We start from the raw sequence: 922,746 nt of genomic DNA on the forward strand, positions 1-922,746 counted from the left end.
CGGGGCAATTACCATGCAATCAAGCGGAATTTTTGGACCAAGTGGCTCCGCTTTGACAATGCTGTCAATAATCTTATTACCTGTCACTTCTTCCAGCTTGCCGATCCATTCCAACCCTTTGCCAAATCTTGTATCTGTATTTTGCACATTACCTGTAACAACTGGAACGACATCTGCACCAAGACTAACAAGCTTTTCTACTTGTGGCATTACTTCTGCATATGTGCAGTGGGAGGCAGAAATTCCGAACCCAATTCGTTTTCCTTGTAAGCTCATTTAAGATTGCTCCTTTCGACTTTGCCATTCTTCTTGCAGCAGTTGTGATAGTACCTCTGCTAAAATATTCCCAGCAGTCTTAGGCGCGACAATTCCAGGTAAACTTGGTGCAAGCAACGCCTTTACCCCTCTTTTTTCTGCATATTGGAAATCCGTTCCTCCTGGTTTTGAGGCAAGATCAATGATCAAGGTATGCAGCGGCATTTTTTCAATGACAGGGGATGTGACAACAAGATGAGGAATTGTATTGATGCAAATATCTATATCACAAACCGCACTCTCTAATTCATTTAATGGAACAGGTGTAAGTCCCATTTCTAATATTCTGGCCAGGTGCTCACTTTCACTCGCTGCGACCTTCACCTTTCCTCCTAGTGCATGAAAGGTTCTTGCTACACTCATTCCAACACGCCCTAAACCAAGAACAAGTATATTGGAGCCATGAATGGTCGTATCAGTATGCTGAATGGCCATCATTATGGTTCCTTCAACTGTCGGAATGCTGTTGAGTATTGCTACATCATCTCTGTTGAACAACTGAACTAACACAGTATTTGTTCTTTTGATGATACCATTTAAATAGTCATTGGTGATTCCCGAGTAAATAGTGCAATGGGACGGTGTCTTTTCTAGCATTTCTTCTGTTAAAAAAACCTTTTCGTTCGAAAAGATAGTATCCACCTGTCCGTTTAGATCGGTTCCTTTAACAGGCAGAATGATTGCATCAATCATTGAAAAATCTACATTATCGATTTTTTCTTTTGTAGCTCCAGCAAAAGCATGATCCAGCTGTTCAAAGCCTACTAAAGAAAGCTGTGCATGCTGCTCTGTCAGTTTGCGGACAATTTCGAGCTGCCTTGCATCGCCGCCGATAATGGCGATTTTCATCCCTGTCAGCATGTATATTTCACCTTCTTTTTTAAAGATCCTAACACTTATCAATCACTACTCCAACATACTATGTCATGACCTTGTTTTAGGTGATTTGCTTTATTTATTTTCCTGTAAAAACGTTAAATATAAAAAAATCCGGTGCAACTATCCCTGTAAGTTTGGGATAATTGCACCGGACCTTTGTTTAAGTCGGTTCGTCCTTATTTGGTATATCAATAATAATCATGTCAGTGCCGATTTTTTTTATGTGGGACCAAGGCACTCGCAGTTCATCCCCCGTTTTGCGGAAGCCAAACCACTTTAGAGAAGGGATCAGCAATGTTTTAATTTGCCCATCCTTTTCATTAATCTCCAAATCGGTTTGTCCGAGCATGCCAAGGCGGACGGCGTTTTTGACATCCACTAGCTCTTTTCCGCTCAATTCGCTTAGTCTCATCCTCTAATTCCTCCTTAGATATGTTATTCTATTAATCATATCGCTCGGAGAAAGGATTTAGACTAGCTAAAAGTATTTTTATGTAACTCCTTCTATATTATAGAAGGCTTTTTGGCAGTTGACCGTCTGGACTGATAAGCGATACAGAATAGGAATCAGTGAAAATTTGATGTGCCATTTTATTCACGTCCGCATTAGATACCTTATCTATCTTCGTAATTATTTCGTCTAAAGTATGATGTTTACCAAGCAGCAATTCATTTTTGCCATTTCGGCTCATTCTGCTGTTTGTGCTCTCTAAGCTTAACATCAAGCTGCCTTTTAATTGTTCCTTGCTGTTCGCTAGCTCTTTTTCTGTAATGCCGTCGCGTTTAAGCGTCTCAAGAGTTGTCTGAATCGTTTCATACAGCTCATCAAGCTGCTTAGCACCAGTTCCACCGTAAATCGTTACAATCCCACTGTCTTGGAAGGAGGAATGATAGGAAAAGACAGAATATGCTAACCCCTTTTGCTCCCTTACATCTTGGAATAATCGGCTGCTCATGCTTCCGCCCAAAATATTATTCAGAGATATTAAACTATACATGTCTTCATGACCAACCTTTAGTCCCTCATATCCAAGACAAAGATGCGCCTGTTCTGTTTCCTTTTTACGTGAAACCCTGTTCGTATGGAAGGCTGGTTCACTGATTACCGCTTCACTTTTGCCAGCTTCAAACGCGCCAAAGTATTTCTCTACTTCCGCAATAAAGCTTTCCGTAATATTCCCAGCAATGGAAATAACCGTGTTTTCCGGTGTATAGTGGTCAAACATATATTCTCTTAATGTATCGCCATTAAAGGTACTTAACGTTTCCTCTGTTCCTAAAATAGGATATCCAAGCGGGTGCTTTTCATAAACTGCCTGACTTAATAGATCATGAACAATATCATCAGGAGTGTCTTCATACATTTTTATTTCTTCATAGACAACGTTTTTTTCTTTCTTTAGCTCTCCCTCTTCAAAGGTAGAATGGAAGAACATGTCTGCAAGCACTTCAAGTGCAAAATCAGAATGTGTATCAAGCACTTTTGCATAATAGCAAGTATACTCTTTTGAAGTAAATGCATTTACTTGCCCACCTATGCTATCAAAGGATTCTGCAATTTCTCTTGCATTCCTTGTTTTTGTTCCTTTAAAAAACATGTGCTCCAGAAAATGGGAAACTCCATTGTTTTTTTCGTCTTCATTTCTTGAACCAGTGCCTATCCATACACCAATAGCTACAGAGCGAACGGTAGGTATGTTCTCCAGCACTATTCTTACTCCGTTTTGGCAAGTATATCTTTTAATCAAGTAAGTTCCTCCTGTTCTCGTTTGCCAAAGTTAAACTGCTTGCGACTGCTAGTATATCTCATTATTCGTATTTTTTCCAAAAAGTTGTTTCATTATCAAAAATAATTGAATGTGAGATAATTTTTTTCTATCATTCGTTATCTGACATAGAACGTTCCTCGCTAAGCATTTCTGTGACAGTATTAATCTCTAAATCCTTTTGCTTTATTTGGGTTATGAGTTCATCTAAGCTGCTAGAGGTAGATTCTGTTGGATGCATTAATATCATTGCACCATTATGGACCTTGCTCATGACACGCTGCAGCAGCACATCAGGACTTGGTTTTTGCCAATCAATCGTATCAACTGACCACATTAAGGTCCCAAGCTTCTGTTCTTTTGCTATACGCACCACCGCATCATTAAAATAACCGCTAGGAGGCGCAAGCCATGTCACCTTTTTTCCAGTGGTTGCTTCAATCACATCATTTGTCTTGATAATTTCTTCTCTGATCTTCGCTTCACTTATTTTACTCATATCAGGATGTGTATAGGAATGGTTGCCAACCTCATGCCCTGCTTCCACAATCATTTTTGCCAGCTCGGGATTTTTTTGGACCCATCTTCCTTCAAGAAAAAAGCTTGCTTTTACATTTTGCTTTTTTAAAGTTGCCAAAATATCTGGTAAATACTCATTTCCCCACGCAACATTAATGAGGAAGCTTACCATTTTTTTATCAGGGTTGCCTTTATAAATAGGAGATGCAGATAAATCGTTGAGATGAACCTTCGGCTTTAATTGTTTATAAACAAGTTTATGTTCATCAAAAACGCCATCTTTTTTCATCTTATTATAGGAAGCTTTAATGTCGACCTCAAGTCCATTTATGCCTGGAATAGCTTTCCACACCGGATCAATTTTAGCGTCGACAGCATCTATACGATACTTCTTTGCATTACTTTCAATTGTTTCTAATAAATTGCTCTCTTTAGAAACTGTAATACTTTCACGGTTATCAACCAAACTTGCTACATATGTATTGGATAATGGATTGTTTACAACAAGCCATGCTGCTAGCAGGATTCCAGCCATCGGAATTATTCTTTTCATTCTAAATCCCCTCCTAATAAAACTTTATGTAGAAGGAGGACAAGGTAGAACGATTTGAAAATTGTAATTAACGGAATAACATTTTGGCTATAAAAAAAGGCAGACCCTTACAATTAACTGCCTGTGCGCAATTGCTGCGTAAAATACAGAAATCATTAGAGTCAAACCTGATTTTTTTAACTTATTATTTTGCGTCTTCTGCCTGTTCTTTTTGTTCTTTTTGCTCTTTTAACACGGCTTTGCGGGAAAGATTTACTCTGCCCTGCTTGTCGATTTCTGTTACCTTCACAAGAATTTCATCGCCGATTGCAACAACATCCTCGACCTTACCGATACGCTCTTCTGCAAGTTCAGAAATATGAACTAGACCGTCTTTACCGTTGAAGATTTCCACAAATGCACCGAATTTTTCAATTCGTTTTACTTTACCAAGATACATTTGTCCTACAACAACCTCACGGACGATATCTTCAATGATTGATTTTGCTTTTTTATTCATTTCATCATTTACGGACGAAATAAACACTGTTCCATCTTGTTCAATATCAATTTTAACGCCAGTTTCTTCAATGATTTTATTGATTTGCTTACCGCTTGGCCCAATAACATCACGGATTTTATCTGGGTTAATTGCCATCATCAAGATTTTTGGTGCATATGTGGACAATTCTTCTCTTGGAGTTTGAATTGTAGCCAGCATTGATTCAAGAATTTGCATACGACCAATTTTTGCCTGTTGTAATGCTTCTTCAAGAATTTGTCTTGATAACCCGTCAATTTTAATATCCATTTGTAGTGCTGTAACACCTTTAGATGTACCAGCTACTTTAAAGTCCATATCGCCAAGGTGGTCTTCCATACCTTGAATATCTGTTAAGATGCTGTAATGCTCACCTGATTTAATCAGACCCATAGCAATACCAGCAACTGCAGCCTTAATTGGCACACCAGCATCCATCATTGCAAGCGTACTTGCACAAATGCTCGCTTGAGAAGTTGATCCATTAGATTCCAATACTTCTGAAACTAGACGGATTGTATATGGGAAATCCTTCTCGGAAGGAATAATTGGTTCTAATGCTCTCTCACCAAGGGCACCATGTCCAATTTCACGACGTCCAGGTCCACGCATTGGTCCTGTTTCCCCTACACTGAAGTTAGGGAAGTTATAATGGTGCATAAAGCGTTTTTCCTCTTCTACACCAAGACCGTCCAAAATCTGAACATCTCCTAATGCACCTAATGTACAAATGCTAAGTGCTTGCGTTTGTCCGCGTGTAAACAAACCAGAGCCATGCGTACGAGGAAGTAAATCAACCTCAGATGACAGTGGGCGAATTTCTTCCAAACCGCGTCCATCAGGTCTTACTTTATCTTCTGTAATAAGTCGGCGAACTTCGTTTTTAACAAGTTTATCAAGAATTTGCTTCACTTGCTTCAGCTTGTCCTCATCCGCTTCTTCTGCTTCGAATTTCTCAACAACAGAATTTTTCACTACTTTAATTGCAGCTTCACGTGCATGCTTTTCTTGAACTCTGATTGCATCAAGCATTTCAGCTTCGCAAATTGCGCGAACTTCTGCTTCAATATCTTTGTCCAGCTCATAAAGAACTACATCCACTTTTTCTTTGCCGATTTCTGCCACGATTTTTTCTTGGAACTCAATCAGCTTTTTAATTTCGTCATGTCCAAACATGATCGCTTCAAGCATTATTTCCTCAGGTACTTCTAAAGCGCCTGCTTCAACCATGTTAATAGCATCTTTTGTTCCTGCTACAGCAAGGTTAATATCGCTTTTTTCTGCTTGTTCGACTGTTGGGTTAATGACGAACTCTCCATCAATTCTTCCAACATAGACACCAGCAATTGGTCCGCCAAAAGGAATATCTGATACAGATAACGCCAATGATGATCCAAACATTGCTGCCATTTCAGACGTGCAATCTTGATCAACGCTCATTACAAGGCTGACAACTTGAACTTCATTACGGAAACCATCTGCAAATAGCGGACGGATTGGTCTGTCGATCAAACGGCTCGCAAGGATTGCTCTTTCACTTGGTCTTCCTTCTCTTTTAATGAAGCCGCCAGGTATTTTACCAACTGCATATAAACGCTCTTCATAGTTAACTGTTAAAGGGAAAAAGTCTAAATTTTTCGGTTCTTTAGATGCTGTTGCAGTACTTAGAACAGCTGTATCCCCGTAACGCACCAATGCTGCGCCGTTTGCTTGCTTAGCCAATTGGCCAATTTCGACTGTAAGCTTCCTGCCAGCCCAGTCCATTGAATAGACATGTTTATCTTGTCCCATTCTAAAAACCCCTCTCTGCTCATTTCACTTGTTAGAGGTTTTGGTTATTTAAGTACTACCTAAACCTACATGGATATTTTTTATCATTATCAAAATACTTATTACATATTATTTCAGTTATATTCACTTATGTCAAAGTCAGTGTTCACCAACAATTATGTAATTAATCTGTTATATCTATATGTCAATAGTTTTATAGTAGTCTTCTTGCACAAATTGCACAATAAAAAAGCGGGAAAAAGTATCCCGCTTTTTTAAACTATCTACGTAGACCAAGTTTAGTGATTAAAACACGGTAACGTTGAACGTCTTTATTACGTAGGTAAGTTAGTAGATTACGACGTCTACCTACCATTTTCAAAAGACCACGACGTGAGTGATGATCCTTTTTATGTGTACGTAAATGATCATTCAGATTGTTGATAGACTCAGTAAGGACAGCGATTTGAACTTCTGGAGATCCAGTATCGTTCTCATGCGTTTTGTACTCATTGATAAGTTCGTTTTTACGTTCTTGAGTGATTGCCATCCTGTTTCACCTCCTATATCCTATTACACTAATCCCCATTTACTGAGCAAAACGTTGGTGACTCGATTTTGCCAAGCAAAGGTTGTTTTTAGTACGTTTATAAGAATAACCTTTTTTCATAAAAAAAGCAAGAAAATCTATTATTTTTTCGTATTGGGGAATACTCTTCCACTATCATTCCCAATCTTTTCTCGTTTTAAACATTAAGTGTTGCAAAATATTCAACAGCTGTTTGTTTATCCTTGGCAATTTGCTCAACAAGCTCTTGTATGCCATTAAATTTCTTTTCGCTTCTTATCCTTATATGCCATTCAATCGTAATCGTCTTATCATATATCTCTTGATTAAAATCGAAGATATGCGCTTCAATGGACTGAACTGTTTTTTCTGGATGGAATGTAGGCTTCGTACCAACATTACAAACCCCTTCATACCATTTCCCGTCAACTAACACCTTAACTGCATAAACCCCTTGTGGAGGAATAATTTCCTCACCAGCAGCCTCCACATTTGCCGTCGGAAAACCAATTGTTCTTCCGCGCTTATCTCCGTGAATGACACGGCCATGGATGCTGTAATAACGACCAAGCAGCATTGGGACCTTATCCATAGCTCCAGTATTAATATGGGACCTGATAAGAGTAGAGCTCACTTTCTCTCCCTCGAAGGTTTCCTTATTAATTATTGTTATCCCAAATTGGCCGCGGGAATGCTCCTCTAATGTCTCAGAAGTACCAGCTGCCTTCATGCCATACGTATAATCAAAGCCTGCCACAACATGCTTTGCATGAAGTCCAACTAAGTATTGATCAACAAACTGTTGCGGCTCCAAAGCGGCGAATTCCTTTGTGAAATGAATAATAAACAAGTAGTCAACGCCCAGCTTTTCCATCTCAGCTATTTTTGTATCTAATGAAGTAATAAGACCAATTTGCTTTTTTTCTTTTGACAAAACGAGTGACGGATGAGGATCAAATGTCATCACACCTGTTTTTATTCCTAGTTCATCTGCTGCTTTTTTTGCTTCCCCTATGACCTTCTTATGGCCAAGGTGGACACCGTCAAAGTAGCCCAATGCCATAACTAGGGGAGGAAAATCCATGGAATGCATGTTTTCAATATTATCTATTCTTGCTACTTTCAAACTTGACTCACCTTTTTCCAGCACTAAATAATTTTATTGTTATGCCTGTCTATATCAAAACCGCTGCTTGCTACTCCAAAACCTTCAAAATCTTCGAAGGTTTTATCATTCCCTCTTTAGATGGATGATGTATATAAATGGCCAACGCCTCTCCTTCTTCTGAAAAAACTGCAATTGGACCATCTGCATCCATTAAGTGTGGAGGAGTTTCCAGCACTGCACCGTTCCTGACTCTCATAGCTAATGTATCATTTATTTCATATTTCGGCAAATAACTAAGCGCATCCTCTATGGGTCTTAAGCTTTGCTCCAATACACCAATGCTTTGTGCCTCTTCAATCTGCTCCAATGTAAGACAATCATCCAATGTCATTGTGGCAGAACGTGTTCTAGAAAGATCCGACATATGAGCAGGGTAACCAAGCTTTTCTCCAATCATTACGGCAAGTGTTCTTATATACGTCCCCTTGCTGCAATCAACCTTAAATCGAAAAGAAATTTCATCTCCTGAAAGGGAATCCCAATCTTCAAGCAATTCAATTTTATAAATAGTCACGTTCCTTGTTGGTCTTTCTACTTCTATTCCAGCTCTAGCATATTCATAAAGCCTTTTGCCATTTACCTTGACAGCAGAATACATTGGCGGTGTTTGTGAGATAACACCTGTTAATGATTGTAGAACCACTTCAACCTGTTCTCTTGTAATACTGCCTTCTACCCTTTTTTCTTCTACTTTTTCACCAGAGCTGTCTTCTGTTGTCGTAGAATATCCGATTGTAACCTCCCCTTCATACGACTTTCCAGCATCAGTTATGTATTCAGCAACCTTTGTCGCCCTTCCTAAACAAATCGGAAGAACACCAGTAACATCAGGATCTAAAGTACCTGTATGGCCGATTCTTTTCATACGCAATATTTTACGAAGCTTAAACACGCAATCATGTGATGTCATGCCCTTCGGCTTCCATAATGGTAAAATACCCTCCATATTTCCAAATCCTCTCCTTCAAAGCTAAATGCTTTTGTTAAATAAAATGACCCCTATTGTCTATTGTTTCAAAAACAAAGAGAGCGTACTCTCCTTGTTTTTGAGAACAGAAGGAAATAGGAGTCATTTACAGACAAAGTCTTATTTATCTGAATCGGATTCTTTTGCAATTTGATGTAGCAATGTATCAATTCTGTTTCCATAATCAATAGACTCATCAAATTCAAAAGTAATCTCTGGTGTTTTGCGCAAGCGGATTCTTTGTCCAATTTCTGAACGTATAAACCCTTTCGCTTTTGCAAGCCCGTTAAGGGTATTTTCTCGTTGCTCTTGATCTCCAAGTACAGAAATATACACAGTTGCCTGTTGCAAGTCTCCTGTTACTTGAACATCTGTTACAGTAACAAAGCCTATGCGAGGATCTTTAATTTTTCTGCTAATGATCTCACCAAGCTCTTTTTTCATTTGTTCACCAACACGGTTTGGTCTAAGGCTCATAACATTCTCACCTCATTCTATTAAAGCCATTCTATAGCTGTAGTCGCAGCTTCGATTTCCGGGAATGAATCAATCAGCTTTAGAGCATTCTGAAGCTCTCTTTCTGCTGCAACCTTTACAGACGCCACCGTTACGATGGCGATCTCTGCCCGTTGCCACATATCCTGGAAGCCAACCTCCGACACAGCTATATTGTATTTTTGTTTCAAGCGATCCATGATTCGCTGTAAAACAGCACGCTTCTCCTTCAGCGAATGAGCATCATAAATGATACATTCAACTGTCAGCAGACCTGTTATCATTTGCGCTCAATTTCTTGCATGATATAAGCTTCAATGATGTCTCCTTCTTTCATATCATTGAAGTTCTTAATAGTAATACCACATTCGTATCCTTGAGAAACCTCTTTCGCATCATCCTTGAAGCGTTTTAACGCATCAATTTCACCCTCAAAGATAACAATGCCATCTCTGATAATGCGAATACCGCTGTCTCTTGTGATTTTACCATCTGTTATATAAGAACCAGCAATTGTTCCGATTTTAGAAACTTTGAATGTTTGGCGTACCTCAGCCTGGCCGATAACTTTCTCTTCGAATTCAGGATCAAGCATACCCTTCATCGCTGCTTCAATCTCTTCAATAACTTTATAAATGATGCGGTGCAAGCGTACATCCACTGCTTCTGCATCTGCTGCTCTTTTCGCATTGACATCAGGTCTTACGTTGAAGCCGATAACGATAGCATTAGAAGCTGCTGCAAGCGTGATGTCAGATTCATTAATAGCACCAACACCCGTATGGATGATTTTAACATTTACGCCTTCAACTTCGATTTTGTAAAGTGCTGCTGCAAGCGCCTCAGCTGAACCTTGAACATCTGCCTTCATGACGATATTCAAGTCTTTCATTTCACCTTGCTTCATGTGCTCGAACAGATTGTCTAGGCTAATTCTAGCCTTTTCAGATCTTTGTGCTTGAATCGCATCAGAAGAACGCGCTTCCCCAACTTGACGTGCTGTTTTTTCGTCTTTAAATACAACGAAACGGTCGCCGGCTTGTGGAACTTCATTTAAGCCAGTTATTTCTACTGGTGTAGATGGACCAGCAGTTTTAACACGACGTCCAAGGTCATTAACCATTGCACGAACACGACCAAATGTGTTACCGACAACAATTGGATCACCGATGTTTAATGTTCCATTTTGCACCAATAGTGTTGCAACAGAACCTTTACCTTTATCCAACTCTGCTTCAATAACAGTACCTACAGCATTACGATCTGGATTTGCTTTATATTCTTCCACTTCACTTACAAGTAGAATCATTTCAAGCAATGTATCAATTCCTTCACCAGTTAATGCAGAAAGCGGTACAAAGATAGTTTCTCCACCCCAAGCCTCTGGTACTAATCCATGTTCTGTCAATTCCTGCATTACTCTATCAGGGTTTGCAGTCGGCTTATCCATTTTGTTAACAGCTACGATAATTGGAACCTCAGCTGCTTTCGCATGGTTAATTGCTTCGACAGTTTGTGGCATTACTCCATCATCTGCAGCAACTACAAGGATAGTGATATCCGTAATTTTTGCTCCACGTGCACGCATTGTTGTAAACGCAGCATGTCCCGGTGTATCAAGGAATGTGATTTTTTTGCCGTTATCTTCGATTTGGTATGCACCAATATGCTGTGTAATTCCACCAGCTTCGCCAGCAGTTACCTTCGTGTTACGAATGCTGTCAAGCAATGTTGTTTTACCATGGTCAACGTGACCCATAATTGTAACAACAGACGGACGTTCGATAAGCTCAGCAGCTTCATCATCCCCAAAGTAAACTTCAAGGTCTGTCGCATCCACCTTAATTTCTTCTTCTACTTCTACACCATAATCTCCAGCAATCAATTCAATTGCATCTTTGTCAAGATCTTGGTTGATCGTAGCCATTACACCAAGCATGAATAATTTTTTGATGATTTCAGAAGGTTCACGATGCAGTTTTTTTGCAAGCTCTGCAACCGTTAAAGAATCGCTGAACGTAATTTTTGTTGGCAATTCTTTTTCTTTTTTAGGAGCTGGAGGAGCTACTGGAGCTTGTTTCCCCTTGTTGCGATTATTGTTGTTTCTGTTTTTATTATTGTTGTTATTATTATTGCTTTTTGGTTTGTTGAAACCTGGTTTTGAATTATTGTTTTTTGTTTGAGTTGTTTTTCCTTTTTCAGCCATTGCATCACTTTCTTCTTCATAAGTTGCCGCTATATTCTTCGAACCAGCAATCTTATTGTTATTTTGTATTTCTTCAGTACTTTTATTATAAATGCTATCCAATTTCTTAATTGCGTCATCTTCTAATGTTGTCATATGGTTCGACACTTCTACGTTCATGTCTTTTAGTTTTGTAATAACATCTTTACTTGATATGTTGAATTTTTTTGCGTATTCGTAAACTCGCATTTTACTCATCATTTCACCCCCGCAAGAATTAATCGAGCAGTGTTAAAAGTTTTTTTGCAAATCCATTATCCAAAACAGCGACAACCACTCTTGCTTCCTTGCCAATCGATTGTCCAAGCATCTCCCTGTCTGGCACCATTTTCACTGGCACTTTATAGGAATTGCTCTTGTCCATGATTTTTTTGGCCGTGTTTTGTGAAGCATCTTCCGACAATAATATTAGTTTTGCATTTCCGCTTCTAATTTCTTTTACGGTAAGTTCCTCACCTGAGGTAATTTTCCGTGCTCGATTTGCTAAGCCAAGTAATGACATCCATTGATTATTTTTCATTTGGATTGTCCTTGCTCCTTCTCTATTAAATCCAGCAGCTCTTCGTATACCGAATCCTCAATTGCCACGTCAAGCTGGTTTGCCAGAATATTCTTCTTCTTGGCTAAAAGTACCGCTTCTTTATCCTTAGAAAGATAAGCGCCACGTCCCGATTTCTTTCCGGTTAAATCAACCGATACTAGACCTTCTTTCGAGCGAACGATGCGAACCAGTTCTTTTTTTGGTCTCATTTCACCTGTAGCAACACATTTGCGCATTGGTACTTTTTTGCTGTTCACACTCATTCACCCCAATCAATCTAAATCTTCACTGTTTAAGCGAAACTCTTCCTCATCCTCGTCTGCATCATCAAATGTCAACAAAGTTGAATCTGTTGGATATATCCCAGCTTCTCTTGCATCAGTTTCTGATTTGATATCGATTTTCCAGCCAGTAAGCTTTGCAGCAAGACGAGCATTTTGTCCTCTTTTTCCAATTGCAAGTGACAATTGGTAATCAGGAACAATTACTGTTGTAGCTTTTTCTTCTTCATCCACAATTACTTCAAGCACTTTAGATGGACTTAAAGCATTAGCAACGAACACTTTTGGATCCTGGGACCATTGTACAATATCGATTTTTTCGCCTTTTAGCTCATTAACGATTGTCTGTACACGCGTACCTTTAGGACCAACACATGATCCAACTGGATCTACCTCTTCGTTTTCAGAGTGGACGGAGATTTTCGATCTGTCACCAGCTTCGCGCGCAACAGATTTAATTTCTACAGTACCATCATAAATTTCAGGCACTTCCATCTCAAACAATCTCTTCAACAAACCTGGATGTGTCCTTGAAACATAAATTTGTGGACCTTTTGTCGTTTTTTCAACTTTTGTTAAAAACACTTTAATTCGGTCATGTGGCTTGTAGTACTCGTTTGGCATCTGCTCATTTGCGGGCAGGATTGCTTCAATCTTTCCTAAGCTCACATAAATGAATTTGCTGTCTTGACGTTGAACGATACCTGTCATGATATCTTCTTCGCGATCAATAAATTCAGAGTAAATGATTCCTCTTTCAGCTTCACGCACACGCTGTGTAACAACCTGTTTTGCTGTTTGCGCAGCAATACGGCCGAAGTCCTTCGGAGTTACTTCTAATTCAACAACGTCTTCTACTTCATAGTTCGGATTTACCTTTTGAGCATCCTCCAATGAAATTTCCAAACGCGGATCAAATACTTCATCGACAACTTCCTTACGTGCAAACACACGCATAGTGCCGGAACCTAAATTTAAATCTATACGAACATTTTGCGCTTGGTTGAAATTTCGGCGATATGCTGAAATTAGAGCAGCCTCGATAGCTTCAATAATAACATCACGCGAAATCCCTTTTTCTTTCTCAAGCAATACCAGAGCATCAACTAATTCACTGCTCATGAGAGTGTATCCCCCTTTAACCTCAATGGAAAATATAGAGCGGAAGTGCCTGTGTTGCCTCGACTAGCATAAGACAAGATGAAGCGGAAAGCCGTCTTTTGCTTTCCGGTCAGCTTGGCTTATGACCTCGAGAGGCAAGGCACTGCAGCTCGACTAAATATAGAGCGGAAGCCCTTTGTTCAAACCTGAGAAACACTGGAGAGTCGGGACAGGAAGTCGTTCTTTGACTTCTTAGCCTGACTTGAAGTGTTCGAAGGTTTAAGGGCTGACGCTTGTTTGATATAGAGCGGAAGTGCCTGGATAAAGGATGGACGGCTAAAATCCCCACGTCCTGTGGGAACGCCGTCCTGACCGACATCCTGTCGCCCCTCGACTAGCATAAGACAAGATGAAGCGGAAAGCCGTCTTTTGCTTTCCGGTCAGCTTGGCTTATGACCTAAGAGAGGCAGGGCACTGCAGCTCGACTAAATATAGAGCGGAAGCCCTTTGCTCAAACCTGAGAGACACTGGAGAGTCGGGACAGGAAGTCGTTCTTTGACTTCTTAGCCTGACTTGAAGTGTTCGAAGGTTTAAGGGCTGACGCAAAAATAAATAAGTGGAAAAGTGCTTGGCTAAATTATGCCAAAGCACTTCCTTGTTCTTATGAGAAGATTACTGCAAGTCTTGCTTTTGCAATTTTTTCATAAGGAATTTCAATGGTTTTTTTTCTCGTTTTGATTTTCACTTCAACTGTGACAACATTGCCATCAAAGCTTGTAAGAATTCCTTCAAACGTTTTTTCGTTGTCAATCGGTTCATATGTTTTAATATGTACATTTTTCCCAATTGCTTTTTGGAAATCCTTGTCTTTCTTTAGTGGTCTTTCGGCACCAGGAGAAGATACTTCTAAGAAATAGTTTTCTGGAATCGGATCCACTTCATCCAGTTTTTCGCTTAGTTTTTCACTGACTGCCGCACATTCATCAATATCCACACCGTTGTCCTTATCAATGAAAACACGCAAAAAGTAGTTAGGACCTTCCTTTACATACTCAATGTCAACTAATTCTAAGTTTAGATCATCTAATATGGGATTAACCATTTCTTCGACTATTCCTGTTACTTTGCTCAAACTTTTTCCCTCCTTAAGCAAGGAACAAATTAATTGAGGCAAGAATGCAAACTATAGTGGGATGCTTTTCTTGTCTAACCTAATTTTAGTGATTATTTCGCAGATTTGCAGGCATTCTAGCCATGCAAACTTATATGCAAAAAACTGCATACAACAGGAAAGAGTGGGTTGCCCCACTCTCCATTCGCGAAAGTTATCCTTAGTATTTCCAACTAAACTATACCATAACCACACTATTTATGCAAATAGAAGTCTGGTACAGCAAGGTTCGGTGACCTCATCATTCAGCACATCCTTATCTTAGAATAATGACAGCTGGTTTTGATCAGGCATGTCGCCTAAGCAGCCATGGTTATCCAAATATTCCATGATTGTTTTGGACACCTTTCCGCGCTGCTGTAAATCTTCTTTTGACAGGAATTCACCGTCTTGTCTAGCACGTACAATATTCAATGCCGCATTTGTTCCTAGTCCAGGAATACTGTTGAACGGAGGAATTAAACAATCCCCTTCAATAATAAATTCGCTTGCACTTGATTTATATAAATCAACCTTTTTGAAGGTGAAACCACGCTCTACCATTTCAAATGCCAGCTCCATAACAGTCAGCAAGTTTTTCTCTTTCGTTGATGCATCAAGCCCTTTGCCACTAATTTCATCAATGACTGACTTAATGCTTTGTGAACCTTTCACCATTGCATCAACGTCAAAATCTTCAGCCCTTACAGTAAAGTATGCTGCATAGTAAAGGAGCGGAAGATGCACTTTAAAATAAGCAATCCTTACGGCCATTAAAACGTAGGCAGCGGCATGCGCTTTAGGGAACATATATTTTATCTTTTTGCACGAATCTATATACCATTCCGGCACTTCATTCTTGCGCATTTCCTCTTCCATCTCGTCAGACAAGCCTTTACCTTTACGCACACTTTCCATGATTTTGAAAGCGAATGCTGGCTCTAATCCCTGATAAATCAGATATACCATGATGTCATCACGACACCCGATAACTTCACTCAAATTACAAATATTATTGTGAATGAGCTCTTGGGCATTACCAAGCCAAACGTCTGTACCATGTGAAAGTCCAGAAATTTGGACAAGCTCTGAGAAAGTAGTTGGTTTTGTATCTTCAAGCATTTGGCGCACGAACTTTGTACCAAACTCTGGGATACCGAAAGTACCTGTCTTACAATTTATTTGTTCTGCTGTAACGCCTAACGAATCTGTGCCACTGAAAATTTTCATTACTTCAGGGTCATCTGTCGGGATTGTTTTCGGATCAATACCGCTCAAATCCTGAAGCATCCTAATTACGGTCGGATCATCGTGTCCAAGAATATCAAGCTTTAACAGATTATCATGGATGGAATGGAAATCGAAGTGCGTTGTTTTCCATTCTGAATTTCTATCATCTGCCGGAAATTGAATCGGCGAGAAATCATAAATATCCATATAATCCGGAACTACGATAATTCCGCCTGGATGCTGACCAGTAGTTCGTTTTACACCAGTGCAGCCTGCAGCAAGCCGGTCAATTTCAGCACCTCTGATTTGCAGATTATTATCCTGCTGGTATGCCTTCACATACCCATAAGCTGTTTTATCCGCAACAGTTCCTATCGTTCCTGCACGGTAAACATATTCCTCACCAAACAGCACCTTTGTGTAATTATGGGCTTTTGGCTGATATTCTCCAGAAAAATATAGTGATAGGTAAGCCTTTGACGTTATCTCTAGCTTTTCCCCCACTCCACACCGTGCATGAGGCTTTCACACTCACACGGCGTTCCATCGTTAACTTTGTTGAAAGGTTAGTTTCAACGTTAACGACTTGTGCCCTTCCCTCTGAAATGTTTTATCCTCCGACCTATTGAGTATTCAATCATCAACGGCATTTCTTCATCGGTACTACAGCACTCCTGCCACTCTCGTAAAATGTGTTATAGCAATTTGCCTTTCCACATACCATCGTCTTCAAAGTGCAACCTTCTCTTATGTCGAGAGCTTCACACGTTCCACTATTTCTATCTATACATATTCCCTTAGGTTCCCTCTAAATTCCGTCGAGCTTGATTGTGCCTGTAACACAATATGGACTTTCATAACCAAACGCTTACTCATCCACACTCAAAAGTCTTAATAGACCCCGTACCATTTCTGATACGTGACATTCACGAAAAGTCAGTCGAGGGTTCGTCTCAGTGATTCTACCGCTTCTAACCATAGGAATTTTCTAGACACCAGACCTATCATTCACAGAAAGTTTGTACCTCCCTTTCCTCAGCCGTACTGTTAGGGTGAACTTCAGCCTGCTTTAACGGGCTTCAAACGATTTTGATGTTTGCAATATCTCCATCGCTTGCCGTAGCTTCAGTGAGTGTGTTTCAGGGCGTTACTCCGTCATTCCACACTTCGAAATAGCAGTTCTACTAGCAAATACTAGTGCTTAACCTTTTCAGTTAAGAACGTGTCACACTCAAATCTATATCGGGAACCTTATCTCCTTTAAATCCAAGGAAAGTTTCAAACGGAATATCATGTCCGTCCTTTTTATATCTGATTCCACAATTAGGGCAATCCTTGTCAGGCAAATCGAAGCCTGAGCCGACGGAACCGTCATTGAAGAATTCTGATTGCTTACAGCTTGTACACACATAATGTGGTGGCAGCGGGTTAACCTCGGTGATTTCGGTCATTGTCGCAACAAATGAAGATCCGACAGATCCACGCGACCCTACTAGGTATCCATCATCCAAGGATTTTTTCACGAGCTTGTGAGAAATCAAGTAAATAACGGCGAATCCATGGCCGATGATACTTTTTAATTCCTTCTCTAGCCTCGCCTCTACTATTTCAGGGAGCTCATCACCGTATATGCTTCTGGCCATGCTGTAGCTCATTTCCCGCATTTCTTCGTCTGCACCTTCAATTTTCGGTGTATACAAATCATCTTTGATCGGCTTGATTACATCAATCATGTCGGCAATCTTATTACTGTTTGCAACTACAATTTCTTTTGCCTTTTCTTCTCCTAAGAAACGGAAGCCATCTAGCATTTCATTTGTCGTCCTGAAATGGACGTCAGGCAGCTTATGCCTGTTCAACGGGTTGGCACCGCCTTGTGAGCCGACCAATATCTGTCTGTATATTTTGTCGTTCGGATTATGATAATGTACATTACCTGTTGCAACAACTGGAATATCCAGCTTTTCGCCTAGCTTGACGATATTGCCAATAATCTCTTCTAATGCCTTCTGGTCCTGAACAAGCTCCATTTCGATTAAGTGGGCATACACTTCTTTCGGCATAACCTCTAAATAATCATAAAATGGCGCTACACTCTCTACTTCTTCCGGCGCTTTTTGCATCATAGACTCAAATACTTCCCCTTTATCGCAGCCAGACCCGACAAGCAGTCCTTCTCGATGCTTTTGCAGGACAGAGCGCGGGATGCGCGGTACACGATAGAAGTAGTTTAAATGGGATATCGAAACGAGCTTAAACAAGTTCTTCAATCCGACATCATTTTGAGCAAGCAGTGTACAATGATATGGACGGGCTCTTTGATAAGCATTCCCTTGTCCCATATTTTCGTTTAGCTGATTATGGTTTATAATGCCTTTTTCTTGTGCATCCTTCAGCATTTTTAATGCTAGATAGCCTGTTGCTTCCGCATCATAAATCGCGCGGTGATGCTGTGTTAATTCAATATCGAATTTTTTGGCAAGTGTATTCAAGCGATGGTTTTTCATCTCTGGATACAAGAACCTACCAAGCTCTAACGTATCTATGACAGGATTATCTGCTTTTGGCATACCAGCTTTTTGATAGCCAACATTGATGAACCCTACATCAAAGGAAGCGTTATGGGCAACAAGGATATCGTCTCCGGCCCACTCTTTAAATTTGCGTAAAACAATATCGATTTCAGGAGCATCCTGAACCAAATCATCCGTAATTCCAGTCAAATTGATAGTCGTTGCCGACAGTCTGTGGTGTGGATTTGCGAATGATTCAAAACGGTCAATAATTTCTCCATTATGAATTTTCACTGCCGCCAATTCAATAATTGTATTGTAAACGGCAGATAAACCAGTCGTCTCAACGTCAAATACTACGTAAGTCGCATCTTCTAAAACCAAGTCCTTTTCATTGTAGGCAATTGGCACACCGTCATCAACTAGGTTTACTTCTACACCATACAAAATCTTCACGTCATTTTTCTTTCCAGCACCAAACGCCTCTGGGAATGATTGTGCAACTGCATGATCTGTTATAGCAATTGCTTTGTGGCCCCATTTTTTCGCTTGGCCAACGAGTGCGCCGACAGATGAAACAGCATCCATTTGGCTCATAGGTGTGTGGAGATGGAGCTCCACTCGTTTTTCGCCTTCTTTAGCTGTATCCTGTCTTTCCACAGGCTTTATTTCATTCAAATCATTTCCGATCATTACCAGGTCTCTGACAAAGGTATCATTTTGAATGCTGCCTCGGGCTCTTAGCCACATTCCCTTTTTAACAAGCTGGAATAATGCAGCATCTTCCTTATCTCTTGAGAACATCTTCACCATAATAGAGCTGGTGTAATCTGTAATCTTGAATGTCAGTAATGTTCGTCCACTGCGAAGCTCTTTTGTTTCTGCGAAGAAAACATATCCTTCAATCGTTACGCGTCTTTCCTCATCAATAATTTCCTCAAGGCGTCGATAGTCGCTGTCATCCTTGATTGTTAAGCCGATGGAAAGTGGACCTGACGGAATACTTGCATCTCCAGCTTCTTTGTCAGCCTCCATCTTCTGAATATCAAGCATTGCTTGTTTGCCGCGTTCCTGGTCTTCGATTTTTTTCGCTTCAAGGAACTGTGCATACGCGTCATTCGCTTCCTGTTGAGTCACTTCTGTATCAATCATTAAGGTCGGGAAGCCAAAGTACTGATAAGCATTCGTTATCATATCAGCATATTTACGCTTAATGGCTAAGCCTTCCATTTCGTTGTTAACAAAGATGGTTAATTTGTTCCCCTGGATTTTCGGCACTTGTTCATTAAGTAGTTTAATGAGCGGTGGAGCGATTCCCTGCATTTGCTCAATACATGCAGACCAGTAATCCCTTATAAGTACTTCATCTGCAAGACCTTGCTGGACATTTATATTAAATGTCACAGATGCAATATGCTCAAAGTTGCTGATTAGCTTACTTGTAAACAGCTGGTATATGTTATAAGGAATAATGTTTTCAAACAAAAAATGAAAATGCCATTTCTTCGCTTTTCTTTCAATAATAATCTTGTCAATTTTTGCATTTTGAAAATGGGATACAATCGCATCATCTGTTAATTGAAGCTGCTGCAATAGCAATTGAAATCGTTCCAATTTCCCTTCTATTCCTGCCATTTGTTCTCCCCTAACTTTTCTTAATATCTATACTGGCACAATGTCCAAGCTACATTATATCATAATCCTTTTTTTCTTTTAGGAATAAAGACTGCTTAAATGTTGGCAATTTAAAGAACTAGTACGACTTTCCTCACATCAAGCAATTCATGAAAAAAGCTACAGCCTATTAACGAAGGCTGTAGCTTTATTTACTTAGTTAGCAAGAAGCTTAGAAATAGTTTCTAGCAGTTCATCTACATGAACTTCATGTACTTCACCGTTGCTTCTTTCTTTTAACTCAACAATACCTTCTGCCGCTTTTTTACCAACAGTTATGCGAATTGGTAAACCGATTAAATCAGAATCAGCAAACTTAACTCCTGCTCTTTCTGCACGGTCATCAACAAGCACATCATATCTGTTGTCCTTCAAGCTTTTATATAGCTTGTTTGTCAACTCTGTTTGAGTCTCATCCTTAACGTTAACTGTGATCAAATGCAAATCAAATGGTGCAATTGCTTTTGGCCAAACGATACCTTTTTCATCATTAAATTGCTCTACAACTGCTGCCATTGTTCTCGAAACACCAATTCCGTAGCAGCCCATAATAACAGACTGTGAACGACCATTTTCATCAAGGTAGCTAGCACCCATTGCTTCACTATAGCGTGTACCTAGCTTAAAGACATGACCAACCTCGATACCTTTTGCAAATACGATGGAACCTTTGCCATCTGGAGAAACATCTCCTTCTTGGATGAAACGCAAATCTGCATATTGGCTAACAGCAAAGTCTCTGTCTGGGTTAACATTAATATAATGATAGTCTTCATCATTTGCTCCGCAAACACCATTAACAATATATTGGACTGCACTATCAGCAATTACTTGCACATCTTTGACACCGATTGGGCCTAATGAACCGACACTGCATCCTAGGATTGTTTTTGTTTCCGCTGCATCAGCTAGCTCAACATTTGTTGCTTCAAGCAGGTTTTTCAGCTTAATATCGTTCACTTCATGATCGCCGCGAACTAACACAAGAACATGGCCTTCATCTACTTTGAACAGCAATGACTTGATGCATTTATTTTCAGCAACATTCAAGAATGATGCAACTTGTTCAATCGTTTTAACATTTTCAGTCTTCACTTTTTCTAACACACCATGAGGCTTGTCCTCTTTCTCATAGGAAGTGATAACTGGCGCCATTTCAATATTAGCCGCATAACTAGATTCCGTAGAATAAGCGATTGTATCTTCTCCAACTTCAGAAAGAGCCATGAATTCATGCGTATCTTTACCACCCATCGCTCCGCTGTCAGCGATAACTGCACGGAAATTCAAACCGCATCTTTCAAAAATATTGCAATATGCTTGGAAGATAGCATCATATACTTCACCTAAGCTTTCATGAGAGCTATGGAAAGAGTAAGCATCCTTCATGATGAACTCACGTCCGCGTAAAATCCCAAATCTAGGGCGTTTTTCATCTCTGAACTTTGTTTGAATTTGATAAAGAGATAGTGGCAAACGTTTGTAGGACTTAATTTCATCTCTAATTAGGCTAGTGATTACTTCCTCATGTGTTGCACCAAGCGCAAACTCCCGATCATTACGGTCATTCAAACGCATTAATTCTGGTCCGTATGAATACCATCTGCCAGACTCCTGCCATAGCTCCGCTTGTTGCAAAGCAGGCATTAGAAGTTCTACAGAGCCAGAGTTGTCCATTTCCTCACGGATAATATGCTCTATTTTTTTAAGTACTTTATTAGCCAATGGAAGATAGGAGTAAATTCCGCTCGCGTTTTGTCTAATATAACCTGCGCGCAAAAGTAGCTGATGGCTTTTGATTTCTGCATCTGCTGGAACTTCCCTTAAGGTCGGGATTAACATTTTACTTTGTTTCATTATTAGCACCTCTATTTAAATTTTACAAACAGGCCATGAAGGAAGGTGAGGTCCACGTTCTCCTCACCCATTCAGTCCTTTAAAAATAATTATTTATTTAAGAAAGAAACGTTGAATATCGTTCCAAGTAACAACAATCATCAACAGCATCAGCAATGCAAAGCCAATAAAGTGGACAATTCCTTCCTTATGCCTATCGATTGGCTTCCCTCTAATTGCCTCAATCGCAAAGAAGATCAATCTTCCGCCGTCAAGAGCCGGCAGTGGCAATAAGTTCATAATTCCAAGGTTAATACTAAGTATAGCAGCCCATCTCATCAGCGAATAAATGCCTGATTGCGCAACTGTGTCCGTTGATTTATAAATGCCGACAGGTCCACTCAATGCATCTATAGAAAATTGCCCTGTTACCAGTTTTCCAACTGCACCGATAATGGTCTTTGTCCAAGTATAAGTTTCAGTAACACCATACTGGAATGCTTTTAACGGCGATTTTTCCATTGGGCTGTATACACCAACAAGTCCAATCTTTTCTCCGTCTTCCACTTCTGTTTCTTTAGGAGTTACATCAACAGTCATTTCTTTCCCATCACGGACTAGTAGAAATTCTAGCTCTTCACCCGGGCTTTTTTGGATGATTGACACTACATCATTCCAAGTAGAAACCGATTGACCATCAATACTTAGAACAGTATCACCTTCTTTTAAGCCAGCACTTATTGCTACACCATCATCCGTTAATTTCCCTAGCTGTGGTTCATTAGATGGCATGCCTTGTGTTAGTGCAATGATGACAAACACGACGAATGCTAGAACAAAGTTCATCATTGGTCCAGCGAATATTGCTATCGTACGCTGCCATAACGTTTTGCTATTAAACTGACGATCGTATGGAGCGATTTGTGTTTCAATACCATTTTCGATAATAACCGCTTCTCTGTTTATCTGAAACACTTGCAGTTCTTCATTAATGTCGTCTTCTGCATATCCTTTCACTACTAATTCATGATCTAGATCTGCAGCTTCTACATTAATTATTCTAGCATCTGGATACTTTTCTTTATTGTTGAGAATAAGCTTTTCAACTTTTCCATCTTTGCCAAAAAGCAGTCCAATCCGATGTCCTGCTTTAATTTCAATCATTTCAGCGTCTTCTCCCGCCATGCGTACAAATCCGCCTAATGGAAGAAGACGAATAGTATACGTGGTTTCTCCTCTTTTCTGAGAAAAGACTTTCGGACCGAATCCTATTGCAAATTCCCGACAGAGAATGCCAGCCCTTTTTGCAAACACGAAGTGCCCTAATTCATGAAAAAACACTAACGCACCGAAAATGATAATAAAAGCAACTACTGTATACAATATATAACCACCTTTTTATAGAAGTGTGCTTGCAATTTTTCTCGTTTCTTGATCAACCTCTTGTATAATAGCAAGGCTTGGATTTGTAATAGAACGATGATTATTCAACGCGCTTTCGATCAGCTCCTCAATTTGCAGGAAGCTGATTTCCCCTTTCAAGAACCTGGAAACAGCCACTTCATTGGCAGCATTAAGGACAGTCGGCAGCGTACCGCCAGCTTTTCCCGCTTCTATGGCAAAATGCAGGCAACGGAAGCGCTCAAGATCCATTTCTTGAAAATGCAGCTTCCCGATTTTCGCCAAATTCAAGCGTTCTGATGACTGAAGAGGCAGCCTATCCGGATATGTCAGTGCATACTGAATCGGCACCTTCATATCTGGTGTGCCAAGCTGTGCGATAACACTGCTGTCATGGAACTCAACCATTGAGTGGATGATGCTTTCCTTATGTAATAAGACATCAATTTTATCATAAGGCAATCCAAATAACCAAAATGCCTCAATAACTTCCAACCCTTTGTTCATCATTGTTGCTGAATCAATCGTAATTTTGGCACCCATTGACCAGTTTGGATGCTTTAATGCATCCTCCACTGTTACATGCTTTAAATCATCTCTGGACAAATCACGAAAGCTTCCGCCAGACGCTGTAATAATTAATCTGTCAATATTCGTTTCTCTTTCACCTTGTAAGCATTGATAAATAGCTGAATGCTCACTGTCAACAGGCAGGATGGAAACATTATTCTTTTTCGCTGCTTCCATTACCAAATGACCTGCAGTCACCAATGTTTCCTTATTAGCAATGGCAATTGTTTTTCTAGCTTCAATCGCTTGCAAAGTAGGATACAGGCCAACACTACCTAATACAGCATTGACGAGTACTTCTGCTTTATCAAATACAGCAACCTCGACCAAACCTTCTTGGCCAAACATTATTTTTGTATTTGGAAATTCAGCTTTTAATGTATCACAATCTTTCTTTTCATAAACCGATACAAGAGAAGGCTTGAATTCTGCAATAATCTTTCTTGTCAGCTCCAAATTTTTGCCTGATGAAAAGGCAACAAGCTTAAAGCTTTCCGGATGCTCTCTTATAACATCCAATGTTTGTGTCCCAACCGAACCGGTTGCTCCCAATAAACTTATATGTTTCATTGTCTCACTCCCAGACCATGTTGCATTTCTTTTTTCATTTGTTATTTGTATACATTGTTAAATAAAAGCAATCTTCCAAGATTATTCGATTATAGCTTACCTAGCATGTCTAAAATAAAATACAGCAATGGCCATACAAACAATAAACTGTCGAATCGATCTAAAATACCACCGTGTCCAGGCAGGATTCTCCCAGAATCTTTCACACCGTAATGGCGTTTCAACGCAGACTCTGCCAAATCACCAATTTGTCCAAAAATAGACAAGATAATCGTGATTAAAGGTATTATAGACCATTCTATGTAGCCGAACACATAAAATAGAACCGCAACGACTACAGCACATACAATGCCCCCAACAAAACCTTCAACTGTTTTATTTGGACTGATTTCCGGCCACAACTTTCTTTTGCCGAAAGCTCGTCCAATGAAATAGGCACCTGAATCTGTAGCCCAAATAATAAATAAGGAGTAAACAAGCATTGTCAGGTCATTATTGCTAATCTGTACAAAGAAATGAAAGCCCACGCCTATATACAGAACGGAAAGGACAGAAAAGCCGACGTCGTCAAATGTAAACTTGTTTTTAGATGCGACCATATAGCTTAAATAAAGGAGGATTGCAAGCAATCCGATTTCTATTTTGGACAAGTTCCATTCAGCGAGAAAACCGATGTACTCATCTGGAAGAATAAATATCCATGTTACAAGCAAGGAAAGCATGCCGCTAAATGACCATAAGTGCAGTTTTCTCATTTTCAGCAGCTCATATAAAGCGATGGCGCCAATTAAAAATGTGAACAGCACTAAAGGCATATCACCAAGCAAGATAAACAGGATAAACACAGCTGCTGCAAGTACTCCTGTTATAGTTCTCTGTTTCATACATTCACAACCCTTATTAGACTCCTCCAAAACGCCGTTGGCGATTTTGGAATACTTCGATTGCTTCGATTAAATGCTCTTCTTTAAAATCTGGCCAGAGAACATCTGTAAACCAAAGCTCTGTATAGGCAAGCTGCCACAACATAAAATTACTTATCCGGATTTCACCGCTTGTACGAATGAGCAAGTCTGGATCATTTAATCCGTCAGTCATCAAGTAAGATGAAAATACTTCCTCTGTAATTCCATTTGCATCAAGCTCTCCGGTTTGGCTATCCTTAACGATGTTGCTAACTGCTTGCAGAATTTCTGATCTGCTTCCATAATTCAAAGCAAAATTCAAGTTCAAGCCAGTATTATTTTTTGTTTTTTCCACCGCATTATCCAAAGCTTTTAAGGTATGTTCCGGAAGCTTTTCTGTATAGCCAATTGCCGTTACACGAACATTCTTCTCCATTAGCTCTGGCAAGAAGGTGCTTAAGAATTGCTCTGGCAGTGACATTATATAATCAACTTCCGTTTTTGGCCGTTTCCAATTCTCAGTAGAAAAGGCATATAGGGTCAAAACTTTTATTCCCAATTCATCGGCCATCTTTGTAATACGTTTTACACATTTCATTCCTTCATGATGGCCAGCTATTCTTGGCAGCTTTCTTTTCTTTGCCCATCTGCCATTACCATCCATAATAATGGCGACATGCTCCGGAATTTTCTGCTGCTTCACATTGCTTATTTGGTCTTGGAGAGTTTTAGTAGTGGTCCCCGTTTTCCATAACCTTAATTTGTTAAACATACTATTGTTCCTCCAAAGTAGATCCTCTCACATCATCTATATCCTTCATTACATTCTGTTCTTATATAATTAACTAAATAAACATCAAAATTACCTGTAAATGCAAGCAAAAGTGAGGGCAGGCTTACATGTTCCCTTTATATCTTAAAGGAAACTAGTCTTCATAAGCAACCAAAAATAAAAATAGCCGATGATAATGCGAAAAAACCCCCTAATAATAGAGGGTTTCAGACTTTACTTTTGATCCCATCTCCTGTTCCAGACCATTTATATTAACTATTAAATGTCCTGTTGGCATGGCTGATGGCAGCACCTAGCCTTAAGCATTAACCAGCAAGGCATTGATGGTAAAGGTCAGTCATCTTCGTATCGGCATTTATGTTTTTGCAAACAGCAGTCAACAATTATACCTCTAAAATTTCTTTTTCTTTTTCTTTAGTCAATGCATCAACTTTACTGATATATTCATCTGTTAACTTTTGAATGTCATCACTGAAACCGCGAAGTGCATCTTCCGTTATGTCACCATTCTTTTCAAGCTTCTTCAAGTCATCATTTCCGTCTCTGCGGATGTTGCGGATAGCAATTTTTGCATCTTCAGATTCTTTTTTGACGTTTTTCACAAGCTCTTTACGGCGTTCTTCTGTCAGCATTGGGATAGTCAAGCGAATGATGTTACCGTCATTCGTTGGATTTAAACCAATATCAGACTTCAAGATGGCTTTTTCAATATCACCTAAAATGGACTTATCATATGGTTGAATAACAAGAAGTCTTGCTTCAGGCACGCTGATTCCAGCCACTTGGTTTACTGGTGTTGGAGCACCATAATAATCTACAGAAATTCTGTCAAGAAGGGCAGCATTAGCTCTTCCTGCACGGATACTTGCAAGCTCACGAGAATAGCTTTGAATTGCTTTATCCATTCTTTCCTTTGTACTTGAAATAACTTGTTTCGGCATTATTTTTTCCCCCTTACTAATGTTCCTATTTTTTCACCCATAACTGCTCTTTTAATATTTCCTTGATCCGTGATAGAAAATACGATTAGTGGAATATCATTATCCATACATAGGGATGATGCGGTTGAATCCATTACAGCAAGTCCATCCTTAATCACATCAAAATATGTCAGCTCATCATACTTTGTTGCCTCTTTGTCTACTCTTGGATCTGCTGAGTAAACACCATCTACATTGTTTTTCGCCATCAAGATAACTTCTGCTTCGATTTCTGCAGCTCTTAAAGCAGCAGTAGTATCAGTTGAGAAGTATGGATTTCCCGTACCTGCCGCAAAAATCACGACACGTTTTTTCTCAAGGTGACGAATGGCACGTCTTCTGATGTATGGTTCAGCTATTTGTCTCATATCAATTGATGTCTGCACACGTGTTTCAATGCCCATTTGTTCTAAACTGTCCTGCAGGGCTAAAGAGTTCATGATAGTGGCAAGCATGCCCATATAATCAGCATTTGCTCTGTCCATGCCCATTTCCTCACCGATTTTACCTCTCCAGATATTACCGCCGCCAACAACTACTGCTGCTTCCACACCTAGTTCAGCAATTTCTTTTACTTGCTCTGCTACATCTTTGATAACTGTAGGATTAATACCAAAGCCTGCTTCTCCAGCTAATGCTTCCCCACTCAATTTTAGAACAACACGTTTATATTTTGGATTACTCATGGAAACCTCCGTATGTATTAAATGTCTTTAAAAATAGGGAACACAATGTGCTCCCCTTCTTAAACTTGTCGAAACACTCTCAATAGCCATTCCATGCTGCAGAGCATTAATGCTTGCAGGGGTTTTGATTAAGAGCGCATTCAATCAAATAACCATTTCATGAATGATTCACGTTATAAGGAACACAGATGTGTTCCTATATTGAAGTCGACAATATTATTTTTTGTTTACTTGGTTCATTACTTCTTCAGCAAAGTTATCTTCACGTTTTTCGATTCCTTCTCCTACTTCGTAGCGAACGAATTCACGTAAAGTTGCACCTTTAGATTCAACGAATTGACGAACCTTTTGGTCAGGATTTTTAACGAAAGTTTGGTCAAGAACACAAACATCTTCGAAGTATTTGCCAAGGCGGCCTTCAACCATTTTCGCAACGATGTTTTCAGGTTTTCCTTCGTTAAGTGCTTGTTGTGTTAATACTTCTCTTTCGTGCTCTACTTCTTCTTGAGAAACTTGGTCACGAGAAACGTATTTAGGGTTAAGTGCAGCGATATGCATAGCAATATCTTTAGCAGCAGCGTCATCAGTAGATCCTTCCAATACTGTTAGAACACCAATGCGTCCGCCCATGTGAAGGTAAGCACCGAAAGCATCGCTATCTGTTTTTGATTTGATTTCAAAACGACGCAATGAAAGTTTTTCACCAATTTTAGCCATAGCAGTATTGATGTGTGCTTCTACAGTTGTTCCTTCTGTAATATGTTGAGCAGTAGCTTCTTCTACAGTAGCAGGTTTGTTGCTTAGAAGATGTGCTGCAAGTTCTTTAACAAGTACTTGGAAACCTTCGTTTTTAGCAACAAAGTCTGTTTCTGAGTTAACTTCAAGGATTACTGCTTCGTTACCTTCTACAGCGATGTAAGTAGTACCTTCTGCAGCAATACGGTCTGCTTTTTTAGCAGCGCTAGCGATACCTTTTTCACGTAGGAAATCGATAGCTTTTTCGATATCACCGTTTGTTTCAGTTAGTGCTTTTTTACAATCCATCATTCCAGCACCAGTTTTTTCACGAAGTTCTTTAACCATTTGAGCTGTTACAGCCATGTTTGTTTCCTCCTTGTAATATCCGTATGTACGTATACTTATTGTTTGTCCATTTATTATTGCTTTTAAGCAATTCTCTTTAAAAAAAGGTGATAAGAGGGCTGCTCTTTATCACCTTTTCCACAAGTCCCTAAACTAGAGTGTCTAGCAAAAGACTACTAGGTTGATAAAAACCACGGTGTGATCTCTATGCTCTGTTCGTTTTTGTAGCAGACACAGTTATTTTGACTTAAGCAGTTGTTACTTCTTCGCCTTGTTTAGCTTCAAGAATAGCATCTGCCATTTTTGCAGTTAATAGTTTCACAGCACGGATTGCGTCGTCGTTCGCAGGAATAACAACATCAATTTCGTCTGGATCACAGTTTGTATCAACAATTCCAACGATTGGAATATTCAATTTATGCGCTTCAGCAACTGCAATGCGCTCTTTGCGTGGATCTACAATGAACAATGCATCTGGCATTTTTTTCATTTCTTTGATTCCGCCCAAGAATTTTTCCAAGCGCTCAAGCTCTTTGTTCAATTGAACTACTTCTTTTTTAGGAAGTACTTCAAAAGTACCGTCTTCAGACATTCTTTCGATATCTTTCAAACGAGCAATACGTTTTTGGATTGTTTCAAAGTTTGTTAAAGTTCCACCCAACCAGCGTTGGTTAACATAGTATTGACCAGAACGGATAGCTTCTTCTTTAACTGAATCTTGTGCTTGTTTTTTAGTTCCTACGAAAAGAACAGTTCCGCCGTTACCAGCAAGTTCTTTCACATAGTTGTAAGCTTCTTCAACCTTTTTAACTGTTTTTTGAAGGTCGATGATGTAGATACCGTTACGCTCCGTGAAAATGAATTTTTTCATTTTTGGGTTCCAACGGCGAGTCTGGTGACCGAAGTGTACACCAGCTTCAAGCAATTGTTTCATTGAGATTACTGACATGTTTGTTCCTCCTAGTGGTTTTGTTTTCCTCCGCTTTTTTCATATTCAATCAAAACTGTAGCAATACAGCACCAATGATTAAATCCAAAAGCGTGTGTATTAACACCGTTTTTTAATATAGCATATGTATGATAGACAATCAAGCTATTCGTGATTATTTTGTCTAAATTTCAACAATAATTCTATTTCTGTCTTCCCTTTGTTCAATTGTTTAGCAATTTCTTCAATCGTTTTACCTTGCTCCTCAAGCTCTGTCACTACCTCAAGCAGAGTCTTTTCCTTTTCCTCTGGCTCTTCTTCTTTTTCGACAATTGCTTCTGCAACATTCTCTTCTTGAACAGCCTTTTCTTTGTTATCTTCCTCTGGAATTTGCGGCAAGATTAAATCCAGCAGCTCTTCTACATCATCATTTCCTGTAGATTTCTCAAAGGTTTGATAGGATTTGGCCGCTGCTTTATATGTATTGATCATTGGTATTGGTTTCGGTTCATTAACTTCTAATGTGCTTCGCGGCTCTTCCTTTTTGCTTTCCTCTAGATTACTATCAAGCCTTTGAACTCTATCAAGAAACAATTCATTTTCCTCTTTTATTTCCGCAATAAAGCTCGAAACGATTTCTTCCATTTCTTCTAGAGCCTTTTCCTGACGACTTTCAAATGCTGCTAGCCTGTTTTGTCTTATAAACAGCAACGCAATGCATAGCAATGCCAAAATATTTAACGCAATACTAAAAACAAGCAGAAAATTCACCATTGTTTTTACCTCAATCTATCCACTATAGTCAATAACATTTCCTTTATAAGGGTGTTCAGAAAGTAACAGCTCCTCATCTCTATTCTGTTTTCTCTTTCCTTGAGAATCGGAGCAGCTCTTTCCATCTTTGTGTCTATTACTGGAGATATTCCCTTTTTCTTCTCCTTTAATGACAGTTGTTCTTTTTTTTATTTCTTCTTGCAAGGTGGCTTGCAGGGCATGATTGTTCATCACTTGCCCGCGCTGATCCTGCTGATCCTGTAATTTCCCTGCGTCATATGTTCTCGGCAAGGCCACCTGCATTTCGATTGCTTTTAAACTCATATTCGAAGCCTCTATATTACCTTCTCTAAAGAATGTCTTAGTTTATAGATTGCCTTTGAGTGAATTTGGGAAATACGGGAAGTAGATAGGTTCATCACTTGGCCAATTTCAGTTAATGTCAGTTCTTCTTTATAAAATAAGCTAAGTACAAGCTGCTCTTTATCATTCAATGTTTCAATCATGGACGCCATTTCCTGAATCAATTCGTCTTTCATCACTTTCTCTTCCGGTATTTCCGTTTTATTGTCTCTAATTGCAAATGTTGGACCTTCCTTTTCGTCCGACTCATTCAGCTGCTCATCAATCGAAAGGACGTTGGCAAAAAAGTGCTCATTCATTGTTGAGTATACTTCGTCTGTGGATAAATCCAAGTCATCAGCAATTTCTTGAACTGTTACGTTTCTCATCATTTTCTGTTCAAGTTTTTCAATTGTTGCCTCAATTTTCTTTGTCTTTTCTCGAGTTCCTCTTGAAAGCCAGTCTTCCTTTCTCAAGCCGTCAATAATGCTGCCTCTAATGCGAAAAGACGCATATGTGTCAAATTTCAGGTCACGCTTCGGATCAAATCTTTCTAGTGCATCATAAAGTCCAATCATGCCTAAACTGTTCAACTCTTCTCTTGAGACGCTTTTAGGAAGACCTACAGAGATGCGCTGGACGTGAAAACTAACAAGCGGCATATACTTTTTTATTAACGTATTGCATGCATCTGTGTCCCTATTTGTGTTCCACATCTCCCATGCATTCTTCTCCTCTAATGTCGTCTCATTTGCCATAAACATCCTCCTCGAACAGCAATACTATTTATTAGTTATATTTATTTCTTTATTTTGAACTCTCTCGACCATATCCATACTAAAAACCTTCTTTATATATAATAGAAGAGGTTTTATGCTTATCTCCTCTGTACTGAAGATAAAATCTGTTTTATATCATAATCACAAAACAAAATAGTGCTTTCCTACCCAATATGAGAAATGCACTATTCAATCCAATAAGACGCATATCCTATATTAGTTTTAAAGAAAACATCTAAATTAAAAGATGGAAACCTGTATATTCAATGGTTATACAGCTCTCCGCCTCTTAAACTTTACCACTGTCGAAATTTCTGCGGAATAGTACTTTAAACCTATTTTTGTTGCAAATTTACTATATGTAAAAATAAGGATGGTTTTTTTAGTCTTTTATAGTTCTTCAAGCCTATTTTATAGGCTTCCTAATTAAAAAAAGCCTGCACTTCATCAGTGTCAGACTTTACTATATTGTCCACCTTATGGGATATTTCAGATAAATCTTTATATAATATGTGTTCCTTTATTAACAGTACGTATCATCAGTTCATGTGTTGCTGGATTAAACTCGATTGTTCTCCCGCTGTTGCCGCCGACATCTTCTGCCCAAATTTTGATATTGAGTGTATTTAATGCCTTCTTGACCGCCTCGACATTGCGTGGACCAATTCTCATAACATCACTTGTTCCGCTAAATTGAAACATTTGTGCTCCACCGGCAATTTTTGCCTTTAAGGAAAACTTACTTGCCCCCAGTTCTCCTAACTTGTTTACTAGCTCCGTTATGGCTGTATCAGCAAATTTAGCAATATTGACAGGTCCACTCTTGCTTAATGATGAATCAGGAAGCATGATATGCGCTAAACCTGCAATAGACCTTCTCTCATCATATAAAATGATGCCAACACAAGATCCAAGCCCGGAAGTCCTTATTAACTCCGGTGCTTTGACTGTGTTCATATCCGCTATACCAACCTTCACGATAGTAGCTTGATCAATCATCGAGCTTCACTCCCAATGATTCAAACAATGTGTGAAAGGAATCAGGGTCTGGGAGCAGGAAAAAATGACCCTTAACCGTTTCAGAAAGTGATTTATCATCTTCATTGAGGGCAGTGTTGATGACAATAGCATAGTCGCTTACTTGTGATAATTCAATCAACCCATAGCTTACTATTGCTCCAACCATGTCAATTGCAAGTGCAGGAACAGATGGATATAGAGATAGATTAGTAAAATCCGACAATGCGGACAAATAAGACCCTGACAAAATATTGCCTAGCTCCTGTAAAGCAGATAAGGATAGCTCATCATATGGTTCGGACAATTGTGCTGTTTCGTCCCCTATCATGTCCCTGATAAAATTTGTTGCTTGTTCAATTGGGAGCATAAAGAACATACTGCCAGGCGCATCTCCTTCAATCCTAAGAAATACTCCTGCAGCAATATTGTCAGATCCTCCTGCCATATCCATCATTTCATCGAAAGACACTATTTCCACATTGGGAACTTTCATATCAATCTTTTTATTAAGAAGCTTGGAAAGAGCAGTAGCAGCATTGCCAGCACCAATATTTCCAATCTCCCGTAATATATCAAGATGAAGAGAAGTAATCTTATCTGTGAAGCCCATTAAAGTTCACTTCTAGCATATTTTTTTAACTCTTCTCGATCAAACACTCTTTCTAAGTTAACAAGAATAAGCAAACGCTTGTCTACCTTCACAACACCACTGATGTAATCAACTTCCTGGCCGCCAACCACTTCTGGAGCAGGCTCAAAATCACCAGAATCCACATCAACAACATCGTTTGCAGCGTCAACAATCAATCCGACTTCCATGTCCTCTATCGCAATGATAATAATACGTGTCTGATCAGTATGTGCTATTTCCTCCAGATCAAAGCGTCTGCGTAAATCAATGATTGGTGTTACGACACCGCGCAGGTTTATTACCCCTTTAACAAATGGAGCAATGTTAGGAATTCTCGTAATGTGCATGATTTTTTCAATTGATCTTACATCATTCACAGGAATCGCATACTCTTTTCCCTTCAGTTCGAAAATAATCAGTTTTACTTCTGTTGAAACCGATTCTACCATTTCATTCCTTCCTCTCTATCAACCGATCTTTGCATCAAATTTAACGGTTATTTAATCAAAGCGTTGCAATCAACGATTAAGGCTACTTGTCCATCTCCTAATATTGTTGCACCAGAAATAGCAAATGCATTTGCTAAATAGTTTCCAAGTGATTTCAATACGACTTCTTGCTGTCCAATAAAGGAATCAACAACAAATCCTGCGAGCTTTTCACCTTTTCTTACAATGACAACAGAATAGAACTCTTCTTCTTCTTTCGTTTCTGGAACCTCAAAGATATCCTTCAAGAATAGAAGTGGAACTACTTTGCCACGGAAATCAATTACCGTTTGGTTATGTGCTTGAAGCACATCCTGCTTATTAACGATTGCCGTTTCAATAATAGATGATAAAGGAATCGCATATTTTTCCTGCTGGATTTCCACAAGCATCACAGAAATGATAGAAAGTGTTAATGGCAACTGGATAGAGAATAAGGAACCTTTTCCTTCCTGTGATTCAATCGTTATTGTTCCGCCAAGTGATTCAATCGTGCTTTTTACAACATCAAGACCTACACCGCGACCAGAAATATCGGAAATTTTATCTGCTGTTGAGAAGCCAGATGCCAGAATTAACTCTGCAATCTGTGAATCAGTCAAGCTATTAGCTGTTTCTTGTGTGATAATCCCTTTGCTTAATGCCTTTTGAAGTACTTTTTCTTTATTGATTCCAGCACCGTCGTCCTCAAGTTCAATAAACACATGGTTTCCACTATGATAAGCTCTGAGTACTACTGTTCCTTCTTCATTTTTACCATTAGCTCTTCTAACCTCTGGAGACTCCACTCCATGGTCCAAAGCATTTCTTATAAGATGGACAAGAGGATCACCGATTTCATCAATTACTGTTCTGTCCAATTCTGTTTCCGCGCCAATAATCTCAAGATTGATTTTTTTGTTCAAATCCCTTGCTAGCTGTCTTACCATACGAGGGAATCGATTAAATACAGTCTCAACAGGCACCATTCTCATATTTAAAATAATGTTTTGAAGGTCACCAGTGATTCTTGACATTCTTTCGACCGTTTCATGGAGCTCTTGAACCTGAAGATCTTGTGAGATTTGATCTAATCTTCCTCTGTCAATGACTAGCTCCTCAAACAGGTTCATTAAAATATCAAGACGTTCAATGTTAACTCTGATTGTTTTGCTTGATTGCTTCGCCACAACTGCAGGCTTTTCCTCTTCTTTTTTCGGTGCTGCAGCAGGTTGAATAGGTACTGAGCTTTCTTGAGCTTGTGGAGCAGCTTCCTCTTCCGCCACTTCCTCTACACTCAACTCAGAAGCAGAGAAACTATTTACATTTACTTTTTCTACTTCAGATACCTTCATAATTTTCGCTTCAATCGTACTAGGCTCTTCCTTAGAAATAATTGTAACCATGAAAGAATACTCGAACTTTTCTTCTTCCAATTCCTCAACAGGAGGATTTGATTTAATGACTTCACCTAATGATTCCAATGCTTCAAAAATCATAAATACCCTTGCTGCTTTTAGCAGACAGTTTTGACTTAACGAAATCTCAATTTCATATGTGTTGAAGCCTTGTTCTTTTGATTGCTGCATAACAGTGATTTCGAATTCATCATAGCTGCTTCCAGGTAGTGATACTTCACCTACAGCAGTTGCCGTTTGATTTGCAGCTGTGTCAACAAATGCTTCACCGCTTTCAATTGCTACTAGCTTTTTCACTACATCCTCTACATTTCTTTTTCCGTCACCACCGCTTGCAATCGATTCTACCATTGCTTCTAGGTCATCTACTGCAAGGAAGATAACATCTAATACTTCAGGTGTAACAGAAATTTTCTCGTTTCTAATTGCATCAAGAACATTCTCCATTTGGTGGGTAAGGCTCGCAAGATCTTCGTATCCCATTGTCGCAGACATACCTTTTAATGTATGAGCAGAACGGAATATCTCGTTAACAATTTGCAGGTTTTCTGGATTTTTTTCTAATTCCAATAATTGTTCGTTACATGTTTGCAAATGCTCCTTGCTTTCTTCAATAAAAACTTCTAAATACTGGCTCATCTCCATAAATTTTACACCCCTTGGCGTTTATACATACTTCATTATTGTTTGTGCAATATTTTCTACATTTTGGACTTCATCTACATAGTTTGTCGCGATGGCAGCCTTTGGCATTCCAAAAACGATGGACGTTTCCTTCGATTCTGCAATGGACTTGACTCGTCCAGAGTTTACAAGCTTGATAAGCCCATTCGTTCCGTCTGAACCCATTCCGGTCATTATAACCGCAAGCTTGTCATAGTTATTTAATTCACTTGCCGACTCAAACATAACATCCACGCTTGGTCTATGACCATTTACAGGGGTCGATTGGTCTAGTTCGATCACAAGGCTGTTCCCTGAGGATTTCACTCTCAAGTGATATCCCCCTGGAGCAATATATGCTATCCCTTTTTGTATCGATTCCCCGTCTTCCGCTTCCTTAACTGTTATCTCTGAAAGAGTGTTAAGCCTGTTAGCAAGTGACTGAGTAAAGCCTGCTGGCATATGCTGAACAATTAAAATCGGTGCATTAATACTTGCAGGCAATTTTGTGATGACATGCTGTAATGCTCTTGGCCCGCCTGTTGAAGTTCCTAAGACGATAAGTTTACTTGAGGCGGGATTCCATTTTGAATCTACTGTTTTTACTGTTTTTTCTTCTTTTGGTTCTATTTTACTATAACCAACTCTGTTACTAATAGGTTTTTTATCCTGTATAGGAGAAATCAACAGTTTAGACAGCTTTACCTTACTTGCTGAAACTACTTTTTCGATTAATTCATCCTTAACCTTATATAAATCAAGAGATATCGCTCCAGATGGCTTAGCGATAAAATCAATGGCACCGATTTGCATAGCCTGAATCGTATTCTCTGCTCCTACCTTCGTTGTGCTCGAAAGCATGATAACAGGGACTGGACAATCCTTCATAATTCGTTCCAATGCACTAATGCCATCCATAATTGGCATCTCAACATCCATCGTTACTACATCGGGTTTAAGTTCCTTGATTTTTTTTAATGCATCTTGTCCATTTCTGGCAGTGCCTACGACTGACATGCGTGAGTCTTCTGTAAGAAAATCAGTTATAAGTTTACGCATAAAAGCCGAATCGTCGACAATCAAGATTTTTATTTTTCCCACGACAACTCCACTACCTTTCAAACAGCAGCCTCTTCAATTTTGCCATAAACGGCTTTTTGTTTTCTTGAGGATCTGCAAACTCTTGTTTACAGTATCTATCGGCTATTTCTGTCAAAGCTTTAGAGGCTTGAGAATTTTCATTAAAAATAATGAATGGAACTTGTTTCCTTACTGCTTTTGCAACATTCTGATCGTCTGGTATTGCGCCAAGATTTATAATATCCCGCTCCAAAAATCGGCCCACTACATTTTTTAATTTCTGGTAGGTTTCTTTGCCATCAAGGATACTAATTGTTCTATTTACAACAACGTAAAAAGGGATATCATCTTTTTGCAGGTGAATAAACTTCATTGCAGCGTAAGCATCTGTTATAGAAGTAGGCTCAGGGGTAGTTAACACAATCACATCATCGACAGATAGGATGAAATGAAGGGTATCAGTACTTATGCCCGCCCCCATATCAAATAATATATAGTCATAATTGCTAAGATGGCTTTCAAATTCCTGAAAAAATCTTGCAAGCTGGTCTTCCCCCATATCAAGAAAATCAGTTAGGCCTGAACCTCCTGCAATAAAGTCAATTCCTCCTGCACCAGTATGGATAATGTCGGAAAAAGATGCATTATTTTTAAAATAATCAACAATAGAATAGGATGGCTGTGACCCCATTAATATATCAACATTACCCATTCCAATATCCATGTCTATTAAAAGAACAGAAAAGCCTTTCAATTTCAGCGATAAAGAGAAATTTAACGAGAAATTTGATTTCCCAACTCCTCCCTTTCCGCTAACTACGGCTAATGTTCTTTGCTTTTTGGGGTTTTGAAACTGTTCAAATCTTTTTCTCAGCATTGCCGCCTGATCTGTCATATTAATCGACCTCTATCATCCTTTTTGCTATTTGTCGGGGATCTGCTGGCATTATATCGTCAGGAACATTTTGTCCTGTAGTCACATAAGCCACACCCTTTTGATATTTGACCACAAGATTGATCATTGCTCCATATGTTGAAGTTTCATCTAATTTTGTAAATATAAACTGATCAATATGAATCGAAGAAAATTGCTGATAAATTTCTTCCATGTCTGTTTGTTTAGCAGTCAGTGATAAAACAAGCAATGTTTCCATATCACTATTATAATCGACCACTTCTTTCAAATCTTGAACATATTGTTGGTTGCGGAAGTTTCTTCCAGCAGTATCCACAAGAATAATATCGCAATCTGCCAGGCTTTTTGTTGCTTTATCGAAATCCTCCAAGTTATAACAAACCTCGATTGGAACATTTAAAATTGTGGCGTATGTTTTCAACTGATCAATGGCGGCGATACGGTATGTATCTGTAGTAATAAATCCTATCTTTTTCTTATGCTTCATCATAAACTCTGCTGCCATTTTAGCTAATGTCGTTGTTTTTCCGACACCAGTTGGCCCAATTACGTTGATGAATTTCTTTTTAAGCGTAAGCTCCCCAAAATTATATTGCTTCATTTCTTCATAAAGGAAGTCTTCAGCCCAGACGTAGACCTCTTCCACTGGGCTGTTTGCCCCTGCTAAATACCATCTTTCTAAAAGCTTTGCTGTAAGTCTTGACTGAATATCTACTTCAAGGTCCTGACGCACTAAACTATCTATTACTGTTTGCAGCTGGATTGGCAGCTCCATTTGTAACTTACCGCTTTCAGACATTTTTTGGATATGTTGATTCATGCGCGCAAGCTGCTTCATGATTTCTTCGTTTGCAGGAACAGGAGACTTATGGAGCTCCTTCATTACTTCAAGATCAAGATTACGCTCTACTTTCGGCAATAGCTTTGGTGCTGGTATTGGCGCGGGCATCGGCTTTTCTTGTGGTGGTCTTGAAGTGTTCAAATCAGGATCTATTGCTGCAAGCACTTCAATATTTCTTTTTTTGAACATTCCTAAGAAGCCGCCGGTATAAACGATTTTTGATTGTAAAATCACCGCATTATTACCTAATTCTGCCCTAACTTGCTTCATTGCCTCTGGCATGCTAGCGGCAATATATTTTTTTATTTTCATTCTATTGTCACCACCCCAACACTTTGAACTTCCACATTAGATTCTAACTCGTTATAAGACAGTATCGGTACCTGTGGGAAGTATCTCTCTGTCAACTGACGGACATACATGCGGACAGCTGGAGAACAAAGAATAATTGGCATTTGTTCCATTATGGACTGCTGTTCAACTTGCCCTGCAACAGCCTCAAGGATTGCTTGGGACACACTTGGATCTAATGCTAAATAATTGCCGTGCTCTGTCTGCTGGATATTGTCTGCAATTAACTTTTCAACTTTTCCTGATAATGTGATTACCTTCAATATATCTGTCGTGCTTGTATACTGATTCGTGATTTGACGAGCTAATGCTTGTCTTACATATTCAGCAAGCAAATCTGTATCACTTGACATTTTTCCGTAATCTGCCAATGTCTCGAAGATAACAGGTAAGTTGCGAACAGACACATTCTCTTTTAATAGTTTAGCCAAAACCTTCTGAATATCTCCAATTGATAAAGGATTAGGTGTAACTTCCTCAACAAGAATTGGATAGGTTTCCTTCACATGGTCAACAAGCTGTTTTGTTTCTTGACGTCCTAAAAGCTCATGAGCATTTGATTTTATGACCTCCGTAATATGTGTGGAAACAACAGACGGAGGATCGACTACAGTGTAACCAAACATTTCTGCCTGTTCCTTAACCGTTTCCGTTATCCATTTTGCTGGAAGACCAAAGGATGGTTCAACGGTGTCGATACCTTTAATAGAATCATCATCAATTCCTGGGCTCATTGCTAAATAATGATCCAGCAAAAGTTCGCCTCTTGCCATTTCATTTCCCTTTATTTTTAAACGATATTCATTTGGCTGCAGCTGAATATTATCCCTGATGCGGACTACTGGAATGACAAGACCAAGCTCAATAGCCAACTGTCTTCTGATCATGACAACCCTGTCCAGAAGATCTCCTCCTTGGTTAGCATCTGCCAACGGAATCAAGCCATAACCAAATTCGAATTCTATCGGGTCCACATTCAGTAAGCTGACAACACTTTCTGGACTTTTGAGTTCGTTTGTTTGGATATCTTCTTCGATTTCCAACATTTCTTCCAAATCTTGTTTTGGTGCTTTTGAAAGAGCATAGCCTCCAAATGCAAGTAAACCAGCAATCGGAATTGTCAAAAGGTCATTTATTGGTGTAATCAAGCCAAGCACAAAAATCGTTCCACCTGCTACATATAGCATTTTCGGGTAAGATAGAAGCTGCTTCGTTAAATCAGAACCAAGGTTGCCGTCTGAAGCTGCTCTTGTTACAACAATCCCTGTAGCAGTCGATATTAATAATGCAGGTATTTGGCTGACGATTCCATCCCCAATAGACATAAGAGAAAAGTTTTGAGCTGCATCTGCTATCGGCATGTCGAGCTGAGTCATTCCGATAACAATACCAAATATCAAGTTAATAAATACGATAATAATCCCAGCAATGGCATCCCCTTTAACAAATTTACTGGCACCATCCATTGATCCATAAAAGTCTGCTTCTCTGCTGACTTTTTCCCTGCGGGTTCTCGCATCTGCTTCTGAGATGAGTCCAGCGTTCAAGTCTGCATCAATGGCCATTTGTTTCCCTGGCATCGCATCAAGCGTAAAACGAGCCGCAACTTCTGACACACGCTCAGACCCTTTTGTAATAACAATAAACTGTATAATAACCAAAATGGCAAATACAACTAATCCAACAACTAAATTTCCGCCAACCACAAATGTTCCAAATGTATGAACAACCCCGCCAGCTTCACCAGTGGACAGGATCGATCTTGTTGTGGAAACGTTCAGACCAAGACGGAACAATGTCATTAAAAGCAGCAAAGATGGAAAGATGGAAAATTCCAGCGCTTCACTCATGTTCATTGTCAATAATAATATTAATAATGCTAAAGAAATATTCAGCAGGATCAAGATACTTAGCAACCATGTAGGGAATGGAATAATAAGCATCGCTATGATTAGTATTACGCTGAATACGACTGTTAAATCTCTACCAGACATATTTTTCGCTCCTAACTAACAACCAAACATCTATTTTAAACAGGTGAATGTTATGAATGCTGTTTTTTTGTACGGTAAACATAGGCAAGTATTTCTGCAACTGTTTTAAAAAACTCTTCGGGAACTATATCCCCAACATCCACCTGACTGTAAAGCGCCCGTGCAAGGGGCCTGTTTTCCACTGTTATCACTTCATGCTCCTTGGCAATCAGCTTGATTTTCTGTGCCAGAAAATCAACGCCTTTTGCGACAACATATGGAGCATCATACTTATCTTCATCATATTTTAGGCAAATAGCATAGTGGGTCGGGTTCGTGATGACTACATCCGCGGTTGGCACATCCTGCATCATCCGGCGCATCGCCATTTCCCTCTGCCGTTGCTTAATCTTTGATTTAATTAATGGATCTCCTTCGACATTCTTATATTCATCCTTTATATCTTGTTTAGACATACGAATGTTTTTTTCATAATCATATTTCTGATATAAATAATCAAAAAGGGCTAAAAATAACAAGGCTCCTGAGCCAACCAGGCCCATTTGAACGGTTAATTTCGCGATTGTAATCAAGGCAGCTCCAATCGACTTCTGAGACAGAAGTAAGATTTGCTCGAGCTTGTTCCAAAGGATTGCAAATGTAACAATACCAATAACAGTTATCTTTAAGATGGATTTAAGCAGCTCTACAATTGATCTTATCGAGAACATCCTTTTCAATCCAGATAAGGGGTTTATTTTTTCCAATTTAAATTTTATTGGTTCTGTCGTAAAAAGCACTCCGACCTGTATATAGTTGGCAATAACGCCTGCTACCATTGCGGCTGCCAATATAGGACTCAAAATGATGGCCGTTTGCTTCAATATCTCAATGAAGATACTCTTAATATTATGTTCTGTCAGCTCCATTAGCATGAGATCATTTAAGGAAAAATTCATAAGGGAAACAATCCCTTTTAATATAGAACCACCTGCAAAGTTAAGAACCGCAAAAACTGCAATTAACACCAAAGCCGTATTGATATCCTGGCTTTTGGCGACCTGCCCCTTTTTCCGAGTATCTTGTTTCTTTTTTGGTGTTGCCTTTTCTGTTTTTTCCCCTGAAAAAAACTGTAAATCCAGTCTTAACAGCATGCTTAACCTCCCATCAATTTCATCATATCTCTCATTGTCGTCAATATTGTTGAAAACAGATTTGAAACAGATCCCATCAGAGTACCCATAACAACAACAAGCATAATGAGCCCGACTATTAACTTCACTGGCATCCCTACAACGAAAATATTTAATTGCGGTACAGTCCTAGCTACAATCCCTAATGCAACGTCTACTAAAAAGATGCTGCCGACGACAGGTATGGACATCTGGAAGGCAACCGCAAACATTAACGCAAGCGTTTTTGCTGCATATTTCATAATGTTTACGTCTCCAAAATCAACCCATGACTGTTCAAGCGGGATGAATTGATAGCTGTAAAAAACTCCATCTAACAGCAAGTGATGCCCATTTATCGTCAATAAAAAAAAGAGAGCAATAATGTTTAAATACTGCCCTGTCAGCGGACTTTGAGCACCAGTTTGCGGGTCGATGACATTGGCGATGGCAAATCCCATCTGAAAGTCAATAAAGCCCCCGGCAATCTGAACGGCGGCAAATAGCATATATGCTAAAAAACCGATAAATAGCCCGACCATTGCTTCTTTTATAATTAAAAGATAATATGCCCCGTCCACCTCTAATTCAGGGGTTTCCATCCCAAAAAACATCATTAAAGAAAGAAAAAATGCAAAACCTACTTTATGACTTGTCGGTATCGTCCGATAAGAAAAGAGAGGGAGCATTATAAAAAAGGATGTAACCCTAACAAAAATCAGTAAAAAGGCCGGAAACTTTGGTAAAAAATCCTCCATAGTATCACCCTATAAACCTTGTCAGGTTTGAAAAGATATCACTTGTGTAGGATAAAACATGGCTTAGCATCCAAGCTCCAAAAAAGATAATTCCTAAAAGAACAGCAACAATTTTCGGCACGAATGCAAGCGTCTGCTCCTGAATTTGGGTTGTAGCCTGAAAGATACTAATTAACAGCCCAACAACAAGGGCAATTATAAGCAATGGGCCACTAACAACTAATACAGTAAGTACCCCTTTTTCCGCAACTGAAATAACCATTTCTTGTGACATGAAACATCACCCTTCTTAAAAGCTTTCTAATAAAGATTGAACTACCAAATACCACCCATCGACCATTACAAACAACAATATTTTAAATGGCAATGAGATCATAACAGGTGGTAGCATCATCATCCCCATGGACATTAGGATACTTGCAACGACCATATCGATGACCAAAAATGGGATAAATATCATAAAGCCGATTTGGAAGGCTGTTTTCAGTTCACTGATTGCATAGGCCGGAACCAATGTTGTTAATGGGATGTCTTGAATAGACTTAGGAGTTTCCGCTCCTGAATAATTCAAAAACAAAGCCAAATCCTTTTGCCTTGTATGTTTACTCATATATTCCTTAAAGGGGACTGCTGCATTTTCATACGCTTGGTCCAGACTTATTTCCTCATTAAATAATGGGGTCAATGCTGTTTTATTTACCTCTTGAAATGTTGGTGCCATAATAAAAAATGTCATAAATAAGGACAGTCCGATAATAACTTGGTTTGGCGGCATTTGTTGTGTCGCAAGCGCCGTTCTGACAAAGGAAAGAACAATGACGATTCTCGTAAAGCTTGTCATCAATATCAGGATGCTTGGAGCTAAAGAAAGGACAGTCAATAGCAATAACAACTGCACAGAAGTCGAAACATTTTCTGGTGCACTGTCATTAAAAAGCTGCATAAACTCATTCATCTTTTTCTGAACCTCTCTTTTTCAATTCTTTCATGATTTCTTTTCGGCCGTTCGATACTTCTTGCAATTGCTTCTTTAAATGACTGGCGAAGTCTTCCTTTTTGTGTTTCTGGTTAGGATAATTTTTTACGCCTTTCATAACCTTTGTCACAATATCGCTTGGCTGTATTAGCTGCTCCATCTTTTCGTTGTAGTCCTTAATGATGCTTGTATATTCCTCTTCCTCTTCAATCTCTTTAATAAGCTGAATATTTTCGCCAACCCCAACCACGAGCAAGCGCTTGCCTACTTTCACAATTTGAATAGATCGATTTGCACCTAATGCAGTTCCGCCTAAATTTTCAATTATTTGCGAGCTTTTATACACATGGTTTCGTTTATTAATAAAACGAAGTACAACATAAAGCAGGGCAATAACAAAAAGGGTAGCAAAAATCATTTTGAGAAAATCCCAAAATGTAAGTCCTACGTCTCCAGTTGCGGTCTGCGATGTTGAATCATTCGTTTCTGTGTTTGTTTCATTCTGATTTGTTGACTGCTCATCAGCAGTATTGTTTTTATCATCTGTTTGTTTTTCATTATTTTCATATGCTTCAAAGACACTATTATCAAGTTGTTCTGCATAGGCTTCATGATTAAAGCCTAGCAGAACAATTAAGAGTAGTGTGCATTTAATAAATAACTGTTTTGTATTCAATGATGACACCCTCTAATGTTTGTTTCTTATCCTAATGTTTTGCTGATTGCTTCAAGTACTCGATCAGCTTGGAATGGTTTTACAATGAAGTCTTTTGCTCCTGCTTGAATTGCATCAATAACCATTGCTTGCTGGCCCATTGCAGAACACATAATGATCTTAGCATTTGGATTAATCTTTTTGATTTCTTTTAATGCAGTAATACCATCCATTTCAGGCATTGTAATATCCATTGTTACAAGGTCTGGCTGTGTTTCTTTATATTTCTCAACAGCCTGTGCGCCGTCAGCAGCCTCTCCAACTACATCATATCCGTTTTTAGATAAGATATCTTTAATCATCATTCTCATAAATGCTGCATCGTCTACAATTAGTATTTTCTGTGCCATAAATCTCTACCCCCATAAAATATAAATAAGTTTATTTTAAATTGTTCAAGCGATCTGACTTACTAACAATATCCGTAACACGGACTCCAAAGTTTTCATCGATAACAACTACCTCACCTTGGGCAATAAGCCTGTTGTTAACAAGTATATCAACTGGTTCCCCTGCGAGCTTATCTAGCTCAATAATGGAACCTGAGCTTAGCTCAAGGATTTCCTTCACAGAACGCTTTGTTCTGCCAAGCTCCACTGTAACTTTTAAAGGAATATCCAACAGCATGTTCAAATTTCTTGATTCATTTTCTGTTGGTGTAAAAGTTTCGAAATTAGAGAAAACAGCTGGCTGTACATTTGGCTGTCCTACGCTGTAGTTTGAACCAAAATGCTGCGGCTGGCTTGGTGCTCTTTGCTGCTGTTGCTGTTCTACATATACAGGCTCTGGTACTGGCGCTGCGTATGTTTGTTGCTCGCGTGCAGGTGGTGCAGGTGGTGCAGGTCGCTGCATTTGCTGTGTTGGAGCAGGTGGTTCAACAGAATCGGCAGTAGGGTTCAACAAACTATCCACAAGGCTTTTTGCAAAATCAAGCTGTAAAAGCTGCATAATATTCGAATCAATCAAGTTTCCAATTTTCAATCGGAAGGAAATCTTGACAAAAATATCATGATCAGGGATTGTGTCTGCTCCTTCTCCATCTGATAAGTTTAAAATGTCTATAGCAGGCGGGGAAATATCCACCTTTTTGCTAAAGATAGTCGACATGGATGTTGCAGCAGAGCCCATCATTTGATTCATTGCTTCTTGTACTGCGCTTAACTGAATTTCATTAAGCATTTCTGGTGGACTTAAACCGTCTCCACCAAGCATTAAATCAGCAATGACAGCGGCATCTGATTGTTTTATAACTAAAAGATTCATACCAGAGAAGCCTTCTGTATAATTTACACTGATTGCCACATATGGATGTGGGAACTCTTCTGCTAAGTCTTTTTTCAGGACAATCGTAACATTTGGTGTCGTAATATCCACCTTTTGATTTAATAAGGTAGATAATGCTGTCGCAGAACTCCCAAACGAAATATTTCCTATTTCACCTAATGCATCTTCTTCTATTGATGTTAAATAATCCTCTACAGCCAGCTCTTCTTGCTGTTGTGGACTATCTCCTTTTAATAGAGCATCAATTTCATCTTGTGAAAGCATATCGTTACTCACCATCTTCTTTCCCCCTCTCTAAAGTCCCTAATACTTGAACTGCCACCTTCTTATTTACTTTACCAGGCTGTCCAATAAATTTAGGTATATCTCCAACTTTAATAGTCAAGGGTTGATCTATCGTTTGATTCATTTCAATAACATCCCCTATATCAAGCATCAAAAAATCTTGTATAGAAATATCGGATGTTCCTAATTCAGCAACAACAGAAACAATTGATTTTTGTATGTTATTTTGCAAAGCTTCGGCCACTTCAGGCACTGGTGCTTTCTTTTCTGTTTGCATCCAATAATGTCCAGAAAGCTTTGGAATAATTGGCTCTAATACAACATGAGGGATACAAATGTTAATCATTCCACTTGTGTCACCAATCGTTGTATTTAAGGATATAACCACCACTGTCTCGTTCGGTGAAACCATTTGTAAAAATTGCGGGTTCACTTCAAACTCTGACAGTGTCGGTTCAATTTCTACAATATCCTCGAGCGCTTCTCTTAAGTAATCAAAGGCCTGTTCAAACGTATTGGACATGATCTTTGATTCAATCTCCGTCAAGTTTTCCACTTTATTGACGCTTGTTCCTTTTCCGCCCATCATGCGATCCATCATGGCATAGGCGATATTCGGGTTTACTTCCATTAATATTCTTCCATCTAAAGGTGTGACTTCAAACACATTCAAAATCGTCATCTTTGGAATGGACCGAATAAATTCTTCATAAGGTATCTGGTCAGCGGATGTGACAGATATTTGTACTAATGTTCTCAACTGTGCGGAGAAGTATGTCGTCAAAAGCCTTGCGAAGTTTTCATGTATACGCGTTAAGCTTCTGATTTGATCTTTAGAAAAGCGCAAGGCTCTTCTAAAGTCATAGGATTTAACCTTTTTCTCTTGCTGCTCTTTTTTTAATTCATCTGCATCCATTTCACCTGATGATAAAGCGGATAATAATGCATCAATTTCATTTTGGGATAATATATCTCCTGACAAAAACTCTCACCTCAAATCTCTTTCATTCATCCAGTTTTTTATTGGAGAAGAGAATTGGTTATATATACTTGAACTACCTTTCCTTCTTGCATCAATTCATTAATTTTATCTTTCAAATCATTTTCTAACTTAACCTGACCTTCTTTACCTTGCATATCTTTTGGTGTTTTCTCAGACAGCTCTTGAATGATAATATTTTGAACTTGGAAAACACGTTTTTCTAGTTCTTCAGCGGCTTTTGTACTATCTGTTTGCACTTTAAAGGATATGCGAATGAAGTTATCAGTTGCTAAATTGGTTGTTAATTCAGGAATATCAATAGAAGCTTCCACTACTTCATCAATAGTTGGTTCCTTCTCTTCTTTATCACCTGAAAACTTCCAGATATAAATGAATGCTCCTGCTCCAACAAGAGCAATTGTTAGTATTAAAACTAACATAATAACAAGGACTTTATTGTTCTTCATCGTCTCTCTCTCCCAAGTTCGGTAATCCAAAAAGGTTAACAGATTGATAAAAAGCTCTCACTGACTTCACAACTTCATCTTCTTTTTCTTTTACAACATATTTCCTCCCATTCGACAACGTTATCGTTGTGTCTGGGAAGGATTCAATTGTCTCAATAAATAATGCATTAAGCCTGAAAGTCTTTCCATTTAGTCGAGTAACATTTATCACTGTTTTTCTCAGGAGAGTTCTGCTAGTTTACGCCTCTCCTGATCCTCCTTTTATTATCGTTTTAAGTTAACTAATTCTTGCAGGATTTCATCAGATGTAGTGATGATTTTTGTGTTAGATTGGAACCCTCTTTGTGCAACAATCATATCTGTAAATTCTTCTGATAAATCAACATTGGACATTTCCAAGTAACCACTGTTAATGCTTCCTGCTCCACCTTCATTTGCATTAGTTAAAGTAGCAGGACCAGAGTTCCCAGATACTTGGAACGTATTTCCGCCAGATTTTTGTAGGCCTTCTGGGTTAGAAAACTTAGCAAGCTGAATTTGGCCAGCATCTTGTGTTTCGCCGTTTTCATCCACATAAGAAATGCTTCCATCTGCACCAATACTGAAGGATTGAGCTGTTTCAGGAATTGTGCCCGCTCCAGCTAGTTTCATCCCACTTGATGTTACGATATTTCTGTTTGCATCAAAGTAGAAGTTTCCTGATCTAGTGTAGAAGTTAGAGCCTGCAGCATCTTGGACAACGAAATAACCGTCTCCTGAAATTGCTAAGTCAAGCGTTCTTCCAGTTGTCTGCATGCTTCCTTGTGTATGAATAGTATCTACAGAAGCAACCTGTGATCCAAGACCGACTTGCTTTGCGTTAATTCCTCCTGCAGTTGCTGTTGGAGCTGTAGCACCAGCAGATGTCTGGCTAATAAGATCGCTGAAAGTAGTTCTTCCTTTTTTAAAACCATAAGTATTAACGTTGGAAATATTGTTTCCGATAACATCAAGCTTAGTCTGGAAGTTTTTCATACCGCTGATTCCTGAATATAGTGAACGTAACATTTATAATTTTCCCCTTTCGTTTTGAGCTGCTTCTATCTTTCCACAGCCAGGCTTCCTTTACGGTCCAGCCTTTTCTCCCTAGTGATTGTATATTTTTTATTCATTCATAATTATTGTGCCATTTATATTAGTAAATATTTGTTCTGTTGCTTCTTTACGATCCATTGCCGTAATCACTGTATTGTTTTTTGCACTGACAATTAGAGCCGCATCCTGGAGCAAGACGAGTGATTCCTTAACTCCCATTTTTTTTGCTTGGTTTACTTTTTGTTCTATCTGCTTCCACTTCTCTTCATCAATCACAATCCCTCGCTGCTCAAGTCGTTGCGATGCGTGTTTTGAGATTGATAGTTTATCAAGTGTCTGGATTGAACTTTGTAAATGAGATGAAAATGAAGCGTTACTGCTGTTAGATTTGATATTCCTTATGCCATTATTGATTACGGCTTGTGATTTTAAAGAAGGATATATGGGTCTATCCATCTAATCACTTCCTATTCGATTTTCGTGATTTTCCCTGCATTTATCTGACTTTGCTGGTCATCATCTAATGTTAGCTGAATTTGGCCATTTTTTAATGAGACTGACTTAACGACACTGCTCATCTCTTCATTGTCTGCATTCAGATAGGAAACTGTTTTGCCGATTAAACGGCTGGCAGAAACCAAACTATTGTCATCAGATTCACTGTATACATTCGAAATGTTACCAGGGTTAACAACAGTGCCATCCTCAAGCGTAAATTCAACATCTGTTCCTTTATAAGCAATTGATGCAACTTTGCCTGTTCCAGATGTTATGGATGTTTCACCATTATCACCTGTTTCTGCTTTTGTCCATGCAACTTCCTTGCCGACAAATTGTCCGTAAGAAATTAAGTTTGATTGTGTTTGCAAAGAGATGAAATTACTCATCGTCGTGTTCATGTTTGTCATTTGCTCCAAGCTTGAAAATGTCGCCATTTGAGCTATAAAATCTTTATCTTCCATCGGGTTTGACGGATCCTGGTTTTGCAATTGTGTTATAAGGATTTTCAAGAATTCATCTTTGCCAAGACTTGAATTGCCCGTTTTTGCTGTCTGGTTTTGTAGTGTCGATAAATATAAGGAAGAATCATCGATAGTATTTGCCAAAGTCTAACTCCCCTTTCTTACTGTTCCGCTTGCAGAAGCTCTTCTAAGAAGCTTTTATCATCTTGCTCCTGCTCATTTCTGTTTTCCTCTTTTTCAGCAGGCCTGTGTTGCTGATGGTTTTCCTGCTGTTGCTGGTCTTTCGTTCCTTTTTCCTGTGAAGTTGGCACAAAATTAATTTCAATCTTATCAACATTAATATTTTGTGAGCTTAAGCCATGCTTTAAACTGTTTAAATGTGCATCAAGAGCATCCTTCGCCTGTGCGGTTGTCGTCATAATCTTGGCGACTAAATTTCCATCGGTTTGCAGTATCTCAATTCGTAATGAACCAAGATTTTCTGGTGCAAGCCTTAAAATCATCTTTTGGGTATTTCCTATTTTCGTGAACGAACTGCTTTTCAGGATATTTTCAAGCTGCTCTTCCAACTCACTTCCAGAAACGGAGTTACCTGTTGACTGCATCAATGTTAATGCTTCTGGTTTTCCAAAGGTACTGCTGGTTTGAAGCTGGCCTACAAAGGACGGCATCTTCCATTCTGATTTACTAGTGGTGTCTGCTTCCTTCGTTTCTGTCTTTGTCTCTGACACGGAGACTGCTTTACTTTCTGCCTTCTGCAATGTTCCTACAAGCAAGGGGTTCAACAGCCTTTTAGGCAGTGTATCCGTATTATCTTGCTTCTTAGAAAGTGTTTCGACCTTCTGAGCAATGGACTCAATCAATGTTTTCAAGCTGCCTGTTTGTCCATCCTCATCCATTACAGAAGCTTTTGCACCTTTTGCTCCCGTCATGTCAGTAGCTGCCTCTTTTTGTAAAATAGCTGCAGCTTCTAAAGAAGCAGTGGTGCTTGGAGACTGACCATCTACTGCTTGCATGATTGTTGTAAATAGCTTGGACAAGCTTTGCATAACATCAGTAAGCTGCTTACTGAATTTAAAATCCGGATTTTGGCCTGCAACCTGTTCAATTGCTTTCAGCTGATTTAAAACCTCTGGAAGATTCGTTTTTGAAAACATATCATCTGAGACATTTGTAAAATTCATCCCATTCATTAATTCCATCAGCTGGTTTACTACGAGATTGAAGGCAGCTTCCAAAGAATCTGAATCGTTCTTTCCTTCTTCTCCATTAGCAGCTAGTAGCTGCTGAATTGCTGTTAAGCTTTCGGCAAGCTTATCTGAATCTATCGTTTCACCTGTCAACAGGTCTGCCAAGCCTTGCAAGCTAGAATCTTCTTTTTGCGTTGTTGCAGAAGTTTCTTGCTGTGATGTGCCGTTCATTATCCCATTGATCATCGATAAGAACTTTGTTTTATCTGCCGCTTTGAAAGAAAGCTGATTTGATGTAGTTCCTGTTGTACTAACTCCCACACTATTAAGCAGCATTTACCCACCTCCTTAAATGTTAAGAATTACTCACTTGATGCTGTATCTGTGCTGGTATCTGATGAGCTTCCGCTTGCAGAATTTGCAGCAAGCAGTTCTGTATATTTACTTGCAACAGAAGGCTCCATCTTTTCTAATATCGTCGCAAGTATTGCAGGTTTTAGCGATGCCAATATTTTCAATGCTTCATCTTGAGACATTGCAGAGAGAATTGCCGCAGATTTTTTTGCAGACATTGTTTCATATGTTTTGACAATGTCATCAAAAGCCTTTTGTGTTTTTTCCTGTGTGTTTTTGAGTTCATCAAGCTGATTTTGAAGTTTAATTTTATCAACCTTCAATGATTTGCTTTCCGCTTCACTTGCCTTTAGCTGTGACTCTAATGATTCTATATTCGCGGTTTGTTCCTTGAGCTGTTTTTCTAAATCCGCGATATTTTGTTTGTTGTCTGCAATAACCTGGTCAGTAGACGCCTTTTCTGAGCTAAGAAATGGAATATGGTTCATCAGTTCCTTTCCTTTTGAGACCACGTCCGCACCAGAGTAAATCATCAGGATCAATGCAACGACAACAGCAAACATCAATGGAATAACAATTACCAGCAAAAACCGCTGAAAGAAATTGAATGGTTTCTTTTTGTCATCGACCATATTATCCATTAGCTACCTAACCTTCCTGGCTGCATATATTGCTGAATGGAGATATCATCCATCTGCTTTGCTTCTAGTGCCTTTTCTGTATTGATAAAATGCAAGATATCTTTTTCTTTAATTTTAACGAACTTTTTCACTTCCAAGTTTTTATCAACAAGCTTTTGCTGATAATAGTTCATGGAATTCCGTGCATTTACGACTATCTGCTGGCTATGCTCAATCATTTTTGCCAGGTTGCTGATAAAATGCTGATGATGTCGAATTGCTTGAACAGAAAGCCCGCCTACTAGCTTGTTAGATTGGTATTCTTCCAATTCTTCCTTTCGTTTCAGCAGCTCATACAATTTCTCTGCTGCATCTTCGAAACGCTTGACAGCCAGATTGTAATCAGCGCTAGCCTCATCCTTTTCTCTCTCTTTAATTGTCAGGATTTTTTCAAACTTAAACTTGTAGCTCATCGGTTATCTCCAACTCCAGATAATGATATTAATGCGTTGACACTTTCTTCTAAGGAGATTTTCTCGTCTGTTGATTGCTTTATATAAGATAATATTTCAGGATATAAACGGATCGCTGTATCGATTTCTATCGATGAACCTTTTTTATATGCTCCGATGTTAATCAAATCTTCTGAATTAATATAAGTGCTGAGTAAACCACGTAATTTCTCCGCTGCATGGACATGCCCTTTAGGTACAATATGGTTCATAACACGGCTCACACTTTTCAATACATTGACAGCTGGATATTGTCCCTTATTAGCGAGATCCCTATCTAAGACAAAGTGACCATCCAATATCCCCCGAACAGTATCGGCAATCGGCTCATTCATGTCATCTCCGTCTACTAGAACTGTATAAAATGCCGTGATGCTTCCATGTTCATTTGTTCCTGTTCTTTCTAGCAGCTTTGGCAAGATTGCGAAAACAGAAGGTGTGTATCCTTTTGTTGTCGGCGGCTCACCGATGGCTAGTCCAACTTCCCTTTGCGCCATCGCTACCCTTGTTACAGAGTCCATCATCAGCATGACGTTTAATCCTTTGTCACGGAAGTATTCAGCAATTGCTGTTGCTGTGTATGCTCCCTTTATCCTCATAAGTGCAGGCTGATCACTTGTTGCTACAACAACGATCGACCGCTTTAAGCCTTCAGGACCTAAATCTCGTTCAATGAACTCTCTTACCTCTCTACCACGCTCTCCAATTAAGGCAATAACATTGAGATCGGCTTTGGTGTTTCTTGCGATCATACCAAGCAGAGTACTTTTTCCGACACCACTTCCGGCAAAAATCCCCAAACGCTGTCCTGTTCCGACTGTTAGAAGGCCGTCAATCAGGCGCACCCCAACCTCCATCGATTCTGAAATCGGCGGTCTTTTTAATGGGTTCGGCGGGTCTTGATCAATCGGAACACTCTTTAATCCTTTTGGTAATGATGTGCCATCAAGCGGCATTCCAAGTGCATCAACGACTGTTCCAATCATGGCAGCACCAGCTTTAACTTCTAGGGGTTCAGATGTACCTTCTACTAAGCAGCCTGGTGATATATCGTTCACCGTCGTATATGGCATTAGAATGATGCCATCTTCTTTAAATCCAACTACCTCTGCTTTAATAACTCGTTTATTTTTTGTACCAATATATATGTTACACACATCACCTATTGAGCTTTCAGGACCTTGCGACTCTATCATAAGACCAACTACTTTTTTAACCCTGCCATAACGTTTGTAAGGATCGATGGAATCGATCGATGATAGAAGTTCTGCCGCTCTCATCCTCATTCACTCTCCAATAGGTCTAGTAATTTTTGTTTAATCATGAGCAGCTGTGTATCAACACTTGCTTCAATGCGTCCATTAGCTGTCTCGATTATGCAGCCATTTTCTGCTGCTGCTTCATCAGGAAAAATAAACAAATTTGGTTTGATTGGAAATAACGATAATAATTCTTCCTTTTCTGAAAGGAGGTATTGATAATGAATCGGATTAACATGCAATTGAATTTCCTTTTGGTCTCTTGTTTCCTTCAAAACCTTTTTGACGAGCTGCATAAAATATTCTTCTTTTTCTGAAATACTTGTCTGAACAATCTTTTCAGCTACCTTCATGCTAAGTTCCAGGATTTCTGTTTCAGCACTATTCAAATATTTATCATAATCCAATTTGCTTGCTTGAATGATTGATTTCGCTTCTTCAATATGTTCTGCATACTCTGTAAATCCAGCCATTCTTCCTTCATCAACACCAGATTGGTAACCTTCTCGATGGGCTTCTTCCATCAAAAGGTTTTTTTCTGATTGCCAATTGTTTTTCTCATGTTGCAGCAGCTCTCTTAAAGCTGCTGCTTCTTTTTCTGCATTCTCTCGGATGGCAGCTGCGTCTGCAGTCGCCTGTTCCACGATTTTTGTGTATTCTGGATCAGCATGAAAATCTGTTCCCTGAAAGTTATTTACATACTTAATGGAGATAATCTTTTCATTTGCTTGTTCTGCATTTGCCCAACTTGATTTAATAAGCCTAGACAATAATATCATCTCCTCCACCGCGCGCAACGACAATCTCACCAGAGTCTTCTAAACGTCTGATAATAGCAACAATTCTTGATTGTGCTTCTTCAACATCTTTCAGGCGGACAGGTCCCATGAACTCCATTTCATCCTTGAAGGATTCAACCATTCTTGCAGACATGTTACTGAATACAATTTCCTTCACTTCGTCACCAGAAACCTTCAATGAAAGCATAAGGTCTTCATTTTCACAGTCACGGATAATACGTTGAATTGCTCTGTTATCCAATGTAACAATATCTTCGAATACGAACATTCTTTTCTTAATTTCTTCTGCCAACTCAGGATCCTGTATTTCAAGAGCATCAAGAATTGTTCTTTCTGTCGAGCGGTCAACACCATTCAACACTTCAACAACTGCCTCAATACCACCGGTTTGTGTATAATCCTGTGTTACAGTGCTAGATAGTTTTCTTTCTAAAATTTGTTCCACTTCATTAATAATTTCAGGAGATGTACTGTCCATAACAGCAATTCGCTTCGCAATATCTGCCTGCATTTCCTGTGGCAGCTCAGATAATATCTGGCCTGCCTGGGTTGGATCTAAATAGGAAAGTATTAATGAGATTGTTTGTGGATGTTCATTTTGGATAAAGTTAAGGATTTGGCTCGGGTCGGCCTTTCTTGCAAAATCAAACGGTCTAACTTGCAAGGAAGAAGTTAATCGATTCAAGATGACAGATGCTTGATCTGTTCCTAACGCTTTTTCCAAAACTGTTTTAGCATATCCGATACCGCCTTGAGAGATATAATCCTGTGCTAATGCTATGTTATGGAACTCTTCTAGTACTTCTTCTTTAGAAGAGTTCTCCACCTTTTTAACACCAGATATCTCTAAGGAAAGTTTCTCTATCTCTTCTTCACTTAAATGCTTATAAACAGAAGCTGCTACATCTGGTCCTAATGATATAAGTAGAACAGCAGCTTTTTGTTTTCCTGTAAGCTCCGTAGCTTCTTTTCGTGCCATCGGTATCCTCCTTGCCTTATTCCTCTGTTATCCAAGTACGAAGAAGTTTCGCAAAGTCTTCTGGCTTATCTTTTGCCATTTTCTCTAATTGTTTTCTGCGAAGTGTTCCCTCTGATTCCACTTCATCATTTACGTCAGGAATGGATACAGGTGAAATAATTTCTTCTTCCGGCTCTGCTGCTTTCTTCTTACGACCTCTTACAAACAAGAAGATTAATAAACCAATTACAGCAAGTAATACTCCACCAACTGCGTATACCCACCAAGGAATAGACGTGCTAGTTGTTTCTGATGAAGCAGTAGTTTTTCCGTTAAATTCTTGTACAGATACGGCAATTTTGCTTTGTAAGTCTGCATCTGAAAGAGTGCCTGTTTCTGTCTTATCAATAGAAGTTCTTACGATTGTTCCTAGCATATTTGTAATGTCGTCAACACTATCTTGTGAAAGTGAAGATGGATCATCTGCTGTAGGAGGCTCTACCATAACTTGAATACCAAGGTCACGGATTTTATATGGGCTCTCTACAATTTGCTTTTTAATTCTATTAACCTCGTAATTAATTGTGTTATCAATTTTCTCAGAGTCACCAGAACCTGATGTAGTTGTTTCAGTGTTCGTAGTAGTTGTATCTGCCTGATCTTCTGCTTCAGGTGTACCTTCTGCTGCAGCACTACCTCCTGTATATGTTTCTGAGATATTTTGTGCGCTCACTTCGATACCCTTCATATTTTCTTCATCAACTGGCGTAACCAGGTTTTCTTCTCTGTTTTCTTGGGTAAAGTCAATATCTGCAGTTACTGAAACCATGACTTTATTTTGTCCCATTAATGTGCCAAGCATTTGCTGAACTTGTCTTTGAATGTCTTTTTCAACTTGTTTTTTCACGTTATTTTGAGCAGTAAATGTGTCACCTGCATTATTAGTTGTAGAATTTAGGTCAAAATATTCAAAGTTTTGGTTTGTAATGACGATATTATCAGTAGGAAGGTTTGGAACACTTTTTGCGACAAGTGTATATAATCCTTTTATTTGACTCTCGGAGAAGTTATAGCCTGGTTTTGTGTTGAGGACAATAGAGGCTGAAGCTTCTCCAGTTTCATCTGATACAAACACACCTTCACTCGGTAATGTGATCATAACATTTGCATCGTTAATACCGTCGATGCCTTTAATCAAGTTAGAAATTTCTGTTTGCATTGCATCTAGCTTCATAACATTGAACTCATTATCTGTCATTCCGAAGCTCGCATTTTGACTGAAAAACGAATAATCAATACTGCCTGTATTCGGAATTCCTTCCGCTGCTAATTCCACCTTCATTGAATCCACAACATTTTCTGGAACGCTTATTGTTTTTCCGCCATCTGAAATCTCTGATGTAATTCCTTTGCTATCAAGTGTTTCTTTAATTTTTCCTGTTTCTGACGGAGACAGGTTGCTGTATAAAGGAACTAAATTTTCTTTTGTTAAGAAATAAGTTGCAAATGATACCATAAGAAGAAGCAAAAGAATGCCGCTTACCAAAACAGTCTTTTGCTTTTTAGAACGATTTGTCCAATATTCTTTTAAAGGATTAAAAAACTTATTCATGTTTTCTTTCATCTCTACCCCCGGTTACCGTTATTTTTGATGATAATAACCGCCCACAACTCAACTGACCTTAAATAGACATTCTCATCATTTCTTGATACGCTTCGACTGCTTTGTTTCTAAATTCTAATGTAGCTGACATCATAACACTTGCCTTTTGTGATGTAATCATTACTTGCGAAAGATCAACGTCTTCTCCTTTTGCAAGCTTGTTTGTAAGAACATCCGATTCATTTTGTGCTTTATTAACATTATTAATTGATTCCTTTAAAAAGGAAGAAAAGCTTTTTTGTACTTCTGAACCAGTCGCTTTGGTTGCTGTTGCAGAAGTGTTAGTTAACGGCAATGTGGATGACACTGCTGGAAGATTTACTGACGCCATTTATAATACCTACTTTCCAATCTCTAAAGTTTTCATAAGCATGCTTTTCGATGCATTTAATACTGTTACGTTCGCTTCATAAGACCTTGTAGCACTCATCAAATCAACCATTTCCCTTAATGGGTCAACATTCGGCATTTGTACATAACCGTCGGCATTAGCATCTGGGTTTTCCGGATCATACACCATTTCAAAAGGTGTTTCCGTATCTTCTGCAATCTTTGTTACTTTAACGCCATTTCCTGTGGCTGAATTGCCTGCTGTTGCGGCATTCAAATGTGATGCAAATGAATTGCCCTCTTGTGCTTGCAATACCACTGATTTTCTTCTGTACGGCTCCCATTCACCATTCACTAGCTTTCCTCTTGTTGTTTCTGCATTCGCCATATTAGAGGAGATAACGTCCATTCGCAGCCTGTTTGCTGTTAGCGCAGAAGCAGTTGTATTCATGCTATGGAATATCGTCATTTTATCTTCCTCCTTTTATGACATTTTCTAAAGAATTAAACTTACCGCTAATTCTCTCGACTAAAGCATTGTAGTAAATCTGATTTTCTGCCAGCTCACTCATCTCTTTATCCATATCAACACTGTTGCCATTGTTATTATAAGTAACGTTCTTATCTGTCTTTATTTGGACAGAGCCAGTAGATCCTTCAAAATCAAAATGCCTGCTGTCAGTTTTGTTAGCATTCATGGCAGTTGCTAATGTATTTTTAAAGGTTACTTCCTTAGCCTTATAATTAGGCGTATCGACGTTTGCGATATTTTGTGAGATAACCTTCTGTTTTGTATTTGAATAATTCAAAGCATTTTCTAGTGTTGAAATAGTATTCGAAAAAAGCTTCATCTCACACCTCTTATTATCTATAATTATCGTATTTGTAGAATTTTGCAGTTTTATGACGAATATTTTTCAGATGATGTCTTTAATTGTAATAAATGAAAAATAATCTGTCTATCATAATAAGGTCAATTTTAATAATCCAATAGACCTATTTTAGTTAAAAATATTAAAGGAATTATCATTTCACTAATAAGAAAGGTATATTTTTGTTATTTTTGATATTGATTAACTCATCTTTAGGAACTACTAAATTTATAGTATCAATGAACTATCGCGTAACAATCATCTTGTCTATGTATCGAATATAATGTACAACGATTGTAATGTAAATGATATATTTTGGAAAAATGTCGAATCATGTTGATGTGAAATCTTGATAAATCAATATTCTCTTAGAAAAACTTATTTCATTACCACTAATTCCCTGTTAATAATAAAAAAAAAGAACCTTTTCCACGTAGGAAAAGGTTCTTTTTTTTATTAATTAGCTTTCAGCTTTTCTAATTCTAGCAAGAACTTATCGTTCAATACTTTAATGTAAGTTCCTTTCATTCCAAGAGAACGAGATTCAATTACACCAGCACTTTCTAGCTTGCGCAATGCATTAACAATAACAGATCTTGTAATACCGACTCTGTCTGCAATTTTTGAAGCAACTAAAAGTCCTTCATTTCCGTTCAATTCTTCAAAGATGTGTTCAATTGCTTCTAATTCACTATAAGATAATGAACTAATCGCCATTTGCACAACAGCTTTGCTTCTTGCTTCTTCTTCGATTTCTTCTGCTTTTTCACGAAGAATTTCCATACCAACAACAGTTGCACCATATTCAGCCAAAATTAGATCATCATCATGGAATTGTTCTTGTAGTCTTGCAAGAATTAATGTTCCAAGTCTTTCTCCGCCACCGATGATTGGCACGATCGTTGTAAGTCCTTTGCTGAATAGATCTTTGTTTTCAATTGGGAATGCTGTATATTCGCTTTCCACATCCAAATTACTTGAAGTCACCTGAATATTAAAAAGATTATTTGTGTACTCTTCTGGGAATTGACGGTCTTCCAGCATTTTAATCATACGGTCATTTTCTATTTGCTGGTTAATAGCAAAACCTAGTAATTTCCCTCTTCTGCTTACTACAAAAATATTTGCTTCAATAACTTCACTTAATGTCTCAGACATTTCTTTGAAGTTAACTGGCTTTCCAGCAGCTCTTTGCAGCATCGCATTAATTTTTCGAGTTTTTGACAATAAATCCATTTTCTTTTCCTCCTATTAACTAAAACCAAAACTGTCACTTATTCCTTCTTTATGGCTGCAGCATTTGATTGCTTCATCCTTTTAGGAGTACGTAATCGCATTAACACATTCTTAAAGAATAAATTGACTTAAATCTTTATTTCTTGCAATCGCACCAAGTTTTTCTTCCACATATTGTGGAGTGATGGATACCTTATCCATCGTAATTTCAGGTGCTTCAAATGATAAATCCTCAAGCAATTTCTCAAGGATCGTATGAAGTCTTCTTGCTCCGATGTTATCTGTGTTCTGATTCACTTCATAAGCCACTTCTGCTATCTTACGTATAGCATCGTCAGAAAATTCAATTTCTATACCTTCAGTTTGCAGTAATGCTTGATATTGCTTAATTAATGCATTATCAGGCTCTACAAGGATACGGTAAAAGTCATCAACTGTAAGCTTACCAAGTTCAACACGGATTGGGAAGCGACCTTGAAGCTCAGGAATCAAATCGGACGGCTTAGAGATATGGAATGCACCTGCCGCAATGAATAAAATATGATCTGTTTTAACAGATCCGTATTTTGTCACAATTGTCGAGCCTTCCACTACTGGAAGGATGTCACGCTGAACACCCTCTCTTGAGACATCAGCAGAAGATCCGCCATTGCTTTTGCTTGCAATTTTATCGATTTCGTCGATAAAGATAATTCCCATTTGCTCTGCACGTACGACCGCTTCTTGTGTTACTTCATCCATATCGATCAGCTTTTGTGCTTCTTCGTTAGTCAAAACAATTCTAGCTTCACGTACAGTCAATTTTCTTTTTTTCTTTTTCTTAGGCATAAAGCTGCTTAACGCATCCTGCATGTTCATACCCATTTGCTCCATACCAGAGCCTTGCAGCATATCGAACATAGATGGCTGCTGCTCATCTACCTCAACTGTAATTGTTTCATTCTCAAGCTCGCCAAGCGCCAATTTTTCTTTAAGCACTTTTCTTTTTTCATATCTGCTTGATTCTTCCACAGTCGGTTCCTCTGTTTGAGTTTCCGAATTTCCGCCGCCAAACAACATTTCAAGCGGATTACTGTAGTTTTTTTGTTTTTTAGCAGAAGAAGGCATCATTAGGTCGACGAGACGGTTGTTCGCTGCAGACTCCGCTCTTTCTTTCACCTGAACCATCTTCTCTTCTTTTATAATTCGCACAGATGTTTCCACTAAATCTCTTACCATGGATTCAACATCTCTGCCGACATAACCGACTTCAGTGAACTTGGTCGCTTCCACTTTAACAAATGGTGCGCTAACAATTTTTGCGATTCGTCTTGCGATTTCCGTTTTACCTACACCAGTAGGTCCCATCATCAAGATGTTCTTTGGGCTGATTTCATCCCTTAGCTTTTCATCAAGCAACCCACGACGAAAACGGTTTCTTAACGCTATCGCAACAGCTTTCTTTGCATCCTTTTGTCCAACAATATATTGATCAAGACGTTCTACAATTTGACGAGGTGTTAAGCTTGTGTTCTTATTCATCAAGTAATCCTCTCCTTATAATTCTTCTACAATAATATTATTGTTCGTATATACACAAATATCGCCAGCGATTTCAAGAGCTGCCTTTGCTATTTCATAAGCAGATAGATGTTCGCCTGAGTATTGTTTAAGAGCTCTTCCAGCTGATAATGCGTAGTTTCCGCCAGAACCAATCGCTAAAATTCCGTCATCTGGCTCTATAACTTCACCTGTTCCAGATACAAGCAGCAAATCTGTTTCATTCATAATGATGAGCATCGCTTCAAGCTTGCGTAAAATCTTGTCACTTCTCCAAAGCTTCGCAAGCTCAACTGCCGCTCTTTGCAGATTCCCGTTATACTCTTCCAATTTCCCTTCGAACAGCTCAAATAAAGTAAAGGCATCAGCAACAGAGCCTGCAAAACCGGCAATCACTTTTCCGTTAAAAAGTTTTCTTACCTTTTTTGCAGTATGTTTCATCACGACAGCATTGCCGAAAGTGACTTGACCATCACCTGACATGGCGCATTTCCCTTTATGTTGAACAGCAAAAATAGTAGTTGCATGAAACTGTGGTAGTCCAGACATCTTTACTTCCTCCTTTATCCATTTACAGCTATGCCCTTGGATGGAAGGACATATATGTTTTTTTTAAGTAGTCGCTTGTGACATGTGTATAAATTTGGGTGGATGATAAAAAAGCATGACCCAATAATTCTTGTACAGTCCGCATATCGGCACCGTTTGCCAAGAGATGTGTAGCAAATGAATGGCGAAGTTTATGCGGATGGATTTTGCCTTTCGTAGCAGACGATTCCATCATTCTGTTAAGAATATCGCGCACACCGTTTTCAGTGAGCGGTCCCCCTTTATAATTGACAAACAAAAAGGGATGATTCGTCTTGTTTTTATCCATCAGCTTACTTCTGCTGTTCTCTATGTAAGATTCAAGGGCGGTATGGGCAAAGCTGCCAAATGGAACATACCGCTCCTTTTTACCTTTCCCCTTTACCAGCAATGTCGAGATGCTGAAATCGATATCTTTCATTTCGATTTTTGTGCATTCACCAACCCGGATTCCTGTTGCATACAGAAGCTCCAGGATGGCGACATTCCTTTTTCCCAGCATGCTTGTCGTATCACATGAACGAAAAATATGCTGCAATTCCTCTTCATAAAAGAAATCTGGCAGTCTGCTTTCCAGCTTCGGTATACTGACAACTGCAAAGGGATTGCTTTCCACTATATTCTCTCTAGCTAAAAATCGGTAAAAGCTCCGAAGACTAGATATTTTACGGGCAATAGATTTTCTTGCAAGCTCCTCATTGAACAGCTCTGTCAAAAAAATCCGCACATCCTGTGCGCTTACTTCCTTCACATGCCCAAGCAATTGCTTGGACATAAAAAGGGAAAATTGCTGTATATCCTTTTTATAGACATCAATCGTATACGGTGAGCAGTTTTTTTCAATCTTCAAGTATTCAATAAACAGGTTCAAGAAAGCGTTTTGTTCCTTATTCATTGCTTCACCTCACAACGGCTTCACTATATTAACATACTTTGTAGCGACAAGCAATTAATTTACACATTCTTCATAAAGTTCTGAATTGTTTCTAACGCTCTGTTAGCGTGCTGTTCATACCTTTCCTTTTTCCCTTTTATTCTAGTTGGTAGCTCAGGGAAAAGTCCAAAGTTAGCATTCATCGGCTGGAAAGTTTTCGCGTTCGTCTTCGTGATATAATTCGCCATGCTGCCAATAGCTGTTTCGACTGGGAATTGGATCAACGGTTCACCATTTACAAGCTTCGCTGCATTAATACCTGCAACAAGACCGCTTGCTGCCGATTCCACATAGCCTTCTACGCCTGTCATTTGTCCAGCAAAGAAAAGATTAGGACGGTTTCTGAACTGATATGTCGCATTAAGAACTTTCGGTGAGTTGATGAAAGTGTTTCTGTGCATAACGCCATAACGGACAATTTCTGCGTTTTCAAGACCTGGTATTAAGCGAAGCACTTCTTTTTGTGGTCCCCATTTTAAATGTGTCTGAAAACCGACAATATTGTACAATGTTCCTGCTGCATCATCTTGACGAAGCTGAACAACTGCATATGGACGCTTCCCTGTTTTTGGATCTTCAAGACCAACAGGCTTCATTGGTCCAAACAGCATTGTCTTTCTACCCCTTGAAGCCATTACTTCAATAGGCATGCATCCTTCAAAGAAAATTTCCTTTTCGAATTCCTTTAAAGGTACTGTTTCAGCATCTATCAATGCTTCATAGAAGCGGTCAAATTCCTCTTCTGTCATCGGACAGTTTAAATATGCTGCTTCTCCCTTGTCATAGCGAGATTTCAAATATACCTTATCTAAGTCTATGCTGTCTTTTTCAATGATAGGAGCTGCTGCATCATAAAAATACAAATAATCTTCTCCTGTAAGTTCCTTTAAGCTTTCTGAAAGTGCCGCACTAGTTAGCGGTCCTGTCGCAATTACAGTTACCCCTTCTGGAATAGATGTAACCTCTTCATTAATAACCGTAACATTTGGGTGGTTTTTGACCATCTCTGTCACTCTACCTGCGAATTCATGTCTATCAACAGCAAGTGCGCCGCCTGCCGGTACTGCACAAAGGTCCGCAGAATCAATAATAACGGAGTCTAGTCGTCTCATTTCTTCTTTCAGAACTCCAACAGCATTTGTTAGCGCATTTCCTCGTAATGAGTTGCTGCATACTAGCTCTGCAAATTTATCTGTATGATGTGCAGGAGTTTGTTTGACAGGTCTCATCTCGTAAAGATTTACCTTTATTCCTCTTTTGGCAATTTGCCAAGCTGCTTCACTTCCAGCAAGCCCGGCACCAATTACATTAACAATCTTTTGTGTATCTTGCATTGTAAATCCTCCAACTTAATATTATCTATAAGCTTCTCAGTGCGCAAAAATCCTTATCATGCATATGTATGCTTAACACTAGCCGATTCTTATAGTAGTAAGCAAATGTCCATACAATTATAAGCTAAAAATATATCCTTTAGCATTTTACACTACGTTTTGCATCTTGAAAAGTTTCAACTTATGGACAATTGTCCTAAATCTCATTAAAACAGTTATTCATACACACGGAAAGAGTGAGCATATAGCGCTCACTCTTTTGTTAGCTTTGAGGTTCTTCCTTATAGTCGCATTCGACACATTGGACTTGGACACCTTTTTTCAGCTTTTTCTCTACAAGCATATTATCACATTTTGGACATGGGCGCTGTAAAGGTTTATCCCAAGAAATGAAATCGCACTCTGGGAAACGGTCACAACCATAAAAAATCCGGCGCTTTTTGCTTTTTCTTTCAATGATATTACCTTCAGAACATTTCGGACATTTCACGCCAATTTCTTTGACTATCGCCTTTGTATTACGGCAATCAGGGAAATTGCTGCATGCCATAAACTTGCCGTATCTGCCCATTTTAAACACCATTGGATTGCCGCATTCCTCGCAATCCTCACCTGCGGGCTCATCCTTTATTTCCACAGATTGCATTTCTTTTTCAGCCTTATCAAGGCTTTGTTCAAAAATTTTATAAAAACTATCAATAACCTTGACCCAGTTTATTTGCCCTGCCTCAATATTATCAAGATTTTGCTCCATATGTGCAGTAAAGTCGACATCAAGAATTTCCGGGAAGAACTCAAGTATCAGCTCAAGCACTATTTCACCAAGCTCTGTCGGCACAAACCTTTTATTATCAAGAGCAACATATCCGCGTTTTTGGATCGTATCCAGCGTAGGAGCAAATGTGGAAGGACGCCCTATGCCAAGCTCCTCTAATGTTTTTACTAACCTTGCCTCTGTATACCTTGGCGGCGGCTGTGTGAAGTGCTGCTTTGGATCAATATCCTTATTGATGACTTCATCTCCCTCTTTTAAATCAGGGAGCTGTTTGTTATGCTCTTCTACCGCATCATCTGTACTTTCCACATACACCTTCATAAACCCAGGGAATTTAATTTTGGAACCTGTCGCACGGAACTTAACATCGCCGTTACGAAGATCCACACTCATGGTATCCATAACTGCCGGTGCCATTTGGCTCGCAATAAATCTTTCCCAAATAAGCTTATACAAGCGAAGCTGATCTCTAGAGAGATGTTCTTTTAAGGAATTAGGCTCTCTGTGTGTGCTTGTAGGTCTGACCGCTTCATGGGCATCTTGAGCATTTGCGTTTTTCTTTTCTTTACGGTTTTGCTCTTTTGTATATTCATTCCCATAGTTTGAAGTAATGTATTCATGTGCTTCCGTTTGGGCAACTTCCGAAATTCGAGTTGAGTCTGTTCTCATATAAGTAATTAAGCCGACTGTGCCTTCTTTTTTACCTAAATCAATTCCTTCATATAGCTGTTGGGCAAGCATCATTGTCTTTTTCGCTCTGAAATTCAGCTTTCTTGCTGCCTCCTGTTGCAGGGATGAAGTTGTAAAAGGAACCGCAGGATTCCGTTTACGCTCCTTCTTCGTTACCTTCTCAACAGTAAACTTGTTGCCATTAAGCTGGTTTTTGACATTTTGTACTTCCTCTTCAGAATGAAGCTCTAACTTTTTATCTTTCAAACCGTAAAACGCTGCCTCAAAGCTAGTTTTTCCCTTTGCGAAGCTTCCTTCTATTGACCAATATTCTTCAGGTACAAATGCTTTTATTTCATGTTCCCTGTCGATGATTAACCGCACTGCCACAGATTGTACTCTACCAGCACTCAAGCCTTTTTTGACCTTTTTCCATAGCAACGGACTGATATTATAGCCTACCAATCGGTCGAGCACCCGTCTTGCTTGCTGGGAATCGACTAAATCCATGTTTATTGGCCTTGGATGCTTGAATGACTCCTTAATGGCATCTTTAGTGATTTCATTAAAGACGACACGGCAATCTGAATCCACATCAACCTGAAGGCTGTTTGCCAAATGCCAAGCAATTGCTTCCCCTTCACGATCCGGATCGGCTGCGAGGTATATTTTTTTTGCCTTTTTAGCTGCTGTTTTTAATTCCTTTAATACAGGACCTTTTCCACGTATCGTTATGTACTTCGGTTCGTACTCTTTTTCTACGTCTACACCCATTTGGCTTCTAGGCAAGTCTCTGATATGTCCCATTGATGCTTTAACTTTATATTTTTTACCTAAATAGCGTTCAATTGTTTTCGCCTTTGCTGGCGACTCTACTATTACTAGAAACTCTGACATCCAACGTCCTCCTTAGAGGGATTATAAATATTCATTATTATTGTATACTATGTTCGCTTTTGTCAAACATTACGAAATAAGTAAACGGTTACACTGTTATTATATGAATGGAAATCCTTGAAAATTTATTGTTACATCTGTTGCAAACAGTATAACAGATTGTAAAAAATAGCAATACTTTTTTAAAAAATAATGGAAAATAGATGCATTCTATTTCCCATAATACTATTATTACTACTTTTAATTTACGTTGTAAATTCCCATTCTTCCAATATATCTGCTGCATTTGTTACTAGCTTTGCCCCATGCTTAATCAAATCATTCGTTCCATCTGAATATTTACTGAAAATGCTGCCAGGAATAGCAAATACATCCCTACCTTCTTGTAAGGCAAGATTTGCTGTTATTAGCGAGCCGCTTTGTCTTTTTGCCTCGACTACAAGCGTGCCTTTTGTTATACCACTAATAATTCTGTTACGCATTGGAAACTGCCATTTTTGGGGTCTTGTATTTGGAGGATATTCAGACAACAGAAGCTGGGATTTCATCATTTTCTCTGCTAAAGGCAGATTATGCTTCGGATAAATATGATCAAATCCGCCGGCAATAATGCCAATTGTTTTGCCGTTAAATTCGACTGCCGTTTCATGTGCGAGAGCATCCACACCAGCGGCAAGACCACTGACAATGACGACCTGCTCGTTAACAAGCTCTTGCATCATTGCCTTTAAAGTGTGTCTGCTGTATACTGTGGCATCACGGGAGCCTACTATTGCCAATTGCCTCGGCTTTTGTAATAGAGATAGATCTCCTTTTGCATAAAGCACCCAGGGCGGCTGATATATTTCCTTTAACAAACTTGGATAACAGGGGTCAAAATAGGTGATTATGTGAATTCCTTGCTGTGTGTATTGCTGAATTTGTTGATGAATGGTGTGGGAATAAAAGTCTTCGAGGGTTTCTTTGTCGAGTAAGTTTCCGTATGGATGGCAGCTATCACGGAGGAAGTGAAGTCCAGGATCTGTTTTCAATATGGTAAAAATTCTTTTCCATGTCATTTTTCGGCAATGATGCAAGACAATTAATGTTTCTCTTAAATCATGTAACAGCACACTCAACCCTTTCTTGTATATATTCAATTACTATTATAAAAATACATTTACCTGTCTCCTTTTTATTATAATAAATTCTCCTCTTTAATTCCAAAGATTTTCTATATAATAGAAGAAACTCGTCTTTTTTTTTGCACAAAAAGGCTAGCCTCCAGCGTTAAGCTAAGGCTAGCCTTTTACTTGTTAAAATTAGACTCTGCTTTCTTCCACCTTATGCGTTTTGCATTTGTCTAAAAGATCTGTTTCCTTCAACACTTCAATCAATGTTGCACCCATTTCAGCAGGAGTAGGGGCTACCTTGATTCCACATTCATTCATTGTTTTGATTTTTTCATCTGCCGTTCCCTTACCGCCTGAAATGATCGCACCTGCATGACCCATCCTTTTTCCTGGAGGTGCTGTTCTTCCACCGATAAAGCCAACAACAGGTTTTGTCATATTGGCTTTGACCCACTCGGCTGCTTCTTCTTCTGCCGTTCCGCCAATTTCACCAATCATAATAACCGCATACGTGTCTTCATCCTCATTGAACTGCTTCAACACGTCAATAAAGTCTGTGCCATTAACAGGGTCTCCCCCAATTCCTACTGCCGTAGACTGACCTATTCCTGCCTGTGTCAGCTGATGAACCGCTTCATATGTCAAAGTGCCTGAACGGGAAACAACGCCAACATGACCCTTTGTATGGATATATCCAGGCATAATTCCAATCTTACACTCATCTGGAGTGATAACTCCCGGACAGTTCGGGCCTATTAATCTTGTTTTTTTGCCTTCCATATAACGTTTAACCTTTACCATATCTAAAACAGGGATATGCTCTGTTATACAAATCGTCAAATCTAGCTCTGCATCAACAGCTTCCATAATTGCATCTGCTGCAAACGGGGCAGGCACATAGTTGACAGATACTGTTGCATTTGTTGCTGCAACAGCTTCTTTCATTGTATTAAAAACCGGAACACCTTCTACTGCTGTTCCACCTTTACCAGGTGTTACCCCAGCAACAATTTTTGTGCCATATTCGAGCATCTGCTTCGTATGAAAAAGAGCCGTTGCTCCTGTAATACCTTGAACAATGACTTTCGTTTCTTTATTGATGAATATGCTCATTGATTTCTCCCCCTTTTTGTACATATGACACGATCTTTTCAGCACCATCTGCCATGGAACTTGCAGAAATGATATTGATGCCTGATTCGCTCAAAATCTTTTGGCCAAGCTCCACATTCGTACCTTCCAGCCTTACAACAAGCGGTACTTGCAGGCTCACCTGTTTTGCTGCTTCAACGATACCCTCTGCAATGATATCGCACTTCATAATTCCACCGAATATATTAACAAAAATGCCCTTTACTTTTTCGTCGGACAAAATGATTTTAAATGCTTCTGTAACTTTTTCAGCCGTTGCACCGCCCCCAACATCAAGGAAGTTCGCCGGCTCTCCGCCGTAGTGCTTCACGATATCCATTGTGGCCATCGCTAAGCCAGCTCCGTTTACCATACAGCCGATATTTCCATTTAATGCGATATAGCTCAAGTCAAATTTTGAAGCTTCAAGCTCCTTCTCGTCCTCTTCATCCAAATCACGGTATGCAAGAATATCCTTATGTCTGTATAATGCATTAGAGTCAAAGTTCAGCTTTGCATCAAGTGCCATCACATCACCATCTTCTGTTAAAACAAGAGGATTAATTTCAGCAATAGAACAATCCTTCTCACAAAATACGCGATAAAGGCCTGTCATGAATGAAACAGCTTTATTGACTTGAGGACCAGGAATATTGATTGCAAATGCAACTCGTCTTGCTTGGAAAGGAGTAAGACCTGTTAATGGGTCAATTACTTCTTTAATGATTTTTTCAGGCTGTGTTTCAGCTATTTCCTCGATTTCTGTTCCACCCTCTTCTGATGCCATTAATACAATACGAGAAGTAGAACGGTCGACTACAAAGCCAATATAATATTCCTTTTTGATACGGCAGCCTTCCTCAATCAGCAAACGCTTAACAACTTTTCCTTCAGGGCCAGTCTGATGTGTTACAAGCGTGCTCCCCAAAATCTGTTCTGCGTATTGCTTAACTTCTTCAAGTGATTTCGCAACCTTAACACCACCGGCTTTTCCTCTGCCTCCAGCATGAATTTGCGCCTTAACAACCCATGCATCACTGTTAAGATGCTCTGCTGCAAATAGGGCCTCTTCAACGGTAAATGCAACACTTCCTTTAGGGACAGCTACACCATTTAATGCTAGAATTTCTTTCCCTTGATATTCGTGAATATTCATTCTCCCACATCCCTTTTGCAAATTCTTTTTCACTTCTTGCCAGATTTTCCTGCATACTTTTACTTATGTACGAGTGTGAAAAAAAATAGCTTTTTTCCATCTCGACAAAAAAATATTTTTTCCAATTTAAAAGGACCCCTTCCTTTTAAAAGTATCTTTAACACTGTATTAATATTCTCTATCAACACAATATTTTCTTACTTTTTGGAAAAAACACTCTGTTGTTTACGCTTTCATTTTATATAAAAGCAACACTTTTGTCTATTAAAAAGGCACTAATTTACAATAAAAAAATTATCCCCTTTTAAAAGGGGACTATACTACTAGTTTTCAGACTCTGCTCCATATGTTTTATCAAGCTTATAGATAAAAGCAAAAACCTCAGCCACTGCCTGATACAAGTCTTCAGGGACTCGCTCCTGCAAGTTGAGCTTACCTAGCAGTTCTACTAGTGATGGGTCTTCCTGAATTGGCACACCGCTTTCTTGTGCCTTTTTAATAATATTATCAGCAATCAGCCCTTTACCCTTTGCTGATACTACTGGTGCTGAGTGCTGCTGTTGTTTATAGCTAAGGGCAACAGCTTGCCGTCTTTCCTTATCGTTTGCCTTCATACTTTGTAATCTACCCCTTTATAATAGGCAGGCATTAATTTGTGCAGCCCTAAATCTGGTTTATCCAGTTTATCTTCCTGAAAAGATTTAAACTCCAGTGACGACAAGGTGTATTGAACACCCTTCATTTTTTCCTGCAAGCCTTGAATCATGCCTTTCATAAGCGGCTCTATTTCATGATTTTTATTAAAGACTGTGATATTTACTACTCTGTGCTGTATTTGCATATCTATTGCTGTCTCTTTTAAATGAGCCAAATCAAGATAAAACAGAATGCGGCAATAATCAGAATCTATCTTTCCATCTTTCGTTTTCCTTCCACTGTATTGCATAGTAGCATCCATGGAGTGATTTTGGAAATGAAGGGGGAATTGGAGCATTAACTGCATGATTGGACCTGTTTCCTGGCTTAATAGCTGCATGCCTGTTACCTTGTCCGTAAGAGCAGTTGCCAATTCCTTCATATGTGAAGGAGCATCCGTTTTTAACAATTCCAGCAGAAGCGGCTTAAGCTGGTTCCATTCAGGAGCACTTTTGCCTCCATCTGTTTTTGAATGCAGCAATTCATGTTCGTAAGAAAAGCCAATGGTATGAAGCATTTTTTGCAGCTGGTCCTTTATTACGCTCGCATCGGGTAAATCAATATTTTTACCTGTTGCAAGCTCCTTAAGAACAGTTTGTAATTCTGGAGAAACAGATGGACTAGCAGACAGTTCATTCAATAATTTTCCCGCAAGACTGTTCATTGAACTGCCTTCTTTAACAGCCATTAAGCTCGCAAACACTTTTTCCGTAAAGGGAAGCTCCCTATGGATCATTTCCTTTATTGTGTCTATAGCTTTAGGGCTGTCTGCAGACTCTTTCATCCATTTGCCTGCAAGAGAGAGGATCTCACCAGACAGCGGCAGGTTCTCCTTTAAAAGCATTGTTGTAAGCTGCTTCATTTCTTTTGTATTAGGCAAGGACCATTGTTCAAGCAATGTGTCTGTATTAGCATCATTATTGACAGGGCTTATAGGAGACAATACCTTTAATGCCAGCTTTCCATCACCGTCTTGAACTTGAAACAAATAGTTCTTGTCGGTGTTTAATGCAGTCGATAGTTCAGCAAGGACCTTTTGGCTTCCAACTTGAATTTCTGCCATATTGTTCGTAAAATACTTATTTACATGCCCCGTGATTACTTGACCTTGGCGAAGCTCTAATGGTCTTGCAGTAACTGCTTGCTCCAAACCTGTTGGAAGTCCTTGTCCAATACGTATGCCATTCATTTAAATGCCCCTATTCCTCGTAGTCATTTCCTTTATCGGGGAAAAGCTTTTACGGTGATGTATCGTATAGCCTTCTGTCTCTAATGCAAGCAGATGATCTTTAGTGCCATATCCCATATTGCTTGCGAAACAATATGCTGGAAACTCTTTATCGAGATTTTTCATCATCTCGTCTCGTGTTACCTTTGCAATAATACTCGCTGCTGCAATGGATACACTTTTGCTGTCCCCTTTAATAATCGATTTACTTGGATACGGAACGTTTAGCTTCATAGCATCTATCAGCAAAAAGTCCGGCTGCTGATCGAGATTTTGGACAGCTGCTAGCATTCCTTTTTTTGTCGCCTCATAAATGTTAATCCTGTCAATTTCCGCTGGTTCGATAATACCAACACCGATGGAAATTGCTTGTTTTTGAATAATTTCATAGTATTGCTCTCGTTTTGCTTCAGACAGCTTTTTTGAATCATCTATTCCCGGCAGATAGAAGCTTTCAGGAAGTATGACTGCAGCGGTCACAACAGGTCCTGCTAGAGGTCCCCTGCCCACTTCATCAATGCCAGCAATATATGTATACCCTTGTTCTCTTATTTCTGTTTCATATATACAAAGCTCTATAAAACGGTTATGCAGCTGCACTTCCTTTTCCTTTTGCTTTTCCCAAGAAGTTATCAGCTTTTGCACTCCAACTCGTTTGTCTTCTTTTAACCGCTCCCAATAAGGGTCATGTTTGTCTGTTATCTTTTCAAGTAATTCCTTTATTTCCTTTAATGTTGCCAATGCCACTTTAAGTAACTCCCTTTCTCCCTATTTATATCGTCTCTTTCTAGAATTAATTTAACAGCTCCTTAAACAATGGTCCATTAAAAAAAGAGAAGTGCCCAACAAAACGATGGTCAATTCTCTTTTCTTTGCCAAGACAGGTTGTCTTATCTATTAATCTTCTTCTTGCACATCGAAATCGCTTGGTTGTTCGAATGTTAATCTGCCGAATTTTTCGCTTCTAATTTCTCTTATTACCAGTTCTGTAACCTTGTCATAATCGACAACAGCTCCGCCTGTAAGGCACCCGCGCACTTCACCGATTCTGTCAAAGAACTCAACAATGTCCTCTGGTATTTCTTGAAGCTGAAAACGCTCCTTCAGTCTTTCAGGATATTTTTGTTCTAAAAATCGCAATCCGTAAATAGCGATATCCTGCAGGTTAAGAATTGTATCCTTAATGGCACCAGTTAATGCTAGCTTTAATCCAACACTTTGATCCTCAAATTTTGGCCAGAGAATCCCTGGGGTATCAAGAAGCTCCAATTCCTTCCCTACCTTAATCCATTGCTGCGCCTTTGTTACACCTGGAGTATTGCCTGTTTTAGCAATATTCTTTTTGGCAAGCCTGTTAATTAATGTAGATTTACCTGCATTTGGAATTCCGACAATCATCGCTCTGATTGCACGAGGTCTTACGCCTTTTGCCCTCATTCTATCAAACTTCTCTGCAAGCACTACATTAGCCAATGCCGTAATTTCCTTCATTCCGACACCCGCCTGCGAATTTATCGCAAGTGCTTGTATGCCTTGCTTTTTAAAATGAGCAATCCATTGCTTTGTTCTTTCGCCATCTGCCATGTCTGCCTTGTTAAGTAAAACAATTCTTGGCTTATGCTGGATGATCTCGTCAATCATCGGATTTCTGGAAGACTGTGGAATTCTTGCATCCACTAATTCAAAAATGATGTCAACAAGCTTTAATTTCTCTGTTACTTGTCGTCTTGCTTTGGCCATATGGCCAGGAAACCATTGTATTGTCAAAATATCCACCTCTAATTACTGCTGCTTTTTTGTCAGCATAAAACTTTTCTTAGTTCACTAATTTAATGTCTGATATTGGCCAGTAAATCATGCTTGTATTGCCAAGAACCTTTTCATAAGGGATTGTCCCAATATGACGGCTATCCTTGCTGTCACGGCGGTTATCACCCATAACGAATAACTCTCCTTCTGGAACAGTGCTTTGACCAATTTTGTCTTCCAGCTTAAAGGATTCTGTTAAAGGACCATCTGTAACCTGTTTTTTGTATTCATCCAAATATGGCTCTTTATAAGCCTTACCATTCACGTATAGTACGTCATCCTTGTACTCTATTGTATCACCAGGTAAGCCGATTACTCTTTTAATATAATCCTTTCCTTCTGGTGCATGGAATACGATAATATCAAAGCGTTTAGGATCACTTACTTTGTAATTTACTTTGTTTACAATCATTCGGTCTGAATTATGTAATGTAGGCATCATCGATTCCCCGTCCACTACAATCGGAGCAAATAAAAAGGAGCGAATCACAACGGCCAATACAACTGCGATTACTAACGCCTTACCCCATTCCCATATCTCGTTTTTCTTTTTCTTTGCCATCTTGTTCACCAATCCTCATTTTTTGTAAGCTCTCTTTTTAAGTATCTCTAAATCAGATACTTTTTAAATACAGTAAAAGGCATATGTCTATTTTTCATGACAAAGACAAAACCTCTCCCTTTATTGTAGCGAAATAAAAAGTCGAAGTAAAATGCCAGGTGGCTATGCTTTAGCAAATTATGTGGATAGTCAGGTGACTATTAATTAAAAATAAATAATAGGCAATAAAAAAGAGCTTGTTGCAAAGAACAGGCTCTTTTTTGATAGCATTATCGAATTTCTTTAATACGAGCTTTTTTACCACGTAGGTTACGTAGGTAATAAAGTTTAGCACGACGGACTTTACCGCGGCGAATAACTTCAAGCTTCGCAATTTTTGGTGTATGAACAGGGAAAGTACGCTCAACGCCTACTCCGTAAGAAACTTTACGTACTGTAAAAGTTTCGCTGATTCCACCACCACGACGCTTAATCACAACACCTTCATAAACCTGAATACGCTCGCGAGTACCCTCAACAACTTTAACGTGTACACGTACAGTGTCACCAGGACGGAACGCAGGAAGATCTGAACGAAGTTGTTCTTTTGTGATATCTTCTATTAATTTTTGCATCGTTTTCAACTCCTTCCAACAGACGCTCTTGCAGCTAATTCCTTGCAGCGGAACATCGTTTATAAGACTTTTGTAGCAGAAAAGGTTTCTGCTTAAGTCACAAGTGTTATCTTAACATAAAAACTTTAAGACATCAATATCTATTATTTGTTTTTCTGCAAATCATTTAATAGTTTTTGCTGCTTATCTGTTAACGGGTAGTTTTCGAGAAGATCCGGACGTCTTTCAAGCGTCCTTTTCAGCGACTCCTTTTCTCTCCATTCATCAATATGCGCATGATTTCCAGACGTAAGCGTTGCAGGCACCTTCATCCCTCTGAAATCGGCAGGACGGGTATAATGCGGGTGCTCAAGCAGTCCTGTGCTGAATGAATCATACACATGGGACGCCTCGCTTCCTAACACCCCTGGAAGGAGTCTGACAACACTATCAATCACTACCATTGCTCCAAGCTCGCCGCCTGTTAGCACATAATCACCAATTGATATCTCATCTGTTGCCAAATGCTCGCGAATCCGCTCATCATAGCCTTCATAGTGACCGCAAATAAAAATTAAATGCTCTTCCTTTGCAAGCTCTTCCGCTTTTTTCTGGTTATAACGCTCACCTTGAGGACACATAAGGATTACTTTCGGCTTAGTCCCGCTCTTTGTTTGCAAATCGTCGACCGCATCAAAAATCGGCTGCGGCTTGAGGACCATTCCAGCGCCTCCGCCATACGGATAATCATCAACAGACTGGTGCTTATTATCAGAGTATTCCCGGAAGTTTGTGACACCGTAGGATACCTTCTCTGCCTCTTTCGCTTTTTTCAGGATAGAGCTGTTAAACACACCCTCAAACATTTCTGGAAACAGCGTTAATACATCTACTCTCATTATGATAACAGCCCTTCCATTGGCTCAATGACAACTAGCTTTTCCTTCACATCCACTTTCATAACGACCTCTTCAATATAAGGGATTAAAACTTCTTCTTTTTTATTAGTCTTAATCACCCATACATCGTTTGCACCAGGTGTAAGAATCTCTGAAATGACTCCTACCTCATCACCTTCGACTGTCTCCACTTTACAGCCAATGATTTCATGGAAATAGTACTCGTTCTCTGGTAATTCTCCTAAAAAGCTTTCAGGCACCTTCAATGTGCCGCCCTTCATAAACTCTACCTCATTAACATTATCATAGCCTTCAAATGTCAACAGATGAAAGTTTTTATGGGGACGCTGTGTTTTTATTTTCAGCTCGATTGGCTCCTTTTTCCCTTCCCCAAAAAAATAAATGGAGTTTCCTACTTTATATCTTTCTTCAGGAAAATCTGTGCGGGAAATGACGCGAAGCTCTCCGCGTATACCATGTGTATTGACAACCTTGCCTACATTAAACCATTTTTCCATATTAATCACCTCTACCGTATATCTACGACTTTTCCGTCTTTTAGAAGAATTGTTTTGTGGAGCAATTGCTCATCCCAAACATCTCCTATATTTATATCAACAATCCCAGTAAGCTCTTGACTTTTTAGTTCACTGCCCAATGGTAGTATATGTAATTGTGCTAATTGAAACTCTAGTGTTTTCTTTTTTTCCTCTCTTTGAGCAAGTTCCTTGCTTATATGCTGCTTAACAGCATTTGCGGAATGATTGCCTTTGAGCAGTTTTTTCTCCTCAAATTTGAATTGTTCGGATTCTTTTTCAAGCTGAAGCAGTTCTTGCGAGATTTTCTTCTCTGATGCTTGTTTCGTTTTTTCGGTCAATATTTGTTTGACTGTGACAGTGTGGAGAATCTGCATTTTTTTCCTCCTATCAATGCAATACTATTTAATTGCTGAAAAAGCGGCAAGCGGGGCCGTATCCCCCGCTCTAAAGCACATTTTCCTTTAGTATAAAGAATTACCTTGAAGATATAAACAAATAAAGGAGAAGGGTTCCCCCTCCTCCTTTTTATTCGCCAATCTCTAAGACCAGCTTTTTGTGCTGCTGTGACCCAGCAGCATAAACAATCGTCCGAATTGCTTTCGCAACCCGCCCTTGCTTCCCAATTACCTTTCCCATGTCATTCTTGTTGACAGAAAGCAAGTAAGTGATTCGATCATCGTCTTCAGTAACTTGTATCGCAACATCATCCGGAAAATCTACAAGGGGCTTAACAATCGTTTCAATTAATTCCTGCATCTTCAAACGAATTACTTACCGTTTTTGATGTTGTGGAATTTCTCCATGATACCTTCGTTAGAGAAAAGGTTACGAACTGTATCAGATGGTTTTGCACCATTTTGTAACCATTGTAGAGCTTTCTCTTCGTTGATATCCACGATAGCAGGGTTTGCTACTGGATTGTAAGTTCCTACTGTTTCAATGAAACGTCCATCACGTGGTGAACGAGAATCTGCTACTACAATACGATAGAAAGGAGTCTTTTTAGCTCCCATACGTTTTAAACGAATTTTTACTGCCATTTTAAAAATGCACCTCCGAATAGTTTCACACAAGATAGTATAATATCAATAGTTGAACAGTTTGTAAAGTGTTTTTTCTTGTCAGACTAAACATTCTGTTCAATTTAATAAAAAACCGCTTGTTAACACCCTTAAAAAGGGTTAAATGGTAATTTAAACTTGCCTTTTTTCTTGCCTTTTTGGGTCATACCCGTCATTTGTTTCATCATTTTTTTCATGTCCTCAAACTGTTTCAACAGCCTATTCACTTCAGGAACCGTTCTGCCGCTCCCTTTAGCAATACGCTTACGTCTGCTTGAGTTGATAATTTCAGGGTGTTCTTTCTCTGCCTTTGTCATGGAGCGAATAATTGCTTCCACATGGCTGATTTGCTTCTCATCCACTTGGAGATTATCCAAGCCCTTGATTTTGTTAGCTCCTGGCATCATTTTCAGCAGCTCATCAAGCGGCCCCATGTTGCGTACTTGCCCAAGCTGTTCTAAGAAGTCATCTAAAGTAAAGGAAGCTGTTTTCATTTTCATTTCCAGCTCTTTTGCCTTTTCTTCATCGACATTCATTTGTGCTTTTTCGATAAGACTTAGCACATCACCCATTCCAAGAATACGTGACGCCATACGCTCTGGATGGAATGCCTCAAGTGCATCCATCTTTTCACCCAAACCGACAAATTTAATCGGTGTTTGCGTAACAGAACGAATAGATAATGCCGCACCGCCTCGAGTGTCACCATCTAGCTTCGTTAATACGACACCTGTCAGACCAAGCTGCTCGTTAAAGCTGCTTGCTACATTGACTGCATCCTGACCTGTCATCGCATCCACAACAAGGAATATTTCATCCGGATTAGAAAGCTCTTTAATTTGCTTCAACTCGTCCATCAATGCTTCATCAACATGCAGTCGACCTGCAGTATCAATCAAAACATAATCATGATGGTCTTCCTTCGCTTTTGCAATAGCCTGTTTCGCAATCTCAACAGGGCTGACTTGATCTCCAAGTGAAAAAACAGGAAAATCGAGCTGTTTACCAAGTGTTTCCAGCTGTTTAATAGCAGCAGGACGATATATGTCTGCCGCAACTAGCAACGGCTTTCTATTATGCTTTTTACGCAGCAAATTAGCCAATTTTCCAGTTGTCGTCGTCTTACCGGCACCTTGCAAACCAACCATCATAATGACAGTCGGCGGACGGTTGGATACAGCAATTTTACTTTGTTCTCCACCCATCAGCTCCGTAAGCTCTTCTTTAACAACCTTAATGACCTGTTGACCTGGGGTTAGACTTTTCATAACCTCTTGTCCAACAGCACGCTCACTGACTTTTTTAACAAACTCCTTGACTACCTTAAAGTTAACATCCGCCTCAAGCAATGCAAGTCGGACTTCACGCATCATTTCCTTAACATCCGCTTCATTTACTTTCCCTTTTCCGCGGATCTTCTGGATCGTATTCTGCAGTCGGTCAGCTAAACCTTCAAATGCCATTGCGCCGCCTCCTTAATCTAATTTCTCCAGCTCGCAAACTGCTTCCAGCAATGCTGAAACCGAAGGAGTATCATCCTTTAATAACTCTTTTATATGTATAAAAAGAGTATTACGCTCTTGAAACTTTTGAAGTAAGAGTAATTTATTTTCATATTCCTCCAGCATCGCTTCCGTCCGTTTAATATTATCATAAACAGCTTGACGACTAACGTCATACTCATCCGCAATTTCACCAAGAGAATAATCATCTAAATAATAAAGAGACATGTAACTTCGTTGCTTCGGTGTCAACAACGACTGATAGAAATCAAACAGATAATTCATTCGTGTTGTTTTTTCAAGCATCGAACAATACCTCCATGTTAAGTCAAACACCTTTACACCCTTATTGTACACACCAACAAAAAAGATGTCAACAGAAAAGCGGAAGGCGCCTGCTTATCGGCGACAAGCATAAGACAAGTTGGCCGAGAAGGGGTGCCCCTTCCCCTTCTTGGACAGCTTGGCTTATGACCTCGAGCCGATGGCGCCTGCAGCTGGACAACAGAAAAGCGGAAGGCGCCTGCTTATCGGCGACAAGCATAAGACAAGTTGGCCGAGAAGGGGTGCCCTTTCCCCTTCTTGGACAGCTTGGCTTATGACCTCGAGCCGATGGCGCCTGCAGCTGGACAATGAAAAGCGGAAGGCGACCGTTTAGCGGCGGAGAAACTGGAGGGCCTTGACTGAGATAAAGGAAACACGGCGAACCTAGTGAGGCGATGTTGACTTATCGTAGGGAAAGGACCCAAGTTTCGCAGACGCTGGTCGACTGCAGCTGGACACCAGAAAAGCGGAGATGGCCTGTTTAGCGCCGTATGGACTGGAGCTCTTCGTATGAGGCAAAGGAAACACGGCGAAGGACCTCTTACAAATACCCAATAGATCTCCGTATGGATATAGCGTTCCCTCTAAAATAAAGAGCACAAAGACATCCCAAAACATACAAAAAACCCCGCTTAAAGCCTTAAGAAAGAATACTCTCAAAGCTGTAAGCAGGACTTGATTTAAGCGGGTATACCCGCTTCCTTATTATATTTAGACGATCTGTTTAGGATCATTACACCTGCTGTAATTAACAGGATTGGAATAATGATAGAGAGAAGGGAAATTACTCCGATGATAATGAAAAGTACACCGCTTGTACGAGGCATTCTGTTCATCATAATTATGCTAAATAAAGTAGCTGCACACGCAATTACAGAATAGATGACAGGAATTAGTAAACTATTTTTTAACAATGCCATCGCCTCATCCGTAACTTCCTCTGCAGTAGCTGACTCGTTTGTTAGTCCGATACTTTCTTGCAAAGTAGGATCCGAATTAACCGTTTCTATCATTGCATCTCGTAATGGAGTAAAGCTATCTATTTGTGTATAAAGCAAAATGGATAGGAAAAAACCAATTAACATTAACACAAAGGACACAATGCCTAAAATTCTTGGCGCTCGCAAATTAAGACTCATTAAAAAAATCACCTCAAGTTTTATGTATGTAAACTCTTTCACAAAAAAGATTACATCCCTATAGTAACATATTTTTTCTAGTACGTTCTTCTTATTTTTTGTTATTTATTCCAATAAATAGAAAAAGATCTCATTATCAACTGTGTGACAAAAAGATCTTTTAGCCGTTAAATATGGAATAAAATAATTAAACTTGCGGTGATTCCCATTAATAGGGCTCCGACGATTTTCATTCTTATCCCCGAAAGGCTGCGCAAAAATAGATTTTCCTCTTCTAATGTTATTGGATAGGACTCTTCATCAAGCAGTCCTTTTTCTCCAAGCATATTGCCAAGATGCCAAACAGAAGTACGTTGAACGATACGGCCTTTAATAGACAGAAATGCTCCGAACAACATGATAGTTATGAGAATCAGCTGTATGAACATTATGTTCCTCCTTGCCTTCTTGTCATCCTTATACATGCTTATTATCTGTCTTGCCGTTATTTTTATTACATAAAAAAAGCTGTACAGGAATCTCGTTAACAGGATTCCTGCAGCAGCTTTTTGCTTATTCTTCCTCAGCTTCAACCAAGTTGGAAAATAAGCCGTATACGTATTTTTCTGCGTCAAAGTTTTGTAAGTCGTCCATTTTTTCACCAAGTCCGACTAATTTAACTGGTATTTGAAGCTCTTTGCGGATTGCGAGTACAATTCCACCTTTTGCTGTGCCATCAAGCTTAGTAAGCACAAGTCCGCTTACGTTAGTCGCTTCTTTGAACGTCTTCGCTTGAATAAGGGCATTTTGTCCTGTTGTTGCATCAAGCACTAAAAGCACTTCATGTGGTGCACCAGGAACCTCTCTTTCAATTACGCGTTTTACTTTTTCTAACTCATTCATTAGGTTGACTTTATTTTGAAGTCTTCCAGCAGTATCACATAAAAGAATATCGGCATTTCTTGATTTAGCGGCTTGAACAGCATCATACATGACAGCTGCAGGGTCAGATCCGGCACCTTGTTTAATAACATCTACTCCGGCTCTTTCTCCCCATACTTCAAGCTGCTCGATTGCACCAGCACGGAATGTATCACCTGCTGCTAGAACAACCTTTTTGCCCTCTGCTTTATAGCGATGTGCTAGCTTACCAATTGTAGTTGTTTTTCCAACACCATTAACCCCGACAAAAAGGATAACAGTCAACCCGTCTTGCTGAACATTAATAGCTGAGGTTTCTTCCTCGCCACCTTGATAAATTGCTACAAGCTTCTCTGAGATAACTGCTTGCACTTCTCTTGGGTCTTGAATATTTCTTTTTTTGACTTCGCTTTTCAGCTCATCAATCAATTCCATTACTGTCTCAAAGCCAACATCTGCACCGATTAAGATTTCTTCTAATTCTTCAAAAAAGTCCTCATCCACTTTGCGGTATCTGGACACTAAATCATTCACTTTATCAGAAAAATTACTTCTTGTTTTCGCAAGTCCATCTTTAAATTTTTCTGTGACAGTATTTGTTTGCAGGGACATTTTTTCTTTAAGCTTTTTGAAGAAACTCATTTGATTCCCACTTTCTCATTTATTGATTAATTATGTTGCAACAAGCTCACTTGTTTCACTTAACCGAACAGAAACAAGTCTGGATACACCAGATTCTTGCATAGTTACGCCGTACAGCACATCAGCCTCTTCCATCGTCCCTTTACGATGGGTAATGACAATGAATTGCGTCTCATCGCTATATGCTTTTAAATAGGAGCTGAATCTGTAAACATTCGCTTCATCAAGTGCTGCCTCTACTTCATCAAGAATACAGAAAGGAACTGGCCGCACCTTTAAGATTGCAAACAGCAATGCAATGGCAGTCAAGGCACGTTCTCCACCTGATAACAAGCTTAAGTTTTGCAGTTTTTTCCCTGGTGGCTGTGCTACAATATCGACACCTGTGTTTAGTAAATCATCTGGATTAGTTAAGCGCAGTGCTGCGTGCCCGCCGCCAAACAGCCGCTGAAACACCCCTTCGAAATGGGACTGAATCCCCTCGAATGTTTGCTGGAACCGTTTTTTCATTTCGTCATCCATTTCGTCAATTACGAGGTAAAGAGTATCTTTCGCTTCCTCCAGATCTGTCTTTTGCTCAAGAAGGAAGTCATATCTTTCCGATATCCTTTCGTATTCCTCAATGGCTCCAAGATTGACTGTTCCAAGCTCTTCCATTGCCAGCTTTATCAGCTTAACTTTTTTGCGAGCGTCCTCTAAATCCAATGTTAAAGGATATTCCTCTTTCGCACCCTCAAATGACATCATATACTCTTCCCTCAAGTTCGAAAGGCGTGTATCTAGCTCCACATCAATCCTGTTAAGCTTTACCTCTTCATCTTTTAGGGCTTGTACGATGCCACGGTGGATACGGCGAGTTTCTTTCACATCAAGATCCATCTCGTCCAGCTGCATTTGCAGCTGAAGACGTTCGGCACGACGCTCCCCAATTAGGTGAATAGCAGCAGTCTTTTCTTGCTGCTTGTTAACTGCAGCATCCTCAAGCTGCTCTTCCCCTGAATGGCTATTTGTCATCTCAGAAGTTAACAGCTCTAAATCTTCTTTCACAAGCTTCCATTTAGCCTCAGATATTTCTAATTCAGAAGTTACATTACTTAGCTTCTCTACAGCATGGGCTAATTGCTCTTTCTTTGCGGCAAATGCCACACGCTTTTCCCCGATCAGCTCTCCAACCTGTTCTCTCGAATGACTCTGCTGATTTTTCTGTTCTGTCAATTGAGCAATTTCCTGCTCTAGCACCTGAATTTTTCGGACAAAGTCTTCAAGCTTTTCCTGCAATATTTGCTGCCTGTCTTTTAATGACTGCTGTTCATCGAGATAATCAGCCTTATTGCGGTCATATTGTGACAGCTTTTCATTCATTGCTCTTTCGTCAAACTCAATTTCTTTGAGTTCATCTTTACTTGTTTGCAAGGAAAAACGGATATTCTCTTGCTTTATTCTTAACTCTTCTAAAGCTGCCGTTTCCGTTTGGGAGGTAGCTTTCCCTTTTTTTAACTGGTCTTCTAATTTTAGTGACGATTTCTCCATCTCAAAGATTTTTGCCTTTAAGTCCTCAAGCTCGCCTTTTCTTGTTAGAATGCTTGTTGATTTTTGTTTAACAGCACCACCAGTCATCGAACCGCCAGGATTTACAATTTCTCCTTCAAGCGTTACAAATCTTGAGCGGTATTGCAGCGTTCTTGCCATTTCATTGGCGCCTTTTAGGTCTTTTGTGATAACGACATTACCAAGTAAGCTTCCCATAATTTCTTGATACTTTTCATCAAAAGAGATTAAGTCTGCAGCAACTCCTATAAAAGAAGGATGCTCTTGGATGGAACGGGCTTGAGAATCAGACAGTCTTTTGCCTTTAATAATACTCATTGGCAGAAATGTCGCTCTGCCGTAGCCGTTCTTTTTCAAATAGGAAATTGCCTGGCGTGCATGCTGCTCTGTTTCGACAACTAGATGCTGCATGCTCCCTCCAAGAGCAATTTCAATACTCACGTTATATTCCTTTGGCACATTCATCAATTCAGCGACAGCACCATGTATGCCGTCAAGTCCTTTGCCTCTTGCCTTCAAAACCTCTTTAACACCTTGGAAGAAGCCAGCATAGTCGTCCTCAAGCTCTTCAAGCATCTCTTTTCTCGATTTTGCCTGCTGAATGAATTGGTAGGACTGGTATAACGATTTTTCGGTTTTTTGCACTTTCGCATGCATTTCATCAACTGATTGCTGTTTTTGCTTGTAGTCATTTGCCGATTGTGCAAGCTCTTTTTCTAATGCTGCTAGGCTTGCGGAAACGCGTGCTTTTTCCGAATTTATCCGCGTTCTTTCTGAAGTGAATTTTTCATTATCTTCATCAAGAAGAGACGTTTTTCTGTTTTGCGCCTCGAGCTGTTGCGTGATATAGCTGCTTTCGTTTTTTGCGGCAGCCTGCTCATTTAAAAGCTCAATATAATCACTTTTTAGTGATTCGATTTTTCCTTCAAGATTAACACTAAAGAGCTGCATTTTCTTTTCATTAGCCTTTAGCTCTTCTTCAATCTGTTTTGCTTCAAGACTTAACTGATTAACTGATTGAAGATGCTCCGCTTTTTGCAGCTTTAAAGATGACACTTTTTCTTCAAGCTCTTCCTTGCTTTTTTCGAGCTGACCTCTGTTTTGCACTGCATTTTTCTTGCGTTCTTTCAGTACTTCTTTTCTGCCCTCAAGCTTTTCAAGCTCTTCACTAACTAGCAAAAGCACTTGCTGGAGATCGTTGATGGATTCATCCAATGCAGCTATATCGTTCTTCCATTCCTCCATTTTTGCTTCCTTGCTTTGCAGCGTAGAGAGGAGATTAAGCTCCTTTTCCTTATAGCTTTCCAGCTGAGCGGAAACTGCCTCATATTTCTGATGTGCTTCCTCTATATCATGAACCATCAGGGCAACTTCAATTTGTTCAAGGTTTTCCTTGTGATCAAGATATTCCTTGGCCATAGAACTCTGAATTTTCAGCGGCTCTACCTGACCTTCCAGTTCATGGAGAATATCATTGACTCTGTTCAAGTTTTCCTGTGTTTCAATAAGCTTGCCTTCTGCCTTCTTTTTGCGTGTTTTGTATTTAAGCACACCTGCTGCTTCCTCGAAGATGGCACGGCGTTCCTCTGCTTTACTGTTGAGGATTTCCTCCACTTTTCCTTGGCTGATGATAGAAAATGCTTCTCTGCCCAGCCCTGAATCCATAAACAATTCAACGATATCCTTTAACCTGCATGATTGCTTATTAATAAGATATTCGCTTTCCCCTGAGCGATACACCCGTCTGGTTACGCTCACCTCATTGTAATCAAGTGGCAGGAACTGGTCTTCATTTTCAAGCGTTAATGTCACTTCTGCAAAGTTGACTGCTTTCCTCGAATCACTTCCAGAAAAAATGACATCCTCCATTTTACTGCCTCTGAGGCTTTTGGCAGATTGTTCTCCCAACACCCAGCGTATCGCGTCTGTAATATTGCTTTTTCCGCTTCCATTCGGTCCCACTACTGCGGTGACTCCTGGGACAAAATCTACTGCAATTCGATCAGCAAATGATTTAAAACCGATTACATCTAACCGTTTTAAAAACACCTACCTCACCTCCTAACCCCTTTACTATTTCGCATCATCTCTAGCTGTCGTTTGGTTATAAGAAAGCAGAAGAATCAACAGTGATTTCGCTTTCTCCAACGGATGCTTTATTATTTTTCGTCTGACTTAGCATCTTTTGTTTTCAGCATGGTAAGCGACATCTGTGCTGCATGCTGTTCTGCTTCTTTTTTGGAACGTCCTGTACCAGTTCCTAATTCCATTTCATTCAAGAAAACTTGAGAAACGAATTCTCTGTTATGGGCTGGTCCCTTTTCCTGCAGAATTCTATAGGAAATTGTCCCTACTGCATCCCTTTGGACATATTCCTGAAGCTGACTCTTGAAATCCATCACATGAGAAAAAGCACCGGAATTTATTTTCGGAAACACGACTTTTTCCAGGAAGGAAACTACCTTTTCCAGTCCTTGATCAAGATAAAGAGCTCCGATAAATGCCTCAAAAACATCTGCTAGAAGAGCTGGACGAGCTCGTCCTCCTGTCATTTCCTCACCCTTTCCGAGCAAGACAAATTTGCCGAATGATTGATCATTCGCAAATGAAACTAGTGATGGTTCACAAACAATCGCTGCTCGAAGCTTTGTCAGCTCGCCTTCGCTCATCATCGGGAATTTCTTGAAAAGAAATTGGGAAACAGTAAGTTCCAACACGGCATCTCCAAGAAATTCAAGTCTTTCATTATCTTCATGAGGCTTTCTACGATGCTCATTCACATATGATGAATGAGTGAATGCTTGTTTCAGTAATTTTTCATTTTCAAACTGGATGCTTAGATTTTCTTGCAATTCTTTTAATTTTTTATCATTTGGACGTATTTGTCTCTTGTCTTTTCCGTTGCCTCGCATTTTGCCTCCACCTTAGCACTAAGTTTACATATCCATAATAAGTTTAAGTAAAACAGATAAAAAACGCAAAGAAACTTGGAAAGTTTTTTTCTCTCCAAGCCGTTTCTTTTCAGATAGGCTGCCGTCTTTATTACTGTTTATAGTTTTAAATCCTTACTATTTTAAACTAACTTGCAGCGATTTACCAGTCTTTTTCTCATAAGGCAGGACCGTTTTTACATTAAACACAGTTGTATATCTAATCATGCAAACAATGAAAAAAGCACCGCACATCTCTGTTTTTTTGCAATCTAAAAGCTCCGCTGTTAACGGAGCTTTTATTGGTTGGATTAACGATTACTTATGTAATTAACAGCATCTCCTACTGTTGCAATCTTTTCAGCATCGTCGTCAGAAATCTCCATATCGAACTCATCTTCAAGTTCCATAACAAGTTCTACTACATCAAGAGAATCTGCTCCTAGGTCGTCTTTGAAAGAAGCTTCAGGCTTAACCTCAGACTCTTCCACACCAAGACGATCAACAACGATTTTCGTTACGCGTTCTAATACATCAGACATTAATGTCACCTCCCCTCAAATGATTATAGAGCATTTTGAACAAATAATAAATGCCCTTTTTATTACAAAAATAAAATATGCCGAATTACTAGTTAAATTAAGTATTTCTAGAAGAAACCATTTTTATTTATAACGGCATATTTTTCGTTTTTATTACATGTACATTCCACCATCAATATGAATTGTTTGGCCTGTAATATAGTTGCTCTCATCAGAAGCTAAAAAGACAACAGCATTAGCAATATCATCAGGTTCCCCAAATTTTGCAAGCGGAATTTGGGAAAGCATCGCATTTTTTACATCTTCCGGTAGTTTATCTGTCATGTCAGTCGTAATGAAGCCCGGAGCAACAGCATTTACCGTAATATTTCTTGCCGCAAGCTCTTTAGCAGTTGTTTTCGTTAATCCGATTACTCCTGCTTTTGCTGCTACATAGTTTGCTTGACCTGGATTACCTGTCACACCAACGATTGAAGTAATGTTGATGATTCTTCCTTTTCTTTGCTTCATCATTTGTCTAGTTACTGCCTTAGTGCAATGGAACACGCCTTTTAAGTTCGTGTTGATAACATCATCCCACTCTGCTTCTTTCATGCGCATCAACAGGTTATCTCTTGTGATACCTGCATTGTTTACAAGGATATCTAGACTTCCAAAATGATCTATTGTTTCTTTAATCATATTAGCTACAGATTCACCGTTTGAAACATCACATTGAATCGCAATCGCATCTTTGCCAAGCTGTTTGATTTCCTCAACCACTTCATTTGCCAATGCAGCACTTCCTGCATAATTGACAGCTACGTTAGCTCCCTCTTTAGCAAGCTTTAAAGCAATCGCACGGCCAATTCCTCTTGAACCGCCTGTAACTAATGCTGTTTTACCATCTAATTTCATATTATTCGTCTCCTTTTAACGCCGCAGCAACACTATTGCTTGTTTCCTCATCGTATACAGAATAGATTCGCACATTACGATCAATTTTCTTCACTAAACCTGCCAATACTTTTCCAGGTCCGATTTCAATAAATGTATCAACACCTAATTCAATCATCTTTTGGACGGAATCTTCCCAAAGCACAGATGAATATAGCTGTTCAATCAATTTATTTTTGATGTCACCTGAATCTGATACTGGTGTTGCCGTCACGTTTGCGATAACAGGTATTTCTGCATTATTCATAGAAAGTTCATCTAAGACAGCAGAAAATTTATCTGCAGCTGGCTTCATAAGCTCTGAATGGAACGGACCGCTTACTTCTAACGGAATTGCTCGTTTCGCTCCAGCAGCCTTCGCTTGTTCAGAAGCAAGCTCAACGCCCTTAACAGTCCCTGAAATCACAATTTGCCCTGGGCAATTTAAGTTAGCAAGCTGAACGGAGTTTCCTTCATTCGATACCGCATTTGTAACTTCTGCAAGCTTGCTGCGCTCTAACCCCAATACTGCTGCCATTGCACCTTGACCGAATGGTACAGCTTCCTGCATATATTCCCCTCTTTTACGGACAGCATATACTGCATCCTCAAAAGAAAGAACATTAGCAGCAACTAAAGCAGAATATTCACCTAAGCTATGTCCTGCTACAAAATCCGCCTTAATGCCATGCTGTTTAAAATGCTCAAGCAGTGCTGTACTTGCTGAAAGCAGCGCAGGCTGTGTGTTTTTTGTTAAAGTCAACTCTTCTTTCGGACCCTCGAAAATAACGGATGACAATGAAAATCCTAATCTTTCATCAGCCTTTTGGAAAATTTCTTTAGCTGGCTCAAAATTTGCAGCAAGATCCTTGCCCATTCCAACCGTTTGGGAGCCTTGACCTGGAAATACAAAAGCTATTTTACTCATAAATCATCTTTCCTTTCCATATGAATGCCTTAAAAAGCATTAACCTTCATTTTCAATTGTTGTCTTAATCGTGCCGATCACTTCAGACTTAACGACATCTCTTGTTTGTCTAATTGCATTATAGATTGCATTACTGTCAGAGGAACCGTGGGCTTTAATGACAGGAGCATTTAAACCAAACAAAGCTGCACCGCCGTACTCCGAATAATCGAGTTTGTTTTTTAGCCCTTTAAGCTGAGGCTTCATCATCCCAGCAGCAACCTTTGTTTTTAAACTGCTTGTCATAACCTCTTTCAGCATTTTAAACATGGACAGGGCCGTTCCTTCAATCGTCTTAAGAACCATGTTACCTGTAAATCCGTCCGTTACAACAACATCACAGACACCGTCAAGCAAGTCTCTTGCTTCCACATTCCCAATAAAGTTGACTGGGGCATTTTTTAGCTCCTCGAAGGTTTTCTTCGTCAGCTCATTTCCTTTTTTCTCTTCTGTTCCAATATTAAGCAATCCGACTCGAGGATTTTGTATCCCAAGCGCCTTTTCCATGTATATGCTTCCCATTATGCCGTATTGCACCAAATGCTCAGGTTTGGCATCCACATTCGCACCAACATCAAGGAGCAAGAAACCAGCTCCGCTGATTGTTGGCAATGTCGGCGCCAACGCTGGCCTTTCAATGCCGTTAATTCTGCCGACAACAAAAAGTCCTGTTGCCATCAATGCTCCTGTATTTCCTGCAGATATAAAGGCATCCGCTCTTTTTTCTTTTACTTCATTTGCACATAAGACCATACTGGCATCTTTCTTTCTTCGCACAGCCCGTGCTGGTTCATCTGTTGCAAGGATTTGTTCTTCTGTATGTAAAACTGATATTCTTGTCTTGTCTGTCAAATAAGAATTAATTTGCTTTTCATCACCGACAAGCAGTATTTCAATATCTGGGAATGCTTGTACAGCTTTTATAGCACCTGCGACAATTTCCTTTGGTGCGTTATCTCCGCCCATTGCATCTAAGGCAATTCTCATAATAATTACTCCCAATTATTTATTTTTCGACCGGTACATTTCAAAATGTCCTTTAAACACAAGCTCTGATTGAACAAAGCTGCTCACTTCCACTGTCGTTCTGCCGCTTTTCTCCTCAATATTCATCACTTTTGCTTTCGCTATAATACGTTCACCTAATTTAACTGATGAAGTAAAGTGAATATTCGCTTTAGCGGTAAGAGCCAAATCATCATTTATTAAGGCGACAGCCAAGGAATTTGCCTGTGCAAACAAATGGTGCCCCCGTGCAATTCCATTACGTTTAAAAACATGCTCTGGCATTATTTCCAGCATGGATATGGCAGAGCTGTCTAACTCGACATCTATTATTTCACCGATGACTTCTTCAATCGGTAAGGATTTCACTTCATCTTCTAGTGTTTTCTTCGCAACCGTTTTTATCCGCTCCCGTAATTCCGGAATGGATAATTCCAAACGATCAAGCCTAATTGTTTGTACACTGACTGAGAATTTCTCCGCCAATTCCTCATCTGTTATAAAAGGTGTTTCCTTGATTGTTTGTACTAATAATGATTGCCGTTCTTTTTTGCTTCTTCTCATCTGCAACACCGTCCGCGCTATTAAGACTAGGTACTAATAGTAGTATATAATAAATAAAAGGGAGAATGCAAGCTGTAAGTTCGCATTCTCCCTTCTCACTTATTGATTAATCCAGCTTTTCACCTGACATTACACCGGTATCTTCAAGCAATCCCCGTAAGTGGCGATACTCGTCAGACTCCCAAAATGCCTTTGATTCCACAAGGACAACTGCGTCCGTTCGAGCCGTTTCCAAGATGCGATAATCATGAACCATATCAGCCATCTTAAATTCCGGCACACCACTTTGCTTCCTTCCAAAAAAATCACCAGGACCTCTCAGCTCTAAATCCTTCTCACTCAAAACAAACCCGTCGTTCGTTTCTGTCATGATTTTCATCCGTTCTTTCCCGACCTCTGTTTTTGGATCTGCTATTAGCACACAATACGATTGAGCGTCGCCTCTGCCGACTCGTCCTCTTAGCTGGTGGAGCTGTGATAATCCGAACCTTTCTGCATCATAAATGAGCATAAACGTAGAATTCGGGACATTTACCCCAACCTCGACTACTGTCGTGCTGACAAGAATTTGCGTTGAGTTCTCACTGAACTCCTTCATAATAGCATCCTTTTCATCTGCTGGCAGTTTACCGTGCATGAGTCCAACTTTATAACGACCTTGAAAGAATGTCGACAATGTTGCATGGACATCCATCGCGTTTTGGACATCCAATTTTTCAGATTCCTCAATCAGCGGACAAATTACATATGCTTGTCTTCCTTGAGATAGTTCTTTTTCCATAAACTGAAGAATACGTGTTAACATATCATGCTTAACCCAATATGTTTCAATTGTTTTTCGCCCTGCCGGCATTTCGTCAATAATACTAACATCCATTTCACCGAAGGCAGTAATGGCAAGGGTTCTTGGAATCGGTGTTGCCGTCATGAATAGAACATCAGGACTTTCACCCTTCTCTCTAAGAACTCTGCGCTGTTCAACACCGAAACGATGCTGCTCGTCTGTTATAACTAGCCCTAGTGATTGGAATTCCACCTCATCCTGTATGAGGGCATGTGTACCGATTAAGATATGGATATTCCCTTCCTTTAGCTCACTTAACAATTCTCTTCGTCTTTTCCCTTTAACTGAGCTTGTCAACAGAGCACAACGGATACCTACTTTAGAAAACATGGAAGTAAGTGATTCCGCATGCTGCTCTGCGAGTATTTCTGTCGGCACCATCAATGCACCCTGATGTCCTGCAAGAATTGTTGCATATAGTACTATTGCTGCAACGACTGTTTTTCCCGAACCAACATCCCCTTGCAGGAGCCTGTTCATACGGAAGGGACTTTTCATATCTTTCAGTATCTCATTGACAACCCTTTTTTGTGCGTTTGTCAGAGGAAATGGCAAGCCGTTTATGAAATCCATCAGCTTCTCAAGATGATATCCCTGCACCATTCCTTTTGAATTTTCCCTTTCATGCTTACGAAGTGCCTGCATTTTTAATTGAAAAAGAAGGAACTCCTCGTAAACAAACCGTCTTCTCGCAAGCTTCAGCTCCTCACGGTTAGGCGGAAAATGAATGATTCCTAGTGCCTCATTCCTTTTCATAAGCTTATATTTTGCCAGTAATGATTCTGGAAACACTTCCTCAAGATCCTGGCCAAATTGGGTTAGGGCTGCGGAAATGTATTTCCTTAATGCTTTAACTGTTATGCTTCCTCTTACCGTGTAAACAGGCTCAAAGTCCTGTCCTTTCTGATTGCTGCCAACTTGTAGATGTGTTGCCGTTATTGTTTGTCTGTGCTGATCCCATTTACCTGTTACTGTTATCAGTTCACCAAGTGCAAGCTTATTTTTTAAGTAATGCTGATTGAAAAACACAGCACTGATTAAAATATTGCCAATTAGCACCTTCACCGTTAGCCTCGATTTTTTGCGCCCGTGAAAGACAAGGGAAGGTTCACTATGAACCTTCCCTTCTACAGTTACCTTTTCTTCATGCTTCATATCTTCTGGGTTGCGGACACGAAAGTCCTCATAACGGTATGGGAAATATTCAAGCAAATCATATATAGTATTAATTCGCATTTCTTCAAGCTGTTTTTTCGTCTCCGGTCCAATACCCTTCAAATGATCCAATGGAAGATTTAAATTTTTATTCACTTTCCTGCTGCAGCATTCCCAAAGATTTCAGCTTCCAGTCTCCGGCCAGTTGGTGTTGCTGCCAACCCTCCTTGCCCTGTTTCTCTTAATGCAGACGGCATGCTTAATCCGATTCTGTACATTGCATCAATTACCTCGTCGCACGGAATACGGCTAGTAATGCCTGCAAGTGCCATATCTGCAGCTACCATCGCGTTTGCTGCACCCATCGCATTTCTTTTTACACATGGAACCTCAACAAGTCCTGCAACAGGGTCACATACTAGTCCAAGCATGTTTTTTAACGTGATAGCCATTGCATGGGCACTTTGCTCAGGTGTGCCGCCAGCCATTTCCACAATCGCTGCTGCTGCCATTCCTGCTGCTGAGCCTACTTCTGCTTGACAGCCTCCTGCAGCACCAGAGATGGAGGCATTGTTTGCAACAACAAAACCAAATGCGCCTGACGTAAACAAGAAGTTAAGCATCTGTTCTCTTGTTGGATTTAGTTTATTTTTCACTGCAAATAATGTTCCCGGCACAACTCCAGCAGATCCTGCCGTCGGTGTGGCGCAAATCATACCCATCGCCGCATTTACTTCATTTGTGGCAACTGCTTTGCTGACTGCGTCCAAAATCACTTCTCCTGTCAGGAAATTACCCTTCTTAATATACGCTTGAAGAAGCACAGCGTCGCCGCCAGTCAATCCCGAATGAGACACAACTCCATTTAGCCCTCGTTCAACCGCTTGCTCCATGACAGTTAAATTAGTCTCCATCTGTGCGATGATTTGTTCCCGTGTTTTCCCTGTCACTTCTACTTCTTGTTCAATCATTATTTCGGAAATAGGCTTGTTTTGACTGTTTGCCATTTCCACAAGTTCCGCTACATTTCGAAACATTGTTCTTCCCCCTAACTTTAATCAACAATTCTCGTAACCTTCTCCATTCCGTCAAGGGCTTCGATTTCTTTTAATATTTTTTCTTCTATATTCTGATCGACCTCAATTGTCATAAGCGCGAGTTTTCCTTTTTCTTTTCTGCTTACTTCCATATGACCGATATTAATTTCATATTTGGCAAGTACATTGGACACTTTCGCAATAGCACCAAAACGGTCATTATGGACAACAAGAATCGCTGGATGATGTCCTGAAAGCTTGAGCTGAAATCCGTTAAGTTCGGTGATTTCGATTTTTCCGCCGCCGATTGAGATGCCGACAAGCTCTAGTTCGCCATCCTCATCACCAACGCGAACTTTAGCTGTGTTCGGGTGTTCAGGAATCGCTTCCTCCACATGGAACACTACCTTTATGCCTCTTTGCTCAGCCAATTCAAGGGATGTTTTGATTCTCTCATCAAATGTGTCAAAATCAAGGATTCCTCCGATAATAGCTACATCTGTTCCATGCCCTTTATATGTTTCGGCAAAAGATCCGTACAGATGGATATCGACCCATTTAGGCTGCCTTTCAAACAGGCTTCGTGCAACCCTTCCAATTCGTGCAGCACCTGCTGTATGTGAACTCGATGGACCAATCATAACTGGCCCGATTATATCAAAAACGCTTTTATATTTCATATAAATAACTCTCCCTTAAAAACGACTCTTTCCTACAAATCTAACTAACGTAATCTATATTATAAAAAGCGTAAAAAAAGCTAAATTCTTTTAATATAATAACATAGCTTATGCTTATCCGCTGATATTTTCAACTTTTTTAAGTGTTACCATTAAATAGAAGAAAACCACTGCCTGTGACAGTGGTTTTTTTTATTTATTCAACAGAGAAAATAAAGGAATAAAGCGGCTGTTTGCCGTCATGCACTTCTACTTCCACGTCTTCATAATTTTCTTCCACAAAGGAGACAATTGCTTCTAGCTCTTCTTCTAGTGCTTCTTCCCCTTTGATAATTGTCAATATTTCGGTATCTTCATCAATCATTTTACCGAGCAATTCTTTAGCAGATTGGACTTTCTCCTTGCTTTTAGCAACAATCTTACCATCAGCTATGCCCATGAAGTCGCCTGTTTCTATTTGGAGACCGTCAATGCTTGTGTCTCTGACTGCGTATGTTATTTGTCCTGTTTTAACATGCTCCAATGCAGCGATCATGCCTTTTTTGTTTGTCTCCAAGTCACCTGATGGATTGAAGGCAAGCAGCGCAGACATGCCTTGCGGAACTGTTTTAGACGGAATAACAGCAACTTCTGCATCTAATACTTGAGCAGCTTGCTCTGCAGCCATGATAATGTTTTTGTTGTTAGGCAAGATAAACACCTTTTTTGCATTTACCTTATTAACAGCATTCACAATATCCTCTGTGCTCGGATTCATCGTTTGTCCGCCTTCGATGACACTATGCGCACCGATGCTGCGGAACATGTCAGCGATCCCGCTTCCCATGGAAACTGTAACGATACCGTACTCCTTTTGCTCTTCAGTTGCTGGGATCGGCGCATCAAACGATTCTTTTGAGCCTTCAATCAAACTGCTGTGTTGTTCACGCATATTCTCAATTTTCATCTTGATAAGGTTTCCATAATTTTGCCCAAATGTCAGCACTTCTCCAGGCTGATTGGAGTGTATATGTATTTTTACAACCTCATCATCTGCGATTACAAGCAAAGAATCGCCATATTGACTTAGGTCCTGTCTGAATTGTTCCTCAGAAAACGGCTTGCCTCCAAGCTTATCTTCCTCAAGACGAACCATAAATTCTGTACAGTAGCCAAACTCAATATCCTCTGTATTCATAAACCCGTGAACATTTTTATGGTGCTCTGCATTAACAAGATCATTCATTGTTACTGTTTGCTGTGTTGTCTCTGGCAGCGCTTCTCCAGTCAGCACAGATAAGAAACCTTCATATACAAATACAAGCCCTTGACCGCCGCTGTCAACAACTCCCACTTCCTTCAAAACAGGAAGCAAATCCGGCGTTCTGTTTAAGGATGCTTTCGCTTCTTTTACGACATCTGCCATTACTACAGTGATATCAGTGTTATTCTCTGCTGATTGGACTGCTTTTTTTGCCGCATCTTTTGCCACAGTCAAAATCGTACCTTCCACAGGCTTCATCACTGCTTTATAAGCAGTTTCTACACCAAACTGAAGGGCATTGGCGAACTCTTGTGCAGTAATGCTATCCTTTTGTTCAATTGATTTAGAAAAACCGCGGAACAACTGGGACAAGATAACTCCAGAATTCCCTCTTGCTCCCATTAGCAATCCCTTTGAAAGGGAAACCCCTACTTTTCCGATATGTAACTGAATATTATTTTGAACTTCCTTCGCACCAGATGTCATGGACAAATTCATATTTGTTCCAGTATCTCCATCCGGGACCGGGAATACATTTAACGCATCTACATAATTAGCATTAGAGGATAAATGGTTTGCTCCTTGGATTACCATTTCGGCAAATCGCTTTCCTTCTAAAACTGTAATTGACACTGAATTTCCTCCTCACTACGGGTTCGTGACACGAACTCCCTGAACGTAAATATTAACCGAGTCAACGGCAAGTCCAACTGTTTTATTGAGTGTATACTTCACTTTGGATTGAACATTGTGCGCAACCTCGGAAATTTTCGTTCCGTAACTTACAATTATATACATATCAATATGCACTTCGTCATCTACTTTTCGAACCATTACTCCGCGAGTGAAATTTTCTTTACGCAAGATATCTGTTAATCCATCTTTTATTTGATTTTTAGACGCCATTCCAACGATGCCATAACAATCAATTGCAGCTCCACCTGCGATTGTTGCAATCACTTCTGTTGAAATATCAATTTGTCCGAAATTTGTTTTTAGTTCAATGGACATGAGTGTTCCCCCTTTGGAATTGCTCCTTGACTAATCACATTTTACTATAACCTTCTACTTTTTGAAAGCTATTGTTGAAAACCTTTTATTTATTAGCGTTAATTGCTCCCCAGCTTCTGTTTTATGCAATACTGATTACGTTTTATTCTTAAATTTACACTACTCCGCCTTAATACATTTTTATATTGTTTCACTAGATTCACATAATATACACGGCGCTTCATAAGTGATTTTCAAGAAAAAATTGGAAATTAAACATGATGTCAAGGAAATTTTCTTGAAAGCTTCCATTACAGCTATTGCAATCATGAGCGTAGTGTGATAAATTATTAAAGTATCTTTGTGAGGACTATTTAGGATATTTCTCAAGATTAATACTATCTATGAATTTAAAGCTCGTTATTGATGAGTTTTGGTTATAAGGAGGGAAATATACATGCCACGTAAATGTGTTGTAACTGGAAAGAAAACAACTACAGGTAATGCTCGTTCCCATGCGATGAATGCTAACAAGCGTACTTGGGGAGCAAACCTTCAAAAGGTTCGTATTTTAGTAGACGGCAAACCTAAACGTGTTTGGGTATCTGCTAGAGCTCTTAGATCTGGTAAAGTTGAACGCGTATAATGCGAATTTTGGAAGTTTAACTTCCAAAAAATAAAAAAGGACAAATTGCTGTCCTTTTTTATTTTTGTCAAAATTTAATGAAGTCGGCCAAGTTTTGTACAGACAAGCCTTGGAAGGTTGTCTGTACAAAAAAAGGAATAAACCTAAAATGTCTATTCTTTTTTGAATGTTCCTAACATTGCACGGACAAGCCCGCCTAAAAACTTAGGCAATTTAATGGTATAAAATCTCATGAATACCGTCCCTCCTTCAACATTAGCAAAAAACCTCAATCTCTCTAAACTCATTACATATGCTATTCAAAAAAACCAAATGAGTACTTATTTTTTCCATCATTAATCATGACTCCTTATCACCATTAATATGCCGCTCACGAATGAAAAAGTACCATATTCCTCAATAATTTCATTGCTAATGCACAATGTACTGCTGACAGGGAGATCCCTATCAATTAAAGGATATTTAAAGCCCTTTAATGTTAGACCAATAATTTTTGCTCCGTATGGAAAAAAGGAAACATATGGCATAGCTTCTTCCTTCTTCAATTTATAACTGCCGGCCTTGGCAATTGTCACCGTGTTTTTTTCATCTATAATTTCCACATTCACTTGAGGACTTTCTGTCACATATTTAAGCAACAGCTGCAGGTTTGCAAAGGTATGATCCATTCTTCCGCCTGTTGCTCCAAAAACTCTTATCTTTTCCACACCTTTACTAATCGCCCAATTGATGGCGAGCTCCATATCTGTTTCATCCTTTTCTGGTTTAAAAAGCTTCACTTCGTCTGAATAGCTGTTAATCTGTTCTCTTTCCGTATCATTCACAGAATCGAAGTCACCAAAGGAAGCCAAAATTGGAATATTACGCTTCATTAAGTACAGTGCTCCTCTGTCGACACCTATCCATTTACTGTCTTCTTGCAGAAACTTATCTAATGATGGAATATATGCTGTTGGCCCTGCCGCCATTATATTGAAAATCATGCTATTGTCCTCTCCTTTTTTCTTATCAAAAAAAGAGCATTGGAATTGCTTCCAAGCTCTTTATTAACCTGATTAATATTTAGGCTTCCTGTCTTTAATCTCCTGAAGGAAATCCTTATAATGCTCATAACGGTATTCTTGTATTTCTTGCGCCTCCACCTTTGCCTTAACAGCACATTTCGGCTCAGATAGATGCAAACAGCCTCTGAACTTGCAATCCTGGCTCGCCTTTTCGATCTCAGGGAAGCAATAATTCAAATCCTCGAGTTCCATTTCATCCTCAAACTCTAAGGAGCTAAAACCCGGCGTATCTGCCACAAGAGCATCTCCAACTGATATAAGCTCCACATGGCGGGTTGTATGCTTACCTCTTCCCAAATGGGATGAAATTTCATCTGTTTTCAAGCTTAAGTCAGGACGGATGGCATTTAAAAGCGATGACTTACCAACACCGGACTGGCCAGCAAAAACCGATATTTTTCCATTTAGTACTGGGAGGAGTGTTTCAATGCCTTGCTCTGTTTCTGATGATGTAAGGACAACCTTATAGCCAATTTGCTCATAATAATCTGCAAATTCTCTCATTCTGTTTGCCTTCTCATCATTTGTTAAATCCATCTTTGTGATACAGATGATTGGATCAATACGATTGAATTCAACCAATGTCAGAAACCTGTCTAATAATGCCGTGCTGAAATCCGGCTCTACACTGGAAAACACAAGTATTGCCTGGTCTACATTGGCAATTGGAGGCCTGATAAGTTCATTTTTGCGCTCCTTAACCTCCAAAATATAACCATCTGTTTCGTTCTCTGCCTGAAATACCACTTCGTCACCGACAAGGGGGGTGATTTTATTCTTACGGAAAACACCCCTGCCCCGGCACTGTGTGATTTCTCCATCGCTTATCACATAATAAAAACCGCTTAATGCTTTAATGATTTTGCCTTCTGGCATAGATTATAACGCTCCTTAACCTGGATATGGCACTTCTTCATCAATGATGACACTTTGATCACGCAGCACACGATAATATCCTTTTTCCCCTTCAGGGATTTTCAGTGTAATTGTCTTCTTCGTTGTTTCAGTGATAGAGAGGGTCTCAATTGGCTCTGTCATATTATTTTCCAAATCACCAATATATATTTTCACTTCTTGAGCTTTCGGCTGCCCGTCTTCCGTCATTTCAGTTGGTTCAAATGGAATAGTGAGTTCTAGTGTCACTTCTTTAGGTGGCACTTCTTCCTTACCCTTTGAAAGCACAACAGAAACCTGTGCGCCAACTCGTACATTTGTACTCGCGCTTGGCGACTGGGAGATAACTTTTCCTTCATCAACAATATCACTGTATTCTTCCGTAAAGGTTACAGATAAGTCTTGTTCATCAATATAATCATTGACTTCTTTTTTTGTATAACCAGCAAGATCCGTTAGCTTAATAAGCTGAGCACCTTTACTGATTGTAAATTCTAATTCAGCGTCTTCAGGAACAACTTCATCTCCTTGGTCAAAATTCTGTTTAAGGATTGTTCCTGATTCCTGTGTTTCATCAAATTCCTCTACTTTGCTGATGTTTTTAAATCCTTGCTTTTCGAGTAGGTTCACGACATCTTCATATGCCTTCCCAACATAATCATCTAGCTCGTATTTTTCTTTCCCTAAGCTTTCATATAAAGTAATGGATGCACCTTTTTTTGCATTGTTTCCGGCTTTTGGCGCTGTACGAATGATAGTGCCTGCATCAACATCTTCATCATTCATTGTCTTTGTTTCCCCGATTTTAAAGCCTGCTGCCTCAAGCTCAGAAATTGCTTCTTCTGTTGTTGAACCAGTCACATCAGGAACAGCTACTTCATCAGGAATGTACATCGCCGGAAAAACGGTCACGGAAAGTATTGCGAGAATAACTAAGATTAAAAAGGTTGAAACTAAAGCAATTGTCAGCTTTTTGCCTTTCTTTTTCGGCTTTTTTTGTTTTTTGTCTTTGCCTACTTTCTCTTTCGGCTCATCTTTAACTTGCTTTTCTTCCTTTGCTTTTGCATGCACAATTGTTTCATCAAGATTAGGGTAAGTACTGTCATCGGTTATTATCGGGATTGCCTTTGTTGCTTCATCGTCTATTGGAACATGAAATTTCGGCTCATTTAACCGTTCTGGCTCCAATGCTGTTCGTAATTCCTCTTCCATTTCCTCCATGCTGCTATAACGGTGAAAAGGATCCTTGGCAGTTGCTTTTAAAACGATGTTTTCAACACTTTGTGGAACATCGTCATTCCACCTTTTGACACTCGGCGTTTCAGATTGGAGATGCTTCAAGGCAATCGATACTGCCGACTCTCCTGAAAATGGCAGCCTTCCTGTCAGTAGCTCGAACATGACTATTCCAAGCGAATATATGTCCGATTTTTTATTTGCCATTCCGCCTCGCGCCTGTTCTGGTGATAAATAATGCACCGAGCCAAGAACAGAATTGGTCTGGGTGATACTTGTGGCACTTAAGGCCATCGCAATGCCAAAATCTGTGATTTTAACATGACCATGGTTATCAATTAATATATTATGGGGCTTAATGTCCCTGTGGACAATATTGTTTTGATGGGCATGAGAAATACCGGATGTCAACTGTCTCATGATATCGATGGCAGTTTCAATCTTTACAGGAGAATGTTTTTGTATGTATTGTTTTAAGGTGTCTCCTGCCACATATTCCATGACAATATAATAGATGTCTCCCTCTTCACCAACATCATAAATATTGACGATATTAGGGTGAGCCAGACTTGTCGCAGAATGTGCCTCCCTGTGGAAACGACGGATAAATTCTTCATCATTGACAAAATCTAGGCGCAGCATCTTAACCGCAACATCCCGGTCGAGAATCATATCATGGGCAAGATAAACATTGGCCATTCCCCCGCCGCCGATCATATCCATAATCTTATAGCGACCACTTATCCTTCTGCCTATCATCATTTTGCTTCACCTGCTTTATCACCGTCAAAAAATTCTAAGATTATAACTGTTATATTATCTTCGCCGCCATTCTTGTTCGCTGTTTCAATCAAATAGCTTGCTTTTCTTTCCAATGTTTCAGGTGCCTGAAGAACCTCTTCCAGTTCTCCATCTCCCACTTTATTGGATAAGCCGTCAGAACAAATAAGAATGACATCTCCTTGCTCAAATACGATTGTAATCAAGTCGATATTAAGCTGTTCCTCTGTACCAAGTGCACGCAATACAACATTTTTCCGCGGATGATGCTCTGCATCCTCTTTTGTGATTTGCCCCATTCTCACTAGTTCATTTACAAGTGAGTGGTCCTCTGTCAGTTGTTTAAAGCCGTCCTCATTATAAAGATAACAGCGACTGTCACCGACATGAGCAATCGTTGAAAAACTGTCTGTACTTATAACAGCAATAATGGTTGTTCCCATTCCTTCACATTCAGGGTTTTCTTGGGCATGACGCAAAACAATCCTGTTTACTTCAAGGATATTGGATTTTAACCAGCTTTCAGCTGCATCTGCTGTCGTTATATTTTCAGCACTCTCCCAAAATTCGGCAAGTTTCTCAACAGTAAGACGGCTTGCAACATCACCGGCACGGTGGCCGCCCATACCATCTGCTACGATGGCAAGGCGCTGTCCGGCTTTATTAAAACAAATTGCTCCACTATCTTCATTATGCTGTCTGACTTTCCCTTTATCTGTCATGAAAATTTGACTCAAAAGTTATCACCTCGTCTCTTCTTGTCTCTCCTTCGCGCGAAGCTGGCCGCAAGCAGCATCAATGTCAGAACCTTGTTCTCTGCGGATTGTTACATTTACACCGCGGTCTTTTAACGTCTTTTCAAATAGGAAGATTTGATCTCTAGGTGTACGTACATAATCGCGTTCTGGAACATAGTTAACAGGTATTAGGTTTACGTGGCATTTTACCCCTTTTACAAGTTTAGCCAATTCCTCCGCATGTTCTACCTGATCATTGACATTTCCGAATAAACCATATTCAAAACTTACTCTTCGTCCTGTTTTGTTGATGTAATAGCGAATGGCATCCATCAGTTCAGGAAGCTTATATGCACGGTTAATCGGCATAAGTCTGCTTCTTATCTCTGTGTTTGGTGCATGTAGAGATACGGCAAAGTTTATTTGCATGTTTTGGTCAGCGAATTCGTAAATTTTAGGAATAATACCGCTCGTTGAAACCGTAATATGTCTAGCTCCAATGTTAAGCGCCTTATCATGATTAATGATTTTCAAGAAGCTAAGCATGCTGTTGAAATTATCAAACGGCTCACCAATTCCCATAATTACAACAGAGCTTACACGCTCATCCAATTTATCAAGTGCTTGTTGTACTTTTACGACCTGTGCCACAATTTCTCCTGCTTCTAAGTTTCTTTTTAGTCCACCTAGGGTAGAAGCACAGAAAGTACAGCCGATACGGCAGCCAACTTGTGTCGTTACACATACAGAATTGCCATAATCATGTCTCATTAAAACCGTTTCAATCGAATATCCATCGTGAAGTTCAAAAAGGAACTTAATTGTCCCATCATTTGATGTTTGTTCGATGATCGTTTTTAATGTTGTGATTGTGAAATTTTCTTCCAATAGCGTGCGGAGATTTTTAGACAAATTGGACATATCCTCAAAAGTTGTTACCCTTTTTTTGTATAGCCATTCAAAAATCTGTTCTGCTCTAAACACTTTTTCATTGTTATCTTTTAACCAATCTTTTAACTCATCCAATTGCAAAGAGTAGATTGATGGGATTGTTGGTTCTGCTTCTTGTTTTCTTCTAGTTGATTTAACTTGTTCCATTTATTGCACCTTCTTTCTTAATGCCGCAATATAAAAGCCGTCAGAGCCAAAATATTGTGGTAACACCTGAAGCTCATGCCCGTTTGCATACTTCTGTACAGAAGCAGGCAATCGCTCCACTAAAGTTGTATCTTTTTCAAACTGATCATTAGAATTCAAAAATTGTTCTATTACGGCTTCATTTTCCTTTACATCAACCGTACATGTGCTGTAAACGAACGTTCCGCCTTTTTTCAACAAAGGAGATAATGATTCAAGAAGCTGGAGCTGTATTGTATGAAGACGACTGACATCCTCTTCCTTCTTCGCATACTTAATATCAGGCTTCCTTCTCATAACCCCAAACCCAGAGCAAGGAGCATCAAGCAGGATTCGATCGAAGGATTCATGCTCTAACACTTCTGGAAGACGACGACTATCCATCGCTTTTGTGTTGATATTATCAAGCTGTAGCCTTTGCGCATTTTGCTGGATGAGCTTCACTTTATGCTCATGCAAATCAACGGATAACACATTGCCACCATTATTTAATTTTTCGGCGATATGCGTTGATTTCCCTCCTGGTGCAGCACATGCATCCAAGACTGTTTCATTACCGTCAACATGCAGGGCATATGCAACAATCATCGAGCTCTCATCTTGTATTGTCAATAAGCCTTCTTTGAAAGAATCAGAATTAGCAAGATTTCCTTTTAAGCCCTGAATGCCTTCAGGAATAATATCACTTGCTGCAACCTGGTAGCCTTCCTGCTCTAATCTTTGTAAACATTCTGCAACAGTAGTTCTTGTTGTATTGACCCTCGCTGTTTGTACTGGGGCGGTTAAATTGATTTCACACATTTTTTTTGTTTCATCAAAACCAAGCTGGTCAATCCAACGCTTCACAAGCCATAGTGGATGGCTCATTTCAACGGACAGTCTTTCTGCTGGATCTTTAATACTTTCAAATGAAGGCAGTTTATTCCGCTGAATGTTGCGTAATACACCATTAACAAGGCCGGCTATCCCTTTATGGCCACGCCTTTTGGCAATTTCAACAGCCTCATTGATAGCAGCATGGTCTGGAATCCGATCTAAAAAAACGAGTTGATAAAGTGTCATTTGCAACAGTGAAATGACCCAGCTTTCGATTTTTTTCCTATTAGTCAGGAAACCATCTAAATAGAAGTCCAATGTCATTTTGCGCTGCAGTGTGCCATAAACGATTTCTGTCAGAAGGCCGATATCCTTTTTGGGAATTTCATTTTTCTTAATGCTGCTGTTTAACAGCAGATTACTGTATGCCTGGTTGCTGTTAATGCTCTCTAAAATTTCAAGCGCTGCTTCCCGGACGTTTTGCTTCTTAGTTTTCATTCGCAACTCCTAATATATCATTAACAGCCATTTTTGAACCTGCTCCCCTAAGGAAAACATCAGCTGTCATTTTTTTCTTACCTGCAGGCTGAAGCTCGGTAATCTTAATGAATGAACCGCTGCCCGTTGCAACAACTGGGCCGTCCTCCTCCACGCTAATTATTGTACCTGGAGCTGCTTCAGCTTGTCTGTTCACCTTTAATACTTTCCATACTTTCATCGGTTTGCTTTCGTATTCTGTAAAGGCTACTGGCCATGGATTCATCCCGCGAATTTGGTTATAAATTTGCTCACCTGATGCCGACCAGTCAATTTTTTCGTCTGATCTTTTTATATTCGGTGCAAAAGTAGCCTCCTCATCAACCTGAGGGATTGGTGTTAACTCACCAGCAATCAGCTTCGGCAATGTTTGCGACAGAAGCTCACTACCTACTTCGCTCAACTTATCATGCAATGTACCAACAGTATCCTCTTCCTCTATTACTACCTCAGCAACTGTCAGAATATCTCCTGCATCAAGCTTTTCCGCCATATACATGATTGTAATACCTGTTTTTTCTTTTCCTTGAATGATGCTGTAATGAATTGGTGCACCGCCTCTTAGTTCAGGCAACAGGGAGGCATGAACATTTATACAGCCAAGCCTTGGTGCATCTAGAAGTTCCTTTGGCAGGATTTGACCGAATGCAGCAGTTACGATTAAATCTGGCTGCAAGGCAATAATTTGCCCCAATTCTTCTGATTGGCGTATTTTCTCTGGCTGATACACTGGAATACCGTGCTTTAATGCTTCTACTTTAACAGGTGGAGGTGTGAGCACCTTTTTTCTGCCAACAGGGCGGTCCGGCTGTGTCACAACGGCAAGAACTTCATAGCCATCCTCTAATATTCGCTGCAAGACTGGAACAGAAAAATCAGGCGTACCCATAAATACTATTTTCGTCATTAGCTCTCCACCTCTTCAAGTTCGTCTTCTTCTAAATAACGAGTTACTTTTGATGTAAACAAAACCCCGTCCAAATGATCCATCTCGTGAAGGATTGCTCTTGCCATAAAATCCTCTGCTTCGATTGTAAACATTTTTCCTCTGCGGTTTTGAGCTTGGACTTTAACTGTATATGGTCTGCTTACTTCCCCGAAAAGTCCTGGAAAACTCAAGCAGCCTTCTGGGCCTGTCTGCTCTCCCGCATTCGATAATAAAACAGGATTAATAAGCTCAATTGTCCCAGATCCATCATCAATATCAACAACCGCAATACGTTTGCTAATACCGATTTGTGGTGCTGCAAGCCCAACCCCGTCAAATTCTATCATTGTCTCATACATATCATCTAATAATTTCGCTAATTTCTTGTCAAAAACTGTCACTTCTTCGCATGGTTGTTCTAAAACCGGATCTGGCGACAGTACAATTTTTCTTACAGACACTGCATTTCCTCCAAACATTGTTAACAATAACTAGTATATATTATTTATATAAACTTCCTCTTTAAAGAAGGTTTTTAATGGTGTAACGCAAGCTACATTAGTATATAAGGATTAACATCTATCGAAATTTGTAAACCATTTGAACTAATTTCACCTTGATAATGGTCTAAAATTGACTTTAATACTTCTTTTAAGTTTGGTTCCTGTTTGTATTTTATCAGACACTGGTACCGATATCTATTTTTTATTCTGGAAATAGGGGAAGCAACTGGTCCTAAAACCACCGTTTTCGGAGAAAGCTTATGCCTTACAACCTTTGTGATTTGCTCTGTGACAGCAACTGTCTTCATCAGCTCCTCATGGCTGACGGTTATGAGAGTTATATAATAGTAAGGAGGATAGGAGTGGTTTCTTCTTATCATCATCTCACTTTGATAAAAACGGTCGTAATCCTGCAGACTCGCTAATTCAATGCTGTAATGCTCTGGCGTGTAGGTCTGAAAAATTACCTCTCCAGCCAATTCATGCCTGCCAGCCCGTCCGCTGACTTGTGTTAACAGCTGGAATGTTTTTTCAGATGACCGAAAATCCGGCAAATGAAGCATTGTATCTGCTGAAAGCACACCAACTAGCGTGATTCTAGGGAAGTCCAACCCTTTTGCAATCATTTGTGTGCCTAGCAATATGTCGGCGTTTCCGTCTTGAAACTCTTTAAGGAGCTTTTCGTGTGAGCCCTTGCGGCTAGTCGTATCGACATCCATGCGAATAACTTTTGCTTCAGGGATAACTTTAGTAAGCTCTTCCTCCACCTTTTGCGTTCCTGTACCGAAATAGCGGATATGCTCACTATTACACTCTGGACACTGAAGCGGTGTCTGGTCCTCATATCCGCAATAATGGCATTTCATTTGATTAGTATAACGATGGTATGTCAGACTAATGTCACAATGAGGACATTTTACCACATAACCACAATCACGACACATAACAAAAGAAGAATGTCCGCGTTTATTCAAGAATAATACCGTTTGCTCTTGCTTCTCCATACGATCCTTCAGTTTTTCAAGGAGAACTCTTGAGAACATGGAGCGATTTCCTTCTTTAAGCTCTTCTCTCATATCCACAATTTCCACTTCCGGCAATGGTCTGTTATTCATTCTGCTTGGAAGGGACAATAAGGTATAAACTCCCTTTTGTGCCCTTGCAAAGCTTTCAAGTGCAGGTGTTGCACTTCCAAGGACAACCGGACAATTGTGAATCTTTCCTCTTTCAATTGCCGCTTCTCTTGCATGATATCTTGGATTTTCTTCTTGTTTATATGTCATCTCATGCTCCTCATCAATAATGATGATTCCAAGATTTTCAAATGGAGCAAATACAGCAGATCTGGCACCAACTACTACCTTCACTTCTTTGCGTTGAATTTTTCTCCATTCGTCATACTTTTCTCCGACAGACAAACCACTGTGCAGGACAGCTACCTGATCTCCAAAGCGACCTTTAAACCTATTTACCATTTGGGGAGTTAACGCAATTTCCGGAACTAAGACAATTGCTTCTTCCCCTTTTTCCAGCACGTTTTGAATGGACTGCAGGTACACCTCTGTTTTACCACTGCCTGTTACGCCGTATAATAGAAAAACTTCGTGCTTATCATTTCTAATGGATGCATGAATCGGAGCAATTGCAGTTGACTGTTCCCCTGTCAATGGGAGCGGTTCTGTTTTGGCAAACTGTCTCTGTTCATATGGATCACGGTATATCTCAAGATTTTTTTCAGCAAGAACCTGCCGTTCTACAAGCCCCTTAACGGCAGAGCTTGAAATACTCAATCTTTCAAGCAATTGCCTTTGTTCAATCGGTTCCCTGTTATGGATAAAAAATTCAATCACTTGTTTTTGCTTACTCGCTTGTTTTGTCAAAGACTCAGCATAAATCAGCAGTTCCTCTGCACTCATAAGTGGGATAATATGCTTTGTTGTTTTCTTTTTTCCTTTTGATTGAACTTCATAATGAACCTCTGCTATACCCTCTTTCACCAGCTTTTGAATGGCATGGATGGAAGCAAACTTAATCGCCTCTTCCCAAAGTACAGATGACTCACTAGCAAAGAGCTGCTCCAGCCCATCTGGCAGCATAAAATTAGCATTCTCGCTCACAAGTTTAAGCTTTCTTTCATATTTCGCCTTTAATGCAGGCGGCAGCATTGCTTGATAGGCGGAGATTTTATAGCATAATGTCGTTTTGGAAAGCCAATCTCCAAGTAATAGCAGCTCTTCATTTAATACAGGTACAACATCCATCGGTTCAATGACTTTTTTTAATGATTTAAAAGAAGACGTTTCCTCGACAGATTCTACAAAGCCTTGCACCTTCCGCGGTCCAAATGGGACAATAACGCGCATACCCGGTTGAATGACTTCTTCTAAATGCTCTGGTATCAAGTAGTCGAATGGCCTGTCAGTTTGCTTTGCAGGTACGTCCACAATTACCTTTGCAATACTCATACCTGATCTTCCTTCAATAAATAAGCCTGCTCAAGAATTTTTTCTGCTACTTCATCCTTCGTCATAAGAGGTAGCTCTACTTTTTTGCCATCGCGTTTAAAGATTGTCACAATATTTGTATCTGTGCCAAACCCAGCTCCCGCAGCACTGATATTGTTAGCAACAATCATATCGGCATTTTTACGTTTTAGCTTGTCTTGCGCATATTTATCAATATCTTTTGTTTCAGCAGCAAAACCAACCAGAATTTGCTTTGTCTTTTGCTTGCCTAATTCCATCAGAATATCTTTTGTTCGAGTAAATGTAATTGTTTCTGCTCCATCCGTCTTTTTCACTTTATGCTCATGTGTCAAGACTGGCTTATAGTCGCTCACAGCTGCTGTTTTTACAATAATATCGGCAGCACTGCTATATTGCATAACCTTTTCATACATTTGCTCAGCACTTTCCACACGGAATACTTCCGCTTCTTTCGGTGGCGTCAAATGGGTAGGTCCTGTAACAAGAATAACTCTCGCTCCCATTTTGGCTGCTTGCTTTGCAACACTATATCCCATTTTCCCTGTAGAATGATTGGATACAAAGCGGACAGGATCTATCTTCTCTCTTGTCGGTCCTGCTGTCACTAATACTGTTTTCCCTTCGAGCAGCTTCTTTTCTCCTTTGAAATGAGCTTCCATATGCTCGATGATTTTTTCAGGCTCTTCTAATCTGCCTTTCCCAACATAGCCGCATGCTAAATAGCCTTCTCCCGGATTAATGAAGCGGTACCCGTAATCATACAGTACCGATATGTTTTTTTGAACAGCTGGGTGGTCATACATATGCACATTCATGGCTGGAGCAATCCAGACATCAGAGGTTGCCGCAAGCAAAGTAGTTGAAATCATATTATCAGCGATGCCGTTCGCCAATTTCCCAATAATATTGGCTGTTGCCGGTCCAACCAAAATTAAATCAGCCCAGTCTGCAAGGTCAATATGTGCAATTACTTTTGGATCCTTTTCATCGAAAGTATCTGTATATACTTCGTTCTTCGACAGCGCCTTAAATGTGAGCGGGGACACAAATTGCATGGCCGATTCAGACATAATAACTTTAACATCAGCGCCTTTTTGGGTCAGCTTGCTAGTTAATGCACACATCTTATAAACAGCAATTCCACCTGTCACACATAAAAGAATCTTTTTCCCTTCTAACAATTTGCATCCACTTCTTTCTCTCTTTAGTACTCTTATTATGCAAGAAAATAAAAGATTTTTCACCTTGAGAAACTTAAGTTTATTAAAGCCTATTCACTCCATGAAAAAAGACCGATCTGATGAGATCCAGTCTTTTCTCTTGTAAATATTCACTCTTATATGTGAACCAATTAAGCCTTCAAGTAAATATTACTCATTATCCGCTGGATCGTTTACACGGTATGTCAGCTGATCTTGATTGATTTCCTCTAATGCTTTTCCTACGTTTTTATGGGAGATATACTTATCCAATTGAAGCTTTTCATTTAACTGAAGCTTTCTTGCTCTTTTTGCCGCAACAGACACTAAAGAATATTTGGAATCAATTTTAGTCAACAATGAATCAATAGATGGATTTAACATGTTTAATTAGCCTCCAGCATTTTTTTATATTTTGGCTCTACTCTTTCTCTTCTGCAATGCTCTGCAACAATGATTGCTTTGATTTTTTCGCATGCATTTTCAACCGTATCGTTTTCGACAACATAGTCATATAAATGCATCATTTCAATTTCTTCTCTTGCCACATTCATACGGTTATTGATGATTTCTTCCGTTTCTGTGCCTCTTGTCACAATGCGGTTTTTCAATTCAGACAAGCTTGGCGGGCTTAAGAATATAAACAGGCCATCAGGGAATTTTTCCCTTACTTGCCTAGCGCCTTCCACTTCTATTTCTAAGAAAACATCTTTTCCATTATTTGTAGTTTCTCTCACATAATCGACTGGCGTACCATAATAGTTGCCAACAAACTCTGCGTATTCTAGCAGTTTCCCCTGCTCAATTAATCCTTCAAATTCTTCTCTTGTCTTGAAGAAATAATCAGTACCATCTACTTCACCAGTACGGGGAAGTCTTGTTGTCATGGAAATAGAATATTCAAAAGAAGTATTCTCTTGAGAAAATATCTCCTTACGGACCGTTCCTTTACCTACACCAGAAGGTCCTGACAAAACAATTAAAAGTCCTTTATCTACCAAAACTTTCTCCTACCCTTCATCCAAAATTTCATCACGGTCATTTAATCGATGTGCAACCGTTTCAGGCTGAACAGCTGAAAGGATAACATGGTCGCTATCCATTACAATTACAGCCCTTGTTCTCCGACCATAAGTTGCATCAATAAGTGAGCCTCGATCTCTAGCATCTTGAATAATGCGTTTAATTGGAGCTGATTCAGGACTGACAATCGAAATGATCCGGTTTGCAGAAACAATATTACCGAAACCAATATTAATTAGCTTGATGGACATTACTCTACCCCAATCATATTGTATTATTTTTGACGAGTTAGACTTAATCTAAACATTCCTTATTCAATGTTTTGAACTTGCTCCTTCATTTTTTCCAAGGAGCTTTTCAGGTCGACTACGGCCGAAGCTATTTCTGCTGCATTGCCTTTTGAACCAATGGTATTTACTTCCCTGTTCATCTCCTGCAAAAGAAAATCAAGTCTTCTGCCAACAGGTTCAGATTCTTCTATTATAGAAGCAAATTGGTGGATATGGCTATACAAGCGCACCAATTCTTCATTAATATCGGCTTTTTCGGCGAAAATCGCCACCTCTGTCAACAACCTGCTTTCATCAACGAGTCCTGAAGTGTAGCTATCGAGCTTTGCTTTTAGTCTTTCCCGATAAGACTCTGCCACCTTTGGAGCAAGACGTTTTAACTTGTCTGTAACTTGATGAACGCTCTGCAGGAGTGCAAGAATATTTGTCTTTAATTCCCGTCCCTCTGCTTCTCTCATTACTGCAAGCTGGATTGCTGCATCCTTAACAGCTCCCAGAAGCATCGACTCCATTTCTTCCACATTCACAGGATCATCCAGTAGTTGAAAGCAATCTTTGTTTTGCAATAGCTCACTTACCGATACTGGTTCCTTAATTGTGAACCTCGCTCTCATTTCCTCAAGCACCCGATAATACTCATCAAGCAATTGCCAGTCAACCACCATCTTTTGATTTTTGGCTTTTTCGCCATCAATCGTAATGAACACCTCTGCCCTGCCTCTATGTATATATTGCGAGATTAACTTTTTCACTGCATCTTCCAGTGTCAAATATTGCTTAGGCATTCGAACAATCTGTTCACAAAACCGATGATTGACTGTCTTCATTTCAGCGCTAACGGAAATACCATTACCCTTTCGTGAACCTGCCCCATAGCCTGTCATGCTTTTCACCATATATTAACACATCCAATTTAATTGGCAATTAGTTTCATAATTAGTACAGCTGCCATGTAATCCGTTGCTCATTTTAGAGATATCTGCATAAAAAAACAAAAGGCATAGAGTTATCTCTAGTACCTTTTGGATTATAACATATTTTATTTTGATTTACTTAACAAAAATGATCCTGCTAGTAAAAAAGTTGGAACAGAAGCTAATCCTAATATCATCAGCCAATCCTTCGGTTGAATGGCAACAGTATGGAAAATGCCTTGCAGTCCTGGTACATAAATAACAACAAGCACTAACAACAGGGAGGACAGTACAGCCCAAACCAAATACATGTTTCCAAATGGATTGCGGGACAATATTGATTTTTCACTGCGGCAGTCAAATACATGGATGAGCTGCGCTAGTACTAGTGTGGCAAAGGCTACGGTTTGCGCATATGCAAGATTATCTGGATTATCATTATATGCCAGCATAAAGGCAGCAATGGTCGAAAGCCCAATCAATATTCCTCTTGAAATGACCTTCCAGCCCAGACCTCTTGCAAATACACCTTCATTCGGACTGCGCGGATCACGCTTCATCACATTATCTTCCGGTCTATCAAGACCTAGAGCCATCGCTGGCAGTCCATCTGTCACTAAATTGACCCAAAGTATTTGGATAGGAACTAATGGCAATGGCAGCGCCAAAATCATCGCAAATAGCATAACGAGAATTTCCCCGACATTAGATGCGAGCAGATACCTGATGAACTTACGGATGTTTTCATAAATATTTCTTCCTTCTATAATTGCTGATTTAATGGAAGCGAAGTTGTCATCCATTAATACAAGAGAAGAAGCTTCTTTGGCAACATCTGTACCAGTAATCCCCATTGCAATTCCTATATCTGCTGTTTTAATTGCTGGTGCGTCATTGACACCATCACCTGTCATCGCGACAATATGTCCTCTGTTTTGGAAGGCTTGAACAATTTTAAGCTTATGCTCTGGCGATACCCTTGCAAAAACAGAAACATGATCAACGACATCTTCTAATTCTTGCACACTCATATTTGCAAGCTCTTTACCTTCAAGAACTTTTGACTGACTATTAGCAATGCCAAGCTGCTTGGCGATTGCATTTGCAGTTATAACATGGTCGCCTGTAATCATAACTGTCTTAATACCAGCTTCCTTACACTCTCTAACAGCTTGTTTCACTTCTGGACGTGGAGGATCAATGATACCTTGCAGTCCGATGAACACAAGCTCGCTTTCTGCTTCCTTTTCATGCAAGATGATTGTATTTGCAGAAATTTCTTTATAAGCAATCGCAATCGTTCTTAATGCTTGGGATGCAAGTCCATCGATGGCAGCTTGTACTGTACTCTTTTCTCTGCTGCCGATATTCTCTGCTCTATTCCCCATTAAGATTGTTTTACTTTGCCCAATCAAAACATCTGGCGCACCCTTTGTGACAACAAACTGCCTGCCTGTAGTATCCTTAACGATGACACTCATCATTTTTCTAGTCGAATCAAACGGAAATTCATTTACTATTTCAAATTGGCTCAACAATTTGCTTCTTGTATACCCGGCCTTCATCCCGGCAACAATCATCGCACCCTCTGTTGGATCACCATTTAAAACATATTCACCTGATTTCTGTTCAATTTCTGCATGATTACACAGCATGCCAAATGTAAGGAGCTGTTGCAACACTTTTTCGTTTTTAGGATCAATAGCTTGCTCATTTTCATAATATTTCCCTTGCGGCTCATAGCCTGTACCGTCTACTGACCATGTTCGTCCACTGCTCCACACCTTTGTGACTGTCATCTTGTTTTGTGTTAATGTACCTGTTTTATCAGAGCAGATTACAGATGCACAGCCAAGTGTTTCTACTGCTGGAAGCTTACGGACAACGGCATTTTTGCGGATCATTTTCTGTACGCCAAGGCTCAATGCAATTGTCACAATTGCTGGAAGTCCTTCTGGAATGGCTGCGACAGCCAATGACACCCCTGCAAGCACCATTGTGTACAGATCATTACCTTGAAGCACCCCGATACCTACAACAAGAACGGTCAAGGCCAATGCTGTCACAATCAGGATTTTTCCGAGCTGCTCCAGCCTGCGCTGTAGCGGGGTGATTTGTGATTCTGCATTTTGCAGAAGGTCGGCAATTTGACCCATGGCAGTTTTCATTCCTGTAGCAATGACAACACCCATCCCGCTGCCTCTGGAAACCATCGTACCCATAAAGCCCATGTTCTCCATATCGCCCAATGTCAAATTTGGATTATTAATGGACTCTGTCATTTTTTGAACAGGAACAGATTCACCTGTTAATGCTGACTCTTCTACCTCTAAGCTCCGTGATTCAATAATCCGGACATCCGCACCGATTCTGTCACCGCTTGAAAACTTGATAACATCACCTGGTACAAGCTCTTTTGACAAGACCTTCTCCCATGTACCGTTACGAAGGACTTGAACCTGCGGCTGTGAAAGCTCCTTCAATGCGGAAAGTGATTTTTCCGCTCTTCTCTCCTGGTAAAACCCAAGAAAACTATTAAGAATGATGATTGCAATAATCGCAATCGCATCGATATATTCGCCTAATAACCCTGAAATCAACGTTGCCGCCAAAAGCACCAAAACCATAAAATCCTTAAATTGGTTAAAGAACAGGAGCAAAGCACTTTGCTTTTCTCCTTCCTCCAATTCGTTTAATCCGAATTGCTTTACGCGCTTGCCGACATCTTCATCAGACAATCCAGCCGAAAAATCAGTATTCAATGCTTCTTCCACTTGCCTCTCATTCATTTCATGATAGTTCATCCGGCCCTCACTTCCCCCTTTTTTAAAAAATCAGGCTCGCCACTTAAAAAGGCGAAGAATTATAGTCGCAGAACAGCTACAGCATAGTTGTCCCACACCACTATACAGAAATCATATTCACTTGAATGTGAAATAATGCTATTAATATTAGAAAAGCATCCAAGGGTTTGTTAAGCACATTTACTCCTTAATTCTTGCAATATATAGTTGACGCTTTATATTAGTAGAAAATTAATGTACATTAATAGAAGAACTTATGTTTTTATTCGTAAAGAAAAGGAATGTTTATTATGTCATTTGATGGTTTATTTACTAGAGCAATGGCTTCGGAAATCTCTGCAAATCTTAAAGGTGGGAGGATAAATAAGGTACAGCAGCCTTTTTCTAATGAAATTGTCCTGATTGTTCGGGCGAACGGTAAAAATCAGAAGCTGCTCCTTTCTGTCCATCCAAGTTATGCAAGAATCCAGCTTACTCAAGAAACTTACGAAAACCCAAAGGAACCGCCAATGTTCTGTATGCTGCTTCGCAAGCATTTAGAAGGTTACTTTATTGAAAATATATACCAGATTGAAAATGAACGGATGATTGTCCTTGAAGTAAAAGGACGTAATGAAATCGGCGATATTTCTTATAAAAAACTGATTATTGAAGTAATGGGAAGACATAGTAATGTCATCTTAGTGGATCAAGAGAAAAACACGATTTTGGACAGCATTAAGCATGTTTCCTATGCCGTTAACAGCCATCGGGCAATATTGCCGGGCTATGAATATATCGCACCGCCTGCACAAGAAAAAATGAATCCACTTGAGGCAACAGAAGAGGATGTTTTAAAAACGATTGATTTTAATGGAGGAAAGTTGGATAAACAGCTAGTTCAACATTTTTCTGGATTGTCACCACTGTTTTCTAAAGAAATAATGTATAAATCAGGGTTGGCAAACAGAACGACACTGCCTGCTGCTTTTGCTGCAGCAATGAGGACTGTGAAAAACGAACAATATGCTCCTGCTATCATGATCACAGAGAACAAGGAATACTTTTATTTTGTTCCGCTCGAGCATGTTGGCGGAGAGGTAAAAAACTTCCCTACATTAAGCGAGATGCTCGACCGCTTTTATTTCGGAAAAGCAGAAAGAGATCGGGTTAAACAGCAAAGCAATGATTTAGAGCGCTTCATTCAAAATGAACGGGATAAAAACAGCAAAAAAATAAGCAAGCTTGAAAAAACCTTGTCAGAAGCTGAAACAGCAGATCACTATCAGCTTATTGGCGAACTGCTGACTGCTAATTTATATGCGGCAAAAAAGGGAATGGAAAAGCTTGAAGTCATTAACTATTATGACCCAGAAGGAAGCAGTATGGAAATCGAGTTAAATCCAAGACTGACACCGTCTGAGAATGCCCAAAAGTATTTCACACGTTATCAAAAGGCGAAAAACTCCATTGATATTATTAAGGAGCAAATTAACATTGCAGAAACAGAGCTTGAGTATTTTGAAGCCTTGTATCACCAAATCTTAACAGCTTCTCCTAAGGACATTCAAGAGATTCGTGAGGAGCTAATTGAGGAAGGCTATTTAAGAGAAAGACAGAAAAAACAGGCCAAAAAAGCACAAAATGCGAAGCCTGTTCTTGACCAGTATACTTATGATGACACGGAAATATTAGTTGGAAAAAACAACAAGCAAAATGATTATTTGACTAATAAGGTAGCGGCAAGAGATGAAATTTGGCTGCATACGAAGGATATCCCCGGAAGTCATGTTGTTATTCGCAGTAAAACTCCGACAGAGGAAACCATTCTTCAAGCAGCAAAGCTTGCAGCTTACTTCAGTAAGGCTAGACAGTCCAGTTCTGTTCCAGTAGACTTTACACTTGTCCGCCATGTAAAAAAACCAAGTGGCGCTAAACCAGGCTTTGTTATATACGATAACCAGCAGACTGTATATGTTACACCGGACGAAGAAACAGTCATTTCCTTAAAAAAGTAAAAGCATAATCCCGATATTCGGGATTATGCTTCTTTTGTTTACTTGCCCCACTCTGCAGGGTTTTCCTTCCATGCCTGCAGGCTTGCAATATCACTTTCCTTAATATAGCCTTTTTGCTGTGCTACCTCAAGAAGTGCTGTATAATCAGTCAATGAATGGCTTTCAATTTTTGCATCTGCAAGCAATTCTTTTCCTTTTGGCAGCTCGTATGTAAAGATCGATACTACTCCAAGCACGTCACACCCAGCTTCGCGAAGGCTGTTAACTGCTGTGATGACACTGCCGCCTGTTGAAATTAAATCCTCGACAACAACAACCTTTTGGCCTTTTTCTGCTTTCCCTTCAATTTGGTTTCCTTTACCATGTTCTTTTGCTTTCGAACGAACATATGCCATTGGTAAGTCAAGCACATCACTTACCCATGCCGCATGGGGGATACCTGCAGTAGCTGTTCCTGCCACTATATCTGTTTCCGGAAAATGTTCTTTGATTAAATCTGCCAATCCATTTGCGATCTCTTTGCGGACCTTTGGATAAGACAATGTTAAACGGTTATCGCAATAAATTGGTGATTTTAATCCTGAAGACCATGTGAATGGATCGTTTGGCTGTAGAAATACCGCTTTAATTTCTAATAGTTGTTCTGCAATGCTTTTCTTCATTTTGTTACACCTTCCCATTCTGTTTTAAACAATTGATAGCTTTCATACGGGTTTTGCGCACGTGTTATCGATCTGCCCACTACAATGGCCGATACCCCTGATTCTCTTGCTGATCCTGGTGTTGCTACACGGACTTGGTCCTGTACATCATCTGATGACAGTCTGATTCCTGGCGTTACTGTCAAAAAATCTGCGCCAAGATGATCTCGGATCAGCGCCGCCTCTAACGGAGAACATACGACCCCATCCATGCCTGCCTGCTTCGTAATTGCTGCATAATGCGCAACTGAATCTAGTAAGGGTAGCTTAATTTGCTGCCATTCTTGCATTTCTTGCTGTGATGTGCTTGTCAGCTGTGTAACAGCTATGGCAAATGGTCGTTTCTGCCCTGCTGGCGTTCCTGCATCAAGACCTTCAAGAGCGCTTTCCATCATGCGGATTCCTCCAGCAGCATGTACATTGACAAGATCTGCTCCAAGGCCTGCAATATTGCGCATTGCACTTTTTACTGTGTTTGGAATATCGTGCAGCTTTAAGTCAAGGAATACTTGATGACCCTCTTCTTTTAATTCGCGCACAATATTCGGGCCTTCTTGATAGAAAAGCTCCATGCCTACTTTTAAAAATAGTTTTTCGCCATTAAAGCGGTCTAAGAAATTGAAAACCTCTGTTTTATTTGGAAAATCAAGTGCGATTATAAGCGAGTTGCGCATTCTTTCCCCAGCTCCTTCCAGTACATTCTGAGATGTGATTAATTCCGTATTTGTCCATTAGCGCTGGCAGTTCGTCAATTATGGTTGGACAGATGAATGGATCTACAAAATTTGCTGTTCCGACTGCTACAGCACTTGCACCTGCATAGAAAAATTCTAACACATCCTCCGCACATGATACACCACCCATACCGATTATTGGGAGATTTACATGCTGGCTCACCTCATAAATCATGCGGATTGCTACAGGCTTAATGGCTGGTCCTGACAGGCCTCCAGACTTATTTGCAAGCACAGGATTGCCTGTTCTTAAATCAAGGCGCATCCCAAGTAATGTATTAATCATTGTCAGACCGTCTGCACCGCCCATTTCAACTGCTTTTGCCATCTCAACGATATTCGTGACATTTGGTGAAAGTTTCACGTAAACCGGCTTTTGCGAAACCTCCTTCACCTTTTTCGTTAAGTTTTTGGCCACCTCTGGAATCGTTCCAAAGGCAATACCGCCTGTTTTTACATTTGGACAAGATATGTTAAGCTCTAAGGCTGCTACATTTGGCGCCTTTGAAATTTCCTTGGCAACCTCAATATAATCTTCTTCTAATGATCCTGCCACGTTAGCAATAATCGGCACATCAAAGGAGTTTAACCATGGTAATTCTTCACCCATAACCTTCTCTAATCCTGGATTTTGCAAGCCAATCGCATTTAACATGCCCGAATTAGTTTCAGCAACCCTAGGTGTCGGATTTCCAAATCTCGGCTCGACTGTTGTAGCTTTAATCATAATGGCGCCTAATTTACTTAAATCATAAAGATTGCTATATTCACGCCCAAACCCGAAGCAGCCTGATGCAGGCATAATTGGATTTTTTAAATTTAAGCCTGGCAGCTCGACATTTAATCTGTTCATATGACTACCTCCCCTGCTCTGAATACTGGGCCATCTGTACAAATCTTTTTGTAGGAGATACCTGTAGGATCATCCTGTGTATGACATACACACGCAAAGCATGCACCAATACCGCAGCCCATCCGCTCCTCTAAGGAAATATAGGCTCTTTCTCCAGCAAAATTCTTTTCAAGATTTCGTAGCATTGGTGTAGGGCCACATGTGTAAAGAACATCATACTTGAGATTCTCTTGTTCAATTATATCTGTGACAAACCCTTTTGCTCCCATTGTCCCATCTACTGTTGCGACAAAGGTTGCACCAAATTGGGCAAACTTCTCTTCATAAAATGCTGCTGATGCTGTTTGAAACCCAAGTACAATGACAACGTTAACGCCTTTTGCAGTCAATTGATGGGCAAGCTCATATAGTGGTGGAACACCGATGCCGCCGCCGACAAGCAATGCCGTTTCACCTTGTCTAGCTTCATTAACAGGAAAGCCGTTCCCAAGTGGTCCAAGCACATCCACAAGCTCATGTGCTTGTTTTTGCGCCAACGCTTTCGTTCCTTTTCCTTCCGCTCTGTAAATCATTGTGAAGGTGCTATTGTCATGGTTTATTTTCGAAATGCTTATAGGTCTTCTTAGCAATGGGTCAAAACCGTCTGCAACCTTAACATGCACAAATTGACCTGGGCCGTTCATTTCATGAACAAGCTCACCTTTAAGGGTGAGCTCCATAATGTTTTCTGCTATTTCTTTATGTGAAACCACGGTGCATTTTTCATTTTTGATCATGCAAGGACCGCCTCCATTTGTTTGCCTGCTGGTGTCATTGCTTCTGCAGAGAATGTCATTGATTCTACTACTCGAAGAATTGCTTCTGCTGTATCAAGGGATGTTAAGCATGGAATTCCATTTTCAACGGATTCCCTTCTGATTCTGAAGCCGTCGCGTGCAGGCTGGCTTCCTTTTGAGAATGTATTGATAACAAATTGTGCTTGGCCATTGCGGATGACATCAATTAATGTTGTGCCTTCGCCGCCGATTTTATCTACCACTTTTACAGGGATATGATTGTCTTGCAAAAATTCTGCTGTTCCGCTCGTTGCCATAAGGCTGTAGCCGATATTAACAAACCGCTTCGCAAGCAGCAATGCTTCTTCTTTGTCCTTGTCACCGATTGTCAGAAGAACTGTTCCAAATGTCTGGATCTTCATTCCTGAAGCAACCAATCCTTTATACAAAGCTTTTTCCAACGTAACATCCTTACCCATTACCTCTCCTGTTGACTTCATTTCAGGACCGAGTGTTATATCCACACGGCGCAGCTTGGCAAAGGAGAATACAGGAACCTTTACAAACACACCTTGCTGTTCCTCTACAAGTCCTGATGTGTAGCCTTGTTCTTTCAAGCTATTCCCCAAAATCACCTTTGTAGCGATTTTCGCCATTGGGACATTCGTAATTTTACTTAAGAAAGGAACCGTTCTGCTTGAGCGCGGATTCACTTCCAGCACAAACACTTCGCCTTTTGAGACAACATACTGGATGTTCAGTAGTCCAACAATATTTAAGCCTTTTGCCAATCTTGTTGTATAGTCAATTAGTGTTTGCTTAATTTCTGCTGACAAGCTTTGCGGCGGATAGACGGCAATCGAATCACCGGAGTGAACTCCTGCTCTTTCAATATGCTCCATGATGCCTGGAATCACTACGTCTACACCGTCACATATTGCATCTACTTCGATTTCCTTGCCTGTTAAATATCTGTCAATCAGGATTGGTTGACCAGGACTTGCGATAACTGCTTTTTCCATATATGGAATCAGTTCTTCTTCTTTATAAACGATTTGCATCGCTCTTCCGCCTAGTACATACGATGGACGTACAAGAACCGGATAGCCGATCGAAGCTGCAACCATTACCGCCTCTTCTACTGTTAAGGCTGTTTTCCCTTCAGGCTGAGGAATGCCCAGTGCATGCAGGCTTGACTCAAATTTATCTCTGTCTTCTGCTCTGTCTAAGTCTTCTAAAGACGTACCAAGAATTTTAACCCCTCTGTTTGCAAGCTCTGCTGCCAAGTTGATTGCCGTTTGTCCGCCGAATTGCACGACAACCCCTTCTGGTTTCTCTAAATCGATGATATGCATGACGTCTTCTATTGTCAGCGGCTCAAAGTATAATTTATCTGATACACTAAAGTCTGTTGAAACCGTTTCTGGGTTGTTGTTGATAATAATCGCTTCAAGCCCTGCTTCCTTGATGGCCCAGACAGAGTGAACTGTCGCATAGTCAAACTCGATTCCTTGGCCGATGCGAATTGGACCAGAACCAAGAACAACAATGCTTTTCTTGTCTGTCACAACAGATTCATTTTCATCCTCATACGTTCCATAGTAATATGGTGTTTCCGATTCAAATTCAGCAGCACAAGTGTCCACCATTTTGTAAACTGGGACAAGCTTGTTGTCTTTTCTCCAGTTATATATTTCAAGCTCAGTACTGTTCCATAATTTAGCGAGCTGGATGTCGGCAAAGCCTTTCTCCTTAGCTGTTTTTGCATATTCTAAATCAAACGGATGATCTGCAAGCTCTTTTTCCAACTTGACGATGCCTTCAAGCTTGTGCAGGAAGAACAGGTCAATTTTGCTCCAGTCATGGATTGTCTCAATGGACACCCCTCTGTTCATTGCTTCTGCTACATAAAATAATCTTTCGTCTCCTGCGACACGAATTCTTTTTTCTAATAATTCATCACTGACATTTTCGCCATCGTTTAATGCAAAGTGGTAAACCTTTGCTTCTAATGAACGGATTGCTTTAAGAAGTGATTCCTCGAATGTTCTTCCAATTGCCATTACCTCTCCAGTCGCTTTCATTTGCGTGCCTAGATTTCTTTTGGCAGATTCAAACTTATCAAACGGAAAGCGTGGGATTTTGCTGACAACATAATCAAGTGCAGGCTCAAAGCTTGCATATGTTTTGCCTGTTACTGGGTTCATCATTTCATCAAGTGTTAACCCAACAGCAATTTTCGCTGCAAGCTTTGCAATTGGATAGCCTGTTGCTTTGCTGGCAAGTGCAGAGGAACGGCTCACCCTTGGGTTTACTTCAATAATATAGTATTGGAAGCTGTCTGGATCAAGTGCAAGCTGAACATTGCAGCCACCTTCGATTTTAAGGGCACGGATGATCTTCAATGATGTGTTGCGCAGCATTTGATATTCTCTATCGCTCAGCGTTTGGCTTGGCGCAACAACGATGCTGTCACCAGTATGAATGCCGACAGGGTCGATGTTTTCCATATTACAAACGACTATCGCATTATCATTGCTGTCACGCATTACTTCGTATTCAATTTCTTTAAAGCCGGCAATGCTTTTTTCAAGAAGACATTGTGTTACAGGGCTGTTCTTTAAACCGCTTGTGACGATTTCATTTAACTCGTCATCATTATGGCAGATGCCTCCGCCTGTTCCTCCTAATGTAAAGGCAGGGCGGACGATAACTGGATAACCGATTTGTTCCACAAACGCTTTTGCTTCGTCCATGTTATGAATAATTTCGCTGTCTGGTACTGGTTCTCCTAGCTCATTCATCAAGGTGCGGAACAAATCTCTGTCTTCTGCTTGTTGGATAGCGGAAAGCTTTGTTCCAAGCACTTCCACACCGCATTCTTCAAGGACGCCTGCCTCTGATAACTCGACAGCAAGGTTCAAGCCTGTTTGACCACCAAGTGTCGGCAATATTGCATCTGGTCTTTCCTTGCGAATGATTCTGCTAACGAATTCCAATGTCAGTGGTTCAATATATACACTGTCAGCCATTTCTGTATCTGTCATAATCGTTGCTGGATTGGAGTTAACTAGGATAACACGATATCCTTCTTCTTTAAGTGCTATACATGCTTGGGTTCCGGCATAGTCAAATTCTGCTGCCTGACCGATAATGATCGGACCTGATCCTATTACTAGTATGCTGTTAATATCTTTACGCTTTGACATATGCGGCACCATCCTCTTTATGAGTTAAAATCATGGACATGAATCGATCAAATAAATAGTTAGCATCTTCTGGACCTGGTGATGCCTCTGGATGATATTGTACGGTGAAGGCTGGGTACTGTTTATGCTGCAACCCTTCAATTGTTCCGTCGTTTAATGCTAGATGAGTAACTTCCAAGTCTGTCTGTTCAATAGATTTTTCTTCCACTGTGTAGCCGTGGTTTTGTGATGTTAAGGAAACCTTGCCTGTCAGCAAATCTTTAACAGGGTGGTTTGAGCCTCTGTGCCCAAACTTCATTTTTTCTGTGTTAGCACCACTTGCAAGTGCAAACAGCTGATGGCCTAAGCATATTCCAAACAGTGGCACCTTGCCGATAATCCCTTTAATCGCTTCAATTGCCTCTGGCACATCCTTTGGATCTCCAGGGCCGTTAGAAAGCATTACCCCGTCTGGACTTAAAGACAATATTTCCTCTGCAGTTGCATTATATGGAACAACAATGACATCACAGTCACGCTGATTTAACTCTCTCAGAATTCCGTGCTTCATGCCATAATCTACAAGCACAACACGTTTGCCACGGCCTGGGCTCGGATAAGCTTTTTTAGTAGAAACCTGCTGCACCTGATTTGTTGGTAAGACGGATGTTTGCAGTTGCTTGATAACATCTGCTACATTTTCCTCGATGCTGCAAATTGCGCCTTTTAATGTTCCGTACTTACGGATAATTCTTGTTAATTTTCTCGTATCAATTCCTGCAAGTCCTGGAATGTTCTTTTGTTTAAAAAACTCATCCAGTGACAGTTCATTTCTCCAGTTTGAAGGGAAATCACACACTTCCTTCACAATGAAACCGTTGATTGCTGGTGCAATGGATTCAAAGTCATCACGGTTGATTCCGTAGTTGCCGACTAGTGGGTATGTCAATGTGACAATTTGACCGCAGTATGACGGGTCTGACAAAATTTCCTGGTAGCCAGTCATCCCTGTATTAAAGACTACCTCTCCAATCGAATTGGATTCTGCTCCAAATCCTTGCCCAATAAATACTGTACCATCTTCGAGAATCAGTTGTTTTTTCATGCGTGTACACTTTCCTTTCTCCAAGCGATTTTTCCAGCTACAATTGTTGTTACAGGCCAACCTTGACAAACATATCCTGCAAATGGGGTGTTTCTTCCTTTAGATAAGAAGTTTTCTGGATTGATAGTTTCATTATCTTCTAAATCAACAATTACGATATCTGCTACTTTTCCGACAGCAAGTGTGCCTGTATTCAGCTTAAATGTTTCTGCTGGTTTATTTGTAAGGAAGCTGATAAGCTGCTGCAAGCTAATAATTCCTTTTTTTACAAAGTTAGTATATAAAAGCGGAAAGGCTGTTTCTGATCCGACAATGCCAAACGGTGCAAGTTCAATCAGCTGTGCCTTTTCTTCTGCTGTATGCGGGGCATGGTCTGTTGCGATGAAATCAATCGTCCCATCCAGCAAGCCTTCTATTAACGCCGCTCTGTCTTCTTTGCCTCTAAGCGGCGGATTCATTTTATAATTTGTATCGATTCCAGGGATGTCCTCGTCACATAGTAATAAATGGTGTGGTGAAACCTCTGCAGTCACATTGATTCCCGCTCTTTTCGCATCTCTTACTACACGGACTGATTCTTTTGTGCTGATATGGCAAACATGGTAATGACAGCCTGCTGCCTCTGCAAGTAAAACATCCCTTGCTATATGTACAGATTCACAGACAGATGGAATTCCATTTAGGTTATTTGCTTTAGAAAATTCTCCCTCATGGACAGATCCTTTATTGATAAGTGAGTTGTCCTCACAGTGAGCTACAATTGCCATATCAAGGCTTGCTGCAAGCTTCATTGCTTCAAGCATTTTTCCTGCTTCTTGGATCCCTACACCGTCATCTGTGAATGCAAATGCTCCTAGTTCCTTTAATGCTTTAAAATCTGTTATGTCTGCACCTAATTGTCTGATTGTAATCGCTGCATATGGGCGAACATGAACATTCGCTGTCTCTTTAATGCGGTTCATCAAGCTTTGGAAGTTTTCAACTGTATCAGGAACTGGACGAGTGTTTGGCATATTAGCGATTGTTGTGAATCCGCCTCTAGCAGCAGCCATTGTTCCTGTTGCGATTGTTTCCTTCTTCTCTCCGCCAGGCTCGCGCAAATGTACATGAACATCTATGAAGCCTGGTGCAACCAACTTTCCGTTCGCATCAATGATTTCGTCTGCTGCCGTCTCCAATTTTGGTGCTATTTCTACGATAACTCCGTCTTCAATTAGAATATCCTGTGTAATAAATTCCCCTTTTTCATTAAGCAACTGGCCATTTTTGATAATCATTGACATGTACATTTCCTCCCTCAACTGATTGTAAAGATCTTTTTAATACTGCCATGCGGATAAATACTCCGTTTTCCATCTGTTTAAAAATTCTCGACCGTTCGCATTCCACTAATTCGTCGGCAATTTCTACATCCCTGTTAACAGGGGCAGGGTGCATAATGATGCTGCCTGGTTTCATGCGTCGTTCTCTTTCTATCGTCAATCCATACATTTGGTGGTATTCTTCACTGGTCCATGATGTACTGCCATCATGCCTTTCATGCTGAATTCGCAGGAGCATGACAACATCAGATGTTTCAATCGCTGTATCAACATCCTCGTAGTTTGCTTCCTGCAGCATGCTGTCGTCAAACCACTCTTTAGGACCTGAAAAGACTACATTTGCACCAAGCCTTGTGAGCGCATCTGCATTTGATCTGGCAACACGGCTGTGCCGGATATCTCCTATAATGCTTATTTTTAAGCCTTGGAAGGATTGAAATTCCTGTTTAATTGTCAAAAGGTCGAGCAATGATTGTGTCGGGTGATTTCCGCATCCGTCTCCTGCATTAATGACAGGGATTTTGATTTTGCCGATTAGTTCTTGAAAGTAATTATCTTCCTTATGGCGAATCACGACACCATTTACGCCAATGCTTTCCAATGTTCGGATGGTATCATATAATGTTTCTCCTTTAACAACACTTGAGGTAGTCGTTTCAAATGGAATGACTTCAAGTCCCAGCTTCCTTTCAGCTACTTCAAAGCTACATTTCGTTCTTGTGCTTGGTTCAAAGAACAAATTTGCTAAAAACAGCTGCCTTTCTGGCTTCCATTCCTTTCCCTCTGCAAATGCCTGTGCGCATTTCAGTATTTCCTGTATTTCCGGCACGCTAAGCTCCGAGGTTGTTAATAAGTTTTCCATTATTTATTGCCTCCTTTATGGATTCCGGGCAAAAAAATAGCACCCATTTATTGAAAATGGGTGCTAAAAGTTGAATGTTCGCGATTTTTGATCCTGTTTTAAGCCTGCCTAAACAAGCGGATCCTTTTCGCCTTAACCTTCAACACCCTTATAAGTCTCTCTGTACTTGTTTAAAAGGTGTACATTATTTAGTTTCGTCTACTGCTTCTTCTTCAAATAAGTCGTCTGTCGCCTTGTCTCTTCCTGGTAGTACAAAGTTCAGGATAATCCCAAGGATTGCTGCAAGTGCCATTCCCTCTAGTTTAAAGTCTGAACCGATATGAATGGATGCTCCGCCAATCCCTGTAACTAAGATAACGGATGCAATCACAAGGTTGCGATTTTTTGAGAAATCCATTTTTGCTTCGACTAAGATTCTTAAGCCAGAAGATGCGATGATACCGAACAACAGGATGGATACTCCGCCCATTACTGGTGTTGGAATCGATTGTATTAGGGCAGTGATCTTACCGATGAATCCGAACAGGATTGCAAACACTGCTGCTCCTGCAAGAACATACACACTGTATACTCTCGTAATTGCCAAAACCCCAATGTTTTCACCGTAAGTTGTTTTTGGCGGTCCACCGATTAGGGAGGAGATTAGTGTTGCACTTCCGTCACCTAAAATACTGCGATGAAGTCCTGGGTCTTTAATATAATCTTTTCCTACTACTTTACTTAATACAAGCTGGTGACCGATATGCTCAGCAAGTGTTACAATGGCAACCGGCACGAACAATGCCAGTATGGCGGTATCTAATGTTAAATCATAATCTCTGAAAGGAAGAATGAAATCCGGCATTGCGATCCATTTTGCATCAATAACACCTTGGAAATCAACAACACCTACTAGTAATGCGTACAGGTAGCCAACGATAATCCCTGCAAGAATCGGAATGAAGCTGAACACTCCCTTACCGAAAATAGTGAATAGGATTGTTGCAAGCAATGTGACTAATGCTACTGATAAGTACAAAAGGCTGTAGTGTTGATCTGGTGTTCCGTTATTTTCATACATCGCCTGGCCAACTGCTGTTCCAGCTAGTGCTAGCCCGATAACCATGATTACTGGTCCGACAACAATCGGCGGAAGCAGGTTCATAATCCAACGGTAGCCGGCTTTTTTAATAATCAATGCGACAATTCCGTATACAAGACCTGCGATGAATGTTCCGATCATCGCTGCTGCCGGTCCGCCAAGCTTTTGTGCCGCAATCATCGGTGCAATAAAGGCAAAGGATGAGCCTAAATAAGCAGGAACCTTAAATTTTGTTATAAGAAGGAATGCTAGTGTTCCTAATCCGCTTGAGATTAAAGCGATAGCTGGACTTAATCCAATTAAGTATGGAACTAGTACTGTTGATCCAAACATGGCGAATAAGTGCTGTAAGCTTAATGTTATCCATTGGGATGCGTTTGGTTTGTCTTTTAGACCGAGTATTGGCTTTGTTTGATTCATTTTGTTCCCTCTTTCCATCTATGGTGCAATTACTGGTTTGTTGTATTTAGTATACGCAATTTCATAAAAAAACCCCTTTTACGCATGGCAAAAAGGGGTTTTTGAGCAGGCGAAACAACGCCTGTATCGACTCCCCCTTCGCAGCCTCTCAGGACTGCCATTAAAAAGGGCTATATTTAATTTTCGTATATATTTACTTCGTCTTGTCCATCCACTTCATTGAGCTCTACAACAATTTTCTCTGAACTGGATGTCGGAATGTTTTTGCCGACATAATCAGCGCGAATCGGAAGCTCCCTATGTCCTCTGTCTACAAGGACAGCAAGCTGTATTGAAGCAGGTCTGCCTACATCCATAAGGGCATCCATTGCTGCACGAACTGTTCTTCCTGTGTACAGAACATCATCGACAAGGATTACCTTTAGATCCTCAATGCTTGTTGGGATATCTGAACCTTTTACGAGCGGCTCTTGATTTTCCGTTTTTTTGCTTAAATCATCGCGGTATAAAGTAATATCCAATTCTCCTACCGTAATGCTTTTGCCTTCAATTTGCGAGATTTTTTCTGCAAGGCGGTTTGCAATATAAATACCTCTAGTGCGGATACCGACCAAAACACAGTTTTCAATCCCTTTATTCTTTTCAATGATTTCGTGTGCAACTCTCGTTAATGCTCTTCTAATTGCTTGGTCATCAAGGACTAATGCCTTTTGCGACATTTTGCATCACCTTTTTTCTTAAAATAAAAATCCTCCCACCATGTTTGGCGAGAGGACAGACCGATAGCATACAAGTTGCTATCTACTAAAAAATCCGATACCTTCTCAACCTCACAGGATTGATTTAAAGGACTTATTTAATTAAGTTAATCTTATTATAAGGCTCGAATTTTGTCAACGATTATTTCTGATATTATCTATCAGCTCTTCAAAATCACTAGGAAGTGGTGCTTCAAATTCAATATATTCGCCTGTGCGTGGATGGTTAAAACCAAGTATGCCAGCATGAAGCGCCTGACCGCCAATGTCGAGCGTTTTTTTCGGACCATACTTAGGATCACCTGCAAGCGGGAAGCCAATATATTTCATATGAACACGAATTTGATGCGTTCTTCCTGTCTCAAGCTGACATTCGATGAAAGAAAAATCCTCCATGCGCTCAATTACGTGAAAATGTGTAACAGCATGCTTGCCTTTATCGACAACGGCCATTTTTTGGCGGTCCTTTGTGTCCCTTCCAATCGGTGCATCAACTGTTCCATAATCATGTGGAATACTGCCATGGACCAATGCTTTATATTTTCTAGTTACTGTCTTTGCCACAAGCTGGTTTACAAGACTTTCATGGGCAGCATCGTTTTTAGCAACCATTAATAAACCTGACGTATCCTTGTCGATACGGTGGACGATTCCTGGACGCATTACGCCATTAATCCCGGACAAATCCTTACAATGTGCCATCAAGCCATTTACAAGCGTACCTGTTACGTGGCCAGGAGCTGGATGAACGACCATTCCCTTCGGCTTATTGACAACAATTACATCACTGTCCTCATAATAAACGTCTAAATTCATTTCCTCAGGTAAAACGTCAAGCTCTGTCAGTTCAGGAATTTCAATTGTAACAACATCATTTAATATTCCCTTGTATTTCGTCTTAACACTTTTGCCGTTAACTAACACATGGCCATCCTTGATCCATTGCTGCACTTGTGTGCGCGACCAATCATTGTTGATAGTTGAAATGATTTTATCTATTCTTTCACTTACTTGTTCACTCTGAATGATATGTTCCTTTTTTTCCATTTTCTTTCTCCTTCTTTGCTGCTTTTTCCTCCTTTAGCATCACAATGATAAGCAATATAACACCAATTACTAAAGATGAATCTGCAATATTAAATATAGGAAAATCATAATTGAAGATATACGTATTAACGAAGTCCACTACATACTGATGTCTGATGCGGTCGATAAAATTACCAATCGCTCCTCCGAGGATTAATCCTAAGGAAACTCCATACAACAGCTTGCCTTTTGCACCTTTCTGGATGAAATAAATGATGCCTACAATGACAACAGTTGTAATAATATAGAAGAACGCCATTTGTCCTTCCAAAATACCCCAAGCAGCACCACTATTACGATGGGACGTAATATAGAAGAAATTCTCGATTACCGTAATGCTGTCTCCGAGTTCCATCTTTGTTGCAACAAGCCATTTTGTCCATTGATCCAATGCAATGATTATAAGTGCAATTATGTAATAAAACACTAAAGTTTCCTCCAATTCTCGAGTCTCCTTTAGCATTTTAGCATAAACTACTTAAAAACGATAGCTTGTGCCTATTTGCAGCTGTTTTTTCTAACTTTCAACTTCTTTTCTTTTGCTTTTACTTTTACTTTTAATGCAAGGATTTTCTGTAGTAGGATTGCATGTATTCCAAGTCTTTTTTTGATTTGATGGTAGGAACCAGCTCCAATATTTCAGCAGGAATCAATTCACCGGATATTTCACATGTTCCAAATTGGCCATTTTCCAATCTTCGCATGGATGCTTCTACATCCAGCAGCTCTGCTTCAATATAGTGGTTTATTTTTGAAGATCTTTTTACTCTTAATGTGGCTTCTAATTCTATTTGTGTCATACGGAGTTCGGTATAAAGCTTTTCAACGTCTAGGTTCATGGCTAAATTCCTCCGTTTCTAAGTTGTTACAAATAGCTTTTCCAAATAGACCAGCAAAAACCGGCTTAACTTTTTACAACCATAACAACAATTTACGGAGGTGGAAGTTTTTTTTAGTAAAAGGAAAAACTCCCTTGAATAAAAAAAGGCATTCCGGCAAATAAGCCGAAATGCTTTTTTAATTAATAATTTTCTGCTACTACACTGGCACAACGAGCACATAATGTTGGGTGTTCTTCTTTAGCACCAACATCTGTTGTTACTGTCCAGCATCTTTCACATGTTTCTCCATCTGCTTTTTCCACGAGAATTGCTGCATTCTCCAATTTCACAGCATTTTCTGGAGCTTCGTCATAGCTGCCAGCAACTTCAAAGCCTGAAACAATAAACAATTGCTTTAAGCTTTCTTGGATAGAGTCAAGTAATGTTTTACCGTCTTCATGTACATAAAGGGATACTTTAGCCGCAAGTGATTTACCAATCACCTTTTGGTTACGAGCCTCTTCCAATGCCTTCAGAACATCATCACGCAAGACCATAAACTTGCTCCATTTTTCTGTAAGTGCTGCACTGTTTTCATATTCCACATATTCAGGGAAATCTGTCAGCTGAACACTTTCTTCCTTAACAGAAGTAATATGCTCCCAAACCTCGTCAGCAGTATGCGGAAGGATTGGTGCCATCAATTTCACTAATGAAATTAAGCTTTCATACAACACTGTTTGAATAGATCTTCTTTCTTGATTATCAGCTGCTTCGATATAAAGGACATCTTTTGAGAAATCTAGATAGAAGGAGCTCAAATCAATTGTGCAGAAATTGTTGATATCAGAATAAATAGTAGAAAACTCATATTTATCATAGGATTCTGTCACTGTTTTAATCAGGTTATTCAATTTAACAAGCATATATTGGTCAACTTCGCGCAAGTCTTCATAAGAAACAGCATTCTCAGCTGGGTTGAAATCAGCAAGGTTTCCAAGAAGGAAACGGAAAGTGTTTCTGATCTTACGGTATCCTTCTGTTACTTGCTTCAGGATCGCATCAGATACACGCACGTCTGCTTGGAAATCAACAGAAGCTACCCATAAACGCAGGATGTCTGCACCAAGTGTATTCATTACTTTCGCTGGTACCATTACGTTACCAAGGGATTTACTCATTTTTCTGCCTTCACCATCAAGAACAAAACCGTGGCTAAGCACGCCTTTATATGGTGCTTTTCCTGTTACAGCAACTCCTGTGGACAAGGAAGAGTTAAACCAGCCGCGATATTGGTCAGAACCTTCTAGATACAGATCTGCTGGTCTTTGTAAATCATCTCTTTCTTCTAAAACAGACTGATGGGAAGAACCAGAATCAAACCATACATCCATGATATCTGTTTCTTTTGTAAAGTTTCCGTTCGGGCTTCCAGGATGTTCAAAACCTTCTGGTAAAAGGTCATTTGCACTTCTTTCAAACCAGATGTTTGAACCATGCTCCCTGAACAAATTAGAGATATGCTCGATTGTTGCATCTGTAATAATGCTGTCGCCGTTTTCCGCATAAAACACAGGAATTGGCACACCCCATGCACGCTGTCTGGAAATACACCAGTCTCCGCGGTCACGAACCATATTGTACAATCTTGTTTCACCCCATGCAGGAACCCATTTTGTTTCCTTAACAGCATCAAGTAAATCTTGTCTAAAATCTTTAATAGACGCAAACCATTGCGCTGTTGCACGGAAGATAACTGGTTTTTTCGTTCTCCAGTCATGTGGGTATGAGTGTGTAATAAATTTCAGCTTCAATAAAGCTCCCGCTTCTTGTAATGCTTCTGTAATCGGCTTGTTTGCTTTATCATAGAATAAACCTTCAAATCCTGGAGCCTCGTCTGTCATAATACCTTTGTCATCAACTGGACAAAGAACATCAAGGTTATACTTTTGACCAACAATAAAGTCGTCCTCACCATGACCAGGTGCAGTATGAACACAGCCTGTACCAGCATCTGTTGTTACATGCTCCCCAAGCATTACTAAAGATTCACGGTCGTATAATGGGTGAAGTGCTTTAATGTATTCTAATTCGGAACCTTGTACCTCTTGAATAACAGTTGCTTCTTCCCACTCTACTTCTGTTTTAACAGCTTCAAGCAAGTCTTTAGCTACTAAATATTTTTTGCCTTTTTCTTCAACAACAACATACGTTAAATCAGGGTGAACAGAGATACCTAAGTTAGCAGGAATTGTCCAAGGCGTTGTTGTCCAAATAACAATTTGAACATCTTCTGCAAGCACATCTTTGCCATCCTTTACTTTGAAGCCAACATAAATCGATGGAGATTGCTTGTCTTGATATTCAATTTCCGCCTCTGCTAAAGCAGATTCACTTGTTGGAGACCAGTATACCGGCTTTTTCCCTTTGTAAATATAGCCTTTTTTCGCCATTTCGCCGAATACTTTAATTTGCTGTGCTTCATAAGCTGGATTTAGTGTGATATACGGGTTTTCCCAATCAGCACGAACACCTAGACGTCTGAATTGTTCTCTTTGGCTGTCAATTTGACCAAGTGCATATTCTTCACAAAGCTTACGGAACTCAGCGATTGTCATTTCTTTACGTTTAACGCCTTTGTTTGTTAATGCTTGTTCAATCGGCAAACCATGCGTATCCCAGCCAGGAACATATGGAGCTTGGAACCCTGTCATAGACTTAAAGCGAACAATAAAGTCCTTAAGGATTTTGTTCAATGCATGCCCAATATGGATATCACCGTTCGCATATGGTGGTCCATCATGCAAAATAAACAGCGGACGGCCGCTTGTGCGTTCTTGAACTTTTTCATAAATATTCATTTCATTCCATTTTGATTGAATGTCAGGCTCACGATTTGGCAAGTTTCCTCTCATTGGAAATGCCGTTTTTGGCATGAGCAGTGTTTCTTTATATTCCATTGATAAATCCTCCAATAAATAATCTAAATTCATGCTGACGTTTAGGGAAGGTTAAAAAAACATAAAAAACCCCCTCATCCCAAAAAGGGACGAGAAGGTTTTAGACTCCCGCGGTACCACCCTTATAGATAGAAAAACTATCCACTTAAGCATTTTATAACGGCAATGAACCGCCTTTTCTTACTGAATTTCAGAAAAGGACTCAAGGGTGATATTCCAATTTCCGCTTATGCCAGGCTTCCACCATCCCCGGCTCGCTATTTATAAGCAAACAGCAATTGTACTGGTCCCTATCAACGTACACATGAATATTGTTTTGTGTAAAAATTATAGGCTATTAGCAGATGCTTAGTCAAGCTATCTAGAATTATTTCGTTGAGTTCAGCTCAGATGCATCCAACTCATATTCCAGCAGATGGTCCCAATCATCATTGTTCAGCAAATCAAGCTGTGCTTCAATCAGCATTTTAAAACGTGTACGGAACACTTTTGACTGCTTTTTAAGCTCTTCAATTTCAAGGGCAATCTTTCTTGCCTTAGAAAGTGATTCATTAATGATACGGTCTGCATTTTTTTCTGCTTCTTTAATGATCAGCTTCGCTTCTTTTTGTGCGTTTCGCTTTACTTCCTCAGCCGCTTCCTGTGCTACAACGATTGATTTGTTTAACGTTTCTTCTATATTATTGTAGTGGCCAATGCGGTCATCAAGCTCAATTAGTCTTGCATCTAGTTCTTTTTTCTCACGAATTATATTTTCATAGTCCTTGATTATTTGATCTAAAAACTCATTTACTTCATCTTCATCGTAGCCGCGGAACCCTTTGCTGAATTCCTTATTGTGAATATCCAACGGTGTTAATGGCATAATGCCACCTCCCAAACTTCAATTTCTTTATGTATTTTTTCGACAGCTTTTTCCTGTTTTCCTGCATTATTTTAAGGAAAACGCCAAAAAAACAGGAAGTAAGACAAATTATACTGTTTGGAAATATTGTAACATAGATAAAGTAAAAATAACTATCGAATTTTGGTATGATAACAAAATTTATCATGTTTGTTATATAGGACAAATTATTTTAATTTGCCGACCACAACACGCCATTTATCTTTTTTTGTTTTTCCTTCAAGCGATTTAATGACAGACCTGCCATGTCCTCTGACAGAGATAACATCGCCTTCCTCACAGCTAAAGGAAGCATTTTCAACAGCTGCCCAGTTTACTTTCACAAGACTTGATGCAATGTAGACTTGGGCCTTTTGTCTCGAAATATTATAAATGGCAGCAATCGTCGCATCTAGCCTTAAGGAGGCTAGTGTCGTGCTCATCTCCACCCATTCCTCTTCTAGGGCAATTACACTATCCTTATCGATTAGTTTCAATTCTACCTTTGCCTTTCCAATCGACTCAAGCTGAAGACGGATGTAATCTTCTACGTCCTTGCAGACAATAAGCTGAACATCCCCAGCTTTAATAAGGATATCGCCAAACTTACTTCGTGACAGACCTAATGACATAATGCTTCCGAGTACCTGTGGATGCTCAAGTCTTACGAATTTTTTCGCATATGCAATTTCGTATATCGAAAGCTGAAAATCGTCTTCTGTTGGTTCATAATAAGAGGGATACAATAAGGCTCTTTTCCGTTCAGATGCTTTCGTACCACCTGCAAAAGCAACCTTCACATCACTATTTTGTCCTATTATTGTGTTCACAATCTTTTGTTCACGAGGATCTAAAAAATCTGTCAATTTCGGTGCATAGGAATCTTCGACATATTGGCGCCAGTTTATGACTTGATCGATAAATTCCTTTTCCTCTGGCCGAAAATGCTGGTATATCGACATACATACGGCTCCTTTTATTTAATGTATATAAATGACTGCATGAAAAAAGGGCTTATGAAAGCCCTGATTTTTAAACCCAGCTGAAAATTTGAAAAACACCCATTCTGGCTAAATTTAATACAAAGATAGCCACAATTGGTGAGATATCAATCATTCCAATTGGCGGGATTATCTTTCTAAACTGCTCTAAATACGGTTCACAAATCCGCGCAAGGAACGTGCCAATCCATGTTTCTCTTGCATTCGGTATCCATGACATAAAAATGTAAATAATCAGCGCATAAGAGTAAAAAGTAATTAACTTAGAAACAATTGCCAGGATCAAATCCATCTAATTTTACCACCTCGCATTTTCAAATTCAGTTTCTTGAAGAAGCTGAGAGATATTGCCTGAAACTTCCACATTATCTGGTGTGCATAAGAAGATGTCCGTGCCAACCTTCTGGATATCTCCCCCTATAGCATAAACTGTCCCGCTTAAAAAATCGACTATACGCTTCCCTTGCTCCTTGTCGATTCTTTGCAGATTAACGACAACTGCACGTCTGTTTTTCAATTGGTCTGCAATATCCTGTGCTTCTGCATATACTCTTGGTTCAACCAAAAATACTTTCGAAGATTTTTGCACACTTTGCAGGCTGACAACATTTTGCTTTTGTTGTTGCTGTTGAGCAGGTTGCTGCTGCTGTTGTTGCTGTTGAAAATAGGACTGCGTTGGCTGCTGCTGTCTCTGGTTTCTCACTGGTTCTTGCTCCTGTTCGTACTCTTCTTCTTCATAATCTTCATCTTCTAAGAAAAAAAATGTTTTAATTTTTGATTTTATACTCAATTTTCTAACCTCCTATTTCTCACTGCCAACGAGCGCTGTGCCGATACGAATCATCGTTGCACCTTCTTCTATAGCAATCGAGTAGTCATTAGACATTCCCATGGAAAGCTCCTGGCATGGTGCATTGCTTAACGCAAGCTTCTGCACTTCTGTCTGAAGTTTTTTTAAGTTTCGGAAGCAATTTCGCAGTAATTCTTCCTCATCAGTAAATGGCGCCATTGTCATTAAGCCAACTATTTCAATATTAGGTAGTACTTCAAGGCTTTTGATAAAATCAATTGTGTCTTCAGCTGCTATGCCATGCTTTGATTCTTCTTGCGATACATTAACTTGAACAAAACACTTGATTTTCTTTTCAGCTCGCTTGTTTATTTCTTTTGCCAAAGACAAGCGGTCGAGTGAATGAATATAATCCACATGATTTATAATGCTTTTTACTTTGCGAGTTTGCAAGGAACCGATAAAGTGCCAAACTGGCTCGTCCATCAGCACCTCACGTTTTGCAAGCAGGCCTTCCTCCCGGTTTTCCCCAAGATTGGTAACACCTGCTTCCAAAGCTTCTTTTGCTCTTTCTATTGTAACATATTTTGTCACTGCGATTATGGTGATATCTTCAACGGATCGATCAGCTTTTTCACAAGCCAATTTCACCTTTTCCCTAATTCCCTCTAAATTATGCTTTACTTGCATCTTTCTTTAAACATCCTCTCTCCAGCCAATAAAACTCATCATTCTTCCTGTCTTCCCTTTATCTCGCCTATGGGAAAAGAAATAGGATTCCTGTTCGCTCGTGCAAAGACTTGTCACCTGGATCTTACTTTCCTGAATGCCTGCCTTAATTAACAGCTGTTTGTTGAGCTGTTGCAAACTCAATGAATATTGATTTGGTGAAACAAGCTTGTATGGCCTTTCATCACTTTCATCTAAAGCTTCGTCAACTTTATCAATAACACGGCTGTCTACTATGTATTGTTTATCTGTAATGGACGGACCGATGGCAACTTCGATTTCACCTGGATCAATTCCATGTGATTTAAACACCTTCACCATTTCTACCGCGATTCCTTGTACAGTACCTTGCCAACCTGCGTGGGCAATACCAATTGCTTTTGTTTTGCTATGAATGAAATATAGTGGCACACAGTCAGCATAGCAAAGCGTAAGCAAAATGCCCTCTTCCCGTGTAAACAAGCCATCTGTATCTGGCAACGCACTTTCATAGTTGCAAGCTCCTTTGCCAGCATCAATAGTTGATACTTCCCAAATGGAGTTTTTGTGGGTTTGTTCAGATCCTACCCAATTCGTTAAAGGAAAATCAAGCTTATTCGCAACAATTTGCCTGTTTGCTGTTACCTTCTCCTTTGAATCATTAACATGATAGGCCATATTTAAACCTTTATGATGACCTATGCTTGTGCCGCCATTTTTTGTTGTGAACCCTGCGGCCAATTGAGGGTGGTCTTTACACCATGATTGAATTGTAAAATATTCAGCGTCTTTTAATAGAAAAGGTTCCATTTTTTATAACCTCAGCTTTTTTTTATAGTTTACCATAGAGTTGTGCATTGGTCATAAAAAAACCAATAAAATTATCCCTATTCTTCTACATCAATTAGCTCTAATGATTTTGTGTATTTTACTAATATGACATCTTCACCAATTTTTAAGATATTGCTCCAAGGAATAACAATATCAGCCTCCCTGTTAAAGAATCCCAATACTTTTCCTGGTCCGCCAATAATGATTGAATCAATCTTGCCTGTCTGTAAATTTATATCGATATCTCCTATATTACCAAGCTTTTTTCCATCCGCTACATTGACGACGTCCTTCACTTGAAAGTCAGATATTTTCAGCATTGTTTCACTCCTATGACTTTATACGTTTTGTTTCCTTACAGCGTTACGCTGGTATGCAAGGAAAGCCTTACTAAAATATATGTTGTCCTGATGATAATTAGCATGGAAAAATCGCTATAAAAAAGAAAAACTGCCGAGAATTCGGCAGTTTTCTTTTTGGTAATATTAGCTTTGAATGTTTTTATTCATTTGTTTAATAGCAGCCTTTTCTAATCTTGACACTTGAGCTTGCGAGATACCTATTTCATCAGCAACTTCCATTTGCGTTTTTCCTTGAAAAAATCGCTTTCGCAATATAAGTTTTTCTCGATCATTCAATCTTCGCATACCTTCTTTGAGCGCAAGCTCCTCGACCCACTGGATATCCTTGTTTTTTTCGTCACTTAACTGGTCCATGACGTAAATTGGATCTCCACCATCGTTATATATCGGTTCAAAGAGTGAAACTGGATCTTGAATAGCATCCAATGCGAATACAATATCCTCATGTGGAATATCAAGCTCTTTTGCGATTTCCTCCGCTGTTGGCTCTTTTGATGTTTTACTCATCAATCGCTCCCTGACTTGCAATGCTTTATAAGCTATATCCCTTAAGGACCTGGAAACTCTTATCGGGTTATTATCGCGCAAGTATCGGCGAATTTCACCAATAATCATCGGGACAGCATAGGTGGAAAACTTTACGTTTTGACTTAAATCAAAATTATCAATAGATTTCATTAGACCGATACAACCAACTTGAAATAAGTCATCGACAAACTCACCTCTGTTATTAAACCGTTGGATGACACTCAAAACGAGGCGAAGATTACCATTTACGAGACTTTCTCTTGCGGAAATATCTCCCTTATGCATTTGCTTGAAGAGCTCTCTCATTTCTTCGTTTTTTAATACTGGAAGCTTAGATGTATCCACACCGCAAATTTCTACTTTATTTCGAGTCAATCTATTTCCCTCCTCACAGGAGCTGCTGTACAAAAAACAGTATCTCCTTGAGCAGGAAAAATATGCATAAGCTATTTCCATCCTAAACTAAATTTCAGGAAGCAAACACCGGCAAAAAACAATCACAACAATACTTTTCTACAATAATAATTTTTTAAAAATATTTTTGCGCAGCTTTGTATAAGCAAAAAAATATGCCAGCTAATTTCACTTTAAAAGAAGATAAATTTCTCCTGTTAAAATCTAAATTTAGCCGACATATTGTCTAATAAGGCATTAAACCATTTTATTAAATTCCTTTTGCAGTCTCTTAATAATTCTTTTTTCAAGTCTTGAGATATAAGACTGAGATATACCGAGCATATCAGCAACATCCTTTTGTGTCTTTTCCTCACCTGTTCCAAGACCAAAACGAAGCTCCATGATTTGTTTCTCTCTTTTAGATAGCTGATGCAACGCTCTGATAAGCAGCTTCTTATCAACACTCGCATCAAGATCCTTTGTTATTATATCTTCTTCTGTTCCCATCACGTCTGATAAAAGGAGCTCATTGCCGTCCCAGTCGATATTTAGCGGTTCGTCAAAGGATACCTCTGATCGTATCTTATTATTCCTTCTTAAATACATCAAGATTTCATTTTCAATACATCTAGATGCATATGTAGCAAGCTTAATTTTCTTCTCAGGATTAAATGTATTAACAGCTTTAATTAATCCGATTGTGCCAATGCTTATTAAGTCCTCAATATTAATTCCTGTGTTCTCAAATTTTCTCGCAATATAAACAACAAGCCGCAAATTACGTTCAATTAAAATAGATCTTGCTGCCTGATCGCCTTCTGGCAGCTTTTGCAGCAATTCTTCCTCTTCTTCCTTGCTTAATGGGGGAGGCAATGCTTCGCTTCCGCCAATATAAAAAACTTCATCTGTTTTCAAACCTAATTTCATTAAGAGCTTATACCAGTAGTAGGTTAAGCGAAGCTTTAATTTTTTCATAATTGTCCTCCTTCTAAATGATGTGTCAATAGAGTATAGTATATTAACTGACCATTCCACGTTTGACTTCATTGATTTTGTTGCCTGTCAGCATCTTCGGGTGAACAATGCATGAAAATGCGTCATCTGATGACAGCTGCTGTCTCGTAAATGAAATCAGCCCTTTTTCCACTAAGAAGCTTCCTTCTTTATTTTCAATGATAAGCTCTTCAGGCTTGATGGCAATCATGAGCTGGTGCTCCTTCCCCATAACTTTATATGGGATAATCCGCATTCTATATTGCCAATCATCATTAAGCTGTACCTTTCCATGAATAATGGAATCAGAATCATCAACAATTTCATTAAGCTCTTTCGGGATTTCTGTTGCTTTCATCGCATTAATGGAGACAAACATGACAGGTACACGCGAAATCGGATCGTATACTTGGTTACCACTGTCAACAAGCCCTTTTAATGAGAACTCCATGCCGGCAATTTGAAACTTCACTTGCACAATTTCATCATATTTAATTTTCGTAATTTCCATGCTTTCCACATTCTTTTTAGAAAAATGCCAGGCTGCAGGAAAACCAAGCAAAACAAACAGCCAACTGATAGGATCGCCAAAGCCTTTAACGCTAGCAAGTAGAACAGAAGTAGATAATTGAAAATCAAATTGAATAAAATAATGTGAGCCAATTAAGACTCCGCCAATAAGAAATGTGACAAAATAAAATGTCATTAATCCGCTGAGATAATAGCGAAGTCTTTTGTAACCAAAAACAGTCAAAACCATAACACAAGAGAACAATAGCTTAGAGATTGGATGACTTGTATAGATATGATATGGAGTGACAGCCAAGAGGATGATAATAGATCCAATCAGACCGCCGCACAGCACTCTCCACAGCTTTATATTTCGCTTTAGGATGATGGCTGTCAAATAGAGCAGCAAGCTGTCAAACAGGAAATTCAGCAGCCATATTACATCTAAATAAATGGCCAAACATGTAAGCCTCCTTCCTAAAGTTTTATGGCAAAATTTTAGCTTGCTCATCTAACTCTATTAATCTGTTACGAAAAAGTATAACCTACCACACAAGGAAAGTGTGTCACTTCCTGTAATCAAAAAAACAGAAATTTTCCCTATTATCAACAGATTTTGTCACTATTTCTTGCCTTATGCGATGAGTCGTTCTAGCAGTGAATTGTCAGTTTTTTTGGAGGAGAATTAGAAAGGTTTCAGAGGTACTTTTATTTCCCAGGCTATGAAATGCAAAAAAAAAAGCGGGAAATAACTCCCGCTCATTTTTATCTTCTACGATTTCGGTTACGCAAAAATGTTGGTATATCAAGTGTATCTTCACCTGTTTGAATATTATTATTGCGAACAGGCTCTTTCACATTATTGTTAGGAGACTCTTCACGCTTCACTTCACGTGAGCCTACAGGGTTGCTTGACGGCTTCATATTGTTTAAAGAAGGTCTTGCAGAAGAAACCGGCATTGTATCTTGATTGAAACCTGTCGCAATTACTGTAACGACAATTTCATCTTTTAAGTTTTCGTTAATAACAGAACCGAAGATCATGTTAACGTCTTGGTCAGATGCAGAAGCGACAATATCTGCTGCTTCCTGTACCTCGTAAAGACTTAGGTTAGATCCGCCAGTAATGTTCATCAGCACACCTTGTGCTCCATCAATGGATGTCTCAAGCAATGGAGAAGATATCGCCTTTTTCGCTGCTTCAGCAGCACGGTTTTCACCTGACGCTACGCCGATACCCATCAATGCAGAACCTTTGTTAACCATGATTGTTTTTACATCGGCAAAGTCAAGGTTGATTAATCCTGGTGTAGCGATAAGGTCAGAAATACCTTGGACACCTTGTCTTAATACGTTATCTGCTTCTCTGAATGCTTCAAGCATCGGAGTGCTCTTATCAACAATCTCAAGCAGACGGTCATTTGGAATAACAATCAATGTGTCTACAGCTTCTTTAAGAGCAGAGATTCCACTTGCTGCATGTGTAGAACGTTTGCGCCCTTCAAATGTGAACGGTCTTGTTACAACACCAACAGTCAATGCGCCAATATCTTTTGCAATTTGCGCAATAACAGGTGCTGCACCAGTTCCAGTTCCACCGCCCATACCTGCAGTAACAAATACCATATCCGCTCCTTTAAGAGCTTCTTCAATTTGTTCTTTACTTTCTTCTGCTGCTTTTTTACCCACATCTGGGTTAGCACCGGCACCTAAACCTCTAGTTAATTTGCCGCCGATTTGCATTTTTATTTCTGCTTTTGACAAGTTAAGTGCCTGAGCGTCTGTATTTACCGCAATAAACTCGACTCCTTGAACACCATGCTCAATCATTCGATTGACAGCGTTGTTTCCGCCGCCACCGACTCCAATTACCTTTATTACAGCTAATGAATCTATATTTGTATCAAATTCTAACATGACAAATCCTCCTAATTCGTCGATATTCAGCAGTATCGAACTGTCCGCGTCTCAATCTTGGTGATATGGAGTAAACATACCATTTTAATTGTTATAATGTTTTTAACTTAATCGAAAAAGTATCCCATAAATTTTTTAAGCTTTGATGGGCCTTTATCGACAGGCTGCTTTTCATATGATGCTTTTGGCGGAGCCTGTTTTGGCGCCCTTTTTTCCTTTGGTTCACCAACTGCAACCGGTTCTGCATGATGGATATTTCCACCTTGCAGCTTATTGTTCTTGTAGGAGAACTTAATTAAACCAACAGCAGTCGTGTATTGAGCTTCCCTAACACCAATATAATCAGGTATTGCAATACGGACCCGATTTTGGAAAACCTCTTGTGCAAGCTCTAGAATACCTTTTGTGCCAGCCACACCTCCGGAAAGGACATAACCGCCCGGAAGATCATATACTCCTAATCTTTCAAGCTCGTCCATCACTAAATCAAACATTTCTTCCAACCTTGCCTCAATGATGTCGGCAAGTTCCAATTGGTTGAACTGCTGGTGCTGGTCGCTCCCGATGATTGGGACACTGAAGACCTCTTCCTCTGATGCATGGTTGTAATAAGCATAGCCGTATTTAACCTTTATTTTCTCTGCATCTTCGGTTGTTGTGCGCAAACCAATGGAAAGATCCTTTGTAATATGATCTCCGCCAATTGGCAATACGCTTGTTTTTTTCAAGAAGCCATTTTCAAAAACGGCAATCGTCGTAGAACCGCCTCCAATATCAAGCAATGCCACTCCGAGATTTTTTTCATCTTTAGACAGCGCGAAGGAACCAGCGGCAAGAGGCTGTAATGTAATATCAACAATCTCCAAACCTGCTTTTTCCACACAGCGAAGCGTATTATGTAGTATCGTCTTGCTGCCTGTAATAATGATTCCTTCCATTTCTAGGCGAACGCCTATCATCCCGCGAGGATCTGTAATTTCATCTAGACCATCCACAATAAATTGCTTAGGAATAATGTCGATTATTTCCTTCTCTGGCGGAATGGAAACAACTTGCGCTGCATCCTTTACTCTCATTACATCTTCTATTGTGATTTCACGATTTTCACTTGAAACTGCCACTACTCCATGTGAAGGCTGCAAGCTTACATGATTTCCCGAAACGCCAACAATCACTTGTTTAATTTCTACACCAATCATTCTTTCCGCTTGTTCAATAGCTCTTCGTATGGAATGAACGGTTTCATCTATATCAACAATAGAACCCTTCCTCAACCCTTCAGAAGGTACGATGCCTACTCCAATAATGTTTAAGGACTCATTAATCATTTCGCCAATGATTACTTTCACGCTGGATGTACCGATGTCTAGACTTACATAAAATTCATTGCTGTTCATTCTCGGGCACCTCCCTTTTGCTTTTTAAAAATAAGTGAACAACAGCTATTCTCTTTTAAGCGAATGTTAAGCTTTAATGAATAAAATATCCCTATTAATATATTATTATTAAATAATTCGCCAAAACTAATATATTCCCTTTTTTATGAATGATTTTTTTCAGTTTTTTCTCTTTTATTTTCCCACTTTGTCAAGATGATTCTCCTAATGACTGCGATATTTTGAAACAGCCTTACACCGAAGGCAAATATGGCAGCTAAATATAAGTCTACACCAAGATGAACACCGAGAAAAGCTAAACTTGCTGCAAGGAGAATATTAAAGAAAAAACCTGATACGAATACCTTTTCATCGTATATATTTTGCAGGTGGGCCCTGATGCCACCAAACAAGGTATCAAGTGCTGCAAGCACAGCTATTGATAAATAATTGGCATATTCATCAGGTACCGTTATATCTGTCAGCAGGCCAAGTGAAATGCCGACAATAAGGCCAAATATAGGAAGCCACATTAAGAACCGCCTCCTTCTTCATTTCCAGCAGGCTTTATATACCGAATCCTTAAATTGTCCTCATATGCAGGAATCGTTATTTTTTGCTGTGGTTTTTTGACATCAAGCAATAAGTCTTCAATGAAGAAATCGTCTGCAGACCTAGAGACCTTCATGCGATTATAAAGCTGCTCGGCACTGTTTTTGTCTGCTGCTATCACTTTTATTGTCAATGGCAGTCCGTCAACTGGATAGCCATCCATCTTAATCTCCCCATTGATGTCCCTGATGACAGATGTATTTATATATCGATGCTCGGCAATGGAAATTTCCTTTGCCCCATATTGGTTCAGCTCGTTAATCAGCCTTTTAAGCAAATCTGCCGAGATGGAGCCCTGCTCTTCTCCCATAAGCAAATCCGGGCTGACGGACTGAACATTTATGATAATACCGTAACCGTTTTTTTCTGTCAGGCCTATTTCGTCCTTAAGCTCGTCGATTGTTTCTTGTAGAAGCTCTTCTTTTGTCTGTGAGCTGTCGTTTTTATACTCGTCCACTTTTTGGTTTGCTGTACGAATTTCACTCAACAGCTTAAGCTCCGTTTCCTTTTCTTTAAGAAGCGCTTGTTTCAGTTCCCAAGTATCCCTTGTGTCCCGAACCTTCGGCTTCTTAACTGTCTGAAATTGAACGGCAAGCATAAAACCAATAACTAGTGTAATTATTGTCATAGTGAAAAGTTTTTTATTCACGCCTTCACCATACTTCCATACAAAATAATCGGCATTTAAACCTTACTTTTCACTTAATTTGTTCTGAGCGCATCCATTTTAATAGTATCCTTTTTTTCAAGTGTAAACTTGATGTTTTCATTTACAAGTGTATCCTTCACGCCACCTTTAATATTCAATGCACCATCCATTACCTCGCTGTCGCCAATTGCTGTCACAACAAACGGAGCAGGATATTGATTTCCATCAATTTCAATGACAGGACCATTGCAAAGAATATAAGAATCATGAGACAGTCGCTGGCCATTTATGCTGATTGCTGTAGCACCTGAAACATATAGTTCATTCACCACTTGAAAGATGTGGTGCTCATGGACAAGATAATTGTTCACATTGTCATCATTCGGATTATAGTTTCCGTCCTCCAATGTCACCTGAACGCCTTTTCCTTGAACCGGCATCTTCCCTAAGTACATGCGGTAATTGTTTGCATCTTCTGCCAAGTTGTAATAAGAATCAGCCTTAGTGGATAATTCTTTCTCATAGTCCGATAGTTCTTTTTGCGCTTGCTCTAAATCTTTAAAAAGCTGATTATTTTTTTCTTCCTGATCAATTAGCTCGTTTCGCAATGAAAGATCTCGGTCGAACTGGCTGTCACTCAACTTATTTTTGTCCTTGTCTGCTTGTGCCACCTGAAAGGCAAATGCGACAATGAACCCTAGTACAAGGAAAACAAACGAAAAGATCACATGACTTCCCTTTCGTTTATTCTTCACTTTGTTCCTCCCCTTCTGATCCGTATTCCTTGAAATAGGAACCTACCTCCAAATCAATAATCCCTCTTTTCTTAGGATCTAATTGACTGACTATCGACGGATAATGCTCCATTTTTTCTGCAAACGTACTTAAGGAGGCTGCAACCTCAAACCCATCATTCATGAAGATATTAATGTGGTAAGAATCCGTTTTTTTCGGAGTATAATGAATCTCAGAGATGGCATTATATACACCAGTCGGAAGTTTTTTGAGTTCCTTAACCGTTTTCTCCAATGCTTTATCATTGTCAAAATCCATAATGAGCGGTGCATCATATGGTGTTGATTCTGAGCTTCTTTCCTCTAGCTTTGCTCCGCTTTCAATGATTGGAATGTATTTACTGCCGCTTACCATGTAAGCGATCCGTTTGTACTCTTCCACTTTAATATTGACGATGTTGGGAAGTTTTATCGAAACAGAGGACGTTTTAATTTCAGGCAAGGCATTTAGCTTCTCTTCAATCTTGTCCTTTTTTATTGTCCAAATGTTTGTTGAAGAATTTATACCGCTAATTTTCTCTATTTCATCTTCCGTATACAATATGTTTCCTGTCACGACCGTTTGTTTCACATTGCTTAATGGTGACTGAAAGTAAATAATGCATCCAATGAGGAGGAAAAAGAGCATGAGCAGAAATATGAGGCGTTTGTTTGCTTTCTTCCTTCGCTGCTGTTTTAATTTAGGAATTCTATCTTCAATGGAAACAATCTTCCCTTTTTCCAAGTAACCACCTCTAATTTGAGAAAGTAGGCAGCAAATCTTGCTACCATCTCCTAATTACTTATTATATATCGGTTTTAACCAGTTTTTTTTCAAGAAAAAATAGTAAGTTTTAATCACTTTATTAAATAAGACATAAAGTCAAGCTTTTCTGGCTAAATAAACCAGACAGCTCGTTTTGATTATAGCATCCGCCTAAAATTTGTTGAAGAAAAACTGGGGAGAAAAGAAACACTCCCACCCAGCTTTATTTTTTCACTACATCCTGCATCACTTTAAACAGTCTCATTGCTGCATCTGGAATACCAAGCTCAAGAGAGGCGTTTTTCATGCTTTGCAGTTTTTCTGGCTGCAGCATTATTTCGTCTATCTCTGACACAAGATTTTCGCCATTTAATTCACGTTCTAATAGCAGTTTAGCTGCACCATTGTTAGTAAGTGAATGGGCGTTTTTCTCCTGATGATTGTTGGTCACATAAGGACTCGGAATCAAGATACTTGGAATTCCCAGAGATGTTAGCTCAGCCAATGTTGTTGCTCCTGCTCTTGCTACAGTTAAATCTATTCCTGCAAGAACTTCAGGCATATTGTGAACAAATGGCTTTATGATAACATTTTCAGGATTTCCAACCTTCTCCACTTCCTTCTTCACTGCTTCATAATGCACCTCACCAGTGACGTAAAGTACTTGATATGATTTCTTTCCGAATTCAGGAAGTGCAGAAATAACTGCATCATTAATAGGTCTAGCTCCCCTGCTGCCTCCGAAAATCAATACTGCCGGATCTTTTAGCTTTAGACCTGCAGACAGTTTGCCTTTAATCGCATCTTGATTTAGTACTTCAGACGCACGAGGATTCCCTGTTAGGACTACTTTCTCCTTTGGGAAAAACTGCTCTGCTTCAGCAAAGCATGTTGCTACTTTATCCACATATTTGCTTAAAAATTTATTAGTTAAACCAGGTACACTGTTTTGTTCATGGATGATCGTTGCTATGCCCATTTTTGCGGCAGCATACACAACAGGTCCACAAACATAACCGCCAGTGCCGATTACAACATCTGCTTTAAATTCCTTCAGGATTTTTTTACATTTATTCACACCAGAAATGAATCTCCAAACCGTTTTAAGGTTTTCAGGCGATAGCTTTCGTTTAAATCCAGTAATATGTATCGCTTTAAATGGGATATCTTCACGACGCACCAATTTACTTTCTAAGCCTGCTTCAGTTCCTATGTACAAGAATTCAACATCCTTGACTTCCTTTTGTATCTCACGGATTAAGGCAAGTGCTGGATAGATATGTCCTCCTGTACCACCACCGCTAACCACTATTTTCATTTTCCCACCTCATAATACGTACTTGTTCTTGTTGAAAAGCGCTTTATACGATTTCAAATCTACTTTATTATAGCTTTATTTATGAAAAACAGAAACTATCTTCTTTTAAAATTTCGGAGGATTTTACTTACAGCCCAAACTAGATGTTCCCTATTGTACTATATTTTAAACCTGTTCGTACAATTACATAAAATTGAAAACAAAATGTAATACATTTTTGCAGGATACTGCATAACTCTTTTTCGAATATTTTTCCGTAATTGTTCTTACCTATCAAGCATTTGCATAAGTATTGTCTTCTCCCTCCCCTCCCCTCTTCTAAAGTCTTACTGAAATAATTGTTATCGAATGATTATAATAATGAATTGTATGAAGATTTTAAATTGATTTTCTCATTAAAAATAAAAAAAGGAGGGCTTTAAGCCATCCTCTCCTACGTGTTGCTTTTTCTCTTTTTTTAATATCGTGAATAGCGGCTCACATTCAATAGTACCCCGATTGCTACAAGCATCAATGTTAAGGAAGATCCACCATAGCTTAAAAACGGCAATGTAATCCCGGTAACTGGCATTAAGCCTGTCACAACTCCGATATTAATCATTACCTGAATGGCTACCATGGCAATAATTCCTACAGCAAGCAAACTCCCAAATAAATCTTGTGCTCCAAGGGCAATCCTGATGCCTCTCCAAAGCAGTAAGGAAAACAGCAAGAGAATAAGGGAACCTCCGATAAAACCAAGCTCCTCGGAAAGAATCGCAAAAATGAAATCCGTTTGTGGTTCTGGCAAGTAAAAGAACTTTTGCCTGCTTTCTCCCAATCCTAATCCAAATAATCCGCCTGGACCAATTGCATATAACGACTGAATGATTTGAAATCCGCTGCCAAGAGGATCTGACCACGGATCAAGAAATGAAGTGATCCGTTTTATCCTGTAAGGCGCCGAAGCAACAAGACCTACAAAGCCTGCCAGACCAATCAAGCCAAGAAAAACGAAATGGCGAATTCTTGCCCCTGCGATAAAGATCATCACAACACTTGTCCCAACCATAACCGTGCCAGTTCCTAAATCTGGCTGAAGCATGATCATACCAAATGCCAAAAATACGATACCTAAAGCAGGTAGTAATCCCTTTTTAAAGGAAGTGATATTTTTCTGGTTCTCTGAAAGAAATTTTGCCAAGAAGGCAATCATCGCCATCTTCATGAATTCTGAGGGCTGAATGGAAAACGCACCAACTCCGATCCAGCTTCGCGATCCATTACGGACATTTCCAATTCCCGGAATCAAAACGAAAACCAACAAGACAAAACACACAATAACGATAATCTTAGCCCATGTTCTCCAAGTCCAATAATCAATATTCATGATAAAAAACATGGCGATAATCCCGACTCCAGCAAAAAGCATCTGTCTTTTCGCAAAAAAGAAGGAATCATCAAATTTGTAATCCGCCCATACAGCACTTGCACTGTACACCATGATAAGTCCTATCGCTAGTAGTGTAAACGTGATGATGATTAGGAATATATCGGGAGTTGTTTTTTTTGTCGGCACCTTTACCACACCTCGAGTTGCAAGTATTTGGGCTTGCTTCTAACCGAGAATAACGGTTGACAGATTTATCCCCACAAGGAGATTATACATCCCCTTGTGATTCATCATTTTCCGATTGAAACGATAGATGTAAACAAGCCCTTATTTAAGCTTATGCACCGCTTCTATAAAAATGTCTCCTCTGACTTCAAAAGTTTTGTATTGATCCCAGCTTGCACATGCTGGTGACAGAAGAATAACATCGCCCTCCTCTGAAAGCTGGAAAGCAGCCGGTACAGCTTTGTCCACATTATCGACACGTTGGATAGTTTTTATTCCTGCTTCAATTCCGATTCTTTCAAGCTTATCAGCTGTTTGGCCAAATAAAATCATTGCCTTAACATTTTTTAAGGAAGGAATCAGTTCATCAAATTCATTTCCTCTGTCTAAACCTCCAGCCAGAAGAATTGTCGGCATATCAAACGCTGCTAGAGCATTTTCGGTAGCAAGAATATTCGTTGCTTTGGAATCATTATAAAAACGTCTGCCTTTAATTTCATCAATGAATTGCAGTCTGTGCTTCACACCTTTAAATGTACTTAAAACACGATGAATGCTCTCATTGTCAACACCTGTCAACTTTGCAGCAGCAACTGCGGAAAGAATGTTTTCTAGGTTATGCGCTCCCGGCAGGACGATATCCTTCACATCCATTACTTTTTCATCATGGAAATATATTGCACCTTGTTTTACAAATGCACCAAATTCCAATTGCTTAACTGTCGAGAACGGGATGATATTCGCCTTGCTTCTGCGCGCAATATTCATAACCTCTTCCTGCTCTACATTCACGATTAAATAATCAGTTGCATCTTGATTTCTTGTGATATTCCCTTTGGCGTTTGCGTATTCTTCCCTTGTGCCGTGGTAATCAAGGTGGGCATCATAAATATTTGTAATGATTGCCACTTTTGGTTTGAATTGATCAATACCCATAAGCTGGAAGGAAGAAAGCTCAATAACAATTTGATTGTCCTTTTCAGCTGTTTGTGCAACATCAGAAGCTACTGTGCCGATGTTTCCAGCAATCAATGGCTTTTTGCTTGCTTGCTCAAGCATGTCAAACAAAAGGGTAGTTGTTGTTGTTTTACCATTTGAACCGGTAATAGCAACGAAAGGAGCCTCGGAAATCTTATATGCAAGCTCTACCTCTGTAATAATCGGGATTCCCTTCTCGACAGCTCTTTCTATCATTGGGTTATAATAGGGGATTCCCGGGTTTTTTACGATTAATTGAAAGCCTTCATCCAAAAGCTCAACAGGGTGACTGCCGCAAATAACAGTAATTCCTTGTTCTAGCAAGCCTTGTGCCTCTGGGTTTTCGTCAAGTGGCTTGCTGTCATTCACTGTTACAAATGCTCCTAATTTATGCAAAAGAGAAGCGGCACTGACGCCACTTTTCGCAAGACCTAAAACAAGTATTTTTTTATGATGATATTCTGTGATATGTTTCATTGTTTATAACCACACCTCAATATAAATTCCTAGTGCTGCAAATAGTAAACCTACGCTCCAAAATGTTACCACGACTCGCCATTCAGACCAGCCTACTAGCTCATAATGATGGTGCAGCGGGCTCATTCTAAATATTCTTCTTCCTGTTGATTTAAAGGAGATAACTTGAAGAATTACAGATAATGTTTCAATGACAAAAACTCCACCGATAAGAATCAGTAATATTTCCATTTTAGTCAATATCGCAATAGCGGCTATTGCTCCTCCAAGCGCCAGCGAGCCTGTATCACCCATAAATACCTTCGCAGGATGGGCGTTAAATACTAGGAAGCCAAGGACTGCACCGACAATTGCCACAGAGAAAATACTGATTTCAAACTGTGACTGACTCCATGCAAGAACAGCAAATGCGCCGAAGCTGATTGCGGAAGTTCCAGATACTAATCCGTCCAAACCATCTGTCAGGTTAATCGCATTTGAGAAGCCTACAAGCCAGAATACGATAAATACTACATAAAACCAGCCAAGATCAAAAGATTTATCAATCAGCGGAATAGTGATGCTTGTTGAAAAATCATTTTGCATTAACACAAAATAAAAGATGACAGAAATGACAATTTGACCTAAAAGCTTTTGTCTTGACGTCAAACCTAGGTTCCTTTTCATAACGACTTTAATAAAGTCATCCAAGAAGCCTAATAATCCGAAGCCTAACATAACAAAGAGCAGCATATATGTCTTCATTGTCGGCTCTGTGAATTTATATGTCATTACCAATGTTGTAACAACAACAGATAATAGAATCATCAAGCCTCCCATTGTAGGAGTACCTGATTTTTTCTGGTGAGATTTCGGGCCTTCCTCCCTAATGCTTTGTCCGAATTTCAGCCTTCTCAAGAAGGGTATAAAGACGGGAGATAGGAGAACCGTAATTAAAAAGCCTAATATAATCGTAAAGAATATCACTTTCTCCATCATGCTCGTTCCCCTCCCATCTCATCATTTGCTAACAAGGTTTTAATTACAGCTCCATCATATGTTTCTAAAGCCGTTTCACTTGAATCTTTTGCATAAATAAATTTAGCGTGCTGTTGTCCATTTAAGTTTTGTTCGTATAGTTCAATCATTTTATATAAGCCCTTCTTTATATCATTTGTATAGAATATTGGAAAATGGTTTGGTGTATAGGATGGTATTTCTTCATTTATGTCCCAAATTGCTCCTATTGCACCATTGGCGATAGCTGTTAACAAATCACCGGAATCTTTGCCATACACAGGTGCAAATAGTCCTTTCGCCTGCTTTTCATCACTGAAAAATGAAACGGTCAAAAAGCTGATTTCTTCATTTGCATATCCTTTTGCTTCAGGAATTACCTGCAAAATGGTTTTATAGGACAGCGTCATTTTTTCACTCCTAATATAGCCTCTTTTGCAACAAGGCGGTCATCAAAGTCAAAAGTTTGTGCTCCTACTTGCTGATATGTTTCATGTCCTTTTCCAGCGATTAAGATGACATCTTTAGCATTTGCGTTTTTCACCGCATAATCAATCGCTTCTTTCCTGTCGGCAATCACCTTATATTCCTTGCCGACAACTCCTGCTTCCATGTCCTTCAATATTTGCAGTGGGTCCTCACTTCTAGGATTGTCACTCGTAAATATCGCATGTTTTGCATATTTACACGCAATATCAGCCATTAATGGACGCTTCGTTTTATCTCTGTCCCCGCCGCAGCCGACAATCACATGAATATCTCCTTCTGCGAACTCCTTGATTGTGACAAGCGCATTTTCAAGACTGTCAGGTGTATGAGAATAGTCAACGATAACTGAAAAATCCTGGCCAGCATCTACTGTCTCAAATCTTCCAGATACTCCTTTAACAGATTCAAGTGCTGTAATAGCTGTTTCCATTGGTATCCCGCTCACAAATGCTGCAGCAATGCTCGCCAATGCATTATACACACTGAACTTACCGACCATTTTCAATGCAACAGGAAATCTTCCAGCAGGTGTTATTAATTGAAACTCTGTCCCGGCTGAGGTGATATGTATATCCTTCGCCATAATGTCTGCTTCTTTATCAATCCCATATGTGACGACAATCGCAGCTGTCAGTCTTTCATATTCCTCACTTGCAGCATCATCTTTGTTCAAGACAGCAAATTTTGGAGCTTCTTGTGAATATACATTTCCTAGTCTTGTAAACAGCAAGCCTTTTGCTCGTCTATACTCATCCATCGTTCCGTGGAAGTCAAGATGATCCTGCGTTAGATTAGTAAACACAGCAATATCATAGTCACAGCCAAACACTCTTCCCTCGGATAATGCATGCGAAGAAACCTCCATAACAGCAGTTTCAACCTTTTTTTCTGCCATTTGGTGAAAAATCTTTTGTAGTGTGACTGCTTCTGGCGTCGTATTTTTCGTTTCTTGAATCTCATTGTCAATTTTTGTGTACATCGTCCCAATGATGCCCGTTTTCTTGTTAGCCTTTTGCAGGATTGTTTCAATCAAATGACTTGTAGTCGTTTTACCATTTGTACCTGTAATACCAATTAAACTAAGCTTTTGTGTAGGATGATCATAGAATGCGTCAGCAAGGATGCTGCTCGCCTTTTTAGTATCCTTCACGATAATAACAGGTATAGGCAGCTCTGTTGCTAATTCTCTTTCTGCAAGGATAGCTGCTGCACCTGCTTCAAATGCCTTTTGAGCAAAATCATGACCATCTACTGTGAAGCCTTTAATGCAGATAAACAGACTTCCCTGAACCACTTTTCTGTTATCATTTTCAATAGAAGTGATTTCTGCATCTTTTCCATTATATAAAGCATATGGCCCTAAGCTTTTTAATAGTTTTTTTAACTGCATGGTTTTAAATCCTCTTTTCTGTAAATCCATATGTATTCATTTTATTCATAAATACTAATATTATATCAAATGCATAACCATCTTTTGAATTGCATTTTTTCTTAGCGTTTATATTTTACATGATAAAAAGGAATTGCGCCATGGTGTTCCTATTTTTCTGCTATATAACGAAAAATAAAGGCGGCGAAAGTGCCGCCTTTATTGGAAAAGGTTTGGTCAATTATTATAGTACAAACGGATAGTAGAGCCGTCCTTTACTTTTGTTCCTGGTTCTGGAGACTGCTTGATAACAGTATCACCACTGCCGCTCGGCTCAATTTTCAGATTAAGAAAAACTTCACTAATCTCTTTTTTTGTAAGCCCGACTAAGTCAGGAACTTCAATGAGCGGATTTTCTGGGTATTTATACTCTTTTTCCAGTTGTCCCTTTCGCTCCTTCACTCCTAACGCACGAAGACTGTCACCCATTATGCTGCCGACAATTGGAGCTGCAACAACTCCACCAAATTGCACTGTACCCTTTGGATTATCGACAGCCACATACACGACTAGCTCCGGATCATCAGCTGGTGCGAAACCTATGAATGAAACAATGAAATTATTTTCTAAATATCTTCCGCCAGAGGCTTTTTGCGCTGTCCCTGTCTTACCGCCGACACGGTATCCTTCAACAAAGGCTTTGCCTCCTGACCCTTGTGCAACAACGCTTTCTAAAGCTTCTCTGATTTTTTTGGAGGTATCTTCAGAGATTACCTTCCTTTTTGCCACAGGCTCTTTTTTCATGATGACCTCACCTGTGCTTGGATCAATCAGCTCGCTTGCCACATATGGCGTGTATAAGGTTCCGCCATTAATGGCTGCTGATAATGCTGCCACCTGCTGAATTGGCGTTACAGCAACACCCTGTCCAAATGCTGTTGTCGCAAGCTCGACAGGTCCGACTCTATTTAGGTTAAAGAGTATTCCTTTTGACTCTCCTTGAAGATCAATGCCTGTTTTCTCTCCAAAACCAAAATTCTTTATATATTTGAACAATGTGTCTTTGCCAAGCTTTTCTCCCAGTGATACAAATCCTGGGTTACAGGAGTTTTGGACGACTTCCAAAAATGTCTGTGCCCCATGGCCGCCCCGTTTCCAGCATTTCAGCTTTGTTCCATCTACATCTGCATAACCTGGATCATGGAAAGTATCCTTATGCAAATCTACCTTTCCTTCCTCCAGCGCAGCTGCTAATGTGATAATCTTAAACGTTGAACCTGGCTCATATGCGCTCCATATTGGCAGGTTTCTGTTATATACCTCTGATGAAACATTTTGAAAATCTGCCGGGTCAAAGCCAGGCCTGCTTGACATCCCTAGTATCTCGCCTGTTTTTGGATTCATGGCAATGGCGATAATACTGTCTGGATCATATGTCTGTTCGGCAATATCAAGCTCCCGCTCAATAATAGTCTGCACTTTCGTGTCAATGGTCAGCTTCAGATCATTACCATTTACTGGCGCTTCATAATCGTCTGCCATATCATTCATTCTTTGTCCTTTAGCATCAGAATAATATTGAACAGATCCTTTTGATCCCTTCAGTTCATCATCATATTCTAGCTCCAAGCCAATTAAGCCTTGGTTATCAATCCCAGCAAATCCTAATACATGTGACAGATAGTTTCCATACGGATACGATCTTTTCGAGTCCTCACCAATATATACGCCGTCAATATCAAGTGCTCTTACCTTTTTCGCCTTTTCATGAGAAATTTTCCTGCCTTCAGGCAATCTAACGCTCATTTCCTTTTGAATCAATTCCTTATATATTGTCTGCTTGTCCGCTTCTAACACTGCTGCAAGCTGCTCTGCAGCTGTTGCCGGGTCCTTAATTTGCCGTGGTACAACGTATACTGTTGGAGCACTAATATTCGTTGCTAACGCTACACCGTTCCTGTCGACAATTTCGCCTCTCTCCGGCTCGAAGGAAATTTGTCTGCTCCATAGGCTTTTCGCTTTACTCGTCAATTCATCTCCAAGAAAGAACTGTACATAACCTAGCCTCAAGTCAATAATCAGAAAAATAGCAATACCCGCTATTAAAGCAATCGTCAACCGCTTACGAACGGTCACGTTTGAAACACGCATGAATTTGGAACCTCCTTTTTCTATGGCTCGTTCCAATATATGCTTGTACACACCCATTTAGAATCAAATCTATTGAAGGTGCTTATCATTTACCGTACATTTACATAAAAAAACAGGCCCGCCTTAAACGGACCTGCTTGCTGTTATTCTGGTTTTTTCAATGTAATTGTTAATGTATCATTTTCTTTAACCGTTTTACCCGCTTTTATGCTTTGTTGTGTAACATAACCGTTGCCATTCGTTTTCAGCTTCAACGACTGGAGATCTGTCACTTTTAAAATATCACGCATGGACCAGCCCTTCATATCTGGCACTGTCCCTTTGCCATCTGTCTTAACGACGATTTTTTCACCTTCCAGATAGCTTTCACCTTTAGCAGGGAGTTGATCTATAATTGTACTGCCATCTCCTGTAACAACCAAATCCAGCCCATACTTCTTGAGCTCCGATTTCGCCTCAGTTGTGCTTAAACCAGTTAAATTAGGAACTTCCACTGTTTTAAGTGAGCTGTCAGCAGTTGGCTGTATCTCCATGTACTGAAGACTGCTTTTCATAACAGAAGTGAAGATTTCTGCAACAGGATCAGAGCCTGTTTGTGTTTCCTTTAACTCTGGCTGCTGTACAGCAACATACATCACAAGCTCTGGGTCATCCTTTGGCGCCATTCCCATAAAGGAGAATACGTAGTTGCTGCTGCCAGTCAAATAACCGCCGCCACTTTTCGGGATTGAAGCTGTACCTGTTTTCCCAGCAACACTGTACCCATCAATACCGTACTTTTTATAGCCAGTTCCATTCGGACTTGTTATAACGGTTTCCAATATGTCACGAACTTCCTTCGCCGTATCGGCTGATATCGGTGTGCCGACAACTTCTGTTTTCACTTGTTTAATCACTTTATTTGTATTTGGGTCGACAATCTTGTCAATTACATGTGGCTTGACCATTTTGCCATCATTAGCAATTGCAGTTACCGCTTGTATTTGCTGTATAGGCGTAAGTGCCGTTCCTTGACCATAAGCTGTCGTGATTTTTTCGACAGGCCATGTGAAGGCAATCGAGCTGTTTGCTTCATGCGGCAAATCAATGCCTGTCTTTTGATCAAGACCAAATTTCGTAATGTATTCCCTTAGCTTCTCAAACCCAAGCTGTTCTTTCGCTATTTTCGCAAAAGCGACGTTAGATGAGCGCTGAACACCTTCTAAATAAGTGATGGATCCCCACCCAACCCCATTATGGTCGTGAATTGTTTGCGAATTTTTTGTTACTTTGTAGGAGCCTGAATCATAACTAGCATTAGCATTGAATTCACCCTCTTCTATCGCAGCTGCCAATGTGAATATTTTCATCGTGGAGCCTGGTTCATAGGATGTTTCAATCGCCTCATTATGCCATGTTGAATTAATTCCCTCCAATGTTTCCGGATCAAAGCTTGGACGTTGGCTCATTGCTAAAATCTCGCCAGTTTTTGGGTTTGCAACAATGGCAATCATTTTTTTTGGATTATATTTATCCTGCACCTTTGACATCGTATCCTCTAAAAAGGATTGGATTTTTTTATCTAAAGTTAAATAAACATCATCACCATTTTGTGCAGGTGTTATGTCTTCCTCTGAATCTGGGAGGATGTACCCCCAAATATCTCGTTTATAATTAAGTGTCCCATCTGTTCCAGTAAGAAGATTATTTAAGGTTTCCTCGATTCCGAGTTTTCCTGTTGCCGTGTATTTTCCTGTTGCTTCATCTTCCTTTTCCTCCACATAGCCAATAACATGTGAAGCGAATGTCCCGTTCGGGTAGAAGCGTTTTTTCCCTTCTACAATCAACACTCCAGGAAGCTTTAAGTCTTCAATCTTTTTCTTTGTTTCATAAGAAAGGTTTTTCCCGGCAGTTCCAAATTCAACCTGCTTTGCCCCTTCCTTTGTTAAGATTCTATAAATATCTGATTCTTCCAAATCAATATACTTAGCAAGCTCTTTTGCTGTTTTCTCTGCATTTTCCACATGAATTGGATGTTTAGGATCATTTTTGCTCAATGAGCTGTCTGTTACTGCTACAAGCTTATAAGATGAAGCATCCTCTGCAATCACGTCTTTATTTCTGTCATAAATCGTTCCTCTTGATGCTTCTAGTACCATGGAGGAGCTGTATTTCTTTTCTGCTTCCTTTGCCAACACCTCACCAGAAACTTTTCCTGTTGATTGGATGACAGCAAACCGAACGAACAAAATAAAAAAGAGCAGACAGAAAAATAAAAACAAGATGGCTGCTCCAAGGTTAATATTCTGCTGCTTTTTCAACATTTTTTATTGCACAACCTTTACATTATCTTTGCTGAAATCAAGGCCAAGTTTTTCTGCGACTTCCCTGATTCTTTCAAAGCTGCTCAAATCCTTTACTTCTATATCCAATTCCTTATTGGACTTTTCAAGCTTGGAAATGGAGCCCTCTGCAATCTGGATGTCCTTGTTCACTTGATAAATTTCTGCTTGGTTACTGACAATCTTCACACCGCCAAAACACAGCAGTGCGACGAATGCAATCCCGATCAGCTTTTCTCCAGGAGATAATAATGATTTAGTCTGCTTTAATACCTTTTTAACTGTTTGTTTTTCTTCATGCTGAAACTGTTCCTGCTGAAGCTTTCGCGCTAAATTGCTCATTCGTATACCTCCTAAAGTTTTATAATTTTTCTGCTATGCGAAGCTTCGCAGATCTTGCCCTGTTATTTTCTTCAAGCTCTTCATCAGACGGAACAATCGGCTTTCTAGTAACAAGCTTCAGTTCTGGTTGAAACTCAGCTGGAATTATCGGTAGTCCTGGCGGTAAATCAGGCAGATCACTCGCCTTTTTGAAAGCAGCTTTACAAATTCTATCTTCAAGAGAATGGAAGGTGATGACACTAATTCTTCCTCCTTGATTTAACAAAGATATAGCTTGTCCAATTGAATCCTCAAAAACGCCTAGTTCATCATTTACTGCAATTCTTATTGCTTGAAAAACTCGTTTAGCTGGATGTCCGCCTTTTCTTCTTGCAGGTGCAGGAATAGCATCCTTAATCAATTCAACAAGCTCACCTGTAGTTTCAACAGGCTTTGTTTCCCTTGCCGCTTCAATCTTGCGAGCAATTTGCTTGGAAAACTTCTCTTCCCCATAACGGAAAAATATTCTGACTAAATCCTCGTATTTCCAATTATTCACAACATCGGATGCAGAAATATCCGCATCACTGTCCATTCTCATATCGAGGGGAGCATCATGATGATAACTGAAGCCTCTTTCTGGTGTGTCGAGCTGCGGAGAGGAAACACCTAAATCGTAAAGAACACCATCCACATTTGTAATACCTAGATTATGTATTTCTTCTTTAAGATTACTGAAGTTGCTTTTGACGATTGTCAGCTTGTCCTTATAACGCTCAAGCTTTTTCTCAGCATTCATAATCGCTGTCTCATCCTGGTCAAATGCAATTAATCTGCCTTTGTCGGATAGTTTGGATAAAATCAGTTCACTGTGACCTGCTCCACCAAGTGTACAGTCGACATAAATGCCATCTGGTTGTATATTTAAGCCGTCAACGGCCTCATTCAGCAATACTGTAGTATGTTTAAACATGTTGTCCACCTGTCTATAGATTTTTCAAAAAACGTTTTTAAATATCAAACCCAATCATATTTTCTGCAATTTCTGCAAAAGAATCCTCAGATTCGGAAAAATAATCTTCCCATAGGGATTTACTCCAAATCTCAATACGATTGGACACACCTAAAATAACACATTCCTTCTCAAGCTTTGCATATTGCATTAATGGAGAAGCAATATTAATACGCCCTTGTTTATCAAGCTCGCAATCTGTGGCCCCTGAAAAAAAGAACCTGGTAAATGCCCGAGCATCCTTTTTTGTTAAAGGAAGGGCTTTTAATTTCTCTTCTATTATTTCCCATTCTGAGAGTGGGTATCCGAATAAGCATTGATCAAGTCCGCGGGTTAATATAAAGGTTTCACCTAAATGCTCCCTAAATTTTGCAGGTACGATCAAACGACCTTTAGCATCAACATTATGATGATATTCGCCCATAAACATACCTGTTACCCCCACTTTCTAACCTCAATGTACCACAATCCCCCACTTTCCACCACTGATAAATAAATTCTATCTGGATTATTCATTTCCTGCAAGAGATATCCTAGTTTTTTTAAAAGCAAATTTTGCATATTCGCCTTTTATTTCGGCAGTTTTACTTATATATTGAAGTAAAATGTTTGATTTTGCCTGATAAACGCAAAAAAAGCTGCCCTATTTAACAGGACAGCTTCAAATATTACATTTTAACGACCTTATGTGTGCCATCAAACTCCATTGGCAGCTTAAGTACGTCTTCAAGAAAATCTAAACCAAAATGATTTAAGAAGTAGAATACATTCCACACGCGTTCCTGAGGTATACCATCAGGTCTTATACATCGTTCAATGCGATTAAACTTACTTAAAATCACTTCATGCTTATTCTTAAGCTCCACTTCTACCTTCTTAGCAAGAAAATCAACTTGATTTTGCAGTAGACTCTCATTCTTTTTAAGAATTGGAAGCAAGCCTTTCATATCATTTGCTATCTCACCCTGTAAATCCGTGTATTTATCGGCAATATCCTGCTTTAGCTGTGTGAGCAGCAAATCCACTTTATCATTACTTACAGATGCCAAAAAGGCATTGCAGGCTTCTTCTGTACCTGATTTAATCACATCAGATAAGTCTAACCCTAGTTCCTCCAAATCAGCCTCCACACATCTTTCCAGCAAAGTAATGTTTAGACGCGGGACAATTGGCGGCATTTTGATGTTCATTTGTTCAAATGCTTGTTTTAGTTCAGCCCAATAAGCAATTTCACCAGGCCCACCTATGAATGCTAGTGTCGGAAACAGCAAATCCTGCATAATCGGTCTTGTTACCACATTATTGCTTAGCTTATGGGGAAATTCACTGGCGATTTCCTTAAGCTCAGCAGCAGTAAAATGCACCGATTGATCCTTGCCAACAAACTGCTGCTTTTCTTCATCAAATGTAAGCAGAATTCTCTCAGAATTGTCCTCATCATAATAGAATAAGTTAACTGGATTTTCGCTCATTTCAATAACAGTTGTATAGCCGCTTTCCTTAACCAATGATTGCTGCTTGCTGACCGCTTCACCAATTTCTTTAAATTGACTGATTTGGTTCAAGAATATTTCTTTCTCAAGCGTCCGTAAATCTTTATTTCCTGAATCGACAATAAGCAAGCCGAACTTAGAAAATAACTGCATCACTAAATAACTGAACACATCGACAAATGTCTCAGATGCTTCAGCCGCTTCCTTAACTAGTGCAAGCAAATGCTTCGAATGCGTTGTTTCTCCATCTGCCTTAATTAGCTTCTCGGCCCAAACTTTAAAAACTTCCTTATCTAATTCGATGTCTGAAGCCATCTTTTTCTCGATTACCCTTTGCGGGTACGTTTTTCTTACCATTTTTTCACTGCCTGGCACAAACACATGATTTACTTCTAAATAATCATGATCCTCGCCCGCAATCCAGAATACAGGAATGACAGGAATTCTCAGTTCTTTTTCCTTTTTGTCTGCAAGCAGGATAATGCTGATAATTTTATGTATAGAATATAACGGTCCTGTAAGAATACCAGCTTGCTGTCCACCAATAACAACAACACTGTTGTCCTCTCTCAAGCGAGCAATGTTTTGCTGAACTTTGTCTGATTGAGGAAATGCTCTCATATAACCAGCAATATGATCTGCCAATTCATTTCTCATGAATTGCCTTTTCTCCAGTTCCTTCACTCTTTGTTTGTAGCTCTCATTATCACTATAAGTATAATGATAAAAATTGTTCACTTTATCGACCTGTGATAAATAATCTGTCGCAAACTGATTCCCCGCTGGTAACGAGAGATTTACCATCTCCATTTATGTACTTCCTTTCTTAACAAAAGTTTCAATTATTCTTTGTTTCATAAAGTCCATCGTAATAATCATTGTTTATATAATAACCTAATCTTTACATACATAGAGAGTATAGCACTCTCCATAAAAAAAAGAAAAAGACTTTGCTTAAAAATTGTCTTTTTCTTTTTCTTATGCATTTGTATTATATGCCGAACTGTTTCATTACATAGTAAACGAGTCCATACGCCATCAAAAAAAGGTAAGCACAAAAAAAGAGCAGGAAATTAATTCGCCAAAATCCTCGAAAGACTTTTCGATAGACAATCTCCTGTTTCACCTTCCAATGAAGGATAACGATGAAAACACCAATAAATAGAATAACTAGTAATATATAAGATAACAGCGATTTCCCCCAAATAGAAACGATTAAAAAATGGACGGAGATAATAAAAAAAAGTGTACTGATATCTAATGCGAAGTTTACGGACAGTCTGTGTTTTTTCGTAACTTGTTTACATAGGATAAAAATTAGAAGATAGCATATAATCGGAAATGCTACGAAAAAACTGATGACAGCTGAAGTGAATTGAAACATTAAATCCCCCCTTCCCTTTCTTGCTCCTTGCCTTTAAGCATTTCATAAAATGCAGCTGATAATGGTGCATGCTTGTCCTTCTTTGTAGCCAGTGCCAATACATACCCTAAAATAGCATCAATTTCTGTCTTTCTCCCCGCCTCAAGATCCTTTAACATGGAGGATTTATTTGCACTTGTTTGTTTAATAACCTTCCAAACATACTGCTTAACAACTGCTTTTTGGTCATTATTCCATTCAAGAATTTCCGTAATTTCCTCCATAAATGGCACGAGAAGACGTTCATAATGAACATTTTCAATTAGCTTCCCATTATTGATTTCCAAGATAGTTGTCAACGTATTGACCAAGCAATTCACAACCAATTTTTTTTGCATCATCCACATTGGGTCTGTCTGCATGTGCAGCTCAAAATTCGGGATACTGTTCTCTGTAAGCCTTTCTCCTATCCTGCTTGGACGATTTTTTCCGCAAAAAGGTAGACTAGCAATTTGGATAGAACCGACTCCAGCATGCCTAATACTCGCTCCATCAAGCTTCATCACACCATGCTCTACTATACCAACATATAATTCTTCCACAGTTAGCTCTTCTATTGCTTGTAAATGTCCCATGCCATTTTGAAGGAACAAAAGTGCACGGATGCCGTTAGATAACTTCTTCACCTGTTTCATGACAGGCTCTAGTTGATACTGCTTGACAGTAATAATAGTGAGGTCTCCTGAACCATCCCAATTTTCAAAAAGTTCTACACTGACATATTGCTTTTCCATCTTATCTCTAAGTGAAATAGTAAGTCCTTTTTCTCTTAATAAGTCTCTTTGTCTGTCAGTCCGAACATACACGGTCACTTTATGTTTTGGTGCTAGATAAGCTGCACAAAGCAAGCCGATAGCACCACCGCCGATAATGCTTATTTTCATTACAACACCTTTTTTCCCTGTATACTTAATTGTTCTGTAATATTATCTTAACATTTTCTAGCTAAATTAGTAGCGATTAAGGTAAAAGTACCTATAAATATCCTAAGTTAGCCGTTATATAAGGGCATACGGGATACAAATTAGCTATTTAAAGGAATGTTTGTCCTGCCAGGATGGACAATATATGTAAGTTCATTAAATGGCTTCTTTAGTGAACCTAGACAAACAAACCCCCTTAAACATTTTTAAATACAAAAGTTTAAAGGGGTGATTTTATATTATGCTTGCTAGGCGTTTTGCTTTTTTTCCTCTTCTTTAAATACAACCATTTTTCGGGCTTTTTCCATCAATTCCACAAGAGCTTTATATGCTTCTTCCATTGTTTGCAGTTCCTTTTGAAGCTTTTGGTTCTCATTATATAGTTCACTATATTTGGCCTCAAGCTCTGCAGATCTTTCTTTCACAGCATCCGCATCGTGATGCTCCTCATACTTTAACGATTTATCATAAATACTTTTTAAATATTGCAAAATTTCTTCGAAGTCTTTCCCCTCTTCAAGTTCAGCAGTACTTTCCTTAGCGGAAACTTCTTCAATTGGCTCTTCCACGAGAATAAAGCCTTTTTTTAACTGTTTTCGTTGGCTTTTCGCTAACTCTATAGCTGATTTATATTGTTTGCGCACATAAGAGTTCCACCGAAACCCGCATGCAGCACTTGTTCTTGATAGTAGCTTCCCTACTTCCTCAAACGCTTGAAGCTGTGTACCACCCTCTCTAATTAAGCGTAGTACTACTTCAGCTAGCAGTATGTCCTCATCCTTTGACCAAGCATCTTGTCTTGTTGTTGTCATCAGTTAAATCCCTCCTAGTGTTTTTACCATACATATGCATCTACTAGAAAAGATAGACTGATATTTGCTCTTTTAGAAAAAAAAATAATCAATATGCAGCTAGAAAGATAACTGACATGTCTTAATAGTGCTTATATTGCACCATAATGCACTTTTATAGGGCAACTATTCCATGCAAAGCTAGTCTATTAAGGCGCTAATTCCAGCTCTGATATAACTTGTATTCCTTCTCTTCTTAGCAGCGCTGTTGTAACCCCTGCACCATTACACTTAACCCCTTCAAAATTACCATTATATATTTGGCTGCTGCCACAGGATGGACTATTTTCCTTAAGAACAACTGTATTTGCTTGGAGCTTCCGCACGATTTCAAGAGTCTTATAGGCACCGGCCAAATACAGCTCTGTCACATTAATTCCGTTTTTATCTACTACGGTCGCTTTGCCATCTAGAACATCGTAGCCATTGCCTCCTTTAATTTCAGCAGGCTCCCTTGGTGTCTGAAATCCTCCTAGTAATTCTGGACAAACAGCTACCGCACGTCCGTTTTCGATTAGCTCTGTAATTTTTTCATCAAGGCTGTCTGTGCCGTTATATCTTACTTTCATTCCTGCTAAACATGAACTGACTACAATCATACCAGAAAACCCCTCCTGTAATTAGCTGCTAGGTATTTCTATTATACATAAAATAACAATTTTTTCTTAAAAAACACAAAAAAGCACCAGACGATTGTCCGGTGCTTTTTTGAAAAGGAAAATTAGTTGCTTACAACTTCTTTACCTTTGTATGTTCCGCAAGCGCTACATACGCGGTGAGCAAGTTTCATTTCACCACAGTTAGGGCATTCTACCATACCAGGCACTTGTAATTTAAAATGTGTACGACGTTTTCTTTTTGCAGTTTTAGATGTTCTTCTAAAAGGTACAGCCATTCTTCCCACCTCCTTAAAGAGTTATTAAGAAAGTCTTGAGAGCAGATAAATCCATTCTCAGGTTTTCTTTTGTGTCCTTAGCCGTTAAGCAAGGACTGATTACTCATTTTCAAAAAATTTCGCAAGACCAGCAAGCCGAGGATCAACTTTCTCCGTCTGAACCTGCTCGTGGATAACTTCCCAATCCCTTCCGGACTGAGGAGCTCCTTCTTCTGTAATATCTTCACAGAATACTTGCATTGGTACTTCAAGCAAAAGAATTTCTTCAATAATTGGCAATACGTCAATTACATCGCCTTTTACTTGATGAACTTCCTCTTCTCCTGTTTCATATTCTGAAACATTTAAAAGGAAAGTTTCTGTCGTTTCTACATTAATTGGATAATCCACGTCTACTAAAGTACGAGAGCAAGGTAATACTAAATGACCTTGTATTTTAAAATGAAAAGTCACTTTCTTTGAATCAATATCTGTTCTTCCTGTAATATGCATAGGAGATACACGTCTTATGGAGGAATCAACTTCCTTAATTCCATCCACGTTTATTGTTTCATCAATAGATAATCCCTTACTTCGGTATTTTTGTAACTGGCTTAACGTCCATTTCATATATATCACCCCAAGGCAACAAAGGTAATTATAGCTTTCATATAATTATTTGTCAATATTTTTTCTTTACACTATCTTTTTGCATTTTGTATTTCAAAATGGAATTCAAAAATACTTTTTACAAATAGTATACTGCTGTTTCTATTCTACCTAGAATAGAAGGAATTGCAACTATTCTTTCCTGTAACTTTTCCGACATATTTTAGAGGTGCTTTGCGCATCCCTTTCATATCATGTATTCTAAGATTAAAATAGTAGGTACAAACATTAGTTGCCATACTTTTTTTGAAAGAACTTTTAAGGAGATTCAAAATGAAAGCTGTTGGTATTATTGTCGAATATAATCCATTTCATAATGGACATTTACATCATATCCAAAAAGCAAAGGAATTATCAAATGCAGATATTGTCATAGCTGTCATGAGCGGGCCGTTCCTGCAGCGTGGTGAGCCTGCTCTGCTGTCAAAATGGCATAGAGCGGAAATGGCCCTTTCTGGCGGTGTTGACCTCGTTATTGAATTACCTTATGCGTTCAGCTCACAGCATGCTACTATATTTGCACAAGGAGCGGTACAGCTTCTCGACAGCATTGGCTGTGACGCCATCTGCTTTGGAAGCGAATCAGGGAACATCCTCGAATTTATTAATACATATTATTTATTGAATAAGAACAAGGATACATTTAATACAAGCATAAAAAAACATATGCAGGCAGGCTCTAGTTATCCGAAAGCAATGGCAGCAACCTTCACAGAAATGACAAATATGGAGGATGTCGTGGATTTGACATTGCCAAACAATATTTTAGGCTTTGAATATGTAAAGGCAGTACTATCACGAGACTTGCCGATAGAGCTTCATACGGTACAGCGAATCAAAGCTGGCTATCATGATACGGATTTCACGTCTGACACAATCGCCAGCGCTACAAGCATACGCAAAGAAATCATGGTAGGAAACAGCCTTGAGCCTATTACACCGTATGTGAATGCTGTTACTTTAAAAATTTTAGAAGAGTATAAACAAAGGTTTGCCATTTTTCACGAATGGGAAAAATACTGGCCATATCTTAAATTCAGACTGATGCAAATGACTACCACTGAGTTGCAGACCATTTATGAAGTGGAGGAAGGAATTGAGAATCGCATTTTGGCGACCTACGAAAAGGCGAGTTCCTTTCAAGAATTCATTTCCTTGCTTAAAACAAAGCGGTATACATGGACAAGGCTCCAGCGCATTTGTGTCCACATTCTGACAAATACAAAAAAGGAAGAAATGAACGCAAACAACACACCAGCCTATCTGCGCCTTCTTGGAAGCTCCAAACAAGGGAGAGCCTATCTGAAGGAAAGAAAAAAGGCTTTGAAACTGCCTCTTATCAGCAAACTTTCCTCGTTTCAGCATGGCCAAATAGACTTGGATGTCAGGGCAGCTTCTATTTATGCAGTAGCTGCACAAGCTCCCCATCAAAAAACGCTGTTAGCAATGGAATACAGTCAACCGCCGATTATGATGGATTAGCCGAAAAGAAAAAAAGGAATGCCGAAATACGGTCATTCCTTTTTTCCTTTTTTCCACTTTACGATTTCTTTTTGAATAGAGCTAATATGAAGTCGCGCCTCTTCCTCTCCTCTTTCAATAATTTTCTCTAAATCTGTAAATGCTTTACTGTTAAACATTTCGACTTTGGGTCGTATCATAAAGTCACTCGCTACTTCTCGGTTATTAACAAGCTCCCGCTGCATAATGTCAATACTGCGCATGATGACATCATAAATGGAGCCTATTTCTGCATCATTGTCTACATTTGCTACATCTACAGCAATTATTAAGTCTGCCCCCATTTCCTTCACAACAGATACAGGTATTCTGTCAATAACCCCTCCATCTACAAGGAGCCGCCCGTCCATTTTTTCCGGCACAAAAATACCAGGTATAGAAATACTGGCCCTGACAGCTTCTGCAATCGGCCCCTTTTTAAATACTACTTTTTCTCCTGACGACAAGTCTGTTGCCACGATGGCAATTGGAATATCCAATTCTTCGATGTTTTTTCCATATGTGAACAGATGAATAAGCTCCTTCACTTTATTCCCTGCTATAAAACCCATCCTCGGCAATGTGAAGTCGAGATAGTATTTGCGTTTAAAAAACTTGGAAAGAAAGTAGAGTCTGTCAATATCACTTCCTGCCGCATACAAGGAAGCGACGATCGAGCCGATGCTGCTTCCAGCTATATAATCTATCGGAATATTGGCCTCCTTTAATATTTTTATGACTCCAATATGTGCAAATCCCCTGGCCCCGCCGGAACCGAGAGCCAATCCAATTTTTGGTCGCTTCATTGAGGAATACCCTCCAATTATTTAATTTGCTCATAGTAATCTTATGGTCTTTTTTTTCTACTTATGAGTATATTGTTTGGTAGAGGGCTATGGGACGAGTTTAGAAAAATCATTTTTTAAGGGAGGGAATATATCCTTGTATCGTTCGAGAGTGAAGACCATTATTCTAGCTGGCACAGCATCTTTTTTGGCTTTTGCCCTAGTATCATTCCCAGCAACTGCAGTCGAGGCATCGAAGGACGGTTTAAACACATGGTGGACAATCGTGTTCCCATCCTTGCTTCCTTTTCTTATTTTATCTGAAGTGCTGATCGGTTTTGGCGTTGTTCGATTTTTAGGTGTCCTATTAGAGCCAATTATGCGCCCGCTTTTTAAAGTACCAGGTGTTGGAGGGTTCGTGTGGGCTATGGGAATGGTATCTGGTTTCCCAACAGGCGCAAAATTAACGGCTAGATTACGTGAGGAGAAGCAGTTGACAAAGATAGAGGCAGAAAGGCTTGTATCATTTTCCAACGCATCAAACCCAATGTTCATTATCGGCGCTGTCTCTGCCGCCTTTTTTCATAATCCAAAGCTTGGCTTCCTGCTTGCAGCTACACACTATTTGGCAAATTTCACGGTTGGTCTCTGTATGAGATTTTATGGATCTGACGAGAAGAAGCCGACACATAAAAGAAAAGAAACCTCAATCCCGTCTTTAAAGCGTGCAATGCGGGAGCTTCATCATACTCGCTTAAAGGATAAGCGTCCATTAGGAAAGCTTCTTGGAGATGCTGTAACATCTTCTATACAGTCTCTCTTAATGATAGGCGGCTTCATCATTTTATTTTCTGTTATCAACCGTTTGTTGTTTCACTTGCAAGTGACATCCCTTCTAGCAGGTGGTGTTGAGAAATTTTTTGATCTTTTTTCCTTCTCCAGCGCCTTGTCGATTCCGTTCATTGCAGGTATTTTTGAAATCACGCTTGGAAGCAAATTGACAAGTGGTGTGGAAACGAGCACATTAATGCATCAGGCCATTGTGACAAGCATGATTCTTGGCTTTTGCGGCTTAAGCGTGCAAGCACAGGTTGCAAGCATCCTGGCACAAACAGATATCAGTTTTAAGCCATTCTTTTTCGCAAGGATTTTGCAGGCATTTTTCGCAAGCATTTACACCTATTTGTTCTGGGACGCATTCAGCACCCGTTTCCTAGAAGACGATAAGCCTGCTTTTGCGATGCCTGACTTTATCAATGATACTAGTTGGCTTGCTGCAGCAACTGAAAAATGGATGGAGGCTGGTCCAGCATTCACCATCATTTGTTTATCGATATATGTAGTTGTATTATTTATTAGACTTCCTTGGAGGAAGAGGACTATTTAAATAAAAAAAGGCTTGTGAAGATCCTTCACAAGCCTTTTGCCTATCCTTTTAACTGACGGAATTTCTCCTTCAACGCGCTTTCCACTGTTGGCGGCACAAGTTCAGATATATCCCCATCATATTTGCTGACCTCTTTCACAATACTTGAACTCAAAAAGGAATATTGATTATTGGTCATGACAAAAAAGGTTTCAATTTCATCTGACAAAACTCTATTCATTGATGTGATTTGCATTTCGTATTCAAAGTCAGAAACAGCACGAAGGCCACGAATAATTGCAGTTGCGTTAACACTTTTCGCATATTCAATAAGAAGGCCTTCATAGGAGGAGACGGTAACATTAGGAATGTCCTTTGTTACTTCCTTTATTAGCTCCAGTCTTTCCTGCACAGAGAAAAAAGGTTTTTTTGATGAATTGTTCAATACACATACATAAATTTGATCAAAAACCTTTGCCCCTCGTTTAATTATATCAATATGACCGTTTGTAATTGGGTCAAAGCTGCCAGGACATACTGCAATACTAGCCATTTATGTATATTCCTCCACATCTGTTTGTTTTGAATAGATAGAAACGGCAATGATTCCATACTTTTCATGCTTCACTTGTTCAAGATTACCAATCTTGTCTGGAAGACTGATTTCAGAACCGTGTTCACATACAATGACACCATCGCTTGCAAGCAGCCCTTCTCCATCAATAGTTGTCACTAATTTTTCCAATTGCTGTTTTTTATATGGCGGATCTAAAAATATGTAATCAAAAACAGCTTCTCTTTTAATGAGCGCCTTAATTGCCCTCTCTGCATCATTGCGATAAACCTCAGAATTGTCTTCCAATCTGCATGCAGCAATATTGGTCTTTATCGTATGTATCGCTTTGCCGTCTTTATCGACAAAAATGATTTTGTCTAGCCCTCTGCTTAATGCTTCAATACCTAGCCCGCCACTTCCAGCAAAAAGGTCGAGCCCGACTCCGCCCTCAAAATAAGGACCAATCATATTAAAGATCGCTTCTTTTACTTTATCTGTAGTCGGTCTTGTCGAATTACCAGGCACCGCCTTTAACGAAATGCCCTTATTCGTTCCTGAAACGACTCTCATTATACATCACCACTGAATTATTAGTTGTTATAGCTTTATCATGACTATCCTAACATAAACATTTATGTGATTCCATATCACATGCATTCTATATCATAAATTACATATAAAAAACACTGTGCATTCACATTATTTTCTCTTCTTACTTTTTTTTTACTAAAAAAACAATCTGTTATGTATAAGGTGAGCATCCTTGGCAATACTGTAATTAACAGCATCTATTCGAGGATGTTGTTGCCAACCGCGGAGAAGACTTACGTTTCCCCATAAGTTCTTCCTCCGGTTTCTCCTCTCCCTTTACCTTCTTTCCTTATAGGATATAGAAGGAGCCTGCAAGCCGCTCGCTTGCAGGTTTTTTTTTCATATAAAAAAAACTAAGAAATATTCTCAGTTTTTTTATATACCCATCTTATAATCATACTCTTTTGCTTTATCCGGTTTGGAATTTTCAAACTCCATTTTCAAGAATGGTTTATAGGAAGGCTCCACTTTTTTTACAAAAGAGAAGGAGTTTAGCTTTTCCATTAATGCTTCTGCTTCATTTAAATTAGTGTAAAGCACAACATACTTTAATCTTTTGGATATATAGTGGACATTACCATATCTGCGCAGCATTTTCGCCTGCTTCAACGAATAAAGGTAAACGACCAATCCTTGCCTCTGCCCTAGCATGGAATCCCCCCACTTCAATTTTTTTTATTTTAGCACAGCATAGTAAAAAAACATACTGAGTTGTGCCACTTTTCAAAAAAGGACAACATTGCTACTGAATAATACATAAAAAGGCGATGAAGCTTAGAAGTCATCATCGCCTTCCATCATTATGCTGAACAACTGCAGCTTCCTCCACTGCCGCAGCCACCGCTGCAGCCGGAAAGCTCATCAAAGAATGGATTTCCTGTCGGAACTTTAACAAATTCAGAGACAGACTTACCAATGATGACACTTACCTCATCGAGCAATTTTTGCAAGTTGTTTTCCGCTATTTTAAATGCAGCTACATTTTCGTCCATATCCACTTCCCTTTTGAGCTGTCTGATTTCCATCATGACCCGCTTATACTCAGGATGATATTTGCCGAAACGCTGCACTTCTTCGTACAGTTCTTTCATTTCATTAAAAGAAATGATTTTGCTCTGTGTTTCTTTATCGGTGTAGAGGTTTGCCACACGCATTCGATATTGTTCTGCCACATCTGATTCCAATATCATTTCGGCAATGGACTCTGCCTCTTCTTGTATCATAATCAATTCGGTTGTAGCAAGCACTATTAGCTCACCTCCAATTCTCATTTTAACTGATAAGCGTGAGAAAAGAAAGTAATCTGTGCGAAAACAGGATGATAGCCTGCTGTAACCACTTAATTAATTATCACGTTAAATTCTTTTTCAAACACATTTGTCCCTTTGTTGTTAACAATCTTCAAGTGGGCATGATGCTGACCAGTTGCCACATTTCTAACGACAAATGCTGCACTATTAAACACACCAGCTGGTTTGCCATCCAATGAAAGCATGATTTTTCCTGTTTCCTTGTCACTGTCTTCACGAAAGGAAATAGTTGCTGCTTTACAATCAACATAAAGATTATTCCCTTTTACTAGGGTATGGACAGTAACATCCTTTGGCATGGCTACAGCAGATACCGTTTCATTCTGCGCTTCTTGGGCTTTGGCTTGTCCCTTCTCCTTTACCTCAGGATCTGGGACATCATGATTGCAGCCATTTAAAAGAAATAGAGCAGGAATACAAAACAATAGTATTTTTCTCATAAGGAACAGCTCCCTGACTAAGTACTTTTCGTTTAGTATTCGCTGCTACCACTCTTTTTACTCTCTATATATTATTTTGTTAGTTGACTATCATGATTGGGCATTCATTGCTTGAAACATACTGAACATCATGGATGCCATCTGAACACCATTAGAAAATTTTTCAACACGGTGAGGAATTGTTTTTTTGTAATAATGCATGGAGGCAATTTCAAAACTTTGCAAATCACTTGGATTCCTGCATAATTGCCGGTACCAAAGGGGCTGTTCACGGATGAACTGCTGTAACTCTCTGTTTTGCTCAATATATTCCTTTACGTTCTTCCTCATCTAAGTCCCCTCCGCTAGTCTTTTCGAAATGAAAAAGGTCCTGTTGGCTGTTGTGTTGTTTTCGTGCTAGCATTTTGAGAGCCACCGCTGCTCGGAGAAAATTGGGAAATAACACCTTGAATTGTGCCTAGTGCCTGACTAATGTTAGCAATATAACCTTGAACCTGGTTTTGATCCATGTTTTTCAAGGAATTCATCACTGTAGACATCCACAGTGATTTGCTCGAATCAGTACTAGCCTCTTCCTGCTTTCCTGCTTCTTGCCCTGCTGATGGATTGCTGCTAAAGCGAGTATCTTCTTCTCCAAGCAAGTACCAATCTTCAAACAATCTTTGCCAAGTCGTGTCTCCCCTTCTTACTTCCTGTATAAGGTGGGGCTGTGTCTTTACGAAGTCTTTAAATTGCTGAACAGAAGGATGTAGTTGCTTTTCTGACATGATCTTCACCTCTTTTACGTTACATATGCCTAACATACTATATGTGTAGGCTCTCAAAAGGTGTCTTTCCGACAAAATATTTTTGGGCAAAAAAAACACTCCAATTGTCTGCCTGACATTGGAGTGTTTCTAAGTCTACCATTTTTCAATAAAGTTTTGTGTATAGTATTTATTGTATACACCTACACCTAAATGGGTGAATTTCTCATTTAGAAGGCATTCTCTATGGCCTTTACTGTTAAGCCAGCCTTCCATGACAGCTGCGGCGTCAGTATAGCCTGCCGCTATATTTTCCCCTGCGAGCTGATAAAAGACATCTCCAGCCTTAAGCCTTGCCTCCAAGTCCCCGGTTTTAGCAGAAGTATGGGAAAAATCCTTTGTATCATACATATCAACACTATGTCCTAACGCAACATTTGCTGTATCTTCATCCCATTTAACTGACGTTAATTTAAATCTGCTTCTAATAACGTTTGTTATATCTAATATTTGCCGTTCATTGCCATCTTCAACTGCTTCATTTTCCTTTACTACAGAGGCCGCTTCTAACAGCTCTCCTCTGTACACAAGTTCATATGGCCTGATTTGAAGCAATGTCCTTGCATCCATATAACGTACACTTGATAACGTTCCTGTAAACTTATCAAAGTATAGCTGCATATAATAATCGCCCATTTTCACAAGTGGCCGGTTATTTATCTCGTCTTCTGAAAGTTCAAACCGATAGGAGGAGTCTTCATAATTTAAGCTGATATTCGTTTCAATTGGAGTCTTTTCATAAATATCGCCTACTTCTTCCCCAATCTTGTATGGAGATATGTCGACATCTTGTCCGATTGCAAAAATCGTTACCACTTTATCATCAAGCACACCAACCTGAAAATATTTGGAGGAATCTTTATTGTAAATCCACCATTCATATTCATAATTGGAGGGATCTTTTCTAGTTGGTTCTCCATATTTCTTAACAAGCTCCTTAGCAGTGCTGCCAATCATACTGCCAAGTCCTTCTTTCGGCATTGTAATGGATGAGTCTTCGGCAGTTTCCTCCGTTAACCCCTCATCCACCTTTGCAGAGTTCTCGCCTTCATCTACAAGAGCATCAGAGCTATCGCGCGTTTCCGTAATACTTAAATAAAACCAAAATGCAAGCAATATAGAAATAATAACCACAATCCTGATTATCGTTTTCAGAGGCTGAACCCCCTCTCTACCATCATTTCTATCATTATATGTTTGCTACTTACTAAATAGTATAGCATTTCTGAAATAAAAATTGATAGACAATGGCTTTCTGGCTTAAAACCCTAGTATTGCTTTAATAACGGAAGTAGTCTCACCGCCATGATAGATTACATACAGAAGCACATATACAGCAACACCTGTTATTGCTGTAAAAAACCATATAATGCTTGTGGTCGGACCAAGTTTGCGATGTATATCATATCGTTTTCTGTAGCCTGTTACGAGCATAGTGATACCCAGTACTGCTCCAGTTGTCGCTAACGTTATATGGAAAATCAAAAATATGGTGTAATATATTTTGATATCATCTGGTCCGCCAAACGCTGTATTTCCGATAAAAATTGTTCTTGAAGCATAAATAACAAAGAAAATAACCGCACATACAGCTGCAATAAGCATTACTTTTTGGTGTGCTTCTATTTTCCTTTTAATTATCAATCCCCAACCGATTGCGACAAAAATCGCACTAAGTACAATAAAGGTAGTGCTAATAGTAGGTAAAATTGGTAGTGAATAGTTCATTTTCAAACCCTCTCTAATAAAATGTTATATCATTCAAGCCTTATGACAGTCTTTTTTTTAAAAGTGTACCTTCTCACATAAAAAATATGTACTAGTTAACGTAATTTCTCATAAAAAAAGATATTCCAGCAAAGGATAAACACGCTTGATCTTGCAATCTCATCAAAGTCTGTCATGCTCTCTCTTTATCTTAACGGCATCACCAAGCAAGAATCAAGCTGCATTCCTGACTTTGCGAATAACTGTTAATGAGACAAAACAGACAGTGATGAGATGTTGAATTATCGTGTCCATCCAAAGATAGAATATCCTCTTATCTTATGTTTATATAAATGTGACAATGACCATCGCAACGAAAAGGATCGTCATGTATTGAAGAGAATATACGAACATGGCAGTCGCCCATTTAATCTCGTCCTTTTTCTTACTTGCCAAAATACCTGTAATAATCCAGCCGACATTAAGCAATGTTGCCAAAATCAAAAAAGGTACACCGAGCTTCATTAGTAGGAATGGCAATGGAAAAAGAGCAATAATCCAGCCATACGTATGTTTCTTCGTTACTTCAAAGCCTTTAACTACAGGCAGCATTGGAACGCCTGCTGCACGGTATTCCTCTACTCTTCTAATTGCCAATGCATAGAAATGTGGTGGTTGCCAGAAGAACATGATTAAGAATAAGCTCCATGCCATAATATCAAGGTTTGGATCAATTGCAGCCCAGCCGATTAATGGTGGTACAGCACCTGAAAAGCTTCCGATTACTGTATTCGAAACAAGTCTGCGCTTAGACCACATTGTGTAAACGACCACGTAGCTAAAAGCACCAACTAGTGCAATAACTGTTGCGGAAATTGTTGTGAGCAACATAAAGAATGTTCCGATTGCCAGAAGACCGAACCCTAATATCGCAACTTTTTTTGGTGTTACTTTCCCTGTAACAGTTGGTCTTTCCTTTGTTCTTTCCATAAGTGGATCAATGTCCATATCAATAAAATTGTTAAGCGCACATGAACCTGCGATAATTAACGCTGAGCCTATTAATGTATACAGAACTGTGTCGATATTCATCAAAAATTTCTCTCCAGAAAAATGCAGCGCCAGCCACAATCCTGTAAAGACTGTAATCAGGTTAGAGTTAACAATACCTATTTTTATCAGCGCTAAAAAATCCTTCCACGCCGATGTTTTTGGTAGTTCTCCGTCCACTTGAGCTTCAGGATACGCTCTATAATTTGCCATAGATGTTTCCTCCTTTATTTTAACCAAAATCTCTATGCTTTTTTATAAAAAACTTGATCGTTGGAGCAGACAATAGTTTGTTTGTTCACTGAAATCGTTTGTGCCTCATTTCACAATGTTTTCAACATTTATACGATGAAAAAAGGCCCTTTTACTATTAAAACATATTTACAGCTTTTTTTCCGCAATTTTTTACAAAAAAATAAAAGTATCCCTAAACGAAAGAGATTCCTTCGAGCCAAGTTCTATTATAAATCTATTTGTCCTAATAGCCAAATAAAATAACCGAAATGGATAAACTTCACTTACATAGGAAAATAAAAGAAGATGCCCACTAAGTTTAGCGGACATCCTCTTTGGCTAGAACCTTTCATTTTGCGCAAATCGTTTTCTTCTTATTGATTTAGGCATAGAAGGAATGGTATCTTCTTCTTTGTTTTTATAAACTTTTTCATATTTTGTAAACATAGATACGTTCAACAGTATTCCCATGCCGATAGCAAGCTGTACGAGTGATGAACCGCCATAGCTTACAAACGGAAGCGGCACACCTGTTAGTGGAATTACTCCCGATACACCGCCAATATTAATAAATGACTGTATGCCGATCATGCTTGATATTCCAATTGCAAGCAAGCTGCCAAAGGGATCCTTGCATTTCAAGCCGATATATATTCCTCGTAAAACGATATAGCTTAAACAAACTACGACAAAGCCGACTCCGAATATGCCGAGCTCTTCTGCAATGACAGCCATAATAAAATCAGTATGACCGTCTGTTAAATACCCAAGCTTCTGGATTCCTTGCCCAAGGCCAAGACCTTTTAAGCCTCCGCCGCCAATTGCAAGGAGTGAGTTGCTCATTTGATAGCCACTGCCTTGGACTACTTCTTTAGAGAAAGGCGAATCCAGAAACACAAAAATTCTGCTCAATTGCTTTGCAGTCAATACACCTTTGCCGAAAAGCTGCATAACGAGAGCCAAAAATCCGCCAAAAGCAAGACCTATGCCGGCAAGCTTCATTAAGTTCTTCATGTTCATACCGGAACAGACGATAATTGTTGCTGCAATCATGAAAATAATGGCTGCTGTCCCGAAATCAGGCTGAAGTCCGACGAGTGCACATACAAGCACTAAGTATGCAAGTGGAGGTGCAACTCCTCTGTTAAATTCGTTTATGTAAGATTGTTTTTTCGCATATATAGCCGATAGATAAATAATGACAGACAGCTTGACAAATTCCGCAGGCTGCAAGCTTGCTGTACCTACCTTGTACCAGCTTTGTGCGTTTCCTGCTACGTGTCCAAGTAAAAAGACTCCGAAAAGACCAAACACGGACACTAAAACCATCGGAACCAAAAATCTGTTGCTCATAAATGCCTTATATGGAAAAAGCGCGACAAAAATAAAAGCAACTCCTGCCACAAGCAAGTTAATGATCTGTTTTTTATAGTAATAACTGCTGCTGTCATGACCATAATACTGGACAGATGATACCATACTAGCACTGTATATCATGATAACCCCAAATAGTGATAGTAAGACCATTGCAACAATCAGTGTATAATCATATGATTTTAAGATTTTTTTTAACATCTGCTGCTACCCCTTACTCATTCTTAGCAATGACAATACATTCGCTGCCATTTGTTTCAAATCCTGCCTGATTCGCTCAGAAGATTTTCCATTTGCTGCTTTCTAATATTCTATCATGTTATCAGAATTATAACATTGATTTCTTTTTTCAGCTAAAATAGTGGCAAACAAAAAAACTCAAACAATAGAGTTCGTTTGTTTGAGTTCGTTTATTATTTTCTTATAGATGCTTCATGCAATACTGAAAGTTCTTTCTCCAATTCATCTAGTATCTTCTTGCCGACACTTTCTTCCACTAACCCTAGACGGATGGCAAAATCTATCTCTTTAGATAATCCAAACATTTGTGTATCCAAAACTTCCTCATATAAAGGACATTGTGGCATTGTTAAGTTATCCATTTGAACTTTTATAAGCTTTAGTATTTTTTCAGCATCTGCTTTTAGCAGTGCACTTGCTTTCTCTTTATGATTTATGATCATGTCAGAAGTCAACCCTATCCCCCCGTTTCCGAGCGATTATCCTATCTATAAAGTTTAAACTCAACATAACAAAATTGCAAGAACTATCATAAGAAAGTTATTTACCAATTTTCAAAAACTGGAAATCTCTTATTAATATAAAATTCAAAACTGACAAAGCTGCATGGAAAAGATATACTAATTACATACATAATTTTTTCAAACAGCTTTTTAGACTGGAGAGATATTTATGAGCCAAATTATCCAAGTAAAAGGGTTAGTCACTTTTCCAATTACTATTGATCCAAGCGTTTGGATTTTTGATGACCGTAAGAAAACTAGTGAGGAAATATTCGCTCCTAGCCAAGCAAAATCTGAATTAGAGGCATATACGAAAGAGGTTTCAAAACACTGGGATCGCGAATTGCTTGAAGGCGCTCGATTACCTGAGAAACAGACAGAAACAAAAAAATACAAAAAGCAAGAAATCCTGTCAGGCACTTTCTACATGCCGCTTGCTCCTTTTATTAAAAACGCTGAACCATTACAGGATGCACAGCAAATTGTCATTCATACAGCAAACAAGGAACAGACTTTCCCTCTTTCTGTCATGGATGAGATGGTTCTCCTTTTCTGCAGAGACGGTAAGCCAATTCTTGATGACGGTCCCATTTACTTATATTTTCAAAGCAAGGGTTCAGATGAGCCGCCAATAAGATCTATCACAGGCTTTGAATTAAGGTAAATAGTATAATTCGCGCTGCTTATTATTGTAAAGGAATACATTTTACAAACTTAACTAAGTTCTGTTTAAACTGTCATGTTGCGCTTTTTGACTAGATGCTAAAGACAGCATCTAGTCAAAGGCAGCGCATAAAAGTTGCCCAGCTTACAGCAGATCTGCAGCCAATTGAGCTAAACCAGAGCGCTCTCCCTTTACAAGCTTGACATGACCGGCAATCTGCTGATCTTTAAAACGCTCAACTACATAGGTTAACCCATTGTTAAAGGCATCCAAGTATGGATGGTCAATTTGTTCTGGATCACCCATAAGGACAATTTTACTTCCTTCTCCCACTCGGGTTAGAATTGTCTTTACTTCATGCTTAGATAAGTTTTGTGCTTCATCAATGATAATAAATTGATCAGGTATGCTTCTTCCTCTTATATATGTCAGTGCCTCTACCTCTATTGATCCCATGCCGGCAAGGATTGCTTCTAGTTCTCCAGGCTTTTTCGTATTGAAAAGATATTCCAAATTATCAAAAATTGGCTGCATCCAAGGTCTCAGCTTTTCCTCCTTTTCACCAGGAAGATATCCTAAGTCTTTCCCCATTGGTACAATCGGTCTTGCGACAAGCAGTTTTTTATAATCCCCATAATCCTCTGTTTGCATAAGCCCTGATGCTAATGCGAGCAATGTTTTTCCTGTCCCTGCTTTACCTATTAATGTAACTAAAGGTAAATCTCTTTTCAGCAGCAATTCAATTGCCATTGTCTGCTGAACATTTCTAGGACGAATCCCCCAAATATGTTCATGGTCAAAGATAAGCTTCTTCACATGCTTTCGCGATGCATCCACCATTGCCAATGCCGAGGAGGAGGATCCAAGCACGTCCTTAAGAAGGATGAATTGATTCGGGTAAAAGGCTCCCGTATTATACCCTGCCCCCAATTCAGATATGAGCAGCTGGCCTTTTTCGTAAAACTTATTTAATATATCTAAGGTTACTTGTACATCTGTAAAACCTGTATAAAGGTGATCATTCTCTACCACCCGGTCGCTCAAAAAATCTTCTGATACAAGCCCGATTGCATCTGCCTTTACGCGAACAAGTGTATCCTTGCTGACAAGTATGACAGTTCGTCCATCCGCTTTTTTCTCTTCCTCAAGAGACAAATTTTTAGCAACAGCTAAAATTCGATTATCATTTGTTTTCTCCACGAAAATTTCTTGCAGCTGATGAAAGGATCGATGGTTCAATTCGATTCGTAATGTACCGCCATTTTCGAGTGGTATTTTTTCATGCAGTTTTCCTGATTCTCTTAGATTGTCAATTAGTCTTGATATTTGTCTTGCATTCCTCCCTATTTCGTCCATATAGCGTTTTTTGCTGTCTACTTCTTCTAAAACTACTGCTGGAATAACTACATCATTGTCTTCAAAAGAAAAAATGGAATAAGGGTCTTGTAACAAGACATTTGTATCTAAAACATAAATTTTACTCAAACTGATGCCTCCTGCTCTAAAAACGTCATAAGTTGCCAACTCTCCGATATCGGAAAGAACCTTGATAAAATATATGTTTTACCGAATAAAGATAGAAGATATTTTGCACAATAAACATGGAAAGCGTAAAAAAATTTTAAAGGAATCATCATACAAGGAGGTAATCCTGCATGAAAAGAAGCATTTTATGCACTTGTCTTATACTGCTGCTTACTGGCTGTTCAGCAAATGGTGATCACGAATCCCAAAATCACGAAACGGACAACCATATAGCAAATGTAAAGAATTCAACAATAAATGAAGTAAACCGAAAATCCGGTCAGGAAATTTCCGAGCGTCTCGTAACTTTAGCCACTAGCATCCCAAATGTTAATGATGCAACGGCAGTTGTTATCGGCAAATATGCCATCGTTGGAATTGACATTAAAGCGAACTTGGACCGCTCAGAAGTGGGTTCCATTAAGTACGCAGTAGCCGAAAGCCTTAAAAATGACCCATATGGCGCTAATTCTATGATTGTCGCAGACCCAGATATTAATGCCCGCCTTGCAGAAATCGCAGATGACATAAAAGACGGAGAACCCGTTCAAGGCATATTCAATGAACTAGCAGACATAACAGGCAGATTGATTCCAGAGTTGCCAGCAGACATCATTAATAACGACCCAGGCAGCAACCTGAAGGTACCAGACAGTAAATTAAACGAAAACGAAAAGAACCAACTAAAAGAAGACCAAGACGAACAATCCAACAACCACCTGAAAGACTAAAATTCGATTCCATGCCACTTTTGTATTATAATAAGCCTATAATCAAATAAATACAGAACATTGATTAGAGGTGCACGTATTGAAAGTGAAATGTGTTATATGCGATAAAATAGAAGATATTGAAGAAAACTCCTTTCAGGCAAAACGACTAAGAAACAGACCCATTCACACATACATGTGCAAAGAATGCGAAACAAGAATAACCCAAAACACCCAAAAACGAATCGACACCGGAAACTTCGTACTCTACAAAAGCAAAATAAAAGAAGAAGAATGGTAACCAGAAAAGCGCAAGGCAGCGTTTAGCTGCGACCAGCATAAGACGAGATGGCCAGTGAGGGGCGTATTCCCCCTCATTGGACAGCTTGACTTATGACCTCGAGCAGCTGCCGACCGGAGCTAGACATCCCGAAAAGCAAAGTGCGCCCGTTTATTGGCGACTAGCATAAGACGAATAAGCCAAGAAGAGACACTGTCCATCTCCTTGGCTTATTCACATTCACTAAACAGTCCAACAAAGCCCATAAACAGCCATAAAACGTTCCCTTCCTAATCCCCTTTACTTCCCTAGAAACAAAACACAACAAAAAGGACTGTCCCAAACGGAACAGCCCTTTTTCATATATTATTGATCAGCAAGCTTTTTCTTTTTAGTTACACGCTCACGTTCTGATTTATCCAGGATCTTCTTACGAAGGCGGATAGATTCAGGAGTTACTTCACAATACTCATCTTCATTCAAGTATTCTAAAGATTCTTCTAGTGTCATGATTCTTGGTTTTTTCATTGTTGATGTTTGGTCTTTGTTAGCAGAGCGGATGTTTGTTGCTTGTTTCACTTTTGTGATATTAACAGTGATGTCATTTTCACGAGTGTGCTCTCCTACAATCATACCCTCATAGATTTCTGTACCAGATTCTACGAAGATGATACCGCGGTCTTCTACTTGCATGATACCGTAAGTAGATGCTTTTCCTGATTCCATACTTACAAGAACACCTTGACGTCTTCCGCCGACTTGGCCTGATGCCATTGGCTGGTAGCTGTCAAATGTATGGTTAATGATTCCGTAACCGCGAGTAAGTGTCAAGAACTCAGTTGTATAACCGATTAATCCACGTGCAGGCACGTTAAAGATCAAACGAACTTGACCGTTACCGTTGTTAACCATATCAAGCATTTCACCTTTGCGGGCACCGATTGATTCCATTACGCTTCCAGTATGCTCTTCTGGTACATCGATTTGTACACGCTCAATTGGCTCACAACGAACGCCATCAATAGTACGAACGATTACTTCTGGTTTAGACACTTGAAGCTCATAACCTTCACGACGCATGTTTTCAATAAGGATAGACAAATGCAATTCACCACGGCCAGAGACAGTCCAAGCGTCAGGAGAATCAGTGTTTTCTACACGTAAGCTAACATCTGTTTCCAATTGTGCACGAAGTCTTTCTTCAATTTTTCTTGAAGTTAGGTATTTACCTTCTCTACCTGCAAATGGGCTGTTATTAACAAGGAATGTCATTTGCAATGTTGGCTCATCAATACGCAATACTGGTAGTGCTTCTTGATGCTCAACAGGACATACTGTTTCCCCAACGTTAATGTCTTCCATTCCGGAAACGGCGATTAAATCACCAGCATAAGCTTCTTCTACTTCTTGTCTTTTCAGACCGAAGAAACCAAAAATTTTCGTTACACGGAATTGTTTTACAGATCCATCAAGCTTCATTAAAGCAACTTGTTGACCTACTTTCATTGTTCCGCGGAATACACGGCCAATTCCGATACGTCCAACATAGTCATTATAGTCAAGAAGAGATACTTGGAATTGAAGCGGCTCATCTCTGTTATCAATTGGAGCTGGAATATGTTCAACAACTGCATCATATAATGATTGCATGTTTTCATCTTGTTTCTCGTGATTTGTGCTTGCAGTTCCGTTAATAGCAGAAGCATAAATAACTGGGAACTCAAGTTGCTCTTCTGATGCATCAAGCTCGATGAACAAGTCAAGCACTTCGTCGATAACTTCTGTTGGACGTGCGAAATCACGGTCAATTTTGTTAACAACAACGATTGGTGTTAAGTTTTGCTCAAGAGCTTTCTTAAGCACGAAACGTGTTTGTGGCATACAGCCTTCATATGCATCGACAACAAGAAGTACACCGTCAACCATTTTCATGATACGTTCTACTTCTCCACCGAAGTCAGCATGTCCTGGTGTATCCAAGATGTTGATTCGTGTATCTTTATATTGAATTGCAGTATTTTTTGCAAGGATTGTAATACCGCGTTCTCTTTCTAAATCGTTTGAATCCATTGCACGCTCATCTACATGTTCATTTGTACGAAATGTACCAGATTGTTTTAACAACTGGTCAACTAGTGTTGTTTTCCCATGGTCAACGTGGGCAATAATAGCGATATTACGAATATCTTCTCTAATCTTCAAAAATTTCACTCCTACCTGAAATGTCTATCTCGTTTATCATTAGTTTACACATTATAACTGAGTCATTATACCATAGAAAATGTGATAAACCTAAAGTGTTTTTCGCTTTAATAAAAAAAATTAACAAAAAATCGTATGTAAACGGAAACATTTTTCACAAATGAAAAAGACAGCAAAGAATTGCTGTCTTACCATTGTCCATTTTGCAAATATTTATGGAGTATCTCTTCATGCAGTTCTGGTTTAGATGCAAAAAATGAATTTTGTGTAAGCATATCGAGCTCTTCATTTCGAAGACTTGTTACTTTTCCACCAAGCTCTTCGACCATTATCTTCCCTGCTGCGTAATCCCATGGAGACAGTCTAAGCGTTATATATGCATCCATTCGCCCTGCCGCTATATAGGCAAGCTCCAGACAAGCTGATCCAAAAGAACGAGTGCCTCTTGCATCCTTCGTTAAGGGGGAAAGATACTTCGGGTCGATTCTTTTGTTCTCCGTTACCCATGTTGCATTTAAACCGATGATTGCCTCTTCTACTTTAACAGGAACTAACGGCTTCAATTTCGTTTCGTTCATATATACACCATGTCCTTTTTTGACGTGGTATAGCTCGTCTGCGACAACATCATAAATGAGACCAATTTGACCGACTCCATTCTCATAGATTCCAATAGATACGGCAAAATCTCTTTGCATATGGACAAAATTCATTGTTCCATCAATCGGATCAATAATCCAAACAACCCCTTCAAGATTCTCCACCCTTGAAGACATACCTTCTTCTCCGAGAATATGATGATCTGGATACACTTCTTTAATTTTAGTTATAAAGTATTGTTCTGTTCCTTTATCTATTTCCGTCACCAAATCATTCTTATTAGACTTTGTTTCAACAACGAAGTCTTCGGAAAAGGACTTCTTGATTCTCTCTCCAGCTTCTTTAATCCAAAGTTTCGCATATGTATCGACTTCTTGCCAATTTGTCATCCAACTCATCCTTCTCATTTAGTAACAAACCATCATAAATTTTTTAACAACTTACCAAACCCGCATGCTTTTCTTTTATTTTTGCTTATCGCTATTTTATCATGCATGAAGAAATAAATTCCAATAAAAGCTAAAAACGAAAAAATCATAAATAAAACCGGGAGAAGGGTTTTATTTATGATTTTTAAATGGTGTTTTATAGTGCCTTAAGTCTCAGAAGCTCCTGTCTAATCTTTTCAAGCTTTTGTTTGCTAGCTTTCTTTTGCATTTCATTGTTTTCATTGATTGCATCAAATAATGTAGCAAGCTCATAATCCATCTCTAATCTCAAAACGGCTTTTTTCTCATTTTCAAGTTTATTTTTTTTAGATGAATTTATTAATTGTTTCACTGGACAGTACACCCCTTTCATCGACTTTGAATCTTTTATTTCTTATATATTATGTCGCTCTCCTTATCATTGGAACAAATATGTGCTATAACCTAGCCCCAGTCCAAAATCTTTCTCCAGCAGCAATATGTATGCTAAAATACGAATAAGTGGTACAAACAGCAGGTTTTCAAATAAACAGAAAGATGGATAAGAAAAGCTGATAAAGAGCAGTTAGTAAGTACTTACAACGCTCGCTCTCTAACTAAGCTGCTTCCCTACTACAATCTGTTTACCCTAATTGATAAGATATAAACGAGCAAAGGAGTTTCAAGAAGAACAATGAAATTTGACGGTTTTAATCAAAATGATTTCGAGACATTTACAATAGATGGATTGGAAGAAAGAATGGAAGCAATCCAAACTCGTATCCAGCCTAAATTCAAAGAAATTGGACAGGAGCTGACAGACAGCCTGTCTGCAAAAATAGGCAGCGAAATGTATCTGCATATTGCCAAACACGCACGCCGCACTGTTAACCCGCCAAAAGATACTTGGCTTGCAATTGCCGGAAATAAACGCGGTTATAAGCAGCATCCTCATTTTCAGCTAGGATTATTTGATGACCATGTGTTTATATGGCTTGCTTATATTTATGAGCTGCCGCACAAAAGCAGCATTGCCAATACATTTTTGGAAAACATCGATCTGTTTTCAACTGCTATTCCTAAGGATTTCGTTGTATCGATGGACCATATGAAAAAAGAGTCCTCCCCTATTACGGAAATCGACTTGGATAAAACTTTAGTAAGGTTTAGAGATGTTAAAAAGGCTGAATTCCTTGTTGGAAAACAAATCGCTGCAAATGATCCAATCTTAAAAGACGGACAAAGGTTTGCTGAATTGGTGGAAAGCACATACGAAACATTACTGCCTTTCTATAAACTGTCCATATAATAAAAAGAGGAAGAAAAACAATTTGTTTTTCTTCCTCTTTTTATTAGCTTTAAGGCATTTTTATTTTTGCTCCTGCCTCTGCTTCCTTTGCCTTTTTTATAGTGCGGTATGTAGAATAGCCGCTGCTTTCCTCAAATTCATCACATATATTCTTCTCTTGAGCTTTACCAGGAACAATTTTTTTGAAAACCTTATATTGCTCCATAAGTGCATCTTTTTCAATGCCCTTTTCATAAGCCAATTCTATACATTCAAAAAACTTTACGACGTCGACAATTTCTTCTGTGGTCCAATCAATATCTATTGGGTATTGGTATTCCATATTTACTCTCTCAACTTTCTATAATAATTTACTGGTTCTTTGCCCTATTTTAGAGGAATGAAACTAAAATGTAAAATGCCCGTTTAACATCTGTATTATCAATGTTTTATGATGGAAATAACCGTTTTTTCTATGTAAAATGCCCGTTCATAACAAGGTTTGGTCGGCCATTATTTATTATTTATGAAATCCTTACAATAATTCTTCTCTTTATAGTTAAAACTAATTGTATGCAAAGAAAATAAAAAGTGCTATAATTCTTTTGTTTTCTGATTTTAATAAGTTTTATAGGGTAAAACCAAATATCCCATTGTTTTTACAAACAGTGAAAAAACTTCTATTTTTAGGAGGATCAAAATCCGTTATGAAAACGGCAAACAAAATACTAACTTAAAGAGGTGTGGTAATAAATTGTCACAATACGAAACACCGTTATACCACGGTTTATTGGAACATGCAAAAAAAAATCCTGTTCAGTTTCATATTCCTGGACATAAAAAAGGAAATGGAATGGATCCTGAGTTTAGAGAATTTATCGGAGAAAATGCTCTCTCTATCGATTTAATAAACATTGGTCCACTTGATGATCTTCATCAACCGAAAGGAATTATTAAACAAGCGCAAAAATTGGCAGCGGAAGCATTTGGTGCTGATTATACCTTTTTCTCGGTACAAGGAACCAGCGGCGCCATCATGACCATGATTATGAGCGTTTGTGGTCCAGGAGATAAAATAATCGTACCAAGAAATGTTCATAAATCTATTATGTCTGCCATTGTTTTTGCTGGTGCTATTCCAATATTCATCCACCCTGAAGTGGATAAAGAGCTTGGCATTTCGCACGGTATAACAGTGGAAGCTGTTCAGCATGCCCTAGATTTACATCCAGATGCAAAAGGTTTATTAGTGATAAACCCTACTTACTTTGGCATTGCTGCAGACTTGAAAAAAATTGTGGACTTAGCACATTCTTATAATATACCAGTACTGGTCGATGAGGCTCATGGCGTCCATATCCACTTCCATGAGGATCTCCCGATGTCAGCTATGCAGGCAGGTGCAGATATAGCTGCAACAAGTGTGCATAAGCTAGGCGGATCAATGACACAAAGCTCCATTCTGAACATGAGGGGCAATCTTGTTAATTATAAGCGCGTTCAAGCAATCATGAGCATGCTTACTACAACGAGCACATCATACTTATTGCTCGCATCTCTTGATGTGGCAAGGAAACGTTTAGCAACAGAAGGCAAGAAGCTTCTTGATAATACTATTGAGCTTGCGCAAACCATTCGCAGACGAGTGAATGACATTGAGCATCTATATTGCTTAGGCGAAGATATCGTTGGCTCCTCCATGGCTTATGACTTCGATCCGACAAAACTAGTTATTTCTGTGAAGGATTTAGGTTTGACAGGTCATGCTGTGGAAGAATGGCTCCGTAAGCATTATAATATAGAAGTAGAGATGTCTGATTTATACAATATCCTTTGTATTGTAACACCTGGAGATACAGAAAAAGAGGCAGATACACTTATACATGCTTTAGGAGACCTTGCAAAGGAATTTCAAGATAAAGCAGGCAAGGTGGAAGCACAAGTAATGCTCCCTAATATTCCTTTGCTTGCCGTTACACCACGCGATGCTTTTTATTCTGAAACGGAGCTTGTCGACTTTGATGATTCTGTGGGACGGGTTATCGCAGAGTTTATCATGGTATATCCTCCAGGAATTCCGATTTTCATTCCTGGTGAGATCATTTCAGAGGACAATTTGGAGTATATTCGCAAAAACATGGAAGCTGGACTTCCAGTACAGGGACCTGAGGATTATGATTTCAAAAAACTGCGTGTCATAAAAGAACATAAAGCCATCCGCTAATAGCAGCTGGCATAGAAATGTACGGATGCTCTTAAAAAAAGCATCCGTATACGTTTGTTATAAAGGAAGAATATAGATAGGAGATTTATATATTGAAGAGAGTTATATATGTTTTAATCATCAGTATCATTGTTAGCTTATGCTCCCCATTTGTCTTTCATAATTACTTAGAAAAAAAACCATTAGAACAGAAGGATACACTAACTTTCGGTGGACCTATCCCTTTTGCTGAACAAAAGGTGCAATTACCTGAAAAGGAAAATGAATATCCTGCTGAATTCAGCTTTATATCCCCTCTTGAAACAGAAACAAAGTTTCACATAATACCCTTCCTGTTCACATTACTCTGCTATTTCTTGTTAATATTCAGTGTTTATACTGTTGTAGCAAGCTATAGTAAAAAAGCAATTGATAGAAATGGCCGGAAAAAAGGGAAAAAAGACGACGAGCTTTAATTTTTTATTTTAGCTATAGCTCTATATAAACTGTTTACTACCGGTTTATAAACAGATTTTAAAATAATATGAAGCAATTACCCACTATCTTAATGTAGTTTCTCTATAAATTTGAACTGATAAGACTAAAGTTTAACGGTCTAAGCTAACTGAACTATTATGCGTATTTCAATAAACTGTCGCATAATAGTTTGTTTTTTTTATTTGCTGATTTAAGTAATTAAGATAATAAAACCGTTAGTGGAATAAAGCTGTGGATACTAAGACTCCTGCAGGAAATAGAAATAAGTGCGTCTGGAGTGCAATGAAATTAATGCTTAGTTTATATTATTTTGCGCTAAGTTTGATATATAGTGAACTAAACATCCATAGTGACTGTTATACAGCTCTAAAATCGACTTTAAATAGGATTACGTTATCTCCTCCTATTCTTCCTTAAACAACCGCTATGATGGTCATAATCATTTGGAAGGAGCCATATATGGAAAGGCTAATGGCTGTCGCAAGCATTGTTTTCCTTTGAGACCGTATGACATAATTACCTAGGATAACAGCCAAATACAAAAACACGCCAAACATTACTAACTTATAAACGAAAAGATCATGTTCAGACAGCCATTCAATGATTGAATATCCACTCCACAGCATCAGCTGTAATAAAATCGTCGTATAGATCTTCAAGGAAAACACCACCTTTTTTATGTTTTTTATGTAACAAGTCATATAACTATATTTATGCATGTCCTCCTTAATCATGCCCTAATTAACTGAGTAATGTCTTACTCCCATTATAGAATTCCCATAAAACTTTATTCCATCCAAATTAGGCAAGTGAAGTATCCGTAGAAAACAAAAAAAACCTCTCTTAAAGAGAGGTTTTTTCTAATATTACTTAATGATGTGAATTGGGCTACCAATTGCAACTTCAGCAGCTTCCATCGTGATCTCTCCCAATGTTGGGTGAGCGTGGATAGTCATTGCCAAGTCTTCAGCAGTCATACCTGCTTCAATTGCCAAGCCAAGTTCAGCGATCATGTCAGAAGCGTTAGCTCCAGCAATTTGAGCACCGATTACTAAGCCATCCTCTTTACGAGTAACAAGCTTCATGAAACCTTCGCTTTGGTTAAGTGCAAGTGCACGACCGTTAGCAGCGAATGGGAATTTAGCAGCTGTCACTTGAATTCCAGCTTCTTTAGCAGAAGCTTCTGTGTGTCCAACTGTAGCCAATTCTGGCTCAGCGAATACAACAGCAGGAATACCAAGATAATCGATTTCAGAATTGTGGCCACCGATTACTTCTGCAGCAATTTTACCTTCGTAAGAAGCTTTATGTGCAAGTGGTGGTCCTTCAATGATATCACCGATTGCAAAGATATTGCTTACAGTAGTTCTGCATTGCTTATCAGTTTTGATAAGTCCGCGTTCAGCAAGCTCAATTCCTACTTGTTCAAGACCAAGTTCGTCTGTGTTTGGTTTTCTTCCAACCATTACGAATACATAGTCAGCTTCGATCTTTTGTTCTTGACCTTTAGCTTCATATGTTACAGTAACGCCAGTGTCAGTTTCTTCGACACCTTTAGCCATTGCTTTTGTAATGATTTCCGCACCTTTTTTCTTCAAGTTGCGAACTACCAATGAAGACATTTGCTTTTCGAAACCGTTAAGGATATCGTCAGCACCTTCTAGAATAGTTACTTGAGTTCCAAAGCTTGCGTATGCTCCACCAAGCTCAGTACCTACATAACCTCCACCGATAACAACGATTTTCTCTGGAATTTCTTGTAGAGAAAGTGCACCAGTAGAATCTAGAACACGTTTAGAGTATTTGAATGCAGGAATTTCAATTGGACGAGATCCAGTTGCAATAATTGCATTTTTGAAAGTGTAAGTTTGAGATGACTTATCATCCATAACTTTAAGTGTGTTAGCATCAACGAAGTATGCTTCGCCATAAGCGATGTCAACTTTGTTTCCTTTAAGAAGACCTTCTACACCGCCAGTAAGCTTGTTAACAACACTTGCTTTCCACTCTTGAACTTTTGAGAAATCTACTTTTACATTTTCAGCAGTAATCCCAATATCGTCAGAATGCTTAGCAGTCTCAAAACGATGACCTGCTGTGATTAATGCTTTAGATGGGATACAGCCTACGTTTAAGCAAACTCCGCCCAATACATTTTTTTCAACGATTGTTACTTTTTGTCCTAGTTGTGCCGCACGAATTGCAGCTACATAACCACCAGGGCCTGCACCAATGACTATAGTATCTGTTTCAATAGGAAAATCTCCAACTACCATGTTTTTACGCCTCCATTAACAATAGTTCTGGATCGTTCAACAAACGTTTAATGTGATTCATTGCATTTTGAGCAGTAGCTCCATCGATCATGCGGTGATCGAAGCTTAGAGAAAGAGCTAATACTGGTGCAGCAACGATTTCGCCGTCTTTAACGATCGCTTTTTCTGCAATACGTCCAATTCCAAGAATAGCCACTTCTGGGTGGTTAATAACTGGAGTGAACCATTGTCCGCCAGCTGATCCAATGTTTGAAATTGTGCAAGAAGCACCTTTCATTTCCGTTGGAGCTAGTTTACCGTCTCTAGCTTTACCAGCAAGTTCATTAATTTCGTTAGAAATATTGAAAATTCCTTTACGATCAGCATTTTTAACAACAGGAACTAGAAGTCCTTTTTCAGTATCAGCAGCGATACCGATGTTGTAGTAGTGCTTATGAACGATTTCACTTGTAGCATCATCTAAAGAAGTGTTAAGTGCTGGGAATTCTTTTAATGCGCTTGTCAATGCTTTAACAACATATGGCAAGAACGTTAACTTAATGCCTTTAGCAGCAGCAACTTCTTTATATTTCTTACGGTGAGCAACAAGGTTTGAAACTTCAACTTCATCCATAAGTGTTACGTGTGGAGCTGTATGCTTAGAATTAACCATCGCTTTAGCGATTGCTTTTCTGATACCGCTCATTTTTTCGCGAGTTTCTGGGAAGTCGCCTTCTGGAATCGCAAGTGGTTTTGGTGCTTCTTGTTCAGCAGCTGGAGTAGCTTCAGCAGCTTCTGTTGCAGCAGGTGCCGCAGCTCCACCGTTCAAGAATGCTTCGATATCTTCTTTAGAGATACGACCGTTTTTGCCAGTACCAGATACTGTGCGGATGTCCACACCTTTATCACGAGCAAATTTACGTACAGATGGCATTGCGATAATACGTCTGCTTGGATCCACTTCTTCTGCAGCTGCAGGAGTTTGAACAGGTTCTTTAGCAACCGCATCGCCAGCTTCCGCTGTGCCTTGTACTTGTGCTTCTGTTTTAGCTTCTTCTTTAGGAGCGTCATGACCATGGTCGCCCTTGAATTGAATATCCTCATAGCCAGGAGCGTCAAAAGTGATTAGGATATCACCAACAACTGCTACTGTACCTTCTTCTACAAGAACTTCTTCAACTGTACCGTCAACTGGAGACGGAATTTCTACTACTGCTTTATCGTTTTGTACTTCACACAAAACGTCGTCTTCTTGAACTTTATCGCCTGGTTTAACAAACCATTTTACGATTTCACCTTCGTGGATACCTTCACCGATATCCGGTAATCTGAATTGAAAAGACAAAGTAATTCAACCTCCTACATTTCCGTTATTTCGTTGCTTTTTATTATCCCTGACTAATAACTAATTTATTAGAAAGTAAGGACTTTTTTAGCTGTTTCAATGATATCTTTGTAATTTGGAAGCCAAATGTTCTCAGCTTGTGTAAATGCATAAACAGTATCAGGAGCAGCTACACGCAATACTGGAGCTTCTAAGCTAAGAATAGCGCGCTCGTTGATTTCTGCGATAACATTTGCTGCGATACCAGCTTGTCTTTGTGCCTCTTGAACAACAACAGCTCTTCCTGTTTTTTCAACAGAAGCAACGATTGTTTCAACATCCAATGGGCTGATTGTACGCAAGTCAACAACCTCTACAGAGTATCCTTCTTTTTCTAACTCTTCAGCAGCTTTGATTGATTCGTGAACCATTGCACCGTAAGCGATCAATGAAAGGTCTTTACCTTCACGTTTAACATCTGCTTTACCGATTTCGATTGTGTACGCTTCTTCAGGTACCTCTTCACGGAATGAACGGTATAATTTCAAATGCTCAAGGAATACAACTGGGTCATTGTCTCTGATTGCAGCAATCAATAGACCTTTTGCATCGTAAGGTGTTGATGGAACAACAACTTTCAAACCAGGTTGAGTTGTTACAAGTGCTTCTAAGCTGTCAGAGTGAAGCTCAGGAGTATGAACACCGCCACCGAATGGAGAACGGATTGTAACAGGTGAGTTGTAGCGTCCACCTGAACGGTAACGCATACGCGCCATTTGTCCGTTGATGCTGTCCATTACTTCGTAAACGAAACCAAAGAATTGGATTTCTGGAACTGGGCGGAAGCCTTGAAGTCCAAGACCTACTGCCAAACCACCAATACCTGATTCAGCTAGCGGAGTATCGAATACACGATCTTCGCCGAATTCTTTTTGAAGTCCTTCCGTTGCACGGAATACACCGCCGTTAACACCAACGTCTTCACCGAATACTAAAACATTCGGATCATTACGTAATTCTGTGCGTAACGCATCAGTGATTGCTTGGATCATTGTCATTTGCGCCATGGCTTATTTCGACTCCTTTGCAGCATAGATTTCATATTGTTCTTTCAAGTTATTTGGAAGCTCTTCAAACATGTTGTTGATCAAGTCAGTAACTTTTTGCTGTGGTTCAGCATCAGCAAGTTTGATTGCTTCTTTAATTTCGTCTTTAGCACGAGCGATTACTTCGTTTTCTTTTTCTTCGTTCCAGATTCCTTTGTTTTCTAGGAATTTACGGAAGCGAACCAATGGATCTTTCTTTTCCCACTCGCTGTCTAACTCTGAAGTACGGTAGCGTGTTGGGTCATCTCCAGCCATTGTATGTGGACCATATCTATAAGTAAGTGTTTCGATCAATGTAGGACCTTCACCATTAACAGCTCTATCACGAGCATCTTTAACAGCAGCATAAACAGCTAATGGGTCCATACCGTCTACTTGGATACCTGGGATACCTGCTGCAACTGCTTTTTGTGCAATTGTTTTTGCAGCAGATTGCTTCTCAACAGGAGTAGAGATTGCGAAACGGTTGTTTTGTACAATAAAGATTGCAGGAGCCTTGAATGCACCAGCAAAGTTGATTCCTTCATAGAAGTCACCTTGTGAAGCACCGCCATCACCTGTGTAAGTGATTGCTACTGATTTTGCTCCGCGTTTTTTCATCCCAAGTGCTACACCAGCAGTTTGGATGTATTGTGCACCAATGATGATTTGTGGTGAAATTACGTTAACACCTTCAGGCATTTGGTTACCTTTGAAATGTCCGCGAGAGAATAAGAATGCTTGGTATAAAGGAAGTCCGTGCCAGATTAACTGTGGAACATCACGATATCCTGGAAGAATGAAATCCTCTTTCTCCAATGCAAATTGTGAAGCTAACTGAGATGCTTCTTGACCTGCAGTCGGTGCATAGAAACCAAGACGACCTTGTCTGTTAAGAGAAATAGAACGTTGGTCAAGAATACGAGTGTATACCATGCGAGTCATCAATTCTTGTAATTGCTCATCGCTTAAATCAGGCATTGCAGATTCATTTACAACTTCGCCCTCTTCATTTAGGATCTGAAGTGTTTGAAATTGGTTTTCTACTTGTTCAAGCTGTGCTTGCACATCTAATTGAGCCTTCTTTGTTTTAGAAGCCATTAAAGCCACCCTTTCCTTTCTTTTTAAAAAGACGTATCGATAATCTAACGTATTTCCTTCGTTGTTTCATGGTAATGAGTGTGGTATATCTAGTTAGACAGCGCTTTCTAGTCTATCATCCACACTTTTTTAGCAACCTAAAAAAAACCATACTTATACAGTTTTCCACAAAAACCGCTAGAAAAAACGTCTTTATAAATAATTCGGTATCCGTATGTTCTGTATCAATAAGTACGATAAGATATATTAATACAACTTTTTAATACATGTATAAGTTTAATATACATAATTATTATCCGTCAATCTTAAAGTACTATGTTTTTTGTGTATTTTTTTATTTTTGTAAAAAAAAATTAAACAAACTGTATTATCAGCTGTTTTATATCTGTACTATAAAAATATCACTAACGGAATCTGTATTATAATATCAACATTTTTTTCCAGCCTAAAATTTTGTCGAAAGCAACCTGCAAAAAACGTATGTATAAATAAAAAGCGCCCTAGTGTAATGATTGCCCATATAGACAAATGAATATACATCATTTGTCCTTTAAGACAGCAATACCACTCGGACGCTGAATAATTTATTCCGCCTGTTTATCTTCCACTTTTACTTCCACACCAGCTTTTTCGTAGAAATCTATTTTTAAGTCATTGTATTGCTTCGTTAATTTATTAAATTCTTCATTATTATCGAGCACCTTCTGATAAACCTCATTGATCTTTTGAATTTGTTCTTCCAGTGCATCTATCTTTACATCCTTGTTTTTAAACATTTCATAAAGCTCATTATCATACTTCAAACCAGTCGTATAGTTGTCATACAGTTTGTCGTGAACCTCATATCTGTCCATCATCACATCGTATAGTTTTTCAGCTTGTTTTTTTAATTCTGTTTCACCTTCGCCGTCCATCTCTTCCATAATCGGTTTAACCTTCTCAAAGGCTTCCTTTGATTCTTGAATGCTTTCTTCCTCTTTATCCATGTATTCCTTCCTTTTGGCAACAGAGGCAAGCGCTTCATCTGATAGAGTTTTTATTTCATCCATTTTCTCAAGTCCTAAGGAAATGATTTTAGCATATATCTCTTGTTCGTTTTTTTCTAGTTTAACTAGCGGATCCTGCTGTTTTTCGAACTCACTCTCTAGTTCTACTACATCCTCCAGCCTTTCATGCATCTTTTCCCCTGGTGACTCAAAGCCCTTGCAAGCGGACAAGCTGGTTATAATTAAAATGATAAGTACTGCTGCTGCTAGTCTTTTTGCTGTTTTCAATGATATCCTCCTCACTCTCTCTTCTTAAAACCGCAAATCTATTGTTGTTTTGTTGTATTTTTTGTATAACCACTCTATTCTGCCATTTGTGAAACAAGTGAGCAAATTTCACTTCTACCACAAATAATATGTCTATTAAAAACTATTCACATCTCTTCTTTTATATTACTAATTCTAGTATTTTATTTTTCCACTATTGTTTTTAGAAGACATGCTAAGGATTAACTTTTTATAATTTGTCTGTTAGACTTAGTATCGTATTTAATCATAATGTAGAAGCAAAAAGGAAGTGATCTGTTTGATAACGATGAAGGACATCATTCGCGACGGTCATCCGACATTACGTAAAGTAGCGGAAGAGGTATCCATTCCTGCAAGCAAGGAAGACAAACAAATATTAGAAAGCATGATGGAATATTTAATAAACAGCCAAGACCCGGAAAAAGCGGAAAAATATGAGCTTAGAGGCGGAGTGGGCTTAGCAGCACCACAAATTAATGTACCGAAGCGTATGATTGCTGTCCATGCAAAGGACGAAAACGGAAAGCAATTCAGCTACGCCTTGTTTAACCCTAAGATTCTCAGCCATTCCATTGAAAAATCTTATTTGACTGGCGGGGAAGGCTGCTTGTCAGTTGATGAAGCAATACCTGGTTTTGTACCTAGAAATGCAAGAATCACTGTTAAAGGAATTGATCTTGATAACAATGAAGTAAAGCTAAGGCTCAAAGGGCTTATGGCTATCATTTTCCAACATGAAATTGACCATTTGAATGGTGTCATGTTCTATGATCATATAAATACAGAAGCACCGTATACACCTGTCGAGAATGCCATACCAATAGATAGATGATATTTTACAGAATTCAAAGAACCCGAACTTCTTATGTGAAAAGTTCGGGTTTTTTTGCTGTTTTCACCTTTCAGATTAGCGACAGAAGGTTATTTTGCTTGCATCCACTGTTCGCCTATTTTTCTAAAACTTCTATTATATGTAAGAAACATTGCTAGTGTTACATATACTAACAGTATAAGTACAAATGAATTTCCCACCTTTATATCTTCTAAATAACATAATTTTCTCGTTTCAGGACAAAATACACCATATAATCAAAGGAAAGCTTTACTTTGTACAAGAATGGTTTAAAATAGGAAGTAAGGAGATGATCCACTATGTTAAAAAAGCTTCGTCAAAAGCTTCGTAGACAGTGGAAAGATTTGTTGCGTAAAAAAACAATTGCTTAAAACATAACCGATTGTTCCATTAGGGTCTGACCTCATTTTGCCAACACGCATATAAAGTGCCTTTTTAGGGTATGTATGTGCATGTAGATTGCCAGAGTGTTGGGCCTTTTGTTTATTTTAGAAAAGTGTACCGTATACCCCCTCGAAAACTTATTATTTTTGGAATAGTATGCTATTATACGATTATCTGGATTTAGGAGCACTTGCAATAAATCCATATTTTTAACACAAAAAGCTTACATATCTTTACAATAAAGCGATTTCTATATAGAAATACATGAAAAACATGTTAATTTTTTATATAATATAAATTAGATACTATTTTTAAGGAGCGATTCACATGGTCTACAAAGTTTACTACCAAGAATTAAAAACAGAGGTACCAGTAAGAGAAAAAACAAAAACAATATACGTAGAAGGCGTATCAGAAAGAGATGTCCGGACTAAACTAGGGGAAAAACCTTATAATATTGAATTTGTATGCCCTGTAGATGGAGCATTTTTAGATTACGAAAAACAAAATGAAGATTTTAGAGTATTGGAGATTGAATAATGAAATTTGTTAAAAACGATCAAACAGCTGTATTTGCTCTAGGAGGACTAGGGGAAATCGGAAAAAACACATACGGTGTGCAATTCCAAGATGAGATCATTTTAATCGATGCAGGAATCAAGTTTCCGGAGGACGAGCTCCTTGGTATCGATTATGTGATACCTGATTATAGTTTCCTTGTAAAAAATGCAGATAAAATTAAAGGTTTATTTATCACACACGGACATGAAGACCATATCGGAGGCATTCCTTACCTGTTAAGACAAGTAAATATCCCTCTATATGGCGGAAAGCTCGCACTTGCGCTTGTGCGCAACAAGCTAGAAGAACATGGATTGTTAAGACAAACAACCATGCACGAAATTAAAGAAGATGATGTCATTAAATTTAGAAAAACATCTGTTTCCTTCTTTAAAACAACACATAGTATTCCTGATTCATACGGTGTTGTTGTCAAGACTCCTCCAGGCCAAATTGTTCATACAGGAGATTTCAAATTTGACTTCACACCTGTTGGCGAGCCTGCGAACTTGACGAAGATGGCGGAGATCGGAAAAGAAGGAGTGCTTTGTCTCCTTTCTGACAGCACAAACAGTGAAGTGCCTAACTTCACTATGTCTGAACGAAAAGTCGGTGAAAGCATCCAAGATATTTTCAGAAAAGCGGACGGACGTCTTATTTTCGCTACTTTCGCTTCTAATATATACAGACTTCAGCAAGTCACAGATGCTGCGGTAGAATTCGGACGTAAGGTTGCCGTATTTGGACGAAGCATGGAAGCGGCCATTAATATTGGGCTTGATCTTGGATTTATTAAAGCACCGAAAGAAACGTTTATTGAACCACATCAAATTAATCGTTTACCTGCAAATCAAGTAACGATTCTTTGTACAGGAAGCCAAGGAGAACCGATGGCAGCAATGTCCAGAATTGCAAACGGCACACATCGCCAAATTCAAATTATCCCTGGAGATACAGTTGTCTTCTCGTCTTCGCCGATTCCTGGTAATACATTAAGTGTTAATAAAACAATTAATCAGCTTTACCGTGCTGGTGCCGAAGTTATTCACGGACCTTTAAATAATATTCATACATCTGGTCACGGCGGACAGCAAGAGCAAAAGCTTATGCTCCGATTAATTAAGCCGAAATTCTTCATGCCTATTCACGGAGAATTCAGAATGCAAAAAATCCATACACAAACGGCAATTGATTGCGGTGTGGAAGAAGAAAATTGCTTTATTATGGACAATGGCGAAGTATTGGCTCTATCAAGTGATACAGCACAAGTTGCAGGAAAAATCCCTTCTGGTTCCGTTTATATTGACGGCAGCGGAATTGGCGATATCGGCAATATTGTATTACGCGACCGCCGCATCTTGTCAGAAGAAGGACTTGTTGTTGTTGTTGTCAGCATCAACATGAAAGACTTTAAGATTTCTGCTGGACCTGACCTTATCTCAAGAGGATTTGTGTATATGCGTGAATCAGGTGATTTAATAAATGATGCTCAATCATTAATTAATAAACATCTGAACAAAGTTATGGAGCGTAAAACTACACAATGGTCTGAAATTAAGAATGAGATTATCGATACACTTTCTCCATTCTTATATGAAAAAACAAAAAGAAGACCGATGATACTTCCTATCATCATGGAAGTTTAATAAACAACAAAAGGCTCAGCAGCTGCTGAGCCTTTTCTTTATGACATCACTTTCTTTTCAAATCGATTAATATCAGAATCCGCACCTATAACAATCAGGATATCTTTCTCTTCAATCGGCTCATTCGCTTGCGGCGAAACAATAATATCATTTTCTCTTTTAATGGCCACAATTGTTATTCCATACCTTGCCCGTATGTCTAAATCGACCATTGTACGCCCTGCTAAACGATTGCTTGCTTTGATTTCGACAATACTATGCTCATCAGAAAGCTCCAGATAGTCAAGAACGTTATTTGACACGATATTGTGGGCAATTCTTTTTCCCATATCCCTTTCAGGATGGATAATGGAATCTGCACCGATTTTTTTCAGCACTTTCTCATGATAATCATTTTGTGCCTTAACAGTAATATTATTTACACCCATTTCTTTTAGAATCAGTGTCGTTAATATGCTCGCTTGAATATCGTCACCTATTGCCACAATAACATGCTCAAAGTTCCTTATTCCGAGGCTCTTGAGCACATTTTCATCCACTGAGTTTCCCACAACTGCATGTGACACAATATTAGCATACTCATTGACACGCTCCTCATTTTTGTCAATGACCATCACTTCCATGCCTAGTTCCATCAATTCCTTACATATGCTACCGCCAAAACGGCCAAGACCGATTACTGCAAATTCCTTCTTCATGTATTTCCTCCAGTGTTATTACCTTATTTTATAATAATAAAGGAATAGCTCGCAATTTGCCAGCAAGACCAATACTAGAAAAAGAAACAAAAAACACCATCTTTAACAAGCAAGACAGTGTTTTACAAAGCTATATAGCATTAAGCATTTTAAACTGCGCTTCTACCAAGTGATAATAAATACCCTTTTGCTCCATTAACTGATCATGTGACCCTTCCTCCATTATACTGCCATGGTCGAGAACAACTATCTTATCAGCATCTCTTATCGTTGACAGCCTGTGTGCAATCATAATTGCAGTCCTGCCCTTAAGTAGCGTTCGCAATGCTTCTTGAATCTTAAGTTCTGTCTCTGTATCAATACTCGCTGTCGCCTCATCTAATATCAGTATGCGCGGATTTGCCAATAAAGCTCTCGAAAAGGATAATAGCTGTCTTTGCCCAACAGATAGAATATTCCCCCGCTCTTCTACCTCTGTTCGATACTTGTTTGGAAGTGCCTCAATAAAGGTATGTGCACCAATCGCTTTTGCCGAAGCAATCACTTCCTCATCCGTTGCATCCGGCCTGCCAAAACGAATATTCTCCATGATAGTACCAGAAAAAATAAATGTATCCTGAAGGACGATACTAATTTGCTTACGTAATGATTGCAACGAAATATTTTTTATGTCAATTCCATCTACCGTAATTTCTCCTTTAGTCGAATCATAAAAACGGCTTATTAAATTGGCAATCGTTGTTTTTCCAGAGCCAGTATGACCAACAAGTGCAACAGTCTCGCCAGCTCCTATAGTCAAATCGACTCCATTTAAAGCCTTACGTTTGCTTGTATAAGCGAACTCAACGCCTTTAAAACAGACCTGCCCCTTCATTTCCTGAACAATAACGGGATTATCTATTTCTGATACATTAGGTTTTTCATCTAAAAACTCGAAAATCCGCTCTGATGATGCCATGCCCATCAGCAGCTGGTTATACACCATACCAAGCCTTGAGATTGGTTCCCAAAACATGCCTAAATAAAAGGCAAAGGAAACAAAAACTCCAATAGTCATACCATGCTGAATTAAGTAAGCACCATACCAAATTAGCACGGCTGTTCCGATAGCATTTGTTATTTCCACAAATGGGCGGAACATGGCATTTTGTTTGGACGCATTCTGCCAGCTATCAAAATTCTCTTTGTTTAACCCATTAAAAAACATCATATTTGGCTTTTCCTGTGTAGAAGCCTGTGTAACTCTTATTCCTTGAATGCTTTCATTTAGATGGGAGTTAAGCTTTGATTGCTTCAGTCTCACTAATTGCCATGATTTCCTGATTTTCCGCCGTAATGCTGTTGAGATAAAGAACATCACTGGAATAATTACTAATACAGCTAATGCTAATTCAGGGCTTAAGGAAAGGAGAATAACAAATATGCCAATCAGCAGGATAATATCCATTAATAAGTTGATAACACCATTTGTAAACAGCTCTTGCAGAGAATTAATATCATTTAAAATTCTAACTAGGATTGATCCTGCAGACCGTTCATCAAAAAAACGGTGTGACAGCTTTTGAACATGTGTAAAAAGATGCTTACGCAAATCATAAATAACATTTTGACCTAGTGTATTCATCCATTTAATACGATAGTAGTTTGCTGCATAGGATGCCGCATACATTGCCCCTATCAGCAACACTAATATTGTCAGCTGACCTCCATCCTTATTAATGATTGCTTGATCTAATACGTAAATACCAATTAATATTGGAATAATAAGCCTAACTGCTGTCGTGATAAGGACCGAGATAATCGACAATGGCAACAGATTCTTTTGATATGGTTTCATATAGCTAAGTAAACGCCACATTTGCTTCCAGTTAAATTGTTTCTCAATTACCTCTTCTGTCGTGTATTTAAACCTATTTAAAATTAGGGCTTCCTTGCTTTCCTTTTTTTGGTTACTCATTTTATCCCCCCTGTTCCTTACGCATTTATTATCTTTTTCTGATCTTTGAACTGGATATCGTAAATTCTCCGGTAAGGACCATTTTGAGTAATCAGCTCCGCATGGCAGCCTCTTTCCACGATATGTCCGTCAGCTAGGACTAGTATTTCATCAGCATGTTTAATTGATGAAATACGATGGGCAATTATAAACGTAGTTTTATTTTCCATGATTGCATTTAATTCCTTTTGAATTGTGAATTCTGTCTGCATATCTACAGCACTTGTGGCATCATCAAGAATAAGAATACTTGGGTTAATACAAATAGCTCTAGCAATAGCAATCCTTTGCTTTTGGCCTCCAGACAGCCCTAAGCCTCGTTCACCAAGCATTGTGTCATACCCATCAGGCAGCTCCATAATAAAATCATGTGCTTGAGCAAGCTTTGCGGCATGGACAATTTCTTCCATCGTACTTTCAGGCTTGCCATAAGCTATATTGCTTTTTATGGAGGATGAAAATAAAAACGATTCCTGTGACACCAATCCGATATTGCCGCGAAGTGATTCGATTTCATATTCCTCTACATTATGTCCGTCAATAAGCACAGCACCGTCTGATGCTTCATAAAATCTTGTCAGCAGCTGTGTAATACTAGTTTTTCCAGATCCAGTACCGCCGATCAAACCAATGGTCTTGCCTGGATGTGCGCTAAAACTAATTTCATTAAGTGCAAAGCCCTCTTTTGTTGCATATTTAAGGCTTACATCACAAAACTCTACTTTCCCTTCAAGCTTCTCTGCATGTTTAGCACCTAACTTATCTGCAATTAAATAATCTTTATCTAAAATTTCCAACAGTCTTTCTCCAGAAGCCTTAGCTTGCGAGAACTGATTGACGACAAAGCCTAGGTTCATGATTGGCCACATAATATAGCCAAGCAAGCTATAAAAGGCAACGAGTTCGCCAGGCTGCAGACTGTCATTAATCACCAAATACCCACCATAGGCAATCAAAAGCAAAACGCTTACATTTCCTAAAAACTCCATTAACGGAAAGTACTTAGACCATATATTTGATGTAAATAAATATTGATCTTTATAGTCTCCGTTTGCTTTATTAAACTTTCCAACTTCGAAATCCTCTCTTGATAGAGATTTCACTGTATTAATACCGCTAATATTTTCTTGCACCTTTGTATTAAGAACTCCAAAGGACTTTCTTATTCCTCTGAATGCTGGATGGACAGCTTTGTCAAACTTATATGTAACGACAGCTAAAAAAGGAATCGTCACAAGTGTGACCAATGTTAATGAAACAGAGTAATTCAACATAACAGCAAAGCTGACAGCAATCAACAGCACAAACCGGATCAGCTCAGAAAACCCTACAGATAAAAAAAACCGAAACCCTTCGACATCTGCAGTAAGCCTTGACATCAGATCGCCTGTTTTTGCATTATCATAATAAGAAAACGGCAGATACTGCAGCTTTTTGTATAGTCCATTTCGTAATAAATAGACAGAGCTTATGCCAAACATATCACCTGTATATTGGTAAATGTAAGTCGCAATCCCTTTTACAATCATGACAGCAATAAAGCCGATAGCCAAATACGGTATCCAACCATATTCACCTTTTAAAACAACTTCATCAATTGTGAGCTGCAGTATAATCGGATAAACAACCGTAATACCTGTTACGACAATTAAAAAAAGAATCGAAATAATAAAATACTTCTTAAATGGTAAATAGTAAGACTTTAACTTTTGAAATGTTTCCAAGACCTTGCTCCCCCTCTACCTACATCATTGCACCCCAGAGATAAGCTAAAAGCAAAAAAAGTTGCACTATTAATATAACGGTTTTCGAAATATTAATCTACAGGTTTTGGAAGATAATTTTAGAAATTTTTCGAAATAATAGTTATTTTTTATTTACTGCATAATTTAGTACCTAAGTTTATAGGGGAGCTGATTTTAGTTAAGCATAAAAAAACAACCTCCTATTTGAGATTGTCTCTAGCCACATTATCAAGCTTTGCTATTATTCTTTTTCAGCAGGATTTGCTTGATCATCAAGCACTCTATTAACCCGCTTTTCAAGCATCTTTATTCCGCTTCCGCCAGCTTGATAATGTCTCAGCTGACCTGTCTTATCAAAAACATAATATGCTGGCACATATTCGTTTTCGAATGCTTCTGTCAATTTATGCTCTCCGTCAACAAAAATTGGCTGGGTAATTCCAAGCTCTTCAGCAGTTGCTTTTATCTTATCATCGTTCAAATCTGCTTCTGATCTAGGCATATGTACCGCCATAAAATTCAGCTTTTCGCTGTATTCATCTCTAAAAATATTAATTTGCGGCATAGATTCTTTACATAAGTAGCAACTAATAGACCAGAAATGAATTAAGGTCGGTTTTTCACCAAGCAGGTCGGTTTTTGCTACTTCTCCGTTCAGCCACGCTGTGGCTCCTGTCAATTCAGGCATTTGCTCACGCAATTTCATTTTTTACCCCCTTATTTCCATCACACTAAAAATTCACTAGTTAGGTTCCCCTTGTCTGCAAATTATAATGTAGCTTGGCCTGGCTTCCAGTTAACAGGACAAAGTCCACCAGTTTGAAGTGCTTGAAGAACACGCAATGTTTCATCAACGTCGCGACCAATATTGTTATGATTAATAACGGAATACATTAATTCACCTTCAGGGCTGATAATGAACAGACCACGAAGCGCGATTCCTTCCTCTTCAATCAGAACACCATATTCTCTTGATACTACATGATTTGTATCTGCTGCAAGAGGATAATTCAATTCACCTAGACCGTTTTCTTTACGATTCGTTTTAATCCATGCTAAATGTGTGTGAATGGTATCTGTAGAAACACCAATAACCTCCGCATCAAGATCTTCAAATTCATCATAGCGGTCTGACAATGAGATAATTTCTGTTGGACAAACAGATGTGAAGTCCATTGGATAAAAGAATAATACGGACCATTTATCGTTTTTCATATTTTCTTCCAGGCTAACTATACCAAATTCTTTATTTGGTAAAACTGCTTCCATCTCAAATTTAGGTGCTTGCTTGCCTACCATCCGTTCTGGCATTACCAATTACCTCCCGAAAAATGATTTAATTGAGAATACATCAAGTTAAATCCTGCATTTGTGTTATATTCCCTATTATAGTTATTATATATTTTGTCGTCAACGCTACATAATAATAACTTCAATTAGCTAATGATTATTAATAATAATTTTATCACTATTGGGAAAAATACCTATATTGCCAACTGAGTATCTCTTTATACGTTTATCTGTGCTATATTAGGGAATAAGTTAAAAAGCTTTTAACTCGGATTACATAAATAAAGGACGTGCAGTAAATGAACAGTGTTTCTGATATTCAAAATTATTTTGAAAACTTCAATTATGCAGGCTTGCTTGTAAGTGTAGGATTAATCCTGCTAAAGCTCCTGCTGATTTTTTGTATCTATTTTATTATAAAAAAAATTAGTGTCGTATTTATTTCAAAGCTTTTTGAGACATATACGAAAAAGCATGCCATTTCATCTGGACGTGCCTATACTTTAGAAAGTTTAACCAAAAATATTCTTTCTTATCTTCTTATTTTTATTTTGGCTGTCACGGTCCTCCAAACTTTTGGTATTGATGCTACCGCTATCCTTGCTGGTGCTGGAATAGTTGGTCTTGCTGTCGGTTTTGGAGCACAAGGTCTTGTAAGTGATATTGTAACAGGATTTTTTCTGCTACTAGAAAAACAGCTGGATGTTGGGGACTCCATTACAACTAGCACCTTTTCAGGAACAGTTGAGCAGGTAGGACTACGAACGACACAGCTCCGCTCTGCAGATGGAACCCTTCATTTTATTCCAAACAGAGAAATTAAAACATTGAGCAACCATTCCCGCGGAGATATGCAAGCACTTGTGGATGTCATCATTTCTAATGACAATAACATCCCGCAGGTTTTGCAAACATTTCAGGAAGAGTGCGACAAAATCCGTGAGGAAAGCAATGTTATCACAGACGGTCCAAATGTGATCGGCATTCAGTCCTTTGCAAGCACAAGCCTGACCATCCGTATCGTTACAAAAACACTTAACAATGAGCAATGGGGTATCGAAAGGCTGATCCGTCAAAGAATGCAGGAAACTATTGACGATAAAGAAATCAAGCTGCCGTCACCAGCAACTCTTGCATTGGAGAAAGGCAATAAATAGACAAATAAAACCATCCTCAGTCTGTTAATGAGAGACAGGCATGAGGATGGTTTTTCTTATGAATTATTTCTTATTTCCTTTAAAATGTAAATAAGAAGTAATCATATTAATAGCTGTCTCTAATGCTCCTTCATCTGGATTCAGCTTGCTGTGATGCAGGCCATAAGGAGAATTGACACCAAGCCAAAACATAAATCCTGGAATTTCCTTTAGCATATAGCCAAAGTCTTCTCCTGTCATCGCTTCCTTACATTCAATTAGTTCTATATTTGTTTCGCTTCGAATAAAGTCCATAAATTCTGCAGTAATCGCTTCTTCATTATAAACCTGATAATAACCACTACCGAAATCAATTGTACACTCACATTCATATCCAGCCTCTATTCCTTTGACAAGAGCTTTTACCCTATCCTTAACCTTTGTCATAGATTCAGCTGAAAGTGTACGCATTGTTCCTTCCAATCTTGCTGTTTCTGCTATTACATTTTGAACAGTACCACCAGTTATTTTTCCAATCGTTACAACGGCACTGTCTAGAGGGTCGATATTTCTTGAAACAATGGTTTGGAGCTGGGCTACTAAATTACATGCAGCCACGACCATATCATTCGTTTGGTGCGGATAAGCAGCATGTCCACCTTTACCTTTCAGGTCGATGAATAGTTCGGACGTATTGGCAAAAAGCAGGCCAGGCTTCACTGCGATTGTCCCAACAGGATATTCAGGTGCGACATGGAGGGCTATCATAATATCTGGCTTCCATTCCTGCATGATATCACTTTTTAACATTGGCTCCGCACCGCCTGGTCCTTCTTCTGCCGGTTGGAACACAAAAAGCATATCATCATCAATCTGGTTTTTTACGATATTAGTTAATACACCGAGAGCAATTGTCATATGAAAATCATGACCGCAAGCATGCATTTCCTGTTCATGATTAGAGGAGAACGGCAATCCTGTCTCTTCTTTAATTGGAAGCCCGTCAATATCTGCTCGATAGCCGATAAGTCTGACAGGTTTCCTTCCAAGCACCTTAACAAAAATCCCTGTTTTCCATTGTTTTATTTCAATACGGTCACTAGGTAATGAACGAATATAGTTTAACAGATAGGCCTGTGTTTTATATTCTTGAAACCCTAGTTCAGGAATTTGGTGCAAGTCTCGTCTAATTTGTACATAATCGGTTTTTGCCACCTTTTTTTCCTCCAGCTTATAGGTATTAGTTCGACTTAAAGAACCCTATTAAAAAGAAAAGCGCGGAAGTGAGTTCCCACGCTTTTGTCTGTATTATAATTTACGAAGCTCTTGCATAATTTCTGTTTTAGATTTTGTCTTTTCATCAATTTCTTTGATGATGCGTGCTGGAGCACCTGCAACCAATGTGTTTGCCGGAACATCTTCAAGCACGATTGCACCTGCCGCAACAACAGCACCTTTACCAACAGTAACACCTTCAACAACAACTGCATTTGCACCGATAAGAACATCGTCTTCCACGATAACTGGTTTAGCAGAAGGTGGCTCGATAACACCTGCAAGGACTGCTCCTGCACCTACATGGCTGTTTTTACCAACAGTAGCTCGTCCACCAAGAATAGCACCCATATCGATCATTGTGCCTTCGCCGATGCTTGCACCGATATTAATAACAGCACCCATCATGATAACGGCATTGTCACCAATTTCCACTTGATCACGAATAATTGCACCTGGCTCAATACGAGCTTTGATGTTCTTCATATCTAATAGAGGAATAGCTGAGTTTCTGCGATCATTTTCAACTACATAATCAGTGAATTTTTCTTTATTAGCTTCAATCACTTCACTAATGTCAGACCATTCGCCAAATACAACACCAGCATCTCCGCTAACAAAAGATTGAATTTTTTCACCGAAGTTAACTTCAGATAAGCTACCTTTAACATATACCTTTACAGGTGTTGATTTTGTACTATTTGCAATAAATGAAATAATTTCATTTGCATCCATCATTTTCATCTTGTTTACCTCCAATATGTATATATAACACTAAGCATTACTTTACCAAACAAAAGCATAGAAGACAAGCAAAAAACAAACAATCCCCCTTGAATCTATGCTAACAATTCAAGGCTCTAAAAACCCTATTTCTTTTGACAACTATTCTCTCTGTCTCACATATTCGTCGATAATATCAAGAAATGCCTGCACTTGCTTCAGCTGAAATGCAGCCTCATAACCAATAAGCCATGTACTTCGGTAAATCGGAGTATTCCGGTCATCTTGAAGAGGGACTTGAAAGAGGTTTTCATTTGCCCCCTGAAGTGCAATGCCAGGCAAAATACTATAGCCAATTCCATTAAAGGTTAACTGCTTGCATGTTTCGATTTGATCAACATAAATGGTATTTTTAGGAGGAGCCGGAAATTGTCTGTGCCACCATTCTTGAATTTCCTCATAATAGCTGGAATCGCTTTTAAATTGTATAAATGGTCTGTCTGTATCCATCAGCTGATTAAGGCTTGAAATCTTACTGTCCACTAAATAGAGAGGATCATCAAACAAGTGCTTTTTAGCACCTTTCCAATCAGATCCTCCTCTGATTATTCCAAGGTGTATGCTGCCATCAGCCATTGATTTCAATATTTCACTGCTCCAGCCAGTTATTAAGGATACTTTCGCCCTTGGGTAGCTTTTAATAAATTCCTTTAGCACCCCTGGCAGCCAATTCTGACCGACAATACTGGCTGCAGCAATACTTAATGTCCCATGAACCTCGCCTCTTAATGCGTGAATCGCTTCCTTCACCTTTTCTTCGTTGCTGATCGTGTCAACTGCAAATTGTGCCACAAGCTCACCGGCTGCTGTCAATGAAAGCCCTCGTTGTGACCTGATAAACAGTTTGGTTCCCCATTCCTTCTCAATGTTCTGCAAACGCTGGGAGAGGGCTGGCTGAGATACAAACAGTTTTTCTGCCGCTTTTCTCATATTCATTTCTTGGGCTAAAACCTTTAACAATTGCAGCTCAGATATTGTTGACATATAGTACCTCTCTTTGTTCATGCAGATATTCGCTTGCGGAAAACGATTTGTAAGTCGATGGATAATGCAGATATGCCTTTAGGGGAATAACACTAGGGAAGCCTGAAGAATCGAAGCTTGCACAAAGTCTATATTTCCAAAAATGTATTTAGCCTTTTTAGGACAGACCTTCGAGTCAAAATACCATCAAATAATCCTTCATCATCCTCAAGGCAGATAAAAGGATTATCAGTTAACATTTCCATCATGTCTTTCAATGCAGTATTTGTATTTGCCCTAGGGACAATCGTATTCATAATAGTTTCTACTTTAATGCTATCTAATTTTTCAAATTCAATGCGCTCTAGCCCGAGGATACTTTCCATAATAATGGGCGTGCTGAGCAAGCCATGGAGCTTATAGGAAGGATCTAGTACAGGTATGGAAGAATAGCCGCTTTTCGTCAGCACTAAAAGAGCATGCTCTAAATTATTACCAACTTGCACATGGGCAACACGTTCAGAAGGAATCATTAATTCTTTCACTGTAATGTCTAAAAATTCTCCGTTGTGTATGCTGGTCATAGCCGAAAACTCCTCAATAGTTTATTTTCTACTCCACTATCTTACCATAATTTTCGGCCATTTGCTCATTTAACCCTTGCTAGTTTCAATGTTACGCTGATTGTAGCCACAATTTGGACAAGTGTAGATAACATTCTGATTAGACTGTGCTGTCAGGACATTTTCTAATGATTCCTGCTGTTGGCATTCTGGACAAGTCACTGTAATTTGCATGCGATTTCAGCTCCCTTCAAACGTACTCAGTATTAGACTGTTGCATAACTGCGCAATTATGCACGTTAATGACACAAAAAAGGAGCCGTAAACAACACGGCTCCTTTAAAGTGATTATTGAATAAGGTCAAAAATTTCAATTGTAATCATATCAATATTGTCGAATTGATATCTTTTTGGCTTTTCTTTATCGTTGTATACTTCCAACTCGTATGTTTCTGTTTTTGGATGGAATGTAACTTGGCATTTTCTTTCGCCGTTCACCTCAAAAAAACGTTGGGAAGGTTCTCCCCCTGTTGATTGTTCTTGTAAATTTTTCAAACGTGTTAATATGCCTTGAAGCTGTGACATGCTCTCTCTCCTTTCAAACAAACCCATATACTTTATAGGTTTAACTATTAGCATGTTTCTATACACTTTCCCTTTAAATTAAAGCAAGCTTTCTTGCTTTGTGTAAATGCCAATAATAACAGAATAAAATATTGCGGGGTGTTTGTCCAAGTAAAATTGAAGAATGAGCAAATCTTTTTTTTTATGACCATATAATATGCTATGATAAAACAATATATCAACACATAGATGGAGGCAGTTTTTTTGAAAAAAATCACAATGTATACACAGCCGGATTGTCCGCCATGTGAATATGCGAAAACATTTCTAAAGGAAAAAGGATTTGAACTGGACTTAAAGGATATCCAAAAAGATGCTCGTGCAAGAAAAGAACTTGTGCAAAAATATCAATGTTATTCTACTCCTACTTTCATCATTGGAGAAACAGTAATCGCTGGCTTTGACCATGATAAACTTCAGGAGGTTCTTGGCTTTTAAGAGCAAATACCGCTGCTAAGAATGTTAAAATTAATATTTTACAAAAGGAGTGCTGAGAGAAATCTGAATATCAGCAAAAATCTCTTTCCCCCAATTTATATTCAGCAATGACAGCATACCGTTTTGATGCTTGCTGTCATTTTCTTTTTCCTCTTTTAGATAATCAACTATTTCCTCATTTGTAAGCTGGCTTGATACCTTCCATTTGTCATTTGTTTTCTCTAAAAGAAGTCCTTCATAATGATCCTCATAGTATAAAGGGCCGTCCTCTGGTGCTTCAAAATATTCGTATACATAAATCTTATCTTGTTGAATATCTATTTCTGTTTTTTCCGAAAAATGAAAAAACGGAATATAGTATGGAGCAAAATCACTGCCGTATGTAAGGAACTTGCCATTTTCCGTCACGAGGTTAGCTTCAAGAAAACTGTCCTTATACTCATTAGAAAAATACGGTGTTAAAATAGCGTTTACTTCTTCCATTTCTCTATACCTTTCACTTAATGATACTTGGGCTTTAAATGCATCTTCCAAAAATTGCAGGACTTCTCCTCTTGTTGACAATTCTTCTTTTTCCTTAGCTAGTGATGGATGTGCAAATGCAAGGGCTAGTACTAAAACAAAAATACTGGTCATCGTCTTTTTCATTTGCCGTCTCCCCTTTCTCTATGTTAATGATAACAATAATTGCTTGGCTGTATTCCTATTTTCGTTCGTAAAATTCCGAACTAGTTTGACAAAATTCTCTCTTATAAGACGTATACCCCAAAACAGGGCAATATAACGTTAAACATAAAAAAAGACCCTAATATAGGGTCTTAATTAATCAATACTTCCATTTTATCGAGGAAGTTATAGGAAAGATCGATAAAAAGAAATTCATTAGCATCAAGAGGATAGGAAAATGTCCTAACTGTTCCGCCTGTTTCAATGTCGCTGTATAAATCGGACAGGATGCCTTTTTTTTCATTTTGCATCCTGATGATATTTTCTAGGAAATACGGGCGCCAGCTCCAGTTTTTATTTACATATTCATCCTGCAGAACCCAAATGTTGTTGTCATAAAAGATATTTGCTGATTTTTGAAAGCCGTCTTCATCACATACATACATTCGAAAGGCAACATCTGTCAGCTCATTTGACAAGCACTTCAAAAGTTCTTCATAGCTGCTGTATTTACGGTACTTCTGCAATAATTCGTTTAGCTTAATTTGAAATTTTGCTGTTAACTGAAGAATAGATGTCAGCTTTTTCTTTTCATATGAGATAAATTCATGAAATTCGGCACCTAATTGGCTTTTGCGGATTGCTGGGTCAATAAAATATTCTTCCGGATGATGCAAGTAAAACCCTTGATAAAATCTACCGCCATTTTTCCAAGCAAATTGAAGCTGGTGTACCATTTCAATATTTTCAAACAAAAGGTTTGCGCCTATTTTTCTGGCAAGCATGGACAGAGAATAAAGAACATTTTGATACATATGAGAAGTAGATGTGGAACGAAGCGCTAACAGGTCGATTTTCATAATGTCTGGAGCTAATTCTCCAATTCGATCAATATAGCTGCTTTCACTTCCCATTTTATCAATAGCAATCTTGATGCCAAATGTACGATAATAAACAAGCAAATGATCAAGATGTTGAGATTGACCAGTATAGTTCCGTTCTGATATTTCGAGTACAATCCGTTTTAAATCCATGCCCCGCTCTTCGTACGACATAAGCATTTGCAGAAATTCCTCACCATCATCATACATAAGGAGATCAGCATCGCGATTGATGAATAGCAGGAAATCTCCCTTAACCTCTGTCGCTTTATCCAATGCCTTTGTCAATACTGCCTTGTCTACTTCATTTTTATATTCTTCTGGTATTGACTCATCTAAAAAAAACGGACCTAAGCTTTCTATCCCATTTATCCCGTTATATCTTCCTAATACTTCATATCCAATTACTTTATGTTCATCAGCACTAAAAATAGCTTGGAAATAAGGGATGACATTTTCTAGATCTGTCAAAATATCTAATGCGTCCATATTTTGATCAGCCTCCCCATAAATAATGACTAATTATACCATACAATGTGGTGCTTTTTCCCTTGAATAGGCATGTAACAGCATATTTATTTTGAATATTTAGCCTATAATCATGATAATTCACCTTTATTGGAAATTATCTGTCCTCATAAACAACCTGAAAACTCATATCCTAATGTTTATAGGAGTCGGCAGTCGAAAGTAGGTTGCCTATGAGTCATTTCAAATTGATTTTTCTGATGGTGCTTCTGATAACTTCCTTGAAGCCAGAAACTAGGTTCGATATAGCTTCCGTCGCATCCGCTGAAGGTGCTCAAGCAACGCCTGTTGCCTCTCCTCAAACGGGCAGGTCTATCAGGCTTAATGTACCATTAATTAAGCAGAATCCAGACTTAAAGTATGGATGTGAGGTCACCAGTTTGGCTATGGTGCTGCAATATGCAGGTGTAAAGGTCACAAAAATGGATTTATACAAAAAAGTAGCCAAGGATTCTGACCCTCTTATCAAAAAACATGGAGATATTATTAGCTGGGGTGACCCGGCAGTCGGGTTTGTTGGAGATATGACAGGTCGAAGAAGCGGCTATGCTGTTTTTGATCAACCAATTGAAGATTTAGTGAATCATTATTTGCCTGAAAGGGCCGTTAATTTAACGAATCTTTCTTTCTCTGCTGTTGAAAAGCATGTATCTGATGGTTTTCCTGTTGTAGTTTGGACAACTGGTGACTATAGGCTGCCAGACAGATGGGAATCTTGGGAGCATAAAGGAAGAACCATTAAAACACCACTTGACCTTCACGCTGTTGTACTAGTTGGTTACGACAAAAATTATGTTTATCTTAATGATCCACTGTCAGGAAGAAAAAATGTGAAGGTAAATAAAGCGCGTTTTATTAAATCATGGGCAGCTTTAAAAAATCGGGCTGTCAGTTATAGATAAATGTTGCCATCCTTGGAAATCATCCGAGGATGGCAATTTCAGTTGGGGAAGGGATGAATTCCTCATACCCTTTTCTTTAATTTATTCAATTATCCGCTTTTTCATTCCTATTTCCAAAGTTTGCGCGAGACAATAATAACTTCTCCACTTCACTAGCTGGAAGTGGTCTGGAATAGTAAAAACCTTGTGCCTTATGGCAATTTGCTGCTAGCAGAATATCTGCCTGCTCCTGACATTCTACACCTTCAGCAATAACGTCCATCCCCAGGTTTTTTCCTAAGTGAATGATGGTTGTAATAATCGCTGCATCCTTAACATTTTCCAATACATCTCTGACAAATGATTGATCAATTTTTAAAATATCGATTGGAAATTGCTTAATATAGCTTAACGAAGAATACCCCGTCCCGAAATCATCAACAGATATGATAACACCAAGCTCCTTCAATTTCCTTAATACAGGAATTGCCTCCTTTGAATTATGCATGGCGCCTTCTGTTATTTCGATTTCAAGCAAATTTGCCGGTATATCATTTTTTATAATCGCTGACTTAATGATATCTACAAAGTTAGGTTGTTCGAATTGTTTGGGAGAAATATTGACTGCAATGCGGATGCCATTGCCAAAAGTCTTCAGCCAGCTGCTGATTTGCTTGCATGCTGTTTCAATGACCCAGTTTCCAATTGGAATGATAAGGCCTGTATCCTCTGCAAGGGGGATAAATTCTCCAGGAGAAACGAAACCTAATGTAGGGCATTCCCATCTAAGCAGTGCTTCTACACTCTTAATTGTCTTGTCCTTCAAGTCAATTTGAGGCTGATAAAATAAGGTCAGCTCCTCGTTTTGTACAGCTTTCCGTAAATTTGTCTCCATTGTTACAATGTTTGTTAAGGTAATATTCATATCAGACCGATAAAATTGATAATGAGCTTTGCCTCTTTCCTTCACTCTGAATAATGCTTCATCTGCATTTTTAATGAGCGTGCCTTCATCCTTCCCATCATTCGGGTACATACTTATGCCAATGCTTGGGGTAATATAGTATTCCTGTGAATCCAAGTAAAAGGAGCTCGCAAATCTTGACAGGATTGCTTGAGCAAAAGAGGTTGCCTTCTGCCTCGTGATGTTTGCAAGAATAATAATGAACTCATCTCCGCCTTGCCTATACACATGACAATCCACATTATTAAATTCTAACAGCCGGTCTGCAACCTTTATCAATATTTGATCGCCAACTATATGACCAAATGTGTCATTAATATATTTGAACCTGTCAAGGTCAATTGTCAGCAGTGCAATTTCTGTTCCATTTTCTTTCGCTTTCTTTATTTCCATATTTAAATCTTCCAACAGTGCTCTTCTGTTATACAGTCCTGTGAGCTGATCATGGAAAGCCATGTATCTGATTTTTTCTGCTGTTTCTTTTTTCTCTGACATATCTCTTAAGATGATATACATTCCTTGTGCACTATTATTTACAAGGATAGGAATAATTTTAATATGAAGATTAAGGACATGACCATTCTTCATTTTTAACAAACTGTCAATCGACTGGGACAAATGTGTCAACCGGCATTTTCTAATTTGATCCTTAAAGTATGTGAGGCTGTCTTCATCAATTAATTCAAAAATGGACCTGTTTAGAATCTTTTCTAACGAGTATCCTGTCAGCTTTTCCCCAGCTGGGTTAACCGTATAAATGGAACCATGTAAATCGATTCCTAGAACGGCATCAAGATTGTGGTCGACAATGGAGCGAATTTGCTGTTCTCTCTCAATGAGTCTCTGTTTTTCTTCCTGTAGCTTTGTTACATCTCTTGTCACAGACACAATAAATTTCACATACCCGTCTGTATCCAAAATAGGTGTCAAAACAGACTCCCCATAACGATTGATTCCTTCTGGCAGGATGACTTCATCAGAAAAAACACGCATTGCTTTGGTGTCATAAACAATACCATATTCTTCCTGAAGGACCTCGGCTAAACTTGGTAAAAGAACCTCCTGCAAGGTTTTCCCAATATAGTTTGGGGCGAGTTTCGCATGCGCATATGCAGCCTCATTTGCAAAAACATAAGTAAAAAGCGGGCCAGGTTCTGCCTTCATAATGTAAACCATATCATTGATATGCTTAAAAATGATTTCAAATATGATTCTCTCAATTCGATTGTTTATATTTTTATGATTTTCATCATTTAGGATCTCATATAATCCATTCATTTGTATCATCCTTATTCTACTTCTCTCACTGCTACTAACTGGTTAGTTACCCTCTAATGTATAAAATAAAAGCTTAACGGTTAATATAAATGAATACTAAAAACTATTTATATACTTCTTATTCAAACAAGATGCTTATCTCGTTTTTCTTAGTATAAATATCGGCGCATAAAGTCTAATGTTTATATTCTCCTCATAAAAAATAAACTGTCAATTATTCACTATTGATTTCAGAAAGGATTTCTTTTCTTTTGGAAAAATAGTATAATAGCTTGTATTCATACTCTACCAGAAAGGAGTTCAAAGATTATGCACAAGCATCCGTCAAAAATGCCGCAATTGAACCCAACGATTGACAACCTCTCACAATCCATTTCAGTAGTTAATCGCCATGCTAAAACAGCAACAGATCCAAAGTTTCTTTACAAGCTAAAACAAGCTAGTCTGCAAAAACTGCTGTTTGAAGGTAAAGCAAAAAAAATCGGACTTCATTTTTCAGGCAATCCAAGAAACAGTCAGCAGCAATCTGATATATTGGTACAATGTGGAGAATATACCTTCCACCTACCTCCAACAAAAAAAGATTTTGAAGAACTGCCCCATCTTGGCTCCTTAAACCAAAATGTCAGGAATCCAAAATCAACCATTTCCCTTAATCAGGCAAAAAAACTGCTCATCGCTTATACTGGATTAAAAGAAGACAAGCCGGATCAAAACAAGCCTCAAAACAAACGTTATGTTAAGCCTGTTTTTAAAAAGCTCGGTGAAAGCTACTAAATAATTATGCAGGAGTACTCGGCCTGTTTTTTTCTATGATAAATAAAAAAAGTCTGCATGGAACCGGATTATCCGTTTCGTGCAGACTTTTTTGTTTTTAAATGATATGCTCATCAACAAGCAGTATCAATTCAGCAATTTCTGGTTTGCTGACTTGAGCGTTTGCCCCAACTCGTTTTCCTTTATGTCTTAAATCTTCCGTAATTAAGGAGGAGAAAATGATAACCGGCAATTGTCCCAGGTTCGCATCCTCTTTGATTTTTCTTGTTAAATGATGGCCATCCATTTGCGGCATTTCTATATCTGTAATAACAAGCTGGACAATATCTTCTACGCTTTTGCCTGACTCATTTATTCCTTCTAAATAATCGTATGCTTCTCGCCCATTTTCAAAGAATTGCACCTTATCATACCCTGCCTCTGACAGCGTATCCTCCAGCAGTTTTCTTAATAATGGTGAATCCTCAACAACGATAAGCTGCTTATTGCTTCTTTCACGAGCACCTAATCTTTTCACTTGCTGCACATTAATTCCTGATTCTGGGTTAATGTCTACGACAATACGTTCAAAATCAAGCAACAAAATCATTTCCCCGTTCAGCTTAATAACACCAATGATTTGGCTTTCAGCCCCTTGGTACATTTCAGATGGCTTTTCAATGTCTTCCCATGAGATACGATGTATCTGGGAGACATTATGTACATGAAAGATAATTTTTGTTTTATTAAACTCAGATACAATAAACTTATCTTTCTCTGGCTCCTCTGAAGGTGGTAAGCCAAGAGCATTTGCCAAGTTGACTACAGGCAGAACCTCTCCTCTCAGCTCCATGATGCCCTCTACATTAGGATGGGCATGGGGAATAGTTGTAATCGGCACTGGGTTAATAATTTCTTTTACCTTGATAACATTAATCCCAAATTTATTTTTACCTACCCCAAATTCGACGATTTCTAATTCATTTGTACCCGTTTCTAACAAAATGCCTTTATCTTTGTTCATCATTCTCGTCCTTCCTACTTGAGCATAATCTACCTATACGTTATATCGTTGCTATTAAGTGCAAACTTAATCAATTATTTTATAATTGGCAAAAGTTTTTATCTGTGTTTGCCTTGAATCCTTCTTTATATCGGCTGTTTTCTGATACTGTGAAGACTGTGCTTGAAATAATTTCAATCCTTTTCCCAAAAGCATCATCACTCTTTCCAAAACAACAAAGAAAAACCCAAACTATTTCTGTATGATAGTTTAGGTCATTCTAAAGGAAAATATTTATTTAGTACTCTTTTGCACTTTCCCATGAATGATTAAGCCGATGACAGTTAAGATAATCAGTGAGCCTAATGCCATTCTGCTTGCAGTATTGCCTAAATCAGCAAAAATAAAGGTAATGCTTCCATATAAGAGTGGTCCTACAATTGATGAAACCTTACCTGAGAAGGCAAATAATCCAAAGAATTGGCCACGTTTTTCTTCTGGCGTAATTTCAACAATATAAGCCCTTGATGTAACCCACATACTTCCAAGCGCAATACCAAACATGCTTCCTGCAATCCAAAACTGCAATTCGTTCCATGCAACTGCTGCGATAATCAATGCCACCACAAGAAGAATCCCAACAATTCGGATTGATTTGTAAGCACCTATTTTCTTGGCAATATAACCGAAAATAAACGACCCGATAATGCTTGATAAGGTAGAGACCAAATATAAAATGATAAACTTTCCTGCCGAAATACCAACTACCGTATTTGCATAAACCGCCATTACAGCGATGGTCGTTGCAACTGCATCATTTAAAAAGAAATAAGCAATCATGAATGTGAAGATTTCACGGTATTTCCGAGCCTGTTTAAACGTTTCAAAGATTTCCTTATACCCAGATAGAAAAGATTGCTTTTCGGCAGTCTGTTTTGGAGTGTCTTTAATTATAAAGAAAAGCGGTAAAGACAATAAGAGAAACAGCAGGCCTGTTGGAATAAAGGAGCGATAATAATCACCATCTCCGACAAACAGGTAGACGGCAAGGCCAATTAATGTTCCCATATAGCCAACAGCTACACCGAATCCCGAAATAAGTGGCATTTGCTCTTTTGTGCCTAAATCAGAAATCATCGTATCATAAAACACAAGACTAGAATGATAGGCAAACTTGGCAAAAACAAATAATAATATGACGAAAAATAATGACATTGGAATGCCCATTATAGAACCCTCGAAGGTTATCCCCCCAACAACTCCCATAAGAATGGTACCAAGAACAGTAAGAATGGTGAATATAATAATATATTTCTTTTTTCTGCCAGTCCTATCCATCAAAACGCCAAATAAAGGCGAAAATAAAACTAACAAAAAGCTGGCTAATGCATTAGAATACGTGATTACAGTACTAGCTATTTGTTCTTGAACTTTATTTGTACCAATGATTTCTTGTAAATATAATGGGAAAAATATCGTATTAATATTGGAAGAAAATATTGTATTTGCCGCATCATACAGGGCCCAAGCGAGTATCGGCAAGGAAAAATATAGTGCTGTACCACGCAATTTCTGTGATTGTGTCTTTGATTGTTCCATAAAGCTCTTTCGACCTCCTTCGTTTCAAAAAAATTTTTGTTTTAACATTTACTTGCAGACGGAGATCCTTTGTTTTCAACCGAAAGTTTCATACTCTATACATTTTTGGGAATTCTCCCCTCCTTTTCCATCATATCTGCTGCAATGTGAGTAAACAACCCTTTTTATGTAAAAAAACTGTAATAGCCCCCCATAATTTCCTCCTATTCAGGAGCAATAAATGTATCATCTTTGTGAACATTGCTCTAAAATCAAATCGGATTTCCTATTAGTGAATAAAATATTCTATAAAGAATTTATAGCGAAATTAGAAGGGGGTTATAATCATGAACGGAACAGCCATTTTATTTAATGAGGATTCATCTATCATTATCATAGAGAACATTACGGACGCTGAACAGAACGAACAAGTATATTCTTGTGGAGAAAAGGTTCTCCTAAAAGACGACATAGATTGGGAATATGGCTACTAAATCATTCTAATGCGCTTTTTTTAAAGTGCTTTTTTTTCTGACAAGGCTATTGTTTTCAAGATAACCTGGATTTGTTATGATACTTATAATCAGCAGAAAATAAACAATAAGGTGGAAAACATGGAATATTTGATAAATAAAAAAGTAAAGGATATTGAAATATCCGGAATTCGTAAATTCTCCAATATGGTTGCAGGCAAAGAGGGCATGCTTGCACTGACGATTGGTCAGCCTGATTTCCCTACACCTGCTCACATTAAAGAAGCTGCAAAAAAAGCCATTGACGAGGATTTCACCACATACACACACAACGCAGGAGATTTGGCGCTAAGACAAGCTGCTTGTGACTTTGTCGCAAAAAAATACAGTTTAAACTATCATCCAGCAACAGAGGTTATCGTAACTACGGGTGCTAGTGAGGCAATTGATATTGCCTTCCGTACAATATTAGAGGAAGGTGTTGAAGTTATTCTGCCAGGTCCTGTGTATCCTGGTTATGAGCCGATTATCCGCTTATGTGGTGCAACGCCCATTTACGTTGATATTAAAGAGAATGACTTTCGTTTTACAGCAGAGCTCATTGAACCTTACATAACGGATAAAACAAGATGTATCGTTCTTCCATACCCAAGCAATCCGACAGGGGTCAGCTTAAATAAAAAAGAGCTAGTGGCAATAGCTGATTTACTGCAGGACAAAGATATCTTTGTACTGGCAGATGAAATATACAGTGAGCTGCTTTTTGACGCAACTCATATTTCTATCGGCAGTTTCCTCAGAGAGAAAACGATTGTCATTAACGGGTTATCGAAATCCCATAGCATGACAGGCTGGCGTATTGGCTTTTTATTTGCTCCTGAAAATATTTGTCAGCAAATACTAAAGGTTCATCAGTACAATGTAACATGTGCCTCGTCTATATCTCAACAAGCAGCCTTGCAGGCATTAACTGTTGGCATTGATGACAGTCTGCCAATGAAGAAGGAGTACAAAAAAAGACGGGATTATCTTTATTCCCGTTTGACGGATATCGGTTTAGAGGTCGTTAATCCAGACGGTGCCTTTTATTTCTTCATTAAGATTCCTGTGTCTGGCATTACATCATTTGACTTCTGTTTAGATTTAGTCGAAAAAGCCAATTTGGCAGTTGTTCCAGGTAGTGCCTTTTCTCCTTTAGGAGAAGGTTATTTCCGTATTTCTTTCGCATATTCTTTTGATACATTAAAAGAAGCTTGTGACAGGCTTGGTACTTATCTAGATACCCTTAAATAATAATAAGGATCTCTTCATAATTGAAGAGATCCTTATTATTATTGCTGCCAATACTTATACAATGCTTGTGTACCGAGCTCATCTTGTCCTAGAGCAGCAAGTCTGCTATATAAATTTTCTGCAAGAGCCAAGCCTGGAGTTTCCATCTCCATCTGCTTTGCTTCCTCCATGGCAATCCTTATGTCTTTAATGAAATGCTTAATATAAAATCCTGGATCAAAATCCCCTTTAATAATTCTCGGCGCTAGATTTGACAGCGAAAAACTGCCAGCAGCTCCTGTTGTGATGCTTTTGAGAACATTATCTGGATTCAGTCCAGCCTTTTCTGCATAAACTATTGCTTCACAAACACCAATCATATTAGAAGCTATTGCAATCTGGTTGCACATTTTCGTATGCTGACCAGCGCCGGCACTACCTTGATAGACAATGTTTGTTCCTAAAATTTCGAAAATTGGCAGTACAGCTGCGAAATCTTCTTCAGCACCACCAACCATTATCGAAAGCTTCGCCTCTCTCGCACCAATATCTCCGCCTGAAACTGGAGCATCCAAGGCATGTATGCTTTTGCTCTTTGCTTCTTCATAAATTCTTTTTGCTAAGCTTGGAGTGGAAGTAGTCATATCAATTACATATGTATTTGCTTGCGCATTGTTAATAATGCCATCCTTGCCTAAATACACCTCTTCTACGTCCTTCGGATAGCCAACAATTGTAATAATTACATTTGCTTTTTCAGCCACTTCTCTCGGACTCTCCGCCCAAGCAGCACCATCATTCAGCAATTCCTCAGCCTTTTCCTTCGTGCGGTTGTAAACGACAACAGGATAACCGTTTGTCATTAGGTTTCTGGCCATGCTTTTCCCCATAACTCCGACACCAATAAAACCAATTACAGTATTCTCATTAGTCAACATCCGATTTCTTCCCTCCAACTTCATAAAAACTATTGCTAACATTAATAATCATAACATATGGATTAATAGGTATTCATTAATAGATGATGAGGATCAGAAACAAAAAAAAGGACTGACTAGTGAACTAGTCAGCCAAATAAGGGGAAAATGAGAATAGCTTAGCAAACTTAAAAACTTTAAGTGCCTGTGCTTAGTTTAGTTTTACCCCCTTTAAGAGCATTCTAAACATTCATTTTCATTTTTTTATAAATTATTTTTTCTGTCTGATTAAGAAAGTTTAGCTGCTGCTTTAACAGCTTCCATAACTTCTTCAGTTGTGGACATTTGCAATGCTTTTTCAGCAAGCTCTTCCATTTCTTTTTTAGACAGGCTAAGAATTTGTGATCTTGCTTTAAGGATAGATGTAGCACTCATGGAGAATTCATCTAATCCTAAACCAAGCAATAATGGAATTGCCGTTTCGTCTCCAGCCATCTCTCCACACATTCCAGCCCATTTGCCTTCTTTATGCGCAGCATCAATAACCATCTTAACAAGACGAAGAATGGATGGATTGTAAGGCTGATACAGGTATGAAACTCTTTCGTTCATGCGGTCAGCAGCCATTGTGTATTGAATCAAGTCATTTGTTCCGATGCTGAAGAAATCAACTTCTTTAGCAAATTGGTCAGCCAATACAGCAGTTGATGGAATCTCAACCATGATTCCAAGTTCAATCTTATCAGCAACTGTTACGCCTTCAGCAATCAGGTTTGCTCTTTCTTCTTCAAGCAATGCTTTAGCAGCACGGAATTCGTTTAATGTTGCAATCATTGGGAACATGATTTTCAAGTTTCCATATGAGCTTGCACGAAGCAATGCTCTTAATTGCGTACGGAAGATTCCAGTTTCCTCTAAACATAGACGAATTGCACGGAATCCAAGGAATGGGTTCATTTCTTTTGGAAGCTCAAGGTATGGAAGCTCTTTGTCCCCACCGATATCCAATGTACGAACAACAACTGGTTTACCTTTCATGCCTTCAAGAACAGCTTTGTAAGATTCGAACTGCTCATCTTCTGTTGGAAGCTGATCTCTTCCCATGTAAAGGAATTCAGTTCTGTAAAGACCAACTGCTTCTCCACCGTTTGAAGTAACACCTTCTAAATCGTTTGGAGTTCCGATGTTTGCAGCAAGTTCTACATGCACACCATCAGCGCTGACAGTTTTCTCATTAACAAGCTTAGCCCACTCAGCTTTTTGCTCTTCATATTCTGCAGCGATTTTTTTGTAGCTTTCCACTACTTCTGGTGTTGGATTGATGTGAATTTCACCTTTCAATCCGTCAACAATTACTAAATCGCCGTTTGAGATTTCTTCCGTTACTTTTTTCGTTCCAACAACTGCAGGAATTTCCAAAGAACGAGCCATGATAGCAGAGTGAGAAGTTCTTCCGCCGATATCTGTAGTAAAGCCTTTAACAAATTGACGGTTTAATTGAGCTGTATCAGATGGAGTTAAGTCCTCCGCAACAACTACAACCTCTTCTGAAATCATGCTTGGATTAGCTAAATGTACGCCAAGTAAGTGTGAAAGAACCCTTTTAGTTACGTCACGGATATCAGCAGCACGCTCTTGCATGTACTCATTATCCATTGATTCAAACATGTTAATAAACATATCTGTTGTTTCTTTTAGGGCAACTTCAGCATTTACTGATTCTGTATTGATTTTGTCTTCGATTGGAGCGATTAATTCAGGATCGCTCAATACTAAAAGATGAGCTTCGAAAATAGCTGCTTTATCAGCACCTAATTCTGTTTTCGCTTTTTCACGAATAGCATCTAACTCTTGCTTAGAAGTAGAAAGAGCTTCTTGAAAACGGTTAATTTCAGCAGCAGCATCTTCTACTGTTTTCTTTTCAAATGATAAATTTGGTTCTACTAAACGATATGCTTTTGCAATGGCAATTCCACTAGAGGCCGCAATTCCTTGTAAAAAACTCATTATTCAGCAAGTCCTTCCTTTTTCAATGTTTCTTCTAAACCATTAATTGCTTCTGTCTCGTCACTGCCCTCAGCAATGATTTTGATATCAGCGCCTTGGCCAATTCCAAGGGACATAACACCCATGATAGACTTAAGGTTAACCTTTTTTTCTTTGTACTCAAGGTTAATTTCTGAATCAAATTTGCTTGCAGCTTGTACTAAAAGCGTTGCAGGTCGTGCATGAATCCCTGTATCTGCGATAACTTTAAATTGTTTTTCTACCATTAATATCAAACTCCTTCATTCAAATAATAAATAAGATGGTTTTAGCCTTTTCAACTTAAACAACCCCATATAATAGTCAAGAATCGTTTATCCATAACTAATATATATTTCATAGCTACTATTGTAAACTGAAAGTATAAAAGATGTAAATTTTAAACCTGTCCCAATAGAAATCAAGCAGAGATTGTTCTGTTTCTTCATAAAATCAACACTTTTATATATTATTTGACCATTATAGTTTTTTCCAATTCATAAGAAAAAATGTAAATTATTGATAATTATTAGGCATTTAAGTTATTTTTAAAAAAGACATCTCAAAAGTAGGATAGCATTTCTTTTCCGATGAGACAATGAAAAATATTGCACATATTTAAAAAAATATCATCACTTAAATACGTTATGTCCTCGTACCTTTAGCTTCGCGGCTCTGTAAGGTACTCATAAATAGCTCCTCCGCCCCTTTGAGCAATACCGCGGTAATGCTTGAAGTCTTCTCTTTTTACTAGCTCAAGGCGGAAGGTAAGAAAGTCTTCCTTACTTACCTTGTATTCTTTGATTTCCCCAGATTTCAATTGTTCTAACGCTTTGATAAATTCTTCCTGTAACATAATCTTGACTTTCCTTCCTTTTATTAGTGCATATATCATTTCTTATATTGTAAACACATATAACTATTATTATCATACATGGATAATGGAAACAAATTTGCACCACCTTGCATAGAATGCCTTTAAGGGCAAGTGCATTTAATTACCAATTTATCAAAACTATGCTATAATAACTTCAATCATTATGATATGCATAATCTCAAACCATATAACGAAAGCCCATAAGTCATGGTTCTATAGTATTTTTCCGAGCTTAGAATCATAATTATTAGCATTAGCATCCAAAAAGGAAAGCGGTTTATTTACGTTTACATACAACGAATTAATAAACACTTCCTTCTGTTCATCATATATCCATATTTCTTTACGGGGAAGTATTTTTAGTGCAAACTAAAATATACAGAATACTAAAATTTGGCATATAAGGAGAGAATACACATGAAGAGAGCTGAGGTTGGCAACATTATAGAATTTAGAGGACTGCAAGGAATTGTGGAAAAAGTAAATGAGAATTCAGTAATAGTAGATTTGACATATATGGATAATTATCGCGACCTCGAATTAGAGCAAAGAACAGTCGTTAATCATAAAAATTATAAAATCCTTAAGTGATAAAAGCCGGCTTTCGAAAGCCGGCTTTTTTTTAGAATTCCGTTTACTTCTTCATGTTGGTACTTCCCTTGCTCAGGGTATCATCTGCCCAACTATATTCCCGTTTTATGGAGAAATTCCCCATCCGGATATTAAGAATTCTATTCTTCTGCTAGCTCTTTTTTTGTTTTTACTTTGCCATGTGGTTTTTGTTTTTGCTTACGCACTGTCCACTCTCGTTCTTCTTCTCTTTTTGATTTTGTCATTAATCTTACACCTCCTTTTTTCATCCTTATTAGCTTAAGCTCTGTTAGCTTAATTTATCCTTCCTGCCTCTCTTTTTCTCCCTGTCCTTTTAAAGGTAGTTCTATTCTCTTATTTGTAAATGTTGTTGACCAAATCAAAAAAAACTGATAACATCACAATATAATTTTATATGCGAATAGCGTGCGTTGAATGTCATGGATGACACTATGACAGGAGCAGCTTCTGGAGAGACCTATTTTTAGGCACCGAAGGATTCACAATCTCAGGTAAAAGGACAGGAGAGTAACTGATCTATACTTTTATAGTGTATTCGTTATTCTTTCCTGAAGAGAAGATTGGAGAATTCCAATCTTCTTTTTCTGTTTTTAGGAAGGAATGTCTTGCTCTTTAGACGTGTACAAAATGCAACTGTCTTTTTGAAGAACTGCACTTTAACTTGAGCACTTACATAGTAATGGAAAAACAGCAGCAAAATATACTGTATATCCACTTTTAAGTTAAAAAGAAGGTTCAAAACAAAAAGACCATCATAATAATGAGGTGATATAATGCAGCAGCGACGTGCAGTTGTAAGTGTAATTGGCAAAGACCAAGTAGGTATAATCAGCAAAGTAACTACAGTAATTTCAGAAAATAATGTTAATATTTTAGATATTAGTCAAACCATTCTACAGGACTTTTTTACGATGATGATGTTAGTCGATATTACCCAAAAGGAAAATCTCGATGAATTGCGTCAACAGCTAGATCAACTAGGTAATGAGCTGAACTTAAAAATTAATATCCAGTTAGAAGAAATATTCCAATCTATGCACCGCGTCTAAGAAAGAAGGGAAAACAGTGAAGATTGCATTAAATGAAATGATGGAAACAATCAATATGGTCCAAATGGAGAATTTGGACATCCGTACTGTCACAATGGGAATTAGCCTTTATGATTGCGCAGACTCTGATTTTGAAAAAATGAACAACGCTGTTTATAAAAAAATCACTACTTATGCAAGCAAATTAACAGAGGTTGCCGAAGCTGCTGAAAAAGAGTACGGTATCCCAATTATTAATAAGCGCATATCCATCACTCCGATTGCAGAAATCCTTGGAAATGCAACAGTAGAACAAGCAATTGAACTTGCTAAAACATTAGATAAGGCTGCCAAAGATTTAAATGTTGATTTTATCGGCGGATATTCAGCTCTTGTTCATAAAGGAATCACAAAAGGTGATCAAACATTGCTTGATGCCCTGCCTGAAGCATTGTCAGTAACAGACAGAGTTTGCTCTTCTGTTTCAGTAGCTACTACTAGAACAGGTATTAATATGGATGCTGTGAAACAAATGGGAATCATTATTAAAAATGCAGCTGAGCGTACAAAAGACCAAAACGGTCTAGCATGTGCAAAGCTAGTTGTATTCTGTAATCCTGTTGAAGACAATCCATTTATGGCTGGTGCTTTCCACGGTGCTGGTGAAGGAGAGGTTGTCCTTAATGTTGGTGTCAGCGGACCAGGTGTTGTATTAAGTGCGCTTCGCAAATATCCGGATGCTGATTTAGGAGAGGTTTCTGACATCATTAAAAAAACAGCATTTAAAATTACGCGTGCAGGTGAGCTAATCGGACGAGTTGTAGCAGAAAGATTAGGCGTTCCATTCGGAATTATGGACCTTTCCTTAGCTCCGACAAATGCCATTAATGACAGCGTTGCTGATATTCTAGAGGAAATTGGTCTTGAGCGTGTTGGTACTCACGGAACGATTGCGGCACTTGCTCTTATGAATGATGCAGTGAAAAAAGGTGGCGCAATGGCAAGCTCCTATGTTGGTGGGTTAAGTGGTGCATTCATTCCTGTCAGCGAAGATAACGGAATGATTCGCGGTATTATGGATGACAGCTTAACATTATCAAAGCTAGAAGCAATGACTTGTGTATGCTCTGTTGGACTCGACATGATTGCATTGACTGGGGACGTGTCTGCAGCAACCCTTTCTGCGATTATTGCAGACGAGGCAGCTATCGGCATGATTAACAAGAAAACAACAGCTGTTCGTGTCATCCCTGTTCCTGGCAAAAAAGAAGGAGAAATGGTTGAATTCGGTGGCTTGCTTGGAAGAGCTCCTGTTATGGGTGTCAACCCATACAGCTCCCAAAAGCTAGTTGACCGTGGTGGCCGTATTCCTTCCCCACTGCAGGCGCTTATCAACTAACAATAAAAAATGTCTGGCTCAAATGGAGTCAGACATTTTTTTGTGGAATTGGCTTTAACCATAATAGTAATAAAAACACGAGGCTGATATAGCCAAAAAGCGGATACAGTATGGACAGCAATGTGCCATAATGAATGAAGCTAATGGAATAAGACACGGCAAAGATAATCGCAATAATAAGAATGCTAGGGATTCTGATATATTGGCTTAATTGCCTTTCTAATCCGTACACATTGCCAATAACAGATGTGAAAATCTCTCCATATATAACGATAATATATATCCATGATAAATTAGGAGCTAGCTCTCTCATGATGGACGCCATTGGTATGGCATAACTGTCAACATTATCGAGCATGATTAATGTGAAGTGACTCGACAAGAGAATAAACATTAACGCAATTCCCCCAATTATCCCTCCCCATTTTACTGTTTGGTCATCACCAATTTCAGATGCTGCCGGAACAAGCACGGCAATCGCCAATGAAAGATTTAAGGCTGTATAAGAAAAGGGCGAAGTAATTCCTTTCCAGCTGAATATTGGTAAATCATCCATACGGTCAAGGAAGCCAGGTAATTGGAAGGACAAGGTAAATAGGATAAAGCTGAATGTAATCATAATAGGCACGACAAATGTGTTCACAGCAAATAAACCTTTCATGCCTACAAGCATGACAATTAATGAAAGGACTATTGTAAAGATGACACCGAAAGCTTTGCTTAAGCCAAGCTGCTCTTCAAAGACTGCCCCTGCTCCTGACAGCATGACCGCACAGACTCCGATAAGCATGATTAGCATAAGGATATTCACTAAACTGCCTGCCACTCTGCCAAACAGAAATATCGTAAATTCCTGATAAGATTTCGCTTTTATTTTGACGGATATCCTCATTAGTTTCGAACCTAAGCTAGAAAATATTAAGCCAGAAGCCAATATTCCAAAAAAACCAAGCAAACCAAACTGAGAGAAAAACTCTACAATTTCTTTTCCTGTTGCAAAACCAGCTCCTACAACAGTACCTACATATACAGCTGCAAGCTGAAAGGCTCCACTCCACTTGTTTTTCACGTATTTCCCTCCTTAACTAATCTATATGACAAAATGGACAAACAATGACGAGCATTTTCTTTGAAATCTTTATTTATTTCGTATAAAGTGTCTGTAAACTTTCTTCTCAAAGTGGAAACTTGTAGGATTTAGTCTAAATATGTAATTTCCAGGAATTTCATCAGGCAAAATAGTTGAAAGTCAAAAAAGGTCAAAGTATAATCATAATTACAAAAGGTCAAATTTGATCAAAATTCAAAAGGAGGATTTAAAACATGAAATGTCAATTATGCCAAACTAACTATGCGAATGTGAGCTTACGTTTTGTTCTTAACAATGAAGAAAACACAGTGAATTTATGCCACAACTGCTATCAGAAAGAAAAACAAAAGATGGCATCACAACCTAATCAAATGTTTTTCCAACAATCTTCCCCTTTTGATGAATTGTTTAAATCACTTAATCAAAACTTTCAACAATCAGGGGCAGAACAAGGAAACCAACAGGCTCCCGTTCCTAATAAAACAAACGGTATTTTAGATAAATTCGGAAAGAACTTAAATCAACTAGCTAATGCAGGACTTATTGATCCAGTAATTGGCCGCGAAAATGAAATTGAAAGAGTAATTGAGATATTAAATAGAAGAAACAAGAATAATCCTGTGCTTATCGGTGAGCCTGGTGTTGGTAAAACAGCAATTGCAGAAGGCTTAGCGTTGAAGATTTCAGAAGGAAATGTTCCTAAAAAACTGAAAAACAAGGAAATTTACTTGCTTGACGTTGCATCATTAGTAACAAACACAGGTATACGCGGACAATTTGAAGAACGAATGAAGCAAATCATTCAAGAAATTCAAGAACGCAAAAACGTCATTGTTTTTATCGATGAAATTCATCAATTAGTTGGTGCTGGTTCTGCAGAAGGCTCCATGGATGCAGGGAATATTCTTAAACCAGCCCTAGCAAGAGGTGAGCTTCATATAATTGGTGCTACTACTCTTAAGGAATACCGCCAAATTGAAAAAGATGCAGCACTTGAAAGACGCTTCCAGCCAATTCAAGTGGCAGAACCAACAGTTTCTGCAGCTATCTCTATTTTGGAAGGAATTAAGGATAAATATGAAAAATTCCATGAAGTAGCATACACAGATGAAGCTATTAAAGCTTGTGTTGAAATGTCACACCGCTATATTCAGGACAGATTCTTGCCAGACAAAGCAATCGACTTGCTTGATGAAGCAGGTTCTAAACTGAATCTTGCTTCCAGCTACACAAATACAGATGAAATTGACAACCGTCTTGCTGAAATCGCGAAAGCTAAAGAAGCTGCATTAAAAGAAGAAAACTATGAAGCAGCTGCAACCTTACGTAAAGAAGAGCAAGAACTTGAAAAAGCATTAAATAATCCTAATACAGAAAAGCCTGTTGTGGATGTTACGCTTATTCAAGAGCTAATTGAAAAGAAAACAGGTATTCCTGTCGGCAAGCTGCAGCAGGATGAACAGCAAAAGATGAAGAACCTAGCAGAAAACCTTGAGGCGAAAGTCATTGGGCAAGAAGTTGCAGTCCAAAAAGTTGCGAAAGCAGTTAAAAGAAGCCGTGCTGGTTTAAAATCAAAAAACAGACCAATTGGAAGCTTCCTGTTTGTTGGACCAACTGGTGTTGGTAAAACAGAATTAACGAAAAACCTAGCAGCTGAATTATTCGGCAGCAAGGACAGCATGATTCGTTTAGATATGAGTGAATACATGGAAAAACACAGCATCAGCAAAATTATCGGCTCCCCTCCTGGCTATGTCGGCCATGAAGAAGCTGGACAATTAACAGAGCAAGTAAGAAGAAATCCTTACAGCATCATTCTATTGGATGAAATTGAGAAGGCACACCCAGATGTCCAATCCATCTTCCTGCAAATATTAGAAGATGGCAGATTAACAGACAGCCAAGGCAGAACAGTAAGCTTTAAGGATAGTGTCATTATTATGACAAGCAACGCTGGCATTGGTGGTCATAAACGCATTGTCGTAGGCTTTGAAAACAATGCTGCAATTGAAGAAAGCACACTGTTACAGTCATTGGGCAATTTCTTCAAACCAGAATTCTTAAACCGTTTTGATGCAATTGTTGAATTTAAATCACTGGAAAAAGAACATCTATTAAAAATTACCGATTTATTACTAGCAGATCTGTCTGATGCACTAGCAGAACAGCATATTTCCTTAACTATATCGGATGAAGCGAAGGAAAAACTAGTAGAATTGGGAACACACCCAGACTTCGGTGCTCGACCATTAAGAAGAGTTATTCAAGAGCATCTCGAAGACAGCCTTGCTGATTTCATTCTTGATGAACCGGGAGCTGCAGAACTAACTGCTCTATTAGAAGAAGATAAAATCATCATCCAAAAAGTAAACAGCAGTACTGTTGTCCAATAATAAACTTTTAAAAACGCTCAGAGGAAATTCTGAGCGTTTTTTTCCTCATTTAATTCCTTCAGCCTCACATCTTAGTCTATAAAAATATTGTATTAATTCGGATTCCATTTGCATGGAATCCTTTATACGAGCTAAAGTCCTTTTTCCGACACGTTTATCTATTAATCCAAATATTTTTATTAGCAAATTGTTTGATTGCAAAGATAATGAAATGGGTGTACGGAAGTATTCCTGCAATGCATCGAAAAAATCATTTTGGCCGAAAATTCCTTGCTCCTTTATTAGCTCATATGCCCTTTCTGCTCTTTCTCTGTATGGTAAAGGACTTTCCCCATCATTTTCTCTTATAAGCTCTAACTCTTTTTTGTCTCGTGCAACTTCGGAGCTAATTGTACACATGCTCCATATTTCCTTCTTATCCACCGTCAGCACTGCTCTGCCTAGTCGGTCATGTGCCTTACGATAGTTGACGATATGAATGTCTACCCTATCCTTTAAAGCAGCACATACTAAATTCTTTTGCTGTTTTTTTGCTTTGCTCCATTTTTGTTTGTACATCTCAGCCCCCATAGCAATACCATCTTTTACCTTTATTTTAGCATAAAAAAAGATCGCGTCTGCTCTAAGATATTGATATAGTAAGGGAAAAAAATTGAATTCCAACATACCTTCCCCCTTCCTATGAGACATCATTTTACTAAAAAAAATCTACATGGTAGAATAAACATTGGCTTTAAACTAAATCAATAGACTTTTTTTACGTTACCTCTTTTCATGAGGTAAACTTATTTACAATACTTATTTATACGCTGTAAGGAGCTATTTAAATGAAATATAAAAAAATAATAATGATGGGTACCATCTTCATGACAATACTTGCTGCATGTGATAAAGATACTGATAATGGCGGCACAGAAGAAGCTGTCCCTACTACTATCATCCAAAACAAAGAAATTTACCGTATTGCAGAGCCAGTTAAAGTTAGTGCTGCTAGAGGTGCGATCGTCAACAATGTTGATAATACGGTTGATATAAAAGAGCTAGAAATGGGTTTAATGGATTTGTCGACAGACTATTTCCCGACAGATAACTATTATCTTCAAGAAGGCCAATATTTGGATTCCGCTACGATCAGCAGCTGGATTGCCAGAAAGTCTAAGGATCAAAAGGACGGTTTAAATCCTACTCTCACAGAGACTGGCGATATTCTTAAGGATGAGAAAAAAAATCCGAAGATACTATCCCACGTTTTAGAGCAGGATTATGTTAATAGCAAAGGGAAAATCCAAGGTATTTCTTTAGCGGTTTCTTTAAATGAAATCTATTATATTCGTGCTACAGATGAAAAGGGATTGGTTTATACAGATGAAGTTGCTGTGGACACAACAGATAATGGCAAAAACGAAGTAGAAGAGCAAGGAAAAAGCATTGCTGAAACGATTCTTAAAAGAATTAGAGCAAATAGTGATATACCAGATGTACCGATATTTTTAACTTTATATCAAGAGACAAATAAAGGGAATATTGTACCAGGTAAGTTTTTATCCTCTTCTTATATTGATAAAAATGACAATACAATCGGTAAGTGGAAAGAAATTAAACGAAACTACATTGCCTTCCCTTCCAGTACTTTTGAAAGCTTAGACCGTTCTTTATCAAATGTACTTTCTACTCTTGAAGAAGATATTCAAGAACAATTTAAAGAACTTAATATTATTATGACAGGTAAGCTGCTTTATAATGAAGAAGAATTATCCAATATTACCCTTAATATTGAAGCACCAAATATTACATCTTCTGAAACAACAGCATTAATTGAATATGTCGGCGGCAAAATTGAGTCACAAATCCTGCCAGACTATTTGCCAATCACTGTCCAGCTTTCAGGGACAAATGAAGCAGCGAAAGCTATTATGATTTGGGACCCTTCTGAAAAAGAGATTAAAACAGAAATATATGAATAAAAAACCAACCAGCAAGATATTTCTTGCTGGTTTTCTTTAACTCCTTCTAGGCACCTTTATCTTCCACACACATACCTTATAGGTAATAAAGGAGTTGACTTTTACATGCAGTCCTATTACCAAGCACATCCACAAATCCTGCTGCCACCTGGCCATTATAAATATTCCCAGCAATTCCTAAAGTATCATTCAACAGCTGTCTCCCAGCTATACAGTATCAACAGAACCTGTATTGCTTGATCACTTATTAATGAATATTGAAAAAAACATCCGTATCGTAACGACTCATGGCACTTTTGACAGAATCCTAAGTGGTGTCGCTATTGATCATATCTAGTTGACAGTTGGAGAAGCACACTATCATATTCGTATTCCTCATATCGTTTACTTTGTCGGCAAGCCTTAAAACTTTTAGGAAAGCAGCGTTTAAAAATAAAAAAAGCACCCGAATTGTTACTCTTGCCAACAATTTGGGTGCCTACTATATTATAATTTACTGTCATCCACAGAGTTCAGCCAAGCATCGATTTCACCAATTACCGATTCGACACAGCCATCTTCAAATGGAGATAACAAATTTGCCTTTTTAACAAGCTCTGTAAATGGCAGGCTTCCACCTAACTGACAAAGCTGTACATAATCAGCCCAAGCCTCCTTTTGATCCTCTCTGGAACGCTTCCAGAACTGGAATGCACAAATTTGAGCAAGGGTGTAGTCAATATAATAGAAAGGAGATGTATAAATATGAGACTGTCTTTGCCAGAAGCCGCCATTCTCTAAATAATCATTTCCGTCATAATCTTTATGCGGCATGTATTTTTGTTCAATTTTTCTCCATGCTTGCTTTCTTTCTTGCGGCGTCGCTTCAGGGTTTTCATAAACCCAATGTTGAAACTCATCAACGGAAACTCCGTATGGAAGGAATAGCAGGGACGAGCTTAAATGAGAAAACTTATATTTATCGACATCTTCTTGGAAAAACAGCTCCATCCATGGCCATGTGAAGAACTCCATGCTCATGGAATGTATTTCAGCTGCCTCATATGTCGGCCAATAATATTCAGGAATATCGAAGTTAGCACCGCTCGAATATACCTGGAAGGCATGTCCTGCTTCATGTGTAAGGACATCAATATCTCCTGAGGTACCATTAAAATTAGAGAAAATAAATGGCGCCTTATAATTTTCAATGAAGGTGCAATAGCCTCCGCCAGCTTTTCCTTTTTTTGCTACAAGATCCATCAGTCCATCTTCATTTAAATAGCTGAAAAACTCTCCTGTTTCTTTCGACAATTCACTGTACATTTTTTGGCCGTTTTCAATAATCCAGTCTGCATCCCCTTTAGGAGCAGCATTGCCTGATATAAAGTTAAATGGCTCATCATAATACTTCAATGCATTTACGCCAATCCGGCTCTTTTGTCTTTCCTTTAGTTTTGTCGCAAGTGGCACAATATGCTCTTTTACCTGATCTCTGAATTTAGCTACCATCTCTGCATTGTAATCCGTACGATACATGCGGTAATAGGCTAGCTCCACAAAATTGCTGTAGCCTAATTTCTTTGCGATTTCTGTACGAACCTTCACCATATCATCATATATGCGGTCAAGCTGTTCTTCATTTTCTGCTAAAAACGCAAATTTTTTCTCATTCGCTTCTTTCCTGACAGCTCTATCCTTCGACTCTGCAAATGGCTCCATTTGCGCCAATGTTCTTTCCTCACCATCAAAGATAATCTTGGCCGAAGCCATTAACTTTGTATATTCAGTGGAAAGCTTATTTTCTTGCTGCAATAATGTGACTACCTCGTCCGAAAACACCTTTAACTGTGCATCTGCCAATGCAAATAATTGCTTGCCCCATTTCTCTTCAAGAACATCTTTGAATTTGGATTGAACAAGGGCTTCATAGTACCTCGTTTCCAGCCCTTCAATTTCAGGAGAAATCTCGTCAATATAGTCTTGTTCTTGTTGATAAAATTCATCAAGGGTATCTACAGAGTGGCGCACATAACAAATATTAAATTGTGTGGAAACATCATTGCGTAGCTTGTTGATTTTTTCAATTGCAGATACTTGCTCTTCCACAACCTCCGCCGCATTAAATGCTGTTAATAATACTTCCATTTCTTCTTTTATTTTGTTAACATCAGGTCTTTCGTATGTAAATTCTGAAAACTTCATTTGTTTTCCCCCAATCATTTTTTCTAAAAGGCTCCGTATATGCACTTAAATACGAAAAAATGCCATTATTATAGTTATGCCTTCTTTTTCTTATTATACGCCTTGCTGCCATATTCCTGCTTCAGGCTTATATTTTGTCTATATCACTATAATATTTTACAAAATGAAGAAAGAGGGGCAATTTACCCCTCTTTCTTCATTAAATCACAATTGTTTTCCGCTGGCAGAAAGCCCTAACCTTTTAACAAGCTGGATAACCGTATCCTTTTCCTCAGCAGAAAGCTCTGTCATTAGCTCATGAATTCTCTGCTCATGGCTTGGAAAAATGGTCTCGATCATTTCTTTGCCGCTGTCTGTAATAGAAGCGAATGTCACCCTTCTATCTGTTGGACAAGCGACTCTTTTCAAATAACCTTTTTCCTCTAATTTATCCACAACATAGGTAATGCTTCCACTTGCCAGCAAAATTTTCCCGCCAATTTGCTGTAAAGGCTGATCACCTTTATGGTATAGCAGTTCTAAAACAGCAAACTCAGTTGGGTTTAGTCCATATGTGTGAATTAGTTTATTAACATTTTCATTAATTGCACGATATGCTCTTGACAGCACGATAAATAATTTTAATGATTGATTTGTTTCTTCATTACCCATAGCCAATCTTCCTTTTTTTAAAAAATATCTCGAATTCAAATTAATTATACTTTTTTTCCTCTAATTTGTCAATTTATCCTCTTAAGCATACATTTTTCTTGATAATGGTGCAATATGATTCTCTTCAAGACATTCTCTAATACTCGAAAATACAACTATCAGCTTACTTCTCTTGTAATTTATGGTATATTATAAGTTTAAGATATAGTTTTTATTTGCATGACAAACTGTTGGAGTAGAAATGATGATGAGCCTAAAAAAAATATTATTATATATAACTGTTGCCATTCTCCCGTTTCTTCTGGCAACAGGAATATTGATAAACAATAAACAAAAAGAAGAAACTGGCATGCATGACAAAAATGCATTCCGAATTGCTTCCATCCATCAGAGGCAGTGGGATACATATATAAATAAAACCATTAATGCACTGGATACAGTCAGTATCCTCCTTGAATCTTCATCAGGAATATTTGAAAAAGACAAGACAGAGCTGTTTCTAAAGAAACTGCTTCTCCAAGAACAAATGTACGGAGGAATCTATATTCTTGATTCGTCCGGAAATAGAATTGCCGGAACCGACAGGAAGATTGAAGAAATGGCAATTACCCAGGAAGAGTATGTAAAGACATCCATTTATACAAAAGATACGACGGTTTCCAATAAAACAGAATATCTTGTGGATGGTCAAAAGGTGATTGGGATTGCTAAACCAGTCTTAGACGATGATAAGCATATAGAAAATATGATCATTGCCTTTTTAAGAGTGGATTACTTAACTAATATCATGGAAATGCTTACGCCTAAAGACAATATTTCTATAATAAATGAAGAAGAGGAACTAATACTTAATATTAATGAGCCTATTAATCAAAATAGCACCACAATCGAATTACCGATGGATAGTTTACCATGGAAAATCGTTGTCGAGCAAAAGGATATCAATATTCAAAAAATCTTATGCAAAAACGCGCTTTTACTCTTCATTTTCCTAGTCTGCTTTCATTTGCTCTATTTTGTTATCATTCTTTATATGCACAAGAAGCAGGCAGAACAAGAAAATAAAGAGAACGAACTGCAAAAGCTTGAATTAGTCGGCAATATGGCAGCAAGCTCCGCACACGAAATTAGAAACCCTCTCACCGGGATAAAAGGGCTTGTACAGCTGTTAGGAGAAAAGCATATAGAGAAGGAAGACCAGTTTTACTTCTCTATTATTCAAAAAGAAATTGCTAGAATTAATGAAATTGTCAGCCAGTTTCTCATTCTTGGAAAACCAACTGAACAAAAAAAACAGCATATAGACATAAAAACAATTGTAACAGAGTTAAAGCCTTTGATTGTATCAGAAGCGAACTTATTCAATGTGGAATGTCATTTCGAAATCGCAAAGAAAAAATTACTTGTTTATTGTAATGCAGATCAAATGAAGCAGGTTATTCTTAATATTACCAAAAACGCATTAGAAGCCATGGAAAACGGCGGCACACTTACGATCAAGTTAAAGGAATTGAACAATCGTGTCAGCATTACTGTATATGACACAGGAATTGGTATCCCTGAAAAAGAGCTAAAAAAGCTGTTTGAACCTTTTTACACATCAAAAACCTCTGGAACAGGACTTGGACTTGTCGTTTGCAGACGGATTATCCAGTCATTTGAAGGGGAAATTTACCTTTCCAGCGTGGAAAATAAAGGGACAAAAGTAGATATTATTTTGCCGATAAGCGCAAATCTCTAAATAGACTGAGTAAAGTCCTTATGCAATAAGGGCTTTTTACCAGTCTGTGTCTGTATTTTAAAATTAGTAGAAGGGATATAGTGATAGATGCATTACATTAAGCGTTAAAACTTCCATAACCCTTCAGCATTTTATTGAAGGTGTTTTTGTCATCATCCTTCATGCTGTTTTTCTAGTAATAGAAATCTTTCCTTATGTACACAAAGCTTTGTTATTTTTCCAAATAAAATGTGTTTTTTAACTAATAACAAGTCTAGTCTATATACGGAATGAATAACATAATGTCCCAAGGAGACGTGAAGAAAGGATACTGACTACAGCCAAATATTTATCCTTTGTCTTTATTCCTAACGAAGGATACCAATCATCAAAAGAATGTCTTAAAGTATCTCAGAAATAACTTGTGGTTTATATACAAGGTGCTTTGGCCAAACGATCATTGATTTAAATGACTTTTTTACAATATTCATCTTTGTCTTTTGCAGCCGAAGATGAAGCTGATACTGAAAAATAAGTTCATCCAGTTCCTGACTGTATCTCACTGTTTCCTCACTTGTATATCCTGTACGTAATGCTTCCTCTATCATCACCTCTCTTTTTCTTTGAATAGCAAGCAGTAATTCTTGTTTCCTCGATTGCACTTTCTTTCCTCCTAATCAGTTTTATATTAATTTTTTGTAAAGACAAATTTTCGTTTACTTGATGAATTATTACAAGAAAATAAATAAAAGTAAATAGAATCGCAATATTAGACATTTTTTTCTTTAAAATAGGCATTTCGTTCTATAATAATCAAATAATAACCTGATTTTCGACAAATAAAGCTTCAGAAACCTCCATAAACCTCCATAAACGTTAAGCGCTTACATAATATTTTCGAAAAATATTATCCTATACCCTCGACTTTCCAGATTTCACTCATACAAAATTTTACATTTCTCTCCCTTTCTTTTCGACTTTATCTCACAGGAAAAACAATAACCCGCCTAATTCCAGCAGACGGGTTTCTTTAAACTATTTAATTGTAAGCTTACTCAGCCGTTCAACCGCTTCTAGCAGCCTCTCTTCAGATGTAAGCAAGCCTGCTCGAACATAACCCTCCCCATATTCTCCGAACCCTATACCAGGTGCAACAGCAATATGTGCCTTATCCAGTAAGTAGTCTGCAAACTCCTCTGAAGTGTACCCATTGGGAACCTTTAACCATGCAAAAAAAGACCCGCTTGGTGCCTCCACTTTCCAGCCGATGCTTTTAAGACCCTCAATAAATACATTTCTTCTGCTTTCATACATGCTTGTTAGTCTTTCCACTTCTTCAAATGAACTAGACAATGCTGTTATGGCTGCTTCTTGGATCGCTCCAAAAAGACTGACATAAAGATGATCCTGATAAAGATTTAAAGCAGAAACAACACTTTTATTTCCCACTGCAAAACCTACTCTCCAGCCAGCCATATTGAATGTTTTTGATAAGGTATATATCTCAATGCCTGCATCCTTTGCTCCAGGTGTTTGCAGGAAGCTGATTGGCTTTTTCCCATCAAATCCGATTGCCCCATATGCAAAATCATGAACAACGCATATATCATGCTGGAGGCTAAGCGCAACTGTTTCAGCAAAAAATTCCTCTGTTGCAGTTGCTCCAGTCGGATTATTAGGGTAATTTAAAAACATTAATTTAGCCTTCTCAAGCACTGACTCTGAAATCTTGTTATAGTCAGGTAAAAAGTGATTTTTTTCCTCCAATGGCATCATGACCATTTCCCCTTGTGCAAGTGCAACACCTGACAAATAATCAGGATAGCCTGGATCGGGCACAAGCACCGTATCGAAAGGATTGAGTAGACATTGTGGTAATTCGACAAGGCCAGCCTTACCGCCAAACAGTACAGCAACCTCCGTCTCCGGGTCCAAGTCCACTCCATATTCTTTTTTATAAAATTTTGCTACCGCCTGTTTTAAAGAAGGGTAGCCTCTAAAAGGGGAATATTTGTGGTTAATTGGGTTTTCTGCAGCCTTTTGTAGACTTCTGACAATAAATTCAGGAGTTGGCTGATCTGGATTTCCTTGTCCTAAATTAATAACATCATAGCCCTCTTTCACATATGTAGAAACTTTCCCGACAAGGGAAGCAAAAAATTGAACTGGCAGCCTATCCAGCAACGCCGATTGACGGTACTCCTTCATCCTTCTCCCTACTTTCCTTCATAGAATCAATATCTCTGTTTATTTTTAGCACAATGCCCACTAGAAAATATACAATTTTCAAACAACTTGTGTTATAACTGAACAAAGAAGCCAGTCTTTTCGCAAATATTGATTATTATTATAAGGGATATAAATGAGGATGAATAGAGGGTGATTCGTTGAGTTGGAATGTTAGTATTATTCAAATGGATATTGTATTTGGTGATCCGGAACAAAATTTCCTTGCTGCTGAAAACTGGATAAAGGCGGCGTGTGAAGGAAAGGAGACGGATATTGTCATATTGCCAGAATTATGGACAACAGGCTATGATTTAACCCGCCTTAATGAAATTGGAGACAGTCATGCGCACAAGGCAATCAGCTTTTTCCAGAAGCTCGCCAAGACCTATCAGGTTCATATAATAGGTGGCTCTGTCGCTAACAAAAAAGACGACGGCATATACAATACACTCCTTGTCATTAATAAAGAAGGACAGCTTGTTCATACGTATGATAAACTGCATTTGTTTCAGCTGATGGATGAGCATCTTTATTTAAAAAGTGGAAGCTCGACTGGGCTATTTACATTGGATGATGAAATCCTTGCAGGGATGATCTGCTATGACATTCGGTTCCCTGAATGGGTTCGCACCCATACTTCAAAAGGTGCAAAGGTATTGTTTGTTTCAGCAGAATGGCCGCTCGCCCGTCTTGTCCACTGGAAAGCACTATTGATCGCAAGGGCAATTGAAAACCAATGCTATATAGTTGCCTGCAACAGAAGCGGCTCAGATCCTAAAAATGCGTTTGCAGGACACAGCCTAATAATTGACCCATGGGGAGAGGTCATCGGTGAAGCAGGCGAAAAGCAGGAAATCCTAACAAGGACAATTGATCTAGCAAAAGTAACAGAGGTGCGGGAAATGATTCCGATTTTCACTGACAGAAAACCAGAATTTTATTAATAAAAAAGACCTAGACAATAAGGAGGAATTCTAAGTAATTTCCCATTATTGCTCAGGTCTTTTTTTGTCGAGGTAAAAATCGAAAACTTGCCTATCGGCCTCTTAGGATTTAGTCTACTTTACTTTGCCCACATCTCTTCCGGATTCAATTCATATATATTATTTTCCCGATACATGAAGTGATTAATAATAAACTCTCTCCGAATGGTAGCATAATCATCAAAGTACCTTTTTATATAGTCATTAAGCTCTTTTTCCTCGTATTTCTTGCCTTCCTTAAGCCCTTTCACAATATGGCGGAAAATAATCAGCTTCTTTTTCCTTTGTGCAGGAATGTTTTTCAGCTTTCCATCAGCACCAATAAAATTATCGATAATTTTTGCTGCTTCTTCATTTGTGACCTCCACTTCATCCACTCCTTTCTCAAATTGGAACAGCTTAATAAGCGCATCTGCCTGATGTGTTATGACCGATTTGTTTAAATAGAAGTAAATCGTGTTTTTTTCTCTGCGTTCGTATACGACATTTATTTCCCGCAGTTTCTTTAAATGATGTGTTATCGTTGGGGCCGTTAAGCCTAGCTTCCCAGCAAGCGCTTGGCCATTCCACGGCTTTGCAGCGAGCAAGGAGATAATTCTGATTCTTGTTGGATCACCGATTGTTTTATGAAAAGCAACTAATCTGTCAAGCTGCATATAGACCCTCCTGTAATTAGATAATCATCTAATTAGATAATAATAAAAAGACTTCTTTACGTCAAGAAGTCTTTTTTGGTAAAGCTTTTTTATTATATTTTTTTTCGTGGTAAGTAAATATGAAATTTAGTCCCTATTCCTTCTTCTGATTCTACCTCTATTTTTCCTTCATGCTCTTTAATTATTTTAAAAGAAACCATTAACCCTAACCCAGTCCCCTTTTCCTTCGTCGTATAAAAAGGTTCTCCAAGCTTTGCGAGTTTTTCCTTGCTCAGGCCGATACCATTATCTTCAATGATGATATGAAAGTAATCCGGCATCGGATTTATACTTGCCTTAATTTCCCCACCGGATTCTAACACCTCCATGCCATTTTTCACAATATTAATGAATACTTTTTTTAATTGGTTTGGTTCGCAAAACATTTCTGTGTTCGAATTAGTATACAGTCTTGTAAATTGAACATTAAATAGAACTGCTTGTGCATTAAGCAGATCCAATGTTTCATTCATTATTTGCTGCAGATCCGCCTTGACGAACTTCACATTTTGTGGCTTTGAAAGGAGCAGAAATTCATTAATTATCGTTTCAATTCGGCTAAGCTCTGACTTTATGACTGTAAAATACATCGCATGCTTATCCGTCTCATTGCTGCTTTCTAATAATTGAATGAAGCCTTTTAGTGCCGTCATTGGGTTCCTTATCTCATGGGCAATTCCTGCTGCAAGCTCACCGATTACATGGAGTGTCGAGGATTTTCTGATTTGCTCTTCCAAAATAGCATTTTCTGTAATATCTCTTAATGTGGTTATACTGCAGCCTGAGTAGATATTATATTTGTTCCGAAATTCTAACTGTGTCCAATCATCACCATTGAATGTGGCAGTATAAATCCCCCTGTTTTGTCCTTCATTCCTTAGTGAAAGAAGTTTTGGCTTGATCTCTTCCCCAATCGTTTTCCCCTCAGGCAAATAATCGAGCAGATTAACGCCAATTAGGCCTTCCTTATCTTTAGAAAGTAAGCGCAATGCTGCTTTATTGATATCAATGATTTTATAATCCCTGTCCCAAAGAATAACCCCATCAAATACTTCTTCAAAAATTGTTTCAAACATGCTTTTACTGTCAAGGAGCTCAAGCTCCATTTTATAGCGACTTGTTATATTACGAAAAATGCTCATATGCAGGCCATCAACAGAATGAAGCTTTGTTGTAAACTCTAACAGCTTTTTTTGTCCATTAGGCATCAAGAACATAAGCTCATCACGATGAGATTTTTTCAAACATAGGTTTTCCATGATATGGAGATAGCTTTTATCTTTCTCATATACATAGTCACTGATTTTATGCTGCAGCATTTCTTCCTGACTGCTTTCAAAAATCGCTAGAGCAGCTTTATTTGCTTTGGTAATTTGCCCATTTTCCTTCCATAGCACAATCCCATCAAGGGCCTCTGTAAAGAAATCACGAAATAAGGCGGCATCCTTATGCTGCCTTTTTTCCAGGTTGCGCATATATGTGACATCCTTAAAAACTGCCAAATAATAAGGATATTTGTTAATACTTGATATATGTATTTCCGCATAGGAGCTTTTTTCATGATTTTCTATAAACAAGCGTTCTGTTTTTCCGGCTTTCTGCTCTGGCTTCATGCTTATCCATGCCCACAAGTCATCTCTGTGCTCTTGCGGGAGATAATGGCTAAGGTTGCGTCCGACAATATCTTTTTTATGGATGTAGAAAATATCCCTTATTGCACTGTTTGCCTCAAGGATTACTCCATTTCCATTCAAAATCACCATACCCTCACTGGAATTTTCGAATACAGCCTCTTTCAGCTCCTTCACCATTTCCCTGCAATTATTCTCATTTCTCAGCCTTTTGTTTTCTTGTTCTAAAAAGCTGATTTTTTTCTTCAGCTGTTGGATTTGCTGCATCTCATTTGTATAGATTTCACCAGACAAGGATTTCCCGCCTCTCGTAAAACTTGGTGCATTATTTATTCTACAAAATTCGAGAAATTCCTTTCCATTTATAAAATAAATGCTGATTATTGTCCAATTTACAAAAACAATCTGCCATTTTTAAGCAAAAATTCAGGCGATTGTCTTATACTTCTATTTACAAAAATACGAAAATGTTTACAAAATCATTGCAGTTGTATTAATAACTCAATAATTCGTTAACAACTTGGAAAAAGAAGTTTAGCTACTGTTTATATGTGCTATAAATAGTAGTGGCTAACAGCCAAAACTCTGCCTCTAAGAACTAATGGTTCTAAAACTGGCATAGCAGCTTTATAAGCTTGCGAGAAGGGAGTCTAGTGATGAAACAGGTCCGAGATTATTACTTTGACAATGCGAAGTTTCTTTTGATTTTTTTCGTTGTATTTGGACACTCTATCCAATCTTTTACCAATGATAGCAATAGTATTTATAGCTTATACAAAGTCATCTACACTTTTCATATGCCGGCATTTATCCTGATTTCCGGATTTTTTGCGAAGGGAATTTATGAGGAAGGCTATGTGCAAAAATATTTAAAAAGGCTTATATTGCCGTACATTATCTTTCAGCTCATTTACAGTGTCTTTTATTATTATCTTTATGGCAAGTCTAGCTTTACAGTCGACCCTTTAAGCCCACACTGGTCATTATGGTTTTTAATCAGCTTATTTTTCTGGAACATGCTGTTATTAGGATTTTCTAAAATGAAGCCACTGTACGGCTTGGGCATTGCGCTAATTCTCGGCTTAGCAATCGGTTTTGTTGATTGGACCTCAAGCTATTTAAGTCTTACAAGAACTTTCGTTTTCTTCCCTCTGTTTTTATTAGGATATTATATGAATAAAAAACACTTTGAGTGGATTAGGACAAAGGGATTCAAAATTGGAGCTATTATTATTTTTGTAGTAGTGTTCGCAGGGTTCTACTATTTCCCAAGTATTAATTATCAATGGCTTTTAGGTTCAAAACCATATGATGTATTAGCCTCTTCTGCTTTAGAAGCCATACTTGTAAGAATAGGTTTTTACTTATTAAGCTTTTTAATGATTTTTTGTTTCTTTGCCTGTGTCCCGCAAAAAAAGTATTTCTTTACACGCTTTGGCAAAAACACACTTTATGTATATTTATTACACGGATTTTTTATCCGCATCTTTCGTACAACAGATTTGCAGGAGGCATTTACAACACCTAAATCTTATTTTCTAATTGTGCTTTTGGCTTTCCTGCTAACACTTGTACTGTCGAGTAATTTAGTTGCCTCACTTGCACAGCCATTTATAGAATTCCGAACAACCAAAATGCAGAAATGGTCAACTAAGGCAAGCTATAAAGAGAAGCTATTTTAAATAGCTGCCCTTAATAGCTGTTAAGAATAACTCAGGGAATGTCCCCCTGAGTTATTTTCTTTTGCCGCTTTTTACTTTACCTTTTGTTAATGGAGCTGTATCGTAAAGCTTACTTGCATTCAGGTCACCAAATTCCATGCCGAATTCTACGTTAGCTTCTTCTTGTTTTTTATTGTTTGTTTTTTTACTCATAATTATCTCCCCTCTCTTCCATGCTTGGAGTTTCGGTTCGCGTGCTTCATCGGATCTTCGCCGCGATTAAATTCAGCAGAGAATTCCGTTTCTTGAGTATTTTTCTTAGGCGTTTTGCTGTATTTTTCGACCGCATTATATTCAGCCTTTCTTTTTGCCATTTGAATCGTCTCCTTTAGTGGAATGATACGACCTTATTTTCTGCAAGTTCCAAGAAGCTATTCGCTAAAAAATGATAGGCAACAAAACCAAAAAAAGCCAAGGCGGATTGCCTTAGCCAATAATGATTCTTTCTTTCGGGTAATGGAAATTATCCTTTTTCTCTTTTCCTCCGATAATATAAATGAAGGATGTTAAGCCGATTCTACCAATAAACATCAAAATCATAATGACACATTTTCCTACACCGGACAATTCAGGAGTTAAGCCTAGCGACAAGCCAGTCGTTCCGAAAGCAGAACATACTTCAAATAAAATTTTGATGAGTGGAGCATCCTCCGTAATACATAGAATAACTGTTGCAATGAAGCATAAACAAAAGGCTAAAATAGTTACAACCATCGATTTAATTATGTCTTCTTCATGTATTTCTCTTTTAAAGATCTTAATATGACGATTGCCGTTAGCATAATGGTAAATAAACAGCAGGTTCAAGGCAAATGTTGTCGTTCTGATCCCACCGCCGACAGAGCTTGGTGAAGCACCGATAAACATGAGAATACAGAAAATCACTAATGTTCCCATCGTATAATCATTTAAATCCATTGTTGCTAAACCGCCGCTCCTCGTTGAAGCAGAGTGGAAGAATGCGTTAAAAAAGATTTGATGCCAATTCATCCCTATAAAATAATGATTTGACTCAATTATGATGATGCTGACTGTTCCAAATAACAGCAACAGCCCAAATGTTAAAGTAGTCAGTTTTGTAAATAAGGAAAAACGGAAAAGCTTACCTGGATTTTTAGGAAACAAGTAATTTTTCAATTCAATTAGAACTGGAAAGCCTATTGCCCCAAGAGTAATTAAAATAATATTGACCAATTGGATAAAATAATCATCCTTATACGGAACGAGCGAGTTTCCACTCAAATCAAAACCGCCATTTGTCGTCGCACTAATGGAAGCGAAAAGTCCATGGACAAATGCATCCTTCCATGTAGGAAAGTATTGATGCAACTGCAGTGTGAGCACAATTGCACCAACAAGCTCAATGATCAAAATTAGCTTGATGATTTCCCTGATGAGCTGGACAAGACCAGACAAATGAGATTGATTGTGGTCAAGCATAATGAGCTGCCGTTCCTTTAAGCCGATTTTTTTACGAAGCAGCATCCAAAAGAATGTTCCAAGAGTCATTACACCTATTCCTCCAAACTGAAGGACAAACATTAAAATAAAGATGCCAATTGTACTATATGTATCAGATATATTTATTACAGTCAGCCCTGTCACACTTACAGCACTTATCGCTGTAAACAGTGTATCCATAATTGACACATGGACACCTTCTTTGTGAGCAATCGGCAAGCTTAATAATATAACGGAAGCACTGACTGCCAGTAAATAATAGCCTGTTATTATTTGAGCTGGAGTGAATTTATTCAGCATCTCCCTTACCGTTCTTCTCATGTTCATACAAATCCCTTCTATTGCAAGCACAACTATAATAATAAACAAAGCGGATTCCTATTATCTCCCCATTACACAAACTTTACCACTTATGAAATACGAGAAAACCCCACATATTATTAGTACAGAAATTAATATTGCTAAACATACCTATTATCAGGATAATAGCTTCTTGTTGCTAACGATATTTATGTTCTGTACTTTATTATTCAAGGAGGCAAATATATCATGGCTAGTTCAAATAAATTATTAGTTCCTGGAATTGAACAATATTTAGATAGCATTAAATATGAAATCGCCCAAGAATTTGGTGTTAATTTAGGTTCAGACACTGTTTCTAGAGCAAACGGCAGTGTCGGTGGAGAAATTACAAAACGCCTTGTTCAACAAGCTCAAGCAGAGCTATCTGGCAAAACTCAATAATAACTATACCTTAAATTCACAAATGCACAAAGGAAAATATAAAAAAGGAAATAATGTTTGCTCTCTTTGCAAAAGCAAAGAATTGGCGCAAGCATTATTTCCTTTTTATCATTTAGCTTTCTTCTGCTGTTTTTTGTGCTTTTTTGCCTGAAAGGAAGTAGCCACCCACAGCAATGATTAACAATACACCCCAGAAAATAAACTTCCAAACCTTTGATTCTGGAAAATGCTCATCAAGCATAGCAACCTCTGGATGTGCTAGAGTAAATACTGCCAATTTCACCCCTACCCAGCCGACAATCATGAAAGCAGCTGTCTCCAAGGTTGGTCTTGTATGAAGAAGTTTCACAAACCAGTTTGCCGCAAATCGCATAATAATTAATCCGATAATACCGCCAAGAAGCATAACCGTAAATTGTCCGCCGTCGATTCCGCCAACATTGAACCAGCCTGTTGGTGTTAGCGTTATTGCCAATGCAACAGCAGCAAGCATAGAATCAATTGCAAATGCAATATCAGCAAGCTCTACTTTTAATACAGTCATCCAAAAACCGGACTGTTTCTTTTCTTTCTCTTTCTCTTTTTTATTTCTGTGTGCAAACTTCCCATATAAATTATGGAAGCAAATATACAATAAGTAGACTGCACCAAGAGCTTGAACCTGCCAAACGTCAACCAGAATAGAAATCATGAATAATGTAGCGAAGCGGAAAACAAATGCACCAAATAAGCCGTAGAATAAGGCTTTTTTCTGTTGCTCTGGAGGTAAATGCTTAACCATTACGGCCATTACAACCGCATTGTCAGCTGCCAAAATCCCTTCCAATCCAACTAAAATCAGGAGCACCCAACCATACTCTAAAAGCAATGCAAAATCCATCTTTTCTCCTCCTATCATTTATTCTTGTATACCCACTGGATTTCCCCTATTAACAGGTTTAGCTGTGCTTTCTGTTTTTATGTACAAAAAAGCGCAAAAAAGACCTTTGCCAAATAGGCAAAGGTCTTGCTAAGCACTTTTATCGTGCCAACAAAGCCGATGGTACAAGACCATGAACTGACGACTTTGTTTTAGGTATGAACCTAAAAGCTACTCCCCTTTGAGTAGATATACAATTAATATAAGACTATTATATACAAAAGATTCTGTTTTTGCAATCAAAAACCGAAAAAAAATAAACAAGACCTGACTATTTTTAATCTCAAAGTTAGTATCGTTGTTTATTCTTTATTCGGATTGAGCTGAGCCTTAAAAAACAATATAGCGTACTTGACTAAAAAGCCACTTATGATTCCAGGAATCAAAAAGATCATTGGTGTAAATATAGGACCTGGAAAAATGCCGAATACTTCAAAACGCGTTGAATACATGACCCCTACTGTTACAAAATAAGCACAAAAAACAAAGGGCAAAAATGCATATTCCTTGTGTTCCTTTAAAGTTGACTTGTATGCATCCCACATCGCAAATAAATATAAACAGGGATAAAACATAATCCACTGAAAATCAAGGGCATCTATGGAGGCTTGCATATTGCCTAAAAAGCTTTGCATGATTGCTAAATTAAAATTACTTTGCACGTTAATGATGAATTCCAGCACTACTAAAAGAGTACCTTTCCAATATTGCTTCATCAATAACTGGCTGAAGCCAGGTAGTGCAATGCTCCACATTATCGCCTCTAATTTACTTAGGTCCCTCATCGGATATCACCATCTAATTCTTATATACCTTTTCATTTTTTCATTTTTAGCTAAACTTTGTTTTTTTATTCAGTATCTGTTCATGTTAGCAAAAAGAATTTATAAGAGTGTCAAATTCGACGGCTAAAAATAGAGTAGATAATAGAAAAAAGAGCCATTTCTGGCTCTTTTTACAGGATTTGTGATAAAAATAGCTTTGTGCGTTCATGCTTCGGGTTATCAAATATATCTTCTGGTTTGCCCATCTCCACGATTTCTCCTTTATCAAACAAGATGATTCTGTCTGCTACTTGGCGTGCAAAGCCCATCTCATGTGTGACGACAAGCATTGTCATGCCAGAGTCAGCAAGTGTCTTCATGACATCTAGGACCTCTTTCACCATTTCAGGATCTAGTGCTGATGTTGGTTCATCGAAAAGCATAATTTTCGGCTGCATTGCCAATGCTCTGGCAATTGCCACACGCTGCTGTTGTCCACCAGAAAGTTGACCTGGATACTTATTTGCTTGCTCTGGAATTCCGACTCTCTCAAGCAGCTCCATTGCAATTTGCTCTGCCTTTTTCTTTTTCCATTTCCTTACCCAAATTGGCGCAAGTGAGATATTCTTTAGGATTGTCATATGTGGAAACAAGTTAAAAGACTGAAAAACCATGCCTGTTTCTTTCCTTATTTCTTCGATATTTCTCAAATCATCTGTCAGAGCAATATTGTCGACAATGATAGAACCTTTTTGAAACTCTTCTAACGCATTGATTGTCCGGATAAATGTTGATTTTCCAGAGCCTGAAGGACCAAGTACAACGATGACCTCTCCTTGCTTAACCTGAAGGTCAACATCCTTTAAAACGTGATGATCACCATACCATTTGTTTAAACCTTTTACTTGAATGATATCCTTTCTTTGCTCTAATGGCGTTGCTAGCTTTTCTACTGAAAATACACTCTCCATCCTTTATCCTCCTCTATTAGCGACTGCCTGCACTTAATGATTTTTCCAAAGCTTTGCTGACATGTGACATTAAATAGCAAAATATAAAATACATTAAAGCAATAAACATATATAGCTCCATATACTTTCCTAAATACTCTGGATTTGCTGCAACCTTTTTGGCCATTCCAAGAAAATCTGCTAATCCAATCACCGCAACTAGTGATGTATCCTTAAAGATGGCGATGAATTGGCCTACCATTGCTGGGATAACTGCTTTTAATGCTTGAGGCAAAATTACAAAAATCATTAGTTTGAAGTTATTTAAGCCTAGTGCCTGTGCTGCTTCAAATTGACCTCTTGGGATGGATTGAAGCCCGCCCCTGATGTTTTCCGCTAAGTATGCAGCACTAAACAGTGTGAAGGCAATCATAGCTCTAAGAATATTATCAATTTGGATTTCTCCTCCAATAAACATCGGCAGTAGCAATTGACCGATAAATAAAATCATAATTAATGGCATACCGCGGATAATCTCAATATAAACAATGCATGTATATTTAATTACCGGAAGCTTGCTTCTTCGGCCAACAGCAAGCAGAAGTCCGATTGGAAATGAGCAAATAATGGCAACAGAAGCTATCACCATCGTCAGTAAAAATCCACCCCAAACATTTGTGCTTACCGGTTCAAGAATGCCAAAACCATTAATAATTCCCACTGATACGGGAATAACTAATATCCATAGAACTAAAACTGGTATCTTTAAAACAGAAAGCTTTCTGCCAATTGCATAAAACAAGTAAATAGAAGCAATGCTTACACCTAAATATATCTTTGTAATGGATTCCGTGTATGGAACAACAGCAAAAATCAACATAATGACAGATAAGGCTATCGCAACATGACCGATAACATTCCTCCATAATCCCCATGATGCACCAAATAATACAGATACTAAAATTACAGCGACCCACAGCCTCCAAATTTCCTCCATTGGGAATTGACCAACCATCAAGAGTCGCAAGTTTGCTGTTACAACACTCCAATCACTGTCAGCTAAAAATGTAGTAACTTTAGCGATAACATATCCAGTAAACATGGCAGCAATAATCGTTAAAATTGCATTTTTCCAATCCTTAAAAAGATTGTTTTTCAGCCACAGCTGTAATTTCACCAGCCTGCTAAGGGAATTAGATTTCACTAAATTTCCACTGTTGCCAAGCCTAACATTATCCAATCTGCCTCACTACCTTTCAACCAACTGGAATTTTTTATTAAAGAAATTCATGAACAGTGATGTACCTAAGCTAAACAGTAAATACACAGCAATCATAATAAGAATAGTTTCAAAGGTATGTCCTGTCTGATTAATAATCGTATTGCCGATTCCGACTATATCCTGATAGGCTACAGCCATTGCTAAGCTCGAGTTCTTAATTAAGTTTAAGTACTGGCTCGTTAGCGGAGGAATAATGATTCGGATAGCCTGTGGAAAGATGATAAGCCTTAATGCTGTTTGACTTTTAAAGCCCAGTGCTTGCGCTGCCTCTGTCTGTCCTTTTGGCACTCCTAGGATACCTGCGCGAACAATTTCTGCTATATATGTTGATGTATAGATAGACAATGCCACTAGCATCGACAAGAAACCAATTGATAAGGATGTTCCGCTCTCAAATGCATTGCCATTGAATTCTGGTACTGATATCCCAAACGGCCCATTGCCTAAAATGAAATAAAAAAGAATAAAACCAAGTGCGAATACTGCGATGCAAGACAATAGCGGATACGTATGTTTGCCTGCATTAATTGCTATGGAGGTTAACTTTTTGAAAAGAAATATGGTGACAACAGCTAATACAACAATTACTGCTATCCATGTTAATGAATGGTCATGTACGGTAAACCAAGGAATAGCTGCGCCTCTGTTCGAAAAATAGAAAGAGCCGATTGATGCCGCATCCTCAATCTTGGGCATTGGCAGGAAAACTGCGAAGTTCCAAATGAATATTTGTACCAATAGTGGTGTATTACGGAATACCTCTACATATACTGTAGCCAATTTACGAATAAGCCAGTTTGAGGACAAGCGTGCAATCCCCATAAAAACCCCAAGCACTGATGCGATAATGATACCGAAAAATGAGACTTTTAGTGTATTTAATAAGCCTACGACAATTGCTCTTTTATAGGGATCATCAGGTGTATAGGAAATCAGTGATTCTGCGATCGGAAAGGATGCCTTTAAATTTAAATAATCTAACCCTATTTTCAAACCAATTTGATCCAATCCAGACTGAACATTACGGACCATTACAGAAATAACAAAACCAACTAGTATAATAAACAGAGCTTGGATAAATATCGGCAACATCTTTTTGTTCCGCCATAGAGGCGTTACTGCTTTTTTATTCTCCACCTTGTATGCCTCCCTTAGCTAAAAGAATAGGCCTGCTAGAAAAGCACTATTAGCAGGCCTTCTTTAAATGGTATAAAAACTTTTTTAACGGAATGGTATGGAGTATTGTAATCCGCCATCACTATATAATGCGTTTTGCCCTCTTTCAAGCTTAAATACAGTATCTGGTCCAAGGTTTCTATCATAAATTTCTCCATAGTTACCAACTTGCTTGATTACTTGGTATGCAAAATCATTAGGTATGCCAAGCTGTTCTCCTAAATTATTGCCGCCAACACCGAGTAAGCGTTGAATTTCAGGATTATCACTTTCCAAAAATTCATCTACATTGGCAGATGTAATGCCAAACTCTTCCGCTTGGATAGTTGCATATACAATCCAGCTTACTGCATCCTTCCATTTTTCATCATTATCAAGCACTGCTGGTGCTAATGGCTCTTTAGAAAGCGTCGCATCAAGAATGACATGTGCATCTGGATCTTGAAGCATCGATTGACGTGATACTAACCCAGATTTATCTGTTGTCCATGCATCTATAGAGCCTGACTCGTACGCTGCGATAACTGCATCTGCATTATCAAATGTTTGTGGAGTATAGCTTACTCCAGCTGCTTTCATTTGATCAGCAAGATTTAATTCTGTTGTTGTTCCTGTTTCCACTCCAATTGTTTTTCCCTCTAAGTCTTCTAATGTTTTAATATCACTGTCTTTTGGCACCATAATTCCCTGTCCATCATAGAATGTGACAGGAGCAAAGCTTAAACCAACCTCAGCATCTCTGTTTGTCGTCCAAGTCGTATTGCGGATAAGAACATCCACTTCTTTAGATTGAACTGCTGTGAAACGGTCTGTTGCAGATAACGGGCGGAATTCTACCTTATTTGCATCCCCTAAAACACCAGCTGCAATCGCTTTAGCAAAGTCAACATCAAAACCAGTGTTCTTTCCATCAGAACCTATGTAGCCAAACCCAGGAAGTGCATCATTTACCCCAGCCTTCAACGTTCCCCTCTTAATGATCGTTTCTAACATACTAGTCGATTTCGAACTTTCTTCTCCACTGCTGGTATTTGACTCCTCTGAATTACCAGAGCAACCTGCCAATGCCAATACAAGTACTAGTAGCATGCTAAAAAGTAATGATAAATTCTTTTTCATTCTGTTTCCCCCTATATATTTTTTTATAAAAATATCAGTTTAATTTAAGAGAATATTCAAAATACTTTTTTGTGTTATTCTAGACTTTTCCTAAATTAAAATGATATTCAAACCTAAGTTATTACCCAACACCTATTGTCAGGTATTCTAACATTTGTCTGTTAATAATTATTACAACTTGGTTTTATTATACCTAAATCTTCCACGATTACAATTATTTTTTTGAAAATTTTAATTTTTACAAATAATTAAAATAGTTATAAATTATATAAATACATTAAAATTCCTTGATTTGCTTATATTAAGTCTATCGAAACAATTTCATTCATTAGTTAGTAGACCTGACTTTTTCTTTAATTCTTATAAACTCACCTCGCCTTTTCTTATTTATTTTTAATCAATCATTATCTCAATATATCGTTTAAGCAATATTTATCGTATAAACAATTGTCTAAACGATGGATACTTCCATTTGCGCGTTAATAAACCTAACACAAATACGCACAAAAAAACAAGCGATTATAAAATCGCTTGTTTTATGTTAGTTTTCTTCCGAATCCATTGGGTTATAAAGTTTAACTTCTGGATTCTTGTCTTGGAACCAGCGTAAGGCAAACTCATTTTCAAACAAGAATGCTTTTTTGCCATAACGGTCCTCAACTAACAGACTTCTGCCGCTGGATAAGTTTTCATTTACTTCCTCATCCACTGTCCATCTGGCAATTTTAGAACCGACATGCTCCATAAGCACATCCACATTATATTCATTTCTCATTCGGTGTTCAAATACTTCAAATTGCAGCTGACCGACAGCACCAAGCAGATAATCCTCTGTTTTTACTGTTTTATAAAGCTGTATCGCACCTTCTTGAACTAGCTGCTGTATCCCTTTATGGAAATGCTTTTGTTTCATAACGTTTTTCGCTGTTACGCGAACGAAAAGCTCTGGAGTAAATTGTGGCAGCTTATCATATTGGAAGGTGTTTTTATTCACAGTAAGTGTGTCACCAATTTGATAAAATCCAGGGTCATATAACCCGATAATATCACCGCTGACAGCTTCATTGACAGTACTTCTGTCATCTGCCATAAATTGCGTGGATTGTGCCAGCTTTATTTGTTTCCCTGTTCTTGGTAAATTAACAGTCATTCCTCTGTCAAACTTACCTGAGCAAATACGTAAGAAAGCAATTCTATCCCTATGTGCAGGGTTCATATTTGCCTGAATCTTAAAGATAAAGCCTGAGAATTCCTCTGACAGTGGGTCAATTTTACCTCCACTAGAGTTTCTTGGCTGTGGAGATGGCGCGAAATCTAAATATGTTTCCAAGAATGTTTGCACTCCAAAGTTGCCTAACGCACTTCCAAAGAACACTGGTGTTAAGTCGCCGTTGTTAATTCTTTCCGCAGAAAATTCATTACCCGCCTCGTTCAGCAGCATAATTTCTTCAAGAGTCTGATCGTAAAGAGAATCCACTTTAATCGGATGGTCTCCTTCAATTTCTCCATCCTCATTCAATGGAATATATTTTTCACCATCTTCTACGCGGAATTGCTCAATACGGTTATAATAACGGTCGTAAATACCTAAGAACTCTTTACCCATACCAATCGGCCAGTTCATTGGATATGACTCAATTCCCATTACTTCCTCTAACTCGGCAAGAAGCTCAAGGGGTGCTTTACCTTGACGATCCAGCTTGTTAATAAAGGTAAAGATCGGAATTCCTCTCATACGACAAACTTTAAACAGCTTAAGCGTCTGCTCCTCAATCCCTTTTGCAGAGTCGATTATCATTACAGCACTGTCAACAGCAGTCAATGTACGATACGTATCTTCACTGAAGTCTTGGTGTCCTGGTGTGTCGAGAATATTCACTCTCGCATTGTTATAATCAAACTGCATGACACTGGATGTTACAGATATTCCTCTTTGCTTTTCAATTTCCATCCAGTCACTTGTAGCAAATTTCCCTGTCTTTTTTCCCTTTACCGTTCCAGCATCACGAATTGCTCCTCCAAATAATAACAGCTTTTCGGTAAGCGTCGTTTTCCCAGCATCCGGGTGGGATATAATCGCAAAGGTACGTCGGGACAATACCTCATCTTTAAATGTTTTAGCCATGATTTTTTCCTCTCTTTTTTGCACTTTCATTTATGCTCATCTCTTAATAATAGCTTGATACACAAAAGTTTGCAATCCCTTCCCTTATCCCTTTAGCTCCAAGAGAAAGATAATTTTTACCAGTTAAAATTATCTATTGCCTGATAGCCCCTTATCTATTTCATTAAGCACTTTTCCAATACTTTCATGAAGAACCAAATCAGCGAGATGGTCATACTCTGTTCGCTCTTTATTAATGATAATTAGCTTGCTTCCTGTTTCACTTGCGAGCAGTGGCAGCTGATTCGCTGGTGAAACATTCAATGAGGAGCCTAAAACGATAAACACATCTGATTGGATGGCAGCATCCTCTGCAAGTAAAAACGCCTCACTTGGCAGCATTTCTCCAAATAAAACGATAGACGGCCGCAATGTACCACCACAATTACACTTATATATTCCATGCAAATATTCTCTGCTGGAATACGTTTTTCCGCATTGCTGGCAATGAAGCTTTTGCAGTGTGCCGTGAAGCTCTGCTATCTTTTTGTTTCCCGCCATACTGTGAAAACCATCGACATTTTGGGTGATGATTCCTTTTAACAGTCCTCGCGCTTCCCAATCTGCCAAGATTAAATGACCTTCATTTGGCTTATATTCAGAAACCCCTAATACCCTCTCCCTATAAAATACGATAAAATCCTCTAAATGATTATTAAGAGCATCCGTACTAGAAAGATAAGACTTTTGCTCTGTTGTCCATAAACCTTTATCAGCAGAACGAAAATCAGGCAAGCCACTTTCTGTCGACATCCCTGCACCTGTAAAGACGACAAGATGTTTCGCATTTTGAATTACTTCTGTCAGCTTCATACCAAATCACACTCCTGTAATCCTACATTTCCTCCTATTGTACCAACCATTCACTACATAATGAAATTGCTTAAACGTTTTTTACTTCTATTTATCGGGAATAGTTGAAGGAATGCTTGCCTTTAAATAAGCAAACATTATAGTTGTGGTGCAGACTAAGATAAAACACTTCAAATAAAACTAAAAGGAGCTGACAAAATGGCCATATTAAAGAAGAATGACATAGAAAAAGGCTATCAAAAGCATGAGAAAAAAGCAGCTTCACTCGTTGAACAGCCCGCAAGATTAGCTGGACTGTTAAAGAAGGCCATTCCAAAAGCGTCATCTAAAAGAAAAGGGTTATCCCCAGTATGGGAGAAGCTTCAATTGCTGTTTTCTTTGGTTAGAGCTTACCAGGATGGCACATATCGCAGTATTAGTAAAAAATCCATGGTGCTTATTGTTGCTGGGATTTTATACTTTATATCCCCAATAGATATTATCCCTGACTTTATTTTTGGAATTGGTATAGTTGACGATGCACTTGTTTTAAAATACATCCTGCAAGCCGTCAACCAGGAACTGATTGCTTATAAGGACTGGAAAGATTACAAACAAAATTGAATAAAAATTGATAAATATAGGACAAGCCTTATATTTTTGCTATAATGGAGCAGATAATTAAAATAAGAAAAAAAGAATTACTAGGGGAACCAGTGTTGCTGGTTGAGAGTTATCCGTAAGATAAAAACCCTTTGAACCTGATCTGGTTAATGCCAGCGTAGGAAACGGACATTCTTTACATACATATGTATTTAAAGCGTTCAGGTTCTTTTGACTTGAACTTTTTTTCGTTTATAAAACGTTGCCGGTACTTGTTGAAACCGCCGTCAACACCTACTACATAAGCAAAAAACTACATAGGTTCCTAGACTTTTTTTCTAAACACAGGAGGCAGTATTTATGAAGAAAATCTTATTGCTGATTGCTGCAGTTCTGCTTATCGCAGGCTGTAGTAATACTAAGGAAGAAAACAAGGAACAAAGCGATGGCAAAAAGCAAAAGATTACAGTCGTTCTTGACTGGACAGCAAATACGAACCACACAGGATTGTATGTAGCAAAGGAAAAAGGATATTTTGACGAAGAAGGACTTGATGTAGATATCATTACACCTGGTGAAGCTGGGGCGGATTCGTTAGTTGCCTCTGGAAAAGCTGACTTTGGCGTAAGCTATCAGGAAGGAATTACCCAAGCAAGAGTCCAAGGTGTGCCCATTGTATCCATTGCGGCAATTATCCAGCACAACACGTCAGGGTTTGCCTCACCTGTAGACAAAAACATTAAATCACCTAAAGATTTCGTTGGCAAAACATACGGTGGCTGGGGTTCAGAAGTAGAGTCCTCTGTTATCTCTTCATTAATGAAGCAAGAAAAAACAGATATTAAAGATGTCGATATTATTAATATCGGTGATGCAGACTATTTCACGGCAATGAAGCAAAACATTGATTTCGCCTGGATATATTATGGCTGGACAGGTGTAGAAGCTGAATTACGTGGAGAAAAAATTAACATGATTTACTTGACTGATTACAGTGATAAGCTTGATTACTACACACCTGTTCTATCTACAAATGAAAAAATGATTGCAGACAAGCCTGAAACTGTTAAATCCTTCTTGAAAGCAGCATCACAAGGTTATGAATACGCAATCGATAATCCAGATGATGCAGCTTCCATCCTCCTAAAAAATGCACCAGATTTGGATGAAGAGCTTGTGAAGAAAAGCCAAGAATGGCTTGCAGCTAAATATCAGGATGATGCACCTCGCTGGGGAGAGCAAAAGCTGTCCGTTTGGGAAAACTATGCCGGCTGGATGTATGACAACAACCTTCTTGAGAAGAAGCTTGAAGCAGATAAAGCATTTACAAATGAATTCTTACCTGATGGAGGAGATAAATAATGGCAAACGCATTGATTAGTGTACAAATCATTCCAAAAACAAAAAACGGGGAAAATGTCATTCCATATGTGGATGAAGCAATTAAAATTATTGAAGAATCAGGTGTTAAATTCGAAGTCCACCCATTGGAGACAACAATGGAGGGAGATATGGAAGAACTGTTTCACGTTATCAGCTTAATGAATAAAAAGATGATAGAAATCGGGTCCAGCAATGTTATCACTCAAATTAAGGTTCTTTATCAGCCTACGGGAATAGAGATGGAAGATTTAACGGGGAAATATCGTTAATGAATACATTTATCGCAAAAACCTGGAGACCAGTTCTGGTTCTCCTTCTTTTATTTTGTTTATGGGAAGCAGCTGTACGCTACTTTGAGATTGAAGACTGGCTCCTGCCTTCTCCGTCGGCCATTTTCCATGAAGCAGTATTAAGCTGGGATACCTTTTCTATTCATGCATTCGCAACTGCAAAGCTGTCAGTTACAGGTTTTTTAATTGGCAGTGCCGTCGGGCTGATAATCGCTATTATATTGCATCGTATCGTTTTCTTTAGAGAGTCTGTTTATCCGCTTTTGATTTTGTCGCAAAACATCCCGACAATTGTGCTTGCTCCACTGCTTGTTGTGTGGTTTGGCTTTGGTATCTTGCCGAAGCTGATTGTGATTACACTAGTTTGCTTTTTTCCGATTACCGTAGCTTGTCTGGATGGTTTTAGGCAAACATCACCTGAGCTTAAGCATTTTATGCAAATGTCTGGCAGCACAAAACGGCAGGTTTTCTGGAAGCTGGAATGGCCTTATGCCCTTCCTTCTATTTTCTCAGGCTTAAAAATTTCTGCCACTTATAGTGTTATGGGCGCAGTCATCTCAGAATGGCTTGGATCTAAAGAAGGCATCGGGGTTTATATGACAATGGCCTCACGCTCGTTTAGAACAGACCGTGTTTTTGTTGCGATATTTGCCATCATGATGCTAAGCCTGCTCTTCTTTATTGTCATTAAATTGCTTGAAAAATGGTGCATTCGTGGTAGCAAGGAGGAGAAATAATTGGGTACATTGGAATTGAAAAATGTAAGTATGTCATATGATACAAAAAGGGTGCTAGAACAACTGAATATGACTATTCATGATGGGGAGTTTATTTCTATATTAGGACCCTCTGGAAGCGGAAAAAGCACCATTTTCCATCTGATCGGCGGAATGCTAACACCTGATGAAGGAGCTATCTACTTGAATAACAAGGAAATCACGGGGAAAAAGGGCCATATTAGCTATATGCCACAAGCACCTTCTTTATTTCCTTGGAGGACAGTCCTGGAAAATGTATTGCTTATCCAAGAAATCAACGGCAAAAAAGACAAACAGCTGGCACTTGATATGCTCAAAAAAGCAGGACTAGCTGATTATGCGTACGCCTATCCCGATGATTTATCAGGTGGAATGAAGCAGCGTGTTTCCTTTGTGCGGGCGTTGATGAGTCCAATGCCCCTGCTTTGCTTGGATGAACCATTCGGTGCACTTGATGAACTAACTAGACTGGACATGCAAAAATGGCTTCTGTCCTTGTGGAGTTTGGATAAAAGAACGGTCCTTTTCATTACGCATAATATTGAGGAAGCACTATATTTATCAGACCGAATCTATATACTGCCCTCTAATCCAAACGACTCACTTATGGAAGTAACTGTACCATTCCCAAGACCTAGAGCAGATGACCTTTGGCTAAACGAGGAGTTCCTTGAGTGGAAAAAAGACATATACTATAAGCTTAAGCCTTCAGGAATGACAGCAAAATGAATAAAATAATTGATGCTCATATCCATCTCGATCAGTATACAGACAAAGCAATTCGAAAAATGCAATCAGATGATACAATTGAACATATTATCACTGTCTCAATGGATAAAGCCTCCTCAATCCGTAATTTGCAGTTAAGCAGAACTTTCTCATCCGTTCACACTGCATTCGGCTTCCATCCTGAGCAACCAATCCGTGGGGAAAGCTATTTTGCAGACTTATTCGATTGGATTAGAAACCACCAAACGGAAATGATTGCCATCGGAGAGGTTGGACTGCCGCATTATGAGCGGCTCAAGGATCCGAAAAGTTATCCGCTAGAGCCATATTTGGAAATACTCGAGCAATTTATTTTGCTCGCAAAGGAGCTCCAAAAACCAATCGTTTTACATTGTATATATGAGGAAGCTCCTCTTGCCTTAGACCTGTTGGAAAAGCACAGCTATATGGCCGCCCAGTTTCATTGGTTTAAAGGCAGCAATTCAACATTGGAACGGATGATGAGTAACGGTTGCTATTTATCATTTACACCAGATATTCATTACGAACACGATATTCAATTAATCGCAAGGAACTATCCGCTTCATCGCATAATGGCAGAAACGGATGGCCCTTGGCCCTTTGAAGGACTATTTCGAAATATGGAAACAACGCCAGCAATGATTCATCAATCGATTGAAAAAATAGCACAATTAAAAGAAATTACAACAGCTCAAAGCTATAAGCAAGTTTTAGTAAATACAAAAACCTTCTTCGCTTTATAGCAATACGAAAAAACTCCAGCTCAAATACTGGAGTTTTTTGTTATTCTTCTTGTTTACTGCTTTTAATGAGCTCCATTCCCTCAGTCAATATCTCCAGGAAAAAGCGGACTTCCTCTGTTTCATCCAGCACCCGAAGCTCTTCGGCAATCCACTCAAGGTTTATGTAAAGTAGCTGTCTTCCGACTCCACGAGATTCCAAAACATCACTTAGCCAAATAATATAATCACGGAAAACCTTTTTATTTTGAAGAGAATACGCTGTTTCCATATACTGAAAATGGTAGTTTATATCTTCTTTTGTTCGTTTCTTTCCATTCTCTCCAAACCTCTCCAAATCAGGATACTGTTCATAGAAGCTCGCAAATAACTTTTCAACAATCTTTTCTTTTTCCCATAAATTCATACTCAGTGCTCCTGCCTTTCTAGCATTTCCTATTAACTGACTCTACTTTTATAGTATAATTTATGTAATATCTTAACGACAATTGCCACAGCGCTGATAAAAGCCGCTAGAACAGATTAAAACGATCGGACGTGAAAGAAAATTGACTCACTTCGTTTCAGCTAAGGAGTTTGCCTTAGCCCTATTAGAAGGCAATATACAAAAAAGCATGGCAATCATTCAAGAATTAGATTATCAAGGCTATCATACCGCTTTCATATACGACGAATTAATTACCCCTGCAATGAAATATATAGGAGAACTTTGGCAGAGAAATGAAATTAGTGTCGCTGAGGAACATTTGGCAACAGGTATATGTGAAGTTATCTTATCTCATTACATGTTGAATATACAGCAGGCTGATACCCAGGAAAAGAAGGTATTATTATTTTGTCTTGAAGGGGAGCATCATACAATCGGCTTAAAAATGTGTGCTTCTACCTTTCAGGAGAATGGCTGGGAAGTTAAAAACCTTGGACCCAACCTTCCACTCGAGCATGCAGTTTATATGGCCCGAAAATGGAAGCCTGATGTTATTGGCATGTCTCTTTCCATGTCCTTTTCCATTCCAACACTCCGTCCGTATATCGAAGAGCTTGAGAGACTCGCTCCAAAACCTGCAATCATTGTTGGAAGTAGACTCATTCAAGAATATGATTTGCAGCAGTACTGCAGTCCTTCTACTATTTTTATCTCTGAACAATCGGAATTAAAGTCTTGGCTACAAAAATATAATAACACAAATAGCTTGATTCATTCTGTAAGGAGTGATAATTTCTGATGTTAGATTTATCCGTCATACCAGTACCATTTTTTCAGATTGACAGCAGCTATTTCATTCTAGCAAGATCAGAAGCAAGCAACAAAATGTTTGCTTCTGCAGATAATTTTCTTGAGCTTATTGATAAAGAAAGCCTTGATAAAACCATTACCTTCTTGAAGGAAATGCAAGGAACGAAGTCCATCGAAGTAAACATGAAAACATCTCCAAAAGGGTTGGCCATCTTTAACATCCAGTATACTTACGATTCAAGTAATGAGCTTTTTTATGTATTGTGCCACTGTATCGATCACCAGTATACCAATATTTCCTTTGAATTGAATCAATTAAGAGACTCCTTGCTGCATCTGCAGTCAGGACAAGACATTAAAACAATGTCGACTACTATGACCCGAGATGAGAAAAGCCTTGATAAATTAAATAATATTGAAACAAGAAAAAAGCTCGATAAAATAAAAAGATCTACCTCAACGGTTATTGACCTGCTCGGTATTACTTCTCCACTCATTATAGAAGGAGGAAAAGGAGAGTATCTCGAAATGCTCTATGACGAGCTCTATGAAATTAAAACAATAGTTGATCAAATGAAAAAAACCCTTTAATTAAAGGGGTTTTTTCATTAACTAATAGGAAATCTCATCTCAACTGTTGTGCCAACACCTACTTCACTTAAGAAAGTCAGTGTACCTTTATGGTTATCAATGATTTTTTGACTAATCATTAATCCTAAGCCAGTTCCTTTTTCCTTTGTTGTATAGAATGGCTCTCCCATTTTTTCCAGCTGATCCTTTGGGATTCCCTTACCTTGGTCTATTACTTTCACAAGCAGGTATCCACCTGTTTCCATATGAGCAGAAATATTAATACTACCTTCTGATTCCATCGCTTCCATTGCGTTTTTTATCATATTGATGAACAACTGCTTCAGCTCTTTTTCATTGCAATAAACAGTCGGTAGATTTCCTGCATATTCTAATTGAAGATTGATATTTTTCAAGATTGCCTGTGTATTAAGAAGAACGTTGACATCCTCTAATATTCTTTCTACCTGCATTTCTTTAAATGCAACTGCTTGTGGTCTTGCCAATACTAGAAATTCACTGATAATAAGCTCTAACCTGTTAAATTCAGAGAACATAACCTCTGTATATTCCTTATTATAAGTATTACTCTGCATCATCAGCTGCAGAAATCCTTTTAAGGAGGTGAGCGGATTACGAATTTCATGAGCAATTCCTGCTGCAAGCTGACCAACAGCAGATAACATTTCTGATTTTTTTAGCATCGCTTCAGACTTCTTGTTTTCCGTTATATCCTCTGATGTCCGCAGGAGGTTGACAAGCTTTCCTGTTGAGTCCTTGATTACACGGAAGCTGACATATTCCCATCTTTCAATGCCATCATCCAGTCGGTACAAAATATTTCCTTCCCAATCCTTGCCTTCCTTAAGAGTATTCCAGATATTTTGGAATTCTTCTGCATTTAAATATTGCTCATACACATCTAGTATATGAAGTCCTGTGCAATCCAAATCCTGCTTGATTTGTTGCTTAAACCGTTCATTTGTATAATTAATCCTGCCTTCATTATCTGTAATGATTATACTTGTTGGACTTTTCTCAATCACACTAGAAGTAAGCGTAAGTTTCTGATTATAGGTTTTAATTTCCGTTATATCGGTAAAAGTAATAACGACACCATCAACTATATTGTCACTCGTGCGATAAGGCATTGCCCTCATGCCATACCAGTTGCCATCATAGCTGCGGATTTCTCTTTCAACCTTTGCAGACGTTTTAAGCACTTCCCTCGCATCCTCGAGAAGTGACCCGTACTCCAAATTATGAGAGATATGGAAAAGCGGACGGCCAATATCCATATCAAGCACATTAACAATTTTTTGAACCTCTGGCGTAAACAGCTTGATTTTAAAGCCTTTATCCAAAAAGATTGTGCCAATATTAGTGTTGATCAACAGATTGTCCAAATCATTCGTTAAATCAGTCAGTTCTGTAATCTTATTTTCGTACTCGTTATTAACATTTATTAATTCCTCGTTAACAGACTGAAGCTCTTCATTTGTGGATTGCAGCTCTTCATTTGAAGCAATTAATTCCTCATTAGTGGACTGGAGCTCCTCATTGGATGTTTCTAACTCCTCAATTGTTGTCTGCAGATTTTGTTGGGTATAAAACAATTCCTGCTCTAAATCAACAACTCTTTCACTTATCGTACTGTCATGGTCAAAATATATCGGGGTACTAAGAACTCCTTTTCTGTTATCATCTTCTTCCTCCTGAAACAAAATGATAGAAAGAGCATCCTTATCCAAAAATCTTCGTATAGTTAAATCAAAGTATTTTTCCTCTTTATCAATAACCAACAGGATATTTTTGTATGTTATTTCCTCTTCATTTTCCTTAAGCTTCTTTAAGCCTGTTCCAATAATAACAGAAAGATGTGCTGGCACCATTTTAAAAATGCTGTAATTTGTCTCTCCAATTGGAACAGATAAGAAACGATTGGCTTTTTTTGATGTTAGGACAACTTCATTCTGCTCATTAAGAATAATACAAGGATTGATAAAATCATTAACAAGCTTTTGATAAAGCAAGTCTACCTTTCTTCCTGGCATTGCATCAAATAAGGTTGCTGGTGCATGAACATCTGAATGGGAAATTTCCTTCGCCTTGTGTTTTGAGTGGATAGCAGGCTCCTTTAAATCCCATTTATCATTTTGCTTGTTCCTGAAAATTTTCCACTTTGAGTGAATTGGCTCGAAAAGCCCTGAAAGCTTGCCGATTGTTTCACTTGAACCTAAGAACAAGATTCCATTTTCAATAAGGGAAAAATGGAAAAGGGATAGAATTTTCTGCTGCAATTCAGGCTGGAAGTATATCATCATATTGCGGCAGCTAATCATATCAATGTTTACAAACGGTGAGTCTTTAGAGATATTGTGAGGAGCAAACACAATTTTTTTTCTGATAGATTTTTTCACTTGATATTTATCCCCAGCCGGTTCAAAATATCTTTCTTTCATATATGTGGGAACTTCACTTAACAGCTCGCTCTCATATAGTCCTTGACTTGCTATTTTAATAGAATCTTTATCTACATCAGTTGCAAAAATCCGAAAATCAATGGACTCATCTAATGATTCCATGTATTGATCAAGTAGAATCGCTAATGTGTAAGCTTCTTGCCCTGTAGAGCAGCCAACCGTCCACACCCTAACCTCTTCTTCGCCATTTTCCAGCTTATTTCTGACAATATCCGGTATCAGCTTCTCAATTTCCTTAAAGGCCTCAGGGTCCCGAAAGAATTGGGTTACTCCTATTAGTAAGTCCTTATGCAACAAATCAATTTCCTCTGGGAACTTGAACAAGTAATCCCTATATGCATCTAATGAAAGCATAGGCTCCTTAATTACCTTCATCCTTCTCTCAATCCTGCGCAGAACACTGCTTTTTTTATAGAAGGAAAAGTTAATACCTGTTCTTTTCAGCAAAATATTAAAAATATGCTTAAGTGACTCATCACTATATTTCAAACTTGATGGGTCTGTTATCGTCTGCATAATAATCGGGATGTCAGAAGGCGCCTCGATATAATCAGCAACACCAGAAGCAATAACACTTTTAGGCATATTATGGAATTTAGCTGTATCCTCCTCTTGAACGAATACAATTCCACCATTTTCTTTAATAATGCGAACTCCTTCTGTCCCATCTGTTCCATTACCGGAAAATATAATGCTGATTGCCTTATGTTTTTTATCCTGTGCTAAAGATTTAAGGAATGTATCGATTGGAAAGTTATAATGCTTGTCCTTCTCATACTCTTCTAACTGGAATACACCTTCTGTAATCGTCAAAAATTGATTAGGAGGATTTAAATAAATTGTGTTTGGGACCAAATGCATTCCCTTTGCCGCCCGCAAAATATTCATATTTGTTTTTTTGGCAAGCAATTCAGGCATAAAGCTCTTATACTTTGATGAAAGATGCTGTACAATGACAAACACCATACCAGTATTAGAAGGCATGTTTGCGAAAAATTGCTCAATTGCTTCCAATCCACCAGCTGATGCACCAATTCCGACGACATAAAAGTCATTCATCAGTTCAGTTTGCTCAGATGAATGGGTAGAGATGTTTTCAGTCATAATTTCCCCCGATTCTTTTATAGAGTATATGTATGTATTTTAATATGTAAGTTAATTAGTAAGTTATATCCCTATTATGTATAAAAATGTCTCCACCCTAATCTTATTGTAATCTATAGAGGCAAATGAAAATAGGTTATTTGCTATATATTTATAGTATTTTTTCATTTTTTCTACTAATATTTTATAATGTTCACCAACACTCTTTTTCCCCCTCTAAATTCATAAAAAAACTTTTTTAGTATTCTTTACCCGTGTTTTTTAACGGTTAAACATCTTTTTGTTAGTTTTTTCTCTTTTTTTTAATTTTTTTCGTAAAGTCAAAAAAAGCCTGATTCCATAGGAAGAATCAGGCTTTTTCTATTTTAGCTTACCATTTGAAGCAAGCTGCACCAACAATAATCAAAAGAATGAATAAAACTACGATTAAAGCAAAACCTCCGCCGTAACCAGTTCCGCAAGAATAACCATAACTAGGATAACCACAACCACCATATCCGTACATATAGTGTTCCTCCTTCTATATATTTAGTTTTTATCTCTTAGTAACCGCCGTAGCCCCAAGAAGCACCAATGATAACTAATAAGATGAACAATACTACTAATAAAGCGAAACCTCCGCCGTATCCAACTTCACCCATAATTAACTCCTCCTTTTTTAAATTCTATATATCCTATTCAAATAACCCATAATGTGCGATAGTTAAATGCACATTTTTTAGGTTTTTGACTAGTACAAGCAGAATTCAAAAAACAAACTTATTTATTAGAAAAGGGAAGCAGGATAATATTCGTTGATTGGAGTGGTGAAAAGCTTTCACGCATTGTTCAATGTATTCAATCAACAAAAAAAAGGCCTCTTTATAGAAAAGAGAACCCTTTTGTTTTGTTATTCTGTTTTTTTCAAAGGTATAAGCTCGAAGATTTCCTTTGATTCAAGGCTGTCTACAAATCTGTTAAGCCAATCATAGTAATCAAGAGCATTTTTTAATTTATTAATATCACTATTTGCCAATTCTTTAAGCTCTTCCTCAACATCATCCCGATTAACAAGGCTGTTTAATTCTACAAGTGACTTTTTCATTTCCAAAACATTTTCAGATATAGCAGATCTCCACTTTATCGCAAAAAAGTCAATAAAATTCTGGTACCAGTCGCTTTCAGCTTTGTATAAATCCTTTCTTACCCCTTTTTTCCAAACTTTATCGACCATCTTCAATTCCAATAAAATTCTGACAGAGGTGCTCATACTCGTTTTGCTCATCCCAAGCTCTTCCTTCATTTCATCGAGTGTCATAGGATTTTCCTGGAACATCAGCATCCCATATAAGCGCCCAATTGAATCTGTCACACCATACAAGTCCATATTCTGTGCAACAACATCTATTACTCTTTCCCTTGCCCTTTCCAGCTGTTCTTTACCTTCCATGCTATATTCACATCCAATTTAATCATTCATTATATAGAAGTAAAACGGAGATTTTGATGTTTATTATCATTATTCCCAATCTCCACTTTAATGCATCTATGTTGGCTTTTTATAATATTATTCCTTTATAGATTATCACGATTGGAAAATTTGTAAAGAATCAAACTTAATAGCATTTGGCAGTATTTAAGAGGATTTTTAAGCAAACATACATTACAGTACGTACAGTTTTTTCTGTACGTACAGAATGGATGAATTTGACTGAATATAAGCTTTGCGGTAATTAGTGAAAAAATACTATACTTATGGAGTGCCATAATGAACGGTTCCCGAAAAACGAGGTGAAAGAATGGAAAACAACGTAAAAGTAAAAATTGAAGATGTGACAAAAATCTTCGGAAAAAACAGTAAAAAAGCCATTTCCCTTCTACAAAAGGGTGAATCTAAAGGCGAAATTTTAAAGAAGACAGGTTCAACTGTCGGGGTTAATAAAGCAAGTTTTGAAATCAAAGCAGGCGAAATATTTGTCATTATGGGATTATCCGGAAGCGGAAAATCAACACTCGTTCGTATGCTGAATAGACTTATTGATCCAACACTTGGAAAAATCTATATTGATGGCAAGGACATTGTCAAAATGTCGAAGGATGAATTGCGTAAGGTTAGAAGAGAAAAAATTAGCATGGTGTTCCAAAAATTCGCTCTCCTTCCTCATCGTACAATCTTGGAAAACACAGAATTCGGTTTGGAGATACAAGGCATTGATAAAGCATCAAGAAAACAACGTGCTTTAGAATCTCTTAAACTAGTAGGATTAGAAGGCTATGAAAGCCAATATCCTGATCAATTGAGCGGTGGTATGCAGCAGCGTGTTGGACTTGCAAGAGCACTAGCAAATAATCCAGACGTATTGTTAATGGATGAAGCATTCAGTGCACTTGACCCTTTAATTCGTAAAGATATGCAGGATGAGCTCCTGGATTTACAGTCAACCATGGAAAAAACAATCATCTTTATTACACATGATTTAGATGAGGCATTAAGAATTGGTGACCGAATTGCATTGATGAAGGATGGTACGATTGTTCAAGTCGGTACACCAGAGGAAATCCTGATGAATCCTTCTAATGACTATGTTGAGCGCTTTGTAGAAGACGTTGACCTTTCAAAAGTGCTTACAGCAAATCATGTCATGAAACGTGCAGAAGCTGTAAATGTAGACAGAGGCCCACGTGTTGCCCTCCAAATGATGAGAGACCTTGGAATTTCAAGTATTTATGTAGTAAACAAGAAAAGAAATCTGCTTGGAGCAGTAACAGCAGATGCAGCAAGAAATGCAGTTGAAAACAATAAGCCACTGCATGATATCCTCGATGAAACACTGACAGTAAGCGGTGATACACTGCTTGTTGACCTTTTTGACAAAGTATCGACAGCAAGTATTCCTGTTGCAGTAGTTGACGGAGAGCATCGTCTGAAAGGCATGCTTGTCAGAGGTGCAGTAATTGGTGCACTTGCAGGCAACAACGAAAATATTAACAGCCAAACAGACATTATCGAAACACAAAAAACGGAGGTGGTGAACTAATGGAAAACTTACTTCCAAAACTTCCGGTTGCAGATTGGATTGACACTTTTGTTGACTGGCTGACTTCCACATTTGAAGTAGCATTTGACGGCATCAGTGAAGGTCTTGAAGTTGTAGTAGATTCATTAGTAGCAGTATTTGCTTTTATTCCTTCCTATATCTTTATTATTTTATTAACATTGATTGCTTGGAAGCTGGCGAATAAAAAAATTGCTTTATTTACTTTAGTAGGTTTATTCCTTGTAGATAATCTTGGTTATTGGGATCCAATGCTTGATACTTTAGCACTTGTATTATCAGCTGTTATTATCTCGATTATTATAGGAGTCCCACTAGGAATATGGGCATCTCAAAAAAATACCGTAAAACAAATCGTTGTTCCTGTATTAGACTTTATGCAGACAATGCCTGCATTCGTATATTTAATACCTGCAATCTTCTTCTTTAATATAGGAGTCGTTCCTGGTGTAGTAGCTTCTGTAATTTTCTCTATGCCGCCTACTATTCGATTAACGATTCTTGGTGTCCAACAGGTGCCTGCCGATATTACGGAAGCGACCGAGTCATTCGGAAGCACAACGGCACAAAGACTAATGAAGGTTCAGCTTCCTCTTGCCATGCCTACAATTATGGCAGGTATTAACCAAAGTATTATGCTTGCATTATCCATGGTAGTAATTGCTGCAATGGTCGGAGCTCCTGGATTAGGTGCTGACGTATACCGAGCAGTTACGCAGATCCAAATCGGACGCGGCTTTGAAGCTGGTTTGGCGATTGTAGTTGTTGCAATCATTCTAGATAGAATTACGCAAAATCTTGGTACAAAAAAAAGAGGGGGAATTTAAAGTTATGAAAAAATTTATATCCATGCTATTTGCAGCAGCTTTAGTATTTGCACTTGCTGCATGTGGTTCAAAAGCAGACGAGAATGCTTCCATCGGGGAGCAAGTGGATCATGAAATTATCGGAATTGACCCTGGTGCTGGAATTATGAAGGCCGCTGCCAAAGCAAAGGAAGACTATGACTTGTCTGACTGGAGCATTGTTGAAGGCTCAAGTGCAGCAATGACTGCAACATTAAAAAAAGCTTATGATAAAAAAGAACCAATCATCATTACTGGATGGACTCCGCATTGGATGTTTAATGCATATGACTTGAAATATTTAGACGATCCTAAAGGTTCATTCGGTAAAGATGAAAATATTCATACAATTGTACGTAACGGTTTAAAAGAAGATATGCCTGAAGCATATCAAGTGCTTGACAACTTCCATTGGGATACGGATGCAATGGGCGAAGTGATGATGGAAATTTATGATGGTACACAACCAGAAGATGCAGCTGCTGCATGGGTAAAGGATAATGCAGATGTAGTAAGCGAGTGGACTAAAGGCGTTTCCAAAGTAAATGGTGATAAAATTAAACTAGGCTATGTTGCTTGGGATAGTGAAATTGCCAGCACAAATGTAATCGGCAAAGTTTTGACTGATTTAGGTTATGACGTTACATTAAGCCAAGTAGAAGCAGGTCCAATGTGGACTGGAGTAGCAGACGGAAGCCTTGATGCACATGTTGCAGGCTGGCTGCCAATAACACACGAAGACTATGCAACTAAATATGCAGGCAAGTTTGAAGATCTAGGTGCAAACCTAGAAGGAACTAAGCTTGGTATTGTTGTTCCTAAGTACATGGATATCGATTCCATTGAAGACTTAAAAGAACAGTAATACAAATGAAGGGTATCCCAGATAGGGATACCCTTTCATCTTGTCTTTATAAATTAGACAATAAAGTTAAACAGCAATGACATTAAAGAAGTTTTGCGCCTCTACACACTACAATAATCTTGATAATGTACCAACCTACAGCAAAATCAGCTAATAAAGAACCCAAGCTATTACGCGAGTGTATCTCGATAAATAGCTTGGGTTTGCTTTTGACTCCCTATTATTCGTCAGCTTCTGTGTGGATTACCTCTCTGTTCTTTCCAGACAGATTTTCAAGAAGCTCCTTCACGTCAATACCAGCAGATGCTTTTAGAGATTCCTGCATCGTTGCCATTAAGTCTGTCGCATATCCTGATACTTTGTTAGCACCAGAGCTGCCATTACCACCTGTATCCACAACCGTAATTTTATCAATATTACCAAGCGGGCTGGCAATTTGTTTAGCATATTCAGGAAGCATCTCCAACACCATATCCAAAATAGCAGCCTGACCATACATATCGTAAGCCTCTGCAATTTTCCGCTTCGCCTCTGCTTCTGCTAAACCTTTCAAGCGAATAATTTCTGCTTCTGTTTCCCCTTTTGCCTTTTCTGCTTCCGCTTTCGCTAATCCATCGACACGGACCTTTTCTGCTTCTGCCTTTGCTTGGGATTCAATACGGTATTGATTTGCATCAGCTTCGGCCATCTGTCTGCGTTTGTTTGCTTCTGCTGACTGTTCAACCGCATAACGATCTGCATCGGCTTTCTTTTTCACTTCAGAGTCATATTGCTTCTCTCTTCTTAAGATCTCTTTTTCTTCCAGTTCAATCTGCTTTTGTCTTTCAATGATACGGATCTGCATTTCCTGCTCTGTTACATCTTGTTTAGATCGCGCTGTTTCTAAGTCATAAGCCTGGTCGGCACGAGCTTTTGCGATATCCTGATCTCGTCTAAAATCAGCCATTTTCATTTGATTTTCCTTTTCCGCTTCCGCTATTTCAGTTGCGCGCTCAAGCTCTGCCTTTTTTGCATCCTTATCTGCTTCAGCCCTTTTTATTCTTGTTTCTTTATCTGCTTCAGCGGTTGCAATATCGGCGTCTCTTTTTACTTGGGCAATTCTTGGCTTACCAAGGGAATCCAAGTAACCGTTTTTATCCCTTACATCCTTTATTGTAAAGGAAACGATGACTAAGCCCATCTTCGCTAAGTCCTGTGAAGCGACACGCTGTACTTCCTGTGAGAACTTATCTCTGTTCTTATAAATTTCTTCGACTGTCATACTCCCAAGAATGGAGCGAAGATGCCCCTCTAGCACTTCTCTTGCTTCATTTTCCCGGTCTCCCTTAGGTTTACCGAGAAATTGTTCTGCAGCTGTCGCGATTTCACCAATGGATCCGCCGATTTTAATGATGGCTGTACCATCTGCCATAACAGGCACACCTTGTTCTGTATAAACCTCAGGTGTAGACACATCAAGCTTACTTGACAGCAAGCTTAATGGCTCTGATTGCTGGAATACCGGCAGGATGAATGTACCTCCACCACGGATGATTTTGATTTTATTACCTGATTCATCTACATGAACATTTCTAGAACCAAGATAGCTGCCAGTTACAATTAATGCCTCATCTGGACCAGCCGTTTTATATTTTGAGATAAAGATACCAACTAATGCAATGAACAAAATAAGTACAATTCCTATAATAATCCAAATTTCTAATCCGATTCCAAACATGATTATAGTTCCTCCTTCTTGTCTTTCATTCTTAATGATTTCTTATTAGCCTTCATACGGTACTACGTATGCAATGCTGTCCTTTACTTCTATTACAATTGTTTCTATTCCATTCTCGATTGCTTCATTGTAGAAGCTTGCTGCTGTTTTTGATATGTTCCCACTTGTACTCTCAATGATTATTTCACCATATCCATCCATTGGAATTGCTGTAATGACCTTCCCAACTCTCCCCTTTAACGATTCCTCATTATAGACCAGTGATTCTTCTGCAGAAGATAATGGTATTAATACAAAAAAATGGAAGCTTAAAGCTGCAATAAAGGCCGCCAATGCCGATACAACAATAATTACAATGCTGTTCAAGCCACTATAGCGTTCTAATAAATATCCGCATGCAGACAATATCGTTAAAAAGGAAAGCAGTACTGTAGGATTAAGGATGCCGATATCCGTATGCAAAATATCGGAAAAAAAGATGGAGAATAGAATGAGTATGCCTGAAATTACTAAAAGTGCAAGATAAATGGACGGCAAGGAAAATCCGAATAATTCCATAAGCATCATTCACTTTCTATAAAATTTGCTTGCATGTATTGAGTCCTTCAGTTAATCACCTGCCTATATTAGATTTGTTAGTTTATATACGAAAGTCCAGCAGGATAGTTTCATTATTTATCATTTTTTTCATAATTATAATTATTGTTGTTTACTAATTTAATATTTTATTGATTATTAATCATCTTTTTGAAAAAATTCTCATATTTTACTAATAAGCGGTTATTTAATATTTCCAAGATGTAACTTTTGAAGAACGCAAGTATGGAGGATAAGATGAGTCGATCAGAAAAACATGCAAACCAGGATCATAAGAAGGGGAAAAAACCAGTATACTTTATTTGCTGCTGTGCCTTACTTCTTCTTTTTATTGGCGGCTATTTCTTCACAGAGTATTTCTTTGCTGATAAGCCAAATGATCAAAATTTAGGAGACAAAGTAGTCATTACACTTCCAACTGGCAAAAAAGTTTTTACTTATGAAAATCTTATTGTCGAAGAAAACGGAAAGCTCTTATATAAAGGAGACAGAAATACGCTTGACCTCACTGGCGGTGTGATTGTTTATGAGGATTGGGATTAGCTCTACCTACTGGAAATAAGCTGGTCCCCAAGTATGGACCAGCCTTCTTTTTTTTCTGCTTAACTTAATGTTCCTTGTTGAGTTTGTTTAGCTAAAAGCGGTCGTCCATTGCTCCAAATTACCTCTACCGGGAACGAGAAATATTCTGTTAAACAATGGCTTGTCAATATATCTTCTGTTTTTCCCTTGGCAAAAACCTCTCCATCTCTTAACAACAACGCAGACGAAAATACTGGAAGGATTTCCTCCATATGATGTGTCACATAAATAATGGTTGGACAATTCTCCATTTGGGCCAGCTGCTGAATGGTCTCAAGCAATTGCTCTCTAGCTAAAAAGTCAAGTCCTGTTGCCGGTTCATCAAGTATAACAAGCTCTGGATTGAGCATTAAAGCTCTCGCTATTAATACCCGCTGTTTTTCTCCTTGTGACAAGCTGGAGTATTGTCTGTCTGCATAGGAATAACAGCCAAGCTGCTTCATTAGATTGATCGCTTTTTCCCTCATTGCATCTGTCGGTGTTTCATATAAACCAATGCTTGCAAACGCACCGCTCAAAATAATTTCATACGCGCTGTCTGCTACATAGAGATTTTGCTGAAGCCTGCTTGAAACTAGGCCAATTTTTTTCCTTAACGATGCACCAAGCTCCGCCTTGCCAAATTCCTTGTCAAGTACGGTCATTTTTCCTACTGTTGGATGATAATAGGCACAAATCATATTAAGCAATGCGGTTTTTCCTGCTCCGTTCAAGCCATATAAAACCCAATGCTCGCCCTTATTAATCTCCCAATCAATTTCCTTTAAAATCCATTTACCGTTTCTTTTCAGTCCAATCCCCTTTGCCTTAACAACCATTCGCTTTTCCCTCCCCTATCCATTTTACAGGAAACTCCGAATATTTAGATAATGAAATATTTAAAATTAAAAACCCCCTTTTATATAAGGGGGTTTTTATGTATTTGGTGCGATTAGCCTACTAGGCCTTCTTTTTTAAGAACTGCTTCTAAACCGTCAACAGCTTCTGTTTCGTCTTCACCAGTTGCAGAAATAGTGATTTCTCCACCTTTTGGTACACCAAGTGACATAACGCCCATGATGGATTTCAAGTTCACAGATTTGCCTTTATAAGCAATTTGCATGTCTGATTTGAATTTGCTTGCAGTGCTTACTAATAATGTAGCCGGTCTAGCATGTATTCCAGTTTCATCAATAATAGTAAAAGTTTTTTCGCTCATGGTAAAATACCTCCAAATAAAATATGTGTTACCTTTCTATTTTAGCTGATTTTGATAGTGAATACTAACTTTTTTTCTTTTCTTTTCCGTTCTTCTTCTATCTTTTGATAAAGATTGAAAACTATTCATGGTTTTTACTTCTTCTTTATTGTTTCCTTTTGTCAGAAGTCAACTCATTTTTGTCTTTATCTGAAACCAGTTTCAGAGCAAGATCTAATACTTCCTTTGCATTAAATGTTCCATAATCCACTGTGTTAATGATCGATACAGGAACTCCCTTTTTACTTGCCGCATTTGTTACATCACGCAGCAAAAAACGAACCTGCGGACCAAGTAATATGACATCTGCCTTGTCCATATGATGATGAATCGCTTCAGCGGGTATGGCCCAAATTGTACAATTAATCGAATTGCTTTCAGCGTATTTTTTCATTTTGCGCACTAACAGGCTTGTAGACATCCCGACTGCACAGCATAGAAGTATTCTCATAATATCCTCCCCATTAGCCATCATTCTTATGAAGGAAAAACTGACTTGAATTCTGAAAAGCTCTTGCATTTTAACAAATGCTGAATGATAGTCGGGCTGTCGAGAACATCCCCAAGCACGTCATACAATTCTTGAAAATCACCCGTACTGTTCTTTTGCACACTCAACAGACAGATAAATTGAACATTTTTCCCTCCCCAGTCAATCGGCTTTTGCAATGTACAAAATGCCCAGAAGGTCTTGTCTGTCTGTGGTGTGTTGGGGTGAGGAATGGCAACCATATTTCCAAAGCATGTTGGTGAAACCTTTTCCCGCTCTCTTACATGATCCATGAAGCTACTGTTAATCAAGTCAAGACTCAAAAGCTCTGCTTCAAGAAAAGCAAAGATTTCCTCCTTCGTGTCAAACGGTTTTTGTAAGAAAACCAATTCTTCTCGGATAGAGGAGTAAGCGTTCGTTTGAGCCTTTTTTGAATATAAGGCGCCATTAATTTTTGCAAAATCCCTGTCACCAAGAATTGTATTAACTTCAATGACAGGAACCGGGATGTCTTCTTTAATCGGGATTGTACTTATGATAAGATCAACTTCACTAAAATTGATTTCCTTCACTTTATAAAGTTCTGTCGTTCCAATCATCTCTAATTCCGAGCTGTATTGGGATTTTAATTTATAATACAAAAGGTTAGCGCTGCCAACTCCTGAAGCACAAACAATCATACAGCGCTTCTTCTTGTTACTGACTTTTTTCCTTTCCATCGCCGCTCCGAAATGAAGCGCTAGGAAGGCAATTTCATTTTCATGAATGTCATACCCCAATTCCTTCTTAATAACACCAGCTGAAACAACACCTGCTTCAAACGGAATCGGGTAGTTTGATTTAATGTCATCAAGCAATGGGTTCCTTAAGTTCATTTTATAGCGAAATCTGTTAATGGCTGGCTTTAAATGCAAGGATAAGCCTGTAAAAAGTTCTTTATCCTGATCTATTTGGAGGTTCATCTTATGTTCAACCTCTTCTAGAATATTTGCCGTTAAGCTCAGAATTCGTTCGTCAATGAAATCAAGCACTTCCCCATCTGTCAAAGCATGGTGACTCATCAGCTTCGTGCCAAGCAAATGGATGGCAATATAAGCAACCTCTGTTTCAGGGAATTCAACATGTAATGTATTTTCAATTGTTTCCACAATTTTTTTGGAGACTGCATATTCCTTTTCGTCCGTAATTTCATTTGTCTCTTTTGGAATGGCAGAAATATAATTCCCTTCTCGTATACGCTTACAAGCAATCACAATATGAACAACGAGATTATTCAAGCTTATATCTGACAATGTAATCTCAGCGATCCTGATTTGTTCAAGGATAATCGTTCGAATTGCCGTCAATTCTTCATTTAACAAGAGTGCTGCCGGATCATAGGTAAGCTCCGTATGATCGAGCTTCCTATTAAATAAATACTCTGACATACAAAAACGGAGGTTCACTTCCTCCCCTTTTAGCCTCATTCCTGAGTTCCCTGTCTTCTCAACCTTTAAATCATAGCTTTTGAGAAGCACCTTCACTTCTTTTAAGTCATTCTGAATGGTTGACTTGCTTATGAACAGTTCATCTGCTAAATCTTCCAGCTTTAAATTTTTATCTGTAAGCAAAAGACGATTAATGATGTAATGGACTCGTCCACCCTTAAGTGTCGGAATGATTTCGTCTTTTCCTTCCTGGAAGCTGTCCTTAAGAAATTTCCGAAAAAGCTGATCGCTTTCGATTATTAATTGGTATCCCTGCCCTCTGACAGACTTAATTTTCGCTCCGTTAACAGCAAGTAATGACTCAAGTTCCTTCATATCATTTCGTACAGTTCTTGATGTAACATGAAGCACTTTTGATAATTGTTCACTTGTTATGAGGTCTTCTGCAGCCATAAGCTGCTTTAATAAGTTTCCTGTGCGGTTTTCTAACATTTCTTTCACCCCAGTTTATTCTTTTCAATCGCTGTGGGTTTACAACCTTTTCAATATATAAAAACATCAGGTTCTTTCCTGAAACAAAAAATAGCATAAATTCCTACTACTATACATACTAGCACTTTTTGCATATGTTCACTATAAAAACAAGAAATTTACTTCCTCTTTATAAAAAAATAGGGCTGGCCCTTAACCTGCCCTAATCACTTAAATCCAGTTTATTTTGCTGCTGCGACAAACTGAGCAAAAATCTCGTTCATTCTTTCATAAGTTGCAGCCATAGACTCTGGATGCCACTGAATTCCGAGTAAAAACGCTGGATAGCTTTTATGCTCAACAGCTTCAATAATGCCGTCAGAGCTTTTTGCAACAGCATTCAGCTCCTCTGCCAGCCCGTCAATTGCCTGATGATGAAGGCTGTTGACTCTTTCCTTCTCTACACCTAATATTTCATAAAGGCGGCTGTTTTTATCAATTGTCGCCCAATGGGTATCTCTGCTTCTGTCCACTGTTTGGGTATGCTGAATACTGTCACGAACTTGGCTTGGAATATCTTGAAACAAGGTTCCGCCTAAAGCAACATTCAATATTTGCACACCTCGGCAAATAGCTAAAATTGGTTTTTGTTTCTCCATGGCAACCTTTAATACAGCTAATTCTACAGTATCCCGAAGTGGAATAGTGCTGCCTAATTTTTGATGTGGATCTTGTCCATAAAACTGGGGATCGACATCCTCTCCGCCGCTTAACAGAATCGCATCACAATGGTCCACCATGTCCTCTGCCAACTCCTCGCTTACATAAGGCAAAATTACCGGAAGCCCTCCATTTGCATGTATTGCCTTTTGATAATCGTGATGAACATATGTACCGTCCATGAATTTATTATGAAATACATATGCACCTGTTATCCCTATTACAGGTCTAGTTGACAATGCTCCTCATCCCTTCCCCACTTAAACAAAATATTTTTTTAATATTAAGACTATATTAATGAAAAAGGAATGTCAATAAAGTTAACAAGGCATTTTAACCATAGATAAAGGAGCATCGTTTGTAAATGCTCCTTTTAAAGTGTTTTAATTTATGGAATGATCTCCTGTTTTTACCAGATGACTTTCCAGTTATGATCACACGTCGCCGTAACTGTTTTTCTTTCCAAAATATAATTAGCAATAAGCTCTGACATATCAAACTGGATTTCCCGCAGTACAGGTTTATTTTGATACATGAAGTAATTACCGCCACCACCAGCACGATAGTTGTTCATAACAACTTCAAACTGTTCGTCTGCTGTCATATCTCTTCCTTCATATTGAAGTTTTACAACTCTGTTGCCAACTGGTTTAGAAATGTCCAGTACATAGTCGATTCCTTCCCACATGTCATAATTATAATGCTGTGGTTTTGGATATAGATACGATTTATTCACAGCTGGATTACCGCTTTCATCGACTTCAAAATATTTCGCACTTTGCTCTAATGCATCCTTAATATCCTTTCCAGATATGGAGAGAACCTTCAACGTATTCGGATAAATATAATTTGATACAATATCTCTCATTGTGACATTCGGCTTAAACCCAGGTGAATCATTGTTGAACAAAGCCGTATTGGCAATTTTCACTCCTGCTGCCTGCATTTGAACTTTATTAATAAATTCTATTAACGGACTGTCGGACAAGCGTGTTTCCATCGGATCACATACGGTCATATCACCATCAATAAAGCCAATAGGTGTGTCGAGCCAATGTTGTGTACTCTGTTCATATTCAAGAGCAAGACTTAAAATATCTGCATCTGCTGTTACCCCTTCTGTTGATAGAAGCTCCGCTTTTTTGCTTGTTAATTCTCCATTATTAAATGTTAAGGTTACTTTACCGACAAGCTGGCCGTTGTTGCTTGCTTGGATAATTTCTACTCCATTTATATTTCCAATTAATGTTCTGTGCTGATGTCCTGTAAGGAGAACGTCCATGTTGTCTATTTGTTCACACATGCTGTACCCTTGATTTTCTCCTGTGAGTGCTTCTGTAGGCTCACCTGTGTCAATATCTCTTTCAAACCCACCATGATAGGAAACTACAATACATTGAGGCTGTTCTTCTGCTTGTATCCTTTCAACCCAATAATTCGCCGCTTCAAGGGCATCGCAGAAGGCAAGTCCACTTATATTGCTTGGGTTTTCCCAATTTGGTATGTAATGTGTTGTAATACCTAGGATTGCTATTTTAATTTCACCAATTTTTTTGATTATGTATGGTTTACCTAAAAACGGTTCATTTGTATCTTCCTTTACAATATTCGCACAAAGCCATGGAAACGCTGATTCATCAGCTGCTTTATGAAGAATATCAAGTCCATAATTAAATTCATGATTTCCAATTACCGCTCCATCATACTGAAGCTTATTTAATATTTGAATCATCGGATTGTTTTTGTCTGCCAATGATTGAACATAATGATAAGTTAATGGTGTTCCTTGAATTAAATCCCCATTGTCAATAACAATTGTATGCTCATTTTTTGAACGTTCTTCTGCCAAGATGGTCGCCACTTTTCCGAGACCAACATCTGCCGGCTGATTATTGCCATAAAGAAGAGGATAAATATTCCCATGTACATCGCTAGTAAATAATATCGTTACATTTGTATCTGTCAAATTACTCCACTCCTATACCTTTGTTCGTACTCTCTTGCATGCTTTATTATAGTAGAAGAGCTTCGTTTTTTCTTTCTTTTTTTCAGAAAATGAAACTCTTAAAAAACTAGTGAGATATTTTACAATAATTTTTTCTGGAAAATATTAAACATTTGTCCAATCACGGGTATCTAAAAAACGCCGTCCCTACTAGTTTTATACTAATTATCGGAATTTTTCAATTTATTATGTTTACAAAAAAATAATAATTTATTTATACAAAATTTTCACTATTTTACAATTTTATATGCTATATTTTTACATGTAATAACACATAACATCTTTCGGAGGTAAAATATGTTCAAAAAACTTGCAACATTCGGTCTATCTTTGTCGTTAGCAGCAGGTGTTCTTGCTGGCTGTGGATCATCAGCAGATGAAACTAGCTCTGATGCATCAAAGGGATATGAACCAAAAGAATTAACCGTTCAATTTGTTCCTTCTCAAAGCGCTGCTACACTTGAAGCAAAAGCAAAACCACTTGAAGAGTTATTATCTGATGAATTAGGCATTCCGGTGAAAGTAAGTGTTTCTACTAACTACAACACAATCATTGAAGCAATGGCTTCTAAACAAGTTGATGTTGGCTTCTTGCCACCAACAGCTTATGTATTAGCGAAAGAAAAAGGTGCTGCTGATGTTATTCTTCAAGCACAGCGTAAAGGTGTTAATGATGATGGTTCTGAGAAAGATGAATTAGTAGATTTCTATAAATCTATTTTCGTAGTGAAAAAGGATTCTGGCATCGATTCAGTTGCTGATCTTAAAGGCAAAAAAATTGCATTCCAAGATGTTACTTCTTCTGCTGGTTACGTATGGCCTGCGGCTACATTAATGGATAATGATCTTGACCCGATTAAAGATGTACAAGGTACTACAGTAAAAGGCCATGACCAAGCAATCATCTCTCTATTGAATGGTGATGTTGATGCTGCAGCTGTTTTCCAAGATGCTCGTAATATCGTTAAAGCAGATTATCCTACTGTGTTTGAAGATACAAAAGTCGTATCCTTCACAGAAGAAATTCCTAACGATACAGTATCCGTGCGCTCTGACATGACTGACGATTGGAAAAAGAAATTGCAGGATGCATTCATTGCAATCGGCAAAAGCGATGAAGGTCATGAAATTATAAGGGATATTTACACACATGAAGGATATGTTGTTTCTGATGACAGCAACTTTGATGTTGTGCGTGAATATGCAGAAAAAGTGAAGACTGAATAGTATATTTATTATGACAAAAGTGGATGAATTTCTGAATGTTAAAAGTATTTTTTACATAATGTAGTTCAGCTCTTTTGATTACTATTAATCTATTCACCCAACCATCTAGTAAAAATACTAGGTGGTTGGACTTATTTTCTCTACTAAGCAACAGAGTTATTAGATTCAGTTGTTTAGTAGAAAAAAGAAGCTTGTTGTTTAGGTTCTTTTTCTAAAATTAAGAGAAAGTTGGTAGGCAATTGATACAGTTTAAAAATGTTACGAAAATTTATCCGAATGGCACAAAGGGTTTGAATAATATTAACATCACTATTGACAAAGGTGAATTCGTTGTAATTGTAGGGCTTTCTGGTGCCGGAAAATCAACATTCCTCCGTTCCATAAATCGTCTCCATGAAATTTCAGAGGGTGAGATTTTAATAGACGGTAATTCCATTACAGCAGCAAAGGGCTCTGGTCTTCGGAAAATCCGCCGTGATATCGGCATGATCTTCCAAAGCTTTAATCTAGTTAAACGCTCTACTGTAATAAAAAATGTATTATCTGGTCGTGTTGGCTATCACAATACGTTTCGGACAATTCTTGGGCTCTTTCCTAAGGAAGATGTGGAACTTTCCTTAACTGCCTTAAACAGGGTGAATATTTTAGAAAAGGCCTATTCTCGTGCGGACGAGCTTTCAGGTGGTCAGCAGCAGCGTGTATCAATCGCTCGTGCATTGGCACAAGAAGCCCAAGTTATTTTAGCAGATGAGCCTGTCGCTTCCCTCGATCCATTAACTACAAAGCAGGTTATGGATGACTTAAAGCGTATTAATGAAGAAGATGGCATCACTACGGTCGTCAACCTTCACTTCATTGATCTTGCTCGTGAATATGCTACCAGAATTATTGGGTTGAGAGCAGGTGAAGTAGTCTTTGATGGACCTGTAGAAGCGGCAACAGACGAAGTGTTTGCGGAAATTTACGGCAGACCAATTAAAAAAGACGAGCTATTAGGTGAGCCAGTATGAGCATAAATGAACCGAATATTAATGATCCGAAAATAAACGTAAGGAATGCACCTAAACCGCCTGCCAAAACAAAAATGATTTTCACTATTCTTTTAGTAGTGGCTTTGCTGTGGTGGAGCTCCTTTAAAACAGAATCCTCTATTGCTGACTTAACAATTGGATTCCCGAATATGTTTGATTTACTTGTGCAAATGTGGCCGCCAAACTGGCATTACTTTGAAGTTATTTTAGAACCACTGCTTGAAACGATCCGTATGGCTGTTATTGGCACTACATTTGGGGCGATAATTGCTGTTCCACTCGCATTGCTGTGTGCAAGCAATATTATTCGCACACCGTGGATTGTTTATCCGTTCCGGTTTATCCTTAACTTAATCCGGACAATTCCTGACTTGCTTCTTGCAAGTATATTTGTTGCTATTTTCGGTCTTGGTTCCCTTCCTGGGATTATTGCACTATCCATTTTCTCAATTGGTTTAGTTGCAAAGCTGCTGTATGAAGCAATTGAATCCATTGATCCAGGGCCCCTTGAAGCAATGACAGCAGTTGGTGCCAACAAAGTGCAATGGGTGTTCTTTGGGGTTATTCCTCAAGTTACTGCTCATTTTACTTCCTATGTATTATATACATTTGAGGTAAATGTCCGGGCTGCAGCCATTCTTGGATTGGTCGGAGCTGGGGGAATCGGGGAATATTATGATAAAACGCTCGGATTCCTTGAATACGATAAGACTGCTTCTATCATCATTCTGACATTGGCTGTTGTATTAGTGATTGATTATATTAGCACGAAATTACGGGAGAAATTATTATGAGCCAATTATCAACGAAAGTAAATAAACCGAAGAAAAAATTTGCGTTTAGAACAATCATTGTTGTTTTGCTGGCACTGCTGTATATTTGGGCTTTTTCCGGTATGCCTATAAATGATATTAAAGAAACTGCAGGACAAATTTCCAAAGCAATATTCTCAGGCATATTCCATCCTGATTGGGACTATGTTTATTTGCCAGACGGCGAGGATTTATTACGCGGACTTCTGGATACATTGGCAATTGCAATTCTTGGAACATTCATCTCTGGTATTCTCTGTATTCCCTTCGCCTTTTGGGCTGCAAATAATATGAGTAAAGGCAAGACAATTACATCTACAGGAAAGTTTATGTTAAGCTTTATTCGCACATTTCCTGAGATCGTCATGGCTATCCTCTTTATTAAGGCAGTTGGACCTGGCTCCTTTGCCGGTGTACTTGCACTAGGACTTCACTCGATTGGAATGCTTGGAAAGCTGTTTTCAGAGGAAATCGAAAGCTTAGATATGGGACCAACTGAGGCTTTAACTGCAACTGGCGCCAACCGTCTCCAAGTATTGTGGTTCGCTGTATTACCTCAAGTATTGCCAGGATTCCTGTCATATACGCTATATCGTTTTGAAATTAATATCCGTGCTGCTGCCATACTAGGTGTTATTGGGGCAGGTGGTATTGGAACTCCGTTAATTTTCGCCTTAAGCTCAAGGGATTGGGACAGGGTCGGTATTATATTGCTTGGAATTATTGTGATGGTTACTATTATTGATGCTATTTCTGGTTTTTTACGCAGAAGAATCATTTAACCTATCAACCAGCAGTCCATAAAGGTTCTGCTGGTTTTTCTTTCAATCTTCAATCATGCTAAATTTTCAGTATATTGTTAGAATATTTATATCACTAATTAAAGGAGTGTTACTAGATGAAGAAAAGCAAATTGCTTATCACCCGTCCATTAGAGGATCACTTGTTAGAACAAATTCAAGAAATTGCCCAAGACTGGGATGTTGTCATCACAGATGAAGCAGAGCAATGGGAGCATCACGCTAAGGACACAGATGTAATTCTTGGCTGGAGAAAGTTTTTTGACGATAGCTTAGATTCTCTTAACAGCTTGAAGTGGATTCAAACATGGAGTGCAGGTGTTAACACACTTCCTTTAAAGGAATTAGCAAATAGTAATGTCCGTGTAACTAGTGCAAACGGGGTTCATAGCTATCCCATTTCTGAAACTATTTTCGCGCTCATGCTATCACTAACCCGTAATATTCATACATATATTAAAAATCAAGCAAAGAAAAAATGGGACGGCGAAGACATCAAACTCGAAATGCACGGTAAAACAGTCGGTGTTATTGGCGTCGGCGCAATCGGAAAAGAAACAGCAAAGATTGCAAAAGCGTTTGGAATGAAGGTAATCGGCATCCGTCACTCTGGCAAGCCAGAAGACCATGTAGATGAAATGTATACTACGGATAAGCTTGATGACATTCTTCCTGAATGTGACTATGTTGTTATCACCCTTCCCCTTACAGAGGAAACTAATCAGCTATTTAAGCGCGAGCAGTTCCAGAAAATGAAAGATAGCGCCTTCCTAATTAATATTGGAAGAGGCGAAATCATTAAAGAATCTGATCTAGTAGCTGCCCTTTCTGCAGGAGAAATATTAGGTGCTGGCTTGGATGTATTTGAAAAGGAGCCGTTGGACGAATCGAGCCCTTTATGGGAAATGGACAATTGTATCATAACACCACATACTTCTGGATCAACAGAGCATTATGACAAACGAGTAGTGGAGGAAATCTTCCTACCAAATTTCAAAAAGTTTATAGAAGGACAAAAATTAGATATTAACCTAGTAGATTATCATAAAGGATATTAAGCATAGGAAAAGGAGCTTTCTGTACAGAAAGCTCCTTTTCTTATCAGCCAAGGTTTCTACGATATTCTTTTTGTTTATGGTATCTCATGAAGTGCAGTGTAATCTTCTGAATAAGGAATCCGATTGCCAATAGGATAACAAGCAGCAATGTGATTGTCGCACCCGGCGGTGTTCCTAATTGGTAAGAAGAAAACAGTCCTGTAAAGATACTGAAAACAGCGATCAGAATGGCAACAATAAAGACCATCTTGAATCCCTTTGCAAGCTTAATCGCAAATGCAGCTGGGAGAACCAATAATGCGGAAACTAATAATACACCGATTGTGGGAATAATTACTGATATAGCGATACCTGTCAAAAGGCTGAATGCTATGGATAACAGATTCGTATTCACACCACTCGCTGTCGCTGTATCCTGATCAAATGTCATTAAATACATAGATCTTTTAAAGATAAGGAAGAATAACAATATAATGACAGTAACTACAGCCAAAACAATCACTTGCTGCTGGCTAATTGTAATGATGCTTCCGAACAAATATTGATCCATACTTGTTGACATTCCACCGCTTGAAACACTCATTAAAAATAGCGCAAAAGATAATCCTGCCGCCATTAAAATAGCAATGGAAACCTCTGAATAGGAATGATAGGCACGGCGCATATATTCAATTCCAAGTGCCCCAATCATAACAACAAGCATACTCGAAAATGTTAAGTTAGTATGGAAGAAATAACCGATAGCGACACCAGCCAAAGAGATATGGGACAGAGTGTCTGCCATTAGGGCTTGTCTGCGCAAAACAAGGAATACACCAATTATCGGTGCAATGATGGCAATTAATCCGCCTGCCCAAAATGCTCTTTGCATGAATTCAAGGTCAAACATCTCCATCCACCCTTCTCTCCCTTCTCTATATGAATAATTTTGTCTAAGTAGCTTTCTACTTCATCTTGGTCATGTGTTACCATGACAACCGTTCTGTTATGGGAATTAACTTGATGCCTCATAAACTCATAAAAACCCTTGCGGCTTTCCGCATCCATGCCTGTTGTCGGCTCATCCATAACCAACAAATCCGGCTCTGATGCGAGAACTCTGGCAATAATAATTTTTTGCTTTTGCCCACCAGATAAATCCCCTACTTTTTTCTTACGGAATTCCCACATTCCAACCATTTCTAATGCGACTTGGACAGCTTTATGATCATGCTCTTCCAACCGCTTATACCATTTCTTCTTTTGATATCTGCCTGAACGCACAAGCTCTAATACAGTGCTTGGGAAACCAACATTAAAGGACGAAATTTGTTGCGGAACATAACCGACTGTCATCTTCCTTCCTTGGCTGTTCTGCTTGCTTAACACTACGTTTCCGGACCAAGGTTTTAACAAACCAAGTATCAGCTTAAGAAGCGTCGATTTGCTTGCACCGTTCGGACCTGTTATTCCGACAAACTCGCCACTTTCCAAATCGAAGGAAACATCCTCTAATGAAGGCAAATGCTCATATCCGAATGTCAAATTTCTTATAGACGCAAGTATCATTTACTACTCTCCCCTTTCATTTTTAAGTATCTATATATAAGAACTCTCGCTTACTCCACATAGAAAGCGTATGTGAGCAAATCCTTCACATACGCTTTTATGATTATAGCATATCCTTATTCAAAAAAGGATTTTTTAAGCTGTTTCAAATTTTCTTCCATAACTGTAATATAATCTTCACCAGCTTTTTGCTGTTCATCACTTAGGCCTTCTAATGCATTTAATACCTCTGTGTCTGCACCAAGCTCATTTGCGAGTGTTTCAGCCACTTCACTTGAGGTAAGCTCTTCAAAATAAATCACATTAATTTTATGTTCTTCCGCGAACTTTTTCAGCTCTGCCAATTTAGCGGCACTTGGCTCTTCATCAGGTGATATACCTGCTATCGGCACTTGCACAAGCCCATATTCCTTTGCTAAATAAGAAAATGCTGTATGCTGTGTAATAAATTCATTGGATGTAATTCCTTTTAGCTCTGTTTTATATTCTTCATCAAGTGCTTTTAATTTTTCAATATACTTGCTGCTTTCTGTTTCATAATATGCTTTATTGTCTGGGTCTACCTTTACAAGTGCATCTGTGATTGTTTGCACTTCCTGCTGTGCTAGCACTGGACTTAACCAAACATGAGGATCTGCTTGATGGCTGTGCTCGTGCTCATGTTCATGTTCATGCTCATGCTCTTCTTCTGACTCTTCCGCTTCTTCGTCTTCTTCTATTAGCTTAATACCTTTACTTGCCTCCACTACAGAAACATCGCTACTGTCAATGCTTGCCGTTATATCAGAAACCCATGTTTCCATATCATCACTGTTGTAAACAAATAAATCTGCTTTTTGAATATTGCCGATATCCTTAGGTGTTGGCTCCCAATCATGTGGTTCAATAGTTGATGGTATTAAAAGCTCCACATCAGCCTTATCACCAGCAATGTTCTTTGTGAACTCATACATTGGGTAAAAGGTAGTCATAATCTTCAGCTTGCCATCATCTTCTTTTTCTTTTTCACTCGTCTCATTGCTGCATGCCGCTAAAATAAGGACAATCATAGAAACTAACAGCAAACTATATCGCTTCTTCATTAATATCTGCTCCTTCTCTAAATCTAGCTTTCATTTATCCCTTTATTTCGTATTGATTACGATTTATAGAAAACAATGAATTTATGATTTTTATCAATATATAATTATTTTCAAATCAGAACGATTACGATTATTGATTTTAAACTATTTGAGACAATAAATCAATAGTTTTTCAGTAATCTTACCGTTAATTTATGTTGGAACAGGTCTTCTATCATCATTTCCAGAATAAAAAAAATTTAAACAGCATGTATATCTTTTTTTATTTTGGGTATAAATATAATAAGAATAAAAAGCATTACCCAAGTGACACTTCTCACTTGAATAATGCTTTTAACATGCCATTCCTATTACAGACGAACTACTCTTCCGTTAAATACACCTTTCCAGTAGCCGCTTGTCATTGATACAACAGCAACACCTGTTGAGCTTTGAGAACCGATGAATTTTCCGCCACCAACGTAAATTCCAACATGACCGTCTTTTTTGTAAGTATCAAAGAATACTAGATCTCCAGGTTGAATATTGCTGAAGGAAACTTGTTTACCGTAATTTTTCAATCCATCTGTACTTGCTGGAATGCTGTATCCAGCTTGAGAATAAGCCCAGCTTACGAAACCAGAGCAGTCAAACAATCCGTTTGCTACATCAGAAGCAGTTCTTCCGCCTCCGAATTTATATGTTGAATTCCCGATATATTTATAACCAGCTGTGATTGCAGCAGATTTTCCACCTGTAGCTTTTTGTTCACTTGAGCTGCTCGATTTAACAGCAGAAGTGCTTTTCTTTACAGATGAACTTGAGCTAGAACTTGAGCTTGATTTTTTACTAGAATCATTTGTAGTAGCAGATTCAGAGTTTGAGTTAGAAGTTGCTTGAGTAGTTGTGCTGATCAAGTTGTTTAAATCTTCTTCTTTTTTCTCTTTAATCTGTTTCTTAATTTCTTCTTCTTTAGCAGCTAGTGAACTGTCTTCTTTTTCAAGCTTTGCTTTTGCTGCTTCATTCTCTTGTTGTTTTTCTACTAAGTCTGTTTTTGCTTTTTCATTTTCAGCTTGTTTGTCAAGATTTTGCTTTTGCATTTCTTTCAAATCCAATTGCATGTCTGTTAAGCTAGAAAGATTGTCTTCTACTGAAGTTTGCTTAGTCTCTAAGTCTTTTTTATCTGCTTCGTTGCTTTCAATCAAATCCTTGTCCGCTTCCATGATTGTAGCAACAGCTCCTACACGGTCAACAAACTCCTTAAAGCTTGCAGCTCCTAGTAATACATCAATATAATCAACGCTTCCACCATTCTCTTGGAATGTGCGTGCACGTTCTTTTAAAATTTCATTACGTTGTTCAATTCTATCTTGCAAATCTTTAATTTCTTTTTTCAAAGAAGCAATTTCTTCTTTAGTAGTTTTGATGTCTTCTTCTGTTTGTTTAATTTGCTTTTTATTTTCTTCTACTGCTTTATCAACACGGTTGATTTGTGTGTTTAGGTCAGCAAGTTTTTCTTGAGCTTCAATTATTTTATATTCAGCATCTGAAATTTTATCTTGTATATCAGTACGCTGGCTTGAAATAGAAGCAGACGTTTCAGCATTTGCATTGATTGCTGGGATGCTAAAGCTGCCAAGTCCAAGCAATAGTGTTGTGTTTAAAATAACTAATTTCTTTTTTAACATTTCATTTTCCCCCTGCAATTTTCTAATGTACGTTCTATTTATATGTCTATTAATTTATGTAGTTAGTTTTGGGGATTTCCCCAACATTATACCAGAATACATGAATTGTTATCAGCCAATGTTTTGGCCTTCGACGAAACTTGTTAACTTTCGTCAACAATTAGTAGTATAGCATCACATTTTGTCATTTAAGTAATAGGAATGTTACAGTTATGTTTCAATTTTATTCTAAACTAGCAATATTGATGAAATTTTGACATATTCTCTAATTTCTTGTCATTTGCAATTTATCCTTGATTGAATTCAATCCTAGCAAAAGCATACAATAAGAGTAAGCTTTTTAATAGACAGTATGCAAGCTATATAGGATTATGTCACATAATTGTAATACACACAGCTGTTAATAGGCATCTTAATTAGTATAAAGGGCAGGGAAAATCATGAAGAACATAAGTATTATAGGCGCTGGTATAATTGGTGCGTCTATCGGTTTTGAGCTTGCAAAAAACGGAGCTCGTGTCACGATTGTAGATAGAGAGGATCTTGGTCAAGCTACTAAAGCTGCAGCGGGTATAATTTGTCCGTGGACTTCTCAACGCAGAAACAAGCGCTGGTACAAGCTTGCAATGGAAGGTGCAAAACATTATCCAAGCTTGATTACAGAGCTTAAGGACTTAGGGGAAATTGACACAGGCTATGATAAAGTCGGCGCGATAAATCCTCATGATAATCCAGAGAAGTTAGAAGCTATGGTAAAAAGAACTTTGAAGCGCAAGGATGAGGCACCTGAGATTGGGGATGTCACCATTCTTTCAGAGCATGATTCAAAGACCTTGTTTCCACCACTTGCAGATGGATACCAATCTGTTCACGTTAGCGGTGCTGCTAGGGTAGATGGCTGGGCTTTGCGAAATTCGCTCCTTTCTGCTGCCAAAAAGCTTGGTGCAGTAGTTCTCCAAGAAGATTGCAGTCTACTGCTTGAGAACAGCTCTGTTATCGGCGTTGAAACAAAGCACCAAAAAATCCATGCAGATGAGGTCATTATTACTGCTGGTGTCTGGGCGAACGAATTGCTTTGTCCACTTCAGATGACTATTGATTTAAGCTTTCAAAAAGGACAGATTATTCATCTGCAAATGCCAGGCACAAACAGTGACCAATGGCCGGTTGTCATGCCGCCACATGACCAATACATTCTTTCTTTAACCGGAAATAGAATTGTAATTGGAGCTACCCATGAAAATGATGAAGAGCTTGACTATAGACTGACAATGGCTGGCATGAAAGAAATTATGGATAAAGCACTCAAATTCGCCCCAGGTTTGCATAACAGCACATTTCTTGAAGCAAAAGTCGGCTTTCGACCATTCACTGCAGATTTCCTTCCTATATTCGGAAGAGTACCGGGACATAAAAACATTATTTTCGCAAACGGCCTTGGCGCCTCTGGTTTAACAATGGGTCCTTTTCTCGGTCAACAGCTTGCCAAACTCGCTTTAGACAATGAACCTGACATACAAATGGCCGATTACGCCCTTGACGATTTTATCTCCAGTAAATAAAAAAAACGCTGATCCGCATGGATCAGCATTTTTTTATTTATATTTAGGAATTTCTAGTTTAAGTATATAAGAGTCTAATAGGCTGTACAGATTATAAATTTGAGTCACCTGTTTGGACGCCCAGCCGATATCTGTCGCATATTGATGCGTTGCTTTACCTGTGCTTTCTGCAGCCCCTGGATTCCATCTCATTTTATAAAGGGTATCTTGTCCAGCGTTAATATAACCTTGTGCAATAAACTTTGCACCGCCAATGATTGCAGCTTCTGGAGTAAACCAGCCTGCATTATAGGCGTACTGTGCTCCACTGGAAATAGCACTGCCATCATATGCCCCAATTCCATACATATTATAGACTGTTTTGCCATTTAAAGTTACACCTTTCGCTAACGTTGATGTGCCATTACCAGTTTCAAGTAATGCATGGGAAATCAAATAAACCTCATTAATGCCATACGCATTTGCTGCCGTAATAAAGGATGAAGCTTTACCAGAAAGTATGCCTTTACCTGCTAATATGCGTTCATTTACTTCGCTATCATTAATATCTGCTTTTGCTGACAGCTTTAAAAACTGCATAGACTGTACAGTAGTGTTTATAAAATTATCCGGATTTAAATAGTAAGTGGTATCTTCCTTGCTTGCATTAACCCAAGATTGTGTGCTATTTACTTTATACCAGTAGTAGCCGTCAGAGCCCTTCACTTTTGAAGTTATCGTCAGCACCTGACCATTTTGAACAGAATTAACGACACTGTATTCAGTACCTGCACCGCCTCTTAATCTCCACCCACTGCCTATTATTGTTCCTTTTGTTTTGTCGGAAGATTTAAATGCTACTGCATCCTCTCTTATATAAACATCATAAGCCTTGTCTGTTTGTGGGTTTGCACCCATTTGAATAGAAGCCATTTCATCTAATGTCATATCGTAATTGACATATGTTTTAACTGTTTCCCCTTTGCTGACACCTGGCGTTTCTGCTTGTTTAGTAGTCAAATAAGCACTGCTGACATAGCCGTCCTGCCCATTCGCAGTAACCTTCGCCCAGCCATTTTCTTCTGAATAAACAGTTACCGCTGTTCCAGCTGCCAATTTTGCAACAATTCCAGCTGAAGAAGATGGTGATTTGCGCATATTCAAGCTTGAGCCTTGATCTACATTTACATATTTCAGCGTTCCCTCTGTGCTGCCAGCAGTGTCTTCACCTGGATTCGCATTTTCATTAGAATCAGTATTTTTGCTGTCATCCAAGCTGCTAGAAGTTAAATAACTGCTGCTCACATAGCCTGTCTTACCGCTTGCCGTAATTTTTGTCCAGCCATTGGATTCAGAAATCACAGTAACTGCAGTACCTCTAGAAAGCTTTGTGACAACACTGCCGCTTGTGCTTGCACTTGCTCTCATATTCAATGTTGAGTTTTTATCCACATTTACATATTTCGTTACTGTTGGTGTTTCTTTTACCGGGTCCTTCGGTGCATCAGTACTACCGTTTTGTGTGTTTGGAGCAGTTGTTGTTAAATAGCTTGTACTTACATAGCCTGTTTTACCGCTTACTGTAATTTTTGCCCAGCCTTTGGATTCAGATGTTACCGTCACCTTTGTTCCGCTTGACAGCTTTGTAACAACACTGCCGCTTGTGCTTGCACTAGACCTCATATTCAATGTTGAGTTTTTATCCACATTTACATATTTCGTTACTGTTGGTGTTTCTTTTACCGGGTCCTTCGGTGCATCAGTACTGCCGTTTTGTGTGTTTGGAGCAGTTGTTGTTAAATAGCTTGTACTTACATAGCCTGTTTTACCGCTTACTGTAATTTTTGCCCAGCCTTTGGATTCAGATGTTACCGTTACCTTTGTTCCGCTTGACAGCTTTGTGACAACACTGCCGCTTGTGCTTGCACTAGACCTCATATTTAATGTCGAGTTTTTATCAACATTTACATATTTTGTTACTGTTGGTGTTTCTTTTACCGGGTCCTTCGGTGCATCAGTACTGCCGCTTTGTGTGTTTGGAGCAGTTGTTGTTAAATAGCTTGTACTTACATAGCCTGTTTTACCGCTTACTGTAATTTTTGCCCAGCCTTTGGATTCAGATGTTACCGTTACCTTTGTTCCGCTTGACAGCTTTGTGACAACACTGCCGCTTGTGCTTGCACTAGACCTCATATTCAATGTTGAGTTTTTATCAACATTTACATATTTGGTTGTTGTTTTCGCCACAGTGCCTGAACTGCTGTTCGTGTTTGTTTTATCTGTAACAGAAGTGGCGGATTTTGTTTTTGATAAGTATTTTGTCGCTACATAGCCTTCTTTTCCATATACCTTTACCTTCGTCCAGCCATTTGAATCACTGTATGCTGTTACCTCAACACCTTTTGCAAGCTTCACGATAACAGAGCCGCTGTTTGATGGTTTATTACGCATATTAAGGCTTGATCCTTGGTCAACATTGACATACATTGTCTCTGTTTTTGTTTCTTTCGTGCTCACCTTTGGTGTAGTGTCTGCCTTTGGCGTGCTTTCCTTCACTGTTGACACGGTATCAGATAAATATTTAGAAGCTACATATCCTTGTTTTCCGTTCACCTTTATTTTAGACCAGCCGTTTGAATCAGATAATACCTCTACTTTTGTGTTCGCAGCTATCTTTGTCACAACTGAAGAGGAAGTATTTGGAGATGTTCTCACATTTAAAGTTGAATTGCTATCAATAGAAACATATTTAACGTATGTACTTGTTTTTTCTGTAAGATAATCTGAGCTGACATAACCAGTTTTTCCATCGACTGTTATCTTTGCCCAGCCGTTGCTTTCAGACAAAACAGTCACTTCTTTTCCTTTTTTTAAGGTGGTGACAACTCCAGCTTTTGATGATGCGCTTTTTCTCACATTAAGAGAGGAGTTACTTTCAACATTGACATATTTCACAACAGCAGCATTAGAAGCTGCCTGAGCTTCTTGAATAAGAACAGGTGCTGATAACGCTGCGAAAAATACTCCAGGAACAATGACTTTTTTCATTCCTACGACCTCCTTTTTACTAAAATCATATCAAAATATGATTCTATATACCTATTATATATTTTAGTATGTAATTAGTTCTCATTTTCTCACTGTATAGTACCTATATTATTCGTTATACAACTATTCGTATATAATACTATAGTCACGTTTTATAATAATATATTAATGCTTTTTATACTAGACAATCAAGAGTATAAACCTTTCATCAAGATAACCTAAACTATTATTTGACTATAATACACAGAGAATAATCCTTTAAATATTAAAAAACACAAAAAAACAGGGCATAAATACATACCCTGTTTTACCTGGTTTAAACTACATTATTAAAATTATTGCCCACCACTTCATTCATATTATGTACGGTTATGAATGCATTTTTATCAATTTTATAGATAAACTTTTTTAATTTTATATAATCTTGTCTTTTTAATACAATCGTTATAACTTCTTTTTCGTCATTAGAAAATGCGCCTATCGCAGAATGCAGTGTTGCACTTTTATGGAGTTGTTCAATAATGTAATGCTTAATGTGCTCGCATTTTTCACTTATTATGACAACCTCTTTTGTCATTTGCAGTTGATCACGGAAGTAATCCACGACGACCCCTCTTAGAAAAACACCAAAGCATGCATACAAGCCCTTTTCCATACCGAAAGCAAATATTGCAGCAAGAGATATGAGACAATCTGCCATCAATACTGCCTTCCCTATTTCAATCGCAAAATACTTATTAATGATCATTGCAATCAAGTCCATACCACCAGTAGAAGCATTTTGCTTTAAAACAAGAACGAGTCCTAATCCTGCGATTAATGTACCAACTACTAGCTGTATAAAGAGGTCATGACTTAACGGAACATAAACAGGATTAACCCTCCCAAGCATCCATACAAAAAACGTCAGTAAAAAGCTTGCATAAATTGTTTTAAGACCAAACTGAAACCCTAAAAAGGCAAAACCTAAGAGGAAAAACAATATATTAAGCAAGCCCATTAGCCCACCTAACGGAATAGTAGGAAAATAGGATTGCAAAACAACGCTCAGTCCCCCAAGTCCTCCAGAAGCAAATTGGTTTGGCGCCATAAAGTAATGAATATTAACGGCCATCAGCAATACTCCGATATGAAGCCAAAGATAGCTTAACGTCTTTTCAAAGCTGATTATTTTTATTTTTCCCAGTCCACTGAAAGATCCCATGCGATTGGCTTCTCCATCCATTGTTTTGCTGCTTCCACGTTATCCGCCTTACCTAATACCCACATCAACTTTGCTATGATTGCTTCTGTGTTCATATCTGCCGATAAGATAACATTATATTGGGCAACTTTTCTTCCTACTTCATATAAATACAAGTCTTGCCCCTCTTCCAAACACTGTGTAGAGATAACGACAGCAACACCTGCTTCTACCATTTCCGCTAATTTCGGGAGCAGGTTTCTATCTTCAAATGGCAAGCCCCCATTCCCGAAGCTCTCAATTACAATGCCTTTATAATTATTCTTTAAATAGTCAAAGATCTCAGGCTTTGTACCAGGATGCAATTTCAGCAGAAACACATCAGAACACAAGCTAGTATCCTTTTTGAAAGGCTCTGAGGATTTTTTTGGTTTCCAGTAATACTCAATTTTTTTATTTTGGATAGATGCGACATACGGGTGGTTGATACTTTCAAATGCATCATAGCTTTTGGTCCTCATCTTCACTGCACGTGTACCGATGATAACCCTGCCATCAAACACAACGAAAACTCCGCCTATATCTTCTGTAGCAAAATGAATGCTGTCTGCAACATTTTTCTTTGCGTCAGTTTGCTTAAAGCTAATCGGAACTTGAGATCCTGTTATAACAACAGGCTTTTCTAATCCTTGAAGCATGTATGATAAAGCAGCAGAAGTATACCCCATTGTATCTGTGCCATGTGTGATAACAAATCCGTCATATAAGTCATAATTTTCGCTGATTGCTTCTGCAATCACTTTCCAATGCTCAGGCTGCATATTTGTACTGTCTCTGTTCATGAGGATTTCACATGTTACATCAACTGATTGAGAATCTCCTTCAAAATGCACTAATAACTCCTCTGCAGTCATTCCAGGAACTAAACCTTCATTTCCCTCTATAGAAGCAATGGTACCGCCTGTAGCTAGCAGCAATATTTTTTTCATGATAGCTCCTCCTAGTTACGAATCCTTTTCACGTATGCGTTACGCGTATTCTTTTATTTGTATTATAGTACCACCATTAGCAATAAAGCAATATTTGTATTCTAATCGCGTATTTTTTCTTTTAAAAAGAATTTAGACATGCTATACTTCCAAATATAGAGTAAAAGGGGGAACATTCGTTGCTGCAAATATTAAGCGAGCTTAGAAAAAACAAAAATTGGTCTCAAGCTGAAACAGCGGAGCTTTTAGGAATAGCCAAAAGCACATACGCTGGTTATGAATCAGGATATCGTGAACCTTCTTTAAGAGCGCTCATCCAAATAGCTGATTTATTTGATGTCTCTATTGATGTAATTCTTGCTCGTAAAAATCAGACTACTGTATTAGAGCTGGCTACCATTTCTAAAATGGATAGTATTGTTCTGACTGTTGATGGCAAGCCACTGACAGAGGAAGAGACAGCAAACCTCATAGCATTTACTAGAGTTAGGCGGGAGCTTGGCTAGAATATGCATAAAAAAAACCTGATTTATAAAATCAAGTTCTTTTCATACTTAGTATATTAATTTAAATGCTTTACTTTTAATTCAATTGATTGCCTTTCCTTTGCATCCTTTGTTTCATCAGGATACCCAACTGCAATCACACCAACTACATCATAGTCATCTGTTACACCTAGAATGTTTCTTCCATTCTCAGAAGCGCCTACAGAACTCCAAAATGTTCCTAATCCTTTTTCACATGATAGTAGAAGGAAATTTTGGATGAAACAAGAAACAGCAGCTGCGTTTTCTTCCCTTTCTAAGGTGTTTCTTCCTTTGTGAGAAAGGACAGCAAATAAGATTGGTGCATCACCGAAATTAATTTTATGATTAAACTTCGCTCTTGTTTCTTCCCCAATAAACAGAATTTCCCAAGGCTCTGTCATCTTATGGTTCGGAGCAAATGCGGATACTTGGAGAAGTTCTTTAATTGTATCTGTACTTACAGCCGTTGTTTTAAACTTTTTGATTGTTCTTCTACCTTTAATTATTGTTTCCAAGCTCATTCTATCTATCCCCTTTTCACTTTTTTCTCTTTTATTATACATGAAAACAGCATTTTTTTCCTATCGACAAATTTCCCAGGAAATCTATAAACCAACAATTTATCGAAAAATTCATTCCATTCGTTTTAAATTCTCTTATTAAGGGAATTAGAATTGTAATTAATGATAGAAAAGGAGAATGAATATGGATAAAAAAGTTGCAGTCATAACTGGTTCTGGACAGGGTATCGGGAAAGCCATCGCAGAAAGGCTTGGCAAAGATGGATTTACCATTGTTATTAGTGACGTTAATGAAGAAAGTGCGAACAGAACCAGCATTGAATTAATGGAAAAAGGCATTGAAAGCATGGCAGTACAGGCAAATGTCAGCTCAAAAAAAGAGATAGAAAGTCTAGTCGAACAAACTGTTCAGCAGTATGGACAGCTTGATGTTTTCATTAATAATGCAGGAATCGATCAAGTTGATTCCATCTTAAATATTTCAGAAGAAGATGTACAAAAAATCTTTGAAGTGAATGTATTTGGTACATTATACGGTATCCAAGCTGCTGCTGCACAAATGAAAAAACAAGGAACAGGCGGAAAAATCATCAATGCCTGCAGTATTGCTGGACATAGAGCCTATTCCTTGTTAGGTGCTTATTCTGCAACAAAGTTTGCTGTTAAAGCATGGACACAGGCTGCTGCTGAGGAGCTTGCTTCAGCCAAAATTACCGTCAATTCCTATTGTCCAGGTATTGTTGGCACAAGTATGTGGGACAGAATTGACGCTGGTATGGTCGAATATATGAATCTGGAAAAAGGACAGGCATTTGAACAATTCTCTAAAAGCATTGCATTAGGACGCACCCAAGAACCAGAGGATGTAGCTAATTTCGTGTCCTTTCTTGCCTCAAAGGATTCCGATTATATGACAGGGCAATCGGTCCTTATTGACGGCGGTATCCTTTACGGATAAATAAAAAAGAGGGCTTCCATTATGGACGCCCTCTTCTTAAGTCTAACATGATATTAATCATTCTAACTGGCTATTACTTTTCAAAACGGAAAGGTACTGTTGTAACAATTACGTTTCTTCTATAAAGCAGATGCGCTTTCAGAAGCAGGCTTGATTGATTATGCAGGATATTATGCCAGCTTTTTTTCGTAATGAATTGAGGAATAATGACTGTTACACTGTTATGGTTTTCCGCTCCTTTCTCTTCAATCACATCTATGAATCTTCTTAGCGGTCTTACTAAACTGCGATACTGTGAATGAATAGTCACGAGACGGATATCTGGACGATATGCTTGCCATTTTTCCTCCATCCGCTTTTCACTTTCTCTGTCAAATGCAACGTAAACGGCAATAATCGTTTGCCCGATACTTTCAGCATAGGCTAAGGAATTATCAACAACCTTTGTGATACCTGCCACAGGCAGAATAACGATATTGCCTTCTGGTTTTTCCGCCTTATGATTTTCATCCATACGCAGCTGTTTAGCAACATCCTCGTAATGTCCTTTAATACGATGGAAGATAAATACAATAATCGGCAGGAAGATTAACACAGACCAAACTTGCGAAAACTTAGTTGTAAATAGGATAAGCAGCACAGTCAATGTGATAATCGCACCGGCAAGATTTATGCTCATTTTCCATTTCCAGTTTTTCGGTCTTTCTGTAAACCATTTTTTAATCATTCCGCTTTGCGATAAGGTAAATGGAATGAATACACCAACTGCATATAACGGAATCAACATTTCCGTATTTCCCTTAAACAGGAAGATTAACAGGATTGATGCTGCACCGAGTGTGACGATACCATTTGAGTAGCCCAATCGATCACCGCGAATGGTGAATATTCTTGGCATATACTTATCAACAGCAAGGTTAACAGCCAACAGCGGAAACGCAGCAAATCCAGTGTTTGCAGCTAATATTAAAATAAGTGCTGTTGTTACTTGGATAAAATAATATACTCCTGAGCGCCCGAATACTTCTGACGCAATTTGGGATACGACTGTTTCATCTGCTTTAGGAGATATTCCATACCAATAAGCCAATAAGGTAATCCCTGTAAACAGCACACCCAGTATAATTCCCATCATCGTTAATGTTCTGACAGCATTTTTTGCTGATGGCTCTTTAAAGTTCGGAACAGCATTAGAGATAGCCTCAACACCTGTTAGCGCAGAGCACCCAGATGAAAATGCCTTTAATAACAGAAAGATGCTAAGTCCAGGGACAGCAGTGCCAATCGGTGTATGCTCAACGCTTCCAACATCTCCTGTTGCAATCTTCCACAGCCCAGTGCCTATAAGCACTGCCAATGCTATAACAAATAGGTAAACAGGATATGCAAGTATAGAAGCAGATTCAGTAACACCTCTTAAATTCAATATGGTAATTAAGACAACAAACAAACAGGCAATGATTACATTATGTTCATGCAAGACAGGAAAAGCCGATGTTATAGCATCTGTTCCTGCTGAAACACTTACTGCTACAGTCAAAATATAATCGACAAGCAAAGAGCCCCCTGCAATCAAACCAGCATTTTCTCCTAGGTTTTTCTTCGAAACAATATATGCCCCGCCGCCACGCGGATAAGCATAAATGATTTGTCTATATGACAGGATTAGTGCAACAAGAAGCACAAGTACGCCAATTGCAATCGGAATAGAATACCAGTATGCAAGAATTCCGATACCTGCTAATACGAGCAAAATTTGTTCTGTTCCGTATGCAACAGATGAAAGTGCATCAGAAGAAAGAATCGCCAATGCTTTAAGCTTATTTAACTTTTGATCCCCAAGTGCACTTGTTTTTAGTGGCTTCCCAATTAAAATTCGTTTTAAAATTGAACCGCTCATGTTATCCTCCAGCTTTCCGCTAAAATGTCTTTCCTTGTTAGATGATTATCCAATTTTTGCACACAAAAAAACCACGAGGATACCCCGTGGTCGATTGTAAAAAAATCGAACATCAGATTATTCCTCTCTCTAAACGCTTACGGAGTTAGCTGTCGGGTTGGGACATCTGAGAGTTGCCCCTCCTGCAATAGGATTCACCCCAAGTGCCTATGAAATAGCACAAAAAAATTGGGTCCCCCGCTCCACAAAAATGGATTAAGCGATTTACGAAATATTATTTACTTGAAGATATTACTCCCATTCAGATAAAAAGTAAATGAAGGAAAAAGACCATAAAGGAACAAAAAAGCGCAAATGAACGCATGCAAGGCAAATTACTCGTCCTCATCTAATCAGCTCTTTGTTTTTTGCGGTTTTTCTCGTTATTTCATGTTTTCTAAAAAACAAAAAATAAAAAAGGAAGGAATGCTAAAAACAGCATTCCTTCCTTTAGGAAAATTATTAGTATGCTAAGCTGAACAAGCCTTTAATATGTGAAAGATAGCGGATGTTAGATGCTTCTTTCATCATAGATGCAGGCATGCCTTTAAGCGGAGTTGAGCTTCCGCCAACAATTGCAACACCGTCTTTACGACCAAGGCTTGCAAGTGTACCAGAGTTGATTGGGCTGAATCCTTCTAATGCTTTACCTTCAAGGTATGCAAAAAGGTTGTACCCGATTAACTCACCCATTTGCCATGCGATTTGAGCAGTTGGAGGTGCTGGACGTCCATCTCCATCAGCTGGGAAGTATACTGCGCTGTCTCCAGCAACAAATACTTCAGGATGTGAAGTGGATTGTAGGAAGTCATTCACTGTTGCACGTCCGCGGTTTACTTCTAAACCAGAAACGCCAACTAGTGGGTTACCTTGAACTCCACCTGTCCATACAAATGTATTAGCAACAATTTTTTGACCATCTTTCAAGTCAATTACATTGCCTGCTACATTTGTTACAGCAAGTCCAGTCAAGAACTTAACGCCGCGAGCTTCCAAGCTTTTAGTTGCTCTAGCAATCAAATCATCTGGAAGAACAGGAAGAATTTTTGGTCCTGCTTCAACTAAAGATAAGTTGATTTCTTTGTAGTCTACGCCGTATTTCTTTGTCATTGCAGGAAGAATGTCAGCTAGTTCACCAACTAGTTCAACACCAGTTAGACCGCCGCCGCCGATAAGGATTGTAGCATCTTCCGGTTTTTTCGTTTTAGCATATTCACTAATGCGAGCTTCAACATGTTTGTAGATGTTGTTTGCATCTTCAGCTGATTTAAGAACCATGCTGTTTTCTTCTAATCCTGGAATTCCGAAGTAAGCTGTTACGCTACCCAATGCAACAACAAGTGCATCGTAGCTCAACTTAGATCCATCACCAAGGATAACTTCTTTGTTGTCTACATTGAAAGTTTCAACTGTAGCAATCTTAATGTCTACATCAAGACCTTTAAGAAGTTTATCTAGAGGCATTGCTACAGCTTTTTCATGAACGTTTCCTGCTGCAAGGCGATGTAATTCTGTAATAATTTGATGTGTTGGATATTTGTTAATAACCGTCACATTAGCTTGTGATTTAGTGTAATATTTACGAACATTTTGAGCAGCTAAAAGCCCGCCGTATCCTGCACCTAAAATAACTATGTTTTTTGACATGGTATATCCTCCGTCCTTCGTTCTATTCAATTGTTGAACTTATTTTTGTTGGTCACGCTCGTTCAAGATTTGAAGATAGCTTTGTGTAAAACGCAGCATTTTTTGAGCTTGAGGATCTTTTAGTAATTTAAGCAAACCGAATACACCGATTGTTTCATTGCTTTGCTCTGCACGATCCTTCGCTTCGATTACAGCTGAAGCCATGCCTTTTGCTGAATGAACGACTGGTTCAAGCATTTCAGTTGTTGCATTGACCATATCACTCATGAAAACCTCATCTTTTGATAGACCTTGAACAAGATCATATGAGCTTGTCAATGTATTAACGACTTCTGTTAATTTTGGCAGCTGTTCGATTAAAGTAGTCAATGACTCTTGTACCTCAGGCTTTAAAAGCTGATCCAATAAGTCTTGGCTATTAGTAGATGTAGCTGTCAGTTCAGCACTTGTTTGTGTAGTTGTTTCTGACATAACTGATTCTCCTTTGCTATTGGCATTTTCCTAATGATTTTTGGAATAATACTTCCAAAAACTATTGTGCATTTTTGCACAATAGTTTGTAGACTAATAATTAGTGCATTTTTTTTGGATACATTGATAATAAGGTATGTAGTTATACAAAACTAGTAAATAAACAACAACCCTTCATTAACTCCTTTAATATAATACCACTTTTTTATTAAAAATAAATGTGAACAGCACAAAATTTTAAAGATTTTTTTATCCAGAGTGATATTTGTCACAGTAAGTTTGACTATTTTTATTATTGAAATGAATGGAAAAAATCTAATTAGTTTATCGTTTTGTATAATGCCCCCATAAAAAATCAAACATATTTACAAATTATTTGTGCATTAATACTATTGTTAGCTTGTAATCAAAACACTATGCATCCAATCAATTGAAATTTGATATTAAATTATTCAAGGCATTTACATGAAAAAAAACAGGTCATTACGACCTGTCGGGTTTTTATATTTCAATATCCACTACTATACTGTCCACTCTGCCGACTTCACGAATATATGATGCAACGGCTTGATGTTCAGGATTTGGACCATATAATGAAAGTGCCTCTCTGTCTTCAAAACGGACCTTCAAGACAACCTGATAGTCTGTATTGCTTTGGGCAAAGTTCAACCCCGCCTGCAGGTCAACAACTCCCATTATTTTATTTCTTAAAGCGCGAAATCTTTTGATTACTTCCTGCAGTTGTTCCTCTGTTGTAGTTTCACTAAATTTGACAAGGACGATATGATCTATCATGCACGAACCTCTTTCTGACTTACTATTTATCGTTCTCATTTTAGCTGAATTTTATTAAACCAGCAAATTTTTCTGGAATTTTCTTTAAAGTTATGTAAAAGGACTTATTTTTCCTAAGTCCTTGGTAGGAATAACATACCGGCATCTGTATTTTAATGGAAGCCTGCACTTTAAATATTTACATAAAACTTACGCATACTATTTTTAAACAAAAAAACGAATTCATTTTATAAAAGAAGGAGTTACTATGAGCAGCCAAGATAACAACAATCAGAAGAGTTCAAAAAAACAAGGTAAAATGAAGTGGTGGGAATTATCACTAGTCGGTGTTGGCTGTACTATCGGCACCGGATACTTTGTAGGTTCCAGCCTCGGGGTCATTGAAACAGGGCCAGCCATTGTACTATCTTTCTTGATAGCTGCAATCGGTACATATATTGTTTTTAATTTATTGGCCAAAATGACAGCAGAGGACCCACAGGAAGGTTCCTTTTGCTACTATGCCAATAAAGCCTTTGGTTCATGGGCCGGCTTTAGCTGTGGTTGGAATTATTGGGGTTCCAATATTCTCATTATGGGCAGTCAGCTTACTGCACTTTCTCTCCTTTCCCAGTTTTGGTTTCCAAACGTACCACTTTGGGTCTTTGCTTGTATTTATGCTGTCTTATCCATCTTTGTTGTCTTTTTAGGAACGGACGGTTTTGATAAGGTTGAAAATTATTTAGCTGTCATTAAAACCGCAGCGATAATCATGTTTATCATTTTAGGAGCAGCAGCATTATTGGGCTGGATACATGGTGGTGATCACCCCATGCAAACTCCTAAGTCCTTTGATGCATTTTTCCCGAAAGGGTTTCAAGGATTTTGGACTTCCCTCATTTATGCATTTTACGCATATGGAGGAATCGAAGTTATCGGCTTAATGGCAATGCAACTAAAAGATAAAAAAGATGCACCAAAAGCAGGCACGAATATGCTTATCATTTTGCTGATTATTTATTGTCTTTCTTTAGCTATAGCTGTTTTACTTGTTCCATTAGATAAATTTAATGAAAAAGAGAGCCCTTTTGTAACAGCACTTGCTGGATATCCACTCAGCTTTTTTCCCCATGTATTTAATGGAGCTATCATTATTGCAGGATTTTCAACAATGACTGCATCCTTATTTGGGGTGACTAACTTGCTTGTCACATTAGCAAAGAGTAAAGACGCACCTGCTATTTTTGAAAAGAAGCTAGAGAAATTCCATAAGCTTCCACTACCGTCATTAATATTGGGAGCGGTTGGCCTGTTTGCTTCTGTTTTGGCAGCATTGCTTTTGCCAGGAAAAATATTCGAGTATATTACGACAGCGGCAGGAATTCTGCTGTTGTACAACTGGGCATTTATCCTTTTCTCCTCATTTAAAGTACTGAAGCCGTCTGGCTGGGATAAAACAAAAGCAATTATCGGTATTGCCCTTATCGTTGCTGCTGTCAGCGGGACAGTGATGGAAAAGGGAATCAGAATAGGCTTTTTTGTCAGCCTTGCTTGTGTCGCTCTTATTGGAATCGCTACATTTATTATGCACTTAAGGCAAAAAAAATCCGAACCAGAAAGTGCTTAGCATAATGTTTTATCTAGAAATGTTATGACGTGACGTAACTTATGTGGATGAATAGACCTAATAAAAAGAAGCCAAGCTATTATGGGAAAAATACGCATAATGGCTTGGCTTATTATCATGTAAAATCTAATTTTCCTCTTACCCTGACTTACGTTTCTTATTTTGCAGTCCTGCCTTAATTTGTTTTTCTTCCGCCTCATTAATAATTCCGAGTGTTTTGCAAATATAAGAATACGCAATTATTTTCTTGTCAACTCGTCTGCCTCGATTCACATAAACCACTCCCTTTCTATTATTAATATGCATCAAGTTAAAAAAGTTTCCTTCGCGCAAAAAACTAGTCATTCGCATAAAATGACTAGCAGCTTTAATACTATTTTGATGGATTTTTCACTAAATATTCAATTAGGCTTGGCATCCATTCATGGAGATTGGAAAAGTGAAACCCTAAGTTTTTTGCTTTGTCATTGCTCATTGCCCAAAACGACTCAATGCCATAAGGCGATGCATTTTCATCGTTCTGCTCTATTGCCAATTGTGCTGATTTCCCTGCACTTTTTTCAATAAGCTCCAGCAGTTCTGATAATGCAATGATGCCGTCAGCACATGCATTAACGGGTCCTTCTATTCCTTCAACACCCGCCCAAGCAATAAACTGTCCTGCTTCTTTTTCGTCAATAAACCCCATGGCTGCATCAGGATTTGGAAAATATATTTCTTGTCCGCTTGTGACTTTGTCTGTATGAAACTTAAGCCTTTGCGTATAGTCATTAACCCCTACCACAATCGGTATTCTTACTGCTGCTGTTTTAAAAGCTACCTTTTGAAAGAATACAGCTTCTGCCTGTCTTTTTCCTTCTTTATATGTAACATCCTTCGTTGGTTTTACCTCAATTGGATATATATATGGATTAAAATCTTCTTCTTTCAAAAGCTCGGATGATGAATCATATACAGACAAGGTGGATGTTAAGATATAATTGTCCGTTTTGTCGTTGAATACCTCAATCGCATCCAAGGCATCTTGAGCAGAATAACAAATTTGATCATAGATGGCATCCCATTTTGTGTCTTGGAACGCTTCTTTAAAGTTAGCTAAATCTGAGCGGTCAAAGGCAATTCGCTTAACTCTGTCGCCAAAGGAATCGGCCATTTTCCCTCTTGTTGCTACTGTTACGTCAATGCCACGTTCTAATAATGACTCCACAAGATGTACTCCAAAAAACCTCGTACCACCAATAACAAGTGCGTTTTTCAATAGCTTTTCCTCCCCTTTATTTCATGTATGTATTGCTGTTATATAAATTCTCTATATGTTTGGTGTATCCTTTTCTTACGATAAAAAATGCTGAGACAAAACAAAATAACACTATCTAAACACGAATAATAACAGTGGAGCTGGAAACAAAAAGAATATTGATTTTAAATAACTTCGTTTCATTGCGCTGCGTCCGCTAGAATTTCTATTATTGTAATGAAGCCGAAAACAAAAAAACTCGAACTATTAATCGACAAACGATAAAATAGTCCGAGTTTCTACATTACTTAGGAAATCCTGTTACGTATTGTTGTGGAACTGTTGTTTCTTTTTTCAGTTGTGCTGCTGCTTCTAATGCCCAGTATGGGTTTCTTAGCATGCCTCTTCCAACTGCAACAAGATCTGCGTCTTCGTTGCCGATAACAGAATTGGCAAGTGCTGAATCATCCAGTCTGCCGACTGCGATGACTGGAATATTAAATGCTTGTTTATACGCTCTCGCAAACGGTACTTGGTATGCGTTATGTGTACCAGGTCTTCCTGCAGCTGCAATTGGCCCTTCTCCTCCTGCGCTAATATGGAAAATATCCACACCTGCATCTACATATGCTTTAGAGAACTCAATGCTTTCTTCTACTTCGTATCCGCCCTCTACATATTCCTTTGCAGAAATACGCAAAATTAGCGGCATGTCTTCAGGCATTACGCTTTTTGCTGCATTAATGACTTCAACGCCAAATTTCGTACGATCCTGACCATATTCGTCTTCTCGTTTATTTGTCAGCTTTGATTGGAATTGATGAATTAAGTATCCATGAGCACCGTGAAGCTCAATCGTATCTACGCCTGCCTTAACAGCTCGTTCAACTGCTGCCCTGAATTTTTCTACCATCGCGCTAACTTCCTCTGTTGATAAAGCTCTTGGTGTTTTAGAGTTTTCATCAAATGGAATAGCCGATGGAGCAACTGGAACTTCCGCGTCTTCTGCTTTGCGGCCTGCATGGGCGATTTGAATACCAACTTTTGCTCCGTGCTGATGACATGCATCTACAATACGTGCAAGTGGCGCAATTTGCTCATCTGACCACAAGCCTAAATCATTATCTGTTATTCTGCCATCTGGTTCTACATCTGTCATTTCAATGATAATTAAGCTGGCACCACCGATAGCACGGCTTACATAATGAACATAATGCCAATCTGTCGCAATCCCATCCTTTTTCGTAACAGAATATTGACACATTGGGGGCATAACAACCCTGTTCTTTAACTCGAGGCTCTTGTGAGAATATGGTGAAAATAAATGGTCCATTGTAAAATTCCTTCTTTCTTTTTTGAAATGCATGCTCATGCATATAAATTATCATTCCTACAATGTATGGTCAAATAATTCAACTTAATAAATAGGAAATAGGTTATTCTGACAAATTACGGACACAATACCGAGTTAATGTACCATCAAGCCTTCCCTACTATTCCACTTCAATGGCAAAGGCATAATAAGCATCACCAAGTGAAGTATCTTTTTCCTTTTTGTCCATCCACCAACAACTGTAAGCATAATAATAAATACCTTTGTCTGCAGGTGCCTTTATTTCATTATTTATAATAGGAACTTCTATTTCCTTATTATTCTGTTCAACTTGAGCTAAACTTACTACGGAGGGCTTTAACTCCAGTTTGAATTGGATAGTCTCATTAGGTTTGACACTAATTGGTGGTTCATTCTCAAGGAGGTCCAGCACTCCCGATACATCTGAGCAAATCCCATTTCCATTATCTGTCCAGCAATAGCTTCCCAGCTTTGTTTCATACTCGATTCCATCTATAACTATATAGAATGGTGGTGGTTTATCTCCAACGAGTAGATTGGAACAGCCGGTCAGCAATAAAAACAAAGAAAGAAGCAGTAATCTACTATGCTTTAACATCACCCTAAAAACCCCCATTCATGTCATTACCATCAACTATATGGCGAAGTTCCCCTTGAAAAAGTTACATAATTTTGGAAATAAAAAAAGAATAAAAGCTGACTTAAAGTTCGTCAGCTCTTATTCTTTTCCAAACATCATTTGTAAAATGGTGTGAAGGTCATTATTTGTTTCTTTCTGTTCCAGAAGGTCTGCTAGCGTCGTCGAAAAGGTTTCGTTTGATAGCTTTAGCTTCTCTTCCCCATATTCTGTCAACGAGGTATAAATACCTCTTCGGTCATCTGTGCAAATATGCCTTTTCAATACACCACAGTTCTTAGCCTCAAGCCTTGTCACAAGTCTTGATAATGCACTCTGACTCAAGCCCACCATTTCCTGCAGCTGCTGAAGCCGCAGCTTTTTCTCAGGCGCTTTAGACAAAAATAGTAGCACATAAAACTCTCTTAACGAAAGCTGATGTCGATTCTGCAGAACATGCTCTAACTCATTGGCAATCCTCGCCTGCAAGCCCGATAAAGACAGCCAGCTCTCGATATACGGATCTGCCGGTTTTTCATTCATCATATCTCCACCTATATCTTGATAAACCCGATTTCTTCCTATTGAATATTATCCTATTCTACCAACAAGAAGAATTGTGAGTCAATCAGGAGAGGTTAAATATATACTTGGGGATACGGCATTATCCTCTTCCAGCCTGGAAGGAAGGATATTTTGTCATTCCTCCATCTGCAAATAAAGTAATGCCAGTAACATAGCTCGATTCATCTGATGCAAGCCATGCTGCAACTGCAGCTATTTGTTCAGGTTTTCCAATATAACCTAATGGAATCATACTTTCCACATCTTTACGCTTTTTAGGATCAGCAAACTTTTCCGCATTAATTGGTGTATTAATGGCTCCTGGCCCAATATTGTTAACACGTATACCTTTTGGAGCATATTCAAGGGCAAGTGTTTCTGTCATTAACTTTACCCCACCTTTACTTGCAGCATAATGAACAAATGTTGGCCATGGAATCATTTCATGCACACTAGACATATTAATAACGTTACCTTTGACATCATTTTCGACGAAATACTTTAATGCCTCCCTGCTGCCAAGAAAGGCGCCAGTCAGATTAGTGCCGATAACCTTCTCCCAGTTTTCTAGTGTCATCTCATGGGAAGGAACTGGATTTTCAATCCCTGCATTATTAATCATGATGTCTAATTTACCGAAGTGCTTAACAGCAGTTTCAACGATATTAATCACATCCTGCTCTTTCGTCACGTCACCTTGGATAATAATACTTTGTCCGCCTGCTTCTTCTACTTCTTTTTTAGCGGACATGGCATCTTCTTCTCCAGAAAAATAATTGATGACAACATTCGCTCCCTCTTGACCGAATCTTACTGCCATTGCACGCCCTAATCCAGTTGACGCACCTGTTATTGCAACCACTTTACCTTTCAAATCAGTATACATAATGCTGCCTCCTTTTTATTTTTTGGCGATACCTAAACAGATTACTCCCGCTATAATGAGGATAATCCCAATTGCAACAAAGATGAGCTGACGCTTCGTTTTCTTTTCTCCCAACAAAAAAATACCGCCAAGTGTGGAAATTACAACACCTGTTTGGGATAACGAGTAGCTTATTGCGACACCGACCTTCGGCTGAGAGATGAATAAAAACATATTACCTGCTGCCCAGAATAGGCCAGGCAGGATATTTTTTACTGCATATAAATTAAAGGGCTTGTGCTTATATGTAATAATCAGGCCACCAATAACCATGCCGATTGACTGTGGAAACAAAGCTGACCAGCCATCAACAGAAAACAGTCTTGCGATAACAACATAGCCAAGATATCCTAAAGTAGAAATCAGTAACGTAACCGTTCCTTTTTTCAGCTTTGCTGATTCATCCTCACTTCTCTTCTGATCGTATGTTGTTAATACAATTCCTGCGAGAATACAAAGAATCGCAATAATGCCAAGGATTATTGTCGTAGCGGTTGTCCACTCATGAAATACAAGCACACCAAACAATGTTGTGGACACAATCTGTAGACCAGTTGAAATCGGCATTGTCTTTGAGACACCGATATATTCAATTGATTTAAACTGATTGCTTTGTCCAACCGCCCAAAAGATACCAGAGCATATGCCGATAATTAAGATAAGCGGTGACAGCTCAGGCCTTGCAATTAAATAAACAACTAAAGAGAATAACAGCGCACCGATTGTTGTTCCTAAGGTTTGGCTGTATGCTCCCCCACCTATTTTTACATTAAGTAACACGATGCTGCCCCAAAACAGAGCAGGAAGTATAGCTAGAAAAAACTCCACGTAAATCATACCTACTTTCTTGTTATATCGTATAAATTCCCCTAAATGGTCAAATCTAATCAGCATATTTGCTGGAATTTTAGCAAGCCAGATATTTGGCAAATAAAAAAGCCCAAAATCACAGTATGCGGATTCCAGGCCACTCCTAACAGCTATTCCATTTTCTGAAGCTTATCTTCTAATATACAAATCGCTTTATGGCACTCACTGTCACTAATGGAGGCTTTCAGTTCGCCAATCGCCATCTGTACTAAGTGCTTGCGGCGGTTTTCCGGCTCTACAAGCTCTTCTTCAACAAACTCGACTAATTCCTCGTATTTTTTTTGCTCTTCCACATTTTGCACACTGTTTTTTATCATCAACTTAAGCGACTCGATCACACAAGATATATTTTTGCTGTCTGTATGCCTGTCATTTTCCGCACTGTCTGACAGCCACTTTAACAATAAATCTGGAGACAGCAGGCGGTCACCTTTTTTGGAAACGTCTTCGACCATTCCTATAATTCTGTTCACACTATATTGAACAATCTTATGGACATCTGTATGGCGCTGCTTATCTAATGAATAAAAATAAATCAAATTGTGAAGATTTCCTGTCAGCATGACTGCACAATCAAGCAAATAAGGCTTTTTATCAATACCACAAATATCCATCAAACGATTATACAGCCAATTAATTTCTTGAATACGTCTCCTATTCAAAAATTGCTTTAGCTCAGGATCGTTTGTAAACAAAATTTCTTCGAATAAGGAAATAATCTTATACTGGTTATTTGTATTTATCAGTAATTCAATTTGCTGGATAAAAATAGCCAATGACGACTTATCCTGTCCTACCATTAGGTTCTTGCGCTTTTCGCCAAGCTCACTGTAAATTTCTTTAAAAATAGAAATTAGAAGTTCATTTTTACTTGAAAAATAATTGTAAAAGGTTCCTTTTGAAATCCCGCTGCTATCCAATATTTCTTGAATGGATGTTGCTTGGAATCCTTTTTCAATAAACAGCTCATGGGCTTTATTCAACACATGCTTTTTCCGATTATTCATCTTCATCACCTTAGGGAAATTATACTAACAGTTCAAAAAACATACTAACCCATATAGCAATAAAATTCAAGAATCTAGCTAAGAAAACGTTATCAAACAAACCTTCACCTATTTTATATAAAGGTAGAAAAATACTGATAATTTATTTTTTTAGTAAACCTAAACATTTTTATTGCAAAATTTATACTACCAGTATATTATTATTTAAGCCTATAACAATTGTATAAAAAATGAACTCGATGTTCATAAGGAGGAAAACATTTCATGAACAACACAGCAACACAAAACACGAAAAAGCCACCATATGGCATAATCGCCATTCTTATGGCTGGGGCTTTTGTTGCTATCTTAAATTCGACTTTATTGAATATAGCATTGCCTTCTATTAATAAAGATTTCGACATTGAAGCATCTGTTGGTCAATGGCTCGTTACTGGCTATATGCTTGTTAACGGCATTATGATTCCGACAACTGCCTTCTTAATTCAAAGGTATTCTATTAGAAGACTGTTTATCACTGCCATGTCCTTATTTACTATCGGGACACTTGTTGCAGGATTCGCTGACTCTTTCCCAGTTCTTTTGGGTGCACGTATGGTCCAAGCATCTGGTTCAGCAATCATGATGCCAGTACTTATGAACTTCCTGCTAACAAGCTTCCCAGTTGAAAAACGCGGTAGTGCAATGGGAGTTTTCGGTTTAGTTATGATCTTCGCACCAGCGATTGGTCCGACACTTTCAGGCTATATTGTCGAGCATTTCCATTGGCACGTACTCTTCCGCTTCATTGCACCGATTGCAATCATCGTATTACTGTTTGCAATCTTTAAATTGAAGGATAAAAAGGAAAAAGTAGAAATCTCTATTGATGTTCTGTCTGTTATCCTTTCCACCTTAGGCTTTGGAGGTCTATTGTATGGATTCAGTACTGCAGGCAGCAAAGGCTGGGACAGTATTTATGTATACGGAACATTAATCATCGGTTTCCTAAGCTTAATTCTCTTCATTGTAAGACAGCTTAAAATTCCGAACCCAATGCTTGAATTCAGGATTTTCAAATATCCACTTTTCGCATTGTCAGCAACAATTTCTATCGTAGTAAATATCGCAATGTTTTCTGCAATGCTGTTAATGCCAATGTACATTCAGACAGTTAGAGGAATTTCTCCATTAGATTCTGGACTACTGCTTCTGCCTGGTGCTATCATCATGGGGATCATGTCACCAATTACAGGTAAACTATTTGATAAATATGGAGCAAGAGTTTTAGCTATTACTGGGTTAACACTTACAGCGATTACAACATATATGTTTAGCAAATTAACAATGGATACATCTTACACAACATTGATTATCATCTATTCCATCCGTATGTTTGGTATGTCTATGGTTATGATGCCAGTAATGACAAATGGTTTGAACCAAGTGCCTGCACGATTGAACCCGCATGGTACGGCAATGAACAATACATTACAGCAAGTATCTGGCGCCATCGGTTCTGCTTTAATGATTACCATTATGTCAAACCGCACGACTACACATGCTAAGGAATTAGCAGAAGATGCAATGAAAAACATGTCTAATGCGACAGCACAGCCTGATGCGGCAACATTAGCTGCGGCTAAAGAACAGCTTGCAATGAAGGCGATGATGGAAGGAATTAATGATGCATTCCTTATCTCTGTCGGTGTTGTAGTGATAGCACTAATTCTATCGTTCTTTATGAAACGTGCGAAGCCTGCTGAAGACTTTCTAAGCAAGCAAAGCACAGTAAAGGCTAACGGTTCTGCTAAACTAGCAGAAAATTAATTAGCTGCCTTATTAGAAAAATGAAAGCCAAGCTGTTAAGATTCATCAGACAGCTTGGCTTTTTTTATATTAATATATTATCCCCTTCTTTTAAACAATACATATTCCCTATACTTGCCCGTCATTAACCAATAAAATTTCTAATTTACATGGTGAACTCTTGGTTATTTTTTGGTATAATTTAGCTAAGTTAACGAAATAACTTTTTCACAGGATCAGAAACTATTACGACAGCAGCAGGATTGACAAAGGTTTTTTATCAACTTGGCAACTGCTTGACAGAATAAATATAAAATCAGGCATAGCGGAATAACAAAAGGTGGCTAGAATGATGCTGAAAAATAAACGAATTAAAGAAATTCAAGACTATGTGTTTGAGCATGAAACCGTCTCACTAGATGAATTGGTTGAAGTATTTAATGTTTCTAAAAATACGATACGAAGAGATATACAGGAGCTGGTAGAAGAAGGCGAGCTTAAAAAGGTGTATGGCGGTGTTGCCGTTAATCATGCTACACTTGTTTCCTTTAATGATCGGCAAATACGAAACAAAGACGAAAAGATGCTGATTGGGAAAAGCGCAGCGGAATTTGTTCAAGATGGTGACATTATCTTTATTGATTCAGGTACTACTACATTGGAAATGCTAGAGTTTCTCAAAACAAAACAGCTTTCCATCATTACAAATAATCTTGATTTTATTATTAAGGCACTTCCATATGAAAATCTTCACATCATTACCTTTGGTGGTGTGTTGGAACGAAAAACTAAGTCTTTTGCAAGTATTCAAAGCACTGATGTAATTAAATCCTATAATATTAATAAAGCCTTCATGGCTTCAACAGGTATTTCCATCTCAAATGGTGTCACAAATTCGTCCCCATTGGAAAGCGAAATTAAGAAGAATGTCGTGGAAAGAAGTGCGGAGGTATACTTGCTTGTCGACCATCATAAGTTTGACAAGTATGCTCTTATGACATACTGCACACTTCATGACATTGACTGCTTAATTACTGGTGCTGAACCACCTAAGGAGTATCAGAACTTTACGAAAGAAAACAATATTAAGCTAATTATTACGGCGGAAAATGAAGAATAAAAAAAACGGCTCCTAAATTACCATTTAGGAGCCGTTTCTAATGCTTTGCGCTTTTCAAATTTATGAAACATCCTGTAGTAGAGGATGCCGCTTAGACAAGCTAACAAGCTGATGATGATGAAGGTCCATGTATAGCCAAACCAAACACTCATTGGTATAGACACTGGTGCAAGCACCTTTGAGAACGTGTAGCGCAGACTTGCTGCAGCAAAATATTTCCCTCTTTTGTCAGCTGGCGCAAGCTCAGAAATAAAGCCTTGCTGTATACCTGCCGTCATGAGTTCTGCCAATGTGAACACAAGCATAGCAAACAGCAGACCCCAAATCCATGAGGTTTGACTGAACAGTAAAACGGAAACAGCGTATGTGAACGAGGAAATGATAAACACGTTTCGTTCCTTGTATTTGCTCATCCACCTTGTCACAACAATCGTAAAGATAGCAACAAGTAAGCCATTTTCTGCGAGCACAAGTCCAAATGCCTGTGTGTTTTCTACAACATAAGACCAGTCCCCGAACCTTAGCAGCGGCTGGTTTGTCACCACTTCGTTAATATAGACAGGGAACAGCAGGTCAAGCTGCATAAAGGTTTGTCCAACAAGAACACCAGCGATGATGAACAGGAGAAAAACCCGGTCATTCATAATTACTCTGTAATCCTTCAGTTGATTACCAAGCACAGAAAACCAGTTCTTGTTTTGTATGCTCTCCTCTTCCTTTTCAACAGGAGCTGTTTCTTTAACCATGTATTGAAGCACTAAACCAAGAACAAGATTTAAAACACCTGCCATTAACAGCAACGGGAAACGGTACTCTGCAAAAAAGATGCCGCCAATAATCGGTCCAATTACAACGGCAATATTTGTGGAAGTATAAAAAACCGCAAAAACGTCGCTGCGATCCTTTTCTCCTACAACATCTGCAATCATCGCCTGGCTTGCCGGCCAGTAAACAGCACCAAACATACTCACAACAGTAAAACAAACAAACCCAAGCAATGGTGAATCAAACCACGAGGAGCTTGAAACAGCAAAAACAGTGAAAGCTGCTCCTTGAACGAAGGCGGAAAGCACCATCATTTTCTTGCGGCCATATTTATCTGCATAATATCCCCCAAGCAGGTTTGCGGCACAAGAAAAAACTTGTGAAAGTATCAGCAGCATTCCAGCAGTTGATTTGCCAAAGGCTTCCGTAAAATAAATAGATAAAAACGGGAAAAACATCCAAAATGTAATATTAACAACAGATTCTCCTGCAAGCCGAATCTTTAAATTTCGGTCCCAGTCTCTTAGACGCATACTCATACGAAGATATCTCTCTTTCTTTATTCTTCTTTTATCATAACAAGCTATTACAGGCAATCTCAAGTTAATTTTACTATATTAATAAAGTGAAAAGGACAACTCCTGCATCAGGAATTGTCCTTTTTATCAGATTGATATTTTCACTTCTGCATTCATACCGAGAAGTACTTTTTTTGTTGGATTTTGAATGGATATTTTGACTTGAACCTTTTGGGTTACTTTTGTGTAGTTTCCAGTTGCGTTTTGTGATGGTAGTGCAGAAAACACAGAGTTTGTTGCATAGCTGATGTCTTCTACCTTCCCATCAAACGTTACATTTGAATCACCGTCGACTGTTATATCCACATTGTCACCAATTTCAATGTCATTCAATTCGGTTTCTTTTATATTTGCGAGCACATACATATGATCCATATCGGCCGTTTGAGCGAGCACCTGCCCTGACTGGACTAGTTCGTTTCTCTTTACTTCATTTTTAATGATCGTTCCAGCAGCTATACTGTCGATTTCATGTGCTGCCTTTCCATCATTTACTGTCCCTACTGCTTGGTTTACTTTCATATCTTTTCCTGCACTGCCCTTCCAATCAGTAAGAATACCTGATGCTGGGGCAACTACCTCAGTAATATCTGCCGATACGATGGCATCATCTGTTTTTACATAGTTTTTATGTTGATAGTACATGTAGACACCTGTGGCAATAAGACCTAACACCACCACAAGGCCAATAAAGTTTATGATTAATAATTTTCCTTTGCTCATTTATTTCTCTCCTATGCTAAGATCAGCTAATTTTATAATGCATTATTTATTTTTGTGTCTGTATGTTTTTGTACTGGCTTGGGCTGTTTTTGAACAAGTGAACGCCCTTTACCTGTTGCCACTTTTCCAATAGAAGCAAGCAGCATGATTATGCCTAACACAAGCAAAATCGTAAACAGATTATGGTAGGCTCCAAGAATAGCCGCTTTCTTTACATGAACAATCAGCTCATAGGATGCCAACGATTTAGCATTTGCGACAGAATTTCCTTGCTCCAATAAATGCCTAGTCCAAACTGCCATTTCCTGCTTGAATTCTGTGCTGTCACTTTGCAGGCTCCAGCGAATTTTTTCATAATTGCTGGCATTTACTGTCGTTAAAAACCAAGCAAGAACCGGTGAAATAATTGCACCAACAAAATTCCGAATCGAGTGCAGTGTAACAGATCGCATGGAGGCCTGATGAATGTCACCTGCAAGAGCTGTTCCTAATGCACCTCCCACAAGTACCATACTCACACCAGCTCCAAGACAAGCTACTTGAAAATACAGTTCATGCAATGTAACCGCAGAGTCGATTGTTCTCCATTGATAGCTTACGTAAATGACTGCTATTGACCCAATGATGCCTAAAATACCAGCGCCAAGCTTATCATACAGAACCGTTTTCAAGATGGCTGTAACTACAATACCGACGAAGAACCAAAAATAAAAATGAGATAAATACATAAACGGCAAATCAAGATTATTACGTAGGAATCCATTAATTCCAGCAATAGCGAATACTAATGCTAAATGGGATGCTACTGCCATAATTGTACCTGATATTGGCTTCGATGCCTTGAGTGTTTTAAATGGCACTAACGGTGTTTCTGCCTTCCTGTCCACAATAATGAATAAAATCATAAGAATAGCAGCAACAATTAGGAACGGCCATACATATGTGGATGTGAAGCCCTTTTGAACTAAATTACATAACGGAATGGCTAACACTAGCATCATAACCGTCCACAGAAATATCCCTGTTTTATCTAAGGAGAAATGCTCCTCTTGCTGCTCTAGCTTAGGCAATCCGATAAAACCGACTAATAAACAGATAGCAGCAGCTGCGACATTAAGAATAAACAACCAGCGCCACGCATCTGCCTCTAAGGACAATGCACCAAATAAAGCACCTAAAGCACTAGCTCCAAACAGCCCTGTAATAACCATTAGCAAAAACGTATTTCTGATTTTGTTTGGAAACGATTTAAGGCTTGCTGGCAAAATCGTCAAAAATAAAAAGCCTGCGCTTATTCCTTGAATAATTTTTGCTATTATCAAAAACAGCAAATCCTCGGAAAATACAGCAATAATAGAACCAATAAGAAAAACACTAATGAAAAGCAAATAGTTTTTGCGCAAACCGAGTTTTCTTGTTAAAACAGGTCCAAGTGGTACGCCAAATGCAAAACCGAGATTAGACAAGGTAGAAGGCAGCAATAAGGAATTGGAGCCAAGCTGCAAACCATTTTGGATAACTCCTTGATTTAATATATAGGAAAGATTGGAAAAGTATTGTGATCCGATTGCGAAGATTGTCAAGATCGAGATAATCAAATACTGAGGCACTGCAACCTTTTCTGATTCAGATGCAGAAGTATTAATTTGCTGACTCATCTTCTCTCCCCCTTTCCTTGTGAATTTTTAAATATTGTATATGACAAGTTGTATTATACAATATATAAACAAAAAAACAATATGTTTTCATTTTTAAAACTAAAAAAAGAGACTCTTTAGAATCTCTTTTCAACCTTGTCCCCAATGCTTAAAATCTGCATTAAGGCGGTTCATTAACTTGTCCAATTGTTCAATATCTTCCTGTTTCCAATTCTTCAATATCTCTCCATATACTGTGTAGCGAGCCTTTTGCACGCGTTCAAGCACTTCTAGCCCACTTTTTGTAATTTCTATTAAGCTAATCCGGCCATTGTTAGCATCAGGATATCTTTTCACATAGGATTTTGTTTCAAGATTACTGACTTGTCTGCTCGCTGTTGAAATGTTCAGCAGCAGCTGATGCGCAATTTCATTTATTCCAATCGGTCCGTTACTTTGCAATTCACTTAAAATTAAGTATTCCGATCTGTCCAGACTCCCGAGTTTTGGGTTATTTGCTGTAATTAAACGAACAAGTAATGCCACTTCATATTCAATAGATTGAAGTGAATCATTCATTTGCACTCTCCCCTTTTAAAAACGTTCAAAGTATATCTAAACACTAATGCTTCCTTGATGATGCTGCTGAAATAATATAATAGCTGAGCACTAATACAAGAATAGCACAAGTATATAAAAGTGTGTGCAATGGATTATCGTGATAGACAATGATAAGCCTAACCATTGCAGTAATTCCGATATACAAGAAATACCTTAGTGGAAAGTGATAGCTCTCTTGAAAATACTTTACAATTAGTGCGATAAATTCAAAATACAAAAAGAACACTAATATTCTTTCAAGCAGCTCATAATTGTTGCTTGCCTGCTGAAGCTCGACTGCATATGCGATAAAATAAATAATTTCTTTACATAGCAACACACTTAATGTGATCGCAAGCAAAATCAGTGATACGTTTAAGATTTGCTGCAGCATGGCGGCCAGCAGCAAATGCTGTTTTTTTACCTGCTTCTTTTCTTTTTCTTTTCGTGCTTCCAACTTTTTTCCTCCTTGCTGAGGATAACTCCGAATGATTCTTTTATTTTATACATATTTGCTTAGTTTTACTATGATTTACATTGTAAAAAACCATTTACATATGGTAAATGGTTTTAGATGATTCTTCTGTAGGTTTCCTTTACTCTTAAAAAGTTAAGTTAGGGACAAAGTAAAAATTACTCTAATCCATTCCAAAGGATGCCGATTTGTTGGCACTTTGTTTTTCTTTTCCGAAAAGAATCAGGCAAACCAGGGCAATGATTGCAAAAATGGCGTAAATAATAATTACATTGCCATAGTTCATTGCTTCTGCTAGTACACCGAACATTAAGTAGCCAACAGTATTGCCAATTTGGGTCGAGTTCATATAAAGGGTTGTTGCTGTCCCTTGTGCTTGTGGAATGAAGTCCTGGAAATAGGATATGGCAATTCCTGATGTAATGGAAACCTGTGCCGCACTTAATATTTGCAGCGGATATATTTGCCAAGGTTCATTAACAAAGAAGAATAACGAAAAATAAATGGCGGCAATAGCAAAGCCAATTCTTATAAGCAATCCGTTATCCAGCTTGGTTGCCAGCATTCCGACTGCAATCATCATCGGTACTTCGAAAATCGGCGGCACACTGAAAATTAACCCAACATCCAGCTCGCTCCCCCCAAGCACCTTTGTAACAAACTGAGGTGCATTCAGCATATGAATGGAGGTTGCCGCAGCTAATAGCATTGCTGCAGCGAGATTACCAAATATATGGGGCTTGCGGACATAGGATGCCACGCCAGTGGAGACACCCTTTTTCACAGGAGCTATCTTCGGAATATCCTTTAAGAAGAACAGGATGACGACTAATCCTATTCCATAGCTTGCTGCCACAAATAAAAATAGACCTTTAAAGCCAATTGCCGCAAGTAGCCATGCAGCAACAGCAGGGCCAACCGTCCAGGAAAGGGCAAAGAACATCCGAAAAACATTCATAATAAATGGTGCTTGCTCTTTAGGAACATTTGCATGGTGAAGCGCCTCCCTTGCATATGCCCACAGCTGTGGTACTGAGGCAGCAGCAGAGCCTAACAAAACGAAAGCTATTATGGCTAACAACACATAATCACGAACAAAGGCAAAGCCAATATAGCCAAGCATCCCTGTAAGGCTTGTAAAGATCAGGATTTTCTTTCTACTTAATTGCATATCTGATTTTTTGGCTATAATCGTGCTTATGACAACACCGCCAATTGCCATAATTGTCATAAACAGCCCAAAGCCGATATTGCTCATCCCTACTTCATCAATTCCAAAAAGGGAGGAGAATGGGGCAAAAAACGACATGGATAATCCAAAGATAAAATTGGCTAAAAATAGGATTGGAAACGATGGGATTTTCCAAACAAATAAAAGCCTCTCTTTCATAATTCCCTCTCCTGTTCTTAATAAATTACAATGTATTACTCTTAGCACAAAACAAACATTGCCATCTTTTGGACAGCAATGCTTTACAGTGTTATATAGAATCCGTCAAAATATTATCAATACTTGATAGCTCTTCATTAGAAAACTCAAGATTTGCCAATGCAGCTACATTTTCTTCCACCTGGCTCACTCTGCTTGCACCAATTAACGCGGAAGTTACTTTTCCATTTCGCAGCACCCAAGCAAGCGACATCTGTGCGAGGCTTTGGCCTCGGTTTGCTGCAATTTCATTCAGCTTTATAACGCGATTAACCACGTCTTGCGTCACCTGTGCTTCGGACAGGAAGCTGGACGGTTTTTTTGCCCTTGAGTTTTCTGGAATGCCATTTGCGTATTTGCTTGTCAGCAAGCCTTGAGCCAATGGGCAAAACGCAATAGAGCCAACACCATTTTGCTCTAAAACATCCTGGAGGCCATCCTCTACCCAACGCTCCAAAAGGGAATATTTAGGCTGATGGATTAACAGCGGGGTACCTAGTCGATTCAAAATTTCAACAGCAGCTGCTGTCTGCTCCGCACTATAATTGGAGACTCCGACATATAAAGCTTTCCCTTGCCTTACAACGAGATCAAGTGCTGCCATTGTCTCTTCTAAAGGGGTATTAGGATCTGGACGATGTGAATAAAAAACATCCACATAATCAAGTCCCATTCTTTTTAAGCTTTGGTCAAGGCTCGATACAAGATATTTCTTAGAGCCCCAATCTCCGTATGGACCTGGCCACATATGATAGCCCGCCTTCGTAGAAATTACCATTTCATCCCGATATGGAGCGAAATCAGCTTGCAGCATTTTCCCAAACATTTCTTCTGCTGATCCTGGCGGTGGTCCGTAATTATTTGCCAAATCAAAATGGGTAATACCTAAATCAAATGCCTTTCTAAGTATCGCCCTCCCGTTTTCATATGTATCCACACCTCCGAAATTATGCCAAAGCCCTAAAGAGATAGCTGGCAGCAGCAGCCCTGAATTTCCTGTGCGATTATATTTCATTGATTCGTAGCGATTTTCACTTGCTTGATATCCCATTCTCTTTCCCCCTTTACCTTTCATTTAAAAAAGCTTGAAGCCAGGTTTGTGCCATCAGCATATTCCCAGTGGTATTCATATGAACACCATCTGTTGTTAGCACTTGGCAGTCTGGCGTATTTAAATAGTCAATAAATGCTTGATGTGTTGGCACCAACAGACAATTAAACTCTGCAGCGAGTTCCTGTATTGCAGTCACATAAGGCTTTAACAATTTGTTTCCTTGTGCATTCACATCCTCCAGAATAACTGTCGGCTCCATTAAAATAACTTTGGCATTTGTATGTGTATGAACTTGCTCTATTAAGTCTGCATAAATCGCCTTAAAGCGGTCGTGTGACAATGCTTCTTGCTGAGGAGAATCGAGCTGTCGCCATACATCATTTATGCCAACTGATATCGACACATAATCTGGCTTCAAATCCAAGACATCCTCTTTCCATCGCTCTGCCAAATCAGGAACTCTGTTACCGCCAATGCCCTTGTTAATGATTTTCGGGAGAGTCTCTGGCTTATTTATGGCAAGAAAGTCTCTTACATACCGGACATAACTGTTACCAATTTGCTCCGGGTCTTCATATCTGCCTGCTTCTGTAATGCTGTCACCGATGAACAGCAAAAGATCATTTTTATTCACGAAAGACCTACCTCTTTCCCAGCACATTTTGTAGAATCACTTGTGTATATTTCAAGCTTCCTAATAACTTTAAACGCTTTCATCCTGTTGTTTGCCCCAATACTAGCATTCTCTCACTCTATTTGCAATTGCTTTTTAGCCATTTACAAAAATTGAAAATGAATGATTTATAAATAGAGCCCTTTTTGCACAGATAAAGAGGATACCTAAATAAAGGCATCCTCTTTTATGTTTATTCAGACTGTGCTTGGATAATTGCATCTAAATTATTTTTCATGATAGAAATATAGTCAAGCCCGTTCTTTTGATCTTCCTCACTTACTAATTCTAGTGTGTTTAATACGGTCGTTTTCGCACCAATTTCATTTGCAAGTGTCTCTGCAACCTTCGGTGATGCTGCCTCTTCAAAATAGATAACGTTAATATCATGCTCCATAGCGAATGTTCTTAATTCAGCAAGCTTCGCTGCCGTTGGCTCTTGCTCTGGTGACAGCCCTGCAATAGCAATTTGTTCAAGACCATAGTCGTTTGCCAAATATCCGAATGCTGCGTGCTGTGTAATCATTTCCTTTTTCGGGACTAAAGCAAGCTTTTCCTTATACTCACTATCTAGCGCTGAAAGCTCCTTTAAGTACGTCTCACTATTCTTTTGATATTCGTCCTCATGAGTTGGATCTGATTCAATAAGGCTTGCTGTAATTGTCTCGACTTCTTTCATTGCCAAAGCTGGGCTCAGCCAGACATGCGGGTCCATTTCATGACTATGATCATGGTCATGATGCTCTTCCTCTTCTTCTGATCCCTCCATAAGTGTAATTCCCTTGCTGGCTTCCACAAAGACTGTGCCTTCATCCTTTGCTGCAGTCTCGATTGTTGGGACAAAAGTCTCCATATACTCACTGTTGTAAATAAACAAATCTGCATCATGCACCTTTTTTATATCCTTCGGAGTTGGTTCCCAATCATGCGGTTCTGTTGAAGACGGTATTAGTAGCTCCACATCAGCTTGATTCCCTGCAATTTCCTTCGTAAATTCGTACATCGGATAAAAGCTTGTCATAATTTTAAGCTGCTTTTCCCCATCGTTATTTGTTTGAACATTTTGTGCTCCACAGCCTGCCAGCAGTGCTACTGTTGCTGCGAGTACAATGCCCCATTTAGTTCTTTTCATGCTCTGTTCTCCTCCGACATCTACTATCCTTTTATAAATTGTAGTCATTACGATTTAAAACCTAGACCAGCTTTTACGTATACATTGGCAATGGGTCTTGGAATATCTGCCAGTCAACTCTCATTTCTTGATCTGTTAACAGACATTCATCCAGCCCACTCTGGATTGCTTGTTTATCCATATTAAGACCAATAAATACTAATTCTGTTTGCCTGTCCCCCCATGTTTCATCCCAACTATCCTGAACTTCCGGTTCCTCTGCCAGAACTGCCTTCCTCTCCTTATCTGGGAGACAGGCAATCCATTCTCCTGCTCCTTGAATGGACACAGATGAACCGGCTTGGGAAAGCAGACCAATGTTATCATTTCTTGTCGCCAGCCAAAAGAATCCCTTTGCTCTGACTATTACAGATGGCCAATTTTCTAGCCACTTCATAAATCGCTCTGGATGAAATGGTCGTGCTTTTTTGTATACAAAGGAAGAAATGCCATACTCCTCTGTTTCTGGAATATGCTCCTCCTGCAGCTCCTTTATCCAGCCAGCTGCTTGGCTTGCTTCATCTAAGTTAAACACATTTTTATTCCATATATGCTCTGATGAAAGCTTGCTGAATTGCGTTGTATGAATAGCTGCATCTGGATTAAGTCTCTTCAACACCTGCTGTAATTCGAAAACCGATTGCTCTGGTACAAGATCAATCTTATTCAAAATAATGATATTGGCAAACTCAATTTGGTCAATAAGCAGATCTGCTATCTCACGATCATCATGGTCATCTCTTCCGATATGTCTGTCTACTAACGTTTCTCCAGATCCATAATCATGCCAAAATCTATTGGCATCCACCACTGTTATCATTGCATTAATTTTGCAAATAGCCGCTAAATCAATGCCTGTCTCTTCATCCAAATATGTAAACGTCTGTGCGACAGGAACAGGTTCACTAATGCCTGAGGATTCGATTAAAATATGGTCGATTTCTCCATCCTCTGCAAGCTTTTTTACCTCCAATAGCAAATCCTCTCTTAATGTGCAGCAAATGCAGCCATTTTGCATTTCAACAAGCCTTTCATCTGTTCTTTTGAATCCACCTTGCTTAATAAGTTTACCGTCGATATTCACCTCGCTCATATCATTGACGATAACGGCAATCCTTTCACCGTGTTTACTTGTTAATAGATGATTTAACAAGGTCGTTTTTCCTGACCCAAGATAACCACTGAGTACAGTCACTCCTATCCGTTCATTCAAAATTAACTCCTTCTTTCCTTAAAACGTAATTATTACGATTTATATATTATATGTTTAATTTGATCTTTTTTCTTTTTTATATTAATCGTAATCATTACGGTTTGTAAAGAGGTTTTTTATTATAAAGGAAAAACCTTTGCGGAAATACTCCCACAAAGGTTTTAATATTAAGCCATTTCTTCCTGTGCATTTTCTTGGAAAATAACTCTTTCTCGTTTCTTTCCAGATTCATAAATGGCACAAATCATTTTTTGTGTTTTTAATGCATCCTCGCCCGTAATATCAGGTGCTGCTCCTGATTTCAATGACTCATAGAAATTATTGATTTGCTTCACATGGCTTACACCCCAGTATCCCTTTGCTCCATTGTCATAATGGAAGGTTTCCTGTGGATTATTGTCTGCGATGAACTCTCTTCCGTCCATTAACCTGACAGTCGCACGGTCTGCGACCATCTTCGCAATTCCTTGTTCACAATGCAGTTCAATTTCAACAGGTGCATCATATGTGTAGTAGTTAACTGCATGAAAGGCAGATACTACTCCATTTTGGAAAGAGATAACTCCTTCTGCCGAGTCCTCTACTTCAATAATTTCATGGGCACGGTTGCTGATAGTAGCATCCACATATTTAATGTCACTGTCAACGAACCATCTCATTAAGTCCAGCGTATGGATAGCCTGATCGATGATCACGCCGCCGCCTTCTTTTTCCCATGTACCTTTCCAGTCGCTTTTTAAGTAATATTCATCAGAACGGTCCCATGTTACAGACAGTTTACCTGATTTAATTGCCCCAAGCTCCCCATTCACTAGCATGTTTTTAATAAGCTGGGAGCCTGGATTATAGCGATTTTGAAAAATGACTCCTAATGTAGTGCCATTTTCCTTTGCTGTTTCCACCATTTCTCTTGCATCGTCAAATGCAATTGACATCGGCTTTTCTGTCAAAACATGAATCTTTCTTTTTGCTGCTGCAATCGCAACAGGTGCATGCAAATGGTGTGGCAGACAAATGTGGATAACATCAAGCTGCTCACTGTTAAACATTTCCTCATAATCTGTGTATGATGCACAATTATAAATTGCTGCTTTTGCGTCTGCTCTGTCCTTTTTAACATCACATACTGCGACAAGCTGCGCATCCTCTCTTGTTACTATTGATTGAGCATGCATCGGAAAAATATTGCCGCACCCTACGATTCCTACTTTATATGAAGTCATACTTAACATCCTCCTTTATTATGCCCACCACATTTGAGATGGCGCTTCTTCAATAACAACTGACTTAAGTGTTGATACAGCTCTTGCCAGTCCTTCTCGGATAGACATAAGCGGATCCTCATGTTCAATGCTGACAACATAGTCATAGCCATATGTTCGCAATGCACTCATCATATCAGACCATTCAGATGCACTGTGTCCGCAGCCTACTGACCGGAAAGTCCATGCTCTTGTTTGGACATTGCCGTATGGCTGCATATCTGTTAAACCATACATATTGGCATTATCCTGGTCTATATACGTATCCTTTGCATGAAAATGATGAATGGCATTAGCCTTTGCTAATATTTTTATTGCTCCAACGGGATCAATTCCTTGCCACCACAAATGACTTGGATCAAGATTGGCTCCGATCGCGTCATTTGTTTCTTCCCTTAGTTTCAGCAGGGTATATGGTGTGTGAACCAAAAATCCGCCATGCAGCTCAAGACCGATTTTCACCCCATGCTCGCTCGCATATTGGCCAACTTCCTTCCAATATGGAATAAGCTTTTCCTCCCATTGCCATGTTTTCACATCACTGTATTCTGTTGGCCATGGTGTTACAGGCCAATTCGGGAATTTTGCTCCCTCATGATCACCAGCTGTTCCAGAAAAACAATTAACGACAGGCACGTTCATAAGTGAAGCAAGCTTAATCGATTTCATCAATGTTTCGTGTGATTCTAAAGCAAAATCCTTTTCAGGTGAAATCGGGTTTCCATGACAGCTGAATGCACTGATCATCAAGCCCCGCTTCTCTACCTGCTTCAAGTAATCCTGTCTCTTTTCTTCGTTCTCCAGCAAGCCGTCCAAATCACAGTGAGCATTTCCTGGATATCCTCCTGTGCCGATTTCAACAGCCTGAAGGCCAGCTTCTTTCACCGCATCAAGCATTTCCTCGAAATTTTTATCAGAAAACAGAACTGTAAAGACTCCCAGTTTCATAGCTTTTCTCCCCTTTCAAACGTCAATAATCTATTTGTTAATTTTCGCAATTTGCTTCGTTTCGTTTGATTTGATTGCACCTAATATAACCTCAAGCGATTTTTTTCCCTCTGTACCTGTGATTAAAGGCTCTGTGTCAGACACGATGGAAGATACAAAGTGATCAATGACACCTGTTGCATTTTGGCCGCCAGCATCATTTGATTGGATTTTGCCAAGCTCATAGTTTACTATTTCGCCTGTCGCATATTGTACAATCAATGAATATTGCGGATGATCCTCTAGCCTAAGAATCGCCTTTTCACCATAAATAACCGTTGAGTTATCCTCTTTGCTTGTATAAGCCCAGCTTGCCGCTAATGTTCCAATGACGCCACTTTCTGTTTTAAGAACACATACAGCGTTATCGTCAACATCTGCAAAGTCCTTTGCATTCGTTTCTACAAATGCTCCTACTTCCACGAACTCTTCTCCAAGCACATAGCGAAGCAGGTCTGTTTTATGAACACCTAAGTCTCCCATTGCCCCGATAAATGCTTTCTCCTTTTGGAAGAACCAGCTTTCCTTGCCGTCCACACTCCATTGCTCAGGTCCGCCATGTCCAAATGCAGACCGGAAGCTGTAAATTTTGCCAACTTCTCCAGATTGGATAAGTTCACGCGCTTTTTGATGCGATTTAACGAAGCGCTGGTTATGGCCGATCATTAGTTTCTTTCCGTTCTTTTCTGCTGCCTCAATCATCTGTTCTGCTTCCTCTGATGATGTTGCCATCGGCTTTTCACAAAGAACATGCTTACCTGCATTAAGGGCATCAATAGAAATTGGCGCATGCAGATAGTTCGGTGTACACACACTGACTGCATCTATGTCTTTGTCAGCAAGCAGCTCCTTATAATCTGTATAAGCCTTTGCACTGTACTCTTTGCCGATCTCAAGTGCACGCTCCTCGTTAATATCACAAACAGCAACGATTTCGACTGCCTTATTCCAGCTGTATTCCAGCAAATGTCTATGCTGAGCAATACTGCCGCAGCCTATTACACCGATTTTTAATGTACTCATAATATTTTCCCCCTATTATTGTTTAGTTTGCTGTTGGATTTTCTAACGGCTGACTGTTTCCATACACAGGTCTGTTTCTCGCTACAGGTTTAGCCCATTTCACTGCATTAACGATGACCTGCTGTACGTCTTTATGATGATATGTAGGATATGTTTCATGTCCTGGTCTGAAATAAAATATCTTGCCATTTCCGCGCGTATACGTGCAGCCGCTTCTAAACACTTCTCCGCCTGTAAACCAGCTTGTAAAAATCAGCTCATCTGGAGCAGGAATATCAAAATGCTCGCCATACATCTCTTCTTTTTCTATTTCGATGTATTCACCAATCCCCTCTGCAATTGGATGACTTGGTGCTACAACCCACAGTCTTTCTTTGTCGTCCGCTTCTCTCCACTTCAAATCACAGCTTGTTCCCATCAGCAATTTGAATATTTTAGAGAAATGACCGGAGTGAAGAACAATAAGTCCCATACCATCAAGAACGCGCTGCTGTACCTTTTGTACAATTTCGTCCTTTACTTCTCCATGAGCAATATGGCCCCACCAAATCAAAACCTCTGTATTATTAAGCACTTCATCTGTAAGACCATGCTCCGGCTCATCCAGTGTTGCTGTTTTCGTCTCAAAGCCTGCATTTTTCAAAATACTTTCAATACAGCCGTGTATACCTGTTGGGTAGATTTCCGCTACAGTAGAATTTATTTTTTCATGGCGATTTTCATTCCATATAGTTATCAAGTTAGCCACACTCCAATATCGATTTATGGTATCATTATAAGAAATGAAAGCGATTTAATAAATGCTCAAAACTGGCTTCTTTTTATTCAAATGTGTCATTTATGAAAAAAATAAAAATATATTTTCATATGGAATGATGCCAGTATATTTTGAGTCGGGGGTCTTAACGCATGATTAAAAATACATATGAAGAGCTAGTAAATGAAGTCGTTCACTATGAAAATCCTTTATTATCTTTAAAGGTGTGGGAAATCAATGAAGAACCAGCATACACAGCTGCCATTGAAAAGGAGACATGGCATTTCCATAAAGAAGTTGAATTTCTGGCAATAATAGAGGGGAATTTGGCGATCCAGCACCAGTATCAATCGACTGTAATTGGTGAGGGCGATACCTATATTATGGGTGCGTCCCAACCTCACAGGACATGTAAGCAGTTTGAGGGAAATTTAAGATATATCGTGTTTCAAGTGGATTTATTGAAGCATTTTGACCAAAGCATACTTCCTTATTTGCACTGTTTTTCAGAGGTTACAACACCGCTTCAACATTTGAATTATATATTTAAGCAGAATGACGCAACAAAGCAGCAGGTTTACAACCTCATTATTGAAATTTATATGGAGGCACAAAGAAAGGAAAAGGGGTATGAAATTGCCATCAATGCAGCAATTAAGAAGCTGCTCCTTCTTTTAATTAGAAATGATGAGGAAAACCTCTTAAAATTTGCGGATGCTGATTCCTTCACTCGCCTTAAGCCAGTGCTCGATTATATTGAGGACCATTTAAAGGATAAGCTTTTTGTCGAGGAGGCATGTGCAATCTTAAACTTAAGCTATCATTATTTCATTAAATATTTCAAAAAAAGCATGGGAGTTTCCTTTATTGACTATGTGAATCTAAAAAGAATAAAGAAAGCGGAGCTGCTTTTGTTAACAAGTGAAAAAAGTATTATGGAGATTAGCTTTGATGTTGGTATAAGCAATATTGCACAATTTTATAAGCTTTTTAAACGACATAATCTCTGCTCTCCAAAGGAGTACCGGCTTCGCATGCAGCAAAATGCAGTAGTTTAAAGTACGCCTATGGTGTAACTTAAGAAATTCTTAAGGTTTCCTCTCTATTATTAATACGGCTTATATTTTCGGTGCCGATTTCTAATAGAAGGGAATTTTTTTATGTCATTATCAGTTAGTAATTCTACTGCAGCTTCCTACTTACAATGGGCACAAAAGACTGCATCAGAAGCAGCAGCCTCGACGCAGGACAGCTCCCAGCAATCTTTTCAGGACATGCTTATTTCAAGCAGTCAGGTGAGTAATGTGCCGTCAGCTTACACACTTGCAGGTGTAAACGACACGACAGACTATGCTTCATTAACTACAGACCAGAAGGTTGCTTTTCTTGAGAATATGCAAGCAAAAGCAGCAAATGTTGGAAATGCAACAGATGCTTCACTACCTGAAGGTTTGCAGACTGCTTTCAGTACAATAAATGACCTGCTGTCAGGCTTTACAGTGAACGACAGTTCAGAGGAGGATGTAACAGCCCTATTTAATCAAATCACAAAAGTTTTAGAGGATTCTAAACCAAAGGGAACAGCTATGCCTTTTGGCGCAGTGCCACCGCCAAATTATGCGGAGACATCAGTTACGGACGAAAGCTATTCCGTTGAGCAGATGAGTCAATTTCTTGCTAACCTTATCAGCAGCTTAAATACGGATGAGGATGAGGGAAATTCACTCCTTACAGATTCACTATCTGAAAATACAATAAACCAGCTTTCAAGCCTTGATTTAGAATCAGCAGCAGAAGAGCAGATCACTTCCCTTTTCGCTAGCATTATCGCTGAGCTAGAGGCAGCAAAGCAAGAACAAATCAGTGCAAGTTCTGCAAGCATGAAAGATTCTGAAACAACGGATGAAGCATTCCCAAACAGCATCCAACTATCTGGAACTTCTCTACCACCAATAAATTGGAAGCCAACTAGCAATACTTCCGCTGCCATTAACAGCACATCTTTTTATTAAGCATTACTATAAAGGATGACGGGATTTACCGTCATCCTTTATTACCAGCCATACACAGGTTTTTTTATCCAACAGTTGAAAACCCTCACATTTCTTGCACTAGGTGAATAGCCTAGAGTAAAAAAGTGCGGGACGGTGATACCAGTGAATTTTCCTGACATATTAGCTGGGCCAATTTTGAGAAGAACAGAGAAGAAGGAGATATACTGCTGGATTGCTTTAAGCAAGTTAATCGACACACGGACAGAGATATATAATGTCCAACAAACTGACGATGAGTTCTTCCTTAACTGTGTTAGCAGCAATTGTGAAACAACTATTGCCAGAATAGGAGAAAACCTATTTATCTATTTAATGAAGGCAACACCTAAAGAAGAAGCTTTTCCGACAGAGCAGCTTCTTGGATATAATGTTTTCTTTAGCGATAAATCTATAGAATGGAACTTAGCAGACTATCAATTACTCGACCACCATCATCCAAGCTCCATCGTTTATGGAAATTTGCCTCTTCCGTCCTTTTTCATCACAGAAGCTGAATCTGCCAGCTTTCTTTACGGCTCCTGTCAAAAGCTGCATGGAATTGGTAAGGATGCCCTTACAAAAGGAGACAGCCAGCTTGCAGACTGCTGGTCTGATTTAAAGAAGAGACCATCCTCCCTTTTTCTCTTAGGTGACCAAATCTACGCAGATGATGTTGCCGGCCCAATTACCCCTTTTATACAATTACTTGGTGAAAAGCTGATTGGCAAACAAGACGCATATAAGGAATTACCAATTGTACTTGGACCAGACTATGATATTTCCTTTTCTCAAGTGAATGGCCGTGCAGAAATGATGAAGGAATTATGCTGCTTTACCTCAACAAAAGCAGCCAATCATCTGATTACATTAGGTGAATATGCAGCAATGTACTTGTTAAGCTGGAGTCCGGCTCTTTGGGAAACAGCAAAGGAAGCTAATTCGTTTTTATCATTTGATGAGCTGTTAGCTGAGGATAAATATTATATGGATGAGACGTTAAACACAGACAAAGCATTGGAAACAAGACGAAAAAAATATGAAGAGCAAGCAAATTCACTGGCTCAATTTGCAATTTCTGTTCCAAAAATTCGCAGATTAATGGCAAATCTGCCTGTCTATATGATCTTTGATGATCATGACATAACAGATGATTGGAATATCTCTAATGATTGGATGCAAAAGGTTGGCAATGCGCCGCTCGGCAGGCATGTAATCGCAAATGGATTGACTGCATACTGGGCATTCCAGGGTTGGGGCAATGCTCCTGAAACCTTTTCCGAACGATTTTTGGCTGCCATTCATGCAAGGTTAAAAGGAAGCAGTATCCAATCAAAAGACTATGAATCTTGGCTCTCATCTATGTGGTTATTCTCCAATTGGCATTATACAATACCCTCCACTCCTGTTACGTTAGTTCTTGATACACGGACACAGCGCTTCTATCCTGAGAAAAAACCAAATTTAATTGGTTCCTATCTCAGCAAGCGGACGAAGGGTCCAAACCTTATAAAAAAGGAAGCATGGCAAAAATTAGAAAAAAGCCTTTATGCATCTAACTGGAAAAAAGGAGAGAAGCTGATACTTCTGTCAGCAACCCCCTTATATGGTGTAGATCTTATCGAATCGTTCTTAAAAAGGATTGTTCTGCCAATCTCTAATACAATCCCAAATCTGCAGGAAACAATGGATTTAGAATGGTGGAAATTCAATGGGCGTGGATACCATGAATTTCATAATTGGCTAGCAAAATGGAATCCCTCTGAATGTATCATTCTTTCTGGTGATGCACATATGGCATATGCGCTTCATTCAGAGGTGGAGCATCAATATCATGGCAAAAGAACGATTCATCAATACACGAGCAGTCCCATTAAAAATGAATCCTTTCGCGGACTTGCAAGTGTTGCTTTAAAAGGATCTCTCTTTTTAGGGAATCAGCTTATCAAAAAGAATGTCACACATCGCTATTGTGATTATCATTATCTCCTATGTGAAGGTGAAACAACATCTGATTATATTTGGAAGGAAAAAATCCAGCATGAGACACTGGACAGTGGCTTTATCATTAAAACAAATAATAATCTTGGCCTGCTTGAAGTTTCTCCACCTGGCATTACGAATAAATTCCTGTGATTATTGCCACTGATCGAACAAGGTGACAGGGCTTAAGCGCTTATGCTTTGTCACCACATATCTTGCTTCAATCCGCTCGGCAGATTCACCATCGACTTCTTTACCTTCCAAGTAATCGTCAATCACTTCATAACACAAGCCAAGCGCTGTTTCATCTGGAATTTGCGGCTTATTATCCTCTAAATCCGCTGTCGGTGTTTTTGTATATAAATGTTCTGGACAGCCTAACTCTTTCAAAATTTGCTTGCCTTGCCGCTTGTTTAGCCGATACAGCGGTAAAATATCTGCCGCGCCATCACCGAATTTAGTAAAAAAGCCTGTCACTGCTTCTGCAGCATGATCTGTCCCCACAACAAGACCGTCTGTCGCACCAGCAATATCATACTGAACCTTCATTCTTTCCCTTGCTTTCACATTTCCCTTAAGAAAGTCTGCCTTCTCTCCCCTTTTAATGGGAACAGACGCAAAGCTTGCCTCCACACTTGCTTGAATATTTACTGTTATTACCCTTGATGGCTTAATAAACTGGATAGCATCAAGACAATCCTGTTCATCAAGCTGAATTCCGTATGGCAGCCTTACTGCAATAAACTCATACATTTGTTCTTGCTGCTCCAAGTTCAATTCATTGATAGCAGTCTGACACATAAAACCTGCAAGTGTTGAATCCTGCCCGCCAGACAGTCCCAATACAAGTGCTTTACTTGCCTTATTTCTAGTTAAATACCCCTTTAAAAAATCAACACTTTTTCTAAACTCAATGGCTGGATCTATGTTTGGCTGAACATGAAGCGTTTCAATAATTTCTGCTTGAAGCTGTCTCATCTTTTCCTCTCCCTACTACTCTATTTGTATAGATTGTTCTCCTTAATATATCTGTAGCAAGCGTCAGGCAATAAATACCGTGGCTCTCCCCCCATTGCCAGTTCTTCGCGAATATAGGTGGAGCTTATTTCCATTGCCAATCCTTTATCAAGAAGATGAAAAGTGCTGCCATCATCATTATTCCTCAATATAGGAGAGTGACTGATTGCCTTTAGCATATCAATGCCATCTCTTGCCATAACAATAAACTTATTTTCGGCAATAAGCTCCTCCCCCTTCGCCCATTTCCCCTTCCCAATATCCACTAGCAAATCTGCTCCCATAATGAAATAGACATCATCATTAGGAAAAACTGCTTTAAAGTGCTCAAGCGTATTGTAGGTGTAAATATTCCATGCCTCTTCCTTCATTTCATACTCATCTGCAGTAAACTTCGGATTGTTTTCGATTGCTAACTCAAGCATTTTCCAGCGATGACTATCATCGACATGAAGCTGTTTATCCCGTCGTTTGCTTGAGCACGGCAGAAAAATCACTTTATCCAGCTTACACCTGTGTGCAACAGTGCTTGCTGTCCATAAATGGACATTTGTGACTGGATCAAAGGAAGAGCCATAAATACCAATTTTCCCCATTTTCAATTACCTCCTTCCCATGCTTTTTTCAACTTCTTCTTGGACTTCTTTAATAAGCTTCATTTTGTTATTCCAGCATTCCTCGCTAAGATCGACTGGATATTCCTCTGGATTCAGCATACGTTTATATTCATCCCAAAACAGCTTGAGATTATCTGCTGCATATCTTTGAATCTCTTGGAGAGACGGCTGTTCATAACAGCTCTTTCCATCCTTAATTGCTGTCACATGCAATTCTTTTGCTGTGTAATCTGTGACGAACTTGCTGATATATGTGTGAACAGGATGAAACATTTTCAATCGTTCCTGTGTGACATCCTCACTAGCAAGTGCAAGATAATCTCCTTCCGCATGACCGTTCCCTTTATTAATGATGCGGTACAGCCTTTTTTGACCAGGTGTTGTTACTTTTTCCGGATTAGCTGAGATTTTTATCGTATCGGCCATTTCTCCATTTTCTTCTTCAATACTGACAAGCTTGTAAACACCACCAAGTGCCGCTTGGTCATATGCGGTAATCAGCTTTGTGCCAATACCCCACACATCAATTCTCGCACCCTCTGCTTTTACATTCATAATCGTATATTCATCCAGGTCATTGGACGCAATTATCTCTGTATTTGTAAAGCCTGCCTCATCGAGCATTTGTCTTGCTCTTTTTGATAAATACGCAAGATCACCACTGTCCAGTCTTATCGCCTTAAAGTTGATGCGACCCGCAAATTCCTTAGCAACCTTGATTGCATTTGGCACCCCTGAGCGTAAAGTATCATAAGTATCGACTAAAAAAACACAATCCTTATGGCTGCTTGCATAGCTCTTGAATGCTTTATACTCATCGCGATATGCTTGCACAAGAGCATGGGCATGTGTACCTGCAATCGGAATATCAAAGAGCTTCCCTGCTCTTACATTACTGGTTGCAGAAAAACCGCCGATATAAGCTGCTCTTGTTCCCCACAATGCAGCATCCAGTTCATGTGCCCTTCTCGTCCCGAATTCCATTGCCGTGTTTTCACCAATTACCATTTTGATACGAGAAGCCTTTGTGGCAATCAAGGTTTGATAGTTTACAATATTGAGGAGAATTGTTTCTAACAGCTGTGCTTCTGCTAATGTTGCCTCAACCCTCAGCAGTGGTTCATTGGCAAACACGATTTCTCCCTCTCTCACACAATGAATGTCACCAGTAAAGCGAATTTCACTCAGATAGCTCAAGAACTCTTCTGAATAGCCAACCTCTCGCAAATACTCAATATCTGTTTTTGAAAAATGAAAGCTCTCGATTATGTCCATAACCCGCTCAAGTCCTGCAAAAACCGCATATCCATTTCCGAAGGGAAGCTTGCGAAAATACATTTCAAACACAGCCTTCCGTTCATGAACATTGTCCTTCCAGTACGTTTCTACCATATTAATCTGATATAAGTCTGTGTGCAGCATTAAGCTGTCATCTGAATATCTCATTATTCATCCGCTCCATTTCTCTGAATGATTTTCGCTCCTAAAACTGTCTTAAAGTGCTCGATTGCCCATTCATGTCCCTTTAGTGAAAAGGAGGCTACCGCATCCTTATATATGACGAGACTAAAGCCTTTATTATATGCATCTACTGCAGTATGAAGCACACATATATCTGTGCATAAGCCGACAAGATGAAGCTCCGTGATACCTCTTTCTCTTAACTTCAACTCCAAATCTGTCCCTGTAAAAGCTGAGTATCTTGTTTTGTCTAAATAATAAATATGATTGAGCTGGTTATTTCTTTCATAAACCTCCCGCAAACTGCCGAATAAACTTCTGCCTGCTGTGTTCCTAATATTATGGGGTGGAAATAATGTATGCTCTGGATGATGTGTATCCCCCGCTTCATGCACATCCACGGCAAAAACCGTATAATCACCATTACGGATAAATTTCTCTGTAATAGATGTAACTTCTTTTTCTATTATTTCCCCCATCTCACCACAGGATAATCTTCCATCAATTGAAGCAAAATCAACAGTATAGTCAATATTTATTAACGCCTTATTCACCATTTATTATTCCTCCCTATTTAAAATATTGTGGGTATTTATTTTGTTATTTGTAATTATTAAATTTCAAATTACTATAGTTAAAAAGAAGGAGGAAAGCTTTTTCTTTCCCTTCTTTTATATACATTAATGATAAATGGATTCAATAATTTCATAATCATTAAAAACATATAGCTGTGATGGTCTAAATGAATTTCTTTTCGTCTTTTTAGGTGACCCGTCTACATCGGTTGCTTTTTCAATAAATGGAAGCTTTGGTGCCTTTGTGAAAAAGACCGAATCATTCGAAATCCTTGGATCTTCTCCAACTGTCAGCAGCACCCGCTGCAGCTCTGACAGTGTAAATTCCTTTGGCAGGAAGCTTTTAGCTGCAGTAGTCGTAATCATGTCCCGCTTTATAAAGCGCAGTCCATCTTTAATGATTTCTTGATGATCAAAAGCCAAGTTTAAAGCTGGTATCTCCTCTACAGCAAACAACTCCACTTCTGCTGCATCATCATTAGCCTGACGCTTTTTAATATCTTCTTCTGGAACGATTGCATAAAAAGCATTTGATATCATCCAGCCCCTTGGATCTCGTTTAAAATTGTCATATACGCCAAAATGCATTATATGCAAACCATCCACATTTGTTTCTTCCTTTAATTCTCTTTTTGCTGCCATTAAAGCAGTTTCTTCCTTTAGTGCATCAACAAATCCCCCAGGAAGAGCCCATTTTCCACCCTCAATATTTGGATTTCCTTCTTGGTCAGTTTCAGCCCGCTTTATAAGCAATAGCTTCAGTGTCATGGATGGTGGTGCTTTTTCCTCTGTTTTTTCTGAAACAATCGTGAAAATGGCAATATCAGCAGTATAACCGTCAGGCGTTCGGTATTTTGTTGAATCATAATTTGCCAGTGCTTCTTTTTCTGTTTTATATTTCATGCTAAACCCTCTTATCATGTAGTAATTTGTAATTCGTTAATTACTTGTTATTTACAATATACCTCCTTTTCCTTCCAATTGCAAGCCCAAAAAATATTAAATTTCCAGATTATAAAATGAAAGACTCCTATCAAACAACCCCTATAATATTGAAGTGTTAACAAATAAAGCATTTTCATTTCAATTATTTTGACAATAATATTTTTTTTCAAATTAAGTGCTTCAATTTTCCCTCGTCAATGCCGAAATAAATCTTAATAAGATTGCAATCTCACTATAATTGGCTTTGATTGCTTTCTTGAAACTAAACTTAAGGAGAAAGCAGCAATGAAAAAAATAAACATCACATGGAATTTAAGGGCAAAGCTTTACACAGCATTTGCTATTATTCTTTTAATTCCAACAATAGCAGTGGGCCTCCTTTCCTATAACAGTGCTAAAAATGAACTAGAAAACAGTTTATTAAAAAGCGCTGAGGAAAATGTTAAACTGCTTAATTCAAACATAGACAATACGCTTTCCCCAAAGGTGCATGATGCAGGATTTTTTAGTGATTTACTGACTGCAGACATGTTTACAGAAGGAGACAATAATTCACAAGGAGTCCAAAAGCTCACCCAATATATCGGATTACATCCAGAAGCACAATCCATTTATATCGGTACAACAGATGGACGAATGATTTCATATCCTAAAACAGACCTTTCAAGCGATTATGACCCAAGAGAAAGACCTTGGTATCAAGCGGGAATGGATAGTAATGATGTAGTTGTTACAAGTCCTTATAAAGATTCAAGCACAGGAGATATGGTTGTTACTGTCACGAAAAAGCTGAAAGACGGAAGTGGCGTATTGGCAATTGATATCAATATAAAAAGACTTGCAGAGACAGCGAGTAATGTTAATATCGGTGAAGATGGATATGCCCTGCTCCTTGATGCACAGCAGCTATTTATCGTGAATCCAAAAGGAGAAGCTGGTGCGAAGGCTGAACAAAGCTATTATAAGGAGCTTTACAAAGCAAACAACGGGATCATCAACTATACCACTGATGGCAATGAAAGTGTTATGTATTACACGACAAATAAACTGACAGGCTGGAAAATAGCTGGAACTATGTCTTCTTCAGAAACAGAAGAAGCAGCTTCACCAATTTTAAACACTACCTTCCTTGTGATTGCTGTAGCAGTAGTTATTGGTGCAGCAATTGTCATGGTGATAGTAAGATCGATTGTCATCAGAGTGAGAGCACTCCAAAAAACAGCACAGAAAATCAGCAGTGGTGATTTAACAGAAGATATTAAAACAAATTCAAATGATGAAATTGGCAAGCTTGCTTTATCCTTCATTGACATGCAGACAAGCTTAAGAAGTTTGTTAGGAACTGTTGAGCATAACGCCGTTCAAGTGGCTGCTTCAGCCGAACAGCTTAATGCAAGTGCTGTGCAGACAAGTGAAGCAACAGAACAAGTGGCAGAAGCTATTCAAGAGGTTGCATCAAGCGCTGAAAAACAAACGTCAGGAATGGAAGAAAATATTTTAGCATTAAACAGAATTTCGGCAGGGACTGCTTCCATTTCTGAAAGCACTACTGCTGTTTCCAATTTGACGAGAGAAACAACTGAAAAAGCGGAAACAGGCGGCCGTTCTGTTAAGCTGACTGTTGACCAAATGAATCTTATACATGCATCTGTGCTTGATTCGAATGCAGTCATTCACTCCTTGTATGACCGCTCTAAAGAAATCGGGACTATTTTAAATGTTATTACAGCTATTTCAGAACAGACAAATCTTCTAGCATTAAATGCAGCAATTGAAGCTGCAAGAGCAGGCGAATCTGGCAAAGGTTTTGCCGTTGTTGCAGAAGAAGTCCGAAAACTCGCTGAACAATCACAAAGCTCAGCAAGTCAAATTTCAGATTTGATTAAGGCCATCCAGCAGGACACAGAAAGCACTGTTCAAAAAATGGCTACTGTCGTTGACAACGTTCAAAGTGGACTGTCTGTATCGGAGGATGCTATTGAAAAGTTTGGTGATATCCTTTCCAGCATGAAGGAAATCTCACCAAAAATGGCTGATGTATCTAACACAATTAAAGAAATGCTTGTAGTCGTTAAGGACGTAGAAGAAACAGCTTTTGATGTTGCAGATATTGCGAAAAGCAATGCAGCTTCATCAGAAGAGGTCGCTGCATCGACAGAAGAACAACTTGCAGCAATGGAGGAGATTTCCTCTTCGTCCCATACACTCTCAGTTATGGCAGATGAGCTACACGCCATTATTAAAAAATATAAATATTAACAACAAAGCCGCCGCAGATTTGTTTTAAATCTGCGGCGGCTTTTCACTATCATTATTTTTCTGCAAGCGGAAGTCTAATTTCAATAGTCGTTCCTTGATTAACAGCACTTTCAATATGAAGATGACCTTTATGCTGTTCAATAATTTTGAATATCACCATATAGCCTAATCCTGTTCCCGTATCCTTTGTCGTATAAAATGGAAGTCCGAGTTTTTTGATTTGCGCAGGGGTCATACCGATGCCATTATCCTCAATTTGAATAATCGCTTCCTTTTCCTCTGTCACATCTGTAAGAATTTTAATCGTTCCCCCATATGGCATTGCTTCCACACTGTTTTTAAAAACGTTCATGAAAACTTGCTTTAATTGGTTTTCATCACATTGGACTAGTATGCTATTCTCGTTATAATTTCTTTCCATTAAGATATTGTTCATATTGGCACTTGCCTGGAATAAGGAAACTGTTTCATCCATAATCTTCTGCAAGTCTTGTTTAACAAAGTGAACAGCATGCGGCTTAGAAAGAATCAAAAATTCCCCTACAATAAAATTAATTCGTTTTAACTCAGACATGATAAGGTCATAATGAGCTTTTTTATTGAAGTCATTTTCTAAATACTGAATGAATCCTTGTATCGTAGTGAGCGGATTGCGGATTTCATGCGCTACACTTGCAGCCATCTGTCCGACAGCAGTCAGCTTTTCTGAATTCAACAAAAGCTGTTCTGTTTTCTTGCGATCAGTAAAATCCCTGAATTGAGCAAATGCACCCACTAGCGTCCCGTTGTTCAAAAAGATTGGAAAGCAATCAAGCAAGAAAATAAGGGTCTCATTATCCTTTTCTCTCGTAAAGGAAATTTCAATATCTGTATAAGGTCTTTTCGTGTTAAGTACATTCTGCAAATATTCTCCAAAATACTTTAAATCCAAAATGCTCGCACCGATAATATCCTCTTTTTTCCATCCTGTTATATGTTCTGCAAATGCATTGAAATCAAGCAGCCTACCACTTTGAGCAGCAACTAATATCCCGTTTCTCGTCGTATCCATGATAATCTTGTTCAAAATATTTAACTCATGGTTTTGCCTAATTAAATCAATTTCCCTTTCAATCGTTTGATTCACAGTGGACAAGAGCGTCAGCATCAGAGGGCTTGCATGTTCAAGCTCTGTCATAATCGAGATTGTCCCAATAACCTTATCCTCCGTCCAGTCCATAATAGGCACTGCATAACAGGCTTTCGTATGGAGATGTGTATGATAATGCTGAAACCCTACTATTTCAACGCTTTTTTTATGCTTTAACGATAAAGAAATGGCATCAATGCCACAATCCTCTTCTTTAAAGCGCACTCCTTCTGCAATCCCGATTATTTCTGCATTCCGCATGCTCTGTTCATGACCAAGATTCCTCAGCAAATATCCCTCTGCATCACAGACAGAAGCGATAATTGGCATCTCCTTTAAAGAATCGAGGAATTTATCGAGAAAATACACAACGACATCCAAAATTTCCTGGTACTCCATATGCTTTTGAAGTAATTCCTCTTTATTCAGCCTCTCCGAAAAAACTGTCATCGCAGTTGGATTTAGTCCATTTTCCAGGCACTTTTGTTTAAGTGATTTAAAATCAATAGATGCTTTCTCCATAAAATTGCTCCCGTTTCGTTACATATATAATGAGTATTAATGTTTTATTAAGATTAAAATAATGAAAGGCGTTACTGCTATTTGCGTCGAATTATATCATAACAAAAAATTCATCCTTTTAGAGGAATAATTGTTTATAACAATAATTATGTATTAACATTTCTTTGTTCTATGAAAATATATATTACCATAAGAACAGGACTATTTATCATAATTGTTTACTATTATTAAAGAGAATACACTTTTCATTTAGGAGGTCCAAGATGATTGATAACTCTACAATCCTGATTATCGGCGGTGATCAACGCCAGCTTCAAGTGATTGATAAGCTTGCTAAAACAGCTGGAAAGATTATTTTGACAGGCTTTGATCAAATACAGCTGGAATATGCTAATGTCATCAAACAACGGATATCTGAAGTTGATTTCAGCAGTGTGGACAGAATCCTTTTGCCTATCCCTGGCATTGCAACTAATGGAAAAGCAGAATCAAAGTTTTCTAGTGAGGAAATTGTTTTGACAGAAAATATGTTTCGGCAGACAAAAGAGGATTGCAAGATTTATTCAGGCATCATTACCCCATTTCTCGAATACATAAAAAAAACAACAGGACGTAGCATCATCTCCATCTTTTCACGAGATGATGTCGCTATTTTGAACTCCATCCCCACTGCTGAAGGTACTTTAAAGATTGCCATAGAAGAAACAGACTATACGATACATGGTTCCAATGTAGTAGTATTAGGCTTTGGCAGGGTTGGCATGACCGTTGCCCGTCTTTTTGCAGCTGTCGGCGCCATTGTCAGTGTTGCCGTCAGAGAAACAGCTGACAAAGCAAGAGTACAGGAAATGGGCTTAAAGCCAATTTTGTTTAATACCTTATCTGAAGAGATAGCTACTCAAAACATTTGTATTAATACCGTTCCCTTTCATGTTGTCACAAAAGAGCTGATTGATGCCATGTCAGCACAAGCTTTCATTATTGATCTTGCCTCAAAGCCTGGTGGAACAGATTTCGCTTATGCAGAGGAAAAAGGAATAAAGGCCATTCATGCTCTCGGTCTGCCAGCTAAGGTTGCACCGACAACAGCAGGTGAAATAATCGCCGATATTGTCCTCGAATAGCCTCTGATTATGCTTAAAATGAGAAAAAGGGGCAGCTGCCCCTTTATTTGTATTAATATGGTCCCCTAATACTGTTTTTCACTTTTTGTTGATAAAACTCCTGCAGCCTTGTTTTTTCGGCCTGTGAAAAGGATTTTTCTTGCAATGCCACTAAGTTACCCATAACTTGCTGCTCATTTTTGAAGCCTGGGATTATACATGATACCTCTTCATGGTCAAGTATCCATCTTAAAGAAGCTGATGCCATGGATTGGCGACCTTCTGCAATCCAGCGAAGCTCTTCTGCTAGCTCCACTCCCTTTGAAAAACCAAGGCCAGCAAATGTCTCTCCAATATTAAAAGACTCTCCATTTTCATTAAATGCACGATGATCGTCCTGTTCAAAACGATGCCCTTCCGTAAACTTCCCTGTTAACAGCCCGCTCGCAAGCGGCAAACGCACCAAAATCCCTGTGCCTTTCCGCTTTGCTTCTGGCAAAAGTGTTTCTAATGGCTTTTGACGGAAAATATTAAAGATGACTTGCAGTGCATCAACGCCCTCATGATTGAGACATACTAAACCTTCTTCCACTGTTTCTACACTGACGCCATAGTGCTTAATTTTCCCTTCCTTTTTCAGACGGTCAAGGACTTCAAAAACACTGCCATCCTGAAGAACTTCAAGCGGCGGACAATGAATCTGATATAAGTCGATAGCCTCTCTGTTCAAGCGCTTCAAGCTATTTTCGCAAAAGGTCTGAACATTTTCATATGTGTAAGTGTCAGCTGAATGAATATCTCCGCTCCGGCAAAATTTTGTCGCAATATGAATGTCTTCTTCCTTACCCTTCGTCGCCATCGCAAGCAGTTCTTCACTATGCCCATTTCCATAGACATCAGCTGTATCAAAGAAGTTCACACCTTCCCCTATTGCCCGATCAAGCGATTTAAGTGCTTCAGCATCATTTGTTTTCCCCCAAGAGCCTCCAATCGCCCAAGTCCCAAAACTTACTTCACTTACCTTTAGACCTGTTTTCCCCAGATGTCTATACTTCATTATTCAGCCTCCTAGTTTTATTACTTTCGGAACTGTGTTAACTCCTCAGACAGCGTTTTAGTTTGACTATACACCTTTTGGTAAATTCGATATAAATCTTCATACCTTGTAACATTCTCTTGAATAGGCTCAAATTCCTTCGCAGGCTGAAGCATTTTTTCAGCGCATTCCTGAAGGGAGATGTACCAGCCTGCTCCAACTGCTGCAAGCATTGCCGCACCCATTCCAGGACCCTGTTCACTTGATAGCTTTTGCACCCTTGCCTTAAAAATATCTGCCTGCATTTGCAGCCAGTTTTCGTTTTTAGCTCCGCCGCCAATCGAGATAATCGTGTTGATTGTCTTTCCGCTCGCTCGAAAAATCTCAATTGATTCATTCAATGAAAAAGTGATTCCTTCCAGCACTGCACGAACAAAATCCCTGCGTTTGTGAGCAGCATCCATGCCAATAAAGCTGGCGCGAATTGCAGCATCTGGATGCGGTGTTCTTTCACCTGCCAAATAAGGAGTAAACAACAGTCCATTTGCCCCAATCGGAACATTATTTAGTTCTTCAAGCAGTTCATCAAAACCAATATTTTCAGCAAACGTTTCTTTAAACCAGCTTAAGCTATGCCCTGCTGCTAATGTTACCCCCATCGTATAGTAGGCATTTTCCTCACCATGATTGAAATAATGTACCTTCCCTTCAAAATCCTTGTCTGCTTTTTCTTCATAGGAAAGAACGACACCAGATGTACCGATGCTGCAAAGTGTTTTTCCATCTGCAAGTATACCTGCCCCAATCGCGCCACATGCATTGTCAGCTCCACCAGCGAACACTTGGCAGGATAAACCTGTTTTCTTCGTAATTTCAGCAGTAACAGTACCAACAAAAGCATGTGATTCTACAAGCGGAGGACAAAGGCTGCTATCAATTCCAAACAGTTCACAAAGCTCTGTGCTCCATTCCTTTTTACTTATATCCAGAAGCAGTGTGCCTGCTGCATCGGAGTATTCTGTATGTATGTTTCCAGTGAGCCTAAAGCGCAAATAATCCTTTGGCAGCAGAAAAACAGCCGCTTGATCGAATATTTCCTCTTCGTATTGCTTAACCCATAGCAGCTTAGGCAGGGTAAAGCCTTCCAATGCTGGGTTTTTTGTTATCTCAAGCAGTTTGTCCCCTGCTTTGTCGATAATAATTTGGCACTGCTCTGTCGTTCTCGTATCATTCCATAGTATTGCGTTCCGCAATACCTGCTTCTCCTCATTTAACAAAACAAGGCCATGCATTTGCCCTGAAAAGCTGATGCCTTCAATATCCTCTTTCTCCCCTTCAAAGACTTCCATTATTTCCGTTAATCCTGCAAGCGTTTTTTGGAACCATTCCTCAGGGTTTTGTTCACTATAGCCCGATTTTTCATGAATGAGTGGATAAGATTTTGATACTTCATGAACAACATTCCCCTCTTTATCTACAAGCAAAATCTTTACAGCACTTGTACCTAAATCTACTCCTAAGCAATACTTCATATAAATCACCTCATTTTGTCATTTGTGTTTTAAAAAATGTACTGGTAACATTCGTCCCAGCACATTCTTTCTTCCCCTTTATACGCGTACAGTTGATAATGTTTCCAGTAAATATTGATTCACAATCGCTTTTAAACGCTCTTGACGTCCTGATTTATTTGTTACTTCCCCTGCTGCGAGCGCATATTGCTCTAATTTATGGAGGTTCGTTCTACCTTCGACAATATCCAGACCAATTCCTTCATTAAAGCTTGCATAACGATCGGCAATAAAGTCTTCCAGCACTCTGTCTTCTATCAGCTTATTTGCCACCTTAAGACCGATAGCAAATGAATCCATTCCAGCAATATGGGCATGGAAAAGATCTTCTGCCTCAAAGGACCCTCTGCGAACCTTCGCATCAAAGTTTAAGCCGCCTTTGCCAAGTCCGCCATTCATCTGAATTTCATACATCGCCAATGTCGTGCTGTACAAATCAGTTGGGAATTCATCTGTATCCCAGCCAATCAATGTATCTCCTTGGTTTGCATCAACAGAGCCAAGCATGCCGTTAATTCTCGCCACTCGCAATTCATGCTCAAATGTGTGACCAGCAAGCGTCGCATGGTTTGCTTCAATATTGAATTTAAAATGATCCTGAAGATCATATTTCTGCAGGAATGCCAATCCTGTCGCTACATCAAAATCATACTGATGCTTTGTCGGTTCTTTGGGCTTAGGCTCAATTAGGAACGGGACATTAAAGTTAATTTCTTTTGCATAATCAATGGCCATATGGAAGAAACGAGCCAGGTTGTCTTGCTCTAATTTCATATCAGTGTTTAGCAATGTGTCATACCCTTCACGGCCACCCCAGAACACATAGTTTTCCGCACCTAATTCCTTGCCGATTTCAAGGCCTTTTTTCACTTTTGCTGCAGCGTATGCATACACATCCGCATTATTTGATGTAGCAGCACCATGAACGTATCTTGGATGTGTAAACATATTTGCTGTATTCCAAAGCAGTTTCGTTTTGCTTGTTTTCATATATTCCTTAATCATCGCTACGATCGGATCGAGATTATCATATGTTTCTTTTAATGTATTTCCTTCTGGTGCAATATCAGAATCATGAAAGCAGAAAAACGGAGCGTTCAGTTTTTCAAACAATTCAAAAGCGGCTTCCACACGAGCCTTTGCCAAATCTAGACCTTTTAAGTGATTCCACGGGCGGATGGCTGTACCGCTTCCAAACGGGTCTGTGCCATCTGCTGTAAATGTGTGCCAGTATGCGACAGAGAAACGGAGCTGCTCTTCCATGGAAGCGCCATTTACGATTTCCTCTGGATTATAATACTTAAAAGAAAAAGGATTTTTCGATGTAGGACCTTCATACTTTATTTTGTTAATGTTTTCAAAATACGCCATAGTTAACTGCCTCCCTATTACATTCATATTTTTGATATCGCTTACAAAATACAAGAAAAAGAAGAATCATATTTTCCATTCTCTTTCTATCTTCTTGTTAGCTATGAACCTATTATATCAGCGCCAACTTAGTTTGTCTATTGAATAAACTAAGTTTATTGCACTTTGTTTGTTTATTAGATAAACTTAGTTTAATTGTATTACTGTTTTTCCCTATAAATGATAAAATGGGGATATTATTTTCAAATTAAAGGGGGCTAAAATACATTCATGCCAATTACTTGGAACCAACAGCTCGTTAAAAAAGAAAACAAATCACTTGTACTTTCGCAAATTATCAATCATGCTCCCCTCTCCCGTGCAGATATCGCCCAGCGTTCTGGCCTTAATAAAGGCACTGTTTCTTCACTTGTAGCAGAGCTAATTGAGGAAAAACTTATTAATGAATCAGGTCCAGGCGAATCAAGCGGCGGCAGACGCCCTGTCATGCTTCACTTTAATCATGGAGCTGGACATACGATTGGAATCGACCTTGGTGTCAATTATATCCTCGGCGTGTTGACAGATTTAAGCGGGAATATTGTTGTACATAAAAACGAAGCGTACAAAAACACCTCCTATGAAGATACAATAAGCCGAGTAGTAAATATAATCAAATTCTTAATAAGCGCAGCCCCTCCATCTCCTTACAATATTGTTGGAATTGGGGTAGGTACACCAGGTATCATCGATAAAAAAGGCACACTTTTACTTGCACCAAACCTAGGCTGGCAAGATATCCCTTTTCAAACAGAGCTGGAGAAAATCTTTCAAATTCCAGTTATTGTTGAAAACGAAGCGAACACTGGCGCTTACGGGGAAAAACAGTTTGGAGTTGGTCAGCATGCTGATAACTTGATATACATTAGCGCAGGTATCGGTATTGGTGCTGGAATTATTATTAATGGCGAGCTATATAGTGGATTTACAGGCTATTCCGGTGAAGTTGGACATATGACAATTGATCGAAATGGTGCTAAATGTACGTGCGGCAACAAAGGCTGCTGGGAGCTTTATGCTTCAGAACAAGCATTACTATCAAAAGCAAACAGTAAGAACCTTCCGAAGGAAATCGGTTTGGATGATATTATCAGTCTTGCAAAAGAAGGAAACAAAGAAATTCTAGAGACATTAGCAGAAATTGGCGAAAACCTGGCTGTCGGTATTATTAATATCATCCATGCCTTCAATCCAGAGCAAATCATTATCGGAAATCGGCTAGCTTCCTGTAAACAGTGGCTAGAGCCAAAGGTAAAGGAAGTTATCCAGCAATATACTTCCCCATTTAATCAGACAGACATCAGAATTGATTTCTCAAGTCCATCTATGCCAGTGTCAGCCATTGGGGCATCAGCGTTTTCGGCAGAGGCGTTTTTGAAGGCGCAGCTTGATATTAAATAAAAAAGCGTGAGCAACGGAGCTCACGCTTTTTTATGCACCTAAACAGCCAGTCCTTTCCCCCCTCTTTTCTCAATCAACCTAAAGCTATAACTCCCTCCTGCCATCCATATCCATGCAATGGAAATACCACCGTAAAACGGAATAAGCCCAGGCATATATAATAAAAGACAAGCTGTCGCTATTGTAAGAACTAGCATCAACAGTGTGATATGCAGATGATATGCTCCAAGGAGCAGGGCATATTTGAGATAATCGCCAAGCTTTAAGTCATAATGGACAAAAATAGGAAAGAAGTATCCTAGCAGTGTGAGAAAAATCGCTGACAGCAGCAATAGCATACCTGTCATCATCCCTTTGATCAGGCCATCTGTATACTGGAGAAACCAATAATCCACACAGAGAACCATACCAATTACCATTAAGAAAAGTCCTAATAAATTAGCTTTAAGAAATTCCTGTTTATATATAGTATGAAATGTCCTCAACACAGGTATATCCGTTTCTCTATGAAGCCATTTCCTTATCACCGCAAACAGAGCTGTGGTTGCAGGCATAAACCCGAATACAAGCAGACCTGCTAGTGTATATGCGATCCAGATGATATTAAGGTATGCTGTCTTCATAATCCACTCACATGCAATGAATATTTTTCCCAACGATTTGCCCACATACTTTCACCTCTTTTTGTTCTACTTACCTTCTGCAAGCCAAAGGATGCTTGTTACACCACGAGGATAATATTTGCTTCCTGCAATCTCTCCTGCAATGATTTGATCGCTCCAGCTCCAAACTGAAAGCACTGGATGTGTCAGCCATTTAACATGGGCAGCGTCTGCTTTTGCCCCTGTTTCATCCCATTGCCATCCGAGAATTTCTCTTGCGATGAATTGGCTTAAATAGATTTTGCTGAGCCATGAATTGCTGCTTGTTGACGAGATCTTCCAGCCACCGTCTTCAAACAGGCAAACCCCTTCTTTCATCACTGTTTCTAAATGCTTTTTCAATGCTTGAATATAAGGACCGAATCTTCCTGTATCTTCAAGTGCTTCCTTGCAATTGGTGAAGTATGGGAAAATAAGTCCTTCAATTGCTGGAATTATCTTCGAATCATTGCCCTCCCCAATTACTGCTGGGATATAGCCTTCTTCTGTCACATTTTCCACAATTGTATTGGCACATTTTTCTGCTTGGATGCCTGCTTGCTCTGCAAGCTCTGTAAGCCCATGCTCACTGAATATCTTTTCAAGAGCGACATAAGAGGCCCAAATTTTCCCTGCAAGATAAATATTATTTCTTGCTTGCCCTAATGAAACATCTAAGCTGTCATATGTCGTTATTTCAGCTCCTCCCATTACTCTGGAGGAATCAAGTCCCATTAAACCATTTCTCTTTTCAGGAATTGGATGATCCCTGTTCAGCAAGCTTTCAAAACAGCTCTCCACAATCGGCATGTTCGTCTTTAGCCATGCTTCATCCTCCGTATGTGTCACATAAACAGCAGCACATAATATCCAGTTTACGAGCTGTTCATGTGTCATATGGGAAAAACAGCCGTCAAGCCCATACAGCTCATAGGAGGAATAATATGGGCGGGAAATAGTATTAGCAACACCCATATCATGGGTAAAGCTGATGCCGCCAGGATATTCGGTATCACTGTCAGGGAATCGGACTTTATCTTCATAGCTGAAACGCTTCACAAACATATCTAATTCATTTTTGACTGTCCAAGGGTTCATTTTCAGCTCAAAAAATAGTTGATCAACAGTTAAATCAAATGTATTCATCATTCTGTATTCCCCTTCGTTGACAACCCAGAACGGCTCGTCATCAACACTTAGGAGCTGTGTGGAACCATAGTAGCTGCGAATAGAATGTATCAGCATGAACTTTTGGTCTGCCGATAAATGGTCAGCCGTAAGCAGACGATCGTCTGCAGCTTCCGCTCTTTCGGCAATTTCAGCAAAATGCTCCAAGGCAAAAGCTGCGACAGACTCGATATTTTTAAAGTACTTCGTATAGTAATAGGATGTATCCATTCCAGCTGTAGCAATGCCATCGCGATAGAAGCAGACAGCAAACCGGTATGTCCTCACCTCTCCTGCAGGTACATCTGCGACAAGGGCACCGAGCGGACCTAAGCCGAATGTCCAGTTTTCCTCATTCGGTGTCGTCAGGATATTTTCCATGCTGAAATGCATTGCTGACTTCATGTCTGCATTACTTGCAGCGATTGCCGTTAGTCTTCCTTGGCCGATTCCGGCAATTTCGTCCATCGTATCATCGAGCCGTCGCATCGAGCTGTACGGGTCACTACCTTCATAGCCGAAAAATGCTCGCCTAGCTTTTGTTCCGTTTGTATTATCAACCGTCAATTCTGCGAGAACAGCAGGCAGGAGAATTTTTTTCATTTCCTCCTCATTGTCCGCTCCCGGCTCTGGTACAGATTCTACTTGTGTATAAATCTTGAAGGTTAAGTCTCCTGCTTTCCATGTATCTGTGCCTAGCTTAAATTCCCTTGTTATCTTCTCCTTTGGAAACGGGAAAATGATATTTGGCTTATCAGGATCAGGGTCCATGTTTTCAATATCATACCGTTTGCTTTCATCGTCTTCCTGATAGGCGAAAAACGGAAATGCCTCGTAAACACCTTCTTTATCTAGGCTTTCAACACCAATATAAACATTCTTTTTTGGTGAACGGCCAAGCTCCAAATCAAGTCCCCCGCCTGCACCTGGAAATCCAAGCGTAAAGCTTGAGAATGCCCCAATCGGGGAGTGATGTGCATTAAAAAACATATTTTCTGGCATAAATCACAGCTCCTTTTTTGTTTTTATCCTTTGACAGACCCTGCTGCTAATCCTTCGACAATTCGATTACTCAATGCAATAAAGGCAATTAATATTGGGATGATGCTAATCATTAACGTTGCCCCGATTGCTCCCCAATCTGTCAGATATTGACCGACAAAATTATTAACACCAACAGTTAAAGTTTTCCACTTATCAGAGCTGATAAAGGTATTGACGAAGACGAATTCATTCCAGTTATAAATCATATTAATAATGACGATTGTTGCCATAACTGGTGTTGTCATTGGCAAGGTGATTTGAAAGAAAATCCTGTGAATGGAACAACCGTCCATAACTGCTGCCTCTTCAATTTCCCGTGGTAGTGTTTGATAAAAGCCTAATAAAATCATTATCGTTAATGGCAGATTAAAGGCAGTGTAGGAAATGATGATGGAAATGGGATTATCAATCAGATGTATGTTGTTAAAGAAGCTGAATAATGGAATCAAGGTGGAATGCAGCGGAATCATAATCCCTACCATAAACAGCCCAAGAACAAGCTTGCTAAATTTCCAATACATTCTTGTAATCGCAAATGTCACAAAGCTTGCTAGTATGACCGTCAACACAACTGCGACAACAGTAATCCAAACACTGTTAAAGAAATACAGACTGATATTGCCCTGTGTCCAAACCTTTGCATAATTGCTCCATTGCGGGTCCTTAGGCAAAGCAAACGGTGATAAACCAAACACTTCTTGATTTGTTTTCAGAGAAAAAAAGAACAGCCAGACTAATGGGTAAATTTGAAATACTGCAATGATACCTAAAATAAGGTATAGGAAGCTGAAGCCGATTTTGGATCCGATAGAGCTCTTAGCCTTCGGTGAAAATGACTTACTTGTTTTCAGCCTTTTTTGTACGGATAGCTCACTCATTTTTATCACTCCCTTCGTATTAATACTGAACATCTTCCTTCGATGCAGTAAGCTTCTGAATGACCCAAGTCATAATAAGGCAAATGATAAGTAAGGCAAAGCCAATGGCACTGCCATAGCCAAAGTTATACGTTTTAAAAGCTTCTTTGTACATATAGGAAGCAATCACTTCACTCGAACCGTTTGGCCCGCCTCCTGTCATGACATAAATGAGGTCAAAGTATTTCAGGGAGCCGACAATTGCAAGGACAATCGTTACTTTAATAACTCCTGAAATGAGCGGTAGCTTTATTCTGTACGCTATCTGCAAAGGTGTTGCACCATCTATTCTTGCTGCCTCTATCACTTCCTCCGGCACGTTTTTTAATGCGGCATAATAAATAATGATATAGAAGCCTGCATACTGCCAAATAATCGGAACAAAGATGGCAATAAGCACAAGATTAGGATCTGCCAGCCATGTTGGTGTATTTTCCATACCGAACAGCTCTAGCAATTTATTAAGCATCCCGTTTGTCGGATCAAAAATTTTCAGCCATAGCTGTGCAATCGCAACAGAAGATAACAGCATTGGAATTAAATATATTTTTCGGAGCAGATTTGCTCCTTTAATCCTGCTTGCAAGGATTATGGAAATGACTAAGTAGAAAATCAAGCTTACCGCCGAAAATAACGCCAATAAAACAGAATGATATGTACTGGTCCAGAACATTTTATCCTTTATGAGCTGCACATAATTGTCTAAACCGATAAACTTCATTGCTCCAATACCATCCCAGTCCATCAGCCCGTAATAGCCTGTAAGGACAATTGGTATGTAAATCAGCACGAGTACCAGAATTAAAGCAGGCAGCACATATAAGCAAATGGCAAGTTTATTAGACATGACCGTTTTCATTCGCTAATCTCCCCTCCTTCTTTACTATTAGGGGCATATGAATAATGCCCCTAAATGCCTGTAACTTATGTTCGTTACTCCTCTTCTGATAATGCCTCTTCCTGCTTTTTCACAAAATCCTTTGGTGTCGCCTGACCGCCAAACAAGGATTGAATCATATCCAAATGGACTTGTGCAACACTTGAACTCATTTGTACATCTGCATAAAGAGTTAAGTTGGATGCATTACCTAAATCATTAAGGATATCAATATACATTTGGTCAAGCTCTGTACTGGAAGTATCAACAACTGTTGCAGGAATCACTCCAGCATCTGAGACTGAACGCTTGCCCCACTCCTTCACTAGGTAGGAAACAAAATCCTTTGCTTCGTCTTTTACTTTGGAATTCTCTGATACAAATAAACCAACTCCAGGTCCGCCAACATAGCTGTTAATATCTCCTTTACCGCCTTCATATGTTGGAAACTTGAAATAGCCTACTTTATCTTTAAATTCTTGCGTAACATCAGGACTAGTTGTGTAGTTTGGCAGCTCCCATGTTGCCATTAAATACATGGCTGCCTGTTCATTCATGAAATAGCCTTTTGCCTCATCGTTTGATAAGCCATTGAATCCTTTGACAAATGCCCCCATGTCAACAAGCTTCTTCACTTCTTCCGCTGCTTTCAACAAAGCCGGATCTTCAAAGCTTCCAGAACGATTAATCGCATTTGCGAGAGCTTCAGAACCGCCAATGCGGTCGGCAAGGTACATATACCACATAGATCCTGTCCATCTGTCCTTGTTTCCAAGCGTAATAGGTGTTACCCCTTTGTCTACTAACGTTTTTACTACTTTCTCGAATTGATCATATGTTTCTGGTATTTCAAGATTGTATTTCTCGAAGATTTCTTTGTTGTAGTAAACTGGTGTTATGTTCAGCTCAAGTGGCAACCCGTATGTTTTACCATCAACTGCATATGCTTCTGTCGTCCCTGCAACAAACGAGTCCTTGAAATCGCTTTCGATTTTGTCGTCTAATGGTGCAAGCATGTTTCCTTCCACGAAAGGCTTTAAGTAGCCGGCAGCCCATGTTACCCCAATATCAGGAAGTTCATTTGATGCAGATAAAACTTTGATTTTATCTTTGTATTGCTCATTTCCAAGAATTTCAGTTTGAATTTTTATATCGGGATGATCCTTTTCATATTGCTTGATGATATTATTTACTATCGTGTATTGTGCCTTTGAAGATCCTTCTGGCCATAGGTGCATAAATTTAATGACGGTTTTCCCATCACTTGAAGCGCTTTCATTTGTAGACGATGAACATCCTGCTAATGCTAAGACAACTATCATGACAATGGACATCATAACGAAAATAGATTTGCGTCTAATCACTTTTTTGCCCCCTTTTTTTAGTTTCTTTACACTATGAGTCTACCATCTTTTCTTATTGCTCTGAAAGGTCACTGTCATTAGGAAAAATACTACTTTTTTTAGAAAACAGTTACACTGTTTGTCCTTCTATACATGCTTGGTGTGACCCCTTCTAACTCTCGGAAAATCTTAATAAAATATTTAGCTGTTTTATAGCCGCATTCCTCCGCAATATCTGCAATGGGATGCTTAGTGGAAATCAGCAGCTCTTTTGCATACTGAATTCTGCGCCTTGTTATATATTCACTAAAAGTCACTTTCATTTGTTCCTTAAAGAGCACACTTAAATAGCTTGAGTTTAAATGGACATGCTCTGCGACTCCTTTTAAACTCAGCTCTACTTTTAAGTGCTGGTCAATATAATGAATTGCTTCTAGCACTGGTTCCTTCGTAGTTGTTTCTTTCAAGTTGAGCTTGAGCAGCTTTTCATCGACGACCTTTTCCATCATTTCTGCTCTTGTTTGCTTTGTTTCAATGGTGACAGCAGCTTCGACTGCTTCAATCAGCTTCTTTTTACTGACAGGCTTAAGCAAATAGTTAACAACCCCTAAGCGGAGTGCTTCTTGTGCATACTCGAACTCCGAATAAGCAGAAATGACGATTGCAACTGGTGATAGGCTTTGCATTTTTATTTCCTGTAATAGCTTAAGGCCAGTTATTTGCGGCATTCTGATATCTGTTATTAATATATGAATTTTGTATTGCTTGACGAGTTCAATCGCTTCCTCGCCATCTGCTGCTGCAATTATTTGCCACCTTTTATCTGCCCAAGCCTCCAGAGTATTCTTCATTCCTTGCCTTGCTTTAGGCTCATCATCGACAATTAAGATTGTTTTTGTATACATTCCTTTTCTCCCCCCATAATTGGAATTTCGAAGGAAACAGTTGTCCCCTTATCTCGCATACTTTTAATCTCCAGCCCCTCATGTCCATCCTCTTGGTAGTAGAGCTTCAATCTTTTAAATACGTTAGAAATAGCCATACCCTTGCCTTTAACAGAGGTAATCCCGCCTTTTGCCATCGCCTTCTTGATTTTCTTCAACCTGTCTTCGGCTATACCTGCACCATCATCTTCAACCGTTATCAACAAATTTTGTGTGTTTGACACATGTCTGACAGAAATGATAATATAACAAACTCCTATCTTGTTACCTGCACCATGTATAACGGCATTTTCTACTAGCGGCTGAATTAAAAACTTAGGTACCTTTACCAGTTCATAAGCCGTATCCATCTCAATGCGCCATTTTAGCTTATCGCCAAAACGCATTTGCATGATTTCCATATAATCGTTTATATGATTAAGTTCATCCTTCAAAAATACCCATTCATCCTCTTGGCTGTTCGTAATTGTATATCGAAATAAATTAGACATGGCTACAACTGTATCTGCAAGCTCCTCCTCTCCCTTTTCCTCAAGCGACCAATGAAGAGCATTAAGTGTATTGAAGAGAAAATGGGGGTTAATCTGTGCTTGGATTGCTTTCAACTCACTCCTGCTCTTGACGATTTCCTTTTCATAAACCATTTTGATTAAATGATTTGTTTCTTTAACAAGTTGGTTATAGGTGCTATTCAACTCATTTATCTCATTAACAGACGGAAGCTTTGGATTCATCTCCAGTGACCCTTGACTCGCATGTCTCATTGTTTTTGTGAGCCTGATTATGGGTCTTGTAATAATGGTCGATAAAAATAAAGAACAGATAAAATAAATCAGCAGACCGATCAGCCCAGAAACGAAGATGCTTGAACGAAGAACAGAAATTCCGCTTGTCAATGCGGTGACAGGCGTCAGGATAAGCACAGTCCAACCTGTAATTTCCGATTCCTCTCTTGTTACCATATAATCCTTCTTATTGATTTCAACATTCGTACTGTCATTATGTATGATGGATTGTAGTGGCTTGTCATAATCAGTAATAATCGGCTCAAGCGCTTTATCAAGCAATATTGAATACTGATTTGTTTTATTAGTTAAATCTTTATTTACAAATTGAAAATACTCTTTATACATACTGATAAGGATATATCCGCCATTGGCATAGTTTTTGTCCATTAAATTAACTCGTCTGATAGCAAGAAAATAATTAGCATCATTCGGGTCTTCACCGATCCAAACAAGTCTTCCCTTTTCTCTCTTCGCCAGCTCCACCCAGCTCTTTCGTAATTTAAGAGGTGCATTTGCATCATCAAGTGGTAATATACGATGCTCTTCATTCGTAAAAAGCTGAAAAGAAAAAATGCCATCAGAGTTTGCTGTAATGGTGTTCACTGTTCCCATCAATTCCTGCAGCTCCAAAAATGGCACTTCCTTATTTTCATATTCCTTCGTCAAAAGCTTTTGTACTTTGTCATTTGTTACAACTAGCTTTGAAGCCATGTTGATTTGCTCATACAATGATTCTAGCCTGCCATTTGCTTCCACAGCGACTTGTTTAATCTGTTTTTCCGCATTGTTTTTTAGCAAATAGGATACTTGATTAAAGGTGAGGATACTTACAATCAATAACACAATAAACATCGCTGACAGGAAAACTATTAGTATTTGGTTCCGTAATGTATTCCACTTTTTTAAGACTTTAAGCATAGTCTCCCCCTTTAATTATGTTGGCCGTACCACTAATAAACAGCAGTTTACCTAACTTAGTTTATTAGATAAACAAAGTTGATATACTTTTCGGTACAATTATCTCTCTGCAACGTTCATGTAAGCCCTTACTTAATTCGAATTATACTATTTTTTCTAGATGGATGATATAGAGAGTATTAGTATTTAGAAAAAATTCTTTCATACATAAAAGAAGGAGCTGGGACAAAACAAAAATACCCTATCTAAGGACGAATAATTGAAACAATGAAGCATGGAATTAACAATTGAGTACCTTTAAAATTAGTTCGTTTCATTACGCGCTACACCCATTCGCTTTCCTCTATTGCACTTAGTAGTAGAGTGGCCTCCGCTCCATTCCGCTAATATTTTTGATGATTGTTTTAAAACGGAAAAACATAAAAAACCAAACTATTATCAATAAACGATTAAATAGTTTGGTTTTGAATTAGACTTAAATGCTTATGAAAGCAATTCCTCTGCAATCAGCCTGTATGACTGTATTTTATCAGCTATGTCATAAGTAATGGTAACAATCATAATTTCGTCAGCACCATATGTCTCACTTACTTTGCTGAGCTTGTTTTTGACTTCCAGCGGATTTCCGATAATCATTTTTTCCTTCATGGAAATAAGCTTTTCTGTCTCTTCTTCTGTGAGCTTATAGTTTTTAGCCTCTTCTATTGAAGGAACACCTTTTTCCCCTTGCCCCTTTGCCCGTTGCAATGACCAAATGAGGGAGCTTAAGGCAATAGCTTCTGCTTGTTCGGTTGTTTCTGCGCATATTACAGAAACAGCCACAATTACTTCAGCCTTACTTTCCCCATTTTTTCGCTTCTTGAAGGCGAGTTTATACTGCTGAACAATTTCCGGTCCATCATTTTCACTCATAAAATGGCCAAATGTATAAGAAAGCCCAAGTGATCCTGCAAGCGCAGCGCTTTTTTTGCTTGTCCCAAGCAGCCATGGCACAGGCGAAATCGCTGGAACAGGTGCTGCTGATAATGCTGCTTGCTCGTGAGCTGAAGGATATTCATCATCCAAAAACTGTAGCAATTCCTTTATATTTTCAGGCATTGCCCAAACCTGCTTGAGAAAGTTTTCACTCAGGGCATTACTTGCTTCTGCTGAACCACCAGGTGCTCTCCCAATGCCTAAATCGACCCGATTAGGAAATAATGTTGCCAGCATGTTGTAGACCTCAGCAACCTTGTATGGCTTATAATAGGGCAATAGAACAGCACCTGCACCAATTCGGATTGTACTTGTATGAGCTCCAATATAACTCAGCATCACTTCTGGTGCTGAGCATGCAAGGCCTGGCAAGTCATGATGCTCTGCAAGCCAATAGCGTGTAAAACCAAATTTCTCTCCTGCTTGCGCCAATTTGGCAGACGCAGCTAGGGCAGCTTGGGCATTTTGATTTGTAGAAATCGGTGATTGATCTAAAATTCCTAACCTCATGAGGATGCCTTCTTTCTATCTATTCCTTTTTCTCCAACAGTGTTAACGTAAATTCGCCCACATTTCCTTTTTCATATAAGTTCGTGACAGATGTTGAGTATTGTTGGATAGCTGCAACAAAGGACAGCTCTGTTTCTGGAACGGTGACTTGAAAATCATTTTTGTACAATAATGTAGTAATTGCATGATAGTCTTCATTTCCTACATCAAATACGACAGTAATAGAATGAAGGCCGTCTATTAACTCTTCTTTATAGCTTTTTACATGTATTACCGTATCATTAAGTTTGATTTTGTTTATCATAGCCCTAACATTCCCTTCTATTTTCTTATAAAAGCAGGCTCCGCAATTCCTCATCTGTAATGGATGACAGCACTGCTTCATCTGTATTGATAAGCTCATCAACAAGAAGCCGTTTCTTTTCCTGGAGCTCATGGATTTTCTCTTCAATCGTGCCTTTAGCCATCAGCTTGATTACTTGTACGACGTTTTCCTGGCCAATCCTGTGAGCTCGGTCAGCAGCCTGCTCTTCTACTGCAGGATTCCACCAAGTATCATAAAGAATAACCGTATCAGCACTCATTAAATTGAGCCCTGTTCCGCCTGCCTTTAAACTGATTAAAAAGTAGTCCCTTTCACCAGCATTATATCTATGGCACAGCTCTACTCTTTCACTCGATGGTGTGTTGCCGTCAAGATAAAAGAAAGGCATATCTCTAACAGCAAGCTCTCTGCCAATTAAATCAAGCATCTTCGTAAATTGAGAGAAAATCAGTACACGTCTGCCCGCTTGCTTGGACTCCTCTACCAATTGCATCAACTGCTCAAGCTTAGAGGATTTGCCATTATAACCGTCCACAAAAAGAGCTGGATGGCAGCAAATTTGTCTTAGTCTCGTCAACCCTGCCAAAATTCTAATGCGGTTTTTGCGCAGTGTCGCTTTATCGAGATGCTTGAATGTATCGTGGCGCAGTTTTGCTAAATAAGCACCATACAGTTTCTTTTGGTCTGGAAGCAAATCAACTGCTTCCTCCCATTCCTCTTTTCTAGGCAGCTCCATCAGCACATCCTCTTTAAGGCGGCGCAGCAGAAATGGTTTTATGCGCTGTGCTATTTGCTTTCTCGTCAGATTGGCATATTCCTTCAAGCTTCTGAACAGCTGTGGAAAAACAATATAATACAGTGACCACAGCTCTTCTATGGAATTTTCCACTGGTGTTCCTGTTAAGGCAAAACGGTTGTCTGCATGAATTTGTTTCACGGCCTTTGCCGTTTGTGTTCCTGCATTCTTAAAGGCCTGTGCCTCGTCAAAAAATGCTGTGTGGAAGACATGTGTTGCATACCATTTAATATCCTTGCGCAGCAACGGATAAGAAGTAATAACAACATCCATGCCATCAAGCTCATCTAGCAGCTTTTTCCGCTCTATTGCAGCACCATCTATAACAACCGCTTGAATCTCTGGTGCAAATTTCATTATTTCCTGAAGCCAGTTATATGTTAACGAAGACGGACAAACAACCAAAATCGGCTTATTATCCTTTCTTATGGCGGGAAGTTCTGAGGCAATAAAGGTGATGCTTTGCAGCGTTTTCCCCAGCCCCATATCATCTGCCAGAATACCTCCAAAACCATATCGCGCAAGTGTTTTCATCCATTTAAAGCCTGTTTTCTGGTAATCCTTTAAGATGGATTGCAAATGCTCAGGCATCTCTATGTCAGAGAGTTCTGGATTTCGAATTACCTGCATAAGCTCCGCCATTGATTCATCTAATTCTATAATACCCTGTTCTCCCTCTGAAAAAAGGGATAGACCTTCTGTGAACGGAAGCTCAAACATATCAACTTCTTCTTTCAGCTCCAGCTCTGGAAAGCGCAAAAACTGCTGAATTTTTTCAAATTCCCTAGTCTGCAAGGAAAGCAGCGCGCCGTTTTGTAGTCGATAGTATTTGCGTTTCTCATCTAATGCAGACAGCAATTCCTTAATTTCTCTTTCTGGAAAGCCTTCCATTTCGAACTTGAATTCCAGCCAGTTAATGCGATCCTTTTTCACCTTTACCCTGAATTTCGGGAAGCTATTTCCCTTGAAAATGCGATTACGGACTGCTGTTGTAGCATATATTTGTACACTCAGTTTTAATTCTGGCAAGGTGTTATACAGAAATTCATACTCCAGCTCCTCATTGTAGAGGATATAGCCGCTTTCTGTTTCGGCAAACGAGCTGTTTTCCATTATTTTCAGGATTTCATTTTCCTTTTCTTCCTCCCTGACAAAAGCACCTTTTGCAGGAACATCCCTGCTTTCAACAGGGTTTATCACAATATGGCCATAATGAAATTCTAAACTTGCCAAGAGCCGATTATTGACACGGTCCAAATACAGTTTTGCCAATAGGGGTGTGCGAACAAACTGACTGCTTATATGCACACTGCCCAGTTTCCTTAAGTTAGGCGCTACCTTTTCCAGAAAAAACTCTGCTTGGTTTTGACGGATGGGAATATGATTTGTGCCAGTCTGCTCAAGCATCCCCTTTAACTCTGTTAGCCTTTGAATATCCTGACTGTCTACCTCATAGATTGTTCCTCTTGAGACAACAGAATCATACATAGGAAGCAGCTGGATTTGTTCCATTCCAGCAATAGAGAGCTGATGATTACCTGTTTTCCCATACTCGAATTGGAAGGTTAATGGCAGCTTCCCGTTAGAAAGGGTTACGCCTTGATGTGTTTCTGCCCAACATTGAAATTCAACATGAGGCGCCTTTGTGAGCAGCTTACGAACAGATGGCCAAGAAGATGGGGTGAGGAATACCATGTGCTTTTCCTCTGCCATTTCGGTCTTGCTTAACTGCGGCATGTAGGCATTTTCGTCCTCAGCTACTGCCAACAGCCCTCCCAATACAGCATCTGCTTCCTTAATAAAGCATTGTGTTTCTGGATTATGGTTAATAGTTTCTGTTGTATAGACATTTGCTTGTTTCCAAGCAAGCAAAAAGGCGTGCATATTTGATACGACAACATCATCAATCCGCATTTCAACTGCAAGCATCATCCTTTTATTAACTTCCTCCACCCGACAAACAAAAGCTGCTTTTCTTACTTCTCGATTCTCAAAATGACGTTGATGTGCACTTTTCCGTTTAGGCTGCAAATCAAAAATAGACAGTAATTCGTCTGCAAGCAGATCCTCGCTCTGCTCGATATGTGGTGCGGTTTTCTTAACCTGATGTTCATAAACCGCCAGTAAAACTGCGGCCACATGCTGACAATCCTTTTGAAAGGAAGCGAGCTTTGGACAAGAGCATTCTGCTTGAATATTATCTGATGTCGTCTTTATGCTAACATTAAAATCATCTGCACCATGGACAATTGCTTTACATGTATCTGCATTAAATAATTGAAACGTAACTTTATTGCTTCTCACAAAAGAATCTCCTCGCTTGAAGGAGACATTGCCGCACATTTCTTTTATGATGTTTTTTGTCAACCTAACATTCATCTGGCTTTCTCCTTCTTCGACAAGTCCATTCGCTTTTTTTCTCTTTTTTCATTCTAACACCGTGCCTTATATGCAACAAACAATGTGCACTACTGAAAAATCCGATTATTTACAAACTAAAACATGCCTTTTAAAGCTGCCTTTGTTTGCTGTACAGCGGTCAACAATGGCAAAGCCAGCTTGTTGGATAGCCTCATCTACTTCTTCTATTGATACAATGACTGCTTTTTTAGCAAATCGTCTCGCGCTTTTAAGCATTTCAAGCTTTTCTTCATACGGAAGTACAGAACAAAGATTGTAAGGCATATCAATAACGGCTACATCAAATGCACCCATCACAGCTTTAATATCCTGTAATAGTACCTCTCCTTTTAAATGGAAATGGGCAATATTTTCTCGCGCTTTGCCTGTTACAAGCGGATTGATATCACTGCCGACAATATTTATACCCATTGACAATGCTTCTATTAAAACAGTGCCGATTCCACAGCAAGGATCAATTGCCTTAATACCTGCTGGATGGGGCACGGCAATATTGGCAACAGCTCTTGCTAGCCTTGTGCTTAATGCAGTGGAATATTGATTAGGCTTGTTTTGGTGCTCGAGCCAAACTGATTTACTTTTATGGTAGTAACCAAATAGCCAGCGGCCATTCGCAAACATAACTGCAAAGGTCTGTTCCGGGTTTTGTAAATCAACAGCTCCCTCTATATATGCCCCAGCTTCTCTCTCCATCCGTTTTCTGTCCGGAAATGGAATACTTCCGTTTCCTTTTATAAAAACGACTTTATAGGAAGCTTCTTTTAAACCAATTTCACTAATTACGGACAACAGTTTGTGATAGCTTTCGCTTTCTGCAAGTATGTCCACCCTTCCTTTCATAAATGGACTTCTGCTTTGCTCAAGCTCAAGCTTGCTTTCGATGAAACCTGTGGGAGAGATACTGTCCTCTGGAAAAAGGGAGCGCATCTCAAGCTCGCATAAGTCTGTTTCATCCTCATGAAAAGATATGGTATAAAGATAACCTTTGATTTTCAATTAATAGACCTCATTCTAATTCATATTTATTATGCTATTATAATGGACTTCCAGAAGTATTACTATTAAACGGGCTGCTAGAATTTACTTCCAAATATACTATATGTAAACAAAAAAGATGCTCCTTTTAAAGGAACATCTTCTAAAAGCATAATAGCTTAGTTAAACAGACAGCATTTCTGTGACTGTCGACTGGATTGCTTCTGCCAGCTTCTCTGGTGCCGTTAAATATAACAGTCCGTTTCCTTCCAGTTTTGGAGAGAAGCCAAGAGGAACAGTCCGTTTAATCAGCTGTGCATACAGCTCTGGTTCTGTTAGCTGTCTATCAAACTCCTGAACTGCAATTGCCTTGATTAAGGCCAGTCCGCCTGTGACATGCGGTGCAGCCATGGATGTGCCGCTAAGTCTCGCATATTGACCATTCAAATAGGTGGACAGTATATTTTCTCCTGGAGCTGCAAGGTCTACTTCCCTGTTGGAATTTGAAAATTCCGAAGAGCTTCGTGTGAAATCAACGGAACCGACACTGATTACCTCATTATAAGCTGCCGGATAGCCAAGCTCTTCTGTTGTGTCACGTCCATCCCCTTCATTTCCCGCTGCACAAACAACAAGGATTTGGTTATCGACTGCTCTTTTGACTGCATCATGAAGGGCTTGGACATCATCTGGTCCGCCTAAGCTCATCGAGATAATATCAACATTCTGTTCGATAGCATAATGAATTCCGTTGGCAATCCAATCATACTGCCCTGAGCCTTGTCCGTTAAGGACCTTCACGATAAGAAGGGAGCTTTCTGGTGCTGCACCTACAACTCCATTAGCATTTTCAACAGCTGCAATCGTTCCTGCCACATGTGTGCCATGTCCGTTATAATCTGTATAAATATCTGGATTCGAGTTATCATCATCTGTAAAGTTATAGCCGCCAATTATGCGCTCCTGCAAATCAGGATGTGTCGTATCACAGCCTGTATCAAGGATTGCAATCTTCATTCCTTTTCCTTTCGATTTTCCCCATAATGCAGGTGCTTGAATTTGCTGTATTCCTGTTGGCACCTCATTTGTCATTTGCACCACTTGCTCTACTTTGTAAGGTATTACCTTCACTTCTGGTCTCAAAATATGATCCCTCCTGTAGGATTAGTAGTTTACATTAAATAGTTTAACAATTTAGCATTTTCAAAAAAAGAGCCTTTCGACTCATATAAGAACACATGTTTTGCTGAAATTTGCCGATTTAATTTGTTTACTCCTGATATAAATGACTCAACTAATAGACAGTAATTTCAAATACTTCTTAAAAGCTATGAAAATAACAGACTCAATTTTATTATCTTGCCAATTTCCTCTATACAATTTAAACTAATTAGATTATCATCTAATTAGATAAAAATCTAAAAAGGTGATAAATAATGTCCATTCTGACAAAAGAAAAGAACTATCAAAAGCTTTTTCTAGCTGGTCTAATTAATGGCATTGGCGATAGGTTTAGCCAAGTTGCTTCCTTGTCCCTTCTTTTACAGCTTGCTGATTCTGGCATGTCTGTAGGTATAACTCTTGCTCTTCGCATGTTGCCCTTCTTGCTGTTTGGTCCTTTTAGCAACAAAATTGCTGCTAAATGGTCCCGAAAAAATCTGCTGATTTTTACAGATGCGGCTCGGGCTGTCATAGCCATTTCGTTTTTCTTTGTTGAAAATGAAGCAGATATTTGGATTATTTATTCCGCCTCTTTTCTTTTAGCAAGTGGAGAAGCATTATATGCTCCTGTAAGAAAAGCAAGCATTCCAGCAATTATTGCTCCCAAAAACTTGAAGGCTGTGAACAGTTTAGAGCAGGTACAATTGGGCTTCGTCCTTGTTATTGGTGCATTGGCCGGAGGCATTGTTTCCTATCTATTTGGAATACATGCTGCTTTTCTAGTTAATATTGTTTCCTTTGTCGTTGCAGGTGCCTTCATTAACAGGATTGAAAGCTTGGAAAATCCGCAGAGCAATGCTGTTTCTCCTTCTGAATATAAAGGAAACGGGCTGTTTTCAGTGCTCTTCTCTTCTTCCTTATTCATCATGCTAATGAGTGCTGATATTCTTGTTCCACTTGCGAATGGCATCGAAAATGTGCTTATTAGTGTGTATGCAGACAGCACCTTTTTTGCAGGAGATTTAGGAGTAGGAATTCTTTATAGTGTGCTTGGGACGGGTTTTATCATTAGCCCGATCCTCACTAAGTATATTAAGAGCCATTTCTTGTATTTTGCCTATTTTTCCATGTTGATGGAAGGCTTCATTTTGCTGGCTGTAAGTCAAACTGATTCATTCATTATAATTGCTGTATTGTTTGGACTTCTTACTATATTTGGAGGTGTCGGCAATGCCCTGCTAGACACTGTCATAATGAACGAGCTGCCACAAAAGCATCAAGGAGCGTATTTTTCCTTTTCTGCAACGATTGGGAATACAAGCTTGAGCTTGTCCATGTTTGCCACAGGGCTGCTTTTGAATGTACTACAGCCGCGCATATTAGGAGCCATAAATGGACTATTATATATTGTCTTTGGAGTAGTGTATCTAATGTGGAGTTTTTTGCTCATTCGACTGAAAAGATCGCAAAAAAGCAATTTACTATAGTGAATTTTAGAGAAAGGAAAAACCTGTACCCTAATAAAGGTACAGGTTCATGTTGTCAGTATACCGGCAGATTTTTCAAAGCTGCGTACGCAGTTTCTACCATCATTCTTCGCTTCGTACAATGCTATATCAGCTTCATCCATAAGTGAAGCGATAAGCTGCTCATTTTCGTCGTTATCAATAACGGCACTTGTAACTCCTAAGCTTGCAGTAACATTAATTGCTGCTTCGTCTACCTTTACAGTGTTTTTCTCAACCTCGTGACGAATTGCTTCTGCAACTTGAACAGCATCTGATTGAGAGGTATTAGGCAGGCAAATAATAAACTCCTCACCACCGTATCTGCCAATAAAATCAGCTTTTCTAATATGCTGTTTGGCAAATTGGACTACTTGTTTTAAGACAATATCTCCTGCTTTATGACCAAAAGTATCATTCACTCTCTTAAAATGATCGATATCAAACATTATAATTGCCACTTTATCCATATCAAACAGCTCGTCTGTTTTCTGCAGAAAAAAGCTACGGGTATATACATTCGTTAAACCATCCATACTGGCGATAGCTTTTAACTGTTCCTGCATTAATATTCTTTCGGTAACATCCACAAATGTAATGATTTGGCCGAGATGCTTTTTCCTATGCAAAACGGGGGTAAACTTGATTTGATAATGAAGTGTCTCCTGCTTATAATCTTGTTTTTCTCCTTTTACAACAATATCCAAAAGCGACTCGTTTTCCTTAAGCATTTCCTTTACAGGTTTGCCGATTGAACGGCTGGTGATTGCTGGAACCATTGTTTGCATGACTGGATTGAAATCGACAATAACATTGTTCTGATTTAATACCAAAACCCCTTCTTCCATGCTGTCGAATACTTTTTCTCTAGCAATTGGGGCAACACTGAACATTTGTAACGATATTATCGCCGCCCCATGAAAAATAAAGGAAACACTCATTGATATTGGCCCTAAATCAATGCCGTTAGGACTTAATCCTGTCAAATAAAAAACACTGCCAAGTACAGGTACAAAAAGACCTGCTGTCATTGTCGCAATCTGCCATTTAAAGCGCCTTGCTTTCCCCTTTCGAAGCTGTGCCAAAAGCAAAATAATGCTGCCTAAAACACATGCATATAAGAAAAAGGAATGAACATAAAACCATGGACCGCCTTCAAGACTTAAGGTAGGAAAATCCCCAGATGTGTCTACACCCATTGATTTATAATAGAAATGATGAAAATCATTTGTATAGTGAATCAATATCGTCAATGACGGAAGGCCGAAAAAAAAGTAGTACAAACGGCGACTCCACTTAACACCCACGTATTCCATGCACATGAATAATGTAAAAACCGGAATAAATGGCAATGCAAGATATTCAAGGCGCAGCCATATTTTCATATGCTCTAGTGTTGTGCTTGTCAGCTCAAACACATAAAAAAAGGTAAAGAGCATACAGCAGAAGGTTCCTAAAATATAGAAAATTCCTCCTGGAGCATTGCGTATGCGGTAATAAGCGTAAATACATAATAGTGCACTTAACAGTCCGCCACATATATCAATAAAAGCAAACAGGAATAATTCTTGTGACATCATTAATTCTCCAAATTAGATTTTTACCTCATTATTTCTACCTTTTATTATATTCTATTTCCTAACAGCAGGGATATAAAAAAATAGACCCCTATTTCTCGTAAAATAGGGGTCATTTACTGATGAACTCAGGCTTTATCCGATTTATCACTTTCGCTATAACAACTTTAGAATATATTACCAATTAGATAGTGAATTTACGAATTAGTTCCTGCAGCTCTTCTGACATGCTTGAAAGTGATTTTGCTGATGCAGTAACTTCCTCAAGAACTGCAATTTGCTCTTCTGTACTTGCTGCAACACTTTCAGATGCAGCGGTGTTTTCTTTCGCAATATTTGCCAATTCAAAGGAAGTGGAAGTTACTGACTGCATTTCTCCTGTAACACCCTTAACAATTTGCGAAACTTCTTCCATTTTTGGTGCCATTGTTTTAATTCCTTCAATGATTGCTTGGAATTTAACAATCGCTTCTTGAGATACGTCTATTCCTGTCTGAACACTATCTGCTGCCTGTTTCATTTTATTGACAGTCTGTTCTGTACTTGTCTGGATATCCTTTATCAAGCCAGTAATTTGTTTAGCAGATGTTTGCGACTGTTCAGCAAGCTTTCTTACTTCCTCTGCCACAACAGCAAATCCTTTGCCTTGCTCCCCTGCTCTTGCTGCCTCAATTGCGGCATTAAGTGCTAACAGGTTTGTTTGCTCAGCGATGCCACTGATTACATTACTAATTTCATTAATTTCTTTTGAACGGTCGTTTAATGACTTAATCATTTTATCTGATTCATTAACATGTCCAAAGATCGTGTTCATTTGATCAACTGTTTTCCTAACTGACTCTCCACCTTCTGTTGCATGGTTCGCTGTCAGTCTAGCTTCCTTATTGACTATTTCAAAGTTTTCATGGATAGCGCTGATACCTTGACCTACTTTTTCGATGGCTTTAGCTGTCTTTTCAATACCTATTGTCTGCACCTCTGCACCACTTGCGATTTGCTGAATAGATGATGCAACATGGACAGTTGCTGTTTTTGTTTCTTCAGATGCTGCGGACAGCTCTTCAGCTGCTGCTGCAACTTGTTCTGTATTTGTGTCTACCTGTGAAATAAGCCCACGCAACGACTCCTTCATTTCAGAGAAGGCATTTCCAAGCTCGCCAACCTCGTCATTTGAGGTTACTTCTATCGGTTCTGATAAGTTTCCTTTACTGATAATAATGGCACTGTCCTTCAGTTTGTGAATTGGACGGATAATAGAGCGTGTAACAAGGACTGCAACTATAATGCCAACTAATATTGCCAGAATTTGAATGATTAACGATGTTTTCACAATAGGTGCTGATGCAGTATCTACTTCGCTTTTAAACATTGCTCCTGCAATTTTCCAGCCAGTCAATTTGTTTGTAGTGAAAGTCATGCTTTTCAGTTCACCATCGAACTCATAGTTCAAGTGTCCTTGATTACTTTCATATAGTTCTGCCATAAAACTGTCTTTTGCTTCTGTACCAGATTTTTTCGTTGGATGGTATACATATTGTTTTTCCCTGCCAAGAATAAAGGAATAGCCTTCTTGTCCAATTGTCACTTTTTTTGCTACATCTTTAATAGAATCAACCTTTAAGTTAATTCCAATAATGCCAGTTCCATCTGTAAGCTTCTTCGAAATAGTAACAACCATTTCCCCTGATGCTGATAAATAGGCATCAGATATAAAAGTATCTGTCGCAGCATCTGCGTTTTTATACCAGTCTCTTTCCCGTGGATCATAACCGTCAGGAAGCTTTTTAACAGGATACTGAATCATGTCTCCATCAGGTGTACCAACATAAATGCTGGCTGCTTCTGGATGAAGCGATGCATACTCGTCAAGACGCTTTCTTAAATCGGAGTTTTGCTTTACACTGTTTTCATCAATCGAAATATTTTCAGCAAAAAACTCCGTGTCCTTTACCTTTGGGGCTACCGTACTATCTATATACTCGTTCAGCAAATCTACACTTGCTTCTGCGGCATACGTTATTTGGTTTGAAATCGCCTTATTTGCACTTAAATAAGAAACCGTACCTATCGTTAGTGCTGGTATAATCACCAACAGCAAAAAGGTTAAAAGCAGCTTCCTTTTGATTGTCATTTTTATTTTCTTTATCCCTTTATGTTTCCCCATGTTGTCTCCTGCCTTTATCTATTTATCTCAATCTATTTCCTATATCGACAGGAAAATTGTCTTATATATAAGAAAATATACCCATTATTTTCACTATATGTGGATAATACCTCCAAAAATGATGAATCCGGTTTATAATCCGATTTATTGCATACCTTTTAGAAAGACTATATAATCAGCAAATGGATTCTTAATTCCACCCTACCCAATCAGGTATGGACGAATGATTTTAAAGTGAGCAAAAATTATTAAAGGAGCGCTTTATTTGAATCAAGCAATTATTAATGAAGCAAGTCAAAAACGGAATTATCCCTTTATAACGTTTATTCTTTTCTGGTGTGGACTCACCCTCTTGACGAGCATGTATATCACCATTCCCCTAACCTCTGTCTTCTCAGAAGAATTTCAGATTACTTTGGACCAAACATCGTGGATAGGCAGTTCGTTTTCATTATGCTATGCACTTGGCTGCTTGCTTTACGGACCTATTTCCGATAAATACGGGCGAAAAGTACTAATGGTTACTAGTATCAGCGTCTTAACTGTGGTGACATTTATGATTGGGTTTGTTCATTCCTATCATGCTCTCGTATTTTTGAGAGCGGTACAAGGGCTAGTGGCTGCTGCTTTTGCGCCAATTTCTCTTGTGTATGCAGGTGAAATGTTTCCGCCAAATAAAAGGGTAACAGCAGTTGGTTTTATCAGCACAGGACTTCTTATGGCCGGCATTATCGGCCAGATTTTCAGTGGGCTTATAAATCAGCTACTCGGCTGGAATGCCATCTTTTTCATTTTAGGAGTTGTCTATTTATTCTCAGCGGTCCTTGTTATTATCGCTTTGCCGAAAGAGGATTTGCCAAAATCAAATGAGCATATTTGGAGTAAATTCAAGCAAATTAAACTATTGTTTCATCAACCGCAGCTGCTTCTTTGCTTTGCTGTCACATTTATGCTGCTGTTCACATTAGTCGGAATGTATACCATTTTGGGGAGCTATTTATCTTTACCGAAATTTGGATTAACAAGTGATCAAATTCTGTATGTTCGTGCAGTTGGGATTATCGGGATGATTGTTGCTTTTTTTGTTGGTTCTATCTCGAAACGATTCGGGGCATTAACAGTGATGCGGGCTGGTCTTTTTCTATCTGTTGTCGGATTATTCCTGTTAGGCTTCAGTACCTCTCTAATAGCTGTGGTTATCTTAAGTGTCATTTTTGTAGCAGGGATTGCGGTTGTTTCCCCTGTAATCATCTCGCTCATCAGTCAAAAGGGTGGGAATGCTAGAGGTACGGCGATTTCCTTCAATGCTTTCGTCCTGTTTCTTGGGGCAAGTGCAGGTCCAATCGTAGCGGTACAGCTGCTAAAAACAGGAATGCTGACATTGTCGTTCATTATTTTAAGTGTTTGTCTGTTGATCGGTCTTGGAGTATCGTTCTTCCTTCGTTCTGCTGCATCAGCACAGGGTAGATAATAAAAAGAAAGTTAGAAATTAATCGTTTAGAACAGTTTTAAAATTAATTCGTTTCATTGCGCTGCACCAACTCGCTTTCCGCGGGAAGATGAGCCTCCTCGGGCTTCGCCTGCGGGGTCTCATCTTTTCCTCTATTTTCCTTAGTAATCGAGTGGCCTCCACTCCATTTCACTAAGATTTTAATTATTGAAGAACATAAATAAAACTAAACGATTAATATTTATTATTCGTGTTTAGAGTGGTATTTTTGTTTTGTTCATCCCACTTTACTTATTTTCATCTGACCGTTTTGTAAGCAAAAAATTGGCTTTTACTGCGCCAATCTTTTCCTTTCTTGCATTATATACAGGCGCTTCTGCATATTTAGAAAGCTGTTGATAAATTTGGTCGTTTCCAACGCCTAGCTGTTTGAGCACCTCGATTGTGGCGACACTAACTGCTCTTGTGCCTCCATCCTCGACCTTAATGGCAATTCCAATCCCATGCTCTGTCAAACCGAGGCATTGAACGGCTTCTGCTCCTGCTTTCGAGACAATCTGTGATCCAAATGCCTTCATTAAATCTGTATCAAATCTGTTTGTCCCGCCAACCATTTCTGGATGTGTAATCATAGCATCCCGTATTCTTGCAAGTATTGCAGACCTTTGCTCATTCACTTGATTATCTGGCTTAGCAAGCCGTGCATATCCAAGTGCAGCATTTACTAATGGAATTTGATGAACAGGTACACCGCAGCCATCGACACTTAATTGAATATTCTCCTTTGGAAACGAGCATATCTCCGCAATAGCTGTTAGTATTCGTTGCTGCACAGGATGATGAACTTCACGATAGGAGCTGATTTCCTCCTGCATATGAACAGCTGTTGTCAGCATGCCCGAATGCTTTCCAGAACAATTGCTGTATACAGGTGTTACATCCTTGCCTGCCCTTAACAGTTTTTTATAGCTTTCCATATTCCAAGGTGTATGTGTGCCGCATTGGAGTGCATCTTCCTGTAAATGGAGCTTGTCCAATATATTCAAAACCGTATTTCGATGATAATTCTCTCCACTGTGTGAAGCACAGCTAAGTGCAAGTGCACCTGCATCAAAAGCAAAGTGGTCTGCTGCACCTGTTTCCACTAACGGAACAGCCTGAAATGGCTTCATGGACGAACGCGGGAATGTCATCCTGTAAGGATCTCCATACGAATACAGCAATTCCCCTTCTCTATTGACAACGGCAATATGGACACAATGCGTGCTTTCTATTTGGCTTCCCCTATAAACTAAAATCGGTTTTTCCATCCCCAACACCCCTAATCCAATATAATTTACACTAAATTTTAATATAAACCAGATTATTTGTCGAAATTTTTTAAAAACTAACTGTGATTTACTAATAATATAATTAGAGGGATAATTTCACGTATCATTGAAAGACTAAAAAAGCCACTTAAAAACGGCACTACTCAATTTAGGAGGGATTTTCTTGGCGATACTTGTAACTCTTATTTACACTATTATCAGACTGCGTACGAGATTAGATTATTTCTTGAACCATTCTGCTTATAAGCTAAACGGTCTTCTTAAGCTGTTTGCAGTTCCAAGTGTCTAAAGTTATCTCTGCCTAAAAAAAAAGCACTGTCATACTGATCGATTTGTCTCGGCTAGTATGACAGGTTTTTCCATTTGGGTAATTTATGTTAAGCTTCGATTTTCCACTTTTTTGCCGATAAATTCAAGAAATTCCTTCACCGACAGCTCTTTACTTTCGCTTTTTCCGAACCTTCGAACATTCACAGTAGATTCATTTAATTCCTTATCCCCCAAAACGATAATATAAGGAATTTTCTGCAGCTGTGCCTCTCTTATTTTATAGCCCAGCTTTTCCTCACGTTTATCTACTTCCACGCGAATTCCCGCTTCCTTCAATGCGGATTGGACTTCGCGGCAATAATCCATATGAACATGTGAGACCGGGATAATCTCTACTTGAACAGGTGCAAGCCAGACCGGAAAAGCACCTCCAAAATGTTCAATCAGAATGGCGAAAAACCGGTCAAGGCTTCCCATAACAGCTCTGTGAATAACTACTGGTCGAACCTTTTCATTCTGTTCATTTATATAAGACAAATCAAATTTTTCTGGCATTTGAAAATCAAGCTGAATTGTTGCACATTGATGACTCCTATTTAAGGCATCTTTAATATGAAAATCAATTTTCGGCCCATAAAACGCACCGTCTCCTGCATTTACAGAATAGTTAATGTTCATATTATCCAATACTTGCTGCAGTGCTAACTCAGAAGCTTCCCAAAGACTATCGTCCCCTAATGAATCCTCTGGTCTTGTTGAAAGCTCCACCTTATAATCAAAACCGAATGTGCTGTATACTTGATCAATCTGTGCAAACACATTTACTATCTCCTCCTGAATTTGATCCTCCCGAACAAATAGATGGGCATCATCCTGACAGAATGTGCGGACCCTAAGCATCCCATTTAAGGCACCGCTGTATTCATGTCGATGGACTTGACCGAACTCTGCAAGGCGGATCGGCAAATCTCTGTATGAATAGAGATTATTTTTGAATATCAGCATATGGCCAGGACAGTTCATTGGCTTTAATGCGAATGATTGCTCATCAACATGGGAGAAATACATATTATCCTTATAATGATCCCAGTGACCGGATTGTTCCCACAGTCTTTGATTCATCATGAAAGGTGTACGTACCTCCTCATAATCTGATCGCTCTTGTAACTCGCGCGAAAACTTTTCCAGTTCATTCCGAATCATCTGCCCTTTTGGCAAATAAAACGGCATGCCAGGAGCTTCCTCTGAAAACATAAATAAGCCTAACTGCTTTCCAAGCTTGCGATGATCTCTTTTAGCTGCTTCCTCTAAAAAATGTAAATAATCTGCTAAAGCCTGTTTAGTAGGGAAAGCTGTTCCATATATACGCTGTAGTGATTCATTTTCGCTGTCTCCCTTCCAATAAGCCCCTGAAACATTTGTTAAAGCAAATGCCTTCAACATGCCTGTTCTCGGAAGATGGGGGCCGCGGCAAAGATCGATAAATTCACCTTGCTCATAAATAGATATCTCCTCATCCTTAATTGCCTGCAGCAGGTCAAGCTTATAAGGCTCCTCTCTTTCCTTCCAAATCCTTTCACCTTCTGCAAAAGACACCTCTATACGGTTAATAGGCAAATCCTCCTTGATGATATTTACCATTTCTTTTTCAATCATCGGTAAATCAGAAATAGATATAGATTTTTCACTTTTCACATCATAATAGAAACCATTTTCAATCACTGGACCTATCGCTAATTGGATGTTAGGATACAGCCTTTTTAGTGCTTGTGCCATAATATGTGCTGCAGTATGGCGCAAAACAGTCAGCCCAGCCTGCGAATCAATTGTGACGACTGAAAGCTGTGCATCCTCCTCTAAGCAAGTGTCTAAATCAGTCAGTTTGCCATTAATAATGGCAGCTACTCCCTTTTTACGCAGGCTTGCACTTATATCACCAGCAATAAACTCTGCAGTACAGCCCTTTTGATATTCCTTGCTCTTCCCATCTGGTAATGCTACGTTAATAGATTTTTCCTGATTCATTAACAATCAACTCCTAAAAAAATATATAAAAAAGCACACTCATCCCTATATAAGGGACGAGTGTGCTTATTACCCGTGGTTCCACCCAACTTCCCGCAATGTTTCCTGCGGCTTTGGAGCTTTAACGCAGCTAACGATGCCTTTTCTAAGGCATTGCTCCAAGGTGGTAAATCATTTTCCTAAAGCCGGGAAGATTTCAGCTTCACTTCCCTCTCTGCAGACTGTAAAAATAATTCATGTCCTTGTCATTGCATGTATATATAAATAAAAAAGCACACTCATCCCTATATAAGGGACGAGTGTGCTTATTACCCGTGGTTCCACCCAACTTCCCGCAATGTTTCACGCGGCTTTGGAGCTTTAACGCAGCTAACGATACCTTTTCTAAGGCATTGCTCCAAGGTGGTAAATCATTTTCCTAAAGCCAGGAAGATTTCAGCTCCACTTCCCTCTCTGCAGACCGTAAAAATAATTCATGTCCTTGTCATCGCATGTATATATAAATAAAAAAGCACACTCATCCCTATATAAGGGACGAGTGTGCTTATACCCGTGGTTCCACCCAACTTCCCGCAAAGTTTCATGCGGCTTTGGAGCTTTAACGCAGCTAACGATACCTTTTCTAAGGCATTGCTCCAAGGTGGTAAATCATTTTCCTAAAGCCGGGAAGATTTCAGCTTCACTTCCCTCTCTGCAGACTGTAAAAATAATTCATGTCCTTGTCATCGCTTTTTATTATCCATTATATTACAACGGTTCATTAAACTTTGCAATAGTATTTTTATTTTTACCGAAAAAATCGTTTTTATGATATAACAGCTATTTCCATACTCTTCACATAAACAGCAGTACCAGCAATTTCAATATCAAGACTTCTTTCGCTGTCTGATACCTTAACGAGAACCTTACCAGCACGGTCGATTTCCAAGCCTTGCTCTATCACAAGATCAAAGGGTCTTTCTGCTTCTTTTTTTATAAATTCAGCATAATATGCCCCCATTACACCAGCTGCAGTTCCTGTTACTGGATCCTCCACCGTGCCGGAAAATGGAGACGAAAAGTGGCGAGCATGCATATCTGCATGTTCTAGCTCTGTTTCTAAACAAAACGGATGTAAGGAGGCCTTTGGAATTTCCTTAAAAATCTTAGGAAACAACTGATTTTGCGGCTTCATCCTTTTAAATACTGCAAGGCTTTTAATTGGTAGCAGCAATGTCCATATTCCTGTACTGCCATACATGACTGGCAGTACATCTGAAATATCATCTTCTGCCAAACCTATTGCAGATGCCAAGTCCGCTTTAGAACTTCCGAATTCGATAAACTTCGGTGTAGGCTGTTTCATTGTTATGTACAGACGACCGTTGTCGCTGATTTGCAGCATGATTGGTAAAACTCCAGCTTTTGTTTCAATTGTTATATATTCCTTTTGAGGAAGCAGATCATGCTCATGTAATCCATATAAACAGGCAATTGTTCCATGTCCGCATAAGTCCATTTCATGGCCTGGTGTAAAATAACGAATTCTTAAATCTGCTTTATCAGATTTAGTGATAAAGCCTGTTTCGTTAAAGCCAACCTTAGAAGCAATTTCCTGCATCTCTGCTTCACTTAAAAGCTCACCATCCACCACTACACCAGCTGGGTTCCCTTTATCAGGTTTTGTGCTAAAAGCATCATAATGATATACCTTAACTGATTTCAATACGGGTTCGTCTCCTTGTTAACAGAATTAGTTATTCGGCAAGCACCTTAACTGCTTCATACCTGAATCCAACATATTGATAATTTTGCCTTTTGTACATTTCCTTCGGTGTGTCTTCACCGTCTGCAACTAGAATAACTGTTTTGTCAGGGAAGGATTCCATGACAAACTGCTGCAGATGTGCAGCTACTTTTTTTCGTTGGAATTCTGACAACACAAATAAACCATCAATCTCCACTGTTTGGTCCTGTATGATTATCTCCAGCCCGCCGGCCGGAATGCCACCATAATAAGCCAGAACTTGCCAAAATTTCGAATTCTCAAAATGGAGCTTATTATTTTCTCGTTTACGTGCAGCAAACTCACTGCCATAGATAATATCCTGCTGATAGCTCAATGTTAAAAAATCCTCAAGCTCGCTCTCGCTAACATGAACTACCTCTATTTCCTGTTGCTTTTTGACTATTGGAAAATTTAGCGGGTTTATCGTATACAATTCAGTAAATCCAATATCATAGCCTTCGCCGATCAGTTTGGCTAACACTTCTTTCTCTATCTTTTCATTCGGAGGAAAAGTAAATTTCAAATGTTTTTGATTTCTTTCCAAATGGTAGTCACGCAAATATTTTTCTGTTTTGCTGAACTCCTGCACATTTGGCATGCGCTTAAAAGCGATTAAATTACTGTCATAGCGAATAAGTATTTTTGAATCATGTAGATGGACAAACATATCACTTTCAAAGGCTGTAATGCCCTCATTATGAATGTCCATATAAGATACTTCCTTCAAATCGCATACCTCCCTTTGTAATCTCTAACATAAATTATACAATTTTTGTAAAAACATAATAATTATGGTGGTCTTTTGAAATACTATAAACATCAAGACGCTATCTTACCATTTTCACATGATGCAGCGTCCATAATTTTCAGATGGACATCTGCTTTTTTATTGGCTTTAAACAATATACCTAATTACCAATTATCAGAAGGAAGCAGGCTGATTATAAGTTGAATAAGGTGACACTGGAAAGATTGTTATGGTCAATTGCTTTTCCTGGCTTTGGCCAGCTGCTCAATCACAAGTATTTTAAATCACTGCTTTTCATCATGATGGAAATGGTGATTAACCGGCAATCTAATTTTAATCTTGCGATCATATCGAGCTTCCATGGCAATATTGACAAATCAATCGAAAATATTCATTTTCAATGGCTGATGTTTTATCCATGCCTTTATTTTTTTGCGATGTGGGATGCTGTAAGAGATACATATGATGATGAAGATTCACCCCCTCCTTACGCGTTCCTGCCCTATGCCTCATGCGCCATTTGTGTTACAGTCGGGCTAATTTATTGTCAAAAATGGACGATTTTCGGCAGATTGCTTGGCCCAATATTTATGCCAATCCTCTGTGTGCTACCAGGTATTATCATAGGATTGTATGTTAAGAAATGGCTTTTAAAAAACAGTAGCTAAACAAAAAAGAATGCATCTACTATTTTTAGCCGCATTCTTTTTTACTTTCTTAAAACGACTTTTACGCTTTGCTATTCCGTTTAAGTTTATCATATATTCAGAAAAGTTTTTACAACAAAAAGCCCTGTGTAGCCTTTAACAGGGCATTGTTCTACTTATCGATTGTTATGAGTTTCGTCCATTTTCCACTCCAGCAATTGACCAGGTTGAATGTATGATAGAAGCTGTAAATCCTCTTTATTAACTGCCCCTATCACATTTACCCGTTCATCTGCGGGAAGATTCCGCAGTACAATTTGCACTTCTCCACAGTAACGTCCGTATAAAGAATTATCCATTGTAATCATTCCACGCTGTCGTTCCACTGTATTGACTTGTGCGACAGATTCGTTTGAACGAGAATCCATTATCCGCAGCACATCACGAGATAAATCAGGACGTATACGGTTAATGCCTTCTTCTAAAACGGCAGAATGAATACGAATTGGCAGGATTTTATCTTTATCATATTTAATCAGCTTTTCTAACAATCCCTTTCCATGATCTGGATCTCCAATATACACATCTGTTATCCCAAGCTTATACAGCTCAACCGCCGCTGCAAACGGATGTATTTCCCGATGACTCTCCAATGTTGGAAGACCATCAAAAACAGGTCCCCGTTTTTCTCCAATTCCCGGGATAAAGGCACAAACCGGAATATTATATCTTTTAAATAGAATGGTTTGTGTCCGAAAAAAGTCTTTATCTAAACCAGTTTCACGACGAGGATAAAAATTATGCCATGCGATAAGCCTTTTAGCGTTAAGTCCGTTAGCTATTAAGCTTTCGAGCTCTGCTTCTAAAATGGTACTGGCATTAACGGCAATGTGAAAGCATTTTGATAGTTCTATCATTCTATTACTTTCGAAGAAATCATCTAATCTGATGCCAACAACACCTAAAGAACTCAGTTGTTCCAAGCTTTCAATATTTAAATGGCGGGGTGTTTTCATTGATACATCAGCATAAACTTCCATACCACAGGCTTTAGCTGCCTTAAGCAATTTAGAAGCTTTACTTACAAGATTTCCTCTTTCCTCTGGTATATGCAGCGAAGTAAATGCCTTTCTTATTCCCTTTTGACTTGCTTCTATTATTCGTTGCTCTGCCAGTGGGTCATTTAGATAAAAGGAAATCCCAATCATTCAAACTCACTCGCCATTTCATCCTTATAGCCAAATAAAAATGTGAAAATAAATCCTGCTGTGTAAGCGATGATTAAACCTGCCAAGTAATACAGAATTTGCTGGGCATGAACAAGAAAGGAAAGCGGCAAGCCGGAAACCCCTACTGCGATTGTCGCAACTTTAAAATAAGCCTGGAATGCTCCACCAATACCTGCACCAAGACAAGCTGTTAAAAACGGTCTTCCAAGAGGAAGGGTAACCCCAAAAATCAACGGCTCTCCAATGCCAAGCAAGCCGGAAGGAAGCGCACCACCGATTGCCCGTTTTAAACGTGCTTTTTTCGTTTTCATGTAGATCGCAAATGCGGCACCCACCTGACCTGCACCGCCCATTGCTAAAATTGGCAACAGAGGATCATCACCAATCGAATTAATAAGCTCAAGGTGAACTGGTGTTAATCCCTGATGCAAGCCTGTTACAACTAATGGCAGAAAAGTCGCACCTAATACAAATCCTGCTACGACCCCGCCCATATCTAAAATAGACAGTAAACCTTTTGTTATTCCGTCTGAGATTAGACCGCCAATCGGCATAAACACGAGATATGTAACAATTCCTGTAATTAATAAAGCTATTGTTGGTGTTATGATAATATCAAGGGACTGTGGAACAATACGGCGCAACCGTTTTTCAACAATTGCGATAAAGATTGCAGCAAACAATACACCAATTAACCCGCCCCTGCCAGGCATTAACTCCTCACCGAAGAGGGTTATTCCTGCAACAGAAGGGTTAATAATTAATATCCCTGCCACCCCACCTAGTGCAGGTGAACCTCCGAATTCCTTTGCAGCATTTATTCCGACTAATATTCCAAGATAAGTAAACAAACCGCTCCCAATAACCGTTAATATCATTGCAAGCTGAGACTCTGCTGACAGCCACCCACCCTGCACAACTGCCTTTGTAACCCCTGTAATTAATCCAGATGCCACCAATGCCGGGATAAGCGGGATAAAAATACTAGCGATTTTGCGCAAAAACATTTTAAACGGAGTAGAATTTTTTGTTTTTAATGTTGATTTTTTTTGCGCTGCAAGCTCCTCTATATTAAAGTCTCCTGCAGGTTCTAGCAGCTTGCCAAACTCTTCTGCGACTTTATTCACTTTCCCCGGCCCTAATATGACCTGTAATGTCTCCTCCTCAACAAGCCCTAATACACCGTCGATTTTTTTAATTGCTTGTTTATTAACAGCATTATCATCAATTGGTGTCACACGAAGGCGTGTCATACAATGTGTGTATGCAGCAATATTAGCCGGACCGCCAAGCTGTTCTAAAATTTTTTGTGCCAAAACATGATTTTCCCCTGACATTTTAGTTCCTCCTTTAATATCAATTCCAAAACAAATAAAATGTAACCGCTTAAATTTTTATGTTTGAGAAATTGAGATTCATAAGAACTTATCTCGTTTTTCCTCCTCACATTTTTGTCAAATGATGCTCTTGTTTCCAATTACACGGCAGCTGCGCTGATAGCATCTAGTAAATCTGCCTGCTATCATCCTCTTAGCTCTCCACTATAGCAGTTGCTTTTCTTACATTACCTTCTGCTTTGTTTAAAAGCACTTTAGCCTGCGTGTAGTCCTGATTGGTTTTTAGCATAACAATAGCTGTTTTCACTTCATTCTGTGCTTTTGCCAACATCTCTTTTGCTGATTCATAGGATGCGCCTGTAGTTTTACAGATGATGTGGATTGCTCTTTCTTTCAACTTAAAATTGCTTACATGTACATCTACCATAAGGTTTTCATATGCTTTCCCATTTTGAATCATCGTAGCTGTTGAAATCATATTTAGTATCATCTTTTGCGCGGTAGCAGCCTTTAGTCTTGTCGAACCTGTAAGCACTTCCGGCCCCACCTCTACCTCAATACATTTGTCTGCATACTCACTAATCAATGATTGTTTATTGCAGGATAAGGCAATTGTTTTTGCGCCGACACTGCGTGCATAACAAAGCGCACCTATTACATACGGTGTCCTGCCACTTGCTGCGATTCCAATAACAGTATCATTTGCTGTTAAGCAGATGTCTTGTAAATCTCTGGCACCTAGCTCCTGATTATCTTCTGCTCCTTCAACAGCCTTAATAAACGCCTTTTCCCCACCAGCCATAATACCTTGAACTAAATCAGGATCTGTACTAAATGTCGGTGGGCATTCAACTGCGTCCAAAACCCCCAGCCTTCCGCTCGTACCTGCACCAATATAGATGATGCGGCCTCCTTTTTTTAAAGACTCGCAAGCATATTTGACAGCTGTTTCGACCTCTGGGAGCACTTGCTGAACGGCAATCGCTACCTTTTGATCCTCTTCATTCATCAGCCTCAGAACTTCCATTGTTTCTGCTGTATCTATATGCATTGTTCGATCATTGCGAGATTCTGTTGTTAGTAATTTGAGCTTCTGATCCATGCTTTAGTCCTCCATTTCTTTTTTACACTTTTATTATAATTATTTTGAAACATAATTTCAATAATAATTATTTTATTTTAAAATTTTAGTTCAAATAGTCATAAAAAAAGAAAACCTGCATATATGGCAGGTTTTCATAAAGATAGAACTATGTTTCTAAAATATAAGAAGGCTATTATACAAAAAAAGGGAGACATCCATGTCTCCCTTTTTACCAATATATTAAACCGTTTCAGGCTGCTCCATTTCCAATACAATATGGTCATGCAAATACCGGAAATAGCTGTTGCTTCCCCTGCTGTTTCCCTCTAAGCAGCCGAAAAAGAACCCAGTCACCCATGCGGCATAATTGAAGCTGAGCTGATCTCTTCTGCTGTAGTTTTTCACAAGCTTCCACCATTGCTCCATTAATTGCATTACATCAGGAGAATGGGTTTTGCGAAGAATAACATTGCTTTCAATTAGACCATTATGTTTAGGATAATACTCACTCTTTAACAGCGCCAGCTGCTTTCTGATGATTTTTTCATTATCCTGCCCATTTTTGATACATTCCTTCGCTTCCTCATAAACACAATCTCTTACTGGATGTTTAAATGTATACAGCGTTTTATCGCCATTGATAAAATACTGTTCAATCAGTTGATCAATATCACCAGTTATCTCCACATTTCCATCTACCCAAATGCTGTATTCATATTCAGGCAAAAAGAAATGCGGCATAATTTTCACCTGCCTGCACTGCCTAACAATATCCAAATCGCTTGGAGGAAGAGGTCTTATTTGCCATGTAGGTGAAATAAGTGTTGGATCATCTGTAAAGCATATGTAGTCACACTGATTAGATATGATTGCTGGCTCCTTCAATTCATCATAGTCTTTTGTAATTGCTGTATAGATTACCACTCTTTTTTTCATCAACCTTCTCCTCCCTATTTCATGTCACTTTAAAGCAACAATAAAATTCTTAATATTCAATTAATCACTTATTATATCATAATTGATTTCTTAGTACTATTATGTAAGCCTTTTTGTTAATAGAACAAGAAGTATGCTAATTCTAGTTATTATCCGTTTATCAGTAGAATGAAACTTATTAACACCAAAAAAAGCAGATGCATTCTGAGAGCTTCAAGAGATTGGTACAAATTGGTTGTTAATAGTCTATCATATGACTAAGTTTAATCTTAATGATCGAATTACCTAGGAAAATCTAAGGAAAAAAGAGGCAGGACATCGCTTCTTTAGAATGCATTAAGCAGGCCGATATATGTATTAGTTTCAGGAAAATAAACTTAAAAGGAGACAACATCATTGAAACTGCTAAAAAACTTAAACATTACCAGAAAGCTTTTGATTATCACACTAGTAAGTGCTGCAGCACTTTGCTCAGTTGGTTTTTTAGGCTTAAATTATATTCGTGTTATGGCTGAGGATTCAGAAGTTATCTACAAGGAGAATCTGCTGCCGATAACTGATATGCTGCAAATTAGAATTAACACAAGGTCAAGCAGCGCCTATACACTTGAACTTCTGCTGACAACAGATGCAGCTAAAAATAAAGAACTGCAGGTGGAGATTAAGTCTGCCTGGGAGGAAATTGATACACTTGTTGCCAAGATTGAGAGTGGCAAAATGACTGCGGAAGAAAAAACACTGCTTGACCAGTTTAAGGAGGAGGTAACTCCTTTGACTGCAGGAAGAGATAAAGTGGTTGCTCTTGCTCTTGCTAATAAAAACACAGAAGGCTATGAAATTTACTTAAAAGAAGTAGAAACAAACAGAGCAAAAGTAAACGAAACGTTAAAAGAGCTTGTTGCCGCGAAAACAAAGCATGCAGAAAAGCTTTACACGAAAAGTAAGGAAACCTTAACTACAGTTACTATTTTTGTTGCGGCTGTCATCATTTTGGCTGTTTTGCTGCTGTTACTATTGAGCTATTTTATCGGCCGGATGATTGTAAAACCAGTCAAGGAAGTAAAAGAGCTTCTTTCTATGGCAGAGGATGGAGATTTTACTGTTAAAGGAAGCTACCAATCAAAGGATGAAATTGGCGAACTTGCTAATTCCTTCAATAATATGACAGCAAAGCTTCAATCTGTTTTCAGTACTGTATATGATTCTTCGCAACAGGTTGCTGCTGCTTCAGAAGAGCTGAGTGCAAGTGCGGAGGAAAACAGCAAAGCAAGTGAGCATATAACACTTACCATGCAGGAGCTTTCTGTAGGAACAGATAAACAAGTTGATAAAATCGAAGACAGTGCCGATATCATCAGCAATATTACGACATATACAAAAACAATTGCTGATAATACAGATAAAATAACAAAAGATGTCCTTCATGCATCTCAAGTGTCTGCAGAGGGAAATGAAGCAATTACAGAAGTAAATAAGCAAATGAATTCTATTTATGCTAATGTTACCAGCTTATCAGAAGCTGTCAGAAGCTTAAATGAACGTTCAAATGAAATCGGAGAAATTACGAATGTCATCACTGGCATTTCAGCCCAAACAAACCTGTTGGCATTGAATGCAGCAATTGAAGCGGCACGTGCTGGAGAGCATGGCAAAGGCTTTGCAGTCGTTGCTGATGAAGTTAGAACACTTGCAGAGGAATCTACTAAATCAACAGAACAAATCTCGAACTTGATTCAATTAATTCAGAAGGATACAGAGTATACACTTCAAACAATGGAAAGAGCCTCACAAGAAGTTAACTCAGGCTTAACTGTCGTTCATACAGCAGGTGCCTCCTTCCAAAAAATCGAAACAGCCGTTAATGGTGTCGTCTCGCAAATTGAAGACATTTCAGAAGCACTGCAAAAACTAGCAAATGGAACAGAAACTGTTCACACTTCAATGGATGAAGTTAGTGATGTAGCAAAGGATTCTGCTTCCATCACACAAAATATCTCTGCTGCAACACAGGAACAGCTTGCCTCGATGGAAGAAATCACTTCCTCTTCTCAAGCGCTGGCCCTTTTAGCAGATGATCTACAAGCAATCATTAAGCAATTTAAAATTGGTTAACAAACAAACATGCCCTGAAATAATCATTTCGGGGCATGTTTGTTTTCATGCTCCAAAAGCCATTCCTTTCGCCACAGGCCGCCTGCATAACCTGTCAAGCTGCCATTGCTGCCAATAATCCGGTGACATGGCAGAACAATACAAAGCTTATTTTTGCCATTTGTACTGCCAACTGCCCGAACTGCCTTTTCATTACCGATTGCTGCTGCAATGTCTTTATAGGAGCCGGTTTTACCGTAAGAAATAGACGGTAATGTATTCCACACATTTTTTTGGAAATCTGTACCTTCGACTATATATGGAAAAGTAAATGTCTCAAGCTCTCCTTTAAAATACAAATCAAGCTGTTGATAGCAATCTATTAATGATTTTGGCGTATTTTCCAACAAGGGATATTGCAAGATGTCTCTTTCTGTAAACAGTACAGAGTATACCCCTTCTTCGGTACCTGTGATTTCAACAAGCCCAATTGGTGATTGATAATCAATCATATATTTATCGCTCATTTAACATTCCTCCAGCTATTTATTACATGTCTTGATTGAGTTTTTTTATCAGCATTGGAATCTCTGCCAAATCCTTTACGATATAATCCATTCCAGCACTGCTCCAATCAGAATTCTCTTTCCATACTCCAAGCATTCCAACATTACGGGCTGCTTCTATATCATTTCGCGGATGATCGCCGATAAAAAGGCTTTCTTCAGGATTTACTTCCAGCCTTTGCAGCGCACGCAGAAAAATGGCCGGATCTGGCTTTCGCAAACCCTCCCATTCTGATATCAATATCTCATCAAAAAAGTGTTTGATTCCTAACGACTCTATATTACTTTGCTGAAACCGCCCATATCCGTTTGAAATGATTCCTAAGCGAAGCCCTGCTGATGAAAGCTGTGCTAACATTTCTTTTAAATATGAAAAAGGCACACAGCTATACGGAAACTCCTCTACATAATCTTGCAGCAGCTCCTGCCAAGTGATTCCGGCCAAGTGAAATTCTTCAACAAGCTGCTGATAGACTTTATCCTTCCAAACATAGCCCTTTTCATCCAAGGTGATGAATCTGCTTATATATGTTTCTTTCGAAATATCGCTTGTCTTTTTTATTATGCGGTTATATTGTCGTTCAGCAAAATGCAGGACTGATTCATTTCTGTTTAATAATGTTCCATCTAAATCAAACAAAACTGCTTTTATCATATAAACAGCCCCTACCTTTTCTTCCATTATAAACTATTGCTTTCAACATGGCTCAAGCCATAAAAAAACTGACTGAAAATTTTTCAGTCAGTCAGCTTTATAAAGCATTATTTCCAAACATCATTTGAAATTTCTACAACATGGCGGAGCTTATCCCATTGCTGCTCTTCTGTCAGCAGGTTGCCTTCTTCTGTTGATGCAAAGCCGCACTGCGGGCTTAAGCACAACTGATTTAAGTCAACATAGCGTGATGCTTCTTCAATACGACGTTTAATAACATCCTTATCCTCTAGTTCACCGAATTTAGAAGTGATTAATCCAAGTACGATATTTAAGTCTGGTCTGTTAACGAAACGGAGCGGTTCAAAACCACCTGAACGATCATTATCATATTCAAGGAAGAATCCATCAATATTTAAATGACCAAACAGCTTTTCAGCAACCGGCTCATAACCACCTGAAGAAATCCATGTAGAACGGAAATTCCCTCGGCATATATGCATTGTTACTTTGAAATCATCTGGACGATCAGAAACTGCTTCATTCAGCGTTTCTAAATATTTTCTGCTTAAGTAGTCAGGATCCATTCCTTTTGCGCGCAGCTGTTCCTTCTGTTCTTCTGAACAAAGGTATGCCCATGATGTGTCATCAAGTTGCACATAACGGCAGCCTGCATCATAAAACGCTTGAAGGCCCTTTTTGTATGTTTGTGCAAGATCTGCGAAAAATTCATCTTGGTCCGGATACACAGCCTTGTCAACTTCACCGCGGAAATGAAGCATACTTGGACTTGGAATCGTCAATTTTGCTGTATGGTCACCAGCTGCAGCTTGAAGAAATTTAAAATCCTCAAGGAATGGGTGCTTGTCAAACCCAAGCTTGTCCGTAACCTTAATAGCACGTGATTTTGTTTGCTTTTGCTGGAATTGGATACCAGACCCAGTTTGATAGCCTGTCACACCTTGTAGGTCCTCAAGAAAATCAAAATGCCACCATGCTCTGCGGAATTCTCCATCTGTTACAGCTTGAAGGCCAACTTCCTTCTGCTTTTCTACAATTCTGGCAATCTCTTCATTTTCTATTGTTTTTAATTGCTCTGCAGTAATTTCGTCAGCTGCTCTTTGTAGACGCGCCTTCTTAATTGCCTCAGATCTCAATAAGCTTCCTACTTGGTCTGCGCGAAATGGTGCTGTTTTCTGTGATGATTTATCAATCGTTTGCATCTAATTCCCTCTTTTCCCTTTGTCGTTCCTATATTGTCTGTATATTAGCATAATTAAAAGGGTATAGAGTAACTGATAAAAGTAATTATCCGTTATAACTAAAAGCTATATCACTTAGGAGCATAGTAATCGACAAATCTTTTAAGCTCTTCTAAATAAAGGTTTGCAATCCTGCTTAATCTTGTTTTTTTGTGTACAATCCATCCTACTGAAATCGTTTCCTCTTCAGCTAGCGGAACAGAAACAATGTCAGATCCATTTAAGTCCGAGCTTAAAATCCCTGTTGAAATGGTGTACCCATTCAGCCCAATCAGCAGATTGAATAAAGTAGCACGGTCACTCACTTGGATTGATTTTTTGCGAGGAATAGTACTGAATATTTCCTCCGCATAATAAAAGGAATTAAACTCCCCTTGTTCAAAAGACAGCCGCGGATATGCTTCTAAATCTCCAAGCGTTACCGAAGACCTTTTCGCTAGCGGATTTTGGGCACTCACAAAAATATGCGGACCCGCCTCAAATAAAGAATGGAAATCAAGTCCTTCCTGTTCGAGCATTTGCAGCATAACCTTTTCATTAAACGAGCTGACATAAAGGATACCAATTTCACTGCGAAAGTTTTTAACATCCTCAATGATTTCATATGTCCGTGTTTCCCGCAAAGTAAATTGATATTCGTCCGCTCCATGCTGTTTGATCATTTCGACAAATGCGTTTACAGCAAATGCATAATGCTGTGTCGATACAGAGAAAAGCTGTTGAGATGGCGCGCTGTCAAAATACCTCCGTTCAAGCAGCTCCGCCTGCTCCACTACTTGGCGGGCATATCCGAGAAATTCAGCACCGTTTTTTGATAAAGTGATTCCTTTTGACGTCCGTAAAAAAATCTCAAAGCCCATCTCCTTTTCCAGCTCTTTAACTGCCTTAGACAAACTCGGCTGTGACATATATAAACGCCTTGCCGCTTCATTAATAGAGCCGCATAAAACTATTTCCACCACATACTTCAATTGCTGGAGTGTCATAAAATTACCTCCTGTTTTTTTAATAATTATGTACAATCGCTGCTTAACTCTTATTTATACCATTTATAACTTAATTAATAGGTAGCTGTTCATCCCCTGTCATTAATTTCTTGTAAATTTAATTTTTTACATAATATCATATTTTTATTGCTTGTATAAGGGGATTAAGATACTATAAATTGGGATTGGAAAAATATTTGTAAAATATTCCGATTTCTGCTAAAAAAAGCTCTTATTCTAGCGATATTAAAAAAGTAGAAATTATCACGAATGGTAAGGAGAAACATATGAAAACAATTATTAAAGCAACTTTGGCAACAGGCCTGCTTTTTAGCTTCACACTTGGCACAGTCCATAATGCAGAGGCTGCTACAAAAGTAGTTACCTACAAAAACTGCACAGAGCTAAATAAAAAATACAAAGGCGGAGTAGCCCGCGCTGCAAATGTGAAAAACAAAGGCGGAAAAACAAAATACAAGCCATACGTATCGAAAGCTCTTTATGACGCCAACAAAAAAAGCGATAGAGATAAAGATTTAATTGCTTGTGAAAAATAAATAGACCGAAAAAACCAGAACTTATCTTCCTTAGTTCTGGTTTTTTTAAGCCTTTAACCACTTAAAAGTATTAAATGCTCTCCATACATTTTTAAATTGTACATGTAATTGGCATGCTTAAACCATACACGGACAAAATTAAATACATTCTTTCTTCCTTATTTTAGCAAATCTATCATTTCTGTTTAAACCTCCTCACAGCGGGAAAAAAGTTGATAAGAAAATCATTTTGAATTAGTCAAGGAGGTTGAATGAAAATGGCAAAAAGTATAGTAGCTGTTTATGAGACTCCCCAAGAGACAATTGATGCCATTGAAAGATTAACTGCAAAAGGATATGAAGCAGAGGATTTTTCTGTTGTGACGAACAGAAAAGACACGGATTATCTCGAATCACGGACAGATGCAAATATTGCCTCTGCAGAAGATAATGAATCAGCTGGTTTTTTTGAAAGATTAAAAAGCTATTTCACAATGGAGGACCTTGGATTTGGCGCAAATGAAAACAAAACTGCCGACATAGACATACCAGCAGTTGAGCTGGATCAGTATTCAGACCAGCTGGAAGAAGGGAAGTTTTTGCTCGCTGTTGAAGGAGATGTTAACGAAATCACTGCAAACATAGCAAATGACTATCCAAATATGCGGCCATTAAATGACGTTAATCCGACAAACAGAGCACAAGGGATGAATATTTCCTTAGGGTCAAATGAGGATTATGAGCGCAGGAACCCTGTATTTGAAGATACACCTGATACGCCAATATTGGAAAGAAGAGCTGGAGGCAATAACAATAGAGAGGCAACAGATGAAGTTGTGCTTGATAGGTCCTTCCCGCGTAACGAACATTTATCAAAATAGGTATATAGTAAAAAGCCGGATTTGCTCTAGCAAATCCGGCTTTTTCAAGCTGTCCAGAAAGTCTTGATAGCCTGAAAACAAGTTCTATTTCTTATCTTCAATCAACCACAAAAAAAATATAAAAGAAATAACGATAATTACAGATTCTATAAAGTTTTCAAGCCACTTATAAGTTCCGGTAGCTGGATAATCAAAAAATACTAAAACAGTATAAACTAATATCAAATGTATCAGCAGAAACCATTTTCTAACAAACTCCAATTTATCACCTCTTTATTTACTTAGCTTTTATTTTAACGAAAGCAAATACATAGCTATATGGAGAGTTCTTACAAATTTGTGAACTTAATTTAAGCAATTATATTTCATTCTCCTAATTTGTTTAGTTCTAGGCTTAAAAGCTTGTGATGAAATAAAGGTACCTTTCTTCACAAGCTAAAAACCGGATTTGCCTCTAAGCAAATCCGGCTTTTTTATTAAATATTTTCCTGCTTCAATCCATCAATAATATTTTCTTTTTTTATTTTTACAGTTGCATACATCATCGCTAAACCAACGATGACAAAGATAGCGATAATTGAAAATAGCATGCTCATCCATGGTAATGCAAAACCATACTCAAATGTCTGTCTTATAGAGAAGTACAGCAGCACCATAACAGCGATGCTTAAAGGCAGGCCATACAGCAAGGCTTTTAATCCATAAAACATACTTTCGTATTGCAGCATTTTATTAAAGCCCTTCGGTGTCATCCCGACGGAACGAAGCATCGCAAATTCCCGTTTTCTTAATGCAATACTTGTGCTGATTGTATTGAATATATTTGCAACGGAAATCAGCGAAATAAGGATGATGAACCCGTAGGTGAAAACAGACATAAACAGAAGCATTTGTTCATTTTCCTGCTTATTTTGATAAACATTGTATACATACATATTTGAGGTTTTAACGTCCTCTAGTTCCTTTTGGGTTGCAAGAGGATCAGAGCTGTTCAAATACAGTGACGTATCGAAAAAATCCTTTGTTTTTTCGTTATCAGACAGCTGTGAAAACGTCTTGTCTGATACGATGATATCAATGCTGCCAACTCCTCCTGTATTCATACCGAGTGGAAGCTTATTTGTCATACCAGCAATTCCCACCTTACTTATTGCAGTGTCATTTTCGCCATCACTGTAATGCAGCTCGAAATTATCTCCTTTTTTAGCATGGACCGTAGTAGTTTCAATAAATTTTCTCGTATCGTAATCCTGATAGGAGATTTTGTCTATGAGAATTCCCATCGGGATATTATCATCAGTGAATTTGTCTAACGAAACACCTGCCTCTTTTGCATATTCTTTAAAACTTGCTTCATCAAGACCGACAAGATGTACTGTATACTGGAATTCACCCTTCTTAAGTAAACTCTTGTCATCTGCAACCATTTCTTTCAGCTCATCTGCAATAGCACTTTCCTTAACCCATGTACTTAACACATATGATTCTCGTAATATCGTACTGTCCTCAACATACGAAAGCTTTGTTAACGGAATATAATCACTCGGCTGCATAAAGCCAGAGCTGTATACTTGAATATCAAAGCTGACATTTTCCTGTGACAACTCCAGAGACTTTTTAATATTTGATGTAAAAAAGGCTACTGCTAAAAATAGGACAATGCTGATAACTAATGAAAAAACAGTAGCATGATATCTGCGTTTATGGCGTTTTAAATTTTTCAGCCCTATTTCTGCTTCTATTCCAAACAGCTTCCGTACAAGCTTTGATGTTTTGACTGCTTTTCCTGTCAGCTTCACATCCTGTGTTTGACGGATCGCATCAATTGCCGAAATTTTTGATGCCTTGCGTGCTGGCAAAAAGGCAGATATAAAAATAGTAAAAACAGAAACTACTATTGCAATCAGAACAGAGTATGGTGTTACAACTAGCTCCAGCTTTTGGGATACACCTAAAGCTCCTTCAATAAATGAATTTAGGAAGATAAAGGTTGCACCAATTCCCCCAATTCCTGCTAAAATGCCAATCGGAATACTAATTGCACCGATGACCATTCCTTCAAAAAACACCGCATTCCGCTTTTGTTTTTTTGTTGCACCAACACTTGAAAGCATTCCTAAATGTCTTGCCCTCTCTGACACGCTTATGGCAAATGCATTATAAATAAGTGCGATAGAACCGATGATAATAACAGCGACAATCACAGCACCGCTAGCATAAAGGGTTGTGCGCAGACTATCATTATCTGTTACTCCATAATAACGAAGCAGCTCATCATTGTATGTGATTTGTTTAGTATTTATCTTTTTCGCTAGGCCCTCTGCATGGTCAAATATAGAGCCATTTACTTTATTTAGCACAACAACCGCATCAGCTGTATCTGTTTGGGAAATGGTTGTGAAATCAACATAGCTTAATGCTGTATAGCCAGCCTCCCAAGTATAAGCCCAAGACGGATTTTCCATAATTCCAACAATAGTAAAGGTTTTTTGGACAGTATCAGCAAGCTCCTCTTTAAGATTTCCTTCTTCATCTGTAACAACGCTTAACCGCTGTGTCAGCTCCTCGCCTTCCGAATTTTCCCTATCAACTCGTTTACCTATATCTACCGTAATTTTGTCACCAATTTTATATGACGTATATTCTTCCACAATACTTTTTGAAAGAATTAACTCATTAGGATTTTCAGGAAGGCGCCCATCTTCCATTTTAATATGAAATGCGTTAAATCCAGCTTCATTAAATGCCTTATAAAAGATATACGGCTTATATATATTCGTGGCATCCTTTATCTTGGAGTATCCTAAATCCTTTGACAAAAAAAGCCCTTTTGTCGCATTATCCTTTTCTATTTCCGCAATTTGATCCTGGTTGACGTCCTCATATTTTAAATGCCATTCGCCATCAGTAGAAATAGACTGTCTTATCGACAAATCAAGAAAGGAAACACCAAGTGTTGCCACTGCCATAATCATTGCCGTGGAAATAATAACACCAATGATGGTTACAATCGTTCGTCTTTTGTTTTCCTTTAAATGTCTGATTGTAAGCTTTTGGATAATATTCACGGACGAATCACCTCATCCTTTGCAACCTTCCCATCCTCAATAGCTATGACTCTGTCTGCTTGCATGGCAATCCTTTCATCGTGTGTAATAACAATCAATGTCTGGTTAAATGTTTTATTGAACATCTTTAATAATTCCATAATTTCCTTACTGTTTTTGCTGTCAAGATTACCTGTCGGCTCGTCTGCAAGCACGATAGCTGGATTACTGATTAGAGCACGGCCAATTGATACACGCTGCTGCTGTCCGCCAGAAAGCTGATTCGGCAAATGCCCGAGACGGTCCTTCAAGCCAAGCACACGAACGATATCCTCAAACTTGCTGTTGTCCACCTCATGCTGGTCAAGCAATATTGGCAGTGTGATATTTTCTTCTACAGTCAAAATTGGGATCAAATTATAAAACTGATAAATAAGGCCGATTTGTCTTCTTCTAAAGATTGCTAAAGCTGTCTCATCAAGTGCGTAAATATCTGTATCATCTACTAACACCTTTCCGCTTGTTGGCCTGTCAACACCTCCAAGCAAATGCAGCAAAGTTGATTTACCTGAGCCAGATGGACCAATAATTACAACGAATTCGCCTTTTTTGACTGTAAAGGATACATTGTCCAAAGCCTTAACCTCTGTATCTCCTTTTCCGTACACTTTAGACAGATTTTCAATTTTTAAAATATCCATTTGAGTTCCCCTTTTGTATTTGATTTATCTCTAGTTTATCTGCCTAAAATGACATATCGGTGACTCAAAAGTGACAATTTAGTCACTTAATGCTGTTTATTGCCTGCTTATAAAATTTAATCTGGAAGGTAGTGCCCTCCCCTTCCTTACTTACAACCTCGATATCACCGTTTTGGGCGGAAATGATGCTGTATGCCATCGCAAGGCCAATACCAACGGAATCCTCTCCAGCATTTTCGCCTTTATAAAAGCGCTTAAAGATATGTGGCAAATCTTTTTTCGGAATTCCCTTCCCAGTGTCGCGAATGCTTAGTTCCGTAAATAAGGCATTCTCAAAAAAGGAAAAGTAAATCTCCCCACCTTCTGCTGTATGCTCAATCCCGTTTTTTAAAATATTAAGGATTGCTTCTGCTGTCCATTTTAAATCTCCATAAAAAACTGCATTCCTGTCACCCTCCGTTTTAAGTGACTGCTGTTTTATATCCATTGGTATAAGAACTGCCTCTGCTGCTTTTTCAATCACTTGAATGACAGGAACCTTTTCTTTTTTAAACGTAACAGAGCCTGCATCAATTTTTGAGAGCTTTAACAATGAGGATACAAGCCATTCAATGCGCTCTAACTGAATGCGGATATTCCTCGTGAATTCTTGTCTTTTTTCTTCGGTTATTTTTCCGCTTAACAAATCAGCCATAACCATCATGGAGGTCAACGGTGTCTTTAACTGATGAGAAATATCGGAAATGGCATCGGTCAATTTCGATTTATCCTTCTTCAAGGAAGACCCTTGCTGCGACAGCATCAATGTTACCTTATATATCTCGCTTTTTAGAATGCTTAGTTCACCTTCATAATTATCTCTTATATCAAATTGATAATCTCCGTTCGCTATGCGGCGCAAGTGACCTGACAGCTTAGCAATTTCCCTGTAGCGCCACCATGTAGAGATAACCTGTACACAAATTAGCACCATACATGTAACAAACACATAAATAGCAGCAGCTGCAGATATATAAAGATAAGCCAACATAGTGGACAGCAATGCGATTATGGAAAGAATCAACAAGTAAAAGCGTAATTCCCGATTGCGAAGCATTTAATCACCCACCTTATAGCCCAAGCCCCGAACTGTTTTAATAATGGTTGGCTTTTGCGGATCATCTTCCAGCTTTTCTCTAAGTCTTTTGATGTAAACTGTTAATGTATTGTCATTAACAAAGTCCCCCGCAACATCCCATATTCTTTCAAGCAGCTGGGTTCTTGTCAGTACCTGGCCGATATGATTGGCAAAAATGAGAAATAACCTGTATTCTAGTGCAGTTACTAACACCTCTTCTCCATTTTTAAATACTTTTCCCTCCGCTGTGTTAATTGCTATATTTTCAATTTCTATCACAGGCTTTGCTTGCAATTGTTTATGATATCTTCGCAAAACAGATTTTATCCTTGAAAGCAATTCTCTTACTCGGAAAGGCTTTGTTATGTAATCATCAGCTCCCATATCCAAGCCCATTACAACATTCACTTCATCATCCAATGCCGTCAAAAAAATAACTGGCTTGTCCGAGTGCTGTTTAACATATTCACATAATTCATAACCATTTCCGTCTGGCAAGGACAGATCAAAGATGCATAAATCAATTTGCTCTAAATTTTCTATTATTGCTTTTTTGGCTGTTTGAACACTATGACAAAGAATTGTTTCATACTCCTCTTGATTTAAGCTGTATTCTATCCCGGATGCTATTGTTTTATCGTCTTCCACTAATAGTATTTTCATTTTTCCTTTCACTTCCTTTACACAAATAAACCATAACTATATCCTATCTTATTTGATGGCTTGATTTTAAGTCAAAGGGGAATAATGTTGTTAAATAGGTTGCATTGGCACATCCAGTATCCTACAATACTTTATAGAGGCAATATGCAAACGCTACACATATTAGAACTAAGAAATGTTACAGGAGGAAACCGTCGTGCCAAATACATATAAAGGATCTAAATTAAAAGTCTTCTCCTTAAACGCAAACCCAGAGCTTGCGCAAGAAATTGTCGAAAACTTAGGAACGGAGCTTGGGAAGTGTTCCGTTAAAAAATTCAGTGATGGAGAAATTCAAATCAATATAGAAGAAAGTGTCCGCGGCTGTGAAGTATTTGTCATTCAACCGACAAGTGAGCCTGTCAATCAAAGCATTATGGAGCTGTTGATTATGATTGATGCTTTAAAACGAGCATCTGTGAAGTGCATCAATGTTGTAATACCATATTATGCATATGCACGACAAGATCGTAAAGCTCAGCCAAGGGAACCAATTACAGCTAAACTAATTGCAAACCTTATCCAAAAAGCAGGAGCAGATCGTGTTATTACAATGGATCTTCATGCACCACAGACACAAGGCTTCTTTAATATTCCAGTAGACCAGCTTCTTGCTATGCCGATATTGGCGCAATACTTATTGACAAAGGATTTTGCCAATGATGTTGTTGTCGTAGCACCAGACCACGGCAGTACAACGAGAGCGCGTGAATTAGCAGATCGCCTGAAAGCGCCGATTGCAATCATTGACAAACGTGGCTCAAGAGAAATTGGTGAAAAACGAGAAGTTAATATTGTCGGAAACATTGAAGGAAAAACAGCTATTATTATCGATGATATTATTGATACAGCATACAGAGTCACAACTGCAACAAAAGCACTTCTTGATAATGGCGCAAAAGAAGTTTATGCATGCTGTACACACCCTGTTCTGTCAGAAATGGCAATTGAAAACATCTCAGAATCCCATATAAAGGAACTGATTGTAACAAACAGTATCCCTCTCACAGAAGAGAAAAAAATCAGCAAAATAACACAACTGACAATCGCTCCACTTTTAAGCGACGCTATTTCCCGAGTTTACGAACAAAAACCTGTCAGTGTACTGTTTAAATAATTATAAAAAAAGAGATGCGGTGGGCTTACCATCGCATCTCTTTTTCTGTTAGGATATTGCCTTTTGCAATGTTATCAATTCATTTGCCAAATTATTAATTCTAGCTTTTACTTCCTTGCTGCTAATATCGTTTTCCACATTAAAGTCATCATTATGGACAAAAACAGCCGTTGAAGGAATAAGTCCCTTTAAGTAACTGAGAATAGGCTTAAGCTGATGCTCTGCTACAAGGAAGTGCTTATCTGTACCTGCGGTCATTATTATTCCTGTCACCTTCCCTTGAAAAGCAGCAACAGGCAAGTGGTCAAACAAATTCTTTAATGCTCCTGGAATGGAGGCCTGATAAACAGGACTGCCTATAATAAGCAAATCAGCTGCAAGTATCTTCTTAACAACCTTAATGGTGTCTTCATTATAATCGCTTAGTGCAGTTCCCTTAACGAATTCCACATCATATTCCTTCAGATCAATCAGCTCTGTTTCAATAGTTGCATCAGCTAATTTTGCGGCAGCAAGCACCTCATTTACTGCTTTTGCTGTTTTTGATCCAACAAGCGAACCAGATACACCGACAAGCTTCATCCTAAAGCAACCCCTCTCTTATCTGAAAAAGATGCCCTTAAAATAAGGACATCTAAAAAATATTACTTTTTAAAGCTTGCATATTTTGCTGCAACAGCATCCCAGTTAATGATTTCAAAGAAGCTAGAAATATAATCCGGTCTTCTGTTTTGGTAGTTCAAGTAATAAGCGTGCTCCCATACATCTAATCCTAGGATTGCATTGTTGCCTTCCATAATAGGATTGTCTTGGTTTGCAGTGCTAGTAACTTCAAGCTTTCCTTCAGCGTTTACAATTAACCAAGCCCAGCCAGAGCCAAAGCGAGTAGTTGCGCTTTGTGCGAAAGCTGTTTTGAATGCATCAAAGCTTCCGAATGCTGCTGTAATTGCTTCTGCCAACTCACCTGCAGGAGCATTGCCTTCTTTAGCAGGCGCGATTACTTCCCAGAATAACGTATGGTTAAGATGTCCGCCACCGTTGTTTCTTACAGCCGTTCTAATTGCTTCTGGAAGTGCATCAAGATTGCTTAGCAATTCTTCTAGAGATTTTTCTTGTAATTCCGCTTTTCCTTCAAGAGCAGCATTCAAGTTGTTTACATATGTTTGGTGATGCTTTCCATGGTGAATCTCCATTGTATTTTGGTCAATTTGAGGCTCAAGTGCTGCAAATCCATAGTTTAAAGCTGGCAATTCAAATTTTGACATTTTGTAATCCTCCAGTATTATGTATTATTTATACTTATTAGTATAAAAAGTATATTTAAAGGATATCGTATAAAAGAGAATAATGCAATTATTTTTTTCCACAATTTTCACTTTTCCTGCCCATCATATGCTGGGAGCCTTATAAATGTTAACATTTTATACTTTATGGTATAATTAATTATTCATAACCAAGCAATTTTTAGGTTAAAAAATACTCCAACATTAATGGAGGTCTATACATGGAAAAAAAACAAAATACAAAAGAAAAAATCCTCCATCTGCTCAAAAAAGAACAAGCATTGACTGTCAATGATCTAACCGAGCATTTGGAAATTACTCATATGGCTGTGCGCAAGCATCTTACTATTCTTGAAAAAGACGGGCTGATTCAAACAAAGGAAGTTAAGCAATCAATGGGTAGACCCATCCAAGTTTTTTCTTTAACAGAAAAGGCAGAAGCATATTTCCCGAAAAACTACGAAGGCATCAGCATTGGATTTTTACAGGATATTGAGGATTTGTATGGTGAAGGTTCAGTAGAACGGTTATTCGCAAAAAGAGAAGCAAGACTTATCCATGAATATGGAGTTAGAATGGACAGCAAGGATACTTCTCAAAGAATGAAAGAAATTGTTACAATCCAAAATGAAAAGGGGTATATGGCAGAGCTAAACGAGCTTGAAGACAACACATATGAATTAATTGAATATAATTGTCCAATACTTGAAGTCGCAAAAGAGTTCAAAATTGCCTGTAAATGCGAAACAGAAATGCTAAAAGACGTTCTTCGTCCAGAAAGCATCGACAGAACATGCTGCAGGACAGAAGGAAGCAGCCATTGCAGATTTTTGGTTAAATTTTAAGAATAAGAAAAGGAGCATATCATATGCTCCTTTTTGTTATTTTGCAGGCGGTCCAAACTCACCATGGTGAAAATCGCGAAAAGCCTGTTTTATTTCCTCCATCGTGTTCATTACAAATGGCCCATAAGGTACAATTTCTTCTTTTATTGGAACTCCAGAATAGATGAGTACTTTCGAATTACGTTTATTTGCTTTTATCGTGAGCGTACTTTCATTTTCGTCTGTGCCATTTTCGTTAAAGGTCAATGTCGCTACACCGTGCTTTTGCAGGTTTACTTTATTAATTCCGAAATCCATATCACCTGATAAAACATATAAAAAGGCATTATGATTTTCTGGTAGTTGATGCTTATAAGTCGTACCTGCACTTAATGATATTTCTGCTAAAGTGATTGGCACAAGCGAATTTAGAGGCCCTTGAACGCCAGCAATATCTCCCGAGAACACCCTTACCTTTCCTCCTTCAAACTCAAAAGCAGGCGCATTCTCGCTGTATATGTTTTGATAGATTGTATTGCTATGCTTTAAATCCTTCGGTAGGTTCAGCCATAGCTGCAAAGTATGGGCAATATCATCTCCTACCCCTTCCTCTGCGTGTCTAGCAGCCCAGCCTGCATTCATGTATTGCACATCCCCGGGCTCAAGGATATCTCTTCCGCCAGCATTATCGATATGCTCTAGCCTGCCCTCGACAACATACGTAATGGTTTGAAAGCCGCGATGTGGATGATCCGAAAATGCTCCTCTTTTAAACCAATCCTCTGCCATTAATATAAATGGATCAAAATCTTTCCATCCTTCCACAGGAAGAACCCAGCCTTTTTGTATGGAAGGGAACTCCGCTTCTTCATATTGTACATACCAATGGTCTTTGACATCTCTTCGAAAAATATTTTCTTGTTTCTCTACTATCTCTTTTTCCATTTCTCCCACCCCTTTTACAAACTATATGCAATTAAATCAGTATTACGCATACAATGCCAATTCTGCTTCAATCTGATCTTTAATTAATGTCACACATTCGTCTGCCGTTTTTGCAAAAATTCTTTTTCCATTAACAATGGCATAAGGTCTTTTTGCGCACATGCCACAAAAGGAAAGACAGCTGTTTTCAATTACGGCTACTTCCGGATATTCTGATTCGAGAATTTCCGCTAATGCTATGGAAGTAATGAGACTGCCATCACATATTTCGACAACTACAATCCCCATTTGCTTATATTCCCCCTCTAATTTGTTACATCTATAAAAAATGATATGAGTACTTTTTATACCAAATAGTATAATTAACGAAAATAACATTACTCCAATCTGTTTTGAAAAGCAATTATTATGCTTGTATAATTTCATAAGAAAAAGGAAGCTGCACATTAAGTCAGCTTCCTTCTACCTTCTATAATTTAACTTTTTCTAAATATAAACCGCCTGCTTCTGCCATTGGTCCTGTTTGGACTCTTTCTTTTGATTGAATAATGGCAGGAATTTGTTGTGGCTGGATTTTTTTCAAGCCTACTTCTATTAATGTTCCGATAATTTTTCTTACCATATTGTATAAGAAGCCGTCGCCTTTTACTCTTATATGGATAAAGCCGTCTTCTTTTTCTATTGTTATCGAGTAGATTTCACGAACCATTGATTTCTTTTTGCTTTTCGCATTTGAATAGGCTGTAAAGTCATGGCTTCCAAGAAAATGCTTAGCTGCTTCCTTCATTTTGGTTACATCAAGCTTTTCGTCAACATGCATGCTGTACTTGCGCATAAATGGATTCGTATGCTTCTCGTTCCATATTTTATACAAATATGTTTTTTCTTTGGCATTATAGCGGGCATGGAAGCGCTCAGGCACTTCTTCCACTTTAAGGACACTGATATCATTCGGCAAATACTTGTTTAAATAATCTTTTATTTCTAACTCATTCATTTTTAAGTTTAATTTCACATTGGCTATTTGCTCAATGGCATGCACGCCGGCATCTGTTCTGCTGCAGCCGATAATTTGAATTTCTTCACCAGCCATCTCTGTCAAAACATTTTCTAGCTTTCCTTGGATAGAGCTGTCCCCATTACCGAGACGCTGCCAGCCTTTATATCTTCCACCATCATATGCAATCGTCATTTTATAATTTGTCATGTTGTACTCCTTTTCAGTCACTTTCTAAAGTGTAGCTTGTCTGAGCAGGAAGTACAACTTTTTATTTTAAAAAGAGCAATCCCAATATTTAGGATTGCCTTTTGCTTCTTAGATTTGCGAGCCTAAACTCCCTAACTTCCTGATTAACAGACTTCAATAAACTGACAGCCATAATAGCAATTATAATGGAAAACGGCAATGCAGCTATAATCATCATATTTTGCAGTGCTTGCAGTCCACCTGAATATAGTAGCACTAGCGCCATAGCAGCAAGCAGGACTCCCCAAATTACCTTGAGACGATTGCTTGGATTGAGCGACCCGTTCGTTGTCATCATGGCAAGGACAAAGGTTCCTGAATCAGCAGATGTAATAAAAAACACGCCAATAAGTATTATTGCTAGTATGGATAAAGTAGTGCTGAGTGGATAATTCTCCAATACTCCAAATAATGATTCTTCTGTCGCTAATCCGGAAATCATGCCCATATTATTATGCTCTAACTGCATCGCAGTTCCGCCAAACACCGAAAACCATAAAAACCCAATCACTGCCGGGATGAATAATACATAAGCAACAAACTCTTTTATCGTTCTACCTCTTGATATCCTTGCGATAAAAACGCCAACAAATGGTGACCATGCAATCCACCAAGCCCAATAAAAAATCGTCCAATTATTAATCCATGCTCGTTTTTCCTCGTTGAGCGGAGCAATTCGGAAGCTCATATTTACGATATTTTGCAAGTAAGCTCCAAGTGTATCTGTAAATAGATTTAAGTTGAACAAAGTTGGGCCAATGAGAAACAGCATTAAGAACAAGATTCCTGCTAAAATCATATTAGCATTGCTCAAGATTTTGATTCCTTTTCCAAGCCCACTCAATGCTGAATAAATAAATAATGCAGTAACAATACAAATAATAATGAACTGTGTTGTGATATTTGTTGGTACACCATAAACAAAAGACAATCCTCCATTAATTTGCACTGCACCAAATCCAAGTGTTGTTGCAACTCCAAGTACAGTGGCAATAACAGCAATCGTATCGACCACTTTACCTGTAATTCCTTCTGCTCTTTTGCCAATCACTGGCTTTAAAGTGGCACTAATTAATGAAACCTTTCCTTTTCGAAAGGTAAAGTATGCTAAACAAAGAGCAACAAGGCCATAAATAGCCCATGCATGTATGCCCCAATGGAAAAAAGTATATCTCATCGCATCCTTCATGCCTTGCTCTGTTCCAACCTCTCCTGTTGGCGAGCTTATCGCATAATGGCTTATAGGCTCTGCTGTACCATAAAACACCAGTCCAATGCCCATACCTGCACTAAAAAGCATCGCAAGCCAGGATATCCGCGAAAATTCAGGCTTATCATCCTGTTTGCCAAGCTTGATACGCCCTGCTGGACTGAACAATAAGTAGATACATACAACAAGGAAAAACGATACAATAATTAAATAATACCAGCCAAAAATGTTCGTAATAAAGCTCTGAACGGTATTTGTTAAATTCTCCAGAAAAGCTGGTGCTAGAATCCCCACTAGAACTAGAAGCAGCAATATTGCTGTCGAAATATAAAATACTATTGAAACTTTTTTCATAAAAATAAATTACTCCTAACTTTTCCCTTTATGCCTTTTTCAAAAGAAAACCAGCCTTCTTCTCTACCCTTTTCCTGCTAAAAGTAAACTAATGAAGCGTGACTGTCTCTTAAAGGTAGTGTTAGTATGTTCTTATTATCAGCATTTCATATCCCTTATGCTAAAAAAGAAACCATCCTCATGAATGGTTTCTTCGTTATTTTATTTAAAGCCTAGTACAGGATGAGGAATATACGGTTCTTCAAGCTGCGCAATTTCTTCCTGTGATAATGTTACTGCGAGTGCTGCAACTGCATCCTCTAAATGAGACATTTTAGTTGATCCAATAATCGGGGATGCGACTGTCTCCTTTTGCAAGACCCAAGCAAGTGCGATTTGTGCCCGTGATACACCTCGCATTTCTGCAATCTGCGCTACTCGTTCTACAATCATTTTGTCAGCAGCAGCTGTTTGGGCATAAAGTGACTTTCCAAACTCATCTGTTTCAGACCGAGCAGTTGTCTCTTCCCAGTTGCGAGTTAATTTACCTCTTGCTAATGGACTCCATGGTATGACGCCGATTTTTTCTTCTTTGCATAGTGGAAGCATCTCGCGCTCTTCTTCTCTATATAATAAATTAAGATGGTTTTGCATAGTAATAAATTTTGTCCAGCCGTTTTTTTCGGCAATATGCTGCGCCTTCAGAAATTGCCATGCATACATCGATGAAGCCCCGATATATCTGGCCTTCCCTGCTTTGACGACATCATGCAGCGCCTCCATCGTTTCTTCAATTGGTGTGTCATAATCCCAGCGGTGTATTTGGTAAAGGTCGACATAATCAGTACCTAGTCTTTTAAGACTTTTGTCGATTTCACTCATGATTGCTTTGCGAGATAATCCGGCTCCATTTGGGCCTTGATGCATGCGCCCATGCACTTTTGTGGCTAGAACAATTTCATCGCGGTCAGCAAAATCCTTCAATGCTCTTCCAACAATTTCTTCACTCGTTCCATCAGAATATACATTAGCTGTATCCAAAAAGTTAATACCAAGCTCAAGAGCTCTCTTAATAATCGGTCGGCTCTCTTCCTCATTTAACACCCAGCTGTGATTGCCTCGCTCTGGAACTCCAAAGCTCATACAGCCGAGACAAAGTCTTGAAACATCCATGCCTGTATTGCCTAATTTAACGTATTCCAAAATATGTACACCTTCTTTCCAGGATTTAAGAATAAGTATAGTCCTATTCCTTTATTCGGACAAACATTTTACTTTTTCATCCATTGAATTATTTTCCATTGACTTATATCTACTCGTTTGACTTTGTAACCGTTTTCAATTATACTGTTTTTAGGTTGGATGACATCCGTGGTCATCATCGGTACCTAGCGCAGGTGGAGCTGGTACTATTTTTATGCAATTTCTTGTAATCGATTCACAAGATACTAGGCAAAAGACAACTAGAAAAATCTAGTTGTCTTTTCGCAAACCATTAGCGATTATTAGCTATCGGTTTTCCGAATACAGGAAAACCGCTCTCATCCCATGTAAATACTTGTGCACGTGCATGACGATCCGGATTATCCAGAGGATCTCCATCCATTTCTGTATACGGGCGGGCATGATAGATAAGTACATCCTCGTTACCGTCTTCACTTACCGTAAAGCTGTTGTGGCCTGGACCAAATTGGCCGTTTTCCGGGGCACTTTTGAAAACTGGCTCTTTCGATTTAGTCCACGAGTAACCGTCCAAAAGGTCTGCATCCACATCTGCCCAAAGCAGACCCATGCAATAGTTTCCATCTGTTGCACTTGCAGAATAAGTGATGAAAATTTTATTATTGCGGATTATAACTGCTGGCCCTTCATTTACGAGGAAGCCGATTTTTTCCCAGCCATATTCAGGGATCGTCAGCAAAAGCTGTTTGCCCTTTAATGTCCACGGGTTTTCCATTTCAGAAATATACAGGTTCGAGTTTCCAGGAATAGCAGGCTCCTTTTGTGCCCAAACATAGTACAGTTTATCGTTATGTTCAAACACGGTAGCATCAAGGCAGAAGCTTTCCTGTTGAGTTTTCACTTGCCCTTTTTCCTCCCATTTACCTGTGAGCGGATTTTCATCTCCACATTCAATTGCAAACATGCGATGCTGAAAAATATGGTTTTTTGGATGACTGCTTGGTGCGGCAGCAAAGTAAATATACCATTTGCCTTGCACGAAATGAATCTCTGGTGCCCAGATTAACTGACTTTGCGGACCTTCAGCATGCGCTCTCCAAACGGTCGCCTTTTCACTGTTTTCAAGGTCATTTAAACTTTTTGCTCTTCTTACTTCTATTTCTTGATAACCAGGTACGGAGCCTGTGAAATAATAATAGCCGTCTGTATGCTTATAAACCCATGGATCTGCACGTTGTAAAACTATTGGATTATTATATTTAGATGTTGTTTCAATCATGTCATTATCTCCCTTTACATGTTTTCTTTGATTATTTCCTCTTTAATTGCTCCTTTTTTCATTAATTCACCTGATATAAATCTTTCAATGCAGATGATATAGATGCTAACGAAGCAGAGAGGAAGAATAATGCTGAATTTATAAGCTGCTGCAAGCAGTACTAAGAAAAACAGCAGACTGAAAATACTCTGAACTGGCATAAGCAGCGGCAATGCCAGCACTAATTTTGCTTTTTGCTTAAACGTACCTTCCGTATGTATGGCAACAGGGAATGTATAAACGATTGCAGCCAAAACATAAATCATGATAAAGAGGAGCGGATAATAGAGCACTGCCAGACCAATCGCCATTTGTTTGACGAGCTGCATATCAATCCACAGCACATACAGAATCGCTCCATAAATGAGTGCCAAGCCATTCATTTTTATAAAGCCTTTCTTATATGCAGTGAAGAAGCTTTTGGCAATTTGAAGATAGGACGGGTAATCCGCTTTATATGCCTCCTCTTTTTGCAAATGGAATAATGCATAAGTGGCAGGAAACACTCCAAAAAAGCCAAGTCCAAGCACCACACCAGCAAGCCAGAGCAGATTCAAGTAAATAATATTTACCGCTTTATCCAGATAAATCATGATTTTATTTGACCACGCCATATACTAAACCCTCTTTCCAAAAATTGTGTTTCCGTTTGGAGTTAATCCGGAGAACGCAATTCCTTCTTTATCTTCTTTCCAGTTTTTGCATGCAAAAATAATAAATATCGTACCGCTTTTTTTATGAAGATATTGATGTTCTCCCAACGGCTCAAACTCTGCCAGGTTACTATCGTTTATGGTGAAAAATTCGCTTTCTTTAATAGAGGTGGTATCATCAAAAGCGATGATCTCCCATTTCCCCAGCAAATCTCTGTCTGACAACGAATACGCATCCAGTTTTTCATAATGCTCAGGAGAAACAACAGGCCAGCCGTTATTCAGCCAAAACATCTCTCGAATGAACGCAAAGTGATATGGAGAACGTTCTTCAATCCGCACATGGTGAACCATGTAATTCTTCTTGCCCTCCGTAAATATGGAGTTATGGCCAGGACCGATCCAGCTAATATCCTCGTTGAATTGATAGCTGCCAACAAGCTTTACTCCAATAGAGTCTGGCTGTATGTTTGTTTCTAGCATGCTGTTTCCATTTATGTCGACATAAGGTCCTGTTATTTCCTTTGACCTTGCGACCCTCACATTATAGCTGTCATTCAAACTATCATAAGAAGTGAACAAATAGTAATAATCCAATTCTTCATGATAATAGATAAAGGCACCTTCAATTGCTGTATCAACAGACTTGGGCCGCTTTGCAAGAAGCGTGCCATAATCTTGTTCATTTTTTAGTCGACCTGTCTCCATATTCAGCTCGGCAATATAAATGCCGCCAAAGAAAGAGCCATAGCACATCCAGTACCTTCCATCCTTATCTGTAATAATATTGGCATCAATCGCATTATGTTTGGCTAAGTTTGGATTTGTTTTTATAACGATTCCTTGGTCACTCCATGGACCTTTTAGATGCTCGGCAGTTGCTAGACCAATGCATGACACTGTGCTTCCAAAGGTTGAAGCAGAGTAATACATATAATATTTGTTGTTATAACGAATAACCTCCGGCGCCCACAAACCGCCTGCATTCGCCCATGTACCCGCCTCTGTTGGAATCCCCGCCAACGCAGTCCCTACAAACTCCCAGTGGACAAGATCTGTAGATTTCCTGATTGGCACACCTTGCGTAGGTTTGCCTTCAAAAAAGGTATCTGTTGCAAACATATAGTAGACGCCGTTTTCCTTCACAATAGTTGGATCATGAGCCCCAAGCGTGCCCCATTGATAGGCTTGAAGCTTGTCAAACCACCTTTTTGTATTCTCCTTCAACTAAAAAGCCTCCTTAACCCTTATCCTTTTACACCAGATAAAGCGACTGATTCGATAATTTGCTTTTGGAATATAAGGAATACAATCAGCACAGGCAGCAAGGAAACAACTGATCCAGCCATGATTAACGGATAATCTGTCTGGATTGCGTAGGTTGCTTTAAGATTGGCGATAACAACCTGTAATGTTTGCTTCTCTGGGCTGTTCAAATAAATTAATGGCGCCAAGTAGTCATTCCATACACCCATAAACCAAAGGATAAACTGTGCTGCAACAGCAGGGCGAATGACCGGGAAAATCAGCTTAAAGAAAATTTGCAAATATCCCGCTCCATCCACCTTCGCTGCTTCAATGAGTGAGTAAGGTACATTCGCCAAATATTGGCGCAGGAAGAAGATCATGGTGATATTTCCGAATAATCCTGGCACGATAAGCGGAAGGAGCGTATCGACCCAGCCAATTTTTGAAAACATAACGAACTGCGGAATCATGATAATCGGGTATGGAATCATGATAGATGCCAAAAGGATTAAGAAGATCCAATCCTTAAATGGCATTCTCAGCTTTGCAAATGCAAATGCAGCCATACTTGATGTAATTGTTCCAACGATTGTTACAGACAACGAAACAATAATCGTATTTTTTATCCCATATCCTAAAGTGTCCAGCTGAAACAGCTTTGTATAGGCATCAAACTGGAATGGATCTGGTATCCACTGCGGCGGTAAAGCAAATACGCCTGTTTTATCCTTTAACGAAGTAGAAATCATCCAAAGCAACGGACCAATCATTAAGATTGAACCAAGCGACAGGATTACATAAACGATGATATCCGTAATTCTTTTTTGCTTTTTCATTACTGCACACCTCCTAATCCAAGCTATAATCTGATTTTCTGTTTAAGTAGAACTGAATGACTGTCACGATGAAAATAAAGACGAACAAAATCAATGACATCGCCGAGCCGTAACCCATTTGGTAATATTTAAAGGCTTTTTGCCATACATACCATACGATGGATGCTGCACTGTATTCAGGGCCTCCAGTTGGTGTCATGATATTGATTTCTGTGAAAATTTGGAAACCGCCGATAATGTTTGTGATAACTAAGAAAAAGGTAACCGGCTTTACCATCGGCCAAGTGATATTCAGGAATTTCTGGTATGAGTTAGCTCCATCTAAATCTGCTGCTTCGTAAAATGACTTCGAAACACTTTGAATGGCAGCTAAATACAACAGCATGGAATATCCTAGGCCCTTCCATACAGCCATCAAAATAATCGCCGGCTTAACAGTTGCCTTATTTTCAAGCCAGTTCGGTCCTTTAATACCGAAAACCTCCAACACTTGGTTCACTAACCCGAAATCCCCATTGTATGCCCAAGCCCACATGATGGATATAGCCGCAAGCGACGAAATTACAGGTATGTAATAAACCGTTCTGAAGAAAGTAGTGCCGCGCAATCCCCTGTTTAAAGCAATTGCCAACAGCAGTGCCAAACCAAGACCAATGGGAATCCCAATCATATAGAAGACCGTATTGTAAAGTGTCTGGTAGAAGTACGGATCTTGGAACAGTTTGACAAAGTTATCTAATCCGATGAAATTCATGCGGTTTAGCCCATTCCAATCTGTGAAAGAAGCGTATATGGAGTAGGCAAACGGATAGACAGAAAACAGTAGGAACCCTATGACAGGAGCGAGTACGAATAAAAAGGCGACTCGATGTTCCTGCTTATATAACGCGCTGGATTTTTGCTTTTTTGGTTTTTTCGGCTTAACATCTTTAGTGCCGACAACCGGATTAATGCCAGACATGCTTTTCACCCCTTTTAGCAATAGGCATCTGTGACTTGCCACAGATGCCTATTAATCTATTATTTTGACATTTTAGCTTGTTCGTTTGCTTCATCTAACAGCTTTTGCATTTTAGGCTGGATCTCTTTCAAATATTCCTCTGCTGTCTTTTTGCCTTGGACAACTGGTGTAATATTTGTCCAGAACTCATCTAACCATTGAGAGTTATAAGTTGCAAATGTTGGATAAGGCACACCGTAATCTTGGACGATATCAAGGAACTCTTGTTTATTGCTAGGCACTGACTCTGTATCAGAAGCCCATTCCTCGGCCATATCTACAAGGTTAGGAATTTGAACCTGTGCATCAAGCAATGTTTGCTGTGCTTCTTCATCAGCTGATAAGTAGATGGCAAGCTCTGTTGCCAATTCAGGATATTGTGTCATTTCAGAAACAACAAGTCCTAATGAACCTACATAAGCGACTGATTTCCCAGCATCGCCTGATGGCCATGGCATTAAGTCATATTCAAAGTCAAGCTTAGCGTATGTGCTCATATCCCAAGGACCTACTGGGAAGAAAGCAAGCTCGCCATTCATCCATCTTTGGTAAGTATCAAGCGTTTCTGCTTGAGATGAGTTTGGTGTTGTATTATATTTGTTCGACAGGTCTGAGAAGAATTGTAGAGACTTTGCAAATTCAGGTGTATCTACAGTAACTTTATCGCCTGCTTCGTTTAAGAAGGAAGCTCCATTACTGTATGCAAATGACTGCAATGACCATGTTGCGTTAAACCCACTCGCCCACTGATCAACTTCTCCGTCACCGTCTGTATCTTGAGTTAAGTCTTGACTCACTTTCAGGAATTCATCCCATGTATACGCTTTATCTTTGTCTGGAATTGGAATGCCTGCTTTTTCGAACATATCTTTGTTATATCCTAAAGCGAAAGGACCAACATCCTTCGGTAATCCGTAAAGTGCCCCTTTACCTGATGTTTCTCCATCATAGCGGTAGATGTCGACACCAAACTGCCATAAGCTGTTCAAATCAAAATCCGCTTTTTCTACATCCTCGGTAATGTCTCTGATAATTCCATTATCTACATAGTTTGCAATGCTTCCTGAATCAAGATAGAACACATCAGGCACATTGCCGCCAGATACAGCTGCAGATAGTTTAGTAGAGTATTGGTCAGCATCTGTATTGATGATTTTTACTTTCACGCCTTCATGCTGCTCTTCAAATTTTTTGATAGCTGCAGTATAAGCCGTTTTTTCATCTTCGCCGCCTCTAAACATAAAAGTGATTTCTTTCTCATCGCTATTCCCGCTGCTTTTGCTTGAACATGCACCCAATAAAACCATACTTGCAACTAACAAAATAGACAGCAATAAATTTAGTTTCTTCATAATCAGTACTCTCCCCTAATTATTTTTTTGTACTGCCATGTATAAACGTGAATTCCCCTGCATAATCCCAAAGCTTTAAAAATAATTGCTTTTATACCTTTTAAAAGGTTTTTATAAATGAAAAGAAAGTAGCGGAAGACTGTGTTGGATTTCTTCCTTAACACAAAAACAATTTTCATGCCGTTTATTATCGATTTGTTGTTCATATAGCAGTAAGCTTGCATCCGACAAACAGTACCGACAAGGCACAAGAAATGCTTTGCGTTAAAGAGGGGCGGAACATTTTATTAATCACTATATTGCCCTTCTCATTCTGCTTATGTATCTGATATCAACTATATAAAAACGTCATCGATAAAATATTTGCTCTATTAAACTTTTATCAGAGCCCCCTTTAATAAGAAAATACCTTACATATTATTTATACAATAAGCTGAAAACGCTGTCAATAACTATAATATAAATTTAACATTAATTTTTTATAACTTAGTTAACAAAAACATTAACCATTAATCATTAGTTCTTTTTATAAATAACAATTATTTATATTTTAGTTAACTTAGACATAATCAAACCCACTTAATTAATTAAACTATTAAAGTCAAGGACTTATTTAGCTGTTTGCACTATTTTTTAATAATGAAAAGGAAAAGGAATAAGGCTTTGGTTTTTTTGTCTTTTTACGTTGAATTTTCGGGAAAAATAGAAGGCAGCTGATTACGGTTGTTTCAGATGGTAAAATGCTGCCGTTTTAATAGAAATTTTTTAAAAAGGTGATTCATTTTTCCACTTTAGATATAAATATGAAAAGAAAAAACAGAGTCCCCCTGCAACAAAAAGATAAAAAAAGCCGGCAAACTTAATAGTGATAAGTTTGTCGGCTTTACTAAAGATGGCGGCTTGTTACACTGCCATCTTCTTACTTATTAGTTATCTTTAATCTCTTTACGGTTTTTCTTAAACATTTTAGAAAGAATCTCGTAAGCGATTGGAACGATAAGTAATGTTAACAATGTTGAGCTTGTTAAACCGCCGATTACGGTAATTCCAAGTCCTTTCGAGATAATTCCGCTTCCGCCATTACCCACTGCAAGTGGAATCAATGCACCGATTGTAGCAATTGCCGTCATCAGGATTGGACGAAGACGTGTTGCTCCGGCTTCAAGAATGGCATCACGCAAGTTCATACCGTTTCTTTCCATATGAATGATACGGTCTACTAATACAATCGCATTCGTGACGACAATACCAATTAACATCAGCATACCCATCATTACGGAAACAGAAATTGTTTCACCAGCAATTAGCAGTCCTACAAACGAACCAATTACTGCAAATGGCAACGAGAATAGAATAGCAAATGGTGCTGCACCTTCACTGAATGTTACAACAAGAATGAAGTATACAATCGCAATTGCAGCAATCATAGCAACTCCAAGCTGTGTGAACGTTTCAGACATATCAGCTGATACACCTGCTACGTCCTGTGTTACGCCGCTAGGCAAATCAATATCGTTAATCTTGTCATCTACTTTAGATGTTACTTTTGAAATATCATCTGTTGTGATAGTTCCTGAAACTGTCGCGTAGAATTCACCTTTGCTTCGATCAAGTGTATTAAGAGTAGTACCTTCCTCTACATCCACAAGATCTTTAAGCTTCATATTTGACCCAGTAGCTGTTGCTACTTCAGTATCAAGCAATTCATTCATTGTTTTCGGAACAGATTTCTCTTCCTGTTTAACAATTACATCAAGCTCTTTACCGTCTTTTTCAACAGTAGTCAGAACCTCATCAGAGCCTTGGTTGCTTAATGCCATTACAATTTGACCTGTAGTCAATCCGTACTGTAATAGATTTTCCTGGTCAACCTTTAAGATATGCTCTACATATGCTTCTTCTGCACTTGAAGATACATCTTTAAGCCCATCTGCATCTTTCATTATATCTTCAGCTTTTTTAACTGTTTCATTTAATTTATCTAAGTCTTCGCTATAGAAAGTATAGCTGATTTCATTTGTAGATCCTGACATGGAAGTGAAGTTTTGGCTCTTCCATTCGCCTGATTGACCAATATCTGCAATATAAGTTTCGATATCTTCTTTAACTTCAGAGAAATTCTTCATGTCTGGATCAAAGATCAAGTACATGAGTCCGCCGCCAGCGCCGCCGCCCATCATCGCAGCCGTCATGTCTGCATTGCTGCTGTCTGTAATAGATGTTTGGACAGTATCAATGTCATCGCGCTTCAGCATTTCATCCTCGACAACTTGAATGTTATCTGAAGTTTGCTTTTCTGTTTCACCAGCTTCTGGTGTATAAGTTAAATACATAACTTTATCTTCTTCGCTTCCCATAAAGCTGAAGCCGATTAATGGAGTCAATGCCAAGCTTCCTGCTAGAAGCACAATTGCGATAGCAGAAGTAATAATTTTATGGTTTAATGCTTTTTCTAGTATTCCTCTATACCATAAAGCCAGCTTTCCAACTTCTTTATGGCCGCTTTCTGACTTCTCACTGTATAATTTTTTCTTAAATAAGAAGTGTGAAAGTGCTGGTACGATTGTAATAGCGACAATCAGAGATGCACCAAGAGCAAATGTCATCGTCAATGCGAATGGCATAAATAATTCTCCAACCATGCCGCCGACGAAAATTAATGGAGCAAACACAGCAACAGTTACTAATGTAGACGATAAAATCGGCTTGAACATTTCAATTGTTGCCTCGCGAACTAACGCACGCCCTGTTAGCTTCTCTTCTTTAGAGTGCAGTCGTCTGTATATATTTTCTACTACAACGATGGAGTCATCGATTACACGGCCGATGGCTACAGTTATTGCTCCAAGCGTCATAATATTCAATGTGATATCCATCCACTTCAGAAGCAGGAATGCCATAAAAATGGAAACAGGAATGGATACTATTGAAATGATTGTAGATTTAATATCACGCAGGAACAGCAGGATAATAAGTACTGCAATCGCACCGCCGAACACTGCTTTTTCAATCATTGTGTGGACAGAATCTTCAATAGGCTGTCCTTGGTCAAGTGTTACGTCAATAACTAAACCGTCAATTTTATCCTTTTCATCGTCAGCAAGATCCTTAACAGCATTTACTACATCAACTGTATTCGCTTGCTGGCCTTTAACGATTTGAATTGCAATTGCATTTTTCCCATTTGTACGAGAAATCGATTCTTCCTTACCGACAGCCTTAATTGATGCAATGTCGCTAAGTTTTACAAATGGTGAAGGATTGTCAGCTGTCGGTGTTACCGGAATCAGCATATCCTTCAATTGATTTATTGAAGTAAGCTTTCCGTCAACCGAAACAGCCTCTTCGCCTTCATTAAATTCATAAAGACCTAAAGATGTTGCCATATCACTTGCTTGAATAACTTGCTTAACAGAATCCTCTGTAAGATTCAGCTCAGCCATTTTCTCTTTATTATAGGAGAAGTCCACTTCTTCTACATGCTGACCTGAAATAGTTGCAGATGCAACCCCATCAAGTTTTTCAATATCAGGAACGATAACGTCCTCTACTGTTGAAGTTAAATCAACAATATCTTGTTCTGTGCTGCTTATGGACAATGCAACAACTGGCATCATGTTCATACTGATCGCAGATACAGTCGGAGCATCCACATCCTCTGGAAGTGTTACATTATCTAATGCAGATTCGAGTTGTCTTTTCTTTTCATCCATGTCAATGCCATACTCGTATTCAACTTGTATGCTTGAAACACTGGAGCTTGAATTAGAATAGACGTTTTTCACATCCTCGAGCCCTTCCACTGCCTGCTCAATCGGCATGGACACATCATTCATTACTTGCTCAGGAGTTGCTCCTGGATAAACACCAGTTACCATTAAGTATGGAATGGAAATATCCGGAATCGTCTCCGTTTTCATTTGTGTACCGGAATAAATCCCCGAAGCTGTGATAATAATGGTCAATAACCATACCGCTAGCTTATTCTTCAGTACGAAATTAACTATCCCTTTCACTTTTGCACCTACCCTTTATTGACTTTGTCGAACTAATTACTTATAATACTGACTAGCCAGTCATTTGTCAAATCATTTATAGCTAGGAGCTAAAAAAGACAATGTTAAAAAAACAACTAATTATGGACACTGCTTTAGAATTGTTTGCCAAACAAGGTATTGCCTCAACCTCTGTTCAGCAAATTACGGAAAGCTGCGGAATATCAAAAGGGGCATTTTATCTTTCATTTAAATCAAAGGAGGAGTTGGTTCTCGAGCTTATTGACAATGCAATGAAACAGCTTGTATCTGACCTTGACTACCAAGTCAAACACACGCAAGTTAATGAGGATTCCTTGTATATGTTCTATGAATCCGTATTTTCTTCTTTTAAAAAACACTCTGACCAGGGAAAAATTTTCATGAATGACCATCATCTGTCTGTCAGCCCTGAGCTTATTAATAAGATTCAATATTACGATAAGCTGATTAACAGCACGATTCTGCTTTTGATTGAAAAGGTGTACGGCAATTCTATTGACCATTTAAAATATGATTTGCTGTATTGCATAAAAGGCTTTCTGAAGACTTATTCTGAGTTATTTGTCTTTACAAAAATCCCACTGGATGTCAGCCTTCTTTCAAAATCACTAGCAGAAAAAACAAACCTGCTTGCCATGCATGAAACAATCCCTTTTATAACGGAGGAGCTCTCCTATCTGATTGATTCTCCTGCAGAGAGCCCTGTAGACTTAGACACCATTACAACACTCTTAAGCTCACATGCAGAGGCAGCTGATGGAGATTATATCAAGGAGTCTTTAAATCTGTTAAACGAACAAGCAAGTAATCAAACGATGAGTGCTGCAATCATAAACGGGCTCATTGAAAACATTCGTCACATCCCTAATGGTAAATGGCTCGCATATCTTTTGCGTCAATACTTTCAGCTAGAATCCTAAAAAGAAAACAAGCGGCAGGTTAGACTTTAAGTTTAACCTGCCACTTGTTTTTTCAGCTTAGTCCATATTCTTTTAGTTTATTATATAGTGTTCCTCGTGAAATTCCTAACAGATTTGCTGCAGCACTTTTGTTTCCATATGTTTTCCGTAAAGCTTCTTCTATTTCTTGTGCTTCATCCATTTTGGAAATGCCGTTTGCAGACGACATAACAGCTTCATCCGTATTGTTGCGGATAAGATTTTCTGGCAAATGCTCTAAGCCTATACGATTCGTATCATGCAAGACAATAACTCTCTCCACTATACTGCGCAGCTCTCTTACATTACCTGGCCATTCATAATTAGTAAAAAAAGTCATTACTTCTTCCCCAATGGAGGGAGGAGCTTTTTTATACTTTGCACTGAATTCGTCGATAGACCTTTCTACAAGTGCAGAAATATCTTCTTTTCTCGTCCTTAACGGCGGTATATAAATATGAATGACAGACAGTTTATAGAAAAGCTTTTCATTTAGCTCTCCATCCTTCAGAAGATTTTCAACTGAACTGGAGGCAGATACAATAATCCTTGTTGGAGAATTGATTGGCTCCATTCCTCCTACACGATAAAAGGAGTTTTCCACTAAATAGGTGAGCAGCTTTTCCTGTATGAACAAAGGCATTTTGTCGATATTTTCGATAAAAATAGTACCGTTTAAAGCTTGTTCAATTTTACCTGTAATGATGTTTTGCTTATCTTCTGTAAACGATGCTTTTTCAATTCCAAAAAGCTCTATCTCCAACAACGCCGGCGGTATAATCGAACAATTTATATTAACAAAAGGACCTGTTGCTTTCGAACCGCCATAATGGATAGCTTGTGCAAGCATTTCCTTTCCTGAACCAGGTTCGCCTGTAATGAGGACAGGTATATCTGCATGTGCCATTTTTTGAGCTATAGTAAGTGATTCTTGAAACTTAGGGCTGCTGCTGTCAAAGGATAAAAATGGATTTATCTTTTGAACAAGCAGTGTCGATGCAGAATCAAGTTCCTCGTTAAGCCGGATCATTTTGGTAACATCATGCTCTGAAGCAATACCACCAATTATCCTATTATCAAGAATAACAGGCGTTGCGTTAATTAACACATGCGTGTCAGCATTCGGTCTGTGATATTGGCCTCTAACCGGATACCCCTCGTTAAGGATATGTTGCAGGACAATCGATTCATCACGGAAATGAGTGCTGATTTTTTCACCGATAATATCTGTTTTTTTTATTTTATATGTTTCCTCTGCTGTTGTGTTCCAGCAGACGACAATTCCTTCCTCATTAACAGCTGTCACAGAATCGTTTATCGTTTCAGCTAATGTTTGAAAATAAGCTGTGGTTTGTCTATTTTCTGCTTTGAGCATATTTATCCATGCGGCTTCTGTCATAATCCCAACTGGAGCATCGCCCTCAAGCCAAAGGACAGGACGGCGCCAATCAGCGGCATACGGCATATCGCCTGCCGATGCAGGCGCAGAAGGTAGCCAGGAAAGCTTATGCAGCCAATCGGAAATGCTGGTAGATTCTGCTCCTAACGCAATTATTTCATATTCATAATTGCCGATTATAAAGTATGTTCCGCCTGTCACAACGACAAAATTATACTCACGAAGTTTTGATTTTATCTCAGCTATTGGCGTCTGTTTGTCGACAACCGCAAAGGAGCGGTCAAGCTGTATTTGTGCACGTTCGAACATACTATTACCCTTTCACGCTTTTTTTCTAACTTTACCATACTCTCAAACCACATTGCTACTGGTAGATTTAAAGAAAGCTGATTGTATAGAAAAAAAAGCTGACCAAAAATCAAGGCATCAGCTCTTTCTATATTAATTACTATAAAGATTGCTTGTATTCGTCGAAGCTCTCTAATTGCTTTGCGTTCGGAGCTTCCGTTACCAAGCTTACAATCCAGATGGCAGCTAGACCTACAATAAATCCAGGGATAATTTCATAAAGATTATTTTTCAGTATATCAATACTAGCCCAAATGATTACTGTAACTGCTCCGCCAACTATGCCAGCAATTGCTCCCCATCTGTTCATTCTCTTCCAGCACAAACTCAAGAGAATAACAGGTCCAAAGGAAGCTCCAAAGCCTGCCCATGCATAACCTACAAGAGAAAGAATAGAGCCATTTTTGTTAAATGCAAGAAGTACAGCAATTACAGAGACAACTAGCACCGCTAGTCTACTAATTGTCAAAAGCTCCTTTTCACTTGCCGTTCGTCTGAAAAATGTCTTGTAAACATCCTCTGTTAAAGAGCTAGCTGTTACTAATAATTGAGATGAAATGGTACTCATAACGGCAGCAAGAATGGCAGCAAGCAGGAAGCCGGTAATAAGCGGATGAAACAATATCTCACTTAACATGATAAAGATTGTTTCTGCATCCTTTATTTCCAAGCCTTGCTGCGTATAGTAGGCAAGCCCGATAAATCCAGTAAACATCGCACCACCAACAGAAAAGATCATCCAGCCCATACCGATTCTTCTTGCCTTTTTTATCTCTTTCACAGATGAAATTGCCATAAATCGGACGATAATATGCGGCTGACCAAAATATCCAAGCCCCCATGCAAGCAAAGAAATAATACCAACAACAGTTGTTCCTTTGAAAATATCAAACAGCTTCGGATTAATTTCTTTAATTGTGTCAAAGCCTGATCCTAAACCGCCAACCTCCATAATCGTCACAATTGGAACAAGTATAAGGGCCACAACCATAATCAAGCCTTGCACAAAATCTGTCCAGCTTACTGCCAAAAATCCGCCAAATAACGTATAGGCAATAACGACTGCGGCAACAATCCAAAGCCCTGCCTGATAATGCATACCGAATGTTGTTTCAAATAATACCCCACCTGACACCATTCCGGATGAAACATAAAACGTAAAAAAGATGATAATAACTAGTCCTGATGTCAGTCGCAATATGTTTGATTTATCTTCAAACCTATTTTCCAAAAAAGCCGGAATGGTCATCGAGTTATTGGCCACTTCTGTATATGCCCGTAAGCGTGGTGCTACATAAAGCCAATTTAAATATGCTCCTATCGTTAAACCTATCGCAATCCAAGAGGCACTTATCCCTTGGGTGTACATTGCTCCAGGAAGCCCCATAAGCAGCCAGCCGCTCATGTCAGCGGCACCTGCACTCAATGCGGTAACAGCAGGTCCAAGTGACCTTCCGCCAATCATATAGTCTGATAGATTTGATGTGCGTTTATAAGCAAAATAGCCAATTACAAGCATTCCAGCCATGTAAATTGCAATCGAAACCAAAATTTGTGTATTCAATCCCATCCCCCGTTCTCTTATCTAAGAAGTCCTTTTATCTCCGTCTGATTCTTTTTTTATTTTCGAATATTCATTCTTTTGCAGGTAAAAAACCAGAAAAACCCTTAAGCGATTATGTATTTTTCTATTTTTTCGCTTAATAGGAGATGCACCATCAAAAAGCACATCTCCTAGTCTATTATTTTTATATTATTTTTTTCGAGATGTCAACTTCGCTTGAGTAAATAATAGCAAATAATCAAAGCCGCCAGCTTTCGAATCAGTCCCAGACATGTTGAAACCACCGAACGGATTAGCACCTACAAGCGCCCCGGTACATTTTTTATTAATATATAAATTTCCACAGTGCATGTTTTCGTGAGCATAGTCAATTCTGCTTACGTCTTTGGAATGATACGCCCCTGTTAATCCGTATTCTGTATTGTTGTAAATGTCGATTGCTTCCTGCCAATCAGCTGCTTTAGCAATAGCCAGAACAGGACCGAATATTTCTTCCTGCATAATGCGTGCCTGTGGGTTAACATCAGCAAATATAGTTGGCTCAATATAAAATCCATTGCCTTTTGACCGCTCGCCACCTGTAAGCAAATTCCCTTCTGTTTTACCTATAGCTATATAGCCCATGATTTTTTCAAATGACTTTTTATCGATGACAGGTCCAATTGCGTAATTCTCTTCTGGTAGACCAATTGTCAGTTTTTTTGTTAATCCCACTACTTTTTTGATTACTTCGTCGTAAACGGACTCTACAATAATTGCTCGTGAGCCCGCAGAGCACTTTTGTCCTTGGTATCCGTAAGCAGAGGCAACAATCGCAGCTGCTGCAGCGTCTAGGTCAGCTGTCTCATCAACAACTACCCCATCTTTTCCACCCATTTCAGCAATTACTCGCTTAAGCCAAATCTGCCCCTTCTGTACCTTTGCCGCTCTTTCATAGATTCTACAGCCAACCGCTCTTGATCCTGTAAACGAGATAAAACGTGTTTTCGGATGCTCAACTAAATACTCGCCAACCTCGATGCCATCACCAGGCAAATAGTTCAACACACCTGCAGGCAAGCCTACCTCCTCCATTAATTCGACGAACTTCGCAGCAATGACTGGAGTAGCATCAGCAGGCTTTAGAATAACCGTATTACCAGAGACAATAGCAGCAACAGTCGTACCAGCCATTATCGCCAGCGGAAAATTGAATGGAGAAATAATAATACCAACACCTAACGGGATATACGTAATTTGGTTGTCATCCCCCTCAATCTTTGTAAGTGGCTGGTGCACACTAGTCTGACTTAAACGAAGCATTTCTCGGCCATAAAATTCAAGAAAGTCAATTGCCTCAGCAGTATCTGCGTCTGCTTCCACCCAGTTTTTCCCTGACTCATAAACAAGGTAGGAGGAAAACTCATGCTTGCGTTCTCTCATCAACTCGGCAGCCTTAAACAAATAAGCGGCACGCTCTGCAGGAGCAACCTTTTTCCACGTTTCAAATGTTGCTAATGCTGTTTGCATCGCTTTTTCTGCTAGGTTAGTAGATCCTTTGCTGACAGTGCCCACTACTTCGTCTACATTACCAGGGTTCACAGAGATTATTTCTTCCTCCACAAAAAGTTTTTCACTGCCGATAATAATTGGATATTTCCTCCCAAATCCCTCTCTTACCCTTGCTAACGCAGCATGCATTGCCGTTTTATTTTCCTCTGCAGTAAAATCAGTCAGTGCCTCATTTTTGAAAGTTGTGTATGGTACAGTTGTCGTCATAATAGTTCAGTCCCCTTTGTTATTGTTTTTAATTAAAAACGTTGAAAGACACTTACTTAAAAAAATTCTTGACGATAAACCAAACGTTAGCTGGTCTTTCTGCGAGCCTTCTCATAAAGTAACCAAACCAGTCAATACCGTAAGGAACATAAATCCTGACTTTATAGCCTTCCTTCACAAGTCTGTCCTGAAGGTCCTCACAGATTCCATAAAGCATTTGAAATTCAAATTGGTCTTTATGAATGCCGTATTCCTCCACAACCGATTTTGCATATTCAACCATTGCCTCATCATGTGTTGCTATAGCTGCATAGTTACCGTTCAGCAAATGCTGCTTAATTATTTTTTTGAAATTTTCATCGACATCCTTTTTTTCAGGAAAAGCGACACTTGGCGATTCTTTATAAGCTCCTTTCACAAGACGAAGATTAGCATGGAGATCATTTAAATCAGCGATATCTGCTTCCGTTCTATACAAATATGCTTGCAAAACAATACCGACATTATCATATTCCTGGCGGAGCTCTTTATAAATATTGATTGATTCCTGACAATGACCATAATCCTCCATGTCAATTCTTACAAAATTCCCATATGACTTTGCACGATCGAGGATATTACGCATATTCTTCATGCATAATTCTCTGTTAATATCCAAACCAAGCGATGTCATTTTCAAGGATAAATTTGATTCTGCCTTTGCCTCTGCAATAGCATCCAGTGTTTGGATACACATCGCAGCTGATTCAACAGCCTCTGCCTCTGTCGAAATAAATTCACCAAGATGGTCCAATGTCACGACCTTGCCTTCTTTATTTAATTTTTTTACAGCATCAATGGCCATATTGATTGACTCTCCTGCAACAAATCTTGCTGCACCCAATCGAAGTCCATATTTTTTTGCAAGTTTATTGGCAGGCTGATTTTTTGCTAATGATTGAAACATATTCCTCATAAGCACTTCCATTTCCCTTCAATCCTCCTTGTTTTCAAGCCTCTTGCTACATTTTATTCATGCTGACGAAAAAAATTACTCCTTATTTGAACAAATGTGTTCAATGTGTTTTATGTTTGTACAATGTTGTTTACTTAATTAAATTATATAATAAAATTATTCAAAATTGTATAAAACAGTAAGAATTTCTTACATATTTTTTTATTTTTTACAATGAATATATCATTTACCTAAACTCTTGTAATTTGTGACATAAAAAAGGGACGCAGACAATTCTGCACCCCTTTTATCCTAGTTTCTTCTATATTATATATCCCCTGTCATGGATCTACTTATTCCACTCCACCAAACCATTTTGATACAAGCTCATCCAATTCTCCATTTTCCTTCATTACAGCTAGTTCTTTGTTAAATTCCTCAGTAAACTTACTGTCCTTTTGAAACGCAATGGAAGCCCCGATTGTTTCATTATTAGGTACAGAGATGACCTTTAAACTGTCATTATTCTTTAAGTATCCTTTAGAAACAGCCTCTTCCATCAATACTCCATCAAAGCGACCACTCTTCAATTCCTCTACCAAGTCAGGGACTCTGTCTCTAGTTTCCACTTGAAAGTCAACTTCCTTCTGCAGCTCTTTTGCTTTATCTGCTTGAATCGAACCGATTTGCACTCCAACCGTTTTCCCTTTAATAGCTTCAAAAGACTGAACATCCCCATCTTTAGCAACAACCATTAAAATATCACTTCGGAAATAAGAATCTGTGAAATCAACATTTTTACTGCGTTCAGGAGTCGGCTCCATCCCTGCCATAACGAAATCAACCTTCCCTGATTGAAGTGATGTAATCAATCCACTAAAATCCATATCCTTCACAACAATTTCATAGCCAAGCTTCTCACCAAGCGCCTTAGCAAGATCCACATCAAAACCAATAATATCCTCGCTAGTCGCTGTATCGATATACTCAAAGGGAGAGTAATCAGCCGACGTCCCCATCACCAATTGCTTCTTATCCCCATCCCCGCCAGACGCACTTTTACCACAAGCAGCTAACAGCATACAAACTAACAGCAAAACAATCCCCAAAACCCTCTTCTTCAAAAAAACCCCTCCATCCAGCACATATGTATCTTATAATACGTTTTATGACGTTTTACTTATTTATACTACTTTCCAACAACATAGTCAACATATTATTAGAATTTACAGAAAAGTGCAGGGCGCTTGAGTTTCGGCGACATGCATAAGACGAGATGGACGGGAAGGTGATGTTCTTTCACCTTCTTGGCCAGATTGGCTTATGACCTCGAGCCGATAGCGCCCGGAACTGGACACCGAAAAGTGCAGGGCGATTGTTTAGCGACGGAGAAACTGGAAGGCCTCGACTGAGATAAAGGAAACACGGTGAGCGGTAGCGATGTTGACTTATCGCAGACCTCAAGCAAATAACGCCCGACCGTTTAACACTCACCATCCCAAATCAACCAAAAAAGCAATCTTCCTGTGAAGATTGCTTCATTATTAAAACGAAAATTTATAGCGTTCCCCAATAATATACTGTTTTCCTAAATAAACTGGCAGATCACCATCAGAAACAACTGTTTCTAAATAGAAGAGCGGTTCTCCCACTGTAACATCAAGCAATGGTGCTTCTTTTTCAGAGGCTCTAGCTATTTCCAAGGAGGTTTCACCAGCATTATTAAGGTTGATATTGTATTTTTCCTGAAGCAGCTCGTAAAGGGAGCCGTCGAGATTTTCTTCAAGTAAAAATTTATACCGTTTAAAGGAATAGAAGTTATTTTCGAGCATAAGCGGCAGATCATCTGCGAATCGGACCCTTTGGATGTGAATAAGCTGATCATCTGCTTCTAGCATTAGCCGTTCTTTTTGATTTGTGTCCGCGTCGATTATTTCCTTTTTAATAACCTTGCTTGTTACTTTTAAGCCATGTGCTTCACATGAAGCAGTAAAGCTTTTTAAATGGAGAATTTTCCTGTCAATCTTCTGTGTCTGAACAAATGTACCTTTTCCTTGCTTTTTAACAAGATATCCTTCTTCAACCAGCTCAGTGATTGCCTTACGAACAGTAACTCTGCTTATATTATATTTATCGCTGAGCTCTACCTCTGTCGGAATCTTGTCACCAGCCTTCAAGCGGTTAGCAGTAATCTCTGTACGCAACGTTTCTTTCAGCTGAATATACAAAGGAACACGGTTCTCTTGCTTAATCATTTTTGCCGTCACCCACTATTTCATTCATTTACTCCAAGGATAACAAAGACGTAGCGATAAATAAATCATTTCCTCTTTAATATGCCTTCCCATATCCAAACGCACCTTCTACAAGACAGGACGAAGCGGCAAATTCCGCCCCTTTAGCAAGAGCTGCTTCAATGCCTTCTTGTTCATATTGCAGTAAATGAACAAGAAACGCAGTCAAAAAGGAGTCTCCTGCACCTAATGTATCAACAGCTTCAACCAACCTTGGCTTTTGCTTATAAAAACTGTTTCCATCATATAGAAGTGCTCCGTTTGCTCCCATTGTCGCAACCGCTAATTTGTTTCCTAAAGAAATCATTTTCTTTAACGTATTCTTTGCCTCTGCTTCTGATAAATGGCTGCATGACAGAAAGCTAAAATCAACATTTGGACCAATTTCAGAGAGATACTCCTCAGTAAAATCGTCAGAGAAATCAAAGGAAATTGGCACACCTGCCGCTCTTAGCTTTGGCATTGCCTCTTCCATATAGCTATACTTGCTTGTATGCAGCAAATCAAAGGATTGAATATACTTCATGTCCTCCTGTTCTAATTGGAGCTTATGATATTGTCTGATACCACCTTCATTACTTTCCAAAAATACTCGATCACCGTTCTCAAGGCCAACTAGAGCATATCCACTCTCCCCTTCGATTTCCTTACAGCGGCTTGTATCAATCTCTAATTCTTGTAGTACTGCCTTAATATGATGCGCTTCATTATCTGTGCCGAATATACCTAAATAAGCAGCACTCTCTCCAAGCATTTGTGCATAAACACTGAAGTTTAGCGCATTCCCCCCTGGATACATTACTCGTTTATACGTATATTTATCAACAACATTATCGCCAATCCCCAATACCCTCAACAAAATCCCTCCTCTGTGCTGTATATGTACTGTACACCGATTATACAATAGTGCTCAATTATTTAATCAACTATGTCAAAAGAAAAGCGGATCTTGCCTTAGTAAGCAACTTTGCCCATATATCTTCTTGTTTCTAATGGATGCTTTCTGATTTCTGCCAGCTCTGCACGATAAACACTCAAAATGCTGTAAAACACAATCGGATTGAAAAATTCGACTACCTCATCATCAATCGTATTAATACCTAATTCCTTGCAATCGACAACTTCTATCTTTTCGCCATATTGTTTTAAGAACGTAAGAGCCCTTTCATCCAAAGGTCTTGTTCTGCCTTCATTCATAAGTAAAATATACGGTGTTTCCTTATCTGTCACCTCGAATGGTCCATGAAAATACTCTCCAGAATGAATGGCTGAAGCATGCACCCATTGCATTTCCATAAGCGAGCAAATCGAGAATCCATAAGCGTGACCATAGGAAGCTCCACTTGATAATACGTAAAACATATTTTCATGCTGATATTTTTTCGCAAAGGCCTTAGCTCTTTCAGCCACTTGTACCCTTGCTTTAGCGATTATTGTATTAACCTGCTCTAATCCGTTCATGACCTTCTCGTAATTATCGTAGCCTTCTGTGCTGTGAAGTGCTTCGACAGCAATATTGAAAATAATAGCCATCGGATTGTCTTTCACGTCCGTCTCTTCGCCCCATTTATAAAGAATATTATAGTCGCTATTACTTATCAATGCCCCTGTTTCATTATGTGTTAATGTAATAGTTGCCGCACCATGCTCCTGAGCAGTTTTTGCTGCTTCTACCGATTCTTTTGTATTTCCACCATGTGAGCAAACAACAACAAGCGAGTGACTTCCAAGGGCTTTTGGGACTGCATGGACAAACTCATTGCTTGTATAAAGAGATACTCTCATCTGCTTCGCTTCACTTTTGAAGAAATATTCAGATAAGTACATATCAACTAAAGAGCCACCACATGCAACTAAATATAAATCTTTAATTCCTTCCTCCCTGTTTGCTTGTATTTCTCTAATAATATCCTTTACGTTCATGTTTATCTCCCCTATATCTATCAATCTTGTACATTTTAAAATACGTATTAAAACGTATTATTAATACAAATGATAACGACATATGTCTTTTTCGTCAACCACAAAAAAAACGCGGCAGATATGCCCCGTTTTGACTGTTATTTTATTAGCTCTCCCGTGTCGCCTGTTTGAAGCCCTGCTGCGTTTGCTTCATCTGTATCGATATGCATGTCCAATGCATACGTATCCTTCACTCTAATAAGAACTTTGTTAAAAGTTAACTCTCTTTCTCCAGCGGTTTTTACACTCACATATTGCCCATCCTTCACACCAAAACTATCTGCGTCTGCATTTGTCATATGAATATGTCGTTCAGCAATAATAACGCCCTTATCAATAGTAATTTCGCCCTTAGGACCAATGATCTTGATTCCTGGTGTGCCATCAATTTTCCCTGAGGGACGAATCGGAGGATTAATATGGAGCTTACGTGCATCCGTTTTAGAAATTTCCACCTGTGTTAACGGGCGGATCGGGCCAAGAATACGAACTCCTTGTATCTCTGATTTATCTGTTTTAATTGTGACCGTTTCTTCTGCGGCAAACTCACCAGGCTGTGATAGCTCCTTTTTGCTTGTCAGTTCATAATTATCACCAAACAGTTTGTCCACATCTTCTTTTGTTAAATGGATATGCCTATTGGAAACACCGATAGGGATTTGCATCTGTCATCCATCTCCTTTACTACTGATTTTGTTTACTTTTCCCTAATAAAAGAAGTTTAATCAGTATTCATCATATACTGTATCGCCTCAAAATGTCCTAAACAAACCCCTAAAAAACCAAAAGCCTATCGTCCTATAACGGATTCAAGGCTATTTCGACCTTATTTCATGGTTATGGCTTTATTATCTGACGTTTTTCCTGCTAAATAATAATCGATAATTGCAAGCATTGCTTTTCCTGATGTGAGCATTGCCTTTTCATCAAAATCAAATTTAGGGTGATGATGTGGATAGACTGCTTTAATTTCCTCATTTCCTGCCCCAGTAAAAAAAAGCATTCCGGGAATACCCTCTAAATAAAGCGCAAAATCTTCACTGACAAGCAGAGGGGGAACCTCATTCAATATGATTTCTGGGAGGGCAGAAGCAATAGCATTTCTAAAAATGTCTGTTTCAGCAGGATGATTATAAACTGCGGGCATTCCAAAGTGGTATTTAAACTCATAGTCAGCCTTTTGGCTTGTGCAGATACCTTTTATCGTATCTTCCATCGCTTCTTTAACAAGCTGTTGAACTTCCTTTTCATATGTTCTCACAGTCCCCTTCATTAAAGCAGAATCAGCAATTACATTTGCTGCATTGCCGGCATGGATGGAGCCTATTGTCAGAACGGCTGTTTTTTGGGGATGGACTCTGCGGCTGACAATGTATTGAAGCTGATTAATAAGAGCTCCCGCAATTGCTATTGAATCGACCGTATCATGCGGAGAAGATCCATGGCCACCCTTCCCTTTAATTTTTATGGAAAAGCCATCTCCTGCTGCTGTTGTATAACCTTTTGTAAATGAAATTTCTCCTGTTGGATACAAGCTCCATAAATGGTTGGCAAACACCAAATCAACACCAGCAAGACAATTGTCTTCAATCATCTGCTTTGCTCCGCCTCCGCCTTCCTCTGCATGCTGGAAGAGCAGTACAACCTTGCCTGCGAGACTGTCCCGATTGTCATACAATACTTTGCCTACTGCGAGCAATGTGGCTGTGTGACCGTCATGGCCACATGCATGCATAACTCCGTCAATCTTCGACTTATATGGCACCTCCTTTTCATCCTGAATCGGCAATGCATCAAAATCCGCACGTAAAGCAATTGTCTTTCCCGGTTTAGCTCCATTAATATAACCGAGTACTCCCATGGAACCAACGTTCGTTCTGATATCAATCCCGAAATCTGTTAAAATATCTGCAATCATTTTAGATGTTTTATATTCTTGGTTAGTCAGCTCTGGATACTGATGGAAATGCCGTCTCCACTCTACCATTTTTTCATACATTTTCTCCAATTGTTCATTCCAAGCTTCCAGCATTCCAATTCCTCCTCGATATAATTCAGTAAGTCCAGTCAAAATCTAGGATAATTTACTGACATTCTTTTTATAATGTAATGCCAAGGCAGCAAATACTTGCATACCTTGGCATCGTACTAACAGCTATTTACCACCAAAAAACTTTTTGAATTTCTCCAGCTCTTCCTTACTGTATTCCTTTGTTTTATCAAAATACGGATTATTTTCCAAAGGGTCTTTAGGGTCTAAATTTGTTTTCATGGAAAAAGCAGCTTGGTTAAGACCATCTCCAATAAGGCGATCATCTAAACTGTTGAAGTCTGGCATTTTTGACCCTTTATCGTTTTCCATTGTCCCACCTCCTATCCAAGCTTAGGGTGGGCTTTTCCTGTTATTTTATGTAAAGTTACTTATGCCTGGCAAAAAGTTGACATTTGTAACTCTGCCTTTGATATGTTTTTTTTTGCGTTTTCTTTAAAATAGTGGTTTCATTATATCTTTCAGGATTTTTTCGGTCAATTAATTTCAAGAAAATTTAGACTATTTATTCTATTAATAATTTTAATCATAAAAAAAAGCTCTCACCTTATAGTGAGAGCTTTCTTATTAAAGCACACGAGTAGTAACAATTCCTTCAATTTCACGGATTTTCGCTTCTAAGGCAGGAATGATATCTCCTTGGACTTCATTGTCGATATCAATCATCGTGTATGCATATTCACCACGGCTTCTGTTAACCATGTCTGCAATGTTCAAGCTGTAGCCAGAAATCGCCATTGTAATCTGTCCAACCATATTTGGTACGTTTTTATGGAAAGCAGCAACTCTCTGCTTGCCTGTGTATGGAAGGTACACATTTGGGAAGTTAACAGAGTTCTTAATATTCCCTGTTTCTAAATAGTCCTTCACTTGACGCGCAGCCATAATAGCACAGTTTTCTTCAGATTCCTGTGTTGATGCGCCAAGATGTGGAACTGGAATGATATTTTTCATTTTCAAAACATTTTCGTTAGGGAAATCTGTAATATATCTGCCGACTTCTCCATTTTCTAAAGCAACAGCCATATCAATTTCGTTCACTAGTTCACCACGAGAGAAGTTTAGAATTTGCACGCCTTCCTTCATAATGCTGAATGCTTCTTTATTAAACATGCCTTTTGTATCATTAGTTAATGGTACATGAACAGTAATATAGTCGCTTTCTGCAAACAGCTGCTCAAGTGTCATAGCACGCTGTACATTTCGAGAAAGATTCCATGCTGTGTCAACAGAAATAAATGGATCAAAGCCGATAACATCCATATCTAAGTCAAGCGCATCATTTGCAACAAGTGCTCCAATTGCGCCTAAGCCGATAACACCTAATGTTTTTCCTTTGATTTCCTTACCAACAAATTGCTTTTTACCTGCCTCAACAAGCTTTGGAATTTGCTCGCCTTCATCCTTTAGGTTTTTCGCCCAAGCAACACCATCAAATAGGTTTCGAGAAGAAGCCATTAAAGAAGTCAGCACCATTTCCTTAACAGCATTGGCATTTGCTCCTGGTGTATTGAAAACAACAATACCTTGTTCTGTGCATTTTTCGACTGGAATATTGTTAACACCTGCGCCTGCACGTGCGATTGCTTTTAATTTATCCCCAAAATCAATTGCATGCATATTATAGCTGCGAACGACAATTGCATCCGGATTTTCACTGTCATTATCAATGATAAAGTTTTCTTTTTTAAACACGTTCAACCCGCTGCCTGCGATATTATTCAAGGTTTTGATTGTTTTCACTTTGTCTAAAAGCGTTGTGCTCATGTAAATTGCTCCTCTTCCCATAAAATAGTTCGCAAAATTCTTTGCGATTTGACCAAAAATAGCCCAAAATCTCTTCTATAAAGAGAAAGAGGCAAAGGAAAAAGAGAAAGCTTTATTCCCTTACCTCTGCCCAGGCGAACGGCATCGACACCATGTGCTCCCCTACGGTTAACCCCGCGTTTCGCCAGTCACACACAGTCTTTTGATTTCTTTTAATTTAACAAATTCCCCTAAAAGATTCAATCATTATTTCAAAATTCTCCAAGTTAATTATTTTCCAAATCTCACGGTACTTTTCTTAAATAATTTTTTCTTTCTATTATTCCTTCTTCCATTCATACTCTTATTCTACTAAAAAAGCTGTACTCCTTTCCCAGCATGGGAAAGACAGGATATTTCTATAGCAGATTAGGCTGCTTTTACTTTTAGTATTTCTATTGCAAAAAAACACCAACTAATTCACTTCTAATGTCTGTTTATAGATGGTTGTCATTAAGGGTCACATAGTGCATGTAAAGTCTAAACAAAGAAAACTAGGACACAATAAATTCTTATTTATTATAATATGCTGTCCTCAAAAATTGGGACCAGCATATTTAATAAATTCTCCTAAAAAGACAGCTTGGCATTTATTGCCCTTTTTGAAAATAGGTTCATTTTGAAAAAAATGCTATTATGATACCAAATGAACTAGGGGGATATGCAAGTTGAAAAAGGTTGTAAATGTAGTTGCAGGAATCATTGAAAACGAACAAGACGAAATTTTATGTGCTCTTCGTTCACCAATAATGTCCTTGCCAAATAGATGGGAGTTCCCAGGAGGAAAAATCGAAGCAGGGGAAAATACCTTTACAGCTATAGAAAGAGAAATTATGGAGGAGCTTGGGTGCACTATTAAGGCAACAGAGGTCTTTCATATAAACACACATGAATATGATTCTTTTACCATTACATTAACTTGTGTGAAGGCAGCTATCGTCTCAGGCACTCCGACAGCTAGTGAGCATGCTAAGTTGATTTGGCTAAAAAGGGATAGCTTGGAGTCATTAAACTGGGCTCCTGCCGATATTCCAGCCGTTCAAGAATTAATGAAGCAATAAACCATTATACTTATTCACACGCTCCATATACATTCCTTCACTTTTGCAAGTGTATAAGCTCCTGGTGAAATTGGTAAGCTCTTATATTCATAAGCATCCAAAAACAGATGAACAGCTTGTTCATCTGTTTTTGGATGTAGATTTTATTTTTTTACAGCAGGCAAAACACCTGCTTCTGTCAATATAGCTTTAACTTGTTCCTGCTTCTCTTGACTAAGCAGTCTTGATGGAGGCAGTACATATGTTGAAATGTTCAAACCGCACAGCTTTATCGCCTCTTTTATTACATTTACAAATGGGCTGTCAAGCTTGTATAGCTGCGGGAGGATGGCCAGTTGTTTGTATAGGGAAGTGGCTTTTGTTATGTCGCCATCTATGTAGGAACGATAAATGCCAACAGACAATTGTGGTGCAAAGTTACCGCTTGCAGAAATAGTGCCGTCTCCGCCAAGCTGGAGGGTATTTAACAGGTGATCATCATAGCCGCATAAAACGGAAAACTGCGGATGCTTACCTTTTACTTGCAGAATCATATCCCGAATATGGCCAATCGAATCAACCGTTTCCTTTATCCCAACAATATGAGGATAGTGATCGACAAGGCGGGCTACAAATTCAGGGCTTAAGTCTTGGCCTGTAAGATTCGGAAAATTATAAAGAAGAATCGGCAGGTCAACGGCTTCTGCAATATCACTAAAATAGCCAAAAAGATTTTCTTCCGTCAAGCTCCAATAATAAGGATTTATTACCATTACTCCGTCAGCGTCAATTTTTTGAGCATGCTTGCTTAAGCTCACCGCTTCCCTTGCATTCGTACTGCCTGTTCCAATCAAAACAGGTACCCTTTTGTTCACATAACTGACGGCAAACTCTGCTGTTTCCATCCTTTCCTCTGTGGACATTTGACTGAACTCACCACCGGTTCCGAGAAACAACAAGCCATTCACACCAGCGTCGATTAGCTTGTCGATTAAATGCCCCATTTCCACTTCACTAAGCCTTCCCTCCTTATCAAAAATCGTTGATACTGGGGGAATGATTCCACTGAATTTGTTCATTTCGTAATCCTCCTTTTCCGCTTGAATGTTCTCAGCCAAGAATAATGAAAACTGACCATGTAGTTTGATTATAACAGTGCTATTTTCACAATGTAAACACTTACAATTTTATTTCAAAAAACAAGCATGAAATAAAACTCACACTTGTTTCGCAAATTTTTGATAAACCTATTATGCCTTTATATCCTTTATAAACTGTTGGACTGCTTCCTCTTTTGTTGCCCAAGAGGTTACTAAACGAATTGTCGATCTATCTGCATCAAATTTACTCCATACTATAAAAGCATAATTGTTTTGCAGCTTTTGGATTCGTTCATTAGGTAAAATCGGGAAAATTTGATTTGTCGGAGAATCGATTAGAAATTCAATATTCTCCTTTTGCAGGCCTTCTCTTAAAAGACCAGCCATTTTATTCGCATGTTCGGCAAGTTCAAAGAATAAATCATCACGGAATAGCTCTAAAAACTGGATGCCTAGTAATCTGCCTTTTGCCAGTAATGCTCCCTTTTGCTTAATATGATAGCGGAAATCTGCTTTCAAATCTTCGCGAACAATAACTAGCGCTTCCCCAAGCAAAGCACCGTTTTTCGTTCCGCCAATGTAAAAGGCATCGACAAGATAAGGTAAATCACTTAATTGAAGATCATTGTTATCAGCACATAATGCAGACCCTAGTCTAGCTCCATCCAAAAACAACAACAGATTATGATTGGCACAGAAGCTCTTCAATTCTGCCAGCTCGCTTTTTTGATAGATAGAGCCGATTTCTGTTGAATTAGATATGTATACAAGCTTTGGCTTGACCATATGTTCATCCGTATGTTCAGCAAGCACCTGCTGGATATGAGCCGGTGTCAGCTTGCCATCCTCTGTGTCAATTGTGACAACCTTATGACCTGTCGCCTCAATTGCCCCTGTTTCATGAACAAATATATGACCGCTTGCTGCCGCAATCGCAGCTTCATGCGGTCTTAAAAAAGCCGATATCGCTGTAAGATTTGTTTGTGTCCCACCAGATAGCAAATGAATATCTACTTCCGTATTCTCCATTTTTTCTTTTATAAGATCAATTGCTTGTAATGTAAAGCTATCCTCCCCGTAACCTGCTTCCTGTACAAGATTTGTTTCTATTAGTCCTTGCAGGATCTTGGGATGAGCCCCTTCGCTATAATCGTTTTTAAAGCTGTACATCTTATGCCTCCAGTCTGGCAATAAAAAAATTGCCTAAAAAAAATAGTACCTGTACTAATTATATTCGTTTTCCTAAATAAAAAAAATCCCATTATTTAAAATGGGATTTTTTTAAGTTAAACTGCAACCTTATCTTCACTCTTCTTAGCTGCTTTCTGTTTGGACGGAAGCTTATTTGCAGCTAATGTAATCAGAAATGCTACTATAAGCGGCACTGCCATGGCAATGATGAAGCCTGTAATATTATTGGAAAGAAAAGGTGCTGTAAAGGATGGCACATAAGCAGTTCCCCTTACATTAAACAGTCCGACAAGTGCTCCGCCTAGTCCTGCAGACACAAGCGCTCCGCCAAAGACAATTTTATTAGAGAACATAAACGGATAGGCTGATTCTACAAATGTGCCAAAGCCCATATTGATTAAAAAGCCCGGTGCGGCAACAGCACTTTCGCCTCTGTCTCTTGGTGCAATGATATTGGCAAGATTAATTCCTGCTGCTACCATTACTAAGCCGACCATATCGACAGCTCCTAAAAAGCTGTTGCCTGTTTTCTCCATTTCAAGCAGCACAATCGGCAGAATAGCCGCATGGTACACTCCACCTAAAATCGCCGGCCATATGAGCACGCCTGCAAGTACGCCTGCAAGTATTGGATTAAATGCTACCGTTTGTTCAATTATCTCTTTAATTAAGTTTCCGGCTTGCAGGGCAACAGGACCAATTAAATAGTAAACAATTAATCCAGCAATAAGTCCTGATAAACCACCGCTGACAATATTAACCGTTGTAATCGGAAATTTCCATTCGATACATTTGCGGAAGAAGAATTGCACGAGAATACCTGCCGCAATCCCTCCGATTATCCCGCCGATGATTCCACCTTGCACAGATAAAACACCTGCAATAACGCCTGCAATAATAGATACTTCATCCAATTCAGAAACTTGTTTAGCTGCAATAACTGCAAGCATAACCGGCAAGGCGTTTATCATTAAATCAAAAATATCAGTTAAGCCTTTTAATGCTGGTATTTGGCTGACTGCAAGAATAAGAGCCATTGCAATAAACCCTGGCAAAGAAGAAACCATGATGCCTCTTATATTAATATTTTTCCACGTAGCTGTATTTGTTGGTTGAGCCTTTTCGTATGAGCCGATGATTGGGTTGAATTTTATGTTCCAATGCTTACACAGGGAGGATATGAATGAAATGGCTCTTGTTCTGCTTGTTGACCCTGTTGTTCCAGAGGACGAAATAACATTTGCGCCCATTGAAGTCATTGCAGCCATAGAGGTTCCTCCTGTTCCGACAATCGGCAGCTTTCTCTCAATGGCGGCAGTTAATGTTTCCTTGTTGACAGCTTTCGTGTCAGCACTCATCGCAATAATGCCGTCCACTTCCCCATTTCTTATACTGTCTGCAATCATTTGATCAAGCTTTGCCGCTTCATGGTTAACCTCTTTTAAGGATGCCTCGAACAGAGGAAGCACAGCGTTCTCTTTATAGCCGTATATCGCGGCGTCTGTATTACTTTTAGCAGTATCCATCGATTCCTTTGCAGCGATAAACTGGATATTTTTCACATTCAATCCAGCTGCGTGTGCTTGCTTTAATATTTCTTCCAATAGCTGTACTGGTTTAGCACCGCCGAGATTAAACAAATTGCCGCCACTGCTGCCAATAATGACAATATTCTTCATATATATCATCCCTTTTATTAGTATATGTATAAACCAACAATTCTTTAGTTTGGTAGTTTGGTAAAGTGATACCATACTAAAATAACATACATAATTTAAATTCTCTAGTTATTTTTTGATAATTTAGAAGTATTTAAATTCATATATATATATCTTAACTTTTACATCTTTAGAGATAATTTTCTAGTGGAATTTTCATTGACGATTAATTGGCGGATTCGGATTTCAATTGGGATTATTCCAGTTGTTGCTGCAGCAGTTGCACTCTCTTTTTTTGGTAAATAACAATATACAAAAAAAAGCCTGTCACTCTTATCGGAATAGTGACAGGCTTGCTTTTATAGTTTATACAAAATTGCTCCGCTCACTAAAAGCACGGAACCTAACAGCAAAAAGTTAAAAATGCTTGTAGCTGTATCAGGCAGGCTGCTGCCTTTTTGTCCATTTTTGTTTTCATCTTTCACTTGCTTGTTTGTTTCATTTTTTTCTGATTCTTGTTTTGAATCCTCTTGGTTTTCAGGAGTTTCACTGCTTTCCTCTTCATCTGCAGGCACTTCCTCCTGCTCAGTGGAGTCCTCTCCTTGATCGTCCTGTGCAGGTGGCGGTGTCTGCTCTTCCTCTTCAACAGCCTCCTCGTAATCAGCGGTCTTCACGAAGGAGAAATCATCCAAGCTTCCCCAAGCTCCAGCGTTCGCTTGAATGCTTGCACCGATTGTAACCGTTCCATCTAGTATAAGAATATCGCTGATTTTCGGGTTTGCCCAATTATTCCACCCAGTAACATTAGTAGGCTCATCATATTGTTTATTACTCGTTTTTACATACAGTTGCATGTTGGCTGCAGCTGCGTCTCCGCCTTGAATAAACATGGAAGCATCATAATAGCCTGGGGACAGTCCTGTGATTGTCTGTTCAACAGTAAAATCCACACCATCTGCTGAATAGAAATGCAATGAATGCTCGCCAGATTTTGCATCAGAAGCATTTTTCAAAAAGTCAGCATGTGGTGTTAGACTATTAGGATAGGCAATAGTCCACATGCTTTTGTCTTCCTCTTCAAAGCTAGCATTCTGCACATAGTTTTCTGGTTTAATAGTCAGATTTGCTTTAACCGTCATTCCGTTTTCCACTGTGCCATTTATGACATAAGTACCGATTCCTGCTTGGATTGCTGTATTTAATTCCTTTTCATCCCAAGTAACAGCAACCGCTCCTTCTGTGCCGTCATTATAAACAGCTGTTACAGTTTCAGGGAGCTTAATTGGTTCACCTGCTGCTGCCTCGATTGTAACCTCGGTCAACTTTTCGATTTTCAATGGAGCCACCGCTCCTGTATTCACGTAGTTAAATACATTTAACGAAGCAAGCGGTTTTCCGTTAAAGTCGAATAACGCCTGATTATCGACAGCACTTCCGCCGAACCACACGCCGGCATCATGAGAATCATATTCTGCAGCATAGCTGGATGCCCAGCCAGAGCCATACTTCTCCCAAATCGCTTTATTTTGTGCTAAATTTTCCGGTGTGCCGACTGGAATCCAGGCAGGCTCCCAATAAAACACTCCAATGCCAGCATCACCTATATCGGCAACAGCCTTGATGACATCTCGGACTGCTGTTGCTTGTCCTTGAATGGTGACAGGATAATTTAATGTTTGCCCAGTGCTTTTTGGTGCTGTATTTTCATGGCCGTCACCATCATCACCTGTATATGTATACGATGTTTCTGCCACCATTACTTTTTTGCCATATGTGTCTGCGACATTTTTCAGAACAGATGTTAAGTTGCTTAATGTTCCATGCCAAAACGGATAGTAAGAGCTTGCAAATACATCATATTCGACATTGTTATCGTCAAGTGTTTTTGCGATTGATGCATAGCGGCCCGCTGTTTCTGGATTAGTGAAATGCAATGCTGTCAGGATGCTTGAATCCACTTCCTTAATTGCCCTGCTGCCTTCCTTAAACAGCTCAGACATTTTGGTCCAGTCCTTTTCTCCAACAAATCCACCGTTCGTTTCATTGCCAACCTGGACCATGCCGATATCGATGCCTTCGTTAAGCAATGCTTGCAGACTGTCCTTCGTATATGAATACAATGCTTTTTTCTTATCCTCAAAGCTTAAACTTGCCCATGCTTTTGGTGCCTGCTGTTTAGCAGGATCTGCCCAGAAATCTGAATAATGGAAGTCTACTAGCAGCTTCATTCCATGCGCTGTTGCCCTTTTTCCGATTTCCTTTGCCTTTTCCAGATCATTCGTTCCACCGCCATAACCATTTCCGCTTGCATCATACGGGTCGTTCCAGATGCGGACACGTACATAATTGACGCCTGAATCAGCCAATGTCTTGAAAATATCCTGCTCTTGTCCTTCTTGATTGTAATACTTCACTCCACTGTTTTCTTGGGAAATAATACTCGAAACATCAACGCCTTTAATAAAATCATCTTTTAACCCATCGACCTTTTCAACAAAAATATCACTTTGCACTGGTTCATTTGTACCATCCACCTTTACGAGTGAAAAACTATCCAAATAACCCCATGCATTCGGCTCGCCTGAAATTTCAGCACCGAATTCAAAATTTGCTGTATCCTGAGACAGCTCAAACGTCAAAGTTTGCGTTTCCCAGTTGTTATACCCTTTTGTGACAGCCTGTCTTGTTTTGCTTGTACCAGCAAACAGTACAAGCTGTCCAGCTTCTTTATCTCCCCCACCCATTGCTTTCACTGTTAATTCATACTTCCCAGCAGGAAGCGTTTCAACTGCTTGCTTCACTGTAAAGGTTTGTTTGCTTGCAGTGTCCTTTACCCAATACTTCAATGCATACTGACCTTCAGCAGGGTTTATCCATTCGTCTGATGCATAAGCAAAATGCTGCACCTCAACCTGACTATCATCTAAATTAGGAAAGCTCCAAGATCCGTCTGTCCAAAAGTCCGTTTCCATTCCACCATTAACTGCATAGCTGTTGTCTGCGGCTTTTGTGTATGTCGGCAATAGACTTATCATTAATATTAATACATATAATAAAGGAAGTATTTTCTTCGATTTACCGCACTTCTTGTTCATCAATATCACCCTCTAAGTAAAATTTCACAAAAAAAAGAGAATCCGAGCTACAGCGCAGTGCTTAATACAGTCATTTTTTAAAATGATGCATGGTACTCCTTGCTGTGCTCGCATTCTCTTGCTAACCATTAGCCTTTTGCTTTCTCTACTATTCTCACTTCATACTTATCTAGCTTTATGCTGCCATGAAGCTGTTCGCCTGTAATGACATCCTTCACCTCACTGCCAAGAACAAGTGGCTGTGTTTCTTCTGTAAAGTTCATTATAAAGAGATAGTCTTTGCCTTCCTCTTGTCTCGCTTGAACAGATACTCCTAGCCCATGTGTTATAGCATAATCCGGCTTTAACGACAGCTCTTCGATAAGCTTGCCGTAAAAGGCACGATGGAACTCATCGTCTAATCGGCCGCCGATATAATATGCTTTTCCACCCTCATAAGCATTGCTTGTTACCGCTGCTGTATCTGCATAAAAATCTTCTTTGTAAACACCCTCCACATTAGCTGAGGCAATATTCAATACTGTTGCATAATCCTTCAGTACATAATCTTTACCGTCGTAATGGACGATATTAGCATCTTTCGGATAAAGAGTATCTGTCTCAACTGGATTCAAACCGAACACATCTTGCAGGTCCTTATGCCAGCCTTTCATATATGTTAAATCATACTCATTCACGATTCCGCTTATATAGGTCATGACTAATGTACCGCCGTTTGCCACATATTCCTTTAAGCGTGCAATTGTCTCTTCACTTGCTAAATAGAGCATCGGCACAACCAGCAAACGATATTTAGAGAAATCATTTTCTTTTGTAATCACATCAACTGGAACATCCTGCTCCCAGAATGTGCGATAATGCTGCTGCAATGTTTGCGGATATTGCTTCGTGTCTAACCCGTAGCCTTGCGCATCATTCAACGCCCAGTTATTTTCCCAATCATACAGGATGGCTGTATCAGCCTCGCGGTTGGTACCGACAATATCAGTCAGCTTTTCTAGTGTTGTACCGACTTTGGCAACTTCCTGGAACACCCGATTATCCGGACTGTTATCATGATCAACAACAGCGCCGTGGAATTTCTCTGATGAGCCGCGCGATTTGCGCCACTGGAAGTACAGAACGCTGTCAGAACCATGTGCAACCATTTGCATGGAAGAAAGCAAATGCATGCCAGGACGTTTTGCTTTATTGACTTTATGCCAGTTAACAGCACTTGGAGTTGACTCCATCAGCAAAAACGGCTGCTCCTTCAAGCTGCGGAATAAATCATTGATAAAGCCTACCTTCACCGCTAAATCTGCAGTTGTTTCCCAGTCATTATGCCACGCAGGATAGGCATCCCAGCTGATTACATCGACGTGCCGTGCAAACTTGCTGTAATCAAGGCTTTGGAATGGAATTAAATCAAATGTATCTGCCATCAAGTTTGTCGTTATCGGAATGTCTGGTGAAATTTCCTTAATTGGAACAATTTCATTCTCAAAAAAGTCAATCGTCTGGTCTGTCACAAACCTGCGCCAATCCAAGTTTAAGCCGTGAACTGCATTCTCTCCTATTGAAGAAGGAGATTCAATTTGGGACCAGTCTGTGTAAGTATGGCTCCAAAACGGTCCCCACCAAGCATCATTGACAGCCTTTAGGTTATTGTCATACTTCTTCTTCAGCCAGTTGCGAAATGCTTCCTGACATGTATCACAATGACATTCTCCGCCATATTCATTGGAAATATGCCACATAAGCAGTGCTGGATGACTACCATATCTTTTTGCAAGTAATCTGTTGATTTGCTGTGTTTTTTCTCTGTACACACTAGATGAGAAGCAATGGTTATGGCGTCCGCCATGAAGCTGCTTCCTTCTTTGGCCGTCAACACGCAGCACCTCAGGATATTTATGGGACATCCATGCAGGTCTTGCACCACTTGGCGTTGCCAATATCACCTTACCGCCAATGCCATGGATTCGTTCAATAACTTCATCGAGCCATTCAAACTTGTAAACGCCTTCCTCTGGCTCCAGCGCGCTCCATGCAAATATGCCGAGAGAGAATGTGTTTGTGTGCGCTAACTGCATTAACTTAATGTCTTCAGCCAAAATGTCTGGATGGTCCAGCCACTGATCGGGGTTATAATCGCCGCCATGCAGCATGAATTTAGCATCTGTAACAAATGATTTCTCTTTGTTTGCCATAAAAGTCTCCTTTTTGTTTCCTTATTTTTAATTAACCTTTTGTTCCACCTGCAGTCAGACCTGATACAAAGTTCTTTTGCAGCAAAATGAAGATAATGGCAATCGGGATACTTATCAAAATCGCTCCGGCAGCAAATGTAGTATAGCTTGCACCCATTACCTCATTAACAAGATTGTATAGACCAATCGGCAATGTGTAGGATTCTGGTGTCCGCAGAATTGTTGATGACAAAACGAAATCTCCTAACGGTCCGGTAAATCCATTCATTGCTACAACAGCAATCATCGGTCTTGATAACGGCATGAGAATCTGCCAAAAGATTCTTGTATTGCTTGCACCATCAATTTTGGCACTTTCATCAAGGTCCATCGGTATGGAATCCATATACCCCTTCATTAAATACGTATTCATTGGGATTTGTCCGCCAATATACAACAGAATCAAGAGCCAATGGCTGTTCATAAGTCCAAGCAGCTGTGCCAAAACAAATAGTGCAATCAGTGCTGAGAACTGTGGAATCATTTGTAGCAGCAAAAATACAGTGAGTGCATTTTTTCTGCCTTTAAAACGGAAACGGGAAAACGCATATGCTGTGAATGACACACTGATGACCGTTCCAATCATCGTAAATATGCTGATTTTCAGCGAGTTCATATACCAATTAGCATATTGTAAACTCTCTTTGCCTGCGAACAGTTCTTTATAATGATCCAACGTCGGATTGCTCGGAATAATTGACGTACTGATAAGGCTGTTGCCTGGATTAAAGCTTGCTCCGACTGTCCAAAGCAATGGATATATGATAATAATTGTCATAAAAGCCAAGATGCAATAGGAGATAAGGAGCCGTAGGAATTTTTTTTGCTTCATATTTGTCTTCATCTCTTATGCTCCTTCTTTAAACGAATTTGTGCGTCTAAACTGCCATAATGCGATCGCAATAACAAATACAGACAGCAGTATGGTCAATGCTGCAGCCAAGGAATATTGACTTGATTGCATTGTCAGCTTATAAATCCATGACACTAGAATATCCGTTCCTCCTGCTGTGGAACCTGGCACCGCAGGACCTCCACCATTAAATAGATAGATAATGTTGAAGTTATTAAAGTTGAACGTAAACTGTGTAATGATAATTGGAGCCATCGCAATCAATATCATCGGCATGGTAATATGCTTAAATTTAGCGAAAATACTTGCACCATCAATGGTAGCTGCTTCATATAAATCGTCAGGAATAGACTGCAGCACCCCTGTTGTTACAAGGAATATATAAGGAAAACCAAGCCAGCCTTGCATCAGAATCAATGCGAGCTTTGACCAGCCAGCATCTGTCATCCATGGAACAGGTCCGATTCCTAATGCTGCTAATATATCGTTGTTGATTGCACCAAAGCTGTCATTAAAAAGCCCGGCAAAAATTAGAATCGTTACAAATCCAGGCACTGCCCAAGGCAATACAAGGATTGTACGGAAAAACTTCTTAAAGCGAATTTCCTTTTGGTTAACAAGAACCGCTAGCCCAATGCCAATACTGACTTGTACAGTTGACGCTACAAGTGTCCACACGACTGTCCATGCAAGAACATCAAAAAATGTAGAACGCCATATATCGACTGTAAAAATTTCAGCAAATGTTTTTAAACCAACCCAATCAGTTAAATGTGCTGGTGGGGAGTGGTATAAATCATAGTTCGTAAATGCTAAGGCAAAACTGAATAAAATGGGGAAAATGACGGCAAAAATTAAGATGAACAAGGAAGGACCACTCACAAGATATGGATAACCTTGTGCAATCAAATTATGATACTGGTCTTTTAAGGAGCTTAATTCCATGTTTTCATCACGTAATTTTCCATTTTTGTAGGCATCCTTTAAATTGAAGTAATAAATTGCCAATCCAAAACTCGTTACGATGATGGCAATGATCCCTTCTGCCAAAAGGAAAATGGAATTATCACGAGGCACCTCTGTTCCTAATGTGAATATTCCCCAAAAACCCATATTGAGCAAATCTCCAAACACTAAAAAGAACATAATGCCTATTAAAAGTAACAAAAGTCCCTTAACCCATTGTTTGTTATAAAACTGTCCCACTCCGGGAATAATTGATAGAATAAGAGCTTTATTGCGATGTTGCACTTTTTTCACCCCTTGAGTATCCGACTTTATGTAGTGAGCCGGAATTATGCAGTGCCAAACATGGAATGTTTGGCACTAGCCTTTTGTTTAGTTGCCGCTATGCTTCGCTTCAATCTGTCCTTTAACTGTCTCAACTGCCTGTTTTAGTGCATCTTTAGGCTCTGCCTTGCCTGTTGCGATCGTTTGCAGGGCAGCATCAACCGGTGTCCAAACTTCATTCATTTCTGGGATATTCGGTGTAAGCTCAGAAAATTGGGATTGCTCTGCAACTGCTTTAGCTACTTCACTTTCTTTCACAGCTGAATCATCTGCCAACGCCTGTACAGCTGGCACTTCTTGTGTTAGTTCAAATCTTGTTTTTGAATTTTCTTCATTCGTCAAATATACGGCAAGCTTTTCAGCGAGTTCTGCATTTTGTGAATAAGTACTAACGTTATAGCTTTTCACTCCAATAAATGCACTCATGTTTTTACCATTTGAAAGCTCAGGCAATTTAACAACACCGTAGTTAATTCCAGCTTTTTTGAATGGCTCCACATTCCAAGGACCGGAAATAATCGCTGCTGCCTTCCCTTCTGTAAACAGGGATTCTAGTACGTTAATTCCTTGTTCGCCGATAATTCCTGCTGGGAATAATCCTTCTTTATAAAACTTTTGGATGTATTCCGCGCCTTCTAATGCACCTGCACTATTCAAACCAATATCTTCCGGATTATAGGCACCGCTTTCATCTTTACCGAAAATATAGCCGCCATATCCGCTCATTACACTTTGTGCATAATAAATCTGGTCAAATAAAGCAAGGAAGCCGTATTTATCTCCAGATGTATTTTGCTTCGAATATTCATACCATTCATCTAATGTTTTTGGCAGTTCTTCCTCAGAAATCAAATCTTTATTATAATAAAGGACTGTTGTTTCAACTGCTTTTGGCAAGCCGTATACTTTCCCATCAACCAGCTGTGACTGTAGTGCTGCTTCTGTATAAATAGATTGAGTGCTATCGTCAACAGCAAGCTCTTTAATCAATCCCTCTGTAACAGCTGTTCCAATTTGGTCACCTGCCATTGTTAAAACATCTGGTCCAGTTCCAGCTGGTCCATCTAACCGCAAATCCTCAATTTGTTTTGCATATGGTTTTTCGACAATTTTTACTGTAACATCATTTTCTTCCTCAAACTTTGCTACAATGTCTTTAATACCTGCTGATTTTTCAATATCTTCCCAGACTAATAGATCATAGTCTTTATTCGAGGAAGCTTTCTGGCCGCTTGAGCCTCCGCTTTCTTCAGGTCCGCAGGCTGCTAGTGATAAAGTTAAGGCAATACCGCCTATTAGGCTGAAATACTTTTGGAACTTTTTCATATATGGGACATCCTTTCCAATAGTTATCCTATTTGTAAGTTTATTGGTGAAAGCGTTTCACTAAAATCAATATAGCACCGACAACAAAATATGTAAACAATTAATTTACTTTATTAAGTAAATAATTTTACGAAACTATTTTTCTACACAAAAAACCGACACCTTTTTTAAGTGTCGGTTTTTTGTTAATTTGTACTTCTCCTAACGATAAGCTCTGAGCCGAGATATAATGTTTTTACAATTTTTCTTTTATCAAGAACTCTTTCTAATAATAAGGCAATGGCGTTTTTACATATCTCCTTCATATCAATATGAAAGGTTGTTAATGGAGGCGATATGTACTTTGCAATGCTGATATTATTTATACTGATTACACTCACCCTGCTTGGAATAGAAATTCCATGTTCATTTAATGCCTGCAGACTCCCAACAGCGATTGGATCAGCTGCTGTGAAGAAGGCTGTCGGCATGTCGTCTCCTAGCTTTTGGATTGCTCTTGACATTAGTGTATAACCATTTTCCACCGAAAATCCTCTTCGGCAAAATATGTACTTTTCATTAAGCAATCCTTTTTCCTGCATGATTTCACGGAACATTTTTTCTCTTATATCCATTTCGTCCTCATCTGTATTTGGATTATGATAAGTTCCGCTTATTAAACCGATTTCTTTATGACCTTTTTCCATTAGAAAATCGATTGTTTTTTTTGTTATTTGTGCCAAATCGGGACGAACCGAGTCATAGTGATCAGAATCAGGAGTAGTATCAATAAACACTCCATTTGCTGTAATCCCTCTTAAGTAAGCTAATTCGGCATCAGAAAAGGAGCCGACTGCGATAAATCCTTCTATTGTATCTGGAATATTATCGATTCCTTCTGATATTTTATATGTAGACATTTCCACGTTTGCTTTTTTTGCTGACTTTTCAATTTCAAGCCTCATATCCTTGAAATAAATATCCTCTAGCTCTTCTGTATCTGTCAGCCAATATAAAAAAGCAATATTTTTCACAAGTGGTCTTACAGTCTTTTTACGGTAATTAAGCTTTTCTGCCACTTCATAAATTTTCTCTCTCGTTTCATCCGGTACAGATAAGTTTTTATCGTTATTTAAAACGCGGGAAACGGTCGAAACGGAAAATCCCGATTCTTCTGCAATATCTTTAATGGTAGCCATCTTTTACCTCCATGCAATTATCATTGACCATTTTTATGTGATGTAATGAAATAAATAATATCGTTTTTAGTACCAGTAAATTTTTTTACTTATTTTTTACTAAATTATATTAAATATTGATTCTTATGTAAACTCTTTTTTAAAAACACGCTAATTTTTAAATTTAAAAGGATTTTTATTGCGTCCCTAGAAAATTAGTAGTAATCTGAACATAGACTTAATTAAATTAATTAACAAAGTTAAAATACAGACTAAAACAGGAGGCTATTATGAATACAAACTTTCCTTTACTTGAAACTTTTCAGTCAATTTTTCATACAGATAAGAAGCCGCGGACGTTTTTTGCACCAGGCAGAATTAACCTGATTGGTGAACATACTGACTATAATGGCGGTCATGTCTTCCCTGCTTCTATTTCTTATGGAACATATGCCTTGGCAATAAAACGCAACGATTCTAAGTTTCGCTTTTATTCTGCGAACTTTTCTGAGAGCGGTATCATTGAATGTGATTTAGCTGCATTAGAATACAAAAGGTCCGATGATTGGGCGAATTATCCGAAAGGAATGATTCTTCATTTACAAAAGGCCGGCTATCCAATCGATTCAGGTGCAGATATCTTATTTTATGGGAATATTCCTAATGGCGCCGGACTATCCTCCTCCGCTTCTATCGAGCTTGTAACAGGCGTCCTTCTTCAAGGGCTTTTTGACCTTTCGATTGAAAGGATACCGATGATTAAGCTTGGCCAAAAGGTTGAAAATGAATACATCGGTGTTAACAGCGGAATCATGGACCAGTTTGCAATCGGAATGGGTAAAAAGGATTCTGCTATTCTACTAAACTGCCAAACATTAGAATATAAATATGCACCAATTCAGTTAGCAAACCATGTAATTATGATTATCAATACAAATAAGCAGCGCACCCTTGCCGGTTCGAAATATAATGAACGCCGCTCGCAATGTGAAGCCGCATTGCGTGATTTGCAATCAGAGCTTAAGATTGAAAGTTTAGGTGAATTAACACCAGAGGATTTTGAAAAGGCACAGCACCTTATTAAAGATCCTATTAATCAAAAACGCGCAAAACACGCTGTCTATGAAAATGCGCGCACATTAGAAGCGCTCTCCGAATTAAATAACGGTAATTTAACTAGATTTGGTGAGCTTATGAACCAATCACATACAAGCCTTAAAGACGATTACGAGGTAACTGGTATAGAGCTGGATACAATTGTAGAAGCTGCCTGGAGTCAAGCTGGAGTAATCGGTGCACGTATGACTGGTGCTGGGTTTGGAGGCTGTGCAATTGCCATTGTTGAAAGTGATAAACACGAAGACTTCAAAAAGAATATTAATGACATTTATAAAGAAAAGATTGGCTATGAGGCTTCCTTTTACACAGCAGCTATCGGTGATGGAGCAAAAGAAATTTAAAAAGGTGGGTTAATTTATGAGCATTTTAGTTGTTGGCGGGGCAGGATATGTCGGTTCACATGCTGTCCATCAGCTCCATGACAGTGGAGAAAAAGTAGTTGTTATTGATAATTTGGAGACTGGCAACAAGCAGGCATTACATCCTAATGTAGGCTTTTACAAGGGGGATATACGTGATATTGATTTTCTTCGCACAGTGTTTGCAAAGGAAGAAATCAATGCCGTTATTCACTTTGCCGCAAACTCACTTGTTGGGGAATCAATGGAAAATCCCCTTAAATATTATGATAATAATGTGCACGGAACGCAATTGCTCCTGCAAACAATGGTTGAATTTAATGTAAAAAACATTGTATTTTCCTCAACAGCAGCAACCTATGGAGAACCAAATACTGTGCCGATTACGGAGGATATGCCGACTAATCCTGCTAATCCATACGGAGAAACAAAGCGGGCGATGGAAAAAATGATGGAATGGGCCGATAAAGCCTATGGTATAAAATACGTTTCTCTTCGTTATTTCAATGTGGCAGGTGCAAGAAGTACTGGGGAAATCGGGGAAGACCATGACCCTGAGACACATCTTATCCCAATTATCCTGCAGGCTGCATTAAACAAACGCCCTTCTGTCATGATATATGGTGATGACTATAATACACCTGACGGCACATGCATCAGAGATTATATTCATGTGGAAGATCTCATTGATGCCCATTTATTAGCCTTAAACTATTTAAAAACGAACGGAAGCAGTGATATTTTCAATCTAGGCAGCAGCCAAGGCTTTTCGGTTAAAGAGCTCATTGCTGCAGCACGGAAAATAACAGGGCGAGAAATCCCTGCTGTTATTGGTCCGCGCCGCGCCGGTGATCCAAGCACTTTGATTGCAAGCTCGCTAAAAGCGAGACAAGTGTTAGGCTGGAATCCTACACGCACATCAATTGAGCAAATTGTAAGTGATGCCTGGAGCTGGCATTTGTCCCATCCGGACGGGTATTTAAAGGAAGTGAATATATGATATTTGCTTATATCGACACACTTGTTCTTAAAGCACAAGAGGCAAAGCTAATGGAATCCGCAGATGCCATATACGCTAGAAACCAAGTGCTACAGCTCTTAAAGCTTGATGATTATACAGAGGAGATTGCTAGTGAGGATTTATCTCAGCTCACAATTGCCGACATAATCGACTGGATTGTTTCCTATGCGACAACTCAAGGTGTCATCGAGAATCTAGTAGATATAAAGGAAATTTTGGCTGCTAATATTATGAACTGCTTTTTGGCACGCCCCTCTGTTATTAGAGACACCTTTTACAAGAAATATAAAGAATCTCCTGTTGCTGCAACGGAATATTTTTACGAACTGAGCAAGAACAGCAACTATATTCAATTGAATCGAATCAAAAATAATATTTCTTATAAAATGGATACAGATTATGGGCTTATGGACATTACGATTAATTTATCAAAGCCTGAAAAGGACCCAGAGGAAATTAAGCGGGAACGTGCGATGAAACAAGATGTCAAATACCCAAAGTGCCTGCTTTGTAAAGAAAACGAAGGATATGCAGGTCGAATCGGCCATCCTGCCAGATCGAACCACCGTATTATTCCATTAGAGCTTGCTGGGGAGACATGGAATTTACAATACTCACCATACGTTTATTACAATGAGCATAGCATCGTGTTTTCAGACGAACATAGGGATATGAAGATTGACCGCCATGCCTTTGAAAGGCTGCTGCTTTTTACAAAACAGTATCCACATTATTTCATCGGCTCTAACGCAGATTTACCAATTGTGGGCGGCTCCATCCTCAGCCATGACCATTATCAAGGCGGTTCTTATGAGTTTGCGATGACAAGAGCGGAGGAAAGCTTTGCATTTACCTTAACAGGCTTTCCCCATATTGCTGCATCTGTTCTGAAATGGCCAATGTCAGTCATCAGGCTAAAAGGAAAACACATCGCAGACCTAGTTGATGCAGGAGACTTTATTCTTAAAACGTGGCGAAGCTATACAGATAACCAAGCAAATATTCATGCATATACAGATGGTGTTCCACATAACACGATTACTCCGATTGCGAGAAATCGAGATGGTTATTTTGAGCTAGACCTTGTTTTGCGAAATAATCGGACGACAGAGGAGCATCCTCTTGGCATCTTTCATCCTCATGCAGATGTTCATCATATCAAAAAGGAGAACATTGGTTTGATTGAGGTAATGGGTCTTGCGGTTCTTCCGCCACGACTTAAGGAAGAGCTTCATGAAATCACATTGCTTTTACTTGGCAAGGAGAATAGCGTCAATGAATATCATCAAGACTGGGCAAATAACATGGTAAAAGAATATGGGACAATATCGTCATTAGAAGAAGCAGATCAAATTGTTCGTAAAGAGCTAAGTAAAAAGTTCGTTAGAGTACTTGAAGATGCAGGTGTTTTTAAAGAAAGAAAATCCTTTCAAGCCTTCCTCGACACATTGAACTAGCACAAAAAAGCTGAACCAATTCGGTTCAGCTTTTTAGCTTTGGTCAAACAGCTCAACAAGCAATAAGGAAACAGCTCCAAGGACGGTTGCATCATCCCCTAAGCTCGTGGCTATCACTTCTGTTTTCGCCGCTGTCTTCGTTAAGGCTGTCTTTTCGATTTTCCGTTTGATGGCAGGCAGCAAATATTGTTTGCTTTTCATGACACCGCCACCCAAAACAATTCTATCTGGATTCAATAAATGAATGAAGTTCGTTAATCCAATTCCAATCGTTTCACCAATTTCAGCTAGAAAATCCGCATGCATTTTACTTCCCGTTTGCGCTAAAGCGTAAATTTCCTCTCCTGTTATCCGCTCCCCGCAAAACTCCATCGACCTCTCCGCAATCGCAATTCCACTTACTAATGTTTGAAGGCAGCCTCGATTACCACATTCACAAACAGCACCGTGCAAATCGATGGTCATATGACCAAACTCACCAGCAATGCCTTGCGCTCCATGATGCAGTTGACCATTTAATACGATTCCTGCGCCAACACCTCTGCCAATGTTAATTGCCACCATACTGTCGACACTGCCGTGTCCGCCAAACCACGACTCTCCTAATGCCATTGCTCTTGCATCATTTTCAATCTTAATAGCCAATCCGAATTCCTTCTCAAGCGCCTCTTTTACACGAATATTCCTTAAATTGATATTGGGAGCAACAAGCACCTCTCCTGCCTCCACATCCACAACACCATGCATTGCCATGCCAATCCCGATTACCTGGTCTCTGTCCATTTTGGAACAAGCAAACAGACCGTATACAGCTTGCTTTAATGTTTCGACAAACTCTTCATTTGTAATTGGCATTTGCAGTGCTGCTGTATTACGGTAATAAATTTCGCCAGTTAAATCCGTAATCACACAATCGACTGTTTCAGGACCTGCATCAACCCCAATCGCAAAAAAAGCCTTGCTGTTAATATGAAGCATTGTTGGTTTACGGCCGCCGCTCGATTCTCCAAGCATTGTTTCTATTACAAGACCTTCTGTCATCAACTCCCTGACTATGCTGCTGACAGTTGGGGGAGTCAGCTTTGTTTCCTTAGCAATTTGCGCTCTTGAGATCGGCTCTGACAACCTGATTTTGTTTAAAATGATCGTCTTATTAACAGACTTCATCCATTGAAAACTGCCACGTTCCACTAAAAAATCCTCCATCTAAAAAATCCTTATATATCCCTTATTATAGCACAATAGCCTTAAGCCGCCCTTTCCAAAGGGTCAGCCTCAGGCTAATTAATAGTATGGATTCAAATGGATGAGCACTTCTTCAATATTGTCATGCTTTTTCATCAGCTTCTTTTTTATTTCTCGCGACAGATCATGACCTTCCTTGATTGTTTTGTCATGGTCAATGGAAATTCGTAAATCGACAAGAACATAATGTCCGTGTTCCCTTGCTCTTAGCCTGTCTATTCTTTTCACTTCAGAGAAAGATGCGATGATACTTTCATAATCCTTCAAAATAGCTGAATCAATATTCCGTTCAAGCAAGATATCAAAGGCCTCTTTCAACATTTCCTTCGAAATTTTGAAAATTAAGTATGCCACAATGATACTCGCAACTTTATCACCAAACAGCAAAAACTTTATGTCAAACTTATCCCCTATAATAGAAAGAATAACCCCAACTGCTGCGGCAATGCTTGCGACAATATCGGCTTTGTGGTCAAAAGCAATTGCTTCAATTGCCTTACTCTTTTGTTCCTTAGCAATTTTCATGCTGTATCTGTATAAGTATTCTTTGGCGCCATATGAAATAATCGCAATCCACATTGCAAGTATATTAGGTGCTGTAATCGGATGAAACAGGCCGATAATCGCTTCGTAAACAACATATAATGATACGGCAAACAGAACAATACCGACAATACCTGATACAATAACCTCCGCTTTTCCATGCCCATACGGATGCTCAAGGTCAGCAGGCTTGTTTGCAATTTTAATCACGAACAAAACGATGACAGAGGCAAATACATCTGCAGCAGAGTGAATTCCATCTGCAAAAACTGCATCACTGTTTGCTGCCCAGCCTATTACCAGTTTTCCTATTGTTAATAAAATGTTACTTATAACACTAATCCAAGCTACTTTTTTCGCTAACTGTTCTCTTGTTGACAAAGCCATACTTCCCCTCTAAAAAAATCACCATTGTATCTTAACAAAAGCAGACCTTATGGGTCTAGAGAAAAATTGTTGGTACAAGCCACAACTATTTATCTTGCCAAAACTTTGTTCCTGAATTTAATCTTCCATCTATTGTACGTTCAGCAACAAAAATGACCTATTCTTTCACCCTGTTTGCTTTTAGGGGAATGAATCATTTTCTTCAAATTAAGCAAGGAGAATATATGTAGAGGAGATTATTGCCGCCTAATTATCTGCGGCAATAATCAAAAACTTATTTAGAAATAAACATTTGAGTCCAATAATGCCCTGACGCATAATAACCGACACCAATCTGAGTGAAGGAGCTGCTCAAAATATTTGCTCTGTGGCCGCTTGAATTCATCCACGAAGTAACAACCTGCTGTGCGGTTGTTTGTCCTTTAGCAATATTCTCACCAGCGGATTTATAGCTGATTCCATATGCTTTCATCATATCGAAAGGCGATCCATATGTTGGACTAGTATGGCTGAAATAATTCTTCTGAGCCATATCCATTGATTTATCTCTCGCAACCCTTGATAACTCCCAATTCTCAGTTAAAGGTTTAAGGCCTGCTTTTTGCCTTTCAATATTACAAAGACGAATTACTTCACGCTCCACCGTTTTAACAGAATCGATATTCGGAATGTTCAAGGTTTGGCCTGGATATATCAGGCTTGGAGTTTTAATTTGAGGGTTGGCCCCAATGATCTCTCGCAGTCCAATTTGATATTTAACAGCTATTTTCCACATAGAATCTCCGCTTTTAACTGTATATGTATCAGCAAAGGCCATTGTAGGAATAGCAAATAAACATAGTATTGCCATCAATATCTTTTTCATCTTATCACCTCCTTATCGGTGATAAGATGCGTCTTTTTCGGTAAAAATATACAAAAAGATTCCGACATGCATAAGAAGAAATAATCACATAAAAAAGATGATATTATGGTGACATTTTGGTTAATTAATGATAATATGTTGGTATATAAAATCAACAGCAATAGGAGAGGATAATATGCCGTTAATACGCTTTGATATGCTTGAAGGAAGGTCCGAAACAGAAATTACAAAAATATTGGATGTTACTCATCGTGTTATGGTAGAGGCATTCCAGGTACCAGAAAGAGATAGATACCAGATTGTTTCCCAGCACAAACCGTATGAAATGATTGTCCAAGACACTGGACTTGGCTTCTCGAGAAGTGAAAACGTCTTGCTTATCAGCATTACAAGCAGACACAGGACCGCTGACCAAAAGCAAACATTCTACAAAAACCTAACAAACGAGCTTGAACAACATTGCGGAATTACCGCTAATGATGTAATGGTATCCTTTACAATAAACGGGGATGAAGACTGGAGCTTCGGATACGGAGAAGCTCAGTTTTTGACTGGCAAACTGACATAATAAAAGGGCAGAGATAACTTCTCTGCCCTTTTGCATCTATAATTATAGTGCTAATTTCTCTGCTTGGAATACTTCTGCCTCAAGCGGTGCTGCCAAATATTCTCCAGCTTTAGAAACGAAGCCTTGGAAATGACTGCTTGCATTGTGTTGTTCAATTGCTGCTTGATCTTTCCAGCCTTCAATCATAATAAAAGTATTTTCTTCTTCTACGCTTTTTACAAGCTGATAAGAAATATTGCCTTCTTCTTCGCGAGACGCTTTAACAAGTGTGCTCACTTCTTCTAAAAATGCTGCTTCTTTACCTTCTTGTAATTTCATTTTTGCATGAATAACAAACATCGTTATTTCCTCCTTATAATCTTCTTTATTATTTAATGGTTACTACAGTATGGTGAAACTGAAAAGATAGACTTAATGAAATGAGCACCAAAAAATGATACCAAACTCTTTAGAGACTTATCTTTCTAAATTTCTACTGTAGATACATTTTTACTAAGGCGCGAAAGCATGTCCAGCAGTATTTCCTGCTCACTGGCACTAAAGCCGCTTAACGTTTGTTCAATAAAGCTTTTTTTCGCTTGGAGCGATGCAGCAATCTCTTGTCTGCCACTACTTGTTAAGCTTACCAATGTAACACGGTTGTCCTCTGCTTTTTTCCTTCGTGAAACAAGTCCTGCTGCTTCCAGCTGCTTCAAATGCCGCGTAACCGCTGCATTATCAATATTGATTTCTTTCTGAAGGGTACTTTGACTGATTTCATCTGCATTATAAAGCTGGTGCAGAATTTCAATTCTCGTAGGGCTTGAGCCTAGACATGATTCAAATTTCGAATTAACATTATTGTTCAGCTTTTGGAGCTGATAAAAAATCTGGAGCTGGATAACGCAATTATCACGCATAGAACTCTCCTTCCAAAACAATTAGTTGACATGTCAATAATTGATATATCAAATATAAACCTATTTTTCCCGATTGTCAAAGAATAAATACGCAAATAAAAACCGCTCCGATATTTTCGAAGCGGTTAAGCATTTACTGCGGTGAACCGATAACGCGGCGTCCTCTTCTGACTAACCCATAATAAGAAATCAATGCCAAAAAGCTTGCGAGGAACATAATTGCTCCCATTGGAATAGCTGTTTGTTCTCCGGCAATTCCTACAAGCGGAGCCGAAATAGATCCAAGAATAAATGGCAGTAAGCCAAGTAATGCAGACGCACTTCCAGCAATATGCCCTTGAGTATCCATTGCCAATGAAAACGAAGTTGTCGAAATAATGCCGATGGATGATACAAAAAAGAAAATTGGAATAACAATTGCCAGTAATGGTGCTTGAAGCAAAAGTGCTATTAACAAAATGATTCCAGATATATTTGCGATGAATAAGCCTATCTGCAGAAATGTTTTTTCAGATAAAACATCTGCATACCTTCCAACTAACTGGGAGCCAATCATCAAAGCAATCCCGTTCATCCCAAACAGCAAGCTGAATGTTGTTGGTGATACACCGTAAATATTTTGATAGACAAATGGTGTGCCAGAAACATATGCAAAGATACCTGCAACAATAAAACCTTGTGTGAGAGCATATCCTCTAAACTGGCGATCTTTCAAAAGTGAACCAAAGTTTTTCAGGATTTGCCCAATATTGCTTGGCACCCTCTTTTCAGGAGGAAGTGTTTCTGTAAGCCTTAAAGACACGATTAAGGACAGTACAACCCCAACACATGCAAGGACAAGAAATACGATATTCCAATTGCCAAAGCGCAGGATGGTGCTTCCGGCAACAGGTGCTAATATCGGGCCAAGATTATTAACAAGCATTAACAACGCAAAGAATTTTGTCAGTTCTTTGCCACTGTAAACATCACGAACAATCGCTCTTGAGATAACAATACCGCCAGCAGCTGAAAAACCTTGGATAAAGCGTGCAGCAATAAAGAAATAAATGTTAGGGGCAAAGGAACAAATTACAGAGGCGATTAAGTAGACAATCAAAAATATAACTAAAGGTTTTCTCCTTCCAATCACATCACTCATTGGACCAATTACAAGCTGACCTGCTCCTAATCCCAGCAGACATGTTGTCAAAGAAATTTGGACAAGTGACGCCGTTGTTCCATAATCCTCTACAATTGTCGGAAAGGATGGCAGATACATATCGATTGTAAGCGGGCCTAAAATGGCAAGTGAACCGAGCAAAAATGCTAAACGAAGCCTATTATTTTTTTTAAGTAAATCGGGCAAAATCCTTCCACCTTCCTAGTCGTTTAAATAATTTATTAGTTTACTAGCTACTATCATAACTTGATATCCTCCCTTTGAATAGATAAATAAGATACTTTTATATAAAATATTTCCATAAGCTAAGCTTTTGGCATATTTCCTGTTAGTTCTGTTTCAGAAATATTTTCCCCTTCCACCCACTTTTTAAAATCCACAAGAAGAGGCTCATCACTTCCGGCAAGACACGTCATAATGAAATGATCCTTAAAAGAATAGGAAAAGGTATGGAGCGTGCCAAAAAAGTTGTCATAATCAGTAAAAAACAACGGAGAGTTGTCTGCACGGAAATAATCAAATATCTCCTGCTGCTGCATATTAGGATAGTTCCATTCATCCAAATGCATTTGCCTTTTAAGTGAGCCCTCTATATAGGCACGGTTTTTGCATGACATTGCTTCCGTTAGAAAATGATTGGTACAGGCAAGTGAATCTTGCCCCAATCTGACCTTTACCTTTTCAGGACTCGTCTCCACAGCAACTTTATTCCCTAGTTTATCTCCAATTGAAAAATTATAGCAACTGGCATGAGGAATTCTTTCTAATAATCTTACAGCCTCCTCTACAGTGGCACATTGATCAAGCACCATTCTGCAGCTTATCCATGGGGAAACTCCTTTTGTGTATCCGTCATTACTGACAAAGTGAAAACCGATGGCAAGACCTTTTTCATTCATACCGTCATGTCTGCCAATTAGCTGCAAATTATATCCTGCTGATGCATAATAGTTTTTTGATTGAATTAATGAAAAAATCCCGTCATATAAAAGTGGAGAAAAATCGTAGTTTCTAGTATATACACCATTATGAATCCATGTCGTACAGCCCATTGCCTTTGTTTTCGGGACATCGTAACCACTGAACAGTGCAGACGCTTCAGCTAGACTGACTTCCAGTTTATCCGCTAGACCATGCAGCTCCTCCAAAATGTATGGAGCAAGCTCCAAATAGATTGCTTCCATGTTTCGCATATCAATTTCAGGCTTTGTCACTTGTTTATAAATTTCCAAAGTTTTAGGATTCTTTTTTAAAAAAAGGCCATATTCCTGCCCAATATCAAAAGAATTCTTTCTTAACTGCCAAATTTGAGCCTGTAATTTTGTCATTTGTATATCCCCCTTTAATTTAATTGCTTTATATAATTAAATTTATAACAAAAAGCTTTATCAGACCTGTCAATTATTGCTCCTTTAAAACAGATTAATTTTGAGCTATCGCTTACGTAGAGAAACATAATGTGGAAATAAAAAAAGGCAAAGAGATATCTCTCTTTGCCTTTTTTAGGAAATCTCTATATTACACTTTAAATTTACGAATAAGTTCTTGCAGACTTTCGGCAAGATTCGCAAGAGAGGAGGACGATGCTGCGATCTCTTCCATTGATGCCACTTGTTCTTCTGTTGCCGCAGACACATTTTCTGTATTTGCTGCCGCTTCTCCTGCCATGCTATTAACTTCCATGACAGATACATTAATCACATCTGTATTATCCTTCAGTTCCTTCAGTGAAACAAAAACTTCTTCAAATAATTTTACTAGGTCATTAATAGATACTTCAATTTCCCCAAAGGAATTCCCTGCATTTTGCACGATATTTAAACCTAAGTCTACTTCATTTTTCGCAGTGGACATTGATTGAATGGTGGTTTTCGTATCCACTTGGATTTGGCTGATAAGGCTTGTTATTTGTTCTGCGGATTGGGACGATTGCTCTGCAAGCTTTCTTACTTCATCAGCAACAACAGCGAATCCTTTTCCTTGTTCTCCTGCTCTTGCCGCCTCAATTGCTGCATTAAGGGCCAATAGATTAGTTTGTGATGAAATGTCCGTTATTGCCTTCGTAATTTCACCGATTTCCTTAATACGGCCTTCTAATGTATTTATCGACACGGAAAGATTACCAACATTTGTATTAATAGAATTCATCTGTGTAGTAACTTCCTCAATATTTCGCAGACCTTTTTTGGAAGCTTCTGCTGTATTTTCAGCTGTTGCTGCTACTTTCTCTGCGTTTGCTGAAATTCTCTCTGTGCTTCCAGTTACATTATTAATTCCTTCAGAGCTCGATGCCATTAACGTCATTTGATTTTCTGAGCTTGCTGCAAGCTCCTGGATCGTTTCAGAAATATGCTCGCTTGCTTTGCTGCTTTCCTCAGAGCTTGCACTTAACTGCTCTGATGAGGAAGCAAGTGCTTGAGATGTTTCGCCGATTGTTTCGACAAGCTCTTTAATTCCATCAGCCATACTATTGAAACTGACAGAAAGTGAGCCTATTTCATCCTTAGATTGATAATCCACTCTTTCGGAGAAATCACCATTTTCGCCTTTTTCCATTAGATTTTTTAGCTTCTTAATAGGATTTGCAATTGTTCTCGAAATATAAAAACCAAATAGTACCGACAACAATAAGAACACTGCAATGATGCTTACTGAAATCACTAAGGTTGTCTTATAATTATCTTTATTTTCCTGAGCGATTTTACTTGCCTGATCCTCATTAGCTTGCTGTAATGATACAAGCAGGTCAGTCATTTCTTCCCGTTTTGTGATAACTTCTTGGGAATAAAGACGATATGCTTCCGCATTTTTGTTTTCCAATGCTAAGTCAAGTGCCTCACCTGTCGTGTCGCTAATATCAGTCAGTGATTGTTTATACTTATCAAGTGCTGATTTTTCATCTGCTGACAAATCAAGCTGCTCTAATTTGCTTACATATTCATTTATTTCATCTGCTTCTTTATTATACAACTCAATTAGCTGTTCGTTTCTTGAATCATCCTCATTTAACATCAGCTCCAGAACAAAACGGTCTGTCGCTTGATCATCACTTACAATTTTAGATACCCAAGTGTTAGGAATCAAACGATCGTTATACATCGCATCTGATCCTTCAGCCATTTTTTTCATGCCGTTGATAGCATAGAAACCGACTGTAATTAATGATATGGCACTAAATATAATAATCATTAATATTTTTATTGAAATTTTACTGTTTTTTACTAATTTCATGCCTTCTCTCCTCATTTTATATTTATTTCCCCTACTTTTTTTATCGTCCATCTCACAATGAATGATTAGCTTTTTTCATAAACTAATATCCTTGCATTTTTTCAATAGAGTAGATATAATATTACATTAAATTTCGAGTTTCAAGATTGGAAATAACTTGAAAAATGGTTTACAATGGCTAATATAGGGAATTATTCATTGATGTGGAATAATCGTCTACTAGACTATTTAAAGGGGTGGGCATATGAAACAATTGAATTGGGCTATTCTTGGACCTGGGTCCATTGCCGCTGATTTTGCGAAGGCGTTAAATGATATTCATGGAAGCATATATGCAGTTGGTTCACGCACATTAGAAAAAGCGGAACAATTTGCAGAGCAATTTAATATTCAAAAGGCTTATGGCAATTATGATGAAATGCTCCAAGACGACAGCATCGATGTTGTCTATATTGCAACACCACACTCTAACCATTATGAATACATCATGAAAAGTCTTGAGAATAATAAACACGTTTTTTGTGAGAAAGCAATTACTGTCAGTTCTGAACAGCTTCTCGATGCTGTTAAGCTGGCACAAGAAAAACAGCTTGTATTAGCAGAAGCAATGACTATTTACCATATGCCTTTGTATAAAAAGCTGCGTGAAATAGTATCCTCTGGAAAAATCGGCAAATTAAAAATGGTAAATGTATTATTTGGCAGTTCAAAAGAGGATGATCCAACAAATCGTTATTTCAATATGGAACTTGCAGGTGGAGCATTGTTGGATATTGGTACATATGCTCTTTCTTTCGCCAGATCCTTCCTTACCTCACAGCCTGATGAGATATTGACAACAGTCAAAAAGTATACAACTGGTGTTGATGAGCAATCAGGAATCATATTGAAAAACAAGGATGAGGAAATGGCTGTCGTTACACTTGCAATGAGAGCAAGAACACAAAAGCTTGGCATTATTGCCGGAGATAATGGTCATATTATCGTTCCCGATTTCCCAAGAGCAAATATTGCCACCATCCATTACTTAGATGGCACACAAGAAACTGTTGAAGCAGGAGAAACCGCTAAGGCCCTTCATTATGAAATTGAAGATATAGAGAGGTTTATTGCAGATCAAGATCAGGCATCCACACTTCCATTAAGTATTGACGTGATGGAAATCATGACAGATGTCCGAAAACAATGGGGTATAAGCTACCCGTTTGAATAAGAAAAGGCATGCAGCTAAACATTGCTGCATGCTTTTTTTATAGCGGTGCTGTCTGTCGTTTTTGACCTACATAATAGACCATTTCCTTATAGCCAATTTGCTTAAGCTTTTTTTGTACTTCAAACAAATCATCCCCTATCCGTTCTGGGGTGTGGGAATCTGAGCCGAATGTTATATCGACATTATAATAAAAAGCCCGCTCAAGCATATCGTCAGAGGGATACCAGCCGCCAACTGCTTTCATTTTCCCGGAGGTATTCACTTCGATGGAGACACCTGACTCGCCGATTATTTTAAGGGTTTCATCAATGATTGGTGTTTGAATATCAGAAAAGGCCGGATAATACCCTTTCATTGCATCAATATGTCCTAATATTTGAAAAACGCCGCTTTTTGCTGATTCCTGAATTAATTGATAGTAATCCTCTTTTTCTTTAATTCGCTGTGCCTCTGTTAGCATATCCCATCTGCTCTTATCAAATATGCTTTTTTTGTTCACATAGTGGACAGACCCAATGATATAGTCAAAGGGATATTTCTCGTACTCTCTTGTATATAAATGAAGATGGTGTGGATAAAAATCACTTTCGACTCCTAACAGAACCTCAATTTTCCCTTTATAAGCTTCCTTTAGCCTTAACACTTCCTCCACATAATGCACAAACTCACTCTTTGCCATGGAATAGCGGGGAAATGGCCTGTCATCCTCATGGAAAAACAAAGGTGAATGATCTGAGATACCAATATAATGAAGCCCTTTGTCGATGCCTGACTTAATGTATTCTTCCATTTTTCCGATTGCATGACCACATCTGTCATGATGTGTATGCAAATCAAACAAGATGCTTTTCATATGCCACTCCTCTTTGTTAACTCTATTTTAAAATAAGTATATACGAACATGTTTCCTACTGTCATGCGAGGCGGATTGGAATACAAAAAAGACATGGAGAAATCCTCCATGCCCTCATATTCAAACAATTTTTATTTCGTTGTTTTCAATTACTACTTTTTCGTTTTCTTTTAAGTTTGTGAAGATGATTGGTGTAATGATGGAAGGAACTTTGCCTTTAATTGCTTCAAAATCAATATCCATCAGCTTTTGGCCTTGTTTCACCTTTTGTCCATCTTCTACATGTGATGTAAAGCCTTCTCCCTTTAACGTAACAGTATCTAATCCAACATGAATTAGGATTTCTCTTCCGTTATTGTCCATTAAGCTTATTGCATGTTTTGTTGGGAATATATTGACAACCTGTCCATCAACTGGTGATATTAGCGTACCATTTGTTGGATCTATTGCTGCACCGTCGCCCATCATTTTTTGCGAAAAGACTGGATCTGGCACTTCCTCAATAGGAAGGAGCTTCCCTTCTAATGGCAGGATAAACTTACTTTCCTCAGAATTTGATTGATTTTTCTTGAACAAGTTTTTAAACATCGTGGCACCTCCATGTTTTACGTAGCTTATTTTTGCAAGTGAAATACAATTGATTCGTATGGACGCAATTCTATTTTCTGCAAATCCGTTTTTGAGTCAGAGTAGTTTGATATCAGTATGCTTGTGGAATAACCATCAACATCTAAATGTGCTGGTAGCTCAAATTTACATGGTGTTTCATAAAAGTTGTTGATTACAATCAGCTTTTCTGCACCAACTGAACGTACATATGCAAAGATTTGAGGATCCTCTGGAAGCAATAGCTCATAATTGCCGTTTGTGATAATATCATACTCTTTTCTCAAGGATATTAACTTTTGATAATGATAGAAAATCGAATCTGAATCCTTTAAGGCAGCTTCTGCATTTATTTCTTGATAGTTTCTCGCTGTATTGATCCATGGTGTGCCTGATGTGAAGCCTGCATTTGCCTCTTTGTTCCATTGTACAGGAGTTCTTGAGTTATCACGAGATTTTCGCCTTAAGATTTCTAATATTTCCTCTTCTGTTTTTCCCGTTTGTTTTAAAATTTGAAACATATTAATTGATTCAACATCACGGTATTCTTCAATAGAATCAAATTTAGGATCTGTCATGCCAAATTCTTCACCCTGATAAATATATGGAGTACCTTGCATCATGTGAATAACTGTTGCTAGCATTTTTGCTGATTCCTTATGGTATTCCTTATCATTTCCATATCTTGAAACAACCCGCGGCTGGTCATGGTTACACCAAAACAGAGCATTCCAACCTCCGCCAGTATTCATGCCAGTTTGCCAATTTGATAATATTTCCTTTAAGGAAAAGAAATCCATCTCACCTAACGCCCACTTTTCACCGTTTGGATAATCAACCTTTAAATGGTGAAAGTTAAAAGTCATGCTAAGCTCTTCTCTTTCTGGATTTGTATACTGAATGCAATGCTCCAATGTTGTTGAAGACATTTCTCCAACTGTCAGGGAATCATATTTGGAGAATACTTCCTTATTCATTTCATGAATATATTCATGGACTTTTGGTCCGTCTGTATAATATTTTCTTCCATCACCAACAAAGTCATCAGGGAACTGTTGATTTTTTGAAATTAAGTTAATGACATCAAGTCTGAAGCCATCAATCCCTTTTTCGAACCAAAAATTCATCATATTGTAAACTTTTTGGCGCAGCTCTTCATTCTCCCAGTTTAAATCAGCCTGTGTGACATCAAATAAATGAAGATAGTACTGGCCTGTTTTATCATCATATTGCCATGCATTGCCACCGAATTTTGATTGCCAATTATTCGGTTCTCTTCCATCTTCCTTGCCATCTTTCCAAATATAATAGTTTCTGTATGGATTATCTTTGGATGATGCTGCTTGTTTGAACCATTCATGTTCTGTAGATGTATGGTTGACGACAATATCCATAATGACTTTAATCCCTTTTTTATGGGCTTCACCTAATAAGTGATCAAAGTCGTCCATTGTACCGTATTCAGGATGAATGGAGAAATAATCACTAATATCATAGCCATTATCCTTTTGTGGAGAAGCATAAATTGGTGTAAGCCAAATAACATCTACACCAAGCTTATTTAAATAATCCAGTTTTTCGACAATCCCTTGAATATCACCAACACCGCTACCAGTAGTATCATTAAAGCTTTTTGGATAAATTTGATATACTACTGCCTTTTCCCACCATGTTTTATTCATCTATAAACACCGCCATTATTTACGTTATGAATCCTGTATATACAGGTTATACTTTAATGATAACATGTATATACATGTTGTCAATTAAAAAATAATGCGTTTTCATTTTCGTTTTCCATTGACAAAGCAAAAAAGCTTATTGTGATTAGGTTTCACAATAAGCTTTTTTTTTCATCCAATATTTACTTGTCGTTATGCTTCAAGCTTCACCGCTTTTCGGCTTGTTCCGAAGTCTTGGATTTTGTTTTTCACTGTTGCTATAATCGCTGCTTGACCTGGTGCAAGAATTGTTCTGGCATCATATACCTTATCATCCTGTATAAGACTTTGACGCACAGCCTGAGCCCAAGCTTGCAGACATTCTGTGTTTACGTTGATTTTAGCATGACCTAGTTCAATTGATTTTTGGATTTGGTGCAGCGGGATACCGGATCCACCGTGCAGAACTAACGGTACATTCGTAATTCTGGAAATATGCTCCATCTCCTTAAAACCAAGGACTGGCTCTCCTTTATACGGTCCGTGAACAGATCCTAATGCTGCTGCGAGCGCGTCAATCCCTGTTTCATTGACTAACTGCAAGCACTCATCTGGATCCGCATAAGAAATCCCTCCGATTAATCCATCCTCATTGCCGCCGACTGTTCCTACCTCTGCTTCAACGGAAACACCGAAGTTTCTCGCATATTCGACGACTTCTTTTGTCATTCTAATATTTTCTGCTATAGGTGAATGGGAGCCGTCAATCATAACAGAGCTAAATCCCGCATCTATCGCCTGCTTGCATCTTGCCACACTATTGCCGTGATCTAAATGGAGGGCTACAGGTACTGTAATTTCCAGTTCTTCCACTAATGCAGACACACCTGCTGCAATTATTTTAAAGCCTCCCAAATAATCTACTAATCTATCGGAAGCGGCAACAATGACAGGTGCTTGCTCATCTTGTGCTGCCTGCAATATTGCTTGAACCCACTGAAAGCTGTTCATATTGTATTGACCGACAGCATACTTTTCTTCCTTCGCTTTTCTCAACATATCATGCATCGAAACAATCGCCATTGCTACACCTCCATTCTCCTTTTTACATAATAATTTTTACAGAGCCTTCTCTACTTCAAAATGCTTTGAAATCACTTGCATTGTTGTTTCCTTTGCCGTTTTGATTACTTCTTCTGCATCAAGCTGATAATATTCTGGTCGGAATAATTCAACAGATACATGGTCTACACCCTTGTCTTTTAAAATGGCAAGAATGCTATCCAAGTCAATTGCACCGTGTCCAGGATACACACGATCAACATCCATTAAAATACCAGGCTGATAATCTTCAACATCATTAATATGGAAGATAAATATTTTTGCAGGATCTGTGTTTTCCAAGCTTTCTAGCGTTGAATTCATTGCATAGTATTGGAAAGTGTCAAATACGATACCAACATTATGTCTGTCTACTTCCTTAACTACTTGATTGGCAAATTCCAATGTATTAATAGTCGCATGTGGATGGCCGATAAATTCAATTGCGAGCTTCACTCCATACGGCTCTGCCAAGTCAGACAAATCTCTCAACGTCTCGACACTGCTTTCGATAATGTCTTTACGCAGAATCTTCTGTTCGGAAACAAAGGGCACTACAACAATATTCTTGCAGTCAATTACTTTAGCAATTTCAAGCATTTCCTTAAATTCTTCACGCAATGCTGCATATTCCTCTTCTGTACGGTTATTGAAGAATACTAGCGCATTTAAAGACAGTGGCTTGATATGATGCGTTTGGAAGTATGCAGCTAAATCTTCCAGTGAATGTGTTTTTAAGTAGTCTTTTAATTGATCGATTGATCTAATTTCAATATAGTCATAGCCGTATTTCTCACAAAGCTCTAAGTCCTTTTCCAAACTAGAGTTCTCTAATGTTGTCCCTTGATTTAACCCTATTTTCATAATGACTATCCTCCTTATTTAACTGCTGATAACCCTAAACCTTGTTTAATCGAATTTAATGTCACTTCATTGGACCAGTCTGGTTTATCTGGGTATGCAAAAACAGAGTTTGTAACAATGCCGTTGAAGTTGAATTCTCTCAGCTTACGGTATAATGTATCAAAATCAATTTCCCCTTCACCTGGATTTAAATGCTGGTGAACAGTCACATTGGCATTTGGTGGATTTACAATATAGCGTAATCCAAAGGCTGCTTTATGATTAAGTGTGTCAGCAATCAATACATGTGCCAACAAGTCCTTTGCTTCATCCAGTTGTTTTCCGATATCGCCGATGCCATCATCATAGAAGAAGGCATGTGCCACAGAATAAACTAATTTAATCCAATCCTTATCCAATGCACGAATCATGCGGACTGCCTCAATATTCAGCTCAATAAAGTCATGTGGATGTGATTGCAGATTAAGCGCAATTCCTTCCTTTTCGAAAATAGGCATTAGCTCATCCATGGAGCGGATAAAGGATGCTTCACTTTCTGTTGGACGCGTTTTATCGCCGGCAAATTCACTATTCATTAAATCAACGCCCAAATCTGACGTAATTTCAATGCATCGCTTCCAGTTTCTTACTGCAGCTTGGCGTTCTAATTCGTTTGGGGAAGCCCATTGCTGGACAGGCAGAACAGAGGAAATTTTCACGCCTGCATCTGAGCAATATCTCTTTAAATCCTTAATCAGCTGCTTATCAACTTTTGGATATTCGTAGAACCAAATGAAGTCCTTGCGCGGGGATAGCTCCACATATTCGTAGCCAAGTCTTGCTACATTGTCGATTGTTTCCTTTAACCCAGTGTTATCGCGAAAGTGTGATGGATCATATGCTAATCTCATGTATTTAACCTCTTCCCTTTGTAATTTAATAGTATGCACCTAGAAGGGGGAAGCCCCCTTCTTACCCCTAGCTATAAATTATAGACTTGCAGTCTCTAACCCTTTTTTATAGAAATCAGGTTTATCTGCTAACACAACTTCTTCCTTACCGCCGGATTGTTGGGACTTCACACAAGCATCAGCCGTTACTTGTGCAATATAGCCATCCCATGCTGTTGGTCCATTCGGCTCACCAGTTGTTTTAATAGAATCCATAAAGTCCTGTAGCTCTGCATCATATGCATCAAGAAAGCGTTGCTTCCAGTCTACTAATATATTGGAACCTAATGTAGCATTTTTGCGGTATGTGATGCTTTGGAATTCAGGAAGCTTTACAATTCCGTCTTCTCCTACAACCTCACATTGAATATCGTATCCATACTGGCAATTAACAGAGATTTCTACATTGATGATAATGCCGGAATTTGTTTCCAAGATGACGATTTGCGGGTCTCTTAAGTTTTCATGTGCATATTTTGATTTTCTTGGGAATAGTACTTGAACAGATTTATAGTCATCATCTACCAACCAATGAAGTACATCAATCTCATGTACTAACGTGTCTGAGATCGCCATATCTGTCGTATACATTTCATTAACCTCTGGATTGCGGTGAGCACAATGGATCAACAGTGGTTCACCAATAAACTTATTGTCAATTGCTTCTTTCAACTGAACATATCCGCTATCATATCGGCGCATAAAGCCAACCTGAACTAAGCGTTTGCCATGCTTCATTTCTGCTTCGACTATTCTCATGCAGCCTTCTGCAGTTGTTGCCAACGGCTTTTCACAGAATACGTACTTACCAGCAGCAATTGCCGCAAGCACACTTGCTTCATGTGCAGGTCCCCAGCTTGTTACAAATACAGCATCCACATCATTTGCAGCAACTAAAGAGACATCATCAGGATAAACTGCAGCATCCAATCCATATTGTTCAACTGCTTGTTTTGCCGATTCTTGATTTACATCAGTAACTGCGACTATTTTCCCGCCTGACAGTGTATTTGTGATCCTTTTTATATGTTCCCGTCCAATCGCACCTGTTCCGATTACTCCAATATTTAATGTCATAGCTTTCATCCTCTTTCTGTTTATTTAGTTATACTCATAATAGAATCCGCTTACAAAAACCTTCATATACCTTACTTTGCTTCCGGTATTGCATCGTCTGTGCTGTTCTTCCCATAATTGCGGAAGTCTTCTTCTAATTGCTCTAATGTGCGGCCCTTTGTTTCTGGCAAATACTTTTTAACAAATAAAATCGCTAGAATGCCAAGACCAACAAAAACAAAGAATGTCGTTGATAAGCCAATTCCTGCCATTAATACTGGGAACAGCAAGCCGACAAGGAAGTTCGTAATCCAAAGACAGAACACAGTTACACCCATACCAAGCCCTCTGAGTCTTTGCGGGAATATCTCTGACAGCATTAACCATGTCACTGGTGAGATAGCACCTTGCTGGAAGGCTAAAAATGTTACAGTCAAGGATAGGACGATATATGGAAGTGCTGGTGATCCTTCCATAGTAAGAGAAAAGATTCCGATTAGCAGCAATGCAATGGTTGTGCCGATTTGGCCTGTAATCAACATTGGACGGCGGCCGACCCGACCGAGTAACCAAATACCAACAAATGTAGCAACAACAGATATGACACCGTTTGCAATATTACCTATTAAAGCTGCTCTTGTCTCAAAACCGGCATCCTTTAATATTTCTGTTCCATAATACATAATGGAGTTAACACCTGTTATTTGCTGTACAACCGCAATTCCCAATCCGATAAACACGATTCTTCGGACCCACGGAACATTCAGGTCTTTAAAAGTTGCTTTTTTCATTTGCGATTGATCTGATAATGATTTCTCAATTTCTTTCAGCTCTGCTTGTGCTCTTGCTTCTGCCCTTACCTTTTGCAGCACACGTAGTGCATCGCCAAGTCGGCCTTTAGAGGCAAGCCAGCGCGGACTTTCCGGGACAATGAGCATTCCAAACCATAAAAACACTGCAGGAAGTGATGCTATTACAAGCATGTATCTCCAAACATGAGCCGTATCGCCGAGTGTGTTTCCTAAGATGGCATTGAAAGTGAACGCGAGCAGCTGTCCTGATACAATCATCAATTCATTCTGCGTTACCATTCTGCCTCTGTTTTCAGCTGGCGACATTTCTGCAAGGAAAGCTGGAACGGTTACGGATGCACCGCCGACAGCAAGACCTAAAATGAAGCGGAAGGTAACCATTAATTCAACACTTGGTGCAAAGGTACAGCCTAATGTCGCAATGATAAACAAGATTGCCAGATAAAGAATATTCTTCCGGCGGCCATGATGGTCAGACAATCTTCCCCCAAACATCGCCCCAAAAGCAGCTCCAAACAAGAGTGAACTTGTGACAAGACCTTCTGTAAATGGAGTTAAGTTAAGCTGATCTTCTTCTGACATAAAGGGGAGGGCCCCATTTATAACGCCTGTGTCATAACCGAACAGCAGCCCTCCGAATGTAGAGATTAACGTAATTTTCTTCAAATGTTTTTTATGAGGCTCCCCACTTGTAGTCATACAACATTCCCCTCTTCCTTGTATGTTTGGACAAGCAAGTTCTGGTCAATATAATTTCTGGCAATAAGTGCATATTCCAAAGGGTTAGCGATAGATGGATCCTGCTCAGCTTCAATGACAATCCAGCCGCTGTAATCAGTTTTCAGCAAATAAGCATAAACTTCCGTGAAATCAATACAGCCATCCCCAGGTACTGTAAACATTCCACGCAGGAAGGATTGTAGAAAAGATAAGCCTTCATTACTGCATGCAGTACGCTCACTTTCTCTGACGTCTTTAAAATGGACATGCTTGATACGGTTTCTGTGCTTGACGAGTAATGTCATATAATCTCCGTCTGAAACATAAATGTGGCCAGTATCATACAAAAGGTGAACATGATTTGCATCAGTATTATCCATTAAACGGTCTATTTCTGCCAATGTCTGTACACCAGTTCCCATATGATGATGATAAACGAGCTTTAATTGGTATGCTTCGGCAATTTTTCCGAGCTCATTTAACCCCGCACATAACAGGCTCCATTCTTGCTCTGTAAAGTGAGGCTTTGTTGTAAATACGTTCTCCGAGGTTCCTTGCACACTGTGTGTCTGTTCAGAGACAACCGCAACAGCTGCATGGACCTCCTGCAAGTATTTGCAATGCTCATGAAAAGCTGCTTTTGCCGATTCAATTCCATCTCTGATGATGAAGCTTGAGAACCACTTTCCTGCTATCTTCAATTTTCGCAAGCTAAGCTCTTTATTCAAAATGGTTGGTTCTGGAAAAAATCCGCCTACTTCTGTTCCTTGAAAACCTGCAACTACAATATCACTTAACAAGTGTTGCAATGTATTACCGGCACCAATTTCGGGAATATCATCATTGCGCCAGCCTATCGGTGCAATACCCCATAATATTTGAGTCCCCATCCCCATTCTCCCCTTTTAATATTGTTTTGCTTCTTGAAGTTTCGCTTTCCTTGAGTCGTTAGCTTTTTGAACACTTTCGCTATTAGAAGCTTCCGCTACACCAACATTCCACCAGCTGTTATAGCCATCTGTCATTGTCTTTGGCAACACTTTCATTTCAATCAATGTAGAAATATCCTGTTTCTTCGCATCTTCTAACGCTGCTTTCAAATCCTCAACTGTGTTTGCTCGATAAACTTTTGCTCCGTAACCTTCTGCTACTTTAGCATAGTCAATATTCATAATCTGGTTATCTGCAGTGCGGAACTCACAATCGAAGCTGCCACTGCCATGATCCATTTGCAGGTTGTTTATACAGCCCCAGCCTGAATTATCAAACAGAAGAACATTGATTTTTTGCTTATATTGCAAGGATGTAATAAGCTCAGAATGCAGCATAAGGAAGCTGCCATCTCCGACAAAGGAATAAACTTCTTTTGAAGGATCTGCTAATTTAACACCAAGTGCTCCTGAAATTTCATAACCCATGCATGAATATCCGTATTCAAGATGATACGTATTCGGTGTACTTGAGTGCCATAAGCGCTGCAAGTCGCCTGGCAGAGAACCTGCTGAACAAATAACCGTGCTGTCTTTTTCCACCGTGTCATTAATCGTTAGCAATGCCGTTGTTTGTGCTAACTCTGTGTTTAATGCATCCGCATATTCATTCAGTATTTCTTGTGTAAAGTGATTTTTGATTTCCGGGTTGAAGCCCTCGCGGCTGAATTCGACACGTCCTAAGCGCTCTCTTTCTGTCAGCCACTCTTCTTTTAACTCGGTGATTCTGCTTCCAAATTCACTTTCATAGCCATCAAGCAATGGGATTAAGCGGTCAAGCGTTGTTTTCGCGTCAGCTACAACTTGAAATGCATCGAACTTATATGTTTGCATTCTGCTTACATTAATATTTAAAAATTTAGCTGAAGCAAAATCAAAAGCAGTTTTCGAGGATGTCGCAAAATCTGTATATCTTGTACCGATACCGATAATTAGATCCGCTTCTTTTGCTGCTTTATTTGCTGCAAGTGTCCCAGTAATGCCCATTCCACCCAAATTATTTTTGAAATCACTTTCCACAGTTGACTTACCTGCCTGTGTTTCAACAAGAGGGACATTGAATTTTTCCGAAAATGCAATCAAGCTTTCCCTCGCCTCTGAATATTTAGCGCCTCCCCCGACTAAAATAAGCGGCTTTTTGGAGGATTTTATCGCCTTAACAGCACCTTCCAGCTCACGCTCATGAGGAGCCTTCCGATCTATATAATGAACTCTTTTCTCAAAAAACTTAACATCGTAATCGAATGCTTCTCCTTCTACGTCTTGAGCAATACAAATCGTTGCCGGGCCAGCCTTCCCAGGATCTGTCATTACTTCAAAAGCGCGAAGTAAACTAGACATTAGCTGTTCTGGACGAGTGATACGGTCCCAGTAGCGGGAAACAGGCAAAAATGCGTCATTTGTTGTGACAGCAATGCTGTATTCTTGCTCCATTTGCTGCAAAACAGGATCTGGCTGTCTTGATGCAAAAGTGTCTGCAGGAATAAACAATACAGGAATGTTATTTGCATGTGCTGTAGCTGCTGCTGTAATAACATTGGCAGATCCTGGTCCAGAAGATGTGGAAACAGCAAATATCTTCTGTCTGAGCATTTGTTTACTGTAGGCAATTGCTGCATGTGCCATGCCTTGTTCGTTTTTCCCTTGGATAACTTTTAAATGCCCTGGGTCTTGTTCAAGAGCTTGGCCAATTCCTAATACATTTCCGTGTCCAAATACATTAAAGATACCTTCTACGAAAGGAAATTCCTTTCCATCAACATGGATATACTGCTGATTCAAAAACTTGACCAGCGCTTGTGCTGTTGTCAAAGTAATCGTTTCCATTCTCTAGCCTCCTATCTTGGTGCTTCTATCTTTTCATTCTTAGCAATTAGTTCCTCAATTTCTTCTACTTGTGGCATTGCTTCAGAAGAGCTGTGCTTGCTGACAACAATGGAAGCGGACGCGCTGCCGTATTTTAATGCTTCGCCGATCTTCTTGCCAGAAATTAATGCATATAGGAAAGCTGATGCATAGGAATCTCCTGCTCCAAAGGTTTTTAATACATTCGTTTTATAGGCTTGCGCTCTGAATACATCACCTGACTTCACATATGCGTATGAACCGTCAACACCATGCTTAATGACAATTAATTCTGCACTTTGGCCAAAGAGGTTCTGCACTGTTTCTTGATTGCGCCCATCTCTCCTATTTTCCATCGCATCATACTCGTCACGTGTCCCAATAATAATCTCTGCCTGTGATGCAATAAGAGAATAATAAACAGCGGTCTCTTCAGGAGATTTCCACGTATAAGGACGGTAATCGAGTTCAAATGCAACCTTAATGCCATTTTTCTTGGCAAGCTGAACCGCTTTAATTACCGCTTCCCTTGACGGACTTGCAGCAAGAGCTGTTCCTGATACAAGCAGCAGCTTTGCTTTTTTAATATATTCTTCGTTAACTTCAGAAGGCTCAAGATATAAATCTGCTACATCATCTCTGTACATTAGGATGCTGCATTCATCAGGGCTTTTTATTTCTGTAAAAGCAAGGCCTGTCTTATGACCATCTTTATCTGTCACAATATTAGAAACATCAATGCCGACACCTTGCATATAGCTCTTGATGAATCGGCCATGCTGATCATCAGCAATTTTACCGATGAAGCCGGCTTTTAATCCTAACTTACTGCTGCCAATTGCTATATTTGCTGGTGATCCGCCGACATATTTGGAAAATGTCATCGTCTCTTCCATTGGACGGTTATATTCAACTGCATTTAAATCGATGCAGGCTCTGCCAATTGCAATTAAATCAAACTCTTTATCTGAATTGAATTCATATTTCATGGGAAGAATCCTCCTTATTTATCAGCGGTTTAAAATCCATTCATGATCTTTATCATTGTGGAATTTCCATATTCTTGTTGGTCCTGCCATGACATTTAAATAGTAGGATGTATAGCCGTCAGGCACTCCAACAGGGTGATATCCTTTAGGAACAATTACCACATCCCCATTTTCTACTGCCATCGTTTCATCTAATGAGCGATCATCAGTATATACACGTTGAAACAAGAAGCCTTGTTTTGGATTGATTTCATGATAGTACGTTTCTTCCAAAAAGGATTCCTCTGGCAAATTGTCCTGGTCATGTTTATGTGGAGGGTAGCTTGACCAATTCGCAGTTTCTGTGATGACTTCAACAACGAGCAGGCTGTTGGCAGCAGGATGCGAATCCGGAAGGATATTATGGACAAGGCGTTGGTTATTGAATTTCCCTCTTTGCTCTACACTATTTTCTTCTGCTTTAATTAATTTTGTAGGCTTTGCTTCTTCAGATGGCGAATAGCAAAGGGCAACCTTGGCATTCGTGCTGTTTGCTGAGATTGTGAACTCAGCTCCATTGGAAACATAGACACTGTCTGTTGGAATCCGTTCAAACACACTGTCTCGTGTACCGATATTTTCAAATACAGCGGTGCCGTCGCTGACAGTAATTTTTCCTGTCACAGCAACAATGCAGCATTCTTCAGAACCAAGCACCTCTTTGTATTGAGCTTTTTGGGATAATTCAATTAATTTAAAACCAACATAGTTTAACGGGGAGTTTTCTTTCGTAACATCATGGATAACTTTCACACCATCTATTGCTTCTGTATGCTGAAATTTGCGCAGCAGCTCACTCATGCGGTTTCCTCCTTAAGCCTTGCGATCAGAGATTTAACTCTGATCGCGGCAAAAAATTCACGAAAAACAATTAATCTATTTATCAATCAAAAGATGGCGATATATAACGTGCTGTGACCACTTTTTTACGAGTATAGAAGTCGACACTGTCCTTGCCGTTAGCATGAAGTGTTCCATAGAAGGAAGACTTCCAGCCAGAGAATGGGAAGAATGCCATTGGTGCTGGTACTCCAAGGTTAATTCCTAGCATACCTGCATCGATGTTTTCTCTGAAATAACGGATAGAGGATGCATTTGATGTGAATAGACATGCACCATTTGCAAATTCAGACTGGTTTGCAATTTCGACTGCTTCTTTTAAGTTTTTCACACGCATGATCGACAATACAGGAGCGAATATTTCCTCTTTCCAGATTGTCATATCTGTTGTGACATTATCGAAAATTGTTGGACCAACGAAATATCCTTCTTTAGGGGCGTTTTTACGACCATCTGCAACAAGATTTGCTCCCTCGTCGATGCCTCTTTCAATATAGCCTAATGTTTTTTGTCTATTTTCTTCTCTGATGACAGGTCCTAAAAACACTCCATCCTCAAGGCCATTCCCTATTTTTATACTTCTGGTTTTTGCCTCTAATGCAGCCATGAACTCATCTGCTATGCCCTCTTCAACTGTAACAACAGCACATGCCATGCAGCGTTCACCAGCAGAACCGAATGCAGCTGACACGACATTTGTAACCGTTTCTTCCAAGTTAGCATCATTTAAGACGATTGTGTGGTTTTTCGCACCTGTTAGAGCTTGAACACGCTTTAAATTTTCTGAACCTTTTTTATAGACATATTCACCGACAGGCTTTGAGCCAACAAAGGAAATTGCTTTGATTTCCGTATGCTCCAAGATGCCATTAACAACATCATGTGCTCCATAAACTACATTGAATACCCCTTTTGGAAGACCGGCCTCTGTGAATAACTCTACTAATCTTCTAGTTAATAACGGTGTTCTTTCAGATGGCTTAAGAATGAAAGTGTTGCCTAAAGCAATTGCCATTGGGAACATCCAGCATGGTACCATCATTGGGAAGTTGAAAGGCGCAATTCCGCCGACTACACCGATTGGATAACGGTAGTTTGTTGCTTCTACGTCTGTCGCGATCGAAGCAAGGGAATCACCCATCATTAATGTTGGTGCACCTGCAGCAAACTCAACATTTTCAATGCCTCTCTGTACTTCTCCAAGCGCTTCCGTCAGGTTTTTTCCGTTCTCGATTGTAATCAGTCTTGCTAGCTCTTCTTTATTTTTCGTTAGTAATTGCTGATAATTGAATAAGATTCTTGCTCTTCTTGGTACAGCGACATTCTTCCATTTTTCAAACGCAGCTTTGGCAGCGTTTGTTGCTTGCTCAATATCTTCCTTTGTGGAAATAGGAACACGACCGATGACTTCTTTTGTAGCAGGATTGTATACCTCTTCATAAACAGTCGTATTGCTTTCAACCCACTCACCATTAATATAGTTTTTCAGTTTTTCAGCTGTAACTGTAGACATCTTCATTTCCTCCTCCAGATATTATTTCGGCTGTTTAACAGCTAATAAGTTGATTGTATCGCTTCCCTATTTACTTTAGTACGGCTGCAAATGCCGTTCTCTTTTCATTATTTCGGGAAAACTTATTCATACTATCATCATTCTTGTTGTTATGTTTTGGTTATGTTTTGATAATTTATGATTACATCATAATACGGATAACGCTTTCAGTCAACCGTTTTCCTCTTTATTTTTTCATATTTTTGGAGATAAAGAGATAAAAAGGATGGTCTTCCTGCTTTTTATCGAGTAATTTCGATTTTAATCCGTGTTAAACAGCTTTATATTCTGAGAGAATTGTCTAATAATCTAAATATTTTACAAATAAAGGGGATTTCCTCTATTTTTTTTATTTTTATTGAAAATGATTCTTAATACATATCTTTGGTTCCTTTTCGAGGATGTATTCAAAAGTTAACCATTTATTTATCAGCAAAGCAAAAAACCTGCTGATTTAAAGCAGCAGGTTTGAAGATGTAGACAAATTCGTTACATTATAGAGGTTTGTTTCCCGTCTCTTTTTTTAATATCTTGAGAAACAGGGCGTAACTAGCACTCTCCTTATTAAAAAATACAACCTGCTGTTGAGAACAGCAGGTTGTATTTTCCCTATACTTTTGCGACAGTGTCATACTCTGTTTGTAAAACTTCGTTAAGGAACTTCAAAACTGTGTAACGGTCGCGCAGGTTGTGGGCGTGCTTAAGGCTTTCTTGTACTAATGAGTCAGAAATGCCCAGCTCTTCTGGGGTTACTGGTCCTCCTAAGCTTTCCATTAGCTTTCTTGTATCTGCGGGATCAGGTATTGCTTGAATGATTTGTTTTATTTTATCCTTATTTTCTCTTATATTTACCAAGAGTTGCTCATGATTTTCTTGAATTGCGGGATTGTCTAGTATATTTTCCAGCTCGGCAAGGAACTTTGTCTTATATATGGAGCTTAATAATATAGTAGTTACCCCGACTTTTGCTCCGTGAAGAACTTGGGGACGATTGTTTTTCAAAAGGTCCATTTCCCAGTAATGGGATAGATGATGCTCTCCGCCTGAAGCAGGATGTGATTGTCCAAACACGAGCATGGCAATTCCCGACTTAATCAAGCTTTCGATTAATATAGTAATGCCTTCCTCGTCTGCTGAAGCGATTTTATCAATATTATTTACACATTCATCCAATGTAAGCTGTGTTAATTCTGCAGATAGCTCACAAAAAGGAGCGTTTGCTGCATAGCGCTCAAATTTCCAATCAGCAAGTGAAGTGTATTTTGCAATGACATCACCGACACCTGCTGCAATCATTTCTTTTGGTGCGTTTTTCAACACATCAATATCAGCAAAAACAGCGATTGGGGACGTCATTTGAAATGTTTTCTTTACCCCTCTGACAATAAGCGGTGCTCCTAATGATGTAAATCCATCAACAGAAGGTGCAGTTGGTATGGAAATGAATGGGATATTTAAAGTAGCGCTGCAAAAGCGTGTAATATCATGGATGGTTCCAGACCCGACTGCAATCATAACATCACTGGATTTCCCCGTCTCCAGCAGTACTTGGACAAGGGCCTTTTCATCTGCTACAACATCTCCGTTTTCATCTGGAGTAATATTGCAGGAAGATACTTTTATACCTTCTGCCTCCAGCAATTCTGCTAATTCCTCTCCAGCAGCTTTCATTGTCTTATCATCAGCTACGATTTTAGGATATTTAAATGACTTCTTGGTAAGGTAGTGAGCTACCTCGTTCAACGCTCCACTCTTAGCTACAATACTTTCAATCGGTATTTCATTATGTTCATTTTGGCAGCTGCATGTTTTACTTAAATCATGAATTTCGGCAATAAACGTTTCCATTGACAGCTCCTCCTTTTATTTCACCATGTCTTTTGCTGCTAGCTTTAAGCTAATGTTCCAAACCGATAGGTGGTTGTTGTTTTGTATTCCTTGTTAGCATCTATTATCCAGCTTGGAAAATCAGGCTGGTTGATGGCGTCTGGAAGTCCTTGTGTTTCAAGACAAAGTCCATGGTAACGTTTTGCTGGCACATCAACAAATCTGTCTGACTCATCGATTTGGTTGCCTGTATACAGAACTACTCCTGCTTCATCGGTATTAATTGTAAGTGTTCTGCCAGACTCTTCGTCTACCAATAATATTTCGTCACCTTTTTCTTTATTTAATAGAAATGGATGATCATAGCCATCACCAGCAAGTGAAATTTGTGCTTCTCTCGATTCTGGCCCTGTTTTAATTAGTCTTCCTTCTCTAAAGTCAAAGGCTGTATGAAGGACATCTGCAACAATACCTGTCGGAAGCAACTCTTCATCCAATTCCAACACACGATCAGCATCTATTGTCAGCTTATGGTTCAGAATATCGCTTTTATAATTGCCGCTTAAATTGAAATACGAATGGTTTGTCATGTTGATAATTGTCTTTTTATCAGAAATGCCAGAATAACGGATAACCAATTCATTATTATTAGACAGTAAATAAGTAACAGTAAGCTTCAGCTCTCCAGGATATCCCTCATCGCCATCAGGACTTGTATGCGTAAACTGTACGCCAATTGCGCCAGCCTCCTCTACAGCCTCTGCCTCCCAGACTACCGTGTTATAGCCTTTTATTCCGCCGTGCAGGTGGTTGGGACCATCATTTTTAGCCAGTGTATAGCTCTGTCCATCCAATTCAAAGGATGCTCCTTTTATTCTGCCTGCGATTCTACCAACAACCGCTCCTAAAAAGTAGGAATCATTTTCATATCCTGAGAGTGAATCATACCCAAGTACAACATTCTCGATATTCCCTTCTTTATCTGGTGTCAAAATACTTGTGATAATACACCCGTAATTAATGCATGAAACCTCCATGCCATTATCATTTATGAGTTTATATTGATTTACTTCCTTGCTGCCGATTTTCCCATAAAGTTCTTTTGTTGATTTCATCAAATTCATCCTTCCATTTCATTTATCTTTTTTCTAATCGAATTACATTCCAAGAGAGCTTTGGAAGGACAGCTGTTATAATGCCGTCTTTCCACTCGGCATTCCCGTTTGTATGCGGTTCCACTTTCTGCTTTTCTGCACTGTTTTCTGCCTTAATATCATCATTTTCTAAAACGATGTGCTCGACAACTTGATAGTCTTCAAAATTACGAATATCACATTCGAGCAGCAGCCCTTCTTCCAAGTGACGATTTACCGCGAAAATAGTTAACTGTTCTTTTTCCTCGTTATAAACTGCTGTTGATTCTAAATAAGGAACATCTGTAAAGTCCTTGCTGTCGTACTTCGGACTAGAGACGATTGGATTTAGCGAAACGCCTCTCCCGTAAACAGACGTATGCATGTATGGATAGAATATGCTTTGCTTCCAAGCTGGCCCATTATCCTCTGTCATTATTGGGGCAATAACGTTGACAAGCTGTGCTAAACAGGCAATCTTCAGTCTGTCAGCATGCTTTAGCATCGTAATTAGCATGCAGCCAACAAGTAACGCATCCTCAAAATTATAAATATCCTCAAGCTGATGCGGAGCAATACTCCAAGGCTCAATTAACTTGTCATTTTCATTGCTGTGATACCAGACATTCCACTCATCAAAGGATAGATTTATTTTCTTTTTGCTTCGTTTTTTTGCTTTAACATAATCTGCAATCGATATGACAGAGGAGATGAAGTCATCCATCTCGAGTGATAAAGCCAGATAATTGGCTACATCGTTAGACTGATTTCCGTAATATTGGTGCAAGGAAATATAATCTACATGTTCATATGTATGGTCAAGCACTGTTGCTTCCCAATCTGCAAATGTCGGCATATTGCGATGTGAGCTTCCACAGGCTACCAGTTCAATGGATGGGTCAACCCATTTCATCACTTTAGCAGCTTCTTGGGCAATTCGCCCATATTCTGCTGCGGTCTTATGTCCGATTTGCCAAGGACCATCCATTTCATTTCCTAAGCACCATGTTTTAATATTGTATGGTTCCTTCACACCATGCGAAGCACGAAGATCACTGTAATAGGAGCCGCCTGGATGGTTGCAGTACTCAACGAGATTTCTCGCTGCATCAATTCCCCTTGTGCCAAGGTTGACTGCCATGTTTACATCTGCTCCTACCAGCTTTGCCCATTTCATGAATTCATTTGTACCTACTTCATTTGTCTCTGTCGTTCTCCAAGCCAAATCCAATCTGCGCGGGCGGCTTTCAACAGGACCGACTCCATCTTCCCAGTTATAGCCAGACACAAAGTTTCCGCCTGGATAGCGGACAAGGGGTACTTGAAGTTCTCTAACTAGATTGATAACATCCTTCCTGAAACCGTTCTCATCCGCCTCCGGATGATTCGGTTCAAAAACACCTCCATATACAGCCCTTCCGAGATGCTCTATAAATGACCCATAAATTCGATTATCGATTTCTCCAACCTTGAAGTCCTTTTCCAGAATCATCTTTGCTTTATTCGCTGTCATATGCTCTACTTCCTTTCATTTAGAAGATTTTATTGTGAAGTTTATACAACTTTATGCCATTTTGGATTTCCTATATTTGGACAAGCCTTCCCTTTAAACTTGGCTCTATAGCGGATAATACAACCGCTATAGGCACATGTTGTTCCATATTGCAAGGAAGCACAAGAGGAGCAAATGCCAAGCCTTTCCTGATAAATGGAGTCACACACCAGCTTTTCAGGCGTTTCTGCAGCTTCCACAAGCAGTTCCTCAATGACTTCCTCTGAAACTATCACACTTTCAACACAGCCCTTGCATATATTTTCACTCATAGTCTCACCTTAATCTTCTGTAATTGCTAATGTGACAACAGACATTGGCGGAATGCTTACAGAAAGCACACTTCCGTTAACTTCCACATCTTCAAACGCAACAGGCTTAACTGTTTCTGGTGCTTCAAAACTGTTGTGGGCATTCATCACATCTGCTTTTATAATTGTGCCAGACACTTTAGCAGCATTGCTTAATCCACGTAAATCCAGCTCAAGAGTGTTTCCATTAACATGGTCAATATTACAGAAGCTCACATGAATGTTGCCATTGCCATCCTTCGATGCTGTTACACTAACTTGTGGCAGAGTTTCACCATTATATTCATACGTTCCGATTTGCGTATCCACACTCAACAGCTCTGCATCCTGATGCACTTTGTACATATCAAAAACATGATATGTCGGCGTTAGAATCATTTCTTCACCTTCAGTTAAAATCATTGCCTGCAGAACATTCACCGTTTGAGCGATATTTGTCATTTGGACACGATCACAATGCTGATGGAAAATATTAAAATGCAATGCTGCGACAATTGCATCACGAATCGTATTTTGCTGATACAGGAAGCCTGGGTTTGTACCTGGCTCAACATCAAACCATGTACCCCACTCATCAATGATCATGCCGACTCTTTTATCCGGGTCATATTTATCCATGATGTTGCCATGCTTTGAAATCAATTCATCCATATGGATCGCTTTCTTCATCGTGATGAACCATTCATCCTCAGGGAAGTTCAGTGCAGAGCCTTTACCCGTCCAGAAGTCGCCTGGAATCGTGTAATAATGAAGGCTTAATCCATCCATAAGATGGCCTGCATTTTCCATGAGTACTTCCGTCCAATTATAATCATCAACATTAGCACCGCCAGCAATCTTATAAATCTTGTTGTCTCCATAGTTCCTCACATATGTCTGATAACGGCGATAAAGGTCTGCATAATATTCCGGTCGCATATTGCCGCCGCAGCCCCAGTTTTCATTGCCAACACCAAAATAAGTAAGCTTCCATGGCTCGTCTTTGCCATTTTCACGACGCCAATTAGCCATTGGCGACTCTCCTTCAAACGTCATGTATTCTACCCATTCGGACATTTCTTGGACAGTGCCGCTCCCCACATTTCCGCATATATACGGTTCCGTACCTAACAGCTCACATAGCAGCATAAACTCATGTGTACCGAAATGATTATTTTCGACAACGCCGCCCCAATGTGTATTTACCATCCGTTTTCTGTCTTCTCTTGGGCCAATCCCATCCTTCCAATGATATTCATCAGCAAAGCAGCCGCCTGGCCATCTCAAGACAGGGATATTTATTTTTTTCAGTGCCTCTAATACATCATTTCTAATTCCTTTTGTATTTGGAATCGGCGACTCCTCTCCAACCCATATCCCTTCATAAATACATCTGCCTAAGTGCTCAGCAAAATGTCCATATATATTTTTGTTGATTTTGCCCTTTTTTACATCAGTGTTGATGATTACCTTATTTGCCATCTTCTTTTTCCTCCTTTTATTAAAAAGCTATGTATTGCACAATCGCATGCGATAAAATGGCTGAAGTCAGAGCCTCCATTGTTCTAAAAATCTAGAATTGTAATGGAAGTTCTGACTTATCATGCTGTTTAACTGATTCATAGAAGAATCTACTAACTTTTTAATTGCTTATTATTTTAAGCGATAGAACATATCATTCCATTTCAACTCATTTTGGAATGTAATAGAGTTTGTGTCATTGTTAATGACAACAAGCTCGATATCTACCAATTCTGCAAAGTCTCGAAGCTGCTCTGTTGAAACAACGTAAGAGAAGCATGTATGGTGGGCTCCGCCTGCTTGAATCCAATTTTCAACAGCTTGGCTTAAGGAAGGCTGTGTTTTCCACAACACTCTTGCAACTGGCAGATTTGGCATTTCCTCTTCTGGCTGTAGTGCATCCACTTCATTAACGAGAAGACGGAAACGATGGCCAAGGTCAATAATGGAAGCATTTAACGCCAAACCGCCTCTTCCATCAAACACGATTCGTGCAGGATCCTCTTTGCCGCCGATACCTAGAGGATGAACCTCAATTTTCGGTTTTGTTGCCGAAATTGTTGGGCAAACTTCAAGCATATGAGAGCCAAGAACCATTTCATTTTCTGGGTCAAAATGGTAAGTATAATCCTCCATAAAGGAAGTTCCTTCATTGCCTGCAACAATTTTCATTAGACGAACGAGCGCTGCTGTTTTCCAGTCTCCTTCACCTGCAAAGCCATAGCCTTGCTCCATCAGTCTTTGCACAGCTAACCCTGGAAGCTGCTTTATACCATGAAGGTCTTCAAATGTTGTTGTAAATGCAGTATAATTGCCTTCTTCAAGGAATGCCTTCATTCCTAATTCGATTTTTGCTTGTTCACGGATAGACTCTCTGATTGGCCCTTCCTCTAAACCTGCTGGGACAATATCGTACTTCTCTTCATACTCAGTCAACAACGCAGAAAGGTCCTCATCACTTACTTCATTTATCTTAGCTACAAGATCTCCGACTCCATACCCGTTCACTGTCCAGCCTAATTTAATTTGGGCTTCAATCTTGTCGCCCTCTGTAACAGCTACTTGGCGCATATTGTCTCCAAATCTAGCAACCTTTAATACTTTACTTTCTGAGAATGCCGCTGCTGTTCTCATCCAGCTTCCAATCCGTCCGCGAATTTCGTCATTCTCCCAATGGCCAACGATGACCTTTCTGTTCAATTTCAATCTGCTTCCAATGAAGCCATGCTCTCTGTCACCATGTGCAGATTGGTTAAGGTTCATGAAGTCCATGTCAATTGACTCCCACGGAATATCTCGATTGTATTGAGTCGCGAAATGCAATAAAGGTTTTTGTAATGCTGATAAGCCTGCAATCCACATTTTTGATGGAGAGAATGTGTGCATCCACGTTATAATACCTGCACATGACTCATTTGCATTTGCCTCTAACGCAAGTCTTCTTATAGAATCTGCATCCTTAACAACTGCTTTAAACCTTAGTTTATAGCTTAAAGAAGAAGATGCGTCCAACGCGTTTACCATTGTTTTTGAATGCTCCTCCACCTGCTTCAATACATCTTCTCCGTATAAAAGCTGGCTTCCAGTAACAAACCAAAATTCGTACTCTCTTGTCTTTAACATATTAATTCCTCCTGGCAATAATTAGTTTGAAGTTTCTTGTTTTGTTTCAGCTTTGTTTTGTCCGTAATATGCATTTGCACCATGTTTTCTTAAGTAATGCTTATCAAGCAAATATTGGTCGATCCACTCAACACCTGGATTCAGCTGCAGCGTATGGAGCGCCATTTTGGCAACCTCCTCAAGCACAACAGCATTATGAACGGCATTGTCCGCATCTTTTCCCCAGCAAAACGGCGCATGGCCTGTCACTAAAATTCCCGGCAGCGCTTTTGGATCAATTCCCTCGTTACGAACTGTTTCGATGATGACGTTGCCAGTTTCCAGCTCATACGCTCTGTTTACTTCATCCTCTGTCAGCTTTCGCGTACATGGAACCTCACCGTAAAAATAATCTGCATGTGTTGTTCCTAATGCTGGTATTCTTCTTCCAGCCTGCGCCCAGCTTGTTGCCCACGGAGAATGCGTATGTACAATTCCTCCAATTTCGGGAAACGCCCGGTATAAGGCAAGATGTGTTGCTGTATCTGAGGAAGGATTCAAATCACCTTCTACTATATTTCCATCAAGGTCTGTCACGACAAGGTCCTCGACCTTCAACTTGTCATAAGGAACGCCGCTTGGCTTAATGACAACAAGCCTGCTTTCTCTGTCAATTCCGCTTACATTCCCCCAAGTAAAAGTGACTAGATTATGCTGTGGCAGCATCAGGTTTGCCTCTAACACTTCCTGCTTAAGCTTCTCTAGCATAGTTATCCTCCTTACTTGATAAAACAGATTCTTTTTTAATTTGCTTAAGTGTTTTCATGACATTATTTTCGCCACGTCCGAAGTAATCATAAAGACGAGCATACTCATCAAAGAGCTTTCCATAAACGCTTACATTAGTTTCGATTGGCTGATAAATATCATCCTTAATTCTGCCCATATCTTTAGCAGCTTCATTAATATGATCATATCCGCCTCTACTCTTACCTGCTGCTACAGCACCAAACATGGCACTTCCAAGTGCTGGCGTTTGTGATGAAGCAGAAATCTTAATATCCATGTTCAGCACATCAGAATAAATTTGCATCATCAGTGCATTCTTTTCAGCAATGCCTCCTGCTGCATACACTTCATTAACAGGCACACCGCTCGCTCGGAATGTTTCAACAATCATTTTTGTGCCATAGGCAGTTGCTTCAATAAGTGCACGATAAATTTCCTCTGGTTTTGTTAAAAGGGTTGCGCCAAGCAAAACACCAGTCAAGTCAACATCAACAAGTGTTGATCTGTTTCCGTTCCACCAATCAAGTGCAAGCAGTCCGCTTTCGCCAACATTCAGCTTGCTTGCTTTTTCTGTCAGCAGCTGATGGATATTTAACCCTTTTTCCTCGGCTTCCTGCTGGTAGCTTTCTGGAACACAATTCTCTGTAAACCACTCAAAATGGTCTCCAACACAAGACTGACCTGCTTCATATCCTAAATATCCGGGAATTACACCATCTTCAACAACACCGCACATACCTGGCACAATTTCTTCTGTTTCGCCAAGCAGGATATGACATGTAGAAGTCCCCATAATCATAAGCAGCTTACCTGCTTCTGTTATCCCAACTGCTGGTACGGCAACATGTGCATCGACATTAGCGACTGCAACTGCTGTGCCAGCTTTTAAGCCTGTTAGTTTTGCGGCTTTTTCCGTAATTTCTCCTGCCTTTGATCCAATTGAATAGATATCTGTGGACAGCTTTTCTTCTACTACATTTTCAAGCCTCGGATCGAGCGCTTTAAAGAATTCCTTGCTTGGATAGCCATCCTGCTTATGCCAAATTGCCTTATAGCCTGCTGTACAGCTGTTTCGAGTGATTGTTCCCGTCAATTCGGAAATAACCCAATCTGTTGCTTCAAGCACTTGATCTGCTGCCTCGTAAATATCTGGTGCTTCATTTAAGATTTGCCATATTTTCGGTATTGCCCATTCAGAAGATATTTTGCCGCCATAACGCTGCAAAAATGCCTCTCCGCGCTGTGCAGCAATTTCATTCAAGCGGTTTGCTTCATCCTGTGCCGCATGATGCTTCCATAATTTCACGTAGCTATGCGGATTTTGCTTAAACTCTGGCAGGAAACAAAGCGGAATGCCGTTTTTGTCTATTGGCAGGACCGTACAAGCAGTAAAATCTATGCCAACTCCAATAACATCTTCGTTAGAAACATTTGCTTTCTGCAAAACTTCCGGAATCGTAAGCTGCAAAACTTCTAAATAATCTGCTGGATGCTGAAGCGCCCAGTCATGCTCCAGTTTTGTTGTCCCATCAGGCAGAAATTCGTCCATCACACCATGTGTGTATTCTTTAACAGCAGTTGCCACCTCTCTGCCTGTACCTACCTCAACAAGAACTGCTCTTCCTGATTGCGTTCCATAATCTACACCTATTGAATACTTTGCCATGTAATATACTCCCCTCTGATAAAGTATGCGTTTTCAAAAATAATAATCGGAATGTTGATTACTCTACTTCTTCATTCACATCACTTATTAGTATTTTTATACGTACAAGCAGCAGCTTATTCTGTTGTATACCGATTTCGAATTCATCCTTACAACCAAAACATCTTCATCAACTTGTACGTATAACCTTAATGCCATTCTAACATCTCTGGAGATTATTTCAATCTCTTTTTTTCATTTTTTTAAAATTTTATACTTGTATGTTTTTTAACCCTTTACTGTCCGCAACTCAAACACTTTAGGAACCCTTTTCTCTGCATGCGCACGGAAGGTAATACGTGTGTTGCCTTCTGTTACAGCACTTTCAGGAAGCGTATATTTAATATAAACAAACTGATTCATTTCTTCCCATTCCAACTTACCGTCCTGTAGCTTTGTTTCATTTGCAAGTACATCAAAGCCTTGCATACTTTCCCATTCCTTTTTCGTATAAGCTACTATTAAACTATTTTGTTGGTCTTGCAACACCTTAAGAGCAAAGCTGAAGTGTCCGTTTGGCCATGTGTCTCGATATTTTCGATTAGACACTGTCCCAATCCCGACATGCTCTCCTGTAAATTGATGATCTCTTTCCGGCTGCATTTCTCCCGGCTGAACGAAGTCAATGCTTCTTGCTTCAAGCTCCTGCTCCTTTTGAATTGCTTCCTTATAAGATTTCTCTGCTTCAGCCCAGTCAGCTTTCGTAAAAACATCCCAATAAACTGTCGCACTTCTATCATGAAGTAAGTAAAACGGTTTTAATTCCACATCTCTTGGATTTCCGATTCCTTCGAGCGTAAAAGCCTCTTCACTTATCTTGCTGATATGCTGCAACGGGCTATTATCTGCTACTAGCACTGGTGTAAACAACAGGTCCTTCGTCTTTTGGGCATCGCTTATCTCTCCCAAATCACCAGCTAGAACAATTGGTCCGTACAAAAACGCAACCCTGTTTGGATTATCAAGTATTGCTTCCTTACGAAGTGTCATCGGGATATCAACCTCAAGTACATCTCCATCTTTCCAAACTCTATCTATTTCTATAAGACTAGCTGGTTTGGTTTCATGCTGATAATCCTCACCGTTTACCGAAATGGACATTCCTTTTTCTGCCCAGTACGGGTGCCTTAACGTCAAAGTAAAAGCCTTGTCTGCAGAGGCAGATATTTCTATCCTGATATTGCCATTCTTCGGGTATGCTGTTTTTTGCTCAACAACAACTCCCATCTCCTTCCACTCAAGTCGTGAAGGAATGTATTGATTGATATAAAGCTTGCTGTCATCATGAAAATAAATGGCATTTCCATGGCTGGCATGGTTTTCCATGCCTGAGCCTACACAGCATGTAAAGCTGTCAAACTTAGAGTTGTACTTTTTATGGCCACCCATGTCGAGGGAAACGAAATAACAAACACTGCCATCACCTGGATGCTGGGATGCGAGTATGTGGTTATAAAGCGCCCTTTCATAGTAATCTCCCTCCTCAGCAGTCGGTTTCCATCTGAAAAGATGTTTTGTCAATTTCAACATATTATACGAATTACATGTTTCACATGTATTCTCACCTAATCTATCATTCTGCTTGCCTGCCTCGCCAAAATGCTCATTAAGCGAATTTCCTCCTATCACATAGGAATGCTCATGAACAACCGTATTCCAGAAGTACTCTGAAATTTCCTTATATGTTTCGTTGCCGGATATCTCATACTGCCTTGCTGCAGCAACAACTTTCGGTATTTGTGTGTTGGCATGCTTTCCTGCGAGTGCATCCTTTTTATCTGCTAATGGGTCAAGCACCTCTTTATGATAAAATCTTTCTGAAAGTGCAAAAAAGCGCATTTCACCAGTATGTACAGCTAAATCAGCAAGCACCTCAGCCATTCCTCCGAACTCACACTTCAGCAATTCATCCATTTGTTCTTCTGAAAGGTCCTTTACCATATCCTCAAGCCAAAGCCCAAGCTTCATTTCGACTGCAAGAGCCTTCTCATTATCTGTATGCAAATAAGCATCCCGTAAGCCTGCAAACACTTTATGCATTGTATATAAAGGCACCCAGCCTCCATTCAAATCGAAGCCTTGGGAATAGATTTTGCCTTCCTTTACTTCCTGAAAAATCGCTTTTCCTCTCGGAATTCCTGAGATTAATCCTGTTCCGTCTGCTTCCTGGCATAACGCCAGCTCTTCGACAATATAAGCCGCCCTGTCTTTGAATCTGCTGTCACCAGTCGCAGCAGCCATCAATGAGCATGCAGATAAATAGTGACCTAAAGTATGTCCGGAAATGCCTTGCTCCTCCCAGCCATTATAGTGGCTCGCTTTTGGTTCTAAACCTGCATATTCTCTATATCTCGACAATAGCTTATTTGGTTCAAGCTGAAGAAGATATTCCATGTTCAGTTCCATTGCATGCTTAAAAGGACCATCTGTTATTCTTACTTGCGTTAAATCAAAAGCTTTAACTGTCATCAGACTCACTTTCCTCTCTATACTATTAATAAGAATAAGTACTTGTTCTGAAATTGTATGGTTGTATTTATGTAAGCGTATTCTATATTAAAAATTTTATGATAGTTGTTCGTACATGTCAACAAATATCCTCATACAAATCTAGACATCTTTTAAGTTTTACATAAAAGAATTGTCAAAAACCTGGTGTTTATCAGCAGAAAAAACTGGCTTTACGCCTTTTATAGCAACTCCTCTGTACGAACTACTTCTTCAGAAAAAATTTTATTATAGTCTTTTCCTGCTTTTTTTGGTACGATAGCTTTATATCTATTTTTGTACGTATAAGTTAAGGATATGGAAACACAAGAAAGTGGTGATAGTGTGGCACAAAAAACAAAATACAACATGGTTAAGGAACAAATTACTGAATGGATTACAACTGGCCAAGTCAAACCCGGGGAGAAAATTCATTCTGAAAATGAGCTTGTCAAAATGTTTGGAGTAAGCCGCCATACCATTCGCCAGGCAATAGGAGATTTGGTTCATGAAGGCTGGCTTTACAGGGAGCAAGGTGCCGGCACATTCTGCTCAGACAGAAAAGCGGAAACTGGGTTGGGCTCTGCTGGTCAAGCAGGCAAGCGCACAAAAAATATTGGTGTTATTACCACTTATATATCTGATTACATCTTTCCTTCCATCATTAAAGGCATAGAATCCTATTTATCAACAAAAGGCTATTCATTGACCTTTTCTTGTACAGATAATGACATTGACAAAGAAAAGCAATGCTTGCAGACAATGCTCGCTAGCAATATTGACGGACTTATCGTCGAGCCGACAAAAAGTAGTAACTTTAATCCTAATATCAATTACTATTTGGAACTAGAGCAAAATAAAATCCCATACTTAATGATCAACCAATTCTACTCACAGCTTGCGCCTCCTTACATTATGGTTAATGATGAAAAGGGCGGTTATATTGCGACAGAGCATTTAATTAAGCTTGGCCATAAGCGGATTATTGGTCTTTTCAAAACAGATGATTTACAAGGTGTTAACCGCATGAAGGGCTTTATACAAGCATACAAGGATCATGCCGTTCCTTTCTTTCAGGATATGATCATTAACTTTACAACAGAAGATCAAGACAAATCACTGGAAGCATTGCAGGAAATTCTCCAAAAAGAAGACAGACCGACTGCCATCGTATGCTATAATGATCAGCTCGCCATAAAAGCAATAAGCATTTTACGGACTATGGGATTATCTATCCCAAATGATATTTCTATCTTAGGCTTTGATGATTCCTTTTTAACAGAGGCTTCAGAAGTAAAGCTGACCTCCATAACGCATCCAAAAATGAAAATGGGCGAAGAAGCGGCGAAGTGGATTGTTGCTGCAGTCGAAAAGAAAAGCAAGCCGGCTCCATCAATTGTCTATGAACCCCAAATTGTAGTTAGAGAGTCCACTGCTTCTGTAGCTGTCACGAAGCAGTAACTAAAAAAGAAAAGGCTGAACCAATGAGTGGTTCAGCTTTTTTTTATGTTATTTTATAAAGCTTGCTGCTGTGTGGAGCAAGCTTTGCTTTAACAGTTTCCTCTATATGGACGGATTCCTTTTCCCATACATCCTTAGCTGTCATTATTTTTGTCAGTCCGATGTCTTCCAACAACACTTCTACTTCGCATTCAGCCTCGCCTATATTAAATAATGCTACATAGACAGTGTTATCAGGTCCTTTGGCTGTCCAAGCAACTTTATCACCATTTCTAAATATTAGTCTGCTGTCTGTTCCATTTTGGTTTAATTCAAGAATATCTTCGTTTGTTAGTAAAGACAGTGTCCAGCTGTCATTGTCCCGCAGCTCTCCGCCAAACATGAGTGGCGAACGAAACACGGACCATAATGTCAGCATTGTCACCTGTTCTTCCTTTGTGAACCTTGTCCAACGATCTGCACCGCCTCCATCAACAGAGCGAATGCCAATATGTCCTAATGGGAGCATATCACAATCAGGCCAATATCCTGGACCTGAAAGCCCACTCCATTTCTCACATCTCTCAAACATATCGTATAAAAGCTGCCATTGATCCCAATAATCGTCTGTCATTCGCCACATATTAGCGTTATCCTGCAATACATCAGCAAATTCGAGCGGTGCAGGCCCTGGAGACAGACTTAACACCATATCTCTACCACAGTTATCGATTGCCTTTCTTATCAGCTTAATTTCGTCCACATGTGTAGTATAAAGCTTTGATGCTGCAATATCATCAACCTTTATGTAGTCAACTCCCCATTCGGCATACAGCTTAAATAAAGAGTTATAATACGCCTCAGCACCAGATGTGTTTGCATCTACCCCATACATATCTGTATTCCATGGACAGATTGAATTTGGATGAGCGATGTCGCGGGCTGTATGGTCAGAGTCTAAAATGCCTGTATTTTGATGGACTGCTTGCCTCGGAATTCCCCTCATTATATGGATGCCGAACTTTAATCCAAGGCTATGAACATAATCAGAGAGCGGTTTAAAACCTTTCCCTTCCGCTGAAGAAGGAAATCTGTTTACAGCAGGAATAAGCCGGGAATATTCGTCCATCTCCAGTTCTACAAAGGGCCGATACTGAGAGGAATTAGCGCCAGGCTCATACCATTGAATATCTACAACAATATATTGCCATCCAAAATCCTTTAAATGCTTTGCCATATATTCAGCGTTCCCTTTGACTTCCTCTTCTGTTACTGATGCGCCATAACAATCCCAGCTATTCCATCCTAACGGAGGAGTCTGGGCAAAACGATGATGATTCATTTACCTTCACACCTTTCACGACAGAGTCTTTTATAGGCTAATCTTATAGGAAACAAAGCATTGGCATCTACGATAACTTTTTGCTCATCTATGTAATATATTGCTGTTTTCAATCCAATTTTAATTTATGTAAATAGGCATGCTCTGTCGCTAAACGGAATTCACCAGGTGAAATTCCAATCCATTGATGAAAAACCTTGATAAAGTAACTTCCTGTTGAGTAGCCAAGTTCTTGCGCAATTGCCTCCATTGTCATATCAGAATCTCGCAGCAGCCTAATTGCCTCCTCCATTCTTACCTTTGTCAAATACTCAATTGGTGTGTATCCGGTTGTTTTTTTGTATAATCTTGTAAAGTAATATTTTGAAAGATTAACTTTAGCTGCTATCTCTTCAAGACTTTGCAGTGATTGATATGTTTCCTCGATGTACGAAGCCGCTTCGGCAATGGGATCAGGCCATGAGTGTTTCTCTTTTTTTGCTGAAACATGATTCCTGAACAATTCCATGACAAACTCATAAACAATGGCAGAGGCTCTAAACCCGTCAGTTATATGATTTTTCGCTGCACTGGCAAAAACACTTTTTAATAAACGGATTGGCGAACTGTCTTCTGGCATTGAAAAGACCTGACCAAGACTAGATACTGCATGGCGCCATTCCTCTTCAATATTTGTCGGCCGAAACATAATAAAGAGGACCTCCCAATCAGTATTGCTTTCTAAAAAGAAGTAGCGGTGGTTGCTTGGAATCTCCACCATAAAGCCTGTTCCTTTTCCTAATTTATGAAGTGTTTCATCCACTTCTATATAACCACAGCCAGCGAGCGTATATTGAAATAAAAAAAGTGGTCCATCCTTGCGAGTTAAGCCGTTCCAATGATACGACTCCTTTGAAATGATTTGGTTCCCCACTGCAAAAAGCTGGTAGAACGATTGATTCAATGTATCTAAAAACCGAAAACCATAGACTTCTTGTTTGTTATTTGTCATATGCGCTCCTTCATCGGGTATGTAAGCGCTTAAATGTTTTAGCAGCGCTGTTTCCTTTGTTAGGCTTTTTTTCTATAATCATACAACATTACCATCTCTTCGGCTACATTTTTTAAAGCGTTTACAAAAGGTGGTGTCAGATGAGGAACTTCGACACTTACTACCACTATTCTATAGAGGTATAATAAAGAAATACTATGACGAAGAAAAAAAATTAATATTGGAGCTGATTCCTTTTGAAAGACGAATTAATGTATATTGGCAATAAAGTTATTAACAGCCAGCAAATTTTGGCTGTTAATATGAATGATCTGCTAAAGCAATTTTTTCAAGGTGAGAATATGGAAGGCTTTGAAAGAATTAGTGAAGAAAAATTTTCGCGCTGGAGTGCTAATCTGTTTACCATCATGGGCGAAGCATTAAAGGATAATGACAAAAAACAAACGAATGAGCTGGACAACTGGGCAAGAGAAGCTGGAGGCAGCTTCGTGAAAAATTATGTACCACTTTCAGCAGCATTACGGTCGCTTACAATTTATCGAAATGTTATCTGGAATGTGTTCACTGTTGAGCTGGAGGAAAAATCATTTGCAGCCATAACAATGCTTGATGTTGGAAAAATAATCGACCCTTTGCTTGATGAAATCAGTGTTATTATCGGTAAAGTTTACGAGGAAAACAGCAGCAGATTAATGAAAATTGCCTATTCTGCTTTAGAGGAATTATCTGTCCCTGTTGTGCCCGTAGCAAAAGAAACGGCGATTATACCGCTTATCGGTCAAATTGATACAGATCGCTCCCAGCTTATATTGGAAGTGGCGCTAGAGGAATCTGCTAGATTAAAGGTCGAATATTTGATTTTGGATATTTCTGGTGTCCCTATTGTCGACACAATGGTAGCCGATAATTTATTCAAGGTTGTTCATGCCCTTGATCTGATTGGTGTCAAATCCATTATTTCCGGAATTCGGCCTGAAATTGCCCAAACTATTATTACATTAGGAATCGATTTCAGCAATGTGACAACATGTGCCAACTTACATACAGCACTTGCCAGCATTGGATTAAGAAGAGTGGCAGAGCCCTCTTAATCAATAGAAAAGGCATCCTGTTTGGATGCCTTTTCTATTACTTTCACTTTTAAGATTAGCTGCCAGCAACCTCTTTAATAATCGGTTTTCTTTGCACCTTCACTTCATATTTTGTTGTTTTGTTTTCAATAATGAATTCTGGAACGCCGCCTCTGTGTGCGTGTGATTCTTTAAACTCCTCACTTCCTACCCATCCTAAGAAGCCTTCTTTGTTTTCCCATCTTGTGACAATAGTAATTTCCTCATAATCTGTTGTTCCAGCAGTCAGCAATACTTCTAATCCAATAAAACCTGCTTTTTCTTCGATTTTTCCAATTCTATTAAATCTTTCAATGAATCCTTCCGCAAATCCTTCTTTTACTTTAACAGTGTTAGTTACAATATACATTTTGTTTCCTCCTCTAATTTTTTGGAATAATTACTGGATAATTGTTCTCAAACTTAATTGATGCATCAATTTCATATACTTCTTTCAGTAACTGAGCAGTTAATATTGCTTGAGGCTTTCCGGTTTGATAGATTTCGCCACGCTTCATAACAATAAGATTGTCACTGTATGCGCCCGCATATTGAAGCTCATGTAACACCATAATGACGGTAATCTGATAGGTTTTATTTATTCTAGAGAGAATTTTCATTAGTTCTAGCTGGTGTGTAATGTCTAAGAATGTAGTTGGTTCATCAAGCAATAAAACAGACGTCTTCTGAGCTAATGCCATAGCAATCCTCGCTCTTTGCAATTCACCGCCTGACAATTGGCCAACCATTCGATCTGCCATATTCTCTAGTCCAGTTTCTCTTATTGCCCACGCAATAATCTCTTTATCCTCTTCAGATACGGGACCTGTAAGCCGTTGAAAAGGCACCCTTCCATAGCCGACGAGTTCCTTCACTGTAATGCTTGGCATCACCTCTTTTGCTTGCGGAAGCATCGCTATTTTTTGGGAATACTCTTTTCTTTTATATTTATGAATAAGCTGATTGTCCAATGTCACCAAGCCGTTATCTGCTTTTAAAAGGCGTGCAAATAATTTTAAGAGGGTAGATTTCCCTGAACCATTTGGTCCAACAATTGCGGTCATTTTTCCCTCTGGAAATTCAATGTTAATATCATGAAGCTGGAATTTCCCTTGTCTGAACTGCAGTTCCTCTGATTTTAACACTGCCATTACACCATCCTCCTTCTCCGCAGCAGAATGATAAAGAAGGGACCACCAAGTGCTGCTAGCAAAATACCGACAGGCAATTCAATTGGATCGAATAGACTTCGTGCTGCCGTATCAGCAATGACGACGAGTGCAGCACCGCCAATAATCGAAAAAGGCAGCAAAAATCGATAGTCCTCTCCGATCAGAAGACGGATAATATGCGGTACAACGAGCCCGATAAATCCAATCAGACCAGCAACACTGACAGCTATACCTGCTAAAAAGGATGCTAGCAGGATGATCAGCATGCGGATCAGTTCAACATTTTGTCCAAGTAGCTTGGCAGAGTCATCTCCTAGAATCAGTATATTGACAGGTTTAATGGCGAATAAGCTAATCAGCAGCATAATAATGGTATATGGCAAAATAATTTCGACATGATACCAGCTTCTGCCATTAAGGCCGCCTGAGAGCCAGCCAATTACAGATTGTACTCTGTCACTGTACAGCACCATTATTCCATTCATAATGGCACCTAACACAGCATTCATCGCAACACCTGCCAGGATGATTTTAACTGGTGATGCCCCTTTATCCCATGCGAACAAATAAATCAATATTGTTGTTAGAAATGCACCGATAAAAGCAATAAATGGCAATAAATAGCTGTATTGAGGAAAAATGACCATTGTAACGATAGCGAATAATCCTCCGCCAGAGGAGACACCGATGATGCCCGGATCTGCCAAAGGATTTCTCATCACTCCCTGCAGCAAGGCTCCTGATGCAGCAAGGCATGCACCCACACATAGTCCCACAATAACTCTTGGCAGGCGGAGATTATAGACGATTTTTTCATACGTACCCTCACTGCTGGATACAAGAATAGTCCATATTTCTTTAAAAGAGACAGAAACTGCTCCAAATGAGATGCCTGCATATATCGCAATAAGCAGCAATAGCAGGAGACTAACAAGGACTGTTATCCGTTTTTTCTTTCTTTCTACATATTCCAACATGCTCACTCCAAATGATTTAACAATTCAACCAAGTATTGAACAGCGTCCACTGCTCTTGTGCCTGGATTGGTGCCAAACAATTCGCTTGGCAAAACTTCAACTCTTTCCTTTTTAACAGCATCCAATGAAGTCCAAGCTGCATTTTGCTTCATTTCTTTTAAAAAGCCTTGCTTAATTTCCTCCGCATCACCATGTGTAATTAAGAGAACGGCATCAGGATTTGCCTCTACAACTCTCTCTGTATTTATTTGCGCATACTGTGGAAATTTTTCTAATGCAGGATAATCACTTGCTACATTAATCCCTCCAGCTGCTGCTAAAAAATCTCCGCTTAATGAATTGGGCAATGCCGCCATATATGTTCCAGGAGCTCCGTAAACAAGCAGCACACGTTTATCCGTGTCCTTTAGCGCGGAAGCAGCAGCCTTTAAATCAACAGCCAGGTCCTCCTTTAATTGGGCAGCTTTGTCTGTCTCTTGTAGCATTTCACCATAAAGAGTAATTTGCTTTTTAATATCACTGATAGAATTTGCCTCTGTCAGGATTACCTTTGTTCCGAGCCCTTCTATTGTCGGAACATCCTCTTGATTAAAGCCAACATTTGCTAACACAACATCTGGCTGCAGCAAAGCAATTTTTTCATAATTCACTTCATGTGTTGTGCCAATTTCCTCCGCATCCTTTGCCGTTTTGGCAAGCTGACCTTCATCGGAAAGCGTCGGTTTGCCAACTACCTCTTTACCGAACGCATGCATTAAATCAACATCGCCGCTTCCTAATGCAGCAATGCTTTCCGGTGCTTTAGAAAATGTCACTGTTCGATTGGCAAAGTCCTTTATAGCAATAGAACCAGCTGTTGACTCTGCAGCTTCTCCTGTAGGCTTGCTACAAGCGGCAAGCAGCAGCGCCATACTCATCAATATCATTGTTTTTCCTATTTTTTTGTTAAACAAGATGTGCCTCAACTCCCTCTTTTCACTAGCTTCGCATGGACAACCAGTCTTCCTTCTAGTGAATCAATGGCATAATCACAGGTTGATAATGTAACAATGGAATCCTCTGGCTTAATATCCATATCTGCTTCATATAAGGATTTTTCCTCCAGCAAATCAACAAAATCGAGATACTCATTATCTGAAGAAAATTCAGTTTCTATATAATAAAAATCGGTTGTTGTTTGATAAACGGAAAAGACTTCTAGCTCATAGCCTTCATATAAAGAATCTAAATGAATTGTTTTGTGCTTCTCAAAAAATGCTTTATCTAAATATTTTTTTAAACCGCTGAACATCGTACCATCCTTCATTCTATGTCCATAGATAATGGTATTTTTATTGTTTTCGAGTTTCTTATCATTTCGATAATCCAGAAAAAGACTGCCTGCTCGCGTTTCTTCTTTTTTATAATTACGGGTCAAGTAAAACTCATTATCAGAGGATTGTAGGATAGGATAATTTATTTTTGTGTCATCAACTGTTACCCAGCCGACCATATCTTGATTTATTTCCAGCAATGGATCAAATGAGGACCGGATAGCTGTTTCCTTATTGCCGTTTTCCACGTTTTTAGTTGGCTTATAGATTTCCTGCACCGTTTCCAGCACTTTTCTGTTTGTATAATAATCATACAAAGGAGGAACAAGCTTATAGACTGAGTAAGCAAAGACTATTATTGCTGTGATGGTTATTATTCTTTGAATCATTAGCTTTGCTCTCATTACTTATCTCCCTTTCTTAAATGCTCAACGGAACGATGTATAAGCCTGTTTTGTCATCTTCATTAACGGCAATATGGACATCATATATTTCCTTGATTTTTTCCTGTGTAATCACTTGCTTCGGCGGCCCATAAGCCTTAATAGCTCCAGACTTCATCACAATGACCATGTCTGAATAGCGCAAAGCCTGATTCATGTCATGGAGAACCATTACAATGGTAATACCATGTACTTGATTTAACTCTCTAATTAAGGACAGCAGCTCTAGTTGATGATATATATCCAAGTACGTTGTTGGTTCATCTAGAAACAATATCTCTGTTTTTTGGGCAAGTGCTAGCGCAATCCAGACTCGCTGTCTTTGCCCCCCTGATAATGCACTTACAGGAATATCCTTGTAGTTTTGCAGATTCGTACATTCCAGCGCCCACTCTATTGCATCTTTATCATCATCATTTTCCTGTTTCCAGATTTTTTTGTAAGGTATTCTCCCAAATTGGATAAGCTCCTCTACTGTCATATCCTCTGAGATGTGGTTTGTCTGGTTTACCATTGCAATCTTTCTGGCAAAGTCCTTATGTTTATAGGAATAAATATCCTTACCATCAAGTGTTATCGACCCAGCGGAGTGTTTTTGACCTCTTGCCAGAAGTGATAATAGGGTTGATTTGCCACAGCCATTCGGACCAATAATAGTTGTTATTTTATTGTGTTCTATCTTTCCTTCCAACTTTTCCATAAAAGCTTTGTCATCATAAGAGAAGGATAGCTCTTTAAACTCCATTTAATTTATCCCCCTTTCTCAGCAAAAAGATCAAAAATGGTCCGCCAATTACTGCCATTATCGTGGAAGCTGGTATTTCCAATGGTGCGATTAACAGCCTTCCGAAAGTATCTGCAGTTAATATCAAAAAGGCGCCAGCTAATGCGGAAAAGGGTATTAAAATATGGTGATTTGTTCCAACTAGCTGTCTTGAAATATGAGGAATGATTAACCCAGCAAAGACAATAATTCCGGCAATAGATGTTGCAACAGCTGCGAGAAAGACAGCAATAACAGAAATAAGAATACGGACTAGCTGGATATTGACTCCTAGCTGGACAACCTTCTTATCTTGTAATTTCAGCATGTTACACCATGGGCTTACTAAAAATGCCAAGATTATTCCAAGCATTCCTAATGGAACAATTAGCTCAACATCCTCCCATGTTTTCATGGTTAAATTCGAGGCATTGGATGCGCCAACTGTTACATTAAAGTAAGCACATATGTTAACTAATGCTTCTCTTAATCCTGTAAACATTGCGCTCACTGCTATCCCTGTCAGAATAACTCGTAATGGCTTTAAGCCGGATTTCCATGAAAGCATGTAAATAATACAGCAAGAAACAGCTCCTCCTAAGAAGGCAAATAGCGTACTGCTGATAAACAATGAAGGTAAAAACAGCAGCCCAAATAAGGTGAAAAAGCTTGCTCCAGCAGAAATACCCATGATTCCAGCATCTGCTAACGGATTCCTCATGACAGACTGAAATAGCACACCTGAAACTGCCAAAATTGCACCTGTGAGGATGGAAACGATAATTCTCGGGAATCTGAGGTCGATAATGACATTTACTTCTTCACTATTACGGTGAAGTACCCCATCCACCAATGTCATCATGCCGACAGAAATGCTTCCCTTTGCAGCGGAATAAACGGTCACGCCGACAAGTGCTAAAATTACAACAATAAAACTAATGATTTTCTTATTCATGCATCTCTTCCTTTACGCTACTCATACATCATTTCCATAAGCTGATCTAATGCTTGGGTGATGTTTAAATTAGCAGTTGTAGCGAAAATCGGCTCTTCCAAGTCGTACACTTTTCCGTTTTTCACTGCGTTAAAATGCTTCCAAATATCATTTTCTGCAAATTCCTTATCAAATTCTTTAGCAACTTGATCTGGTACACCATGTGATAAGCGCAAAATTATATCTGGATTGGTTTGCTGCAGAAACTCTGTATTTGCTGATATGTATTCTGCGGCCTGACCCTCCACAGCATTTTTCCCACCCATAACTTCCACTAAATTGCCAACATACGAATTTTCAGTCGAGACAAGATAGCTTGCACCAGGGACACCGAGCAATATTAAAACAACTGGCTGCTCCTTGTCCTTTGTTTCGTCCTTGATTTCATTAACCTTTGATTCAATGGTATCAACAAGCGTCTTGGCATTTTCAGCACGATCGTATTTTGCTCCAAGATCGTTTATAGACTGAATCATATTATCAACGCTTTCCAAATTCACAAAGGATGCTTGAATTTTCATACTCTCAAACTTTTCACTTAAGTCATATTCCAATGTCGTGACAGATAGTACTTCTGTCGGTTTAAGGGATTTGATGATTTCCATATCAGGGCTCATCGGATTACCCACTTCTACCACATCTTTGTATCTTTCTGGAAGTGTATACTGTGTTGTTGGCACACCTGCTAAATCCACTTCAAGCTTATCCATGATTTCAGCAACAGCTAATGTTGTTGCCACAACGGTGTGTTCCGTATCAGTTTCTGCCGGCTTGCTGGTTTTTACCTCACTTTTTTGTGCAGAGCAGCTAACAAGCAAAAGACATATACTTAAAAGTAACCATGCTTTTACATATTTCATTTTTCCCCTCCTGTTTTCCAGCAGGAATTTTTTTACTATTTTCCCCATATACACAAAGACAGTTCTACGAGATAGAATTTCTTCCATCTCGCAGAACGGTATTTTTTATAATGTTCGAGTCCGGTATTTTCTTATAAGAACAGCAATTGATGACAGCAATAATAGAAGATATATTCCTATTTGCGCTGTGTCTGCAGTTTTAGCATTAACTACTTTTCCGCTTGTTTCTGTAGACCCATTTGTCTGTTCACTGTTTGTATCTCCATCCCGGTTATACTCAAGATTGTCGTCACTGTTATTGTTTGTTGTTTCATCTGGTGTAGTTGTATTCGTATCTTCAGGATTGATCTGATCAAAGTCATTTTCAATTCCTGCTACTGGAAGATCTGAAACATCAAATAGGAAACGAATTTCGTACCAGTGATCATAATTCAACTCTGGAATAACAACATGGATATTGCCAACAGTTGGACTAGCTAAATCAGCAACAGGGAATTCTACTACTTTAGAATCTCCAGATTCGCTTATTACCTTCACAGCTTTAGATCCAACAAGGAATTCAGTGATAAAGTCTGTTTTAATTGTCAGGCGGGCAACTACTTTGCCATCCTTCACAATTAATTTCCCAGGCTTAACGAAATAAGAATCTGCCATTGACTTTTCATTTTTACTTGCATGTAATACAGAATAGTCAACTGTGTATTCTCCATCTTTTAAGACTGCATTTTCACCTTTATCGTCCTGATCATTTGTATCTTCATCTCCATTTCCTGGAGTTTCTTCACCTGGTTTTTCTTCCCCTTCATTTTCAGAACCATTTTCTTCTTCGTTACCGCCGCCAGTGTTGCCATTGCCTCCGGATTTTGTTGGTAGATTGCTAGTATCATAGTCAAAGCGAACCGTATACCAATGATCATAGCCAATTGCCGGTACTTCAACATGAATTTCAGCAGAAGTTAAACCAGTCAAATCAGCAACAGAGAATTCCACAATTGTTTTCCCTGCACTTTGGCTGACAATTTTAGCGTCTTTACCGTTAATCTTAAATTCTGTAATATAGTCGCTGAATTCTACTTGTACAGTGGCATTGCCATTTTTTAATGTTACTTTACCAGGCTTAGTAAAGTATTGATCTGCCATAGATTTTTCATTTTGCAATGCATGCAGAATGCTGTATTGCAGGTCATACTCCCCATCCACAAATTCAGAGTTTGCACCCTGTTCTTCACCTGGCGTTGTGCCTGGATCTTCTCCTTCGCCCTCACCTGGTGCTGTGCCTGGATTTTCTCCTTCACCCTCACCTGGTGTTGTGCCTGGATTTTCTCCTTCACCTTCACCTGGTGTTGTGCCTGGATTTTCTCCTTCGCCCTCACCTGGCGTTGTACCTGGATTTTCTTCTGGCTCTTCAACTGAAATAGAGCCTTCATCAAATACCATTCTCACGACATGGTTCATTCCATATGACATCGCTAACTGGATATTTGTGATATCGCTTAAGTTTTCTACTTCAAAACGGAGCACTTTTGTGTTGGCTGCAGCATCTTGTGAGATAACATCAGCATCTACATACTGCCCGTTTACCTCTGTTTTAAAGCCTGTTACAAAATTGCTGGAAGACAGGTTTAGCTGTAAATAGCTTTTGCCGTTTTCCACAATAAGTTTAGCCGGCTTTGATAAGTAATTGCCCATGCTGGAAGCTTCATCTGCGTTTTCTTTCCATACCTGATAGTCGATTGTGTATAGACCATCTGCTAGCGGCTCTTCTTCTCCTTCACCTGGTGTCGGTTCTGGAATTTCTTCTGGCTCACTTACAGTAATAGTATTTTCATCAAATACCATTCTCACGACATGGTTCATTCCATATGACATCGCTAACTGGATATTTGTGATATCGCTTAAGTTTTCTACTTCAAAACGGAGCACTTTTGTTTTTGCTTCATCGTCTTGTGAAATGACTTCTGCATCCACATATTGTCCGTTTACCTCTGTTTTAAAGCCTGTTACAAAATTGCTGGAAGACAGGTTTAGCTGTATATAGCTTTTGCCGTTTTCCACAATTAGCCTAGCTGGCTTTGATAAGTAATTGCCCATGCTGGAAGCTTCATCTGCGTTTTCTTTCCATACCTGATAGTCGATTGTGTATAAACCATCTGCTAGTGGCTCTTTTTCTTCCACAACAGGCAAGTTATCTGTGTTGAAATCAAATCTTACTGTGTACCAATGATCATAATTAATTGTTGGTATTTCAACATGTATTTGTGCATCTGTTATGCCGTTTATTGATGCTACTGAAAACTCAGCAACTGTTTTTGTACCATCATTACTGATGATTTTTGGAGCTTTACCTTCTACAGTAAATTCCGTGATTAAGCTGCTGTATTCTGTTTGGACAGTAACATTTCCATCTTTAACTATTACTTTACTTGGTTTTGTAAAGTAGTTGTCCGCTATCGATTTTTCTTCAGCAGTTCCATGCAAAACCGTATAGTCAACGTCATACTCACCGTCTTCATAAACGATTTCATCTTGTGGTTCAGCAGGTGTTTCCTCTCCTGCTTCTTCACTTGGGTTTTCTGGTGTTGTCACAGGCTCTTCTGCTTCTTCACCTGGTGTTTCTGGTGTTGTCACAGGCTCTTCTGCTTCTTCACCTGGTGTTTCTGGTGTTGTTACAGGCTCTTCTGCTTCTTCACCTGGTGTTTCTGGTGTTGTTACAGGCTCTTCCGCTTCTTCACCTGGTGTTTCTGGTGTTGTTGCTGGTTCTTCTGCCTCTTCAGATGGTGCTTCTGGTGTTGTTTGAACAGGCAATGAAGCAGTATCAAAGTCAAACCTTACTGTATACCAGTGATCATAACTGATAGCAGGTACCTCAACATGAATTTCAGCAGAAGTTAATCCGTCCAAATCAGCAACAGGAAACTCTGCCGTGATTTTGCCGCCATCTTCACTTAATTTTGTTGTGGATGTGCCGTTTACTTTGAACTCAGTAATGTAATTACTGTATTCAACCTGAACTTTAGCCTGCCCATCCTTAATGATTAGTTTTCCAGGCTTTGTATAGTACTGGTCTGCCATTGAGGCTTCATTATTTGTTGCGTGCAAAATCGTATAGCCTACACTATATTCCCCATCTGCTACTACTGAACTGCTGTTCAACTCAGCAGCATAAGCACTGTTATCAGAAGGAATCACTGTACTTACGATGGAAAAGAGTATTACTAGAAACGCAAGAGCAATCTTTGCAGCCTTCATTCTTTTCTTTTTCTCCTTTTAAGTAGAATATATAGCTCTTTTTACATTCAATGCTTAACAAACTGGTATTGACGCAGATTACTCTGCTTCACTCGTATTTAAGACTCTATCTACTACTTCTTAGCTAATGTAGCTGTGTCAAAGTCGAATCTCACTGTATACCAATGGTCATAGTTAATCGCTGGAACTTCGACATGAATTTGAGCTCCTGTCAATGCCTCAAGATTAGCAACAGAAAACTCAGCAGTAGTTTTGCTGCCACTTTCACTAATCTTTGTTGCAGTAATGCCATTTACTTTAAACTCTGTAATCATATTGCTGTATTCAACCTGAACTTTAGCCTGTCCGTTCTTAACGATTAATTTTGCAGGCTTTGTATAGTACTGATCTGCCATTGATGCTTCATTATTTGTTGCATGCAAGATAGTATAGCCAATACTATATTCCCCATCTGCAATAACCGAACTGCTGCTAGACTCTGCAGCATATGCTTTGTTATCCAAAGGAATTACTGTACTACCAACGGAAAAGAGTGTTACAAGAAACGCAAGAGCAATGTTTGCTGTCTTCATAATTTATTTCTCCCTTTTTAGTAGAATATGTAGCTATTTCTCACTTCCATAACAGAAACTATTTAGCTAGTTTTTTTCTGTTTACAATAGAGATTACAATGATACCGACAGAAACTATCATTAAAACGGTATAGATAGTGATTTCTGAAATGTCAGAAGTTCTCGGATTTTCAACTTTTTCTGTTGTTGTTTCCTTTGCTGTTGAGCTTGTTGCTGCTGTTTCTGTATCTGAGGTTGTATTTGTTTCATCTGAAGCTGTTGAGGTTGTTTGTGAAGAAAGAGCCTTTGCCGTGCTTTCATCAAAGTCAAACCTAATAGTATACCAATGGTCGTAATTCTGGTCTTCGACAATAACATGAATTTCTCCAGCAGTTGGACTGTTTAGTGAGCTCACATTAAATTGAACCACACTAGATTCACCACTTTTACTAATTTCAGTGACATTTGCGCCACCTACTTTAAATTCTGTGATCGCTGAAGTAGAAATTCCTACTTGTACTTTATGAACACCATTTTCGACAATCAATTTTGCCGGCTTTTTAAAGTATCCATCTGCCATGGAGGCTGAATCACTATCTGCACGCAAAACAGAATAGTTTATGGAGTACTCGCCATCTGCAAGTGATGCAGCGAATGATTTGTTACTGACACCAACAGACAAAAGCGTAAAAATTGCTAATATTGCAACTATTTTTATTGCAACTTTCTGTTTAAGCAAGTATATACATCCCCTCTATATAGTTATATTGATAAAGCATAAGTTAGCGTTTTCCATACACCTTCTTCCTGTATTTGTTTTAGGCACAACCTGCCTAGATTCATATTAAATGATAGTGATTCTCATTGTCAATGAGTTTTTTCTCAATTAGATAATATTATTCTCATTTAGTTGATAATTTGACTCATAAAAAAGAGCAATTGCCTTTATCGCAACTGCTTTTTCTAGAATGAGACTGTCATTTTCCCAGCAAAGCTGCAGACTCCTCTACGCCAATTCTATAACTTGAAAGTCTTCCATTCTCGATCTTAATCATTGTTGGAGTTCCGGTTATTTCTAGTTCAGCAGCTGATTGAGGAGCTTTGTTTTCAAACGGAGTCTGATGGACTGCAATCAGCTTATTATCATTTCCTTCTTGAACAGACCAAGAAACCCTCTTATCATTTATCAATTCAGCAAGATCAATATCGTCATTGATAATTTCTTGTCCGTTCTCCATCCTTCCAATCACCTTGTCCCATTTTTTATGATGGTTTTCCCAATCATACCAGCTTGCCGCATTTTTCTTTTCGCCCATGTCAACAATATACAACGGAACCTCGCCTGTCTTGTTGTATGCTAAAACAGATTTTTCTAGTTGTTGACAGTAGGAGCAGCCCTTCTGCCAAAAGTAAACGATATATCCCTTGTCCTTTTGTGAGAAGGTCTCTGTTGCTTTAATTCGTTTAATACTACTTATCGTTTCTTCACTGGATTTGCTTAATACTGGAATAATAATCCCGCCAGCAAGAATAAGGAAAACTGCAGTTAGAAGCACCCATTTTACCTTGTTGTTCATCCTGTATCTCCTTTCGTTTATTCTTATTTTAGCGGATAAATAAGCCTTTCAAACGGCAGGAAAGCAGGAAAATCTGACATTATTGTGACAATTAGGTCCTTCTGGTTTTCAAAATTCAGACGGGCGAAATATTATATGGTAAAATCATATTAGATTTTTAAGAAGGAGATGGCAAAATGAAAAGCTCTATTATTGATCGATTTATTTCTTATGCTGTTATTGATACACAATCCAACGAGGAAAATACCGCATGCCCTTCCACACCTGGACAGCTGATATTAGCAAACAAGCTTGTGGAGGAATTAAAGGAAATTGGCATGGAAGAAGTAACAGTAGACGAAAATGGCTATGTTATGGCAACCCTTCCTGCAAATACGGAAAAGAATGTGCCAACAATCGGTTTTCTAGCTCATTTGGACACTGCTACTGATTTCACTGGAAAGAATGTCACTCCTAAAGTTTTGGACCATTATGACGGGGGAGACATCGTCCTAAATCAAGACTTACATATCGTTTTATCACCAGCAGATTTTCCAGAGCTGACAAAATACAATGGTCATACATTAATAACTACAGATGGAACGACTTTGCTTGGTGCTGACAATAAAGCAGGCATTACAGAAATTATGACTGCCCTTATTGCTTTAAAAAAATCAGACATAAAGCATGGAAAAATAAGGGTCGCATTTACTCCAGATGAAGAAATCGGAAGAGGTCCCCATAAGTTTGATGTAAAGGCATTCCAGGCTGACTTTGCTTATACAATCGATGGCGGTCCTCTTGGTGAACTGCAATACGAAAGCTTTCATGCTGCAGGTGCAAAAATCACGGTGAATGGTACAAATGTCCATCCTGGTACTGCAAAAGGAAAAATGGTTAATTCCATGAAAATAGCAATGGAGCTGCAAAACAAGCTGCCATCTGAAGAAGCTCCTGAAAAAACTTCAGGCTATGAAGGCTTTTATCACCTGCTTTCATTTGAAGGCGATGTGGAGCAAACAAAACTAGCCTATATCATTCGCGATTTTGACAGAGATTTATTTGAAAAGAAAAAGGCAAACTTAACTGCCATTGTTGCTGATTTGAACGAAAAATATGGGAAAAACACAATCGTTCTTCATTTAAACGATCAATATTACAATATGCGTGAGAAAATTGAACCTGTGAAGGAAATCGTTGATATTGCTTATCAAGCAATGGAAAACCTCGGGATTACGCCAATTGTTGAGCCTATTCGCGGTGGAACAGATGGCTCCCAATTATCTTATATGGGGTTGCCGACACCGAATATATTCACTGGCGGAGAAAACTTTCACGGTAAATTTGAATATATCTCGGTTGATAACATGATAAAAGCAACAGATACTATCGTCGAAATAGTCAGATTATTCGAGGAAAAAGCATAGGCTAAAAGGAGGCGCTATTAAACGGAAGCGCCTCTTTTTTTCACTTCGCTACCCGTCATTTATTTCGGTTCTCTAAACATATTTTGTACTTTTCTTAGATTAGTATATAATAGTACAAGTGCTCAAATTATTGTTCGAATATGATAGACAAATAGATAGAAGCGAAAAAAAGGAGTTAAGCAATGAATTCGATTTACAAAACACATGAAGATTTAGCTGATAATACTGAACTGCAGCAACATATTTTGCAAACTTTTGGATTGCAGTCCAAAAAGAAGCGTGTTAAGAAAAAACTATTAAAGCAGCTTGTTTCCCAAGAAAGCTTGATCAATAAAGTCGTTCAAGAATTCCAATTTGATGGGCAAACACCAGCAGCTGCTGAAAAAGTACAGGTAACGGAGGAAAAAGTCCAGACAACTACGGAAGAAAAAGCAGTTGCAGAAACAAGCACTCCATCCTTTACTACTCTTCCAGTAACTGCATTACTAAAAGTCGGCAAAGCGTTCTTTAAAGAAGAGGAAGCTGTCCGTTATTATTATAATAAAAACAAGCCGGAACAATACAAAAACAAGGAGCTTCTTGTTCAATGTATTTCAGAGGGCTACTTGAATTCAACAGAGGAAATTCAAAAATCGATCGAACAATCCATATAATTAAAAAGACCAATTAATTAAAAAGACCCAATCTTTGTGCTGCAGTTTAAAGATTGGGTCTTTTCTCATATCTTCAACTTGACACCGCATTCTGTATACTTCAATTTTCTTGGATGCTCTGTTATAATTTTTTTAGGAAAAGAATTGAAGCTTTTATTGCCATTTTCTTAATGGATGTGACATAAATGGAAAGCTTGCTGTATTACACTACATATGTTGGAGGCAATTATCTATGGTTAAAATAGCACCATCCATTCTTTCAGCTGATTTTGCAAAACTGGGAGAAGAAATAAAAGATGTAGAGCGAGGCGGAGCCGATTATATCCATGTGGATGTGATGGACGGCCATTTTGTTCCAAATATCACTATTGGACCATTAATTGTAAGTGCAATTAGACCGATTACAACACTTCCTTTGGATGTCCATCTCATGATTGAAAACCCTGATCAATACATTCCAGCATTTGCTAAAGCTGGTGCAGATATTATTACCGTTCATGCAGAGGCATGTCCACATCTTCACCGTACACTTCAGCTTATAAAAGAGCATGGTGTTAAGCCTGGTGTTGTCCTTAACCCAAGCACACCTGTTGAAATGATTAAGCATGTGATTGAAGATGTTGAAATGGTCCTGCTTATGACTGTTAATCCTGGCTTTGGCGGACAAGCATTCATTAAAAGTGTACTGCCAAAAATTACAGAGGTACGCAAACTGGCTGATCAGTTCAATCCAGGCTTGGAAATTGAAGTCGATGGCGGCGTTAATGAGCAAACTGCCATTCTTTGCAAAGAGGCTGGTGCTAATGTTCTTGTTGCAGGCTCCTTTATTTATGACAGTGGCGATAGAGCAAAGGCAATCAAGGCTGTTCGTGGAGAATAAAGGCTGGGACATAAGTATGTGAATCCGCGTAAAAACCGAACCACTTAATCAGTTAAAGATTAAATAGTTCGGTTTTTTAGTTTTAATACAATTATTACAAATCTTAGTGAAATGGAGCAGAGGACACTCGACTCCTGCGGGAAATAGAGGAAAGGCTGAGACCCCGCAGGCGAAGACGAGGAGGCTCAGCTTCCTCCCCGCGGAAAGCGAGAGGACGAGCGCGCAATGAAACGAACTAAATTTATATCCATATTCTATTTAGTTACGTGCTTTATTTTTTTAATTTAGATGTAATTTTATTATTCGTGTTTAGAAAGATTATCTTTTGTTTTGTCCTGGCCTCTCTTTTAAGCTGTCATTTTTACTTTTGCGGTTAATTTTGTTAAGACTGTTGCCAGCAGCAATGTTCGTTCAACAAATGTATTTAGCTCTAAATATTCTTCTTCACTATGGGCATTTCCACCCACAGGCCCCATTCCATCTATCGTCGGGATTCCCATTGAGCTTGTAAATGCGCCGTCAGATCCTCCTCCAGTAAATGTATCCTTCACTTCAATGCCAAGCTCTTTTCCAGCTTCCTTGATTATCTTTAATAGTTGGATAGATTGACTGTTTTTTTCCATTGGCGGTCTGCTGATGCTTCCTTTTACTTCAATTTCTGTTCCTTCCACATCAGAGACAGCACATATTTCTCTAATTTGCTTATCAATTATTGGTGCTTGATCCATTTTTATCAGACGGACATCAACCCCAGCTGTGGCAGAGGATGCAACTGTATTGATAGAGGTTCCGCCCTCTATCATTCCAACGTTTACTGTTATGCCGTCTTGATATTTTGTCAGTTTCTGAAGTTTAATTGTTTTGTATGCAAGCTCTTCAATTGCACTTCGGCCTTTTTCATGCTCAACTCCTGCATGGGCGGAGGTTCCCTTCACCTTAATCGTGTAACGTCCTCCGCCTTTTCTGGCAGATACAATCGAACCATCCTTTCTTCCCGGTTCTACAATTAAAGCGTAATCCTTGTTTCGTGCTGTATGTTCAATAAGCTTCCTTGAGTTGGATGACCCAATTTCTTCATCACTATTTAGGACAATTTCCACATTTCTGATTGCGGAAGCATTAACCAGTGCTAAGGCTTTTATCGCATATAGGACAGACACAAGACTGCCCTTCATATCTACAACACCAGGTCCATATGCTCTGTTTCCTTCTATGCGGAAGGGACGTTTTTCTACCGTTCCTTCTGGAAAAACAGTATCCATATGTGCAACAATAATAATTTTAGGATCTTTTGCATCCTGATGGCGTAGCACGAGATTATTTCCGGTCTTCTTTTCCTTTTTAATTGTCGACACAAATCCAGCCTCTGTAAATTTACCTTCGAGTATTGCTGCTATTTGGTCTACCCCTTTTTTTACATAGCTGCCACTGTCAATATTAACTAGTTCTTCGAGCAGCTCAATCATTTCCTTTTCCCTTTCTCTTAAATAGTCCTCCATTTTGGTGTTCCCCCCTGAATTATCTACCAGCTTATTCTATAAAGTTCCTTATATAGCTATAAAGAATTTAACTGTGTTTTATGCAATAATATTGTTTGATCACTTTTTTATTTGTTGTTTTTATTACGATACCTAACAGCTTATTTCCTGTTTTTCATATCGCAGACAGCAGTTATCATTTGCCTTGATTAAGATTTCTGTAACAACAGTATGAATTTATATAGCCCGTTGATTCCTCTGTTATATGATGAAGGTATGCATTGAAACTCCTTGTCAATAATAGTATATGCAAGCTTCATTCCGTTTGGAGACAGGGCTATTTCCTCTATATGTCATTTTTATTCTATTTAATTATCTTTACATTAGAAGGGTTTATAAGGAATATAACTAAATCAAAATTATGGGGATGACAATTTCCATCAATAAGAATACCTCTCTTGTTTCCCTTGCTTCTAATAGTTAAGTATCCTGGCTGCCGGTAAGTGCTTAATAAAATAACAGCATTCCATCTGGGGAAATTACGATTTGCTCTGACGCCTTGTTATTTTTTCAAAAAATAACTGGTGGATATCCTCTCCATTGCTGTTATGTGCTACTCCCATCTTGTGCATGATATCCACTTTTGAACTTGTCATCACTATGTATAAAAAGTATTTATTTTCTCCATAGTCTTCAAACTTCTGCCTTACATTGATAAGCATAAATGAACAGTTAAATATACCAAAATATCCATAACTTACGCTGCCATTTAACCCTTTTTAAATTTACAGATTATTTAGAATAATTAACACTAATAACATCTAGTATAGGGACCCGAAATATTCTTGTCAATACAGGCCCGGCATTAGAATTAGATTCGTAATGAAAAAAGACTGCTTGTCAAAGCAGTCTAGAAGGTCAGTGCCAGCAATTTTGCTGAAGAATAATTATACTTCTCTAACGATACATTAAAAACAACGCCTGTGTTTAAAAACACCGTATTTTCAATAATTAATGCAGGGTCACCTTCTATCAGTTTCAGATGATCTCCATCTTCTTTTGAAAGTTTATCACAGTATATAAGCTTATCAGCAAACCCTACCTTTAGCTTTAAATCGTCTGTTATGTAACGATAAATGGATGTTTGAGCTATTTCTGCATTTAAATAGGGCACTGCCTTTTTATTATAATATGCTTCTTCCAGAACAAGGGGCTCACCATTAACGAAGCGAAGTCTTTTTATAAAGTAGAGGGAATCACCAGGTGCACATCTCATCTTTTTGGCCAATTCTTCATTAGCCTTTATTAAAGACAGGTCAATAATTTGGCTGCTCATATCGTGTCCGGCTAATTCCTTTGTAAGACCCTGCATTTTTCGGATAGTTATACAGCCAGGCCGGGAAAATTCCCTTAGAAAAAGCCCGCTGCCTTGGACTTGATAAACATAACCTTGATCTGCCAGTATATTTAACGCACGTCTAATCGTGTTTCTGCTCACTTGAAACTTTCGCATCAATTCCTCCTCAGTCGGAAGCTTCTCATTTGCTTGGAACTTCCCTTGGAGAATATCATGCTCTAAAACACTTGCGACCATCTGATATTTGACTGTCACTCAAATTCCCTCCCTTTCAAATAAAGAGGGGTATGCCTCTATCATTCTAGAAGTATACCCACTTTTCCTTACGCTCTTAAAGCTCTTCTCCTCTTGTTTCAATAATATGCTTGTACCAGTGGAAGGACAGCTTTTTCTTTCTTGCCAGATTATTATGATGATCAACATAAATAAATCCATATTGCTTTTTATAACCGTTCAGCCAGCTTAGCAAATCGATAACAGACCATGCATAATAGCCTTTTAGGTTAATGCCTTCGCCAATTGCTGTCTTCACAGCTTTTAAATGCTCCTCAATATATTTAATCCTTGGAACATCCATTATCTCATCCTCAATGACAGGATCCTCGTCACCAAGTCCATTCTCCGTGATATACAGCTTTACATCACCATATCTTTCCTTGATCATTCGCAGTCCTTCAAGGAATCCTTCTGCAGAGATTTCCCAGCCCCATTTTGTGTATACCTTATCCTCCATCATGACCGTCCGGTATACACCGTCAAAGGATGGGTTCCCCGGTCTGCCTGTTGAATTATCACGACTGACCTCAATGGCTTCTGTCCCTCCTTGAATCCTTTCAACACGAGCCGGTTGGTAATAGTTAAGCCCGATGAAATCATTCATTCCAGCAGTTTCCTGTAAAAGCTGAAGCTCCCCATCAGTCCAACTTGGAGTTAAGCCTTTTTCCTCTAATGCTTCTAACACATATTTCGGATATTCTCCTTTAAGAATAGGATCATAATACCAATATGTTTGGTAGTAGTTGGCATGATTGGCTGCAAACAGGTTGTCCTCGTTTCCGTCGACACTGAATGCAGGATTAAAAACATGCGTAATCCCGATTTCTCCGTATTGTTTCAGCTCTTTATATTTCTTCACAGCCATAGCATGTGCAAGGAACACATTGTGCGTTGCTTGGAAATATTCTTTATGTGCATTTATTAAGCCTGGTGGATGTGCGCCATTTAAATATCCTAACGTACAAAAGACGATTGTTTCATTGAATGTAATCCAATGCTTTACTCTGTCACCGAATGCTTTAAAACAAACTTCAGCATATTTAGCAAAAGCATTTGCTGTGCGTTTATTTGTCCAGCTGCCATCCTCCTCTAGCGGTAAAGGAAGATCCCAATGGTAAAGGGTCACAAATGGAACAATGCCGTACTTTAAGCATTCATCTATTAAATTATTATAGAATTGAATTCCTTTTTCATTGATTTCGCCATCTCCATCTGGAATGATTCGAGCCCAGGAAATGGAGAAGCGATAGGATTCTAAGCCCATTTCAGCCATTAATCGTACATCCTCTTTATAGCGATGGTAATGATCTACAGCAACATCGCCATTTGTTCCTTCAAATGTTTTTCCCGGTATCTTCGAGAAAACATCCCAGTTAGTCACACCTTTGCCATCTTCATTCCAAGCACCTTCTACTTGGTAAGATGCAGATGCTGCGCCGAATAAAAAATCTTTAGGGAATTTCATAATATGGAACCTCCATTATCAATGTTAGCAAGTATCATTTATTTATTAGAACTTCTTAAATTTATTGGTACAACTATATAGTAAACGCTTTCTATTGTTTTGTAAACGCTTTATTTTTCTGTGAAAACTGTCATTAAAAATATTATCACTGCAAGGCAGTTGTAAAAACTATTCTTAAAGTGAACAAAAGCTTTTATCGTTTAGGCAATAAAAAAAAGCGAGCCCTGAAATTAATTAGGGTCGCTCTTCCTTTTAACTGCTTCTTACTCCATACAGGATAAAGCCAACACCTGTCAGAACAAACAGCATTTTTCCGAAGGATATCTTATCGGCAATGCTAAACAGACCGATTGTTGTCGTTGCAATAAGTATCAGCGGTCCCACTATTGCTAGGGAACTGTTGATGATAAGTGCTTTTTCTATTTGATTGGCTTTCAGCATTAACATTGCTGCCGCTATTTCTATACAGCCTGACAGCAGTCTAAGCAAAGCCATACCTAACACTGCCTTTTCAAATAAAGAAAACATATTCTCCTCCTGTAAGTCTAGCAAATTTACTATAAGTATATGCACCTTCTAGCTTTATAGGACATGTTTTCTTTTATTGGCAGTGATGCATATCAATTAACGGAGTGAAAGCCTTGCTCTTTTATTTTCTCCAAAACAGATTCCTTCGTAATCTGTTCCTCATGGTACATAATTTTCACTTCACCGTCTGACACATCAACAAGCGCTCTCTCTATTCCATTCGTATTTAACAATGCTGCTTCCAATGTTTCAATTGGTTGTGCGTTTGTCGTCTCCTGTAAATAAACAGTCATTTCCTTCATTTGTAATACTCCCTTTCATACATTCTTTGTATAGTAAGTAGAGTACCCGTTATGGCTTACAAACATGCTTTTTTTCAGTTGAAAATATGCAGCTTTTATCCTGCTGAATTGTCTTGATGCAATGTACACAACAGCCTAACTCCTCTGTAAACACATACCACTTTTGACAGTTTAGGCATTTTTTATGTAGCTTCTCGTTTATTAGCAAATCATATCCATAATATGTTACTACACGCTCAATTTTCACCTAATCCCTCCCTTAACAGCCCTCTTTACATTATGCAAATAGGGTTAGGTGGTGCTTTTCCAAGAGAATGGAATAAAAAAAGAGTCTAGGACCAAAACAAAAAATAATCTTTTTAAACACGAATAATAATATTACATCTAAATTTGAAAAATGAAGCTTGTGACTAAATAGAATATGGAGTTAAAATTAGGTCGTTTCATTGCGCGCTCGTCTTTGCCTGCGGGGTCTAAAGCGTCCTCTATTTCCCGCAGGAGTCGAATGGCCTCCGCTTCATTCCACTAAGATTTCTAATTATTTTATTAAAACTAAAAACAAAAAAAACGAACTACTTAATCAATAGTCGATTAAATAGTTCGTTTTTTACGTTATTCCATATACTTATGTCCCGGCCTCCTAAATTAATGCTGTTTGTTAGGAAGGCTGCTCTCTGGATGACCTTTTCCTTTATGTTTGTTTTTCTCTTGCTTTTTGTTGTTTTCCTTTAAATTTGCTACAAATTCACTTGTATCCTTCATACTTTCACACCTCCTATAGAATATAAACATTTGTTAATTTATCCGAATGTGATAAAATAAATTCTATTTCTTCACATTTCCGTTTATTCCAATTTATGCCTAAAAAACTTATATAGGTATAATAAAATAACAAATTACTACGATAAACTACATAAAGCTACAAATAAATAAAAATTGGAAAAACATGTTTAATCCTTTAACGCACAATATTGTTCGATATATTAAAAATCTTTTTGACAAAACATCTGTTTTTTCAGTATTATATTAGAATACTAGAGGAGGTTCATAATAATGCTAGACTTAAATAAACAGAAAATTGTGGACAGTGTTCCACAAAAGGGTTTTTTTGGTCATCCAAAGGGACTTTTCACTCTGTTTTTCACAGAGTTCTGGGAGAGATTCTCCTATTACGGGATGAAGGCTATCCTCGTTTACTACATGTACTATGAAGTAACAAAAGGCGGACTTGGCATTCCTGAAACTACTGCATTCGCTATTACGTCCATTTACGGGTCGCTTGTTTATATGTCAGGGATCATCGGTGGTTGGTTGGCTGACAGAATTTTTGGTACTTCTAAAGCAGTATTTTATGGCGGAATTTTCATCATGCTTGGTCATATTGTTTTAGCAGTACCAGGAAGCATCAGCATGTTCTTTGTATCAATGGTGCTTATCGTTATTGGTACAGGCTTACTTAAGCCAAACGTATCAAGTATTGTCGGAGATATTTATTCACAGCAGGACAATCGCCGCGATGCAGGCTTCAGTATTTTCTACATGGGTATTAACCTTGGCGGATTCCTTTCACCTCTAATTGTCGGTGAAATCGGCATGAACACAAGCTTCCATTTAGGCTTTGGTCTTGCTGCAATCGGTATGTTTATCGGACTATTAGTATTCATGTTCACAAAGAAAAAAAATCTTGGTTTAGCAGGAACAATTGTTGCCAATCCGTTATCTGCTACTGAAAAGAAAAAGGTTTATACAATCATCGGTATTGGTATTGTTGTTATTGCCATCATTTTAGCAATTACTATTCCAGCTGGCATTCTTACATTTGACACTTTCGCTATTGTGGTAGGAATTCTTGGATTCTTGATTCCAGCTATCTACATTACGGTAATGTACCGCAGTCCGAAAACGACATCTGACGAACGCTCCCGTTTGATTGCTTATATTCCATTATTCTTGGCATCTGTTATGTTCTGGGCAATTCAGGAGCAAGGTTCAACAATTCTTGCAGGATATGCGGACAAGCGTACACAGCTTGATTTTGCTGGCATGCACTTGTCACCAACATTATTCCAATCACTGAATCCATTATTTATCATTGTATTTGCACCAATTATCGGATGGCTTTGGGTAAAGCTTGGCAATCGCCAGCCGTCCATTCCTAAGAAGTTCTCAATCGGATTGCTGTTTGCAGGTCTTTCCTTCTTAGTAATCCTGCTTCCTGCTTATTTTGGCGGAGAAGGCTCACTTGTAAATCCTTTATGGCTTGTACTTAGCTATTTCATCGTTGTTATCGGGGAGCTTTGCTTATCTCCTGTAGGTTTATCTGCAACGACTAAGTTAGCACCTGCTGCATTCTCTGCACAAACAATGAGCCTTTGGTTCTTGTCAAATGCTGCAGCTCAAGGGTTAAATGCACAGATTGTTAAATTCTACTCTGAAAAAACAGAAATGATGTACTTCGGTATTATCGGTGGCTGTTCGATTGTATTAGCCATCGTATTGTTCCTTCTATCACCAGCAATTCAAAACAAGATGAAGGGCATTAAATAATAGCACGAAAAAAAAGAACTAGATCACCGATCTAGTTCTTTTTTTTGCTATTTAACCACCAAGGAAACAACCTTTCCTTTATTCACATCAATTAATCCGTGATCAGTAATTTTTAATGCTGGGCTTACTGGTAGTGATAATGTGCTTAATGACATGATTGCATTATAATGTTCATAGCCGAGTTTGTGGAGTATTGCTGTTAAATGTTCTACTTGCTTGGAAATAATAGCTAATGGTTCTTCTGAAAGAATACCACCAACAGGCAGTGGTACATTTGCAAGAATTTCGCCATCAAGGACACAGCAAATTCCGCCTTGCTGCTGGATTACTGCATTTGCAGCTATCACCATATCCTCCTTATTTTGACCGAGCACAAGAAGATTATGATTATCATGGGAATAGGTTGTTGCTACAGCACCTTTTTTGAGAATATCGCCGCCGATTAAGCCTCTTGCACTATTGCCGTTTTTTCCATACCGTTCAAATGTGGCAAGAAGTCCGTATGCACTTGTTTCCCATTGCAGCTTTCCAGCTTCAACAAGTAATTCATCATGCTTTTCCTCTGTAAAGGTAGAGCCGTTTTTCACATTCATCGTGCGGCAGATTACATTGCCGTCTTGCTGTGGAAGATTAACATTGAAATCTGCCTCTTCCAGTTTGCCCATACTAACACTCTCATAGAAGTAATCAGGGAATTGGCGGCTGCTTGCTTCCTGTACATAGGAAATTGCCTCATCGTATACTTTTTTACCATTTTTATACACCTTTTGAATGTGGAAGCTGTTTAGCTCTGAAACTAACAGAAAATCTGCGAGCTTGCCAGGTGCAATTGCTCCTCTGTCATACATTCTCATTCTAGCAGCTGGTGTATAGGTACAGGCATAAATCGCTTTTTCTGGGGGCATTCCCATCGCGATGGCTTTTTTGAGGAGAACATTTAAATGGCCTCTGCTTTGCAAGGAATCTGCCATCACATCATCTGTCACAAAACAAAAATGCTCATCCACTTGATGCTCCAGCAAGTAATTCATTACTTCATTTGTCATTGATTTTTCCTGAATTTCAAGGAACATGCCAATAGCAATGCGCTCCTTCATTCCTTCAACGGTCTGATGCGTATGATCTGAAGTTACTCCTGCAAAGGAAAGCATCTGCAACTCAAGGTCAAGAAGCTTCGGAACATGGCCTTCAATAATCAGCTCTGGATAGTTCTTTGTTATATAAGCTAATATTTGATTCGTTTTTCCGCCTGGCTTGGAAATGACATCATAATAATTCATGATTTCACCAAGGCATTTTATGTTCTCTGTTTGCAGCAGCTCCTCGATATCTTCTATTTCTATCGCACCACCAGTTGTTTCCATGCTAGTTGCAGGAACCGAGCTTGGAATAGCATAGAACATGTCCAATGGATAGTTCTTGCTTGCCTTAATCATCTCTTTCACACCTGCTATTCCAAACACGTTTGCCATTTCATGAGGCTCTGGTACAATCGTTGTCACACCATTCTTCAGTAATCCATAAGAAAATGTTGCTGGTGTTACCATTGTGCTTTCTATATGAAGATGAATATCAATCAAGCCTGGTACTAAATACATGCCATTTGCATCTATTATTTCTTCTGCCTCAAAGGTTTCATTACCTTTTAATCCGATATAAAAGAACTTGCCATCCTTAACAGCTGCATTTCCCTTAGTAAATTGCTTGAAATAGCTGTTGTAAACCATTGCCTCTTTTATTAGCAAATCGACTTTCATCGTTGATCCCTCCTATTCTACAAGCACCATTTGATCCTTTGGAATAATTAAGACCACTTCTTGTCCAGTATGATACGGTGCTATCATTTCCTTATTGACAGTGAAATCACCGATTGGTGTACTGACAACATATTGATAGCTTCTGCCGAGGAATGTTGTTATTTTTATTTTGCCTGGGATTCCGTTCGATGGAAGAACTTGTGTTTCATTCCATTCCGCAAGAATGAAGTCATCTGGTCGTATAGCTCCTACCTTTTTATTCGGGCTCATATGCTCATGCATATCAAGTGTGAATACACGGCCATTCTTTTGAAGCTCTACTAGTTCCCCTTTATCTTCTCTGCTCTCAAACTCGATGAAGTTTTTAAAGCCAATGAAATCTGCTACAAATTTTGTTGCCGGATATTTATAGATTGTTGCCGGATTACTTAATTGTTCGATTACACCTTTATTCATAATTGCTACTTGATCAGAAATAGAAAAGCATTCTTCTTGGTCATGTGAAACATACACTGTTGTTATTCCAAGCTCTTGCTGAATTCTTCTTATTTCCACACGCATATTAACTCGTAAATTAGCATCTAAATTACTCAGTGGTTCATCAAACAACAAAATATCTGGTTCAATTACTAGCGCTCTTGCGATTGCTACCCGCTGTCTTTGTCCTCCTGAAAGCTCTCCAGGAAATCTTTTTCCATAGCCTTCTAGATTAACGATTTCTAACATGCGCTCGACGCGCTTTTCTATCTCTGCCTTTGAAACTTTACGCAAACGAAGTCCGAACGCAATATTATCTGCCACAGTTAAATGAGGAAACAGAGCATAATTCTGAAACACAAATCCGAAGTTCCGCTTATTGACTGGAACCTTTGTATAATCCTTATCTCTAAACAAAAACTTTCCATTTGTTGACTGCAGGAAGCCGGCAATCAAACGAAGTGTTGTTGTCTTACCGCAACCACTAGGACCAAGCAGGGATACAAGCTGCCCTTTTTCTATCTCAAGATTAAAATCCTTAAGGATTTCTTTTTTGTTATATGCTACAGATATGTCTTGTAATGTAAACAAAGCCATCCTTATTCATTCCCTTCTATCTTTTTGTAAAGTAGGATAATCCCATCAATCGCTCTACGATAAACATAAACAATGCGGTGATAATCATAAGCAATACAGATATTGCCGCAACTGTTGGATCAAAGTAGTTTTCTACATACAACAGCATCTGAATTGGGAAGGTGCTCACACCTGGCCCTGTCATGTACACAGAAATATCGACATTATTAAATGATTCCAAAAAGGCAATCATTACTGCCGCAATGATACCTGACTTAATATTTGGGATAACGATTGAAAAAAATGTACCGATTCTGCTTGCTCCCAAACTAAGTGCTGCTTCCTCAATAGAGAAGTCAAAGTTAGTTAAGCTGGACGAAATGACGCGAATGATAAACGGGAGCATGATGACCGTATGGCCGATAAAAAGGGACGTATAAATCGGCAATTCATATGCAACAACAATGTATCTTAAAAACGAAAAACCAAGTACAATTCCTGGGATAAGAATTGGTGAAACGAATATTCCATTAATAATTCCCTTACCTGCAAAATCAAATCGGCTTAATGCATATGCTGCCGGTACACCAAGCAACAATGCTAGAATATTCCCTGCTATTGAAACGATGATAGATGTCTTGAAAGTACTCAAGAACATTTCTACTTTAAAAATATTTTCATACCATTTAAATGAATACTCTTCTGGTGGGAACTTTAAGATGCTTCCGCCCTCAAAAGAAGTAATTGAAATTATTAGCAATGGCCCAAGTAAAAAAACAAAAACTAGGAATGTAAACAGGGCCAATCCTCTATTCTTTTCCTGCATACACCTCTACCCCTTCGGATTAAGTTTTTTTGCTGCTCCATTCATAATGGAAATGATAATAAAGGTCACAACTATCATGATTGTTGCCACAATAGAAGCTAGCTTCCAATCATTTAATGTAATCGCATTTTGATATAAGAATGTGGAGATAACTCTTTGCTTTCCTCCTAATAACGCAGGTGTCGTGTAGGCTGTAAAGCTGCCGACAAACACTAGAATGCTGCCAATTACTAGCCCAGGCACACATAATGGTACGACAATCTTTAAAAAGACACCGAGCTTGGATGCACCAAGACTCTCTGCAGCCTGCAGCAAATCCATTTCGATATTCTCCATTACTCCAACAAGTGTCACGATAACTAAAGGAAGAAACAAATGCACCAGACCGATAATGATGGCTGTTGGTGTATAAAGTATCTCAAGCGGCTGGTTGATAAGCCCTGCTCCTAAAAGCAGCTTATTGAGAACCCCGTTTTTACCGATAATGATCATCCAGCTAAAAGAGCGCACAACAGGGCTTGTTAACAGCGGAAAAATCGTTAAAAGCAGGAATACTGCTTTTTTACGTGCTTGAAGCTTAGAAATGTAATAAGACACCGGAAACCCGATCAGTATACAAATGATTGTCGTCAACAGACTGACACGCAATGTCGTTAATAATATTTTGATGAAATAATCATCTTTAAAGAAATCAACATACCCTTTTATACTAAATGTTCCATTATCATGAAAGGTTGTTCCGATCATAGATAAGATTGGAATAACCATAAATACAGTCAAAAACAGCAATCCTGGCATAAGCAACAGGTATAGATATCTTTTCTTCATCTCATCACTCCCTGTTTTTTTAATTTAAGAATTTAAGATTTTAATAAACATTGCAAAAAAAGCTTCTGCATCAACTTCAAGACATACTTCCAAATTAGGCTGCTTGTTTAAACGATTTTGAAAATCACAAACGAGCTGCCCATCACATAGCTCACTTTTCGTTTCTACATCTACATAATGCTTTTCTGTCACAGCAATTGTATTGTTTATAGCAATCCCAACCGCTAACGGGTCATGCATGGCACATGCATGCACGCCGTAGCGAGAATAATATTTCTCCTGATAGTCTCTTGTGCTTTCTTCTATATAACTTGCAAGCTTTTCATTTTTCAGCTTGCTGATATGTTCCTTAGTCAGCAACGCCTTTCTTGTCACATCCAATCCAACCTGGACAATGGCCGGAAAACCAGCCTGAAGGACAATTTTTGCCGCCTCTGGATCCACATATGCATTAAATTCAGCTGTAGGTGTTATATTGCCGACTCCTTTAACTACACCGCCCATGAAAATTACTTTTTTGACATGCTTTGTTATTTGAGGACATTTCTTAACAGCTAAAGCTAAATTTGTAAGAGGTCCAGTACAGACAAGTGTGACCTCTCCGGAAAAACTTAAGATCGAGTTTATGATGAAATCAGGCGCAAATCCATCACTCGCCACATTGCGTGCAGGAATATCCTTTAGCGCACCTCCAAGCCCATCCTCTCCATGAATGCGGTGTTCGAAAAACGGCTCTCGGAAAAGTGGCGTTTCCGCCCCCTTAATAACGGGTATTTCTGTTTCTTCAAGCAAATCAAGAATCTTACATGTATTAACGGTCGCTGCATCTAAAGAAACATTTCCGTTTACTGTCGTTATTCCCAACAGGTCGAATTTTTTGCTTTTTACGGCAAGAAGGATGCCGATTGCGTCATCAATTCCTGTATCCACATCAAGTATTAGCTTTTCAGGCATGCTAGATTCCTCCTACTATTATTGGATTAGCTCTCTGTTCCAGCGATCAATCCAACCTTTAAGATTATCATTAACAAATTTCATATCCATCGTATGAAGGCTGTTGATTAAGTCTTCTCCGTATGTTAGTCCTTCTGCTTCTTCATCTGACAATTGAACGTCAACATTAACTGGGGAATCAACTTTATTTTTTGCTGATTTCTCTTGAGCCTCTTTACCAAGAATATAGTTTATGAATTTTTCAGACAGATCCTTTTGATCAGTACCTTTTACAACGTTCATTGTGTTCATAACTGCATAACCGCCTTCAGCAGGTGTGACAAATTCTGCATTCGGAACAGCTTCTTTTAAGTCAGCAAAATACATTTCCATAATCGGACCAGCTGCTATTTCACCTTGCGCGAACATGTTAACATATTCAGATGTTTGTCCATATTCCTTCACAACGCTTGGCATAATTTCCTTCAAGGAAGTGAATGCAGCATCCTCATTAAATGTTTCTTCACCTTTTACCATTGACGCTATATCTACCATCATTGGTCCTGTTGTTGAAGTGATGCTTGGGATCGTGATTTTACCTTTCATATCAGCGCTCCATAAATCCTTCCAAGAAGTAATCTCTATAGGAGACTCATCTGGATTATAGGCAATTCCGAACTGGGCAATTGTATAAGCAGGTCCATATTCTTCTCCAAGTGGAGCTTTAGCGACATCATAGATTTTATCTACGTTAGGAATATTTTCACGATCAATCGTATCGAATAGGCCATCTTGAATGCCTTGCTGTGCATAATAGTCTGATAGGAAAATAACATCTACATCTGAGTTGCCTTGTTTAATTTTGTTAAGACGGTCTGCATTATTACCTGTGTCTAACACGATTTCTACGTTGTTTTCCTCTTCAAATGGCTTATATATTTCTTTACGGAAGAAGTCCTCATTGAATCCCCATGTGGAAACAACCAGTTTTTCCTTTCCTTCACTTTCAGAACCTTCGTTTGAACCGCATGCTGCTAATAATAGTAAAGATGATGCTGCAACTGCTTGAATTATTTTCTTCATTACGAGCCCCTCCATTTTTTATCGATTATTTTTATATATAATTGCTGCTTATACTCCCCTTTTTATCCTGCTGGTAAAAGCAGAACAAAAAAAGACAATCTTAAATAGAATCATTCTTCTACTTAAGATTGTCTTTTCTTTGATAAACAAAGGGAAAACTATCTTTAGTCTTTATATTTCGGCGTTTCACTCAGATAAATCCAAGCAAAAATCCAATATTTTATTTCAAGACAATATTTGTAAAGGCAAATTGAGTGAATGAATCATAATCTCTTAATATAGCTTCTATATTCCAACCGGTTTGTTCCTCGACCTGAGTTCTAAACTTTTTCTTGAACAACAGAGACAGATGAAAGTCCACTTCAAGCTTTAAGCTTGGTACCTCACCTTCTAATGCAGCAGATCTAGAAGCTCTCGGATGCTTGGCTTGCAAGGTTATTATGTTTTGATCGATTGTTACCTTTAGCAAAGTGGTGCCAGCACCAAATAAATCTTTTGATACTTTATTATAGATTTGAGAAAGCAATCTCTTCATTTCATTCGAATCTATGATAATCACCTGCCAAACAATTTATATCTGTATTATACATACCTTTTTATCCTCTGACAATAGAATGTGCGTATTTTAATTAAAAAAATATAAAAAAATAGATACAAACATAAACTTTTAAGTCAAAATACGAACTATCCAAGCTGAAGCTTTGTTATTATACACATTGAGATACTAGAAAAAAGCACTCTTAGTCGTATATTTTATCCTGTATCCTGTAAAAATACGAGGTACTTGTCAGATTATCTGACCTTATTCCTTTGCACCTGGTCCATTTTAATATTGTTACATCATATCATTATTAAATTATTTAGAAAATTACTTTTTTCAAAAAAAAGCAGGATTCTTTGGAATCCTGCTCTTTAGACAGAATGAACTACTTAAAGGATAGTTTCCCACTAACCCAATAAGAGTCACACCTATCTGCTTCAACCCGAAACAATTTTAATTTTATGTTTCTATTATTTGTCTGCTTTAAGTCTTATTTTTCTTCCTGTCTAATCTTCTCGATTTCGTCTGCTACGAATTGCACTTGTGTACCAACGATTACTTGAATGCTTGTCGGTCCGACAATATTGATTCCCGGCACGCCTGTAGCTTTGATTTTGCTTTGATTAACTGTATTCATATCTTTCACTTCAATTCTTAACCTTGTTACACAGTTATCAACAGATGCGACATTTGCATCTCCGCCCAAGCCCTCGTAAATTTCTGACGCCATAACAGCAAACTTATTGTCATTATTTATTGGTGCTGTAGCAACCGCTTCTTCTGCTGTTTCTTCTTCTCGTCCTGGTGTGGACAAATTAAACTTCGTGATAAGAAAACGGAACAGTGTGTAATAGATACAAGCGAAAACTAAACCTTGAACAATCAGCATATACGGTTTGTTTGCAAGTGGCAGTCTTGAGCTTAAGATAAAGTCAATTAAACCTCCACTGAAGGAAAAACCTGCAGTCCAATGGAAGGCAGCCGCAATTGCCAAGGAGAAGCCAGTAAGCACTGCATGAACTAAATAAAGTCCAGGTGCCGCGAACATAAAGGCAAACTCAATTGGTTCTGTCACACCTGTTACGAATGCAGCAATACCTGCTGCCAGCATAAGGGACGCAATTTGCTTCTTTCTTTTTGTTTTTGCTGTATGGTACATTGCTAAAGCAGCTGCTGGCAAGCCGAACATCATCACAGGGAAGAATCCTGCTTGATACATGCCTGTTACACCTTTTTCTCCTTTACCATTCCAGAAGTTCCCTATATCATTAATTCCAGCTAAATCAAACCAGAATACGGCATTTAAAGCATGATGGAGACCTGTCGGGATAAGCAGCCTGTTGAAGAAACCATATAAACCAGCTCCAATTGCTCCCAATTTACTGATTTGTGTTCCAAATGATACTAAACCACTGTAAATAGCCGGCCATAAGAACAAGAGAATAACTGCAATTACTAGCATGCTGACAGCACTTAAAATCGGCACAAGTCTTTTTCCGCTGAAAAACGCAAAAGCGGCGGGAAGCTGCGTTTTACTGAACTTGTTATACATCACGGACGCAACAATACCGGAAAGCATCCCAATAAAGGCATTTTCAATTTTTGCGAATGCAACATTCACATCCTCCGGATTAATGCCTTGAAGCATTGCGACGGAATCTGTGGATAACAATGTTTTAATCACAAGAAAAGCAACTAAACCACTTAATGCAGCAGAACCGTCCTTGTCCTTAGATAACCCTAACGCCACCCCTACTGCAAACAAATATGGAATATTATCAAGAATGGAAGAACCTGCCTTGATTAGAAAAGCGGCAGTTGGACTGTCTGCTCCCCATCCTGAAGGGTCGATTGCATAACCTATCCCCATAAGTATCGCTGCCGCTGGCAATACAGCTACAGGCAGCATTAAAGCTCGACCAAGTTTTTGCAAATAAGCTTTCATCATTTTTTCCCCTTTAGTTTCTAATAAAAAATACTCTATATATAATGACTGTAGAAAAACCTTTCCTTTATATTTAAGGTCTCAATTCCTTCACATCATGGAAGTACTGTTGAATTGCTTTCTTTAAATGACCAGCAGAGCCTTCCAAAAATGTCTTTGCTTCCTTTGATGTGCTGCCTGTCAATAGAATAAAAGCAGCTGATTTCAGGTCATAATCTGTGTCCTCAAGAGCTGATCGCGCCTCTTCCTCTGTTGCAGCTGTCATGTTAATTAGCATCTGCACAGCTCTGTTTACAAGCTTTCTGTTAATCAGCTTCATATCTATCATTTCATTTTGATACGTTTTGCCAAGCTTTGTCATTGTTGCAGTCGAGAGCATATTCAAAATCATTTTTTGGGCAGTTCCTGCCTTAAGTCTTGTTGAACCCCTAATAACCTCTGGCCCTGTCGGCGCCTCAATTCCGATATCACAAATTGCTGTTAATGCAGTACTCTCGTTGTTGCTAACCCCAACTGTAAGTGCGCCAATGTCAGCTGCATACTCAGCTGCAGCAAGGACGAAAGGCGTAGAGCCGCTCGCAGTTACTCCAATCACAACATCTGCTTGCGTTAGGGAATGGCTTTTCAGAGCAGTAATGATCCAGCTATCGTCGTCTTCTGTTTCTTCAAGAGAATTCCACATCGCCTCATAGCCACCAGCAAGAAGGGGAACCCATCTGTTTTGCGCAATAGAAAAGGTCGGGACTAGTTCAACTGCATCAACGACAGCTAATCTCCCGCTCGTTCCTGCTCCTATAACAAAGCATCTGCCTCCAAGCTGCCATCTAGCAGCAATCGCCTCAACAGCATGACTTATTTGAGTAAGTGCCCCGCTGACTGCCCCTGCAACTGCTTCGTCTTCTTTGTTCATGAATTGGACAATCTCAAACGCAGACCATTCATCCAACCCAACACTATGAGGGTTTTGATGCTCGGTTCCTGTTAATTCGGTCATATTTTCACCTCTTCATATCGATGACAAATTTATAACGATCTCCTCTGTATATCGATTTAACATACTCAAACGCTTCACCGTTTTGTAAATAGCTGAACCTTTCGATTAGTAAAACAGGGTCGCCTTCTTCAATTTGCAAAATAGAGCATTCGCTTTTTTGAGCAAGTGATGACTCCAGTGTTTGTGTGGCATGACTGATTTGGAGATTCAGCTCATTTTCAATATATTCGTAAAGAGATGCATAAACAGTATCTTCTGTTAAGTCAGTGATGATATTTGCCGGTAAATAGGATATTTCAAGTGCCATTGGACTTTCATCTGCCAGCCTCAGCCGGCTTACTTCATATACCGGCACACCTTCTGCTATCTTCAGCTTTGCGGCAATATTCTTGTCAGAGCTTATTTGCTGGAAGGAAAGAATTTTCGTTAACGGCTTTAATCCCCTTGAACGCATATCCTCTGAAAAGCTCGTCAAACCAGAAAGGGGCTGCTCAACCTTTTGTTCTGCGACAAATGTTCCCTTTCCCCGCTTTCTAACTAAGATGCCTTCATTAACAAGATTATTAATTGCTTGACGGACAGTCATTCTGCTTATGTCATATTTCTCTGAGAATTCTCGTTCAGAGCTGATTGGGTCTCCTGGATTGAGTCCTTTCACAATCTCCTTGATTTCCATCTCCAGCTGAAAATAGATTGGAATATGGGAATCCTTAATAATCAACGGTTAACACTTCCTTCTTTTTCCTTCAATAACGCCAATGCTTCACTGTCTGCAATAATAGTTACATCAGGATGCTCCTTCAAAATAGAGGCAGGAATATCCTCTGTCACATCTGTTTTGAAGAGGTTATATAATATTGGTGCTTTCTTTGCCCCTGATGCCAGTAAAATGATTTTTTTGCTTTTCATAATAGTCGATATTCCCATTGAAATAGCGTGTGTTGGCACATCATCCTTATTCTCGAAATATCTTGCATTGGCTTCTCTTGTTGATGGATCCAATTCAACTACACCAGTCTTTGAGGAGAAGGGTGTTCCAGGTTCATTAAACCCAATATGGCCATTCTCGCCAATTCCAAGTACTTGAAGATCCACTCCGCCTAAATCTTCAATCAGTTGCTCATAATCCTTTGCATCTTGCTCATATGGCGGTGTTTCCGCCTTTGGAAGATGAATATTTTCTCGTTTAAGATTGATATGGTCGAACAGGTGCTGATCCATATAATAGGTATAGCTTTGATCACTGTTCTTTTCTAACCCGACATATTCATCTAAGTTAACTGTTTTAATGTTTTCATAAGATGTTGTATTTTGCTTATAGTCGTCTACAAGTCGTTTATAGGTTCCTGCAGGTGTTCCTCCTGTTGCCAAACCAATCACAGCCTCTGGCTTTTCCTTCACCAGATTAATTACAACCGCTGCTGCTTGCTCACTCATTTGTTCATAGTTATCAACTTCTATCCATCTCATTACAATGCACCTCCAGATTTTGTGGCAATTATTCCTTTGCATATTGTCAAGACCACTTCATTGTTTGCATTTAATACAACCAAGTCCGCGTCCTTTCCTGCTTTTATACTTCCTTTTTTATCTAAAACACCAATCTGCCTTGCTGGATTATAGGAACCCATTATAATGACATCCTCTAAGGAACAGCCTGTAAATGCCATCATATTAGTAAGGGCATCGTTCATTTTTAACGTGCTGCCAGCGAGGGCTCCACTTTCTAACAGAGCTTTTCCATCTTTAACAATCACCTTTTGGCCACCGAGTGAGGAAATTCCATCTTCAAGCCATTTTGCTCTCATGCTGTCAGTGATTAAGATAATTTTATCCTTCCCTTTTTGCTTAAACGTCAATTTGACGATTTCCGGATGAATATGAACTCCATCGACAATCATCTCTGTCGTCAGCTCATCATGAAGGAGCGCAGCACCTGCTGTACCAGGATCTCTATGATGGAAGCCTCTCATCCCATTATATAAATGGGTAACATGATTCACTCCCGCGTTGATAGCATCGACTACCTCCTCATATACAGCATCAGTATGCCCCATTGAAGCAACAATGCCATTTTCTTTTAAATAGGCTGCCAACTCTAGCCCATTTTCTTTTTCAGGCGCTAATGTTACTAGTCGAATATGGTCACAAGCTAGTGCATTCCATTTTTTGAAAAGCTCAATGTCTGCCGTCTTAATAGCATTTAGCGGCTGTGCGCCTGCTCTCTTTTCATTAATAAATGGGCCTTCAAGATGAATTCCAAGCATTTCTGCTTTACCTGGACTATTGTCAGTTTTCATATAGGAAGCAATGCTTTCTATAGCAGCTTCAATCTCTTCTTGCCCTTGTGTCATAGTTGTTGCCAAGAAGCTAGTCGTTCCTTCATACGGTAAAATCCTTGCGATTGTCCCTAGACCATCCTTTGACCCATCCATCGCATCAGCATCTTTTGCCCCATGAATATGAATATCAATCATTCCGGGAATGAGTTTGCTCCCCTTTGGAAAAGATATTGTCTGTACATTCTCTTTCTCCTCTTTCCAATCAGCAGTTTTCCCATAAGACTGGATGCTTCCTTGTTCGATAAGCAAGAAGCCGTCGTAAATAACTTCGTCTTCTGTATAAATGGTTAAGTCCTTAAGAAGTAAAGACTCGCCAGTACTCTTGATTGACATAACATAATCCCTTCTTACTTTCATTTATTTATAAACTATATAACTAGATGTCTATACCAGTTATCTTAAGATGTATTAATTCTAGCAAAAATCTGCAATATTGCTAGAATTTTGTTAGATTATTTGGTCCTTACCGGAAACCGCTTACAGACAAATTATAAATGAAAACTATTTACTTTGTCAATACAGCTTATAGTCTTTACTACCTTTTGGATTTTATTACTAAAATAAGCATAATTTCACGAAAAATGTATAGTTTTATATTAAATATTCAATAATGATACTACCCTTTTTAATCATTTAGAAACATAAATAAAACTATACAGAAAGCTTGGATGATAGATGAACCTTCTCTCTTTTGCTTTGAAAAATAAAAATGTCAGCGACTATGAAATTATTCAGCATCAAAGTAAAACAATTGATCCTCTTGTAACAGTAGTCACCCCTGTTTTCAACAATGCTGCAACAATTAAGAAAACAATCGATTCTGTTTTAAATCAAACATTAAGAGATCAAATTGAATATATTCTTGTAGACGATGGTTCAACAGACAAGACCCGGTCCATTCTCCTTGATTACAGCAGTAAACATCCAAATATAAAGCTTGCACTGCTAAAAAGGAATACTGGCACACCTGCTTTTCCTAGAAACTTAGGAATAGAGCTTGCTAGAGCTCCGTATATTTCGTTCCTTGATGCCGATGATTGGTTCGAATTATCAGGATTAGAGAAGCTTTATCGCGTGCTTGAGGAGACCGGCGATGATTATGTTGTCGGGAAAACGGTGAAAATACGGACGGATGGAACCTCTATTGTAGGCGAACACGAATCCAGCACAGAGCGGAGAAATGTTCCACCAGCCTCTATCCCCCATATTTTCCATCACTTAGGTCCAAGGGCAAGAATGATGAAAACAAGGATAATTAAAGATAATAACATCCAATTCCCTGCAATGAAGTTTGCAGAGGACAAGCAGTTCTTTATGGATGTATTGGCTTGCTGCAAAACCATCTCAACAACTAAAGAAGTCATCTACTATTTGAACAGGCAAAACGAAAATAATGGCTCCTTAACTTCACGCACAAATGTGCTCGACAAGATGAAATGCAATCAAAAGGTGATACGTTACTTTAAAGAAAAAGAGCTTGATTCTGACATTAAAAAGATGATATTGAACAGATTGTTCGAATTCGACTGCTTTACAGGCTTCATCAATCGCTATCATACGCTTAGAACAAATAGTCCGACATACAAACAAAAAGCCAATGACTATATGAAGAGAAAAGCCTATACTTGGACAATGAAAAAAACATTAAAAGCAGCAAATGATTTGGATTATGACATTACCGACCATTTCTTTAAACCGATTAACAAGGTGTGCTATGAGCTTTTTAAGAAGGGAAAATATAGCGAGATTGAAGAACTGTTTCGGTGGCATGCAAATGAAAAAATAAAGAGCTATCATTTTCTTGAAAATAAGGCCTTCTTTATAACACCATTGCAGGACCCTTATAAATATATCCAGATTCCAATGTATGCAGAGCTCACTGACTGCATTGTCGTTAATGACCATATCCAACTCCATATTAAAGCAGTTGGTGACAATTCTGTCTGCATAAATGAGCTTTTGCTTCGCAACAGGCAGTCGCAAGCCTCAGAATTTATCGTACAAGCCTCTGTGCAAAATAATGGTGAAGGCGTTTTGTCATTGCCGATAGATTGGATAAATTCTCTGCCGAAATCTGTTTATAATATTTACTTACGCTACAATGACTATCAAAAGGTCCAATTGCATATTCCGAAGCTAATGGAAAGCTTAAAAAGTGCGCAGCACAAAAACTGCCACTTGTATTCAACCATTAATCAGAACTTGGCATTGAAAGTTAAATAGTGTTAAAAACAGGAGCGTACAGCCTAGGATAAAACTGAACTATTCTATCGATGGTTCAGTTTTTTGTGTTTTGGGTTTAAATACTTAAATGAGAAACCATAGTGTAATGGAGCGGAGGACACTCGACTACTAAGGGAAATAGAGGAGGCTTTAGCTTCCTCCCCGCGGAAAACAAGTGTGTGTAGCGTAATGAAACGAATTAATTTTACAGCCATACTCTATTAAGAATCACATCTTAGTCTATTTTCTATTATCATTCAAATTTCGGCAGCCAATTTCCGTGTGCTTCTATTAAATCGTCACACATAGCAACAATATCATCCATTGACAGTTCTGCTGCTGTATGTGGATCAAGTAAGGCTGCTTGATATATATGTTCTCTTTTTCTTGAGACAGCAGCTTCAATAGTTAAAAGCTGTGTATTTATATTCGTTCTGTTTAATGCGGCCAGCTGTTCTGGAAGCTCCCCAATATAGCATGGCAATATTCCGTTTCTATCAACAAGACATGGTACCTCAACACATGCTTTTTCAGGCAGATTACTGATAAGCCCGCCAGTATTCAGAACGTTTCCGCCAAATTTAAAAGGTATATTTGTTTCAACTGCCTCAATGATTCGTGACCCATATTCATGGGAGCGCACATGTGTTAAATTGCTGTTATGTACAAGCTCCTCCCGCATTTTTTTCCAGTTTTCGATTTGCTGGACACAGCGACGAGGGTATTCATCTAACGGAATCTGAAATCGATCAATCAGTTCAGGATAACGGCTCTTTATAAAGTATGGATGATATTCGGCATTATGCTCTGATGACTCCGTTACATAATATCCGAATTTATCCATTAATTCGAATCGCACCATGTCTGTATGCTTTTCCAGCTGCTTTTCCTTCGCACGCCTTTTTATTTCTGGATAAAGGTCTTTCCCGTCTGCCTTTACCTCCAACAGCCAAGCCATATGGTTAATACCGGCAATTTTCTCCTCCACATTTTTGGCCTTTATCCCGAGTGACTTTAATAAATGTGATGTACAAACCTGAACACTGTGACAAAGCCCGACTGTTTTGACATTTGTGTAGCGCAGCATCGCTCCAGTAAGTGCTGCCATCGGATTAGTATAATTTAGAAACAATGCATCTGGACAAACCTCCTCCATGTCCGCAGCAAACTCAAGCATGACAGGAATTGTTCGTAAGCTCCGAAAAATACCGCCGATTCCAACAGTATCTGCGATTGTCTGGCGCAGTCCGTATTTCTTTGGAATCTCAAAGTCTATGACCGTACTTGGCTTATAGCCGCCAACTTGAATAGCATTTATGACATACTTTGCTCCTCTTAGTGCTTCCTTTCGGTTTGTGTACGCCTTTATAGTAACATGGCAATTATAATTATTTTTTAGATTGTTTAGCATATTCTCTGAATCCTTGAGCCGCACCTCATCAATATCAAACAGTGCAAATTCAAATCCCTCAAGGGCAGGTACCATCATACAATCTCCCAGAACATTTTTTGCAAATACAGTACTTCCTGCACCGATAAAAGTGATTTTAGACATATATTTCTCCCCTTTAATCGTTTATCATCCTGCTATTTTTTTGTTTACTCAATATGTTTCGATGTGCATGTTTGACATTCCAAGTCAGCCACAATGCTACTGTGCTTCCGAAGAAGAACAAGAAGAATCCGGCAAGCTGGCTGTATGCAGCAAAAATCGTGATACAGCCGATCATCATAACGGCACTCTGTACAATTCGTGTGATGCTCATAAACAGCATATCTCTTAACACTTCTTTTATTGTCCGTTTTTTTTCTACTAATAAAGGAAATAAATACGGCAGCATTATGAGATATACAAAGGTAATAGTCAGTAGAGTATATCTGAAAATGGCTAAAATAGTACTCTCAGCTTGGAAAAAAAACTGTAAATCGACGTACAGCAATATTCCTGCAAATAGAATAATTGCTCCAAGCAAATTCGCCTGTATGAAATATTCTTTAAACTTAGCGACAAACATCGAAAATATCGGACCGTCGTCTCCCCCATCCATCCATTGTCTAATTAAATAAAACATTGCTGCAGCAGCTGGAAAGAAGCCAAACAGAATAAGGCCGCCAAGTGTAAAGAGCATCCATAGTGCATTAACATAAAGCAAACGGTACACCCATATGCAAGCTTTCATCATTTTGTTGTTGATAAGATCACCTCATTAATGAATCAACCTTTAGAGCCAGTCAAAGCGATGCCTTCAATAATTTGTTTTTGCGCGAAAATGTACACAATGATAACAGGAATAATGGAGATTGTTGTACCAGCCATCATCAGTGACCAGTCTGTAAAATACAAGCCTTTAAACGTATTAAGAAGCAGTGGCACTGTGAATTTTTCAGGTGTCGTTAAATAAATCAACGGCTCTAAAAAGCTGTTCCAAATTCCCATAAAAGCAAATATCCCAAACGCAGCAAGCGCTGGCTTTATCAATGGCAAAATGATGCTGCGGTATATCCTAGCAGGGTTTGCTCCGTCAAGGACAGCTGCTTCAATCTGTTCATTCGGTATGCCTCTAATAAACTGTCGCAGCAAAAACACACCAAAGGCATTGAATAATCCAGCCGGAATGATTAAGGATAAATGCGTATCAATCCACCCAAATGCGTCCATAATCAGGTAAAGCGGGACCATCGTCACTTGCTTTGGAATCATCATTGTCGCCAAAAACAGGATGAACAGCAGATTAGAGCCGCGAAATCGCATTTTTGCAAATGCAAAGGCAGCCATCGAACAGGTCAGCAAGTTTAATAGGACAACGATTGCCGTTATATAGAAGCTATTAAAATATGCTTTTGCAAATGGCATTGCTGTTAAGGAATTAGGGTAGTTTTGGAAATTAACAGGATTCGGGAACCATTTTGGCGGCACAAGGAAAATTTGGGACATATCTTTAAGAGAACTGCTTATTGTCCAAAGGAAGGGAGCAACCATTAAAAATGCCCCAGCAATCAACACAAGATGGAGCAGGATGCGCAGCAATGAAATCTTTTTCTTTTTACGTAATGGAACAGCTGCTTGAGGGACTGGATTCACTGATGCGTCATTGATCTTCATAATGCACCCACCTTTTCGACATTTTAAATTGAATGAGCGTAAATACTAGAATAATGACAAACAACACCATTGCCGCTGCAGAGCTTATACCCATTTTGAAATCGACAAAGGCTGCTTCGTATATATGATATACAAATGTGTAGCTCGATTTAGCAGGACCGCCGCTTGTCATGACATAAGCCTGATCGAAAACCTGGAAGGAGGAAATGACAGCCATAATGGCAATAAAAAAGGTTGTCGGTGACAAAAGCGGCAATGTAATATGGCGAAGCTTCTGCCATTTTGTCGCCCCGTCTATCTCTGCTGCCTCATAGTAGGATTTAGAAATCCCTTGAAGACCTGCTAAGAAAATGACCATATTATGACCTAACCCCCACCATATGCTCAAAATCGCAATGGATGGCATTACCCAATTTGTATCTGTCAGCCACATTGGCCCTTGTATCCCAAAGTTTGCGAGAATTTGATTTAATATGCCGAAATCTCCATTTAAAATCCACATCCAGATAACTCCGATAGAAACAGAGCTTGTTACTACAGGCATAAAGTAAAAAAGTCGATAGAAGTTTTTCCCTTTGATTTTATTAAGAGCAACCGCTACTGATAAGGACAAAGCGATGCTGGCAGGAATGACTAAAATTGTATAATAGACCGTATTTCCTAAGGCTTTCCAAAAATCCGGATCCTGAAACTGATCTATATAATTGGCTAACCCTATAAATTCCTTTGCCCCAAATCCGTCCCATTTCATAAAGCTTAATGTCAATGTGAAAAGAACTGGTATTAATGAAAACAAAATTAATCCTATCAATTGTGGAGCTAAAAACGCATAGCCCCAAAGGTTTTGTCGGCCTCTCATCGCGTTCACCCACCTTTTTTAAGATAGAAGGTGAAGAATAACTCCTTCACCTTCGTTTTTATGTCATTCAGATTTATGCTCTGCAATCATTTCTTTTGCTTTTTTCGTTATTTTATCTACAGTAGTCTTGGCATCATCCTTGCCAAGGTACATAAGGTCCATGATGTCATTGACTTCTTTATCCAAGCCTGGGATTGTCGATTGGATTGCATTTGCAAAGCCTTTTTCCCTTGCTTCAATGATGTAGTTTACATGCTCTGGTACATTGGAGCTAGTGATGGCATCATCAATTCCGTTAATGGACGGAATCGCATTTCCAATACCGTTCAGGCGCTGCTCCTGCCCTACTTTAGATGTATAGTAAGAAACAAATTTCATCGCTGCTTCTTTATTTTTAGAATCTTTGTTTGCTGCAAGGTAAGCTGTCGGAATTGCCACTGGCTCTTGCTTGTTTTCTGTGTTGGATGGCCATGAAATATAATCCCATTCTAATGATTTGTTTTCATGGAAAAGCGGTGTGAACCATCTGCCGGCAGTAACCATGCCAACTTGACCAGACATAAACATCGCTTCAGAGCCCTGCCCTTTAGGAAGAGATCCGGAATAAGTAAAGTTCTTGCCCTTAACCATTTGCTCTAAGAAGGACATCGCTCCAATCCCTTTTTCATTTTGATCTAGAATAAATTCGCCAGTTTCTTTATTGTAAATTTCTCCGCCGTTTGCCCAAATCCAGCTAAAAAGTGTGTTCCAGGAATTATCTACAATCAAACCGTATTTGCCGCCGTCCCGCAGCTTATCTGTTACTTCTTTCATAGCGTCAAAGTTCCATTTTCCCTCGTCATAAAATTCTTGAGGAGACTTAATACCTAAATCTGAAAACAGCTTTTTATTGTAATAAATAAGCATCGGATTACAATCTACTGTGATTCCATATATTTCATTGTCTTTTTTAGCGGCTCCCCATAACCCTTCTGCGAACTCTTCCGGCTTAGCATAGCTTTCTGAGCCGTTCATAAATTCACCTAATGGTGCAAGTTTGCCAGTTTCGATGATTTTTGAAATGTCACCATCTCCAACATAAAACACATCTGGTGCCTGGCTTCCCTGCAGCTGTGTTTGCAGCTTTTGGATATAGCCATCACTTGGAATTGGCACAAGTTTCACTTTGATGTCCGGGTTCTCCTTCATGAATCCATCCACTGCTTTTTGGTATACCTTTATTTCTGCAGGATTTCCCCATGCTGAAAAGGTCAGCTGGATTGTTTCATCGGAGCCGGAAGTGCCTGAATTGGAACTGCACCCCTGAAGTATTGGCACCAGCAGTAAAATAAGAACGATAAACAAGGCAATAACTTTACTCTTTTTCATTGTTCTTCCCCTCACTCTCTGTGTCTTGTTTGCTAAATTATATAGGGATAACTCACTCCCATGTAAAATTCAGCAGGTGTTACAGCTACGAGACAAACTTGCAACCGCTTACAAATTACCGTAAAAATTTTTTGTATAACTATGATGTCAATAAGGTAAATTGAATTAGCGCAAAATGAAAACGCTAACAATTACAAGTATTAGTCTACTTGCCCACATTTACTTATTCAAGAATTTCCCATCCAAAAATTCCGCTATAATTCGAGTTACGAAGTGCTTTTTTGTCGCCGTCAAGTTTGATTTCTCTCGCTGTTTCTTTTATTCTTTTAATGAAAACAGTTCCAAAAATAAATAATTTGCTTTAAAATAAAAGGAGAAGAAAAAATTTTTCTAAATATTTTCCTGTTTCAAGAAATTTTTTTTGTTACCTTTGACCCTTATTTATATTCAGGATTTTACTATAAAGGAGATTTAATATGTTTAAGGATTCCTTCTATTTAGGCGTTGATATTGGAACAACTAGCACAAAAGCTGTTTTGTTTGGAGAAGCTGGCAAAGTAATTAGCATGCATCATGTTGAGTACCCTTTATACAGCCCAGCACCCGCCATTGCCGAACAAGACCCTGATGAAATACTTTCTGCTGCGAAAGAAGCAATAAAAACAGCACTGTCAAAAGGCAATGTCGAGCTAAAGAAATTGAAGCTTGTTTCCTTCAGTGCAGCAATGCATAGCCTTATTGCAATTGACGAGAATAACAAACCACTGACAAAATGCATCACTTGGGCTGACAGCCGTTCAGCAGCATGGGCTGACAAAATTAAAAACGAGTTGAATGGACTGGAAATATACAAGCGTACAGGCACACCTATTCATCCAATGTCCCCCCTTGCAAAAATTGCTTGGCTTCGGACAGATCACCCAGAGATTTTTGCTAAAACAGCTAAATTCATTGGGATTAAGGAATATATCTTCCACCATTTCTTTGGTGAATTCATTGTCGATTACTCCATTGCCTCTGCTACAGGTCTTTTCAATCTTGCACAGCTTGATTGGGACAAGGAAGCGCTTGAAATAGCTGGCATAACGCCAGAACAGCTGCCTGAGCCAGTACCGACTACTCACGCCATAACTGGCTTGAAGGAAGAGCTTTGTACGGAGCTTGGCCTAACTTCGGATATACCGTTCATCGTTGGCGCAAATGATGGTGTTCTGTCCAATCTTGGTGTTAATGCGATTGATCCTGGTGTTGTAGCTGTTACAATCGGTACAAGCGGCGCAATCCGCACCGTAACAGATAAGCCAGTAACAGATCCGAAAGGTCGGACATTCTGCTACTGCCTTACAGAAAATCATTGGGTTGTTGGCGGTCCTGTCAACAATGGTGGAATGACGTTCAGATGGGTTCGTGATGAGCTTGCTTCCTCAGAAGTGGAGACAGCTAAGCGATTAGGAATTGACCCTTACGAGGTGTTGACGAAGATTGCTTCTCGGGTTCTTCCAGGAGCTGATGGACTTCTGTTTCACCCATATTTAGCTGGTGAAAGAGCACCACTTTGGAATTCAGATGCTCGTGGCTCCTTCTTCGGGCTTGGGCTGCACCATAAAAAAGAGCATATGGTCAGAGCCGTGCTGGAAGGCGTTATCCTGAATCTATATACAGTGATGCTTGCATTGCAGGAGGTAATTGGCGAACCAAAGCAAATTCAAGCTACTGGCGGTTTTGCCCGCTCAGAGCTTTGGAGACAAATGATGGCTGACATTTTCAATCAAGAGGTGACAGTTCCAGAAAGCTTTGAAAGCTCCTGCCTTGGCGCGGTTGTCCTCGGGATGTATGGACTAGGAGAAATAAACGATTTCAGTATTATGAAGGAGCTTGTTGGCAGCACACATGCTCATAAACCAATTCCAGAAAATGTGGAAATTTATGAGGATCTAACACCAATCTTCATTCGCATCTCCAGATTGCTTAATAATGAGTACGAATACATCGCTGATTTCCAGCGCAAATGGGTTAAATAACAAGCGAGGCTGCAGTCATGTGCTGCAGCCTTCCTTTGTTACTTCTTCTCAACACTATGGCCCCCAAATTCATTCCGCAACGAGGCAACTACTTTTCCTGTGAAGGTATCCTCTTCCAATGAACGATAACGCATCATAAGCGACAATGCAGTAACAGGCATTGCTACTTGAAGATCCAAAGCTGTTTCAAGCGTCCACTTCCCCTCACCAGATGAATGCATTACTCCTTTTATGCCCTCTAATTTCGGGTCTTTTCCAAAGGCATTTTGTGTTAGCTCCATAAGCCAAGAACGGATGACAGAGCCATTATTCCAAACCTTCGCAACATTCTCATGATCATAATTGAATTCGCTTTTCTCCAGCAATTCAAATCCTTCAGCTATAGACTGCATCATGCCATATTCTATTCCGTTATGGACCATCTTCAAAAAATGTCCGCTGCCTGCTTCCCCTGTATACAAGTAACCATTCTCCACACATAAATCCTTGAAGAGACTCTCCGTCTGCAAGAAGATGTCCTTATCTCCACCTATCATCATACAAGCTCCATTTCTAGCACCGCTTGTACCTCCGCTCGTTCCTACATCAAGATAATGGATGCCTTTCTTCTTAAGCTCTAAAGCTCTGCGCACTGTGTCCTGATAATGTGAATTTCCGCCTTCAATTATAATATCGCCATCACTTAATTCAGTACTAAGCTCCGTTATAACATCCTCTGTTATCTTCCCTGATGGAACCATTACCCACACAATTTTGGGACCTGCCAAACTATTTGTTAACTCTGCTATGGTTTTAACTCCGACAGCACCAGCATTAGAAATTTTTGTAATAGCGCTTTCATTTACATCAAAAGCTGTTACACTATAATTATGATCCAAGAGATTCTCTGCTAAGTTAAAGCCCATTTTTCCGAGGCCAATTATTCCAATGTTCATTTTTAGAACGCTCCTTTTATGAAAAAAATTTTCTTCCCTTTCTTTATTATACGAAATTTTTTTCATTAATGAAAGCGTATTAAAAAATATTTTTTCTTATGTTGATTATGCTATACTATACATAAATTATGTCGAAAGGAATCAGACGATATGGCACAAAATTGCTTAGGAAAAATCCGCTCCTATTATGCTAGACTAAGTGAAAAAGAAAAAAAGATTGCTGATTACATATTAGAAAACCCTGAAAAAATCATTCATAGCACCATTAATGAGCTGGCAGAGGATTTAAATGTTGCAGATGCAACCGTTTTCCGGTTCTGCAAACGTATTGGATTTAAAGGCTATCAAGCAATGAAAATTGCCCTCGCCTCCGAAATAATTGAACCTATACAGCATATTCATGAAGAAATTAATGAACAGGATAATGTAGCAACAGTAACAGAAAAGGTTTTTATGTCGAATATCCGCACACTAGAAAATACTTTACAGTTAGTCAATGGAACGTCCATCCAAAAAGCCGCAGATTTTTTGCTTGCAGCACAACGGGTAGAGTTTTACGGAACTGGTGGGTCGGCAGTCATTGCAATGGATGCTTTTCATAAATTTGTGCGAACAGGAATAAAAGCGTTTACATTCATTGATTCCCATTTTCAGCTTATGTCCGCATCACAGCTATCCGATCGCGACGTTGCCGTCATCATCTCCCACTCTGGGACTAATAAAGATACCATCAATATCTTAAAAACAGCAAAAACAAACGGTGCAAAAACAATTAGCATTACAGGTTACCCTAAATCACCGATAGCTCAGCATGCAGATGTTGCACTGTTCACAAGCTCAGAAGAAACTGAATTTCGGTCTGAGGCACTTTCCTCTCGTATTGCGCAATTAAGCTTAATTGATGCCCTTTATGTGAATATGATGATATTAAATAAAGACACTGCAAATAAATCGCTTAAAAAAATCAGAAATGCTATTTCAGACACAAGAATGTAACAAAAAAAGGTGCTCAACCAAGACTTAAATCTTGGTTTTAGCACCTTTTTTGTTGTCTTATACAAATAAGTCTAAAATCAATACTCCTGCAAATGCAACGAATGATAATACTGTCTCAAGGACTGTCCATGTTTTAAATGTTTCCTCTACTGACAGACCTAAGTATTCTTTTACCATCCAGAAGCCTGCATCATTAACATGGGAGAACATTAAGGAACCAGCACCTGTTGCTAATACAAGCAGCTCCACGTTCACTCCAGACATACCTGCTATAATCGGTGAAACAATCCCTGCTGCTGTCGTTAAAGCGACTGTTGCAGATCCTGTTGCAATACGGATAAGTCCGGCAATCATAAATGCTAAAACTAATGGTGATAATGATAAGCTTTCAGACATATTTCCGATTGTTGTACCAACACCACTGTCAATCAATACTTGTTTAAAGGCACCACCAGCACCGATAATCAACACAATAGACCCAACTGGGAGAATACAATCTTCGGTGAATTTTTTCAATTTTTCCTTGCCGATACCTTGTTTAAATCCAAGGAAATAAAATGCAAAGAATACAGCTAGCAGCAATGATACTAACGGACTACCAATAAACGCCAATGCCTTCATAACCTCATCAGGCAAAAACTTCATATATGGTGCAGCAGTTCCAATAATCATCAGCAGGACAGGCAGCAATATCGCGAAGAAAGAAATACCAACACTTGGCAATGACTTTTCGTCCTTTTCCTCCACTTTAACTAATTCTGGTTCCCCTTTCGGAAGAACACGTTTATGAATATATTTTGCAAAAAGCGGACCACCGACAATTCCGGCAGGCAGAGCAATAATTAATGAATACAGTAATACTTTTCCTAAATTTGCATCAAAGATACCAATTGCGGCAATCGCACCTGGATGTGGAGGTACTAATCCATGCACTATGGATAAGCCTGCAATCCCTGGTAAGGCAATTAACAATATGTTTTTCTTTGTCGCTTGTTGGATGGAAATAACAAGTGGCAGCAGTATTAAAATACCGACTTCAAAGAAAACTGGAATTCCAATAATAAATCCTGAAAGGAACATTGCCCATGGCAGTTTCTTTTCTCCAAAAATCTTTACAAAGAAGTTAGCAATTTGTAATCCTGCCCCAGATTCAGACAGCATTTTTCCTAGTATTGTTCCAAGCGCTAAAATTCCGACTAAATGGCCTAATACGCCACCTACCCCTGTCTCATAAGCGCTTACAATTTTATCCCATGATAAACCTGAGAAAATAGCCAAAAATAAACTTGCTACTGTCAAACTTATAAAAGCATGCCATTTAAACAAGGAAACTCCTAATATAACAAGGACGATTGAAACTAATGTAATTATTAATAAGTATGCATCCATTTGATGTACCCCCACTATTAGAGTTAATTTGTAAGTGTTTTCATTTCTATATTCTTATTATACGAAAAAAAATTTCTTTCATCAACTATTATTTATGAAAAAAATATTTTAACAATTTAAATTCTTGCCTCTTTTTTAATTTATCTCATTATTCCTTTTTAAATAATGGGATAAAAAATGAAATTTAATAAACAATAAACTAAGAAAAAAAATATCCTATTGGAGGTATCATCTTGTATTTCTATAAAGAAGACTTAATTAATGTAATCGTTCCTGATAAGCCAGACCCAGCTGCTGCCAAAGTGCTTCAAGAAGCATTAGGAGGCAGATTTGGCGAAATGAGAACGATGATGCAGTTCTCCTTCCAAAGCGCTAACTTCCGTGGAAAGGCGAAGCAATACCGTGACTTAATCCGCGGCGTTTTTCTTGAAGAGCTAAGCCATGTGGAGCTTGTTCAAACAACCATTAATCAACTTCTAAATGGTTCTGGCGATATTGGTGTAGGTTCTGTGGGCGAAAGCGATGCACCACTTCATATCGCAACAGAAAATGTGAATCCACATCATTATATTATGGGTGCACAGGCCTCACTTCCTGTTGATGCTGCTGGAAACCCTTGGACAGGTGCTTATGTATACAGCCATGGCAATTTAGTCGCAGATCTTCTTGATAATTTAGTTCTTGAATCAACAGGTGTCCTGCAAAAATCACGCTTATATGAAATGAGTTCAAATAAAACATTCCGTGAAACTTTAGCATTCTTGATTGTTCGTGACAATGCGCATCAAAATGCATTTGCAAAAGCGCTCGAAACATTAGGTGTAAACTGGGCAAAGCTATTCCCTGTTCCAAATTATGATATTAATAAATATCCAGAATGCCGTAAATATGTTGATTTAGGCTTCCATAATGCCCAATTCAACTTCCGTCTTGATCCTACTAGAATTGGTGAAATATACCAAGGTGAATCTCCAAGCAGAAATAAAGGCGAGCTTAAAGTAATAGAACCTCCACAAGGCTATCCTGTCCCTGAGCTTCCTGATATGCCGAATGAACATAGCCCTGGTTTGTATGATCTGAATAACTGATTTATTAAGAGACCCTGATGTTTACAGGGTCTTTTTTTGGTAAATTAATCCGTTTTCCTTCTATATTAAATAGGTCTTTGTATCGTTTATTATTTTCTCATCATTTTTTTAACTTCTTTTAATGTTACTCCCTATAATTTATGCGAAGATAGCTCATGCGATATAGTTCGTATACGAACTATTTTTGACAAGCTATTAATTCCAGCATTTTTTGTGTCTGGTTGGGTATTTTATTTCGTAAGGGAACAGGAGGCATAATGTGAAAGAGGCTTTAAATAATGAGTTGATAAGATCCTACGCAAAAATCAATAAGGCTTACTATCAGCTTCTCAAAGAAGATGCAGATCAGATGGGTTTGACTGCTGTTCAACTTAAAGCATTATATCGGGTTTCTTTTCAAGCGAATATAAGCTTAGGTGAGCTTGCAGACAAATTGCGTCTGACAAAAAGCACAGTCAGTGGTGTTATCGACCGCCTTGTACAGCAGGATATGATTGAACGAACAACTCAAGCTAATGATCGAAGAGCCGTTAATCTGCATCTAACTAAGCTTGGACATGAGAAACTTGAAGCATTGATGCAAACTGACTCTGTTGTTGCCCGGAAGATCAAAGAAATAATGCAATTCCCTGAAGAGGACATCCAAAAACTGCTAGAATTAAACAACAAAATTTTAACGATTCTCAATTCTAAGGAGGACTTACAAGAATGAACGCAAGACGCATGATACTTATTAACATCATCCTACTTATTGTTTTAGTGGGCGGCGGTTTTACAGGTTATTATTTCTATGATAAATCTGTTTCTTACATCTCAACAGATAATGCCCAAATTACGGGACAACAAGTGAGCATTGCTTCACCTGCAACAGGTAAATTAACAGCATGGAGCGGCGATGTCGGCGAGAAGTTTGGCAAAAATGAAAAAATCGGTACAGTAGAAGTAACAACTGAAACTGGAACATCAAAAATTAATGTTAATGTTCCTGCCAACAGCACTGTTGTTCAATCAACAGCAGTAGAAAATTCTTTTGTTGCAGCAGGTACTTCTTTAGCTAAAGCATATGACATGAATAACTTATGGGTTACAGCAAACGTTGATGAAACAGACTTAAATGACGTAAAGGTTGGCCAAGACGTTGATCTATATGTAGATGCATACCCTGATACAACTTTAACTGGTAAAGTAGAATCTTTAGGCTTAGCAACATCAAGCACATTCTCATTGCTTCCTAGCAGCAATTCATCAGGCGACTACACAAAAGAAACGCAAGTCATTCCTGTTAAAGTCTCAATTGATAACTATGGTGGTTTAGATTTAGTTCCTGGTATGAACGTAACTGTGCGAATTCATAAGTAGGTGATGACGATGACGATATATATCGCAAGCTATGCAGTTATCAGCATTATATTGCTTCTCACCATAAACTACCTGATTAGGAAGCAAAGCAGAAAACCAAAACAGGAAAAAGTAAGCAATAGCAGACAGGATGAACCTATCCAAGAAAATGAAGTTTCTCATAGCTCCATTGGGCAAGAAGATAGTCCGATGGAGGAAGCAATAAATGAAACATTAAGCAAGTCTGCGATTACAGAACCTGCGTTAGAGTATGTCAGTGATCCAGATAATGCTGAAAAACATGACGAAAAAGAAATACCTGTTAAAGAAAAAGACATTAAACAACAAGCAAGAGTAGATTTTGAAGGCAGTAAAGGAAAAATCATCGCTGCCGTTATGCTGGGTGCATTCGTTGCAATTCTTAACCAAACATTATTGAATGTAGCTATCCCGCATATTATGAACGATTTGAATGTCTCAACAAGTACTGTTCAGTGGTTGACAACTGGCTATATGCTGACAAATGGTGTGTTTATTCCAATCACTCCGTTCTTAATCAGCAAGCTTGGAACGAGAAAGCTGCTCATACTCGCTATGTCTGCTTTCACCATTGGCTCATTAGTATGTTCTGTCTCTACAGGCTTCAGTATGCTAATGATTGGACGTGTCATCCAGGCAGCTGGTGCTGGTGTTATTATGCCTCTGCTAATGACAACATTCTTGACTATCTTCCCACCTGAAAAACGTGGTACTGCAATGGGGATCATGGGGGTTGCGATGATTTTTGCTCCTGCTATCGGTCCTACACTTTCAGGATGGCTAATTGGTCATTATTCATGGAGAGTATTATTTGATCTTGTTATTCCTTTTGGAATCATTGATTTAGTCATTGCTACTATTTGGATGAAGGATGTTACACCACGCACAAATCCAAAATTCGATTTATGGGGATTTGTCACTTCTACTATCGGATTAGGCTTCTTGCTTTATGGCTTCAGTGAAGCTGGTAATGATGGCTGGGACAGTGGTGTAGTTATTGGTTCTCTTATCACGGGTATTGTATTCTTAGCTCTGTTCGTTTGGCGTGAATTTACTACTGAAACTCCTATGCTTGATCTAAGGGTTTTCAAGTACGATATTTATGCATTAACTACAGTAGTAAGCATGGTTGTCAACATGGCAATGTTTGCTGGTATGATTCTACTTCCAGTTTACCTTCAAAACATTCGCGGCTTTACCGCATTGGATTCTGGTTTATTGATGCTTCCAGGAGCTATCGTAATGGGGATTATGTCGCCGATTGCTGGTAAGCTGTTCGACAGATTTGGTGCAAGACCACTTGCAATCATTGGGTTGGTTATCACTGTTTTGACAACATGGGGCTTTACACAATTGAGCATGCAAACAACCTATGGACATATCATGATGCTATATATTTTCCGTATGTTCGGAATGTCCTTCATCATGATGACAGTTATGACAGAGGGTATGAACCAGTTGCCAATGCATTTGACAAGCCATGGTACAGCAGCCTCAAACACGGCTAGAACTGTTGCAGGAAGTATTGGAACAGCATTCCTTGTTACTGTTATGACAAACAGGTCTACATTCCATACTGCTAATTACAGTAATATTATCACAAGCGATAATCCGTTTATTGCTGAAAAACTAGGTCAGCTTGGTCAAGGATTCGCAGCATTAGCTGGTATTCCTTCAAGCTCTGGTCAAGCACTTGCTGTTTCTACTATTTATGGAAAAGCAGTAATGCAAGCAACAATTGACGGAATAAACGATGCCTTTATCGTCGCAACAGGCATCTCAGCACTAGCACTTCTTTTGGCGTTCTTCATAAGAAGATCAACACCAAGAAAAGTTAAGTAATACAAAAGAGGCTATGAAATTGAAATTTCATAGCCTCTTTGTTTTATTCATTAGCCAAGGATGTTATAGCCTGAATCTACATAAATAATTTCGCCTGTAACTCCTCTTGACAGCTCACTGATCATCGCCAATGTCATATCGCCGACCTCATCCTGTGTAACGTTTCGTTTCAGTGGAGATGTTTCTTCAATTTTATGAAGAATAGCATTAAATGAACCGACACCCTTTGCAGCAAGTGTACGAATTGCACCAGCAGAAATAGCATTTACGCGAATATTATCTTTACCCATTTCTAATGCCAAATACTTAACAGATGACTCAAGTGCAGCTTTAGCAACACCCATAACGTTATATCCGCTCACAGCACGTTCAGCGCCAAGATAGCTCATTGTTGTAACAGTTCCGCCTTCTGTCATGTAAGGCTTCGCTTCCCTTGCTACAGCAATTAAAGAATACGCACTAGTATCCTGTGCAAATGCATAACCTTCTCTTGAAGTATTAATAAAATCGCCTTTTAAATCCTCAGAATGAGCAAACGCCACAGAATGAACAACTCCGTGAATGACTCCTACTTTTGAGCCAATTTCTTGGAATGCATTCTTAATGCTGTCATCACTGTTTACATCACATTGAACAATTAACTTAGCATCGTAACTGTTATCTGACAATAATTTAGTTAATTTACTAAGTGAGCGATCAAGTCGGTATGTAAATATTAAATTTGCACCAGCCTTAAACAAGGATTTAGCAACACCCCAAGCAAGACTCCGCTCATTTGCAACACCCATTATGACGATGTTTTTGCCTTTTATTTTTAATAAATCTTCCATATTGTCCTCCTAATTTGACAAGTCACTTTCACAATCTTACACCTAGTTTTAGTACTTGGTTCTAATACTATTATAGCATAAACCAACATTAAATAAGCCACTCGGCTTGTTAAATTGACATTTCACTTTTCCTCCCTCCTTATTATGGCTAAGTATATGTTATAAAAACTAAGTGTTACGCAATTCGTCTCTTATTAGGATTTCTTAAAAGGATAAAACAGCAGGACCAAAACAATACTAAGCCTATAAAAGTTTTGGGAGGTGAACAGCTTGACCGAACTTACAATAAAGGAATTGGCATTTATTGAGGACGAGATTCGCGCTGAGACGATTACTGCTAAAACATTGAATTGGTGTGCAGCACAATGTCATGATGAGACGCTAAAAAGCACACTCGAAGCTATGGCAGAAAAACATCAGCTAAAGATTGCTGATCTGTCTCAATATTTTAACAGAACGTCAAATATTCAATAAACTGCGTAAAGGATGGATGAAATGCCAAACAATATCGAAGGGCGCGGCCTGACGGACAGGGAAATGCTCCAGCTTTGTTTAGAGCTTGAGAAAGGGCGCTGTCACAGTATTAGCACTGTCATACTAGAAACGACACACCAAGGGCTCCGTGAGATTTATGAGCAGGCCTTTGCAAATGCAAGCTCAAACCAATACGAGCTTTTTACCATTATGAATGAAAAAGGCTGGTATAAAACAGAAAAAGCGTCAATAGAACAAATTAGTAACGTACAGGAGCTAATGCAAAATAATTTGCATCCTGATGATACATTTAAATAAGAAATCAAAAGGGATGGAATAACATATTATTCACCATCCCTAAAAAGAAATAATTTATTCTAACTTTAACCCAATGGACCTTATGTTTAATAAATGATTCCAGACTTTAAAAGTAGTCCGTTCCATTGCGTGTGTCCTCCGCTCCATTCCACTAAAATGTTTAAAGTAAAAACCAAACTAAAAGTCTGCCACGCTTAAAAAAGTTTTGATTATGATAGCTTAAACACTTATTGTCCAGCCATGTTTTACGTTTTTTACAAGCTCCAAAAATCTCCAAGAAGCACATGTAACAAATCCATGCTAATTTTAAGAAAAATGACGATTTTAAGCATTAGAAAGGAATTTATAAGAAAAAATAAGACGATTAAAAAAATCATTTCTTATCATGCAAACTCTTTCATTTTTAAAAAATCAAAGTTTGTCTGTACATCCTCTCATTTAATGTCGGAGATAATATTATTTATTCTTAAAATCATATCTGTACAATTTTACATTTATTTAGTATGATTTTAATTATGTTTTATGTCAGATTATCTTACATACAAACAAATGTTTATCAAAAAGGATTTATTTATCCTAGTTTTCCAACATAGAAAAAGTACAAAAGGAGCTATATGAATGAAGATAAAAACAAGATTTCCAAAGTTAATTTTGTTCTTTGTAGTTTTACTGACTACGTTAAGTATGCTTTCTCCCCTAACAAATGTGAAGGCTGCAGAAAAAACATATCAGATTGCTACAGATATTACTTTTGCTCCATTTGAATTCCAAGATACGAGTGGTGAGTTCGTTGGAATTGATATGGACCTTGTTGCAGCAATTGCTAAAGACCAAGGATTTAAATATGAAATAAAACCACTTGGCTTTAACGCTGCAGTTCAAGCACTTGAATCTAAACAAGTAGATGCAGTTATTGCGGGAATGAGCATAACTGATGAAAGAAAAATAAAATTTAACTTCTCTGACCCGTATTTCGATTCAGGAATAATTATGGCCGTTAGTGAAGGTAATGATGATGTTTCCTCTTATAATGATTTAAAAGGCAAAAAAGTTGCAGTAAAAACTGGTACAGAAGGTGCCAGCTTCGCTGAAAGTATTAAAGATAAATATGGTTTTTCTATTGTTACATTTGATGACTCTGCAAACATGTACGAAGATGTAAAAACAGGAAACTCTGTTGCTGTTTTTGACGATTATCCTGTATTAGCATACGGAATTAAGCAAGGAAATGGCTTAAAAAGCGTTACAGATAAAGAAGCAGGTGCTTCTTATGGCTTCGCCGTTTCAAAAGGTGAAAATGCAGAGCTTTTAGAAATGTTCAACACAGGTCTTGCTAACTTAAAAGCAAGTGGTGAATACCAGAAGATAATGGATAAATATTTAGAAACTGGCTCTAACACTGCTGCTACAGAAGACACTGGGTTTTTCGGTCTATTGAAAGAAAGCATGCCTAGCTTAATGACAGGTTTAAAAATGACATTAATCCTAACTGTTGTTTCCTTAATTATTGCAACAATAGTTGGTATTGTTTTCGGATTAATGCGTATTGCAAAAAGTAGATTATTAAGCACTATTGCTATGATTTATATTGATATTTTCCGTGGTACACCATTGATTGTCCAAGCATTCTTTATTTACTTCGGTATTCCAGCAGCATTTGATTTCCGTATTACTGCATTTGTCGCTGGCCTGATCACATTGAGCTTAAATGCTGGTGCTTATATGGCAGAAATCGTCCGCGGCGGTATTCAATCCGTTGACAAGGGACAGATGGAGGCTGCACGAAGCTTAGGTCTTCCATACGGTAAGGCTATGTTGAAGGTAGTACTACCACAAGCAATTCAATTAATGATCCCGGCATTTATTAACCAGTTCGTTATCACATTGAAGGACACCTCTATCCTGTCTATTATTGGCATAAACGAGTTGACGCAAAGCGGTAAGATTATTATTGCAAGAAATCTAGAATCATTCCAAATGTGGATTATCGTCGGCATTATTTACTTTATTGTTATCATGATCTTAACAAAAGTATCGAATGTTCTAGAGAGGAGGATAAAAAATGGCAAAGCTTAATGTCACTAATTTGAAAAAATCATATGGCAGCCTTGAAGTGTTAAAATCAATTGATATGCAGGTCCAAGAAGGAGAAGTTGTATGTCTGATCGGCCCTTCTGGTTCTGGAAAAAGCACATTGCTGCGCTGCTTGAATATGCTTGAGGAAGTAACAAGCGGAGAAGTTGTTGTTAATGCTCAAAAGCTGACAGATAAAAACACGGATATCAACAAAGTCAGAGAAAATATCGGCATGGTATTTCAGCATTTTAACCTCTTCCCAAACTTGAATGTCTTAGGAAATATTACACTTGCTCCTGTTGAATTGAAAAAGGCATCGAAGGAACAAGCTAAAGAAAAAGCCCTTCAGCTTTTAGAGCGTGTTGGATTAAAGGATAAAGCATCTGAAAACCCAGCTAGATTATCTGGTGGTCAAAAGCAACGTGTGGCTATTGCACGCGCGCTTGCTATGAACCCTGATATTATGCTGTTTGATGAACCAACAAGTGCCCTTGACCCTGAAATGGTCGGAGAAGTGCTAAACGTTATTAAGCAATTGGCACAAGAAGGCATGACGATGGTTATTGTGACACATGAAATGGGCTTTGCACGCGAAGTGGCAGACAGAGTCATATTTATGGATGGCGGTTATATTGTCGAAGAAGGAACTCCACAAGAGATTTTCGGCAATCCGCAAAACGAACGTACACAGGACTTTTTAAACAAAGTACTTTAATAAAAAAAGAGGCCTACCTTTTTAAAGGTACGCCTCCTTTTTTTTATTAAAAAGCTGTCCATCCTGCATCTGCAGTAATTACTGTACCATTAACGAAGCTTGACTCCTCAGATGCAAGGAATAGTGCAACATTCGCCACTTCCTCTGGCTTGCCGATGCGAGGGTTTACACCAAGACCTGGCTGCACTCTTCCCATTCCAAATGGATTAACATTTGTCATGGAAGCACCGATGTTTGTTTCTACTCCTCCTGGAGCAATTGCATTACAGCGAATGCCTTTTTGCGCATACATGTATCCAGTGTTTTTAGTGAATCCAACAACCGCATGCTTGGAAGCAGTATAAGCAGCACCTGCCCTTGCACCTTGTAGTCCGCCTGCAGATGCTACATTGATAATTACACCACTCTCCTTTTCCAAGAAAATCGGAAGAGCCTTCCTTGTTGCACGCATGACACTTGTTGTATTAATAGCAAATATTCTGTCCCAATTATCATCTTGAATATCACCAGCAGGTTCAAAGTTATCCATAATTCCTGCATTATTTACTAAAATATCAAGTGTGCCGAAGGTTTGGATTGTCGCATCAATTAAATTTTGGATGTCCTCTTCCTTGGCAACATTTGCTATGACTGCAATTGCATTGCCACCACTGGACTTAATTTCTTCTACAGTTGCATTTGCTGCATCCGCGTTAATATCTGAAACAGTAACCTTTGCCCCTTCTTTAGCATAAAGAAGAGCAATTTGTTTTCCCATCCCTGATCCTGCTCCTGTTATAACTGCAACCTTGTCTTGAAGTCTCATATTTATACCTCCATATAGTGGCGAATAACTGGTATCCGCTTTCATATTTTGTAGTTTCCCCTGTTAGTTATAGTATAATAACAGTAAGAATCAAGGACAATCAGCAAACAAGACGGCTTTTGTCTATTATCCAACAGACCAACTATAAAAAGCTGTTCAAGTCCTTTTTAATGAACATTTGAGGTGACATATGTCTAGTAAAAATGAATACCTTGATAAAAGAATACTCAAATCGAAAAAGGCATTAAAAGCAGCGTTTCTTTTGCTGATGCAGGAAAAGAACTTTAAGGATATAACAATCACAGATATTGTCCAAACAGCTGACTTAAACCGAGGTACCTTTTATAAGCATTATTCTTATAAAGAAGAACTATTGAATGAAATTATGGACGATGTAATGACAGATTTTATTGCTTCATACCGCGAGCCTTATAAAAATTCTGAAACATTTGAAGTGAGTAAATTAACTTCTAACGCAATTAAAGTGTTTGATCATGTTCAAAAGCATGCGAGCTTTTATAAGCTGATCATACACTCTGAAATATTTTCTGGATTTCCATATAAGCTTTGTAATGTACTAAAAGAATTATCCATTCAAGATTTACATGTACATGAAAATGACGCTCATATTGACAGAGAATTAGCTGCAAGTTATTCTGCCTATGCCATCTATGGCATGATTATTGAATGGATTGAAGCTGGTTTTAAATACAGCTCGAGCTATATGGCCGAACAATTGCTACTTATCATCAACAGGAACACAACAGTTGGTGTATTTAAACCGAGCATTGAAAATACTTAAGTGAAGCTCCCTCCTTTATGCAAAAAGGAGAAGCTTCTATTTGCATAAAAATCACATTTTGGTGATTTTTGACACACCCTTTAGGAAAAATTCAATTTTCAGACACAATCTCTTGGCTTATTTGTGAACTGTTTCACAATTTCAGTTTTTCCTTCCTACTTTTTGCTATATTTAACTTGTAAGAAATAATAAAATAAAGGAAGGATGAACATTATGTTTAATGCTTTTTTAAGAGAAAATAAAGTTGCTTCTGTCATTTTAACTGTTATTCGTTTATTTCTTGGTTACTCTTGGTTTAAATCTGGTTTTGGAAAATTGACAGGTGATGGATTTGATGCAAGCGGATTTTTGACAAATGCAATTAAAAACCCTGTTACAGGTCCTGACGGCGCCGTTTACGGCTGGTATACAAGTTTCATAGAAGGCTTTGCGATGCCGAATGTTGGATTATTTAACGTATTAATACCAATAGGAGAATTACTTGTCGGTCTTGGACTGATTCTCGGATGCTTAACAACTGCAGCTGCCTTATTTGGAGTAGTAATGAACTTCTCTTTCCTCCTTGCAGGGACAATTTCTCATAACCCTACAGATATACTAATGGGATTAATGATTATGTTTGCAGGTGCGAATGCAGGATACTATGGACTGGACAGATGGGTGCTGCCATTCTTACGAAAAACTATTCTTAAAGACAATAAGGAAAAACCGTTATCTCCTAACTTAAGAACTTAATTTATAAAAAATCAAAAAGCATGTGCAAACAGCACATGCTTATTCTTTTCGTTATATTATGTAAAGCACTGTTTTTTCCTCTAATAGACTGCGTGAGCAGTCTATTAGTCTTTGGTTCCTACTCCCCATAAACGACAGGGTCAAATCGCGTTTTTCAGCTACAAAGGGACCATCTACGACGACATCAATCAGCTTGCATATCGCTTTGCTGCTTTGGCGACTGATTAGCTCCTCCCATGTGTATCCTGTATAGCACCATATATTTTTCCCTCTTTCCTTCAGTGCTGAGGCAAGTGTAAGCAATTCATCGTGACACTGATAAAAGGGCTCTCCTCCACTAAACGTAATATCATTGAGAGTATTCTTCATCAGAAGATCAAATATTTCCATTGTCTTCAGCTCCTTGCCACCACCCACGTTCCAGCTTTGCGGATTGTGACAGCCTCTGCATTTATGAGGACAGCCAGCGAAAAAAATAGTGCTTCTTAAGCCTGGACCATCCACAATACTGTCTTGAATGATATTTAAAACCCTCATAAGTGCTTCACACGATCCTTCTCTTCTGACCGTTTCGCTGTGTTCCACTTATCCAGCGACCCAACAAGATATCCGGTTATTCTGCGTATCCGTTCAAAGTTTTTCTCGCCGACAGCACTGCAGCTTGGACAGCTGTTATCAATAATTCCTTTGTAACCGCATGAAAGACAGCGATCAACAGGATGATTAATACTGCCATACCCGATGCCTGCTTCCTTCATTGCCCGAACAATTTGCTCCATCGCCGCATGGTTTTTGCTTGCATCTCCATTCAGTTCTAAATATGTTATATGTCCTCCATTAGTCAGCTGGTGAAAGGGTGCTTCTTTATTGATTTTTTCAAGGGCGCTGATTTTGTAATAAACTGGTATATGAAAGCTGTTTGTAAAGTAAGGGCGATCTGTCACTCCCTTTATCATACCGAATTTCCTTCTTGCTTCCCTTTGTGCCTTGCCTGCAAGAGATTCAGCTGGCGTTGCCAAAAGGGAGTAGTTTAACTTTTTTTCTATTGTCGCTTCATCTGTCCTTTTTCGGATATGATTGATGATTTGTAATCCAAGCTTATAGGAATCCTCCTGTTCGCCATGATGAAAGCCTGTTAGGGCAACAAGCGCTTCAGCAAGACCTACGAACCCAAGCGACAATGTTCCCTGCTTCCAAATTTCCTCAAGTGTATCTTCAGGGTTAAGCGACTCACCATTTGTCCATACACCTTGTGTAAACAGAAATTTAAAGGTTGCCGCCTTTTTCATTCCTTGAAATTGATACCGCTCATATAATTGCTCAATAGCAATATGTATATATGTGTCTAAGCGCTTAAAAAAATCCTCCGTTGAGTCAGATTCCAATGCAAGGAGGGGAAGATTAAGGCTTGTGAAGGAAAGGTTTCCCCTGCCAATGCAGCCAGAATCTCCGTGGATATTTCCCAGCACTCTCGTTCTGCAGCCCATTGTTGCTGCTTCTGACTCTTTTGTGCCATTATAATATTCTTTGTTAAAAGGAGCATCGAGAAAAAGAAAATTAGGAAATAGCCTTGTACTTGTCGTTTCAATAGCAAGCTGGAAAAGGTCATAGCTTACATCTTCTTTGTTGTAATTGATGCCCTCCTTCACTTTAAAAACAATAATCGGAAATATCGGAGTCTCCCCTTTACCTAGACCTGCCTTCACAGCAAGCAGCAGGCTTTTAACGAGAAGTCTTCCTTCAACAGATATATCTGTGCCCAAATTTATCGATACAAACGGTGTCTGCCCTCCGCCTCTTGAATGCATGCTGTTGCATTCATGAACAAATGCTTCACACGCTTGGTATGTTTCTTCCTCTGTCCATCGCCAAGCCACTTCATGTACTTCTTCATCGCTTCCATGAAGTTCAGCTAATTTACTTCTATTACGGTGAAATGACTTTTGGATATATGGAGCCAGGTCATAGTCAAACAGCGGGATTGCTTGTCCTCCATGCTGCTGGTTTTGATTTGCTTGCAGGATAATGGATGTCAATGCCAAAGCACTCGTTATGCTCTTCGGTTCCCGCATAAAACCATGCCCTGTATTGAAGCCCCCCTCCAATATCTTTCCTAATGGAATTTGACAACAGGTTGCAGTCCCAGATGAATAAAAATCAAGATCATGAATATGAATATGCCCACTTAAGTACGCACTTTTTGCTTGTTCTGACAGCAGCCTTTCTATAGTAAAATGCTTTGTTGCGGCAGACGCAAAATGCATCATATGACTCATTGGCGCCATTCCATCCATATTGGCATTCTCCTGAATCAGGTCTACCCCTTCACCCTTTGATATATCAGCAAACTCCTTCATTAACTCTTCATATGTGCCCATTATTTCCTCTCCCTTAAGTGAATTCTTTTCCCATTATAAATGAATTCATTTAAAAAATATCTATATGTAGTATACAATTCACAAAACGTACACAATATCTAGTTGTGAAGCTTATTCAAAAAAATCAACAGATCTCCTCAAAAACCGCTTTTTTATGCTAAACTAAAACGGAATGAATAAAAAAATAAGGAGCATGCCTTTATGTCAAAAGGGACAATTAAAGAAATTTTATTCTACAGCAATGCATTACAAGAAGAGATAAAACTGCTTGTTTATTTGCCTCCAGACTATTCTGCTTTATATAAGTATCATCTATTAATCGCCCAGGACGGAAAGGATTATTTTCAACTGGGGCGGATTGGTAGGATTGCAGATGAGCTGCATTCAAATCATCAAATTCAAGGAACGATAATTGTCGGAATACCTTATAAAGACATCGCTGACAGAAGGGCTAAATACCATCCGGACGGAGAACAAGCGCAAAGCTATATCCGTTTCCTTGCACATGAGCTTACTCCATTTTTGGACAACGAATTTCCGACATACCAAATGGGACTTGGACGAGGACTTATCGGTGATTCATTAGGTGCGACTGTATCCCTTATGACTGCATTAAAGTACCCGCATACATTCGGCAAGGTAATGCTGCAGTCTCCATATGTAAATAAAGAAGTACTGACAGCTGTTGATGCTTTTCAGTCCTTTCATCTTCTTGAAATATTTCATATAATCGGAAAACAAGAAACGGCTGTCAAAACCTCGAGCAATACAATAGAGGATTTCCTTGAACCTAATCGGGATTTGGCTAACCTGCTCCATAAATCGAATGCTGATTACTATTACGAGGAATTTGATGGAAATCATACATGGAAATTCTGGCAGCCATACTTGAAGAATATTTTAATGCAAATGTATCCAAGCTAAATTAGCAACATTTTATATATGAAAATAATGAAAAAACAGATATTTTTGAACATCATTTTATAAATTTGTTATAATATCTTACAGATACTGCAAAACTGCAAGTAGGGCTAAAAATGCCTGCCTTTAGAAGAACATTACTTGAAAAGACGAAATGGGGGTTTCAACCATGAAATATGGCATCGCTATTTTTCCAGGAAAAGAGCTGCAAGATTTAGCTAATTCTTACCGTAAGCGCTACGATCCCAAATACGCTCTAATACCGCCACATATAACACTAGTAGGCGAATTTAATGCAGATAATGATGAGATTAAAACAATCAGCGACAAATTGCAGAAAGTGGCGAGCCATTACCATTCTATTGCCATTAAAGTTTTGAAAATCAGCACATTTCAGCCTGTCAATAATGTCATTTACCTTAAAATTGAACAAAACTCAAATTTAGAAGATCTACATACGGAAATTATTAATACAATTGGTGTTACACATGAGCACCCATTTATTCCGCATGTCACACTTGGTCAGCAGCTTTCTAATGATGAACATTTAGATTTATACAGCAGCTTAAGAATGCGGACATTCAGCCATGAAGAAACAGCAGATCGGTTTCATCTATTGTATGAACTGGAAAATGGATCATGGACTGTATTTGAAACATTTCGTCTTGGAAAAGACGAATAAGTGCTTTAAGCAGGCTTATGCAACTTTAAAGGAGGACGTCCCTATGGACATCCTCCTTTGTTTATTTTCCTATTTTCTTGTCTAGAATAACGGATGAGAAAGGATGATAATACATATGGATTTTTTCCACATCGGATCTGAGCTTGTTTTTGGATTTATCGCACTTCTCCTTTTTACTAAAATATTGGGAAAAACCGTTATCACCCAAGTAACAACATTTGATTTTGTTTGTGTGCTCGTCATTGGAGAATTAGTAGGTAATGCGATGTATGATCACAATACTGGTATTAAGGAAATATTGTATGCGGTGATTATTTGGGGTTCGCTGATTTTCCTGACGGAATTTTTAACACAGAAATTTCGCCGCTCTCGCAGTTTGCTTGAAGGAAAACCATCCATTATTATTCAAAAAGGTAAAATTGATTATGAACAGCTGAAAAAAAATCACCTAGATCTTAATCAGCTTCAGCATCTGCTTCGGACAAAAGACATCTTTTCCATTAAAGAGTGTCATTATGCTATATTGGAAACAGATGGGACAATCAATACGATAAAAAAACAGGCATACACTGCCCCTGTACGCAATGAGCTTCAACTCCCAAGCGAAGACAGCGCCATGCCTATCAGTCTTATCTTAGATGGCGAAATTATTGAAGAAAACTTGACTGCAGTTGGCTGGGATAAGAAGAAGCTCCTCTTAGAATTATCCGAACTAGGCATTCATTCCCAGAAAACAGTTTTGTATGCAGAATGGCATGAGAATGCCCCATTATATGTCCAAAACTTTTAAGATTAGACAAGCTCGTTGAAGTTCTGTCCCTTTCCTGTCAATTCGGCAAAGAGCTTGTCTGCCCCTTCTCTCTCCCGCTTAGAAAATTCCTGCTTGTTACTTGCGGCTAAGAACTGTCTTTCATTCTCATATGTAGTGGAAACAGCGGCAGGAGCATTTATTTTCTCACTTTTGAATGATTTTTCTTTTAGAGAAAGATCTTGTCTTACATACTGCTCATATTGGTAGTTTGTTAACGGAAGAATATAGCCCATATCGTTTGCCTCCTCAATTTTTTATAACCATACCCATATTTCATCTATGGTAATCTTTTTTCTTCCCTTTAATATGGTCTTTTATTTTGCTATGATAATAAGTACGTTAAAAATTTATATACAAATGAAGTATTGTACGAAATTGAGGTTAATTATGGAAACAGCCTACTATTATGATAGATTAATACATTTATATACTGAGACCCGCAGTGACTGGCAAAAATGGCATGAAGCAGGAAAAAAAGGACTTCTTGCTTGCGCTGTCTGCGGTGAGGCCGTAAAGCTTTATTTAGGCATAAAAGCAAAGCCGCATTTTTACCATGCTTCAAATTTAGAGGCTTGTGTTATGGAAGCTTCTCCAGCTGTCAAGGAGACCGCTGCTACTGCTGAGTACGAAGAAGAAACAAACGGTTTCCGATTGCCTAAGTCACGCTCCATTTCAACAACATCTTCTGTTCCCGAATTAAGCTTCAAAGAACCAAAAATAATTAAAACTACCTGTGACACTGTGACTCTGCATCATACTGACTCGCAAAGAGCAGATTCTTATTTGCATGCACTCTCACGTGGTGGTGTACATCTCGATGATTTCCAAAGCAAAGCAGTTACCACGAATGATAAAGCTGTTTTGGTCGTCGCAGGAGCAGGTAGCGGAAAAACACGTGTGTTAACCGCAAGGACTGCCTATCTTATTCATGAGAAAGAAGTAAATCCTGCTTCCATTATGCTTGTTACCTTTACAAGCAAAGCAGCACTAGAAATGAAGGAACGACTTATGAAATATCCTGACATGACTAAATCTATCATCAGCCGGATTGTTTCTGGGACCTTTCACAGCATACTCTATCAAATACTGCTTTTTCACGAGCCTGACAAATGGAAAAGGACGAATCTTTTGGCAAGCAACTGGCAAAAGGAACTGGCATTAAAAGAAATTGGAACAGAGCTTGGCATTGATATGAAAGATTTCCCATTTGATGCAGCCCTTCAATTAATAGGAGCATGGAAGAATTCCCTCCAGTTTCCGAATGAAATTAAGCCTGCTTCTGACTGGGAAGAAAAAGTCTTGCCGCTATACAAAAAGTATGAAGAAAGAAAACACATAAAAGGCCTATATGATTTTGACGACATGCTTGTTGGCGGATATTACTTTTTCCTTGAAAATCCTATGATACTTGAAACATACCAGAACAGGTTCTCCCATTTTCTGCTGGACGAATTTCAGGATATAAATAAAGTTCAATATGAATGGATTAAATTGATGTCCAAAAAGGCAGAAAGTGTTTATGCCGTTGGTGATGATGATCAGGCTATTTATGCATTTCGAGGCAGTGACCCGAAATACCTGCTTGATTATGAAAAGGATTTTACAAATGCAAAGGTTATTTATTTGCAGAATAACTATCGTTCTACAAATGAAATTGTAGCGGCTGCAAATGAAGTTATAAAGATAAACAAAAATAGGCGTCCTAAAAAAATGGCAGCGACATATTCTGGAGGCAACCCGCTTCTCTTTTACCCTTATGATGAAGAAGAAGAAGCAACAATGATTGTGACAGATATAGTCGAAAAAATCCAAGCTGGAGCAGAGCCAAAGGATTTTGCGATTTTATTTAGGACAAATACAAATAGCAGGGCAATGTTTGAACGACTTTCTTCCTCCAGTCTGCCATTTAGACTAGAGCAGGACTCTGGTTCCTTTTACAGTCGCTTTATTGTTAGGAGTATGCTTGCCTATTTAAAGCTTGCTGTTGATCCAGATGATCAGCATGCAGTCAGCAATTTATTGCCAACATTATTCTTGAAAAAAAGCGTGCTTCAGGATTTGAAGGCTTTAAGCATTTTAGAGGACTGCACGTTGGCTGATGGCTTTGCCAAAATTAAAACAGGCTTTGCCTTCCAAGAGTCCAAATTAAAAAAGATGCCAGCTGCTTTCCAAAAACTAAAATCAGCTTCACCACTTGAGGCGATTGCTTATGTTGAAAAGGAACTCGGCTTTCAGGATTTCATAAAAAAACGGGGTAATGAAGGCAATCAATGGGATAAAGGCTCTGACGATCTCCGTGACTTGAAGGTTGTCGCCAAAAAATTCGGCACGATCGCTGAATTTGTTGCTTATACAGATCATATGATTGCCATGAATACAGAACTAAAAAAGCAATACCAAGATACAAAAAATGCGATTACCTTAACAACCATTCATCGTGCCAAAGGACTTGAATATAAAACTGTCTACATTTTAGGAACGGTCGACGGCTCCATCCCGCATGAATATGCCTTGGAGGCATACCGCAACAGTGATACCCAGCCTTTAGAAGAGGAAAGGCGGTTATTATATGTTTCCATGACAAGATCAATGGAGAAGCTGTATGTATCTATCCCAATGCATTTGCGTGGACGAAAAGCAAAAACCTCCCGTTTCTTAAATGCTGTAAAGCTTGCAGATTTGCCAAAAGATGAGATATAAGGGTAACACTCAGCTTTTAGAGGTTACCCGCCAGCTTACTTTTTATTAATCATTTTAGACAGTGTGTTGAAATCAAGCTGCTTTCCATCCTTAACAATGGATTGAACAATTTTGTCTTCTGTTTCTTTTGGAACTGGTTTTCCAGCAATTTGCGATACTCGACGAATGACGCCTCTTACCGTCTGTTCATCTTTAAAGTTTGCATTTTGCAGAGAATTTGCCAAATCAAAAATGTCCTTCATGTTCACACCTGTTTTTGATTCTATATTCTTAAAGAAGTTATTATTCATAATCATATTTCCTCCTTCTTGAGCTACTTTACATATTATGTAGATTCAATCAAAAGGTGAAAATATCGTGCAAATTAAAATAAAAAAAATCAAAGGATAGGCTTTCCACTAAGAAAGCCTATCCTTTCGTTCATTTACTAATTATTAAGCATAGAAGCTAGCGCCAACAATAATCAATAGAATGAAAAGTACAACGATTAAAGCAAATGAAGAACCATAACCGCCGCCGCCGCTATAGCCGCCACCATATCCATATCCGCCGAAACACATACACCTTCACCTCACTTCTCCTTTATTCTTTAATAGCATATGGATTAAAGGATAATGTGTATAGGCAAGCTCCTAGCATTTGACGAATTGTACGATTGACTAATTAACGGTTAAGAAAATCGTTACTTAACCCTTTGGTTTAAATATTAGTGCACCAATAAAACCAAAAACGATGGCTGCAGAGATACCTGAGCTTGTCACTTCAAACATACCTGTTAAAACCCCAATTAATCCATGAGTTTCTGCCTCCTGCATAGCACCATGCACTAAGGCGTTTCCGAAGCTTGTGATAGGGATTGTTGCACCAGCCCCAGCAAAATCTGCAAACGGTTCATATAAGCCTAAGCCATCCAATATAGCTCCTGCGACTACTAAAGTAGTCAATGTATGAGCAGGTGTCAGTCTGGCCACATCAAACATCAGCTGACCAATTACACAAATTAAGCCTCCAATTACAAATGCCCAAAAAAACATTGGTAGCATTATTCCGCCTCCTTCCTCTATATTTCAATTGATACGGCATGAGCAATACATGGGATTGATTCCCCTTGCTGAACCGTCAGTGGAGACAATAACGCTCCTGTTGCGACAACTAATATTCTTTTATAAGTCCCTTTTTTCATTTCATTCAGCAAATGTCCATATAAGACTGTCGCAGAGCACCCAGCCCCACTTCCTCCTGATTGCACTGGCTGATCACTTTTATATACAAGCAATCCGCAGTCTTTGAATTTATTTTCATCCGTATAAATTCCCTTTTCCTTCAGAAGAGCCATCACTGAATCTCTGCCGATTTTGCCTAAATCGCCTGTAACGATTAAATCATAATGAGATGCATCAACACCTAAATCATTGAAATGAGCTTGAATAGTATCTGCTGCTGCTGGCGCCATTGCGCCGCCCATATTAAACGGATCTATTAAGCCCATATCCATTACCTTGCCTATTGTTGCCGCAGTAGTATATGGCGTATTTCTATAAGTTCCATCATTTTCTGTTAGCAGTGCCACCCCAGCTCCTGTGACTGTCCATTGTGCTGTCGGCGGCTTCTGACCGCCATACTCAGTAGGATAGCGAAACTGCTTCTCCACTGCTGCGTTATGGCTTGATGCACCTGTTAAAATATTTTTAGCTCCATTATAGTTAACAATAAAAGACGATAACGCAAGTCCCTCCATTGAAGTGGAACAGGCACCAAACAGACCGAAATATGGTATTTTTAAATCGCGGGCAGCAAAGCTAGAAGGAGTAATTTGGTTAATAAGATCGCCAGCAAGCAGAAATTGAATATCCTCAGCTGTTCGTCCGCTTTTTTGAAGAGCAGTTTGTGCAGCCTCTTCTAAAAGAACCCTATGGGCCTGTTCATAAGATGTTTTGCCCATCCATAAGTCTTCATGTAGAACATCAAAATCCTTCGCCAAATTCCCATTTCCTTCAAATGGTCCACCTGAAACACCTGTAGATTGTATAACAGGCTTGTTTTCAAAAATCCACGATTGCTTCCCTTTTAACAATTACATAACCCCCCTTGCCATCAAAACAATGGTTTTTATCAATGCAACAACAAAAGCAGAAAAAACACCAAAAAGAATGACAGAACCTGCCAATTTAAAAATATTTCCTCCTACTCCTAACACAAACCCCTCTGTACGATGCTCTATAGCTGCAGAAATAATGCTGTTTCCAAAGCCTGAGACCGGCACTGCACTTCCTGCTCCAGCAAATTGACCGAGGCGATCATAAATACCAAAACCAGTCAGCAGCATGGACAGGAATATGATTGTCGCACTTGTTGGGTTTCCCGATGTTTGCTCTGTAAAGTGGAAAAAATAAATATATAAAAAAGAAAACAATTGTCCCAGGGCACAAATAATCCCGCCAACAAAAAAAGCTTTTATGCAATTTTTTACTACTGGCCTCTTTGTTTCAAATTGCTTCTCTAGCTGCTCATACTGTTTTTGCTGTGGTGTCTTTTTTTTCTTCGCCATTATTACCTTCTCCTTATGTTAATTCATTGGTGAGATTAATTATTTCCTCAAGCCGCTTGTCCGCCTGCTTTTCACTATAATCCTTATCCTTCATCTTATCTCCAAGCCTGATGGACTCTAAAAATATCTTATAATCGCTCGATACAGTGAATGTATGGTCAGGAAACTTATCACTTAATATTTTGTTCAAATCACCTTCAATGCCCTTCATACGAAATCTGGACATATGCTTGACCTTGTAAGCAACAAGAATATCCTTCGAGCCTTTGATAACTGCCACATCGTAAATTGACTTTATGGAGCTGGCTTCATCTTTTACTTGTTCTACTAATATTTGCTCCAGCTGATCGGGATTTTTCGTAATGGTTAATGGAGCAGGATTAACCTTTGTGAATAGAGCCGTCCCGCTTGAAGGTGATGACTCCTCACAACCGGTCAGCACTAAAAGCATGATAATAAATAAACCCAAAAAACGTTTTTTATATGTCATATTCGTCCCTTCCTATGTAAAAGATGTATGTTTTTGCTTTGTTTTATTTTCTTCGTTTCTTTTGGTTTTTATGAAAAAAATTCAAAAATGAATTCACCCAACTTTTGTAAATAAAAAAAGAACGGCTTCGTCCGTTCTTTTCTAAATTATTATTATCCTTTTGATGTAAATACTTTCTTCCCACAGCCACAGCCAGATTTTTTCACCTTTTTTTTACGGGGTATAGCTGTTGTGGCTTCTTCTTTTTTTGTCGTTTTTTTCATCATTTCAAGACCTCCCGTTTGAATTTAGACATCAGAATATGTCTACCATATTGTATGTCAATGGAATTTTGTGTGTGTAAACAACTAGCCTATTAGACGAAGAACGTAAATTAATGGTTATAAACAACTCTCTGTACGACTGCTTCTATAATAGATGCAGCACCAGCAATCGCTAAAATAAGTACAAGCGGTAAACAAATAGCTGGTAGAAAATAATGTAAAAGGACAAGAAAAGCTGCACACCATATTCCTGTACACCAGTAACAGCTGATTAATTCACCAAAAAATCCCCTAACCTTCCCGGACTTCGGAACATAATATATCTCATCAGTTCCCTCTTCACCTTTTTCAATAATTTCATCAAGTACAAACCGCCGAAGGAATTCTGTTATGCGGTCAAACACTAATAATCTTGTCAGGCGAAATGTGGCTAAAACAAGGAGCAGCAGCTCCATCCATTCAATATTCAAATTTAGTCCTCCTTAAATTTTTTTCTTCTTACACCTTAATATGAAAAAATGGATCTTTAAGTGCCTATTAGCCACAGCAGACAGTCTAATTTCAGCTGAACAATTAGGCATGCGCCTAAATTTCAAGAAAAAAGGCGTTTGTCCGTAACCCATAAGGGCCTTCGGCAATATGTTAGTAGTGTAGTATCACAAAGAAAGAAACAAACAAGGAGGAAATCAATTATGGGTTGTGGAAAAAAAGATGATGTTTTAGGTACTTCTAGCTGTGTTTGCGAAGTGGTTCGCGCCATTAAAGATATTCAAGATAGTGCAGAAGATAACTGCGAATGTGAAACAAATTGCTTCTCTGAGCCACTAGGTTCACTTGTTTCCCCAACAAAACGCAGTAAAGCAGATACTCGCGTATTTGTATTAAAAACAGCTGACGGCTCACCTTTCCATGCTTTCTTCAGAGGAGATGACTGTGCATGTGTATCTATCTTCTTCCGCGTAGAAGAAGTTTTCGATAACTGCTGTGCAGTATTGAGAGTGCTTGCGCCAGTTACTAACACTCACTCTGGCAGAGAAACACTTGATATCACAGGACCAAAAGGCGTTGACCTTGGCAAAATCTGTGAAGTGGATGGATTCCGTCGCACAAGCGATTGCATTACAGTCGACTTGAAATGCTTCTGTGCAGTACAATGCATTGCTGACGTTGATTTAGACATCTGTGATTAATATAAGCGAAATCTTTACCCTTCAACCAGTCATTTTATATGGCTGGTTGTTTATTTTATTTATCATTTGCTTTATCCGTATAAAAGTATATAGCCAACTCTTAAGTAGGTGGGAAAATAATAATTGGAATTTTCCACAAAGCCAGCCGCACTACCCAAATTTTACTTTGTGCATGTTCGTTTTTTTATTGATGACGGAATCTGTCTTTCTTTCATATAATTTTTTAAACCTTAAACCAAAAGAACTTCTCCAGACGAAAGTTATATACAAGCAAAAAAAAAGACGCACTTTTAACAGTGCGTCTTTTTATTCGAGCGATGTTTACATACCGACCATTTTAACCTCGATAATTTTCTTTGTGAAAAGTGAGATTTCCTCGCCATCCATTAATTTCACTGTAACTGTCTTGTCAGCTTTACCTATTATAAATCCTCTGAATTGCTGGCCGTCTGCTACTGTCACAATACACGCAACTGGAGGCAGCTGTTTAGGAAAGTTAAAAAGATAAATCAGCTTTTCTTCTACGTCCATGTCTCTAAAGCTTTTAAGCTTGCGGAATGCTGGTTGGCGTACTGGAGTTTTTTGTTGTTCCGCCTGCTCGACATGATACTCATGTATTTGATCCCGAACAGCTGCTGGCGTTTCAATCATGCCGATTGCACTATCTTTTTCGGATATCTTTTCTTTTTTACTTTCAAGCATTGCTGTTCTTTCCATTTCCTCTCGTTGCTTTTGCTTTATTCTTTGTGCTTTTTTTGCTGAAAATGTAGTTTGCATGTTTTCTTTAACGATAGGTTTGTGCTGAAACAAGAGAGGTGATTCTTTTCTTGCCGTTTTCTTCCTCATACTGTCACCTCCTACTACATATAGGAACAAGAGTCACATAAGGTTCCGCTTGCCTACTTCACCCTAATGTATGCTGGGGCATGCATTAATGTTAATCACTATGCATTTGCTGATTGTCATTCTTTAAAAGATATTCTTATGACTGGAATACTATTCAAACAGAAATAAAGCACTGACCTATGCGGCCAGTGCTTTTGTGTTATTATGAAATAATATGGAATCCTGAATCAACGTGGATGTTTTCGCCTGTTATTCCTCTTGCCATATCGCTGAATAAGAATACAGCTGTATCCCCCACTTCTTCAGGAGTTGTCGTTCTTCTTAGCGGTGAACGGTCTTCAATCTCCTTCAGGATGGAGTTAAAGTCACTGATTCCTTTTGCAGACAGGGTACGGATCGGTCCTGCTGAAATCGAATTAACACGAATTCCTTCTTTTCCTAAATCAGATGCTAAGTAACGAACACTTGCATCAAGAGAAGCCTTTGCCACACCCATTACATTGTAATTTCTGATGGCACGTTCGCCGCCCAAATATGTCAGAGTAACAATGCTTCCGCCTTCTGTCATTAACCCTTTCGCTTCTTTAGCAACAGCAGTCAATGAATAAGAGCTGATGTTATGAGCAAGCATGAATCCTTCTCTTGTCGTATTCATGTAGTCTCCTTGAAGCTCTTCCTTGTTTGCAAAAGCGATGCAGTGGGCAATTCCATGAATTGTTCCAACATCGTTCTTAATTGTTTGGAAGCATTTTGCAATGTCTTCGTCATTTGTTACATCACATGGCAAGACGATGCTGTCAGATGTATCAAGTGTAGCCACAAGGTCACGTACACTTTTCTCCAATCTTTCTCCTGCATATGTGAACACTAAACGTGCACCTGCTTTATGAAGGGATGTCGCAATGCCCCATGCAATGCTTCTTTTGTTTGCTACCCCCATAACGACATAGGTTTTGCCTTTTAATGAAAAGCTCATATTTTATCCTCCTAAAATATATTACAAGTTATTAGTACCTAGTACTAATTTTACTATACTATAACCAAAAAGAAAAGTACTGTACAGTAGTCATTTGGTTTATTTTCCAATGAAGTATTTCTATATTCGTTCTAAATTCCTCTTCAGTTCCCTTACATATTCCTCTGATCCCGTTACGATTAAATGATCATATAGCTGAAGTTCCGTATCTCCATGCGGTATAACTGAATCTGCTCCCCTGAAAATACGCACAAAAATTACATCTCCTGTAAAAGGGAATTTTCTTAATGACATTCCTTCAAACCCTTTATTCTTAATCGTAATTTCATGTAAAGAAGTCTCGTTATTTCCTAACAATGCAAGAATGCTTGGTGATTGTATCATTGCCTTAAGCAAAGCTTTTGTTGATGTAAATGATGAAAATACTTCAATCCCTTCGCTTTGCAGATAGGCTTCCTTATCAATGTCTTCCATTCTGCATATAACCCTATCAATCCCAGCTTGCTTTAAAAGAATGCTCATTCTTTCATTTTCACTGCTGTCTCCTGTAGAAACAACTACAATATCTGATGCCACTATGTTCGTATTCATTATCACTTCTTCGGTATAATTATCCAGCTCTGTTATTTCAAATAATGAATCAGCAATTTGTAAATCAAGCTTTTCTTGTTTTTTATGATAAAACTTCACCTTGTAATAAGGTGCCTTTAATTCTTGATACAGCTGCATGGTTATCTGATTCACACCAATGATTGAAATATTTACTGCCTTTTCCCCTGCTGTTTCCTTCGGGAAAAGCTTTTTGAAAACGATTGGTGTAATAATACATGAAATTATTGCGACAAGAATAAATATCCCGCTCATTTGGGGGGTAATAATATTCATTCTTTCTCCGATTGTTGCTGCTGCAATTACTAGAGATAATGTTGAAGTCAATAAAAATCCTGATGACACTACAGTGCTGTTGTCATACCACTTCTTTAAATAAAAGACTGGCACCATCTTGCTTGCTAATAACGCCAGCAATAAAAGCGGTATAAATAAAAGGAGCATTGGATCTGTAAAAAGTGACCATAAATCCATCTTTACGCCAATCATAACGAAAAATATTGGAATTAAAAATCCATAGCCAAACGAATCCAGTTGATGCACAAGCTCTTCATTTGGTGACAACAGCGACACTAGAACTCCTGCCAAAAAAGCCCCAAGAATATTTTCCGCACCGACTGTTTCAGACAATGCTACTAAGAAAATAATTAACGCAAATACAGCCCTTGTGCCTATCTGAACTGTTCCTTTTGACATAGAATCTGCCGTATTTTTGTTTTTGAAGCGTCTGCCTGCAAAATATAAAAGCACTCCTGCTGCAAAAAGAATTAGTAAAAGCCATGTGTTACCGCCGCTTTCATGAATGGAGGCAAATACTGCAAGCAAGATCATTGTTGCAAGATCAGCGATAACCGCAACAAGCAGGATTATTTGCCCTATTGCTGTTTTCATGATATTTGCTTCTTTTAAAGTTGGTACAACCACCCCAAGAGAAATAGTAGAGATGATAATAGTCATTAAGAAAATACTATCAACAAAGCCTGCGAGCACAAATAAACAGCTCAAAATAAGCGATAAAGCAAAAATAGCCACAAAGATAATGATAGACGTTGAAAACGGCTTTGGCTCAAGCTTGCCATTCGACAATGTCTCTCTTTTTTTCTTGCTTGAAAAAGATTTAAAGTCTATCTCCAGTCCACTTAAAAACATGAGAAAAATAAAACCTAAAGTAGATAATGTCTCAAGCCAAGTATCCTGCTCTACAAGATTAAACCCGCTCTTTCCAATAATTAACCCCATAATAATTTCTGCAACCACGACAGGAATAACATTTAACTTAAGGCGGTGCAAAATAATCGGTGTCAGCAATGCCACGATAATGACGATCATTAAGGACATTACGGATGCGCCGTGTTCCATTCCCTTTTCCTCCTTGAAAATACTGTTCTTTATCATGTAAAACTTAACTAGTTAAAAGCCCATAAACAATGTTGCCATTCCAAAATAAATCAAAATGCTAATAATATCATTTAATGTAGTGATAAACGGACCTGAGGCAACAGCAGGATCAATTTTTAGTTTATTCATTACTATCGGGATTATAGAACCAGCAATCGTCGCGACAATGAGTGTCCCTAATATTGATGCTCCTACCAATAATCCTAAGTAAATATTACCTTTCCAAAAATAAATAACAAAGGTTACAAGAATTCCACAGACTCCGCCTGTAATTAAACCTGTGCCTGCTTCACGGATTATCAGCTTGAGCTTGCTCTCCTTCTCCAAGTCACCTGTCGCAATTCCTCGCACAGCAACCGCTAATGCCTGTGTTCCTGTGTTTCCGGCCATCCCTGCAATAAGGGGAATAAAAACTGCCAGGATGGAAACCTTACTCAATGTTTCTTCAAATCTGCCAATCAAGCTTGCTGTGAACATGCCTAAGAATAATAAAATAATCAGCCATGGCAATCTTTTTTTGGCAGCAGAAATAGGATGCTGGTCGACATAGTCCATATTTGAAACTGCTGCAAACTTAGAATAATCATCTGAAGCCTCTTCCTCTAGTACATCCACAATATCATCGATTGTGATGATACCGAGCAGCCGCTCTTGAAAGTCCACTACAGGCAATGCAAGAAAATCGTAGTCCCGCATTTTCCTTGCAGCATCCTCCCTCGTTTGACTAACAGAAACAGAATAAACACTGTCATTCATGATGTCAGCAATAAGTGTATTATCGTCACTTATTATTAGATTCCTTAAGGAAACAACACCAACAAGAGATTTCAGCTCATCAACCACATAAATATAATAAATCGTTTCTGCATTAGGAGCTTCCATCTTCAGCAAACTCATTGCTGATGATACCGTCATATGGGAATACAGGCTGACATACTCTAATGTCATAATACTCCCGGCAGTATCTTCCTCATAATCCATCAATGCCTTCACATTGCTTGCTGCTTCAACCGACATAAGTGCAATATAGCTGATTGCCTGTTCCTTATTAAGAGCATTTAAGATATCAGCTGCATCATCTGCCGACATATGTGTAAAAATGTCGGCCACATAGGAAGGCAAAAGTCTGGCAAACAGCTCCTGATAATCACGATCCTCCATTTCTAAATGCTCAAACAGCTCCGCAATTTCTTCCGGTGCTAAAAAATGAAAGACAAGCTCCTGCTCTTCCTTCTCCAATTCCTTAAAAAATGAAGCTTGATCATACGGATGCAGATCTAAAAACGCTTCTCTGAACTTCGTTAAGTTTGCATTTTGTAAAGAATGGAGCAATACTTTTTGTTTTTCTTCATAGATGCTCATTATCTCTTTCAATAATATCCTCCTTTCAAAAGGTTCCTTTATACTAACAAACCAAGTATGATTTGTCGTCCGTCTCGCTAATTTCACACAGGTTTTTTTGTTTACAAAAAATAAGGAATGAAAATAAGAGAGGCTATTATATATTCCCCATTTATCAGTAAGTAAAACTTTCATGTTACCTCATAATATTCAGTTTCCTACAAAAGCTAATGAATATGACAAGTAGGACTTAATATGGTTGGAGGAAGAATATGAAGCTGGATATTATCGGAGACATTCATGGTTGCTTTGAAGAACTTCAAGCATTAACAACAAAGCTTGGATATAGCTGGGATTCAGGCTATCCTGTTCATCCAGAGGAAAGGAAGCTTGCTTTTGTCGGTGATTTAACAGACCGCGGCCCGTTTTCCCTTGGTGTAGTGGATGTTGTATGCACACTTATTGAAAAAAAATTAGGTTATTATGTGCCTGGAAATCACTGTAACAAACTCTATCGCTATTTCTTAGGGCGAAAAGTTCAAATTACACATGGACTGGAAACAACGGTAGCAGAACTGAAGCAATTGAAAAAAAAGGATAGGGAGATTATTAAAAACAGATTCATGAAACTATATGATACCTCACCTTTATACCAAGTTCTCGATGACGGAAAGCTTATCATTGCACATGCTGGGATTAAGGAAGAGTATATCGGCAAGCATTCGGACAAGGTGAAAACATTTGTCCTATATGGCGATATTACAGGGGAAACGCATCCTGACGGTTCACCTGTCCGCAAGGATTGGGCAAAGTCCTATTCAGGAAATGCTGTGATTGTGTACGGACATACGCCCGTAAAAGAGGTTCGTAAAGTTAATAATACGTTTAATATTGATACAGGGGCAGTATTCGGGGGACAGCTTTCTGCGTTAAGCTATCCAGAATGGACGGTGCAATCCGTTCCTACTTCCATGCCTTTTGTTGCAGAGAAGTTTCGTTCATTTGAATAGTAAAATAAAAGAGACCAAGGCCTGAAACCTTGGTCTCCTTTTTCACACAATAAGCTTTTTCATATCTTCAGGAAGGTCAATGGAAAACTCGATATCACGGCCAGAGATCGGGTGGATAAATGCTAATCGCGAACAGTGGAGTGCTTGCCTCCCCATTTCGCTTCGTGCCCCGCCATATAAATCATCGCCGACAAGCGGATGTCCGATATAAGAAAGATGAACACGGATTTGATGTGTTCTGCCCGTTTCCAAGGAGAGCCTGACTGCGGCAAATGCTTTATATTGACTTAAGACATGATAGTGAGTTATAGCCGTCTGTCCGTCCTCTCTCACTTCCCTTGTAATGATACTGTCTCCACATCTGCCAATCGGAGCATCGATTGTACCTTGCATTTCGGTAAATACGCCTTCAGCAAAGGCCGTATAATTTCGTTTCACTAAACCGCCCTTTTGCTGTTCACTCAAAAGGTGATGTATATGGCGATGCTTTGCAATGAGGACAATGCCTGATGTATCCCTGTCCAGCCTTGTCACAATATGTGTCGTTGCAGCTATTTTTCTTTTCGTATAATAGCCGAAAATTGCATTTGCAAGGCTGCCTGCAGGATGCTCTCTTGAAGGAATTGTGTTCATGCCGCTCGGCTTAACCACAATAAGAAGAAAATCATCCTCATATATAATTTCAAGCGGTATTTCTTCTGGAACTAAGCCGGCACTTGGCTTTTCGACAGGGAAAGATATGGAAATTCGATCGCCCTTTTTCACTTTATAGCGGACATTCTGCTCTAACTCATTGACGGTTATCTTACCACCTTTGAATTTAATATCTGTGAGCGCTGATTTTGAAATTGATTTCTCTTTTAAGAATTCCTTCAGCAGCACTTCCCTGTCTTCTTCCATAATCCAGTCTAACTTAAATGTCACGCACCTTGCACTCCTATTTCCTTTTTATCATTCCGAAATGAAAGAATCATGAACCCTTTTCCAAAATGGAAATGATCTGTATCTTGCAAATCTTATTTTCTCTTCGGCAACCCGATAATGAATCGATTTTACTTTCTTATGAAGCAGTGTCAAATGATCAATGGAAATACGGAAATCAGGCTCATTGACAGGACGCAGCACACATGTATGATGCTCAGGGATAATAAGCGGAGAGCCTACTGTCCGAAAGACGCGATTGTTTATTGAGGCCATTTCTGCCAATTGTATCGCTCTTATGGATGGATGAAGCAGTGCTCCACCTAAAGCTTTATTATAGGCTGTGCTTCCTGACGGTGTTGAAACACATAATCCATCGCCTCTAAAGCGCTCAAAATGTTCACCTCTTATTTCCACATCCATCACAAACGTGCCATCAATACTTTTTACAGTTGACTCATTAAGAGCAAGATATCTCGTTTCCTTCTCCTCGTCCTGATATTGAACGGTCACTTCTAGCAGCGGATATTCGACAACACTGTATGGCGTTTTTGCTATTGCTATAACTAGCTTTTCAATTTCATCTGGAGTCCAGTCGGCATAAAAGCCAAGATGACCTGTATGAACACCAACAAAAGCCGTTTTATCCAAGCGGCTGCTGTAGCGGTGAAACGCATATAATAAAGTTCCATCTCCACCGACTGAGATGACGATATCCGGCTCTTCTTCCTCATACTCCATCTCAAAATCAAGCAAGTATTGTTTTAATAGCTGTACCAAGTTATCCGATTTTGAATCACCTTTTGAGGTTACGGCAAATTTCATTTTTTATAGCTCCTCTTTGAAATGATGGAAAATCATTTTTTCCTGTCCTTCTTCTCCTTTTTTCGATTGAAAAAAGCTTGTGCTTCCTGAATTTCTCCACGAATCAGCGACATTTCCTTATCGAGGCGGAAGGCAGCTTCAGCTGCTCCCTGCAATCTCATTTGGATATCCTTTGGAAATTGCCCTTTATATTTATAGTTAAGTGAATGTTCAATTGTTGCCCAGAAGTTCATGGCAAGCGTACGAATCTGTATTTCCATTAAGATCTTCTTCTCACCATTAATCGTTTGAACTGGATAAATTATTACAACATGATAGGAGCGGTAGCCGCTTTCTTTCCTGTGGAGGATATAGTCTCTTTCCTCGACAATTTCAAAGTCATTACGCTGTCTTAGTAATTCTACTACTCTTATAATATCGTCAACAAACGGACACATCATACGCAGACCAGCGATGTCCTGCATCTCTGTTCCTAACTTGTCTAAAGGTATCCCCTTTTCATTTGCCTTATCAAGAATGCTCGCTATCGGCTTCACTCTTCCTGTGACAAATTCAATCGGTGAATGCTCCTCCTCATCATGCTCAAACTGGCGTCTCATGCCCTTTAGCTTCACTTTTAATTCATCTACTGCTTGTTTATAAGGGGCTAAAAATTGATCCCACTGCATGTATAACACCCCATTTTCATAGGTTTCCTTCATTTATGTAAGTATATTACTATTTAGAAAATACGGACGTAACAGCCTGTTCCATTTCTTCCCCGTAATTGCCGTTACCCTCAATATTATCAATTAAGTATTCCATTTCTTCTTTCCAATCAATCAACTCAAGATTGTCTTGGCCATTTGACAAATAAAGTTTAAGATTTGCTGCTAAGCCTTTTTTTATGCTCAGCCAAATATCCTTATGAAGAACAATATAAACATACTCGTCTTCTTTTTCTGCTATATATATAAATGCGAAAGAATCAGAATCAACCAGAATTTGACCCTTAGGTGTCAGCTGGCTAACTGGGTAACTTTCGTCTACTTCCAAGATAATTTTTGTATCTGCTATTTCTGCATTTAGTACTTGTAGTTTTTCTGTCATTTCTTCACCCTCCAACTATGCACTATTTTACCACATTGCTTAAATTTATCCTAAATATTGCGGTCAGAAACAAACAAAGAGATAATAACTACTAGAAGATAATTAATGAAGTACGGGAAAAATGCCGTGAAAGGAAATTAGATGATGGAGAAAAATATCGAAATTGAATTTAAAAACATACTCACAAAAGCGGAATACATTGAGCTACTTAACCATTTCCAAGTGAAGGAAACCGAATTGTTTAAGCAAGAGAACCATTATTTTGATACAAAGAACTTCGAACTTAAAGAGCGCAGCTCTGCACTTCGCATCCGCAAAAAGCAATCTGGTTATGAACTGACATTAAAACAGCCTTGTGATGATGGCTTGCTTGAAACGAATAAGCAGCTAACTGCAGAGGCTGGAGAGGAAATGATTCAAACTGGTAAAATAAATGACCCGCAGTTTGCATCCATTTTAGAAGAAATGGGAATTGCTCCTGAGAGCATTGTCTATTTCGGTTCACTAAGCACAATACGTGCAGAAAAGGAAACTGGAAATGGTTTACTAGTTTTTGACCACAGTTTTTATTTAAATATCGAAGATTATGAGTTAGAATATGAAGTAAGCGACAGAAAAGAAGGACAAGTCTATTTCCAAGAGCTTCTTCATTCTTTTCAGATTCCAATAAGAGAGACGAAAAATAAAGTAAGAAGATTTTATGAACAAAAATATAGGAACGATATAAATTCATAATAAAGTTTACCAGCATATGGAGGAACTACATGAAAATAGATCAATTAAAAGCTTTGTTTGAACTGCAGGCAATGCAAAGTATGACAACTGGAACATCTAACAGTTCCTCTTCTTCAACAAATCTATTTCAAGAGCTGCTCGGCAGTTTCACATCAAGCGGGACAGGAATTGCAGATAGTATTATTCAGAATACGCTCGGAAGTAATTCTGGAGTAAGCACAATCAATAGTGCAAACCCTTTGCAAACAAGTACAAGCAGCTCCTTGCTGCCAATTAGTCTGACTAAATTAGCGAAAACTGACTCGAGCTCCACAAGTGACTTTGATGACATTATTAAACAAGCTGCTGCTAAATACGACGTTCCGGAAAAGCTGATTAGCTCTGTCATTAAGGTGGAATCGAACTTCAATCCAAACGCAACAAGCTATGTAGGTGCATCAGGTCTTATGCAATTGATGCCTTCCACTGCAAGAGGCTTAGGAGTAGATAATGTTTTTGATCCAGCACAAAACATTATGGGTGGTACGAAATACTTAAAGCAAATGCTTACGAAGTATGACGGTAACGTCAGCCTCGCATTGGCTGCCTATAATGCAGGTCCTGGAAATGTAAACAAATACGGAGGAATACCTCCTTTTAAAGAAACACAAAACTATGTTGCGAAAGTAACACAGCACTATACAGCATAATATCACTCGGCAGGTCCTGCAATACAGGCCTGCTTTCCTTGGCTCTATATCCGGTGTTTTTGACAGTGGGTATTTTTTATTGAAAAAATTTGTTCAAAATAAATTAAGGCATAAACTATGACAGTTGATAATAAAGTTTTACAAGCTATTTATTTGTACAATGAAAAAACCATTGGTAAAATAGCAATAGAATGATTTTTATATTAAATTTTCTTATCATCCAAAAAAGGAGTTTTAATTATGGTCAATAAAATGCCTACTCCATATGATGTTATTGGGGAAAAAACGCTTAGCCATCTTGTTGATGCTTTTTATGAGCGTGTTGGCAATCACCCCGAATTAGCTCCTATATTTCCAGATGACCTAACTGAAACTGCAAGAAAGCAAAAACAGTTTCTTACACAATATTTAGGAGGGCCATCTATATATACAGAAGAGCATGGCCATCCAATGCTTAGGGCAAGGCATCTGCCTTTTCCTATTACAGAAAGGCGTGCAAAAGCATGGCTTTCCTGCATGAGTGAAGCAATGGATGAAGTGGAGCTAGATGACTCCATTCGTGAAGGACTTTTTTCAAGACTTGCTTTGACCGCAAAACACATGATCAATTCGGAGGAAAACTGAGAATAAAAGGTGATTAAACATGACTGAAAAAGATTTGTCTACATCCAACCCGATAACAGCCGAAGACAATTGCCCTGATAGCAAACCCCTTGAAATATACATGTTTGTCGATCCCTTATGTCCTGAGTGTTGGGCTTTAGAACCAATCATCAAAAAGCTCCAGATCGAATATGGCCAGTATTTTTCCTTAAAGCATGTTTTAAGCGGCAGATTAGCAACATTAAACATGAATAAAAAAACGAAGTACGAAAATATTGCCGAGCTTTGGGAAAAAACTGCTAGCAGAACTGGCATGTCATGCGATGGATCTCTTTGGTACGAAAATCCAATTGTTTCACCGTATTTAGCTTCCATTGCTTTAAAGGCAGCAGAATTACAAGGACGTAAATGCGGCATACGTTTTTTAAGAAAACTGCAAGAAATGCTTTTTCTCGAGAAACAGAATATTGCAACATTTGATGTGCTAAAAACCTGTGCTGCAAGTGTCGGTCTCGATGTGGTCGAATTTGTCGCAGACATTCATTCAGCAAGTGCAGCTAAAGCCTTCCAATGTGATATGAAAATCACTTCCGAGATGGAAGTGTCGGAAATTCCGACATTGGTTTTCTTTAATGAAAACATAGAAGAAGAAGGAATTAAAGTTACCGGCTACTATTCTTATGAAGTATACGTCCAAATCATTGAAGAAATGTTGCAGATTGTTCCAGAAAAGGCAGATCCACCTCCATTGGAGTCTTTCTTAAAATGCTTTAACCTTGTGGCATCAAAAGAGCTTTCCGTCGTTTATAATAAGTCAATACAAGAGATGGAAAGGGAAATGAAGAAGCTGCAGCTTAAACAGCTTGTTGAACAAATTCCTGCAAAGTATGGAATGTTTTGGAAGTATATTGGCTAGAAGTTAAAAATAAAAAAAATGACATAAAAAAAGGGCTTGCTGTCTCAAGGCAAGGCCTTTTTTTATTAACAAAGGGGATGGGAGAAATTTTCACGGTCAAACAAAGGGGTATAAGTTTGTTTGTGATTAATTTCACAACACAATAATAACATATTATTAATACTACTATCAAGAAGTTTGTACATAAGTTCACAAAATAGACAAACTTTCATAACTTACTGTTCGTGCACATACATTATGGACAGGAACGCTTTTACAGAAAGGAGATAAATACCATGAAGGCAATTATACCTATCTCACTGCTTCTTTGTATTCTGGTTGCTTTCTTTTTGAATATCCTTGGGCTTATGCGTATCTTTCCTATATATATAAGCTCTCCGCTTCTTTTTCTTGCGCTATTCCTCTTTTTATCCTTTTTGAACAACCGAAAGAAGTTTAAAGGTTTCCATTAGTATTATCACAGAAAATAACCCGTAAATGTTAGAATGGTTGCTAACATTTACGGGGCAGCTCAATATTGTCGCAGGTTTTTTTATTAGGAAAGCAAGCTTTCCATTTCATTCAGCTTTTGTTCAAATACTTTGCATGCTTCTCTAATTGGATCCTTGCTTGTCATGTCTACTCCAGCTTTTTTCAATACTTCGATTGGATAGTCAGAGCTTCCTGCTTTCAGGAAGTCCAAATAGCGGTCAACAGCTGGCTTCCCTTCTTCAAGAATTTGACTGCTTAAAGCTGTTGCTGCACTAAAGCCTGTAGCGTATTGATATACATAATAATCATAATAAAAATGAGGAATTCTTGACCACTCTAAACCTATTTCCTCATCAATAATGATGTCTTCCTCTCCAAAATACTTTTGGTTTAGCTTATAGTATTCAGCTGTAAATAAATCAGCAGTCAGCGCTTCATTGTTTTGCGCCTTTTCATGAATAAGGTGTTCGAATTCTGCGAACATTGTTTGGCGGAAAACAGTGCCTCTAAAGCCCTCTAAGTAATGGTTCAATAAATATAGACGCTTCTGTTCATCTGTAATGCTTTTTAACATATAGTCGTTCAGCAATGCCTCATTACATGTAGATGCAACCTCGGCGACAAATATCGAATAATCTCCATAAGCGTATGGCTGTGATTTTCGTGTGTAATAACTGTGTACAGAATGCCCAAACTCATGTGCTAATGTAAACAAATTATTCACATTATCCTGCCAATTCATTAATATATATGGATTTGTTCCATATGCTCCAGATGAATATGCACCGCTTCGTTTTCCTTTATTCTCGTGAACATCCACCCAGCGATTTTCAAAGCCTTCCTTCAAAATGGACGAATACTCTTCTCCTAGTGGAGCAAGCCCTTTAAGAATTAGGTTCTTCGCCTCTTCATAACTGATTTCCATTTTTACATCCTTAACAAGAGGAGTATATAAATCGTACATATGAAGCTTTTCAAGGCCTAGGACTTTTTTGCGCAGCTTTACATAGCGGTGCAGCAATGGTAAATACTCGTTGACTGTTTCCACGAGGTTTTCATATACCTGCTCTGGAATATTATTTGCAGCTAGGGCAGCATGGCGCGCTGATTTATAGTTACGTACTTTTGCATTAAAAGTATGATTCTTTACTGTACCAGATAAAGTTGAAGAGAACGTGTTCTTAAATTTCCCATACGTATCATACACTGCTTTAAACGCATCATGACGTACTCGTTGGTCAGCACTTTCTAAAAAGCGGGAATAGCGGCCATGCGTTACCTCCACTTCCTCCCCATTCTCATCTTTAATGCTTGGGAATTCAATATCTGCATTATTAAGCATACCAAATGTATTGCTTGAAGCATTCAATACCTCTGAAGCCTGTGCAAGAAGCGCTTCCTGATCTGCAGTAAGTACATGCGGGCGCTGCAGGTTAATTTCTTCTAATGTTTGCTCATATAATTTCAGCTCTTCCTTCTCATTAAGAAACCCTTGGATTACTGCTTCATCAATGGAAAGAAGCTCTGGAACGATATATGCCAGCGCACTTCCAGCTTGTGCATATAGATTTTTAATGCGACCATCAAGCCCTTGATAAAAACCATTTGTCGTGTCTTGATCATAGCGCATATGTGCATATGTATATAATTTTCCTAAACGGCTTAAAAGGGTATCCTGGTATTGAAGTGCTTCATATAAAACATCTGCACTTTCAGATAGCTTTCCTTGATAGTCAGCAGCCTTCTCAGACAGTGTTTTAACCTCTTCATACTCCTTATTCCAATCATCATCTGATGGGAAGATATCTTCAAGCCTCCAAGTGTCATCCACTTGAACTTCATTACGTAAAGGCAGTTTTTTTACAGCTGATTCATTTGACATATAAATCCTCCAATCTTTCATTCGGATTTCGAAAATAATTCCTATCCGATATTTTCTATCTATTATAACTAAATTCCTGCTCCAAATTAAACTTTTGTGCTTTGCTACGCTTATCATATGTATCTTTTACCGATTTCATTATTCTATTTTCTTCCCTAACATTAAAGCCAACCGCCTTTTTGCATCCTTTTAAAAAACATATCCTCCTCTGTTACAATATTGTTTTTTGAAAGATAAGCATCCTCAACCTTTTTATAAAAATGCGGGCGAACTTCTTCAATTTCCTTACATTTTAAAAGTACATTTATATAATTGTTAACTGCATCTCGATAATCTCCTATAATACTTGGAAGACTTCTAACTTGAACTTCCCGTCTTTTTATTCTTTCAAGGAAGGCTCTGTGAATTTTGTGCAAGGAAATAATCTTTCCTTGCATTAAAAAACTGTCCATGTACAAATAAGACTGCCAAATTAACGGAGATGTTGCTAATCGGATTCCTTCTTTTAGCGGTATTCCTATAAATGGAGGAAGAAAATGCGGGTGCAGACCATACTGATACAGTTCTCGTAAAAAGCGGTCATTCTCCTTTGTAGGGTAATGAAGCTGTTGATTCTTTTGATTGCGTATAAAGCTTTTCCAAATACTATAAGGGAAATTATCGTAAAAGCTATCTCTATTTCCATCGAGTGTCACAGTATCCAATGGAAGCTTACTAATGGAGGTAAAGATATTTTCTTTTGATATGGGGATAATTGTATGAAGAAAATGGAAGGCTTGTTCCTTTGGGCAATACGTGGGAATTATATAGTTATCTTTATATTTAGTAAGGAAGGAGGCTTGAAAAGCAGATAGACGGCTTAATCCTTTGCGCAGCTTTATATGTTTATGACCGAGGATCCAAACTGGCTTGTAGTTTGCTTTTTTATATTGCTGTGTGCGTTTAATTATCGAGGCAATAGGAATGGAGGAGCATTGGAATTCAAGGACAATATATGTATTTTGCCAGATGAAGCCTATGTCGGCTCTTTGCTTAATGGCAGGAAAGTACGGCTCCAGCTCTGGATTCATGCCTAGATTCTTTAGTCGCTCATAAAGCTGCAGCTTGCCTTGCAAATGATAGCTAGATTCTGATTCACTGCTGCTTTCACAATAGTTGTCCTTTTGGTGAGCAAAATGGGGCAGTCTCTTTTCACCTCTTTTTAAAATCACACTATTGCCACACGCTGGACAATAGCATTTGGATTGCTGTTCAGCCAGCATTTGGTTTGCTTTTAAGTCTGATGCATGCACCATCATTCCATTTTCATTTAATGCCGTAAACAATGTTAAATCACTCCTCTTTGAAGTATATCTCAAGGCTTCCCTCCTTATAAAAGCGGGGAAAGAAGCCTTGAGGTAGATTCTAAAATTCGGTACCCAACATGCCTTTTATTAAAAGTCTCGATATCAAGCTCTACAGAATCTTTCAAATCCTTTAAATAAATGCTTGCCAGCTTTTTCGTACTTTTTGTTTTATATAAAAAGGCGCTTACTTCAAAGTTTAAGTGGAAGCTGCGCATGTCCATATTACATGTCCCTATTGAAGCTATTTCGCTGTCCACAATTAATAGCTTGCTGTGCATAAAGCCTTTTTCATATTCGTATATACGGACTCCGGCATCCATCAAATCTGGAAAATACGATCTGGACGCATGAAATACAATTCTTTTATCTGGTTTATTAGGGACGAGAATCCGCACATCTATGCCGCTTAAGGAAGCAATTTTGATTGCTGAAAGGATATCCTCATCGGGAATGAAATAAGGGCTGGCAATCCAGATGGATTTAGTAGCAGATGTCATCATCGAGAAAAAAATGCTTTTTATTACACTCCATTCATTATCAGGACCGCCTGCAATTAACTGCACCCCTCCATGACTGTTATCCTCAGCAATAGGAGTAAGATAATCAGCCGTTAAAAAGCTGCTGTTTGTCATATAATACCAATCCTGCAAAAATATCAGCTGCAGAGAACGAACAGCTTCTCCCTTTACCATAAGATGCGTATCCCGCCAAAAGCCAATCGATGGATTTTTCCCCAAATATTCATCTCCGATATTTAGCCCCCCAACAAACCCAATATTTCCATCAATCACAATAATCTTCCGATGATTACGGAAATTAAATTTGCTGTTTAACACAGGGACTCTCACTGGTCCAAATGCGACAATTTCAATGCCAGCTTGCCTCATTTCATGGATGTACCGCTTGGAAAGCTGCCATGATCCAACTGCATCATACAAAAACCTTACTTTCACACCTTGCTGTGCCTTTTCAATCAGTACATCCTTAATTTGCTGTCCAATATCATCATGTCTGACTATGTAATATTCAAGATGAATATGATGCTTTGCCTTTTTTAGCGCTGTTAAAATGCAGGAAAATGTCTCATTTCCATTTGTCAGGATTGTGGAAGATGTACCAAATGAAATCGGACTGTTCCCAATTTTTTCTGCTAAACGGAATAAATTCTGCTGATGTATGTCCATTTCCTGTAGCCGTTCTTCTGTTCTAAAACCGATTTCTTTTTCAATTCGCAAGTATGCCTGTTTATCAAGAAAGTACTTCTTTCGGTATATTCGTTCTTTTCGATAGTTCCGTCCAAATAATAAATAAAAGATAAATCCGACCACAGGAAAGCTTCCTAGAACAACTAACCATGTCAATGTTTGAGTAGGATGTCTGTTTTCAAAAAAGATGACAAATCCTATAAAAATAACACAGAGACTGATTATTAAACTAAGCTGTCCAAAGATTCCGCCTTTTATTGTGATGAAAAAATTAAAAACGTACACAAACAGTCCTGCTGCTCCTAAAAAAACACCAAGTCTTGCTGTATGGTTCATGGTAACACCTGCCATCATTGCAATTATGTAGACTCATCATATGCTCGAAAAACAAAGAGCCTGTTCGCCTGTAAGGTGAAATCCACCATTACAACTTCTACTATATAGATGATATCCATGAACTATATATAGACTTTATAATGTGAATTCCTTGCCCTACATTTGAACAAGCTCTTATTTTTTTTTAATGAAAGTATTTTCGTAACTCCATAAATACTTCATCTTCTATAATTACCTTACCATATTCTTCAATAACATGTATCGTTGTTTGAGTTTCTTGTCCATACTCAAGGAGAATACTTAATGCATTGTCGATTTCATCTTCATCTGTCTCTTCATCAAGAAACTGTACATACAAAAAGTATTGATTCTTGTAATTGTAAAGCTTCGTATCAATTCCTTCTAACCCATGAAGTTTGCTTAATGAAATTAAGTCTTCAAAGTCTTTGAAGCCAATTAGAAACTCTAGATTATCTCCAAAATCGTCTTCTCCATCTTTCACAGTAAAGTGTTGATCCATTAAATCCTCGAATCTTTCATCCAAAGGCAAATCCTTCAGCTTGTCTTCCGGAATAGATATTTCGAATTTCTGGCCATCCTTTGAAAGCTGGGCTCTTGTGACAAGAATTTCAAGTCCCTTATCCAAGGCTTGAACTTGAATCCATAATGGACCATCTAGAATAAAATCTTCTTCTTGATGAACTTCATCCATCATTTCCCAAAAAAGTTCTTCGCTTCTTTCCCGGTTATACCAGATTTCCTCTCGCTTAAAGCCGCGTTCCTCTATATCAATATACGAAATATAAAACTTAACTGTATGATCATTAATACGTTCAATTTCCATTCTGCAACACTCCCTTCAAGCTATAATGGAAGGGACTAAACCCCCATACAGATATTCGTTTTATTCCAATTTTCACTTTAGAATAGAAGGCCAAATGCTATTGTACCTTGTACTTTATATTTTATGATAAAACCTCTTTAAATGGAATTAAAATATCCTGAAATCAGCAAAAACCAATATATGCCTAAGTTTTCGGTTTATTTGCTCGAAAATTATGGAGTTTCTTTTTATTAGCGTATTCACTTTAAGCTATATTTAGTAGTATTACCTCAGGAAATTATTTTCAAACCATTTTCTGTCTGAAAGGCTTGTCTTATAATTAAACCTTCACAATATAGGAAAAAAGGTCTGACTATACTGCCGAGCATAACGCTGGGCAGCTTTTTAGCCAGACCTATATATTATCATTTATCATTTAAGTAAGTTAATTTACTAAACGCTGTGCTTCACGCAATTGGAAAGTTCTAACTTTCCTTGGAAGGAAGCGGCGTATTTCATCTTCATTATAACCAACCTGAAGCCTTTTTTCGTCCAGTATAATAGGACGACGCAATAATCCTGGATTATCCTTAATTAACTCGAATAAGTTTTGTAAAGGCATTGTTTCAAGATTAACGTTCAGCTTTTGGAATGTTTTGCTTCTTGTAGAAATAATCTCATCTGTACCGTCTTCTGTCATACGAAGAATTTCTTTAATTTCATCGATGGACAACGGTTCTGAGAATATATTTCTTTCTTTATATGCAATTTCATGTTCCTCTAACCATGCTTTTGCTTTTCTGCAGGATGTACAACTTGGTGAAGTGTATAATGTTACCATTTTACAAATTCACACTCCCTTTATTTAGACATGTATTTAGACTACTAGTTAATTCAAAAATAAATACTTGAGTATGTTATATTCTTAAATTGTAATTAATTTAATCAAGTAATTTATATTAATTATTATACACCAATTACAAGTAATTTGGTATAGTTTTTTTTAATATGATTTGTTGAGCTTTTTTTAGTGTTGCTTATATTTACTGGTATGCCGCCATAACGGTGTTTGTGTCCGTTAACCACCTGCCCTTTTCCCTTATTTCTTAGAAAACACTCAAGAAATTCAGGCTATTTAAATTGCTTACTATTATAGACGATTGAGATGCAAAAAGGTTTCATTTTTTTATGGCGCTTTTTGATTTCCTTATTTATTCTTATTAGTAACACTTATACCCGTTTGTCCCACATTCTTAAACCTATTATCTATTCTCAATTAAGAATTACCTATTGAAAATAAGATAGAAACATACATACGGTTCCCATAAGTTTTCAAATATAGTCAAATTTCGTCAAATATATCTTTTCTGTTTTTTGTTTCATCAAATTGGACTGCCTGTTCAACTGGTTCATATGACTTTCCATAAAAATGTTTGTCCCGATACGTATGAATTTTTTCATATGTCCGAACCAGTGCTTCATATACTAGCTCTTCCGAGTCATTACTTGGAGACCAAAATAATATTTCCATAACATTAACCTCATCTGTGGCTAATGATCTTCTTTTGTAGCCGATTGTTTTCGCGTGTTGAAAGCCCTCGCGCTGATAAAATTTCAAACGTTTTTTTGTATCTGTGTCTGTATAGTTCACCGGCTCTACTTCGAGTATAATCGGCTTCCCCTTTTGCTTGAGTTTTTCTAAAAGCTTATGACCAAGTCCTTGTCCTCTTGATTCGCCTGAAACGAACAGATAATCAATAAAAATAAAATCATCTGCTTCTGCATACATAAGAACATGATGCTTTCCTTCATCCTTATGGTATATCTCTGGGAAATCCTCTAATAATGCTTCCATATGCTCCTGGGATTTCATCTCTTCGATTGGAAAATACTCATTTAGCTTTTCATACCAATGCATATTATTCTCTCCTATCATCATTGTTAATTACTTCATTTTGTAATTGACATTGTCTGTGTAATTGCAGCCTGCATTCCAGAGTAAAAATTCTCTAACTCCATTTGCATATAAAGCCTTTATTTGTGCTTCTACTTGCATCTTCCCGTAGGGCTGGTAGTTTCCCTTCCCTAAATAAGCTGCTGTAAAATCTTGAATCCATGGCCTTGATATTGGAGGATTTTTTAAACTTGTTAATTTCTTTTGCTCCAATTTCATATAGGCATTTACAAGACGATATGGCTCTAGATCAGGCTTACTGATTCCAAAATAACTGCCCCAATGACTTGGATAAATCATGCTTGAGATTACATCAACATTTTTACTGATTTCGGTGAAATTCTGACCAATGCCAGGAGCCTCTTCAAGCGTTGCTGTATAGCCGAAAATATCAACAGATACCTTCACATCATATGGCTCCAGCTTATCCTTTGCATATTTTACAAAGTCAGATACTGCTTTCACTCTTTTTTGTCCTTCACTTATTTTTAGTTTCCCATAATCACCTTTAGAATAACTTAAATTAGCGCCCTTTTTTTCAAAGCCCTCAGGAAAACGGACATAATCGAACTGAATCTCTTGAAAACCAAGCTTCGCTGCCTCAACCGCTGCTGCTATATTATAGTCCCATACTTCCTTAACAAATGGATTAATAAAGGCCTCTTTTCTTTCATTCCTCCATACCTCTCCTTTATTTCTAAAGGTCCATTCTGGCCTTTTATATGCCAAATGACTATCCTTAAAAACGACAATTCTCGCAATCGGATAAATCTGTTCCTTTTCAAGCTTTCTCAGCATTACTGGAATACTTTTTATCTTATTGGAACCCGCTGCAAAGAGTGGAGAGCCTTTTGCTGGCTTATAAACAAGCTTGCCGCTGTCTTCTTTAAAATCGATTACCATTGTATTTAAATCATTTTGTTTAAGGAATTTAATTAGTTCATTGAACCTGTTGCTGCCTGCAGCACTGCCGCTGACATAAATGCCTCTGACTGCATCAGGGTATGGAAAAGTCAGACCTGTATTAGCTGTTTTCGCTACTGCTGCTGGAAAGTCCTTCAGGAGCAATTCCGCTTTTCTTTTTGGCTGGTCGTTCACTGACTCAGCACTTGCTGTTTCTGATATATTTACAACTAATATGAAAGTACATAACATAATAAAAACGAATGAAGTGACATATCTCATCATTAATACCTCCACAAGGCTTTTTTTTATTATGTGCCTCATTGCGATGATTCATGGTTAGATGATATTGCCATTCCATACACAATTTTACGCAAAAAAAATAACGATCTCTTATCGAGAGATCGTTATGAGTTAACTTTTGTATTGCAGTTTATATTTATTATATTCTGCCTCCGAACAATAAACAAAATGTCCTGGCTTAATTTCACGCATTTTAAGCTCTTCGCCCTCTTTATACTGATGAACCGCAGGATCATAACCTGTTCTGACGCGAGTTCGCTCAGTTTCAGGATCTGGAAGTGGAATAGCGGACAGCAAGGATTGTGTATATGGATGAATTGGTGTATTGTATAGCTCATCAGCTGGAGCTAATTCTACCAGTTTACCAAAATACATAACACCAATACGGTCACTGATATATTTAACCATTGAAAGGTCATGGGCAATAAACAAGTATGTTAAGCCTTTTTCTTTCTGCAGCTTTTTCATCAAGTTTACTACTTGTGCTTGAATAGAAACGTCCAACGCAGAAATCGGCTCATCAGCAATGATGAAATCAGGATCAACTGCAAGTGCTCTTGCAATACCTATACGCTGTCTTTGTCCACCGGAAAATTCATGCGGATAGCGGTTTGCGTGCTCTTTATTTAGACCAACTGTATTAAGAAGCTCGTATACTTTCTCCATACGCTCTTTTTTAGTTTTTGCCAATCCATGAATATCGATTCCCTCTGCAATGATATCAGCTACTGTCATACGAGGGTTCAATGATGCATATGGATCTTGGAAAATCATTTGCATTTTACGGTTGAATTTCTTCAATTCTGCAGTTGATTTTTTACCATGAACATTTTCTCCATTAAATAGAACCTGTCCGTCTGTTGCTTCATATAGACGAATAATGGATCTGCCTGTCGTACTCTTACCACAACCAGATTCACCAACTAAACCTAATGTTTCTCCTTTATAAATGTCAAAGGATATACCATCTACAGCTTTTACTAAATTCGGTCTGCCGATATTGAAATGCTGTTTCAAGCCTTTTATTTCAAGTAATTTCTCAGTCATTTCACAAATCCCCCTTCACTAGTACTGGTTTATCAAAGTTAGTGGATAAAGGACGGATTTTTTCCTTCACAGATGCAGGTGGCTCAACAGCTGGAGCATCTGGATGAAGCAGCCAAGATTTCACGAAATGTGTTTCTGAAACCTGATATACAGGTGGTTCTTGCTCATAATCAATCGCAAGGGCATTCGGATTTCTCGGTGCAAACGCATCACCAACAGGAGGGTTAGTCAAATCAGGCGGTGTACCTGGAATGGCAGCCAATTCCGTTTCCCCATCATTATCCAAGCTTGGCATAGAAGCAAGTAAGCCCCATGTATATGGGTGTCTTGGGTCATAGAAAATTTCATCAACCGTACCCATCTCTACTATTTCACCAGCATACATAACTGCAACACGGTCAGCAACATTAGCAACAACGCCGAGATCATGTGTGATAAAGATAATACTTGTGTCCAATTTACTTTGTAATTCCTTCATCAAATCAAGGATTTGTGCTTGGATTGTTACGTCAAGTGCAGTTGTAGGCTCATCGGCAATCAGCAAGGAGGGCCTTGCAGCAAGTGCGATTGCGATCATTGCACGCTGTCTCATACCACCAGAAAATTCATGAGGATATTGGTTAACCCTTTTTTCCGGCATTGGAATTCCAACTAGCTTTAATAGTTCAATTGCTCTTTCTTTTGCCTTTTCTTTCGAAATTTCTTGGTGCTTTAAAATAACTTCCATGATTTGTGTTCCAATTCTCATTGTTGGGTTCAACGATGTCATTGGATCTTGGAAAATCATACTGATATCCTTACCACGGATAGCTTGCATTTCTTTTTCTGTTTTCTGAACAATATCTTGTCCCTTGAAAAGAATTTGTCCGCCTTTAATTTCACCAGGAGGCATAGGAATAAGCTTCATCAATGTTTGGGATGTTACACTTTTTCCTGATCCTGATTCTCCAACGATTGCTAATGTTTCTCCTTTATATAAGTCAAAAGAAACACCACGTACTGCTTGAACTTCTCCTCCATACGTATGGAATGAGACTTTTAAATCTTTTACTTCTAACAATTTTTCCATTTTGCTCACTCCTTACTTACGTAGTCTTGGATCTAGTGCATCACGTATTCCGTCGCCGATTACATTAAATGCAAAGATTGTTAAACAGATGAACATCGCTGGGAAGAATACACGCCATGGATAATAGCTCATCGCTGCAATTCCGTCATTGGCCATTGTTCCCCAGCTTGCCAAAGGAGGTGTTAAACCTAATCCTAAGTAGCTCAAGAATGCTTCTGTAAAGATAGCATTTGGAATAGTCAATGTTAATGTTACAAGAATAGGTCCCATAGCATTTGGAATTAAGTGTTTACCCATAATTCTTGACACGCTTGCACCTAATGTTCTTGAAGCTAAAATATACTCTTGATTTTTTAAAGAAAGTACTTGTCCACGAGTGATACGAGCCATGTTAATCCAGCCTGTGATACTCATTGCAAGGATCATTGTTCCTAATCCTTGACCAAGCACTACCATCAGAAGGATAACAAGTAGCAAGTATGGAATTCCGTATAAAACGTCCGCAATCCTCATCATTACTTCATCCACACGACCGCCTTTATAACCTGAGATACCTCCCCAGATTACTCCGATTACCAAGTCAATGATTGCTGCTGCAATCCCGATGAAAAGAGAGATTTTTGCACCGTACCAAATACGTGCGAACATATCACGACCAAGGTCATCTGTACCAAAATAATGCTCAGCACTTGGAGGCTGGTTAGCTTTCATTAAATCATTTTGACGATAATCATACTGTGTTAGGAATGGACCAACAAAGGCCATAAAAATTAATATAATTAACAGTACAAGTCCGAACATAGCAAGTTTGTTCTTTTTGAAACGCATAAAAACGTCTTTCCAGAATGACAGACTCGGTCTAGTAATCGTTTCTGCTTCAGCACTGCTGTTTCCGACAACTTTGAATTTATCTTTTGAAATTTGCTGCATGCTTATTCTCCTTTCTTCCCGCCGGTTAATTTAATGCGAGGATCGATTAGTCCATATAATATATCGACAAGAAGAACAGATACTAATAGGATAATACTATAGAAAACTGTTACACCCATAATTACAGTGTAATCACGGTTACTGATACTCTTGACGAAATGGGAGCCAAGTCCTGGAATACCGAAAATTTTCTCGATAACAAAGCTTCCTGTTACAATTCCTGCAGAAAGTGGACCCATGTAGGATACAACTGGAAGAATAGCATTGCGGATAGCATGTTTAACTGTAATCGTAAATTGGCTTAAGCCTTTCGCTTTTGCTGTCTTAATATAATCATTACTCAACACTTCAAGCATTGATGATCTTGTAAGTCTGGCAATAAACGCAGTTGGACCTGCTGCCAATGCAATGGCAGGCAACACGCTTTGTGAGAATGTTCCCCATCTAGCAACTGGGAACCAGCCTAATTTCATAGCGAAAATGTATTGTAAAAATGCGGCCATAATAAAGGAAGGAACGGATATTCCGAAAACTGCCACAATCATTGCTGTATAGTCCTGCCATTTGTTATGCTTCAATGCAGCAATTATACCCAGTAATACACCGACTGCCAATGCGATAAAGATTGCTTCCAAGCCCAAAACTAATGAAACTGGGAAACCTTCATTAATTAAGTCATTGACTGTTTGGCTCTTATATTTGAATGATGGGCCGAAATCCCATTGTACAATGCGTAGTAGATACTCCCCATATTGAGCATACCATGGGTCGTTTAATCCATAATGTTCATTTAAATTAGCTTCAATTGCTGGCGGCAGTTGTTTTTCTGATGTGAAAGGGTTACCTGGTGCCAACCTCATGAAGAAAAACGTTGCTGTTACGATTAGCAGTAAAGAAAGTAACATAAACAGCAAACGTCTTGTCAAGTACTTTATCATGATTTAAACCTCCAATATTTTCTAATCACCTCTAATTAGAAAGGAAGGTATATGAAGCAAAAGCTTCATATACCTTTTTACTTACAGCTTATTGCATTATTCGAAATGAGCCCATTTCAATTGAGCATCTCCAAGACCTGAAACAACTACATCTTTCAGGTTGTCTTTTTGAACCCAAACGTTTGTATAGAAGTAAATTGGTGCGATTGGAAGCTCATCCATTAGAATTGCTTCAGCATCTTTAAGCATTTGTTGACGTTTTGCTGTATCAGTCTCTTTTTGAGAGTCATTCAACAATTGCTTAAATTCTGCATTTTCCCAATTTGTATCATTGTTACCGCCATCTTTATCGCGGTAAAGTTCTAGGAAATTGATCGCATCATTGAAGTCACCTAACCAGCCCATACGTCCGATTTGGTAGTCGCCAGAGTGAAGTTTATCAATGTAAACAGCCCACTCTTCGTTTCCTAATGTTACGTCAATTCCAAGGTTTTTCTTCCACATATCTTGAACTGCTTGTGCAATTTTAGCATGTGCTTCATCTGTGTTGTAAGATAAAGTAATTGTTGGAAGCTCAGATACATCTTTATATCCTAGCTCTTCAAGACCTTTTTGAAGTTCTGCTTTTGCAGTTTCCACATCATTGTCTTTGAAGTAGCCTTTTTCATTTTCAGAGAACATTGTTGGAGGAACAGCTGCCATTGCTGGAATTTGTCCACCTTGTGTAATTTGGTCTACAATTGATTGACGATCAATTGCATATGTCAATGCTTTACGGATGTGTACGTTGTTCAATGGTTTAACTTCTGTATTGAACTTGTACCAGTAAGTACCAGCAGTTGCTTGAGTTTTCAATTCGCCGCTGTCTTTAAGTGCTTTAATAGCGTCTGTTGAAACTGTATCGAATGGAAGACCATTCCAATCTAACTCGTCATTTTCGTACATGCTGCGAGCAGTAGCAGCATCATCGATCATAGAGTATTCAACTGTTGCAAGCTTAACAGAGTCAGCATCCCAATAAGTGTCGTTTTTCTCTAGTTTAATGGATTCGCTGTGGTTCCATTCCGTCATTTTGAATGGTCCGTTTGAAACATAATCTTTACCAGAGTCTTTATACCAGTCTGGATTTTCTTGAGCAATTTTGCTGTTTACAGGGAAGTAAGTGTAAAAAGCAGTTAGTTGCGTGAAGTATGGAGTTGGGTTAACTAAAGTAACTTCAAGAGTTTTCTCGTCAACAGCTTTAACTCCTACATCATCAAGCTTGCCTTCACCAGTGTTAGCAGCTTCAGCACCTTTTACATAGTAAAGTTGGTAAGCATATTGTGATTGGTTATTTGGGTCAAGAGCCCATTTCCAAGCATATACAAAGTCTTCTGCAGTTACAGGGTCACCGTTTGACCAGTTAGCATCATCACGGATTTTAAAAGTGTAAGTCAATTGATCGTCAGAAACTGTGTAGCTTTCTGCCATAGCTTCTTCAGGCTCACCGTCTTTATCAATACGAGTTAATCCTTCGAATGTTTGAAGCAATACGTTACTTGATGTTGAATCATTCGCCAAACCTGGGTTTAGGGAGAATGGTTCTGATCTAATGTTAAGACGTAAATCTTGCGAAACCTCATCTTTGCTGCCGCTGTCGCCGTTGCCACAAGCTGCAAGGAATGCACTAAGTGCAAGTACTAATGAAAGAAGTACAAGCATTCTCTTTTTCATTGTTTTACCCCCTTATATATTTTGTCCACAAGTGGAGTTTCCAAAAATTATCTTTCCCATAAAAAACGTAAGAATACACAAACTCATATTTCCTAAATAGTCTGTCAATTTAAGTCTACTGATTCGCTATTCAGAAATAGTAAACCATCCTTTATGTAAACTTCTTCATTACTAAACAATTAGACTAGTATAATAATGAGTAGGACTTATGATTTAGTATATCCAATTGTTTTAAATAGTCTGAAATATCACTTTTAATTTCCACTCGTAAAATCAATTATATATATCGACCTATTAGAATGCAAGAATTTTGTAGAATTTTGTAGAATTAAGAATAATCTAAATAAATACAATTTATAGATTTTTCTGTAAATCATATTCTAATATACTATATAACTAAAAAATGGAAAAACCTCGATATTTTCCTGAAAAAGTTATCTGTTCCTTTTTCCCCCATCGGCCGAATATTCTTTCAACTTTTAATTTCCCCCTCCCCTCCCTTGCTTTTTCCCGTCAATTAGTATAATTTATATGTATATAGTTAAATAAATGCTTTGATAAAGAGTAGTACTTATATGATGGTTTTTAAAAGAGAGTTTGTGTCTGGTGAAAACAAACAGCCGATTATAAGGAATGGACTTTTGAGCACTGAAATAGAACCGCAATTCGTTTATGGCATACTACATTTCAGCGACTTCCTTTCGTTAACAAGGATAAAGTGGCTTTTTTAAGCAATTAGGGTGGCACCGCGGACCATTCGTCCCTATGTTTCATATAGGGACGTGTGGTCTTTTTGTCGTTCTTTTTTCTTTTTCGGTTTCTAAAAGACTTTTCTATTCCTATTTCTTATATAGTACTAACTACAAAATGGAGGAAAAACACATGAAAACAATCTTTTCCGGCATTCAGCCGAGCGGAACAATCACTTTAGGAAATTACATTGGCGCACTGAACCAATTTGTAGAACTGCAGGATGATTATAACTGCTATTTCTGCATCGTTGATCAGCATGCTATTACAGTTCCTCAAGACCGTCTTGTTTTAAGAAACAACATCCGCAGCCTTGCAGCTTTATATATTGCAGTCGGCATCAATCCTGAGAAGGCTACATTATTTATTCAATCAGAGGTTCCTGCACATGCTCAAGGTGCTTGGATGATGCAATGTATTTCTTATATCGGCGAATTAGAGCGTATGACGCAGTTTAAAGATAAATCAGCAGGTAAAGACGGAGTATCTGCAGCACTACTCACATACCCGCCATTAATGGCAACAGACATTTTACTGTATGGTACAGACCTAGTGCCTGTTGGCGAGGATCAAAAGCAGCACTTGGAGCTGACTCGAGATCTTGCAGAAAGATTTAATAAGAAGTATAACGACATTTTGACAATTCCAGAGGTACGTATTCCAAAGGTTGGCGCAAGAATTATGTCCCTTCAAGAGCCAACAAAGAAAATGAGCAAATCTGATCCTAACAAAAAAGCAACAATCACCCTATTGGATGAACCAAGTGTGATTGTCAAAAAGATTAAGAGTGCTGTCACTGATTCAGAAGGTATCGTTAAATTCGATACAGAAAATAAACCAGGAGTATCGAACCTTTTATCGATATACTCCATTCTATCCGGCAAATCAATTGCCACTCTTGAAGAAATGTACGAAGGTAAAGGTTATGGCGACTTCAAGTCAGATCTTGCAGAAGTAGTTGTCGAAGCAATCCGCCCAATCCAAGAAAAATACAATGAGCTGATGAACTCACCTGAACTTGATGAAATATTGGACTTAGGAGCAGAAAAAGCGAATAAGGTAGCAAGCAAAATGCTTAAGAAAATGGAAAATGCAATGGGCCTTGGCCGTAAGCGCAGATAAACCGAAGAGGCTGATAGTGTTACTATCAGCCTCTTTTTATGTCCTCAAGGTTTACTTTGTATTGATGTTCTTCTCAGGTCCTTTAGCGACACCCTAGTCCTGTAGCTTTCTCCATCATCCTTTCCATCTGTCTTTTCTCCTGTAGACACTTTTATAACGCAGACAAACAGATGTTTATATTTTTTTCCCTCTTCCACCTAAAGCATAAGACTATCAATTTCTGCTTTAGAAGCTTCTATTATAAGTGCCAGCTTAGTACCTAAGCTCTATAGTTTCTTCGCTGGGACTTGTTAATGCTGTACCTCCATTACAATTAAATTTTTTTTTTGATAGTTACAGTAAACCTTTGTTTGTTGATAACTATTTCTTTGGTAAACAACCTTATCTTTACTTACATTCACCATTGCAAGGGCAAAAATTAGCCTCCTTTGATAAAGAAGAAATAAAAAGACTGTAGACAAACCTCATTATGAGAGTTTATCTACAGCCTGTCTGCTAATCAAGCTCTATCAGCCTGATTTTCCTTTATTAATAGAAGAAAGTTATTAATTAACCTTTGGACCGTGTTCTAATTCCCACAGTTTTTCAAAAAAAGGCTGCCCTTTAATGATGTTCTCACAAAATGTCTCATGCTTTAGTGACCATCCAAACTTCGTACAATCGAACAGCTCACTCCAGGCATCCTCAAATTCTAGGCTTTGAATATCAAAATACTTTTCAGGACTCCATTCTGTATACCAGTACCTTACCTCTGCAACATTCTCAGATGAATGCAGCTGATCAAGGGCCATGAACAGTAATTGCTTTAACTGACGCTCTTTTCTTGTCAGCCCATACATCATTTGCGGCTCTGGTGACAATATATGAAATTCTTTATTTTCTTCATTTTCACCTTGGAAGTTGTAGTTTATAGACTCTTGATTTTCAAGCAATTCATATGCAAGCTGTTCCTGTCTTGGTATCATTCTGCTTTTTCTGATTGGAATAGAATATCCTAAAGTATCTACAACCAATATTCCTGTTCCGTCTGATACAACAAAGCAATAATCTAGTTGAATTCTTTCATGGTTTTTACGAAGATAAGCTTTTTGATAAATTTCTTCAAGCAGCTGTCTCGGAAGCTCTGCCAAATCATTTTCTATGTAGCTAAACAATACCGAATCAATCTTTATAAGCGGCACTTGATCAAGCAGCTCCACTCCATCTTCTTTTCTCCATTCATGGAAGTGGCAAACATTATAACCGTTTTCCTCTCCTTCAAACCAATTAACCCAAACATCATGAAGATATTGCATATTTTATCCCTCGCTTCAACAACTGTTTGTCAATCAGTATGGGCATCGTGCAGTAAATTTATTCCTGTTTTGTCATTGTTCTTTTAAGTTTATTTTCTAGAAAGCATGTAATCTTTGCATTCGCCCATTAATAGTATGCTTATTATTATGATACTTTTCTCTGATATATGTACAAACTCTCTATAGATTTATAATACAAAAAAGCCTTTCTATGTGAGAAAGACCTTTTTACTTCTATTCTTATAGCCTTATCTGATTGTAATGTAAACCTGTTAAGCATCATCGTTTTGATTTTGGATTAAAGGCGTCTTTTAAGCCTTCTCCGATGAAGTTAATGGATAGAATTGTTAGTGTAATCATGATTGCTGGTGGTAACCATATCCACGGTTTATTCTGCAACACATCTGGTTCGTTTGCAGATGACAGCATATTACCCCAACTTGGCACCTCTTGAGGTACACCAAATCCCAAATAACTTAATCCAGACTCAACAACAATCATACTCGCAAAGAGAATAGATGCTTGCACTATAATGGTAGACATAACATTCGGCAGTAAATGTTTAATAATGACTTTACTCGGTTTACCTCCGATGGAAATGGCTGCTAGAATATATTCGTTTTCCTTCTCGGAGAGGATTTTACTGCGCACAATTCTTGCTACCCCTCCCCAGCTCAACAGACTTATCACGATGATTAAAACCGATAATCCTGAAACAATTCCTTGAAGAATGGCATTGAGTACGATAACAAATACTAAAAACGGAAACACCATGATAAAGTCAGTGAATCGCATTAACATACTATCAATCTTGCCGCCATAATACCCTGCAATGGATCCAACTAATGTACCTAAAAACACAACAGTAACAGTGCAGGATATTCCTACAAGTAAAGAAATCCTGCCTCCATATAATAAGCGGGTAAACACATCTCTACCACTTTTATCCGTACCAAGCCAGTGGTCACCAGAAGGCTTCAAAGACATTTGACCTATATTTACCTTTGTTATATCTATTGTAGTGATATAAGGAGCCAAAAAGGAAAGAATGGTCACAAGAATAAGGAATAACAAACTTACCATTGCAATCTTATTCTTAATGAATTTACTTCTAGCAAGTGCCCATGGAGAAAGGCTTTTCGCTTTTATGTCTACGTTTAAGTTTTTGTTATTTTTCGGAGTAATTACTTCCATTTCCCTTTCCTCCTAACTTACCCTTATCCTTGGATCTACAACGCCATATAAAATATCGGCTATGAGGTTGCCCAGCAATGTTAAAAACGAAAATAACATTAACAATGTTAACAGAACTGGATAGTCTCTCGTACCTACAGATTGGATCATCAATTGACCAATTCCTGGGTAAGTGAAAATTGTTTCGGTAATAACTGCACCGCCAATTAATGCAGCGATATCAAATCCTAAAAACGTTACTAGCGGTATCATAGAATTCCTTAATATATGAACATTATAAATTTTATTTTCATGCGTTCCTTTTGCACGTGCTGTTCTGACAAAATCCTTTCTGCTATTTTCGATAATGTCATTTCTAAGGAATTGTGTGTAGCTAGCTGTTGCTAATGCACCAAGCACAATCGCTGGTAAAAAAACATGATGAAGCCTGCTCATGTAATATTCAAATGATCCTTTTATCAATCCTATTCCTACAGAACCATTTGAAGGAAACCAATTTAATTTAAAGGCAAAAATATATATAGTAATGACTCCAGCTACAAACGAGGGAATTGCCAGTCCAATATAGTTTATACCTGCAATCAGGTTGTCCCGAATTGTATAAGGCTTTCTTCCAGAAATCATCCCGAAAGTAAAGGCAAGAATATACGTAATAATTAGGGCTGTAATTCCTAAGAAAATTGTATTTGGCAGCCGTTCCGTAATAAGATCTGCTACATCTATTTTATAGCGGGTTGATGTACCAAAATCCCCTTTAATAAATTCTGTCACCCAGCGAAAATATTGAACATATTCAGGGTCATTGTATCCGAGTTTTTCTCTCATTTCAGCTATATATTGAGGGTCTGTGTTATTAGGATCAATCTCTCCACTGAGGGAATCCCCTGGCATTAATTTTGCCAGGGAGAATACCACAACAGAAGTAAGGAGCAACATTGGTATCATGCCTAATATTCTTCGCAATGTATATTTCAACATGTAACTCTCTTCTCCTTATTTTAAAATCTATTATTCTGTTTTATTGCTGAATCCACCACTCGTTCGGTCTGTTTGTGCCAGAAACATCGAACGTCACACCTTGAACACGTTTATTAAGCGCCATCACTTCATCTAGTTCAGCTACAGGAAGTGCAGGCAATTCCTCCATAAATTGTTTCTGCCACTCTACATAAAGCTCTTTACGTTTTTCTTGATCAGTACCGACAATGCTAACATCTAAAGCATCATCCAATAATTTATCGCTCTTTTCACTTACCCATCTTGAGTAATTCCATAGAGCATCAGATCTCCACAAGCCTGATGGATCTGGATCTGTTCCAGTAGACCAGCCGCCAAAGAATACTTCAATGGACTTATCAGCTTTTTCAATTTGGTCATAGTATAGATTAACATCTGTCATGCTAAGTTCTGTTTTCAAACCAACCTCTTCCCAATACTGAACAATCGCTTGTGCACGAGTTTCGAATGTCGGGTTATTTGTTGCGTAATGCGAGAATTTAACGGTAAAAGGATCTCCATTTGGATCTTCTCTGAAACCATCGCCATCTATATCTTTATATCCAGCTTCATCAAGCAAGGACTTTGCCTTTTCTGGATCATACTTAAATTGTTCTAATTCACTGTTGTCAGCTGAAATCCAGTGATTGGATGGTACTGGTGTATTAACGGTCTTACCTACACCATAAAAGAAGGCTTCATTCCATTCATCCCTATTCATCGCATAATACATAGCTTGACGCAGTTTTAGATCCTGATATTTAGGTTCGTTCATAACGTTTTTGCTTCCATCCCAAGTTCCTAATCTAAAGCCAATATAGTAATAAGACAATCCAGGATATTGTTCAATTTTCACATTATCCAATGCCTCGATATCTGCCTTAATGCTAGGATGGAATGCAGTCATATCTAATGTATTATTCTGTAATTCACCAATTGTTAAAGACGGATCGATTACCTTCAGAACAACCCCGTCTAAATGAGGCTTGCCGTTGAAATAGTCATCAAATCTTTCAAATTCGACTGATTCGCCTGGCACAATATTTTTGATTTTGAACGGTCCTAACCCTACAGGTTTTGTTCTTACTTGCTCTGAACTTGCCATGTCTTTAACAGCAATTCCTTCAAATTCCTTTGCAGGCATTGCATATGTCCACACGTTTTCTAAATTGTTAACTCTTGCTTTATCAAATGTAATTTCGATGTTGTAATCATCAATTACTTTGATTCCTGAAATGCTGTCGGCAGAGCCGTCATGATAAGCCGGCGCTCCCTCAATTGTTTGAACATTTGTATATCGTGGTCCATCATAGTCTTTATCTGCAAGTGTTTCTAACGCAAAAACCCAGTCATTAACAGTTAGCTCTTCCCCGTTATGCCATTTAACGCCTTCTTTAAAGGTAAATGTATACACCTTATTATCCTCTGTTTTCCAGGAGGCAATATTTGGCTGTGGCTTAAGGTTTTCATCATAATCTATTAAGCTTTCATCAAAGAAACTAATTACTTCAGCATCTGTTGCATTAGCGTAAAATGACCAATTAAACAAACCCTCTGGAGATGAATCAAGTGAATACACTAACGTTCCACCATCCTGTGGTTCGTCTGATGCAGACCCTTCATTTGTAGAGGTCTTTTCTCCTTCACCACTGCAAGCTGCCAAAAAAGCAGACAAAATCAACATTAAAGCAGTTAAGACAATCCAATTCTTTTTCATTTTTGTTCCTCCCCCTTAAAACTTTTTTTAATATAGATGGCAAGCTACTTTATGTAATGGTTTCACCTCCTTTAATACAGGCTTTATCTCTTTACATTCTGCCTTGGCAAAAGGACATCTGGGATGAAATGGGCACCCTGATGGTGGGTTAATCGGACTTGGTACATCGCCTTCTAAAATAATTCGCCTTTTCTTTTTTCTAGGATCTGGCTCTGGTATTGCTGAAATTAAGGCTTGAGTATATGGATGCAGTGGCGCTTCGTACATCCCCTCTTTATTTGCTATTTCAACCAGGTTTCCTAAGTACATAACACCAATTTGGTCACTCATATGCTTAACGACACTTAAATCATGGGCGATGAATAAAAAGGTTAAATTAAATTCTGCTTGTAATTGTTTCAATAGATTTAACACCTGTGATTGTACAGATACATCGAGGGCAGAAACTGGTTCATCTGCAATGATTAGCTTTGGCTTCAGCGCAAGTGCTCTTGCAATACCAATCCTTTGCCTTTGTCCTCCTGAAAATTCATGTGCATACTTATAATAAGCGTCAGTTGGTAATCCTACTTTTGTTAGCAGGTCCATTACTTCTGTTTGTAATTCGGTCTTCTGTTTATTTTTATTGTAGTTTTTTAGAGGCTCAGCGATTATGTCCCCTACCATCTGCATTGGGTTAAGTGAAGCATATGGATCCTGAAAGACCATTTGCACATCTTTACGGATCTCACGCAATGATTTTCCCTTTAATTCAGTAATATCCTTATTATCAAAAAGAATATTTCCCTCATAAGGCTTTAAGAATCGTAATATTGTTCTTCCTGTCGTTGATTTTCCGCAACCCGATTCACCAACTAACCCAAATGTTTCCCCTTTTTTTATTGCAAACGAGACTCCGTCAACTGCTTTAACATGTGCTACTGTTTTACCAAAGAAGCCTGCTTTAACTGGAAAATATGCTTTTAATCCGTTCACTTGCAGGATTGTTTCCTGATCTTGATCTCTTTTTTCTTCGTTCATAACTGCTGATTTTTTGGTCATCACACATTCACTCCTTCCTTCGGCTTGCTTTGGTCATAAAGAAGGCAGGAAACTTCATGTCCATCTTCAAGGCTTGCAAGAACTGGAGTTATATATTTGCATTCAGGCATTGCCTTTGGGCAGCGGTCTGCAAATCTACAGCCAGCTTCTGGCATATTTTTCAAGGATGGAACGATGCCGCTGATAGAGCTAAGTAGCTCGACTTCCTCGTCCATTTTTGGAATAGCCTCCATTAGTAGCTTTGTATAGGGATGCTTTGGTTCATAAAACAATGTATCAACATCTGTCTTTTCGACGATTTTGCCTGCATACATAACAATGACTTCATCGCACATTTCAGCAACAACCCCTAAATCATGGGTAATAAGGATAACTGACATGCCGTTTTCTTCTTGGATTTCTTTCATAAGGTCAAGGATTTGGGCTTGGACTGTTACATCAAGTGCAGTTGTAGGTTCGTCGGCAATCAAGAGTCTTGGCTGGCAAGCGATAGCAATCGCTATCATCACCCTTTGGCGCATACCGCCAGACAGCTGATGTGGATATTCATCGACAAGTTTTTCTGGTCTTGATATCCCGACACTTTTTAATAATTCAACGCTTTTTTGTCTTGCTTGCTTTTTGGTAATATTATGGTGGTTCAGCAAAACTTCCATCAATTGAAAGCCAATTGTAAAAACAGGATTTAACGAGGTCATTGGTTCTTGAAATATCATAGAGATTTCTTTTCCTCTGATATTATTTATCTCTTTATCTTCCATTGTTTCCAGGTGAACTCCATCAAAGATGATTTCGCCTGAGCGGATTTTTCCAGCTCCTTTTGGTAGGAGCTTCATGATGGAAAGGCTAAGCACGGATTTCCCGCAGCCTGATTCGCCAACAATGCCAATAATTTGACGTGGCTTTACTTGGAAGGAAACATTATCGACTGCATTGTACAGTTTCCCATCAATAGAGAAGGAAGTTTCTAGGTTCTTTACCTCAAGCAAGTTATTATTGCTTTCCGCAGAAGTATTACTGTTCATTTTGCACCTCTTACGTATTGAGACTTTTTTGACATTTTATTCGTTTTGTTAAAAAACTATTACAAATTTATTAGTATTGATATTTTTTCTTGTTATTTTTTACTGAACGTATTTACAAATTAAAAGAAGAAACCCTTTAACAACAAGGTTTCTCCCGTTTTTATATTGTATTCATACTAAAAACTTTTCACTTTCTAAAATAAAATATGCTTTTTCAGAAAAGCTTTTTTGTTTTTTAAACTTAGTAATCAGGTGAAATCCATAACAATATCCTAGCATGTCTGGATACTTTCCCAGGCCAAATAACAAGGCATCATGCACATAGTCACTTTTATTAACGTCGAGGTTATCTTTCAGATATTTGCTCCAGTATTCCTCTAGCTCTTCTTCCTTATATTTACGACACCAGTCAGCATTGTATTTCTCGCCACAGTGAATTTGCACGGAATGCTCTGCAAGTCCTTCAATGATAATGGAATCTAACAGACTATATTCGTTAACATCCTTCTTTTGATAATGTATTCGGCAAACATGATGATATTCATGAATGAACAATGCTTCCAATTCTTTTTCATCCTCAATATCTCCAATAAAAAGAAACATCATATCAGCAAATGACAAGCCTGATTTGTTATCATTACCTCTGTTAGACTGATTAAAAGGAAAAATATAAATAGGGATATCAGGACCATTCCATAGCTTTTTGTATTTCTTAAGGAACTTATCACACTTAGCCCATACATCCTCCTTCACAAGAGAAGTATAAATTTCTTTCGTTTTTCGTGATGGCTTATACATTCCAAAATTGGCTAAATGCTGATAAACCTTTCTTGGAGGCTCCCCCTCAAAGGTTCCTTTTAGCTCTTCGCAAATTGACACTGGTTTATTAAAATTTTCGTCTAGCCATTCCCTCGTGTTGACTATCCCAATTAAAATCCCCCTTTTCCCTTCAACAGAACAGAATATATGGTTAGTTTATGTTATTCTAATTTTTTGTGTGTTAATACAAATGACTATGGAAAGTCCACAAAAAAACTCTGCACAGCTTGTGCAGAGTTTTTTTGTGTTACATAATTTTCTTTCGTTTATCCACGATCATCTTAAAGCCACAGCCGCAAATGATGGAATGCTTCAGCCTTTGCATCGGCTGTTTACAGACAGGGCAATCCTGCTGCACTTTTTGTTTATTTTTGTTCGCAATTGCTGCATGTTCCGTAGAACTGGAGGTTATGGGAACTAATGTCGAATTTTGAGATGGATTGGGCAAATACTTCAACCTCCTTTAGTGCTGGATACCAAACATCTACCATTTCTCCGCATTCACTGCAGACAATATGATAGTGATCTTCTTTTTTCCATTCATACTTGCTTAAAGCTTCTCCAAACTGAATTTCTTTCACTAATCCTAATTCACAAAATAAATTGATATTATTATAAACTGTGGTGATGCTTACAGAAGGCATGGATTCATTCAACAGCTGATATAACTCCTCTACTGTCCAATGCTTGTTTCCTTTTGACAGAATATTTATTAGTTCGTGCCTTTGAGGTGTTAAGCGGATATTTTTCTCTTTTAATGTCTGCACTGCATTTTCAATACTTAACATATAATCCTCCTTTGCTAAACAAAGCGATGGTAAAGTGAAAATCCGTCTATCCTAATGAGAAAAGACTGGATTTTTAAGTAAACGCTTTCTTTACTTAAAAATAAAGCATTTAGTAAAATTTATGTCCTAACAAAAAATTCAATACTATATATTTAATTATATACATTTTTTGATTATAGTCAATTTTAATTTATAATAATTATCAATAAGAAAAAGACCAACCGGTTTAGAGGTTGGTCTTTTACATATTTTATCTGTTATATCAGGAGGTGTTAATTCCACTACAGTGGTTAGATGCAACGAGCCGCTTTAGGTAGATTAACATCCTCTCACTATTTAGCTATTTATTGGTATTTCTTAAAAATAATCGTTGCGTTATGTCCACCGAAGCCTAATGAATTACTCATTGCTACGTTCACTTCTTGTTTTCTGTGCTGATTAACTACATAGTCCAAATCACAATCTGGATCTGGTGTTTCGTAATTGATTGTTGGAGGAATGACACTGTCTTTGATTGACAGCACACTGAAAATTGCTTCCACTCCGCCTGCAGCTCCCAATAGATGTCCTGTCATTGATTTTGTTGAGCTGACAGGTAATTTATATGCATGGTCACCGAAAACTTCTTTAATTGCCATTGTTTCGAATTTGTCATTATAAGCTGTGCTTGTTCCATGCGCATTAAGGTAGGAAACATCCTCTGGATTTAAGCCTGCATCATTGATCGCCATTTTCATCGCACGTGCGCCGCCTTCTCCGCCTGGTGCCGGTGAAGTGATATGGTATGCGTCTCCTGTTGAGCCGTAACCGACGATTTCTGCATAGATTTTTGCTCCTCTAGCAAGAGCGTGCTCTAGTTCTTCCAATACGACAATACCTGCACCCTCACCAATAACAAAGCCGTCACGATTTGCATCAAACGGTCTGCTTGCTGTTTTTGGATCTGGATTTGTTGAAAGTGCTGTATTTGCACAGAACCCAGCAACAGACATTTTCGTAATCGGCGCTTCTGCACCTCCAGAAATCATTGCATCAGCATCACCGCGCTGAATGACTTTAAATGCATCTCCGATAGAGTTTGTACCAGTAGCACAAGCTGTCACCGTACAAGAGTTTACTCCTCTAGCACCAAGCGTAATGGAAACTTGTCCTGTTGCCATATCTGGAATAAGCATTGGCACGAAGAACGGACTAACACGCTTATAGCCCCTCTTTTGGAAGATTTCATATTGGTTTTCGAATGTTTCCATTCCACCGATTCCAGAACCAATCCAAACACCAATTCGTGCTGAGTTCTCATCTGTTATTTGCAAGTCTGCATCTTTTACAGCCATTAACGAAGCTGCCAGAGCATATTGCGTAAAGCGGTCCATCTTTCTTGCATCTTTTTTATCCATGAATTCTTCTGGATTGAAGTCAGTGATTTCAGCTGCTACTTTGGCAGGATATTCATCTGCATTAATTCTAGTAAGCGGCCCAACACCAGAAACTCCATTCACGATATTTTCCCATGTTTTTGCAGCATCATTACCAACCGGTGTTACTGCACCAATACCTGTAACGACTACTCTTCTATTACTCATGTTTACAATCTCCTTTGTTTATACGTTCTTTTATAGGATGTAAATTATTTTCAAAAGGATTATTTACCCCAGCGAAGTGCGATAGCTCCCCATGTCAAACCGCCGCCGAAGCCTACAAGTACGATAACATCATCATCTTTGATTTTACCTGCTTCATACTCTTCCACAAGTGAAATCGGAATAGACGCAGCACTTGTATTTCCGTATTTATGGACTGTTTTTGACATTTTTTCTTCTGGAAGATTCAAACGCTGTCTGGATGCCTCCATAATTCTAATATTTGCTTGATGCGGAATCAGGAAGTCAACATCCTCTTTTGATAGACCAGCTTTAACTAATACATTCTCACTGCTTTCACCCATTTGACGAACAGCAAATTTGAAAACCTCTCTGCCATTCATTTGGATAAAGTCATCATCATCCTGGAAAAGATGCTTGCCGCCAGAACCATCTGCGCCTAGTTCAAATGAAAGGATACCTCTTCCTTCTGAAACTTGTCCTAAAACGACAGCTCCTCCACCATCACCAAAAAGCACTGCTGTATTGCGGTCTTCCCAGTTAGTTATCTTTGAAAGCTTTTCCACTCCAATGACAAGAGCATATTTATATGCACCGTTGTCAATAAACTGTTTAGCTGTAACCATGCCGTACATAAATCCGGCACATGCAGCACTTAAATCCATTGCTGCGGCTTTCACGCAGCCAAGACGTTCTTGAAGCATACATGCTACTGTTGGAAACGGCTGATCTGGTGTAACTGTCGCCACCAAAATCAAGTCTATGTCCTCTGGGCTGATGTTTGCATTCTCTATCGCTTTTTTTGCTGCTTCATATGCTATATCAGATGTATTTGTATTATCATCTGCAATTCTTCGTTCTTCAATGCCTGTACGTGTACGAATCCATTCATCATTCGTATCAACCATTTTCTCTAAATCAAAATTTGTCAGTATTTTTTCAGGCAGTGCACGACCAAGGCCAATAATTCCTGTACTCAAAGCTGTCAGCTCCTTTAATATGTCCGATTATACTTTATTTGCTTGCCAAATGAAAAATGAAAGGCATTTTTATCTGCAATTGCATCTTATATATTATTATCAATTATTATGACTTGGTACTAATTTTAACAAATTTCTCCTATAGTATGCAACTTTTTTTCACTTTATAAGCGCCTGTCTAAACAACTTTTCTTTATCAAACATAAGATAATTACAAAGCAGCTATAGATATGTCAAAAAGGGGAGAGAACGGAAATGGAAGATGATTTTCAAAACGAATTAGAAGAAAATGATACAATTGAAAATTCCGAGGATGATTACTATTTTGATTTTATGCTTGGGAAAAAGGTATACAGGGAAAAGCGGTCAGAAGGAATAGAGAAACGACGGGAAAGGAACAGAGGAGATTCCTGGATTTTAGGAGGCCGCAGCAGAGATAGCAGCGAGGAAAATAAGGATAAAAAAGAGGCAAGTGATGGAGTAATGCACTATTTGGACCAAATAGATATGGACTTGGTTTTCAGCAATATAGACCTCTTTATGAATTCTGCTAATGAATTGAAACCGCTAATAAAAAAAGTAAAACCCATGTTCAAGAAGTGGCTGGATTAAACTTTCAAAAGCAAGCTCCTGCTGAAAAAAGCTTGCATCTCCTTAAACGTAACGTGCAAGCTTTTTGTCATTGTTGATTAGGGAACTTTCCTGTCTGTTTGTATTGCTTAATTTCTTGATTTATTTTCTCTATAAATGCCGCTTCTATGCTAGGACTGAATTTTCCTAATGTGATAACATTTTCCTTCATACCATAAGAAATATTGCCAGATTTCAGCTTCCCTTCATTAAAATCGCTGGCAAGAATGTCAAACATTTCAGAAACATCCTGGACAGTACTTGTCAAAACAGTCATTTTGCCAAGATCAGACTGATCTGAAACATATCCGATTGCATAGAGCCCTTTTGCCTTCACTTGTTCAATAATATCAACATTAAACCCATCTCCTGCAGGATAAATAATATCAGCTTCATTCGCTATTGCTGTATCTAGCAGCATAAGTGCCTTCTCACGATTATCCCAACTCTGCACAAAATCTGTAAGCACCTTAACGTTTTCATTTTCATACATAGCGCCATCCCTGAATCCTTGAACTTCAGGCTGTGTATCAAAGGCAGCAATCACCGAAATTGTATTAGTCTTCGTCATATGGCCTGCAACCATTCCTCCAAAAAAGCCCATTGTATAACCATCAAAAGAGGCACTTGTCGTGTTTTCATTGTTAGCACTGCTATTAAAACTGATTAAATGAATATCAGGATACTTTTTGGACAAAGTATCCAAAAACTCCGCATACTCACTGCCGTGTCCAAAAATTAGATTTACTCCTTTATGTTTAAATTCTTCGATCGCCCTTTCTGTAAGCGCGAGAGAGTCGACGTATTCTTTATAATATACATCAACATTATATTTCGATTGGATATTTAATAAACCCTTATACCCTTTTGTGCCCCAAACTTGGTCTGTAACAGTACCACTCACAAGCAAACCGACGCTTTTCAATTGCCCCTTATTGTCTGCTTGTCCGCAGGAGGCAAGAAAGAAGGTGCTCAGCACAATAAAAAAGGAGAGCATTAACTTCAATTTATTCATCTGAAAGCCTTTCTTCGTTCATTTTATACGAAACTATCATACTACTACTTATACATCTTAATATGTCTTCTTTGCATTTCCAAGTTTTCTGCGTTATTGTTTGGACTGGCTACACCATAAGAATGTAGTAATGGAGGAATCGCATAGCTCGGAATGTCGACTGCTAACTCCCTTATCGCTTTCTGGCATTGCTGCCATTGATCCTTTAAGCCGCTCCTTAAAAAAATGTATCTTTCGCTATTCTTTACCAGCAGCTCTTTTACAGAATGTACTGCGTCTGCTATAAAAATCGCATCCTCCCTATACTCCTTATCGCTTATTACGATCTCTTCATTGCCTTCAAGGAGCTGCGCAAACAAAAACTCATTTGGCTGCCATGGTCCAAACAAGGTCGGAAAGTAAATGGCTCTGTATGGCAAACCTTGCTGTTCCAATAGTGAGTATAAATTTTCTGCATGCTCATTAAATTCTAAGATGTTTCCTAAAAAGATCAGTTCTTGGTTATGCCTTATTAGCTCCTGCACGTTTTGTTCCTGCAGTACATCACTTTTGATACGTTCCACGATTTGTTTGCTTTTTGATAAATCATAGCAATCGTATATAATTTTTCCACTTTCGAATGTAATTTTTTCTCCCCAGCTTATCTCTTGATAATTTGCATTCCGTCCTATTTCCAGCCTTTTATCCTCTATATCCTTGATTTCCACATTCGGATAGGATATTCCATAAACCGCTTCCCCTTCTTCTAATAGGGAACGGCAAAGATGAAACCCTATAAATTGGTATGTCCCGAAAATTACTGCATTTTCCATGTAGAGCCTCCTCGATGTTCAATATTGTATCTTATGCAGTTATGTAACTGTTCATGATAAACACCAAAGGTTCTGTAAAAGGAAAAAGGAGGCCAGAGCTTTATTTTGCTTTAGCCTCCTCTAATGGCAAAGCATAACAATTTAGAGGTTTTTTTCGTATTGTTTGAAAAAGCGGATGATTTGTCTAGGAATAGCGCTCCTTTTTTCTGGGAGAACATAAGATACGAAGATTGGCAGTTGCTCTTGATCCCATTTTCTAGTTCTTTCCTTTAAAAGTTGGGATTGGTAATAAGACTTGCCATTATGGAGAATATGGATGATTTTGGATGGAGTTCCCGCTTCCTCTAGCTGATGCTCTTTCATTTCCTTGATGAAATCCGGTATGAACTTAGCATTTTTGTCATAGGCGGATGCTATTTCCTTGCAAAGCTTTTTAAAGAAAAATTTATGTTCCTTTTCTTCCTCAAGATGCTCGTTTAAGGACAGGATTGGATTAAATAACACGACGGAACGAATATTTTCTTTCATTTCCATCATCAGTTTAATTGCAACCAACGCTCCCATTCCTTCTGCAATCAAGTGAATCTTCGGATTGAGTATTTCTGAGCGAATCATATGCTCATACAGGCGTTTCGCCAGCATGATAGATCTTTCACTTCCCCAATTCTTGCCGTAAAGATTAGAGTAAAAAATCGTATACCCTTCATTTCTCAATGAGTCGATAATTGATTTTTTGCCTTCATTTTGAACCCAAAAACTATTATTAGCATCAACAAAATGTCTGTCATCACCAATGATTAAGATACCGAAACCGTTAGGCTGCTGTGTTGGATAATGTATCATATTCCATTCGGTATCCAGTTGGAAGTTCCGGTTCTCCATATCTAAAAACTCCTTTTTAGTTATTTCTCTTACTAATGTATGACCAATCGAACAAAATGTAAGGGAGTTTGCCCAATTTTCAATGTTTTAACTTATGGTGTTATTAGAATTCGCTTTCTTTTTGCCATGAAAGTAAAAAAAGGAGTGGATATATGATTTATTATTTTAGTCCTGTATGATACTATAAGAACAGATTGAATATTAGTGTGAGGTGATTGTATGCGGTATATTATTACGATTTTTTGGACATTCCTTTTAGCGCAAATGCTTACATACGTTATTAGTTCTATGAACGGAACAACTTACAGCTTCTCAACAGGAGTTGTGTTAGCGGCTGTATTTTCTATCGTCATTTTCCTTTTGGCAGCTGTATTGCCAAACGAACCGAGTCATGAGGAAGGCTCTCACTAATTGTCAGTGAGTATTATGGGGTGAAAGCGTTAAGCTTTCACCCTTTTTATTTGCTTATTTTTTATTTTTTCTTGATGAAAATTCCAGCTTCACCAGCATCTATTTCTACATGGTCATTTGCTGTGATCTTTTCTGCAATAAGCTCTCTTGCCAGCACTGTTTCGACTGTCCTTTGCAGGAACCGTCTGAGCGGCCTCGCCCCAAATACTGGGTCGAAGCCATTAACCGCAATATATTCTTTAGCACGGTCTGTCATGCTTATATCAATTTGCTGGTCAGAAAGTCTGCTTTGCAATTGGCTGATAAGCTTTAGAACAATTTCTTTTATTTCTGTTAAAGAAAGTGGCTTAAACAAGATGATTTCATCAATTCGATTCAAGAACTCAGGACGGAAATGTCCTTTCAGCTGGTCCATAACACCAGCTTTTATTGCTTCTGGAATAGAATCTGCTTCCTTGCTTTCAAGAAGTAGGTGTGAACCGATATTAGACGTCATAATGATAACCGTATTTTTAAAGTCAACAACCCTTCCTTGTGAGTCTGTGATTCTGCCATCATCAAGTACTTGCAGAAGGATATTGAACACTTCTGGATGTGCTTTCTCCACTTCATCCAGCAAGACAACACTATACGGTTTTCTTCTGATCGCCTCAGTCAATTGTCCACCTTCTTCGTAACCAACGTACCCTGGAGGTGCTCCAATTAAACGAGATACAGCATGTTTTTCCATATATTCGGACATGTCAATACGAATAATTTGTTCTTCACTGTCAAACAAACTAGATGCTAATGCTTTTGCAAGTTCTGTTTTCCCCACACCTGTTGGCCCTAGAAATAGAAAGGAACCAATTGGCCTGTTCGGATCTTTTATTCCAGCTCTTGCTCTTAATACCGCATCACTGACAAGCTGAACAGCCTCTTTTTGACCAACTACTCGTTCATGCAAAATACTTTCAAGACGAAGCAGCTTCTCTCTTTCCTTTTCCAAAAGCTTCGTAACTGGGATTCCTGTCCATCTTGCTACAATCGCAGAAATTTCCTCCTCTGTTACTTCTTCTCTCAGCAATCGTTCACTTTTCTTTGTAGCTGCCTGTTCTTCAAGCTGTTGCAATTCTTTTTCCAAATGAGGAATACTGCCGTGTCTTAGTTCAGCAGCTTTATTCAAATCATAATTATTCTCAGCATCCTCGAGTTCCCTGCGTTTTCTTTCCAGCTCTTCTTTTTTAGCTTGAACCTTATTAAGTCCTTCTTTCTCTAGCTGCCATTTAGCATGAAGTGCATTTGCTTTTTCCCGTAAATCAGAGAGTTCCTTGCTTATTACAAGCAGTCTTTCCTTGCTAAGTGGATCCTCTTCCCCTTTTAATGCCGCTTCCTCAATCTCAAGCTGCATAATTCTACGTGTCAGTTCATCAATTTCAATTGGCATAGAGTCAATTTCTGTCCTTATCATTGCACAAGCCTCATCGATTAAATCAATAGCTTTGTCAGGCAAAAACCTGTCTGTAATATAGCGGTCAGATAATGTGGCTGCAGCAATGATTGCCCTGTCTTGTATGGAGACACCATGATGAATTTCAAATCTTTCCTTTAGCCCTCTAATGATTGAAACAGTATCCTCAACAGTTGGCTCCGTAACTAATACCTGTTGGAACCTTCGCTCTAATGCCGGATCCTTTTCAATATATTGTCTGTGCTCGTCAAGTGTTGTCGCTCCAATACAATGAAGCTCTCCTCTTGCCAGCATAGGTTTCAGCATATTTCCCGCATCCATTGCACCATCTGTTTTTCCGGCACCGACAATCGTATGAAGCTCGTCAATAAACAGGATAATCCTGCCCTCACTATTTTTCACCTCTTGCAATACTGCTTTAAGTCTTTCTTCAAACTCTCCTCTAAACTTAGCTCCTGCAATAAGGGCACCCATATCTAACGAGAAGATTATCTTATCCTTAAGACCTTCTGGAACATCCTTCCTGACAATTCGCTGGGCAAGCCCTTCTACGATTGCAGTCTTCCCGACTCCCGGCTCTCCAATTAAAACAGGATTATTTTTTGTTTTCCTTGATAGGATTCTGATTACATGTCTTATTTCGTTATCCCTGCCAATAACAGGGTCTAATTTTCCTTCCTTCACATCTGCTACAAGATCCCTGCCATATTTAGAAAGGACATCATACGTTGCTTCAGGATTTTTGCTAGTCACTCTTTGGCTCCCCCTTATATCTTTTATTGATATTCTGAATCCCTGACTGTTTATGCCGATTTTATTGAACAGCTTACCCACTGCAGAATTAGGAACGGAAAATGCAGCAAGCAGGATATGCTCGACAGAAAGATAATCGTCATCCCACTGCTCCCTTTCCTTTTCTGCCTCTGTCAATAATTGTTGAAGTACATTTGTTATATATATGGTACTTTGTTGATTACCACTGATTGAGACTTTGGGCTTTTTGTTCATCTCTTCAACTAAATTTTGCTTGAATTTATCTGTATCCTTATTGAGTTTTTCCAAAACAGACGAAAGAAGATTGTCTGGGCGCTCTAGGATTGCCAAGAATAGATGAACATCATCTATTTCTTGATGGTTTTCGGTTTGAGCAAGTGCCTGAGCATCGGTAATAGCCTGCTGGACTCTTTCCGTCATGATTTCTGGATTCATAAAAAGTCACCTCTTTTGACCATTTTTGACCTTTTTCTTTATTATAATATTTCTTACCCATATGTAAAGCCACCCGAATCATCGGATGGCATCTTTTTTTTCCAAAGCAGCTTGGCTAAACCCCAAGCTTATGGCCTTCTTTGATATGACCAAAGGCGGTTATGGTTTGATGTTTCTGGGAAACGATCTCCAGCTTTCAACTTTAGTTTTTGGGGATTATTTACATTACTTCCTGTTTCGCCTATTTCTATATATACACCATTATTTGGAGCTTTTTGCCCTGGTCGAAACTGTCTATTCTGTCCCATATAAACCCTCCTCAGCTTTAAAGATCCACAGCCTTGTTTCTTACCATGAACTGCACTATTTATTATTTCCTTTTTTCCAAAGCTAATAACGGAAATTATTGACTCATTTTTGGCTGATTATTTTTGTTTTTAAGGCGATACTAAACAAAAAAGAGCCTATCAAAAGGCTCTTTTTTAATAATTTAACCCAATAATTCCACAAGTAACGCTTTTTGAGCATGCATTCTGTTTCCTGCTTCTTGGAAAACGTAGGAGTTAGGTCCGTCAATGATTTCGGCTGTTACTTCCTCTTCTCTGTGTGCTGGCAGGCAATGCAGGAACATGTAATCAGCTTTAGCGTGTGCCACGAGTTCTTTATTGACTTGGAATCCTGCAAAGTCTTTAAGTCTTTGCTCATTTTCCTCTTCTTGGCCCATGCTGGTCCACACGTCTGCGTAGATGACATCTGCATCTGTTACTGCCTCAATTGGATCATTAACAATCGAGATTGTGCTGCCGCTTGCATCTGCAAAACTTTTAGCTAGTGATACAATTTCCTCATTCGGTGCATAGCTTGGCGGTGTTGCAACAGCTACATCCATTCCAACCTTTGCACATGCTATTAACAGGGAGTGTGCGACATTATTTCCGTCACCGATATAAGCAAGCTTTAATCCTTTTAATGTACCTTTCACTTCAAGGATTGTCAGCAAATCAGCCAGCGCTTGGCATGGATGATGAAGGTCTGTTAAGCCGTTAATAACAGGAATTGTCGCATGTTCTGCTAATTCCTCAACTGTCTCGTGAGCAAATGTTCTAATCATAATTGCATCAACATATTGTGATAATACTTTCGCAGTATCAGAAACAGGCTCGCCTCTTCCGATTTGTAAATCGCGAGAGCTTAGGAAAAGTGCCTGACCACCGAGCTGAAACATTCCTGTTTCAAAGGACACTCGTGTTCTAGTTGATGATTTCTCAAAAATCATTCCGAGTGTTTTCCCTTTTAATGGTGCGATTAGTTCTCCGTTCAAATAAGCTTCCTTCATTTCCTTCGCTTTATGAACTAACTCTTTAATGGTTTCTGGAGAATATTCAGCAAGAGTTAACAAATCCTTGCCTTTAAGGTCTACAGATGCTGCTATCATACGGTGCTCACGTCCTTTCTAAACGTTTTATGCCAATCATTAATGGATTGAACAGTAATGGAATCTGCTTTAAAGGAATCAATAAATGCTTCTAAGCTTTCCTGTTGTGTGAATGTGATAATACGATTTCTTGTTGCTGTTTCACGAAGAAGCTTATCGTCTTCGCCATTTAACGGATTATAAAAGGCAACTGTTTGTTCCTCAGCCAACAATTCTGCAGCTTCTTCTGCTGTTTTTACTACAAGGCCAGCAGCCTCTGCTTTTTGCTTTAAGGAATTGTCGAAGCTGTCAGATTTTATGACAATTTGTTTGGTTTCGACTTTTTTCAAGGTTGGATGGAACACCTTCTTCAAGCCTTCTTCAAGTGTATTTGCCAAGGCAATTCCTTCACCAGTTGATCTCATTTCCGGACCAACCTTTGAATCAAGGCCCTTCAAGGCATAATTTGAATAGACAGGATATTTAATGCAGACAAAGTTTATGTCCTCTGTGAAGGTCTTTTCCTCTTCTGACAAATTATATTTCCCAAGCAATATTTTTGTCGCAATTTGAACTAATGGCACTCCAGTAACCTTGCTGACAATCGGAACCGTTCTGCTCGCTCTTGGATTTACTTCTAATACATAAACCTTTTCGCCATCAATGATATATTGGATGTTCATAAGGCCTTTATAGCCTGTGTTCCCAACAATCTTCTTCGCATATGTCAGCATTTTCGCTTTCACTGAATCAGAAAGGGTTTGAGCTGGAAGAATAGACAAGCTGTCACCAGAATGAACACCAGTTTTTTCAATGTGCTCCATTATTGCAGGTACACAAATGTTTTCTCCATCTGCTGCCAAGTCCAGTTCTGCTTCAAACGCCTCTAAAAATTGATCAACAAGGACTGGATAAGGAATATCTGTCTGCAAATATGCCTTTAAGTCATTATCATTATTAATTCTTTCCATCCCTTTTCCGCCAATGACATAGGATGGTCTGATTAAAACTGGGTATGACAATTTATTAACAGAAGCAAGCAAACCTGATTCATCAAAAGCGATATCTCCTTCAATATGAGGAATGCTTTCTTCATCAAGCATTTGATAAAATAGTTCTCTGTCTTCGAGCACATCAATTGTTTGACTGTTTGTGCCGAGTATTTTAACACCATGCTCTTCTAGTCCCTTTGCTACATTGATTGCAGTCTGCCCGCCAAGCTGCACAATCGCTTCTTTAATTCCCTCTGAATCTACTACATTCATAATATCTTCAATTGTCAGCGGTTCAAAATAAAGTCTGTCTGCTGTCGCAAAGTCAGTGCTTACTGTTTCTGGATTATTATTTATTATGATTGTTTCAATATTTTCCTGTTTTAACGCAAATACTCCATGCACAGAACAGTAATCAAATTCAATTCCTTGACCGATACGAATCGGTCCGCTCCCGACAACAAGCACTTTTCTTTTGCTGCTTTCGGTCTGTTCATTTTCCCCAAAATAAGTAGAGTAGTAGTAATTTGTTTTTGCTTCGAATTCTGCTGCACATGTATCTACCATTTTGTATACAGGTAAAATGTCCAGAGCTTTACGCTTATTGCGCACATCCAGTTCCGTACAGCTCCAAGCACTTGCCAAAAATTCATCACTAAAGCCTTTTTCCTTCCAAAGCTGAAGCGATTTTTGCTCTACTGTTTCAAGTGTAGCTGCGAGTATATCTCTTTCCATCTCAACAAGTCTATTGAAAATCTGTAGGAAGAATAAGTCGATTTTCGTTAATTGATGAATTGCCTCCATTGTTTCTCCTCTGCGAAGCAGTTCGATCAGAACAAAAAATCTTTCGTCTGTTTGGTCCTTTGCCTTTGCGTACAATTGCTCTGTACTCAAAGCAGCAATTCCTGGAATACGTAAATCATTACCTTTGATTTCTAATGAACGAATTGCTTTTAAAAGTGCTCTTTCTATATTCCGATCAATTCCCATTACTTCCCCTGTTGCCTTCATCTGTGTACCCAGCTTTCTTGCAACGGTTGGGAACTTATCAAACGGCCATTTTGGGAACTTCACGACCGCATAATCAAGTGCTGGCTCAAAGCTTGCAAATGTATCGCCTGTTACAGGATTAATAATTTCATTCAGTGTATAACCAACAGCTAATTTCGCTGCCATTCTGGCAATTGGGTATCCTGTCGCCTTTGATGCAAGGGCTGATGATCTGCTGACCCTTGGATTAACTTCAATTAAGTAATACTTCTTGCTGTTTGGATCTAACGCAAACTGAATATTACAGCCGCCGATAATTCCTAATGCAGAAATAATCTTAATCGAAGCAGAGCGAAGCATTTGATATTCCACATCTGTCAATGTTTGCGAAGGAGCAACAACAATGCTGTCGCCTGTATGAATACCGACTGGGTCAATGTTTTCCATATTACAAATCGTGATACATGTATTCATGCTGTCACGCATTACTTCATACTCCACCTCTTTAAAGCCGGCAATACTTCTTTCCACAAGACACTGTCCAATCGCACTTTCCTTCAGACCGCCGCTGACAAGCTTCGTGAATTCCTCCATGCTGTCAGCGATTCCTCCGCCTGTTCCTCCTAATGTATAGGCAGGTCGCACAATGATTGGGAAACCAATCTCTCCTGCAAATTCAACTGCTTCATCAACTAAATGAACAATTTTGCTTTCAGGCACAGGTTCATTTAATTCATACATAAGCTGGCGAAATGCCTCACGGTCCTCTCCCTTTTTGATTGATTCAATGGAGCTTCCTAACAGTTTCAAATCGTACTTTTCAAGAATTCCCTGTTCGCTCAATTGGAAAGCAAGGTTTAAACCAGTTTGCCCACCCAAAGTTGCAAGCAAGCCATCTGGTTTTTCCTTGGCAATAATCATTTCCAATACATCTGGAGTGAGTGGTTCGAAATAAATGGAGTCTGCAAAGGTCTGGTCTGTCATTATCGTAGCCGGATTGTTGTTGACTAGGATAACCTGATAACCCTCTTCCTTTAACGCCATACATGCTTGTGTACCTGCATAGTCAAATTCTGCCGCTTGACCGATTACAATTGGTCCCGAACCGATTACTAATATTTTTTTAATACTGTTGTCTTTAGGCATATGCAAATACTCTCCCACTGTTAGCTTTAACATTTTCTATAAATTCATCAAATATATAATGTCCTTCTGATGGTCCAGGATTTGCTTCTGGATGAAACTGAACTGTTTGCAAAGGATATACACTATGTGTCAATCCTTCCACTGAATTATCATGAAGGTTAAAGAATCTCGCTTCACAGCCAGTATTTGCAAGACTTTCCTCTTCCACAACATAGCTGTGATTTTGTGATGACATAATTACTTTATTATTGCGCTTATCAAACACTGGATGATTTGCGCCTCGATGTCCAAATGAAAGCTTTGTCGTGTCACCGCCGAGTGCCAGTGCAGCAAGCTGATGGCCAAGACAAATTCCTAATGTCGGATAATGCTGGATTAACAGCTTTACTGTAGGCAGTACATCTGTTAGCTCCTTAGGATCTCCAGGTCCATTTGACAGCAGGATTCCATGTGGCTTTAAGCCTTTTACTTCATCAAATGTTGTGTTATACGGTACAACGGTAACTTTGCAGCCTCTTTCGACAAGTCCATCAAGCATGCTTTCCTTCTTCCCAAAATCAATTAACACGATATGATATTTACCGTCACCGTAGGATTGATGTATCTTCTCTGACACCTTCGGCACCTTCGCATCCTTAACTAATAAGAAGTCTTCCCTAGCTACATTCTCATCAGTCGTAAGGATAGCTGGCATGGAGCCTTCCTGGCGAATGTTTTTAACGATCGATCTTGTATCAACATGGCTCAACAAAGGGATGTTCCATTTTTCCAGATATTCAGCAAGAGAATATTGGGACTGATAATGGTATGCCTGCATATTTGCTTCATAGACGATAACACCTTTAACATGCGGCTTTTTGCTCTCAAAATCTTCTTTGTTGATTCCATAGTTCCCAATAAGGGGATACGTAAAGACAATGATTTGATCTTTATAGGACGGATCTGTCAAAACCTCCTGATATCCTGTCATTCCTGTAAAAAAGACAATTTCTCCACAAAGTGTTTCACTTGCCTTTGTAGCAAATTCGCCTTTATAATTCTTTCCATTGCTTAAATGTAAATATCCTTCCATCTTTAGCACACCTCGATAATCCATGTATATTTATTCATAAATTTCTTATAATTATACATTAGAATGTAAAAAAATACAGCTTATATTGCAATATTACTGTAAATATTCAATTTATTTTCTATTATGGTTACAGCTTCCTTTAATTCATCTGTTGTTATATTTAAACTTGGCAGCAAGCGAATTACCTTTTCTCCGGCATTCAGGACAATTAGCCCTGCTTCTCTTAACTCAGCAAGTATATTTGCTACAGGAAGCTCAAGCTCTATTCCAATGATAAGTCCTAATCCACGGACTTCCTTCACAGCTGTGTTTGCTTTCAATTTTTCTTGCAATAAACTGATTAAAAACTCACTTTTCTTGCCAACTTCGTCTAAGAAGCTCTCTTCAAAAATAATCTCCATTGTTTTACAAGCTGCTGCCATCGCCAGTGGATTACCGCCAAATGTTGTACCATGACTGCCAGGCCCGAAAAACTCTACCAATTCTTTTTTTGCAGCAATCGCCCCAACGGGAATACCATTAGCTAACCCTTTAGCTGATGTAATGATATCTGGATTTAAGGAAAAATGCTGAAATGCAAATGGTTTACCTGTTCTGCCGATTCCAGTTTGAATCTCATCAATAATCAACAGCGCTCCTACACTCTTACATAAAGCTTCTGTCTCTTTTAGAAACTCTTCTTTCGCAACATGGATGCCGCCTTCTCCTTGCACGATTTCAAGCATGACTGCTGCCACATCTTCTGTCAGCTCTGCTTTTAATGCTTCCATATCATTAAACGGCACATTTACAAATGTTTCGAGCATTGGACCGAAGCCTTGCTTAATCTTATCTTGACCTGTTGCAGACATTGCTGCAAAGGTTCTGCCATGAAATGACTGCTCGAAAGTGATAATTTTTGTTTTGCCAGTTGCTTTTCTAGCAAGCTTGATTGCTCCTTCATTTGCCTCTGCACCACTGTTAGCAAAAAATACTGCTTCCATGCCGCTTGCAGTTGCTAAGGCTGTTGCTGCTTTTTCCTGTATTTCTACTGGAAATAAATTAGAAACATGCCAAAACTTATCGAGTTGTGCTTCGACTGCTGCCTTAACCTCGTCGTGGCAATGACCAAGATTGCAAACACCAATTCCTGCTGTAAGATCTAAATATTTTTTTCCTTCTGTACTGAACATATAGCTTCCTTTGGCTGTTGCTGGCTCTATCTCCCATTTGGAGTAAGTCGGAAATAAATGACTCATTTACATAACCTCTCATTCGCTACAATTTTTGTTCCGTTCCAAATTTCAGCTGAATAAAATTCCTTTTTGCCTGATACAATCATGGCACTGTTTAATCCACTATCAATGGCTGCAAGTGCTGAAGTTACTTTAGGTACCATACCACCAGTAATTTGCCCTTCCTCTATATACTGCAGCACTTCCTCTTTCCCTATTAGACTGGCAACCTCACCGTCTATCATAATGCCCTCAACATCTGTTACAAATAAGCATTGTTCTACCTTTAAGCTCTTTGCAACGGCTGATGCTGCATAATCTGCATTTATATTTAGCTTAATCCCATCTTCTGTTATTCCGAGTGGAGTTAAAACAGGGATATAGCCTTCTTCTAATAAGCGTAAGATAAGTTTATTATTAACTTCCTCTACATTGCCGACATATCCAAGATTTTCTTCATCAATCATACTTGCCTGCAAGCAGTTATCATCCGTCCCGTTAATTCCAACTGCATAAAGATCATTTTTCCTTAATAAATCAACTAGCTTCCTGTTCGTTTTGCCTGACAAAACCATCTCGACAACGGCAAGTGCTTCTTCCGTCGTTTTTCGTAAACCATTGTGAAACTCTGCCTTTACGGATAATAAATCAAGCATTTCATTTATATCAGGTCCGCCACCGTGAACAAAAATTATATGGAAGCCGTCGTGCTGCAGTTTTTTTATACTGGAAAAGAACCCTTCGGAAAGCTGATCAATCACACTTCCCCCGCATTTAATAAGTATTGTCTTCATTCTCTTAAGACACCCCTATGTTCTATAGCTTGCATTGATTTTTACATAATCATAGGACAAATCGCAGCCCCATGCTGTTCCACTCTCGTTACCGTTATGCAAATCAACATGAACTTGGATATAATCTTTATTTAAATATGCAATTGCGTCATCTTCTGAAAACATTTGTGGTTCACTGTTTTTCAACATGGTGATCGGACCAATTGCAATATCGACAGACCCCGGATTTACATTTGTATTTGTTTGCCCGATTGCGGTAATGATTCTTCCCCAGTTAGCATCTGAGCCATACATGGCTGTTTTAACAAGATTAGAACCGACAATCTGCTTTGAAATGATTTTTGCTTCTTCCTCTGTTTTACAGCCCTTCACATTCACTTCAATTAATTTTGTAGCCCCTTCACCATCTTTTGCAATTTGCTTTGCAAGACTCTCACATGCCACAGACAGCAATTCCACAAAAACAGGATAGTCAGGATGCCCTAACGTCAGCTCTTCATTTTCAGCATAACCATTAGCCAAAACAAGGACTGTATCATTTGTAGAAGTATCTCCGTCAACTGTAATCTGGTTGAAAGATGTCGGGATAACAGTGCTCAATGCCTTTTGCAAAACATCTGAAGAAATATTCGCATCTGTTGTCAGAAAGCCGAGCATTGTTGCCATATTCGGATGGATCATGCCTGATCCCTTTGCAGCACCGCCAATGGTAACTGTCTTTCCGCCGATTTCAGCAGTGAAACAGCATTTTTTCATCACTAAATCTGTCGTTAAGATAGCCTCTTGAAAACTGTCTGCATCTGCCTTTTCATTACCAAACACAAGCTGATTAATTCCTGCTGCAATCTTATCCATTTTCAGGAATTCTCCAATAACTCCTGTTGAGGAAACAGCTACATACTCTTGTTTTGTTTCGAGATGTTCAGCCAGTAATTTCCTCATTTGATAAGCGTCCTGTAAGCCTTTTTCTCCCGTGCAGGCATTTGCACAAGCACTGTTTACAACGACTGCTTGGATGAGATTTTCTGCCTTAATGGAAGCCTGTGTTACCTTTAGCGGTGCTGCTTGGAAATGGCTCATCGTGTAAACTGCTGCACAGCTTGCAGGCACCTCACTAACAATCGCACCCAAATCCTTTTTATTGTAACGCAGCCCTGCATGTAAACCTGCTGACTTAAAACCTGATGGTGAAACAATGCTGCCATCTGGAACTTCTTTTATTTCAAAGGTTTGCTCCCCTTTTGATACAACCTGCATGAATACTCCTCCTTATGGATACATAGGCACAAAATTCAAGCCTGTACATTCGTCGATGCCAAACATAATATTCGCATTTTGTACTGCTTGCCCTGCAGCGCCTTTCATTAAATTATCAATTGTAGCTATAATTGTGAGCCTTCCTGTTCTTTCGTCGAGTTGTAAGCCGATATCGCAATAATTGGAGCCACTAACCTCCTTGATGGAAGGGAAATTGCCTATTGGTCTTACACGTACAAAAGGTTTGTCTTTATATGCATCCATAAACAGCGTGTGAACCTGCTCTATCGTGCTTTCCTTTTGTAAGGAAGCATATATTGTCGCCATAATGCCTCTGTTAACAGGAAGCAAATGAGTGGAAAAAGTAACAGGTGCTATCGAAGCATTCCAGTCTGTTAACTGTTGTTCAATTTCTGGTATATGCTGATGCTCATTTACTTTATAGATTTTTAAATTTTCATTCATTTCAGCAAGCATTGTTCCCCTTGAAGGTGTCCTGCCTGCACCAGAGATGCCTGATTTCGCATCGATGATGATACTATCCGGCTTAACAATATCTTCTTTAATAACAGGTGCTAATCCAAGCAATGTTGCAGTCGGATAACAGCCTGGGTTTGATAACCAATCTGCTGTTGCAATATTTTCCTTATTCCATTCAGAAAGTCCGTAAACAAACTTGTTTACCACCTCTTTAGGAGCAGGCTGTTTCTTATACCATTTTTGATAATCATCCAAGTTACGGAGGCGCATATCTCCCGATAAATCAACGATCTTTATTTGTTTATCAGCAAACTCGCTTATTAGCTTGCTTGATACACCAGATGGAGTAGCAAAAAAGACAACATCACAATTTGCTGCAATAGCCTCAGAATCTACCTTTTCTAATTTATTTTCGACGATGCTATATAGATGGGGATATTCATTCCATACAGGAACTTCGTCTCTTGTTGTATGGACAGAGTGAATAGAAAATTCAGGGTGATTTGCTAAAACCCTCATTAATTCAGCTCCACCGTATCCAGTTGTACCAATAATTGCAGCTTTCATCATTTCCTCCTTCTACAGGAAGTTCTGTATATTTAATCATTTTTATTTATAAATATTAATATTCGATTCTCTTATTATAAAAACTTAGCATTATAAAATCAACCGTTTTTCAAAAAAGAATTAATTTTCTATTTTCTTTACTAATGATATGTATCACCGTGTTGTCTTGCCCATCTTTTTTGCAAATAAAAAAAACACCTAAACAGGTGTTTTTGCTCATTAATAGGTGTTAGCACTATCGTCTAGCAGGATTACTCGAACCTGCTCACCCTTTTTAAATCCATTAATGCCTCCCGGGAGGATTGTTAAGGCATTGGCGTTAGCAATACTGCTGACAATACTTGATTTATCTGTGCCGCTTGGTCCTGTATAAAGGACACCATCTTCAAGGACAGCACGGCTTCTGATGAATCTTGTGAATGCATTTGTTGTTGGAAAATCCTCTTTCAGAATTGCTGAAGCTTTCGTTAAATGCGGCTTTTCCGAAAACAACATCGTTCTGATGATTGGCCTTGCATAAAGTTCAAAGCCAACAAAGCATGCCGACGGGTTTCCTGACAGCCCAAATAACAGCTTTCCGTTTAACACAGCGACTGTCGTTACACTTCCAGGACGCATTGCAATCTTGTTAAATAATACTTCAGCACCTAATTTTCGGTAAATCTCTGGCAGCAGGTCATAGTCTCCGACTGAAACACCGCCTGTAGTCAATAAAATATCCACAGTGTCCAATGCTTTTTTCATAGCTTGATAGCTTTCGTCCAGTACGTCTGCAAGCTTGCCGAAATAGACTGCTTCTGCTCCAGCTTGCTTTATTTGAGCCATTACCATATAGGCATTACTATTTCTGATTTTACCTTCCTCAAGCTCTTCATGTACCTCCAGTAATTCACTTCCTGTCGCAAACACCCCAATTATAGGCTTTTTTGCAACTGGTACTTGTTCATAGCCAAATGTTGCGAGCAATGCTACAATTCCGGGATTTATTTTTGTCCCTTTTTTAACAAGAACAGCACCTGCTTGTACATCCTCCCCTTTAAAGGAAAGGTTTTCTCCTTTGAATACTGGCTTGCTAATGGTAATATGTTTGTCATCAAGTTGTGATGCTTCGATTACATCCTCTAGCATCACAACTGCATCACAGTCTGGAGGCAGCATTGCTCCTGTCATAATTCGAACAGCTTCAAACCTGACAACGCTTTTTTTGGAAACATAGCCTGCACCTATTTCGTCAATCACTTTCAAACGGAGCGGGTTTTCTTTCGAACAGCCAGCCAGATCCTCTGATTTTACTGCATATCCATCATACGCAGACCTGTCAAACCTCGGAACATCATGGTCTGCTTTCAAATCTTCACTTAAGAAACGATCACAGCTGTCAAAGATCGAAACGAATTCCTGCTGTCCCTCCAGCTTATGCTCCATTACTTTCTGTACTGCATCTGCCACCGCCAGCGGTGTTCTTTTTTCAACCATTACAACCCCTCTTCTCTACCCGCCGATATAGGACATCTCTATTTTACTCTTACTTCTACTTGTTTCTTCTGTCCGCAAATCTGAATATCTGTCAGCGCGATTTTGCCAAACTCCCTTAATATAATCCAACACTTCCTGGTCTGTAACACCATTACGAATAAAATGCTTTAAGTCATGGCCATTCCCATTAAACAGACATGTGTATAATTTCCCGTCTGCTGAAATCCTCGATCTAGTACAGCTTGAACAAAAGGATTCTGTCACAGATGTAATGAAGCCTACATATGTACTCGTGTCTTTATATAAATACTTTTTGGCCACTTCTCCATAATAATCAGGCTCTGCTTCCATTAACTCAAATTCTGTTTTCAATAAATCAATAATAGCCTTCTTCGACACAACTTCATCCAGCTTCCAGCCATTTGTGCTGCCAACATCCATATACTCAATGAAACGAAGCTCTATATTTTCTTCAAGACAAAACTTCGCCATTGGAATAATTTCCGACTCGTTCAGCCCTTTTTTGACTACCATATTTATTTTTACACCAAGACCGGCATTTTTAGCTGCTTCAATCCCTTTTTTGACAGGATTCGTGCGCACATTCCTTCCATTCATCTGACCGAAAAGTTCATCATTTAAGCTATCCAAGCTTATGTTGACACGTTTTAAACCGGCATTCTTAAGGGCAAGTGCATACCGTGGTAGATATATGCCATTTGTCGTTAAAGCAATATCCTGCAAACCATCGATTTGGACAAGCCTCTCAATAAGCAGGTGGAGGTCTTTGCGAAGCAAAGGCTCACCACCTGTCAGGCGGATTTTTTCGACACCTAGCGATACAAAGGCCTTTGCCAGCCTCTCCAATTCTTCAAAGGAAAGCAACTCTTCTTTTGGAAGAAAAGCATAATCCTCCCCAAATATTTCGGCAGGCATACAATAACTGCACCGGAAGTTACAGCGGTCAATTACACTTATACGCAAATCCCTCAGCGGTCTATTAAGTAAGTCCTTCATGTTGTCATTCACCTCCTGAAACATAGCTGAATATTCCAAAAATAAAAGTAAGTAAGGGAGAAAATTCTCCCTTACTTACTTTTATTGCACACCTAATGCAATTTTTGCATATCTGGACATTCTGTCTTTTGTCCAATGTGGAGTCCAGACGATATTCACTTCTGTTTCCTTTACTTCAGGTATGTCTGTAACAGCAGCTTTCACCTGATCAACGATAACTCCTGCTAGCGGGCAGCCCATCGCAGTCAATGTCATCGTTACAGTCAATATACCAGCATCATTCAACTCAAGGTCATATACGAGACCAAGATTAACAATATCTACACCTAATTCTGGATCGATGACAAGCTCTAACGCACCCATAATATTATCTTTTAATGCTTCTTCCATTTTATCCACTCCTTATCAACTCTTCTATATAACGGATCTGCCTGATCCAAAAAATCTCCTATATTGTTCCTTCTTATCATAACAGAGATGTACTCTAGATTAAAAGAATTCGATTAGGAAATATCAATAAATCAGGGAAATCACCTATAGGGCTTTATCTGCCTGCAGAAACTCTGTAAACCAGTCTATCGTTTTTAGCATCGCTTTTCTGCTTACTTTATGTCCTGTATTTTCTTCTGTTATATAAAATAGGTTCTCTGGTGTTTCTTCGTATAATGGCAGGATGGATTCATAAAACTGACGGGAATACTTATATGGAACAACTTCATCCTTTTTACCATGCCAAAACATCAATGGTCTGTTATCGAGCTTTTCAGGCTGTTTACTTAAATCAAGCTCTCTTAATTTTTGCAGCAGGTTATTGATTTCCGCTTCAGTAAGTGGCACATCATAGCCCCGTTCTTTCACTTCCTGAATGGTGTAATTGGCAAACTGCTCATAATAAGGCATTCCCATAAGACATACAGCAGTATTAATATATGGGTAACGGCTTAATGCTCCTAAAGTAACAATTCCTCCCATGCTTGTACCGACGAGGCCGATCCGGCCTATTTGAATAAGCTTCTTACTCTCAAAATAATTTTTGATAAGCTCAATTTCCTCAATTGTTTTTAGAACAATATCCCAAAACTGAAGATTCAGCTTCATTCCTGTAAGACCTGTGTCTCTTTCACCGTGATACATGGCATCAGGCAGGACAACCCGAAAGCCTTTTTCTGCTAAATTATAGGCAAAATGGAGATTATGCTCCTTTGCACTTGTGAAGCCATGAATAAATTGAATAAAAGGAAGGGGCTTATCAATATTTTCTAGTGCGACAATATGCAAAACAGGTACATCTTTTATATTTATTTTTTCGATAATAATCATTTATATGCCTCCCCTAGCTAGATTTTTTTGTAAATTTATTTTTGTTGAGTTAACATAATAGATAAGCGAGCAAGTATGCATGCTTATAATTTTATTTTTCAGCTATACAAGTTCTTCATAGAACCTTAACACTTGCCTATTACAATAAATGCATATATTGCATTGATGTACGATATGTATATAATAGCAATATTTAGTTTATCATGAAGTCTTTCTATTTACTAAGCATGTTACTTAAGAAGCTGGTGGTTATGACCATCAACTTTTTATAAATAATATTACTAAACGATAAGGAGAAATTATGACAGAAAAACATCTGATTGCTTTAGACCTTGATGGAACATTACTTAAAAACGATAAGACAATTTCCCCTTTAACAAAAAAAGTGATTGAAAAGGCAAAAGAAGCCGGTCATATTGTAATGATTGCAACTGGAAGACCTTATCGAGCAAGTGAAGCTATTTATAAAGAACTTAATTTAGATACACCTATTGTTAATTTTAACGGTGCTTTCATTCATCATCCCCGCTCACAGGAATGGGGAATATACCATTCCCCTTTAGACATTTCCACTGTAAAAGATATTGTGGAAGCATGCAGTGAATTTGACTACCATAATATAATTGCTGAAGTAATCGATGATGTGTATTTTCACTATCATGATGATAAATTGCTCGACATCTTTTCATTAGGAAATCCGAAAACAACAACAGGAAATCTAATGGAATTTTTGGAAGCATCACCAACATGCTTGCTCATCCATGCTGAGGAAAAGGATGTAGTACGCATTCGCAAGCATTTATCTGATGTTCACGCTGATTTAATTGATCACCGCCGCTGGGGAGACCCTTATCATATTATTGAAATTGTCAGGACAGGCCTAAGCAAGGCGATAGGTTTGCAAAAGGTTTCTGATTTTTATCATATCCCGCAAAAGAATATCATTGCTTTTGGTGATGAGGATAATGATTTTGAGATGATTGAATATGCAGGTGTTGGAGTTGCAATGGGCAATGGCTTGCAGGAGCTTAAATCACGAGCGAACCATATTACATTGACAAATGAACAGGATGGCATTGCCGTCTTCTTGAACGATTATTTAGATTTAAAGGCACTATGATAAAAAAAGAGTCGCGTTTTTGGCTCTTTTTTTTGGTTAACATTACCGCCTATTTAATCTGGGCAATGACCAATACTATTGAAAGAAGCAGTTTGCAGCTGTTTCCTTTTGAAAATGATCACACTGCCTTTAGCTCTAAAGGCAAATGGTTGTGCTTCGTCCATTTTACAAATATGACTTTGCGGAGGGATTACTTGCTATGGGAAAACGAAATAAATCAAAACGCTTTGTGCAGCAGGGTGTAGACTCAGTATCTAAGCATGATGAACGTATCCCTTATCATATGACATATGCAGAGGCCGAAAGCTATAAGATGGGCAACTCTAAGGACACTCACGGAGGAATATAAATGGGCAACCGATTATTTCAAGAAGCTAGACAAGCAGTAGAATTGGCAAAGATGTCTGATGGCCGTGATTCGGAAAGAATGATTGCCATCGCCAAAAATGCATTAAGCTCTGCCTATGCAAATACGACAAGTGCTGAACAAGAACAGCTGTCAGATTTGCAAAAGGAGCTTGAGCAGCTAGAAACCCGTTAATAAAAGTAAAACCAGCCCTCACTTTTGAGGGCTGTATCCTTTAAGAAGGGAATTTTTCAAGAATAACAGGATCACTTATTTTTCCGTCTTCATCCTGAAAATAAAGGATAAGTGTGCCATTCTTCGGTAAGCTTGCTTCTTTGATTACAAGCTTCAGCTTAAAGCTCCCATTTTCACCGACAACTACAGGTTGCTTAGAAATAATTTCCTCATGACCATCCTCGACTGTGTAGGTAAGAGTTGAATCGGCTTTACCTTCGATTGTATACATCCCTTTTTGCCCACTTGTTTTTATATCGGTAACCATATTCCTTTCTGGAACCGTTAAACTTGCCTTTGCTGTTACAAGATTTTTGCTATTTTTTCTGCCTAACAATGTTGCCTTAACAGTGTATTCCCCGCTTGGAACGAATTCACCATTACTTTTACGGTAATTCCATTTTTCCACCCATGTATGCGTGTCACCTGCTTTTAGCTTTAATTCCTGCAATGCCTGCAAGAATGACTTGTTTGCCGAGTAGCGGTAAACCTCTTTTCCACCTTTTTCTCTAATCGATATTTCATATTTTTGTGAGGAAGAGAAAACAAGCTTTAAATCCTTTTCAGATTTATTGGCAACAGTCATTGTAATTTCTGCATAGTCTTTTTTTGGTGCTGCAGTTATATTAAACTGCAAGTCATTTCCTTGGGCAAATGTGCTACCCTCACCAAAGGAAAATAACGCTATTACTAGTGCTGCTGCAAATATGGCTCGTAGCACAGTAGGGACGACCTCCTTTATTCTTTTCTGAAGAAGCCGAATATTTCTGTTGTTTGCACGATGTTAGTAAATGCTTGCGGGTCAACCTCTTTAATGGTCTTCTCCAAGTCATACAATTCATAGCGTGTAACAACAATCATCATCATATCCCTGTCTTCATTGGAAAAGGCTCCTTTTGCTGGAACCATTGTTATTCCTCTCACTAGCTTCTCATGAATTGCCAGTTTTAATTCATCAGATTTTTTTGTGACAATCATTGCAGTCAGCTTTTGGTGCCTTGTATGTATCGCATCAATTACCCTTGTCGAAGCATACAGCGTCACTAATGTATACAAGGCTTTTTCCCATCCGTAGAGATAGCCTGCAGTTATGATGATAATACTATTTAATGTAAAAAAGTAAGTTCCAACAGGCTTGTCCTGCATTCGCGAAAGAATCATTGCAACAATATCCATGCCTCCTGTTGAAGCACCAATCTTTAAAGTAATCCCAACACCAACAGCTGCAATAACACCGCCAAAAACAGCATTCAGCAATATATCATCTGAATAGGAATGAACCGGCAGAAGCTCCAGAAATAAAGACATAAATGCAACACTAAGGAAGCTGTAGCATGTAAATGATTTCCCTACCTTAATCCAGCCTAAAATGGCGATAGGTACATTCAGTAAAAACAGCAATATTCCTGTTGTAATTGGTGTAACACTTGCAATAAGCTGTGCTACACCAGCAAACCCGCTTGCATAAACATCAGCAGGTATTAAGAAAAAGTTCATAGCAACAGCGTTCAAAAGCGCCCCTATAATTACAACGACTAACTTTTTTGTTAAAGTCCAATACATACTAATCCCCCAGTACTATATTTGCTCCTAACCTATTAGGATTCATTGTTTTTTTGCATAAGATTTTATAAACTAATGGTATGCACCATTAAAACAAAACATATGTATACATACCAGCATTCAATATTACCATAATTTCCACTGCATGAAAGTCTTATATTGAAAAAAGACAGAAAGAAGTTGAAGAGATATGACATACAAAATTTTGGCGGACAGCGCTTGTGATCTGCCTCTCTCTTATTATGACGATAATGATGTCATTCTATTTCCATTGAAGGTAAATTTGGAAAACAAAGAGTATGAAGATTTAAAAACAATCAATCCCAGTGCCGTATATGAAGCGATTCGCAGAGGAGAAGTACCAAAAACCTCCCAGGTTTCGCCGTCTTTGTTTAAGGATGTCTTCACAGAAATGGCACAAAATGGGGAAAGCGGTATTTACGTGGCTTTTTCCTCCCAGCTTTCAGGTACATACCAAACAGCGCAAATGATTTATGAGCAAGTACTGGAGGAGTACCCTGAATTTCAGCTTTCCATTATTGACAGTAAATGTGCATCATTAGGTGCTGGCCTGGCTGTTCAGGAATGTGTCAAGCAACGGCAACTTGGTAATGACTTGGAAGAAGCAGTGAAGCAAGCACGCTTTGTATGTGAGCATATGGAGCATCTGTTTACAGTCGAAGATTTAGAGTACTTGGCTAAGGGCGGCCGTGTTTCCAAAGCGTCTGCTTTTGTTGGAGGCTTACTTCAAATTAAGCCGCTTCTTCATGTGGAGGACGGCAAGCTTGTTCCGTTGGAAAAAATCCGCGGCAAAAAGAAGCTTCTGCGCCGTATGCTTGATGTGATGGAGGAGCGCGGGGTTAGTCTTGATACACAGACAATCGCTATCAGCCATGCCGACGATTTAGTGACAGCAACTGAACTCAAAGAAGCCATTATGGAACGTTTCCATCCAATTGATGTGTATATTTCTTCGATCGGAGCAGCAGTTGGTTCCCATACTGGTGCAGGAACAATTGCCTTGTTCTTTCAAAACAGCAAGTAAAACAAATCAATCCAGCAGGGATGTATTTGCATACTAGCTGCTCCTTTCAGTCATACTATCTAATGTTCATGCAGATGAACATTAGTTTATGAATGGAGGAGTATAAAAACAATGTCAAATACTTCTGATGCTAATAAAAAACCAAATGATAATAATGCGCGCTTGGAGCACAAAAATGAGCTTCGAGAAAAAAACCGCAAACAAGGTAAACATCAATACAGCAAAAAAACAGATCACCTATAAGAAAGGAGCAGCCACAAAGGCTGCTCCTTTTTATTCGTCTTTCGTCTTTAAATGCGTCCAGCCATCTTCTTGGTAGACTTTATTTTCCTTCATTAACCTGCCAAGCGCTCTCTTGAATGAGCCTTTGCTCATACCAAATCTCTCTTGGATTTCCTCTGGCATGCTTTTATCAGTATATGGCATTTGGCCTTTTCTTTGTTCTAAATAGGCAAGCACTGTTTTTGAATCCTCATCAAGCGCTTCTTCTTTGCGAGGCAATAGCGAAACATTGATTGTTCCATCTTCCTTCACATCAATGATTCGGCCATTAACCTTTTCACCAAGGCGCGGCTCTATTTTACGCTCTGATTCATGAATGAAGCCTTTAAAGCCTTCAGCAGTATAAATCCAGCTGCCAACCTTTGCAGTCCGGTAAATATGCCCATGTATGTTTTTGTTATAGTCTGCTCGTGTAGCTTTAGTCGAAATGCTTTCAATGATAGGGTCTGTCGCAGGTTTTACATAAAGCAAATTATTGCGGTCTACCCTTAATGTAATATAAAGCAAATCTCCAATCTCTGGCCACACCTCTTCATGAACAGGTAAATCATCCTCGCCAAGAAGCATGTCTTTTTTCAAACCAATATCAAAAAAGCAGCCAAGCCCTTCTTTTATATCCGCTACCTTCACCCAATCATATTCTCCTACTGAAATGGATGGTATATTCGTGCTTGAGCATGCTCTTCCTTGGGAATCTGTATAAATAAACACACGAATCTCATCCCCAATTTCTAATTTCTGATCTGTTTCACTAAAATGAAGCAGAACGTCTTCTCCTTCTTCTTCTAGAGTCAGAAAATATCCAAATGATGCTTCCCTTGCGACCGTCAGTATTTCTACACGACCTATGTAATCTCTTAACGCCACGTTAATGTCCTCCTTGATTTTTTCATCTATCGTAAACTGATTTACACACTAAAGTTGTTACAACTGATTTATTTTACTATAATACAGACATAAAAGGAAATGGGGAAAAACCCCATCACTAACCAGGAGGTAATTAAATATGTCTAAAGAAAGCTCATTTGACATTGTTTCAAAGGTAGATTTGGCAGAGGTGTCTAATGCTGTACAAATCGCAATGAAGGAAATTCAGACACGCTATGATTTTAAAGGCAGCAAAAGTAATATTACATTAGAAAAGGAAGAGCTTGTGCTTCTGTCAGACGATGAATATAAGTTAGAGCAGCTTAAGGATGTACTAATCAGCAAAATGTTCAAGCGTAATATCCCTATTAAAAACTTAGATTATGGCAAGATTGAAGGCGCATCTGGTGGTACTGTCCGCCAACGTGCAAAACTGGTACAAGGTATTGACAGAGACAATGCAAAAATCATCAATACGCTTATTAAAAACAGCGGCTTGAAAATCAAAAGCCAACAGCAGGATGACCAAATCCGTGTAACCGCAAAAAGCCGTGATGATCTGCAAAAAATTATCGCAGCTGTTAAAGAAGCAAAACTTACAATCGACGTACAGTTTGTGAATTATAGATAATACATGCCTGGCCAATTTATTGGCCAGTTTTTTTGTATCTCCTGAATTTTCCATGTTTATCCTTGTCCATAAGGGAAAAATAGACAACAGATAACCAAAATGGAAAAGGAGTTGTTTTATATGAGTTCAAACAATCAACAGGAAAACAAAACGTTTCCCCCACAGCATCAAAACCAACAGCCAGGTATTGAAAGTGAAATGAATCCTTTACCAACAAGTGTTAGCCCTAATTATAAAGGCTCAGGCAAGCTTGCGGGTAAGACCGCCATCATAACTGGTGGTGACAGCGGCATCGGCCGTTCTGTTGCAATCTATTATGCAAAAGAAGGCGCTAATATCGCAATCGTGTACTTAAATGAACATGACGATGCTGAAAAAACGAAGGAATTAGTGGAAGCAGAAGGTGTCAAATGCATTACATTAGCAGGTGATGTCGGTGAAGAGGATTTTTGCCAAAAGGTTGTAGCCGAAACAATTAGTGCCTTCGGTTCCTTGAATGTACTAGTGAATAATGCGGCAGAGCAGCACCCTCAGGATAGCCTGCTGGACATCACTGCTACACAATTGGAAAGAACCTTCCGAACAAATATTTTCTCGATGTTCTTTTTGACAAAAGCTGCCCTTCCCCACTTAACTTCAGGTGACAGCATTATTAATACAACATCTATCACAGCCTATAAGGGGAATGAAACACTGCTTGATTATTCCTCAACAAAGGGTGCCATCACTTCCTTTACTCGCTCACTATCCCAATCCTTAGCGACACAAGGAATTCGAGTTAACGGTGTTGCACCAGGTCCTATTTGGACACCACTGATCCCATCAACCTTTGACAGTGAAAAGGTTTCCCAATTTGGCGCAGACACACCATTCGGCCGTGCTGGCCAGCCTAGTGAACTAGCACCAGCGTATGTGTATTTAGCAAGCGAGGATTCCACTTACGTCAGCGGTCAAATTATCCATGTTAACGGAGGATATGTCGTTAACGGGTAAAAAATTTTACAGCAAAAGCCGTCTATCGAATTAACTTTCGACAGGCGGCTTTTTTTATTGAACCTCTTCCTGCTTTTTTGTTTTGCTCTTTTAGACAAATTAACTAACTTTTTTCCGATAATTTATTTACTTTTATATATAACCATGTTATTGTACTAATTGTAATTCCAATTTAACCGATAGGGATTAAAGAAATTATACATATATAATAGGGGGAAACTACTTTGGACATATTTTTAACGGTTGTTAATATTGTCGTTTTATTAGTTTTACTTGGTGTTTTATACTATATGCAAAGAAAACACGTATCCTTCTCAAAACGTGTTTTTACAGGGCTAGGCCTTGGTGTTTTATTCGGAATCATTCTTCAATTAATTTATGAGCCAACATCTGATGTGGTTGTTCAATCAAATGATTGGTTCAGCCTGATTGGAAGCGGATATGTGAAGCTTCTGCAAATGATCGTTATGCCGCTAGTATTTATTTCTATAATTTCTGCTTTCACTCGCTTGAAAAAAGCCAGCAATATTGGAAAAATCAGTGGTTTAGTTATCGGAACATTATTAATAACTACTGCTATCTCAGCAGGAATCGGGATTGCTGCTGCAGTCGGATTTGATTTAAAAGCCATCGACATTACATCTGGTGATGCAGAAGCGCTTCGTGGTCAGCAGCTTGAGGAAACCTTAACAACAGTGGAAAGCACAACAATTCCACAAAAGGTGCTTGAATTCCTGCCAGCAAATCCATTCTCAGACTTGACTGGAGCCCGCCCTACTTCCACTATCGCAGTCGTAATCTTTGCGGCATTTGTTGGAGTAGCCTTACTTGGTATTAAACGTAAAAATCCAGAGCAAGCTGCGTTCTTCGAAAAAATCGTTGATTCTGTTTACACGGTTATCATGCGTATCGTTACATTAGTATTGCGCTTGACTCCATATGGAATTCTTGCATTAATGGCAAAAACAATGGCAGGCAGCAACCTTGATGCCATCGTAAAATTAGGTAAGTTTGTTATCGCCTCTTATGTGGCACTTATTGCAATGTTTATTGTTCATTTAATCATTCTTGCTGCTCTGAAATTAAGTCCAGCTAAATATGTGAAGAAGGTACTTCCTGTCCTTTCATTCGCATTTACATCACGTACTAGTGCAGGAACATTGCCATTGAACATTGATGCACAAAAATCTAAATTAGGTGTTTCTGAAGCAATCGCAAACTTCTCTGCTTCATTCGGTGTATCAATCGGCCAAAACGGCTGTGCAGGTATCTATCCTGCAATGGTAGCTGTTATGATCGCACCAACTATTGGGATTGATCCATTGTCACCGAGCTTTATTATTTCCTTGATCCTTGTTGTAATGCTTAGCTCATTTGGAGTTGCAGGTGTTGGTGGTGGAGCAACATTCGCTACATTGATTGTTCTGTCCACACTTAACATGCCTGTTGCACTAGCTGGATTATTAATCTCTGTTGAACCATTAATCGACATGGGCCGTACTGCCTTGAACGTCAGCGGTTCCATGGTATCTGGTGTTGTTGCAAGTAAAGCATTAGGTGAACTAGACAAAGACACTTACAACAAAGATATTGACCTAAATTCTCCTTCTAGCAGCACTGCTGTATAATGAAACATTAAACCAGGCATTCATTTAATGCCTGGTTTTTTTTGTCTTCTTTTCCTTATAGGTTTTCATCAAATTGGCTACACTGGTGACAAATAACTTGTAAGAAAAAGGAGAGTAGGATAATGATTGATTTGGCCTCCATCTATCATCGGACAGGAGATAATTATTGCTATCTTTATCAAGATGATATTTTCCACATTCGTATTCGGACAAAAAAAGGAAACGTGCAGGCCATCACTTTACTATATGGTGACCAATATGACTTTGCTGGACACAGATGGCAAACCTTCTTTCTCGACATGCAAAGAACAGGCTCCGACAAGCTGCATGATTATTGGCAAGCCTCCATTAAAGATAAACAAAAACGGTTGCGCTACGGCTTTATCATTAAACAGGGAGATGAGCAAATTACCTTTACAGAAAAAGGCTTCTTTCCATTTATTCCTGAAGACCCTGGGTATTATTTTTGTTTCCCTTATATCCATAAAACAGAATTATTTAAACCGCCAAGCTGGGTGAAAGAAACAATTTGGTATCAAATATTTCCTGAACGCTTCCGTAATGGCGATCCTGACAGAAATCCGCAGGAAACTGCTGTTTGGGGGCAGGATGAACCAGCCATTTCCAACTATTTCGGCGGGGATTTGCAAGGTATTATCAACTCTTTAGATTATCTGCAAGACTTAGGAATTACAGGCATTTACTTAACACCAATCTTCAACGCTAATTCCAATCATAAATATAATACAATTGACTATTTGCAAATCGACCCCCACTTCGGAGACATCAGCCTCTTAAAACAACTTGTCCATGAATGCCATAACAGAGGTATTCGTGTAATGCTGGATGCTGTTTTCAACCATTGCGGCTATCTGTTTCCTCCTTTTCAGGATGTGTTGGAAAAAGGAGAGCAATCTGCATATAAAGACTGGTTTCATGTTCATCAATTTCCTTTGAAGGAAGGCTCTGCTTTCCATTACGAGACATTCGGCTTCTATGAGGATATGCCAAAGCTAAATACTGCGAACGAAGCCGTTAAAGAATATTTATTAAATGTTGCTGAATTTTGGATTAGGGAATGTGATATCGACGGCTGGCGGCTCGATGTTGCCAATGAGGTTGACCATGCCTTTTGGCGGGAGTTTCGCTCTCGTGTTAAAGCAATAAAACCAGATTGCTTTATATTAGGAGAGGTTTGGCATGACTCGATGCCATGGCTTCGGGGAGAGCAATTTGATTCCGTTATGAATTATCCTTTTCTCTCGAAATCCCTGCAATTTTTTGCTTATGATATGATCCAAGCGAAGGATTTCGTAGAAGATATGACTTCCATTATTCAAGCATATCCAGACAATGTGAATGAGGTCCTCTTTAATATTATCGGCAGCCATGATACACCAAGAGTCTTCCAGGAAACTGGATTTAGGCTAAAAAAGATAAAAATGCTATTTACCTTTTTATTTACTTTTCCTGGGACTCCCTGCATATACTATGGAGATGAAATCGGACTTGACGGCGGGAGTGATCCTGGCTGCAGAAAGTGCATGGTATGGGACAGCGAAAAACAAAACCTAGAATTAAAGGATTACATAAAAAAACTAATCGAAATACGGAAATCCACTTCTTTGCTCTCAGGCAGCTCTAGTTTCTATTTTCTGAAAGAGCTTGAAAATTGTATTGCTTATTATCACAGGAAAGAAAATGAGATAATGATGACGGTCATAAATAATAACAATCATGATGTGAGCTACCCTCTTCCTTTCCCGCTGAAAGGAAAAAAGTTAACCATGCCTTTGACCTGTCAGGAGTATGCTGCTGAATCCCATGATTTAACCGTAAATCTAGGAGCATACGAAAGTATCCTCCTCCATTTTTCTGTATAGCAGGATGTAAGGAAAGCCCCTCCTTTCATCCTGCTTCTTCATTATCTTGGAAAAAAAATCTTGTTTAACACTTATAATAGTACTATCATTTACTATTATAATCTCACTAAGGAGGACTTTTGTGGAACAGACTAATGGATCTAAATCGATTGCCATCCCATTGGCAATTTCAATAATAGCAATCTCCTTTTCTGCTATTTTCGTTAAATGGTCAGATGCTCCAGCAACGATATTAAGCATGTACCGTATGTGGCTTGCAGGAATACTGATGCTTCCAATGGTCTACATAAACAGAAAGGAATTTAAGAAGCTTTCAAAAAAAGACTGGCTGTTTCTCCTGTTTTCCGGAGCCTTTCTAGCGCTTCATTTTGCTTTATGGTTCGGTTCCTTAAAGCTAACAACTGTTGCAAGCTCGACCATTATTTTGGCTCTTCAGCCGCTAGTATCATTGTTAGGCGGATTTCTCCTTTATAAAGAGAGAACTACTTCAGCTGCCATTATGACGATGGGAATTGCCATCATTGGAGCAATGATGATCGGTTGGGGCGATATTGGGTTAAGCAAAGCAAGCTTACTTGGCGACCTTCTATCCTTTCTAAGCGTAATAGCTGTTGTCGGCTATTTGCTGATTGGACAGTCCATTGTAAAAAAGGTTTCCCATTGGGTATATACATCCAGCGTTTTTTTAATTGCCGCAATACTGTTGACTATTTTCAATTTAATTACAAGTGAGGCTTTAACAGGCTACCCACCAAAGGAATGGGGCATTTTCCTGCTGCTTGCGATTGTTCCATCACTTAGTCATGTTATCAATAACTGGCTGTTAAACTATGTGAATGCTACAACTATTTCTATGAGTATTTTAGGAGAACCAGTTGGAGCAACAATTCTTGCTGTTCTTCTTTTGAATGAAAGACTAACAGGCTCGCAAATTGCTGGTGGAGTCTTAGTACTAGCAGGCGTATTTTACTTTCTGCTTCAGCAGCAAAAACCAAAGTCCGTCCAACAAGAAAAAATTGTCTAATAGAAAAGCCAAGCATGAAAAAACTGGAGAGAGACTCCAGTTTTTTTATGCTTGAACAAGGTCAAACTCAAGCGCTGCCTTTTCTGCTCCATTCACAATAATCGTTATTCGATGAACACCTGGGTAGTGCTTTCTTGTTGTCAAATCCTTGAAGGATTGTTTTTTTGTAAAGACCTTCTTCATAACACCCTTCCATTCCATTTCGGAAAGATGAAATACTTTTCGACTTTGCTTGCCATTAGCTTTCACATAATCTATCGCATACTCTACTCTCACCTTATGTGGTACTTCCAATTCTGATGTTAAACTGAAAGAGAATTCTATACTCTCCTCTATTAAAAGCCTTTCAGGAGTAATCCTAAAGTTAGAAACTGTCAGATTGTCATTATTCTCAAATCCGAAAATCTGCAGAACACGAGGATCGCCCTTTTTCAGCAGTGATCTGCAAGCATGCTTGATAATCCAGTTTGTCTTCTGATTTTCTCCATACCAGCTTTCGGCAATTTCCACAGCCAAATCTGGATTAATCCTGGAAATATCATTAAGATTATTGGCGACGCTTTTTCTCACATATAATGATTCATCTTCCTTCATCTTTTCTAAAATCACGAGAACAGGCGCAGGTTCCTTTTTCAATGCAGGTACTGACAAGCCCCATGGCAGCCTCGGCCGACAGCCTTCACTTGCGAGTCTGCGGATATGCTCATTTTCACTACTAGCCCATACTTCCATCTGAGCAAGCATTTTCGACTGGTCTTTTATTAGAAACGGCCGTACAGCAAACTCTGAGGTAGAGAACTGTGTGAAATAAGCAAGAGTCTCAATCGAAAGCTCCCAATCCTCCAGCCCGTATTGCTCCACAAAATCTGGGAATACTATTCCTCCAAGTCCGGTAAATGATGGTGCACATTGTCTTAAAATAGTAATGGCTTGACCATAATCCTGCGGCAGAACAGGCGCAAGGGATAATGTAATCTGACGCATTCTTTCCTTTAACGCTAACTCCTCCCACTCTGTTTCAAACAAACTGCTGCGAAACCTTTCCTTATCAAATGCCGGATAATGTTGTGTGAACACATCCTCCAGCTTCGTAATAAACGCCAAATCATAAATGTTTTTTAATGGCTCCATATAGACCTCTTATCCCTTTTTTTCTAATCATATAAGATTAAGGGTTTTATATCAAATACGTGTCCATAGCAAGCACAAGCGCTCCTTAAATGCCGTTATACTGGCAAGCAGCTGTCATCACAAAATAAGCGGAAGCATCTGCCCCCGCTTTATTTATTAGTCGACAATATTAATATTATAATCTTTAAACCAATAGTGAATTTGCGCTAAATGGGCAAGAAGCTGCGGACCTGTCATAAGCTGGCCGAACCAAGGCTCTTTAAATGCAGCTCCTCCTGTATTAATGATTTCCTTTAGTTGATTATAATCAAAGAATTCATATAAAGCTGAATCCTTCTCTGCCAGAATTCCTGTCAGCATATCTGTGACTGTTTTTGTATAAACAGGGTTATGCGTCTTTGGATATGGACTTTTCTTCCGATACAGCACTTCATCTGGAAGAATTCCCTCAAGTGCTTTACGAAGCAATCCCTTTTCCCTGTTTTTATAATTTTTCATTTCCCAAGGTACGTTCCAGACATATTCTACTAGCCTGTGATCTGCAAATGGAACCCGGACCTCCAAGCTCGCACCCATGCTCATCCGGTCCTTTCTTTCTAAAAGAGTTGTCATGAACCATAGTTGATTCAAATAAAACAGCTCTCTCCTTTTTGCATCTTCAGCACTTTCACCTTCCAATTTCGGTGTTTCAGCAATTGTCTGGTTATATTTATCATACATATAATCCTCAAGCTGCAGCTTGCTGCTCCATTCCTTCTTTAAAAGACCTTGCCGTTCCTGAATGGACCGCATCCATGGAAATCCGCCTCTGGCAAGATCTGCTTCTCTCCTGAACCATGGATATCCGCCGAAAATTTCATCAGCACATTCACCGGACAGACTTACAACAAAGTCTTTTTTGATTTCACGACAGAACCATAGCAAGGAAGAATCGACATCTGCCATTCCCGGAAGATCACGAACCGTAACCGCCTCATGAAGATATTGGGCGAGCGTTTCCTGTGTAATGATACAGTTATGATGAATCGTTCCAAAGGTGTCTGTCATTTTCTTAATATAAACGCCATCAGAATTAGGCTGGAATTCATTTGCTTTAAAGTACTGATCATTGCCTTCATAATCAATCGAATACGTGTGAAGTGGTCCTTTGCCAGATTTCTCGTATTCCTTTGCAGCAATCGCCGTAATGGCACTTGAATCCACCCCTCCTGATAGGAAGGTGCTTAACGGCACATCTGAAACGAGCTGTCTAGTGACAGCGTCCGTGAATAGGTATCGTACCTTTTCAACTGTTTCATCAAACGTATCTTCATGCTGTTCGCTTTTTACATTCCAATAACGCCATATCTTCAAGCCATCATGTGAGAATTTTAATGCATGCCCTGGTCTTAATTCCTTAATGCCTCTAAAAATTCCTGTACCAGGTGTATGAGATGGCCCTAGTGCAAATACTTCTGCCAATCCCTCTCTGTCTAATTCTGCCTTTACTTGAGGATGTGCAAGGATAGCCTTAATCTCTGACGCAAATAAGAAGCTTGAGCCAACCTCTGCATAAAACAGCGGCTTAACACCAAGACGGTCTCTGGCTACAAACAGAGAATTTCTTTTTTCATCCCAAACAGCAAAAGCATAAATTCCATTTAAGTATTGTAAGCAATCTTCTCCCCATTCCATATAAGAAGCCAATAAAACTTCTGTATCAGAATGGCCGTTAAATGAATATCCTTTTATTAGTAATTCTTTTCGTATGTCCTCTGTATTGTACAACTCACCGTTATAACAAATCGTATAGTCTAATTCCTGCGCACGCTTTGTCATTGGCTGGATTCCGCAAAGGGGGTCAACCACAATCAACCGTTTATGACCAAAGCCTGCATGAAGTGCGCTCCATACATTCGTGTCATCTGGGCCTCTTTTTTCCAGTGTTTCTGCCATAACAGACAATGTTTTTTCTTCTTTTCTCAGGTCTTTTCTGTAATCAACCCAACCTGTGATTCCACACATGATAATCATCCTTTCTCGTGGAATTGTGATTAGATAGCAATCAGTATGGAGTATTGTATGCATGATATAAAAAATGGTTATTTGTCCTTATAAAACAAATCTTTAAAACATTCCTGCTGCATAATTCAGTTTTTTTATGCCCTATCGTTTTTGCTCTAAAAAAGCTAAATCACAAAATAATAATGCATGGAGTTATAAATTAGAACTTAAATGTCTAAAAAGAAATTATGGGAAGTAATTGGGAGGTTTACAGGAAATGAACAATCAGCAGAGATTAAAGCTTATTGAGTACCAAACCCGCGCCTTTACACAAGGAACTGTCGAATACATCAGTGACCAGTGGATTTTTTTCGACGATGAAACAGAAGAAGCAACCATGCTAGATGAATATATTCATCAAGAAGTGGAATTATTCTGCTTTAACAAATGGAGAAAAGGAATCCTTTTAGATGAAGGCAGAATTAACAGCTCCGGCTCCATTTATGGGATGTGCAATGAAGATAAAATCAGGATTAGAAAGCATCTCGTGTTCTCATTGGAACGGCTGCTGGACGAAATCAGTGATGATAGCTTTTATCAGTTTATCACCACCCTGAATTCCATGAATTTTTCAATTTATGACTGTATATACTGTTATAACCAATTAACCTTCTTAAGAGATGATAAAAGGAAATATGGTGTGAATATGATGATTTTTGACAATCAGGAAGGATTATGCAGTGTTAATCACCACTTTTATTATAATGAAAAAATCACGGACAGATTTGAATTCACGTTAAACACCGGTAAAAGAATGATTATTGAAAAGCTTTCCTCTTAAGTAAAAAACCTTCAGCAGAAGTTTCTGCTGAAGGTTTTTTTGCAACGAGGTGATAGCTAAACCTTTAATCAATCAATTATATTTCTGCCCAGCCATAAACAAGCTCATTTACCACTTTATCGGCAATTGTGTCTTCCAGTATGCCTATCTTCTTACCTCCAAGTGCTTCATAAAACTGGTATGCTTTATTGCCTTCCAGTACTAAAATAACCATACTCGTCAGACCAATTTCACGTAAATGATGCTTTACTGCTTCTGTCAGTTTCCTTCCGATACCCTGCCCCTGATATTTCTCAAGTATGTAGATAGCATATAATTCTCCATCATACCCTGCAAATTCACCACTTCTTTCCTTCCCTCCACAAGCAAAGCCAACAATTTTTCCTTTTGTATTTTCAGCAACATACACATTGCCATTCGGTATATTTACCTTCCACATTTGCTCCCTTTCCTCGTAAGATAATTGGTCCAAAAAGGAATCAGGAATAAGATTTTTATATGTCGTTCTCCAAGCATCTACGTGCACTCTAGATATCCCGCTCGTATCTTCTATGATTGCCTTTCTTATCTTCATTTCGTCCTCCTTCATGCTTGTAAGTCCCAATAGGAGCAGTGTTAAAAACTTATATGAGTAACATGCTACTTTCATTTTCCCTTTTCCCTATTATTTCCTCTTTTTTAAAAAAGTCACTGCTTACCACTTAATAAAAATAAATAAAAAAGTAAATTTAATAAGATTCAAATGTTACTAAGTTAACAAAACTGTTTATTATTTAAATATAAATCTCAATATATTTACAGTAATTAATCTTTATGTTATTTTTATAAAGATAATACATATTTAATTTAACTATTTGTATTGAAAGAAGGGATCTCCATGCAACTAGGAATCGACAATTCCTCATTAGTTGTTTATGAAGCACTTGCCAGCGAAGTTCGCATCAAAATCATTCAGCTCCTCAGCAAAAATAAAATGAATATAAAAGAAATTGCCGAAGAATTGGAAATCAGCAGTGCTATTGTAACAAAGCATATAAAAAAACTTGAAGTTGCAGGCTTGATTAAGACAGAAAGAGTACCAGGAAAATCAGGATTACAAAAAATATCGATACTTAAAGTTGATCATATTGAGATAAATTTTCCGAAAAAGATATTTCACTCATTTGCTGCATATGAAACTGCGGTACCAATTGGACATTATACCGATTATGATTTAAAGCCGACTTGTGGACTAGCAACAGAGAAGGAGTTTATCGGCAGAGTTGACGAGCCCCGTTATTTTATGGATCCAAAAAGAATGGATGCTGAAATTCTTTGGTTTACACAAGGATTTGTACAATATAATATTGCCAACTTCCTGAAAAAAGACGAGAAATTACAGCAATTTGAAATAAGCTTGGAAATTTGTTCAGAGTTTCCATTTGCCAATGATGTATGGCCATCAGATATTACCTTTTCTTTAAACGGAATTGAGTTGGGAACATGGAGAAGCCCTGGGGATTTTGCTGATACAAGAGGTAAATTCACACCTGATTGGTGGCCGCATAACATCAATCAATACGGCCTGCTTAAAACAATTCGAATAACGAATCATGGCACCTATATTGATGGTGACCCAATGTCTCAAATAACAGTAGATGATCTTGATACTAATACAGACAGATGGACACTTCGAATTGAGGTAAAAGAAGACGCTGAGCATGTTGGTGGCGCCACTATATTCGGAAAAAAATTCGGCAATCATGATCAAGATATTAATTTCAAACTATATTATTTATAATAATGAAAGAAACCGCCTTTTTAGGCGGTTTCTTTCATTAGCTGACCAGCTTAACTAGCATATGAGCAAGCTTGTGCTGTTCCTCTTCGTTTCCTGCTTTCCAAAGCTCCTGCAGCAGTTTTTCCTCTCTGTTGCGCGGCTCTTCTTTCGCAGCCAGAAAATCTCCTACTTTTTGTGCAGCTTTTGCAATTTGCTCTTGATCTAATCCTAGTTTGTCTGCTTTTTCTACCTTGTCTGCCAGATATTGTTTAAATCCGTCAAAGCTTGATAAAATTTCTTCCTTCTTTTCACTATCCATGTTTTGAAGCTTATCATTTACTTTTGATTCTAATTTGTTTTCCATTATGACTCACTCCTTTTTTTAGTGTTAGTGTATATATTCCCAAAGTAATCCTGTTAAAACTATTAAATTACCATTGGAATATATTACTATTCCTCATGAAATCAGTAAGTCCAATGTGCTGGTTGAATTAATGCTGGCGGTATTTTAGTATCTTTATCACCTTTAGCAGCATTCAACTGGACTTGAGTCAAAAATATGCTGTTTCGTAAATCAGCTCCCCTTATATCTGCATCTCTTAAATCTGCTCCGATAAAATCAACGTATCGCATATCTGCATTTCTTAAATCTGCTGCAATCAGCCATGCTCCCCTGAAGCTTTCTCCTCGTAAGTCCAGATTGCGTAAATTTGCCCCGATTAAGTCACTGCCTTTCTTCTTCCTTCCTTTTGAACGCTCGCCTTTTTCCGCTATGATTTTCTGCCGCAACAGCTCACTTGTCTTCACAAGGAGCGCATTGACGATAACCCTTGTTTCAGGAATATTTATTTCCATTAATTCCTGAGGTTTTAATTCAGTTAATCTGCTTGTCTTTTGAAATATCGTCTCTAGTTCTTGTCTTATCTCTTTTGTAGCATGAAGCTGCAGTGCTTCCTCTAAATAATAGAGCATCTCATGAAGCTGCTGCATGATAGGAAAAACCTTAAACATATCCTTTGCCACTGCTTCCTTTCCTTGCCAGCTTACTCCTTTAAAGGTGAACTGCGACACCTTTTGGCCTGCGCCAAAGCATTCGAACACTGTACAGCCCTTAAAGCCTTTTGTGCGAAGCTTGTCATGTATGCCACAGCGGTAATCGCCCCGTAGATTCCTACACGGCTTCCCACCCTCCTTATCTTCAGCGAATTCGGATGATTTACCAAACGGCAACGCAACACAGCATAAGCCAAAACAATTTTCACAATCCGGCTGCCACCATCTATTATCATTTTCTGTTGCTTGAATTTCTTTGATCATTTCTTCACTTCCTATTTAGCTTTTTTCCAAGCATTAGTCCCCAAGCTTAATTTCATACTCCATGCTTTTAGCCGTGTCAGCAGCAGCATTTACGCCATAAAGCCTTGTCAATATATGAAAGGACATATCAATGCCCGCAGATATTCCAGCAGAGGTGATAATCCTGCCTTCATCAACGAATTTTACTCCACGTTTTACTGACACAAGCGGAAACTCCGCCTCGAGCCTATCGACATCCATCCAATGTGTTGTTGCAGCTTTGCTGTCAAGTAAGCCCGCCTTTGCCAGCAGCAATGCACCTGTGCAGACAGAGGCAATTAGTTCAGTGTGTGCAGCTTGCTCTTTTATCCATTTAATTACATTCTGATTGCTTAATTCTGTTGTTTCCGCTCCATATCCGCCTGGCACGATGACAATATCCAAGTAAGGATGATCCACAAAGCTATAGTCTGGCTTAACTGTTAATCCATTTCTGGCACTTATCTGCTTCCCTGTCTCTGAAACAGTCACTACATGGCAGAAATGATTAGCACGCTCTTCAGGTGGCGCAGCTAAGGAAAAAACTTCATAAGGGCCTGCGAAATCAAGAACTTCTACTTCATTAAATAACAGTATCCCAACTGTTTTTTTCACCATGGCAATCATTCCTCCTTTCCTAAACCTATAATAATTCACCAAATTACTGTTATTTCCTTCCTTTATAAGCAGGTTTTTCTAATACAAAATCCCTTCCTCTAAGAAAGGAAGGGAAATCAATTCTATACATGTCTTCGTTCAATAAGTCGTATGCCAACACCAAGCATCACTGTCCCCATCAGCATTAAGATACCAACAGGAAACAACAGCTCCATTGGTGCCGCTCCTTCAATAATCCCCCGCTTTAACAGCTCCATTCCATATGTGACAGGAACAAATTTTGCGAGCAGGAGCAAAAAGTCTGATTTAACAATTTCCATCGGCCAGTATGCTCCGCCAAGCATCGCAAAACTAACTGCAACTAAAGGAATAAATGCATTGAATTGGCTCACTGTTTTGACAAGCCCTGTTAATAAAATTGTAAGTGCCACAATTGCATATAAATAAGGAATAACAACTCCGAACACTACTGCAAAATTGCCATGGAAGTCCACCCCTGTACCGAATCTGAAAATAAGGAAAATAAGCATAATCTGCATATATCCTAAGAAAAAGCTAAAGAAAAGGTGTCCAAGATACAGCTGTGTCTTGCTTGTTGATGATAGGATAAAACGGTCCCAGATGCCATTTTGTTTATCCCGGAGAATTTCTACAACAGTATTTGCCACGGTATATATGCTGAAGAATAAGGTGAAACCAAACAACGCCTGCAGAGATTGGTCATAGCTGCTTTGTTGCTGCGATTTAGCGAATGTTATCGGCAGTAGTGGTTCTTTCTCAATAGCCTCCACCTTTGTCTCTGCTTCCTTTTTATCCTGTGCATTGTTGATAATTTGTTGTTTTTTAAAGCGGTTTTGATAATATTTTTCTAAATAGCGATTTACTGCGAGAGTGGTCTCTGTATCTGCCGCTCGATAAACAGTATAAGAATCGTCTGCAAGGTCTGCACCAAGATCTGATTTTCCATCTTCAATTTGCTGCAACACTGCTTTTTCTGCTATTAGTTTAAACTGAAAGCTGTCACTTTTATTTAGCTCCTGCACGATTGCCTCTGCATTACTAGTGTTCTTTGCAAAGACTGGTATTTCTACCTTTGTGAAGGAACTGGATCCAAGTAAAAAAGCAAAGACTGCACAAATTATAGTTGTTATCAAAAATGCCCCTGGCTTACGCAAAAACCTTCTGAATTTCCCCCAAAGTATGCCGTTCATATAATCGCACCTCTTTTCCTCATTAATAACGCAAATGCACCCAGCAGCAAGGCACCGCTAAAGAGGAGTATGGCTTCAATCTGTCCTGTTATATCTAAAATATTATAGCCTTGGTAAACCTTGATATAGGCAGTGATTGTAGCACCAACTGGTGAATACTCGCCAAGCTTTTCCATAAATCCCCCAATTGCACTGAGATCAAAATAGCTGCCGCCAATAAAGGCTAAGATTGGAATCAATAAATTAGTAAACAGGGTTGGCACACTTCTTGAATCTGTTCGAAAAGCTAAGGCTGCCGCAAACACTGCAAAGCTTGCTGCCAAAATATTTAACAGGATTGTTACTAAAAAATATTGGATAAAGCTTGAGAACACAACTCCATATATAACAGCAGACAATCCAAATAATAAATGTAATTGTATAAAGGATAGGAAAAAGGCAGATACAAATATGCCAAGGAAAAATGTATATGGAGATACATTTGCCAACAGAATACGCTGGTACATATAATCCTCTTTTTGTTGAAAGGCAAAGCCGGCAACAGTTGAAGCTACATAAAACACAAACATCGCACACATGCCTATTGCATAATAGGCAAAGGCATCAACCTCTTTTTTCTTTGTGATACTTTCCATGCTGCCGAAAACCGGTTCATTTCCCTGCGATTCCTGTGAAAGATCAATATTTAAGTCTGCAGCCGTTTTTGCATAAGAAAGCTCCTGCTGGTAGCTTTCTAAAATGTCTTTTAAAACAGTTGCCGAAAGTGACGTGCTGTCCTCCTCTTTAAAGCTCCATGCTGCTGACATCTCTTTGCCATCAAGCAATTTGTGATAAAATTGCTCTGTAAATCCGGATGGAATGGTTAATATTCCGCTGTACTCACCTTTTTTTGCTTCTTTATCTGTGATAGTGACTGTCACAATCTTTTTTAGTTCTTTATTTTCTTGCAGTTCATTTATAAAAGCAGCAACAGGATCTATGGAAGAAACAGTCGCAATCTTTAGCTGTTTTTCTTCAAGACTTAACGAAGAACCATTTATTTCTGATATTTTTTCTTGCTGGGCTTTCACAGAATCATCCTTTAGCAGCACTAACAGTTTTGCCTGCAAGCTGCTAGAATCCTCCCCGCCATCCATAATAGCTCCAAGCGCACTTCCTAGTATTGTTATTAATATAAAAGGCATCAGCAGGAGGACGACCAGCTCTCGAGGCCTTCTCCATATCATGAGAATTTCCTTTTTCACCATATGAAAGAACATTGTCTCTCCTCCTAATCTCGAAGCTTTCGCCCTGTCAGATGCAAAAATACATCCTCTAGGCTTGGTGTTTCGATATTTACTGCTAGCACATTCACCTGATGCTCCTCTGCAAGGCGGAAAATATCCTTCAGAAGCTGGACTTCCCTTGGAATAATCAACGTGATAGTTGTTTGATTTATAGAAAGATGCTGTACATTCGGTAAGTCTCTTAATCTTTCAACAAAAGGATGCTTTATCATTTCAATATGAATGTTAATCGCTGTCTCTGCCGAAAGAATATTTTTTATTTCCTCTTTTGACCCTGAAGCGATAACTTCACCATGATCCATGATATAGATTCTTTTACATAAGAACTCGACTTCTTCCATATAATGGCTTGTATAGAGAACAGTAATATTTTGTTCCTCGTTCAACCGTTTCACTGTCTCTAATATATGATTTCTTGATTGTGGATCAATACCGACTGTCGGCTCATCCATAATGATAATTTCGGGTGAGTGAATAAGGGCAACACCTATATTCAACCGTCTTTTCATCCCTCCAGAAAATGTCTTAACAAGATCCTTCTGTCTATCCTTTAAACCAATAATATCCAACACTTCATCGACTCTCGTTTGTAATAATTTAGTGGGAATCCGGTGCATCTTACCGAAAAAAACTAAATTCTCTCTTGCAGTAAGCTCCATATAAAGGGCTATTTCTTGCGGAACTACGCCAAGTATTTTGCGCAGCTTCTCAGGTGTTCTCAGAATGCTTTCATTATGCAGCCTAACATCGCCGCTGCTTGGCTTTAGCAGGGAAGATATCATGGAAATAGTCGTTGATTTACCTGCGCCATTCGGACCAAGCAGACCAACTGTCTCTCCCTTTTCTAAATAAAGATTGACCGAATTGACTACCTTTGTTTGTTTAAACTGTTTGGATAAATCAATTACTTCTAGCATCGTCATCATCCTTTCTAATGACAGCATAATATTTTTACAAGTTTTTTCCTATACCTAAAGGTCATTAATTGCGGTAGTTATTGAGTGACTTAAGTCACTTTTTCTTAAGCACAAAAAAACGCCTCCACCTTTAGATAGAGACGTTTTACCATTAATACTTAAATCAGCCTTGTTTTTGCATTTCCTTTGTTGGTCCAAGTACACCTGGCACTGGTAAGCCAGCCTGGCGCAAAAGAACTGTCATTTGTCCTCTGTGATGGACTTGATGCTGAATTAGTGTTCCAAGTACAGATCCTTTTGTCATTGGTCTACCGAACGTGTCGACTGTTTCAAGCAGCACTTCATCTGTTAAGGATTTCGCAGCTTCCGCAATATCTGCAGCAATTGTTTTATATGCTTGGACAATTTCAGCTGCAGTGATAGTTTCTGCTGTTTTATCTGTAGCTGGTTTTACCTGAATACCTGCAACGCCAGCAAAAAAGGCAGGACTTGTAGATAAATGCCAGCCTAACCAGCCAAGCGTGCTGTGGCCTTCAACAATTGCCTGACCAAGTTTCTCATCTGTAAGTGCTTCTAAAACTTGCAATGTTCCATGTGCAGACGCATTCCAGTCTGCAATAAAATCTTCTGATTTTCTGTACATGTAAAACCCTCATTTCATCTTTTTTCTAAACACACTAAATCATCATAACATTTTTAAGGTAGATAGACCAAAACCAGTTATATAAGGTCATTCTTTACTGCAAAGATGGCCAATTGTGTTCGATCTCGCAAATCAAGCTTTTGCAGGATTTGTGTAAGCTGATTCTTGACTGTTCCGACAGATAAAAACAGCTCGCCTGCTATCTCTTTATTCGTTTTGCCAAGTCCAACGTGCTGAACAATTTCGATTTCTCTGTCAGTCAGGATATCGATTAGGTCTGTTTGCTTTACAGGCTTGTTTTCCTTCAGCAGCTTTGGCATGACCTTTGCGGCAACATCATCATGTATGCTCATGCCCCCAGCAAGACAGCTTTTAATGCTGTTAATAAGAGACACGCCGTCAGCACTTTTCAGCAAAAATCCATTTGCACCTTCTCGGAAGGCTTTAATGGCATACTCTTCATCATTAAATGTAGTCAAAATTAATATTTTAATAGAAGGGTACTCTGCCCTTATTCGTTTTGTTGCTTCAAGTCCATCCATAACAGGCATGCGGACATCCATCAAAATAAGGTCTACGTGATGTGATTTGACAAGCTCTAGTACTACCTTGCCGTCCGCTGCTTCTGCTACTACTTTTATTTCCTTATCTTGTTCAATTATCATTTTCAAGCCATTTCTGACAATTGCCTGATCTTCTGCAATCAACACATTAATCATTTACTCCGCTCCTCTGCAGGTAAGCTGCCTGTCAAAATAAACTGCTTGTCATGCTGCAGAATTGACAGCTTTCCGCCTTCTTCCTCAAGTCTTTTCGCCATATTTTCAAGGCCGAATCCTTTATGTACCGGATGTTTATGATGGTAAGTATTTTTTATTTCAAAGGTAAGATACCCAATTGGAGATACGCCAATATTTAAGAAAACCTCTCGATTGCTTCCATATTTCATGGCATTCGTCAGCCCTTCCTGAATTGTCCGGTAAAGGACTGCGTTTTTCCTGTTACTGAGCTGAAGGCGCAGAACACCTTGTCTAGCCGTAAAATGAACATGAATGGTATTTTCACTTTCAAGCTTTTTTATTAGATGAACAAGTGCAGACATCCCTTGTAGGTCTTCTGCCTGAAGCAGACGGACAGCTCTTCTTGTTTCCTCCAAACATTCTGCAGCAAGTTCTTTAATAATTGGATAGGAGCCGTTCTGAAGCTCTGGACGCAGCAGCTCGACCTGCATGATAAGGGCCGTTAGCTTATGTCCTACAGCATCATGCATCTCCCTTGCTATCATGCTTCTTTCTTCTGCTCTCGCCGTCTTTTCGTTATGAAATGCTCTCCGCTTTTGCACCCTATAGTCATTCAGCAAGGAATCATATGTCTCTCTAATATGCTTATATTCTTTATTTACCTCACTAAGTCGATAGATCACTAACCCTAAAAAGACATTTATAACAATAACAAGCAGAATTGGCAGCCCAAAAAGCACAGAGGCTGATAAAATATTTAAGCAATTCAGCACAATCAAAGCTACTGTACTCGCTCTCCCCTTTACCTCCTGCATCATTTCTAGCAAATAGAAAAAAGACAGTATGTAAAGATAGAAAGGAATTGTTTCCTCCCATAAAAAAATTAAGCCTTGCGTCAGGCCAAGAAGAAGGATATAAATATAGACCTTTTGGCTAATTATGGGCAGAAGGAAATATAAAATAAGCATAAGTGTGCAGGTAAACAAGTAAATAAAAAAAACACTGCTGTCCTTATATGCGGTTATAAGTGCCCCTGACCACATGGAGAATAATAAAGCTAGCTTTATATAATATGATTGCATGGGGTCTCTCTCTCCCATTCCATTAATCTATTGCTAATTTACCAGATATTTCTTTTGGTGGTCAATACTAAAACAACAGAAGAAGGCTCTGCTTTTTTCAAAGCAGAGCTTCCCAAATCATAATGCAACATACCCAATATACATGACGAGCACAAGAGCAATTGCTAACTGTCCCCAGAGGATTCTTACTCTTCTCCCCTTTTCCAGCCTGACTAATATCATTTCAATCATGCTGATAACCCAAATTCCGACGAGTGCCTTCAGCATATACATGGCAGTAAATGTCTCTACACGCAACAGCATCATTACGCCAGAAAAAATAATGAACAGATACAAGAGCCTTGTTATCATATGTATTATTTTCTTGAATGTTACTTGTCCCGTTGTTCTTAAAAGTAAAACAGCAATGAAAAGAACTAATGTGAGCATCCATGAAATGAAGTGGATTTGGCCAAACATCTGCCCACCTCCTTATTAAATAGGATGCACGTTTCTCTCCATTTATAGTAGAGTTTTCGTTAATCTTTTCCAACAGTGTTATGCAACACCCCAATTCCCTCCACTTCTATTTCTATTACATCACCATCACGCAAAAATCTTGCCGGCTTAAAGCCCTTGCCTACTCCAGCAGGTGTTCCTGTCGCAATTAAATCCCCTGGTTCAAGTGTCATACCTGCCGATAAGACGCTAATTACTTCTTCAATAGGAAAAATAAAATGCTTTGTATTGGAGCTTTGTCTAACTTCTCCATTTACTTTAGTCGAGATGTCCAGATTATTTGGATTAGGAATAGCCGATTTCTCGACAATCACTGGTCCAAGCGGTCCACTTCCGTCCAAGCTTTTTCCGATAAAAAACTGCTTATGTCTTGCTTGCAAATCCCTTGCAGTAATATCATTCAAAATGGTATAGCCAAACACATACTCTAATGCCTTATCCTGCGGAATTGCTTTGCCCTTTTTGCCGATAACAACACAAAGCTCTCCCTCATAATCGAGCTGCTCTGTTACATCACTATGTAAAGGTATTGTTTCCTTTGGTCCGATTACAGTTGTCGGTGCCTTCGTAAACACCATGACATGCTCTGGTATATCATCTTTACTGCCCATCTCTATTGCATGCTCTTCATAATTTTTCCCCACACAAAAAATATTTTTTGCAGGCTTTGGAATTGGGGCAATAAGCTGTGCCTCCTCCAGTTTAACAAAACAGTCGCTATTTTCTTTTGCCCATAGAGCTACCTCCTTTGCACCTTCAACAAAATCACTGCCCATTTCAATACATTGAATCATGTCATCTGGAAATGGCCGTCTTCCAGATTTCTTTTCCTCTGCATCATTGAGTGGCAAAATACTGTTATTCTCCTCATTTAATACTGCAATAACTTGTTTAGCATTAAGTAAAGCTGTCGCAAATTTCATGTAATCCCGTCCTTATCCTAGATATATAGTTTAATATTTATTCAATTATAAACTTTCAGACAATAGTATTCAAACCTCACTCACAGGCTTTGTCCTAAAATGTATGAAGATGAATTTGTCATAGGCCAACCTTCCAGCTGAATAGGTTAAAAGGAGATGGCTCTATATTTGCTGGGCGAATGTATCACACTCCGCAGAAACACCACATAGAATGTAAAGAATCTTATGTAAAGGATGTTGATTATGCCAGCTATTGTAGGAGTCGCACAAGTGATATCCATCGGGAGCAGCTCGATCTTTAATATTGGCGATGTTTATAAGATAATGCCGATTTCTAACGCAAAAACATTTTCTGGTTCTGGTTCATTCAACACAGGTGACGGATTAAATATCACGAATTATCGAAGTGCCACAAACACAACAGATAATGATGGCATTGATCAAGGCAATTTCTTGAATGCATAAATTTTTTCTGACATTGGAAAAGGTGATAATAATGAATTATTTCATTCAACAATCAATAACGATACACACAATTAAAATTGGCGGTATTACAAACTCATCTGTTTTTCAAATTGGCAGTTCCGGTATTATTAAACCGAATTCTTATCTTTATAATACTGGCGGATTCACTGAATCAGCACCGAGCGCCACAGAAGAATCAGCTTCGTTTACTGGTGTAAATGTGGCAGACGATAGTGTTGTTATGTCACCCTCTGTTCCATTGACAGGACCTTAAGATAACTAAGGAGGTACGAATGATGTCCCAACAATTTTACCATTATGGCGATCAGTTACAATCTTATCTGCAGTACTTAGAAAAAAGAATCGTATCCTTGGAGAAAGCTGTCACCGAACTGACAAAAGAAGTAACTGAACTTAAGAACAGACCTTCTGTTCGAGTAGATCGTATTGAATACAGCTTTGATCAGCTTAAAGTGGAAACATTGGATGGGACACTCAACATCGGCTTGAATCCGGCAGATTTGCAGAAGATTGAAGAGTTAGCCATTAATCCAGGAAATTCTGTTCAGCCTGGCGGACCCTTTTATCCACCGCAAATAGATCCTAAGCAAATGATGACAAGATCGATGGAGTTGGAGGAAACTCTCCTTACTTATATTCAAATGGAGCTTCCAGAAGTGATTATGAGAAAACAAGCAGAACTGGGTATGGAGGAGGACGAAGCTTACATTGCTTTCATTCAAGAGGATGTGACGAAGCAGCTTCCTACAAGAATACAATATTATTTGCAGCAACGGCCAGCTTCTGGAAATGAAGAGGATACAAATCAGCAAAATGAAGCAGTGATTTCTGCATTGAAGCAGGAAATAGAAAATGGTGTGCAGATTTTCTTAAGCAATATTCCGGATAATGTTAAGGGGAGGAACAAGGAATGAACTTTCAAGTATACAATCGCGAGCTTGCAGTGGGAGATATTAAAATTATCGGTGTATCAAGCTCCTCTGTATGCATTGTCGGCGACGTACAGACTATACAGCTTGCATCCACATTTGACACACCTGCAGAATCACTGATTATTGGCCCATTTGTGCCGCTAATCCCGAAAGGCTGACAGTATGCTGCAAAGAACTTCTGTTGTTGACAATGTGCGTCTCAACGTTGCTTCCTTTTCATCTACAGTTGAATTCGGAGACATATCCTATTATCAGGCGTTTTCAAGGGCACTTGCCGTACAGAGGGAGCGAAAGACTTTCTTTGGCAATGAAGGACCTTTTGATTATCCCATTTTCTCCGAACCAATTCCTATTCCGCCAATTACAGAAAATATCAATATCATGTACCATCAAACAAAGCCAATTATTAAAGTGAAAAATCTTGATATTACTGCCGTTTCAGCATCATCCTTGCTGCAGGTTGGCAGCACCCGTCACATTTATGCTGAAACGAGGATTAAGCATATAAGACAGCTCGAAAAACATTCTGAAGAATTAATGAACCAGACCATCATTCCCCTCGAGGAGATACATTCATCACCGGGAACTTCAATCATTAACGGAAGTCAATAAACCGGGTTGCCAAACAGCTTTATTACATTTAAAGGAGGGGTTTTTTTGCCTGCCATCGTAGGTCCAGTACAGATTGTTAACGTTGGAGAGGGAATCGTACAATTTGGCGATTCATTGTTCATATCCCCAAAGGGAAATTCGAAAGTTTCTTTAGGCTCAGGTGCATCAAACACAGGTGCATTTATCATTACTAATAACGGGTTAAGTGCAACTAATTATGTAGATACTAGTCTGATTGACCAGCCGACCTCAGCCAATAATTAGCAGACAGAAGATGAAGAAACATCATTTCCTCCCTCTTCTGTCTTTCGATTTTTTCACCTTCTGCAATTTTGTAGAAGGCTGTTTTTTTATCCATGCCAAATACTTAGCTATTTGCGGATCATCTTGCAGCAGTGCGACATTATTCAGCCTTACAGCCAACTCTTCATTTGTATATAAGGCATGAATTTGCTTATGGCATGGGATACATAAATCTGCTGTTCCTAAGTAAGCCCCGCCCATTTCCCTTGGTGTCAGATGATGCGCTGTTGTCTCCACATCCTCTCTTAAGCATAATTCACATGTGCCAATTTTTTTCTTTACCTTTGTCATTATTGCTTCCTTTCTTAAGAGAAGTGCATGTATATCTTTTTCCCATTTCTACTGGAATTCATGATAAATATAACAAATTGGCTGAAAGAAAAGAAGCTGTCCAAAAGCGGACAGCTCCTAAATTGCAGTTTACATCTGCAAGATATTTGCACCATCAAAGAAATACAAATACTTCTCATCGATCGGTTTTTTAAGAATTTTTTCAAGTGAATCTGCATACAGGTCAATTTGCACACGGTAGCGAGATTCCAAAACTGGTTTAGCTTCCTGATAACCATCTTTAAATCGGTCTTGAATGGCATCCGTTTTATAATCAAGAAGCACGGTCCCTTTTTCATCTTCAAAATATACGTCGATAATTCCTTGGACAAGAATTGGCTCATCCTCACCTTGCCAATCCGTATAAACAGAGCTTGCTGGGTAGGCGATATTAAATGGTATCTCACGGACAAGCTTTTTGGCATTACGCATACGCTGCCCAAGCTCCGTCTTAAAGAAGGACACAATTTGCCCAGCCTCAATTGCCTCTGCCTGTTCTTCTGTTAAAAGCTCTTTTGCTACCATTTCGTCCACTAGCAGTATAACATTCTCCTCAGATATATCCTCATCCAAGCGAACATGCTGCATAACCATATGCATAGCTGTTCCTTTTTCAGCAGGACTCAGCTTTTTCTCCTGCATAAACTTCGGCCTGTTCCAAATTGTTTTTCTCCGTGTTTGAACTAGCTCTTTTCCGCTTTGCTCATCCAGTCTTTCACTTTGTCTTTTCAGCTCTGACACTGATTGCTTAGAACGATAGATTGTACCTTCAGGGAAGGCATACTTCCAATTAAGCGTGCGCTGGATTTGTTCCTGATATTCAGAGGAAACTTCTATTTTTCTTCCGTTTGTAACCTTTTCCAGCCAGCCTTCTTCTTCCTCTAAGTCTTCAGCAGTAAAAGCCAGCAGCTCTTCCTTAGGCAAAATACGTATTTCCCACGATGATGGATGGACAGAAACTTCTCCTTTATCCAACCAGCTTTCCAAATGAATACCTGCTGCATCTTTATGTCTTACAAGGGCTGGTCCGATCCAATCCAAATAAGAGCGTGCAGAAGCCCTGTCGAATTCATTAAGAAGCCAATTGGAGTGGCCTGCCGCCTGTGCCCATTTCAGCTTGGACTTCTCAATATCTTTGACAGAACCGACTAGCACCAATTTCTCTTTAGCCCTTGTCAATGCCACATAAAGTACCCGCATTTCCTCTGCTAGAAGCTCCATTCTCTTTTTCTTCACAAATGCTATTTGTGGTAAAGAAGGATAAGATATACGCTTTTTGGCATGAATGTACTTCGTTGCAAAGCCAAGATCCTTATCAAGCAAAAACGGCTTGCGGAGATCCATCGTATTAAATTCTCTTCCAATACCTGCAAGGAAAACAAATGGAAACTCAAGCCCTTTACTGCTGTGGATTGTCATAATCCGCACAACATCTTCTTGCTCTGTCAATGCCCTTGCAGCTCCAAGGTCATTTCCTCTGTCTCTCATTCTTTCGATAAAACGCAAGAAGCGGAACAGCCCGCGGAAAGAGGTGGATTCATATTGACGAGCACGATCGAACAAGGCTCTTAAATTAGCCTGTCGCTGATTTCCACCAGGCAAACCGCCAACAAAATCATAAAAATGAGTGTCTCTGTACAGTCTCCATACTAAATCTGACAAAGCTCCTCGCCTTGCTTCTGTACGCCATTCATGGAGCATACTAAAGAATGGTGCAATTCTTTCATACACCTCCTCTGTATTTGCTGTCCTTGCTCCCATAAAAGCTTTAACAGCATCATAAAATGCTCCTTGCTTTTGGGCAATTCGGATTTTACTCAGCTCTTCTTCCGTCAAGCCGACAATTGGTGAACGAAGCACTGCTGCTAACGGAATATCCTGATATGGATTGTCAATTACCTTCAGCAATGACATCATAATATTCACTTCGGTTGACTCAAAATAGCCTGTTGTCAAATTAGCATATGTTGGGATATTAAACTGCTTCAATTCCTCCATAATAGCAGGTGCCCATGTCATGGAACGCAAAAGAATGACCATATCCTTGTACATCACAGGTCGGTAAGATTTCGTTTTTGCGTCATACACCTCCTGCTTTTGGTCGAACAGCTCCTTCATTTTTTGGGCAATCACGCGCGCTTCCAACTGAGACTGTTCCAATTCAAGTGCATCAAACTCGCTGTCTTCTCCTTCTGCCTCGTCACTTGATACAGAAGTATTCTGATTGACAAGTGCCAGTTCAATTGGATAGGTGGTCTCCTCTGGGTATGAAGCTCCCTTTGCCAGTTCTGCATCCTTGTCATATTCAATTTCCCCGACTTTAACACCCATTATCTGTTTGAATAAATAGTTTGTACCGTCCAAAACTTCTCTTCTACTGCGAAAGTTCCTTGCAAGGTCAATCTTATTACCAGAATCCTCGTCTTCCTGGAAGCGATTATATTTAGCCAGAAACAAGTTCGGTTCTGCAAGGCGGAATCGATAAATGGACTGCTTCACATCGCCAACCATAAACAGATTGCCATCTGATTCGCTGTCTGCTGTCACAAGCTGGAGAATAGATTCCTGCACCATATTGACGTCCTGATATTCATCGATTAGTACTTCTTTAAACTGCTTGCGGTAATATAAGGCTGCAACAGAAGGCTCTAATTCCGTTGTTTCTGTATTACGTAATATTTCCAAGCAATAATGCTCAAGGTCAGCAAAATCAACTAAGCCCTTTTCCGATTTCATTTTCTGGAACCGCTCAGAGAAGGCTGCAACAAGCCTTGTCAATGTTTCCACATGGACCTTCATTTCTCGCATATCCTTGATAAAGCCTTCAGGCAGTCTGCCAAATAATTCGCTTTGCATTTCCTGCAGTATTTTCTTGGCTCTTTCTCTTATCTTCTGAGCTTCTTCTATTAAAGCAGGGTCGTACTCGTCTCCCTTGCAAGCCTTGGCTCTAGAAAATTTCAATCCTTGCATTGCTTCATATAATGTTTTCCATGAGTCGTTTTTCGCTTGTTGAATAATGTCCAAAAGGCTTAAATCATCAAGGAAATTACTTGCCCTTGGCGCAGGCCCGCCCGGTCGCTTCGTTAATTCCAAACCATACTCCAAAAGCTGTCTGACACCATCCAATTGAAGCTCTATACTTACAAGTAACTCTTTAGCAAATGGAAGCTCTTCTATTGCCGCCGACTCTTCTATGTCATACATTTGTGCCAATGACCCTAAATAAGCAGATGGAGACGGATTTGCCCGCGAAAAGTCATACACTTCCTGAATGATTTTTTGCAGAGCATCATCACTTCTGTCATTTGTGAAAGCATCAACCAAATCGAAGAAAGCGAGATTCTCATCTTTGCCGTACTCTTCTTCAAACAGGTCTTCCACACATTCATCCCGCATTAATTGTGCTTCTGTTTCATCTGCTATTCGGAAGCCTGGGTCAAGATCAATCATGTAATAATATTTACGAATAACCTCTAGACAAAAGGAATGGATTGTTGATATATGCGCTTTATTTAATAGTGCCAACTGTTTCTTCAGATGCTGAGATTTCGGATTAGCATTGATTTCCTTTTCCAGCACATCTCCTATTCGATGCTTCATCTCTGCAGCCGATGCATTTGTAAATGTAACGACAAGCAGTTCATCAACATTAATTGGGTTGTCTGAAACAATTTTGCGAATCATTCTTTCTACAAGGACTGCTGTTTTTCCTGAACCGGCAGCTGCCGCTACTAAAATATCGCTGCCGCTCAGCATGATCGCTTTCCATTGGTCATCTGTCCACGTGGCATCCACTGGTTTCTCTGGAATATCAATTATTTTCATTTGCATTTGCCTCCTTTCTAATTAATTCAAGTGCTTCTTCCTTCGAGAAGGTTTGCAGTTTTCGATATTGGTTTGATTCAAGCCCCTCATCAAACTGGCAAACAGACTTAAATGAACAAAAAGTACATGGCGACTTTTCCTTCAGCTGGTATGGAGCAATCTCCACATTCCCGCCGATAATTTTGTTACCTGTTTCCACATATTTATGACGAACAAATTTTTGCAGAGATGAAAAGTCCTCCCTGCTGGCAACCTTAGAGCGCTTCGTCAATGTGCCGTCTGTTTTAACACCTGCTGGCACAATTGGCGAGTCTCCTTTTTCGAGACTGCCGTCCATCAGCTTAATAACATCCTCTTTACCGAGCATCAAGCCATTCATCTTAAATTTTTTGAACAGCTCCTCCTCGATTTCATCAAGAGTCAATACTTTTTTAGTACTCAAGACTGGATTATGAACATGGAAGTACAATACTCCAGCAGGATTTGCCTCCTTCTCTACAAGGATGCTGCTGTTTGAAATGATAAGATCCAGGTATGTCAGCATCTGTAAAGACAGACCATAATATACTTCGTTCATGTTCAGCTCATGTGCGCTCGATTTATAATCAATGACACGCAAATATACTTCATTATTGAGCTCCGCTTTATCCACACGGTCAATTCTTCCCACTAGCTCCATTTTCGTGCCGTTTCTTAGTGAAAAGCCCATTGGCGGCAGCTTTCCTTTTGGTCCAAACTCCAGCTCTAGATCAATAGGAGCAAACCCGCTGTATTTCGCATGCTCACTTAAGATAAAGGATGCTCGGCTGATAATCTGTTCAAGCTTTCTTTTAATATAATGGTGCCTGTTCGTGCTTAGCAGTATTTCATTCTGCAATTTCGGTGCCAGCATTTCAACTGCATCCTTTGCAAGCATCTCACACTGCTCTCTTGTCAGGTCAGACCACATCATGTTTTCATGCAAAACTGTTTCGGCAATGTATTTTAAGGCAGCATGAAATAAATCTCCAATTGCAGGAGCCTCCAGCCTATATACTTGTCTTTCCTTCAGCTTTAGTCCATGTGTGGCGAAATGAGAGAACGGACATGACTGAAACAATTCCATTCTTGAAACACTAGCTGTAATGCTTTCCCCATAGAGCATTGTGCTCGTTTCATCTGCTAATGAGCTCGTTCTGTTTTGATATGTCAGGCTTGAGAATACCTTTTTAGCAGCTGCCCTCCATTGGTCGTTGTCTATATAGGCATTGTAAACATCCCACCAAAAATCATAAATTGGATAATGTCTTTTCTTTAGCTGCAGCTGACCATTTAAATAGGACAAGCTTGTTTTTAAGTCAACCGCATAGCCTAGCTGACCTAACTCAGATAATTCCTTCGGATCTGCCATAAAGTAAAGCGTCTTTGCTTCAGGAACAAGATCACGCATCCGTTTTACATATAAGGATGGAAGTAATGACTTGCCTTCGTCATTTGCCAGCGGATATGTTAAATATAGTCGTTCTGAGGCAGCAGTGAACGCCTTGTATGCAAGAAACTCTTCATCAAGCAATCTCGTTTTGCTTGTCGGTGCAAGCTTCATGCCTGCTTCAACAAGACTCTCTCTGTCACTGTCTGCAAATATCCCGTCATCTGTAAACTTAGCAGGAAATACACCTTCATTCAGACCGATTACAAATGCTGCTTTTATCCTGCCAAGACGGGAGTTTTCTAAATCAGCAATTAACACCTGGTCAATTGCCGGTGGAACTAAGGAAAACTTTAAGGTATCAAGTCCTGCATCCAAAATGGTCGCAAATTGCTTTCTTGCCATTTCCTCTTCGCCAAGAATTTCCACAAATTGATCAAGCAAATCTACAATACTATTCCATGCCTGGTCATGCTCGCCTGCTTTAACAAGCTCCCCCTTCTCTTCCAGCTCGACCTTCCATAAATCCATTTTCTCCGGAACCTCAAGCTCTTCTAAATAAAGATATAATGCTTCACACTTCGCTCTTCCTGTCTTGGCCCTCTTTAGCCTGTTTGCCAGCCGCATTATTGGCGCAGCCAAGGAGAGACGAAGTTCATTCAGCTCCTGCTCCATCTGCTTTTCACTGTCTGTCTGAACGCCTTGATCCCATTCAAGCCCTTGGAATCTCCTGTATTTCCAGCGCTCTTTTCTTGTCCACTTATCTCCTTTTATGCCGTATGCCAAGCAATAGTTTTCCAGCTTATCTACCTTTTCTCTTATATTGCTCTTACGCATATGCAATGGAAACAGCAGCTCTGTCTTAACCGCCCTAAACACAGGCTCATACCGCCAGTTTGTTTCAATAATTTCCAATGTAGAGCGAATTAACTCAACAAGGGGATGAAAATGCATCGTTCTTTTCTGGTCAATAAAAAAAGGAATTTCATAATCTGCAAAAATAGTTTCTATGATATTTTGATATTCACCCGTATTACGGGATAAAAGGCTGATGTCACGATAGCGGTAGCCCTGCTGTCGAATAAGCTTCTTGATTTCCCGAGCAACACCCTCAATTTCTGCTCGTGGATTGACACTTTCAGCAAAACGCACAGCAGAATCTCCTGAATAAGGAACTGCCGGTCTGCTGTCAAAATGCGCTTCAATATGTTTAAGGGATTCGTGCATATCCCTGTGTATCTCACCAAAAATCTCCTCTTCCACTTCAACGCCCAATTGTCTTGCAAATGAGTAAATGGTTGCGTAGGTTTCCTTTGACATTCTGAAGAGATCTAACTCATTTGCAAAACTGTTTCTTTCAGGCTCGTCCACTGTAAAGGTAATGGTTACATTCTTGCATGTCTGAATAAGCTGCTGAAGGATTAAATACTCCTGTGGCGTAAAGCTATAAAAGCCATCAATAAAGACCTCTGCCTTTTTTAAATATTCCGAGCTGCTGACCTTCTCTGCAAGCAAGCGGAAATAATCTTCTCCATCAATATATTTTCCAAGCATGTTTTCCTCAAAGCTTTGGTAAATAATCTCTAAATCATGCAGTTTGTCCAAAAGAGCTCTATCTGTATTTCCTGCTTCAGCAATACCCTGTTGTCTGCCACCGAGTTCCTCTGGTGTCACACAATATCTCCTGAATTCTGTAACCAGCTGTTCCACTTGGCCAATAAAACCATTCTTATCTGCCACCTTTTTGAATAATGACAGTTCCTCTTTCTTTTCTTCAATAATGCTGCGAATGAGCATGCTGATACCGACACTGTTTATATGCTGTCTGGAGATGCCTCCTGTTTCCTGCAATACTCTCCATGCAAGTCTTGTAAAACTGTACACTTGGGCACGGAACATGCCGCCAAGTCCTTCACTTCCTGCTAAGTTTTGATCTGACATAAATGTCATCTGATCTGGTACTAAATAGATAATAGGATTACCTTCTGGATCTGCAAACAGCTTTTCCCGAATAGAATCTATACAAAAGGCAGTCTTGCCGCTGCCTGATCGTCCAGCTAATAATCTAACAGACATAATTGCCTCCTCGAACACTTAATTTCTCTTTTTATAATATCATAGAAACAAATGTTTGCCCTACTAAAGAATACTCCTAGCACTTGCCAATATTTTCACTGAACCCTCTCTTTAATCAAAAAAAAATAGGCGCTCAAATGAGCACCTATTCTTAAAAATTAAACTGAATATCACGGAGCGGCCAGTACCGTAAGCTGACTTTTCCGACTACCTGATCAATGTTAATAAATCCAAAATGTCTGCTGTCCCAGCTGCCTAAACGATTATCTCCAAGAACAAACAGCTTTCCTTGTGGCACTGTTTCTTCTCCTGTGATTTCTTCAAGAGTAAAGTCGCCTGTCAGCTTTCCAGCACTCACTTGACTTCGGTAAGCATCCAAAAAATTCTCTTCATATTTTTCCCCATTAATATAAAGATGATCATCCTTATATTCCACCTTATCCCCTGGAATACCTATCACCCTTTTAACATAGTCCTCTTTATCATTCGCATGGAAAACGATCACATCAAAATGATGGAAATCACTGACTTTATAACCGATTTTATTGACAACTAGTTTATCCCCATCCTGCAAGGTAGGCATCATCGATTCGCCTTCCACCACGTAATTAGAGAAGAAGAATGCTCGAATAATGACAAAGATGACAATTCCGATAGCAAATGCTTTCAACCACTCTATGCCCTCTCTTTTTATTGCTTCTTTCAAATGCTATCTCCTCCATGCCTTGTATAAACATTAATTCCCTTGTTCTCTTTCTTTTTCTGCAGTAACATTCATTCTGGCCTCGACCCTTTTTCCTACAAACCATAACACAAAAATCGCAATGGCAACAGGAATTGTACGAATCGGCTGTGTAATCATTGCCTGTAGATCATAACCAATAAAGCTGATAGTAATGATCATCACAAGTTTACCGGCAACAATGGCGAGAAAGTACTGCTTCACCTTTATCCGCGAAAGTCCTGCTACAATATTCACTAATGCTGAAGGGGTGAATGGAAAGCACAGCAGGATAAATAAAGGTCCAAATCCATGCCTCTCTATCCATATCATTAGCTTTTGCACTTTCTTATGATTGCGAATAAAGCTTAAAAGCCTCTTTTGGCCATACTTTCTGACAAGCAAGAAGACAAGCAGTGCCCCTCCGCAAGTGCCTATCCAGGAAAACAGAAAGCCAAGCCAGAAACCAAAGGCATTCACATTTGCCAAAATGAACAGAAAAAGTGGCAAGAAGGGAACAAAAGATTCCAGCAATGGCAGTAAAATGCCTGGCAATGGACCAAATGCCCGATAGCTTTCTAATAATTGCATAATATTTTCTAGTGTAAACCATTCTTTTAATGTAGCTATATCCATAACGAAAACTCCTTGGCATATCATTTCAAGCAGGTTTATTTCTGTGGACGACTTATTGCGTTCTTGTTAGTGGGCTTTTATACCAGTTATTAGAGTTTATGCCTAAAGTCTCTCATTTATTTTGATAAAAAATCCTGGATTTCAGCCCTATTTGTTTCTATATCTACACCGAGAACGGCAGCCCCATTGACCCTCAGATCCTGATATGTACCGTCTACCGGTATTCTCAATGTTTCTACCTCTTGGTTTTTATGGCGAATTAAATCAGATCCTACATAAATTATATCCTTTGTATTCATACTCGTATTGATATAAGGCATCATGACGCCCGCCAATTTAGGCAGTTTTGCGACAGTCTGTACACCCGAAATTTGAGAGGCGAGTGCCTCGAGTGCCTTTTGCTGTCTTTGGACTCTTCCAAAGTCAGAGATAGCGTCATGTCTAAAACGCACATATCCGAGAAGCTGCTTCCCGTTCAGCTTTTGCAACCCTGGCTCCAATGTAACCCCAATGTTTTTAGACATTTTCTTCTCCACATCTATCTCAACACCATCTGGAAATGCCTCATCAATAAGTGCCTCAAACCCTTGGAAATTAACAATGGCATAGTATTGGAGATCAACATCAAAGTTTTCCTTAATAGTTTGTCTCAACAGCTCTGGTCCACCTCTTGTAAAAGCGGTGTTTATTCTGTCTTTTCCATATCCCGGTATATCAACATACATATCCCTCATTAAGGAGATTAGCTTATAGGTGCCTTTTTCTGGATGAAACTGGGCTACCATGATGGTATCTGTACGTGATTGCTTGTCTCCTTCTCTGGCGTCACTACCTAGGAGCAGGACATTTGTGCCGCCATACTGATCCTTTTCCCCGTTAAACTCATATTCAACCTTTTCGATTGCACCATTCTCCAGTGCCTTATTCTTCCCTGCGTTATACTGAACAAATATGTATACAGCCGCAAATATTACTAACAAGACAAGAAACAAAAAAAAGACTCGGCCTTTTCGTAACTTTCTTTTTTTCTTCCTTGTTTGTCTATATTCTGATCTCTCCATCCCTTATTGTTTCCTTTCTTTCTTCATTCTTATATCTATTTAACGTTAAATTATCAACAAAAGTTTCTTCTTCAAATTGTTGCCTTTAAAAGTAATAAATAACCCTTTTCATTAACAGTCAGAAATTTTTCTGTGTTTTTAGGTATTATCTATTATCTTATCAGATAAATAGATATGCAAACATTTAATTTCCATATTTTTTATTTACATTTCAGTAATATTAAAATAATATACGACTATTTACCATACATACATGCCTTCATAAACATAAATAAAAAACGCCTGCCGACAATGGCAAGCGTTAATATCAGATAAACACCTTTGAAGATGCTTGTTTCACTTAAGGCAGGGGATATTGATTTCCGCTTCAGGCTTTCCTCAGCCGGGGGCGAACTACTTAGCCACTACTGCGCTAAACCGTCTGCTAGGTACTTACTTCTCACCATTCCTGTAACAGTCTCACCGTGCAGCGAAGATCCATTTCCCTTTTATACAATAGCTATTTTCTATTTTCTATTTTCTTTTCTTATAAGTACTCAATAAACCAGTTATTAATATAATCCAAGCGGGATATGCGCAATGTTGGTTTGCCGCTTCTGGACAGCTCGTGGTTGGATTCTGGGAAACGGACAAATTCCGTTGTCTTTTTCTGCTTTTTCAGTGCTATAAACAGCTGTTCTGCCTGCTCAATTGGGCAGCGGAAATCCTTTTCTCCATGCAAGATTAACAATGGTGTTTCAATATTATTCGCATATGCTAGCGGAGAATGCTTCCATAGTGTTTCTATATCATTTAGATCAGCTTTGATTTGCCATTCAGAGAAATAATAGCCAATATCACTTACCCCGTAGAAGCTGATCCAGTTAGAAATAGAACGCTGTGTGACAGCGGCTTTAAAGCGGTTTGTATGGCCGACAATCCAGTTTGTCATGAATCCACCATAGCTGCCTCCTGTTACTCCCAGGCGTGTTTCATCAATAAAATCAAAGTTTTCTAAGGCGAAATCAACGGCATCCATGATATCTTCATAATCCTTTCCACCATAATCGCCTCTGACCGCATCAACAAAGTGCTGACCATATCCGTGACTTCCCCGTGGATTAATGAACAACACAGCATAACCATTTGCTGTAAGTGTTTGAAACTCATGGAAATACGAGTTAGCATACATCGCATGTGGACCACCATGGATTTCAAGTACAAGCGGATATTTTTCTCCTTCTTTAAAATCAGCAGGCTTCATTAGCCAGCCATGAAGATCCCAGCCATCTCTGGATGTCAGTTCAATTGGCTCTGCAGCAGCAAAGATATGCGTTTTTGCAAACTCTTTATTAACATCTGTCAGCTTTTCTACCCCACCTGTTTCCAGGTTCAGACTGTAAAGATCACCTGGTTCTGTTGGCGTGCTGATTGCTACTATCGCCTGCTTCAAGCTTCCGCCTGTGGAAAGTCCGTACACATGCTGATTATCTATCAAGCTTGGATAAATTTCGCCATCTTCATTGCCAAAGTAAACGATCGTATTGCCGTGATCTGATGCAAGGAAAACAAAGCTTCTGTTGTCTTCACCCCAGAGGATTCCTGGTGTCACAGTTCCCTGCTGAAAATCGCCAATTGCAAAATCGCCGACATTTACGTCCCAGCCTTCCGTTAAACAGCGAAGTGCCTCAGTTTGCAAATCATAAGTGTATATTTTGGACAATGTTGCATTTTCATATTCGCGGCCGCCGCCGATAATTCCGATTTTTTTGCTATCAGGCGACCATGTTACTCTTCCGTACTGGCCATTTCCTGCCGTTATCTTTTTCCATTCTTTTGTTTCTAATATGTACAGATATACGTCTGTAGCAAAGCTGAAATCCTTGTCCTCACTATCGTCTGCAGTAATAGCAAGATATTTTCCATCAGGAGACCAGCTTTGCAAATGATAGTCATTTTCTCCTGAAGTAATTTCCTCAAGCTCGCCTGTTTCTTTATTGATGACAGCAACATGGCTGTAGCTTCCATCCCAAAAGCCAGCACTGTCTGACTTATACTTCATTTTATCAAATGCTAAAGCAACTGGTTTTTTTTCTGTCTTTTCTTTCCCTTCTTTATCTTGCAGGCTTTCGTCTTTTCCAATGCTTGTTTGAAATGCTAATTTCGTTCCATCTGCTGACCAAACAGGGTTTGATGCACCATTGCGCACAAAAGTAAGCTGTTTTGCTTCCCCTCCATTTTTGTTTAACACAAAAATTTGGTTTTTGCCGCTGCGATTAGATAAAAAAGCAATTTCCTCTCCATTCGGCGACCATCTTGGTGATGTATTGCGGTATTCTCCAAATGTCCACTGCAGTGTTTGACCGCTTTCCTCTAAGCTTTTATAAAAAATATTGGAATAATAAGCATCCTTCTCTTCAGAAATTCCTGTTTCCACATACAAGAATCCTTTTTTATCTGGGCTCACTTGTGGATCTACAATTGATTTTAATCTGTATAAATCATCTGATGTTATCTTTTCCCATTTTCCCATATACACTCTTCCTCCCTTTATTAGCTACTTATTATTTCGCCATCAGAAATAAATTCCCTTCAAGACAAAATGCATTTAATTTAATTTTTGTAGAAAAATAAGCAAAGCCATAAAAATTTTAAACCAGCTTGAAAGGACTATGCAAATATTGTACTATTTGAATAGAACATTTGTTCTTATCACGATTACAAGGAGAAGATTAATTATGACACGCATTCCGGAGAAGGATAGATATATCATGGAGCAAGCCATTTATCTGCCCATGCTGTTAACCGTTCTAAACCGCGATCTCCTTACAATCAAAAAGAGCAATTTCAAGCTAAAGCAGCCTTACATTGATCTTGTAGAGCTAACAATGAAAACAATACATACGGAGCTGCGAAAAACTAAGGAATATATGCAAAAGCATAAGATGAAGGTAGAAGAGGTAAAAAGAGATGAAGCCTTTACAATGTATTTATTCTTATATAATGGCTATGAAGAGTATCATAATTATTTCAACCCAAGACTTCGCAACAGAGTACAGGAGCTTTTAGAATACTATCTATATAGACGGCATACTGGCTAAAAGAGCTTGTCCTATTGATTTTAAAGCGGCTTTTCGCTGTCTTCCTGGTTATGGCGTATTTTTGTCTGCAACAAATTTGTTCTTAATATTTGGTTGTTAAAAGTATGAAAGGAAACGTTAATGGATATTCTCCGATTATTACGGAATATGACAGTTGTTTTTCCTCCTCCCTCTATTATTCTGTCCGAAATATGATGAAGAAAGAACCACATGCAGGCATGGTTTGTAGGAGAGTGAGTGGGAAATGCGTAAATCGTGCTCTTGGAATCAATTGAAATTGGCAGCTTATGCTTATAGTTCATGAGCACTCTCGTTCCTTTTCGTTTCCCTTCATATGTGCACCCGAAATACTCACAGCTTCGCTTAATAATTTTGCTTGGTGGCAATTTGCACATATAAACGTTAGCTCCTTCATATATTTTAGAATAAACATCACCATTCTTTTGTAATTCAGGCAGGATTGCTAGCGTATGATAATTTACTTCATATAAATCAAGATTATTCTTTTCTTCAGACATTTTTATAACTCCTTTCTTTAAGCTGGATTGCTAAATGCATAGAGTATTCTCATGATAGCATGCGTTTTTTCAGATTTGTAAACAGATTGAAAATTGTCTTAAATAATTCAAAATTCCGCTCCATTTTCTAAATTTTTAAATAATATCATTGATATTTTCATTTTTCTGCCATATAATATTAAAAAGGCATCAGGGGTGAGTCGAATGAATGAAAAGTCGTACACTGAGTTAACTAAGTTAAGTGCTATGAAGAAACAAAAAGCGCAAGAGACTTATGTGAAAGAACTTTACATTGACATGCTGCTTGTTGAAATCCAATGGAATCTAGAAAAAGCAAATTTAATGACTCAAATTGATCACGCTATAGACGAAAGAAATGAAGCTGAATTTATTCGGCTGAGCAAACAATATACACAATTATGTAAGCGCTTCGATAACTAATCCTGTTGAAGGCGTCTATGGGAACCTCCCATAGACGCCTTCTTTTTTTGAGGAAAAGGGCTAAGCTCCTACTTGAGCTTAGCCCTTTTCCTCCTTTTAATTTTCACTGTTTTTCAGCAGAATGCTTTTTTCCTCAAGTACAGATATTCTTTCAAGCATAGTGGGATGACTATAGCGGAACACTTTCACGAGAAATGGTGGATTTACCTCACTGAGCCCTGTTTTAGCAAGTTTTTGGAAGGTAGTAATCCCAGCTTCTGGATCACTCGTCAATTGGACCGCATAATTATCTGCCCGTTTCTCCTCATATCTCGAAACAATATTAGTTAGCGGATTTACTGCAAACAGCAGCATCGAGATTAACAGCAGGATTAATGGAAATGATTGATAATCCTCAACTCTTGAAATTTTAAGGGCATCCCCCCACTTACTTACTAAAACATTCATCAGCTTATAAATAAAATACAATCCGAAAAATGACAGCACAAGCGAAAGAGCAATTCCAAAGTAAATATGTTTTTCAACATAGTGCGCCATTTCATGAGCCATAACAAATAATATTTCATTATCCTTCAGCTCTTTCGTGGTTGTGTCCCAAAGGACGATTCTTGAATTGGAGCCTATTCCTGTTACATAGGCATTTAAAGCATTTGTCTTATCTGACATATTTACCTCAAACACATGTTCAGCGGGTATGTTTGATTCTTTTGCCAATGCAAGAATTTTCTCCTCTAGCTGCTTATCACTCAAGGCAGTAAAGTTGTTATACAGCGGGTCAATGATAACGGGCTGAATAAATGTCAAAAACAAAGTGAACGGAACAGAAAGCAGCCATGCGTACAGCCACCAACGCTTTTTACTCTTGTTCATCAGCCAATACAGGACGATAAAAATCACAAACATAATTACATAGTTCACCCAGAAATCAATCAATTCATCCTTCATCCATGAAGGAAAGCTCTGTGTAGAAATATGATAATCCGTTGATACCTTATGACCGATATAGCTTAATGGAAAAGTTGCTATATACGCCATAAGATTAAGCCAAAAGAGATAAATCGCCTTTTGGATGATTTTATATTTACCTGAATCCTCGCCCCATTTTCGAAATGCTTTTGAAAAACCAAACAGCAGGATAAACAAATAGATTAACCATTCCAAAGGAGTCGATATAAAAAACATAAAGTTTTTTAGTTTAGAATATTCATCATTTAAAGCAAGCTCTCTGTTGTTCAAAAAAGTAGCTGGATCTGCAGCCGTTCCTTGAAATTCGAAGGGGAGCTTCGAGTCCGCAAAATAAAACAAGTACCAATAAAAAAACAAGCCGTACACGATGAATAATAATACTGAATAAAAACCTAGTTTCCTTGCCATTATGCCCCTCCTTGCCTTGTACAACCTTATTACTATTAATAAGACTAATAGGCGACATTTAGAACAAGAAGTTTTTGCAGCATCATTAAAAAAAGTACTGGGAAGTGGCCCCAGTACTTTTTTTGCCATTTAATATATTAAGTGGATAAAATCTTCCTTCGTTATATTACCAAAATAATGCTTAATCGATGTTTCCTCAAGCGCCTTTTCTAGTTCACTTCTGTCATATCGCAAGCCAGTCAGTTTATTCTCGATGTCGGAAACATCACCAACCCCAAAGAAGTCACCGTATATTTTGCAGTTTTTGATAATACCTTTTGCCACATCAAAACGAACGTCAACTTGTCCAACAGGGAAGCGATGGGAATGCTGAAGATTAAATCTTGGTGATTTACCATAGTTCCAATCCCAGTTTTGATAACGTTCTTTAGAAATGGCATGGATGTTTTCCCAATCCTGCTCTGTCAAAACATACTCCTGAATGTTTTCTTCTCCCTCAAACAAGTAGTTCAAGATTAGGCTCTTGAATTCTTCAATACTAATTTGCACCTTTAAAAATTCAGAAATATTGGCAACCCTGCTTCTAACAGACTTTATCCCTTTAGATTCAATTTTATCTTTTCTAACCTTTAATGCAGACACAATATGGTCCATTTCAGAATCAAACAAAAGGGTGCCATGGCTGAACATTCTTCCTTTTGTGGAGAATTGAGCATTACCCGAAATCTTTCTGCCTTCTGCCAATAAGTCATTACGGCCGCTTAATTCTGCATTCACACCCATGCTTTGCAATGCCTTAACAACAGGCTCTGTGAATTTACGGAAGTTATGAAAACTGTCACCGTCGTCCTTTGTTATGAAGCTGAAGTTCAAATTGCCTTTATCATGATATACTGCACCGCCGCCAGACAATCTTCTAACTACGTGAATACCGTTTGATTCGACATAATCTGTGTTAATTTCCTCAATTGTGTTCTGGTTTTTGCCGATGATGATAGATGGTTCATTTATATAAAACAATAGGTATGTCTCATTGATATCTAGATTTTTAAGCGCATATTCTTCGATAGCCAAGTTGATGCGCGGATCTGTGATGCCTTTATTATCAATAAAAAGCATATGTACACCCCTCTTTTCATTCTTCTAATTAAAATATATCATAACTTCTAATAAAAGAATATTTAGTCCTTATATACTATAACTAAAATTCGTCGAATTAGCACTTTTTTTGTCCCTTTTTTTGTTATTAAAATCAGTAAATTTGTAGATTTTAGTATATTTCAAAGGGTATGGTCGGGCTTTTCACCCGACCATACCCTTTATTCTGCCGCCGCTTCTGTAAACTGGCGTCTATAAGCAAATGTGAAATAGATAATTGTTCCTGTAATAAAGAAGATTGGATACAATGCTAGAATCCCTGCATTATGCCACATAAACGTAAAGTCTCCCGTTGAAATGACAGATCTCAACCCTGCAACAGAATAAGACATTGGCAGGAGCGCATGAACATGCTGCATGAAATCAGGGATTAACTCCAATGGGAATGTTCCGCCACTTGTTGTCAACTGGAATATCAACAGAATAACAACGATAAAACGGCCGGGATTCCCAAGAATTGTAACAAAGAACTGAATGATCGAAAAGAATACGAGACTCGCAATGATTGTAAACAGAATAAACAATGGAATGCTTTGCACTTCCATACCCAACACAACAATCAGTACAAATGATGCAACTAATGCCTGTAGAATTCCGACTCCTGCGAGAATAACTGATTTACTCAAAAACCAGCGCAGACCGTTTTTCGGCACTCCTTCTGGTTCATTAAAAGAGAATACAATAGAGAGCATTAATGCACCGACAAACAGTCCTAAAGAAATGAAATAAGGCGCTAAGCCAGTTCCATAGTTCGGCACTTCTGATACTTTCTCATCTGAAACAGTAATTGGTGCTGCCATCATATCATACGTTTTGTCATCAGAATGGATGGAGCTGGCATCATTAGCACCATCTGCAAGCTTTTCTGACAGTTCCTTGCTGCCATCTGATAATGATGACGTTCCATCAGCAAGATCCTTCGATCCAGCTTCCAGCTTACTTGTTCCGTCTGATAATGCTGCTGAACCTGTGGACAATTGATTCATACCTGATAACAGTGAATTCATCCCTGTTACAAGCTCGTTTGAACCACTTGCAGCTTTAGCAAATTCTGTTTCATATTTACTCATACCTGCAATAAACTGCTCTTGCCCTGCAACCTGCTTCTTAGAGCCTGCCTCCAATTTAGCACTGCCATCTGCAAGCTGTTGAGCTCCTGTTTGAAGTTGCTTAGAGCCTGCACTTAAATCTGTTAAGCCAGCAGATAAGCTTTGGCCACCTTGAGCCAATTGATCTGCCCCCTGTTGCAGTGCCTGTGTGTTTGTAGCAATATTGCCACTGCCATCCACCAGACTTTGAAGTGCTGCCTCTAATTCCTGCTTCTTATCTTCAGGCAGTCCTTCAAGCATAGGAAGGATGGAATTAACTGTTTCTTGAACTTGCTTAACACCCGCATTCAGCTGTGATGCTCCATCAGCCAAGGCTTTGGAATTGCTGCTCCATTCTTGAAGCCCTGATGTCAGTGTAGCAGAACCAGCTTGTAATTTATCTGTTCCGTTTATCAATGCAGGGATGCTGCCCTCAAGCTTTTCCGCCCCTTCTTTTGCAGAGGTGATGCCAGCTAATATGGATGAATCTCCCTCTTTCAGCTGTGATGCAGCACTGGAAAGATCCTTCTGACCATCTTGGAGCTGCCCTAATCCGCTTGAAAGACTTTCTGCACCTGTTAGTACCTCTTTCGCACCAGAATTAGCAGCATTCACTCCATCTGTAAATTCAATTGATTTACCAGCAAGTGTTTTCAAGTTTTTGTAAACTTCTTGTGAGCCTTTATTAACCTTGTCTGTTCCATCACTAAGATCCTTTGCCCCAGTACTTGCATCTTCAAGTCCTAATGCCATTTCACTTATATTTTCAAACACAGACTTCGCATATGTTTCTGTTACTTCCTTACCTACACCCTCTTTAATTTTTTCAACGGCAGAATTGCCAATTTGAGAAGAGATAAAGTTAAACCCAGGATTAGAAACATATTTTAAATCCAATTTTTTTGGATTGTCATCAAGCAAGGTTGTCGCGTTTTCGGAGAAATCCTTTGGAATCTCAATCAGCATATAATATTTTTGATTTTCTAAATCCCTGTAGCCTGCCTTCTTATCTACAAATTGGAAGTCAAACTCCTTGCTCTCTTTCAGATTGTCGACTAAGTCTTTGCCGACTTCCAACTTTTCACCATTCATTTCTGCACCACTGTCCTCATTCACGACAGCAACAGGCAGCTTTTCCAAGTGTCCATATGGGTCCCAAAACGCCCAAAGGTAAATTCCTGCATATAATATCGGGATAAATATGATTGCCAGGATGGAAATGAGCTTCATCCTATTTTTAAATATGGACGCAAGCTCTGCTTTCAATAAATTTTGTTTCATAATATCCACTCCGTTTTACTGACCATTTTGTTCATATGGTCATTTTTATTCCTAAAAAAGAGGACTATCTTATAGACAATCCCTCTAATAAGGATCTTTCAACCGTTAAGGCTATTTCCTCTGCTTGAAGAGGAGTATGATTCTTCTCCCAATCAAAAATCAATGAAATATACAGCTTAAAGATAATAAATGAAGTCAATTCAGGATCACATTGCTTTATTTCTCCTTTATTCATTGCTTCCTGCACATGCCCCTTCATATAATTGAGTATAGCATTCTCCAGTCGGTTTATAACTTCCTTCACTTCCAATGTTCCCATTTCCTTTTGCTCTTCAAACAGCTTTATTGTAAGCTGATGCTCTTTTCTGTATTCTAGCATCCTCATAATGGTGCGGTGCACATTGTCCATAAAGGTTGAATTAGGATCAAAGGAGGCATCTGCCTCTATCTTCATCTCCATAATGAGCCCTGTTATAATCTCATCAAAAAGCTGCTCCTTATTCTTAAAGAACGTATATATTGTTCCCTTCCCAACATTTGCTATCTTAGCTACCTGATCCATCGTCGTCGCTTTGTAACCAAACATGGAAAAGGATTTTGCCGCAGCCTCCAAAATAAGCTTCTTCCGATCCACAGCCAACACTCTTCACCTCTTATCATAGGCTTTTAAAATAAGCAGATTATTAGTATTTCATCTTCCAGCTAATCAAAAATGACCAAATGAGGAATTTGGTCATAAAGTTCAAATATGAATATAACATATGCACAAAACTAGTGCAATAGAAAGCAGCCAACGTTTTTATCAAACGCAGCTGCTCCAAAAACTAACTTATTTAGAATGAACGGACAAGCTGTCCAATACCACTGTTGCCAGTGCATCAATAAATTCAGGCTGCGCGTTCGGCATTTCTGGTCTGTAGTAAGCTGCACCAACCTCTTTAGTGACAACAAGACATTCATAGTCATTGTCAAAAAGTACCTCTAGATGGTCTGCCACGAAACCGACAGGAGTATAGACGAATGCTTTATATCCATGCTTTTCATGAAGCTCTCTTGTCAGGTCCTGAACATCTGGTCCAAGCCATGGATCTGGCGTGTTACCAGCACTTTGCCAGCCGATGTAGTAATTAGATACACCTGCGGCATTTGCAATTAAGTCAGCTGTTTCTTTCAATTGATCCGGATATGGATCGCCATATTGAAGGATTTTTTCTGGCAAGCTGTGTGCTGAAACGATTAAAGCTGAGTTGTTTCTCTCTTCTTCTGGCATATTGCGGAAAGCTTCTTGCACCTTTTTAGACCAATACGCAATAAATTTCGGCTCATTATACCAGCTTTCAATACTATGAATGGTTAAACCGCCAAGCTCTTCTGCAGCTTGTTTCGCTCTGCCGTTGTATGATTTAATGCTGAATGTGGAGAAATGCGGTGCCAACACAATGCTGACCGCCTCTGTAATTCCGTCAGCATGCATACTTTTAACTGCATCCTCAACAAATGGCTCAATATGCTTTAAACCAATATACATTTTAAATTCAATATCCTCTTGAATAGAATTTAAGTGTGCTTCAAGACTTTCTGCTTGCTGTTGCGTAATTTTTGCAAGAGGAGAAATCCCTCCGATAGCTTCATAACGGCTTCGCAAATCCTCCAGCATTTCATCTGTTGGTCTTCTGCCATGTCTAATATGTGTGTAGTACCTTTCAATATCCTCTTCTTTATATGGAGTTCCGTAGGCCATAACCAATAGCCCCATCTTTTTTCTAGTCATTCCTCTTCACTCTTTTCTATATAATATTATCGTCTATTATTTATTGCTTCAGCAGAATATTCATGGATAAAGCTTGTTAATCTTTTCAGAACAGCAGGATCTACCTCTGGGAATACGCCATGGCCAAGATTGAAAATGAATCCGTCTTGTTTGATGCCCTGGTCCAATATTTCCTTCGCTCTAGCCTCAATTACATTCCATGGTGCCAAAAGTATCGCAGGATCTAGATTGCCTTGTATTGCTTTCGTAATCCCTTTTTCTCTTGCTTCCTTAATGGATAGTCTCCAATCGAGACCAACTACATCTAACGGCAGGTCATTCCACTCAAGAGCAAGATGGCTTGCTCCGACCCCATGCATAATAAGCGGCGTGTTTTCTTTTTTCAATTCTGTAAAAATCTTATTCATTACAGGCTTAATGAAGTGTCGGTAATCGTCCACATTCAATGCACCGACCCATGAATCAAAAATTTGAATCGCGCTTGCACCTGCATTTATTTGGGATTTCGCATATGTAATAACCATGCTTCCCAGCTTGTCCATCAATAAAGACCATGCCTCAGGCTGTGAATACATAAATGCTTTTGTTTTATGATAGTTTTTTGAAGGGCCTCCTTCAATCATATAGCTGGCAAGTGTAAATGGCGCTCCTGAAAATCCAATCAACGGCACATCCAGCTGCTCTTCGGTTAATAACTTAATCGTATCAAGTACATAGGCAATATCTTGTTCAGGATTTAACACACCAAGCTTCGAAACATCCTCCAATGTTTTAATTGGATTATCAATGACAGGACCAATGCCTGACTTAATTTCAACATCAACCCCAATTGCAGGAAGTGGTGTCATAATATCCTTGTATAGTACTGCTGCGTCAACATTGTATTGATCTACAGGCAGCTTTGTTACGTATGCACAAAGTTCTGGTTGATGGGTAATTTCAAAAAGAGAATACTTTTCTTTTATCGCTCTGTATTCTGGTTGAGAACGTCCAGCTTGACGCATATACCAGACAGGAACAAAATCAGTTTTTTCTCCTTTTGCCGCCTTAATAAATGTATCTTTCATTTCCTTACTCATTCTTAATATGTCCACCTTTCTATTGCTTATGTTTCCATTGTAATATATAAATCATAAATTCAAAAACAAATTAACTATAATCATTATTAAATTATAATATTTATAAATAAAAATGCAATAAAAAAGAATGCCCTTATAACAGACACTCCGTATTTCCTTTTTAAATAACAGTTCATTGGGTGTATAAACTAAATATATAACTTTTTCACTATCGTTGTATACAAAACCTACTGATTTGTCACAAAATAGACTAATTTAACTCTTTTTTTATTCCCATTTTCTAACTATAACAAACAAGAAAGAAAATCGCTGTGTATATATCCTTATCAGTTAGCCATTATAAAAAAGTATTATTGCATCAATACAATTTTAACGCTATAAAGGGGACCTAAAAAATGAGAATTGCAGCACATGAAGCAAATGCACTGAATGAATTGACATTAAGCTGTGTCAATAGCATCACCAACATGGGATATATGATTCATCATGTCCAAGACCCAGAGTTCAAATCCATTCTGCAAAGACACTTCCCTCTACACATAAGAGATTATAATATGAAGGTTGAATTTTTGAACAAAAGAGAAGGTGCAACAACTGAGCTTCCATTACTTAAAGAAGAAGCAAAGCTCAATCAATTCACAGAAATGGTCGCACCTCAAGCACCTCCTGTTCAGCCAAGAACAGTTGTTGAAAATATGAATGACAGGGAAATGGCTACTGCCTACTTACTGACATTAAAGCGTGCCGGCAGGGAATACGCCTGGAATGCGATGGAGATGGCTAATCCAGAAATCCGCTCTTTTTGCCAAACTGCATTCATGATGAGCTGTTCTCATGCATATGACATGTGGCAATATATGGTTAAAAAAGGCTATTATGTATTAGAGCCAGCAGATGAAATGGCTGTTCAAAAAATGGGGTCGATGTATTTGCTTGTACCAGAAACAAATCCGCAAATGCAAGCCCATCTGATGAATCAAAATCCTATTGCAGGACAGAGTAACCAGCTTTATCAGTAATTATTAAAAAGGCTGCTTGCAAAAAGCAAGCAGTCACTTCTTTTTATTTCCTTATAACTTGCATCTATAGTATCCTTAAAAATGAAAACGCATAACACTTAACGTTTTTTAGGAGGTTGCTATGAATATCTATTTAGCAAGCGGAACATATGATTTTTTAGTTAAGAAATATGCACAACAAATTGATCAGCAATCCTTGATTGCCATGCAAGTTTACGGAGACGAAAACGCCGTGTTGTTACATGAAACTTCAGGACCTTCCATTTTTGCTGCTCCAAGAAAATATGAAACGGTTATTGACAAAGGTGATTTCACCGACAAAAAATATGCCGTTATGAATCATATTCCCGTCACAGATGAACACAAGCCTTTGTTCGAACAAAATATAAAGCGTTCATTAGAACAAATAGACTCACAAATAAGCGCATATCGATTTATCCGTCCATTAAAAGGAGATACTTATATCATTTTGTCAGTATGGACTGAAAGAAAAGACTTTATTATTTGGAAACAAAAAAACAGTACACTAGATTCTCCTATAACAGGAGATCCAACTAATGGCGGAATATTCCAGCATGCTATGTTTAATGGTAAAGCATATTTGCTTGAGCTTACTATTTCTTAAAAAGGAGCAGCTTGCTCCTTTTTTTATTTTAACGGAATTTTTTAATAAACTATTTAAATCCCAGCAACCGCTACTTCAAAGGTATAAGCTGAAAGGGGGATAAAACGACAAAAAGATGTTTTATTTCCAAGGAAATGACACAGAAATTAACAAAAATCCGTAAAATATTGACAATAGGTTCAAGGATACCACTTAGGATTTCCCAATACGACCTTATATTTAATATTCACCAAAAGACTATTCCAATGAAACTTCCATTATTAATATACTTATTCTCCAACTAAGTTTTAAGTCCCCTTCTGTTTAATTCCAATTCCTTCCTATAAAAAAGATTATGGCACACTTATCACCCAATCCTATCCTTCTTCATAATCTGTAATAAATCCGGTCTTAGACATTTGCCTAAGCTTTATGTCGGATTAGAAGGGAGTCTTCTGCAATGGGTATAGAGCTAACAGCACTCCATTGGATATACGTTTTGTTCATCCTCTTTATTATAGGCTTTATGATTATGAGAAGAGACACTACCATCGTATGTATTGTCGGGATTTTTTTGTTGGCACTTACAGCCACAGGATCATTGAGCGGTTCTATCAGCACCATATTCAATAGTTTTATTTATGCAATAACAGAATTGCTGCCAACGATTGTAGTCATCTCCATCATTGTTGCTATGAGTAAAATTCTAACAAAAACCGGGATTAATGATGTCATGATATCCCCTTTTGCAAAATGGATTAGGTCCCCAAGTTTAGCATATTGGGTCATTGGTTTATTAATGATGATCATTTCCTTTTTCTTCTGGCCATCACCAGCAGTTGCATTGATTGGCGCGGTCCTTTTGCCAGTAGCAGTCAGGGTCGGCCTTCCTGCTATTGCAGTGGCAATGACCTACAAAGGAATCCATAAATCAATTATTTTTAATCAAAAAAAAGCCTTTCTATTTAGAAAGCCTTATACTTAAAGCAATAAAAGTTAATTTCCCGCTATTTTTTCCAATGAAAAACCTATATTTTTTAAAGCTCGCTCGAGATTCGCTTCAATAGCAATGTTTTGAAAATCTATATTTGATTTCATGGCCTTTAAAGCAATTTCAGGGCTCATTCCAGTTAAAATTGGCTTTACACCAATTAGCCCTAACAGATCGACTATTTTTAATAAATAGCTGCTTACAAGATTATTAATCTTACTAATACCTGATAAATCGATAATTAAATATTCCAATGAAAGCTGCTGACTTTTCGATAGCGCTAGTAAAATAATGTTCTCTGCTGTTTCTTCCCTTATTAAGCCAATAATAGGAAGAATTGCAACACCTTTTGTCAGAGGTACAAACGGTGCAGATAATTGTTGAATCTGCTTATTAGCATTATCTAAATCAAGCACATACGATAACAACGATGCCATCGTCTCAAATAAATCAATATGACTGTGATTAAACTGAATATTTTTAGTATCTAATCCACAAAGTGTTCCGTAATTTTCACCATCGCCAGAATAAATAGGAATACCAATAAAACAGCCGGTCCCCAAATTTTTTGTTACCTCTAACGACTTCGTTAAATCACTCTGGGTTATATCTGAAATGACGAGAATTTTTTGCCCGTGATCTACACTTAACTTGCAAAAAGTGTCATTAAATGGTGTCGTTTCCCCTTCCTCCAACAAAACATCCTCTTTATTTAATACTTTCACAATTTCATTTGTATTTTTATCATTTTTTGCAATAAAAAGTGTATTAACATCTATAAATTTAGCCATTATTTTAAGGATATTAGAAGCTGCTTCATCAAAGTTTTTATAAACCTTCAAATTTTTACTAAATTCAAAATTCTCCATTTACTACTCCCTATATATTTATATATATTATATTTTAGCTGCTTAACTATTTAAATACCACAAGTTTGTTAATCATAATCATTTATTATTTGAAACTCTAAACCATAAAAAACTGCAGCCCAATTGTTAGACACTGTCTAACAATTGGGCTGCAGTTCATTAAGAGTGCTTTCCTTGTATTCTTATGTATCGAGAGTAATCTCTTTCCTTTAAAAACTCGTTTTCTTTCAATTAGGGTTAATTTTTTTGTACATATGCCAAAGCTCGTTCTGAATAGACCTAAATTCTTTAATTCTTGTGTTAACTCAGCTAATCATTCCTTTAGGAGAGGGTCACTCGGATTATTTTCGAGCTGTTTATTAATAGATAAACAATCCTTCCTTTTTGTCTCCATTATCTTATTCACTCTCTCAATTTCATATAAAAATACCTGTTTCAATAAGTGCCTACCTCCGCACATGCAGCAGTGATAATATTTATCGCTTGGCTGTAAAAAAGGACTGGTTATTTCTCCACACTGTCATCTGACTTATTACTATTTATTTTGTTCAATAGGTCTGTATATTCTAATTCACATTCAATGCTGCAAAAATACCCATAATGATCTGGTTTATTATTACACCCTTCGTTTAAGCACAATTTTTCGTTACGCATAAATGGCCTCCGATTACGTACTTTTTCGGCCATCATCCTTCTTCTTTGCTTGTTCTTTTGAAAGACTTCGAATGACGCCTGGTAACAGATGTTTATTAACTGCTGCGGCTAATTTATCTGCAGGAATTTTTATCATAAGATCGCCTCCTCAAACATTTTATGAGCGACAGTCTGTCTGTTATGTTTTGGAAGTAATCTTAATAAATAAGTTCGTTACTTTTTGGAAAAAGTAATAAAAGCTGTCATACATTAATGATATTTCTCGTTTCGCGAACTAAAACAAAAAAAGCAACTTATGTACACCAATAAAAAGGACTGAAAAACTAGAATTGTAATTTCCGATTGTTATTGCCCCATTAATAAAAATTATTAATTGTTATTTGTCTGGCTTTTTGACCAGCTTTCCTGTTCAATCGCTATCTTTTATTCGCATATTGCAAACTCAATAACCATTCTACATGTTCTCATTACGCGAACACAAATATTATATTTCTCTTTTTGTGAATTTTCACTACGTTTTTACAAATATAGTCTAATATTAATAAAAAGGCGGGATGCTCATGGGTGAGATAATGGGGAAACGACTACGTTTGCTAAGAGAAAAAAGTGGTTTATCCCAAAAGTTTGTTGCTGAACAAATTGGAGTGAAAAATAATACTCTTTCTGGTTATGAATCGGGTAATAGAGAGCCTGACTCTGAAACACTAACTAAATTAGCTGACTACTATGAGGTATCTACCGATTATCTTCATGGCAGATCCGATAATATAAAAGGTTTAACAGCAGAGAACAATAATTATCATTCTTTAAATGAAATAGATAAATTAATAAAGCAATATGGTATGGAGCAAATGGGATTCTTTGATATCGAACAATGGAAATTCCTTTCTCCCCAAGATATAAAAATCGTCGAAGAACACTTTAAGATGATTGTAAAGCTTGCAAAGGAAAGAAATGCTGAACAAAAATAAAGCACCTTGGAATAATTAGCGTCCAGGTGCCTTTTTTATTATTAAAAGCAGATTCCATTCAAATGGAATTTTATTTTTTACAATAAAACAGAACGTACGATCCGAATCATTCCACCTAAATACATAGCCATAACGTATTAAGTTCTATCATATATTAGCTTTAACTGTACGAAACTGTGTAAGGGAGGAATGATATTATTGAAGGCAGCATTATATACCCGTGTATCGAAGGATGAACAATTTCGAGAAGGCTATAGTATTTCATCCCAAAAAGAGCATTGTATTAATTTCACTAAGTCACAAGGATGGGAAATATACGATATATATGTGGAGGAAGGCGTTAGCGCAAAAACACTGAATCGCCCAGCCATTCTGCGCTTAATTGCGGATGCAAAAGAGCATAAATTTGAAGTAGTTGTCTTTTATAAGCTTGATCGTCTTGTAAGATCTGTAAGAGATTTAGATGATCTTCTTAAGCTTTTTGATGACAAAAATATTGCCATAAGGTCTGTAACAGAGCCATTTGACACCACTACAGCCATCGGCCGCTTTTTAATTACATTAGTTGCTGCAATAGCACAATGGGAACGAGAGACAATTTCAGAACGAGTCGTCGTGAACATGACAAAAAAGGCTTTGTTAGGTGAACGTAACGGTGGAAAACCACCTTTTGGATATGAATATAAAAATGGAGAGCTTACTATTAACAAGGAAGAGGCAAACTTTGTAACAGACATATTCAGACTTTATAATAATGGCAAAGGCTTGCGTACAATTGCCTTATACCTTCAGCAATTTGGCCTTAAAAAGGATGCCCGAACACTTGCTAGTATGCTAGAAAATCCCGTTTATATAGGTAAGCTAAGATGGGGAAATAATTCTAAATTAGAGGTAATTGTTTCAGAAGACATTAAGCATCCGGCTATCATTGATGAGGAAACCTTCAAACTCGCACAAAGGAACAGACAACAAAGAACCGTTGCAGGAAAAAAAGCCACTTCCCCCTTCCATTTCTCAGGTGTTTTGCGTTGTGCAAGATGTGGCAGTGCCCTTTCTGGCTACACAAAGAAAGCACGTGGAAGCAAGCATTACATCTGCATCGCCAAAAAAAACCATGGGACTTGCGACCTCCCTATGTTTACAGAAAGCACTCTAACTACTGAGTTCTTTAACAGTCTGTCTGCTGATAATCCAGAACGCTTTATGCAATATTCACAAGAAAAGCTAAAAGCTCATTCAATAAAACAACCTGATACTTCTCATATAGATTGGCTTAAAAGAGAATTGACCGCCATAAAAACGCGTAAAAAAACATGGCTCAAGTCATTAGGAAATCAGGTCATTTCCCAAGAAGAGTACTTAGAAATGACGCAGGAAGATACTAAAAATGAAGCATTACTTTCAGAAGAGCTTAACAGCATAGTAGAGGAAAATATACCATTAGATGATGAATTAATTCTAGCTCTATTAACTAATCTATCTGGCATATGGTTGTCTGCAAGTGATTTTGAAAAGAAAAGCTTTATAAATGACTTATTTGAAACGATAACAATTGATGTGCCTGCCGACTATAAAAGGGCTCCAGGAAAAACTCCCTCCATACTTATCAAACACTTCAAACTTAAATAAAAGTCTCCTTTGCTGGCTATACCAGTGGCAATGGCAATGAACCTTTTCGGTCACGGCATTGCCCTTTCCGGCGACTATGTTATTCAAGCAGCACCGAAACTGACAGCAGATGCAGCAGGGATTTCCGTTGAATCTGTTATGCAGGCCAGCATACCACTTGTAATTGTTATGGGGGTTGTCACCACACTAACAGCCTTTTATTTAATTAAAAGAGATATAAAAAGCGGTAAGCTCACACACACAACAGGTCTAACGAGCACCGACACCTCCATCCTTCCGAAAAAGGAAAATCATTTACTGAGTAAAAATCAAAAGCGCTTTTTCGCAATTCTAATTCCCATACTCTTTGTGCTAGATGTTGTAGCAATGTATCTATTGAACCTTCAAGGCGGGGATGCAACAGCACTAGTTGGCGGAACCTCCATTTTTATCCTTATCCTTATCACACTTGTCAGCTATAAGAACAAAGGCCTCGAAAAAACCACAAGCTACTTAATTGATGGTTTCCAGTTTGGCTTTAAAGTGTTTGGTCCAGTTATCCCTATTGCAGCATTTTTCTATCTTGGTGATTCTGGATTCACCACCATCGTTGGCGATTATCTTCCAAAGGCTTCACACGGACTCGTCAATGACCTTGGTGTCGCACTAGCCTCAACTGTTCCACTCACAAAAGAAGTAGGCGCCATCACCTTAACAGCAGTCGGTGTTATCACAGGCTTGGACGGCTCTGGCTTTTCAGGAATTTCACTTGCTGGCTCCATCGCCGGCCTATTCGCACATGCGATTGGCACAGGGATAAGTACTTTGACTGCTCTTGGACAGATTGCAGCGATTTGGGTTGGGGGCGGTACACTAGTACCTTGGGCACTAATCCCCGCAGCAGCCATTTGTAATGTTGACCCCTTTGAGCTTGCCAGACGAAACCTTATTCCTGTTGTCGTCGGCTTAGCTGTTACTACATTTGTAGCGATATTAATAATCTAAAAAAGAGGCTGGGACAAAACAAAAGATAAGCTTCTAAACACGAATAATAGAATTACAACTAAATTTGAAAAATGAAGGTTGTGTCTAAATAGAATGTTGAGTTAAAGTTAGTTCGTTTCATTGCGCTACACCCACTCGCTTTCCGCGGGGAGGAAGCTGAGCCTCCTCGTCTACGCCTGCGGGGTCTCATCCTTTCCTCTATTTCCCTTAGTAGTCGAGTGGCCTCCGCTCCATTCCACTAAAAACTAAAAAACAAAAAAAGCCGAACTATTTAATCATGGTCGATTAAGTAGTTCGGTCTTTAAGCTGGTTCACATACTTACGTCCCAGCCTCTTCGACTTTTCTTCCCTTATTGCCCTGCTTTGCCTCTTTTGTTCAGCCTTACCTTTACTATTTCATAAAGTGTAATCCATAAGAATAGACAGATAAGTCCTAATGTATAGCCGCCAATTATATCTGATGGATAATGTGCACCAAGGACAATTCTGCTTATGCCAATAAGTAACACAAATAAGAATGCTACTGCAGCAACAATCCATCTCTGTGCTTTATTTTTCAAGCCGCTTGCGATTAAATAGGCAATAAACATATACAGGATAAAACCTACCATTGCATGCCCGCTTGGGAAGCTCATGCTGTCTGCATCGGTAATTTCATGAAAGGATGGTCTTGGGCGGGCGACAGCTTCTTTAATAATTTTATTAAATTCATTGCCAAGTCCGACACTAAGTACAAATGCAGCCATTCCTGCATAGTCTCTTCTTCTAATCCAAAGCCAGGCGATCACAACAATGGCGATTGCCCCAATGCCTATTTTGTCGCCAAATTCAGAAATAAATTTGAAAAAACTGTGGGAATTGTCTGGAAACAAATTAATGAGAGCATTTTGCACACCCTCATCAAAAAATAGGTTTTTTTCATTTTTCACAATTGAAATAGTATAAATTAAAATTACAAACGATAATACCACTAAAGCCAATGCTGTTTTTGAGTTCTTGATTCTCATTTCTTCCTCCACCTGCTAATATCTTTTAATGCCTATTTTATCAAAAGCTGCGTTTAATGAGAATATGCATCATTACAGAAGTTTTGGGCTTTCTCCCTCTATAAGCAGATTATCGCTAGTGTTATCCAAATGTCTGATACGATAGCAATTTTTTGCCGTTTCCCCAAGCTGTTCTAAAAGATTATAATTAGCCACTGCACCAACTGCTGCACCAATGATTGGAACAAGCTGCAATAGCTTCACAAAATCAATATAATCCCTGTATTCTTGCTGAAGCTCCTGCCAATCGAGCTTGAGCACCTCTGCTTTCTTTTCTTCCCAGTTTTCAATAATGTCGAGTAGGTATGGCTTTCTTCCTTCACTGGAGAATGCGAGCTGAAAAACATACAGAAGAAATACCCTCTCTTCATATTCTTCTGGATCATGGCCATACAATGCTGCAGACTCCATTAAAAACTTCATTTTAATCGCTAGAAGCAATGGGAAGTCTGCCAATCCGACGAGGATTCCGCCTGCCCCGGTTCCAGCCCCCTCAACGGCTGCAGCTTTTTGGAACTGAGCGATTTTCTTTTCCATTTCTTTATCCATTTCGATAATGGTTCTGTTTGTGTTAACAGGCCTTTTGGTTATTTTATTTGTGCCAGCAAGTGTTGCTGTTATCATTTGTTTAATCGCTTCTGTTATAACTTGGTGGACTTTAGCAGGAATATAGCCATTCATTTTATTCTGTGCCTTTTTGGACACCCGATTTAGCATAGACGGCCTCTTCAAAATTCGTCGCTTCCAGTCCTTTACCTCCATCATGGCAATGCTCTCATTTTCCTTCATATATTTCGCCCCTTTAAATATGCCTTACATTTGTCTCTCCTTCCTATACATACGTATTATTCCTCTATTTGTTCCCTTTCTTCATCACTTTCACCATAAAAAAAACTCCCAAAAGGGAGTTTTCGAAAAGCCGACATTAAGCCTGCAGTTTTTTGCTCATATAAAGGGCCACAAATAAATAAGTGAAAATGATGCTGGCAACCAGCGTCATAAGTCCCATTGTCCAATCTCCTTTTATCGCTATTACAGCAGACAAAATAATTCCTTGTACAGAAAGTATGGAAGAGATTGTCTTTTTAAAGGACGCTTTACGAAGATCAATCGACAGCGGGTACAGATTAATCCATAGCTTGTCCTGGTAAGCATTCCATAACGGCATAAGCTGAAGACCTGTCAAATATAAAAATAGAACAGCAAGCAATACCTGCCCCACTCCAAAGGAAAGGAAAAATAATGCTATTCCTCCTATTACGGTAAGCCTCACAGAAAGACCTAAATAATCTCCTGAGCGGAAGTAGGTTCTCCAATAAAGATTAGAAAAAACAAGTTGCTGACTATAGCCAATTCGATTTACGAATACATCCAACAGCTTTCTTCTTTTTATACGGTTACGTAAATGAGGAACGTCTGTGAACATATTTGCTAATTGGTAAAAGCCTGCCATGCGCTTTTCATCCTGTGCAATCAAAAACTCCCATTTGATCCCCAGCTTGCTTGTCGCCTTCTGGTAATAGAAGAATAGAAGCGCCAAAATAACTAGGACAGCTACTACAAACAACGGTGACGCATTCGAAAACAGTAAAAAAAGAATGACAAAGTTTATGCAAAATCGAATAAGTGAATCTGCTATATGGTGACTCGTATTAACATAATGCTGAACATGCCAGCGTATCAGTATGTTTATTCCCTTAACGATACTTAATAAAAGGAAGAAATACCAAAATGATTCGAATTTTCCTTCATTCACTCTTGCATAAAGCGGCATTAATAAACCAAGCCCCATAAGTAGCAGGTAGACTTGAAATATAAAGCTTAAAAGCAAACAATTAAGAAAGTACTTTTTCATCCTGGACTCTACAGGAATCAAAAATATTCTGTCAGCATCCTTTAAGAACGTATAGATCGGGCTTTTCGTTACGAGTAACGAAAGCAATATTGCCATAATCCAAGCAACAGGGAACCCTGAAGGAATGCTTTTCAGCCATTCCTGATAATAATAAGCGCCAGCTCCTAGCAGAAATACAAGCACAAGAACTAAATGTCCATTAAGGATATATCGTAAATATTGGGTATATTCCTTCACCGTGGAGTTTATCCTGTCCCTCCACAGCTGCTTTTCACTGAATTCAATCATGGCTCTCTTCCTTTGTAAGCCTAATGTAAATATCATCAAGTGTTGCATCAGGCATTTGGAATTCCCTTTTAAGCTCATCCATTGTCCCAGCACATTTGATTTTCCCTTCATGAAGGATGATAATTCTGTCGCAATATCTCTCTGCTGTTGCGAGAATATGTGTCGACATTAAAATACCAGCTCCCTCTTCCTTCATTTTCTTCATCATATCTAAAAGTGATTGAATCCCAAGTGGATCTAGTCCAACAAAAGGCTCATCGACTATGTAAAGAGATGGCTGAACCAAAAAAGCACACATAATCATGACCTTTTGCTTCATCCCCTTGGAAAAATGGGCAGGAAACCATTTAAGTCTTTTTTCCATTCTAAATTCCTTCAAAAGCTTAGGCATTCTTGTTTTGTATTGCTCCTCTGAAATACCGTATGCCATCGCAGTCATTTTTAAATGTTCTTCTAATGTAAGTTCATCATATAAAATCGGAGTTTCTGGTACAAAAGTAAATTGCTTACGGTATCCATCCTTGTCTTTTTCAAAGGTGCTCCCATTTATTTGTATTTCCCCTTTATGTGGTTCCATCAGCCCAATAATGTGGCGGATTGTCGTACTCTTCCCAGCCCCATTCAATCCAATTAAACCGACTATTTCATTTGAATCAATGGAAAAGGAAATATCCTTTAAAACCGGGTTCCGAGTATAGCCACCCGTTAAATTCTTCACTTCTAAAAGCGCCATTGAATACGTACCTCCAAGTTTGTATTATCTATATTTTAACAACAATTAACGTTAAATTGAAATTTTTCAACAGCTTTTATTTTTTTTGTGTATATATATCCTTCAAAGCGGACATTCTATTTATTGAAGGGGAGCACCACTTAAATATTGTTGAAAACATTCAATAATAAAAATGAGGTGTTTGCAAAAGATTATTTTCTGAAATAATCCAACTGAAACTTCCATTCGTTCACAACAAGGGGATGGTTAGCTTGCATTATTTGTTAAGTATGCCAGAAGATCAATACACCGGTAGTTGCTTATCCAAGTAGTTATTATTTCCATTACGGAATGAGGTGTGGTGTCGCAGACTGTCATCTATTCTTTATACGTTAACCAACATATAAAGACCTAAATTAAGGGGATGGTTCGTTTGAACAATGATCGATTTTTCTCATAGAAAACAAATCATTATTAAATGAGGTGTTTATCAAAGAGAATGACCTTTAACAGAACGCAATAAGAAGTTCCTCTTCAACGAGGCAGGATCTCTTGATCCTGTCTCTGTTTTTTTGTTTAATAAAAGCTGTTAGAACAATCTCCTCTGCTTTTTCTATCGGCTATGATAAAATATATAGAAAACAATTGGAAAAGGAGAATTTTTAATGAGCGATTGTATTTTCTGTAAGATTGTCGCAGGAGAAATTCCTGCAAAAAAAGTATTTGAAAATGAGCATGTTGTTGCTTTTTTAGATATTAGCCAAGTGACTAAAGGACATACTTTAGTCATTCCGAAAACTCATGTTAAGGATATTTATGAATTGACACCAGAAATCGCGAAAAATCTGTTCGAAGTTGTTCCTTCCATCGCAAATGGAATTAAGGAAGCTTTTGAACCAGTCGGCCTTAATACATTGAACAATAATGGCGAAAAAGCAGGCCAATCTGTTTTCCATTACCATATGCATCTTATCCCTCGATACGGGAAAGGCGATGGCTTTGGAGCAGTCTGGAAAACAAACTTTGATGCGTATTCAGACGAGCAGCTTGTCCAAATTGCTGCAGACATTAAGGAAAAGCTGTAAAGAAAAATACAAAAAAATTTTCTACATAAAAAAGCTATTGGATAATAGCTTCACGAAATCGCTATCCATGAATTTCACAAGAGGTTTCATGATGTAACCGCACTTAAATTATTTTTTTAGTGTAACAAAGGCAGCCCTTACCTCAAGTATGGCTGTCTTTTTTTATCTGTACAAATCATCACAATTTGTTAGTATAAGGGTAAACTTCGTCTACAGAGCACAAGGGGGAAAAAATATGAAACGCGCATATAATTTTAACGCTGGTCCTGCAGCACTTCCAGAATGGGTATTGCAGGAGGCACAAAAAAGCTGGATGGATTTCAACAATACAGGCATGTCTGTAATGGAGCTTAGCCATCGCAGCAAGGATTATGAAGGAGTCCATAATGAGGCTAAGGCTTTGCTTGCATCCCTGCTTTCTATCCCGGAAGATTACGAAATTCTTTTCCTCCAAGGCGGTGCAAGTCTGCAATTTACAATGGTGCCAATGAACCTTTTGGATAACGGTCAAACTGGCTATTACGCACTTACTGGTGTGTGGGCAGAAAAGGCACTTAAGGAAGCAGCTAAAATTGGAAAAACAGAAATTGCTGCTTCAAGTAAGGATGATAACTATACGTATATTCCTGAAGCAGGCGAAATTCAAGTTCCAGAAAATGCAGCTTATCTTCATATTACAAGCAATAACACTATTTATGGAACACAATGGCAATCCTTCCCGACTGGATTTAAGGTTCCAGTGGTTGCAGATATGTCCAGTGATATCTTAAGCACACCTATAGATGTCAAAAACTTTGACATTATCTATGCAGGCGCCCAAAAGAATCTTGGACCATCTGGTGTTACTGTCGTCATTATAAAAAAGGAGCTTATTAAAAAGAATTCAGCATTGCCTACAATGTTAAGCTATGAAACACATGCTAGCAGTAATTCCTTATTTAATACACCGCCAACCTTAGCCATTTATTTATTGTCCCTTGTGCTTAAGTGGGCAGAAAATCAAGGTGGTCTTGAAGCTATTGCTGCGATTAACAATAAAAAAGCAGAAACATTATATAACGTCATCGACAATAGCAACGGTTTTTATAATGGACATGCAGCTAAAAACAGCCGCTCTAAAATGAATGTAACATTCACATTGCAATCAGACGAATTAACAAAAAGATTTTTGGAAGAAGCAAAACAAGCTGGTTTTGTTGGACTGAACGGACATAGGTCTATCGGTGGATGCAGAGCGTCCATCTATAATGCAGTGCCGTTAGAGCATGTGGAAGCCCTCGCTGAATTTATGAAAACTTTTCAGCAAAACGCTTAAAAACAAGTATCTTTAGCAGATAGAATCCTCTATCTGCTTTTGTTGTTGGACTTACAAATCCATATATATGTAAAACAATAGTAAAATAAGCTATAATGAGAAAAAAAAGACGAGGTGAACAAGATGAGTGGAAAAACATTTTTATCAGGATTTATCATAGGCGGTCTTGCAGCAGCAGCAGCAACTATATTCACAACACCTGTATCTGGCAAGGAAGCAAGAAAGGTGTGTGTGGACAATAGTAAGGCCTTCTTAAAAGAATTTAAGGATTTAAAAGAAGACCTTATTGAAATTAAAGAAAGCATTGCAACTGCCAGCAAAGAAGGCAAAAATGTCATCGGCACCTTCGTTGACGATATAAAAGTTGCCTTGGAGCAATGGAAAATAGAGATTAAACCACACCAAGAACAGCTAAAAATCGAGTTAAACGAAATTGAAAAAACAGTATCCGAATTAGAAAACGACTTAAAACAGCAGCAATAACACAAAAAGAGAGGAAACCTAACACGGCTTCCTCTCCTTTTATTACCTCCCTAATAATCCACTTAACCATGTTAAATATCCTAACATAAAAATCACTATTTTTAGAAAAAATAAATATACGCATATAGTAAATACGGAAACTCATGTTAGAAAAAAAATTTCAAATTAGGATTCTGATTTTTCTTACAACTTATTTCTTATTCATTTCTAAAATCGATATTTTTAGAGTATAAAAATATTCAATGACATAACTATTCTATTTCGTAATTAATCTCTCGCTAAAAACCTTCAATTCAAGCTGTTCGCTCCACTTAAAAAGTCACCCACTTTAGAACGTTAATGTGTAGAATCCATGTATAAAAAGGGTGAATTTTTATTTGAAATGAAAAATATTTATACGATAAAACGTTTTCTTTCAAAAAATATGCTTATTTCTAAAAATTTCGCTTATTTTTTCTTTATTAATTTTTGTTTTATTGGCATAATGATTATAGATAATAGAAAAGTAGGTGAATAGATTTGGGGATGAATGAAAAAGAATGCTCAATGAAGGAAGCTTTAATGTTTACTCAAAGAGTAGGACAACTCAGTAAAGCACTATGGAAGTCGATTGAAAAGGACTGGCAGAATTGGATTAAGCCGTATGACCTTAATATTAACGAACATCATATTTTATGGATAGCCTATCAATTAAATGGCGCCTCCATATCAGATGTGGCGAACTTCGGGGTAATGCATGTCTCAACAGCCTTTAACTTCTCCAAGAAGCTGGAGGAAAGGGGTTTGCTCCAGTTCTCAAAAAAAGAAAATGATAAACGGAACACATATGTGTGTCTGACAGAAAAAGGCGAGCAAATGTTTTTAAGCATTATGGAAGAGTATAACCCAGAAAACAGTTCTGCTTACTCTGCTGCTTTGCCGATTAAAAACTTATATGGAAAATTTCCTGAATTACTGGAAATGATGACAATTGTTAAGAATATTTATGGAGAAAACTTCATGGAAATATTCGAAAAATCCTTCAGCAATATTGAAGACACTTTTGTTGAACAAAACGGGCAGCTTAAACATAAAGAACCGGCGCCTATGAAGTAATAAACCGATACTCGTAAATGGGATAAAAGAAAAAAAAAAGATGAGACGCTGTCTTATCTTTTTTTGTTTTAACAGACCAGTAAATATTCAAAAACAACTATTGATTTTTTACCCTTTTCGTCGTAAAGTAGCATGGTGAGTTTTATTAAATTAGAAAATTTCTCCTAACGGAGGGTGATTAGAATATGAATTGCTGGAAGACAATCAATTTTCATAAACAGTACGGCTTTCAACGCATACTATTTATGTCTTCCTTGACAATGGTTTTTACTTTTTTGTTCCTTTATACTCCGACAATTGCACTTTTTGGGCATAACGGCTTAAACGATAACTACTTTTTTACATTTGTAGCAGCGTTCCTGCTCGTTTATCCTGTTCATAAACTGCTTCACTTTTTACCGGTTGTACACTTAGGCAAAAAAATTAAAAAGTCCATTGATGTTCACGGCCGTATTTTCCCGTTAATTTGCATACGGGCAATCGACCCAATTGGAAAAGTTAATTTTATCTTTGCTTTAATTATGCCAATGCTTGTTATTAACAGTGTATTGATCATTTGCTGCTTCCTTTTTTCCCATTATGTTCATTATTTCTTGATTATTTTCGCTTATCATTTTGGCATGTGTGTACCGGACTTTATTCGCATTAAAAGCCTATGGAAGTCACCTAAGTCTTGTTATGTGGAAGAAAATGAGGACGGCATTGAAATTTTGGTGAGTAATGTCAGCTAATGCTTGATGCAAATAAACTAATTGGACATACGATAATAAAGGAATGAAAAGGATGCATGTATTTAACTGACAAATCATAGGATATAATACTATCTTTTTATTCCTTAATTTGATATTGTAAGTATCATACAACAATTCTGTCTAAAGGAGGGAATCAATGATGATCTCCATTTTTATTATCCTAGCCATATTAATATTATATAATATTAATAGAATGACAAATGCATTATGTACCCAAAAGGAAATACCGGAAGATAAACAACCAAAGGTTTTCCGCACAATTAATGTCCTTATCACGATTCTTTTGATTTCTTCCTATGTTGATTTATTATTTAGTTAACATAAACGGAAATAAGTTTCTTAGTAAAGGCAATTGATACCTTTAATGAAAGGAAAGCAGCGATTTTCATCGCTGCTTTTTTTTCAATTAGAGGATATTAGTAAACCCAGCTTGCTCCGATGATGATAAGCAAAATGAAAAGCACCACTAATAACGCAAATCCTCCGCCGTATGCACCTGTACCTGACATGAAGACTCCTCCTTTCTAAGTTCAATTCTTGCTGTTTAACTTAGCTCTTATAGCCAAGCAGCGCCAACAATAATTAAAAGAATGAAAAGTACTACGATTAACGCAAATCCTCCGCCATATGCATGACCCATAGTAACACCTCCTTCTAAAGCTGCTACCATATTATTTTGTTAACTGTTAAGACTGCACGACTTGCTTGCTAACAAAAGTCAGTTTCATGCAGTGAAACATTCACTGCCCCCTTATCCTGACTTCTGCACAACCTAGCACGAATAAGCCTTAGGCAAATTCTTAAGCTGTTTTTCAAGCTCAATGTATCATATGTCTAGGACCAAAAAACGGAACAGAATATTTACCCAATTTTTTTATTAACTGCAAATCAATGAGCATTAAGTTTTATAAAAAGCGGATTTTTGTTCTTTTGAAAATTTATGATATAGTAATCATTGGATGTTACAGACTAAACTAACTTAGGAGTGTTTAACTTGAAAAAATGGCTACTATCCATCTCTCTAGCTGCTGGTGTCCTTGCACTCGGTGCATGTAGCAATGATAGCTCTGATGCAGTTGTGAAATCAGATGCAGGTAATATCACTAAGGATGAACTTTATGATGCAATGAAGGAAAAATATGGTGCTACTGTACTGCAATCCCTTCTATATGAAAAGGTACTCGAAGATAAATATAAAGTTTCAGACGATGAGTTAAATGAGCGGGTCGATAGCATTAAAGCACAGCTGGGAGACAATTTTGAATTGGCACTCCAACAATACGGCTATAAAGATGAAGATGAGCTGCGTTCTATGATAAAAACAGGAATGCTTCAAGAAAAAGCTGCAGTTAAAGAAGTGAAGGTAACTGATGATGAAATTAAAGCATATTACGAGGATTATAAACCAGAGATAGAAGCGCGCCATATTCTTGTTGCAGATAAAAAAACAGCTGAAGAAGTGAAGAAGAAGCTGGATGATGGCGAGAAATTTGAAGATTTAGCGAAGGAATATTCAACAGATACGGCAACTAAAGATAAAGGCGGAGATTTAGGCTGGTTCGGAGCAGGTACGATGGTTGCTGAATTTGAAGATGCTGCTTATAAGCTGAAGGTAGACCAAATAAGTGATCCTGTTAAGACAGAAAATGGCTACCACATTATTCAAGTTACAGATAAAAAGGAAAAAGGGAAATACGAAGATGTTAAGGATGATATGGAATATGAATTGAAAGTGTCCAAGCTAACATCTGATATCATTAACAGTGCGATGGCTAAAGAATTGGAAGATGCAGATGTTAAGGTTGAAGATAAAGATTTGAAATCCGTTCTTGATTCGACATCTACTGATTCCACAAGTGGGTCAACAAACACATCTACAAGCAAGTAACATAAAAAGGGAAACTAGAGATAATCTCTAGCTTCCCTTTTAATTTTCATACACTCTTTCTTTATCACTGCCTATTTTCTTATGCTTTTCCTCCTCCATCCTTTTTATATAAACATCGCCTTCTCTTTCGATAATCTCCTGCTCCTGCTGCCTGTCCTCTTTTCCAGACTTAACAGCCATAAATGCACTTACAACAATGCCCCCCAATACAAACAGCACCCACATTGGTATCTCAAACATACTATTAGCTCCCTTCTTTCGCTTTGTTTTCTCTTAATTACTACATCATATGCTAGAAAAGAAAGGATATTCATCTTTTATAGCAAGACATATAAACAGGCTTCCTTCATAGAAAGGAAGCCTGTTGTGTAATCTATTAATTATGGAAGGAAGGCTTGTAAAAGGATCTGTTTTCCAATGGGAAAATTCTTTCAGAGAACTCACCTGGTTTTACACGTTCTAGTGCTCTGTCTAGCATATTCATCTTCGCATCCAAATTATCAATATAGTGAAGAATTTCTGCTTCTTTAATAAGAGGTGCTTTTGGGCTGCCCCATTCTGCTTTTCCATGATGAGATAGCACTAAATGCTGAAGGATCATTACTTCCTCCCCTTTGATGCCAAGCTCATCTGCTGCTTTTCCTATTTCATTTACCATTATTGTAATATGCCCCAATAGATTTCCCTCTACAGTATACGTGGTTGAAATTGGTCCAGACAGCTCTTGTACTTTCCCTAAGTCATGAAGGATAATGCCGCCGTACAGCAGGTCTGTATCAAGACTCGGATAAAGCCCTGCAATCGATTTCGCTAAATCAAGCATGCTGACAACATGGTAGGCCAAGCCTGAGACGAACTCATGATGGTTCTTCGTTGCCGCTGGGTACTCGAAAAACTCCTTCTGATGCTTTTTAACAAGATGTCTTGTTATGCGCTGTATGTTAGGATTTTTCATATCAAAAATATATTGGTTTATTTTTGCTTGCATTTCTTCGCTTTCAAGTGGCGCTGTTTCAATAAAATCTGACAGTCGCACACTCTCCTCTTGGGAAACAAGCTTTATTTGACGGATTCTAAGCTGCATTCTGCCTCTGTAGTTTTGGATATCCCCATTTATTTTTACAATTGTTTCAGGCTGATATATTTGCTCATCTGCATCTGTAGCATCCCATAGCTTTGCTTCTATTTCTCCACTTTTATCTTGGAAAATCAATGTTAAGAAAGGCTTGCCATTGCTGGCCAACGCCCTTGCTGAACTTTTTATCAGTAAGTGGGAATCAAACTGATCTCCAACGTCATAGTGTAGGACTCCTTTTTTATCCAAGGTACTTTCGCTCCTTTTCCATCTATCTTTATTCGTTCCTAGTATAACATTATTTACTTCTACCGGTCTCTCTCTAAAGAGGGCTGCATAAGAGAATGAATTTGCCCTTCTGGAAAATGTTCTAGTAAATGGCTGTGGCATGTAAAGAAAAGCAACTGATTATCCCTGCATGTTTTCAAGAGCTCAAGCACCTTCTTTGTCCTTTTGCTGTCAAAATTAACAAAGCTATCATCAATAATAATTGGCAGTGGATATTTCTGATAAAATGTTTGAGTAAGCGCAAGCCTAATTGCCACATAAAGCTGCTCAGCTGTCCCTCTGCTTAGCTCCTTCGCTTCAAAAAAGGTATTGTTCGCACTTTCCAGCAAAAATCCAATTCCTTCTTCCTTCGGCAATATCCTAACATATTGACCTTCTGTTAAAATAGCGAAATACTCCTCCGCTTTTTGCAGCATAACAGGCAGCTGCTTATCTTTATAGGCATTGACCGTTTTTGTCAGGAAATGCTTTGCGGCAGCATATTTCCCCCATTCCTTGACTTCCTCCTGAAACTCATCTTTCAATTGTTTAAATAAATGCAATTTCTCTGTATAAGTTCCACCACTTTCCAGTTCGGAAATTGTAATTCCAGTTGTGGCGCTGTCTTTCATAATCTGCTTGATTCTGTCATTTTTTTGTGCAAGCTTTTCTGTTAAGCGCGACTTTTCTGCTTCTGGATTTTCTAAACTGCCTAGCACGTCTATCTCTTCTTGCGAAAAACGAAAATGAGCTAATTTTTCCTGTAATGCGAACAGCTTTGCATCCAAGCTGAGTTTTTCTGTATTAAGCTCGCCCTTTTTACGGTATTCCTCTTCTGTTTCTGCTTCAGCAAGGGCAAGCAATTCAGCAGCTTCTGACGAAAAGATAGAGAGCTCTCCTTCTAAACCATTTAGCTCCTGGATATATTCCTCTATTGCCCTTTGATTCTCCTGCCAGTAGATTTTCTTTTCCTTCTCGTCTCTGACACTATTTACTAGCTGAATGGACATAAAGGTGAGCGATTCTGCTCCTGCAGAAAAAAACTGCTCATAATAGCTGGATATTTTCGCAGCTATTTGGTCTGATTCTTTCTCTATTTCCGAAATATCCTCTAAAATTGCCCATTTATCCTTTAGCTTCATTTTCCATTCATCCAAAAGCAAATAGGCATCATAAATAAAATCACGTGCAAGCTGCTCTGGTATTTTCAAAGCAATGCTAAGCTCCTTAAGAACTTGCTGGTGCTCCCTGTATTGATGCTCCCAGGACTCAAAGCCATGGAGAATTCTATCATATTCCCGTGTTTGCTGCTCCAGCTTCACTAGATTCAAGCTATAATTTTCTCTTGCTTGATTGTCCCTTTCAAGTGCCTCTTTAAGTGCAAATACGTCAGACACTTCGCCCGTTCCTGACACATCATTAGTGGCTGCATTTTCTCGCTTCAGCCTTTTTGCCTTGCCTTGGAGATTTGATCGTTCCTTTTGGGCAGATTTTATCCTTGTCATGTAATAAATGATAGCCGCGACTCCACCTATCACAGCTGCAAGCACTAAGTACGTCAGTTTTTCAGCCGCTCCTGCTAGTCCAATGACAATCAGCATAATCAAAATGAATAGGAACTGCATATTTGCAGCAAAATGGCTTTTTCGATTTGCTTCCAGCTGATTTTGGACATTATCCAAGTCCCGCGCAAGCATTGCGACCTTTTCTTTATGCCAGCTGATATTTTCCGCTGCTTTAAGCTGGCTTTCTAATTCCTTCCTGTTTTCATCAGAAAGCAGCCTCGCTTCCATTTCAGCTGTCGAATGTTCAAGCGCTTCAAGCTGCAGCTGCTCTTCCTTAAGCCTTGAATCAAGCTCAAATCGTGAGGATTTAAGGCTTTTCTGCTTTGCATCTGCATTAGCACATTGCTCTTTCATGAAAATGCTTGTATTAATTTCAGAAATATCATCCGTTGTTAATGGAATATGCAATTTTTCTTGAAGGATTTTGATGTCCTTTTCAAGCATGGAGAGCTGACTTATCAGCTGATTTTTTCGCTTTTGCAGCTCTTCATAAACAGGCATTTTTCCGCTTGCTTCTGTTATTTCTCCAGCCTCCTCCAATAGCTTTTCATTTGGCTGAAGCTGTGTCTGCTTCTCCGTTAACACCTTCATTTTGTTTTGTACATGCTGAATTTGACTTTGCACTGTCAGCATTCTGTCCTTAATGCGTTCCCATCTTTCTAACCCGGCATTCGGAAAGGCAAGGTTCTTGTAATTCTTCCTATTGCCTTCCGTTACTTCTATTTCAAACACGATCGGAGCAGCCTCCACCCATTTTTCGAGCTTTGTGATGTTCCATGCAAGACTAGCTGTATCAGCTTCTGCTGCTTCCAATTCCTCAGCAAGCTGTTCTCTTCTCTCCAATAGCTCCCGATATTGACCATTTGTTCTCTCAGCACTTTTCAGCTGCTGATGGGCATCCTTTAAATCTAGCAACAGCTCATTCAGAACTGGCTTCTTACCATTAGGTCTAAAGCGTGAATCCAGCTCCTTCTGCAGTTCATTGTCTGCTTTTGAAATGCTGTCTGATCCAATCATACCTGTCGAAAACAAGAATCTGCCAATTTCCTCACTTTTTAAGCCATGGATGTTTTGCAAGCCGTCAAGATTAAAGGAAAAGATAGATTGATAAAGTCCTTTATCAACACCTTGCAGCAATTCTCCAAGCAATTGCTCTTGTCCTTTTTGACCATTCTCCAATACGACTGTAACATCACCAGCAGCTTTCCCTTTTACACGCTCAATTGATGCCAGCCCATGCTCCGGAAACCATACTGTTAGCTTCCCGCCATATTTATGTTGCAGTTTCGGTTCATATCTTAGCTCTGTTTGAACCTTTGTAGGAAATCCGAACAGAATGCTGTGGATGAAGCTCATAATCGTTGACTTGCCTGCTTCATTTTCTCCAAAAAAAACTTGGATATCTGCATCTAAATCAATGGTGATATTCTCCAGCTTTCCATATCCATAAATTGTAATTGTTTTAATTCGCACTATTTTTCACTCCCTAAGAGACACCATTCAGCATGGTGAACAGCAGCCGTTCTGCTTCTTCTGCCAGCTCCTCTTTCTCTCGTTCAGTTAATTCCGAAAGATAGCGGTAAACACCTGGATGACGATAAATTGGTGCCACAGCCTCATCAATGGAATCAGTTTCTTTCACAGCTTGAAAAAGCTCTGTAAAAAACGCTGAGTCTGACTCAAGCTTTGCCTTATTCCAACTGATATTTTCTGTTATCGACAGACTCGAAATCCATGCAAAATTTGTTTCATCGAGTTCATCCTCCTGTAGTATCTCCAATAATTCTCCTGCTTGAAGACTGCCGATTCCCTCTGCATTTATAATAGAAATGGCCAAAATAGTAGGCAAGCCTTGATCTCTTTCCTTCTCTTGAGCAATATGGCAAAGCGACAAAAGCTCGTCGGCATTTTTGGCACCTGCAGCATCTATTTGCACAGACTTCCATAAACATGTTGCTGTTGGAATAAATTCCAGCTCAGCATCCCCGTTGTTCAATTTAACATAATAACAGCCCTTTTCTCCGGTTTCCTTTTTATGTCTTCCTTGAATATTTCCCGGATACACAACAGGAGGGTCTGCCTGCAGTACTGCTCGTTTATGTATATGGCCCAATGCCCAGTAATTCATCCCCTTTGAAGCTAACTCCTGTAAGTTAAAAGGAGCATACGGACTGTGATCGCTGTTTCCCTCCATGCTGCCATGCAATAGACCTATATGGTAATCTGCAGTGTCTGTTTTTTCGTATGTATTTATTCTTCTATCATATAAATGCCTTGTTTCATAGCTGAAGCCGTATAAATGGATTTTCGTGTTCCGTTTTTTGTGCTCGAAAACAGTCACGTCTGAAGGGAAGATATGAACATTATCAGGAAAGCTTACTTCCAGCCAGCTTCCACTTAAATGATCATGATTCCCATGGATGATATATACGTCTATCTCCTGAATTTTAAGTCTTTCCATCTCTTTTTTGAAAAGGATTTGTGCCCGCAGACTCCTGTCTTCTCCATCATAAATATCTCCTGCGATAAGAACGAAATCGACTTGTCTTGCAATCGCCGTATCCACTATTTTCCTGAAGGAGGCGAAAGTACTTTCGCGGAGCTGTGCCCGAATAGGAGCAGGCAGATTTTTCAGTCCAAGCATCGGGCTGTCCAAATGAAGGTCTGCGCAGTGTATAAATGTAATCTCTTCCATACTACTTCCTCCTTTCTTCTATTTTATATTACCATCATTAAAATACGAATGCACGTTCCTATTCACTATAATTCAAGATGCATTCCTATTGGTATACAGTGAGAGTCTGCTCCATGTCCTAACTTTTCTGTTTTTGCAATTGGAGTTCTGTATTTTTCAGTGTACTGGAGCAAAAGCTCCTCTACTGAAGGACTGCAAGTATTTTTCTCCATATAAGTGAATGTGCCTAACAGAATGCCAGTACATTTTTCAAAAATGCCGAGCTGGTCTAGCTGAGCAAAATACGAGGCAATAGCCGCAGGGCCACCTCCTAGACTTTCAAGAAAAAGAAGCTTTCCTTCTGGATCAGGCATATATCGAGTGCCTGCTAGCTTCAAAAGGCATCTTGCATTCCCCCCGATCACACATCCGCTCATGTCGCTGCCGCGGAGCCATTTATATGAAAAGGTTACACTGTCATTTGGAGATGCCCAGCTTTCAAGAAACACTTTAGCAAATAAGGCTTTTTGAAAATCTGCGTCCGGTCCTATAAGATTCATTGCCTGGTAATGAAGATTAGCTACACCAGTTAAAGCAAACAATGCATTATTGAGGACAGACAAATCGCTAATGCCTATAAAGGGCTTCGGATTTTTCTTAATAACAGTACTATCTATAAAGGAAAGCACCTCATTGGCAGAGTTTCCGCCTGACAGGTCGAATATAGCTTTAATTTCCTTATCTGCATATAGCTTCATTAGCTCTGCTGCTCTCTGTTTTGGGGCACCGCTGAATGGAGTATTTTCGTTTGCATAAAAGGTTTTTGCATAAACGGAATAAATCCCAAACTGTTCAAGCTGCTTTTCTAAAAACGAATAGGCACTTGCTTTCGACTCGTCTCTTCCATCAGAGCAAGCAATAAAGGCGACTTTGTCCCCCTTTTGTAATAAACTCATAAAACACCTTCTTTCATCCTCATAGGTTCATTGTACAAGTATGGACGAGACTAGCAATAATTTTTCTTCATTAATAAAAAAGATTCACGAATTGAATCGTGAATCCTTTAAGCATTATTCCTTTTTCGTTAACTGGAGTGCTTTCTTAATATCCTTGAACGAATTAGATTTCCCATACATAAGCACACCGCCTTTATAAACTCTTCCGCCAAAGACAGCCAGAATGATGATGGAAGCAGCCAATACGCCCATACCTAAAATCGGCTCCCACACTGGAAGGCTCAGCATACCTGCCCGCATGAACATCAGCATTGGTGTAAAGAACGGAATATAAGAGGTAATAGTAATAAATGTCGTATCTGGGTTATTCAAACCAAACATCGCAATCATAAAGCCTGCCACTACCATTAAAGTCATTGGAGTAATCATTTGCTGTACATCCTCAATGCGGCTGACAAGTGATCCGAGGAATGCTGCCAGCGTTGCATATAAGAAATAACCGAGAACAAAAAATACAACAGCATAGACGATTGTTGCAGCAGGAATGCCGCTAAAACCAAGAAAGCCATCAAGTGTGCTCATGTTATCATTATTTGTAACAGAAAAATACCCTGCTACAAGCAGAATCGCCAGCTGGGTTATACTCACAAGCCCGATACCTAAAATCTTTGCAAACATATGTTTAATCGGAGACACACTGGAAATCAAAATTTCCATAACCCGCGAAGATTTTTCTGTCGCTACCTCCATTGCTATCATGTTAGCATATAGGATAACTGCAAAATAAATGAGGAATAACAGCACATAGACAAGTCCTCTTGCCTGATTTAATTCTTCCTCTGTTTTCGCATTCTTTTCAAGGGCAAAATGCTCAAATGGCACTGGTTCGTTTAATTTCTCCAGCTGTTCACCAGAAAGATTCAATTGTGCTGCTGCCAGCTGACTCTTAACTGCTTGAACGATTGTTTCTACGCTAGTTGCTGTAGCTGAATCCGTAATATCCATACTATAGTAGGATGCTTGCGGTAAATTTTCATTATCATAGTCAAGAATCAACAGCCCTTGATAGGAATCATCCTCTACCTTTTTCTTTGCTTGTGACTCACCATCTACATAGTGCTCCAGTTCCATTCCTTCTTGAATGGATTCTGACATTGCAGCAACAGATTGATACAATTCGTTCGTTTTATCGATGACCGCAATTTTATCGGATCCATCCTCATCATCGAACATTTCGAAGATAGATTGGATATTTGTTAAGCCAAGAATAAGCAGTAATGTAATAATCGTTGTAATGATGAATGATTTCGTTTTTACCTTTGTCCAGTAAGTATGAAATAAGATAATCCAAAAACTATTCAAGTGAAGCACCTACCTTTTCGATAAAAATATCATTTAAAGTCGGCTCCTCAAGCGCAAATTTTCGGATGAAGCCCCTTCCAACAATATCCTTCAAAATATTTTCTGCAATTTCCTCCCCTTCAATTTGCAATGCTGCTCCTTCTGTCGTTTGTTTCAGCTTAACAACACCAGGAAATTTAATTAAATAAGTCAAATCAAAATCAGCATGGATAGTGACATTTTTCTTCCCGAAGCTTCGTTTGATTTCCTTCAAGCCGCCATGTACTACCGGCTTTCCTTTATGCATGATACAAAGGTTCTCACACATTTCTTCAACATGCTCCATCCGGTGACTAGAAAAAACAATTGTCGTTCCTGAATTCTTCAAGTCGATAACAGCACTTTTCAACTGTTCCACATTAACTGGGTCTAAACCACTAAATGGCTCATCCAAAATAAGAAGCTTCGGCTTATGCAGCACCGCACTGATGAATTGGATTTTTTGCTGATTCCCCTTTGAAAGCTCTTCTACCTTTTTCTCAAGATAATCAGGTATTTTAAAACGCTCCAGCCAATACTTCAGCTCCGTTAGTGCTTCCTTTTTGTCCATTCCGCGCAGTCTTGCTAAGTAAACAAGCTGGTCCTTTACCTTTAGTTTCGGGTAAAGTCCCCTTTCTTCAGGTAAATAGCCAATTTCTGGACTTGTCGAATAGTTAATGCCCTGTCCGTTCCAGGTGATTTCCCCTTCACTTATATCCAATATTCCGAGCAGCATGCGAAAGGTTGTCGTTTTGCCTGCACCGTTTCCGCCCAAAAATCCAAACATTTCATTTTCGGGAATTGATAAAGATACATTATCTACCGCAACAAATGAGCCAAATCCTTTTGTTACATTTTTTATTTCTAATGCCATTTCCGATCTCCTCCTTCACCTTTCATACGAAAAGATATGCAGAAAGTTTCACAAATAACTGTAAAATTGGACAAAATTATAAAAAGTCCCGTGAAGTAATACTTCACGGGACTTTTTAAGCTCTAATGGGATAAAAAGACGAGCTGATACAAAAATAATACGGCAAATATATAAACGAGCGGGTGAACAGATTTACCCTTGCCTGTAACTAATTTCAACAACGGATGAGATATAAATCCTAGCGCAATCCCTGTTGCAATACTTGAAGTAAGCGGCATACTTAAGATAACAAGGAAAGCTGGGAAGGCCTCATCAAATTCAGACCAGCGCACTTTTGCGATAGCTCCCATCATTAAGCTTCCGACAATGATAAGTGCTGGTGATGTGATTGCGGATAACCCTGAAACAGCACTAACAAGCGGTGCAAAGAATGCAGCCAATATAAATAAAGCTGAAACAGTAACACCTGTTAAACCTGTCCTTCCTCCAGCAGCAACTCCTGACGTTGATTCAATAAATGCTGTTGTCGGACTTGTTCCAAACATTGCTCCAATGGAAGTACCAACAGAGTCTGCAAGCAGTGCTTGCCTTGCTTTAGGAAGACGATTATTCTTCATCAAGCCTGCTTGCTCTGCAACACCGACCATTGTTCCAGTCGTATCAAAAATCGTTACAAGCAAGAAGGAGAACACGACTGCATATAAGCTATGCTGGAACACATCTCCGATTGCCGCAAAAGGATTTGTGATAATTAATCCTTCTGGCAGATGTGGAACACCAGCAATTCCTTCCGCGAACGAAAGCTGTCCAGTAAAGAATGCAATAATACCTGTTGCAATCATGCCTAAGAATAAAGCGCCTTTGACATTCATCGCAAATAAAATAATTGTAATAGCAAGACCAACTAATGCAAGCACAACAGCTGGTGACTGTAAATCGCCAAGACCAACTAGATTTTCTTTGTTATCAACAATGATACCTGTCTGTCTTAAGCCGATAAAAGCAATAAACAAACCGATACCTGCCGTAATTCCATGCTTCAGGTTTTCTGGAATCGCTTCAATCAGCTTTTCCCTGAATGTTGTCAAAGACAGAATTAAAAAGATAATTCCTGCCACGAAAACAGCAGATAAAGCAATAGTGTAATCAATACCGCCATGACTGCCTACAACTGAATAAGCAAAATAAGCATTCAAGCCCATACCTGGTGCAATTGCAATCGGATAATTAGCAAATAAAGCCATCCAAAGTGTACCGATTACTGCTGCAATTATTGTTGCCATAAACACTTGGTCAAAAGGAATTCCTGCACTCGATAAGATAACAGGGTTTACAATAACGATATAGACCATTGTTAAAAAAGTGGTGAAGCCGGCCGTTATCTCCGTTTTCACATTTGTATTGTTCTCTTTAAGTTTAAACATGTATACCTCCAAAAAACGAACATTTTAACACAACTCTTATATATTATTCGTTTTCTAACAATAATGCAATCCTTTTCTTACGCTTCCATGAGAATAAATGGTCCATTTCTTTGTGCACAAACAAAAAGGAAGATAGTTATAGCAGTTAACTCTGCTCCTTCTATCTTCCTTCATCTTAGCGATTTTTATTTGTTTCACAGCGATTTTTCTGCAGAAAAATGCTCTTCTAACAATGCCAATTTTTTGTCTGTATACTCCTCAAAGCTGTCATTATATGTTTTAGGATCTTTTGGATTAGAGAACTGCGTAATTTTCCCTGTAACTGGGTGTATAAATTTACTTGATGCCCCACATCCAAGGCCAATTACCGTTTGAAGCTCCTCCATCATCATAATATTATAGATGCTTTCCTGACCGATTTTTGAGTAGCCGACATTCTCCAAATTTCCAAGAATGTTCTTTTGTCTATACAGATAATATGGTACATACTCATACTTCTCTGTCCAATCTTCAGCCATTCTCATCATCTCTTGTATTTCATCTCTGTCTGCAACCTTGTATCTCGCCTTGTTTCGCGTCATTTCAGAGGCACGTTTAAAGGAAAGGGTATGAACTGTCAGTGATTCTGGCATCAGTTCCTCTGTTTGGTCAAGGCTGTGCTGGAACTCTTCAACACCTTCTCCTGGAAGACCGATAATTAAGTCCATATTGATATTATTCATTCCATGCTGTCTAGCCAGATGGTACTTATCAATTGTTTCCTCAACAGTGTGATGTCTTCCGATGGCCTTTAATGTTTGCTGAGTATACGATTGTGGATTGATGCTGATTCTGTCAATATTCCACTTATTCAGTACTTCTAGTTTCTCTGGAGAGATTGTGTCTGGCCGGCCTGCTTCTACCGTTATTTCTCTTATACTTTGCACATCAGGGAAGGATTGATTCATTTGCTCATAAAGCATGTCCATTTCCTCAGCTGATATGCTAGTTGGTGTTCCTCCACCATAATAAACAGTCGTGATTTTAATATTTTTCGATTTAAGCCATTCCCCTGTCTTCTGTATTTCATGATGAAGACCGCCTAAGAAGGAAAATACAGACCCTTGTCTCCCGTTTATCGCATATGCCGGGAATGTGCAATAAGCACATTTTGTTGGACAAAATGGAATTCCTATATAAATGCTTACTTCCTTCTTCAAGTCATATAAATCAGGAATGACATCAAGCTGCCTGTCGATGATGCGCTGCATAAGATCGATTTTTTCGTCTGACATTAAATACTCTTCCTTTAATGCCTGATGCGCCTCAACTTTTGGTGTATTATTTTGCATATGCTTGTGAAGCAGCTTTGTCGGGCGAATCCCTGTAAGAATTCCCCATTTTTGAATCATGCCTGTCAAATCTTGCAGTACCTTTAAATATACTTGAGAAATCGCATTTTTTTGTTCTTTAAATCTTTCCTTCTCATCAAGGTTTGCTAAATCCTTTTCACAATTGAACTGCTGTCTGCCATCCAAATTTCCTTCCACAAAATACCTGTCTTCTTCTTCAGAAACATTAAAATAAATGATAATTTCCGCTTCGTCCTCCGGAGTGAAAGCCACCTTTGTATCTTCAAAAAACAAGTTGCCGATATGCTCTAATGGTCTTATTAACCTGTCATCCTGCAACCCGCTTATCGTAATTGATTTCATCTTTATAGTCACCTTATCTATCATAGTTATTATTTATTCTAAAAGCCATTATACTTCAGTCTACAAAAAGTGACCAGCCAGGTCAAAGTATTGTTAATAAAACCAAAAAATCCCTATGTATTTGCAAGGGATTTTTTTTGGTTATATTTTTTGGTTATATATAAATTAATAAATGCTATTTAATAATATTCATCTTGCGGAGAAACTCAATCGGCTGTTGTTTGCGGAAATGCTCCTTCACCATATAAGCAACCCCGTCCTGATTGTTGGACCTTGTTACCCAATCTGCCGAAAACTTTAGTTCACTTGGTGCATTGCCCATGGCAACACCAAGTCCGACCGCTTCTATCATTTCCTTATCGTCAAGACTATCACCAATAACGACTATTTCTCTTCGATTAATCCCAAGATGCTCAGCCAAATAAAGCAGGCCATTCAACTTGTTAACGCCCTCAGGCAAAATTTCAAGACGCAAATCATTCATTTGAACAATATTGACTTCCTCAAACATTTTGTCTAGAACCTCTTTTGCATCTAAACAATCCTTCTTCTCTTCGAAATACACTTCTATCTTGGGGGCACTGACAGGCTCCTCCAGCAAAACTTCACTGAGGACGTCGACAAACTGATGGGAGTAGAACACAGGATCACCTGAGTTAAACACAGTTTTGGCGAGCATATTATGATTAAGCCTTGACTTGTTAGCAAGGGAAAACTTCTCATGCACAAGTCTGATTTGGCAAATAAAGCCTTCAAGGAAACGGACAATTTCATATGTAAGCTCTTCTGTCAGTCTGTTTACGTATAATGTTTGATCTGCATTGTCCGAAATAAGTGCACCTTGATGTGTCACAATATAATTCTCCAGCTTTAAAGCTTTTGCAACCTTTCGTGCTGAAGGCAGGCTTCTTGATGTGACTAATGTTACATAAATGCCTTTTTGCTGGACGTACTCTATTGCCTCTTTAGAGGATTTACTCAGACGCCCATTTGATTGGATAAGAGTCCCATCAATATTTAAAGCCAATAAGCGATAAATCATCTTGTTCCCCCCAATTTCAGTTTCTAATGTCTTTATATATCATGTATGAAAAAACTCCCTACATTAGAACCCGCGGTCTTTAATTCCCCGGTATACTGCAACAAAGATAATTAATATCTTTTGGAAACATTTACAAATCATCTATGCGAATATATCAGCAAACTTTTAGCAAACTATTGAATGTAACATCCAATTCACTTAAGGAGGAAACAACAATGTCTAACAATTCTAATCAACTTTTAGTACCTGGAGTATCTCAAGCTTTGGATCAAATGAAATATGAAATTGCGACTGAGTTTGGAGTAAACCTTGGTGCTGAAACTACTGCACGTGCCAATGGTTCTGTTGGTGGAGAAATCACGAAGCGTTTAGTACAAATGGCTCAACAACAGTTACAAGGTTCTAAATAAGAGTCTGCTGCTCTTGGCTAAACAACTGTATACTTTGGAATTGTGCCCAGAGCTTAGGCTGTGGGCACTTTTTTCATTTGAAAGAGCTGTCCAACATTCGCTTCAAGCTTAACTAAACCATTGAGGTAGTAGAATTATTTATAGTTTTTTCTCAGTAAGGGGAAATAATGATATTGTGTTAGCCGCGCCAAGCTGCATCTAGCGCTGAACTAGGCTGTCTCGCTAATCCTTAAGTATTCACACAATTGTCATATAAAAAGAGGATGAGAAGTGACAAGAATTTCCTTATTGTTTTTAGAACAAAAACACAAAAAACCAAACTATTAATCAATAAACGAAAAAATAGTTCGGTTTTTTAATTAGACTTACATACTAATGTCTCAGCCTATTTGAATATATTATTGTTGTGGTGCTCCATATAATTCTTCAAGCGGCTTCATGATAATTTGGTTAAGCTCAGCAATTACCATGCTCATGCGTTGTTCTGCTTCCATCAATTTAGAGATGGACTCATGCTGTTGCACTAATGCCACTGTCTTTTGGGCTTGTTCTACTTCTTCTTGTGTGATTTCAATCCCTGACATTTGCTTTTGCTGCAGCTGCATTTGGATGTTGCGGAAGTTTTCAAACATTGCCTTTGCAGATGGATCACCATTTACTAAGTCATACATTTTTTTTAAGTTTGTATATTCATCACTTTGACGAATAGCTTTTTCTAGCTCATAACCTGCATCATGAAGGTTTACTGCCATATTAAACAACTCCTTTTTAACAATTGTCTCCACTATAACAAACTATGCTCTATATTGCCAGAAAGACCCTTTATTTCCTAAAGGCAAGAAAAGCATGTACCTCTAACAATGTGATCATCTTTATATGTTATTAACTCGGAAACACTTAGATAACTTCCCTTTTCTCCCATCCCTTCATGCACAAATTATTTGCTTTAACATACGATAATATCAGCTTTAGCCTATGTATTTTAAATAACTATCACCTTATAAATGAGGAATTGCGATGAGAATAAATTTACTTCCGCTGTTCATAAAAGAAAATTCCTCCTTTCCGGCAAACAAGGAGCCAATACTGCGTATTAGCACTTCCTTATTCCATTTCTGGGAAATAGAAAATAATAATCCTGTTATGCTCCAGTTAGGCAGTATGGCAGTTCCTGTATTAGTTGAAGCTGTTCATAATGATAAACAAGTTATCTCTTTCAGTGACAGCTTGACCCAAACGTTAATGCTTCCAAATCAGGAATTAACACTGCTCAGCTTTTTTGAAAAGCAGAGCCGTACACTTACACTTGGTCCTGTAATAGCAATATTGACTGATGCTCCTGCATTTGAGTTAGAAAGCGGTGCTTCCTTCCGCTCCATTCATCAATTTTGCCAAGAATTCCAGCAAGAGATCGCGCGCATTGGCGGAATTCTGTATGTAGTAAGCCTCGATGATTGGATGGAAGGCTATGTTGACGGCTATTCCTTTCAACAAGATAAATGGATAAAAACATCTCTCCCATATCCTAATGTTGTTTATAACCGCCTTCATCTCCGAAAGGCAGAAGCAAGCAATATGTTCTATGAGCTTAAAAATGATTTAGCTCAGCAAAATATTCCGATTTTTAACACACAATTTTTTTCTAAATATGATATTTCCGAAATGCTTCAAAGTGACAATATATTAAAAAATCATGTCCCAGAGACAAACTTGCTCTCAAAAGAAACGCTTGAATTAATGGTAAAAAAACACAATACACTTTACATTAAGCCGATTCACGGCAGTCAAGGCCGGCAAATCATTCAACTGCACAAAGAAGAAAACGCGTGGAAAACGAGCATTTCTTCTGGTAAAGAAAAAGGAAAAATCCACTTCTTTTCTACAATTGAAAAGCTATGGAAATGGCTGCAACGGTTCACACAAAAACGAGCATATATTTGTCAGCAAGGAATTAATTTTCAGCAATACTATAACCGCTCCCTTGATTTTAGAATTCTTTGCCATAAGGATATTCGGCAGAACTGGAAAATCACCTCCATTGTCGCCAGATGCGCTCAGCCTGATTCGTTTGTCGCCAACTTGTTTCAAGGAGCAGAAATGATTCCTGCAAAATCAGTTCTCCAAACATTATTTGGCGAACATTTAGGAAAAAGTGTTGAGGTTCAATTCAAGGACATTTCCCTGCAAACAGCCGCTGCTCTCACCTCTCAAATAGATGGAGACATAGGCGAGCTTGGCATTGATATGGGCATTGACGTACATGGTAATCTATGGATTATTGAAGTTAATTCTAAGCCTTCAAAAAACCTTGATTCTGTCATAAACAAAGTCAGACCCTCTACAAAGGCATTACTGGAATATTGTCTAAGTCTTTCTTTTCCACATATAAATAAAGGAGAAAAACAAGATGTCTAGTTTCGGTATTATGACACTTTCATTAGAAAATGAAAAAAGCTATATCACAGAAATTGCTAAATTTGGTGAAGCTACAGGCTTTAATGTTTATCAATTTGTCCCTTCCAGCTATAATCCCCTTACTGAAAAGGTATCTGGCAAGGTTTTTGACAAGGATAAAAACGCTTGGTATAAACAAGACTTTCCTATTCCAGCCTTTTTATATGATCGCTGTTATTATCAGGAAGACGCTCATTCTAGACAGTGCAAAAACATTGTCGAGTGGCTGAAGCAAAAGGAAGATACGGTTTTTATCGGCAATGGGTTGCCAAACAAGCTTAAGCTTTACGATGTCTTAAAGGCTTCCAAACTGAATGCCTATATACCAAAATCGAAGCCGGTACTTTCTGCAGAAGAGCTATTGGAGGAACTTAGCTTTATTAATCCCATAATGATAAAACCGATAAACGGCTCACAAGGTAACGGCATTTATTTCATAAAAGAACAAAATAGCTGTATACATGTAAGAACAGACAAAAAGGCAAAGCATGTTGAGCATATTTTTTCAGATAAAGATAAATTCTCACGCTGGCTGGCACAGCTACTGCAAAAGAATGACTACTTCAGCCAAGTTTACCTTCCTTTATGCACTGCTCAAAAACAGCCCTTTGACATTCGAGCCTTATTACAAAAAAACGAACAAAACACATGGGAAATCGTCGAAAAAGGTATCCGACTCGGTACAGAAGGCAGAATTATTTCTAACCTTAGCGCTGGAGCAGCCGTAATACCATTTAAAGAGTGGCTGGAGACTGCTCCATACAAAATGAAGAGTTTTATTGAAACTGAAATAGATGATATTTTAACAACCCTCCCTCCCATTTTAGAGCAAACATTTCCTGCTCTTTTTGAGTTAGGTGTTGATATTGGCATAACAGAGAATGGCTCGCTGTGGATACTTGATGTTAACAGTAAGCCTGGCAGAAAGGTCATCCTGCAGGCATATCCAGATTTAAGTGGAAAGCTGTACAGAGCACCATTGGCCTATGCAGCCATGCTGAGAGACGGCCAGAGGAGGAACAGCAATGAAAAAACTTTATTCTATTGAAGTGATAGATGATTGTGAAAATACAATCCTACTTCCTGCAGATGCCTCCATTCCTGCAAATCTCAAGCGAGCGGCCTTCGGAACAATAAAGGCAGATTGCTCCATCGCCCTGCAAAAATTCGGCGGTAATATTGTTAGGATCAGCCAAGACTTATTGCAAACATTAAAAATCCCACCTGTTTCTCCTGTCTTACATGTTTTTTTTAAGGGTGACATTCTCTATCTCGGCCCTCTTGTTGGAATATTCACTTCTGGCTTCGGTTCTGGTGAGGCCAAACCAATTGGCGACCGCTCCATTATCTTCTCCAAGCTTTTAGCCGTGCAAAATACTGCTGGTGTTACTGCCTTTTTATTTGGAGCCCAGCATATTAACTGGGATGCAGGCACAATAAACGGATTATTTTATCATGATGGCTGGAAACGGTTTGAGGTGCCATTTCCCGATGTTATATATGACCGCATCCCAAACCGGCGCACAGAGAATATGCCGAAAATAAAAAGGGTGAAGGAGCGGCTCCAAAAGGATTACTTAATTCCATGGTACAATCCAGGATTCTTTAACAAGCTCGACATTTATGAACGACTGCTTCAGGAGAACAGTATTGCAGACTTTTTGCCAGAAACCCTTCCATTTACCTCCTTTTCCATCGTGGAACGAATGCTAGGAAACTATGGGCATATTTACATTAAACCGAAGAACGGCAGCCTTGGAAAAGGGATCCACCAAGTCATCTTTGATAAAAAAGATCAAAATTACTATATGCGCTTTAAAGAACAAAGCGGTGAGAAGCGGCTGCTGAAATTCGATACACTTGAAAAGCTCGTACAGCATATTACCGCAAAGCAAAACATTTCGAATTTGATTGTCCAACAAGGCATACATCTAATGCGCTCTGAACAAAAACCAGTCGATTTCCGTGTCCATACCAATAAGAATAAACAAGGAATTTGGGAAGTTACGGCCATCGCTGCAAAGATTGCCGGCGCAGGCAGTGCTACTACACATATGAACAGCGGCGGTATTGTCAAAGCAGTCGACGAGCTAACAGATCTCGATAAGGATCAGGAACTGCTTAAGGAAAAACTGATCAGCTCAGCATTAAAAATCAGCAAATCATTGGAAAAGCATACGGAGGGTACAATCGCCGAAATCGGCTTTGATATCGGAATTGACCGTAAAGGGAGAGTATGGCTGTTTGAAGCAAATTCAAAACCAGGGCGAAGCATCTTTAAGCATAGCTCCTTAAAAAAGGATGATTTGCTTACGAGAAGATTGTCATTAGAATATGCCGTCTTCCTGCATGAACAAAGCATCAAAAAGCCTGAGGACATTTACAGATGATAATCTATTATGATGGTAATGCAAAGTCATGGCATTCCAATCATTCTGGTTTCACATTAGGAAGCAATAACCAGCCGCTGTTGCCCTCATTCCCTTTTCCACTTGAATTTCTGTCATTTAAAATGATGACAAAGGGAAATAATATTGGGCCAATTGTCGGTATATTAACCTCCTATAATTCTAAAAACAAACTTATCGGCAATCGTCCCCTTTTCGAGAAGCTGCAAAGAGAATTAGATGCGTTCGGGGGGATGATTGTCATCTTTCCTCCCGAACAACTAACAAACATGAAAGTGGAGGGATTTACGTATATATCCTCTCAGGATAAATGGTTGCCCATTACAACCCCTCTTCCACATGTAATCTATAATCGTGTTCCATTCCGCAAGACTGAGGAAGGCTATTCTTTTGCAGCAGCAATTGAGCTTATTAAAAATAATAGCCTTCCTTTTTTTAATCCGCACTTCATTAATAAGTACGAATTAAGCCAACTTCTCAAACAGGATAAAATGCTAAAAAACTGCCTTCCTGATACTGAATTGCTTCAATCAGAACAAATATTAACAGATTTCATAACAAAATATGGCTCAATTTATGTTAAGCCAGCAGCAGGATCTAAAGGCAAGAATATTTACAGACTCAGCAAAAAAAAGGATCACACCATACTGTTGCAAAGTATTCAAGGAGAAGAGCATTTTTCCTCACTCCACGAAGTAGTTAATGATTATTTACCTATATGGATGACAAAAGAACATATTATCCAAGAGGAAATAAATGTGGACGTCTTTAATGGGCATCGCTATGACTTTCGGATACTTGCAACATTTCTTGATGGCAATTATGTACTGACAGGAGTTGGCATAAGGCAATCCTCACTTCAGGATGTCACTACACATGTGCCTGCAGGCGGAAAAATCATTCCTTATGAGCTTGTACAAAATCAGGAGCATGACCGTTTTTTTCAGCTTGCTGTTGAACATTGCGGTGCATTGTTAACAAGCAGGTTTGGCTTTTTCGGTGAATTTTCGATAGATGCCTGCATAGATAAAAATGGAAATTATTATATTTTTGAAGTAAATTCGAAACCAATGCTGTTTGATGAGCCTGAAATCGAAACAAACCGCTGCAGACAGCTTGCCAAGCTTTTCTATGAGCTATCCGGCTTTTAAGCAGCCAGAATGAAATATATCTTCCTGACACATTCTAACAGCAGGAGGGATAATGATGGACAAAAAATACGAAGACACTGGCTTTGAAGGCAGAGAAAAAGCTTATGTAGACATCGACAGAATGATAAATGAAGGCTTATCTGGCGGAAAAGTATTTCGACACGACAGCACCACGAATATAGAAGAAGCACGAGAACTGGCAGAAGAAGCCCCCCCACATGTTTCAGAGTGAATTAGCGGCAATGAAAAACACAGCTACATCAGGCTGTGTTTTTCATTGCCGTTTTTCTGTAACTATTATAAGATTATGGTAGCGATTTCATATAACTAAGATAGTGCAATTCACCCTTATAGGAGGGATAATGATGAAGCAAAAATTATTAACCTATTTTCATGGTGCAGTAGAGCAAACAACACCTCCTTCCGATTTCCAGCTTGATAGCTACCACTGGTTTCACATTGATGGGGAAAACGGGTGGTTTGGGTTTCAAAAAAACGAAATGGACCTTTCCCAATTCGATTTATTAAAAACCTTATTTAATCATTATTTACCAGAAGGAACAAAGGAAAATCGTGAAGAAGCTATGTGGAGCGAATATTTGTTTTTTGGCGGCATGCTTCCAGATAATCCTTGTGAAAACTTCCGAATCATCCAATTTCAAATAAATGATTCACATGTCGACAAAGACGCAATTGAAACTGTATTTAAAGGGTTTACCCATAGCAGCAGTATGGTGATCTGGAATGGTGGTAACAGAGGAATTATTGTAGAACGTAACGGAAATTTCCTTGAAGACGAGGAATATTCCTCTTTTGCAGAGGCTATCCAGTCTGATTTTTATTTTACAATAACCTTTTATATAGGCAAAGTTATGGCATTTCTTACAGAAAGTGCAGCAATATTCTCGCAAGAAAAAAGTTTTTTCACAGCAGGCTTGGCTATAAACCCTGGAGACAGAACTCTTTCTTTTGAGACAATTCTGCCCCACTTACTCATAAGCAGACTTGGTGACCAAGAACTGGAGCCCTTTAAAAAATGGTTTTCCATCCTGGAGGAAGATAAGGAATTGCTTCTCACGATAAAAACATTTATTGAAAACAATGGACATAATACTAATACAGCGAAAAAACTGTTTATCCACCGCAATACATTACAATATCGACTTGATAAATTCACTGAAAGAACAGGGCTGCCATTAAAAAACTATCATAACTTTTTTACAGCCTATCTTGCTTGTTTATACTTTAGCAATAAAAAGCCTAGAAATTAAAAAACGATAAGAACATATGTTTCCATTTATTTACTGGTCAACTCTAACTTCCTATCATATAATAGAGTATTAGAATACTAACTTTTATGTTAGAAAGAAATGAGGATCAAAAGTTTGAAAGGTACAGCACATTCTTGTATTGGCGCAGGGGTCGGATTTGCAGTTGCCAATTATGTTGATGCCTCTCCATCCGCTACTCTTCTTTTAGTTGGAATCGGCGGTATTGCGGCACTTATGCCTGATATGGATATTGACGGTAAGCTGAGTAATAAAATAACAATATCCCATAAGGTATTTCGAGCAATTGCTCAAGCGGTTGGCGCGCTGATGATTTTATACAGTATTTACGCTGGAAACGAAACAGAGCTTTTGTTCAGTATAGGAGCAGGGCTTGCCATTATCCTGATTTCTTGTCTGATCAAGCAAAGGCATATGCTAACGATAACGGGGGCTGGTGTCCTGTTTGGCGGGATTTCTCTTCAGGAAACCTGGCTAATACTTTTGGCGATTTTCATTATTATTGCCTCCTTCACCCCACATAGAAGCTATACCCACTCCATTATCGGAACCATTTATTTTGCTTATATTTCGTTCCAATTTGCACAATCACTGCAAATGGATGGTGTTTATCTAACATGTTTGCTTGCCTACATAAGTCATCTTGTCGCAGACATGTCCATTTTTCCCTTCAACAAAAGGGGCGTCAAATTATTTCTGCCATTGTCATCAAAGGATTTCTAAACGAAGAGGCTGGGACAAAAGTATGTGAATTATTGTAAAAACCGAACTATTTAATCGTATATCGATTTAATAGTTCGGTTTTTTAGTTTTAATACAATAATTAGAAATCTTAGTGAAATGGAGCGGAGGCCACTCGACTCCTGCAGGAAATAGAGGAAAGGATGAGACCACGCAGGCGAAGACGAGGAGGCTCAGCTTCCTCCCCGCGGAAAGCGCGAGGATGAGCGCGTAATGAAACGAGCTAATTTTAACTCCAAATTCAATTTAGTCACAAGCTTCATTTTTCATTTTTTAAATATTGATGTAATTTTATTATTCGTGTTTAAAAAGGTTATCTTTTGTTTTGTCCCAGCCTCTTTTCCAATATAAAGAAAGCGCTTTATGCAAATTGTTCAAAACAAGCTGTTATTTTTCATGCAAACCGCCGATGTGAAAACGTTATCAATCATGTTACATTATATATATCAAATAGCAGGGGGTATGGAACGATGGCAGAATTAGTATTGAAGAATATCTATAAAATATATGACGAAAAGGTAGAAGCTGTACGCGACTTTAATTTACATATTGAAGATAAGGAATTTATCGTGTTTGTCGGACCTTCAGGCTGTGGTAAATCTACAACACTTCGGATGATTGCAGGATTAGAGGATATTTCCAAAGGAGATTTCTTTATTGATGAACAGCGTGTCAATGACGTCGCTCCAAAGGATCGCGATATTGCAATGGTATTCCAAAACTATGCTTTGTATCCGCATATGACTGTTTACGATAATATGGCATTTGGATTAAAGCTGCGAAAATTCCCAAAAGCTGAAATTGATGAAAGAGTTAAAAACGCAGCGAGAATCCTTGGCTTAGAAGAGTATTTAAAGAGAAAACCAAAAGCTTTATCAGGTGGTCAGCGTCAAAGGGTTGCACTTGGCCGTGCGATTGTCCGTGATGCAAAAGTATTCCTTATGGATGAGCCGCTTTCCAACCTTGATGCTAAGCTTCGTGTACAGATGCGTGCAGAAATTTCAAAGCTTCACCAAAGACTGCAAACAACTACAATTTATGTAACACATGACCAAACAGAAGCAATGACAATGGCTACAAGACTTGTTGTTATGAAGGATGGCGTAATCCAACAGGTCGGCGCTCCAAAAGAAGTATATGAAAAGCCTGAAAATGTTTTTGTAGGCGGATTTATCGGATCACCTGCAATGAACTTCTTTACAGGAAAAATCACTGACAATAAATTAGAAATTGGCAATGCATCATTCGTTATCCCTGAAGGAAAGCTGAAAATTCTTCGTGAGCAAAACTACATCGGCAAAGAAGTTGTTTTCGGAATTAGACCAGAGGATATCCATGATGAGCTTGTATTCTTAAGCAGCTCTGAAAATACAAGCTTTGATGCTAGAGTAGATGTATTTGAATTGACTGGTGCAGAAAGCTTAGTCTACTCTACACTTGCTGGTAAAGAGTTTGTTGCACGCCTTGATTCAAGAGCTAATTTAGCAGCAGGAGCGACTGTACAATTAGGTTTTGACATGAACAAAGGCCATTTCTTTGACAAAGATTCAGAAAGCCGTATCCGCTAATACTGGAACATCATAAGTAGTTAAACTAGATTAAAACTGAACTATATTATCGAATGTCTATAATTCGATTAATAGTTCAGTTTTTTTAGTTTGTGTTTTCAATTTTAAATGCAATAAATAAATGAAAAATCTTAGTGAAATGTAGCGTAGGTCAAATCGACTCCTGCGGAGAATAAAGGACGATTCAGACCCCGCAGGTGAAGTGAAGACGAGGAGGCTCAGCTTCCTCTCCCTGCAGCGAAATGAAATGAACTAATTTTAATGCCAAAATTCATTGAAATCATAAGGTCCAATGTTTCAAAGTTAAATGGTATTATATTTTTTAGTATGAAATGTTTTTGTCCTATCCCCCTTTTCTATTCCTGAATAAACACCAAATCCTCCAGCCCGCATGATTCGCATAATACAAGATGCGGACATAAATGCTTCTCCAAATCTGGATAGCCGTTCTCTAGCTTCATTTGATCAATTGGCATATACGCGCTGTAGTCATCATAATAATCCATGATTCTTCCCTTATCCTCTACCTGCTGTCCGCAATCCTTACAGACTTTATTAAGCTGTTCCAAGCCATTGCATAAAGGGCAAATATTCATTTCTACACCTCATTAATAAAAAGTTTACGTTTATTTTCTGTTTGATCAGAAAAAACTATTCGAGATTGATAATTCTCCACACAGTTAATTGGAAGATATTTCATCAAAAAATAAATGCATAGAAAAGCTCCTGACAACCATAATAAGAGTACAAGCAGCGCATCAATGGACCATATCAAGCGATAGTAAGATTCTCTTACTAGCTGGTGCAACTCCAGCTGGTCCAACCAAAAAACTATTTATCAAGGAGCTGGAAACAAAATGGCAAACAACAATTCATCTAACAACCTTTTAGTACCAGGAGTATCTGAAGCTCTAGACCAAATGAAATACGAAATCGCATCAGAGTTTGGTGTTAACTTAGGTGCAGAAACAACTGCTCGCGCTAACGGATCTGTTGGTGGAGAAATCACAAAACGCTTAGTACAAATGGCTGAACGTCAACTTGGCGGTTCTCAATTCTAATTTGCAAAACTTAATATAAAATGGCAAGAAGCCCCCATTTAAATGGGGGCTTCAGCAATTTTTATGCTTCTCTTTAACCTGCTTTCGAACCTTGTTGAAGCTGGTACATTTGATAATATCTTCCTTTAAGCTCCATCAATTCTTCATGATTTCCTTTTTCAACTATTTCACCGTGATCAAGAACGATTATTTGATCGGCATTACGGATGGTAGAAAGACGATGGGCAATAATAAACGTCGTTCTTCCCTTTTTAAGTACCTCCATTGCCTGCTGAATAATCTGCTCTGTTTCCGTATCAATACTGCTTGTCGCTTCATCCAAGATAAGGATAGCAGGATCAAAGGCGAGTGCGCGTGCAAAGGAAATGAGCTGGCGCTGTCCACTCGACAACGTGCTTCCCTTTTCGATAACCGGTTCATCATAGCCTTTCTCAAGATTTTTGAGAACTCTGTCTGCTCCAACATCCTTTAATGCTTTTTCAACCATCTCTCTTGTAATGGCAGGATTGTTGAGCGTCACATTAGAGGCTATCGTTCCTTTAAAGAGAAACGGGTCTTGCAAAACGATGCCCATATGCTTCCTTAAATCTTGTCTCGACATTTCGGAAATATCCATACCATCAATCGTTATTTTCCCTGACTGAATATCATAAAAACGGAACAATAAATTCATAATAGAACTCTTACCTGAACCGGTATGCCCAACAAGTGCGACCGTATCTCCGTGCTGCGCTTCAAATGAAATGTCTTTTAAAACATATTCATCCTCCTTGTAAGCGAAGTTGACGTGCTCAAAGGCAACATTGCCTTTATACCTCGTTATGCTAGGCTTAGCTACGTCAATACCGTCCTCACGAAGCAATTCAAATACTCTGTCACCTGCAACCAGAGCCTGCTCTAAATTCGCCAATTGGTTGACGATTCCCTGAACTGGCTGAAACAAACGGTTAATATAATCGACAAACGCGTAAAGAACACCTAATGAAATGGCAGAGGATACACTCAATGTCTGCCCTGCAACAAACCAGATAAATGCAACAAAAATAAGATTTCTGAGTACAGCGACTAAATTATGTGAAGTCAAGCTGTTCAAGTTCAACATCTTGTTCTGGTACTTAAAATGCTCTTCGTTTAAAGTCTCGAATTCACTAGAGGTTTGTTTTTCCTTGCCAAAGGCCTGAATGATATTCATCCCTTGAATGGATTCATTCACCATTCCGTTAATATCACTGATCCTAGCTCTAATAACATGGTTATACTTTGCTGCAAAACGTCTGTATCCGATCATCCATAAATAAAGGATCGGCAGAAGAACAAGACAGATTGCTGCAAGCTTCGCATTAAGGATAAATAATGCAACATATATGCCAATAATATAAATACCACTTGAAAAGAAGTTAGAAAGAACTGTCACATATAGCTCTCTGATTGCTTCTGTATCATTTGTTACCCTTGCAACAACCTTGCCTGCTGGCAGGTTATCGAAATATTTAATTGGCATCCGCTGAATTTGGGCAAATACGTCCTCCCTCATCTTCTGGATTATTCTGTTTGCTGATTTCTGCAAGTATAGATGCTGTCCATATTGAAACACGGAAGCTATAATAACAAGCCCGAAATAAAAGGCCAGCAGTTTAATAATCGAGGGCACTTCTAGTTTAAAGAATGCAAAGACTTCCTCCATACTGAGACGTGCTGCTTCATACTTAGCAACATCACCGCCTGAGGTAATGGTCAAAACCCCATCTTTATAGCTTCTTTCTCCATCAAAGCTAATATCTTCTTGGATAAACAAAAAGTTTCTTCCGACTTGAAAAATCCTCGCATCTGCTGTATCACTTTCTCCTGTCGGCTTAACTTTCGTGTACAAATTACCATCATACTCGACTGCTCCTGTAGTTGAGGTAGTTTCGTACCATTTATTTTCAATCCCCATAATATGGTCATCGATAATTTTTTTGGCGATAAACGGCCCAGCTAAATCTGCAACAACCGCTATCGTCAGCATGATGAGAGCGAATATTATTATTTTTTTAAATTGTAATGCATATTGAAGTAATCTTCTTCCAGTGCTCATGCTTGCACCTCAATCCCTGTAGACTGTGCCGTTTTCGTTTGCTGAATTTCAAACTGCTCTTTATACCATCCGTTTTTCTGCAGCAGCTGTTCATGTGACCCATGCTCTATAATTTTCCCATCCTCTAGGACGATAATTTGGTCTGCATGCTGAACCGCTGTCATTCTATGTGTTGTAATAATTGTCGTTTTACCTGAACGTTCTTTTTTTATATTTTGGATAATATTCTGTTCTGTTTTGGCATCAACTGCAGATAAGGAATCGTCCAAAATTAGAATTTCAGGATTTCTTATTAAAGCTCTCGCGATAGAAATTCTTTGTTTTTGCCCGCCAGATAAAGCAACACCCTTTTCTCCTACTAGCGTTTCCAACCCTTCTGGAAGCATCTCAATATCCTGGTTAAATGAGGCTAAGCGAATTGCTTCCTCTAGCTGCTCCTCTGTTGCACTCTCCAAATTTCCAAATAGAATATTATCTTTCACTGTTTTTGAGAATAGAACATGATCTTGCGGCACATAGCCAATCCAGCTACGGAGCTTTTGCAAATTTATTTCGTCAATGCTCGTGCCATTGATGGAGAGTTCTCCTTGTCCTTTTGGGTACTCTCTCAGCAGCTGCTTTACTAGTGTCGTTTTACCGCTACCGGTCTTCCCGACAACCCCAATTGTTTCGCCTCTGTTAATCCGCAAATTAATATCATTAAGATTAGTTACGGCAGAAGACGGATATTGGAATTGTACGGAATCAAATAAAATAGCGTCAGGAACAGCTAATTCATTACTTGCGCTAGGATTTAAGACATCTGGCTTATAATCTAATGTTTCCTGCACCCTGTCTAATGAAGCGTTTCCTCTTTGCATGACATTCATTAATTCACCAATAGCAAACATCGGCCATACTATCATTCCAAGGTAGACGTTAAAGCTAACAAGCTGGCCAATGGTTATTTGCTGCTGAAAAACAAGATAGGACCCGTAACCCAAGCCAATAATATAGCTTAACCCGACAAGAATACGAATCGTCGGTTCAAATAAAGAATCAATCTTCGCAACCTGAATGTTTTTGTTATAAACATCCTCTGTCATCTGATGAAATTCTTTTTCATCATCCTTCTCCAATACATATGCCCGAATAACACGGACACCACCGATTGACTGAAGAACACTATCATTTAAGTCTCCAAAAGCATCCTGAGCCTCTGTAAATCGTTTATGAATTCGATCACCGTATATTTTCATGATGATAGCCATAATTGGTAGCGGCAATATCGCTGCAAGTGTCAGCTTCCAGCTTACTAAAAGACACATCGTAATAAGAATGGTAATCATAAACGCTGTAGAATCAATCAATGTTAATATTCCGAATCCTGCTGTAATACTGATTGCCTTCAAGTCATTTGTCGCCCTTGCCATTAAATCACCAGTACGGTTCTTTTGAAAAAATGTCGGTGTCATTTTAAGCAAATGTCCCATAAAATTGCTCCGCAGCTTTCGCTCCAACACAAAAGCGCCACCAAACAGCTTATACATCCAAAAATAGGTTATTGCGTATGAGCTAATTGTGATTATTGCTACCGCAGCAATATATTGCATTGTCTTTACGCTTGTCAGCGAACCTACATTTATTTCGTCAATAAACATTCCTAGAATTTGCGGCGGCAAAATATCAATAACCCCCACAAGGATAAGTAAGGTGATGGCTATCGTATACCTTTTCCAGTGTTCTTTAAAAAACCATTTTAATTTAAATAAAATTGAAAACATATTTTTCTCCCCTCATCTCACAAAACTTAACTAGCCGCTTTCCAGATCCATTCTGTTTGCTCCATAACTTCTGCTACCTACAATCATTAACATCTTCCTCCTTAGATTTTCAGTAATATATATAGAAAAGAGGCAAATTATTATTTCCCTCTATTTCTCGAACACAAAAAAAGAGACAGACCGCCCCATGCGATCTGTCTCTTTTGATGCTTGCCATTTACATAATAGCCTTAAAGTCGGCAATTATCCTTTGTGCATCAATTATCCAGATAGAAGCAAAGGCCACTGATATATACAATTCCCAGGTTGATATCCATCATTTTGTTGTTCCACATATCAGTCGCCTCCCTTCTTTTCATTAATTTTCCAATATAATATAATTGAAGATTAACATGCTAAAATATTAAAGTCAATTGCTAATATTTCGACAAATAATGCTTATAATTGGAAACCTACTACCTCCCCCCCTACTTCAGTATATTTATTCCTCCTTAAGTCGGAGTTACTTTAGTATTTAAGTCACAATTTATCTAAATAACGTTTAACCAACTGCCATTCGGGTACTTGATTGTTACATACAAATAAAAATAATGGACGATTATCTTTAAAATAACATGTAGAAAAAAGGAGCGATAATAATGGAGACATTTTTGAAAAGGGTAACTCTTCATGAAAATATGACGGTAAAGGATATTCTTTCCTTTTACGAGGCAACAAAAAAATTCAATGTGAAATGTCAGCTTTTATGCAGCAAACACGTCGTGGAAACAACTAGCCTTCCGAAGCTTGTTTCTTTTTTCTTAACAGCAGGCTCAAAGCAGGACATCCAAATTAAATTAGAGGGAACACAGGCAAGTTCTTTCTGGAAGAGCCTTAAGGAAAACTCCTTTGTAAAGGCCTATAACCAAAATGGCATAGCTTAAATAAGAAAAAGCTTGAAATGCAACCATTTCAAGCCTTTTTTATTTGCATTAGAAACTAATTAACCATCATGAATGCAAGGCTATTACTGTGCTGTTGACAACTCCTGGAATCGCTCCATCGACTCTTTTTCATCAAAGCTTGAAAAGATGCGGAAATGATCTTCATCAATAATTCTGAAATGCTGGCTGATGATGTTCTGCTGAAGAATAAACCCGTTTTTCCTATCCGCTTCACGCCACCATACTTTACCGCCAAGTGTTTTTTCCTTTCTGTAATCCATGCCGTCACGTGCTACTGTTTCTAACACTTCTAACGGCTCATTTCCAAACAAGAAACGCACTGTTTCTGTTTCTCTGAATAAAGCGCAAACTGCCACAACAGTTGACCAGCCTGCATACAATCTGCCTTTTTCAATTTGAACGAGAGTTTTTTTTGAAAGACCAATAACCTCAGCCATCTTGTCCTGAGTGTAGCCTGCCTCAGTCCGTATTAAGCGCATTTTTTCCGATACATTAAAAATAATCTCTTCTCTTGTCAAAATGCATTCATTCCCTTATAAGTTATGTGTAATTTTACACTGTTATTTTTATTATAAGCCTATAAAAGGCAAATTTCAATTTTTAGCTTGGTGAATTTAAGTGTAATTGTTATGGGAAGAAAAAATGCCTGCTAAATAGCAGACATATTTCTTTAATGCTGTTTGTAATTTTTCAATATATCCTGCAGCTTTTCTCCATGTTTAACCATTTCTTCGGCAGCATTTGTTACATTTGCGATTGCTGTAATTTGTTCGTCTGTTGAAGAGGCTACTTCCTCGACAGATGCTGCGTTTGATTCAGATACAGCTGAAATAGCTGTAATAGATTGGAGAATATGACTATTCTGCTCTACTATTGTCTTAAGCTCTGCACCAAGATCTTGGACTGCATGAATCGTTTCATTAACAGCTGAGGATATGTTTGTGAATTCATTTTCAGTGCCATTAACCGCATTATTTAATTCCTCTGATTGTGTAGTAGTTTCAAATAATGCCTGGACTGTTTTTTCCGTTTCCTTTTCAATCGACTGAATCATTTCCTGAATTTGCTTTGTCGCAAGGTTTGTTCCTTCGGCAAGCTTTCTGACCTCACTTGCTACAACGGAGAATCCTTTGCCATGCTCACCTGCTCTGGCTGCTTCAATACTTGCATTCAATGCAAGCAGGTTCGTTTGATCTGAAATTCGGTCAATTGTAACGGTAATATTGGATATATCGAGAATCTTTGTATAAAGGCTCGATATTCCAACACTCACTTCGTCTGTAGCCCTTTTTGCAAGCTCATTCGATTTTTTCAGCTGATTGATCATTTCTTGACCTTTTTTGGTTGCCGACTCTGAAACTTGAGCAGCATCCTTAATTTGATCATTTTTTTCATTCATTTTATTAATAGAATTATTTAATCTACCCATTTCCTTGTTTACGTCTTCTAATTCAGCCGCCTGCTCTCCAGCTCCATGAGCCATATCTCCCATTGCTCTGCTTATTTCCTCTGAGCTTGCAGACGTTTGCTCAGCAACTGCTGATAATTCTGCAGACGATTCAAGAATCAAATTACTGATATCACTGCTTTGACCAAGCAAATACTCAAGCTGGCCTTTTAAGCTTTCTATACTCAAAACTAGCTTGCCAACTTCATCCTTAGAAGTATGAGAGAGCTCCTGTACGTTCAGATTCCCCTCAGATAGTCTCATGAAGGATTCGCTTACATTTGCTAAAATCACAAATTTCCTTCTCCACGCTATGTAGAATACTACCGAAAGTACCACTGCTGAAATTATTACTGCTGCTCCAATCAAAGCAAGAGGCTGTGTAAAGCCATTCTGAAACGCATAATATCCAGCCATACCAGAAGCGGCTGCACCAACAAGGATAACTATAAATACAAGTGCCACCATTTTCGCCAATAAGCTTTCCCTCTTTTTCACTACCATCTATCTCCCTTCTAGCATACTGTTACTATCGAGGCACACCTCAACAATAAAGCGTTATCAAATTAACTTACTATAAAAAAACAACTACTTATTTACTAAGTCTATCGGCTTATAAAAACAATTATTAAGCTGTTTTTGAATTTTTTTCTTCCTTTGAAGCATTTGCCCATTATGTTCAAACGGCGGCTTTTTTTATATCACCTGCTGTTAAGGTCGCATAAGCTAAAGGGAAAATGATCATTTAAGGAAGGGAGTGAACTCCCATTTTGCATATACCCGTAGATCAAGAAACCCATATTCGTATGCTGCTTTTACAGGACAGCAATGAACTGTTTCAACTTATTGACCAAAACCGTACTTATTTAAAGGAATGGCTTCCATGGATCGATCATATTATCTCTCCTTATCAATATCAGTCAATCATTCCAGATTGGCATAAGCAGCTTTCGGACAATAATGGCTTTCAAGCAGGAATTTTTCACAGAGACAAACTTGTTGGCATGATTTCTCTTCAGCAGCTTGATTGGATGAGCAGGCAAGCAAGCATAGGCTACTATTTAGGAGAATCTGTGCAAGGAAAAGGAATTATGACTAAATGTGTTGCTGCTGTCTTAAATCACGCTTTTTATTACTTAAACCTTAATCGCATTGAAATCCGGTGTGGTATCAACAATGTCAAAAGCCAAGCTATTCCTAAAAAGCTCCACTTTAGAAAAGAGGGTATTATTCGAGATGGAGAATGGCTTTATGACCATTACCATGATTTATATTTATACAGCATGCTTGAACGAGAATGGACAGCACTACACCAACGTAAATAATTCTCCTTTTTTCCCCTTTCTATTAACTTTAAAAAGAAAAATGTTTAAAAAAACCCAAAATGCGCTAATAGTTTAATGATGTGATAAACCTTAGGCTAATTCATACTAGGAATGATTCATTTGGTGTACACTAATACAAACTTACGTATATGTAGGATTAACAGCAAAGATAATAACGAATGGTGTTGAGCGCAATGATAGTATCAAATCTTCTGCTTATTTTTGTATTAATAGCCTTCTCGGCCTTTTTTGTTGCAATTGAATTTGCCATGGTTAGAGTAAGACCAAGCCGGCTCAACCAGCTGGTGGTTGCAGGACATAAAAACGCTGCTTCAGCCAAAACGATTACAACCCATTTAGACAGCTACCTATCCGCATGCCAGCTTGGAATAACTATTACCTCGCTCGGCCTTGGGTGGTTAGGTGAGCCAACTGTACTAAAGTTAATGGCGCCTGTTGTGGAAAAGCTGCAGCTTCCTGATTCTGCCGCACACATTATCTCATTTGTGCTGGCATTTTCAATTGTAACTTATATTAATGTTGTGATTGGTGAGCTTTTTCCAAAGTCGATTGCAATCGGATATGCAGAAAAAGTGACATTGGCTTTGTCTAAACCACTGATCATATTCTACAAGGTGACCTTCCCTTTCATATGGGTATTGAATAATGCGGCAAGGTTAGTAGCCCGCCTATATGGTGTCAAAAGCACAGACGCAAACGAAAATGCCCTTTCAGAGGAAGAGCTTCAGCTCATTTTGAAGGAAAGCTACCAAACTGGGGAAATAAACAGGACAGAGTACCGCTATGTCCAGCGAATTTTTGAATTTGATAACAGGATAGCAAATGAAGTGATGGTTCCACGGACAGAAATGGCTGTCTTGTCCGAGGATATGTCTCTTAAGGATGTCATCAGTTCCATCAGCTCCCAACGCTACACAAGATACCCGATTACAAAGGATGGGGATAAGGATGCTGTCGTCGGGTTTATTCATGCAAAACAAATTTTGACTGATTGTATAAGACAGAATTGTATGGAAGAAACTCCATTAAAAGAATATATACAACCGATTATTCATGTAATGGAAACAATTCCTATCCAACTGCTTTTATTAAGAATGCAGAAGGAACGAATCTCCATCGCGATTCTCCATGATGAGTTTGGAGGCACAGCTGGACTTGTTACTGTTGAGGATATACTGGAAGAAATAGTTGGTGACATTATGGATGAATTTGATGTAGATGAATTACCATCCATTCAAAAAATTAGTGATAGCCATTATAGGTTTGATTCCAAACTCCTTCTAAATGAAGTAAGTAACCTGCTTGGCATTTCGATAGAAAATGACGGAGTTCATACAATTGGCGGGTGGCTTCTTTATAAAAAGCCTGATATAAGTCTAGGTGATTCAATCGAATACGAAGGCTATTATTTTAAAGCAATTGATTTTCAAAACGGACACATATCTTCTATTGAAGTAACAAAAGAGGCATAGCATTACATAAAATCGGCAGCCTCTAATATGGCTGCCCTTTAATCGTGGGAAAATGTCTTTTTTACCTTAAACATATTTTAGCATCACTCACATAAAATATTATATAAGAGCTATAATTATTTAAAAAACTGAAAATTGAGAAATTGCACCGTTTGACTGCGCAGTTTGGCTTAAAGTATAATTATTAATACATCTAACGGAAAGATTGAGGTGGTAAGATGGGATCGTAAACCTAAAAAGAACCTCTGATTCTTTTCCTATAATTGATCATATCCTAAAACCTACAATCAGCATTCTAACAAACTGGAATAGATCGGTATATTAAAAGAAATCAGAATAGCAGCAGACCTATATACGTACAGCCATAAAAAACTTAATACATGTATTAATCAGGAGGTGACTCCTTACTCGCATCCGCGGGATAGGGAAACTTATTGGACATATTTAACTTGGTTATAATAGCCATTTTGATTGCTTTTACTGCATTTTTTGTAGCTTCAGAGTTTGCTATTATCAGAGTGCGCAGTTCTAAAATCGACCAGTTAGTGGAGGAAGGCAACAAAAATGCCATTGCTGCAAAAAAAATCATCACACATCTTGATGAATATTTATCAGCATGCCAGTTAGGCATTACTATTACTGCACTTGGAATCGGCTGGCTTGGGGAGGAAACGATACATGAAATACTTTCTCCATTATTCCAACTGATCCACATTCCAGAAACAGCTGTGACCATTATATCCTTTTCTTTATCATTTGCCATTATTACATTTCTTCATGTAGTAGTGGGAGAATTGGCTCCGAAAACATTTGCTATTCATAAAGCTGAGGCAATTACCTTATTATCAGCAAGACCATTAATTGCTTTTTATAAGGTTCTCTTCCCATTTATATGGGTCTTGAACGGATCTGCCAGAGTTATTACACGCATGTTTGGACTTAAGCCCGTTTCTGAAAATGATTTAGCTCATTCGGAGGAAGAACTTCGCATCATTGTCTCTGAAAGTTTTAAAAGCGGCGAAATAAACCAATCAGAGTTTAAGTATGTAAACAAAATTTTCGATTTTGATGATCGAATTGCAAAGGAAATTATGGTTCCGCGCACGGAAATCATCTCATTGGAACAAGCAAGCTCCCTTGATAACTTAATGGAAGTCATTCAAGGTGAACAGTTTACAAGATATCCAATTACAGATGGTGACAAGGATCATATTATTGGCATGATTAACGTCAAGGAAATCATGACTGCATTGATTCGCTCAAAAGACTTGAGTGCCAAAAAGCTAGATTCGTATATTCGCCCTGTCATCCGTGTTATTGAAACCATTCCAATTCACGATCTGCTTGTCAAAATGCAGAAAGAACGAATTCATATGGCGATATTGATGGATGAATACGGCGGTACTTCAGGCTTAGTCACTGTTGAAGACATTATTGAAGAGATTGTCGGCGATATCCGTGATGAGTTTGACATGGATGAAATTCCAAGCATTCAAAAGGTAAAGGAAAATCACTTTATCCTTGATGCAAAGCTGTTGATTACCCAAGTTAACTCCCTTCTTTCCATCGAATTGGATGATGAAGACATTGACACATTGGGCGGTTGGATTCTTACATCCAACTATGATGCAACAGAAGGAGACATTCTTACATTTGATTCCTATAGCTTTAAAATAATCGAAATGGAAGACCATCATATCAGATATGTGGAAGTAATGAAGATGCGTGAAGTTGAAGAACTTCCGGAAACCGCAGGTCAAAGGCAACTTGCTCAATCTGCTGTGTCCACATCTGAAGCCGAAATAGTATAAAAAAAGGAGGGACAAATCCCTCCTTTTTTTCATTGCTTATTCTCCATTTCCAACGGTTTCGTCAAATTTATAACCTACTCCCCAGATCGTATGGATAAACGGCTGCTCCTTTGTGCCAATCTTATTGCGGAGCCTTTTAATATGCACATCTACCGTTCTTTCGTCTCCATAAAATTGATAACCCCATACTCGGTCCAACAGCTGCTCTCTTGTAAATACCTGCTTAGGATTGCTGATTAAATAATATAGGAGATCAAATTCCTTTGGAGTTAAGTTGGAAAGCACCTTGCCATTGTAAATAACTTCTCGCGTTTCCTTGCTGATTTTGAAATGCTCGCTTGTCAGGAAGTTTGAATCCACTTTACTGACAGCATCCTTTTGATAACGGCGGGTAACTGCCTTAATTCTTGCCATCAGCGTTAAAGGGCTGAAAGGCTTCGTTACATAATCATCTGCACCCATTTCGAGACCTAACACTTGATCTGACTCACTGTCTTTGGCTGTCAACATAATAATAGGTACAGAGCTGACCTCTCTTATCCTTCTACAGATAGTGACTCCTTCCATTCCAGGCAGCATCCAGTCAACAATGATGATATCCCAATCCTGGTTCTCTAGAAAAAAATCAAGCGCTTCTTTACCATTATGTATAAACTTTCCATCATAATTTTCCTTTAGAAAAAACATCTCCAGCATGGAGCATACACTTTCATTATCCTCTATAACTAATATCTTCATATTCATTCATCCTCACGGCATTGACATGCTTTTTACTATTCTCTATTATAGCAAAAAAAGACTATAAGCATTACTTACATAGAAAAAATCCCTTTAAGGATGGACCTATAGTGTTGAATCTAAAAAAACTGCAGGCAACCTAAAGTTTGCCTGCAGTTTTTTAGATTTATATCCAAGTTGTTGTCTTTTCTAATGGAAGCCGGTCTGTTTCTCTTCCAGGTGCAGCTGCTTTACCAACAGTAATTAGCATTAGCGGCAAGTAGCGTTCAGAGATTTGGAACTCTTCAACGAACTTTCCACGGTTGAATCCGCCAATAGCACATGTATCCAGTCCTTTTCCTTTCGCTGCAAGCATCAATTGCATAGCTGCCAAGGAAGCATTTGAGTTTGCCGCATCCCTAGGATATACGTCGTTTGAATAAGCTCCATTAATTTGTCCTTTAATGACTTCTGCAAGCTCTTCTTTTATTCTGCCTTTTTCAATATCCTGACCGAATACTTCTTCTGCGTTTTTATCTGCTTCTAAATCACCAAGTATTGCGATAACACAGGATGATTGTGTTATTTGCTGTTGATTAAAAGCTATTGGAAGAAGTCTTTCCTGAGCTTCTGTTCCGTGAAAAACAACAAAATGCCAATGCTGCAGATTCCAAGCAGACGGCGCTCTTCCTGCCAGCTCGAGTAGCTCCTCAATTTCTTGCTTCGATAATTGATGGCTCTCATCATAAACCTTCACTGCTCTGCGTGCTTTTAATATATCCAAAAATTGCCCACTGCTAATTTCTGTAGTCATTGGTTCCCTCCATAAATACTTACTTTTTGTAACTAACTTATTAATGAAATAATAACCTTGAAAACTTTTTTCGTCAAGAATAGAATATGATATACATACACTGTTGTTTATATGGAATAAGACCTTCCATACTTTACTTATACAAGGAGAAATCATGATTGAGATTATTGCACTAACAAAAAACAAAACAATTGAAACTGGTCTGACAATGGAGGATTGGAAGAAAGGGACATATGAATGGTATTGGATTGATTTTCATGCGCCTGATGATAAGGAAGTCGATTATTTAAGGAACCCCCTTCAATTCCATCCCCTTTCAATTGAAGATTGCCTCCATAATTTGCAACGACCTAAAATAGACTATTTTGATGAATATACTTTTTTTGTAACACATAGCCTCGAAGCGAAAACATTTGCGAAAGAAGAGCTTAATCTTTTTGTTGGTGATAATTATATCGTCAGCTTTCATAAAAAGCCTTCCATCGAGGTTCAATATGTTGCTAAAAAGCTTTTAGGTGATAAATCTCCAGCTAAGTGGAGCCAATTTACGGTGTTGTATGAATTACTAGACCATCTTGTCGATAACTATATCCCAATTATCTATGAAATTGAGGATTTTTTGAATGAAATCGATGAAAACACTGACAACAAATCAATGGAAGTATTGCTAGACGACCTTTATGACACAAGACACCGCCTATTATCAGTTCGCCACACTGTTGTGCCGATGCGTGATCTCCTTTATACATTGCTGAATACGAAAAAGCTGACAGCCGTGTCAAATAAGCGGGAATATTACTCCGATATTTATGACCACCTGCTAAAGCTGACAGAGGTAATCGAGTCGAACAGAGAAATGACAGCGGATATTAGGGACAGTTATCTATCTTATAATGCCCACCAATCTAATCGCATTATGCAAATCCTAACAGTGATTACGACCATCTTTATGCCTTTGAGCTTTCTTGTAGGCCTTTATGGTATGAACTTTCAATATATGCCTGAGCTCGCTTGGAAATATGGCTATTTCACCTTATTAGGCATTATGGCTACAATCGCAGTTTGTATGTTTGTATTCTTCAAAAGAAAAGGCTGGTTTAAATAAGCTATGCAAATCAACTTCGAATTGAAGGTTGTTGATTTGCTTTTTTCTCTTTTTGCAGTTCAGAACAATGCCAAACATAACATTCGTATGGTAAAATAATGATATCCCCTTTATTTTGAGTATCCCCATGACTCATTGCCTTTTCTATATTTTTAAAATTCATAAAATTCTACATAAAGATTGGAGGAAACTAAATGGAAGCACCGCAACTCGAAACGTCTATTGGCGATCAAAAACCTCAGCATAAAGTGCTGCCAAAAAGCGTGTTATTAAAAAGAGGACTTTTTATCATTTTAGGAAGTGTCATGATGGGTGTTGGCATTGAGGAATTCCTCGTTCCTAACCAAATCCTTGATGGAGGAATTGTCGGCATTTCCATTATTCTTTCCCACTTGTTTTCCATTAAGCTCGGTTTCTTCATTTTCCTGCTTAATATTCCATTTTTCTATATTGGCTATAAACAAATCGGAAAGACTTTCGCCCTCTCTACTTTGTTAGGAATCACCGTATTATCCATAACCACCATTCTGCTTCATGATGTTCCAGTATTTACGGAGGATCTGCTCTTAGCAACCGTCTTTGGGGGAATTATATTAGGTGTCGGTGTGGGAATTGTTCTCCGCTTTGGAGGGTCTTTAGACGGCACCGAAATCCTGGCACTTCTTTTTAGCAAAAAGCTTCCCTTTTCAGTCGGAGAAATCATTATGTTTTTTAACTTTTTTATTTTCATTACAGCAGGTTTTGTTTTCACATGGGACAGAGCAATGTATTCCATTATTGCTTACTTTATCGCCTTTAAGGTTATTGATATTGTAATAGCAGGTCTTGATGAGTCGAAATCTGCCTGGATTATCAGTGACCATGCTGAAGTTATTGGCGAAACCATTATTGCTAGATTAGGACGAGGGGTTACTTATCTTAAGGGAGAAGGTGCTTATACTGGTGATAATAAGAAGGTCATATTCTGTGTCATTAACAGGCTTGAGGAAGCAAAGCTGAAATTGATTGTAGAAGAACTAGACCCGACGGCCTTTCTTGCTGTAGCTAATATCGCAGAAGTCCGAGGCGGCCGCTTTAAGAAAAAAGACATCCATTAATAATCTTCAAAAGAAGAGCTTCGCCTAAGCTCTTCTTCTTTTGTTTCACTTTCCTGCCTGCAAATCGTCTATTTAACTTTATATTTGTCAACACTTGAAACAGGCTATTATTTGATTCCGTTTACAAGCATCGTTAGAATATGACTAAAGAAAATAAATGTATAAAGGGGGAGAAAATTTGAAAAAGAATGCAACCATCTACATCCTTTCGCTTTCTTCACTCGTTTGTTTGATGTGGATGCTTGGTCTCGGCTGGGTACTTGTCGATTATGCACAAGGCTCAAAAAAGGAACTGAACACACCTAATACACTTACAGCAAAGGCACCTTCTGGCGGTGTCCAGCTTCTTGCATTAGGAGATTCACTAACAAGAGGAACAGGTGATCAGGCTGGAAAAGGTTATATCGGCTACCTGAAGGACAAGCTTGCAGAGAAAACAAATGAGAAAATTACTCTAACAAATTACGGTGTTAAAGGCGCAACCTCTAAGGAACTTGCTGCACAAATCAAGCAGCAGGAAATCCAAAGACAGGCAAAAAATGCTGATATTATTTTTATTACAATCGGCGGGAATGATTTGTTCCAAGGCGGGGAAACCCTTTCCCATATTGACGACAATACCATTGCTGATCTATCTGCATCTTATAATCAAAACTTGAAGGAAATATTAACTACCATCAGATCTACAAACAAGGAAGCACCAATTTACTTGATCGGTCTTTACAACCCATTCAGCGATTTGGAAAACAGTGAAGCTACATCCAAAATTGTCCGTGATTGGAATTATGCAAGTGCTGAAACAAGCTCTGCCTTTGCAAAGACAATTTTTGTTCCTACATATGATATTTTCCAGCAAAATGTACAGACTTATCTTTATTCAGACCACTTCCATCCTAACAAACAGGGGTATGAATTAATGGCAGATAGAGTTGCTTCCTTAATTTCATGGGAGGTGGAGGAAAATTGAGTGAGACTACCTTATCGGTTAGAAATTTAACCAAAACAATCGGAAAAAGACAGATTATTAAAGATATCAGCTTTGAACTGAAAAGCGGTGAGGTGTTTGGCTTTCTCGGACCGAACGGTGCCGGAAAGACAACAACAATTCGGATGCTCGTCGGTTTAATTAAACCTACATCAGGTTCCATTCAAATATGTGGATACGATGTAAAAAAGGATTTCTCTAAAGCGATGGAAAGACTCGGATGTATTGTAGAAAACCCAGAGCTTTATCCCTATTTAACAGGCTGGGAAAACCTGCAATTTTTTGCCCGTATGCTAAAGGGCGTTGATGACAAAAGAATACAAGAAATTGTGGAGCTTGTTGGGCTGAAGGAAAGAATTCATGACAAGGTTAAAACATACTCCCTCGGAATGAGACAAAGGCTGGGAATAGGCCAAGCTCTGTTAAGCAGACCTAAGGTTTTAATCCTGGATGAGCCTACAAACGGCTTAGACCCGTCTGGTATAAGGGAAATGCGGCAGTTTATTCGCTTTCTGGCAAAGGAAGAAGGATTGAGCGTTTTAGTTTCAAGCCATCTCCTTAGTGAAATCCAATTGCTGTGTGACAGGGTGTCCATTATATTGAGCGGGAAAATCATTCACACAGAAACCGTTCATTCCTTGCTGACAGCACAGGAAAAGATATTTTGGCGTTTTACTCCAATGGATGCTGGTGTGGAAATACTAAGAAGTGTCTCACCATCTGTCAAAATTGATGGAGATACAGTAATCACTCCATTTATTGAAGAAGAAGCGGGCCAGTGGAGCAGGCTGTTATTCGAGGCAAATGTACAAGTAAAGGAAATGAACAGACAAATCCCTTCCTTAGAGCATCTCTTCCTTGAGCTGACAGGAGGTGAGTCTATTGAGTAAACTTGTCTACAATGAAATGCTTAAGCTCGTTAAAAGCAAGCGGCTGTTTGTTGTTACATTGATTATCGGCATCATGATTGCTATGTTCACATATGCACAGTTTAGAGAAATGGAAAATGTGAAGAAACGCTTAGGGGATGTTGACTGGCGCACTACCTTGCAGCAATCAATCATCGATACACAAAACAGGATTGGCTCAAGCGGTATTTCAGATGAATGGCGAAACCAACTAAAGGTCCGCATCAGTCAATCTCAATATTATCTTGATCATGACATCAATCCGCAAGAACCGGGTGCTCCAACATTCCTTCGTGTTTTTCTAGATAACTCGATGCAGCTGTTACTGCCATTAATGGTGATGATTGTCGCTGCTGACCTTGTTTCATCTGAGCGAAGTATCGGCACCATTAAGCTGCTCTTAACACGGCCAGTCCGCCGTTGGAGGATTTTGCTCAGCAAATACATTACATTGGTTTTGTCCATTTCGTTCATTCTCTTTATGTTCGGATTATTCGCTTATATTATCAGTGGACTATTCTTCGGATATGTAGGCTGGACAGCTCCTATTCTTACCGGATTTACAGTTGAAGCAGGCGAGCTAAATACTGCCGGAGTCCATCTTGTACCACAATGGCAATATATAATGATGGTATTTGGACTAGCCTGGTTTGTTTCCCTCGTTGTTGGTACTCTATCCTTTATGCTGTCAATCCTGATTAGGAGCACAGCTGCTGGAATGGGAGTAATGCTTGCATTTTTAATTTCCGGGACAATTATCAGCAATATCGCTTCCTCTTGGGAATCTGCAAAGTATTTGTTCATGGTAAACCTGAGGCTCACAGACTACTTGCAAGGAAATATCCCCCCTATTGAAGGAATGTCCTTGCCCTTTTCCTTGACTGTACTGGCAATATGGGGAGCAGCAGCATTAGTCATTTCCTTTTTCACCTTTACTAAAAAAGATATATATTAAAAAAATCTGGGATCCCCAGATTTTTTTTTTATGGCTGATCAGGTTCACTCACAGTCAAAGAGATGAACTTATCATTTTCTAAATCATGCTTTATTACTACTTGTACTGTTTTTTCTTTGCTGTTTTCCTTAACAATGAACTTAAAGCTGTCTTCCACTTCCATTGTTGTGATTTTCTTTCTGCCCATATACTTATAGTCAGTAACTGCTTGATCTGGATAATCTGCTTTGACTACAGCAATAGCAATGCTACCGTATTTTTCATAATCCGATTTTTGAACCGCAATATTATGAGATGGAAATAAGAATGCCATAATTAGTATGGATGCAACTAATATAGGAAAAGCCCGATTCTTCATGTTAACCTCCTAAAACCTTTTTTCCTATTATCTGTAATCCAAGTTCTTTTTATGTACATTCTCCAATTGTTTTGCTTCTTGAAGCAAAACCTCTGTCACATTCCTATTTCGTTGCCATTCCTCTGCAAATGTACCGAGAGGAGGACTAGTCTCTTCAACAGCAGGACATATTTCAATTGTAAAAGCAGGCAAATGATATGTGGTAATAAACCAGTCCGTGTAGCCTGCTCCAATGGCATCTGGGTCTGGTTTGCCAAGCTCATACCCTGTTGTTGCTGCTAATTTAGAGGCAATCGCCCTGTCCCTTTCACTGTTCTCCTCATTGTTGTACTGCCAGAATATTTCTTGTCCTGATGAATGATAGGCTACAGCCAAAGTTGGCTTTATTTTGTCTGTTAAGCTGACAATTGCTTGAACCTCTTTGGCCTCAAGCGGTTTTTCTCCTTTATAGTTTTTAAAGGAAGGTTTTGGACTTTCCCCCTCCAGCTCCTCCCAGCCTGCAGGGTATTGACGGTTCAAATCAACTCCCCTTCCATTGCTCTTCCAATGAGTAAAATCTTTAGAACCTTCATTCATTTTTTTAATAGCCATGCGTGAAAACAATGGAAATTTCCGAACCTCCCCCTGCTGAATGATAACCCCGTCTGGATTAAGCATTGGAACAAACCAGATCGAATAATCTCCCATCCTATTGTAAAGATCCTCTTCTTTTACTTGGTTCTCGACCATTTTCATCACCATGAGTGCTGTGATCCATTCCCTGCCATGATGGGTTCCACTTATCAAAATGGATTTTTTTCCTGTCCCTACTTTTATTCCATACAGCTTTCTGCCGTATTCAGAATAGCCAATTGTATGTACTTCGAGCTTCTTTTTGTATTTGCTTTTCATTTTCCATATATCGCGCTGATACTCTTCATATGTGTATTGCTCCTGCCTGCTTAACTCCTTCGCCAGAATATTCCCTGGAAATGGGAGAACGAATACAAGGCAAAGCATCATTACAGTTATTTTTTTCATAGTGCCTCCTTTTCCTTTTTATAATTTGATAATAGAAGATTTTTATTCAGCTTTTTATACAGGTAAAATAAGAAAAGCCTTTTAAATCAGGATAGCCAAGTTTTAGAATGAAATATTATCGTGATCAATCGCATACTAAAATCATCTCCTTAAAACAAAGGAGGCGGACAGCTTGAATAAAGTTGATTATGATCGTGCACTGTACTACACCCATCGTTCTGAGTGGGATAATCTTTTAATACTGATGGTGCGCACGAAGGATCATTTTCTTTCAAAAAAAATAGAACATTTCCTGCACGCATACAATTTTGAACATGATTATACTGTAATCGAAAATAACTTGTATTCATTACTGCGCTACATTGACCACGCCAACGACAATGTAAGCGAAACTGACATTCACACAACCATAATGTAATAAAGAATTCCACCAAAAAAAACCGCGGTCAGGGTTCCGCGGTTTTTTTTACAGGTTAAAACTTTTTATGTTTATAATCAATTTCGTAAAGGTCTGTTCTTCTATCCTTTAATTGTCTAACAGTACCATTTTGGCGTTTTCTGCGAAGCACCTCTAAATCCACATCACCAATCATGACCATTTCAATATTCGGGTTCGTCTCCCCGACAATTCCATCTCTTGCAAATTCAAAATCAGATGGCGCAAAGATTGCTGACTGAGCATATTGAATGTCCATGTTTTCCGTTTGTGGAAGATTACCGACAGTACCTGCAATCACAGTATAAATCTGATTTTCAACAGCTCGCGCCTGTGCACAGTAGCGGACACGCAAATATCCTTGACGGTCTTCCGTACAGAATGGAGTAAAGATAATTTTAGCACCCATATCTGTGGCGATCCTTGCAAGCTCTGGAAATTCGATGTCATAACAAATAAGGATTGCAATCTTTCCGCAATCTGTATCAAACACTCGAACTTGATCTCCTCGGCTTATTCCCCACCATTTTTGTTCATTCGGCGTAATATGTAGCTTATATTGCTTTTCAATGCTGCCATCTCTTCTAAATAAATAGGAGATATTGTAGATTTCCTCATCATCCTCTTGCACAAAGTGAGAGCCGCCAATAATGTTGATATTGTATCTGATAGCAAGGCTTGAGAACAGCTCCATATATTGCTCCGTATATTCTGTCACCTTACGGATTGCATTAATGGGGATTTTCTCATCTAGAAACGACATAAGCTGTGTCGTAAATATTTCTGGAAAAACAACAAAATCAGATGAAGCATCTGATGCGACGTCCGTATAATATTCAACCTGATTAGCAAAATCTTCAAAGCTGTCAATTTGCCTCATCATGTACTGAACAACACAAATTCTAACAGGATAGCTGCTTTTAAAGAAACGTTTTGACTGTGGAAGATACTCAACATTATTCCATTCCATCAATGTTGCATATTTACTTGATTGTCTATCGTCTGGAAGATAATTCGGATTAATCCGCATTAAGGTAAACCCATTGATTAATTGAAAGGAAAGAACAGGATCATAAATGCGATGATGGATTACCTCTTCGACATATTCTCTCGCAGACATTTCACTTTCGTATTTATAATAATTAGGTATCCTGCCGCCAATAATAATGCTTTTCAAATTAAGCCTGCGTACTAGCTCTTTTCTTGCTTCATATAGTCGGTGTCCTATTTTCATCCTTCTATATTTTGGATCAACCATCACTTCAATACCATATAGATTATATCCATCTGGATTATGGTTCGTTATATATCCTTTGTCTGTTACATCATCCCAGGAATGTCTGTCATCATACTCATCGAAATTAATGATAAGACTTGAACAAGACCCGATAATTTCTCCATTATATTCTGCGACAAATTGTCCTTCCTGAAACAAATCTAAATGGCTTTTAAGCTGTGCCCTCGTCCATGGCTCCATCCCTGGAAAGCACTCCGCTTGAAGCTGCAGGATTTTATCAATGTCCTTGTATTCCGTATTTCTTATCATCAAACGCTTTTCAAACTTGGATAAATCTAGTTTAGTCATTTAAGCTTGCTCCCTTTTTCCTCTTTTTCTTCTACATTTCCCTTTTTTCTCGCAAGATAATCTTTTAGAGGTGCATAACTTTATATATATGCAAAAAAAAGAGCCACATATCTTCTGTGGCTCTTTTTCCCTGTAAGGAAAAAACTATAATAAATACTCGTTTGCTGCCTCTGAATAGATGCTCAAACTTTTATCTTTTTTTGAGAAATTGTCCAGACGGAAAGGGAAAAATAACTCGAACTCATCTAATATCTCGACATTTCTTTCGAATAAATGATCGTATTCATCACTTTCATCCGAATTCTCAACAATTGATATAATTGTCTGCAATGCAGCAATCACTTGATAGGAATTCTTTAATGTACTTAGCATATATGATTGCTCTTGTGTTAAACGCAAAACATTCAAGTTCGAAAACTTGTTTATTTCGTCATCAGAAAAAAAGTCGGGAAAAATGGACGTATAAAAAGTTTGGATAAGTTCATTTATTTGCTCTTCCTGTGCAGGCGTTGAAGCATAAGCTACCTTCATTGGATTTTACCACCCTCTAAATAATAATTATAATTGTTAACAATAGAATAACATACACCCCCTACAGTTTTCCGTGGTAATTAAAACCATGATATGATGGGTTATGCAATACTATTAAAATTTAACAAAAGAGAAATAACGGAGGTTTTTAATCATGCATTTCGACAGAAAGGGCGAATGGATGTTACTTGAAATCCCTGAAAAATGGAATTCAATATCAATAGATGAACTGTTCCGCACCATACTTCTCGCATCAAAAAAGCAAGTACATTTATTTAAGATGCAGAAAAAAGTGATGCTGAATAATACTGTCATAACAAATTGGTCAACTCCACTAAAAACTGGAGATTTATTATCGATAAAAATGTTTGATTCTCAGCCTAATAATATCGAAGCATCCTATATGGAGCTCAGCGTATTGTATGAGGATGACTTTTTAATGATTTTTAATAAACCTCATGGAATTGATACACATCCTAACGCACCAGAAGATGTTTCTTCCTTAACAAATGGGGCAGCTTTTCATCTGCTGATGAATGGAGAAGAACGGCAGCTTAAGCATATACATCGCCTTGATCGGAACACAACTGGCTGTATATTATTTGCCAAGCACGAATTGATAGGAAATATGCTTGATCAGAACTTAAGAGAACGAAAAATCAAAAGAACATATTTAGCCCTTGTTCATGGAAATGTGAAAGGAAAAAAAGGTAGTATTAACAAGCCAATAGGCAGGGACAGGCATCATGCCACAAAAAGAAGAGTTTCAGAAAACGGACAGGCTGCTGTCACTCATTACAAACGGCTGCAATACTTTCCTGAAACTGATTTGACACTTGTTTCCTGCAGTCTTGAAACTGGCCGCACACATCAAATCCGTGTTCATTTCAGCTCAATTGGCCATCCTCTTGCAGGTGATGTTCTTTACGGGGGGAGAGCTGCCGCTTACAACAGACAGGCACTGCATGCAGCAAAGCTGGAGTTTGCACACCCAATAACAGGAGAATATATAAAGGTCTTTGCTCCATTTCTGGACAGTCCCGCAATATTCCCTGTAAATGGGCTTGAATTACTGGAAAAATAAAAAAGCGGGAAAGGCTGTCTGCCTTCTCCCGCTTTAATTGATTATTAGGCTGTTTTGCGCATTTTTCTTAAGATGAAGCTTAATACAAATACTAAGATAACAGCTCCAATGATACTTGGGATAATCGCGAAGTCAGCAAGTGATGGACCCCAATCTCCAAGAATTAATGAACCAAGCCACGCACCTACAAAACCGGCGATAATGTTACCGATAATTCCACCTGGTACGTCTCTGCCTACAATGATACCTGCAAGCCAACCGATAATTCCACCTATAATTAATGACCATAGAAAGCCCATGTAAAACACTCCTTTTTTATAATTCCATTTTTGTTAAAATAAATAATGCAATAGCAAAGGGTTAATAAGCTGCAGCTAATCTGTAATTTCTTTTGCTATTTGCTTGTACTCTATATTTACCACAGGAATATATTTTTAAACCTTGCATTTTAAAACAAAAAAAAATGCAAGCCATCCTTTGATAGCTTGCACTCGTATTTATATTTAAAATAGTAATTTATCTGGATCTTGCCCAATCCGTTCATTCATATTAAGACTGTCGATTAAGTTCATTTCCTCCATACTTAGCCGAAAATCAAAAATACTCGCATTTTCTACAAGCCGCTTTTTCGAGGATGTTTTAGGAATAATAATAATATCATTTTGAATATGCCATCTTAATATGATTTGCGCAGGTGTTCTGCCGTGCTTTTTGGCAATATAATTGATTGTCGGTTCATTCAACAGCCTGCCGTTGGCCAATGGAGACCATGCTTCCACCTTAATGTCCATTCTTTTACAATACTCTCTCAAGCTTTCAGATGTAAGACGAGGATGAAGTTCAATCTGATTAACAACAGGCTTTTCATTGCTTGCTGACATTAGTGTTTTTAAATGATGCTCTTTAAAGTTGCTGACACCGATTGCCTTAACAAGTCCTTCATCATACAGACGCTCAAGAGCCTTCCATGTTTCCACAAATTTATCCTTGCCAGGCCAATGAATTAAATATAAATCAACATAATTCAAATCAAGCCTCTGCAAGCTTGCTTCAAAGGCTTTTAAAGCTTTATCATATCCATGATCATCATTCCAGAGCTTTGTTGTAACAACAATATCACCTCTATAGACAGCGCTTTCTTTTATTCCTTCTCCTACCTCTTTTTCATTATTATAGAAGGAAGCTGTATCAATCGAACGATATCCAAGCTCAAGGGCAGCTTTCACCGTTTCTGCTGTCGTTCTTCCTCCGTCTGCGCTGTAAGTACCAAGGCCGAGAATAGGTATTTCTGTTCCATTATGCAGTTTTAACTTATGATGGATGTTCATAATACACCTCCGAACGCGAAATGACGACATAAAAAATTTTGCAGCAAATCAATTGCTGCATTATCCAGTTACTACCTATATGTATTATTTTTTTAAATTATATAGAACAATTTTTTCCCACCATTTCCACGGTAAACACGCTTTAAGGAAGATAGTCATTCCCACTCCTTTACCGAGCTTATAACGCAGCTTTGGTTTTTTGGCTTCAGCTATAAAGACTATTTTTTTCGCCACCTCTAATGGATTTCCATAATTCTGTTCACTTTTTTGCAAGTATTGCTCCACACTTTTCATTTGCTGTGCATAAGGAGAATTTTCTTGAATTGATTTTTCCGTAATTCTCTTACCATCCGTCCAAATACTTGTCTTGTATGATCCTGGCTCTACTAATGTGACATAAATGGAGAATGGCAGCAGCTCTAATCTAAGCGACTCACTAAAGCCTTCAAGAGCAAATTTAGAGGAAACATACGGACTTAAACCGGGGAACCCTATCTGGCCGCTTACACTGCTCATCATAATAATTCTACCGCTTATCCTTTTTCTCATTAACGGAAGAAAGGCTTGTGTCACTGCAATTGCTCCGAAAAAATTAGTCTCCAGCTGTTCCCGATATTCATCGACTGGTATTTCTTCGGCAAAACCAGCACCAGCATACCCGGCGTTGTTTACAAGAATATCCAGCCTGCCCTTTGCTTCGACTTTTTCTGCTAATGCAGCAATAGACTTAACACAGGTTACGTCAAGAGTTTCCAAAGTAATTTTATCCTGCAGTTTAAGCTTTGTTGCTTCCTTTATAAGCCTTGCCCCTTTTTCCATATTACGGACTGCAGCTATTACTTTATAACCCTTTTCAGCAAATTCCAATGCAGTTAAATAACCAAAACCACTGCTTGCACCAGTTATTAAAACAACTTTTCCCATTAGCTTCACCCCTTTTATCCATTTTTCTTTTTTTATGATTAACATCATATCATTTTCCAACATATCACTCACTCTTTTAGCAAATAATAAAGCATATATATTAAGCAAAAACCTGCTGCATTTATGATAGAAATAGGAGAAAAAAGGGAAGGTTATTGTAAAGCCAGTTTTAAGAATGTAAATTGCAAAAGCTGGTATTTTATAGTTTTAGTAAACCAATTATTAAGATTTTGTAAATTTTTCGCCGAAATACTTTAAGAATCGACAAATTTCCTATAAACTATGTAAGGCTTAACTAATTTGGGGTCTAAATTAATTTGGGGGTAACAAAATGGTTTTCAAAAAACAAGATAAATTCGCTGTACTTTTAAATAACATTGCAACGAACTTAAAGGAAGGCGCTGACTACTTCGCTGATTTCAAAATCAGTAATGTAACTGATTTAAAGACGTTTTCCGAAACCATGAAAGAAATTGAAACAAAAGGTGATACATACATCCATGATGTAATTACTGAATTAAATAAAGCTTTCATCACTCCGATTGAAAGAGAAGATATTCTTGCATTATCCATGAGCATGGATGATGTTTTGGACGGTCTTGAGCACAGCGCAGCATTATTCGAAATGTACAATATTACAACTGCTGACGAATTCATGAACCGTTTTGCAGAAGCAATTAAAAGCTGTGGAGTCGAAATCCAAAAATCAGTTGAACTTCTGTCTACGAAGAAGCTACCGAAAATCAGAGAATACGCAATCCGTATTAAAGATACAGAATCTAAATGTGACGGCATCCTTCGCCAATCAATCAAGCATTTGTTCTCAGTGGAAAAAGATCCAATTCGCATTATTCAATATAAAGAAATTTACGAAAACCTGGAAGACGTTGCTGATTACTGTCAAAACGTTGCCAACACACTTGAAAGCATCATAATGAAGAATGCGTAAGGAGTCCTAAACAAAAATGGATATGATTTTATTTGTAACAATTCTAATCGTCTTTTTTGCTTTGGCATTCGACTTCATTAACGGCTTCCATGATACAGCAAACGCAATTGCTACATCTGTATCAACTAAAGCCTTAAAGCCAAGGCATGCCATAATTTTGGCTGCAATCATGAACTTTGTTGGTGCGATGACCTTCACAGGTGTGGCAAAAACCATTACAAAGGATATCGTTGACCCATTCACATTGGCTAACGGTTCGACAGTTATTTTGGCAGCATTAATCGCTGCTATTTTCTGGAATCTTTTGACATGGTATCTCGGGATACCAAGCAGTTCTTCTCATGCCATCATCGGATCAATCGCTGGTGCTGCTATTGCCTCTTCTGGCTTTGAAGCCCTTAACTATGCTGGTTTCATGAAAATAATCCAAGCTTTGATTATTTCACCAATCATCGCTTTCGTTATTGGTTATATTGTTTATACACTGTTCAAGATTTTCTTTAAAGATTTAAACTTAACAAAAACAAACCGCAGATTCCGTTATTTCCAAATTTTCACTGCGGCATTGCAATCATATACACATGGTACAAACGATGCTCAAAAAGCAATGGGTATTATTACAATGGCCCTTATTGCAAACGGCTATTTAACAACAAGTGATATTCCACATTGGGTTCAATTTGCCTGTGCGGCAGCAATGGGACTTGGAACATCTGTCGGTGGCTGGAGAATCATTAAAACAGTTGGCGGAAACATCATGAAAATCCGTCCTGTAAACGGAGTTGCTGCAGACATAACTGGTGCGATGATTATCTTCGGTGCAACATACATTCACCTGCCTGTCAGCACAACACATGTTATCTCCTCCTCTATTCTTGGAGTTGGTGCATCACACCGTCTAAAAGGGGTTAAATGGGGTACAGCACAAAGAATGCTGATTACTTGGGTAATTACACTTCCTATCTCAGCAACTGTTGCGGCATTAGTATATTATATACTGAATCTGTTCCTATAAAAAAAGAGGTCCTATTGGACCTCTTTTTTTTCATACGGTGGAACGGATGACAAGCTTTGCCTTCAGCTCAATTGGAGTTTCCTGCTTCTTCTCCTGAAGCTGCTGAAAAAGCTGGAAAGAACGCCTTCCCATCTCGACAATTGGAAGATCCATTGTCGTCAGCTCAAGAGCTTCTGAAATCGGATGGTTATCATAGCTCAACAGTGCTAAATCCTCTGGAATATTAAGCTTGTGCCGCCTCGCTTCTGTCATTATACCAGCAGCTACCTGGTCACTCGTTACAAGCAGCGCATTTGGTCTATCCTCTAATTCTAAAAATTCCTTAACGACTCTTTTTCCATCCTCTATCGTCAGGCAATTGTCAAACACCCACTCTTTAGCCACATGCAAATCTAGCTCAGCTAAGCCTTCATAAAACGCTTTTTCTCTTAGCTTGCTGTTTAAGCTTTTCGCTCTGTTAACACAATAGCCAATTTTTTTGTATCCATTCTCATGGAGAAAATCAATACCTTGTCTGAAAGCGCTATAATGGTCAATATAAACTGCTGCAATATTCTTTTCTGCAACCTTTTCACAGACAATGATTGGATGCTCTTCTGCATATTTACGGATAATATCCATATTTGCAGTGTGGGAGCAAATAATCATACCGTCCACCTGCTTGCTTTTTAATTTCTCCAGTGCCTCCATCTCTTTTTTCTCATCATAATTAGTCTGAAAAAGATTGATACTGTAATTATTCTTTAAGGCTGCCTCTCCAATGCCTTCTAAAAGGTTTCCATAATAAGGGACTGCAATATAAGGCACCATAACACCGATCATGCTTGTCTTGCCACGGGAAAGGTGAACAGCATTTAGGTTTTGACTGTAATTTAATTTATTAATAGTCTCAAGGACTGCTTTTCTTTTGTCTTCTTTTACATAAGGATGGTTATTTAACACACGAGATACGGTTGTAACAGACACTCCTGATAATTCTGCGATTTTTTTTATATTTCCCATTCGCTCTCTTACTCCCATACGTTTTTGTCTTAACGGTTTCCTATAAAATACCAAGCATCACCGAAATTATCAATGGTGATTTTGAAGTGTTTCCTAACTTGTACCAAATTCTCCTTCTATTTTAGTTAACTTGTCCATATAAATATACTAATCTGTTGTACTTAGTTAGGGTGATTGTTTAATGTCTGAAAAAATCAGCGCTATATTAATTGGAAGTCTTCTTATTGGCATTGGTGTAAATGGCTTTTTAGTTCCCCATCATCTTCTTGATGGTGGCCTTATTGGGATAGGGCTCATCCTTCATTACCATTATGATATCCCGACAGGCTTGTCGATGATTCTAGTCAGCATACCAATTTATATCATCATATGGTTTTACAATAAGCGATATATAGCGTATGGATTACTAGGTTTTTTAATATCATCTGGCATGATTGACGTGTTTTCTTTTATGCGCGAAACATTCTCTACTAATATTATCATAAGCTCTGTTATCGGCGGGAGTGTCATTGGCATCGGCATTGGGATAATGCTCCGGTTTGATACGAGTACAGGCGGTACCGATATGCTTGCACAAATGCTTGCAAACATCTTCAGATTTCCTGTAGGCATCATTATATTTATAATAGATGGACTCGTCTTGTTAGGCGGATTAAAGATTGTTGGACTTTCCGTTTTAGCTGCTTCATTTTTAACGATTATATCTGTCGCCATCTTCACTACATTACTTACGAAAAAAATAGCTTCTGCATAAAAAAACTGCACTCCAATTATCGGAGTGCAGCATACTCACTATTCTTGCTCTTCTGGGATTAAAACTTGCCCGATTTTGCCCATTTTCAGCAATGTTTGCAGGATGGAACGAGAAAGCTGGCTTGGCGGATATGGTTTTACTAAATAGTCATTTGCGCCTAGTGCTATCCCTTTTTCCTTTTCATCTAATGCAGTGGAAACAACAATGGGTATATTTTTCATATTCTCTGAGTTCTTCATTGCCTTCATAATATCCCAGCCATCCATTTTGTTGTCCTCTAGCATGATGTCAAGAACGAGGGCATCTGGCTGCACCTCCTCCATCTTCTTCAGTCCTTCTATTCCATTTTTTGAATAGAAGACATGGAAGTCGCTTTCCTGCAGTTCTTGAATAATAAGCTCTGCCAAGCTGTAGTCATCTTCCACTACCATTACCTTATAACGGACTTTTTCATCTGTACTTACATCCGATGTAGACGTCTCCATATTCCACTCAACACTCGGGAAGCTCATGGTGAATGTGCTGCCATTGCCATATTCGGAATTAATCGTTATATCTCCTTCATGTGCTAGCATGATTTCCTTCACAATTGCTAATCCCAAACCAGTTCCGCCAATTTTACGACGGTCTGAATTATCTATTCTATAAAACTTTGTAAACAGTTTATCAAGTGCTGTTTCTGGAATTCCCAAGCCTTGGTCCTTCACAGCAACCTTCAGGTATCCAGCCTCTTGATAGATGCTGATATCTATATTACCGCCGTCAGGTGAATATTTGATAGCATTATTAATAATATTTGTGAACGCCTGCTCAACTTTTGATCTGTCACCAAGGATAAACGTGTTCTTTTGTGAGTTATGAATATTAATCTGATGTTTTGTAATATTCACCTCTTGGTTTTCAACAACTCTTTCTAAGATTGGAAGCAATTCAATATATTTTTTCTCATATGTCTGTTTGCCTGCTTCCATTCGTTGAACATCAAGGAAGTCATTAATTAAAGAAGTTAATCTTTTTGTTTCTCCATAGATTGTATTCAAATACTTTTTCTGTCTTTCAGGCTTCAAATCACGGTTTATTATTAGCTCTGTAAATCCAAGGATACTTGCAAGCGGTGTACGAAGCTCATGACTAACCGTGCTGACAAACTCAGACTTCATTTTGTCCACTTCATATTCCATCGTGATGTCTCTGTAGACGAAAACAGTCCCGAATTTTTCATCCCCTCTGTATAAATGTTCACTATATACTTTGACTATCTTATCTTCCCTCAATTTATAAATGAATGAATCTGTTTGAGAAACCTTCATCGACTGTTTGATATAGGCAATTAATGCATCTGTATCCTCTAGATTTTCTTGCAGCTGTCCTGTCCATTCCTGCCACTTCTGCCCGCCAAGAATCTCTAGCTCGCCCTTATCAGACATAATTTCATAAAACTTGCTGTTCGCGTGAATAATATCACCTTTAGTGCTCACTAATTGGATGCCTTCTTGGACGTTGTTAAGAATATCCCTGTTCAAGATTCTATCCTTTTCTGTTTGTTCGAATAAATGAATCTTATCTAAAGAAATTCCAATTTGTTTTGCCAAAGCAATAAACTCTTCCATTTCCAATTCCGTGAAGCCACAAGCAAATCTGCTAAGCATCATAATCGCTGAAATATCACCAGAAGTTGCTAAAATTGGCACATAAAGATCATGTACTCTTCCAGTTTCAAGATGGTAGCCTTTTTCAGATAGATGCAAATCCCTTAAGATTGTAAAAGGTGATTTTTCCAATTCAAGGCGATGAAACATCCCTGTATAAAGATGTCTTGTAAATTGCTCTGCTCCTTCATTTGAAATACCGAATGCTGCAAAGGCACTGCTTTCAACTTCTATAATAATTCCTCTGTCAGCACGAACAACGTCACACATATTTACAATGATGCTCTCAAGCACCTCCTGTTTATCAAGAGAGCTTGACAGACCATTAATAAACCTATTTCTGCGCATTAATGCATCTTCATTTAACTGAACGGTCTCAAGTACCTTTTCCAATTCAAATTGCTGTGCCTGCAGTTCATCCTGCTGTGCCTGCAGCTCTTCATTTTGGGCAAGTAAATCTTGTTCTTTTTCTTGAATACTTAAATACATCTGTTCAAATGCAATCGACAATGTTGCCAATTCATCTTCCCGGTTTTTAACAAGTGTAATTTCTGCTTCATTTCCTTTGGCTACTTCATTTGCTGTAACGGCAAAATCAGTTAATGGTTTGCCAATTCTCCTTACCATCATTCGGCCGAGAAGTAACACTATTGCTAAAACGATAATGATATATACAAGAAAAGCGACTTGCAGCATGGCAATATGACTTGTAAGCTTACTTACTTCATCCGTCAGCGAATTAGATACCGATTGAAGATAGCTTGTTTGCAATTGTTGAAAGGTATTAATTCTATCAGTTGCACCATTATTGGCAATGGAAGACACAGCATCATTATCACCAGATTCAAAGTATGCAATTGCTTCAGGCATAGCTTCATCAAAATAAAAATGGTAAAAGGACGAAAGTTCTGTTGAAAAACGAATATCCTCCTCAGATGTCACCATTTTATCTAATTCATTAATCAGCTTTACAATATCAGCTTGCTGACTTAATGCTGACTCCTTTAAATTCTCGTTATCAAAGGCAAAATACCCTCTGATATTAAACATTGCGCTATTCAGCTTTGTTTCTATCTGTCTTACCGTTGCCTGCTTTTCAACAAGCTCTTTGCGGTTATTAACATATTCATTGTTAACAGAGTCCTGTAGAAAGACTAATACAAGCCCTCCTAATATAAACAATAGAATGAAAAAGCATATTAAGGCCATAAATTGCCTTGATATGCTTTTTCTAATATAGGAATTAATCTTCATCAAGAATATCCCCTACTTTGTCTAGTAATGCGAGGGGACTAAAAGGCTTCGCCATAAAGTAATCTGCCCCGACCTCTAATATATAATTTTGTTCTGATGCTTGATTTTTTGCTGACAGCATTAATATTTTCAAATGCTTCTTCGCATCATTAGCCCTGACCTTTTGGATGACTTCCAACCCAGTCATAATTGGCATCATATAATCTAAAATAATTAAGTCGTAGTCATGCTTTTCAATCAGCTGGAGAGCCTCTTCCCCATCTGGCGCTTCATCAACTGTATAATCTTCATCTTCAAGTGTGTCTACTATTAACATTCTCAAAACATCTTCATCTTCAGCCAACAATATTCTCTTCATGTATTCTCTCTCCCCTAATTCCCTATTTTAGAGAAGGCCTCTTGTAATATATAATAAGATTCTTTTAGTCGTTCATGATAGGCAGGTTCCTCCCAATTGTCCCAGGTAAACTGCTTCGTGTTTTCTAGATGAATTTTGTTGTCACTTCCCATTTCAGGAAGTGTTTGCACAATCTTTTTATCCTTTTCCATCACGATAGCCATATGTATACCTTCGATTACTTGGCTGCCTTCCATGCCCTTCTTCCACAAGTCGGCCAATATTTCCTTCTGACTCGGATCTTTGATATTCAATAAAGCCCATGGTATGCGGAGCTCTATTGTCTTTTTATCCTCACTTACACTAATATCGGTAAGGCTGTTAAAATCTTTACTGGTTGGATTACCATTCCCGTATAATAATTTCCCTGTTTCATACGAATTGAACGGAATCGTTTCCCCTTGAATTTCCAACTCTTTATTAAGGGCAAGTCTGATTGGATGGTATACACCATTATTCTTTTTACTTGCATAGCTTTCTTTCTTTATCATGTTTAAAAGATGTCCATAATGCAAGTAATAAGAATCATAGTAGCTGTCGATAAGAATATGGGAATCATTCTTTTCACCAATTTTAACAGCAAAGTCGACGCCAAAATCTGTATCCACTTTTTCGTTTCCTTCTAGTGCTGTACTTTTCTGACCTTGATCTGCAATTGTATCTAACAAGAGATAAGTATGATCTGTTTTAAGGTTAATCGAATCCTTATAATTAATCTTAAAGCTCAGCTGCTGCTCATCTGAAGTAACACTTACATCTTGAACAGTATTTTCTTCCTTGTCAGATGCAGTATATAATGGCGGAACATTTAGCTTATTCCAATCCTCTGTACTTCCATCTATGTAGATGGTTGGCTCATACTTGCCAGGATCAAAGCTTAATAGACCAAAATGCTGCTCATTTGTTTGGATATTGGACCAGAACGGCCGTCTGTTTGGATTATCATAATCCATTGTGTTCCATGTCCTTTTAAACCATTCATCCTGCCATGTGAAGACAAGGCCACCTGCATATTTCTCGTCGAGTATCATCTGGTAAAGGCTCTTATCGATATTACCCTGCTCTTTCTCGGAAATAAAGCCTTGATTCATCCCATTAACATTCTCATGCGTTTTTCCCCGCGATGCTGGCACACCAAACTCAGCCACCATTACTGGCATGTCATGCATCTTACGCAGCTGGTTTAAATATGCTGCATAATTGCTTTGCTCACCTTGTTTGTTTTTATAGGTGGAATAACCCTTCTCATAGTTCAAAAAGTCTGGGTAATACGGATAAACATGATAGGCTGCAAACAGACCTGCATGGAACTTATCTGTTTTCTTAATATGATTCGGATCAACGACTGCCTTGTCTTCGTCCTTACTCGGCTCTGCTGGATGGTCAAGCATGTCTGTTGTCACCCAGTTGGTAAAGCTCATCGTATGCTGCCATTTGTATTGCTTTGCTTCATAATCAGCTGAGTAATCCATTAGCTTCGCAAGCCAAACCTCAAATGGAGATGCTTTTTCTGTCTTAAAGTAAGTACCTACATAGTTTTTTGCACCCTTGTGTTTATCATCCGTATAGTTGACAACATCAGGGTCCCACTCTGTTCCAAGCATAAACCCAAGAACATATGGAGATACGTCATACTCATACTTACCTGAAGCGTGTCCTGTTCTCTCCGGCAAATCCGCCTTTCCATGGATGATGTCAATCATGTTCTTGATTTCTTCCTTCGCATCCGCTGTTACTTCTTCCGAATAAGCGTCTTGCTTTTCTGTCAAAACATCTTCATTAACCCAAGTGCCGTGAATAAGATACAACGGTTCTTTTGCACTTTGGTTATATTCATATAATGCTTGATAAAAGCCTGGGGGATGCAATGTGTAAACCCTGATTGTATTGGCATGCATTGCTCCAATTTCATTAAACCAACGATAATATTCATCCTTTGTTATGGATGTTTCACCAGGAAATGCTCCAGGCTTGGAAATCCCCATATTAACACCTTTAATTACGAGGTCTTCCCATTTCCCATCCTTTTTAATCTGAATAAATTCATCATTTGTCCGGCTGTTTGTTTCTATTTGACCAACCTTCACTGTTTCTACACTGTTTTCTTTAGCTGCTGGTTTATGTAGACCATCCCTCAAAATACTCTTCATAATCGGTACATAAGTATTCCAGTAAAAGGACTTTCGATAGGTGATGTATTTTTTCCACGTATCAAACCCGACTGTTTGATACAAACTCGGCACTTCTGCTTCATCTGCATAATCCCCAGCAAAATAATAGGAGGTATATTGTCCATTTGCATTTTGAACAATCGCTGGAAAAGAGCTTGGTATATTATAACCTTTAAGTTTCTCCTTGCCTGCTTTCGATACTGGCAATGTATATTGTGCAAGCACACCATCCTGATCGTTTGCTTCAATAATGTCAAACCAGTAATCATATTGGGATGTCAACTCTTTATGCAAAACAGAGGTGCCTTTGTTCGTTGTTGTAAACTCGATACCAGTATCTGTTAAATCCTTATTATTCAGAACAACAATATAATCTTCTTTATTTATTAAAACAATACCAGAGCCTGTGAAACTCCATTCCTTGCCACTTTGCTCTTTATAGTTATCCCTTACCCAAACAGGAACTTCATCTCCGTTCAAATCGGAAAAATTCCTGCCAATCCAGCCACTCCACGATACATTAAGCAAAGTGGTGATTTTTTCTCTTGCCTCGTCATTTGTCGGACTAGCAAATGTATTAAACTCAGCAATTAATGTCTTATTATCTGATTGGAAAAGAGCATTCTCTATTTTGTCAACATCCTCTGTTTCCAACCCGCCATATAATTTATCTGATCTCTCTCCAAGCGAATTGCTGCCATAGAATTCCTCTTCGTATACACCATACTGATCTGTCAAATACAGTACATCATAATTACTTAAATCGTCAGGAACCTCACTTATCTTGTAATTATTGTCATCTGTTGGCTTAAAGCCTTTATAATCACTTTGACTGTAATACTTGTCTTTATTGGCCTTCACATATTTTTGGTTATTTAATATGTAAACAAGCCCACTATGCTCCCTATATGTTTTATCTGGAACAGTCTTATCCATTATCAGTACATCCAGTTCCTTCGTCTCCTTCAACTGCCAAAGCCAAAAGGGACTTAAAATGATGCCAATACCAAGAATGATTAACAGGAAAAACAACCATGTAGTTCTTCTTTTCATTTAGATACTCCTTTACGACTCATGTCTCCCCAAGACTTCTCCCCTTTAATGAGCTGGAATATCCCTTCACAGCGCCAAAAAACGGTTAATGGCCTGTACCAGAGTGACTCTGTCAGCGAAAAGAAAAACAGCTTCAGCAAATGAGTTACCTTTGGATACTTGCGGAGGCTCCATTCCTCCAATAAAACTGCTGCCATAGAAAAAATTGATCCATATATGCAGGATAATAAAAATATTAAAATGGCAAATTCTAAATAAATACCACCAAAAAAGATCGCAATAACAGCGTATATATACCCTAATATTTCTACAATTGGACCGAAAAACTCAATCAACCAAAAATACGGGAAGGAAATCATCCCAATGCTTCCATACTTCGGATTGAATGTCAGTTTTCTGTGATTCCAGAGACTTTCAAACAATCCTCTATGCCATCTGCGCCGCTGTCTTCTCAGGAATTTAATATCCTCAGGAACCTCTGTCCAGCAAACAGGATCTGGAACATAGACAATTCTTTTATTGACTTTAGATTCCTTCAAGATTCTGTGTATACGGACAACAAGCTCCATATCCTCTCCAACCGTATCTGTTTGATAGCCGCCAGCCTTAATTACCCATTGTTTAGAAAACACGCCGAAAGCACCGGATATTATTAACAATAAATTATGTTTACTGAGACCGATTCTGCCCATTAAGAATGCTCTCAAATATTCAATAATTTGCATAATAACAAGAGGATGGTTCGATAAACCAATCTCCAGTATATTTCCGTCCTTAATCTTACAGCCATTGGCAATTCGGATGCTTCCGCCTGAAGCCACTACCTCCTCATTGCTGTCCATAATCGGCTTCATCACCTTCAAGAAAGCATCACTTTCAAGAACAGAATCGCCATCAAGGGAGCATATATAAGGATAGTTAGAAAAGTTCAGGCCCACATTTAAAGCATCTGCCTTCCCTCCATTATCCTTATCTATCAGAAATAGCCTTGGCAAAAGCTTAGATTGATAAATTGCCTTGATTGGCTTTGTTTCCACTTGCTTGCGGACAACCTTTTGAACCAGCTCCATATCATAATAATCAATCACCTTTTGCAGTGTTTGATCCTTTGAGCCGTCATTTACGACAATAATCTCATACTGAGGATAATCAACACTAAGCAACGAGCGAATACTCGGTATGATTCCCGCCTCTTCATTGTATGCAGGTACAATGATAGATACAGGCTTTGTGTACAGCCCATCTGCTATGTCCTCAAAGGATTGCTCCCTATTAAGTTGATATTCTCTGCGAAGCTGTACCATTGACACGATAAGAATTGCTGTGTAAAAAGTAATAATTATCACCATATATATGGAAATAAATCCACCAAAAAACAATACAGCATTTGTCCACCATTCTAAAACCAACTTAATTAGCTCCTTTTATTTGACCTTTATTGATCCATTCCCAAGCCATATCTCTTGCGAAGGGATCTGTTGAATGCCGAAGTACATCTTCAAGCACTATCGTTCCCGTCTTAAATTTCATAATTGATTCAGCTGCTTGAGACCTAACCCACCATGACCTATCATGAAGCAGCTCCTTTAAGAGCAATAAAGAGGTATCTCCCTTAACAAACCCAAGCAGTCTTGCAGCCATCATTCTTTCCTGCCAAATATCTGATTGACATAATGGCAGATAAGTATCTATGCTTGAAACAATTCCAATATTAGAAATGGCCTTTAAAGCTCTTAGTCTTAGCTCTCCTTCATAGGCGTTGAACACATCCTCCAAGAATTGGATATACTCAAGCTCCTTTCTAACACCCATTACGTCAATAATTGCCAGCTTAAGCTCCTCCACACATTCATCAAACTGCTCGAGCATGCTCGCAAAGATGTCTTTGTCCAGTCTTGTCAATATACTTCGAAAATCCTTTTCTGCTAGGAATTCCTGCTTATTGATAAGTGAAAAGATCCCATCATACTGGAAAGAAGCAAGAATCCGGTAAATTTGGATTTTTTCCTCCTTCGATCGCTTAGAATCTGCCTCAGCCAAGTGAATCAATTCATCTTTTAGCATTTCAAGATGGAAGCTTTCAATATGATAAAGTGTATTCATACGCGTGCTCCATTTTCGAGCAGTTACGTTTTTCCGATAATAATCTGTCAAGTTTGCTGCAGCTAGCATTCTTAAGCTTTCCTTCTCCTGTTGACCTTCAAGCACTTCCGTATACTTTGTAAGAAGCTCTTCAAGCGCCTCCTTTTCAAGCAATGACTCAGCAGTAAAGACAAGCTCATTACGTTTGTCCTGAAGAGTTAGAAAGACATCCTGTGCTATATTTTCCTTTATTTCGTTTATCTGTTTACGCCTGCTGTTTTCTAATACCTTTCTAATTACTAGATAGGCAAGGAGCATAAGCAAGATCAGAATGGAGCCTGCAGCCACAACCACTAATAAAATAATTTCCTTCGCCACGTTAAACCATCCTTTTAATGAGACGGACAATTCTCGCCTGCAGCTCTGTCAAACTAAAAGGCTTTGTCACGTAATCATCCGCTCCAAGCTTCAATGCTTCCGCAATATCATTTTCACTTTTTCTACCAGTTAGCATGAGTACATGAACATTATTGCGGTGCTGGGACTTCTTCACTATTTGTAAAATTTCAAGACCGTCCATAACAGGCATAATCCCATCCAAAATTAAGAAGTGGATTCCATTTTGTGTTAGCCTGTCTGAATCAAGGAATTGCATTCCATCTTCATAGGCTTTCACATCAAGACTGATATTATCAAACTCCAAGGAGCTGAAAATATTAATTAAGATGGAGCGGATTAGTGCATCATCATCCACAATCGACACATTCAATTGCTTTGTGGCTTTTGAAATCTTGAGCTTGTTGGCTGTTTCCACCCTTGCTCTGCCACTCTCCTTCGCCAAATATAAAGCTTCATCTGCAGTTTTTATTGCTGAGTGCAAGCCTATTTCTTTGTTCTCAATTCGATAGATTCCGGCTGAAAATGTAAGTCGGAAGGTTTGTTCACCCTCTTTAAAGTCTATTTGTGAAAACTCTTCAAGCATACGCTCCAACACTTCTTTTATTTCTGTTTCTGTCGCCCTCTGGAACAGAATGACAAATTCTTCTCCACCATAACGGAACAGTGTATCTGTACTTCTAATACTTTTTTTCAAAAATTGAGCGAATTCCATCAGCACCTTGTCACCGACAATATGCCCATATGTATCATTAACGCGCTTAAAGTAATCAATGTCTAAAACAGCAATTGTTCCGTTAGCATTAAGCCTTGCCATATCACTGATAAACCTACTGTATGAATCCTTAAGAAATTTACGATTATATACCTGGGTCAATTCGTCAATTAACACAGATTGATCGAATATTTTCTTTCGTTCTAAATGCCGTTCCACTCGTATTAAGAATTCCTCGACATCAATCGGCTTCTCAATAAAGTCATCCGCACCCTTTTTGTAAGCCTCGATTCTTGATTCCCTGTCTGTTTTAATACTGCACATTATTTTCGGAATGAAAGCTCTATTTGTATGTTTTTGGATAACACTAAGCACCTCAAAGCCAGATTGCTCAGGCAGGTTAATATCAATAATGATGCAATCAGGATGCATATTATAGTATTGCTCTATCGCCTTTTCTGCAGTCGTGTTGGCAATAACCATCCATCCTTTGCTTTCTAATTTATCCTTAAGGAAGATAAGCAGGGAAATGTCATCATCAATAATTTGAATAAGTGGTGCATCACCATCCCTTAAATCGGGTGTTTTCCCTATTTCCTCGTGGAAATGTTCATATTCATAGCTAATTTCCATAAGGCCGTTCAAAAAGTCTCTTAACTCCTGTATGGACCACGGGTTTTTTCTATTTTCCACCTTCGCAAGCAGCTCTGAGGAAATGCTGTAAAGCAAATCAAGCTCCAATGTTCCAGAAGTCCCTTTAATAGAATGCAAAAATCGATAAACATCTCTGTTTTCAATCGATGCTTGCTCATTATTATCAAACCAGCCTGTAAGCTGATTTTTCATCTTCATAATCAATATGCTTTTATATTTATCGAAAATCATTTGCCACACCTCTTTTACATATTCCCTTACAAAAAAAAACGTATCTATCTCTGCCGTTCTTTATTTTGTCTGGTTAGCTTTCCCCTCATAAATAAAAAAAAAACCAGCTAAACTCATGAATAACGGCCGGTTGCACTAGTTGCTCCAAACAGTTTAAGTGCCCAAATAAAAGCTGTTTTTCATTGCAGTCCAAAAGGTCTATTATTATCATAAATAAGCTAGTATTATTGATGTTATTGTTATTGAATAATGCTTATTATACATAAATCATGCTGAACTTAAAAGCTGAAATAAAAGAAATCCAAAGGATTAATGACCTATTTTTGACAACAAAAAAAGTCCAAGTTGTTAGGAAAGACTCACAGCTTGGACTTTTTTGTATTATTTTTATAATAAGCAAAACGAATATACCTAGTACATACATCCTATCCTGCTTATTTTTGTAATTCTTTGTTCTTTCTTGTACAGTTATCCATTGCAGCCATAATTGTTCCCCTAAACTGCAATTGCTCCAATGTGGCGATCGCTTCAATTGTCGTACCACCTGGTGTACAAACCTCATCCTTGAGAATGCCAGGATGCTTACCGGTTTCTAGAACCATCTTCGCTGCACCAAGCAAACTTTGCGCTGCGAGACGATAAGAGGTTTCTCTCGGGATGCCGCTTCGAACACCACCATCTGCCAGCGCTTCAATAAACAGAAATGCATATGCAGGGGAGGAGCCGCTGATAGCAGGTATAGCATCCATCAAACGTTCTTCCATTACTTCAACCTTACCGAAAGACGTAAACAGGTCGACTGTATACTGTAATTCTTCTTCCGTTATATTTTTATTCGGACAAATTACTGTCATCCCTTCACCTACTAGGGACGGTGTATTTGGCATTGTTCTAATAATCTTACTACTCATTGATAATTGCTCTTGCATATAAGAAATATCAACACCAGCAGCAATTGTTATAATGATAGCATTCTCCTTTAAGGATTCCTTAATTTCATTTAATACTTCTGTATGCAAATAAGGTTTTACAGCAAGGACAACAATATCACCGTATGATGCTGCTACCCTATTATCTGTTGTTGTCTTGATTTCATATTTTTTAGTCACCATTTCAGCAGTAGCTGCTGTTTTCGCACTTGCAATTAACGCCTCATGGCTTGTGAATCCTGACTTAAGCATGCCGCCGAAAATTGCCTGTGCCATTTTGCCGCTGCCTATAAAACTAATTGTCTTATTATCCATGTTTACAAACCGTCCTCCTCTATTTATATTCTCTACTTTTACACAGTAAAGAGAGAAAATCAATCCCATTCGGAAAATTGTGATAAGAAGGGGCAAAGAGATTTGCAGCGGTATTTCTATTAAATAAGAACGGCTATAAAAGAGGAGAAACAGATGATAAAGCATTTAAATTTCGCAGATACCTTATCCGCAAGTTAAAGAGATAATTTTTGCACTAAACAAACATACAGATCTTGCTGCTCATTCCAGCTTCACTGCAGCACTTTATTTTTGTTATAATAAAAGCAAAGTTAAAAGCCTATCAATAATCGCTAAAAGCGGGGCGAACATCTCTTAAATCTCAAATAACATCCATAAACAGAAAAGCCATATTACTCCCACAGAAAGTCTAATAACCTGTCTTCACTAACTTATTCGGTATTTGCTAGACGGCTCATATGATTGTTCTCTGGTAGAAATATGTCATCTGGATTCCTCTGAAATATGCTTGCTATTTTTAGCGCATTATCATAAGATAAACCTCTTTTTCCATTCTCAATTTGCCAATAGTAGGACTTCGTGATGCCTAGCTTACTGGCCATTTGCTGATAAGTATAGCCATACTCCTTCCTAATATAGCGCAATTTAATTCTAGTCATCCTATCACCTCTTCCCAGTCATAGCCGTTTTATCTCCTTCTATTATACGTAAACCAGAGGTTAACTTCAACAACCTAATCACTAATTAGTTAACTTATTTGTGAACATTTACTGTTAGCTATAAGTTAACTTATAATAGAAGCATCTTAGAAGAACGGGAGGAAAATATATGAGTTTTCCAGAAAGACTAAAGGCTCTTAGAAAGTCAGCTAATATTTCACAGCAAATATTAGGAGATGCAATGAACGTAACAAAAGTGTCTATTTCTGGATATGAGAATGGCAATCGTAAGCCAGATACGGAAACACTGCAAAATCTCGCAGATTACTTTAAAGTGAGCACAGATTATCTTTTAGGAAGATCTGCAGTTATGGAAACTGCTTCACAGTATGGCAGCGACATGCACTTAGCAATCCCTGCAGAAGATTATAGTATTCTTGTAGCTCTCCAAAGGTATCCTGATCTCCATCACGCTCTAAAAGAAAACCCAGAAAAGGTTGCCGGGCAATTATTTCGTTTCTGGTCCTTTTTGCAGGAAGAAAGCAAACTATAATTCTATGTACTAAGATTTTCCTTAGTACCTTCATTATCCCCCATAAAAAACCTGACTCTGTTTTGGGTTAGAATACTCTTAACTTTTTTATGTGCAAAGCGTACAATGATAATAAATCACATAAGAAAGGTTGGTAATAATGACAGACACACTCAAAACAATTCCTCGTCCCCTTGTACGAACAAACCAATGGGTCATATTTCTTTCCACCTTATTAAGTCTGCTCTTTCATTTGCACTGGGTATTGCTCATCCCCCTTATTGCAGGGCTGCTTGGCTTACTGCTTAAATGGAATCCAATCATGAAATTTGCAGCTATTTTCCTAAGGAAAACACGAAGTGAATATATAGCGGAAGACTGGGATCAGCAGGCATTTAACCAAATCATTGCTGTCATCTGTCTTGCAGGGGCTGTCCTCTCCTTTCAATTAGGCTGGAGCATCCTTGGGACTGCCTTCACGATTATGGTAGGTCTTGCCTCCATTATTGCTATACTCGGCTTCTGTATTGGCTGCTTTATCCGCTTTCAGTGGAAGCAATACCAGTATCGCAGGAATGCTGCTAAGACAAAATAAAAACGGCAGTCACTGACTGCCGCACTGCCAGAAGCTTTATTCATTTCCTAGCTTTTGGATATTTTCATATATGCCTTGAATGTTCTGCAATGAATTCAGCAGTTCACTGTTTTGGAGAATATCAGGCTGAAAGGAACCTTCCTCGATAGCTGTTATCGCATCCTCGACACCAGCTTGAATTTTTCCATTTTGCTCACTTATTTGCCCATTTAAATCTTCCATTAATTGCGGTACCTCCACTTGATTAAACTCATCAATTTGCGCTTGAAAATCCTTTAATGTGCTCTCTAGCTGTTCAGCTGTCTCTGGATTTGTAACAGCATCTTGTGCCATAGCTGGAAGCTCCTCAGCAAATGTTGCTGCCTCATTGGCATACTCTGTTGCTTCATTAACATAAGTAATAGTGTTTTTCGTCTCTTCAACAGGTGAGCAGCCTGCTGCAATTACCAGCAGCATAGGTAAAGCTAATAATAATTTCTTCATCATAATCACTCCTTTATTTTTTTCCCTTGCGCTTTTCCCATTCTTTTTTTAATAAGGGCAGCCCCTTTTCTTTCAGAATTTTAGCTCCTTCCTTTTGAACATACTTTTTCATAAGCCTTTTTAATGTCGACATTTTTTCCCCTCCCTTCATTAAATTTCTAAAAAATAGGCATAACAAAAAGACCTCACCAAATAAATGGCAAAGGTCTCACAAACAACATATGTTGCCAACAAAGCCGAGGTCACACTGACCTGTATTGACGACTTTATTGTCTCAGTTACTCCCCTTTTGACAAAGGATATTTTCATTCAATTATTAACTATATTATATAATATCATGAAATTTCAGTCAAATAAGCACCTTGTTTAGCTTAGTGCAATAGCAAGACTTATAATCGCTTCCTCATACAATTTCTTACTCCCTTTATCTGAGGCATATGCAAGCAGCAGTACAAGTGTATAAACTGCTTTAAACTTAGCTAGCTCCAAGGAAATAGCATCCACCTCTCCATAAATGGCAAAAAATGCTTCTCTTTCTTCTTTATAGATTAAACTGTAGCAAATTGCTAAATCAATTGCCGGATGGCCGAGATGCACATCGCCCCAATCAATAATTGCAGTTAATTCCTTGTTTTGATTAACAAGCATATTGCCTAAGTGAAGATCACCGTGCACTAGTACATGCCTTTTTGGCACCTCGATTGGTTCAACTTTCTGTGCATAGTTTATCGCCATATGTAGAACCGGACTCGCATTAAGCTCCAACAAATATTTCAGCTTTTCGATCAATCTAGGCTTCCGTTTTTCAATATCAAGGCGGGCAAGTGTATCATATGGAACAGGTATATCCGTTCGTTTGGTAACAGGTATATGATGGAGACATTTTAGAAACTCTGCAAGTGGCCGAATTAGTTTTGACCGATTACTTTTACCCAATTCAGCAGGCATATCACCTGGAAGAAATTCATAGCCTAAAAAGCTCCATTTATACTCTTTGGATTTTTCACCAAAAAATATTGGCACTGGTATTTTTATCGGTAACAAAGGTTGAAGAAATGGCAGTAAAGCAGCTTCTGTCTTTAAAAGATTCTCCGCCAATTGCCTGCGCGGAAAACGAAACACATATTGGCCATTAACTAAAAATATCGTATTATCAAAGCCTTCCCCCAGTTCCTTAATCGACTCCATCCATATTTCTGGAACCTGCTTGCCAATTAATTGAACTGCCAATTCCTTTTCTACCACAACCTCTGGTGCCCAAGCTTCCCCCATTTTTCCACCTCTTTACACTATTTAAAAGCTCTTTTAGGTTTCTTTGTTTCCATACATCAGCTCCGTACTGTGCGAATAAAGTTCAATAATATTTCCAAAGGGATCTTCACAGTATACTAAATGATACGGCTTCCCTGGCCATGTATTCCAAATATCACTTCTAATTGTTCCGCCGGTTCTGCTTATTTCCTTGGCCTTTTCTTCCACATTATTAACAACTAAACAAATATGAAAAAAACCAGCATCGTGAATTTGTCTTTGCTTCATGCTCGTTTTAGGATTTTGAAACTCAAACAGCTCAACACCTACCTGGTTATCGCCAGTTAAATGCGCATTACGCATTTTTTTAATTTGCTTTCCTAATAAATCATTTGTCATATTTTCACTGTCTTCTTCCTCTTGAGAAAAGGAATATGGTCCAGCGATTAACTTAAAGCCAAGTGTATTTTGATACCAATCAATTGCTTTATCTAAATCATCAACTGCAAGTCCAATATGCGTTATAACTGCCAAAATCAACACTCCCTTATTGTTTATTCTTTTCTATATATTCCCACCCCTTTATCAGTCAAACAAAAAAGAGCTGGAATTATTAATCCAAAGCTCCTAATCATTTTTTTATTATAATGTCCTTCGGTTCATCAGCCTTTGTTTTAATAATAAACATTGAAATCAACTGGACAATTGCAATGCAGGCAAGAATTAACCGCATATACATATGCGGTGCAAAGTAAGCACTTATTCCAATGCATATATAGCAGGTGGCCAATATTTTTATTTTTTGTTTTTTTGTTAGTTCACCTTTTTTAAATCCTTTAACGTATTCCTCATAAAATTTTGTTGAACGAAAATATGCATTCAGCCTTTCTGAGCTTCGTGTGTAAAAAAATGATGTTAGCAGCAAAAATGGAGTTGTTGGTAGTAAAGGCAGAAATATCCCGAGAATACCGATTCCTAAAAATATCGTTCCTAGCACAATATAGATCCATTTATATAATTGCTTCACTTTTCAATATTTGCTCCTTTCATCCAAACGCACTTGATTAATTAGTATTCATTAGTAGGCTAGAATTTTTTTATTCCTTTATTATAGACGTATATGAACCTTCTTGAATGATCTTTTTTAACATATACACCAAAATTAATTTTTATGTGAACAAATAAAGAATTATTCAATCATTTGATCTTTCCTACCCTTTTTCTCACCTAAATACATAAAAAACTTTACTAGCAATACAGCAGTAACAAATTGGAGATAATCAAACAGAAAAATAAAACCCACATTCATCCAGTGATAAAGCTGGATATAGTCAATTGCCTTCGCAAAGCCACCAAGGACGATTCCTGTTCCAATGCTTGCGAAAATGCCACCAATATACACGTTTTTGTTTCGTTTAATACAGTATTGATATGTCAGCATAAATGTAACCGGAATGAAGGATGTGTTGATAGATAAGTTAATATTCATTAATGGTGTAAGTGGAAAAGGATGAAATACAAGTCCCTTCAATACGGCAACAGAATCTAAATAATTCATCAATGCATGAATGGCAAAGCCAAAGAATAAAATTTGGAAGATCCTTTTACGATCAATGAATAGGAGCAAAAGAATAAGTGGCGCTAAAAGGAAAATAATATTAAGCCAGAATTGCCAATTTTCAAAATCAGCAAAGCGGCTCCAATATTCTGTATGAAAGTTGTCCCCCTTGGCCGTCATTTCCCGCATTTTATCGACCATTTGCTGTTGTTCCTGTTTCATTTACAAACACCTACAATTTTCTTTTTGCTAATTAACATCTCCAAATTACTTCTTAATACTCCCTAACAAGGAAAATAATTGCACTTTTTTAGACTATCTGCCACAATATAAACAACATATATTTCCATATTTTAAAAATGGAGGCAATAACATGACCAAAATCCATGAAACACAAATTGATGAAACTAAATATATGAACAATAAGGAAGAAATATTTGTACCCTCTGAATTTAAAGCAGCACAGCAAGTAACTGGCGACCGTTTCCCAGAACAGGATTATCATGTCAGCACATTTCCAAAGCCTGTCCGATATGCCGGCTATGTGCTTGCCACCTTCCTTGTCATAATGGTTGGCTTCGCTCTTTTTGCTATGTGGCTGTAATAGGCAGACACTAGTTAGTGAATTTGCCTTTTTTGAAAATAGATTTTTTAAAAAAAGCATTTTATTTAGCAAGTGCCGCACTCAAAAAAGCAGTTAAATGCTCAACATTAGTTATTTTCTGATTGCATTCGGTACTGTCTGTACATATTAAATTACCAATCGCCTTATAGTAATCTGGACTTTTTGACTTTTTTGCTTTGGTGATAGTAGAAAAATAGGATACCTCTGTGAAGCAGTTACAAAAGGTGCAAAGATTTTTTTTACTTGTTGGTGTTAAACTGCCTTCAATGCCGACTAGCTTTCCATTCAACACATAGACAATAAACTTTTTATTCGACCTTAAATCATTCCAGCATAAATAAGTGAGCTTGCTGTAATCTATACTCCCTAAATCAGGCAGCTTTAATTTTTTTTGCTTTGGAAACATTTTTTTCAGCTGCTGCTCGGTAACTAATGGAAAGGGCAATAGATAGGTTGCAAGACGATCGATATATTGATCATATTCTTTATCTGATTTTAGTTTAGAAACATCCAGCATATCTTGTTTTTCTATTGATGCATTAGGAAAAAGGGCAGAGATTTTGCTATTAGCTAAATCAATCACAGCCGTTAACACTTTTTCAGGTACATTTTTTTTCATACTATCGTTTATTAAAGCAATCTGGCTTTTCACATAATTTAACTGTTCATTATTAATAAACTGGTTAGTCATTTCGTATCTCCATTCCATTATTTCTATCCTTATTTTAAATGCTGAAACGTCTTGCTTAAATGGATAAAATAACTTAGAAATGTTTTTTACATAAAAGGCACTGATGAAAGCATCAGTGCCTTTTATGTGAATAAACTATTTTCTTTATTGTTTCTAAAGAAAGATAATATTCCTCCGCTAATTGAGGGATACTTCTGCCTTCTATAAAGGAATTTCTTATTTTGGCATTGCGGCAATCGAGCTGCTGCCTTCCGCCACTTGAACTTCCCCATTTCCGATATTCTGATTGCTGCTTAGGAATATATAGAGTTTCTCCCTGAATATATTTCTGGATTTCCAAAATGAGCTTTTCAGGAAGTACCTTATTTGCATTTGTATATTTCAATTTCGCTCCACCCCTTATTTAATAATGAATAAAAGGAGCAAAGCCAAAATTATTAGAAAAGCTTATTAAGCGATATTTTAATTATTTCGCCCCATGCAAAGTATCGCCTTTCCAATAACAGGCTTTGCATGAGTGGATGAAGTACTAGATAATTCTTTATGATTATCCATATGTAAGCACCTCCTTTACGTTTTTATTATAACGAAGTTTATAAAGCAATTAAATTGTTTTTATCTCTTTAAGTGGCGCATTCACCATTCAAGCCCATTACACATATATCGTTACAGAACCCTTTTATGCACATAAAAGCTTTGAAGACAGGAGGAAAAGAGGATGAGTAAGTCTGGTTTTGTACCTGATAATACAAACATAAAGAAGACAAGTGGGACTCCTAATCTCTTTTTTGATTCTAAAAACAATGTCGAGTTTGAAAAGGATGCTGATAATATTATTTATAAAGTGACCTCAACCCAGCTACCGGCAATGGTTGGTGGCGCTTTTGCAGATGTGTATCTTTCAAGTGGACATATACGTGAGCCGCATTGGCATCCTAATTCATGGGAATTAGATGTCATTGTCTCAGGTGAAGCGCAAATCTCTATTGTTGATCCAGATACAAATAAACTGCACAAGTTTAATGCCAAAGCTGGTCAAGTTGTATTTATCCCTATGGGCTGGTGGCATTGGATAACTGCTTTGTCAGATAAACTGCATATGCACCTCTTTTTCAACAACGACCAATTTGAAACAGCGTTAGGCTCTAATATGCTGCGGCTTACCCCACCAGAGGTATATCAGCTTTCATATGGTGTTGCTGCAGACAAAATAGCAGACATTTTAAGCCCCATTGATGCTGCAGTTGAAATCGGACCACCATCTAAATCTACAGTCCGCAACGAAACGAATACAAAGAATTCCACCATTACAACATCCGGTAACCGTTCCAAACACCTGAAGCCAGAAGAAATAGTGATTAATATTGGCGTTAAAAACATGAAGCTGTAAATGCCGACAATCCAGCATGGGAAACCATATATCTTTATTTATAGTAATACCTTCATATCCAGTAAAGCTAATAAAAAGGCACCCTAATTAATAGACATAGCCTACTAATTAGGGTGCGCTTCATTTTTGAGAAAAGCTTGTATTAAGAAGACATTATAAAGAGGGATTGTGAAATTAAATTGGAAGATTATTAAGAAGGAATCTTATTAAACAACTGTAACAAAATCGCGGACGTTGATACGGTATAAATCTGTACCAACAAGTATTAAAGCATATACTCCTGTTTTATCTTTGATCAATCCTTGGTATGTTCCATACGTTGGTTGACCATAGAAAGGAACAGTAGCTTGCAGTGTAAAGTAAATACCTTGATTTCTAGCTATCCCTGCAAACAGGCCTTGTTCTGTAATAGTGATATATTTAGCATAATCGTCATGTTTTTTATCGTCATGCTTCTTGTCATCGTGTTTCTTTTTGTCATCATGTTTTTTGTCGTCATCTTTCTTTTTATCCCACGGATTTTCTCTATTTGGAGGCATCATCATACTATCTTCTCCTTTATCAGATGAATTTTCTTCTATTGCCATATCGTCCAATGGCTTGTCCAATTTCATACTTTTACCTTTATGTTGCTTATGCTTTTCGAATAACAAAACTTCAAATTTAAATTTCATCAATTTGCTCCTCCCTCATGAATTCTTAATACTCTATACTATATTAATGCTTGTCCTTTAAAGAAACCGCATTCCCCCAAGCGTTCGTCCATTTTAATAGAAATAATAAAAGCGTGGAAGTTAACGTTCCACACCATAAACATAGAGACAAAAAATAGGCGCACTTTAAAGTACACCACAGTCCTTTTTCATAACCACCAGTTATACCAGTTCATTTATCTCTTGAATAGCTGCTTTCAAGTCAGTTTGAGTTTTTAATAGCTTATTTCTTAAATTTGCATTATTAAACGGATCATCTAAATAAAAAGCTGCGAAAGCCTGTTGCTTATATCTTGGTACAATATGCATATGAAAATGCGATAACTCGCTAAAAACTCCTCCATTTTGACAAATCGTTATACCATCTGGTTTATAAAGGGTCTTTACCGCTTTTGATATCACTCTTGCTGCTTGGAAACAGTAGCTTGCTGTTTCTGCATCCAGTTCATCCATATCCTCAAAGTGTTTCTTTGTTAATATTAAAACATGGCCTTCATTGTATGGGTCATGGTCTAAAATACAGCAAACAAAATCATTTTCAAATACTACATGCACTGGAAGCTTTTTATGTGCTAAATCACACCCTATACAAGTCAAAATCCTCCCTGCCCTCTAGTTTTGATTTACAAGCACTCGTTCCTTAAACAATATTCTTTGCAAAAAAAGTAATCTCCTGCTTAAAAAATAATAATAGAGGGTAAAATTCCCACGTAATATGTGAACATTTTTTGAGAACATATTATTAAATAGCTCGCTCCTTAATACATGAAAAGAGGGTTTAGGATGGACAAACATATTCAAGAGTTACAAGATCAATTAAGAGCAGAACATAAAAATGTAGCCAAATACACGCAGCATGTACTGGAAGCACTAAATAAGCTAACGGAGGAACATCGCCGCATAGTTTCCTCAAATGCACTTGCAGGAGTTAAGCCTGACGGTTGTGAAGAGCATGCCTTTTATAAAACAATTAATGACGTAAAGTTTACACTTGTTAATGAATTACGCAAAACGGTTGATGATTTTAATCATTTAGGTGATAAGCATCATGCGCGGAATTATCCAGATGGTGTAAAAGAATAGATAGAGGAAAATCGGGAGCAGTGCAGCTCCCCATTTTTTTTAATCACAGAATTGTTTTAGTCATTATAAAGTCTATTTGTTTTTCCTCTCCCATATAAAAGGAATGGGCACCAGTTTGAACAAATCCATTTCTTTTATAAAAGGCGATGGCATTTTGATTTTTTTCCCATACACCAAGCCAAATTTTCTTTTTATTTAGCTCCTGGGAAACATCTATTGCCTTATTAAAAAGCTTTTGCCCAAGCCCAAGCTTTTGATACTGGTTCTTTACATATATTCTTTCCACCTCAAGTGATTCTGCCCCCATAGCTTCAGACTGAGCATTATCTGTATTAATCTTTAAATATCCGGCGATTTCGTTATAAACAAAAACAAAAAAGAATTGAGAAGAAGTATTTTTTAGTTCTGTTTTTAACTGTTCTATACTAAATGCCTTTTCCAAATAGGAAGTCATATTTTCAGGTGAATTCTGATCTTTAAATGTCTCGTTAAATGTTTCATAGCTGATTTCTTGGAGCATGTTAACATCCTCCATCATGCATTTTTTTATCGTAATAGTCATTCAAAAATGTTCCTCCTTTTCGTTTTTACTTCATATTTTTATTGCAATTACAACAATAATTACTTATATTAAGTATATCTTAACTTTGTTGTATTTGCAACAAACCTAAGGAGGAGTAACGTGAAATACATTATTTATATTTTAGGAATTGCCATCTTAACCTTTGGTATTTCTTTTACGATTCAATCAGATATTGGAACTTCACCTTTTGATGCACTTTTAGTGGGCTTGTCCATGAGGATAGGTTTAACTGTTGGAAGCTGGGAAATAATTCTCGCTGCTATCCTAATAACCTGCAATGCCTTATTAACGAAACAAAAACCAGAAATTGCAGGGCTATTAACAGCATTTATAACAGGTATTTTTATTGATATATGGCTATTTATAATGGACATCTGCCTAACAACTGAGCTTTGGTACAGTAAAGGAATATACTTTACGATTGGGTTAGTTCTTATCAGTCTTGGAACTGCTATTTACCTACACACAAATATTGCTCCAATACCAGTGGACAGATTAACATTAATTATCCAAGAATTAACGAATACAAATATATTTATTGCAAGAACATTCATTTATCTTTTATTTTTGATTTTGGCAGTACTATTAAATGGGCCAATTGGTATCGGTACTTTACTAACTGTTTGCCTAGGGGGGATGGTTCTCCATTTCTTTATGCCGTATACCGAAAAGATCTTAATCTACTATATAAAATCAGAAGACCAGCAGCATTCTGAAAAAATAAAATGCTAAGCTCCTATTATTCCTTTAACTTGCCGTAATATTAGGTTTATGAACCGGTAAAATTGTTAATGCTATGTAGCAATAAGGAGCTGATAATCATGTATGCAGAATTAGCTAAAAATGAACAAGGCAGATATGCTTTACCAAATGGCGAATATTTTACAGCAGAAGACGACATTGAAGCCCTCATTAAGGATCAATGGATTAAAACCACTGTTCATCATAATCATGATGATTATTATTTGGTCGGCTTTGCAGATATCCCTATGGAAGGCTTAATTGCCAAATACCCTAATGTTGTTTAATACTTAAATAAACGAGAAATAAAAAAACACAGCCCTTTAAAGAGCTGTGTTTTACTAGTTTACGCATACATCTTTCCATTTTCTTCTTTGCGGAAAAAGCTCGTCATCGCGTTGAAGACATCTGCCTTCTGTCTCAACAAGTAATGCCTAAACTTTTCGTTAGAGATGTTCTTGTAGGCAGACATTAATGTGCTGTGGCGGTTGTATTGATTTACCTCTCCATAACCAAACATATTGGACACTTCCATCAGCTCCTCGACAAGCTTAACACAGCGTGCGTTGTCTGATGTGAGATTGTCGCCATCTGAGAAATGGAATGGGTAAATATTAAACCTGTTTGGATCGTACTTGGCATCAATCAGTTCGAGCGCCTTACGGTAAACAGACGAACAAATAGTACCCCCGCTTTCTCCTTTAGAGAAAAAGTCTTCTTCTGACACGACTTTTGCTTCTGTATGATGGGCGATGAATTCGATTTCGACTGTTTCATATTTCGTGCGGAGAAATCTTGTCATCCAGAAGAAAAAGCTTCTTGCCATATACTTTTCCCACAGTCCCATTGAACCGCTCGTATCCATCATTGCTAGAACAACTGCCTTCGATTCCGGCTTTGTCACTTCATTCCAAGTTTTAAACTTCAAATCCTCTGGATAAATAGGATAAAACCCTGGTTTATTGCTCATCGCATTACGTTTAAAGGCTGACATCATCGTACGCTTCTTATCAATATTACCCATGAGCCCAGTTTTTCTAATATCGTTAAATTCAATATTTTCGACTACGATTTGATCCTGTTCTTTTCGCTTAAGATTTGGCAGCTCTAATTGTTTAAAGAGTGCTTCCTCCAGCTCCATTAAGGACACTTCTGCTTCAAAGTAATCTTCGCCAGCCTGGTCGCCGGCACCTTGCCCTTTGCCAGGTCCCTTTTGGCCGCCAGATCCATCTCGAGCCACAACATCGCCAACTTGGCTATCTCCATTTCCTTGCCCAACATGTTTATTTTTATCATAATTATAGCGAATTTTATATTCATCTAAAGAACGTATAGGGATTTTCACTACTTCTCTTCCATTAGACATAACAATGTTTTCTTCTGTAATCAAATCGGGCAGATTATTCTTGATTGCCTCCTGTACTTTTTCCTGGTGTCGTTGCTGGTCATCATGGCCTTTACGATGGAGGGACCAATCTTCTTGGGAAATTACAAACTGGTGGTTATTTTCAGGCTTTGTCATTTTTACCCCTCCTAAAAAAAATTTATTAGCACCATTTTCTGGTTCCATGCATAAACTAATTCGGGCACCGCATCCAAAAAATTAGTGATTACTCTATGATATGCATGGTACTCAAATAATTTACTAATAATTTAGATAATTGAATAATATGGTCAAATGACAATTAATTTTCTATATGGATAAAAGAAGGAACAGACAAATCCATGCCCGTTCCTCCCTTTAGTCATCAGCGATTTAATAGACTTCCAACATAACGCAGCAAATCATTTGCAGATGTTGAATTGTAGCCATGCTCATCAATTAGGCGTGCAATGACCTCATTCACTTTTTTAAGCTGCTGCTCATCAGGTGTTTTAGTGGACGTCGTAATCTTAACGACATCTTTCAAATCAGCGAATAGCTTCTTCTGGATTGCTTCTCTCAAGCGGTCATGAGAGTTATAATCAAATCTTTTTCCTTTTCGTGCATATGCAGAAATGCGGATAAGAATCTCCTCACGGAATGATTTTTTCGCATTTTCAGAGATGCCAATTTGTTCTTCAATGGAGCGCATCAGCTTTTCATCAGGATTGATTTCCTCACCTGTAAGTGGATCGCGAAGCTTATTCTTATTGCAATATGCCTCCACATTATCCAAATAGTTATCCATAAGTGTTTTAGCTGATTCCTCATAAGAGTAAACGAACGCTTTTTGCACTTCTTTTTTCGCAATTTCATCATATTCCTTGCGGGCAAGAGAAATGCAATTCAGGTACTTTTCACGCAATTCATTCGTAATGGATGAATGCTGATCCAAGCCATCCTTTAAGGAGCGAAGCACGTCTAATGCATTAATTGTCGTGATGTCCTTACGAATAATAGTTGATGAAATACGGTTGATTACATAACGTGGATCAATCCCGCTCATGCCCTCATCACCATATTCATTCTGCAATTCTTTAATGTCAGCCGAACTGAAGCCTTCAACACTTTCACCATCATAAAGACGCATCTTCTTGACTAGGTCAATATCGCCTTTTTTCGGCTCCTTCAACCTCGTTAATATTGTGAATATTGCGGCAATTTTTAATGTATGTGGAGCAATGTGCACATCTGCAACATCACTTTCTCTTATCATTTTTTCGTAAATTCGTTCTTCCTCAGATGCCTTTAAGTTATAAGGCACAGGCATTACTATAATACGAGAATGCAATGCTTCATTCTTTTTGTTGGCAATAAAGGAGCGATACTCTGTTTCATTCGTATGTGCCACAATCAATTCATCGGCAGAAATAAGAGCGAAACGGCCAGCTTTGAAATTTCCTTCTTGTGTTAAAGAAAGCAAATGCCATAGGAATTTTTCATCACATTTGAGCATTTCCTGGAACTCCATCATCCCTCTGTTCGCCTTGTTTAATTCTCCATCAAAGCGATAGGCGCGCGGATCTGATTCTGATCCGTATTCAGCGATTGTCGAGAAGTCAATGCTTCCAGTTAAATCGGCAATATCTTGAGATTTCGGGTCAGATGGGCTGAATGTACCAATTCCTGTACGTTTATCTTCTGAGAAGAAGACCCTTTCAACCATGACATCTTCAATTTTTCCATTATATTCTTCCTGGAGTCTCATTAAATTTAATGGTGATAAATTACCTTCAATGCGAATGCCATATTCATCGTAAAAATCCTTGCGTAAATTATGCGGAATCATGTGAAGAGGATCTTCATGCATCGGGCAGCCTTTAATTGCATATACGGCGCCTCGTTCTGTGTATGTGTATTCTTCCAATCCCCTTTTCAGCATGGTTACAAGTGTCGACTTACCGCCACTGACTGGCCCCATAAGCAGCAAAATACGTTTTCGGACATCTAGACGTTTTGCCGCAGGATGGAAATACTCTTCTACTAAGCTTTCTAATGACCCCTCTAAACCAAATAGCTGATTCGAGAAAAATTTATATTCCTTTTTCCCATTTACTTCATCAATGCCAGCGTCTTTAATCATATTGTATACACGTGAATGCGCTGATTGAGCTACCCATGGCTTTTCCTTCAAAATTTCCAAATACTCAGCAAATGTTCCTTCCCACTTAAGCAAGTCTTCTTCCTGTCTATACATCTCGATTTTTTTTAATATACTCATATGGACCTCCCCTGTCACTTTATCAGAGACGATTAATATAATCTATGCAGGCAGGAGAATGAACATGCTTAAAAGATAAGGTTTGTTTAAAAACCAAGCTGAAGTGCTATTAAGCTAACCGAAGAGAAGCCCGTAAAAAAAGGAATTCTCACGATAAGAATTCCTTTTTTTCCTTTATTTTAAATCGAATTTTTTTCCTTCTACAAATTCCTTCATATATAAACGTGCTTTTTTATCTAACATGCCTATCATCTGGGCTGTCCATGTATCGCTTCTTTCGTTGTTTGTTCTTTCTTGGTAGTAGGCAGATATAATGTTGTTGTATTCTTCAAGCTCTTGTTTGTACGTTTCCAAATCTTGTTCATATTCATTTTCATGATACACATGATGGAAAGGTACTCTTGGCTTAGTATCTGTATGCTGATCTGGATAACCTGCGACAATAGCGAATAATGGCAGCACTCTGTCCGGTGTTTTTAACAGTTCAACCACTTCTGGCAATTGATTACGGATTCCGCCAATATAGCAAATACCAAGTCCCATTGATTCTGCAGCAAGAGCTGCATTTTGGGCTGCTAGGGCTGCATCAATTAAGCTGACCATAAATTTCTCTGTGCTTTCAAGTGATGTAGAAACATCCTTTCCTTCCATTGCCGCAGCAACGTCATGGCGATGCAGATCTGCACAAAATACGAATACATGTCCATTCTCAGCAACATAGTTTTGATTGCCAGCAAGCTCTGCCAGCTTCTTTTTCTTTTCTTTATCTGTAATGCCGATAATGCTATATGCTTGAATGAAGCTTGATGTTGAAGCACTTTGAGCTGCTTCGACAATCGTTTTAATTTGCTCGTGAGTTAATTCCTCATCCTTAAATTTTCTTACAGAACGATGGTTCAGCATCGTTTCAATTACATTGTTCATTCAGTACATCTCCATCTTTTTGTATTTTCGTCTATCCTCATTATAATAAAAAAGGCTCACAGCTAATAATAATCTGCTTCTTAGCCTCCCCATAAAAAACAGGGATAAACCATTCGGCTTACCCCTTAAAAGTTATTCGTACTTTTTATTTAAATCACGATAGTCCTGCTGTCTCAGCGCTTCATAAACAAGAATTGCCGCTGTGTTTGATAAATTCAAGGAACGGATATGGTCAGTCATTGGAATGCGCAATGCTCTGTCTTTATTGTTTTCAATGATATCCTTCGGCAAGCCTGTCGTTTCTCTGCCGAAAATGAAATAATAATCCTTGTCCTTGTCACTGTAATCAAAGGAAGAATGCGGCTTCGTGCCAAACTTCGTCAAATAGAAGAATTCTCCTTCTTTATTTTCCTCAAAGAAAATGTCAATGGAATCATAATAACGGATATCGACATGCTCCCAGTAATCTAATCCAGCGCGTTTCAGCATCTTGTCATCTGTTGAAAAGCCTAATGGACGAATAAGATGGAGCACTGTATCTGTTCCAGCACAAGTTCTTGCGATATTGCCGGTATTGGATGGGATTTGTGGTTGATATAATACGATATGTAAAGCCAATCTTGTCACCTCTATCAATTACTTCATTGTTTATTATACACCTTGCCGGCAAAAAAATAATGGTTTTGCTTTTTTCTTCTTTACTGACCGTCAATTATAGAGAAAAATCGGTATTTAATATTTGGTGTATATGCTGTTGAATCTTCATATGCCCAATATCTCATTCTGCTGTTATACGTATGGGCATTTACTAATGGTTCCCCATTCCCATCCTTGGCAGTCACGATTGTTGTGTGATTGTACTTGCCATCCCCCTCAAAATCATAGCAAATAACATCACCAAGCTTCAATTGTGATACATCGCTTACCACTTTTGCTCGCAAGCCCTGCTTTGAAGCTTCTAGATAACGAGGAAAGGCATTGGCGACAGACCAGCTGTAGCTCCAGCTGTTATTCTGCATCCACCATCCGTTCCCCCTGTTTGGATAGCCCCTCATTGGCGCTCCTCCAGCACGGACGCATTGGGAAATATAGTTCGTGCAGTCCACCTCAAATTGGTGATATGCAGGATTATAGCTATTCCACCATTTTTCAGCATATTGAACTGCCTTCCGTCTATCATACGTATATCGCACCTCATCGCTCTGTGCATCAAATAAAATTAAGTCTCTCATCAAATCATCTTGAGGTGAGATAAGAATTTCCTTATCTTCTATTAATATCCCTTTATAAAAAATCCCTCTTCGGTTTTCAATCTCTTCCTCTACATAAAAATGATCCTTTTGCTTAATAAAATATTGAAGATGAACTTTATAATCCACTTCCTCTGTATCTTCCTGACTGTTAATCACCTGTATATTTCCACGTGCCTTCACATTTACAATAGCAGAATTCCGTCGTTCAAAGAGCCTTGTCTTTCTTTCAAACTTATCATCTAAAACAGGCCCCCTGCCGTCTGCAACACATTGCTGCATTCTTTTTTCCAACAGCTCTAACAACTGATTTCTCAATTTATACACTCCTTTCCATGCTTATACATATGTAAAGGAGCTTCATACCTTGCAAAAAAAAAAAAGGTATGTGACAAAACATCATTTAACTTATTTAACGGCTAATAATAAATAGTTTATATCTAAGTCTCAAACAATGGATTTATAAATAGGGAATGGCGTTAAAATTAGTTTTGTTTCATTACACTCAAATTTTTAACCAAATAAAAAAACTGAACTATTAATCAATAATTGATAAAATAGTTCAGTTTTGAATTAGAGTTGCATAAATTATTTCTCAGCTTGTTTAGCCTCATGATGACAGACGGGCAAGTGCATCCTGCATTTCCTGCAACACTTCTGGGTCTGTTTCTGAAATGCTGATTGCTTCTAAAGCCTGCTTTGATTCAGAGCCGCCAATTTTACCTAAAGCCCATGCAGCAGTCCCTCTTATAACAGGTCTTGGATCATTTTTCATTACGCCAATGATATCAGGCACTGCACTTTCCTCCTTGAAATGGGCAAGTGCAATAATCGCATTACGCTGGATCGGCTTCTTTCCTCTCCAGGAGCCTGATATATGTCCATACTTTTCTTTAAATTCCTTATTGCTGATCGTCAAAAGCGGCACAAGCAGCGGCTTAGCGATTTCAGGATCTGGCTCCATTTCTATATGGTTATGAAAGTCCATACCTTTGTTTTTCGGACAAATAGTCTGGCATGTGTCACAGCCGTATATTCTATTGCCGAGCTTCTCTCGGAACTCTTCTGCCAAAAATCCCTTTGTCTGTGTCTGAAAGGCAATGCAGCGCTGTGCGTCAAGCTGGCCGCCTTGAATAAGTGCGCCAGTTGGACAGGCATCAATACATTTATTGCACTCCCCGCATTGGTCCTCCATCGGTGTATCCGGCGAGAGAGGTAAATTTGTAATCATCTCCCCTAAATATACGTAGGAGCCAAATTCTGGTGTTATGATGGCACAGTTTTTCGCTGACCAGCCAACCCCTGCACGCTGGGCAACAGCTCTGTCAACTAGCTCACCTGTATCCACCATTGATTTACATAGTGCGTCTGGAACTCGCTCCATAATATATTTTTCCAGCTTGGAAAGCCTGTCCCGCAACACAACATGGTAGTCTGTTCCCCAGGATGCACGGCAAAATATTCCCCGCCTTGCCCCTTTTTTACTTGTAACTCGCTCCTTCATTTTTGAAGGGTATGCTAACGCAATGGAAATAATCGATTTAGGTTGATCCAAAAGGAGGGAGGGATTCACTCTTTTTTCAATATCCTTCTCCTCAAAACCTGATTGATAGTTAAGCTCTTGCTGCTTAATCAATCTGATTCGCATTTCCTCAAAGGTGCTTGCCGTAGTAAAGCCAATTTTGTCAATTCCAATTGTTTTGCTGTAGTCAATAATATCCTGCTTCAGCTGATCGTAGTCCATGCTGCTCCCTCCTTTCTTCTTCTTTGGTTTTTTTGTGTTTTTTCGCTAAAATAATAGCATAACATATAGACATTATTTATTGGAGGTACATATTATTGGATATTTCAATTACAAAGGAACTCGCTTCCCTTATACCTGGCTTTAAAATCGGGGTAATTTTCTATAACAATATTGAAGTTGGCGAATCACCGCAAATGGTAAAAGGCCGTCTTCAGCTTTTCCAGGAATCCATCTATTTCGATTTACTTGAGAAAAAAGTCCAAGACATTCCATCGATTCAAGAATGGCGCCAAATTTTCAAGAGTATCGGCAAGGATCCGAACCGCTACCGACATTCTGCCGAAGCACTTTATAGACGAGTTCATAAGCAGAACTATCTGCAGCCAATCAACAGCAGCATTGATTTAAATAATTTCTTTTCCCTTCAATACGGAGTGCCAATTGGTGTTTATGACCTGGCTAAATTAAATGGTGCTATTACAATCAGGCTAGGAAAAGAAGGTGAGCAGTACACGGGATTGAACGGCAGAGCTAATTCTCTTGAAAACTTAATTATAAGTGAAGATGTATCCGGCCCATTCGGCAGTCCTTTTGTTGATTCGGACAGAGCACCAGTGACAACTAATACGAAAGACGCTGTCCAGCTTGTTTACCTCCAAGCCTCCACACAAAAGGAAACAGCAGAACGCATGGTAGCTTCTTTAATGGATATGTTTGTCCAAATTCACGGCGGGCAGGCACAATTTACAATTGTAGAATAAGCAGGAGCATGTTCAGGTAAATCTTGAGCATGCTTATTTATATATCTGCAGTGTATCCAGTTCATTTCCTGCTGAAACAAAGTTATCCACAATTTAAATCAATTTATGAGTTATCCACAGGGAGAAGAAAATCTCCCCATAATGAAAAAACGCAATGCTTCGTTCTTCTTTGAAACGAAACACTGCGTTGTGACTATGTATGGAGCGGGTGATGGGAATCGAACCCACGACATCAGCTTGGAAGGCTGAGGTTTTACCATTAAACTACACCCGCATTTTTTAATAAGTTTTTTTACGAAAAAACAACTTATTTTTAACACGTTTTTTATTATATAACTGCCCTTTTAAAAAATCAACCACTTTTCGACATTTTTTTTACAAACATTAAAGTTTGATGTTAGTTCTTCAACATTTGAGGACTAACTTTTTACTATAGTATGAAGACTTTCTTTAAATAGTACCCATATAAATAAAAAAAATTAGACCAGAGAATTGTCTGGTCTAAGCTTGTTTGCATACAAACACATATAAGTGCGTATCAGGAGTTGATTTCACTAAAGGAATGAGGGCAGAAAAACATCGGCGTTGCTTGAGTCTCACCTGTTTCGCTATTCCAAGTGCCCCTTACTCTCTCATTTTCTAAATTAATCTCTATAATATTCCAATGAGCTAAGCAGATAAATCTGTTTTCATTTTAGAATATATTCTTCCGCTCTTTGAGTCCGAACATAATTGTAACAAGCATCACTATACCTATAATGAGGACGTACAGGTTGACGGCACCGCTGACTCCTAGTGTTTGAGATAGGAATCCTAATCCAATAACCGGCAGGCTGACACCTAAATAAGTGATAACAAAGAAGGTTGAAACAATATTCCCTTTCGTTTTTGACGGCGATCTTTCATTAATCAAAGCAAGGCTGCCTGCATAGGCAGGACCGTTTCCTCCACCGATTAGGACTGCTGAAATGAGCAGCAGCACCAGTGATTTTGCTGCTAGTGTAATAACAAGCAGTATAAGTCCTAACGCCAGCAATATATAGCCAATAGTTATCATCGTTCGTAATGAAAACTGCTTCAGCAATATTTGATTTGCAGCTGCGGCAATTAACCCTAATGCAACGACAATCCCTGAAATAGTTAATGAGTGGACTTGTGTAAAGCTTGATAGATTAGCAGGAATTAAGCTCATGAACATGCTGATAATCGACCATGCTAAAAATGATGTAATGGATGCCAATATAAAGCTTTTAAGCATTGATTTTGGGACATACGGCTTTTTCAGTTTAACAGGCTGCAGACCAGGACGGACATTTTCATTCAAGAAGAACAATGCCGCAAAGCATGGCAGGATAAACAGTAAATGCACATAGTATGATAATCTCAATGGGAATGGTGCGAAATCGCCAAGTAAGCCAGATAGAATCGGGCCAATTGCATTACCTAGAGTTACAGCCAATGCGCAAATAAGTGCTGTTTTCTTTTTGTCCCTTTTTTCGTCTAGTTCGGTTAAAGCTGCAACAGCAACACCATTTAAAATCCCAACAGACAAGCCTTGGAACAGCCTTGCAAGCAGAAGCATGCCAAGACCGTCAGCAATCGTGAAGCACGCAGTGCCGATTATAGAAAACAGAATTCCAGGTATTAACACCTTCTTCCTGCCAATCTGATCCGAAAGCTGGCCTGCAACGATAATTGCTGGGATAACAGTAAATGCGTAAATGGCAAAAACTAATGTAATCATTCCTGAAGAAAGTCCCCACTCTTGGCGGTAGAGTGTGTAAAGGGAAGCAGGTATATTCGTACCAAATAGCGTTAAGAATAAACAGCAAGCAACAAGCCAGAAGGACATTTTTTTGCTTAATGTCCGCTGTTCTCGCATTACTTGGATAGAGCTTGTGCGCTGCATTAGCCTTTGTTGGAAAGCAGAACGGGCAATCGCTGAAGCGTCAATATCCACAACATCCATTAAGCCTTGCAATCCGACAATCAAATTTTGAACTTGCTTCTCTTCTGCATTGCTTGCTATCCTGATTCTTGTAGTCTCTTTATATTTTTTTGTTTGAATACTTTCTATATTAACTTCGTGTGCTCCAAATAGATTGGATATACGAGCCAGGACTCCCGGCTGATCTATAACTAGCATGGAAATACGATAATCAGAAGCCATCAGCTCTTCACTCCCTTACTCAAGTATCTTTACTTATATTGTAAAGCATGAATAAATATAAAGTCTATACACTTGTAAGAAAATATAACATGAAAATATCGACAAAATGTGCCAACCGTTATAAATACTATTAAATCAAGGTTTTTTAGGCTCTTCCAATTATATGACTTTATTGAATTTATTTTATTTTCAGAAAACTCTTGCATATTTTTTGTATATTTTATTCATTTTTTTATAATGTAAAACTGCTGACTCTCTTAAAAATTGAACATTTTATGAACTGTTATTTATATTGTGATATTTTTCACATATATCCATTGTAAATATCAATAACAACATTCATAATATGGTTATCAAATGTTTCCATAGTGTTAACATATATATAAAAGCTTAAACTTGGAGGAATCGTGATGGAAGGCGCATCTTTATATCAAGTAGAAAAACTGGCTCTAAAAAAATGGAAAATATTCAAACAGAGCAAATTCCGATTTTTCATGCGGGCTGTTGTTGCGAGCATGTTTATCGGTTTTGGAGTAATCGTTGCATTCAAAACAGGAAATTTCTTTTATGCGGAAGGCTCCCCCTTCGCTTACCCTGCAGCTGCACTCGTGTTTGGGGCTGCCATTATCCTAATAGCGTACGGAGGCGGGGACTTATTTACAGGTAATACTTTTTACTACACATATGCGGCATTAAGAAAAAAAATTGCTTGGCGGGATGTTTTTAAGGTTTGGGGCACAAGCTATGCCGGCAACATATGTGGAGCTGTTTTCTTTGCTGTATTCATCTACTTAACAGGCTTGTTTAAGTCACATGAGGTGAATGAATTCTTGCTGCACGCTGCCCAGACAAAGATTGAAGCACCAATTAGCGAATTGTTTTTCCGGGGAATCCTTTGTAACTGGCTTGTCTGCCTTGCCTTCTTTATTCCAATGTCCTTAAAAGAAGATATTGCAAAAATATTCGCTATGATTCTGTTCGTATTCTGCTTCTTTATTTCTGGATATGAACACAGTATTGCTAATATGGCTACCTTCTCCATCTCCCTTATCCTTGATCAAAATCCGGCCATTACATTGCCAGGCATCATCCGCAATATTATTCCTGTCACATTAGGTAATCTAGTTGGCGGCGTTGGATTTATGGGCGTGATGTACTATTATGTGAACAAACCGTTTATGGACGATATCGACGAAAAATAAAAGGAAGCCTGAACACTTTGTTCAGGCTTCCTTTGTTGCATGAGTTGAGGTAAAGCTTCCTGTTTTAACGATCTTGAACCAATTTAGCTTTTCTTCTAATGATTGCATATATAGATATACCAGCGGCTGCCAGTACTGCACCTATGATTAGAAGATTGTAATTATCTGTAGCAGTGTCTGGAAGGACAGAATCATTACCGCTATTATTAGCTGATACTGAAACAAGTTGGACATTGCTTCCCTTTTGTCCACTTGCATTCATTTTGTCATCCCCAGAATTATTACCTGTATTTGTGTGCCCTGGAATATTTCCATTATTATCTGACGGATTAGAAGCTACAGGTTTCTCTTCATTATCTCCGTCAGATGGATCAGTGTCTCCTGGTGTTTCTCCATTATCTCCATCAGATGGATCGGTTTCTCCTGGTGTTTCTCCATTATCTCCATCAGATGGATCGGTTTCTCCTGGTGTTTCTCCATTATCTCCGTCAGATGGATCGGTTTCTCCTGGTGTTTCTCCATTATCTCCATCAGATGGATCGGTTTCTCCTGGTGTTTCTCCATTATCTCCATCAGATGGATCGGTTTCTCCTGGTGTTTCTCCATTATCTCCATCAGATGGATCAGTGTCTCCCGGCGTTTCTCCGTTATCTCCGTCAGATGGATCTGTAGGCGTTTCTGTATCAGCCTCTTTGGCTCCCTTTATAAAAGTCCAAATATCAGATACGGCACTGCCTGTATAATCATCTGCTACAACAGCATACCAAGCGTATTCGTTGCCTTCCTCAAGCCCTTGCCACTCGATTTCTGCTGTCTTGCCGCTTTCTATATTTTCCTGCTTGCCAATTTCATCATCTGTATAAACATTGACAGCAAAATAATCTGTTGCGACTCGTTTCTTCTCTGCTTCAAGATCCATATTGATGATAAGCTCATCCTTGCCTGGATATTCTGCAGGATCATAGAAATTATAATCGTCTAGATATGGTGAATATGTGTTAACAATTATCCGGTTATTATCCTGGTCAAAGTGCAGCAGCTTTAAGTAGCCTTGCCCGCCTTCTGGACCTCCTTGATAATCACCAAGCATCTGATACACTTCTCTATCAGAGATTCCATCACCATTATCGTCCACTTCACTGATAAGTGTTTCTGAATCATGGTAATGGCCGCTTAGCACTGCAAGCACATTTTTATTTGGTTTAACAACTTCTTCGTAAATCTTATCACCAATCGGACTTCTGTTACCTGATACTAGTAAATATTCATGGAAGTTCAAAATTGCTTTGCGATTTGGATATTGCTTAAGAACATTGTTCATCCAGGCAATGTCCTCATCATCGACTCCCCAGCCCATATACAGCATAATAAAGTCGTTTCCGCCAGCTGAAATTAAATCATAATGTCCGCGATTGTTTTTGTAGGAATTACCATAATAGGATTTGCTGCTGAATCTGTCAGCACCGAACCATTTATAGTATTCATTGTAATCATTCGACAATTGGTCAACATCATGGTTTCCTGCCAGCACTCCATATGGAATATTGTTATCATCCAGCACCTGCATATATTCATCAGCATATTGCCATTGCTGTACCTTATCTGATTCATCAACAAGGTCTCCAGTATGGAATACATATTTTATCTTCATTTGCTCTTTCATTTCTGCAATCCATTCTGTCTGGCGCTTGAAAATATACGGGTAACTCTCTGAATAGTATTGTGTATCTGACATCCATACAAACGTATAATCATACTCATCCGGAGTGCTCGGAATTTCATCCTGAATAATTACATTGATTTTGGAATCCTTCGCAAATTCCTTTACAGATGCATCTGCTTTTAATACAAAATCAGCATTGCCAGCAATTTTATATGTGAGCATTTTCCATTTGTTCTCACTAAAGCTCCATGCATACATGGATACCTTTCTGCCCTCAAGCGACTTTCCGCTCCATGCAAGCTCGACTCTGTCGTTTTCACCTACTGATGGGTCTAGTTCAACATCAAAACGATGATATGGAAATTGTGTATCAGAGTCTGTTGTTAAATACTTTCCATCAAGGCTTGAAACGGTGTTTATTTCCTCTTCAGTAAGAGCTGCTTCTCCAGCCGGTTTTTGCTCTGTAGGCGGCTCTGTGTCGCTTGCATGCTTGTATGCAGTCACATTACTGCTTTTCGCTGAGTACTTGAATCCCTTATAAAAAGTAACATTCAGTTTGTCATTAGTTGGATCTGCAACCTTAACCTTTAAAAGCGGGTTGCCTTTGATGCCGTCAGCAATATCTGCAGGAGATACAAGCTCAGGCTTAGTTGGGTTCTCATCATTGACAGTAAAGGAAACCTGTCTATTTGCAATATTTCCAGCCTTATCTGTCGCAGTGATTGTCAAAACATGCTCGCCAGGAGAAAGCTTAGAAGATGCTGTCTCATAAGGAACCTCAATTACTTCATCGTCAAGCATTGCCTGGAACGATTCCATTCCAGCTAATTCATCACTTGCAGTGGCGTTAATTGTAAATGCGCCTCTATATTCTTGTTTTTTCATATTAGTGTCAATAACAGGTGCTGTATTATCAACCATCACTGAAACAGAAGTTTCATTCTGGCCATCCTTAGCACTAATTGTATGCTTCCCGTCTGAAACAGTTTTGCTGTCCCAATTATAGGCCGCAGCACTTGTCTGCTCACTAGTCAATGTGAAATGAAAGTGCTCGAATGGACGGTATGTTCCGTCGTCACCCATATCATATATCTTAGCAGGATCACTCTTTTGGGGATCTCTGATAATAGTGCCATCAGCTAGAATAAGTCTGACATTGCGCAGAGAATAATCATCCCTATTTTCTTCACTTTCTTCCAACTGGAATGGGGACGATTTATTTCCAGCGCGAACGGTAATTTCATTTATGCCCTGCTTCAGTTTGTCCGCGTCAATCGGAATCGTGAAGGTTTTCCAATAAGACATATTATCTTTATCCAGTAGCTGGATGATTTCATCACCCATCGTAATGGCGTTTTTGAAATACATATTCAGTCCACTAATATCAACAGCTAAATATGCTTGTGTTTCCAAGGATGGGTTCATTGCCGCAGACAATTCTTTTCCATCAATGAAAAGCTTCACTTTTTTTGCATCATGACTATTGGAGGTTCCTTTTAGCAGGACATTGCCGCTGACAGTGCTGCCGTCCTTTACATTAATTCTCAGCTCTTCTGTATTTTCCGGATTGTTTATCTTGATTTTGTGATTCTCTGTCTTTACTTCATTTATACCATCAGATGCTGTCAAATAATATTCAACATACTCTTTGGCAATAAAGTTAGCAGCATAAATGGTCGTTGTATACAGATTATCATTGCCATCCTTTTTAAGAAGGAGACGCTCATATTTCTGTTCACCATTTGTGCGATAATAAACAGCTACTGTTTTTACACCGTTATTATCATTTGCTTTAGCAGAAACAGTAATATCCTCTATTCCAGTTTCTGTTAACACTGTCGTATTTTCTATTGTTGGCGGTGTTGTATCTTCCTCCACTTGAACAGACTTACCAGGTACTTGATTAGCTTCCACACTTCCTGGAGTTCCTTGCTTTTCACCACTGCTTATCTTAATAGATGTTGTTGAACCATCTTGCGGATATTTGTACAATATCCCCTTGTTTGCAACAGTATCATCCACTTCAAGGACATCATTATAGTAGGCTACATTGAGTTCCTCTTGTGTGTTTGTTGCTATTGCCACTCCTCTTAAGCCACTGTTCGCCATTCCATCACTTTGAATGCGGACAATGTCTTTGTTCTCAACAAGACTAGTACCGTAGTTAGCATTAAAGTCAGCAACTGTCTTATCTCCATTGGCACTGTTAATAATCCAGAAAACCAATGTCCCTTTTGCAGGAATGACAACATCCTCAGGAATAGACGGCCAGACGACATCACTTGCAGGATCTGCCCCATATCTGTATTGAATCTTGTAATCTTTAAAGTTAACAGGTTTATTTGTATTGTTATAAACCTCAATGAATTCATAACCATCTGCTGAGTTGACATTTGAGCTGTCTGGCACCAATTCCGTTACAAAAAGCTTTGGCACCTTTGCATAATCTACAGCCGCTTTTTTGATTGCCACTGTATATTTGTCGGTTTCCGCTTTATTGAATCCATCACTTGCTTCAATATAGTAAGTAAGATTAGAATCAACGTCTTCTGCAGGAATAATCGCCTTAAACTTCCCCTTTTCCTTTGTGTCCTCTGTCATGGACAAGGAGATATAGTCATCCGTTGATTCAGACTTATAATACAATGTCGCAAATGGATTAGCCTTATCATCAGTCACAACTGCCTCTACGGCAATATCTGCGAACGCTTCCCCATTACTAACTGCTTCATGGCTAATGGTTGGAGCCTTTGTATCTTCTGTTTGTTCAGGAAGCTCTGCTGGTTTGGTTGGCACCTGTCCTTGCTTCAGACTGCCTGGAGTAGGATCTGCAAGCACCTCAAGCTTTGCCATCACTGTCCCGCTTTTCGGGAATTGATATTGAATGACTTTGCCATCATTATTATTCTCAGTTCCTAAGTAGGACGCAGAAACAAGCTCATTTCCGCTTCGATCCTTAATAACGACTGCCCTGTTGCCACCATTGGCAAATCCAGGGAAAGCATCTGTGAAAGACAACAGGCTGTCTTCAGTTAAGCTTGTACCAAACTGACTGTTAAAATCAGCAAGTGGCTTTGCACCATTATTGAACCAAAGAACAACGGTTGTTTGCGGTTTAATGACTGCGTCTGGGACTTTAAAATTAACATCTTCCCTGCTACCATCTGTATATCGATAGGCAAAAGAGTAATTAGTCAAAGGCAGCGGCTGATTCGAATTATTATAAAGCTCGATATATTCATAGTAGTCTGTTCCGCCACCTTGCGAGTTCGGAGCCAATTCTGTTACAAGAAGCGGAATGGAGCTATATGTATCTTCCTGTTTGTCTACTTCAATCACATATTCCTCTGTTTTGGCTGTTGTACTTCCGTCTGTCGCCTCCAAGTAATAATGGATATTCTTAACAACATCTTCTTTTGGAATAATAGCAGAAAAACCAGTATTACTGCTGGAATCCTTGCTCATAAGCACAGATTGATAAGTGTCATTTCCTTCTTGTTTATAATGAAGAGTTGCCGATGGAATCTTTGCATTATCTGTGATAGTTGCTTCAATTTTTATAGATACAGCTTGTTTGCTGCTTTTGATTGGGCTATGTGAAATTTGCGGTGCTTCATTATCGACAACAGGAGCATCAATCTCTACTTGCTTAGCTGGAACTTGATCATCCAGAATTGAACCCGGTGTTGGCGCTGCTTTTATTTGCAGCTTATCCATAATTGTCCCGCTAGCTGGATAGCGATAAGCAACTGTTAATCCTGTATTATCTGTTTCTCCAGGCATGTAATTCGCTGAGATGATTTCATTTCCTGCAAGGCTTTTAATAGCAACTGCTCTATATCCACCATTTGCAAAACCTGAAAAATCGCCTTTAAACGAAGTGACCTGACTATCACTTAAGGATGTTTGAAAATGCTTGTTAAAATCGCTGATGCTTAACTCATCCTTATTAAACCAGATGACTTGTGTTTGCCCTGAAGCAATAGACATATCAGGCAATTGAAGAAGCTTATCAGCTTGACTTTTGTCTGTATATTGGTAATAAAATGCATAGCTTGCTAGATTGAGTGTTTGATTCGTATTATTATATACCTCAACATACTCATATAAATCAGTACCCTTTGAATCTGGAGAAATCTCTGTTATCAATAGCTGCGGGTACTTGCTGAAATCTTCTTCAGCCGTTTCTTGTTGTTGCTCCTTCTTTTCCTCCTCCTGCTGAGATTCCTCTGCAGGCTGTTCTGGTTTTTCTGGCTGTTCCGGCTGCTTTGCCTCTTCTTCTGTTTGAGACTGTGTTTTCGTTTCTTCTTTCAAATCTGTGGAAGAAGACTTATCTTCCTCTTTTGTTTCTGTTTGTTCTGGTGGCTGTGTTTCTTTTGTCTCTTCTGGCGAATCACTTGCTGGTAAAGTTTGCTCCTTTTCAATTGTTTCATCAGAGCTGTTTGCCGTTTCTGATTCCCCGTCAGATGCTGACGGAGCTTGCTGAGGATCTGAAGGTTGTGCTGCATAAGATACTGAAGGTCTACTGCTTGTAAAGATAGTAGAAAAAAAGAATACAACCATGAGTACAAGTAACATCCATTTCTTACTCGTCTTTCTCCCCTTGCGACTAATCATATTTGCCTCCTCTGCTTATTCAAATGCCACCCTCGTCCATCATAATAAAAAGTTTTTAAACTGCTTTTAACAATTTGTGAATAATTGTTAAGAAAAGGGGATATATGTAAACGAATTGTGAAAATTATTGTTCCTCCAAAACAGAAAATGGATAAATCCCATGTCCTGTCAGCGTTATTCCTTATTTACAAAATGCAAACAAAAAAATTACATAATTCAGATAGTTACACCATAGTAGAAAGTTATCCTATTTATAGATTTATACATATAGAGGAGGAACAAGAGGAAAAATGAAGCTACCAAAAAAATTAAAAGGAATTTCCGCATTATCACTAACAGGCTTAATGCTGTTTTCTGCCTACCCATCAATCACACTTGCTGAAAGCAGCTTAGATGTGAAAAAAATTGCCAGTTACAGTACAGGCATTACGGATGAGGATGGCGGCGTTGCTGAAATCGTCAAATACAACAAGGATAATGAGAAATTCTATGTCATTAATGGTAAAGCCCAGACAATTGATGTTGTAGATCTGTCAGGTTTATACTCCACAGAAGTACAGAACCTGCAAAAAGAAAAGTCGATTAACATTGCGGATGTAGTCAATTCAGACTCCTTTCAATACGGAGACTTAACGAGCATCGATATTAATACAGATAAAAAGATTATTGCTGCAGCTGTTCAAGATGCTGATTATACGAAAAACGGACGAATCGTTGTCATGAACTATGATGGAGAAGTCCAGGAAACATTTGAAGCAGGTGTACAGCCTGACATGGTTAAGATTTCAGCTGATGGGAAATACATCCTGACTGCAGACGAAGCCGAGCCAAGACAAGGACTTGAAAACGGAGTAGATCCAGAAGGTTCTGTGACAATCGTTAATTTCGATACGAAAAAAGTTAATAAAGTAAAATTTGATGATACAAGTGTGATTAATCAGGATGTACATATCCGCAATGGCGGCACAACAGCTGATGCTGTCCGTGATCTTGAGCCAGAATATCTTGCTTTAAACAAGGATGCAAGCAAGGCTTATGTAACATTGCAAGAGAATAATGCAGTTGCCGCAGTTGATGTAACAACAGGCAAGGTGTTATCTGTTAAATCATTAGGATACAAAGACCACTCCTTAGAAGGAAATGGCCTTGATGCAGCCCGTAATGACAAAATTGAAATAAAGCAATTACCGATTCTAGGTGCATATATGCCTGACTCCATCGCGCAAACCGAAATCGGCGGTGTTGAATATCTCCTTACTGCAAATGAAGGTGATGCGACAGAGTGGGAAGAATTTGTTAATATCGAAGACTTCAAAAAAGTCAAAGATTCTATTACTTTAGATACTTCCCTGTTTAAAGGCTTTACGAAAGAAGAGGCAGAAGCAGCCTTTCAAGAAATGAAGGACTCAGGAGACTATGACAAGCTAGAAGTGCTGACAGACAGAGGCACAGACGCAATTTATACACTGGGCGGCCGCTCGTTCTCCATTTGGAAAGCAGATACGCTGGAACTAGTATACGACAGTGGCAGCGATTTTGAGGATATTACAGCAGCACAATATCCAGATGTATTCAACTGGTCAAATGATGACGATGTTTTTGAGAAACGAAGCGCCAAAAAAGGTCCTGAGCCTGAAGATGTTAAAGTCGGGCAAATCGGTAATGATCTGTATGCATTTATCGGACTAGAAAGAATCGGCGGTTACATGACCTATAATATTTCTAACCCTTCCTCTCCAACATTTGCTAGCTATTTGAATACTAGAGATTTTTCTAGTGCAGTGTCAGGAGATGTGGCACCAGAAGGACTTGAATTTATCCAAGCAGTGGATAGTCCTACAGGCAGACCTCTTGTCCTTGTCGGCAATGAGGTAAGCGGTACTGTTTCTGTTAATGAATATCAGACAGAACAGGTTATCCCTATTGTAGAGATTGCACTTACTGAAACAGAAGCTGCATTGGAAGTCGGCAAAACTTTAGCTCTAACTGCTTCCGTTAAACCAGCAAACACAACAGACAGCAAGGAATTAATATGGTCAAGCTCTGACGCAAGTATTGCCACTGTAAACGAAACAGGGTTAGTCACAGCTGTAGCACCAGGTACTGCAACTATCACAGTGGAAACTGCTGATAAAAAGCATCAGGCAACAAGCATTATTACAGTTACAGCACCAGTTATAGCTGATGATGAAACTGATGATGATCCAGGTACAGATACAGGCACAGAAGAAGACACGGAGACTGACACAAATCTTCCTGATGAAGATACATCTTCACAAGACGACCAAGATAACTCTGGTAACGAAAACAGTAGTGACAATAACAGCAACGAGTCTGATGATAATATAGAGGTTGTTGAAACTGTTACCGCAAATGATAACAATAACGCTGGCAATGGCAATGCACTGCCAGAAACAGCAACAAGTAATTACAGCTTCTTATTGTATGGCGGTATCATTCTTGCCGGCGGCGGTATCCTTTACTTTATTGCGAAACGCAGATTAGCATAAGTGCAAAATCCCCCTTTAGTATAAGGGGGATTTTAATTTCTTTAATTGGAAGTAATCATTAACAAACAAAGTACACAAAAAAAACAGCCTAACCTATCTTAGGTCAAACTGTCATCGCTTCAAATATTTATATGTTAATCAAGTATTTTCGTCTTTAGTTGCTGTAATTTGAATTTCAGCCTTGCATTAAGCTCCAATAAGACATCCTGCTCCAAATCGATCTTCGGAAGCTTTCCGCTTGGCTTTTCCAGTAAAAAGGGACTTTTTCTTTTCTTAGATGTCATCATATTCCCCCACGCTGTTATTATAATAAGCTTAGTATATTTACTGTATAGGCAAAATATGTGTTTCTTAATCATGCAGATGAATAATATTTGTTCCTCTGGCAGTCTTGTTGTATTTTAAGTGATTGACCACTTCATCACTCTTTTCAAACAATTCCCTTGTATATAATGCTGTAGGAACATGTGGAAGAGATGATGTAGATTTTTTGACAATAAGAGGCGATTGGTTCTTTTTTCTCATCCGACCAGCTTCTCTGACTGCAGGCATCGTGTAATCTTTATCCTCCATGATATCTGTTCCTTTCCTTGTTTATACTTCTATTTTATCATCATATCCTTGAATCTTCCACATAAAAGAGCGCCCGTTTTTATTGCTCCTTGTACCATGTGTGAATTACTGCAAGGTCAATAATATAGTCAAAATCGATTTGCAGCAGCGGCTCCTTTTCCGATTCAACAGAAATGATGACAGGATGAATCAATTTCGTGAAAGGAATAAGCACTATTTTTTTGTCTAATTGCACAATTGTCTCTTCATTTAAACGGTTTAGCTGATCCTCATTCAGTTCAATTCCGAGAGTAGTCCCGACTTCAGCAGTAAAGATGCTGTCATCCTCTTTGCAGAAAACCGTAATATCCTGTCTGCACACTTCTCCATAAGCATACAGGAAATCCTCAAGGCTTATCCGGTAGTCTTCTATATCCGTCCAATCTTGTGTTCCGAATGATTCTGTCGCAATACTGTCCAAAATCGTCGTGAACTGTTTACTTCTGCTTTTCGTCTGAATGATTACTTTTTTCATCTCATCATTAATGCTCTCTACCTCATTGATGCTTTCTACTTCTGCTACCCCGATTCTTTTAATATTCGGTGTGATAAATATAGCCAAGTCTACAAAAACAAACATAAGAGCCATCAATGCATAGCTCCTCCATTCGCTCTCCTTAAACCCTATATCCATCAGCAGCAAAATCATGCCAACAATAAACAGAAAATACCATGTCCTTCTCAGGTTTTGCTTGGATTCTCGGAAGAAAATCGGAAACGACCAGCTAATATATAACATAATAGCCGTAAATCCAATTATTAAACTCCATTTATTTCCCTGTAAAAAAGCAACAGCCTCATTGCCCCAATAATTTTTCGTCAACACTATAAGGGCGAAAACAATAAGCGGAAACGCTAACTTGATTATCAGCTTCTGTGAATCCTTTCTAATCATCATCCCTGTTTCCTTCCCCTCTTTTTTAGCAGTGATTGAAGATTGGACAAGTATTGAGCTCTAGCAGTTTAGGTTAATAATAACTTTATAGTGTTATAGTAATTCTATCAAAAATTTGGGTTTATATGGAATGAAAACTGTGCTTTATATCTAAAAATACCAAAAATAGGACATATTTGCTAGATTATCCTCTATATGGTTGATTATACTAAAAAACAGGGAATAATGTTTTCCCTGTCAGACTGAAGTAATTTACATAAAGAGTTTGAGGATACCCAATTACAATGTTTTCTTTATTTAATTGCTGCTCTCTCCGTCTCTTTTCAACTCGTCTACATGCAGGTTTCGTAATTCAGGGGATGTGACATTTGCCTTTTCTAAAGCACTATGCATAATTTTAATGATAAGATCTGAAAAAATCGGATTAGGATTAACCAGCTTAAGTACATTACATTTTCTCGCGATAAAATCGGAAAGCTCTGTATCATATACAATAAGATCATTTGATTTCATTTGTCTCAGTTCATCATTAACTTTAAATACGGCTCTTCTAGTAAAGGAAATCATTGATACATATGTTATCCCCTTAACAGCGCTCAAAACAGCTTTAATAGCCTCTATATGCCCATAGTTTTGATTGAATGGGTTCATCATTGGAAACTTTCCATTAACACTCCAGTTCTTTCGCTTGCGGTCACCGTAAATCGTTCCTTTGTAATTTTTTGTTTCTATTACAAAAATGGCATACGGAGTTAACACAATATGATCAATTTGAGAATAGCCAGATTTAGCTTTGCTGTTTTTAATAAGCAAATCGCTGAGATACAAATAATTTTTAGGCAGCTGGTCTAACTGGATATTTATCTTATATTCTCCTAATTCACCAATTCTGTCCGCAGCAACTTTTGCTTTTATGCCTTTTTTTTCCTGAGTCATTATTTCCACTCTTTCTATGAATGTATGTATATATTTATATTACTTATTGAGTGCACAAAAAACCAGTTCCTATTATCCTTGGAGCTGGTTTAAAGGAATAAAATACATTCCATATCCTATAATAGCTTTCCATCCATTTGTTGAATTTTATCTAGCTTCGTTCACTAATTTAGTTACTTCTTCGTTAATACATTCCTCGACCTCTACTTCTTCTTCAACGAAAGTCTTATCAGCTTTTGTTCTAGCATGCTTTAGCATTACATCAAAATTCTCAGCCGGTCTCATGTATTTACTGCTTTTCTTGTCATAATCAAATTTCGCTTGATATGCCCCAATAAAAGAATAATAATCAAAATCTGTTTTAAAATCAGTTTCAGATTTGCCGTATCCATTTAAAAAGGCAACCATTTCATCACCTTTTGATGACGGTTTATGTCCATTCAGTGTAATGAGATAAGTTTCCTTCAATTCTTCTTCAGTCAAATCAGGAAATTGCTCATCCATTCCATCTTGTTCTGCAGTAATATATCCTCCCTCCTCCAGTATTAATATTTCACTGCCTTCTAAGCTTGGATCACCATTTAACACTTGATTAATTTTAAAGGTTAGTTTTGTGTAAGGATAGCCTTGTGCGGTTTCTTTTTCTATGTACACATATTTCTCAGTAGATACCACTACTCCCTCTACTGCTATTTCTGAATCATCCACTAACTGTCTAGCATTCTCGTACTTAACAACGAATGATGCTTGAGTTTCTATAATAGTAGCATTATCTGCCGAAATTTCTTTATTATTGTCTTCAAGATTTTTTTCTTCTACAGAACTATTTGAACTATCTTTTTGAGAAACTGATTCAGTATGATTCTTTTTCTTTTTTTCTTGCTCTTCAATCTGTGATTCGTTCCCTATGCTTCCACATCCAGTTAAAATGAACATCGGTAGTAACCCAAAAAGTATAGACTTTATTTTCTTCAATTCTCTTTCCTCCTAAACTATTATTCATTCCAGGAGATATTTTACGCTTGTTGTATGTAGTATAAGCATTAATAGCATTGAAAAACATTGATATAACAGCAGCACTTAATATAGATTAAATATAATCCTCCACTCAGATTTTGTATCCCCTTACATTTCAGTCTATCTTATTGTCAAATAAATTCACAGACACTACGTGTTGTTTCTCTTCTATTTAATTTTACAAGGAGGATATAATTAGGAATGGCCTCAAGGTTATGAAGAAAAAAAATCCACCATTTTCTAATAAGAAGTCCAATTAAGTTAGATGATTTGTTTGTTTCAATCCAAAAAGCAAATGAAGCCAAAATGCTAATACATAAAAAAGGCTCCCTACAATGTAGGGAGCCTTAAATTTATACATGATACCGGTGGCCGGGGTCGAACCGGCACTCCAGAGGAACACGATTTTGAGTCGTGCGCGTCTGCCAATTCCGCCACACCGGCGTAATAATTTTTTTGGAGGCGGCAACCGGATTTGAACCGGTGATAAAGGTTTTGCAGACCTTGGCCTTACCACTTGGCTATGCCGCCTTGACAATATTGGAGCGGAAGACGGGGTTCGAACCCGCGACCCCCACCTTGGCAAGGTGATGTTCTACCACTGAACTACTTCCGCTTAATGGCTGGGCTAGCTGGATTCGAACCAACGAGTGACGGAGTCAAAGTCCGTTGCCTTACCGCTTGGCTATAGCCCAATATCATTATATTCAGTATTATCATAATTTATTATAAATATATATGGGGCGAATAATGGGAATCGAACCCACGAGTGTCGGAGCCACAATCCGATGCGTTAACCACTTCGCCATATCCGCCATAAAATTTATTTGGCAGGGGTAGTAGGAATTGAACCCACACCGGAGGTTTTGGAGACCTCTGTTCTACCTTTAAACTATACCCCTGTAATGAATGGTGGAGGGGGACGGATTCGAACCGCCGAACCCTAAGGAGCGGATTTACAGTCCGCCGCGTTTAGCCACTTCGCTACCCCTCCGACATAAATGGTGGCTCAGGACGGAATCGAACCGCCGACACAAGGATTTTCAGTCCTTTGCTCTACCGACTGAGCTACTGAGCCTTAATACTTTTAAATTATAATGGCGGTCCGGACGGGACTCGAACCCGCGACCTCCTGCGTGACAGGCAGGCATTCTAACCAGCTGAACTACCGGACCGTGATTGCGGGGACAGGATTTGAACCTGCGACCTTCGGGTTATGAGCCCGACGAGCTACCAGACTGCTCCACCCCGCGATGATTTTATGGTGGAGGATGACGGGATCGAACCGCCGACCCTCTGCTTGTAAGGCAGATGCTCTCCCAGCTGAGCTAATCCTCCATATTTGGTATGTGATAATTGGTGACCCATACGGGATTCGAACCCGTGTTACCGCCGTGAAAGGGCGGTGTCTTAACCGCTTGACCAATGGGCCATTAATAATGAGATACTGAGTGAAAATGGCGGAGAGCAAGGGATTTGAACCCTTGAGACAGGGTTACCCGCCTACACGATTTCCAATCGTGCTCCTTCGGCCACTCGGACAGCTCTCCATATAATGGCTCCGCAGGTAGGATTCGAACCTACGACCGCTCGGTTAACAGCCGAGTGCTCTACCACTGAGCTACTGCGGAATAATGGTATGCCTGGCGACGTCCTACTCTCACAGGAGGAGAACCTCCAACTACCATCGGCGCTGAGAAGCTTAACTTCCGTGTTCGGTATGGGAACGGGTGTGACCTTCTCGCTATCGCCACCAGACTTTTTTCAAGACAAGAATTATTATATCTCATCTCCGAGTGTTTTGCAACACTTTTTTAAAAGTTTTTTTCAAAGAATTTTATTCCCTGAAAACTAGATTATGTTGTAAGAAAAAAGTTTGAGTAATCTTTCATGTCCAGCTTCAAAAGCCTATCGATTTAAGCGGGCTTTTTCCGCTTTTCGTTTTAGTTAAGTCCTCGATCTATTAGTATTTGTCAGCTCCACGTGTCACCACGCTTCCACCTCAAACCTATCAACCTGATCATCTTTCAGGGATCTTACTAGCTTACGCTATGGGAAATCTCATCTCGAGGGGGGCTTCATGCTTAGATGCTTTCAGCACTTATCCCTTCCGCACATAGCTACCCAGCTATGCCTTTGGCAAGACAACTGGTACACCAGCGGTGCGTCCATCCCGGTCCTCTCGTACTAAGGACAGCTCCTCTCAAATTTCCTACGCCCACGACGGATAGGGACCGAACTGTCTCACGACGTTCTGAACCCAGCTCGCGTACCGCTTTAATGGGCGAACAGCCCAACCCTTGGGACCGACTACAGCCCCAGGATGCGATGAGCCGACATCGAGGTGCCAAACCTCCCCGTCGATGTGGACTCTTGGGGGAGATAAGCCTGTTATCCCCGGGGTAGCTTTTATCCGTTGAGCGATGGCCCTTCCATGCGGAACCACCGGATCACTAAGCCCGACTTTCGTCCCTGCTCGACTTGTAGGTCTCGCAGTCAAGCTCCCTTGTGCCTTTACACTCTACGAATGATTTCCAACCATTCTGAGGGAACCTTTGGGCGCCTCCGTTACTTTTTAGGAGGCGACCGCCCCAGTCAAACTGCCCACCTGACACTGTCTCCCACCCCGATAAGGGGTGCGGGTTAGAATGTCAATACAGCCAGGGTAGTATCCCACCAATGCCTCCACCGAAGCTGGCGCTCCGGCTTCCAAGGCTCCTACCTATCCTGTACAAGCTGTACCAAAATTCAATATCAGGCTACAGTAAAGCTCCACGGGGTCTTTCCGTCCTGTCGCGGGTAACCTGCATCTTCACAGGTACTATAATTTCACCGAGTCTCTCGTTGAGACAGTGCCCAGATCGTTACACCTTTCGTGCGGGTCGGAACTTACCCGACAAGGAATTTCGCTACCTTAGGACCGTTATAGTTACGGCCGCCGTTTACTGGGGCTTCAATTCAGAGCTTCGCGCGAACGCTAACCCCTCCTCTTAACCTTCCAGCACCGGGCAGGTGTCAGCCCCTATACTTCGCCTTACGGCTTCGCAGAGACCTGTGTTTTTGCTAAACAGTCGCCTGGGCCTATTCACTGCGGCTCTCTCGGGCTTGCACCCAAAAGAGCACCCCTTCTCCCGAAGTTACGGGGTCATTTTGCCGAGTTCCTTAACGAGAGTTCTCTCGCTCACCTTAGGATTCTCTCCTCGCCTACCTGTGTCGGTTTGCGGTACGGGCACCTTGAATCTCGCTAGAGGCTTTTCTTGGCAGTGTGGAATCAGGAACTTCGGTACTATATTTCCCTCGCCGTCACAGCTCCGCCTTCACGGTAATGGGATTTGCCTCATTACCAGCCTAACTGCTTGGACGTGCTAATCCAACAGCACGCTTACCCTATCCTCCTGCGTCCCCCCATCGCTCAAACGATTCATAAGGTGGTACAGGAATATCAACCTGTTGTCCATCGCCTACGCTCTTCAGCCTCGGCTTAGGTCCCGACTAACCCTGAGTGGACGAGCCTTCCTCAGGAAACCTTAGGCATTCGGTGGATGAGATTCTCACTCATCTTTCGCTACTCATACCGGCATTCTCACTTCTAAGCGCTCCACCAGTCCTTACGGTCTAGCTTCAACGCCCTTAGAACGCTCTCCTACCACTGACATCATAGATGTCAATCCACAGCTTCGGTGATACGTTTAGCCCCGGTACATTTTCGGCGCAGAGTCACTCGACCAGTGAGCTATTACGCACTCTTTAAATGGTGGCTGCTTCTAAGCCAACATCCTGGTTGTCTAAGCAACTCCACATCCTTTTCCACTTAACGTATACTTTGGGACCTTAGCTGGTGGTCTGGGCTGTTTCCCTCTTGACTACGGATCTTATCACTCGCAGTCTGACTCCCAAGGATAAGTATTTGGCATTCGGAGTTTGTCTGAATTCGGTAACCCGATGGGGGCCCCTAGTCCAAACAGTGCTCTACCTCCAATACTCTTACCTTGAGGCTAGCCCTAAAGCTATTTCGGAGAGAACCAGCTATCTCCAAGTTCGATTGGAATTTCTCCGCTACCCACACCTCATCCCCGCACTTTTCAACGTGCGTGGGTTCGGGCCTCCATCCAGTGTTACCTGGACTTCACCCTGGACATGGGTAGATCACCTGGTTTCGGGTCTACGACCACATACTCTATCGCCCTATTCAGACTCGCTTTCGCTGCGGCTCCGTCTCTTCAACTTAACCTTGCATGTAATCGTAACTCGCCGGTTCATTCTACAAAAGGCACGCTATCACCCATTAATGGGCTCTAACTACTTGTAGGCACACGGTTTCAGGATCTATTTCACTCCCCTTCCGGGGTGCTTTTCACCTTTCCCTCACGGTACTGGTTCACTATCGGTCACTAGGGAGTATTTAGCCTTGGGAGATGGTCCTCCCTGCTTCCGACGGGATTTCTCGTGTCCCGCCGTACTCAGGATCCACTCAGGAGGGAACGAAGTTTCGACTACAGGGTTTTTACCTTCTGTGACTGGCCTTTCCAGACCTATTCATCTACCCCGTTCCTTTGTAACTCCATGTAGAGTGTCCTACAACCCCAAGAGGCAAGCCTCTTGGTTTGGGCTAATCCCGTTTCGCTCGCCGCTACTAAGGGAATCGCGTTTGCTTTCTCTTCCTCCGGGTACTTAGATGTTTCAGTTCCCCGGGTCTGCCTTCAGTTACTCTATGTATTCAAGTAACGATACTATCCCATTACGGATAGTGGGTTTCCCCATTCGGAAATCTCCGGATCAAAGCTTACTTACAGCTCCCCGAAGCATATCGGTGTTAGTCCCGTCCTTCATCGGCTCCTAGTGCCAAGGCATCCACCGTGCGCCCTTTCTAACTTAACTTGTTTTCGGCTAAAGATAAACTTCGCATTTCTTTGTCAGCTTCTTCGCTGTGCTCCTCACGTACTCTCGTACGCTCCGGTGCTCACTCCGTCGCTTCCTCGACCTGCTCGTTTCTCTTTACCCTCAATTTCTCTAATTATTAGAGAATCTAAGATGGCGATTACTCGGTTTTATCTTGGTTCTTACTATACATAATCTAGTTTTCAAGGAACAAATCGGCTATTGATTAAATTACTTATCAATACCCTTGTGTTTTGAGGAATTGCTCCCTCAAAACTGAACAACAAACTGTCAACAATCTATGAATGGAATAAATCCATTTTTCCTTAGAAAGGAGGTGATCCAGCCGCACCTTCCGATACGGCTACCTTGTTACGACTTCACCCCAATCATCTATCCCACCTTAGGCGGCTGGCTCCCAGAAGGGTTACCCCACCGACTTCGGGTGTTACAAACTCTCGTGGTGTGACGGGCGGTGTGTACAAGGCCCGGGAACGTATTCACCGCGGCATGCTGATCCGCGATTACTAGCGATTCCAGCTTCATGTAGGCGAGTTGCAGCCTACAATCCGAACTGAGAATGGTTTTATGGGATTGGCTCGACCTCGCGGTTTTGCTGCCCTTTGTACCATCCATTGTAGCACGTGTGTAGCCCAGGTCATAAGGGGCATGATGATTTGACGTCATCCCCACCTTCCTCCGGTTTGTCACCGGCAGTCACCTTAGAGTGCCCAACTAAATGCTGGCAACTAAGATCAAGGGTTGCGCTCGTTGCGGGACTTAACCCAACATCTCACGACACGAGCTGACGACAACCATGCACCACCTGTCATCCTGTCCCCCGAAGGGGAACGTCCTATCTCTAGGATTGTCAGGAGATGTCAAGACCTGGTAAGGTTCTTCGCGTTGCTTCGAATTAAACCACATGCTCCACCGCTTGTGCGGGCCCCCGTCAATTCCTTTGAGTTTCAGCCTTGCGGCCGTACTCCCCAGGCGGAGTGCTTAATGCGTTTGCTGCAGCACTAAAGGGCGGAAACCCTCTAACACTTAGCACTCATCGTTTACGGCGTGGACTACCAGGGTATCTAATCCTGTTTGCTCCCCACGCTTTCGCGCCTCAGCGTCAGTTACAGACCAAAGAGTCGCCTTCGCCACTGGTGTTCCTCCACATCTCTACGCATTTCACCGCTACACGTGGAATTCCACTCTTCTCTTCTGCACTCAAGTCCCCCAGTTTCCAATGACCCTCCACGGTTGAGCCGTGGGCTTTCACATCAGACTTAAAGGACCGCCTGCGCGCGCTTTACGCCCAATAATTCCGGACAACGCTTGCCACCTACGTATTACCGCGGCTGCTGGCACGTAGTTAGCCGTGGCTTTCTGGTTAGGTACCGTCAAGGTACGAGCAGTTACTCTCGTACTTGTTCTTCCCTAACAACAGAGTTTTACGATCCGAAAACCTTCATCACTCACGCGGCGTTGCTCCGTCAGACTTTCGTCCATTGCGGAAGATTCCCTACTGCTGCCTCCCGTAGGAGTCTGGGCCGTGTCTCAGTCCCAGTGTGGCCGATCACCCTCTCAGGTCGGCTACGCATCGTCGCCTTGGTGAGCCGTTACCTCACCAACTAGCTAATGCGCCGCGGGCCCATCTGTAAGTGACAGCGTAAACCGTCTTTCAGCTTTTCTACATGAGTAGAAAAGGATTATCCGGTATTAGCTCCGGTTTCCCGAAGTTATCCCAGTCTTACAGGCAGGTTGCCCACGTGTTACTCACCCGTCCGCCGCTAACTTAAAAAGCAAGCTTTTTAAGTCCGCTCGACTTGCATGTATTAGGCACGCCGCCAGCGTTCGTCCTGAGCCAGGATCAAACTCTCCGATAAAGAGTAAGATTAGCTCATTGCTAAACTCTAGCTTTTGTTACTTGTTTTGTTTCTATAACAAAAGTTATAAAAACGATTATTGTTGACGTTTGTTTGTTCAGTTTTCAAAGAGCAATTTTTTCTAACGCTTCCTTCTTCTTCCAGAAGCGACTTTATTAATATAACATCTGACGTTTTTTATGTCAATTGTTTTTTAAAAAAACTTTTCCGTCGTTTCAGCAACATTTCGTGTTGTTTCAGCGACGGATATAAATATACCAAGTAATTTAGTTAGCGTCAACACTTTTTCTAAAAAAACTTTAATCTTTTTTTGAAACCTTATAATAACGGTGATATACCTTAGGACTTTTAGTTTCTACCTCGACCACCTCAATAAAGTGTTTCTCAATTAAATATTCAATCAGCCTGCCCAAATCAACGGAATATACAAGAAACAATTCTTCATTCTCTATAAGGTCATTAAAAGACCAATAATCTTGTTCCGCTAATATATCTGAAATATGCTGAATGCTCATTTTCGTTTTAGAGTGGATAAGGAATTCACTTGCCAAAAACAGCAACTCAAGTCTTTTTTCCAAAGGCTCCTCACTATTAATCAATTCGACATACAATTTGTATATCTCTGGTTCAATTTGCTTAACTTGGCTCCAAACTGTAACCTCTGGATGAAACCCATTTTCAATAACAGCAAGTCGCGCAAGATGATGTAAGGAGTGAACGACATCATTATATGCATCAAGATAATGTTTGTTCTCAAAAAATGCTTTACCATCCATATATCTTCTAATTAACTTAGCAAACTCCACTCCCATCTTACGTTTCCTTTGGATGACAGGGAAATCCTTCAACTCGCTTTTCAACTGGGATACATATTCATTTCGATCAAATATAACTCTCCCATTATAAAGCCATTCAAATATTTTTTTATTTGTCCCAAGCAAAATCCATTTTTTTAATTGTGTTTCTGTAATAATATGAAGTGCAGCTTTTTTGTCTGTATACGTGTAATGTTTAATAAAAACAGGCTTGTCTGCCTCTTTCACGATGATAAGCATCACCGAGTCAAATGTATCTGTTACCGTCATTTCTTTTTGTCTTTTTTCTATCATAAGAACTCCAAGTGTATTCGCTTGGCTTGCTCTCTCTTGATAAATCGGACGAAGAATGTCTTCCATCATTATTCCTCCATCATAAAAAATTCGTTTTTAATACTTTCGACACTTTGTTTCGAATTCCTGCATGTCCTTTTTTTACATAGCTGAACCCTTCGGTATGATCTATTTACTCTTTAACACAAATAAAAGACAAAAAGAGGAGTCATCCAATTTAAAATCACCTCCAGAACCTGGCTCGTAATTTTAAAAGAGACAATCCTCTTTATACTTGCTTAGTGCGCTTCATTTTTTGCACAGTCAGGACATGTTCCATAAATTTCTAAGCGGTGATGACTGATTTTAAAACCTGAAACATGGCTTGCGAACTGTTCTACCTCGTCTAGTCCAGGATAATGGAAATCCACTATCTTCCCGCATTCCTTACATATGATATGGTAATGATGGGAAGTTATAAAATCAAATCGGCTTGAGGAATCACCATACGTCAATTCCTTTACAAGACTCACTTCTTTAAAAACTCTTAAATTATTATAAACAGTGGCCACACTCATATTTGGAAATTTGCCTTCCAGTGCTTTGTAAATTTCATCGGCAGTCGGATGTGACATTGAGCTTATTAAGTATTCAAGTATCGCATGACGCTGCGGGGTAATGCGCACTCCTGTTTCTTTTAATTTATCAAGAGCTTCCTGTAACTCATTATGTTCCACAGACATGCACCCCATTTCTAAAAGATATTCTTATTTTATAATGTTTATAATTAGTGTACTAACAATATCATGTATTTGTCAATAAGAATGGCGGAATAGCCGTTAAAAACACCGATATTATCAGTTATCATACATCTAAACTAGAATGATTATCTTTCAATACTATTTATTATATGCTAATACACCTATTTAATGCTTCCCTAAATCAAATCTGGATAAAAAAGGCAGACCACCGATTGTGGTCTGCAACATATATCTGAGGAGGTATGCCCTAATATAATGTATTCATAACTTGTATATTGGAATGGACAAAAGCCTCAAGGCAATAAAATTAGGCAGGGAAAAGCCTTAAAGCTTTTTCAGCTCTTCTGCAATTTCCTCGACATGGCCGGCAACTTTAACCTTTCTCCACTCACGAACAAGCCTCCCCTCCTTGTCAATAAGAAAAGTGGAACGTTCTATCCCCATATATTCCTTTCCAAAGTTTTTCTTCAGCTTCCATACATCATAACTCTCTGCCACTTTATGATCTTCATCTGCAAGCAGAAGGAATGGCAGCTCATGCTTTGCAATAAACTTCTTGTGTTTATCTACAGGGTCTGGGCTTACACCAAGGACAACGGCTTCTAGTTCCTCGAATCTCGAATGACTGTCCCTAAAATCACATGCTTCAGTTGTACAGCCAGGTGTCATATCTTTTGGATAAAAGTATAAAACAATATTTTTCCCTCTATAATCAGACAGTTTAATTACCTTGCCGCTGTTTGCTTCTAATTCGAAATCAGGTGCTTGTTCTCCTATATTTACACTCATTCTCTTATCCTCCAATGCTGGTATTATTATTAGACTAGCTAATGAAGGAAATAATTTCAACTAACATACTCTAACAAATTAACTTTCCATATCTAACACAGCTCTTGCAACAAATGCCGCTGGGATGGTATACCCGATAAGCGCTTCAATTACTACTATCAATCTGCCGAGACCAATTGGCGTCAAATCACCAAACCCTACTGAAAACAGCGTAATCCCACTAAAGTATATACCTGTTTGCAGCTCGTCTAAAAAATGTAGTGAAGAAGCATATATTTGCTGGCTTTCGTTATAGACCTGCACGCCATTTAACTGAAGAAGCGTGTAAATTAGGCCAAAGCCTATCATTATGGTGATATAAACAAAGAAAAGATACAAAAAGTTTTCAAATGAGACCCATTTTTCTTTCAGGCGATAAGGAACAAACAGCGTTCGCAAGCTCATCATAATAAAAAAGATAATCATCGCTAACAAAAAATAAAAAAACACGTTCCTCCCCCTATCCATTTCTCCCGCCAAGTTCAATATATTTAAAATGTATGCTTGTCTGCCTGTTTAAAGACCTTTTCTAAATCCCTACGCAAGCTAAGGCAATACCTTTATCGTTTATCTTCTGAAAAAAAGTGCTAAAATTATAAAGAACATCTTTTAATGATGATAAGTTTTAGGAGGAATATCATGCAGCATAATAATTCTGAGAGATTACATGAGGAAGCCCTTAAAGTAATCGTAGGCGGAGTCAACAGCCCTTCTCGTTCGTATAAAGCAGTTGGTGGCGGTGCACCTGTAGCAATGGAAAGGGGTCAAGGTGCTTACTTCTTTGATGTGGACGGAAACCAATATATTGATTATTTGGCAGCGTATGGTCCAATCATTACTGGACACGCTCATCCCCATATTACAAAAGCAATCACTAAAGCGGCAGAATCAGGGGTTTTATACGGAACGCCAACACCGCATGAAGTTACATTTGCAAAAATGCTTCAAGAGGCTATCCCTTCCATGGAGAAGGTCAGATTCATGAACTCTGGTACAGAGGCAGTCATGACTACAATCAGGGTCGCAAGAGCATATACCGGCAGAAACAAAGTAATTAAATTTGCAGGTTGCTACCACGGTCACTCTGACCCGGTTCTTGTTGCGGCAGGTTCTGGTCCATCTACACTGGGAACTCCGGATTCAGCTGGTGTACCAGCAGTAATCGCAGCTGATGTTATCACTGTTCCATTCAACGATCCTGATGCATTCAAGGATGCTATTGAAAAATGGGGTGCAGAAATTGCGGCAGTTCTTGTAGAGCCAATCGTTGGTAACTTTGGAATTGTCGAGCCGATTAAAGGGTTCCTTGAATTAATCAATGAATATACGCATAACGCTGGTGCACTTGTCATCTATGATGAGGTAATTACAGCATTCCGCTTTACATATGGCGGCGCACAGGACTTATTAGGAGTTCAGCCAGATTTAACAGCATTAGGAAAAATTATCGGCGGAGGCTTACCAATCGGAGCTTATGGCGGTAAAAAGGAAATCATGGACAAAGTGGCACCAGTAGGACCAGCATACCAGGCTGGCACACATGCTGGAAATCCAGCATCTGTTCTTTCAGGGATTGCTTGTCTTGAAGTACTAAAGCAAAAAGGCGTATACGAGCATTTAGACAGACTTGGAGCATTGCTTGAAAAGGGTATTGCCGAAGCTGCCGCTACACATAATATGCCTATTACAATTAATCGGTTAAAAGGCGCTTTGACTGTTTATTTCACAAACGAAAAAGTAATGAATTATGAACAAGCCGAAAATACAGACGGCGAGCTTTTCGGTAAATTCTTTAAGTTAATGGTTGAACAAGGCATTATGCTTGCACCTTCCAAATACGAAGCATGGTTCATTACAATCGCCCATACAGAGGAAGATATCGAAGCAACAATACATGCAGTCCACAATGCTTTCGAAGCATTAGCAAAAGAACTATAAGAATCAACCGCTGTCGGTAAAAGCAATATTGATCTACTCAGCAGGGAGACCTCTACTTAAGATAGCCAACAGGCGTTACACTTCATCACAAGAAATCCCTGCTGCGAAAATTTATGAACAGAGAGCATGCGGCTCTCTGTTTCTATACATTAAAGCAATTATCCTAATATTCTCTCCATTTAATATCTATTAAGAATAACTAACAACACCAAACACCCGCATCAGCACTACTTTCACTTACTTTTCATGAAAAATTCATATAATCATACAAATGACTATTGATGTTAACAAGCAATCACTGTATAGTACATTATTGTTTAGTTTTTCTCTAAATTGTTTAAAGTAAAGGTATACTACGCAACAGAAAATGTATGAGAGAGGATTATTTCAATATGACACTTGGAGCGCGCATTCTTAAAACAGGAATCGCCATCGTTTTAGCATTGCTGCTTGCACAAACACTGCAAGTACCAACTCCTGTATTCGCGGGAATTTCAGCGATTTTTGCGATACAGCCTACTATCTATCGATCTTACTTATCTATAATAGAACAAATTCAAGGTAATATAATCGGCGCGATCATCGCAGTTGTCTTTGTACTTAGCTTTGGCAACAACATCTTTATTATCGGTCTAGCAGCCGTTATCGTCATTACAATTAACTTAAAGCTTAAACTGGAAAAGACGATCATTTTGTCGACAGTGACGTTGATCGCTATTATGGAAACAACAACAGATGACTTCATCATCTTTGCGATAATACGATTTTCTACTATTATGCTTGGGATTATTTCAGCATTTATCGTTAATCTCGTGTTTTTGCCTCCTAAATATGAAAACAAGCTGTACAACAGCATTTCTGATATTAGTGAAGAAGTTACAAAGTGGATTCGCCTCAATATAAGGCATGCATCCGAACATAGTCTATTGAAAAATGACATCGACAAGATTTCCGACCGGATAATTAAAATAGACCAGCTTTATTTAATGTATAAAGAAGAAAGAAACTATTTTAAGAGGAATACCCCTTTTAAAGCAAGAAAGCTTGTCATCTACAGGCAGATGATAAACACACTTAAAAGGTCCTTTCATACTTTGAAAAAGCTGCACCGTTTTGAAAATGAGCTTAAAACACTGCCAGAGAATTTTCAAAATATCATTCAGCAGCAGCTCGATTGTCTGATCCATCATCATGAGCATGTTATGCTGAAGTTCATTGGAAAGGTAAAGCCAAATGTCACCTTTGAAGAGGGTAATATCACCCTAGATAGAAAAGAATTGTTCTATCAGCTTATTAACCATTACCGGGAAACGGTAAATGAGCGGGTATGTGAGCAAAACGAGGAGATTGTACAGTATCATGCGATGCAAATCATTTCTGCCATCATTGAGTATGATGAGAATGTGGAGCATTTAGATACGCTGATCACTACAATTCAAGTTCATCATAATCATGAGCCTGAATTGAAAATAGAAGAATAAATAAGAAGGATGACCTAAAAAAGAGGTCATCCTTTCTTATTCTCTATACTCCTAGCTGTTGAATTTGAAACAGATTGAAATAATGGCCTTTTAGCTTCATCAACTGTTCATGGCTGCCATCTTCCGCGATTTCGCCATTATTGATTAACACAATTCGGTCTGCATGTGTAATTGTTGAAAGCCTGTGAGCGACAATCAATGTCGTTCTTTCTTTTGCCAGTTTTTCAATTGCCTCTTGTATTGACTGCTCGCTTTCTAAATCAAGCGCTGAAGTTGCTTCATCCAAAATTAAGATCGGAGGATTCTTCAGGAATACACGAGCAATTGCGACACGCTGCTTTTGGCCGCCGCTCAGCTTCACGCCTCTTTCCCCTACCTTCGTATCATAACCATCTGGAAGCTGCATGATAAATTCATGGGCGTTTGCAGCCTTTGCCGCCTCCATCACTTCTTCTATTGTTGCATCCGGATTACCTATCATAATGTTCTCTTTTATCGACTCACTGAATAAAATATTTTCTTGGAGAACCATTCCGATTTTATCTCTCAATGTTCGTACTTGAAAATCGCGAATATCCTTTCCATCGAGCATGATGGTACCACCAGTAACATCATAGAAACGAGGTATTAAGCTAATGAGTGATGATTTTCCGCCTCCACTCATACCAACAAAAGCAACTGTTTCTCCTTGCTTAATTTTCAAAGAGATATTATTGAGCACAAGGGAATCATTTTCATCATAGGCGAAATCAACTTCCTTAAATTCAATCTCCCCTTGCACTTCGTTACAAGGAATTGCATTCGGCTTATCCTGAATATCGTATTTCTCATCAATCAGCTCAAAAACACGGTCCATTGAAGCAATTGACTGCGTCAGCGTCGTTGATGAATTCACCATTCTTCGCAACGGATTATACAGCCTTTCAATATAGGCAAAGAATGCTACCATTGCACCTAATGACAGCTGATCTGTTAATACTTGATATCCAGAGTATGCAATCACAATAATCGGTGAGATGTCTGTAATCGTATTAACTACGGCAAAAGCTTTAGCATTCCAGCGTGTATGATCTGTCGCCTTTTCCAAGAATGCATTATTATACTTCTTAAAGTGCTTTTGTTCATGGTCTTCTGTTGCAAAGCTTTTAATAACCGAAATTCCTTGTACTCTTTCGTGTAGGAAACTCTGTACTCCTGCTAAAGCCTGAGACCTCTCTCTTGTCAGCGTTCTTAAGTTTCCGAAGAAATGCTTGATTGACAAGGCGTAAAACGGTAAAAGGATGATCGAGATAATCGTCAGCTTTACATTCATTGTCAGCATGATCCCGATTGTTATTAATATCGTGACACCATCAAGCCATAAATTCATCAGACCTGTCAGTATAAAGTTCTTTGTTTGCTCCACATCATTAATGACCCGTGAAATAACTTCACCAGCCCTTGTATTGGAGTAGTACTTCAAGCTAAGCTTTTGCAGGTGAGCAAACAGCTGATCGCGAATATCATAAAGAATCTTATTCGATGTCCACTGTGCAAAATATTGACGGTAGTATTCAACAGGCGGTCTGACGATGACAAAAATGACCAGCATTATCCCCATCATCTTTAAAAGACTTGTTATTCTTTCCTGCTTGTCCAAATCTGTTGCATTGATGATGTCATCAACTACAAATTTCAGTAAAAGCGGAATAAGCAAGGGAATAGCGAATTTAACGATTCCAATGATGATTGTCCCTATAATTTGCATTCGATATGGTTTTACAAAATGCAAATATCTTTTTATACTGTCCACACTCTCTCCTCTTTCCTTTCTAAAATTTTATGTAATAAATGAAATTAGAACTTAACCTCAAACAAGAAGTTATTTTACCACTTGCATAAATGAAAACAAAAGAAAAAGCTTGCTGAACTTTCAACAAGCTATTCTTCCTACCATATTAACTTCTGTACGTTAAATACCTTTCATACCATAAATCAATAAAATCTGGTGCAAAGGGACCCTTTCTTTGGCGTATCCACTGGATCAATTGATTAACATGCGATTTCAAAATACGGTCGATCGCTTCAGGATAATTCATTTCTGCACGATGACGTTCATATTCATCCTCATCAAGAAGATTGAATGTCATATCAGGGAAAATCTTTATATCCAAATCATAATCAATATATTTTACTGCTTCTCCATCATAAATAAATGGCGAACTAAGGTTACAATAATAATGGATTCCGTCTTCCCTTATCATTCCTATTACATTAAACCAGTATTGGGAATGAAAGTAGCATATTGCCGGTTCACGGGTGACCCATGTTCTGCCGTCTGATTCTGTAACAATTGTCCGATCATTACCGCCTATTATTAAATTTTGCGTCCCTTTAAGTATCGTTGTTTCGTCCCAGATTCGATGGATGTGACCATTATGCTTGTAGCTATGGATTTGTATTGGTTCACCCTCGATAGGTACGCCCATTATTCTCCCCTACTTTCATTTTGCGGACGCTTTGCAACCTACTTACATTTAAATATTCTATTTCCCAATCAAGGCAACAAAGAACAATTCCTCTTTTTTCTATTATTATAACGGTTAATAGAAAAATTTAAAACAAAAGAACCATTGAAATTGCGAAAGGAATGAGAAATATTTAAAAATTCCTATTAAATAGAGCTTAAATTCATTTCATTTTCCTGATATACCTTAATCACTTTCTCTGTCTGTATCTCAAAAATCCGCTGTATTTCTTTTAATTCGCTTTTCATGTTCATGATTTCATGCTGTACTTCTTTCAATTCCGTTTCACTTTGCAATTGCTGCAGCTGACCTTCAATTTCTTCACACCGTTCTAGCTCACTCTGCAAGTACAGTAGTTTTTCCATAATCTTCATCTGTTCTCCTACTAATCCATTGAACACGTCCATGAACACACACATCCTAATTAATATTTTTTGGAAGATTTCGTTAATCACTCAACATTTAAAATGAGAGTCTCTCTTCCCTAATAACAGACTGAATTTAAAAAACCTTTTTATGGGGAATTAGATTATTTTTGCTCTGTTGATTATTTCCACTTCCTCCAGTCTATTTCCTTTGACAACTTCTGTAGACTGACAAGAAGTTTTGTCGAACTGTAAGATGAGCTTATCGGAGTATTATTCTTGGAGAAAAGGAACGAAGACACTTTCCTCTAAGAAAAGTGCCTTCGTTATCAGCTAATTATGAGTTTTTAGATTTGTTTTGCTCTGCTTTAGCGTTACGTTGTTTTACTTCTTGTACATCAGTTTCGCTAGCGAATTCTGTTCCAAATTGACCAGAAGTTGCTGAAGCGTTTTGTTGTTTCACTTCTTGGATGTTAGTTCCTGATTGTGTGCTACCTGCTTTTTTAGCCATTAATATCACCTCCACGAATATTAATTTGTCCCGTATGCAGAAGTTCTATCCATATTTTTTTAATTCCAATAAAATCCATACAAAAAAAGCACGGAATATCCCGTGCTTTCAACTATAAAAAATATCTTTACTCTTAATATTTGTACGACTGACCACCGTCAATCGGAATGACTGTCGCATTGATGAAGTTTGCTTGATCCGAAAGAAGGAATGCTACTAGGTAGCCGACTTCTTCTGGTTTTCCGAAACGCTTCATCGGGTTTGGCTCAACAAATTGCTTGCCTACCTCTTCCCAATTGTCTGCATCGATTTGTTTTAATGACCCTTCAACCATTGGTGTCATGATGGCACCTGGTGCTATTGCTTTAATGCTCACTCCATATTGGCCGTATTCGATACCAGAGTTGCGAGTTAAGCCGACAACGCCGTGCTTACTTGCTGCATAACCGGATTGGTTACCAACACCGCGGATACCACCAACTGATGCAGTGTTAACAACTGAACCGAAGCCTTGCTCTCTCATAACCTTTAATACATGCTTTAAGCCATAAAAGACACCATTCAAGTTAACACTAACAACTTTTTGAAATTCATCTAAACCGAAATCCTCTGTTAAGTCCTGCTTCCCTTCAATTCCAGCATTGTTAAAGAAGCTGTCAATTTTCCCGAATTTGGCAACTGTTTCATTCACATAGTTTTCAACTGCCTTTTCGTCTGCCACATTTGCAGTAATAAGCAGTATTTCAGCATCTGGTGCTACTTCAAGCACTTTTGCTTTTGTTTCTTCTAATGAAGCAGCATTTAAATCGACAAGCGCCAATTTCGCCCCTTCTTTCGCAATTTGCAGAGCGGAAGCCTGACCTAATCCAGATCCAGCTCCTGTGATTAAAACAACTTTGCCATCAAAACGATTATTCATGATTGCTACCCCCTTTTTTTGTGTGTGAACCGTTATTGCGCAGTATAACCGCCATCTACAGTCAGGCTGTTACCAGTCATATAAGAAGAATCATCAGAAGCAAGGAACAGAACTGCTTTTGCCATTTCTTCTGCTTTACCGAGACGTTTTACAGGTGTTGCTGCAGCTAGTGCTAATTTGCTTTCTTCTGGAATGATTGGTGTATCAATAAATCCAGGGCATAATGCATTAACACGAATATTCTGTTCTGCATACTCCAATGCAAGGGAACGAGTTAAGTTGACCACTCCGCCTTTTGCAGCATTATAAGCAGCAGAGCCAGGTGAACCAACCCATCCATACATAGAAGCAGTGTTAACAATAGCGCCTCCGCCTGCTTTTAGCATTTCACGAATAGCTTCACGAGCTACTAGGAATACACCATCCAAGTCTACATTTACTGTTTGACGCCATTCAGCATAGTCCAATTCATGTGTAGGATGAACACGGCCAATTCCTGCATTATTGAAGACAATATCCACTTTGCCAAACTTTTCGATTGTTTGTGTGAAGATATTAGCAACCTCTTCTTCGCTTGTAATATTTGCTTTCACAAATAGGGCATCTGCATTAAGCGCTTTCAATTCTGATTCGAATGCCTTGCCTTTTTCTTCATTTAAGTCTACAAGAACAACCTTAGCACCTTCTGAGACGAATAAACGTGCTGTTGCTGCACCAATTCCAGACGCTCCTCCTGTTATGACTGCAACCTTATCTTGTAATTTTCCCATTGTAAATCCCCCTTGTTAAAAATAAACTTACATATTCATGTAAAAAGTACTAGACTAGTGAATATGAAATAACAAATTAAATTTTACTCTTTTGTTCACAATTAACAATCATTAAGATATTATCATGTGACTATTAGTTAGACACTTACCATAAATATGTCTATTTTCAGGGAGGTTTTTTTTCATGGATCAGGAGCACCCAGCAACTGCTCGGCAAAATAGAACAAGAGAGCACTTAAAGCTAGCGTTAATAGAATTAATTAAAGACAAAGGCTATCATGCCGTCACCGTTAAAAATATTGTGGATCATGCTGCCTATAACCGCAGCACCTTTTATATTCACTATCCGGATAAAATAGAATTGGCAGAGGACCTGCTTGTTTCCATGCTCAAAGGGTTAGAGGAAGCAGTTGGTATTCCATACATGCATGGCCATAAATTCTATACAGCTAAGCTTAATACGCATTCTTTTAATATCGTTTCTTACATATATAAAAACCGTCATTTTTTTGAACTGATAAAGCATGAAGATACTTTACCTGGTTTGCATACAAGATTTCCGCAAACTATTTTGAAAATATATAAAGAACAATTTGATTTCGATACAATTAATCATATTCCTGTTAACATGGATTATTTTAAGCGTTATACGGCATATGGATTTTACGGACTTATTTTGAATTGGATTAGAGATGGCTTTAAGGAGACGCAGGAGGAATTCATTAAAGAAGTGATCGAGCTGACAAAAACACATATCTATTCTTTTGAGTTTATCGGTAACGACCATTCACATAAGCATTAAAAAAAGGACCTGCATTCGGTCCTTTGCATTTCTTTATCACACTAATAAAGAAATGCCTCCATCGACAATGATTGTTTGTCCTCTTATCATGCTTGCCTGATCGCTTACTAGGAACATGACTGAGTTAACCATATCCTCGATTTCAACAATTCTTCCTGCAGGCGTTCTTTCAGCAGAGTGACTTAACAGCTCTTCTCTGTTTGGGAATGATTTAAGTGCTTCTGTATCGATTGCTCCGCCTGATACAGCATTAACGACAATATTTTTTGGGGACAGCTCTACAGCCAAATAACGTGTCAAAGCTTCCATTGCCGCCTTGCTCACACCAACTGTCGTGTAATTTTCCAAATATCTGATGGAGCCTAATGAGCTGATGCTGACGATTTTTCCGCCGTCTGCCATTAGCTTCGCAGCCTCTTGTGCACAAAACAACAGTGCCTTGCTGTTAATATTCATCGTCCAGTCCCAATGTGATTCTTCAAGCTCCATAATTGGTCTCAGTACGCCTGATGCTGCATTATTAATAAATACATCCAGTCTGCCAAATTCATTTTTAATCTCGACAAACATAGCTTTAATCTTGTCCACATCGCCAACATTCGCTCTAACAATAAGAGCTTTTCGGCCAATTGCCCTAATTTCCTCTGCTGTTTCCTCTGCTGCCTTCTTACTTCTGGCATAATTTATAACAATATCATAACCTGATTCTGCAAGTCGTAATGCAGTTGCTTTGCCGATTCCTCTTGAACTGCCAGTAACTAGCGCTACTTTATTCCCCATTCTTTTTCCATCTCCTCCGTCATTGACTCGCTTCACATTTTACCTGTTCTATGCATAGTTCGCAATCAACATCAACACAATACTTATAGACAACTTAGTAAAGGAAGGTGCTTTATATGTATGTAGGCAGAGATATGACAGAGCTAGCAATGATAGATAAAGGTGAATGGAAAGACAGCGAGCTTGCTTATTTTCATCACTCCTTACAGCAAATGGCCCAGTACTTAAATGTAGAAGGTGTTTCCATCCATAATAAGATTATTGAGGAAATTGAAAATCGCGGCGGCTTACAACGAAATGAAGCAACTTGGACTAGTGGCACGGAGGTCAGCTACGACTAACTAAAAATGCCTGCTTCCATATACGGGAAACAGGCATTTTCTTATTCTGATTCGGGCATAAATTTAAGCATCTTTTGATGAGAAACAGGGAAAGGATACGGTTCAATTTCATGGGCATTAACTTTTCTTAATGTATCGGTTTCTTCTTCTAGCTTTACGAGTTTTCCCTTATAAACAGTTATCTGCCAAATTAGATGGGAGAATACATGCTCAATCCTTGTAATGCTTTCCTCTACTTCAATCGTCGCTCCGTACAAGCTTTGCAGTTCCTCTTTCAGCTGTTCTGCTTCACTTGTAATGGTCTGGACGATTTCTATGTTCGGAAATTCCCAAAGGTTGGCAAGCAGACCTTTATCAGATCTTTTATGAATAAGTGTTCTTCCATCTTCATCTGCTAAGATGATTGCTGCTATCTGTACAGTTTTTTGCTTTTTGTTTTTTGTCTTCACAGGCAATTCGCCTTGTGTGCCGTCCATGAATGCCTGACAATGCTCTCTCACTGGGCATAAAAGGCAAGACGGTGATGTTGGTGTACAAATCAGCGCGCCGAGCTCCATTAATGCTTGGTTGAAGTAAGAAGGATTTTCATGGGAGATTAACATCCTGACGGCATCCTCAAATGTTTTTCGTGTTTTGGGCTTGGCGATGTCTTCCCATATTGACAGAATTCTTGAGAGCACCCTCATTACATTTCCATCTACCGCCGGCTCTGGAACGCCATACGCAATACTAAGGATGGCGCCAGCAGTGTATGGGCCAACACCACGTAATGTTGCAATCTCTGCAGGAGTATTCGGAACTACACCAGCGTATTTTTCCCGGACTTCCTTTACAGCTGTATGTAAATTCCGGGCACGCGAATAATATCCAAGCCCCTCCCACGCCTTCAACACCTTTTCCTCCTCAGCATCTGACAATGCATCAATGGTTGGAAACAAGTCAACAAATCGGTTAAAGTATGGAATTACTGTATCTACCTTTGTTTGCTGTAGCATAATTTCTGATACCCAAACTTTATATGGATCCTTGTCCTTACGCCAAGGCAGGTCACGCTGTTCTGCTATGAACCAATTAAGTAAGTCATCTCTAAATTGCTGTATATCCAATTGGTTTTGTGCTTCTTCTTTCACTTTTACCCTCCACCATGTTAATATTTTTTGAAATGGGGAATAACATAAAATGTGTTCTTCTCTTTCACTTTGGGCTTTCATCAAAACAATCTCAATGATAAGGTATAGATATCGTCTTTCTTTCACAAAGTAAACAGAGATTATTTTTTTACTTAGATTCCAATCAATGTCTAATATCAAAGTGTATCTTTACTCATAAAAAAAATAAAGCTATTTTTTATAGAAATTATTAGGTAGTTAACCAATAATTGCTTATGCAAATCAAGGAGGTTTTTTATTCTTGGATACTGGGACACATGTAGTGATGGGATTAGCGCTAGGAGGCTTGGCTACTCTTGATCCAGCAGTTGCAGGAAGCCATGCAACAACTATAAGTGTGATGATTGCAACATTAGCCGGTTCTCAAGCTCCTGATGTCGACACCGTCTTAAAACTAAGAAATAACGCTGTATATATCCGAAATCACAGGGGCATCACACACTCAATTCCAGCTGTAGTCTTATGGCCGCTATTGATTGTTGCTGTTTTATATCCGTTTTTCCCTGATGCAAACTTATTGCATTTATGGATGTGGACATTTATTGCCGTATTCCTCCATGTTTTTGTCGACATATTTAACGCATATGGGACACAGGCATTAAGGCCCTTTTCCTCTAAATGGGTAGCACTTGGCTTCATCAATACATTCGACCCGATTATTTTCAGCTTGCACGTTGTCGGTCTGTTCGTTTGGGCATTCGGAGCACCACCAGGATATACTTTCCTTGTGCTGTATATTGTATTGGTTTTTTATTATATACTCCGTTATATTGCTCAAAGAAGGGTGAAGCATAAGGTAAGGGAAATAATTCCAGATGCGAATACGATTATTTTATCCCCGACAATGAGGTTCAGCCATTGGCGTGTTGCAGTTATGACAGATGAATACTTCTATGTTGGTAGAGCACATAACTACAAAATCGAAATTTATGATCAATTTAAGCGAATTGATCTCCCGGCAACACCAGTTTTGGAAGCAGCCAAAACGGACAGTAACCTGTCTGCTTTTCTTTCCTTCTCTCCCGTATATCGCTGGGAAGTAACAGAGCTTGAGGATCAGTACCAGGTTCGGTTTATCGATTTACGGTACCGCAGTGACGGTCATTATCCATTTGTCGCTGTCGTCCATCTTGATAAAGACTTAAATATTATGTCTTCCTATACTGGCTGGATATTCAGTGAAGAAAAGCTTCAGAAAAAATTAGATATATTGACAAACTAAAAAAATCCAGCTTTTGCTGGATTTTTTTTAATGGAAGCTTCGTTTATTTTCAGTAAGAAAATCTTTATATTTTGGATTTTCCGCAACAAATTCATGAAGCTTTGGTCCATAATTTTCAATCCACTGGCTGACAACCTTCTCTGTCATTTCCGCTCCTTTATATTCTCTACCTGCTTTCGCATACGTTGTTTCGAAATCTTCCCATAATAGCTCTATCCACGTCTGTGCCTGAATAACGTTGATACTTTCGTTAATCTCCAGCAGTCTGTCCACAAGCCTTTTTTGATAATCATACATTGTAATGACCTTCTTTCATTTAAATAACGCTAATAGTTTGCTTACCTGATACAAATACTAAAATGTGTGACAAAGAAATGCAGTGCATATCTGTCATACATGAACATACAAAGGAGGAATTTGCCCCATGGTTAAAGGCGTAGATAATATAAATGATAATAAATTTGAAGGTGAGCCAAGAGCAAAACCCGAGTATGCATCTAAAAGAGCAGATGGCACAATTAATACACATCCTCAGGAAAGAATGAACGCTTCATCACATAGACAAAAAAAACAGTAATGAAATCTGGCATAAGAACAGCCTGTTCTTATGCCTCTTGTTTTTTCAATAAAGAGATTGGAATTCCTTCTTCTGTATTTTGACCATTGTCTCGTATACCCCAAGCAAAAATGCCGTTCATATAATGAATATGGAATTTCACACCCGGATCTCCCTCTATTTCATACACTTCACCATTAATAAATTGATTTGGATCGAGTAAATATGCTTTTGCCATATGAATTTTCCGTTCCAATACAGCGAACTCATTAACCATACCGAGCTGCTCTGCTTTTTTGGCCTTATCATTTAATTGTGCAATTTCAATACGTAATTCGTGTTCGGACATCATGCTGTATCTTTTAGTTTGCATATACTTCCTCCTTAATCCCTGCTGCTATGGCTTTATTGTAAATGACGTCTAGGCTTTGAGCAAAAAAAATGTACTAAAGAATCAGTTCTCCATATCAAGCTCATCAAGATACCTTTCAATCAGTTCAATGGAAAAGCCCTTTCGGTATAAAAACTGCTTCATCTTTTGTCTGAATTCATAGCCAGAATAAGCGGCAAACTTTCGCTCTGCCTTTTGTCCATGAACACGTAATGCACTGAGTTCATCCTCTTCATCATTTCCTTCTAATGATAGCTTTACTTCCTTTATAACTGCAGAAGAGTATCCCTTCCTTGTCAAAGTCTGCTCCATCTTCTGTTTAGCCATTTTAAAGGAGTTATTTTTGTTGCTGCTTAACGCCTTTGCAGCTATTTTTTCCGCATTGGCAAGCTGTACATCAAAAGGTAGCTCCTCTAAAGCACTGCTTATCAAGTCATCGCCTAAGCCTTTTTCCCTTAATTCTCTTCTTATCACTGTAGGACCTTTATCTGATGTATTTCGCTGTGTTCTTACATAGGAAAAAGCGTAATCCTCATCATCTAAAAACTTCATATCGTACAGTTTCCGGATAACCTCTCCAATAACCGTTTCTTCTTCTATTTTTGTGCGCAGATATGCTCGTACCTCTTTTTCCGTTCTTTTCACTCTTGCCAAATAATTAACTGCTGTATGATAACCTTTACGAATTTCATCACTGTACTGTATTTCATTCAATAGAAGCTTATCAAGCTCCAGGCCTTTTCGCAGCTGATATTTAATAAGAACCGATTCATCCACACTAAATGCATATTCATCTTTACCTGCTATTTCGGAAAAGATATTGTAGCGGTCACTTAAATTCTTTTGTCTCGTTATTTTACTGATAATCAAATTAGTCATTCTCCTTTCATCATTACCGTAACATAGTTATTGATAGGACGTTAAACTGGGAAATGTTCTTATGTGAATATTATAATGAAAATAAAATATTTTGAGGAGGAAAACAATGAACTTCCTGATTGCAGGCGGAACTGGTTTAATCGGTAATACCCTTATAAAGAGTTTAACGCAAAAAGGGCATACCATCTATTGTTTAACGAGAAGCACAAATCGGGAAAACAGCGGACAAATTTTCTATATTAACTGGGAGCAAGCACTTGATAATTCCGCTACCGCCCTCCCTGATCCTATCCATGCTGTCATTAATCTTGCTGGTGAATCCTTAAACAGCGGTCGCTGGACAGCTTCTCGTAAACAAAGAATAGTGGAAAGCAGACTTGCTGCAACAGACAAGCTTATTTCCATTATTAAACAGCTTCCAGACAGACCAAAAGTTTGGTTAAATGCAAGTGCAATTGGAGTATACGGAACGTCCTTAACAAATAACTTTACAGAGGCATCGAATCTTGGAAATGACTTTCTTGCAGATACTGTTAAACAGTGGGAAGCACATGCCCAGCATGCAGAGCATCTAGGTATTAGAACCGTTTATTGCCGATTTGGCCTAGTCTTGTCTAAAGACGGCGGAGCATTCCCAACATTGCTTCTTCCATATAAATTATTTGTTGGAGGTAACCTGGGCAGTGGAAACCAATGGGCTTCTTGGATTCATATAGAGGATGTTGTTGGTGGAATGCAATTTATTATAGGAGACGATACAATTTCCGGTCCAGTCAATTTCACTGCGCCAGCACCTGTTAAAATGCACGTTTTAGGTAAAACAATAAGCAGGCATTTACATCGCCCTCATTGGCTGCCAGTCCCTTCCCCGCTCCTTAAACTAGTATTAGGAGAAATGAGCATCCTTGTGGCAGAGGGCCAGCATGTGCTTCCCACGGTTTTAACAAGGCAAGGCTATCCCTTTGCTTTTGCATCAATAGAATCTGCGATTTCAAGCTTTGACTAATGTATCTTTCTAAAAAAGATGGAAACAATATCAGTAACTTAACGTGAAAGGATGGTAACAATGGACAAGAAAAAAGCATTCAAAGGTAAACCAAAACTTTCTAGTATGCAAGAGGTTACATACCAGCATGAATTCAAAATGGCAGATAGAGCTGCAAGCAGAAAATCCGGACAAGAAAAACAGTGAACAATTTGAAAATTTAATCTTTGGGGATAACTTTCTATTTTGTAAGCATTTTCATTATTTTTGCTTACAATAAGGTTATTTATCCACAAATCCACTGGTATAACCACATAAAAACTGTGGATAATGTGCATAAACCTGTGGAATACTTCTATACCATAGTTTTAACATGTGTATAAATTCGTGTATAACTGAACTATTTTTCCACAATGTCTTAATAAGAAAATCCACCAGTTAGTTTTCTGGTGGATTTTTGTCATGCTTCTATACTATTTAAAATTCTCTGCCAGAGACTTGCCTGTCTTGCAGCATTCTCAATTTATCTTGATAATAGCAATATTTTTGGAAATACATGTTTCTATCTAAACCTAATACAGCTTTATTCGATTTTTGTGAATACTTGTTAATAAGCCTAGCATAATAGCGAATTTTTATAGATTGAATAATGGCATCCATTAATATTCCTCCAATTATAAACCGTTCTTTATAAAGAACCAATAAGTAAAAAAATAACGCTCTTTATAAATATATTCTTTATAAAGAACATTTACTGTTTGTTATTACGTATTATTGAATAAATAATACGATGATTTGTTCTTTATGTCAATACATTTTGTTTTTTATAACGAACTTTTTACACAAAAAAAATAACCCCTTTCTTTAAGGGGCATTTAATTTGCTTATAAATGGACAATTTTCGACGACTGAAAGACATTATCTTTTAAAACTATCTCTTTCTCTAAATAGCTTGATTTCACACCGAAGTGTGGGCGGAATTGTTTTATAGCTTTTTTACCTTGCAGTAGCAGCAGAATCGCTCTGTATGGCATATTAATACCTGCTAGGCAGCTGTAATGCAGTCCTCCAGACATTCTTGGGTTAATTTCTAATAGCTTTGGAATGCCATTCTGATATTTCACTTGTATATTATAAATAAACGGAATTTTTAGTGTGTCATTGATATCTTTAGCAAGCTTTAACAGAACAGGGTTGTCCTCTAGCTCCCTGAGCCTTCCTTTTCCCTTTTTTCTCGGAATGGCAGCCATAAGTTTGCCGTCATATGAAAGACAATCAATACTGTATTCATATCCTTCTAGATATTCAAGCACCATTAGTGGTGGAAAGACCGCTTGCTGCTTTAGAATCTCATATGCAGAATCAAAGGATATATTAGCATTAATTCCTTGATAGAAAAGCTCTTCAATTGAATCAGGCTGTTCTTGCACAAGTCTAAATCCGTTTCCCCCTTCACCAATTACAGGCTTAAAACATACTTTATGACCCTTTTTTCTTAAAGCTGTATATGCCTCTTTAAAACTTTCTGCATTGTTGACAATAATATAATCTGGTATATTTACAGCCGTCTTGAGGATGGAATGCTGCTGCATCAATTTATAAGTTGCCTCTTTGTCATCAAGCATTTCCATCAATGGCGCATCAGGACATACAAGGACCTTAACACCAAGTTGCTCGAATTTAAACAGGTTCTTTGCTATAAGCACATTCTCTTTTCTTGGAACAAATATATCTATGCGATGAATTTTGCAAAATCGCAGACAAAATTCAATATAATCCTCCCCAGCTATATCTGGTTCTATAAATGCTGCATCGCAATAGCTTAAATATGCGGCATGTTCATTATTTGAGGTTCCATACACCTCAAATTCCATCCCATCTGCATTATATTTAATCATGTCAATAAAGTGAGCAGCTGTTGTGAACCATTGATTAAACCATATTTTTTTCTTCATTTTCCTATCCTTTCCATAATACTGCATTGCTATTATCTCTCTCAAACTAACAGTATGCTCAAACTTTTTTTATTTATACACATATTCCAACAATGCCTTCTTGTTCAGGTGTTTTCATTCTGCTTACGTCCTGAATTTTCTTTCTATTTTTAATTTGAGAGTTCTTTTATTAGTGAGTGGGCTTACAATTTGCTATAATATATTTAAATCTTTTAAAGGAGTCCTGTTCATGACAAATTCAAAAAAGTTCATAGGTTATGTAGGTACATATACAAAGTCAACTAGTAAGGGAATCTATTCATTCGTTCTGGATACAGAGGAAAAGAAAATTACTAATGTCGAACTGGCAGCTGAATTGGAAAACCCGACATATGCAACAGTTTCTAAAGATAATAAATACTTATATGCTGTAGGTAAAGAAGGCTCACTTGGAGGAGTTGCAGCTTATACTGTTGACCCTGATACAGGCAAGCTTGAATTTATTAATAAGCAGTTCACTGAAGGCGCTTCCCCATGTCATGTTAGTGTAGATAACAACAAAAGCTACACACTTACTGGAAATTACCATAAAGGGACTGTTGAAGCGTATCCGTTAAATGCTGATGGAGCAGTTCAAGAATTAACTGCAAAGGTAGAACATACAGGTACAGGGCCAAATACTGCACGCCAAGAAAAACCTCATATGCACTTCACTGGTTTTACACCTGATGAGCGTTTTGTCGTTTCTGTCGATCTTGGAATCGATAAAGTAGAAACATACAAGCTTACAGATGGCAAGCTAGAAACAGTATGCAGCCTGTCTGTGAAGCCTGGAAGTGGTCCAAGACATATCGCATTCCACCCGAATGGCAAATTCGCTTATGTGATGACGGAATTAAGCAATGAAGTCATTACATTATCTTATAACAGCGAAACAGGCGAACTAAAAGACTTGCAATATATCTCTGCATTACCAATCGACTTTACTGAAAACAGCCAAGGCAGTGCTATTCACCTGTCATCTGATGGCAAATTTGTCTATGCAGGAAATCGCGGACATAATTCAATTGCTCTTTTCAGCGTCAACAGCGAAACTGGTACATTGACATTTATTGAACATACGTCAACAGAAGGAAATTGGCCTCGTGATTTCGTTCTTGATCCAACAGAGCAATTCGTTGTTGCATCTAACGAACAATCAGACACACTTACTCTTTTTGAAAGAGATGAAGCTACAGGTAAATTGACTTTGCTTCAATCAGAAATTCACGCTCCAGAACCAGTGTGTGTGAAATTCTTGAACTATTAATCAGTAAATAAGCACCTGATATCATATAAACCCCAGTCGACAATTAAATTCGACTGGGGTTTATTATTTTTTCACACTGATAATGGTATACTCCATAACTGCCTCGACTGCAAAGTAACCTTTTTCTTTAAATATTTAATCCTATTTATAAATCCAGAAAGTAGATTTCTCACTGGATTGCCTACCTTGTTTTTAACTTGTGCCGTCATATGAAAGTATCGATAAAAAAAACAGCCGACAAACTTATAAGAAAATAAGTTTGTCGGCAGACTGCCTAGATATTAACCGTCTTGTTTATTATTTAAATCCAAGGTGCATCTGTCTTAACAACCTTCGCAAAAGCCTTGCTGTGTTCTCTTCTGTCTTTTCTCACCTTTACTCGCTGTTCTGCTGTGTTAAAAAGCATATGCTCTTCCGCTGATTGAGGAATAATTTGTGGGATTTTTGTCGGTTTGCCTTCCTCATCAAGCGCTACAAATGTTAAAAATGATGTTGCGGCAAGCTTACGTTCACCAGTTTTTAAGTTTTCTGCTACTACTTTAACGAATACCTCCATTGAGGATCTGCCTGTATGTGTAACATATGACTCTAGACAAACTGAATCAGTCGGCCTTATAGGCATCAAAAAATCGACGGAATCTGTTGAAGCTGTAACGACATTGCTTCTTGAATGCCTTGATGCTGAAATTGAAGCTACATCATCAATATAGCTCATCAGCTTCCCCCCAAATAAAGAATTATGATTGTTTGTATCAATCGGGAAGATTCGGCTTGTTTTTACTACTAATGAGTCTTTGCAAAATTTCTCTGTTGGCATATTCAAAATGCTGCACTCCTTTTTATGCCTATTGTGACTGCTTCCGAAGATGATATTTAACGGCCAATAAAAAGTAGCCTATATGCTTTCTTCTTTGCATAATGGCAATTCCAATAAAAATATTGTAGTAGAACCGTCGGATTTTTGTAAAGATAAAAGTCCTCCAAGCGCTTTTGCCAAAAGCAGACTGTACGGCAAACCGAGTCCAAGCCCCCGCTCTACATCCTTTTTATTTTTCCCCCTATAGAAGCGTTCAAAAATATAATGCTGCTCTTCAATCGGAATTCCATAGCCATTATCCTCTACTATTATCAGGATATCATCATTATCGTATTTCAAGCTGACTGACAGTTTGCCGACAGCCTTGCCTTTGATAGCATGAAGACTATTATTGAGCAGGTTAACAATGATTTGCTGCAGACGAACACTGTCTGCGTTAGCATATACGGGCTTTTCCATACTATTATAGGTTATCTTCACATTTTTTAATGCATCTGCATGGACGATTTCCCATTGATAGATGATTTCTTTGACAGCAGCCTGAATGTTTATTTTTTCGAGATTCACTCTGATTGACCCTGCACTGAAGCTGTTGAAATCAAGCAAATCCTCAACCATACTTTGCAGTCTTTTTGCTTCCTTCAAGCTCATCGCCAAAAACTCTTTTTTCCTGCTGTCTGAAATGATATCATCATTCACAGCTTGAACAAGGGCACTAATGGAAGTAATCGGTGTTTTTAGTTCATGTGTGACTCCTGCAAGGAGCTGTGTACGCAGCCCTTCTAATGTTTGCAGCCTGTTCGTCATTTCATTAAAGGACAGCACAAGCTGATGCAACTCCTTCTCTTGCACATCCTCACTTAGACGAATATCATAGTTTCCATTCATTAAGTTTTGGGCTGCATTTGCTACTTCCTCCACCGGCTTTGCCAGCTTTTTCGACAAGGAATAGATGACAAGCCAGCCAAGAATTGCAAGACCTGTTAAAAGCAGCCCAAGCAGCTGGTACTCCTCTGTATTTATGCGAAGCTGATCATGGGGCTGGATAATATACACATTGCCCACTAATTTATCATCCTTCTCTATCGGAGCAATTACAACAGATGCCTTTCGTTTATCGCTAAGCGTTATCGTTTTAATCGTCAGCTCTTCGACTATATCCATAGCCTTTATTTGTTCAAGCTGACCAGAATTATTAGGTGTAGGTTCATTCATCAAATTTCCCTGTTTATTACCATTTGGGCCCATATCCTGCATTGGAGAAAGAAGATTCACCTCGTCTGAGTCGTCCTTTATATAAACACTCATCGGCTGATAAATGCTTTGTGAATCCTGTCTATCCTGCATAAAAGGGAACCTGATGTCTGTAATATTCTCCAGATCCTCATCAGATGCCCTGCCGGCAATCTCCTGGGCAACGAACTTTGTCAGCTCAAGCCTATTTTCTAAGGCATTATGTCTGATCCAAAGGATGGAAACAACACCAATAATGACAAGCCCAAGTAATAATGTGAATAAATATCTTTTTGTCCAATAGTATAGTAGCGGAGTTTTCTCCTTACTTTTTCTCTTGAATATAGAATTGATAGCCGAGTCCGCGTAATGTTTTAATTTCCCCATATTCTGCATCCCATCCATTCAAAGATTTCCTGATTCTTTTAATCGCCAAATCAACTGCTCTGTCACTGCCATCATAATCCCTGCCCCACACATGGTCGAGCAGCTGGTCTCTCGTAAAGGTCTGATTTGGATTTCCAGCTAAAAACAGCAACACCGATAAATCTCTCGGTGTAAACGGGACCTCAATGCCATTCAGGAATATTTGATGGGAAAGATTATTTATTTTTAAATTTCCGTAATAGGTCACATCTTCTTCTGCCTGGTACTGAGGCGATCTGCGCAGAACAGCCTGAACTCTTGCTATCACCTCTTCTGCAACGAATGGCTTAGTTATATAATCATCTGCGCCTGTGTCAAATCCTTTCAGCTTCTGATCTGTATCTGAAAGAGCAGTGAGCATGATAACAGGACAAGCACTTTTTTTACGAATATGTGCAAGCACTTCCCAGCCGTCCATATGTGGCATCATGACATCAAGCAGCACCAATGCTGGCACTGCTTCATCCAGCTTCTCCAACGCCTCTTGTCCATTGTATGCATAGCTGACAGCAAAGCCTTCCTTTTCAAGGTAGGCGCCAAGCACCATGCTTATTGCCAATTCATCTTCCACAATTAATATATGTTTCATTCTATTAAGTCCTTTTTTGTTTTTTACTCATTATACAAGAATCAAGTGCCAAAAAACTACCACTATAAAAGAGGACCAGGCTTTTACTAGTTACTGATAGTAAAAGCCTGATCCCATTTTTTATTGATATCTTAATGCCTCTAGCGGGCTTAAGTTTGATGCTTTGTTTGCAGGGAATATTCCGAAGATAATTCCGATTAATATGGAGAAGGATACAGAACCTCCGACAATCCACCAAGTGATTTGCATCGTCATATCTAGCATGCTTGACAGAACTTCAGCACTTCCAAGTCCAATTAATGCACCAAGGATGCCACCAAATGCACTTAATACAACTGCTTCAATCAAGAATTGGAGCATAATGTCTTTTTTCTTCGCACCAATTGCTTTTCTAATTCCGATTTCTCTTGTTCTCTCCGTTACAGAAACAAGCATGATATTCATGATACCAATTCCCCCAACAATCAAGGAAATGCTCGCAATACCTGCAAGAAGCAATGTCATCGTGTTGCTGACAGAATCAAGCGCATCAGATACAGAAGACTGATTACGGACAGAATAAGATGTTTCATCTCCGCCAAACTGGTTGTACAGATCCTGCTCCATCTTCGCCATTCCGATTTCAACAGCATCCTCAGAAGACATTTTTACTGTTGCAGATGTAACATATGTCTGCCCGATAAAACGCTGTGCCGTAGTGAAAGGAATCAATACTTGGTCATCGACAGACCCTGACAGCTCTTCACCTTGTTCCTCTAGCACACCAATTACTTTAAATGTTGTGCCATCGATTTTAATCGTCTGGTCAACAGCATTGGAGAATCCGAACAATTCTGTCGCAACATTTGAGCCTAACACAACTACTTTATTACGGTTATCAAGATCAATATCCATAATGTTACGACCTGTGCGGACTGTTATGTCATTAACATCTTCATAAGAAGTGTTAACACCTGCCACCGTAACCCCTTCACTTGATGTAGTGCCATTTTTCAATGTACTGCTAGTAGTAACAGTCGGTGAAACAGCCTCTACCTCTGACAAGTCTTCAAATGACATTAGTTCGTCATATGTGACAACTTCTTCATCACTCGAGTTTCCTGACAGTGAGATGGAAACCGTCGTGCTTCCTAGACTGGAAACCTCATCTGATACCGATTGAGAAGCACCCATACCTAAAGAGGTCAAGGCAATTACGGCGGCAACTCCAATAATGATACCGAGCATCGTCAAGATTGCTCTTAGCTTATTCATTGTTATATTTTTAAAAGATATTTTTATCGCTTGCCCTAATTTCAAGAAACTCCTACCTCCTTTTCCTCCCTAAGTCTTCCATCTTGAATACGAATAACTCGCTTTGCCTGCTTGGCAATTTCAAGATCATGGGTGATTAATATAATTGTATGGCCTTGTTTATTTAAATCCTTAATAAGCTTCATTACTTCAACCCCTGTTTTGCTGTCCAAAGCCCCTGTTGGTTCATCAGCAAGCAGGATTGGCGGGTTGCCAGCAAGAGCACGAGCAATTGCTACACGCTGCTGCTGACCTCCTGACAATTCAGTCGGCCTATGACCGGCACGCTCCAGCAAGCCTACCTTTTTTAAAGCTGTCAAGGCAATTTCTTTTCGTTCCTTACTGTTAAGCCCTCTGTATATTAGCGGCAGCTCTACATTTTCAAATGCAGATTGCTTTGTAAGCAAATTAAATGATTGGAAAATAAAACCGATTTTATGATTTCTCACATCTGCAAGCTGCTTGCTTTTTAATTGAAAGACATTTTGTCCATCAAGAAAGTATTCACCAGAGTCTGGCATATCCAAACAGCCGATCATATTCATCAAGGTCGATTTTCCTGACCCTGATGGACCGATGATGGCGATAAAGTCGCCTTTATTAATCGAGAAGCTCACATTATCCAGTGCCTTAACAGTCTCTCCGCCAAGTGTATATTCCTTATTTAAGTTCTTTATCTCAACAATTCTATTCTCTTCAATCATTAACGGTTCCCTCCTCCGCTGAATCCGCCTGATGGCATTCCGCTGCCGCTTGGCATTTGACCACCTGATGGCATTTGGCCGCCTCCTGGCATCATACCTTGACTGCTGTTGTCGCTGCTTGATTCAAATGTTGGAAGAACAACTGTTGTTCCTTCCTCTAGACCACTAGTAATTTCAGCCACATCTTCATTTTCCAAGCCAACTTCTACTGTTTGCTTCGTTGTTGCTGTTTCAGTTGATCCATCTTCACTTGTTGTAGATCCTGATGGAACCAATACATAGTACTCATCATCTTCTTTTTGAACAGCTTCAACAGGCACTGTTACTACATCTGATTTACTGCTTGTTGTGATTGTCGCTTCTGCTGTCATACCAACCAATAATCCAGAAGGCTTCTTCACTTTAACGGTTACTTCGTATTTAGCAACACTAGAACCTTCTGATGAAGCAGCTTCTTTCGCAACACTAGTCACTTCTCCAGTAAATTCTTTATCATCCAACGCACTTACTGTAATCGTTGCATCTTGTCCTTCCTTCACTTTAGAGATATCCAGTTCGTCTACATTAACAACCATTTCAAGATTATCGTAATCCGTTTCTGTCAGTACTTCTGTTCCCATCGAAACTGTATCGCCTTCTTCTACATTAAGGGCAGTAATTTCCCCAGAGAAGGAAGCTGTTATTGGGTCGATGCTATCATCTTCAAATGTGACGAGCTCATCTCCCTCTTCCACTTCATCTCCAACCGCTACATTGACTTCATCAACTGTTGCATTGCCAGTACTTGTCGCCGTTTCTTTATTAATAGCTGAAATGCTGCCAGTTCCGCTTACTTTAATTTCTACATCGCCAACCTCTGCTGCTGCAGTTTGTGTTGTTGCTTGTGCTGATACTTGCTGTGTTTCATTTTTATTGAAATAAAAGTAAGAACCAAATCCTCCGCCAATTACTACTACTATTGCTCCGCTAACGATCCATTTCTTTATGCTTTTCTTCATCCTTCTTCTCATCCTCTTTCTACAATTAGTTTATTTTTATATGCTAGACTTGCATTTTTTCTTAGCTCCAATAGGCTTGTGCCTCTTACAAGTAATAGAATATAAAAGTAATGTGTCAGGAATAAGTCGAGAAAAAAATTTTTTTAAGTTTGTCTAGAAAATATGTAAAAAGCTCTTTTTTCAACACAAAAAAGCGGAGAAACATAGCTTCTCCGCTTTTTTTATTATTTACTTGAAAGTAGGGGTGCTGTTACATCCTTTACTCCTACAAGCCCTAATATTGTTAAAAAGATATTTTGCGGGCCAAGATGTGCGTCAGTCGGATCAAAATATTCCTCTAATGTGTGGAAACCGCCGCTGTTACTGCCGCCCCCGCCTAATGTTACTGCAGGGATACCGAGGCTGATAGGTACATTTGAATCTGTGCTGAAGGCTGGTGAAAGTACTGGGTTTAAGCCAAGGGAAGCTGCTGCCGCAATGGTTGTCTCGACGATTTCACTTGTAGGGCTTTGTATCCCTGCCGGCCTGTCGCCAACTTGTTTAATGGTAACCTCAATGGAAGTTTTATCGCTTTTCCAGCGGTTATTTTCCTCTTCTGCTGCCTTCCGCAGAATATTTTTGACCTGCTCCTCAAGACGAATTAACTCTTCTGCAGAATTGGAGCGCATATCGAGCATCATGCTCGCCTCTTCCGCTATCGTATTTACAGAAGTACCTCCTGTTATTGTGCCTACATTAAATGTAGTTTTTGGTTCAAGGGGTGTCTGCAGATCTCCGATTTTGCTAATTGCCCTTCCAAGTGCATGAATTGGGCTCGGAATGCCAAAGTCACCAAAGCTATGTCCGCCTGAACCTTTGTATGTAATGTGAAAACGATGGCTTCCTGTTCCTAAATATGTAATTCGCTCTGGATGACCTGGTTCAATGGAGATAAAGCCGTCAATATCCTGCCTATCCTCGAACAAGCCCTTGACTCCTCTTAAGTCTCCAAGTCCTTCTTCACCTACTGTTGCACCAAAGATAATATCGCCACTTGTTTGGATGTTTGACTCATTGAACGCTCTCACTAAAGTCAATACAGATGCGAGCCCTCTGCCATCATCAGAAATTCCCGGCGCATATATTTTGCCATTTTCTCTTCTGACAATAATATCTGTACCATTCGGAAAAACGGTATCCAAGTGGGCACAGACAAAAATTCTCGGACCTTTGCCAGTTCCGTAGCGTGTCCCAAACACGTTGCCATGCCTGTCTGTTTGAATATCAGACAGCCCTAAAAGCTCAAGCTTTGACTTATAGACCCGCCCTCTTTCATCCTCCATAAAGACAGGCGCAGGGATTTTTGTAAGCTCAATCTGCTCCTCCAGTGTCGCATCAGCGTCCTCTAGTAAGTACTCAAGCCCTTTTTGAACGAGCGAATACTCAAGCAATTGCTCAAATACCCCACTTGTTTTTAGATCAGCAACATTATCTTTCAAAAGATACCCCTTCTTTCAATTATTTCGTCTTACAAAATAGTATATTTTTATTATATTCTAAATTTTCTATAAATACTATAAATTAAAATCTCTTTTTTTAAAAGAAAAAAACCAAACATAATAATGTCTGGTTCGACTGTAAAATAACTTCCAAATAGTGAAGTGTTTATAAACATTAATATCAGCTTTCTATTATCACACGCCAGCTATGTCCTGTTCCAAGATTATATTTCTTTGCCATGGACTGCTGATTGATGGCAATACTGAAATAATGGAGAGAATTTAAATAAGCAATTGGCTCACCAATGGCTGCATCAGCAAACGAGTGACCAAATAAAACCCGCTCTCTAAAAATTTCCTCTTCCCCTTCATAGATTACAATTTTCAATATATCGCCGTAACCTATTCCGCTTTGTTTCACTAGTGAAGAATGAATATTTGTCCAGATATTACCGAACCGGTTATCATGAATTTCGATAATCCCATTGAGCTTTCTGTTATCTGAACTCGCCTTTGTCACCGGCAATGTCACAAGTGCATGCTTATCTGTTAATGGACCTATGTCATTAAAGCTAATCTGTTCTGAAGCAAGTCTCGCACCAGTATATGCATAAATATCTCTGCCATGAAAAGTGTAAGATTCTCCGCTATTCGGAAGACGGTTCTTCCCTTCATCCAAAATACGAACCTCTTGTATTTTTTCTAGCATATGTGTAATCGTGCCATTGTCTGGGGTGATTATGTAGTGCCCCGCAGTTGTTTTGGCAACAATGCTTTTTCTGTCAGAACCGACACCTGGATCCACTACTGAAACAAATACAGACCCTGCCGGCCAATAAGCAACGGTTTGCAAAAGGCGGTATGAACCTTCCCATATATTAAAGGGAGGTATATCATGTGTCAGATCAAAAATACGCAAATCAGGCTGTACAGAATTGGCAACCCCATACATTGCCGAAACAGCTCCGTCACTTAACCCAAAATCAGATTGCAGAACTAATGCTTTCATGCTTATCATTCCTCTCAAAGCTGCAATATATGAATAATTGTTTCCCGTATTAATGTTTAGCAAGTATTTATCATTATATGTAGCTGGAAAAACATTATATGCATCATCCCAATTTTTCACTGCTGCACCATTATTTAAAGGATAAAAATATATTGACTCACACAGCCTTTTTACTGTAGCATTATTGTTTGGTTTCATACTATTTTGCATGACGTGGTTCGTAACCATCCCACGTAAAAAAACTAAGGGAGAGACAAAAAATATGAAAACTAAAACACTTGCAGTTAATGGTGTTATCGCAGCATTATATATTGTGGTCACTGTTGCCATTGCCCCATTCGGCTTTACGAATGTTCAATTTCGTTTATCCGAAATGTTCAACCATCTTGTAGTTTTTAACAAGAAATACATTTACGGTATTGTTGCAGGGGTATTTTTGGCTAATTTATTCTTTTCACCAATGGTTGCTTATGACCTTATATTCGGTGTAGGTCAGTCAATTATCAGCTTGCTCATTACAATCATCATTGGTCGTTATGTAAAAGACATTATTAAATGCATGATTATTAATACAATCGTGTTTACTTTTACAATGTTCATTATAGCGTTTGAGCTGAATTTAGCATTTGGTTTGCCATTCCTGTTCACATGGCTGACAACAGCGGCAGGCGAATTTGTTGTGCTAGCAATCGGCGTTCCAATCATCTATTTCATCAATAAGCGAGTTAACTTCGCTTCTCTAATAGAAGAATCAAACAGAACGTATTCGAAAGAATAATATAACAAAATCACCTTAATTAAATTAGGGTGATTTTTTCATATCATCTTGTGCAATATAAGCTGTTCTCCAATTTTACCGACAGCACGCAATCCTTTATCTATAAAGCCCGCCTTTTTGCACACATGCTGTGCTGCTACATTTTCTTTATTCACAGCAAGGATAAGGAAAATTCCCCTTTACAACAAGCGGAAGCTGCTCAAGCATTTTTCCGGCTACACCCCTGCCTTGAAAGCTTGATGCAATCGAATATGCACGCAGCAATATAGCCTTGCTATTTTTATGATACTCCAAAACTCCATTCCCTTTTTGCAAAACAAAAAAACCAGCAGGCTGCATTTCGGCTAATATAATGAATGGGTATCTGTTATGGTCTCTCCTGCATTGTTCAATTGCGTCAAGAGGCATTGCTGTTAAGTCCTCCTGTCCTGTCTTTAACTGATAATTTTCGAATAAATGGCGGTCATTACTAGTATATCGGACGATTTCAAGCACTGCTTCCACCTTTTTTATGCCCCCTGACTTTAGGTTATTTTTCCGGCTGTAGCACGGTTTTCAATTCCTGTTCAACTGTGAATAGTTCAGTTTCTGCCTTCTGTCTTGTATGATTTCCATCAACTTGAACAGCAATTGTCTCTTCAATTGCAGACAGCAGTTTTTTATGCGTATCCTTCAGCTCAGCAATTTCAAGCAATTGCTGCTGTGTCTCGCTTCCCTCTGCATGTTGCTTTAGCATTTCTGTATTTTTGTCGAGTATATTTCCTGTAGCATTGCGAATGCTTCTGTCCGTTTCCATTGCATGCTTCTGTCTCAATAATGTTAATGCAATCGACAGTTGATTTCTCCAAAGAGGTATAGCAGTCATAACAGAGGACTGAATCTTCTCAACGACAGTTTGGTTTGTATTCTGGATAAGCCTGATTTGAGGCGCTGTTTGGATCGTTATTTGTCTGCTGATTTTCAGGTCATATATCCTTTTTTCCAGCCTGTCTGCAAAGTCCTCCATATCTTCCGCTTCCTGCATTTTCATTTCATCCTGCATATCTATTGCAAGCTTCCTCATTTCAGGGAGTTTATGCTCTTTAACCTGTGCAAGTTTCGTTTCTGCTGCGTATATCAGAATATTTAGGTCATGAAAATATTGCTTATTGCTTTCATATAACTGCTCAAGTAAATGAATGTCAGATATTAACAGGTTTTTGCTTCTTGTTAGTCTTACACTTAGCCTGTCAATTTGTGCACTTGTTTTTTGATATTTCGAGAGAATTTCCTGGACTGAGCTTTGTGACCTTTTAAAGATACGAGCAAAGAAGCCTTGTTTTTTTACGGATAATTCATCTGGATTTATATCATCAAGCCGTGCCATCAAATCCTTCATGATGCTGCTCACTTCTCCAACATCCTTTTTTTGAACATGGTCAATCATCGTATGTGAAAAAGATAACAGCCGTTTTTGAGCATCATGCCCGAACCGAATGAGCGCATGATGACTCGACCATTCAAGCCCGTCAGATAGTGCTTTTGCCTTAGTAATCTCATCTTCTGACAAAACAGGAAAAAGGCGATGAGAATTCGCCTTTTCTTCAGACCTATTTTGTAGATTTTCGTTTAATTGAACGTCATCCCTTTCGGTCATTTTAACCTCCTGCTTTCATCAATTGGCTTATTGTCTAGTTTTTTCTGGTCGATAGTGTGACGCACGACATCCATTTCAAAATGCAGGTCATCAATATCATCTGAAAGAATTTCATGAAGATCCTCCTCCAGTGTGAGGGAAAGCTTCTCTAATGTATTTCTCGTTTCAGACAGCGTTTCCTGCAAATCATAGTTTTTCTTTGGCTGTGCAGACAGCAAAGCATATTTTTCCGCTATTTCGACCGCTGAATCCAAATGAGCATAATAAAACTTTTCCGCTTTATAGAATCTTTTCGGCTCTTGCTTCGTCAAACGATAGATTTTTTTCGTAACTCTTATAAAATCAATTCTTTTCTTTATTGATGGAAAATGGCGGATTTGGAACATAGCTTTGTTCAACCGCATTATTTTGCCGTTTGCTTCTTTTAGCTGCTTCTGAATGAATTTATATTCCTTCCTCGTCAAGGCATGCTTCTTCAAAAACCTGTGGGAAGCCACTCCATCTGTGATGAAATATGCTGCTGTTCCAGTAGCCACTGCATACACAACCGACATGAAAAAGTCCTGATTAAAGGCAAACATACATATAAACCAAGTAATAACTCCAGTTGGCAGGGAGACACCCGTTCGGATGAGAAATAGCAAAAATGAGTTCAATCTGATCGACTCCTGACTTTTCGTCCTTTATTATTTTTATACGAACTATTCGTGAAAAAGGTTTCAATTTATATTACTCTTATGCTTTTACAATAACGGATAAGCAATATTTTTTCCATAGACTTAAAAAGGAATCTCAACTAAGACTTAAGACTGAATTTAACAGAAATAATCAGTTACTTCTATTATATGCATATACGAAATTACAAATAAACATGCACAAAAAACCCGCTAAAGAAGATTCTTTAGCGGGTTTATGCTTTTTTACAAGCCAGTTCTTGTGTGTGGCTGCATATTAGGCAGCTTTTGGTTTGACTTTTGCTCTTTTTTCCCTTGGAATGGTGGTTTAATTGTTACGGCAATTACCAAGGAGATGATGCAAAGAATTGTTAAAATAATAAATGTTGGAATAAATCCTCCTAATACTGCTGCGATAAATGAACCTGCAAGTGCTCCTATACCAAAGCCTTGGTAAATGACACCATAGTTTTTACTTTGGTTCTTCAATCCGAAAAAGTCTGCGACGATTGTAGGGAAAACAGTGATGTTCCCGCCAAAACAGAAGGCTATCGTTGCAACACAGGCGAAGAAGATTGGGAAGTTCAATGGAATGAAGCTTAATGTTGCAACAGCAATGGCAGTTGCGAACAATGCGCCTGAAACAACTTTTAATCTGCCAACCTTATCAGACAATGCTCCAAGAACGATGCGGCCTGTTGTATTAAATATTGCGACTAAAGCGACTGCATTTGCTGCTGTTGCAGCATTAAGTCCTGCAAGGCTAACACCGATATCCTTAACGATACCAATTAAGTAAAGACCGCTCATACATGCTGTAAAGAAGATAACGAATAATAGATATGCTTGCTTTGTTTTCAGCATTTCCTTTACTGTATAATCCTTTTGGGCTCCATTTGCTGTAGTTGCACTTGATGCGACCTTCGCTTCTTTCAAAAGGAATGAACCGCCGACTACCATAATCAGCACGATGATTCCCCAGAATAAGAAGGTAGAAGTTACCCCAAATGAACTAATGAAATATCCGTTAATATATTTGAATAAAAGACTGCCTGTACCATATGCTCCTACTGAAATACCTGAAATAAGACCTTTTTTCTCTGGAAACCATTTAATTAAGTTTGATAATGTCGTAATGTAAGCTGTACCGTCTGCAAAGCCGACTACCACTCCGGCAAGAACATAAAGCATTCCAAGTGATGATGCTTGAGAGCTCAGCATCAATCCTGCGCCAAGCAATACACCTGAAGCTGCGACTAAGCGGCGAATCCCCCATTTATCTTGAAGCTTACCTGCAAACAATGTAGCAAATGCCAATGCGAAGCTAGTGATGGAGAAGGTTATTGCTACAGAGCTTAAATTCCAGCCAAATGCATCAACAAGCGGCTGATTGAACAAGCTCCATGTATAAATTGTGCCAAGACCCATTTGAACAATGATTGTACCGATTACTATTAATAGCCGGTTTTCTGTGCGGTTTTTCATCTGAAATCTCCTCTTTCCTTGTTTCGGTTTCTTCCTATATCAAACTCTTAACTTGAAAGTTTAAGCGTTTTCTTTATAGGAGGATTATACCTCCGAATCAGATCATAAAATCGTTTTCAGAATGAATTGCACATAATTCGGAATGAATAGCATTTATAGTTGCATAATTTGTCGGAATTCCTTTACTTTACTTCTGCTTACAGGAACCTCTCCTTTAATATCCCTTAATCTTAAAATATAAGTATGGTTGAACCAAGGAACAATCTCATGGATTTTTGTTAGATTTACCGTATATGAACGATGACATTTGAAGAAAGTATCCTCTGGTAGCTTTGCATGAAACTCGGATATACTCATCGGCATCATGTATTCGTCCGTTTTCGTATAAACGATTGTCACCTTTTCACTTGCAGACGCGTAATAAATATCATTAACGTCTGTTACAATGATATTTTCATTTTTACGAAGGTTGATTCTCCTGCTCGTTCCTTGCTCTATTGCAGGCTCTTTTTCTCCTTCATCACTACGGTCCTTCTTAAAGGCAGCTTCGAGCTTTTTCAGCATCGCTGCAATTCGCTTTTCATCATACGGCTTTAAAATATAATCAAATGCTTCTAGTTCAAATGCTTGGGCTGCATGCTCCTTATAGGCAGTGGTGAAAATAATAAACGGTTTCTTGGCAAATTTGCTAATATTGCCTGCCAAGAGCATACCATCTAGGGAAGGGATATTAATATCAAGAAAGATTGCATCCACTTCCTCCTCCTGTAAAAATTTAAATACATCCAGCCCATCCTCAAATGTCTCGACAATTTCAATTCCACTATGTGTTTCGATCAAATATTCCAGTTCTTCCTTTGCTGGAATTTCATCTTCTACTATTATCGCTCTCATCGCTTCTCCTTCGTAATGTCAAAATATACTTTTGTGCCTGGATTTAATCTTTCGATGACAAGTCCTGTTCCATAAATCAGCTTCACTCTTTCATGGACATTTGCCAAACCGATATGTCTTGATGACATTTCGCCACGATATAGCTGATCGATGATTTCTTCCTTAATGCCCTCCCCTGTATCCTCAACACTAACCCTTATACTGCTACCAAGATCCTTGACAGAAATAGTGATTAGACCAGGAGCTTTTCTTTTTAAAATGCCATGAACAACTGCATTTTCAACTAATGGCTGGATGAGAAGACTTGGAACCTTAATTTGAACATCGTCAATATCATATTCAACTTGAAGCTTGCTTCCAAATCTCGCCTTTTCGATATCAATATAATCATGTACCTGCTGTAATGCTAGATGGATATCAATTAATTCATCCTCGACCTCCAGGTTATAGCGCATATATCCTGATAAGCTAATTATTAATTCTCTGGCTTTTTCCGGATTCCGTCTTGTTGTTGAAGCAATGGCATTTAATGCATTGAAAAGGAAATGAGGATTGATTTTTGTTTGCAATGCCTTCAATTCAGCTTTATTGGCAGCCTCTTTAATTTGTTCAACTCTAGAAACCTCCATTAATGTCGAGATGATTTGAGCAAGTCCAATCGCCATCGTTTGAAGCGTATGTGTAATAGTATATGCCTTACGGTAGTAAATCTTTAATGTCCCTGTCACAACTCCTCTTTCCTCTAAAGGAATAATGAGCAAACAATGAATTTGCGGTGTATGATGGTCTGCAATATTATTGCGTATTGTTATCTTGCCGCTTTTTATCGTTTCCTTTGTTAAACCACTGATAATTTCGCGGCCGTTCTTGTACTTTTCTTCGCCAAAGCCAACATATGCAAGGACATCCCTTGTATCTGTGATAGCAACAGCATCTGCTTTAATTTCCTTTTGAATTATCCTGCAAATCTTGTGGAGTGATTCGCTGTTGATAGACCTGAAGTAAGGCAGAGTTTTGTTGGCGATTCCTAATGCCAGCTGTGCCTGCTTTGCAGCAATTCTTTCCTTTTCACCTTCGACACTTGCAATCATTAACACGATAAAGCCAATACTTACTTGTCCTAATATCATCGGTAACGCAATTTGGGAAACAATGTCTAAACCTAAAGAGAAGGGTTCTGCCATAACAAGTATCAGTACCATTGTCAGCACTTCACAAATCATTCCGGCAGCTATTCCGTAAATCCACCTGTTTTGTTTCTTTACACGAAAATAAATAATGCCTGAAACGATACCTGCCAATATACTCGTAATTAAACAAGGTATGGACGTGACTCCTCCTATATCAATTAGGTATCGATGAACCCCTGAAACGATTCCTGTAATGATGCCAACCCAAGGACCAAACAAAATACCTCCGGACATAACCGCAATGATACGGATATTAACAATGGAGCCTTCCACCTCAATACCGGAATAGGTACCAAACAATGCAAAGGCACAAAATATAATTGTTATGAGTGTCAATTCTGTTGGAGAATGATTTTCCTTTTGAAGAGTCTCCTTAAATTTTGGCACCCTTGATAAAAAAAACAAGGAAATAAGCAGCAATGCTGCTCTTTCAATTAATTGAATGAGCATTTGAATTTCCATTGAAGCGTACATCTACAATCCCCCTCTAGTTGCTATTATGCTATGTATGTATATCTTCTACTATATATTAGCAGTAAAAAATGCTGGCTTCATCCGAAATGATATTGTCATTTTATCGCAAAAGAAAAAACCTGCCAAAAATGCAGCAGGTTTTCATTTAGCGCTTATTACTTTTCGGATCAAGAGCATCACGCAAACCGTCTCCGATAAAGTTAATGCATAATACTGTTACAAAGATACATAATCCTGGCGGTACCCACGCCTCAGGGCTGTTTCTTAAAATACGAATGCTTTGTGCTTCAGAAATCATATTTCCCCATGTCGGAGTTGGCTGCGGTATTCCAAAACCGATGAAGCTCATTGCAGATTCAATGATAATATATGTTGCCATCATCAATGTAGCGTTAACGACAATTGGTCCAATTGCATTCGGAATAAAATGCTTAAAGATGATTCGGAAATCACTTGCGCCTATTGCCTTTGCTCCATGCACAAATTCTTGTTCCCTTAAGGATAAATAGGTTCCCCTAATAATCCTCGTCAAGTTCGGCCACGAGGTTATCGCTATAATGGCGACGAAGCTGCCAATTGACACCTTTGGCATAATAGAAACTACCGTCAATGCAATAACGATAAATGGAAGCATCATGATGATATCAGCGATACGCATGATAGTTGCATCAACAAGTCCGCCATAATAACCAGCAATAGATCCTAAAAGCACACCGATAACCAATGTACATACCATTGCAGAGAAACCGACGATAAGGGAGATTCTACCACCATACAGTAGCCGCGCAAGATTATCTCTTCCTGAACCATCATTTCCAAGCGGATGGTCTGCGCTTGGTCCATGCTCAACCATCATCAAATTTGATTTGGTCGGATTTTGGTCTGTTAAAAGTGGTGCGAAAATCACTGCTAAAATGATAATCGTTAATACAATTACACCAAGTACAGCCAATTTATTTTTCATAAACCGTCCTAGCGCAATTTGGCCAGGAGTTTTACTCTTTTGATTTTCTACTTTAATAGGTAGATTCGGTTCTGTTTCGACCGTTTGTTGATTCAGTTGCATTGTTCATTCACCTCACTCATATCGAATTCTAGGGTCAACAAGGCTGTAGCCGATATCTGCCAGCAGATTTCCCAATAATGTAAAGAAACCAATCATTAAAGTAATAACCATGATAACAGGGTAATCCTTGCTGGAAATAGAGTTAATGAACAATGTCCCGAGGCCAGGATATTGATATACCCCCTCTGTTATAATCGCTCCACCCAGCAGGGCGCCGATTTCAAAGCCTAGCAAAGTTACGATTGGAATCAAGGCATTTCTCAATGTATGCTTGTACAATACTGTGTTTTCGGTCATCCCTTTTGCTCTTGCTGTACGAATATAGTCACCAGACAGTACATCAAGCACTTCTGAACGCATATACCGTGTATATGTAGCCATTCCACCTAATCCCAGAGTCAATCCTGGCAAGATTAAATGATGCAGCTTATCCCAAAAGAGCTCTGCACCTTGCAGATTAGGACTCGATACCGTACCTTGCGATGGGAACCAGCCGAGCTGGATTGCAAAGAAGTAAATTGCCACTAAACCAAAGAAGAAACTCGGAATTGCCAGTCCAAAAAAACTAAAAGTTGTTACGGAGTAATCCAGCACAGAATATGGTTTTCGAGCTGAGTAAATTCCGATTGGAATCGAAAATAAAATCGTAATAATTAAAGAAAAGGTTCCTAATGTGAGTGTATTGCTGACTCTGGATTCGAGCAGGTCTGTCACTTCACGTCCCTTATATACGATTGATTCACCAAAGTCCCCCTGAACGATATTTCCTAACCAACGAAAATATTGCACATAAATTGGATCATTAAGCCCTAAAGCTTCTTTTTGCTGTTCGTATACTTCTGGGTCTACATTCGGATCAAGCTTTCCAGTAAAGGGATCGCCAGGAGCCGCCTGCATTAAGCCGAATACGATAACCGTCAATGCGAATAGCATTGGAATGAACACTAATACACGACGAATAATATACTTATACATTGCTCCCCCTCCATTTCTAATGTTGTATTTATAAAGTCATAGATTAGTTTTTAAACCTTTTTCGGTTCATTTCGTGCAGACCGCAGCACCACACGAAATGAACCAAAATATGGCTGAAATCATCAAGAGAAAAGGGGGCTCCCCTTAAAGGTTGCCCGCACCTCGGTAACAGAATAGTTTGCCAGCAAAATATCCAGTTTTGATACGGACTCTGAGAAACAGGAGCCCCCGTTTACATAACTATTATTTTGTAACACTCCATAAATGTGTATTGTTCAAGAATGAGTATGGCAATACATCAATGCCTTGCAGACGTTTGTTATATGCCCATAGGCTGTTTTGAGCATATAGAATTAATGCTGGAAGATCTTCAGAGAACTTCACTTGCCATTCGCTGTATTTCTCTTTTCTAAAATCTTGTTCAAATGCATCTGGTGGTGTAAATGCGTCCACTAGAAGCTGTTCTGCTTCTGGATTATTCCAACGGGAATAGTTGTAAGCAGCTTTAGAAGACCATAGTCCGCTTGGATCTGGATCTGTGCTGTCTAAGCTCCAGCCAAGTAAGTATAGATCCCAATCTTGTGCATTCTTTTCTAAATCTTCAAAGTAAGCAGCAGCTTGCTTCGGCTGGCGCAAGTCAATTTTGATGCCCACAGCTTCAAGATACTCTTGAATGATTGGTGCTGATTTTTCACGAATTTGGTTTCCTAATGGATAGTTCAGGTTCAATACCCACTCATTTCCATCTGGATCTTCACGGAAGCCATCGCCATTTGTATCTTTATAGCCTGCTTCATCTAGCAATGATTTTGCTTCTTCTGCATCAAACTTATATTGGTTAGGTTTTGTATCATCATATGCCCAGAATTGAGTAGCGATTGGAGAATTCTGAACTACTCCTTTTCCATAAAGCAAACCATTGATGATTGCTTCACGATCAACTGCATATGCAATTGCCTGACGGACTTTTTGGTTAGAAAGCTTTTTGTTTTCTGTCCATTTAGATGGATCTAACGCTGTATCACCTTGTTCACGATGGTTAACCATCATCCCCATTACCTGATAACCAAAATCTGGCTGTTCAACAATTTCAACATTGTCGTTTGCTGCAACTGACTCATAGTCTGCAGCTTGAATTCCAGTTGGATCTGCAACAAAATCTACTTCGCCGCTTTCAAGCATACCAAGGATGACAGATTGGTCTACAACCTTCCAAACAATGCTGTCTAACTTAGGAGCACCTTGCCAGTAGTCTTCGTTTTTCTCAAGAACGTATTGCTCACCTTCTACAACATTAGTCAATTTGAATGGCCCAGTACCAATAACGTCTTTTGTTGTAGCAGCAGCTTTAGGCATGTCAGCGATCGCAATATCCTTAAAGATATGCTCAGGAATAATTGGGAAGCTTGAATCAGAAAGTGCTAACACATTCGGATTTGCATATTTGAATGTTACAGTATTGTCGTCAACTGCAACAACACCTTCGAATTCATCTGTTTTTCCTGTTGAGAAGTCTTCATAGCCTAATAGTCTTTCAACATATTGTGTACGAATACCGCCAGCCTCAACATATCCAGGGCTTGCAATCGATTTGTATGTAAATACGACATCGTTTGCAGTGAACGGCTCTCCATCTTGCCATTTCACGTTTTCTTCTAAGTGGAATGTAACTTCTGTTTGGTCTTCGTTAAATTCCCATTCTTTTGCTAATTTCGGAATGAAATCAAGGTTTTCATCTTGTCCTAATAAACCTTCATGCGTTAAAGATAAGATATTGTTCTCATATGCATCAGCATAAAAAATCGGGTTGAATAGTCCAGCAGGTGCTGTATCCATTGCACCAGTTACAGTGCCGCCATCAACTGCTTCTCCAGGCTCTGAGTTCGTGTCATCACTGCTGTTGCTGCACGCAGCCAAAATACTGCCGAGCACTAACGTCAAGCATAATACAAGTAACCAATTTTTCTTTTTCAACGTCGTTCCCCCTTAAAATATAGTTATCTGTAGAAATCGCAAACCAAACTCGGTTCAACAACCACCTCCTTAAAAGATCAATAATCAATCTTCTTTACTGTATAAGTGGCATGCAACGAAGTGTCCTTCCGAAACTTCCGTTAAGTCCGGGCGCACAATAGCACATCTTTCATGTGCTTTTGGACAGCGAGTTCGGAATGCGCATCCTGACGGTGGATTAGATGGGCTTGGCAAGTCACCCTTCAGAATGATTTTTTCTCTCTTTTTAGTCACATCTGTTGTCGGAACTGCTGATAAAAGCGCCTGTGTATATGGATGAAGCGGTGTTTCATATAGCCCTTGCTTAGGTGCAAGCTCTGCAATTCTTCCTAAATACATTACCGCTACACGATCACTTATATGTTTAACAACACTCAAATCATGGGCAATAAAAAGGTAAGTCAAATTAAATTCTTCCTGCAAATCGGCCATCAAGTTTAAAACCTGTGCCTGAATAGAAACATCCAAAGCTGAAACCGGCTCATCACAAACAATAAATTTAGGATTTAGCGCAAGCGCTCTTGCAATGCTGATACGTTGCCTTTGACCACCAGAAAATTCATGGGGATATTTTGATCGTGCATCTGCCCGAAGGCCAACCTTTTCCAGCAGGCTGATCGCTTTTTCCTCCCGCTCCCGTCTATTTAACTTTGTTTGTACAAGCAGCGGTTCTTCAATAAGCTCTTGGACACTCATTTTTCCATTTAATGAAGCGAACGGGTCCTGAAAGACAATCTGCATATCTTTTCTGATTGGACGCATCTTTCTGTTATTTAATGTAGTGATGTCTTGATCCTCAAACTGAATACTGCCATCTGTCGGGTCAAGCAGCCGCAGAATGACTCGTCCTAACGTAGATTTTCCTGAACCTGATTCACCAACAAGTCCGAGCGTTTCTCCTCTGATGACATTTAAGGAAATATCATCAACTGCTTTGACATGGCCGACCGTATGCTTCAAGACGCCACCCTTGATTGGGAAGTATTTCTTAATGTTTTTCGCTTGAAGAATATAATCTTCTTCGGTCTTTTTTAATAAATCTTGCTCCATCAATGACATGAAATATTATTCCTCCTATTCATACAGGTAGCAGCGCACCTTATGGTTTTGTCCATTATCTAGAAGATTAGGATTGCTAACACGGCATTTATCCATCACATGCTTGCATCTGTCAGAAAAACGGCAGCCAACAGGGAAATCATAGGCAGGCGGAACTGTTCCCTTAATTACTCCAAGTCTGTCGACATCGTCTTCTAATTTAGGTAAGCTTTCTAGAAGTCCATTAGTGTAAGGATGCTTCGGATCAAGGAACATTGTATTTACTTTTGCCTGCTCCACAATCTGTCCACCATACATAACCATAACCCTGTCTGCATATTCAGCTACGACACCTAAGTCATGTGTTATTAACAATACTGCCATGTTGAATTTTTTCTTCATCTCGTCCAACAGATCCAAAATTTGTGCCTGAATTGTTACATCGAGAGCTGTAGTCGGCTCATCTGCAATTAACAGCTTCGGCTCACAGGAAATAGCTATTGCAATCATCGCACGCTGGCGCATCCCGCCTGACAATTGATGCGGATATTCATTTACCGTCTCTTCTGCCCTTGGAAAACCAACTATTCTTAATAGCTCAATTGCTCTGTTTCGCGCTTCCTCCTTTGAGACTTTCTTATGCTTTCTAATTGTTTCTATAAGCTGGTTTCCAATTGTAAATACAGGATTTAACGCTGTCATCGGCTCTTGGAAAACCATCGCAATCTCACTTCCGCGAAGCTTTGCCATCTGCTTGTCAGAATAAGGAACAATATCTTTGCCGTTAAAGCGAATTTGCCCTCCTTTGATTTTTCCAGGCTTACCAACAAGCTTCATTATAGAAAGAGAGGTGATGCTTTTGCCGCTTCCTGATTCACCAACGAGTGCTACTGTCTCACCAGGATTTATGGAAAAATCAACACCATCCACAGCTTTTGCCACTCTGTGTTTATCCACTTGAAAATACGTTTTTAAACCTTCAACTTCTAATAACGCATGTTTTGTCATATACTCACCTCTGCTATAATCCTTGGATTCTTGTAATTTGTGCTATGTACTCTGGGTAGTAAAAAATGGGTAGGATAAAATTTAATAATTAATTTTGAATTGAGGGAACTTTTTAATTTAAATAATTATTCTGAAAACAGAAACCGTTTTGATAAATAATATAATACCTTCTATAATTCTTGTAAAGACAAATTTTTCAGAAAAATAGATTTTTTGTAGAATCGACTAGGTTTCCCGTCGAATTCTCCGCTATTCTCCTACATTCTTATCCGTTTACCGAGAAGATTATGTCACTAAATATAATATACAAAGATAATAGTTTCCCTTAACAGTCGTATAATTCCGACCTCATACCCGCTTAAATAGAAAACATCATAATTATAGTAAAATCTTGATATTATTGGAATAAAAACATTAATCGACAAACAAAAAGAACAATCGTTTCTCTCAGATAGACAGCATTTATTCTTAGTTGATACCATAAATTATACTGATATAATTTATTCACTTTCTGTTAATCTATCTCTTTCTGTTGTAATCTTTAAAATGAATAAATTGTTACCTTATATTCATTTTTTTATATTAAAAAAGAAATTTAACTATAGATACGTACAAACATTATGAAATATGTGTAAAAAAAAAGTTAAAAAGAATAATATTAATTCCTTTTATTCACTATCTTTTTAGAGGATTAACGGGGAAAAGGAAGCCAAAAAAGCCTCCTTCATCAAGTGGGGAGATTTGTTTTTGGATTTATATTTGTTTTTCATGGTCTTGGAATATTCAGTTGGATGCTAGTTTATCCATAATCTCATCGCAAAGCTCCTTCATGATTTCCTGTTGTGAAATGAGATCGGCATCCTTCATCATTTGTAAATACAGAACTGTTTGCATCAGCAGTGATTTTGCCTCCCCCTCTGAAAGGTCCTTTATGTTTTTTTGAAGCTCACTAATCATATATACCTCCATTTATGACATGTCTATATCACCAATTACTTATTTTAACCGTATCTTATATAATTTTCCATTACAAAACGAGTAATTCTTTTCGTTATACCATGCTGTACAAATATATTTGTTAAATAAGCCACAAAAAAAGAGCCTATGTTTATAGACTCTCTGCAACTTTTATTTAAATATTCCGAATGGCTTGCCAATCGGCAATACGATTTTCCCAAAATGTGTGTTAAGCACGATTGCACCGCATCCGTAAAATGATAGTAGGGCTATACAAAGCTCTGCAATACCTGCCATCGTATGTGTTACTTCGTACATGACATCAAAAGAGCTTAAAGAAAGTCCAATAAATAGGATATCAATAAAGACGAAAATAAAGAAAAGCACTTTATGTGTCTCTAATGCGCCAATTGTCATAAACAGACTAAAGATCAAATAGCCGATGAAAGCAAAGCCAAGTTGTTTTGGATCAACATTTTGTGCGAGTACTTCGCCAAACGCTCCTAGCTGAATTAACCAAGAAAAGCCTACACCAAACCAGAATAAGCCAAATGCTGCAAAAGCGGTTGTTCCAAAGATATTGTTATGCTTCGCATCAAGCAAAGCTGCGATCAATTGAGCTAATCCACCCAAAAAGAACGCCCACGGCAAAATAAAAGATAACCCTTCTGTTAAACCTAGCTTTTGTGAAGATGCTACCAATGTAACCATTGCTAGACCGAATAGTCCAAGTGCAGATGGATCTGCCGTCACCATTTTTACTTGTGTATAGTTCTTGTTGCTCATAAATTCCTCCTATAATAAAAAAACATACTTATGTAATGTATAGGATTAGTAGTATTGTGTCAATCAAATTTTACATAAAAAACATCCTTGCAAATATACAAGGATGTTTTTTTATATTAAGTAAAGCTTTTTTCTAATTCATCTATTAAACTGCCAACATAGGCGACTGCTTTGCTGATTGGTTCAGATGTGGACATATCAACATTTCCAAGCCTCATTAAATCAATGGGCTTTAATGTCCCGCCTGCCTTTAGTGCTGATAGCCAGCGGTCAACAGCAGGCTGCCCTTCTTCCTGAATCATTAAGGAAGCAGCAGTCGAGGCTGTCAGTCCTGCCGAATACGTATATGGATAAAGCCCCATGTAATAATGTGGCTGTCGCATCCAAGTAAGGCCGGCTCCTTCATCCAGTTCCACACTGTCCCCCCAGAATGCCGCAAGAAGATCAAGATTTTGTTCACATAACAGCTTTGCAGTTATCGGCGTGCCTTTTTCTGCAAGTGCATAAACTCGGCGTTGCAGTTCGCCCTCTAAAATATGTGTAACAAAGTTATGATAATACGTTCCCAATGATTGCAGAATAACCCAGCGGCGCATCCTGTCATTATCGGATTTCTCTAATATATGCTTACTTAAAAGCATTTCATTCATTGTTGAAGGTGCTTCAATAAAATATCTTGATGGACGTGTATTCGAAATCGACTGATTCCTACCTGCCAGAACAAAATGACCTGCATGCCCGAGCTCATGGGCAAGTGTAAAGGCATTACGCATTGAATTATTCCAAGTCATCAAAATATATGGATGTGCACCATATGGACTTGAGCAAAAGGCTCCAGATCGCTTACCAAGATTGTCTGCCCTGTCGACCCAGCGATTTTCCAATCCCTGTCTCATTATTTCCGCATATTCCGGGCCCATTATCTTTAGTGCTTCAAGCACAAGCTCTGCCGCTTCATCATAAGAAATTTCCGGATTATAATCAGCATCTAATGGTGCTTTTAAATCACTGTAACAAAGTTGATCAAGTCCAAGAACGCTCTTTTTCAACCTGGCATAGCGGCGCATATGAGGAGCAAGCTCTGTTAAAATTGTATCAAGCTGATTATGATACATTTCCTTTGTAACCTGCTGCTCAAATAGCAGCATTTCCGTAACAGACTCATACTTTCGTAATTTTGCTTCAACCACTTGCTTCTTCACTTCTGTCGCAAGGGTTCCTGCATATGTATTTTTGTACCTATCTAATGTTTCGATAAAAGCATCATAAGCCTTGCGCCTGATATCTGTATCTGGAGACTCTTCATACTTAGCATATAAATTAAATGTTAAAGGGTGAAGAGTTCCATCTTCTGTTGTAAAAGAGGAAAAGCTCATATCTGACGTTTTGCTGCGCTGGTAAATCATATAAGGAGACTCATGAATCTCACTGTATGCGGCTAAGACTTGCTCTGTCTCTGGGGAAAGCATATGTGCCTTATCCTCGAATAAATCACTGAGCATCTTCGTGTAATCCTTTAGACCGCTTTCTTGCTCTAAAAATAAGCCTACTTTCTCCTCTGACAGTGCAAGTACCTCTGAATCAATAAAGGACACGCTGCTACGAACTGTGGCATACACAGAGGCTGCAATAGCATCATTTGCTTGATTAGCAGGGTCTGTCCCATCCGCAGACTGGTTTAAGCTTGCATACGTCATCACCCGGGCAACCCGCTCCTCCAGCGAGTCTCTTTCAAGAAGACATTGCAGGAGGTTTATAGCACTGCTTCCAAGGCTCCCCTTATATTCTACAAGCTTTTCTAGATCGAGTGCGATTGCATCAAGCTCCTTCTTCCATGCTTTCTCACAAGGAAACAATTCGGTTAAATCCCATGTTTCTTCAACTGAAACATCTTTCCTTGCCAGTGTTTTACTTTGCAGCTTATTCATTGTAAGGCTTCTCCCCTTTGTTTATATTTCGATATTCGAAACGAACAACTTTATTATATAAGAAAACTGCAAATTTTCAAATTATTTACCGAATAAACGTAAGTTATCATATTCTTTACACTTTTCTACAATTACCTCTAAATAACTATGTTATGTTAAAAGAGCAATATACTATATGAAACAGGGAGGTAAATGATGAAAAAAAGTGGAAAAATCTCTTTTTTACTTTTCGTGATTTTTACTTTAGCAGTCTCGCTTTTCCCTGCAGCTACAACAAAAGCTGCTACTTTGTCCGTTTCGGAAGCAATAAGGACACAGAACGGTTCAACTCAAGAACTAGAAGGATACATAGTCGGAAAGCCAACTTCCGCTTCCTCCGTCCAAACTAGCAGCTTCTCTGACGATTATGCAATCGCTCTCGCAGACAACCCAACAGAAAAAAACGCTGGCTCTATGCTATATGTGCAAATTCCCTCATCCTTTCGAGCGAGCTTTGGACTAAAATCAAATCCTAATTTGATTGGTACTAAAATTATCGTAACGGGAAGCACTTCAGCCTACTTCTCTCACCCTGGATTAAAAAATGTAACAGCTATGTCAAAAAGCACTGGAGGTTCAACTCCAGTTCCAAATGAGCCTGAAGAAGATTCAGAGCAAGCCCCACCTTTTGGTAACTATGAAGGCTATTATAACAGTGCCAGCGGTAAAACAGGCTCAAGTCTTAAAACTGCTTTGCATGAGATAATCGATGATCATACAAAGCTTTCTTACAGTGCTGTTTGGGATGCACTTCGCCATACAGACGAGGATCCAAATAACAGCAATAATGTCATATTGCTATATACAGGCAGATCGCAAAGCAAAACCTCCAACGGCGGTGGTGTCGATCAATGGAACAGGGAGCATGTTTGGGCGAAATCTCACGGCGACTTTGGAACATCAATGGGAGCAGGCACTGACTTGCACCATTTGCGCCCTACAGATGTGTCTGTCAATTCAGCACGCGGAAACAAAGACTTCGATGATGGTGGAACTGCCCAGAAGGAAGCACCAGATACTTTCGCTGACAGTGACTCTTGGGAGCCCCGTGACGAGGTCAAAGGTGACATTGCCCGAATGATTTTTTATATGGCTGTGCGCTACGAAGGTGACAGTGGCGAATTAGATTTAGAAGTATCAGAAAAAGTAAGTAATGGTTCTGCTCCATTACACGGAAAACTATCGACATTAAAACGCTGGAATGAACTTGATCCTGTCGATGACTTTGAACGAAACAGGAATGAAGTCATCTTTACAGATTACCAGCATAATCGAAATCCATTTATTGACCACCCTGAGTGGGTCGAAGCAATCTGGTAAAAAAAGAAACGGGCCGGCAAGCAGCGGGCCCGTTTTATTATTGACGCTTTTTTGTTTTCTTGTTATTTTTCTTTTCTGCTTCTGACAATGGTTCATTCGCGAATTCATGGTCATAGGCTCTTGATAAATTTCCTTTAACGCCTTCTTGTTTATCATTCTTTTTTGTTGTCATTTATAACACCTCCAGAGCTTAGTGTACGTAACAATTTTTATTATTATGTACCAGCACTCTTTGGGAGGCTATTGCTTTCCATGCATAACTTTTTTGAATACCATTTGCTTTAAACGATCATCCTTCTGATAAGCAATTGCTGATGCAGCAAGCAACAGCACTCCTGTGAGAATAAAAACACTATACGCTGGGAAGATACCGCCTAAAAATCCGCCGAGCATCGGTCCAATCATTCCGCCAATCTGGTTGGCAGTTTGGTTCAAGCCAAACGCTCTGCCGCGAAAATCCTCTGCCGTCGCTTTAACTACAAGTCCGTTCAATGCCGGGAAAACAGCACAGAAGAAAATTCCGAATACAAACCGCGTAATAGAGAAGCCCCATATGTTTTGGAAGATGATTTGAGAGAGAGTCCCTAACCCGCCGCCAAGCAAACCGATAAACAATATTCTGTTAAAGCCAATTTTATCTGCCAGTTTACCCCAATAGGGCGCAAACAGCACACTTGCTATTCCAGGGAGAGAAAAGACAACCCCTGCAAGTAACGATGCATTGGCAGTTGTTCCGCCTAGATCAACAATGTACAGCGGAAGAATTGGTTCAATGGACAGAATGGAACAAGAAGTAACAATTGTCAGAAGCATAACGAGCATCAGTGGCCGGTTTGACCATGCAATCTTAATGTCGTTTTTAACAGATCCCTTTTCCTTGCTCGGTTTAAAGTTCTCCTCTTTTACAAAGAAGATAATTAAAAACGTTGCCAGAAAAACGATAAAACCAGCACTAGCAAATGCCATTCTGTTACCGACCAGCTCTGCCATAACTCCACCAAGCAGCGGCCCGACTATTCCACCGGTAGCACTTGCTGTGGCAACCATTGATAGTGCATACCCTACTCTGTCTGTCGGCGTATTTGTTCCAACTAAAGCAATCGCACCAGGAATAAAGCCTGACAGCAGTCCTTGCAAAATTCTTAATATAAGTAATTCATAAGGATTTGTAACAAATGCAGCCAATGTGTAAATAATAAACAAAGCAAAGCCTGCCCTGACTATCATTGGCTTTCTGCCATATTTATCAGCAATTCTCCCCCAAAACGGTGAGGAAAGTGCTCCAGCAAAAAACGCTGAACTGAATAAGATTCCTGCCCATAGCTCTGTATGCTCATGGACATCGATTTCCAGCAGGAAAATCGGCAAAAACGGAATGACCATATAAAAGCTCGCTGCCGTAAAAAAAACACCAACCCACAACACAAGTAAATTTCGCTTCCACCTTAGCATGCCGTTCGCGCTCCTAAGCTCATCATATACCAATCAATGAGTAGTTTTAATATTCTTAATAATAACACATCCGGAAATTACTTTCATTCCCGAAATTTCTGTTTTCCGAAGAAAAGGCGGCTGTAATGGTTATTCCGTCAGGGTTTTCATGCTTTTTAACAATTTTGTAAAAAAATAAAAATGTACAGTGATGACTGTACATTTTTAAAAGATGTATTTTATAGGCTAGAGTCATTTAATGCTTTTTTCAGCTTCACTACCTCGTCCAAATCAAGTGTTACTCCTTTACCCATTTTTTCATGGTTTGGAGCCCAGTCACGGATGTCATATTTCGGTTCACGGCCATTCCAGCTGATTAAGTTCAGCTCCTTTGTCCACCCTTTTGCTGATTCAGATAGAACCATAATATGTTCAGTGATTTCAAATTTAATTTCAGCCACACTACTACCTCCTAATGAGAATGAAAGACAATCAATATTCTCTTTTTATTATATATTTTTTTGTCTTCTTTTAGGCGACATACTTTATTTATTGTTCTTGTCTTTGCTTTGTCAGGGCTTAATCTATTAACGAATAGAATATTATTAATCTGCTCTAGTTAACGACAATTGCTCTATCTTTTATCGATCTCTGTTCACAAAGTAATCGAGCAAATGTTTTAAGAAGGCTGGATTGCGTGGTGCTTGCTCTAATGTCTCAACAGCAAGGCAATAATGCTCCCACATCGCCATTTTCGCTCCGTCTATCCCGAGGATCGATACAAAAGTGGTTTGGTTGTTATCTGCATCAATTCCAGCCTGCTTTCCAAGCTGACTTGTATCTCCTTCTACATCAAGCAAATCATCCTTAATTTGAAAAGCAATACCGGCATGGTAGGAAAACTTCTTCCATATGTCCATTTCCGCTTCATCTGCCTTTGCAAGAATGGCAGGCATCATTAAACAAACCTCAAATGCCATTCCCGTCTTATAGAAGCTCTTCCTGTCCAGCTCATCAAGAGTTAAGATTTTGCCCTTAGAGTCCAGATCCATCGCCTGCCCCTTGCACATGTCTGCAGTCCTTTTGGAGGAATACTCAATTAAACGCAGCACAGTCTTTGGGTCAAAGGAGCTAAGGGAAGTCTGCTCCTCTACTGCCTTTTGTGTTAGAAAAAGACCAGTTAATTCAGCAACTGCAATGTTCGTAACTTGATGTAATGTCTGTCTGCCCCTGCGTATATTGGCGTTATCCTGTGATGGCAGGTCATCAAAAATCAAAGAGGCTGTATGCATATATTCCAGTGAACGCAGCAGTGGTAATATTTCTTTGCCGTCCAACCCATAGCCATGAACACCCATAAACCATGTCATAATTGGTCTTAATCGTTTCCCGTCACCATTCAGACTGTAGTTCGCTCCATCAGTGAGCGGCTCTGCAAACAAACTATTTTCCGAGCTCTCTATCGTCATGGCGCTGTTAATCTGGCTGCGTACCGTTTTAACTTGTTCAAAAAACTGTTCCTGCTCCGCTCTGTCACTTTGGAGGACACCTACCATATGATCTCTAAGAAGCTTATCAAAGAAATCAACATCATCTGCCCTTTTAACCATTTTTTGGATGATTCGATTAAACTCTGGCATAGCAGATGCGAAAAGCTCCATTGTTTGGTTGTACTTGTCTGTTCCCCACTTCTTCTTAAAACGCTTCAAACCGTTAATTGCTCGGTCCAATATGACCTCACACGTCTTCCTGTCCGAGTTATACACATTATGAATTAAGTGGGATATAACCGTCCAATACAGTTCATAAGGATTTATCAAGTCAGAGCGTGTACCATGATGCTTCATATAATACGTGTAAGGAGTTACAGATCCATCCTGCCAATCATCAAACATATCAGCAAAATCATCTGCAAGCTGGTTGTATATTCCGTAGAAAAAAGATCTGCTCTCAAAGCCTTCTTCGAGCTGTGCACTTATGACAGACCGAACAATTAAGCGGGAAGAAGATGACTTTAAAATGACTGGGATAAACAAGTCTTCATTTGTGTAATTTCTGTTAGAGAGATTTTTATGCCGATCAACTTCTTGGGAATGAAAAAACACATAAGCCTGCTCTAAAAACGGCTTAATCATTTCCTCGCGCTGGTTTGCCTTTATATATTCAAATGCTTCTCGCAGCTCAGCATGAATATAGAAGATTAATTCAGCATTATCTCCAAGCCACTCTCCTAATTCAGGAACATTTCCTGAAGTAAGTGCCGTTCGAATTAAATGAGAGTACTGTTTTTCTTCCTCTGAAGATAATATTTTTGCATCAAAGAGGTCATCAATGAACGGGTATGTCAATCCATAAGAAAACCCGAGCTTTATTGCTTCGCTTAGCTTTTGCGAGCGAATAGCAGACTCTGTTCCATCCTCTAATTCATCCAAAACATGCATGATAACACCAGCAATAATTTTGATAAGCTTGCGTTGGGCGTTTGCTGCATCCATTCCTGCTGGAATATTGGCGGAAACGGACTTCAGCTTATCCATCAGCCAAATCATCGTCGGCTCGATACCTTCCTTCTCTGCAAAACGATACAAACCCGCCATACTGAAAATCCCGATTTTTTCTTTATTCTTACCAGTTAAATGCTTTTTCAAGCTCTCAACAGAGCTTCTGATCCCAGCAAGTGTTTCCGGTGATTCTAAGGATTTCCCTAAATCTCTCATATAAAGATAAGAAACGCTGCGATCCAAATAATTATCAAGTTTGCCTGTTTGATTCAACCAGTGGATATAATGCTGATATCCCGACGAAATTTCCTTGCCCTTTCGCCGGGAAAAAAGCGAGAAAATAGTAGGAGGTTGAATATGGTTATGCTTCCACTCAGCAAAATCCTTTGTCAGGATTGGGATAAAGGTCTTTTCTGCCACCTGTCCATAAAGCTCTTGGAAATATTGGGACGCCTTCTGCTCTTGCTTAGAAAAGCACGCATCAGGATTTATTGTAAACTCCTTATTCATACAGTAAAATACCTCAACTCTTTTCATTTACTATCTATTTAAATATAGTACTAGAAAAACAGGTTTATAACCAGAAACGAGCCATTCCATAAATACCAGACTTTTCTTTTCTCGAAAGAAAACGCTTTTATATCCAAAGTATGTAAATCACCTTGTTGTTATAGCTTTACGCTATAACCAATTATCTAAATTAACAGTTACTCTATATCAGCTTTGCCATGCTATTATACATACACAATCAAACATAGCAAGGAGAACAAATAATGACAACAAAATCAACGACGATTAAAGCACGGAGCATTAACCCTTCTGCTGTAATTGCGGCAAGCAAGTTCAATCGGTTTCATTTATTAGTTTATTTATGGTGTGTGTACGCAATTGCATTCGACGGCTTTGATATTGCCATGTACGGTGTAGGCTTGCCGTTAATGATGGAGGACTTTAAGCTAACATCTGTTGAAGCAGGAGCGGTTGGAAGCTATACACTTGTCGGGATGATGCTCGGTTCCTTTATCCTCGGCCCTGTCGCAGACATTATCGGCCGCAAAAAGGTATTAGCAATCTGCATGTTCCTGTTCAGTGTTTTCACACTTGGCTCAGGACTGGCACCGACTGTCACTATCTTTACAATTATGCGTTTTATCGCATCAATCGGAATGGGCGGTTTAATGCCGAACGTTATTGCCATGATGACCGACTATTCCCCTAAGAAAAATAGAGCATTAATCGTAGCGACGATGTATTGCGGTTATTCTGTCGGCGGAATCTTCGCTTCACTGCTTGGCATGTACTTGTTGGAGGATTTCGGCTGGAGAATTCTATACTGGCTTGGCATTCTGCCATTATTCACATTGCCAATCTTTTTGAAGAAGTTCCCTGAATCAATTTCCTATTACACAGCGCGCAAGCAAAAGGACAAAATAGCGAATATCATGAACCAAATAGATCCGAGTGGCAATTATAAAGAAACAGATGAGTATGTATTTGCAACAGGAAAAGAAGCTGAAAGTGGCGCACCACTAAAAAAACTATTCTCAAACGGACGTGCTATCAGTACTTTTGCTTTCTGGATTTTCGTTGTCTGCAGTCTTCTAATGGTTTCTGGCTTAAACACATGGCTGCCAAAAATCATGCAAGAATCAGGCTATGGCTTAACATCCGCTCTTTCGTTTACACTTGTATTGAGTGTCGGCCAAATTATCGGATCATTGCTTGGCGGCTATCTCGTTGATAAAATCGGACATCGAAATGTCCTTGTTTCCATGCTGCTGATTGGCGCAGTTTGCTTCGTCGCACTAAGCCTAACATCAAATGCATTGCTGCTTTATGTTTTAATCGCATTAGGAGGAGCCTGCACTGGTGGTACACAAAACCTGGCAAATCCTTATATCTCTGAGTTTTATCCGAAAGAAATCCGCTCTACAGGAGTCGGCATTACAGTTGGATTTGGGCGGATTGGATCCATACTCGCCCCAATCATTATCGGCTTGTTACTTGCCACAAACCTTGAACCAAAAAGTGCCTTTATGGCCTTTGCGATTCCGAGTATTCTTGGAGGAGCAGTCCTGCTCCTAGTTCGAGAGAAGTATGGAAGCTTCGACCGCCTTGGTGCAACGCGAGATAATATTGTGTTGAAGGTAACTGATGAGGTTGGAAGCAGATAATTGTTTGAAGTAGGCAACGACATCGTTCGTTGCCTACTTGTTATTTATTTCTAATTTTACCATTTGAACACTATTCAACATGTACCAGTCTGAAAAACAAAAACCCATAAATGACACTCCGGCTATTCCAAATAAAAAACTCCACAAAGCAAATAAAGTTTCCTTTATCTACCTTAGTGGAGTTGTAATGCTTATGATAATTATTTCGCATTTTCATCTGGCTGGTGAATCCCAAAAATATTCCCCTCTGGGTCCTTATAATAACCTTGCCAAGCCATTCCAGGCAGAGCATATTTCGGCAATGCGACAGTCCCGCCATTTTCCAATATTTTCGCTTCACTTTGCTCGTAATTTTCTACTCCCATCGTACAAGCAAATCCATTCAATGCTTGGGTAGACTCAGGAGCTGGGCCTTGCCGCTGCATTAATGCCCCGTTTATACCCAACTCTTCCTCCTTACCTGTTACCGCTCCAAAGTAAGGCATTCCGGCATATTCCGTCCAATCCTGAAATGTCCAGCCGAATACCTCTCCATAAAACTTCTTTGCCCGATCCATGTCACTAACATGAATCTCGAAATGTACTAATCTTCCCATGTTATCCTCCAAGGTTTATAGAATTATTGTTTGCCATTATTAAATTCCGTTTTACTGTCGTATTTTCCTATATAGGATGGACAATTTTCAGAAAAAAAATTCCACTGTTAAAGAGAAAACCCCAATAATAAATCTTATTGGGGCAGAGTACTTATATTATCCAGAGGAACAAACTCATACATCCATAACCATTAACTAACCGGAACACAAAGCTCACAATAATGACTCCCAACAAGCTCCATGCTGTACCGCTCCAACACAGGTCTCGTTTTATCAAGCTTAAACTCCAATGCATCCAATACTAGAAATACTTCATCCCATGCCCTTTGAACAGCTTCTGCTGTGTGGGTTATTTTGAAGACAGCGTATTTCCCTCCGCTCATACCCCTTAGCTTTACTTCCTTGTCATCTGTAATAAAACCTTGAGGAACAATTAAGCAAACGTCGTATCGGCAAGCCTCCGGTGCTGTCAGTAAGGGATTGTCTTGGGCAATACCGAAAATACTAGATTTCTGCTCCAGCAGGTTGTTAGCATCAAGCCAACCTTTGAATTTCTCCATTAATCGTCGATTCTCAGGTCCATATGGGCCTATTTGTCTCATATAGATGACTGTGCAAGACGGCATTATCTCTATACTAGGTTTCATCTTTTCTTTCCTTTCCATTAAAGTACATCGATGTCTGAACACATCGTATAATGTACTAAAATGGAAAACAACTGGAATTTAAAAAAAGTTTTATATTTTTACTTTTTGAGCTCATCTATAACAGAAATTACTTGGATATTGTGCCTTTCTAGTATTTCGAGCATATTTTCCGGCACTTCCTTTTCCGTAATAACGATATCAATGTCCTCTAAACCGCATACTTTTTGGAAAAAGGTTTTATTAAACTTCGTAGAATCTACAAGGACAATAACTGTATCAGAACTTCTTACCATTTCACGGTTTAGCAGGCCTTCTTCCTCAATGGACGTAGATAGACCCGTTTCAGATATACCGCAGGTTCCAATAAAGCATTTGTTTACTTTATAATCTTGGATATCTTTAATTGCCCGTGAACCATATATGGCGCGATGATTTTTAGAAACCGTCCCGCCTAACAGATTAATGCGGATATTTTCTTTTCCCAATAATTCATTCGCAACATCCATTGAATTGGTCACAATATTATGATTCTGGCTTGATAAGTATTTTGTTAAGGCCAAAACTGTTGTTGATGCATCTAAAATGAGATGATCTCCTTCACGAATTAAGGACGCTGCCAGTTTGCCAATCTCATTTTTTGCTGCTAACGCCATTTCAGCGCGCTCGTCAAAATTATAAACCTCATTGTGTAATTGCGCTCTTTTTGCTCCGCCTCTGATTCTAATTACTCTTTTCGCTTCTTCCAAAAGAATCAAATCTCTTCTCGCTGTATCTTTTGATACATGATTCAGCTCACAGATTGTTTCTATATCAATTCTCTCATTTACTTGTAAATATTGAAAAATTGCCTCAAGTCTTTCATCCTGTAACATTCCTTCACCTCATTCCTTATATTATAAGTTTTTTTAAGTATTCTTGCAAAATACTGAGTTATTTTAAGTTTTTCTGCTTGAATATGCATTTTTAGTTCGTTATGATTACTGTAAACAGCTATGTTTAACTTATTTCGCCTTATTAATTATCAAAATAGAAAGTGGTGAGCATCATGTCTTCATCCTACTGGCTAACGAATGTTTGCTTAGAAAAGGGGTTTCGCTACGAAAATGGCGTGGTTATTGGAACGGAAACGGAAAACTGTCATTTGCTTGTGGAAAATGGCAAAATCGCCAAAATTATTTCTGCTGATACATTGCCTGACGACCAGTTACAAAAAAAAGATGTCGATAACTTATTGGCCTTACCGTCCTTTATAGAAAAGCATGTTCATTTAGATAAGACAATTTTAGGAGAAAAATGGCGGGCAGTAACTCCTGTAGCTAGTATTTTTGAACGATTTGAAATCGAAAAAAGAGTACTTCCCTCACTCTCCACTACAACAAAGGAAAGAGCGAAGGCACTTATTGAAATACTGCTTCAAGCAGGTTCCACACATATTCGCACACATGTAGATATCTATCAAGAAGCTGGGCTCACAAACTTCTTTGAAATCCAAGAAGCACTTGCAGATTATGAAGGAAAATTATCCTCTGAAATTGTTGCTTTTCCCCAGCATGGATTGCTTCGTAATAACTGCGCAGATTTAGTAAGAGAAGCTGTTCGTAACGGTGCTAGTTTAGTAGGAGGTGTCGATCCTGCTAATGTGGATGGAAATATGGAGAAATCATTACAGCAAATGATGGAGATTGCCGTTGAAGGAAATGCTGATATTGACCTGCATTTGCATGATCCAGGCAAGCTTGGACTAGCAACGATAAAAAGGCTCGCACAACTGACAGAAGAGGCTGGCTGGCAAGGAAGAGTGGCTGTCAGCCACGCGTTTGCATTGGCTGACATGATTGAAGGCGAAGCGGATGAAATGGCACAGATGCTATCAGAGCTTGGTATTTCGATTATTACTAGTGTACCGATTGGCAGAACCATTCCTCCCGCCACCTTCCTTCATAACAAAGGAGTACAGGTTGCAGTAGCATGTGACAATATTTTCGACTCATGGTCACCGTTTGGAAATGGAGATATTTTAGAGCGGGCCAGTCGGTTAGCTGAACTTACAGGCAGATCAACAGAACAAAAGCTTGCCGAAACACTTGGGTTTATTACTGGAGGTATTACACCGTTAAATAAAAACGGACAGCAGGCTTGGCCAAAGGTCGGTGATGATGCGAGCATTGTCTTTACAGAAGCAAGCTGCTCTGCCGAAGCAATTGCTAGAAGATCAAACCGCCCTGCCGTTATGTACCGTGGAAAACTAGTATCAGGTGGGTTTACGAAAGGATGATAACATGACATATTCTTCTTATTGGCTGACAAACGTCCGTTTAGAAACCGGATATCAGTACAACAATGAAACCATTACAGGCACAGACACATCCATTTTCCATCTTCTCGTTGAAAATGGAAAATTCGCCAGAATTGTTCCTCAAGAAACCGTAATTAGTGATGATCTAATAAAATATGATGCACAAAAATCGCTGCTGCTGCCAACCTTTAAAGAAATGCATATTCACCTTGATAAAACCTATTACGGCGGACCATGGAAAGCCGTTACACCAGCGAAAAGCATCTTTGATCGCTTTGCAGAGGAAAAAGAACTGCTGCCTCAATTATTGCCGACTGCCAAAGATAGAGCAGAGAAAATCTTAAGTTTACTGATTGGGTTCGGTTCAACACATGTCCGCACCCACGTTAACATTGATCCTGTGGTAGGACTGAAAAATTTAGAAGCTACACTTGATGCTCTGCAAACATTCTCCGGAAAGATTTCACATGAGATTGTCGCATTCCCGCAGCATGGCTTACTTCATTCTGGGGTAGAGAGCCTTGTTAGAGAAGCCTTAAAACACGGAGCAACACATGTCGGCGGAGTTGTTCCTCATACTGTCGATGGAAATATCGAAAAGTCATTAAATACAATAATCGAAATGGCTGTTGACACTAATTCCGAGATTGATATCCATATCCATGACAGAGATCATTTAGGATTGTTTACGATGAATAGATTGGCAGATTTAACGGAGCAGGCGCGGCTGCATAACAAAGTAACAGTCAGCCATGCGTTTGGCTTTGCTGGTATTCCAGAAGCAAAAGCTGCTGAATTGGCAGCAAGGTTCACTCAGCTTGGAATAGAGGTTACTTCAACGGTCCCTATCGGAAAACTCATCATGCCTATCCCCCTATTGGAGGAAAAAGGTGTTCAAATATCACTAGGTACAGATAGCCTAACTGACCATTGGTCCCCTTTTGGCAACGGTGATAATTTAGAAAAGGCAGGCCGTTTGGCAGAACTTTATGGATATGCTGATGAATGGTCATTATCACAGTCACTTAAGTTTATTACTGGCGGAAAAACACCGTTGGATAAGCAAGGCAAACAAGTATGGCCAGTTGTTGGAGACGATGCTGATATGAATCTTGTTAAGGCGTCATGCAGTGCTGAAGCAGTTGCAAGACGGGCAACTAGAGAGGCTGTTTTTTATAAAGGGACATTATTATCTGGTTCGCTCTCCCATTAATAGCACATTCTTAAGAAATGGAGGCTAAGTATATTTGAAGAAACTATTAAGCTTATTATTGATACCCATCATTTTAGTTGGTTGTCAAAAAACTCCTGCACAACAGAATAATCAATCAGAGCCTGATCAAGCGAAGGTGATTGATTCAGAAGACCCAGTGCCTGATCTTAAAAAGGAGGCTAAAAAACCAATGACTACTCAAGAACAAGAGCAGTTTTTTCAAGCAGTCGAGAATGGCAATATCTCTGAAATTACAAGCTTTATAGAAGACGGGGCTAATATAAACAGTGTCAATCAAGAGGGCCGTACTGCAGCAATGATTGCCACTTATAACAATGACCCTGAATCAGTAAAATTGCTAATTGAAAATGGGGCTGATGTTAATATTCAAGATAGTATGAAAAACAACCCCTTTCTGTACGCTGGGGCAGAGGGGTACTTGGAAATCGTGAAGCTGACAATAGATGCCGGTGCAGATCCAATGCTGTTAAATAGATTTGGCGGTACAGCATTAATACCAGCATCTGAGCACGGTTATGTTGATGTAGTTAAAGAGCTTCTCGAACAAACTGAAATTGATGTTAATCATGTCAATGATCTTGGCTGGACAGCTATATTAGAAGCTATTGTGCTGGGGGATGGCGGGAAAAACCAACAGGAAACACTCCGATTATTAATTTCCCATGGTGCAGATGTTAACATCCCTGATTCAAGTGGGGTTACTCCCCTGCAGCACGCAAAGAAGTTAGGGTATAAAAAGATAAGCGATATACTTTTAGATGCAGGCGCAAACTAACGTAACTATGGAAAAGAGACCAGTTTCAACTGGTCTCTTTTCCATAGTCAGTGTAATCACCACAAAATGTGAAATTATTCACAAAATAGTCCGTTATGCTTCTCTCTTAAAAGACTTAACAACCGCTTGTGTCTTTTCAGAAATATTATACCAATAAGCCCCACCTACAAAAACTGCTCCGCCGATAATATTGCCAATTGTCACTGGAAGTAAATTAGCAAACATTCCACCAATAGACACTGTTTCAGGATGTGGAATGATTATAGCAATAGACATTAGAGTCATATTTGCAACACTGTGTTCAAATCCAGAAGTGATAAATGCAAAGAGACACCAAAATATCATAATTAATTTGGCTGTTTCATCCTTTAGCTTAACGGAGCTCCATACAGCTAAACAAACTAAGATGTTACAGAGAATACCGCGAATAAGCAACTCTATAAAAGGAGCACTCATCTTCGCTTCTGCTCCATGTGTTATAAAGTCTGCTACTCCGCCAACAGCTAAGCCAGAATAACTGAATAATAATGCTACAAGAATGGAGCCTATAAAGTTGCCTAAATAGCTAAATCCCCAAACCTTCCCAGTATCCTTCCACGTTACTTTTTTTTCGAGCATGCCTATCGTCATCACCATATTATTGCCAGTGAAAAGGTCTGCTCCCGCCATAATTACTAAGCTCAACGCAATTCCAAAGGAGATACCCATAATAATTTTTGTACCTGCAAAATTGGCAGGTGTGAGCATTCCGCCTATTGTAAAAATAAGAATAATCCCTAAGCCAACAAAAAAGCCAGCAAGCATTGCACCAACTAAATACTTACTTTTATTCGTATTAAGCGCATTAATCTTCGTTAATGCAGTATTACTAAAAGTTGTAATAACATCCTTCATTTTAATCACTCCTTTTATTGCTTTAATTAGTTCGTTCGGCCATTAATTGCTCTTTCATTCTTTCTAACAATACTTCCTTCAGCAATGAATCGTATTGTAATGGCGGACAAAGAATGACCTCATCCCGACTGTTGGCAACTGCGCTTTCCATCCTTTTTAACAGCGTACCTGTAAATAATAAATATGGCATTATATATATTTTGCTGTAATCTTGCTGAAGTTTATATAGCTCTTTAGCAAATGCCGGCTTCCCCGCAGTCAAAAAAGCTGTATATACTGGTGATTCCAGTCTCTGATAAATATTATTGCTTATTTCCATCAGCTTTAATATTGGTTCCGGGTCACTGCTGCCTCTGCCGACAATTAAAATAGTCCCTTCATTGTCAGTACGTTTTTCTGCTATACGCTTAATTACTAAATCTATCATCTTTGGATGAAGATCAAATGGCTTGGAAATATAAAAGCTTACGTCTGGAAATTCCGCTTTTATCAGTGCCAACTCTTCAGGAATATCTCTTTTAAAATGTGCTGCAGCAAATAATAAATTAGGTACGACTAAAATTTGCTTTGCTCCTGCCTTTATTACCTTTTTCATTGTTTCATAGATTGTCGGTGAAGCTAGTTCTAAAAACGCAATTTCTTGAACTGGTATGTTCATATCCTTTTTTACTTCTTCGATAAAATTTATATACTGGTTATTTCCTTCAGCTATAAGGCTGCCATGTCCAATGTATACAACTGCATCCATTCGTGATCACGCATCCATTCTTTTTTATCTAGTTCCTGCTGTACCTGCTCATCTATTCGTCTGAATCCCTTTTGCAATGCATATTTTTCTACAGATTGACCAATTGCTGCAAATGACATTTCTTTTGGATCTCTGTCGCTGTACTTATTCCATTCTTGCAAAAAGACATCGATTGACCGCTTATTTGGAAAGACAACTGTTTCCCAATTATCCTCTGTTAATAATCGTTCATTTATCTCATGATAGCGGGTATCTATTTCAATAGTATGACTTGGAAAAACACGCTGATTATCAGAGAATGTACTTGTTAATAGCCACCTATCGCCAATTAAAACTGCACTGCTATCGTCAAAGCGTGCCCTTGCACATCGCAGCCCTCTTTTTTCAAGCTCCAGTCGGGTTTTATCAGAGATATATTCTATCTGTCTAGGAAAATCACGAATATCATATCCCGCCATAAAAAGCTGCGAAAACAAAATGTCTATTCCTTCTTTAGAGGCAAAAATTAATCTGTCTGTATCCATTATCAGCTGTAATTCCTCATTCGTATAAGAATGAGGAGTTGTCTTTAAAGCAGGAAATGCATATGCCTCAGCACCATTATTTGTAAAGAATCTTTCCAAGGAGCTTTCCTCAGATGAGCTTTTGGCAACAATTAGTTTTCTTTGATAAAACGGTTTTTTCTCAAACCAAGCAATGGAGGACCGCAGCTTGACTACGTCTCCAACTATCGTTAAAGCTGGATTCTTAATTTCTGCTGCTGTTACTTTCTCTGCGATTGTACTTAATGTGCCTTCAACCACCCGCTGTTTTCCTAACGTTCCCCATTCAATAACAGCTGCCATTGTGTCATGAGAATACCCTTGTGCTAATAACTGCTTGCAGATTGTCGGCAAGCCTTGAACGCCCATATAATAAGCAAGTGTTTCTCCTGTTGCTTCCTGCTTAGGCTCACAAGCTAGTTCTTCATTTTTTTTACATTTATGACCAGTTCTAATAGTGAAACTAGTACTATAATCGCGATGTGTGACTGGAATACCTGCATAGCTGCTTGCGGCAATGCTTGATGTGATTCCAGGAACTATTTCAAACGGTATATTATATGCTGCTATCGCTTCTGCTTCTTCGCCAACTCTTCCAAAAACAGACGGATCACCGCCTTTTAACCTAACTACATATTTGCCCTTTAATGACTCGGCAATTAAAGTCTGATTAATTTTCTCTTGTCGCATAATATGGTTATTAGGCAGCTTTCCACAATATATAAAAGCACACTCATTTTTGGTATAGCGCAGTAATCGCGGATTAGCGAGACGGTCGTATAATACAACATCCGCTTTTCTTAAGCACTCCATCCCTTTATCCGTTATTAATCCAATATCTCCAGGTCCAGCTCCAACAAATGCTACATACCCCTTGTTTGTATCCATCATTTACACCATCACATAAATATCGTCGTCTTTTACTTCTATCTCGTATACTTCTACACAGCCATTGTCTGGTTTTTGGACAAGTCCAGTAACAAGAGAAATCTTCCAGTCATAAAGCGGGCAGAAGACATACTCTCCAGAGACAATCCCTTCTGCCAATGGACCATTTTTATACGGGCTGCGGTTCTCTATCGCTCTGACCTCTCCATTGGAAAGATGAAATAAAGCGATTGATTTTCCTTTTATTTGAACTTCTTTGCCGATTTGTTGCGGCAGTTCAGATTTCTTCATGATTTTCGTCCATTCTTTTGTTGCAGTCATCCTATTTCCCCCTCCAGTATAATCGAGAAGATTATCCTTTAATCACTTCAAACATATCTCGCTTCTTTTGGTCGCTCAGTACAGAAGACCATGCTTCTTCGTATGTTGCTCTTGCTTTATCAAAGCTAGCTACAAGCTTACTAACATTTTCTTCATTCAATAGTGTTTCTTTAACAACCGCCGCGCCTGTGCGTTCGACCCAAGGAGCTGTTCTTTCCCCATAAGTTGCATTTTCTCGGTAATATTGCACATATGCTTTTGCCATTGTTATGACTTCTTCTTCCGTTGTTACAGTTATTAAGCTGTCACATTCACGAACTTCCGTACCGCCATTTCCGCCAAAATACAGTTGATAGCCATTTTCTACACAAACAACGCCAAAGTCCTTTGTTAACACTTCTGCACAGTTCCGCGGACAGCCTGTAACACCCATTTTCATTTTATGCGGCGTATCCACCATCTCAATTGCTTGCTCTAATTTAATGCCAAGTCCAAGAGAATCCTGTGTACCAAATCGGCAAAATGCTGAACCGACACATGATTTTACGTTGCGCAGTGATTTAGAATAGGCATAACCAGACCGCATTCCTAAATCCTCCCAAACATGCGGCACATCCTCTTTCTTAACACCATATAAGCCAATCCGGCTGGCACCAGTGATTTTTACTAATGGAACATTGTACTTCTTCGCTGCTTCTCCCAATTTAATTAAATCTTCTGCAGTTGTTGTTCCACCATACATACGAGGAACAACCGAAAATGTCCCGTCATTTTGGATATTCCCTTCCATCTTCTCATTAACAAATCTTGATGCTTTGTCATCTTCATACTCTTCAGGGAACAGCATGCGCATATAATAGTTCAAGGCCGGACGACATTTTGAACAGCCTTCAGCACTTGCAAAATCAAGGACGATACGAACTTCCTTCGGTGATTTCATTTGCTTTTCTTTTATTTGTGCGACAACCTCGTCACGAGTAAGTGATGTACAGCTGCACATGCCTGTTTTTTGCAGTGAAGCATCAAAGCTGTCACCAAGTGTGTGTGCAAGGATGCTTTCGACCATTGGTTTACATTTACCGCAAGACCCGCCGGCTTTTGTACAGCCCTTCACTTCTTCAAAGGTTGTAAGTCCTTGTTCGAGGATAGAGTGGACAATGGTTCCTTTTGTTACACCATTACAGCCGCATACCGTATCCTCTGCACTCATGCTTGCAACTAAATCCTCTTCCCCGTCCTGACCAGCCTTGCTCAAAACAGAAGAACTTGTATACTCACTTATATCAGCTTGTTTTTTCAGCATATTGAACAAACGATTACCGTCAGAAGCATCTCCGTAAAGGACAACCCCAACAATTTTGTTATCTGTCACCAGGATTTTTTTGTATAATTTCGAAAATTGATCATGTACTATTATTGCTTGAGTATTTTCATCTTCATGAATTTTCCCGCCTGAGAACAAATCACAGCCTGCTACCTTTAGCTGAGTTGAAAGCACACTTCCTTGATAGCCCTTTCCCTGACCTCCTGTAATGTGCTCAGCAAGGGCAATTCCCTGCTCATAAAGCGGAGCAACCAAACCGTAAGCAATGCCATTATGCTCTGCACATTCTCCGACTGCGTAAATAGATGGTTCTGATGTAACCATATGATCGTTCACCACTATGCCCCGATTCACTTCTAAGCCAGCAACTCTCGCAATCGCAACATTTGGACGAATCCCCACAGCCATCACAACAAGATCACACTCTACAGATGTACCGTCTGTGAACTTTAAGCCTTGAACACGTTTCTCCCCATAAATCTCAGCAGTCTGCTTTTCCATTAAAAATTTCATGCCTTGTGCTTCTAAATCCTTCTTAAGAAGCTCTGCTGCTGCAGCATCGAGCTGCATCTCCATTAATGATGGCAATAAATGAACAACATGCACTTCCATGCCACGGTCAATTAACCCTCTTGCAGCTTCAAGTCCTAACAACCCGCCGCCGATGACAACAGCCTTTTTATAGTTTTGAGCTGCTTCCATCATCATCTCTGTATCCCCAATTGTTCGAAAACCAATAACACCGTCTAAATCACTTCCAGGTACGGGCAGAATAAAGGCACTAGAACCCGTTGCAATAATCAGCTCATCATATGCAATGATTTGCTGTTTATCTGTGATTACTTCCTTCTTGTCCTTATTAATGCGAACAACCTTTTCCCCAGTTAATAGATTAATATGATTGTCCTTATACCATTCATAATCGTTTATATTAATATCATTTATAGTCATTTTCCCCTGTAAAACATTTGATAACATAATGCGATTATAGTTTGGGTATGGTTCATCCCCAATAATCGTTATTTCAAAAGTATCCGCATTTCGTTTCAATATTTCTTCAATTGTTCGAACTCCTGCCATCCCGTTTCCAATTAGAACTAATTTCTTCATTGTCTTCCCCCTCCAAGGTTGGGCTAGAAAAGTATATTCATGTGAATTGTTTCACATGGCCTATCAATATGATTCTTATGGCAATAACTTTATCTGTACGTATGCTTATAGCCATAAGTTTAGTAAAAGAAGTGGTAAAAATACCTCTTTTATACATTCATTATATCTGCTTTACCGAGCAAACAAGTCTTGGAAATTCGACGATTTTATGACAACTAATATCTTGCTCTGATGTAGACTAAATAGCCAAACCCAATCTCTCTAAAAAAAGCTGTACATCTGTTGATATCAAGCGTTTTATTAGAAATTCACCATCAAAGTGACTTATAATAATAACGAAGGCTAAAATTCACAAAATTGCCATAAATTAAATTACACCTAATTGAAAGCGTTAACAAATTAATAGGGAGGTTTTAAAATTGAAGAGATTAGAAAACAAAGTAGCCATTATTACAGGAGGAGCAGGAGGTATTGGAAAAGAATCTGCAAAACGCTTTTTAGAAGAAGGCGCAAAGGTTGTTTTAGTAGATTTATTTCAAGACTCACTTGATCAGACAAAAGCCGAATTAGACAAATTAGGCGAGGTTATCACCATTCAAGCTGACGTATCTCAAGAAGAAGATGTAAAAAATTATGTGGACAAAACCGTCGAGAAGTTCGGAAAAATCGATGTTTTCTTCAACAATGCAGGAATTGAAGGAAAAGTCGCTCCAATAATAGACCAAAAAGTAGAAGATCTAGACAAGGTACTTGCCGTCAATGTACGCGGCGTATTCCTAGGACTAAAACACGTACTAGCTGTTATGAAAGAACAAGGATATGGCAGTGTCATTAATACCTCTTCTGTTGCCGGACTTAGCGGCAGCCCGAATGTAACACCATATATCGCATCAAAACACGCAGTCGTCGGCCTAACAAAAGCAACCGCAGTCGAAGTTGCGCCATACAAAATACGCGTCAACTCCATTCACCCATCACCAGTCAACACAAGAATGATGCGTTCCTTAGAAGAAGGCTTCGCACCAGGACAAGCTGAAGCAGCCAAAGCAGACATGGAAAAATCAATCCCACTAGGAAGATACGGAGAATCAGAAGACATTTCTAATCTGGTTCTATTCCTTGCATCTGATGAAAGTTCATTTATTACAGGAGTACAGTACCGTGTTGACGGCGGTATGGGTGCTTTGTGATTTAATTAAAAAAGTCAGTTCTTCTTTTGGAAGGACTGACTTTTTTATCTTATCATTTCCCTATAGTAAGTTGGCACTTTCATATGAAAGCAAGAGATTCTTAGTCGTTTCATGATAAATAGATTACGAATTACGAGCTCTACTTCCATACCTTCTCCCACAATAAAAACCAAACGAAAAAATAGAAATTACTATAATAATAACAATTCCATAGTCTTTAATTATCTTGAGCAGATTAGGTAAAACAGTTTTCATCATAAAAGGCAGTAACGCCCCTTTTGTGTGAAGATAGTAACCATATACAATAACCAATATTATTAAAATAATAAGCGACAACCGAACAATTCTAAAGAATACATTGTCACTCACCTTGCTCCACTCCCCAACTTCTCATTTTGGCTTACTTTTTATTATTTATCTTACAATAACAGTTCGATGAAAAATGCTCCTGTCCTTCTAAATCTGATTTAATTAATAAGCAAAAACCCGGATTCCTTATAAAATCCGGGTGATAAGATTATTTCAAAACCAACTCCACTACACATTCAACATGTGCTGTGTGCGGGAACATATCCACAGGCTGCATATACTCTACCTTATAATCCTTGCTCAAATAATCAATATCCTTCGCTAATGTCGACGGATTGCAGGATACGTAAATGAACTTCTTCGGTTTAACCTTTTTGATGGCATTAAGCAGCTTTTGGTCGCAGCCAGTTCTTGGCGGGTCGACTACTACTACGTCTGGGCGCCAGCCTTCTTCGACCCATTTTGGGAGCCAGTGCTCTGCTGTTCCTGTTACGTATGTGGCGTTTTTGATGCCGTGTTTATCAGCATTTTTTTGGGCATCAATGATGGCTGCATCGATTGTGTCCATGCCGCGGACTTCGCTTGCGCCATCAGCCAGCCATAAGCCGATTGTTCCGACACCGCAGTAGGCGTCAGCGATTTTTTCTTTGCCTGTCAGATTGGCAGCGTTTTTGACTTCGTCGTACAGCTTGATTGTTTGAGTCGGGTTAAGCTGGAAGAAGGCGCGGGCTGACAGTTCAAAGTTTAAGTCACCTAATGTTTCTTGAATGACCTCTTCTCCTCTTAGATGGATAGTCTTTTCACCAAATATGAGGGAAGTCTTGTTGCCGTTAATGTTTTGCACAAGTGACTTCACTTCAGGCAGACGACTTTGAATTTCTGCCATGATTTGTTTTTTGCGCGGTACTTCTTTTTGAGTTGTGATTAACACGACCTGTACTTCTCCTGATTGGAAGCCTGCTCTTGTCACGATTGTACGAACGATGCCTTTTTGTGTGCGTTCATCGTAAATTGGTACATTCAGCTCTTCTAAGATGTTGCGAACCTCTTCTGACACTTTGTTTGTCAGTGGGTGCTGAACCATACAGTTTTGGATTGGGACAAGGCGATGGGAGTCGATGCCATACAATCCTGCGATTACTTTGCCGTTTTTCTGCTGGCCGATTTGGAATTGGCTCTTATTGCGGTAATTCCAAGGGTCCTCCATACCGATTGTGGGACGGATATCTAAGTTTTCTATTTTCAGTTTTGTGTGTCTTTCTAATGACTGGATGACAATATCGCGCTTTTCTCTAAGCTGCTGGTCATATGCCAAATGCTGAAGCTGGCAGCCGCCGCATTGCTCGTAGATCGGGCATGGTGCTTTGACGCGAAATGGTGATGCCTTGCGGATTTTCTTTACCTTTGCCTCTGAGAACTTCGGCATAATTTTTGTCGCTTCCACGACTACCTCTTCGCCCGGAAGTGCGCCTTGAACGAAAACGACCTGCCGTTTGAAATAGCCGACACCCTCCCCATTGATTCCGAGTCTTTTAATTGTTAACGGGAAGGTTTGTCCTTGCTGTAACTTTGCCGTGCTTACTTGCTTTTTATCATTCATTCTATTGCTCCTATAAGTAGGTTTCTATTTTTTTATTCATTATAATCAGTTTAAACTGCAACCTTTATACTAATACTTCTTTATTGGATAATCCAGCTATCCTGCAAATAAAAATCCCTCAAATCTAAATCTTTGAGGGATTTTCTTCTTATTCTATTCTAGCTCTTTTCTTTTTAAAAAGAAACGCACATGCACCGATAACAATCATGGCAATACCTGCCATCAAATAATTGAAAGAGTTCGTGGCTGTATTAGGCAGTCCATGCCCTTCGCCTTTGACACTATCTTTATCACTATCATCTGTGACATTGCCCAATTCTTCATTTTCAGCTGTTTCCTTACTGCCATCTTCCCCGCTGTTGTTATCTTCAGGCTTATCTGTACCTGCTCCATCCTCTGGACTCGTTGTGTCATCTTCCTCAGGTTTATCTGTTTCCTCATCTGGAGTTGGTGTTACTGGCTCAGAAACTACTGGAATTGTGCCAGTGTTGTAATAATCTTTGATTATATCCTCACTCAATGCAACAGAGTCATATACGAGCACTTCATCCATAAGCCCTTTAAATGGAATATCCCAATAGTTTACCCCAAGTGCAAACAAGGCATTTTTGTCTGTGAAGACATTAAAGAAATCGGTGCCGCTGAATGCCTTTTCCCCATTGATATAGACATTAAGCGCCCCATTATCAACGGTAAAAGCGATATGCGACCATTCATTAGCTTGTATTTGAGTGCCTGCATCTGCATCATACCAGCCATCATTGTTTGACCAGATCATGCTGTTATTGCCGACACCATCATTGCCTTTCGGAACAAAGCTGATCCAGTTTACATCTGATTTTGCGCCAAAAAATGCCGTCGTATAGTTGGTCAGCTGTTCTGGATTAAGCCAGAAGGATACGCTGTATTTATTACTGGAGATAAGACCTTTCGGTAAAAGAACTCCTGATGCTCCGTCAAAAATTGCCCCCTGGCCCGTTTTCCCTTCCGTATAGGAAATTGCTCCACCAGTATTAGAAATGAGATTGCCTGTCGGCTGTCCATCTGCCTGTGTGCCAGTGCTGTCTGTTAAATTGCCTTCAAAGGCATAATGAGCTGCAAGCTTACCTTTTTCCTCTGGCAAAACTGTTATCTCAAAGGTTTTCTCTGCGACAGCTTCACCCTTTGTTATTGTTGCTGTCAATGTCACCGTTGCCGCTGCTCCATTAGTCGGTCTTGTTACCTTGCCGTCATTTGTAACAACATCGAGATTAGAGGAGCTCCAGCTAATTTGTGCACCGCGTAAGCCTTCTGTTATAAGCTTTAAGTTGCTGATAACTGCGGTTGTATCGCCCAATTCAAGGCCACTCTTAACTGCCTCGACAATTTCTTCATCTGTTTTGCTTTCTGCTTTGCTTCCCCAGACAGATACACCTTCACTTGATGTGGCTGTAAATGTCAGCACATTGGTTTTCGATGTTGGGTCCCACTGGCTTACAAACACGCCATTATACACCTTGCCGTCGATGTTAAGCTCTGCTTTGTTAGAACCCTTTTCCTTCCACGTTCCAGATACTTCACCGCTGATTGTTCCGTCACTGTTCAAGCTAATCAGCACGGATTTTTTGATTTCTGCAGAAATATCCTTACCATGGTTAATAAATTTGTAGTCTCCTGTAATGTCTGCAGCCGCTACATCCTGCAAGCTTTCTCCTGCATACTCATATGGAGAAACAACTGGCCATCCAGCTTCATTCATATACATTTTGTGAACTCGAATTTCATGCTGTTCCCCTCTTTCTGGGAAACGAGTATGGAATATCAAGTATTGCTCATTTGTGCTTTCATCATAATAAACCGAATTATGTCCTGGCGATACATAGCCTGTGCCAATGCCTGTCCCGCTTTCGCCTACCTCTCGTTTAAACAAGTAGCTGCCCATCAGCTTAACACCGTATGGCTCAATCGACTTGTCGTCGAACAACGGCAATGTCGGGTCTGCCTTTACATTTGTCATATCATTGCCTGCGGCATCATAATACGGTCCATCTGGAGTTTTCGAGCGGACAACCCTCATGTTATAGCCGCCAGTCGAATCTAACCCGCCGAATGACAAGTACATATAATAATAATCTGTTTCCTTGCTGTACTGGATATATGCACCTTCAATCCGGCTGTGGTTGCCGCCAAGCAGCTTTTTCCCGTAGCCTTGATTTGGTAGCTGCTTGCCTGTTTTCGGGTCCATTTCTAGGATGAAAATCCCGCCAGAATAAGATCCGTACACCATCCACAGCTTACCATTTTTATCGAAGAATACGTCAGGATCAACGGCATTCGGATGCTTTGTTGCATCATAAATGGAGCCGTCCTCACTCTCTTCATCCCACATGCCTGATTTCAAGATAATGCCTTGATCCTTATATGGTCCGTCAACACTGTCTGAAACAGCAACACCAAGTGCTGATCGTGGGGAATCTCCTTTACAGGCATTATAGTACATGTAATATTTTCCATCCTCGAGCTGGATAACATCTGCTGCCCACAGTGTATCAGACTCTGCCCAATCAAATGTTTCCTTCAACTCCTCGAGAACATTTTCAAACAGCGGATTGTCTGCAGACACGCTTGAGGAGATTTGCTCCCATTGCATGAAATCCTTTGTTTTTGCGGCAGCAAGATGCGAACCAAAAACATAGAACTGGCCATCTGCCTCAATTACAGACGGGTCATGGACAGAAGCCCTTTTAAAGACCGGGTCTGCTGCTGCCTTGACTACTGTTGTATCATTACTCAAAAGATACTGCGGAATTACAAGAACAACTGCTAAGAAAAACATCAATAAACGTCGAGATACATTCCTTTTCATTGCGCCATTCCTCCCTGCCGTGTCAGCTTTACGAAAGCAGCATATACCTGTTCCTTGTACACAAGGCATAAATAAATCCATGCTCCTGTCCATACAGCCAAAACGGTTCTCTATTTGTTGGCTACGAAAGCACATCCCCTCTTGTCCCACAAACTATGTAAACACTTTCATAACTTTGATTATCGTATTACACATATACGTACATGTCAATACACTTAAATGAATTGTATGTACATATTAATAAATATTAATTCATTACATATACGAACGAGTTTTCTGTAAATAGAACTTTCTTTCATATCACCATTAACTTAACTAAATAGACAAAAATGCCCTTAAGGTGTAAAATTACACAAAAAAAGGAGTGGGCTCACATGATAAAAAAATCAATATGGATTTTCATTATGCTGTTGGCAATCGGTGGTATTTCCGTTTATACATATGGAGAATGGCATGGATTTACTTGGATGGAAAACAAATCAAAGCAGGAAGTTTTACAATATTTAAAGGATACGGGAGAAAAGGAACAGGAAATGAAAAGCATAGTGCCTTCATATGACAATAAATCAGGCCATTATTATGTCACCGTTGTATTCAAGGATGAACAAGACTTACGTTATGAGTTCATCTATAGAAACAAAAAAACTGTCTTTATTGGCAGATATGATGACGGCAACAACACATACGACAAAGGCAAGCATCTTCAATAAAAAGAACAGCTCAAACCCTTGAGCTGTTCTACTCTTTATTTAGCAGGATGAAATGTCACACTTGCGGACTTTTTTGCTGCTGTCTCCTTGTCAATGCTTTCCTGAAGGGCAGCCATTTTCTTTAGGGATCGGATAGCTGTTTCAAGATGTTCTGCTGCAGGTCTTGCTGTAAATAAAAGATATTGTAAACCGTATCCAATATAATAAATCGGTGTCAACACCTTCTTAACATGCTTATTACGGATAATGTACAGCTCGTAAGCAAGGGACAGAACTACGAAAAGGACCACAATCCCATCTATTTGGTTCGAATACGGAATAAGCCAAACAATTAAACTGATAAGACTAATAAAAATCACCAAATTTAAGTGGCAGGCTTCACTTATACGGGACTGGCTTTTTACATTTTCTAGTGTAAGCTCCTCGTTTTTATTAAAGCAATTGGCAGCCATATGTTCTGCTGCATGGTATTTACCGAGCGGTGTGAGCTTGAAGATCATTAAGTATAAGATGATAAATATGATAACAGCTATTTCGATCTCCGTTGCACTTAAATTTCCTATCGACCAGCTTCCTTTGGACATGACAAAAAGAAATAAAAATCCAAAAACAAACAGTGATATAAAGGACTTCCATGTATCAAGGAATGTTCGGATAAAAAACCACATGCCTCTTACAATGGGAACTTTCTGCAAATATTTGTCGATATCAAAGTCATCGATTTCTTCCTCTTTCGCTTTAATTTGGTGTGTCGTCTTGATTTCGCCATTTTTACGGACTGAGATTACTTTGACATCATCAGACTGAAACTTAACGCCATTGATTAGCGCTTTTCCTCCATACTTCATAAAGGGTCTCCATTTTCCACAAGATTTTTTTCACTTCATTTATATAATATATTCCCCAATTGCACAATAAATGTGCTGCAATCATATGTTTGTGTCCTAATTTATAGACGTATAGGCATACATATTGGTTTCATGGATTTATTCAATGCTGCGCCATAAGTAAAGGGAAGCATAGCTTAAATAGGGCTCCCAAGCTGGGATTAATTGCTCCATCTCTTCTTTCGTCGGCTTTGCTTCAAGTCCAAGCAGTTTCTTTAATGCATTTTGGATGCCGATATCTGCAATCGGGAATAAATTCTGCCGTCCAAGTCCGAATAAAAGCACATTCTGAATCGTCCATTGGCCAATTCCTCTGTAGACGATTAATTCCTTCATAATCTCTTCATCTGTTCTATCATAAAGGCTCTCTAAGCTAAGCCTGCCTTCAGCAATTTCCTTCGATATATCAATAATATATTCTGCTTTTCTTGTGCTGAATTGCAGCTCTCTCAATTCCTCTACTGTTAGTGCTGCAACACGATCAGGACTCGGGTAAAACCATGCCCCGTTAACTTCTGTTCCGTATGCTTTCACAAATCTTTCTGTTAAGGTATACGCAAATTTAATATTAAGCTGCTGATGGATGATGCATTTTACGAGACAATTATATGGATGAAAATCGAGCACAAGTGGTGTTCCGAAATGACTGTTAAAGAGCTCCTTCAATTCTGTGCCTTGAAAATGCTCATGAACATCAATAAGTGAGCTTTCCCACTGAAAAATCCTTGTAAGCTCTCGAATAACTTCCTCTTCATGCTTTATTGGTATTCCTTCTAGCTGGAAGACAGGTCCTTCCGTTGTACCAATTGCTTTCACCTTGGCAACTATTTTTTCATTTTCTAAACCAATAGGCACCTTTACGGACCTTTCTGTGGCATCTACTTGATGTAATGGGTCTAACGCTAAGCGGCTTAACACAAGATCAAAATTATATGGACCTAAAACCGGGACAATACGCAATAGAATCACCTGTTCTGTTTTCCACTATTATAGCATGGATATATGTGGAAGTTCTATGAAACATCCTATACTTTTACAAAAAGAAAACAAGCCCACAGTAAAATGGGCTTGTTAGTTTATTTCTTCTGCTTTGCCATAAAATCATCAAGGTTTTTAAATGTATAGCCTCTTTTCTTCAAGTCTTTGATTGATTGCTCAAGGGCATCTGCATTATCTTTAGACACAGTATGAAGGAGCATAATGCAGCCTGGATGGGCCTGCTTCATAATATTATCATAGCTGTATTGCCAGCCTCTTTGCTGATCTGTTTTCCAATCGACAAACGCAAGTGACCAAAACACCTGTGTATATCCCAGCTCCTTGCCGAGCATCAATGTCCGCTCACTGAAAATACCGCGGGGCGGCCGTAAGTATTTCATGCCTTTTTTTCCAGTTATCGCTTCTGTTTCTTTCGCAACCTTCTCTAGCTCTTCCTTCAGTCTTTGATCAGAAACTTGTGTAAAGTCTGGGTGATGATAGGAATGATTTCCAATTATATGACCTTCGTCAGCCATTCGTTTCACTAAATCTGTGGCACTTTGCAAATAGTGTCCTGTCACAAAAAAAGTGGCCGGTACCTTTTCTTTTTTCAGTACATCAAGGATTTTTCCTGTATAGCCATTTTCATAACCATTATCAAATGTCAGGTACAAGACCTTCTCATCAGGACTGTCCTTATAAAAAGCTCCATATTTTCCTAATAGATCATCAAGCGGCTGCCCTGCTTCCGCTGGCTGCTCATTGCTTGATTTTTTGAAGCCCCAGTGCTGTGGCTGGTTGGATACGTTCGCCATTACTGGATGCTGAATGAGCAGAAACATAACGAAAAAAGCCGAAATTAATTTATACTGCTTCACCTTTCTCCCTCCTTTTAACAAATCTAAACTTATTATTTGTTAGAAGAAGGGAAAAATGATTGGTAAATTAAACAATCATTTATAAACAGGTTCTTTAAACTGAGTGAGCTTTTCTAATGATGATTTTTCAATATCCTCATGCAGGGAATTGCCATGAGAATCCATAGTCACAACGGCACGGAAGCCTTCCACCTGCAAATGCCACATTGCTTCTGGGATACCAAATTGCATAAGGTCCACTCCTTTAACTTCCTTTATGCAATCAGCATAATACTGGGCTGCACCGCCGATTGCATTTAAGTAGACGCCGCCATGCTCTGCTAAAGCATTTAAGGTTTTCGTGCCCATCCCGCCTTTGCCCATGACAGCACGGATGCCGAATTTCTTCATAATATCCCCTTGATATGGCTCCTCACGAATACTCGTTGTTGGTCCTGCCGCTTTCACATGCCATATGTCTTCATCATCTTTTAGCATTACTGGCCCGCAATGGTAGATAACTTGTCCGTTTAAATCAACAGGAGAATCGTTTGTGCTCAAGTATTTATGAATAGCATCTCTGCCGGTATACATCATTCCGCTGATTTCAACAACATCACCGACTTTCAGCCGACGGATTTCCTCCTCAGAGATTGGTGCATGAAGCTTAATGACTGTATCCTCGGCAGCTGATTTTTTTTTGTCGGTGAAGGTAATTTTCTCTCCATCCTGGTATTTCCATGCAATAATGCTGCCTGTATTTGCATCAAGCTTTATTCCTAATCTGCGAAATGCCCAGCAATTATATGCAACAGATACGAAAAAGCTTGCAGGAATGCGATTCATCACCCCAATTTTGCAGCCAAGCAAAGTCGTTTCTCCGCCAAACCCCATTGTACCGATTCCAAGCTTATTAGCATTTTCCATGATATATGCTTCCAGCTCTGCAAGCTCCGCATTTTCATTAACATCGTCAACAGTCCGGAAAAGCTGTTCCTTTGCTAAATCATATCCGCTTGAACGGTCTCCTCCTATTCCCACACCAATAAAGCCGGCACTGCAGCCTTGTCCTTGTGCTTGATAAACAGAGTGGAGAATGCATTTGCGAATCCCGTCCAAGTCCCTGCCAGCTCTTCCTAGCCCATCAAGCTCACAAGGCAAACTGTATTGAATATTTTTGTTTTCACAACCGCCGCCTTTTAAGATTAATCCAATATCTATGTAATCCTTTTCCCACTGCTCAAATTTAATGACAGGTGTTCCTGCTCCTAAATTATTGCCACTGTTTACTCCATGAAGCGAATCTACAGAATTAGGACGGAGCTTGCCTTTTTGTGTTGCCAATTCTATGCATTCATGAATTACTGCCTTTATTTCCAGTTGGTTTGTGCCAACAGGTGTCTTAATCTTAAATGTTGGAAGCCCTGTATCCTGACAAATTGGTGACACTTCCATATCGGCCATCCCGATGTTCTCTTGAATTGTTTCAAGGCTCATCGCCGATCTCGTTCCAGCACTTTCCCATTGCGCTGCTGATTTGATGGCGCGGCGGACATCCTTCGGCAGATTTGTAGATGTTTCTTCAATCAATTGATATATACTTGCCCTTAAAGCTTCGATATTCATTTATTTTTCCCCCTCAACCCTTTTTAAAGCATGTCTACCTTCCTAAATTATACTCTTACTCATAAATCTGCAACAGTAATTTGTAATCGTTTTCATAATTACAAAGTAAAAAAGCCCCTTAGCGGAGCTTTCTCATTATTCATCTCTATGTTTAAATTCATTACATTTCGATTCAATATCATCGATCATCTCAATCAAGCGGTCGATATCCTCAAGCTCCGCCTCTTCCGGATCAATAGCATCCAACACATCAAGAAACATATTTAATCTCGTTTTCAAAAAATCTACTTGTTCATTTTTGTTTGTAATAGAAGTGCCCAACAAAAATCTCTCCTTTCACTTTCATATCCATCGTACCGAAAATATCAGCTTCCGGCAATCTTTTTCCTTCTATACTTATGTTTGCACAATAACACATTTTTTACACCTGTCACCATTTTTGTTCCGAAAAAAAAGATCACCTACAGGTAATATAGGTGACGAGTTCGATTTTTTTTATGTTACACTATACTATACGTGCGTTTCGCATCATAATTATAAGGTAGCCTTTTCCCTTTCTATAAGGGAGTGGTCTTGTGCAACTACAGGGAGAAGCTCTGAATCATTGGATGAGTTAGTGTTCATTCCAATCTGGGACTTTGTCTCCTGTAATTTATGTTGGATAGACTGATATTGGCGCTTTGATTGAAAGTAAAGCTGCTTGAAATCTCCTGCTATTTCTTTTAAATCCTGTGTTCTTGCATTGATTGTGTTTTGAATATGCTGAAACATCGTTTGGCTGTCATTCATAACCTCTCGCATTGTATCACTTAAATAATGCAATTTTTCACTAGTATCTTGCTTTACTTGAGCAGGATTTTCTCTTAGCTCATGTACTAGCTGGTTGGTTGAATCCTTCCACTGCTGCACTTTCACCTTAGCATTTGTCCTTGTTGTACGATCCATGAGGGATAATGTTGTCCCGATGACACCGCCGATGACAATTCCAGCCAATAGTTTACTGTTTCCCTTGTTTTCATTAGACATCAGATCATCTCCCTTTTTTATATCAATACTTGTCTATTTCCCATATGATTGGAGATTTAAACAAGCAGATGCTTAATACGCAACTTTTTCAAAGGAGTAATATCATGATTTCTCAAAAAAATCCGATTGTAAATCCTAAGAACGACCCTTGGGAAGCTTATATGGATATAACCCAGCATGGAGGGATGACCCTCTCCAATATAGAATTTACAACCACAACTTTATGTAATATGCGCTGTGAGCATTGTGCAGTCGGTTACACCCTTCAGCCGAAGGACCCGAACGCCTTGCCAATTGATTTGTTGCTGAAAAGACTTGATGAAATACCACATCTTCGCTCTATGAGCATTACAGGCGGTGAGCCAATGATGAGTCGCAGGTCTGTGGAAAACTATGTTGTTCCGTTATTTAAATACGCCCACAGCAGGGGTGTAAAAACACAAATTAACTCTAACTTGACTCTTGATCTTGGCCGCTATGAGCCGATTATTCCTTATTTGGATGTCCTTCATATCTCCCATAACTGGGGCACAGAAGAAGAGTTTGCAGAAAGAGGCTTTGCGATGATGGCAAGAAAGCCGTCATATGAGCATAGAGGAAAGCTTTTCCAAAACATCATCACAAATAGCCGGGCATTGGTCGAGGCTGGTGTTGTCGTATCAGCGGAAACGATGCTGAACAAGCAAACACTGCCTTACTTAGAGCATATTCACCGCCAAATTGTTGACGAAATGAAATGTCAGCGCCATGAAATTCATCCTATGTACCCTTCTGACTTCGCTTCTACTATGGAAACTTTGTCACTAGAGGAAATGCGTCATAGCATTCATCATTTACTTGATATTAGAGATGAAAATGTATGGATGCTTTTTGGTACACTCCCGTTTTATCCATGCAGCAGCACAAAAGAAGATCAGGAGCTTTTAAAACGTTTATACGCAAGTAAAAACGTCACTGTCCGCAATGATCCAGACGGCCGTTCCCGTTTGAATGTTAACATCTTCTCAGGAGATGTTATCGTTACAGACTTCGGTGATACACCAGCCCTTGGAAATATTAAAACAGATAAGCTTCCTGACATTTTCGAGAAGTGGATGGCAACAGACCTTGCTTCCTCACTTAACTGCCATTGCCCAAGTGTGCAATGTCTTGGTCCGAACGTGCTTGTCAAAAACAGCTATTATCGTGATATCGACTTCACAAAAAACACAGCATTAATAACACGCTAAAATAAAAGCAGCGATGATTATCGCTGCTTTGTTTATTATCTCGGTTTTTCGCTTGCAAGGAATCCAAAGGAAACATGATCCTGAACAGGAATCCACGCCCCGATGCCTTGGGATGTAACGTTTTTGACGACAATCGACTTTTTACCACCCTTAAGCATTAAATACACTTCGCCGTATGTGACCTTTCCTTTTTCATTTACAGCAGGTGCATATCCGTATAAATAGCCTAGTCTTTTGGCTGGGATGTTATAAATTTGGTCTTTTTTCGTTCCAGTTCCTATCACTGTTTCAAAGGCAAGTGACAGCCCTGAATTTTGCATTGCTTTTAGCATCATCATTTTTTTGACTTCTTCTGCATTCGGTATTTTAGCTGTCAAACCGCCTCTGATGATTTTTTGAGATTCTTGTACATAATGGATTTGATATGGCGCCTTTCCACCTCTGTTGTCATAAAAATTCGTATTTATTTTTTGGTATTCCCAGTTTGGAGCTGTTTCTGTCGACTCGTAGTTTAATGGCCATTGACCAATATAAACAATCGCTTTATAACCAATTGCAAAAGGTGTGCTGTTAACAGTTGTCTCATTAAGCATGCGAATCAAGTCAGGGTTCTCTATTTTCACCTTTGAGGAATTAATAAGCGTCTGTGTCAGCTCACTTGGCTGCAGCTTCGGCAAGTCCTGAGAAGGATTTGGATAGGTGTTTTCCTTCGTGATATTCATGACTGAATTCGGGATAGCAACAAGCTTTGATTTTGGCATATCTTGCTTGTCCTTCGGTTTTTCTGCAAATGCTGGTGCAATATTAGGCAGCATCATTAGAAAAGCTAATAGAATAATACCAATGCGTTTCAAATTAAAGAACTCCTTTCAAACCTAACAGTAATGTTTACTGTTATTTTTTTCGGAGTTCGCCTAGATTATGCTACTTTAAGACAACAATTTTTTTTAGATGCTATTTAATCGCCAATTTATCCATTATCCCGCAGCAAATTGGATGGAACACTTGAATGGCAGGTCCGATTCCAATCGCAATAATGACTGTTCCAACTCCGATTGGTCCATTAACCATAAAGGCAAAAATCAATGCCAAAATCTCTCCGATTAGCTTGGATGCCATGATATTAAGACCAAAGCGTTCCTGAAGACTCACCATAAATTCGTCAATGGGATTCAAAGGAAAACTCGCTTGCAAATATAGAGAAATTCCCAGTCCGATAATAACAAGTCCACCAATTAACAGGAGCAGCTGATTCATAAACAGAAAATAATTGAAAACGTTTATAAGATGAGCCATCCAAAAATCAACAAAAAACCCGAGAATAAACACAGTGAACAATGACAGCAATGCAGGTTTTCTCCTTAGCAAAAGTGCATTAACGAAGATTAGCAGAATCCCGATTATGACAATCCAGCTGCCAATTGTTAAGCCAATTAATGCCGACAAGCCAACATTCAAGGCATCCCAAGGTCCTGCTCCCAAATTCGCTTTAATGGTCAATGTCGCCCCAAATGACAAAATCAACAGCCCAACAACATAAAAAAGGCTACGGTAAAACAAAGCCATATGATAACTCCTCCCTTCATTTAAGCTCGTCTTTTATACATATGCGCTAGTCCCAGAAAACTTGTACAAAAACCTTAAAATTAAATTAACTGAATATTTACATTAATCTAAATTTATATTATAATAGGCTTATCAAACAAAAGGAGGGCAGCTAATCACTTCGCTTAATACAAAAGGAGGATAGACCATTTTTGACAAAGGACAGTTTAGCATTAACCGTATCTATTAAAGAAAAGTTGGTGGTGGTCCGATGGAAGCGACTTGATTTTGTCCAAGGAACATAAGCAAACAATAATTATACTTATTTAGCCTAAATCAAAACGATAAAGGTGATGCCATCTATAAAAAGCCGTCCAGCTGTAAAGAAAGCTGGACGGCTTTATATTTTTTCTAAGGACAGTTTACAGCAGGTAGAACCCTACCCCCATAATCAAGTAGGCAGCAAGCAATGTTGCTCCTTCAAACCAGTTTGTTTCCCCATCATTTGAGATGATAATCATGAGTAAAACAGCAGATGCCATCGAAACCAACTCTGGCAAGCTGAAAACAAGTGACAGGTTTGTCGGGAACATAAGCGATAGCAATACGAGCAAAGGTGCTACAAACATTGCTACCTGCAAGGTGGAACCAATTGCAATCTCAACAGAAATGTCCATCTTGTTTTTATATGCCATAAGGACTGCAGAAGCATGTTCTGCTGCATTCCCAACAATCGCGACGATAATAATCCCGATAAACAGCTCTGACCATCCGAACGATTCTGCAACAATTTCAAATGTATGAACAAGATTTTCGGATATGTAGGCAACCGCCAATGTTGCAAGAGCGAGTATTAGTACACTTCTCTTTACACTCCACTCAGGCACCTCTTCATGGTGGCTTCCTGCTGCTCCACCCTCTTTATTATTTTCTGTTTGATATACTCCTCGATGTGTAACAAGCTTAAAGAATAGTGCTGCTAAGTATAACAAAATAAGAATAATGGAAATTCCAATACTTAATGTTAATGTTTCTGATTCGTTCATGGAAATAGAGAAAACCTCTGGAATAACAAATGCAACGATGACCGCAAACATCAGCAAGCCTGAATTATGTCTTGCATCAAACACATTATATGTTTGTACCTTGTATTTAAGACCGCCAATAAAAAAGGACAGTCCTGCAACAAGCAGCAGGTTTCCAAGAACGGAACCTGTCAAGGAAGCCAAAACAACCTCTGTCAGTCCCTCCCTCAAGGCAAAAATCGCAATGATTAATTCGACTGCATTTCCAAATGTGGCATTCAGCAAACCGCCAATTCTTGGTCCGGCGACAATCGCCAAGCTTTCTGTCGCTCTCCCCATAAAGCTTGAGAGGGCAATGATGGTCAAACAGTATACGATAAACATGAGAATGCTCGGCCAGTGCAGCAATGAGCCAATAACAGATATTGGAACCCCAATGAGGACTGCCAGGGCAAAAATTTTATTTACCACTTACCCCACTCCTTTTATTTTTAACATTAAAATCTTCCCTGACTTTATTTTTCCTAAACATCATTTTTTCAAACCTTTAACTTCTCACAGTTCACAGACCAGTATATTTCAGGTTTATCCAAACCATTCCGTAATATACCAACATTTTCTGCTTTTTTGATTAGGAATTAGGGTATATAAAATACAGATAAACCACCAATACTAACAAGGAATGGAAAGGAGTTTTTTTAATCATGAGTGAAGCATTAAAGACAAAGATACTGGAACTATTCGAAAATCAAAAAACTGGCACATTAGCGACAATACAGGACCAAAAACCATACAGCCGCTTTATGCTTTTCTTTCACGATGACCTGACACTTTATACAGCAACAAATAAAGAAACACATAAGGTTGATGACATTGGACAAGAACCAAATGTTCATATTCTTTTGGGTGCTCAAGATGCTAACCCTTCTGGTGCATATTGTGAAATCGAGGCAACAGCCTCTATTGAGGATTCAAAAGATAAAAAAGAAAAATATTGGGATGACTCGCTAAGCAAATGGCTTGGTGGTCCGGATGATCCCAATTATGTGCTATTACAGTTGAAGCCACAGAAAATTCGTTATTTTGCCGATTCTGCTTCAAAAGCAGAATTGCTTGAATTGTAAAACAAAAAAACAAGCTGCCGCTATTTCTAAAGCGGCAGCTTTCTTTATTTTAATGGAAATTTTTTATTGCCAATCCTTCTCTCCTTACGTTACCATTATTTAGGGATACTAAATTTTTTATACAGCTATAAGGAGCATTTACATAATGACTAACAAAAAGTTTGCAATACTGATCAGCATCGTCAGCATATCTGGCTTCAGCCAAGGGATGCTGCTTCCACTGATTGCTGTTATCTTTGAAGGTGACGGGCTGTCTTCGAGTTTAAATGGCTTGAATGCAGTAGGCTTATACATGGGCATCCTGCTCATTTCTCCTTTTATGGAATACCCGCTCCGAAAATACGGATATAAACCAGCGATTGTTTTTGGCGGGCTGCTCGTTATTTTATCATTAGCTATGTTTCCGCTATGGAAAACATTCTGGTTTTGGTTCTTTTTGCGTTTGCTTATCGGTATTGGAGATCATGCCCTCCATTTCGCAACACAAACATGGATTACAACTGTTTCCTCAGAAAAAAACAGAGGAAGGAATATTTCCTTGTATGGCGTGTTTTTTGGCATTGGATTTGCAGTTGGCCCCCTTATGACACCATTAGTGAAAATAAATGAGGCCATTCCTTTTATACTCTCATCAGCCTTATGCTTTGCTGCATGGATATTCACCTTGTTCTTGAAGAATGATTTTCCTGAGCAAACAGTTGAGACAAATTCATTTAAAGATACAATTTCTCGTTTTTCTTCCGCTTTAAAATATGCGTGGGCAGCCTTTCTTCCTCCCCTGGCATATGGTTTTTTGGAATCAAGCCTAAATTCCAGCTTTCCCGTTTACGGGCTGAGATTGGACTTCCAGCTTTCTGAAATCTCGATTTTATTAACATGCTTTTCCATTGGAGCGATTGTTTTTCAGTTCCCGCTTGGAATATTAAGCGATTCTTACGGACGAAGAAGAACATTAATTACCATTCTTTTAGTTGGCTTTGTCTGTTTCCTTTCAGCAAGCTTTGTGGAGCAAAGATTTATCGGGCTTGCCATTTGTCTGTTCATTGCTGGTATGGCAGTTGGGTCCACCTTTTCTCTTGGTGTCAGCTATATGACCGACCTAGTGCCGACAACATTGCTTCCAACTGGAAATTTGCTGTGTGGAATGGCATTCAGCATCGGCAGCTTAACAGGACCATATCTTGGTGGACTGTTTATTCAATATGTTGAAGATCTCAGCTATTTCCTTGTTATAAGTACAATGCTGTTGCTATTAGGTTTAATCATTTTTATTTCCGGAAAGCAAAAAGGTCAGAAGCAAGCAAATACAGTCCCAAATTAAGGCAAAAGTATACCAATTGCTGCTAGTTTATGTTAGGATTAAAATAACTAAATACGAATAAAGCACGAAGTCTGATTTTATCAGCGTGCTTATGAAATTTTGCTGTCACCTATACAGGTGGCAGCTTTCGTGTTTTTTAGGGGTAATGAAGCTGATTATCTTTCTCATTAATAATATAAAAAATTAGGAGGAATACCTATGTTGACGGAAACAAAACCAATCACACAACAAGCACCTGCACCTAAGTCACCCTTGTTAGAAAAGGTCCTGCCACATCTGGAACTGATTGCTGCAGGAATATGCGGGCTGTTGATTCTTACAGGCTGGCTGCTTGATCACTATCAATCAGAAGCACTATCCACTATCTCGTATATACTCGCATTTATAATCGGCGGCTTCGCTAAAGCAAAGGAAGGTATTGAAGAGACGATTGAAAACAAAGCATTAAATGTCGAGATGTTGATGGTGTTTGCTGCTATTGGCTCGGCAATTATTGGCTATTGGACAGAGGGAGCTGTACTGATCTTTATTTTCGCTGTAAGCGGGGCTCTCGAAACATATACAATGAATAAAAGTCATAAAGAAATATCTGCATTGATGAATCTTCAGCCTGAAAAGGCATGGAAGGTTATGGCTGATGGTTCAGTAGAGCTTATTCCTGTTGCTTCCCTTTCCATCAATGACCGAATTTTAATAAAGCCAGGCGAAAGGGTGCCAGCAGATGGAAGGATACTTTCAGGCGAAACGGCAATAGATGAAGCAGCTATAACTGGCGAATCACTGCCTGTAACGAAAAATATTACTGATGAAGTTTTCGCTGGGACAGTAAATATCAGCGGCTCTGTGACAGTTGAAATAACTAAAAATGCTGATGAAACACTTTTCCAAAAAATTATTGCACTTGTCCAGTCGGCTCAAAGTGAAAAGTCACCTGCCCAAGCATTTATAGAAAAGTTTGAAGGCACTTATGTAAAGGTAGTGTTAGCCATTGTTGTCATCATGATGTTCCTGCCTCATTTCGTATTAGGCTGGAGTTGGAATGAAACATTCTACAGAGCGATGATTCTCCTTGTTGTTGCTTCACCTTGCGCACTTGTGGCAAGCATCATGCCTGCGACTTTGTCTGCCATTTCTAACGGCGCACGAAACGGAATATTGTTTAAAGGCGGCGTCCATTTAGAAAATTTGGCAGCAGTCCAGGCAATTGCCTTTGACAAAACAGGAACACTTACAAAAGGAAATCCAACTGTAACTGATATTTATGTGAAGGAAGGCTATAAGAAGGAAACGGTACTCCTTTATGCAGCAAGCATTGAAAATCACTCGAATCATCCACTAGCCAAAGCAATCGTGGAGAGTGCAGCTGCAACCCTTCAAAAGCCGCTTTTGGCACTTGCTAATGTTCAAAACAGCTCTGGTTGGGGCGTCACTGCAAATATTGATGGCGTAGAGTGGAAAATCGGAAAAGCAGATTTTGTGGGGACAAGTGAAGCAAAAAGCTTTCATGCTTCAATTTATGACCAGCTATCGCTGGAAGGAAAAACAGTAGTTTTTATTGCAACAAACGACGAAATAATCGCATGTATCGGTTTAAAGGATATTGTCCGCAAAGAAACACAAGCAGCAATTCAGCTATTGAAGGATTATCAAATTCATACACTTATGCTGACTGGTGACAGTGAAAAGACAGCCCATGCTATTGCCAAGGAAAGCAGTGTCCATGAGTATATAGCAGAATGTCTGCCAGAACAAAAGGTTGACCATATAAAGGCATTAAAGAATCGATATGGTATGGTGGCTATGGTTGGTGATGGCATCAATGATGCACCTGCACTTGCCACTGCACAAGTAGGAATTGCAATGGGCGGAGGGACAGATGTGGCCCTTGAGACAGCAGACATTGTTCTTATGAAGAATGATCTACCAAAAATTGCTGAAGCGATAAAATTATCAAAACGCATGAATAGAATCGTCAAACAAAATGTTGTATTCTCTATCTCTGTCATTATGCTCCTGATTATTTCTAATCTCTTGCAAGCAGTTGATCTTCCCTTCGGCGTAATCGGCCATGAAGGCAGCACCATTCTTGTCATTCTCAACAGTCTTCGTCTACTGCGGAGCTAACAAAAAAGCAGCCACTATGTAAGTGGCTGCTCTTTTATTTAGTGATAACCGTTTTGTCCATTTGATGAACCGGATGTTTTATGTTTTGGCTTACTTTTGCTGTTTTGTTTAGTCTTTTTGCCCATTGCTATCACCCCGTTATAATAATTTCCCCAAGCTTATTTTATGTTTTCTGGTCATTATTATAAGAGGTAAAATGCGGTCTTTTTGCACATATGCTGGCAATTTAGCAAGGCTTCTTCTTACGGCTTGTGAATATCGCGTTGACAATTCCGCCAATGATGATAATAATTCCAGTTAAATAAAACCAGATCATTAGCACGATAATTGCACCAATCCCGCCATATGTTGCTGAATAGTTGCCGAAATTACCTACATAAAAGGAAAAGCCCAGTGATACAAGCACCCACCCTATTGATGCAAAAAGGGCACCAGGAATGGCACTTACACAAGTGATTTTCTTGTTTGGAGCTACCCAATATAATGCAAGGAAAACAATAAATAAGATGACAGGAGACACTAAAAAGCGCAGTGCTCTCCAAACACTTAAAAACTCATCCGATAAATTGAATTGGGAAAACAAAAACACACCTATCTGCTCTCCAAACACTGGCAGCAGCAATGCGATTACCACAACAGCAATCATACCTAGTGTTAATACAACAGACATGGCTCTTGCCACAATAAAGGAACGTGTTTCTTCTACTTCATATGCTTTATTGAGTGCCTTGATAATCGCATTCAACCCATTTGAAGCAGACCAAATTGTTGCAATGATACCAAAGGAAAGCAATGTCCCGTTTCTGCTGAGAACTTGCTCCAGGTTTGTTTCAATGATATCCATACTATCGCCTGGAGCAAATTGTGAAATCAAATTTAACAAATCATCCTTTGTGATTGGCAAATACGGCAATAATGTCATCATAAAAATGATCAGCGGAAAAATTGAAAGTAAAAAGTAATACGCGAGCTGTGCCGCAAGATCAAACACATCATCATTTTTTATTTTTACTGCTAATTGCTTCACAAAACTAGTTGCCTCTCCCATAAACCCCACCTGCCTATTTGTCGGTTTAGCTAATATTGTTCTTTTCCCCTACTTCCCGCAAGGACAAACCTGTTCTTTATAATATCCTCTTAGGACAGGCATTAGCTACAAAAGTCTAGGGTTTAGTGTGTATACTGAGGCAAGTACTGTGTGCTTGAAGTGCTTGATATGCTTGATGTTAATCCATGCGGCTTGTACTCCTCCTCATGTATACTGTCTGAAGTGAAAGCATCCTTCGTTTCCTTCACAATGCTTGCGATTGTCGGTGTAACCTCTTTTAGCTCCTCGACCTTTTCCATAATAAATGCAACATCGCTAGAAACCTTCTCAGCTGTTAGCTTTACCTTTTCAGATGTATCTGTGATACTTGAGCTCATTGAGTCAAAATCGGTGAAGGAGGATTTTAGATTCCTCATTTTGTACATAGAATTCTTCCTCGTTTGTTTATCAAGCATACTTAAAGAAGCTCCTATCAAACCGCCTAATAAAATCCCTTTCACTAAGCTAATCTGTGCCATATGCATCTTCCTTCCATTTAGAATTTAGATAATTACAAATGGTATTTATTCCTGATGCTTCTCAGCAATCCCCTACAACCATCTGTTACCATCTTGTATACCTCATCAAAGTTGCCAGTATAATAAGGGTCAGGTACTTCTTCATATACCCGATTTTCTGCAAAATCCATCAGTAAATGGACTTCAATTTCTTCGAGTTGTTCATTTAAAAGCCTGATATTTTCCCGATTGCTGTTATCCATCGCAATTAAATAGTCGAAGCTGTCCAAATCAGCTATTTGCAGCTGCCTTGCCAATATTCCTGTATCGCTAATCAAGTTCTTTTTCAATATTTCTCTTGTTCCTTGATGCGGCGGATTCCCTGTATGCCATCCGCCAGTACCTGCTGAATCGCATGTAATGTGGTCTTGCAGCTTTTCTTTTTTGACAAGATCCCGAAATATTGCCTCTGCCATTGGTGACCGACAAATATTTCCTAGGCAAATAAATAACACACGAACTTCCATCTTATTTTTCCTCCATTTCATAAGAACATACATTAATTCCTAACAGCATGTTTTGTTTTAGCTTATCTTAATTTGCTTCATTTTGAAAAGACAAATATGAATTGACATTTGTTCGTGCACATGAAAAGATAGAAAAAAAGTGGGACAAAAGATTTGCTTGATCTAAGATCCTGCAAAAAGGAGAGATTTTTGTGAACTTAGAAATTAAATCAACTGAAAATGTGGAATATATGATTGAACAAATAAAGGAAAAGCTGAAGGTGCTAAATTTTGGCGCAATCAAACCTACACATTTTGATGAAGAAATGTATGTGGAGTTAAAGGAAATTTATGAGCATATTATGAAAAGAGATTCTTTTAGCCCAAATGAAATGCAGGCATTAGCTGAGGAATTAGGAAACTTGCGTAAGAAATAATACAACACCTCTTTAAGAGGCTTTGATAAACAAATTTAAAGCAATGATAAATAATTTCATCTAACATTGAAACACTGGTGCGGGTTGCTATTGTACTTATACAGAAACAAACTCTAAATAAAAAAACTGAACTATTAATCGATAATAGTTCAGTTTTAACCACTGTTTTTGTTTACACTTTATTTCTCAAGAAGCTTTAAAGATTCTCTAGTAAATGCAGGAATATCCTCTGGTGTTCTGCTTGTCACAAGCTGGCCGCCGCAAACCACTACCTCTTCATCTTTATAAGTTGCGCCTGCATATTCCATGTCTACTTTAATAGACTTGTACCCAGTTGCATTTCTTCCTTCTAATGTTTTAGCTGTAATCAATAGCTGTGGTCCGTGACAGATTGCGAATACTGGTTTATTGCTGTCCATAAAGGATTTTGCGAATGCAACAGCACGATCATCTCCACGGAGCTGGTCAGGCGAAAATCCACCAGGAATAAACAACGCATCAAACTCATCTGGAGTAACATCATCGATACTTTTATCGATTTTTACTTCCGCTTCCTTTTGTTTGCCTGTCACTGTTTTTCCTGCTTCGAACTCAATTGTCACTACCTCGTGTCCAGCTTCCTTGAAGGACTTTGCCGGCTCCGTATACTCTGAATCCTCGAACATATTAGTTATTAATGTTGCAATTTTACTCATATAGGGAACATCTCCTTCTTTTTGATTTCAGAGATAAATTTCCCCAATTGGACAAGATAAAACATAAAAATGATAAATTTATTCATTACGCCTTGCAAAATCAACAAACCTGAACTTATCTGGTCTATGTCTCGATTCAGTATATTGGAAAAGGGTAGCGTTTTCAAAATAGATATAATTCTTCACGACAACAATCGCTTGAAATCCTTCTAAATCAAGGAGCCGATAATCCTCTTCTGTTGGAATCTCAACCGTAAATTCTTTTCTCGCAAAACCGATCTTCAGCTTCAAATCCTTTTCGATATAATCGAAGATCGAATGACTGCAGATTTCCTTTGTGAGTCCAGGAACAAATCTTTCCACAATATAGTCTTTATCAAGAATGATTTTTTCTTTATTTATTTCCCTGATACGTGATACTTCCCAAATGGATTCATCCTTTTTAAGATTCATTTCCTTTTGGAGAACTGCTGTAGGTACATTTTTAGCAAAGCTTTCAATATGAGTGACAGAGCTGCTGCCCATTTTTTCAGCTAATTCCTTAAAGCTCACAAGTCCTGATATTGGAAACTGCAGCTTTTGCATATCTAGTACTAGAGAACCTTTTCCGCGCAATTTTTGAATATACCCCTTCTGAGCAAGAATATTTAATGCTTTACGAATTGTTTCTCTTGATGTATCATACCGCTCCGCTAATTCATTTTCAGAAGGCAGTATACTGTTTGGTGCATATTTCCCATTTCTTATCGCTGTTTCAATTTCTTCAAATATTACTAAGTATTTATTCATCCCTTTTCACCAACGTTCAATTAGCCTTTTATTTCTTCGCCTCTATTCTACCTTTTTTATTATGGCTTGTCTAAAAACGAAAAAACGTAAAAAATTCAAAAAAGAGGTTTATATGGTAAAAAAACAGGGTATTGATTACGATAAGTATTTATAAATAGATATAACAAAAGGTCTTTGTTCATATATTTTCATAAATTAGTATCATTTAATGCGGTAAAATTGTATAATTTATGAATTTTTTTTGGTAGTATTAACAAAATCATCGAACAATTTGTTCTTTATATGGAACTTTTGTATTATATTTGTTATGATATTATTACATATAGTGATAAGGTGTGTGAGACTGTATGATCGGTGATCGTGTTAAAAAACTTCGCTTAGAAAAAAGAATGTCATTGTCAGAACTTGCTGAACAAGCAGGTGTTGCAAAATCTTATTTAAGTTCCTTGGAGCGCAATCTCCAGTCAAATCCATCCATACAGTTTTTAGAAAAAATTGCTTCTGTTTTTAATGTTCCAGTCGACCATCTTATAAATGAGCAGCAAAATAAAGATGATCTTGACACAGAGTGGCTGAAAATCGTAAAAGAAGCAATGGACTCTGGTGTTTCCAAAGCTGAATTCCGAGAGTTTCTTGAATATAATAAATGGAGAATTGAACAAAAAAAATAGAACTTTTACAGTTCACTTAAATAAGATAATTATAAGACACAAGCAATTGTGTCTTTTTCATTTATTCTTTAAAGCAGTCTGTAAAAGAAATATATAAATGAGCAGAAATAAATCTATGCTTACTTCATTATGTATCTGAATTTTAAAATAATTTTAGGTAAATACAAAAATTGCGCGCTAATTTTTCCTTTACATAAATTAATGAGGTTTTATTAATTAAGTACTATCTTGAATTAAGTAATCTTCTAATCGTTATTGATGAAATTACGCACATCTTTTATGTCCAGTCCTATTTTTTTTGCTTCCTTCATTAACTGAATCCATTCTGTGTCTAGTTCTTCTACAACTAATTTTTCCTCTATCACTTAATTCTGCCCCTCTCCCAAAAATACTTATTGTACTTTGGCAGTCCGGCTGTCATTGTTCAATAACTTTAGACCCGTGACTTTGCGTCCCAATCTTTCGAGTTGGTTTGCCCTGTTCTTTTATGAATTTTATTATATAACTTTTCTTTTTACATATGTGTATAAATTTGTAAGAAATTTTGAATTCCAACAAATTATTTTTCTACTTTTTTCTACATTTTTACATAATTCTAGTATACATTTGCCATTTTTTTGTATAATCATGTTGGTTTCTGTCGAAATATTCAACTAAGTTTATTTGTCTTTTTTTACATACTGATTTCTGTATGCTGATAAAACTTTCTTAAAAGAATAATTCACATGAATTTTTTCAAAGGTCATTGCATCAAAAAACGGGTACTTAGTGAGGTCATTATTGCAGACTGGACAAAACCATTCTCCTCTTTCACTGCTGCTGTATGAAGGCCGATTGCACTTATCACAGTTTTTTCTATACATATTCCACCTGCTTTACATATCCTTTTATTAGTCAGTTGAATGACTAATGACCATTAGTGCCAAAAATAGTTCTTTTTAAATGATTTTTTGTTCTTTTTATAGAACTCATGAATTTAGTATAGTTCAATTATCTCATTTTGGAAAATTCTAAAATCCGTTATTTTTTCTCTTTAACGAACGGTTTTCGTTCTTTTTCTCGAATTTACTCCGTTATTCTAGCTTTTTTTGTATTTTTTATTGAACAAAACGTTCGTTATAATGAAATCATGTTATATTACATAAGGAGATTTTTCTAATGGTTGGTACAGCACTGAAAAGATTGCGGTTAGAAAAAGGCTACTCGATCAATGAGCTATCTGACCGGGCAGGTGTCTCTAAGTCTTACTTGAGCTATATTGAACGGGGAATTCAGAAGAATCCTTCATTACAGGTCCTTTCAAAGCTTGCTTCTACCCTTGACACACACGTGGAAGAGTTACTCGAAACAAATCCAACTTCAACAGACAACTTGGATTCAGAATGGGTAAACTTAGTAGAGGAAGCCATTAAGGAAGGAATAACAAAAGATGAGTTTTCTTGCTACCTGGAGTTCATCAAATTCAAAAAGTCATCTGCAGATTGACGACACCGTTTAATGGATTCGCTTCCATAAAAAAAGACATATGGTGTTTCCTTTAAAGGAAACACCATATGTCTTGTGCCTGATCACTTTTTGTTTAATTCAACAGCAATCCTTGAGCCTACTTCAGCATTATTTTTTACTAATGCGATATTTGCTGTCAAGCTTGTGCCTTCAGTAAGTTCCTTCACCTTGCTGAGCAAGAAAGGTGTAACATTCTTACCGCTAATGCCGTTTTCCTTCGCTTCATTTAAAGCCGTTTCAATGATGTTTGTAATATATGATTCTTCCATAGCATCATCTTCAGGAATTGGATTTGCAATTACCACTCCACCTTTAAGACCAAGCTCCCATTTTGTACGGATCATGTCTGCTGCCAATTGTGGCTCATCAACAGTGAAGTTGACGTTAAATTGACTTGTTCTTGTATAGAAGGCAGGTAATGTTTCTGTACCATATCCAACAACAGGCACACCGAATGTCTCTAAATATTCAAGTGTTAATCCAATATCAAGGATTGACTTCGCACCTGCACATACAACAGCTACACTCGTTTGAGCTAATTCCTGTAAGTCTGCAGAAATATCCATTGTTCGCTCTGCTTCACGGTGAACCCCTCCGATTCCGCCTGTCACAAACACTTCTATTCCTGCAAGCTCAGCACAAATCATCGTTGCAGCAACAGTAGTTGCACCGTTTTTCTTATTTGCAATCAAATATGGCAAGTCTCTTCTGCTTGCTTTTTCAATATCATTGCTTTTTGCTAAAAATTCAATTTCATCATCAGAAAGTCCTATCTTAATTTTCCCATCAATAATGGCAATTGTTGCAGGAACTGCCCCATTTTTACGAATGATGTCTTCTACTTCTTTTGCTGTCTCCACATTTTGCGGATACGGCATTCCATGAGAAATAATCGTTGATTCTAATGCCACAATCGCCTTGTTGTTCTTCTTTGCTTCTAATACCTCGCTTGAGTATTCTAGCCATTCTGTTTTCATGAATTCATTTCTCCTTTAATCAAAGTATTTTTTGAAGGTGTCCTGCAGTTTTTTCTGGTTTAATAATGGATTAACTGTTTCGTGTGATTGAAGTGTCAACAGTGAGCATGCAATGCCAATCTTGCAGCAGTTTTCTGTATTCAACCCTTTCAAATAGGAATACATAATGCCAGCAACTAAAGAATCTCCCGCACCTGTCACGTCTTCAATTTCAATCGGAGGTGGCAAAATGACACCAGCTTCCCCTAGTTTTGTAAAGAAAATCAGACCCTTGTCTCCACGAGTTATTACTACTCGCTCGACGCCTTTTTTCATGATGATTTCAGCGGCCTTAAAGAAGTCACCTTCTTCGTAAATCCTCATATCAGATAATGCCTCTGCTTCATCCTTATTGGCAATCAGCCATGTTACTCCCCTCAGGTCGTTCGGCAGCTTTTTCACCTTTGGAGAAGAAACAGGTGTGACACAAAGCTGCAAATTTTCCTTCCTGCTTCTAACAATAACCTGCTCAAGAACGTCAGCTGGGAAGTTTGTATCTAAAATTATTAGTTCAGCTGAGGCAATATGACCCCAGCGCTTTTCAATTATGTCTTGTGTCATGCTGTCGTATATGGACATATCCGCCAAAGCGACTGTCATCTCTCCTTCTACATCAAGCAAAGCAGTGTATGTACCTGTAACGTAATCTTCTGATACTAGAGTTGGTTTCATATCAGCGTAAAGCTTCGTATAGTCAATTATCCAATCACCGCTATGGTCTGCTCCAACCATTGTTAACAGCGAGCTGTCCATTCCAAGGCGCCCAAGGTTTTCTGCAATATTGCGGGCTACCCCGCCACATGATTGACTCGTGCTGGCAGGATTTGAGGTTCCAAATTTAATCTTCTCCTCGACTTGAATTTTTCTATCTATATTAGCACCACCGATGCAAATAACTTCTCTTTTTTGTGGTAATACATAGGCCCTTCCTAGCAGTTTCCCTTCACGCGTTAGCGCAGAGATATATCCAGCAACTGCTGATCTTGATAATCCTGTTTTTTCCGCAAGTTCATTTTGCGTTAGAAACGGATTTTCTTGTATCAGCTGCAATATCGTAATCTCTTTTTCATTCATTTTTTCACCTCCACCTTCTTCAACATTTGTCTATATTATAAACTTATGTTTATTTCAGAACAAGCATTATTTTCTAACTTTTCACAAATATGCATTTTTCAAAAAAAAAGAAGACTATTTCTAGTCTTCTGTAACCGTTCTTGGCTGTATTAAAATTTCAACCCGCCTATTTTTCTCCCTGCCTTTTTCGGTTTTATTGCTGGCAATCGGCTTAAATTCACCATATCCTTTTGCACTAAAGGAACTTGGATTAAGCTTATCATTATTACGCAATAACAGCTTCATAAAGTTAATCGCTCTTGAGACACTTAAATCCCAGTTTGATTCGAACTCAGCATTCTTAATCGGTACATTATCTGTATGACCGCTGACAATGATGCTTCTCGGCGGGTCCATAATTAAAAGATTGGAAATCTCTGAAACTAGATGTTCATCCTTCTCTCTAATATTCGCGTTTCCTGATGTAAACAGGACATTATCCCTTATGGAGACAAGCAGACCTTCATCTGTCAAATAGGTTTCCAGTTTATCTTCTAAATTGTTTTTCTCTATATAACTATCTAATTTATCTTGAACACCTTGCAGTTCCTCTTGATCTTGCTTTTGCTGTGCTTCTGAGAGCTCTTCCTCTGACACATTTGTGTTCTTAGAGGATTCTTCCTCAGATGCGTCTCCCTTGGTTTTATTGTTTTCATCCAAGTCTGACTTTTCTTCTACTTCAGCAGGAGTAGGACTCGGATATTCAAAGATACCAGTTCCAGCTTGAAATTCCTGATTAAAAACTTCTGCCAATGCAGCAAACTTTTTCTGATCAACAGAGCTCATCGCATATAAAACGATAAACAATGCCAGCAGCAATGTCAGCAAGTCAGCGTATGGAACAAGCCATGATTCATCTACATGCTCCTCATGATGCTCCTTCTTTTTTCTTTTCTTACTCATTTCCACTCACACTGCCTTCCATTTCCTCAAGGAATTTCTTCCTTTCAGATATCGGCAAATAGGATGCTAGTTTTTGTTCAATAACACGTGGTGCTTCTCCTTCTAAAATAGACAGGATTCCTTCAATCATCAAGTATTTTTGTTTTGCTTCGATTTTTGACTTTCTTTTCAGCTTGTTAGCAAATGGATGCCATAATACGTAACCTGTAAAAATACCAAGCATTGTCGCAACGAATGCTGCTGATATAGCATGACCAAGACCTTCTGAATCGTCCATATAACCTAATGCGGCAATAAGCCCGATAACAGCTCCAAGTACTCCAAGTGTCGGAGCATAAGTTCCTGCTTGAGTAAAGATTAATGCAGAAGCTTGATGGCGATCTTCCATTGCTTCAATTTCTTCTGATAGAACATCACGAATATATTCAGCGCTTTGACCATCTACTGACATGGACAAGCCATTTTTCAAAAACGGATCTTCCACTTCATCTGTTTTTGATTCTAATGCCAACAAACCTTCTTTACGAGCTAATTGAGCCCATTCAGAAAACATGCGGATAAGCTCCTTCGTGTCTGGAACCTTTTGTTCTTTAAAGATAACTCCAAATAATTTAGGAACTTTTTTAATTTCACTTGTAGGGAAGGCAATAACTACTGCTGCTATAGTCCCTAAAATGATAATCAGAAGGGCAGCTGGGTTTGCAAGAACAGAAGGGCTTACCCCTTTAAAAACCATTCCGACCCCTACTGCAATAATTGCTAATATAATACCAATTAATGATGTTTTATCCATAAAAACCACCTATCATACAGTTTATTCTTTTATCTTTTATTGCTATTACTTTTTTGTTTTATTACAGTTTAATGACTTTCTCTTCCTTTTCTTCGACATTTCTCAGCAAGTTTTTAGGAAAAAATTGATTTTTATTTATATGAAATTTGTGAACGTTTTTTGAACATGAATAAATTTGCTAAAAAAAAGCAAAATATAACCCTTTTAACCATGAATATTTAATAATTTCTGCTAGCTGCTAAACAATGGATCTTGGGATTTTAAATAAAGTATAGGTATACAATTAGTTCATTCCATTGCGCTGCGGTCACTCGCCTTCCCTTAGCAGTCGAATATAAAAAAACTGAGCTATTAATCGAAAATCGATAAATAGTTCAGTTTCACAACAGCTTTCTAACTATGAATAAACTTGAGTAAGTATTGTTACTAAATAACCAGGCTATTTGCTCAGCTTATCCTCTACTTTTTGCTGGTAGCCTCCAATTAGTTTTGAATGGCTGGTCCCTGTTCTTTTTTTCATTATTTGATGGAATTGAATTAGCTTTTGATTGTATTTGGTTTGTAATTTTGCAGTTTCAGCTTTATCCGTGCACGCCTTGATAAGATCCTCGATTGTAAGCAATTCTTGCTTTAGTTCATTTTCTTCGATTGAATATCCGCTGTTTTTCAAAATTCGGTAAGCCATGCGCAATTCCTGTGGTACAGCTGCCAAACTGTCTTTAGGCAAGGGCTTTCCGAATCCAGGAAGATTATTAAATTCTCCTTCTTGATAGGCTCTTTTTATCTTATCTTCCGAAACGATTGAAGAGAAATCCATCTATGCACATCCTTTCCTTTTTTATTAGTATAGCCTAGCAAAGGAGGAAATTCCTCGTTTATACCCGTATTTCCGATTAAAAATATGCCGTTTAGAAGAATAGAAATCTTTCTTTATCAGGACACTATTACAGTAAGAAAGGGGTGTAATAATGGCTAGAGGAAAACATTTCGAACATAAGAAAAAGCATCACCCAGGTCCACTCCCAGAAGGTGTAAGAAAACATACACATGCAGAAGATGCACCTGAAGATGAAGAATTTATCGTGACACAAGAAGCTTTTAAAAATCGCATAGAAGAAGAATGACTGCATGGAAAGACGGCTTACATGCCGGCTTTCCTCTCCATAACTATCCTCCGTTTATCCATTCCCGAACAACAAATGGTATAATATTGTTGATAAGACCTGAAGGCTGCAGGCGACTTGCCTGTTAAGATAAAACAGGTGCTGGAAGGAGTAATTATGAAATCACTTGTACTTTGTGAAAAACCGAGCGTGGCAAGAGAAATTGCCAGAGTCCTCGGATGCAATAAAACATCCAAAAGCTATATAGAATCAGACAAATATATTGTGACATGGGCATTAGGTCATCTTATTGAATTGAAGATGCCTGAGCATTATGATCCTAAATATAAAAATTGGAATTTAGACGACTTACCAATCATTCCTGAAAAGATGGATCTTAAAGTCATGAAGCAAACAAGCCACCAGTATAAAGCAATTGAACAGCTTGCTAAAAGAAAAGATGTTCATGAATGCATCATCGCAACAGATGCTGGGCGTGAAGGTGAGCTAGTTGCAAGATGGATATTGGATAAAATACGTTTCCAAAAGCCAATGAAGCGACTGTGGATTTCTTCACAGACAGACAAGGCGATTCTCGATGGGTTCCGTAAATTAAAATCGAGCAAAGAGTTTGACCCATTATATGCATCAGCAGTTTGCCGGGCCCAAGCAGATTGGCTAATTGGGTTAAATGTCACACGTGCATTAACGACTAAGTTTAATGACCCCCTTTCTGCCGGAAGAGTACAGACACCTACTTTATCCCTTGTAATTGAAAGAGAAAAACAAATTCAATCCTTTGTACCGAAAGAATACTGGACAATCAGTGCCAAAATCGGTGAATCAACTGCATATTTTGAAAAAAATGGAGAAAAACGCATTTTTTCTAAGGAACAAGTCGAAGCAATTATTAACAGCACGAAAAATGAGCGTGCGAAGGTCACTTCTATGACACGGAAGGAAAAAACAGAGCATCACCCTCTTCCATATGATTTGACAGAGCTTCAGCGTGATGCAAACAAAATTTTCGGCTTTTCTGCAAAAAAGACATTAAATGTTATGCAAAAGCTGTATGAACAGCATAAATTGGTGACATATCCAAGAACAGACTCCCGCTACTTGACGACAGATATGAAGGATACAATGTTCGATAGGCTTCAAAGCGTGTCTGTAGCTTACAAGGAAGAAGCACAAAAGCTGCTTGTCAAAAAAGGCAAAATGGAAGCAGCAAATATATTTAATAATGACAAGGTTTCGGATCACCATGCTATCATTCCAACAGAACAGCCTGTGTTCCTTCACAAGCTTGATAATGATGAAAAGAAAATATACGATTTAATTGTTAAGAGATTTCTTGCACTCTTTTATCCAAAGCATAAATATGAAGTGATTGCGACAACATTAACAATTGGCGGGCACAGCTTTGTTATTCACGATACAAATGTAATAGAGCCTGGCTTTAAAGCTTTAACGGGCACAAAAGCTGTAAGCAACACACTTCTCAGCTCCTTAAAGCAAGGTCAGGAAGTCGGCGTCAGCTCTGTAAAGAGTGAGCAAAAATGGACAGAGCCGCCACTTCGTTATAGTGAGGCAGATATACTAGGTAAAATGGAGAAATTCGGCTTAGGTACACCTGCAACAAGAGCTGAAATTATCGAGCGCCTTGTTACAACAGAGGTTGTAGAAAGACAAAATGGACGCTTCCATTCGACTCAAAAAGGAAAACAGCTTCTTGAACTGGTTAATGATGATTTGACTTCACCTGAGCTGACAGCAACATGGGAGCAAAAGCTTGAGGACATTGCTAAAGGTAAAGCTAATCCAGATAAATTTATGCAGGAAATTAAACAGCAGACAAAGCAGTTTATTCTTGAAATAAAAAACAGCGATAAGGCTTACAAAGTCCAGAATCTTACTGGTTCAAAATGTCCAGAATGCGGCTCTTTCCTGAAAGAAAAAAACACGAAAAACGGCAAGCTTCTCGTCTGCTCCAGCATGGACTGCAATTTCAGCAAACGGAAGGATCCTAAGCTTTCCAATAAACGCTGCCCGCAATGCCATAAAAAGATGGAAATCCATGACGGAAAAGCGGGTACCTACTTCCAATGCCGTAGCTGTAATGTTGTTGAAAAGGCAGCAGATCGCAAGAAAACAGTCAGCAAAAAAGAAGAACGTAAGCTTGTCCAGAAATACACGAAGGATGAAGGCTTCGGCAACAGTCTTGGTGATTTACTAAAAGCAGCTATGAATAAAGAGGACGATAAATAATAAAAAGCAGACCTAATGGTCTGCTTTTTCTAATGTGAAATTCTGTCCACATGATGAAGATGTTTTCTGCCTGTTGCAACAGAGGCCATCGCCAGCAAGACAAAAATTGCTCCGACTATAAATGGCACATGAGGAGAATACACCTCTGCCAATTTATTTGCAAGCCACGGACCTACTGCACCGCCAAAGAAGCGGACAAAGCTATATGCTGCCGAAGCTGTTGCTCTCTCAACAGGAGCAACTTCCATAACTGCTGTCGTTATAAGTGTATTGTTTGTTCCTAAGAAAAGCCCTGCCACAATAACAGCAATAATAATTACTTCCTTGCTGTCCGTCCAGATGCCCATTGCGAGCAGCGTTAAAGCAAATAAAATCAGCATGGCAGTCATTGACTTAATCGTACCAAATCTTTCCTGCAGTCTTGGTGCAATGAAAACAGAAGTAACAGCTAGACATAAGCCCCAGCCTAAGAAGACATAACCTAAACCATGTTCATCCAACTCCATTACAAAAGGAGAATATGCCATCAATGTGAAAAATCCTATATTGTATAAAAAGGCCGTTAATCCTAAACGGAATAATCCAGGATATTTAAGTGCCTTAATTGGGTCTAAAACAGAGCTTTTCACCTTTGGCTTTTCTAATTTAGGCATTTTCAGCAATAATGCTAAAAAGGCAATAATCATTAAAACACTTACACCGAAAAATGGTCCTCTCCACGAAATGGAGCCAAGCTCCCCACCAAGAAGTGGACCTACGGAAATACCTAAGCCAATTGCAGCCTCATAAAGAATAATGGCTTTTGCCGTTCCACCTGTTGATAAACCAACAATTGCAGATAGGGCAGTAGCAATAAATAATGCATTTCCTAAGCCCCAACCGCCGCGGAAGCCGACAATCTGCCAGATACCATCAGAAGTTCCGGCTAAGCCTGCAAATACGATTGTAAATAAAATACCTGTCAGCAGTGTCCATTTTATCCCAATCCTGCTTGATACAACTCCAGTAATTAACATCGCAATCCCTGTGATTAAGTTATAGCTTGAAAACAATAAAGACACCTGGCTTGGTGTCGCATCCAATTGCACAGCAATTGCAGGCAAAATCGGATCAACAAGTCCTAGTCCCATAAAGGAAATAATCGTTGCAAAAAAGATTACCCAAATGACTAGCGGCTGTTTATTTGGTGATTCCAATGAAGTAACAGTCTCCCTGCTCATTAATATCATCCTTCTTTTTATTAATTAATCGATTTAATAATCCATGTAAAAGTATAGACCTTATTAACGTTTACGTCAACGTCAATGTTTGCCATTGTATCACTTGCTCTTTTCTTTTCATTATGCCAAAGTTATTAATAAATATGACGTATTACATGCTGCCTTTATTGGAGCAACGTAAAAAGGAGCAACAATTATGGAATGGCTGAAAATTGATGACGTGGCAAAAAGGAGCGGATTGACTAAACGGACAATTCGTTATTATGAGCAAATAGGACTTATCCCTTCCCCAGAAAGAAGTGACGGGGGTTATCGTTTATATACAGAAGAACATGTGACACTATTACAGAAAATCACCAACGCAAAGGATGTACTTGGCTTCTCCCTTCAAGAACTGCAGGAGTTCATTGCCTTAAGTGATGCATTGGAGCTGCAGAAAATAGATTATCGGCAAGTAAAAGGAACAAGCCTGCAAAGAGAAAAGCTGGAAAAAATACTAGAAACGACATTAGAGCAATTGAGGCTGATTGAGTTAAAGAAGCAAAATATCCTTAAAGTTGAGGAGGATATTGTTTCCTTGAAGAATCGGGCGGAGGCTGCTTTAAAAAGATGGGCAGAAGAAGACGCCAAATAACAGAAAGCCAGCATTCCTCATGCTGGCTTTCTGTTATTTCCTTTTTGCAAACTGTCTAAGTAATTCCTCAACAGTTAAAAAATCTGTACTTGGTACATTCCACTCCGCCTGCTTCAATATAGCGGAATTTCCGATGCTGACGGAAAACATCGGTGTTTTCATTATTCCTTTAAGCCCTGCCTCTCCATCTTCCACAGCTGCACAGCTATCATATGAAATGCCAAGGCAGTCTGCTGCTGTTAGGAATATTTCCGGATCTGGCTTTCCTTTTGTCAGCTTATGGGGATCAACAATGCACTCAAACCAGTCCTTTATACCGAATTTCTCCAACAGAAATGGAGCATTAGAGCTTGAAGAAGCAATCCCCATCTTAATGCCGGACTTTTTAAGATTGAACAGGAATTCATACATGCCTGGAAGCATGTCTCCTTTTGTGAATTCAGCAATAAGCTCCCTATAGTACTCCCCTTTTTTATTTCCTAGCAGCAGTTTCTCCTCCTCTGTAACATCCCTGCTGCATCTGTTTGAAAGCTCGTCCATTAATACCTTCCGAGGTATCCCTTGAAAGCGCAGGTTGTCTTCCGTTGTAAATGGAACCCCAAGCTCATCAGCAATTCTTTTTGTTGCTTCATAATAATGCTGGACAGTATCGGCTATTACACCATCAAAATCAAAAATAACAGCTTTTAAAGTTCGTTTCATGATTTCCTCCGTCACGTAATAATCTATATATTATAGCAAAAACTTAGAGGTGATGCCGTCTCTCGCGAAAATCAGAACTAAGCTGCTGCAGTTATTATCTGAACATAACTTTATTGCAAATAAATCTTCTACTATTATGACAAATCAGTTTATTTATGAGCGTAAACAAGCTACAATGAATAAAAGGATTTGCCACATCAGACATTATATTGATAAAGCAGAACGACTCTTGCATGCAAATTGCCGGATATCGTATCTGCTCTTAAAAGGCAATCGTTACATATCATGCTCTTTAGCAAAGGAGAATAACAATGAGTACATTTCAGCAAAACTTAGAAAAATACGCAGAACTTGCAGTGAAGGTCGGAGTTAATATCCAGCCGGAACAAACGCTTGTAGTTAATACAACAATCGATGCAGCAGAGTTTGTCCGCCTAGTCGTTCGTAAAGCATATGAAGCAGGTGCAAAAAATGTTGTTGTTAATTGGACAGACGATACTGTTACAAGAACAAAATACGAGCTTGCACCTGCTGAGGCATTTTTGGAATATCCGGAATGGAGAGCAAAAGAAACAGAAGAGCTTGCTAAAGCTGGTGCTGCATTCATGTCCGTCCTATCGTCAAGTCCTGATTTGCTTAAAGGCATTGCAACAGAAAAAATCGCTAACTTCCAAAAGGCTTCTGGAAAAGCATTGAGCGCCTTCCGTAAATATGTACAATCAGATAAGGTCAGCTGGACTGTTATCGGTGTCCCTTCTGTTGCATGGGCGAATACTGTATTTGCAAATGAACCGGAAGAAAAACGCGTTGACCTTCTTTGGGACGCTATCTTCAAAGCATCCAGAGTGGATCAAGAGCAACCAATTGAGGCATGGAAGCAGCATGACAAAAATCTTCATGAAAAAGTTGATTACTTAAACAACAAAGCTTATAAAAAGCTACATTACAAAGCTCCTGGCACAGACTTGACAATTGAGCTGCCAGAAAACCATCTATGGTGCGGGGCTGGAAGTATTAATGAAAAGGGCTTTGAATTTATGGCAAATATGCCAACAGAAGAAGTTTTCACAGTACCTCACAAAACAGGTGTTAACGGCACTGTTGCAAGCACAAAGCCATTAAGCTATGGAGGAAACATCATCGACAACTTCTCCGTTATATTTAAAGACGGTAGAATTGTTGATGTTAACGCAGAGCAAGGCGAAGAGATTCTGCGTCAGCTTGTTGAAACAGATGAAGGCTCTCATTACTTAGGAGAAGTCGCACTTGTACCGCATCGCTCGCCTATTTCTGAGTCCAATATTCTTTATTACAATACATTGTTTGACGAAAACGCATCGAATCATTTAGCGATTGGAAGCGCGTATGCTTTCTGCATTAAAGGTGGAAAAACAATGTCCAGCGAAGAATTGGCTGCTGCAGGCTTGAACGAAAGTATTACACATGTCGACTTCATGATTGGGTCTGATAAAATGGATATCGATGGCATTACAGCAGACGGAAAAACAGAAGCTGTCTTCCGCAATGGAGACTGGGCTTTCTAATAACCAAAACAACCCTGGGAGATAAGTCTGCCAGGGTTGTTATTTTATTTACTGTCTTTTTTTACAAGCTGAATTTGCTCTAATTGCTGACTGCTGTCCAAAATGAATTTCATTTCATAATGGTTAGCAGTATAAGTAGCAATGTAGCCATCATGCTCCTTGTTTGCTGAAAATGTATCCGGCTTGCCTAATATCTCATTGATTATAGACATATTTATTTTAAGGCGCATGCCAGGAATCGTGATCGAAGTTACCTGCTTTGTCTTACCATCATAGTAGTATGTGACCTCCGGGTAAGTTACCATCATTGTTCCATCACTTTGCTTCGTATCTGTATACTCTTTATTCGACTTTGTTATTTCGCTTATGCTTGTACCAATTGGATACTGGCTGCCTAACAGCATCCCCTGTTCAGCAATTGTTAAAGCATCTTTTGAGAGAGTAAGATTTTTAAATGGCAAATAGTACTCTTCCTCCTCAAGCCATCTCTCCATTTCCTTTTCTTTATCAATATAAGTTGTGTCCGTCTCTTTAAGCTGCAGACGCTCTGAACTCAACGTCCATGTAGTCACTTCATACAAATCGGAATTCTTTTTTTCTGCAGTCTGCAGATAGTTTTGCTGGATACTTTTAATTTTGCGCTTTAATACTGGAATTTCCTTCTTAGTAAGAGACGTAAGCTCTCCGTCCTTCATCACATACAGTGATGCAACAGTATTATCCTTTGCCTTTGTTTGATAGACTGCAATAATACTATGCTTATTGACGGTGTATGTGCTGATATTTTTATTTTTTATATTAAATACGAGCGGATCCCGCAGTTTAATCGCTTGTTTAAGCTCTTTTTTATCATCTTCTGACTCTGCCGTTAAATAAAGAGAAAATTCCCCTTCTACAATAGAATCATCTTTATCTCCGAGAAAGCTATCCTCTTTAAGTGGATATTTCTCCGTTTCATCGCCAACTAAATATGCTTCGTATACTTCATTATCCTCCTTAAGAGTTAAAGAGGATATTGCATTTTCCATGATCCACTCTACCTGTGTTTCAGCAAGTTTCGCCGAAGCCTCATTCTCATCGGTCTTTTTTGAACTTAGTTGAATTGCCCCCACGACAACCAAAACAGCACATAATAAAAGCATGCCAATATATATATATAGTTTCATTATATTCTCCTGATTATAAAAACACGTAATTTGCCTATCTTTTTAAGCGTACTTATTAATATTAACAAAATGGCTAGTTTTCTACAAATCAAGGTTTTTCCAGTTTTCGCTTACTTATTATTTGGAAAAATCAGCATAAGGCAGCAGCCCTTTTTGGACTGGCTCCTTTTTATGTTATTCTATAGTTAGTTCTGGTCAGAAAAACGATATATGGAAAGGGTTGATATTTTATGTATCAATATCATCTTGCCATCACCGGAAAGGTTCAAGGCGTAGGCTTTCGCTACTTTGTACAAATGAAGGCAATGGAATATAATGTTCACGGCTGGGTCAAAAACAGAGACAACGGTTCTGTTGAAGCCGTCATTTCAGGACCAAAAGAAACGCTTGATTTATTTATTGCTGACATCAAAAAGGGAAACAGATTTGCCGCAGTACAGAATGTGGAAGTCGCTGAGCAGCAAGCCGAGACGTTTCGCTCATTCAGTATTCGTTACTGATTCTAGTTTAGAAGCAACAAAAATTAGTTTGATTAAAGTTAGGAGTTTTAGTATGTGGAAAGAATTTAAAGCCTTTGCTGTCAAAGGCAATGTCATCGATCTAGCAATCGGTGTAATTATTGGCGGGGCATTCAGCAAAATTGTCAGCTCCCTTGTGAATGATATTATCATGCCGATAGTCGGAGTTCTCCTTGGGGGTGTTAATTTAACAAGCCTTAAATTAACCTACGGCAAGGCAACTGTCCTTTATGGACAATTTATCCAAACAATATTAGACTTTTTTATTGTCGCCTTTTCTATCTTTATGGTTATCAAGCTGATTACCAAGTTCAAAAAGAAAAAAGAAGCAGAAATTGTCGAAGAAAAAGCACCTTCCATTGATGCTAAGGAAGAATTATTGATGGAAATTCGCGATCTTTTGAAAAAAGACCATGTCAGACAAGAAGAAAATTAATTTATTTTGAAACATTAACTATGTTTCATACGTAAAGAGATTAAAATATAAACAATGGAGTGACTTTATGTACGCGCATAGTGTTAACACAAATCATCTACCTGCTGTTTTAAGAGCATTTGCCTTATCCTTAGGGATTGCAACTGTTGGAACATTAGCAGGTAACTTTATTCCAGCTTCACTCTTTTTACCATTAGCAATATTAGAGGTTGTGATGCTTGTTATTGCCTTCTTTCTTAGAAGAGGGAAATCAATGTCCTATTCCTTCCTTTATGCCTTTACGTTTATTTCGGGAATAACGACATATCCAATCGTTTCCCATTATATATCCACTATCGGCGCTAATGTCGTCATAATGGCTTTAGGAACAACAACAGTCGTATTTGCTGGACTTGCAATATTTGCAACGACAACAAAACGTGACCTTTCCTTCCTCGGCGGAATGCTAATGGCAGCATTACTTGCCTTGATTGTGATCTCTATATTTAATATTTTCTGGCCTTTAGGCACCACTGCCATGCTTGTCTACTCCTTTATCGGAGTGCTTGTGTTCAGCGGATATGTACTTTTTGACTTTAACCGTATGAAGCATTACGGAGTGTCAGCAGAGCAGGTACCATTAATGGCTTTAAACCTTTATCTAGACTTTGTGAACCTGTTCATCAACATCTTAAGAATCTTTGGAATCCTTTCAAGTAAGGATTAACCTAAATGCTGCCTGTTAACTCAGGCAGCATTTGTTATTTCAGCAATCTTCCTTTCACATGGCGAATGAATTCGGCTGGATCATCCTTAATAATAAACGAGAAAACTCCTTTATTTGTGTGCAAGTACAGCATTTGATAAAGATTATTTGTTTTTTTTACAGATATGTCATAAACAATCTCTAACTGAAAAACAGTTTCCTCAGCCATAATTCTGTCACTGCAAAGAATCAGGCTTTGTTTTATCTCTTGGACGACCTGCCTATTAAATTCAATCCTTCTTGTGACAACATAATAAGCCAGTTCTGCCATTATTACCTCCTGCTCATTTATGCATATTGTCTGTCAATAATGAATCATAAATACTTGTTAGTAAGTACATTCCTTTTTTTATGTCTTGTTCATTTAGAAAGGAATAGCTGAGTCTTATATATGGAATATCCCGTTCTAAAGGGTCACAAATCTGCCCAGGAACATAAGAGACAGAGTTTGCAAGCGCCATAGCCTTAAGCTTGTTTTTATCTATTGTCTCGTCTATATGCACCCAAAGATTCAGCCCACCCCCAGGACTATCCCATTGGAAGGAATGGTCCTGAAGTGCCTCTTCCATCTTTTCCTTCCTTATCTGCAATGCTATTCTCAGCTTTTCCATATGTGTACGCACCCTGTCAGATGTTAGATAAAACAAAAAGGCTTTCTGGCTTAGCAGCGGTGTCCCATTATCAGCAAGTGCCTTTCCTTTAATCAGCCATTTCATCAGACTTGGATGTGCCACCATTGCACAAATTCTTAATCCTGGAGCCATATATTTGCAGAAACTTCGCAAGTAAATAATATACCCACCCGTATCATAGGAGTAAATAGGCGGTGGCGGAGTTTCGTGAAAGTAGATTTCACGGAAGGCATCATCCTCGAGAATGATACATTGATATTTTTCAGCAAGCTCTGCCAGCTGTTTTCGCTGCTCAACTGGCACAGTATAGCCTGTAGGATTCTGATATGTCGGATTTGTGTAAAACAGCTTTGGCTTATACTTCTTCATAAAGTATTCCACTTCTTCTAGACAAAAACCTGCTGCTGTTATAGACACAGGTATAAGTTTTGCCCCTCTGTTTGCGAATATATCAGCCGCACCACTGTAAGTCGGGCTTTCTATCAGCACATAATCGTGTGCTTGAACAAATACCTTGGCAATGATATCAATCCCTTGCTGTGCTCCAGATGTGATTACTATTGATTCCTCTGGTATGTATAAACGGTCGTACTTTTGAAAGTAGGCTGACATACCTGCTATTAGCTCTTCATCACCTTTAACATTTGCATAAGTTCCAAGCAAAAGCGGATATTTTTCAAAAATCTCCTTAGCATGCTGAGAAAGGTACCTATTAGGCAATAATGTCGGATCAACAACGGATGCTGAAAATTTATAAGTGACTGGCTCACGATGGATATCGGAGAGATGACTGTTATGAATATAAGAACGAATTGCTGGCTGCTCCTCTGATATATTGCTTATATGGTCACTATCTTTTCTGTAATAGCCTGTTTTATCCTTTGCATAAACATGCCCTTGCTCTTTTAAAAGCTGGTATGCCTTCAAGATAGTCAAACGATGAACACCAAGAAGCTCGGCAAGGCTTCGTACAGAAGGAAGCCTTTTATCTTTTGGCCACTCCCCTGTTTGGATACGTGTTAGCATATATTCATATACTTGCTTGTAAAGTGCCGTTTGTTCAGATTTCATAACCATATTGATCCCTCCTTTATCCATTATTGTACCATTTCCTTAAATCTGTTCTATGTGAAATTATCTGGTCTGTCCTACCTGTTTTACAATAACGGCAGGAGGGATTTCATAATGACCATTTTCTTGTATAGTTTAATGTGTTTTATTTTTGGAACTACTTTTTTAGCAATCAAGGTTGGAGTTGACGAAGGCTTTCCACCCTTTCTGTCTGCAGGAATCCGTTTTTTGGCTGCAGGCGCAATTCTGTATTTAATTTTGCTTGCCCGCAAAAAAACATCCTGGAAGCTTCTTTGGCGTAAAGAGCTAATGTTCACAGGGTTTACCTTGACCTTTATAACCTTTGCTTGCCTTTATTGGGCAGAACAATTTGTTTCCTCAGGCATTGCAGCAGTGCTGTCAGCTTCTGCACCAATTATCATTATCCTCATCCAAACTGCCTTTATGGGAATAAAAATTGATAAGGCAAGCATTGTTGGTATCATACTAGGATTTATTGGAGTTTTCTTCCTATTTCTGCCAGGTCTATCCATCACTTGGAATACTTTCTGGATTATCGGGTGCGGAATTATCCTTTTTGGTCAATTTGGCTATGCAACAGGTTCAATTTGGTCTGGGAAAACGATTAGTACATTTAAAAAGGAAAGTCCAATGGCATTGAATGCTGTGCAAATGATATACGGAGGACTGTTTCTGCTGCTTTTATCTCTATTCGCAGGGGAACCTGCGCCTAATATAACCATACCGGGACTTTTGTCGATTCTTTATTTGACTGTAGCAGGGTCCATGATTGCCCATACTATCTATTATTATCTTGTCGCAAAAACAAATGCCTTTCTTCCTTCGACATGGTTATATGTTTCACCTTTAATCGCGTTAACAATAGGTCACTTTTTTTATAACGAAGCTGTTCATCCGGTCATGCTTGTTGGTGTTTTACTGATTTTATCAAGCCTTATTTTAGTAAACCTTGGAAAGATACTGCAATTTGTGTCCATAAAAAAAATGGCATCCTCTAAATGAGGACGCCATTTTTCAAGGGCTTTCGTCTAAATAAGACAAAGAAAGACGGATAAGACAAGATTCTAGAAATATCATCATTTCCTGGAAAATAATTTAGCTATTCGACAGCATTTCCTATAAATCACACTTCTAGATATCTGTTCACTTGGACTTATATTTCCGAGCAAGCTCCTGTGTCTCTGCTTTTCTGTTTCTTCTCATCTGGGCACGAACTTTACCTGATTCAAACAAACTGATTTCTTCTTCCGTTTGTGGGACAACCTGCGGCACTGCTGTTGGTTTGCCGTGTTCATCTATGGCAACCATTGTCAAAAAGCTGAGAGCACAAAGATGTTTTTCTCCTGAAAGCAAGTCTTCAGATGTCACCTTTACGAACACCTCCATAGAGGAGGTTCCTGTATAGGTTACAAAGGCTTCTAAACAAACTGAATTGCCCTCTTGAATTGGATGAAGGAAATCAACTGAATCAGTTGAAGCTGTCACAATATGCTTTCTTGCATGTTTCATGGCAGCAATAGCAGCCGTATCATCAATATATGCCATTAATTTCCCTCCGAACAATGTGCCATAAGTGTTCGTATCTGTTGGGAAAACAATGCTCGTTTTAACAACGAGCGACTCACTGCAATATTTAGAACCTACCATATATCCTCCTTAGGATTGCTTTCTAAGATTACTTCCTATAAATATTATATGTAATTTCCTAATTGCCGTCTATTAGACCACATGCTATTGAAAGAAAGAATTTTTCTTTTTTGCCTTTAGAAGATCACCCATCCATCCCCTTGTTTTTAAATAAGCATAAATAATTACAGTAGTCAGCACGATTAAGGCAAGCGAAATGGCATAGCCATATTTCCAATCAAGCTCAGGCATATATTTAAAGTTCATACCCCACAATGCTCCAAGTGCCATAATAGGAGTACAAAGGGCCGTAAACACTGTCAATGTCTTCATAATTTCATTTCCTCGATGCTGGGAAACAACCTCTTCAAAGTGGACGAGATTATTTAATTCTTTTTCATACTCATCAACTAAAGTAAGTCCTCTCTGAATCCGCTTAGAAACTCGCTTATAATCTCTGCCATCTGTGGCATCCTCTCCAAAGGCTTCCTCAATGGCAAACTTCAGCTCTAAAAAGGGCATCATGACGTTTTTCCAAATAAGTATTTCATGCCTTGACTGATAAATTTTATCTAAGGTTTTTGTACTATTCTTCTCTTTCACATCCCATATTAATTCATCTAGCTTTTCCTCGTATGTATCAATATGGTAAAGAATATCTGTCATAATGTTGCCAAGAATCACCATAAACCCATCAACTGGGGATATGGCATTTTGGGCAGATTGAATAATATTTGACCTTTTGTTTAAATGGAGGCTGTTATCATGATAATCCAATGTGATGAGATAATCGCCACACAGATAGAAGTAAAACAGCTCATAATCTCCTCTTTCCTCAATTTTCCGATTATAGATAAGTGAACCACTCAAAGATTCCTTGCCGATTGTTGATGTATCCATCTCCAAATAGTTCCCTTTTTTTTCATTGATGATTTTGTGCCAATCTTCAATGGGAATGTCCAGTTCTGCTTTTAATTGGTCGATCTCTTCAATCTTTTCAAGTGCATACCAAATCCATTTGCCCATGTGATGCTTTTTCAAAAAGATCACTCCGATCGCTTTTTTACTTTTATTTTCCCCTATTTCAAGGAAAAAAAACTTAAAACGACACGCAGGTTTCTAATCTGTCAGTCTTGGGTAAATAAAACTAAGCAATATTTTTTGGACAAACTATTCGGAGGGATGAATTATGAAAACGATGCGAACATTAGCGGTTGTCGGTGCAGGCGTTGGGGGTTATCTTCTATTTTCCTCAAAAGGAAAAGAAATGATGCAGCGGGTCACTCAGATGTTACACTCCAAAAAGGATGAATCACCTATCATGAAGGCCGGAAATCCCGATCCGCAAGATATCGGTGATAACAATATGGTTAGTGAAGGTGCTATGTATTCAGTAAACTACTATAATAAGCAGAGACCAGAGTAAGAAAAAAGGTCTCCACATTAAATGGAGACCAGTTTATTTACTTTTGGACGCAATTGCTCTTTTGCTCTTTTCATGCGTGTTTTAACCGTTGAAAGGGGCGTTTTTGTTTTGTCGCTAATTTCTAGCAATGTATTGTTATGATAATAGAATAATAGAAGAGGCTCCTTGTACATTTGCGGCAGCTCTTCTAATGTATCAATCATTTCTTCATGCGCACATTTGTTTATAATTGTATCCTCTGGCGGTAAGGAAACGGATGTCTCCCGTACATATGTATATACCGTTTCCTCCCAGAATTTCTTCGATGTCTTTTCTTTTCTCCAATAATCACGGCATTTATTTATCGCTATTTTATATAACCAGCTTTTTGCTTTACTGTAATCTTCGAAGGAAGAAAACGATAGATATGAAGATATAAGTACTTCCTGATAAATATCTTCGGCTAGTTCTTTATGTTTGACCAATGAAAGGATATAAGCAAATATCGCATTTCCATGTTCTTTAATTATCTCTTCATAACAGGCTTCATTACAATCACCTGTGCAGTTATTAATTAGGGGTTCCATCATTATCCTCCTTCCCCTAGGACGCTTCTACACAATAAACGAAACCGCACCTATTAACCCCTACACTTTTTTAAAAAGTTTTTTATATTTTTATTGATGTGCTTGTTTGCCTGGTGAAAGCCAAATGGAAAAGCCGATTTTTTTGCAAATAGTTAAATAATGCAGCAGTGCTAGAATGACAGCACCTAAATTCATGCCTATTGCAATGCCACCCATCTGTAAATGGCTTAAGGAGCCAAGATAATAGATAGCTGTATACGAAAAAATAGTAGCCCAAACCGAGTGGAATACCGCATCCTTTAAGAGTCCGAGGCCAATAAGGAAAGCCTGCATTGGAATCGTGAAATAGTGCAAGAAGAAATACGGCCATAATAATTGCACAATGGAAGCAGCTTGAGATGAGTGAAAGAATTTCATTGTCAGCGGCTCTGCATAAAAGTAAAAAATGGCAATAGCAACTGACCCGTACCCAAGGGTTATCAGCATCACTTGCTTAAGCAGATGCTGTAAATGTGAGTAATTCCTTTCAGCATAAGCCTTTGACACGGTCGGAATAAGCATTGTCATAAAGGAATGCGCAATGAATGCCGGAAAAAAGCCTATAGTCAAGGCAATCCCTGCAAGCATCCCATACTGCTCTGTCGCATTTGCTGCAGTTATACCAGATGCAACCAATGCGCCTTTTATTAAAAAGGGCTGTATAGCATGGGACAATGCATGAAAAATCCGTAAGCCTGTCGTCGGAATGGAGACAGACAAAAGATCCTTCCAAATTGCCTTGCCACCCATTCGCTCATTTTCACCTTTTCTAATACGTTGATACTGAACGAAAAACATATGAAGCAAATACAAAAATACTACTAAATCACTGCCAACAATGGTACAAAATGCGATTAAAACAGATGTTTCCAAATCAAAGGAAAACCATTGAAAAAGAAAAACAAGCATTCCTAGTTGAACAATTTTCCGCAGGAAATTAGATGCTGCTATTTTTCCCATTTGCTGTTTGCCCATAAAGAAGCCTCTTGCAATCGACGTAAAGGAAATAACCGGCAGCAGCAAAAGAACGAGCCATTTTAAGATTGGGTGATAGTCCTGGAATATTGGAATAAACGGAATGACGAAACCAGCGACTATCGTCAGCACAATTGTAAAGATGATTGTCCATTTTATTACTTGTTGAAGCATACTGTGATGATAGACTGAATCCTTTTCAGCAATAAACTTCGAAATAGAGACAGGAAGCTCAAAGCTCGCCAGCAGCACAATAAGGAATATTGTCGGCAGAACTGTCATGAAAAGTCCAAGTCCCTGTTCCCCCAATTCCCTCGCCATAACCATGTTAATCAAAAACTCAATACATTCACCAAAAAACGCCGTAACAATCAATAAAAACGTACCTTTATAAAATGAGCTCATCGATCTCTCCTTACAAAAAAAATAGATTATTTTCTTTTGCTTTTAAACCATCATATGAGACAAGTTATAAAAATATATTTATTTGTTTTAAATTGACGTTAATCAAACGTTTGTTTAAATAAGACAAACCCAATAACGACAAGGCTTTATAACAATTGAAATAAAAAAAATCCGCAAGGTTTCCCTGCGGATGCTTCTACTCAACAAGCCGATATTTAAATGCATAAATGACTGCCTGCGTCCTGTCCTGCACTTGTAGCTTGCTTAAAATATTACTAACATGTGTTTTGACTGTTTTGATGGCAATAAACAAAACATCGGCAATTTCCTGATTGCTTTTCCCTTCAGCCATTAGCAGCAGTATTTCCATCTCTCTTGCTGTTAGGTCATCATGAAGCAAGATTTTCGGCTTCTCTCTCATTTTCATCATCATTTTATCAGTGACCTCTGGTTCGAGTACAATCTGACCATTAAAGGTGGAACGGACTGCCTCAGCTATTTCACTTGCCTTCGACGTTTTCAGCATATAACTGGTCGCTCCTGCCTGCAAAGCTGGATATACCTTCTCATCATCCAGGAAGCTCGTTACAATAATAATTTTCGCTTCAGGCCAGGCTTCAACAATATGCTTTGTTGCTTCAATCCCATCCATTTCATCCATGACCAAATCCATTAAAATGATATCAGGGCGCAATTCTAAAGCCATTTCAATTGCTGTTTTTCCATTGTCAGCTTCACCGACGACTTCAATATCCGACTGTGCCGATAAATAGGAGGACACGCCTATCCGCACCATCTCGTGATCATCAACAAACAGAACTCTAATCATGCTTTCGCCTCCACATCTAAAATCATTGGCACCTTCACTTCAAGCCGTGTCCCTTTTTGCTGCAGACTGACTATTTTCAGCTGACCGCCAATTTCCGCTGCCCGCTCCTGCATGTTCTGCAGTCCATATGAGCCGGTTTTGCTTTCTTCCACATCGAATCCAATCCCATCATCCATGACCCTTAAGATAACATATTGTTCTCTATGTAAAAGCTGCACATCAAAATTACTTGCTTTTGCATGCCTAAGTGTATTTGAAACAGATTCCTGCAGTATACGGAATAAATGGTCTTCAATTCCTTTATCTAGGCTAAATTCCTCTAGCTTCCATGTTATTTTCATTTCTACTTTATGGACAAGCTCTGATAAAAGCTCCATTATTCCTTCTTTTAACGTTTTATCCTTAAGAGCTGCAGGTCTCAAGTGCAGCAGCAATGCTCTCATTTCAAGCTGTGACTGGTGGATTGTCTCTTCTACTAGCTTTAACTGCTTTGACTCGATCGGATCACCTTCAGGCTGCCTTCTTTCATTGATTGCAGACAATAGCATGGAAGCAGCAAAAAGCTGCTGACTGACAGAATCGTGAAGCTCTCTTGCAAGCCGATTCCGCTCATCAGCAATGACTGCTTGCACTCTGGAATGCTGATCCTCTGCTTGCTCTGTCACAAGCTTTTGTGATAGTCTAATTTGTTCCTTAAGTTTGTTTTGTACATTCGTTATTTTTGCCCCTAAAGAATGAATTTCCTCATAAAAGCCAGAGCTCTCTCGTTCCAATTCCTTATTTTTGTCTCCGCTGTGGATGATGCCATCAAGTGCATTAAACTGCTTCCTCCATGAATACCCGCTCAACACACCAAAAAAAAGGCCTATTGCCACATCCGCACTAACTAGAAATAGAACAAATGGGATATCAAGGACTTGCTTTTCCCAAATATCATTCCAGCTATCTGGCGGGAACACAAGCAGGAAGGCACCTGATGTGAACAGAAGCAGAATTAATGCAATACTCATTCCCCAGAGAATTTGCCTTTGGATTATGCTCATATTCTTTTCACCTCAAGATTTCCTACAAGGAAAGAGGTGATAATCTTCACTCTTGTCTCAGCCTGGTCAAAACCAGTGCTGCTTCTCATAATATTCATATTGAATGCATTGACCGCATTCTCTTCATCAAATATATACGCAGAACCGAGCAGGACAGAATGATTGATGCTGACCTCTAAATCATAAGGAATGTATATCTTCACATTGCCGACTAGATTTCGCACTGCAATTACTGTCTCTCCTTGCGGCAAAACTGTATAGCTTAAATCGATGATTGTGTCACTTGCACCTGTTTGAATATTGATATCCTTCCATTCGTAAACATGATCAGGTGTTTCATTCCGCTGAAACAGGCGATTGCGAAACATTGGCTCCTTTTTAATAATGACCTCATCAGCATCTCCTGCTTCCTTATGCTTGATGATCGGCTTGATTACTTCTTTATTGTTCTTTTTCTGGATATACTGCACAAACCAGTAAAAAAGAAGACTGAACAGCAGGAATTTTACTGTAAACATATTGAGTACACTGATTAAAAGCACAAGCAAACCAGCCCAAAACATCAGCTTGCCTATTTTCCTTTTCCTTCCCTTTTTACCGTAATACATTAGTCCAATCGAAACTAAAAAGGAAAAAATCAACCCTGGATGCAACACAAAAATCTCTAATAGAAGCAGGAATCCAGCGATGATGACAATCCATCCTGCAAAGTCCTTCTTTATTCTCTGAAACAACGGAATTCCTCCTTCCATTCATGCTGGCTACGCCCTTCCGGCTATTGATAATAGCGTATTATCCATACTCGGAAAGGCGTATAAAAAAACCTACGCCTTTTAAGAATATCATTTTTTTCAGGAAGTGAAAGTTTCATCTTTCTTTTCCTCAATCTTTTTTTCTAAAGCAGCTATTTTTTCATCAATTGTATGCTGATAGTACTTGTTAGTTATCTTTTTCTCCAAACCGTCGATATATGTTTCCATTTCATCGAACTTAGCTGTTCCGGCAGAATCCCCTTGTTTATCGGTAATTTTATTCATTGTGTAAGAAGCTCTAGTCATGTTTTCTTTCCCCATCAGCTCAAGACGACGAATGTTCATGTCCTTCAGTTTATGCTTCATTTCTGCATATTTTGCTTCTAGCTCACTTGTCTGCTTATCCGTGATTTTCAGTGATTCAGTTAAACGGACAATTCTTTCCTCATAATGATTTTGTTCTGTTTGAGCAAAAGAGAACAGCTCCTCTTCACCAGCCTGTGAAGCGATTTCTGCTTGCTTTTTACGTTTTGCAGCAAGTTCCTCAGCCTCTTTAAGCTCTTTTGTGAATGCTTCTTTTAATACATATTGTCGTTTCACAAGCTCTTTTACTTTTTCTGTTTCTTTTTCACATTCTCTTAAATATTGGTTAAGAAGCGCTAGGGGGTTTTTATTTTCCTTTTTGTCGAGCACTTCATTTATATCTGCCATTACTGCATTTTTAATTCTTTCTAATAGGTTTGCCATGATTTTTTTCCTCTTTTCTGTTTAGTTTTTATTTATTTAGTTCAGACCATTGCTTTTCAAAATTCTGGAACGGATCATCTGAGTTTGATTTCTGTGTAACTGCACCTGATTTTTTCCACTTTTTAAACACTAACAACAGGACGTATGCTGCAACAAGGGCAATGATTGCTGGAAGATTGCTTGCTGTGATGCACAGTAACACGATACCTAAAGCACCCCAGCCTATTTTTGCCCCAGTTGTACCTGCCTTCATAAATTGCTTGAACACAAGGTACAGCAATACTCCGCTAATAACTAATCCTACTAAAGGACCTAAATGTGACAGCAGGACAATTGCTGCTGTCGCTCCTATAAGAAATAAACCAAATTTTTTCATCAATCAATCTCTCCTTTCTTATACTCCTATCATAGCTTTCGACATGATTTTTCATAACGTGCTTCCGCTTGATTTCTTTCTAAGACTTGAGGCTTAGTGAATGCTCAGCATTTTAAGGCATACGAAAAAAAGACCTTCATGCAGAAGGTCTTTATATGTAACACCTTATAAACTCAATCCTTTTCACCCCACGAGTCTGCTGTAAATCGCCCTTGCTCTTGTCCGCTCGCTTGTACCATGAATAATGGCACGGCCGTCCTTAAAGAGAACAATGCGATGCTCTTCATATTCACATGCAAGCAAATATGGATTTACTATCATATTTCGAACGACATGCTGTATATTTTGGGACAATGCCTTTAGATCATAAATATGGGAAACTCCAGGGCGAATTTGGATAGCATCTCTGCCACATAGTATGTCTGTCTTTGTTTGATTACCAGCTTCTAAATATGGGAAGGCCCTCTGACTGCATGTAGGACAATGAGAATCCTTCAGCTTTGCTGCGTGAATTTCCGCTTTTTGCATATTCCAAATATCATAGGATATAAGCAAAGGTTCTACGGCCTTTCCTGTAAGTAATTTCAAGGCATAAGCCGTTTGAAATGCTGCCACAAGCTGGACAATTGGGCTGATAACTCCAACACTGTCACATGTCTCTGTTTGTGCAGGAAGATGCTTAATAATGCAGTGCAGGCAAGGTGTAGTGCCTGGAATGACGGGATATGTTAAGCCGTAGCTGCCAACACACGCACCAAATATATATGGTTTATTCATTTTTACGGCTGCATCATTAATGATGAGTCTTGTTTCAAAGTTATCCATGCCATCAATGATGATGGAAGAATCCTTGATGATTGTTTCAATGTTTTGACCTGTTATATCCTCTATACGACAGTCTATTGAAACATCGCTGTTAATTTTCTCTAACCTCTGTTTTGCAGCTATAGCCTTTGGCAGCTTTAAGGCTGCATCTTCCTCGGTATACAGCTGCTGTCTTTGAAGGTTGCTATATTCGACATAATCTCTATCTATAATAGTCAGCTTCTTGATGCCTGCTCTTGTCAGCATTTCCGCTGTAGAAGAACCAAGTGCGCCGACACCTAAAATAACCGCATGACTTTCTTTCATTTTTTTTTGGCCAGCAGCTCCGATAAACAGCTCCTGTTTGGCATACTTTCTAATCATGATGTTACCAATCCGCTTAATGGGCTGCTCGCTTCGCCGTATTCCTTAATATCCATTCGGCCAGCTTCAAAGCCTAGTCTACCTGCTTCAATTGCCAGACTCATACCCTTTGCCATTTTAACAGGATCATTTGCATTCGAAACTGCCGTGTTCAGCAGGACGCCATCTGCCCCAAGCTCCATTGCAAAGGCTGCGTCCTTAGGAGAACCAACACCTGCATCTACAATAACAGGAATAGCTGATTGCTCAATTATCAGGCGGATATTTAACGGGTTAATGATTCCTCTTCCAGAGCCAATCGGAGCTGCACCCGGCATCACAGCATGTACCCCTAATTCCTCAAGTCGCCTAGCCAAAACCACATCGTCAGACGTATACGGCAAAACAGTGAACCCTAACTCCAGCAGCTTTTCTGACGCCTTCAATGTTTCAATCGGATCTGGCAGCAATGATTTGCTACAGCCTATAATTTCGACCTTAACCATGTCGCAAAGACCTGAAGCCTTTGCAAGCTTTGCAATCCGGACTGCTTCGTCCGCATTTTTTGCTCCTGCTGTATTAGGCAGCAGCGAATATTTTGTTAAATCCAATTGCTCAAGAAAATTAGGCTGAGATTCCTCAAACACATTCATTCTTCTAACTGCAAAAGTCAATATCTCGGCACCTGAGACCGCTACAGCCTCTTTCTGAACTTCATATGATGGATATTTACCTGTCCCAAGCAGTAATCTTGATTGAAATGTGCGATTTCCTATCTTCAACATAATTATCCTCCTCCTACAAAATGAATAAGCTCTAATATATCCCTATTAACAAGGGTTGTAGATTGATAGTTTTTTTTGTCAATAATTTCTCTGTTTAGCTCTGCTATAACTATTCTGTCCTTAAGTCCATACCACACTAATAAATCTTGCAATGTCACAATCTCTTCCGGTATATCCGCGGATTTCCCATTCAATTGAATAATCATTGCAGCACACCCTTTCTTTCTGCAGCTTTTTCTGCCCTATCAAGCTTGAAGGCAGTAACCCAATCCTTGTTAACGCTTCTTTCCATTAATAAATCCCTGATCATCATCCCTGTTGCCGGTGCCATTAATATACCGTTTCGTTGATGTCCCGCTGCAAAATAAAGACCGCGTGTTTCAGGATGTTCACCGATAAACGGCCTTTTATCAAAGGATTGCGGCCTTAATCCTGCCCAAAACCTATGTGGCCGCATTGTCGAAATTTCAGGCATGAGGCTTTTGGCCTTCTCCATTATTTCCTGGATTCCTCCGAAGGTCGGCAATTCATTCCAATCATTCCATTTCTGCGTTGCTCCGATAACCAACTGATTGTTATTCCTTGGCACGATGTAACTCTTCTCATGAAATAATGTTTTCGTTAAAGGCATTTTGTCATTTATGACAGATAGACATTCTCCTTTTACGGGAACTAAGGCATGCTGCAAGCCAGCCTCCGAAAAAAACTTATTTGACCACACTCCGCAAGCAATGATTACATTTTCCGCATAAAAGCTGTTGTTCGTTGTCTTTATTAGAAATCCTGTACCCTGTTTGACTACTTCAAGCACCATCGTATGTTCAAAGATTTGTGCACCGTTTTTTAGGGCGCCCTTACAAAATCCATTGCAAGCAGACAATGGGGTTACATGAACATCGTCTTTCATATAGACAGCACCGAGTATTTCCTGACTGGCATGCTTTTCAGCCTTATACACCTCTACCTTTGAAAGCCATTGGACGGAGGGCAGCTTCATAACAGCTTCAAGCTTTCTTTTCTCCTCTTCTGAAAACACAAGATTTAAAATGCCGCCTTTTTTTAGCTCAATATCTATACCGCAGGTTTCCTTTAATTGCTTAGATAGACTGTCATATTGACAATGGCTGTCAGCAACAAACGAATATACATCCTTAAACTCCTCCCATTCAGAATGGGCACCGAGCATTCCTGCTGCAGCACTCGTCGTTTTTCCGCCAACTTCATTTGCTTCAATTACAGCGGTTTGAATGTTTTCGGCTGATAGATAATAGGCAATCGCATTGCCTATTATACCGCCGCCAATAACAGCAGCTTCAAATTTTTGTATTTGCATACGCTTTGCACCTTTCATAATAGTTTTGTGCGGCAAGCTGCGGATTTTTCGCCCCAAAAATTCCTGACATAATTGCAATGCCATCCGCTCCGCAATTATTTATTTCACTTACAAGCTCCTCTGTAATTCCACCGATTGCATACACAGGAATGCTGACTTGCTTCTTTATCTCATGCAATATTTTAATTCCATTTGGAGGAATCCCTCTTTTACTTTTCGTATGGAAGCAATGTCCGTATAGGAGATAATCAGCTCCCTCCCTTTCTGCGTCTAATGCTGATTGAAGGCTATGCACAGATCTCCCTGCAAGACCGCAGGCTGTTTTCCTTCTGACCGCCTCAATTGCCATACCCTTTTCAGGTAGGTGTACATGAAGCATATTGGCCAGCAGCAAAATTTCTGCCCTTCCATTAATGATTATTTTTCTTTTATCTGCTCCTTTTGCCAGCAGCTGTTTGCAAAGGCAATAAATTTCTAACATCGATTTCGACTTCTCCCTTATATGCACATAATCAACATATGGAAGAATTTGCAGGATGATTTCACATGTTTTTTCAACTGAAAAGGAATCATTCGTTATCGCGGCAAGCTTCATTTTAAACCACCTTTACCTATATACTTACTCAACTTTAAAGTTTAGCCATCCCTCCAATTCTGCCTCTTTCCAATAAAAAAACCACTTTCCCGCATAGGAAAGTGGTTTGTCATTTTGTACAATACTGTAAAAAGTGCACAACAAAACAATCTGCCACTTTCCTACGCAGGTGCGAACCTGTTCAGGTTATGAGGGTTTTAAAGTAGCTACTTTATTCTCAGCCCTTATCAAGGGATCCCCTAGTGATGATTTTCATTTTCGTTTTCTTTTGTACTTAAAGGATATCATATTTACCTTATATTTCAAGCGATTATCTTAAATTTTAAGAATCATCTATTTATTTCGTTATTTCTCCACTTCGTCAAGGAAGCTATCTGATCTGATTCCTGTCCTTCTTAGAATGAAATCAAAATTCACATTAACCTTTGCTTCCGCAAAGTAGCTATTCCAGTCTTCCTTGATTTTTGAAAACTGATTATTATGCTGCCTTCTCATTATTTCTCCAAATCCGAATATATCAAGCCCGTATTCATTTTGCATTTTTGCGACAGTTTTTTGTATTTTGTCAGCGGCTGATTTGCTGACAAGATCTTCATATTTCTTAAAAGTCTCTATTTTATCCAATGATTTATAGCATTGTGTTCCTTCAATATATCCCTCTGCTTTAACGTTAATATTAAATTCGGGCCTTACTCCGTCCATCTTCGTTTGTACATCTGTTGTGGAATGAATAATTCTAACAGCACTATATTCATCTTCACCGCATTGTACTGTTAATGTCGTATTTTTGAATTTGTCCGTTATCCATAAATAAACCCTAGTGTCGTCTAATGGCAGAAAACCCGCCAGCTTCTTCTTGTTAAAGAAGCCAAGAGAATCTACTAAAACGATCGCTTCTGGCGTTACATTATTCATATTCTCTACAGTGGCACCGACCTTTTTATCACCTTCGACAACTACTGCATTTAAGACAGCCTCTTTCCCCTCTAAGGTGACATCATTGATAAAATCATTTATCCGCATGTCCGGATCTCCACCCCAGTCTTGGAACATATTCTCAAGCTGTGTGGACAGCTTCAGTGAGGATGACTTACGGTATAGATTTGTGACCTTCAACACATCTGACGCCTTACTGTCTTTAGCAATGAGAATTTTAAAATCATCGCGCAGCTCTCTGTTCCTCTCTAAGTAATCAATAAAATCAATCATGCCTGATTTTGCCACGTCTTCACCAATAACAAGCAGCTTCATATGAGAAAAAACAAGATACTGTGCATAATATTGGCTGAACTGATGGCTGACCTCCGATAAGGTTTCTCCTTCAATCGTTTCTACTAACGAGGGAGCATTTCCTCCGCTCGTCCGTGAATTCAGCTCTGCGGCATTCAAGGCTTCAACGGTAACCTCATATTTCCCGTCGTCACCTTTATCAATAGCCATCCCAGAAACCAGCTTTATCTCTGAAAGCTCCTTCCGATCCCAGCATCCACCCAAAAGGAATACAACTAAAACAGAGATTAACATCTTTCCAAAAAGCTTCAATCTCCACTGCCTCCTTTCGACTGCTTAGGAGGAGATGGAGATCCTTGAGGCTTTTGCTTATCTAGGGTGGTAGGACTTAAATAAGCTGGCCGCTTGTTTTGGAACCAAATCGGTGTACGGATAAAGATATCCTTTTGGTCCTCGACTATAAATGGTGCAACTGGAGCTAGATAAGGAACACCTACAGACCGAAGCGAGCTAAGATGTGCCACCATGAATATCAACACGAGTAATACACCATACAATCCTAGTATGGAAGCGACTATAATAAGAACAAATCGGATAAGCCGTGAAGCATTCGCAAAGCTGTAGTTCGGAAACACAAAGTTGGCAATTGCCGTAATTGCCACAATGATGACCATGATATTAGAAATAATTCCCGCTTCTGCTGCAGCCTGACCGATAACTAACGCACCTACGATTGATACTGTCTGCCCAACGGCCCTTGGCATGCGGACACCGGCTTCCCTTAGTATTTCAAAGGTTATTTCCATAATAAAGACCTCAATTACCGCAGGGAACGGCACACCCTCCCGCTGGGCGATAACACTTAACAGCAAGGTTGTCGGCAATAACTCTGGGTGAAAGGTCAAGACTCCTACATATGCAGAAGGCATAAGCAGCCCGATCATAAAGGACAAATACCTTATCATCCTGATAAAACTGCTCATAAAGTAGTTTTGGTAATTATCTTCAGATGATATAAAGAAATCTGTCAATACAGCAGGAACGAGCAAAATAAAGGGTGTTCCATCTGTAATAATGGCAATTTTCCCATCCAAAAGCGCAGAGCTGACAGAGTCTGGTCGCTCTGTATTCAAGGCTAAAGGAAAAACAGTCGCCGATTTATCTTGAATAAGCTCCTCTATATTTGCAGACTCAAAAATAGCAGAAATATTGATATCTTTTATCCGCTTCCGAACCTCTTCCAAAATCTTTTCATTAACAATTCCTTTGACGGAGCCAATGTATACACTTGTTCTTGTTTCATTACCTACCTTGAACTTTTCAAATTGTAGATTATGATTTTTGATTCTTTTTCGGATCAAGTTAATGTTCGTAGAAATATCTTCGACAAAGGCATCCTTCGGTCCTCTAACAACTGTTTGTGTTGTTGGCTCTGAGACCGTTCTTCCTTCACTGTTGATAAAGCTTATAGTGAGTGCTGCCGGAACGCCTTTTATGATAACAGCAATCCTTCCCTCAAGAATAGTCTCCGTCATTTCACTTAGTGTATGGATGAGCTTATAACCTGAGACTCCAAAGGCTTTTTTTCCAAAGGCTTGCAGTTCATCGACACTGGTAATTCTTATATCTTGTTCAACAGGACTTTCCAGGGTTTGTCCAAGCATATCTTTAAGGAAGTCTGTATTGATAACCGTATCCAAATAGAAAATAATTGCTTCAGATTTACCAACAAGTATATCATCTGCCTTTAAATCTGCAGTATGTCCAAAAATCTTTTTAATTTCATCCTTTATCGTTTCAAAGCTGATGTTTTTCATTTCAATTTCTTGTGCTTTGCTTGGTGTGGAATTGGAAGGAATTTGTTTTTTCGAGTTAATATTCATCAGTTTTTTCAAAAACTTGTTCATGCTTTTACCTCCTTGCCTGCACTTCGGTCTTTTCTCCATTTCTTAAACAATAATGTGACAAGTATTAATATAGGAACTCCATATTCCATCGGCAAATGCAGGACAAAAATATCCACATAAAGACCCTCCCGAATATGGTCCGAAAAGTCAGTGCTGATGAAAATGGAAAACATCGATACGATGCATGCAATAGGAATGGAAAAAAAGCGATACGGTTTATTAAACACATATTCCAGCCCTTTAAGACCGCCATAAATAAAAACAGAGCTTTTAATTAATATCCCAAGCATAATAATGAAGACGACTAATGCATCAATTCTTTCAATAAATTCCCCGATGCTAACTAGCCTTGCCGCACTAAGTAAAGGAAAGTTTGAACGGAGAGCGATGTTCTCCCCTAATGATGTAATTATCAGGAAAACAGACAGCAGCAAGAGCATGCTGGCAATAATAACGCCGAAAATACTAATGACTCTGCTGTATTTAAAATTTGTCACATCGGCAAGCACCACTGTAAATGCAATCATCTCTCCATAAGGAAAGACAGATATCGATGGTACGATTGCTTTCACTATCGGTTTCCAGCCATTAGCAGCAACCGGTTCTAAATTGGAAATTTCAATATTGCCGCTTCCGTACAAGAAAATAAAAAGCATCAACATGAAGGCAAATGTATACGGTGTGAAAATTTCCGAGGTTCGTCCAAGTACCTCAATACCCATATAAAGAATGTAGCCTATTACAAGCGCAAGCAAGGCAACGGTGACCTCGATCGGCGTTAAGGGTAATATTGCCGCTGAAATCATTTCTCCAAAGTCCCTTATTACCCGACAGGCAATATAAAGAAAGTAACAAATATAACCAAGCGACATGACGATTGCTACAGGTCTGGAAAAGCAAATTTCCAATATTTCAAAGAAATTTTTTCCGGGCTGCAAGGACAGCAAAAAATAATAAGCAGATATAATAAGCAGACCAATAAAAAGCCCAGCTATTATGACAATCCAAGCATCACGCTTTGCTTCCATACCTACCCCGACTACAATAGCGCTGCCGAGCAGGAAATTTATAACTAATGTAATTAATTGGCTTAATGATATGTTTTCCTTTAGCATACGCTCAACACCTTATATCTTAATGCACAGCAAGATTTACATATTCCTTTCTTTCATCTGCTTGCTATGATGTTTTCCCCTCCATTTCTTGAACAGGAGGATTACCGTCAAAAGAAGTGGCAGTCCGAACTGGAGCGGCACATGCAATAAAAACGGGTTGGAGAATAGCCCTTCATCTAAATGATCCGAATACCCTTTTGCAATAAAAATCGAGAAAAGTGAAACCACACATGATATAGGGATTGCAAAAAAACGAAACGGAATAGTGAAAATATACTCTAATCCTTTTAATCCACCATATATGTAAATAGAGCTCTTCACTAATGTTCCTAATACCATCGTGAAGACAACAATAGCATCAACACGCTGAATAAATTCTCCAATTGAAATCAGCCTTGCTGCACTCAACAGTGGAAAATTAGAACGAAGGGCAATATTTTGACCCAATGATAAAATAATCAACACTGATGATGCTATGAGAAGAAGGCTGGAACAAATCACACTGAACATCACAACCCTGCTGCTTAAATCTAATCTCGTCACACTCGGAAGAATGAATGTTAAGAAAAGCAGCTGACCATATGGGCGGATGAGCTCATATGGAAAAATCACCTTCCATAAAGGTTCCAATCCCTCTCCCAACATAGGCTTAATATTTGATAAATCTAAATTTTTCCCTGAATATAAAAACACACATAATAAGACCATAAATATGATGGCATATGGTGTAAAAATTTCAGATGTTCTGGCAAGCACCTCTAGCCCTAAATAAAGCACATATCCAATAACAAGAAGCAGTGTAAATACGCTGAATTCAATCGGAGTAGTCGGAAGAACTGTAGCAGAAATCAATTCTCCGAAGTCCCTGATGATACGACACGCATAGTACAAGAAGTACATCGAGTAGACCAAGCTTAAGCAGATTGCTATCGGCCTTTTAAAGCAATACTCAAACATCTCGTACAGGTTTTTTCCCGGCAAGAGCGAGCTTAAATATAAATAAAATGCTGTAATCAGTATCCCAAGTGCAAATGCAATTATGAGGGCAATCCAAGCATCCTCTTTTGCGTCTAATGCAAGCCCAAAAACAATGGAGCTACCAATTTGGAAATTGAATACAATTGCTGCTAATTGGCTTAAAGAAATATTCTCTTTCAGCATCGGACTCCACTTCCTTTAGTTTTTAGCTTGTGATTTATTGCCTTGCAGCTTCTTTTTCAGCCTTCTAAAATCAACTACTACTGACCAGATAAAGCCAAAGCCAGCTGTTAATACAATGGTGATTGCTCCTGCTCCAACCTCTGCCTTGTAAATGTTCAGAAAGCAGTTTTTTAAGCTGTCATGAAAAACAAATAAATCAAGTATGAGTGTAAGGCTCCCCATCATGCCAATCATTAATAAATAAACAAATGTAACCATATATCATTTCACCTGCAAATAGTAATATTCTTGTCTTATCTTGTGAAAATTCTCCAATATTATGTAGAAAATATTTGCAGGGATAAAAATAAAAAATGCCGCTGAAAATTTCGCGGCATTTTTTATGGAAAAACTGCAAAAAAAGCCGCTAATTATTTAGCGGCTTTTCAATGGTCTATTAATTATTTAACTTCTGAAATTTCACCTTTAAAGAAAACTTTGCGTTCTAGCGGGATATTGAGTTCTTTCAGCATTTGCTTTAATTCTCTTTCTTCCCTGTCTGTTACTAAGCTGATGACTGTTCCTTCCTTGCCGAATCTGCCTGTCCGACCGGAACGGTGGATATACTGTGTTTTGTCTTTGGCAAAGTCAAAGTGGACAACATGTGTTATATTTTGGATATCTAATCCGCGTGCTGCAACGTCTGTTGCAAGCAGCATAGATGTTTTGCCTGAACGGAATAGCCTTGTATATTTTTGTCTGTCCATTTTGTTAAGATCGCTATGAAGTCTGCTTGTTTGAATTTCCTTAAAGGCAAGTTTTTCGTGGAGTACATCCAATGTACCGATATCCTTAACAAAAACAAGCACTTTCGCATTCTCCAAACGAGAGATTTTCTCCATCAGCTTGATTTTGTCTCGATGCTCTGCCTGGAAATAGATATGATTTACATCTGCAGCTTCAATACTCGTATCTTTTTTAACAGTAATAACAGCAGGTTCTTGGAGCAATTCCTTGCCAAGCGATGCTGTTCTTTCTGTCAGTGTTGCTGAGAACATAACAACCTGTCTTTCTTCTTTCTGTGTTGCTTTAATGATTTGACGAAGATAGTCAATATGTTCAGGAACTAGCAGCTGATCTGCTTCATCAAGCACAATCGTTCTAACTTCATGCATTTTAAGCTTCTTTTGCTTAATAAGCTCCAAGGCTCTACCAGGTGTACAAATGGCGAGATGAGGACTTTTCTTCAGCTTCTCCAACTGTCTTTTTACATTGGCTCCACCGATGAAGGAAGCAGAACGGATTCCGCTGTTTTCTCCCCATTTTTGAACCTCACCAAGTATCTGCATAACCAGTTCTTGGGAAGATGCTAGAATTATCGC

Annotated in this window: 870 protein-coding genes, 15 tRNA genes, 3 rRNA genes, 4 pseudogenes, 9 riboswitches and 3 other annotated features (2 of these 904 only partly in view); of the genes and pseudogenes, 206 read left to right on the forward strand and 686 right to left on the reverse strand. The window is 38.8% G+C overall.

What is annotated here, in order from left to right; genetic code table 11:
* The 98 genes and pseudogenes from dpaB to NQZ71_RS15090 form a co-directional block, all read right to left on the reverse strand.
* Nucleotides 1-276, reverse strand: the start of a protein-coding gene (gene dpaB, locus NQZ71_RS14605; RefSeq protein WP_275005027.1) for a dipicolinate synthase subunit B. Its footprint begins 318 nt before the window's first position; only the first 276 of its 594 coding nucleotides appear in the window; the start codon lies at nucleotides 274-276; its stop codon lies off the left edge, out of view.
* Nucleotides 277-1,176, reverse strand: coding sequence for a dipicolinic acid synthetase subunit A (gene dpaA, locus NQZ71_RS14610; protein ID WP_144452458.1), 900 nt, complete (start codon nucleotides 1,174-1,176; stop codon nucleotides 277-279).
* A 178-nt stretch (nucleotides 1,177-1,354) separates the two neighbouring features.
* Entirely contained in the window at nucleotides 1,355-1,606 is a 252-nt protein-coding gene (locus NQZ71_RS14615) for a YlmC/YmxH family sporulation protein (RefSeq protein WP_127734492.1), read from the reverse strand.
* Nucleotides 1,607-1,703: 97 nt separating this feature from the next.
* Complete coding sequence (locus NQZ71_RS14620; RefSeq protein WP_260054157.1) at nucleotides 1,704-2,942, reverse strand: M16 family metallopeptidase; 1,239 nt, start codon at nucleotides 2,940-2,942, stop codon at nucleotides 1,704-1,706.
* Nucleotides 2,943-3,072: 130 nt separating this feature from the next.
* Entirely contained in the window at nucleotides 3,073-4,032 is a 960-nt protein-coding gene (locus NQZ71_RS14625) for a polysaccharide deacetylase family protein (protein ID WP_144452456.1), read from the reverse strand.
* A gap of 184 nt (nucleotides 4,033-4,216) precedes the next feature.
* Nucleotides 4,217-6,343: a polyribonucleotide nucleotidyltransferase gene (pnp, locus tag NQZ71_RS14630; protein ID WP_144452455.1), complete on the reverse strand. Its 2,127-nt coding sequence runs from the start codon at nucleotides 6,341-6,343 to the stop codon at nucleotides 4,217-4,219.
* 259 nt (nucleotides 6,344-6,602) lie between these two features.
* Entirely contained in the window at nucleotides 6,603-6,872 is a 270-nt protein-coding gene (gene rpsO, locus NQZ71_RS14635) for a 30S ribosomal protein S15 (protein WP_127734500.1), read from the reverse strand.
* A gap of 196 nt (nucleotides 6,873-7,068) precedes the next feature.
* On the reverse strand, nucleotides 7,069-8,016 hold the full coding sequence (gene ribF / locus NQZ71_RS14640; RefSeq protein WP_394374113.1) for a riboflavin biosynthesis protein RibF: 948 nt from the start codon (nucleotides 8,014-8,016) through the stop codon (nucleotides 7,069-7,071).
* Between the two features lie 70 nt (nucleotides 8,017-8,086).
* A complete protein-coding gene (gene truB / locus NQZ71_RS14645; protein WP_260054160.1) occupies nucleotides 8,087-9,004 on the reverse strand; it encodes a tRNA pseudouridine(55) synthase TruB in 918 nt (305 codons plus the stop codon).
* Between the two features lie 141 nt (nucleotides 9,005-9,145).
* Entirely contained in the window at nucleotides 9,146-9,502 is a 357-nt protein-coding gene (rbfA, locus tag NQZ71_RS14650; RefSeq protein ID WP_127734504.1) for a 30S ribosome-binding factor RbfA, read from the reverse strand.
* Between the two features lie 20 nt (nucleotides 9,503-9,522).
* The gene (locus NQZ71_RS14655) at nucleotides 9,523-9,804 is read right to left on the reverse strand and encodes a DUF503 domain-containing protein (protein ID WP_127734506.1); all 282 of its coding nucleotides are present in this window, start codon (nucleotides 9,802-9,804) and stop codon (nucleotides 9,523-9,525) included.
* On the reverse strand, nucleotides 9,801-11,963 hold the full coding sequence (gene infB, locus NQZ71_RS14660; RefSeq protein ID WP_144452545.1) for a translation initiation factor IF-2: 2,163 nt from the start codon (nucleotides 11,961-11,963) through the stop codon (nucleotides 9,801-9,803). The genes NQZ71_RS14655 and infB overlap by 4 nt, the downstream gene beginning before the upstream one ends.
* Before the next feature lie 19 nt (nucleotides 11,964-11,982).
* Nucleotides 11,983-12,285 (reverse strand): YlxQ family RNA-binding protein, encoded by a 303-nt coding sequence (locus tag NQZ71_RS14665; RefSeq protein WP_127734510.1) that lies wholly within the window; start codon nucleotides 12,283-12,285, stop codon nucleotides 11,983-11,985.
* Nucleotides 12,282-12,569 (reverse strand): RNase P modulator RnpM, encoded by a 288-nt coding sequence (rnpM, locus tag NQZ71_RS14670; protein WP_127734512.1) that lies wholly within the window; start codon nucleotides 12,567-12,569, stop codon nucleotides 12,282-12,284. The genes NQZ71_RS14665 and rnpM overlap by 4 nt, the downstream gene beginning before the upstream one ends.
* A 9-nt stretch (nucleotides 12,570-12,578) precedes the next feature.
* Nucleotides 12,579-13,709: a transcription termination factor NusA gene (gene nusA, locus NQZ71_RS14675; protein ID WP_275005012.1), complete on the reverse strand. Its 1,131-nt coding sequence runs from the start codon at nucleotides 13,707-13,709 to the stop codon at nucleotides 12,579-12,581.
* Nucleotides 13,710-14,349: 640 nt separating this feature from the next.
* Nucleotides 14,350-14,820, reverse strand: coding sequence for a ribosome maturation factor RimP (gene rimP, locus NQZ71_RS14680; protein ID WP_127734517.1), 471 nt, complete (start codon nucleotides 14,818-14,820; stop codon nucleotides 14,350-14,352).
* Between the two features lie 300 nt (nucleotides 14,821-15,120).
* Nucleotides 15,121-16,536: pseudogene (locus tag NQZ71_RS14685) on the reverse strand (PolC-type DNA polymerase III); the annotation flags it as partial.
* Nucleotides 16,537-17,297: 761 nt separating this feature from the next.
* Nucleotides 17,298-20,216: pseudogene (locus NQZ71_RS14690) on the reverse strand (PolC-type DNA polymerase III); the annotation flags it as partial.
* A gap of 195 nt (nucleotides 20,217-20,411) precedes the next feature.
* The gene (locus tag NQZ71_RS14695) at nucleotides 20,412-22,112 is read right to left on the reverse strand and encodes a proline--tRNA ligase (RefSeq protein WP_317010915.1); all 1,701 of its coding nucleotides are present in this window, start codon (nucleotides 22,110-22,112) and stop codon (nucleotides 20,412-20,414) included.
* A 93-nt stretch (nucleotides 22,113-22,205) separates the two neighbouring features.
* Nucleotides 22,206-23,474, reverse strand: a complete 1,269-nt coding sequence (rseP, locus tag NQZ71_RS14700; RefSeq protein WP_144452451.1) for an RIP metalloprotease RseP — start codon at nucleotides 23,472-23,474, stop codon at nucleotides 22,206-22,208.
* Between the two features lie 15 nt (nucleotides 23,475-23,489).
* On the reverse strand, nucleotides 23,490-24,632 hold the full coding sequence (locus NQZ71_RS14705) for a 1-deoxy-D-xylulose-5-phosphate reductoisomerase (RefSeq protein WP_317010916.1): 1,143 nt from the start codon (nucleotides 24,630-24,632) through the stop codon (nucleotides 23,490-23,492).
* Between the two features lie 89 nt (nucleotides 24,633-24,721).
* On the reverse strand, nucleotides 24,722-25,516 hold the full coding sequence (locus NQZ71_RS14710; protein ID WP_144452449.1) for a phosphatidate cytidylyltransferase: 795 nt from the start codon (nucleotides 25,514-25,516) through the stop codon (nucleotides 24,722-24,724).
* Between the two features lie 16 nt (nucleotides 25,517-25,532).
* Nucleotides 25,533-26,309, reverse strand: coding sequence for an undecaprenyl pyrophosphate synthase (locus tag NQZ71_RS14715; RefSeq protein ID WP_144452448.1), 777 nt, complete (start codon nucleotides 26,307-26,309; stop codon nucleotides 25,533-25,535).
* A 404-nt stretch (nucleotides 26,310-26,713) separates the two neighbouring features.
* Entirely contained in the window at nucleotides 26,714-27,271 is a 558-nt protein-coding gene (gene frr, locus NQZ71_RS14720) for a ribosome recycling factor (protein ID WP_127734531.1), read from the reverse strand.
* Nucleotides 27,271-27,996 carry a UMP kinase gene (pyrH, locus tag NQZ71_RS14725; RefSeq protein ID WP_144452447.1) on the reverse strand — a complete coding sequence of 242 codons (726 nt, stop codon included), beginning with the start codon at nucleotides 27,994-27,996 and terminating at the stop codon, nucleotides 27,271-27,273. The genes frr and pyrH overlap by 1 nt, the downstream gene beginning before the upstream one ends.
* 216 nt (nucleotides 27,997-28,212) lie before the next feature.
* On the reverse strand, nucleotides 28,213-29,097 hold the full coding sequence (tsf, locus tag NQZ71_RS14730) for a translation elongation factor Ts (protein WP_127734535.1): 885 nt from the start codon (nucleotides 29,095-29,097) through the stop codon (nucleotides 28,213-28,215).
* Nucleotides 29,098-29,326: 229 nt separating this feature from the next.
* Nucleotides 29,327-30,028 (reverse strand): 30S ribosomal protein S2, encoded by a 702-nt coding sequence (gene rpsB, locus NQZ71_RS14735; protein ID WP_127734537.1) that lies wholly within the window; start codon nucleotides 30,026-30,028, stop codon nucleotides 29,327-29,329.
* Nucleotides 30,029-30,172: 144 nt separating this feature from the next.
* Nucleotides 30,173-30,781: a hypothetical protein gene (locus NQZ71_RS14740; RefSeq protein WP_260054162.1), complete on the reverse strand. Its 609-nt coding sequence runs from the start codon at nucleotides 30,779-30,781 to the stop codon at nucleotides 30,173-30,175.
* A gap of 15 nt (nucleotides 30,782-30,796) precedes the next feature.
* On the reverse strand, nucleotides 30,797-31,105 hold the full coding sequence (locus NQZ71_RS14745) for a hypothetical protein (protein ID WP_144452445.1): 309 nt from the start codon (nucleotides 31,103-31,105) through the stop codon (nucleotides 30,797-30,799).
* Nucleotides 31,106-31,116: 11 nt separating this feature from the next.
* Nucleotides 31,117-31,881, reverse strand: a complete 765-nt coding sequence (locus tag NQZ71_RS14750; RefSeq protein WP_144452444.1) for a FliA/WhiG family RNA polymerase sigma factor — start codon at nucleotides 31,879-31,881, stop codon at nucleotides 31,117-31,119.
* A gap of 522 nt (nucleotides 31,882-32,403) precedes the next feature.
* Entirely contained in the window at nucleotides 32,404-32,901 is a 498-nt protein-coding gene (locus NQZ71_RS14755; RefSeq protein ID WP_275004999.1) for a chemotaxis protein CheD, read from the reverse strand.
* Nucleotides 32,894-33,532 carry a chemotaxis protein CheC gene (locus NQZ71_RS14760; RefSeq protein WP_127734546.1) on the reverse strand — a complete coding sequence of 213 codons (639 nt, stop codon included), beginning with the start codon at nucleotides 33,530-33,532 and terminating at the stop codon, nucleotides 32,894-32,896. The genes NQZ71_RS14755 and NQZ71_RS14760 overlap by 8 nt, the downstream gene beginning before the upstream one ends.
* Nucleotides 33,532-34,002 (reverse strand): chemotaxis protein CheW, encoded by a 471-nt coding sequence (locus NQZ71_RS14765; RefSeq protein ID WP_144452442.1) that lies wholly within the window; start codon nucleotides 34,000-34,002, stop codon nucleotides 33,532-33,534. Before NQZ71_RS14765 ends, NQZ71_RS14760 begins: the two co-directional genes overlap by 1 nt.
* A 47-nt stretch (nucleotides 34,003-34,049) precedes the next feature.
* Nucleotides 34,050-36,083 (reverse strand): chemotaxis protein CheA, encoded by a 2,034-nt coding sequence (locus tag NQZ71_RS14770; RefSeq protein WP_317010917.1) that lies wholly within the window; start codon nucleotides 36,081-36,083, stop codon nucleotides 34,050-34,052.
* 21 nt (nucleotides 36,084-36,104) lie between these two features.
* Nucleotides 36,105-37,202 carry a protein-glutamate methylesterase/protein-glutamine glutaminase gene (locus NQZ71_RS14775; RefSeq protein ID WP_317011754.1) on the reverse strand — a complete coding sequence of 366 codons (1,098 nt, stop codon included), beginning with the start codon at nucleotides 37,200-37,202 and terminating at the stop codon, nucleotides 36,105-36,107.
* Nucleotides 37,203-37,212: 10 nt separating this feature from the next.
* Nucleotides 37,213-38,076 carry a MinD/ParA family protein gene (locus tag NQZ71_RS14780; RefSeq protein ID WP_275004995.1) on the reverse strand — a complete coding sequence of 288 codons (864 nt, stop codon included), beginning with the start codon at nucleotides 38,074-38,076 and terminating at the stop codon, nucleotides 37,213-37,215.
* Nucleotide 38,077: 1 nt separating this feature from the next.
* Entirely contained in the window at nucleotides 38,078-39,250 is a 1,173-nt protein-coding gene (gene flhF, locus NQZ71_RS14785; protein ID WP_275004993.1) for a flagellar biosynthesis GTPase FlhF, read from the reverse strand.
* Complete coding sequence (gene flhA / locus NQZ71_RS14790; RefSeq protein ID WP_144452438.1) at nucleotides 39,247-41,283, reverse strand: flagellar biosynthesis protein FlhA; 2,037 nt, start codon at nucleotides 41,281-41,283, stop codon at nucleotides 39,247-39,249. Before flhA ends, flhF begins: the two co-directional genes overlap by 4 nt.
* Before the next feature lie 50 nt (nucleotides 41,284-41,333).
* The gene (gene flhB / locus NQZ71_RS14795) at nucleotides 41,334-42,416 is read right to left on the reverse strand and encodes a flagellar biosynthesis protein FlhB (protein WP_144452437.1); all 1,083 of its coding nucleotides are present in this window, start codon (nucleotides 42,414-42,416) and stop codon (nucleotides 41,334-41,336) included.
* Between the two features lie 2 nt (nucleotides 42,417-42,418).
* Nucleotides 42,419-43,192 carry a flagellar biosynthetic protein FliR gene (gene fliR, locus NQZ71_RS14800; RefSeq protein WP_144452436.1) on the reverse strand — a complete coding sequence of 258 codons (774 nt, stop codon included), beginning with the start codon at nucleotides 43,190-43,192 and terminating at the stop codon, nucleotides 42,419-42,421.
* A gap of 4 nt (nucleotides 43,193-43,196) precedes the next feature.
* Nucleotides 43,197-43,466, reverse strand: a complete 270-nt coding sequence (fliQ, locus tag NQZ71_RS14805; RefSeq protein WP_144452435.1) for a flagellar biosynthesis protein FliQ — start codon at nucleotides 43,464-43,466, stop codon at nucleotides 43,197-43,199.
* A 15-nt stretch (nucleotides 43,467-43,481) separates the two neighbouring features.
* On the reverse strand, nucleotides 43,482-44,147 hold the full coding sequence (fliP, locus tag NQZ71_RS14810; protein WP_127734564.1) for a flagellar type III secretion system pore protein FliP: 666 nt from the start codon (nucleotides 44,145-44,147) through the stop codon (nucleotides 43,482-43,484).
* Nucleotides 44,140-44,844, reverse strand: coding sequence for a flagellar biosynthetic protein FliO (locus NQZ71_RS14815; protein ID WP_260054166.1), 705 nt, complete (start codon nucleotides 44,842-44,844; stop codon nucleotides 44,140-44,142). The genes fliP and NQZ71_RS14815 overlap by 8 nt, the downstream gene beginning before the upstream one ends.
* A 26-nt stretch (nucleotides 44,845-44,870) precedes the next feature.
* Nucleotides 44,871-45,233: a chemotaxis protein CheY gene (locus tag NQZ71_RS14820; RefSeq protein ID WP_127734568.1), complete on the reverse strand. Its 363-nt coding sequence runs from the start codon at nucleotides 45,231-45,233 to the stop codon at nucleotides 44,871-44,873.
* A gap of 31 nt (nucleotides 45,234-45,264) precedes the next feature.
* Complete coding sequence (gene fliY / locus NQZ71_RS14825) at nucleotides 45,265-46,446, reverse strand: flagellar motor switch phosphatase FliY (RefSeq protein ID WP_275004986.1); 1,182 nt, start codon at nucleotides 46,444-46,446, stop codon at nucleotides 45,265-45,267.
* Nucleotides 46,436-47,434: a flagellar motor switch protein FliM gene (fliM, locus tag NQZ71_RS14830; RefSeq protein ID WP_144452432.1), complete on the reverse strand. Its 999-nt coding sequence runs from the start codon at nucleotides 47,432-47,434 to the stop codon at nucleotides 46,436-46,438. Before fliM ends, fliY begins: the two co-directional genes overlap by 11 nt.
* Before the next feature lie 38 nt (nucleotides 47,435-47,472).
* Nucleotides 47,473-47,901 (reverse strand): flagellar basal body-associated protein FliL, encoded by a 429-nt coding sequence (gene fliL, locus NQZ71_RS14835; protein ID WP_144452431.1) that lies wholly within the window; start codon nucleotides 47,899-47,901, stop codon nucleotides 47,473-47,475.
* Complete coding sequence (locus NQZ71_RS14840) at nucleotides 47,888-48,112, reverse strand: flagellar FlbD family protein (RefSeq protein WP_127734576.1); 225 nt, start codon at nucleotides 48,110-48,112, stop codon at nucleotides 47,888-47,890. The genes fliL and NQZ71_RS14840 overlap by 14 nt, the downstream gene beginning before the upstream one ends.
* Before the next feature lie 53 nt (nucleotides 48,113-48,165).
* Nucleotides 48,166-48,948 carry a flagellar basal body rod protein FlgG gene (gene flgG, locus NQZ71_RS14845; protein WP_127734578.1) on the reverse strand — a complete coding sequence of 261 codons (783 nt, stop codon included), beginning with the start codon at nucleotides 48,946-48,948 and terminating at the stop codon, nucleotides 48,166-48,168.
* 96 nt (nucleotides 48,949-49,044) lie between these two features.
* Nucleotides 49,045-49,431 carry a TIGR02530 family flagellar biosynthesis protein gene (locus NQZ71_RS14850; RefSeq protein WP_144452430.1) on the reverse strand — a complete coding sequence of 129 codons (387 nt, stop codon included), beginning with the start codon at nucleotides 49,429-49,431 and terminating at the stop codon, nucleotides 49,045-49,047.
* A gap of 11 nt (nucleotides 49,432-49,442) precedes the next feature.
* Nucleotides 49,443-50,081, reverse strand: coding sequence for a flagellar hook assembly protein FlgD (flgD, locus tag NQZ71_RS14855; RefSeq protein ID WP_144452429.1), 639 nt, complete (start codon nucleotides 50,079-50,081; stop codon nucleotides 49,443-49,445).
* A gap of 17 nt (nucleotides 50,082-50,098) precedes the next feature.
* A complete protein-coding gene (locus NQZ71_RS14860) occupies nucleotides 50,099-51,463 on the reverse strand; it encodes a flagellar hook-length control protein FliK (protein WP_317010918.1) in 1,365 nt (454 codons plus the stop codon).
* 26 nt (nucleotides 51,464-51,489) lie between these two features.
* On the reverse strand, nucleotides 51,490-52,122 hold the full coding sequence (locus NQZ71_RS14865) for a MotE family protein (RefSeq protein ID WP_144452427.1): 633 nt from the start codon (nucleotides 52,120-52,122) through the stop codon (nucleotides 51,490-51,492).
* The gene (fliJ, locus tag NQZ71_RS14870; RefSeq protein ID WP_317010919.1) at nucleotides 52,122-52,574 is read right to left on the reverse strand and encodes a flagellar export protein FliJ; all 453 of its coding nucleotides are present in this window, start codon (nucleotides 52,572-52,574) and stop codon (nucleotides 52,122-52,124) included. Before fliJ ends, NQZ71_RS14865 begins: the two co-directional genes overlap by 1 nt.
* Nucleotides 52,571-53,893, reverse strand: coding sequence for a flagellar protein export ATPase FliI (fliI, locus tag NQZ71_RS14875; RefSeq protein ID WP_127734590.1), 1,323 nt, complete (start codon nucleotides 53,891-53,893; stop codon nucleotides 52,571-52,573). Before fliI ends, fliJ begins: the two co-directional genes overlap by 4 nt.
* A gap of 2 nt (nucleotides 53,894-53,895) precedes the next feature.
* Nucleotides 53,896-54,642 (reverse strand): flagellar assembly protein FliH, encoded by a 747-nt coding sequence (fliH, locus tag NQZ71_RS14880; RefSeq protein ID WP_275004975.1) that lies wholly within the window; start codon nucleotides 54,640-54,642, stop codon nucleotides 53,896-53,898.
* Nucleotides 54,635-55,651, reverse strand: a complete 1,017-nt coding sequence (fliG, locus tag NQZ71_RS14885) for a flagellar motor switch protein FliG (RefSeq protein ID WP_127734594.1) — start codon at nucleotides 55,649-55,651, stop codon at nucleotides 54,635-54,637. The genes fliH and fliG overlap by 8 nt, the downstream gene beginning before the upstream one ends.
* A gap of 16 nt (nucleotides 55,652-55,667) precedes the next feature.
* A complete protein-coding gene (gene fliF / locus NQZ71_RS14890) occupies nucleotides 55,668-57,254 on the reverse strand; it encodes a flagellar basal-body MS-ring/collar protein FliF (RefSeq protein WP_144452424.1) in 1,587 nt (528 codons plus the stop codon).
* Between the two features lie 58 nt (nucleotides 57,255-57,312).
* Nucleotides 57,313-57,624: a flagellar hook-basal body complex protein FliE gene (fliE, locus tag NQZ71_RS14895; RefSeq protein ID WP_144452423.1), complete on the reverse strand. Its 312-nt coding sequence runs from the start codon at nucleotides 57,622-57,624 to the stop codon at nucleotides 57,313-57,315.
* A 9-nt stretch (nucleotides 57,625-57,633) separates the two neighbouring features.
* Nucleotides 57,634-58,092 carry a flagellar basal body rod protein FlgC gene (gene flgC, locus NQZ71_RS14900; RefSeq protein ID WP_144452422.1) on the reverse strand — a complete coding sequence of 153 codons (459 nt, stop codon included), beginning with the start codon at nucleotides 58,090-58,092 and terminating at the stop codon, nucleotides 57,634-57,636.
* Between the two features lies 1 nt (nucleotide 58,093).
* Nucleotides 58,094-58,474: a flagellar basal body rod protein FlgB gene (gene flgB / locus NQZ71_RS14905; protein WP_144452421.1), complete on the reverse strand. Its 381-nt coding sequence runs from the start codon at nucleotides 58,472-58,474 to the stop codon at nucleotides 58,094-58,096.
* Nucleotides 58,475-58,951: 477 nt separating this feature from the next.
* The gene (gene codY, locus NQZ71_RS14910; RefSeq protein WP_127734605.1) at nucleotides 58,952-59,731 is read right to left on the reverse strand and encodes a GTP-sensing pleiotropic transcriptional regulator CodY; all 780 of its coding nucleotides are present in this window, start codon (nucleotides 59,729-59,731) and stop codon (nucleotides 58,952-58,954) included.
* A 111-nt stretch (nucleotides 59,732-59,842) separates the two neighbouring features.
* Nucleotides 59,843-61,252 (reverse strand): ATP-dependent protease ATPase subunit HslU, encoded by a 1,410-nt coding sequence (gene hslU, locus NQZ71_RS14915; RefSeq protein WP_127736632.1) that lies wholly within the window; start codon nucleotides 61,250-61,252, stop codon nucleotides 59,843-59,845.
* Between the two features lie 15 nt (nucleotides 61,253-61,267).
* Nucleotides 61,268-61,819, reverse strand: coding sequence for an ATP-dependent protease subunit HslV (hslV, locus tag NQZ71_RS14920; RefSeq protein WP_127734607.1), 552 nt, complete (start codon nucleotides 61,817-61,819; stop codon nucleotides 61,268-61,270).
* 28 nt (nucleotides 61,820-61,847) lie between these two features.
* Nucleotides 61,848-62,753, reverse strand: a complete 906-nt coding sequence (gene xerC / locus NQZ71_RS14925) for a tyrosine recombinase XerC (RefSeq protein WP_144452420.1) — start codon at nucleotides 62,751-62,753, stop codon at nucleotides 61,848-61,850.
* Between the two features lie 59 nt (nucleotides 62,754-62,812).
* The gene (gene trmFO / locus NQZ71_RS14930; protein WP_144452419.1) at nucleotides 62,813-64,126 is read right to left on the reverse strand and encodes an FADH(2)-oxidizing methylenetetrahydrofolate--tRNA-(uracil(54)-C(5))-methyltransferase TrmFO; all 1,314 of its coding nucleotides are present in this window, start codon (nucleotides 64,124-64,126) and stop codon (nucleotides 62,813-62,815) included.
* A gap of 262 nt (nucleotides 64,127-64,388) precedes the next feature.
* Nucleotides 64,389-66,467: a type I DNA topoisomerase gene (gene topA, locus NQZ71_RS14935; protein ID WP_144452418.1), complete on the reverse strand. Its 2,079-nt coding sequence runs from the start codon at nucleotides 66,465-66,467 to the stop codon at nucleotides 64,389-64,391.
* A 245-nt stretch (nucleotides 66,468-66,712) separates the two neighbouring features.
* Nucleotides 66,713-67,576, reverse strand: a complete 864-nt coding sequence (gene dprA, locus NQZ71_RS14940) for a DNA-processing protein DprA (protein WP_317011755.1) — start codon at nucleotides 67,574-67,576, stop codon at nucleotides 66,713-66,715.
* A gap of 192 nt (nucleotides 67,577-67,768) precedes the next feature.
* Nucleotides 67,769-68,692 (reverse strand): succinate--CoA ligase subunit alpha, encoded by a 924-nt coding sequence (sucD, locus tag NQZ71_RS14945; RefSeq protein ID WP_144452417.1) that lies wholly within the window; start codon nucleotides 68,690-68,692, stop codon nucleotides 67,769-67,771.
* Nucleotides 68,673-69,866: an ADP-forming succinate--CoA ligase subunit beta gene (gene sucC, locus NQZ71_RS14950; protein WP_144452416.1), complete on the reverse strand. Its 1,194-nt coding sequence runs from the start codon at nucleotides 69,864-69,866 to the stop codon at nucleotides 68,673-68,675. The genes sucD and sucC overlap by 20 nt, the downstream gene beginning before the upstream one ends.
* 323 nt (nucleotides 69,867-70,189) lie before the next feature.
* Nucleotides 70,190-70,480: an EscU/YscU/HrcU family type III secretion system export apparatus switch protein gene (locus NQZ71_RS14955; RefSeq protein ID WP_144452415.1), complete on the reverse strand. Its 291-nt coding sequence runs from the start codon at nucleotides 70,478-70,480 to the stop codon at nucleotides 70,190-70,192.
* Nucleotides 70,477-71,751, reverse strand: a complete 1,275-nt coding sequence (locus NQZ71_RS14960; protein ID WP_260054173.1) for a hypothetical protein — start codon at nucleotides 71,749-71,751, stop codon at nucleotides 70,477-70,479. The genes NQZ71_RS14955 and NQZ71_RS14960 overlap by 4 nt, the downstream gene beginning before the upstream one ends.
* Complete coding sequence (locus NQZ71_RS14965; RefSeq protein WP_275004963.1) at nucleotides 71,752-72,537, reverse strand: ribonuclease HII; 786 nt, start codon at nucleotides 72,535-72,537, stop codon at nucleotides 71,752-71,754.
* Between the two features lie 150 nt (nucleotides 72,538-72,687).
* On the reverse strand, nucleotides 72,688-73,557 hold the full coding sequence (gene ylqF / locus NQZ71_RS14970) for a ribosome biogenesis GTPase YlqF (RefSeq protein WP_144452412.1): 870 nt from the start codon (nucleotides 73,555-73,557) through the stop codon (nucleotides 72,688-72,690).
* A gap of 49 nt (nucleotides 73,558-73,606) precedes the next feature.
* Nucleotides 73,607-74,161: a signal peptidase I gene (lepB, locus tag NQZ71_RS14975; RefSeq protein WP_144452411.1), complete on the reverse strand. Its 555-nt coding sequence runs from the start codon at nucleotides 74,159-74,161 to the stop codon at nucleotides 73,607-73,609.
* A gap of 269 nt (nucleotides 74,162-74,430) precedes the next feature.
* Nucleotides 74,431-74,775, reverse strand: coding sequence for a 50S ribosomal protein L19 (rplS, locus tag NQZ71_RS14980; protein ID WP_127734629.1), 345 nt, complete (start codon nucleotides 74,773-74,775; stop codon nucleotides 74,431-74,433).
* A gap of 143 nt (nucleotides 74,776-74,918) precedes the next feature.
* The gene (trmD, locus tag NQZ71_RS14985; RefSeq protein WP_317010920.1) at nucleotides 74,919-75,653 is read right to left on the reverse strand and encodes a tRNA (guanosine(37)-N1)-methyltransferase TrmD; all 735 of its coding nucleotides are present in this window, start codon (nucleotides 75,651-75,653) and stop codon (nucleotides 74,919-74,921) included.
* Nucleotides 75,653-76,171 (reverse strand): ribosome maturation factor RimM, encoded by a 519-nt coding sequence (gene rimM, locus NQZ71_RS14990; protein WP_144452409.1) that lies wholly within the window; start codon nucleotides 76,169-76,171, stop codon nucleotides 75,653-75,655. The genes trmD and rimM overlap by 1 nt, the downstream gene beginning before the upstream one ends.
* 11 nt (nucleotides 76,172-76,182) lie before the next feature.
* Nucleotides 76,183-76,566, reverse strand: coding sequence for a YlqD family protein (locus NQZ71_RS14995; RefSeq protein ID WP_317010921.1), 384 nt, complete (start codon nucleotides 76,564-76,566; stop codon nucleotides 76,183-76,185).
* Nucleotides 76,567-76,717: 151 nt separating this feature from the next.
* On the reverse strand, nucleotides 76,718-76,948 hold the full coding sequence (locus tag NQZ71_RS15000; RefSeq protein ID WP_144452542.1) for a KH domain-containing protein: 231 nt from the start codon (nucleotides 76,946-76,948) through the stop codon (nucleotides 76,718-76,720).
* Nucleotides 76,949-76,959: 11 nt separating this feature from the next.
* Nucleotides 76,960-77,232, reverse strand: coding sequence for a 30S ribosomal protein S16 (gene rpsP / locus NQZ71_RS15005; RefSeq protein ID WP_127734638.1), 273 nt, complete (start codon nucleotides 77,230-77,232; stop codon nucleotides 76,960-76,962).
* A gap of 131 nt (nucleotides 77,233-77,363) precedes the next feature.
* Complete coding sequence (gene ffh / locus NQZ71_RS15010; RefSeq protein WP_233314421.1) at nucleotides 77,364-78,716, reverse strand: signal recognition particle protein; 1,353 nt, start codon at nucleotides 78,714-78,716, stop codon at nucleotides 77,364-77,366.
* A 12-nt stretch (nucleotides 78,717-78,728) separates the two neighbouring features.
* Nucleotides 78,729-79,061 carry a putative DNA-binding protein gene (locus NQZ71_RS15015; RefSeq protein WP_127734642.1) on the reverse strand — a complete coding sequence of 111 codons (333 nt, stop codon included), beginning with the start codon at nucleotides 79,059-79,061 and terminating at the stop codon, nucleotides 78,729-78,731.
* 698 nt (nucleotides 79,062-79,759) lie between these two features.
* The gene (locus tag NQZ71_RS15020) at nucleotides 79,760-80,218 is read right to left on the reverse strand and encodes a DUF4064 domain-containing protein (RefSeq protein WP_260056233.1); all 459 of its coding nucleotides are present in this window, start codon (nucleotides 80,216-80,218) and stop codon (nucleotides 79,760-79,762) included.
* A gap of 167 nt (nucleotides 80,219-80,385) precedes the next feature.
* A complete protein-coding gene (locus tag NQZ71_RS15025; RefSeq protein WP_144452405.1) occupies nucleotides 80,386-80,646 on the reverse strand; it encodes a hypothetical protein in 261 nt (86 codons plus the stop codon).
* A 124-nt stretch (nucleotides 80,647-80,770) separates the two neighbouring features.
* Nucleotides 80,771-81,760 (reverse strand): signal recognition particle-docking protein FtsY, encoded by a 990-nt coding sequence (gene ftsY, locus NQZ71_RS15030; protein ID WP_144452404.1) that lies wholly within the window; start codon nucleotides 81,758-81,760, stop codon nucleotides 80,771-80,773.
* A 30-nt stretch (nucleotides 81,761-81,790) separates the two neighbouring features.
* Complete coding sequence (gene smc, locus NQZ71_RS15035; RefSeq protein WP_317010922.1) at nucleotides 81,791-85,357, reverse strand: chromosome segregation protein SMC; 3,567 nt, start codon at nucleotides 85,355-85,357, stop codon at nucleotides 81,791-81,793.
* A 110-nt stretch (nucleotides 85,358-85,467) separates the two neighbouring features.
* Entirely contained in the window at nucleotides 85,468-86,220 is a 753-nt protein-coding gene (rnc, locus tag NQZ71_RS15040; RefSeq protein ID WP_317010923.1) for a ribonuclease III, read from the reverse strand.
* Nucleotides 86,221-86,549: 329 nt separating this feature from the next.
* Nucleotides 86,550-86,780, reverse strand: a complete 231-nt coding sequence (locus NQZ71_RS15045; RefSeq protein WP_127734654.1) for an acyl carrier protein — start codon at nucleotides 86,778-86,780, stop codon at nucleotides 86,550-86,552.
* Between the two features lie 153 nt (nucleotides 86,781-86,933).
* On the reverse strand, nucleotides 86,934-87,677 hold the full coding sequence (gene fabG, locus NQZ71_RS15050) for a 3-oxoacyl-[acyl-carrier-protein] reductase (protein WP_144452401.1): 744 nt from the start codon (nucleotides 87,675-87,677) through the stop codon (nucleotides 86,934-86,936).
* A gap of 1 nt (nucleotide 87,678) precedes the next feature.
* Nucleotides 87,679-88,623 carry an ACP S-malonyltransferase gene (fabD, locus tag NQZ71_RS15055; RefSeq protein WP_144452400.1) on the reverse strand — a complete coding sequence of 315 codons (945 nt, stop codon included), beginning with the start codon at nucleotides 88,621-88,623 and terminating at the stop codon, nucleotides 87,679-87,681.
* A gap of 39 nt (nucleotides 88,624-88,662) precedes the next feature.
* A complete protein-coding gene (gene plsX, locus NQZ71_RS15060; RefSeq protein ID WP_260054250.1) occupies nucleotides 88,663-89,649 on the reverse strand; it encodes a phosphate acyltransferase PlsX in 987 nt (328 codons plus the stop codon).
* A 15-nt stretch (nucleotides 89,650-89,664) separates the two neighbouring features.
* Nucleotides 89,665-90,231, reverse strand: a complete 567-nt coding sequence (gene fapR / locus NQZ71_RS15065; RefSeq protein ID WP_127734662.1) for a transcription factor FapR — start codon at nucleotides 90,229-90,231, stop codon at nucleotides 89,665-89,667.
* 106 nt (nucleotides 90,232-90,337) lie between these two features.
* Nucleotides 90,338-92,386, reverse strand: a complete 2,049-nt coding sequence (recG, locus tag NQZ71_RS15070; RefSeq protein ID WP_317010924.1) for an ATP-dependent DNA helicase RecG — start codon at nucleotides 92,384-92,386, stop codon at nucleotides 90,338-90,340.
* Nucleotides 92,383-93,267 carry an L-serine ammonia-lyase, iron-sulfur-dependent, subunit alpha gene (gene sdaAA, locus NQZ71_RS15075; protein ID WP_317010925.1) on the reverse strand — a complete coding sequence of 295 codons (885 nt, stop codon included), beginning with the start codon at nucleotides 93,265-93,267 and terminating at the stop codon, nucleotides 92,383-92,385. Before sdaAA ends, recG begins: the two co-directional genes overlap by 4 nt.
* A 17-nt stretch (nucleotides 93,268-93,284) precedes the next feature.
* Nucleotides 93,285-93,947 carry an L-serine ammonia-lyase, iron-sulfur-dependent subunit beta gene (gene sdaAB, locus NQZ71_RS15080; RefSeq protein WP_144452396.1) on the reverse strand — a complete coding sequence of 221 codons (663 nt, stop codon included), beginning with the start codon at nucleotides 93,945-93,947 and terminating at the stop codon, nucleotides 93,285-93,287.
* A gap of 196 nt (nucleotides 93,948-94,143) precedes the next feature.
* Nucleotides 94,144-95,823 (reverse strand): DAK2 domain-containing protein, encoded by a 1,680-nt coding sequence (locus NQZ71_RS15085; protein ID WP_317010926.1) that lies wholly within the window; start codon nucleotides 95,821-95,823, stop codon nucleotides 94,144-94,146.
* A gap of 15 nt (nucleotides 95,824-95,838) precedes the next feature.
* On the reverse strand, nucleotides 95,839-96,201 hold the full coding sequence (locus NQZ71_RS15090) for an Asp23/Gls24 family envelope stress response protein (RefSeq protein WP_127734673.1): 363 nt from the start codon (nucleotides 96,199-96,201) through the stop codon (nucleotides 95,839-95,841).
* A 436-nt stretch (nucleotides 96,202-96,637) separates the two neighbouring features.
* On the opposite strand from NQZ71_RS15090, the gene rpmB reads away from it, so the two are divergent.
* Complete coding sequence (rpmB, locus tag NQZ71_RS15095; protein WP_007087786.1) at nucleotides 96,638-96,826, forward strand: 50S ribosomal protein L28; 189 nt, start codon at nucleotides 96,638-96,640, stop codon at nucleotides 96,824-96,826.
* A gap of 152 nt (nucleotides 96,827-96,978) precedes the next feature.
* Here rpmB and spoVM read toward each other — a convergent pair whose 3' ends face one another.
* The 16 genes from spoVM to NQZ71_RS15175 all read right to left on the reverse strand — a co-directional run bounded on the left by spoVM (nucleotide 96,979) and on the right by NQZ71_RS15175 (nucleotide 114,174).
* Complete coding sequence (spoVM, locus tag NQZ71_RS15100; RefSeq protein ID WP_032088878.1) at nucleotides 96,979-97,059, reverse strand: stage V sporulation protein SpoVM; 81 nt, start codon at nucleotides 97,057-97,059, stop codon at nucleotides 96,979-96,981.
* Between the two features lie 102 nt (nucleotides 97,060-97,161).
* Nucleotides 97,162-97,809, reverse strand: a complete 648-nt coding sequence (locus NQZ71_RS15105) for a thiamine diphosphokinase (RefSeq protein ID WP_144452394.1) — start codon at nucleotides 97,807-97,809, stop codon at nucleotides 97,162-97,164.
* 72 nt (nucleotides 97,810-97,881) lie between these two features.
* Nucleotides 97,882-98,766, reverse strand: coding sequence for a ribosome small subunit-dependent GTPase A (gene rsgA, locus NQZ71_RS15110; protein WP_275004930.1), 885 nt, complete (start codon nucleotides 98,764-98,766; stop codon nucleotides 97,882-97,884).
* Nucleotides 98,767-98,781: 15 nt separating this feature from the next.
* The gene (gene pknB, locus NQZ71_RS15115; RefSeq protein ID WP_275004928.1) at nucleotides 98,782-100,782 is read right to left on the reverse strand and encodes a Stk1 family PASTA domain-containing Ser/Thr kinase; all 2,001 of its coding nucleotides are present in this window, start codon (nucleotides 100,780-100,782) and stop codon (nucleotides 98,782-98,784) included.
* Nucleotides 100,779-101,537, reverse strand: a complete 759-nt coding sequence (locus NQZ71_RS15120; protein ID WP_127734681.1) for a Stp1/IreP family PP2C-type Ser/Thr phosphatase — start codon at nucleotides 101,535-101,537, stop codon at nucleotides 100,779-100,781. Before NQZ71_RS15120 ends, pknB begins: the two co-directional genes overlap by 4 nt.
* Before the next feature lie 6 nt (nucleotides 101,538-101,543).
* On the reverse strand, nucleotides 101,544-102,635 hold the full coding sequence (gene rlmN / locus NQZ71_RS15125; protein ID WP_260054246.1) for a dual-specificity RNA methyltransferase RlmN: 1,092 nt from the start codon (nucleotides 102,633-102,635) through the stop codon (nucleotides 101,544-101,546).
* Nucleotides 102,636-103,988, reverse strand: a complete 1,353-nt coding sequence (gene rsmB, locus NQZ71_RS15130; protein WP_260054245.1) for a 16S rRNA (cytosine(967)-C(5))-methyltransferase RsmB — start codon at nucleotides 103,986-103,988, stop codon at nucleotides 102,636-102,638.
* Nucleotides 103,978-104,934 carry a methionyl-tRNA formyltransferase gene (gene fmt / locus NQZ71_RS15135; RefSeq protein ID WP_317010928.1) on the reverse strand — a complete coding sequence of 319 codons (957 nt, stop codon included), beginning with the start codon at nucleotides 104,932-104,934 and terminating at the stop codon, nucleotides 103,978-103,980. The genes rsmB and fmt overlap by 11 nt, the downstream gene beginning before the upstream one ends.
* Nucleotides 104,934-105,416: a peptide deformylase gene (def, locus tag NQZ71_RS15140; RefSeq protein WP_275004922.1), complete on the reverse strand. Its 483-nt coding sequence runs from the start codon at nucleotides 105,414-105,416 to the stop codon at nucleotides 104,934-104,936. The genes fmt and def (NQZ71_RS15140) overlap by 1 nt, the downstream gene beginning before the upstream one ends.
* 92 nt (nucleotides 105,417-105,508) lie before the next feature.
* Nucleotides 105,509-107,923: a primosomal protein N' gene (gene priA / locus NQZ71_RS15145; protein WP_317010929.1), complete on the reverse strand. Its 2,415-nt coding sequence runs from the start codon at nucleotides 107,921-107,923 to the stop codon at nucleotides 105,509-105,511.
* Complete coding sequence (coaBC, locus tag NQZ71_RS15150; protein ID WP_144452385.1) at nucleotides 107,920-109,125, reverse strand: bifunctional phosphopantothenoylcysteine decarboxylase/phosphopantothenate--cysteine ligase CoaBC; 1,206 nt, start codon at nucleotides 109,123-109,125, stop codon at nucleotides 107,920-107,922. The genes priA and coaBC overlap by 4 nt, the downstream gene beginning before the upstream one ends.
* A 189-nt stretch (nucleotides 109,126-109,314) precedes the next feature.
* A complete protein-coding gene (gene rpoZ, locus NQZ71_RS15155) occupies nucleotides 109,315-109,527 on the reverse strand; it encodes a DNA-directed RNA polymerase subunit omega (RefSeq protein ID WP_144452384.1) in 213 nt (70 codons plus the stop codon).
* A gap of 2 nt (nucleotides 109,528-109,529) precedes the next feature.
* Nucleotides 109,530-110,144, reverse strand: a complete 615-nt coding sequence (gmk, locus tag NQZ71_RS15160) for a guanylate kinase (RefSeq protein ID WP_144452383.1) — start codon at nucleotides 110,142-110,144, stop codon at nucleotides 109,530-109,532.
* Between the two features lie 9 nt (nucleotides 110,145-110,153).
* The gene (remA, locus tag NQZ71_RS15165; RefSeq protein WP_101576563.1) at nucleotides 110,154-110,417 is read right to left on the reverse strand and encodes an extracellular matrix/biofilm regulator RemA; all 264 of its coding nucleotides are present in this window, start codon (nucleotides 110,415-110,417) and stop codon (nucleotides 110,154-110,156) included.
* Nucleotides 110,418-110,476: 59 nt separating this feature from the next.
* The gene (locus NQZ71_RS15170; protein ID WP_144452382.1) at nucleotides 110,477-111,352 is read right to left on the reverse strand and encodes a YicC/YloC family endoribonuclease; all 876 of its coding nucleotides are present in this window, start codon (nucleotides 111,350-111,352) and stop codon (nucleotides 110,477-110,479) included.
* Between the two features lie 143 nt (nucleotides 111,353-111,495).
* The gene (locus tag NQZ71_RS15175; protein WP_260054242.1) at nucleotides 111,496-114,174 is read right to left on the reverse strand and encodes a calcium-translocating P-type ATPase, SERCA-type; all 2,679 of its coding nucleotides are present in this window, start codon (nucleotides 114,172-114,174) and stop codon (nucleotides 111,496-111,498) included.
* 290 nt (nucleotides 114,175-114,464) lie between these two features.
* Between NQZ71_RS15175 and NQZ71_RS15180 the strand changes: the two genes are divergently transcribed.
* Complete coding sequence (locus NQZ71_RS15180; RefSeq protein ID WP_317010930.1) at nucleotides 114,465-116,171, forward strand: Rqc2 family fibronectin-binding protein; 1,707 nt, start codon at nucleotides 114,465-114,467, stop codon at nucleotides 116,169-116,171.
* Between the two features lie 38 nt (nucleotides 116,172-116,209).
* On the opposite strand, the gene pyrE is transcribed toward NQZ71_RS15180, so the two are convergent.
* From pyrE to NQZ71_RS15420, 48 genes are all read right to left on the reverse strand, one after another.
* The gene (gene pyrE / locus NQZ71_RS15185) at nucleotides 116,210-116,833 is read right to left on the reverse strand and encodes an orotate phosphoribosyltransferase (RefSeq protein WP_127734717.1); all 624 of its coding nucleotides are present in this window, start codon (nucleotides 116,831-116,833) and stop codon (nucleotides 116,210-116,212) included.
* The gene (pyrF, locus tag NQZ71_RS15190) at nucleotides 116,830-117,546 is read right to left on the reverse strand and encodes an orotidine-5'-phosphate decarboxylase (protein ID WP_317010931.1); all 717 of its coding nucleotides are present in this window, start codon (nucleotides 117,544-117,546) and stop codon (nucleotides 116,830-116,832) included. The genes pyrE and pyrF overlap by 4 nt, the downstream gene beginning before the upstream one ends.
* Entirely contained in the window at nucleotides 117,518-118,459 is a 942-nt protein-coding gene (locus NQZ71_RS15195) for a dihydroorotate dehydrogenase (protein WP_144452378.1), read from the reverse strand. Before NQZ71_RS15195 ends, pyrF begins: the two co-directional genes overlap by 29 nt.
* Nucleotides 118,456-119,235 carry a dihydroorotate dehydrogenase electron transfer subunit gene (locus tag NQZ71_RS15200; RefSeq protein ID WP_317010932.1) on the reverse strand — a complete coding sequence of 260 codons (780 nt, stop codon included), beginning with the start codon at nucleotides 119,233-119,235 and terminating at the stop codon, nucleotides 118,456-118,458. The genes NQZ71_RS15195 and NQZ71_RS15200 overlap by 4 nt, the downstream gene beginning before the upstream one ends.
* A complete protein-coding gene (gene carB / locus NQZ71_RS15205; protein ID WP_317010933.1) occupies nucleotides 119,232-122,444 on the reverse strand; it encodes a carbamoyl-phosphate synthase large subunit in 3,213 nt (1,070 codons plus the stop codon). The genes NQZ71_RS15200 and carB overlap by 4 nt, the downstream gene beginning before the upstream one ends.
* Nucleotides 122,431-123,528 carry a carbamoyl phosphate synthase small subunit gene (locus tag NQZ71_RS15210; RefSeq protein WP_144452375.1) on the reverse strand — a complete coding sequence of 366 codons (1,098 nt, stop codon included), beginning with the start codon at nucleotides 123,526-123,528 and terminating at the stop codon, nucleotides 122,431-122,433. The genes carB and NQZ71_RS15210 overlap by 14 nt, the downstream gene beginning before the upstream one ends.
* Complete coding sequence (locus NQZ71_RS15215) at nucleotides 123,525-124,811, reverse strand: dihydroorotase (RefSeq protein WP_317010934.1); 1,287 nt, start codon at nucleotides 124,809-124,811, stop codon at nucleotides 123,525-123,527. The genes NQZ71_RS15210 and NQZ71_RS15215 overlap by 4 nt, the downstream gene beginning before the upstream one ends.
* Nucleotides 124,777-125,712, reverse strand: a complete 936-nt coding sequence (locus NQZ71_RS15220) for an aspartate carbamoyltransferase catalytic subunit (protein ID WP_317010935.1) — start codon at nucleotides 125,710-125,712, stop codon at nucleotides 124,777-124,779. Before NQZ71_RS15220 ends, NQZ71_RS15215 begins: the two co-directional genes overlap by 35 nt.
* A 184-nt stretch (nucleotides 125,713-125,896) precedes the next feature.
* Nucleotides 125,897-127,213 carry a solute carrier family 23 protein gene (locus NQZ71_RS15225; RefSeq protein WP_275004899.1) on the reverse strand — a complete coding sequence of 439 codons (1,317 nt, stop codon included), beginning with the start codon at nucleotides 127,211-127,213 and terminating at the stop codon, nucleotides 125,897-125,899.
* 176 nt (nucleotides 127,214-127,389) lie between these two features.
* The gene (gene pyrR / locus NQZ71_RS15230) at nucleotides 127,390-127,932 is read right to left on the reverse strand and encodes a bifunctional pyr operon transcriptional regulator/uracil phosphoribosyltransferase PyrR (protein WP_144452371.1); all 543 of its coding nucleotides are present in this window, start codon (nucleotides 127,930-127,932) and stop codon (nucleotides 127,390-127,392) included.
* A 174-nt stretch (nucleotides 127,933-128,106) separates the two neighbouring features.
* A complete protein-coding gene (locus tag NQZ71_RS15235; RefSeq protein ID WP_275004896.1) occupies nucleotides 128,107-129,018 on the reverse strand; it encodes an RluA family pseudouridine synthase in 912 nt (303 codons plus the stop codon).
* Complete coding sequence (lspA, locus tag NQZ71_RS15240) at nucleotides 128,987-129,520, reverse strand: signal peptidase II (protein ID WP_144452369.1); 534 nt, start codon at nucleotides 129,518-129,520, stop codon at nucleotides 128,987-128,989. The genes NQZ71_RS15235 and lspA overlap by 32 nt, the downstream gene beginning before the upstream one ends.
* A 94-nt stretch (nucleotides 129,521-129,614) precedes the next feature.
* On the reverse strand, nucleotides 129,615-129,896 hold the full coding sequence (locus NQZ71_RS15245) for a hypothetical protein (protein WP_127734750.1): 282 nt from the start codon (nucleotides 129,894-129,896) through the stop codon (nucleotides 129,615-129,617).
* Between the two features lie 182 nt (nucleotides 129,897-130,078).
* The gene (ileS, locus tag NQZ71_RS15250; RefSeq protein WP_317010936.1) at nucleotides 130,079-132,838 is read right to left on the reverse strand and encodes an isoleucine--tRNA ligase; all 2,760 of its coding nucleotides are present in this window, start codon (nucleotides 132,836-132,838) and stop codon (nucleotides 130,079-130,081) included.
* Between the two features lie 82 nt (nucleotides 132,839-132,920).
* Nucleotides 132,921-133,144, reverse strand: a binding site (T-box leader).
* Nucleotides 133,145-133,205: 61 nt separating this feature from the next.
* A complete protein-coding gene (locus NQZ71_RS15255) occupies nucleotides 133,206-133,703 on the reverse strand; it encodes a DivIVA domain-containing protein (RefSeq protein WP_127734756.1) in 498 nt (165 codons plus the stop codon).
* A 206-nt stretch (nucleotides 133,704-133,909) separates the two neighbouring features.
* Nucleotides 133,910-134,683: a YlmH family RNA-binding protein gene (locus NQZ71_RS15260; RefSeq protein ID WP_144452367.1), complete on the reverse strand. Its 774-nt coding sequence runs from the start codon at nucleotides 134,681-134,683 to the stop codon at nucleotides 133,910-133,912.
* A 70-nt stretch (nucleotides 134,684-134,753) separates the two neighbouring features.
* Entirely contained in the window at nucleotides 134,754-135,014 is a 261-nt protein-coding gene (locus NQZ71_RS15265; RefSeq protein WP_275004891.1) for a YggT family protein, read from the reverse strand.
* A 6-nt stretch (nucleotides 135,015-135,020) separates the two neighbouring features.
* A complete protein-coding gene (locus tag NQZ71_RS15270; protein WP_275004888.1) occupies nucleotides 135,021-135,512 on the reverse strand; it encodes a cell division protein SepF in 492 nt (163 codons plus the stop codon).
* A gap of 12 nt (nucleotides 135,513-135,524) precedes the next feature.
* Nucleotides 135,525-136,202, reverse strand: coding sequence for a YggS family pyridoxal phosphate-dependent enzyme (locus NQZ71_RS15275; RefSeq protein ID WP_144452364.1), 678 nt, complete (start codon nucleotides 136,200-136,202; stop codon nucleotides 135,525-135,527).
* A 6-nt stretch (nucleotides 136,203-136,208) separates the two neighbouring features.
* The gene (gene pgeF / locus NQZ71_RS15280; protein ID WP_275004886.1) at nucleotides 136,209-137,030 is read right to left on the reverse strand and encodes a peptidoglycan editing factor PgeF; all 822 of its coding nucleotides are present in this window, start codon (nucleotides 137,028-137,030) and stop codon (nucleotides 136,209-136,211) included.
* A 77-nt stretch (nucleotides 137,031-137,107) separates the two neighbouring features.
* Nucleotides 137,108-137,371: a YlmC/YmxH family sporulation protein gene (locus tag NQZ71_RS15285; RefSeq protein WP_144452362.1), complete on the reverse strand. Its 264-nt coding sequence runs from the start codon at nucleotides 137,369-137,371 to the stop codon at nucleotides 137,108-137,110.
* Nucleotides 137,372-137,536: 165 nt separating this feature from the next.
* Complete coding sequence (gene sigG / locus NQZ71_RS15290; RefSeq protein WP_127734777.1) at nucleotides 137,537-138,316, reverse strand: RNA polymerase sporulation sigma factor SigG; 780 nt, start codon at nucleotides 138,314-138,316, stop codon at nucleotides 137,537-137,539.
* Between the two features lie 276 nt (nucleotides 138,317-138,592).
* Complete coding sequence (gene sigE / locus NQZ71_RS15295) at nucleotides 138,593-139,312, reverse strand: RNA polymerase sporulation sigma factor SigE (RefSeq protein WP_127734780.1); 720 nt, start codon at nucleotides 139,310-139,312, stop codon at nucleotides 138,593-138,595.
* A 43-nt stretch (nucleotides 139,313-139,355) separates the two neighbouring features.
* A complete protein-coding gene (spoIIGA, locus tag NQZ71_RS15300) occupies nucleotides 139,356-140,300 on the reverse strand; it encodes a sigma-E processing peptidase SpoIIGA (protein ID WP_144452361.1) in 945 nt (314 codons plus the stop codon).
* A gap of 305 nt (nucleotides 140,301-140,605) precedes the next feature.
* Entirely contained in the window at nucleotides 140,606-141,757 is a 1,152-nt protein-coding gene (gene ftsZ / locus NQZ71_RS15305; RefSeq protein WP_144452360.1) for a cell division protein FtsZ, read from the reverse strand.
* A gap of 107 nt (nucleotides 141,758-141,864) precedes the next feature.
* Entirely contained in the window at nucleotides 141,865-143,154 is a 1,290-nt protein-coding gene (ftsA, locus tag NQZ71_RS15310; protein ID WP_260054233.1) for a cell division protein FtsA, read from the reverse strand.
* Nucleotides 143,155-143,297: 143 nt separating this feature from the next.
* Nucleotides 143,298-143,666, reverse strand: a complete 369-nt coding sequence (locus NQZ71_RS15315; RefSeq protein WP_127736638.1) for a small basic family protein — start codon at nucleotides 143,664-143,666, stop codon at nucleotides 143,298-143,300.
* Nucleotides 143,666-144,394 carry a DUF881 domain-containing protein gene (locus NQZ71_RS15320; RefSeq protein ID WP_260054232.1) on the reverse strand — a complete coding sequence of 243 codons (729 nt, stop codon included), beginning with the start codon at nucleotides 144,392-144,394 and terminating at the stop codon, nucleotides 143,666-143,668. Before NQZ71_RS15320 ends, NQZ71_RS15315 begins: the two co-directional genes overlap by 1 nt.
* A 53-nt stretch (nucleotides 144,395-144,447) precedes the next feature.
* Nucleotides 144,448-145,149 (reverse strand): DUF881 domain-containing protein, encoded by a 702-nt coding sequence (locus tag NQZ71_RS15325; protein WP_150909375.1) that lies wholly within the window; start codon nucleotides 145,147-145,149, stop codon nucleotides 144,448-144,450.
* Nucleotides 145,139-145,912, reverse strand: coding sequence for a cell division protein FtsQ/DivIB (locus NQZ71_RS15330; protein ID WP_260054231.1), 774 nt, complete (start codon nucleotides 145,910-145,912; stop codon nucleotides 145,139-145,141). Before NQZ71_RS15330 ends, NQZ71_RS15325 begins: the two co-directional genes overlap by 11 nt.
* A 244-nt stretch (nucleotides 145,913-146,156) precedes the next feature.
* Complete coding sequence (gene murG, locus NQZ71_RS15335) at nucleotides 146,157-147,251, reverse strand: undecaprenyldiphospho-muramoylpentapeptide beta-N-acetylglucosaminyltransferase (protein ID WP_260054230.1); 1,095 nt, start codon at nucleotides 147,249-147,251, stop codon at nucleotides 146,157-146,159.
* 457 nt (nucleotides 147,252-147,708) lie between these two features.
* Complete coding sequence (spoVE, locus tag NQZ71_RS15340) at nucleotides 147,709-148,809, reverse strand: stage V sporulation protein E (RefSeq protein ID WP_144452355.1); 1,101 nt, start codon at nucleotides 148,807-148,809, stop codon at nucleotides 147,709-147,711.
* A 141-nt stretch (nucleotides 148,810-148,950) separates the two neighbouring features.
* The gene (murD, locus tag NQZ71_RS15345) at nucleotides 148,951-150,303 is read right to left on the reverse strand and encodes a UDP-N-acetylmuramoyl-L-alanine--D-glutamate ligase (protein ID WP_144452354.1); all 1,353 of its coding nucleotides are present in this window, start codon (nucleotides 150,301-150,303) and stop codon (nucleotides 148,951-148,953) included.
* A gap of 3 nt (nucleotides 150,304-150,306) precedes the next feature.
* Nucleotides 150,307-151,281, reverse strand: a complete 975-nt coding sequence (gene mraY / locus NQZ71_RS15350; protein WP_127734808.1) for a phospho-N-acetylmuramoyl-pentapeptide-transferase — start codon at nucleotides 151,279-151,281, stop codon at nucleotides 150,307-150,309.
* Complete coding sequence (locus NQZ71_RS15355) at nucleotides 151,278-151,709, reverse strand: hypothetical protein (protein WP_260054229.1); 432 nt, start codon at nucleotides 151,707-151,709, stop codon at nucleotides 151,278-151,280. Before NQZ71_RS15355 ends, mraY begins: the two co-directional genes overlap by 4 nt.
* A complete protein-coding gene (locus tag NQZ71_RS15360; protein ID WP_260054228.1) occupies nucleotides 151,706-153,178 on the reverse strand; it encodes a UDP-N-acetylmuramoyl-L-alanyl-D-glutamate--2,6-diaminopimelate ligase in 1,473 nt (490 codons plus the stop codon). Before NQZ71_RS15360 ends, NQZ71_RS15355 begins: the two co-directional genes overlap by 4 nt.
* 216 nt (nucleotides 153,179-153,394) lie before the next feature.
* The gene (locus NQZ71_RS15365; protein ID WP_144452351.1) at nucleotides 153,395-155,308 is read right to left on the reverse strand and encodes a stage V sporulation protein D; all 1,914 of its coding nucleotides are present in this window, start codon (nucleotides 155,306-155,308) and stop codon (nucleotides 153,395-153,397) included.
* Nucleotides 155,309-155,451: 143 nt separating this feature from the next.
* Nucleotides 155,452-157,611, reverse strand: a complete 2,160-nt coding sequence (locus NQZ71_RS15370) for a penicillin-binding protein (RefSeq protein WP_317010938.1) — start codon at nucleotides 157,609-157,611, stop codon at nucleotides 155,452-155,454.
* 3 nt (nucleotides 157,612-157,614) lie between these two features.
* On the reverse strand, nucleotides 157,615-157,971 hold the full coding sequence (gene ftsL, locus NQZ71_RS15375; protein ID WP_127734823.1) for a cell division protein FtsL: 357 nt from the start codon (nucleotides 157,969-157,971) through the stop codon (nucleotides 157,615-157,617).
* Nucleotides 157,972-157,990: 19 nt separating this feature from the next.
* The gene (gene rsmH, locus NQZ71_RS15380; RefSeq protein WP_317010939.1) at nucleotides 157,991-158,923 is read right to left on the reverse strand and encodes a 16S rRNA (cytosine(1402)-N(4))-methyltransferase RsmH; all 933 of its coding nucleotides are present in this window, start codon (nucleotides 158,921-158,923) and stop codon (nucleotides 157,991-157,993) included.
* 37 nt (nucleotides 158,924-158,960) lie between these two features.
* On the reverse strand, nucleotides 158,961-159,392 hold the full coding sequence (mraZ, locus tag NQZ71_RS15385) for a division/cell wall cluster transcriptional repressor MraZ (protein ID WP_127734829.1): 432 nt from the start codon (nucleotides 159,390-159,392) through the stop codon (nucleotides 158,961-158,963).
* Nucleotides 159,393-159,630: 238 nt separating this feature from the next.
* Nucleotides 159,631-161,265: a bacillithiol biosynthesis cysteine-adding enzyme BshC gene (gene bshC / locus NQZ71_RS15390; protein WP_260054225.1), complete on the reverse strand. Its 1,635-nt coding sequence runs from the start codon at nucleotides 161,263-161,265 to the stop codon at nucleotides 159,631-159,633.
* Nucleotides 161,266-161,446: 181 nt separating this feature from the next.
* Complete coding sequence (locus tag NQZ71_RS15395) at nucleotides 161,447-161,839, reverse strand: DUF3397 domain-containing protein (protein ID WP_144452347.1); 393 nt, start codon at nucleotides 161,837-161,839, stop codon at nucleotides 161,447-161,449.
* Nucleotides 161,839-162,762, reverse strand: a complete 924-nt coding sequence (locus NQZ71_RS15400) for a 2-dehydropantoate 2-reductase (RefSeq protein WP_317010940.1) — start codon at nucleotides 162,760-162,762, stop codon at nucleotides 161,839-161,841. The genes NQZ71_RS15395 and NQZ71_RS15400 overlap by 1 nt, the downstream gene beginning before the upstream one ends.
* A gap of 287 nt (nucleotides 162,763-163,049) precedes the next feature.
* The gene (locus NQZ71_RS15405; protein WP_144452345.1) at nucleotides 163,050-163,613 is read right to left on the reverse strand and encodes an RsfA family transcriptional regulator; all 564 of its coding nucleotides are present in this window, start codon (nucleotides 163,611-163,613) and stop codon (nucleotides 163,050-163,052) included.
* A gap of 188 nt (nucleotides 163,614-163,801) precedes the next feature.
* Nucleotides 163,802-164,251: a 2-thiouracil desulfurase family protein gene (locus NQZ71_RS15410; RefSeq protein WP_260054223.1), complete on the reverse strand. Its 450-nt coding sequence runs from the start codon at nucleotides 164,249-164,251 to the stop codon at nucleotides 163,802-163,804.
* 122 nt (nucleotides 164,252-164,373) lie between these two features.
* Complete coding sequence (gene rpmF, locus NQZ71_RS15415) at nucleotides 164,374-164,547, reverse strand: 50S ribosomal protein L32 (RefSeq protein WP_016200993.1); 174 nt, start codon at nucleotides 164,545-164,547, stop codon at nucleotides 164,374-164,376.
* Between the two features lie 99 nt (nucleotides 164,548-164,646).
* A complete protein-coding gene (locus tag NQZ71_RS15420) occupies nucleotides 164,647-165,156 on the reverse strand; it encodes a YceD family protein (RefSeq protein WP_144452343.1) in 510 nt (169 codons plus the stop codon).
* 312 nt (nucleotides 165,157-165,468) lie between these two features.
* Between NQZ71_RS15420 and NQZ71_RS15425 the strand changes: the two genes are divergently transcribed.
* On the forward strand, nucleotides 165,469-166,677 hold the full coding sequence (locus NQZ71_RS15425; protein WP_144452342.1) for a nucleotidyltransferase: 1,209 nt from the start codon (nucleotides 165,469-165,471) through the stop codon (nucleotides 166,675-166,677).
* Nucleotides 166,678-166,709: 32 nt separating this feature from the next.
* On the opposite strand, the gene NQZ71_RS15430 is transcribed toward NQZ71_RS15425, so the two are convergent.
* Complete coding sequence (locus NQZ71_RS15430; protein WP_275004854.1) at nucleotides 166,710-167,501, reverse strand: patatin-like phospholipase family protein; 792 nt, start codon at nucleotides 167,499-167,501, stop codon at nucleotides 166,710-166,712.
* Between the two features lie 136 nt (nucleotides 167,502-167,637).
* Here NQZ71_RS15430 and ylbJ point away from each other — a divergent pair, with 136 nt between their 5' ends.
* Complete coding sequence (gene ylbJ / locus NQZ71_RS15435; RefSeq protein WP_144452340.1) at nucleotides 167,638-168,867, forward strand: sporulation integral membrane protein YlbJ; 1,230 nt, start codon at nucleotides 167,638-167,640, stop codon at nucleotides 168,865-168,867.
* A 40-nt stretch (nucleotides 168,868-168,907) separates the two neighbouring features.
* Here ylbJ and coaD read toward each other — a convergent pair whose 3' ends face one another.
* From coaD to NQZ71_RS15495, 12 genes are all read right to left on the reverse strand, one after another.
* Nucleotides 168,908-169,399, reverse strand: coding sequence for a pantetheine-phosphate adenylyltransferase (coaD, locus tag NQZ71_RS15440; RefSeq protein WP_127734861.1), 492 nt, complete (start codon nucleotides 169,397-169,399; stop codon nucleotides 168,908-168,910).
* Nucleotides 169,400-169,972, reverse strand: a complete 573-nt coding sequence (gene rsmD, locus NQZ71_RS15445) for a 16S rRNA (guanine(966)-N(2))-methyltransferase RsmD (protein WP_144452339.1) — start codon at nucleotides 169,970-169,972, stop codon at nucleotides 169,400-169,402.
* 396 nt (nucleotides 169,973-170,368) lie between these two features.
* Nucleotides 170,369-170,644: a YlbG family protein gene (locus tag NQZ71_RS15450; protein ID WP_127734864.1), complete on the reverse strand. Its 276-nt coding sequence runs from the start codon at nucleotides 170,642-170,644 to the stop codon at nucleotides 170,369-170,371.
* 149 nt (nucleotides 170,645-170,793) lie between these two features.
* Nucleotides 170,794-171,240 (reverse strand): YlbF/YmcA family competence regulator, encoded by a 447-nt coding sequence (locus NQZ71_RS15455; protein ID WP_260054221.1) that lies wholly within the window; start codon nucleotides 171,238-171,240, stop codon nucleotides 170,794-170,796.
* Between the two features lie 92 nt (nucleotides 171,241-171,332).
* Nucleotides 171,333-171,743 carry a hypothetical protein gene (locus tag NQZ71_RS15460; protein WP_260054220.1) on the reverse strand — a complete coding sequence of 137 codons (411 nt, stop codon included), beginning with the start codon at nucleotides 171,741-171,743 and terminating at the stop codon, nucleotides 171,333-171,335.
* A 90-nt stretch (nucleotides 171,744-171,833) separates the two neighbouring features.
* Nucleotides 171,834-172,073 (reverse strand): YlbE-like family protein, encoded by a 240-nt coding sequence (locus tag NQZ71_RS15465; RefSeq protein WP_144452336.1) that lies wholly within the window; start codon nucleotides 172,071-172,073, stop codon nucleotides 171,834-171,836.
* Nucleotides 172,074-172,087: 14 nt separating this feature from the next.
* A complete protein-coding gene (gene ylbD, locus NQZ71_RS15470; RefSeq protein WP_144452335.1) occupies nucleotides 172,088-172,510 on the reverse strand; it encodes a YlbD family protein in 423 nt (140 codons plus the stop codon).
* Between the two features lie 135 nt (nucleotides 172,511-172,645).
* Entirely contained in the window at nucleotides 172,646-173,683 is a 1,038-nt protein-coding gene (locus tag NQZ71_RS15475) for a CAP domain-containing protein (RefSeq protein ID WP_317010942.1), read from the reverse strand.
* Between the two features lie 126 nt (nucleotides 173,684-173,809).
* The gene (locus NQZ71_RS15480; RefSeq protein ID WP_144452333.1) at nucleotides 173,810-174,277 is read right to left on the reverse strand and encodes a DUF420 domain-containing protein; all 468 of its coding nucleotides are present in this window, start codon (nucleotides 174,275-174,277) and stop codon (nucleotides 173,810-173,812) included.
* Between the two features lie 324 nt (nucleotides 174,278-174,601).
* Nucleotides 174,602-175,519 (reverse strand): heme o synthase, encoded by a 918-nt coding sequence (gene cyoE / locus NQZ71_RS15485; protein ID WP_127734881.1) that lies wholly within the window; start codon nucleotides 175,517-175,519, stop codon nucleotides 174,602-174,604.
* A 360-nt stretch (nucleotides 175,520-175,879) separates the two neighbouring features.
* Nucleotides 175,880-177,115, reverse strand: a complete 1,236-nt coding sequence (locus NQZ71_RS15490) for an FtsW/RodA/SpoVE family cell cycle protein (RefSeq protein ID WP_144452332.1) — start codon at nucleotides 177,113-177,115, stop codon at nucleotides 175,880-175,882.
* Between the two features lie 212 nt (nucleotides 177,116-177,327).
* Nucleotides 177,328-177,609 carry an Fpa/YlaN family protein gene (locus NQZ71_RS15495; protein ID WP_127734886.1) on the reverse strand — a complete coding sequence of 94 codons (282 nt, stop codon included), beginning with the start codon at nucleotides 177,607-177,609 and terminating at the stop codon, nucleotides 177,328-177,330.
* A 217-nt stretch (nucleotides 177,610-177,826) separates the two neighbouring features.
* Here NQZ71_RS15495 and NQZ71_RS15500 point away from each other — a divergent pair, with 217 nt between their 5' ends.
* Nucleotides 177,827-178,321 (forward strand): peptidyl-prolyl cis-trans isomerase, encoded by a 495-nt coding sequence (locus NQZ71_RS15500; RefSeq protein WP_144452331.1) that lies wholly within the window; start codon nucleotides 177,827-177,829, stop codon nucleotides 178,319-178,321.
* Between the two features lie 144 nt (nucleotides 178,322-178,465).
* Here the strand turns inward: NQZ71_RS15500 and NQZ71_RS15505 are convergent, their stop codons facing one another.
* The gene (locus NQZ71_RS15505; protein ID WP_144452330.1) at nucleotides 178,466-179,806 is read right to left on the reverse strand and encodes a PhoH family protein; all 1,341 of its coding nucleotides are present in this window, start codon (nucleotides 179,804-179,806) and stop codon (nucleotides 178,466-178,468) included.
* Between the two features lie 170 nt (nucleotides 179,807-179,976).
* Between NQZ71_RS15505 and NQZ71_RS15510 the strand changes: the two genes are divergently transcribed.
* Nucleotides 179,977-180,576 (forward strand): YhcN/YlaJ family sporulation lipoprotein, encoded by a 600-nt coding sequence (locus tag NQZ71_RS15510; RefSeq protein WP_144452329.1) that lies wholly within the window; start codon nucleotides 179,977-179,979, stop codon nucleotides 180,574-180,576.
* A gap of 79 nt (nucleotides 180,577-180,655) precedes the next feature.
* On the forward strand, nucleotides 180,656-180,856 hold the full coding sequence (locus NQZ71_RS15515; RefSeq protein ID WP_127734899.1) for a YlaI family protein: 201 nt from the start codon (nucleotides 180,656-180,658) through the stop codon (nucleotides 180,854-180,856).
* Between the two features lie 345 nt (nucleotides 180,857-181,201).
* On the opposite strand, the gene typA is transcribed toward NQZ71_RS15515, so the two are convergent.
* The 3 genes from typA to NQZ71_RS15530 form a co-directional block, all read right to left on the reverse strand.
* Nucleotides 181,202-183,037 carry a translational GTPase TypA gene (gene typA, locus NQZ71_RS15520; protein WP_144452328.1) on the reverse strand — a complete coding sequence of 612 codons (1,836 nt, stop codon included), beginning with the start codon at nucleotides 183,035-183,037 and terminating at the stop codon, nucleotides 181,202-181,204.
* Between the two features lie 188 nt (nucleotides 183,038-183,225).
* Nucleotides 183,226-184,026, reverse strand: coding sequence for an inositol monophosphatase family protein (locus NQZ71_RS15525; RefSeq protein WP_144452327.1), 801 nt, complete (start codon nucleotides 184,024-184,026; stop codon nucleotides 183,226-183,228).
* 196 nt (nucleotides 184,027-184,222) lie between these two features.
* The gene (locus NQZ71_RS15530; RefSeq protein WP_127734908.1) at nucleotides 184,223-184,417 is read right to left on the reverse strand and encodes a hypothetical protein; all 195 of its coding nucleotides are present in this window, start codon (nucleotides 184,415-184,417) and stop codon (nucleotides 184,223-184,225) included.
* Nucleotides 184,418-184,738: 321 nt separating this feature from the next.
* On the opposite strand from NQZ71_RS15530, the gene NQZ71_RS15535 reads away from it, so the two are divergent.
* The gene (locus NQZ71_RS15535; RefSeq protein WP_317010943.1) at nucleotides 184,739-185,353 is read left to right on the forward strand and encodes a YktB family protein; all 615 of its coding nucleotides are present in this window, start codon (nucleotides 184,739-184,741) and stop codon (nucleotides 185,351-185,353) included.
* A gap of 49 nt (nucleotides 185,354-185,402) precedes the next feature.
* Here the strand turns inward: NQZ71_RS15535 and NQZ71_RS15540 are convergent, their stop codons facing one another.
* Complete coding sequence (locus NQZ71_RS15540) at nucleotides 185,403-185,675, reverse strand: UPF0223 family protein (RefSeq protein ID WP_260054218.1); 273 nt, start codon at nucleotides 185,673-185,675, stop codon at nucleotides 185,403-185,405.
* 411 nt (nucleotides 185,676-186,086) lie between these two features.
* Here NQZ71_RS15540 and NQZ71_RS15545 point away from each other — a divergent pair, with 411 nt between their 5' ends.
* Nucleotides 186,087-187,556 (forward strand): aminotransferase class I/II-fold pyridoxal phosphate-dependent enzyme, encoded by a 1,470-nt coding sequence (locus NQZ71_RS15545; protein WP_127734917.1) that lies wholly within the window; start codon nucleotides 186,087-186,089, stop codon nucleotides 187,554-187,556.
* Nucleotides 187,557-187,648: 92 nt separating this feature from the next.
* Nucleotides 187,649-188,011, forward strand: a complete 363-nt coding sequence (locus tag NQZ71_RS15550; RefSeq protein ID WP_317010944.1) for a hypothetical protein — start codon at nucleotides 187,649-187,651, stop codon at nucleotides 188,009-188,011.
* 435 nt (nucleotides 188,012-188,446) lie between these two features.
* Here the strand turns inward: NQZ71_RS15550 and NQZ71_RS15555 are convergent, their stop codons facing one another.
* The 6 genes from NQZ71_RS15555 to NQZ71_RS15580 form a co-directional block, all read right to left on the reverse strand.
* The gene (locus tag NQZ71_RS15555) at nucleotides 188,447-188,701 is read right to left on the reverse strand and encodes a hypothetical protein (RefSeq protein WP_310649059.1); all 255 of its coding nucleotides are present in this window, start codon (nucleotides 188,699-188,701) and stop codon (nucleotides 188,447-188,449) included.
* A gap of 198 nt (nucleotides 188,702-188,899) precedes the next feature.
* Nucleotides 188,900-190,309, reverse strand: a complete 1,410-nt coding sequence (gene lpdA / locus NQZ71_RS15560) for a dihydrolipoyl dehydrogenase (protein ID WP_127734926.1) — start codon at nucleotides 190,307-190,309, stop codon at nucleotides 188,900-188,902.
* 4 nt (nucleotides 190,310-190,313) lie between these two features.
* Nucleotides 190,314-191,633 carry a dihydrolipoamide acetyltransferase family protein gene (locus tag NQZ71_RS15565; RefSeq protein WP_144452323.1) on the reverse strand — a complete coding sequence of 440 codons (1,320 nt, stop codon included), beginning with the start codon at nucleotides 191,631-191,633 and terminating at the stop codon, nucleotides 190,314-190,316.
* Between the two features lie 68 nt (nucleotides 191,634-191,701).
* Nucleotides 191,702-192,679, reverse strand: a complete 978-nt coding sequence (locus NQZ71_RS15570) for an alpha-ketoacid dehydrogenase subunit beta (protein WP_144452322.1) — start codon at nucleotides 192,677-192,679, stop codon at nucleotides 191,702-191,704.
* A gap of 3 nt (nucleotides 192,680-192,682) precedes the next feature.
* The gene (gene pdhA / locus NQZ71_RS15575; protein WP_127734935.1) at nucleotides 192,683-193,798 is read right to left on the reverse strand and encodes a pyruvate dehydrogenase (acetyl-transferring) E1 component subunit alpha; all 1,116 of its coding nucleotides are present in this window, start codon (nucleotides 193,796-193,798) and stop codon (nucleotides 192,683-192,685) included.
* Between the two features lie 584 nt (nucleotides 193,799-194,382).
* Nucleotides 194,383-195,072 (reverse strand): YkyA family protein, encoded by a 690-nt coding sequence (locus tag NQZ71_RS15580; protein ID WP_260054217.1) that lies wholly within the window; start codon nucleotides 195,070-195,072, stop codon nucleotides 194,383-194,385.
* Nucleotides 195,073-195,370: 298 nt separating this feature from the next.
* Between NQZ71_RS15580 and def (NQZ71_RS15585) the strand changes: the two genes are divergently transcribed.
* From def (NQZ71_RS15585) to rnjA, 3 genes are all read left to right on the forward strand, one after another.
* Nucleotides 195,371-195,925 carry a peptide deformylase gene (def, locus tag NQZ71_RS15585; RefSeq protein ID WP_144452320.1) on the forward strand — a complete coding sequence of 185 codons (555 nt, stop codon included), beginning with the start codon at nucleotides 195,371-195,373 and terminating at the stop codon, nucleotides 195,923-195,925.
* A 732-nt stretch (nucleotides 195,926-196,657) separates the two neighbouring features.
* Nucleotides 196,658-196,870, forward strand: coding sequence for a DNA-dependent RNA polymerase subunit epsilon (locus NQZ71_RS15590; RefSeq protein WP_127734944.1), 213 nt, complete (start codon nucleotides 196,658-196,660; stop codon nucleotides 196,868-196,870).
* Nucleotides 196,870-198,537 carry a ribonuclease J1 gene (gene rnjA, locus NQZ71_RS15595; RefSeq protein ID WP_144452319.1) on the forward strand — a complete coding sequence of 556 codons (1,668 nt, stop codon included), beginning with the start codon at nucleotides 196,870-196,872 and terminating at the stop codon, nucleotides 198,535-198,537. The genes NQZ71_RS15590 and rnjA overlap by 1 nt, the downstream gene beginning before the upstream one ends.
* Nucleotides 198,538-198,575: 38 nt before the next feature.
* Here rnjA and NQZ71_RS15600 read toward each other — a convergent pair whose 3' ends face one another.
* From NQZ71_RS15600 to NQZ71_RS15620, 5 genes are all read right to left on the reverse strand, one after another.
* A complete protein-coding gene (locus NQZ71_RS15600) occupies nucleotides 198,576-199,235 on the reverse strand; it encodes a potassium channel family protein (RefSeq protein WP_144452318.1) in 660 nt (219 codons plus the stop codon).
* Nucleotides 199,236-199,365: 130 nt separating this feature from the next.
* Nucleotides 199,366-201,192 carry an ABC transporter ATP-binding protein gene (locus tag NQZ71_RS15605; RefSeq protein WP_317010945.1) on the reverse strand — a complete coding sequence of 609 codons (1,827 nt, stop codon included), beginning with the start codon at nucleotides 201,190-201,192 and terminating at the stop codon, nucleotides 199,366-199,368.
* A gap of 17 nt (nucleotides 201,193-201,209) precedes the next feature.
* The gene (locus tag NQZ71_RS15610) at nucleotides 201,210-202,955 is read right to left on the reverse strand and encodes an ABC transporter ATP-binding protein (protein WP_260054214.1); all 1,746 of its coding nucleotides are present in this window, start codon (nucleotides 202,953-202,955) and stop codon (nucleotides 201,210-201,212) included.
* Between the two features lie 262 nt (nucleotides 202,956-203,217).
* Nucleotides 203,218-203,682 carry a TlpA family protein disulfide reductase gene (locus NQZ71_RS15615; protein ID WP_144452315.1) on the reverse strand — a complete coding sequence of 155 codons (465 nt, stop codon included), beginning with the start codon at nucleotides 203,680-203,682 and terminating at the stop codon, nucleotides 203,218-203,220.
* A 62-nt stretch (nucleotides 203,683-203,744) separates the two neighbouring features.
* Nucleotides 203,745-204,287: a peroxiredoxin gene (locus tag NQZ71_RS15620; protein ID WP_317010947.1), complete on the reverse strand. Its 543-nt coding sequence runs from the start codon at nucleotides 204,285-204,287 to the stop codon at nucleotides 203,745-203,747.
* A gap of 278 nt (nucleotides 204,288-204,565) precedes the next feature.
* Here NQZ71_RS15620 and NQZ71_RS15625 point away from each other — a divergent pair, with 278 nt between their 5' ends.
* Entirely contained in the window at nucleotides 204,566-205,423 is an 858-nt protein-coding gene (locus NQZ71_RS15625; RefSeq protein WP_144452313.1) for a mechanosensitive ion channel family protein, read from the forward strand.
* A 63-nt stretch (nucleotides 205,424-205,486) separates the two neighbouring features.
* Here NQZ71_RS15625 and NQZ71_RS15630 read toward each other — a convergent pair whose 3' ends face one another.
* From NQZ71_RS15630 to NQZ71_RS15650, 5 genes are all read right to left on the reverse strand, one after another.
* The gene (locus NQZ71_RS15630; protein ID WP_275004812.1) at nucleotides 205,487-206,617 is read right to left on the reverse strand and encodes an N-acetyldiaminopimelate deacetylase; all 1,131 of its coding nucleotides are present in this window, start codon (nucleotides 206,615-206,617) and stop codon (nucleotides 205,487-205,489) included.
* A 93-nt stretch (nucleotides 206,618-206,710) separates the two neighbouring features.
* Complete coding sequence (dapD, locus tag NQZ71_RS15635) at nucleotides 206,711-207,421, reverse strand: 2,3,4,5-tetrahydropyridine-2,6-dicarboxylate N-acetyltransferase (protein WP_127734973.1); 711 nt, start codon at nucleotides 207,419-207,421, stop codon at nucleotides 206,711-206,713.
* A gap of 141 nt (nucleotides 207,422-207,562) precedes the next feature.
* Nucleotides 207,563-208,444 (reverse strand): transcriptional regulator CcpC, encoded by an 882-nt coding sequence (locus NQZ71_RS15640; protein ID WP_317010948.1) that lies wholly within the window; start codon nucleotides 208,442-208,444, stop codon nucleotides 207,563-207,565.
* Between the two features lie 128 nt (nucleotides 208,445-208,572).
* Nucleotides 208,573-209,007, reverse strand: coding sequence for a cyclic-di-AMP-binding protein CbpB (gene cbpB, locus NQZ71_RS15645; protein WP_144452309.1), 435 nt, complete (start codon nucleotides 209,005-209,007; stop codon nucleotides 208,573-208,575).
* A 327-nt stretch (nucleotides 209,008-209,334) separates the two neighbouring features.
* Nucleotides 209,335-209,571 carry a YkuJ family protein gene (locus tag NQZ71_RS15650; RefSeq protein ID WP_127734982.1) on the reverse strand — a complete coding sequence of 79 codons (237 nt, stop codon included), beginning with the start codon at nucleotides 209,569-209,571 and terminating at the stop codon, nucleotides 209,335-209,337.
* Nucleotides 209,572-209,814: 243 nt separating this feature from the next.
* On the opposite strand from NQZ71_RS15650, the gene NQZ71_RS15655 reads away from it, so the two are divergent.
* Complete coding sequence (locus NQZ71_RS15655; RefSeq protein WP_144452308.1) at nucleotides 209,815-210,048, forward strand: glutaredoxin family protein; 234 nt, start codon at nucleotides 209,815-209,817, stop codon at nucleotides 210,046-210,048.
* 30 nt (nucleotides 210,049-210,078) lie between these two features.
* Here the strand turns inward: NQZ71_RS15655 and NQZ71_RS15660 are convergent, their stop codons facing one another.
* Nucleotides 210,079-210,696 (reverse strand): DUF3993 domain-containing protein, encoded by a 618-nt coding sequence (locus NQZ71_RS15660; RefSeq protein WP_317010949.1) that lies wholly within the window; start codon nucleotides 210,694-210,696, stop codon nucleotides 210,079-210,081.
* 170 nt (nucleotides 210,697-210,866) lie between these two features.
* Entirely contained in the window at nucleotides 210,867-212,084 is a 1,218-nt protein-coding gene (locus NQZ71_RS15665) for an EAL domain-containing protein (protein ID WP_144452306.1), read from the reverse strand.
* A 212-nt stretch (nucleotides 212,085-212,296) separates the two neighbouring features.
* On the opposite strand from NQZ71_RS15665, the gene NQZ71_RS15670 reads away from it, so the two are divergent.
* Nucleotides 212,297-213,025, forward strand: a complete 729-nt coding sequence (locus NQZ71_RS15670; RefSeq protein ID WP_144452305.1) for a C39 family peptidase — start codon at nucleotides 212,297-212,299, stop codon at nucleotides 213,023-213,025.
* 85 nt (nucleotides 213,026-213,110) lie between these two features.
* Here the strand turns inward: NQZ71_RS15670 and NQZ71_RS15675 are convergent, their stop codons facing one another.
* Nucleotides 213,111-215,246, reverse strand: a complete 2,136-nt coding sequence (locus NQZ71_RS15675) for a putative bifunctional diguanylate cyclase/phosphodiesterase (protein WP_317010950.1) — start codon at nucleotides 215,244-215,246, stop codon at nucleotides 213,111-213,113.
* A gap of 309 nt (nucleotides 215,247-215,555) precedes the next feature.
* On the opposite strand from NQZ71_RS15675, the gene NQZ71_RS15680 reads away from it, so the two are divergent.
* Nucleotides 215,556-216,023: a YkyB family protein gene (locus NQZ71_RS15680; RefSeq protein WP_144452304.1), complete on the forward strand. Its 468-nt coding sequence runs from the start codon at nucleotides 215,556-215,558 to the stop codon at nucleotides 216,021-216,023.
* A gap of 97 nt (nucleotides 216,024-216,120) precedes the next feature.
* On the opposite strand, the gene NQZ71_RS15685 is transcribed toward NQZ71_RS15680, so the two are convergent.
* Both NQZ71_RS15685 and NQZ71_RS15690 read right to left on the reverse strand, forming a co-directional pair.
* Nucleotides 216,121-217,026: a chemotaxis protein gene (locus tag NQZ71_RS15685; protein ID WP_144452539.1), complete on the reverse strand. Its 906-nt coding sequence runs from the start codon at nucleotides 217,024-217,026 to the stop codon at nucleotides 216,121-216,123.
* 273 nt (nucleotides 217,027-217,299) lie between these two features.
* A complete protein-coding gene (locus tag NQZ71_RS15690; protein WP_317010951.1) occupies nucleotides 217,300-218,604 on the reverse strand; it encodes an MFS transporter in 1,305 nt (434 codons plus the stop codon).
* A 326-nt stretch (nucleotides 218,605-218,930) separates the two neighbouring features.
* Here NQZ71_RS15690 and NQZ71_RS15695 point away from each other — a divergent pair, with 326 nt between their 5' ends.
* Nucleotides 218,931-219,077: a hypothetical protein gene (locus tag NQZ71_RS15695; protein WP_186303891.1), complete on the forward strand. Its 147-nt coding sequence runs from the start codon at nucleotides 218,931-218,933 to the stop codon at nucleotides 219,075-219,077.
* A gap of 120 nt (nucleotides 219,078-219,197) precedes the next feature.
* Entirely contained in the window at nucleotides 219,198-220,349 is a 1,152-nt protein-coding gene (locus NQZ71_RS15700; RefSeq protein WP_317010952.1) for an aminotransferase A, read from the forward strand.
* Between the two features lie 38 nt (nucleotides 220,350-220,387).
* Here NQZ71_RS15700 and NQZ71_RS15705 read toward each other — a convergent pair whose 3' ends face one another.
* The 4 genes from NQZ71_RS15705 to NQZ71_RS15720 all read right to left on the reverse strand — a co-directional run bounded on the left by NQZ71_RS15705 (nucleotide 220,388) and on the right by NQZ71_RS15720 (nucleotide 224,126).
* Nucleotides 220,388-221,266, reverse strand: coding sequence for an NAD(P)-dependent oxidoreductase (locus NQZ71_RS15705; protein ID WP_144452301.1), 879 nt, complete (start codon nucleotides 221,264-221,266; stop codon nucleotides 220,388-220,390).
* Nucleotides 221,267-221,533: 267 nt separating this feature from the next.
* Nucleotides 221,534-223,252, reverse strand: a complete 1,719-nt coding sequence (gene ptsP, locus NQZ71_RS15710; RefSeq protein WP_144452300.1) for a phosphoenolpyruvate--protein phosphotransferase — start codon at nucleotides 223,250-223,252, stop codon at nucleotides 221,534-221,536.
* Nucleotides 223,252-223,518 carry a phosphocarrier protein HPr gene (locus tag NQZ71_RS15715; protein ID WP_144452299.1) on the reverse strand — a complete coding sequence of 89 codons (267 nt, stop codon included), beginning with the start codon at nucleotides 223,516-223,518 and terminating at the stop codon, nucleotides 223,252-223,254. Before NQZ71_RS15715 ends, ptsP begins: the two co-directional genes overlap by 1 nt.
* 413 nt (nucleotides 223,519-223,931) lie before the next feature.
* Nucleotides 223,932-224,126 (reverse strand): hypothetical protein, encoded by a 195-nt coding sequence (locus NQZ71_RS15720; protein ID WP_127735014.1) that lies wholly within the window; start codon nucleotides 224,124-224,126, stop codon nucleotides 223,932-223,934.
* A 438-nt stretch (nucleotides 224,127-224,564) separates the two neighbouring features.
* On the opposite strand from NQZ71_RS15720, the gene NQZ71_RS15725 reads away from it, so the two are divergent.
* Nucleotides 224,565-224,738, forward strand: a complete 174-nt coding sequence (locus NQZ71_RS15725; RefSeq protein WP_127735018.1) for a YkvS family protein — start codon at nucleotides 224,565-224,567, stop codon at nucleotides 224,736-224,738.
* A gap of 140 nt (nucleotides 224,739-224,878) precedes the next feature.
* Here the strand turns inward: NQZ71_RS15725 and NQZ71_RS15730 are convergent, their stop codons facing one another.
* Nucleotides 224,879-224,983, reverse strand: a complete 105-nt coding sequence (locus NQZ71_RS15730; RefSeq protein WP_220459898.1) for a DUF6254 family protein — start codon at nucleotides 224,981-224,983, stop codon at nucleotides 224,879-224,881.
* A gap of 213 nt (nucleotides 224,984-225,196) precedes the next feature.
* A riboswitch (glycine riboswitch) is annotated at nucleotides 225,197-225,272 on the forward strand.
* A 260-nt stretch (nucleotides 225,273-225,532) separates the two neighbouring features.
* Here NQZ71_RS15730 and NQZ71_RS15735 point away from each other — a divergent pair.
* Nucleotides 225,533-225,808: an ACT domain-containing protein gene (locus NQZ71_RS15735; RefSeq protein ID WP_127735021.1), complete on the forward strand. Its 276-nt coding sequence runs from the start codon at nucleotides 225,533-225,535 to the stop codon at nucleotides 225,806-225,808.
* 16 nt (nucleotides 225,809-225,824) lie between these two features.
* A complete protein-coding gene (locus NQZ71_RS15740) occupies nucleotides 225,825-227,186 on the forward strand; it encodes a PFL family protein (RefSeq protein WP_144452297.1) in 1,362 nt (453 codons plus the stop codon).
* Between the two features lie 28 nt (nucleotides 227,187-227,214).
* Here NQZ71_RS15740 and NQZ71_RS15745 read toward each other — a convergent pair whose 3' ends face one another.
* The gene (locus tag NQZ71_RS15745; protein WP_144452296.1) at nucleotides 227,215-228,255 is read right to left on the reverse strand and encodes a YkvI family membrane protein; all 1,041 of its coding nucleotides are present in this window, start codon (nucleotides 228,253-228,255) and stop codon (nucleotides 227,215-227,217) included.
* A 254-nt stretch (nucleotides 228,256-228,509) separates the two neighbouring features.
* Between NQZ71_RS15745 and NQZ71_RS15750 the strand changes: the two genes are divergently transcribed.
* Nucleotides 228,510-230,669: an ATP-dependent Clp protease ATP-binding subunit gene (locus NQZ71_RS15750; protein ID WP_317010953.1), complete on the forward strand. Its 2,160-nt coding sequence runs from the start codon at nucleotides 228,510-228,512 to the stop codon at nucleotides 230,667-230,669.
* A gap of 45 nt (nucleotides 230,670-230,714) precedes the next feature.
* Here NQZ71_RS15750 and NQZ71_RS15755 read toward each other — a convergent pair whose 3' ends face one another.
* The gene (locus tag NQZ71_RS15755; protein WP_317010954.1) at nucleotides 230,715-231,335 is read right to left on the reverse strand and encodes an SF0329 family protein; all 621 of its coding nucleotides are present in this window, start codon (nucleotides 231,333-231,335) and stop codon (nucleotides 230,715-230,717) included.
* A gap of 161 nt (nucleotides 231,336-231,496) precedes the next feature.
* On the opposite strand from NQZ71_RS15755, the gene NQZ71_RS15760 reads away from it, so the two are divergent.
* The gene (locus tag NQZ71_RS15760) at nucleotides 231,497-232,633 is read left to right on the forward strand and encodes a CamS family sex pheromone protein (RefSeq protein WP_144452294.1); all 1,137 of its coding nucleotides are present in this window, start codon (nucleotides 231,497-231,499) and stop codon (nucleotides 232,631-232,633) included.
* Between the two features lie 486 nt (nucleotides 232,634-233,119).
* Here the strand turns inward: NQZ71_RS15760 and NQZ71_RS15765 are convergent, their stop codons facing one another.
* Together NQZ71_RS15765 and NQZ71_RS15770 are read right to left on the reverse strand one after the other, a co-directional pair.
* Nucleotides 233,120-234,817, reverse strand: a complete 1,698-nt coding sequence (locus NQZ71_RS15765) for a M3 family oligoendopeptidase (protein ID WP_260054203.1) — start codon at nucleotides 234,815-234,817, stop codon at nucleotides 233,120-233,122.
* A gap of 204 nt (nucleotides 234,818-235,021) precedes the next feature.
* Entirely contained in the window at nucleotides 235,022-235,468 is a 447-nt protein-coding gene (locus NQZ71_RS15770) for a MarR family winged helix-turn-helix transcriptional regulator (RefSeq protein WP_127735044.1), read from the reverse strand.
* Nucleotides 235,469-235,709: 241 nt separating this feature from the next.
* Between NQZ71_RS15770 and NQZ71_RS15775 the strand changes: the two genes are divergently transcribed.
* Entirely contained in the window at nucleotides 235,710-237,209 is a 1,500-nt protein-coding gene (locus NQZ71_RS15775; protein ID WP_275004775.1) for an ATP-binding protein, read from the forward strand.
* 380 nt (nucleotides 237,210-237,589) lie between these two features.
* Here the strand turns inward: NQZ71_RS15775 and NQZ71_RS15780 are convergent, their stop codons facing one another.
* On the reverse strand, nucleotides 237,590-237,850 hold the full coding sequence (locus tag NQZ71_RS15780) for an aspartyl-phosphate phosphatase Spo0E family protein (RefSeq protein WP_260054201.1): 261 nt from the start codon (nucleotides 237,848-237,850) through the stop codon (nucleotides 237,590-237,592).
* Nucleotides 237,851-238,223: 373 nt separating this feature from the next.
* Nucleotides 238,224-239,396, reverse strand: a complete 1,173-nt coding sequence (locus tag NQZ71_RS15785; protein ID WP_317010955.1) for a pyridoxal phosphate-dependent aminotransferase — start codon at nucleotides 239,394-239,396, stop codon at nucleotides 238,224-238,226.
* Nucleotides 239,397-239,575: 179 nt separating this feature from the next.
* Between NQZ71_RS15785 and NQZ71_RS15790 the strand changes: the two genes are divergently transcribed.
* Nucleotides 239,576-240,361, forward strand: coding sequence for a carbon-nitrogen family hydrolase (locus tag NQZ71_RS15790; RefSeq protein WP_317010956.1), 786 nt, complete (start codon nucleotides 239,576-239,578; stop codon nucleotides 240,359-240,361).
* A 119-nt stretch (nucleotides 240,362-240,480) separates the two neighbouring features.
* Here NQZ71_RS15790 and NQZ71_RS15795 read toward each other — a convergent pair whose 3' ends face one another.
* Nucleotides 240,481-241,056 (reverse strand): DUF2087 domain-containing protein, encoded by a 576-nt coding sequence (locus NQZ71_RS15795; protein ID WP_144452288.1) that lies wholly within the window; start codon nucleotides 241,054-241,056, stop codon nucleotides 240,481-240,483.
* 92 nt (nucleotides 241,057-241,148) lie between these two features.
* Nucleotides 241,149-243,020 carry a PAS domain S-box protein gene (locus NQZ71_RS15800; protein ID WP_260054198.1) on the reverse strand — a complete coding sequence of 624 codons (1,872 nt, stop codon included), beginning with the start codon at nucleotides 243,018-243,020 and terminating at the stop codon, nucleotides 241,149-241,151.
* Between the two features lie 362 nt (nucleotides 243,021-243,382).
* Between NQZ71_RS15800 and NQZ71_RS15805 the strand changes: the two genes are divergently transcribed.
* Nucleotides 243,383-244,408, forward strand: a complete 1,026-nt coding sequence (locus NQZ71_RS15805; protein WP_144452535.1) for an acyltransferase family protein — start codon at nucleotides 243,383-243,385, stop codon at nucleotides 244,406-244,408.
* 51 nt (nucleotides 244,409-244,459) lie between these two features.
* Here NQZ71_RS15805 and NQZ71_RS15810 read toward each other — a convergent pair whose 3' ends face one another.
* The 3 genes from NQZ71_RS15810 to NQZ71_RS15820 all read right to left on the reverse strand — a co-directional run bounded on the left by NQZ71_RS15810 (nucleotide 244,460) and on the right by NQZ71_RS15820 (nucleotide 246,229).
* Nucleotides 244,460-244,600 (reverse strand): hypothetical protein, encoded by a 141-nt coding sequence (locus NQZ71_RS15810; protein WP_164849552.1) that lies wholly within the window; start codon nucleotides 244,598-244,600, stop codon nucleotides 244,460-244,462.
* A 2-nt stretch (nucleotides 244,601-244,602) separates the two neighbouring features.
* Entirely contained in the window at nucleotides 244,603-244,761 is a 159-nt protein-coding gene (locus NQZ71_RS15815; RefSeq protein WP_164849553.1) for a hypothetical protein, read from the reverse strand.
* Nucleotides 244,762-244,873: 112 nt separating this feature from the next.
* Nucleotides 244,874-246,229: a TrkH family potassium uptake protein gene (locus NQZ71_RS15820; RefSeq protein ID WP_317011756.1), complete on the reverse strand. Its 1,356-nt coding sequence runs from the start codon at nucleotides 246,227-246,229 to the stop codon at nucleotides 244,874-244,876.
* Between the two features lie 228 nt (nucleotides 246,230-246,457).
* Here NQZ71_RS15820 and NQZ71_RS15825 point away from each other — a divergent pair, with 228 nt between their 5' ends.
* Nucleotides 246,458-246,652: an alpha/beta-type small acid-soluble spore protein gene (locus NQZ71_RS15825; protein ID WP_144452287.1), complete on the forward strand. Its 195-nt coding sequence runs from the start codon at nucleotides 246,458-246,460 to the stop codon at nucleotides 246,650-246,652.
* 112 nt (nucleotides 246,653-246,764) lie between these two features.
* Here NQZ71_RS15825 and NQZ71_RS15830 read toward each other — a convergent pair whose 3' ends face one another.
* From NQZ71_RS15830 to NQZ71_RS15865, 8 genes are all read right to left on the reverse strand, one after another.
* Nucleotides 246,765-247,532 (reverse strand): TerC family protein, encoded by a 768-nt coding sequence (locus NQZ71_RS15830; RefSeq protein WP_144452286.1) that lies wholly within the window; start codon nucleotides 247,530-247,532, stop codon nucleotides 246,765-246,767.
* A gap of 131 nt (nucleotides 247,533-247,663) precedes the next feature.
* A riboswitch (yybP-ykoY riboswitch) is annotated at nucleotides 247,664-247,763 on the reverse strand.
* 110 nt (nucleotides 247,764-247,873) lie between these two features.
* Entirely contained in the window at nucleotides 247,874-248,356 is a 483-nt protein-coding gene (locus NQZ71_RS15835; RefSeq protein WP_144452285.1) for a hypothetical protein, read from the reverse strand.
* A gap of 170 nt (nucleotides 248,357-248,526) precedes the next feature.
* A complete protein-coding gene (locus NQZ71_RS15840; RefSeq protein ID WP_144452284.1) occupies nucleotides 248,527-249,306 on the reverse strand; it encodes an amino acid ABC transporter ATP-binding protein in 780 nt (259 codons plus the stop codon).
* 16 nt (nucleotides 249,307-249,322) lie between these two features.
* Nucleotides 249,323-250,525: an amino acid ABC transporter permease gene (locus tag NQZ71_RS15845; RefSeq protein WP_317010958.1), complete on the reverse strand. Its 1,203-nt coding sequence runs from the start codon at nucleotides 250,523-250,525 to the stop codon at nucleotides 249,323-249,325.
* A 9-nt stretch (nucleotides 250,526-250,534) separates the two neighbouring features.
* Complete coding sequence (locus NQZ71_RS15850) at nucleotides 250,535-251,704, reverse strand: amino acid ABC transporter permease (RefSeq protein ID WP_317010959.1); 1,170 nt, start codon at nucleotides 251,702-251,704, stop codon at nucleotides 250,535-250,537.
* A gap of 84 nt (nucleotides 251,705-251,788) precedes the next feature.
* A complete protein-coding gene (locus NQZ71_RS15855) occupies nucleotides 251,789-252,862 on the reverse strand; it encodes an amino acid ABC transporter substrate-binding protein (protein ID WP_144452281.1) in 1,074 nt (357 codons plus the stop codon).
* Between the two features lie 541 nt (nucleotides 252,863-253,403).
* On the reverse strand, nucleotides 253,404-254,987 hold the full coding sequence (locus NQZ71_RS15860; RefSeq protein ID WP_144452280.1) for a peptide chain release factor 3: 1,584 nt from the start codon (nucleotides 254,985-254,987) through the stop codon (nucleotides 253,404-253,406).
* A 129-nt stretch (nucleotides 254,988-255,116) separates the two neighbouring features.
* A complete protein-coding gene (locus tag NQZ71_RS15865; protein ID WP_317010960.1) occupies nucleotides 255,117-255,839 on the reverse strand; it encodes an NAD-dependent protein deacylase in 723 nt (240 codons plus the stop codon).
* A 198-nt stretch (nucleotides 255,840-256,037) separates the two neighbouring features.
* On the opposite strand from NQZ71_RS15865, the gene NQZ71_RS15870 reads away from it, so the two are divergent.
* From NQZ71_RS15870 to NQZ71_RS15895, 6 genes are all read left to right on the forward strand, one after another.
* A complete protein-coding gene (locus NQZ71_RS15870) occupies nucleotides 256,038-256,442 on the forward strand; it encodes a YkvA family protein (RefSeq protein WP_317010961.1) in 405 nt (134 codons plus the stop codon).
* 72 nt (nucleotides 256,443-256,514) lie between these two features.
* Nucleotides 256,515-256,623, forward strand: a riboswitch (TPP riboswitch).
* Nucleotides 256,624-256,781: 158 nt separating this feature from the next.
* Nucleotides 256,782-257,783, forward strand: a complete 1,002-nt coding sequence (locus tag NQZ71_RS15875; protein ID WP_144452277.1) for an ABC transporter substrate-binding protein — start codon at nucleotides 256,782-256,784, stop codon at nucleotides 257,781-257,783.
* Complete coding sequence (locus NQZ71_RS15880; protein ID WP_127735096.1) at nucleotides 257,783-258,073, forward strand: thiamine-binding protein; 291 nt, start codon at nucleotides 257,783-257,785, stop codon at nucleotides 258,071-258,073. The genes NQZ71_RS15875 and NQZ71_RS15880 overlap by 1 nt, the downstream gene beginning before the upstream one ends.
* A complete protein-coding gene (locus NQZ71_RS15885; RefSeq protein ID WP_144452275.1) occupies nucleotides 258,073-258,831 on the forward strand; it encodes an ABC transporter permease in 759 nt (252 codons plus the stop codon). Before NQZ71_RS15880 ends, NQZ71_RS15885 begins: the two co-directional genes overlap by 1 nt.
* Nucleotides 258,832-259,581 (forward strand): ABC transporter ATP-binding protein, encoded by a 750-nt coding sequence (locus tag NQZ71_RS15890; protein WP_260054193.1) that lies wholly within the window; start codon nucleotides 258,832-258,834, stop codon nucleotides 259,579-259,581. It abuts the gene before it with no gap.
* A complete protein-coding gene (locus tag NQZ71_RS15895; RefSeq protein WP_317010963.1) occupies nucleotides 259,578-260,345 on the forward strand; it encodes a TatD family hydrolase in 768 nt (255 codons plus the stop codon). Before NQZ71_RS15890 ends, NQZ71_RS15895 begins: the two co-directional genes overlap by 4 nt.
* Before the next feature lie 40 nt (nucleotides 260,346-260,385).
* Here the strand turns inward: NQZ71_RS15895 and NQZ71_RS15900 are convergent, their stop codons facing one another.
* Complete coding sequence (locus NQZ71_RS15900) at nucleotides 260,386-260,748, reverse strand: hypothetical protein (RefSeq protein WP_317010964.1); 363 nt, start codon at nucleotides 260,746-260,748, stop codon at nucleotides 260,386-260,388.
* A gap of 142 nt (nucleotides 260,749-260,890) precedes the next feature.
* Here NQZ71_RS15900 and NQZ71_RS15905 point away from each other — a divergent pair, with 142 nt between their 5' ends.
* Entirely contained in the window at nucleotides 260,891-261,568 is a 678-nt protein-coding gene (locus NQZ71_RS15905) for a cobalamin B12-binding domain-containing protein (protein ID WP_317010965.1), read from the forward strand.
* On the forward strand, nucleotides 261,568-262,170 hold the full coding sequence (locus NQZ71_RS15910) for a hypothetical protein (protein ID WP_317010966.1): 603 nt from the start codon (nucleotides 261,568-261,570) through the stop codon (nucleotides 262,168-262,170). Before NQZ71_RS15905 ends, NQZ71_RS15910 begins: the two co-directional genes overlap by 1 nt.
* Nucleotides 262,171-262,187: 17 nt before the next feature.
* Here NQZ71_RS15910 and NQZ71_RS15915 read toward each other — a convergent pair whose 3' ends face one another.
* The 4 genes from NQZ71_RS15915 to NQZ71_RS15930 form a co-directional block, all read right to left on the reverse strand.
* Nucleotides 262,188-265,736: a CheR family methyltransferase gene (locus NQZ71_RS15915; RefSeq protein ID WP_317010967.1), complete on the reverse strand. Its 3,549-nt coding sequence runs from the start codon at nucleotides 265,734-265,736 to the stop codon at nucleotides 262,188-262,190.
* 370 nt (nucleotides 265,737-266,106) lie between these two features.
* Complete coding sequence (locus tag NQZ71_RS15920) at nucleotides 266,107-266,241, reverse strand: YjcZ family sporulation protein (RefSeq protein WP_127735117.1); 135 nt, start codon at nucleotides 266,239-266,241, stop codon at nucleotides 266,107-266,109.
* Between the two features lie 37 nt (nucleotides 266,242-266,278).
* Nucleotides 266,279-266,377: a YjcZ family sporulation protein gene (locus NQZ71_RS15925; RefSeq protein ID WP_127735120.1), complete on the reverse strand. Its 99-nt coding sequence runs from the start codon at nucleotides 266,375-266,377 to the stop codon at nucleotides 266,279-266,281.
* 248 nt (nucleotides 266,378-266,625) lie between these two features.
* Nucleotides 266,626-267,165: a GbsR/MarR family transcriptional regulator gene (locus NQZ71_RS15930; protein WP_317010968.1), complete on the reverse strand. Its 540-nt coding sequence runs from the start codon at nucleotides 267,163-267,165 to the stop codon at nucleotides 266,626-266,628.
* 349 nt (nucleotides 267,166-267,514) lie between these two features.
* On the opposite strand from NQZ71_RS15930, the gene proV reads away from it, so the two are divergent.
* The 3 genes from proV to NQZ71_RS15945 are packed head-to-tail and all read left to right on the forward strand — an operon-like array spanning nucleotide 267,515 to nucleotide 270,481.
* Complete coding sequence (gene proV, locus NQZ71_RS15935) at nucleotides 267,515-268,753, forward strand: glycine betaine/L-proline ABC transporter ATP-binding protein ProV (RefSeq protein ID WP_144452269.1); 1,239 nt, start codon at nucleotides 267,515-267,517, stop codon at nucleotides 268,751-268,753.
* Entirely contained in the window at nucleotides 268,753-269,598 is an 846-nt protein-coding gene (locus NQZ71_RS15940; protein ID WP_144452268.1) for an ABC transporter permease, read from the forward strand. Before proV ends, NQZ71_RS15940 begins: the two co-directional genes overlap by 1 nt.
* 4 nt (nucleotides 269,599-269,602) lie before the next feature.
* Nucleotides 269,603-270,481 carry a glycine betaine ABC transporter substrate-binding protein gene (locus NQZ71_RS15945; protein ID WP_144452267.1) on the forward strand — a complete coding sequence of 293 codons (879 nt, stop codon included), beginning with the start codon at nucleotides 269,603-269,605 and terminating at the stop codon, nucleotides 270,479-270,481.
* Between the two features lie 220 nt (nucleotides 270,482-270,701).
* On the opposite strand, the gene NQZ71_RS15950 is transcribed toward NQZ71_RS15945, so the two are convergent.
* On the reverse strand, nucleotides 270,702-272,198 hold the full coding sequence (locus NQZ71_RS15950; RefSeq protein WP_144452266.1) for a flotillin lipid rafts scaffold protein FloT: 1,497 nt from the start codon (nucleotides 272,196-272,198) through the stop codon (nucleotides 270,702-270,704).
* 45 nt (nucleotides 272,199-272,243) lie between these two features.
* The gene (locus NQZ71_RS15955; RefSeq protein ID WP_144452265.1) at nucleotides 272,244-272,756 is read right to left on the reverse strand and encodes an NfeD family membrane protein; all 513 of its coding nucleotides are present in this window, start codon (nucleotides 272,754-272,756) and stop codon (nucleotides 272,244-272,246) included.
* A 276-nt stretch (nucleotides 272,757-273,032) separates the two neighbouring features.
* Between NQZ71_RS15955 and NQZ71_RS15960 the strand changes: the two genes are divergently transcribed.
* A complete protein-coding gene (locus NQZ71_RS15960) occupies nucleotides 273,033-273,338 on the forward strand; it encodes a hypothetical protein (RefSeq protein ID WP_260054188.1) in 306 nt (101 codons plus the stop codon).
* 59 nt (nucleotides 273,339-273,397) lie between these two features.
* On the opposite strand, the gene NQZ71_RS15965 is transcribed toward NQZ71_RS15960, so the two are convergent.
* The 6 genes from NQZ71_RS15965 to NQZ71_RS15990 all read right to left on the reverse strand — a co-directional run bounded on the left by NQZ71_RS15965 (nucleotide 273,398) and on the right by NQZ71_RS15990 (nucleotide 279,688).
* Nucleotides 273,398-274,195, reverse strand: coding sequence for an ABC transporter ATP-binding protein (locus tag NQZ71_RS15965; RefSeq protein ID WP_260054187.1), 798 nt, complete (start codon nucleotides 274,193-274,195; stop codon nucleotides 273,398-273,400).
* A gap of 113 nt (nucleotides 274,196-274,308) precedes the next feature.
* A complete protein-coding gene (locus tag NQZ71_RS15970; protein WP_127735148.1) occupies nucleotides 274,309-274,575 on the reverse strand; it encodes a phosphocarrier protein HPr in 267 nt (88 codons plus the stop codon).
* A gap of 145 nt (nucleotides 274,576-274,720) precedes the next feature.
* Entirely contained in the window at nucleotides 274,721-275,065 is a 345-nt protein-coding gene (locus NQZ71_RS15975) for a PTS sugar transporter subunit IIB (protein WP_317010969.1), read from the reverse strand.
* A 26-nt stretch (nucleotides 275,066-275,091) separates the two neighbouring features.
* Complete coding sequence (locus NQZ71_RS15980; RefSeq protein WP_317010970.1) at nucleotides 275,092-277,023, reverse strand: BglG family transcription antiterminator; 1,932 nt, start codon at nucleotides 277,021-277,023, stop codon at nucleotides 275,092-275,094.
* Nucleotides 277,024-277,244: 221 nt separating this feature from the next.
* On the reverse strand, nucleotides 277,245-277,961 hold the full coding sequence (locus NQZ71_RS15985; protein ID WP_144452261.1) for a gamma-glutamyl-gamma-aminobutyrate hydrolase family protein: 717 nt from the start codon (nucleotides 277,959-277,961) through the stop codon (nucleotides 277,245-277,247).
* A 170-nt stretch (nucleotides 277,962-278,131) separates the two neighbouring features.
* A complete protein-coding gene (locus tag NQZ71_RS15990; RefSeq protein WP_317010971.1) occupies nucleotides 278,132-279,688 on the reverse strand; it encodes a bifunctional metallophosphatase/5'-nucleotidase in 1,557 nt (518 codons plus the stop codon).
* Nucleotides 279,689-280,024: 336 nt separating this feature from the next.
* Between NQZ71_RS15990 and NQZ71_RS15995 the strand changes: the two genes are divergently transcribed.
* The 5 genes from NQZ71_RS15995 to NQZ71_RS16015 all read left to right on the forward strand — a co-directional run bounded on the left by NQZ71_RS15995 (nucleotide 280,025) and on the right by NQZ71_RS16015 (nucleotide 284,655).
* Nucleotides 280,025-280,954 (forward strand): phosphate/phosphite/phosphonate ABC transporter substrate-binding protein, encoded by a 930-nt coding sequence (locus NQZ71_RS15995; RefSeq protein WP_144452259.1) that lies wholly within the window; start codon nucleotides 280,025-280,027, stop codon nucleotides 280,952-280,954.
* A gap of 239 nt (nucleotides 280,955-281,193) precedes the next feature.
* A complete protein-coding gene (gene phnC / locus NQZ71_RS16000; RefSeq protein WP_144452258.1) occupies nucleotides 281,194-281,964 on the forward strand; it encodes a phosphonate ABC transporter ATP-binding protein in 771 nt (256 codons plus the stop codon).
* A 17-nt stretch (nucleotides 281,965-281,981) separates the two neighbouring features.
* Entirely contained in the window at nucleotides 281,982-282,779 is a 798-nt protein-coding gene (gene phnE, locus NQZ71_RS16005) for a phosphonate ABC transporter, permease protein PhnE (RefSeq protein ID WP_127736666.1), read from the forward strand.
* Nucleotides 282,776-283,579, forward strand: coding sequence for a phosphonate ABC transporter, permease protein PhnE (gene phnE / locus NQZ71_RS16010; RefSeq protein WP_144452257.1), 804 nt, complete (start codon nucleotides 282,776-282,778; stop codon nucleotides 283,577-283,579). Before phnE (NQZ71_RS16005) ends, phnE (NQZ71_RS16010) begins: the two co-directional genes overlap by 4 nt.
* A 116-nt stretch (nucleotides 283,580-283,695) precedes the next feature.
* On the forward strand, nucleotides 283,696-284,655 hold the full coding sequence (locus NQZ71_RS16015; RefSeq protein ID WP_317010972.1) for a D-2-hydroxyacid dehydrogenase: 960 nt from the start codon (nucleotides 283,696-283,698) through the stop codon (nucleotides 284,653-284,655).
* Between the two features lie 43 nt (nucleotides 284,656-284,698).
* Here NQZ71_RS16015 and NQZ71_RS16020 read toward each other — a convergent pair whose 3' ends face one another.
* The 4 genes from NQZ71_RS16020 to NQZ71_RS16035 all read right to left on the reverse strand — a co-directional run bounded on the left by NQZ71_RS16020 (nucleotide 284,699) and on the right by NQZ71_RS16035 (nucleotide 288,952).
* Complete coding sequence (locus tag NQZ71_RS16020; protein ID WP_144452255.1) at nucleotides 284,699-285,550, reverse strand: metal ABC transporter permease; 852 nt, start codon at nucleotides 285,548-285,550, stop codon at nucleotides 284,699-284,701.
* Nucleotides 285,496-286,203 carry a metal ABC transporter ATP-binding protein gene (locus NQZ71_RS16025; RefSeq protein WP_275004726.1) on the reverse strand — a complete coding sequence of 236 codons (708 nt, stop codon included), beginning with the start codon at nucleotides 286,201-286,203 and terminating at the stop codon, nucleotides 285,496-285,498. The genes NQZ71_RS16020 and NQZ71_RS16025 overlap by 55 nt, the downstream gene beginning before the upstream one ends.
* A 116-nt stretch (nucleotides 286,204-286,319) precedes the next feature.
* Entirely contained in the window at nucleotides 286,320-287,285 is a 966-nt protein-coding gene (locus NQZ71_RS16030) for a metal ABC transporter substrate-binding protein (RefSeq protein WP_317010973.1), read from the reverse strand.
* Between the two features lie 350 nt (nucleotides 287,286-287,635).
* Entirely contained in the window at nucleotides 287,636-288,952 is a 1,317-nt protein-coding gene (locus NQZ71_RS16035; protein ID WP_275004722.1) for a coiled-coil domain-containing protein, read from the reverse strand.
* Nucleotides 288,953-289,392: 440 nt separating this feature from the next.
* Between NQZ71_RS16035 and NQZ71_RS16040 the strand changes: the two genes are divergently transcribed.
* Nucleotides 289,393-290,514 (forward strand): NAD(P)/FAD-dependent oxidoreductase, encoded by a 1,122-nt coding sequence (locus NQZ71_RS16040; protein ID WP_317010974.1) that lies wholly within the window; start codon nucleotides 289,393-289,395, stop codon nucleotides 290,512-290,514.
* A 33-nt stretch (nucleotides 290,515-290,547) separates the two neighbouring features.
* On the opposite strand, the gene NQZ71_RS16045 is transcribed toward NQZ71_RS16040, so the two are convergent.
* The 3 genes from NQZ71_RS16045 to NQZ71_RS16055 all read right to left on the reverse strand — a co-directional run bounded on the left by NQZ71_RS16045 (nucleotide 290,548) and on the right by NQZ71_RS16055 (nucleotide 295,713).
* Nucleotides 290,548-293,541 (reverse strand): SH3 domain-containing protein, encoded by a 2,994-nt coding sequence (locus NQZ71_RS16045; protein WP_317010975.1) that lies wholly within the window; start codon nucleotides 293,539-293,541, stop codon nucleotides 290,548-290,550.
* A gap of 316 nt (nucleotides 293,542-293,857) precedes the next feature.
* On the reverse strand, nucleotides 293,858-294,745 hold the full coding sequence (locus NQZ71_RS16050; RefSeq protein WP_317010976.1) for a YitT family protein: 888 nt from the start codon (nucleotides 294,743-294,745) through the stop codon (nucleotides 293,858-293,860).
* On the reverse strand, nucleotides 294,715-295,713 hold the full coding sequence (locus NQZ71_RS16055) for an asparaginase (RefSeq protein WP_127735190.1): 999 nt from the start codon (nucleotides 295,711-295,713) through the stop codon (nucleotides 294,715-294,717). The genes NQZ71_RS16050 and NQZ71_RS16055 overlap by 31 nt, the downstream gene beginning before the upstream one ends.
* Nucleotides 295,714-295,892: 179 nt before the next feature.
* Here NQZ71_RS16055 and NQZ71_RS16060 point away from each other — a divergent pair, with 179 nt between their 5' ends.
* Nucleotides 295,893-296,219 (forward strand): helix-turn-helix domain-containing protein, encoded by a 327-nt coding sequence (locus NQZ71_RS16060; protein ID WP_144452248.1) that lies wholly within the window; start codon nucleotides 295,893-295,895, stop codon nucleotides 296,217-296,219.
* A 56-nt stretch (nucleotides 296,220-296,275) separates the two neighbouring features.
* On the opposite strand, the gene NQZ71_RS16065 is transcribed toward NQZ71_RS16060, so the two are convergent.
* A complete protein-coding gene (locus tag NQZ71_RS16065) occupies nucleotides 296,276-296,761 on the reverse strand; it encodes a nitroreductase family protein (RefSeq protein ID WP_317010977.1) in 486 nt (161 codons plus the stop codon).
* Between the two features lie 184 nt (nucleotides 296,762-296,945).
* On the opposite strand from NQZ71_RS16065, the gene NQZ71_RS16070 reads away from it, so the two are divergent.
* Entirely contained in the window at nucleotides 296,946-297,719 is a 774-nt protein-coding gene (locus NQZ71_RS16070; RefSeq protein ID WP_455710049.1) for an acetoin reductase, read from the forward strand.
* A 73-nt stretch (nucleotides 297,720-297,792) separates the two neighbouring features.
* Here NQZ71_RS16070 and NQZ71_RS16075 read toward each other — a convergent pair whose 3' ends face one another.
* The 4 genes from NQZ71_RS16075 to NQZ71_RS16090 form a co-directional block, all read right to left on the reverse strand.
* On the reverse strand, nucleotides 297,793-299,619 hold the full coding sequence (locus tag NQZ71_RS16075) for an APC family permease (RefSeq protein WP_144452245.1): 1,827 nt from the start codon (nucleotides 299,617-299,619) through the stop codon (nucleotides 297,793-297,795).
* 118 nt (nucleotides 299,620-299,737) lie between these two features.
* A riboswitch (cyclic di-AMP (ydaO/yuaA leader) is annotated at nucleotides 299,738-299,891 on the reverse strand.
* Nucleotides 299,892-300,120: 229 nt separating this feature from the next.
* Complete coding sequence (locus NQZ71_RS16080) at nucleotides 300,121-301,305, reverse strand: NAD(P)/FAD-dependent oxidoreductase (protein WP_144452244.1); 1,185 nt, start codon at nucleotides 301,303-301,305, stop codon at nucleotides 300,121-300,123.
* Between the two features lie 39 nt (nucleotides 301,306-301,344).
* Entirely contained in the window at nucleotides 301,345-301,776 is a 432-nt protein-coding gene (locus NQZ71_RS16085; protein WP_127735207.1) for a helical membrane plugin domain-containing protein, read from the reverse strand.
* 501 nt (nucleotides 301,777-302,277) lie between these two features.
* The gene (locus NQZ71_RS16090) at nucleotides 302,278-302,571 is read right to left on the reverse strand and encodes a Dabb family protein (protein ID WP_144452243.1); all 294 of its coding nucleotides are present in this window, start codon (nucleotides 302,569-302,571) and stop codon (nucleotides 302,278-302,280) included.
* A gap of 247 nt (nucleotides 302,572-302,818) precedes the next feature.
* Between NQZ71_RS16090 and NQZ71_RS16095 the strand changes: the two genes are divergently transcribed.
* Nucleotides 302,819-304,177, forward strand: a complete 1,359-nt coding sequence (locus tag NQZ71_RS16095) for an amino acid permease (RefSeq protein ID WP_317010978.1) — start codon at nucleotides 302,819-302,821, stop codon at nucleotides 304,175-304,177.
* 138 nt (nucleotides 304,178-304,315) lie between these two features.
* On the opposite strand, the gene NQZ71_RS16100 is transcribed toward NQZ71_RS16095, so the two are convergent.
* From NQZ71_RS16100 to NQZ71_RS16135, 8 genes are all read right to left on the reverse strand, one after another.
* Nucleotides 304,316-304,450: a hypothetical protein gene (locus tag NQZ71_RS16100; protein WP_275004704.1), complete on the reverse strand. Its 135-nt coding sequence runs from the start codon at nucleotides 304,448-304,450 to the stop codon at nucleotides 304,316-304,318.
* Between the two features lie 100 nt (nucleotides 304,451-304,550).
* Entirely contained in the window at nucleotides 304,551-305,435 is an 885-nt protein-coding gene (locus NQZ71_RS16105; RefSeq protein ID WP_317010979.1) for an NAD-dependent epimerase/dehydratase family protein, read from the reverse strand.
* Nucleotides 305,436-305,718: 283 nt separating this feature from the next.
* On the reverse strand, nucleotides 305,719-306,747 hold the full coding sequence (locus NQZ71_RS16110; RefSeq protein WP_317010980.1) for an NADH:flavin oxidoreductase/NADH oxidase: 1,029 nt from the start codon (nucleotides 306,745-306,747) through the stop codon (nucleotides 305,719-305,721).
* 160 nt (nucleotides 306,748-306,907) lie between these two features.
* Nucleotides 306,908-307,369, reverse strand: coding sequence for a hypothetical protein (locus NQZ71_RS16115; RefSeq protein WP_260053682.1), 462 nt, complete (start codon nucleotides 307,367-307,369; stop codon nucleotides 306,908-306,910).
* Nucleotides 307,370-307,486: 117 nt separating this feature from the next.
* Nucleotides 307,487-307,927 (reverse strand): MarR family winged helix-turn-helix transcriptional regulator, encoded by a 441-nt coding sequence (locus tag NQZ71_RS16120; RefSeq protein ID WP_375545196.1) that lies wholly within the window; start codon nucleotides 307,925-307,927, stop codon nucleotides 307,487-307,489.
* A 121-nt stretch (nucleotides 307,928-308,048) separates the two neighbouring features.
* Entirely contained in the window at nucleotides 308,049-308,834 is a 786-nt protein-coding gene (gene gdh, locus NQZ71_RS16125) for a glucose 1-dehydrogenase (RefSeq protein WP_144452237.1), read from the reverse strand.
* Nucleotides 308,835-308,849: 15 nt separating this feature from the next.
* Nucleotides 308,850-309,701, reverse strand: a complete 852-nt coding sequence (locus NQZ71_RS16130) for a GRP family sugar transporter (RefSeq protein ID WP_127735230.1) — start codon at nucleotides 309,699-309,701, stop codon at nucleotides 308,850-308,852.
* Between the two features lie 152 nt (nucleotides 309,702-309,853).
* Entirely contained in the window at nucleotides 309,854-310,750 is an 897-nt protein-coding gene (locus NQZ71_RS16135; protein ID WP_186303888.1) for a TetR/AcrR family transcriptional regulator, read from the reverse strand.
* Between the two features lie 264 nt (nucleotides 310,751-311,014).
* Between NQZ71_RS16135 and NQZ71_RS16140 the strand changes: the two genes are divergently transcribed.
* The gene (locus NQZ71_RS16140; RefSeq protein WP_275004695.1) at nucleotides 311,015-312,559 is read left to right on the forward strand and encodes a DHA2 family efflux MFS transporter permease subunit; all 1,545 of its coding nucleotides are present in this window, start codon (nucleotides 311,015-311,017) and stop codon (nucleotides 312,557-312,559) included.
* A 331-nt stretch (nucleotides 312,560-312,890) separates the two neighbouring features.
* Entirely contained in the window at nucleotides 312,891-313,658 is a 768-nt protein-coding gene (locus tag NQZ71_RS16145; protein WP_144452530.1) for a DeoR/GlpR family DNA-binding transcription regulator, read from the forward strand.
* Between the two features lie 17 nt (nucleotides 313,659-313,675).
* Here the strand turns inward: NQZ71_RS16145 and NQZ71_RS16150 are convergent, their stop codons facing one another.
* The 14 genes from NQZ71_RS16150 to NQZ71_RS16215 all read right to left on the reverse strand — a co-directional run bounded on the left by NQZ71_RS16150 (nucleotide 313,676) and on the right by NQZ71_RS16215 (nucleotide 327,987).
* Complete coding sequence (locus tag NQZ71_RS16150) at nucleotides 313,676-314,956, reverse strand: MDR family MFS transporter (protein ID WP_275005557.1); 1,281 nt, start codon at nucleotides 314,954-314,956, stop codon at nucleotides 313,676-313,678.
* A 132-nt stretch (nucleotides 314,957-315,088) separates the two neighbouring features.
* Nucleotides 315,089-315,724, reverse strand: a complete 636-nt coding sequence (locus NQZ71_RS16155) for an HlyD family secretion protein (RefSeq protein ID WP_275004693.1) — start codon at nucleotides 315,722-315,724, stop codon at nucleotides 315,089-315,091.
* 32 nt (nucleotides 315,725-315,756) lie between these two features.
* A complete protein-coding gene (locus NQZ71_RS16160; RefSeq protein ID WP_260053679.1) occupies nucleotides 315,757-317,382 on the reverse strand; it encodes an MFS transporter in 1,626 nt (541 codons plus the stop codon).
* A gap of 129 nt (nucleotides 317,383-317,511) precedes the next feature.
* Nucleotides 317,512-317,940, reverse strand: coding sequence for a MarR family winged helix-turn-helix transcriptional regulator (locus tag NQZ71_RS16165; protein WP_260053678.1), 429 nt, complete (start codon nucleotides 317,938-317,940; stop codon nucleotides 317,512-317,514).
* A 43-nt stretch (nucleotides 317,941-317,983) separates the two neighbouring features.
* A complete protein-coding gene (gene psiE, locus NQZ71_RS16170) occupies nucleotides 317,984-318,418 on the reverse strand; it encodes a phosphate-starvation-inducible protein PsiE (RefSeq protein ID WP_225314729.1) in 435 nt (144 codons plus the stop codon).
* Between the two features lie 181 nt (nucleotides 318,419-318,599).
* Nucleotides 318,600-319,826 carry a sugar efflux transporter gene (locus NQZ71_RS16175; protein WP_144452231.1) on the reverse strand — a complete coding sequence of 409 codons (1,227 nt, stop codon included), beginning with the start codon at nucleotides 319,824-319,826 and terminating at the stop codon, nucleotides 318,600-318,602.
* Nucleotides 319,827-319,917: 91 nt separating this feature from the next.
* Entirely contained in the window at nucleotides 319,918-320,916 is a 999-nt protein-coding gene (gene mgrA / locus NQZ71_RS16180) for an L-glyceraldehyde 3-phosphate reductase (RefSeq protein WP_144452230.1), read from the reverse strand.
* 13 nt (nucleotides 320,917-320,929) lie between these two features.
* Nucleotides 320,930-321,553 carry an SGNH/GDSL hydrolase family protein gene (locus tag NQZ71_RS16185; protein WP_317010981.1) on the reverse strand — a complete coding sequence of 208 codons (624 nt, stop codon included), beginning with the start codon at nucleotides 321,551-321,553 and terminating at the stop codon, nucleotides 320,930-320,932.
* Nucleotides 321,554-321,785: 232 nt separating this feature from the next.
* Nucleotides 321,786-322,724 (reverse strand): metal ABC transporter substrate-binding protein, encoded by a 939-nt coding sequence (locus NQZ71_RS16190; protein WP_317010983.1) that lies wholly within the window; start codon nucleotides 322,722-322,724, stop codon nucleotides 321,786-321,788.
* A 73-nt stretch (nucleotides 322,725-322,797) separates the two neighbouring features.
* Nucleotides 322,798-323,976 (reverse strand): GTP-binding protein, encoded by a 1,179-nt coding sequence (locus NQZ71_RS16195; RefSeq protein ID WP_317010984.1) that lies wholly within the window; start codon nucleotides 323,974-323,976, stop codon nucleotides 322,798-322,800.
* A 167-nt stretch (nucleotides 323,977-324,143) separates the two neighbouring features.
* Nucleotides 324,144-325,199 (reverse strand): Gfo/Idh/MocA family protein, encoded by a 1,056-nt coding sequence (locus NQZ71_RS16200; RefSeq protein WP_144452226.1) that lies wholly within the window; start codon nucleotides 325,197-325,199, stop codon nucleotides 324,144-324,146.
* 18 nt (nucleotides 325,200-325,217) lie between these two features.
* The gene (locus NQZ71_RS16205; protein ID WP_144452225.1) at nucleotides 325,218-326,186 is read right to left on the reverse strand and encodes a sugar phosphate isomerase/epimerase family protein; all 969 of its coding nucleotides are present in this window, start codon (nucleotides 326,184-326,186) and stop codon (nucleotides 325,218-325,220) included.
* A gap of 30 nt (nucleotides 326,187-326,216) precedes the next feature.
* Nucleotides 326,217-327,248, reverse strand: a complete 1,032-nt coding sequence (locus NQZ71_RS16210) for a Gfo/Idh/MocA family protein (protein WP_144452224.1) — start codon at nucleotides 327,246-327,248, stop codon at nucleotides 326,217-326,219.
* 22 nt (nucleotides 327,249-327,270) lie between these two features.
* Entirely contained in the window at nucleotides 327,271-327,987 is a 717-nt protein-coding gene (locus NQZ71_RS16215; protein ID WP_375545191.1) for a ThuA domain-containing protein, read from the reverse strand.
* A gap of 170 nt (nucleotides 327,988-328,157) precedes the next feature.
* Here NQZ71_RS16215 and NQZ71_RS16220 point away from each other — a divergent pair, with 170 nt between their 5' ends.
* The 3 genes from NQZ71_RS16220 to NQZ71_RS16230 all read left to right on the forward strand — a co-directional run bounded on the left by NQZ71_RS16220 (nucleotide 328,158) and on the right by NQZ71_RS16230 (nucleotide 332,171).
* Nucleotides 328,158-329,063, forward strand: coding sequence for a helix-turn-helix domain-containing protein (locus tag NQZ71_RS16220; protein ID WP_317010986.1), 906 nt, complete (start codon nucleotides 328,158-328,160; stop codon nucleotides 329,061-329,063).
* A 102-nt stretch (nucleotides 329,064-329,165) separates the two neighbouring features.
* A complete protein-coding gene (locus NQZ71_RS16225) occupies nucleotides 329,166-330,017 on the forward strand; it encodes a hypothetical protein (RefSeq protein WP_317010987.1) in 852 nt (283 codons plus the stop codon).
* A gap of 177 nt (nucleotides 330,018-330,194) precedes the next feature.
* On the forward strand, nucleotides 330,195-332,171 hold the full coding sequence (locus NQZ71_RS16230; protein ID WP_317010988.1) for a metallophosphoesterase family protein: 1,977 nt from the start codon (nucleotides 330,195-330,197) through the stop codon (nucleotides 332,169-332,171).
* Here the strand turns inward: NQZ71_RS16230 and nadE are convergent, their stop codons facing one another.
* The 5 genes from nadE to NQZ71_RS16255 all read right to left on the reverse strand — a co-directional run bounded on the left by nadE (nucleotide 332,172) and on the right by NQZ71_RS16255 (nucleotide 336,591).
* A complete protein-coding gene (gene nadE / locus NQZ71_RS16235; RefSeq protein WP_260053668.1) occupies nucleotides 332,172-332,996 on the reverse strand; it encodes an ammonia-dependent NAD(+) synthetase in 825 nt (274 codons plus the stop codon).
* A gap of 20 nt (nucleotides 332,997-333,016) precedes the next feature.
* Nucleotides 333,017-333,631, reverse strand: coding sequence for a nicotinate (nicotinamide) nucleotide adenylyltransferase (gene nadD, locus NQZ71_RS16240; protein WP_144452218.1), 615 nt, complete (start codon nucleotides 333,629-333,631; stop codon nucleotides 333,017-333,019).
* 6 nt (nucleotides 333,632-333,637) lie between these two features.
* A complete protein-coding gene (locus NQZ71_RS16245; protein WP_144452217.1) occupies nucleotides 333,638-335,098 on the reverse strand; it encodes a nicotinate phosphoribosyltransferase in 1,461 nt (486 codons plus the stop codon).
* Nucleotides 335,098-335,667, reverse strand: coding sequence for a cysteine hydrolase family protein (locus tag NQZ71_RS16250; RefSeq protein ID WP_144452527.1), 570 nt, complete (start codon nucleotides 335,665-335,667; stop codon nucleotides 335,098-335,100). Before NQZ71_RS16250 ends, NQZ71_RS16245 begins: the two co-directional genes overlap by 1 nt.
* Nucleotides 335,668-335,793: 126 nt before the next feature.
* The gene (locus NQZ71_RS16255; RefSeq protein ID WP_317010990.1) at nucleotides 335,794-336,591 is read right to left on the reverse strand and encodes an NUDIX domain-containing protein; all 798 of its coding nucleotides are present in this window, start codon (nucleotides 336,589-336,591) and stop codon (nucleotides 335,794-335,796) included.
* 327 nt (nucleotides 336,592-336,918) lie between these two features.
* On the opposite strand from NQZ71_RS16255, the gene NQZ71_RS16260 reads away from it, so the two are divergent.
* On the forward strand, nucleotides 336,919-338,892 hold the full coding sequence (locus NQZ71_RS16260) for a methyl-accepting chemotaxis protein (protein WP_317010991.1): 1,974 nt from the start codon (nucleotides 336,919-336,921) through the stop codon (nucleotides 338,890-338,892).
* 52 nt (nucleotides 338,893-338,944) lie between these two features.
* Here the strand turns inward: NQZ71_RS16260 and NQZ71_RS16265 are convergent, their stop codons facing one another.
* Nucleotides 338,945-340,543 carry an ATP-binding protein gene (locus NQZ71_RS16265; protein ID WP_144452214.1) on the reverse strand — a complete coding sequence of 533 codons (1,599 nt, stop codon included), beginning with the start codon at nucleotides 340,541-340,543 and terminating at the stop codon, nucleotides 338,945-338,947.
* A gap of 263 nt (nucleotides 340,544-340,806) precedes the next feature.
* On the opposite strand from NQZ71_RS16265, the gene dpaA (NQZ71_RS16270) reads away from it, so the two are divergent.
* Nucleotides 340,807-341,667 carry a dipicolinic acid synthetase subunit A gene (dpaA, locus tag NQZ71_RS16270; protein ID WP_144452213.1) on the forward strand — a complete coding sequence of 287 codons (861 nt, stop codon included), beginning with the start codon at nucleotides 340,807-340,809 and terminating at the stop codon, nucleotides 341,665-341,667.
* Between the two features lie 52 nt (nucleotides 341,668-341,719).
* Here the strand turns inward: dpaA (NQZ71_RS16270) and NQZ71_RS16275 are convergent, their stop codons facing one another.
* From NQZ71_RS16275 to xylA, 3 genes are all read right to left on the reverse strand, one after another.
* Entirely contained in the window at nucleotides 341,720-342,703 is a 984-nt protein-coding gene (locus tag NQZ71_RS16275; RefSeq protein ID WP_275004659.1) for an aldo/keto reductase, read from the reverse strand.
* 20 nt (nucleotides 342,704-342,723) lie between these two features.
* Nucleotides 342,724-344,214, reverse strand: a complete 1,491-nt coding sequence (gene xylB / locus NQZ71_RS16280; protein WP_144452211.1) for a xylulokinase — start codon at nucleotides 344,212-344,214, stop codon at nucleotides 342,724-342,726.
* A gap of 78 nt (nucleotides 344,215-344,292) precedes the next feature.
* Nucleotides 344,293-345,624: a xylose isomerase gene (gene xylA / locus NQZ71_RS16285; RefSeq protein ID WP_317010992.1), complete on the reverse strand. Its 1,332-nt coding sequence runs from the start codon at nucleotides 345,622-345,624 to the stop codon at nucleotides 344,293-344,295.
* Nucleotides 345,625-345,894: 270 nt separating this feature from the next.
* Here xylA and NQZ71_RS16290 point away from each other — a divergent pair, with 270 nt between their 5' ends.
* Nucleotides 345,895-347,064 (forward strand): ROK family transcriptional regulator, encoded by a 1,170-nt coding sequence (locus NQZ71_RS16290; protein ID WP_317010994.1) that lies wholly within the window; start codon nucleotides 345,895-345,897, stop codon nucleotides 347,062-347,064.
* Between the two features lie 38 nt (nucleotides 347,065-347,102).
* Here NQZ71_RS16290 and NQZ71_RS16295 read toward each other — a convergent pair whose 3' ends face one another.
* The 12 genes from NQZ71_RS16295 to NQZ71_RS16350 form a co-directional block, all read right to left on the reverse strand.
* On the reverse strand, nucleotides 347,103-347,732 hold the full coding sequence (locus NQZ71_RS16295) for a YesL family protein (protein ID WP_317010995.1): 630 nt from the start codon (nucleotides 347,730-347,732) through the stop codon (nucleotides 347,103-347,105).
* Between the two features lie 21 nt (nucleotides 347,733-347,753).
* Entirely contained in the window at nucleotides 347,754-349,874 is a 2,121-nt protein-coding gene (locus NQZ71_RS16300) for a glycoside hydrolase family 52 protein (RefSeq protein ID WP_317010996.1), read from the reverse strand.
* A 23-nt stretch (nucleotides 349,875-349,897) separates the two neighbouring features.
* Nucleotides 349,898-350,794, reverse strand: a complete 897-nt coding sequence (locus NQZ71_RS16305; RefSeq protein ID WP_144452206.1) for a carbohydrate ABC transporter permease — start codon at nucleotides 350,792-350,794, stop codon at nucleotides 349,898-349,900.
* Between the two features lie 19 nt (nucleotides 350,795-350,813).
* Nucleotides 350,814-351,692 (reverse strand): carbohydrate ABC transporter permease, encoded by an 879-nt coding sequence (locus tag NQZ71_RS16310; protein WP_144452205.1) that lies wholly within the window; start codon nucleotides 351,690-351,692, stop codon nucleotides 350,814-350,816.
* Between the two features lie 74 nt (nucleotides 351,693-351,766).
* Entirely contained in the window at nucleotides 351,767-353,071 is a 1,305-nt protein-coding gene (locus NQZ71_RS16315; protein ID WP_260053707.1) for an extracellular solute-binding protein, read from the reverse strand.
* A gap of 101 nt (nucleotides 353,072-353,172) precedes the next feature.
* Nucleotides 353,173-353,958 carry a response regulator transcription factor gene (locus NQZ71_RS16320; protein WP_144452204.1) on the reverse strand — a complete coding sequence of 262 codons (786 nt, stop codon included), beginning with the start codon at nucleotides 353,956-353,958 and terminating at the stop codon, nucleotides 353,173-353,175.
* Nucleotides 353,937-355,703 carry a sensor histidine kinase gene (locus NQZ71_RS16325; RefSeq protein WP_144452203.1) on the reverse strand — a complete coding sequence of 589 codons (1,767 nt, stop codon included), beginning with the start codon at nucleotides 355,701-355,703 and terminating at the stop codon, nucleotides 353,937-353,939. Before NQZ71_RS16325 ends, NQZ71_RS16320 begins: the two co-directional genes overlap by 22 nt.
* Before the next feature lie 483 nt (nucleotides 355,704-356,186).
* On the reverse strand, nucleotides 356,187-357,188 hold the full coding sequence (locus NQZ71_RS16330) for an LLM class flavin-dependent oxidoreductase (protein ID WP_317010998.1): 1,002 nt from the start codon (nucleotides 357,186-357,188) through the stop codon (nucleotides 356,187-356,189).
* A gap of 19 nt (nucleotides 357,189-357,207) precedes the next feature.
* On the reverse strand, nucleotides 357,208-357,492 hold the full coding sequence (locus NQZ71_RS16335) for a DUF3219 family protein (protein WP_144452201.1): 285 nt from the start codon (nucleotides 357,490-357,492) through the stop codon (nucleotides 357,208-357,210).
* A 25-nt stretch (nucleotides 357,493-357,517) separates the two neighbouring features.
* Entirely contained in the window at nucleotides 357,518-360,688 is a 3,171-nt protein-coding gene (locus NQZ71_RS16340) for a DEAD/DEAH box helicase (RefSeq protein WP_317010999.1), read from the reverse strand.
* Nucleotides 360,689-360,793: 105 nt separating this feature from the next.
* On the reverse strand, nucleotides 360,794-361,726 hold the full coding sequence (locus NQZ71_RS16345; RefSeq protein ID WP_394374114.1) for a TRM11 family SAM-dependent methyltransferase: 933 nt from the start codon (nucleotides 361,724-361,726) through the stop codon (nucleotides 360,794-360,796).
* Nucleotides 361,727-361,888: 162 nt separating this feature from the next.
* The gene (locus NQZ71_RS16350) at nucleotides 361,889-362,797 is read right to left on the reverse strand and encodes a S8 family peptidase (RefSeq protein WP_375545195.1); all 909 of its coding nucleotides are present in this window, start codon (nucleotides 362,795-362,797) and stop codon (nucleotides 361,889-361,891) included.
* A 344-nt stretch (nucleotides 362,798-363,141) separates the two neighbouring features.
* On the opposite strand from NQZ71_RS16350, the gene NQZ71_RS16355 reads away from it, so the two are divergent.
* On the forward strand, nucleotides 363,142-364,353 hold the full coding sequence (locus NQZ71_RS16355; protein ID WP_260053657.1) for an MFS transporter: 1,212 nt from the start codon (nucleotides 363,142-363,144) through the stop codon (nucleotides 364,351-364,353).
* A 47-nt stretch (nucleotides 364,354-364,400) separates the two neighbouring features.
* Here the strand turns inward: NQZ71_RS16355 and NQZ71_RS16360 are convergent, their stop codons facing one another.
* Entirely contained in the window at nucleotides 364,401-365,951 is a 1,551-nt protein-coding gene (locus NQZ71_RS16360) for a histidine kinase N-terminal 7TM domain-containing diguanylate cyclase (protein ID WP_144452197.1), read from the reverse strand.
* A 181-nt stretch (nucleotides 365,952-366,132) separates the two neighbouring features.
* Nucleotides 366,133-368,112: a methyl-accepting chemotaxis protein gene (locus NQZ71_RS16365; protein WP_275004635.1), complete on the reverse strand. Its 1,980-nt coding sequence runs from the start codon at nucleotides 368,110-368,112 to the stop codon at nucleotides 366,133-366,135.
* Nucleotides 368,113-368,377: 265 nt separating this feature from the next.
* Here NQZ71_RS16365 and NQZ71_RS16370 point away from each other — a divergent pair, with 265 nt between their 5' ends.
* Nucleotides 368,378-369,583 (forward strand): MFS transporter, encoded by a 1,206-nt coding sequence (locus NQZ71_RS16370; RefSeq protein WP_144452195.1) that lies wholly within the window; start codon nucleotides 368,378-368,380, stop codon nucleotides 369,581-369,583.
* Nucleotides 369,584-369,849: 266 nt separating this feature from the next.
* On the opposite strand, the gene NQZ71_RS16375 is transcribed toward NQZ71_RS16370, so the two are convergent.
* Nucleotides 369,850-370,872 (reverse strand): asparaginase, encoded by a 1,023-nt coding sequence (locus NQZ71_RS16375; RefSeq protein WP_260053655.1) that lies wholly within the window; start codon nucleotides 370,870-370,872, stop codon nucleotides 369,850-369,852.
* Between the two features lie 184 nt (nucleotides 370,873-371,056).
* On the opposite strand from NQZ71_RS16375, the gene NQZ71_RS16380 reads away from it, so the two are divergent.
* Nucleotides 371,057-371,182 carry a hypothetical protein gene (locus NQZ71_RS16380; protein ID WP_260053654.1) on the forward strand — a complete coding sequence of 42 codons (126 nt, stop codon included), beginning with the start codon at nucleotides 371,057-371,059 and terminating at the stop codon, nucleotides 371,180-371,182.
* A gap of 83 nt (nucleotides 371,183-371,265) precedes the next feature.
* Here NQZ71_RS16380 and thrS read toward each other — a convergent pair whose 3' ends face one another.
* The 3 genes from thrS to NQZ71_RS16395 all read right to left on the reverse strand — a co-directional run bounded on the left by thrS (nucleotide 371,266) and on the right by NQZ71_RS16395 (nucleotide 375,683).
* On the reverse strand, nucleotides 371,266-373,188 hold the full coding sequence (gene thrS / locus NQZ71_RS16385) for a threonine--tRNA ligase (RefSeq protein WP_260053653.1): 1,923 nt from the start codon (nucleotides 373,186-373,188) through the stop codon (nucleotides 371,266-371,268).
* Nucleotides 373,189-373,715: 527 nt separating this feature from the next.
* Nucleotides 373,716-373,923: a binding site (T-box leader), on the reverse strand.
* 70 nt (nucleotides 373,924-373,993) lie between these two features.
* Nucleotides 373,994-374,893 carry a PhzF family phenazine biosynthesis protein gene (locus NQZ71_RS16390; RefSeq protein WP_317011002.1) on the reverse strand — a complete coding sequence of 300 codons (900 nt, stop codon included), beginning with the start codon at nucleotides 374,891-374,893 and terminating at the stop codon, nucleotides 373,994-373,996.
* A 31-nt stretch (nucleotides 374,894-374,924) separates the two neighbouring features.
* A complete protein-coding gene (locus NQZ71_RS16395; RefSeq protein ID WP_317011003.1) occupies nucleotides 374,925-375,683 on the reverse strand; it encodes a GNAT family N-acetyltransferase in 759 nt (252 codons plus the stop codon).
* Nucleotides 375,684-375,913: 230 nt separating this feature from the next.
* Here NQZ71_RS16395 and NQZ71_RS16400 point away from each other — a divergent pair, with 230 nt between their 5' ends.
* On the forward strand, nucleotides 375,914-376,372 hold the full coding sequence (locus tag NQZ71_RS16400; RefSeq protein WP_311200955.1) for a hypothetical protein: 459 nt from the start codon (nucleotides 375,914-375,916) through the stop codon (nucleotides 376,370-376,372).
* Between the two features lie 155 nt (nucleotides 376,373-376,527).
* Here NQZ71_RS16400 and NQZ71_RS16405 read toward each other — a convergent pair whose 3' ends face one another.
* From NQZ71_RS16405 to NQZ71_RS16420, 4 genes are all read right to left on the reverse strand, one after another.
* Nucleotides 376,528-377,559, reverse strand: coding sequence for a MupG family TIM beta-alpha barrel fold protein (locus tag NQZ71_RS16405; protein WP_317011004.1), 1,032 nt, complete (start codon nucleotides 377,557-377,559; stop codon nucleotides 376,528-376,530).
* Nucleotides 377,556-378,917: a PTS transporter subunit EIIC gene (locus NQZ71_RS16410; RefSeq protein ID WP_260053649.1), complete on the reverse strand. Its 1,362-nt coding sequence runs from the start codon at nucleotides 378,915-378,917 to the stop codon at nucleotides 377,556-377,558. The genes NQZ71_RS16405 and NQZ71_RS16410 overlap by 4 nt, the downstream gene beginning before the upstream one ends.
* Nucleotides 378,918-379,110: 193 nt before the next feature.
* Entirely contained in the window at nucleotides 379,111-380,019 is a 909-nt protein-coding gene (gene murQ / locus NQZ71_RS16415; RefSeq protein WP_260053648.1) for an N-acetylmuramic acid 6-phosphate etherase, read from the reverse strand.
* A gap of 222 nt (nucleotides 380,020-380,241) precedes the next feature.
* Nucleotides 380,242-380,937: a glycosyltransferase domain-containing protein gene (locus tag NQZ71_RS16420; RefSeq protein ID WP_144452186.1), complete on the reverse strand. Its 696-nt coding sequence runs from the start codon at nucleotides 380,935-380,937 to the stop codon at nucleotides 380,242-380,244.
* Nucleotides 380,938-381,333: 396 nt separating this feature from the next.
* On the opposite strand from NQZ71_RS16420, the gene NQZ71_RS16425 reads away from it, so the two are divergent.
* Nucleotides 381,334-383,049, forward strand: coding sequence for a methyl-accepting chemotaxis protein (locus NQZ71_RS16425; protein ID WP_317011005.1), 1,716 nt, complete (start codon nucleotides 381,334-381,336; stop codon nucleotides 383,047-383,049).
* 23 nt (nucleotides 383,050-383,072) lie between these two features.
* On the opposite strand, the gene NQZ71_RS16430 is transcribed toward NQZ71_RS16425, so the two are convergent.
* The 4 genes from NQZ71_RS16430 to NQZ71_RS16445 all read right to left on the reverse strand — a co-directional run bounded on the left by NQZ71_RS16430 (nucleotide 383,073) and on the right by NQZ71_RS16445 (nucleotide 386,497).
* Complete coding sequence (locus NQZ71_RS16430; RefSeq protein ID WP_144452184.1) at nucleotides 383,073-383,555, reverse strand: methylated-DNA--[protein]-cysteine S-methyltransferase; 483 nt, start codon at nucleotides 383,553-383,555, stop codon at nucleotides 383,073-383,075.
* A 22-nt stretch (nucleotides 383,556-383,577) separates the two neighbouring features.
* Complete coding sequence (locus NQZ71_RS16435) at nucleotides 383,578-384,249, reverse strand: HAD family hydrolase (RefSeq protein ID WP_275004615.1); 672 nt, start codon at nucleotides 384,247-384,249, stop codon at nucleotides 383,578-383,580.
* 107 nt (nucleotides 384,250-384,356) lie between these two features.
* Complete coding sequence (locus NQZ71_RS16440; protein ID WP_144452182.1) at nucleotides 384,357-385,472, reverse strand: 5-methyltetrahydropteroyltriglutamate--homocysteine S-methyltransferase; 1,116 nt, start codon at nucleotides 385,470-385,472, stop codon at nucleotides 384,357-384,359.
* Nucleotides 385,473-385,582: 110 nt separating this feature from the next.
* Entirely contained in the window at nucleotides 385,583-386,497 is a 915-nt protein-coding gene (locus tag NQZ71_RS16445; protein WP_144452181.1) for a LysR family transcriptional regulator, read from the reverse strand.
* A 287-nt stretch (nucleotides 386,498-386,784) separates the two neighbouring features.
* Here NQZ71_RS16445 and NQZ71_RS16450 point away from each other — a divergent pair, with 287 nt between their 5' ends.
* Both NQZ71_RS16450 and NQZ71_RS16455 read left to right on the forward strand, forming a co-directional pair.
* Nucleotides 386,785-387,054 carry an excalibur calcium-binding domain-containing protein gene (locus NQZ71_RS16450; RefSeq protein ID WP_144452180.1) on the forward strand — a complete coding sequence of 90 codons (270 nt, stop codon included), beginning with the start codon at nucleotides 386,785-386,787 and terminating at the stop codon, nucleotides 387,052-387,054.
* 257 nt (nucleotides 387,055-387,311) lie between these two features.
* Nucleotides 387,312-387,914 carry a YflT domain-containing protein gene (locus NQZ71_RS16455; protein ID WP_317011007.1) on the forward strand — a complete coding sequence of 201 codons (603 nt, stop codon included), beginning with the start codon at nucleotides 387,312-387,314 and terminating at the stop codon, nucleotides 387,912-387,914.
* A 476-nt stretch (nucleotides 387,915-388,390) separates the two neighbouring features.
* Here NQZ71_RS16455 and NQZ71_RS16460 read toward each other — a convergent pair whose 3' ends face one another.
* The 4 genes from NQZ71_RS16460 to NQZ71_RS16475 form a co-directional block, all read right to left on the reverse strand.
* Nucleotides 388,391-390,982: an ABC transporter permease gene (locus NQZ71_RS16460; protein ID WP_317011008.1), complete on the reverse strand. Its 2,592-nt coding sequence runs from the start codon at nucleotides 390,980-390,982 to the stop codon at nucleotides 388,391-388,393.
* Nucleotides 390,979-391,662 (reverse strand): ABC transporter ATP-binding protein, encoded by a 684-nt coding sequence (locus NQZ71_RS16465; RefSeq protein ID WP_317011009.1) that lies wholly within the window; start codon nucleotides 391,660-391,662, stop codon nucleotides 390,979-390,981. The genes NQZ71_RS16460 and NQZ71_RS16465 overlap by 4 nt, the downstream gene beginning before the upstream one ends.
* A gap of 82 nt (nucleotides 391,663-391,744) precedes the next feature.
* Complete coding sequence (locus NQZ71_RS16470; protein WP_317011010.1) at nucleotides 391,745-392,758, reverse strand: sensor histidine kinase; 1,014 nt, start codon at nucleotides 392,756-392,758, stop codon at nucleotides 391,745-391,747.
* Nucleotides 392,759-393,442, reverse strand: a complete 684-nt coding sequence (locus NQZ71_RS16475; RefSeq protein ID WP_144452175.1) for a response regulator transcription factor — start codon at nucleotides 393,440-393,442, stop codon at nucleotides 392,759-392,761.
* A gap of 175 nt (nucleotides 393,443-393,617) precedes the next feature.
* Here NQZ71_RS16475 and NQZ71_RS16480 point away from each other — a divergent pair, with 175 nt between their 5' ends.
* Nucleotides 393,618-394,598 carry a ribose-phosphate diphosphokinase gene (locus NQZ71_RS16480; protein WP_144452174.1) on the forward strand — a complete coding sequence of 327 codons (981 nt, stop codon included), beginning with the start codon at nucleotides 393,618-393,620 and terminating at the stop codon, nucleotides 394,596-394,598.
* Nucleotides 394,599-394,646: 48 nt separating this feature from the next.
* Here the strand turns inward: NQZ71_RS16480 and NQZ71_RS16485 are convergent, their stop codons facing one another.
* Entirely contained in the window at nucleotides 394,647-395,180 is a 534-nt protein-coding gene (locus tag NQZ71_RS16485; RefSeq protein WP_144452173.1) for an NADPH-dependent FMN reductase, read from the reverse strand.
* A gap of 62 nt (nucleotides 395,181-395,242) precedes the next feature.
* On the reverse strand, nucleotides 395,243-395,863 hold the full coding sequence (locus tag NQZ71_RS16490; RefSeq protein ID WP_127735424.1) for a superoxide dismutase: 621 nt from the start codon (nucleotides 395,861-395,863) through the stop codon (nucleotides 395,243-395,245).
* 239 nt (nucleotides 395,864-396,102) lie between these two features.
* Here NQZ71_RS16490 and NQZ71_RS16495 point away from each other — a divergent pair, with 239 nt between their 5' ends.
* Nucleotides 396,103-396,726 carry a helix-turn-helix transcriptional regulator gene (locus NQZ71_RS16495; RefSeq protein ID WP_144452172.1) on the forward strand — a complete coding sequence of 208 codons (624 nt, stop codon included), beginning with the start codon at nucleotides 396,103-396,105 and terminating at the stop codon, nucleotides 396,724-396,726.
* A gap of 36 nt (nucleotides 396,727-396,762) precedes the next feature.
* Here NQZ71_RS16495 and NQZ71_RS16500 read toward each other — a convergent pair whose 3' ends face one another.
* The 12 genes from NQZ71_RS16500 to NQZ71_RS16555 form a co-directional block, all read right to left on the reverse strand.
* On the reverse strand, nucleotides 396,763-397,650 hold the full coding sequence (locus tag NQZ71_RS16500) for a pirin family protein (RefSeq protein WP_317011011.1): 888 nt from the start codon (nucleotides 397,648-397,650) through the stop codon (nucleotides 396,763-396,765).
* Between the two features lie 42 nt (nucleotides 397,651-397,692).
* The gene (locus NQZ71_RS16505; protein ID WP_144452170.1) at nucleotides 397,693-397,938 is read right to left on the reverse strand and encodes a YuzB family protein; all 246 of its coding nucleotides are present in this window, start codon (nucleotides 397,936-397,938) and stop codon (nucleotides 397,693-397,695) included.
* Nucleotides 397,939-398,119: 181 nt separating this feature from the next.
* The gene (gene truA / locus NQZ71_RS16510; RefSeq protein ID WP_275004592.1) at nucleotides 398,120-398,857 is read right to left on the reverse strand and encodes a tRNA pseudouridine(38-40) synthase TruA; all 738 of its coding nucleotides are present in this window, start codon (nucleotides 398,855-398,857) and stop codon (nucleotides 398,120-398,122) included.
* An 88-nt stretch (nucleotides 398,858-398,945) separates the two neighbouring features.
* On the reverse strand, nucleotides 398,946-400,460 hold the full coding sequence (locus NQZ71_RS16515; RefSeq protein ID WP_260053639.1) for a glycine betaine uptake BCCT transporter: 1,515 nt from the start codon (nucleotides 400,458-400,460) through the stop codon (nucleotides 398,946-398,948).
* Nucleotides 400,461-400,661: 201 nt separating this feature from the next.
* Nucleotides 400,662-401,642, reverse strand: a complete 981-nt coding sequence (locus NQZ71_RS16520; RefSeq protein ID WP_275004589.1) for an aldo/keto reductase — start codon at nucleotides 401,640-401,642, stop codon at nucleotides 400,662-400,664.
* A 292-nt stretch (nucleotides 401,643-401,934) separates the two neighbouring features.
* Nucleotides 401,935-402,900: a glycoside hydrolase family 43 protein gene (locus tag NQZ71_RS16525; protein WP_275004586.1), complete on the reverse strand. Its 966-nt coding sequence runs from the start codon at nucleotides 402,898-402,900 to the stop codon at nucleotides 401,935-401,937.
* A gap of 14 nt (nucleotides 402,901-402,914) precedes the next feature.
* A complete protein-coding gene (locus NQZ71_RS16530; protein WP_144452165.1) occupies nucleotides 402,915-403,553 on the reverse strand; it encodes a YesL family protein in 639 nt (212 codons plus the stop codon).
* Nucleotides 403,554-403,556: 3 nt separating this feature from the next.
* A complete protein-coding gene (locus tag NQZ71_RS16535; protein ID WP_317011012.1) occupies nucleotides 403,557-404,819 on the reverse strand; it encodes an arabinan endo-1,5-alpha-L-arabinosidase in 1,263 nt (420 codons plus the stop codon).
* 20 nt (nucleotides 404,820-404,839) lie between these two features.
* Nucleotides 404,840-405,676 (reverse strand): carbohydrate ABC transporter permease, encoded by an 837-nt coding sequence (locus NQZ71_RS16540; RefSeq protein WP_127735451.1) that lies wholly within the window; start codon nucleotides 405,674-405,676, stop codon nucleotides 404,840-404,842.
* Between the two features lie 13 nt (nucleotides 405,677-405,689).
* A complete protein-coding gene (locus NQZ71_RS16545; RefSeq protein ID WP_260053637.1) occupies nucleotides 405,690-406,637 on the reverse strand; it encodes a carbohydrate ABC transporter permease in 948 nt (315 codons plus the stop codon).
* Between the two features lie 59 nt (nucleotides 406,638-406,696).
* The gene (locus NQZ71_RS16550; protein ID WP_394374131.1) at nucleotides 406,697-408,034 is read right to left on the reverse strand and encodes an ABC transporter substrate-binding protein; all 1,338 of its coding nucleotides are present in this window, start codon (nucleotides 408,032-408,034) and stop codon (nucleotides 406,697-406,699) included.
* 920 nt (nucleotides 408,035-408,954) lie between these two features.
* Nucleotides 408,955-412,044, reverse strand: a complete 3,090-nt coding sequence (locus NQZ71_RS16555) for an efflux RND transporter permease subunit (protein ID WP_317011013.1) — start codon at nucleotides 412,042-412,044, stop codon at nucleotides 408,955-408,957.
* A 101-nt stretch (nucleotides 412,045-412,145) separates the two neighbouring features.
* On the opposite strand from NQZ71_RS16555, the gene NQZ71_RS16560 reads away from it, so the two are divergent.
* Complete coding sequence (locus NQZ71_RS16560; protein ID WP_144452161.1) at nucleotides 412,146-412,985, forward strand: TetR/AcrR family transcriptional regulator; 840 nt, start codon at nucleotides 412,146-412,148, stop codon at nucleotides 412,983-412,985.
* A gap of 52 nt (nucleotides 412,986-413,037) precedes the next feature.
* Here NQZ71_RS16560 and NQZ71_RS16565 read toward each other — a convergent pair whose 3' ends face one another.
* From NQZ71_RS16565 to NQZ71_RS16620, 12 genes are all read right to left on the reverse strand, one after another.
* Nucleotides 413,038-414,711 carry a sigma-54 interaction domain-containing protein gene (locus NQZ71_RS16565; RefSeq protein WP_275004575.1) on the reverse strand — a complete coding sequence of 558 codons (1,674 nt, stop codon included), beginning with the start codon at nucleotides 414,709-414,711 and terminating at the stop codon, nucleotides 413,038-413,040.
* A 139-nt stretch (nucleotides 414,712-414,850) separates the two neighbouring features.
* Entirely contained in the window at nucleotides 414,851-416,314 is a 1,464-nt protein-coding gene (gene putP / locus NQZ71_RS16570) for a sodium/proline symporter PutP (RefSeq protein ID WP_317011015.1), read from the reverse strand.
* A 189-nt stretch (nucleotides 416,315-416,503) separates the two neighbouring features.
* The gene (gene pruA / locus NQZ71_RS16575; RefSeq protein WP_317011016.1) at nucleotides 416,504-418,072 is read right to left on the reverse strand and encodes an L-glutamate gamma-semialdehyde dehydrogenase; all 1,569 of its coding nucleotides are present in this window, start codon (nucleotides 418,070-418,072) and stop codon (nucleotides 416,504-416,506) included.
* Between the two features lie 52 nt (nucleotides 418,073-418,124).
* The gene (locus NQZ71_RS16580) at nucleotides 418,125-419,039 is read right to left on the reverse strand and encodes a proline dehydrogenase family protein (protein ID WP_144452157.1); all 915 of its coding nucleotides are present in this window, start codon (nucleotides 419,037-419,039) and stop codon (nucleotides 418,125-418,127) included.
* A 320-nt stretch (nucleotides 419,040-419,359) separates the two neighbouring features.
* Nucleotides 419,360-420,088, reverse strand: coding sequence for a transporter substrate-binding domain-containing protein (locus tag NQZ71_RS16585; RefSeq protein WP_394374132.1), 729 nt, complete (start codon nucleotides 420,086-420,088; stop codon nucleotides 419,360-419,362).
* Nucleotides 420,089-420,550: 462 nt separating this feature from the next.
* The gene (locus NQZ71_RS16590) at nucleotides 420,551-421,261 is read right to left on the reverse strand and encodes a GntR family transcriptional regulator (RefSeq protein WP_317011018.1); all 711 of its coding nucleotides are present in this window, start codon (nucleotides 421,259-421,261) and stop codon (nucleotides 420,551-420,553) included.
* A 76-nt stretch (nucleotides 421,262-421,337) separates the two neighbouring features.
* Complete coding sequence (locus tag NQZ71_RS16595) at nucleotides 421,338-422,156, reverse strand: fructoselysine 6-kinase (RefSeq protein WP_275004567.1); 819 nt, start codon at nucleotides 422,154-422,156, stop codon at nucleotides 421,338-421,340.
* 98 nt (nucleotides 422,157-422,254) lie between these two features.
* The gene (locus NQZ71_RS16600; protein ID WP_260053630.1) at nucleotides 422,255-423,223 is read right to left on the reverse strand and encodes an SIS domain-containing protein; all 969 of its coding nucleotides are present in this window, start codon (nucleotides 423,221-423,223) and stop codon (nucleotides 422,255-422,257) included.
* Between the two features lie 137 nt (nucleotides 423,224-423,360).
* A complete protein-coding gene (gene pduL, locus NQZ71_RS16605) occupies nucleotides 423,361-423,927 on the reverse strand; it encodes a phosphate propanoyltransferase (protein ID WP_260053629.1) in 567 nt (188 codons plus the stop codon).
* Nucleotides 423,928-424,088: 161 nt separating this feature from the next.
* Complete coding sequence (locus NQZ71_RS16610; RefSeq protein ID WP_317011019.1) at nucleotides 424,089-425,294, reverse strand: M20 metallopeptidase family protein; 1,206 nt, start codon at nucleotides 425,292-425,294, stop codon at nucleotides 424,089-424,091.
* A 123-nt stretch (nucleotides 425,295-425,417) separates the two neighbouring features.
* Nucleotides 425,418-425,624: a hypothetical protein gene (locus tag NQZ71_RS16615; protein ID WP_127735492.1), complete on the reverse strand. Its 207-nt coding sequence runs from the start codon at nucleotides 425,622-425,624 to the stop codon at nucleotides 425,418-425,420.
* Between the two features lie 255 nt (nucleotides 425,625-425,879).
* Nucleotides 425,880-427,079: a phosphoglycerate dehydrogenase gene (locus NQZ71_RS16620; RefSeq protein ID WP_144452151.1), complete on the reverse strand. Its 1,200-nt coding sequence runs from the start codon at nucleotides 427,077-427,079 to the stop codon at nucleotides 425,880-425,882.
* A 121-nt stretch (nucleotides 427,080-427,200) separates the two neighbouring features.
* A riboswitch (ZMP/ZTP riboswitch) is annotated at nucleotides 427,201-427,281 on the reverse strand.
* Nucleotides 427,282-427,786: 505 nt separating this feature from the next.
* Between NQZ71_RS16620 and NQZ71_RS16625 the strand changes: the two genes are divergently transcribed.
* Nucleotides 427,787-428,179 carry a (deoxy)nucleoside triphosphate pyrophosphohydrolase gene (locus NQZ71_RS16625; protein ID WP_144452150.1) on the forward strand — a complete coding sequence of 131 codons (393 nt, stop codon included), beginning with the start codon at nucleotides 427,787-427,789 and terminating at the stop codon, nucleotides 428,177-428,179.
* A gap of 143 nt (nucleotides 428,180-428,322) precedes the next feature.
* Here NQZ71_RS16625 and NQZ71_RS16630 read toward each other — a convergent pair whose 3' ends face one another.
* The 9 genes from NQZ71_RS16630 to NQZ71_RS16670 all read right to left on the reverse strand — a co-directional run bounded on the left by NQZ71_RS16630 (nucleotide 428,323) and on the right by NQZ71_RS16670 (nucleotide 442,080).
* Nucleotides 428,323-429,237 carry a dihydrodipicolinate synthase family protein gene (locus NQZ71_RS16630; protein ID WP_317011020.1) on the reverse strand — a complete coding sequence of 305 codons (915 nt, stop codon included), beginning with the start codon at nucleotides 429,235-429,237 and terminating at the stop codon, nucleotides 428,323-428,325.
* A gap of 171 nt (nucleotides 429,238-429,408) precedes the next feature.
* Nucleotides 429,409-430,428, reverse strand: a complete 1,020-nt coding sequence (locus NQZ71_RS16635) for a threonine aldolase family protein (RefSeq protein WP_317011021.1) — start codon at nucleotides 430,426-430,428, stop codon at nucleotides 429,409-429,411.
* 116 nt (nucleotides 430,429-430,544) lie between these two features.
* Nucleotides 430,545-432,128: a PTS sugar transporter gene (locus tag NQZ71_RS16640; RefSeq protein ID WP_260053626.1), complete on the reverse strand. Its 1,584-nt coding sequence runs from the start codon at nucleotides 432,126-432,128 to the stop codon at nucleotides 430,545-430,547.
* A 338-nt stretch (nucleotides 432,129-432,466) separates the two neighbouring features.
* A complete protein-coding gene (locus NQZ71_RS16645; RefSeq protein WP_317011759.1) occupies nucleotides 432,467-435,202 on the reverse strand; it encodes a glycosyl hydrolase 53 family protein in 2,736 nt (911 codons plus the stop codon).
* Between the two features lie 128 nt (nucleotides 435,203-435,330).
* Complete coding sequence (locus NQZ71_RS16650) at nucleotides 435,331-437,394, reverse strand: beta-galactosidase GanA (RefSeq protein ID WP_317011022.1); 2,064 nt, start codon at nucleotides 437,392-437,394, stop codon at nucleotides 435,331-435,333.
* Between the two features lie 31 nt (nucleotides 437,395-437,425).
* Nucleotides 437,426-438,277 (reverse strand): galactooligosaccharide ABC transporter permease GanQ, encoded by an 852-nt coding sequence (locus tag NQZ71_RS16655; RefSeq protein WP_144452145.1) that lies wholly within the window; start codon nucleotides 438,275-438,277, stop codon nucleotides 437,426-437,428.
* 3 nt (nucleotides 438,278-438,280) lie between these two features.
* Entirely contained in the window at nucleotides 438,281-439,537 is a 1,257-nt protein-coding gene (locus NQZ71_RS16660) for a galactooligosaccharide ABC transporter permease GanP (RefSeq protein WP_144452144.1), read from the reverse strand.
* A gap of 87 nt (nucleotides 439,538-439,624) precedes the next feature.
* Complete coding sequence (locus tag NQZ71_RS16665; RefSeq protein WP_144452143.1) at nucleotides 439,625-440,902, reverse strand: arabinogalactan oligomer ABC transporter substrate-binding protein GanS; 1,278 nt, start codon at nucleotides 440,900-440,902, stop codon at nucleotides 439,625-439,627.
* 185 nt (nucleotides 440,903-441,087) lie between these two features.
* Nucleotides 441,088-442,080, reverse strand: a complete 993-nt coding sequence (locus tag NQZ71_RS16670) for a galactan degradation operon transcriptional regulator GanR (protein WP_144452142.1) — start codon at nucleotides 442,078-442,080, stop codon at nucleotides 441,088-441,090.
* A 269-nt stretch (nucleotides 442,081-442,349) separates the two neighbouring features.
* On the opposite strand from NQZ71_RS16670, the gene NQZ71_RS16675 reads away from it, so the two are divergent.
* The 3 genes from NQZ71_RS16675 to galT are packed head-to-tail and all read left to right on the forward strand — an operon-like array spanning nucleotide 442,350 to nucleotide 446,015.
* The gene (locus NQZ71_RS16675) at nucleotides 442,350-443,519 is read left to right on the forward strand and encodes a galactokinase (RefSeq protein WP_317011023.1); all 1,170 of its coding nucleotides are present in this window, start codon (nucleotides 442,350-442,352) and stop codon (nucleotides 443,517-443,519) included.
* Nucleotides 443,520-443,535: 16 nt separating this feature from the next.
* On the forward strand, nucleotides 443,536-444,537 hold the full coding sequence (gene galE / locus NQZ71_RS16680) for a UDP-glucose 4-epimerase GalE (protein ID WP_317011024.1): 1,002 nt from the start codon (nucleotides 443,536-443,538) through the stop codon (nucleotides 444,535-444,537).
* Entirely contained in the window at nucleotides 444,534-446,015 is a 1,482-nt protein-coding gene (galT, locus tag NQZ71_RS16685) for a UDP-glucose--hexose-1-phosphate uridylyltransferase (RefSeq protein ID WP_317011025.1), read from the forward strand. The genes galE and galT overlap by 4 nt, the downstream gene beginning before the upstream one ends.
* A 33-nt stretch (nucleotides 446,016-446,048) precedes the next feature.
* Here the strand turns inward: galT and NQZ71_RS16690 are convergent, their stop codons facing one another.
* The 3 genes from NQZ71_RS16690 to safA form a co-directional block, all read right to left on the reverse strand.
* Nucleotides 446,049-447,206 (reverse strand): ROK family transcriptional regulator, encoded by a 1,158-nt coding sequence (locus tag NQZ71_RS16690; protein ID WP_144452138.1) that lies wholly within the window; start codon nucleotides 447,204-447,206, stop codon nucleotides 446,049-446,051.
* Between the two features lie 93 nt (nucleotides 447,207-447,299).
* Entirely contained in the window at nucleotides 447,300-448,190 is an 891-nt protein-coding gene (locus NQZ71_RS16695; RefSeq protein ID WP_127735539.1) for a cation diffusion facilitator family transporter, read from the reverse strand.
* A 274-nt stretch (nucleotides 448,191-448,464) separates the two neighbouring features.
* On the reverse strand, nucleotides 448,465-449,055 hold the full coding sequence (gene safA / locus NQZ71_RS16700; RefSeq protein WP_144452137.1) for a SafA/ExsA family spore coat assembly protein: 591 nt from the start codon (nucleotides 449,053-449,055) through the stop codon (nucleotides 448,465-448,467).
* 175 nt (nucleotides 449,056-449,230) lie between these two features.
* Here safA and NQZ71_RS16705 point away from each other — a divergent pair, with 175 nt between their 5' ends.
* A complete protein-coding gene (locus NQZ71_RS16705; protein WP_127735545.1) occupies nucleotides 449,231-449,623 on the forward strand; it encodes a tautomerase family protein in 393 nt (130 codons plus the stop codon).
* A gap of 42 nt (nucleotides 449,624-449,665) precedes the next feature.
* Here NQZ71_RS16705 and NQZ71_RS16710 read toward each other — a convergent pair whose 3' ends face one another.
* The 5 genes from NQZ71_RS16710 to NQZ71_RS16730 form a co-directional block, all read right to left on the reverse strand.
* Nucleotides 449,666-449,962, reverse strand: coding sequence for a putative quinol monooxygenase (locus NQZ71_RS16710; RefSeq protein WP_127735548.1), 297 nt, complete (start codon nucleotides 449,960-449,962; stop codon nucleotides 449,666-449,668).
* Between the two features lie 125 nt (nucleotides 449,963-450,087).
* The gene (locus tag NQZ71_RS16715; RefSeq protein WP_144452136.1) at nucleotides 450,088-450,522 is read right to left on the reverse strand and encodes a MarR family winged helix-turn-helix transcriptional regulator; all 435 of its coding nucleotides are present in this window, start codon (nucleotides 450,520-450,522) and stop codon (nucleotides 450,088-450,090) included.
* A 133-nt stretch (nucleotides 450,523-450,655) separates the two neighbouring features.
* Nucleotides 450,656-451,870, reverse strand: a complete 1,215-nt coding sequence (locus NQZ71_RS16720) for a Bcr/CflA family multidrug efflux MFS transporter (RefSeq protein WP_375545189.1) — start codon at nucleotides 451,868-451,870, stop codon at nucleotides 450,656-450,658.
* A 119-nt stretch (nucleotides 451,871-451,989) separates the two neighbouring features.
* Nucleotides 451,990-453,012 (reverse strand): C45 family autoproteolytic acyltransferase/hydrolase, encoded by a 1,023-nt coding sequence (locus tag NQZ71_RS16725; protein ID WP_275004538.1) that lies wholly within the window; start codon nucleotides 453,010-453,012, stop codon nucleotides 451,990-451,992.
* Between the two features lie 190 nt (nucleotides 453,013-453,202).
* The gene (locus NQZ71_RS16730) at nucleotides 453,203-454,915 is read right to left on the reverse strand and encodes a methyl-accepting chemotaxis protein (RefSeq protein ID WP_317011026.1); all 1,713 of its coding nucleotides are present in this window, start codon (nucleotides 454,913-454,915) and stop codon (nucleotides 453,203-453,205) included.
* Nucleotides 454,916-455,159: 244 nt separating this feature from the next.
* On the opposite strand from NQZ71_RS16730, the gene NQZ71_RS16735 reads away from it, so the two are divergent.
* A complete protein-coding gene (locus tag NQZ71_RS16735; RefSeq protein ID WP_260053619.1) occupies nucleotides 455,160-456,128 on the forward strand; it encodes a Gfo/Idh/MocA family protein in 969 nt (322 codons plus the stop codon).
* 37 nt (nucleotides 456,129-456,165) lie between these two features.
* On the opposite strand, the gene NQZ71_RS16740 is transcribed toward NQZ71_RS16735, so the two are convergent.
* The 22 genes from NQZ71_RS16740 to NQZ71_RS16845 form a co-directional block, all read right to left on the reverse strand.
* On the reverse strand, nucleotides 456,166-456,972 hold the full coding sequence (locus tag NQZ71_RS16740) for a histidinol-phosphatase (protein ID WP_144452521.1): 807 nt from the start codon (nucleotides 456,970-456,972) through the stop codon (nucleotides 456,166-456,168).
* Nucleotides 456,973-457,101: 129 nt separating this feature from the next.
* On the reverse strand, nucleotides 457,102-457,569 hold the full coding sequence (locus NQZ71_RS16745) for a PTS sugar transporter subunit IIA (RefSeq protein ID WP_144452131.1): 468 nt from the start codon (nucleotides 457,567-457,569) through the stop codon (nucleotides 457,102-457,104).
* Between the two features lie 26 nt (nucleotides 457,570-457,595).
* Nucleotides 457,596-459,269, reverse strand: a complete 1,674-nt coding sequence (gene treC / locus NQZ71_RS16750) for an alpha,alpha-phosphotrehalase (RefSeq protein ID WP_317011027.1) — start codon at nucleotides 459,267-459,269, stop codon at nucleotides 457,596-457,598.
* Between the two features lie 192 nt (nucleotides 459,270-459,461).
* Nucleotides 459,462-460,331, reverse strand: a complete 870-nt coding sequence (gene fba / locus NQZ71_RS16755; protein WP_144452129.1) for a class II fructose-1,6-bisphosphate aldolase — start codon at nucleotides 460,329-460,331, stop codon at nucleotides 459,462-459,464.
* A 36-nt stretch (nucleotides 460,332-460,367) separates the two neighbouring features.
* Nucleotides 460,368-461,213: a sugar phosphate isomerase/epimerase family protein gene (locus tag NQZ71_RS16760; protein WP_144452128.1), complete on the reverse strand. Its 846-nt coding sequence runs from the start codon at nucleotides 461,211-461,213 to the stop codon at nucleotides 460,368-460,370.
* 14 nt (nucleotides 461,214-461,227) lie between these two features.
* The gene (locus NQZ71_RS16765; RefSeq protein ID WP_144452127.1) at nucleotides 461,228-462,103 is read right to left on the reverse strand and encodes a sugar phosphate isomerase/epimerase family protein; all 876 of its coding nucleotides are present in this window, start codon (nucleotides 462,101-462,103) and stop codon (nucleotides 461,228-461,230) included.
* Between the two features lie 78 nt (nucleotides 462,104-462,181).
* A complete protein-coding gene (locus NQZ71_RS16770) occupies nucleotides 462,182-463,219 on the reverse strand; it encodes a bifunctional inositol 2-dehydrogenase/D-chiro-inositol 1-dehydrogenase (protein ID WP_144452126.1) in 1,038 nt (345 codons plus the stop codon).
* Between the two features lie 71 nt (nucleotides 463,220-463,290).
* Nucleotides 463,291-464,709: a sugar porter family MFS transporter gene (locus NQZ71_RS16775; RefSeq protein ID WP_144452125.1), complete on the reverse strand. Its 1,419-nt coding sequence runs from the start codon at nucleotides 464,707-464,709 to the stop codon at nucleotides 463,291-463,293.
* Complete coding sequence (gene iolE, locus NQZ71_RS16780; protein WP_275004526.1) at nucleotides 464,706-465,620, reverse strand: myo-inosose-2 dehydratase; 915 nt, start codon at nucleotides 465,618-465,620, stop codon at nucleotides 464,706-464,708. The genes NQZ71_RS16775 and iolE overlap by 4 nt, the downstream gene beginning before the upstream one ends.
* A 15-nt stretch (nucleotides 465,621-465,635) precedes the next feature.
* Complete coding sequence (gene iolD / locus NQZ71_RS16785; protein WP_260053616.1) at nucleotides 465,636-467,546, reverse strand: 3D-(3,5/4)-trihydroxycyclohexane-1,2-dione acylhydrolase (decyclizing); 1,911 nt, start codon at nucleotides 467,544-467,546, stop codon at nucleotides 465,636-465,638.
* Between the two features lie 11 nt (nucleotides 467,547-467,557).
* Nucleotides 467,558-468,553, reverse strand: a complete 996-nt coding sequence (gene iolC / locus NQZ71_RS16790; RefSeq protein ID WP_260053615.1) for a 5-dehydro-2-deoxygluconokinase — start codon at nucleotides 468,551-468,553, stop codon at nucleotides 467,558-467,560.
* A 21-nt stretch (nucleotides 468,554-468,574) separates the two neighbouring features.
* Nucleotides 468,575-469,393: a 5-deoxy-glucuronate isomerase gene (iolB, locus tag NQZ71_RS16795; protein WP_144452121.1), complete on the reverse strand. Its 819-nt coding sequence runs from the start codon at nucleotides 469,391-469,393 to the stop codon at nucleotides 468,575-468,577.
* Nucleotides 469,394-469,475: 82 nt separating this feature from the next.
* Entirely contained in the window at nucleotides 469,476-470,945 is a 1,470-nt protein-coding gene (gene iolA, locus NQZ71_RS16800; RefSeq protein WP_275004523.1) for a methylmalonate-semialdehyde dehydrogenase, read from the reverse strand.
* Between the two features lie 648 nt (nucleotides 470,946-471,593).
* On the reverse strand, nucleotides 471,594-472,832 hold the full coding sequence (locus NQZ71_RS16805; protein WP_260053614.1) for a sn-glycerol-1-phosphate dehydrogenase: 1,239 nt from the start codon (nucleotides 472,830-472,832) through the stop codon (nucleotides 471,594-471,596).
* A 44-nt stretch (nucleotides 472,833-472,876) separates the two neighbouring features.
* Nucleotides 472,877-473,926, reverse strand: a complete 1,050-nt coding sequence (locus tag NQZ71_RS16810; RefSeq protein WP_144452118.1) for an aldose epimerase family protein — start codon at nucleotides 473,924-473,926, stop codon at nucleotides 472,877-472,879.
* Nucleotides 473,927-473,948: 22 nt separating this feature from the next.
* Nucleotides 473,949-475,457 (reverse strand): arabinosylfuranosidase ArfA, encoded by a 1,509-nt coding sequence (arfA, locus tag NQZ71_RS16815; RefSeq protein ID WP_260053613.1) that lies wholly within the window; start codon nucleotides 475,455-475,457, stop codon nucleotides 473,949-473,951.
* A 41-nt stretch (nucleotides 475,458-475,498) separates the two neighbouring features.
* The gene (locus NQZ71_RS16820; protein ID WP_144452116.1) at nucleotides 475,499-475,768 is read right to left on the reverse strand and encodes a DUF6171 family protein; all 270 of its coding nucleotides are present in this window, start codon (nucleotides 475,766-475,768) and stop codon (nucleotides 475,499-475,501) included.
* Nucleotides 475,769-475,777: 9 nt separating this feature from the next.
* Entirely contained in the window at nucleotides 475,778-477,268 is a 1,491-nt protein-coding gene (locus NQZ71_RS16825; RefSeq protein WP_144452115.1) for an alpha-N-arabinofuranosidase, read from the reverse strand.
* A 171-nt stretch (nucleotides 477,269-477,439) separates the two neighbouring features.
* Nucleotides 477,440-478,930, reverse strand: a complete 1,491-nt coding sequence (gene araA, locus NQZ71_RS16830) for an L-arabinose isomerase (RefSeq protein WP_144452114.1) — start codon at nucleotides 478,928-478,930, stop codon at nucleotides 477,440-477,442.
* Nucleotides 478,931-478,951: 21 nt separating this feature from the next.
* Nucleotides 478,952-479,677 carry an L-ribulose-5-phosphate 4-epimerase gene (araD, locus tag NQZ71_RS16835; protein ID WP_260053611.1) on the reverse strand — a complete coding sequence of 242 codons (726 nt, stop codon included), beginning with the start codon at nucleotides 479,675-479,677 and terminating at the stop codon, nucleotides 478,952-478,954.
* Nucleotides 479,661-481,364, reverse strand: coding sequence for a ribulokinase (araB, locus tag NQZ71_RS16840; RefSeq protein WP_144452112.1), 1,704 nt, complete (start codon nucleotides 481,362-481,364; stop codon nucleotides 479,661-479,663). The genes araD and araB overlap by 17 nt, the downstream gene beginning before the upstream one ends.
* 267 nt (nucleotides 481,365-481,631) lie before the next feature.
* Nucleotides 481,632-483,872 (reverse strand): glycoside hydrolase family 127 protein, encoded by a 2,241-nt coding sequence (locus NQZ71_RS16845; protein ID WP_275004515.1) that lies wholly within the window; start codon nucleotides 483,870-483,872, stop codon nucleotides 481,632-481,634.
* A 363-nt stretch (nucleotides 483,873-484,235) separates the two neighbouring features.
* Between NQZ71_RS16845 and NQZ71_RS16850 the strand changes: the two genes are divergently transcribed.
* Nucleotides 484,236-485,351: a GntR family transcriptional regulator gene (locus NQZ71_RS16850; protein ID WP_275005553.1), complete on the forward strand. Its 1,116-nt coding sequence runs from the start codon at nucleotides 484,236-484,238 to the stop codon at nucleotides 485,349-485,351.
* A gap of 43 nt (nucleotides 485,352-485,394) precedes the next feature.
* Here NQZ71_RS16850 and NQZ71_RS16855 read toward each other — a convergent pair whose 3' ends face one another.
* Together NQZ71_RS16855 and NQZ71_RS16860 are read right to left on the reverse strand one after the other, a co-directional pair.
* Complete coding sequence (locus tag NQZ71_RS16855) at nucleotides 485,395-486,672, reverse strand: glycoside hydrolase family 27 protein (protein ID WP_317011029.1); 1,278 nt, start codon at nucleotides 486,670-486,672, stop codon at nucleotides 485,395-485,397.
* Nucleotides 486,673-486,781: 109 nt separating this feature from the next.
* Nucleotides 486,782-487,663, reverse strand: a complete 882-nt coding sequence (locus NQZ71_RS16860; RefSeq protein ID WP_317011030.1) for a helix-turn-helix transcriptional regulator — start codon at nucleotides 487,661-487,663, stop codon at nucleotides 486,782-486,784.
* A gap of 236 nt (nucleotides 487,664-487,899) precedes the next feature.
* Here NQZ71_RS16860 and NQZ71_RS16865 point away from each other — a divergent pair, with 236 nt between their 5' ends.
* Nucleotides 487,900-488,754 (forward strand): STAS domain-containing protein, encoded by an 855-nt coding sequence (locus NQZ71_RS16865; RefSeq protein ID WP_260053609.1) that lies wholly within the window; start codon nucleotides 487,900-487,902, stop codon nucleotides 488,752-488,754.
* A 55-nt stretch (nucleotides 488,755-488,809) separates the two neighbouring features.
* Here the strand turns inward: NQZ71_RS16865 and isdG are convergent, their stop codons facing one another.
* The 12 genes from isdG to NQZ71_RS16925 all read right to left on the reverse strand — a co-directional run bounded on the left by isdG (nucleotide 488,810) and on the right by NQZ71_RS16925 (nucleotide 500,671).
* Nucleotides 488,810-489,142: a heme oxygenase gene (gene isdG, locus NQZ71_RS16870; RefSeq protein ID WP_144452107.1), complete on the reverse strand. Its 333-nt coding sequence runs from the start codon at nucleotides 489,140-489,142 to the stop codon at nucleotides 488,810-488,812.
* Nucleotides 489,143-489,155: 13 nt separating this feature from the next.
* Entirely contained in the window at nucleotides 489,156-489,923 is a 768-nt protein-coding gene (locus NQZ71_RS16875) for an ABC transporter ATP-binding protein (RefSeq protein ID WP_275004507.1), read from the reverse strand.
* A complete protein-coding gene (locus tag NQZ71_RS16880) occupies nucleotides 489,923-490,921 on the reverse strand; it encodes a FecCD family ABC transporter permease (RefSeq protein ID WP_394374115.1) in 999 nt (332 codons plus the stop codon). The genes NQZ71_RS16875 and NQZ71_RS16880 overlap by 1 nt, the downstream gene beginning before the upstream one ends.
* Before the next feature lie 2 nt (nucleotides 490,922-490,923).
* Entirely contained in the window at nucleotides 490,924-491,874 is a 951-nt protein-coding gene (locus tag NQZ71_RS16885) for an ABC transporter substrate-binding protein (protein ID WP_275004505.1), read from the reverse strand.
* Between the two features lie 8 nt (nucleotides 491,875-491,882).
* Nucleotides 491,883-492,638, reverse strand: a complete 756-nt coding sequence (srtB, locus tag NQZ71_RS16890; RefSeq protein ID WP_275004504.1) for a class B sortase — start codon at nucleotides 492,636-492,638, stop codon at nucleotides 491,883-491,885.
* Nucleotides 492,639-492,654: 16 nt separating this feature from the next.
* Nucleotides 492,655-493,422 (reverse strand): ABC transporter ATP-binding protein, encoded by a 768-nt coding sequence (locus NQZ71_RS16895; RefSeq protein WP_275004502.1) that lies wholly within the window; start codon nucleotides 493,420-493,422, stop codon nucleotides 492,655-492,657.
* Complete coding sequence (locus NQZ71_RS16900; protein ID WP_144452102.1) at nucleotides 493,412-494,395, reverse strand: FecCD family ABC transporter permease; 984 nt, start codon at nucleotides 494,393-494,395, stop codon at nucleotides 493,412-493,414. Before NQZ71_RS16900 ends, NQZ71_RS16895 begins: the two co-directional genes overlap by 11 nt.
* A gap of 17 nt (nucleotides 494,396-494,412) precedes the next feature.
* The gene (isdE, locus tag NQZ71_RS16905) at nucleotides 494,413-495,294 is read right to left on the reverse strand and encodes a heme ABC transporter substrate-binding protein IsdE (protein WP_275004499.1); all 882 of its coding nucleotides are present in this window, start codon (nucleotides 495,292-495,294) and stop codon (nucleotides 494,413-494,415) included.
* Nucleotides 495,295-495,399: 105 nt separating this feature from the next.
* On the reverse strand, nucleotides 495,400-498,543 hold the full coding sequence (locus tag NQZ71_RS16910) for an NEAT domain-containing protein (protein ID WP_317011031.1): 3,144 nt from the start codon (nucleotides 498,541-498,543) through the stop codon (nucleotides 495,400-495,402).
* A gap of 113 nt (nucleotides 498,544-498,656) precedes the next feature.
* On the reverse strand, nucleotides 498,657-499,115 hold the full coding sequence (locus tag NQZ71_RS16915; RefSeq protein WP_260053604.1) for an NEAT domain-containing protein: 459 nt from the start codon (nucleotides 499,113-499,115) through the stop codon (nucleotides 498,657-498,659).
* Between the two features lie 58 nt (nucleotides 499,116-499,173).
* Nucleotides 499,174-499,833, reverse strand: a complete 660-nt coding sequence (isdC, locus tag NQZ71_RS16920) for a heme uptake protein IsdC (RefSeq protein ID WP_260053603.1) — start codon at nucleotides 499,831-499,833, stop codon at nucleotides 499,174-499,176.
* A 238-nt stretch (nucleotides 499,834-500,071) separates the two neighbouring features.
* Complete coding sequence (locus NQZ71_RS16925; RefSeq protein ID WP_317011032.1) at nucleotides 500,072-500,671, reverse strand: thioredoxin fold domain-containing protein; 600 nt, start codon at nucleotides 500,669-500,671, stop codon at nucleotides 500,072-500,074.
* A 176-nt stretch (nucleotides 500,672-500,847) separates the two neighbouring features.
* Here NQZ71_RS16925 and pepT point away from each other — a divergent pair, with 176 nt between their 5' ends.
* The 3 genes from pepT (at nucleotide 500,848) to rpe (ending at nucleotide 503,610) form a co-directional block, all read left to right on the forward strand.
* Nucleotides 500,848-502,077 carry a peptidase T gene (gene pepT / locus NQZ71_RS16930; protein WP_317011033.1) on the forward strand — a complete coding sequence of 410 codons (1,230 nt, stop codon included), beginning with the start codon at nucleotides 500,848-500,850 and terminating at the stop codon, nucleotides 502,075-502,077.
* Nucleotides 502,078-502,259: 182 nt separating this feature from the next.
* A complete protein-coding gene (locus NQZ71_RS16935; protein ID WP_144452095.1) occupies nucleotides 502,260-502,730 on the forward strand; it encodes a hypothetical protein in 471 nt (156 codons plus the stop codon).
* Nucleotides 502,731-502,962: 232 nt separating this feature from the next.
* The gene (gene rpe, locus NQZ71_RS16940) at nucleotides 502,963-503,610 is read left to right on the forward strand and encodes a ribulose-phosphate 3-epimerase (RefSeq protein ID WP_144452094.1); all 648 of its coding nucleotides are present in this window, start codon (nucleotides 502,963-502,965) and stop codon (nucleotides 503,608-503,610) included.
* 347 nt (nucleotides 503,611-503,957) lie between these two features.
* Here the strand turns inward: rpe and NQZ71_RS16945 are convergent, their stop codons facing one another.
* The 6 genes from NQZ71_RS16945 to NQZ71_RS16970 form a co-directional block, all read right to left on the reverse strand.
* Nucleotides 503,958-505,109 carry a M20 family metallopeptidase gene (locus tag NQZ71_RS16945; protein WP_144452093.1) on the reverse strand — a complete coding sequence of 384 codons (1,152 nt, stop codon included), beginning with the start codon at nucleotides 505,107-505,109 and terminating at the stop codon, nucleotides 503,958-503,960.
* A gap of 889 nt (nucleotides 505,110-505,998) precedes the next feature.
* On the reverse strand, nucleotides 505,999-506,700 hold the full coding sequence (locus tag NQZ71_RS16950; RefSeq protein ID WP_144452092.1) for a GntR family transcriptional regulator: 702 nt from the start codon (nucleotides 506,698-506,700) through the stop codon (nucleotides 505,999-506,001).
* A gap of 76 nt (nucleotides 506,701-506,776) precedes the next feature.
* Nucleotides 506,777-508,186, reverse strand: coding sequence for a glycoside hydrolase family 1 protein (locus NQZ71_RS16955; protein WP_144452091.1), 1,410 nt, complete (start codon nucleotides 508,184-508,186; stop codon nucleotides 506,777-506,779).
* 252 nt (nucleotides 508,187-508,438) lie between these two features.
* Entirely contained in the window at nucleotides 508,439-508,714 is a 276-nt protein-coding gene (locus NQZ71_RS16960; RefSeq protein ID WP_144452090.1) for a YqhV family protein, read from the reverse strand.
* A 92-nt stretch (nucleotides 508,715-508,806) separates the two neighbouring features.
* Nucleotides 508,807-509,016: a heavy-metal-associated domain-containing protein gene (locus tag NQZ71_RS16965; RefSeq protein ID WP_144452089.1), complete on the reverse strand. Its 210-nt coding sequence runs from the start codon at nucleotides 509,014-509,016 to the stop codon at nucleotides 508,807-508,809.
* 645 nt (nucleotides 509,017-509,661) lie between these two features.
* A complete protein-coding gene (locus tag NQZ71_RS16970; RefSeq protein WP_127735686.1) occupies nucleotides 509,662-509,778 on the reverse strand; it encodes a DUF4023 family protein in 117 nt (38 codons plus the stop codon).
* A 291-nt stretch (nucleotides 509,779-510,069) separates the two neighbouring features.
* Between NQZ71_RS16970 and NQZ71_RS16975 the strand changes: the two genes are divergently transcribed.
* The gene (locus NQZ71_RS16975) at nucleotides 510,070-511,563 is read left to right on the forward strand and encodes a peptide MFS transporter (protein ID WP_144452088.1); all 1,494 of its coding nucleotides are present in this window, start codon (nucleotides 510,070-510,072) and stop codon (nucleotides 511,561-511,563) included.
* A 47-nt stretch (nucleotides 511,564-511,610) separates the two neighbouring features.
* On the opposite strand, the gene NQZ71_RS16980 is transcribed toward NQZ71_RS16975, so the two are convergent.
* From NQZ71_RS16980 to nagA, 12 genes are all read right to left on the reverse strand, one after another.
* Nucleotides 511,611-513,320 carry an adenine deaminase C-terminal domain-containing protein gene (locus NQZ71_RS16980; RefSeq protein WP_317011035.1) on the reverse strand — a complete coding sequence of 570 codons (1,710 nt, stop codon included), beginning with the start codon at nucleotides 513,318-513,320 and terminating at the stop codon, nucleotides 511,611-511,613.
* Between the two features lie 12 nt (nucleotides 513,321-513,332).
* Nucleotides 513,333-514,394, reverse strand: coding sequence for an ABC transporter ATP-binding protein (locus NQZ71_RS16985; RefSeq protein WP_144452086.1), 1,062 nt, complete (start codon nucleotides 514,392-514,394; stop codon nucleotides 513,333-513,335).
* A gap of 16 nt (nucleotides 514,395-514,410) precedes the next feature.
* Nucleotides 514,411-515,199 (reverse strand): ABC transporter permease, encoded by a 789-nt coding sequence (locus tag NQZ71_RS16990; RefSeq protein WP_127735698.1) that lies wholly within the window; start codon nucleotides 515,197-515,199, stop codon nucleotides 514,411-514,413.
* Between the two features lie 6 nt (nucleotides 515,200-515,205).
* Entirely contained in the window at nucleotides 515,206-516,027 is an 822-nt protein-coding gene (locus tag NQZ71_RS16995) for an ABC transporter permease (RefSeq protein ID WP_317011036.1), read from the reverse strand.
* Between the two features lie 24 nt (nucleotides 516,028-516,051).
* The gene (locus NQZ71_RS17000) at nucleotides 516,052-516,981 is read right to left on the reverse strand and encodes a nucleoside hydrolase (protein WP_275004477.1); all 930 of its coding nucleotides are present in this window, start codon (nucleotides 516,979-516,981) and stop codon (nucleotides 516,052-516,054) included.
* A gap of 18 nt (nucleotides 516,982-516,999) precedes the next feature.
* Entirely contained in the window at nucleotides 517,000-518,043 is a 1,044-nt protein-coding gene (locus NQZ71_RS17005; RefSeq protein WP_127735707.1) for an ABC transporter substrate-binding protein, read from the reverse strand.
* Between the two features lie 220 nt (nucleotides 518,044-518,263).
* A complete protein-coding gene (locus NQZ71_RS17010; RefSeq protein WP_285849607.1) occupies nucleotides 518,264-518,578 on the reverse strand; it encodes a DUF2294 domain-containing protein in 315 nt (104 codons plus the stop codon).
* Between the two features lie 496 nt (nucleotides 518,579-519,074).
* A complete protein-coding gene (gene nagE, locus NQZ71_RS17015; RefSeq protein WP_260053701.1) occupies nucleotides 519,075-520,529 on the reverse strand; it encodes an N-acetylglucosamine-specific PTS transporter subunit IIBC in 1,455 nt (484 codons plus the stop codon).
* Between the two features lie 73 nt (nucleotides 520,530-520,602).
* Nucleotides 520,603-521,523: an N-acetylmuramic acid 6-phosphate etherase gene (gene murQ, locus NQZ71_RS17020; protein WP_317011037.1), complete on the reverse strand. Its 921-nt coding sequence runs from the start codon at nucleotides 521,521-521,523 to the stop codon at nucleotides 520,603-520,605.
* 4 nt (nucleotides 521,524-521,527) lie between these two features.
* Nucleotides 521,528-522,244 (reverse strand): GntR family transcriptional regulator, encoded by a 717-nt coding sequence (locus NQZ71_RS17025; RefSeq protein WP_144452080.1) that lies wholly within the window; start codon nucleotides 522,242-522,244, stop codon nucleotides 521,528-521,530.
* A complete protein-coding gene (gene nagB / locus NQZ71_RS17030) occupies nucleotides 522,241-522,993 on the reverse strand; it encodes a glucosamine-6-phosphate deaminase (protein ID WP_144452079.1) in 753 nt (250 codons plus the stop codon). The genes NQZ71_RS17025 and nagB overlap by 4 nt, the downstream gene beginning before the upstream one ends.
* Nucleotides 522,993-524,198 (reverse strand): N-acetylglucosamine-6-phosphate deacetylase, encoded by a 1,206-nt coding sequence (gene nagA, locus NQZ71_RS17035; RefSeq protein WP_317011038.1) that lies wholly within the window; start codon nucleotides 524,196-524,198, stop codon nucleotides 522,993-522,995. Before nagA ends, nagB begins: the two co-directional genes overlap by 1 nt.
* A 342-nt stretch (nucleotides 524,199-524,540) precedes the next feature.
* On the opposite strand from nagA, the gene NQZ71_RS17040 reads away from it, so the two are divergent.
* The gene (locus NQZ71_RS17040) at nucleotides 524,541-526,088 is read left to right on the forward strand and encodes a glycosyltransferase family 2 protein (RefSeq protein WP_260053595.1); all 1,548 of its coding nucleotides are present in this window, start codon (nucleotides 524,541-524,543) and stop codon (nucleotides 526,086-526,088) included.
* A 253-nt stretch (nucleotides 526,089-526,341) separates the two neighbouring features.
* On the opposite strand, the gene melA is transcribed toward NQZ71_RS17040, so the two are convergent.
* The 5 genes from melA to NQZ71_RS17065 all read right to left on the reverse strand — a co-directional run bounded on the left by melA (nucleotide 526,342) and on the right by NQZ71_RS17065 (nucleotide 531,418).
* The gene (gene melA, locus NQZ71_RS17045) at nucleotides 526,342-527,643 is read right to left on the reverse strand and encodes an alpha-glucosidase/alpha-galactosidase (RefSeq protein WP_144452076.1); all 1,302 of its coding nucleotides are present in this window, start codon (nucleotides 527,641-527,643) and stop codon (nucleotides 526,342-526,344) included.
* Between the two features lie 13 nt (nucleotides 527,644-527,656).
* Complete coding sequence (locus tag NQZ71_RS17050; protein ID WP_317011039.1) at nucleotides 527,657-528,241, reverse strand: YesL family protein; 585 nt, start codon at nucleotides 528,239-528,241, stop codon at nucleotides 527,657-527,659.
* A 62-nt stretch (nucleotides 528,242-528,303) separates the two neighbouring features.
* Nucleotides 528,304-529,191, reverse strand: a complete 888-nt coding sequence (locus NQZ71_RS17055; protein ID WP_127735736.1) for a carbohydrate ABC transporter permease — start codon at nucleotides 529,189-529,191, stop codon at nucleotides 528,304-528,306.
* Nucleotides 529,178-530,050: a carbohydrate ABC transporter permease gene (locus tag NQZ71_RS17060; RefSeq protein WP_144452073.1), complete on the reverse strand. Its 873-nt coding sequence runs from the start codon at nucleotides 530,048-530,050 to the stop codon at nucleotides 529,178-529,180. Before NQZ71_RS17060 ends, NQZ71_RS17055 begins: the two co-directional genes overlap by 14 nt.
* Before the next feature lie 63 nt (nucleotides 530,051-530,113).
* Nucleotides 530,114-531,418 carry an ABC transporter substrate-binding protein gene (locus tag NQZ71_RS17065; RefSeq protein ID WP_260053592.1) on the reverse strand — a complete coding sequence of 435 codons (1,305 nt, stop codon included), beginning with the start codon at nucleotides 531,416-531,418 and terminating at the stop codon, nucleotides 530,114-530,116.
* Between the two features lie 476 nt (nucleotides 531,419-531,894).
* On the opposite strand from NQZ71_RS17065, the gene gntK reads away from it, so the two are divergent.
* Nucleotides 531,895-533,439, forward strand: a complete 1,545-nt coding sequence (gene gntK / locus NQZ71_RS17070; protein ID WP_260053591.1) for a gluconokinase — start codon at nucleotides 531,895-531,897, stop codon at nucleotides 533,437-533,439.
* A gap of 38 nt (nucleotides 533,440-533,477) precedes the next feature.
* Here gntK and gnd read toward each other — a convergent pair whose 3' ends face one another.
* On the reverse strand, nucleotides 533,478-534,374 hold the full coding sequence (gene gnd / locus NQZ71_RS17075) for a phosphogluconate dehydrogenase (NAD(+)-dependent, decarboxylating) (protein WP_394374116.1): 897 nt from the start codon (nucleotides 534,372-534,374) through the stop codon (nucleotides 533,478-533,480).
* 150 nt (nucleotides 534,375-534,524) lie between these two features.
* Between gnd and NQZ71_RS17080 the strand changes: the two genes are divergently transcribed.
* Nucleotides 534,525-535,370, forward strand: a complete 846-nt coding sequence (locus tag NQZ71_RS17080; RefSeq protein ID WP_144452069.1) for a MurR/RpiR family transcriptional regulator — start codon at nucleotides 534,525-534,527, stop codon at nucleotides 535,368-535,370.
* A gap of 57 nt (nucleotides 535,371-535,427) precedes the next feature.
* Here the strand turns inward: NQZ71_RS17080 and NQZ71_RS17085 are convergent, their stop codons facing one another.
* Entirely contained in the window at nucleotides 535,428-536,759 is a 1,332-nt protein-coding gene (locus NQZ71_RS17085; protein ID WP_144452068.1) for a GntT/GntP/DsdX family permease, read from the reverse strand.
* A 233-nt stretch (nucleotides 536,760-536,992) separates the two neighbouring features.
* On the opposite strand from NQZ71_RS17085, the gene NQZ71_RS17090 reads away from it, so the two are divergent.
* The 4 genes from NQZ71_RS17090 (at nucleotide 536,993) to NQZ71_RS17105 (ending at nucleotide 541,066) form a co-directional block, all read left to right on the forward strand.
* On the forward strand, nucleotides 536,993-537,847 hold the full coding sequence (locus NQZ71_RS17090; RefSeq protein ID WP_144452067.1) for a manganese catalase family protein: 855 nt from the start codon (nucleotides 536,993-536,995) through the stop codon (nucleotides 537,845-537,847).
* Between the two features lie 259 nt (nucleotides 537,848-538,106).
* On the forward strand, nucleotides 538,107-538,559 hold the full coding sequence (locus tag NQZ71_RS17095) for a MarR family winged helix-turn-helix transcriptional regulator (protein ID WP_317011041.1): 453 nt from the start codon (nucleotides 538,107-538,109) through the stop codon (nucleotides 538,557-538,559).
* A complete protein-coding gene (locus NQZ71_RS17100; RefSeq protein WP_144452065.1) occupies nucleotides 538,556-539,206 on the forward strand; it encodes an HlyD family secretion protein in 651 nt (216 codons plus the stop codon). The genes NQZ71_RS17095 and NQZ71_RS17100 overlap by 4 nt, the downstream gene beginning before the upstream one ends.
* 9 nt (nucleotides 539,207-539,215) lie before the next feature.
* Nucleotides 539,216-541,066 carry a DHA2 family efflux MFS transporter permease subunit gene (locus NQZ71_RS17105; protein ID WP_144452064.1) on the forward strand — a complete coding sequence of 617 codons (1,851 nt, stop codon included), beginning with the start codon at nucleotides 539,216-539,218 and terminating at the stop codon, nucleotides 541,064-541,066.
* 50 nt (nucleotides 541,067-541,116) lie between these two features.
* Here NQZ71_RS17105 and fabI (NQZ71_RS17110) read toward each other — a convergent pair whose 3' ends face one another.
* Nucleotides 541,117-541,896, reverse strand: a complete 780-nt coding sequence (gene fabI, locus NQZ71_RS17110) for an enoyl-ACP reductase FabI (protein WP_144452063.1) — start codon at nucleotides 541,894-541,896, stop codon at nucleotides 541,117-541,119.
* 270 nt (nucleotides 541,897-542,166) lie between these two features.
* On the opposite strand from fabI (NQZ71_RS17110), the gene NQZ71_RS17115 reads away from it, so the two are divergent.
* The 4 genes from NQZ71_RS17115 to NQZ71_RS17130 all read left to right on the forward strand — a co-directional run bounded on the left by NQZ71_RS17115 (nucleotide 542,167) and on the right by NQZ71_RS17130 (nucleotide 545,479).
* The gene (locus NQZ71_RS17115; protein WP_260053590.1) at nucleotides 542,167-542,370 is read left to right on the forward strand and encodes a hypothetical protein; all 204 of its coding nucleotides are present in this window, start codon (nucleotides 542,167-542,169) and stop codon (nucleotides 542,368-542,370) included.
* A 21-nt stretch (nucleotides 542,371-542,391) separates the two neighbouring features.
* On the forward strand, nucleotides 542,392-542,688 hold the full coding sequence (locus NQZ71_RS17120; RefSeq protein WP_186303877.1) for a spore coat protein: 297 nt from the start codon (nucleotides 542,392-542,394) through the stop codon (nucleotides 542,686-542,688).
* Between the two features lie 684 nt (nucleotides 542,689-543,372).
* The gene (locus tag NQZ71_RS17125) at nucleotides 543,373-544,764 is read left to right on the forward strand and encodes an amino acid ABC transporter substrate-binding protein/permease (protein ID WP_260053699.1); all 1,392 of its coding nucleotides are present in this window, start codon (nucleotides 543,373-543,375) and stop codon (nucleotides 544,762-544,764) included.
* A complete protein-coding gene (locus NQZ71_RS17130; protein WP_144452059.1) occupies nucleotides 544,751-545,479 on the forward strand; it encodes an amino acid ABC transporter ATP-binding protein in 729 nt (242 codons plus the stop codon). Before NQZ71_RS17125 ends, NQZ71_RS17130 begins: the two co-directional genes overlap by 14 nt.
* Before the next feature lie 46 nt (nucleotides 545,480-545,525).
* Here the strand turns inward: NQZ71_RS17130 and NQZ71_RS17135 are convergent, their stop codons facing one another.
* Nucleotides 545,526-546,284, reverse strand: coding sequence for an SDR family oxidoreductase (locus tag NQZ71_RS17135; protein WP_144452058.1), 759 nt, complete (start codon nucleotides 546,282-546,284; stop codon nucleotides 545,526-545,528).
* Between the two features lie 190 nt (nucleotides 546,285-546,474).
* Here NQZ71_RS17135 and NQZ71_RS17140 point away from each other — a divergent pair, with 190 nt between their 5' ends.
* Entirely contained in the window at nucleotides 546,475-547,086 is a 612-nt protein-coding gene (locus NQZ71_RS17140; protein WP_144452057.1) for a TetR/AcrR family transcriptional regulator, read from the forward strand.
* A 213-nt stretch (nucleotides 547,087-547,299) separates the two neighbouring features.
* The gene (locus tag NQZ71_RS17145; RefSeq protein ID WP_275004457.1) at nucleotides 547,300-547,821 is read left to right on the forward strand and encodes a DoxX family membrane protein; all 522 of its coding nucleotides are present in this window, start codon (nucleotides 547,300-547,302) and stop codon (nucleotides 547,819-547,821) included.
* A gap of 51 nt (nucleotides 547,822-547,872) precedes the next feature.
* Here the strand turns inward: NQZ71_RS17145 and nrdG are convergent, their stop codons facing one another.
* A complete protein-coding gene (nrdG, locus tag NQZ71_RS17150) occupies nucleotides 547,873-548,358 on the reverse strand; it encodes an anaerobic ribonucleoside-triphosphate reductase activating protein (protein WP_144452055.1) in 486 nt (161 codons plus the stop codon).
* Nucleotides 548,355-550,199 carry an anaerobic ribonucleoside triphosphate reductase gene (locus NQZ71_RS17155; RefSeq protein ID WP_275004453.1) on the reverse strand — a complete coding sequence of 615 codons (1,845 nt, stop codon included), beginning with the start codon at nucleotides 550,197-550,199 and terminating at the stop codon, nucleotides 548,355-548,357. Before NQZ71_RS17155 ends, nrdG begins: the two co-directional genes overlap by 4 nt.
* A gap of 201 nt (nucleotides 550,200-550,400) precedes the next feature.
* Here NQZ71_RS17155 and NQZ71_RS17160 point away from each other — a divergent pair, with 201 nt between their 5' ends.
* The 3 genes from NQZ71_RS17160 to NQZ71_RS17170 all read left to right on the forward strand — a co-directional run bounded on the left by NQZ71_RS17160 (nucleotide 550,401) and on the right by NQZ71_RS17170 (nucleotide 552,592).
* Nucleotides 550,401-551,123, forward strand: a complete 723-nt coding sequence (locus tag NQZ71_RS17160; protein ID WP_144452053.1) for an alpha/beta hydrolase — start codon at nucleotides 550,401-550,403, stop codon at nucleotides 551,121-551,123.
* A gap of 166 nt (nucleotides 551,124-551,289) precedes the next feature.
* Nucleotides 551,290-551,802, forward strand: coding sequence for a 2'-5' RNA ligase family protein (locus tag NQZ71_RS17165; RefSeq protein ID WP_144452052.1), 513 nt, complete (start codon nucleotides 551,290-551,292; stop codon nucleotides 551,800-551,802).
* Nucleotides 551,803-551,917: 115 nt separating this feature from the next.
* Nucleotides 551,918-552,592, forward strand: a complete 675-nt coding sequence (locus NQZ71_RS17170) for a DUF421 domain-containing protein (RefSeq protein ID WP_144452051.1) — start codon at nucleotides 551,918-551,920, stop codon at nucleotides 552,590-552,592.
* A gap of 2 nt (nucleotides 552,593-552,594) precedes the next feature.
* Here the strand turns inward: NQZ71_RS17170 and NQZ71_RS17175 are convergent, their stop codons facing one another.
* Entirely contained in the window at nucleotides 552,595-552,846 is a 252-nt protein-coding gene (locus NQZ71_RS17175; protein ID WP_144452050.1) for a hypothetical protein, read from the reverse strand.
* A gap of 154 nt (nucleotides 552,847-553,000) precedes the next feature.
* On the opposite strand from NQZ71_RS17175, the gene NQZ71_RS17180 reads away from it, so the two are divergent.
* On the forward strand, nucleotides 553,001-555,313 hold the full coding sequence (locus tag NQZ71_RS17180; protein WP_275004448.1) for a UvrD-helicase domain-containing protein: 2,313 nt from the start codon (nucleotides 553,001-553,003) through the stop codon (nucleotides 555,311-555,313).
* 35 nt (nucleotides 555,314-555,348) lie between these two features.
* Here the strand turns inward: NQZ71_RS17180 and NQZ71_RS17185 are convergent, their stop codons facing one another.
* The 7 genes from NQZ71_RS17185 to NQZ71_RS17215 all read right to left on the reverse strand — a co-directional run bounded on the left by NQZ71_RS17185 (nucleotide 555,349) and on the right by NQZ71_RS17215 (nucleotide 559,084).
* Nucleotides 555,349-555,603 carry a sporulation-specific transcription regulator SpoVIF gene (locus tag NQZ71_RS17185; protein ID WP_127736704.1) on the reverse strand — a complete coding sequence of 85 codons (255 nt, stop codon included), beginning with the start codon at nucleotides 555,601-555,603 and terminating at the stop codon, nucleotides 555,349-555,351.
* 144 nt (nucleotides 555,604-555,747) lie between these two features.
* Nucleotides 555,748-555,873 (reverse strand): YjcZ family sporulation protein, encoded by a 126-nt coding sequence (locus NQZ71_RS17190; protein ID WP_144452048.1) that lies wholly within the window; start codon nucleotides 555,871-555,873, stop codon nucleotides 555,748-555,750.
* Nucleotides 555,874-555,999: 126 nt separating this feature from the next.
* Nucleotides 556,000-556,356, reverse strand: coding sequence for a stage V sporulation protein AE (spoVAE, locus tag NQZ71_RS17195; RefSeq protein WP_127735815.1), 357 nt, complete (start codon nucleotides 556,354-556,356; stop codon nucleotides 556,000-556,002).
* A 17-nt stretch (nucleotides 556,357-556,373) separates the two neighbouring features.
* Nucleotides 556,374-557,387 carry a stage V sporulation protein AD gene (gene spoVAD, locus NQZ71_RS17200; protein WP_144452047.1) on the reverse strand — a complete coding sequence of 338 codons (1,014 nt, stop codon included), beginning with the start codon at nucleotides 557,385-557,387 and terminating at the stop codon, nucleotides 556,374-556,376.
* The gene (gene spoVAC, locus NQZ71_RS17205; RefSeq protein ID WP_127735821.1) at nucleotides 557,388-557,861 is read right to left on the reverse strand and encodes a stage V sporulation protein AC; all 474 of its coding nucleotides are present in this window, start codon (nucleotides 557,859-557,861) and stop codon (nucleotides 557,388-557,390) included.
* A 13-nt stretch (nucleotides 557,862-557,874) separates the two neighbouring features.
* The gene (locus NQZ71_RS17210; RefSeq protein ID WP_144452046.1) at nucleotides 557,875-558,351 is read right to left on the reverse strand and encodes a sporulation protein; all 477 of its coding nucleotides are present in this window, start codon (nucleotides 558,349-558,351) and stop codon (nucleotides 557,875-557,877) included.
* 373 nt (nucleotides 558,352-558,724) lie between these two features.
* The gene (locus NQZ71_RS17215) at nucleotides 558,725-559,084 is read right to left on the reverse strand and encodes a DUF1360 domain-containing protein (protein ID WP_317011043.1); all 360 of its coding nucleotides are present in this window, start codon (nucleotides 559,082-559,084) and stop codon (nucleotides 558,725-558,727) included.
* A gap of 222 nt (nucleotides 559,085-559,306) precedes the next feature.
* On the opposite strand from NQZ71_RS17215, the gene NQZ71_RS17220 reads away from it, so the two are divergent.
* Nucleotides 559,307-559,804, forward strand: a complete 498-nt coding sequence (locus tag NQZ71_RS17220; RefSeq protein WP_144452044.1) for a CotY/CotZ family spore coat protein — start codon at nucleotides 559,307-559,309, stop codon at nucleotides 559,802-559,804.
* Between the two features lie 321 nt (nucleotides 559,805-560,125).
* Here NQZ71_RS17220 and NQZ71_RS17225 read toward each other — a convergent pair whose 3' ends face one another.
* The 4 genes from NQZ71_RS17225 to mgtE form a co-directional block, all read right to left on the reverse strand.
* On the reverse strand, nucleotides 560,126-560,650 hold the full coding sequence (locus NQZ71_RS17225; protein ID WP_317011044.1) for a CotO family spore coat protein: 525 nt from the start codon (nucleotides 560,648-560,650) through the stop codon (nucleotides 560,126-560,128).
* Nucleotides 560,651-560,852: 202 nt separating this feature from the next.
* Entirely contained in the window at nucleotides 560,853-561,626 is a 774-nt protein-coding gene (gene fabI / locus NQZ71_RS17230) for an enoyl-ACP reductase FabI (RefSeq protein ID WP_144452042.1), read from the reverse strand.
* Nucleotides 561,627-561,746: 120 nt separating this feature from the next.
* Nucleotides 561,747-563,594: a monovalent cation:proton antiporter family protein gene (locus tag NQZ71_RS17235; RefSeq protein ID WP_317011045.1), complete on the reverse strand. Its 1,848-nt coding sequence runs from the start codon at nucleotides 563,592-563,594 to the stop codon at nucleotides 561,747-561,749.
* 51 nt (nucleotides 563,595-563,645) lie between these two features.
* Entirely contained in the window at nucleotides 563,646-564,995 is a 1,350-nt protein-coding gene (gene mgtE, locus NQZ71_RS17240; RefSeq protein WP_317011761.1) for a magnesium transporter, read from the reverse strand.
* A gap of 251 nt (nucleotides 564,996-565,246) precedes the next feature.
* On the opposite strand from mgtE, the gene prpE reads away from it, so the two are divergent.
* On the forward strand, nucleotides 565,247-565,984 hold the full coding sequence (gene prpE / locus NQZ71_RS17245) for a bis(5'-nucleosyl)-tetraphosphatase PrpE (protein WP_317011046.1): 738 nt from the start codon (nucleotides 565,247-565,249) through the stop codon (nucleotides 565,982-565,984).
* Nucleotides 565,985-566,026: 42 nt separating this feature from the next.
* Here prpE and NQZ71_RS17250 read toward each other — a convergent pair whose 3' ends face one another.
* From NQZ71_RS17250 to NQZ71_RS17265, 4 genes are read right to left on the reverse strand one after another with little or no spacing between them, the layout of a single operon-like run.
* Nucleotides 566,027-566,884 (reverse strand): RluA family pseudouridine synthase, encoded by an 858-nt coding sequence (locus NQZ71_RS17250; RefSeq protein ID WP_260053698.1) that lies wholly within the window; start codon nucleotides 566,882-566,884, stop codon nucleotides 566,027-566,029.
* Nucleotides 566,885-566,935: 51 nt separating this feature from the next.
* Complete coding sequence (locus tag NQZ71_RS17255; protein ID WP_144452039.1) at nucleotides 566,936-567,730, reverse strand: NAD kinase; 795 nt, start codon at nucleotides 567,728-567,730, stop codon at nucleotides 566,936-566,938.
* Nucleotides 567,731-567,762: 32 nt separating this feature from the next.
* Entirely contained in the window at nucleotides 567,763-568,398 is a 636-nt protein-coding gene (locus NQZ71_RS17260; RefSeq protein WP_127735848.1) for a GTP diphosphokinase, read from the reverse strand.
* Nucleotides 568,399-568,447: 49 nt separating this feature from the next.
* Nucleotides 568,448-568,819 (reverse strand): UPF0738 family protein, encoded by a 372-nt coding sequence (locus tag NQZ71_RS17265; RefSeq protein ID WP_144452038.1) that lies wholly within the window; start codon nucleotides 568,817-568,819, stop codon nucleotides 568,448-568,450.
* A gap of 141 nt (nucleotides 568,820-568,960) precedes the next feature.
* On the opposite strand from NQZ71_RS17265, the gene NQZ71_RS17270 reads away from it, so the two are divergent.
* The 5 genes from NQZ71_RS17270 to NQZ71_RS17290 all read left to right on the forward strand — a co-directional run bounded on the left by NQZ71_RS17270 (nucleotide 568,961) and on the right by NQZ71_RS17290 (nucleotide 572,214).
* Nucleotides 568,961-569,554 carry a CYTH domain-containing protein gene (locus tag NQZ71_RS17270; RefSeq protein ID WP_144452037.1) on the forward strand — a complete coding sequence of 198 codons (594 nt, stop codon included), beginning with the start codon at nucleotides 568,961-568,963 and terminating at the stop codon, nucleotides 569,552-569,554.
* Between the two features lie 29 nt (nucleotides 569,555-569,583).
* Nucleotides 569,584-570,243, forward strand: a complete 660-nt coding sequence (locus tag NQZ71_RS17275; protein WP_317011047.1) for a lytic transglycosylase domain-containing protein — start codon at nucleotides 569,584-569,586, stop codon at nucleotides 570,241-570,243.
* A 240-nt stretch (nucleotides 570,244-570,483) separates the two neighbouring features.
* A complete protein-coding gene (locus NQZ71_RS17280; protein ID WP_127735859.1) occupies nucleotides 570,484-570,867 on the forward strand; it encodes a globin domain-containing protein in 384 nt (127 codons plus the stop codon).
* Nucleotides 570,868-570,886: 19 nt separating this feature from the next.
* Nucleotides 570,887-571,762 (forward strand): ClpXP adapter SpxH family protein, encoded by an 876-nt coding sequence (locus NQZ71_RS17285; RefSeq protein WP_317011048.1) that lies wholly within the window; start codon nucleotides 570,887-570,889, stop codon nucleotides 571,760-571,762.
* A gap of 275 nt (nucleotides 571,763-572,037) precedes the next feature.
* Nucleotides 572,038-572,214: a hypothetical protein gene (locus NQZ71_RS17290; RefSeq protein ID WP_260053584.1), complete on the forward strand. Its 177-nt coding sequence runs from the start codon at nucleotides 572,038-572,040 to the stop codon at nucleotides 572,212-572,214.
* An 83-nt stretch (nucleotides 572,215-572,297) separates the two neighbouring features.
* Here the strand turns inward: NQZ71_RS17290 and pepF (NQZ71_RS17295) are convergent, their stop codons facing one another.
* From pepF (NQZ71_RS17295) to NQZ71_RS17350, 12 genes are all read right to left on the reverse strand, one after another.
* Nucleotides 572,298-574,115, reverse strand: a complete 1,818-nt coding sequence (pepF, locus tag NQZ71_RS17295) for an oligoendopeptidase F (RefSeq protein WP_317011049.1) — start codon at nucleotides 574,113-574,115, stop codon at nucleotides 572,298-572,300.
* Between the two features lie 161 nt (nucleotides 574,116-574,276).
* Entirely contained in the window at nucleotides 574,277-575,473 is a 1,197-nt protein-coding gene (locus NQZ71_RS17300; protein WP_317011050.1) for a competence protein CoiA, read from the reverse strand.
* A gap of 11 nt (nucleotides 575,474-575,484) precedes the next feature.
* A complete protein-coding gene (cls, locus tag NQZ71_RS17305; RefSeq protein ID WP_144452032.1) occupies nucleotides 575,485-577,002 on the reverse strand; it encodes a cardiolipin synthase in 1,518 nt (505 codons plus the stop codon).
* Between the two features lie 184 nt (nucleotides 577,003-577,186).
* Nucleotides 577,187-577,846: an adaptor protein MecA gene (gene mecA, locus NQZ71_RS17310; protein WP_260053581.1), complete on the reverse strand. Its 660-nt coding sequence runs from the start codon at nucleotides 577,844-577,846 to the stop codon at nucleotides 577,187-577,189.
* A gap of 424 nt (nucleotides 577,847-578,270) precedes the next feature.
* Entirely contained in the window at nucleotides 578,271-578,666 is a 396-nt protein-coding gene (gene spxA, locus NQZ71_RS17315) for a transcriptional regulator SpxA (protein WP_127735876.1), read from the reverse strand.
* Nucleotides 578,667-579,167: 501 nt separating this feature from the next.
* On the reverse strand, nucleotides 579,168-579,743 hold the full coding sequence (locus NQZ71_RS17320; RefSeq protein WP_144452030.1) for a GNAT family N-acetyltransferase: 576 nt from the start codon (nucleotides 579,741-579,743) through the stop codon (nucleotides 579,168-579,170).
* Nucleotides 579,744-579,770: 27 nt separating this feature from the next.
* Nucleotides 579,771-580,964 (reverse strand): putative glycoside hydrolase, encoded by a 1,194-nt coding sequence (locus NQZ71_RS17325; RefSeq protein WP_144452516.1) that lies wholly within the window; start codon nucleotides 580,962-580,964, stop codon nucleotides 579,771-579,773.
* Nucleotides 580,965-581,096: 132 nt separating this feature from the next.
* Entirely contained in the window at nucleotides 581,097-582,032 is a 936-nt protein-coding gene (locus NQZ71_RS17330; RefSeq protein WP_144452029.1) for an ABC transporter ATP-binding protein, read from the reverse strand.
* 1 nt (nucleotide 582,033) lies between these two features.
* Entirely contained in the window at nucleotides 582,034-583,101 is a 1,068-nt protein-coding gene (locus NQZ71_RS17335) for an ABC transporter ATP-binding protein (RefSeq protein WP_144452028.1), read from the reverse strand.
* A 12-nt stretch (nucleotides 583,102-583,113) separates the two neighbouring features.
* Nucleotides 583,114-584,031, reverse strand: coding sequence for an ABC transporter permease (locus NQZ71_RS17340; RefSeq protein ID WP_127735890.1), 918 nt, complete (start codon nucleotides 584,029-584,031; stop codon nucleotides 583,114-583,116).
* Between the two features lie 2 nt (nucleotides 584,032-584,033).
* A complete protein-coding gene (locus NQZ71_RS17345) occupies nucleotides 584,034-584,969 on the reverse strand; it encodes an ABC transporter permease (protein ID WP_127735893.1) in 936 nt (311 codons plus the stop codon).
* 96 nt (nucleotides 584,970-585,065) lie between these two features.
* Nucleotides 585,066-586,682: a peptide ABC transporter substrate-binding protein gene (locus NQZ71_RS17350; protein WP_275004420.1), complete on the reverse strand. Its 1,617-nt coding sequence runs from the start codon at nucleotides 586,680-586,682 to the stop codon at nucleotides 585,066-585,068.
* Between the two features lie 545 nt (nucleotides 586,683-587,227).
* Nucleotides 587,228-587,450, forward strand: a binding site (T-box leader).
* Between the two features lie 114 nt (nucleotides 587,451-587,564).
* Between NQZ71_RS17350 and trpS the strand changes: the two genes are divergently transcribed.
* The gene (gene trpS, locus NQZ71_RS17355) at nucleotides 587,565-588,554 is read left to right on the forward strand and encodes a tryptophan--tRNA ligase (RefSeq protein WP_144452027.1); all 990 of its coding nucleotides are present in this window, start codon (nucleotides 587,565-587,567) and stop codon (nucleotides 588,552-588,554) included.
* Nucleotides 588,555-589,099: 545 nt separating this feature from the next.
* Here the strand turns inward: trpS and NQZ71_RS17360 are convergent.
* From NQZ71_RS17360 to NQZ71_RS17405, 10 genes are all read right to left on the reverse strand, one after another.
* Nucleotides 589,100-589,849, reverse strand: coding sequence for a YjbA family protein (locus NQZ71_RS17360; protein WP_144452026.1), 750 nt, complete (start codon nucleotides 589,847-589,849; stop codon nucleotides 589,100-589,102).
* Between the two features lie 279 nt (nucleotides 589,850-590,128).
* Nucleotides 590,129-591,043, reverse strand: a complete 915-nt coding sequence (opp4C, locus tag NQZ71_RS17365; RefSeq protein WP_144452025.1) for an oligopeptide ABC transporter permease — start codon at nucleotides 591,041-591,043, stop codon at nucleotides 590,129-590,131.
* A 12-nt stretch (nucleotides 591,044-591,055) separates the two neighbouring features.
* Nucleotides 591,056-592,021 carry an oligopeptide ABC transporter permease gene (gene opp4B, locus NQZ71_RS17370; RefSeq protein ID WP_260053578.1) on the reverse strand — a complete coding sequence of 322 codons (966 nt, stop codon included), beginning with the start codon at nucleotides 592,019-592,021 and terminating at the stop codon, nucleotides 591,056-591,058.
* Nucleotides 592,022-592,061: 40 nt separating this feature from the next.
* Nucleotides 592,062-593,756: an oligopeptide ABC transporter substrate-binding protein gene (gene opp4A, locus NQZ71_RS17375; RefSeq protein ID WP_260053577.1), complete on the reverse strand. Its 1,695-nt coding sequence runs from the start codon at nucleotides 593,754-593,756 to the stop codon at nucleotides 592,062-592,064.
* A 27-nt stretch (nucleotides 593,757-593,783) separates the two neighbouring features.
* Complete coding sequence (locus NQZ71_RS17380; RefSeq protein WP_260053697.1) at nucleotides 593,784-594,776, reverse strand: ABC transporter ATP-binding protein; 993 nt, start codon at nucleotides 594,774-594,776, stop codon at nucleotides 593,784-593,786.
* 20 nt (nucleotides 594,777-594,796) lie between these two features.
* On the reverse strand, nucleotides 594,797-595,822 hold the full coding sequence (locus NQZ71_RS17385; RefSeq protein ID WP_317011051.1) for an ABC transporter ATP-binding protein: 1,026 nt from the start codon (nucleotides 595,820-595,822) through the stop codon (nucleotides 594,797-594,799).
* Nucleotides 595,823-595,993: 171 nt separating this feature from the next.
* Nucleotides 595,994-596,620, reverse strand: a complete 627-nt coding sequence (locus NQZ71_RS17390) for a DUF2268 domain-containing putative Zn-dependent protease (RefSeq protein ID WP_144452020.1) — start codon at nucleotides 596,618-596,620, stop codon at nucleotides 595,994-595,996.
* Between the two features lie 386 nt (nucleotides 596,621-597,006).
* On the reverse strand, nucleotides 597,007-597,429 hold the full coding sequence (locus tag NQZ71_RS17395) for a Fur family transcriptional regulator (RefSeq protein WP_127735929.1): 423 nt from the start codon (nucleotides 597,427-597,429) through the stop codon (nucleotides 597,007-597,009).
* A 344-nt stretch (nucleotides 597,430-597,773) separates the two neighbouring features.
* A complete protein-coding gene (gene fabF, locus NQZ71_RS17400) occupies nucleotides 597,774-599,012 on the reverse strand; it encodes a beta-ketoacyl-ACP synthase II (RefSeq protein ID WP_144452019.1) in 1,239 nt (412 codons plus the stop codon).
* A gap of 59 nt (nucleotides 599,013-599,071) precedes the next feature.
* On the reverse strand, nucleotides 599,072-600,010 hold the full coding sequence (locus tag NQZ71_RS17405) for a beta-ketoacyl-ACP synthase III (protein ID WP_144452018.1): 939 nt from the start codon (nucleotides 600,008-600,010) through the stop codon (nucleotides 599,072-599,074).
* 255 nt (nucleotides 600,011-600,265) lie between these two features.
* Between NQZ71_RS17405 and NQZ71_RS17410 the strand changes: the two genes are divergently transcribed.
* Entirely contained in the window at nucleotides 600,266-600,622 is a 357-nt protein-coding gene (locus NQZ71_RS17410; RefSeq protein WP_317011052.1) for a hypothetical protein, read from the forward strand.
* Between the two features lie 67 nt (nucleotides 600,623-600,689).
* Here NQZ71_RS17410 and NQZ71_RS17415 read toward each other — a convergent pair whose 3' ends face one another.
* The 3 genes from NQZ71_RS17415 to NQZ71_RS17425 form a co-directional block, all read right to left on the reverse strand.
* Entirely contained in the window at nucleotides 600,690-601,655 is a 966-nt protein-coding gene (locus NQZ71_RS17415) for a BMP family ABC transporter substrate-binding protein (RefSeq protein ID WP_317011053.1), read from the reverse strand.
* Between the two features lie 44 nt (nucleotides 601,656-601,699).
* Complete coding sequence (locus NQZ71_RS17420; protein ID WP_317011054.1) at nucleotides 601,700-602,467, reverse strand: NAD-dependent epimerase/dehydratase family protein; 768 nt, start codon at nucleotides 602,465-602,467, stop codon at nucleotides 601,700-601,702.
* Nucleotides 602,468-602,608: 141 nt separating this feature from the next.
* A complete protein-coding gene (locus tag NQZ71_RS17425; protein ID WP_144452014.1) occupies nucleotides 602,609-603,349 on the reverse strand; it encodes a lipase family protein in 741 nt (246 codons plus the stop codon).
* A gap of 219 nt (nucleotides 603,350-603,568) precedes the next feature.
* Here NQZ71_RS17425 and NQZ71_RS17430 point away from each other — a divergent pair, with 219 nt between their 5' ends.
* Complete coding sequence (locus NQZ71_RS17430; protein WP_127735950.1) at nucleotides 603,569-603,760, forward strand: YjzD family protein; 192 nt, start codon at nucleotides 603,569-603,571, stop codon at nucleotides 603,758-603,760.
* 61 nt (nucleotides 603,761-603,821) lie between these two features.
* Here the strand turns inward: NQZ71_RS17430 and clpB are convergent, their stop codons facing one another.
* The 13 genes from clpB to yjfP form a co-directional block, all read right to left on the reverse strand.
* Nucleotides 603,822-606,419, reverse strand: coding sequence for an ATP-dependent chaperone ClpB (clpB, locus tag NQZ71_RS17435; RefSeq protein ID WP_317011055.1), 2,598 nt, complete (start codon nucleotides 606,417-606,419; stop codon nucleotides 603,822-603,824).
* Between the two features lie 128 nt (nucleotides 606,420-606,547).
* Nucleotides 606,548-606,727, reverse strand: a complete 180-nt coding sequence (locus NQZ71_RS17440; protein WP_127735956.1) for a YjzC family protein — start codon at nucleotides 606,725-606,727, stop codon at nucleotides 606,548-606,550.
* 182 nt (nucleotides 606,728-606,909) lie between these two features.
* Nucleotides 606,910-607,854 carry an ornithine carbamoyltransferase gene (argF, locus tag NQZ71_RS17445; RefSeq protein ID WP_144452012.1) on the reverse strand — a complete coding sequence of 315 codons (945 nt, stop codon included), beginning with the start codon at nucleotides 607,852-607,854 and terminating at the stop codon, nucleotides 606,910-606,912.
* Complete coding sequence (locus NQZ71_RS17450) at nucleotides 607,851-610,961, reverse strand: carbamoyl-phosphate synthase (glutamine-hydrolyzing) large subunit (protein ID WP_317011056.1); 3,111 nt, start codon at nucleotides 610,959-610,961, stop codon at nucleotides 607,851-607,853. Before NQZ71_RS17450 ends, argF begins: the two co-directional genes overlap by 4 nt.
* Nucleotides 610,954-612,033, reverse strand: a complete 1,080-nt coding sequence (locus tag NQZ71_RS17455) for a carbamoyl phosphate synthase small subunit (RefSeq protein WP_317011057.1) — start codon at nucleotides 612,031-612,033, stop codon at nucleotides 610,954-610,956. Before NQZ71_RS17455 ends, NQZ71_RS17450 begins: the two co-directional genes overlap by 8 nt.
* An 80-nt stretch (nucleotides 612,034-612,113) precedes the next feature.
* Nucleotides 612,114-613,271 (reverse strand): acetylornithine transaminase, encoded by a 1,158-nt coding sequence (locus NQZ71_RS17460; RefSeq protein ID WP_275004392.1) that lies wholly within the window; start codon nucleotides 613,269-613,271, stop codon nucleotides 612,114-612,116.
* Nucleotides 613,268-614,041 carry an acetylglutamate kinase gene (gene argB / locus NQZ71_RS17465; protein WP_260053569.1) on the reverse strand — a complete coding sequence of 258 codons (774 nt, stop codon included), beginning with the start codon at nucleotides 614,039-614,041 and terminating at the stop codon, nucleotides 613,268-613,270. Before argB ends, NQZ71_RS17460 begins: the two co-directional genes overlap by 4 nt.
* A gap of 15 nt (nucleotides 614,042-614,056) precedes the next feature.
* Nucleotides 614,057-615,298 (reverse strand): bifunctional ornithine acetyltransferase/N-acetylglutamate synthase, encoded by a 1,242-nt coding sequence (gene argJ / locus NQZ71_RS17470; protein ID WP_317011058.1) that lies wholly within the window; start codon nucleotides 615,296-615,298, stop codon nucleotides 614,057-614,059.
* Between the two features lie 12 nt (nucleotides 615,299-615,310).
* Nucleotides 615,311-616,345, reverse strand: a complete 1,035-nt coding sequence (argC, locus tag NQZ71_RS17475; protein WP_144452515.1) for an N-acetyl-gamma-glutamyl-phosphate reductase — start codon at nucleotides 616,343-616,345, stop codon at nucleotides 615,311-615,313.
* A 219-nt stretch (nucleotides 616,346-616,564) separates the two neighbouring features.
* Complete coding sequence (locus NQZ71_RS17480) at nucleotides 616,565-617,821, reverse strand: molybdopterin molybdotransferase MoeA (RefSeq protein WP_317011059.1); 1,257 nt, start codon at nucleotides 617,819-617,821, stop codon at nucleotides 616,565-616,567.
* A 15-nt stretch (nucleotides 617,822-617,836) separates the two neighbouring features.
* Entirely contained in the window at nucleotides 617,837-618,850 is a 1,014-nt protein-coding gene (moaA, locus tag NQZ71_RS17485; RefSeq protein WP_311200953.1) for a GTP 3',8-cyclase MoaA, read from the reverse strand.
* A gap of 69 nt (nucleotides 618,851-618,919) precedes the next feature.
* Nucleotides 618,920-619,228 carry a metal-sulfur cluster assembly factor gene (locus tag NQZ71_RS17490; protein WP_144452004.1) on the reverse strand — a complete coding sequence of 103 codons (309 nt, stop codon included), beginning with the start codon at nucleotides 619,226-619,228 and terminating at the stop codon, nucleotides 618,920-618,922.
* Nucleotides 619,229-619,372: 144 nt separating this feature from the next.
* The gene (yjfP, locus tag NQZ71_RS17495) at nucleotides 619,373-620,158 is read right to left on the reverse strand and encodes an esterase (protein WP_317011060.1); all 786 of its coding nucleotides are present in this window, start codon (nucleotides 620,156-620,158) and stop codon (nucleotides 619,373-619,375) included.
* Nucleotides 620,159-620,459: 301 nt separating this feature from the next.
* Between yjfP and NQZ71_RS17500 the strand changes: the two genes are divergently transcribed.
* The 3 genes from NQZ71_RS17500 (at nucleotide 620,460) to NQZ71_RS17510 (ending at nucleotide 621,819) form a co-directional block, all read left to right on the forward strand.
* Complete coding sequence (locus tag NQZ71_RS17500; protein ID WP_275004382.1) at nucleotides 620,460-621,278, forward strand: Cof-type HAD-IIB family hydrolase; 819 nt, start codon at nucleotides 620,460-620,462, stop codon at nucleotides 621,276-621,278.
* A 199-nt stretch (nucleotides 621,279-621,477) separates the two neighbouring features.
* On the forward strand, nucleotides 621,478-621,627 hold the full coding sequence (locus tag NQZ71_RS17505; protein ID WP_164849564.1) for a hypothetical protein: 150 nt from the start codon (nucleotides 621,478-621,480) through the stop codon (nucleotides 621,625-621,627).
* A complete protein-coding gene (locus NQZ71_RS17510) occupies nucleotides 621,628-621,819 on the forward strand; it encodes a DUF3813 domain-containing protein (RefSeq protein WP_127735995.1) in 192 nt (63 codons plus the stop codon).
* 40 nt (nucleotides 621,820-621,859) lie between these two features.
* On the opposite strand, the gene NQZ71_RS17515 is transcribed toward NQZ71_RS17510, so the two are convergent.
* Entirely contained in the window at nucleotides 621,860-622,579 is a 720-nt protein-coding gene (locus NQZ71_RS17515) for a BsuPI-related putative proteinase inhibitor (RefSeq protein WP_144452001.1), read from the reverse strand.
* A gap of 17 nt (nucleotides 622,580-622,596) precedes the next feature.
* Entirely contained in the window at nucleotides 622,597-623,421 is an 825-nt protein-coding gene (locus NQZ71_RS17520) for a YitT family protein (protein ID WP_260053565.1), read from the reverse strand.
* A gap of 190 nt (nucleotides 623,422-623,611) precedes the next feature.
* Between NQZ71_RS17520 and NQZ71_RS17525 the strand changes: the two genes are divergently transcribed.
* The gene (locus NQZ71_RS17525; protein WP_144451999.1) at nucleotides 623,612-624,466 is read left to right on the forward strand and encodes a DegV family protein; all 855 of its coding nucleotides are present in this window, start codon (nucleotides 623,612-623,614) and stop codon (nucleotides 624,464-624,466) included.
* A 111-nt stretch (nucleotides 624,467-624,577) separates the two neighbouring features.
* Nucleotides 624,578-624,709 (forward strand): DUF3941 domain-containing protein, encoded by a 132-nt coding sequence (locus NQZ71_RS17530; RefSeq protein WP_127736007.1) that lies wholly within the window; start codon nucleotides 624,578-624,580, stop codon nucleotides 624,707-624,709.
* Between the two features lie 30 nt (nucleotides 624,710-624,739).
* Here the strand turns inward: NQZ71_RS17530 and NQZ71_RS17535 are convergent, their stop codons facing one another.
* Entirely contained in the window at nucleotides 624,740-625,615 is an 876-nt protein-coding gene (locus tag NQZ71_RS17535; RefSeq protein ID WP_144451998.1) for a CvfB family protein, read from the reverse strand.
* A 139-nt stretch (nucleotides 625,616-625,754) separates the two neighbouring features.
* On the opposite strand from NQZ71_RS17535, the gene NQZ71_RS17540 reads away from it, so the two are divergent.
* The 5 genes from NQZ71_RS17540 to NQZ71_RS17560 all read left to right on the forward strand — a co-directional run bounded on the left by NQZ71_RS17540 (nucleotide 625,755) and on the right by NQZ71_RS17560 (nucleotide 631,774).
* A complete protein-coding gene (locus NQZ71_RS17540; protein ID WP_127736012.1) occupies nucleotides 625,755-626,246 on the forward strand; it encodes a YajQ family cyclic di-GMP-binding protein in 492 nt (163 codons plus the stop codon).
* A gap of 120 nt (nucleotides 626,247-626,366) precedes the next feature.
* Nucleotides 626,367-627,239, forward strand: coding sequence for an SDR family oxidoreductase (locus tag NQZ71_RS17545; RefSeq protein ID WP_317011061.1), 873 nt, complete (start codon nucleotides 626,367-626,369; stop codon nucleotides 627,237-627,239).
* 224 nt (nucleotides 627,240-627,463) lie between these two features.
* Entirely contained in the window at nucleotides 627,464-628,867 is a 1,404-nt protein-coding gene (locus NQZ71_RS17550; protein ID WP_260053563.1) for an L-cystine transporter, read from the forward strand.
* Between the two features lie 122 nt (nucleotides 628,868-628,989).
* Nucleotides 628,990-630,750: a glycoside hydrolase family 13 protein gene (locus tag NQZ71_RS17555; protein ID WP_317011062.1), complete on the forward strand. Its 1,761-nt coding sequence runs from the start codon at nucleotides 628,990-628,992 to the stop codon at nucleotides 630,748-630,750.
* Between the two features lie 121 nt (nucleotides 630,751-630,871).
* Nucleotides 630,872-631,774 (forward strand): DMT family transporter, encoded by a 903-nt coding sequence (locus tag NQZ71_RS17560; protein ID WP_144451996.1) that lies wholly within the window; start codon nucleotides 630,872-630,874, stop codon nucleotides 631,772-631,774.
* A 45-nt stretch (nucleotides 631,775-631,819) separates the two neighbouring features.
* Here NQZ71_RS17560 and NQZ71_RS17565 read toward each other — a convergent pair whose 3' ends face one another.
* On the reverse strand, nucleotides 631,820-632,905 hold the full coding sequence (locus NQZ71_RS17565) for a DNA alkylation repair protein (RefSeq protein WP_317011063.1): 1,086 nt from the start codon (nucleotides 632,903-632,905) through the stop codon (nucleotides 631,820-631,822).
* A gap of 156 nt (nucleotides 632,906-633,061) precedes the next feature.
* Complete coding sequence (gene asnB, locus NQZ71_RS17570) at nucleotides 633,062-634,909, reverse strand: asparagine synthase (glutamine-hydrolyzing) (protein WP_144451994.1); 1,848 nt, start codon at nucleotides 634,907-634,909, stop codon at nucleotides 633,062-633,064.
* Nucleotides 634,910-635,165: 256 nt separating this feature from the next.
* On the opposite strand from asnB, the gene NQZ71_RS17575 reads away from it, so the two are divergent.
* The gene (locus NQZ71_RS17575) at nucleotides 635,166-635,729 is read left to right on the forward strand and encodes a DUF2777 domain-containing protein (protein WP_144451993.1); all 564 of its coding nucleotides are present in this window, start codon (nucleotides 635,166-635,168) and stop codon (nucleotides 635,727-635,729) included.
* A 76-nt stretch (nucleotides 635,730-635,805) separates the two neighbouring features.
* Here NQZ71_RS17575 and NQZ71_RS17580 read toward each other — a convergent pair whose 3' ends face one another.
* On the reverse strand, nucleotides 635,806-636,303 hold the full coding sequence (locus tag NQZ71_RS17580) for a GNAT family N-acetyltransferase (RefSeq protein ID WP_275004361.1): 498 nt from the start codon (nucleotides 636,301-636,303) through the stop codon (nucleotides 635,806-635,808).
* A gap of 303 nt (nucleotides 636,304-636,606) precedes the next feature.
* Here NQZ71_RS17580 and NQZ71_RS17585 point away from each other — a divergent pair, with 303 nt between their 5' ends.
* Entirely contained in the window at nucleotides 636,607-637,509 is a 903-nt protein-coding gene (locus tag NQZ71_RS17585) for an ArsR/SmtB family transcription factor (RefSeq protein WP_144451991.1), read from the forward strand.
* A 37-nt stretch (nucleotides 637,510-637,546) separates the two neighbouring features.
* On the opposite strand, the gene NQZ71_RS17590 is transcribed toward NQZ71_RS17585, so the two are convergent.
* From NQZ71_RS17590 to NQZ71_RS17640, 11 genes are all read right to left on the reverse strand, one after another.
* A complete protein-coding gene (locus tag NQZ71_RS17590; protein ID WP_127736035.1) occupies nucleotides 637,547-637,852 on the reverse strand; it encodes a DUF3243 domain-containing protein in 306 nt (101 codons plus the stop codon).
* A 101-nt stretch (nucleotides 637,853-637,953) separates the two neighbouring features.
* Complete coding sequence (locus tag NQZ71_RS17595; RefSeq protein ID WP_317011064.1) at nucleotides 637,954-638,805, reverse strand: pentapeptide repeat-containing protein; 852 nt, start codon at nucleotides 638,803-638,805, stop codon at nucleotides 637,954-637,956.
* A 33-nt stretch (nucleotides 638,806-638,838) separates the two neighbouring features.
* Nucleotides 638,839-639,441 (reverse strand): DJ-1/PfpI family protein, encoded by a 603-nt coding sequence (locus tag NQZ71_RS17600; protein WP_275004355.1) that lies wholly within the window; start codon nucleotides 639,439-639,441, stop codon nucleotides 638,839-638,841.
* A 122-nt stretch (nucleotides 639,442-639,563) separates the two neighbouring features.
* Nucleotides 639,564-640,652, reverse strand: coding sequence for an ABC transporter permease (locus NQZ71_RS17605; RefSeq protein ID WP_317011065.1), 1,089 nt, complete (start codon nucleotides 640,650-640,652; stop codon nucleotides 639,564-639,566).
* On the reverse strand, nucleotides 640,649-641,911 hold the full coding sequence (locus tag NQZ71_RS17610; protein WP_144451987.1) for an ABC transporter permease: 1,263 nt from the start codon (nucleotides 641,909-641,911) through the stop codon (nucleotides 640,649-640,651). Before NQZ71_RS17610 ends, NQZ71_RS17605 begins: the two co-directional genes overlap by 4 nt.
* A gap of 11 nt (nucleotides 641,912-641,922) precedes the next feature.
* A complete protein-coding gene (locus tag NQZ71_RS17615; RefSeq protein ID WP_144451986.1) occupies nucleotides 641,923-642,855 on the reverse strand; it encodes an ABC transporter ATP-binding protein in 933 nt (310 codons plus the stop codon).
* Between the two features lie 163 nt (nucleotides 642,856-643,018).
* Nucleotides 643,019-643,498, reverse strand: a complete 480-nt coding sequence (locus NQZ71_RS17620; protein WP_144451985.1) for a DinB family protein — start codon at nucleotides 643,496-643,498, stop codon at nucleotides 643,019-643,021.
* A gap of 77 nt (nucleotides 643,499-643,575) precedes the next feature.
* On the reverse strand, nucleotides 643,576-644,217 hold the full coding sequence (locus NQZ71_RS17625; RefSeq protein WP_127736053.1) for a response regulator transcription factor: 642 nt from the start codon (nucleotides 644,215-644,217) through the stop codon (nucleotides 643,576-643,578).
* Nucleotides 644,214-645,320: a sensor histidine kinase gene (locus NQZ71_RS17630; protein ID WP_186303874.1), complete on the reverse strand. Its 1,107-nt coding sequence runs from the start codon at nucleotides 645,318-645,320 to the stop codon at nucleotides 644,214-644,216. The genes NQZ71_RS17625 and NQZ71_RS17630 overlap by 4 nt, the downstream gene beginning before the upstream one ends.
* Before the next feature lie 117 nt (nucleotides 645,321-645,437).
* On the reverse strand, nucleotides 645,438-645,779 hold the full coding sequence (locus tag NQZ71_RS17635) for a YisL family protein (protein ID WP_317011066.1): 342 nt from the start codon (nucleotides 645,777-645,779) through the stop codon (nucleotides 645,438-645,440).
* A gap of 59 nt (nucleotides 645,780-645,838) precedes the next feature.
* Nucleotides 645,839-646,741, reverse strand: a complete 903-nt coding sequence (locus NQZ71_RS17640; RefSeq protein ID WP_317011067.1) for a fumarylacetoacetate hydrolase family protein — start codon at nucleotides 646,739-646,741, stop codon at nucleotides 645,839-645,841.
* Between the two features lie 243 nt (nucleotides 646,742-646,984).
* On the opposite strand from NQZ71_RS17640, the gene NQZ71_RS17645 reads away from it, so the two are divergent.
* Genes NQZ71_RS17645 through NQZ71_RS17670 form a run of 6 tightly spaced genes read left to right on the forward strand, consistent with a single transcriptional unit; the run spans nucleotide 646,985 to nucleotide 649,035 of the window.
* The gene (locus tag NQZ71_RS17645; RefSeq protein ID WP_144451981.1) at nucleotides 646,985-647,206 is read left to right on the forward strand and encodes a spore germination protein; all 222 of its coding nucleotides are present in this window, start codon (nucleotides 646,985-646,987) and stop codon (nucleotides 647,204-647,206) included.
* Nucleotides 647,207-647,237: 31 nt separating this feature from the next.
* Nucleotides 647,238-647,480, forward strand: coding sequence for a spore germination protein GerPB (locus NQZ71_RS17650; RefSeq protein ID WP_144451980.1), 243 nt, complete (start codon nucleotides 647,238-647,240; stop codon nucleotides 647,478-647,480).
* 19 nt (nucleotides 647,481-647,499) lie between these two features.
* The gene (gene gerPC, locus NQZ71_RS17655; RefSeq protein WP_144451979.1) at nucleotides 647,500-648,141 is read left to right on the forward strand and encodes a spore germination protein GerPC; all 642 of its coding nucleotides are present in this window, start codon (nucleotides 647,500-647,502) and stop codon (nucleotides 648,139-648,141) included.
* Nucleotides 648,138-648,317: a lipocalin/fatty acid-binding family protein gene (locus NQZ71_RS17660; protein WP_127736071.1), complete on the forward strand. Its 180-nt coding sequence runs from the start codon at nucleotides 648,138-648,140 to the stop codon at nucleotides 648,315-648,317. Before gerPC ends, NQZ71_RS17660 begins: the two co-directional genes overlap by 4 nt.
* Nucleotides 648,318-648,321: 4 nt before the next feature.
* Nucleotides 648,322-648,771: a spore germination protein GerPE gene (locus NQZ71_RS17665; RefSeq protein ID WP_317011068.1), complete on the forward strand. Its 450-nt coding sequence runs from the start codon at nucleotides 648,322-648,324 to the stop codon at nucleotides 648,769-648,771.
* Between the two features lie 45 nt (nucleotides 648,772-648,816).
* On the forward strand, nucleotides 648,817-649,035 hold the full coding sequence (locus NQZ71_RS17670; protein WP_144451977.1) for a spore germination protein: 219 nt from the start codon (nucleotides 648,817-648,819) through the stop codon (nucleotides 649,033-649,035).
* A 21-nt stretch (nucleotides 649,036-649,056) separates the two neighbouring features.
* Here the strand turns inward: NQZ71_RS17670 and NQZ71_RS17675 are convergent, their stop codons facing one another.
* From NQZ71_RS17675 to NQZ71_RS17705, 7 genes are all read right to left on the reverse strand, one after another.
* Nucleotides 649,057-649,365, reverse strand: a complete 309-nt coding sequence (locus tag NQZ71_RS17675) for an HNH endonuclease (RefSeq protein ID WP_317011069.1) — start codon at nucleotides 649,363-649,365, stop codon at nucleotides 649,057-649,059.
* 129 nt (nucleotides 649,366-649,494) lie between these two features.
* A complete protein-coding gene (gene addA / locus NQZ71_RS17680; protein ID WP_317011070.1) occupies nucleotides 649,495-653,229 on the reverse strand; it encodes a helicase-exonuclease AddAB subunit AddA in 3,735 nt (1,244 codons plus the stop codon).
* Entirely contained in the window at nucleotides 653,216-656,713 is a 3,498-nt protein-coding gene (gene addB / locus NQZ71_RS17685; RefSeq protein WP_317011071.1) for a helicase-exonuclease AddAB subunit AddB, read from the reverse strand. The genes addA and addB overlap by 14 nt, the downstream gene beginning before the upstream one ends.
* A gap of 151 nt (nucleotides 656,714-656,864) precedes the next feature.
* The gene (lepB, locus tag NQZ71_RS17690) at nucleotides 656,865-657,419 is read right to left on the reverse strand and encodes a signal peptidase I (RefSeq protein WP_144451974.1); all 555 of its coding nucleotides are present in this window, start codon (nucleotides 657,417-657,419) and stop codon (nucleotides 656,865-656,867) included.
* A gap of 30 nt (nucleotides 657,420-657,449) precedes the next feature.
* Nucleotides 657,450-658,070: a TVP38/TMEM64 family protein gene (locus NQZ71_RS17695; RefSeq protein WP_144451973.1), complete on the reverse strand. Its 621-nt coding sequence runs from the start codon at nucleotides 658,068-658,070 to the stop codon at nucleotides 657,450-657,452.
* Between the two features lie 116 nt (nucleotides 658,071-658,186).
* Nucleotides 658,187-659,131 carry an LCP family protein gene (locus NQZ71_RS17700; protein ID WP_144451972.1) on the reverse strand — a complete coding sequence of 315 codons (945 nt, stop codon included), beginning with the start codon at nucleotides 659,129-659,131 and terminating at the stop codon, nucleotides 658,187-658,189.
* 526 nt (nucleotides 659,132-659,657) lie between these two features.
* Nucleotides 659,658-661,643: a S9 family peptidase gene (locus tag NQZ71_RS17705; protein WP_144451971.1), complete on the reverse strand. Its 1,986-nt coding sequence runs from the start codon at nucleotides 661,641-661,643 to the stop codon at nucleotides 659,658-659,660.
* 205 nt (nucleotides 661,644-661,848) lie between these two features.
* Here NQZ71_RS17705 and NQZ71_RS17710 point away from each other — a divergent pair, with 205 nt between their 5' ends.
* Nucleotides 661,849-662,211: a YhjD family protein gene (locus tag NQZ71_RS17710; protein ID WP_127736100.1), complete on the forward strand. Its 363-nt coding sequence runs from the start codon at nucleotides 661,849-661,851 to the stop codon at nucleotides 662,209-662,211.
* A 20-nt stretch (nucleotides 662,212-662,231) separates the two neighbouring features.
* On the opposite strand, the gene NQZ71_RS17715 is transcribed toward NQZ71_RS17710, so the two are convergent.
* The gene (locus NQZ71_RS17715; RefSeq protein WP_144451970.1) at nucleotides 662,232-662,729 is read right to left on the reverse strand and encodes a competence protein ComK; all 498 of its coding nucleotides are present in this window, start codon (nucleotides 662,727-662,729) and stop codon (nucleotides 662,232-662,234) included.
* 204 nt (nucleotides 662,730-662,933) lie between these two features.
* On the opposite strand from NQZ71_RS17715, the gene NQZ71_RS17720 reads away from it, so the two are divergent.
* On the forward strand, nucleotides 662,934-663,170 hold the full coding sequence (locus tag NQZ71_RS17720; RefSeq protein WP_127736106.1) for an IDEAL domain-containing protein: 237 nt from the start codon (nucleotides 662,934-662,936) through the stop codon (nucleotides 663,168-663,170).
* 96 nt (nucleotides 663,171-663,266) lie between these two features.
* Here NQZ71_RS17720 and NQZ71_RS17725 read toward each other — a convergent pair whose 3' ends face one another.
* The 6 genes from NQZ71_RS17725 to hemE form a co-directional block, all read right to left on the reverse strand.
* Nucleotides 663,267-664,544 (reverse strand): M48 family metallopeptidase, encoded by a 1,278-nt coding sequence (locus NQZ71_RS17725; protein WP_317011072.1) that lies wholly within the window; start codon nucleotides 664,542-664,544, stop codon nucleotides 663,267-663,269.
* 129 nt (nucleotides 664,545-664,673) lie between these two features.
* Nucleotides 664,674-665,663, reverse strand: coding sequence for a lipoate--protein ligase (locus tag NQZ71_RS17730; RefSeq protein ID WP_144451968.1), 990 nt, complete (start codon nucleotides 665,661-665,663; stop codon nucleotides 664,674-664,676).
* 200 nt (nucleotides 665,664-665,863) lie between these two features.
* The gene (locus NQZ71_RS17735) at nucleotides 665,864-668,071 is read right to left on the reverse strand and encodes a YhgE/Pip family protein (RefSeq protein WP_317011073.1); all 2,208 of its coding nucleotides are present in this window, start codon (nucleotides 668,069-668,071) and stop codon (nucleotides 665,864-665,866) included.
* Nucleotides 668,072-668,135: 64 nt separating this feature from the next.
* Entirely contained in the window at nucleotides 668,136-668,711 is a 576-nt protein-coding gene (locus tag NQZ71_RS17740) for a TetR/AcrR family transcriptional regulator (RefSeq protein ID WP_260053552.1), read from the reverse strand.
* Between the two features lie 189 nt (nucleotides 668,712-668,900).
* Nucleotides 668,901-669,842 carry a ferrochelatase gene (gene hemH, locus NQZ71_RS17745; protein ID WP_144451965.1) on the reverse strand — a complete coding sequence of 314 codons (942 nt, stop codon included), beginning with the start codon at nucleotides 669,840-669,842 and terminating at the stop codon, nucleotides 668,901-668,903.
* A 26-nt stretch (nucleotides 669,843-669,868) separates the two neighbouring features.
* On the reverse strand, nucleotides 669,869-670,921 hold the full coding sequence (hemE, locus tag NQZ71_RS17750; RefSeq protein WP_275004318.1) for a uroporphyrinogen decarboxylase: 1,053 nt from the start codon (nucleotides 670,919-670,921) through the stop codon (nucleotides 669,869-669,871).
* Between the two features lie 395 nt (nucleotides 670,922-671,316).
* On the opposite strand from hemE, the gene NQZ71_RS17755 reads away from it, so the two are divergent.
* The 3 genes and pseudogenes from NQZ71_RS17755 to NQZ71_RS17765 all read left to right on the forward strand — a co-directional run.
* On the forward strand, nucleotides 671,317-671,940 hold the full coding sequence (locus tag NQZ71_RS17755; RefSeq protein WP_317011074.1) for a spore coat protein: 624 nt from the start codon (nucleotides 671,317-671,319) through the stop codon (nucleotides 671,938-671,940).
* A gap of 121 nt (nucleotides 671,941-672,061) precedes the next feature.
* On the forward strand, nucleotides 672,062-672,565 hold the full coding sequence (locus NQZ71_RS17760; protein WP_144451962.1) for an antibiotic biosynthesis monooxygenase family protein: 504 nt from the start codon (nucleotides 672,062-672,064) through the stop codon (nucleotides 672,563-672,565).
* 439 nt (nucleotides 672,566-673,004) lie between these two features.
* Nucleotides 673,005-673,454 (forward strand): annotated as a pseudogene (locus tag NQZ71_RS17765) (hypothetical protein); the annotation flags it as partial.
* Between the two features lie 86 nt (nucleotides 673,455-673,540).
* Here the strand turns inward: NQZ71_RS17765 and NQZ71_RS17770 are convergent.
* From NQZ71_RS17770 to NQZ71_RS17780, 3 genes are all read right to left on the reverse strand, one after another.
* Nucleotides 673,541-674,404, reverse strand: coding sequence for a GAF domain-containing protein (locus tag NQZ71_RS17770; protein ID WP_275004314.1), 864 nt, complete (start codon nucleotides 674,402-674,404; stop codon nucleotides 673,541-673,543).
* A gap of 504 nt (nucleotides 674,405-674,908) precedes the next feature.
* On the reverse strand, nucleotides 674,909-675,058 hold the full coding sequence (locus NQZ71_RS17775) for a hypothetical protein (protein ID WP_186303873.1): 150 nt from the start codon (nucleotides 675,056-675,058) through the stop codon (nucleotides 674,909-674,911).
* 13 nt (nucleotides 675,059-675,071) lie between these two features.
* Nucleotides 675,072-675,194 (reverse strand): hypothetical protein, encoded by a 123-nt coding sequence (locus NQZ71_RS17780; RefSeq protein ID WP_260053550.1) that lies wholly within the window; start codon nucleotides 675,192-675,194, stop codon nucleotides 675,072-675,074.
* Nucleotides 675,195-675,618: 424 nt separating this feature from the next.
* Between NQZ71_RS17780 and NQZ71_RS17785 the strand changes: the two genes are divergently transcribed.
* From NQZ71_RS17785 to NQZ71_RS17795, 3 genes and pseudogenes are all read left to right on the forward strand, one after another.
* Entirely contained in the window at nucleotides 675,619-676,029 is a 411-nt protein-coding gene (locus NQZ71_RS17785; RefSeq protein WP_144451960.1) for a helix-turn-helix domain-containing protein, read from the forward strand.
* Between the two features lie 198 nt (nucleotides 676,030-676,227).
* Nucleotides 676,228-677,658, forward strand: coding sequence for a recombinase family protein (locus tag NQZ71_RS17790; protein WP_317011075.1), 1,431 nt, complete (start codon nucleotides 676,228-676,230; stop codon nucleotides 677,656-677,658).
* A gap of 9 nt (nucleotides 677,659-677,667) precedes the next feature.
* A pseudogene (locus NQZ71_RS17795) lies at nucleotides 677,668-678,642 on the forward strand (hypothetical protein); the annotation flags it as partial.
* Between the two features lie 350 nt (nucleotides 678,643-678,992).
* On the opposite strand, the gene NQZ71_RS17800 reads toward NQZ71_RS17795, so the two are convergent.
* The 4 genes from NQZ71_RS17800 to NQZ71_RS17815 form a co-directional block, all read right to left on the reverse strand.
* Entirely contained in the window at nucleotides 678,993-679,649 is a 657-nt protein-coding gene (locus tag NQZ71_RS17800; protein ID WP_317011077.1) for a phosphatase PAP2 family protein, read from the reverse strand.
* A gap of 72 nt (nucleotides 679,650-679,721) precedes the next feature.
* A complete protein-coding gene (locus NQZ71_RS17805) occupies nucleotides 679,722-680,477 on the reverse strand; it encodes an EcsC family protein (RefSeq protein ID WP_317011078.1) in 756 nt (251 codons plus the stop codon).
* Nucleotides 680,478-680,613: 136 nt separating this feature from the next.
* A complete protein-coding gene (locus NQZ71_RS17810) occupies nucleotides 680,614-681,831 on the reverse strand; it encodes an ABC transporter permease (protein WP_317011079.1) in 1,218 nt (405 codons plus the stop codon).
* Nucleotides 681,824-682,564 carry an ABC transporter ATP-binding protein gene (locus NQZ71_RS17815; protein ID WP_127736306.1) on the reverse strand — a complete coding sequence of 247 codons (741 nt, stop codon included), beginning with the start codon at nucleotides 682,562-682,564 and terminating at the stop codon, nucleotides 681,824-681,826. Before NQZ71_RS17815 ends, NQZ71_RS17810 begins: the two co-directional genes overlap by 8 nt.
* A 644-nt stretch (nucleotides 682,565-683,208) precedes the next feature.
* Between NQZ71_RS17815 and NQZ71_RS17820 the strand changes: the two genes are divergently transcribed.
* The 6 genes from NQZ71_RS17820 to NQZ71_RS17845 all read left to right on the forward strand — a co-directional run bounded on the left by NQZ71_RS17820 (nucleotide 683,209) and on the right by NQZ71_RS17845 (nucleotide 687,592).
* Nucleotides 683,209-683,628, forward strand: coding sequence for an HIT family protein (locus NQZ71_RS17820; RefSeq protein WP_144451900.1), 420 nt, complete (start codon nucleotides 683,209-683,211; stop codon nucleotides 683,626-683,628).
* A gap of 235 nt (nucleotides 683,629-683,863) precedes the next feature.
* Nucleotides 683,864-684,943 (forward strand): 3-phosphoserine/phosphohydroxythreonine transaminase, encoded by a 1,080-nt coding sequence (serC, locus tag NQZ71_RS17825; RefSeq protein ID WP_317011080.1) that lies wholly within the window; start codon nucleotides 683,864-683,866, stop codon nucleotides 684,941-684,943.
* A 123-nt stretch (nucleotides 684,944-685,066) separates the two neighbouring features.
* Nucleotides 685,067-685,426, forward strand: a complete 360-nt coding sequence (locus NQZ71_RS17830; protein ID WP_144451898.1) for a YtxH domain-containing protein — start codon at nucleotides 685,067-685,069, stop codon at nucleotides 685,424-685,426.
* 525 nt (nucleotides 685,427-685,951) lie between these two features.
* Nucleotides 685,952-686,521, forward strand: coding sequence for an HTH-type transcriptional regulator Hpr (locus NQZ71_RS17835; protein ID WP_127736318.1), 570 nt, complete (start codon nucleotides 685,952-685,954; stop codon nucleotides 686,519-686,521).
* A 185-nt stretch (nucleotides 686,522-686,706) separates the two neighbouring features.
* Nucleotides 686,707-687,252 carry a DUF3267 domain-containing protein gene (locus tag NQZ71_RS17840; protein WP_127736321.1) on the forward strand — a complete coding sequence of 182 codons (546 nt, stop codon included), beginning with the start codon at nucleotides 686,707-686,709 and terminating at the stop codon, nucleotides 687,250-687,252.
* Between the two features lie 160 nt (nucleotides 687,253-687,412).
* Entirely contained in the window at nucleotides 687,413-687,592 is a 180-nt protein-coding gene (locus NQZ71_RS17845) for a hypothetical protein (protein ID WP_127736739.1), read from the forward strand.
* Between the two features lie 97 nt (nucleotides 687,593-687,689).
* Here the strand turns inward: NQZ71_RS17845 and NQZ71_RS17850 are convergent, their stop codons facing one another.
* Nucleotides 687,690-687,782, reverse strand: a complete 93-nt coding sequence (locus NQZ71_RS17850) for a YjcZ family sporulation protein (protein ID WP_127736325.1) — start codon at nucleotides 687,780-687,782, stop codon at nucleotides 687,690-687,692.
* Between the two features lie 47 nt (nucleotides 687,783-687,829).
* Complete coding sequence (locus tag NQZ71_RS17855; RefSeq protein WP_060670486.1) at nucleotides 687,830-687,913, reverse strand: YjcZ family sporulation protein; 84 nt, start codon at nucleotides 687,911-687,913, stop codon at nucleotides 687,830-687,832.
* A 354-nt stretch (nucleotides 687,914-688,267) separates the two neighbouring features.
* Between NQZ71_RS17855 and NQZ71_RS17860 the strand changes: the two genes are divergently transcribed.
* Nucleotides 688,268-689,161, forward strand: a complete 894-nt coding sequence (locus NQZ71_RS17860; protein ID WP_275004298.1) for a peptidylprolyl isomerase — start codon at nucleotides 688,268-688,270, stop codon at nucleotides 689,159-689,161.
* 39 nt (nucleotides 689,162-689,200) lie between these two features.
* On the opposite strand, the gene NQZ71_RS17865 is transcribed toward NQZ71_RS17860, so the two are convergent.
* The 10 genes from NQZ71_RS17865 to NQZ71_RS17910 form a co-directional block, all read right to left on the reverse strand.
* Complete coding sequence (locus NQZ71_RS17865) at nucleotides 689,201-689,401, reverse strand: sporulation YhaL family protein (protein WP_144451896.1); 201 nt, start codon at nucleotides 689,399-689,401, stop codon at nucleotides 689,201-689,203.
* Nucleotides 689,402-689,537: 136 nt separating this feature from the next.
* On the reverse strand, nucleotides 689,538-690,485 hold the full coding sequence (gene yhaM / locus NQZ71_RS17870; protein ID WP_317011081.1) for a 3'-5' exoribonuclease YhaM: 948 nt from the start codon (nucleotides 690,483-690,485) through the stop codon (nucleotides 689,538-689,540).
* A gap of 59 nt (nucleotides 690,486-690,544) precedes the next feature.
* Nucleotides 690,545-693,541, reverse strand: coding sequence for an ATP-binding protein (locus NQZ71_RS17875; RefSeq protein ID WP_317011082.1), 2,997 nt, complete (start codon nucleotides 693,539-693,541; stop codon nucleotides 690,545-690,547).
* A gap of 13 nt (nucleotides 693,542-693,554) precedes the next feature.
* On the reverse strand, nucleotides 693,555-694,763 hold the full coding sequence (locus NQZ71_RS17880; protein WP_317011083.1) for a metallophosphoesterase family protein: 1,209 nt from the start codon (nucleotides 694,761-694,763) through the stop codon (nucleotides 693,555-693,557).
* 65 nt (nucleotides 694,764-694,828) lie between these two features.
* Nucleotides 694,829-695,698: a S66 family peptidase gene (locus NQZ71_RS17885; protein WP_144451892.1), complete on the reverse strand. Its 870-nt coding sequence runs from the start codon at nucleotides 695,696-695,698 to the stop codon at nucleotides 694,829-694,831.
* Between the two features lie 114 nt (nucleotides 695,699-695,812).
* Nucleotides 695,813-697,060, reverse strand: a complete 1,248-nt coding sequence (locus tag NQZ71_RS17890) for an ABC transporter permease (RefSeq protein WP_260053487.1) — start codon at nucleotides 697,058-697,060, stop codon at nucleotides 695,813-695,815.
* Nucleotides 697,053-697,952 carry an ABC transporter ATP-binding protein gene (locus NQZ71_RS17895; protein WP_317011084.1) on the reverse strand — a complete coding sequence of 300 codons (900 nt, stop codon included), beginning with the start codon at nucleotides 697,950-697,952 and terminating at the stop codon, nucleotides 697,053-697,055. Before NQZ71_RS17895 ends, NQZ71_RS17890 begins: the two co-directional genes overlap by 8 nt.
* Nucleotides 697,953-698,074: 122 nt before the next feature.
* Nucleotides 698,075-699,376, reverse strand: a complete 1,302-nt coding sequence (locus tag NQZ71_RS17900) for an NCS2 family permease (RefSeq protein ID WP_144451889.1) — start codon at nucleotides 699,374-699,376, stop codon at nucleotides 698,075-698,077.
* A 194-nt stretch (nucleotides 699,377-699,570) separates the two neighbouring features.
* Nucleotides 699,571-701,070, reverse strand: a complete 1,500-nt coding sequence (locus tag NQZ71_RS17905) for a coproporphyrinogen III oxidase (protein ID WP_317011085.1) — start codon at nucleotides 701,068-701,070, stop codon at nucleotides 699,571-699,573.
* A gap of 175 nt (nucleotides 701,071-701,245) precedes the next feature.
* The gene (locus NQZ71_RS17910) at nucleotides 701,246-702,112 is read right to left on the reverse strand and encodes a Cof-type HAD-IIB family hydrolase (RefSeq protein WP_127736361.1); all 867 of its coding nucleotides are present in this window, start codon (nucleotides 702,110-702,112) and stop codon (nucleotides 701,246-701,248) included.
* 215 nt (nucleotides 702,113-702,327) lie between these two features.
* Between NQZ71_RS17910 and NQZ71_RS17915 the strand changes: the two genes are divergently transcribed.
* Nucleotides 702,328-702,522, forward strand: a complete 195-nt coding sequence (locus NQZ71_RS17915; protein WP_127736364.1) for an alpha/beta-type small acid-soluble spore protein — start codon at nucleotides 702,328-702,330, stop codon at nucleotides 702,520-702,522.
* A gap of 398 nt (nucleotides 702,523-702,920) precedes the next feature.
* Here NQZ71_RS17915 and NQZ71_RS17920 read toward each other — a convergent pair whose 3' ends face one another.
* Nucleotides 702,921-703,274: a YlbF/YmcA family competence regulator gene (locus NQZ71_RS17920; RefSeq protein WP_127736367.1), complete on the reverse strand. Its 354-nt coding sequence runs from the start codon at nucleotides 703,272-703,274 to the stop codon at nucleotides 702,921-702,923.
* A gap of 265 nt (nucleotides 703,275-703,539) precedes the next feature.
* Between NQZ71_RS17920 and NQZ71_RS17925 the strand changes: the two genes are divergently transcribed.
* From NQZ71_RS17925 to NQZ71_RS17960, 8 genes are all read left to right on the forward strand, one after another.
* Nucleotides 703,540-704,937, forward strand: coding sequence for a YheC/YheD family endospore coat-associated protein (locus tag NQZ71_RS17925; protein WP_317011086.1), 1,398 nt, complete (start codon nucleotides 703,540-703,542; stop codon nucleotides 704,935-704,937).
* On the forward strand, nucleotides 704,930-706,024 hold the full coding sequence (locus NQZ71_RS17930; RefSeq protein ID WP_260053482.1) for a YheC/YheD family endospore coat-associated protein: 1,095 nt from the start codon (nucleotides 704,930-704,932) through the stop codon (nucleotides 706,022-706,024). The genes NQZ71_RS17925 and NQZ71_RS17930 overlap by 8 nt, the downstream gene beginning before the upstream one ends.
* Nucleotides 706,002-707,366, forward strand: a complete 1,365-nt coding sequence (locus NQZ71_RS17935) for a YheC/YheD family endospore coat-associated protein (protein ID WP_260053481.1) — start codon at nucleotides 706,002-706,004, stop codon at nucleotides 707,364-707,366. The genes NQZ71_RS17930 and NQZ71_RS17935 overlap by 23 nt, the downstream gene beginning before the upstream one ends.
* Nucleotides 707,363-708,535, forward strand: coding sequence for a YheC/YheD family endospore coat-associated protein (locus NQZ71_RS17940; RefSeq protein WP_317011087.1), 1,173 nt, complete (start codon nucleotides 707,363-707,365; stop codon nucleotides 708,533-708,535). Before NQZ71_RS17935 ends, NQZ71_RS17940 begins: the two co-directional genes overlap by 4 nt.
* A gap of 52 nt (nucleotides 708,536-708,587) precedes the next feature.
* Complete coding sequence (locus NQZ71_RS17945; RefSeq protein WP_317011768.1) at nucleotides 708,588-708,767, forward strand: hypothetical protein; 180 nt, start codon at nucleotides 708,588-708,590, stop codon at nucleotides 708,765-708,767.
* 130 nt (nucleotides 708,768-708,897) lie between these two features.
* Nucleotides 708,898-709,806, forward strand: coding sequence for a PucR family transcriptional regulator (locus tag NQZ71_RS17950; protein ID WP_317011088.1), 909 nt, complete (start codon nucleotides 708,898-708,900; stop codon nucleotides 709,804-709,806).
* 114 nt (nucleotides 709,807-709,920) lie between these two features.
* The gene (locus NQZ71_RS17955; RefSeq protein ID WP_317011089.1) at nucleotides 709,921-710,547 is read left to right on the forward strand and encodes a metal-dependent hydrolase; all 627 of its coding nucleotides are present in this window, start codon (nucleotides 709,921-709,923) and stop codon (nucleotides 710,545-710,547) included.
* A 488-nt stretch (nucleotides 710,548-711,035) separates the two neighbouring features.
* A complete protein-coding gene (locus NQZ71_RS17960) occupies nucleotides 711,036-712,133 on the forward strand; it encodes an ABC transporter ATP-binding protein (protein WP_144451880.1) in 1,098 nt (365 codons plus the stop codon).
* Between the two features lie 356 nt (nucleotides 712,134-712,489).
* Here NQZ71_RS17960 and NQZ71_RS17965 read toward each other — a convergent pair whose 3' ends face one another.
* The gene (locus tag NQZ71_RS17965) at nucleotides 712,490-712,729 is read right to left on the reverse strand and encodes a hypothetical protein (RefSeq protein WP_144451879.1); all 240 of its coding nucleotides are present in this window, start codon (nucleotides 712,727-712,729) and stop codon (nucleotides 712,490-712,492) included.
* Between the two features lie 261 nt (nucleotides 712,730-712,990).
* Here NQZ71_RS17965 and NQZ71_RS17970 point away from each other — a divergent pair, with 261 nt between their 5' ends.
* Nucleotides 712,991-713,194: an alpha/beta-type small acid-soluble spore protein gene (locus tag NQZ71_RS17970; RefSeq protein ID WP_127736396.1), complete on the forward strand. Its 204-nt coding sequence runs from the start codon at nucleotides 712,991-712,993 to the stop codon at nucleotides 713,192-713,194.
* A 73-nt stretch (nucleotides 713,195-713,267) separates the two neighbouring features.
* Here the strand turns inward: NQZ71_RS17970 and NQZ71_RS17975 are convergent, their stop codons facing one another.
* Both NQZ71_RS17975 and NQZ71_RS17980 read right to left on the reverse strand, forming a co-directional pair.
* Nucleotides 713,268-715,271, reverse strand: a complete 2,004-nt coding sequence (locus tag NQZ71_RS17975; RefSeq protein WP_260053478.1) for an ABC transporter ATP-binding protein — start codon at nucleotides 715,269-715,271, stop codon at nucleotides 713,268-713,270.
* The gene (locus tag NQZ71_RS17980) at nucleotides 715,268-717,034 is read right to left on the reverse strand and encodes an ABC transporter ATP-binding protein (protein ID WP_317011090.1); all 1,767 of its coding nucleotides are present in this window, start codon (nucleotides 717,032-717,034) and stop codon (nucleotides 715,268-715,270) included. The genes NQZ71_RS17975 and NQZ71_RS17980 overlap by 4 nt, the downstream gene beginning before the upstream one ends.
* Nucleotides 717,035-717,672: 638 nt before the next feature.
* Here NQZ71_RS17980 and NQZ71_RS17985 point away from each other — a divergent pair.
* Entirely contained in the window at nucleotides 717,673-717,957 is a 285-nt protein-coding gene (locus NQZ71_RS17985; protein WP_127736405.1) for a hypothetical protein, read from the forward strand.
* A gap of 83 nt (nucleotides 717,958-718,040) precedes the next feature.
* Here NQZ71_RS17985 and NQZ71_RS17990 read toward each other — a convergent pair whose 3' ends face one another.
* Nucleotides 718,041-718,496: a helix-turn-helix transcriptional regulator gene (locus tag NQZ71_RS17990; protein WP_127736408.1), complete on the reverse strand. Its 456-nt coding sequence runs from the start codon at nucleotides 718,494-718,496 to the stop codon at nucleotides 718,041-718,043.
* Nucleotides 718,497-718,648: 152 nt separating this feature from the next.
* A complete protein-coding gene (locus NQZ71_RS17995; RefSeq protein WP_317011091.1) occupies nucleotides 718,649-719,923 on the reverse strand; it encodes a methyl-accepting chemotaxis protein in 1,275 nt (424 codons plus the stop codon).
* Between the two features lie 308 nt (nucleotides 719,924-720,231).
* Here NQZ71_RS17995 and NQZ71_RS18000 point away from each other — a divergent pair, with 308 nt between their 5' ends.
* The 3 genes from NQZ71_RS18000 to NQZ71_RS18010 all read left to right on the forward strand — a co-directional run bounded on the left by NQZ71_RS18000 (nucleotide 720,232) and on the right by NQZ71_RS18010 (nucleotide 724,054).
* Complete coding sequence (locus tag NQZ71_RS18000; protein WP_144452508.1) at nucleotides 720,232-720,750, forward strand: GNAT family N-acetyltransferase; 519 nt, start codon at nucleotides 720,232-720,234, stop codon at nucleotides 720,748-720,750.
* Between the two features lie 194 nt (nucleotides 720,751-720,944).
* Nucleotides 720,945-722,243, forward strand: a complete 1,299-nt coding sequence (locus NQZ71_RS18005; protein WP_317011092.1) for a hemolysin family protein — start codon at nucleotides 720,945-720,947, stop codon at nucleotides 722,241-722,243.
* A gap of 434 nt (nucleotides 722,244-722,677) precedes the next feature.
* Entirely contained in the window at nucleotides 722,678-724,054 is a 1,377-nt protein-coding gene (locus NQZ71_RS18010) for a hemolysin family protein (protein ID WP_127736417.1), read from the forward strand.
* A 36-nt stretch (nucleotides 724,055-724,090) separates the two neighbouring features.
* On the opposite strand, the gene NQZ71_RS18015 is transcribed toward NQZ71_RS18010, so the two are convergent.
* Together NQZ71_RS18015 and NQZ71_RS18020 are read right to left on the reverse strand one after the other, a co-directional pair.
* Complete coding sequence (locus tag NQZ71_RS18015; RefSeq protein ID WP_260053476.1) at nucleotides 724,091-724,792, reverse strand: response regulator transcription factor; 702 nt, start codon at nucleotides 724,790-724,792, stop codon at nucleotides 724,091-724,093.
* 166 nt (nucleotides 724,793-724,958) lie between these two features.
* Complete coding sequence (locus tag NQZ71_RS18020; protein WP_144451873.1) at nucleotides 724,959-725,585, reverse strand: nitroreductase family protein; 627 nt, start codon at nucleotides 725,583-725,585, stop codon at nucleotides 724,959-724,961.
* A 154-nt stretch (nucleotides 725,586-725,739) separates the two neighbouring features.
* Between NQZ71_RS18020 and corA the strand changes: the two genes are divergently transcribed.
* From corA to NQZ71_RS18045, 5 genes are all read left to right on the forward strand, one after another.
* Nucleotides 725,740-726,690 carry a magnesium/cobalt transporter CorA gene (gene corA / locus NQZ71_RS18025; RefSeq protein ID WP_144451872.1) on the forward strand — a complete coding sequence of 317 codons (951 nt, stop codon included), beginning with the start codon at nucleotides 725,740-725,742 and terminating at the stop codon, nucleotides 726,688-726,690.
* 194 nt (nucleotides 726,691-726,884) lie between these two features.
* On the forward strand, nucleotides 726,885-727,787 hold the full coding sequence (locus NQZ71_RS18030; protein ID WP_144451871.1) for a YitT family protein: 903 nt from the start codon (nucleotides 726,885-726,887) through the stop codon (nucleotides 727,785-727,787).
* 178 nt (nucleotides 727,788-727,965) lie between these two features.
* The gene (locus tag NQZ71_RS18035) at nucleotides 727,966-728,754 is read left to right on the forward strand and encodes an SGNH/GDSL hydrolase family protein (protein WP_275004264.1); all 789 of its coding nucleotides are present in this window, start codon (nucleotides 727,966-727,968) and stop codon (nucleotides 728,752-728,754) included.
* Nucleotides 728,751-729,662, forward strand: coding sequence for an ABC transporter ATP-binding protein (locus NQZ71_RS18040; protein ID WP_144451870.1), 912 nt, complete (start codon nucleotides 728,751-728,753; stop codon nucleotides 729,660-729,662). The genes NQZ71_RS18035 and NQZ71_RS18040 overlap by 4 nt, the downstream gene beginning before the upstream one ends.
* Nucleotides 729,655-730,635, forward strand: a complete 981-nt coding sequence (locus NQZ71_RS18045; protein WP_144451869.1) for an ABC transporter permease — start codon at nucleotides 729,655-729,657, stop codon at nucleotides 730,633-730,635. The genes NQZ71_RS18040 and NQZ71_RS18045 overlap by 8 nt, the downstream gene beginning before the upstream one ends.
* Before the next feature lie 28 nt (nucleotides 730,636-730,663).
* Here NQZ71_RS18045 and NQZ71_RS18050 read toward each other — a convergent pair whose 3' ends face one another.
* Both NQZ71_RS18050 and NQZ71_RS18055 read right to left on the reverse strand, forming a co-directional pair.
* Nucleotides 730,664-730,993 carry a DUF3889 domain-containing protein gene (locus NQZ71_RS18050; RefSeq protein ID WP_317011093.1) on the reverse strand — a complete coding sequence of 110 codons (330 nt, stop codon included), beginning with the start codon at nucleotides 730,991-730,993 and terminating at the stop codon, nucleotides 730,664-730,666.
* A gap of 27 nt (nucleotides 730,994-731,020) precedes the next feature.
* On the reverse strand, nucleotides 731,021-732,013 hold the full coding sequence (locus NQZ71_RS18055; protein ID WP_144451867.1) for a M14 family zinc carboxypeptidase: 993 nt from the start codon (nucleotides 732,011-732,013) through the stop codon (nucleotides 731,021-731,023).
* 172 nt (nucleotides 732,014-732,185) lie between these two features.
* Here NQZ71_RS18055 and NQZ71_RS18060 point away from each other — a divergent pair, with 172 nt between their 5' ends.
* A complete protein-coding gene (locus NQZ71_RS18060) occupies nucleotides 732,186-732,431 on the forward strand; it encodes a YhdB family protein (RefSeq protein WP_144451866.1) in 246 nt (81 codons plus the stop codon).
* Between the two features lie 55 nt (nucleotides 732,432-732,486).
* On the opposite strand, the gene NQZ71_RS18065 is transcribed toward NQZ71_RS18060, so the two are convergent.
* Together NQZ71_RS18065 and NQZ71_RS18070 are read right to left on the reverse strand one after the other, a co-directional pair.
* Complete coding sequence (locus tag NQZ71_RS18065) at nucleotides 732,487-734,034, reverse strand: bifunctional GNAT family N-acetyltransferase/carbon-nitrogen hydrolase family protein (protein WP_144451865.1); 1,548 nt, start codon at nucleotides 734,032-734,034, stop codon at nucleotides 732,487-732,489.
* Between the two features lie 144 nt (nucleotides 734,035-734,178).
* Entirely contained in the window at nucleotides 734,179-734,565 is a 387-nt protein-coding gene (locus NQZ71_RS18070) for a DUF5365 family protein (protein ID WP_127736451.1), read from the reverse strand.
* A gap of 154 nt (nucleotides 734,566-734,719) precedes the next feature.
* Between NQZ71_RS18070 and NQZ71_RS18075 the strand changes: the two genes are divergently transcribed.
* The gene (locus NQZ71_RS18075; protein ID WP_317011094.1) at nucleotides 734,720-735,649 is read left to right on the forward strand and encodes an RluA family pseudouridine synthase; all 930 of its coding nucleotides are present in this window, start codon (nucleotides 734,720-734,722) and stop codon (nucleotides 735,647-735,649) included.
* Nucleotides 735,650-735,693: 44 nt separating this feature from the next.
* On the opposite strand, the gene NQZ71_RS18080 is transcribed toward NQZ71_RS18075, so the two are convergent.
* The 3 genes from NQZ71_RS18080 to NQZ71_RS18090 form a co-directional block, all read right to left on the reverse strand.
* Nucleotides 735,694-735,948 (reverse strand): GlsB/YeaQ/YmgE family stress response membrane protein, encoded by a 255-nt coding sequence (locus NQZ71_RS18080; protein WP_144451863.1) that lies wholly within the window; start codon nucleotides 735,946-735,948, stop codon nucleotides 735,694-735,696.
* Between the two features lie 204 nt (nucleotides 735,949-736,152).
* Nucleotides 736,153-736,977 (reverse strand): aldo/keto reductase, encoded by an 825-nt coding sequence (locus NQZ71_RS18085; RefSeq protein ID WP_317011095.1) that lies wholly within the window; start codon nucleotides 736,975-736,977, stop codon nucleotides 736,153-736,155.
* 84 nt (nucleotides 736,978-737,061) lie between these two features.
* On the reverse strand, nucleotides 737,062-737,901 hold the full coding sequence (locus tag NQZ71_RS18090; RefSeq protein ID WP_317011096.1) for an SDR family oxidoreductase: 840 nt from the start codon (nucleotides 737,899-737,901) through the stop codon (nucleotides 737,062-737,064).
* A gap of 331 nt (nucleotides 737,902-738,232) precedes the next feature.
* Here NQZ71_RS18090 and NQZ71_RS18095 point away from each other — a divergent pair, with 331 nt between their 5' ends.
* Together NQZ71_RS18095 and NQZ71_RS18100 are read left to right on the forward strand one after the other, a co-directional pair.
* Nucleotides 738,233-738,850 (forward strand): DUF47 domain-containing protein, encoded by a 618-nt coding sequence (locus NQZ71_RS18095; protein WP_127736466.1) that lies wholly within the window; start codon nucleotides 738,233-738,235, stop codon nucleotides 738,848-738,850.
* A 16-nt stretch (nucleotides 738,851-738,866) separates the two neighbouring features.
* Nucleotides 738,867-739,865, forward strand: coding sequence for an inorganic phosphate transporter (locus NQZ71_RS18100; protein ID WP_144451861.1), 999 nt, complete (start codon nucleotides 738,867-738,869; stop codon nucleotides 739,863-739,865).
* A 30-nt stretch (nucleotides 739,866-739,895) separates the two neighbouring features.
* Here NQZ71_RS18100 and NQZ71_RS18105 read toward each other — a convergent pair whose 3' ends face one another.
* Nucleotides 739,896-740,867, reverse strand: a complete 972-nt coding sequence (locus tag NQZ71_RS18105) for a LacI family DNA-binding transcriptional regulator (RefSeq protein WP_317011097.1) — start codon at nucleotides 740,865-740,867, stop codon at nucleotides 739,896-739,898.
* Nucleotides 740,868-741,048: 181 nt separating this feature from the next.
* On the opposite strand from NQZ71_RS18105, the gene NQZ71_RS18110 reads away from it, so the two are divergent.
* Nucleotides 741,049-741,621, forward strand: coding sequence for a YitT family protein (locus NQZ71_RS18110; protein ID WP_144451859.1), 573 nt, complete (start codon nucleotides 741,049-741,051; stop codon nucleotides 741,619-741,621).
* Between the two features lie 38 nt (nucleotides 741,622-741,659).
* On the opposite strand, the gene NQZ71_RS18115 is transcribed toward NQZ71_RS18110, so the two are convergent.
* From NQZ71_RS18115 to NQZ71_RS18150, 8 genes are all read right to left on the reverse strand, one after another.
* Entirely contained in the window at nucleotides 741,660-744,524 is a 2,865-nt protein-coding gene (locus NQZ71_RS18115; protein WP_317011763.1) for an ATP-binding protein, read from the reverse strand.
* Nucleotides 744,514-744,882: a response regulator transcription factor gene (locus NQZ71_RS18120; RefSeq protein ID WP_127736481.1), complete on the reverse strand. Its 369-nt coding sequence runs from the start codon at nucleotides 744,880-744,882 to the stop codon at nucleotides 744,514-744,516. The genes NQZ71_RS18115 and NQZ71_RS18120 overlap by 11 nt, the downstream gene beginning before the upstream one ends.
* A 14-nt stretch (nucleotides 744,883-744,896) precedes the next feature.
* A complete protein-coding gene (locus NQZ71_RS18125) occupies nucleotides 744,897-748,145 on the reverse strand; it encodes a hypothetical protein (RefSeq protein WP_317011098.1) in 3,249 nt (1,082 codons plus the stop codon).
* Nucleotides 748,142-749,494 (reverse strand): glycosyltransferase family 2 protein, encoded by a 1,353-nt coding sequence (locus NQZ71_RS18130; protein ID WP_275005527.1) that lies wholly within the window; start codon nucleotides 749,492-749,494, stop codon nucleotides 748,142-748,144. The genes NQZ71_RS18125 and NQZ71_RS18130 overlap by 4 nt, the downstream gene beginning before the upstream one ends.
* 61 nt (nucleotides 749,495-749,555) lie before the next feature.
* Nucleotides 749,556-750,605 (reverse strand): HEAT repeat domain-containing protein, encoded by a 1,050-nt coding sequence (locus NQZ71_RS18135; RefSeq protein ID WP_144451856.1) that lies wholly within the window; start codon nucleotides 750,603-750,605, stop codon nucleotides 749,556-749,558.
* Between the two features lies 1 nt (nucleotide 750,606).
* Nucleotides 750,607-752,223, reverse strand: coding sequence for a GGDEF domain-containing response regulator (locus NQZ71_RS18140; RefSeq protein ID WP_144451855.1), 1,617 nt, complete (start codon nucleotides 752,221-752,223; stop codon nucleotides 750,607-750,609).
* A gap of 116 nt (nucleotides 752,224-752,339) precedes the next feature.
* Nucleotides 752,340-752,423, reverse strand: a riboswitch (cyclic di-GMP riboswitch).
* Between the two features lie 234 nt (nucleotides 752,424-752,657).
* Complete coding sequence (proC, locus tag NQZ71_RS18145; RefSeq protein WP_144451854.1) at nucleotides 752,658-753,467, reverse strand: pyrroline-5-carboxylate reductase; 810 nt, start codon at nucleotides 753,465-753,467, stop codon at nucleotides 752,658-752,660.
* 410 nt (nucleotides 753,468-753,877) lie between these two features.
* Complete coding sequence (locus NQZ71_RS18150; protein ID WP_127736496.1) at nucleotides 753,878-754,105, reverse strand: helix-turn-helix transcriptional regulator; 228 nt, start codon at nucleotides 754,103-754,105, stop codon at nucleotides 753,878-753,880.
* A 169-nt stretch (nucleotides 754,106-754,274) separates the two neighbouring features.
* On the opposite strand from NQZ71_RS18150, the gene NQZ71_RS18155 reads away from it, so the two are divergent.
* Nucleotides 754,275-754,658, forward strand: a complete 384-nt coding sequence (locus tag NQZ71_RS18155; RefSeq protein ID WP_275004231.1) for a helix-turn-helix domain-containing protein — start codon at nucleotides 754,275-754,277, stop codon at nucleotides 754,656-754,658.
* Between the two features lie 139 nt (nucleotides 754,659-754,797).
* On the forward strand, nucleotides 754,798-755,232 hold the full coding sequence (locus NQZ71_RS18160) for a DUF4395 domain-containing protein (protein ID WP_317011099.1): 435 nt from the start codon (nucleotides 754,798-754,800) through the stop codon (nucleotides 755,230-755,232).
* A 36-nt stretch (nucleotides 755,233-755,268) separates the two neighbouring features.
* Here NQZ71_RS18160 and NQZ71_RS18165 read toward each other — a convergent pair whose 3' ends face one another.
* From NQZ71_RS18165 to NQZ71_RS18185, 5 genes are all read right to left on the reverse strand, one after another.
* Nucleotides 755,269-755,718, reverse strand: a complete 450-nt coding sequence (locus tag NQZ71_RS18165) for a DUF6376 family protein (RefSeq protein ID WP_317011101.1) — start codon at nucleotides 755,716-755,718, stop codon at nucleotides 755,269-755,271.
* 363 nt (nucleotides 755,719-756,081) lie between these two features.
* Nucleotides 756,082-756,987, reverse strand: coding sequence for a phosphotransferase (locus NQZ71_RS18170; RefSeq protein ID WP_275004226.1), 906 nt, complete (start codon nucleotides 756,985-756,987; stop codon nucleotides 756,082-756,084).
* Nucleotides 756,988-757,020: 33 nt separating this feature from the next.
* Complete coding sequence (locus NQZ71_RS18175; protein ID WP_275004224.1) at nucleotides 757,021-757,500, reverse strand: VOC family protein; 480 nt, start codon at nucleotides 757,498-757,500, stop codon at nucleotides 757,021-757,023.
* A 97-nt stretch (nucleotides 757,501-757,597) separates the two neighbouring features.
* Nucleotides 757,598-757,993 (reverse strand): YbaN family protein, encoded by a 396-nt coding sequence (locus tag NQZ71_RS18180; RefSeq protein WP_144451849.1) that lies wholly within the window; start codon nucleotides 757,991-757,993, stop codon nucleotides 757,598-757,600.
* Between the two features lie 162 nt (nucleotides 757,994-758,155).
* Nucleotides 758,156-758,746 (reverse strand): hypothetical protein, encoded by a 591-nt coding sequence (locus NQZ71_RS18185; protein WP_144451848.1) that lies wholly within the window; start codon nucleotides 758,744-758,746, stop codon nucleotides 758,156-758,158.
* 151 nt (nucleotides 758,747-758,897) lie between these two features.
* Here NQZ71_RS18185 and NQZ71_RS18190 point away from each other — a divergent pair, with 151 nt between their 5' ends.
* Nucleotides 758,898-759,128: a hypothetical protein gene (locus tag NQZ71_RS18190; protein ID WP_317011102.1), complete on the forward strand. Its 231-nt coding sequence runs from the start codon at nucleotides 758,898-758,900 to the stop codon at nucleotides 759,126-759,128.
* A 61-nt stretch (nucleotides 759,129-759,189) separates the two neighbouring features.
* Here NQZ71_RS18190 and NQZ71_RS18195 read toward each other — a convergent pair whose 3' ends face one another.
* Together NQZ71_RS18195 and NQZ71_RS18200 are read right to left on the reverse strand one after the other, a co-directional pair.
* Nucleotides 759,190-759,840 carry a FusB/FusC family EF-G-binding protein gene (locus tag NQZ71_RS18195; protein WP_317011103.1) on the reverse strand — a complete coding sequence of 217 codons (651 nt, stop codon included), beginning with the start codon at nucleotides 759,838-759,840 and terminating at the stop codon, nucleotides 759,190-759,192.
* 112 nt (nucleotides 759,841-759,952) lie between these two features.
* Nucleotides 759,953-760,225, reverse strand: coding sequence for a CD3324 family protein (locus tag NQZ71_RS18200; protein ID WP_144451845.1), 273 nt, complete (start codon nucleotides 760,223-760,225; stop codon nucleotides 759,953-759,955).
* Nucleotides 760,226-760,558: 333 nt separating this feature from the next.
* Here NQZ71_RS18200 and NQZ71_RS18205 point away from each other — a divergent pair, with 333 nt between their 5' ends.
* Nucleotides 760,559-761,230, forward strand: a complete 672-nt coding sequence (locus NQZ71_RS18205; protein ID WP_144451844.1) for a cupin domain-containing protein — start codon at nucleotides 760,559-760,561, stop codon at nucleotides 761,228-761,230.
* 206 nt (nucleotides 761,231-761,436) lie between these two features.
* Here the strand turns inward: NQZ71_RS18205 and NQZ71_RS18210 are convergent, their stop codons facing one another.
* Together NQZ71_RS18210 and NQZ71_RS18215 are read right to left on the reverse strand one after the other, a co-directional pair.
* Nucleotides 761,437-761,907 (reverse strand): hypothetical protein, encoded by a 471-nt coding sequence (locus NQZ71_RS18210; protein ID WP_186303864.1) that lies wholly within the window; start codon nucleotides 761,905-761,907, stop codon nucleotides 761,437-761,439.
* A 198-nt stretch (nucleotides 761,908-762,105) separates the two neighbouring features.
* Entirely contained in the window at nucleotides 762,106-762,540 is a 435-nt protein-coding gene (locus NQZ71_RS18215) for an HIT family protein (protein ID WP_375545185.1), read from the reverse strand.
* 186 nt (nucleotides 762,541-762,726) lie between these two features.
* Between NQZ71_RS18215 and NQZ71_RS18220 the strand changes: the two genes are divergently transcribed.
* Nucleotides 762,727-763,026, forward strand: coding sequence for a hypothetical protein (locus NQZ71_RS18220; RefSeq protein ID WP_275004213.1), 300 nt, complete (start codon nucleotides 762,727-762,729; stop codon nucleotides 763,024-763,026).
* A 43-nt stretch (nucleotides 763,027-763,069) separates the two neighbouring features.
* On the opposite strand, the gene NQZ71_RS18225 is transcribed toward NQZ71_RS18220, so the two are convergent.
* Nucleotides 763,070-763,588, reverse strand: coding sequence for a spermidine/spermine N(1)-acetyltransferase (locus NQZ71_RS18225; protein ID WP_317011104.1), 519 nt, complete (start codon nucleotides 763,586-763,588; stop codon nucleotides 763,070-763,072).
* A gap of 120 nt (nucleotides 763,589-763,708) precedes the next feature.
* On the opposite strand from NQZ71_RS18225, the gene NQZ71_RS18230 reads away from it, so the two are divergent.
* Nucleotides 763,709-764,341 (forward strand): YczE/YyaS/YitT family protein, encoded by a 633-nt coding sequence (locus NQZ71_RS18230; RefSeq protein ID WP_317011105.1) that lies wholly within the window; start codon nucleotides 763,709-763,711, stop codon nucleotides 764,339-764,341.
* A gap of 89 nt (nucleotides 764,342-764,430) precedes the next feature.
* Complete coding sequence (locus tag NQZ71_RS18235) at nucleotides 764,431-764,637, forward strand: DUF5348 domain-containing protein (protein WP_144451839.1); 207 nt, start codon at nucleotides 764,431-764,433, stop codon at nucleotides 764,635-764,637.
* A gap of 59 nt (nucleotides 764,638-764,696) precedes the next feature.
* Here the strand turns inward: NQZ71_RS18235 and yhbH are convergent, their stop codons facing one another.
* The 6 genes from yhbH to queG all read right to left on the reverse strand — a co-directional run bounded on the left by yhbH (nucleotide 764,697) and on the right by queG (nucleotide 771,912).
* Nucleotides 764,697-765,872, reverse strand: a complete 1,176-nt coding sequence (gene yhbH / locus NQZ71_RS18240; protein ID WP_144451838.1) for a sporulation protein YhbH — start codon at nucleotides 765,870-765,872, stop codon at nucleotides 764,697-764,699.
* 226 nt (nucleotides 765,873-766,098) lie between these two features.
* Nucleotides 766,099-767,994 carry a PrkA family serine protein kinase gene (locus tag NQZ71_RS18245; protein ID WP_144451837.1) on the reverse strand — a complete coding sequence of 632 codons (1,896 nt, stop codon included), beginning with the start codon at nucleotides 767,992-767,994 and terminating at the stop codon, nucleotides 766,099-766,101.
* Nucleotides 767,995-768,168: 174 nt separating this feature from the next.
* Nucleotides 768,169-768,918, reverse strand: coding sequence for an oxygen-insensitive NADPH nitroreductase (gene nfsA, locus NQZ71_RS18250; RefSeq protein WP_144451836.1), 750 nt, complete (start codon nucleotides 768,916-768,918; stop codon nucleotides 768,169-768,171).
* Between the two features lie 132 nt (nucleotides 768,919-769,050).
* Complete coding sequence (trmL, locus tag NQZ71_RS18255) at nucleotides 769,051-769,536, reverse strand: tRNA (uridine(34)/cytosine(34)/5-carboxymethylaminomethyluridine(34)-2'-O)-methyltransferase TrmL (protein WP_127736556.1); 486 nt, start codon at nucleotides 769,534-769,536, stop codon at nucleotides 769,051-769,053.
* Between the two features lie 80 nt (nucleotides 769,537-769,616).
* On the reverse strand, nucleotides 769,617-770,486 hold the full coding sequence (locus NQZ71_RS18260) for an amidase domain-containing protein (protein ID WP_317011107.1): 870 nt from the start codon (nucleotides 770,484-770,486) through the stop codon (nucleotides 769,617-769,619).
* A 292-nt stretch (nucleotides 770,487-770,778) separates the two neighbouring features.
* Complete coding sequence (gene queG, locus NQZ71_RS18265; protein WP_144451834.1) at nucleotides 770,779-771,912, reverse strand: tRNA epoxyqueuosine(34) reductase QueG; 1,134 nt, start codon at nucleotides 771,910-771,912, stop codon at nucleotides 770,779-770,781.
* A gap of 95 nt (nucleotides 771,913-772,007) precedes the next feature.
* Here queG and NQZ71_RS18270 point away from each other — a divergent pair, with 95 nt between their 5' ends.
* A complete protein-coding gene (locus tag NQZ71_RS18270; RefSeq protein WP_144451833.1) occupies nucleotides 772,008-772,673 on the forward strand; it encodes a B3/B4 domain-containing protein in 666 nt (221 codons plus the stop codon).
* 200 nt (nucleotides 772,674-772,873) lie between these two features.
* Here the strand turns inward: NQZ71_RS18270 and NQZ71_RS18275 are convergent.
* A tRNA-Gly gene (locus NQZ71_RS18275) sits at nucleotides 772,874-772,947 on the reverse strand.
* Nucleotides 772,948-773,367: 420 nt separating this feature from the next.
* On the reverse strand, nucleotides 773,368-774,843 hold the full coding sequence (locus NQZ71_RS18280) for an MFS transporter (protein ID WP_144452504.1): 1,476 nt from the start codon (nucleotides 774,841-774,843) through the stop codon (nucleotides 773,368-773,370).
* Nucleotides 774,844-775,253: 410 nt separating this feature from the next.
* Here NQZ71_RS18280 and NQZ71_RS18285 point away from each other — a divergent pair, with 410 nt between their 5' ends.
* Entirely contained in the window at nucleotides 775,254-776,045 is a 792-nt protein-coding gene (locus tag NQZ71_RS18285) for a formate/nitrite transporter family protein (protein ID WP_260053466.1), read from the forward strand.
* Nucleotides 776,046-776,109: 64 nt separating this feature from the next.
* On the opposite strand, the gene NQZ71_RS18290 is transcribed toward NQZ71_RS18285, so the two are convergent.
* Nucleotides 776,110-782,325, reverse strand: coding sequence for a lamin tail domain-containing protein (locus NQZ71_RS18290; protein ID WP_317011108.1), 6,216 nt, complete (start codon nucleotides 782,323-782,325; stop codon nucleotides 776,110-776,112).
* Between the two features lie 290 nt (nucleotides 782,326-782,615).
* On the opposite strand from NQZ71_RS18290, the gene NQZ71_RS18295 reads away from it, so the two are divergent.
* Entirely contained in the window at nucleotides 782,616-784,835 is a 2,220-nt protein-coding gene (locus NQZ71_RS18295) for a choice-of-anchor I family protein (RefSeq protein WP_317011109.1), read from the forward strand.
* A 134-nt stretch (nucleotides 784,836-784,969) separates the two neighbouring features.
* Here the strand turns inward: NQZ71_RS18295 and NQZ71_RS18300 are convergent, their stop codons facing one another.
* The 26 genes from NQZ71_RS18300 to NQZ71_RS18425 form a co-directional block, all read right to left on the reverse strand.
* A complete protein-coding gene (locus NQZ71_RS18300) occupies nucleotides 784,970-785,122 on the reverse strand; it encodes a hypothetical protein (RefSeq protein ID WP_182103732.1) in 153 nt (50 codons plus the stop codon).
* Nucleotides 785,123-785,186: 64 nt separating this feature from the next.
* Complete coding sequence (locus tag NQZ71_RS18305) at nucleotides 785,187-785,408, reverse strand: hypothetical protein (protein WP_127736580.1); 222 nt, start codon at nucleotides 785,406-785,408, stop codon at nucleotides 785,187-785,189.
* A 79-nt stretch (nucleotides 785,409-785,487) separates the two neighbouring features.
* Complete coding sequence (locus NQZ71_RS18310; protein ID WP_127736582.1) at nucleotides 785,488-786,345, reverse strand: type II toxin-antitoxin system SpoIISA family toxin; 858 nt, start codon at nucleotides 786,343-786,345, stop codon at nucleotides 785,488-785,490.
* 294 nt (nucleotides 786,346-786,639) lie between these two features.
* A complete protein-coding gene (locus tag NQZ71_RS18315) occupies nucleotides 786,640-787,278 on the reverse strand; it encodes a nuclease-related domain-containing protein (RefSeq protein WP_317011111.1) in 639 nt (212 codons plus the stop codon).
* 147 nt (nucleotides 787,279-787,425) lie between these two features.
* Entirely contained in the window at nucleotides 787,426-788,253 is an 828-nt protein-coding gene (locus tag NQZ71_RS18320) for a hypothetical protein (protein ID WP_317011112.1), read from the reverse strand.
* Between the two features lie 405 nt (nucleotides 788,254-788,658).
* Nucleotides 788,659-788,739, reverse strand: a tRNA-Leu gene (locus NQZ71_RS18325).
* A gap of 13 nt (nucleotides 788,740-788,752) precedes the next feature.
* Nucleotides 788,753-788,826 (reverse strand) — tRNA-Cys (locus NQZ71_RS18330).
* Between the two features lie 10 nt (nucleotides 788,827-788,836).
* Nucleotides 788,837-788,911, reverse strand: a tRNA-Gly gene (locus tag NQZ71_RS18335).
* A 4-nt stretch (nucleotides 788,912-788,915) separates the two neighbouring features.
* A tRNA-Gln gene (locus NQZ71_RS18340) sits at nucleotides 788,916-788,990 on the reverse strand.
* 44 nt (nucleotides 788,991-789,034) lie between these two features.
* A tRNA-His gene (locus NQZ71_RS18345) sits at nucleotides 789,035-789,110 on the reverse strand.
* Nucleotides 789,111-789,123: 13 nt separating this feature from the next.
* A tRNA-Trp gene (locus NQZ71_RS18350) sits at nucleotides 789,124-789,197 on the reverse strand.
* An 8-nt stretch (nucleotides 789,198-789,205) separates the two neighbouring features.
* Nucleotides 789,206-789,289, reverse strand: a tRNA-Tyr gene (locus NQZ71_RS18355).
* Between the two features lie 8 nt (nucleotides 789,290-789,297).
* A tRNA-Phe gene (locus NQZ71_RS18360) sits at nucleotides 789,298-789,373 on the reverse strand.
* A 20-nt stretch (nucleotides 789,374-789,393) separates the two neighbouring features.
* A tRNA-Asp gene (locus NQZ71_RS18365) sits at nucleotides 789,394-789,470 on the reverse strand.
* A gap of 4 nt (nucleotides 789,471-789,474) precedes the next feature.
* Nucleotides 789,475-789,548, reverse strand: a tRNA-Met gene (locus tag NQZ71_RS18370).
* Between the two features lie 9 nt (nucleotides 789,549-789,557).
* Nucleotides 789,558-789,633: transfer RNA gene (locus NQZ71_RS18375), tRNA-Val, on the reverse strand.
* Between the two features lie 19 nt (nucleotides 789,634-789,652).
* Nucleotides 789,653-789,727, reverse strand: a tRNA-Glu gene (locus tag NQZ71_RS18380).
* 26 nt (nucleotides 789,728-789,753) lie between these two features.
* Nucleotides 789,754-789,845: transfer RNA gene (locus NQZ71_RS18385), tRNA-Ser, on the reverse strand.
* A gap of 6 nt (nucleotides 789,846-789,851) precedes the next feature.
* Nucleotides 789,852-789,926: transfer RNA gene (locus NQZ71_RS18390), tRNA-Asn, on the reverse strand.
* A 10-nt stretch (nucleotides 789,927-789,936) separates the two neighbouring features.
* A 5S ribosomal RNA gene (rrf, locus tag NQZ71_RS18395) occupies nucleotides 789,937-790,053 on the reverse strand.
* A gap of 185 nt (nucleotides 790,054-790,238) precedes the next feature.
* A 23S ribosomal RNA gene (locus tag NQZ71_RS18400) occupies nucleotides 790,239-793,173 on the reverse strand.
* Between the two features lie 330 nt (nucleotides 793,174-793,503).
* Nucleotides 793,504-795,053, reverse strand: a 16S ribosomal RNA gene (locus tag NQZ71_RS18405).
* Together the 16S, 23S and 5S rRNA genes with 14 tRNA genes alongside form the textbook arrangement of a ribosomal RNA operon.
* Before the next feature lie 299 nt (nucleotides 795,054-795,352).
* A complete protein-coding gene (locus NQZ71_RS18410; protein ID WP_144456289.1) occupies nucleotides 795,353-796,228 on the reverse strand; it encodes a nucleotidyltransferase-like protein in 876 nt (291 codons plus the stop codon).
* 212 nt (nucleotides 796,229-796,440) lie between these two features.
* Nucleotides 796,441-796,884, reverse strand: a complete 444-nt coding sequence (gene perR, locus NQZ71_RS18415; protein ID WP_127741631.1) for a peroxide-responsive transcriptional repressor PerR — start codon at nucleotides 796,882-796,884, stop codon at nucleotides 796,441-796,443.
* Between the two features lie 342 nt (nucleotides 796,885-797,226).
* Nucleotides 797,227-797,691 carry a thioredoxin-dependent thiol peroxidase gene (bcp, locus tag NQZ71_RS18420; RefSeq protein ID WP_127741633.1) on the reverse strand — a complete coding sequence of 155 codons (465 nt, stop codon included), beginning with the start codon at nucleotides 797,689-797,691 and terminating at the stop codon, nucleotides 797,227-797,229.
* 78 nt (nucleotides 797,692-797,769) lie between these two features.
* Nucleotides 797,770-798,180 carry an ion channel gene (locus tag NQZ71_RS18425; RefSeq protein WP_127741635.1) on the reverse strand — a complete coding sequence of 137 codons (411 nt, stop codon included), beginning with the start codon at nucleotides 798,178-798,180 and terminating at the stop codon, nucleotides 797,770-797,772.
* Nucleotides 798,181-798,369: 189 nt separating this feature from the next.
* Between NQZ71_RS18425 and NQZ71_RS18430 the strand changes: the two genes are divergently transcribed.
* Nucleotides 798,370-799,668, forward strand: coding sequence for a glutamate-1-semialdehyde 2,1-aminomutase (locus tag NQZ71_RS18430; protein WP_317011113.1), 1,299 nt, complete (start codon nucleotides 798,370-798,372; stop codon nucleotides 799,666-799,668).
* A gap of 392 nt (nucleotides 799,669-800,060) precedes the next feature.
* On the forward strand, nucleotides 800,061-801,149 hold the full coding sequence (locus NQZ71_RS18435) for an FUSC family protein (protein WP_144455978.1): 1,089 nt from the start codon (nucleotides 800,061-800,063) through the stop codon (nucleotides 801,147-801,149).
* A 43-nt stretch (nucleotides 801,150-801,192) separates the two neighbouring features.
* Here NQZ71_RS18435 and NQZ71_RS18440 read toward each other — a convergent pair whose 3' ends face one another.
* The 6 genes from NQZ71_RS18440 to NQZ71_RS18465 all read right to left on the reverse strand — a co-directional run bounded on the left by NQZ71_RS18440 (nucleotide 801,193) and on the right by NQZ71_RS18465 (nucleotide 806,221).
* Complete coding sequence (locus NQZ71_RS18440; RefSeq protein ID WP_311200967.1) at nucleotides 801,193-802,941, reverse strand: ABC transporter ATP-binding protein; 1,749 nt, start codon at nucleotides 802,939-802,941, stop codon at nucleotides 801,193-801,195.
* 145 nt (nucleotides 802,942-803,086) lie between these two features.
* A complete protein-coding gene (ntdP, locus tag NQZ71_RS18445; RefSeq protein WP_127741643.1) occupies nucleotides 803,087-803,617 on the reverse strand; it encodes a nucleoside tri-diphosphate phosphatase in 531 nt (176 codons plus the stop codon).
* Nucleotides 803,618-803,802: 185 nt separating this feature from the next.
* Complete coding sequence (locus tag NQZ71_RS18450; protein ID WP_275009534.1) at nucleotides 803,803-804,063, reverse strand: YgaB family protein; 261 nt, start codon at nucleotides 804,061-804,063, stop codon at nucleotides 803,803-803,805.
* Between the two features lie 295 nt (nucleotides 804,064-804,358).
* Entirely contained in the window at nucleotides 804,359-804,532 is a 174-nt protein-coding gene (locus NQZ71_RS18455; protein WP_144455982.1) for a gamma-type small acid-soluble spore protein, read from the reverse strand.
* A gap of 133 nt (nucleotides 804,533-804,665) precedes the next feature.
* Complete coding sequence (locus tag NQZ71_RS18460) at nucleotides 804,666-805,451, reverse strand: SDR family oxidoreductase (protein WP_127741649.1); 786 nt, start codon at nucleotides 805,449-805,451, stop codon at nucleotides 804,666-804,668.
* Nucleotides 805,452-805,483: 32 nt separating this feature from the next.
* Complete coding sequence (locus NQZ71_RS18465) at nucleotides 805,484-806,221, reverse strand: SDR family NAD(P)-dependent oxidoreductase (protein ID WP_127741651.1); 738 nt, start codon at nucleotides 806,219-806,221, stop codon at nucleotides 805,484-805,486.
* A gap of 184 nt (nucleotides 806,222-806,405) precedes the next feature.
* Between NQZ71_RS18465 and NQZ71_RS18470 the strand changes: the two genes are divergently transcribed.
* Nucleotides 806,406-807,023 carry a TetR/AcrR family transcriptional regulator gene (locus NQZ71_RS18470; RefSeq protein ID WP_144455984.1) on the forward strand — a complete coding sequence of 206 codons (618 nt, stop codon included), beginning with the start codon at nucleotides 806,406-806,408 and terminating at the stop codon, nucleotides 807,021-807,023.
* Between the two features lie 36 nt (nucleotides 807,024-807,059).
* On the opposite strand, the gene fabL is transcribed toward NQZ71_RS18470, so the two are convergent.
* Complete coding sequence (gene fabL, locus NQZ71_RS18475; RefSeq protein ID WP_144455986.1) at nucleotides 807,060-807,803, reverse strand: enoyl-[acyl-carrier-protein] reductase FabL; 744 nt, start codon at nucleotides 807,801-807,803, stop codon at nucleotides 807,060-807,062.
* Nucleotides 807,804-807,919: 116 nt separating this feature from the next.
* On the opposite strand from fabL, the gene NQZ71_RS18480 reads away from it, so the two are divergent.
* Nucleotides 807,920-808,144 (forward strand): hypothetical protein, encoded by a 225-nt coding sequence (locus NQZ71_RS18480; protein ID WP_144455988.1) that lies wholly within the window; start codon nucleotides 807,920-807,922, stop codon nucleotides 808,142-808,144.
* Nucleotides 808,145-808,185: 41 nt separating this feature from the next.
* On the opposite strand, the gene mutY is transcribed toward NQZ71_RS18480, so the two are convergent.
* The gene (gene mutY / locus NQZ71_RS18485; protein WP_260054083.1) at nucleotides 808,186-809,274 is read right to left on the reverse strand and encodes an A/G-specific adenine glycosylase; all 1,089 of its coding nucleotides are present in this window, start codon (nucleotides 809,272-809,274) and stop codon (nucleotides 808,186-808,188) included.
* 280 nt (nucleotides 809,275-809,554) lie between these two features.
* Between mutY and NQZ71_RS18490 the strand changes: the two genes are divergently transcribed.
* On the forward strand, nucleotides 809,555-810,535 hold the full coding sequence (locus tag NQZ71_RS18490) for a metal-dependent hydrolase (RefSeq protein ID WP_317011114.1): 981 nt from the start codon (nucleotides 809,555-809,557) through the stop codon (nucleotides 810,533-810,535).
* 27 nt (nucleotides 810,536-810,562) lie between these two features.
* Here the strand turns inward: NQZ71_RS18490 and NQZ71_RS18495 are convergent, their stop codons facing one another.
* Nucleotides 810,563-810,832, reverse strand: coding sequence for a YfhJ family protein (locus NQZ71_RS18495; RefSeq protein WP_144455994.1), 270 nt, complete (start codon nucleotides 810,830-810,832; stop codon nucleotides 810,563-810,565).
* 127 nt (nucleotides 810,833-810,959) lie between these two features.
* Here NQZ71_RS18495 and NQZ71_RS18500 point away from each other — a divergent pair, with 127 nt between their 5' ends.
* Nucleotides 810,960-811,112: a small, acid-soluble spore protein K gene (locus tag NQZ71_RS18500; protein ID WP_127741663.1), complete on the forward strand. Its 153-nt coding sequence runs from the start codon at nucleotides 810,960-810,962 to the stop codon at nucleotides 811,110-811,112.
* 28 nt (nucleotides 811,113-811,140) lie between these two features.
* Here NQZ71_RS18500 and NQZ71_RS18505 read toward each other — a convergent pair whose 3' ends face one another.
* Nucleotides 811,141-811,464, reverse strand: coding sequence for a YfhH family protein (locus tag NQZ71_RS18505; RefSeq protein ID WP_144455996.1), 324 nt, complete (start codon nucleotides 811,462-811,464; stop codon nucleotides 811,141-811,143).
* 81 nt (nucleotides 811,465-811,545) lie between these two features.
* A complete protein-coding gene (recX, locus tag NQZ71_RS18510; protein ID WP_317011115.1) occupies nucleotides 811,546-812,352 on the reverse strand; it encodes a recombination regulator RecX in 807 nt (268 codons plus the stop codon).
* Between the two features lie 115 nt (nucleotides 812,353-812,467).
* On the opposite strand from recX, the gene NQZ71_RS18515 reads away from it, so the two are divergent.
* Entirely contained in the window at nucleotides 812,468-813,367 is a 900-nt protein-coding gene (locus tag NQZ71_RS18515; protein ID WP_317011116.1) for a TIGR01777 family oxidoreductase, read from the forward strand.
* Nucleotides 813,368-813,427: 60 nt separating this feature from the next.
* On the forward strand, nucleotides 813,428-813,553 hold the full coding sequence (locus NQZ71_RS18520) for a YfhE family protein (RefSeq protein ID WP_127741671.1): 126 nt from the start codon (nucleotides 813,428-813,430) through the stop codon (nucleotides 813,551-813,553).
* A gap of 270 nt (nucleotides 813,554-813,823) precedes the next feature.
* Here the strand turns inward: NQZ71_RS18520 and NQZ71_RS18525 are convergent, their stop codons facing one another.
* Both NQZ71_RS18525 and NQZ71_RS18530 read right to left on the reverse strand, forming a co-directional pair.
* Nucleotides 813,824-814,006 (reverse strand): hypothetical protein, encoded by a 183-nt coding sequence (locus NQZ71_RS18525; RefSeq protein WP_144456002.1) that lies wholly within the window; start codon nucleotides 814,004-814,006, stop codon nucleotides 813,824-813,826.
* A gap of 224 nt (nucleotides 814,007-814,230) precedes the next feature.
* Nucleotides 814,231-815,301: an ATP-grasp domain-containing protein gene (locus tag NQZ71_RS18530; RefSeq protein WP_144456004.1), complete on the reverse strand. Its 1,071-nt coding sequence runs from the start codon at nucleotides 815,299-815,301 to the stop codon at nucleotides 814,231-814,233.
* Between the two features lie 229 nt (nucleotides 815,302-815,530).
* On the opposite strand from NQZ71_RS18530, the gene NQZ71_RS18535 reads away from it, so the two are divergent.
* Nucleotides 815,531-816,589 (forward strand): lactonase family protein, encoded by a 1,059-nt coding sequence (locus NQZ71_RS18535; protein ID WP_144456005.1) that lies wholly within the window; start codon nucleotides 815,531-815,533, stop codon nucleotides 816,587-816,589.
* A 301-nt stretch (nucleotides 816,590-816,890) separates the two neighbouring features.
* Here the strand turns inward: NQZ71_RS18535 and NQZ71_RS18540 are convergent, their stop codons facing one another.
* From NQZ71_RS18540 to NQZ71_RS18575, 8 genes are all read right to left on the reverse strand, one after another.
* Nucleotides 816,891-817,406, reverse strand: coding sequence for an acyl-CoA thioesterase (locus NQZ71_RS18540; RefSeq protein ID WP_144456291.1), 516 nt, complete (start codon nucleotides 817,404-817,406; stop codon nucleotides 816,891-816,893).
* A 78-nt stretch (nucleotides 817,407-817,484) separates the two neighbouring features.
* A complete protein-coding gene (locus NQZ71_RS18545; protein ID WP_186304095.1) occupies nucleotides 817,485-819,026 on the reverse strand; it encodes a sensor histidine kinase in 1,542 nt (513 codons plus the stop codon).
* Nucleotides 818,965-819,654 carry a response regulator transcription factor gene (locus NQZ71_RS18550; protein ID WP_144456009.1) on the reverse strand — a complete coding sequence of 230 codons (690 nt, stop codon included), beginning with the start codon at nucleotides 819,652-819,654 and terminating at the stop codon, nucleotides 818,965-818,967. Before NQZ71_RS18550 ends, NQZ71_RS18545 begins: the two co-directional genes overlap by 62 nt.
* Nucleotides 819,655-819,774: 120 nt before the next feature.
* Nucleotides 819,775-820,953 carry an ABC transporter permease gene (locus tag NQZ71_RS18555; RefSeq protein ID WP_260054080.1) on the reverse strand — a complete coding sequence of 393 codons (1,179 nt, stop codon included), beginning with the start codon at nucleotides 820,951-820,953 and terminating at the stop codon, nucleotides 819,775-819,777.
* Nucleotides 820,950-821,651: an ABC transporter ATP-binding protein gene (locus NQZ71_RS18560; RefSeq protein WP_127741685.1), complete on the reverse strand. Its 702-nt coding sequence runs from the start codon at nucleotides 821,649-821,651 to the stop codon at nucleotides 820,950-820,952. The genes NQZ71_RS18555 and NQZ71_RS18560 overlap by 4 nt, the downstream gene beginning before the upstream one ends.
* Entirely contained in the window at nucleotides 821,651-822,649 is a 999-nt protein-coding gene (locus NQZ71_RS18565; protein ID WP_186304096.1) for an efflux RND transporter periplasmic adaptor subunit, read from the reverse strand. The genes NQZ71_RS18560 and NQZ71_RS18565 overlap by 1 nt, the downstream gene beginning before the upstream one ends.
* A 224-nt stretch (nucleotides 822,650-822,873) precedes the next feature.
* Complete coding sequence (locus NQZ71_RS18570; RefSeq protein ID WP_317011117.1) at nucleotides 822,874-824,127, reverse strand: M20/M25/M40 family metallo-hydrolase; 1,254 nt, start codon at nucleotides 824,125-824,127, stop codon at nucleotides 822,874-822,876.
* A gap of 181 nt (nucleotides 824,128-824,308) precedes the next feature.
* Nucleotides 824,309-825,142, reverse strand: coding sequence for an SAM hydrolase/SAM-dependent halogenase family protein (locus tag NQZ71_RS18575; RefSeq protein ID WP_317011765.1), 834 nt, complete (start codon nucleotides 825,140-825,142; stop codon nucleotides 824,309-824,311).
* 201 nt (nucleotides 825,143-825,343) lie between these two features.
* A riboswitch (PreQ1 riboswitch) is annotated at nucleotides 825,344-825,388 on the forward strand.
* 10 nt (nucleotides 825,389-825,398) lie between these two features.
* Between NQZ71_RS18575 and NQZ71_RS18580 the strand changes: the two genes are divergently transcribed.
* Nucleotides 825,399-825,914 (forward strand): QueT transporter family protein, encoded by a 516-nt coding sequence (locus tag NQZ71_RS18580; protein WP_317011118.1) that lies wholly within the window; start codon nucleotides 825,399-825,401, stop codon nucleotides 825,912-825,914.
* 147 nt (nucleotides 825,915-826,061) lie between these two features.
* On the opposite strand, the gene NQZ71_RS18585 is transcribed toward NQZ71_RS18580, so the two are convergent.
* The 14 genes from NQZ71_RS18585 to pepF (NQZ71_RS18650) form a co-directional block, all read right to left on the reverse strand.
* The gene (locus tag NQZ71_RS18585; RefSeq protein ID WP_317011119.1) at nucleotides 826,062-826,418 is read right to left on the reverse strand and encodes a hypothetical protein; all 357 of its coding nucleotides are present in this window, start codon (nucleotides 826,416-826,418) and stop codon (nucleotides 826,062-826,064) included.
* A 25-nt stretch (nucleotides 826,419-826,443) separates the two neighbouring features.
* Entirely contained in the window at nucleotides 826,444-827,550 is a 1,107-nt protein-coding gene (locus NQZ71_RS18590; RefSeq protein ID WP_317011120.1) for a toxic anion resistance protein, read from the reverse strand.
* The gene (locus NQZ71_RS18595; RefSeq protein ID WP_260054076.1) at nucleotides 827,547-828,206 is read right to left on the reverse strand and encodes a 5-bromo-4-chloroindolyl phosphate hydrolysis family protein; all 660 of its coding nucleotides are present in this window, start codon (nucleotides 828,204-828,206) and stop codon (nucleotides 827,547-827,549) included. Before NQZ71_RS18595 ends, NQZ71_RS18590 begins: the two co-directional genes overlap by 4 nt.
* 264 nt (nucleotides 828,207-828,470) lie before the next feature.
* On the reverse strand, nucleotides 828,471-829,709 hold the full coding sequence (locus tag NQZ71_RS18600; protein ID WP_144456023.1) for an L-lactate MFS transporter: 1,239 nt from the start codon (nucleotides 829,707-829,709) through the stop codon (nucleotides 828,471-828,473).
* Between the two features lie 153 nt (nucleotides 829,710-829,862).
* Complete coding sequence (locus NQZ71_RS18605) at nucleotides 829,863-830,603, reverse strand: LytR/AlgR family response regulator transcription factor (RefSeq protein WP_144456025.1); 741 nt, start codon at nucleotides 830,601-830,603, stop codon at nucleotides 829,863-829,865.
* The gene (locus tag NQZ71_RS18610; protein WP_260054075.1) at nucleotides 830,600-832,267 is read right to left on the reverse strand and encodes a sensor histidine kinase; all 1,668 of its coding nucleotides are present in this window, start codon (nucleotides 832,265-832,267) and stop codon (nucleotides 830,600-830,602) included. The genes NQZ71_RS18605 and NQZ71_RS18610 overlap by 4 nt, the downstream gene beginning before the upstream one ends.
* A 145-nt stretch (nucleotides 832,268-832,412) precedes the next feature.
* Nucleotides 832,413-833,333: an oligopeptide ABC transporter permease gene (opp4C, locus tag NQZ71_RS18615; RefSeq protein ID WP_144456029.1), complete on the reverse strand. Its 921-nt coding sequence runs from the start codon at nucleotides 833,331-833,333 to the stop codon at nucleotides 832,413-832,415.
* Between the two features lie 12 nt (nucleotides 833,334-833,345).
* A complete protein-coding gene (locus NQZ71_RS18620; protein ID WP_127741707.1) occupies nucleotides 833,346-834,308 on the reverse strand; it encodes an ABC transporter permease in 963 nt (320 codons plus the stop codon).
* A 243-nt stretch (nucleotides 834,309-834,551) separates the two neighbouring features.
* The gene (locus NQZ71_RS18625; protein WP_260054074.1) at nucleotides 834,552-836,282 is read right to left on the reverse strand and encodes a peptide-binding protein; all 1,731 of its coding nucleotides are present in this window, start codon (nucleotides 836,280-836,282) and stop codon (nucleotides 834,552-834,554) included.
* Nucleotides 836,283-836,366: 84 nt separating this feature from the next.
* A complete protein-coding gene (locus tag NQZ71_RS18630; protein ID WP_394374133.1) occupies nucleotides 836,367-837,371 on the reverse strand; it encodes an ABC transporter ATP-binding protein in 1,005 nt (334 codons plus the stop codon).
* 24 nt (nucleotides 837,372-837,395) lie between these two features.
* Complete coding sequence (locus tag NQZ71_RS18635; RefSeq protein WP_144456035.1) at nucleotides 837,396-838,367, reverse strand: ABC transporter ATP-binding protein; 972 nt, start codon at nucleotides 838,365-838,367, stop codon at nucleotides 837,396-837,398.
* Between the two features lie 783 nt (nucleotides 838,368-839,150).
* Entirely contained in the window at nucleotides 839,151-839,324 is a 174-nt protein-coding gene (locus tag NQZ71_RS18640; RefSeq protein WP_186304097.1) for a hypothetical protein, read from the reverse strand.
* Between the two features lie 171 nt (nucleotides 839,325-839,495).
* A complete protein-coding gene (locus NQZ71_RS18645; protein ID WP_317011122.1) occupies nucleotides 839,496-840,110 on the reverse strand; it encodes an acetate uptake transporter in 615 nt (204 codons plus the stop codon).
* Nucleotides 840,111-840,226: 116 nt separating this feature from the next.
* Nucleotides 840,227-842,038, reverse strand: a complete 1,812-nt coding sequence (gene pepF / locus NQZ71_RS18650) for an oligoendopeptidase F (RefSeq protein ID WP_317011123.1) — start codon at nucleotides 842,036-842,038, stop codon at nucleotides 840,227-840,229.
* A gap of 192 nt (nucleotides 842,039-842,230) precedes the next feature.
* Here pepF (NQZ71_RS18650) and NQZ71_RS18655 point away from each other — a divergent pair, with 192 nt between their 5' ends.
* Nucleotides 842,231-843,397, forward strand: a complete 1,167-nt coding sequence (locus NQZ71_RS18655; RefSeq protein ID WP_222118271.1) for an endonuclease — start codon at nucleotides 842,231-842,233, stop codon at nucleotides 843,395-843,397.
* A gap of 37 nt (nucleotides 843,398-843,434) precedes the next feature.
* On the opposite strand, the gene sspO is transcribed toward NQZ71_RS18655, so the two are convergent.
* The 4 genes from sspO to NQZ71_RS18675 all read right to left on the reverse strand — a co-directional run bounded on the left by sspO (nucleotide 843,435) and on the right by NQZ71_RS18675 (nucleotide 847,839).
* Nucleotides 843,435-843,569, reverse strand: a complete 135-nt coding sequence (sspO, locus tag NQZ71_RS18660; RefSeq protein ID WP_275009548.1) for a small acid-soluble spore protein O — start codon at nucleotides 843,567-843,569, stop codon at nucleotides 843,435-843,437.
* A gap of 68 nt (nucleotides 843,570-843,637) precedes the next feature.
* The gene (locus NQZ71_RS18665; RefSeq protein ID WP_144456041.1) at nucleotides 843,638-844,849 is read right to left on the reverse strand and encodes an MFS transporter; all 1,212 of its coding nucleotides are present in this window, start codon (nucleotides 844,847-844,849) and stop codon (nucleotides 843,638-843,640) included.
* Between the two features lie 218 nt (nucleotides 844,850-845,067).
* Nucleotides 845,068-845,289: a YdbC family protein gene (locus NQZ71_RS18670; RefSeq protein WP_144456043.1), complete on the reverse strand. Its 222-nt coding sequence runs from the start codon at nucleotides 845,287-845,289 to the stop codon at nucleotides 845,068-845,070.
* A 180-nt stretch (nucleotides 845,290-845,469) separates the two neighbouring features.
* Entirely contained in the window at nucleotides 845,470-847,839 is a 2,370-nt protein-coding gene (locus NQZ71_RS18675; RefSeq protein ID WP_144456045.1) for a polyprenyl synthetase family protein, read from the reverse strand.
* Nucleotides 847,840-848,102: 263 nt separating this feature from the next.
* Between NQZ71_RS18675 and NQZ71_RS18680 the strand changes: the two genes are divergently transcribed.
* Nucleotides 848,103-849,503 carry an MFS transporter gene (locus NQZ71_RS18680; RefSeq protein WP_235856705.1) on the forward strand — a complete coding sequence of 467 codons (1,401 nt, stop codon included), beginning with the start codon at nucleotides 848,103-848,105 and terminating at the stop codon, nucleotides 849,501-849,503.
* A gap of 200 nt (nucleotides 849,504-849,703) precedes the next feature.
* On the opposite strand, the gene NQZ71_RS18685 is transcribed toward NQZ71_RS18680, so the two are convergent.
* The 3 genes from NQZ71_RS18685 to NQZ71_RS18695 all read right to left on the reverse strand — a co-directional run bounded on the left by NQZ71_RS18685 (nucleotide 849,704) and on the right by NQZ71_RS18695 (nucleotide 851,618).
* Nucleotides 849,704-850,099: a VOC family protein gene (locus NQZ71_RS18685; protein ID WP_144456046.1), complete on the reverse strand. Its 396-nt coding sequence runs from the start codon at nucleotides 850,097-850,099 to the stop codon at nucleotides 849,704-849,706.
* A gap of 191 nt (nucleotides 850,100-850,290) precedes the next feature.
* Entirely contained in the window at nucleotides 850,291-850,746 is a 456-nt protein-coding gene (locus tag NQZ71_RS18690; RefSeq protein WP_275009551.1) for an AraC family transcriptional regulator, read from the reverse strand.
* A gap of 98 nt (nucleotides 850,747-850,844) precedes the next feature.
* Nucleotides 850,845-851,618, reverse strand: coding sequence for a DeoR/GlpR family DNA-binding transcription regulator (locus NQZ71_RS18695; protein ID WP_260054070.1), 774 nt, complete (start codon nucleotides 851,616-851,618; stop codon nucleotides 850,845-850,847).
* 173 nt (nucleotides 851,619-851,791) lie between these two features.
* On the opposite strand from NQZ71_RS18695, the gene NQZ71_RS18700 reads away from it, so the two are divergent.
* The 3 genes from NQZ71_RS18700 (at nucleotide 851,792) to NQZ71_RS18710 (ending at nucleotide 855,051) form a co-directional block, all read left to right on the forward strand.
* Nucleotides 851,792-853,021 (forward strand): amidohydrolase, encoded by a 1,230-nt coding sequence (locus NQZ71_RS18700; protein ID WP_275009552.1) that lies wholly within the window; start codon nucleotides 851,792-851,794, stop codon nucleotides 853,019-853,021.
* Nucleotides 853,022-853,025: 4 nt separating this feature from the next.
* The gene (locus NQZ71_RS18705) at nucleotides 853,026-854,255 is read left to right on the forward strand and encodes an amidohydrolase family protein (protein ID WP_317011124.1); all 1,230 of its coding nucleotides are present in this window, start codon (nucleotides 853,026-853,028) and stop codon (nucleotides 854,253-854,255) included.
* Between the two features lie 136 nt (nucleotides 854,256-854,391).
* Nucleotides 854,392-855,051 carry an ankyrin repeat domain-containing protein gene (locus tag NQZ71_RS18710; RefSeq protein WP_394374134.1) on the forward strand — a complete coding sequence of 220 codons (660 nt, stop codon included), beginning with the start codon at nucleotides 854,392-854,394 and terminating at the stop codon, nucleotides 855,049-855,051.
* A 93-nt stretch (nucleotides 855,052-855,144) separates the two neighbouring features.
* Here NQZ71_RS18710 and NQZ71_RS18715 read toward each other — a convergent pair whose 3' ends face one another.
* Genes NQZ71_RS18715 through nirB form a run of 5 tightly spaced genes read right to left on the reverse strand, consistent with a single transcriptional unit; the run spans nucleotide 855,145 to nucleotide 860,878 of the window.
* Nucleotides 855,145-855,945: a formate/nitrite transporter family protein gene (locus NQZ71_RS18715; RefSeq protein ID WP_275009554.1), complete on the reverse strand. Its 801-nt coding sequence runs from the start codon at nucleotides 855,943-855,945 to the stop codon at nucleotides 855,145-855,147.
* A gap of 22 nt (nucleotides 855,946-855,967) precedes the next feature.
* Nucleotides 855,968-856,693, reverse strand: a complete 726-nt coding sequence (locus tag NQZ71_RS18720; RefSeq protein ID WP_144456058.1) for a sirohydrochlorin chelatase — start codon at nucleotides 856,691-856,693, stop codon at nucleotides 855,968-855,970.
* Nucleotides 856,654-858,126 (reverse strand): uroporphyrinogen-III C-methyltransferase, encoded by a 1,473-nt coding sequence (cobA, locus tag NQZ71_RS18725; protein WP_275009555.1) that lies wholly within the window; start codon nucleotides 858,124-858,126, stop codon nucleotides 856,654-856,656. The genes NQZ71_RS18720 and cobA overlap by 40 nt, the downstream gene beginning before the upstream one ends.
* The gene (nirD, locus tag NQZ71_RS18730) at nucleotides 858,127-858,444 is read right to left on the reverse strand and encodes a nitrite reductase small subunit NirD (protein ID WP_144456060.1); all 318 of its coding nucleotides are present in this window, start codon (nucleotides 858,442-858,444) and stop codon (nucleotides 858,127-858,129) included.
* 31 nt (nucleotides 858,445-858,475) lie between these two features.
* Nucleotides 858,476-860,878 carry a nitrite reductase large subunit NirB gene (nirB, locus tag NQZ71_RS18735; protein ID WP_317011125.1) on the reverse strand — a complete coding sequence of 801 codons (2,403 nt, stop codon included), beginning with the start codon at nucleotides 860,876-860,878 and terminating at the stop codon, nucleotides 858,476-858,478.
* 419 nt (nucleotides 860,879-861,297) lie between these two features.
* Here nirB and NQZ71_RS18740 point away from each other — a divergent pair, with 419 nt between their 5' ends.
* A complete protein-coding gene (locus NQZ71_RS18740) occupies nucleotides 861,298-862,068 on the forward strand; it encodes an SDR family NAD(P)-dependent oxidoreductase (RefSeq protein ID WP_317011126.1) in 771 nt (256 codons plus the stop codon).
* 517 nt (nucleotides 862,069-862,585) lie between these two features.
* On the opposite strand, the gene rlmD is transcribed toward NQZ71_RS18740, so the two are convergent.
* Nucleotides 862,586-863,977, reverse strand: coding sequence for a 23S rRNA (uracil(1939)-C(5))-methyltransferase RlmD (gene rlmD / locus NQZ71_RS18745; protein ID WP_317011127.1), 1,392 nt, complete (start codon nucleotides 863,975-863,977; stop codon nucleotides 862,586-862,588).
* Nucleotides 863,978-864,125: 148 nt separating this feature from the next.
* Nucleotides 864,126-866,822, reverse strand: coding sequence for an arabinan endo-1,5-alpha-L-arabinosidase AbnB (locus NQZ71_RS18750; protein ID WP_144456068.1), 2,697 nt, complete (start codon nucleotides 866,820-866,822; stop codon nucleotides 864,126-864,128).
* Between the two features lie 374 nt (nucleotides 866,823-867,196).
* Here NQZ71_RS18750 and NQZ71_RS18755 point away from each other — a divergent pair, with 374 nt between their 5' ends.
* Nucleotides 867,197-867,532 carry a DUF3139 domain-containing protein gene (locus NQZ71_RS18755; RefSeq protein WP_260054064.1) on the forward strand — a complete coding sequence of 112 codons (336 nt, stop codon included), beginning with the start codon at nucleotides 867,197-867,199 and terminating at the stop codon, nucleotides 867,530-867,532.
* 35 nt (nucleotides 867,533-867,567) lie between these two features.
* Here NQZ71_RS18755 and NQZ71_RS18760 read toward each other — a convergent pair whose 3' ends face one another.
* The 6 genes from NQZ71_RS18760 to NQZ71_RS18785 all read right to left on the reverse strand — a co-directional run bounded on the left by NQZ71_RS18760 (nucleotide 867,568) and on the right by NQZ71_RS18785 (nucleotide 872,906).
* Complete coding sequence (locus tag NQZ71_RS18760) at nucleotides 867,568-868,380, reverse strand: DUF1385 domain-containing protein (protein ID WP_144456072.1); 813 nt, start codon at nucleotides 868,378-868,380, stop codon at nucleotides 867,568-867,570.
* A gap of 138 nt (nucleotides 868,381-868,518) precedes the next feature.
* Complete coding sequence (locus NQZ71_RS18765) at nucleotides 868,519-869,379, reverse strand: DNA-3-methyladenine glycosylase family protein (protein WP_260054063.1); 861 nt, start codon at nucleotides 869,377-869,379, stop codon at nucleotides 868,519-868,521.
* Between the two features lie 116 nt (nucleotides 869,380-869,495).
* The gene (pdaA, locus tag NQZ71_RS18770) at nucleotides 869,496-870,239 is read right to left on the reverse strand and encodes a delta-lactam-biosynthetic de-N-acetylase (protein WP_317011766.1); all 744 of its coding nucleotides are present in this window, start codon (nucleotides 870,237-870,239) and stop codon (nucleotides 869,496-869,498) included.
* Nucleotides 870,240-870,350: 111 nt separating this feature from the next.
* On the reverse strand, nucleotides 870,351-871,880 hold the full coding sequence (locus NQZ71_RS18775; protein ID WP_317011128.1) for a fumarate hydratase: 1,530 nt from the start codon (nucleotides 871,878-871,880) through the stop codon (nucleotides 870,351-870,353).
* A gap of 135 nt (nucleotides 871,881-872,015) precedes the next feature.
* Entirely contained in the window at nucleotides 872,016-872,201 is a 186-nt protein-coding gene (locus NQZ71_RS18780; RefSeq protein WP_127741785.1) for an SE1561 family protein, read from the reverse strand.
* Between the two features lie 213 nt (nucleotides 872,202-872,414).
* Nucleotides 872,415-872,906, reverse strand: a complete 492-nt coding sequence (locus NQZ71_RS18785) for a YtxH domain-containing protein (RefSeq protein WP_144456078.1) — start codon at nucleotides 872,904-872,906, stop codon at nucleotides 872,415-872,417.
* Nucleotides 872,907-873,010: 104 nt separating this feature from the next.
* Between NQZ71_RS18785 and yfkAB the strand changes: the two genes are divergently transcribed.
* Nucleotides 873,011-874,135, forward strand: a complete 1,125-nt coding sequence (yfkAB, locus tag NQZ71_RS18790) for a radical SAM/CxCxxxxC motif protein YfkAB (RefSeq protein ID WP_144456080.1) — start codon at nucleotides 873,011-873,013, stop codon at nucleotides 874,133-874,135.
* Between the two features lie 35 nt (nucleotides 874,136-874,170).
* Here the strand turns inward: yfkAB and NQZ71_RS18795 are convergent, their stop codons facing one another.
* From NQZ71_RS18795 to cax, 3 genes are all read right to left on the reverse strand, one after another.
* Nucleotides 874,171-874,950: a YfkD famly protein gene (locus tag NQZ71_RS18795; RefSeq protein ID WP_394374135.1), complete on the reverse strand. Its 780-nt coding sequence runs from the start codon at nucleotides 874,948-874,950 to the stop codon at nucleotides 874,171-874,173.
* A gap of 139 nt (nucleotides 874,951-875,089) precedes the next feature.
* Nucleotides 875,090-875,701, reverse strand: a complete 612-nt coding sequence (locus tag NQZ71_RS18800; protein WP_127740049.1) for a YczE/YyaS/YitT family protein — start codon at nucleotides 875,699-875,701, stop codon at nucleotides 875,090-875,092.
* A gap of 401 nt (nucleotides 875,702-876,102) precedes the next feature.
* Nucleotides 876,103-877,176, reverse strand: a complete 1,074-nt coding sequence (gene cax, locus NQZ71_RS18805) for a calcium/proton exchanger (RefSeq protein WP_144456082.1) — start codon at nucleotides 877,174-877,176, stop codon at nucleotides 876,103-876,105.
* Nucleotides 877,177-877,409: 233 nt separating this feature from the next.
* Between cax and NQZ71_RS18810 the strand changes: the two genes are divergently transcribed.
* From NQZ71_RS18810 to NQZ71_RS18820, 3 genes are all read left to right on the forward strand, one after another.
* Complete coding sequence (locus NQZ71_RS18810; protein WP_317011130.1) at nucleotides 877,410-877,829, forward strand: pyridoxamine 5'-phosphate oxidase family protein; 420 nt, start codon at nucleotides 877,410-877,412, stop codon at nucleotides 877,827-877,829.
* A gap of 145 nt (nucleotides 877,830-877,974) precedes the next feature.
* Nucleotides 877,975-879,150 (forward strand): MFS transporter, encoded by a 1,176-nt coding sequence (locus NQZ71_RS18815; protein WP_317011131.1) that lies wholly within the window; start codon nucleotides 877,975-877,977, stop codon nucleotides 879,148-879,150.
* A gap of 198 nt (nucleotides 879,151-879,348) precedes the next feature.
* Nucleotides 879,349-881,274, forward strand: a complete 1,926-nt coding sequence (locus NQZ71_RS18820) for a heavy metal translocating P-type ATPase (protein ID WP_317011132.1) — start codon at nucleotides 879,349-879,351, stop codon at nucleotides 881,272-881,274.
* Between the two features lie 226 nt (nucleotides 881,275-881,500).
* Here the strand turns inward: NQZ71_RS18820 and NQZ71_RS18825 are convergent, their stop codons facing one another.
* From NQZ71_RS18825 to NQZ71_RS18835, 3 genes are all read right to left on the reverse strand, one after another.
* Nucleotides 881,501-882,322, reverse strand: a complete 822-nt coding sequence (locus NQZ71_RS18825; protein ID WP_127740059.1) for a YihY/virulence factor BrkB family protein — start codon at nucleotides 882,320-882,322, stop codon at nucleotides 881,501-881,503.
* A gap of 122 nt (nucleotides 882,323-882,444) precedes the next feature.
* Nucleotides 882,445-882,840 carry a YtxH domain-containing protein gene (locus NQZ71_RS18830; RefSeq protein ID WP_144456088.1) on the reverse strand — a complete coding sequence of 132 codons (396 nt, stop codon included), beginning with the start codon at nucleotides 882,838-882,840 and terminating at the stop codon, nucleotides 882,445-882,447.
* Between the two features lie 32 nt (nucleotides 882,841-882,872).
* Nucleotides 882,873-883,346 (reverse strand): low molecular weight protein-tyrosine-phosphatase, encoded by a 474-nt coding sequence (locus tag NQZ71_RS18835; RefSeq protein ID WP_144456090.1) that lies wholly within the window; start codon nucleotides 883,344-883,346, stop codon nucleotides 882,873-882,875.
* A gap of 191 nt (nucleotides 883,347-883,537) precedes the next feature.
* Here NQZ71_RS18835 and NQZ71_RS18840 point away from each other — a divergent pair, with 191 nt between their 5' ends.
* Nucleotides 883,538-883,762, forward strand: coding sequence for a DUF1128 domain-containing protein (locus NQZ71_RS18840; protein ID WP_127740065.1), 225 nt, complete (start codon nucleotides 883,538-883,540; stop codon nucleotides 883,760-883,762).
* Nucleotides 883,763-883,941: 179 nt separating this feature from the next.
* Here NQZ71_RS18840 and NQZ71_RS18845 read toward each other — a convergent pair whose 3' ends face one another.
* Entirely contained in the window at nucleotides 883,942-884,457 is a 516-nt protein-coding gene (locus NQZ71_RS18845) for a type 1 glutamine amidotransferase domain-containing protein (RefSeq protein ID WP_144456092.1), read from the reverse strand.
* 78 nt (nucleotides 884,458-884,535) lie between these two features.
* Entirely contained in the window at nucleotides 884,536-885,246 is a 711-nt protein-coding gene (gene treR / locus NQZ71_RS18850; protein WP_144456094.1) for a trehalose operon repressor, read from the reverse strand.
* A gap of 347 nt (nucleotides 885,247-885,593) precedes the next feature.
* Here treR and NQZ71_RS18855 point away from each other — a divergent pair, with 347 nt between their 5' ends.
* Nucleotides 885,594-885,917 carry a helix-turn-helix domain-containing protein gene (locus NQZ71_RS18855; protein ID WP_127740071.1) on the forward strand — a complete coding sequence of 108 codons (324 nt, stop codon included), beginning with the start codon at nucleotides 885,594-885,596 and terminating at the stop codon, nucleotides 885,915-885,917.
* A 245-nt stretch (nucleotides 885,918-886,162) separates the two neighbouring features.
* Here the strand turns inward: NQZ71_RS18855 and NQZ71_RS18860 are convergent, their stop codons facing one another.
* On the reverse strand, nucleotides 886,163-886,282 hold the full coding sequence (locus NQZ71_RS18860; RefSeq protein WP_375545208.1) for an anti-repressor SinI family protein: 120 nt from the start codon (nucleotides 886,280-886,282) through the stop codon (nucleotides 886,163-886,165).
* A gap of 36 nt (nucleotides 886,283-886,318) precedes the next feature.
* A riboswitch (cyclic di-GMP riboswitch) is annotated at nucleotides 886,319-886,404 on the reverse strand.
* 671 nt (nucleotides 886,405-887,075) lie between these two features.
* Between NQZ71_RS18860 and NQZ71_RS18865 the strand changes: the two genes are divergently transcribed.
* Nucleotides 887,076-887,402 (forward strand): helix-turn-helix domain-containing protein, encoded by a 327-nt coding sequence (locus tag NQZ71_RS18865; protein WP_127740073.1) that lies wholly within the window; start codon nucleotides 887,076-887,078, stop codon nucleotides 887,400-887,402.
* A gap of 83 nt (nucleotides 887,403-887,485) precedes the next feature.
* Here the strand turns inward: NQZ71_RS18865 and NQZ71_RS18870 are convergent, their stop codons facing one another.
* The 5 genes from NQZ71_RS18870 to NQZ71_RS18890 all read right to left on the reverse strand — a co-directional run bounded on the left by NQZ71_RS18870 (nucleotide 887,486) and on the right by NQZ71_RS18890 (nucleotide 892,065).
* A complete protein-coding gene (locus NQZ71_RS18870) occupies nucleotides 887,486-888,400 on the reverse strand; it encodes a pseudouridine-5'-phosphate glycosidase (RefSeq protein WP_144456096.1) in 915 nt (304 codons plus the stop codon).
* 15 nt (nucleotides 888,401-888,415) lie between these two features.
* Nucleotides 888,416-889,513, reverse strand: a complete 1,098-nt coding sequence (locus tag NQZ71_RS18875) for a carbohydrate kinase (RefSeq protein WP_185764577.1) — start codon at nucleotides 889,511-889,513, stop codon at nucleotides 888,416-888,418.
* A 120-nt stretch (nucleotides 889,514-889,633) separates the two neighbouring features.
* On the reverse strand, nucleotides 889,634-890,455 hold the full coding sequence (motB, locus tag NQZ71_RS18880) for a flagellar motor protein MotB (protein WP_317011134.1): 822 nt from the start codon (nucleotides 890,453-890,455) through the stop codon (nucleotides 889,634-889,636).
* Nucleotides 890,448-891,248: a flagellar motor stator protein MotA gene (gene motA, locus NQZ71_RS18885; protein WP_127740082.1), complete on the reverse strand. Its 801-nt coding sequence runs from the start codon at nucleotides 891,246-891,248 to the stop codon at nucleotides 890,448-890,450. Before motA ends, motB begins: the two co-directional genes overlap by 8 nt.
* 439 nt (nucleotides 891,249-891,687) lie before the next feature.
* Nucleotides 891,688-892,065, reverse strand: a complete 378-nt coding sequence (locus NQZ71_RS18890; RefSeq protein ID WP_317011135.1) for a DnaJ family domain-containing protein — start codon at nucleotides 892,063-892,065, stop codon at nucleotides 891,688-891,690.
* Nucleotides 892,066-892,216: 151 nt separating this feature from the next.
* Between NQZ71_RS18890 and NQZ71_RS18895 the strand changes: the two genes are divergently transcribed.
* Both NQZ71_RS18895 and NQZ71_RS18900 read left to right on the forward strand, forming a co-directional pair.
* Nucleotides 892,217-892,372 (forward strand): hypothetical protein, encoded by a 156-nt coding sequence (locus tag NQZ71_RS18895; protein ID WP_164849731.1) that lies wholly within the window; start codon nucleotides 892,217-892,219, stop codon nucleotides 892,370-892,372.
* 156 nt (nucleotides 892,373-892,528) lie between these two features.
* Complete coding sequence (locus NQZ71_RS18900) at nucleotides 892,529-894,619, forward strand: DNA topoisomerase III (RefSeq protein WP_260054058.1); 2,091 nt, start codon at nucleotides 892,529-892,531, stop codon at nucleotides 894,617-894,619.
* A gap of 29 nt (nucleotides 894,620-894,648) precedes the next feature.
* On the opposite strand, the gene NQZ71_RS18905 is transcribed toward NQZ71_RS18900, so the two are convergent.
* Nucleotides 894,649-895,839 (reverse strand): MFS transporter, encoded by a 1,191-nt coding sequence (locus NQZ71_RS18905; RefSeq protein ID WP_144456103.1) that lies wholly within the window; start codon nucleotides 895,837-895,839, stop codon nucleotides 894,649-894,651.
* 196 nt (nucleotides 895,840-896,035) lie between these two features.
* Here NQZ71_RS18905 and NQZ71_RS18910 point away from each other — a divergent pair, with 196 nt between their 5' ends.
* Nucleotides 896,036-896,473, forward strand: a complete 438-nt coding sequence (locus tag NQZ71_RS18910; protein ID WP_144456105.1) for a MerR family transcriptional regulator — start codon at nucleotides 896,036-896,038, stop codon at nucleotides 896,471-896,473.
* 33 nt (nucleotides 896,474-896,506) lie between these two features.
* On the opposite strand, the gene pgmB is transcribed toward NQZ71_RS18910, so the two are convergent.
* Complete coding sequence (gene pgmB / locus NQZ71_RS18915) at nucleotides 896,507-897,175, reverse strand: beta-phosphoglucomutase (RefSeq protein ID WP_275009577.1); 669 nt, start codon at nucleotides 897,173-897,175, stop codon at nucleotides 896,507-896,509.
* 311 nt (nucleotides 897,176-897,486) lie between these two features.
* Here pgmB and NQZ71_RS18920 point away from each other — a divergent pair, with 311 nt between their 5' ends.
* On the forward strand, nucleotides 897,487-898,719 hold the full coding sequence (locus NQZ71_RS18920) for an aminopeptidase (RefSeq protein ID WP_275009578.1): 1,233 nt from the start codon (nucleotides 897,487-897,489) through the stop codon (nucleotides 898,717-898,719).
* Nucleotides 898,720-898,763: 44 nt separating this feature from the next.
* On the opposite strand, the gene NQZ71_RS18925 is transcribed toward NQZ71_RS18920, so the two are convergent.
* Complete coding sequence (locus tag NQZ71_RS18925) at nucleotides 898,764-899,885, reverse strand: DUF4309 domain-containing protein (RefSeq protein ID WP_144456111.1); 1,122 nt, start codon at nucleotides 899,883-899,885, stop codon at nucleotides 898,764-898,766.
* 230 nt (nucleotides 899,886-900,115) lie between these two features.
* Between NQZ71_RS18925 and NQZ71_RS18930 the strand changes: the two genes are divergently transcribed.
* From NQZ71_RS18930 to NQZ71_RS18940, 3 genes are all read left to right on the forward strand, one after another.
* Nucleotides 900,116-900,385, forward strand: coding sequence for an acylphosphatase (locus NQZ71_RS18930; protein WP_317011136.1), 270 nt, complete (start codon nucleotides 900,116-900,118; stop codon nucleotides 900,383-900,385).
* A 52-nt stretch (nucleotides 900,386-900,437) separates the two neighbouring features.
* Complete coding sequence (gene mscL / locus NQZ71_RS18935; RefSeq protein WP_317011137.1) at nucleotides 900,438-900,839, forward strand: large conductance mechanosensitive channel protein MscL; 402 nt, start codon at nucleotides 900,438-900,440, stop codon at nucleotides 900,837-900,839.
* 67 nt (nucleotides 900,840-900,906) lie between these two features.
* Complete coding sequence (locus NQZ71_RS18940; protein WP_317011138.1) at nucleotides 900,907-901,545, forward strand: Bax inhibitor-1/YccA family protein; 639 nt, start codon at nucleotides 900,907-900,909, stop codon at nucleotides 901,543-901,545.
* A 34-nt stretch (nucleotides 901,546-901,579) separates the two neighbouring features.
* Here NQZ71_RS18940 and NQZ71_RS18945 read toward each other — a convergent pair whose 3' ends face one another.
* Together NQZ71_RS18945 and NQZ71_RS18950 are read right to left on the reverse strand one after the other, a co-directional pair.
* Nucleotides 901,580-901,855 (reverse strand): hypothetical protein, encoded by a 276-nt coding sequence (locus NQZ71_RS18945; RefSeq protein WP_317011139.1) that lies wholly within the window; start codon nucleotides 901,853-901,855, stop codon nucleotides 901,580-901,582.
* A gap of 13 nt (nucleotides 901,856-901,868) precedes the next feature.
* On the reverse strand, nucleotides 901,869-903,293 hold the full coding sequence (locus tag NQZ71_RS18950) for an aminotransferase-like domain-containing protein (RefSeq protein ID WP_317011140.1): 1,425 nt from the start codon (nucleotides 903,291-903,293) through the stop codon (nucleotides 901,869-901,871).
* Between the two features lie 108 nt (nucleotides 903,294-903,401).
* Here NQZ71_RS18950 and NQZ71_RS18955 point away from each other — a divergent pair, with 108 nt between their 5' ends.
* On the forward strand, nucleotides 903,402-904,310 hold the full coding sequence (locus NQZ71_RS18955; RefSeq protein WP_317011141.1) for a DMT family transporter: 909 nt from the start codon (nucleotides 903,402-903,404) through the stop codon (nucleotides 904,308-904,310).
* Between the two features lie 141 nt (nucleotides 904,311-904,451).
* On the opposite strand, the gene NQZ71_RS18960 is transcribed toward NQZ71_RS18955, so the two are convergent.
* A complete protein-coding gene (locus tag NQZ71_RS18960; RefSeq protein ID WP_144456121.1) occupies nucleotides 904,452-904,955 on the reverse strand; it encodes an acyl-CoA thioesterase in 504 nt (167 codons plus the stop codon).
* Between the two features lie 84 nt (nucleotides 904,956-905,039).
* Nucleotides 905,040-905,975, reverse strand: coding sequence for a magnesium transporter CorA family protein (locus NQZ71_RS18965; RefSeq protein WP_317011142.1), 936 nt, complete (start codon nucleotides 905,973-905,975; stop codon nucleotides 905,040-905,042).
* A gap of 148 nt (nucleotides 905,976-906,123) precedes the next feature.
* Between NQZ71_RS18965 and NQZ71_RS18970 the strand changes: the two genes are divergently transcribed.
* Nucleotides 906,124-906,360 (forward strand): hypothetical protein, encoded by a 237-nt coding sequence (locus tag NQZ71_RS18970; protein WP_127740113.1) that lies wholly within the window; start codon nucleotides 906,124-906,126, stop codon nucleotides 906,358-906,360.
* A 17-nt stretch (nucleotides 906,361-906,377) separates the two neighbouring features.
* Here NQZ71_RS18970 and NQZ71_RS18975 read toward each other — a convergent pair whose 3' ends face one another.
* The 18 genes from NQZ71_RS18975 to NQZ71_RS19060 form a co-directional block, all read right to left on the reverse strand.
* Nucleotides 906,378-906,929: an RNA polymerase sigma factor gene (locus NQZ71_RS18975; RefSeq protein WP_144456125.1), complete on the reverse strand. Its 552-nt coding sequence runs from the start codon at nucleotides 906,927-906,929 to the stop codon at nucleotides 906,378-906,380.
* Between the two features lie 87 nt (nucleotides 906,930-907,016).
* Entirely contained in the window at nucleotides 907,017-908,345 is a 1,329-nt protein-coding gene (locus tag NQZ71_RS18980) for a polysaccharide biosynthesis protein (RefSeq protein WP_317011143.1), read from the reverse strand.
* Between the two features lie 196 nt (nucleotides 908,346-908,541).
* Nucleotides 908,542-909,174, reverse strand: a complete 633-nt coding sequence (locus NQZ71_RS18985; protein WP_317011144.1) for a response regulator transcription factor — start codon at nucleotides 909,172-909,174, stop codon at nucleotides 908,542-908,544.
* Entirely contained in the window at nucleotides 909,171-910,217 is a 1,047-nt protein-coding gene (locus NQZ71_RS18990; protein WP_144456131.1) for a sensor histidine kinase, read from the reverse strand. The genes NQZ71_RS18985 and NQZ71_RS18990 overlap by 4 nt, the downstream gene beginning before the upstream one ends.
* Nucleotides 910,214-910,951, reverse strand: coding sequence for a cell wall-active antibiotics response protein LiaF (gene liaF, locus NQZ71_RS18995; protein WP_144456133.1), 738 nt, complete (start codon nucleotides 910,949-910,951; stop codon nucleotides 910,214-910,216). Before liaF ends, NQZ71_RS18990 begins: the two co-directional genes overlap by 4 nt.
* 117 nt (nucleotides 910,952-911,068) lie before the next feature.
* The gene (locus tag NQZ71_RS19000; protein WP_144456135.1) at nucleotides 911,069-911,716 is read right to left on the reverse strand and encodes a PspA/IM30 family protein; all 648 of its coding nucleotides are present in this window, start codon (nucleotides 911,714-911,716) and stop codon (nucleotides 911,069-911,071) included.
* A 28-nt stretch (nucleotides 911,717-911,744) separates the two neighbouring features.
* Entirely contained in the window at nucleotides 911,745-912,092 is a 348-nt protein-coding gene (locus NQZ71_RS19005) for a lmo0954 family membrane protein (protein WP_144456137.1), read from the reverse strand.
* A 183-nt stretch (nucleotides 912,093-912,275) separates the two neighbouring features.
* On the reverse strand, nucleotides 912,276-913,280 hold the full coding sequence (locus NQZ71_RS19010) for a ThiF family adenylyltransferase (protein WP_317011146.1): 1,005 nt from the start codon (nucleotides 913,278-913,280) through the stop codon (nucleotides 912,276-912,278).
* Nucleotides 913,277-914,050, reverse strand: a complete 774-nt coding sequence (locus NQZ71_RS19015; protein ID WP_275009619.1) for a thiazole synthase — start codon at nucleotides 914,048-914,050, stop codon at nucleotides 913,277-913,279. Before NQZ71_RS19015 ends, NQZ71_RS19010 begins: the two co-directional genes overlap by 4 nt.
* A complete protein-coding gene (thiS, locus tag NQZ71_RS19020) occupies nucleotides 914,047-914,250 on the reverse strand; it encodes a sulfur carrier protein ThiS (RefSeq protein ID WP_144456143.1) in 204 nt (67 codons plus the stop codon). Before thiS ends, NQZ71_RS19015 begins: the two co-directional genes overlap by 4 nt.
* Complete coding sequence (gene thiO, locus NQZ71_RS19025; RefSeq protein WP_275009586.1) at nucleotides 914,247-915,377, reverse strand: glycine oxidase ThiO; 1,131 nt, start codon at nucleotides 915,375-915,377, stop codon at nucleotides 914,247-914,249. Before thiO ends, thiS begins: the two co-directional genes overlap by 4 nt.
* Nucleotides 915,358-915,972 carry a thiamine phosphate synthase gene (locus NQZ71_RS19030; protein WP_317011147.1) on the reverse strand — a complete coding sequence of 205 codons (615 nt, stop codon included), beginning with the start codon at nucleotides 915,970-915,972 and terminating at the stop codon, nucleotides 915,358-915,360. The genes thiO and NQZ71_RS19030 overlap by 20 nt, the downstream gene beginning before the upstream one ends.
* Nucleotides 915,973-916,113: 141 nt before the next feature.
* Nucleotides 916,114-916,223, reverse strand: a riboswitch (TPP riboswitch).
* A 94-nt stretch (nucleotides 916,224-916,317) separates the two neighbouring features.
* A complete protein-coding gene (locus tag NQZ71_RS19035; protein ID WP_260054048.1) occupies nucleotides 916,318-917,514 on the reverse strand; it encodes a Ger(x)C family spore germination protein in 1,197 nt (398 codons plus the stop codon).
* A complete protein-coding gene (locus NQZ71_RS19040) occupies nucleotides 917,511-919,109 on the reverse strand; it encodes a spore germination protein (protein ID WP_260054047.1) in 1,599 nt (532 codons plus the stop codon). Before NQZ71_RS19040 ends, NQZ71_RS19035 begins: the two co-directional genes overlap by 4 nt.
* Nucleotides 919,106-920,224 carry a GerAB/ArcD/ProY family transporter gene (locus tag NQZ71_RS19045; protein ID WP_317011149.1) on the reverse strand — a complete coding sequence of 373 codons (1,119 nt, stop codon included), beginning with the start codon at nucleotides 920,222-920,224 and terminating at the stop codon, nucleotides 919,106-919,108. The genes NQZ71_RS19040 and NQZ71_RS19045 overlap by 4 nt, the downstream gene beginning before the upstream one ends.
* 36 nt (nucleotides 920,225-920,260) lie before the next feature.
* Nucleotides 920,261-921,385 carry a GerAB/ArcD/ProY family transporter gene (locus tag NQZ71_RS19050; RefSeq protein WP_144456152.1) on the reverse strand — a complete coding sequence of 375 codons (1,125 nt, stop codon included), beginning with the start codon at nucleotides 921,383-921,385 and terminating at the stop codon, nucleotides 920,261-920,263.
* A gap of 15 nt (nucleotides 921,386-921,400) precedes the next feature.
* On the reverse strand, nucleotides 921,401-921,643 hold the full coding sequence (locus NQZ71_RS19055; RefSeq protein WP_127740143.1) for a hypothetical protein: 243 nt from the start codon (nucleotides 921,641-921,643) through the stop codon (nucleotides 921,401-921,403).
* A gap of 182 nt (nucleotides 921,644-921,825) precedes the next feature.
* Nucleotides 921,826-922,746 carry the 3' portion of a DEAD/DEAH box helicase gene (locus NQZ71_RS19060; RefSeq protein ID WP_260054046.1) on the reverse strand. 219 nt of this gene lie beyond the right edge of the window, so 921 of the gene's 1,140 nt are visible here — the last part of the coding sequence; its start codon lies beyond the right edge, outside the window; the stop codon is at nucleotides 921,826-921,828.

Origin of the sequence: Niallia taxi (assembly GCF_032818155.1) — a bacterium.
Taxonomy (GTDB): Bacteria; Bacillota; Bacilli; order Bacillales; family Cytobacillaceae; genus Niallia; species Niallia taxi_A.

Excerpts from the sequence above, each read along its gene's own strand:
- dpaA (WP_144452458.1), bottom strand. The coding sequence starts at position 1,176 with ATGCTGACAGGGATGAAAATCGCCATTATCGGCGGCGATGCAAGGCAG.
- NQZ71_RS14615 (WP_127734492.1), bottom strand. The coding sequence starts at position 1,606 with ATGAGACTAAGCGAATTGAGCGGAAAAGAGCTAGTGGATGTCAAAAAC.
- NQZ71_RS14625 (WP_144452456.1), bottom strand. The coding sequence starts at position 4,032 with ATGAAAAGAATAATTCCGATGGCTGGAATCCTGCTAGCAGCATGGCTT.
- pnp (WP_144452455.1), bottom strand. The coding sequence starts at position 6,343 with ATGGGACAAGATAAACATGTCTATTCAATGGACTGGGCTGGCAGGAAG.
- rpsO (WP_127734500.1), bottom strand. The coding sequence starts at position 6,872 with ATGGCAATCACTCAAGAACGTAAAAACGAACTTATCAATGAGTACAAA.
- truB (WP_260054160.1), bottom strand. The coding sequence starts at position 9,004 with ATGGAGGGTATTTTACCATTATGGAAGCCGAAGGGCATGACATCACAT.
- rbfA (WP_127734504.1), bottom strand. The coding sequence starts at position 9,502 with ATGAGCCTTAGACCAAACCGTGTTGGTGAACAAATGAAAAAAGAGCTT.
- NQZ71_RS14655 (WP_127734506.1), bottom strand. The coding sequence starts at position 9,804 with ATGATAACAGGTCTGCTGACAGTTGAATGTATCATTTATGATGCTCAT.
- infB (WP_144452545.1), bottom strand. The coding sequence starts at position 11,963 with ATGAGTAAAATGCGAGTTTACGAATACGCAAAAAAATTCAACATATCA.
- NQZ71_RS14665 (WP_127734510.1), bottom strand. The coding sequence starts at position 12,285 with ATGAAAAATAATCAATGGATGTCATTACTTGGCTTAGCAAATCGAGCA.
- rnpM (WP_127734512.1), bottom strand. The coding sequence starts at position 12,569 with ATGAGTGTGAACAGCAAAAAAGTACCAATGCGCAAATGTGTTGCTACA.
- nusA (WP_275005012.1), bottom strand. The coding sequence starts at position 13,709 with ATGAGCAGTGAATTAGTTGATGCTCTGGTATTGCTTGAGAAAGAAAAA.
- NQZ71_RS14695 (WP_317010915.1), bottom strand. The coding sequence starts at position 22,112 with ATGAAACAAAGTAAAATGTTAATCCCGACCTTAAGGGAAGTTCCAGCA.
- NQZ71_RS14705 (WP_317010916.1), bottom strand. The coding sequence starts at position 24,632 with ATGAAACATATAAGTTTATTGGGAGCAACCGGTTCGGTTGGGACACAA.
- NQZ71_RS14710 (WP_144452449.1), bottom strand. The coding sequence starts at position 25,516 with ATGAAACAGAGAACTATAACAGGAGTACTTGCAGCAGCTGTGTTTATC.
- NQZ71_RS14715 (WP_144452448.1), bottom strand. The coding sequence starts at position 26,309 with ATGTTTAACAAATTAAGGTTATGGAAAACGGGGACCACTACTAAAACT.
- frr (WP_127734531.1), bottom strand. The coding sequence starts at position 27,271 with ATGCCGAAACAAGTTATTTCAAGTACAAAGGAAAGAATGGATAAAGCA.
- pyrH (WP_144452447.1), bottom strand. The coding sequence starts at position 27,996 with ATGAGTAATCCAAAATATAAACGTGTTGTTCTAAAATTGAGTGGGGAA.
- tsf (WP_127734535.1), bottom strand. The coding sequence starts at position 29,097 with ATGGCTGTAACAGCTCAAATGGTTAAAGAACTTCGTGAAAAAACTGGT.
- rpsB (WP_127734537.1), bottom strand. The coding sequence starts at position 30,028 with ATGTCAGTAATCTCAATGAAACAATTGCTTGAAGCTGGTGTACACTTC.
- NQZ71_RS14740 (WP_260054162.1), bottom strand. The coding sequence starts at position 30,781 with ATGGTGAATTTTCTGCTTGTTTTTAGTATTGCGTTAAATATTTTGGCA.
- NQZ71_RS14745 (WP_144452445.1), bottom strand. The coding sequence starts at position 31,105 with ATGAGTTTAAAAGCAATCGAAATGCAGGTGGCCTTGCCGAGAACATAT.
- NQZ71_RS14750 (WP_144452444.1), bottom strand. The coding sequence starts at position 31,881 with ATGGCAAATGAGACGACATTAGAGGAGAAGAATGCATGGGAGATGTGG.
- NQZ71_RS14755 (WP_275004999.1), bottom strand. The coding sequence starts at position 32,901 with ATGATTGATCAAGCTACTATCGTGAAGGTTGGTATAGCGGATATGAAC.
- NQZ71_RS14760 (WP_127734546.1), bottom strand. The coding sequence starts at position 33,532 with ATGGGCTTCACAGATAAGATTACTTCTCTTCATCTTGATATATTACGG.
- NQZ71_RS14765 (WP_144452442.1), bottom strand. The coding sequence starts at position 34,002 with ATGGTAGAATCGGTTTCAACAGAAGTAAAACTGATTATTTTCGAACTG.
- NQZ71_RS14770 (WP_317010917.1), bottom strand. The coding sequence starts at position 36,083 with ATGGAGATGAGCCAGTATTTAGAAGTTTTTATTGAAGAAAGCAAGGAG.
- NQZ71_RS14780 (WP_275004995.1), bottom strand. The coding sequence starts at position 38,076 with ATGACAGATCAGGCGGCAATGCTGAGAAAAAGATTTGAACAGTTTCAA.
- flhF (WP_275004993.1), bottom strand. The coding sequence starts at position 39,250 with ATGAAAATAAAAAAATATATTGCCGCTAGCATGCCAGAGGCAATGAAG.
- flhA (WP_144452438.1), bottom strand. The coding sequence starts at position 41,283 with ATGTCTGGTAGAGATTTAACAGTCGTATTCAGCGTAATACTAATCATA.
- flhB (WP_144452437.1), bottom strand. The coding sequence starts at position 42,416 with ATGCTGTTAAGACTGGATTTACAGTTTTTTTCAGGGGAAAAAACAGAA.
- fliR (WP_144452436.1), bottom strand. The coding sequence starts at position 43,192 with ATGGAGGATTTTTTACCAAAGTTTCCGGCCTTTTTACTGATTTTTGTT.
- fliQ (WP_144452435.1), bottom strand. The coding sequence starts at position 43,466 with ATGTCACAAGAAATGGTTATTTCAGTTGCGGAAAAAGGGGTACTTACT.
- fliP (WP_127734564.1), bottom strand. The coding sequence starts at position 44,147 with ATGAATGAGTTTATGCAGCTTTTTAATGACAGTGCACCAGAAAATGTT.
- NQZ71_RS14820 (WP_127734568.1), bottom strand. The coding sequence starts at position 45,233 with ATGGCACAGAAAATACTAATTGTAGACGATGCAGCATTTATGAGAATG.
- fliY (WP_275004986.1), bottom strand. The coding sequence starts at position 46,446 with ATGGTGAGTAACGATATGCTTTCACAAGATGAAATTGATGCTCTATTA.
- fliL (WP_144452431.1), bottom strand. The coding sequence starts at position 47,901 with ATGAAGAACAATAAAGTCCTTGTTATTATGTTAGTTTTAATACTAACA.
- flgG (WP_127734578.1), bottom strand. The coding sequence starts at position 48,948 with ATGTTACGTTCACTATATTCAGGAATCAGCGGTATGAAAAACTTCCAG.
- NQZ71_RS14850 (WP_144452430.1), bottom strand. The coding sequence starts at position 49,431 with ATGGATAGACCCATATATCCTTCTTTAAAATCACAAGCCGTAATCAAT.
- NQZ71_RS14860 (WP_317010918.1), bottom strand. The coding sequence starts at position 51,463 with ATGCTGCTTAATAGTGTGGGAGTTAGTACAACAGGAACTACATCAAAT.
- NQZ71_RS14865 (WP_144452427.1), bottom strand. The coding sequence starts at position 52,122 with ATGGATAATATGGTCGATGACAAAAAGAAACCATTCAATTTCTTTCAG.
- fliJ (WP_317010919.1), bottom strand. The coding sequence starts at position 52,574 with ATGAGCTACAAGTTTAAGTTTGAAAAAATCCTGACAATTAAAGAGAGA.
- fliI (WP_127734590.1), bottom strand. The coding sequence starts at position 53,893 with ATGAGAGCGGCAGAACTTCTATCATCGATCGATTCCATCGATCCTTAC.
- fliG (WP_127734594.1), bottom strand. The coding sequence starts at position 55,651 with ATGGCACGAAAAGAAGCTACGGAGCTTACAGGAAAACAAAAAGCTGCT.
- fliF (WP_144452424.1), bottom strand. The coding sequence starts at position 57,254 with ATGAAAGAAAACATGAATAAGTTTTTTAATCCTTTAAAAGAATATTGG.
- fliE (WP_144452423.1), bottom strand. The coding sequence starts at position 57,624 with ATGGCGTCAGTAAATCTTCCAGCAGTGTCATCCACATTGCCGTTAACT.
- flgC (WP_144452422.1), bottom strand. The coding sequence starts at position 58,092 with ATGACGATATTCCATAGCATGAATACAACTGCTTCTGCGCTAACAGCA.
- flgB (WP_144452421.1), bottom strand. The coding sequence starts at position 58,474 with ATGAAGCTTTTTTCGAATACTATTTCAACACTAGAAAATGCTTTGAAT.
- codY (WP_127734605.1), bottom strand. The coding sequence starts at position 59,731 with ATGGATTTATTGTCAAAAACTCGAAAAATTAATGCGATGCTGCAAAGA.
- hslU (WP_127736632.1), bottom strand. The coding sequence starts at position 61,252 with ATGAATAAGAACACAAGCTTAACACCTCGTCAAATTGTAGAACGTCTT.
- hslV (WP_127734607.1), bottom strand. The coding sequence starts at position 61,819 with ATGTCTGGACTACCACAGTTTCATGCAACTACTATTTTTGCTGTTCAA.
- xerC (WP_144452420.1), bottom strand. The coding sequence starts at position 62,753 with ATGAATAAGGAACAAAACGCTTTCTTGAACCTGTTTATTGAATACTTG.
- trmFO (WP_144452419.1), bottom strand. The coding sequence starts at position 64,126 with ATGCAAGATACACAAAAGATTGTTAATGTAATTGGTGCCGGGCTTGCT.
- topA (WP_144452418.1), bottom strand. The coding sequence starts at position 66,467 with ATGTCAGAGTTTCTAGTAATAGTAGAGTCGCCAGCAAAGGCGAAAACA.
- sucD (WP_144452417.1), bottom strand. The coding sequence starts at position 68,692 with ATGAGCATATTCATCAATAAAGAAACGAAAGTCATTGTTCAAGGTATT.
- sucC (WP_144452416.1), bottom strand. The coding sequence starts at position 69,866 with ATGAATATTCACGAATATCAAGGGAAAGAAATTCTAGCATTAAATGGT.
- NQZ71_RS14955 (WP_144452415.1), bottom strand. The coding sequence starts at position 70,480 with ATGAAGGCAAACGATAAGGAAAGACGGCAAGCTGTTGCCCTTAGCTAT.
- NQZ71_RS14960 (WP_260054173.1), bottom strand. The coding sequence starts at position 71,751 with ATGAATGGCATACGTATTGGACAAGGACTTCCAACAGGTTTGGAGCAA.
- lepB (WP_144452411.1), bottom strand. The coding sequence starts at position 74,161 with ATGGCAAAGAAAAAGAAAAACGAGATATGGGAATGGGGTAAGGCGTTA.
- rplS (WP_127734629.1), bottom strand. The coding sequence starts at position 74,775 with ATGCAAAAATTAATAGAAGATATCACAAAAGAACAACTTCGTTCAGAT.
- trmD (WP_317010920.1), bottom strand. The coding sequence starts at position 75,653 with ATGAGAGTAGATGTATTAACGCTGTTTCCAGAAATGTTTGAGGGTGTG.
- rimM (WP_144452409.1), bottom strand. The coding sequence starts at position 76,171 with ATGGAAAAATGGTTTAATGTAGGCAAGGTTGTCAATACACATGGTATA.
- NQZ71_RS14995 (WP_317010921.1), bottom strand. The coding sequence starts at position 76,566 with ATGCAGATTCTCCACACTGTCACAGTCAAACAAATATTGACCGAAAAA.
- NQZ71_RS15000 (WP_144452542.1), bottom strand. The coding sequence starts at position 76,948 with ATGCAGGAATTAATTGAAACGATTGTTAAGCCCCTTGTAGATTTTCCG.
- rpsP (WP_127734638.1), bottom strand. The coding sequence starts at position 77,232 with ATGGCAGTAAAAATTCGTTTAAAACGTATGGGAGCTAAAAAGACTCCT.
- ffh (WP_233314421.1), bottom strand. The coding sequence starts at position 78,716 with ATGGCATTTGAAGGTTTAGCTGACCGACTGCAGAATACGATCCAGAAG.
- NQZ71_RS15015 (WP_127734642.1), bottom strand. The coding sequence starts at position 79,061 with ATGCTTGAAAAAACAACACGAATGAATTATCTGTTTGATTTCTATCAG.
- NQZ71_RS15020 (WP_260056233.1), bottom strand. The coding sequence starts at position 80,218 with ATGAGTCTTAATTTGCGAGCGCCAAGAATTTTAGGCATTGTGTCCTTT.
- NQZ71_RS15025 (WP_144452405.1), bottom strand. The coding sequence starts at position 80,646 with ATGTTCATACAGCTGATTCTCATAACTATCATGTTGTTCGGAGCATTT.
- ftsY (WP_144452404.1), bottom strand. The coding sequence starts at position 81,760 with ATGAGTTTCTTCAAAAAGCTTAAAGAAAAAATGTCCCTGCAAACAAAT.
- rnc (WP_317010923.1), bottom strand. The coding sequence starts at position 86,220 with ATGCGAGGCAACGGAAAAGACAAGAGACAAATACGTCCAAATGATAAA.
- NQZ71_RS15045 (WP_127734654.1), bottom strand. The coding sequence starts at position 86,780 with ATGTCTGATGTATTAGAACGCGTAACGAAAATCGTTGTTGATCGTCTT.
- fabG (WP_144452401.1), bottom strand. The coding sequence starts at position 87,677 with ATGAAATTAGATGGTAAAACAGCATTAGTTACAGGCGGTTCAAGAGGA.
- fabD (WP_144452400.1), bottom strand. The coding sequence starts at position 88,623 with ATGAGTAAAATAGCTTTTGTATTTCCAGGTCAAGGCTCCCAAACGGTT.
- plsX (WP_260054250.1), bottom strand. The coding sequence starts at position 89,649 with ATGAGAATTGCCTTAGATGCAATGGGCGGAGATAACGCACCAAAGGAA.
- fapR (WP_127734662.1), bottom strand. The coding sequence starts at position 90,231 with ATGAGAAGAAGCAAAAAAGAACGGCAATCATTATTAGTACAAACAATC.
- sdaAA (WP_317010925.1), bottom strand. The coding sequence starts at position 93,267 with ATGTTTCGAAATGTAGCGGAACTTGTGGAAATGGCAAACAGTCAAAAC.
- sdaAB (WP_144452396.1), bottom strand. The coding sequence starts at position 93,947 with ATGAAATATAAAAGCGTTTTTGATATAATCGGGCCAGTTATGATTGGT.
- NQZ71_RS15090 (WP_127734673.1), bottom strand. The coding sequence starts at position 96,201 with ATGTCCATTGAACTAAAAACAAATTTCGGACAAATTGATATTTCAACA.
- rpmB (WP_007087786.1), top strand. The coding sequence starts at position 96,638 with ATGCCACGTAAATGTGTTGTAACTGGAAAGAAAACAACTACAGGTAAT.
- spoVM (WP_032088878.1), bottom strand. The coding sequence starts at position 97,059 with ATGAGATTTTATACCATTAAATTGCCTAAGTTTTTAGGCGGGCTTGTC.
- NQZ71_RS15105 (WP_144452394.1), bottom strand. The coding sequence starts at position 97,809 with ATGATTTTCAATATAATGGCGGCAGGGCCAACAGCATATATTCCATCA.
- rsgA (WP_275004930.1), bottom strand. The coding sequence starts at position 98,766 with ATGCCAGAAGGCAAAATCATTAAAGCATTAAGCGGTTTTTATTATGTG.
- pknB (WP_275004928.1), bottom strand. The coding sequence starts at position 100,782 with ATGATGATAGGCAGAAGGATAAGTGGTCGCTATAAGATTATGGATATG.
- rlmN (WP_260054246.1), bottom strand. The coding sequence starts at position 102,635 with ATGGAACAAGTTAAATCAACTAGAAGAAAACAAGAAGCAGAACCAACA.
- rsmB (WP_260054245.1), bottom strand. The coding sequence starts at position 103,988 with ATGAAAACTAAGAAGCAAAACGTCCGGGAAGCAGCGCTTGAAATTTTA.
- fmt (WP_317010928.1), bottom strand. The coding sequence starts at position 104,934 with ATGACGAAAATAGTATTTATGGGTACGCCTGATTTTTCTGTTCCAGTC.
- priA (WP_317010929.1), bottom strand. The coding sequence starts at position 107,923 with ATGAGTATTGCAAAGGTAATTGTGGACGTACCTGCAAAGCAAACTGAC.
- rpoZ (WP_144452384.1), bottom strand. The coding sequence starts at position 109,527 with ATGTTAAATCCATCTATTGATTCATTGTTGACTAAAATTGATTCCAAA.
- remA (WP_101576563.1), bottom strand. The coding sequence starts at position 110,417 with ATGTCCATCAAGCTAATTAATATTGGTTTCGGTAATATTGTTTCTGCA.
- NQZ71_RS15170 (WP_144452382.1), bottom strand. The coding sequence starts at position 111,352 with ATGGTGAAAAGCATGACAGGCTATGGGGCAGGTTCACGAAAGGGTAAT.
- NQZ71_RS15175 (WP_260054242.1), bottom strand. The coding sequence starts at position 114,174 with ATGAACTATCATGAAATGAATGAGAGGCAAGTGGAAGAAGCATTGAAT.
- NQZ71_RS15180 (WP_317010930.1), top strand. The coding sequence starts at position 114,465 with ATGTCATTTGATGGTTTATTTACTAGAGCAATGGCTTCGGAAATCTCT.
- pyrE (WP_127734717.1), bottom strand. The coding sequence starts at position 116,833 with ATGAAGAAAAGCATTGCAGAACAACTATTAGAAATTAAAGCGGTATTT.
- pyrF (WP_317010931.1), bottom strand. The coding sequence starts at position 117,546 with ATGCGCAACTCGCTTATAATCGCACTTGATTTTCCAAATAAAACAGAG.
- NQZ71_RS15195 (WP_144452378.1), bottom strand. The coding sequence starts at position 118,459 with ATGAACAGATTAAATGTCGAGCTGCCAGGCTTAAATTTAAAAAATCCA.
- NQZ71_RS15200 (WP_317010932.1), bottom strand. The coding sequence starts at position 119,235 with ATGATCAAAAATGAAAAATGCACCGTGGTTTCACATAAAGAAATAGCA.
- carB (WP_317010933.1), bottom strand. The coding sequence starts at position 122,444 with ATGTCAAAGCGTAAAGATATTAACAGCATACTAGTAATAGGATCAGGT.
- NQZ71_RS15210 (WP_144452375.1), bottom strand. The coding sequence starts at position 123,528 with ATGAAAAAACAACTGATTCTCGAAGATGGTACAGTATTTATTGGGCAA.
- NQZ71_RS15215 (WP_317010934.1), bottom strand. The coding sequence starts at position 124,811 with ATGTCAATGATTATCAAAAATGGCCAGTTGCTTAATGAAAAAGGGGAA.
- NQZ71_RS15220 (WP_317010935.1), bottom strand. The coding sequence starts at position 125,712 with ATGGAAAACTTATTAACAACCTCGGAGCTTAGCGTGCCGGAAATACAG.
- NQZ71_RS15225 (WP_275004899.1), bottom strand. The coding sequence starts at position 127,213 with ATGAATCAAACAAAGCCAATACTCGGTCTAAAAGACAAACCAAACGCA.
- pyrR (WP_144452371.1), bottom strand. The coding sequence starts at position 127,932 with ATGTCGCAAAAGGCATTAGTCCTTGATGACCAAGCAATTAGAAGAGCA.
- NQZ71_RS15235 (WP_275004896.1), bottom strand. The coding sequence starts at position 129,018 with ATGGAAAAAAAGGAACATATCATTCAGAGTGAACAAGTAAGTGAAAGA.
- lspA (WP_144452369.1), bottom strand. The coding sequence starts at position 129,520 with ATGCTAAAGGAGACTCGAGAATTGGAGGAAACTTTAGTGTTTTATTAC.
- NQZ71_RS15245 (WP_127734750.1), bottom strand. The coding sequence starts at position 129,896 with ATGAACCTAGACGTTGAAAAGCTTTATACCGAACTCCGTATGACACAA.
- ileS (WP_317010936.1), bottom strand. The coding sequence starts at position 132,838 with ATGGAATATAAAGAAACACTGCTCATGCCAAAAACGGCATTTCCAATG.
- NQZ71_RS15255 (WP_127734756.1), bottom strand. The coding sequence starts at position 133,703 with ATGCCATTAACACCGTTGGATATTCACAATAAGGAATTCAGCAAAGGG.
- NQZ71_RS15260 (WP_144452367.1), bottom strand. The coding sequence starts at position 134,683 with ATGTCGATATACCAGCATTTTCGGCCAGAGGAAAAGGAATTTATCGAT.
- NQZ71_RS15265 (WP_275004891.1), bottom strand. The coding sequence starts at position 135,014 with ATGGATTTGATCCTGGCAATTGTTTCTAAGTTAATTACTTTTTACTCT.
- NQZ71_RS15275 (WP_144452364.1), bottom strand. The coding sequence starts at position 136,202 with ATGCAAGTAAAGCATAATTTAGAGGGAATTAGGGAAAAGGTGAAATTG.
- pgeF (WP_275004886.1), bottom strand. The coding sequence starts at position 137,030 with ATGGAACCTTTTCTATTAAAAGACGCTGAATATTTTACAATTCAATCA.
- NQZ71_RS15285 (WP_144452362.1), bottom strand. The coding sequence starts at position 137,371 with ATGCTGAAAATATCTGACTTTCAAGTGAAGGACGTCGTCAATGTAGCG.
- sigE (WP_127734780.1), bottom strand. The coding sequence starts at position 139,312 with ATGAAAAAATTAAAGCTTCGCTTAACCTACTACTGGTATAAGCTCTTA.
- ftsZ (WP_144452360.1), bottom strand. The coding sequence starts at position 141,757 with ATGTTAGAATTTGATACAAATATAGATTCATTAGCTGTAATAAAGGTA.
- ftsA (WP_260054233.1), bottom strand. The coding sequence starts at position 143,154 with ATGAACAGCAATGAATTTTATGTAAGTCTAGACATCGGTACATCCAGC.
- NQZ71_RS15315 (WP_127736638.1), bottom strand. The coding sequence starts at position 143,666 with ATGTGGCTTCCTATATTTGGCCTTATTGTCGGCATTTCACTTGGCCTG.
- murG (WP_260054230.1), bottom strand. The coding sequence starts at position 147,251 with ATGAAAATAGTGGTTAGCGGTGGTGGTACAGGAGGACATATCTATCCA.
- murD (WP_144452354.1), bottom strand. The coding sequence starts at position 150,303 with ATGAAACATATCACAGAATATCATCATAAAAAAATACTTGTTTTAGGT.
- mraY (WP_127734808.1), bottom strand. The coding sequence starts at position 151,281 with ATGATGGAGAAAGTGATATTCTTTACGATTATATTAGGCTTTTTAATT.
- NQZ71_RS15355 (WP_260054229.1), bottom strand. The coding sequence starts at position 151,709 with ATGACGCTGTCCTATAAAACCATTTTGCAGGTAATTCCTGAAGCAAAA.
- NQZ71_RS15360 (WP_260054228.1), bottom strand. The coding sequence starts at position 153,178 with ATGCAGTTAAAAAAACTATTAAAAAGCTTAGGGCCATATGCTTTATAT.
- NQZ71_RS15365 (WP_144452351.1), bottom strand. The coding sequence starts at position 155,308 with ATGCGTGTTTCAAACGTGACCGTTCGTAAGCGGTTGACGATTGCTTTA.
- NQZ71_RS15370 (WP_317010938.1), bottom strand. The coding sequence starts at position 157,611 with ATGTTGAAAAAGCAGCAGAATATTAACCTTGGAGCAGCCATCTTGTTT.
- ftsL (WP_127734823.1), bottom strand. The coding sequence starts at position 157,971 with ATGAGCAATTTAGCGCGAAAGCTTCAGCAGGAACAGTTTCAGCATGAA.
- rsmH (WP_317010939.1), bottom strand. The coding sequence starts at position 158,923 with ATGTTTAAACATACTACAGTATTGCTGAATGAGGCCGTTGACGGCTTA.
- mraZ (WP_127734829.1), bottom strand. The coding sequence starts at position 159,392 with ATGTTTATGGGCGAATATCATCATAATGTTGATGCTAAAGGTCGTTTG.
- bshC (WP_260054225.1), bottom strand. The coding sequence starts at position 161,265 with ATGGAGATGGTAAATCTCTCGTTACCAGCGGGGAATCAGTTTGCGACA.
- NQZ71_RS15395 (WP_144452347.1), bottom strand. The coding sequence starts at position 161,839 with ATGTTTCAATTCACTTCAGCTGTCATCAGTTTTTTCGTAGCATTTCCG.
- NQZ71_RS15400 (WP_317010940.1), bottom strand. The coding sequence starts at position 162,762 with ATGAAAATAAGCATTATCGGCGGTGGTGCTATCGGCTTGCTTTGTGCA.
- NQZ71_RS15405 (WP_144452345.1), bottom strand. The coding sequence starts at position 163,613 with ATGACAACAACAAGACAAGATGCTTGGTCAAAGGATGAGGACATACTG.
- NQZ71_RS15410 (WP_260054223.1), bottom strand. The coding sequence starts at position 164,251 with ATGATTGTAGTCAGTTCATGTTTAGCAGGAATGAAAGTAAGATATAAC.
- rpmF (WP_016200993.1), bottom strand. The coding sequence starts at position 164,547 with ATGGCTGTACCTTTTAGAAGAACATCTAAAACTGCAAAAAGAAAACGT.
- NQZ71_RS15420 (WP_144452343.1), bottom strand. The coding sequence starts at position 165,156 with ATGAAATGGACGTTAAGCCAGTTACAAAAATACCGAAGTAAGGGATTA.
- NQZ71_RS15425 (WP_144452342.1), top strand. The coding sequence starts at position 165,469 with ATGAAAGCTGTTGGTATTATTGTCGAATATAATCCATTTCATAATGGA.
- NQZ71_RS15430 (WP_275004854.1), bottom strand. The coding sequence starts at position 167,501 with ATGAAGCGACCAAAAATTGGATTGGCTCTCGGTTCCGGCGGGGCCAGG.
- coaD (WP_127734861.1), bottom strand. The coding sequence starts at position 169,399 with ATGGCTAGTATTGCAGTATGTCCTGGCAGCTTTGACCCAATTACAAAC.
- rsmD (WP_144452339.1), bottom strand. The coding sequence starts at position 169,972 with ATGAGAGTCGTTTCAGGAACGAATAAGGGCATTTCGTTAAAGGCGGTG.
- NQZ71_RS15450 (WP_127734864.1), bottom strand. The coding sequence starts at position 170,644 with ATGCTAGGGCAGAGGCAAGGATTGGTCGTTTACCTTTATTCGTTGAAG.
- NQZ71_RS15460 (WP_260054220.1), bottom strand. The coding sequence starts at position 171,743 with ATGAGAAAAATACTATTGTTTTGTATTCCTGCTCTATTTCTTTTAAAT.
- NQZ71_RS15465 (WP_144452336.1), bottom strand. The coding sequence starts at position 172,073 with ATGAGGAAGAACGTAAAGGAATATATTGAGCAAAACAGAGAGTTACAG.
- ylbD (WP_144452335.1), bottom strand. The coding sequence starts at position 172,510 with ATGTCAGAAAAGCAACTACATCCTTCTGTTCAGCAATTTAAAGACTTC.
- NQZ71_RS15480 (WP_144452333.1), bottom strand. The coding sequence starts at position 174,277 with ATGAACTATTCACTACCAATTTTACCTACTATTAGCACTACCTTTATT.
- cyoE (WP_127734881.1), bottom strand. The coding sequence starts at position 175,519 with ATGGCAAATTATAGAGCGTATCCTGAAGCTCAAGTGGACGGAGAACTA.
- NQZ71_RS15490 (WP_144452332.1), bottom strand. The coding sequence starts at position 177,115 with ATGTTAAAAAAAATCTTAAAATCATATGATTATACACTGATTGTTGCA.
- NQZ71_RS15500 (WP_144452331.1), top strand. The coding sequence starts at position 177,827 with ATGAGCCAAATTATCCAAGTAAAAGGGTTAGTCACTTTTCCAATTACT.
- NQZ71_RS15510 (WP_144452329.1), top strand. The coding sequence starts at position 179,977 with ATGAAAAGAAGCATTTTATGCACTTGTCTTATACTGCTGCTTACTGGC.
- NQZ71_RS15525 (WP_144452327.1), bottom strand. The coding sequence starts at position 184,026 with ATGACAAATTGGCAAGAAGTCGATACATATGCGAAACTTTGGATTAAA.
- NQZ71_RS15535 (WP_317010943.1), top strand. The coding sequence starts at position 184,739 with ATGAAATTTGACGGTTTTAATCAAAATGATTTCGAGACATTTACAATA.
- NQZ71_RS15540 (WP_260054218.1), bottom strand. The coding sequence starts at position 185,675 with ATGGAATACCAATACCCAATAGATATTGATTGGACCACAGAAGAAATT.
- lpdA (WP_127734926.1), bottom strand. The coding sequence starts at position 190,309 with ATGGTAGTTGGAGATTTTCCTATTGAAACAGATACTATAGTCATTGGT.
- NQZ71_RS15570 (WP_144452322.1), bottom strand. The coding sequence starts at position 192,679 with ATGGCGCAAATGACAATGATCCAAGCAATCACTGATGCGTTACGCACA.
- pdhA (WP_127734935.1), bottom strand. The coding sequence starts at position 193,798 with ATGGCTTCTAAAACAAAGAAGGCTCAATTAGATGTGCAAGCACAGCTT.
- NQZ71_RS15590 (WP_127734944.1), top strand. The coding sequence starts at position 196,658 with ATGGTCTACAAAGTTTACTACCAAGAATTAAAAACAGAGGTACCAGTA.
- rnjA (WP_144452319.1), top strand. The coding sequence starts at position 196,870 with ATGAAATTTGTTAAAAACGATCAAACAGCTGTATTTGCTCTAGGAGGA.
- NQZ71_RS15600 (WP_144452318.1), bottom strand. The coding sequence starts at position 199,235 with ATGAAGAAGGAATTTGCAGTAATCGGTCTTGGCCGTTTTGGCGGTAGC.
- NQZ71_RS15605 (WP_317010945.1), bottom strand. The coding sequence starts at position 201,192 with ATGAGTAACCAAAAAAAGGAAAGCAAGGAAGCCCTAATTTTAAATAGG.
- NQZ71_RS15615 (WP_144452315.1), bottom strand. The coding sequence starts at position 203,682 with ATGAAATTGCGTGAGCAAATGCCTGAATTGACAGGAGCCACAGCGTGG.
- NQZ71_RS15620 (WP_317010947.1), bottom strand. The coding sequence starts at position 204,287 with ATGCCAGAACGGATGGTAGGCAAGCAAGCACCTAAATTTGAGATGGAA.
- NQZ71_RS15625 (WP_144452313.1), top strand. The coding sequence starts at position 204,566 with ATGAACAGTGTTTCTGATATTCAAAATTATTTTGAAAACTTCAATTAT.
- dapD (WP_127734973.1), bottom strand. The coding sequence starts at position 207,421 with ATGAAAATGATGGATGCAAATGAAATTATTTCATTTATTGCAAATAGT.
- NQZ71_RS15640 (WP_317010948.1), bottom strand. The coding sequence starts at position 208,444 with ATGTCAACAATATCTGAGCTGCAATTGTTAAAGGTTTTAGCCCAAGAA.
- cbpB (WP_144452309.1), bottom strand. The coding sequence starts at position 209,007 with ATGACCAGCATACACAACGGAGAATTTTTAGACATTACAGTGAAAGAA.
- NQZ71_RS15650 (WP_127734982.1), bottom strand. The coding sequence starts at position 209,571 with ATGTCACAGCTTCAAGGCATATTAACACGTTTGAAAAATTTACAAGAA.
- NQZ71_RS15660 (WP_317010949.1), bottom strand. The coding sequence starts at position 210,696 with ATGAAAAAGACGATGACCAGTATTTTTGTTTTAGTACTAGCCCTTGCA.
- NQZ71_RS15665 (WP_144452306.1), bottom strand. The coding sequence starts at position 212,084 with ATGGACGCATTAGATATTTTGACAGATCTAGAAAATGTCATCCCTTAT.
- NQZ71_RS15670 (WP_144452305.1), top strand. The coding sequence starts at position 212,297 with ATGAGTCATTTCAAATTGATTTTTCTGATGGTGCTTCTGATAACTTCC.
- NQZ71_RS15675 (WP_317010950.1), bottom strand. The coding sequence starts at position 215,246 with ATGAATGGATTATATGAGATCCTAAATGATGAAAATCATAAAAATATA.
- NQZ71_RS15680 (WP_144452304.1), top strand. The coding sequence starts at position 215,556 with ATGCACAAGCATCCGTCAAAAATGCCGCAATTGAACCCAACGATTGAC.
- NQZ71_RS15685 (WP_144452539.1), bottom strand. The coding sequence starts at position 217,026 with ATGAACAAAGATAAAGGCATTTTGTTAGAAACGGGTACAAATGAATTA.
- NQZ71_RS15690 (WP_317010951.1), bottom strand. The coding sequence starts at position 218,604 with ATGGAACAATCAAAGACACAATCACAGAAATTGCGTGGTACAGCACTA.
- NQZ71_RS15695 (WP_186303891.1), top strand. The coding sequence starts at position 218,931 with ATGAACGGAACAGCCATTTTATTTAATGAGGATTCATCTATCATTATC.
- NQZ71_RS15700 (WP_317010952.1), top strand. The coding sequence starts at position 219,198 with ATGGAATATTTGATAAATAAAAAAGTAAAGGATATTGAAATATCCGGA.
- NQZ71_RS15705 (WP_144452301.1), bottom strand. The coding sequence starts at position 221,266 with ATGTTGACTAATGAGAATACTGTAATTGGTTTTATTGGTGTCGGAGTT.
- ptsP (WP_144452300.1), bottom strand. The coding sequence starts at position 223,252 with ATGAGTTTTTTACAAGGAATTGCGGCCTCTAGTGGAATTGCCATTGCA.
- NQZ71_RS15715 (WP_144452299.1), bottom strand. The coding sequence starts at position 223,518 with ATGGTAGAAAAACAATTTAAAGTTATCGCAGATACAGGGATTCATGCA.
- NQZ71_RS15720 (WP_127735014.1), bottom strand. The coding sequence starts at position 224,126 with ATGTTACAGGAAGAATTTATCAAAGCGTTAGAACAATTGAAATCTGGG.
- NQZ71_RS15725 (WP_127735018.1), top strand. The coding sequence starts at position 224,565 with ATGAAGAGAGCTGAGGTTGGCAACATTATAGAATTTAGAGGACTGCAA.
- NQZ71_RS15730 (WP_220459898.1), bottom strand. The coding sequence starts at position 224,983 with ATGACAAAATCAAAAAGAGAAGAAGAACGAGAGTGGACAGTGCGTAAG.
- NQZ71_RS15735 (WP_127735021.1), top strand. The coding sequence starts at position 225,533 with ATGCAGCAGCGACGTGCAGTTGTAAGTGTAATTGGCAAAGACCAAGTA.
- NQZ71_RS15750 (WP_317010953.1), top strand. The coding sequence starts at position 228,510 with ATGAAATGTCAATTATGCCAAACTAACTATGCGAATGTGAGCTTACGT.
- NQZ71_RS15755 (WP_317010954.1), bottom strand. The coding sequence starts at position 231,335 with ATGTTGGAATTCAATTTTTTTCCCTTACTATATCAATATCTTAGAGCA.
- NQZ71_RS15760 (WP_144452294.1), top strand. The coding sequence starts at position 231,497 with ATGAAATATAAAAAAATAATAATGATGGGTACCATCTTCATGACAATA.
- NQZ71_RS15765 (WP_260054203.1), bottom strand. The coding sequence starts at position 234,817 with ATGAAGTTTTCAGAATTTACATACGAAAGACCTGATGTTAACAAAATA.
- NQZ71_RS15770 (WP_127735044.1), bottom strand. The coding sequence starts at position 235,468 with ATGGGTAATGAAGAAACAAATCAATCATTAAAATTATTTATCGTGCTG.
- NQZ71_RS15775 (WP_275004775.1), top strand. The coding sequence starts at position 235,710 with ATGATGATGAGCCTAAAAAAAATATTATTATATATAACTGTTGCCATT.
- NQZ71_RS15785 (WP_317010955.1), bottom strand. The coding sequence starts at position 239,396 with ATGAAGGAGTACCGTCAATCGGCGTTGCTGGATAGGCTGCCAGTTCAA.
- NQZ71_RS15795 (WP_144452288.1), bottom strand. The coding sequence starts at position 241,056 with ATGCAGCTTGACAGATTAGTTGCTTTTCATAAAACAATCGGTGATCCA.
- NQZ71_RS15805 (WP_144452535.1), top strand. The coding sequence starts at position 243,383 with ATGAAACAGGTCCGAGATTATTACTTTGACAATGCGAAGTTTCTTTTG.
- NQZ71_RS15810 (WP_164849552.1), bottom strand. The coding sequence starts at position 244,600 with ATGAGTAAAAAAACAAACAATAAAAAACAAGAAGAAGCTAACGTAGAA.
- NQZ71_RS15815 (WP_164849553.1), bottom strand. The coding sequence starts at position 244,761 with ATGGCAAAAAGAAAGGCTGAATATAATGCGGTCGAAAAATACAGCAAA.
- NQZ71_RS15820 (WP_317011756.1), bottom strand. The coding sequence starts at position 246,229 with ATGAGAAGAACGGTAAGGGAGATGCTGAATAAATTCACTCCAGCTCAA.
- NQZ71_RS15825 (WP_144452287.1), top strand. The coding sequence starts at position 246,458 with ATGGCTAGTTCAAATAAATTATTAGTTCCTGGAATTGAACAATATTTA.
- NQZ71_RS15830 (WP_144452286.1), bottom strand. The coding sequence starts at position 247,532 with ATGGATTTTGCATTGCTTTTAGAGTATGGTTGGGTGCTCCTGATTTTA.
- NQZ71_RS15835 (WP_144452285.1), bottom strand. The coding sequence starts at position 248,356 with ATGAGGGACCTAAGTAAATTAGAGGCGATAATGTGGAGCATTGCACTA.
- NQZ71_RS15840 (WP_144452284.1), bottom strand. The coding sequence starts at position 249,306 with ATGGAGAGTGTATTTTCAGTAGAAAAGCTAGCAACGCCATTAGAGCAA.
- NQZ71_RS15855 (WP_144452281.1), bottom strand. The coding sequence starts at position 252,862 with ATGAAAAAGAATTTATCATTACTTTTTAGCATGCTACTAGTACTTGTA.
- NQZ71_RS15860 (WP_144452280.1), bottom strand. The coding sequence starts at position 254,987 with ATGGCTAAAACATTTAAAGATGAGGTATTGTCCCGACGTACCTTTGCG.
- NQZ71_RS15865 (WP_317010960.1), bottom strand. The coding sequence starts at position 255,839 with ATGAAGCTGACAGAAGTAATTCAAAATGCGAAACATCTTGTCGTCTTT.
- NQZ71_RS15870 (WP_317010961.1), top strand. The coding sequence starts at position 256,038 with ATGGCCATATTAAAGAAGAATGACATAGAAAAAGGCTATCAAAAGCAT.
- NQZ71_RS15875 (WP_144452277.1), top strand. The coding sequence starts at position 256,782 with ATGAAGAAAATCTTATTGCTGATTGCTGCAGTTCTGCTTATCGCAGGC.
- NQZ71_RS15880 (WP_127735096.1), top strand. The coding sequence starts at position 257,783 with ATGGCAAACGCATTGATTAGTGTACAAATCATTCCAAAAACAAAAAAC.
- NQZ71_RS15885 (WP_144452275.1), top strand. The coding sequence starts at position 258,073 with ATGAATACATTTATCGCAAAAACCTGGAGACCAGTTCTGGTTCTCCTT.
- NQZ71_RS15895 (WP_317010963.1), top strand. The coding sequence starts at position 259,578 with ATGAATAAAATAATTGATGCTCATATCCATCTCGATCAGTATACAGAC.
- NQZ71_RS15900 (WP_317010964.1), bottom strand. The coding sequence starts at position 260,748 with ATGAATTTATGGGAAAAAGAAAAGATTGTTGAAAAGTTATTTGCGAGC.
- NQZ71_RS15910 (WP_317010966.1), top strand. The coding sequence starts at position 261,568 with ATGTTAGATTTATCCGTCATACCAGTACCATTTTTTCAGATTGACAGC.
- NQZ71_RS15915 (WP_317010967.1), bottom strand. The coding sequence starts at position 265,736 with ATGACTGAAAACATCTCTACCCATTCATCTGAGCAAACTGAACTGATG.
- NQZ71_RS15920 (WP_127735117.1), bottom strand. The coding sequence starts at position 266,241 with ATGTACGGATATGGTGGTTGTGGTTATCCTAGTTATGGTTATTCTTGC.
- NQZ71_RS15925 (WP_127735120.1), bottom strand. The coding sequence starts at position 266,377 with ATGGGTGAAGTTGGATACGGCGGAGGTTTCGCTTTATTAGTAGTATTG.
- NQZ71_RS15930 (WP_317010968.1), bottom strand. The coding sequence starts at position 267,165 with ATGGAAGGTAAAGAACAGCTGGAAAGGGCAAGGGAAAGAGTAATAGAT.
- proV (WP_144452269.1), top strand. The coding sequence starts at position 267,515 with ATGGAAAACAACGTAAAAGTAAAAATTGAAGATGTGACAAAAATCTTC.
- NQZ71_RS15940 (WP_144452268.1), top strand. The coding sequence starts at position 268,753 with ATGGAAAACTTACTTCCAAAACTTCCGGTTGCAGATTGGATTGACACT.
- NQZ71_RS15945 (WP_144452267.1), top strand. The coding sequence starts at position 269,603 with ATGAAAAAATTTATATCCATGCTATTTGCAGCAGCTTTAGTATTTGCA.
- NQZ71_RS15950 (WP_144452266.1), bottom strand. The coding sequence starts at position 272,198 with ATGTTTGGAATCGGATTAGAAATTTGGATTATTATAGGAATTGTACTT.
- NQZ71_RS15955 (WP_144452265.1), bottom strand. The coding sequence starts at position 272,756 with ATGGAATTATTCGGATTTTCCTTGCCGTCCATTTATCTTGCACTTTTA.
- NQZ71_RS15960 (WP_260054188.1), top strand. The coding sequence starts at position 273,033 with ATGAGTCGATCAGAAAAACATGCAAACCAGGATCATAAGAAGGGGAAA.
- NQZ71_RS15965 (WP_260054187.1), bottom strand. The coding sequence starts at position 274,195 with ATGGTTGTTAAGGCAAAGGGGATTGGACTGAAAAGAAACGGTAAATGG.
- NQZ71_RS15970 (WP_127735148.1), bottom strand. The coding sequence starts at position 274,575 with ATGAGCGAAAAAACTTTTACTATTATTGATGAAACTGGAATACATGCT.
- NQZ71_RS15975 (WP_317010969.1), bottom strand. The coding sequence starts at position 275,065 with ATGAGAATACTTCTATGCTGTGCAGTCGGGATGTCTACAAGCCTGTTA.
- NQZ71_RS15980 (WP_317010970.1), bottom strand. The coding sequence starts at position 277,023 with ATGTTAGAAAACCGCACAGGAAACTTATTAAAGCAGCTTATGGCTGCA.
- NQZ71_RS15995 (WP_144452259.1), top strand. The coding sequence starts at position 280,025 with ATGTTCAAAAAACTTGCAACATTCGGTCTATCTTTGTCGTTAGCAGCA.
- phnE (WP_144452257.1), top strand. The coding sequence starts at position 282,776 with ATGAGCCAATTATCAACGAAAGTAAATAAACCGAAGAAAAAATTTGCG.
- NQZ71_RS16015 (WP_317010972.1), top strand. The coding sequence starts at position 283,696 with ATGAAGAAAAGCAAATTGCTTATCACCCGTCCATTAGAGGATCACTTG.
- NQZ71_RS16020 (WP_144452255.1), bottom strand. The coding sequence starts at position 285,550 with ATGGAGATGTTTGACCTTGAATTCATGCAAAGAGCATTTTGGGCAGGC.
- NQZ71_RS16025 (WP_275004726.1), bottom strand. The coding sequence starts at position 286,203 with ATGATACTTGCGTCTATAAGAAATTTGACATTCGGATATGAGCATTTG.
- NQZ71_RS16030 (WP_317010973.1), bottom strand. The coding sequence starts at position 287,285 with ATGAAGAAGCGATATAGTTTGCTGTTAGTTTCTATGATTGTCCTTATT.
- NQZ71_RS16035 (WP_275004722.1), bottom strand. The coding sequence starts at position 288,952 with ATGTTAAAAAAGAAATTAGTTATTTTAAACACAACACTATTGCTTGGA.
- NQZ71_RS16040 (WP_317010974.1), top strand. The coding sequence starts at position 289,393 with ATGAAGAACATAAGTATTATAGGCGCTGGTATAATTGGTGCGTCTATC.
- NQZ71_RS16045 (WP_317010975.1), bottom strand. The coding sequence starts at position 293,541 with ATGAAAAAAGTCATTGTTCCTGGAGTATTTTTCGCAGCGTTATCAGCA.
- NQZ71_RS16050 (WP_317010976.1), bottom strand. The coding sequence starts at position 294,745 with ATGGGATCTTTCAGTGGACTGGGAAAAATAAAAATAATCAGCTTTGAA.
- NQZ71_RS16055 (WP_127735190.1), bottom strand. The coding sequence starts at position 295,713 with ATGAAAAAAATATTGCTGCTAGCTACAGGCGGTACCATTGCTTCTATA.
- NQZ71_RS16065 (WP_317010977.1), bottom strand. The coding sequence starts at position 296,761 with ATGAGCTTGGAAACAATAATTAAAGGTAGAAGAACAATCAAAAAGTTT.
- NQZ71_RS16070 (WP_455710049.1), top strand. The coding sequence starts at position 296,946 with ATGGATAAAAAAGTTGCAGTCATAACTGGTTCTGGACAGGGTATCGGG.
- NQZ71_RS16075 (WP_144452245.1), bottom strand. The coding sequence starts at position 299,619 with ATGAGCGGTTCAATTTTAAAACGAATTTTAATTGGGAAGCCACTAAAA.
- NQZ71_RS16080 (WP_144452244.1), bottom strand. The coding sequence starts at position 301,305 with ATGTCAAAAAACATAGTTATTTTAGGTGCAGGATACGGCGGGCTTTTA.
- NQZ71_RS16085 (WP_127735207.1), bottom strand. The coding sequence starts at position 301,776 with ATGTCAGAAACAACTACACAAACAAGTGCTGAACTGACAGCTACATCT.
- NQZ71_RS16090 (WP_144452243.1), bottom strand. The coding sequence starts at position 302,571 with ATGATAGATCATATCGTCCTTGTCAAATTTAGTGAAACTACAACAGAG.
- NQZ71_RS16095 (WP_317010978.1), top strand. The coding sequence starts at position 302,819 with ATGAGCAGCCAAGATAACAACAATCAGAAGAGTTCAAAAAAACAAGGT.
- NQZ71_RS16110 (WP_317010980.1), bottom strand. The coding sequence starts at position 306,747 with ATGGACCATTTATTTTCACCATATTCTCACAAGAGCCTCGAGTTAAAG.
- NQZ71_RS16120 (WP_375545196.1), bottom strand. The coding sequence starts at position 307,927 with ATGAATGAAAAACCGGCAGATCCGTATATCGAGAGCTGGCTGTCTTTA.
- gdh (WP_144452237.1), bottom strand. The coding sequence starts at position 308,834 with ATGTATACTGATTTGAAAGGTAAAGTGGTTGCAATAACAGGTGCGTCA.
- NQZ71_RS16135 (WP_186303888.1), bottom strand. The coding sequence starts at position 310,750 with ATGAATAATCGGAAAAAGCATGTGTTGAATAAAGCCCATGAGCTGTTT.
- NQZ71_RS16140 (WP_275004695.1), top strand. The coding sequence starts at position 311,015 with ATGAACAACACAGCAACACAAAACACGAAAAAGCCACCATATGGCATA.
- NQZ71_RS16145 (WP_144452530.1), top strand. The coding sequence starts at position 312,891 with ATGCTGAAAAATAAACGAATTAAAGAAATTCAAGACTATGTGTTTGAG.
- NQZ71_RS16150 (WP_275005557.1), bottom strand. The coding sequence starts at position 314,956 with ATGCGTCTAAGAGACTGGGACCGAAATTTAAAGATTCGGCTTGCAGGA.
- NQZ71_RS16155 (WP_275004693.1), bottom strand. The coding sequence starts at position 315,724 with ATGAGCAAAGGAAAATTATTAATCATAAACTTTATTGGCCTTGTGGTG.
- NQZ71_RS16160 (WP_260053679.1), bottom strand. The coding sequence starts at position 317,382 with ATGAGTCAGCAAATTAATACTTCTGCATCTGAATCAGAAAAGGTTGCA.
- NQZ71_RS16165 (WP_260053678.1), bottom strand. The coding sequence starts at position 317,940 with ATGAATGATTCACTTCAATCTATTGAATATGAAGTGGCATTACTTGTT.
- NQZ71_RS16175 (WP_144452231.1), bottom strand. The coding sequence starts at position 319,826 with ATGAAAGAGAGGCTTTTATTTGTTTGGAAAATCCCATCGTTTCCAATC.
- mgrA (WP_144452230.1), bottom strand. The coding sequence starts at position 320,916 with ATGGGATATCAAGCAAGTGAAAATCGCTACGAATCAATGAAATATAAT.
- NQZ71_RS16190 (WP_317010983.1), bottom strand. The coding sequence starts at position 322,724 with ATGAAAAGAACTAAATGGGGCATTGTACTCGCAGCAACAGTAGCACTG.
- NQZ71_RS16200 (WP_144452226.1), bottom strand. The coding sequence starts at position 325,199 with ATGACTTCATATAAAGTAGGAATCGTAGGGTGCGGCAATATTTTTCCG.
- NQZ71_RS16205 (WP_144452225.1), bottom strand. The coding sequence starts at position 326,186 with ATGAAACTGGGAGTCTTTACAGTTCTGTTTTCTGATAAAAATTTCGAG.
- NQZ71_RS16210 (WP_144452224.1), bottom strand. The coding sequence starts at position 327,248 with ATGAGTACATTAAAAATCGGTGTAATAGGCTGCGGCAGTATTGCTCAG.
- NQZ71_RS16220 (WP_317010986.1), top strand. The coding sequence starts at position 328,158 with ATGATTAAAAATACATATGAAGAGCTAGTAAATGAAGTCGTTCACTAT.
- NQZ71_RS16225 (WP_317010987.1), top strand. The coding sequence starts at position 329,166 with ATGTCATTATCAGTTAGTAATTCTACTGCAGCTTCCTACTTACAATGG.
- nadE (WP_260053668.1), bottom strand. The coding sequence starts at position 332,996 with ATGAGACAGCTTCAAGCAGAAATTATTGAAACGCTTCATGTTCAGCCA.
- nadD (WP_144452218.1), bottom strand. The coding sequence starts at position 333,631 with ATGGGGAAAATTGGTATTTATGGCTCTTCCTTTGATCCAGTCACAAAT.
- NQZ71_RS16245 (WP_144452217.1), bottom strand. The coding sequence starts at position 335,098 with ATGAGATATTCAGATGACAGCTTAATGCTGCACACAGACTTATATCAG.
- NQZ71_RS16255 (WP_317010990.1), bottom strand. The coding sequence starts at position 336,591 with ATGAAATATAAAACAGAAAAAGAAGCACTGGCAAATTATGATTCAACA.
- NQZ71_RS16260 (WP_317010991.1), top strand. The coding sequence starts at position 336,919 with ATGAAAAAAATAAACATCACATGGAATTTAAGGGCAAAGCTTTACACA.
- NQZ71_RS16265 (WP_144452214.1), bottom strand. The coding sequence starts at position 340,543 with ATGGAGAAAGCATCTATTGATTTTAAATCACTTAAACAAAAGTGCCTG.
- dpaA (WP_144452213.1), top strand. The coding sequence starts at position 340,807 with ATGATTGATAACTCTACAATCCTGATTATCGGCGGTGATCAACGCCAG.
- NQZ71_RS16275 (WP_275004659.1), bottom strand. The coding sequence starts at position 342,703 with ATGAAGTATAGACATCTGGGGAAAACAGGTCTAAAGGTAAGTGAAGTA.
- xylB (WP_144452211.1), bottom strand. The coding sequence starts at position 344,214 with ATGAAGTATTGCTTAGGAGTAGATTTAGGTACAAGTGCTGTAAAGATT.
- xylA (WP_317010992.1), bottom strand. The coding sequence starts at position 345,624 with ATGGCGTATTTTGAAAACATTAACAAAATAAAGTATGAAGGTCCTACA.
- NQZ71_RS16290 (WP_317010994.1), top strand. The coding sequence starts at position 345,895 with ATGCCAATTACTTGGAACCAACAGCTCGTTAAAAAAGAAAACAAATCA.
- NQZ71_RS16300 (WP_317010996.1), bottom strand. The coding sequence starts at position 349,874 with ATGCCAGAAAATATGTTTTTTAATGCACATCACTCCCCGATTGGGGCA.
- NQZ71_RS16305 (WP_144452206.1), bottom strand. The coding sequence starts at position 350,794 with ATGAGTGAGCTATCCGTACAAAAAAGGCTGAAAACAAGTAAGTCATTT.
- NQZ71_RS16310 (WP_144452205.1), bottom strand. The coding sequence starts at position 351,692 with ATGAAAACGGTCATGTCTAATAAACTTGCCATTTGCTTATATGTGCTG.
- NQZ71_RS16320 (WP_144452204.1), bottom strand. The coding sequence starts at position 353,958 with ATGTATACAAAAACAATCTTAATTGTCGATGATGAGCCTAAAGCAAGG.
- NQZ71_RS16325 (WP_144452203.1), bottom strand. The coding sequence starts at position 355,703 with ATGCTTAAAGTCTTAAAAAAGTGGAATACATTACGGAACCAAATACTA.
- NQZ71_RS16330 (WP_317010998.1), bottom strand. The coding sequence starts at position 357,188 with ATGAGGTTAGGAATTTTAGATCAATCACCGATTTCTACAAATCAAAAT.
- NQZ71_RS16335 (WP_144452201.1), bottom strand. The coding sequence starts at position 357,492 with ATGATAAACAAAATCAAACTTAATGATACGGTAATACATGTAAAAAGC.
- NQZ71_RS16340 (WP_317010999.1), bottom strand. The coding sequence starts at position 360,688 with ATGAATGTTAGGTTGACAAAAAACATCATAAAAGAAATGTGCGGCAAT.
- NQZ71_RS16350 (WP_375545195.1), bottom strand. The coding sequence starts at position 362,797 with ATGACAAATGAGGTGCCAACAGGAATACAGCAAATTCAAGCACCTGCA.
- NQZ71_RS16355 (WP_260053657.1), top strand. The coding sequence starts at position 363,142 with ATGTCCATTCTGACAAAAGAAAAGAACTATCAAAAGCTTTTTCTAGCT.
- NQZ71_RS16360 (WP_144452197.1), bottom strand. The coding sequence starts at position 365,951 with ATGATGTCACAAGAATTATTCCTGTTTGCTTTTATTGATATATGTGGC.
- NQZ71_RS16365 (WP_275004635.1), bottom strand. The coding sequence starts at position 368,112 with ATGGGGAAACATAAAGGGATAAAGAAAATAAAAATGACAATCAAAAGG.
- NQZ71_RS16375 (WP_260053655.1), bottom strand. The coding sequence starts at position 370,872 with ATGGAAAAACCGATTTTAGTTTATAGGGGAAGCCAAATAGAAAGCACG.
- thrS (WP_260053653.1), bottom strand. The coding sequence starts at position 373,188 with ATGAATCAGGAAAAATCTATTAACGTAGCATTACCAGATGGGAAGAGC.
- NQZ71_RS16405 (WP_317011004.1), bottom strand. The coding sequence starts at position 377,559 with ATGATTGGGATTTCCTTTTATCTAAATGACCCACTGGCAGAGCAACGA.
- NQZ71_RS16410 (WP_260053649.1), bottom strand. The coding sequence starts at position 378,917 with ATGTCAGGGGAAAATCATGTTTTGGCACAAAAAATTTTAGAACAGCTT.
- murQ (WP_260053648.1), bottom strand. The coding sequence starts at position 380,019 with ATGGATCAGAAGCTCAAATTACTAACAACAGAATCTCGCAATGATCGA.
- NQZ71_RS16420 (WP_144452186.1), bottom strand. The coding sequence starts at position 380,937 with ATGAAAAAAAGAGTGGTAATCTATACAGCAATTACAAAAGACTATGAT.
- NQZ71_RS16430 (WP_144452184.1), bottom strand. The coding sequence starts at position 383,555 with ATGAGCGATAAATATATGATTGATTATCAATCACCAATTGGGCTTGTT.
- NQZ71_RS16435 (WP_275004615.1), bottom strand. The coding sequence starts at position 384,249 with ATGATAAAAGCAGTTTTGTTTGATTTAGATGGAACATTATTAAACAGA.
- NQZ71_RS16440 (WP_144452182.1), bottom strand. The coding sequence starts at position 385,472 with ATGCAAACGATTGATAAATCATCACAGAAAACAGCACCATTTCGCGCA.
- NQZ71_RS16445 (WP_144452181.1), bottom strand. The coding sequence starts at position 386,497 with ATGACACTCCAGCAATTGAAGTATGTGGTGGAAATAGTTTTATGCGGC.
- NQZ71_RS16450 (WP_144452180.1), top strand. The coding sequence starts at position 386,785 with ATGAAAACAATTATTAAAGCAACTTTGGCAACAGGCCTGCTTTTTAGC.
- NQZ71_RS16455 (WP_317011007.1), top strand. The coding sequence starts at position 387,312 with ATGGCAAAAAGTATAGTAGCTGTTTATGAGACTCCCCAAGAGACAATT.
- NQZ71_RS16465 (WP_317011009.1), bottom strand. The coding sequence starts at position 391,662 with ATGGATATTTTAAAAATTGAAAATCTGTCTAAAGTGTACGGAAAAGGA.
- NQZ71_RS16470 (WP_317011010.1), bottom strand. The coding sequence starts at position 392,758 with ATGCTTCGCAATCGGGAATTACGCTTTTACTTGTTGATTCTTTCCATA.
- NQZ71_RS16475 (WP_144452175.1), bottom strand. The coding sequence starts at position 393,442 with ATGAAAATACTATTAGTGGAAGACGATAAAACAATAGCATCCGGGATA.
- NQZ71_RS16480 (WP_144452174.1), top strand. The coding sequence starts at position 393,618 with ATGTTACAGGAGGAAACCGTCGTGCCAAATACATATAAAGGATCTAAA.
- NQZ71_RS16485 (WP_144452173.1), bottom strand. The coding sequence starts at position 395,180 with ATGAAGCTTGTCGGTGTATCTGGTTCGCTTGTTGGATCAAAAACAGCA.
- NQZ71_RS16490 (WP_127735424.1), bottom strand. The coding sequence starts at position 395,863 with ATGTCAAAATTTGAATTGCCAGCTTTAAACTATGGATTTGCAGCACTT.
- NQZ71_RS16495 (WP_144452172.1), top strand. The coding sequence starts at position 396,103 with ATGGAAAAAAAACAAAATACAAAAGAAAAAATCCTCCATCTGCTCAAA.
- NQZ71_RS16500 (WP_317011011.1), bottom strand. The coding sequence starts at position 397,650 with ATGGAAAAAGAGATAGTAGAGAAACAAGAAAATATTTTTCGAAGAGAT.
- NQZ71_RS16505 (WP_144452170.1), bottom strand. The coding sequence starts at position 397,938 with ATGGGGATTGTAGTTGTCGAAATATGTGATGGCAGTCTCATTACTTCC.
- truA (WP_275004592.1), bottom strand. The coding sequence starts at position 398,857 with ATGACAAATTATAAAATGACGATTGCATATGATGGTGGAAGATATAAA.
- NQZ71_RS16515 (WP_260053639.1), bottom strand. The coding sequence starts at position 400,460 with ATGAAAAAAGTTTCAATAGTATTTTATATTTCGACAGCAATATTGCTG.
- NQZ71_RS16525 (WP_275004586.1), bottom strand. The coding sequence starts at position 402,900 with ATGATTGAAACAACATCTAAATATAATAATCCAATAGTTTTACAACGT.
- NQZ71_RS16530 (WP_144452165.1), bottom strand. The coding sequence starts at position 403,553 with ATGGCGTGGTCAAATAAAATCATGATTTATCTGGATAAAGCGGTAAAT.
- NQZ71_RS16540 (WP_127735451.1), bottom strand. The coding sequence starts at position 405,676 with ATGAAAAAGCAAAAAAGAATTACGGATATCATCGTTTATGTAATCCTG.
- NQZ71_RS16545 (WP_260053637.1), bottom strand. The coding sequence starts at position 406,637 with ATGTCTGGCATTAATCCGGTTGTCGGCACTAAAGATGTTAAGCCGAAA.
- NQZ71_RS16560 (WP_144452161.1), top strand. The coding sequence starts at position 412,146 with ATGTTAAAAAAACAACTAATTATGGACACTGCTTTAGAATTGTTTGCC.
- NQZ71_RS16565 (WP_275004575.1), bottom strand. The coding sequence starts at position 414,711 with ATGTTCGAACGTGCACAAATACAGCTTGACCGCTCCTTTGCGGTTGTC.
- pruA (WP_317011016.1), bottom strand. The coding sequence starts at position 418,072 with ATGACGACAACTGTACCATACACAACTTTCAAAAATGAGGCACTGACT.
- NQZ71_RS16580 (WP_144452157.1), bottom strand. The coding sequence starts at position 419,039 with ATGGAAGTGCTTATGAGGAATATGTTTCAATCATTAGCAAAAAATCAG.
- NQZ71_RS16585 (WP_394374132.1), bottom strand. The coding sequence starts at position 420,088 with ATGCTGTTAGCTGCTTGTGGTAAAAGTGCGTCTGGCGGGGATGGGGAT.
- NQZ71_RS16590 (WP_317011018.1), bottom strand. The coding sequence starts at position 421,261 with ATGATTAAGCAAGAGAACCGTGTTCCTTTGTATATTCAGCTGAAAGAA.
- NQZ71_RS16600 (WP_260053630.1), bottom strand. The coding sequence starts at position 423,223 with ATGAACGTAAAGGATATTATTAGAGAAATACAAGCAAACAGGGAGGAA.
- pduL (WP_260053629.1), bottom strand. The coding sequence starts at position 423,927 with ATGCAAATCCCTATCGGTGTTTCCAATAGGCATATCCATTTAACAAAA.
- NQZ71_RS16610 (WP_317011019.1), bottom strand. The coding sequence starts at position 425,294 with ATGCTGGAAGCTTGGAATGAACAATTGGAGAAAATGTATGAAAAAATG.
- NQZ71_RS16615 (WP_127735492.1), bottom strand. The coding sequence starts at position 425,624 with ATGGAAAACGATAAAGGGTCAAAAATGCCAGACTTCAACAGTTTAGAT.
- NQZ71_RS16620 (WP_144452151.1), bottom strand. The coding sequence starts at position 427,079 with ATGAGCACAACGCTTTTAGACAAAGTGAAAACAATCAAAACCTTGAAT.
- NQZ71_RS16630 (WP_317011020.1), bottom strand. The coding sequence starts at position 429,237 with ATGAACAAATTCAGTGGAATCATTCCCCCAGTATCAACGATTTTTGAT.
- NQZ71_RS16635 (WP_317011021.1), bottom strand. The coding sequence starts at position 430,428 with ATGTACAGCTTTAAAAACGATTATAGCGAAGGGGCTCATCCCAAGATC.
- NQZ71_RS16640 (WP_260053626.1), bottom strand. The coding sequence starts at position 432,128 with ATGAAGAATATTGTCATTATTGGCAGCAGTGGCGGCAATTTGTTTAAT.
- NQZ71_RS16645 (WP_317011759.1), bottom strand. The coding sequence starts at position 435,202 with ATGAACAAGAAGTGCGGTAAATCGAAGAAAATACTTCCTTTATTATAT.
- NQZ71_RS16650 (WP_317011022.1), bottom strand. The coding sequence starts at position 437,394 with ATGGCAAACAAAGAGAAATCATTTGTTACAGATGCTAAATTCATGCTG.
- NQZ71_RS16655 (WP_144452145.1), bottom strand. The coding sequence starts at position 438,277 with ATGAAGACAAATATGAAGCAAAAAAAATTCCTACGGCTCCTTATCTCC.
- NQZ71_RS16665 (WP_144452143.1), bottom strand. The coding sequence starts at position 440,902 with ATGAAAAAGTTCCAAAAGTATTTCAGCCTAATAGGCGGTATTGCCTTA.
- NQZ71_RS16670 (WP_144452142.1), bottom strand. The coding sequence starts at position 442,080 with ATGGCTACCATTAAAGATATTGCAGAAGAATCGGGATTTTCCGTTTCG.
- NQZ71_RS16675 (WP_317011023.1), top strand. The coding sequence starts at position 442,350 with ATGAATACAAACTTTCCTTTACTTGAAACTTTTCAGTCAATTTTTCAT.
- galE (WP_317011024.1), top strand. The coding sequence starts at position 443,536 with ATGAGCATTTTAGTTGTTGGCGGGGCAGGATATGTCGGTTCACATGCT.
- galT (WP_317011025.1), top strand. The coding sequence starts at position 444,534 with ATGATATTTGCTTATATCGACACACTTGTTCTTAAAGCACAAGAGGCA.
- NQZ71_RS16695 (WP_127735539.1), bottom strand. The coding sequence starts at position 448,190 with ATGGCTTTGTCAACAAGAGAACAGTTAGCGAAAAAAGTAGCTTGGATT.
- safA (WP_144452137.1), bottom strand. The coding sequence starts at position 449,055 with ATGAAAAAGATATTGATGGCAATACTATGTTTATTTGCTATTCCTACA.
- NQZ71_RS16705 (WP_127735545.1), top strand. The coding sequence starts at position 449,231 with ATGCCGTTAATACGCTTTGATATGCTTGAAGGAAGGTCCGAAACAGAA.
- NQZ71_RS16710 (WP_127735548.1), bottom strand. The coding sequence starts at position 449,962 with ATGTTTGTTATTCATGCAAAAATGAAATTACAAGAAGGTAAAGAAGCA.
- NQZ71_RS16715 (WP_144452136.1), bottom strand. The coding sequence starts at position 450,522 with ATGCGTGATAATTGCGTTATCCAGCTCCAGATTTTTTATCAGCTCCAA.
- NQZ71_RS16725 (WP_275004538.1), bottom strand. The coding sequence starts at position 453,012 with ATGACAAAATTACAGGCTCAAATTTGGCAGTTAAGAAAGAATTCTTTT.
- NQZ71_RS16730 (WP_317011026.1), bottom strand. The coding sequence starts at position 454,915 with ATGAAATTAGTAAAAAACAGTAAAATTTCAATAAAAATATTAATGATT.
- NQZ71_RS16735 (WP_260053619.1), top strand. The coding sequence starts at position 455,160 with ATGAAACAATTGAATTGGGCTATTCTTGGACCTGGGTCCATTGCCGCT.
- NQZ71_RS16745 (WP_144452131.1), bottom strand. The coding sequence starts at position 457,569 with ATGTTTAAAAACTTGTTCAAGAAAAATCAATCAAATTCTGAGGAAAGT.
- treC (WP_317011027.1), bottom strand. The coding sequence starts at position 459,269 with ATGAATAAAACATGGTGGGAAAAGGCAGTAGTATATCAAATTTATCCA.
- fba (WP_144452129.1), bottom strand. The coding sequence starts at position 460,331 with ATGGCGATTGTTTCGATGCATGATATGTTGAGAAAAGCGAAGGAAGAA.
- NQZ71_RS16760 (WP_144452128.1), bottom strand. The coding sequence starts at position 461,213 with ATGAAAATAGGGTTAAATCAAGGGACAACATTAGAGAACTCTAGTTTG.
- NQZ71_RS16765 (WP_144452127.1), bottom strand. The coding sequence starts at position 462,103 with ATGAGATTAGCATATGATCCATCACACTTTCGCGATAACACTGGGTTA.
- NQZ71_RS16770 (WP_144452126.1), bottom strand. The coding sequence starts at position 463,219 with ATGACATTAAATATTGGAGTAATCGGAACAGGTGCGATTGGACGGGAA.
- NQZ71_RS16775 (WP_144452125.1), bottom strand. The coding sequence starts at position 464,709 with ATGACTACAAGTGGGGAGCCTCATAAAAAACATTTGAAGAAAATTACG.
- iolE (WP_275004526.1), bottom strand. The coding sequence starts at position 465,620 with ATGGGGACTCAAATATTATGGGGTATTGCACCGATAGGCTGGCGCAAT.
- iolD (WP_260053616.1), bottom strand. The coding sequence starts at position 467,546 with ATGGAAACGATTACTTTGACAACAGCACAAGCGCTGGTCAAGTTTTTG.
- iolC (WP_260053615.1), bottom strand. The coding sequence starts at position 468,553 with ATGAAATATGAATTCAATTCAGATAAAGAGTTTGATTTAATTGCAATT.
- iolB (WP_144452121.1), bottom strand. The coding sequence starts at position 469,393 with ATGAGTGAGCTGCTGCGCAAATTTCAGCATACAGAAGCAATAGATGGT.
- iolA (WP_275004523.1), bottom strand. The coding sequence starts at position 470,945 with ATGTCTACAGTTACAGCTGAAAAACTGAAAAACTATATTAATGGTGAG.
- NQZ71_RS16805 (WP_260053614.1), bottom strand. The coding sequence starts at position 472,832 with ATGGAAACGTTTATTGCCGAAATTCATGATTTAAGTAAAACATGCAGC.
- NQZ71_RS16810 (WP_144452118.1), bottom strand. The coding sequence starts at position 473,926 with ATGAAATCAACAAAAGAACTTTATGGGAAAATCGGCAGCAAGGAAGTA.
- arfA (WP_260053613.1), bottom strand. The coding sequence starts at position 475,457 with ATGACAGCGAATAAAGCAAAGATGATTCTGGAAAAGGACTTCAAGGTT.
- NQZ71_RS16820 (WP_144452116.1), bottom strand. The coding sequence starts at position 475,768 with ATGAGTGAAAATATATGCAAGGGCTGTGTTGAAAGTGTGATAGTTTCA.
- NQZ71_RS16825 (WP_144452115.1), bottom strand. The coding sequence starts at position 477,268 with ATGGCAAATAAGGTAATCATCAACACTGATGTAAAAAAGGGCAAAATC.
- araA (WP_144452114.1), bottom strand. The coding sequence starts at position 478,930 with ATGTTAAAGACAAGAGAGTACGAATTTTGGTTTGTTACTGGAAGCCAG.
- araD (WP_260053611.1), bottom strand. The coding sequence starts at position 479,677 with ATGCTAGAGAAGCTTAAGCAGGAAGTGTTAGAGGCAAACCTGATGCTG.
- araB (WP_144452112.1), bottom strand. The coding sequence starts at position 481,364 with ATGGCAAAGTATTCAATAGGTGTAGATTATGGAACGCAATCAGGAAGA.
- NQZ71_RS16845 (WP_275004515.1), bottom strand. The coding sequence starts at position 483,872 with ATGACAGTTAAAGCTTTTGATTTAACGCAAGTAAGAATAACAGATGGT.
- NQZ71_RS16855 (WP_317011029.1), bottom strand. The coding sequence starts at position 486,672 with ATGAATCATCATCGTTTTGCCCAGACTCCTCCGTTAGGATGGAATAGC.
- NQZ71_RS16860 (WP_317011030.1), bottom strand. The coding sequence starts at position 487,663 with ATGACAAATAACAAACAAGAAGTCTATGGTTTTCGGTTTTTAGATACA.
- isdG (WP_144452107.1), bottom strand. The coding sequence starts at position 489,142 with ATGTATATTGTAACTAACACTGTTAAAGTAAAAGAAGGATTTGCGGAA.
- NQZ71_RS16875 (WP_275004507.1), bottom strand. The coding sequence starts at position 489,923 with ATGGCAGTGTTAAAATCAGAGGAACTGCAGTTCAGACAAGGGAAATTC.
- NQZ71_RS16880 (WP_394374115.1), bottom strand. The coding sequence starts at position 490,921 with ATGTTGGAATATGTAGAAAGAAAGAAAAAACGGATAACAGTCCTTGTT.
- srtB (WP_275004504.1), bottom strand. The coding sequence starts at position 492,638 with ATGAGAGCAAAGCTAATGATTCAAAGAATAATAACCATCACAGCAATA.
- NQZ71_RS16895 (WP_275004502.1), bottom strand. The coding sequence starts at position 493,422 with ATGGAGTTTAAAGAGCTATCCTTCTCTTATGATGACAAAGCTTTTATG.
- NQZ71_RS16900 (WP_144452102.1), bottom strand. The coding sequence starts at position 494,395 with ATGAATAAGAAAATCATTAGTTTTATTGTTGTAATTTTAGCACTTGTC.
- isdE (WP_275004499.1), bottom strand. The coding sequence starts at position 495,294 with ATGAAATATGTAAAAGCATGGTTACTTTTAAGTATATGTCTTTTGCTT.
- NQZ71_RS16910 (WP_317011031.1), bottom strand. The coding sequence starts at position 498,543 with ATGAAGGCTGCAAAGATTGCTCTTGCGTTTCTAGTAATACTCTTTTCC.
- NQZ71_RS16915 (WP_260053604.1), bottom strand. The coding sequence starts at position 499,115 with ATGAAGACAGCAAACATTGCTCTTGCGTTTCTTGTAACACTCTTTTCC.
- NQZ71_RS16925 (WP_317011032.1), bottom strand. The coding sequence starts at position 500,671 with ATGAACAACAAGGTAAAATGGGTGCTTCTAACTGCAGTTTTCCTTATT.
- pepT (WP_317011033.1), top strand. The coding sequence starts at position 500,848 with ATGAAAAGCTCTATTATTGATCGATTTATTTCTTATGCTGTTATTGAT.
- NQZ71_RS16935 (WP_144452095.1), top strand. The coding sequence starts at position 502,260 with ATGAATTCGATTTACAAAACACATGAAGATTTAGCTGATAATACTGAA.
- rpe (WP_144452094.1), top strand. The coding sequence starts at position 502,963 with ATGGTTAAAATAGCACCATCCATTCTTTCAGCTGATTTTGCAAAACTG.
- NQZ71_RS16945 (WP_144452093.1), bottom strand. The coding sequence starts at position 505,109 with ATGGAGGACTATTTAAGAGAAAGGGAAAAGGAAATGATTGAGCTGCTC.
- NQZ71_RS16955 (WP_144452091.1), bottom strand. The coding sequence starts at position 508,186 with ATGAAATTCCCTAAAGATTTTTTATTCGGCGCAGCATCTGCATCTTAC.
- NQZ71_RS16960 (WP_144452090.1), bottom strand. The coding sequence starts at position 508,714 with ATGTTTTCTTTATTTGAAAAGGCAGTGTTAGGTATGGCTTTGCTTAGA.
- NQZ71_RS16965 (WP_144452089.1), bottom strand. The coding sequence starts at position 509,016 with ATGAAGGAAATGACTGTTTATTTACAGGAGACGACAAACGCACAACCA.
- NQZ71_RS16970 (WP_127735686.1), bottom strand. The coding sequence starts at position 509,778 with ATGAAGGATACAAGTGAATTTGTAGCAAATTTAAAGGAAAACAACAAA.
- NQZ71_RS16975 (WP_144452088.1), top strand. The coding sequence starts at position 510,070 with ATGCTAGACTTAAATAAACAGAAAATTGTGGACAGTGTTCCACAAAAG.
- NQZ71_RS16980 (WP_317011035.1), bottom strand. The coding sequence starts at position 513,320 with ATGAAAGTCGATTTGCTAATAAAAGAGGCAATGGTTTACAACAGCTAT.
- NQZ71_RS16985 (WP_144452086.1), bottom strand. The coding sequence starts at position 514,394 with ATGGCTTTGTTTACATTACAAGACATATCTGTAGCATATAACAAAAAA.
- NQZ71_RS16990 (WP_127735698.1), bottom strand. The coding sequence starts at position 515,199 with ATGCAGGAAAAGAATAGAGGATTGGCCCTGTTTACATTCCTAGTTTTT.
- NQZ71_RS16995 (WP_317011036.1), bottom strand. The coding sequence starts at position 516,027 with ATGAAGAAAAGATATCTATACCTGTTGCTTATGCCAGGATTGCTGTTT.
- NQZ71_RS17000 (WP_275004477.1), bottom strand. The coding sequence starts at position 516,981 with ATGCCTGAAAAGCTAATACTTGATGTGGATACAGGAATTGATGACGCA.
- NQZ71_RS17005 (WP_127735707.1), bottom strand. The coding sequence starts at position 518,043 with ATGAAGAAAATAATTCAAGCAGTTGCAGCATCATCTTTACTATTATTA.
- NQZ71_RS17010 (WP_285849607.1), bottom strand. The coding sequence starts at position 518,578 with ATGAAGAGATTGCTTTCTCAAATCTATAATAAAGTATCAAAAGATTTA.
- nagE (WP_260053701.1), bottom strand. The coding sequence starts at position 520,529 with ATGAAAGCTTATTTGCAAAAACTTGGTCGAGCTTTAATGCTGCCTGTA.
- murQ (WP_317011037.1), bottom strand. The coding sequence starts at position 521,523 with ATGACCGAATTAACAGGAACCGAGCATCAAAACCCTCATAGTGTTGGG.
- nagB (WP_144452079.1), bottom strand. The coding sequence starts at position 522,993 with ATGAGATGGATAGAAGTTGATAACTATGAACAAATGAGTGAGCAAGCA.
- nagA (WP_317011038.1), bottom strand. The coding sequence starts at position 524,198 with ATGTCAATCAAGAGTACTGGCGAGTCTTTACTTCTTAAGGACTTAACC.
- NQZ71_RS17040 (WP_260053595.1), top strand. The coding sequence starts at position 524,541 with ATGAACCTTCTCTCTTTTGCTTTGAAAAATAAAAATGTCAGCGACTAT.
- melA (WP_144452076.1), bottom strand. The coding sequence starts at position 527,643 with ATGTCTAAAATCACTTTTATCGGTGCAGGAAGTACTGTATTTGCAAAA.
- NQZ71_RS17055 (WP_127735736.1), bottom strand. The coding sequence starts at position 529,191 with ATGAAGATCAATGACGCATCAGTGAATCCAGTCCCTCAAGCAGCTGTT.
- NQZ71_RS17060 (WP_144452073.1), bottom strand. The coding sequence starts at position 530,050 with ATGAGAGGCCGACAAAACCTTTGGGGCTATGCGTTTTTAGCTCCACAA.
- NQZ71_RS17065 (WP_260053592.1), bottom strand. The coding sequence starts at position 531,418 with ATGAAAAAGAGTAAAGTTATTGCCTTGTTTATCGTTCTTATTTTACTG.
- gntK (WP_260053591.1), top strand. The coding sequence starts at position 531,895 with ATGTTTAAGGATTCCTTCTATTTAGGCGTTGATATTGGAACAACTAGC.
- gnd (WP_394374116.1), bottom strand. The coding sequence starts at position 534,374 with ATGAACATTGGAATAATTGGCCTCGGAAAAATGGGCTTTAACTTAGCA.
- NQZ71_RS17080 (WP_144452069.1), top strand. The coding sequence starts at position 534,525 with ATGGCACAAAATTGCTTAGGAAAAATCCGCTCCTATTATGCTAGACTA.
- NQZ71_RS17085 (WP_144452068.1), bottom strand. The coding sequence starts at position 536,759 with ATGGATGCATACTTATTAATAATTACATTAGTTTCAATCGTCCTTGTT.
- NQZ71_RS17100 (WP_144452065.1), top strand. The coding sequence starts at position 538,556 with ATGAACGCAAGACGCATGATACTTATTAACATCATCCTACTTATTGTT.
- NQZ71_RS17105 (WP_144452064.1), top strand. The coding sequence starts at position 539,216 with ATGACGATATATATCGCAAGCTATGCAGTTATCAGCATTATATTGCTT.
- fabI (WP_144452063.1), bottom strand. The coding sequence starts at position 541,896 with ATGGAAGATTTATTAAAAATAAAAGGCAAAAACATCGTCATAATGGGT.
- NQZ71_RS17120 (WP_186303877.1), top strand. The coding sequence starts at position 542,392 with ATGCCAAACAATATCGAAGGGCGCGGCCTGACGGACAGGGAAATGCTC.
- NQZ71_RS17125 (WP_260053699.1), top strand. The coding sequence starts at position 543,373 with ATGCTTTCTCCCCTAACAAATGTGAAGGCTGCAGAAAAAACATATCAG.
- NQZ71_RS17130 (WP_144452059.1), top strand. The coding sequence starts at position 544,751 with ATGGCAAAGCTTAATGTCACTAATTTGAAAAAATCATATGGCAGCCTT.
- NQZ71_RS17135 (WP_144452058.1), bottom strand. The coding sequence starts at position 546,284 with ATGAGACTTCAAGACAAGGTTGCAGTTATAACAGGAGCAGGATCAGGG.
- NQZ71_RS17140 (WP_144452057.1), top strand. The coding sequence starts at position 546,475 with ATGTCTAGTAAAAATGAATACCTTGATAAAAGAATACTCAAATCGAAA.
- NQZ71_RS17145 (WP_275004457.1), top strand. The coding sequence starts at position 547,300 with ATGTTTAATGCTTTTTTAAGAGAAAATAAAGTTGCTTCTGTCATTTTA.
- nrdG (WP_144452055.1), bottom strand. The coding sequence starts at position 548,358 with ATGAGGGTTTTAAATATCATTCAAGACAGTATTGTGGATGGTCCAGGC.
- NQZ71_RS17155 (WP_275004453.1), bottom strand. The coding sequence starts at position 550,199 with ATGGGCACATATGAAGAGTTAATGAAGGAGTTTGCTGATATATCAAAG.
- NQZ71_RS17160 (WP_144452053.1), top strand. The coding sequence starts at position 550,401 with ATGTCAAAAGGGACAATTAAAGAAATTTTATTCTACAGCAATGCATTA.
- NQZ71_RS17165 (WP_144452052.1), top strand. The coding sequence starts at position 551,290 with ATGAAATATGGCATCGCTATTTTTCCAGGAAAAGAGCTGCAAGATTTA.
- NQZ71_RS17170 (WP_144452051.1), top strand. The coding sequence starts at position 551,918 with ATGGATTTTTTCCACATCGGATCTGAGCTTGTTTTTGGATTTATCGCA.
- NQZ71_RS17175 (WP_144452050.1), bottom strand. The coding sequence starts at position 552,846 with ATGGGCTATATTCTTCCGTTAACAAACTACCAATATGAGCAGTATGTA.
- NQZ71_RS17180 (WP_275004448.1), top strand. The coding sequence starts at position 553,001 with ATGGAAACAGCCTACTATTATGATAGATTAATACATTTATATACTGAG.
- NQZ71_RS17185 (WP_127736704.1), bottom strand. The coding sequence starts at position 555,603 with ATGAATAATAACTTCTTTAAGAATATAGAATCAAAAACAGGTGTGAAC.
- NQZ71_RS17190 (WP_144452048.1), bottom strand. The coding sequence starts at position 555,873 with ATGTGTTTCGGCGGATATGGATATGGTGGCGGCTATAGCGGCGGCGGC.
- spoVAE (WP_127735815.1), bottom strand. The coding sequence starts at position 556,356 with ATGCTACCAATGTTTTTTTGGGCATTTGTAATTGGAGGCTTAATTTGT.
- spoVAC (WP_127735821.1), bottom strand. The coding sequence starts at position 557,861 with ATGGCGAAGAAAAAAAAGACACCACAGCAAAAACAGTATGAGCAGCTA.
- NQZ71_RS17210 (WP_144452046.1), bottom strand. The coding sequence starts at position 558,351 with ATGACATATAAAAAACGTTTTTTGGGTTTATTTATTATCATGCTTTTA.
- NQZ71_RS17220 (WP_144452044.1), top strand. The coding sequence starts at position 559,307 with ATGGGTTGTGGAAAAAAAGATGATGTTTTAGGTACTTCTAGCTGTGTT.
- NQZ71_RS17225 (WP_317011044.1), bottom strand. The coding sequence starts at position 560,650 with ATGAGGAAGAAAACGGCAAGAAAAGAATCACCTCTCTTGTTTCAGCAC.
- fabI (WP_144452042.1), bottom strand. The coding sequence starts at position 561,626 with ATGAGCTTTTCATTAAAAGGCAAAACCTATGTCGTTATGGGGGTAGCA.
- NQZ71_RS17235 (WP_317011045.1), bottom strand. The coding sequence starts at position 563,594 with ATGGAACACGGCGCATCCGTAATGTCCTTAATGATCGTCATTATCGTG.
- mgtE (WP_317011761.1), bottom strand. The coding sequence starts at position 564,995 with ATGAGCATCTATGAAGAAAAACAAAAAGTATTGCTCCATTCTTTACAA.
- prpE (WP_317011046.1), top strand. The coding sequence starts at position 565,247 with ATGAAGCTGGATATTATCGGAGACATTCATGGTTGCTTTGAAGAACTT.
- NQZ71_RS17250 (WP_260053698.1), bottom strand. The coding sequence starts at position 566,884 with ATGGAAGAAGACAGGGAAGTGCTGCTGAAGGAATTCTTAAAAGAGAAA.
- NQZ71_RS17255 (WP_144452039.1), bottom strand. The coding sequence starts at position 567,730 with ATGAAATTTGCCGTAACCTCAAAAGGTGATTCAAAATCGGATAACTTG.
- NQZ71_RS17260 (WP_127735848.1), bottom strand. The coding sequence starts at position 568,398 with ATGCAGTGGGATCAATTTTTAGCCCCTTATAAACAAGCAGTAGATGAA.
- NQZ71_RS17265 (WP_144452038.1), bottom strand. The coding sequence starts at position 568,819 with ATGACAGAAAAACTACAAGTACTAAATGCAGAAATAGCAGATACAAAA.
- NQZ71_RS17270 (WP_144452037.1), top strand. The coding sequence starts at position 568,961 with ATGATGGAGAAAAATATCGAAATTGAATTTAAAAACATACTCACAAAA.
- NQZ71_RS17275 (WP_317011047.1), top strand. The coding sequence starts at position 569,584 with ATGAAAATAGATCAATTAAAAGCTTTGTTTGAACTGCAGGCAATGCAA.
- NQZ71_RS17280 (WP_127735859.1), top strand. The coding sequence starts at position 570,484 with ATGGTCAATAAAATGCCTACTCCATATGATGTTATTGGGGAAAAAACG.
- NQZ71_RS17285 (WP_317011048.1), top strand. The coding sequence starts at position 570,887 with ATGACTGAAAAAGATTTGTCTACATCCAACCCGATAACAGCCGAAGAC.
- NQZ71_RS17290 (WP_260053584.1), top strand. The coding sequence starts at position 572,038 with ATGAAGGCAATTATACCTATCTCACTGCTTCTTTGTATTCTGGTTGCT.
- pepF (WP_317011049.1), bottom strand. The coding sequence starts at position 574,115 with ATGTCAAATGAATCAGCTGTAAAAAAACTGCCTTTACGTAATGAAGTT.
- cls (WP_144452032.1), bottom strand. The coding sequence starts at position 577,002 with ATGAACCATACAGCAAGACTTGGTGTTTTTTTAGGAGCAGCAGGACTG.
- mecA (WP_260053581.1), bottom strand. The coding sequence starts at position 577,846 with ATGGAAATTGAACGTATTAATGATCATACAGTTAAGTTTTATATTTCG.
- spxA (WP_127735876.1), bottom strand. The coding sequence starts at position 578,666 with ATGGTAACATTATACACTTCACCAAGTTGTACATCCTGCAGAAAAGCA.
- NQZ71_RS17320 (WP_144452030.1), bottom strand. The coding sequence starts at position 579,743 with ATGCATTGGTATGAAAAGCTAAATGAGTATTTTCCAATCGAAGAGATG.
- NQZ71_RS17325 (WP_144452516.1), bottom strand. The coding sequence starts at position 580,964 with ATGAGATATGTCACTTCATTCGTTTTTATTATGTTATGTACTTTCATA.
- NQZ71_RS17330 (WP_144452029.1), bottom strand. The coding sequence starts at position 582,032 with ATGACTGAGAAATTACTTGAAATAAAAGGCTTGAAACAGCATTTCAAT.
- NQZ71_RS17335 (WP_144452028.1), bottom strand. The coding sequence starts at position 583,101 with ATGGAAAAATTGTTAGAAGTAAAAGATTTAAAAGTCTCATTCCATACG.
- NQZ71_RS17340 (WP_127735890.1), bottom strand. The coding sequence starts at position 584,031 with ATGCAGCAAATTTCAAAAGATAAATTCAAAGTTGTCGGAAACAGCAGT.
- NQZ71_RS17345 (WP_127735893.1), bottom strand. The coding sequence starts at position 584,969 with ATGATAAAGTACTTGACAAGACGTTTGCTGTTTATGTTACTTTCTTTA.
- NQZ71_RS17350 (WP_275004420.1), bottom strand. The coding sequence starts at position 586,682 with ATGAAAAAGAGAATGCTTGTACTTCTTTCATTAGTACTTGCACTTAGT.
- trpS (WP_144452027.1), top strand. The coding sequence starts at position 587,565 with ATGAAAACAATCTTTTCCGGCATTCAGCCGAGCGGAACAATCACTTTA.
- NQZ71_RS17360 (WP_144452026.1), bottom strand. The coding sequence starts at position 589,849 with ATGCAATATCTTCATGATGTTTGGGTTAATTGGTTTGAAGGAGAGGAA.
- opp4C (WP_144452025.1), bottom strand. The coding sequence starts at position 591,043 with ATGGAAGTAATTACTCCGAAAAATAACAAAAACTTAAACGTAGACATA.
- opp4B (WP_260053578.1), bottom strand. The coding sequence starts at position 592,021 with ATGTTGAAATATACATTGCGAAGAATATTAGGCATGATACCAATGTTG.
- opp4A (WP_260053577.1), bottom strand. The coding sequence starts at position 593,756 with ATGAAAAAGAATTGGATTGTCTTAACTGCTTTAATGTTGATTTTGTCT.
- NQZ71_RS17380 (WP_260053697.1), bottom strand. The coding sequence starts at position 594,776 with ATGAACGAAGAAAAAAGAGATCAAGATCAGGAAACAATCCTGCAAGTG.
- NQZ71_RS17385 (WP_317011051.1), bottom strand. The coding sequence starts at position 595,822 with ATGAACAGTAATACTTCTGCGGAAAGCAATAATAACTTGCTTGAGGTA.
- NQZ71_RS17390 (WP_144452020.1), bottom strand. The coding sequence starts at position 596,620 with ATGTATAAGCCATCACGAAAAACGAAAGAAATTTATACTTCTCTTGTG.
- NQZ71_RS17395 (WP_127735929.1), bottom strand. The coding sequence starts at position 597,429 with ATGTTAAGTATTGAAAATGCAGTGCAGACATTAAAAGAGAAAAATATC.
- fabF (WP_144452019.1), bottom strand. The coding sequence starts at position 599,012 with ATGAGTAATAGAAGAGTAGTCGTTACAGGTATTGGTGCAGTAACACCG.
- NQZ71_RS17410 (WP_317011052.1), top strand. The coding sequence starts at position 600,266 with ATGGAAGATGATTTTCAAAACGAATTAGAAGAAAATGATACAATTGAA.
- NQZ71_RS17415 (WP_317011053.1), bottom strand. The coding sequence starts at position 601,655 with ATGAATAAATTGAAGTTAATGCTCTCCTTTTTTATTGTGCTGAGCACC.
- NQZ71_RS17420 (WP_317011054.1), bottom strand. The coding sequence starts at position 602,467 with ATGGAAAATGCAGTAATTTTCGGGACATACCAATTTATAGGGTTTCAT.
- NQZ71_RS17425 (WP_144452014.1), bottom strand. The coding sequence starts at position 603,349 with ATGGAGAACCGGAACTTCCAACTGGATACCGAATGGAATATGATACAT.
- NQZ71_RS17430 (WP_127735950.1), top strand. The coding sequence starts at position 603,569 with ATGCGGTATATTATTACGATTTTTTGGACATTCCTTTTAGCGCAAATG.
- clpB (WP_317011055.1), bottom strand. The coding sequence starts at position 606,419 with ATGAATCCAGAAATCATGACGGAAAGAGTCCAGCAGGCTATTACCGAT.
- NQZ71_RS17440 (WP_127735956.1), bottom strand. The coding sequence starts at position 606,727 with ATGGGACAGAATAGACAGTTTCGACCAGGGCAAAAAGCTCCAAATAAT.
- argF (WP_144452012.1), bottom strand. The coding sequence starts at position 607,854 with ATGATAGCAGCATCTGTAGACCTTAAAGGCAAGGATTTGTTAACTCTT.
- NQZ71_RS17450 (WP_317011056.1), bottom strand. The coding sequence starts at position 610,961 with ATGCCTAAAGACAACAGTATTAAAAAAATATTAGTAATCGGTTCGGGA.
- NQZ71_RS17455 (WP_317011057.1), bottom strand. The coding sequence starts at position 612,033 with ATGGAAGGATATTTACATTTAAGCAATGGAAAGAATTATAAAGGCGAA.
- NQZ71_RS17460 (WP_275004392.1), bottom strand. The coding sequence starts at position 613,271 with ATGAGTCATTTATTTCCGACTTACTCCAAATGGGAGATAGAGCCAGCA.
- argB (WP_260053569.1), bottom strand. The coding sequence starts at position 614,041 with ATGAAGACAATACTTATTAAATGCGGGGGAAGTGTGATTGATCAGCTT.
- argJ (WP_317011058.1), bottom strand. The coding sequence starts at position 615,298 with ATGCAGGTTGTATCAAAAGGGGAGCAAACCTTTGAAATAAAAGAAGTT.
- argC (WP_144452515.1), bottom strand. The coding sequence starts at position 616,345 with ATGAAAGCTGCAATTATTGGTACAACTGGATACGGTGGAGCTGAATTA.
- NQZ71_RS17480 (WP_317011059.1), bottom strand. The coding sequence starts at position 617,821 with ATGGTTGAAAAAAGAACACCGCTGGCGGTGGCAGATGCAGTACAGAAA.
- NQZ71_RS17490 (WP_144452004.1), bottom strand. The coding sequence starts at position 619,228 with ATGGAAGAAGCATTAAAAGATAATATTATGGGTGCGTTAGAGCTTGTC.
- yjfP (WP_317011060.1), bottom strand. The coding sequence starts at position 620,158 with ATGATTATTATCGAAAAAATAAATATAAAAGATGTACCTGTTTTGCAT.
- NQZ71_RS17500 (WP_275004382.1), top strand. The coding sequence starts at position 620,460 with ATGACAGAAAAACATCTGATTGCTTTAGACCTTGATGGAACATTACTT.
- NQZ71_RS17505 (WP_164849564.1), top strand. The coding sequence starts at position 621,478 with ATGGGAAAACGAAATAAATCAAAACGCTTTGTGCAGCAGGGTGTAGAC.
- NQZ71_RS17510 (WP_127735995.1), top strand. The coding sequence starts at position 621,628 with ATGGGCAACCGATTATTTCAAGAAGCTAGACAAGCAGTAGAATTGGCA.
- NQZ71_RS17520 (WP_260053565.1), bottom strand. The coding sequence starts at position 623,421 with ATGTATTGGACTTTAACAAAAAAGTTAGTCGTTGTAATTATAGGGGCG.
- NQZ71_RS17525 (WP_144451999.1), top strand. The coding sequence starts at position 623,612 with ATGACATACAAAATTTTGGCGGACAGCGCTTGTGATCTGCCTCTCTCT.
- NQZ71_RS17530 (WP_127736007.1), top strand. The coding sequence starts at position 624,578 with ATGTCAAATACTTCTGATGCTAATAAAAAACCAAATGATAATAATGCG.
- NQZ71_RS17540 (WP_127736012.1), top strand. The coding sequence starts at position 625,755 with ATGTCTAAAGAAAGCTCATTTGACATTGTTTCAAAGGTAGATTTGGCA.
- NQZ71_RS17545 (WP_317011061.1), top strand. The coding sequence starts at position 626,367 with ATGAGTTCAAACAATCAACAGGAAAACAAAACGTTTCCCCCACAGCAT.
- NQZ71_RS17555 (WP_317011062.1), top strand. The coding sequence starts at position 628,990 with ATGATTGATTTGGCCTCCATCTATCATCGGACAGGAGATAATTATTGC.
- NQZ71_RS17565 (WP_317011063.1), bottom strand. The coding sequence starts at position 632,905 with ATGGAGCCATTAAAAAACATTTATGATTTGGCGTTTATTACGAAGCTG.
- asnB (WP_144451994.1), bottom strand. The coding sequence starts at position 634,909 with ATGTGTGGAATCACAGGTTGGGTTGATTACAGAAAAGACCTGAGAAAA.
- NQZ71_RS17575 (WP_144451993.1), top strand. The coding sequence starts at position 635,166 with ATGAACAATCAGCAGAGATTAAAGCTTATTGAGTACCAAACCCGCGCC.
- NQZ71_RS17580 (WP_275004361.1), bottom strand. The coding sequence starts at position 636,303 with ATGAAGATAAGAAAGGCAATCATAGAAGATACGAGCGGGATATCTAGA.
- NQZ71_RS17585 (WP_144451991.1), top strand. The coding sequence starts at position 636,607 with ATGCAACTAGGAATCGACAATTCCTCATTAGTTGTTTATGAAGCACTT.
- NQZ71_RS17590 (WP_127736035.1), bottom strand. The coding sequence starts at position 637,852 with ATGGAAAACAAATTAGAATCAAAAGTAAATGATAAGCTTCAAAACATG.
- NQZ71_RS17595 (WP_317011064.1), bottom strand. The coding sequence starts at position 638,805 with ATGATCAAAGAAATTCAAGCAACAGAAAATGATAATAGATGGTGGCAG.
- NQZ71_RS17600 (WP_275004355.1), bottom strand. The coding sequence starts at position 639,441 with ATGGTGAAAAAAACAGTTGGGATACTGTTATTTAATGAAGTAGAAGTT.
- NQZ71_RS17605 (WP_317011065.1), bottom strand. The coding sequence starts at position 640,652 with ATGAACGGCATACTTTGGGGGAAATTCAGAAGGTTTTTGCGTAAGCCA.
- NQZ71_RS17610 (WP_144451987.1), bottom strand. The coding sequence starts at position 641,911 with ATGTTCTTTCATATGGTGAAAAAGGAAATTCTCATGATATGGAGAAGG.
- NQZ71_RS17615 (WP_144451986.1), bottom strand. The coding sequence starts at position 642,855 with ATGCTAGAAGTAATTGATTTATCCAAACAGTTTAAACAAACAAAGGTA.
- NQZ71_RS17620 (WP_144451985.1), bottom strand. The coding sequence starts at position 643,498 with ATGTACAGAAAATCAGAAGATTTTATTGCAGACTGGAATGCGTCTGCA.
- NQZ71_RS17625 (WP_127736053.1), bottom strand. The coding sequence starts at position 644,217 with ATGATTAATGTGTTGATTGCAGAAGATCAGGCAATTGTCAGAAATGGC.
- NQZ71_RS17630 (WP_186303874.1), bottom strand. The coding sequence starts at position 645,320 with ATGCAATCATATTATATAAAGCTAGCTTTATTATTCTCCATGTGGTCA.
- NQZ71_RS17635 (WP_317011066.1), bottom strand. The coding sequence starts at position 645,779 with ATGTTTGGCCAAATCCACTTCATTTCATGGATGCTCACATTAGTTCTT.
- NQZ71_RS17640 (WP_317011067.1), bottom strand. The coding sequence starts at position 646,741 with ATGAAATTTGCGACAGCTTTACTTAATGCTAAACAAGTTATTGCAGTA.
- NQZ71_RS17645 (WP_144451981.1), top strand. The coding sequence starts at position 646,985 with ATGCCAGCTATTGTAGGAGTCGCACAAGTGATATCCATCGGGAGCAGC.
- NQZ71_RS17650 (WP_144451980.1), top strand. The coding sequence starts at position 647,238 with ATGAATTATTTCATTCAACAATCAATAACGATACACACAATTAAAATT.
- gerPC (WP_144451979.1), top strand. The coding sequence starts at position 647,500 with ATGATGTCCCAACAATTTTACCATTATGGCGATCAGTTACAATCTTAT.
- NQZ71_RS17660 (WP_127736071.1), top strand. The coding sequence starts at position 648,138 with ATGAACTTTCAAGTATACAATCGCGAGCTTGCAGTGGGAGATATTAAA.
- NQZ71_RS17665 (WP_317011068.1), top strand. The coding sequence starts at position 648,322 with ATGCTGCAAAGAACTTCTGTTGTTGACAATGTGCGTCTCAACGTTGCT.
- NQZ71_RS17675 (WP_317011069.1), bottom strand. The coding sequence starts at position 649,365 with ATGACAAAGGTAAAGAAAAAAATTGGCACATGTGAATTATGCTTAAGA.
- addA (WP_317011070.1), bottom strand. The coding sequence starts at position 653,229 with ATGAAAATAATTGATATTCCAGAGAAACCAGTGGATGCCACGTGGACA.
- addB (WP_317011071.1), bottom strand. The coding sequence starts at position 656,713 with ATGTCTGTTAGATTATTAGCTGGACGATCAGGCAGCGGCAAGACTGCC.
- NQZ71_RS17695 (WP_144451973.1), bottom strand. The coding sequence starts at position 658,070 with ATGGATATAGCTACATTAAAAGAATGGTTTACACTAGAAAATATTATG.
- NQZ71_RS17700 (WP_144451972.1), bottom strand. The coding sequence starts at position 659,131 with ATGGAGAGATCAGAATATAGACAAACAAGGAAGAAAAAAAGAAAGTTA.
- NQZ71_RS17705 (WP_144451971.1), bottom strand. The coding sequence starts at position 661,643 with ATGGGAAAATGGGAAAAGATAACATCAGATGATTTATACAGATTAAAA.
- NQZ71_RS17710 (WP_127736100.1), top strand. The coding sequence starts at position 661,849 with ATGACACGCATTCCGGAGAAGGATAGATATATCATGGAGCAAGCCATT.
- NQZ71_RS17715 (WP_144451970.1), bottom strand. The coding sequence starts at position 662,729 with ATGTCTGAAGAAAAGAATAATCTTGATTTATATGAAGTAAATTATCAT.
- NQZ71_RS17720 (WP_127736106.1), top strand. The coding sequence starts at position 662,934 with ATGAATGAAAAGTCGTACACTGAGTTAACTAAGTTAAGTGCTATGAAG.
- NQZ71_RS17725 (WP_317011072.1), bottom strand. The coding sequence starts at position 664,544 with ATGGCAAGGAAACTAGGTTTTTATTCAGTATTATTATTCATCGTGTAC.
- NQZ71_RS17730 (WP_144451968.1), bottom strand. The coding sequence starts at position 665,663 with ATGCTTTTTATTGATAATAAAGGCATCACAGATCCGCGCATCAACTTG.
- NQZ71_RS17735 (WP_317011073.1), bottom strand. The coding sequence starts at position 668,071 with ATGAAACAAAATTTATTGAAAGCAGAGCTTGCGTCCATATTTAAAAAT.
- hemH (WP_144451965.1), bottom strand. The coding sequence starts at position 669,842 with ATGACTAGAAAAAAGATGGGGCTATTGGTTATGGCCTACGGAACTCCA.
- hemE (WP_275004318.1), bottom strand. The coding sequence starts at position 670,921 with ATGAGTAAGGAAATGAAAGATACATTTATTAAGGCGGCAAAAGGAGAA.
- NQZ71_RS17755 (WP_317011074.1), top strand. The coding sequence starts at position 671,317 with ATGAGAATTGCAGCACATGAAGCAAATGCACTGAATGAATTGACATTA.
- NQZ71_RS17760 (WP_144451962.1), top strand. The coding sequence starts at position 672,062 with ATGAATATCTATTTAGCAAGCGGAACATATGATTTTTTAGTTAAGAAA.
- NQZ71_RS17770 (WP_275004314.1), bottom strand. The coding sequence starts at position 674,404 with ATGGAGAATTTTGAATTTAGTAAAAATTTGAAGGTTTATAAAAACTTT.
- NQZ71_RS17775 (WP_186303873.1), bottom strand. The coding sequence starts at position 675,058 with ATGCGTAACGAAAAATTGTGCTTAAACGAAGGGTGTAATAATAAACCA.
- NQZ71_RS17780 (WP_260053550.1), bottom strand. The coding sequence starts at position 675,194 with ATGATAAAAATTCCTGCAGATAAATTAGCCGCAGCAGTTAATAAACAT.
- NQZ71_RS17785 (WP_144451960.1), top strand. The coding sequence starts at position 675,619 with ATGGGTGAGATAATGGGGAAACGACTACGTTTGCTAAGAGAAAAAAGT.
- NQZ71_RS17800 (WP_317011077.1), bottom strand. The coding sequence starts at position 679,649 with ATGAGAATCAAGAACTCAAAAACAGCATTGGCTTTAGTGGTATTATCG.
- NQZ71_RS17805 (WP_317011078.1), bottom strand. The coding sequence starts at position 680,477 with ATGAAGGAAAATGAGAGCATTGCCATGATGGAGGTAAAGGACTGGAAG.
- NQZ71_RS17810 (WP_317011079.1), bottom strand. The coding sequence starts at position 681,831 with ATGATTGAATTCAGTGAAAAGCAGCTGTGGAGGGACAGGATAAACTCC.
- NQZ71_RS17815 (WP_127736306.1), bottom strand. The coding sequence starts at position 682,564 with ATGGCGCTTTTAGAAGTGAAGAATTTAACGGGTGGCTATACTCGGAAC.
- NQZ71_RS17820 (WP_144451900.1), top strand. The coding sequence starts at position 683,209 with ATGAGCGATTGTATTTTCTGTAAGATTGTCGCAGGAGAAATTCCTGCA.
- serC (WP_317011080.1), top strand. The coding sequence starts at position 683,864 with ATGAAACGCGCATATAATTTTAACGCTGGTCCTGCAGCACTTCCAGAA.
- NQZ71_RS17830 (WP_144451898.1), top strand. The coding sequence starts at position 685,067 with ATGAGTGGAAAAACATTTTTATCAGGATTTATCATAGGCGGTCTTGCA.
- NQZ71_RS17835 (WP_127736318.1), top strand. The coding sequence starts at position 685,952 with ATGAATGAAAAAGAATGCTCAATGAAGGAAGCTTTAATGTTTACTCAA.
- NQZ71_RS17840 (WP_127736321.1), top strand. The coding sequence starts at position 686,707 with ATGAATTGCTGGAAGACAATCAATTTTCATAAACAGTACGGCTTTCAA.
- NQZ71_RS17845 (WP_127736739.1), top strand. The coding sequence starts at position 687,413 with ATGATCTCCATTTTTATTATCCTAGCCATATTAATATTATATAATATT.
- NQZ71_RS17850 (WP_127736325.1), bottom strand. The coding sequence starts at position 687,782 with ATGTCAGGTACAGGTGCATACGGCGGAGGATTTGCGTTATTAGTGGTG.
- NQZ71_RS17855 (WP_060670486.1), bottom strand. The coding sequence starts at position 687,913 with ATGGGTCATGCATATGGCGGAGGATTTGCGTTAATCGTAGTACTTTTC.
- NQZ71_RS17865 (WP_144451896.1), bottom strand. The coding sequence starts at position 689,401 with ATGTTTGAGATACCAATGTGGGTGCTGTTTGTATTGGGGGGCATTGTT.
- NQZ71_RS17880 (WP_317011083.1), bottom strand. The coding sequence starts at position 694,763 with ATGGAAGAGATTACATTTATACACTGCGCAGACCTTCATTTGGACAGC.
- NQZ71_RS17885 (WP_144451892.1), bottom strand. The coding sequence starts at position 695,698 with ATGAGTTTATTACAAAAGGGGGACAAAGTCGCCTTTATTGCTTGCTCT.
- NQZ71_RS17895 (WP_317011084.1), bottom strand. The coding sequence starts at position 697,952 with ATGGCATTAGAAATAAAAAATGTAACAAAAGGATTTGGCTCATTTGTT.
- NQZ71_RS17900 (WP_144451889.1), bottom strand. The coding sequence starts at position 699,376 with ATGTTTAAACTTAAAGAGAACAATACAAATGTGAAAACGGAGATAACG.
- NQZ71_RS17905 (WP_317011085.1), bottom strand. The coding sequence starts at position 701,070 with ATGAAATCAATTACGATAAGCGGGTTGCAGGATGACAGGTTAATAAGA.
- NQZ71_RS17910 (WP_127736361.1), bottom strand. The coding sequence starts at position 702,112 with ATGATTTATCGCTTATTGGCTTTAAATATTGATGGGACTCTTATCCAA.
- NQZ71_RS17915 (WP_127736364.1), top strand. The coding sequence starts at position 702,328 with ATGTCTAACAATTCTAATCAACTTTTAGTACCTGGAGTATCTCAAGCT.
- NQZ71_RS17920 (WP_127736367.1), bottom strand. The coding sequence starts at position 703,274 with ATGGCAGTAAACCTTCATGATGCAGGTTATGAGCTAGAAAAAGCTATT.
- NQZ71_RS17925 (WP_317011086.1), top strand. The coding sequence starts at position 703,540 with ATGAGAATAAATTTACTTCCGCTGTTCATAAAAGAAAATTCCTCCTTT.
- NQZ71_RS17930 (WP_260053482.1), top strand. The coding sequence starts at position 704,930 with ATGTCTAGTTTCGGTATTATGACACTTTCATTAGAAAATGAAAAAAGC.
- NQZ71_RS17935 (WP_260053481.1), top strand. The coding sequence starts at position 706,002 with ATGAAAAAACTTTATTCTATTGAAGTGATAGATGATTGTGAAAATACA.
- NQZ71_RS17940 (WP_317011087.1), top strand. The coding sequence starts at position 707,363 with ATGATAATCTATTATGATGGTAATGCAAAGTCATGGCATTCCAATCAT.
- NQZ71_RS17945 (WP_317011768.1), top strand. The coding sequence starts at position 708,588 with ATGATGGACAAAAAATACGAAGACACTGGCTTTGAAGGCAGAGAAAAA.
- NQZ71_RS17950 (WP_317011088.1), top strand. The coding sequence starts at position 708,898 with ATGATGAAGCAAAAATTATTAACCTATTTTCATGGTGCAGTAGAGCAA.
- NQZ71_RS17960 (WP_144451880.1), top strand. The coding sequence starts at position 711,036 with ATGGCAGAATTAGTATTGAAGAATATCTATAAAATATATGACGAAAAG.
- NQZ71_RS17965 (WP_144451879.1), bottom strand. The coding sequence starts at position 712,729 with ATGAATATTTGCCCTTTATGCAATGGCTTGGAACAGCTTAATAAAGTC.
- NQZ71_RS17970 (WP_127736396.1), top strand. The coding sequence starts at position 712,991 with ATGGCAAACAACAATTCATCTAACAACCTTTTAGTACCAGGAGTATCT.
- NQZ71_RS17975 (WP_260053478.1), bottom strand. The coding sequence starts at position 715,271 with ATGAGCACTGGAAGAAGATTACTTCAATATGCATTACAATTTAAAAAA.
- NQZ71_RS17980 (WP_317011090.1), bottom strand. The coding sequence starts at position 717,034 with ATGTTTTCAATTTTATTTAAATTAAAATGGTTTTTTAAAGAACACTGG.
- NQZ71_RS17985 (WP_127736405.1), top strand. The coding sequence starts at position 717,673 with ATGGAGACATTTTTGAAAAGGGTAACTCTTCATGAAAATATGACGGTA.
- NQZ71_RS18000 (WP_144452508.1), top strand. The coding sequence starts at position 720,232 with ATGCTGCTTTTACAGGACAGCAATGAACTGTTTCAACTTATTGACCAA.
- NQZ71_RS18005 (WP_317011092.1), top strand. The coding sequence starts at position 720,945 with ATGATAGTATCAAATCTTCTGCTTATTTTTGTATTAATAGCCTTCTCG.
- NQZ71_RS18015 (WP_260053476.1), bottom strand. The coding sequence starts at position 724,792 with ATGAAGATATTAGTTATAGAGGATAATGAAAGTGTATGCTCCATGCTG.
- NQZ71_RS18020 (WP_144451873.1), bottom strand. The coding sequence starts at position 725,585 with ATGACTACAGAAATTAGCAGTGGGCAATTTTTGGATATATTAAAAGCA.
- corA (WP_144451872.1), top strand. The coding sequence starts at position 725,740 with ATGATTGAGATTATTGCACTAACAAAAAACAAAACAATTGAAACTGGT.
- NQZ71_RS18030 (WP_144451871.1), top strand. The coding sequence starts at position 726,885 with ATGGAAGCACCGCAACTCGAAACGTCTATTGGCGATCAAAAACCTCAG.
- NQZ71_RS18050 (WP_317011093.1), bottom strand. The coding sequence starts at position 730,993 with ATGAAGAATCGGGCTTTTCCTATATTAGTTGCATCCATACTAATTATG.
- NQZ71_RS18055 (WP_144451867.1), bottom strand. The coding sequence starts at position 732,013 with ATGAAAAAAATAACTGTAATGATGCTTTGCCTTGTATTCGTTCTCCCA.
- NQZ71_RS18065 (WP_144451865.1), bottom strand. The coding sequence starts at position 734,034 with ATGACTAAACTAGATTTATCCAAGTTTGAAAAGCGTTTGATGATAAGA.
- NQZ71_RS18070 (WP_127736451.1), bottom strand. The coding sequence starts at position 734,565 with ATGAAGGTAGCTTATGCTTCAACGCCTGCACAGGAAGAGCAAATAAAT.
- NQZ71_RS18075 (WP_317011094.1), top strand. The coding sequence starts at position 734,720 with ATGCATTTCGACAGAAAGGGCGAATGGATGTTACTTGAAATCCCTGAA.
- NQZ71_RS18080 (WP_144451863.1), bottom strand. The coding sequence starts at position 735,948 with ATGGGCTTTCTATGGTCATTAATTATAGGTGGAATTATCGGTTGGCTT.
- NQZ71_RS18085 (WP_317011095.1), bottom strand. The coding sequence starts at position 736,977 with ATGAACATCCATCATAAGTTAAAACTGCATAATGGAACAGAAATACCT.
- NQZ71_RS18090 (WP_317011096.1), bottom strand. The coding sequence starts at position 737,901 with ATGGGAAAAGTTGTTTTAATAACTGGTGCAAGCAGTGGTTTTGGTTAT.
- NQZ71_RS18095 (WP_127736466.1), top strand. The coding sequence starts at position 738,233 with ATGGTTTTCAAAAAACAAGATAAATTCGCTGTACTTTTAAATAACATT.
- NQZ71_RS18100 (WP_144451861.1), top strand. The coding sequence starts at position 738,867 with ATGGATATGATTTTATTTGTAACAATTCTAATCGTCTTTTTTGCTTTG.
- NQZ71_RS18105 (WP_317011097.1), bottom strand. The coding sequence starts at position 740,867 with ATGGGAAATATAAAAAAAATCGCAGAATTATCAGGAGTGTCTGTTACA.
- NQZ71_RS18110 (WP_144451859.1), top strand. The coding sequence starts at position 741,049 with ATGTCTGAAAAAATCAGCGCTATATTAATTGGAAGTCTTCTTATTGGC.
- NQZ71_RS18115 (WP_317011763.1), bottom strand. The coding sequence starts at position 744,524 with ATGAAGATTAATTCCTATATTAGAAAAAGCATATCAAGGCAATTTATG.
- NQZ71_RS18120 (WP_127736481.1), bottom strand. The coding sequence starts at position 744,882 with ATGAAGAGAATATTGTTGGCTGAAGATGAAGATGTTTTGAGAATGTTA.
- NQZ71_RS18125 (WP_317011098.1), bottom strand. The coding sequence starts at position 748,145 with ATGAAAAGAAGAACTACATGGTTGTTTTTCCTGTTAATCATTCTTGGT.
- NQZ71_RS18130 (WP_275005527.1), bottom strand. The coding sequence starts at position 749,494 with ATGGTGATAATTATTACTTTTTACACAGCAATTCTTATCGTGTCAATG.
- NQZ71_RS18140 (WP_144451855.1), bottom strand. The coding sequence starts at position 752,223 with ATGATTTTCGATAAATATAAAAGCATATTGATTATGAAGATGAAAAAT.
- proC (WP_144451854.1), bottom strand. The coding sequence starts at position 753,467 with ATGGATAATAAGACAATTAGTTTTATAGGCAGCGGCAAAATGGCACAG.
- NQZ71_RS18150 (WP_127736496.1), bottom strand. The coding sequence starts at position 754,105 with ATGACTAGAATTAAATTGCGCTATATTAGGAAGGAGTATGGCTATACT.
- NQZ71_RS18155 (WP_275004231.1), top strand. The coding sequence starts at position 754,275 with ATGAGTTTTCCAGAAAGACTAAAGGCTCTTAGAAAGTCAGCTAATATT.
- NQZ71_RS18160 (WP_317011099.1), top strand. The coding sequence starts at position 754,798 with ATGACAGACACACTCAAAACAATTCCTCGTCCCCTTGTACGAACAAAC.
- NQZ71_RS18165 (WP_317011101.1), bottom strand. The coding sequence starts at position 755,718 with ATGATGAAGAAATTATTATTAGCTTTACCTATGCTGCTGGTAATTGCA.
- NQZ71_RS18170 (WP_275004226.1), bottom strand. The coding sequence starts at position 756,987 with ATGGGGGAAGCTTGGGCACCAGAGGTTGTGGTAGAAAAGGAATTGGCA.
- NQZ71_RS18185 (WP_144451848.1), bottom strand. The coding sequence starts at position 758,746 with ATGAAACAGGAACAACAGCAAATGGTCGATAAAATGCGGGAAATGACG.
- NQZ71_RS18190 (WP_317011102.1), top strand. The coding sequence starts at position 758,898 with ATGACCAAAATCCATGAAACACAAATTGATGAAACTAAATATATGAAC.
- NQZ71_RS18195 (WP_317011103.1), bottom strand. The coding sequence starts at position 759,840 with ATGACTAACCAGTTTATTAATAATGAACAGTTAAATTATGTGAAAAGC.
- NQZ71_RS18205 (WP_144451844.1), top strand. The coding sequence starts at position 760,559 with ATGAGTAAGTCTGGTTTTGTACCTGATAATACAAACATAAAGAAGACA.
- NQZ71_RS18220 (WP_275004213.1), top strand. The coding sequence starts at position 762,727 with ATGGACAAACATATTCAAGAGTTACAAGATCAATTAAGAGCAGAACAT.
- NQZ71_RS18225 (WP_317011104.1), bottom strand. The coding sequence starts at position 763,588 with ATGACTATTACGATAAAAAAATGCATGATGGAGGATGTTAACATGCTC.
- NQZ71_RS18235 (WP_144451839.1), top strand. The coding sequence starts at position 764,431 with ATGTATGCAGAATTAGCTAAAAATGAACAAGGCAGATATGCTTTACCA.
- yhbH (WP_144451838.1), bottom strand. The coding sequence starts at position 765,872 with ATGACAAAGCCTGAAAATAACCACCAGTTTGTAATTTCCCAAGAAGAT.
- NQZ71_RS18245 (WP_144451837.1), bottom strand. The coding sequence starts at position 767,994 with ATGAGTATATTAAAAAAAATCGAGATGTATAGACAGGAAGAAGACTTG.
- nfsA (WP_144451836.1), bottom strand. The coding sequence starts at position 768,918 with ATGAACAATGTAATTGAAACGATGCTGAACCATCGTTCTGTAAGAAAA.
- queG (WP_144451834.1), bottom strand. The coding sequence starts at position 771,912 with ATGGACTACGATCAGCTGAAGCAGGATATTATTGACTACAGCAAAACA.
- NQZ71_RS18280 (WP_144452504.1), bottom strand. The coding sequence starts at position 774,843 with ATGGCTTCTGATTATCGTATTTCCATGCTAGTTATAGATCAGCCGGGA.
- NQZ71_RS18285 (WP_260053466.1), top strand. The coding sequence starts at position 775,254 with ATGGAAGGCGCATCTTTATATCAAGTAGAAAAACTGGCTCTAAAAAAA.
- NQZ71_RS18290 (WP_317011108.1), bottom strand. The coding sequence starts at position 782,325 with ATGATTAGTCGCAAGGGGAGAAAGACGAGTAAGAAATGGATGTTACTT.
- NQZ71_RS18295 (WP_317011109.1), top strand. The coding sequence starts at position 782,616 with ATGAAGCTACCAAAAAAATTAAAAGGAATTTCCGCATTATCACTAACA.
- NQZ71_RS18300 (WP_182103732.1), bottom strand. The coding sequence starts at position 785,122 with ATGATGACATCTAAGAAAAGAAAAAGTCCCTTTTTACTGGAAAAGCCA.
- NQZ71_RS18305 (WP_127736580.1), bottom strand. The coding sequence starts at position 785,408 with ATGGAGGATAAAGATTACACGATGCCTGCAGTCAGAGAAGCTGGTCGG.
- NQZ71_RS18310 (WP_127736582.1), bottom strand. The coding sequence starts at position 786,345 with ATGATGATTAGAAAGGATTCACAGAAGCTGATAATCAAGTTAGCGTTT.
- NQZ71_RS18315 (WP_317011111.1), bottom strand. The coding sequence starts at position 787,278 with ATGACTCAGGAAAAAAAAGGCATAAAAGCAAAAGTTGCTGCGGACAGA.
- NQZ71_RS18410 (WP_144456289.1), bottom strand. The coding sequence starts at position 796,228 with ATGGAAGACATTCTTCGTCCGATTTATCAAGAGAGAGCAAGCCAAGCG.
- perR (WP_127741631.1), bottom strand. The coding sequence starts at position 796,884 with ATGTCTGTGGAACATAATGAGTTACAGGAAGCTCTTGATAAATTAAAA.
- bcp (WP_127741633.1), bottom strand. The coding sequence starts at position 797,691 with ATGAGTGTAAATATAGGAGAACAAGCACCTGATTTCGAATTAGAAGCA.
- NQZ71_RS18430 (WP_317011113.1), top strand. The coding sequence starts at position 798,370 with ATGCAGCATAATAATTCTGAGAGATTACATGAGGAAGCCCTTAAAGTA.
- NQZ71_RS18435 (WP_144455978.1), top strand. The coding sequence starts at position 800,061 with ATGACACTTGGAGCGCGCATTCTTAAAACAGGAATCGCCATCGTTTTA.
- ntdP (WP_127741643.1), bottom strand. The coding sequence starts at position 803,617 with ATGGGCGTACCTATCGAGGGTGAACCAATACAAATCCATAGCTACAAG.
- NQZ71_RS18450 (WP_275009534.1), bottom strand. The coding sequence starts at position 804,063 with ATGGACGTGTTCAATGGATTAGTAGGAGAACAGATGAAGATTATGGAA.
- NQZ71_RS18455 (WP_144455982.1), bottom strand. The coding sequence starts at position 804,532 with ATGGCTAAAAAAGCAGGTAGCACACAATCAGGAACTAACATCCAAGAA.
- NQZ71_RS18460 (WP_127741649.1), bottom strand. The coding sequence starts at position 805,451 with ATGAATAATCGTTTTGATGGCAAAGTTGTTTTAATCACAGGAGCTGGA.
- NQZ71_RS18465 (WP_127741651.1), bottom strand. The coding sequence starts at position 806,221 with ATGGGAAAATTACAAGATAAGGTTGCAGTCATAACAGGAGGAGCGTCT.
- NQZ71_RS18470 (WP_144455984.1), top strand. The coding sequence starts at position 806,406 with ATGGATCAGGAGCACCCAGCAACTGCTCGGCAAAATAGAACAAGAGAG.
- fabL (WP_144455986.1), bottom strand. The coding sequence starts at position 807,803 with ATGGGGAATAAAGTAGCGCTAGTTACTGGCAGTTCAAGAGGAATCGGC.
- NQZ71_RS18480 (WP_144455988.1), top strand. The coding sequence starts at position 807,920 with ATGTATGTAGGCAGAGATATGACAGAGCTAGCAATGATAGATAAAGGT.
- NQZ71_RS18495 (WP_144455994.1), bottom strand. The coding sequence starts at position 810,832 with ATGTATGATTATCAAAAAAGGCTTGTGGACAGACTGCTGGAGATTAAC.
- NQZ71_RS18500 (WP_127741663.1), top strand. The coding sequence starts at position 810,960 with ATGGTTAAAGGCGTAGATAATATAAATGATAATAAATTTGAAGGTGAG.
- NQZ71_RS18505 (WP_144455996.1), bottom strand. The coding sequence starts at position 811,464 with ATGCAAACTAAAAGATACAGCATGATGTCCGAACACGAATTACGTATT.
- NQZ71_RS18515 (WP_317011116.1), top strand. The coding sequence starts at position 812,468 with ATGAACTTCCTGATTGCAGGCGGAACTGGTTTAATCGGTAATACCCTT.
- NQZ71_RS18520 (WP_127741671.1), top strand. The coding sequence starts at position 813,428 with ATGGACAAGAAAAAAGCATTCAAAGGTAAACCAAAACTTTCTAGTATG.
- NQZ71_RS18525 (WP_144456002.1), bottom strand. The coding sequence starts at position 814,006 with ATGGATGCCATTATTCAATCTATAAAAATTCGCTATTATGCTAGGCTT.
- NQZ71_RS18530 (WP_144456004.1), bottom strand. The coding sequence starts at position 815,301 with ATGAAGAAAAAAATATGGTTTAATCAATGGTTCACAACAGCTGCTCAC.
- NQZ71_RS18535 (WP_144456005.1), top strand. The coding sequence starts at position 815,531 with ATGACAAATTCAAAAAAGTTCATAGGTTATGTAGGTACATATACAAAG.
- NQZ71_RS18540 (WP_144456291.1), bottom strand. The coding sequence starts at position 817,406 with ATGCCAACAGAGAAATTTTGCAAAGACTCATTAGTAGTAAAAACAAGC.
- NQZ71_RS18545 (WP_186304095.1), bottom strand. The coding sequence starts at position 819,026 with ATGGGGAAATTAAAACATTACGCGGACTCGGCTATCAATTCTATATTC.
- NQZ71_RS18550 (WP_144456009.1), bottom strand. The coding sequence starts at position 819,654 with ATGAAACATATATTAATTGTGGAAGATGAATTGGCAATAAGCATGGTG.
- NQZ71_RS18560 (WP_127741685.1), bottom strand. The coding sequence starts at position 821,651 with ATGATTGAAGAGAATAGAATTGTTGAGATAAAGAACTTAAATAAGGAA.
- NQZ71_RS18565 (WP_186304096.1), bottom strand. The coding sequence starts at position 822,649 with ATGAAGAAAAGCATAAAGAAATGGATCGTTAGCGGAGCAATAGTAGTA.
- NQZ71_RS18580 (WP_317011118.1), top strand. The coding sequence starts at position 825,399 with ATGAAAACTAAAACACTTGCAGTTAATGGTGTTATCGCAGCATTATAT.
- NQZ71_RS18590 (WP_317011120.1), bottom strand. The coding sequence starts at position 827,550 with ATGACCGAAAGGGATGACGTTCAATTAAACGAAAATCTACAAAATAGG.
- NQZ71_RS18600 (WP_144456023.1), bottom strand. The coding sequence starts at position 829,709 with ATGAAAAACCGCACAGAAAACCGGCTATTAATAGTAATCGGTACAATC.
- NQZ71_RS18605 (WP_144456025.1), bottom strand. The coding sequence starts at position 830,603 with ATGAGAGCGATAATAGTAGAAGATGAAATTCCAGCAAAGGAAGAACTG.
- NQZ71_RS18610 (WP_260054075.1), bottom strand. The coding sequence starts at position 832,267 with ATGTACGCTTCAATGGAAATTCAAATGCTCATTCAATTAATTGAAAGA.
- opp4C (WP_144456029.1), bottom strand. The coding sequence starts at position 833,333 with ATGCAACTGAATCAACAAACGGTCGAAACAGAACCGAATCTACCTATT.
- NQZ71_RS18620 (WP_127741707.1), bottom strand. The coding sequence starts at position 834,308 with ATGTATAAGTATATTATTCGTCGTGTATTAGTGTTCATTCCAATGCTA.
- NQZ71_RS18630 (WP_394374133.1), bottom strand. The coding sequence starts at position 837,371 with ATGGAGCAAGATTTATTAAAAAAGACCGAAGAAGATTATATTCTTCAA.
- NQZ71_RS18635 (WP_144456035.1), bottom strand. The coding sequence starts at position 838,367 with ATGACAAAACATGCGTTATTAGAAGTTGAAGGTTTAAAAACGTATTTT.
- NQZ71_RS18640 (WP_186304097.1), bottom strand. The coding sequence starts at position 839,324 with ATGATTAGTGAGCTTCAAAAAAACATAAAGGACCTTTCAGAGGGGGAG.
- NQZ71_RS18645 (WP_317011122.1), bottom strand. The coding sequence starts at position 840,110 with ATGAGCAACAAGAACTATACACAAGTAAAAATGGTGACGGCAGATCCA.
- pepF (WP_317011123.1), bottom strand. The coding sequence starts at position 842,038 with ATGAATAAGCTGCAAAGTAAAACACTGGCAAGGAAAGATGTTTCAGTT.
- NQZ71_RS18655 (WP_222118271.1), top strand. The coding sequence starts at position 842,231 with ATGATGAAAAAAAGTGGAAAAATCTCTTTTTTACTTTTCGTGATTTTT.
- sspO (WP_275009548.1), bottom strand. The coding sequence starts at position 843,569 with ATGACAACAAAAAAGAATGATAAACAAGAAGGCGTTAAAGGAAATTTA.
- NQZ71_RS18665 (WP_144456041.1), bottom strand. The coding sequence starts at position 844,849 with ATGCTAAGGTGGAAGCGAAATTTACTTGTGTTGTGGGTTGGTGTTTTT.
- NQZ71_RS18675 (WP_144456045.1), bottom strand. The coding sequence starts at position 847,839 with ATGAATAAGGAGTTTACAATAAATCCTGATGCGTGCTTTTCTAAGCAA.
- NQZ71_RS18680 (WP_235856705.1), top strand. The coding sequence starts at position 848,103 with ATGACAACAAAATCAACGACGATTAAAGCACGGAGCATTAACCCTTCT.
- NQZ71_RS18685 (WP_144456046.1), bottom strand. The coding sequence starts at position 850,099 with ATGGGAAGATTAGTACATTTCGAGATTCATGTTAGTGACATGGATCGG.
- NQZ71_RS18690 (WP_275009551.1), bottom strand. The coding sequence starts at position 850,746 with ATGAAACCTAGTATAGAGATAATGCCGTCTTGCACAGTCATCTATATG.
- NQZ71_RS18695 (WP_260054070.1), bottom strand. The coding sequence starts at position 851,618 with ATGTTACAGGATGAAAGACTTGAGGCAATTTTTCAATATTTACAAGTA.
- NQZ71_RS18700 (WP_275009552.1), top strand. The coding sequence starts at position 851,792 with ATGTCTTCATCCTACTGGCTAACGAATGTTTGCTTAGAAAAGGGGTTT.
- NQZ71_RS18705 (WP_317011124.1), top strand. The coding sequence starts at position 853,026 with ATGACATATTCTTCTTATTGGCTGACAAACGTCCGTTTAGAAACCGGA.
- NQZ71_RS18715 (WP_275009554.1), bottom strand. The coding sequence starts at position 855,945 with ATGAAGGATGTTATTACAACTTTTAGTAATACTGCATTAACGAAGATT.
- NQZ71_RS18720 (WP_144456058.1), bottom strand. The coding sequence starts at position 856,693 with ATGGATGCAGTTGTATACATTGGACATGGCAGCCTTATAGCTGAAGGA.
- cobA (WP_275009555.1), bottom strand. The coding sequence starts at position 858,126 with ATGATGGATACAAACAAGGGGTATGTAGCATTTGTTGGAGCTGGACCT.
- nirD (WP_144456060.1), bottom strand. The coding sequence starts at position 858,444 with ATGACTGCAACAAAAGAATGGACGAAAATCATGAAGAAATCTGAACTG.
- nirB (WP_317011125.1), bottom strand. The coding sequence starts at position 860,878 with ATGAAGAAATTAGTTCTAATTGGAAACGGGATGGCAGGAGTTCGAACA.
- rlmD (WP_317011127.1), bottom strand. The coding sequence starts at position 863,977 with ATGAATGATAAAAAGCAAGTAAGCACGGCAAAGTTACAGCAAGGACAA.
- NQZ71_RS18750 (WP_144456068.1), bottom strand. The coding sequence starts at position 866,822 with ATGAAAAGGAATGTATCTCGACGTTTATTGATGTTTTTCTTAGCAGTT.
- NQZ71_RS18755 (WP_260054064.1), top strand. The coding sequence starts at position 867,197 with ATGATAAAAAAATCAATATGGATTTTCATTATGCTGTTGGCAATCGGT.
- NQZ71_RS18760 (WP_144456072.1), bottom strand. The coding sequence starts at position 868,380 with ATGAAGTATGGAGGAAAAGCGCTAATCAATGGCGTTAAGTTTCAGTCT.
- pdaA (WP_317011766.1), bottom strand. The coding sequence starts at position 870,239 with ATGTTTCTGCTCATTCAGCATCCAGTAATGGCGAACGTATCCAACCAG.
- NQZ71_RS18775 (WP_317011128.1), bottom strand. The coding sequence starts at position 871,880 with ATGAATATCGAAGCTTTAAGGGCAAGTATATATCAATTGATTGAAGAA.
- NQZ71_RS18785 (WP_144456078.1), bottom strand. The coding sequence starts at position 872,906 with ATGTCTAATGAAAACAAGGGAAACAGTAAACTATTGGCTGGAATTGTC.
- yfkAB (WP_144456080.1), top strand. The coding sequence starts at position 873,011 with ATGATTTCTCAAAAAAATCCGATTGTAAATCCTAAGAACGACCCTTGG.
- NQZ71_RS18795 (WP_394374135.1), bottom strand. The coding sequence starts at position 874,950 with ATGCTGCCTAATATTGCACCAGCATTTGCAGAAAAACCGAAGGACAAG.
- NQZ71_RS18800 (WP_127740049.1), bottom strand. The coding sequence starts at position 875,701 with ATGGCTTTGTTTTACCGTAGCCTTTTTTATGTTGTTGGGCTGTTGATT.
- NQZ71_RS18810 (WP_317011130.1), top strand. The coding sequence starts at position 877,410 with ATGAGTGAAGCATTAAAGACAAAGATACTGGAACTATTCGAAAATCAA.
- NQZ71_RS18815 (WP_317011131.1), top strand. The coding sequence starts at position 877,975 with ATGACTAACAAAAAGTTTGCAATACTGATCAGCATCGTCAGCATATCT.
- NQZ71_RS18820 (WP_317011132.1), top strand. The coding sequence starts at position 879,349 with ATGTTGACGGAAACAAAACCAATCACACAACAAGCACCTGCACCTAAG.
- NQZ71_RS18825 (WP_127740059.1), bottom strand. The coding sequence starts at position 882,322 with ATGGGAGAGGCAACTAGTTTTGTGAAGCAATTAGCAGTAAAAATAAAA.
- NQZ71_RS18830 (WP_144456088.1), bottom strand. The coding sequence starts at position 882,840 with ATGGCACAGATTAGCTTAGTGAAAGGGATTTTATTAGGCGGTTTGATA.
- NQZ71_RS18835 (WP_144456090.1), bottom strand. The coding sequence starts at position 883,346 with ATGGAAGTTCGTGTGTTATTTATTTGCCTAGGAAATATTTGTCGGTCA.
- NQZ71_RS18845 (WP_144456092.1), bottom strand. The coding sequence starts at position 884,457 with ATGAGTAAAATTGCAACATTAATAACTAATATGTTCGAGGATTCAGAG.
- treR (WP_144456094.1), bottom strand. The coding sequence starts at position 885,246 with ATGAATAAATACTTAGTAATATTTGAAGAAATTGAAACAGCGATAAGA.
- NQZ71_RS18855 (WP_127740071.1), top strand. The coding sequence starts at position 885,594 with ATGATCGGTGATCGTGTTAAAAAACTTCGCTTAGAAAAAAGAATGTCA.
- NQZ71_RS18865 (WP_127740073.1), top strand. The coding sequence starts at position 887,076 with ATGGTTGGTACAGCACTGAAAAGATTGCGGTTAGAAAAAGGCTACTCG.
- NQZ71_RS18870 (WP_144456096.1), bottom strand. The coding sequence starts at position 888,400 with ATGAAAACAGAATGGCTAGAATACTCAAGCGAGGTATTAGAAGCAAAG.
- NQZ71_RS18875 (WP_185764577.1), bottom strand. The coding sequence starts at position 889,513 with ATGAATGAAAAAGAGATTACGATATTGCAGCTGATACAAGAAAATCCG.
- motB (WP_317011134.1), bottom strand. The coding sequence starts at position 890,455 with ATGAGTAAGAAAAGAAAAAAGAAGGAGCATCATGAGGAGCATGTAGAT.
- motA (WP_127740082.1), bottom strand. The coding sequence starts at position 891,248 with ATGGATAAAACATCATTAATTGGTATTATATTAGCAATTATTGCAGTA.
- NQZ71_RS18890 (WP_317011135.1), bottom strand. The coding sequence starts at position 892,065 with ATGGATTTCTCTTCAATCGTTTCGGAAGATAAGATAAAAAGAGCCTAT.
- NQZ71_RS18895 (WP_164849731.1), top strand. The coding sequence starts at position 892,217 with ATGGCTAGAGGAAAACATTTCGAACATAAGAAAAAGCATCACCCAGGT.
- NQZ71_RS18900 (WP_260054058.1), top strand. The coding sequence starts at position 892,529 with ATGAAATCACTTGTACTTTGTGAAAAACCGAGCGTGGCAAGAGAAATT.
- NQZ71_RS18905 (WP_144456103.1), bottom strand. The coding sequence starts at position 895,839 with ATGAGCAGGGAGACTGTTACTTCATTGGAATCACCAAATAAACAGCCG.
- NQZ71_RS18910 (WP_144456105.1), top strand. The coding sequence starts at position 896,036 with ATGGAATGGCTGAAAATTGATGACGTGGCAAAAAGGAGCGGATTGACT.
- pgmB (WP_275009577.1), bottom strand. The coding sequence starts at position 897,175 with ATGAAACGAACTTTAAAAGCTGTTATTTTTGATTTTGATGGTGTAATA.
- NQZ71_RS18920 (WP_275009578.1), top strand. The coding sequence starts at position 897,487 with ATGAGTACATTTCAGCAAAACTTAGAAAAATACGCAGAACTTGCAGTG.
- NQZ71_RS18925 (WP_144456111.1), bottom strand. The coding sequence starts at position 899,885 with ATGAAACTATATATATATATTGGCATGCTTTTATTATGTGCTGTTTTG.
- NQZ71_RS18930 (WP_317011136.1), top strand. The coding sequence starts at position 900,116 with ATGTATCAATATCATCTTGCCATCACCGGAAAGGTTCAAGGCGTAGGC.
- mscL (WP_317011137.1), top strand. The coding sequence starts at position 900,438 with ATGTGGAAAGAATTTAAAGCCTTTGCTGTCAAAGGCAATGTCATCGAT.
- NQZ71_RS18940 (WP_317011138.1), top strand. The coding sequence starts at position 900,907 with ATGTACGCGCATAGTGTTAACACAAATCATCTACCTGCTGTTTTAAGA.
- NQZ71_RS18945 (WP_317011139.1), bottom strand. The coding sequence starts at position 901,855 with ATGGCAGAACTGGCTTATTATGTTGTCACAAGAAGGATTGAATTTAAT.
- NQZ71_RS18950 (WP_317011140.1), bottom strand. The coding sequence starts at position 903,293 with ATGGTTATGAAATCTGAACAAACGGCACTTTACAAGCAAGTATATGAA.
- NQZ71_RS18955 (WP_317011141.1), top strand. The coding sequence starts at position 903,402 with ATGACCATTTTCTTGTATAGTTTAATGTGTTTTATTTTTGGAACTACT.
- NQZ71_RS18960 (WP_144456121.1), bottom strand. The coding sequence starts at position 904,955 with ATGGTAGGTTCTAAATATTGCAGTGAGTCGCTCGTTGTTAAAACGAGC.
- NQZ71_RS18970 (WP_127740113.1), top strand. The coding sequence starts at position 906,124 with ATGAAAACGATGCGAACATTAGCGGTTGTCGGTGCAGGCGTTGGGGGT.
- NQZ71_RS18975 (WP_144456125.1), bottom strand. The coding sequence starts at position 906,929 with ATGATGGAACCCCTAATTAATAACTGCACAGGTGATTGTAATGAAGCC.
- NQZ71_RS18980 (WP_317011143.1), bottom strand. The coding sequence starts at position 908,345 with ATGAGCTCATTTTATAAAGGTACGTTTTTATTGATTGTTACGGCGTTT.
- NQZ71_RS18985 (WP_317011144.1), bottom strand. The coding sequence starts at position 909,174 with ATGATTAGAGTTCTGTTTGTTGATGATCACGAGATGGTGCGGATAGGC.
- NQZ71_RS18990 (WP_144456131.1), bottom strand. The coding sequence starts at position 910,217 with ATGAGCATAATCCAAAGGCAAATTCTCTGGGGAATGAGTATTGCATTA.
- NQZ71_RS19000 (WP_144456135.1), bottom strand. The coding sequence starts at position 911,716 with ATGGCAAACCTATTAGAAAGAATTAAAAATGCAGTAATGGCAGATATA.
- NQZ71_RS19005 (WP_144456137.1), bottom strand. The coding sequence starts at position 912,092 with ATGAAAAAATTTGGTTTATTTCTTATAGGAGCGACAGCAGCAATTGTC.
- NQZ71_RS19010 (WP_317011146.1), bottom strand. The coding sequence starts at position 913,280 with ATGATTAGAAAGTATGCCAAACAGGAGCTGTTTATCGGAGCTGCTGGC.
- thiS (WP_144456143.1), bottom strand. The coding sequence starts at position 914,250 with ATGATTATTCAATTGAATGGGAAATCCGCGGATATACCGGAAGAGATT.
- thiO (WP_275009586.1), bottom strand. The coding sequence starts at position 915,377 with ATGCAAATACAAAAATTTGAAGCTGCTGTTATTGGCGGCGGTATAATA.
- NQZ71_RS19030 (WP_317011147.1), bottom strand. The coding sequence starts at position 915,972 with ATGAAGCTTGCCGCGATAACGAATGATTCCTTTTCAGTTGAAAAAACA.
- NQZ71_RS19040 (WP_260054047.1), bottom strand. The coding sequence starts at position 919,109 with ATGAACAAGTTTTTGAAAAAACTGATGAATATTAACTCGAAAAAACAA.
- NQZ71_RS19045 (WP_317011149.1), bottom strand. The coding sequence starts at position 920,224 with ATGCTAAAGGAAAACATATCATTAAGCCAATTAATTACATTAGTTATA.
- NQZ71_RS19050 (WP_144456152.1), bottom strand. The coding sequence starts at position 921,385 with ATGCTGAAAGAGAATATTTCTTTAAGCCAATTAGCAGCAATTGTATTC.
- NQZ71_RS19055 (WP_127740143.1), bottom strand. The coding sequence starts at position 921,643 with ATGGTTACATTTGTTTATTTATTAATGATTGGCATGATGGGGAGCCTT.